General features: G+C 40.0%; 859 protein-coding genes, 12 tRNA genes, 2 other RNA genes, 15 pseudogenes, 1 riboswitch and 1 other annotated feature (2 of these 890 running past the window's edge). Of the genes and pseudogenes, 532 read left to right on the top strand and 356 right to left on the bottom strand.

All coding sequences use genetic code 11. From position 1 onward, the window contains the following. From aceE to acnB, 21 genes and pseudogenes are all read left to right on the top strand, one after another. Positions 1-144, top strand: partial view of a pyruvate dehydrogenase (acetyl-transferring), homodimeric type gene (gene aceE / locus PZ638_RS06210; protein ID WP_004261984.1) — the final stretch only. Its footprint begins 2,523 nt before the window's first position; the window shows 144 of its 2,667 coding nt (coding positions 2,524-2,667); the start codon falls outside the window, past its left edge; it ends in the stop codon at positions 142-144. A 13-nt stretch (positions 145-157) separates the two neighbouring features. Further along, positions 158-2,017, top strand: coding sequence for a pyruvate dehydrogenase complex dihydrolipoyllysine-residue acetyltransferase (gene aceF, locus PZ638_RS06215; protein ID WP_004261981.1), 1,860 nt, complete (start codon positions 158-160; stop codon positions 2,015-2,017). 204 nt (positions 2,018-2,221) lie between these two features. Further along, positions 2,222-3,649, top strand: coding sequence for a dihydrolipoyl dehydrogenase (gene lpdA, locus PZ638_RS06220; RefSeq protein ID WP_094961375.1), 1,428 nt, complete (start codon positions 2,222-2,224; stop codon positions 3,647-3,649). A 310-nt stretch (positions 3,650-3,959) separates the two neighbouring features. Beyond that, the gene (locus PZ638_RS06225) at positions 3,960-5,243 is read left to right on the top strand and encodes a hypothetical protein (protein WP_272674074.1); all 1,284 of its coding nucleotides are present in this window, start codon (positions 3,960-3,962) and stop codon (positions 5,241-5,243) included. Between the two features lie 16 nt (positions 5,244-5,259). Then, the gene (locus PZ638_RS06230; RefSeq protein WP_144141005.1) at positions 5,260-5,583 is read left to right on the top strand and encodes a hypothetical protein; all 324 of its coding nucleotides are present in this window, start codon (positions 5,260-5,262) and stop codon (positions 5,581-5,583) included. Between the two features lie 413 nt (positions 5,584-5,996). Further along, positions 5,997-7,346, top strand: coding sequence for a hypothetical protein (locus PZ638_RS06235; RefSeq protein ID WP_226617328.1), 1,350 nt, complete (start codon positions 5,997-5,999; stop codon positions 7,344-7,346). Between the two features lies 1 nt (position 7,347). After that, positions 7,348-7,602: a hypothetical protein gene (locus PZ638_RS06240; RefSeq protein WP_094962978.1), complete on the top strand. Its 255-nt coding sequence runs from the start codon at positions 7,348-7,350 to the stop codon at positions 7,600-7,602. A gap of 194 nt (positions 7,603-7,796) precedes the next feature. Beyond that, complete coding sequence (locus tag PZ638_RS06245; RefSeq protein ID WP_137018929.1) at positions 7,797-8,147, top strand: hypothetical protein; 351 nt, start codon at positions 7,797-7,799, stop codon at positions 8,145-8,147. Continuing rightward, complete coding sequence (locus tag PZ638_RS06250; RefSeq protein WP_004265618.1) at positions 8,144-8,380, top strand: hypothetical protein; 237 nt, start codon at positions 8,144-8,146, stop codon at positions 8,378-8,380. Before PZ638_RS06245 ends, PZ638_RS06250 begins: the two co-directional genes overlap by 4 nt. A gap of 134 nt (positions 8,381-8,514) precedes the next feature. Continuing rightward, a pseudogene (locus PZ638_RS21260) lies at positions 8,515-8,586 on the top strand (dihydrolipoamide dehydrogenase); the annotation flags it as partial. A gap of 290 nt (positions 8,587-8,876) precedes the next feature. Next, on the top strand, positions 8,877-10,235 hold the full coding sequence (locus tag PZ638_RS06255; protein ID WP_241098298.1) for a hypothetical protein: 1,359 nt from the start codon (positions 8,877-8,879) through the stop codon (positions 10,233-10,235). An 8-nt stretch (positions 10,236-10,243) separates the two neighbouring features. After that, on the top strand, positions 10,244-10,609 hold the full coding sequence (locus tag PZ638_RS06260; protein ID WP_094962980.1) for a DUF596 domain-containing protein: 366 nt from the start codon (positions 10,244-10,246) through the stop codon (positions 10,607-10,609). A 24-nt stretch (positions 10,610-10,633) separates the two neighbouring features. Further along, positions 10,634-10,765, top strand: a complete 132-nt coding sequence (locus tag PZ638_RS06265) for a hypothetical protein (protein ID WP_255254425.1) — start codon at positions 10,634-10,636, stop codon at positions 10,763-10,765. Between the two features lie 34 nt (positions 10,766-10,799). Further along, a complete protein-coding gene (locus PZ638_RS06270) occupies positions 10,800-11,162 on the top strand; it encodes a hypothetical protein (RefSeq protein WP_094962981.1) in 363 nt (120 codons plus the stop codon). 119 nt (positions 11,163-11,281) lie between these two features. Next, positions 11,282-11,548 carry a hypothetical protein gene (locus PZ638_RS06275; RefSeq protein ID WP_094962982.1) on the top strand — a complete coding sequence of 89 codons (267 nt, stop codon included), beginning with the start codon at positions 11,282-11,284 and terminating at the stop codon, positions 11,546-11,548. A gap of 226 nt (positions 11,549-11,774) precedes the next feature. Then, positions 11,775-12,245 (top strand): hypothetical protein, encoded by a 471-nt coding sequence (locus tag PZ638_RS06280; RefSeq protein WP_094962983.1) that lies wholly within the window; start codon positions 11,775-11,777, stop codon positions 12,243-12,245. A 29-nt stretch (positions 12,246-12,274) separates the two neighbouring features. Further along, positions 12,275-12,499 carry a hypothetical protein gene (locus tag PZ638_RS06285; protein ID WP_004261965.1) on the top strand — a complete coding sequence of 75 codons (225 nt, stop codon included), beginning with the start codon at positions 12,275-12,277 and terminating at the stop codon, positions 12,497-12,499. 97 nt (positions 12,500-12,596) lie between these two features. Beyond that, positions 12,597-12,944, top strand: a complete 348-nt coding sequence (locus PZ638_RS06290; RefSeq protein WP_094962984.1) for a DUF3969 family protein — start codon at positions 12,597-12,599, stop codon at positions 12,942-12,944. A 127-nt stretch (positions 12,945-13,071) separates the two neighbouring features. Next, on the top strand, positions 13,072-13,356 hold the full coding sequence (locus tag PZ638_RS06295; protein WP_094962985.1) for a hypothetical protein: 285 nt from the start codon (positions 13,072-13,074) through the stop codon (positions 13,354-13,356). A 130-nt stretch (positions 13,357-13,486) separates the two neighbouring features. Next, a complete protein-coding gene (locus PZ638_RS06300; protein WP_110592150.1) occupies positions 13,487-13,840 on the top strand; it encodes a VOC family protein in 354 nt (117 codons plus the stop codon). A gap of 441 nt (positions 13,841-14,281) precedes the next feature. After that, positions 14,282-16,879 carry a bifunctional aconitate hydratase 2/2-methylisocitrate dehydratase gene (acnB, locus tag PZ638_RS06305; protein ID WP_206277844.1) on the top strand — a complete coding sequence of 866 codons (2,598 nt, stop codon included), beginning with the start codon at positions 14,282-14,284 and terminating at the stop codon, positions 16,877-16,879. A gap of 62 nt (positions 16,880-16,941) precedes the next feature. Here the strand turns inward: acnB and PZ638_RS06310 are convergent, their stop codons facing one another. After that, positions 16,942-17,319, bottom strand: coding sequence for a VOC family protein (locus PZ638_RS06310; RefSeq protein ID WP_144141001.1), 378 nt, complete (start codon positions 17,317-17,319; stop codon positions 16,942-16,944). Between the two features lie 190 nt (positions 17,320-17,509). Here PZ638_RS06310 and PZ638_RS06315 point away from each other — a divergent pair, with 190 nt between their 5' ends. The 4 genes from PZ638_RS06315 to PZ638_RS06330 all read left to right on the top strand — a co-directional run bounded on the left by PZ638_RS06315 (position 17,510) and on the right by PZ638_RS06330 (position 20,623). Then, positions 17,510-17,875 carry a YacL family protein gene (locus PZ638_RS06315; protein ID WP_004261949.1) on the top strand — a complete coding sequence of 122 codons (366 nt, stop codon included), beginning with the start codon at positions 17,510-17,512 and terminating at the stop codon, positions 17,873-17,875. A 142-nt stretch (positions 17,876-18,017) separates the two neighbouring features. Then, positions 18,018-18,890 carry a small-conductance mechanosensitive channel MscS gene (gene mscS, locus PZ638_RS06320; RefSeq protein WP_094962989.1) on the top strand — a complete coding sequence of 291 codons (873 nt, stop codon included), beginning with the start codon at positions 18,018-18,020 and terminating at the stop codon, positions 18,888-18,890. Between the two features lie 210 nt (positions 18,891-19,100). Further along, on the top strand, positions 19,101-19,736 hold the full coding sequence (gene argO / locus PZ638_RS06325; protein ID WP_164455301.1) for an arginine exporter ArgO: 636 nt from the start codon (positions 19,101-19,103) through the stop codon (positions 19,734-19,736). 152 nt (positions 19,737-19,888) lie between these two features. Continuing rightward, positions 19,889-20,623, top strand: coding sequence for an oxidative stress defense protein (locus tag PZ638_RS06330; protein WP_144140997.1), 735 nt, complete (start codon positions 19,889-19,891; stop codon positions 20,621-20,623). Here the strand turns inward: PZ638_RS06330 and PZ638_RS06335 are convergent. Next, positions 20,620-21,531: a LysR family transcriptional regulator ArgP gene (locus PZ638_RS06335; RefSeq protein ID WP_004261934.1), complete on the bottom strand. Its 912-nt coding sequence runs from the start codon at positions 21,529-21,531 to the stop codon at positions 20,620-20,622. The two genes, PZ638_RS06330 and PZ638_RS06335, sit on opposite strands and share 4 nt — an antisense overlap. Before the next feature lie 203 nt (positions 21,532-21,734). Here PZ638_RS06335 and rpiA point away from each other — a divergent pair, with 203 nt between their 5' ends. Together rpiA and serA are read left to right on the top strand one after the other, a co-directional pair. Continuing rightward, the gene (gene rpiA / locus PZ638_RS06340) at positions 21,735-22,397 is read left to right on the top strand and encodes a ribose-5-phosphate isomerase RpiA (protein WP_136135327.1); all 663 of its coding nucleotides are present in this window, start codon (positions 21,735-21,737) and stop codon (positions 22,395-22,397) included. 444 nt (positions 22,398-22,841) lie between these two features. Beyond that, a complete protein-coding gene (gene serA / locus PZ638_RS06345) occupies positions 22,842-24,092 on the top strand; it encodes a phosphoglycerate dehydrogenase (protein WP_004261923.1) in 1,251 nt (416 codons plus the stop codon). Positions 24,093-24,130: 38 nt separating this feature from the next. Here the strand turns inward: serA and PZ638_RS06350 are convergent, their stop codons facing one another. From PZ638_RS06350 to zapA, 3 genes are all read right to left on the bottom strand, one after another. After that, on the bottom strand, positions 24,131-24,724 hold the full coding sequence (locus PZ638_RS06350) for a 5-formyltetrahydrofolate cyclo-ligase (protein ID WP_136135325.1): 594 nt from the start codon (positions 24,722-24,724) through the stop codon (positions 24,131-24,133). 120 nt (positions 24,725-24,844) lie between these two features. After that, a non-coding RNA gene (ssrS, locus tag PZ638_RS06355) (6S RNA) lies at positions 24,845-25,026 on the bottom strand. Between the two features lie 111 nt (positions 25,027-25,137). Next, complete coding sequence (gene zapA / locus PZ638_RS06360) at positions 25,138-25,467, bottom strand: cell division protein ZapA (RefSeq protein WP_004913067.1); 330 nt, start codon at positions 25,465-25,467, stop codon at positions 25,138-25,140. 139 nt (positions 25,468-25,606) lie between these two features. Here zapA and PZ638_RS06365 point away from each other — a divergent pair, with 139 nt between their 5' ends. The 7 genes from PZ638_RS06365 (at position 25,607) to gcvP (ending at position 35,648) form a co-directional block, all read left to right on the top strand. Continuing rightward, the gene (locus tag PZ638_RS06365) at positions 25,607-26,191 is read left to right on the top strand and encodes a YecA/YgfB family protein (RefSeq protein ID WP_094962992.1); all 585 of its coding nucleotides are present in this window, start codon (positions 25,607-25,609) and stop codon (positions 26,189-26,191) included. A gap of 199 nt (positions 26,192-26,390) precedes the next feature. Further along, a complete protein-coding gene (gene pepP, locus PZ638_RS06370; RefSeq protein WP_112307208.1) occupies positions 26,391-27,713 on the top strand; it encodes a Xaa-Pro aminopeptidase in 1,323 nt (440 codons plus the stop codon). 34 nt (positions 27,714-27,747) lie between these two features. Then, positions 27,748-28,926 carry a 2-octaprenyl-6-methoxyphenyl hydroxylase gene (gene ubiH / locus PZ638_RS06375; protein ID WP_112307209.1) on the top strand — a complete coding sequence of 393 codons (1,179 nt, stop codon included), beginning with the start codon at positions 27,748-27,750 and terminating at the stop codon, positions 28,924-28,926. A gap of 26 nt (positions 28,927-28,952) precedes the next feature. Next, positions 28,953-30,182 (top strand): FAD-dependent 2-octaprenylphenol hydroxylase, encoded by a 1,230-nt coding sequence (gene ubiI, locus PZ638_RS06380; protein WP_272674080.1) that lies wholly within the window; start codon positions 28,953-28,955, stop codon positions 30,180-30,182. 523 nt (positions 30,183-30,705) lie between these two features. Beyond that, entirely contained in the window at positions 30,706-31,800 is a 1,095-nt protein-coding gene (gene gcvT, locus PZ638_RS06385; RefSeq protein ID WP_096863171.1) for a glycine cleavage system aminomethyltransferase GcvT, read from the top strand. Between the two features lie 45 nt (positions 31,801-31,845). Continuing rightward, complete coding sequence (gene gcvH, locus PZ638_RS06390; protein ID WP_036958523.1) at positions 31,846-32,238, top strand: glycine cleavage system protein GcvH; 393 nt, start codon at positions 31,846-31,848, stop codon at positions 32,236-32,238. A gap of 533 nt (positions 32,239-32,771) precedes the next feature. Next, complete coding sequence (gene gcvP / locus PZ638_RS06395; RefSeq protein ID WP_181488246.1) at positions 32,772-35,648, top strand: aminomethyl-transferring glycine dehydrogenase; 2,877 nt, start codon at positions 32,772-32,774, stop codon at positions 35,646-35,648. Positions 35,649-35,749: 101 nt separating this feature from the next. On the opposite strand, the gene PZ638_RS06400 is transcribed toward gcvP, so the two are convergent. From PZ638_RS06400 to ygfZ, 3 genes are all read right to left on the bottom strand, one after another. Next, entirely contained in the window at positions 35,750-36,646 is an 897-nt protein-coding gene (locus tag PZ638_RS06400; RefSeq protein WP_272674082.1) for a YncE family protein, read from the bottom strand. A 244-nt stretch (positions 36,647-36,890) separates the two neighbouring features. Further along, positions 36,891-37,511, bottom strand: a complete 621-nt coding sequence (locus PZ638_RS06405; protein ID WP_004261871.1) for an HD domain-containing protein — start codon at positions 37,509-37,511, stop codon at positions 36,891-36,893. A gap of 11 nt (positions 37,512-37,522) precedes the next feature. Further along, positions 37,523-38,506, bottom strand: coding sequence for a tRNA-modifying protein YgfZ (ygfZ, locus tag PZ638_RS06410; protein ID WP_272674084.1), 984 nt, complete (start codon positions 38,504-38,506; stop codon positions 37,523-37,525). Between the two features lie 247 nt (positions 38,507-38,753). Here ygfZ and sdhE point away from each other — a divergent pair, with 247 nt between their 5' ends. Both sdhE and PZ638_RS06420 read left to right on the top strand, forming a co-directional pair. Next, a complete protein-coding gene (sdhE, locus tag PZ638_RS06415; RefSeq protein ID WP_004261864.1) occupies positions 38,754-39,020 on the top strand; it encodes an FAD assembly factor SdhE in 267 nt (88 codons plus the stop codon). After that, on the top strand, positions 39,001-39,411 hold the full coding sequence (locus tag PZ638_RS06420) for a protein YgfX (protein ID WP_036958456.1): 411 nt from the start codon (positions 39,001-39,003) through the stop codon (positions 39,409-39,411). The genes sdhE and PZ638_RS06420 overlap by 20 nt, the downstream gene beginning before the upstream one ends. Before the next feature lie 99 nt (positions 39,412-39,510). On the opposite strand, the gene fldB is transcribed toward PZ638_RS06420, so the two are convergent. Further along, a complete protein-coding gene (gene fldB, locus PZ638_RS06425; protein ID WP_004261816.1) occupies positions 39,511-40,029 on the bottom strand; it encodes a flavodoxin FldB in 519 nt (172 codons plus the stop codon). A gap of 117 nt (positions 40,030-40,146) precedes the next feature. On the opposite strand from fldB, the gene xerD reads away from it, so the two are divergent. From xerD to PZ638_RS06460, 7 genes are all read left to right on the top strand, one after another. Continuing rightward, positions 40,147-41,049: a site-specific tyrosine recombinase XerD gene (xerD, locus tag PZ638_RS06430; protein ID WP_004261814.1), complete on the top strand. Its 903-nt coding sequence runs from the start codon at positions 40,147-40,149 to the stop codon at positions 41,047-41,049. A gap of 21 nt (positions 41,050-41,070) precedes the next feature. Next, a complete protein-coding gene (gene dsbC / locus PZ638_RS06435; protein WP_096863312.1) occupies positions 41,071-41,775 on the top strand; it encodes a bifunctional protein-disulfide isomerase/oxidoreductase DsbC in 705 nt (234 codons plus the stop codon). 9 nt (positions 41,776-41,784) lie between these two features. Then, positions 41,785-43,518, top strand: a complete 1,734-nt coding sequence (recJ, locus tag PZ638_RS06440; RefSeq protein WP_272674086.1) for a single-stranded-DNA-specific exonuclease RecJ — start codon at positions 41,785-41,787, stop codon at positions 43,516-43,518. Positions 43,519-43,646: 128 nt separating this feature from the next. Continuing rightward, positions 43,647-44,748 (top strand): peptide chain release factor 2 gene (gene prfB, locus PZ638_RS06445; RefSeq protein ID WP_096863166.1). Its coding sequence is split into 2 segments (ribosomal slippage): positions 43,647-43,724 and positions 43,726-44,748, totalling 1,101 coding nucleotides; the frame shifts between segments, so codons are not numbered across the junction. Between the two features lie 7 nt (positions 44,749-44,755). Continuing rightward, complete coding sequence (gene lysS, locus PZ638_RS06450; protein ID WP_004261800.1) at positions 44,756-46,273, top strand: lysine--tRNA ligase; 1,518 nt, start codon at positions 44,756-44,758, stop codon at positions 46,271-46,273. A gap of 846 nt (positions 46,274-47,119) precedes the next feature. Further along, complete coding sequence (locus PZ638_RS06455; RefSeq protein ID WP_094963002.1) at positions 47,120-47,674, top strand: hypothetical protein; 555 nt, start codon at positions 47,120-47,122, stop codon at positions 47,672-47,674. A 20-nt stretch (positions 47,675-47,694) separates the two neighbouring features. Next, positions 47,695-53,181 (top strand): hypothetical protein, encoded by a 5,487-nt coding sequence (locus tag PZ638_RS06460; RefSeq protein WP_311972617.1) that lies wholly within the window; start codon positions 47,695-47,697, stop codon positions 53,179-53,181. Positions 53,182-53,413: 232 nt separating this feature from the next. Here the strand turns inward: PZ638_RS06460 and PZ638_RS06465 are convergent, their stop codons facing one another. From PZ638_RS06465 to PZ638_RS06475, 3 genes are all read right to left on the bottom strand, one after another. Beyond that, a complete protein-coding gene (locus PZ638_RS06465; RefSeq protein WP_112307216.1) occupies positions 53,414-54,232 on the bottom strand; it encodes a helix-turn-helix transcriptional regulator in 819 nt (272 codons plus the stop codon). 738 nt (positions 54,233-54,970) lie between these two features. Then, positions 54,971-55,333 (bottom strand): nitrous oxide-stimulated promoter family protein, encoded by a 363-nt coding sequence (locus tag PZ638_RS06470; protein WP_096863321.1) that lies wholly within the window; start codon positions 55,331-55,333, stop codon positions 54,971-54,973. Positions 55,334-55,609: 276 nt separating this feature from the next. After that, positions 55,610-55,822, bottom strand: coding sequence for a DUF465 domain-containing protein (locus PZ638_RS06475; RefSeq protein WP_004261774.1), 213 nt, complete (start codon positions 55,820-55,822; stop codon positions 55,610-55,612). Between the two features lie 267 nt (positions 55,823-56,089). On the opposite strand from PZ638_RS06475, the gene eco reads away from it, so the two are divergent. Further along, positions 56,090-56,566 (top strand): serine protease inhibitor ecotin, encoded by a 477-nt coding sequence (gene eco, locus PZ638_RS06480; RefSeq protein WP_272674092.1) that lies wholly within the window; start codon positions 56,090-56,092, stop codon positions 56,564-56,566. 211 nt (positions 56,567-56,777) lie between these two features. On the opposite strand, the gene PZ638_RS06485 is transcribed toward eco, so the two are convergent. Next, entirely contained in the window at positions 56,778-57,215 is a 438-nt protein-coding gene (locus PZ638_RS06485) for a universal stress protein (RefSeq protein ID WP_004261767.1), read from the bottom strand. Positions 57,216-57,514: 299 nt separating this feature from the next. On the opposite strand from PZ638_RS06485, the gene PZ638_RS06490 reads away from it, so the two are divergent. Beyond that, entirely contained in the window at positions 57,515-58,444 is a 930-nt protein-coding gene (locus PZ638_RS06490) for a cation diffusion facilitator family transporter (protein WP_004261765.1), read from the top strand. Between the two features lie 234 nt (positions 58,445-58,678). After that, positions 58,679-59,719 carry a galactose-1-epimerase gene (locus PZ638_RS06495; protein WP_272674145.1) on the top strand — a complete coding sequence of 347 codons (1,041 nt, stop codon included), beginning with the start codon at positions 58,679-58,681 and terminating at the stop codon, positions 59,717-59,719. Between the two features lie 71 nt (positions 59,720-59,790). Here the strand turns inward: PZ638_RS06495 and PZ638_RS06500 are convergent, their stop codons facing one another. The 3 genes from PZ638_RS06500 to prpB all read right to left on the bottom strand — a co-directional run bounded on the left by PZ638_RS06500 (position 59,791) and on the right by prpB (position 63,369). Continuing rightward, positions 59,791-61,245 (bottom strand): bifunctional 2-methylcitrate dehydratase/aconitate hydratase, encoded by a 1,455-nt coding sequence (locus tag PZ638_RS06500; protein ID WP_096863323.1) that lies wholly within the window; start codon positions 61,243-61,245, stop codon positions 59,791-59,793. A gap of 11 nt (positions 61,246-61,256) precedes the next feature. Then, a complete protein-coding gene (prpC, locus tag PZ638_RS06505; RefSeq protein WP_196731806.1) occupies positions 61,257-62,420 on the bottom strand; it encodes a bifunctional 2-methylcitrate synthase/citrate synthase in 1,164 nt (387 codons plus the stop codon). Between the two features lie 61 nt (positions 62,421-62,481). After that, complete coding sequence (gene prpB / locus PZ638_RS06510) at positions 62,482-63,369, bottom strand: methylisocitrate lyase (protein ID WP_004261750.1); 888 nt, start codon at positions 63,367-63,369, stop codon at positions 62,482-62,484. 245 nt (positions 63,370-63,614) lie between these two features. On the opposite strand from prpB, the gene prpR reads away from it, so the two are divergent. After that, a complete protein-coding gene (prpR, locus tag PZ638_RS06515; RefSeq protein WP_096863459.1) occupies positions 63,615-65,231 on the top strand; it encodes a propionate catabolism operon regulatory protein PrpR in 1,617 nt (538 codons plus the stop codon). Between the two features lie 561 nt (positions 65,232-65,792). Then, the gene (locus tag PZ638_RS06520) at positions 65,793-66,935 is read left to right on the top strand and encodes an MFS transporter (RefSeq protein WP_004261743.1); all 1,143 of its coding nucleotides are present in this window, start codon (positions 65,793-65,795) and stop codon (positions 66,933-66,935) included. 71 nt (positions 66,936-67,006) lie between these two features. On the opposite strand, the gene PZ638_RS06525 is transcribed toward PZ638_RS06520, so the two are convergent. Together PZ638_RS06525 and PZ638_RS06530 are read right to left on the bottom strand one after the other, a co-directional pair. After that, a complete protein-coding gene (locus PZ638_RS06525; RefSeq protein WP_094962086.1) occupies positions 67,007-67,951 on the bottom strand; it encodes an ATP-grasp fold amidoligase family protein in 945 nt (314 codons plus the stop codon). A 373-nt stretch (positions 67,952-68,324) separates the two neighbouring features. Further along, the gene (locus PZ638_RS06530) at positions 68,325-69,422 is read right to left on the bottom strand and encodes a fatty acid desaturase family protein (RefSeq protein WP_094962087.1); all 1,098 of its coding nucleotides are present in this window, start codon (positions 69,420-69,422) and stop codon (positions 68,325-68,327) included. A 556-nt stretch (positions 69,423-69,978) separates the two neighbouring features. Between PZ638_RS06530 and PZ638_RS06535 the strand changes: the two genes are divergently transcribed. The 5 genes from PZ638_RS06535 to fghA all read left to right on the top strand — a co-directional run bounded on the left by PZ638_RS06535 (position 69,979) and on the right by fghA (position 73,852). Next, positions 69,979-70,305 carry a DUF1090 family protein gene (locus tag PZ638_RS06535; RefSeq protein ID WP_004261735.1) on the top strand — a complete coding sequence of 109 codons (327 nt, stop codon included), beginning with the start codon at positions 69,979-69,981 and terminating at the stop codon, positions 70,303-70,305. 187 nt (positions 70,306-70,492) lie between these two features. Continuing rightward, on the top strand, positions 70,493-71,410 hold the full coding sequence (locus tag PZ638_RS06540; RefSeq protein WP_094962088.1) for a bestrophin family protein: 918 nt from the start codon (positions 70,493-70,495) through the stop codon (positions 71,408-71,410). Positions 71,411-71,602: 192 nt separating this feature from the next. After that, a complete protein-coding gene (gene frmR, locus PZ638_RS06545) occupies positions 71,603-71,875 on the top strand; it encodes a formaldehyde-responsive transcriptional repressor FrmR (protein WP_004261729.1) in 273 nt (90 codons plus the stop codon). A gap of 17 nt (positions 71,876-71,892) precedes the next feature. Beyond that, positions 71,893-73,005, top strand: a complete 1,113-nt coding sequence (locus tag PZ638_RS06550; protein WP_004261726.1) for an S-(hydroxymethyl)glutathione dehydrogenase/class III alcohol dehydrogenase — start codon at positions 71,893-71,895, stop codon at positions 73,003-73,005. 10 nt (positions 73,006-73,015) lie between these two features. After that, positions 73,016-73,852: an S-formylglutathione hydrolase gene (gene fghA, locus PZ638_RS06555; protein ID WP_144140858.1), complete on the top strand. Its 837-nt coding sequence runs from the start codon at positions 73,016-73,018 to the stop codon at positions 73,850-73,852. A gap of 104 nt (positions 73,853-73,956) precedes the next feature. On the opposite strand, the gene PZ638_RS06560 is transcribed toward fghA, so the two are convergent. From PZ638_RS06560 to hemP, 8 genes are all read right to left on the bottom strand, one after another. After that, positions 73,957-74,175: a HEAT repeat domain-containing protein gene (locus PZ638_RS06560; protein WP_004261720.1), complete on the bottom strand. Its 219-nt coding sequence runs from the start codon at positions 74,173-74,175 to the stop codon at positions 73,957-73,959. A gap of 264 nt (positions 74,176-74,439) precedes the next feature. Continuing rightward, positions 74,440-74,652 carry a HEAT repeat domain-containing protein gene (locus tag PZ638_RS06565; protein WP_004261718.1) on the bottom strand — a complete coding sequence of 71 codons (213 nt, stop codon included), beginning with the start codon at positions 74,650-74,652 and terminating at the stop codon, positions 74,440-74,442. Between the two features lie 304 nt (positions 74,653-74,956). Then, positions 74,957-75,745 (bottom strand): heme ABC transporter ATP-binding protein, encoded by a 789-nt coding sequence (locus PZ638_RS06570; protein ID WP_206277778.1) that lies wholly within the window; start codon positions 75,743-75,745, stop codon positions 74,957-74,959. Positions 75,746-75,747: 2 nt separating this feature from the next. Further along, a complete protein-coding gene (locus PZ638_RS06575) occupies positions 75,748-76,749 on the bottom strand; it encodes a FecCD family ABC transporter permease (RefSeq protein ID WP_094962090.1) in 1,002 nt (333 codons plus the stop codon). After that, a complete protein-coding gene (locus PZ638_RS06580) occupies positions 76,746-77,567 on the bottom strand; it encodes a heme/hemin ABC transporter substrate-binding protein (protein ID WP_094962091.1) in 822 nt (273 codons plus the stop codon). The genes PZ638_RS06575 and PZ638_RS06580 overlap by 4 nt, the downstream gene beginning before the upstream one ends. A gap of 16 nt (positions 77,568-77,583) precedes the next feature. Continuing rightward, the gene (locus PZ638_RS06585) at positions 77,584-78,633 is read right to left on the bottom strand and encodes a hemin-degrading factor (protein WP_036958445.1); all 1,050 of its coding nucleotides are present in this window, start codon (positions 78,631-78,633) and stop codon (positions 77,584-77,586) included. Positions 78,634-78,658: 25 nt separating this feature from the next. Further along, a complete protein-coding gene (locus PZ638_RS06590; protein WP_144140862.1) occupies positions 78,659-80,671 on the bottom strand; it encodes a TonB-dependent hemoglobin/transferrin/lactoferrin family receptor in 2,013 nt (670 codons plus the stop codon). A 430-nt stretch (positions 80,672-81,101) separates the two neighbouring features. Next, on the bottom strand, positions 81,102-81,275 hold the full coding sequence (hemP, locus tag PZ638_RS06595) for a hemin uptake protein HemP (RefSeq protein ID WP_226617232.1): 174 nt from the start codon (positions 81,273-81,275) through the stop codon (positions 81,102-81,104). 209 nt (positions 81,276-81,484) lie between these two features. Between hemP and PZ638_RS06600 the strand changes: the two genes are divergently transcribed. Then, complete coding sequence (locus tag PZ638_RS06600; RefSeq protein ID WP_144140864.1) at positions 81,485-82,114, top strand: NAD(P)H-binding protein; 630 nt, start codon at positions 81,485-81,487, stop codon at positions 82,112-82,114. A gap of 201 nt (positions 82,115-82,315) precedes the next feature. On the opposite strand, the gene PZ638_RS06605 is transcribed toward PZ638_RS06600, so the two are convergent. From PZ638_RS06605 to PZ638_RS06625, 5 genes are all read right to left on the bottom strand, one after another. Next, positions 82,316-83,260 carry a DUF1177 domain-containing protein gene (locus PZ638_RS06605; protein WP_094962095.1) on the bottom strand — a complete coding sequence of 315 codons (945 nt, stop codon included), beginning with the start codon at positions 83,258-83,260 and terminating at the stop codon, positions 82,316-82,318. Continuing rightward, a complete protein-coding gene (gene pepE, locus PZ638_RS06610; protein WP_094962096.1) occupies positions 83,260-83,985 on the bottom strand; it encodes a dipeptidase PepE in 726 nt (241 codons plus the stop codon). The genes PZ638_RS06605 and pepE overlap by 1 nt, the downstream gene beginning before the upstream one ends. After that, positions 83,978-85,183: an aminotransferase class V-fold PLP-dependent enzyme gene (locus tag PZ638_RS06615; RefSeq protein WP_094962097.1), complete on the bottom strand. Its 1,206-nt coding sequence runs from the start codon at positions 85,181-85,183 to the stop codon at positions 83,978-83,980. The genes pepE and PZ638_RS06615 overlap by 8 nt, the downstream gene beginning before the upstream one ends. A 17-nt stretch (positions 85,184-85,200) precedes the next feature. Next, positions 85,201-86,829 (bottom strand): OPT/YSL family transporter, encoded by a 1,629-nt coding sequence (locus PZ638_RS06620; RefSeq protein ID WP_144140868.1) that lies wholly within the window; start codon positions 86,827-86,829, stop codon positions 85,201-85,203. A gap of 63 nt (positions 86,830-86,892) precedes the next feature. Further along, complete coding sequence (locus PZ638_RS06625; protein WP_004261689.1) at positions 86,893-87,606, bottom strand: IclR family transcriptional regulator; 714 nt, start codon at positions 87,604-87,606, stop codon at positions 86,893-86,895. A gap of 494 nt (positions 87,607-88,100) precedes the next feature. On the opposite strand from PZ638_RS06625, the gene galE reads away from it, so the two are divergent. The 10 genes from galE to fhuB all read left to right on the top strand — a co-directional run bounded on the left by galE (position 88,101) and on the right by fhuB (position 101,618). Next, entirely contained in the window at positions 88,101-89,126 is a 1,026-nt protein-coding gene (galE, locus tag PZ638_RS06630) for a UDP-glucose 4-epimerase GalE (protein ID WP_164564968.1), read from the top strand. Positions 89,127-89,138: 12 nt separating this feature from the next. After that, the gene (locus PZ638_RS06635; protein ID WP_112307229.1) at positions 89,139-90,203 is read left to right on the top strand and encodes a UDP-glucose--hexose-1-phosphate uridylyltransferase; all 1,065 of its coding nucleotides are present in this window, start codon (positions 89,139-89,141) and stop codon (positions 90,201-90,203) included. Positions 90,204-90,271: 68 nt separating this feature from the next. Beyond that, on the top strand, positions 90,272-91,426 hold the full coding sequence (gene galK, locus PZ638_RS06640) for a galactokinase (protein WP_164455328.1): 1,155 nt from the start codon (positions 90,272-90,274) through the stop codon (positions 91,424-91,426). Positions 91,427-91,461: 35 nt separating this feature from the next. After that, positions 91,462-92,493, top strand: a complete 1,032-nt coding sequence (gene galM, locus PZ638_RS06645) for a galactose-1-epimerase (protein WP_166185159.1) — start codon at positions 91,462-91,464, stop codon at positions 92,491-92,493. A gap of 153 nt (positions 92,494-92,646) precedes the next feature. After that, entirely contained in the window at positions 92,647-93,651 is a 1,005-nt protein-coding gene (locus PZ638_RS06650; RefSeq protein WP_004261677.1) for a substrate-binding domain-containing protein, read from the top strand. A gap of 263 nt (positions 93,652-93,914) precedes the next feature. Then, positions 93,915-95,546 carry a sodium/sugar symporter gene (locus PZ638_RS06655; RefSeq protein ID WP_036958441.1) on the top strand — a complete coding sequence of 544 codons (1,632 nt, stop codon included), beginning with the start codon at positions 93,915-93,917 and terminating at the stop codon, positions 95,544-95,546. A 288-nt stretch (positions 95,547-95,834) separates the two neighbouring features. Further along, complete coding sequence (locus PZ638_RS06660) at positions 95,835-97,910, top strand: TonB-dependent siderophore receptor (RefSeq protein ID WP_206277581.1); 2,076 nt, start codon at positions 95,835-95,837, stop codon at positions 97,908-97,910. 48 nt (positions 97,911-97,958) lie between these two features. Further along, positions 97,959-98,741, top strand: a complete 783-nt coding sequence (locus PZ638_RS06665) for an ABC transporter ATP-binding protein (protein WP_004261670.1) — start codon at positions 97,959-97,961, stop codon at positions 98,739-98,741. Next, a complete protein-coding gene (locus tag PZ638_RS06670) occupies positions 98,732-99,658 on the top strand; it encodes an ABC transporter substrate-binding protein (protein WP_272674101.1) in 927 nt (308 codons plus the stop codon). The genes PZ638_RS06665 and PZ638_RS06670 overlap by 10 nt, the downstream gene beginning before the upstream one ends. Beyond that, complete coding sequence (gene fhuB, locus PZ638_RS06675; RefSeq protein ID WP_206277582.1) at positions 99,648-101,618, top strand: Fe(3+)-hydroxamate ABC transporter permease FhuB; 1,971 nt, start codon at positions 99,648-99,650, stop codon at positions 101,616-101,618. The genes PZ638_RS06670 and fhuB overlap by 11 nt, the downstream gene beginning before the upstream one ends. A 234-nt stretch (positions 101,619-101,852) precedes the next feature. Here the strand turns inward: fhuB and PZ638_RS06680 are convergent, their stop codons facing one another. Continuing rightward, positions 101,853-102,833, bottom strand: coding sequence for a LacI family DNA-binding transcriptional regulator (locus PZ638_RS06680; RefSeq protein WP_196724436.1), 981 nt, complete (start codon positions 102,831-102,833; stop codon positions 101,853-101,855). A gap of 269 nt (positions 102,834-103,102) precedes the next feature. Here PZ638_RS06680 and PZ638_RS06685 point away from each other — a divergent pair, with 269 nt between their 5' ends. The 5 genes from PZ638_RS06685 to PZ638_RS06705 are packed head-to-tail and all read left to right on the top strand — an operon-like array spanning position 103,103 to position 108,588. Continuing rightward, positions 103,103-104,020: a GNAT family N-acetyltransferase gene (locus PZ638_RS06685; RefSeq protein ID WP_275612094.1), complete on the top strand. Its 918-nt coding sequence runs from the start codon at positions 103,103-103,105 to the stop codon at positions 104,018-104,020. A gap of 27 nt (positions 104,021-104,047) precedes the next feature. Next, positions 104,048-105,298, top strand: a complete 1,251-nt coding sequence (locus PZ638_RS06690; RefSeq protein WP_206277583.1) for an MFS transporter — start codon at positions 104,048-104,050, stop codon at positions 105,296-105,298. A 1-nt stretch (position 105,299) separates the two neighbouring features. Continuing rightward, positions 105,300-106,376: a Gfo/Idh/MocA family protein gene (locus tag PZ638_RS06695; RefSeq protein ID WP_206277584.1), complete on the top strand. Its 1,077-nt coding sequence runs from the start codon at positions 105,300-105,302 to the stop codon at positions 106,374-106,376. Then, positions 106,373-107,437, top strand: coding sequence for a sugar phosphate isomerase/epimerase family protein (locus PZ638_RS06700; protein WP_206277585.1), 1,065 nt, complete (start codon positions 106,373-106,375; stop codon positions 107,435-107,437). The genes PZ638_RS06695 and PZ638_RS06700 overlap by 4 nt, the downstream gene beginning before the upstream one ends. Before the next feature lie 11 nt (positions 107,438-107,448). Then, the gene (locus tag PZ638_RS06705; RefSeq protein WP_206277586.1) at positions 107,449-108,588 is read left to right on the top strand and encodes a Gfo/Idh/MocA family protein; all 1,140 of its coding nucleotides are present in this window, start codon (positions 107,449-107,451) and stop codon (positions 108,586-108,588) included. A gap of 240 nt (positions 108,589-108,828) precedes the next feature. Here PZ638_RS06705 and PZ638_RS06710 read toward each other — a convergent pair whose 3' ends face one another. The 3 genes from PZ638_RS06710 to PZ638_RS06720 all read right to left on the bottom strand — a co-directional run bounded on the left by PZ638_RS06710 (position 108,829) and on the right by PZ638_RS06720 (position 111,856). Then, positions 108,829-109,161, bottom strand: coding sequence for a DMT family transporter (locus PZ638_RS06710; protein ID WP_371021498.1), 333 nt, complete (start codon positions 109,159-109,161; stop codon positions 108,829-108,831). Between the two features lie 91 nt (positions 109,162-109,252). Next, positions 109,253-110,554, bottom strand: a complete 1,302-nt coding sequence (locus tag PZ638_RS06715; RefSeq protein ID WP_094962113.1) for an HdeD family acid-resistance protein — start codon at positions 110,552-110,554, stop codon at positions 109,253-109,255. 27 nt (positions 110,555-110,581) lie between these two features. Next, complete coding sequence (locus PZ638_RS06720; protein ID WP_136134887.1) at positions 110,582-111,856, bottom strand: MASE1 domain-containing protein; 1,275 nt, start codon at positions 111,854-111,856, stop codon at positions 110,582-110,584. A 393-nt stretch (positions 111,857-112,249) separates the two neighbouring features. Here PZ638_RS06720 and PZ638_RS06725 point away from each other — a divergent pair, with 393 nt between their 5' ends. Then, positions 112,250-113,014, top strand: a complete 765-nt coding sequence (locus PZ638_RS06725; RefSeq protein WP_206277972.1) for a phage tail protein — start codon at positions 112,250-112,252, stop codon at positions 113,012-113,014. Between the two features lie 56 nt (positions 113,015-113,070). Here the strand turns inward: PZ638_RS06725 and PZ638_RS06730 are convergent, their stop codons facing one another. From PZ638_RS06730 to PZ638_RS06745, 4 genes and pseudogenes are all read right to left on the bottom strand, one after another. Next, positions 113,071-114,693, bottom strand: coding sequence for a DUF6056 family protein (locus PZ638_RS06730; protein WP_180312525.1), 1,623 nt, complete (start codon positions 114,691-114,693; stop codon positions 113,071-113,073). After that, positions 114,686-115,624, bottom strand: a pseudogene (locus tag PZ638_RS06735) (glycosyltransferase family 2 protein). Before PZ638_RS06735 ends, PZ638_RS06730 begins: the two are co-directional and overlap by 8 nt. Then, the gene (locus PZ638_RS06740) at positions 115,621-115,986 is read right to left on the bottom strand and encodes a GtrA family protein (protein ID WP_112307250.1); all 366 of its coding nucleotides are present in this window, start codon (positions 115,984-115,986) and stop codon (positions 115,621-115,623) included. Before PZ638_RS06740 ends, PZ638_RS06735 begins: the two are co-directional and overlap by 4 nt. 1,011 nt (positions 115,987-116,997) lie before the next feature. Then, positions 116,998-117,354 carry an aspartate/glutamate racemase family protein gene (locus tag PZ638_RS06745; protein WP_180312527.1) on the bottom strand — a complete coding sequence of 119 codons (357 nt, stop codon included), beginning with the start codon at positions 117,352-117,354 and terminating at the stop codon, positions 116,998-117,000. 134 nt (positions 117,355-117,488) lie between these two features. On the opposite strand from PZ638_RS06745, the gene PZ638_RS06750 reads away from it, so the two are divergent. The 10 genes and pseudogenes from PZ638_RS06750 to PZ638_RS06795 all read left to right on the top strand — a co-directional run. After that, positions 117,489-117,632 carry a hypothetical protein gene (locus PZ638_RS06750; RefSeq protein ID WP_180312528.1) on the top strand — a complete coding sequence of 48 codons (144 nt, stop codon included), beginning with the start codon at positions 117,489-117,491 and terminating at the stop codon, positions 117,630-117,632. A gap of 315 nt (positions 117,633-117,947) precedes the next feature. Next, on the top strand, positions 117,948-118,136 hold the full coding sequence (locus tag PZ638_RS06755) for a hypothetical protein (RefSeq protein WP_180312529.1): 189 nt from the start codon (positions 117,948-117,950) through the stop codon (positions 118,134-118,136). A 2,163-nt stretch (positions 118,137-120,299) separates the two neighbouring features. Further along, entirely contained in the window at positions 120,300-120,506 is a 207-nt protein-coding gene (locus PZ638_RS06760) for a hypothetical protein (RefSeq protein ID WP_180312530.1), read from the top strand. 384 nt (positions 120,507-120,890) lie between these two features. After that, complete coding sequence (gene cspE / locus PZ638_RS06765; RefSeq protein ID WP_123381878.1) at positions 120,891-121,103, top strand: transcription antiterminator/RNA stability regulator CspE; 213 nt, start codon at positions 120,891-120,893, stop codon at positions 121,101-121,103. Continuing rightward, positions 121,100-121,222 (top strand): annotated as a pseudogene (gene ymcF / locus PZ638_RS06770) (cold shock small protein YmcF); the annotation flags it as partial. The gene cspE and the pseudogene ymcF, both read left to right, overlap by 4 nt. A gap of 212 nt (positions 121,223-121,434) precedes the next feature. After that, a complete protein-coding gene (locus PZ638_RS06775; protein ID WP_180312531.1) occupies positions 121,435-121,590 on the top strand; it encodes a hypothetical protein in 156 nt (51 codons plus the stop codon). Between the two features lie 506 nt (positions 121,591-122,096). After that, positions 122,097-122,507 (top strand): phosphate-starvation-inducible protein PsiE, encoded by a 411-nt coding sequence (gene psiE, locus PZ638_RS06780; RefSeq protein ID WP_180312532.1) that lies wholly within the window; start codon positions 122,097-122,099, stop codon positions 122,505-122,507. A gap of 301 nt (positions 122,508-122,808) precedes the next feature. Next, the gene (locus PZ638_RS06785; RefSeq protein ID WP_117162315.1) at positions 122,809-123,003 is read left to right on the top strand and encodes a hypothetical protein; all 195 of its coding nucleotides are present in this window, start codon (positions 122,809-122,811) and stop codon (positions 123,001-123,003) included. 76 nt (positions 123,004-123,079) lie between these two features. Beyond that, the gene (locus PZ638_RS06790) at positions 123,080-123,286 is read left to right on the top strand and encodes a hypothetical protein (RefSeq protein WP_180312533.1); all 207 of its coding nucleotides are present in this window, start codon (positions 123,080-123,082) and stop codon (positions 123,284-123,286) included. A 647-nt stretch (positions 123,287-123,933) separates the two neighbouring features. Further along, positions 123,934-124,125, top strand: a pseudogene (locus tag PZ638_RS06795) (glycerate kinase); the annotation flags it as partial. Between the two features lie 231 nt (positions 124,126-124,356). Here the strand turns inward: PZ638_RS06795 and hdeA are convergent. Beyond that, positions 124,357-124,659, bottom strand: a complete 303-nt coding sequence (hdeA, locus tag PZ638_RS06800) for an acid-activated periplasmic chaperone HdeA (RefSeq protein ID WP_180312535.1) — start codon at positions 124,657-124,659, stop codon at positions 124,357-124,359. Between the two features lie 473 nt (positions 124,660-125,132). On the opposite strand from hdeA, the gene PZ638_RS06805 reads away from it, so the two are divergent. Both PZ638_RS06805 and PZ638_RS06810 read left to right on the top strand, forming a co-directional pair. Further along, positions 125,133-125,654: a YagU family protein gene (locus PZ638_RS06805; RefSeq protein ID WP_180312536.1), complete on the top strand. Its 522-nt coding sequence runs from the start codon at positions 125,133-125,135 to the stop codon at positions 125,652-125,654. Between the two features lie 250 nt (positions 125,655-125,904). Further along, on the top strand, positions 125,905-126,297 hold the full coding sequence (locus tag PZ638_RS06810) for a YgiW/YdeI family stress tolerance OB fold protein (RefSeq protein ID WP_115167616.1): 393 nt from the start codon (positions 125,905-125,907) through the stop codon (positions 126,295-126,297). 80 nt (positions 126,298-126,377) lie between these two features. Here the strand turns inward: PZ638_RS06810 and PZ638_RS06815 are convergent, their stop codons facing one another. After that, a complete protein-coding gene (locus tag PZ638_RS06815; RefSeq protein WP_115167615.1) occupies positions 126,378-126,584 on the bottom strand; it encodes a thiamine biosynthesis protein ApbE in 207 nt (68 codons plus the stop codon). Positions 126,585-126,727: 143 nt separating this feature from the next. On the opposite strand from PZ638_RS06815, the gene PZ638_RS06820 reads away from it, so the two are divergent. The 3 genes and pseudogenes from PZ638_RS06820 to gss all read left to right on the top strand — a co-directional run bounded on the left by PZ638_RS06820 (position 126,728) and on the right by gss (position 130,096). Next, positions 126,728-126,868, top strand: a complete 141-nt coding sequence (locus tag PZ638_RS06820) for a hypothetical protein (protein WP_164564164.1) — start codon at positions 126,728-126,730, stop codon at positions 126,866-126,868. Positions 126,869-127,037: 169 nt separating this feature from the next. Next, positions 127,038-127,370 (top strand): annotated as a pseudogene (locus PZ638_RS06825) (lysis protein). Between the two features lie 830 nt (positions 127,371-128,200). Further along, positions 128,201-130,096 carry a bifunctional glutathionylspermidine amidase/synthase gene (gene gss / locus PZ638_RS06830; RefSeq protein WP_180312537.1) on the top strand — a complete coding sequence of 632 codons (1,896 nt, stop codon included), beginning with the start codon at positions 128,201-128,203 and terminating at the stop codon, positions 130,094-130,096. Between the two features lie 339 nt (positions 130,097-130,435). On the opposite strand, the gene PZ638_RS06835 is transcribed toward gss, so the two are convergent. Continuing rightward, positions 130,436-130,567 carry an entericidin A/B family lipoprotein gene (locus tag PZ638_RS06835; protein ID WP_004261473.1) on the bottom strand — a complete coding sequence of 44 codons (132 nt, stop codon included), beginning with the start codon at positions 130,565-130,567 and terminating at the stop codon, positions 130,436-130,438. A gap of 400 nt (positions 130,568-130,967) precedes the next feature. On the opposite strand from PZ638_RS06835, the gene PZ638_RS06840 reads away from it, so the two are divergent. The 4 genes from PZ638_RS06840 (at position 130,968) to PZ638_RS06855 (ending at position 136,279) form a co-directional block, all read left to right on the top strand. After that, the gene (locus PZ638_RS06840; RefSeq protein ID WP_180312538.1) at positions 130,968-131,483 is read left to right on the top strand and encodes a lipocalin family protein; all 516 of its coding nucleotides are present in this window, start codon (positions 130,968-130,970) and stop codon (positions 131,481-131,483) included. 511 nt (positions 131,484-131,994) lie between these two features. Next, on the top strand, positions 131,995-132,477 hold the full coding sequence (locus tag PZ638_RS06845; RefSeq protein WP_218976483.1) for an RES family NAD+ phosphorylase: 483 nt from the start codon (positions 131,995-131,997) through the stop codon (positions 132,475-132,477). A gap of 1,055 nt (positions 132,478-133,532) precedes the next feature. Next, positions 133,533-134,903, top strand: a complete 1,371-nt coding sequence (locus tag PZ638_RS06850; RefSeq protein WP_180312539.1) for a hypothetical protein — start codon at positions 133,533-133,535, stop codon at positions 134,901-134,903. A gap of 611 nt (positions 134,904-135,514) precedes the next feature. Next, a complete protein-coding gene (locus tag PZ638_RS06855; RefSeq protein ID WP_180312540.1) occupies positions 135,515-136,279 on the top strand; it encodes a lecithin retinol acyltransferase family protein in 765 nt (254 codons plus the stop codon). 161 nt (positions 136,280-136,440) lie between these two features. Here PZ638_RS06855 and PZ638_RS06860 read toward each other — a convergent pair whose 3' ends face one another. The 6 genes from PZ638_RS06860 to PZ638_RS06885 form a co-directional block, all read right to left on the bottom strand. Beyond that, on the bottom strand, positions 136,441-137,277 hold the full coding sequence (locus PZ638_RS06860; RefSeq protein ID WP_180312541.1) for a DUF932 domain-containing protein: 837 nt from the start codon (positions 137,275-137,277) through the stop codon (positions 136,441-136,443). Between the two features lie 59 nt (positions 137,278-137,336). After that, positions 137,337-137,753: an antirestriction protein gene (locus PZ638_RS06865; RefSeq protein WP_180312542.1), complete on the bottom strand. Its 417-nt coding sequence runs from the start codon at positions 137,751-137,753 to the stop codon at positions 137,337-137,339. A gap of 89 nt (positions 137,754-137,842) precedes the next feature. Beyond that, a complete protein-coding gene (locus tag PZ638_RS06870) occupies positions 137,843-138,061 on the bottom strand; it encodes a hypothetical protein (protein WP_154626585.1) in 219 nt (72 codons plus the stop codon). 57 nt (positions 138,062-138,118) lie between these two features. After that, positions 138,119-139,168 carry a hypothetical protein gene (locus tag PZ638_RS06875; protein WP_180312543.1) on the bottom strand — a complete coding sequence of 350 codons (1,050 nt, stop codon included), beginning with the start codon at positions 139,166-139,168 and terminating at the stop codon, positions 138,119-138,121. Between the two features lie 9 nt (positions 139,169-139,177). After that, complete coding sequence (locus tag PZ638_RS06880; protein WP_180312544.1) at positions 139,178-139,855, bottom strand: helix-turn-helix transcriptional regulator; 678 nt, start codon at positions 139,853-139,855, stop codon at positions 139,178-139,180. Positions 139,856-139,911: 56 nt separating this feature from the next. Then, positions 139,912-140,640 (bottom strand): DUF3944 domain-containing protein, encoded by a 729-nt coding sequence (locus PZ638_RS06885; RefSeq protein ID WP_180312545.1) that lies wholly within the window; start codon positions 140,638-140,640, stop codon positions 139,912-139,914. A 413-nt stretch (positions 140,641-141,053) separates the two neighbouring features. On the opposite strand from PZ638_RS06885, the gene PZ638_RS06890 reads away from it, so the two are divergent. The 3 genes from PZ638_RS06890 to PZ638_RS06900 all read left to right on the top strand — a co-directional run bounded on the left by PZ638_RS06890 (position 141,054) and on the right by PZ638_RS06900 (position 145,074). Then, positions 141,054-142,478 (top strand): YfjI family protein, encoded by a 1,425-nt coding sequence (locus PZ638_RS06890; RefSeq protein ID WP_180312546.1) that lies wholly within the window; start codon positions 141,054-141,056, stop codon positions 142,476-142,478. A gap of 420 nt (positions 142,479-142,898) precedes the next feature. Beyond that, positions 142,899-143,483 carry an inovirus Gp2 family protein gene (locus PZ638_RS06895; protein ID WP_180312547.1) on the top strand — a complete coding sequence of 195 codons (585 nt, stop codon included), beginning with the start codon at positions 142,899-142,901 and terminating at the stop codon, positions 143,481-143,483. Positions 143,484-143,796: 313 nt separating this feature from the next. Next, positions 143,797-145,074 (top strand): tetratricopeptide repeat protein, encoded by a 1,278-nt coding sequence (locus PZ638_RS06900; RefSeq protein WP_180312548.1) that lies wholly within the window; start codon positions 143,797-143,799, stop codon positions 145,072-145,074. 315 nt (positions 145,075-145,389) lie between these two features. Here the strand turns inward: PZ638_RS06900 and PZ638_RS06905 are convergent, their stop codons facing one another. Further along, complete coding sequence (locus tag PZ638_RS06905; RefSeq protein ID WP_180312549.1) at positions 145,390-145,608, bottom strand: AlpA family phage regulatory protein; 219 nt, start codon at positions 145,606-145,608, stop codon at positions 145,390-145,392. A gap of 161 nt (positions 145,609-145,769) precedes the next feature. On the opposite strand from PZ638_RS06905, the gene PZ638_RS06910 reads away from it, so the two are divergent. The 5 genes from PZ638_RS06910 (at position 145,770) to PZ638_RS06930 (ending at position 155,554) form a co-directional block, all read left to right on the top strand. Next, on the top strand, positions 145,770-146,966 hold the full coding sequence (locus tag PZ638_RS06910) for a hypothetical protein (RefSeq protein WP_180312550.1): 1,197 nt from the start codon (positions 145,770-145,772) through the stop codon (positions 146,964-146,966). A 161-nt stretch (positions 146,967-147,127) separates the two neighbouring features. Continuing rightward, on the top strand, positions 147,128-149,167 hold the full coding sequence (locus tag PZ638_RS06915) for a type I restriction-modification system subunit M (protein WP_180312551.1): 2,040 nt from the start codon (positions 147,128-147,130) through the stop codon (positions 149,165-149,167). Then, positions 149,167-150,507, top strand: coding sequence for a restriction endonuclease subunit S (locus PZ638_RS06920; protein ID WP_275612095.1), 1,341 nt, complete (start codon positions 149,167-149,169; stop codon positions 150,505-150,507). Before PZ638_RS06915 ends, PZ638_RS06920 begins: the two co-directional genes overlap by 1 nt. Continuing rightward, entirely contained in the window at positions 150,504-152,351 is a 1,848-nt protein-coding gene (locus PZ638_RS06925; RefSeq protein WP_180312552.1) for a DUF262 domain-containing protein, read from the top strand. The genes PZ638_RS06920 and PZ638_RS06925 overlap by 4 nt, the downstream gene beginning before the upstream one ends. Beyond that, the gene (locus PZ638_RS06930) at positions 152,351-155,554 is read left to right on the top strand and encodes a type I restriction endonuclease subunit R (RefSeq protein ID WP_180312553.1); all 3,204 of its coding nucleotides are present in this window, start codon (positions 152,351-152,353) and stop codon (positions 155,552-155,554) included. Before PZ638_RS06925 ends, PZ638_RS06930 begins: the two co-directional genes overlap by 1 nt. Before the next feature lie 421 nt (positions 155,555-155,975). Here PZ638_RS06930 and PZ638_RS06935 read toward each other — a convergent pair whose 3' ends face one another. The 8 genes and pseudogenes from PZ638_RS06935 to PZ638_RS06970 all read right to left on the bottom strand — a co-directional run bounded on the left by PZ638_RS06935 (position 155,976) and on the right by PZ638_RS06970 (position 165,855). Beyond that, positions 155,976-157,337 (bottom strand): anti-phage deoxyguanosine triphosphatase, encoded by a 1,362-nt coding sequence (locus tag PZ638_RS06935; protein WP_180312554.1) that lies wholly within the window; start codon positions 157,335-157,337, stop codon positions 155,976-155,978. Positions 157,338-157,640: 303 nt separating this feature from the next. Next, positions 157,641-158,609 (bottom strand): YiiX/YebB-like N1pC/P60 family cysteine hydrolase, encoded by a 969-nt coding sequence (locus PZ638_RS06940; protein ID WP_218976484.1) that lies wholly within the window; start codon positions 158,607-158,609, stop codon positions 157,641-157,643. 355 nt (positions 158,610-158,964) lie between these two features. Further along, positions 158,965-159,568 (bottom strand): annotated as a pseudogene (locus PZ638_RS06945) (tyrosine-type recombinase/integrase). Between the two features lie 198 nt (positions 159,569-159,766). After that, a complete protein-coding gene (locus tag PZ638_RS06950) occupies positions 159,767-160,969 on the bottom strand; it encodes a hypothetical protein (protein WP_257468738.1) in 1,203 nt (400 codons plus the stop codon). Positions 160,970-161,231: 262 nt separating this feature from the next. Beyond that, a protein-coding gene (locus PZ638_RS06955; RefSeq protein WP_180312556.1) for an IS3 family transposase occupies positions 161,232-162,406 on the bottom strand; the annotation gives its coding sequence in 2 pieces (ribosomal slippage) (positions 161,232-162,160 and positions 162,160-162,406; 1,176 coding nt in all). A 206-nt stretch (positions 162,407-162,612) separates the two neighbouring features. Beyond that, positions 162,613-163,854 carry an integrase gene (locus tag PZ638_RS06960; RefSeq protein ID WP_180312557.1) on the bottom strand — a complete coding sequence of 414 codons (1,242 nt, stop codon included), beginning with the start codon at positions 163,852-163,854 and terminating at the stop codon, positions 162,613-162,615. 394 nt (positions 163,855-164,248) lie between these two features. After that, complete coding sequence (locus PZ638_RS06965; RefSeq protein ID WP_164455370.1) at positions 164,249-165,265, bottom strand: site-specific integrase; 1,017 nt, start codon at positions 165,263-165,265, stop codon at positions 164,249-164,251. A gap of 5 nt (positions 165,266-165,270) precedes the next feature. Next, entirely contained in the window at positions 165,271-165,855 is a 585-nt protein-coding gene (locus PZ638_RS06970; protein WP_164455372.1) for a phage repressor protein CI, read from the bottom strand. A 122-nt stretch (positions 165,856-165,977) separates the two neighbouring features. On the opposite strand from PZ638_RS06970, the gene PZ638_RS06975 reads away from it, so the two are divergent. From PZ638_RS06975 to PZ638_RS07025, 11 genes are all read left to right on the top strand, one after another. After that, entirely contained in the window at positions 165,978-166,178 is a 201-nt protein-coding gene (locus PZ638_RS06975) for a MerR family transcriptional regulator (RefSeq protein ID WP_036952399.1), read from the top strand. 61 nt (positions 166,179-166,239) lie between these two features. After that, positions 166,240-166,749 carry a phage regulatory CII family protein gene (locus tag PZ638_RS06980; RefSeq protein ID WP_231068181.1) on the top strand — a complete coding sequence of 170 codons (510 nt, stop codon included), beginning with the start codon at positions 166,240-166,242 and terminating at the stop codon, positions 166,747-166,749. A 2-nt stretch (positions 166,750-166,751) separates the two neighbouring features. Continuing rightward, complete coding sequence (locus PZ638_RS06985) at positions 166,752-167,039, top strand: hypothetical protein (protein WP_164455374.1); 288 nt, start codon at positions 166,752-166,754, stop codon at positions 167,037-167,039. 10 nt (positions 167,040-167,049) lie between these two features. After that, positions 167,050-167,205 carry a hypothetical protein gene (locus PZ638_RS06990; RefSeq protein ID WP_231068180.1) on the top strand — a complete coding sequence of 52 codons (156 nt, stop codon included), beginning with the start codon at positions 167,050-167,052 and terminating at the stop codon, positions 167,203-167,205. A gap of 9 nt (positions 167,206-167,214) precedes the next feature. Continuing rightward, positions 167,215-167,565, top strand: a complete 351-nt coding sequence (locus PZ638_RS06995; RefSeq protein WP_219108939.1) for a DUF5347 family protein — start codon at positions 167,215-167,217, stop codon at positions 167,563-167,565. 71 nt (positions 167,566-167,636) lie between these two features. Beyond that, positions 167,637-168,206 carry a 3'-5' exonuclease gene (locus PZ638_RS07000; protein WP_231068179.1) on the top strand — a complete coding sequence of 190 codons (570 nt, stop codon included), beginning with the start codon at positions 167,637-167,639 and terminating at the stop codon, positions 168,204-168,206. 51 nt (positions 168,207-168,257) lie between these two features. Next, the gene (locus PZ638_RS07005) at positions 168,258-168,509 is read left to right on the top strand and encodes a DUF2732 family protein (RefSeq protein ID WP_229597468.1); all 252 of its coding nucleotides are present in this window, start codon (positions 168,258-168,260) and stop codon (positions 168,507-168,509) included. Further along, complete coding sequence (locus PZ638_RS07010; protein ID WP_275612096.1) at positions 168,502-170,631, top strand: replication endonuclease; 2,130 nt, start codon at positions 168,502-168,504, stop codon at positions 170,629-170,631. The genes PZ638_RS07005 and PZ638_RS07010 overlap by 8 nt, the downstream gene beginning before the upstream one ends. 1 nt (position 170,632) lies before the next feature. After that, positions 170,633-171,331, top strand: a complete 699-nt coding sequence (locus tag PZ638_RS07015; protein ID WP_240105454.1) for a terminase large subunit domain-containing protein — start codon at positions 170,633-170,635, stop codon at positions 171,329-171,331. A 13-nt stretch (positions 171,332-171,344) separates the two neighbouring features. After that, positions 171,345-171,716, top strand: coding sequence for a hypothetical protein (locus tag PZ638_RS07020; protein WP_240105456.1), 372 nt, complete (start codon positions 171,345-171,347; stop codon positions 171,714-171,716). Between the two features lie 120 nt (positions 171,717-171,836). Continuing rightward, the gene (locus PZ638_RS07025; protein WP_096864691.1) at positions 171,837-172,058 is read left to right on the top strand and encodes a hypothetical protein; all 222 of its coding nucleotides are present in this window, start codon (positions 171,837-171,839) and stop codon (positions 172,056-172,058) included. Here PZ638_RS07025 and PZ638_RS07030 read toward each other — a convergent pair. The 3 genes from PZ638_RS07030 to PZ638_RS07040 are packed head-to-tail and all read right to left on the bottom strand — an operon-like array spanning position 172,044 to position 175,179. Beyond that, a complete protein-coding gene (locus PZ638_RS07030; protein ID WP_275612097.1) occupies positions 172,044-172,361 on the bottom strand; it encodes an Ogr/Delta-like zinc finger protein in 318 nt (105 codons plus the stop codon). The genes PZ638_RS07025 and PZ638_RS07030 overlap by 15 nt on opposite strands. After that, positions 172,361-173,392: a phage portal protein gene (locus PZ638_RS07035; RefSeq protein WP_164455384.1), complete on the bottom strand. Its 1,032-nt coding sequence runs from the start codon at positions 173,390-173,392 to the stop codon at positions 172,361-172,363. The genes PZ638_RS07030 and PZ638_RS07035 overlap by 1 nt, the downstream gene beginning before the upstream one ends. Then, positions 173,392-175,179 (bottom strand): terminase large subunit domain-containing protein, encoded by a 1,788-nt coding sequence (locus tag PZ638_RS07040; protein WP_275612098.1) that lies wholly within the window; start codon positions 175,177-175,179, stop codon positions 173,392-173,394. Before PZ638_RS07040 ends, PZ638_RS07035 begins: the two co-directional genes overlap by 1 nt. A 161-nt stretch (positions 175,180-175,340) precedes the next feature. Between PZ638_RS07040 and PZ638_RS07045 the strand changes: the two genes are divergently transcribed. From PZ638_RS07045 to PZ638_RS07155, 25 genes are all read left to right on the top strand, one after another. After that, positions 175,341-176,123, top strand: coding sequence for a GPO family capsid scaffolding protein (locus tag PZ638_RS07045; protein WP_164455387.1), 783 nt, complete (start codon positions 175,341-175,343; stop codon positions 176,121-176,123). A gap of 21 nt (positions 176,124-176,144) precedes the next feature. Further along, on the top strand, positions 176,145-177,173 hold the full coding sequence (locus PZ638_RS07050) for a phage major capsid protein, P2 family (protein ID WP_048608874.1): 1,029 nt from the start codon (positions 176,145-176,147) through the stop codon (positions 177,171-177,173). 3 nt (positions 177,174-177,176) lie between these two features. Then, positions 177,177-177,884 carry a phage terminase small subunit gene (gene gpM / locus PZ638_RS07055; RefSeq protein ID WP_164529143.1) on the top strand — a complete coding sequence of 236 codons (708 nt, stop codon included), beginning with the start codon at positions 177,177-177,179 and terminating at the stop codon, positions 177,882-177,884. Between the two features lie 96 nt (positions 177,885-177,980). Then, entirely contained in the window at positions 177,981-178,391 is a 411-nt protein-coding gene (locus tag PZ638_RS07060; protein WP_195697475.1) for a hypothetical protein, read from the top strand. Then, positions 178,370-178,822: a head completion/stabilization protein gene (locus tag PZ638_RS07065; RefSeq protein ID WP_240105464.1), complete on the top strand. Its 453-nt coding sequence runs from the start codon at positions 178,370-178,372 to the stop codon at positions 178,820-178,822. The genes PZ638_RS07060 and PZ638_RS07065 overlap by 22 nt, the downstream gene beginning before the upstream one ends. Then, positions 178,819-179,298, top strand: a complete 480-nt coding sequence (locus PZ638_RS07070; RefSeq protein WP_164455410.1) for a phage tail protein — start codon at positions 178,819-178,821, stop codon at positions 179,296-179,298. The genes PZ638_RS07065 and PZ638_RS07070 overlap by 4 nt, the downstream gene beginning before the upstream one ends. Then, a complete protein-coding gene (locus tag PZ638_RS07075; protein WP_275612099.1) occupies positions 179,288-180,001 on the top strand; it encodes a hypothetical protein in 714 nt (237 codons plus the stop codon). Before PZ638_RS07070 ends, PZ638_RS07075 begins: the two co-directional genes overlap by 11 nt. 12 nt (positions 180,002-180,013) lie before the next feature. Next, on the top strand, positions 180,014-181,132 hold the full coding sequence (locus PZ638_RS07080; protein ID WP_275612100.1) for a DUF2586 domain-containing protein: 1,119 nt from the start codon (positions 180,014-180,016) through the stop codon (positions 181,130-181,132). Beyond that, a complete protein-coding gene (locus tag PZ638_RS07085) occupies positions 181,132-181,587 on the top strand; it encodes a phage protein (RefSeq protein WP_048608860.1) in 456 nt (151 codons plus the stop codon). The genes PZ638_RS07080 and PZ638_RS07085 overlap by 1 nt, the downstream gene beginning before the upstream one ends. A gap of 16 nt (positions 181,588-181,603) precedes the next feature. Next, positions 181,604-181,897 carry a phage holin family protein gene (locus tag PZ638_RS07090; RefSeq protein WP_048608858.1) on the top strand — a complete coding sequence of 98 codons (294 nt, stop codon included), beginning with the start codon at positions 181,604-181,606 and terminating at the stop codon, positions 181,895-181,897. Continuing rightward, the gene (locus tag PZ638_RS07095) at positions 181,894-182,304 is read left to right on the top strand and encodes a structural protein (protein WP_048608857.1); all 411 of its coding nucleotides are present in this window, start codon (positions 181,894-181,896) and stop codon (positions 182,302-182,304) included. The genes PZ638_RS07090 and PZ638_RS07095 overlap by 4 nt, the downstream gene beginning before the upstream one ends. Continuing rightward, positions 182,301-182,678, top strand: a complete 378-nt coding sequence (locus PZ638_RS07100; protein WP_164455416.1) for an MIF4G domain-containing protein — start codon at positions 182,301-182,303, stop codon at positions 182,676-182,678. Before PZ638_RS07095 ends, PZ638_RS07100 begins: the two co-directional genes overlap by 4 nt. Continuing rightward, positions 182,605-182,787, top strand: coding sequence for a hypothetical protein (locus PZ638_RS21320; RefSeq protein WP_229597467.1), 183 nt, complete (start codon positions 182,605-182,607; stop codon positions 182,785-182,787). The genes PZ638_RS07100 and PZ638_RS21320 overlap by 74 nt, the downstream gene beginning before the upstream one ends. Continuing rightward, positions 182,780-183,043 (top strand): putative phage tail assembly chaperone, encoded by a 264-nt coding sequence (locus PZ638_RS07105; protein ID WP_096864679.1) that lies wholly within the window; start codon positions 182,780-182,782, stop codon positions 183,041-183,043. The genes PZ638_RS21320 and PZ638_RS07105 overlap by 8 nt, the downstream gene beginning before the upstream one ends. A 107-nt stretch (positions 183,044-183,150) precedes the next feature. Next, positions 183,151-183,234, top strand: coding sequence for a DUF6890 family protein (locus PZ638_RS21265; RefSeq protein ID WP_375084321.1), 84 nt, complete (start codon positions 183,151-183,153; stop codon positions 183,232-183,234). Beyond that, the gene (locus tag PZ638_RS07110; RefSeq protein WP_275612101.1) at positions 183,231-185,330 is read left to right on the top strand and encodes a phage tail tape measure protein; all 2,100 of its coding nucleotides are present in this window, start codon (positions 183,231-183,233) and stop codon (positions 185,328-185,330) included. The genes PZ638_RS21265 and PZ638_RS07110 overlap by 4 nt, the downstream gene beginning before the upstream one ends. Beyond that, positions 185,323-185,658, top strand: coding sequence for a DUF2590 family protein (locus tag PZ638_RS07115; RefSeq protein WP_275612102.1), 336 nt, complete (start codon positions 185,323-185,325; stop codon positions 185,656-185,658). The genes PZ638_RS07110 and PZ638_RS07115 overlap by 8 nt, the downstream gene beginning before the upstream one ends. After that, positions 185,648-186,838 (top strand): baseplate J/gp47 family protein, encoded by a 1,191-nt coding sequence (locus tag PZ638_RS07120; protein ID WP_275612103.1) that lies wholly within the window; start codon positions 185,648-185,650, stop codon positions 186,836-186,838. The genes PZ638_RS07115 and PZ638_RS07120 overlap by 11 nt, the downstream gene beginning before the upstream one ends. After that, positions 186,825-187,442 (top strand): phage tail protein, encoded by a 618-nt coding sequence (locus PZ638_RS07125; protein ID WP_275612104.1) that lies wholly within the window; start codon positions 186,825-186,827, stop codon positions 187,440-187,442. Before PZ638_RS07120 ends, PZ638_RS07125 begins: the two co-directional genes overlap by 14 nt. A gap of 12 nt (positions 187,443-187,454) precedes the next feature. Next, positions 187,455-189,452: a phage tail-collar fiber domain-containing protein gene (locus PZ638_RS07130; protein ID WP_275612105.1), complete on the top strand. Its 1,998-nt coding sequence runs from the start codon at positions 187,455-187,457 to the stop codon at positions 189,450-189,452. Beyond that, complete coding sequence (locus PZ638_RS07135) at positions 189,452-190,069, top strand: tail fiber assembly protein (protein ID WP_275612106.1); 618 nt, start codon at positions 189,452-189,454, stop codon at positions 190,067-190,069. The genes PZ638_RS07130 and PZ638_RS07135 overlap by 1 nt, the downstream gene beginning before the upstream one ends. Beyond that, a complete protein-coding gene (locus PZ638_RS07140) occupies positions 190,051-190,827 on the top strand; it encodes a hypothetical protein (RefSeq protein ID WP_275612107.1) in 777 nt (258 codons plus the stop codon). The genes PZ638_RS07135 and PZ638_RS07140 overlap by 19 nt, the downstream gene beginning before the upstream one ends. Beyond that, on the top strand, positions 190,772-191,338 hold the full coding sequence (locus tag PZ638_RS07145; RefSeq protein WP_275612108.1) for a baseplate complex protein: 567 nt from the start codon (positions 190,772-190,774) through the stop codon (positions 191,336-191,338). Before PZ638_RS07140 ends, PZ638_RS07145 begins: the two co-directional genes overlap by 56 nt. Continuing rightward, positions 191,335-193,011, top strand: coding sequence for a type VI secretion system Vgr family protein (locus tag PZ638_RS07150; RefSeq protein WP_275612109.1), 1,677 nt, complete (start codon positions 191,335-191,337; stop codon positions 193,009-193,011). Before PZ638_RS07145 ends, PZ638_RS07150 begins: the two co-directional genes overlap by 4 nt. Before the next feature lie 49 nt (positions 193,012-193,060). Continuing rightward, the gene (locus tag PZ638_RS07155; protein ID WP_275612110.1) at positions 193,061-193,579 is read left to right on the top strand and encodes a hypothetical protein; all 519 of its coding nucleotides are present in this window, start codon (positions 193,061-193,063) and stop codon (positions 193,577-193,579) included. 571 nt (positions 193,580-194,150) lie between these two features. On the opposite strand, the gene PZ638_RS07160 is transcribed toward PZ638_RS07155, so the two are convergent. The 3 genes from PZ638_RS07160 to smpB all read right to left on the bottom strand — a co-directional run bounded on the left by PZ638_RS07160 (position 194,151) and on the right by smpB (position 195,670). After that, positions 194,151-194,663 (bottom strand): zinc ribbon domain-containing protein, encoded by a 513-nt coding sequence (locus PZ638_RS07160; RefSeq protein ID WP_048607893.1) that lies wholly within the window; start codon positions 194,661-194,663, stop codon positions 194,151-194,153. 112 nt (positions 194,664-194,775) lie between these two features. Beyond that, positions 194,776-195,139, bottom strand: a transfer-messenger RNA (tmRNA) gene (ssrA, locus tag PZ638_RS07165). A gap of 48 nt (positions 195,140-195,187) precedes the next feature. Further along, positions 195,188-195,670 (bottom strand): SsrA-binding protein SmpB, encoded by a 483-nt coding sequence (smpB, locus tag PZ638_RS07170; protein WP_004265004.1) that lies wholly within the window; start codon positions 195,668-195,670, stop codon positions 195,188-195,190. Positions 195,671-195,823: 153 nt separating this feature from the next. Here smpB and PZ638_RS07175 point away from each other — a divergent pair, with 153 nt between their 5' ends. After that, a complete protein-coding gene (locus PZ638_RS07175) occupies positions 195,824-196,258 on the top strand; it encodes a type II toxin-antitoxin system RatA family toxin (protein WP_036959027.1) in 435 nt (144 codons plus the stop codon). Beyond that, on the top strand, positions 196,242-196,547 hold the full coding sequence (locus PZ638_RS07180) for an RnfH family protein (RefSeq protein ID WP_004265002.1): 306 nt from the start codon (positions 196,242-196,244) through the stop codon (positions 196,545-196,547). The genes PZ638_RS07175 and PZ638_RS07180 overlap by 17 nt, the downstream gene beginning before the upstream one ends. Before the next feature lie 173 nt (positions 196,548-196,720). Here PZ638_RS07180 and bamE read toward each other — a convergent pair whose 3' ends face one another. The 3 genes from bamE to nadK all read right to left on the bottom strand — a co-directional run bounded on the left by bamE (position 196,721) and on the right by nadK (position 199,873). Continuing rightward, on the bottom strand, positions 196,721-197,113 hold the full coding sequence (gene bamE, locus PZ638_RS07185; protein ID WP_004265001.1) for an outer membrane protein assembly factor BamE: 393 nt from the start codon (positions 197,111-197,113) through the stop codon (positions 196,721-196,723). 112 nt (positions 197,114-197,225) lie between these two features. Further along, on the bottom strand, positions 197,226-198,887 hold the full coding sequence (gene recN / locus PZ638_RS07190; protein WP_144140241.1) for a DNA repair protein RecN: 1,662 nt from the start codon (positions 198,885-198,887) through the stop codon (positions 197,226-197,228). A gap of 86 nt (positions 198,888-198,973) precedes the next feature. Next, positions 198,974-199,873 carry an NAD(+) kinase gene (gene nadK, locus PZ638_RS07195; protein WP_164455432.1) on the bottom strand — a complete coding sequence of 300 codons (900 nt, stop codon included), beginning with the start codon at positions 199,871-199,873 and terminating at the stop codon, positions 198,974-198,976. Positions 199,874-199,974: 101 nt separating this feature from the next. Here nadK and grpE point away from each other — a divergent pair, with 101 nt between their 5' ends. After that, complete coding sequence (gene grpE / locus PZ638_RS07200) at positions 199,975-200,568, top strand: nucleotide exchange factor GrpE (RefSeq protein WP_004264998.1); 594 nt, start codon at positions 199,975-199,977, stop codon at positions 200,566-200,568. A gap of 53 nt (positions 200,569-200,621) precedes the next feature. On the opposite strand, the gene ung is transcribed toward grpE, so the two are convergent. After that, positions 200,622-201,302 carry a uracil-DNA glycosylase gene (gene ung, locus PZ638_RS07205; protein WP_110591984.1) on the bottom strand — a complete coding sequence of 227 codons (681 nt, stop codon included), beginning with the start codon at positions 201,300-201,302 and terminating at the stop codon, positions 200,622-200,624. 380 nt (positions 201,303-201,682) lie between these two features. Between ung and grcA the strand changes: the two genes are divergently transcribed. Together grcA and PZ638_RS07215 are read left to right on the top strand one after the other, a co-directional pair. Beyond that, positions 201,683-202,066, top strand: coding sequence for an autonomous glycyl radical cofactor GrcA (gene grcA / locus PZ638_RS07210; protein WP_036959024.1), 384 nt, complete (start codon positions 201,683-201,685; stop codon positions 202,064-202,066). Between the two features lie 158 nt (positions 202,067-202,224). Continuing rightward, positions 202,225-203,670 (top strand): Tle-like phospholipase domain-containing protein, encoded by a 1,446-nt coding sequence (locus PZ638_RS07215; protein WP_164455434.1) that lies wholly within the window; start codon positions 202,225-202,227, stop codon positions 203,668-203,670. 32 nt (positions 203,671-203,702) lie between these two features. Here the strand turns inward: PZ638_RS07215 and srmB are convergent, their stop codons facing one another. The 4 genes from srmB to PZ638_RS07235 all read right to left on the bottom strand — a co-directional run bounded on the left by srmB (position 203,703) and on the right by PZ638_RS07235 (position 208,361). Then, complete coding sequence (gene srmB, locus PZ638_RS07220) at positions 203,703-205,040, bottom strand: ATP-dependent RNA helicase SrmB (RefSeq protein ID WP_004264992.1); 1,338 nt, start codon at positions 205,038-205,040, stop codon at positions 203,703-203,705. 191 nt (positions 205,041-205,231) lie between these two features. Next, the gene (gene gltS, locus PZ638_RS07225) at positions 205,232-206,437 is read right to left on the bottom strand and encodes a sodium/glutamate symporter (RefSeq protein WP_036959023.1); all 1,206 of its coding nucleotides are present in this window, start codon (positions 206,435-206,437) and stop codon (positions 205,232-205,234) included. A 272-nt stretch (positions 206,438-206,709) separates the two neighbouring features. Then, a complete protein-coding gene (gene hutG, locus PZ638_RS07230; protein ID WP_110591980.1) occupies positions 206,710-207,627 on the bottom strand; it encodes a formimidoylglutamase in 918 nt (305 codons plus the stop codon). A 2-nt stretch (positions 207,628-207,629) separates the two neighbouring features. Beyond that, positions 207,630-208,361 carry an IclR family transcriptional regulator gene (locus tag PZ638_RS07235; protein WP_004912819.1) on the bottom strand — a complete coding sequence of 244 codons (732 nt, stop codon included), beginning with the start codon at positions 208,359-208,361 and terminating at the stop codon, positions 207,630-207,632. Positions 208,362-208,519: 158 nt separating this feature from the next. Here PZ638_RS07235 and trmN point away from each other — a divergent pair, with 158 nt between their 5' ends. Next, the gene (gene trmN / locus PZ638_RS07240) at positions 208,520-209,254 is read left to right on the top strand and encodes a tRNA(1)(Val) (adenine(37)-N(6))-methyltransferase TrmN (protein WP_094961686.1); all 735 of its coding nucleotides are present in this window, start codon (positions 208,520-208,522) and stop codon (positions 209,252-209,254) included. A gap of 30 nt (positions 209,255-209,284) precedes the next feature. On the opposite strand, the gene nadB is transcribed toward trmN, so the two are convergent. Continuing rightward, positions 209,285-210,880 carry an L-aspartate oxidase gene (gene nadB, locus PZ638_RS07245; RefSeq protein ID WP_165879569.1) on the bottom strand — a complete coding sequence of 532 codons (1,596 nt, stop codon included), beginning with the start codon at positions 210,878-210,880 and terminating at the stop codon, positions 209,285-209,287. A gap of 394 nt (positions 210,881-211,274) precedes the next feature. Between nadB and rpoE the strand changes: the two genes are divergently transcribed. The 11 genes from rpoE to acpS all read left to right on the top strand — a co-directional run bounded on the left by rpoE (position 211,275) and on the right by acpS (position 221,167). After that, positions 211,275-211,853: an RNA polymerase sigma factor RpoE gene (gene rpoE / locus PZ638_RS07250; protein WP_004264984.1), complete on the top strand. Its 579-nt coding sequence runs from the start codon at positions 211,275-211,277 to the stop codon at positions 211,851-211,853. A 58-nt stretch (positions 211,854-211,911) separates the two neighbouring features. Further along, a complete protein-coding gene (rseA, locus tag PZ638_RS07255; RefSeq protein WP_110591977.1) occupies positions 211,912-212,535 on the top strand; it encodes an anti-sigma-E factor RseA in 624 nt (207 codons plus the stop codon). Then, positions 212,535-213,485, top strand: coding sequence for a sigma-E factor regulatory protein RseB (gene rseB, locus PZ638_RS07260; protein ID WP_004264982.1), 951 nt, complete (start codon positions 212,535-212,537; stop codon positions 213,483-213,485). Before rseA ends, rseB begins: the two co-directional genes overlap by 1 nt. Positions 213,486-213,488: 3 nt before the next feature. After that, a complete protein-coding gene (rseC, locus tag PZ638_RS07265; RefSeq protein ID WP_004264981.1) occupies positions 213,489-213,953 on the top strand; it encodes a SoxR-reducing system protein RseC in 465 nt (154 codons plus the stop codon). A gap of 403 nt (positions 213,954-214,356) precedes the next feature. After that, positions 214,357-216,150, top strand: coding sequence for a translation elongation factor 4 (lepA, locus tag PZ638_RS07270; protein ID WP_036959062.1), 1,794 nt, complete (start codon positions 214,357-214,359; stop codon positions 216,148-216,150). 17 nt (positions 216,151-216,167) lie between these two features. Further along, complete coding sequence (gene lepB / locus PZ638_RS07275; protein WP_004264979.1) at positions 216,168-217,133, top strand: signal peptidase I; 966 nt, start codon at positions 216,168-216,170, stop codon at positions 217,131-217,133. Positions 217,134-217,435: 302 nt separating this feature from the next. Then, positions 217,436-218,116 (top strand): ribonuclease III, encoded by a 681-nt coding sequence (gene rnc / locus PZ638_RS07280; protein ID WP_004264978.1) that lies wholly within the window; start codon positions 217,436-217,438, stop codon positions 218,114-218,116. Continuing rightward, on the top strand, positions 218,113-219,021 hold the full coding sequence (gene era, locus PZ638_RS07285; RefSeq protein WP_004264976.1) for a GTPase Era: 909 nt from the start codon (positions 218,113-218,115) through the stop codon (positions 219,019-219,021). Before rnc ends, era begins: the two co-directional genes overlap by 4 nt. 11 nt (positions 219,022-219,032) lie before the next feature. After that, the gene (gene recO, locus PZ638_RS07290; protein WP_004264975.1) at positions 219,033-219,761 is read left to right on the top strand and encodes a DNA repair protein RecO; all 729 of its coding nucleotides are present in this window, start codon (positions 219,033-219,035) and stop codon (positions 219,759-219,761) included. Positions 219,762-220,049: 288 nt separating this feature from the next. Beyond that, positions 220,050-220,781, top strand: coding sequence for a pyridoxine 5'-phosphate synthase (gene pdxJ / locus PZ638_RS07295; protein ID WP_004264974.1), 732 nt, complete (start codon positions 220,050-220,052; stop codon positions 220,779-220,781). Continuing rightward, complete coding sequence (gene acpS / locus PZ638_RS07300; protein WP_140172293.1) at positions 220,781-221,167, top strand: holo-ACP synthase; 387 nt, start codon at positions 220,781-220,783, stop codon at positions 221,165-221,167. Before pdxJ ends, acpS begins: the two co-directional genes overlap by 1 nt. Before the next feature lie 87 nt (positions 221,168-221,254). On the opposite strand, the gene PZ638_RS07305 is transcribed toward acpS, so the two are convergent. Together PZ638_RS07305 and PZ638_RS07310 are read right to left on the bottom strand one after the other, a co-directional pair. Further along, positions 221,255-221,515, bottom strand: a complete 261-nt coding sequence (locus PZ638_RS07305) for a YfhL family 4Fe-4S dicluster ferredoxin (RefSeq protein WP_036959019.1) — start codon at positions 221,513-221,515, stop codon at positions 221,255-221,257. Between the two features lie 541 nt (positions 221,516-222,056). Continuing rightward, positions 222,057-222,506: a hypothetical protein gene (locus tag PZ638_RS07310; RefSeq protein WP_004264971.1), complete on the bottom strand. Its 450-nt coding sequence runs from the start codon at positions 222,504-222,506 to the stop codon at positions 222,057-222,059. 184 nt (positions 222,507-222,690) lie between these two features. Here PZ638_RS07310 and leuE point away from each other — a divergent pair, with 184 nt between their 5' ends. Then, positions 222,691-223,338, top strand: a complete 648-nt coding sequence (gene leuE, locus PZ638_RS07315) for a leucine efflux protein LeuE (RefSeq protein ID WP_164455444.1) — start codon at positions 222,691-222,693, stop codon at positions 223,336-223,338. 95 nt (positions 223,339-223,433) lie between these two features. Next, positions 223,434-223,916 carry a tRNA adenosine(34) deaminase TadA gene (tadA, locus tag PZ638_RS07320; RefSeq protein ID WP_004264969.1) on the top strand — a complete coding sequence of 161 codons (483 nt, stop codon included), beginning with the start codon at positions 223,434-223,436 and terminating at the stop codon, positions 223,914-223,916. Positions 223,917-223,956: 40 nt separating this feature from the next. Here the strand turns inward: tadA and mltF are convergent, their stop codons facing one another. Beyond that, a complete protein-coding gene (gene mltF / locus PZ638_RS07325) occupies positions 223,957-225,621 on the bottom strand; it encodes a membrane-bound lytic murein transglycosylase MltF (RefSeq protein WP_050763803.1) in 1,665 nt (554 codons plus the stop codon). 270 nt (positions 225,622-225,891) lie between these two features. Between mltF and purL the strand changes: the two genes are divergently transcribed. After that, positions 225,892-229,779, top strand: coding sequence for a phosphoribosylformylglycinamidine synthase (purL, locus tag PZ638_RS07330; protein WP_272674132.1), 3,888 nt, complete (start codon positions 225,892-225,894; stop codon positions 229,777-229,779). Positions 229,780-229,894: 115 nt separating this feature from the next. On the opposite strand, the gene PZ638_RS07335 is transcribed toward purL, so the two are convergent. The 4 genes from PZ638_RS07335 to PZ638_RS07350 form a co-directional block, all read right to left on the bottom strand. Beyond that, entirely contained in the window at positions 229,895-230,542 is a 648-nt protein-coding gene (locus PZ638_RS07335; protein ID WP_094961693.1) for a 3-keto-L-gulonate-6-phosphate decarboxylase UlaD, read from the bottom strand. After that, positions 230,539-231,369 carry a Cof-type HAD-IIB family hydrolase gene (locus PZ638_RS07340; RefSeq protein ID WP_004264964.1) on the bottom strand — a complete coding sequence of 277 codons (831 nt, stop codon included), beginning with the start codon at positions 231,367-231,369 and terminating at the stop codon, positions 230,539-230,541. The genes PZ638_RS07335 and PZ638_RS07340 overlap by 4 nt, the downstream gene beginning before the upstream one ends. Before the next feature lie 50 nt (positions 231,370-231,419). Next, positions 231,420-231,887: a PTS sugar transporter subunit IIA gene (locus tag PZ638_RS07345; RefSeq protein ID WP_036959017.1), complete on the bottom strand. Its 468-nt coding sequence runs from the start codon at positions 231,885-231,887 to the stop codon at positions 231,420-231,422. Positions 231,888-231,959: 72 nt separating this feature from the next. Next, entirely contained in the window at positions 231,960-233,714 is a 1,755-nt protein-coding gene (locus tag PZ638_RS07350) for a PTS ascorbate-specific subunit IIBC (RefSeq protein ID WP_112308263.1), read from the bottom strand. Positions 233,715-234,116: 402 nt separating this feature from the next. On the opposite strand from PZ638_RS07350, the gene ulaR reads away from it, so the two are divergent. From ulaR to PZ638_RS07370, 4 genes are all read left to right on the top strand, one after another. Next, a complete protein-coding gene (gene ulaR, locus PZ638_RS07355) occupies positions 234,117-234,872 on the top strand; it encodes an HTH-type transcriptional regulator UlaR (RefSeq protein ID WP_036959016.1) in 756 nt (251 codons plus the stop codon). 113 nt (positions 234,873-234,985) lie between these two features. Further along, positions 234,986-236,053, top strand: a complete 1,068-nt coding sequence (gene ulaG / locus PZ638_RS07360) for an L-ascorbate 6-phosphate lactonase (RefSeq protein WP_144140258.1) — start codon at positions 234,986-234,988, stop codon at positions 236,051-236,053. Positions 236,054-236,363: 310 nt separating this feature from the next. Further along, positions 236,364-236,657 (top strand): 2OG-Fe(II) oxygenase family protein, encoded by a 294-nt coding sequence (locus PZ638_RS07365; RefSeq protein ID WP_094961698.1) that lies wholly within the window; start codon positions 236,364-236,366, stop codon positions 236,655-236,657. Then, positions 236,644-237,516, top strand: a complete 873-nt coding sequence (locus tag PZ638_RS07370; RefSeq protein WP_144140260.1) for a DMT family transporter — start codon at positions 236,644-236,646, stop codon at positions 237,514-237,516. The genes PZ638_RS07365 and PZ638_RS07370 overlap by 14 nt, the downstream gene beginning before the upstream one ends. Before the next feature lie 153 nt (positions 237,517-237,669). Here PZ638_RS07370 and fbpC read toward each other — a convergent pair whose 3' ends face one another. From fbpC to PZ638_RS07405, 7 genes are all read right to left on the bottom strand, one after another. Next, the gene (gene fbpC / locus PZ638_RS07375; RefSeq protein ID WP_036959014.1) at positions 237,670-238,710 is read right to left on the bottom strand and encodes a ferric ABC transporter ATP-binding protein; all 1,041 of its coding nucleotides are present in this window, start codon (positions 238,708-238,710) and stop codon (positions 237,670-237,672) included. A 16-nt stretch (positions 238,711-238,726) separates the two neighbouring features. Then, complete coding sequence (locus tag PZ638_RS07380; RefSeq protein WP_094961701.1) at positions 238,727-240,805, bottom strand: ABC transporter permease; 2,079 nt, start codon at positions 240,803-240,805, stop codon at positions 238,727-238,729. A 202-nt stretch (positions 240,806-241,007) separates the two neighbouring features. Then, entirely contained in the window at positions 241,008-242,039 is a 1,032-nt protein-coding gene (locus PZ638_RS07385; protein ID WP_004264950.1) for an ABC transporter substrate-binding protein, read from the bottom strand. Between the two features lie 14 nt (positions 242,040-242,053). Next, positions 242,054-243,379 carry an MFS transporter family glucose-6-phosphate receptor UhpC gene (uhpC, locus tag PZ638_RS07390; protein ID WP_036959008.1) on the bottom strand — a complete coding sequence of 442 codons (1,326 nt, stop codon included), beginning with the start codon at positions 243,377-243,379 and terminating at the stop codon, positions 242,054-242,056. A 106-nt stretch (positions 243,380-243,485) separates the two neighbouring features. Beyond that, a complete protein-coding gene (locus PZ638_RS07395; protein ID WP_110591969.1) occupies positions 243,486-245,012 on the bottom strand; it encodes an MASE1 domain-containing sensor histidine kinase in 1,527 nt (508 codons plus the stop codon). Positions 245,013-245,019: 7 nt separating this feature from the next. Further along, the gene (locus PZ638_RS07400; RefSeq protein WP_196724329.1) at positions 245,020-245,646 is read right to left on the bottom strand and encodes a response regulator transcription factor; all 627 of its coding nucleotides are present in this window, start codon (positions 245,644-245,646) and stop codon (positions 245,020-245,022) included. A gap of 156 nt (positions 245,647-245,802) precedes the next feature. Continuing rightward, positions 245,803-246,828, bottom strand: a complete 1,026-nt coding sequence (locus tag PZ638_RS07405; protein ID WP_262961067.1) for a methyltransferase — start codon at positions 246,826-246,828, stop codon at positions 245,803-245,805. 1,236 nt (positions 246,829-248,064) lie between these two features. Here PZ638_RS07405 and PZ638_RS07410 point away from each other — a divergent pair. The 5 genes from PZ638_RS07410 to glnB all read left to right on the top strand — a co-directional run bounded on the left by PZ638_RS07410 (position 248,065) and on the right by glnB (position 253,733). After that, complete coding sequence (locus PZ638_RS07410) at positions 248,065-249,504, top strand: sensor histidine kinase (RefSeq protein WP_036959006.1); 1,440 nt, start codon at positions 248,065-248,067, stop codon at positions 249,502-249,504. Continuing rightward, on the top strand, positions 249,504-250,334 hold the full coding sequence (qseG, locus tag PZ638_RS07415) for a two-component system QseEF-associated lipoprotein QseG (protein ID WP_004264939.1): 831 nt from the start codon (positions 249,504-249,506) through the stop codon (positions 250,332-250,334). Before PZ638_RS07410 ends, qseG begins: the two co-directional genes overlap by 1 nt. After that, on the top strand, positions 250,331-251,671 hold the full coding sequence (glrR, locus tag PZ638_RS07420) for a two-component system response regulator GlrR (RefSeq protein WP_004264938.1): 1,341 nt from the start codon (positions 250,331-250,333) through the stop codon (positions 251,669-251,671). Before qseG ends, glrR begins: the two co-directional genes overlap by 4 nt. A gap of 88 nt (positions 251,672-251,759) precedes the next feature. Then, complete coding sequence (locus tag PZ638_RS07425; RefSeq protein WP_004264936.1) at positions 251,760-253,382, top strand: NAD+ synthase; 1,623 nt, start codon at positions 251,760-251,762, stop codon at positions 253,380-253,382. Positions 253,383-253,394: 12 nt separating this feature from the next. Then, on the top strand, positions 253,395-253,733 hold the full coding sequence (gene glnB, locus PZ638_RS07430; protein WP_004912721.1) for a nitrogen regulatory protein P-II: 339 nt from the start codon (positions 253,395-253,397) through the stop codon (positions 253,731-253,733). 187 nt (positions 253,734-253,920) lie between these two features. Here glnB and hmpA read toward each other — a convergent pair whose 3' ends face one another. Further along, positions 253,921-255,120, bottom strand: a complete 1,200-nt coding sequence (gene hmpA, locus PZ638_RS07435) for an NO-inducible flavohemoprotein (RefSeq protein ID WP_004264934.1) — start codon at positions 255,118-255,120, stop codon at positions 253,921-253,923. Positions 255,121-255,581: 461 nt separating this feature from the next. Between hmpA and glyA the strand changes: the two genes are divergently transcribed. Both glyA and PZ638_RS07445 read left to right on the top strand, forming a co-directional pair. Next, positions 255,582-256,835, top strand: coding sequence for a serine hydroxymethyltransferase (gene glyA, locus PZ638_RS07440; RefSeq protein WP_004264933.1), 1,254 nt, complete (start codon positions 255,582-255,584; stop codon positions 256,833-256,835). An 81-nt stretch (positions 256,836-256,916) separates the two neighbouring features. Then, complete coding sequence (locus PZ638_RS07445) at positions 256,917-258,068, top strand: 3-phenylpropionate MFS transporter (RefSeq protein WP_272674135.1); 1,152 nt, start codon at positions 256,917-256,919, stop codon at positions 258,066-258,068. 38 nt (positions 258,069-258,106) lie between these two features. Here the strand turns inward: PZ638_RS07445 and PZ638_RS07450 are convergent, their stop codons facing one another. The 10 genes from PZ638_RS07450 to PZ638_RS07495 all read right to left on the bottom strand — a co-directional run bounded on the left by PZ638_RS07450 (position 258,107) and on the right by PZ638_RS07495 (position 269,780). Next, positions 258,107-258,811, bottom strand: coding sequence for a fimbrial biogenesis chaperone (locus PZ638_RS07450; protein ID WP_004264931.1), 705 nt, complete (start codon positions 258,809-258,811; stop codon positions 258,107-258,109). 13 nt (positions 258,812-258,824) lie between these two features. After that, entirely contained in the window at positions 258,825-259,907 is a 1,083-nt protein-coding gene (locus PZ638_RS07455; protein ID WP_004264930.1) for a fimbrial protein, read from the bottom strand. 8 nt (positions 259,908-259,915) lie between these two features. Further along, complete coding sequence (locus PZ638_RS07460; RefSeq protein WP_272674137.1) at positions 259,916-262,420, bottom strand: fimbria/pilus outer membrane usher protein; 2,505 nt, start codon at positions 262,418-262,420, stop codon at positions 259,916-259,918. Between the two features lie 14 nt (positions 262,421-262,434). Next, on the bottom strand, positions 262,435-263,124 hold the full coding sequence (locus tag PZ638_RS07465; protein ID WP_275612111.1) for a fimbrial biogenesis chaperone: 690 nt from the start codon (positions 263,122-263,124) through the stop codon (positions 262,435-262,437). 49 nt (positions 263,125-263,173) lie between these two features. Further along, positions 263,174-263,764, bottom strand: a complete 591-nt coding sequence (locus PZ638_RS07470) for a fimbrial protein (RefSeq protein WP_036958998.1) — start codon at positions 263,762-263,764, stop codon at positions 263,174-263,176. Between the two features lie 419 nt (positions 263,765-264,183). Then, positions 264,184-265,461, bottom strand: coding sequence for a TRAP transporter large permease (locus PZ638_RS07475; RefSeq protein ID WP_004264925.1), 1,278 nt, complete (start codon positions 265,459-265,461; stop codon positions 264,184-264,186). Further along, the gene (locus PZ638_RS07480) at positions 265,452-265,931 is read right to left on the bottom strand and encodes a TRAP transporter small permease (protein WP_004264924.1); all 480 of its coding nucleotides are present in this window, start codon (positions 265,929-265,931) and stop codon (positions 265,452-265,454) included. Before PZ638_RS07480 ends, PZ638_RS07475 begins: the two co-directional genes overlap by 10 nt. A gap of 77 nt (positions 265,932-266,008) precedes the next feature. Further along, entirely contained in the window at positions 266,009-267,013 is a 1,005-nt protein-coding gene (locus PZ638_RS07485) for a C4-dicarboxylate TRAP transporter substrate-binding protein (protein WP_004264923.1), read from the bottom strand. 51 nt (positions 267,014-267,064) lie between these two features. Continuing rightward, positions 267,065-268,510: a tagaturonate reductase gene (locus PZ638_RS07490; protein WP_172412247.1), complete on the bottom strand. Its 1,446-nt coding sequence runs from the start codon at positions 268,508-268,510 to the stop codon at positions 267,065-267,067. Between the two features lie 364 nt (positions 268,511-268,874). After that, a complete protein-coding gene (locus tag PZ638_RS07495; protein WP_094961710.1) occupies positions 268,875-269,780 on the bottom strand; it encodes a GntR family transcriptional regulator in 906 nt (301 codons plus the stop codon). Positions 269,781-269,912: 132 nt separating this feature from the next. On the opposite strand from PZ638_RS07495, the gene PZ638_RS07500 reads away from it, so the two are divergent. Then, on the top strand, positions 269,913-270,941 hold the full coding sequence (locus PZ638_RS07500) for a zinc-binding alcohol dehydrogenase family protein (protein WP_272674142.1): 1,029 nt from the start codon (positions 269,913-269,915) through the stop codon (positions 270,939-270,941). 102 nt (positions 270,942-271,043) lie between these two features. Here PZ638_RS07500 and suhB read toward each other — a convergent pair whose 3' ends face one another. Next, entirely contained in the window at positions 271,044-271,847 is an 804-nt protein-coding gene (suhB, locus tag PZ638_RS07505) for an inositol-1-monophosphatase (protein ID WP_004264919.1), read from the bottom strand. Positions 271,848-271,970: 123 nt separating this feature from the next. Here suhB and trmJ point away from each other — a divergent pair, with 123 nt between their 5' ends. The 24 genes from trmJ (at position 271,971) to rluF (ending at position 301,989) form a co-directional block, all read left to right on the top strand. Beyond that, on the top strand, positions 271,971-272,702 hold the full coding sequence (gene trmJ, locus PZ638_RS07510) for a tRNA (cytosine(32)/uridine(32)-2'-O)-methyltransferase TrmJ (protein WP_004264918.1): 732 nt from the start codon (positions 271,971-271,973) through the stop codon (positions 272,700-272,702). 119 nt (positions 272,703-272,821) lie between these two features. After that, a complete protein-coding gene (iscR, locus tag PZ638_RS07515; protein WP_272674144.1) occupies positions 272,822-273,319 on the top strand; it encodes a Fe-S cluster assembly transcriptional regulator IscR in 498 nt (165 codons plus the stop codon). Between the two features lie 121 nt (positions 273,320-273,440). Next, positions 273,441-274,655: an IscS subfamily cysteine desulfurase gene (locus PZ638_RS07520; RefSeq protein ID WP_004264915.1), complete on the top strand. Its 1,215-nt coding sequence runs from the start codon at positions 273,441-273,443 to the stop codon at positions 274,653-274,655. 24 nt (positions 274,656-274,679) lie between these two features. Beyond that, positions 274,680-275,066 carry a Fe-S cluster assembly scaffold IscU gene (gene iscU, locus PZ638_RS07525; RefSeq protein WP_004264914.1) on the top strand — a complete coding sequence of 129 codons (387 nt, stop codon included), beginning with the start codon at positions 274,680-274,682 and terminating at the stop codon, positions 275,064-275,066. Between the two features lie 201 nt (positions 275,067-275,267). Continuing rightward, positions 275,268-275,591 carry an iron-sulfur cluster assembly protein IscA gene (iscA, locus tag PZ638_RS07530; RefSeq protein WP_004264913.1) on the top strand — a complete coding sequence of 108 codons (324 nt, stop codon included), beginning with the start codon at positions 275,268-275,270 and terminating at the stop codon, positions 275,589-275,591. A gap of 88 nt (positions 275,592-275,679) precedes the next feature. Beyond that, on the top strand, positions 275,680-276,201 hold the full coding sequence (gene hscB, locus PZ638_RS07535; protein ID WP_094961711.1) for a co-chaperone HscB: 522 nt from the start codon (positions 275,680-275,682) through the stop codon (positions 276,199-276,201). A gap of 12 nt (positions 276,202-276,213) precedes the next feature. After that, positions 276,214-278,064 carry a Fe-S protein assembly chaperone HscA gene (hscA, locus tag PZ638_RS07540; RefSeq protein ID WP_144140278.1) on the top strand — a complete coding sequence of 617 codons (1,851 nt, stop codon included), beginning with the start codon at positions 276,214-276,216 and terminating at the stop codon, positions 278,062-278,064. A 2-nt stretch (positions 278,065-278,066) separates the two neighbouring features. Beyond that, the gene (gene fdx, locus PZ638_RS07545) at positions 278,067-278,402 is read left to right on the top strand and encodes an ISC system 2Fe-2S type ferredoxin (RefSeq protein WP_004912660.1); all 336 of its coding nucleotides are present in this window, start codon (positions 278,067-278,069) and stop codon (positions 278,400-278,402) included. A 1,047-nt stretch (positions 278,403-279,449) separates the two neighbouring features. Beyond that, positions 279,450-280,643 carry an MFS transporter gene (locus PZ638_RS07550; RefSeq protein WP_206277527.1) on the top strand — a complete coding sequence of 398 codons (1,194 nt, stop codon included), beginning with the start codon at positions 279,450-279,452 and terminating at the stop codon, positions 280,641-280,643. Further along, a complete protein-coding gene (locus PZ638_RS07555; protein WP_206277526.1) occupies positions 280,640-281,443 on the top strand; it encodes a hypothetical protein in 804 nt (267 codons plus the stop codon). The genes PZ638_RS07550 and PZ638_RS07555 overlap by 4 nt, the downstream gene beginning before the upstream one ends. A 70-nt stretch (positions 281,444-281,513) precedes the next feature. Next, positions 281,514-281,714, top strand: coding sequence for a Fe-S cluster assembly protein IscX (gene iscX, locus PZ638_RS07560; protein WP_004912658.1), 201 nt, complete (start codon positions 281,514-281,516; stop codon positions 281,712-281,714). A 173-nt stretch (positions 281,715-281,887) separates the two neighbouring features. Beyond that, the gene (gene pepB / locus PZ638_RS07565) at positions 281,888-283,183 is read left to right on the top strand and encodes an aminopeptidase PepB (RefSeq protein ID WP_094961731.1); all 1,296 of its coding nucleotides are present in this window, start codon (positions 281,888-281,890) and stop codon (positions 283,181-283,183) included. 112 nt (positions 283,184-283,295) lie between these two features. Further along, positions 283,296-283,748 carry an enhanced serine sensitivity protein SseB C-terminal domain-containing protein gene (locus tag PZ638_RS07570; protein ID WP_164455461.1) on the top strand — a complete coding sequence of 151 codons (453 nt, stop codon included), beginning with the start codon at positions 283,296-283,298 and terminating at the stop codon, positions 283,746-283,748. 317 nt (positions 283,749-284,065) lie between these two features. Next, a complete protein-coding gene (locus PZ638_RS07575; protein WP_241098222.1) occupies positions 284,066-289,105 on the top strand; it encodes an alpha-2-macroglobulin family protein in 5,040 nt (1,679 codons plus the stop codon). A 78-nt stretch (positions 289,106-289,183) separates the two neighbouring features. Then, entirely contained in the window at positions 289,184-291,505 is a 2,322-nt protein-coding gene (pbpC, locus tag PZ638_RS07580) for a peptidoglycan glycosyltransferase PbpC (protein ID WP_206277525.1), read from the top strand. Between the two features lie 277 nt (positions 291,506-291,782). Further along, entirely contained in the window at positions 291,783-292,208 is a 426-nt protein-coding gene (ndk, locus tag PZ638_RS07585; RefSeq protein WP_004264899.1) for a nucleoside-diphosphate kinase, read from the top strand. 161 nt (positions 292,209-292,369) lie between these two features. Further along, positions 292,370-293,551 (top strand): dual-specificity RNA methyltransferase RlmN, encoded by a 1,182-nt coding sequence (rlmN, locus tag PZ638_RS07590; protein WP_004912645.1) that lies wholly within the window; start codon positions 292,370-292,372, stop codon positions 293,549-293,551. Between the two features lie 202 nt (positions 293,552-293,753). Further along, on the top strand, positions 293,754-294,698 hold the full coding sequence (gene rodZ, locus PZ638_RS07595) for a cytoskeleton protein RodZ (RefSeq protein ID WP_110591955.1): 945 nt from the start codon (positions 293,754-293,756) through the stop codon (positions 294,696-294,698). A gap of 192 nt (positions 294,699-294,890) precedes the next feature. Further along, positions 294,891-296,009 (top strand): flavodoxin-dependent (E)-4-hydroxy-3-methylbut-2-enyl-diphosphate synthase, encoded by a 1,119-nt coding sequence (ispG, locus tag PZ638_RS07600; protein ID WP_004264895.1) that lies wholly within the window; start codon positions 294,891-294,893, stop codon positions 296,007-296,009. A 219-nt stretch (positions 296,010-296,228) separates the two neighbouring features. Then, entirely contained in the window at positions 296,229-297,506 is a 1,278-nt protein-coding gene (gene hisS / locus PZ638_RS07605) for a histidine--tRNA ligase (protein WP_004264894.1), read from the top strand. Positions 297,507-297,516: 10 nt separating this feature from the next. Further along, positions 297,517-298,140, top strand: a complete 624-nt coding sequence (locus tag PZ638_RS07610) for a YfgM family protein (protein ID WP_272674783.1) — start codon at positions 297,517-297,519, stop codon at positions 298,138-298,140. A gap of 20 nt (positions 298,141-298,160) precedes the next feature. Then, positions 298,161-299,333 carry an outer membrane protein assembly factor BamB gene (gene bamB / locus PZ638_RS07615; RefSeq protein ID WP_094961718.1) on the top strand — a complete coding sequence of 391 codons (1,173 nt, stop codon included), beginning with the start codon at positions 298,161-298,163 and terminating at the stop codon, positions 299,331-299,333. Positions 299,334-299,462: 129 nt separating this feature from the next. Next, positions 299,463-300,941, top strand: a complete 1,479-nt coding sequence (der, locus tag PZ638_RS07620) for a ribosome biogenesis GTPase Der (RefSeq protein ID WP_094961719.1) — start codon at positions 299,463-299,465, stop codon at positions 300,939-300,941. 178 nt (positions 300,942-301,119) lie between these two features. Next, entirely contained in the window at positions 301,120-301,989 is an 870-nt protein-coding gene (gene rluF, locus PZ638_RS07625; protein ID WP_094961720.1) for a 23S rRNA pseudouridine(2604) synthase RluF, read from the top strand. Between the two features lie 121 nt (positions 301,990-302,110). On the opposite strand, the gene PZ638_RS07630 is transcribed toward rluF, so the two are convergent. Together PZ638_RS07630 and hemF are read right to left on the bottom strand one after the other, a co-directional pair. Continuing rightward, positions 302,111-303,247: a M4 family metallopeptidase gene (locus PZ638_RS07630; protein ID WP_164455470.1), complete on the bottom strand. Its 1,137-nt coding sequence runs from the start codon at positions 303,245-303,247 to the stop codon at positions 302,111-302,113. A 158-nt stretch (positions 303,248-303,405) separates the two neighbouring features. After that, entirely contained in the window at positions 303,406-304,323 is a 918-nt protein-coding gene (gene hemF / locus PZ638_RS07635; protein WP_004264888.1) for an oxygen-dependent coproporphyrinogen oxidase, read from the bottom strand. A gap of 136 nt (positions 304,324-304,459) precedes the next feature. On the opposite strand from hemF, the gene PZ638_RS07640 reads away from it, so the two are divergent. From PZ638_RS07640 to PZ638_RS07650, 3 genes are all read left to right on the top strand, one after another. Next, a complete protein-coding gene (locus PZ638_RS07640) occupies positions 304,460-304,891 on the top strand; it encodes a GNAT family acetyltransferase (protein ID WP_004264887.1) in 432 nt (143 codons plus the stop codon). Between the two features lie 91 nt (positions 304,892-304,982). Beyond that, positions 304,983-305,588, top strand: coding sequence for an RpoE-regulated lipoprotein (locus PZ638_RS07645; RefSeq protein ID WP_050763802.1), 606 nt, complete (start codon positions 304,983-304,985; stop codon positions 305,586-305,588). Between the two features lie 242 nt (positions 305,589-305,830). Then, positions 305,831-306,730 carry a Dyp-type peroxidase gene (locus tag PZ638_RS07650; protein WP_164455474.1) on the top strand — a complete coding sequence of 300 codons (900 nt, stop codon included), beginning with the start codon at positions 305,831-305,833 and terminating at the stop codon, positions 306,728-306,730. Positions 306,731-306,795: 65 nt separating this feature from the next. Here PZ638_RS07650 and PZ638_RS07655 read toward each other — a convergent pair whose 3' ends face one another. Beyond that, complete coding sequence (locus tag PZ638_RS07655) at positions 306,796-307,209, bottom strand: type II toxin-antitoxin system HicB family antitoxin (RefSeq protein ID WP_094961723.1); 414 nt, start codon at positions 307,207-307,209, stop codon at positions 306,796-306,798. Positions 307,210-307,258: 49 nt separating this feature from the next. Next, entirely contained in the window at positions 307,259-307,444 is a 186-nt protein-coding gene (locus PZ638_RS07660) for a type II toxin-antitoxin system HicA family toxin (protein WP_094961724.1), read from the bottom strand. 322 nt (positions 307,445-307,766) lie between these two features. On the opposite strand from PZ638_RS07660, the gene PZ638_RS07665 reads away from it, so the two are divergent. The 5 genes from PZ638_RS07665 to cysM all read left to right on the top strand — a co-directional run bounded on the left by PZ638_RS07665 (position 307,767) and on the right by cysM (position 312,828). Then, positions 307,767-308,789, top strand: coding sequence for a sulfate ABC transporter substrate-binding protein (locus PZ638_RS07665; protein WP_094961725.1), 1,023 nt, complete (start codon positions 307,767-307,769; stop codon positions 308,787-308,789). Next, entirely contained in the window at positions 308,789-309,619 is an 831-nt protein-coding gene (gene cysT / locus PZ638_RS07670) for a sulfate/thiosulfate ABC transporter permease CysT (protein WP_004264883.1), read from the top strand. Before PZ638_RS07665 ends, cysT begins: the two co-directional genes overlap by 1 nt. Then, positions 309,619-310,479 (top strand): sulfate/thiosulfate ABC transporter permease CysW, encoded by an 861-nt coding sequence (gene cysW / locus PZ638_RS07675; protein WP_004264881.1) that lies wholly within the window; start codon positions 309,619-309,621, stop codon positions 310,477-310,479. Before cysT ends, cysW begins: the two co-directional genes overlap by 1 nt. Before the next feature lie 2 nt (positions 310,480-310,481). Beyond that, positions 310,482-311,570, top strand: coding sequence for a sulfate/thiosulfate ABC transporter ATP-binding protein CysA (cysA, locus tag PZ638_RS07680; protein ID WP_206277523.1), 1,089 nt, complete (start codon positions 310,482-310,484; stop codon positions 311,568-311,570). A 373-nt stretch (positions 311,571-311,943) separates the two neighbouring features. Beyond that, a complete protein-coding gene (gene cysM, locus PZ638_RS07685) occupies positions 311,944-312,828 on the top strand; it encodes a cysteine synthase CysM (RefSeq protein ID WP_036958988.1) in 885 nt (294 codons plus the stop codon). Positions 312,829-312,926: 98 nt separating this feature from the next. Here the strand turns inward: cysM and crr are convergent, their stop codons facing one another. The 5 genes from crr to cysZ all read right to left on the bottom strand — a co-directional run bounded on the left by crr (position 312,927) and on the right by cysZ (position 317,907). Further along, positions 312,927-313,436: a PTS glucose transporter subunit IIA gene (gene crr, locus PZ638_RS07690; protein WP_004264878.1), complete on the bottom strand. Its 510-nt coding sequence runs from the start codon at positions 313,434-313,436 to the stop codon at positions 312,927-312,929. 48 nt (positions 313,437-313,484) lie between these two features. Beyond that, positions 313,485-315,212, bottom strand: a complete 1,728-nt coding sequence (gene ptsI / locus PZ638_RS07695) for a phosphoenolpyruvate-protein phosphotransferase PtsI (protein WP_004264877.1) — start codon at positions 315,210-315,212, stop codon at positions 313,485-313,487. Between the two features lie 140 nt (positions 315,213-315,352). Beyond that, entirely contained in the window at positions 315,353-315,610 is a 258-nt protein-coding gene (ptsH, locus tag PZ638_RS07700) for a phosphocarrier protein Hpr (protein ID WP_004264876.1), read from the bottom strand. A 352-nt stretch (positions 315,611-315,962) separates the two neighbouring features. Continuing rightward, positions 315,963-316,916 carry a cysteine synthase A gene (cysK, locus tag PZ638_RS07705; RefSeq protein WP_004264875.1) on the bottom strand — a complete coding sequence of 318 codons (954 nt, stop codon included), beginning with the start codon at positions 316,914-316,916 and terminating at the stop codon, positions 315,963-315,965. Positions 316,917-317,142: 226 nt separating this feature from the next. After that, positions 317,143-317,907 carry a sulfate transporter CysZ gene (gene cysZ / locus PZ638_RS07710; protein ID WP_004264874.1) on the bottom strand — a complete coding sequence of 255 codons (765 nt, stop codon included), beginning with the start codon at positions 317,905-317,907 and terminating at the stop codon, positions 317,143-317,145. Between the two features lie 218 nt (positions 317,908-318,125). Here cysZ and zipA point away from each other — a divergent pair, with 218 nt between their 5' ends. The 4 genes from zipA to PZ638_RS07730 all read left to right on the top strand — a co-directional run bounded on the left by zipA (position 318,126) and on the right by PZ638_RS07730 (position 322,941). Further along, complete coding sequence (zipA, locus tag PZ638_RS07715) at positions 318,126-319,109, top strand: cell division protein ZipA (protein ID WP_004264872.1); 984 nt, start codon at positions 318,126-318,128, stop codon at positions 319,107-319,109. Between the two features lie 57 nt (positions 319,110-319,166). Further along, positions 319,167-321,182, top strand: coding sequence for an NAD-dependent DNA ligase LigA (gene ligA / locus PZ638_RS07720; RefSeq protein ID WP_144141668.1), 2,016 nt, complete (start codon positions 319,167-319,169; stop codon positions 321,180-321,182). Positions 321,183-321,460: 278 nt separating this feature from the next. Continuing rightward, positions 321,461-322,645 carry a NupC/NupG family nucleoside CNT transporter gene (locus PZ638_RS07725; protein ID WP_004264869.1) on the top strand — a complete coding sequence of 395 codons (1,185 nt, stop codon included), beginning with the start codon at positions 321,461-321,463 and terminating at the stop codon, positions 322,643-322,645. An 80-nt stretch (positions 322,646-322,725) separates the two neighbouring features. Further along, the gene (locus PZ638_RS07730; protein ID WP_144141665.1) at positions 322,726-322,941 is read left to right on the top strand and encodes a DUF3820 family protein; all 216 of its coding nucleotides are present in this window, start codon (positions 322,726-322,728) and stop codon (positions 322,939-322,941) included. Between the two features lie 74 nt (positions 322,942-323,015). Here PZ638_RS07730 and PZ638_RS07735 read toward each other — a convergent pair. From PZ638_RS07735 to gltX, 3 genes are all read right to left on the bottom strand, one after another. Beyond that, positions 323,016-323,091 (bottom strand) — tRNA-Ala (locus tag PZ638_RS07735). A gap of 42 nt (positions 323,092-323,133) precedes the next feature. Then, a tRNA-Ala gene (locus tag PZ638_RS07740) sits at positions 323,134-323,209 on the bottom strand. Between the two features lie 176 nt (positions 323,210-323,385). Further along, positions 323,386-324,807, bottom strand: coding sequence for a glutamate--tRNA ligase (gene gltX, locus PZ638_RS07745; protein ID WP_094961729.1), 1,422 nt, complete (start codon positions 324,805-324,807; stop codon positions 323,386-323,388). Positions 324,808-325,230: 423 nt separating this feature from the next. Here gltX and PZ638_RS07750 point away from each other — a divergent pair. The 6 genes from PZ638_RS07750 (at position 325,231) to PZ638_RS07775 (ending at position 327,748) form a co-directional block, all read left to right on the top strand. Continuing rightward, positions 325,231-325,306, top strand: a tRNA-Val gene (locus tag PZ638_RS07750). Positions 325,307-325,332: 26 nt separating this feature from the next. After that, a tRNA-Val gene (locus PZ638_RS07755) sits at positions 325,333-325,408 on the top strand. 34 nt (positions 325,409-325,442) lie between these two features. Then, positions 325,443-325,518: transfer RNA gene (locus PZ638_RS07760), tRNA-Val, on the top strand. 36 nt (positions 325,519-325,554) lie between these two features. Further along, positions 325,555-325,630: transfer RNA gene (locus tag PZ638_RS07765), tRNA-Lys, on the top strand. Positions 325,631-325,662: 32 nt separating this feature from the next. Next, positions 325,663-325,738: transfer RNA gene (locus PZ638_RS07770), tRNA-Lys, on the top strand. A 1,716-nt stretch (positions 325,739-327,454) separates the two neighbouring features. Further along, a complete protein-coding gene (locus PZ638_RS07775) occupies positions 327,455-327,748 on the top strand; it encodes a helix-turn-helix domain-containing protein (RefSeq protein ID WP_096864940.1) in 294 nt (97 codons plus the stop codon). 248 nt (positions 327,749-327,996) lie between these two features. Here the strand turns inward: PZ638_RS07775 and PZ638_RS07780 are convergent, their stop codons facing one another. The 5 genes from PZ638_RS07780 to PZ638_RS07800 all read right to left on the bottom strand — a co-directional run bounded on the left by PZ638_RS07780 (position 327,997) and on the right by PZ638_RS07800 (position 334,396). Next, a complete protein-coding gene (locus tag PZ638_RS07780; protein WP_227528923.1) occupies positions 327,997-329,763 on the bottom strand; it encodes a potassium/proton antiporter in 1,767 nt (588 codons plus the stop codon). Positions 329,764-330,124: 361 nt separating this feature from the next. After that, positions 330,125-330,793, bottom strand: coding sequence for a methionine ABC transporter permease (locus PZ638_RS07785; RefSeq protein ID WP_004264861.1), 669 nt, complete (start codon positions 330,791-330,793; stop codon positions 330,125-330,127). Continuing rightward, complete coding sequence (locus tag PZ638_RS07790) at positions 330,790-331,803, bottom strand: methionine ABC transporter ATP-binding protein (protein WP_004264860.1); 1,014 nt, start codon at positions 331,801-331,803, stop codon at positions 330,790-330,792. The genes PZ638_RS07785 and PZ638_RS07790 overlap by 4 nt, the downstream gene beginning before the upstream one ends. Before the next feature lie 3 nt (positions 331,804-331,806). Further along, a complete protein-coding gene (locus tag PZ638_RS07795) occupies positions 331,807-333,267 on the bottom strand; it encodes an FAD/NAD(P)-binding protein (RefSeq protein WP_206277870.1) in 1,461 nt (486 codons plus the stop codon). A gap of 4 nt (positions 333,268-333,271) precedes the next feature. Then, positions 333,272-334,396 (bottom strand): CMD domain-containing protein, encoded by a 1,125-nt coding sequence (locus PZ638_RS07800; protein ID WP_206277871.1) that lies wholly within the window; start codon positions 334,394-334,396, stop codon positions 333,272-333,274. A 212-nt stretch (positions 334,397-334,608) separates the two neighbouring features. Between PZ638_RS07800 and PZ638_RS07805 the strand changes: the two genes are divergently transcribed. Both PZ638_RS07805 and PZ638_RS07810 read left to right on the top strand, forming a co-directional pair. Then, a complete protein-coding gene (locus PZ638_RS07805) occupies positions 334,609-335,451 on the top strand; it encodes a MetQ/NlpA family ABC transporter substrate-binding protein (RefSeq protein WP_094963177.1) in 843 nt (280 codons plus the stop codon). Positions 335,452-335,679: 228 nt separating this feature from the next. After that, positions 335,680-336,417 carry a cyclase family protein gene (locus tag PZ638_RS07810; RefSeq protein ID WP_110591943.1) on the top strand — a complete coding sequence of 246 codons (738 nt, stop codon included), beginning with the start codon at positions 335,680-335,682 and terminating at the stop codon, positions 336,415-336,417. 52 nt (positions 336,418-336,469) lie between these two features. On the opposite strand, the gene PZ638_RS07815 is transcribed toward PZ638_RS07810, so the two are convergent. Beyond that, positions 336,470-337,705, bottom strand: a complete 1,236-nt coding sequence (locus PZ638_RS07815; RefSeq protein WP_094963175.1) for an ArsB/NhaD family transporter — start codon at positions 337,703-337,705, stop codon at positions 336,470-336,472. 546 nt (positions 337,706-338,251) lie between these two features. Between PZ638_RS07815 and PZ638_RS07820 the strand changes: the two genes are divergently transcribed. The 5 genes from PZ638_RS07820 to PZ638_RS07840 all read left to right on the top strand — a co-directional run bounded on the left by PZ638_RS07820 (position 338,252) and on the right by PZ638_RS07840 (position 343,127). Further along, positions 338,252-340,201 carry a PTS mannitol transporter subunit IICBA gene (locus PZ638_RS07820; protein ID WP_144140973.1) on the top strand — a complete coding sequence of 650 codons (1,950 nt, stop codon included), beginning with the start codon at positions 338,252-338,254 and terminating at the stop codon, positions 340,199-340,201. 11 nt (positions 340,202-340,212) lie between these two features. Then, positions 340,213-341,373 (top strand): mannitol-1-phosphate 5-dehydrogenase, encoded by a 1,161-nt coding sequence (locus PZ638_RS07825; RefSeq protein WP_036958981.1) that lies wholly within the window; start codon positions 340,213-340,215, stop codon positions 341,371-341,373. 101 nt (positions 341,374-341,474) lie between these two features. Then, positions 341,475-342,005 (top strand): MltR family transcriptional regulator, encoded by a 531-nt coding sequence (locus tag PZ638_RS07830; protein WP_036958979.1) that lies wholly within the window; start codon positions 341,475-341,477, stop codon positions 342,003-342,005. Between the two features lie 97 nt (positions 342,006-342,102). Continuing rightward, positions 342,103-342,525 carry a GNAT family N-acetyltransferase gene (locus PZ638_RS07835; protein ID WP_272674752.1) on the top strand — a complete coding sequence of 141 codons (423 nt, stop codon included), beginning with the start codon at positions 342,103-342,105 and terminating at the stop codon, positions 342,523-342,525. A gap of 95 nt (positions 342,526-342,620) precedes the next feature. After that, positions 342,621-343,127, top strand: a complete 507-nt coding sequence (locus tag PZ638_RS07840; protein ID WP_094963172.1) for a P-loop NTPase family protein — start codon at positions 342,621-342,623, stop codon at positions 343,125-343,127. A 730-nt stretch (positions 343,128-343,857) separates the two neighbouring features. Here PZ638_RS07840 and PZ638_RS07845 read toward each other — a convergent pair. Next, positions 343,858-343,932, bottom strand: a tRNA-Arg gene (locus PZ638_RS07845). Between the two features lie 355 nt (positions 343,933-344,287). Here PZ638_RS07845 and mlaA point away from each other — a divergent pair. Beyond that, on the top strand, positions 344,288-345,040 hold the full coding sequence (mlaA, locus tag PZ638_RS07850) for a phospholipid-binding lipoprotein MlaA (protein ID WP_004912414.1): 753 nt from the start codon (positions 344,288-344,290) through the stop codon (positions 345,038-345,040). Between the two features lie 570 nt (positions 345,041-345,610). On the opposite strand, the gene fadL is transcribed toward mlaA, so the two are convergent. Then, the gene (gene fadL / locus PZ638_RS07855; RefSeq protein ID WP_094962706.1) at positions 345,611-346,906 is read right to left on the bottom strand and encodes a long-chain fatty acid transporter FadL; all 1,296 of its coding nucleotides are present in this window, start codon (positions 346,904-346,906) and stop codon (positions 345,611-345,613) included. A gap of 353 nt (positions 346,907-347,259) precedes the next feature. On the opposite strand from fadL, the gene PZ638_RS07860 reads away from it, so the two are divergent. From PZ638_RS07860 to sixA, 4 genes are all read left to right on the top strand, one after another. Continuing rightward, complete coding sequence (locus PZ638_RS07860) at positions 347,260-347,556, top strand: YfcZ/YiiS family protein (RefSeq protein WP_004257173.1); 297 nt, start codon at positions 347,260-347,262, stop codon at positions 347,554-347,556. A gap of 272 nt (positions 347,557-347,828) precedes the next feature. Then, the gene (gene fadI, locus PZ638_RS07865; protein ID WP_094962705.1) at positions 347,829-349,148 is read left to right on the top strand and encodes an acetyl-CoA C-acyltransferase FadI; all 1,320 of its coding nucleotides are present in this window, start codon (positions 347,829-347,831) and stop codon (positions 349,146-349,148) included. Further along, positions 349,148-351,370 (top strand): fatty acid oxidation complex subunit alpha FadJ, encoded by a 2,223-nt coding sequence (fadJ, locus tag PZ638_RS07870; protein WP_144140975.1) that lies wholly within the window; start codon positions 349,148-349,150, stop codon positions 351,368-351,370. Before fadI ends, fadJ begins: the two co-directional genes overlap by 1 nt. Before the next feature lie 345 nt (positions 351,371-351,715). Beyond that, entirely contained in the window at positions 351,716-352,198 is a 483-nt protein-coding gene (sixA, locus tag PZ638_RS07875; RefSeq protein ID WP_004257190.1) for a phosphohistidine phosphatase SixA, read from the top strand. Positions 352,199-352,217: 19 nt separating this feature from the next. Here the strand turns inward: sixA and smrB are convergent, their stop codons facing one another. Beyond that, positions 352,218-352,760 (bottom strand): endonuclease SmrB, encoded by a 543-nt coding sequence (gene smrB, locus PZ638_RS07880; RefSeq protein ID WP_004257192.1) that lies wholly within the window; start codon positions 352,758-352,760, stop codon positions 352,218-352,220. Positions 352,761-352,984: 224 nt separating this feature from the next. On the opposite strand from smrB, the gene hutI reads away from it, so the two are divergent. The 11 genes from hutI to PZ638_RS07935 all read left to right on the top strand — a co-directional run bounded on the left by hutI (position 352,985) and on the right by PZ638_RS07935 (position 365,043). Continuing rightward, positions 352,985-354,223, top strand: a complete 1,239-nt coding sequence (gene hutI, locus PZ638_RS07885) for an imidazolonepropionase (RefSeq protein WP_112307554.1) — start codon at positions 352,985-352,987, stop codon at positions 354,221-354,223. Between the two features lie 270 nt (positions 354,224-354,493). Further along, positions 354,494-355,231, top strand: coding sequence for a histidine utilization repressor (hutC, locus tag PZ638_RS07890; protein ID WP_196724298.1), 738 nt, complete (start codon positions 354,494-354,496; stop codon positions 355,229-355,231). 322 nt (positions 355,232-355,553) lie between these two features. After that, a complete protein-coding gene (gene hutU / locus PZ638_RS07895) occupies positions 355,554-357,233 on the top strand; it encodes a urocanate hydratase (protein WP_094962702.1) in 1,680 nt (559 codons plus the stop codon). 11 nt (positions 357,234-357,244) lie between these two features. Next, on the top strand, positions 357,245-358,777 hold the full coding sequence (hutH, locus tag PZ638_RS07900) for a histidine ammonia-lyase (protein WP_164561095.1): 1,533 nt from the start codon (positions 357,245-357,247) through the stop codon (positions 358,775-358,777). 89 nt (positions 358,778-358,866) lie between these two features. Continuing rightward, the gene (locus PZ638_RS07905) at positions 358,867-360,258 is read left to right on the top strand and encodes an amino acid permease (protein ID WP_110591934.1); all 1,392 of its coding nucleotides are present in this window, start codon (positions 358,867-358,869) and stop codon (positions 360,256-360,258) included. Positions 360,259-360,470: 212 nt separating this feature from the next. Beyond that, complete coding sequence (gene prmB, locus PZ638_RS07910) at positions 360,471-361,418, top strand: 50S ribosomal protein L3 N(5)-glutamine methyltransferase (protein WP_206277500.1); 948 nt, start codon at positions 360,471-360,473, stop codon at positions 361,416-361,418. 100 nt (positions 361,419-361,518) lie between these two features. Beyond that, positions 361,519-362,607 carry a chorismate synthase gene (gene aroC / locus PZ638_RS07915; RefSeq protein WP_004257206.1) on the top strand — a complete coding sequence of 363 codons (1,089 nt, stop codon included), beginning with the start codon at positions 361,519-361,521 and terminating at the stop codon, positions 362,605-362,607. 177 nt (positions 362,608-362,784) lie between these two features. After that, positions 362,785-363,588 carry a TSUP family transporter gene (locus tag PZ638_RS07920; protein ID WP_004257209.1) on the top strand — a complete coding sequence of 268 codons (804 nt, stop codon included), beginning with the start codon at positions 362,785-362,787 and terminating at the stop codon, positions 363,586-363,588. A gap of 17 nt (positions 363,589-363,605) precedes the next feature. Continuing rightward, entirely contained in the window at positions 363,606-364,154 is a 549-nt protein-coding gene (locus PZ638_RS07925; protein ID WP_004257212.1) for an elongation factor P hydroxylase, read from the top strand. Positions 364,155-364,182: 28 nt separating this feature from the next. Further along, positions 364,183-364,455: a YfcL family protein gene (locus PZ638_RS07930; protein ID WP_004257217.1), complete on the top strand. Its 273-nt coding sequence runs from the start codon at positions 364,183-364,185 to the stop codon at positions 364,453-364,455. A 72-nt stretch (positions 364,456-364,527) separates the two neighbouring features. Further along, positions 364,528-365,043: a GNAT family N-acetyltransferase gene (locus tag PZ638_RS07935; RefSeq protein ID WP_153673960.1), complete on the top strand. Its 516-nt coding sequence runs from the start codon at positions 364,528-364,530 to the stop codon at positions 365,041-365,043. 4 nt (positions 365,044-365,047) lie between these two features. On the opposite strand, the gene mnmC is transcribed toward PZ638_RS07935, so the two are convergent. Then, positions 365,048-367,087: a bifunctional tRNA (5-methylaminomethyl-2-thiouridine)(34)-methyltransferase MnmC2/FAD-dependent 5-carboxymethylaminomethyl-2-thiouridine(34) oxidoreductase MnmC1 gene (gene mnmC / locus PZ638_RS07940; protein WP_181488136.1), complete on the bottom strand. Its 2,040-nt coding sequence runs from the start codon at positions 367,085-367,087 to the stop codon at positions 365,048-365,050. Positions 367,088-367,288: 201 nt separating this feature from the next. Here mnmC and fabB point away from each other — a divergent pair, with 201 nt between their 5' ends. Both fabB and PZ638_RS07950 read left to right on the top strand, forming a co-directional pair. Beyond that, complete coding sequence (fabB, locus tag PZ638_RS07945; RefSeq protein ID WP_206277502.1) at positions 367,289-368,503, top strand: beta-ketoacyl-ACP synthase I; 1,215 nt, start codon at positions 367,289-367,291, stop codon at positions 368,501-368,503. 163 nt (positions 368,504-368,666) lie between these two features. Further along, entirely contained in the window at positions 368,667-369,521 is an 855-nt protein-coding gene (locus tag PZ638_RS07950; protein WP_272674750.1) for a hypothetical protein, read from the top strand. Here the strand turns inward: PZ638_RS07950 and PZ638_RS07955 are convergent. The 4 genes from PZ638_RS07955 to PZ638_RS07970 form a co-directional block, all read right to left on the bottom strand. Further along, entirely contained in the window at positions 369,518-369,976 is a 459-nt protein-coding gene (locus PZ638_RS07955) for a hypothetical protein (RefSeq protein ID WP_206277504.1), read from the bottom strand. The genes PZ638_RS07950 and PZ638_RS07955 overlap by 4 nt on opposite strands. Before the next feature lie 158 nt (positions 369,977-370,134). Continuing rightward, positions 370,135-371,643 carry a tripartite tricarboxylate transporter permease gene (locus tag PZ638_RS07960; RefSeq protein WP_136135017.1) on the bottom strand — a complete coding sequence of 503 codons (1,509 nt, stop codon included), beginning with the start codon at positions 371,641-371,643 and terminating at the stop codon, positions 370,135-370,137. Between the two features lie 11 nt (positions 371,644-371,654). After that, positions 371,655-372,086, bottom strand: coding sequence for a tripartite tricarboxylate transporter TctB family protein (locus PZ638_RS07965; RefSeq protein WP_094962691.1), 432 nt, complete (start codon positions 372,084-372,086; stop codon positions 371,655-371,657). Between the two features lie 11 nt (positions 372,087-372,097). Beyond that, on the bottom strand, positions 372,098-373,072 hold the full coding sequence (locus tag PZ638_RS07970; protein WP_004257243.1) for a Bug family tripartite tricarboxylate transporter substrate binding protein: 975 nt from the start codon (positions 373,070-373,072) through the stop codon (positions 372,098-372,100). Positions 373,073-373,381: 309 nt separating this feature from the next. On the opposite strand from PZ638_RS07970, the gene tctD reads away from it, so the two are divergent. Continuing rightward, entirely contained in the window at positions 373,382-374,050 is a 669-nt protein-coding gene (gene tctD, locus PZ638_RS07975; protein ID WP_004257247.1) for a transcriptional regulator TctD, read from the top strand. Beyond that, on the top strand, positions 374,047-375,474 hold the full coding sequence (locus PZ638_RS07980) for a sensor histidine kinase (protein WP_164455493.1): 1,428 nt from the start codon (positions 374,047-374,049) through the stop codon (positions 375,472-375,474). Before tctD ends, PZ638_RS07980 begins: the two co-directional genes overlap by 4 nt. A gap of 72 nt (positions 375,475-375,546) precedes the next feature. On the opposite strand, the gene PZ638_RS07985 is transcribed toward PZ638_RS07980, so the two are convergent. The 4 genes from PZ638_RS07985 to PZ638_RS08000 form a co-directional block, all read right to left on the bottom strand. Beyond that, positions 375,547-376,173: a hypothetical protein gene (locus PZ638_RS07985; RefSeq protein WP_094962687.1), complete on the bottom strand. Its 627-nt coding sequence runs from the start codon at positions 376,171-376,173 to the stop codon at positions 375,547-375,549. 303 nt (positions 376,174-376,476) lie between these two features. Next, complete coding sequence (locus PZ638_RS07990) at positions 376,477-378,513, bottom strand: hypothetical protein (protein ID WP_164455495.1); 2,037 nt, start codon at positions 378,511-378,513, stop codon at positions 376,477-376,479. A 250-nt stretch (positions 378,514-378,763) separates the two neighbouring features. Then, positions 378,764-383,428 (bottom strand): tetratricopeptide repeat protein, encoded by a 4,665-nt coding sequence (locus PZ638_RS07995; protein WP_275612217.1) that lies wholly within the window; start codon positions 383,426-383,428, stop codon positions 378,764-378,766. A gap of 355 nt (positions 383,429-383,783) precedes the next feature. Beyond that, positions 383,784-384,704 carry a DMT family transporter gene (locus PZ638_RS08000; RefSeq protein ID WP_036957974.1) on the bottom strand — a complete coding sequence of 307 codons (921 nt, stop codon included), beginning with the start codon at positions 384,702-384,704 and terminating at the stop codon, positions 383,784-383,786. 101 nt (positions 384,705-384,805) lie between these two features. On the opposite strand from PZ638_RS08000, the gene PZ638_RS08005 reads away from it, so the two are divergent. From PZ638_RS08005 to PZ638_RS08060, 12 genes are all read left to right on the top strand, one after another. Next, a complete protein-coding gene (locus PZ638_RS08005; RefSeq protein WP_112307563.1) occupies positions 384,806-385,618 on the top strand; it encodes a helix-turn-helix transcriptional regulator in 813 nt (270 codons plus the stop codon). Positions 385,619-385,704: 86 nt separating this feature from the next. Further along, a complete protein-coding gene (gene pdxB / locus PZ638_RS08010) occupies positions 385,705-386,841 on the top strand; it encodes a 4-phosphoerythronate dehydrogenase PdxB (protein ID WP_144141284.1) in 1,137 nt (378 codons plus the stop codon). Between the two features lie 76 nt (positions 386,842-386,917). Then, positions 386,918-387,928 carry an aspartate-semialdehyde dehydrogenase gene (locus PZ638_RS08015; protein ID WP_094962681.1) on the top strand — a complete coding sequence of 337 codons (1,011 nt, stop codon included), beginning with the start codon at positions 386,918-386,920 and terminating at the stop codon, positions 387,926-387,928. Continuing rightward, positions 387,928-388,743: a tRNA pseudouridine(38-40) synthase TruA gene (truA, locus tag PZ638_RS08020; RefSeq protein WP_094962680.1), complete on the top strand. Its 816-nt coding sequence runs from the start codon at positions 387,928-387,930 to the stop codon at positions 388,741-388,743. Before PZ638_RS08015 ends, truA begins: the two co-directional genes overlap by 1 nt. Positions 388,744-388,808: 65 nt before the next feature. Beyond that, positions 388,809-389,495, top strand: a complete 687-nt coding sequence (locus tag PZ638_RS08025) for a DedA family protein (protein WP_094962679.1) — start codon at positions 388,809-388,811, stop codon at positions 389,493-389,495. Positions 389,496-389,612: 117 nt separating this feature from the next. Further along, the gene (gene accD, locus PZ638_RS08030) at positions 389,613-390,584 is read left to right on the top strand and encodes an acetyl-CoA carboxylase, carboxyltransferase subunit beta (protein WP_004257287.1); all 972 of its coding nucleotides are present in this window, start codon (positions 389,613-389,615) and stop codon (positions 390,582-390,584) included. After that, positions 390,574-391,863: a bifunctional tetrahydrofolate synthase/dihydrofolate synthase gene (folC, locus tag PZ638_RS08035; RefSeq protein WP_094962678.1), complete on the top strand. Its 1,290-nt coding sequence runs from the start codon at positions 390,574-390,576 to the stop codon at positions 391,861-391,863. The genes accD and folC overlap by 11 nt, the downstream gene beginning before the upstream one ends. A 5-nt stretch (positions 391,864-391,868) precedes the next feature. Continuing rightward, positions 391,869-392,510 (top strand): cell division protein DedD, encoded by a 642-nt coding sequence (gene dedD, locus PZ638_RS08040; protein ID WP_036957975.1) that lies wholly within the window; start codon positions 391,869-391,871, stop codon positions 392,508-392,510. Between the two features lie 179 nt (positions 392,511-392,689). Next, on the top strand, positions 392,690-393,193 hold the full coding sequence (cvpA, locus tag PZ638_RS08045; protein ID WP_004257304.1) for a colicin V production protein: 504 nt from the start codon (positions 392,690-392,692) through the stop codon (positions 393,191-393,193). A gap of 14 nt (positions 393,194-393,207) precedes the next feature. After that, the gene (purF, locus tag PZ638_RS08050; protein ID WP_004257307.1) at positions 393,208-394,725 is read left to right on the top strand and encodes an amidophosphoribosyltransferase; all 1,518 of its coding nucleotides are present in this window, start codon (positions 393,208-393,210) and stop codon (positions 394,723-394,725) included. A gap of 292 nt (positions 394,726-395,017) precedes the next feature. Further along, positions 395,018-395,842, top strand: a complete 825-nt coding sequence (locus PZ638_RS08055; protein WP_004257311.1) for a YwqG family protein — start codon at positions 395,018-395,020, stop codon at positions 395,840-395,842. Between the two features lie 174 nt (positions 395,843-396,016). After that, entirely contained in the window at positions 396,017-396,589 is a 573-nt protein-coding gene (locus PZ638_RS08060) for a UbiX family flavin prenyltransferase (RefSeq protein WP_036957976.1), read from the top strand. 3 nt (positions 396,590-396,592) lie between these two features. Here PZ638_RS08060 and PZ638_RS08065 read toward each other — a convergent pair whose 3' ends face one another. After that, positions 396,593-397,504, bottom strand: a complete 912-nt coding sequence (locus tag PZ638_RS08065) for a TIGR01777 family oxidoreductase (protein ID WP_094962708.1) — start codon at positions 397,502-397,504, stop codon at positions 396,593-396,595. Positions 397,505-397,884: 380 nt separating this feature from the next. On the opposite strand from PZ638_RS08065, the gene yfcD reads away from it, so the two are divergent. The 4 genes from yfcD to PZ638_RS08085 all read left to right on the top strand — a co-directional run bounded on the left by yfcD (position 397,885) and on the right by PZ638_RS08085 (position 401,557). Beyond that, entirely contained in the window at positions 397,885-398,427 is a 543-nt protein-coding gene (gene yfcD / locus PZ638_RS08070; RefSeq protein WP_004257328.1) for an NUDIX hydrolase YfcD, read from the top strand. A 238-nt stretch (positions 398,428-398,665) separates the two neighbouring features. Next, positions 398,666-399,910 (top strand): M24 family metallopeptidase, encoded by a 1,245-nt coding sequence (locus tag PZ638_RS08075; protein ID WP_164455500.1) that lies wholly within the window; start codon positions 398,666-398,668, stop codon positions 399,908-399,910. 10 nt (positions 399,911-399,920) lie between these two features. After that, a complete protein-coding gene (locus tag PZ638_RS08080; protein ID WP_004257337.1) occupies positions 399,921-400,118 on the top strand; it encodes a DUF3311 domain-containing protein in 198 nt (65 codons plus the stop codon). Next, entirely contained in the window at positions 400,115-401,557 is a 1,443-nt protein-coding gene (locus PZ638_RS08085) for a sodium:solute symporter family protein (RefSeq protein ID WP_096864934.1), read from the top strand. The genes PZ638_RS08080 and PZ638_RS08085 overlap by 4 nt, the downstream gene beginning before the upstream one ends. Before the next feature lie 62 nt (positions 401,558-401,619). Here the strand turns inward: PZ638_RS08085 and pta are convergent, their stop codons facing one another. Together pta and ackA are read right to left on the bottom strand one after the other, a co-directional pair. Beyond that, entirely contained in the window at positions 401,620-403,749 is a 2,130-nt protein-coding gene (gene pta / locus PZ638_RS08090; RefSeq protein WP_153673987.1) for a phosphate acetyltransferase, read from the bottom strand. An 87-nt stretch (positions 403,750-403,836) separates the two neighbouring features. After that, positions 403,837-405,039: an acetate kinase gene (ackA, locus tag PZ638_RS08095; RefSeq protein WP_004257349.1), complete on the bottom strand. Its 1,203-nt coding sequence runs from the start codon at positions 405,037-405,039 to the stop codon at positions 403,837-403,839. A gap of 593 nt (positions 405,040-405,632) precedes the next feature. Here ackA and yfbV point away from each other — a divergent pair. Continuing rightward, entirely contained in the window at positions 405,633-406,088 is a 456-nt protein-coding gene (gene yfbV, locus PZ638_RS08100) for a terminus macrodomain insulation protein YfbV (protein ID WP_004257353.1), read from the top strand. 139 nt (positions 406,089-406,227) lie between these two features. Further along, positions 406,228-406,722 carry a YfbU family protein gene (locus PZ638_RS08105; protein WP_004257356.1) on the top strand — a complete coding sequence of 165 codons (495 nt, stop codon included), beginning with the start codon at positions 406,228-406,230 and terminating at the stop codon, positions 406,720-406,722. A gap of 201 nt (positions 406,723-406,923) precedes the next feature. Here the strand turns inward: PZ638_RS08105 and PZ638_RS08110 are convergent, their stop codons facing one another. The 7 genes from PZ638_RS08110 to PZ638_RS08140 form a co-directional block, all read right to left on the bottom strand. Next, positions 406,924-407,193, bottom strand: a complete 270-nt coding sequence (locus tag PZ638_RS08110) for a PAAR domain-containing protein (protein ID WP_094962673.1) — start codon at positions 407,191-407,193, stop codon at positions 406,924-406,926. A 99-nt stretch (positions 407,194-407,292) separates the two neighbouring features. Continuing rightward, a complete protein-coding gene (locus PZ638_RS08115) occupies positions 407,293-407,775 on the bottom strand; it encodes a hypothetical protein (RefSeq protein WP_036957978.1) in 483 nt (160 codons plus the stop codon). A 108-nt stretch (positions 407,776-407,883) separates the two neighbouring features. Continuing rightward, positions 407,884-408,285 (bottom strand): hypothetical protein, encoded by a 402-nt coding sequence (locus tag PZ638_RS08120; protein ID WP_004257363.1) that lies wholly within the window; start codon positions 408,283-408,285, stop codon positions 407,884-407,886. Position 408,286: 1 nt separating this feature from the next. Then, positions 408,287-410,179 (bottom strand): hypothetical protein, encoded by a 1,893-nt coding sequence (locus tag PZ638_RS08125; RefSeq protein WP_206277489.1) that lies wholly within the window; start codon positions 410,177-410,179, stop codon positions 408,287-408,289. Continuing rightward, complete coding sequence (locus PZ638_RS08130) at positions 410,176-410,982, bottom strand: DUF4123 domain-containing protein (RefSeq protein WP_206277488.1); 807 nt, start codon at positions 410,980-410,982, stop codon at positions 410,176-410,178. Before PZ638_RS08130 ends, PZ638_RS08125 begins: the two co-directional genes overlap by 4 nt. Beyond that, positions 410,979-413,108, bottom strand: coding sequence for a type VI secretion system Vgr family protein (locus tag PZ638_RS08135; protein ID WP_311972622.1), 2,130 nt, complete (start codon positions 413,106-413,108; stop codon positions 410,979-410,981). The genes PZ638_RS08130 and PZ638_RS08135 overlap by 4 nt, the downstream gene beginning before the upstream one ends. A gap of 69 nt (positions 413,109-413,177) precedes the next feature. Further along, positions 413,178-413,696 carry an Hcp family type VI secretion system effector gene (locus PZ638_RS08140; RefSeq protein WP_004246976.1) on the bottom strand — a complete coding sequence of 173 codons (519 nt, stop codon included), beginning with the start codon at positions 413,694-413,696 and terminating at the stop codon, positions 413,178-413,180. A 743-nt stretch (positions 413,697-414,439) separates the two neighbouring features. Here PZ638_RS08140 and PZ638_RS08145 point away from each other — a divergent pair. From PZ638_RS08145 to PZ638_RS08155, 3 genes are all read left to right on the top strand, one after another. Further along, positions 414,440-415,114: a sugar phosphatase gene (locus PZ638_RS08145; RefSeq protein ID WP_206277486.1), complete on the top strand. Its 675-nt coding sequence runs from the start codon at positions 414,440-414,442 to the stop codon at positions 415,112-415,114. An 87-nt stretch (positions 415,115-415,201) separates the two neighbouring features. Further along, on the top strand, positions 415,202-417,034 hold the full coding sequence (locus PZ638_RS08150; RefSeq protein WP_004259790.1) for an SLC13 family permease: 1,833 nt from the start codon (positions 415,202-415,204) through the stop codon (positions 417,032-417,034). Positions 417,035-417,201: 167 nt separating this feature from the next. Further along, on the top strand, positions 417,202-417,618 hold the full coding sequence (locus tag PZ638_RS08155) for a hypothetical protein (protein WP_226616966.1): 417 nt from the start codon (positions 417,202-417,204) through the stop codon (positions 417,616-417,618). Positions 417,619-417,669: 51 nt separating this feature from the next. Here the strand turns inward: PZ638_RS08155 and yfbR are convergent, their stop codons facing one another. Both yfbR and PZ638_RS08165 read right to left on the bottom strand, forming a co-directional pair. Beyond that, on the bottom strand, positions 417,670-418,251 hold the full coding sequence (gene yfbR / locus PZ638_RS08160) for a 5'-deoxynucleotidase (protein WP_004259798.1): 582 nt from the start codon (positions 418,249-418,251) through the stop codon (positions 417,670-417,672). Positions 418,252-418,658: 407 nt separating this feature from the next. Then, entirely contained in the window at positions 418,659-419,873 is a 1,215-nt protein-coding gene (locus PZ638_RS08165) for a pyridoxal phosphate-dependent aminotransferase (protein WP_004259802.1), read from the bottom strand. 790 nt (positions 419,874-420,663) lie between these two features. Between PZ638_RS08165 and PZ638_RS08170 the strand changes: the two genes are divergently transcribed. From PZ638_RS08170 to nuoN, 14 genes are all read left to right on the top strand, one after another. After that, positions 420,664-421,587, top strand: coding sequence for a LysR family transcriptional regulator (locus PZ638_RS08170; protein ID WP_036958083.1), 924 nt, complete (start codon positions 420,664-420,666; stop codon positions 421,585-421,587). Positions 421,588-422,701: 1,114 nt separating this feature from the next. Further along, positions 422,702-423,145, top strand: coding sequence for an NADH-quinone oxidoreductase subunit A (locus PZ638_RS08175; protein ID WP_004259806.1), 444 nt, complete (start codon positions 422,702-422,704; stop codon positions 423,143-423,145). Between the two features lie 18 nt (positions 423,146-423,163). Next, complete coding sequence (locus tag PZ638_RS08180) at positions 423,164-423,838, top strand: NuoB/complex I 20 kDa subunit family protein (protein ID WP_004912254.1); 675 nt, start codon at positions 423,164-423,166, stop codon at positions 423,836-423,838. A 74-nt stretch (positions 423,839-423,912) separates the two neighbouring features. After that, positions 423,913-425,715: an NADH-quinone oxidoreductase subunit C/D gene (gene nuoC, locus PZ638_RS08185; protein ID WP_004259810.1), complete on the top strand. Its 1,803-nt coding sequence runs from the start codon at positions 423,913-423,915 to the stop codon at positions 425,713-425,715. 2 nt (positions 425,716-425,717) lie between these two features. Continuing rightward, positions 425,718-426,266: an NADH-quinone oxidoreductase subunit NuoE gene (gene nuoE, locus PZ638_RS08190; protein ID WP_036958085.1), complete on the top strand. Its 549-nt coding sequence runs from the start codon at positions 425,718-425,720 to the stop codon at positions 426,264-426,266. Further along, positions 426,263-427,621, top strand: coding sequence for an NADH-quinone oxidoreductase subunit NuoF (gene nuoF / locus PZ638_RS08195; protein ID WP_004259820.1), 1,359 nt, complete (start codon positions 426,263-426,265; stop codon positions 427,619-427,621). Before nuoE ends, nuoF begins: the two co-directional genes overlap by 4 nt. 98 nt (positions 427,622-427,719) lie before the next feature. Next, positions 427,720-430,443 carry an NADH-quinone oxidoreductase subunit NuoG gene (gene nuoG, locus PZ638_RS08200; protein ID WP_094962343.1) on the top strand — a complete coding sequence of 908 codons (2,724 nt, stop codon included), beginning with the start codon at positions 427,720-427,722 and terminating at the stop codon, positions 430,441-430,443. After that, the gene (nuoH, locus tag PZ638_RS08205) at positions 430,443-431,420 is read left to right on the top strand and encodes an NADH-quinone oxidoreductase subunit NuoH (RefSeq protein WP_004912244.1); all 978 of its coding nucleotides are present in this window, start codon (positions 430,443-430,445) and stop codon (positions 431,418-431,420) included. The genes nuoG and nuoH overlap by 1 nt, the downstream gene beginning before the upstream one ends. A gap of 14 nt (positions 431,421-431,434) precedes the next feature. Then, positions 431,435-431,977 (top strand): NADH-quinone oxidoreductase subunit NuoI, encoded by a 543-nt coding sequence (nuoI, locus tag PZ638_RS08210; protein ID WP_004259834.1) that lies wholly within the window; start codon positions 431,435-431,437, stop codon positions 431,975-431,977. A 12-nt stretch (positions 431,978-431,989) separates the two neighbouring features. Next, a complete protein-coding gene (gene nuoJ, locus PZ638_RS08215) occupies positions 431,990-432,532 on the top strand; it encodes an NADH-quinone oxidoreductase subunit J (RefSeq protein WP_004259837.1) in 543 nt (180 codons plus the stop codon). Beyond that, positions 432,529-432,831: an NADH-quinone oxidoreductase subunit NuoK gene (gene nuoK, locus PZ638_RS08220; protein WP_004259841.1), complete on the top strand. Its 303-nt coding sequence runs from the start codon at positions 432,529-432,531 to the stop codon at positions 432,829-432,831. The genes nuoJ and nuoK overlap by 4 nt, the downstream gene beginning before the upstream one ends. After that, positions 432,828-434,669, top strand: a complete 1,842-nt coding sequence (gene nuoL / locus PZ638_RS08225) for an NADH-quinone oxidoreductase subunit L (RefSeq protein WP_004259845.1) — start codon at positions 432,828-432,830, stop codon at positions 434,667-434,669. Before nuoK ends, nuoL begins: the two co-directional genes overlap by 4 nt. Positions 434,670-434,688: 19 nt before the next feature. Further along, complete coding sequence (nuoM, locus tag PZ638_RS08230; RefSeq protein ID WP_094962295.1) at positions 434,689-436,209, top strand: NADH-quinone oxidoreductase subunit M; 1,521 nt, start codon at positions 434,689-434,691, stop codon at positions 436,207-436,209. A gap of 6 nt (positions 436,210-436,215) precedes the next feature. Then, positions 436,216-437,676 (top strand): NADH-quinone oxidoreductase subunit NuoN, encoded by a 1,461-nt coding sequence (gene nuoN / locus PZ638_RS08235; protein WP_094962296.1) that lies wholly within the window; start codon positions 436,216-436,218, stop codon positions 437,674-437,676. Between the two features lie 56 nt (positions 437,677-437,732). Here nuoN and PZ638_RS08240 read toward each other — a convergent pair whose 3' ends face one another. Continuing rightward, positions 437,733-438,716, bottom strand: coding sequence for an alpha-xenorhabdolysin family binary toxin subunit B (locus tag PZ638_RS08240; protein ID WP_094962297.1), 984 nt, complete (start codon positions 438,714-438,716; stop codon positions 437,733-437,735). Between the two features lie 11 nt (positions 438,717-438,727). Then, on the bottom strand, positions 438,728-439,936 hold the full coding sequence (locus PZ638_RS08245; RefSeq protein ID WP_167732486.1) for an alpha-xenorhabdolysin family binary toxin subunit A: 1,209 nt from the start codon (positions 439,934-439,936) through the stop codon (positions 438,728-438,730). Positions 439,937-440,681: 745 nt separating this feature from the next. Here PZ638_RS08245 and PZ638_RS08250 point away from each other — a divergent pair. From PZ638_RS08250 to menE, 6 genes are all read left to right on the top strand, one after another. Further along, complete coding sequence (locus PZ638_RS08250; RefSeq protein ID WP_144140818.1) at positions 440,682-442,016, top strand: isochorismate synthase; 1,335 nt, start codon at positions 440,682-440,684, stop codon at positions 442,014-442,016. Between the two features lie 119 nt (positions 442,017-442,135). Further along, on the top strand, positions 442,136-443,809 hold the full coding sequence (gene menD / locus PZ638_RS08255; protein ID WP_164455517.1) for a 2-succinyl-5-enolpyruvyl-6-hydroxy-3-cyclohexene-1-carboxylic-acid synthase: 1,674 nt from the start codon (positions 442,136-442,138) through the stop codon (positions 443,807-443,809). Beyond that, positions 443,809-444,573, top strand: coding sequence for a 2-succinyl-6-hydroxy-2,4-cyclohexadiene-1-carboxylate synthase (menH, locus tag PZ638_RS08260; protein ID WP_144140820.1), 765 nt, complete (start codon positions 443,809-443,811; stop codon positions 444,571-444,573). Before menD ends, menH begins: the two co-directional genes overlap by 1 nt. 12 nt (positions 444,574-444,585) lie before the next feature. Further along, positions 444,586-445,443, top strand: coding sequence for a 1,4-dihydroxy-2-naphthoyl-CoA synthase (gene menB, locus PZ638_RS08265; RefSeq protein ID WP_004259866.1), 858 nt, complete (start codon positions 444,586-444,588; stop codon positions 445,441-445,443). Beyond that, positions 445,443-446,414: an o-succinylbenzoate synthase gene (gene menC, locus PZ638_RS08270; protein ID WP_180312592.1), complete on the top strand. Its 972-nt coding sequence runs from the start codon at positions 445,443-445,445 to the stop codon at positions 446,412-446,414. Before menB ends, menC begins: the two co-directional genes overlap by 1 nt. Beyond that, positions 446,402-447,811 (top strand): o-succinylbenzoate--CoA ligase, encoded by a 1,410-nt coding sequence (menE, locus tag PZ638_RS08275; protein WP_180312593.1) that lies wholly within the window; start codon positions 446,402-446,404, stop codon positions 447,809-447,811. The genes menC and menE overlap by 13 nt, the downstream gene beginning before the upstream one ends. Positions 447,812-447,855: 44 nt before the next feature. On the opposite strand, the gene PZ638_RS08280 is transcribed toward menE, so the two are convergent. Further along, positions 447,856-449,295 carry a catalase gene (locus tag PZ638_RS08280; RefSeq protein ID WP_004259872.1) on the bottom strand — a complete coding sequence of 480 codons (1,440 nt, stop codon included), beginning with the start codon at positions 449,293-449,295 and terminating at the stop codon, positions 447,856-447,858. Positions 449,296-449,629: 334 nt separating this feature from the next. Here PZ638_RS08280 and PZ638_RS08285 point away from each other — a divergent pair, with 334 nt between their 5' ends. Further along, positions 449,630-450,172: a YfaZ family outer membrane protein gene (locus PZ638_RS08285; RefSeq protein ID WP_094962305.1), complete on the top strand. Its 543-nt coding sequence runs from the start codon at positions 449,630-449,632 to the stop codon at positions 450,170-450,172. Positions 450,173-450,323: 151 nt separating this feature from the next. On the opposite strand, the gene PZ638_RS08290 is transcribed toward PZ638_RS08285, so the two are convergent. Both PZ638_RS08290 and tyrP read right to left on the bottom strand, forming a co-directional pair. Beyond that, positions 450,324-451,274: an Rpn family recombination-promoting nuclease/putative transposase gene (locus PZ638_RS08290; protein WP_004259881.1), complete on the bottom strand. Its 951-nt coding sequence runs from the start codon at positions 451,272-451,274 to the stop codon at positions 450,324-450,326. Positions 451,275-451,555: 281 nt separating this feature from the next. Then, entirely contained in the window at positions 451,556-452,704 is a 1,149-nt protein-coding gene (tyrP, locus tag PZ638_RS08295; protein WP_231135994.1) for a tyrosine transporter TyrP, read from the bottom strand. Between the two features lie 479 nt (positions 452,705-453,183). Between tyrP and PZ638_RS08300 the strand changes: the two genes are divergently transcribed. After that, complete coding sequence (locus PZ638_RS08300) at positions 453,184-454,524, top strand: anaerobic C4-dicarboxylate transporter (protein ID WP_004259891.1); 1,341 nt, start codon at positions 453,184-453,186, stop codon at positions 454,522-454,524. 72 nt (positions 454,525-454,596) lie between these two features. On the opposite strand, the gene yfaE is transcribed toward PZ638_RS08300, so the two are convergent. The 4 genes from yfaE to ubiG form a co-directional block, all read right to left on the bottom strand. Continuing rightward, the gene (gene yfaE, locus PZ638_RS08305; protein WP_004259896.1) at positions 454,597-454,860 is read right to left on the bottom strand and encodes a class I ribonucleotide reductase maintenance protein YfaE; all 264 of its coding nucleotides are present in this window, start codon (positions 454,858-454,860) and stop codon (positions 454,597-454,599) included. 2 nt (positions 454,861-454,862) lie between these two features. After that, complete coding sequence (nrdB, locus tag PZ638_RS08310) at positions 454,863-455,999, bottom strand: class Ia ribonucleoside-diphosphate reductase subunit beta (protein ID WP_004259897.1); 1,137 nt, start codon at positions 455,997-455,999, stop codon at positions 454,863-454,865. An 11-nt stretch (positions 456,000-456,010) separates the two neighbouring features. Then, entirely contained in the window at positions 456,011-458,302 is a 2,292-nt protein-coding gene (gene nrdA, locus PZ638_RS08315) for a class 1a ribonucleoside-diphosphate reductase subunit alpha (protein WP_004259904.1), read from the bottom strand. A gap of 358 nt (positions 458,303-458,660) precedes the next feature. Continuing rightward, positions 458,661-459,383, bottom strand: a complete 723-nt coding sequence (gene ubiG, locus PZ638_RS08320; protein WP_094962306.1) for a bifunctional 2-polyprenyl-6-hydroxyphenol methylase/3-demethylubiquinol 3-O-methyltransferase UbiG — start codon at positions 459,381-459,383, stop codon at positions 458,661-458,663. 308 nt (positions 459,384-459,691) lie between these two features. Here ubiG and gyrA point away from each other — a divergent pair, with 308 nt between their 5' ends. Next, positions 459,692-462,307 carry a DNA topoisomerase (ATP-hydrolyzing) subunit A gene (gyrA, locus tag PZ638_RS08325; protein ID WP_206277589.1) on the top strand — a complete coding sequence of 872 codons (2,616 nt, stop codon included), beginning with the start codon at positions 459,692-459,694 and terminating at the stop codon, positions 462,305-462,307. Positions 462,308-462,520: 213 nt separating this feature from the next. Next, positions 462,521-465,307 carry a two-component system sensor histidine kinase RcsC gene (gene rcsC / locus PZ638_RS08330; protein ID WP_231665152.1) on the top strand — a complete coding sequence of 929 codons (2,787 nt, stop codon included), beginning with the start codon at positions 462,521-462,523 and terminating at the stop codon, positions 465,305-465,307. 78 nt (positions 465,308-465,385) lie between these two features. On the opposite strand, the gene rcsB is transcribed toward rcsC, so the two are convergent. Both rcsB and rcsD read right to left on the bottom strand, forming a co-directional pair. Beyond that, complete coding sequence (gene rcsB, locus PZ638_RS08335; protein ID WP_004259923.1) at positions 465,386-466,036, bottom strand: response regulator transcription factor RcsB; 651 nt, start codon at positions 466,034-466,036, stop codon at positions 465,386-465,388. Position 466,037: 1 nt separating this feature from the next. After that, positions 466,038-468,731 (bottom strand): phosphotransferase RcsD, encoded by a 2,694-nt coding sequence (gene rcsD, locus PZ638_RS08340; RefSeq protein WP_275612126.1) that lies wholly within the window; start codon positions 468,729-468,731, stop codon positions 466,038-466,040. Between the two features lie 213 nt (positions 468,732-468,944). Between rcsD and PZ638_RS08345 the strand changes: the two genes are divergently transcribed. The 3 genes from PZ638_RS08345 (at position 468,945) to lpxL (ending at position 470,606) form a co-directional block, all read left to right on the top strand. Further along, positions 468,945-469,032 (top strand) — tRNA-Ser (locus PZ638_RS08345). A gap of 5 nt (positions 469,033-469,037) precedes the next feature. After that, positions 469,038-469,113, top strand: a tRNA-Thr gene (locus tag PZ638_RS08350). A 569-nt stretch (positions 469,114-469,682) separates the two neighbouring features. Beyond that, positions 469,683-470,606 carry an LpxL/LpxP family Kdo(2)-lipid IV(A) lauroyl/palmitoleoyl acyltransferase gene (gene lpxL / locus PZ638_RS08355; RefSeq protein WP_004259939.1) on the top strand — a complete coding sequence of 308 codons (924 nt, stop codon included), beginning with the start codon at positions 469,683-469,685 and terminating at the stop codon, positions 470,604-470,606. A 482-nt stretch (positions 470,607-471,088) separates the two neighbouring features. On the opposite strand, the gene gltP is transcribed toward lpxL, so the two are convergent. Together gltP and PZ638_RS08365 are read right to left on the bottom strand one after the other, a co-directional pair. Beyond that, entirely contained in the window at positions 471,089-472,396 is a 1,308-nt protein-coding gene (gene gltP, locus PZ638_RS08360) for a glutamate/aspartate:proton symporter GltP (RefSeq protein WP_004259943.1), read from the bottom strand. A 563-nt stretch (positions 472,397-472,959) separates the two neighbouring features. Next, positions 472,960-473,622: a GntR family transcriptional regulator gene (locus PZ638_RS08365; protein ID WP_094962311.1), complete on the bottom strand. Its 663-nt coding sequence runs from the start codon at positions 473,620-473,622 to the stop codon at positions 472,960-472,962. Positions 473,623-474,026: 404 nt separating this feature from the next. On the opposite strand from PZ638_RS08365, the gene PZ638_RS08370 reads away from it, so the two are divergent. From PZ638_RS08370 to PZ638_RS08390, 5 genes are read left to right on the top strand one after another with little or no spacing between them, the layout of a single operon-like run. Continuing rightward, complete coding sequence (locus PZ638_RS08370; RefSeq protein WP_004259957.1) at positions 474,027-475,268, top strand: NRAMP family divalent metal transporter; 1,242 nt, start codon at positions 474,027-474,029, stop codon at positions 475,266-475,268. Between the two features lie 14 nt (positions 475,269-475,282). Then, positions 475,283-476,062 carry a LamB/YcsF family protein gene (locus PZ638_RS08375; RefSeq protein ID WP_180312594.1) on the top strand — a complete coding sequence of 260 codons (780 nt, stop codon included), beginning with the start codon at positions 475,283-475,285 and terminating at the stop codon, positions 476,060-476,062. Further along, positions 476,059-476,865, top strand: coding sequence for a putative hydro-lyase (locus PZ638_RS08380; RefSeq protein WP_164455525.1), 807 nt, complete (start codon positions 476,059-476,061; stop codon positions 476,863-476,865). Before PZ638_RS08375 ends, PZ638_RS08380 begins: the two co-directional genes overlap by 4 nt. 9 nt (positions 476,866-476,874) lie before the next feature. Then, positions 476,875-478,449, top strand: coding sequence for a 5-oxoprolinase subunit B/C family protein (locus tag PZ638_RS08385; RefSeq protein WP_180312595.1), 1,575 nt, complete (start codon positions 476,875-476,877; stop codon positions 478,447-478,449). 16 nt (positions 478,450-478,465) lie between these two features. Further along, entirely contained in the window at positions 478,466-480,205 is a 1,740-nt protein-coding gene (locus tag PZ638_RS08390; protein ID WP_180312596.1) for an acetyl/propionyl/methylcrotonyl-CoA carboxylase subunit alpha, read from the top strand. A gap of 41 nt (positions 480,206-480,246) precedes the next feature. Here PZ638_RS08390 and PZ638_RS08395 read toward each other — a convergent pair whose 3' ends face one another. Beyond that, positions 480,247-480,516 carry a hypothetical protein gene (locus PZ638_RS08395; protein ID WP_004259979.1) on the bottom strand — a complete coding sequence of 90 codons (270 nt, stop codon included), beginning with the start codon at positions 480,514-480,516 and terminating at the stop codon, positions 480,247-480,249. 403 nt (positions 480,517-480,919) lie between these two features. On the opposite strand from PZ638_RS08395, the gene PZ638_RS08400 reads away from it, so the two are divergent. Continuing rightward, positions 480,920-481,462 (top strand): DUF924 family protein, encoded by a 543-nt coding sequence (locus tag PZ638_RS08400; RefSeq protein ID WP_004259983.1) that lies wholly within the window; start codon positions 480,920-480,922, stop codon positions 481,460-481,462. Between the two features lie 57 nt (positions 481,463-481,519). Here the strand turns inward: PZ638_RS08400 and PZ638_RS08405 are convergent, their stop codons facing one another. From PZ638_RS08405 to PZ638_RS08425, 5 genes are all read right to left on the bottom strand, one after another. Next, entirely contained in the window at positions 481,520-482,113 is a 594-nt protein-coding gene (locus tag PZ638_RS08405) for a TorD/DmsD family molecular chaperone (RefSeq protein WP_004259987.1), read from the bottom strand. 152 nt (positions 482,114-482,265) lie between these two features. Continuing rightward, positions 482,266-483,042, bottom strand: coding sequence for a dimethyl sulfoxide reductase anchor subunit family protein (locus PZ638_RS08410; RefSeq protein ID WP_094962317.1), 777 nt, complete (start codon positions 483,040-483,042; stop codon positions 482,266-482,268). Position 483,043: 1 nt separating this feature from the next. Further along, positions 483,044-483,661, bottom strand: coding sequence for a DMSO/selenate family reductase complex B subunit (locus PZ638_RS08415; protein WP_036958092.1), 618 nt, complete (start codon positions 483,659-483,661; stop codon positions 483,044-483,046). Between the two features lie 11 nt (positions 483,662-483,672). Continuing rightward, positions 483,673-486,102 (bottom strand): DMSO/selenate family reductase complex A subunit, encoded by a 2,430-nt coding sequence (locus PZ638_RS08420; protein WP_094962318.1) that lies wholly within the window; start codon positions 486,100-486,102, stop codon positions 483,673-483,675. A 300-nt stretch (positions 486,103-486,402) separates the two neighbouring features. Then, positions 486,403-487,653: a mechanosensitive ion channel family protein gene (locus PZ638_RS08425; protein ID WP_094962319.1), complete on the bottom strand. Its 1,251-nt coding sequence runs from the start codon at positions 487,651-487,653 to the stop codon at positions 486,403-486,405. A gap of 348 nt (positions 487,654-488,001) precedes the next feature. On the opposite strand from PZ638_RS08425, the gene PZ638_RS08430 reads away from it, so the two are divergent. Then, positions 488,002-488,526 (top strand): anti-virulence regulator CigR family protein, encoded by a 525-nt coding sequence (locus PZ638_RS08430; protein ID WP_167732475.1) that lies wholly within the window; start codon positions 488,002-488,004, stop codon positions 488,524-488,526. Between the two features lie 451 nt (positions 488,527-488,977). Beyond that, on the top strand, positions 488,978-489,820 hold the full coding sequence (locus PZ638_RS08435) for a D-amino-acid transaminase (RefSeq protein WP_094962321.1): 843 nt from the start codon (positions 488,978-488,980) through the stop codon (positions 489,818-489,820). A gap of 20 nt (positions 489,821-489,840) precedes the next feature. Here the strand turns inward: PZ638_RS08435 and PZ638_RS08440 are convergent, their stop codons facing one another. The 4 genes from PZ638_RS08440 to PZ638_RS08455 all read right to left on the bottom strand — a co-directional run bounded on the left by PZ638_RS08440 (position 489,841) and on the right by PZ638_RS08455 (position 493,429). Then, complete coding sequence (locus tag PZ638_RS08440; RefSeq protein ID WP_094962322.1) at positions 489,841-490,416, bottom strand: cysteine hydrolase family protein; 576 nt, start codon at positions 490,414-490,416, stop codon at positions 489,841-489,843. 95 nt (positions 490,417-490,511) lie between these two features. Continuing rightward, positions 490,512-491,873, bottom strand: coding sequence for a sensor histidine kinase (locus PZ638_RS08445; RefSeq protein WP_094962323.1), 1,362 nt, complete (start codon positions 491,871-491,873; stop codon positions 490,512-490,514). Further along, entirely contained in the window at positions 491,863-492,537 is a 675-nt protein-coding gene (locus PZ638_RS08450) for a response regulator (protein ID WP_004260024.1), read from the bottom strand. Before PZ638_RS08450 ends, PZ638_RS08445 begins: the two co-directional genes overlap by 11 nt. Positions 492,538-493,168: 631 nt before the next feature. After that, the gene (locus PZ638_RS08455) at positions 493,169-493,429 is read right to left on the bottom strand and encodes a DinI-like family protein (protein ID WP_004260032.1); all 261 of its coding nucleotides are present in this window, start codon (positions 493,427-493,429) and stop codon (positions 493,169-493,171) included. A 222-nt stretch (positions 493,430-493,651) separates the two neighbouring features. Here PZ638_RS08455 and PZ638_RS08460 point away from each other — a divergent pair, with 222 nt between their 5' ends. Next, entirely contained in the window at positions 493,652-494,185 is a 534-nt protein-coding gene (locus PZ638_RS08460) for a GNAT family N-acetyltransferase (protein WP_094962324.1), read from the top strand. An 18-nt stretch (positions 494,186-494,203) separates the two neighbouring features. Here the strand turns inward: PZ638_RS08460 and PZ638_RS08465 are convergent, their stop codons facing one another. Next, positions 494,204-494,623, bottom strand: a complete 420-nt coding sequence (locus PZ638_RS08465; protein WP_004260038.1) for a GNAT family N-acetyltransferase — start codon at positions 494,621-494,623, stop codon at positions 494,204-494,206. 293 nt (positions 494,624-494,916) lie between these two features. Between PZ638_RS08465 and PZ638_RS08470 the strand changes: the two genes are divergently transcribed. Both PZ638_RS08470 and PZ638_RS08475 read left to right on the top strand, forming a co-directional pair. Beyond that, positions 494,917-495,648, top strand: a complete 732-nt coding sequence (locus PZ638_RS08470) for a class I SAM-dependent methyltransferase (RefSeq protein WP_094962325.1) — start codon at positions 494,917-494,919, stop codon at positions 495,646-495,648. Between the two features lie 212 nt (positions 495,649-495,860). Beyond that, positions 495,861-495,923: a DUF4113 domain-containing protein gene (locus tag PZ638_RS08475; protein WP_231135993.1), complete on the top strand. Its 63-nt coding sequence runs from the start codon at positions 495,861-495,863 to the stop codon at positions 495,921-495,923. A 262-nt stretch (positions 495,924-496,185) separates the two neighbouring features. Here PZ638_RS08475 and PZ638_RS08480 read toward each other — a convergent pair whose 3' ends face one another. The 11 genes from PZ638_RS08480 to PZ638_RS08530 form a co-directional block, all read right to left on the bottom strand. Next, entirely contained in the window at positions 496,186-497,367 is a 1,182-nt protein-coding gene (locus tag PZ638_RS08480) for a tyrosine-type recombinase/integrase (protein WP_096864893.1), read from the bottom strand. Next, positions 497,368-497,592, bottom strand: coding sequence for a hypothetical protein (locus PZ638_RS08485; RefSeq protein WP_409418038.1), 225 nt, complete (start codon positions 497,590-497,592; stop codon positions 497,368-497,370). Positions 497,593-497,628: 36 nt separating this feature from the next. Beyond that, entirely contained in the window at positions 497,629-498,198 is a 570-nt protein-coding gene (locus tag PZ638_RS08490; RefSeq protein ID WP_227528803.1) for a 3'-5' exonuclease, read from the bottom strand. Positions 498,199-498,386: 188 nt separating this feature from the next. Continuing rightward, positions 498,387-498,755: a phiTE_015 family protein gene (locus tag PZ638_RS08495; protein ID WP_096864894.1), complete on the bottom strand. Its 369-nt coding sequence runs from the start codon at positions 498,753-498,755 to the stop codon at positions 498,387-498,389. Then, positions 498,755-498,955 (bottom strand): hypothetical protein, encoded by a 201-nt coding sequence (locus PZ638_RS08500; protein ID WP_096864895.1) that lies wholly within the window; start codon positions 498,953-498,955, stop codon positions 498,755-498,757. The genes PZ638_RS08495 and PZ638_RS08500 overlap by 1 nt, the downstream gene beginning before the upstream one ends. Before the next feature lie 9 nt (positions 498,956-498,964). Further along, complete coding sequence (locus PZ638_RS08505) at positions 498,965-499,138, bottom strand: DUF7167 family protein (protein WP_232062890.1); 174 nt, start codon at positions 499,136-499,138, stop codon at positions 498,965-498,967. A 591-nt stretch (positions 499,139-499,729) separates the two neighbouring features. Further along, complete coding sequence (locus tag PZ638_RS08510) at positions 499,730-500,206, bottom strand: hypothetical protein (RefSeq protein WP_096865213.1); 477 nt, start codon at positions 500,204-500,206, stop codon at positions 499,730-499,732. Between the two features lie 17 nt (positions 500,207-500,223). After that, the gene (locus tag PZ638_RS08515; RefSeq protein WP_311972624.1) at positions 500,224-501,033 is read right to left on the bottom strand and encodes a hypothetical protein; all 810 of its coding nucleotides are present in this window, start codon (positions 501,031-501,033) and stop codon (positions 500,224-500,226) included. Between the two features lie 84 nt (positions 501,034-501,117). Next, on the bottom strand, positions 501,118-502,032 hold the full coding sequence (gene rdgC, locus PZ638_RS08520) for a recombination-associated protein RdgC (protein ID WP_110591891.1): 915 nt from the start codon (positions 502,030-502,032) through the stop codon (positions 501,118-501,120). A gap of 190 nt (positions 502,033-502,222) precedes the next feature. Then, complete coding sequence (csrA, locus tag PZ638_RS08525) at positions 502,223-502,411, bottom strand: carbon storage regulator CsrA (protein ID WP_096865222.1); 189 nt, start codon at positions 502,409-502,411, stop codon at positions 502,223-502,225. A 33-nt stretch (positions 502,412-502,444) separates the two neighbouring features. Further along, positions 502,445-502,654, bottom strand: coding sequence for a hypothetical protein (locus PZ638_RS08530; RefSeq protein WP_094962334.1), 210 nt, complete (start codon positions 502,652-502,654; stop codon positions 502,445-502,447). Positions 502,655-502,809: 155 nt separating this feature from the next. On the opposite strand from PZ638_RS08530, the gene PZ638_RS08535 reads away from it, so the two are divergent. Beyond that, on the top strand, positions 502,810-503,694 hold the full coding sequence (locus PZ638_RS08535; protein WP_096865216.1) for a BRCT domain-containing protein: 885 nt from the start codon (positions 502,810-502,812) through the stop codon (positions 503,692-503,694). Here the strand turns inward: PZ638_RS08535 and PZ638_RS08540 are convergent. Next, the gene (locus PZ638_RS08540) at positions 503,680-504,369 is read right to left on the bottom strand and encodes an XRE family transcriptional regulator (RefSeq protein WP_164561303.1); all 690 of its coding nucleotides are present in this window, start codon (positions 504,367-504,369) and stop codon (positions 503,680-503,682) included. The genes PZ638_RS08535 and PZ638_RS08540 overlap by 15 nt on opposite strands. A gap of 120 nt (positions 504,370-504,489) precedes the next feature. Between PZ638_RS08540 and PZ638_RS08545 the strand changes: the two genes are divergently transcribed. The 46 genes and pseudogenes from PZ638_RS08545 (at position 504,490) to PZ638_RS08760 (ending at position 538,839) form a co-directional block, all read left to right on the top strand. Continuing rightward, positions 504,490-504,726, top strand: coding sequence for a transcriptional regulator (locus tag PZ638_RS08545; RefSeq protein WP_096865218.1), 237 nt, complete (start codon positions 504,490-504,492; stop codon positions 504,724-504,726). A 76-nt stretch (positions 504,727-504,802) separates the two neighbouring features. Beyond that, a complete protein-coding gene (locus PZ638_RS08550) occupies positions 504,803-505,261 on the top strand; it encodes a YmfL family putative regulatory protein (protein ID WP_096865219.1) in 459 nt (152 codons plus the stop codon). Between the two features lie 282 nt (positions 505,262-505,543). Beyond that, entirely contained in the window at positions 505,544-505,723 is a 180-nt protein-coding gene (locus PZ638_RS08555) for a DUF4222 domain-containing protein (protein WP_096865221.1), read from the top strand. A gap of 9 nt (positions 505,724-505,732) precedes the next feature. Then, on the top strand, positions 505,733-506,794 hold the full coding sequence (locus tag PZ638_RS08560; protein ID WP_110591889.1) for a conserved phage C-terminal domain-containing protein: 1,062 nt from the start codon (positions 505,733-505,735) through the stop codon (positions 506,792-506,794). Further along, entirely contained in the window at positions 506,791-507,039 is a 249-nt protein-coding gene (locus PZ638_RS08565; RefSeq protein ID WP_232062889.1) for a hypothetical protein, read from the top strand. Before PZ638_RS08560 ends, PZ638_RS08565 begins: the two co-directional genes overlap by 4 nt. Continuing rightward, on the top strand, positions 507,039-507,677 hold the full coding sequence (locus tag PZ638_RS08570) for a phage N-6-adenine-methyltransferase (RefSeq protein ID WP_048608715.1): 639 nt from the start codon (positions 507,039-507,041) through the stop codon (positions 507,675-507,677). Before PZ638_RS08565 ends, PZ638_RS08570 begins: the two co-directional genes overlap by 1 nt. Position 507,678: 1 nt before the next feature. Beyond that, entirely contained in the window at positions 507,679-508,146 is a 468-nt protein-coding gene (locus tag PZ638_RS08575; protein ID WP_110591888.1) for a hypothetical protein, read from the top strand. Beyond that, on the top strand, positions 508,143-508,529 hold the full coding sequence (locus PZ638_RS08580; protein ID WP_096863812.1) for a TFIIB-type zinc ribbon-containing protein: 387 nt from the start codon (positions 508,143-508,145) through the stop codon (positions 508,527-508,529). Before PZ638_RS08575 ends, PZ638_RS08580 begins: the two co-directional genes overlap by 4 nt. After that, positions 508,526-508,711, top strand: coding sequence for a Lar family restriction alleviation protein (locus PZ638_RS08585; RefSeq protein WP_096863813.1), 186 nt, complete (start codon positions 508,526-508,528; stop codon positions 508,709-508,711). Before PZ638_RS08580 ends, PZ638_RS08585 begins: the two co-directional genes overlap by 4 nt. Next, positions 508,704-509,090 (top strand): RusA family crossover junction endodeoxyribonuclease, encoded by a 387-nt coding sequence (locus PZ638_RS08590; protein ID WP_096863814.1) that lies wholly within the window; start codon positions 508,704-508,706, stop codon positions 509,088-509,090. The genes PZ638_RS08585 and PZ638_RS08590 overlap by 8 nt, the downstream gene beginning before the upstream one ends. 218 nt (positions 509,091-509,308) lie before the next feature. Next, positions 509,309-509,626, top strand: a pseudogene (locus PZ638_RS08595) (DUF968 domain-containing protein); the annotation flags it as partial. 31 nt (positions 509,627-509,657) lie between these two features. After that, positions 509,658-510,095, top strand: a complete 438-nt coding sequence (locus PZ638_RS08600; protein ID WP_180312603.1) for an antiterminator Q family protein — start codon at positions 509,658-509,660, stop codon at positions 510,093-510,095. Positions 510,096-510,786: 691 nt separating this feature from the next. After that, a complete protein-coding gene (locus PZ638_RS08605; RefSeq protein WP_096863817.1) occupies positions 510,787-511,107 on the top strand; it encodes a hypothetical protein in 321 nt (106 codons plus the stop codon). A gap of 121 nt (positions 511,108-511,228) precedes the next feature. Continuing rightward, a complete protein-coding gene (locus PZ638_RS08610) occupies positions 511,229-511,477 on the top strand; it encodes a hypothetical protein (protein ID WP_096863818.1) in 249 nt (82 codons plus the stop codon). A 22-nt stretch (positions 511,478-511,499) separates the two neighbouring features. Continuing rightward, a complete protein-coding gene (locus PZ638_RS08615; protein WP_096863819.1) occupies positions 511,500-511,913 on the top strand; it encodes a putative holin in 414 nt (137 codons plus the stop codon). Beyond that, complete coding sequence (locus PZ638_RS08620; RefSeq protein ID WP_096863820.1) at positions 511,913-512,281, top strand: hypothetical protein; 369 nt, start codon at positions 511,913-511,915, stop codon at positions 512,279-512,281. Before PZ638_RS08615 ends, PZ638_RS08620 begins: the two co-directional genes overlap by 1 nt. Next, positions 512,278-512,634, top strand: coding sequence for a D-Ala-D-Ala carboxypeptidase family metallohydrolase (locus tag PZ638_RS08625; RefSeq protein ID WP_096863821.1), 357 nt, complete (start codon positions 512,278-512,280; stop codon positions 512,632-512,634). The genes PZ638_RS08620 and PZ638_RS08625 overlap by 4 nt, the downstream gene beginning before the upstream one ends. Next, positions 512,619-513,008, top strand: a complete 390-nt coding sequence (locus PZ638_RS08630; protein WP_164561082.1) for a hypothetical protein — start codon at positions 512,619-512,621, stop codon at positions 513,006-513,008. Before PZ638_RS08625 ends, PZ638_RS08630 begins: the two co-directional genes overlap by 16 nt. Next, positions 512,926-513,150, top strand: a complete 225-nt coding sequence (lysC, locus tag PZ638_RS21300; protein ID WP_096863916.1) for an Rz1-like lysis system protein LysC — start codon at positions 512,926-512,928, stop codon at positions 513,148-513,150. Before PZ638_RS08630 ends, lysC begins: the two co-directional genes overlap by 83 nt. Positions 513,151-513,809: 659 nt before the next feature. Continuing rightward, positions 513,810-513,989: a hypothetical protein gene (locus PZ638_RS08635; RefSeq protein ID WP_164561081.1), complete on the top strand. Its 180-nt coding sequence runs from the start codon at positions 513,810-513,812 to the stop codon at positions 513,987-513,989. Positions 513,990-514,336: 347 nt separating this feature from the next. Next, positions 514,337-514,870 carry a hypothetical protein gene (locus PZ638_RS08640; RefSeq protein ID WP_164560854.1) on the top strand — a complete coding sequence of 178 codons (534 nt, stop codon included), beginning with the start codon at positions 514,337-514,339 and terminating at the stop codon, positions 514,868-514,870. A 1-nt stretch (position 514,871) separates the two neighbouring features. Next, the gene (locus tag PZ638_RS08645) at positions 514,872-515,093 is read left to right on the top strand and encodes a hypothetical protein (RefSeq protein WP_096863824.1); all 222 of its coding nucleotides are present in this window, start codon (positions 514,872-514,874) and stop codon (positions 515,091-515,093) included. Between the two features lie 424 nt (positions 515,094-515,517). Beyond that, complete coding sequence (locus tag PZ638_RS08650) at positions 515,518-516,021, top strand: DUF1441 family protein (protein WP_096863825.1); 504 nt, start codon at positions 515,518-515,520, stop codon at positions 516,019-516,021. Beyond that, on the top strand, positions 516,018-518,129 hold the full coding sequence (locus PZ638_RS08655; protein WP_096863826.1) for a phage terminase large subunit family protein: 2,112 nt from the start codon (positions 516,018-516,020) through the stop codon (positions 518,127-518,129). The genes PZ638_RS08650 and PZ638_RS08655 overlap by 4 nt, the downstream gene beginning before the upstream one ends. After that, positions 518,126-518,341, top strand: a complete 216-nt coding sequence (locus PZ638_RS08660) for a hypothetical protein (RefSeq protein WP_096863827.1) — start codon at positions 518,126-518,128, stop codon at positions 518,339-518,341. The genes PZ638_RS08655 and PZ638_RS08660 overlap by 4 nt, the downstream gene beginning before the upstream one ends. Continuing rightward, on the top strand, positions 518,338-519,843 hold the full coding sequence (locus tag PZ638_RS08665; RefSeq protein ID WP_096863828.1) for a phage portal protein: 1,506 nt from the start codon (positions 518,338-518,340) through the stop codon (positions 519,841-519,843). Before PZ638_RS08660 ends, PZ638_RS08665 begins: the two co-directional genes overlap by 4 nt. Beyond that, entirely contained in the window at positions 519,788-521,848 is a 2,061-nt protein-coding gene (locus PZ638_RS08670; protein WP_172767085.1) for a ClpP-like prohead protease/major capsid protein fusion protein, read from the top strand. The genes PZ638_RS08665 and PZ638_RS08670 overlap by 56 nt, the downstream gene beginning before the upstream one ends. Before the next feature lie 82 nt (positions 521,849-521,930). After that, complete coding sequence (locus tag PZ638_RS08675) at positions 521,931-522,278, top strand: DUF2190 family protein (RefSeq protein ID WP_275612127.1); 348 nt, start codon at positions 521,931-521,933, stop codon at positions 522,276-522,278. Between the two features lie 3 nt (positions 522,279-522,281). Continuing rightward, on the top strand, positions 522,282-522,578 hold the full coding sequence (locus PZ638_RS08680) for an ATP-binding protein (protein WP_096863830.1): 297 nt from the start codon (positions 522,282-522,284) through the stop codon (positions 522,576-522,578). Then, a complete protein-coding gene (locus PZ638_RS08685) occupies positions 522,556-523,125 on the top strand; it encodes a phage tail protein (protein ID WP_176489291.1) in 570 nt (189 codons plus the stop codon). Before PZ638_RS08680 ends, PZ638_RS08685 begins: the two co-directional genes overlap by 23 nt. Then, positions 523,118-523,516, top strand: coding sequence for a phage tail terminator protein (gene gpU / locus PZ638_RS08690; RefSeq protein ID WP_096863832.1), 399 nt, complete (start codon positions 523,118-523,120; stop codon positions 523,514-523,516). Before PZ638_RS08685 ends, gpU begins: the two co-directional genes overlap by 8 nt. An 11-nt stretch (positions 523,517-523,527) precedes the next feature. Beyond that, a pseudogene (locus PZ638_RS08695) lies at positions 523,528-524,019 on the top strand (phage tail tube protein); the annotation flags it as partial. A gap of 225 nt (positions 524,020-524,244) precedes the next feature. After that, complete coding sequence (locus PZ638_RS08700; RefSeq protein ID WP_096863834.1) at positions 524,245-524,757, top strand: KilA-N domain-containing protein; 513 nt, start codon at positions 524,245-524,247, stop codon at positions 524,755-524,757. A 43-nt stretch (positions 524,758-524,800) separates the two neighbouring features. Further along, a complete protein-coding gene (locus PZ638_RS08705; RefSeq protein WP_096863835.1) occupies positions 524,801-525,184 on the top strand; it encodes a phage minor tail protein domain-containing protein in 384 nt (127 codons plus the stop codon). Positions 525,185-525,198: 14 nt separating this feature from the next. Further along, positions 525,199-525,522, top strand: coding sequence for a phage tail assembly protein T (locus tag PZ638_RS08710; protein ID WP_227528954.1), 324 nt, complete (start codon positions 525,199-525,201; stop codon positions 525,520-525,522). Next, entirely contained in the window at positions 525,497-528,562 is a 3,066-nt protein-coding gene (locus PZ638_RS08715) for a phage tail tape measure protein (protein ID WP_275612128.1), read from the top strand. Before PZ638_RS08710 ends, PZ638_RS08715 begins: the two co-directional genes overlap by 26 nt. Before the next feature lie 44 nt (positions 528,563-528,606). After that, positions 528,607-528,933 carry a phage tail protein gene (locus PZ638_RS08720; protein WP_096863837.1) on the top strand — a complete coding sequence of 109 codons (327 nt, stop codon included), beginning with the start codon at positions 528,607-528,609 and terminating at the stop codon, positions 528,931-528,933. A gap of 50 nt (positions 528,934-528,983) precedes the next feature. After that, positions 528,984-529,223: a hypothetical protein gene (locus tag PZ638_RS08725; RefSeq protein WP_096863838.1), complete on the top strand. Its 240-nt coding sequence runs from the start codon at positions 528,984-528,986 to the stop codon at positions 529,221-529,223. Positions 529,224-529,277: 54 nt separating this feature from the next. Next, entirely contained in the window at positions 529,278-529,976 is a 699-nt protein-coding gene (locus tag PZ638_RS08730) for a phage minor tail protein L (protein ID WP_096863839.1), read from the top strand. An 8-nt stretch (positions 529,977-529,984) separates the two neighbouring features. Next, on the top strand, positions 529,985-530,713 hold the full coding sequence (locus PZ638_RS08735) for a C40 family peptidase (protein WP_275612129.1): 729 nt from the start codon (positions 529,985-529,987) through the stop codon (positions 530,711-530,713). Further along, a complete protein-coding gene (locus PZ638_RS08740; protein WP_275612130.1) occupies positions 530,617-531,273 on the top strand; it encodes a tail assembly protein in 657 nt (218 codons plus the stop codon). The genes PZ638_RS08735 and PZ638_RS08740 overlap by 97 nt, the downstream gene beginning before the upstream one ends. A gap of 2 nt (positions 531,274-531,275) precedes the next feature. Then, a pseudogene (locus PZ638_RS21270) lies at positions 531,276-533,768 on the top strand (TipJ family phage tail tip protein); the annotation flags it as partial. Between the two features lie 1,884 nt (positions 533,769-535,652). Continuing rightward, a pseudogene (locus PZ638_RS21305) lies at positions 535,653-536,060 on the top strand (phage tail tip fiber protein); the annotation flags it as partial. After that, on the top strand, positions 536,057-537,145 hold the full coding sequence (locus tag PZ638_RS08750) for a hypothetical protein (protein ID WP_272674817.1): 1,089 nt from the start codon (positions 536,057-536,059) through the stop codon (positions 537,143-537,145). The pseudogene PZ638_RS21305 and the gene PZ638_RS08750, both read left to right, overlap by 4 nt. An 8-nt stretch (positions 537,146-537,153) precedes the next feature. Continuing rightward, positions 537,154-537,309, top strand: a complete 156-nt coding sequence (locus PZ638_RS08755; protein WP_172412321.1) for a hypothetical protein — start codon at positions 537,154-537,156, stop codon at positions 537,307-537,309. A 63-nt stretch (positions 537,310-537,372) separates the two neighbouring features. Further along, positions 537,373-538,839, top strand: coding sequence for a phage tail fiber protein (locus tag PZ638_RS08760; protein WP_275612132.1), 1,467 nt, complete (start codon positions 537,373-537,375; stop codon positions 538,837-538,839). A gap of 18 nt (positions 538,840-538,857) precedes the next feature. Here the strand turns inward: PZ638_RS08760 and PZ638_RS08765 are convergent, their stop codons facing one another. The 4 genes from PZ638_RS08765 to PZ638_RS08780 form a co-directional block, all read right to left on the bottom strand. Further along, a complete protein-coding gene (locus PZ638_RS08765; RefSeq protein WP_272674209.1) occupies positions 538,858-539,070 on the bottom strand; it encodes a helix-turn-helix domain-containing protein in 213 nt (70 codons plus the stop codon). A gap of 471 nt (positions 539,071-539,541) precedes the next feature. After that, positions 539,542-539,618: transfer RNA gene (locus PZ638_RS08770), tRNA-Pro, on the bottom strand. Between the two features lie 73 nt (positions 539,619-539,691). Beyond that, positions 539,692-541,407, bottom strand: coding sequence for an LPS biosynthesis-modulating metalloenzyme YejM (gene yejM / locus PZ638_RS08775; RefSeq protein ID WP_110591854.1), 1,716 nt, complete (start codon positions 541,405-541,407; stop codon positions 539,692-539,694). A 21-nt stretch (positions 541,408-541,428) separates the two neighbouring features. Then, positions 541,429-541,656, bottom strand: coding sequence for a YejL family protein (locus PZ638_RS08780; protein WP_004911940.1), 228 nt, complete (start codon positions 541,654-541,656; stop codon positions 541,429-541,431). A gap of 242 nt (positions 541,657-541,898) precedes the next feature. Here PZ638_RS08780 and yejK point away from each other — a divergent pair, with 242 nt between their 5' ends. Further along, positions 541,899-542,900 carry a nucleoid-associated protein YejK gene (gene yejK, locus PZ638_RS08785; protein ID WP_004260056.1) on the top strand — a complete coding sequence of 334 codons (1,002 nt, stop codon included), beginning with the start codon at positions 541,899-541,901 and terminating at the stop codon, positions 542,898-542,900. Positions 542,901-542,997: 97 nt separating this feature from the next. Here the strand turns inward: yejK and rplY are convergent, their stop codons facing one another. Together rplY and radD are read right to left on the bottom strand one after the other, a co-directional pair. Continuing rightward, positions 542,998-543,279 (bottom strand): 50S ribosomal protein L25, encoded by a 282-nt coding sequence (gene rplY, locus PZ638_RS08790; protein ID WP_004260060.1) that lies wholly within the window; start codon positions 543,277-543,279, stop codon positions 542,998-543,000. 165 nt (positions 543,280-543,444) lie between these two features. Further along, positions 543,445-545,202, bottom strand: a complete 1,758-nt coding sequence (radD, locus tag PZ638_RS08795; RefSeq protein WP_094960407.1) for a DNA repair helicase RadD — start codon at positions 545,200-545,202, stop codon at positions 543,445-543,447. Between the two features lie 223 nt (positions 545,203-545,425). On the opposite strand from radD, the gene rsuA reads away from it, so the two are divergent. From rsuA to PZ638_RS08810, 3 genes are all read left to right on the top strand, one after another. After that, positions 545,426-546,133 carry a 16S rRNA pseudouridine(516) synthase RsuA gene (gene rsuA / locus PZ638_RS08800; RefSeq protein ID WP_110591852.1) on the top strand — a complete coding sequence of 236 codons (708 nt, stop codon included), beginning with the start codon at positions 545,426-545,428 and terminating at the stop codon, positions 546,131-546,133. A 75-nt stretch (positions 546,134-546,208) separates the two neighbouring features. Then, complete coding sequence (locus PZ638_RS08805) at positions 546,209-547,336, top strand: Bcr/CflA family multidrug efflux MFS transporter (protein WP_257468755.1); 1,128 nt, start codon at positions 546,209-546,211, stop codon at positions 547,334-547,336. Between the two features lie 629 nt (positions 547,337-547,965). Continuing rightward, a complete protein-coding gene (locus tag PZ638_RS08810) occupies positions 547,966-548,307 on the top strand; it encodes a YejG family protein (RefSeq protein ID WP_004260080.1) in 342 nt (113 codons plus the stop codon). Between the two features lie 260 nt (positions 548,308-548,567). Here the strand turns inward: PZ638_RS08810 and mepS are convergent, their stop codons facing one another. Both mepS and PZ638_RS08820 read right to left on the bottom strand, forming a co-directional pair. Next, positions 548,568-549,152 carry a bifunctional murein DD-endopeptidase/murein LD-carboxypeptidase gene (mepS, locus tag PZ638_RS08815; protein ID WP_004253117.1) on the bottom strand — a complete coding sequence of 195 codons (585 nt, stop codon included), beginning with the start codon at positions 549,150-549,152 and terminating at the stop codon, positions 548,568-548,570. A gap of 815 nt (positions 549,153-549,967) precedes the next feature. Then, positions 549,968-550,567 carry a YrbL family protein gene (locus tag PZ638_RS08820; RefSeq protein ID WP_094960616.1) on the bottom strand — a complete coding sequence of 200 codons (600 nt, stop codon included), beginning with the start codon at positions 550,565-550,567 and terminating at the stop codon, positions 549,968-549,970. A gap of 336 nt (positions 550,568-550,903) precedes the next feature. Here PZ638_RS08820 and PZ638_RS08825 point away from each other — a divergent pair, with 336 nt between their 5' ends. Continuing rightward, entirely contained in the window at positions 550,904-551,248 is a 345-nt protein-coding gene (locus PZ638_RS08825) for a fimbrial protein (protein ID WP_004253122.1), read from the top strand. Positions 551,249-551,384: 136 nt separating this feature from the next. Here the strand turns inward: PZ638_RS08825 and yeiP are convergent, their stop codons facing one another. The 3 genes from yeiP to PZ638_RS08840 all read right to left on the bottom strand — a co-directional run bounded on the left by yeiP (position 551,385) and on the right by PZ638_RS08840 (position 553,954). Continuing rightward, positions 551,385-551,957, bottom strand: a complete 573-nt coding sequence (gene yeiP / locus PZ638_RS08830) for an elongation factor P-like protein YeiP (protein ID WP_004253124.1) — start codon at positions 551,955-551,957, stop codon at positions 551,385-551,387. A 153-nt stretch (positions 551,958-552,110) separates the two neighbouring features. Continuing rightward, the gene (mtr, locus tag PZ638_RS08835; protein WP_144140207.1) at positions 552,111-553,355 is read right to left on the bottom strand and encodes a tryptophan permease; all 1,245 of its coding nucleotides are present in this window, start codon (positions 553,353-553,355) and stop codon (positions 552,111-552,113) included. A gap of 161 nt (positions 553,356-553,516) precedes the next feature. Then, entirely contained in the window at positions 553,517-553,954 is a 438-nt protein-coding gene (locus tag PZ638_RS08840; protein ID WP_096863847.1) for a nucleotide triphosphate diphosphatase NUDT15, read from the bottom strand. Between the two features lie 164 nt (positions 553,955-554,118). Here PZ638_RS08840 and fruK point away from each other — a divergent pair, with 164 nt between their 5' ends. Beyond that, a complete protein-coding gene (gene fruK, locus PZ638_RS08845) occupies positions 554,119-555,054 on the top strand; it encodes a 1-phosphofructokinase (protein WP_094960617.1) in 936 nt (311 codons plus the stop codon). A 63-nt stretch (positions 555,055-555,117) separates the two neighbouring features. Here the strand turns inward: fruK and nfo are convergent, their stop codons facing one another. Beyond that, positions 555,118-555,963: a deoxyribonuclease IV gene (nfo, locus tag PZ638_RS08850; protein ID WP_036957604.1), complete on the bottom strand. Its 846-nt coding sequence runs from the start codon at positions 555,961-555,963 to the stop codon at positions 555,118-555,120. Positions 555,964-556,063: 100 nt separating this feature from the next. Beyond that, on the bottom strand, positions 556,064-557,143 hold the full coding sequence (locus PZ638_RS08855; protein WP_004253142.1) for a YeiH family protein: 1,080 nt from the start codon (positions 557,141-557,143) through the stop codon (positions 556,064-556,066). Between the two features lie 194 nt (positions 557,144-557,337). Between PZ638_RS08855 and yieE the strand changes: the two genes are divergently transcribed. The 9 genes from yieE (at position 557,338) to dld (ending at position 569,602) form a co-directional block, all read left to right on the top strand. Next, complete coding sequence (yieE, locus tag PZ638_RS08860; RefSeq protein WP_004253145.1) at positions 557,338-558,201, top strand: DNA-binding transcriptional regulator YeiE; 864 nt, start codon at positions 557,338-557,340, stop codon at positions 558,199-558,201. 406 nt (positions 558,202-558,607) lie between these two features. Further along, the gene (locus tag PZ638_RS08865; protein ID WP_094960412.1) at positions 558,608-560,098 is read left to right on the top strand and encodes an amino acid permease; all 1,491 of its coding nucleotides are present in this window, start codon (positions 558,608-558,610) and stop codon (positions 560,096-560,098) included. Between the two features lie 250 nt (positions 560,099-560,348). After that, entirely contained in the window at positions 560,349-561,485 is a 1,137-nt protein-coding gene (locus PZ638_RS08870) for an ABC transporter substrate-binding protein (protein WP_167732474.1), read from the top strand. Positions 561,486-561,504: 19 nt separating this feature from the next. Beyond that, on the top strand, positions 561,505-562,599 hold the full coding sequence (locus PZ638_RS08875) for a FecCD family ABC transporter permease (RefSeq protein ID WP_094960414.1): 1,095 nt from the start codon (positions 561,505-561,507) through the stop codon (positions 562,597-562,599). Beyond that, entirely contained in the window at positions 562,593-563,381 is a 789-nt protein-coding gene (locus tag PZ638_RS08880) for an ABC transporter ATP-binding protein (protein ID WP_094960415.1), read from the top strand. The genes PZ638_RS08875 and PZ638_RS08880 overlap by 7 nt, the downstream gene beginning before the upstream one ends. A 267-nt stretch (positions 563,382-563,648) precedes the next feature. Then, positions 563,649-565,616: a ligand-gated channel protein gene (locus PZ638_RS08885; RefSeq protein WP_272674207.1), complete on the top strand. Its 1,968-nt coding sequence runs from the start codon at positions 563,649-563,651 to the stop codon at positions 565,614-565,616. A gap of 360 nt (positions 565,617-565,976) precedes the next feature. Beyond that, a complete protein-coding gene (locus tag PZ638_RS08890; protein WP_004253162.1) occupies positions 565,977-566,189 on the top strand; it encodes a hypothetical protein in 213 nt (70 codons plus the stop codon). Continuing rightward, on the top strand, positions 566,179-567,564 hold the full coding sequence (locus PZ638_RS08895; protein WP_004253165.1) for an APC family permease: 1,386 nt from the start codon (positions 566,179-566,181) through the stop codon (positions 567,562-567,564). Before PZ638_RS08890 ends, PZ638_RS08895 begins: the two co-directional genes overlap by 11 nt. A gap of 298 nt (positions 567,565-567,862) precedes the next feature. Continuing rightward, a complete protein-coding gene (gene dld, locus PZ638_RS08900) occupies positions 567,863-569,602 on the top strand; it encodes a D-lactate dehydrogenase (protein WP_004253168.1) in 1,740 nt (579 codons plus the stop codon). Between the two features lie 72 nt (positions 569,603-569,674). Here the strand turns inward: dld and sbcB are convergent, their stop codons facing one another. Continuing rightward, on the bottom strand, positions 569,675-571,102 hold the full coding sequence (gene sbcB / locus PZ638_RS08905; RefSeq protein ID WP_094960417.1) for an exodeoxyribonuclease I: 1,428 nt from the start codon (positions 571,100-571,102) through the stop codon (positions 569,675-569,677). Positions 571,103-571,449: 347 nt separating this feature from the next. On the opposite strand from sbcB, the gene PZ638_RS08910 reads away from it, so the two are divergent. Together PZ638_RS08910 and tmaR are read left to right on the top strand one after the other, a co-directional pair. After that, a complete protein-coding gene (locus PZ638_RS08910; RefSeq protein WP_004253175.1) occupies positions 571,450-572,733 on the top strand; it encodes an MFS transporter in 1,284 nt (427 codons plus the stop codon). Positions 572,734-572,856: 123 nt separating this feature from the next. Continuing rightward, positions 572,857-573,189: a PTS system regulator TmaR gene (gene tmaR, locus PZ638_RS08915; protein WP_004253179.1), complete on the top strand. Its 333-nt coding sequence runs from the start codon at positions 572,857-572,859 to the stop codon at positions 573,187-573,189. Between the two features lie 66 nt (positions 573,190-573,255). Here tmaR and PZ638_RS08920 read toward each other — a convergent pair whose 3' ends face one another. Beyond that, positions 573,256-573,945 carry a helix-turn-helix domain-containing protein gene (locus PZ638_RS08920; protein ID WP_036958098.1) on the bottom strand — a complete coding sequence of 230 codons (690 nt, stop codon included), beginning with the start codon at positions 573,943-573,945 and terminating at the stop codon, positions 573,256-573,258. A 210-nt stretch (positions 573,946-574,155) separates the two neighbouring features. Here PZ638_RS08920 and PZ638_RS08925 point away from each other — a divergent pair, with 210 nt between their 5' ends. From PZ638_RS08925 to PZ638_RS08935, 3 genes are read left to right on the top strand one after another with little or no spacing between them, the layout of a single operon-like run. Next, on the top strand, positions 574,156-576,486 hold the full coding sequence (locus PZ638_RS08925; protein ID WP_164455538.1) for a molybdopterin-containing oxidoreductase family protein: 2,331 nt from the start codon (positions 574,156-574,158) through the stop codon (positions 576,484-576,486). Positions 576,487-576,488: 2 nt separating this feature from the next. Continuing rightward, entirely contained in the window at positions 576,489-577,037 is a 549-nt protein-coding gene (locus PZ638_RS08930; protein ID WP_172412196.1) for a 4Fe-4S dicluster domain-containing protein, read from the top strand. Between the two features lie 2 nt (positions 577,038-577,039). Then, the gene (locus PZ638_RS08935) at positions 577,040-577,855 is read left to right on the top strand and encodes a dimethyl sulfoxide reductase anchor subunit family protein (protein WP_112307904.1); all 816 of its coding nucleotides are present in this window, start codon (positions 577,040-577,042) and stop codon (positions 577,853-577,855) included. A 220-nt stretch (positions 577,856-578,075) separates the two neighbouring features. Here the strand turns inward: PZ638_RS08935 and PZ638_RS08940 are convergent, their stop codons facing one another. Together PZ638_RS08940 and rne are read right to left on the bottom strand one after the other, a co-directional pair. Then, positions 578,076-578,366 carry a putative quinol monooxygenase gene (locus PZ638_RS08940; protein ID WP_004253191.1) on the bottom strand — a complete coding sequence of 97 codons (291 nt, stop codon included), beginning with the start codon at positions 578,364-578,366 and terminating at the stop codon, positions 578,076-578,078. A 198-nt stretch (positions 578,367-578,564) separates the two neighbouring features. Then, complete coding sequence (gene rne / locus PZ638_RS08945) at positions 578,565-581,843, bottom strand: ribonuclease E (RefSeq protein ID WP_166184462.1); 3,279 nt, start codon at positions 581,841-581,843, stop codon at positions 578,565-578,567. A gap of 543 nt (positions 581,844-582,386) precedes the next feature. Here rne and rluC point away from each other — a divergent pair. Then, on the top strand, positions 582,387-583,346 hold the full coding sequence (gene rluC / locus PZ638_RS08950; protein WP_112308293.1) for a 23S rRNA pseudouridine(955/2504/2580) synthase RluC: 960 nt from the start codon (positions 582,387-582,389) through the stop codon (positions 583,344-583,346). A gap of 42 nt (positions 583,347-583,388) precedes the next feature. Here the strand turns inward: rluC and PZ638_RS08955 are convergent, their stop codons facing one another. Further along, positions 583,389-583,976 carry a Maf family protein gene (locus PZ638_RS08955; RefSeq protein ID WP_094960423.1) on the bottom strand — a complete coding sequence of 196 codons (588 nt, stop codon included), beginning with the start codon at positions 583,974-583,976 and terminating at the stop codon, positions 583,389-583,391. A 143-nt stretch (positions 583,977-584,119) separates the two neighbouring features. Here PZ638_RS08955 and yceD point away from each other — a divergent pair, with 143 nt between their 5' ends. The 22 genes from yceD (at position 584,120) to umoD (ending at position 605,375) form a co-directional block, all read left to right on the top strand. Next, positions 584,120-584,644 carry a 23S rRNA accumulation protein YceD gene (yceD, locus tag PZ638_RS08960; protein WP_004253206.1) on the top strand — a complete coding sequence of 175 codons (525 nt, stop codon included), beginning with the start codon at positions 584,120-584,122 and terminating at the stop codon, positions 584,642-584,644. Positions 584,645-584,656: 12 nt separating this feature from the next. Next, the gene (rpmF, locus tag PZ638_RS08965) at positions 584,657-584,827 is read left to right on the top strand and encodes a 50S ribosomal protein L32 (protein WP_004253223.1); all 171 of its coding nucleotides are present in this window, start codon (positions 584,657-584,659) and stop codon (positions 584,825-584,827) included. A gap of 12 nt (positions 584,828-584,839) precedes the next feature. Then, positions 584,840-585,880, top strand: a complete 1,041-nt coding sequence (plsX, locus tag PZ638_RS08970; RefSeq protein ID WP_094960424.1) for a phosphate acyltransferase PlsX — start codon at positions 584,840-584,842, stop codon at positions 585,878-585,880. A gap of 9 nt (positions 585,881-585,889) precedes the next feature. Further along, positions 585,890-586,840, top strand: coding sequence for a beta-ketoacyl-ACP synthase III (locus PZ638_RS08975; RefSeq protein ID WP_094960620.1), 951 nt, complete (start codon positions 585,890-585,892; stop codon positions 586,838-586,840). A gap of 18 nt (positions 586,841-586,858) precedes the next feature. Beyond that, positions 586,859-587,791 carry an ACP S-malonyltransferase gene (gene fabD / locus PZ638_RS08980; protein WP_096863860.1) on the top strand — a complete coding sequence of 311 codons (933 nt, stop codon included), beginning with the start codon at positions 586,859-586,861 and terminating at the stop codon, positions 587,789-587,791. Between the two features lie 7 nt (positions 587,792-587,798). Continuing rightward, on the top strand, positions 587,799-588,533 hold the full coding sequence (fabG, locus tag PZ638_RS08985) for a 3-oxoacyl-ACP reductase FabG (RefSeq protein ID WP_004253233.1): 735 nt from the start codon (positions 587,799-587,801) through the stop codon (positions 588,531-588,533). A 155-nt stretch (positions 588,534-588,688) separates the two neighbouring features. After that, the gene (acpP, locus tag PZ638_RS08990) at positions 588,689-588,925 is read left to right on the top strand and encodes an acyl carrier protein (protein ID WP_004253236.1); all 237 of its coding nucleotides are present in this window, start codon (positions 588,689-588,691) and stop codon (positions 588,923-588,925) included. Between the two features lie 77 nt (positions 588,926-589,002). After that, positions 589,003-590,253: a beta-ketoacyl-ACP synthase II gene (gene fabF / locus PZ638_RS08995; RefSeq protein WP_071585850.1), complete on the top strand. Its 1,251-nt coding sequence runs from the start codon at positions 589,003-589,005 to the stop codon at positions 590,251-590,253. Positions 590,254-590,403: 150 nt separating this feature from the next. Continuing rightward, complete coding sequence (gene pabC / locus PZ638_RS09000) at positions 590,404-591,234, top strand: aminodeoxychorismate lyase (RefSeq protein WP_096863862.1); 831 nt, start codon at positions 590,404-590,406, stop codon at positions 591,232-591,234. Positions 591,235-591,286: 52 nt separating this feature from the next. Further along, the gene (mltG, locus tag PZ638_RS09005; protein ID WP_094960428.1) at positions 591,287-592,309 is read left to right on the top strand and encodes an endolytic transglycosylase MltG; all 1,023 of its coding nucleotides are present in this window, start codon (positions 591,287-591,289) and stop codon (positions 592,307-592,309) included. Between the two features lie 5 nt (positions 592,310-592,314). Beyond that, the gene (gene tmk / locus PZ638_RS09010) at positions 592,315-592,944 is read left to right on the top strand and encodes a dTMP kinase (RefSeq protein ID WP_094960429.1); all 630 of its coding nucleotides are present in this window, start codon (positions 592,315-592,317) and stop codon (positions 592,942-592,944) included. 24 nt (positions 592,945-592,968) lie between these two features. Then, positions 592,969-593,961 carry a DNA polymerase III subunit delta' gene (holB, locus tag PZ638_RS09015; protein WP_094960430.1) on the top strand — a complete coding sequence of 331 codons (993 nt, stop codon included), beginning with the start codon at positions 592,969-592,971 and terminating at the stop codon, positions 593,959-593,961. A gap of 12 nt (positions 593,962-593,973) precedes the next feature. After that, a complete protein-coding gene (locus PZ638_RS09020) occupies positions 593,974-594,765 on the top strand; it encodes a metal-dependent hydrolase (protein ID WP_004253269.1) in 792 nt (263 codons plus the stop codon). Between the two features lie 40 nt (positions 594,766-594,805). Beyond that, positions 594,806-595,156, top strand: a complete 351-nt coding sequence (gene hinT / locus PZ638_RS09025) for a purine nucleoside phosphoramidase (RefSeq protein WP_036957623.1) — start codon at positions 594,806-594,808, stop codon at positions 595,154-595,156. Positions 595,157-595,169: 13 nt separating this feature from the next. Continuing rightward, a complete protein-coding gene (locus tag PZ638_RS09030; RefSeq protein WP_094960431.1) occupies positions 595,170-595,562 on the top strand; it encodes a YcfL family putative periplasmic lipoprotein in 393 nt (130 codons plus the stop codon). A 2-nt stretch (positions 595,563-595,564) separates the two neighbouring features. Continuing rightward, positions 595,565-596,143 carry a penicillin-binding protein activator LpoB gene (lpoB, locus tag PZ638_RS09035; RefSeq protein ID WP_004253278.1) on the top strand — a complete coding sequence of 193 codons (579 nt, stop codon included), beginning with the start codon at positions 595,565-595,567 and terminating at the stop codon, positions 596,141-596,143. Further along, positions 596,136-597,008, top strand: coding sequence for a phosphotransferase (locus PZ638_RS09040; protein WP_275612133.1), 873 nt, complete (start codon positions 596,136-596,138; stop codon positions 597,006-597,008). Before lpoB ends, PZ638_RS09040 begins: the two co-directional genes overlap by 8 nt. A gap of 64 nt (positions 597,009-597,072) precedes the next feature. Beyond that, positions 597,073-598,092 (top strand): beta-N-acetylhexosaminidase, encoded by a 1,020-nt coding sequence (nagZ, locus tag PZ638_RS09045; RefSeq protein WP_110591834.1) that lies wholly within the window; start codon positions 597,073-597,075, stop codon positions 598,090-598,092. A gap of 1,371 nt (positions 598,093-599,463) precedes the next feature. After that, a complete protein-coding gene (locus tag PZ638_RS09050) occupies positions 599,464-600,816 on the top strand; it encodes an OprD family outer membrane porin (RefSeq protein WP_004253295.1) in 1,353 nt (450 codons plus the stop codon). Positions 600,817-600,851: 35 nt separating this feature from the next. Further along, positions 600,852-602,471 (top strand): bifunctional metallophosphatase/5'-nucleotidase, encoded by a 1,620-nt coding sequence (locus PZ638_RS09055; protein WP_094960435.1) that lies wholly within the window; start codon positions 600,852-600,854, stop codon positions 602,469-602,471. A gap of 413 nt (positions 602,472-602,884) precedes the next feature. Continuing rightward, entirely contained in the window at positions 602,885-604,189 is a 1,305-nt protein-coding gene (locus PZ638_RS09060; RefSeq protein ID WP_272674202.1) for an NAD(P)/FAD-dependent oxidoreductase, read from the top strand. A 589-nt stretch (positions 604,190-604,778) separates the two neighbouring features. Continuing rightward, complete coding sequence (umoD, locus tag PZ638_RS09065; RefSeq protein ID WP_004253302.1) at positions 604,779-605,375, top strand: UmoD family flagellar biogenesis regulator; 597 nt, start codon at positions 604,779-604,781, stop codon at positions 605,373-605,375. A 69-nt stretch (positions 605,376-605,444) separates the two neighbouring features. Here the strand turns inward: umoD and mfd are convergent, their stop codons facing one another. Continuing rightward, positions 605,445-608,888: a transcription-repair coupling factor gene (gene mfd / locus PZ638_RS09070; RefSeq protein ID WP_206277628.1), complete on the bottom strand. Its 3,444-nt coding sequence runs from the start codon at positions 608,886-608,888 to the stop codon at positions 605,445-605,447. A 276-nt stretch (positions 608,889-609,164) separates the two neighbouring features. Between mfd and lolC the strand changes: the two genes are divergently transcribed. From lolC to lolE, 3 genes are read left to right on the top strand one after another with little or no spacing between them, the layout of a single operon-like run. Beyond that, positions 609,165-610,367, top strand: coding sequence for a lipoprotein-releasing ABC transporter permease subunit LolC (gene lolC / locus PZ638_RS09075; protein WP_004253308.1), 1,203 nt, complete (start codon positions 609,165-609,167; stop codon positions 610,365-610,367). Further along, positions 610,360-611,061: a lipoprotein-releasing ABC transporter ATP-binding protein LolD gene (lolD, locus tag PZ638_RS09080; RefSeq protein ID WP_096863868.1), complete on the top strand. Its 702-nt coding sequence runs from the start codon at positions 610,360-610,362 to the stop codon at positions 611,059-611,061. The genes lolC and lolD overlap by 8 nt, the downstream gene beginning before the upstream one ends. Further along, positions 611,061-612,308, top strand: a complete 1,248-nt coding sequence (gene lolE / locus PZ638_RS09085; RefSeq protein WP_004253316.1) for a lipoprotein-releasing ABC transporter permease subunit LolE — start codon at positions 611,061-611,063, stop codon at positions 612,306-612,308. The genes lolD and lolE overlap by 1 nt, the downstream gene beginning before the upstream one ends. A gap of 78 nt (positions 612,309-612,386) precedes the next feature. Here lolE and PZ638_RS09090 read toward each other — a convergent pair whose 3' ends face one another. Both PZ638_RS09090 and PZ638_RS09095 read right to left on the bottom strand, forming a co-directional pair. Continuing rightward, positions 612,387-612,932, bottom strand: a complete 546-nt coding sequence (locus PZ638_RS09090) for a class IV adenylate cyclase (RefSeq protein WP_140172518.1) — start codon at positions 612,930-612,932, stop codon at positions 612,387-612,389. A 139-nt stretch (positions 612,933-613,071) separates the two neighbouring features. Continuing rightward, positions 613,072-613,560: a TIGR00645 family protein gene (locus PZ638_RS09095; protein ID WP_094960443.1), complete on the bottom strand. Its 489-nt coding sequence runs from the start codon at positions 613,558-613,560 to the stop codon at positions 613,072-613,074. A gap of 419 nt (positions 613,561-613,979) precedes the next feature. Here PZ638_RS09095 and cobB point away from each other — a divergent pair, with 419 nt between their 5' ends. Further along, a complete protein-coding gene (gene cobB, locus PZ638_RS09100) occupies positions 613,980-614,813 on the top strand; it encodes a Sir2 family NAD+-dependent deacetylase (RefSeq protein ID WP_036958103.1) in 834 nt (277 codons plus the stop codon). A 51-nt stretch (positions 614,814-614,864) separates the two neighbouring features. Here cobB and PZ638_RS09105 read toward each other — a convergent pair whose 3' ends face one another. Further along, positions 614,865-615,575, bottom strand: a complete 711-nt coding sequence (locus PZ638_RS09105) for an SDR family oxidoreductase (protein WP_004253328.1) — start codon at positions 615,573-615,575, stop codon at positions 614,865-614,867. Positions 615,576-615,960: 385 nt separating this feature from the next. Between PZ638_RS09105 and pepT the strand changes: the two genes are divergently transcribed. Next, complete coding sequence (gene pepT / locus PZ638_RS09110; RefSeq protein ID WP_144140193.1) at positions 615,961-617,196, top strand: peptidase T; 1,236 nt, start codon at positions 615,961-615,963, stop codon at positions 617,194-617,196. 167 nt (positions 617,197-617,363) lie between these two features. Here pepT and PZ638_RS09115 read toward each other — a convergent pair whose 3' ends face one another. From PZ638_RS09115 to rluE, 10 genes are all read right to left on the bottom strand, one after another. Then, positions 617,364-617,963, bottom strand: a complete 600-nt coding sequence (locus tag PZ638_RS09115) for a LysE family translocator (RefSeq protein ID WP_004253335.1) — start codon at positions 617,961-617,963, stop codon at positions 617,364-617,366. A gap of 331 nt (positions 617,964-618,294) precedes the next feature. Beyond that, positions 618,295-619,419 carry a ribosomal protein uL16 3-hydroxylase gene (locus PZ638_RS09120; RefSeq protein ID WP_164455547.1) on the bottom strand — a complete coding sequence of 375 codons (1,125 nt, stop codon included), beginning with the start codon at positions 619,417-619,419 and terminating at the stop codon, positions 618,295-618,297. Between the two features lie 248 nt (positions 619,420-619,667). Continuing rightward, complete coding sequence (gene phoQ / locus PZ638_RS09125; RefSeq protein WP_172412197.1) at positions 619,668-621,125, bottom strand: two-component system sensor histidine kinase PhoQ; 1,458 nt, start codon at positions 621,123-621,125, stop codon at positions 619,668-619,670. A gap of 1 nt (position 621,126) precedes the next feature. After that, a complete protein-coding gene (gene phoP / locus PZ638_RS09130) occupies positions 621,127-621,801 on the bottom strand; it encodes a two-component system response regulator PhoP (RefSeq protein WP_206277626.1) in 675 nt (224 codons plus the stop codon). A 268-nt stretch (positions 621,802-622,069) separates the two neighbouring features. Continuing rightward, on the bottom strand, positions 622,070-622,840 hold the full coding sequence (locus PZ638_RS09135; RefSeq protein ID WP_004253353.1) for a hypothetical protein: 771 nt from the start codon (positions 622,838-622,840) through the stop codon (positions 622,070-622,072). 202 nt (positions 622,841-623,042) lie between these two features. After that, positions 623,043-624,413 carry an adenylosuccinate lyase gene (gene purB / locus PZ638_RS09140; RefSeq protein ID WP_180312627.1) on the bottom strand — a complete coding sequence of 457 codons (1,371 nt, stop codon included), beginning with the start codon at positions 624,411-624,413 and terminating at the stop codon, positions 623,043-623,045. A 17-nt stretch (positions 624,414-624,430) separates the two neighbouring features. Continuing rightward, positions 624,431-625,057 carry a high frequency lysogenization protein HflD gene (hflD, locus tag PZ638_RS09145; protein ID WP_004253359.1) on the bottom strand — a complete coding sequence of 209 codons (627 nt, stop codon included), beginning with the start codon at positions 625,055-625,057 and terminating at the stop codon, positions 624,431-624,433. Positions 625,058-625,059: 2 nt separating this feature from the next. Then, positions 625,060-626,163, bottom strand: coding sequence for a tRNA 2-thiouridine(34) synthase MnmA (gene mnmA, locus PZ638_RS09150; RefSeq protein WP_140172584.1), 1,104 nt, complete (start codon positions 626,161-626,163; stop codon positions 625,060-625,062). Between the two features lie 139 nt (positions 626,164-626,302). Beyond that, positions 626,303-626,752 (bottom strand): NUDIX hydrolase, encoded by a 450-nt coding sequence (locus tag PZ638_RS09155; RefSeq protein ID WP_094960446.1) that lies wholly within the window; start codon positions 626,750-626,752, stop codon positions 626,303-626,305. Then, positions 626,745-627,395 (bottom strand): 23S rRNA pseudouridine(2457) synthase RluE, encoded by a 651-nt coding sequence (gene rluE / locus PZ638_RS09160; RefSeq protein ID WP_241098240.1) that lies wholly within the window; start codon positions 627,393-627,395, stop codon positions 626,745-626,747. The genes PZ638_RS09155 and rluE overlap by 8 nt, the downstream gene beginning before the upstream one ends. Positions 627,396-627,935: 540 nt before the next feature. Here rluE and icd point away from each other — a divergent pair. Beyond that, positions 627,936-629,189 (top strand): NADP-dependent isocitrate dehydrogenase, encoded by a 1,254-nt coding sequence (gene icd, locus PZ638_RS09165; RefSeq protein WP_004253371.1) that lies wholly within the window; start codon positions 627,936-627,938, stop codon positions 629,187-629,189. Between the two features lie 119 nt (positions 629,190-629,308). On the opposite strand, the pseudogene PZ638_RS09170 reads toward icd, so the two are convergent. After that, positions 629,309-629,500 (bottom strand): annotated as a pseudogene (locus PZ638_RS09170) (integrase); the annotation flags it as partial. Positions 629,501-629,538: 38 nt separating this feature from the next. Here PZ638_RS09170 and PZ638_RS09175 point away from each other — a divergent pair. From PZ638_RS09175 to PZ638_RS09195, 5 genes are all read left to right on the top strand, one after another. Next, a complete protein-coding gene (locus tag PZ638_RS09175) occupies positions 629,539-629,817 on the top strand; it encodes a colicin-like bacteriocin tRNase domain-containing protein (RefSeq protein ID WP_231135987.1) in 279 nt (92 codons plus the stop codon). A gap of 76 nt (positions 629,818-629,893) precedes the next feature. After that, the gene (locus tag PZ638_RS09180) at positions 629,894-630,649 is read left to right on the top strand and encodes an HNH endonuclease signature motif containing protein (RefSeq protein WP_180312629.1); all 756 of its coding nucleotides are present in this window, start codon (positions 629,894-629,896) and stop codon (positions 630,647-630,649) included. A gap of 2 nt (positions 630,650-630,651) precedes the next feature. Next, complete coding sequence (locus PZ638_RS09185; RefSeq protein WP_094960452.1) at positions 630,652-630,912, top strand: bacteriocin immunity protein; 261 nt, start codon at positions 630,652-630,654, stop codon at positions 630,910-630,912. 365 nt (positions 630,913-631,277) lie between these two features. Then, positions 631,278-631,628, top strand: coding sequence for a hypothetical protein (locus tag PZ638_RS09190; RefSeq protein WP_004253374.1), 351 nt, complete (start codon positions 631,278-631,280; stop codon positions 631,626-631,628). An 18-nt stretch (positions 631,629-631,646) separates the two neighbouring features. Beyond that, positions 631,647-632,378, top strand: a complete 732-nt coding sequence (locus PZ638_RS09195) for a hypothetical protein (RefSeq protein ID WP_094960453.1) — start codon at positions 631,647-631,649, stop codon at positions 632,376-632,378. A 69-nt stretch (positions 632,379-632,447) separates the two neighbouring features. On the opposite strand, the gene PZ638_RS09200 is transcribed toward PZ638_RS09195, so the two are convergent. Next, positions 632,448-632,690 (bottom strand): Rap1a/Tai family immunity protein, encoded by a 243-nt coding sequence (locus tag PZ638_RS09200; RefSeq protein ID WP_036957627.1) that lies wholly within the window; start codon positions 632,688-632,690, stop codon positions 632,448-632,450. Between the two features lie 277 nt (positions 632,691-632,967). Here PZ638_RS09200 and PZ638_RS09205 point away from each other — a divergent pair, with 277 nt between their 5' ends. After that, positions 632,968-633,327, top strand: a complete 360-nt coding sequence (locus tag PZ638_RS09205) for a hypothetical protein (RefSeq protein ID WP_004253383.1) — start codon at positions 632,968-632,970, stop codon at positions 633,325-633,327. A gap of 34 nt (positions 633,328-633,361) precedes the next feature. Here PZ638_RS09205 and PZ638_RS09210 read toward each other — a convergent pair whose 3' ends face one another. Then, positions 633,362-633,688 carry a hypothetical protein gene (locus PZ638_RS09210; protein WP_094960455.1) on the bottom strand — a complete coding sequence of 109 codons (327 nt, stop codon included), beginning with the start codon at positions 633,686-633,688 and terminating at the stop codon, positions 633,362-633,364. Between the two features lie 126 nt (positions 633,689-633,814). Between PZ638_RS09210 and PZ638_RS09215 the strand changes: the two genes are divergently transcribed. Together PZ638_RS09215 and PZ638_RS09220 are read left to right on the top strand one after the other, a co-directional pair. Then, on the top strand, positions 633,815-634,381 hold the full coding sequence (locus tag PZ638_RS09215; RefSeq protein WP_094960456.1) for a hypothetical protein: 567 nt from the start codon (positions 633,815-633,817) through the stop codon (positions 634,379-634,381). A 140-nt stretch (positions 634,382-634,521) separates the two neighbouring features. Beyond that, entirely contained in the window at positions 634,522-634,893 is a 372-nt protein-coding gene (locus PZ638_RS09220) for a DUF4113 domain-containing protein (RefSeq protein ID WP_226616959.1), read from the top strand. Positions 634,894-635,158: 265 nt separating this feature from the next. Here PZ638_RS09220 and PZ638_RS09225 read toward each other — a convergent pair. The 4 genes and pseudogenes from PZ638_RS09225 to PZ638_RS09240 all read right to left on the bottom strand — a co-directional run. Beyond that, positions 635,159-636,274 (bottom strand): annotated as a pseudogene (locus PZ638_RS09225) (SAM-dependent methyltransferase); the annotation flags it as partial. A 40-nt stretch (positions 636,275-636,314) separates the two neighbouring features. Then, entirely contained in the window at positions 636,315-636,572 is a 258-nt protein-coding gene (locus PZ638_RS09230; RefSeq protein ID WP_094960457.1) for a YjhX family toxin, read from the bottom strand. Between the two features lie 479 nt (positions 636,573-637,051). Beyond that, positions 637,052-637,282 carry a helix-turn-helix domain-containing protein gene (locus tag PZ638_RS09235; RefSeq protein ID WP_094960458.1) on the bottom strand — a complete coding sequence of 77 codons (231 nt, stop codon included), beginning with the start codon at positions 637,280-637,282 and terminating at the stop codon, positions 637,052-637,054. Between the two features lie 55 nt (positions 637,283-637,337). Beyond that, entirely contained in the window at positions 637,338-637,661 is a 324-nt protein-coding gene (locus tag PZ638_RS09240; RefSeq protein WP_004253408.1) for a helix-turn-helix domain-containing protein, read from the bottom strand. Positions 637,662-638,502: 841 nt separating this feature from the next. Between PZ638_RS09240 and PZ638_RS09245 the strand changes: the two genes are divergently transcribed. Further along, on the top strand, positions 638,503-638,859 hold the full coding sequence (locus PZ638_RS09245) for an MmcQ/YjbR family DNA-binding protein (RefSeq protein WP_164455553.1): 357 nt from the start codon (positions 638,503-638,505) through the stop codon (positions 638,857-638,859). Between the two features lie 53 nt (positions 638,860-638,912). Here PZ638_RS09245 and tam read toward each other — a convergent pair whose 3' ends face one another. The 3 genes from tam to PZ638_RS09260 all read right to left on the bottom strand — a co-directional run bounded on the left by tam (position 638,913) and on the right by PZ638_RS09260 (position 641,166). Next, on the bottom strand, positions 638,913-639,671 hold the full coding sequence (tam, locus tag PZ638_RS09250) for a trans-aconitate 2-methyltransferase (protein ID WP_094960460.1): 759 nt from the start codon (positions 639,669-639,671) through the stop codon (positions 638,913-638,915). Between the two features lie 67 nt (positions 639,672-639,738). Beyond that, positions 639,739-640,626, bottom strand: coding sequence for a PhzF family phenazine biosynthesis protein (locus PZ638_RS09255; protein WP_206277980.1), 888 nt, complete (start codon positions 640,624-640,626; stop codon positions 639,739-639,741). Positions 640,627-640,956: 330 nt separating this feature from the next. Then, entirely contained in the window at positions 640,957-641,166 is a 210-nt protein-coding gene (locus tag PZ638_RS09260; RefSeq protein WP_094960461.1) for a hypothetical protein, read from the bottom strand. An 829-nt stretch (positions 641,167-641,995) separates the two neighbouring features. On the opposite strand from PZ638_RS09260, the gene PZ638_RS09265 reads away from it, so the two are divergent. Further along, entirely contained in the window at positions 641,996-642,385 is a 390-nt protein-coding gene (locus tag PZ638_RS09265) for a nuclear transport factor 2 family protein (protein ID WP_004253422.1), read from the top strand. Positions 642,386-642,476: 91 nt separating this feature from the next. Here the strand turns inward: PZ638_RS09265 and PZ638_RS09270 are convergent, their stop codons facing one another. Continuing rightward, positions 642,477-643,319, bottom strand: coding sequence for an MBL fold metallo-hydrolase (locus tag PZ638_RS09270; protein ID WP_094960462.1), 843 nt, complete (start codon positions 643,317-643,319; stop codon positions 642,477-642,479). A gap of 207 nt (positions 643,320-643,526) precedes the next feature. Then, positions 643,527-645,179 carry a methyl-accepting chemotaxis protein gene (locus PZ638_RS09275; RefSeq protein ID WP_206277901.1) on the bottom strand — a complete coding sequence of 551 codons (1,653 nt, stop codon included), beginning with the start codon at positions 645,177-645,179 and terminating at the stop codon, positions 643,527-643,529. A gap of 357 nt (positions 645,180-645,536) precedes the next feature. Between PZ638_RS09275 and PZ638_RS09280 the strand changes: the two genes are divergently transcribed. Next, entirely contained in the window at positions 645,537-645,875 is a 339-nt protein-coding gene (locus PZ638_RS09280; protein ID WP_004253427.1) for a GlpM family protein, read from the top strand. Positions 645,876-646,086: 211 nt separating this feature from the next. Beyond that, a complete protein-coding gene (locus PZ638_RS09285; protein ID WP_226616956.1) occupies positions 646,087-646,425 on the top strand; it encodes a hypothetical protein in 339 nt (112 codons plus the stop codon). 46 nt (positions 646,426-646,471) lie between these two features. On the opposite strand, the gene PZ638_RS09290 is transcribed toward PZ638_RS09285, so the two are convergent. Then, on the bottom strand, positions 646,472-647,254 hold the full coding sequence (locus tag PZ638_RS09290) for a class I SAM-dependent methyltransferase (protein ID WP_094960464.1): 783 nt from the start codon (positions 647,252-647,254) through the stop codon (positions 646,472-646,474). Between the two features lie 85 nt (positions 647,255-647,339). Beyond that, the gene (locus tag PZ638_RS09295; protein WP_094960465.1) at positions 647,340-647,831 is read right to left on the bottom strand and encodes an N-acetyltransferase; all 492 of its coding nucleotides are present in this window, start codon (positions 647,829-647,831) and stop codon (positions 647,340-647,342) included. 134 nt (positions 647,832-647,965) lie between these two features. Between PZ638_RS09295 and PZ638_RS09300 the strand changes: the two genes are divergently transcribed. Next, positions 647,966-648,310, top strand: coding sequence for a DMT family protein (locus PZ638_RS09300; RefSeq protein ID WP_094960466.1), 345 nt, complete (start codon positions 647,966-647,968; stop codon positions 648,308-648,310). 43 nt (positions 648,311-648,353) lie between these two features. Here the strand turns inward: PZ638_RS09300 and PZ638_RS09305 are convergent, their stop codons facing one another. Continuing rightward, positions 648,354-649,505 carry a pyridoxal phosphate-dependent aminotransferase gene (locus PZ638_RS09305; protein WP_094960467.1) on the bottom strand — a complete coding sequence of 384 codons (1,152 nt, stop codon included), beginning with the start codon at positions 649,503-649,505 and terminating at the stop codon, positions 648,354-648,356. 281 nt (positions 649,506-649,786) lie between these two features. Between PZ638_RS09305 and PZ638_RS09310 the strand changes: the two genes are divergently transcribed. Then, positions 649,787-650,290, top strand: a complete 504-nt coding sequence (locus PZ638_RS09310; RefSeq protein ID WP_004253444.1) for a DUF1543 domain-containing protein — start codon at positions 649,787-649,789, stop codon at positions 650,288-650,290. A gap of 40 nt (positions 650,291-650,330) precedes the next feature. Here the strand turns inward: PZ638_RS09310 and PZ638_RS09315 are convergent, their stop codons facing one another. Continuing rightward, positions 650,331-650,669, bottom strand: a complete 339-nt coding sequence (locus tag PZ638_RS09315) for a hypothetical protein (RefSeq protein ID WP_004253447.1) — start codon at positions 650,667-650,669, stop codon at positions 650,331-650,333. A gap of 189 nt (positions 650,670-650,858) precedes the next feature. Beyond that, positions 650,859-651,083, bottom strand: coding sequence for a hypothetical protein (locus PZ638_RS09320; RefSeq protein WP_094960468.1), 225 nt, complete (start codon positions 651,081-651,083; stop codon positions 650,859-650,861). Positions 651,084-651,369: 286 nt separating this feature from the next. Between PZ638_RS09320 and PZ638_RS09325 the strand changes: the two genes are divergently transcribed. Further along, positions 651,370-651,747: a hypothetical protein gene (locus PZ638_RS09325; RefSeq protein ID WP_094960469.1), complete on the top strand. Its 378-nt coding sequence runs from the start codon at positions 651,370-651,372 to the stop codon at positions 651,745-651,747. 59 nt (positions 651,748-651,806) lie between these two features. Here the strand turns inward: PZ638_RS09325 and PZ638_RS09330 are convergent, their stop codons facing one another. Then, positions 651,807-652,178: a hypothetical protein gene (locus PZ638_RS09330; RefSeq protein ID WP_036957640.1), complete on the bottom strand. Its 372-nt coding sequence runs from the start codon at positions 652,176-652,178 to the stop codon at positions 651,807-651,809. 373 nt (positions 652,179-652,551) lie between these two features. Beyond that, positions 652,552-652,800 carry a DinI-like family protein gene (locus tag PZ638_RS09335; protein ID WP_004253462.1) on the bottom strand — a complete coding sequence of 83 codons (249 nt, stop codon included), beginning with the start codon at positions 652,798-652,800 and terminating at the stop codon, positions 652,552-652,554. A gap of 580 nt (positions 652,801-653,380) precedes the next feature. Between PZ638_RS09335 and PZ638_RS09340 the strand changes: the two genes are divergently transcribed. After that, positions 653,381-654,841 (top strand): alanine/glycine:cation symporter family protein, encoded by a 1,461-nt coding sequence (locus PZ638_RS09340; RefSeq protein WP_094960470.1) that lies wholly within the window; start codon positions 653,381-653,383, stop codon positions 654,839-654,841. A gap of 188 nt (positions 654,842-655,029) precedes the next feature. Then, a complete protein-coding gene (gene yddG, locus PZ638_RS09345; RefSeq protein WP_094960471.1) occupies positions 655,030-655,929 on the top strand; it encodes an aromatic amino acid DMT transporter YddG in 900 nt (299 codons plus the stop codon). Between the two features lie 67 nt (positions 655,930-655,996). Here the strand turns inward: yddG and yidA are convergent, their stop codons facing one another. After that, positions 655,997-656,809 (bottom strand): sugar-phosphatase, encoded by an 813-nt coding sequence (yidA, locus tag PZ638_RS09350; RefSeq protein ID WP_004253474.1) that lies wholly within the window; start codon positions 656,807-656,809, stop codon positions 655,997-655,999. Positions 656,810-657,035: 226 nt separating this feature from the next. Next, entirely contained in the window at positions 657,036-657,419 is a 384-nt protein-coding gene (locus PZ638_RS09355) for a helix-turn-helix domain-containing protein (RefSeq protein ID WP_004253477.1), read from the bottom strand. Positions 657,420-657,752: 333 nt separating this feature from the next. On the opposite strand from PZ638_RS09355, the gene mgrB reads away from it, so the two are divergent. Continuing rightward, entirely contained in the window at positions 657,753-657,899 is a 147-nt protein-coding gene (gene mgrB / locus PZ638_RS09360) for a PhoP/PhoQ regulatory lipoprotein MgrB (RefSeq protein WP_004253482.1), read from the top strand. 230 nt (positions 657,900-658,129) lie between these two features. Next, positions 658,130-659,506: an amino acid permease gene (locus tag PZ638_RS09365; protein WP_206277387.1), complete on the top strand. Its 1,377-nt coding sequence runs from the start codon at positions 658,130-658,132 to the stop codon at positions 659,504-659,506. Between the two features lie 75 nt (positions 659,507-659,581). Here PZ638_RS09365 and pagP read toward each other — a convergent pair whose 3' ends face one another. Continuing rightward, positions 659,582-660,157 (bottom strand): lipid IV(A) palmitoyltransferase PagP, encoded by a 576-nt coding sequence (pagP, locus tag PZ638_RS09370; RefSeq protein WP_094960472.1) that lies wholly within the window; start codon positions 660,155-660,157, stop codon positions 659,582-659,584. Between the two features lie 671 nt (positions 660,158-660,828). On the opposite strand from pagP, the gene PZ638_RS09375 reads away from it, so the two are divergent. The 3 genes from PZ638_RS09375 (at position 660,829) to thiD (ending at position 664,212) form a co-directional block, all read left to right on the top strand. Next, complete coding sequence (locus tag PZ638_RS09375) at positions 660,829-662,385, top strand: YjjI family glycine radical enzyme (protein ID WP_272674194.1); 1,557 nt, start codon at positions 660,829-660,831, stop codon at positions 662,383-662,385. Then, a complete protein-coding gene (locus PZ638_RS09380) occupies positions 662,357-663,223 on the top strand; it encodes a YjjW family glycine radical enzyme activase (RefSeq protein WP_272674192.1) in 867 nt (288 codons plus the stop codon). Before PZ638_RS09375 ends, PZ638_RS09380 begins: the two co-directional genes overlap by 29 nt. 191 nt (positions 663,224-663,414) lie before the next feature. Next, entirely contained in the window at positions 663,415-664,212 is a 798-nt protein-coding gene (thiD, locus tag PZ638_RS09385) for a bifunctional hydroxymethylpyrimidine kinase/phosphomethylpyrimidine kinase (protein ID WP_004253495.1), read from the top strand. Positions 664,213-664,258: 46 nt separating this feature from the next. Here thiD and yegS read toward each other — a convergent pair whose 3' ends face one another. From yegS to purM, 14 genes and pseudogenes are all read right to left on the bottom strand, one after another. Then, a complete protein-coding gene (yegS, locus tag PZ638_RS09390) occupies positions 664,259-665,158 on the bottom strand; it encodes a lipid kinase YegS (RefSeq protein WP_004253508.1) in 900 nt (299 codons plus the stop codon). Between the two features lie 462 nt (positions 665,159-665,620). After that, on the bottom strand, positions 665,621-667,006 hold the full coding sequence (trhP, locus tag PZ638_RS09395; RefSeq protein ID WP_004253511.1) for a prephenate-dependent tRNA uridine(34) hydroxylase TrhP: 1,386 nt from the start codon (positions 667,004-667,006) through the stop codon (positions 665,621-665,623). 128 nt (positions 667,007-667,134) lie between these two features. After that, positions 667,135-667,842 carry an envelope stress response regulator BaeR gene (baeR, locus tag PZ638_RS09400; protein ID WP_377145326.1) on the bottom strand — a complete coding sequence of 236 codons (708 nt, stop codon included), beginning with the start codon at positions 667,840-667,842 and terminating at the stop codon, positions 667,135-667,137. Between the two features lie 2 nt (positions 667,843-667,844). Then, positions 667,845-669,233 carry an envelope stress sensor histidine kinase BaeS gene (gene baeS / locus PZ638_RS09405; protein WP_094960476.1) on the bottom strand — a complete coding sequence of 463 codons (1,389 nt, stop codon included), beginning with the start codon at positions 669,231-669,233 and terminating at the stop codon, positions 667,845-667,847. Beyond that, on the bottom strand, positions 669,223-672,324 hold the full coding sequence (gene mdtC / locus PZ638_RS09410; RefSeq protein ID WP_272674190.1) for a multidrug efflux RND transporter permease subunit MdtC: 3,102 nt from the start codon (positions 672,322-672,324) through the stop codon (positions 669,223-669,225). The genes baeS and mdtC overlap by 11 nt, the downstream gene beginning before the upstream one ends. Further along, positions 672,324-675,446, bottom strand: coding sequence for an MdtB/MuxB family multidrug efflux RND transporter permease subunit (locus PZ638_RS09415; protein ID WP_172767105.1), 3,123 nt, complete (start codon positions 675,444-675,446; stop codon positions 672,324-672,326). Before PZ638_RS09415 ends, mdtC begins: the two co-directional genes overlap by 1 nt. Then, positions 675,446-676,690, bottom strand: coding sequence for an MdtA/MuxA family multidrug efflux RND transporter periplasmic adaptor subunit (locus PZ638_RS09420; protein ID WP_094960479.1), 1,245 nt, complete (start codon positions 676,688-676,690; stop codon positions 675,446-675,448). The genes PZ638_RS09415 and PZ638_RS09420 overlap by 1 nt, the downstream gene beginning before the upstream one ends. A 248-nt stretch (positions 676,691-676,938) precedes the next feature. Beyond that, complete coding sequence (locus PZ638_RS09425) at positions 676,939-678,291, bottom strand: MFS transporter (RefSeq protein WP_094960480.1); 1,353 nt, start codon at positions 678,289-678,291, stop codon at positions 676,939-676,941. 585 nt (positions 678,292-678,876) lie between these two features. Beyond that, positions 678,877-680,148, bottom strand: a pseudogene (gene mgtE, locus PZ638_RS09430) (magnesium transporter); the annotation flags it as partial. 375 nt (positions 680,149-680,523) lie between these two features. Next, entirely contained in the window at positions 680,524-682,053 is a 1,530-nt protein-coding gene (locus PZ638_RS09435) for an exopolyphosphatase (protein ID WP_094960482.1), read from the bottom strand. 4 nt (positions 682,054-682,057) lie between these two features. Further along, positions 682,058-684,127, bottom strand: a complete 2,070-nt coding sequence (gene ppk1 / locus PZ638_RS09440; protein ID WP_004253537.1) for a polyphosphate kinase 1 — start codon at positions 684,125-684,127, stop codon at positions 682,058-682,060. A 54-nt stretch (positions 684,128-684,181) separates the two neighbouring features. Further along, positions 684,182-684,769 carry a spermidine N1-acetyltransferase gene (gene speG, locus PZ638_RS09445; RefSeq protein ID WP_004253538.1) on the bottom strand — a complete coding sequence of 196 codons (588 nt, stop codon included), beginning with the start codon at positions 684,767-684,769 and terminating at the stop codon, positions 684,182-684,184. 237 nt (positions 684,770-685,006) lie between these two features. Further along, positions 685,007-685,645, bottom strand: a complete 639-nt coding sequence (gene purN / locus PZ638_RS09450) for a phosphoribosylglycinamide formyltransferase (RefSeq protein ID WP_094960483.1) — start codon at positions 685,643-685,645, stop codon at positions 685,007-685,009. After that, positions 685,645-686,685 (bottom strand): phosphoribosylformylglycinamidine cyclo-ligase, encoded by a 1,041-nt coding sequence (purM, locus tag PZ638_RS09455; protein ID WP_094960484.1) that lies wholly within the window; start codon positions 686,683-686,685, stop codon positions 685,645-685,647. The genes purN and purM overlap by 1 nt, the downstream gene beginning before the upstream one ends. Positions 686,686-687,038: 353 nt before the next feature. Between purM and upp the strand changes: the two genes are divergently transcribed. From upp to hda, 3 genes are all read left to right on the top strand, one after another. Continuing rightward, positions 687,039-687,665: a uracil phosphoribosyltransferase gene (gene upp / locus PZ638_RS09460; protein ID WP_004253541.1), complete on the top strand. Its 627-nt coding sequence runs from the start codon at positions 687,039-687,041 to the stop codon at positions 687,663-687,665. Between the two features lie 98 nt (positions 687,666-687,763). Further along, entirely contained in the window at positions 687,764-689,059 is a 1,296-nt protein-coding gene (uraA, locus tag PZ638_RS09465; RefSeq protein WP_004253542.1) for a uracil permease, read from the top strand. Positions 689,060-689,186: 127 nt separating this feature from the next. Beyond that, positions 689,187-689,888 (top strand): DnaA inactivator Hda, encoded by a 702-nt coding sequence (gene hda, locus PZ638_RS09470; RefSeq protein WP_036957653.1) that lies wholly within the window; start codon positions 689,187-689,189, stop codon positions 689,886-689,888. A gap of 43 nt (positions 689,889-689,931) precedes the next feature. Here hda and arsC read toward each other — a convergent pair whose 3' ends face one another. Beyond that, the gene (gene arsC, locus PZ638_RS09475) at positions 689,932-690,288 is read right to left on the bottom strand and encodes an arsenate reductase (glutaredoxin) (protein WP_094960485.1); all 357 of its coding nucleotides are present in this window, start codon (positions 690,286-690,288) and stop codon (positions 689,932-689,934) included. A 12-nt stretch (positions 690,289-690,300) separates the two neighbouring features. Next, positions 690,301-691,764 (bottom strand): beta-barrel assembly-enhancing protease, encoded by a 1,464-nt coding sequence (gene bepA / locus PZ638_RS09480; RefSeq protein ID WP_036958108.1) that lies wholly within the window; start codon positions 691,762-691,764, stop codon positions 690,301-690,303. Positions 691,765-691,960: 196 nt separating this feature from the next. Here bepA and PZ638_RS09485 point away from each other — a divergent pair, with 196 nt between their 5' ends. After that, the gene (locus PZ638_RS09485; RefSeq protein ID WP_272674186.1) at positions 691,961-693,025 is read left to right on the top strand and encodes an AI-2E family transporter; all 1,065 of its coding nucleotides are present in this window, start codon (positions 691,961-691,963) and stop codon (positions 693,023-693,025) included. Positions 693,026-693,072: 47 nt separating this feature from the next. On the opposite strand, the gene bcp is transcribed toward PZ638_RS09485, so the two are convergent. Together bcp and PZ638_RS09495 are read right to left on the bottom strand one after the other, a co-directional pair. Continuing rightward, positions 693,073-693,543, bottom strand: a complete 471-nt coding sequence (gene bcp, locus PZ638_RS09490) for a thioredoxin-dependent thiol peroxidase (RefSeq protein ID WP_004253548.1) — start codon at positions 693,541-693,543, stop codon at positions 693,073-693,075. A 14-nt stretch (positions 693,544-693,557) separates the two neighbouring features. Continuing rightward, on the bottom strand, positions 693,558-694,115 hold the full coding sequence (locus PZ638_RS09495) for a glycine cleavage system transcriptional repressor (RefSeq protein ID WP_004253549.1): 558 nt from the start codon (positions 694,113-694,115) through the stop codon (positions 693,558-693,560). Between the two features lie 287 nt (positions 694,116-694,402). Between PZ638_RS09495 and dapA the strand changes: the two genes are divergently transcribed. The 3 genes from dapA (at position 694,403) to purC (ending at position 697,620) form a co-directional block, all read left to right on the top strand. Next, positions 694,403-695,311 carry a 4-hydroxy-tetrahydrodipicolinate synthase gene (dapA, locus tag PZ638_RS09500; protein ID WP_004253550.1) on the top strand — a complete coding sequence of 303 codons (909 nt, stop codon included), beginning with the start codon at positions 694,403-694,405 and terminating at the stop codon, positions 695,309-695,311. A 16-nt stretch (positions 695,312-695,327) separates the two neighbouring features. Further along, positions 695,328-696,383 (top strand): outer membrane protein assembly factor BamC, encoded by a 1,056-nt coding sequence (gene bamC / locus PZ638_RS09505; RefSeq protein ID WP_004253551.1) that lies wholly within the window; start codon positions 695,328-695,330, stop codon positions 696,381-696,383. Between the two features lie 523 nt (positions 696,384-696,906). Next, positions 696,907-697,620, top strand: a complete 714-nt coding sequence (gene purC, locus PZ638_RS09510) for a phosphoribosylaminoimidazolesuccinocarboxamide synthase (RefSeq protein ID WP_004911363.1) — start codon at positions 696,907-696,909, stop codon at positions 697,618-697,620. 59 nt (positions 697,621-697,679) lie between these two features. Here purC and PZ638_RS09515 read toward each other — a convergent pair. The 5 genes and pseudogenes from PZ638_RS09515 to PZ638_RS09535 all read right to left on the bottom strand — a co-directional run. Beyond that, positions 697,680-698,435, bottom strand: a pseudogene (locus PZ638_RS09515) (energy-coupling factor ABC transporter ATP-binding protein); the annotation flags it as partial. Between the two features lie 52 nt (positions 698,436-698,487). Continuing rightward, positions 698,488-699,351 (bottom strand): energy-coupling factor ABC transporter ATP-binding protein, encoded by an 864-nt coding sequence (locus tag PZ638_RS09520; RefSeq protein WP_272574621.1) that lies wholly within the window; start codon positions 699,349-699,351, stop codon positions 698,488-698,490. Then, positions 699,342-700,046: an energy-coupling factor transporter transmembrane component T gene (locus PZ638_RS09525; RefSeq protein WP_094960489.1), complete on the bottom strand. Its 705-nt coding sequence runs from the start codon at positions 700,044-700,046 to the stop codon at positions 699,342-699,344. The genes PZ638_RS09520 and PZ638_RS09525 overlap by 10 nt, the downstream gene beginning before the upstream one ends. After that, positions 700,047-700,628: a membrane protein gene (locus PZ638_RS09530; RefSeq protein ID WP_036957659.1), complete on the bottom strand. Its 582-nt coding sequence runs from the start codon at positions 700,626-700,628 to the stop codon at positions 700,047-700,049. Between the two features lie 36 nt (positions 700,629-700,664). After that, a complete protein-coding gene (locus PZ638_RS09535) occupies positions 700,665-701,090 on the bottom strand; it encodes a PPC domain-containing DNA-binding protein (protein WP_036957661.1) in 426 nt (141 codons plus the stop codon). 582 nt (positions 701,091-701,672) lie between these two features. On the opposite strand from PZ638_RS09535, the gene PZ638_RS09540 reads away from it, so the two are divergent. Together PZ638_RS09540 and PZ638_RS09545 are read left to right on the top strand one after the other, a co-directional pair. Next, complete coding sequence (locus tag PZ638_RS09540; protein WP_004253572.1) at positions 701,673-702,125, top strand: DUF441 domain-containing protein; 453 nt, start codon at positions 701,673-701,675, stop codon at positions 702,123-702,125. Between the two features lie 7 nt (positions 702,126-702,132). After that, positions 702,133-704,154: a tRNA(Met) cytidine acetyltransferase TmcA gene (locus tag PZ638_RS09545; protein ID WP_164455568.1), complete on the top strand. Its 2,022-nt coding sequence runs from the start codon at positions 702,133-702,135 to the stop codon at positions 704,152-704,154. Here the strand turns inward: PZ638_RS09545 and PZ638_RS09550 are convergent. Then, positions 704,135-704,326, bottom strand: coding sequence for a YpfN family protein (locus PZ638_RS09550; protein ID WP_094960622.1), 192 nt, complete (start codon positions 704,324-704,326; stop codon positions 704,135-704,137). The genes PZ638_RS09545 and PZ638_RS09550 overlap by 20 nt on opposite strands. Before the next feature lie 457 nt (positions 704,327-704,783). Between PZ638_RS09550 and PZ638_RS09555 the strand changes: the two genes are divergently transcribed. Further along, positions 704,784-705,176, top strand: a complete 393-nt coding sequence (locus PZ638_RS09555; RefSeq protein WP_094960491.1) for a DUF454 family protein — start codon at positions 704,784-704,786, stop codon at positions 705,174-705,176. A 54-nt stretch (positions 705,177-705,230) separates the two neighbouring features. Here PZ638_RS09555 and PZ638_RS09560 read toward each other — a convergent pair whose 3' ends face one another. The 4 genes from PZ638_RS09560 to PZ638_RS09575 all read right to left on the bottom strand — a co-directional run bounded on the left by PZ638_RS09560 (position 705,231) and on the right by PZ638_RS09575 (position 708,178). Further along, positions 705,231-705,899, bottom strand: coding sequence for a M15 family metallopeptidase (locus PZ638_RS09560; RefSeq protein WP_096863901.1), 669 nt, complete (start codon positions 705,897-705,899; stop codon positions 705,231-705,233). Next, on the bottom strand, positions 705,896-707,026 hold the full coding sequence (gene dapE / locus PZ638_RS09565) for a succinyl-diaminopimelate desuccinylase (protein WP_144140710.1): 1,131 nt from the start codon (positions 707,024-707,026) through the stop codon (positions 705,896-705,898). Before dapE ends, PZ638_RS09560 begins: the two co-directional genes overlap by 4 nt. Positions 707,027-707,039: 13 nt before the next feature. Next, positions 707,040-707,411, bottom strand: a complete 372-nt coding sequence (locus PZ638_RS09570; protein ID WP_036957666.1) for an ArsC family reductase — start codon at positions 707,409-707,411, stop codon at positions 707,040-707,042. A 146-nt stretch (positions 707,412-707,557) separates the two neighbouring features. Further along, positions 707,558-708,178, bottom strand: a complete 621-nt coding sequence (locus PZ638_RS09575; RefSeq protein ID WP_036957668.1) for a LuxR C-terminal-related transcriptional regulator — start codon at positions 708,176-708,178, stop codon at positions 707,558-707,560. Positions 708,179-708,709: 531 nt separating this feature from the next. Here PZ638_RS09575 and maeB point away from each other — a divergent pair. The 5 genes from maeB to PZ638_RS09600 all read left to right on the top strand — a co-directional run bounded on the left by maeB (position 708,710) and on the right by PZ638_RS09600 (position 717,467). Further along, positions 708,710-710,989 carry an NADP-dependent oxaloacetate-decarboxylating malate dehydrogenase gene (gene maeB, locus PZ638_RS09580; RefSeq protein WP_004253593.1) on the top strand — a complete coding sequence of 760 codons (2,280 nt, stop codon included), beginning with the start codon at positions 708,710-708,712 and terminating at the stop codon, positions 710,987-710,989. A 118-nt stretch (positions 710,990-711,107) separates the two neighbouring features. Next, positions 711,108-711,974: a ChaN family lipoprotein gene (locus PZ638_RS09585; RefSeq protein ID WP_226616954.1), complete on the top strand. Its 867-nt coding sequence runs from the start codon at positions 711,108-711,110 to the stop codon at positions 711,972-711,974. 145 nt (positions 711,975-712,119) lie between these two features. Beyond that, positions 712,120-712,923: an energy transducer TonB gene (locus tag PZ638_RS09590; protein WP_144140690.1), complete on the top strand. Its 804-nt coding sequence runs from the start codon at positions 712,120-712,122 to the stop codon at positions 712,921-712,923. A 12-nt stretch (positions 712,924-712,935) separates the two neighbouring features. Next, positions 712,936-715,068 carry a S9 family peptidase gene (locus tag PZ638_RS09595; RefSeq protein WP_144396006.1) on the top strand — a complete coding sequence of 711 codons (2,133 nt, stop codon included), beginning with the start codon at positions 712,936-712,938 and terminating at the stop codon, positions 715,066-715,068. Positions 715,069-715,208: 140 nt separating this feature from the next. Then, positions 715,209-717,467 carry a TonB-dependent receptor domain-containing protein gene (locus tag PZ638_RS09600; RefSeq protein WP_144140686.1) on the top strand — a complete coding sequence of 753 codons (2,259 nt, stop codon included), beginning with the start codon at positions 715,209-715,211 and terminating at the stop codon, positions 717,465-717,467. Between the two features lie 62 nt (positions 717,468-717,529). Here PZ638_RS09600 and xseA read toward each other — a convergent pair whose 3' ends face one another. Next, complete coding sequence (gene xseA / locus PZ638_RS09605) at positions 717,530-718,897, bottom strand: exodeoxyribonuclease VII large subunit (protein ID WP_144140684.1); 1,368 nt, start codon at positions 718,895-718,897, stop codon at positions 717,530-717,532. A 171-nt stretch (positions 718,898-719,068) separates the two neighbouring features. Here xseA and guaB point away from each other — a divergent pair, with 171 nt between their 5' ends. The 3 genes from guaB (at position 719,069) to PZ638_RS09620 (ending at position 723,622) form a co-directional block, all read left to right on the top strand. Further along, positions 719,069-720,535: an IMP dehydrogenase gene (guaB, locus tag PZ638_RS09610; RefSeq protein ID WP_004253607.1), complete on the top strand. Its 1,467-nt coding sequence runs from the start codon at positions 719,069-719,071 to the stop codon at positions 720,533-720,535. 85 nt (positions 720,536-720,620) lie between these two features. Further along, complete coding sequence (gene guaA, locus PZ638_RS09615; RefSeq protein WP_144140682.1) at positions 720,621-722,198, top strand: glutamine-hydrolyzing GMP synthase; 1,578 nt, start codon at positions 720,621-720,623, stop codon at positions 722,196-722,198. Between the two features lie 218 nt (positions 722,199-722,416). Continuing rightward, positions 722,417-723,622 carry a tyrosine-type recombinase/integrase gene (locus PZ638_RS09620; protein WP_275612134.1) on the top strand — a complete coding sequence of 402 codons (1,206 nt, stop codon included), beginning with the start codon at positions 722,417-722,419 and terminating at the stop codon, positions 723,620-723,622. Positions 723,623-723,627: 5 nt separating this feature from the next. On the opposite strand, the gene PZ638_RS09625 is transcribed toward PZ638_RS09620, so the two are convergent. The 17 genes from PZ638_RS09625 to PZ638_RS09705 all read right to left on the bottom strand — a co-directional run bounded on the left by PZ638_RS09625 (position 723,628) and on the right by PZ638_RS09705 (position 733,146). Beyond that, a complete protein-coding gene (locus PZ638_RS09625) occupies positions 723,628-723,813 on the bottom strand; it encodes a hypothetical protein (RefSeq protein WP_275612135.1) in 186 nt (61 codons plus the stop codon). Beyond that, a complete protein-coding gene (locus PZ638_RS09630; RefSeq protein ID WP_275612136.1) occupies positions 723,806-724,459 on the bottom strand; it encodes an MT-A70 family methyltransferase in 654 nt (217 codons plus the stop codon). The genes PZ638_RS09625 and PZ638_RS09630 overlap by 8 nt, the downstream gene beginning before the upstream one ends. A 182-nt stretch (positions 724,460-724,641) precedes the next feature. Continuing rightward, the gene (locus PZ638_RS09635) at positions 724,642-724,881 is read right to left on the bottom strand and encodes a hypothetical protein (RefSeq protein WP_275612137.1); all 240 of its coding nucleotides are present in this window, start codon (positions 724,879-724,881) and stop codon (positions 724,642-724,644) included. Beyond that, positions 724,871-725,032, bottom strand: a complete 162-nt coding sequence (locus tag PZ638_RS09640; RefSeq protein ID WP_275612138.1) for a hypothetical protein — start codon at positions 725,030-725,032, stop codon at positions 724,871-724,873. Before PZ638_RS09640 ends, PZ638_RS09635 begins: the two co-directional genes overlap by 11 nt. Positions 725,033-725,034: 2 nt before the next feature. After that, complete coding sequence (locus PZ638_RS09645; protein ID WP_154632332.1) at positions 725,035-725,328, bottom strand: hypothetical protein; 294 nt, start codon at positions 725,326-725,328, stop codon at positions 725,035-725,037. Then, the gene (locus tag PZ638_RS09650) at positions 725,321-725,575 is read right to left on the bottom strand and encodes a phiTE_015 family protein (RefSeq protein ID WP_275612139.1); all 255 of its coding nucleotides are present in this window, start codon (positions 725,573-725,575) and stop codon (positions 725,321-725,323) included. Before PZ638_RS09650 ends, PZ638_RS09645 begins: the two co-directional genes overlap by 8 nt. Before the next feature lie 45 nt (positions 725,576-725,620). Further along, complete coding sequence (locus PZ638_RS09655) at positions 725,621-726,313, bottom strand: hypothetical protein (protein WP_275612140.1); 693 nt, start codon at positions 726,311-726,313, stop codon at positions 725,621-725,623. Positions 726,314-726,382: 69 nt separating this feature from the next. After that, on the bottom strand, positions 726,383-726,838 hold the full coding sequence (locus tag PZ638_RS09660; protein WP_275612141.1) for an ASCH domain-containing protein: 456 nt from the start codon (positions 726,836-726,838) through the stop codon (positions 726,383-726,385). Then, positions 726,838-727,155: a hypothetical protein gene (locus PZ638_RS09665; RefSeq protein ID WP_275612142.1), complete on the bottom strand. Its 318-nt coding sequence runs from the start codon at positions 727,153-727,155 to the stop codon at positions 726,838-726,840. Before PZ638_RS09665 ends, PZ638_RS09660 begins: the two co-directional genes overlap by 1 nt. Next, the gene (locus tag PZ638_RS09670) at positions 727,148-727,507 is read right to left on the bottom strand and encodes a hypothetical protein (RefSeq protein WP_275612143.1); all 360 of its coding nucleotides are present in this window, start codon (positions 727,505-727,507) and stop codon (positions 727,148-727,150) included. The genes PZ638_RS09665 and PZ638_RS09670 overlap by 8 nt, the downstream gene beginning before the upstream one ends. Positions 727,508-727,549: 42 nt before the next feature. Next, complete coding sequence (locus PZ638_RS09675; protein WP_275612144.1) at positions 727,550-728,356, bottom strand: hypothetical protein; 807 nt, start codon at positions 728,354-728,356, stop codon at positions 727,550-727,552. Positions 728,357-728,397: 41 nt separating this feature from the next. After that, on the bottom strand, positions 728,398-729,192 hold the full coding sequence (locus tag PZ638_RS09680; protein ID WP_275612145.1) for a DNA adenine methylase: 795 nt from the start codon (positions 729,190-729,192) through the stop codon (positions 728,398-728,400). Continuing rightward, entirely contained in the window at positions 729,189-729,491 is a 303-nt protein-coding gene (locus tag PZ638_RS09685; protein WP_140179383.1) for a hypothetical protein, read from the bottom strand. Before PZ638_RS09685 ends, PZ638_RS09680 begins: the two co-directional genes overlap by 4 nt. Before the next feature lie 39 nt (positions 729,492-729,530). Beyond that, on the bottom strand, positions 729,531-730,592 hold the full coding sequence (locus PZ638_RS09690; RefSeq protein WP_275612146.1) for a RecT family recombinase: 1,062 nt from the start codon (positions 730,590-730,592) through the stop codon (positions 729,531-729,533). 55 nt (positions 730,593-730,647) lie between these two features. Further along, positions 730,648-732,081, bottom strand: a complete 1,434-nt coding sequence (locus PZ638_RS09695; RefSeq protein ID WP_275612147.1) for a PD-(D/E)XK nuclease-like domain-containing protein — start codon at positions 732,079-732,081, stop codon at positions 730,648-730,650. Next, complete coding sequence (locus PZ638_RS09700; protein ID WP_172767124.1) at positions 732,053-732,217, bottom strand: hypothetical protein; 165 nt, start codon at positions 732,215-732,217, stop codon at positions 732,053-732,055. Before PZ638_RS09700 ends, PZ638_RS09695 begins: the two co-directional genes overlap by 29 nt. A 329-nt stretch (positions 732,218-732,546) precedes the next feature. Further along, positions 732,547-733,146: a helix-turn-helix domain-containing protein gene (locus PZ638_RS09705; protein WP_061063964.1), complete on the bottom strand. Its 600-nt coding sequence runs from the start codon at positions 733,144-733,146 to the stop codon at positions 732,547-732,549. 144 nt (positions 733,147-733,290) lie between these two features. Between PZ638_RS09705 and PZ638_RS09710 the strand changes: the two genes are divergently transcribed. The 28 genes from PZ638_RS09710 to PZ638_RS09845 all read left to right on the top strand — a co-directional run bounded on the left by PZ638_RS09710 (position 733,291) and on the right by PZ638_RS09845 (position 756,976). After that, a complete protein-coding gene (locus PZ638_RS09710) occupies positions 733,291-733,512 on the top strand; it encodes a hypothetical protein (protein WP_061063965.1) in 222 nt (73 codons plus the stop codon). A 324-nt stretch (positions 733,513-733,836) separates the two neighbouring features. Beyond that, the gene (locus tag PZ638_RS09715; RefSeq protein ID WP_275612148.1) at positions 733,837-734,826 is read left to right on the top strand and encodes a hypothetical protein; all 990 of its coding nucleotides are present in this window, start codon (positions 733,837-733,839) and stop codon (positions 734,824-734,826) included. After that, a complete protein-coding gene (locus tag PZ638_RS09720) occupies positions 734,795-735,268 on the top strand; it encodes a replication protein P (protein ID WP_275612149.1) in 474 nt (157 codons plus the stop codon). The genes PZ638_RS09715 and PZ638_RS09720 overlap by 32 nt, the downstream gene beginning before the upstream one ends. Before the next feature lie 222 nt (positions 735,269-735,490). Next, a complete protein-coding gene (locus PZ638_RS09725) occupies positions 735,491-735,910 on the top strand; it encodes a hypothetical protein (RefSeq protein ID WP_231136826.1) in 420 nt (139 codons plus the stop codon). Further along, positions 735,907-736,269, top strand: coding sequence for a RusA family crossover junction endodeoxyribonuclease (locus tag PZ638_RS09730; RefSeq protein ID WP_239407196.1), 363 nt, complete (start codon positions 735,907-735,909; stop codon positions 736,267-736,269). Before PZ638_RS09725 ends, PZ638_RS09730 begins: the two co-directional genes overlap by 4 nt. 132 nt (positions 736,270-736,401) lie before the next feature. After that, on the top strand, positions 736,402-736,608 hold the full coding sequence (locus PZ638_RS09735; protein WP_006658842.1) for a hypothetical protein: 207 nt from the start codon (positions 736,402-736,404) through the stop codon (positions 736,606-736,608). A gap of 10 nt (positions 736,609-736,618) precedes the next feature. Further along, the gene (locus PZ638_RS09740) at positions 736,619-736,867 is read left to right on the top strand and encodes a hypothetical protein (RefSeq protein WP_275612150.1); all 249 of its coding nucleotides are present in this window, start codon (positions 736,619-736,621) and stop codon (positions 736,865-736,867) included. A gap of 2 nt (positions 736,868-736,869) precedes the next feature. Continuing rightward, positions 736,870-737,142, top strand: coding sequence for a hypothetical protein (locus PZ638_RS09745; protein WP_239407193.1), 273 nt, complete (start codon positions 736,870-736,872; stop codon positions 737,140-737,142). A 25-nt stretch (positions 737,143-737,167) separates the two neighbouring features. Continuing rightward, positions 737,168-737,662 (top strand): hypothetical protein, encoded by a 495-nt coding sequence (locus PZ638_RS09750; protein ID WP_239407192.1) that lies wholly within the window; start codon positions 737,168-737,170, stop codon positions 737,660-737,662. 66 nt (positions 737,663-737,728) lie between these two features. Beyond that, complete coding sequence (locus PZ638_RS09755) at positions 737,729-738,070, top strand: hypothetical protein (protein WP_144141197.1); 342 nt, start codon at positions 737,729-737,731, stop codon at positions 738,068-738,070. A 28-nt stretch (positions 738,071-738,098) separates the two neighbouring features. Continuing rightward, positions 738,099-738,734, top strand: a complete 636-nt coding sequence (locus tag PZ638_RS09760; protein ID WP_144141199.1) for a hypothetical protein — start codon at positions 738,099-738,101, stop codon at positions 738,732-738,734. A 38-nt stretch (positions 738,735-738,772) separates the two neighbouring features. Continuing rightward, positions 738,773-739,339, top strand: coding sequence for a terminase small subunit (locus tag PZ638_RS09765; RefSeq protein WP_414703352.1), 567 nt, complete (start codon positions 738,773-738,775; stop codon positions 739,337-739,339). Beyond that, positions 739,336-740,817 (top strand): terminase, encoded by a 1,482-nt coding sequence (locus PZ638_RS09770; RefSeq protein ID WP_275612152.1) that lies wholly within the window; start codon positions 739,336-739,338, stop codon positions 740,815-740,817. The genes PZ638_RS09765 and PZ638_RS09770 overlap by 4 nt, the downstream gene beginning before the upstream one ends. Before the next feature lie 186 nt (positions 740,818-741,003). Further along, on the top strand, positions 741,004-741,219 hold the full coding sequence (locus tag PZ638_RS09775; protein ID WP_004253720.1) for a hypothetical protein: 216 nt from the start codon (positions 741,004-741,006) through the stop codon (positions 741,217-741,219). Between the two features lie 15 nt (positions 741,220-741,234). Continuing rightward, complete coding sequence (locus PZ638_RS09780) at positions 741,235-742,887, top strand: portal protein (RefSeq protein ID WP_144141205.1); 1,653 nt, start codon at positions 741,235-741,237, stop codon at positions 742,885-742,887. Next, on the top strand, positions 742,884-743,207 hold the full coding sequence (locus tag PZ638_RS09785) for a Bbp19 family protein (RefSeq protein WP_275612153.1): 324 nt from the start codon (positions 742,884-742,886) through the stop codon (positions 743,205-743,207). Before PZ638_RS09780 ends, PZ638_RS09785 begins: the two co-directional genes overlap by 4 nt. Beyond that, positions 743,204-743,872 (top strand): peptidase, encoded by a 669-nt coding sequence (locus PZ638_RS09790; RefSeq protein ID WP_275612154.1) that lies wholly within the window; start codon positions 743,204-743,206, stop codon positions 743,870-743,872. Before PZ638_RS09785 ends, PZ638_RS09790 begins: the two co-directional genes overlap by 4 nt. Before the next feature lie 16 nt (positions 743,873-743,888). Beyond that, on the top strand, positions 743,889-744,878 hold the full coding sequence (locus PZ638_RS09795) for a major capsid protein (RefSeq protein ID WP_210853106.1): 990 nt from the start codon (positions 743,889-743,891) through the stop codon (positions 744,876-744,878). Positions 744,879-744,942: 64 nt separating this feature from the next. Then, the gene (locus PZ638_RS09800) at positions 744,943-745,374 is read left to right on the top strand and encodes a Bbp16 family capsid cement protein (protein WP_275612168.1); all 432 of its coding nucleotides are present in this window, start codon (positions 744,943-744,945) and stop codon (positions 745,372-745,374) included. Between the two features lie 8 nt (positions 745,375-745,382). Beyond that, on the top strand, positions 745,383-745,724 hold the full coding sequence (locus tag PZ638_RS09805; protein ID WP_272516265.1) for a hypothetical protein: 342 nt from the start codon (positions 745,383-745,385) through the stop codon (positions 745,722-745,724). A 51-nt stretch (positions 745,725-745,775) separates the two neighbouring features. Continuing rightward, on the top strand, positions 745,776-746,381 hold the full coding sequence (locus PZ638_RS09810; protein ID WP_275612155.1) for a phage connector family protein: 606 nt from the start codon (positions 745,776-745,778) through the stop codon (positions 746,379-746,381). Beyond that, positions 746,381-748,837, top strand: a complete 2,457-nt coding sequence (locus PZ638_RS09815) for a phage tail protein (RefSeq protein WP_275612156.1) — start codon at positions 746,381-746,383, stop codon at positions 748,835-748,837. Before PZ638_RS09810 ends, PZ638_RS09815 begins: the two co-directional genes overlap by 1 nt. Continuing rightward, the gene (locus PZ638_RS09820) at positions 748,821-749,315 is read left to right on the top strand and encodes a hypothetical protein (RefSeq protein ID WP_275612157.1); all 495 of its coding nucleotides are present in this window, start codon (positions 748,821-748,823) and stop codon (positions 749,313-749,315) included. The genes PZ638_RS09815 and PZ638_RS09820 overlap by 17 nt, the downstream gene beginning before the upstream one ends. Further along, complete coding sequence (locus tag PZ638_RS09825) at positions 749,315-749,890, top strand: hypothetical protein (RefSeq protein ID WP_275612158.1); 576 nt, start codon at positions 749,315-749,317, stop codon at positions 749,888-749,890. The genes PZ638_RS09820 and PZ638_RS09825 overlap by 1 nt, the downstream gene beginning before the upstream one ends. A 10-nt stretch (positions 749,891-749,900) precedes the next feature. Further along, on the top strand, positions 749,901-752,399 hold the full coding sequence (locus PZ638_RS09830) for a hypothetical protein (RefSeq protein ID WP_275612159.1): 2,499 nt from the start codon (positions 749,901-749,903) through the stop codon (positions 752,397-752,399). After that, positions 752,396-754,180 carry a MotE family protein gene (locus PZ638_RS09835; protein WP_275612160.1) on the top strand — a complete coding sequence of 595 codons (1,785 nt, stop codon included), beginning with the start codon at positions 752,396-752,398 and terminating at the stop codon, positions 754,178-754,180. Before PZ638_RS09830 ends, PZ638_RS09835 begins: the two co-directional genes overlap by 4 nt. Before the next feature lie 5 nt (positions 754,181-754,185). Next, positions 754,186-756,651, top strand: coding sequence for a hypothetical protein (locus tag PZ638_RS09840; protein WP_275612161.1), 2,466 nt, complete (start codon positions 754,186-754,188; stop codon positions 756,649-756,651). Positions 756,652-756,661: 10 nt separating this feature from the next. After that, positions 756,662-756,976, top strand: coding sequence for a hypothetical protein (locus PZ638_RS09845; protein WP_211888068.1), 315 nt, complete (start codon positions 756,662-756,664; stop codon positions 756,974-756,976). A 33-nt stretch (positions 756,977-757,009) separates the two neighbouring features. Here PZ638_RS09845 and PZ638_RS09850 read toward each other — a convergent pair whose 3' ends face one another. Beyond that, positions 757,010-757,795 carry a BRO-N domain-containing protein gene (locus PZ638_RS09850; RefSeq protein ID WP_141173374.1) on the bottom strand — a complete coding sequence of 262 codons (786 nt, stop codon included), beginning with the start codon at positions 757,793-757,795 and terminating at the stop codon, positions 757,010-757,012. Between the two features lie 393 nt (positions 757,796-758,188). On the opposite strand from PZ638_RS09850, the gene PZ638_RS09855 reads away from it, so the two are divergent. Then, positions 758,189-759,235 (top strand): hypothetical protein, encoded by a 1,047-nt coding sequence (locus PZ638_RS09855; protein ID WP_275612162.1) that lies wholly within the window; start codon positions 758,189-758,191, stop codon positions 759,233-759,235. A gap of 54 nt (positions 759,236-759,289) precedes the next feature. Here PZ638_RS09855 and PZ638_RS09860 read toward each other — a convergent pair whose 3' ends face one another. Further along, on the bottom strand, positions 759,290-759,541 hold the full coding sequence (locus PZ638_RS09860; RefSeq protein ID WP_006658816.1) for a hypothetical protein: 252 nt from the start codon (positions 759,539-759,541) through the stop codon (positions 759,290-759,292). A 147-nt stretch (positions 759,542-759,688) separates the two neighbouring features. Here PZ638_RS09860 and PZ638_RS09865 point away from each other — a divergent pair, with 147 nt between their 5' ends. The 5 genes from PZ638_RS09865 (at position 759,689) to PZ638_RS09885 (ending at position 764,099) form a co-directional block, all read left to right on the top strand. Next, a complete protein-coding gene (locus tag PZ638_RS09865; protein WP_275612163.1) occupies positions 759,689-762,403 on the top strand; it encodes a tail fiber/spike domain-containing protein in 2,715 nt (904 codons plus the stop codon). A 75-nt stretch (positions 762,404-762,478) separates the two neighbouring features. Then, the gene (locus tag PZ638_RS09870) at positions 762,479-762,859 is read left to right on the top strand and encodes a putative holin (RefSeq protein WP_272659525.1); all 381 of its coding nucleotides are present in this window, start codon (positions 762,479-762,481) and stop codon (positions 762,857-762,859) included. Continuing rightward, the gene (locus PZ638_RS09875) at positions 762,846-763,124 is read left to right on the top strand and encodes a phage holin family protein (protein WP_275612164.1); all 279 of its coding nucleotides are present in this window, start codon (positions 762,846-762,848) and stop codon (positions 763,122-763,124) included. The genes PZ638_RS09870 and PZ638_RS09875 overlap by 14 nt, the downstream gene beginning before the upstream one ends. A gap of 4 nt (positions 763,125-763,128) precedes the next feature. Continuing rightward, entirely contained in the window at positions 763,129-763,596 is a 468-nt protein-coding gene (locus PZ638_RS09880) for a structural protein (RefSeq protein ID WP_232368169.1), read from the top strand. Positions 763,597-763,604: 8 nt separating this feature from the next. After that, on the top strand, positions 763,605-764,099 hold the full coding sequence (locus PZ638_RS09885) for a hypothetical protein (RefSeq protein WP_275612165.1): 495 nt from the start codon (positions 763,605-763,607) through the stop codon (positions 764,097-764,099). 251 nt (positions 764,100-764,350) lie between these two features. Here the strand turns inward: PZ638_RS09885 and PZ638_RS09890 are convergent, their stop codons facing one another. After that, on the bottom strand, positions 764,351-764,833 hold the full coding sequence (locus PZ638_RS09890) for a glutathione peroxidase (RefSeq protein WP_004253803.1): 483 nt from the start codon (positions 764,831-764,833) through the stop codon (positions 764,351-764,353). A 229-nt stretch (positions 764,834-765,062) separates the two neighbouring features. Beyond that, positions 765,063-766,004, bottom strand: a complete 942-nt coding sequence (locus PZ638_RS09895; RefSeq protein ID WP_275612166.1) for a LysR family transcriptional regulator — start codon at positions 766,002-766,004, stop codon at positions 765,063-765,065. A gap of 61 nt (positions 766,005-766,065) precedes the next feature. On the opposite strand from PZ638_RS09895, the gene PZ638_RS09900 reads away from it, so the two are divergent. After that, positions 766,066-767,049 carry an aldo/keto reductase gene (locus PZ638_RS09900; protein WP_004253824.1) on the top strand — a complete coding sequence of 328 codons (984 nt, stop codon included), beginning with the start codon at positions 766,066-766,068 and terminating at the stop codon, positions 767,047-767,049. Between the two features lie 358 nt (positions 767,050-767,407). On the opposite strand, the gene PZ638_RS09905 is transcribed toward PZ638_RS09900, so the two are convergent. Beyond that, positions 767,408-768,502, bottom strand: coding sequence for a porin (locus PZ638_RS09905; protein ID WP_206277650.1), 1,095 nt, complete (start codon positions 768,500-768,502; stop codon positions 767,408-767,410). Positions 768,503-768,882: 380 nt separating this feature from the next. Here PZ638_RS09905 and alr (PZ638_RS09910) point away from each other — a divergent pair, with 380 nt between their 5' ends. Both alr (PZ638_RS09910) and PZ638_RS09915 read left to right on the top strand, forming a co-directional pair. Next, entirely contained in the window at positions 768,883-770,112 is a 1,230-nt protein-coding gene (gene alr / locus PZ638_RS09910) for an alanine racemase (RefSeq protein ID WP_206277651.1), read from the top strand. Positions 770,113-770,320: 208 nt separating this feature from the next. Next, positions 770,321-771,058 carry a phosphatase gene (locus PZ638_RS09915; RefSeq protein ID WP_136135439.1) on the top strand — a complete coding sequence of 246 codons (738 nt, stop codon included), beginning with the start codon at positions 770,321-770,323 and terminating at the stop codon, positions 771,056-771,058. 102 nt (positions 771,059-771,160) lie between these two features. Here the strand turns inward: PZ638_RS09915 and PZ638_RS09920 are convergent, their stop codons facing one another. Next, positions 771,161-771,631, bottom strand: a complete 471-nt coding sequence (locus PZ638_RS09920) for a GNAT family N-acetyltransferase (protein ID WP_164456317.1) — start codon at positions 771,629-771,631, stop codon at positions 771,161-771,163. Positions 771,632-771,764: 133 nt separating this feature from the next. Here PZ638_RS09920 and rlmA point away from each other — a divergent pair, with 133 nt between their 5' ends. Next, complete coding sequence (rlmA, locus tag PZ638_RS09925) at positions 771,765-772,589, top strand: 23S rRNA (guanine(745)-N(1))-methyltransferase (RefSeq protein WP_196725425.1); 825 nt, start codon at positions 771,765-771,767, stop codon at positions 772,587-772,589. A 32-nt stretch (positions 772,590-772,621) separates the two neighbouring features. Here rlmA and mntP read toward each other — a convergent pair whose 3' ends face one another. The 8 genes from mntP to pabB form a co-directional block, all read right to left on the bottom strand. Further along, positions 772,622-773,203: a manganese efflux pump MntP gene (mntP, locus tag PZ638_RS09930; RefSeq protein ID WP_206277652.1), complete on the bottom strand. Its 582-nt coding sequence runs from the start codon at positions 773,201-773,203 to the stop codon at positions 772,622-772,624. A gap of 46 nt (positions 773,204-773,249) precedes the next feature. Further along, positions 773,250-773,394, bottom strand: a riboswitch (yybP-ykoY riboswitch). A 151-nt stretch (positions 773,395-773,545) separates the two neighbouring features. Beyond that, a complete protein-coding gene (locus PZ638_RS09935; protein WP_004253844.1) occupies positions 773,546-774,004 on the bottom strand; it encodes a DUF986 family protein in 459 nt (152 codons plus the stop codon). An 89-nt stretch (positions 774,005-774,093) separates the two neighbouring features. After that, positions 774,094-774,945 (bottom strand): PTS mannose transporter subunit IID, encoded by an 852-nt coding sequence (locus tag PZ638_RS09940; RefSeq protein WP_004253848.1) that lies wholly within the window; start codon positions 774,943-774,945, stop codon positions 774,094-774,096. 12 nt (positions 774,946-774,957) lie between these two features. Next, positions 774,958-775,761, bottom strand: coding sequence for a PTS mannose/fructose/sorbose transporter subunit IIC (locus PZ638_RS09945; protein WP_004253851.1), 804 nt, complete (start codon positions 775,759-775,761; stop codon positions 774,958-774,960). 81 nt (positions 775,762-775,842) lie between these two features. After that, entirely contained in the window at positions 775,843-776,811 is a 969-nt protein-coding gene (manX, locus tag PZ638_RS09950) for a PTS mannose transporter subunit IIAB (RefSeq protein ID WP_206277966.1), read from the bottom strand. 681 nt (positions 776,812-777,492) lie between these two features. After that, a complete protein-coding gene (locus PZ638_RS09955; RefSeq protein ID WP_036957685.1) occupies positions 777,493-778,857 on the bottom strand; it encodes an L-serine ammonia-lyase in 1,365 nt (454 codons plus the stop codon). A gap of 280 nt (positions 778,858-779,137) precedes the next feature. Next, positions 779,138-779,698: a CoA pyrophosphatase gene (locus PZ638_RS09960; RefSeq protein ID WP_004253869.1), complete on the bottom strand. Its 561-nt coding sequence runs from the start codon at positions 779,696-779,698 to the stop codon at positions 779,138-779,140. Next, the gene (pabB, locus tag PZ638_RS09965) at positions 779,691-781,061 is read right to left on the bottom strand and encodes an aminodeoxychorismate synthase component 1 (RefSeq protein WP_206277935.1); all 1,371 of its coding nucleotides are present in this window, start codon (positions 781,059-781,061) and stop codon (positions 779,691-779,693) included. Before pabB ends, PZ638_RS09960 begins: the two co-directional genes overlap by 8 nt. Positions 781,062-781,185: 124 nt before the next feature. Between pabB and PZ638_RS09970 the strand changes: the two genes are divergently transcribed. Both PZ638_RS09970 and yebF read left to right on the top strand, forming a co-directional pair. Next, positions 781,186-781,365, top strand: a complete 180-nt coding sequence (locus PZ638_RS09970; RefSeq protein ID WP_004253877.1) for a YoaH family protein — start codon at positions 781,186-781,188, stop codon at positions 781,363-781,365. A 180-nt stretch (positions 781,366-781,545) separates the two neighbouring features. Next, the gene (gene yebF / locus PZ638_RS09975; RefSeq protein WP_004253880.1) at positions 781,546-781,911 is read left to right on the top strand and encodes a protein YebF; all 366 of its coding nucleotides are present in this window, start codon (positions 781,546-781,548) and stop codon (positions 781,909-781,911) included. 79 nt (positions 781,912-781,990) lie between these two features. Here the strand turns inward: yebF and PZ638_RS09980 are convergent, their stop codons facing one another. Beyond that, entirely contained in the window at positions 781,991-782,221 is a 231-nt protein-coding gene (locus PZ638_RS09980; RefSeq protein WP_004253885.1) for a DNA polymerase III subunit theta, read from the bottom strand. A 291-nt stretch (positions 782,222-782,512) separates the two neighbouring features. Between PZ638_RS09980 and ftnA the strand changes: the two genes are divergently transcribed. From ftnA to PZ638_RS10000, 4 genes are all read left to right on the top strand, one after another. Beyond that, on the top strand, positions 782,513-783,016 hold the full coding sequence (ftnA, locus tag PZ638_RS09985; protein ID WP_004253892.1) for a non-heme ferritin: 504 nt from the start codon (positions 782,513-782,515) through the stop codon (positions 783,014-783,016). Positions 783,017-783,253: 237 nt separating this feature from the next. Beyond that, entirely contained in the window at positions 783,254-783,640 is a 387-nt protein-coding gene (copC, locus tag PZ638_RS09990) for a copper homeostasis periplasmic binding protein CopC (RefSeq protein WP_094960504.1), read from the top strand. A 1-nt stretch (position 783,641) separates the two neighbouring features. Further along, on the top strand, positions 783,642-784,538 hold the full coding sequence (gene copD, locus PZ638_RS09995; protein WP_094960505.1) for a copper homeostasis membrane protein CopD: 897 nt from the start codon (positions 783,642-783,644) through the stop codon (positions 784,536-784,538). Between the two features lie 64 nt (positions 784,539-784,602). Then, on the top strand, positions 784,603-784,950 hold the full coding sequence (locus PZ638_RS10000) for a YebY family protein (protein ID WP_004253900.1): 348 nt from the start codon (positions 784,603-784,605) through the stop codon (positions 784,948-784,950). 422 nt (positions 784,951-785,372) lie between these two features. Here the strand turns inward: PZ638_RS10000 and PZ638_RS10005 are convergent, their stop codons facing one another. The 3 genes from PZ638_RS10005 to yebS all read right to left on the bottom strand — a co-directional run bounded on the left by PZ638_RS10005 (position 785,373) and on the right by yebS (position 789,294). Next, positions 785,373-785,606 carry a DUF1480 family protein gene (locus PZ638_RS10005; RefSeq protein WP_004253902.1) on the bottom strand — a complete coding sequence of 78 codons (234 nt, stop codon included), beginning with the start codon at positions 785,604-785,606 and terminating at the stop codon, positions 785,373-785,375. Between the two features lie 147 nt (positions 785,607-785,753). Continuing rightward, positions 785,754-788,093, bottom strand: coding sequence for a PqiB family protein (locus PZ638_RS10010; protein WP_004253906.1), 2,340 nt, complete (start codon positions 788,091-788,093; stop codon positions 785,754-785,756). Next, on the bottom strand, positions 788,068-789,294 hold the full coding sequence (yebS, locus tag PZ638_RS10015; RefSeq protein ID WP_094960507.1) for a membrane integrity lipid transport subunit YebS: 1,227 nt from the start codon (positions 789,292-789,294) through the stop codon (positions 788,068-788,070). The genes PZ638_RS10010 and yebS overlap by 26 nt, the downstream gene beginning before the upstream one ends. A gap of 132 nt (positions 789,295-789,426) precedes the next feature. Here yebS and PZ638_RS10020 point away from each other — a divergent pair, with 132 nt between their 5' ends. The 7 genes from PZ638_RS10020 (at position 789,427) to PZ638_RS10050 (ending at position 797,295) form a co-directional block, all read left to right on the top strand. Then, positions 789,427-789,909 carry a GAF domain-containing protein gene (locus tag PZ638_RS10020; protein ID WP_004253911.1) on the top strand — a complete coding sequence of 161 codons (483 nt, stop codon included), beginning with the start codon at positions 789,427-789,429 and terminating at the stop codon, positions 789,907-789,909. Positions 789,910-790,019: 110 nt separating this feature from the next. Beyond that, positions 790,020-790,709, top strand: a complete 690-nt coding sequence (gene proQ, locus PZ638_RS10025) for an RNA chaperone ProQ (RefSeq protein WP_036957687.1) — start codon at positions 790,020-790,022, stop codon at positions 790,707-790,709. A gap of 19 nt (positions 790,710-790,728) precedes the next feature. Continuing rightward, positions 790,729-792,771, top strand: a complete 2,043-nt coding sequence (prc, locus tag PZ638_RS10030; protein ID WP_004253916.1) for a carboxy terminal-processing peptidase — start codon at positions 790,729-790,731, stop codon at positions 792,769-792,771. A gap of 286 nt (positions 792,772-793,057) precedes the next feature. Beyond that, on the top strand, positions 793,058-793,789 hold the full coding sequence (locus PZ638_RS10035; protein ID WP_180311934.1) for a cell envelope biogenesis protein TolA: 732 nt from the start codon (positions 793,058-793,060) through the stop codon (positions 793,787-793,789). 417 nt (positions 793,790-794,206) lie between these two features. Further along, positions 794,207-795,088, top strand: a complete 882-nt coding sequence (gene htpX / locus PZ638_RS10040) for a protease HtpX (RefSeq protein WP_004253918.1) — start codon at positions 794,207-794,209, stop codon at positions 795,086-795,088. Positions 795,089-795,433: 345 nt separating this feature from the next. After that, positions 795,434-796,816 (top strand): alanine/glycine:cation symporter family protein, encoded by a 1,383-nt coding sequence (locus tag PZ638_RS10045; RefSeq protein ID WP_094960510.1) that lies wholly within the window; start codon positions 795,434-795,436, stop codon positions 796,814-796,816. Between the two features lie 200 nt (positions 796,817-797,016). After that, positions 797,017-797,295 carry a hypothetical protein gene (locus PZ638_RS10050; RefSeq protein WP_004253921.1) on the top strand — a complete coding sequence of 93 codons (279 nt, stop codon included), beginning with the start codon at positions 797,017-797,019 and terminating at the stop codon, positions 797,293-797,295. 176 nt (positions 797,296-797,471) lie between these two features. Here PZ638_RS10050 and PZ638_RS10055 read toward each other — a convergent pair whose 3' ends face one another. After that, positions 797,472-797,693, bottom strand: a complete 222-nt coding sequence (locus PZ638_RS10055) for a DUF2594 family protein (protein ID WP_004253922.1) — start codon at positions 797,691-797,693, stop codon at positions 797,472-797,474. 371 nt (positions 797,694-798,064) lie between these two features. On the opposite strand from PZ638_RS10055, the gene PZ638_RS10060 reads away from it, so the two are divergent. From PZ638_RS10060 to PZ638_RS10075, 4 genes are all read left to right on the top strand, one after another. Then, positions 798,065-799,264 carry a sugar transporter gene (locus tag PZ638_RS10060; RefSeq protein WP_094960511.1) on the top strand — a complete coding sequence of 400 codons (1,200 nt, stop codon included), beginning with the start codon at positions 798,065-798,067 and terminating at the stop codon, positions 799,262-799,264. A gap of 126 nt (positions 799,265-799,390) precedes the next feature. Then, on the top strand, positions 799,391-799,723 hold the full coding sequence (locus tag PZ638_RS10065) for a DMT family transporter (RefSeq protein ID WP_004254027.1): 333 nt from the start codon (positions 799,391-799,393) through the stop codon (positions 799,721-799,723). 46 nt (positions 799,724-799,769) lie between these two features. Then, positions 799,770-800,069, top strand: coding sequence for a DUF333 domain-containing protein (locus PZ638_RS10070; protein WP_004254028.1), 300 nt, complete (start codon positions 799,770-799,772; stop codon positions 800,067-800,069). A gap of 281 nt (positions 800,070-800,350) precedes the next feature. Then, positions 800,351-802,633, top strand: coding sequence for an FdhF/YdeP family oxidoreductase (locus PZ638_RS10075; RefSeq protein WP_144141470.1), 2,283 nt, complete (start codon positions 800,351-800,353; stop codon positions 802,631-802,633). 58 nt (positions 802,634-802,691) lie between these two features. Here PZ638_RS10075 and dsbB read toward each other — a convergent pair whose 3' ends face one another. Together dsbB and nhaB are read right to left on the bottom strand one after the other, a co-directional pair. Next, a complete protein-coding gene (gene dsbB / locus PZ638_RS10080; RefSeq protein ID WP_004254030.1) occupies positions 802,692-803,207 on the bottom strand; it encodes a disulfide bond formation protein DsbB in 516 nt (171 codons plus the stop codon). 151 nt (positions 803,208-803,358) lie between these two features. After that, positions 803,359-804,909, bottom strand: a complete 1,551-nt coding sequence (gene nhaB, locus PZ638_RS10085; protein ID WP_094960512.1) for a sodium/proton antiporter NhaB — start codon at positions 804,907-804,909, stop codon at positions 803,359-803,361. Positions 804,910-805,130: 221 nt separating this feature from the next. Between nhaB and fadR the strand changes: the two genes are divergently transcribed. From fadR to PZ638_RS10105, 4 genes are all read left to right on the top strand, one after another. Continuing rightward, complete coding sequence (gene fadR, locus PZ638_RS10090) at positions 805,131-805,847, top strand: fatty acid metabolism transcriptional regulator FadR (RefSeq protein WP_094960513.1); 717 nt, start codon at positions 805,131-805,133, stop codon at positions 805,845-805,847. Between the two features lie 463 nt (positions 805,848-806,310). Continuing rightward, positions 806,311-807,612 (top strand): D-amino acid dehydrogenase, encoded by a 1,302-nt coding sequence (locus tag PZ638_RS10095; protein WP_094960514.1) that lies wholly within the window; start codon positions 806,311-806,313, stop codon positions 807,610-807,612. Between the two features lie 61 nt (positions 807,613-807,673). Beyond that, the gene (gene alr / locus PZ638_RS10100; RefSeq protein WP_094960515.1) at positions 807,674-808,753 is read left to right on the top strand and encodes an alanine racemase; all 1,080 of its coding nucleotides are present in this window, start codon (positions 807,674-807,676) and stop codon (positions 808,751-808,753) included. A gap of 133 nt (positions 808,754-808,886) precedes the next feature. Next, the gene (locus PZ638_RS10105; protein WP_004254041.1) at positions 808,887-809,639 is read left to right on the top strand and encodes a MipA/OmpV family protein; all 753 of its coding nucleotides are present in this window, start codon (positions 808,887-808,889) and stop codon (positions 809,637-809,639) included. A 112-nt stretch (positions 809,640-809,751) separates the two neighbouring features. Here the strand turns inward: PZ638_RS10105 and PZ638_RS10110 are convergent, their stop codons facing one another. Together PZ638_RS10110 and gapA are read right to left on the bottom strand one after the other, a co-directional pair. Then, the gene (locus PZ638_RS10110; protein ID WP_004254046.1) at positions 809,752-810,633 is read right to left on the bottom strand and encodes a D-hexose-6-phosphate mutarotase; all 882 of its coding nucleotides are present in this window, start codon (positions 810,631-810,633) and stop codon (positions 809,752-809,754) included. 230 nt (positions 810,634-810,863) lie between these two features. Continuing rightward, positions 810,864-811,859, bottom strand: a complete 996-nt coding sequence (gapA, locus tag PZ638_RS10115; protein ID WP_004254049.1) for a glyceraldehyde-3-phosphate dehydrogenase — start codon at positions 811,857-811,859, stop codon at positions 810,864-810,866. Between the two features lie 355 nt (positions 811,860-812,214). Between gapA and msrB the strand changes: the two genes are divergently transcribed. Next, positions 812,215-812,628 (top strand): peptide-methionine (R)-S-oxide reductase MsrB, encoded by a 414-nt coding sequence (msrB, locus tag PZ638_RS10120; protein ID WP_004254053.1) that lies wholly within the window; start codon positions 812,215-812,217, stop codon positions 812,626-812,628. Between the two features lie 115 nt (positions 812,629-812,743). Beyond that, positions 812,744-813,049, top strand: coding sequence for a YeaC family protein (locus PZ638_RS10125; RefSeq protein WP_004254056.1), 306 nt, complete (start codon positions 812,744-812,746; stop codon positions 813,047-813,049). Positions 813,050-813,157: 108 nt separating this feature from the next. On the opposite strand, the gene pncA is transcribed toward PZ638_RS10125, so the two are convergent. The 3 genes from pncA to sppA form a co-directional block, all read right to left on the bottom strand. Then, the gene (gene pncA / locus PZ638_RS10130) at positions 813,158-813,784 is read right to left on the bottom strand and encodes a bifunctional nicotinamidase/pyrazinamidase (protein ID WP_004254059.1); all 627 of its coding nucleotides are present in this window, start codon (positions 813,782-813,784) and stop codon (positions 813,158-813,160) included. 22 nt (positions 813,785-813,806) lie between these two features. Next, complete coding sequence (gene ansA / locus PZ638_RS10135; protein WP_004254063.1) at positions 813,807-814,826, bottom strand: asparaginase; 1,020 nt, start codon at positions 814,824-814,826, stop codon at positions 813,807-813,809. Positions 814,827-814,993: 167 nt separating this feature from the next. Next, entirely contained in the window at positions 814,994-816,850 is a 1,857-nt protein-coding gene (sppA, locus tag PZ638_RS10140) for a signal peptide peptidase SppA (RefSeq protein WP_004254068.1), read from the bottom strand. A 471-nt stretch (positions 816,851-817,321) separates the two neighbouring features. On the opposite strand from sppA, the gene PZ638_RS10145 reads away from it, so the two are divergent. Genes PZ638_RS10145 through PZ638_RS10155 form a run of 3 tightly spaced genes read left to right on the top strand, consistent with a single transcriptional unit; the run spans position 817,322 to position 820,857 of the window. Continuing rightward, the gene (locus PZ638_RS10145; protein ID WP_004254072.1) at positions 817,322-817,873 is read left to right on the top strand and encodes an NAD(P)H nitroreductase; all 552 of its coding nucleotides are present in this window, start codon (positions 817,322-817,324) and stop codon (positions 817,871-817,873) included. Between the two features lie 11 nt (positions 817,874-817,884). Next, positions 817,885-818,928, top strand: coding sequence for a selenide, water dikinase SelD (gene selD / locus PZ638_RS10150; protein WP_004254077.1), 1,044 nt, complete (start codon positions 817,885-817,887; stop codon positions 818,926-818,928). Between the two features lie 3 nt (positions 818,929-818,931). After that, complete coding sequence (locus tag PZ638_RS10155; RefSeq protein WP_110591770.1) at positions 818,932-820,857, top strand: DNA topoisomerase III; 1,926 nt, start codon at positions 818,932-818,934, stop codon at positions 820,855-820,857. 65 nt (positions 820,858-820,922) lie between these two features. Here the strand turns inward: PZ638_RS10155 and xthA are convergent, their stop codons facing one another. Further along, entirely contained in the window at positions 820,923-821,735 is an 813-nt protein-coding gene (gene xthA / locus PZ638_RS10160) for an exodeoxyribonuclease III (RefSeq protein WP_004254084.1), read from the bottom strand. Between the two features lie 565 nt (positions 821,736-822,300). Here xthA and PZ638_RS10165 point away from each other — a divergent pair. Beyond that, complete coding sequence (locus tag PZ638_RS10165) at positions 822,301-823,176, top strand: LysR family transcriptional regulator (RefSeq protein ID WP_094960519.1); 876 nt, start codon at positions 822,301-822,303, stop codon at positions 823,174-823,176. A 1-nt stretch (position 823,177) separates the two neighbouring features. Here PZ638_RS10165 and PZ638_RS10170 read toward each other — a convergent pair. The 3 genes from PZ638_RS10170 to PZ638_RS10180 all read right to left on the bottom strand — a co-directional run bounded on the left by PZ638_RS10170 (position 823,178) and on the right by PZ638_RS10180 (position 824,848). After that, positions 823,178-823,262: transfer RNA gene (locus PZ638_RS10170), tRNA-Tyr, on the bottom strand. A 162-nt stretch (positions 823,263-823,424) separates the two neighbouring features. Next, the gene (gene purU, locus PZ638_RS10175; RefSeq protein WP_004254090.1) at positions 823,425-824,273 is read right to left on the bottom strand and encodes a formyltetrahydrofolate deformylase; all 849 of its coding nucleotides are present in this window, start codon (positions 824,271-824,273) and stop codon (positions 823,425-823,427) included. A 95-nt stretch (positions 824,274-824,368) separates the two neighbouring features. Next, entirely contained in the window at positions 824,369-824,848 is a 480-nt protein-coding gene (locus tag PZ638_RS10180) for a YchJ family protein (RefSeq protein WP_004254092.1), read from the bottom strand. A gap of 125 nt (positions 824,849-824,973) precedes the next feature. Here PZ638_RS10180 and rssB point away from each other — a divergent pair, with 125 nt between their 5' ends. Together rssB and galU are read left to right on the top strand one after the other, a co-directional pair. Then, entirely contained in the window at positions 824,974-825,984 is a 1,011-nt protein-coding gene (rssB, locus tag PZ638_RS10185) for a two-component system response regulator RssB (RefSeq protein ID WP_094960520.1), read from the top strand. A gap of 159 nt (positions 825,985-826,143) precedes the next feature. Next, positions 826,144-827,064 (top strand): UTP--glucose-1-phosphate uridylyltransferase GalU, encoded by a 921-nt coding sequence (gene galU, locus PZ638_RS10190; RefSeq protein WP_036957689.1) that lies wholly within the window; start codon positions 826,144-826,146, stop codon positions 827,062-827,064. A gap of 466 nt (positions 827,065-827,530) precedes the next feature. Here the strand turns inward: galU and hns are convergent, their stop codons facing one another. Then, positions 827,531-827,941 carry a histone-like nucleoid-structuring protein H-NS gene (gene hns / locus PZ638_RS10195; RefSeq protein WP_004254106.1) on the bottom strand — a complete coding sequence of 137 codons (411 nt, stop codon included), beginning with the start codon at positions 827,939-827,941 and terminating at the stop codon, positions 827,531-827,533. A gap of 542 nt (positions 827,942-828,483) precedes the next feature. Between hns and PZ638_RS10200 the strand changes: the two genes are divergently transcribed. Continuing rightward, a complete protein-coding gene (locus tag PZ638_RS10200) occupies positions 828,484-829,113 on the top strand; it encodes a thymidine kinase (RefSeq protein WP_004254108.1) in 630 nt (209 codons plus the stop codon). A 195-nt stretch (positions 829,114-829,308) separates the two neighbouring features. Here PZ638_RS10200 and adhE read toward each other — a convergent pair whose 3' ends face one another. Next, the gene (adhE, locus tag PZ638_RS10205) at positions 829,309-832,014 is read right to left on the bottom strand and encodes a bifunctional acetaldehyde-CoA/alcohol dehydrogenase (RefSeq protein ID WP_094960521.1); all 2,706 of its coding nucleotides are present in this window, start codon (positions 832,012-832,014) and stop codon (positions 829,309-829,311) included. 482 nt (positions 832,015-832,496) lie between these two features. Here adhE and PZ638_RS10210 point away from each other — a divergent pair, with 482 nt between their 5' ends. From PZ638_RS10210 to oppF, 7 genes are all read left to right on the top strand, one after another. Continuing rightward, positions 832,497-833,141, top strand: coding sequence for a YchE family NAAT transporter (locus PZ638_RS10210; protein WP_004254112.1), 645 nt, complete (start codon positions 832,497-832,499; stop codon positions 833,139-833,141). Between the two features lie 531 nt (positions 833,142-833,672). Then, entirely contained in the window at positions 833,673-835,286 is a 1,614-nt protein-coding gene (locus PZ638_RS10215) for an ABC transporter substrate-binding protein (protein ID WP_144141294.1), read from the top strand. Between the two features lie 93 nt (positions 835,287-835,379). Continuing rightward, positions 835,380-837,020 carry an oligopeptide ABC transporter substrate-binding protein OppA gene (gene oppA / locus PZ638_RS10220; protein ID WP_036957693.1) on the top strand — a complete coding sequence of 547 codons (1,641 nt, stop codon included), beginning with the start codon at positions 835,380-835,382 and terminating at the stop codon, positions 837,018-837,020. Between the two features lie 71 nt (positions 837,021-837,091). Next, positions 837,092-838,012 (top strand): oligopeptide ABC transporter permease OppB, encoded by a 921-nt coding sequence (oppB, locus tag PZ638_RS10225; protein WP_094960523.1) that lies wholly within the window; start codon positions 837,092-837,094, stop codon positions 838,010-838,012. A 14-nt stretch (positions 838,013-838,026) separates the two neighbouring features. Beyond that, positions 838,027-838,935: an oligopeptide ABC transporter permease OppC gene (gene oppC, locus PZ638_RS10230; protein ID WP_004254117.1), complete on the top strand. Its 909-nt coding sequence runs from the start codon at positions 838,027-838,029 to the stop codon at positions 838,933-838,935. A 10-nt stretch (positions 838,936-838,945) separates the two neighbouring features. After that, a complete protein-coding gene (gene oppD, locus PZ638_RS10235; protein ID WP_036957694.1) occupies positions 838,946-839,935 on the top strand; it encodes an ABC transporter ATP-binding protein in 990 nt (329 codons plus the stop codon). After that, on the top strand, positions 839,932-840,933 hold the full coding sequence (oppF, locus tag PZ638_RS10240; RefSeq protein ID WP_004254119.1) for a murein tripeptide/oligopeptide ABC transporter ATP binding protein OppF: 1,002 nt from the start codon (positions 839,932-839,934) through the stop codon (positions 840,931-840,933). The genes oppD and oppF overlap by 4 nt, the downstream gene beginning before the upstream one ends. A 101-nt stretch (positions 840,934-841,034) precedes the next feature. Here oppF and PZ638_RS10245 read toward each other — a convergent pair whose 3' ends face one another. Continuing rightward, complete coding sequence (locus PZ638_RS10245) at positions 841,035-841,367, bottom strand: HI1450 family dsDNA-mimic protein (RefSeq protein ID WP_004254123.1); 333 nt, start codon at positions 841,365-841,367, stop codon at positions 841,035-841,037. A gap of 22 nt (positions 841,368-841,389) precedes the next feature. Continuing rightward, positions 841,390-842,850 (bottom strand): cardiolipin synthase, encoded by a 1,461-nt coding sequence (gene cls / locus PZ638_RS10250; RefSeq protein WP_094960524.1) that lies wholly within the window; start codon positions 842,848-842,850, stop codon positions 841,390-841,392. Positions 842,851-843,137: 287 nt separating this feature from the next. On the opposite strand from cls, the gene PZ638_RS10255 reads away from it, so the two are divergent. Together PZ638_RS10255 and PZ638_RS10260 are read left to right on the top strand one after the other, a co-directional pair. After that, on the top strand, positions 843,138-843,311 hold the full coding sequence (locus tag PZ638_RS10255; protein ID WP_004254127.1) for a YciY family protein: 174 nt from the start codon (positions 843,138-843,140) through the stop codon (positions 843,309-843,311). Between the two features lie 127 nt (positions 843,312-843,438). Further along, positions 843,439-844,158 carry a TonB family protein gene (locus PZ638_RS10260; RefSeq protein ID WP_094960525.1) on the top strand — a complete coding sequence of 240 codons (720 nt, stop codon included), beginning with the start codon at positions 843,439-843,441 and terminating at the stop codon, positions 844,156-844,158. Positions 844,159-844,240: 82 nt separating this feature from the next. On the opposite strand, the gene yciA is transcribed toward PZ638_RS10260, so the two are convergent. Beyond that, positions 844,241-844,675: an acyl-CoA thioester hydrolase YciA gene (gene yciA, locus PZ638_RS10265; protein WP_094960526.1), complete on the bottom strand. Its 435-nt coding sequence runs from the start codon at positions 844,673-844,675 to the stop codon at positions 844,241-844,243. A gap of 290 nt (positions 844,676-844,965) precedes the next feature. Here yciA and PZ638_RS10270 point away from each other — a divergent pair, with 290 nt between their 5' ends. After that, a complete protein-coding gene (locus PZ638_RS10270) occupies positions 844,966-845,163 on the top strand; it encodes a YqaE/Pmp3 family membrane protein (protein ID WP_004254139.1) in 198 nt (65 codons plus the stop codon). Between the two features lie 59 nt (positions 845,164-845,222). Here the strand turns inward: PZ638_RS10270 and PZ638_RS10275 are convergent, their stop codons facing one another. Then, positions 845,223-845,780: a septation protein A gene (locus tag PZ638_RS10275; RefSeq protein ID WP_004254142.1), complete on the bottom strand. Its 558-nt coding sequence runs from the start codon at positions 845,778-845,780 to the stop codon at positions 845,223-845,225. Positions 845,781-846,005: 225 nt separating this feature from the next. On the opposite strand from PZ638_RS10275, the gene PZ638_RS10280 reads away from it, so the two are divergent. Then, complete coding sequence (locus PZ638_RS10280; protein ID WP_206277592.1) at positions 846,006-847,808, top strand: SulP family inorganic anion transporter; 1,803 nt, start codon at positions 846,006-846,008, stop codon at positions 847,806-847,808. A 49-nt stretch (positions 847,809-847,857) separates the two neighbouring features. Here PZ638_RS10280 and PZ638_RS10285 read toward each other — a convergent pair whose 3' ends face one another. Continuing rightward, entirely contained in the window at positions 847,858-848,610 is a 753-nt protein-coding gene (locus PZ638_RS10285; RefSeq protein ID WP_096863786.1) for a YciC family protein, read from the bottom strand. Positions 848,611-849,014: 404 nt separating this feature from the next. Here PZ638_RS10285 and ompW point away from each other — a divergent pair, with 404 nt between their 5' ends. Further along, on the top strand, positions 849,015-849,665 hold the full coding sequence (gene ompW, locus PZ638_RS10290) for an outer membrane protein OmpW (protein WP_094960528.1): 651 nt from the start codon (positions 849,015-849,017) through the stop codon (positions 849,663-849,665). 332 nt (positions 849,666-849,997) lie between these two features. On the opposite strand, the gene PZ638_RS10295 is transcribed toward ompW, so the two are convergent. The 7 genes and pseudogenes from PZ638_RS10295 to PZ638_RS10330 form a co-directional block, all read right to left on the bottom strand. Further along, positions 849,998-851,680: a ShlB/FhaC/HecB family hemolysin secretion/activation protein gene (locus PZ638_RS10295; protein ID WP_004254154.1), complete on the bottom strand. Its 1,683-nt coding sequence runs from the start codon at positions 851,678-851,680 to the stop codon at positions 849,998-850,000. Positions 851,681-852,214: 534 nt separating this feature from the next. Then, entirely contained in the window at positions 852,215-854,362 is a 2,148-nt protein-coding gene (locus tag PZ638_RS10300; protein ID WP_272674177.1) for a two-partner secretion domain-containing protein, read from the bottom strand. Positions 854,363-854,855: 493 nt separating this feature from the next. Further along, entirely contained in the window at positions 854,856-855,662 is an 807-nt protein-coding gene (trpA, locus tag PZ638_RS10305; RefSeq protein WP_206277790.1) for a tryptophan synthase subunit alpha, read from the bottom strand. Next, entirely contained in the window at positions 855,662-856,852 is a 1,191-nt protein-coding gene (trpB, locus tag PZ638_RS10310; protein WP_094960531.1) for a tryptophan synthase subunit beta, read from the bottom strand. Before trpB ends, trpA begins: the two co-directional genes overlap by 1 nt. 47 nt (positions 856,853-856,899) lie before the next feature. Next, the gene (trpCF, locus tag PZ638_RS10315; RefSeq protein ID WP_206277791.1) at positions 856,900-858,291 is read right to left on the bottom strand and encodes a bifunctional indole-3-glycerol-phosphate synthase TrpC/phosphoribosylanthranilate isomerase TrpF; all 1,392 of its coding nucleotides are present in this window, start codon (positions 858,289-858,291) and stop codon (positions 856,900-856,902) included. A gap of 1 nt (position 858,292) precedes the next feature. Continuing rightward, a pseudogene (gene trpD, locus PZ638_RS21325) lies at positions 858,293-859,927 on the bottom strand (bifunctional anthranilate synthase glutamate amidotransferase component TrpG/anthranilate phosphoribosyltransferase TrpD). Then, positions 859,927-861,501 carry an anthranilate synthase component 1 gene (locus PZ638_RS10330; protein ID WP_206277793.1) on the bottom strand — a complete coding sequence of 525 codons (1,575 nt, stop codon included), beginning with the start codon at positions 861,499-861,501 and terminating at the stop codon, positions 859,927-859,929. Before PZ638_RS10330 ends, trpD begins: the two are co-directional and overlap by 1 nt. Positions 861,502-861,527: 26 nt before the next feature. Further along, positions 861,528-861,629 (bottom strand) — a sequence feature (Trp leader region). Positions 861,630-861,768: 139 nt separating this feature from the next. On the opposite strand from PZ638_RS10330, the gene rnm reads away from it, so the two are divergent. From rnm to aphA, 4 genes are all read left to right on the top strand, one after another. Continuing rightward, positions 861,769-862,668, top strand: coding sequence for an RNase RNM (gene rnm, locus PZ638_RS10335; RefSeq protein WP_410480050.1), 900 nt, complete (start codon positions 861,769-861,771; stop codon positions 862,666-862,668). A 146-nt stretch (positions 862,669-862,814) separates the two neighbouring features. Then, on the top strand, positions 862,815-863,435 hold the full coding sequence (locus PZ638_RS10340) for an L-threonylcarbamoyladenylate synthase (RefSeq protein WP_036957701.1): 621 nt from the start codon (positions 862,815-862,817) through the stop codon (positions 863,433-863,435). Between the two features lie 200 nt (positions 863,436-863,635). Continuing rightward, positions 863,636-864,553, top strand: coding sequence for a 23S rRNA pseudouridine(2605) synthase RluB (gene rluB, locus PZ638_RS10345; protein ID WP_036958116.1), 918 nt, complete (start codon positions 863,636-863,638; stop codon positions 864,551-864,553). A gap of 394 nt (positions 864,554-864,947) precedes the next feature. After that, the gene (aphA, locus tag PZ638_RS10350; RefSeq protein ID WP_004254174.1) at positions 864,948-865,661 is read left to right on the top strand and encodes an acid phosphatase AphA; all 714 of its coding nucleotides are present in this window, start codon (positions 864,948-864,950) and stop codon (positions 865,659-865,661) included. 61 nt (positions 865,662-865,722) lie between these two features. On the opposite strand, the gene PZ638_RS10355 is transcribed toward aphA, so the two are convergent. From PZ638_RS10355 to PZ638_RS10365, 3 genes are all read right to left on the bottom strand, one after another. Continuing rightward, a complete protein-coding gene (locus tag PZ638_RS10355) occupies positions 865,723-867,870 on the bottom strand; it encodes a two-partner secretion domain-containing protein (protein WP_206277794.1) in 2,148 nt (715 codons plus the stop codon). Between the two features lie 555 nt (positions 867,871-868,425). Then, entirely contained in the window at positions 868,426-869,016 is a 591-nt protein-coding gene (gene cobO / locus PZ638_RS10360) for a cob(I)yrinic acid a,c-diamide adenosyltransferase (protein ID WP_112307152.1), read from the bottom strand. A gap of 5 nt (positions 869,017-869,021) precedes the next feature. Continuing rightward, complete coding sequence (locus tag PZ638_RS10365) at positions 869,022-869,786, bottom strand: YciK family oxidoreductase (protein WP_036957702.1); 765 nt, start codon at positions 869,784-869,786, stop codon at positions 869,022-869,024. A 177-nt stretch (positions 869,787-869,963) separates the two neighbouring features. Between PZ638_RS10365 and sohB the strand changes: the two genes are divergently transcribed. Next, positions 869,964-871,010 (top strand): protease SohB, encoded by a 1,047-nt coding sequence (sohB, locus tag PZ638_RS10370; protein ID WP_004254182.1) that lies wholly within the window; start codon positions 869,964-869,966, stop codon positions 871,008-871,010. 96 nt (positions 871,011-871,106) lie between these two features. Here the strand turns inward: sohB and PZ638_RS10375 are convergent, their stop codons facing one another. Then, on the bottom strand, positions 871,107-871,364 hold the full coding sequence (locus tag PZ638_RS10375; RefSeq protein WP_094960535.1) for a DUF2498 family protein: 258 nt from the start codon (positions 871,362-871,364) through the stop codon (positions 871,107-871,109). A gap of 290 nt (positions 871,365-871,654) precedes the next feature. On the opposite strand from PZ638_RS10375, the gene topA reads away from it, so the two are divergent. Then, a complete protein-coding gene (gene topA, locus PZ638_RS10380) occupies positions 871,655-874,261 on the top strand; it encodes a type I DNA topoisomerase (protein ID WP_004254195.1) in 2,607 nt (868 codons plus the stop codon). Positions 874,262-874,579: 318 nt separating this feature from the next. Beyond that, positions 874,580-875,104, top strand: a complete 525-nt coding sequence (gene sodC / locus PZ638_RS10385) for a superoxide dismutase family protein (RefSeq protein WP_112307126.1) — start codon at positions 874,580-874,582, stop codon at positions 875,102-875,104. Between the two features lie 455 nt (positions 875,105-875,559). Here the strand turns inward: sodC and PZ638_RS10390 are convergent, their stop codons facing one another. Continuing rightward, positions 875,560-877,593 (bottom strand): M13 family metallopeptidase, encoded by a 2,034-nt coding sequence (locus PZ638_RS10390; protein ID WP_272674173.1) that lies wholly within the window; start codon positions 877,591-877,593, stop codon positions 875,560-875,562. A 315-nt stretch (positions 877,594-877,908) separates the two neighbouring features. Between PZ638_RS10390 and cysB the strand changes: the two genes are divergently transcribed. The 3 genes from cysB to PZ638_RS10405 all read left to right on the top strand — a co-directional run bounded on the left by cysB (position 877,909) and on the right by PZ638_RS10405 (position 882,579). Then, the gene (gene cysB / locus PZ638_RS10395; protein WP_094960537.1) at positions 877,909-878,883 is read left to right on the top strand and encodes an HTH-type transcriptional regulator CysB; all 975 of its coding nucleotides are present in this window, start codon (positions 877,909-877,911) and stop codon (positions 878,881-878,883) included. 283 nt (positions 878,884-879,166) lie between these two features. Next, positions 879,167-881,839 (top strand): aconitate hydratase AcnA, encoded by a 2,673-nt coding sequence (gene acnA, locus PZ638_RS10400; RefSeq protein ID WP_094960538.1) that lies wholly within the window; start codon positions 879,167-879,169, stop codon positions 881,837-881,839. Between the two features lie 296 nt (positions 881,840-882,135). Next, on the top strand, positions 882,136-882,579 hold the full coding sequence (locus PZ638_RS10405; RefSeq protein WP_036957705.1) for a hypothetical protein: 444 nt from the start codon (positions 882,136-882,138) through the stop codon (positions 882,577-882,579). Positions 882,580-882,689: 110 nt separating this feature from the next. On the opposite strand, the gene hemB is transcribed toward PZ638_RS10405, so the two are convergent. Together hemB and ribA are read right to left on the bottom strand one after the other, a co-directional pair. After that, positions 882,690-883,667: a porphobilinogen synthase gene (hemB, locus tag PZ638_RS10410; RefSeq protein WP_036957706.1), complete on the bottom strand. Its 978-nt coding sequence runs from the start codon at positions 883,665-883,667 to the stop codon at positions 882,690-882,692. A gap of 189 nt (positions 883,668-883,856) precedes the next feature. Beyond that, positions 883,857-884,453, bottom strand: a complete 597-nt coding sequence (gene ribA, locus PZ638_RS10415; protein ID WP_094960627.1) for a GTP cyclohydrolase II — start codon at positions 884,451-884,453, stop codon at positions 883,857-883,859. 213 nt (positions 884,454-884,666) lie between these two features. Here ribA and PZ638_RS10420 point away from each other — a divergent pair, with 213 nt between their 5' ends. The 5 genes from PZ638_RS10420 (at position 884,667) to yciH (ending at position 888,124) form a co-directional block, all read left to right on the top strand. Further along, on the top strand, positions 884,667-885,389 hold the full coding sequence (locus PZ638_RS10420) for a phosphatase PAP2 family protein (RefSeq protein ID WP_094960539.1): 723 nt from the start codon (positions 884,667-884,669) through the stop codon (positions 885,387-885,389). A 145-nt stretch (positions 885,390-885,534) separates the two neighbouring features. After that, positions 885,535-885,852 carry a LapA family protein gene (locus PZ638_RS10425; RefSeq protein ID WP_004254219.1) on the top strand — a complete coding sequence of 106 codons (318 nt, stop codon included), beginning with the start codon at positions 885,535-885,537 and terminating at the stop codon, positions 885,850-885,852. Positions 885,853-885,858: 6 nt separating this feature from the next. Further along, positions 885,859-887,031: a lipopolysaccharide assembly protein LapB gene (gene lapB, locus PZ638_RS10430; RefSeq protein WP_094960540.1), complete on the top strand. Its 1,173-nt coding sequence runs from the start codon at positions 885,859-885,861 to the stop codon at positions 887,029-887,031. Between the two features lie 44 nt (positions 887,032-887,075). Beyond that, positions 887,076-887,801, top strand: a complete 726-nt coding sequence (pyrF, locus tag PZ638_RS10435; protein ID WP_112307124.1) for an orotidine-5'-phosphate decarboxylase — start codon at positions 887,076-887,078, stop codon at positions 887,799-887,801. Beyond that, positions 887,798-888,124 (top strand): stress response translation initiation inhibitor YciH, encoded by a 327-nt coding sequence (gene yciH / locus PZ638_RS10440; RefSeq protein ID WP_164455614.1) that lies wholly within the window; start codon positions 887,798-887,800, stop codon positions 888,122-888,124. Before pyrF ends, yciH begins: the two co-directional genes overlap by 4 nt. A gap of 72 nt (positions 888,125-888,196) precedes the next feature. On the opposite strand, the gene nadS is transcribed toward yciH, so the two are convergent. The 12 genes from nadS to PZ638_RS10500 all read right to left on the bottom strand — a co-directional run bounded on the left by nadS (position 888,197) and on the right by PZ638_RS10500 (position 898,756). After that, the gene (gene nadS, locus PZ638_RS10445) at positions 888,197-888,481 is read right to left on the bottom strand and encodes a NadS family protein (protein WP_096863771.1); all 285 of its coding nucleotides are present in this window, start codon (positions 888,479-888,481) and stop codon (positions 888,197-888,199) included. A gap of 1 nt (position 888,482) precedes the next feature. After that, a complete protein-coding gene (locus PZ638_RS10450) occupies positions 888,483-888,815 on the bottom strand; it encodes a type II toxin-antitoxin system RelE/ParE family toxin (RefSeq protein WP_036957715.1) in 333 nt (110 codons plus the stop codon). Between the two features lie 151 nt (positions 888,816-888,966). Next, the gene (gene osmB, locus PZ638_RS10455; protein ID WP_110591747.1) at positions 888,967-889,185 is read right to left on the bottom strand and encodes an osmotically-inducible lipoprotein OsmB; all 219 of its coding nucleotides are present in this window, start codon (positions 889,183-889,185) and stop codon (positions 888,967-888,969) included. Positions 889,186-889,386: 201 nt separating this feature from the next. Further along, positions 889,387-891,330 carry an exoribonuclease II gene (locus PZ638_RS10460; protein ID WP_094960544.1) on the bottom strand — a complete coding sequence of 648 codons (1,944 nt, stop codon included), beginning with the start codon at positions 891,328-891,330 and terminating at the stop codon, positions 889,387-889,389. Between the two features lie 139 nt (positions 891,331-891,469). Continuing rightward, positions 891,470-892,111, bottom strand: a complete 642-nt coding sequence (gene nth / locus PZ638_RS10465) for an endonuclease III (RefSeq protein WP_004254236.1) — start codon at positions 892,109-892,111, stop codon at positions 891,470-891,472. 19 nt (positions 892,112-892,130) lie between these two features. Then, positions 892,131-892,847, bottom strand: a complete 717-nt coding sequence (locus PZ638_RS10470) for an electron transport complex subunit E (RefSeq protein WP_094960545.1) — start codon at positions 892,845-892,847, stop codon at positions 892,131-892,133. Next, a complete protein-coding gene (gene rsxG, locus PZ638_RS10475) occupies positions 892,847-893,476 on the bottom strand; it encodes an electron transport complex subunit RsxG (RefSeq protein ID WP_036957719.1) in 630 nt (209 codons plus the stop codon). Before rsxG ends, PZ638_RS10470 begins: the two co-directional genes overlap by 1 nt. A gap of 10 nt (positions 893,477-893,486) precedes the next feature. Next, positions 893,487-894,572, bottom strand: a complete 1,086-nt coding sequence (gene rsxD, locus PZ638_RS10480; protein WP_004254245.1) for an electron transport complex subunit RsxD — start codon at positions 894,570-894,572, stop codon at positions 893,487-893,489. Positions 894,573-894,583: 11 nt separating this feature from the next. Next, positions 894,584-897,043 (bottom strand): electron transport complex subunit RsxC, encoded by a 2,460-nt coding sequence (gene rsxC, locus PZ638_RS10485; RefSeq protein WP_311972565.1) that lies wholly within the window; start codon positions 897,041-897,043, stop codon positions 894,584-894,586. Beyond that, on the bottom strand, positions 897,036-897,650 hold the full coding sequence (gene rsxB / locus PZ638_RS10490) for an electron transport complex subunit RsxB (protein ID WP_004254251.1): 615 nt from the start codon (positions 897,648-897,650) through the stop codon (positions 897,036-897,038). Before rsxB ends, rsxC begins: the two co-directional genes overlap by 8 nt. After that, entirely contained in the window at positions 897,650-898,231 is a 582-nt protein-coding gene (gene rsxA, locus PZ638_RS10495) for an electron transport complex subunit RsxA (RefSeq protein ID WP_004254254.1), read from the bottom strand. Before rsxA ends, rsxB begins: the two co-directional genes overlap by 1 nt. An 84-nt stretch (positions 898,232-898,315) precedes the next feature. Beyond that, entirely contained in the window at positions 898,316-898,756 is a 441-nt protein-coding gene (locus tag PZ638_RS10500; protein WP_094960548.1) for a DUF2569 domain-containing protein, read from the bottom strand. 128 nt (positions 898,757-898,884) lie between these two features. Here PZ638_RS10500 and PZ638_RS10505 point away from each other — a divergent pair, with 128 nt between their 5' ends. Together PZ638_RS10505 and PZ638_RS10510 are read left to right on the top strand one after the other, a co-directional pair. Continuing rightward, on the top strand, positions 898,885-899,928 hold the full coding sequence (locus PZ638_RS10505) for an oxidoreductase (protein ID WP_144140066.1): 1,044 nt from the start codon (positions 898,885-898,887) through the stop codon (positions 899,926-899,928). A 60-nt stretch (positions 899,929-899,988) separates the two neighbouring features. Continuing rightward, positions 899,989-900,966, top strand: coding sequence for a bile acid:sodium symporter family protein (locus PZ638_RS10510; protein ID WP_094960550.1), 978 nt, complete (start codon positions 899,989-899,991; stop codon positions 900,964-900,966). 251 nt (positions 900,967-901,217) lie between these two features. Here PZ638_RS10510 and add read toward each other — a convergent pair whose 3' ends face one another. The 3 genes from add to manA all read right to left on the bottom strand — a co-directional run bounded on the left by add (position 901,218) and on the right by manA (position 905,364). Further along, positions 901,218-902,219, bottom strand: a complete 1,002-nt coding sequence (add, locus tag PZ638_RS10515; RefSeq protein WP_144140064.1) for an adenosine deaminase — start codon at positions 902,217-902,219, stop codon at positions 901,218-901,220. A 216-nt stretch (positions 902,220-902,435) separates the two neighbouring features. Beyond that, the gene (locus tag PZ638_RS10520) at positions 902,436-904,082 is read right to left on the bottom strand and encodes a YdgA family protein (RefSeq protein ID WP_226617032.1); all 1,647 of its coding nucleotides are present in this window, start codon (positions 904,080-904,082) and stop codon (positions 902,436-902,438) included. A gap of 106 nt (positions 904,083-904,188) precedes the next feature. Next, a complete protein-coding gene (gene manA / locus PZ638_RS10525) occupies positions 904,189-905,364 on the bottom strand; it encodes a mannose-6-phosphate isomerase (RefSeq protein ID WP_036957724.1) in 1,176 nt (391 codons plus the stop codon). 179 nt (positions 905,365-905,543) lie between these two features. On the opposite strand from manA, the gene fumC reads away from it, so the two are divergent. Next, the gene (fumC, locus tag PZ638_RS10530; RefSeq protein ID WP_036957725.1) at positions 905,544-906,941 is read left to right on the top strand and encodes a class II fumarate hydratase; all 1,398 of its coding nucleotides are present in this window, start codon (positions 905,544-905,546) and stop codon (positions 906,939-906,941) included. Between the two features lie 59 nt (positions 906,942-907,000). Here fumC and tus read toward each other — a convergent pair whose 3' ends face one another. The 3 genes from tus to PZ638_RS10545 form a co-directional block, all read right to left on the bottom strand. Then, positions 907,001-907,915 carry a DNA replication terminus site-binding protein gene (gene tus, locus PZ638_RS10535; RefSeq protein ID WP_275612188.1) on the bottom strand — a complete coding sequence of 305 codons (915 nt, stop codon included), beginning with the start codon at positions 907,913-907,915 and terminating at the stop codon, positions 907,001-907,003. A 141-nt stretch (positions 907,916-908,056) separates the two neighbouring features. Further along, a complete protein-coding gene (locus tag PZ638_RS10540) occupies positions 908,057-908,635 on the bottom strand; it encodes a lytic polysaccharide monooxygenase (protein ID WP_226617033.1) in 579 nt (192 codons plus the stop codon). Between the two features lie 84 nt (positions 908,636-908,719). Next, positions 908,720-909,991, bottom strand: a complete 1,272-nt coding sequence (locus tag PZ638_RS10545; RefSeq protein ID WP_004254299.1) for an MFS transporter — start codon at positions 909,989-909,991, stop codon at positions 908,720-908,722. 125 nt (positions 909,992-910,116) lie between these two features. On the opposite strand from PZ638_RS10545, the gene PZ638_RS10550 reads away from it, so the two are divergent. From PZ638_RS10550 to bioD, 3 genes are all read left to right on the top strand, one after another. After that, positions 910,117-911,028: a LysR family transcriptional regulator gene (locus tag PZ638_RS10550; protein ID WP_036957727.1), complete on the top strand. Its 912-nt coding sequence runs from the start codon at positions 910,117-910,119 to the stop codon at positions 911,026-911,028. A gap of 91 nt (positions 911,029-911,119) precedes the next feature. After that, the gene (locus PZ638_RS10555) at positions 911,120-912,331 is read left to right on the top strand and encodes an ROK family protein (protein ID WP_144140056.1); all 1,212 of its coding nucleotides are present in this window, start codon (positions 911,120-911,122) and stop codon (positions 912,329-912,331) included. Between the two features lie 142 nt (positions 912,332-912,473). Then, positions 912,474-913,148 (top strand): dethiobiotin synthase, encoded by a 675-nt coding sequence (gene bioD, locus PZ638_RS10560; protein WP_004254308.1) that lies wholly within the window; start codon positions 912,474-912,476, stop codon positions 913,146-913,148. A gap of 72 nt (positions 913,149-913,220) precedes the next feature. Here the strand turns inward: bioD and PZ638_RS10565 are convergent, their stop codons facing one another. The 5 genes from PZ638_RS10565 to PZ638_RS10585 form a co-directional block, all read right to left on the bottom strand. Then, complete coding sequence (locus PZ638_RS10565) at positions 913,221-913,454, bottom strand: DUF1161 domain-containing protein (protein ID WP_036957728.1); 234 nt, start codon at positions 913,452-913,454, stop codon at positions 913,221-913,223. A gap of 45 nt (positions 913,455-913,499) precedes the next feature. Next, the gene (locus tag PZ638_RS10570) at positions 913,500-913,871 is read right to left on the bottom strand and encodes a DUF1283 family protein (RefSeq protein WP_036957730.1); all 372 of its coding nucleotides are present in this window, start codon (positions 913,869-913,871) and stop codon (positions 913,500-913,502) included. An 82-nt stretch (positions 913,872-913,953) separates the two neighbouring features. Next, positions 913,954-914,703, bottom strand: coding sequence for a bifunctional NADP-dependent 3-hydroxy acid dehydrogenase/3-hydroxypropionate dehydrogenase YdfG (ydfG, locus tag PZ638_RS10575; RefSeq protein ID WP_094960554.1), 750 nt, complete (start codon positions 914,701-914,703; stop codon positions 913,954-913,956). A gap of 398 nt (positions 914,704-915,101) precedes the next feature. Beyond that, entirely contained in the window at positions 915,102-915,635 is a 534-nt protein-coding gene (locus tag PZ638_RS10580; RefSeq protein ID WP_206277301.1) for a beta/gamma crystallin-related protein, read from the bottom strand. An 82-nt stretch (positions 915,636-915,717) separates the two neighbouring features. Further along, the gene (locus PZ638_RS10585) at positions 915,718-915,981 is read right to left on the bottom strand and encodes a YjbD family protein (protein ID WP_102138563.1); all 264 of its coding nucleotides are present in this window, start codon (positions 915,979-915,981) and stop codon (positions 915,718-915,720) included. Between the two features lie 156 nt (positions 915,982-916,137). On the opposite strand from PZ638_RS10585, the gene mnmH reads away from it, so the two are divergent. After that, entirely contained in the window at positions 916,138-917,229 is a 1,092-nt protein-coding gene (gene mnmH, locus PZ638_RS10590) for a tRNA 2-selenouridine(34) synthase MnmH (protein ID WP_164455643.1), read from the top strand. Between the two features lie 85 nt (positions 917,230-917,314). Here the strand turns inward: mnmH and PZ638_RS10595 are convergent, their stop codons facing one another. The 4 genes from PZ638_RS10595 to PZ638_RS10610 all read right to left on the bottom strand — a co-directional run bounded on the left by PZ638_RS10595 (position 917,315) and on the right by PZ638_RS10610 (position 920,391). Further along, entirely contained in the window at positions 917,315-917,968 is a 654-nt protein-coding gene (locus tag PZ638_RS10595) for a LysE family transporter (protein WP_094960558.1), read from the bottom strand. A 105-nt stretch (positions 917,969-918,073) separates the two neighbouring features. After that, positions 918,074-918,538 carry a YaiI/YqxD family protein gene (locus PZ638_RS10600; RefSeq protein ID WP_094960559.1) on the bottom strand — a complete coding sequence of 155 codons (465 nt, stop codon included), beginning with the start codon at positions 918,536-918,538 and terminating at the stop codon, positions 918,074-918,076. Between the two features lie 78 nt (positions 918,539-918,616). Continuing rightward, positions 918,617-919,108, bottom strand: a complete 492-nt coding sequence (locus tag PZ638_RS10605) for a GNAT family N-acetyltransferase (protein WP_094960560.1) — start codon at positions 919,106-919,108, stop codon at positions 918,617-918,619. Positions 919,109-919,173: 65 nt separating this feature from the next. Further along, complete coding sequence (locus PZ638_RS10610; protein WP_094960561.1) at positions 919,174-920,391, bottom strand: MFS transporter; 1,218 nt, start codon at positions 920,389-920,391, stop codon at positions 919,174-919,176. A 111-nt stretch (positions 920,392-920,502) separates the two neighbouring features. Here PZ638_RS10610 and PZ638_RS10615 point away from each other — a divergent pair, with 111 nt between their 5' ends. After that, entirely contained in the window at positions 920,503-921,090 is a 588-nt protein-coding gene (locus PZ638_RS10615) for a TetR/AcrR family transcriptional regulator (protein ID WP_094960562.1), read from the top strand. Here the strand turns inward: PZ638_RS10615 and PZ638_RS10620 are convergent. Both PZ638_RS10620 and PZ638_RS10625 read right to left on the bottom strand, forming a co-directional pair. After that, a complete protein-coding gene (locus tag PZ638_RS10620; protein ID WP_272674165.1) occupies positions 921,087-921,842 on the bottom strand; it encodes a DUF4184 family protein in 756 nt (251 codons plus the stop codon). The genes PZ638_RS10615 and PZ638_RS10620 overlap by 4 nt on opposite strands. 102 nt (positions 921,843-921,944) lie before the next feature. Beyond that, positions 921,945-922,746 carry the 3' portion of a threonine aldolase family protein gene (locus PZ638_RS10625; RefSeq protein WP_112307110.1) on the bottom strand. The gene runs 224 nt beyond the window's last position, so 802 of the gene's 1,026 nt are visible here — the last part of the coding sequence; its start codon lies off the right edge, out of view; its stop codon occupies positions 921,945-921,947.

Below are 922,746 nucleotides of genomic sequence, written 5' to 3' on the forward strand. Positions count from 1 at the left end.
CACTTTGAAGTGGATACATCCTATGTGATCGTTGCAGCGTTAGGTGAATTAGCTAAACGTGGTGAGATTGATGTAAAAGTCGTTGAAGAAGCGATTAAAAAATACAACATCAACCCAGATAAAGTTAACCCACGTTTGGCATAAGAGGTAAAAATCAATGTCTATTGAAATCCAAGTGCCTGATATCGGTGCTGATGAAGTTGAAGTCACCGAAGTGATGGTTAAAGTTGGCGACAAAGTAGAAGCTGAGCAATCGCTTATTACCGTTGAAGGTGATAAGGCTTCTATGGAAGTCCCATCTCCACAAGCGGGTGTGGTAAAAGAAATTAAAATTGCTGTTGGCGATAAAGTGACAACAGGCAAATTAATCATGGTATTCGAAGCGGAGGCGGGTGCAGCAGCGCCTGCTCCTGCAGAAGCCCCTACGGCTCCAGCGGCAGCGCCAAGCGCAGCTGCATCTAAAGATGTTGCTGTTCCAGATATCGGTGGCGATGAAGTTGAAGTTACTGAAATCATGGTTAAAGTCGGTGACAAAGTAGAAGCTGAGCAATCTTTAATTACTGTTGAAGGTGACAAAGCTTCAATGGAAGTTCCTGCACCATTTGCTGGAACGGTTAAAGAAATCAAAATTGCAACCGGTGATAAAGTTAAAACCGGCTCATTGATTATGGTCTTTGAAGTTGCAGGCGCAGCACCTGCGGCGGCACCAGCTGCACAAGCTGCTGCACCAGCGGCTCCAGCAGCATCAGCAATTAAAGATGTTAACGTTCCAGATATCGGTGGTGATGAAGTTGAAGTCACTGAAGTCATGGTAAAAGTGGGTGATACCGTTTCTGCTGAGCAATCAATCATTACCGTTGAAGGTGACAAAGCGTCAATGGAAGTTCCTGCGCCATTTGCTGGAACAGTTAAAGAAATCAAGATTGCGACTGGCGATAAAGTGAAAACTGGCTCGCTGATCATGACTTTTGAAGTGGCAGGTGCAGCGCCTGCAGCGGCTCCAGCAGCTCAACCGTCTGCTCCGGCTCCAGCGGCAGCTCCTGCACAAGCAGCGCCAGCGAAAGCAACTGACAGCAAAACTGAATTTGTTGAAAACGACGCATATATCCATGCAACACCGGTTATTCGCCGCTTAGCGCGTGAATTTGGTGTTAACTTAGCGAAAGTTAAAGGTACAGGTCGTAAGGGCCGTATCCTGCGTGAAGACGTTCAAGCTTACGTGAAGGATGCCGTAAAACGTGCGGAAGCTCCTGCAGCTGCGGGTGGTGGTTTACCAGGTATGCTGCCATGGCCGAAAGTGGATTACAGTAAATTCGGTGAAGTTGAAGAAGTTGAACTGGGTCGTATCCAAAAAATCTCTGGTGCTAACCTGAGCCGTAACTGGGTAATGATCCCGCACGTTACGCTGATGGAAGAAGTGGATACCACTGAAGTTGAAGAATTCCGTAAGCAACAAAACAAAGAAGCTGAGAAGAAAAAACTGGATGTGAAAATCACACCATTAGTTTTTGTCATGAAAGCTGTTGCTCGTGCTCTGGAAGAAATGCCACGCTTTAATAGCTCCATTTCTGAAGATGCACAGCGTCTGTTCCTGAAAAAATATATTAACATCGGTATTGCCGTAGATACTCCAAATGGCTTAGTTGTTCCTGTCTTCAAAGACGTTAACAAAAAAGGCATTTTAGAGCTATCTCGCGAACTGATGGAAGTTTCTAAGAAAGCGCGTGCAGGTAAACTGACTGCGTCTGATATGCAAGGTGGTTGCTTCACGATTTCAAGCCTTGGTGGTATCGGAACTACCGGTTTTGCACCTATCGTGAATGCACCAGAAGTTGCAATTATGGGACTGTCACGTTCTTCAATGAAACCTGTTTGGAATGGTAGCGAATTTGTTCCTCGCCTAATCCTGCCAATGTCACTGTCCTTTGACCATCGTGTAATCGATGGTGCTGATGGAGCTCGCTTCATCACCCTAGTAGGGCAATTAATGAGCGATATTCGCCGTTTAGTGATGTAAATAATAAGACCGGCGAATAGGCCGGTCTGTTTTATTTAGGCTGAGGCAGAATTTTTTGCTGCTGCTACGAAAGGTTGGGAGTTACATCACGAAATGAGCCTTTTCAGGGTGTTAACAATTCTGTAAACTGCTCTCGGTGTGTACTTTTCCAGTGGAAGATCGTTTATTCAGCAGTACCGCTGGACAAAACAAAAAGAGGTCATGATGAGTACTGAAATTAAAGCCCAAGTCGTTGTGCTTGGTGCAGGCCCTGCAGGCTATTCTGCGGCTTTCCGTTGCGCTGACTTAGGTTTAGAAACTGTTTTAGTAGAACGTTATTCAACCCTTGGTGGTGTTTGTTTAAACGTTGGTTGTATTCCTTCTAAAGCTTTACTCCATGTTGCAAAAGTGATCGAAGAAGCAAAAGCTTTAGCAGAACACGGCATCGTTTTTGGTGAGCCAAAAACTGACATTTCCAAAGTTCGCTTATGGAAAGAAAAAGTGATTAATCAGCTGACGGGTGGTCTGGCTGGTATGGCTAAAGGCCGTAAAGTTAACGTAGTTAACGGCTTCGGTAAATTCACAGGTGCCAACACGCTGGTTGTTGAAGGTGAAAACGGTAGCACAACTATCAATTTCGATAACGCAATTATTGCTGCGGGTTCCCGTCCAATTCAATTACCATTCATTCCACATGAAGACCCACGTATTTGGGACTCAACCGATGCATTAGAACTGAAAGAAGTTCCTGAGCGTCTGCTGGTTATGGGTGGGGGTATCATCGGTTTAGAAATGGGAACTGTGTATCATGCACTGGGTTCTCAAATCGATGTGGTTGAAATGTTTGACCAAGTCATCCCAGCGGCTGACAAAGATGTGGTTAAAGTATTCACTAAACAAATCAGTAAAAAATTCAATCTTCTGTTAGAAACTAAAGTAACAGCCGTTGAAGCGAAAGAAGACGGTATCTACGTTTCTATGGAAGGCAAAAAAGCTTCCGCAGAGCCGCAACGTTACGATGCTGTATTAGTGGCAATCGGCCGTGTTCCTAATGGTAAAAACTTGGATGCAGGCAAAGCTGGCGTTGAAGTTGATGACCGTGGCTTTATCCATGTCGATAAGCAAATGCGCACTAACGTTCCTCATATCTTCGCTATCGGTGATATCGTTGGCCAGCCAATGTTGGCTCACAAAGGTGTTCACGAGGGGCACGTTGCCGCAGAAGTTATCTCTGGTCTGAAACATTACTTTGACCCGAAAGTGATCCCATCAATCGCTTATACTGAGCCAGAAGTTGCATGGGTTGGTTTAACTGAGAAAGAAGCGAAAGAACAAAATATCAGCTACGAAGTTGCGACTTTCCCATGGGCAGCATCAGGCCGTGCAATTGCATCTGATTGCGCCGAAGGTATGACTAAGCTGATTTTCGACAAACAATCTAACCGTGTTATCGGTGGGGCTGTTGTCGGTGTGAACGGTGGTGAATTACTGGGCGAAATCGGCCTAGCAATTGAAATGGGTTGTGATGCTGAAGATTTAGCATTAACTATCCATGCTCACCCAACACTGTATGAATCAATCGGTATGGCTGCTGAAATTTACGAAGGTAGCATTACTGATTTACCAAACGCAAAAGCGAAAAAGAAAAAATAATTTTCTTTAATCGCACAGATAAACAGTATCTCTAGTATGCTGTTTATCACCAAAGCGAATTGAAGCCAATGTGGAAACACGTTGGCTTTTTTATATTTATCTAAAAATAAAGGGAGAATTTTATTTAATCTACTAATTCTTATTTTTAGTCATTAACTAAGTAATTAACTAAGTAATTAAATAATTTTTAATATTATTATTTAATTCTGAGTTTTTGTATTATTTGAATGATACCACTTAGTTGACTATAAAAAAATTAAATTTAATTTTCCTTATTGCAATATTTTAATGCTAATAAGGAAATTAGATTATGACAAATATGAGTCATGTGGATTCAATGACTGTAATAGGAACTCGATTACCTGTTGAGGATAATACCGCTTTATATTTTGGTGATGGATATTATGAAGGATATAATAGTTGTCTTGAAAGTTATAGACATGACGTTTCACCTGAATGGTATCACGCTCTAAATGATTTTATGGATTACATGTCATATTGTGAATACATGGCTACTCCTATAGATATTGAGTCTTTATTAGATAAAAATGGAAAGGTTGATTTATCATCAAAAGAAAATATTGAGACTAAAAAGGAAATAATTAAAGAGCATATCGAGAAACAAAAATTATTTTTGGAAAAAGTTGAAGGATTTAATGAATGGAAGTTTTTAAATAATCCAGAGAAATACCCTTTTGTACAAGAGATAATGATATCTGGCAGATTAATCAGCAAAGAGTATAAAATCTCAGCTGAGCTAGATAGCTTTTTAATTGGGTATAATGAGAATACCTATCTAGACAGTTTGAATGACAATTATAAATATGGAGATGGAGATGAAGAGATACTTGATAAGTCGGCAAGAGAAAGTATTACTTCTGTTAAATATTTACATAGCAGATTAATTAATGCCATTGATGTTAATACAGAGAATTTGAATAAACTCAACTTTACTCAAAGTAGTATATTTGCTATTCCGTCTCCGAATGTTCCTACATTACCTCATGGTGTTGGTTCAAACTCACAAGTAACACAAACAGCAGATAGCAGTATTGCAAAAGGTATCGAAAAGGCATTAGGTAATATTCGTGATGGCCTAGCGGAAACGTTTGATTGCTCTTTTGGTATGAGCTGCTCAAATGATTTAGATAAAGCAGCAAAAAATCCAAATGTTGGGAAACCTCATACTGGTGGCGACCAAATACCTGAGCAAGGGCGGACGGATACTGGCGGAGATCAAATACCTGAACATATAGATAATACGCATATAACCCCACTGCCTAATCAGATTACAGTAGAAGATATTGCCTATTTATCTGAAAACAAAAATAATATTAAAAATAAATGGCATCAGGGTAGTTTTAACTCTCCTGACGAATCATTACAGAAGCATTATGAAAAACATGGAAAAGAAGTTGGAGCGGGTAGTGTTGAGCAGTACAGAAACAAAGCTGAAGAATTTATCAAAAACTTAAAAGGTGCTAGAACAGTGAAAGTAAGAGGTGCGACTAATAATGTGACTCGTTATTATAAAAACGGGAAATATTTAGATAGAACATCCGAAGGAAAAATAATATCTTTTGGAAAACAATAATATAGAGGGATATGTTATGTGGCATGATTTAAATATTACAAAAGTGAGCTGTATAGAGAAAACAGTTGCTGAATTCACAGTTACTATGATCCCTATTTTGCCTTATGCCAAAATGAAGATAAAAATTTATGAAGATCAGTCGGGTTTTTTTACAGGTATGACGGATTTAGCAATAAAAAGAAAATTTGATGGTTGCCCCGAGTGCGCCATTGGACGTGGAAGTACCATTGAAAAAGCGTTAGAAGATACTATCCTCTATTTTAAAGAAATGTTGAGTCAAGATGGTTTTACTGAATTAACCGAAGATGATATTAGCTATACAGAGTGGTCTGATTTTTAAAAGTTTAAAGATCCCAGTTCGGTACTGGGATCTCTGCTAACAATTTTACTCATCCTCAGCTAACTGGATGATTAGCTGTCCGGTTTGGCTCGTGAGGGGTAGTGGCTACCTTAGGCAATATTCGGTATGGCTGCTGAGATTTACGAAGGTAGCATTACTGATTTACCAAACGCAAAAGCGAATTGAAGCCAATGTGGAAACACGTTGGCTTTTTTTGTTTTTGTGAATATAAACAATTAGTCACATGTTTCTGTTCTATTATTTATTAAAATCGATATTAATCATTTTATAAGTAATACGCTTTTAATTTTAAATGGCCGAATGTTTATTAATGATAACGGTTAGTTGACTATAAAAATATTAAATTCTAATTTCTTTATTCTATTTTTTATAACTAATAAGGAAGTTAGTTTATGGATGGTGTGACAGACCTAGGTACAATAACTGTATGGGGAACTCGATTACCTGTTGATAATAATACCGCTTTATATTTCGGTGATGGATATTATGAAGGATATAACAGTTATCTTGAAAGTTATAGACATGATATTTCACCTGAATGGTATCATTCCCTAAATGATTTTATGGATTACATGTCATATTGTGAATACATGGTTACTCCCATAGATATTGAGCCTTTATTAGACAAAAATGGAAAGGTTGATTTATCATCAAAAGAAAATATTGAAACAAAAAAGGGAATAATTAAAGAGCATATCGAGAAACAAAAATTATTTTTGGAAGAAGTTGAAGGATTTAATGAATGGAAATTTTTAAATAATCCAGAGAAATATCCTTTTGAACAAGAAATAATAATATCAGGCAGATTAATCAGAAAAGAGTATAAAACCTCAGCTGAGCTAGATAGCTTTTTAGTTGGATATAATGAGAATACCTATCTAGACAGTTTGAATGACAATTATAAATATGGAGATGGAGATGAAGAGATACTTGATAAGTCGGCAAGAGAAAGTATTGTTTCTGTTAAATATCTACATAGCAGATTAATTAATGCCATTGATGTTAATACAGAGAATTTGAATAAACTCAACTTTACTCAAAGTAGCATGTTTGCTATTCCCTCTCCGAATGTTCCTACATTACCTCATGGTGTTGGTTTAAATACGCAAGTCACACAAACGGCAAATAGCAACATTGCAAAAGGTATCGAAAATGCCTTAGGTAATATTCGTGATGGCCTAGCGGAAACGTTTGATTGCTCTTTTGGCATGAGTTGCTCAAATGATATAGATAAAGCAGCAAATAATTCAAATGTTGAGAAATTTCATACTGGTGGCGACCAAATACCTGAGCAAGGCCGGACGGATACAAGCGGAAACCAAATACCCGAACAAGGAAAAATTGATACGGGTGGAAACCAGCTTCCAGAACCGATCGAAAAACTGCCTGGAACATCTATTCCTGATACTCTATCTTTAGATAACCTCGCCTATTTAAACAAGATTACACAAGGTGAACATGCGGGAATCAGAAATAAAGAGGGGCGTCCAGTCAGTTCAGTCATTAATGATGTTCAAAAATCGAGGCCTTCAGATATCTTAATACAAGATGATGGTCGTTGGGTTGTAAAAGGTAATGACGGAAGAATACATCTAATTGAGCCTGATGGAGAAGTGGTCTCGTCATTTAAAAATAGTGATAAAAATACGGCTCAACGTACTAGAGATGGGCGATGGAATAGACCTAGTAATGAAAAACTAGATGAATTTAAAGAAAAATTTTCTGATTATGTGAGGTGGTAGGATGGATACATTAAAAATTAATTACATACCAGAAGCGGATGTAACTTTATTTGATATTCGTTTATCTGAATCGGAAATTGTAATTTATACAGATTGCTTAAATTACGTTTTAACTCATTTATCTGATGAGCAAATATATGAAAAAACGGAATGTTCAAATAAACAAGAGTTATCACATTACTTGACAGATCTAAAAAATTTAATGAAATCAATGGAACATAGAAGATACCTTCCTAATAGGTACAAAAATCTATAAAAAATAATGGCATAGTGGCTATTTAAAGAGCCACTATGCCAACAAATTTTAGTCTCTTACCTCAATCATTTTACTCGCTCTCAGCCAACCGGATGATCAACTGTCCGGCTTGGCGAGTGAGAGTATGTGGTTACTCACCTTAAACCCAAACTCACTCAATCACTTGCCGCTTAACGTGAGTTGTGGGCTGGGGTTTGGTTTACCTCGGTTGGGGGGAACCCATTGTATACTTTCTGGTTTTGACCACTGCTTCTTTAGCCGTCAGTGTTTTTACACTACAATCGTGCTTATTCTCAGCTGTGAGAGCATGGGACAAACATGTAACTAGGCCCGATGGCGTTTTTGAACCCTTAAATGATAATCCAGCACAAAAAAATGCTGCTGCCGAGAATTTCATCCGAGAAATCTTTAAAGATCCTAAAGTAGTTCGAAACGATTTAGGTGGTGGTGCATTTGAATATCGTTTGCCTAGTGAAAAAGGCGTTAGATATAATGCGGATGGCTCATTTAATACTGTGTTAGACCCAAAGAAGGCAATAAAATGAAAGATAATAAATTAGAACTATTTTTTTCAAGTCCAATGGAATATGAGAATCTAACGTTAGAGGTTCAATTAAATTGGGAGCGGGTTGCAGAAATTAATCAAGATAAAGGTGTAGATAATTTAGAAATTGAACTATTTGGTTCAGATTTATCCCACGGTTTTACAGCTAAAATGCCTTTAGATGATCTAATTTCAATATTGATTGAAGCCAGAGATACATTAAAGAAACAATGAATTTTTACTGAATGAGTAAAAATCCTTGCTCTACACAGGGATCTGAATTAACGGTCTTACTCGCTGTCAGCTAATGGGATGATTAGCTGTCCGGTTTGGCTCGTGAGGGGGAGTGGCTACCTTAGGGAATATTCGGTATGGCTGCTGAGATTTACGAAGGTAGCATTACTGATTTACCAAACGCAAAAGCGAAAAAGAAAAAATAATTTTCTTTAATCGCATAGATAAATAGTATCTCTAGTATGCTGTTTATCACTAAAGCGAATTGAAGCCAATGTGGAAACTCATTGGCTTTTTTTGTTTTTGTGAATATAAACAATTAGTCACATGTTTCTGTTCTATTATTGATTAAAATAGATATTAATCATTTTATAAGTAATACGCTTTTAATTTTAAATGGTCGAATCTTTATTAATGATAACGGTTAGTTGACTATAAAAATATTAAATTCTAATTTCTTTATTCTGTTTTTTATAACTAATAAGGAAGTTAGTTTATGGATGGTGTGACAGACCTAGGTACAATAACGGTATGGGGAAGTAACCCTAGACCGCATTTCAATGATTGTTTTAATAATTATGATAATGCTCATGAAGATATTGATTTAACTGGGAGGTATGAAAAATTAAAAAGTATTTTACATGAAAATCTTTATGATAATATAAAACTAGCTGATATCCATGATGATGTTAATAATCACAAAATCGATGCTTTTCAAGATTATTCTACTACAATTAAAAATGATTTAAAATCTAAACAAATATCAATTGAAAATAATTTAATTACCTTAAGAAAGGATATTGCGGAGATTGAAAAATCGCCTGGCTGGAAATTTATCATTGATCCACAAAAATATCCTTGTACATACAAATGGCATTTTCAATCTTCAGACTCCTCAAATTTAAAAATTTCAGCAATCTTTAAATTTCGCACAATTGAAGATAGGGACAGGCTCCTCGCAGAGGATTTTGACGATAATATACCCGGTATACCGAGATTTCCTTTTGATAATATAGATCTATATATAGATGCGGTTAATAAGCGAGCTGACCGTGATGCTAGAAATCAATTGCTCGAAATTAAGAGACAACATAAAAGTATCACGGATAAAATTCAGTTTAATTTAAATGAATTAAATAAGCTGAAAATAGCCCAAAGTAGTGTATTTGCCGTTCCCACACCGAATGTTCCTACATTATCTCATGGCGTTGGTTTAAATACGCAAGCTACACAAACGGCAAACAGCAACATAGTCAAAGGTGTCGAAAATACCTTAGGTAATATTCGCGATGGCCTAGCTGAAACGTTTGATTGCTCTTTTGGCATGAGTTGCTCAAATGATATAGATAAAGCAGCAAAAAATCCAAATATGGGAATGGAGTTATCTAATTCAGAAAAAGCAAAATTAGGTGGTAGTACTTCTGGTACACCGGATGGTTGGGAGCCAGAGGATGAGGAACATGCTCGCCATAAGGAACAGCAACAAAAGAATTTTGAAGAATTAGCGAGGGTTTATGATAAAGACTCGCCTTCTCAGACTATAACTATTGACGGTCAAACAATTAAACAAGGTGTAGGAGGAAATCGTTATTCAACGAGGATTTATGATAGTCAAAACTTAACAGACCAACAGATATATAATTATGCTGAACAATTAGCTGCTCAACCCCTAACTAAGGTAAAAGATGGTATTTATACTGCCAAACTAACTGATGGTACAATGATAACCCTTAGGAGCGTATCTAGCTCGGCAGAACAAACAGGTGCTCGCTGGACAGTCCAAATAAGAAATAATCCAACTTTACGCCAAGTAGAGAACGGTCTTGGAAGAAACGCAGAGATCAAGTTTAGGTAATAAATAAGATGATATCAAATATTGAATATAAAACTATTGCTGAATACGCTGAAACCCAAGCCCTTGATGGGTTATGGGCGTATCTCACGCCAGATATGCTTCCTTCGCTCCATGCTATGTATGATAATTTTCCTTTTCAGGAAAGGAAAAAAATATTTTTTTGGTTCTTAGACAAGTTACTACGTGATGGAAAGTTAAAATTAGCTAAGTATGGTAAATTTTTAAGTGGTTCAATAGATGAACAATTACAGTGCTTCTATACTGCATTTCCAGAAACAGAAGAGCAATTAATTGATCAGTTTTGGTTTTTTGATGAAGAATGCCCTGGCGGAGCCGTTTGGATACTTAAAGATGGGACAGTAGAATGGACGTAGAACCATCAAGGGCAGATTCTATCTATGGAATGTTTAATTCCAGAACGGCTCCAAGCGAGCATTGATGAGTTAATACAGAAAAGCATCACCGTAATTTCACAAAGTGAAACCTTTGGGCGGCTGGTTGATAGAGAAATTAAAGTCGTGGAAGGCTAGTTTTGAGGCTGCAATTAACAGGTTATCCTCTAATATGGAAAAAGTTGTGCATTTTGATGAAATTATTAGTGATGCAAAAGGGCTATGGCTATCAGGGTTGTTTGGTTCAATCGTTGGTTGGAATCCAAACAAATCTTTCTATGAACATAGGATTATATTTTTCTCTATGATAAAAGCGTTATTAGATGAGCAAGTAATTAAATTTTGTTCTCCAGATGACCCTTTAGGTAGAGTTGTTCCGTATTGGAATGCTAATAGTCAAGAAATTGTTAATTATCTTGAACAGCACTGGCCTGAAAATGCTAAAGCAAAAGATGATGACGACTTGAACTTCTATTTTTATGAAATGCCAGCGATTTTATGGAAAGATGAATCTGGAAAATATATGGGATCCTAAATTTTCTATCTGAGCTGGTTTAAGTTCGTTCCTCTCATATACAAAGAATTGCTTAATTATCCAGATAATCAACTGCCTGTAAGGCATCTTTAATTTATTTAAACTGAATAGCCACCGACTTGATAGACACCTTTAAGTTAGACGATATAGCTCTTCTTTCAGAAAAACCACAGGTACCTAAACCGGGAATTAGTGGTAAAGAAGGAGCTAAAGATGTACCTAGTTGGGCTAAAGGAGAAAAACTATTAGTGGGTGAAAATGGCAATAAATTTGCCGAAAGGTTACTAGATGCTAAATACGGAAAAGGTAATTCATTGGAATTTATTCAAGTTTTGAACTTGCTCAAAAGGCTCAAGACAAGGTATCTAATCAACCTGGATTCATAGATTACCCTGATGGGTTTAGTATTAGTGAAGAAGTTCTAGATAGAGATGGTTGGGTTGATGGTTTTGTAGTTTAAAGTAATTAAAGAGAGAGTCCAGTTCTGTGCAGGGATCTCCTTAGCCGCTTTACTCCCCCTCAGCTAGCCGTATAATCAACAGTCTGGAGGGGGAGTGGCTACCTTAGGCAATACGTGATGGCCTAGCGGAAACGTTTGATTGCTCTTTTGGTATGAGCTGCTCAAATGATTTAGATAAAGCAGCCACAAATCCAAATGTTGGAAAAGAGTTATCAAATTCAGATAAAGTAGAGGTAGGGGGCTCTAAGGCAGGAGGACCGGAGGGGTGGGAACCTGATGAGTTCTCTATAAAAAATAATGGTCTTCCTTCTAAAGAAGAACTAAAGCAAGCAGCATCAGAAATCAATCGCAATGGTTTAACAAATGCCGGCAGATCGCTCCAAAAGCATGGAGGTAGGGAAGGATCTGCATACTCATATTCCAACCAAAAAGCTTCAGTATTGAATCAGGAAGCTAGAGCATTAATCGATGAAATATTAGATAATCCAAATGTAATAATAAGACCTAGAACTATTTATGAAAATAGGAAAAGAATTGAAGTGATTGATGCTAAATCACCTGATGGTCGGGTATTAAGATTTAGTATAGACGGTAAGAAATTTATTGGTTTTAGAGAGCCATAATGTTTGTAAATGATTGATGGGGGGATTTTATGTTGGAATACAGTGTTGGAAGTTCTTTAAGCCGAGATGATTTATATGCTGAGCTTTCCTTTAATGATGTTCAGTGGGGGGAAATTTCACTGTCTGAAGATAAAAAAGAGGTAAAAATTATTATTTATCCTGACTCGGATTTTTTAGAATTTAATTACAGTGAATTTTTATTATTGATAGAGAAAGCTAAAGATCATCTTTTACGTTTAGAACCTTTAGTTTAATTTCCGCATAAGCAGGTTGGTTCCTCCATTTTTTTGCGTGGGGGAACCAAAGTGGCAGAGTCATTAATGTGAAAATCAAACGTGGTTGGAGTAATAGGTGACTAGACTTAATTATAGTATTAGTGATAAACAGACTAGCAAATTTATAAGCTTATTAACGTTAGGTGTATTAACTGCATTAGATAAAAATTTGATATCGATTGATGAGGCAGAAGGATTTGTTTTCAAACCTTATTTGGCTAAATTCCTCGAGCAAATAGATTCTGATGAAAAATTAATAGAGATAATTAACCTAGGTTGCGAGTTGGAGGATGTTGAATGTTTAATTCCAGAACAACTTCAAGCTAGTATTGAGGAGTTAATACAGAAAACCATCACAGTAATTTCACAAAATGAAGATTTTGATCGGTTAATTGATAAAGAAATTAATATTGTTGATGACTAATTAAATGTTTAGAAAAAAATTAAAATACTTGATGAAAATATAAATATAAATATAAATATAAATATAAATATAAATATAAATATAAATATAAATATAAATATAAATTAGGGTTGGTCAAGGTTTAACTATGAAAATAGAACTGAGTCTACTGGAAGAGGCAATAGTAGCCATTTTCAAAGAAATGAAAGTACAGGGAATGGATAATATAGACTTAGATGCAGATTTTTATTGGAATGTGCCTTCTGAATCTATTTATGATATTTACAATGAGCCTACTCAGTTAGATATTGGGCAGTTAGAAGCTGATTATGAGATGCTATGTAAAGCTAAAGAAAATGAATTACTTATAAAGTATAACTTAAAAAATATATCAGCCATTCTTCGTTATTTATCAGAAAAACACGCAATATGATCTGACTTGATGATACTAAAGGTGTAAGCAAACGCTGGTTTGGCTATTGCTTACACCTTATCTACATCTACTAACTTTCAATCATGCGTGTAAGCTAAAACAAAATAATAGATATCAATAAGAAATCGCTATGCAACTAAAACCCTCTGCAATTTTAATTCATGTACCTGATGTTCAAGCGGGTTTGGCTTGGTATCAGCAAGCTTTTCCACAAGCAAAGGCAGAATACTTGCCTGAATTTGATTTCACCTTACTGCATGTCGGAGACTTCACGATAGAAGTGGTGCAAGCGGATGAAAAAGTCAGTGAGGGTAAAAAAGGGACTGTATTGTATTGGCAAGTCGATGATTTTGATTTGGCTTTTGAGCATTTCACTCAACTAGGGGCAAAACTGTATCGCGGGCCAATGTTAATAGATGGTAACAATCGAATGTGCCAACTTGAAGACCCATTTGGCAATTTAATTGGTTTAAAAGGGCAGTAAAATCCATTAAAACATTTAAAGAAATTAAAACCAATCGCAATGATTTACCTTATCAATTAGTAATATAAATAAAATTGCGATAAAAAATATAATTTGTGATAGCTGATGAAAAAAGGCACTAATTAGGGTGCTTTAAATTTTAAAATGCATTATAAAAAGTATGGTTTTTTCGGCGTTTTACGATGATTAATAGTATCTTAAGCTGAAAAATAGCCAGTAATGAAGTGTTAAGGCGTAAAGTTAGTAGTTAAATGTTGCTTTCTTGTGAATGAATTAACATTACGTTTAAATTCTGCTATGCTGATCGCCCGAAGCTGGGCATAATTTTACCGCCATTGAGATTATGCGAGCAAATTCCTCTGACCTGGCACCGGATGATAATTTTGTCAGTATGGTGCAGAGAGCCGGGTATATAAATAACAAAGAAGCGAGGAGAACGTCGTGCTAGAAGAATACCGTAAGCACGTAGCCGAGCGTGCCGCTCAAGGGATTGTCCCTAAGCCATTAGATGCGTCACAAGTAGCTGCACTGGTAGAGTTACTCAAAAACCCACCCAAAGGTGAAGAAGATTTCCTGTTAGACCTGCTGACCAACCGCGTCCCCCCTGGTGTTGATGAAGCAGCGTACGTAAAAGCTGGATTTTTAGCCGCGATAGCTAAAGGCGAAACTTCCTCTTCTCTTATCTCCCCTGAAAAAGCCATTGAACTGTTAGGTACTATGCAGGGTGGATATAACATTCACGCACTAATTGAAGCGTTGGATGATGAAAAACTGGCGCCAATCGCCGCTAAAGCACTTTCTCACACCTTACTGATGTTTGATAACTTCTACGACGTAGAAGAAAAAGCGAAAGCGGGAAATATTCACGCTAAACAAGTTATTGAATCATGGGCAGATGCTGAGTGGTTCAAAGAGCGTCCTGCGTTAGCTGAAAAAATGACCGTAACTGTGTTCAAAGTTACGGGTGAAACTAACACAGATGACTTATCGCCAGCGCCTGATGCATGGTCACGTCCTGATATCCCATTACACGCATTAGCAATGCTGAAAAACGCACGTGATGGTATTGAACCAGACGATGCGGGTAATGTTGGTCCAATCAAGCAAATTGATGCATTAAATAAAAAAGGCTTCCCATTAGCTTACGTGGGTGACGTCGTCGGTACCGGTTCTTCTCGTAAATCAGCGACTAACTCCGTGCTGTGGTTTATGGGGGACGATATCCCATTTGTACCAAATAAACGTGGCGGTGGGGTGGTATTAGGCGGCAAAATTGCACCAATCTTCTTTAATACGATGGAAGATGCGGGCGCATTACCGATTGAAGTGGATGTTTCTAAACTGAATATGGGCGATGTGATCGACATCTATCCATTTAAAGGTGAAGTTCGTAACCACGAAACCGGTGAACTACTAGAAACATTTGAATTAAAAACAGATGTGCTGATTGACGAAGTCCGTGCAGGTGGTCGTATTCCACTGATTATCGGCCGTGGTTTAACCAATAAAGCACGTGAATCACTGGGCTTAGAAGCGACAGATGTATTCCGTCACGCGAAATCCGTTGCACAAAGCAACCGTGGTTTCTCATTAGCACAAAAAATGGTTGGTCGTGCTTGCGGTCGCCCAGGTATTCGCCCTGGCGAATATTGTGAGCCAAAAATGACCTCTGTAGGTTCACAAGATACAACCGGGCCGATGACCCGTGATGAACTGAAAGACCTAGCTTGCCTTGGTTTCTCAGCAGATTTAGTCATGCAGTCATTCTGCCATACAGCAGCGTATCCAAAACCTGTTGATGTGACAACACACCATACCTTACCTGATTTTATCATGAACCGTGGCGGTGTTTCTCTTCGTCCGGGAGATGGTATTATCCACTCATGGTTAAACCGTATGTTACTGCCAGATACCGTTGGTACAGGTGGTGACTCACATACGCGTTTCCCAATTGGTATTTCATTCCCTGCGGGTTCAGGTTTAGTCGCATTTGCTGCGGCGACAGGTGTTATGCCACTGGATATGCCTGAGTCAGTATTGGTTCGCTTTAAAGGTGAAATGCAGCCGGGTATCACTTTACGTGACCTCGTTCATGCAATTCCACTATATGCAATCAAAGACGGCCTATTGACCGTAGAGAAAAAAGGTAAGAAAAACATTTTCTCTGGCCGTATCTTAGAAATTGAAGGCTTACCTGAGCTGAAAGTCGAACAAGCGTTTGAATTAGCGGATGCGTCAGCAGAGCGTTCAGCGGCGGGTTGTACTATCAAATTAGATAAAGCGCCAATTATCGAATACCTGCAATCGAATATCGTTCTATTAAAATGGATGATAGCAGAAGGCTATGGTGATCGTCGTACTATTGAACGCCGTATCAAAGGGATGGAAAACTGGTTAGCGGATCCACAACTGCTGGAAGGTGATGCAGATGCGGAATACGCGGCAGTGATTGAAATTGACCTCAATGATATCAAAGAGCCAATTCTGTGTGCACCAAATGACCCAGATGATGCACGTTTATTGTCTGATGTGCAAAACGAGAAAATTGATGAGGTCTTCATCGGTTCTTGTATGACAAACATTGGCCACTTCCGTGCAGCAGGTAAGTTATTGGATTCTCATAAAGGCCAATTACCAACACGTTTATGGGTTGCGCCTCCAACTAAGATGGACGCAGCACAGTTAACCGAAGAAGGTTATTACAGCGTATTTGGCAAGAGTGGTGCGCGCATTGAAGTCCCAGGTTGTTCTCTGTGTATGGGTAACCAAGCACGTGTAGCTGATGGGGCGACAGTCGTTTCCACTTCAACGCGTAACTTCCCTAACCGTTTAGGAACAGGTGCAAATGTTTACCTCGCATCAGCAGAGCTGGCAGCGGTAGCTTCTTTGTTAGGTCGTTTACCAACGCCAGCAGAATATCTGCAGTTTATGGATAAGGTTGATGAAACAGCGGCGGATACATACCGTTACCTGAACTTTGACCAGTTATCACAATATACCGAAAAAGCGGATGGCGTGATTTTCCAAACAGCGGTGTAATAAGGTAATATTAATAACGGAGGCTCCTAATGTTAGGGGCCTTTTTTAATTGGGTGTGTTCGCTAAATATATTCAGAAATTTCGATTAAATTTAAATCGACATCACGTAAGTAAATAGATCTAATTGCTCCAGTTGCACCAGTCCGATTAACTGGCCCTTCGATAATTTTTACACCTTGTTGTTCAATATGCTTTTGCACATCACACAGCGGTATATCACTAATAAAACATAAATCGAGCGCATCTGGTACAGGCAAGTGGGCTTTGGGTTCAAATTCTTTTCCATATTGGTGGATATTGATTTTTTGCTGCCCAAAACATAACGCATAACGCTGTTCACCAAAGGTAATAACTTCCATTTTTAACACCCGTTGGTAAAAGTCAATGCAGGCATCAAGGTTAGTTGTGGTTAGCACTATATGGTCTAAGCGATCGATCATTAGAGCTCCTATTGTTTTAATTATGACTATTTTAATTATTTTCTTATTTAATATTAAGTGAATTACGTGGCTTATGTGTTGAAATCGGTGCTTTACTCAATTTTATTTTTTCTGTTGGTAATACCTCTCAACAAAGCGGTTTGACTCACGTTATACTAGGTTCAATAACGCAAGAGTAGAGGGACTGCATATGGACTACCAATTTTTCCAAGATATCACCGGAGCTATCTCCGCTAAATTCTCGATGGATCATGAGGCTATTGGATATTGGCTTAATGAAGAGGTTAAAAATAACCTTAGTCTGTTAGATGCTATTGAAGAAAACTATGAAAAAATCAAAGGAAGTGAAAAACAATGGGAGCTTATTGGCCACGAATATACATTGTTGCTTGATGATGAAGAAGTGATGATCCGCGCCAACCAATTATCATTTGAAACTGAAGGGTTGGAAGAAGGAATGAGTTATTATGATAATGAAAGTGTTGCATTTTGCGGCACTGATGACTTCTTATTAATGCTAAAAGATTATCGAATTTTTGTTATAGAAAATAGATAAAATAATTTTATTTAGTGATTTGTTTTGTGTTTTAATGAATCATCGCTATTATTTGCAATGTACGGCCAGCCATTAAACGTTTCGTTAAAGATTTATTGGTTGGGGTTAATATTGATAATTGGATCCTAAAGGGCATATATATATGAATACTGATGATGTTACAGGCGCGTTGAATGATGCAACGAATTGGTTTGTGGCGAACCAAGATCTGTTAGTTCAGTATGCTGTGAATATCGTGTCTGCTATCGTTATCTTGATTGTCGGGATGATGATTGCAAAATGGGTCGGGCGTGGTTTACATCGCGTGATGACCATGAAAGGCATTGATTCAACAGTGAGTGACTTTTTATCAGCGATAGCGCGCTATACCATTGTTGCATTCACCTTAATTGCTGTATTAGGGAAAGTTGGCGTACAAACAGCCTCTGTGATTGCGGTAATGGGGGCGGCCGGTTTAGCTGTTGGCTTAGCATTACAAAACTCGCTGGGTAACTTTGCCGCAGGTGTGTTGCTGGTGGTATTTAGGCCACTAAAAGCGGGGGAGTATGTCTCAATCGGTGCTGTTGAAGGTACAGTGCAAAATGTACAAATATTTTCAACTACGCTAAGAACCGCAGATGACCGTATTATTGTTATTCCTAATGGAAAGATCATTGCCGATAACATTATTAATACCAGTCGTGAGCCTAACCGTCGTCAAGATATTATTGTAGGTGTTGCTTACGATTCTGATATTGATGTGGTGAAAAAAGTATTAGGTGATATCGTCGCCGCAGATAGCCGTATTCAGCATGCTAAAGGCGTTACTATCCGTTTACATGATATGGCACCATCGTCATTAAATTATTTAGTGCGTTTTTGGACCACCAATGGTGATGCATGGCCTGTGTATTGGGACTTGCTAGAAGAGTTTAAGCGAGCATTGGATAAACATAATATTGGTATCCCATTCCCACAAATGGACGTTCATGTTCATAAACAAAATGCGCCTATCAAGCAAGATGCTGCAGAGTAATATTTAGAAAGTCATATTCAGCAGTTTCACTGAAAATAAGAGCCTGTCTTCGATGGGCTCTTATTCATTTCTCACTCCTATATTTTTCTTACCGAACCGTTTTTAGTTATAAGTCATACTTATGACCTATTAGACTTAATCATTTCCACTAATAATTTTTTCTCGTTAATATCCATGCATATTAATTGAATAAAAAGTTGGGATTAATGCATGTTTTCGATATATTTACAGGGTGCACTGTTGGGTGCAGCAATGATATTACCTTTAGGGCCGCAGAATGCTTTTGTCTTACAACAAGGAAGCCGAAAGCAGTTTCATTTAATGAGTGCATTATTATGCGCTTTAAGTGATACCGTTTTAATTATCGCAGGTGTTTTTGGTGGGAGCGCTTTATTAAGCCAGTCTGAAATATTAATGCAATTGATTACATGGGCAGGCGTAGCATTTCTTCTATGGTATGGCTATGGTGCGTTTCGGACAGCACTCAGCCCTGATGAGGTCATACTTCAAACAGAAAGCCGTGCTATCACAAGATGGAAAGTGATTGTCACATTATTTGCCGTCACTTGGCTGAATCCTCATGTTTATTTAGACACTTTCGTTGTATTGGGTAGTGTGGGAGGCCAATTAGAAAGCCAGCTGAGACCTTGGTTTACGGCTGGAGCATTAACGGCTTCTTTTGTTTGGTTTTTTGCGTTAGCGATACTTGCTGCTTGGTTTTCACCTGTGTTAAATAAACCGCGTTCACAGCGCATTATTAACATTTTTGTGGGGAGTGTGATGTGGTTTATTGCATTTCAACTTGCAATACAGGGGCTTAAGGGACTCGGTTTGATTTCTCAATAACAATATATCTTCAACAGACAAGCAATAAAGTTCAATTTCTCATTATTCTGACTGTACTTTTTGTTTCATGTGTTACTGTTAAATTGAGCTCAGGGATAGTTTATTACCAATTATCCCTTTTTTAGCGATAAATAATTGCCTTGGGAGGTTCTGTGAAATTAAAATCTTTAGTTTTAGCTGCGATGGTAGCAGGTGCTGCGGTTCCTACCATGTCATTGGCTGACCCGTTACCTAATGGTCCACACATTACGACTTCGGGTAATGGAATAGTGAAAGCGACACCCGATATGGCGACGCTGAATATTCAGGTGGAAGTGACTGCTAAAGATGCGGCGGCTGCGAAAGCTGGGGTCGATAAGCGAGTTGCGGAGTATTTTGAGTTTCTTAAGAAAAACGGTATTGAAAAAGAAGATATTAATGCAGCAAATGTGCGAACTCAGCCTAAATATGATTACAGTAGTGTGAAACAAAAATCAACCATCGAAGGCTACACGGCAACACGTTCTGTTGAAGTGAAAGTGAAGAAATTAGACCAACTTAATGTCTTGTTAGATGGTGCTTTAGCCGCAGGTCTCAATGAAATCAACTCAGTACAGTTTGGTGTGGCTAATCCGCAACAGTATCGTGATGAAGCACGGTCTCAAGCGATTAAAAATGCGACAGAACAAGCTAATCTCTTAGCGAAAGGCTTTAATGTTCAGTTAGGCCCAGTGTATAGCATTAACTATAATGCGCCAGCTGCGGTGCCATATCCAATGGCAACAAGAAATTATGGTGGGGCGATGAAAGCCTCTGTTGCTCAAGACCTCAAGATTGATGAGACTTATGAACAACAGAGTATTGATTTTAATGACCAAGTTGATGTGGTATTTGAATTAAAACGCTAGTTTTTTGCGGGTTCATCTTCTTGTTTTAACATCTGGCGCCCAGTTTTTAATAGGGCGTCAGTCACTTTTTTCATCGTACGGCTTTCAGGTGCGAAGCGGTGCCAATAAAGCATGCGTCGCTGACATAGCCCTGGCGTTAAATCAACCAACTCACCATTCGCTAATTCACTTGCTATCTGCAAATGTGGGATCATACAGCAGGTAGAACCTTGTTTCGCTAACTGTACAAAGGCCTCTGAGGAGTTCACGATATGGCATGGAACACTGCCGGGCGACAACCCAAAGTTTTGTTGCACAAAGGCTTGGTGCATATCGTCTAAATGGTCGAAAGCAACCGCAGGCGCTTTTAATAACGAAGAGCGAGTCACCCCATCGGGGAAATATTTCGCTGCAAAGCCAGGTGATGCGACAAAAATATAGTCCAGCGCGCCAAGTTTATCGACCAAGCAACCCGGTAAGGCTTGGGGTTGAATACTGATAGCGCCTACCACTTCACCACGTCTTAAACGTTCTTGAGTTCGAGTTTCATCTTCTACCTGAATATTTAGCCGAATAGGGCTGTTGCCTAATACAGGGTTTAGGGCTGGAAGAAACCAAGTTGCCAAGCTGTCGGCGTTGACGGCAAGTGAGAGCAATAAAGGGGTGGAGCCACTATTTTCATCACCTAACCATTGTTCTTCTAACAATTCGACTTGATGAAGCAATGCTAGCAGTTTTTGCCCTTGTTCAGTTGGGTGTGGCGGAACGGTACGCACAAGTAGTGGCTGCCCAAATAGGTTTTCTAACTGCTTTATACGTTGTGACACAGCAGATTGCGTGATGCAGAGCTTTTGAGCTGCGCGCTCAAAGCCGCGTTCACGGATAACGGCATCCAGTGCTTGTAATGCGCGATAGTCAGGGCGCTTCATCAAAAAGATCTCCTTGTTGTTATTCTACCAAGCACTATGCCATATTTTTACAAATAACACTTAAAAATATTATTGTTGTGGCCTAAATCCCAAGAACCGTGACATAAATACAGCGAACAAAGCTGCAACTTATTGGGTGTCCGGTATATACTAGTTATTAATAACCTTAATCACGACTCAATTAAATCTTAAAAGGCATGAGTATGACTCAGGACGAATTAAAAAAAGCGGTAGGTTGGGCAGCACTTGATTACGTAAAACCGGGCACTATTGTTGGTGTTGGAACGGGCTCGACAGCTTCACACTTCATTGATGCATTAGCAACAATGAAAGGTCAAATAGAAGGTGCGGTATCAAGTTCAGAAGCATCAACTCAAAAATTAAAATCATTGGGTATTACGGTATTTGATTGCAATGAAGTGGATTCCTTAGATGTTTATGTTGATGGCGCTGATGAAGTTGACCACCACATGAATATGATCAAAGGCGGTGGTGCGGCTTTAACACGTGAAAAAATTGTTTCTGCAATTGCAAAAACCTTTGTTTGTATCGTTGACGAATCTAAGTTAGTTGATGTGTTAGGTAAATTCCCTCTGCCTGTTGAAGTGATCCCAATGGCGCGTAGCTATGTGGCACGTGAATTGGTTAAACTGGGTGGCACGCCAGAGTACCGTCAAAATGTGATTACAGATAACGGTAATGTGATTTTAGATGTCCATAATTTAAATATTATTGACCCAGTGGCATTAGAAAATACCATTAATGGGATTGCAGGTGTTGTGACCGTTGGGTTATTCGCGAATCGTGGTGCAGACGTCGTCTTGATGGGAACTGCAAACGAAGGCGTTAAAACCATCAAGTTATAATCTATATCGTATTCAATTTTTTAATAAGCCAGTGGAGTTATACCCACTGGTTTTTTTGTCTTACTGGTATTTTGTCATTAGTTTATGATTTGATAGAAGCTAAATTAATTAACCAGTTTTATTAATATCACCAATTTGAAATTTATTTTATTTTTTTTAATATCTAGCTATTTTGGTGATATATCTCACACAAATAGGCATTGTGCAGGAAAAATCCTTATTTTGTGTTATCACCCCTGATTTTCTACCATTTAACTTCTTTTTCTTCGCGCTTTTTAGCATCCATTAAGCAAACGGTTGTATTGCTACTGCGCTATTTTTTGCTATGTTGGTATACGCTTCATAGCTCAAGGTAGATGGATGTCATCTCTCTTGAGCTATGTTAGGCAAACACATATGTTCATCTGTTATAAATCTTAAGTACGTTCACGATAGGGTAGGGAAATGGTTAAGGTATCTTTGCAAAAAGACAAAATTAAATTTTTACTGCTAGAAGGTGTGCACCAAAGTGCGGTTGATAACTTAAAAGCTGCGGGCTACACCAATATTGAATATCACAAAAGTGCGTTATCCGACGAAGAATTAAAAGAAGCGATTAAAGATGCACGTTTTGTAGGTATCCGTTCCCGTACTCATCTTACTGAAGAAATTTTTGCAGCAGCAGAAAAACTTGTTGCAGTGGGTTGCTTTTGTATCGGCACCAACCAAGTTGATTTAGATGCTGCGGCAAAACGCGGTATCCCTGTATTTAACGCACCATTTTCGAATACACGTTCCGTTGCAGAAATGGTATTAGGCCAATTATTACTTTTACTACGTCGTATTCCTGAAGCTAATATGCAAGCCCACCGTGGTATTTGGGAAAAACAAGCGAAAGGCTGTTTTGAAGCACGCGGTAAGCGTCTTGGTATTGTTGGATATGGCCACATTGGTACTCAGTTAGGGATCTTAGCTGAGGGTATCGGTATGAATGTTTTCTTCTATGATATTGAAAACAAACTACCATTAGGTAATGCAACTCAAGTTCGTTCTTTAACTGAACTTCTGAATATGAGCGATGTGGTTAGCTTACATGTCCCTGAGACCCCAAGTACGAAGAATATGTTTGCTAAAGAACAATTCGACCGTATGAAGCCTGGTTCTATTTTCATTAACGCATCACGTGGAACAGTTGTGGATATTCCTTCACTGGCAGCCGCGTTGGAAAGCAAACATTTATCAGGTGCTGCGGTGGACGTATTCCCAAGTGAGCCAGCTGCAAATAATGACCCTAATGACCCATTTATCTCTGAATTGATTAAGTTCGACAATGTGATTTTAACGCCGCACATTGGGGGCTCTACAGAAGAAGCTCAAGAAAATATTGGGTTAGAAGTAGCTAGTAAGTTGGCGAAATACTCTGATAATGGTTCAACACTATCTGCGGTTAACTTCCCAGAAGTTTCCCTGCCAGTCCATACTGAAGATACCAACCGTTTCTTGCATATTCATGAAAACCGCCCAGGTATTTTGAACAGCATCAACCAAGTCTTCACTGAAAATAACATTAACGTTGTTGGCCAGTATTTACGTACATCAGGCAACGTAGGTTATGTGGTTATTGATGTATTAATGCAAACGCCAAACCAAACAGATGAAGCACTCCAGAAATTAAAAGATTTGCCTGGAACCATTCGTGCGCGTTTACTGTTCTAAGTTACGCTAAAAATTGTGTGAAATGATGGCGCGGGTATTTATGACCAGCGCCATATTTTTTGCGGCGTAATAATTTCGGGTAAAGGAATATCCCAGTGTGCGATGGGGAGTTTTTCTACTTGCTGGCAATTATGGGCAAGACCTATCGGATAAAAACCGGTTTTTTGCCAATTTGCTAGAGTCCTATCATAGAACCCACCTCCCATACCTAACCGTTGCCCTTGAGTATCAAAAGCCACTAATGGGATAAGCATGATATCCAGTTTCTCAAGTGGTAGCACATCTCTAACATCAAGCGGTGGTTCATCAATATTAAATCTGTTTTTAACGAGTTGGCTATCGGGGCGATAGTGAAGAAACAATAAATGGTGGCGACTAAAAGGATGCAAAACAGGGAGATAGACTTGTTTGCCTTCAGCCCAGAGCGCCTGAATAAGCGGTTTAGTATCAATTTCGCCATCAAAAGAAAGAAACAACGCAATCGTGTTGGCTTGTGCTATTTTCGGGTGGTTTAATGCATTATGCATGAGTTGTTCCGCAGCGTCATATTGCTGCTGAGCGCTTAATTGACGACGTGCTTGGCGGATTGTTTGACGTACCTGCTGGCGTTGGGTCGAGAGGGAGTCTTGCATGTGATAACCTGTTATATATGCGATAAAAAACAGTTAACCAAGAAAGTAAATTACTTAAAGTATATCGCAAGATGAAAGGTTATGTAGAAAACAAATGAAAAATAAGCAGGAACTTAATTGAGGGTCTCCAAGATGCCGTTGTAGGCTGTAACCCTTGAACCCTTGGTTCAAGGTGAACGCAGTTTAGCAACCTTTAGGCTTCCTGAGCGAATCAGGCATGCTCACCAGCGCCATAACCACATTCTATTTAGTTGAAATATCGGCTCAGGGGACTCGCCCACTCACGCGCATCTCAGAGAAATTTGGTTTGAGAACTTATCGTTACTCAGTGATTTCATTGTACGAAACTAGATTTAAAATGCAACCTTAATTTTGTATATTTTTTTCTACTAGTGTCTGATTAATAAGCAGATTTACTCTAGGGGCAATACCTGCCTCTCAGTAATTTTCACCTGATCGTGCAACGCTTGTTCGATTGTGTGCTGCAACATTTTTATTTTCTCTTCCATATTATAAGCATAATCACGCGTTTTTGTCTTTTCTTGTGCTAATTCGTGACAGACGTTCAATGCTACGATAAAAATAAGTTGTTCCATATTGGTCACACCGCTTCTATCTTTCAGATTTTGCAAGCGTTGTTCTAATTCTTTAGCCGACTCAAGAAGGGCTTCTTTTTGTTCTGATGGGCAGTTAACTCGCATTGAACGCCCGAAAATCTGGATGTCGACAGGTTGTGCGGACATGATACCTCCATACTGAATAATACTCGCCATAAATACATCATATTTGGCGCAATTAATAGATAAGACAAAAGCATACTGGTCTAGCGGCTATCCTTGATGGTAGCATATCACGAATCATAAGCTAACATGACGAATTCAGATGTCTATACAAAAATCTTTACCAAACTATGAATCACTGGACAAACTACTGCAACAGCACTCAATCGCACTTACTGCCGCAGAGATCCATGGTCTAATAACCGGGTTGATCTGTGGTGGGGGACGTGATCAAAGCTGGCAAACGTTAGTCCATGACCTTGCTAACGATGGTTTAGCTTTTCCACAAACCGTTTCACAGCCACTGCGAGAACTTTTTGATACCACGTTTGAAGCACTTGATGATAGCGAGTTTGCATTTACTATGCTATTTCCTGACGAAGATGCTTCTGTTTTTGACCATGCTGATGCGCTAGCTGGCTGGGTAAATCACTTTTTATTAGGTGTTGGTGTTACACAACCGAAACTGGCTGATAAAAAAGAGATAAGCGAGGTTATCACAGATTTACGCAATATTGGTATGCTTGGTTATGATGAAGACGAAGACCAAGAAGAACTCGAGCAAGCGTTAGAAGAAGTGGTGGAGTATGTCAGGGTGGCGGTGCAATTATGTTACATTGCATTGATTGAGCCAACTAAAGGCCAAGGCCCAACCGCAGTGGAAAATGATAAGCCAGTTCTTCATTAGTTTCTTTTAACGTGTAACGTGAGTTTTCAAAGCCACTTAACTTTATCGGACGATATTATATTATTGATAAAATTAAGTGCTTGAAAACGGGGTGTATCCAGTTTTAAGTCATTTCGCCAGTGTATGTTGCTATGTGATTGGTTAAACACAAGCAATATATTCAGCAATCTAATTATTCTGATAATAAGGCAAAAACGGTATGAATAAACAGGAATTTATTTCTCGTCGCAATGCATTATTGGCTCAAATGCAACCAGGCAGTGCAGCAATTATTTTCTCAGCGCCTCCTGCGCAGCGTAATGCGGATTGCGAATACCCGTACCGTCAACACAGTGATTTCCTTTATTTGACGGGGTTTAGCGAACCTGAAGCCGTATTAGTGTTGATTAAGAGCGATGAAAAACATAGCCATTCTGTTCTTTTTAACCGTGTTCGTGATTTAACTGCTGAAATTTGGTTTGGTCGCCGCCTTGGCCAAGACGCCGCACCTGAAAAGTTAGGTATCGACAAAGCGTTACCTTTCAATGAAATAGAAGAACAACTTTATCAATTACTGAACGGCCTCGATGTGGTTTATCATGCACAGGGGGAGTTTGCCTATGCCGATAAATTAGTATTTGATGCCTTAGATATTTTACGTAAAGGCAGCCGCCGTCACTTACGAGCGCCACAAACATTGGTAGATTGGCGGCCGATTGTCCATGAAATGCGCTTATTTAAGTCAGAAGAAGAAATTAATACTCTGCGTATGGCTGGGCGAATTTCTGCTCTCGCACACGTTAGAGCCATGGAAACTTGCCGACCTAATATGTATGAATACCAACTTTGTGGTGAGTTAGAACACGAATTTACTCGCCATGGTGCACGTTTCCCTTCGTACAACTCCATTGTGGGTAGTGGTGAAAATGCCTGTATTTTGCATTACACCGAAAATGAGAGCCTAATGAAGGATGGCGAATTAGTCTTGATTGATGCGGGGGCAGAATTTGAAGGCTATGCAGGGGATATCACGCGTACTTTCCCAGTAAATGGTAAATTTAGCCAAGCGCAACGTGAAATTTACGATATCGTCCTTAAAGCGTTAAATACCGCGTTAGAGCTATACCGCCCGGGAACCAGTATTCATGAGGTGACTCGTGAAATTGTTCGTATCAAAACAGAAGGTCTTGTCGCACTTGGAATTTTACAAGGCGATGTGGATCAATTGATCGAAAACAAAGCATATCAGCCATTCTTTATGCATGGTCTAAGTCATTGGTTAGGGTTAGATGTACATGATGTAGGTTTTTATGGCACAGACCGCGACCGTACACTTGAAGTGGGGATGGTATTAACTGTTGAGCCTGGTTTATATATTGCTCCAGATGCCGATGTGCCACCACAATATCGCGGTATTGGTGTACGTATCGAAGATGATATTGTTATCACCGAAAACGGAAATGAAAACTTAACAGATTTAGTCGTGAAAGACCCTGATGAAATTGAAGCCCTAATGGCGGCAGTAACGCACAATTTAGGGTAGCTGTCAGTCATCATAGAAAGGTAATAAACAACGCATGAATGTGATCATCGTGGGGGGCGGTATGGCGGGTGCAACATTAGCACTGGCGATATCATCCCTTAGCCAAGGAAAATTATCGGTTTCATTAATCGAGGCAGCTTTGCCTGATGGCAAACATCCGGGATTCGACGCACGTGCGATTGCGCTAGCTCACGGTACTTGCCAGTCGTTAGCAAAAATAGGCGTTTGGCCTGCTTTAGCGGATTGTGTGACCCCCATTAATCATGTTCATGTGTCTGATAGAGGCCATGCTGGTTTTGTGAATATCGCAGCCGATGATTATCATATCGATGCTCTAGGCAATGTTATTGAACTGCACGAAGCTGGTGCCCGCCTATTTTCATTGTTACGTAAAGCCCCCGGTGTAACCCTTTATTGCCCTGCAAAAGTAGAAAATGTTTATCGTGAACAAGAGATTGTGACGGTCACCTTGGATAATGGAGATAAGGTGACAGGGGAATTACTGATTGCTGCGGATGGCAGCCATTCCGCGATTGGTAAAGCCTGCCATATGCAATGGCAACAGGACGATTATGGGCAAGTGGCTATTATCGCGAATGTGAAAACCGCCATAGACCCACAAGGCCAAGCCTTTGAACGCTTTACGGAATTTGGCCCATTAGCCTTGTTGCCAATGTCACAAGGCCGTAGTTCATTGGTTTGGTGCCATCAGCAAGAACAAGCTGACACAATCAGGTCTTGGGATGATGAGACATTCAAGGATAAATTACAGCAAGCATTCGGCTGGCGGCTAGGCGAAATCGTCATGGCCGGTAAGCGTCATTGTTATCCATTGGTATTACGTAAGGCGCTTAACCCTGTTAGTCATCGAGTCGTGTTAGTGGGGAACGCTGCTCAGACCCTGCATCCTATTGCGGGGCAAGGCTTTAATTTAGGTATCCGTGATGTGATGCAACTGGCTCACATTGTGGTAGATGCAAACGCGAAAGGGCAAGACATTGGCCGTTATTCATTACTTAGCCAATACCAGCAAGCCAGAGCGTTAGATAGAGACAAAACGGTTACGATAACCGACGGTTTGGTTCGTTTATTTGCGAATCGCTGTTTACCGCTTATTGTCGGGCGTAACTTAGGTTTAATGGCAATGGAAATGTTACCGCCAGCTCGTGATGTTTTGGCTCGCCAAACATTGGGTTGGGTTGCACACCAATAACCACGAAATAAAGAGGAATAAAAAATATGCAATCATTTGATGTGGTTATCGCCGGTGGTGGTATGGTTGGGTTGGCACTCGCTTGTGGGCTTGAAGGGAGTGGGCTCCGTGTTGCGGTAATTGAGACTCATCCACCCAAGGTACCATTTAGTGTAGCAGAGCCGCATGCATTAAGGGTATCTGCTATTAATGCGGCAAGTGAAAAGTTACTGACCCACTTAGGTGTATGGTCAACTATTAAAGGAATGCGAGCTTCTGCATATAATGGCATGGAAGTTTGGGATAACGATAGCTTTGGGCGTATTTCTTTTACCGCTCAAGAACGTAACCTGACGCATTTAGGGCATATTGTTGAGAATAATGTTGTACGTGATGCACTATGGCAAAAGGGGTCTCAGCTTCGCGATGTGACATTATTAGCCCCCGCAACAATTAAAAAAGTGGTGTGGGGAGAAAATGATGTTTTCATTACGTTAGATGATGAAAACATGTTAACGGCACGGTTGATTGTGGGGGCTGATGGGGCAAACTCGTGGTTGCGTAGCCATGCTGATATCCCATTAACCTTTTGGGATTATGAACATACCGCGTTAGTTGCTACGATCCGAACCGAAAAACCTCACGAAGGCGTTGCTCGACAAGCTTTTGATGGTGAAGGTATTTTGGCGTTTTTACCATTAAGTGACCCACATCTTTGCTCGATTGTCTGGTCTCAGCCTGCCACTGAGGCAGCAAGACGCCAGTCTTTAGAACCTGCTGATTTTAATAAAGAACTGGCGGTTGCATTTGATGTTCGTCTGGGTCTTTGCCAAGTGGAAAGTGAGCGATTAACCATTCCTCTCACAGGGCGTTATGCAAGGCAATTTGCAGCTCAACGCTTAGCTCTGTTGGGGGATGCGGCACATACTATTCATCCATTAGCAGGCCAAGGGGTTAACCTTGGGTTTATGGATGTGGCTATGTTGATTGGTGAAATTAAACGTTTGCACCGCGAAGGTAAAGACTTTGGTCAATATTTATACTTGCGTGATTACGAGCGCAGCCGTAAGCACAGTGCAGCGTTGATGTTAGCTGGTATGCAAGGCTTCCGTGAATTGTTTGATGGCAATAACCCTGCGAAGAAATTACTTCGTGATATCGGGCTGGTTTTAGCGGACAGCTTACCGGGTGTTAAACCGCAATTATTGAACCATGCGATGGGGCTGTTTGATATGCCGAAGTGGCTGGAACAGTTACAAGTCGAAGACACTCTCTAAATCCCTTTCTGCGAAGGCACAATCTTATAAATTGTGTCTTTTTCTTTTTTAATTTCAATATACAAAGTGTCATCACTGGTTTCTGTATACGAAATAACCCTGCCGATCTTGTTTTAGTATGAATAGCAGACTTTTCTCTTTTTATCATGACTGAAAAAAACTAATTACATTCATTTTTCGCATTAGTTTTATTTATATTGGTGTGATGAGTTTTATTGGCGAAGCTATCATTTAAATTCTTTAATTGATGATATTTTGAGCTCCTAGACGCTAAATGTAAGGGTTTTGAGTGATCATTCTCAATTATTTAACAAAAAGCACTGGCAAAATCAGAGCGCAATCAGTAATACAGATGGATGGTCGCCCTATTTTTTTTTATAGAATAGAACTGCAAACAGTGGTAGGTTTTTTAAAAGTTATCGTTTGCGTCGGGTTAAAATTATCTCGCGACTTTGTTGCAGATGGATAATTTTCACTACGCAATCACCCTGTCATATTAATTAATAATGTAAAGAGGGTATTCATGGTAAAGCAAACAACGCTATATGATGAACATATAGCCTGCGGTGCAAAAATGGTCGATTTTCATGGTTGGATGATGCCGTTGCATTATGGTTCGCAGATCAATGAACATAATTTTGTCAGAACCGAAGCAGGGATGTTTGATGTTTCCCATATGACTATTGTCGATTTACACGGCGAAGGCTGTCGTGATTTTCTTCGTTATCTTCTCGCCAACGATATCAATAAACTTACAGAGCAAGGTAAAGCCTTATATACAGGCATGCTGAATGCTTCAGGTGGTGTTATTGATGACCTGATTGTGTATTACCTCGCTGATGACTTTTATCGTCTCGTCGTCAACTCAGCAACACGCGATAAAGACCTCGCTTGGATTGAACAACATGCTAAAGGTTATGCAGTTGAAATTCGTGTTCGCGATGACTTAGCGTTATTAGCTGTCCAAGGGCCGCAAGCACCAGAAAAGGTTCATTCATTACTGAGTTCGGAACAAAATAGCGCCATTGAAGGAATGAAACCATTTTATGGTATTCAAACTGGAGATTTGTTCATCGCAACCACGGGCTATACCGGCGAAAAAGGTTATGAAATTGCTATGCCTAAAGAGCAGGTCGTTGAATTTTGGCATAAACTGCTTAAGGCAGGGGTACACCCAGCGGGCTTAGGGGCGCGGGATACTTTGCGCCTTGAAGCCGGTATGAACCTATATGGGCAAGATATGGATGAAACGATTTCACCATTAGCCGCGAATATGGGATGGACGATCTCTTGGAAACCAGAAGATCGCCAATTTATTGGCCGTGAAGCATTGGAAAAATTACGCGAACAAGGTACTGAAAAACTTGTCGGTATTGTGATGCGTGAAAAAGGTATACTGCGTGCAGGGCAAGTTGTCCGCTTTACTGATGAACTGGGGAAACTACAAGAAGGGGTAATAACCAGTGGCTCTTTCTCGCCAACCCTTGGCTTCAGTATTGCGTTAGCGCGTGTCCCGAACGGAATTCAAGACAAAGCAATTGTTGAAATCAGACAAAGAGAAATGCCAGTTGAAGTTGTTAAACCGGGCTTTGTCCGTGAAGGTAACTGCTTAGTGTAATTTGGGCGAATCTGATTAATAAATTTAAAAATTGAGAGGCTAATGATGAGCAATACACCTAAAGAATTAATGTACACCCGTGAACATGAGTGGCTGCGCGATGAAGGTAATGGTGAATTTACAGTTGGTATCACCGAACATGCGCAAGAAACGTTGGGTGACATGGTGTTTGTTGATTTACCCGAAGTGGGGACGGCGGTAAGTGCAGGTGATGACGTTGCAGTCGTCGAATCAGTTAAAGCAGCATCTGATATTTACGCACCACTGAGTGGCGAAATTGTGGCGGTTAATAGTGAGTTGAATGACGCGCCAGAACTCGTAAATGAACAGCCGTATCAAGAAGGTTGGATTTTCCGCATTAAAGCATCCGATACCGCAGAGCTGGCGGATTTGATTGATGCGGCGGGGTATACCTCTATGATCGAAGCCGAAGAATAGTTTATTCGTCATATTTTGTGTTGTGGCGGTGTTGGCTGCACTCGACAACTCGGGTCACATACTTGTGTATGTTCCCCAAGATTGTCTACGTTTGCCGCCTAGCCACAACGCAAACTATTTAGAATAAACACTTTTGGTTGTTGTGGCGGTGTTGGCTTCGCTCACTCGCCCTAGTCACATACTTATGTATGCTCCTAGGGTCTCATTTGCTTGCTGCCTAGCCACAAGATGAACTATTTATAGGATTTATCAATATGCTTATTTTGTGGGGGCAGCATTCGACAACTCGGGTCATATATTTGTGTATGTTCCCCAAGATTGTCTACGTTTGCCGCCTAGCCACAACGCAAACTATTTAGAATAAACACTTTTTAGTGATAGCCATAAGATGAGCTATTTATAGGATTGATAAAATCTAATTAGTTAGAAACAAGAAACAACCGCAATATCATTGATTTTAAGCGTTATCTCGCAAGTTCCGTAATAACCGCCCTACAACTTATGCATAGCAGACAAAGGATGGGAACACAGATATGTCGATGTCACTGAGTCAATTAGAAAATCGTTCAGAATTCATTTCGCGCCACATTGGTTCATCAGAACAACAATTAAAAACCATGTTAGACACCGTGGGTGCAACGTCATTAGATGCCCTGATGGACAAAATTGTCCCCAAAGCCATTTTGCTTGCAGAACCGCCAAGAGTGGGGGGGGGAGCAACTGAACAAGAAGCTTTAGCGGAATTAAAAGCAATAGCGTCACTCAATAAACGCTACAAAAGTTATATTGGTATGGGCTATGCCCCTGCTGTGCTTCCGCCAGTTATCTTGCGTAATTTATTAGAAAACCCAGGTTGGTATACCGCTTATACGCCATATCAACCGGAGGTGTCACAAGGCCGTTTAGAATCATTACTGAATTTTCAACAGTTAACTATCGACCTTACGGGGTTAGACCTTGCTTCTGCATCGTTATTGGACGAAGCCACCGCTGCGGCAGAAGCTATGGCGATGGCAAAACGGATCAGCAAACTGAAAGATGCAGAACGTTTCTTTGTGGCGGATGATGTTCATCCGCAAACTCTGGATGTTGTTCGCACACGTGCGGGGACTTTTGGTTTTGAAGTGATCGTGGATAGCGCAGAGAAAGCACTGGAACACGAAGGTGTTTTTGGTGTGTTACTTCAACAGGTTGGCACGACAGGTAATGTCCATGACTACAGTTCGCTATTTGCCCAATTAAAAGAGCGTAAAATTGTCAGTTGCGTTGCAGCAGATATGATGGCGCTAGTATTGCTCACTGCACCGGGTAAGCAAGGGGCGGATATTGTCTTCGGTTCAGCACAGCGTTTTGGCGTCCCGATGGGGTATGGTGGGCCACATGCGGCCTTCTTTGCTTGTCGTGACGAATTTAAACGAGCAATGCCGGGACGTATTATCGGTGTGTCACGGGATGCAGCAGGTAATACCGCACTGCGTATGGCGATGCAAACCCGTGAACAACATATTCGCCGTGAAAAAGCGAACTCGAATATTTGTACATCCCAAGTGCTGTTAGCCAATATCGCAGCCATGTATGCGGTTTATCATGGGCCAAAAGGGCTGAAAATAATTGCAGAGCGTATTCATCGCTTCAGCACTATTTTTGCCAAGGCATTAGCAGACGCAGGTTTTACATCACGCCATAAAACTTGGTTTGATACGCTCTGTATTGAAGTCGCTGACAAAACAGCGGTGCTAGCGCGTGCTGAAAAAGCCAAAGTGAATTTACGTACTGATATTCGTGGTGCAGTTGGCGTGACTTTTAGTGAAATCACGACTCGCCAAGATTTAAATGAATTGTTTGCGGTGATCACAGGTGTTGAAGCTAAGTTAGATTTTGAAAAACTAGACCAATCTGTTTCAGCGACAGAGCAAGCGATCCCAAGCTCTATGTTACGTGATGATGAAATTTTAGCTCATCCAAATTTTCATCGTTACCATAGTGAAACCGAAATGATGCGCTATATGCATAGTTTAGAGCGCAAAGATTTAGCCTTAAACCAAGCTATGATCCCTCTGGGTTCTTGTACGATGAAGCTTAATGCGGCTGCGGAAATGATCCCAATTACTTGGCCTGAATTTGGCGAGCTACACCCATTCTGCCCACCTGAGCAGGCTCAAGGTTATCACCAAATGATAGAGCAACTTTCCCATTGGTTAGTGCAATTGACTGGTTATGATGCAGTTTGTATGCAACCTAACTCAGGGGCTCAAGGTGAATATGCCGGTTTATTGGCTATTCGTCGCTATCATGAGAGTCGCAATGAAGGGGAGCGAAATATTTGTTTGATCCCGGCTTCTGCTCACGGTACCAATCCTGCCTCTGCGCATATGGCAGGTATGGAAGTGGTGGTAGTGCGTTGTGATGATGAAGGTAATATCGATTTAACGGATTTACGTGAAAAAGCTCAGCAACATAGCGAAGCTCTTTCTTGTGTGATGGTAACTTACCCATCAACCCACGGGGTATATGAAGAAAGTATTCGTGAAGTGTGTGAAATTATTCACCAATATGGTGGTCAAGTATATCTTGATGGTGCAAATATGAATGCTCAAGTTGGTTTAACAACACCGGGCTTTATTGGTGCGGATGTTTCTCACCTGAATTTGCATAAAACATTCTGTATCCCTCACGGCGGTGGCGGACCAGGTATGGGGCCTATCGGTGTGAAAAAACACTTGGCACCGTTCGTACCGGGGCATTCTGTGGTTGAGCAAGAAATGTTAACTGACCAAGGTGCGGTATCTGCAGCCCCATTTGGCAGTGCATCAATTTTGCCAATTAGCTGGATGTATATTCGGATGATGGGCTCTTATGGTCTACGTAAAGCTAGCCAAGTTGCTATTTTAAATGCGAATTATATTGCCAAGCGTCTTTCTGGCCGTTATGACATTTTATATACAGGGCAAGAAGGCTATGTTGCCCATGAATGTATTGTCGATTTACGCCCAATTAAAAGAGATACGGGTATCAGTGAGCTCGATATTGCTAAGCGCTTAATTGATTATGGTTTCCATGCGCCAACCATGTCTTTCCCTGTAGCAGGGACATTAATGATTGAACCGACAGAGTCTGAAAGCATAACTGAAATTGATCGGTTTATTGACGCCATGTTAGCGATACGCGATGAAATTGACCAAGTTGTGAAAGGGCAGTGGACACTAGAAGATAACCCTCTCGTGAATTCGCCTCATGTGCAAACGGAGCTAGCCGGGGAGTGGCCTCATAGTTATAGCCGTGAACTCGCAGCATTCCCAACAGCACAAACGAAAGCGAATAAATACTGGCCAGCAGTAAAACGGCTTGATGATGTGTATGGGGATCGTCATTTACACTGCTCATGTGTGCCGATTGAAGATTATATGTAGGAATATATCGCACACTTCTATTATATAATGTGAATTAAATACTCTTTAGGCTTGATTTCGGTGAGTTACTGAATTCAAGCCTTTATTTATTTAGGATTTATTTAACCTAAATATTGTGAGATACCCGTATAATTTTTACCTTGGTGTAGCTTTTCCACAGCACCTGTTTCTATAATGACTCGGTAAACCCCTCCATTAAGGTCAGCCACATACATCAGTTGTGCAGGCTTATCATATGTGAGTCCAATAGCCTCTTTAAAACCACGGCTTATCACCTTGTAATGGCTTAATCCATCAGCAGAAATATTGGCACAATTTAAGCTATTACCATCGGGCTCAGCGCCTCTATCTGTCCAATATAAAATATGGTTTTCTTCATCAAGCAATAAATCAATAGGTTCGGGGAGGTCTTGAAGGAGTAATTGAATATCGTTTCGTTGATTGGCCGATTGTTGGATTTTAGGCGTTAATGGCACCCTAAAAATACGACCTAAATTACCTTTAGGGGTCCCTTTCTGAGTCCAGTAAATCCAATTATTTGTGACATCAACAGTAATGCCAACACATTGGTCTAATATATCTACTTTATTGTGTTTATCTCGGGGTCTTGCTACATGGACGAATAAATCAGAACCATCAATATTACATGATGAAACCATACCACCTTCACGGTCACACCAATATAATCGTTGATTTACTAAATCAAGATGCAATTGTTTTGGCGTTCTTATCTTTCCGTTACCTACTAGTATTTTTCTGCCAGTACCATCAAAATTCATCACATTAATGGAACCATCGTCAGCCTCATAATCTTCACCCATATTACTCCAATAAATTAATCGGTTAGCAGGGTCAACGGCAATACCATCAGGGGTTCCACCGAGTCCTTCGATAATTGGAATTGTTTGATGTGTTGATTTATTGAATTGAATTATAGCGGGTGAATGGACATCTAGAAGTAAAAGATAAGGATTTGAATATTCATTGAATTTTTCCATTTTAAACCTCTCTGGCAAATGTTCAATGATAAAGATAGGAGCGATATTAATAATTGGCAAGTTATTAATATTGATATTTCTATATAAGTCGAGATTAATAATTATTAAAAAATATAAAGTAGTTTATTATTTAAATCAAAATAATAAATTAGTGAAAAGTATATCTTGCTGTGGGTAATACACATTAGATTAGATGAGTGTAACACGTTAAATAAAGCGGCTTTGTAGCCGCTTCTGACATAAATTACAGTAACCAGCCTTTTTGCTGAGCGAGTTCCAATTGTAATTTAAGTTGTTGATAAAATTCAGGTAGGATCTGCTGAATATAATCACATTTACTGAGGACTTGTTCCAGACGAATGTGGTTTTCGACCCAACTTTGGCCTTGATTATGCAGGTTCATCAGCATCGGCATCGCTCGGTCAATGGCATTCGCATACACAGATTCCGGGGTTTCTAATGCATCATATTCATTCCACAGAGCTAATAGCGTTTCATTTTGCGGGCTAGGCAGTAAGTTAAAAATACGCTTAGCCGCTTTAACTTCTTCTTCATGAATAGCATCACGAGCGGCATTATCAAATACCAATACATCACCTGCATCAATTTCAACAATGTCATGAACGAGGGCAAGTTTTATCGCATGTTCGATATTAATGCCTTGAACATAAGGTGCAAAACTCATTGCTGCAACGGCAAATTGCCAACTGTGTTCTGCTGTGTTTTCTTGGCGTTCACGGTTCAATAACTTATTTTTACGATAAACACTTTTGAGTTTATCTAATTCCATCAAAAATTGGACGACTTCGGTAAAAGCCCCAAAATTAACCACCTCTACGGGCTTGTTACCTAATGCAGATGACATAAAAACTCCAATTAATTCTCTTCTAATGAATAAGGTAATGGTGCGATAGTTAGATGACTTTGCTCATCCCCCATAACACGGAAAACGCTATCCGCTTTCATATCGTTATTCATAATGACTTGCACATAGATTTCGCCGCTACCTAAGCGAATAGCAGCTAAAACAGTTCCTGTACGGCGCCATTTATCACCAAGCTGCCATTCCACACCTTCACCAACGACAGGAATAGTGGTACCTGTACCTTTTAAGGTGTACATCGCACGTTTATTTGCACCACGGAATTTTGCACGGGCAACCATTTCTTGACCGGTATAACAGCCTTTTTTAAAGCTAATACCATCAGGTAGGGCTTGTAAGTTGGTTGCTTGAGGTAAATGTTGGGCACTATTTTGTTGATCGATAATCGCAAAACCGGCTTCGATATCAAGGGCTAACCATTGTTCATCGTTGACCTGAATAGCACCTAAGGTTTGGGCCATTTTTTGTGCCGTTTCTTCGTTCGTGATCACTAAAAAACGCTCTGTGGGTAATGCAAAATGTAATATTGTGGAGGCGTCGTCTGTAACCACTTGGTTTTGAGCGTCAGGTAATGCAGTAAATAATGTTGCCAGTGCTTCTCTAGCGCCTTTACCCGCGACTCCGACTAATTTCAGTTCTGTTTTTTTTTCAAAGGTGACTTTCGAAAAAACAGCATATTTTTTCAGTTCGGCGAGTTGTGAGTCGGCAACGCTGGTTCTTAATAAATATGAGTAGCCATCTAAATGATGGAATAGGCGGAGGTCGCTCCACATCTTACCTTTAGGATCACAATGTGCGGTTAATGCATGTGATTGCTTGAGTGTGGCGATATCTGCGGTTACTTGGCCTTGCAGGTATTTTTCTGCATCGGCGCCGTGGAGGTGAATAAGTTCCCAGTTTTCCAGTGAAATCAAAACGAGTGGTAAAGACTGAGATCCGAGAGGGAATTGCTGTGTACTATCAATTTGGTTAGTCATGATTTCACCTGTTGTTCTTTGATAGATAAAGGTGCCTAATGGTAAAATAGCTAGATAACATTGCAAGTAGTTATTATGATGAAGCTGTATTATCTAATAGTTTTTTATCATCTGTTTGTAGAAAAACGGTATTTTACTACTAAAATTACAACAATGTAGTCTATAACATGTTTTCTTAGCGGATAATCTGTTAGAGTATGGAAAATAATCAATCTAATCAGTTAACTGCAAAAAAGGCCGTAGTAGAATGGATATTGAGAATAAAGCGCGAATTCATTGGGCATGCCGCCGTGGTATGCGTGAATTAGATATTTCAATCATGCCGTTTTTTGAGTATGAATATGATGACCTAACAACTCACGATAAGCAGGTATTTGTCCGTTTATTAGAATGTGCGGACCCTGATTTATTCAATTGGCTAATGAATCACGGTCGTCCAGATGATGACGAACTTTTTCGTATGATTAAACTGATTCAGGAAAAAAATAAAAATCGTGGTCCTGTGGAAATCTAATCTCTCCATTTCATGGAAAACCCAACTGTTCTCAACCTGTGTTCATGGGGTCATTGGGATGTTTTTACTATTGGCTCCATGGTCCCCTGGTAACTCAATGATATGGTTGCCGCTATTAGTGGTTGTCGTTGCGAGTTGGGCAAAGAGCCAGAAAAATATCAGTAAAATAAAAGGGGTTGCTGTACTGGTTAATGGCAATAAGGTTCAGTGGAAGAAAAATGAATGGAGAATACTGAAAGCACCTTGGCTTACCCGCTATGGTATATTACTGACACTAGAAGCGTTACAAGGTAAACCACAAAAGCTCCATTTGTGGGTTGCAAAAGACGCATTGTCGGAAGAGAATTGGCGTAATTTAAACCAATTATTGCTGCAATACCCTGATATTTAGGCTACCAAAATCATAGGTGATAAATAAAATTGGTAGCCTGGTGTAGGGTAGGTAACCCTCACTTTGGGGGTTCGCTGAGCAAGTACATATAAACTTGCATCATAATAGCGCTTCAATTTCCTGAAAAATCTGCACACACCACTGCGCAATACGTTCATCGGTCTGTTCAAACTGGTGGACTTCATCTAATGCCAGCCCAACAAACATATCACCAGTTTCATTGAGTGGTTTAGGGCTATCAAAGGTATAGCCTTCAGTTGGCCAGAAACCGACAAATTTAGCGCCAGTTGGTTTTAGTTGATGATAGAGCATGCCAAGGGCATCAAGAAACCACTCGCCATAATCTATTTGGTCACCCAGTCCATACATCGCAATGATTTTATTTGCGAGGTTAAGATTGGGAAGCGCTTCCCAAATTTCAAGCCAATCTTCCTGTATTTCACCAAAATCCCACGTAGGTATTCCCAAAATAAGAACATCATACTGTTCCATTTCTGCTGGCGGTGTATCGTTAACGTTATGCAATGTGACTAAATCATCGCCGAGAATATCACGTATTTTTTCTGCAACCATTTCGGTATAACAGGTACTAGAACCGTAAAAAAGACCTATTTTCATATATATTATTACTATGTCCAGCTATGGTTTTCATCACAAGAGAGATATTGTAACAGAAGCAGCCACATTCAGGCATAATAGAATCGTGTGGTATTATCTAAAGGAAGCTTATCTGTCGTGGAAACAAAACAACTTAATCCATTAATTGAACAATTTCTTGATACAATTTGGCTTGAACAAGATCTAGCCGAAAATACATTGGCTTCTTATCGTAATGACCTTCAACTATTAGATAAATGGCTTGATGCGCATCAGTTGCATTTAGAAAGTGTTCAATCAATTGACTTACAATCTTTTTTTGCGGAACGTATTGATTGTGGATATAAAGCAACCAGTTCAGCACGTTTATTAAGTGCGATGCGTAGGTTATTTCAATATTTGTATCGGGAGAAAATCCGTCTGGATGACCCTTCTGCGGTGATTGCTGCCCCCAAAATTCCGCAGCGTTTACCCAAAGATTTAAGTGAAAAACAAGTTGAAGATTTATTAAATGCCCCTGCTACCGAAGATGCTTTAGAACTACGTGATAAGGCCATGTTGGAAGTGCTATATGCTTGTGGTTTGCGTGTTTCTGAATTAATCGGCTTAACTTTTTCAGATATTAGCTTGCGGCAGGGGGTTATTCGCGTTGTTGGTAAAGGCGATAAAGAAAGATTGATTCCCTTGGGGGAAGAGGCAATATATTGGCTAGAGAAATATATTGATGAAGGTCGCCCAGATTTATTAAATGGCAAAACTAGCGATATTCTATTCCCGAGTAAGCGTGGCACGAAAATGACTCGGCAAACGTTTTGGCATCGAATAAAATATTATGCAGTACTTGCACATATTGATAGCGAGCTACTCTCACCGCATGTTCTTAGACACGCATTTGCAACCCATTTACTCAATCATGGGGCAGATTTACGCGTGGTACAAATGTTGTTAGGTCATAGTGATCTTTCAACCACCCAAATTTATACTCATGTTGCTACTGAACGGTTACGAGTATTGCATGAGCAGCATCATCCAAGGGGGTGATGCATGATTAAAGGACTATCTATGAAACGCAAATTGTTATTATTGGCTGCTGCATGTATTGCGACTGTGACTTCCACGGTCTATGGGGCAACAGAAGAAAAAGTTATCCGTGATACTTTGGAAAAATACAACATGGTTGTTGAGGTAATTAAACCTTCGCCAATCGTTGGGCTGAATGTTGTTGAAACCACAACAGGGGTTGTTTATATCACTGATGATGGCAAATATTTATTGCAAGGGCCAATTTATGATATGAGCGGTAAAAATCCAGTCAATATCAGTAATCAGCCATTAATGAAAAAAGTAGAAGCGCTCAAAGATGAAATGATTATCTTCAAAGCCCCTCAGGAAAAGCATGTTGTGACAGTTTTTACCGATATTAGCTGTGGTTATTGTAAAAAATTACATGAATCTGTTGGTGAATTAAACAGCCAAGGTGTTACGGTGCGTTATCTGGCTTATCCACGCCAAGGTGCAGATAGCGACGTAGGAAAGAAAATGGCATCTATTTGGTGCAATGGCCTACAACAAAAAGCATTAACTCAAGCGTTTAAAGGTGAAGAAGTTGCCATGATTGAAGATTGCAAAATTGACCTAAGTAAACATATGAGTGTGGGTAATTTATTCAAAGTGACGGGAACACCAGCAATCATCCTACCGGATGGGCAATTACTGCCTGGCTACATGAAACCGGATGCCCTTGTTCAATTACTCAACGAAAAATAGTTAATTATTGTGAATGTAGAAACACTCTTACAACAAAGACAGCAGCAAAGTTCTGCCGCTCAACTTCCTGGCTTGCCTGAGCTATTACAACGAATTTACCAGCATCGGGGCATCACGGATATCAATCAGTTAGAGCGCAAAGCAGCTAATTTATTGGATTATCGGACATTATCGGGTGTTGATAAGGCATTGCCCCTACTTTATCGTGCGTTAAATGAACATGAAGCTATTACTATTGTTGGGGATTTCGATGCGGATGGAGCAACCAGTACGGCATTAGCTATTAGAGCTCTAAAATCAATGGGATATAGAAATATCAATTATATAGTTCCGAACCGTTTTGAAAATGGTTATGGATTAACGCCATTGGTTGTTGAAGAAGCCCGTAAACGTGGAACGAATCTCATTATTACCGTTGATAATGGCATCTCATCCCATGAAGGGGTTGCAGTAGCTAATCAATATGGAATGAATGTAATTATTACCGATCACCATCTGCCGGGGGAAACTTTGCCTGCTGCGGATGCGATAATCAACCCGAACTTAAATGAATGTTGCTTTGCATCTAAATCATTAGCCGGGGTTGGTGTCACATTTTATTTAATGTCTGCCTTACGTGCATATCTACGTCAGCAAGGGTGGTTTGTGCAGCAAGGGCTAGCAGAGCCTAATTTAGCCGAGTACCTTGATTTGGTTGCATTAGGAACTGTTGCAGACGTGGTTCCTCTTGATACAAATAACCGCATTTTAGTTCACCAAGGGCTAAATCGTGTTAGAGCTGGGCGCTGTTGCGCGGGTATTAAAGCCCTCATTGAGGTTTCCAAACGTGATTTATCAAGACTAGTGGCAAATGATTTTGGGTTTGCGCTTGGCCCTAGGCTAAATGCGGCAGGCAGATTAGATGATATGTCAGTGAGCATTGAATTATTACTGACAGACGATATGGCGTATGCAAGGGAACTGGCAAATGAGTTAGATGGGCTGAATCAAACTCGCCGTGAGATTGAAGCGGGTATGCAGCAAGAAGCGCTCGTGCTTTTTAATCAATTCGAATACGGTGAAAGCCAGTTACCAAATGGCTTAGCCATTTATCATCCTGAATGGCATCAGGGGGTTGTCGGTATACTCGCCTCAAGGATCAAAGAACAATATCATCGTCCTGTTATCGCTTTTGCTCCTGCGGGTGATGGTTTATTAAAAGGTTCTGGGCGTTCCATTCAGGGTGTCCATATGCGGGATGCATTAGAACGGTTAAATACATTACAACCCGGGATTATGCAAAAATTTGGTGGCCATGCAATGGCAGCAGGCTTAACTTTGCATGTTGATCAATTTGACGCTTTTAAACATCACTTTGAATTATTGATGGGGGAATTAGTTCAACCTGAGCAATTGGCTGGGGTAATCTGGAGTGATGGCGAACTTTCACGCAATGAGTTTTGTTTAGAAACTGCGGAACTTATTCGAGAAAGTGGCCCATGGGGACAAGCATTTCCGGAACCTATATTTGATGGTGAATTCCAATTATTACAGCAAAGGCTTGTTGGTGAGCGCCATTTGAAACTTATGCTGGAACCCGTGAATGGTGGGCCAATGTTAGATGCAATTATGTTTAATATTGATGTTCGTCGATGGCCAGATAACAGCATCAAAAAAGCGAAAATAGCCTTTAAATTAGATGTGAACGAATATCGTGGACAAAAAAACATCCAGCTAATGATTGAGCATATTTGGCCTGATTAAGCCTATCATAAACGGCGGAATAACCAGCAAATAGCGTTTGATGGCGCTATAAACATGAGATAAATTCCGCTATACTAAGCGGTTTGTGAATAAAAAATTATTTTTGACTAACCATAAGATATTGAAAAATGACGTTTGAAATAAACCCAGTAAAAAATAAGATTCAGGACCTGTCTGAACGGACAGTGGTTCTGAGGGGGTATCTTTGACTATGATGCCAAGAAAGAACGCTTAGAAGAAGTCAATGCTGAGCTTGAACAGCCTGATGTGTGGAATGAACCCGAGAGAGCGCAAGCCCTTGGTAAAGAACGCTCATCTCTTGAAGCAATTGTTGAAACGATTGACCAGATGACGCAAGGCCTTGAAGATGTTGAGGGTTTATTAGAGCTTGCGGTTGAAGCTGATGACGAAGACACATTCAATGAAGCTGAAGCTGAACTAGAGCAATTAGAAGGCAAATTAGAGCAACTTGAATTTCGCCGTATGTTCTCTGGCGAATACGATAGTGCAGATTGCTACATTGATTTACAAGCGGGTTCTGGCGGTACTGAAGCTCAAGATTGGGCAAGTATGTTATTGCGTATGTACTTGCGTTGGGCCGAGTCAAAGGGCTTTAAAACCGAGATTATCGAAGAGTCTGATGGTGATGTTGCTGGGCTAAAATCGGCAACAGTCAAAATTATTGGTGACTATGCCTACGGATGGTTAAGAACGGAAACTGGTGTTCACCGTTTGGTTCGTAAGAGCCCGTTTGACTCAGGTGGGCGTCGCCATACTTCTTTTAGTTCTGCGTTTATTTATCCTGAAGTTGATGATGATATTGATATCGAAATCAATCCAGCGGATTTGCGTATTGATGTATACCGTGCATCTGGTGCGGGTGGTCAGCACGTAAACAAAACGGAATCAGCGGTACGTATCACACATATTCCAACCAATATTGTGACGCAATGCCAGAATGACCGTTCGCAGCATAAAAATAAAGACCAAGCTATGCGCCAGTTAAAAGCGAAGCTATACGAACTGGAAATGCAAAAGAAAAATGCAGACAAGCAAGCGATGGAAGAGAACAAATCTGATATTGGCTGGGGAAGCCAGATTCGTTCTTATGTCCTTGATGATGCAAGAATTAAAGATTTACGTACTGGTGTGGAAACGCGTAACACGCAAGCCGTACTGGATGGTGATTTGGATAAATTCATTGAAGCTAGTTTAAAAGCTGGCCTGTGAGGAAAAAATGTCTCAGGAACAACAAGGTGTTGAACAAGCACCTGATTTGAATAACGAACTTAAAGCACGTAAAGAAAAATTAGCGGCACTGCGTGAAAAGGGTATTCCATTTCCAAACGATTTTCGTCGTGAAGATATTTCCGATAAAATTCATGCGCAATATGATGATAAAACCTCAGAAGAGCTTGAAGACCTAAATATTGAAGTGTCGATTGCTGGCCGTATGATGACTCGTCGTATTATGGGTAAAGCTTCGTTTGCAACGTTACAGGACGTTGGTGGACGCATTCAAATTTATGTATCGCGTGATGATTTAGCGGAAGGCATCTATAACGAACAGTTTAAAAAATGGGACTTAGGCGATATTTTAGGTGCTAAAGGCCGTTTATTTAAAACCAAAACGGGTGAGTTAACTGTTCATTGTCATGAAGTTCGTTTATTAACCAAAGCGTTGCGTCCATTGCCTGACAAATTCCACGGTTTATCAGACCAAGAAACACGTTATCGTCAGCGTTACCTTGACTTAATTGCGAATGATGAATCTCGTCATACTTTTATTGTTCGTTCTAAGATCCTAGCTGAAGTACGTAACTTTATGGTTAGCTACGGTTTTATGGAAGTGGAAACACCAATGATGCAGGTTATCCCTGGTGGTGCTTCTGCGCGTCCATTTGTGACTCACCATAATGCATTAGATATCGATATGTACTTACGTATCGCGCCTGAATTGTACCTGAAACGCTTAGTTGTAGGGGGGTTCGAACGCGTATTTGAAATCAACCGTAACTTCCGTAATGAGGGGTTATCCCCACGTCATAATCCAGAGTTCACAATGATGGAACTCTATATGGCTTATGCTGATTACCGTGATCTAATCGCATTGACGGAAGATTTGTTCCGTACACTGACACAAAAAGTGTTAGGTAATACTGTTGTTCAGTATGGCGAACAAGAGTTCGATTTTGGTAAGCCATTTACTAAAATGACGATGAAAGAAGCTATTTGCAAATATCGTCCAGAAACGAATGTTGCTGATTTGGATGATATGGATAAAGCGGTGGCAATTGCTCAGTCTATCGGTATTAAGATTGAAAAGAGCTGGGGCTTAGGCCGCGTACAGTGTGAAATCTTCGAAGAAGTTGCAGAAAGCCACTTGATTCAGCCAACATTTATTACTGAGTACCCAGCTGAAGTTTCGCCGTTAGCGCGTCGTAATGATGACAACCCATTTATTACCGACCGTTTTGAATTCTTCATTGGTGGTCGTGAAATCGGTAACGGTTTCTCGGAATTAAATGACGCAGAAGATCAAGCTGAGCGTTTTGCTGAGCAAGTACGTCAAAAAGATGAAGGTGATGACGAAGCAATGTTCTATGATGAAGACTATGTCACCGCATTAGAACATGGTTTACCGCCAACAGCAGGTTTAGGCATTGGTATTGACCGTATGGTGATGTTATTCACTAACAGCCATACTATTCGCGATGTTATTTTATTCCCCGCTTTACGTCCTAGCAAAGCTTAAATACCATTATGCCCGGTTAATTCCGGGCATATATTTACATTTATAAGCAATCAATATTACTCTCCTCATGTTTTATTCAAATGCTTCATTTTAGGTTAAAGATAAAACACCATTTACTAGACGTTAAATGAGTAACATGGAATAAAATCACTGAATAGTGTTTTTTGAGTGATTACGGCTATGTGAACGCTATATTTTTATTAAAAATAAATTTGAGTTACGAATCGTATCAATTTAATATAAGTAATTCCGACAGATAACTGCTATGCTTTATTACGTAGTTGGAAATTATGTAGCTGAAATGCCGATAAATTCGCTTTTTTATAACTGGCTGATTTTGCTTGTAATTTTTAATTGCTGTTAGTTTTTGGAATTGAATTAAGCAGGTTACCCATATTTTGAATGATGGCGGTTATTGCCATGTCACAGGTTTAAAGTGTGTCAGCAGCTTGATAAATGAAAAGTAGGTGTGTTTATTGTTAGCCATCATTTTATTTGTTAACAATTGTTACAGGGACAGAACTAAAATGAGAATTTACTTGAAAGGTATCTAATTGTTAGCAAGGTTTATTGAGCAACCTAATCGTTATCTGACATAAAATAATAAAAAATTCCGGTAAAGGTGTTAATTTGTCTCTTTATAAGGACTGCTAGCGGAAATTAGCTCATAAATTTAATAGAAATGTAGCAATAAAATAATTTTAAAACTAAAGTTAAGTTAATCTAAATTTATGAGATGACTCTATTTCTACATTCGGGCTTATAGAAAATAGCTAATTTTTAGCTTACACTAAGTTTTTTGGACATCATTATAATAGCGAAGAAAAGTGCTGGTAAGGTAACCATATGTTTTTAAAAAATAAATTTCATGTTGCATTTTTGCTTATAGCAGGTACAGCTCTTCTTTCAGGTTGTACATTTGGTTCAGACACATACAATACAGCAACACCGAATACCCCAAGTAAACAAACAGTCAATACGAGTACCACTCAGCCGGTAACACAATCGACTGTTGCTACCAATCCAGATCAGGTTGATAACTCTTATCCTGAATCTCAAAAAGTTTTAAACAGCGCAATTAACCGTACACCAGTTGCTTCTACAACTTATGGTGAAGCGGGTGCTGACCAGCAAACATTTGCTCATTTGAATACGTGTGTTAAAGAATTAAACGCGCTCAAAACACTATCACCAAAAGATTACAATCGCTTAGTAGGTTCATTTAAAGAAGTTAGCGAAATCAACCGTCTATATCGACAAGTTGAAGGGACTGCTAGCCCTGACACAATTGAACTCTTACAAATGGCAATAGAGTCTAAAACTAAAGTGTTGTGTGCAAAAGTTCGTTATAACTCAGTATTGTCTACCGAATCAACATTGAAGAAAATTAGTGGATTATGAGAATAAACCTTAGGCTTTGTGTGTCACTGGCACTTGTTACGACTTTTTTTAGTCATGCTCCAAAAGCAGAGCGCTTTAACAATGTAATTGATGATTTTGATACCTACCTTCAAATGGAAAAAGAAGGCAAAGTACAAGAGCAAAAACAACAATTGCCAGTTAATACACAAAACCAAGGTTATGATATCTTTTCTTCGCTATCTACCGTTCCTGCGCCAAAAGAGAAGCAAAAATCTGCGGCAGCGAATAAAGGAACTAAAGGCAAAACTACAGGGAAAAGTAAATCTGCTGCTACATCAACGAAGAAAGCAGATGTAGCGAAAGCAGACCCTGTAGAGCCAGAAAAAACGACTTTTCCTGAAGTGTGTGCGGTGGCGACAGAAAATGGCGTAGCGCCTATTTTATTGTCGTCTTACCCTTATTTTTTTCAAAGCAACCAATGGGATCCTGCTTATCTAGCAAAAGATTTTGCAAAGTATCAATTGGTTCTTGACCCACTCGGCTTATATTCATCTAAATTTGCTAAGCCAACAGGTATTAATACCTCTGCTTATCTTGAGCAACTGGCGCAATTAATTGAACGCCAGCAATTAACACATCTATATAAGTTTGGTATTGCTCAAGGAGTAGGCCAGCTTATTGCCTATAATCATTTACTCAATGATGACCAACTCGTTTCTGAACTTATCAATCATAATAAGAGTATTGCGCAATTAACGCAGACAATTACCGAGAAACAATTTGAGATTGATAAACTAAACGATGAAGTTCTGAAGAGTAAAGAGCATATAGCCCAGCTACAGGCGGTTGTAAATTCATCAGATGATCAGTCTTTAATTGACACATTAAAGGCTAAATTGGCGGATGCACAAAAAACAATTGATCAAAAGCAAAATAGTCTTGAACAATTAAGTCAAGAAAATCAGCAAACCCAAGAAACGATTGCCCAGCTTGAGAAACAATTAAATGAAAGTGTTGTTGAACAAGCCCAACTTAAACAGCAATTAGCAGAAAAAGAACAACAATTTGCTACCGCAAATTTGAAAATTGAGCAATTAACCGCTGATATTGCAAAATTGGAGTCAGAGGCTAAAAATCAACTGCAACTTGTTGGTAATACTGATGAACAAATGAAGTCAGTGACAGCTGAACTTTTACAGCAAAAAGAGTTGTTAAAACAGAAAGAAAATGAATTAGCTACGGCTAAAAGTGAAAAAGATGATGTCCAATCTTCTTTGGTCGCTCAGCAAGAGAAAAGTAAATCATTAGAGTCACAAAACCAGCAACTACAAGCCCAGTTAGTCGAAAAAGAACAATTAGCGAAAAGCATTCAAGCTTCTTTGGCGGAAAAAACTGAACAAGCTGAGCAAAAAGTTGTATTAGAAAATGCCTTAAAAGTTGCCCAAGAACAGCTGAATTCATATCAAAGTACGCAAAATACGTTAGAAAAACAGTTAGCTCAAAGTGAAAAACAGCAAGCCGAGTTGCAGGCGAAGCTCAACCAGCAAGAGCAAAATTACGTTACGGCACAGGCGCAACTGAAACAAGCGAACGCAGATCTACAAAAGCTCCAAGGGGAGATGGAAAAACAGACCACCTTGATGAGCCAAGCCAGCGACCAACAAGTTAAAGCGTTGACGGCGGATTTAAACAAACAACTCGCTTTGCTGAAGCAAAAAGAAGACGGGTTGAAGAAAGCTGAAACGGAGAGCCAAACCACCCGTGAGGCGCTCGCCAAACAGCAAGCGGAGGCAAAAGCCTTAGCCGAGAAAAACCAGCAGCTTGCTGCCGAATTGCAACAAAAAGCACAACAAGCGGAAAAAATTCAAGCGTCCTTAGCCGAGCAGACGGCGAAGGCTGCCGAGAAGGTGGCGTTAGAAGCCGAACTGGCTGAGGCGAAAAAACAGTTAGCCGAGCACCAAACGGCGCAAAATGCGTTGTCCAAACAGTTTGCGAACAGTGAAAAACAGCAAGCCGAGTTGCAGGCGAAACTCCGCCAGCAAGAGCAAAATTACGTTACGGCACAGGCGCAACTGAAACAAGCGAACGCAGATCTACAAAAGCTCCAAGGGGAGATGGAAAAACAGACCACCTTGATGAGCCAAGCCAGCGACCAACAAGTTAAAGCGTTGACGGCGGATTTAAACAAACAACTCGCTTTGCTGAAGCAAAAAGAAGACGGGTTGAAGAAAGCTGAAACGGAGAGCCAAACCACCCGTGAGGCGCTCGCCAAACAGCAAGCGGAGGCAAAAGCCTTAGCCGAGAAAAACCAGCAGCTTGCTGCCGAATTGCAACAAAAAGCGCAACAAGCGGAAAAAATTCAAGCGTCCTTAGCCGAGCAGACGGCGAAGGCTGCCGAGAAGGTGGCGTTAGAAGCCGAACTGGCTGAGGCGAAAAAACAGTTAGCCGAGCACCAAACGGCGCAAAATGCGTTGTCCAAACAGTTTGCGAACAGTGAAAAACAGCAAGCCGAGTTGCAGGCGAAGCTCAACCAGCAAGAGCAAAATTACGTTACGGCACAGGCGCAACTGAAACAAGCGAACGCAGATCTACAAAAGCTCCAAGGGGAGATGGAAAAACAGACCACCTTGATGAGCCAAGCCAGCGACCAACAAGTTAAAGCGTTGACGGCGGATTTAAACAAACAACTCGCTTTGTTGAAGCAAAAAGAAGACGGGTTGAAGAAAGCTGAAACAGAGAGCCAAACCACCCGTGAGGCACTCGCCAAACAGCAAGCAGACGCAAAAGCGTTAGCCGAGAAAAACCAGCAGCTTGCTGCCGAATTGCAACAAAAAGCACAACAAGCGGAAAAAATTCAAGCGTCCTTAGCCGAGCAGACGGCGAAGGCTGCCGAGAAGGTGGCGTTAGAAGCCGAACTGGCTGAGGCGAAAAAACAGTTAACCGAGCACCAAACGGCGCAAAATGCGTTGTCCAAACAGTTTGCGAACAGTGAAAAACAGCAAGCTGAGTTGCAGGCGAAGCTCAACCAGCAAGAGCACGATTACGTTACGGCACAGGCGCAACTGAAACAAGCGAACGCAGATCTACAAAAGCTCCAAGGGGAGATGGAAAAACAGACCGCCTTGATGAGCCAAGCCAGCGACCAACAAGTTAAAGCGCTGACGGCGGATTTAAACAAACAACTCGCTTTGCTGAAGCAAAAAGAAGACGGGTTGAAGAAAGCTGAAACGGAGAGCCAAACCACCCGTGAGGCGCTCGCCAAACAGCAAGCGGACGCAAAAGCGCTAGCGGAGAAAAACCAGCAGCTTGCTGCCGAATTGCAACAAAAAGCGCAACAAGCGGAAAAAATTCAAGCGTCCTTAGCCGAGCAGACGGCGAAGGCTGCCGAGAAGGTGGCGTTAGAAGCCGAACTGGCTGAGGCGAAAAAACAGTTAGCCGAGCACCAAACGGCGCAAAATGCGTTGTCCAAACAGTTTGCGAACAGTGAAAAACAGCAAGCTGAGTTGCAGGCGAAGCTCAACCAGCAAGAGCACGATTACGTTACGGCACAGGCGCAGCTGAAACAAGCGAACGTAGATCTACAAAAACTCCAAGGGGAGATGGAAAAACAGACCACCTTGATGAGCCAAGCCAGCGACCAACAAGTTAAAGCGTTGACGGCGGATTTAAACAAACAACTCGCTTTGTTGAAGCAAAAAGAAGACGGGTTGAAGAAAGCTGAAACAGAGAGCCAAACCACCCGTGAGGCGCTCGCCAAACAGCAAGCGGACGCAAAAGCGTTAGCGGAGAAAAACCAGCAGCTTGCTGCCGAATTGCAACAAAAAGCGCAACAAGCGGAAAAAATTCAAGCGTCCTTAGCCGAGCAGACGGCGAAGGCTGCCGAGAAGGTGGCGTTAGAAGCCGAACTGGCTGAGGCGAAAAAACAGTTAACCGAGCACCAAACGGCACAAAATGCGTTGTCCAAACAGTTTGCGAACAGTGAAAAACAGCAAGCCGAGTTGCAGGCGAAACTCCGCCAACAAGAGCAAAATTACGTTATGGCACAGGCGCAACTGAAACAAGCGAACACGGATTTGCAGAAGCTGAAGAATGAAGTTGAAACAAAAACAGCTTTAATGAATCAAGCCAGCGACCAACAGATTAAAGCGCTGACGGCAGATTTAAACAAACAACTCGCTTTGCTGAAGCAAAAAGAAGACGGGTTGAAGAAAGCTGAAACGGAAAGTAAAGTAACTCGTGAGGCACTCGCCAAACAGCAAGCAGATGCAAAAGCGTTAGCAGAGAAAAACCAGCAGCTTGTTACGCAACTGAAACAGAAAGCGCAGCAAGCAGATAAGATCCAAGCATCTTTAGCAGAGCAAACTGCCAAATTAGCACAAAAAATTACGTTAGAGTCTGAATTAGCAACAGCAAAAAAACAGTTGGCTGAGCAGCAAGCAGCACAGAATGTTTTATCAAAACAATATGTTGAGAGCCAAAAGCAACAGCAACAATTGCAAGAAAACTTAAAACAAAATGAACAAAATTTTGTTAATGCTCAAAAACAATTGGAACAGGCTAATGCAGAACTGCTGAAATTACAAAAAGATGTTGAAAAACAAACAGCGCTAGTAGGTCAAGCAAGTGACAAGCAAGTTAAAGCGTTAACTGCGGACTTAAATAAACAAGTTACATTATTGAAAGAAAAAGAAAGCGCTATTGCCAAGTTAGAATCTGAGAAAAAATCAATTAGTGACGCTCTTGCTGCCCAAGAAAGTGAGAAGAAAAAACTTGACCAGCAAAACCAGCAATTTACTAAGCAGACTAAGGCTCAAGAAGACAAAATCAGCAAACTTGAAAGTGATATTGCGGCTAAAACAAAGAAACAGTCTGAAATTGAGCAAAAACTGACAGACACGAATAAACTTCTTGGTGATTTAAAAGCGAACTCTCAAAAAGAGTTGGCATTAGCACAAGAAAAATTGAAAAAACTACAAACGGAATTGGATTCAAGTAAATCCATTTCGAGTGATGAAGCTTTAAAATCACAAATTATGGCGTTAAATCGACAGATAACTCAATTACAAAATGAAAATGATGCATTAAAAGCAAGAGGTGGTTCGAAATCGAGTACTGGTCTGGCTGGGCGAATTCCTCCTAGCAAAGATGCAAAAGTGATTGCCGCAGAAAATGCGAAGAAAAACCAAAAAATTATTGAGCAAATTACCGCTCAAAAATACAGTAAGCTCGATAGCAATACTTACTATAAAATCATTCAAGTTGGCTCACCGATAAAAGACGTGAAAAATAAAGACGTGACTTTTATTATGAGAGAGCAATTAACTGACGGTAAGGTTACGGTGTTGTATACCGATCAAAACCCTGTCACATTACCTTATAATCAGTTACCTGCACCATTAAACTCCTTTGTCGAACGAGCAGGGGAAGGGGGAATGGTTAAAGTCTATATTAAACCTGAAGGTGGGTATGGCGTTGAAGGCATACCAGGTGAGGTACCACCAAACTCCATGTCAATTATTGATTTAAAAATAATCAAAGCGAAATAGCATAGCTTTTATTTAAGGTTATCTTAAAGGTAATTTGTCACTGAAAGGCAAATTACCTTTTTTTGTGATGTATCAATCTGAAAGAAGTATAAGAAGTATAAGAAGTATAAGAAGTATAAGAAGTGAATGTGAATATTTAAAGGAAGGATTTGATGTTTGCCTTTCTGCCAGATTATAGTGAAGATTAAACTTCTATAACTGACAGGGCATGAGTTAGAGTCTTACTGAGCGGTTAAGCTGCTATTCTTGACCGACTCGGTGTGTAGCCAAACCGTTTTCGATAAGTTTGGGTGAAGTAAGATTGACTTGAAAAGCCTGCTTCCATAGAAACCTCTACAATACTCATTGTAGTATTAATTAATAACTGGTGTGCATACATAATACGTTTTTCACTTATCCATGCGCGTGGTGACGTTGCATAAACGGTATTGAACAGTTCTTTAAATGTTGTTAATCCCATACCAAAAGTACGTGCGAACTCACTTAATTTCCACTCTTTAAGATAATTATTTTCCATAAACATTTGTAGACGTTCTATTTGGCGACTACTTAGCTGTCTAAAATTAGATAGCAATAAAGCACCTTGTTCACTGTAGCTTAGTAATAACAGTAATTCACTAACTCGGAGTGAGAAAATGACGTCAGGGTATTCGTTATTAACAAATGTATTTAAGCTTGATTTGATTTCTTCAATGAGAGGGGATGAATTAAATTTAATGATATCACAGGGTAAGCCTTCATTGCGGTCTATTTCGCTTAACTCAGTGCCATGATTGGTGATGAAACTACGCAAAAAGTTATCATCCAAGGATATCCAAAGTAATTTGCAACTTGTTGTTTCAGTGAGCTGTAGTGAGTAAGCTCCCTGTTTGTGATATAAGATATCGCCTTCATTTAAAGATTGTGAGTTAGCTGGGGTTTCTAGTAACACAGAGCCTTGTTCTATAATTAAAAGCCCTTTAGTTTCTAGGTCAATAATGTTATGGGCCGCGTTACTATCAATGTTTATCTGTTTAATGAAGTGTCGATTTGGTGAGTTTATTGCTTGCATGACTATACCTTTTTAATCGTATTTAAATATAAATTCAAAATAAAATATTCAACTATTCCTATCTGGTGATATAAAGCATGGATGTTATTAGTATGATTGAAATTATATAAATCGATTAATTTTGTGTCACATTATAATTCTAAATATAAATAAATGTTTCTAAATATACTTTTTCCGAGTTATTATTGTGAATTGCTCGGTATTTTTTGTGTTATTGGTGGGGTAATTTAATTATTCTACTTTTAATTTTAATTTTAATTAGTTTGGATTTTTAATCTGAATTGATAAAATTAGTCGTATGTTAATATGTTATCGTTTTTTACACCTAAACCGTGTTTTTTTTCTACTTTCTTCTTACTTATCATTTTTAGCATAGTAATATAAATTTTAGCTATGCTAATGATGATTATAGATTTCGGCAAAACTATCATTTATTAATTTTGCTAATGTAATTAATGGTTATTAATCTAAGTTATTTATTTTTTAAATCGATATGATTGATTTAATTTATTAAGATGTGGGGAGATTGCTATTTGTTTGTGACTCGAGTCTCGTTTTTTAATTGATAGGTTTCTATGATTGCTTTAATAGGTATTTTAAATATATATTTTTATAAATAGTTCCTTAGGGTTACTACTTGTTGCTCGCCATTTTTCAACATCTTTGTGCTTTATTATTTCTCCTCATGTTGTACTTTGCTTTAAATAGAGGGCTAAGCTTGAGCTATAGGCTCACTAATTATGGCTCTTGTTTCTGAGTTGCTCGCTTGTTTACTTTAGCTGGTAAATCAGGGACTGGTTTACGATCATCAAGTAAATGACGTATAGCGAGAATTGGGTGATGGATTAACATCTTCGGGCCAGCCCAGCGCATAACTAGCTTCATCTGCTCTCTCATTTTGGGTTGGTAACAATGGATTGGACATTGTTTACATGCTGGTTTTTCTTCTCCATATCGGCATTTTTCTAATCTATTAACGGCATAGGAAAATAGTTTTTGATAAAAATCAGGTGATTCTGCTGGTGCTGGATAGGCTTTCTCATAGATTTTTATCATTTTTTCAATCGTTTTAATTTCACGGTGTATGCGTTTGCCAACCATAGAAAATTCTCTATAAAAACAAAACATATATTTAATATACAATTTATGGTTGGTTTATGATAATTTTTTTGTATTTTTATTGATGGGACTCAATAAAATGGTGAGTTATTCGGCGTAATAAAAAGAGGGTAATAAAAAAATACCCTCTTATATTAGTGTGAAACAACACTAGCTAACGTTAAATGATCGATAGAATATCATTATCTTTTAGGATGTTAGCCCAGTTTTTGAATTTCATTATGTGAGAAAAACAACTAATACTATTATCGTGATAACCTATTGACTCGAGAGCATTATTTTTTGCATTTCATCTTTAAGATGTAATTTTTCTTTTTTTAGCTTAGCGACATGCTCATTGTAACCAGCACCAGAAGGCCCTTCTAATTTGCTGATTTCTTTGTCGAGTTGATGATGTTTTTCATAAAGAGTTTGAAAACGGGGATGTGTAGAGATTAATTTTGAAACTAAATCTTGATCTGCTGATAACATACTACCTCCTCAGAATATATTAAGCCTCAGTTTCAGTATAAACAGTGCATGCATTTTGTACATCCAAATAGCTTGTAATTTACATAATTTTTATTAGTTTTATGATCCTTCTACTAGAATTAAGTAGTATTACATGGCTTTTACCTGAGTTATCTATATTTTTGTAATTAAGAATCATCTATAGTGATAATTACGGTGTAAATGACTTAACATGGATAAAAGACTGGTTTTAAAAATTAGTTTTGTGTTCTTAAATAGGAATAAATAATGAAAAAAGCGATTTTATCTGTAATGGCGGCGGCACTAATTTCATCTTGTGCAGTAGCAACGGAAGATTTGGAAAAGATCGCGCCATACCCAAAAGCAGAATCGGGTATGACTCGTCATGTGATTGAATTAACCAAGCAACAAAATGAAAATGACTTTATGGTTGAGTTAGTTATTGGAAAAACGATCAAAGCAGATTGTAACCGCCAATGGTTTATGGGTGACCTAGACAGAAAGACGTTGGAAGGCTGGGGCTATGATTATTATAAACTCGACGAAGTAAAAGGCCCGGCATCCACTATGATGGGATGCTCTGAGCCTGCAAAAGACAGTTTTGTGACGACTCAATTAGGCGATGATGCATTTGTGCGTTATAACAGCAAATTACCGATTGTGGTTTATGCTCCGAAAGATATGCAAGTAAAATATCGTATCTGGTCTACAGACGATAAATTAATTGATTCAGTTACAAAATAAATATTAAAGAAAATGCCGCGTTTAGCGGCATTCAGACTGCTGACAAACATATTATGTTTGGCGGTAAGTCTAATAGGTTTTGAAAATAAATCAGGAAAATCAATTTATTGATTTTCGGCTGATAACACAAAGCGGGAAAAACCACGCTTTTATCCCGCTTTGTCAACAACCTCAAATGCCGCATTTAGCGGCATTTTTTATAGAAACCAATTTAGCGAATAACGAAGACAGATGTTTTCGCATGGCGCACGATTGCAGAGGCTGTTGAACCTAATAAATAGGTTGAAGTGCTTGGGTGATGGGAGCCTACAACAATGAGATCTGCGCTAATTTCTTGCGCATAATCTAAGATTTCATCTTTAGCTGAACCAATACCAATTTTGCAGTTAATCCGTTCATCAGCAACTTTGATATCTTTAATGACTTCTTCTAACGCACGCATTGCAAGGATTGAGCGTTCCGCAGAATCTTTGTTGCTTTCTGGTAATGCGGCAATTTCAATACCAAAAAATAACTCAAGGCTCGGAATAACGGATAGAAAATGAATTTCAGCTGAGCTTAGTTGCGCTAGTGCCTCAACGTGTTTGATGATCTCTTGGTTTAATTCATCTTCTAACAAATCAATAGGGACTAGGATTTTTTTATACATAGCTACCTCATTTTCGTATTATTTAAAATTAATTACAAAAGGTTATCTACAATATACTATAAGTTAAATGAAAAGTAATAAATGCTATAACGTGCGCATTTATAGCGATAATCTAAAAATGACATAGCTTCTTCTTTGAAAAGAAAGAATAATTATTATCAACTCTCAGTGTTATTTACAAATCACACAGAGACTTTTAACAAAATATATGCGAAGATCGCGGTAAGTTGCTTAACTAATTGATTTAAATGTGTTATTTGAATGATAATTGTTTTGTTTTTCATTAAAGAACCTATTTTATGACTATGAATAATGCTTCAACACAGAAAAAAAGTGATTTTGAAATCCAACAAATAAAATTTAAAGCCGCAAAAAAAAGTACCTTAGTCAGTGTTGTCGTAAATATTTTCTTATCGATTTGGCAGATAATTGTTGGTATTTTTTCTCATTCTTCCGGGTTAGTCGCTGACGGTATTCATACATTATCGGATTTGGTCGCTGATTTTGTGGTGTTGATAGCCAATAAGAAAAGCCACAAGAAGCCAGATGAAGACCATCCATATGGTCATTTTCGTTATGAAAATGGCGCTTCATTAATATTAGGTATTATTTTATTAATTGTGGGCGTGGGAATGGTTTGGTCAGCGATTGAAAAATTACTGAAACCTGAGTTAATTCCTGAAGTTCACTCAATTGCATTGATTGTTGCACTGATTGCTTTAGTCGCAAAAGAGGGGCTGTTTCGCTATATGTTGCATGTCGCGAAAAAAGTAAACTCCAGTATGTTAGTGGCGAATGCATGGCATGCTCGTTCCGATGCGGCTTCCTCCCTAGTGGTGGCCATTGGTATTGTTGGTAGCTTGTGTGGGTTTAAAATTTTTGACCCACTGGCCGCGTTGATTGTAGGGACATTTGTTTTTCGGATGGGGTTTAAATTCACCAATCAATCCATGCAAGATTTAATGGATAAAGGCGCAGACGAAGAAACTTTGCAGGAAATCCGTTCTGTTTTGGATAATATTAGTGAGTTATCAGGATATCATGATTTAAAAACACGTAAATCGGGTGACTTTTTATTGGTGGATGTGCATTTAGAGCTTGATGGAAATATGAGTATTACTGTTGGCCATGAAATTGCGGTAAATGTGCGTAAAAAATTGATGGAAAACCCATTAATTTTGGATGTTATGACCCACCTTGACCCGTATGACAAAGACGCTAAGCATTAATCACACATTTATTTTATTTTTCGATAAAAACCGAGCTTTAAAGTGGCTCGGTTTTTTATTGCAAGCTATTATGTAAAATCAACACATTAATTATTGCACCTGATTGATAACAAGGCGAAAATTAATAAGCAGTTTCAAGATGGCACAATAAGGTATTTGTTTCAAAATATAGGGCAAATGTAGCAAACCCCACAAAATGCTCTCTATAGTGATTATTGAATGATTGAGGAAAAAATGCGGTTAACTCAAGAACAATGTCAGACATTTCGCGCCCCAAAGGTTATTGCCCTTACTAATCAAAATGGTATGAAGGTTATTCTCAGTAGCCTAGGAGCTAGTTGGGTTAGCTGTATACTTCCACTAGCAACAGGAAAACGAGATGTTGTTTTAGGTTCACCCAATATGGCTAAACAGATGGAACAGGGGGTATACCTTGGTTCAATCGTTGGGCGAGTTGCTAACCGCATAAACAATTCACAATTCACGCTAAATGAACAGCATTATCAACTTTCGAATAACCAAGGTGTACATTGCTTGAATGGTGGAAAACACAGTTTTAGCCATCGCATATGGGGTATTTTTCAACCAACACCCCAAAAAGCTGTTTTTTCTTTGACGTCGCCTGTTGGTGATCAAGGCTTTCCGGGGCAGTTAGACGTTGAAGTGAGCTATGAACTTACAGAAGATAATCAAGTCGTTATTCACCATGCTTATCAATCGACAGAAGCTTACCCTGTTAATCTTGCGAATCACATCTACTTTAACTTAGCGGGGGAGGACTCGGTCAGAACGGCTTTGGAACATGATTTATATATTGATGCAGACCAATATTTGCCGACAGATATGGACGGTATCCCAACGGGAGAGTGGTATAACGTTGCAGATACAAATTTTGATTTTCGCCAAAGTAAACGGATTGGCCGAGATTTCTTACAAGATGATGACCAACGTCGTGTTGGGGGGTATGACCATACGTTTATATTAAACAACACATTAACCGATGGTCTGCAGACGGTGGCAACCCTCGGGGCACCAAGTGGTGATGTGCGGCTAAATATCGCAACCACGCAGCCTGCATTACATGTGTACAGTGGAAATAACCTGCTTGCAACGTCGGGGAAAACACGAACGTATGTCCCTTATTCAGGGGTAGTGATAGCAACCCAGTTTCCAGCAGATGCAATCAATCACCCTGAGCGGGGAGAACAATACAGTTCGATTGCATTTCCTCAACAAATGTACCAAAACCAAACGCGTTACCAATTTGTTTTCTAATACAATAGTGAATATTCAGCGCCTCTATATTAAGGCGCTGAATTACTCGCCAGTTAATAATTTCCTTAGTCTTAAATAACGAATAGATCCATATATTCATTGACAGGCATTTTTTCTAGCATTGGCTTATCGAGAGAGGCTTTTAGAATTCGAATTTGTTGAGCCTCTGGGAATTGCCTTGCTAAATTAATTCTAAATTTATTTAATAACAATGGCATCCCTTCTTTACGGCGGCGTTTATGGCCAACAGGATATTCGATAACAACTTCATCAAGCACTTGCCCATCCTTCAATGTAATGGTTAACCCATTGCTAATCGAACGTTTTTCAGGGTCATGATAGTCTCGGGTAAACTGTGCATCTTCAGTGCAATGCATTTTTGCACGTAATGCATCAATACGCTCATCTTTGGCAATATTATCTTCATAATCAGCAGCCGTTAAACGACCAAAAATTAATGGGATAGCGACCATATATTGAATGCAATGGTCACGATCTGCCGGGTTATGTAATGGGCCTTTTTTATCAATGATACGAATACAAGCTTCATGGGTGCGTATGGCAATAGACTCAATATCTTGAGCCGTTTTTCCTAATTTTTCGAGGGTTTGGTGGAGTTGTAACGCTGCCTCTACTGCTGTTTGGGAATGAAACTCAGCAGGGAAAGAAATCTTAAACAACACATTTTCCATAACATAGGAGCCATAAGGACGTTGAAAACACAGGGGTTGTCCATTAAATAAAACATCGTAGAAGCCCCAGGTTTTAGCCGTTAGCGCCGTTGGGTAGCCCATTTCCCCTTTTTGAGCCATTAAAGCCAGCCGTACAGCACGGGAGGTGGCGTCACCTGCCGCCCATGACTTGCGAGACCCTGTATTGGGGCTGTGGCGGTAGGTACGTAAGCTGTGACCATCAATCCACGCTTGGGAAACAGCATTGAGAATTTGTTCTCTTTCCAGCCCCAATAGATGAGAAACAACCGCAGTTGATGCCACTTTGACTAAAATAACATGGTCGAGCCCGACTTGGTTAAAGGCATTTTCTAGTGCGATGCAGCCTTGAATTTCATGCGCTTTAATTAATGCAGTCAAAACATCTCTAATAACTAGCGGGGGCTTGCCTTTCGCAATGTTTTCACGAGAAAGCCAATCCGCAGTGGCTAAAATACCACCAAGGTTATCCGACGGGTGGCCCCATTCGGCAGCCAGCCAAGTGTCATTAAAGTCGAGCCAACGGCACATTGTGCCAAGATTAAATGCGCCTTGCACTGGGTCTAATTGAAATTGGGTGCCTGGGATTTTTGTGCCATTTGGCACAATCGTACCCGGAACGATAGGCCCTAATAATTTTTTACATGCAGGGTATTCAAGGGATTCCATACCGCAACCAAGGGTATCGAGCAGGCAATGATAAGCCGTATCATAGGCGAGGTCAGAAATAATTGGGTAATCCATTACATAATCAACAATATCGCTGATCACTTTATCAAATTCAATTTGTTGCGAACGCACGGTTTGTGTTGTCATTAGGTTACCTTTTAACGCTGTTCTATAGGAGTAAATAATTGATTTTCAGGACCAATATAGTTGGCTGAAGGACGAATAATTTTATTATCTTGTCGTTGCTCAATAATATGTGCTGACCAGCCAGCGGTACGTGCCATAACAAATAATGGGGTAAACATGGCGGTGGGAATGCCCATAAGGTGATAAGCCACAGCAGAAAACCAATCTAAATTTGGAAACATGTTTTTTTCACGTTTCATTACGGATTCAATTCGATCCGCAACGGTATAAAGATGTCGATTTAGGCTCTGTTCTGATAACTGTAAAGCGACAGACTTGATAATAGGGTGGCGGGGGTCTGCGAGGGTATAAACGGGGTGGCCAAACCCAATGATAACCTCACTATTTTTAACGCGTGCTGTAATATCTTGCTCTGCTTCCTCCATTGAGGCATAACGTTGCTGAATTTCTAATGAAACTTCATTTGCCCCCCCGTGTTTTGGGCCACGCAAAGCGGCAATTGCACCTGTCATCGCAGAGTAAAAATCCGTGCCTGTTCCCGCAATAACCCTTGCTGCGAATGTCGATGCGTTAAATTCATGTTCTGCGTATAAAATTGCCGCAATATGCATAAATTTTTCCCATTGAGCAGGGGGCTTTTTACCGTGTAATAGATGCAAGAAATGCGCGCCAATTGAATCATCATCAGTTTGGGTTTCAATACGTCTTCCATGGTGGCTAAAGTGATACCAATACAACAACATCGAACCCAGTGACGCTAATAAGCGATCAGCAATATCCCTAGCACCGGAAAAAGGGTGAGATTCTTTTTCGGGTAACACGCAGCCCATCATTGATACGCCTGTGCGCATGACGTCCATTGGGTGCGCGTTCGCGGGTATGGATTCTAACGTTTGTTTAACACTTGCCGGTAACCCCCGAAGAGATTGCAGCTTTTCTTTATATGAAACGAGTTCGGTTGCTGTCGGCAGCCTTTCATGGATGAGCAAATGCGCGATTTCTTCAAATTCACATTGTGTGGCTAAGTCGTGAATGTCAAACCCGCGATAATGCAGGTCATTACCATTACGCCCAACGGTACAAAGTGCGGTATTTCCTGCAGTAATACCTGAAAGTGCAACGGATTTTTTAGGTTTAAATTGAGGTGTTTCAGTACGACTAAGTTGTTCATTCATCATTTATTCCTTGTAGGGGACAGAGGCGATGCAACTTTTAGTAATGATAATTGCCTAAAAATTAAGATTTATTCTTGGAAAATAACGCATCCAGTTTTTGTTCATAATCGTAATAATGAATACTTTGATACAGCTCTTCTCGAGTCTGCATAAGTGGAATGACACTTTTTTGAGTGCCCTCTTTGCGTAATGTTGTATAAACCTGTTCAGCGGCTTTATTCATGGCTCGAAACGCAGACAGTGGATACAGCGCAATGGCAATGTCAACACTGCGTAGTTCATCAAGAGTAAATAAAGGGGTTTGACCAAATTCAGTTAAATTGGCCAGTACGGGAGCGGAGGTATTACTTGTAAACTGTTGATACATAGAAAGCTCAGTAATTGCCTCTGGAAAAAGCATGTCCGCACCGGCTTCTAAGTAGGCTTGTGCACGTTCCAGTGCGGCATCAATGCCTTCGACCGCTAATGCATCGGTTCGAGCCATAATGACAAAGCTGTCATCGGTTCGTGCATCAACAGCCGCCTTGATGCGGTCGACCATCTCTTGTGTCGAAACAATTTCTTTATTAGGACGATGGCCACAACGTTTTGCACCCACTTGGTCTTCAATATGCAACCCTGCCGCACCGGCTTTACAAAAGGATTTCACCGTGCGGGCGACATTAAAAGCAGAAGGGCCAAAGCCAATATCGGCATCGACCATAAGTGGTAAGTCACATACATCAGTAATGCGTCGAATATCAATTAAAACATCATCTAACGTTGAAATACCTAAGTCCGGCATGCCCAGTGACCCCGCAGCGACGCCACCTCCAGATAAGTAAATAGCTTTATAGCCAGCTTGTTTTGCAAGGAGCGCGTGGTTGGCATTGATAGTTCCAACGAGCTGCAATGGAGATTCTTGCTTGATAGCCTCACGAAATTTTTGTCCTGCACTAAATGACGACATAATAGCCTCATATGATGTTAATTAATTGTAATGAAATTGAAATAACTATAGTCATATAGCAATTGACGTGCCAATCTGGCTCTAAATTACATGGGTATGCAAATGTGTTTAAAATCAAACTGATATTGTTTTTTTTGATTTGTGACGGGAAAAACAATTTTAAAATAATCGGTTGGTGTGTTTCGTTGAAACAAGATATTGTCAATTGAAACATAAATGAAACATGGTAAGAAGGTATGGCGATGATGGAAAAACCGATTATTTGGACTGTTTCAGTGTCTCGGTTATTTACACTATTTCGAGATATCAGCCCTGAATTTAGTGAACAAGCGGAAATCACCCCACTAAACCTTGGTTTTGAGCAGGCGGTAGAGGCCGTGCATCAACGATTACAGGGTGGACATTGTGATGCCATCATTAGTGCAGGTTCAAATGGTGCTTATTTAAAAAGCCATGTTTCAGTTCCTGTTATTATCGTGAAAATTAGCGGGTTCGATGTCATGCAAGCATTGGCCAAAGCCCGAGAGATTAGCGATAAAGTCGGGATCATTAATTATAAAAAAACACTTTCCTCATTAGATGAATTTCAGCAACGTTTTGGTTTGCAAATTGAACAGCGTAGTTATGTCACCGCAGAAGATGCAAGATCTCAGCTTAAAGCATTAAAAGCAATGGGAATTTCCGTTGTTGTAGGGGCTGGGCTCATCATGGATTTAGCTGATGAAATGGGGATGACAGGGGTTTTTGTCTATTCCACACAAACCATACGACAAGCATTCTCAGACGCTATCGAATTAAGCCGAATGTCGAGGCGTGAAAACCATTCGCAAGACAAATATCTCCTTCCTAATCCCGCAAAAGTCCGTTATACCATTAATGACCTGATTGGTTCGTCATTACCGATGGAACGTGTTAGGCAAACTATTATGTTGTACGCACGTTCTGATGCAACAGTATTGATTCAAGGTGCGAGTGGAACTGGGAAAGAGATGGTGGCACAAGCGATTCATCACGAATATACCTTATTTAATCAACATAAGCGCAGTAAACAGCAAATGCCTTTTGTGGCCGTGAATTGCGGGGCGATCCCTGAAACATTATTAGAAGCCGAATTATTTGGCTATGAAGAAGGAGCCTTTACTGGCTCTCGCCGGGGTGGCCGAGCAGGGCTATTTGAACTGGCGAATGGGGGAACACTGTTCTTAGATGAAATTGGTGAAATGCCGATTGCATTACAAACAAAATTATTACGAGTGCTCGAAGAGCGTTCTGTCGTGCGTGTTGGGGGGTATAAACCGTTAAAAGTCAATGTACGAGTCATTTGTGCGACTCATTGCGATTTAGACCGTTGGGTAAGAGAAGGGCATTTTCGTGCCGATCTATTTTATCGGCTCGGGGTATTGAGAATGCGAGTTCCAGCACTCAATGAACGTGGCGATGATATTTTTGTATTAGCGGAGCGGTTACTTAAGTTAGCCTTTGCAGGCTTAATGCTGCCGTTGCCTTCTTTTCGTGTACAGCAGTTAATTGCGTGTAAACGCTTTTTTGTTGAGTATTCATGGCCCGGTAATGTGCGAGAACTCAGAAACTTAATGGAGCGAGTTGCACTTTATTGTAGCGCATACCCCGAAAAGGCCATTAGTGAGGAAATGTTGGCGAGTCTATCTCCTGAGCGCAAATGGGATGCAACAAGCCATGAGGTTGTTATCGATAAAAGTAAGGAACCGCTTACTGACGTGATGAATAGGTTTGGTGGTGATCGTAAAGCCGTAGCTCAGTATTTAGGTATTAGCAGAACAACCCTGTGGCGGCGTCTTTCTTTATTAGAGAAAGCAAATCAGGTAAATCACGATACTAAATAATAATTAATCTGTATTCATTCAGGAGGGGGGTTGATTAAAAGGTAATGGATTAGTGAGAGTGCCATAAAGGAGATAATTAGGTTGTTTTTATTCATGGAATCATTGAATACTACTTGTTGAATTAAATTCATTCAGTCGTGTTCAGTGACAAATAAATTATTTTGTTATTAAGTGCTTTTAGGATTTTTTCCATATGACTTAAGTTGTATCAAATCGTAACAAAAAACAGTGATGTTTATATTTATCTATTATTTTGATTTTTAAGTATTACTTTTGTTTTTCTTGTTGTTCTTTCACTAAATTCACCATCGTAAAAAACGTGATTTTTCTCACATAAATTATTTTGCTAGTCACCATTAGATTTTCTCATTTTAACTTCATGATTGAACGTTCTATATTGCGCTCAAATTAGTCCTATCTTTGTTTTTTTACTACTGCACTAATCGCCGAAATGTGTTCTTTCTTGAGAACACAATGTTGTCGTATTCAACGATGTAGTTGCAGCGCATATTATTTATTTTGTTAGTTGGAGAGTTGGGCGTGAATCAGTCCACTACTATCATGCGCAAACGCGACAATGCATTCGTTCCTGTTGCAGGGTTAACGATTTTTGCTATTGCATCGGGTTATTTAATGAGCTTAATCCCATTATCGATGGGAAGTTTTGGTATTGATACGCAATATGCGGGTTGGTTAGCGAGTGCGTATTATATTGGTTTATTAATTGGCTCAATGTTAATTGAACCAATTATTGCCAAAATAGGCCATCGTCTCGCCTTTATTGGCTTTTTATTGATGCTTGCCGCGACAGTTATTGTACTGCCGTGGACCCCGACCATTGAAGCTTGGTTGCCAAACCGCTTAGTTGCAGGGGTTGCAGTGGCGGGGATTTTTGTGGTTGTCGAATCTTGGTTATTGATTGGCGATAATCCGAAAGAGCGTGCTAAACGTTTAAGTTTTTATATGACGTCATTGTATGGCGGAACCACTCTTGGCCAGCTTGCTATTGGTGTTATTGGAACCCATGGTGCTTATCCGTTTATGGTGGTATTAGGGTTATTATTATTAGCGGTAATGCCACCGTTATTAGTACGTCAAGGCCAGCCAGAAAGTGGTTCGCATCAAAAACTGTCATTGAAAAAAATTGCTCGTTTAAGTAAACCTGCAATTATCGGTTGTATGGTTTCTGGTATTACCATGGGGACTATCTATGGGTTAATGCCGTTATCATTGAAAAAAGACCAATTCACCACCGACCAAGTCGGTGTGTTGATGGCTTCAATTATTCTTGGTGGGATGTTAATACAGCCAGTTGTTAGCAAATTATCTGTCTTAATGAGTAAAACCTTATTACTTGCGATGGTTTCATTATTAGGTGTTTTTGCTATGGGTGTTATTTATATTTCGAGTGACTACTTAGTTATGATTGTCGCTTTAGCGCTACTCGGTATGTCAACTTTTGCCCTATATCCTGTGGCGATAACGTTGGCGTGTGATAACTTAGATTCCTCCTATATCGTCGCAGCAACACAAGTGATGCTGTTTAGTTACAGTATAGGTTCAGCAATGGGGCCTATCGCAGCAGGGACGTTTTTAGGCCAACATAATGGTTTAGTGAATTTCTTCTTTATTGTGCTGTTAGTGACTGCGATTTATATGTTAATTGCGAGCTTACGTCGTAAAGCCAGTGTGTTAGCAAATTAATTTTATCGACAAATAAAACTGCTAAATAAAAGGCTCTGTGAATTACTTACAGGGCCTTTTTGTCGTTCTAATTATTTCTTTTTATTGACGGTTGAAGGTGACAGTTGTGCTTCAATGGGTGAATGCTTTGTATTACGTACAATGCGTTGCTCCCAAAGCTCCCCTAATTTGAAATCCCATGATAGCGGTGATATTTCTGTTCTACCTGCATTTGGGGCAAATGTAAGTTCGCTGAAATACAAGGTATTTTCATCAGACATCAAAAAATCTGCTCGGCAATAATCAAAAGGTGTGACGAGTATTTCTGCTAACCGTAACATTTCTTTGAATAGTGGTGGCTCAGATACGGGTTCCAACATGTTCGGATAACCAAAAGTCACGGGTTGTAACTGCCAGTTGATATCATAAATATTAATAAATTCATTGCCAAATTCGTCTGAGTAGTCAATCTCTGCATAGGCAGGCTTACCAGAGAAGCAATGGATCCTGCATGTTTCTGGTACTAACTTCCGGTTTTTATTAGCGAATAAATCAATATATTCTTCACACATAATTTGTGCGGGAATAGTTTTATAATGACGTTCTCGAGTAATATAGTAAAGGTTTTTAGTTAAATGAAAATCTAATTTATTTTTGGCTTTTAGCCAGTCAAAGTGTGCTTTATCGCGACAAATAATGCTACTACCACTGTCGTGATTGCATTTTAAAACGAAACGCTCTGGCAGTTTGTTTAGATCAATTTCATCGACACTTTTATAAGTGGCGATGATAGGTACTAAATATTCATTTCCTATTGTTCGTGAGATATATTCCCTTACCGCGAGTTTATCTGCAAATTGTGAATATAATGGATTTTTATCTCGCAACATTCTAAAATTTACTTTCTCATTAAAGCTTTTTGGGGCTTTAAAATCAGGGCGGTAATTGAGTTTTTTAGTAAATTTATTAGTGAGATATGTTTTGTCACTCATTATAAGTGTACGTAATTTTTTTATAAAATACTCTGCTTTTTTCATGCGAGCACCAACCATTCTAAAATTGTAGTGTGTAATTAAAATCTAATTTTTATTTGATTATATTTTTTATAACTTAAATAAAGCATCAATAAATGTAACGGTCAATTTAATAATTTCTTAATAAATAAATATTAAACAAAAGATAAATAATGTTCATTTTGTTAATAATAGCCGGATATCCGTACACTTTTATATCAATAATTCAATCGATCGTTTTAATTATTCGTCATTAATAATAAGGGTATTGTTTATTTAAAGTGTAACAAAAGTAAAGAAGATAGACCTTAAGGATTTATTTAGATAATGTCCCTCCTAAAATAAGGGAATAGAGGGGACATTTGAGAGAATTGTTATTTATAACTTACTAAGATGACTATTTTAATGGCGGCTGCCCCATCTTTTTTAGGAATCGTATTTGGGCCGCAACGAGTTGTTTGTAATCAATACAACGATATGGCATATCATATTGCTGCGCCAATTGGGCTAAGATGCGAGCTAAAGCAGGGTAATGGCGGTGATGCCAATGAGGAAAAATATGATGTGTAAGATGGTAGTTTAGTCCCCCAGTTAAACGCCATAAATAATGGGGGGTCGGTAGCCAGTCACAAGCCGTGACAAAATTATGATGGTACCAACCATGCTTGATCTGTTTATCTTCAGGCGCAGTGAAAAACTGCGTCTCTGCCCAATGTGTACCGAGTAATAAATAAATGACAAAAATGGATGCAATCATTTGGCTCAATAAGTAAGTGATAAGTATTGTTGTTAAGCTGATCCCATGGCTGTGAGCCACTAGCAGTGGGGTGCCAATCATTAATATTAAGTGACATACTTTGCTACCTAAAAATAGCGTCCAACCCAGTTTACCCTGTAAAACTTTCTGTGTTTTTAAGCGTGTTTTCCCTGTTCTGTCCGACCAATCAAAAACCAGTGCTATCCATGTGAGTGATAATGATGCAACGAAAGGCCAATAAATATGTTGATATTTCATGAAAGGCCGCCAGCGTTGAAATGGCGTTTGGCGGAATATACCATTTTCTTCAGTATCTAAATCATAATGCTCAATGTTGGCATAGTGATGGTGATAATGAACATGGCGTGTACGCCAAAACTCTGGCTCTAAACCTAAAGGTAATGTCACTAAACGGCCAAATAACCGATTTTTCCAGCTTGATTTAAATAAGGTATTATGACAGGCATCGTGCTGGCCAATCACATTCAATAGCATGATGAGTAAAACAAATACAAAATAGGATAATATGTAAATTGAGGTAGATGTTGTTATGAGTGTTGGCAGGTAACTCAGAAGAGCAAAAATAAACAAGATAGCAATTGCAGTAAGATCATATCGGCTGGCAAATACGTGATCTTGCTTAGTTTGCAGATATTCTTGACTAGCTTGTTTTAATGCAGCATGAAATTGTTGTTCGTTAGCATTTGCGAACTTGAGTTCGAAGTCAGTGTGATGCATGCTACTCTCATTTGAGGTTGTCTTCTTTTAATTAAAGAGTATATCTTCACTAAGTAAAGCGTCGCAAAATAAATATGAAGGGGGAGAAATATTTCGACTTATTCTGAATCAATTTTTATCAAGAATAATAATTTTTGGTATTTTGGACGAATATTTTTGAGAAATATCGATATAAATTGAGAATTTGTGCAAAGTAAACAATTAAATACGAGTTATCCATTAATTAAACTGATATATATTCTATAAAGTATTTGGTCAAAACACGTACTTATTAACTTTCTAAAATATAAAAACTAGCTACATCCTTGTAGAGTGATCCTTTAATATTAAGGTATCAGGGAAAAATGTGTCTGTCTGTAATAAATTATGTAAAAAGAATACTCAATCTAGTTTACTATGTTAATAATAAAATATAGTTATCATTTTAGATGGATTTGTTTTAATTATTCATTATATTTATTTTGCCTAAGCTAAATTAGGAGCTTACCTATATTAATAATGTGTCAAAATGATGAAATAGTCACAGATAAATTATTTTTCGAATAAGGAATGTTATATGAAAAAAATACTGTTAATAATTTTATCAACACTGATTATTCCTGTGTCCGCTCAAGCAGGTTATCAATATTATGGTTGTGATAAAAAAATCTATCAACTAGAGAAACAGCTAAAATACGCCAAAATGCATGGTAACCGAAATAGAGTTGCGGGGTTAGAGCGCGCTATTTCAAATGTACAAAATAACTGTTACGACCATTATTCGGGGGCGACTGGGCCAACAAAATTAAATCATCGTTATAGCTTTACTGAAGCAGATCGTTTAGAGCAGCAGATAGAAGCATTACAAGATGAAATAGAACGCTTAAAAGCGGCTAAAAATTAACTCAATACGTAATATTAAAATCAAATATTATTTATAAGCTAAAAACCGTGTTGGATGAATTTAGCGCTATAGCTGCTTGTCGTAATTATTGTCATATTCACTTTAATTGTTGTCTAGCTATAGCGCATTGAATTAATCAGTGAAATAATAAGTTAACGTCGTTTTTTAATATTGTATACTTTTTATTATGGTTATTCGTCCTCATCAACACTGGTTTTTTCGGTTATTCGACTGGCATGGCTCTGTACTGTCAAAAATAACATTTCGGCTTTCTCTAAATATAATGATATCAATCGTAGCAGTACTAAGTTTCCAATGGTACGAGCGATTAGGTATACACTTAACAATAGCCCCCTTTAGCTTACTAGGGATTGCCATCGCAATATTCCTAGGTTTTCGCAATAATGCATGTTACAGCCGCTTGATTGAGGCTCGCACACTCTGGGCTTCGTTATTAATTAACCAAAGAAATATTCTAAGAAATATTAAAGGGTTATTACCTAATGATCAGGCCGCCCAAAAGGAATTTGCTAATTTGCTGATTGCTTTTGGTTGGAGCCTTAAACATGAATTAAGGAAAACCAGCCCAGTCATTGATATGTATAGGTTATTACCCCGTACTATTTTTGATGAGGTTATCCGAAGTCCGTTTCCCACTAGCCGAATATTATTGCAGATTGGCCTAAAGGTGGGGGAATTACGCGATAAAAAAGTCATCAGTGATGTACTCTTTCAAGCTATTAATAAAGATATTAATGCGCTATCGGAAGTTCTTGGCGGCTGCGAACGTATTGCGAACACGCCGATCCCGTTTGCTTATACACTAATTTTGCAGCGAACAGTTTACTTATTTTGTTCGTTACTTCCATTTGCATTGGTTGTTGACCTACATTATATGACGCCATTTGTTTCTGTTTTTATTTCTTACACTTTTTTAGCGTGGGATGCACTAGCCGAGGAACTTGAAGATCCTTTTGGGACTGCTGCAAATGATTTACCGCTGAATGCCATTTGTAATAGTATTGAACGCAATGCATTGGATATGTTGGATATTCAACCACTTCCCCCTCAGTACCAGCCAGATAAATATTTTAACTTGTTGTAGTGCTAATCTATTCATTCTTGAAGACAGTAGAGCGTGATATTCACGTTTTACTGTTTCTCCTTATTTCTCTTTCCTCTTTTTTCTTTTCTATCGAATATTATTTTGTCTTTTTGGGTCATACAAATCAGGAATTCTGTACAGATAATCTTATCAATACTATACTCCCCCTATGTATACTAAAGGGGCTTAAATATGCCACATTCCCCAAAAGAAAAAAAAGCAGTTCTTACGCGGGTCAGAAAGTTGAAAGGGCAATTGCTTGCCTTAGAGTCAGCCTTGGAAGATGAGGTTGAATGCGCCGCCATTTTACAACAAATTGCTGCTATTCGTGGGGCAGTTAATGGTTTGATGGCCGGGGTATTAGAGAGTCATTTGCGGGAAGGGCTTCAAGAGTCAGCAACAACACAGTTGCAAAAAGACTCAGTAGACGATGCCATCTCATTAATTCGTACCTATTTGCGGTAAATAAAGAAGGAATAACGATGAAATCACGTGCAGCAGTTGCATTTGGCCCTGGTGAGCCATTAAAAATTGTCGAAATTGATGTCATGCCACCAAAGGCTGGGGAAGTGTTAGTCAAAATTAGCCATACGGGTGTTTGCCATACTGATGCATTTACATTGTCAGGTGATGACCCTGAAGGGTTATTTCCTGTGGTATTAGGGCATGAAGGCGCGGGTGTTGTTGTTGAAGTCGGTGAAGGTGTAACTAGCGTTAGCGTTGGTGACCATGTCATCCCACTTTATACGGCAGAATGTGGAAAATGTGTTTTTTGTGAGTCAGGTAAAACAAACTTATGTGTCTCTGTTAGGGAAACACAAGGTAAAGGTGTGATGCCTGATGGGACCACACGTTTTTCTTACAATGGCCAGCCTGTTTACCATTATATGGGCTGTTCAACATTCAGTGAATATACCGTTGTTGCCGAAGTCTCTTTGGCTAAAATTAACCCTCAAGCCAACCATGAAGAAGTGTGTTTATTAGGTTGTGGCGTGACCACGGGTATCGGTGCTGTACATAATACGGCTAAAGTACAAGAAGGTGACTCAGTTGCAGTTTTTGGCCTCGGTGGGATTGGTCTTGCGGTTATTCAAGGGGCAAGGCAAGCAAAGGCTGGCCGTATTATTGCCATTGATACTAACCCGTCTAAGTTTGAACTAGCGCGCCAATTTGGTGCGACAGAATGTTTGAATCCTAATGATTTTGATAAGCCGATTCAGCAAGTGTTGATTGAGAAAACCCAGTGGGGAGTTGATCATACCTTTGAATGTATTGGTAATGTTAATGTTATGCGTGCAGCACTTGAAAGTGCACACCGAGGATGGGGCCAATCAATTATCATTGGTGTCGCAGGGGCAGGGCAAGAAATTTCAACTCGTCCATTCCAATTAGTAACAGGGCGGTCATGGCGTGGTACGGCTTTTGGTGGTGTGAAAGGCCGTAGCCAGTTGCCAAAAATGGTTGAAGATGCCATGAAGGGTGATATTGAGCTGTCTCCATTTGTGACGCACACATTGCCATTAGAGCGTATTAATGACGCATTTGATTTAATGCATGAAGGCAAATCAATCCGCACCGTTATTCACTATGATTAAGGAGTCTTTGATGGAGAGAATTGAACGCCATGCGTGTTTTGGGGGCTGGCAGGATGTTTATCAACATCAATCCACCGTGCTCGGCTGTGAAATGAAGTTCGCAGCTTTTCTACCACCACAAGCGAAAACAACCGTCTGCCCAGTGATTTATTGGTTATCAGGGTTAACCTGTAATGAACAAAATTTTATTACTAAGGCGGGAGCCCAACAATTTGCGGCAGAACATGGCGTGGTTATAATCGCACCAGATACTAGCCCTCGAGGGCCTGAGGTTGCTGATGACGAGGCTTATGATTTAGGACAAGGCGCAGGTTTTTATGTGAATGCTCTGCAAGCCCCGTGGAGTCATCATTACAGAATGTATGATTATATTGTGTCTGAGCTACCTGATTTAATCGAAACACATTTGCCTGTATCTGATAAACGTTCTATTTTTGGCCATTCTATGGGTGGACACGGGGCTTTAATGATTGGCTTACGAAATGCAGGCCGATATTCTAGTTTATCTGCATTTTCTCCTATTGTTGCTCCAACCCAAGTTCCATGGGGGCGCAAAGCCTTTATGGCTTATCTGGGGGAAGAAACAGCTAGCTGGTCTCAATATGACACTGTTGAATTAATCGGAAAAGCGGAGGCTATTCCACCTATTTTAGTGGATGTAGGCACTGCGGATCCTTTCTATCAAGAACAATTAAAACCCGAGTTATTTGCAGATATTTGTGACAAAAAGCAATTTGAATATCGTTTGAATTTACGTGATGGATATGACCACAGTTACTATTTTATTAGTAGCTTTATTGGTGAACATATTGCATTTCATGCACGCTATTTAAACGATAATAGCTGAGTATGGTAGTGTTAGGTATATTGAAGTTTTAGGTATATTGTAGGGTGAGGCCAATAGTTGGTTTCACCTTGCTATTCCTTAACGTTTTAATCATGCCTAAATCGCTACTCTAACCCTCCATGGGAGAGCTTGCTGATTGCTTTAATCGCACTGATTGCGACATCTTTATTTGGGTCATTACATAATTCAAGTAGTCGATTAATCGTATTATGTTGTTTCAGTCGTATTTTACAATCACCTAAAGCGGATATGGCAGCTATTTTTACATCATCATTTTTTCTTTTCGTTAAATCAAGTAATGTATTTATGACTTTGTTATCCATCTTTTATCCTAATCAGGGTATTAAGAAATAAAGTTAATTAAAATCCATTTGTTTCAAAATATTAATTTCAATGTAGAGATGCTACTAAAAGAAAGAATTTGTTAATATCAAAAAACACAACTAATATGGATATAGTATGATTAGGTTTGTGTATGAATAGGTAGCAAAAATCATACCTATTCATATATAGGGATTAGGAAGATTAAATAAGATTAATTAAAAAACCTGTGCTTTAACGGATTGATAAAAAATATTATTTGTATACTAAAAATGGTGGGAGAGTTTACTCAGTGCCTTTATTGCAGACACCGCAACATCCTTATTGGGATCTCTACAGAGTTCAATTAAACGGTTGATCGCATTTTGTTGTTCAACGGTCGCTTTATAATCACCTAATGCGGAAATAGCTGCAATTTTAACATCATCATTTCCACGATGCGTTAATTCAATTAATGTTTCAATAATGTTATTTTCCATGTAAACCCTTTGAAATACCTATGCGATACCAAGGTATTCTAAGTGAATTTACTTGAGATTTATTTTTGAAATTTAATGCTTTATTAATACATTATATAGATTTTACGCATTTTCAGGCTATTAACTATCTTATTAACTAGGGCGCATTAAGAGAGTAAGGATTATTGATATAAAAAATTTAAAATATTAAAAGACATTAGTTATCTATTAAAATAGATATGACTAAATAATTCTTTATTAAGGTAAAAATAATAAAGCACTTTACCTTTAAAATGAGTTAAATAAAGTGCTTATTAAGCCTGAGTTAGTGACGTAAATAAACGTGAGGCGTGTTATTTTCAGGGTGTTGAGTAACACCTAAGTCAGCTCGATACCAACGAGTTAAGTTTTCAGTCGTTAAAACATCGGTAGGGGAACCTTGAGCGACAAGCTTTCCATTATGAATTAATAACACTTTATCTGCATATAATGCGGTTAGATTAAGGTCATGTAATACACAGCAAACACCTAACGGTCGTTGACGTGTAAGTTGATGTAGTAACCGTAAGCTATGCTGTTGATGATATAGGTCAAGCGCAGAAGTGGGTTCATCGAGAAACAAGCATGCGGGTTGAGCTGTTGGTTGCCATAATTGTGCTAATACTCGAGCTAATTGAACGCGTTGCTGCTCACCCCCTGAAAGTTGGCGGTAATCCCGCTGCCGTAATGATTGGCAACTGGTTTGTGCTAACGCTTCATTGATGGCGGTGTGTTTATATTCTGAACCATAGGGGGTTCTGCCCATTGCAACCACATCTTCAACAGTAAAAGCAAATTGCAAATGGCTATGCTGTTTCATCACAGCACGTTTTCGGGCTAACGCATTATGCTCCCAGTCAGTCATTGCTCGGCCTTCAATAAAGCATGTGCCATGAGTCGGGGTATTATAGCCTGTTAGTAATTTTAATAGACTGGATTTCCCTGCGCCATTTGGCCCAATGATCACCACAAATTCCCCTTGATCAATCGATAAACTCACATTATCTATAAGCGTCTTTTCACTGATTTTATATGATAAATTTTGTGCTTCTAACAAGAGCGATTTTGTTTGCATTTTTAGATCCTCCCCGAAGGCTGCCGTAAAATTAGCCATAAGAAGTAGGGGCCACCAATTAACCCTGTCAGTAAGCCAACAGGAATTTCAGCAGGTGCAACCGCAGTCCTTGCTACAGTATCGGCAATAAGTAATAAGCCCGCACCTACGATAGCGGAACCAGGAATTAACCAACGATGGTCTGGCCCGAGAGTCATGCGAATGAGATGGGGAACAACGAGACCGACAAAACCAATAACACCGCTCATGGCAACCGCACAACCAACTAACATGGCGCTAAGGAATAATAAAATAAACTTGGTACGCTCAACATTGAGCCCAAGGTAATGGGCGTCTTCGTCCCCTAATTGTAGGATATTAAGCTTACTTCCTTGTGTTAAACAGATAATACAAATAGGAAGAATAACTGAAGCGGCGATGGCCAATGATGCCCAGTCAACATTACCGAGCGTGCCCATCATCCATAAGCTAAATGTTCTGAGTTGTTGGTCATTGCTGATATAACTAAGAACACCGATGAATGACATACACAGCGCATTGATAGCGATACCCGCGAGAAGTAGTTTTGCGAGGTTACCATTTGATGAACGATTTAAGCTAAAAATAATAAAAGATACGGCTAGGCTACCAATAAAAGCAGCCGCGACATGGCCATAACCTTGCATCACGGTGGGTAATGAAACAGAGAAAACAATAAATGCGGCAACGGATAAAGCCGCGCCACTACTGATACCGAGTAAGCTAGGATCAGCGAGGGGGTTACGGAATAACCCTTGCATAATGGCGCCAGATACTGCTAAGGCAAGGCCAACTAAGATGGCAATTAACACGCGAGGAAGGCGGATATTCAGCCATATCTGCCAATCCGAGTCTGTGGCAGATGCCTGCCACAGTGCTTTTAATGAGAAGTTCATTGCGCCGGCATTCGACGCGATGAGAACTAAACCGCCAAGTGCTAACAATAATACGATAATCACCAAAAATGGGTTTTTAAAGCGACTCATTGGGATTTTTCTAATGCCTCACGTAGTTGTTGCATGACTTTAGGCGTACCTAAACTGAAAGTGAGCATACCGACGTCATCGACAACCAGAAGCGCTTTATTTTTCCCTGCGGGGGTCATTGACATTCCTTGTAATTTCCACACTTTTTCTATTCCACCTAATGATTTAATACCTTCTTTGGTAAAAATGATTAAGTCAGGTTGGCTTGACAGCAAGCCTTCTTGGGATAGAGGACGATAGCTGTCGAAGCTGCTCATGGCATTTTTTGCCCCTACCGCGTTAATGACACTGTCTGCCGCAGTGTGCCGTCCTGCTGCTAAAGGCATAACACCACCGTGACTCATGATAAATAAGACTTTTTTGTCAATAGGAGCCGTATTTACTTGGCTGAGCTGTTGGTTAAATTGATTAACTAATTGCTTCCCTTGCTCTGTTTTACCGACCACATTAGCGATGGTGGTAATTTTTTCTGGAATGGCTTCTAAACTCGGTTTCCCTGTTACCTTAATAATTTTTACGCCGCTTTTTTCGATTTGCGAAAGAGCCATTGAGGGTTTAGCTAACTCACTCGCAAGTACTAAAGTCGGGCGCATTGACAACACGCCTTCTGCGTTAAGCATACGCATATAGCCCACATCAGGGAGCTTGGTGGCTTGCTCTGGATGAAGGCTGGTGCTGTCACGGGCGACGAGCTGTTCCTGTGCTCCAAGTTCATACACAATTTCAGTCACATCACCTCCTAAGGTGACGATGCGTTCTGTTGCATAAGAACAAAAAGAGATAAACAGCGTTGATAAGATTAGAAGCCATTGTTTCATAATAAGTTACCTAGTTTTAAATGCGTGGTAATGCGGTGACTTGTTGGCGCCATTGCTCTTGCTCTGGAGTCCCTTCCGTACGCTGCCCATACATTTGTGCGATTTGATTTCCTTGGTTATCGAAGACTTCAAGGCTAGTCACATGGCCATCTTGTGTTGGCTTGCGTGTGACCCAGCATTCGGCAATACCATTTTCAATCATGTGCAAGGTGAAATCAGGATTGAAAATATTTAGCCACTTTAAGTCTGAACCTTCACTTTGATATGGCATGATTTTTTTGATTTCACCAGTAAAAATTTGCACACATCCGCGGTTGCCCACAAAAATCATAATTTCGTTTTGATCTTTGAACGCAGTGTTAATCAGCTGATTGAAGGAATCATTAGGCACTTTCCAAGCCAAATCATCGCTAACCGCAGAGAAAACTTGCTGGCGGCTGAGGTTGTTTTTCTTGAGTAGAACAAAAAATTGGTGAACGTCTGTCATGTTGCGCCATTCTTGTTCTAATTGTTGTTTTAGCTCTTCACTAACGGGCTGATTGGTAAATGCAGTTGCTGTTTCATGGATGAGCTCCGGGTTATCTTGGGTGGCATATTTTTCAATCAATGCCTGCCATGCCGCCATATCTGTTTCATCGGTGGTGTAAACTTTATGTAGTGCGTCACCTTGTTTATCAAAAAATTGGATACTATGACGCTCACCGTGTTTGCTGTCTTCCGTCAAAGCAAAGATAGCGTCCCAATGGCTGAAAAACATCCGTAAATCAAGGGCGCGAGGGTTTAAAATTAACCCACCGTGTGGGCTAAAGGTTGCATTGTCATAACGACCAACTTGCTCATGAACCACATATTCGTTACGGGTAATCGCTTTCACTTTCCCAACAGTGGCTAATTCTGTCAACAAAGTGGGGGCATCGACATTTAAACGAACAGCTTTGTCGTGACCAACACGACTATGCAGTAGCTGAGCTTCAGATACATTTAAATAGGCGGCGAGATCGCGAGCGTATTTGGCTTTGTTATCTGTTTTTGCTTGTTGGTAACGCTCGTAAAGTGCTGAATTCACGTTTATCTCCTTAATATTGTGTGAATTACCATTGGAAGCTGACAAGCAGCTTGGCATTACGTCCATCTTGAGGAATACCTTGTGATGAGTAGTATTCTTTATCAAATGCATTGCCTAACACGACACTGGTTCCTAACCCTTTGAGTTGTCCTTCACCTTGATAACTCACATAGAAGTCATGTACGGCATAGCCGGCTTGTTGTTCTGCTTTAGAGGCTTTATTGAATTCTGTATGGCGCGTAAACTCCCCTAGCCAGCCCACTGAAAAACCGCTGTCTGCAATAGGTACGGCCAGATTACTGGTGACAGAATCAGGTTTAATTGATGTTATTGATTTTCCATTAGATTCATCTTTTCCTTCAGTATGGTTATAAGCCAAACTCCAATTGAAATAGTCTGTTTTATAATCCATTGAGGCATCCCATCCCCAAATTTTGGCACGTTTAGTATTGATTGATGTGGTGTAGTTATTTTGCAAAATATATCTATCAACATTCACATATGTGTTGATGTAATCTTTCGCTTTGGTATCAAAATAACTGGCTTTAAATTGTAGGTTATCTCTTTCCATCAATAGGTCATCGAAACGCAGACCAAAACCATATTCTGCGGTACGGGTTGATTCAGGTTTCAGATTAGGGTTTGGTTTCCATCTATTAACGATTGGCCCCATTTGGAAGTGGACCTCGTCGTTATACATTTCCATCATAGAAGGGGCTCGGAAGGCTTCTGAATATGACGCAAATAGCATTGACCACTCTGTTGGTGTGATGCTAACGGCACCTTTAGATGACCATTTACCTTTTTTCACATCTTCATTGCCATCAGATGTCGCTTTATAGTGGTCATAGCGCGTACCGACAATAAAGGAAACAGGCAAATCTTTTAGGCTAATTTCATCTTGTAAAAAGCCGGATGCAAAGGTGATGTCCGCATCGGGGAATTGGGTGGTGTTTGCATAAGGAGTTTGTTTTTGCTTATAAGCTTCACTGCCGTAAGTCAGGTTATGTGATGCTAATGGCAAGTCATAAAAGTTAGAGCGGTTATCAGCTTTTATGCCATAAGTTTTTTGTGTACGACCTTCATAGGGGGTTCCTTGGCCTTTTGCCGTGATATTAATATCGGAGTAATAAGGCGTGACTTTAAAATTTAGCCATTCCTGTGAGCCCGGTTTCATTTGATAAGTTATCTGTGCATCACGTTGGCGAGTGGTACGGTTAACTTTTAGATTGTCACTCCCTACATTAATTTCTTGCGGGTTTTTCGGCTCATTGGCATCATTATTATAATAACGCACTTGGCCAGAAAGCTTTTGTGTATCATCGATTTGCCATGTTCCTTTTGCCAGCAGGTTACCAATGGTTTCCTTGTTTTTCATGTCATCGCCATTACTCATGCGGACATTACCGGTTTCTTTCGTGACAAAGCTGAATAGCCCATCAAGGTTATCACTACGGCCAAACGCAGTGCCGCCGAAACCGAAGCTATGATCGCCAGTAGCGGCTTCGGTAAAGACACGGAAACCGTGGTCTTGGCCTTCACGTAATAAGTCTTTGGCATCAACGGTTTCCCAAGCAATCACACCGCCCATGGCACCACTGCCGTAGAGTAGGGCAGAAGGGCCACGGATAATTTCAACTTGCTTAATCAGAGCAGGGTCGATAAAGGTGCCATTGACATGGCCTGTATCTGTGCCTTGGCGAATACCATCCACTAAGGTCAAAATGCCGCGTCGATCAAACCCGCGCATATAAATATCTTGCCCATTTGCACGGCTGGTACCGGTGACACCAATCCCGGGAACTTTACGTAAAATGTCATTGACGGTGCTGGCCGTTTGCGTTTCAGGTGAATTATTTTTGATCACCGTGACCATCATCGGGGTTTCGAAGCTGTCACGTTCGCTACCTGTCGCATAGACAGTCATCACATCATGATGATTTTTTTTTGGTGATGGTTCTGTTGTTTGTGCTTGAGCACTTGCTATCACGCCTAAGATGGCACTGGTTAGGACTGACATTCGCAAAACAGGGGACATAATTGTGATACTCCATATAGTTTTTATCTGTATTAAGCAGAGTGAATTCGTATTAATTGATAGCGATGTATTGGTCTGGAGGACCTGAATTCGGTATGACACAGGAAAAATTGCATGTAAGCGGTGTCTGAACATAGCAAGAGGAGTAAACAACTAATGAAGGTATAAAGCTGAGGTAATAGTCAGTAACTGGTTGGTGTTCAGCAGGACTATTTGGGATGTGGCACATTAACGCTACCGCTGCGCGATAGTCAGGTATCGAGTGGCTATCCTTGCTGATCCTATATTTAGTGGCACAAATGTGAAATACAGACGTCAGTTTAAACTCCATAAGAAACCTTTTCCTATGTTTAGATTAAGCTGGCTGCCTGGATAATTAACCTAGGTGGCTTGCGAATTAAGTTTTGGTACGACTTACTTTGGGTATGGCTTACTTAGTTAAGATCAACTTACCTGTACGAGTTTGTCTCAATTGATAAAGCTCGCCATTATGTTGAATTGAGACCTTACCGGCAGGGCCCAATAATTGTTGGCTTTCTATCACGTCAGTTTTAACGGGTTGTTTCGCCGTTTCGACGGTATTTTCTGCAACTGGGGCTGTCATATTATTTACCATACTAAGTTTGTTGATAATCGAAATGATATTGAGAATGATTATCTTTAGAATGATTGCCAATATCAAGTAATTTTCACAATCAAACAACAAAAGAGCCACAAAAAACTAAGTTCGTACGAAAAAACAGCATTAATCTAGTGGTTCCCCACTTACAAGGCTATAATTGAGTTTCTCTATTCATTGCATGGGTGAATAAAATGAAAATATTACTGTTAGGAGCGACAGGGCTTGTGGGAAGTCATGTTTTATCATTGGCACTTGCAGACTCTCGTGTGACTCAGGTGATAGCGCCAACACGACATGCATTAGCAGAACATGAGAAATTACAAGCACCTATTGTTGATTTTAACCATTTACCTGACGAGGCTGCGTTATGGGAAGTCGATGCTGTGATTTGCGCGCTCGGTTCAACCCTCAAAGCCGCTGGTTCAAAGGCGGCATTTCGTCAAGTGGACTACACCTATCCTTTAACCTGTGCAAGGCTAGCCAAAAAATGGGGTTGCTCGACATTTGTATTGACTTCTGCTTTGGGGTCAAACGCTAAGTCACCTTTTTTTTATAGCCGAGTAAAAGGGCAGCTTGAACAAGATTTAAGATCACTGGGTTTTGATTCTTTAACTTTAGTTCGCCCGAATGTGATTCGTGGTGACCGCCAAAAAGTGCGTTTGGGTGAAGTTGTTGTGATTCGTATTATTTCCTGTCTATCATCTATATTGCCCGCGAGCTGCCAAGTTAGCCCCGCAACAAATATTGCGAAGGCATTATTTGAGGCTGCAATAAATCCCACGAAAGGGGTTCGTGTTATTTCATCTAAACAGCTTATATAACACTGGCTAGTTCATTTTTGTTGGTTATGTTGTTTTTTTGTTTCACACACAAAAGCTTCAATTTTATGATGCCTGAAATGCTAACCGATTTAGGAATTACAAAAGTTAATATAGGGTTGGTAAACATACTGATTGATGACAAACATATTATGTTTGTCATCAACCTAAAGCCCACAAATGTGGGCTTTTACTCTTCGAAGGTTACCCCTGAATCTGTGCTAATGAACCGTATAAATTATAAAGTGTTTCATATTCATCTTGCTGATAAAATCGAATTTTATCCCAACAAAATTGCTTAGCGACTTCCACGGTAAAGCGTGTGGCATCGATTAACTCACTTTCATAACTTGCACCTGTTTCACTACCGGGGACAATCGATTTAGCCGTAATGGCAAGGCCAACAACAGGTGCCTGTGTTGCAATATGCGGTTGCATTATAGAATTAAAGTGATAAACACCGTTATCATAAGGAGAAATATCTTGTGTGGTGATAGGAAACGTCTTTGCCACATCTCCTGTTGCATACTCCAGTAAGCGAACTAAATCAGGTGCGACGCGTAAAATATAGCCTTGCATAGCCGTGGGAGAAATCGCAATCCCTCGGTGCTTAATGATGCTGTTTCCCTTTGATGTATCGATGGATAAAATAGCATCCATCTGTTTATCGACTTCATATTGGTTCATGGTATTAGATGAAACTGGCATCCCCATAAAATCGACAGGGTCATGAGGAGTAATCGAAACATGCGTGGCGATATGAGAGCTAATTATTACGTCCCCTTTGAGGCTCTGTCCCTTTGCCGCCATATCCAACAACTTCATCGCGCTGGCAAAAGCGACAATTGACCCATCAGCATCAGAAACTATTCCAATACGATTTGGTTGTGCCTGTTGTGCACCTAAACGACCGATAATGCCTAAAGTCGGGTAAGTGCCTCCACGGTGTTTGCCCTCAGAGCCTGGGATTAATACTTTTATAAAATGGCATAACTGACTTGTATCCTCTGGGGATTCATAAGGAATAGAAGTAACAGTGATGATGGCATCATTTGAGCCAACAGAATGAAGTAGCGCTGCCATTTTTTCGCCATCAACATCAGGGGTGTCTAATAAGTCATAAACTTGGCTTAGATAATTCAAAGACATTATTGCACTCCTTTAATAATATTTAATTTGAATGGCTTGTTGGTAGCAATTTCTTCAATCTTATTAGGTCCTCGTAACCATAGGGCATTTTGCTCACCTAAAATGGTGCCATGGTCGTTTTCAATAAATAATGCAGTTCCTTCATATAGTGCGATCAATTCTTCCATGGGGTTAATCGTTAAAAACTCATTTAATCTCTCTTCACGACTTTCCCCATTATGGCCAATTGGTTTACCAGAAATAAAATGCGGGTTAATTTGAAATGGGCAAATATTCAGCGCACTAAATGTAGGGGGTTGGACAATTGGCATATCATTGGTGGTGCGAATACTCGGTGTTGCAACATTACTGCCTGCACTCCATCCCATATAGGGAATGCTTTCATATTTAACTCGTTGTGGAATCAGCTCCACTATGTTGGCATCATATAGGCGTTTTAATAAGGCAAAGGTATTTCCGCCGCCAATAGCAATCGCTTGTGCTTGTTTAACTGCCGCAACAGGGTCGCTAAAGTGATGAATTGATGTTAATTCATAACCTAAAGCATTAAATACCGGTTTTACAATTGCTTCAAAATCATCAAAACTGAATGTAACTGCGGCATAAGGAATAAATAGAATATTTTGTTTTTTATGTTGTAATAAACGATGGATTTGTTCGCCCGCATGTTGTAAATAATTCATATTCCCCATACGTGAACTACTCATTAATAACGCATTAGTCATTGCTATATTCCTTTTTGATTTTTTTTATTGAATTAATTAATAAATCGATTTCTTTTTCACTATTAAAATAATGAATTGATAAGCGGGCCATTTTTTCTATTTGATAGAACTTTAAAATAGCGGTTGCCATAAAGTGACCTGATTCAATAATGATATTTTTAGCTTCTAATTTTTGCATTAATACATCAGAGGGGATTCCGTTAATATTAAATGGAATTATTCCTATTCGCTGGTGGCTATTATTAGGGCCATAAATTTCGACGCCAGAAAGTTGAGATAATTGCTGCATCGCATATTGAGTGAGTGTTTGGTTGCGATTCTCAATTTGTTCAATACCGATATTTACAGCATAGTCTAAAGCCGAATCTAAACTAATAATGGCCGGAACATTTGGGCAGCCCGCTTCAAAGCGTTTTGCTGTTTGAGGCAGAATAACGTCTCCTGTTTGTGGGTCAATTGAGCTATTCCACCAACCGACCAGTATGGGGGTTAATGATGGTACCAATGATTCACGAACAAACAGAATGCCACTGCCTTCTATCGCTCTTAACCCTTTTCGGCCACATGATGACATAAAGTCACATTGCCATTTTTGAACATTAACGTTATACATTCCAATGGCTTGTGAAGCACTAATATGGCTAAGTACACCATGCTTTCTGGCTATCTCACAAATAGCCTGCACAGGTTGAATTACCCCAGTTATGTTAGATAGCGCAACGAAACTGATGAGCTTTGTCTTAGAGGTTATCGCTTGCTCGATAGATTCAGGTGAAAGGACACCATAGCTATCCGCACTCACCTTAATAATTTTTATTCCTTTTTCATGCGCTAACAGTTGCCAAATTGCAATATTGCTGAGCATCTCAGTATCCGGAATTATCACTTCATCGCCAGCTTGCCAAGAAATACCTCTAGCAATCAAGCTGATAGATTCTGTGCCATTTTTGGTAAATGCAATTTCACTGGGCTTTGCACCGATAAATGCGGCCAATTTTTGTCGACAAATTTCAACTTGCTCATAGGTTTGCTTGCGGAAGCTCGGTAAATAAGTCCCTTGCTCTGCGGTTTTATCAAGATAGCGCTTTACTGCGTCTATTACCGGTTTTGGCGGTGGCGCAGCGGCTCCCGTATCAAAATAAGCGTAATGTTGTGAAACTAGAGTGTCTTTTTGCACTTGCGACCAGATATTCGTCATTATTATTCCCTATAAAGTTATTTAGCCCAGAAGGAAAGCAGTTTCGCTTTGAGGGTTGGCAGGAATGCTTTAGCCGTGGAGTAAAGAGCATCGCCAGCAATAAGCCCACCAGCGAAAGTTGAAATTTTATCGGAACTGATATTGAAGAAACGCTCAATGATAATTCGAACCGCGAGTGCAGTAAGAACCGTCCAACCTGCAATAGGGTAGTTAATCATCAAGCCAGTTGAGAAGAGTACGCCAATCTGGTTTTTAGCACCGCCAATTAACTGAATGATGGCACCCGGTATGGCCCACAATAACAACATCATTGCCACATTTGAGGAGCTTCCTGCTTGGATCGTAGCGGCATAAAGCCTTGATGCAGGAACGATTTTGTCTTGTTCGAAATAAAAATCGTAGGTAAGTGCAACAACCACCAAGGCGCAGCAAAAACCGATAATAGCGGCAAAATATTGTTGTTTTCTCCCATAATGTTCTGCAGATTGGTTTTTACCATAACCGCGGATCATAAACCCCGTTTTTAGGTCAAAACCCATATCGGCAAAAGCAGGGCCTGTCGCGGCACAAAACCCAACTAAAACGGCCAATGCTTCGGGGGGAAACCCCAGTAAAATACCAATCATCAATGAGATAAGAGCTGCTGCAGTTGCAGGAAACCAGCCAGAATGCATCGCAGCCATACCTACAATCATCTCTTGGATTAAAGCGGCTAAGGTCGCAAAAATGAGGAATCCAATAAGTTGTGGCAATGTCATAGTGACAAATATTTGGCTAATAAATGTGAGTGCTAATGCGGTTAAAAAGTAGAACGTTGCCCCTTTGATTAAGGTTGACTTGATACGTTTGCTACTTTGGCGTAATTCATCACTATCTTCGCTTTGTTGCTGACTATCTTTCTTGTTGCGAAATACAATGGTTCCGATTTGGATTAATGCGACGATACCTGCACCAATCATCACACCGTGTGGGACATAGTTTTCATATAAATTATAAGTAATTAGCCCTGACTCAGAAAAACCGCGAATGAGAAGTCCAACAGCAAACATGAATAACGCGAAAATACTGCCAATCAACGCGATCCCTGCGGATGCCATTGGGATACCAAAACCTGCACCGATGGCTCCAGCAGCAAAGCCTGTCAGCAATGCGCCAAGCCGCTTTCCACCTTTATTTCCTGCCCACAAAGTTTCTGCGGTGGCAACACCGGCAGGCCAAGATGCACTGGCAGGATAGGCGCGGGTATTAAACAAGCCATATAAAATCGTGCCATCAATGATAATCGCAACGAAAGCTCCAGCCATCATCGGATAAATTAATTCAGGCATACCCAATACCCAAGGCACACCAATGGCTACTATTAAACCATTTGCTGCAGCAAAGGTTGCTGCAGAGATGCTAGTTTGAATTAAATTTTGCGCATCGATAAATTTAAATGATGCGAATATAGAAAGTGGGACACGAGATAATAAAATGGCGAGAACAGCACCGATAATTGATGTGTTTGCGGAGATACCTAGTGTGACAATAATCTGAATACCAATAATAGCACCAACAAAAGATAATATAATTATTGCGATGAGTAGTGCTGGAGAAAAAATAGATACACGTACCTCAGTATCATTTTTATCATGAGATATATTCATAGAGTTACCTATTTTATTTTAATAATTAATAACTGCTTTTTATCTTATTATTTCACCATGGATTTAAAATATGGTAGATAATTTACTGGCTGTGGATTTTAATAATGGATAATACTCGGTTAAATTTTTACTTTGGCTTGATGCTGCAATGCATAACGAGCCTAATACCCCTTTTTCAAAAGAAAATATAGGAACGGATAACCCTTGTGTTCCTGCTAAATAAGCTTCTTTTGAATATGCATATCCTTCTTCAGCATAGAGACTTAATTGCTTTTTTAATAAGGTGTTATTTTGCAAATTATGTTTAGAAAGATATTCATCAATATATGAAATATCCATTGAGCTTAAAATGATTTGTGTAAATGGGGCTTCATGCAAGCTCAACGCTTCTCCTTCTTTAGATGTAAAGCGGATAAGATGGTCACTTTCTAAAATGAAATTACAAATAGCGATATCATTGTAACGGCGATAAATAAATATGGTTTCATGTGTTTTATCAGCGAGAGGGCGTAAGTAGTCACTCGCTAATTGTGAAAACTGGCGTGTGTTATTGGCTAAATGACCGATTTCAATACACCGCAAGCCTAATAAATATTCTTTATTTTTATTTTTTTGTAAGAAACCTTGCTCTTCTAGAATATTAAAACCCCGCTGTACGACGGAAGGGCTCTTATCAAGATGACGAGCTAACTCACGTACTCCCCATATGGGCTTGTTGATTGAAAAGTAATCTAACAAGGTTAATACGAAACCAGCAGATTGTAGTCGGTTATTCATAGCTTCCCCTGTTTATAATTAATTGAATTAGCACTATTGTTATATTTTTGTTCCTTATACGGGAACAGTGTGCCGTTTGGTAATACAAACATATTTAGATGAAACAATATGCAAAGTAAATGGTTTGTTGCATCTGTGTTAAGTAGGTCACTAAAACAGTTCTTATCATTTATCTTTTTTTTCTTGCTTTCCCTATAACTATTTGAAATTAATCTATTTTTTTTATTCTTTAGCTGTTCCTACTAGCGAAACAATCAAAAAGACGCAAATGGATAAATGAGTTATTGGTGAAAACAGGAGAATTTGTTTACCTTGAATGATCTTTTCCTGATGCGATTTATTTATGTGAGAAATAGATTATTTTATAATTTTGTGTAAACGTTTACACTAAGTCGAGTTTGATCACAGAATCTTATCTAAACTCGTTGTTATACTCCGTAGCAATGACAAGTTGGAAGACAGAATGCAATTTAAGCAGTATTGGGGGAAGAGAGATGCAACAGGTTGAAATTCTCGTTACAGGCGGGCTCGGGTATATCGGTAGTCATACTTGTGTTCAATTGATAAAGGCTGGGCTATCACCAGTTATTATTGATAATTTGTGTAATGCAAAGCTAGAAGTGCTTAATCGTATTGAAAGATTAACCGGTGTGCGCCCAGTATTTTATCAGTGTGATGTTCGAAATGAGCAACAGCTAGCCCACATTTTTTCTTCTCATCAATTTCATTCAGTTATTCATTTTGCAGGGCTAAAAGCGGTTGGTGAATCAGTAGAAAACCCCCTTAAATACTATGATGTTAATTTCAATGGGACATTGGTATTAATGCGCTGTATGCAGGAAGCGAACGTGAAAAGTTTGATTTTTAGTTCGTCAGCAACAGTATATGGCGAGCCCAGTCGTTTACCTATCACCGAAGAGTTCCCAACGGGTAATACGCAAAGCCCTTATGGCACCAGCAAGTATATGGTTGAGCGTTGTTTATCTGATTTATTTCACTCAGACCCGTCATGGTCATTAACATTATTACGTTATTTCAACCCTGTAGGTGCTCATCCATCGGGTTTGATGGGAGAAGACCCACAAGGGATCCCAAATAATTTAACACCTTATATTACCCAAGTTGCAGTAGGGAAAAGAGAAAAATTGGTGATTTATGGAAACGATTACCCTACGGTGGATGGGACGGGGGTTCGGGATTATATTCATGTCATGGATTTAGCTGATGGCCATGTTGCTGCTCTACAAAAGGTTGGTAATCAAGCAGGGTTACATTGCTACAATTTGGGTACGGGGAACGGCACCAGTGTTTTGCAAATGTTACATGCATTTGAAAAAGCAGTTGGAAAAGCCATTCCTTATGTGATTGAACCACGTCGTGCTGGGGATATTGCGGAATACTGGTCAACACCAGAAAAAGCGCACCATGAACTAGGATGGCAAGCGGAGCGAACTCTTGAGGATATGGCGACTGACAGTTGGCGTTGGCAATCAAATAATCCCAATGGTTATGAAGTTTAGGAGATGCATGAGATGAATATTTTGCCTTTTAACCCTTCGGATTGCCCTCATCGTCGCTATAACCCATTAACAGGCCAGTGGGTGTTAGTGTCCCCTCATCGAGCAAAACGCCCGTGGAGCGGCAAAGATGAAAAACCATCAATAGAAAATTTACCTCAATATGATGAGCATTGCTTCTTGTGCCCTGGCAATACACGGGTTTCCGGGGAAGTGAATCCTAACTACCAAGGGACTTATGTATTCCAAAATGACCATGGTGCGTTATTAGCGCAACCCTGCGCCCAACCTGATAATCAATCTGAATTGTTTCAATCACAATCGGTGAGTGGGGTTAGTCGAGTGATTTGCTTTTCGCCTGATCACAGTAAAACACTGCCAGAGCTGTCTGTACCTGAAATTGAAGGTGTTATCGAAACATGGCAGCAACAAGTTGCTGAGTTAAGTGAACGTTATGCTTGGGTTCAGGTTTTTGAAAATAAAGGGGAAATAATGGGGTGTTCTCAACCGCATCCTCATGGACAAATTTGGGCAAGTGATTTTTTACCGAATGAAATTGCACGTAAGGACCATTTTCTCACGCAATATTATCAACGTCATGGCAGCAACTTATTAATTGACTATATTAAAGCTGAGCAACAAGATGGCTCACGAATTGTTGTTGAAACTGAAGAATGGATTGCACTTGTTCCTTATTGGGCAGCTTGGCCATTTGAAACCCTGTTATTGCCAAAACAGCATATTCGCCGTATGGATGAAATGAATGAAGCCATTCGCGCAGACCTTGCTGTTGCGCTAAAAAAACTCACAAGCCGTTACGATAATCTATTTCATTGCTCTTTCCCATATTCTATGGGATGGCACTTTGCACCTTTTATTAATGAAAGCCAAAGTATCGAGCATTGGCAACTACATGCCTTATTTTATCCGCCATTACTGCGCTCAGCGACGGTAAAAAAATTCATGGTGGGGTATGAAATGTTAGCTGAAACTCAGCGAGACCTGACACCAGAACAGGCCGCACAACGTTTACGTGATGTGAGTGACTGCCATTATAAACAAAGTCAAACTACTAAATAATTCATCAAATTATAATTAACTTAGCTGTTTGCTGGGTTAACCAAATTACGCATTAAGGATAATTAAAAATGGAAACGTTAAAGCAAACTGTCGCCTCGTCGTTTGAAAAAACCTTTGGTTATCAACCTGAAATTTATGTTCAAGCGCCGGGGCGAGTAAATATTATCGGTGAACATACGGATTATAATGATGGCTTTGTTTTGCCTTGTGCGATTGATTACCAAACGATGACCGCGGCGGCTAAACGTGATGATCGTATTATCCGAGTCGTTGCGGCTGACTACCATAATGAATGTGACGAATTCAGTTTGGATAGCGATATTACATTTTTGCCTGAAAAAATGTGGGCAAACTATATTCGCGGTGTCGTGAAGTTTCTCTTACAAAGAGGGCTTTTATTCAATGGTTGCGATATTGCAGTCAGTGGTAATGTGCCGCAAGGCGCGGGGTTAAGTTCTTCAGCCTCACTCGAAGTTGTGATTGGACAAACACTTAAGGCTTTGTATCAATTAGATATTAGCCAGCAAGATATCGCGCTTAATGGCCAACAAGCTGAGAACCAATTTGTTGGTTGTAACTGCGGTATTATGGACCAACTGATTTCAGCGTGTGGTGATGAAGGCCATGCTCTATTGATTGATTGCCGCAGTTTGGCGCTATTTCCTATTTCCATACCTGATGATCTGGTTGTGATGATAATCAATTCAAATAAGCAACGGGGTTTGGTTGGAAGTGAATACAATACACGCCGCCAACAATGTGAAGAAGCCGCTAATTTGTTTGGGGTGAAAGCATTACGTGACATCACATTTGATGAGTTTTTACAGAAGCAACATCTATTATCGCCTATCGTTGCTAAGCGAGCCAAACACGTGATCAGTGAAAACGAACGTACTTTAGCGGCAGCAAAAGCATTAACACAAAATGATTTATTGCAGTTAAGTGAGTTAATGGCGCAATCCCATATTTCTATGCGTGATGATTTCGAAATCACCGTCAAAGAAATTGATACCTTAGTGGATATCGTTAAGTCCGTTTTAGGTGTTCAGGGCGGGGTACGAATGACAGGAGGAGGCTTTGGTGGCTGTGTGGTTGCATTGATGCAGCAGCAATGTGTTCAACCGGTGATTGACGCGGTAGAAGCGCAATACCAGAAAATGACAGGCCTACAAGCCGATATTTATGTTTGCCAGCCAAGCTCAGGTGCGAGTGTGGTAAGTTAAAACCAAATTAATAAATTGAAAAAAGTTGATATAACATGCTGTTTAATCAAGAAAAAAATCAGACGCCCAAAGTCGTAGAGTTAACCAATAAAAATGACATGAAAATTGTCCTGACAAGTTTAGGGGCAAGCTGGGTAAGTTGTATTTTGCCGCTAATACATGGGAGACGAGATGTTGTTCTAGGTTCACCAAATATGGATAAACAAAAGGAACAAGACGTGTATTTGGGCGCGACAGTCGGGCGCGTAGCTAACCGTATAGCGAATGCACGTTTTTCTATTCATGGTGAAAATTATTCAGTGTCAGCCAATCAAGAGCCGCATTGTTTACATGGTGGGCAGGACAATTTTAGTTATCGGATTTGGGCCATATCACAACCTAGTACCCAACAGGCTATTTTTTCACTCATTTCACCCGATGGTGACCAAGGTTTTCCCGGGGAATTGAAAGTTGAGGTAAGTTATGAATTAACGGATGAAAATCAAGTGATTATCCGTTATAAGCACCAAGCTACAAAGGCCTGTCCTGTAAACCTAACCAACCATACTTATTTTAATTTGGCGGGTGAAGGTAGTGAAAAGACAGCGCTAGATCATGCTCTTACGATTTACAGTGACTGTTATTTACCCACAGATAAAGCAGGGATCCCTAGCGGAGAGTGGCGTAATGTCACTGGTAGTTATTTTGATTTTCGCCAAAGCAAACTCATTGGCCGTGACTTTCTACAAGATCACGACCAAATTTCTGCTGGGGGATATGACCACACTTTTATGCTAGATACAGCCCGTATTGATGGGCGGCAAACGGTGGCATCGTTGAGTGCTCCTGAGGGAGACGTAAAGATGAATATTTCTACAACGATGCCCTCTATGCAGTTGTATACAGGGAATTATTTAATTTCAGTTGCGGGTAAAACAAAATCTTATACGCCTTTTTCTGGGGTTGCATTTGAAACACAGTTTCCACCTGATGCTGTTAATCACCCTGAATGGGGAGAACGATACAGCCCGATTTCACAGCCTAATCAAATTTATTGTAGTGAAACCTGCTATCAATTTATTTTCTAAATCTATATATGATTAACACCGCATCTAAGCGGTGTTTTCTTTTTTGCACGATAAACCCATTATTTTACTTTAAATAATTTTAATATGCGTTATGCCATTGTTTTTAATTCTAGCTCATTGTTTAATAAGCCATCCTAATTGTAGAGGTGCACAATGGCGACAATCAAAGATGTGGCAAAAGAAGCCGGTGTTTCGGTTGCAACTGTTTCTCGAGTGATTAACCAATCACCGAAGGCAAGCCAAGCTTCTATTGCATCAGTAAAGAGTGCAATGAATAAGCTAGGTTATCGTCCCAATGCCGCTGCGCGAGCTCTTGTGAACCAAAGTTCAAATACCATTGGGGTGTTAGTTAACGATGTTTCCGACCCTTTTTTTGGCGTTATGGTCAAAGCCGTTGATGCCGTAGCGCATAAAAATGGTAAACATATTCTGATTTGTAATGGTTACCATAATGCCAAGGAAGAGCGCCAATCGATTGAGTTGTTGATTAACAACCGCTGTGATGCTTTGGTTATCCACTCTAAAGCCCTGGATGATGCTGAACTGCTTCAATATGCAAAAGAAGTCCCAAGTATGGTACTGATCAACCGCCATATTGATGAAATTGCAACCCGTTGTATTTCTTTAAATAACTACAAGGGCGCATATTTAGCGACAGAACATCTTATTCGACATGGGCATACTAAAATTGCGTACATTTCATCAAATCACCAAATTGAGGATGCGGTACAGCGTTTACAGGGTTATCGAGATGCGTTAAAAAATAATGGTATTCAACTGTCTGATAGTTATATTGAATATGGCGCTCCTTATGGGGAAGGTGGGGAGCAAGCGATGACTAACTTACTGATAAAATCACTCGAAATCACAGCGGTCGTGGGTTACAACGATTTTATGGCCGCGGGAGCTATCGCGGTATTAGATGAAAATGAAATTCACTCACCAGAACAGGTCTCGGTTATTGGTTTTGATGATGTGTTGATTGCCCGCTACATCCATCCACGCTTAACAACAATTCGTTATCCTATCCAAATGATGGCAGAAAAAGCCACACAACTAGCACTTTCTTTAGCGAGAGGGGAAAAAACGACAGGTGAAAGTTTGATTTACTCTCCGACATTGGTTCAACGTAATTCAGTTAGGCCTTTGCACGCCTAAGTATTTTATAGCCCATAGAGTTACGAAAATAAGTGTAAACGTTTTCATTAATATTTGATGAACTTCACGAATTTATTAAAATCTAGATTACTTCCTGGTACCTTCTCTTCTATCACCTATGAAAATTTACATTAATTTCTGCTATTTAGTCCATTAAGTTAATTCTTTAGAGGATATTGTGAAAATATGTGATTCATCTAACGGTGATATCTTGTGGTAACGTTTACACTTGTTTTGTTATCACTTGGCGAAGGAATTTGATTATGCAAACTGAAGGGGTTGGGTTAAGCACATTAGATTACGGAATATTCATTCTGTATGTGCTTATCATTATTAGTGTTGGTCTTTGGGTTTCTCGAGATAAAAAAGGGCAAAAGAAAGGTACAAAAGACTATTTTCTGGCAGGAAAAACATTACCTTGGTGGGCGATAGGTTCTTCACTAATTGCGGCAAATATTTCAGCAGAACAGTTTATTGGTATGTCGGGCTCTGGCTTCTCAATAGGTTTGGCAATCGCATCCTATGAATGGATGGCTGCACTAACTCTGATTATTGTCGCAAAATATTTTATGCCCGTGTTTATTGATAAAGGTATCTTTACCATTCCAGAGTTTGTTGAAAAACGTTTCAATAAAACGTTAAAAACGATCTTAGCCGTGTTCTGGTTGGCATTATTTATCTTTGTTAATTTAACTTCAGTTCTCTATTTAGGGTCGTTAGCATTACAAACAATCCTAGGTATTCCAATGCATTATGCTATTTTCGGCTTAGCATTATTTGCAGTGATTTACTCTCTTTATGGCGGGCTATCTGCGGTTGCGTGGACGGATGTTGTACAAGTTTTCTTCTTAATTTTAGGCGGCTTTTTAACCACGATAATGGCGGTGAGCTATATTGGCGGTGATGCGGGGTTATTCGCAGGTATGAGCCGCATGGCAAGTGAAGCGCCTGCGCATTTTGAAATGATTTTAAGCCAAGACAACCCACAGTTTAGTAATTTACCCGGTATTGCAGTGTTAATTGGCGGTTTATGGGTTGCCAATTTATATTACTGGGGCTTCAACCAATATATTATTCAACGTGCATTAGCCGCTAAGTCTATTAATGAAGCGCAAAAAGGCTTGGTTTTCGCAGCATTTCTCAAACTTATTGTCCCAATCCTTGTTGTCGTACCGGGTATTGCGGCATTTGTGATAGTTTCTGACCCTGCATTACTGGCGGGATTAGGAACGATGGCACAAGAACATATGCCAACATTGGCCCAAGCGGACAAAGCTTACCCATGGTTAACACAATTCTTACCCGTAGGCGCTAAAGGGGTTGTGTTTGCGGCATTAGCTGCGGCTATCGTTTCTTCTTTAGCTTCCATGTTGAACTCAGTGGCAACTATTTTCACCATGGATATCTACAAAGAATACATTGCTCCATCAACCGCGGACCATAAATTAGTGAATGTCGGGCGGATTAGTGCAGTTGTTGCGTTAATCGTCGCATGCTTCATCGCCCCATTACTGGGTAACATTGGACAAGCTTTCCAATATATTCAGGAATATACCGGGTTAGTTAGCCCAGGTATCTTAGCGGTATTCTTATTAGGTCTATTTTGGAAGAAAACCAATGCGAAAGGCGCGATTATCGGTGTGCTGCTCTCAATTCCGTTTGCATTATTCTTAAAACTAATGCCGTTAGGTATGCCATTCCTTGACCAAATGATGTACACCTTCTTCTTTACTGCGGTGGTGATTGGTTTAATTAGCCTGACAACGGCAAAAGAAGATGACTGTGAAGGGGCTATTATCCTAACGTCGGAGACCTTTAAAACATCGACAGGCTTCAATATCGCATCATACGCAATTATGGTTATCTTATGTGTGCTATATGCGCTGTTCTGGTAATCCAAAACTTCTAACAAGCTGATAAGTAAAATGATAGCACGAGGCGGGAAAGGTCATTCCCGCCTTATTTTTTGCGTTTGTTAACTTAAATAATGACCTAATATTCGCATCGAGATCATTTTCGTTATTCTTGACTAATAATCTCCCTTCCTTATGTATGGTTAATTGTGTTTAATTTTATTTTTTTAATAACTATTTGTTATAAGCAAATATGCCAAATTGATTTTAATTTGACTTATTTTTAGGAATAATACTGAGACTTATTATTATTATCATTGGAACTATTTTGTGAAAAATTTAGGTTTATTTCGTTTACATCAGGTTGCCATTTTCACTCTGTTAGCGCTGGCTGTTCAAAACCAATCCATGGCAAATGAACAAAATAGCGACAAAAAAGACTCTTTCGTTGTTAGTGCACAAGCACTCAAAGTGAATACTGCGCTGCAAGAAACGCCAAAATCTGTTTCGATCATTACGGAACAAGATTTGACCATACATGCTCCGCAAAAAATTGATGAAGCACTTCGTTATACCTCGGGGGTTGTTGCACAACCTTATGGGGCTGATAATGATACGGATTGGTTCAAAGTTCGCGGTTTTGATGCCGCAACTTATTTAGATAATAGCCGGTTATATCGAGATGGCTACTACACTTGGCTACTTGAACCTTATGGATTGGAAAGTATTGAAGTCGTGAAGGGGTCATCAGCCGTTCTCTTTGGCGAATCCACTCCTGGAGGCGCTGTTAACTTAGTAACGAAAAAGCCATCTATTAATGCTAAAAATGAAATATTTTTAGAAGCGGGTAATAACGATCATCAAGCGCTAGGTTTTGATCTTTCTACAGCATCAGCCGATGCAGGTGCCCGCTACCGTTTAGTGGGAACGATGAAAAAATCGGATGGGGAACTCAAAGGCACGGATAATAAACGTATTTATCTGGCGCCAAGTGCGGCATTTGACTTGTCTGATCAGACTGTACTTACGTTAATGGGGACGTATCTGCACGATGATGGTACGCCCACGAATCCTTTTTTCCCAGCGGCGGGAACATTAATTCACTCTAATTACGGTAAAATTAAGCCATCAACCAATTTAGGTGAGCCTGATTACGATAAATACAAGCGGACTCAGTTCTCAGTGGGTTATTTATTAGAACATCAATTTAATGATGAGTGGCGTTTTGCGCAGCGTGTAAATTATGGTTACAACGACCTAACACTCAGAAGTGTTTATGCTTTCTTTAATGCAGACCCTACCGTGCAGGAATTGCGGCAAGGTATTGTTTTTCGCGATGGTAAAAACCAAAGTTTTAGTTTTGATAACAATATCGTCGGTGAATGGGATAGTGAACGGTTTGAAAATACCTTACTTGCGGGCATTGAATTCCAATATCATCAAACCAAAGGCGATGAACAGGATAATTATGCTTTTGGTAAAATTAACCCGTGGAAGCCAGTTTATGGGCACTATACCCCACTTGACCCATCAAATAACATTCATCGCACTATTGATAAAACACAAGCTAGTATTTATTCACAATACCAAACAAAGCTTGATAGCAAATGGATTGGGGTCGTTGGTGCACGTTATGATTGGGTAAAAACTGAAAATAAAGCACATAAAAAAGCAGAAGATGAGTCTAGAAATGATGGGCAGATGAGTTTAAATGCGGGTTTAATGTATATTGCTGACAATGGCATTTCACCTTATTTAAATTACTCTCAATCTTTTGAAGTTCAATCGACAATCGACCCAACAACCCAAAAACTATATAAACCACTTAAAGGTGAGCAATTTGAAGCAGGTATCAAATATACACCTTATTTTATGGATGGTTATTGGAATATTGCTTGGTTCGATATCGAACAAAAAAATGCGTTAGTCACAACTCCTGAACACCCTGTTGCAACACAAACAGGTAAAGTCACTTCACAAGGTATAGAAACAGAACTATTTGCAAGTGTTACTGATAATTGGGATATTAAAGCGACATACACTTATACCAATGCGAAAACAGATCAAACAGGTGGTAAGGGACGTAAACAGGCTGGTATGATCCCCAAACATATGGCGACTGTCTGGACTGACTACGAAATTCCAATCGTGAGTAACCAGTCGTTAAAACTCGGAACTGGTATTCGCTATTATGGTCAATCAAAGGATAACCCAGCAAGCAGCAACCTTTCTGTTCCTAGTGCGACGCTCTGGGATATGGCCGCGATATATCAATTATCGAACAATTGGCAGTTCCAGTTCAATATGAATAACATCCTCAATAAAGAGTATGTTTCATCCTGTGATACCTGGTGCTATTACGGCCAATCGCGCTCATTTGTGTTACAAACAAAGTACACTTGGTAATTTTAAAAAAGGCATGCTAATAATGTTGGCATGCCTTGAGTCCTTTCTATGTTTCGATTAGCAAATATTAATATCGTTCGCGATCATCGTTCTATTTTATCTATAGATTCGTTAAATATACCCACAACAGAACTCACAGTGGTTCTTGGTCATAATGGTTCAGGAAAATCTACACTGGTTAATCTCCTTTCTGGGCAGATGGCACCGGATAGCGGGCAAATTGATTTAAATGGCACGAGTCTTTCTCAATATAAAACGAAAGAATTAGCGCAAAAAATCGCATATTTACCACAAAAACTGCCAGCCTCAGCGGGGCTGTCTGTGAAAGAACTTGTGCGGTTAGGGCGTTTTCCGTGGCGAGGTGCACTTGGTCGCTGGCAAGCTGACGATGAAATTATTATCCAACAAGCGATGGAGAAAGCTGGGGTTGAGGGGTTTTCCGCGAACTTAGCAGACAACTTGTCTGGTGGAGAGCGCCAGCGCGCATGGGTTGCCATGTTACTTGCTCAACAATCACCAGTTTTAATACTGGATGAACCGACTTCTGCATTAGATATTCACCATCAATACCAGTTAATGAATTTATTGAGTGAGCTTAATAAAGTTCATGGGATTGGTGTGATTGTGATCCTTCATGACCTCAACCTTTCTTTACGGTATGCAACACACATCGTGGCATTAAAAAAAGGGAAAATAGAATTTGAGGGAAAAAGCGTTCTTCTCCATGATGAAGCAAGGCTATCGTCACTCTACGATACTCCGATTAAATTAATACCACACCCTAGTTTTCCCGAGTCAGAACATCATAGGGTTGCTATCGTATGCGCTTAAGAATCAATTTGCTTGGCCTTATTTTATTAACAAGTACATTATTATGCTCATTTTATACACGGGCTTATTCTGTTACGGACAGTCGTGGTATTGTCGAGTTCAATTCGCCGCCTCAGCGTGTTGTGGTTTTAGATTGGGATTTGCTGGAACAGCTATTAACGCTTGAAATTACACCTGTTGGGGCCACGGAATTAGAGAGTTACCAGCAATGGGGTGTTGACCCAGCTGTTCCTTCTTCGGTCAAAGAGGTGGGTACGCGAGCTGAGCCTAATTTAGAGCAAATTGCCGCATTGAAACCTGATGTTATTATTGCAAGTAGCGCGCAAGAAGATTTACTGCCTTTATTGGAAAAAATAGCGCCAGTCGTTTATTTATCAAATTTTGCACGCCAAGATGATTCAGGGCTTGTAGCCATTGCTCATTTTAAAACGTTGGCTCGCTTATTTGAGAAGACGTCTTTTGCCGATGAATATTTAGTGAAAATGGATAAACGTTTTGCTGAATTAAGATCACAACTTGAACGTGCTTTTACAACGACACCAAGTGTTGCTGTTATCCGGTTTTCAAGTTTAAGCACTATTTTTCTTTATACTGAGAATTCAACACTCAATTATGTTCTTGAACAGCTTGCATTAAAGCCCGCTATTTTAGTCCCCGCACGTCCTTGGGGAATAGAGCAGAGACGAATAAATTCATTGCAGTTTATAAATGATGGGTACGTGTTATACATCAAACCATTTGTAGAAGAAAAAAAACTGAATGATTCCATATTATGGCAGTCGATGCCTTTTGTTAAACAAGGGCGGATAAATAGTGTTCGTCCCGTTTGGAATTATGGTGGTGTCTTTTCCTTGCAATTAATGGCGGAAGCATTAACAGAAAGCTTATTACAGGTTGCTCCTCATAATGACAACTAAACAGCACTCAATACTATTTTTTGTATTAATGGTGATCGCGCTGATTAACCTTCAGCTCGAACCTGGGGTTACACTCAGTCAGCAATTATTTTTAGTTATCCATCCAGCTTCAGCCGATACATTTGCTGATTATTTTTATTTATATGGCCAATTACCACGCCTTGCTATGGCATTATTAGTGGGAGCAACTTTTGGTTTATTGGGCAGTTTGATGCAGCAATTAACACAAAATAATCTTACTTCACCACTAACGTTAGGTTCATCATCCGGTGCTTGGTTAGCATTAGTGGTAGCCAATATTTGGTTTAGTAACGAGATTGGGTTATATCAAACGCTAGCTGCGATGGTGGGAGCATTACTTGCATTTGGTTTAGTAATATTAATTGCAGGTATTCGTAATATGACAGGCATTCCGTTAGTTGTTTCAGGAATGGTCATAAATATTTTGTTTGGTGCTATAGCGACTGCATTAATTACATTAAATTCGCAATTTGCACAAAATATTTTTATGTGGGGAGCAGGAAATTTAGCGCAAGATGGTTGGCAAAAAGTGGTTGGTTTATTACCTTTATTGTTCCCTGTTATTATTATTATCTGTTTCGCCCCACGTATTTTGACATTATTGAAATTAGGCCATGAGGGGGCTAAAGCTCGTGGCTTATCCGTTTTACCGATTTTTTTACTTTTTATTGTTTTAGCATCTTGGTTAGTGGCGGCGACTATTTCAACTGTAGGGGTTATTAGTTTTATTGGTTTATTAGCTCCAAATATAGTACGGCGAATGGGTAATATGAGTACAAGGCAAGAGTTATTAAATAGTGCAGTTGTAGGGGCTATTTTATTGCTTCTTGCAGACAGCGGGGCAATCGCACTAACAAATTACCTTAATATTGTGGTTCCTACGGGTGTAATGACAGCTGCTATTGGTGCTCCTTTATTGATCTGGTTTAGCCGCCGAACAATGACAGCCCAAGATCAATTATCGATAGGGTTATTACCAACAAAAATAATATTTTCTAAAACCACGGTATCTATTCTTATTTTATTGTTAGTAAGTGGAGTTGTATTTTCCCTTTGCTTACAAACGAATGGTGAACAATATTATTGGCAACTGCCGTCAAGTTTTCAATGGGATATTAAATGGCCTCGTTTATTAGCGGCGACATTTGCTGGATTAGCATTGAGTATTGCGGGGGTTTTATTACAAAGGATTATTTATAACCCGTTGGCCAGCCCAGATATTTTAGGGGTTTCTTCAGGGGCTACAGCGGCACTCGTTCTATTTAGCCTACTATTAGGCACGGCTATTCAAACCTCATTTTGGGGGGTTGCTTTAATCGGGAGCCTGATTGTATTAGGAATATTGTTATACCTAGGTAAACGGCACCAATACGCACCAGCAAGTTTAATTTTGACAGGGATCTGCCTAACGGCAACGTTAGAAGCTTTTGTTCAGTTCTTTTTAGCTCAAGGGACATTGAGTAGCTATCGGATATTATTATGGCTTTCAGGCTCAACTTATCGTGTGGAAGGGCAACAGGCCATTATTTTTTCAATCAGTGTTGTTGTATTAACGATATTAGCGATCACGTTAAATCGTTGGCTAGTTTTATTATCAATTAGTCGAACATTTGCACAGGGAAGAGGACTAAATTCACAATTAGCGACTATATTGCTATTAATCTTAGTTGCATTATTGTGTGCCTTTGTCACTTCCACTGTTGGCCCCATTGCATTTCTTGGTTTAGTTGCACCCCATATGGCTTTTTTAGTTGGCGCTAAAAAGGCGAAACAACAACTTATTATTAGTGGGTTGATCGGTAGTATATTAATGGTTTGGGCAGATTGGCTAGGCCAAATTATTATTTATCCAACACAGATTGCAGCTGGAATTTTTGTCGCTATTTTAGGTGGTGGATATTTTTTATTGCTGATGGCGATGAATAAAATCAAGTCATAATTTATGGTGTAAATGTGGTTAGTTAAAGCCTTACTCAAGGCGAGTTAACTAACACTAAACAATGAATTTTGGGTAGTGTTGCATTGAAGGTTGTTAACGAAGGTACGACTTCTGTATTGATCAAAATATGGGTTGATACAGGAGACAAAACCGCTTCACTAGAAAAATTATAGCGTCGTTTCTTATCCGTATTATTTCAATATCACAGCCCCAGAATGGAAGTAAAAAAGTGTGTTAAGTTGAGCCGCGTTCAATTAATTGCCATTCGAGGATTTCATGGCTGTCATCGAGCTGCGGGTGCTTAATTTTATTGATTAGCAGTTGAACGCTACGGATGCCAAATTGATGCATCGGCTGCACAATGGTACTTAATGGCGGTGTGGTTACTTCACCGAAGGGCACACCATCAAACCCTAACACAGCAATATCATTCGGAATATGCAATCCCTGCTGATGCAAAACACTCATTGCACCGCCTGCGATGACATCAGAAATCGCGAATACAGCATCGGGTTTGGGCGCATTTTGCAGTAACTTTTCCATGGCCTTCGCCCCCGCGGTGTAATCTAATTCTTCTACATACTCGATTTTACAATATTCAAAGCCAAGTTCAGTGAGTGCTTTTCGGTACCCTTGTTCCCGTTGTTGCGAATAGAGGTAACGCATATCACTGTTAATTAATGCAATGCGTTGGCGATTTTTCGCTGCTAAATGATAAACGCCTGCGCTAGCGGCTTGTGAATTATCAATAGTAACAGAAGAAGCACGAAATTCTGGATCCCCTTCACCACACTGCACCCACGGAAAATCCCCAATCATATCAGTAAGCCCCGGTAAACAACTCACAGCATCCATAGTGATGACGCCATCAACAACCTTACCTCTGAGTAAACTTAGATAAGCGGATTCACGAGTTGGATTGGATTCAGAATTACATAACAAAATATGATAGCCGTGGCGTTCCGCTTCTTCTTCAATACCACGTACAACCAATGAACAAAAGGGGTTAGTGATATTAGACACCAGCACCAATAGCATGCGACTACGCGAGGTTCGTAGCTGGCGCGCTAATAAATTAGGTTGATAATTACACTGAGCGATGGCGGCGAGAACTTTATCTCGAGTTGCGGGTTTTACAATATGTTGATCATTCAATACCCGTGAAACCGTTGCGGCAGAGACTCCTGCAATTTTCGCCACTTTTTCTATCGACATTGTTCACTTTTCCTTTTGTCTATTGCCATGCACAGTATGCAACATCGCGATGAAAAGTACGATTGATACAATCAACTTGTGATGCAGATTGCAAATTTATCTTTTAGATCATTATTGAACCATTCAGCTAGTTGCTGAAAGAAACAATTTGGCTATATTTTATAAATGAAATCGATTTCAGTAAAAATGTAATCGATTTCATTTTTGGATTTAGCTGCCATTTAGTGAAAAGCCTCATTTTATAAACATTAAAACATGAGAGGTAATGAATGGATATACAACTACAGCTTGCGAAATGCGCTGATCGGAGTGAAGTCGCGTATTTGATTTATCACTCAACGAATGTCTGGTATCAACAACATGGTTTAGGCGCAATATTTCAGTCTGCGCCTGAAGAGTGCTATTTATTTGTTGATGTATACCAACAACTTGATCCTGACTACCACTGGGTAGCCCGTGATTCACAACTCAATATTCTTGTCTCGTGTTTTTTTCACCCACGAGAAACACATTTGGGCCTTGGGATTATGAATGTCCATCCCGACGCATTTGGACAGGGTATTGCAAAGAAATTACTGTCCAAAGCGGATGAATTAGCCGGAAATTTACCCATTCGCTTAATTTCAAGTGCCCTGAATTTAGACTCTTATTCTCTTTATCGCCGCGGCGGTTTTACACCTTATGCAATTTACCAAGACATGGTGATTTCAGTACCAGAGCAAGGCGTGAATCTCCCTCGCTTGACCGAAGGAATTGTGCGAGATGCTCGAACCGAAGACTTACCGGCTATTTTACAATTGGAAGCGGATTTATTAGGTATTAGTCGTCAGCGGGATATTGAATATTTTTTAAATGACACCAGCGGGTTATGGCGAATTGCAGTCTGGGAACATAACCAGCGCATCGAAGGTTATCTTGCCTCTATCGCACACCCCGCATCGAGGATGTTAGGGCCCGGCTGCAGCTATCGTGATGAGGTAGCGCTGGATTTACTCGGTTGGATGCTAGACAAACATCATCGTGGTGCGATGCCAGTCGTTTTAGTTCCCACAGAGCGAAGCGCACTGTGCCAAGCGCTATTACGATGGGGCGGTAGAATTTGTGAATTGCATCTTGCGCAAGTCAAAGGTGCTGTGCAGAAACCAAGCGGCGTGGTTATGCCGTCCTTTTTACCTGAAAGTGGCTAATAAAAAATAGAAATTATTGGGGGTCTTATGGGTACGAATAGTCTTGCTCAAGGTGGTAAAAATACTGCCCATGTATGGGTAGTACCGCGATTGGCGTTAATGATGTTCCTTCAATTTTTTGTGTGGGGGGCATGGTATGTCACGCTAGGGGTTGTCATGGGGAAATATGGTTTATCAGCAATTATTGGTGATGCCTATTCGACAGGGCCCATCGCCTCTATTTTATCTCCTTTTGTACTAGGGATGGTGGTTGACCGTTTTTTTGCATCACAAAAAGTGCTTGGCGTGCTGCATCTCATCGGTGCCGGTTTGTTATGGATGATCCCAAGTTACTTTACGGGGGACCATAGCGGTCTGTTATGGATAATCTTTGGTTATATGCTTTGCTATATGCCAACTATTGCTCTTAGTAACAACGTTGCCTTTTATAGTTTACCGAACAGTGAGAAAGCGTTCCCAGTTGTGCGTGCATTCGGTACATTTGGTTGGATTGTTGCGGGGCTGATTGTCGGTTCAACAGGGTTATCAGATAGTACAGAAATTTTCACCTTGGCGGCAGCAGCTTCGTTGGTGCTAGCGATTTACAGCTTTACATTACCACACACGCCAGCACCAGAGCGTGGTAAACCTGTAGCGATGCGCGACTTGTTATGCGCAGATGCGTTTGCCATGCTCAAGCAACGTCATTTCTTAGTTTTCATCATTTGTGCAATGCTGATCTCTATCCCATTGGCGGCTTACTATGCCTATGCGGCGCCATTTGTTGCGGCGACAGGGTTTACTAACGTTGGTGGCGTGATGTCTTTAGGGCAGATGTCAGAACTGTTCTTTATGTTATTGATACCATTCTTCTTTGCTCGTCTTGGTATCAAAGTGATGTTGCTGATTGGGATGCTATCTTGGTGCTTACGTTATGTCATGTTTGCCTTAGGGATTGCTGAAGAACTGCGCTGGATGATTTATATCGGTATTTTCTTACATGGTATGTGTTATGACTTCTTCTTTGTTATTGGTTTTATCTATACAGACAAAGTTGCTGGTGAGAAAGTAAAAGGGCAGGCGCAGAGCTTGCTGGTCTTGTTTACCTATGGCGTGGGGATGTTAATTGGTTCACAAATCAGTGGAATGCTGTTCAATAGCATTGTCACAACGGAAGGCGCAGCGGCTCTGCCACAATGGCAAAGTTTTTGGTGGTACCCAGCGATTGGTGCGTTACTGATTGCCGCATTGTTCTTCTTCACGTTCAACTATAAAGAAAAGCCAGTGGAGGAGAAATAAGATGGCAAATTTACGCGTCTTAGTCGTTGGTTGCGGCAATATGGGAGCCTCTCATGCAGAGGCTTACCACCGAATGGAGGGCGTTGATATATGCGGGCTGGTGGCTCGTGGTCATTCAAAAGATGCTCTCAATGAACATTTAGGTGGTGAATATGCCACGTTTGATAATTACGAACAGGCATTAAAAGCAACGCAACCAGATGCGGTTTGCTTAACGACATACCCTGATACGCATGAAGCTTATGCATTGTTAGCACTCAAGGCTGGCTGTCATGTGTTTATTGAAAAGCCGTTAGCCACTACGGTTGAAGGGGCTAAGCGCGTCATTGCTGCTGCTAAACAAGCCCATCGACAAGTGGTGGTGGGTTATATCTTGCGTCATCACCCATCATGGCAACAATTCATTCATCTAGCGCATGAGCTGGGTAAGCCATTAGTGATGAGAATGAATTTGAATCAACAAAGCCATGGGCAGATGTGGAATGTACACCGTAACCTGATGCAATCACTGTCACCGATAGTTGACTGTGGCGTTCATTATTTAGATGTGATGTGCCAAATGACCCAAGCTCAGCCAGTGAGTGTCAGCGCTATTGGCGCAAGATTGACCGATGAATTACCAGACAATATGTATAACTATGGTCAATTACAGGTTCGTTTTGATGATGGCTCAGTAGGTTGGTATGAGGCGGGTTGGGGACCAATGATCAGCGAAACGGCGTATTTTATCAAAGATGTTATAGGCCCTCGCGGTGCGGTTTCGATAATGGCTCGGCATGGAGAAGGAAATAGCGACAATGTTGATGGGCACACACGCACTGACTCTTTACGTATTCATTATGCAGAGCTTGATAAAAACAATGCTTTTAAACATCCTGACCGTTGGGTTGACTGCCAAGATGAGCCAGACCATTTGGCGCTGTGCCTAAGTGAACAACGTTATTTTATTCAAGCGATTACGGAACAATTTTCATTAGAACAGCATTTACAAGACGCACTCAATAGCTTGCGAATTGTTCTTGCTGCTGATGAATCTGTGCGTACACAGCGCACTGTGATTTTAGGGAGTGAGTCATGAAAACAATCCAAGGTCCAGGTATTTTTCTAGCACAATTTATTGGTGAGAAAGCCCCTTTTAACTCATTAGAAAGCCTTGCTGAATGGGCATCAAGCCTAGGTTTTACATATATTCAAGTGCCAACGATCGACCCACGTATCTTTGATTTAGACTTGGCAGCCACAAGCCAAACTTATTGCGATGAGTTGGTTGCCATGTTACAGCAATATGGTATTCAGATCAGTGAGTTATCTACTCATATACAAGGCCAATTGATTGCGGTACATCCAGCGTATGACACTGTTTTTGATGGTTTTGCCCCAGTGAGTGTCAGAGGTAATCCTCAAAAGCGCCAGCAGTGGGCGGTGGAGCAACTCATCAAAGCGGCAAAAGCCTCTCAGCGCCTAGGGCTAGTTACACACGTGACTTTCTCAGGCGCACTGGCGTGGCCTTATTTTTACCCTTGGCCCCCTCACAATGCACAGTTATTTGATGAAGCATTTGCTGAACTTGCGCTGCGTTGGTTACCTATTCTGAATGTGTTTGACGAGTGTGGCGTCGATGTATGTTACGAGTTGCATCCAGGGGAAGACTTACACGACGGCGTGACATTTGAGCGTTTTCTCGGCCTTGTCGATAACCACCCGCGTTGCCATATTCTCTACGATCCAAGTCATTTATTGCTTCAGCAAATGGATTATCTTGCGTTTATTGATTGCTATCATCAACGCATTCGCGCATTTCATGTCAAAGATGCGGAATATTCACCAAATGGCCGTAGCGGTATCTATGGCGGTTATCAATCATGGGTTGAGCGTGCAGGGCGTTTTCGCTCATTAGGGGATGGTCAGATTGATTTTGTATCTATTTTCAGCAAATTAACTCAGTACGGTTTTTCCGGTGTCGCTACAATGGAATGGGAGTGTTGTCTTAAATCCCCAGATGCCGGGGCGAAAGAGGGAGCCGATTTTATCGCCAATCATATTATTCCAGTGGTTGATCATGCCTTTGATGATTTTGCAGTGGTAGATACTAATCTTCAACAAATCAGAGCATTACTTGGGATCGTAAGTGATAAATAAAGGATAAGGCGATGAGACTAAAGCTGGGAATGGTTGGGGGCGGGGAAGGTGCATTTATTGGTGCAGTGCATCGATTAGCGGCTCGTATGGATGATGAGTTTGAGTTAGTTGCAGGCGCATTTTCCTCGAATGAAGAAAACGGTAAACGCACAGGGGAACGGCTGCACCTTGCGCCTGAACGATGCTACGCCAGCTATCAGCAAATGGCGCAAAGTGAAGTCGTACGTGATGATGGCATTGATGTTGTTGCGATTGTCACGCCTAATCACCTGCATGCCCCTATTGCCGTTGAATTTTTGCGCTCAGGTATTGACGTTATCTGTGATAAACCATTGTGTACATCATACTCAGAAGCTTTGCAGCTTGCTGATGTTGTGCGAGAAACGGGTAGGCAACTGATTCTCACGCATAATTACAGTGCTTATCCGTTAATTCGTGAAGCGCGCAGCCGGATATTAGCAGGGGAACTAGGAGAAATTCGTTATATTGAAGTGGAGTATTTGCAGCAGTGGTTAGCAACACGATTAGAGGAAACTGAAAACAAGCAGGCGAATTGGCGTACCGATCCAAAAAAAGCGGGGGCGGGCTGTATCGGCGATATCGGTACTCATGCGTGGCAGTTAGCTTCATTCGTCACAGGGATGTTACCAGAGTCCATTCGTGCTGAACTCACATCAATGATCCCTGGAAGAGTGCTAGATGACGATGTGCGTGTGCAAATGCGTTATCACAACGGAGCAAAAGGGCGTTTATGGGCGAGCCAAGTGGCTTGTGGTGAAGAAAATGGGTTGCGACTACGCATATATGGCAGCCAAGGGAGTCTTTCATTTTCCCAAGAAAATCCTAATCAATTATGGTTAAAACCGTTTGATTCGCCCATGTACTGTGTGTCTCGGGGATCAATGTCTCAATGGGAGGAAAACCGTGCGATGTCAAGGGTTCCAGCCGGGCATCCCGAAGGATATTTAGAAGGTTTTGCACAGATTTACCGTGAGGCAGCAACACGTTTACGCGAGGGAGGTGGCGCATCACCGCTATTACCGGGTATTGAAATTGGCCTACAGGGGATGGCTTTTATTGATGCTGCAAAACGTAGCGATGATAACTGTGGTCAATGGATTGATTTTACGCAATATCGTTGCTCATCATAATCTCTGTGATGGATGGTATGAGGCTAATGTGAAATTGAGAGTACTATCACCGAGTTAAAAAAGAAACCCAGCCAGAAAATATGAAGTTTGCTGACATATTATCATATTAATGAGTTGGTAGAATCCCGTTAATTACAGTTATAACCTCTGTGTAATATATTACCACACAGAGGCTGTAATAATGATTTTCTCTTTGTAATTGTCGTCATTTAATCCATTCTTGTTGAGTAATTTCGACACTCAATGAGTAATTGATTTAGAGAACAGCTGGATAATAACAATTCCCAGCGCAATGCATGCCAGACCAATTAATGCTGGAAAATCAAGTTTCTGTTTATAAACAAAAAATGATAATGCTGAAACAAGAAATATTCCTGCTCCAGCCCATATCGCATAGGCGATACCAATATTCATACTTTTTACAACTTGGGATAAGCCATAAAAAGAAATGGCATAACCAATAACGACAATAATACTGGGCACCAACTTGGTAAACCCATCAGACGCCTTCATCATGGTTGTCGCGGTTGTTTCAGCTATGATAGACACCATTAAGATTGCGTACACTTTCAGCATAAAAACCTCTTTAACTTATTTAGCAAACATTCCAAAATGACAATTCTAAACTATGTTTGAGATAAAAATGTCATCATAGCTATGAAACTCAACGCCTAAGTAAGCGTTTATACCAAGGGACAGGAACGGGGTGTACAATAGCCCGCAAAGCACGTGCATAATCCATAATTAATCCTGGGGTCCATGCCATCATCAGCGCACGCCGACGAATTTGAGCCGCAATCCATAACTCTGGCATACAAAGTACATTTAAAATCCCGATAAAATCACTTCTCTTTTGCATAGACAAAACACCATCCAACGCAGCTTCCAAACCATATGCAACACTGCTGGAACAGTTTTGATATGTTAGGTTATAAATAGGATACTGGCGATATTTTTCCCAAAAACTCAATAAAGAAGCATAGTTATAAACATTGAAAACAATCTGTCTGTCAGATTCACACCATTCGGATGCTTCAGCTTGATAATTAGGCAAGAAACGCCCCGGAACGTTATTATCAGCGGTTGCTTTTAGTAGCCTGAAAAACTCTGATGGCGAGCGATCAATATCTTCTTTAGGGTATAAGCTGATATAGAGGTGCGGATAGAGTTCTAGAGATGCATGCCCCGTAGAGATTACCCCCTCAGAATCAACAGCCGCAATATAACGATTAATAATTGGTCGTGGTACAGGACGTTGGTTTGCGGAGCCTTCGGGGGTCCAGATATGAACAGTCAAAATAGTATCTTGTTCAGTTTCTCTATTTAAAGGGGAAGATTGTGGGTTCTCTGTTATTGGTCGCATTGCTCCTTTTTTCTTAAACGACACAGGTAAAGGACGCATTAGTTCAAATATGGATGTTCCTCGTTGAATATGACGGGCTCGAAATGCTAACTTCAGGCATCCAAATCCACTTCCTATCATCAAAAAGCCGATGAAAAAAGAAATTGTTGCTTGGTGATGGGTAAACAGAAAAAAGGCAAACAGCATTTCAATTACGCCCCATAATAGGATTAATTGCCATCTAGGAAAACGTACGATCCAAGCTGATGCAACAACAAACAATCCGGTAATAAAAAAAACAAAACCGAACATTGCTGACAATAATACATTGCTATATGTTTGATTAATTAAGATAACCAATGCACAGAATAAAAACAAACCACCTTTAAAGAAAAGTATCGTTTTTTGTGTCCCAATTCCACTTGAAGCGACACTTAATGTGATCAGACTTTCAAGTAACAATAGAAAACCAAACAAATGTATTGGAAAAAAAAGAATACCATCAATACCATCAATAAAAATAAAGATACCAATAAAACACCAAAGGAGCCCAATCCCCCAGAGGTAATGTGCTTTTCCTCTGATAAATTCGGCACCGAAAAGTAATAATGCAATTTGTAGCATCACTTATCCTTTGTTATTACATCAATTTTAGGATACTTCACCCAAAATAAACCAATTCCCAACAATCATTACTGGCTTGTTATGACTAAAAATAACACTTCCACGATCTTCTATATTCCACCAACGACCTTCTTTATCTTTCAGACAAAAGGTTATTATTGGAAGAGTGGTCTGAGCTTGCTCTTGTTCCCAATGTCGAGCGAGTTTTTCTCGGTCGTCAGGGTGAATAGATTCCATAATTTGTCTTAGAGCGGAAAGGGTTATTAAATCAGCCTTCGGATATGAACAATCTGTATTTCCCCATTCTATAGCACCATTATCTAGATTAAGTTGATATACTAGGTGCTGCGGTTTATAAGCCCCTTGTGTGTCATCAATTCTATGAGTACTTCGAGCGACAACTCGCAAAAAAACCATTAATAATGATATTACGGTCAAATATCCCTGTATTAACCACAGTGATTCATGGCGAAATAGGCCATGAAGGTAAAAAGGACCTTGCTGATTACGAGTGTAATAGATTGTAATAGTGGCAAGTATTAATAGTGCGATTGATCCTCCTCTGTTTCCCCATAGCATAGACAGGGTAACAGCAAGCAAAATAGGGATGCAGAGTAGTGATAATTTAGCAGTATTACGATGCTGATGAAAATAGGAATAGTATATCTGTATCGCAGTATCATTGAATATTAATATTGTGCTAATAATAAGAAGAATAAAAACAATACTTCCCCAAATTATATTAATTTTGAAAGAAGGCACCACCCTTTTGAAATGGGTATTAATTAGCCCCATAATCACTGTTGTCGCAAATATGTTGCCAGTAATATCAGCAATAAAACCATCCCAGAAAATATCATTAAGTGATGTATTATCAAACCAATACAAACTGATAGAAAATAAAACTGCATCTGCAAAACTGACAATTATTACTGCCGATAGCCATAACAATATTAGTTGCAGATCATCTCCTCTCTGAGCATACCTACGGACAATCCAAGCAATAGCAATACAAGAAAGTACAGCTAGAGCGGCGTATATAAGTGAAAGGGTGATTTGCTCATTATCGAAGCCATTCAGAATCAAGTTTAATACAACGAAGCCAATCAGTAATGGTAACCATTGGCGCTTGTGCATACATAAAAAAGCGGTTGTTGCGACTCCCGCAGGAAACCAGACAACAGAAATATCTGAATTCTCTGGTGTAAGTATTTCGGAGATTTCACCTGTTACGTAATAAAGTAATAGCCATCCTATTATTACGATTAGCGTGGTCTTATTTGATAGCAAGGATGTTTTCATAGTTTATTTTAGGTTATACATCATAAAGTTATGTTTGGCCTTATCTTAACGCAAAAAGGTCTACATCATTTCTCTTTTCAAAAAATATCAAAATGATATCTTGAGGTATAGCTATTATTATATTTTTTCCTGTATTTTTAGACACTTTTTATTTCTTATTTTAGTATGAGTTCGGCTCTGTAGGTACTTCAATGAACATTACGCTCCCAGTCAAAGCCAATAGCACCCCAAATCTGAATTTTTTAAAATATAAAACATGGCTTGTTGTTTTCATAGACAGCTATTCGTGAAAGATACCCAACGTCATATAAAGCAATACTCGAGCAATAATGGCAAAAATTGAACGTGTTCACCACAATTAAAAATAGCTAACTATGTCCCGCAGGGAATTATGTGCTCAAAGGCGAGAGTTATACCAAAGCGGAAGGGGATATGCGGTGCCAAGCTAAGGCGAGTTATCAGTCATCGGGGGGATATGTAATAAACACAGCACTCAATAACGGGCTTAATACTAAGCTAAACACGAGTAGTGTTGACCAATCAACGAGCGAATCAACAACGAGTGTGATGAGCGAGAAGGCCGTCAGCGATGTATTACAAAACGCGGTTAACCTAAATACGGTCTATCCCGTTGGTATTGATGTGTGGTTCGCGCAAAACAAGAACCCCAATACGTTATTCCCTGGTACAAAATGGCAGTATATTGATGAAAACAAAACCATTAGTTTAGCCGCGACAAGTGGCTCGAATGTCTTCACACCAGGTGGTTCGGATTTAGTGACCATTGGTAAAGGCCATCTACCCGTAGTGCCATTAAAGTATTTAGGAACAACTGTAAGTAGCAGAGGGCATACTCATACCCGAGGAACGATGAATATCACGTGTGAGATTGGATATATCCGGAGTGATAATGCTATTCACTCTATGGCAACAGGCGCTTTTAGTCTTGCTAACGGGGGAACTGGCTATAATGGTAATAACACAACTAGCGGCTATAAATATGTATTTAACGCATCTAAAATATGGTCAGGTGAAACGTCTAATAGTGGAGCACACACGCATACCTATTCAGGTAACACGGAAAACCTCGGTTCAGGAACGGCCTTAACAGTTACCAACGCCTATACCATGTTGATGAGGTGGTATCGATTAAGTTAAGTGCTATTAGTAAATAAAAGTGTGGCGTGCATTGTAATATGCACACCACACTTAAATTAAAAGATTACTTGTTGCTCAATTGTTTTTTTGTTATCCATATCTACAATGAAATTAATGGATTTTATATTTTTAGGTGAAACTGGAATAGTGAAACCAACTAAATTCATACCATAAATAGAGTCTATCTTGTTATTCTCTTCAGTATGTATTCTATTTTTGTCATCCATTACTATTATTCTATAGCTTTCATTTGACATTAACTTTTTGTTATCAACAAGTTGTAGGGCTATAGTTGTTCCTTTTAAAAATCTATCTTTACCTAAGAATAGATTTGAAACATTTGTATTTGTTACATTAGGTAGTGGCAGTTTTATTCCATCTAAAATAACTGCGTAGTTATAGTCTATTTTATAGGTTTCAATCGGATGGCTAATATTAAAGTATTCAGCCATTGCATTAGGATTATGATATAAATCCATTTCGTCACCACCTCTGAAAGAGCGTGGATAGTAATACTCGGGTATCTTATCGGTTTTAGAATCACCAATTATTTCTTCGTTTATAGCATAAATTCTTATTTTCTCTTGAGTCGTTATTGTATTATATGAATAAACCATTTGAATATATGAAAAAATGAAACCACAAAGAGTTAAAATACCAATAAAATATGTAATTGCGATTCCTCTTTTATTTTTCATACTAAATGCGTATCCAATAGAAAAGGAGCATGAAATAACATAAAAAAGGTGAGCGCCACTCAAAGACCTAGTAGGAAATGTTGGGGATGCAACCATGGAAAATATACTTAAAAAGCCTAATACGATAAACAATAATGAAAGATAAAAGCTTTTTGACTTCTTTTCACCTACATAAGTTAGCAGTAAAAGTAATGAAGCAACTAGTACCCCCCACGTTTTAGTAAATGAATGTGAAAGTTTATCCGATAAAAAATATGTGATTTTTTCTATCGTACTGAGGGAGTAAAAGTCAGTGAAAAGAGCGGCTCGATGAAAATTACCAGGGCTCGAAATCAAAGTTACAAACCCAAGTATAACAAGTACAGATGAAAAGATAATAAGTCTGTTTTTATGTTTAAAAAAAACATAACAGGAGGTAATTACTGAAATGGCAACTATAATCCAACTCGTATTTTCATTACTGCATCCAGCAAAAAAAGAACTGATTATGAGAGGGATTAGGCACTTTTTATCATCAAGATAACGAAATAAAAAATAAAGATAAATAACAATAAATAAATTTGTGACAAGATAATTTGCTGCACCAACAACCCAAAAAACAATTTGACCAAGAGCTGGATTTGTAACCCAGTAAATTGAAAATAAAACAATAAACTGTAAAAAAAATGTTTTTTTACTTGTGTCAGAGTTACTACTTATTTTAGTAATTAAAAAGATCATCATTGTTAATACAAATGCAATCATACTATTTTTTAGTATGTTAGAGTCTGATGTAAGAACTAGAGTGCTAAAATAGTCTGATACAAATCTTCCACTCCATGAAAGGTAGTGAGATACATGAGCAGATAATGAATTTCCTTTAATATAATACACATAGTCATCAGAATGCATAGGTGTATAGTATTCGACTAAAAAAATAAGCGAAAAGACAATTAGGACACTTATGTAGCCTAAATTAATACGTTTTAAGTAGTTAGTCATTTTTGTTCTCAATATAATCTGTCTTTTTTAGCAAGTATCTAGGCCTTGCTTTGCTTTCAGTATAAATACGACCAATATACTCACCGAGTACACCAATACCAATAAGCTGAACTCCACCTAAAAATAGAATAGAAACAAGTAATGAAGGATAACCAGGAACAGGATTACCCCAAATTAATTTATCTACCATCATCCAACCACCATAGATAAAAGATGCAAAAGCAACAAATAAACCAATGTAAGTCCAAACGCGTAATGGAAAAGTAGAAAAACTCGTTATACCTTCTAAGGCTAAGTTCCATAATTTCCAGCCATTAAATTTACTTTCTCCAGCAGATCTTTCTGCTCTATTGTATTCAACAACATCAATTTTTCCACCCACCCATGAAAGGATACCTTTCATGAATAAATTACGCTCAGGTAATAATTTTATATATTCGACACTCTGACGAGATATCAACCTAAAATCGCCAACATTCTCTTCAATTTCAGGCGCGCTAATTTTATTATGGAGCTTGTAAAACCATTCAGCTGTTTTGCGTTTTAACCATGTATCACTAGTACGATTAGCTCTTTTTGCGAGAACAATATCTGCGCCTTGTTACCATTTATCTATGAGCTGAGGAATAACATCAATAGGATCTTGAAGGTCTACATCAATAGGTATTACAGCTTCTCCAGTTGCGTATTCAAGGCCCGCAAACAAAGCCGGTTCCTTTCCAAAATTTCGCGTGAAGTTTAAAGGGATCACTAAAGGGTCAGCAATAGCTATTGCATTGATAATATTTTCAGTGCTGTCCTTACTTCCATCATTTATGAAGACTATTTCGATATCATATTGATTAAGAATCGGGTGTTCTCTTACTGACTTATAAAATATAGGGATAGCTTCTTCTTCGTTATAAACTGGTACTACTAATGATATTTTCATTGTGGAGTATCTCTGAAAACAAAGATTTTGGAGTAAAGGAAACCTAATACGAGGCTAATGGAAGAAAAAATTATTAAAGTTGCTATAGGGGGGAATTGTAGTTGGTCTGAAACATAACCAGTCAAGTAACTTAATAGCCCCATAAATAAGGTAAATGATAAGTATCGTGCTGTAGTCGCTTTAGCTTTGAAGGTGAATTTTGCATTAGCAAAAAAGGAAAAACTGACAGCAGCTATGAAGCCTATTAAGTTAGCTATAGCTTGAGAGGTTGAAAGGAACACTGTCAGTAGCCCAAAAATGGACCAATGTATAAGAGTGTTTAAAATTCCAACCGAAAAGTATTTAGTGAATAACTTAATCATTTCAATCATTCGTATTGAGAAGAGAATAAGTAATTTAGTATACCTGAATATACCTACTGATGCAGCAAACTGATAAGGAAAGTTTATGTGAAATGTCGTGTTAGTCTTACTTTATTCTCCACCAAATTGTGAGACAGAAAAGCAAGCCTATATTATAAAATAGGGGAAATGGGATTTTACTACAGTACCACTACGAACTATTTATATTTTGGTATAAGTGTGAATGGTAGGTGTACTCAGAAAGCAATAAAAAAGCCCACCGAAGTGGGCTTTTAGTAACTTTCAAATGCGCGTGCATTTCACGTGCACTTTCTAGTCTTAATGTTGCCAGTGTCTAGTCCAACTGATTTTGCTAACTTCCTGTTTTTAAACCTGTTGTCCTATCACTGAGCTGGCGGAGTCTGAATTCGTCGCTTAACTAAATGATTTTATAGTGCTAATGTTCAATTCAACTTTTCAAAAGTGCCTAATAAGGTGCCTAAAAATGAATTAGTTTATTTCTTGAGTCTATGATTACTTAAATTCACGTAAAAAACTATATTTTTTTCGGTTAGCTTTAAATAAGGTATAATTTTTCATATTGGAAATATTCATAGTGGCTGTAATACTATTAATTTTCTAATAACCTTTAAGGTTTATTCATTATTGGCTCTTGTATAAAACATAATGGATGTTGTTCAGGATATGAATAATGTTGTTTAAAACCTAGAATAACATCCTTAGTTCTTACGGTATTGAATATTATTGGCCATAATTTAAATTAACCAGAAACTTTAACTTATTGATAATTATTGTGAAATGTGGGTTTTACTGAAGGTAAATTATAATTAGTCAATTAGAAATTAAACTAAAAAAGGCCCACATGCCTAATGCGGGCCATAATATTTTTCGGTTAACATAAGTTTTAATATCTATCTTCATTAATTGAGACGTATTCATATAGATATTAATAGTACCTTCGATAGATTCATTGGTGTAATTTTAACTAATCTGTTGTTTTTTTAAAGAAAATCAAAAAAGTTCTGGTGATAAATTTTGGCTGCCCATTTTAGGTGATGGCGTTTGCTGGTTACGATTTGGCTGGGGAACGTACTTTGCTAGAGTGAGTGCCGTTGAAATGGTTACTGCGAGATTATCAATCAGTGGAACACTTACTCGCTCATGAAGGATTGCGGGGAAACCTGCGAGTGCAGCTCCCCCCAAAATGACACAGGATGCCCCATCTTTTTGTGCACAGGTATCGCTGAGTTTCACTATCATTTCATAAGCTTTATCTGGATTGTTAACGATTTCTGCGCCTGTCATTGAAACAGTTCTCACGGAAGCTAACCGGTTTGCTAGGCCAAAATTTTCAACTTGTTTTTCCAAACTGCTTACGTTGAGCATTTGACTGTAGTTGTGCTAAATCTTTACAACTATAAATGCCAAGATCGAAATCAACGCCATCTTGCGGATGGCTACTTATTAATTCAATAAACCGGAACACTCCGCAGGGTGGGGATATGCGTATGCATGAAAAAAACTCAAGCCCTTTTTCCTATGCTCTCGGAGTAATTACTACAGCGGCAGGAGCATTATTCCTAGGTCAATGTGCGCCGATCTCCAAAACACTAACCGAACCAGTACCACTACTGCCAGCACATTAACTTATTGCCAAGCGGTACTATGGATAACTCTTTGTTATCAGCTTTAGATAAAGCTAATGAGCAATTAAAAGGTATTCGAGAGATTGAAGCGACTAGAAGCAATAACTAAAAGAAGGAAAGCATCATGTTTAATGATTCATATGTGTCAGCTTTCCTTATCCTCGGTATTGTATGTGCGGTGCGCGGATGGGGAGTCATTGAAGGTCTGATTTATCTCTGCTGCAAGTGGATGTTTTAGACAAGAAAGCAATATGGGAAATAGAACAACAACGAGCCTCCAATTAGGGTGCTTTTTAATATCAATAGGAGTACTAAATGTCTAACCCAATTATGAAATATTTTGAATACCAACATTTACTCGCTCACTTACAAGAAGTTAGTAAGCCGATTGGCGATCTATCTAAGCAGATGGGTGCACAGTTACCTGATGATACTGAAAAGTCAGTAGGGCTTCGCAAGTTACTTGAAGCTAAAGACTGTCTTTTTCATACAAAATTAGGTTAAATTTCCATTTAACTACTTCTTAATACGAATAAATAGCGTATAGCGGCTCATTGGATTTCGACTGTCCTCCTCAAATGTTTCATGCAGTATTACGATGTCGCCTCGTTTAAGGCTTAGCTTTGGATCTCCCACTGATAAAGATTGTCGATATTTTTTGTCTATATATTGATGACATCCCTTATCCGCGCGGCCAGATGGCCTTGTATTAATTATTTTCCCACTAACTAGAATAGATATTTCCTTGTGGCTACAAATATTTTCATCCATATCAAGACAAGACGTTTGTGCGGAAGTATTTTCTAGAATATTAATATCCAGATTGCATGAGTTGACATATGAAGCCCATGATAATTGGGGTATTGATATTAAAAACAATAGTAGAATTCGTTGCATCATAGATCTCTATGGTTAGCATGTGTTTATAATTATTTATAATTACAAGTTAGTTTTGTCCTCTGTTGTTATAATTAGAGGCGATTTAAGATGTTGGAGTGGAGAGAAAAAATAGACCCACGTGTCTAATGAGGGTCTGAATTATGGGCTACAGTATGTCTTATTATTATGCCTAATGAGTAGGTGTACTACATGAGTTAGTCAACAGTACATTACTGATTAAATAATAGCCAACTTATATTTGTAAAGGTTTATAGTTATCAGCTGATCACTGGTGGTTTTTTCATTTAAGGTAATTGATAAAAAGTGTCTGGAAATATAGGATCAAATACAGAATTGTATTAACACTAGAATAAATTAACTCTTTTCATGGGTTTGAACAAGAAGGAGGGTAATCATCTTATAGTATTGGAGTGGCGATCATTTTTGCTGGTACTGAAATCTATTATGAAGGTTTGATTGCTTATTTAGGCTCGGAAGAACATGGCGCTCTGCAACTGGAGGACTAAAGATAAAAAAATAGCCCATCATGGATGAGCAAATAATGCAGTAATTTCACTATATCCTTGTCACGGGATAGTAAACAATGAGTTAGCATAAATCTTATTGTTATTCCCAATGACACTGGGTGTACTGCATGAGGCCAATGACAATACGTGTTTATTCAAACAATAGCTATCTTATATTTGTAAATATTCATAGCCATAAGCTAATCGTTGGTAGCTTTTATTTATGAATAAAGTCATGTGAAACAAAGAAAAAACAAGAGGAATTGACTCGATAAAGATTAAAAAAAAGCCTACTTTGTGAGTAGGCTAAAGGATAAATAATTCTTAATAACATACTTAAGTTAACAATGACGAATGATACATATGAAAATGATGAGATATTGTAATAAAGAGTAATAAAGAACGAGTACTCTTGCATTTACTGGGTCATTTTTAATGAAAAAAAGCTTACACAGGAGTAGGCTAAGAGATGTTACTTCATACAATTGAATATCATTTTAAACATAATAGGTGTTTTAAAGTATGCAAATTATTTCTAAGTATTTTAAATTGATAGTCGATTAAGTGTACAATGAGCCTCCATTTGGTGTCTTTTTAGTAGCCAGATATTGAATAGCCCTCTCAGCAGCCTTTAAGTTGATATGACCAATCATTAATAATTTGAAATATCTAGGTTTACATCTACCCTTTAATTACTCATAATTAGTGTAACTAACATTGGTTTTTTTAGCTATATTATAGATTAGTTACGGTGAATAAAAAATTAGTAAGAGTAAAGCAGTTAACTTACGAACTTTAATCTATTGATTAAAGTTATATAATTAGCTAAATCAATTAGATAGTTATTTCAATTAAATTACTCTGCGATGGATAATGACATTCAGAGGTTATTAACCAAGTAAAAGTATGGCTAATGTGTTATAGTGATTTAAATAATTATACCCCATTGCTATAAAAAGCAAACCTTGCATTCGCAAGCTTTTATCTAAAAAATAGATGTGGTATCTAAAGGAATCGTTTCCTAAGGAATTACCTATGAATTTATCTGCATTATATCATCGTTTTTTATCATTTACAGAAAATGTGTTAATTATAACGGTATTACTTCTGGCTACTTTTGCACTTGTATACTGGATGTAAAATTATTTGACAGTTAGCTAAAACTAAATGAGTAATGAGTTTTAACAACGCTGAGATTCGAGGACTAATTTATGGTGGAAAAATATTGGTATAGCACCTTTGAAAAATAAAGGAGAGATAAATGAATTATTATATTCAGACTATAGTTGAACCACTGGGTGGTTATAAAATACATAAGGTTGGATGTAAGAATATGCCTATGGCTGCAAATAGATTTTACCTTGGTAATTTTTTTAATGCTATGCAAGCGATTGAAGCTGCTAAAAAATCACGCTATAAGATTGTTAAGATATGCTCTGATTGTATAAAAAATAGAATGAAACACTAAATTATAAGCAATAAAATTAAAAAAACTGTAGATTTTTTACATTTATTCCAGTAAGACAGGTGTTAACTCAGAGAAAAAGTCGTCATTTTCAAAGTAATTTCTTTTTTAAGATTTGTATTGAAAAGGAATTCGTTAAATAATAATTTATCTTATAAGTGGAGTGAAAAATAAAACTTGCTATAATCGGGGGGGTGTGGCTTAATGCCCTTACTGTTTTGGACGTACAAACCTATTTATGTTAGTCAGTTTCAAGTTGTTCACCATTTAGCGTTATCCCTGATATCACTTCATCGCGAATTCCTTCTAATTAATTCCCATAAGTAAAAATTGAAAACAAACGCTATTATGCTTTATGGCAAATATTAAATAATTAAAGGAATTTCTATGTCTAATATATTAACTGGTTCAGTAAAATGGTTTAACGATGATAAAGGCTTCGGTTTTATTACTCCAGCAGATGGTAGTAAAGATGTATTTGTCCATTTTTCTGCTATTCAGAGCGATGACTTTAAATCGTTAATTGAAGGCCAACAAGTCTCATTCACCATCGAGAATGGAATGAAAGGCCCTGCAGCTGGAAACGTGGTGGCACTATAAAAATCTATTTGTATTTTAAATGTCCTTGCTGTAGTGGATCCCAGTATAGAACTTCACAGTTTGATGTTTCGGTCAATAATCCACATGGTGCAAAATGTATCTTTTGTAAAAGTGTCATGAAAGCTCAAGTTAGCTGATAAATAATTTGATTCATATTTAAATCTCTTTTTAATGAGGTTTTATCGCATTAATCGTATTTATTTAAGCTGACGTGGTATGCTTGTTTGATAATTATACCCCATTGCTATGAACAGCAAATCTTGCCTCTGCAAGCTTTTATCTAAAAAATAGATGTGGTATCCAAGGGAATCACTTTCCTAAGGAAACACGAATGAAAAAGCAAACATTTTATAGTCGAGTTCTAAGTATCTATAAAAAAATTCTCATTGTGGCTGTACTAATTATCGTCGTTCTTGGTGTAATTTATTTGTTCGATAGTTCATCATGGAGCCAGCTCGGTGGTGGATACATTTTCCCTAAAAACTAACACTAATCAAATGTAATAGCTTTTCTAAAGTATTATGTTGTTGTGAATAAAGATCCTATTAACCAGTGTATGCTCTATGTCATGTTTTAAAGCGAGTAGTATTCTTAATTCAGTTCTTATAGTAATTAATTGAAAAATTACAATTCTCTGAGTGTTAGCAATTTAAAGTATCTCATTACCATAACTCTTGCATTTACAAAATATTATCTGAAAGGTAAGTGAGATTTCTAAGGTATTATTTATGAAATGGTCAAATCTTTATCAACGTATTTTGAATTTTTCACAAAACATGCTTGTTGTTCTTGTACTGATTATCATATTCATTCTAATTATTGCATATATTATAAATTTAGCTAAATAAATTTATTCCACCATTAACTCAATTGGAAGAGTATTTAGTCCTGACAAAACTAAACGTCGAGGTTCGAGGCCTCGATGGTGGTCCATTTAAATATTTAATGATGCTATATTCTTAATGAGAAAGGTTAAACTCCTGAGGAGTTACCATGTCAGGACTAAGTCAATCAAAATTAATATGTAGAGTGTTGCAGTGGATTAGCAGTGCTGCGCTGATTTTACTTGCTATTATATTAATTTCTTTTTTAATAAAAGAAACTATTATTTTATCGAAGCTACTATTTTCCGCTAGTGATTCCATTTCGATTTATTTGCTGGTCGATGAGCTTATTATATATTTTCTATATTTTGAATTTGTTGCTTTGATTATCAAGTACTTTCAGTCAAATTACCATTTTCCATTACAATATTTTATTTATATTGCAATTACAGCAGTAATTCGGCTTATTATAGTTGAACATAATGAACCTCAGCTTTTTATTATTTACTCTGTTTCAATACTAATACTTATTATTGCCCTGTACATTGCTAATGCTGATAGACTTAAACCCAAAGAATAAAAATTGTCATAAGGTGGCTACTTTTATCTTGAAAAATATTTAACTGGTTGTATTTTATTTAGCACTATTTTAGTTAACAGCGTAAAAATTAAATTTCTTTTATAAATATAATGCTGTAGCAAGAATAATTTTTTCGGTGTGGAAATATATAATTTTTTATAAATTATGTTCTATAAGGAATTTTTATTATTCTTTAGGTGGTATTTGTTATCAAAGGCTAACTTCATAGTGATAATGCATTTAAAACAAACGAAATTAAATAATAATTGTCTAAGCTTCATACAATAAAGAGGGGTGAGTTATGGCTGATAGCAGAACAAGTGAAATAATGATTGAAATCGGATATGCAACCGTCAAGTTGTTGTTTGGAAATATGATGGTATTTAAGTCGACACTAGTGAACGAGTTAACCGAAAGGATGGTAGCATCAGGAGATGATGAATATAAAAAATTATTGAATGAGTCCATTGAGTTTTTGCATAGAAATGTTGGTTAGATTGAAAACTATACAAATCTTATCTGGGCATTATATCAATAAAGTGCTACTGTCGAGTGAATAGGCAGAGGTGATTATGGATACAGACAAAGATGTAATTTATATGCGGATATGCCAAGTAGTTGGTAGGGCTGTTATGTTGCTAAATGAATCAAAACATAACATCACAGGAGAGCGTATATCTGCAATTTTAAAAGAGCAGAGAGAAAGTGAGCAAGAAAAATACATGATTGTCATATATGGTATAGCAATTGATTTAATGGAGTCTAGGCGTTGGAGTTAGGTTTTAATCATTAAATAGTATATAATAATGTTTTATATTTGAATAAATAGTGGTTATCAAAATTAATTTTTTATGTTATCAATGGATTAGAAAATATGTTTTTAGCATACTAAAAACAATAAATTATTAATAATAACAATAAATATCAGTTGATTATGAACTATTAGGCTATGTACTGCTACGTCAAATGGGGTGGATTTAAATTATAAATGACTGTAATATTCGATAGGCAATAAAAAAGCCCACCGAAGTGGGCTTTTAGTAACTCTCAAATGCGCGTGCATTCCAAGAGTACTTTCTAGTCCAACTGATTTTGCTAACTTCCTATTTTTAAATCTGTTGTCTTATTACTGACCCATAATTTGGCGGAATCTGGATTAGCCGATTAAATAATTGATTTTATATTGCTAATGTTCAATTCAACTTTTCAAAAGTGCCTAAATAGAAGTTAATGGCTATACTCAGTGCTAAAACGTTTTTTAGAAAGTGGTGCTGAATATAATTCTCTCAATTTAATAAGCTAATCTATTTATCAGTAATATGCGCACCTTTGTAAAAATGCATGTGTATTTTGATAACCGATAATATTTTTCGAAATTAACAATATTATTTAACTGATTACTTAACCGTTCTATAGGTAGCCATATATGAAAATTATCATATCCCCTGATTATTTCAAGGAAAGCATGAGTGCAGAATGTACCGCAAATGCCATAACTAAAGGATTTAAAAGTGTATTCCCTGATGCCCAATACCTTTGTTTACCGATTGCTGATGGTGGTGAAGGAACTGTTGATGCATTGATTGCAGCCGCAGGTGGTGAGTATCGCAGTGTTATTGAACAATGTGAAGAGTATGGATACAAATTGAACTAATGCAGATCGGTGAGTCTTGAAAAGAATAGCATCCCGAAGTATAAATATATCATATTACACGTGTTATAGACTCGTCAGTAATGTCAGGTTTTATACCTAAAACAAACATAAGGCTTGCTGTTACGATTGTTCATAGTTACATGTGTAGTTATGCACAATAAAAGAAAACCCCACCAGAGGGGTGGGGTCTTTAGATTACATTTTTTTCAAATGAGCTTCGACTTTTTGAATAAATGATTCTTTGGGAGCTTTTTCGCAAGCTTCAACAATTAACGGAGTGGATGTTTCAATACCACTAATATCTAAAGTAGGGTCTTCTACCTTACCTTTCTGGGTAATAATCTCAGCAGCACCAATTGCTGTTGGATAAAATGCATCATCGATTGCTAAGAAATCTTCGCATGTCCATTGAGATACAGGTTTTGCATCTGTTGCGGCGAAAGCTGAAGTGGTCATTAACGATGTTGCAATGATGCTAGCAAATAATATTTTTTTCATAAAATATCCTCATTGTTTTTAGTGAGACTTGCCTAATGCTTATTTTAATATAACTTATTATTTTAAAAAGCAAAATAATCATTATTTGAATGTTGTTTTTTGATGGCTATTATGTGTCGGATTATTGAAATAATAAAAATATATCTTCAATTTTTCTCTATAACGATAAAGTAATTTCAAGTGGTAGGTCTGCCGTTCTTGAAATCCACACGCAAAGTTGGGAGTTACTTTTTCATTCTGGTGCATGTCAAGGCTGACGGGCTAAACCCTATTACAATTACTCAGGGATCTGAGCAGGGGTATCGATTGAATTTTTTATTGTCGTTGATTTTTTATTTATATTTAATGAGCCATCTTTTGTTACTATGCTTCAAGCATCCCAACACATTAAAAATAATAATTATACTAATAATAAACAATTGCCCTTTTCTCTACTATATTCATAATATCTATTCATAAGGCGTGTATGTATAATGATTGATCTATTTAAATTGACAAAGAAAAGCTCTAGGCATATTTGTATAGCAATATATGTTGGTATTATTGCGGGTATATTTTCCGCTTTAGTTAAATCTGGCTTTGAAGGTTTGATTCCACCGAGAACGCTAGAAACAACCCCACCTCCCATTGTCTTGTTAGAAAAGCTTGGGCTAAATATAGATACTATGACTTATCATTGGATGGGATATAGTATTAATTGGGGCGGGAATGGTGTTCATATATTATTTTCGATAGTTATTGCAGTTATATATTGTGTTATCGCTGAATACTTACCTAAGGTGAAATTATTACACGGTATATGTTTTGGTATCGGTGTTTCTGTTTTTGCTCATGGCTTAGTTGTACCATTATTAGGATTGTCTGGCTGGCTTTGGGCTGCTGGTTATCAAGCACTAATATCTGAGTTTGTTGGAACTGCTTTTTGGATTTGGTCTATTGAAGCTATTAGGCAAAACTTGCGTTATTGTTTAACTAAAGAAAAAGACGCTGAGTAGAGAGTGATGTTCACTCTTAATCTTTAATAAACTTATGGTCAGGTTAAACTTTTCATCTGAGCTATATCAGTTATTCATAAAAGATCGCTTAGGCGGTCTTTTTTATAGTTAAAATAAACATAAGATTTTCTGTCACGATTGGTCAGAGTTACATGTGCTGCTATGTGCAACAACCGATCTAAAGTGTTAATTATTTGCCTTAAGATTCAATTGATAAACTATAAAAAATTAACAGACAAAAGGAATTATTATGAATAAGACAGTTATTGCGCTCGTATTATCAGCAGCTTCATTTGGCGTATTAGCTAATAACCATGCTGGTGGATTTGTTTCGAATGAGGGTTCTGTTGGTCCAAAAGGTGGGTTTGTTGCAACAGCTCAAGCAGTAACAACTGTCGTTCAAGCGAAAGAGCTTCCTGATGATGCATGGGTTTCACTTGAAGGTCATATTGTTAAACAGATTGGTAAAGAGCTTTACGAATTTAAAGATAGTACTGGCTCAATTGCTGTAGATATTGATGATAGGCGCTGGCGTGGACAGGTTGTGACACCTGAAACAAAAGTTCGTTTAGATGGTGAAATTGATAAAGAGTGGGCTTCATTAGAAGTTGATGTAAAGCGAGTAACCATTATCAATAAATAGCTGTAAATTTTTAATGAGCCCCATGATTGGGGCTTTTCTGCAATGAAAACTCGCTTACTAGCTTCTGTCTAATTCATATGTTAGATAGCTTTATCTATAGCTCTTTCAATCGCTTTACATTCGGGACTATTTCCACTGGACTGCTCTATTTTCCCAGGCAAGTTACCTTCGGGAGTATCCATTTTTATCTCGCAAGTATCTGACTTAGTTAGGGGTTTAGTGTTTGATGAACAAGCTGTTACTAAAGCGATAACAAAACATACTAATATAGCTTTGTTTTTATGCATACTGTCTATCCTGTTTTTAAAGGGCTATTCTTGATGCTATCAAAGGTTAAGCGTGAAGTGCAAAGTAATCAATAAAGCTGGTCAGTACGGCTTCTTTATCTTCTATAACGATGAGGTAATCGCAGAGAAGCGGAGGCGGCTATATGTCATGGAAACTTATAGTGGTAGTAATTTGCTTTATGTTACTCGCGATATCAATGATTGTATTTGGCGCCAACAGACTCACTGACAATACATGCGGTATTGATAAAGCCAGTTTAGAAAAACGCGCCAGAAAGTTATAGAACACTACAAAAGTCGGCAAGTTAATTTTTAATTATCTATATAGTGGATACCATGAATACAGTCAGTGCATTGTTATATATCGCTGCGTGGGTGGCCATATGGGGAATGTAGAAACAACACGAGAGGATAGGTGAGTTAAATACCAAAAATGCCGGACTACTCGTTGAGTTGACAGAGTAGGTCAAAATTAATGAGGATTACCAAAAACGTATTAACTCACTTCACGAACTCGACAAAACTCACACAATGGATCTCTCAAATGCAAAAGCTGAAATTGATAAGCTGCGCAATGATGTTAGTAATGGTACTAAGCGCGTGTACGTCAACGCCAAATGTCCAAAACCCGAAGCGAATACCTTCGAAAGCGGAGGCAATGAAAGCTCCGCACGACTTAGTGAAGCAGCTGAACAAGATTATTGGCGTCTCAGAAAAATGATAGTTGAGAACGAAAAACAAACTTTGTATTTGCAAGATTACATTAGAACGGAGTGCTTACATTAGTTCCAGCCAATGAAAGTTCTAATTAAAAAAAGTAAGTTTAAGAAGGATATAGCTGCAAGTAGATATATAAAAGCTTTAAAGAATAGAGTTGTCACGTCTGCTTGATAGTTATCACTAATAAGAATAAATACAACGCAAAGAAATAGGGAGGTAACGATAAGTATGGTTGTGATCGGGAGGTTGTGTATAAGGTTCATATTTTTGAAAACGTGATTTTATCTTGATTCTGTAATGGTGAGAGCCTTAAAAGTTATAGTACCAGAAATTGTATGGATAAAAAAAGCCCACACAGCGTTGGGCTAAATATGTTGCTTTATACAATTAAATATCGCCTTAAATATAGTTGGTATTTCAAAATACGCAAAAGTATTTCCAAATATTTTAAATTGATGGCTGTGTAAGACAGCAACAGCGAGCTTTTAAGAAAACAGAGGCTTTTTAAAGGCAAAAAATAGCCCCTAGGTTGGGGCTTAAAAGGGATGGTCTATTTAGCTGAGGGTAACTCTTGTAAATAGTTATACCGCTAAATAGGTCATTTTTTGAAAGTGAAAATAAAAGAACTCATTGTTTTGTAAAGATAGTAATCAAACCACTTTTCACCCGGTATATAGCAGACATATTTAAAACACTAAGAACCCACAGAAGGGAGCATCGGAACTGTTGCTATAAATGGCGATCTCTCTTGGGAGCTTTTTTGTGCTAACAGGTTGCTTTTATTTAACTAAGTATTGATAAGTTTCTTATATCAAAAAAATGGATTTTTCATATTTTATAGGCGTACACTGATAGTTATGGCTAGCATGTATTTATTATTAAGATGGAGCTATAACATGGGGTTATTAAGTAGTGAATACGAACCTTTTGGAACTTTACTCGGATATGCTCCAGGAGGCGTAGCAATATACTCATCAGATTATGATTCATTGCCTAATGTGGAAAATAAAAAAGATATTTCTTTTCGAAGTTATATTGGCAATGAATATATGGGCTATAAATGGCAATGCGTTGAGTTTGCTCGTCGTTTTTTATACCTCAATTACGGTACTGTTTTTAGTGATGTTGGTATGGCCTATGAAGTATTTTCTCTGCGCTTTCTACGACACGTAGTTGATGATGACATTTTACCGTTAAAAGCTTTTGTTAATGGGAGTCCTGTTAAGCCTGCCGCGGGGTCATTGTTAATTTGGGATGAGGGGGGTGAGTTTAATAAAACAGGCCATATAGCAATTATCACCAAGGTTTATGATGATAAAGTACGTATCGCTGAGCAAAATGTCATTCACCATAAATTGCCCATAGGCCAGCAGTGGACAAGAGAATTGTCTCTGAAAAGAGATAAAGGAAGATATACACTATCAGATACTTTCCCAAACACTAAAATTTTGGGATGGATGATACAAACAGATAGTGATGAGCATGCTTATTCAGGCCCGTATACTAATCCTGAGTTGCTAAAGATTCATGCTGCTAAAATAGATAATAAGATTGACTATAATAACGAATGGTTGAATAGCTCAAATCCCATAGAAAATAAATATATTCAAGCTAGACAAGGTCGCGCGCTAAATAGCGCTCTTCATGAATATTTTACAATATCTAGTACCGCTGAAAATAAACTGATACAAGCAACCAATGAAGTTCATCTTATGTATCTGCATGCGACAGAAAAAGTATTAAAGAGTGATAAGTTATTGAAACTTTTTAATATTCCAGAAATACTTTGGCCTCGCATACGTTTATCCTGGAAGAATCGACGTCATGATATGATCACAGGAAGATTAGACTTTTGTTTGGATGAGCGAGGGTTAAAAGTCTATGAATATAATGCGGATTCAGCTTCTTGTCATACAGAGGCAGGGGTAATTATTGATAAGTGGGCAAAAGTAGGGCAGCTGAAAGATGGCAAAAACCCAAGTGGTTACTTAACTGAATTACTTTCTAGTACATGGGAACATTCTTCAGCTAAACCGTTTATTCATATTATGCAGGATGTAGATAGTGAAGAAGATTATCATTCGCAATACATGGCGCATGCAATTACTGAAGCGGGATTCGATTATAAAATTATTCATGGTTTAGACGAATTATTTTGGAATGAAACAGGTCAAGTCGTTGATAGTGATGGCCGTATATTAGAGTGTGTTTGGAAAACATGGGCGTGGGAAACTGCTCTTGAGCAAATTCGGCAGGAATGTGAGAAAGACTATGAGCATTCAGCGCTACAAATTCGTACCGGACACTCAGAATATAATGACGTCAGACTAGTTGATGTATTATTAAAGCCTGAGATTCGTGTCTTTGAGCCTTTATGGACAGTCATTCCAAGTAATAAAGCGATATTACCTATTCTTTGGTCGTTATTTCCCTATCATCCCTATCTTTTGAATACAAGTTTTGATATCAGTGACGAGTTACGCTCGAGTGGTTATGCAATAAAGCCAATAGCAGGCCGCTGTGGTGACAATATCGGTTTGATAGGTGAGTGCGACACGATTTTAGATGAGACTTCTGGCCAATTCGATAAACAGGAAAATATTTACCAACAATTATGGTGCTTGCCAAACGTTGCAGGGCGTTTTATTCAAGTCTGCACATTTACTGTCGGAGGTCACTATGGTGGAGCATGTTTACGTTCAGACCCATCATTAGTTATCAAAAAAGATAGTAATATGGAGCCATTATGGATACTTGATGATAATGATTTTTTGGAAAAACCATTATGTTAGAAAGTATATTTTAAAATTAATATAGTTATATTTTGAAAGTGGCATTATTAAAATCTGATTTTTTGTAGTTTCTTAGGCCTTCAGTTAATAGCTGATGGCCTTTATTTATAAAAAAATTGAAAAGCAAAGAAAAGCCCCAAATATCGAGGCAAAATAAACTGATACAATAGTTTAGAACACACTATCAGCATAGACATATTTATAAATGTTTTACATGAATAAAGTGTAAGCAAATACGGAAAAGAAAATACAAATTGGAGTCTCGTTAAATGAATAAGGAAATGCTAGAGGATTCAAAATAAATATACCCTCTAGCATTTGAAATAAGAGCATTAATGTTTACTGGGCTGCTCTTTGTATTGCTTCTCCTCCTGCTTCTATATCTTCACCAACACCTTTAGTGGTATTACAGGCAGTTAATGTGAAAGCAACAACTAATGAGCAGATGAGGAAACTGATTTTTTTTAACATATTGTCTTCCTTTAAAGTTTGAAGTTATAAGTTTCAAAAGATCATTTTTAATTATAGCAGAACAATTCGATGACTATTTCTAGCTGTATACAGCAGTAAGATTGGGGTTAAACCCTCATTTTTATGTGGAATTGCCGTAGTTAGTGATACCTAACAAATGAAAATGAGCTGCTATATTTTAAGTGTTAGTACTTATTTTGGGCGATCAATCTACATTAGCAATAAAGGGTATACTCTATGATATTAAAAGAGCTATTTATCCGTATGCTTTATGTTTTTCAATACTTATTATTTGGTTTTCTTTTGTTATTATCATCAATAGCCTTACCTAATTGGTTAGGTAACGTCACAAATTTTTTGTAGGATAGTATCTCATCGAGAAATATTCAACGGAGTTACCATGCGAGTGAAGTCAATTTTTATGTTTTTAAGTATGCTTCTACTTAACGGATGTAGCGTTAAAGTGCCAAAAGATATATCACCTGTTGAGAAGTTTGATTTATCACGTTACCTTGGCGAATGGCATGAAGTAGCGAGAATAGATAATCGATTTGAAAAAGGATTAAGTAAAGTCTCTGCTAACTATTCTCTTCGTGATGACGGAGGTGTAAAAGTAGTGAATAGAGGATGGAATTCTGAAAGCAAAAAATGGAAAGAGAGTATAGGGAAAGCTTACTTTGTTGAATCCTCGGATACTGGGGCTTTAAAGGTTTCATTCTTTAGGCCCTTTTACGGCGGCTATAATATTATTAAGCTAGATGATAACTATCAATATTCATTAGTTGTTGGACCTAATAAAGATTATCTATGGGTGCTATCACGTACTCCAACTATGCCACCAGAGTTATTAAATGAATACCTTAGTTTTGCAAGTAACCATGGTTTTGATAGGCAAAGAATATTGATATTCCAATAGTATTTATTCCTTGTGATTAGCTTTACAGTGTTGGTTACTGAAGCTATTAATGTTAAATGAGTCGGTTATTTGTGTTTCACATCAATTGAATAGATAGGGGATTTAACAGAATCAATAATATGCATTAGACTGAGAAATTTACAAACAGAAATTTTGTTTAGCGGGTTCGTATATGGCTGTTAGTAAGAAGAATTTAATTCATCAGTCTGAGTTTGCTTGTTAGGACAGTTATTCACAATTCGCAGACTATGTTCGCAAGACTAGCCGTTACATCTTAAGTAAAGAGCAGAATGTATTCCTTGATACTGTTCTAGCTACAATCAAGGGACGAGATCGTGAGTTGAAAGAGGGGAGCATTTTTTATAGGGCTCAGCTTGGTATAGATATTTGTGATAGGACCGATAATGATGGCAACTGGATCGAAGAGGATATGTTAGGTTTTAGAGCTTCTCGTATGAAGCCTTTGGTTGATAGAGCCAAAGAAGGGCGTACAAATCCCTAAGGCATTCCAGTGCTATATGTAGGTACAACAGTAAAGACTGCGATTTCTGAAGTGCGGCCTTGGGTCGGTGCTAATGTTTCTTTAGCAACATGCAAACTTTTATCTCCATTGAGGGTACTCGATCTTTCGCTTGGTCATGGTAAGTCCTCACTTTCTGGGCCTATTTTTAGTTATATACTCGGTGTAAAAGAGCTTACAGTACAACAGAAAGAGAAAGCTGTTTGGACTGATATTGATAACGCATTTTCAACGCCAGTTACGCGGTCGGATGATAAGGCTAATTACGCACCGACTCAAATACTGGCTGAGCTTTTTCGCAGTGCTGGGTATGATGCAATAGCATATAAAAGCCATTTCGGAGATGAGGGCTATAACATCGCAATATTTGATTTAGATTCGGTCGATGTAGTTAGTTGTGCTCCCTATCAGGTAAAAACGATAAATATTATTGCCGAACAGGTAAATAATGCATGGTATAAGACTTCTACCTAATGAATCATGTTTTTATGTTTGCAAGGCTTAACATGAAAACTATTATATATTTCAGCAAAGGATAATTAATTTAGTGTGATGGTAAAAAAAGCCTAATTCTTTTAAGAAAATTGAATAATAAATAGTTATTGATGTTTACTTTGAATTCAACTCCCTGTGAGGGAGCTGAATTGATATTTATTGAGTAGTTGCAAGCTATTGGTAATTCCATTAATGATTGAGGTGAAATAGTTTGTAAGCCCCCGTCTGAGTTCATCAATTCTCTTCTCAATATTCAGATGAAAATCATCTATTTCACGCTTCCGCCATGCGTTGACTAATAACCTAAGTTGCTGCTGGAAAAAGACAATGTATTCCTTGACCGTTTCCGTGGTTCCTGAATATAGGGCTTGCCAGTGATTATATTGGCTATTGAAGATTAAGGCTAATGGTCGGGATGGTTTTACGAAACTATCATGTATTGGTTCGATAGTAGAGGTAGTGGGAGAGCTTTAATGTCGTCATGCAGTACATCCTACAGCACAATTTCAACATGAAATGGTTTGAAACTCGTTATAAATCAATTAATTAGGCTGGCGGAGTCTGAATTCATCGCGTAACTAAATGATTTTATAGTGCTAATGTTCAATTCAACTTTTCAAAAGTGCCTAATAAGGTGCCTAAAAATAATTTGATTGATTTTTAAGCGTTAGATTTAGTGGAGCACTTACTAACTGTAACTTGGTGTTTTATCAACAAATACAAAAATTGCTATTTTATCTCAGAGGTTAATACTTTAGCTAGTGTGGTAAAGGGGAAAATGAGGATTTTACCTTATTTCTGTTCCTTGATTAAAAACAACTTGTGTGAGGTCATTCAAAATAAATCTAAAAATTATCAAGTCATAGAGGGTAGCCCAATAACCTATTATAGTATACGCACTAAAGCTAGTGTCCACTCCCCTTGACTTTGACAATATGTATTTGCGTACATATATGCTTTTTATTAAGTTTACTTTAAATACGATTTATGACTTATAATAATGAAAATTATGATAAAAAAGGCATAGAATAGATATGTTCAAAAAAATAGTAATGACTTCCTGTATCGCCCTATTAGCTGGGTGTGGCGATAGTCCCATCGATGAAGTTAAAAATCAACATTTTGAAGGTTTCAATAATTATACTATAGGCCAAATACTTGATAATCGAGGTGTTTGCGGTAGTGTTCTATGGCAAGAGAATAAAGAAACTAAAACGGTGCAGTACACTTGTAACTTAAATAAAGGCAAAACGCATTTCTCATTTGATGAAGGCTATGCCAATAATCTGAGAAACACTTCAAAACAAGAAGGTCTAAAACTCGCGGTTGATAAAACTGAAAGCGAAATTGAAAGGGCAAAAAATACGCTGGGTAACATCAAAGAACATAATGAAATTATCACAAAATTATTAAATGACGATAACAATATTTTTGCACTAAGGAAAGATCAAGAATACCAAGGATATATATTTGATGCTATTAGGAGTTACAGTTACTCACCAGAAGCACAAAAACTTGATGAAATAGCAAGACTAGAATTTAACAACGGTCCATTACACATGGACTTTGATGAATATTATGCTTTATACCAGTATCTTATAGAAAAAAATGACACTGATTCTGGTGCTCATGTTAAATACAAGTTCGCAATAGAGGGGGGAGGGCAAAGTTATGGTTTATACAAACAGTGCGTAGCCCGTGAAACTTACGATGCTATACAATCGCTTAGAAATGATAAACACTGGATTGATGAAATAAACTCAAAACATAATGAAGAAATGAAAAAAATATGTGTTGATCATTTGAGTCGTTACGAACCCACAGATTACGATAAGGAATTAGAAAATTGTATTTCAAGGTCATACAAGCCAGATTACGATAAATTAGTAAGAAAACAAGGGTTAAGCGAAGAAACCACGAAAAAAATAGCCAACGACTGTTCAGAAGAAAAAGATCGCAAAATTGCCGAATACCATAGTTTGTTAGAACAATACAGTACAAATGTTCGTAATGTTATTAATTCACAATTAACAGATGAATTAACTAAAAATAAAGTTCTCTTTGAAGAAACTGAAACTAAGCTAAAATTCCTTGAATCAAGTGGAAGAAAGACAGAAGAAGAACAAGAAGCTAATCAATATGCAGAAAATAATGTTAAAAGATATTCTCTTACCCATATTTTAAAAGGTGAAGAAATTATTGTGTGGGAATACAATAAAATTTCTAAAGATTATATTATAAAACAGATGGGTTCAGTTCAGTATGAGTATGGTGGAAAAACTATGTCAACTAGCTTACCTCTTGATGTTCTGATCTATGCAGCTTTGAACAATGTAAATGACATAGATGACTACATGATCATAAAACGAAAAAAAGCACTGAATAAACTTATGAACCTATTTTAGTCTCTTAGTATAGAGTGGTTGGAGAAAACTCAACCACTCTATACCATCTCTCATCATAAATAATTAAAAACTAGATTGAATAAAAAAAAAACAATCAGATGTATGTATTCAAATGCATATTTATAGGTAAGCATTTCGAGCCTATCATCACCTCACTGGTACTCACCCAATAACTGCATAAATACCGCATATTAATCAGTAAATGCTGACAATGGCTAGGTAGTAGTACTTCCTTCCCGGTAATTGTCAACACTAGTGACAATTGCGGAAACTTACGGGGTATAACTTTTGACCGAGAATAAATTAGGAGATAGTAGCAGTGATGTAATAACTACCCATACCCTAAGCGAGTGTGATACACATACCACACACTATTCTAAGGTTGTATGGATGCCGGATTTGACCTCTCCCAAATGAAGTTCTGCATATTAGCCGCCTGTACTTTAAGACTGACCCTTATGATGGTTTAAAGGCTGTAAAGCCAGAGTTATGTTGAGTTCCATAATTTCATGCCACCATAAGGTCACTAGATTTACATTAATTAAAATTTGACTTTAGTTAGATTGAAAATAAGAATACTATTATAATAGAAAATTCCAAAAGGTAAAAAAATGGGCACATTAAATCTGAAAGTAGGAGATCATATTTATTCTCCACGAACAGGCTACACACACCATGGTATTTATATTGGTGGTGATAAAGTGGTTCACTATGCAGGCCTTTCACATGGTCTTTCTAAAGACGGCATTCAAGAAACAACGCTTATTGAATTTTCAGGCGAGAAGCAACTTATTGGCGTTGTTCAACATGAATACTCAATCTACACTCCAGAAGAAATAGTTAACAGAGCTAGAAAAAAAATAGGTGAAGATGATTACAATGTAGCTACAAATAATTGTGAACACTTCGCCAACTGGTGCGTCACTGGAACAAAGGAAAGTAAGCAGGTACAGTCCGTTGTAAAAGCAACAGTTAATGTTGTCAATGTTTCTTACAATGGATACACAATATATAAATATTTAAACGGAGCACAAGCTGGTGCTGGTCTGCTGAAAACCGTTGTGAATGCAGCTAGCACTAGCGCACTAAGAACCACAGCACCAACAATAATAAATTCAACCGTTGCTTCAACCACAACATCAAGTGCCATTAACTCTTTTGTGGCAACGTCTACAGCTTCAAATTTAGCAGGTGTGGTTGGAGGAAGTGCGGCTGGGATCTCGAGTGGGGTTGCAGCTTCGGGGGGAACAACCATCGCGTTGTCGGCATTAACAGGAGTAAGTGCTGTAGGTGCTGCACCAGTCATTGTTGGTGTGGCCGTTGCCGCTGGAGTTGGTTTAGGTGTTAAGTACCTTTGGGGAAAGATATTTGATTAATTGCCTAATGTGAATGAACCATCTGCTCTTGTATAAACATTTAGAGAAAACTAAGGTTCGAGCGCCCCGACCCTGTAAATAATTTCTGTTTAACAAAAAATAAAGCTACTAACAAATAGGTTGCAGCACATCATTTTATGAAAATAATGTGCTGCCACTTTTTATATTCTTTCTCTGTCAGAAAAACACTCATACATCTTTTCTGTCATCACCCACAGTGCCTTATTCAATTTAATATCCCCATCAATACCATTCACTGAACGAGTGCGAGCGCGCTTACCTTTAGCATTCCTACCCGATAATCCTCCCTTGATTAAATTCTCCTGCAAGCGTTGGTATACCGTCCACAGATCATCTTTCTTATCTTCCCAGCGACGAGGTTGTAATACTTGTTCTTCGGTAATCGGTTGATGTTCCTCACCAAAACGATACGTCAAAGCCGCTTGTGCCAAGGCTTGCTGTGCTGGTGGCGGTAACAATAGTGACTGCATCTGTTCGCGCTTTTCAGCCACTGAATCAAACGTTTCTAGCACCTCATAAGCCCCCTCAATTACCTTACCTACAACATCGCCTTTATGGGGTACACGCACTTCACCAAAGGTGTCTCCGCAAACTAAACCGTTCGAACATACAGCTCTAAATAGTCCCGGTAACATTTGATAACTGCTTGAGCCGTCATGGCTGTTAAGTAAGATGATTTCAGGTACTTGTATACCCGTAATTTGGTCATGACGTCTAAGCCGTAGCATGTGCTTGGTGTGCTCTCGACGGCTGGCATCACGTACACGAGTTTGACAAGCAAAGAATGGATAGAAGCCTTCTTTTTGCAGGCTGTCTAACAAAGTAATGGTTGGAATATAAGTGTACCGTTCACTTCTGGAATCATGTTTTTCTTCAGAGAAAACACTGGGTACAGTACGGAATAATTCTTCTGTGGTTAACGGGCGGTCACGACGAATGCTATTCGCCGCACCAAAGCGGGAGGCTAAGCGAGCCATAATGAATTTCCTTTAAAATAAAGTAGATAGATAAGAAGGCAGCGTAAATAAGGGCGAGGTTAATCGATTAAATGGAAAATGGCTGAACTTTCAGGGTGTTGAATGGCGTAATCACGAAGCTGATAGAAACGCTCAACGAGTAGCTCACTTTCGGTTCTAAATGACCACATGCTATACAGCATCAAACAGACGGCCACACCAGCAGCTTCAGGGCTGAGTTTCGCTTCATTACCATTATGCATATTAAACAGTGTTAATTTTTCGGGGCCCAAATCAGGATAAATAAACGCACCGCCATTGGTTAAGGTACAGTATTCCCAATAACCGCCCGTGTATTCCTCACAGAACTGTCCCATGATAGTGAAAATCACCGCTTCAAAGGTGGCGAAGCCTTTAACGGTGCCAAAGTGGGTTTGCCAAAAATGCGTGCGCTGGCGGTTGGAAACGGCTGTTGCGATGATGGGTTCAAGTGTCATAAAAAAGCCCTTTTGTGGATGTTACGAAATAAAAAAGGCAGACCGATTGGTCTGCCGTTATGTTGAATCTACATTGAAATAGTTGAGTTTTAGTGGTCACTAAATAGCCCGTTAAGCAGTCGCTCAATGGCTCCCCCCAATAAGGTTGTGCAAGCAAGCGTCGCCCCAAGTCGAGCCGCTTGAATTTCTGCATCAGAATACTCACCTTCAAGCGTAAGTTGCTCATTGACCGTCTTCTGGGCGTAGTAGGTGATAGACACCAGTGTCATAACGCTCACAGAGGTGGCGATAAGTTTAAAAATGGACATAGATTACCCTTTAGTCAGGCGTTCACTGAATATGAACGCCGAATAGTGTGTGAAAACTCAGTATTGATATCGGGCGATATCCGGTTTTTGAAAGGATTGTGTTTGGTAGTAAAATAACGCTTTCGCTATTCCGTTAATAATTTGAGGTGTTTCAAGTTTACCTTGGTACGCCCATGCGACGGCATTCGTTCTTGCAGAGCGGCCCAATGTTTTTTCCATCATGGCGGTAAAATCCTCCCGCCCTTGTTTATCCTCTAGGTTATACAGAACATGCGTTAGAACAGGCTTTTCAGGGTTAACGAGGCTCCAAATAAAAACTTGGGTGATTGACCAGTCGTGTGCATTTTGTTGTGCACGTTTTAGGTCTGTGATGTATTGCTCCGTGATTTGAATGGCTTCATTTTGCTGGTGTCTAAATTGTGTTAACGCATTGGCATTGTGTTGCTGAAGCTCAGAGACCTTTTTCCGGAGCATTGCCTCGACATTTTCCGTTTGGTTTAACCACGGTAATAAATACAGGCCAACATCAGGGGCGTGGTCATTCAATGTCTCCGTTAACGTATTCCACGCTTTAAGCTGGCGCTCGGCTTCCTCTGACGGAGTATAACCGGCATTAAATGCAATCGGTGTCGTCATTGCATAAGGCTGGTCAACATTGTCACGGAGCAGTGACCAGTCATGTTGAGACAGTGTTGTGATGACCTGTAAAACCTGTGTAAGCCTCTGCTCCTCAAGGGTTGAATCTGTTTTCGGTGTTTCCGCATTGGCAAAGCGCGGTATGAGTTTAGTCATGCCCTCTATTGCCGTTTGATACCAGTTATTTAAATCATGGTTAATCGTGGTTTGTAATGCCCCTTCAGCTAATTGACACTTATAGACCACCAAGGGCCTTTCTTGTTCATCCGTTAAGGTTTCCCATGTTGGCGAAACACAATCTTTACGATGGTTGAGTACACCGCCTAGCGTAACACTGCGGTCGTAATCATAAATCAATCCTTGAACACGCAAAATGTCTTGGGAAACAGTCTTAGCAGGTGGGGGGGGGGCATCATCACATCCCAACAAGAGTGCGCTGCTGATGCAAACGGTATAAAAAATAGTTTTCATCTTAATACCTTATAATTTAACGAGTGATTGAATATATTGGTAATGGGGTAAGGCTTGAATAAACGCCTCTTCACATAGCCGCTGGTTGAGGTCTTCACGATAACGAAAGCCCCGCGCCGTCATGACCACGTCTTGCAAGGCCATCACATCAAAGACATGAATGTGCTGCGCGATATCAGCGGCGAGATACCAATGACCGTGGTAATAAATCAACTTATACGGGGCGACGTTCGTGAAGCTTTTTCCTTGGTGGGTAAATTGCAGTAAACGCCGTTTCACAATAGCTTGTGTGAGGACATAAAATCCCCCAAACAGCGAAGGACGCTGCTCAGGGGGTGTATGGTAGACAATGAACGGTGAATCAATCGTCGGGTCGAGCAGAACCGTCAGCAGCTTCCTGTCTAAAGCCGGAAACAGTGAGGTGACATGCGTAATGGCGGCAAAGCGCAATATGTCCTTATCGGTACGAAAGGGACGCTGTGATGCTGCCAATCGATAGCCACCTTGGTGATATTCCAAGTCCAGATATTGAAGGCGCTCATTAAAGTCACGCCGTAGGGTACGGGTTGAGACGTTCAGCTCCTCTGACAGCGTCGATAAATAAACGGTTTCTCCTCGAAATAATTGACTAATAATAAACGCCAACCGAGACGCAAGCCGGTCATGGCGAGACACAGAAGTCGACATGATGTTGTCCTTATTAAAATAGCTCCGGCAAGCGGATAGAATGGGATTGATAAACCTTATTGCGATAAGGCTTTTTGTCGTAAGTACGCCACAATGATACAGGCGGGAACGGTGACCCGATAAGCGGGTCCCGCTAAGTCAGCGACAAGCCATGCTGAGCTCACTGCAAGACCAATCGGCCCAGCAATCAAGGAAAGCGCTCGGTGTGCGGCAAAGAGTGTACCGAGGGTGGCAACCCCGCCGAGCGCATTAATCACGCCAATGGCGGAGAGTGTGGCCACTTCCAGCGCGGCAATGCCCGATGTACGGATAGCCGCTTGAACAGCAATCAAAATCAGTTGGGGCGTCGGGTTGGTGAGGTTAAGTTGCATATCACGGGAAAAAGTTTGTAGCTCTTCCGTGGTCAACTCATTTAAGCTTTTTTCTAACACTTTCAATAACAAATTTAATTCCAAAGTTTCGGTATTTCCGGCCTTCGGATAATTGACATCAAGGTGGTCACAGACATCCTGTAAGATTTCACGGTACAGCACGCCCTTATTACCTCGAACGAAACTCATCAAGCTGTTAGCCCCAAAGGCTTGCAGCTCTGCCGCAATCGACATCCAATATTGCTGGTGCTCTGGATGGTAGAGTTGATATTCAGGCGAGCTGGTTAAGGTTTCAGTCCAACGCTTTTGTCCGTCTTTGCTGTCGTGAGTTAGGACGGATACAAGTAAGCCCAGTTCTTCATTGCTACATTCACGTAAAAACGCTAAATCGGTATCTAATCGGTAAGTTGCCATCAGTGTTATTCCCCAGTATGAAAAAGAGAACACTACGATAACAACCTCACCGGACAGGTTATGTCCGGCTATTTGACTTTTTTTCGGGGGAAAAAAGGAGGGGAAATGACAGGGTGTGTCACGAATGCAATTTAACTAATTGATATTCATTTAATTATTGGATTTCATATGAGTGATATATATCTGAAAAATATTTGATTAAGAATATTGATTATATTGTGAAGAATATGAGCTATAAAAACTCGTTTGAGTGTTAGAAAAAAAGGGAGATAGAGCGAGAATGATTGTAAATATATGTAAACTTTGATTCTGATGAAGAACAATACAATCCAATAGTTTTTTTCCTACTTGACGCAGGTTAAGGATTACTATTTATTCCCATAACTCAATGACAACGGACTAATGGAGTTTACATGAATCGATTTCCATTAAACGCTTTTCCTCAGGATCTAAAAGAGGTTATTTTAGATTTAAGAGAAGAAACACAAGCGCCTGAACCTTTAATTGCTTCTTCAGTACTGAGTGCGCTATCTTTGGCACTGCAAGATAAATTAGATATACAGGTCACTACATCTATACAGTCACCTGTTTCATTATTTTTTCTTGTTATTGCAAACTCGGGTGAACGGAAAACGAGTGTCGATAGACGTGTATTAGCGCCAATTTATGAGCACGATAGAATATCCGCACAGAACTATGAAGTTTTAATGGCCAAATATTCGGCGGAACATAAGATTTGGAAAGCTAAAGAAAAAGCCATACTAGCGAGTATTGAAAAAAAAGCTAAAAAGGGGCTAGCAACTGAATTAGAAGATGCTCAATATTTAGCTCACAGCAAATTGTGTCCTAAATTACCAAAGAATGAAAAGCGCATCTACAACAATGTGACACCGGAAGCACTGCAACTGAATATGTTTCTTCACCAATCCAACATTGGACTAATTGCTGATGAAGGCGCGAATATCTTAGATCGCAAAGTGATGAATGATCTTAGCTTTCTAAACTCAATCTGGGATGGGCACTCTTTTCAAGTTGAGCGAAAGACAATGCAAAGTTTTCAGATTGAAAATGGGCGGATCACTTTATCCGTGATGGTGCAACAAGCTATCTTTGAAGAATATTTAAAGAAACAAGGAATAAAAGCGAAGGGAAGCGGTTTTTTTGCACGTTGTTTACCTGTGTTAATTGATGAGCAATTATCGACACAAGGGTCACGCTTTATTCGCGATTATTCAAATAATCATCATACTTATATTGAACTATTTCATCAGAAAATATGTAGTTATTTAAAGGCGAGCTGTCAAGAGCATCGAGAATGTATAGCTTTTGATCCTCAAGCTGAATTAGAGTGGAAAGGAATCTATAATGATATTGAAGAGCAATTAAGAAGAGGGGGAGACTACGAAAATATTAGGGATACGGCATCAAAGATGGCTAATAACATTGCACGTTTATCAGCTCTATTAAGTTATTTTGAACGGGGAACTGCTCCTATAGATAAAGTTTCTGTGGGGCAGGCTAAAGATATTTGCTTGTGGTATATGGAGCAAGCTAATAATTTATTTGGCGCACTCGAGTGGAATGAAGAGGTTAAATTATTAGATTGGTTAGATTATTTCTATCGTAGAGAAAATTGCAATAGTATACGTAAAAATGATATACGAAAATATGGTCCTAACTCATTAAGAAGAGGAAAACGATTAGATGTTGTTCTACAACGTTTAGAGCGTGAAGGTTGTATTGATATTGAACAATGTGAAAGACAAAGTTTGTGGGTATGCCAAGGTCCTACTTTTTTTAACAATAGTTATACAAAAAAACAGTGGTTCAGAAATTAGACCCTGCTATTTCTGCTATTAGTAGCAAGAATAGCAGGGTGAAAATTTAAAAATAGGCCAAAGTAATATCAGAGTGAAATAATCACAATTCTGACGTTTTTCTAAGTTAATGAATGTCTATGGCTTTTGTTTTTCTCTAATCGTTAAGTTTTATCGTGTCGGTATAGTAATATATGTTTATCATTATATGTGTTTTGATTAAGAATACATATATTAATTACTATATGTATTTAATCATGATTAATATCATTTAATAGAAATGGATTCTAATTCTATTAACTAAATGTATGCTCAGTTAATTAATGAGGTGGCATCTCTTATGCCTCATTGGTTATCATCATAATAATATAGATTGGAATAACATAATTACTGATACCGACACATCCTTTTAATATCTAATTAAGGAGCGTCAAAATAAAGATGAAACCGTATACGTATAATGCGCAATATCAACAAGCCTTCTCGGATGTGATTAATGATGCTGTACAAGAGTTTCCTCGTACGCTTGCTTTACGAATCGATCTTCACTTCCCTGCTGATTACCAATATGGTGATTCAAATAAAGAGATAACGCGTTTTATCGAATCGTTGAAAGCAAAGGTTAAAGTCGCTAGTAAAAATAAAAATCACGATTGGGAACGTAACTGGCATAATCGTTTACGGTATATTTGGGTACGTGAGATTGGTGAGCTTAATCACCGTAAGCATTACCACGTTTTATTACTGCTGAATAAAGATTTTTACTGGAATGCAGGGGATTTTAAATCAACTACCAGTTTAGCGGGATTAATCCAGCAAGCATGGTGTAGTGCATTAGGAATTGAGCTAGCCCAATACGAAGGGCTTGTCCATTTTACAAAGAACGGGCGTCATGTACTTAATACCAATAAAGAAGACTATTCTCAGCGGCTAGTGAGTTTACTTCACTGCATGGATTATCTAGCAAAGGATCATACAAAGAGTTATCACGATGGCTATCGGTCTATTGGGATGAGTCGGGGGTGACTTGCTTTGGGGCTTGTTAAAGAGAGCTGTAATCATATTATTCAAGCCTCAGTTTTGGTGGGCATCCGAGAGTGATCGTGTAAGACGTTTTTATGAACACATTAGTTTGTCGATTGCAGATTGAGCGAATGATATTGATGATAACGCTTGCCGATATACAACTCGCAATGGGTATTCACTCTAGCTGATTATGTACCAAAAGAATATTAAATACAGTGCTTTAAAGAAGTAAATTTAGGTTAGTTGAATAAAATCATTTAAACTCGTATATTTTATAGGGTGATTAAATTCTTACAATATAGGGATATTTTATATGGGATTCTTTGATAATTTATTTTCTAAATCAAAACGTGAACCGAAGATGTTAAAAGCTATCTTAAATAGTGGAGCACGTTTGCACGAAGCTGAAGTGGATATCCTCTTTATAATTAAAAATGGCAATGTTTTGTATGTGAACTATGACACTGAAAACCTTTTTGAGATTGATGGTGATGGTGACAGCTTATTCAAAGGTCGTGTTGTTAATTACAAACATCTGGGAGAAACAACAAAAGATGAAGTTCAGATCTTTGTTGGTTTTAATGAAAACGACGCCTATACGATGTTCACTCTTCAGCTTAACTTAGAAGATAGATTGGAATTAGTTGGTCAAGCTTTGACCAGTTTTTTTTCTAACAACCGTATTAATGGCGTGTTTTCATGGGAAGGGTACTCTGTACAATATCAATACACCTATAAACTATATAATAAAAATAATATCAACTTTTTGATTAATTCTAGCCAAACTCATGGTTACTTAATTAGTGAAGACACCTTCGAACAAGGTGAAGGAGATATCCTTAAAGAAAAGTTTTGGTCTACTGCAACTAACGCAGATAGTAGTCCTGAAACATACACATATAACGATCCTAAAACCAATACTGGATACTCTGTGTCTTCTAGCTGTATTAAAAGTACTAACGAATTTGCTAATAAAATATATGAGCAAGGCGTTGAATCGCTTAAAAAAGCTGATTTTAAAATGGCATTTAATAATTTTAAAATAGCTGCAAAATATGGACATACTTCTGCAACGTTCAATTTGGCATTAATGTATAAAAATGGAAATGGGTGTGATTATAGCTATGAGGATGCATTGCAATTATTTATAAAATCCCAGAATGAAGGGCATCAGGGGGCATTTAGGCATATTGATGAACTAGAAAGTGTAAAAGAACGCTCAAATGACTTATCCAATCTTCCTCTGGTAATAAATGAAGCTAGCCACTTACATGATGGAACAATTCTCTACTTTTTTTATTTCTTCTTGCTAAATAATTTAAGTGAGGTTGATATCGTAAGCTGGATAAGATATGAGCTTGATTGTGCATCTTTAGGTAATGAGCTTGCGCAGCAATATGTCAATGAAATATCGCCTAATAGACATTTTTATAAAAATGGAGGGAATGAGTTAACTCCTCATGCCTCATTATTTAGTGATCTTTTTGATAATGTTACCATTCCACTGAGAAAAGAAGAAGATTTTAGCGATATAATCAAGCTGAGATGCAATCTAGTCAAAAATTTATTTAAACATATTTTTGAACAATAGCAGAATAACTCCCTCGACTACTTTTAAATGCCTAGAGCTATGCTATACAGTTGAAACGAGGCTCTTTGTGGCAGTAGTAAGCGCAATGAGATCTACATTGAAATATGTTCTTACTAGAGTCCATGAGGTAATAATCGTCCTTTCCTTAGGTATGATCTGCTAACTAATTTAGCTGTTGGCTTTGAACGAGGAATGGACGTTATACAAGCGCTAACGTCCATAAAAATTAATATTAATATCAAGTACAGTACATTAGTGTTAGATAAAGCTGCCCTTAATAATATCCGTATAATTAATAATATCCGTATAATGAGTTCAGGCAGTAGCTATCTCGCGTTGAAGAAGCCATTCATCAAGTTCTAATTCTACCCAGCCAACAGACTGTTTTCCTAACTGCCGCTGCTTTGGAAAAGTGGGGTCATAGCGTTTTGACTTTGGGTTGAGCCAGTCATATATCGTCGCTCTTTTGATGCCAATTTTAGCTATAACAGCTGGAAGACGCAGGATTTTCATAGTTTGAGTGTGGGATATCATATTTTTACCTCTTTAAATTCTTACAATTCAAGTTCATTATTGAATAACGTTTTTTCTACCTGAGCCGATTGGCTGGTATGCAAAGGATTGTAATGAAGATGAACGATGTCTAAAATGTGCTTTAATGTGCATTTATTAATTACTTTTTTTGACACTAAATTATGCCAGCTCTAACTTCTCTACAAAAAGCAGCGTTTGATGCAATAGATACTCTTCATTTCAATCAAATTTTAATGAGTTTCGTATACGAAGAGCCGATCGAAGAGTGGTATCATTACATTCTTAACCGGATCAATGGAGAGATCCAAAAGAAAGGGATTACAGGAAAGCAAGCAGAAATAGCCAAACATTATATATTGGCTAATCTTGAAATTCACTTATCTGTTGATAATAAATATCTTTTGTATGTGGCTGAGAATGTTAAAAATAACAACATTGATGATGAGTCTTATAGCAAAGAGACTGCTAAGAAAGTTGTGGAACACGGAATAAATTTTAGCCTTGCCTATCTTTCCTTTATTGCTGATAAGAATGGTATTGATAGAGAATTTGTTAGCCAAGTCGTTGATGACTTGATAAATGATGATAAGGTTTCTTTATCAACAATGCCTTTTTTTATCAAATACAGGCTGACTGAATGTTGCTATGCATTTGAGTATCCAGATGCCCCTATAGGCTTTTATCATGAACTGGTGAGTCACGATATTATCCCGTGTGGCAAATATTCACCTAATATTGATAAAAATGTGAAGGAATCTGGCTTAGAGCTATCACTGTTGTTCATTCGTGCTGGTTTACTTTTTGAGTTTAGGATGCTGCAAAGTGCGATTAGAACAATGATATCTGTTGATTTAAAGAACGAGATTTTTTTTACTAAACATGATTCCGATGTATATCATATTAATCGTAGGATGATAGCAGATTATTATAAAAGGCCTATTAATTTTCAGTGTAACGAATATGTGTCGGAAATAGATGCTGAAAAATTACTTAAAAATATGAGCAAATTTTACGTTCATAAACGAATGTTTAGTGGTACGCAGGGGAGTTGGCTGGGAACGTTGGGAGCTTTTGATATTGAGGCTAGTCGCTGGAATGAGCCAAACAAAGCAATTTATGATGAGGCTGATAATAATCTTACGATTTCAGAGAAGGTTAAATCAAAGCTTTTAGATTACGGTTTTAGTGTATCAGCAAGAAGTTTGTATCTGAGGCATAAAGCAATAAGGCAAGATAATTACTCTAAAATCCAGCGTTACTACTATTTCTTAATAAAACAAGAGTTTGGGCCTCCTTGGAATAATAACTATTATTATAACTTAGCCCTTGAATATAAAAAGAAAGATTTGAGTGAATAGAGTTTGTTTATTATTTTTCTATGAAACGGAGGATAAATAATGTTCACTGGGTTGGTTAACTTTTGGATAACTAGCGTTTTTTGCGTCTCCTGTCGCTACCACTAGGCTTGTTATAAAGGTACAATCAGTTAACTTTTTTAATATACAATGTGCTGATTACAATGACTAATAACAATTTCTCTTCAACAGCGGCATTTCTATGGTCAGTAGCTGACCTGTTACGTGGTGACTTCAAGCAATCTCAATACGGACGCATCATTCTCCCTTTCACTCTGCTAAGACGCTTAGAGTGTGTGCTTGCTGCTACAAAGGCTGATGTTCTGGCTAAATACGACGCAGTAAAATCAATGCCGATTGAAGCGCAGGACAAACTACTTACCCATGCTGCGCAGTTAAGTTTTTATAACACCTCAAAAATGGATTTGAACCGTCTTGGTGAAACTGGTGTAGCAAATAATCTTCAGAACTACATTCAATCATTTAGCCCAAATGCCCGTGAGATTTTTGAGCACTTCGACTTTTTCAATACCATTGATAAATTGGAAGAAGCCGATCTGCTTTATAAAGTTGCAAAACGTTTTGCGACTACCGATCTTCACCCTGACACCATTAGCAACTACGGTATGGGTTTAGTGTTTGAGGAGCTTATTCGACGCTTTGCCGAAAGCTCGAATGAAACAGCAGGGGAACACTTTACCCCAAGAGATATTGTTGAGCTGACAACGTCATTGCTTTTCACTAACGAAGAAGAGTTAACCAGCTCGGGTTTAGTTCGCTCAATTTACGACCCTACTGCAGGAACAGGTGGCTTCTTATCGTCTGGTATGGAGTATGTCCACAAACTCAATGAGAAAGCCTCTTTATCTGCATTCGGTCAAGAGCTGAACCCAGAGTCATACGCAATCTGTAAAGCAGATATGCTGATTAAGGGGCAGAAGGTCGATAACATCAAGCTGGGCAATACCTTATCGAATGACCAGCTCCGCAATGATAAGTTTGACTATATGCTATCTAATCCGCCCTTTGGTGTGGATTGGAAGAAAATCCAAAAATACATCACTGATGAACATACCCAAAAAGGTTTTGAAGGCCGCTTTGGTGCGGGCTTACCACGAGTGTCTGATGGTTCATTACTGTTTTTGATGCACCTGATTAGTAAAATGCGCCCTGAAAGTGAAGGTGGTTCACGTATTGGTATCATCCTGAATGGTTCACCACTTTTTACTGGCGGAGCTGGTAGCGGTGAGAGTGAAATTAGACGCTATATTCTGGAAAATGACTTACTCGAAGCGATTGTGGCATTGCCTACTGATATGTTCTACAACACGGGTATTGCCACTTATATTTGGGTGTTATCTAACCATAAGCCAACTGCTCGCAAAGGCAAGGTTCAATTAATTAATGCGTCAAAAGAACGCGCTAAAACAGGCGGGCGCGGGCGTAGTGGTGGCAGTGAAGTCGAAGGCGATGATGAAAACGTGTTTTATGCAGCCATGCGTAGATCACTAGGTAGTAAACGTAAAGAACTGACAGAAGAAGCGATTGAGACAATTGTGCAAACATACGGTCAGTTTGTAGAAAATGATTTTAGTAAAATCTTTGATTACAAAGCATTTGGCTATCGACGAATTACGGTTGAACGTCCACTGAAATTAGCTATTTTCCCGAAAGATGCTATACGCCTCGAAGCTCTGCAAGCAGATAGTGTTTGGCAGAAAATGGATGAACCCATTCAACAAACTATTCTTGACGCGCTAGCGTCATTTGAAGGCGAAAAATATTTGTCTCGTGATAAATTCCTCAAGCAGCTAAAAAGCAAGCTGGTGGATGTTAAACTAAGCGCAGTACAACTAAAACTGATTGTCAAACACCTTGGTGAGTACGACGATGAAGCTGAAGTGTGCAAAGCCAAAGGCCAGATTGAAGCTAACCCTGATTTACGCGACAACGAAAACGTACCACTCACTGAAAATATTACTGATTATTTTGCTCGAGAAGTTCTGCCACACGTACCGGATGCGTGGATTGATAAAAGCAAGCTGGACCCGAAAGATGGTGACGTGGGTATAGTGGGTTATGAAATTCCGTTCAATCGCCATTTCTATGTTTATGAGCCACCGAGAGCATTAGAAGAGATTGATGCGGAGTTGGATGCGATATCAGCTGAGATTATGCAATTGCTTAATGAGGTGCATTCATAATGGCGGGGCGCTATAAGGTATATCCTGAGTATAAGGAGTACAACTCAGCGTGGTTCGACTTTCTCCCAAGTCATTGGCAGTCAGTTAGCTTGAAGTGGACTTCACACCTTTATTCAGGTGGAACACCAAGTAAAGACAATTTATCGTTCTGGGAAAATGGTTCAATTCCTTGGTTAAACTCTGGCGCAGTGAACCAAAGCCTAATTGAAAAACCATCAGCATTTATTACTAGAGATGCTTTTAATAATAGTAGTGCTAAGTGGATTCCAAAAGAATCGTTGGTAATGGCTTTAGCTGGTCAAGGAAAGACTAAAGGAATGGTTGCTCAACTAGCTATTGATTCTACGTGTAATCAGTCAATGGCAGCTATTGTTCCAAGTAAGGATATATCTTCTCGCTTTTTATTTTGGTGGCTAACTAGCAATTATCAAAAAATTCGAAACATGGCTGGAGGGGATCTGAGGGATGGTCTCAACTTAGAGCTACTAGGAAGTATCAGTTCTCCTATTTTCGACCGTAAAGAACAACAAAAAATCGCTAATTTCCTCGATCATGAAACAGCCAAGATAGACACTTTAATAGCTAAGCAAGAAAAATTGATTGAGCTGTTAAAAGAAAAACGCCAAGCGGTGATTTCTAACGCTGTGACCAAAGGACTTAACCCAGATGTACCAATGAAAGACTCAGGCGTGGAATGGTTGGGTGAAGTACCGGAACATTGGGATATGAAAAGGTTGAAGTATATTGGTGAAGCGAGAAACGGGCTTACTTATTCGCCTGATGATGTTGTTACTCAGGAGGAGGGCGTTTTAGTTTTAAGATCTTCAAATATCCAAGGTGCGAGATTAAGTTTTTCTGATAATGTTTACGTCAATATGGATATTCCTATTCGTATTAGAACCAAAGAAAATGACTTGCTAATTTGTTCAAGGAACGGCAGCAGGCAACTTATCGGTAAAAATGCACTAATTACAAAAGAGGCTGTTGATATGGCTTTTGGTGCATTTATGGTTGTTTTCAGAAGTAAGTTAAATCCTTATTTATATTGGGTATTAAACTCCCCATTGTTTGAATACCAATCTGGCTCATTTTTAACATCCACTATAAATCAATTGACGATCAGCAATCTTGAAAGTATGGAGATTCCTCTTCCTCCAGAATGTGAACAAGAAGAGATCAAAAGCTATCTTATCAAGAAAAGTGAGTACTTTGATGATTTAACCAGTAAGACACTTCAAAAAATTAACTTATTGAAAGAACGTAAAACAGCTCTTATCTCAGCCGCAGTTACAGGAAAAATTGATGTACGTGATTGGCAACCAAAAGGAATTCAAGAATGAGTCGTTTTGAAAATAAAATTGATGCAAATAACCGTTCTATTTTAGAAGTGCTTGATAATAAAAAATACACAGTTGATTACTATCAGCGTGAATATAGCTGGGAGCAGACTCACATAGAGCAGCTTGTTACTGATTTGTGTAATGCATTTTTGGATAACTACGACTCTGAGCATCAACGCCAAGATGTAGCCGATTATAATAGTTACTACTTAGGCCCTTTTGTCCTTAGTGAAAAGTCGGGTAAACGCAGTATTATCGATGGTCAGCAACGTTTAACGTCACTAACATTATTTTTGATTTATCTGAATAATAAACAACGAGAACTTGGTCTAAAAGAAGCCATTTCAGGTATGATTTTTTCTGAGAAATTTGGAGTGAAATCATTCAATATAGATGTACCTGAGCGTACAGCCTGCCTTGATGCCTTATTTAACCAAGGGGAGTACGTACCACCAGAAGATGCAGATGCCTCAACGGTTAATATGGTGGCTCGTTATCAAAATATCTGTGATGCATTTCCAATAGACCGCATTGATGAAAAAGTATTTCCGTTATTTATTGACTGGTTTAAAGAATTAGTTGTTCTTGTCGAAATCGTGGCATATAACGATGAAAATGCCTACACTATTTTTGAGACAATGAACGACAGGGGGCTAAATTTAACCCCAACTGAAATGTTAAAAGGTTTTTTGCTATCGAAGTATCGCGACGATAAAAAGCGGCAAAAGGCTAACGATTTCTGGAAACAAACGGTCATTGACCTTAAAGCTTTTGATAAAGAAGAAGATCAACGTTTTATTCAGGCGTGGCTAAGAGCAAAATATGCTGAGTCCATCCGCCAAAGTAAAGCAGGCTCACTTAACGAAGACTTTGAAAAAATTGGTACTCGTTTCCATAACTGGGTTAGAGATAACCTATCCAAGATGAAGCTTGCTAAGGCTGGTGAAAATGAGTTTGATGTGTTTATTAATACCGAGTTTAAATACTACGTGAACGCGTATAAGCGCCTACGTCAAGCAGAAGAAACGATGACGTCAGGACTCGATTCAATTCATTACATCTATCAATGGGGGATCGCAACCTCATTAAGCTATCCTTTGATGCTTGCACCGTTAAAAACGACAGACTCCGTTGAATTAGCCAACAAAAAAATGAATCTTGTGGCGAAGTATATTGATATTTTTTGTGTTCGTAGAGCGATTAACTTCCGTAACTTCTCTGCCAGCTCTATTCGCTATACGATGTACAATTTAGTTAAAGAAATCCGTAATAAAGACTATAATGAGTTACTCGTTATTTTTGATAAAATGCTTTGTGAGATGGATGAACGGTGGGATGGTTTTGATAGGTTTTGTCTGCATGGGCAAAACGGCCGTTTCGTTAAGTACTTACTTTCACGCTTATCAAGTTATGTCGATAGTTTAGCAGGGGCAAATACAGACTTTTCGACCTACTATCATGCAACAAATGGTAAGCCTTTTGAAATAGAGCATTTATGGGCGAATAACTTTGACGATCATAAGGATGAGTTCGAACAACAAAGTGATTTTTATGATGCTCGAAATAAGATTGGGGCTTTGGTACTACTTCCACGAGGCACAAATCAGTCATACAGTGATAAACCATATGTAGATAAGCTTCCTCACTACATTAAAGAAAACTTGCTGGTTAAGTCTCTACACCCATTGGCATATGAAAATAACCCTAACTTCAATAAGCTATTCACAAACAATGGGTTAGCATTTAAGGCTCATTCAGACATGAAAGTGGCTGATATCAAGGAACGTTGTGAGTTATATCGCCAAATAGCAGAACAAATTTGGTGTTTGGAGGAAGCTAACTAATGTCTGATATAGCACAAGAAAAAATATTCCAAAACGACATCCTTGAGGAAATGCTGTCCCACGGTTGGTTATTAGGCGAATCGAGCAAGTACAACAAAGAGTTAGCTCTTTATCCTGAAGACGTTATCGCGTTTGTGAAAGCCACACAGCCAGAGCAATGGGATAAACTCGCGCAACACTTTCCAAATACGACGGCTGAAGTGCTACTCAAATCATTAGAACAAGAACTGAAAAAAGAAGGCACACTCTGGGTATTGCGAAACAAGGTCAATAACCGAGGTGCTAAGTTTGAGCTTTGTAGTTTTAAACCGGATCACGAGTTGAATCCAACGGCAATGGTTCGTTATCAGCAAAATATTTTACGTGTTGTGCCAGAACTGGTTTACTCACCCAATGGTTATGACGGTCGATTAGATTTAACGCTATTTGTGAATGGAATACCTGTTGCCACTTGTGAGCTTAAATCTGAGTTTAAACAGTCAATTGATAATGCCAAAGTCCAATATATGAAGGACAGGCCACCGAAAGACAAGAAGACACATAAGTCCGAACCGTTATTGACCTTTAAACGGGGGGCACTGGTTCACTTTGCCGTCAGTCAATACAACGTGGCAATGACCACGAATTTAAATGGTAAAAATACCTATTTTTTACCGTTTGACCAAGGGACAAGCGAAGGCGGTAAGGGGAATGATACCCCCGAAGATGGCAGCTATGCGACATCCTATCTTTGGAATGAAATTTTCCAAAAAGATAATTTGCTGCTTATCCTTGGGCGATATATTCACCTTGAAGTCAAAGATGTTGAAAATTTAGATGGTTCAATTAGTCAAAAAGAAACGCTGATCTTTCCTCGTTATCATCAGTGGTCGGTGGTTTCAAAGTTGCTCAGAACCGTAGACAATGAAGGTACAGGGCATAAATACCTGATCCAGCACAGCGCAGGTTCAGGTAAATCAAACTCGATTGCGTGGTTATCTCACCAATTAGCATCAAAACACTATGATATCGATCACCCTGAACTTGATAAGCAAGCAGGGGATAAGGTATTTGATTCCGTTATTGTGATCACTGACAGAACGGTGTTGGATAGCCAGCTACAGGATACAATTTATCAGTTTGACCACAGTGAAGGGATGATTGCTCGCGTTAACCGCGAAGAGGCTCAGGGCTCTAAATCTAGCCAGTTAGCTGGGGAGCTGAAGGCTAGTACCTCTATCATTATCGTGACTATTCAAACTTTTCCTCACGTATTAGAAGCGATACGCCAAGACTCAACCCTTGCAGGCCGAAGCTACGCTGTGATTGCTGATGAAGCGCATTCAAGCCAGACAGGGACAACTGCTCGTAAACTGCGAGAAGTCCTTATGGCAGAGAAATTAGATGGTGATGAAGAGCTAGATAGTGAAGATATGCTGCGTTTATCACTGGAAGCTCGTAAAGGCTCGAATAAACTCAGCTACTTTGCTTTTACGGCGACACCGAAGGCAAAAACACTAGAGTTGTTTGGTCGTAGGCCCAATCCCTATGAGCCTGCAAGCGATACCAATAAGCCCCGGCCTTTTCACGTCTATTCAATGCGCCAAGCGATTGAAGAAGGTTTTATTCTGGATGTTCTGCAAAATTACACCAGTTACCGAGTGGCTTACCAACTAGCGCATAAAAACCCAGATTTAGACCATGAGGTAGACAGTAAAAAAGCCGCATCGAAAATGGCAAAATGGGTTCGCTTTCACCCTTACAATATTGCTCAAAAAGTGGAAACCATCATTGAGCATTTCAATGATAAAATTAAGCATTTACTAGGCGGTGAAGCCAAAGCCATGGTAGTCACCAGTAGTCGTTTAGAGGCTGTACGCTACAAACTAGCTTTTGAAAAATATGTGCAAGAGAAGGGCTACACCAATGTTAACGCCATGGTGGCATTTTCTGGAGAAGTGAATGATCCTGATTTCCCTGATCACGCTTTCACTGAAAATAATATGAACCCTAATCTTCGTGGTCGAGATATGCGTAAAGCATTCGATACCTCAGATTATCAGGTCATGCTGGTGGCAAATAAATTCCAGACAGGTTTTGACCAGCCGAAATTAGTGGCGATGTATGTCGATAAGCCCTTAAAAGGCGTTGAGTGCATTCAGACACTTTCGAGATTAAACCGTACTTATAAAGGCAAAGAAAAAACCTTTGTGCTTGATTTCGTGAATGATCCTGAAGATATATTGGCAGAGTTTAAAGTATATTTCCAAACGGCAGAACTAGCTGATGTCTCTGATCCAAACATTGTCTATGAACTAATGAAAAAGCTCGACAAAGTTGGTATTTATCAATGGCGAGAGGTTGAGATGTTTGTTGAAACGTATAACAACAAGCAAGCAAATCAAGCCAAACTCGCTAATTTGTGTAAGCCAGCTGTTGACCGCTTTTCTGTCCGTTACAAAGAAGCGTCGCAAGTTCTTCGAGCTGCACAATCGGAGCTGTCTAAGGCAAAAATTGAGAAGAACGACAAAAAAATTAAGTATGCTGAAAATAGCGTAAAGCACGCGAAAGAAGCCCGAGATATTCTTGAGGTATTCAAGAAAGACCTCATCTCGTTCTATCGCTATTACGAGTTTACGTCTCAGATTGTCAATTTTGATGATTATGAATTAGAAAAGCTGAGTATTTTCGCCAAATATCTTCATCCGTTGTTGCGCCTCGATGTTGTGGAAGACGAAATCGATTTATCAGATGTGGTGATGACTCATTACCGTCTTCACGAGCAACGTGAAGCCGATTTACAGCTTGGCCTTATGATAGGAGAAGAACCAACGCCTTACCTATCTGCGGCAAAAGAAGGCGCTGGTGCTGTGCCGAAAGACCCTAAAACTGAATTGCTTAACGAGATTATTCAGCGAATGAACGACTTGTTTATTGAAGATGGTTTGTCTGAAAATGATATGCTCAATTATGCCAATACCATTGCAGGTAAAATCTCAGAAAATGAAGTTGTTATGGATCAACTGCGCAGTAATACCAAAGAACAAGCCATGCTCGGCCAATTCCCTGAGTCAATCAACAATGCCATTATTGAGAGTATGGATACTCATAATGAGATGGCAATGAAACTTTTATCTAATGAAGCGATAGCGAAAGGCTTTGCTGGATTGATGTTTGATGTGTTAATGAAGGGATTAGGAAAGGCGAGTGAAGCTCAACGTTAACATATGATAATTCACCACCTTGGGAATAAGCTCAGGGTGGTGATGTATTTGTATGCTTTGAATAAAGGTCTGTGGCAGTAGAAAATATGTGCCAAAAAGATTAAGAATTGAACGGCTACGGAGTCTGACTGAAAATGGTTATTGCTATTGTAGCTAGCTCATTAATTTAACTGGTGTGATGTCCGCAATGAGCGAAGAGCGGAAGTTCGTGAGTGTTCTCATAACGGAGTAAGACGCTGCTGATATTAAGGTGTATTATTGAACAGTGTAGATCAACGATTACTGGCGCTTAACGCTCAGATGAGAACGTTCACCGATTCCGCACGAACAAATTCAGAATGGGGGGATTTGATATCCCCCTGGTAGATGCCTTGGTTAATGTTTATAGGTCAATTGAACTCAGAGCATCATTCTTGCCGCGTCAGAGATGGTCAAAAATAGACCCTTTACGTGGAATAAGGATTTTCTCATAAAGCTTTGTTGCATAGTCATCAGTCATCCCTGAAACATAGTCGCAAATGACTCGCATACCAGCCTTCTCGCCTAAGCTAATCTGCTGCTCGTAAATTTCCCTCGTTGAGGCAGGTAGAAACCGACACGGATCGTTAGCCAGTACACCGAAAAGCTCAACAATCAACTTTTGTCCCTTGAATTCAAGCTGCTGTACATTTTCATGCTTAATTACTTTGTTTTTGACCAGTTTGAAAATTTTCAACCTTAGTGCTTCGACCGCATCCGGAAGGACCGCATTATATTTGAGCATGCCACATTCGAATGCTGCATTCTTTGTATTCAGCTCAACACTTGTAATCATCAGGTGAACTAGCATCCCGATGCACTCTTTTCTCTTGTAACTTTTACCAAAAAGGCTATCCGCGACAGATTCGCATGTTTCGGCAAATGTTTTTCCATGGCAGTCAGTAAATAGGGTTTCATGTCCACTGAAATGCTCCATCCACATTGCTCGTGTCACCATTCCGAGAGAAATAGCATCCTCCAAATCGTGCAGCGAATACGAAATTTCATCGGCAAGATCCATGATGGTTGTATCGAGAGCTTTATAAGAAGCTTTTTTATGATCGGATTTGGTTTGACCATCTTCAACGGAAGTAAAAAGCCTCCGATCCTGTTCAGTAAATGGTGAGAGAGCAAATTCTACAATATCGCATTCTGAATCTAGATAGCATTTTGGAGGTTTAAAATCAGATGACTTAAAGAGCCAGTTCGGCGATCCGATAGTGGCCGGGATACTGTCTTTTTTAACCACTAGATCCGAGTATTTAACCGGATATTTCAGTATGCCTAGCAGAAGTCTGCGTGTAGGATCGAGTCCGTGTTCTAAGGTATACTTATCTAGTTTCGAGAGAATGCGAAGCGTCTGGCCGTTTCCTTCAAAACCACCGTAATCCAGCATACAGTAGTTAAGAGCTACCTCACCGCCGTGACCAAATGGAGGATGTCCAATATCATGTGCGAGACATACTGCTTGCATCAGATCGTTATCTGGTAAAAATTGCTCTTCCTCTTTACCTTTATATTTTATTTTCAGCTTAGCAAGAAGACCTGAACCGATTTGGGCGACTTCCATAGAATGAGTCAGTCGTGTGCGGTAGAAATCACTTTCACCCAGACCAAGAACCTGTGTCTTGGATTGCAATCGTCTGAAAGGAGACGAGTGAATCAATCGAGAAAGGTCGCGCTGAGCTTCAGATCGAATCTCCTCAACTCGAGGACTATTGGTGCCTCGTCTCACATCCCAGACGTTTATTTCACTCCGAGTCATATTATTCCTTATTTTTTACTTTGTGCAGTGCGGTGTTCTAACGTAACAAATTAGCAAAATAACGTATATATTTCTGACCTAATCTTCAATAATCGATGTTGTGTGAACTTAGTAAGGTCCGCTCCTGGCACTAAGCTATCGTAGGTCAGGCCAAAGAACAGCTTTGAGCGAGGATCGGACATTAAAGCTCTATTAGAAACTTGAGCACTGCTTTAGCCAAGCCACTGCAAACTATCTTACACATAAAAATCAACCCATAGTTAAAATACCCCCGACTACGTATCTCTCTAACAGTTTTTAGGCTTATTCCCCGAGAATATTTTCAGCTGTGAACTTATGATCAAGAGAGTTTTCGACTAGTTTTTTGTATAAGAAAAATTGTTGCCTCGCATATTTTAAACCATATTGTTCTTTAATATAAAAGTATTGTTCAAAGTTGTTTTTGTATAAATCAAGTTGCTTATTGGCAATTGCAAGCTCTTTCATAGCTAGTGCATGTCTTTCACTTTCAGATAACGGCAACGCCTTAAATAAGTTAATATTATATCGCCATGGATTTTGTTCTTGCTCATATTCCCACATGGTTAAGTAGCCAGAGGAATCAAAAATATCAGTAATCTCAGTATCATATTTCGGGTCGGCAATTAAGGCCGAAGTAATATCTGGAAGTGATTGGATTTTGTCGCCTAATAATTTTCTAACAGATTTTAGTATATTATTTGTTATTTCAACTTGCTTTTTTATCGGGTCATAACTCTTAGCAAACTCAATTTCTGCTGATTCGGCTTGATATATACAATCTTTAACTTCATGTACAAACATTGAGTCAGCAATTTCTTGCGGCAAACATGCGTAACTGTTTTCAACAAGTTTTACGCCTCCCAACTCAAACGCTGTTGCCACTAAGCGGGAACAAAATTGCCTTTTAGCATCCATCTTTGTAAAAATTTTAGTGAATGCATTTACAGCGCTAACCTTAGAATAAGTAGTTCCAATTTGTGATCGCGCATAACTTATTGCTTTTTCTATTGCAATAGGATCGTCAACTCGCACAACTTTTACGTATTTAGGATCATCTATTAGTAATCGTTGTATATTTCCTGAATGGACCCCATGAAAGTCAGAATGAATATAGCTCGATTCACCAACACATAAAATCGCATGTGAGAAGTTTGAATTAGTAATCTTACAAATAAGCGAGCTATTTTTTTCATTCGAGCGAGTTAGAATGATATCGCCTAGCATTAATTTTGATTTATCTAATAGATACACTGTACTCCCTAGAAGCTTAATGCTTACATTTGAAGCTGGTTATTATTGTAGCGGAGAATCAGTTCCACAATTTTTATATTTTTCCCGCATGAAATTCACGACCAAATGGGGGCGTGGTTCTAGTACTATCGAAAAAATTATATTTATTGGTGATATGTCCGGCTCTATCCACTTCCAAAATTAGATATGTATCTCTATCATAACCACCTTTTATATTCCAGTTAATATGATTGGTTATTAGACCATGTTCATATGAAATGACTTTCCTTTTGTTGTCTCTCTAAACTAATCAACTAATTATACCTTGTTGGAAGGTCTGCTCCTGGCACAGGGCTGATAAACAGCCTTGATAGATTTATACTTCAATTGACTCAGAAATCTCCAATGCATCATCGACTTCAATGCCAAGGTAACGAACCGTGCTTTCCAGTTTTTTATGTCCTAGTAATAACTGAATTACACGAAGATTCTTTGTTTTCTGGTAGATCAGGTATGGCTTAGTTCTGCGCATAGAATGCGTGCTGTACAACGAATTATCAAGGCCTAGCTTTTCAATCCAACCATGAAAAATACGGTTGTATTGTCTGGTAGAGATATGTTGAGCAGAACCTACTCGGGATTGGAAAATATAGTCTGCACTATGCAAGTGAGCTATTCTTATCCATGCAGCAACTGAATATCTAGTTCCTTTAGTCAGCTCAAATTGGACAGGACTACCAGTCTTTTGTTGTAACACTGTTGCTCTGCTGGAGACTGAACTGCCATATGCAACATCTGATACCTTCAATTTAACGAGATCACAGCCTCGAAGTTTACTATCCAAGGCTAAATTAAACAAAGCTAAGTCGCGAATTTTCCCTTCTAATTCCAGTCTAATACGGTTATCCCCAGATATGAGATATTTTAAGCGGTCGTTTTTGCTCAATGATACGATTTTTATTCCACGGTGACTTAGACATAATTAAATCTCCTATGATGTAGAGATTTAATTATGGCTGTTATCCCGAAAGAGAGAACATCGGACATCGGCTTGTTATCCGGAATGGCAATTGTTTTATAAACCTGCAGAATAGAACTCTGTCAAAAGCAACAAGAAAACTCCGCAGGCGCAAAACCTGATTAGGGAAATTATCCGCTACCGGAGTTATACCAAATTGCTACACGTCTTTTTTCAGGATCAGGACAATGTAGTAGAGTGTAGCCTTGATGAGATGATTCAGGCTGTGAACTTCACGGAATAGCAGCAGAGTTTTGCGCAGAAACTCCATAAAAGTAATATCTTCCGACTTAGTACGTTCCATACCTTCTTTAGCAGGGTAATAGGTAATGACTTGCGTTGATTCTTTATATTCGTATTTATAGTGTGCAATACCGTTCCTGAGCCTATTATCGATGGCTGTTATATTAATTGTATAAAAGCAATCGTCGATATACTGAATTTTCTGGCCTAAATCCACATCAGCAAATTTATTCAGAGAGGATAATTCTTTACGAAATTCGTTCTTCTTGTTCAACTTTAATGTCGCTTCAAATTCATTGTGATCACCTCGTTTTAGTAAATTATTCAGGCCTGCAAGAAGCGTTAACTGACGGGCGAAAACCTCTGCCAAGTCTTTGTAGTAATTATTGCATGTGTAAAAGTAAGCCGTTGATACGCGAGCGGGAACTGGTCGGTATTTCTCTACCTCAATGTAATCATAAAAGAGGGCTGGTCGTAATGGTAATTCAAGTTCAATAAGGCGTGGGTATAAGCCAAGACAATCAAAATGTAGGTTTTTTAGAAATTTATTATTAATAATTTCCTCAACAAAGCTGATGACGTTCTTTTTATGCTTCCCGTGAAGATGTTGATATAAAAGAGTAAAACCTTTGGACAATTCTTCGTTTTGCTCATGGATTGTAAAAGGCGATGACATAATCGATGTTGCTGTGTACAAGGATGCTAAAACGTCTTCTTTTTTATGACTTCTCAGCTTTTCCATAGGTAACTTCGCACACACTTTTTCAAAGTTATTTATATTACCTTTTTTGTATTGAGTAATAACTCTCTCTAACTCCCTTTGCAATGGATAGAGCCGATTCAACATATCAAGGCGTTGAGCTAAATGACCAAATTCATTTCTACCAATTTCACTCATTGCACGAAAAAAAGTCGTCATTCCCTGCGTGTACTTACAAAAATAAACAGGGAAATCAAGGTGTAACTCAACGAAATGATTCTCACCTGTGAATGGTGCTTCAAAATCAATTATATCTGATGCGCCCGTGAGATCGTCTTTCTCAGAGCCGATTGTAAAAGTGATGCGTTCTTCACACTCTGGGCAGGCAAACTGAAAAGGCTGAATGTCCCTGTTAGACATCCCAATTCTGCAATCAATTAACGTTTCACAGGTATCACATTTAAAACATTTGCATATATTCATGTTTTTCCGTTGAAGTTAAATTTTCATCTTAATAAGTATATATTTTGGTTCATATTCTTCAGATACAAAAATTACAGCTATAGCCCCTGCATGGCCCAACTTCTCTCGAACAGGTAGATGACATTAGGTTAACCGATAATCATGCAAAACGCGATATATGCAGGCTCCTGGGGAAACTAGGTGGCATAGACTGAAGTGGTCAACTAATATTGGCCACACTATTAGACTGTTTGTAGAACAGCCGCTCTGATTCATTGGGCGTCAATCCCCCGTTATACCAGTGGGGTCTGATGCCGCTGTAATACTCTGTGATATAACCGATAATTCTACGCTCTGCTTCTTTCTGGCTTTCATAACCCATTGATGGCATCCATTCCTGTTTTAAACTTCTAAAAAATCGCTCCATTGGGCTATTGTTCCAACAGTTTCCCCGTCGACTCAGGCTTTGGGTGATTTGATAACACCATAATCGTTGACGGTATTCAAGGCTGGTATAATGACTCCCTTGGTCACTATGAAACATCAGCCCTTTTGGCTGACCTCGCATTTCCCAAGCCATTTGCAAGGCTTTTAATGTCAATTCGGTGTCGGGGGACGTAGAGAGTGCCCAACCAACCGGTTTCCGAGCAAAAAGGTCTAACACGACAGCGAGATAAGCCCATCGCTTTCCTGTCCAAATATACGTCACATCGCCACACCACACTTGGTTGGGGGCCGTAACAGCAAATTGGCGGTCGAGTAAATTGGGGATGTCAACATGTTCTTTGTTTCCGTGTTTATACCGATGTTGCACCTGCTGACAACTCGTAATCCCAAGTTCTTTCATTAACTTACCGGCAATATAACGGCTCATATTCACACCGTATTGAGTCGTCACTATCGTGGCAATAGTCCTTGCGCCAGCAGAGCCCCCGCTTAAATTCCAAGCGTCTTTAACTAAGCTTCGTTTAATCGCTCGTTCTCCGTCTGGTACGGTATTTTTCATCCGATGATACCAATGACGATAGCGACTACGATGACGTTCAAAAAGTTGGCAAAGTGTTGTGACGGGATAATGCGCTCTGAGTTTGTCGATTATCGTGAATCCTTCAATGAGTCCGACATTAAGAGCGCCGTAGCCTTTTTTAGGATTTCGTTCTCCATTTCAAGGCGTTGTATCTTTTTTTTCATTTCACGAAGTTCAATCTGCTCAGGCGTAAGCGGGAGTCCTGTTGGTATTTTACCTTGCCGCTCTAATCGTAGCTTTTTAACCCAACGATTAAGTGCGGCAAGGCTAACGCCCATTGCCTGTGCGGCTTTCGCCACGGAGTAATGATGGTCAACGACCATTTTAGCGGCTTCGAGTTTAAACTCTGCTGAATATTGCTTAACCATGTGCTCACCTGTGATGTTATTGAGGTAAGAATATCACCTCTACTCAGGTGGCCAAATTAACTATGCCACTTCAGACTTCTATCGAGTGCTCACTGTTGGATCAAAGTACAATCGCAACTTCCGCTTCTGGTACAGAGCTGACATCTCGATGGTACATAGCTCCGCGTTATTATAGTACCCGCTCAAATTTGAGCGGGTACTATAAGTTACCCAACTAGCGATATTCCCCTTATCCCGCCTTCTATAATACTTCCCCTGTCAGCCTCTTCAATAAAATCAGCCCACCATTGCATCATAGGGCGTCTTTGCTCTAGGTAGTCACTACGGTTGTATGCGCGACGAACCTCATTTTTATCAACGTGGGCTAGGGCGGCTTCAATCACATCGGGTGGAAAGCCTTGCTCATTGAGTGCGGTACTGGCAATTGAGCGAAGACCGTGTGAAACAAGTACACCACCGAATCCAGCACGTTTTAATGCAGCATTGACGGTTTGGCTGTTCATCGGTTGAGTAGGCTTGATTCGGCTAGGAAAGATAAACTCACGATTACCACTTAATGGTTTCATTAGCTCTAAAATAGCTAAAGCAGCGTCAGATAATGGAACAGTGTGCTCACGGTTCATTTTCATTCTAGCAGCGGGGATCTTCCATTCCTTGGTTTCAAAGTTGATTTCGTCCCAGCGAGCTTCAGCGGCTTCGGCAGGGCGCGAGATGGTGAGTAGCTGCCACATAAACAAGCATCGAGTAGATAGGCTAATACTAGCTGTACGCATTGTCTGCATGAGCTTTGGTAGCTGATCAGGGGGAATACTTGGCATATTCTTTTTCTTGGGTTTTTCAAAAGCTTTGCCAATATTGATACTTGGAACTGCATCAATTAACCCAGTATTTTGAGCGTAGATCATGACTTCGTTAATACGCTGACAAAGGCGGCGAACGGTTTCTAATGCACCTCTGGCTTGAACTGGTTGTATTGCTTGGACCAATATATGTGCTTTGATGTCGGTAACGCTGATATCGCCTATGGCGGGAAAAACATCTCGTTCAAGTGAGCGCCAGATATCATTACCGTAATCTTCGGTTACAGTGGACTTCTTCACTTCCCACCAACGTTCAGCAACAAGTTGAAAGGTATTTGCCTTAGCCTCTAAGGTGTTACGGACTTGCTCTTTATGGTGCTCTTGAGGGTCTATCTGTTTAGCGAGTAGTATTCTTGCTTCAAGGCGGTAACTACGTGCATCAGCAAGGCTGACGGCAGGGTAAGAACCAAGGCTCTTTTTAGCTCGCTTTTTAGTGAGAGGGCGAATGTAGCGAAATGACCACAACTTGCTGCCATTGGATTTAATCAATAGTTCTAATCCATCGCCATCATAGAGGACATAATCGCTCTGTTTTGGCTTTGCTGCATCGATCTCTTTTACGGATAAGGGTTTGGTTTGTCTTGCCATTTTTGATGTTCCATTGTTTTTAGGCACCTCAAAAACTATAAAGGTTAACGAGGTGCCTATCAAGGTGCCTAAGATGATTGGATTTAATTAGGTGACATCAGACTGCGTAGGACATAAAAAAGCCCGCAACTCATTGAGTTAGCGGGCTTTTCAGTCTTCTTTGGACGTCCTTAGAAGATAATTTGGTGGAGCTGGCGGGAGTTGAACCCGCGTCCGAAATTTCTACATTCTCTAATGGGGTATAGTGAAATCAATAGGTTACTATATTAATCAATAAATTAGCTAACAATGGCTGATAACGGCTATCAATAGATATCAACGAATAACAATAGTTATTGAGTTAGATGGACACTATGTGGACATAATAAATTGTTAGCTGTGTAAAAAGCAATGTTTATTCATCCAGTGAACATAATGGATTTTTGGTGACGGCATCTTCCAAATGACTAGGTGCAAAGTGAGCATATATCATTGTCATTTTTATATCTGAATGGCCTAGAATGTCTCTTAGCACTAAAATATTTCCCCCGTTCATCATAAAGTGGCTTGCAAATGTATGTCGCAAAACGTGGGTGCATTGCCCTTCGGGTAATTCAATTCCTACTTTATTTACCGTTCTTTCAAATGTTTTACGACAAGGGGTAAACAGCTTGCCTCGTTTTTTGGGTATCTCGTTATATAGTTCTTTTGAAATAGGAACAGTTCTTACTTTTTTACTTTTTGTGTTTTTATAAGTAATACGATAGGGGGTTACTTGGCTACTTTCCAAATTTTCCGCTTCGCTCCATCTTGCGCCAGTGGAAAGACAGATTTTTGCTATCATTAAAACGCTATCACTTTTAGATTCTGAAAGCGCATCAAGTAGAATTTTGATTTCATCTTTATATAGAAATGTCACCATGCTTTCATCTACCTTAAAAGTAGGTAGACCAGCAAGAGGGTTAGGTAAAGACCAATGACCTAACTTTTTTAAAGTACCAAAGACTGCTGATAAATTGCGTTGTTCATGATTAACCGTGACAGGCTTTATTTCCATGCAGCGCCCATTAACATCAGGTATTTCACCTTTTAAGCGACCCTCACGATATAAACTAAAATCAGATGCGGTTAGTTGTGATGCGATTGGATCGCCTAGCCCTGCACAAATAGCTTTTAGCTTTGACATCATGCGGTCTACATCGGTTAAGGTTCTACCGTATAAGTCATGCCATTGATTGATTAAATCAGAAAGCCGCCTGTTATCCTGTTTTTCACCAAGCCACGGCTTATCCTCCATTTCACCTAGGATATATTTCTCGTAATAAAGAGCTTCACCCTTTGTGGCAAATTTTTTTCGTATGCGTTTACCGTTAACACCGTTAGGCCTTATATCACATAGCCATTCGCCAGAGTCAATTTTTCTAACAGTCATATTATTTATTGATTTTCAATAATAGTAACAACTCGACCTAATATAGATAAGTCATCTAAATCACAATCAAACGGTATACCAACGCCAGACACGCGAACTTTTTTTATAGGTATGCGAGTAAGTTCTCTAATACTTATTTTACCCTCAATATCAACTAGCCATTTACCGTCAAAAATATCACTGAAATGTTTATCAATGATGTAGTAATTATTATCTTCCTGAATGGATTTAGGTTCAGCAGGAAGCGGGGCGGTGTTTTTGAACATAGCTTTATCAAACATAACGTTGCTTGACTGAATAAGTTCACCATTGATTAACTTAAAGTTAGTAATTTTTAGAACATCAACTTTTTCATGCGTGAATGGTGTTCCAGTGCCAAATGTTAACCACTCAAGATTAGCGCCTGTTTCCAAAACGCAACGTACAACTATATCGGCGGGGAATAAATCTCTTTTGTAACGCATCGATAAGCTACTACTAGCGATACCTAAATGTTCTGCTAAAGCTACTTTGGAGCCAAATCCATAAGCCTCAATACAACGATCTAGTACCTCGCCACCACTTTTAGTGAAGTCTATTTCTAGATTCAAGGTAAATACCTCTTGATTTTAGCTTTAAGTGAATCTATTATTCACTACAAGCTATTGTTAGCCATTGTTAGGTAGTTAGCAATTATTGTTAGCTGTTGTTAACCAACTGGAGATTTTGCCTTATGAACGAACAATGTTCAACTGAAACAACCATGAAAAAGCGCTGGATTCCAATATCAGAATTTTGTGAAAAGTATGGAATATCGCTTAGTACTGCCCGTTATTGGAAATCTCAAGGTAAATTAAAAATCAAACCAAAGAAGAAAGCTAATGAACGTGTATACGTTGATTTGGTCGCTTACCATAAAGAATGGTTTGAATAAAAAAGTTCACGTTTCGTGAATGTTGATGTGTAAATAGTGAATTACAAAAAGAGTAAAGGCTATGTTTGATTATCAAGCTTCCAAACAATCACACTTTGATAATGCATGTCGTGCTTTTGCGATTGCTCACAAAGGTGACCTTGTTCAGATAGCGGAAGCAATCGGCATGAATGCGCAAATGTTGCGTAACAAGTTAAACCCAGAACAGCCGCACCAATTTACATGGGGCGATTTAGTTAAAGTTACCGATGCAACAGAAGACGCAACTTTAATTGATGGTTTATTAGAGCAGCTTCAATGCCAGCCGTCTGTACCTTTGAATAATGCAAGTGAAGGAAATTTCCCTGCGCATATTCTAAATGCAACGGCAGAGGTCGGAAAGTTAGCAAGCCAAGCGGTTTTAGGTGGTCATATTAATAATGCCCGTTCCGCTGAAATTAAACAGAGCGTAAATAATGCGATCCGTTGTTTAGCATTAGTTGGTGTGACAATTTCAGCCCGTTTACATTCATCCCCCGCATTTGTGTCAGCGATTGATACCGTTGTGGGATTCAGTCAAGCAATGGTGTGATTATGTGTAATGAAAAAAGTGCATTAGAAAAATTAGCAGAAATAACAAATAGAAATCGTGATTTGAATAAAAAAGGAATAAAAGTAAATACAGATAACATTCGCAATAGGAGCAAGTATAAGTCTGAATTGAAGTCTGATGTGCTTAGTTGTCTTTTCTTATATATGGAAAATCATAATTTAGGCATTGATGCGGTGTATGAGGTGTTACTAGACATAAGGACAGAGTTAAATTGCGAGTTTAACGCAAAAATATACCATGATGATTATGATGATGAAGTTCCATTTTGAGGGTTAACAAATGACTCAAGCACATAAACAGCAGTACAAATATAAAGTCACTGGCGACTCATTTAAACGTTTAGAAGAAATCAGCGTAAACAAAAAAGATGGTTCATTAAAATATATTGTTCCAGTTCTTTTGCTTGCCGTTGTTTATCTAATTTCTAGAATATAGGTGATTGCTATGCAACAGAATCCAGCGTTATCAGAAAATAGATTCAATCCAATGACAATAAAAGACCGTTCAAATGGTTTGAATCATATTAATGAATTGAGAAACAAAATATTTGGGGAAACTGATAAAGAATTAAAAGGTTATATTAACAGCGCCAATGATAGATTTAGCGATGATGCTGAGAGTAGTAAAAGATTTCTATCTATGATTTATTGGTGGGCAAAAATAGAGCCAAGTAGACATGGTTGTAAATATGAAGAATTAACCAAGAAAGAAATTAAAGCAATTGTTAAAGCTATGATTGATATAAAAAGTAATACCGCTAATTTACCAAAGCGATTTCCATCAATAATTAATTAAATAATACCCAATTAAATAAATGACGTTAGCGCGTCAGGGAATCTTACACTCTAAATTTAGGAATTAAATATATGTTTGAACATTTAATGTTAGACCTAGAAACGATGGGAACGAAACCAACAGCGGCAATAGTTGCTATAGGTGCTGTGTTGTTTAATCCTGAAACTGGAGAATTAGGCTCAAGATTTTATGATGTCATAGATTTATCATCGGTGATGCGACATAAAGATACAACCGTTGATGCTGAGACTATTAAATGGTGGTTGAAGCAATCAAGTGAGGCTCGCTCAGAAATTATAACGGGTGATGTGCATATTTTAAATGCATTGTCGGGGCTATCTAAATTTATAAATGAAGAATCAAATCCTCGCTTATTAAAAGTGTGGGGTAATGGGTCTAGCTTTGATAACGTTATTTTACGTTCAGCATATGAAAGGTATGACCTTACAGCACCATGGATGTTCTATAACGATAGAGATGTTAGAACAATTGTAGATATTGGACGTAGCTTTGATTTCGACCCTAAAGTAAATATGCCTTTTGATGGTGTTCAACATAATGCTTTGGCTGATGCTATTCATCAAGCTAAATATGTATCAGCAATATGGCAGCGAATTAATATAAACAAGGAATCTATTTAATGACGTTAGCGCGTCAGGGATTTTTACACTCTAAATTTAGGAATTAAATAAATGAATATACCAGAACCAACATTCACACCTGTAGTTGATATGGGTAACGGTGAAGATGTCACAATGATTGCTGTTATTCAAGCTAACCGTGAAGATGAAAAAAATGCACGCTCAATTATTTTTGCTTCTCGTTTACGTCGCCTTTCATTGCAAGTTATTCGCGACAAGCTCGACTATGGACAGATAGCACAGTTATTGGAAAGTGAAGCTAATCACATCGAAAATCAGGCGCAAGAACTGAATTATGTTTGAAGCGCAAGAACACAATAGCGACGTATATATTTCAATACGTCGCCAACAAGAAGAAAATAAGCCAGAGTTGCCGAAATCAGCGACTCTGGCTGAACGCATTATGTGGGATGCCAATAAAGATGATGCTGAGTGGCGTCATGAAATCATTTCTCATGTCCCAGATTTTCTATCAATTTACTTTGCCACTAAATACGCACGCCTTTTTAATCAAAAGGGTCGTCGTCGTGCCAATGAATTTTTGCGCAAAACCGCTAAAAATGTATTGCCACGATTCGAACGGGTCATGAAACAGTATGAGTTTAAGCATCGTGTTTCAGGTGATAGACCATTCCCTTTTATTGAACAACTCGAAAATATTGCGCAGTTAGATAGAACGGTTATCAAAACTTTAGCAAATGAAATTGCCAGTTTTATGAGTGATAACTATGAAGCTGCAACAAAGCAATACGCCAACAGCGACCCAAAAGATGAATGTGAAGCCCGTCAGCGTCTTGATAAAACTTACGCTTTCCTTGCTAAATTAACATTGCAGTCGGGCACACAGCCGCCATATTGGCAGCAATTTAACAAGGGTAGGATTAGGCCAAGTGAAGATAAACTTTGCGCGGCATTGCTTCGCATGTTTGATGTTGCTTGGTGGTATCGTCGTTTAAAACGTTTATGTGACCTGAAGCGTGAGCACCTTGCTATCGCGATTGGTCAAGTTCAAAAATCCGCATCCCCTTATGTTTCAAAAACAACCTTGCATCGCTGGGTAGAGCAAAAGCGTTCAAACTGGCAATTTCTTAAAGACTTTGAATTAGAAGACGAAGACGGCAACCGAACCGAACTTACAAAAATGGTTTTAGGTAGCGTGGCAAACCCTGCTGTTCGTCGTTGTGAGTTAATGGCACGCATGCGCGGGTTTGAAGACCTCGCAAATGAAATGGGCTGTGATGGTGAATTTTATACAATGACAGCTCCATCAAAATACCATTCAGCCTATCAAGCAGGTGGTTTTGTTGATAATTGGAACGGATGTGATCCAAGAGCAACCCAAAAATATCTATGTAAAACGTGGGCGAAAATACGTGCGGCTTATAGCCGTGCGGGTATCCGTGTTTTTGGTTTTCGTGTTACTGAGCCACACCATGATGGTACACCGCACTGGCATATGTTGCTGTTTGTTATGCCTGAACATAAAAAACAATTGCGTTCTATTTTTAGTCACTATGCACGTTTAGAAGATAAAGACGAACTTACTACACCTAAAGCATTAAGAGCCCGTTTTCACGTTGAGCCTATAGACGAAAGAAAAGGCAGTGCAACTGGCTATATCGCTAAATACATTTCAAAAAATATCGACGGTTACGCGATGGACGATGAAGTCGATAAGGAATCAGGCCAGAAGTGCAAGGACATGGCGCGGGCGGTTTCCGCTTGGGCTTCACATTGGAAAATTCGCCAGTTTCAACAAATAGGCGGTGCGCCTGTGTCGGTGTGGCGTGAGTTGCGCCGTATGGGTGATGATACCGAAGCATCAACAGGTTTAGATGTTGAATTTGCCGAAGTCCACAAAGCAGCCGATACCAGCAACTGGAGCGAATACACCAAATTGCAAGGTGGTGCATTTGTACGTCGTGCCGACCTTATCGCCCGTCTTTGGTATGAGCGCGAAGAAAAGACCAACGCCTACGGTGAGCCTGTTGATTGTATCAAAGGGGTTTACTGTACTTTAGTGGGTAACGACTCCCCAATTATCACACGCATTAAGAATTGGCAGATTGTGCCGAAGTTAGCCGAAGCGACAGCGGAGGCTGGTTTTGATGGCGCGATTAGCGCCCCTTGGAGTTCTGTCAATAACTGTACGCAGGCACGGAGGACGATTAAAGACAAAGAAACGGTTATTCCCGATATTGTCAGAAAAGCCAAAGAAATTGGCATCACTTTAGACCCCGAAAAAGACCCTTTCATGATCCATTCAATAGCAAGAGGGGCAATTTATACAGAAAACGGTCAAAGCGTGAAGTTTCACGCGAATGGCCATATTCAAAAAATCGTATTTAAGTCAGATAAAGTCAAAAAATCACTGGCTCGGTGTGAACAAGCCATGTCTAGAATTCAATCACTCATAGGAAATTAATATGATGCTAAAAATATTTAACTATAAAATTGATATTACAAATGAATTGCTATTCAGTTTACAAAAAGAACAATTGAATTTTTTGCCGTGGCAAAAGCGTTGGTATCAAAATAGATTTTTGAAAAATAGGTCATTAAAAAAAGCTCGTCAGGTTGGAGCAGATTATTACTTTTTATTTGAAGCTTTACAGGATGCCTGCTTAACAGGCAGAGATAAAATATTTATGGGTAATATTCCAGTAGAATATTTATTAAAACATGCAGGAATAAAAGAATTTAAAGCCGCCAGAAATTATATTTTTAATTTAAGTAATGGTGCACATATTTATGTGTTAAATCATGAGTATTTTAACGATATACCTTTAGGCGGGGTATCTGGTGATGTTTATGTATCAGAGTGGTCATGGATTGAGAATTTACGCGATGTTGTATCGCTAGCTGGGGCATTTTCAGCGCATGATAAATGGCGAGTTACTCTCTACTCCTATAGGTCAAAATGTGATGTTTCTTCTAATCGCGGTAATTCAATATTGTGTGATTCATTATTAGGCCGTGATTATCATTATGATTTGGTTCAAAACTCAGAATATGAATTAGGTAGTCTGTTTAAAATTAATACTAAAAAGTTAAACGATTGGGAATTGATATTCACTAATGAAATAGCTCAAGAAATGATTTTTTGTTGTTTTAACGATAACTAAGGGAGTAGAACTAATGGCAAAAACAGCAGCAGAGCGCAAAGCGGAACAGCGTAAACGACAAAAAGACAGTGGCGAAACGAAATTTGAGCTGATTGTCGATAGTCAAGAATTGGAAATGTTGAAAAATAATTGTGCTATTCGTCGACCAGGGCGGGAGCCTTACGAAATGAATGAGTACATTCAACTATTAATTCGCCAAGATACTGCTCGACTAAGTGACAAAATTCACGAGTTATCAAAATCAACCTGTAAAAGATGTGGTGAGCAATTGCCTGTTAGTCAGTGTTGCTTATCGGGTGCGGCTGATTGTTGGAATACAAACGGCTGGCATGATTTGAAGTTGGATAATATTGCCGTGACATGTCACAAAGCGGATAGTTTATAAATGAATCACATAACCCTGTAATTCAAAAGAAATTTTAATTATTTCTGATTTACAGGGTTTCCCAATGACTTTATTTATGTATACTGTACAAATATCCAGTATACAAATGGGAATTTGAATATGAGCGATTTATTACAGGAATCGGTAGCGTTTGAGCGCATTAGTGTTATTGCAAAGCTAGGGAGTTTAGAGGGTTGCAACCATTATGAGCGTCAAGTTGTACTCACACTGATTACTGAACTTGCAGACGGTGCAAGGGAAGAAATAGCAAAAAAGAGCAATCAAAAAATTAGGCTGCTAAATAGCAGCCCTGATGTAAATCAGCAATCATGCACCCTTTGAGGTTAATAACCCTAGCGCCAGTTGGCGCTGTTCAGGGTTAAATTTCTCAATCATGGATTGAATCAAATCATCTGAGTGGGCACTAGGGCTGATTGTGTGACTAAACGTTAGATTTAAAACATAGGTGTGACCGCATTCAACATCATTACAGGCGCAATAAAGGTCTGAAATTTCACGATGTTTACGATTCGATTTGCGAATTGTCGCGCGTTGGCCGCAAATGGGGCAGAATATTTTTAATACTCGCACGTTCCAGACCTCCGGTTGTTGATAACGTCTTAATTTTACCTTATTTTTAGACATTATTCATTTTCCTTAATGATATTTTGACGAAAATTCAATTTCAAAGACTCATTTCTACCGATTTCACTATTGACCGCATTCATAAATAAATTTTGTACGGGGATAACTTCATCTTGCCGATAGGCTTCTCTTGCTTTTAAGGGGTCACCTAAGCCGCCAGAGCCTAAGCCGGGAATGATGCCAGCAAGGCCTGCGGGGAAGCGGTGAGCATTCAAGATATCTTGCGCACTAATACTTTTCACATTGCTAAACTCATCGTTTGCAGAGATATCCCCAACGGGAATAAATTTGATGCCGTCAGGGTCACCATTCGGCACACTCACAAACATAGTTTCAAAATTACCAATCCCTTTGCTTTGGCTGAGTTTTTGGATAATTTGTTCTTCTACTTCGTCGGTCATATTCGGGTCATTACAGTAAATCATCCCGCCCGTGTGTGCCCCGTTATGGTAATAACGACGACGAAATATAGTGGCTTCACTGTTTAGTAAAGCTGCATGGATACCGCCAATATAGTCCGGTAAACCGTAGACTTGCTGTTGTGGGTCATACATCTTGATATAAATGATTTCATCAGGGGTATAAACTAGATGTTCACCTTCTTGTAAAATGACAAAATCACCGTCTTTACGCCTGCGCAAGTAAAGTGAGGGCAAAACCTCCAGTCCGATGGTTTCGCCCCAACCGTTACGCACTTTTAAAATGGCCACATCACCAAACAAAAAATAATTAAAAACGGCCGCTTTTAGTTGCTCATGGGTTAGGCCACCGCCTATATAGTCACTGGTAACCATATTATGACGAGCATAAAGAACGCCCCCATGTTGGCCATTTAAATTCACTAACTGCGCAAGTGCTTCACGGTCTATTGGGGGTGTCCAATGGTCAAAATCATTGTCATACCAAATATTTTGATAATCAGTATGAGTCGTTAAAATCGGCTCTGGTTTGCCAAGAACGATGCTAAATGCTTTTTTTGGCGCAGTCGTAGTCTGTGTCATTTGTTTACGAGAATTCCGTTTCTTTTTCATTATGCAGCCTTTGGTAATATATATTTAGATTTGCGCTTTTTATCCGTGTTAAGCGGCTCTTTAATTACTGCGTGAGACGTTGCCCAGAAAACATCCGCGTGGCCTGTTTCTTGTGTTCTATCTGCGACGAATGTCATTGCGCCACCTTTACCTGTAGTTGTGTGACGGATGCATAAAAATGACGCGGGGATTTCTTTCTGATCCATATCCCATTCAATGCGTTCTTCGTCGACAATATCTATCATTTTCATCACAAGTTGCGTTTTCATTTGCAGACTATAAAGAATGGGCTGTGTGATACGTGGCGCAAAATCTTGCACCATTTCATATACGGATTGACCTATCCCTGTGGTATCAATGCCAATATGTGTGAAACGATATTTCTTGGTTAAGTCTTCAATCAATTTTGCTTGATGTCGCCAGCTAAACCCTTGCCAATAAAATGTTGCCAATACCCGAAATACTTCGGGTGCCATCATGGGTGGTGCAACGATAACAAATGTTGACGTGTCGCCAGAGCGTGCAGGGTCATACCCGCCCCACACTTCGCGATTGCCAAATGGGCGCGGGTCGTCGGGTTTATGGTCTTCCCATAAATTCACATCAACACCGCATTTCATTAAGGTGTCATATTTAAAGACAGACTTACCACTATCAATAAATACGCACATATACAACATGTTGAATGTGTCAGGGTTATATCGTTGTCGTAATTTATCGATAGACGCTAAGTTAAAGCCGCCTTTTATCGCATCTTCAAGGGTAATGATATAGCGCCATTGCCCATCGGGGCACTCACGCCCCCCGTCACGCATTTCTTTCTCACTTGGAAACTCGACGTTCTTACGTTTAGGGTCATTGCCGCGCCATTCATCCCCCATCCAAAATGGATAAGCTGGATGTGTTTTAGAGCTAGGCGTGGAAAAATAGGTGATACGCCAGCGGTCATGTGTTGCCATTGCTGATGCAACATCATTTAAGCGTTTAAAATCAGGAACCCAAAAATATTCGTCACAATATAAATGACCACTATAAGATTGAGCCGTGTTTTTATTGGTGGATAAGAAGCGCAGCTCTGCGCCATTGCTTAAACGGATGGGATTACCCTTTAGCGATACACCAAAGAATTGCTCCGCAATATTCACAATATATGACCGGAATACTTCCGCTTGGGGTTTTGACGCAGATAAAAATATCTGTGGGTCACCCGTCAAGCAGGCATTCTCAAAGGCTTCAAAGGAGAAGTACCACGTTGCCCCGATTTGACGGCTTTTTAATATATTGCGCACTGCCTGCGTGATATTAATGCGCAAATGCTTTTGATAACCAAACAGCATTTCATCAGCAAAGCGTTGGAAATCTTCTGGCGTCAGGCTAGAAATGTCATTTTTACGATAGCGTTTCTTTTTCTTCGGTTCGCCATCTTCATTCATTGCATAATCAGCACCGCCTTGCATATCCGCTGATTGCGATTTTAACGCTGCCATTTTTTCAGCGTGTTTATTCGCTTGCGCCATTAATTTAACGTGGCTAGCAATCAAGCGGTCTAACTCATCTAATTCAAGCTCCGTTTTTTTAGTTCGCTCGCTCAATAAAACAATGCGACGGTTAATTGCTTCAATCACACTCTCATGACTGAGCATATCTGCCCAATTCCATTTTTCTGCCCAATAGTAAACAATCCGACGATTAGGCAGGCTCAATTCCTCCGCGATTTCCGCTGGAGTATAGCGTCGCAAATATAACGATTTTGCGACCTGTATTTTTGCATCCGTGTATTTAGCCATAGTAGATGCATTGTGCCCCGACCTTTAAACGCTGGCATTAAGCGGCTTTCGGCAAAGCATTTATAACCGAATCGAACTTGTCGCCAGTGAAAAAAATGTGGGCAATACTGAGCACCTAACGAAATGGAAGCAATAAACCCAAGGATGGGAGCAACATGTAAATGTCGCAATTGAGAACAACATGGTTATGTATCGCGACTGAGGGTGACACTGTTGATGGTCGTATTATCGAACGCCAACATTTAATTGAAGCCGCTGAACTTTATGATTACACGCTATGGGCAGCGTTGATTTGGCCTGAGCATAACCACGAAGTTGATCCAGTGGGTGAAGTCCTTGAAGTCATGCTTGATGAAGATAATAACGGAAACTTGCAACTTTTAGCGATTATCCGCCCATTTGTCAGTTTGCTATTAGCAAATACAGAAGATAAGTGGCTATTTACCTCGATTGAATTAACGCCAGATGGAAATTTTCGCGGTACGGGAAAACACTATTTAGAAGGTCTGGCTGTTACTAATAGCCCGGCAAGCGTAGGAACAACTCGGCTACACTTTAGCCGCAACAAATCTAAGGATGGAACCATGTCAGACAAAAAAAACTGGCGCAAAAAATATAATATCGCAGACCCTGCACCAACACCGGAACCAACACCGGAGCCAACACCTAACCCCGACCTTCAAGAGTTAGCCGAAGCGCTGGCAGCTGCAGAAGATAAAATTGTAGAGCTGGAAGCGAAGTTAAATGAAACGTCGCAGGAAGTGACTGAAGTTCAAGAAGATATCGAAGTAGTAAAAGAAGTCGTCGATACAAATGAATTTAAACAGTTGCGTGATAGTTTGCCGGATTTAGTTAAAAATTTCAGCAAACTAGATAAGGTTGTGACTAAAAAACCAAATCCAAATCCTAACGGGGATAAAAACGCTCGTTTTAATTTTCTGTAAGGATAAAAAGGAAAGGAATCCATGCAATTAAATACTCGTGCAAGGCAGTTTCTAAAAGAATATGAAGCTGGTCTGCGTAAAAGTTATGGGGTTGACGATACGTCAAAATACTTTGCCATAACTGATCCAAAAGAAACATCATTGCGCAATGCGTTGATGGAGCAATCTGCATTCTTAAACATGATTACATGTGCTGATGTAGACCAACTCCAAGGGCAAGTCGTATCAGTAGGAAACCCCGGTATTTTTACAGGTCGTAAGCAAGGTGGGCGTTTTATTCGTCAAACTGCGAACGATGGTAATGAATATAAACTGGTTGAAACTGATTCCGGTGCAGCACTTGATTGGGCGCTTTTATCTGTATGGGCGAACTCGGGGTCTGAAAATGAGTTTTTCCAACGCATGCAAGCCTTTACTAATGAAACGTTTGCATTAGATATGATCCGAATCGGTTGGAATGGTACGCATGTAGCAAAATCAACAGATTTTGAAGCCTATCCGAACGGAGAAGACGTCAATATTGGTTGGCATCAAATCGCAAAAGATTGGGACGGTGGTAAACAGGTAATTACTGACCCAGTCAAATTAGATGATAAAGGGGATTATCGGTCATTAGATGCAATGGCATCCGACCTGATTAATACCTGTATTCCGGTGCAATACCGCAGTGACCCACGCTTAGTTGTATTAGTTGGGCCTGATTTAGTCGCGGCTGAACAATACCGACTTTATCAAGCGGCTGACAAACCAACAGAAAAAATCGCAGCTCAAATGTTGGGAACCACAATTGCGGGTCGCCCTGCGATTATCCCGCCATTTATGCCGGGCAAACGCATGGTTGTGACATATCTGTCAAACCTGCATATCTACACCCAACGCAATACGCGTCAGCGTAAAGCGGAGTTTGTAGAAGACCGTAAGCAGTATGAAAACAAATATCTGCGTAATGAAGGATATGCGCTGGAATATCCAGAGTTATATGCCGCTTATGATGAAAGCGCGGTCACAATTGGTGAAATTACTGAACCTGCTGAAAAGGTCGGTGAATAAACCATGCTATCACCTGCTCAACGTCATCGGGCTAGCGTTGAACTACGCCAAAAGTTAGAACAGCAACAGGCCGTCACTATCGCAGATGGTGCCAGTATGCACTTACAGGCGAGAGCGATTGAGCAGGATGTCAAAAGACTGCGTGAGCAACCGACAACAGCTGACCGCGTGGAAATGAAAAAGCGGGAGTTACTCCCCGCTTATCTTCCCACCGCTGAACGCTATTTGTCCGAGGGGGAGGTCTACCGAAACCCAATTTTTGCTTACTGCACCGTTTGGCTATTTGATGTTGGGGATTTCGACAAGGGATTGGATTGGGCAGATATTGCCATTGAGCAAGGACAGCTCACCCCAGACAATTTCCGCAGTAATTTTCCGGCCTTTGTTGCTGACACTATCTTAGCGTGGGCAACATTGGAAAATGAAGCGGGAAACAGTATTGAGCCTTATTTTTCAAGAACCTTTAAAAATGTCACTGAAAAGTGGCGAGTTCACGAAAAAATCAGGGCTAAATACTACAAATTTGCTGCATTGAATTTGCTAAGAAGCAATATCAATCAGGATGCGAAAGCCAGCGCCATTGATTGTGTTGATACATTGGAGCAAGCCGCATCCTATATGGAAAAAGCACGACAGCTTAATCCGAAAGTGGGTGTTGATACGCATTTAAAACGGATCGCTATGCGCATTCGAGCATTAACAGCCGAATAAAAACGACTACCGCAAGCCAATCGGGCGTGGTGGAGATGATGCAATTTATTGCTTTCAGTCTTGGAAGCCAGTCTGCCCGATTTTTAAGGATAAAAAATGAAAACATGGATGATAGGCGTATTTGGTGCGCTGGTATTTTCAATGAGTTTAATTGTGGGTAATACATTTGATATTGAAATATTAGCAAATGTTGGGTTTTCACTCGCATGGGTATGTATTGCTTTTTATTACATTATTTCCGGTTCGTTATTTTTAGCTCTATTTGCTTTTACATTTGGTGACGCAGAAGATAAAGAAAGAATTAAAGAATATGTTTTAATGCTTAATACAGATAATTCAAAAACGAGAACCATTTTCTATTTAATAAATAATGTATTAGCAATTGTATTATTGTTTTTATCAGGGTTCATTATTACAGCTGTAAGCCTAGCTGTAATGTGTGTTGTATCGCGATATCTAATTAAAGTTGCGGTAAGGAAAATATCATGTTCAATGGTAACGATTTAAATTATCAATCAGTTGAAATAACGAATGATGGTTTCTGGCCTGATATTAATTTAGCTGACTTTCAAAGACAGCGCCAAATACCACCGGATTTAAATCATGAGTTATTAACGGATGCGTTATTAGCCAGTGTTGCTGAAATTAATTTATCGCTCGAATCACTGAAAAAACAATTGTTGCCTAAAGGGTATAACACTGCAAATGATGCTCCGGGAGCAAAAGCCAATGGGCAAAACGCATTGTGTGCACAATATAAAAAGGCGCTCTATGCACGGGCTAAAGCGGATTTGATAGGCGAAATAACATCAATTGTCAGCCGTGCGGCAAATCCGAAGCAAGAAAACCCTGAAACAAAGAATAATTTACTCGCAGAAGCCGCATTTGTGATCCGCAATATGAAAGGCTTAAAACGTGTCACGGTGGCGATGATATGAATAAATTAAAAAGCCTAACTGATTTTTTAAAAGCCAATTTACCGCCACGCGTCTGCGATGTTGAATTTAAAAGCGAAATGGACGAAATACAGTTTATCCGCGCGCATCGGGATTTAGGCTTAGACCAATATCAAATGATGATACGACAAAGTGAAGCTGTCATTTCATGGGGGCGTTTTCCTTATCGACTGATTCATCCTGATTATATCCCTTTGCTAATTGATGCGTGGGCATGTGAACAAGATAACGAGTTAGGCAATAGCAATATCGAACAAGAACCGCCATCTATGATTGTTGAAGTTGATGACGAAACAGCCGTTGTCATTGTGTCAATTTCACTCGCTGAGCCCGTTGTGATGAAAGAAGACATAAACGGGATTGTTCCTTTTGATGGTAAACGTTGGTCACTGGCAGATACCGAATTTGGATACGCAGAACACGCTGAAATTTATAGTGACGTGAAAAATGATAATTAAAGGCCAATTGAGCAAAGAGCAGTTTGCAGAAATGCAAAAAGCTTTAAAAAACCTTGAATTACCAGAAAAGAAAAAACAACGTTTTTTATGGCGCATGGCGAAACATGGCGTAATTGCATCAGCAAAACGAAATGTTAAAAACCAACAGTCGCCTGATGGCGAAGCTTGGGAAAAAAGGCAGAGTAAGTATAAGAAAAAAATGCTTCGTAATATGCCTAAGTTATTACATATCAGGGAAATGCCAGAAAAAGAAGCCGTTAGAATTTATTTACAAGGTGGTCATTATCGTAATGGTAAAAAACCTGTTCCTGCTGGTGTAGTTGGTTATGCACAGCAAAATGGAATGAGCGTGAGCCGAAGAAAAAGAGACTCAGAGCAAGAAAATAAATCAAAACCGACGGATAAAGATAGAAGAGCAACTATCAAACAAGCTAAAAAATTACGGGAGCTTGGTTATCAGGAAACCAAAGGAAAACGAATTAAAAAACCATCGGTTAAAGATATCACAACAAATATGTCTTTTATAAAAGCAGGTGGAATAATTCGAACGTTAAGTAAAAAAACAGCCAAAACATTTTGGACTATTGAAGTACCTTCACGTGTTTTCCTCGGCATGAGCGATAGCGATTTTAAAAAGGCACTCGCAAGGCAGTTACAAGGGATTGGATTTGGCGCTGATGTTAAAGCGCAGGATATTAAATAAAAGGACTTAACTATGTGGCCTAACATTCAGGTTAATCAAGTCAATCAGTTACAAGGCGAAACCAAAGAAATTGAGCGTGTTTTGCTGTTTGTGGGCAAAGGGAAGAGCCATATTGGTGAAACCTTACCTGTTAATACTCAAACTGATTTAGATACATTATTGGGGGTAGAAAATAGCCCTTTAAAGTCGAATATCAAGGCAGCAATGGCGAATGCTGGGCAGAATTGGTTTGGTTATGTTCACGTCTTGCCCGAGAGCGCAGCCGAAACCGATTTTGTTGATGCGGTAATGAAAGCGCAATCTGTTGCCAGTGTTGAGGGCTATGTCTATATCGGTGATGCCACCAAAACAACAATTAAAGCTGCGCAAACACTCCGCGCCAATTTAATGGCGAAGTTTGGGCGCTGGACATGGGCAATTCTTTCTGTCGCAGGGTTACAAGCGAAAGAAACATGGCAGCTAGCATTAACCCGCCTTGGTGAACTCCAAAAAGGCGAAGCGGTTGAATCTATTCAATTAGTGCCCACGTTTTGGGGAAATGAAGCGGGAGTATTGGCGGGTCGTTTATGTAATCGTGCGGTTACCATTGCCGATAGCCCGGCTCGGGTAAAAACAGGCGCTCTGCTTGATTTAGGCAACGTTGATAAACCCAAAGACGATAGCGGTGTGGAAATTGACTTAGCCACCTTGCAAGCGTTGGAAAAACTCCGTTATAGCGTGCCAATGTGGTACCCCGACTATGACGGCATGTATTGGTCAGATGGTCGAACCTTAGATGTTGAGGGCGGCGATTTTCAAGCAATTGAAAACCTGCGTATTGTTGATAAAGTCGCGCGTCGCGTTCGCTTACAAGCTATTGCAAAAATTGCAGACCGTAGCTTAAACAGTACACCAAACAGCATTGAAACCCACAAATCGTATTTTGCTCGCACTATGCGTGAAATGTCACGTAGTGCAGAAATCAACGGTGTCACGTTCCCCGGTGAATGTAAACCGCCACAAGACAATGACGTCGTGATTGTGTGGAAAACCAAAAATACCGTTGAAATTTATATCACAGTAAGAACGTATGAATGTCCGAAAGGAATTACGGTCAGTATCTTACTGGATGCTAGCTTGGAGAGCGCATAATGAGCCAACGTTTATCTGGTCAATCCTTTGACTTTAATATTGATGGTGACTTAATTCACGTCGAAAAAGTGAGCCTATCCATTACTGATAATACCGCAGCCGCGCAAACCAAAGGTATGCCCGACGGTTTTGTCGCGGGTGATGTGAGCGCAGAGGGTGAAATCGAAATTAGTACAAAATATTTTGAGATTATCGTCGCAAAAGCGCGGGCGGCAGGCTCATGGCGTGGGATTAAGCCAATGGATTTCCTTTGGTACGCCAAGGCAGGCAATGAAGAAATGAAAGTCGAATCATTCGGCAATAAATTGATTTTGACTGATATTTTAGATACCGATCCCAAAGGTGGCGCACTCACTACTCACAAAATTAAATATCTGGTTACGAGTCCTGATTTTGTGCGTATTAAAGGCATTCCTTATTTGGAATCTGAGTTAACTCAAACCCTTATCGGATAATAGGGATAATTTGTTCATGGAAGAACACGAAAAAACATTTATTACAATGGTTATTATCGGGGCGCTAATTAGCATTGGTCAAATGCTAACAGGGGCTGAACCTATCACCATCAAGTTATTTGTGAGTCGGGTAATTTTAGGGGCGGCAACCTCTGTCGCTGCCGCTGCACTTTTAATTTGGATCCCCGACCTTTCACCGCTTGCCCTTGTTGGATGTGCCTCCGCATTAGGGATTGCCGGATATCAAGCGGTTGAAATGTGGATTAGAAAACGTGGAAGCGCACTGTTAAAAGGGAAATTTAAGCAATGAGCAAATTACCACCAAGAGGCATTCGTAACAATAACCCCGGTAATATTCGCCACGGTGATAAATGGCGAGGTTTACACCCTGAGCAAACAGATAAATCATTTTGCCGATTTATCGCACCGGAATGGGGGTATCGGGCGCTGTTTATTTTAATGCGTACCTATGAGCGAAAACACAAAATTTGCTCTATTCGTGAAATTATTAACCGCTATGCACCACCAGTGGAAAATAACACTGAGGGCTATATTCAGCGTGTCGCAAAAGAGTTAGGGGTTAGTCCTGATGATTGCTTATCTGTTATGCAAAAAGACGTTTTGTTTGCTTTAGCGGATGCCATTACTCGTGTCGAAAATGCGGGGCAGCAACCTTGGGGCATTGCAGAGTTCGAAAAAGGATATGCATTAATATGACAAAACAACTCGCGCTGATAATTGCTTTATTGGCCTGTGCCTTTGGCGCGGGTTGGAAAGTCAACGGCTTATATCACGATAGCATTGAGCTAACCGCAAGTAGGACAGCAGCAAAAATCAAAGGGGATATTGAAAAGATATCGAGTGAGTCCGGTCAAAAGCTGGAAGAACAATTGGAGGGGATTGCCAATGCTGCCCCCAGAGAAATACGCACTGAAATTATTAAGCCTGTGTTTACTAACGTTTGTGTTAGTGATGAGTTTGTCAGCATGTACAACCAAACCGCAGAAAACATCGAGCGTGAGCTATCAGGAAAACCTGTTAAAAAAATGCTCGACGGACATTCCGAGACTCGCGGGAACAACAGGCCGTGATATCTCAGAGCCATTAGAAAAAATGGCTATTTTATACGGTCAATGTGCCGCACGGCACAACCAATTAACGGACGAAATCAGAAAGAGAAAGGAATTATCTCATGACTAAAAAAATTATTACGTTAACTATCAATGAAAAAGACGTTAGCTTTGAGCCAAATATCACGGCTTATAACGGCATGATTAACGATATGTCGATGGACAATAAAGTTGCTCCGCTCACCACTTATTTAAAACGTATTGTCACCGCAGAAAGCAAAGAATATTTAGACGAATTACTGAGCTTTCCGGGGGCTGCCGCACAGCTTGCCGAAGCAGTAAACAAAGAATACGCGCCAAAGCTGGAAATTAGCGTAAAAAACTAAAAAACCGTGTTCGTGCAATTGAGCGTAATGAGTTAGAGCAATTCATTGCGCTCAGAAAACACTATTTACCTCATGAGCCGGACACGGAAGAAAATATCGCTACTGCAATCTGGTTAGATAACCGTCACTGGGAAAATACGCAAATTGCAGTCGCAAACGGAATTGTATTAGCGTTTAAAGGTGACTCATGAGCGAGTTAGATTTTACTCTCAGCCTTATCGACAATATCACAAAGCCTATTCGACAAGTGCAATCGGCTGTCTCTAATTTTGCTAGAGACAGCCAAGTCGCCTTTGGTAAAATTGCTGTAGGCGGTGCAGGTCTTGCCGGGGCGTTCTGGTCTATTAAAAGCATCCTTGACCCTGCCATTGAAATGAATGACGCCATGATGAGTGCATCATTACAGGGTATTGATGATGGCATCATGTCTAAAGTGTCTAAAGACGCCCTGAAATTCGCATCCCAATACGGAAAATCATCCATTGATTTTGTCAATTCCACTACGGCAATCAGCAAAGCCATTAACAATGTCACGCAGCAAGATTTGCCACAATTAACCCGTATTACTAATACGACAGCCGCGGCATTAAAAACCACATCAACCGAAGCCACCGAATACATGGGGCAAATGTTTAACCAGTTTGAGAGCCAAGCAAATGCCGTTGGGCATGTTAAGTTTGCCGAAGATTTAGCAGGTAAGGCCGTGTATATGTCAAAAGCGTTTGGCGTATCGATGGCTGAAATAACAGGTTTGATGGAGGGTGCAAAAAATGCAGGTACGCAGTTTGGCGTCGGGATTGATGAGCAGCTTGCTGTATTGGGTGAACTGCAAAGAACGCTAGGCGGTGAGTCGTCGGGAGCGTATGAAGCATTCCTCAAAACAGCGTCCGATAGCGGTAAAAAACTCGGCCTGTCATTCGTCAGTGTGTCAGGTCAGATGTTATCCATGCCTGAAATGCTGGATAAATTGCAGGCCAAATACGGCAAGAGCATTGAGGGCAATTTAAAAGCCCAAAAAGAAATTGAAGCCGCCTTTGGTGACTCTGCCGTCGTGGTCAAACAGCTTTATGGCAATGTTGATATTTTGCGTAAAAATATTGGCTTCTTGGGCGCCAGTGATGGAATGAAGCGCACCACGGAACAAGCCGCAAAATTAGCCAATCCGTGGGAACGGCTTATGTCTATTTGGCAATCTATCCGTATCGCCATTGGTATGACGTTATTACCTGTCATTACCCCATTAATCGATAAACTCGCGGAGGGCGGTCAAACCCTTGTACGTTGGTTTACTTTATTCCCTAATATCGCGCGATGGGTCGGTTATATCACGATGGGAACACTCGGATTTGCTGCTGCAGGTGCTGCCGCCAATATCGTGATGGGCATTTCCAAATTTATCATGACAGGGCTAAGTATCATCATGGGCGTATTTAGTGGCGTGCTAAAAATTGGCACCGCTGCTATTTGGTTATATAGCGTTGCAGTAAAGGCGTGGAGTGCATCACTGAAATATCTGCGTGGGGTATTAATGGCAGTATCGCTGCAATCAAAAATTGCGGGTGTCAGCTTTTCATTTATGAGCTGGCCTATCTTATTGGTAATTGGCGCCATCGCGCTTTTAGCTTATGGCATTTATAAACTTATTCAACATTGGGATGATGTTAAAGCAGCAGTGATGAACACCACCGCATTTAAAGTGGTAGCAATTGCCGTGCGTGCCGTCGGGCTTGTTGCTATGCAAGCATGGGAATGGATGTCACAAAAGTGGCAAGAGTTTACAGCCTATTTTGCCGATACATGGGCATTCAAGGCGCTCATGATTGTGATTGATACTTTGAAATCTGCATTTATTCAAACGTGGCAGGCAATTACGGATGGGTGGAATGCGGTTTGCAATTTCTTTAGTGACTCACCGATTGATAAAACATTTGAAGCAATGGGAAATAGTATTAAAGCTATTTTTTCAAAGGTTTGGCAATCAATTACTGATTCTTTCCGTAGTGTCTACAACACCATTGTAGAAACACTAAATTACCTGCCGGGCGTCAATATTGAAACCAAAACAACGGGAACCGTTGACGGCTCACCCGCCCCAGCAGGCGCGGCAGGTTTATTAGTCGGTGGGCAACTTAGCGGTGTAGAGAAAGGCGGCATTAGTCGGCAAATCAGCAATAACCGAACCCAATCGATTGATAACAGCAAGCGATACGATACAGTAAATATCAATGTGACAAACGGAATGTCACCAACGGATTTGGCGGAATGGACTGCGCTTGATAATGGATAATTTACTCTACATTGATTTATTAATTACAAACCGAGATTTGACATTAAACTCCGGCAATGAGCCGGAGTTATGTAATAACCGTCAATCAATCACCCAAGATGTGGCTCACCGTATTATTGAAAGCGGCCTTGCCACCCAATTAGTGGCAGAGCGTAGCCCAACATTACGCGCGGACATTCGCACGCAAATGGAAATCTTGGTTGAAAGTGACGACCGATTGGTACCGGGTACGGTTGTGATTGATGAAGAAAATACAAAGCGGCTTTGGGTAACTGCAGACACTTATGATTTTGGCCGTATCAGTTTAGGGGTGAATTATGAACAGTAAAAACATTCCTGAAATTGATTATGAACAGGTCTTGCGTGACAGCGGAATGCCTGTCTCAGAAGAAGAAATTAGCGATAAATTTGCAGAAATTGTTCACGATGAGGGCTTTGTCACTAATACTTCGGACATGTCCCCATTTTGGCGCTTAATTAATACCATCGTAACAAAGCCTGTTCGTTGGCTTACGGAAGCATTAATTAATGTCACCTTGAAAAATATGTATTTAGCAACCGCATCAGGCCAATGGCTAGATATGTTTGCATGGGGCGTCAATTTAACGCGCAAGCCTGCCACCGAAGCAAAAGGCGTCATCCGTTTTTATCGTACCGCAGGTGCGGGAACAGTCACCATTCCTGCTGGAACCATAGTGCAAACAGAGCGTATCAACGGAATTATTTACAGTATGAAAACCGTTGAAACTAAAGCGATAAATACCGATAGTGCATTAGTGCCGGTTATCGCTGAAAATGCCGGAGGGGCTTACAATCTTGCTCCTGGTTATTTTCGTATTTTACCCGTGGCGATTGCAGGGATTGAGCGCGTTCAAAGTGAAGAAAATTGGTTATTAGTTCCGGGTGCGAATGCAGAAAGTGACAATGATTTGCGCGACCGCTGCCGCAATCAATACAACTTAGTCGGTCAATATCACACTGATGCTGTTTATCGCGGCATGATAGCGAATGTTGTCGGCTTGAGTATTGACCGTATTTTCTTTTTGCATGATGCACCACGCGGAGCGGGAACCGCTAACGCTTATTTACTCTTAGACAGTGGCGTCGCCAGTCAGCCATTTATCGACAAGGTGAATGATTATATTAATGCACAAGGTCACCACGGGCACGGTGATGATATGCAGTGCTTTCCTATGCCGGAAACACAGCACGCATTAAAAATCACGTTATTTGTGCAAAGCGTGGAAAACCTCACCACTGAGGAACTGCAAAAACTCAAACAAGATACGGGCGATTTGGTGCGTTGTGCGTTTCGTGAAAACACCAATTATGATGTCAAAAAAACATGGCCATATTCGCGCTTTTCATTCTCAAATTTAGGTCGTGAGTTACATAAACAGTTTTCCGTCTTGGATTCTATTGTGTTTAGCATTCCCGACATTGTCAGTGATTTAAGCGTCCCACGCCTAAAATCGCTCACGATAGAGGTACAAAATGCCCGAGTTTAAAGCGCGATTAAAGCGATTGCAGTTGCCATCATGGATGAACCTTGGTGAGCTCGCCACATTATTGCGTGCAGCAAAGCGGTTTTGGGAAATTATTTATAGCTGGTTAACGTGGCCTTTAGCGCAACTAGACCCCGACACATGCACTGAGCCATTATTAAACTTGTTGGCCTATCAGCGCGATATCCACCGCTTTAATAATGAACCGTTGGATTTATACCGCAAGCGCGTGAAATATGCGTTTATTAATGCCAAAGACTCCGGCAGTGTCGCGGGGTTTATTGAGATATTTAAACGCCTTGGCGTCGGCTACGTCGAAATTAACGAGCGACAGCCGGATATTGACTGGGACGTCATTATTTTACGTGTCAGCGACGGTCAAATCGCCAATAACCCGGATTTGTTATTACAAATCATTAGGCAGTATGGGCGAACATGTAGGCGCTATCGCTTTGAAGTCATGGCGGTGCATGAGTTAGGAATGCGAGTGGGCTTTGTTGAAGCCGATTATATTTGCTATTACGCCACGCTCCCAAATCAGCCGTTATTTATTCGAATTGGACAAATTACCGCGTCAAGTGAAACCTTTGGCGCATCATTAATGTAAAGGACTACATTCATGGCATCAGTTATTACAGTTGCTTTCGAAATATGGAAAGCCCAAGAAGCGGCAAGCGGTAAAGCCGTGTTGTTGGATGAATTCGTGTTCGCCAATGTGCCGAATTTAGACCCAGCCAAACCGATTGACCGCAACGAAAAATTACCCCCTGCAAATCAAATTGTTCACCGTCAAGCGGTCAATAAAGCAGGTTTAGCCAGCGAAAATGCCGTGGCCTATAGCGTCACATTGGGTGCAGAAGTCGGTAACTTTGATTTCAACTGGATAGGCTTATTAAATAAAGCATCCGGCACGGTTGCAATGATTACCCACGCCCCTATCCAAAAGAAACTTAAAACCCAAAATGGGCAGCAAGGAAACGTGTTAACCCGCTCATTTATCTTGGAATTCCAAGGCGCAGCCGAAGAAACCCAAATCAAAACCAGTGCGGAAACGTGGCAAATTGATTTTACTGCGCGTTTGTCGGGCATTGATGAAATGCAGCGCCTGATTAACGTTGATAGCTATGGCGCGGCTGCATTCTTTAATGATGGTTTTGAAGTTATCCGCAGTGGTGAACAATACACGGTTAAAAAAGGTTTAGGCTATGTAGGCGGTTTGCGTGGTGAACTGACACAAAACCAGATTTTAAATGGCCTACGCAATACTAAGGTTTACGCTGATTTTTCTTATCAGGGAAACATTGTTAGTCAATGGAACACTGTTGTTAAAATTACCGCTGCCGCAACACTGACTAATTATGTTGATACCGCTGGATTTACCCATCAAGTGTTCGCCATTGCCAGCATTGATGCATCAGGGAACGTAAAAGATTTGCGCTCAATGGGGGCGTTAAGTAGTCAAGAAATCAGCGCATTAGAAACTCGTTTAAAATTAGATTTAAGTAAAAAAATTGATAAAGCCAATATTTCAGGCGTTCTAGGCAATGATAATGACAAAGTTCCTAGCTTAAATTTGCTTGCGACTGAATTAGGCAAAAAACAACCAGCCGGAAATTATGCCCCTGCGGGTGACTATGCAACCAATACAGCGTTAAATAATGGCCTTGATAAGAAGTTTGATAAAACAGGTGGTGCGATTAACGGTGGAATTTCAGCAACGGGAGCAATTCAAACATCTGGCGGACAAGTGACGGTGCATACAGCTGGAGGGACAGGTGCGCAGCTAGATAGCCGTGGTGATATTGCAAGAATAAGATCGAGAAATAAAACAGGGAAATGGTTCGATCATGTAATTCCAGAAGTAGACGGGACGTTAATGCAAATTGGTGATTTAGGTCTCGGCGGTTTTGGTGTCGGAATTCCGGGGGGTGATTATGAAAAAATCGATAAGTCAGGTTTTTATTCAGGCGTAGGTGGAGGGGCTCATGTTAACGCACCACCACAAACCGTTAGCGGAAACCCTCTTTATGGTGCATTACTGGCGGCAGTTAGCTCAGTCAATGAAGCATTTTTTATTACTGCACACAATAAAGAGGTCACCTATCGAATTAAAACAGGTGGCGTGTGGGGAAGTTATTTCAGTGCATTGACAACAGCAAATACTCAAGCTGACCATAACGGTAATGTAAAAATCCTCGGTTATCTTGAGCGCAGTGATTACCCTGTGGGATGTCCAATTCCATGGCCGCAATCAAGTGCCCCTGCGGGATATTTAATCTGCAATGGTCAAGTATTTAATAAAACCACTTATCCATTGCTTGCTAAAGCCTATCCATCGGGAATATTACCCGATTTACGGGGCGAATTTCTTCGTGGACTTGATGCAGGAAGAAATATTGATGTTAATCGTTCAGTTAATAGCTTTCAAGATGGGCAGGTTGGTGAAATCACTTGTATTGCTACTGCATCAGATAACGATCTAATGATTCACAGTTCTTCATCTAAATACCTATCAAGAGGTGACATTGGAACTAATGTAAATAGCATTACATTCAATGTAGGTAAAGAAAATCGAGTTCGCAACATTGCATTTTTATATATAGTGAGAGCAGCATAATGAAAAACTATAATTTAGAGATTGAACAAGCCGAAATTGGCGACAATGGTTTAGCAACAAAAGCAGGTTGGATTAAAGTTTATATAGCAGACCCACACACGCGTGAATATTTAAAAGCGAGCATGGAGAGTATTTATTTTGATGTAAGCGTGTCGGCTGGTGCTTATATTGATGCGCCAGAATTACCGACAAAATCCGGTTTCGCGGTGGTGCGTAGTGAGGATGGCTCTAAATGGGAAATCGTGACAGATAACCGAGGTAAAACGGCTTACAGCACAGAAACCCGTCAACCGATGGAAATTGATTTTATTGGTGAGCTACCAAACAATTTAACATTGTTAGTACCAAAAACTGAGTTCGATGTGTGGAACGGTAAAAAATGGGTAACAGATACTGATGCGCAAAAAGCGATGCTAGTCGAACAAGCAGAGAGGGAAAAAACTCAGCGTTTAGAAGAGGCAGAGCAAAATATCTTAATGCTTGAGCGCAAAGTGCGCTTAGGAATGGCAACCGATGAAGAAATTGAGCTACTTAGACAGTGGGAAGTTTACAGCGTCAGAGTCTCTGATATTGACACCTCAAACGCACCGGATATCGAATGGCCAGTGAAACCATAATCCACCCAACGTGGCGTAAATCATTGATGAAAATGTCCCCGACTATGTCGGGGTTAACTTGTTCGATGGTGCCTGCTCACCCATTTATTTACGGACTTGGGCAAAAAACAGATACAGGCTGCTATTTAAGCCCAACCAACGCCATTAATCATATTGCAAAGAAATTGGCAGGTGCGGGTGAAACTGACATTGTTGTCATGATGGTCTGCGCTAAATCGCAGGTCGAATTTATGTCATTGTTGCAATTGTTTTCGTCTGTATTTCCACTGCCTGTTTTTTCTCAGGTAGAACGCATGGCAAAAACAGCGGCTAATCTGCAAGTCACTAAAATGCAATTGCCCGGCAAGCAGTTTGGCGGCTTACCTAAGCCGCAGGCACTATCAACATCAACAAGTCGAGCAACAATTAATGCTCAATTGATAGAACAGGCCAAAAATAGCGCAGGCAGTGCAAGCGGTATCGATGCCATGAAATCTGCTATGTCCGGCTTTAAATCAGCAAGAGAGAACGCACTTAAAGAGATTGGCAATAAACTCACGGATTTATTAGGAAAATCCGTGATTATTTGGAGTTTTACGGGCAAAGGTACAGGTGATTATTTAACGGAACGGCTACAAAAAGATATCCCTGAGCCAGATGCCATTTTTACATTGGCTACACTGTTCGCAGGAAGCGAACTTGCACCACTAAAGGGAATGCTTCATGATCCAACAAAATCAATCAACAGCACAGAACCCGACCATCACGCTCGCCCTTGATGGTGAAGCTATTCCGCTGAAAAACATCAAAGTTAATTCGTCCATTCAATTTCAAGATAAAGACCAATCCGGTCAAACGTCCAGCACATCCGTAGCGGAGCAAGGTATTAAACCTCAAGAGCTGCGTATAACGGGCGTGATTAATTTTATTGATGAAAAAATCCTCACGCGCCTATTTACATTAGCGAGAGCCACCGAAAACGGAAAGCTAAAACGTTATCGGGTGGCAAACCACACCGCTAAAGCGATTAATTTTCGCATTGGTACTTTTACCAACAATATTGATGCCAGTGAAATTGACGGGCAGATGGCGTGGCAAGTCACATTCACGTTGCGAGAGCATTTATCTGTTTCTGAGAAAAAAGACGCCAGAGCCGCAGCCCAAGTCAAAGCGAAAAAGCAGACGGGCAACCCGAAAGCACCGACAGCAGGCTCACAAGAAGAAAAAGACGAATTAAGCTGGCTTGAGAGAGAAGTATTGAAGCCTATTAATGATTGGGGGAACCCATGAAACCCATTAGCCGCTGCTATTTATCCAATGATGAAGTCCATATTGTGGACGCTAAAATCATGCTCGAACTATCAGCGTGTGGTCGTGGGTTTCTGACGGTTGAGACAGAAAATGATTACACAGGTAAATTAGTTCGCTTTGATACGGGTTACACAGATTCACTGTATCGATATTTCACTGGATATGTTGAGCGGTCACAACCTGCCGATAATGGCTTTCAAAAATTATTTGTTCGTGAGCTCGTTGGCCTGTTTGATAAAATGTGGCCATGTTCATTCCAGCACCCCACATTAAAAACCATCACCGACTACTTACAGGAAAATAGCGGACTAACCTTTATTTTGCCCGATGCGAAATATATCAATACACCTATTCCTCATTTCACCCATAACGGCACCGGATATCAACTACTAACCAATTTAGGGGCAGTTTTTAGTATCACTGATTATGTCTGGTACCAAATGCCAGATGGTAAAGTTTTTGTCGGCAGTTGGGTGGATTCGATGTTTAAAGCCGATAACTACGAAATACCTGCTGAATTTTCAAAGAATCAATCTGCAGGTAACAGCGCCACTTACCCATTAATCCCCGCGTTACGTGCCGGAACCGTGGTAAATAATCAGCGGGTTAATAAAATTCAGCTTGAAAATGACGATATTACGCTCTACTGGACAGCCGCAAATCCATTGACAGGGAAAGCAGAAAATAAGAGCCCAATTCAAAAACAAATTGATAAGGCTTACCCCGAATTATCAGCAGGTTTGCATTTACCAAAATTCGCGCGAATTGAATCACCAAGCGAGTCAGTTAGTGCCGGTGATATTTCTGACCCATTCAGACCGAAATATGCCGTTGACGTGCAATTGCTAGATAGTGACGGTAACGAATCAGCCGCACCAACTTACAAGGCGGTACCTTTACCACTCCCAATGGCAGGCGGTGAAAGCGGTATGTTTCAATTTCCACCCGAGGGAACATTAGTCGAAATCGCTTTTGAAGGTGGCAGGCCAGATAAACCCTTTATCCGGCAAACGCTCAGTCAAAATAATACCCTACCGGACATACAACCAGGGGAGCAATTGCAGCAACAACGCAAAGAAGTTTTTCAGCGTGTAACCCAAGATGGTAGTTGGAACCGTGAAACTGACCAAAGCATTAATGAAGCGTCAATGTTACGCATTATCAAAGCGGACAAAGAACAGCGCGAACTTGTCGCAAGGGAAACCACAGTACAGGCCAGCGACACATTAACCGTTTTAGGTACACGAAAATTACTAGCAGGCGCAATACAGCAATTATCTGAGGGTGACTACTCAATCGCCACATCATCAAATTATGTCGCCAGTATTGAAAAAGACATGACCCTTGATGTTGGGCAAAACTCAACTATCACCGTGGGACAAAAGCTGATAGAGAAAGTTGGACAAATAAAACAAAGTATCGCAGGCGCACAGCAACAAATTATAGCGCCTGTTATTTGGATAGGTAGCCAGCAAATCAACGTCGCACAATTGATGATAGACACACTTGATGTAGTGAAAGAATTAGCAGAATTGACAGCCGCGCACACTCACAGCAATACAGGTGCGCCATTAAACGCGCAAGATATCAAAGGCACTGGCACCAAGTCAGACACCTTGAATAAAAAGTACTCACCTGTTATTGGTAAGTAAAACTAGAATTAGATAGAATCACTGCAACAAGGATTATTGAGAGGTTGTCATGGGATTTACAAACCTGAAAGAATTAGTACCGCATCTAAGTTTAAGCAAAGATGAGGACAATAGGTTGTTTGCAGCTCAACGGGTTGAAATTATTGAAGTTACAGAAAGCCACACGAAAATAAGGTGGAAGTTTATTCTTGAAAATGGAATGGATATAAATTTTCAAGAAAGCATTAGAGATATAACAAACAGTGAGTTATTGGAAAATATAAAAAATTATATTAGAAAAACGCTTACGGAAGAAAATCGCAATCATCAGAATGACGATTTAAAGCAGCAAGCGGGAATATTACTCATAGGCGGGTCGTGGGATGGCGAGTATTATGAGGCTCCAGTTGATGATGGTGGATACCCTATTTGTCACGTATGCATGCCACCACGCACGCCCATGCCCGCAACTGTTGTAACAGGCTACGTAGAGCCAGAAAGACTAACACTTGAAACTTATAAGTTGAAAGTTATTGAAACGCAAACTAAAAATACACGATATGAATATCATTATCTTTATACGAATTAACATATAAAAATATTATCATTAGCCCACATCATGTGGGCTTTTTTATACCTGCAATAAAACAACTCCAGAGCCATTCCAAGCGATTCAATTCATAAACAACTCAGCGCAACAAACAAAGTGGATCACATCATCTGCGCAGTGCTGAGGAATCACAGCGCCCACGAAATAAAAGTTTTCACCACGTAAAACGCACTACACCGCACCCGCCTGCACAATTTGGATCTAAAAATTATTTCAGTTTTAAAATTCTACAAACCATACCGGAAAGCCGCGCCAATACTAGGGACTTGCCGAAAATCTCAAACTGAAATGTGTGAAAAGAATTTCAATAGATTTCAGTTTTTAGATCACGAAATGGATCGCGCCAAAAATGCAACATAATGAAATATATAAGTATTTTTTATTTTACGTGAGTTTGATTGGATCACGATATCAACCATGTAATTTCAGAAAGCCAGCAATCATGCGGCTTGAGAGGAATTGAAAAACTGAAATGAACTGGAAAATTATTTGGGGAAATTAGCGTGACATACCTTAGACAAAATAAATCACGCTGTGACATGTCACGAAATTATTGTAAGCGGCCTTGAGTTACTTTTGCATTAGCAACTGATTCACTATCAATATTAACAATGCAGTGATAGGTCATAGGAACCTTTGCATTAAATCCATTTGTGAATTTAAGTTCATCACCAACAAGAGTCATTTGATTATTCTTTTCATCAAGCAAGTACCGTGAAAACATAGGTGTCATTATTCCATCAGTCCACTCGTAATCGTACTTTGAAAGTTTTTGAATATTGGTTTTACAACTTACAATTAAATCCGCATTTTTCATCATAGAGTTTGCGATGCACTCTCCATCATTCTTGGCACATGCAACAGGGTTTGTATTTGTTGTTTTATTCTCAGAATCACTACTAGCGAAGTAATAAACAATACCTGCAAAAATGACTAGGGCAACAAGACAGCCACCTGCTTTTTGTTTTGCTGTTACTCCGGGTTCTTTCACACCACAATGCGGACATTGTTTTGCTTTGTCTGATACTTCCTTTTTGCATTCTTTACATTTTACTAAAGCCATATCACCCTCGTTAATAAATATTGAGTGTCCATCTTCATTTAGAGTGGTGGACGCAAAGTGGACATTAGATAAGACAAAGGGGCTGCGTTTTCACGCAACCCCTTGATTTAATTGGTGGAGCTGGCGGGAGTTGAACCCGCGTCCGAAATTTCTACATCCTCGGTACTACATGCTTAGTCTAGTCTTTGAATTCATTTGCCAGCTGCGGACAGACACGCCACCAACAAACTATCCTGATTAAGTTTAACGCTTCAACCCCAGGCAAGGCATCCACGCGATCTCTTTTGGGTTTGACCTCTCTTGATCCCCGTCCTAAGAGCGGAGGCTAGGGAGAGAGGGCTCTAAGCAGGTTATTAAGCTGCTAAAGCGTAGTTTTCGTCGTTTGCGACTATTTTTTTGCGGCTTTTTACGAGGCCAACCGCCCCTCGGCATGCACCTTGGGTTTCGCAAATCCCGTCGAATCCAGAATCAGCCCCAAGTTGTTGAGCGCAGTATAACAGAAAAATACTCTATAAAGCTAGAGGTTAGCGGTTAGAATGTTTCATTATACGTGCTTTATCGAGTTGCCATTCACGTTCTTTAATATCAGAACGCTTATCGTGAGATTTTTTACCTCTGGCAACGCCGATTTTAACTTTACACCATGCATTTTTCCAGTAGAGAGAAAGTGCAATAACGGTATAACCTTCACGGTTAACTTTACCGTAAAGTGTATCTAATTCACGTTGATTTAAAAGTAATTTACGGCTACGAGTTGGGTCGCACACAACATGCGATGATGCAACAGTCAGCGGTGTGAAGTTTGCACCGAATAAATAAGCTTCGCCGTCCCTTAAAAGAACGTAGCTATCTCCAATGTTGGCTTTGCCCGCACGGAGTGATTTGACTTCCCAGCCTTGTAGGGATAGACCCGCCTCGAACTCCTCTTCGATAGAATATTCGTGGCGAGCACGCTTGTTCATAGCAATTGTTGCTGAACCGGGTTTATATGGTTTTTTCTTTGTCATAGTGCAATCATTATACTGTAAGCTGAGTTGAAAGAAATCTTTCTAAGCTGATATTTTTTTGATTGTGCAAATCTTGCCCTATGTGGGTTTTGTTTTTTGTTTAACCAATCAAAGATGGTATTATACGCTCAGTTTTTGGGGATAGGAATTGATATGCCACAGATTAGTCGCTCTGCGTTGGTCCCTTTTAGCGCAGAACAAATGTATAAACTCGTTAATGACGTTATTTCATATCCGAGCTTTTTGCCGGGGTGTGTGGGTAGCCGAATTATTAGTCATAGTTCTGAAGAAATGACCGCTTCTGTTGAAGTGTCAAAAGCAGGCATTAGCAAAACTTTTGTCACAAAAAATGTGCTAGAGGATAACAAGTGCATTCATATGCAACTTGTGGAAGGGCCATTTAGTAAATTAGCTGGTGGTTGGAAATTTATTCCTTTAAGCCCTGATGCTTGTAAAATCGAGTTTCACCTTGATTTTGAATTTACAAATAAATTGATAGAACTTGCATTTGGCAAAATTTTTAAGGAATTAGCTAATAATATGGTTCAAGCCTTCACTTTAAGAGCAAAGGATGTATACAGTGTCTGAGCTGAATATTGAAGTGACATATGCGCTTCCTGAAAAGCAATTTTTGCTATCAGTAAAAGTGAAAGAGGGGGCGACAATAGAAGAAGCAATACTAGCTTCTGGTATTTTAGCTCTTAGAGATGATATTGATCTTAAAAAAAATAAGATTGGTATTTATAGTCGCCCTGCTAAATTGACAGATTTAGTGCAAGATGGGGATCGTGTTGAGATTTATCGACCTTTGATTGCAGACCCAAAAGAATTACGTCGCAAACGAGCGGAAAAGTCTAAAGAAGTTAAAAATAAGTAAACCGATTATACGTAGCGAACCGAGCAAAGCTCGGTTTTTGTCTTTAAATTTATTTATACAAGTTGAGTCTAAATAAATTTTTAATAAAGATACTCATAATAACAACCCGCCTGAATAAGTCCTTCATAAAACAGGTTGTTACTATCACACTAGGTGGTTCTTAGTGTTTGTGGTTAGTCAGCTGTTTTAGTTTCTGATGCTTTTGTTTCAGCAGCTTCCATTGATTCCTGCGCGGCAAGATTTTTCTCGTTTTTGATGTCAGTAAGAATACCATTGCGATCAAAAATCAGAGTCAAAGTTTCTTGCTGAACTGGGTCATGCCCAAGTTCTTGACGGAAAACATAATACCAAGTCTGAGTACCAAACGGGTCAGATAACATTGGCGTGCCCAAAGTATAAGCGACCTGTTGCTGTGTCATTCCTTTTTGGATCTTAGCAACATCTTTCGCTGTGAGGTAATTACCTTGGTTAATGTCTGGGTGATAGACAAGACGTTCCATCATTGAACAGCCCGTAGACATTAATGCGAGTGATAGTGCGGCAGCAGTTAACAATTTATAACGCATGGATATCTCATTCCTTTTGGAGTCAGAACATCAATGATAATCGACATTGATACAATTTAAAACCTTCCTTATCGACTCTAAGACCACATGAGCGTAAAAAAGTTGTCAAAAATTATGCTGCAAGTAACTCTTTTGCGTTGGCTAGTGTATTTTTGGTGACTTCTGAACCTGCTAAAAGGCGCGCAAGCTCTTGTAATCTAGATTTTTTATCTAATAGCTGCATATGAGTTTCAGTTTCAACGCCATTAGTTTCTTTGCTTACATAAAAATGATGATGTCCACAACCTGCAACTTGAGGTAAATGCGTTACACACATGACTTGAGTTGATTCACCTAACTCACGTAATAACTTACCAACAATAGCAGCTGTTGGTCCGCTAATACCCACATCGACCTCATCAAAAATTAACGCTGGAGTATCCATTTTCTTAGCGGTAATAACTTGAATAGCTAGTGCGATACGCGATAGTTCACCACCTGAAGCAACTTTAGCGAGCGCCTGATGTGGCTGACCTGGGTTCGTTGTAACATTGAATTCTATCTTACATGCACCATCAACCTGCAATTGTTCTGGTATAAATTTCACATCAATAGTAAACAGACCATGAGGCATTGAAAGTTGATGCATACTGTTGGTAATTAGTGTGCTTAACTCTTGGGCATAATGCAGTCGCACATGGTGTAAACGCTCTGCACAAGCTAATGCTTTTTGATGATCGATAGTAACTTGCTCGTTTAAAGTTTCACAATCTTCATTTTGATTAGCAATTTGTTCTTGCTCAGTCAATAACTGTTGAAATAGTTCAGGTAGTGCCTCGGGGCTAACATGATGTTTTCGAGCTAAGCTAATTTGTTTAGAGATACGTTGCTCAAGTTCAAATAAACGGTTGGGATCAAGTTCGTATTGATCGCAATAATGTTTTATTTCATCACTGACTTCACTGACTTGTATTGATGCTTCTTCAAGCATATCGAGAAGTTCTGAAAATTTCGGATTGAGAGCAACGAGATCAGTCAATTCATTTTTTGCCATATTTAATAAACTAATGACGTTCGCATCATCATTTTCAGATAGTATGTGCGTGGTTGTTTGACCAATAGACAAAAATTGCCCATGATTAGCGAGTTGTTTATATTCTTGGTCTATCTCTTCAAATTCCCCTTGAACAGGAAGGAATTCGTTTAGCTCTTTTAGATGATATTCCAGCAACTGTTGTCGAGATTCACGCTCTTGTATCTCTTTTTGAAATACGGCTAATTGTTGGCAGGAGTCGTGCCATGTTTTCCATGCTTTTTTCATTTGAGCAAGTAGTTCTTGCTGGTTTGAATAGGCATCAAGCAGGGACTTTTGATGAGTGTTATCTAGCAAGAGTTGGTGCGCGTGCTGGCCATGAATTTGGATCAGTAATGTACCGAGTTCTCTAAGTTGTGATAAAGGTACAGAAACGCCGTTAATAAAACCTCGGGAACGGCCGTCAGGAGAGATAGTCCGACGTAATAAGCACTCATTTTGGTTATCAAGTTGGTGCTCAATAAGCCAATTAGCAGCCATCTCAGCATCAACTAAGGAAAAACGGGCACAAAGATCAGCACGCAGTGCACCAGGGCGTACCATATTGGCTTCCCCCCGATTACCTAAACATAGGCCAAGAGCATCAATAGCAATGGACTTACCCGCACCTGTTTCACCGGTTATGGCTGTCATACCATTACGGAAATCAATTTCTAATTCACGTACGATTGCAAAATTATTGATTGTTAGTTGGGTAAGCATCTGCGCTCTCCTGTAAAAATACACACCTGTGTTTTAATACAGTGTATGACTGTTTTTTTATACAGTAAAGAGGCAGAATGAAAAAATTAAAAAGTTTTTTTAGCCCAGCCTAATTTTGAACTTAACGTATTGAAATAATTGTAATCTTGTGGATGAACTAAATTAAGATTTTTATTACTACGTTTAACAATAACTTCCTCTCCATCCTGAATAGGGAGCATAATTTGGCTGTCACAGCTGACTTCATAATCAATATTTGTTCGTAAAAACCTCAACCGAATACTGCTGTCGCTGCTAATCACTAGTGGTCTGGAGGATAAGGTATGTGGAAACATTGGAACTAATACAATAGCATCCAAGTTCGGGGTTAAAATAGGGCCACCTGCGGAAAGAGAATAAGCTGTAGAACCTGTTGGTGTGGCGATAATCAAACCATCAGAACGTTGAGAAAAGGCAAATTTTTCATCAATGTAAACCTCGAATTCGATCATATGCGCAACTTTGCCTGGGTGCAGAACAATCTCATTAATTGCGGTGCTTTTACGTGCTTTTTGGTTAGCTTTAATGACTTGTGCTTCTAGTAAAAAACGTCTTTCTTCGCGGTATTTTCCTTCAAGAACACTTGAAAGTTGTTGCAATGCATTATCAGGGTCTAAATCAGTAAGAAAACCGAGATTACCACGATTTACACCGATCACTTTATTATTATACCGGGATAAAATACGAGCAGCGCCAAGCATATTGCCATCCCCGCCAACGACGACAACTAAATCAGCCTGTTGGCCTATTTCAGTTAATGTACCAGTGTTGGCATTATCTAATTTTAAATCTTTAGCAACTTGTTTATCGATAATGGCATGATAATTTTTTGAAATTAACCAATGGTATATTAATTCATGAGTTGCCAATGCTTCAGGATGCCTAGGGTGCCCGACAATGCCTATCGTTTTAAAATGTGGTAGTGCTGTATTATTGTCCTTTCGCATACTTTTTTGGCCTCTGATTGTATGACTTCCCTTGAATCCCTGTATTAGATCCCCATAATACTCTCATATATGGGATTAATGCTAAATACGCGGAGATATTCATGAGTAGTAAAGACCAAAACATGCATGATGAGCAAGCTTTTGAACAAAATGAATCACAAAAAGTTCAAGCTGAGCAAGAAGCCAGCGTTCAACAAGCTGATGAGTTACAAGCAGACGAACAAGCGTTAGCCGCGCGTATTGCTGAGCTTGAGCAACAGTTAGAAGCTTCACAAAAAACTGAACGTGAAGCGATGTTACGTGCACACGCCGAAATTGAAAATATTCGTCGTAGGACTGAGCAAGATATCGAAAAGGCACATAAATTTGCACTGGAAAAATTCTCAAATGAATTATTGCCAGTGATTGATAACTTGGAACGTGCAATAGAAGCTGCTGATCACGAAAGTGAAGAGTCTAAAGCGATGTTAGAAGGTTTAAATTTAACGTTAAAAACCTTTTTAGATGCAGTGGCTAAGTTCGGTATTGAGCCTGTCAGTGAAGTGAATGTGCCATTCAACCCTGAAGTTCACCAAGCGATGACGATGATTGAGTCACCTGATCACCAAGCTAATCATGTGATTGATGTGATGCAAAAAGGGTACACGTTAAATAACCGTTTACTCAGACCTGCAATGGTTATTGTGTCTAAATAATCGATGAAATGGGATACGTGAGTATCCCATTTTTTCTTGTCCGCAATTTGAAATTATTCGCTAATTACAGGTGTCCAATCTATAGGTTTTTTGCCTTGCTGAGCTAAAATTTCATTTGTTTGTGAAAAATGCCCACAACCTAAAAACCCGCGATGAGCAGAAAGTGGGGAGGGATGTGGGGCTTTCAGAACATGATGGCGTTTAGTATCAATAATTTTACCTTTTTTCTGGGCATGAGAGCCCCAGAGTAAAAAGATCACGCCCTCGGTATTTTCATTAATTGCTTCAATAACTTTATCTGTAAATGTTTCCCAACCTAAATGTGCATGGGAATGGGCATTGCCTTGCTCGACGGTGAGGACGGTGTTAAGGAGTAAAACACCTTGTTGAGCCCAACTGAGCAAGTACCCATGATTAGGCCTTTGAAAGTCACTAATATCTTTTTCTAGCTCTTTATACATATTGACTAATGATGGTGGTGGCTTAATTCCTGGGAGTACGGAAAAAGAGAGGCCGTGAGCTTGCCCTGGCCCATGGTAAGGGTCTTGCCCAAGGATAACAACTTTAATATCAGAAAGCTCGGTATACCTAAATGCATTAAAAACGTCGTCTTGAGCAGGATAGATAATTTTACCATTTTTGCGTTGTTCTGCTACATAAGCCAACGTTTCTTTGAAATAAGGTTTTGATTTTTCAGGGCCAATGACATCGTGCCACGTAATGGAGTTTGACATGAAATATTCCATAACAATGAATTTAAGAAGGAACAATTATATGAACCAGTTGATAGCTATAAGCTTACTGGTTCATGAGGGAGAGATAAAGCCCTGATATTGAGTATTAATCTTTAAAAAAAATTGAAAATATATAAAAATAGTTAAAAAAGTGAATTATGAATTTTGATTTAAATCATAATGTTGGGTTGGTTGAATTAGTTACTAAGCGGAATAATTGATAAATATCAAAGAAAATAGGGGATCTAGCTGGTATAAAATACCTATATACATTGGTTAGACCAAATATCCAATTACAAGTTTTCATAAGATTGATGGTTAATGTAGCTTCGATTTATTAAGCAAATCGAATGCAATCTAGCTCGAACGTGGAGGTCGACATGATTACAGGTATTCAAATTACTAAAACTGATAATGCAGCATTGATGAATTCGTTTTGGTTACTGGATGACGAAAAAAATGAAGCTCGTTGTGTTTGTGCGAAAGCCGATTATAACGAAGGGCAAATCGTTGCTAAAGACGAATTAGGTGCTTTTGAGTATCGTGAAGTTCCTTTAGAAATGAAACCAACTGTACGTGTTGAAGGTGGTCAGCACTTAAATGTTAACGTATTAAGTCGTGAAACATTAGAAGATGCAGTTAAAAACCCAGAAAAATATCCACAATTAACAATCCGTGTTTCTGGTTATGCAGTGCGTTTTAATTCATTAACGCCTGAACAACAACGTGATGTTATTACTCGTACTTTCACTGAAAGCTTGTAATAAATATTAAATGTAATTACATCTAGTAATGCATAATAAATTCTAAAGCCATTGTTACCAATGGCTTTTTATTTGTTCCTAATAAAGTTGATTATTTCCCACCTTGGTTATTTGTATTTCAATATTCTTCCAACAAATACACTTGTTAGGGAGAATTCATGTCACTACCAACACTACAAACATTATCAAAAAAAGATGAATATATTTTTGTTAGAGAAAACTTAAATATTTATTTGCAGCACCAACATCAAGAAATTAAACCTTGTATAACAGATTTATGGTCTAAAGAGATATTAAGAGAAGACTTCTTAGGAGGTCATGCACAACAAAATGACTATATTTTGGCTCTATTAGCACAAGGTGCTTATCATAAAAATTGGAGGAATATTCAGGGTGTTGAAAGATTAAGTAATAAAGAGATTTTTGATCTCGGAATTAATGCGGAACTATTAAACGACGAGCAAACAGGTTTTCAAGCTAATATCTGTCGATTTAATGATTTATATATTCTTTGTTTTGCGGGTACTAACGATATTATCGATTTTTACAGTAATATTCGTCAAGGCCTTGGTTTTTATGAGTCTCAATATTTTCAAGCTGTTGGTTTGATGAATGTTTTATTCAATGCAGTTAATGGAAACACAATTTGTACAGGGCACTCATTAGGTGGAGGATTGGCATCAATAGCGGCGTTAGCGAGTCAATCACCCTGTATCGCATTCAGTCCTGCAGGGCTGGCAAAAAATACTATTAATAATATTGGGATTGATTATCACGTTGCTGAAAAAATGGCACAAGAAGGGTTGATACGTTATTACACGGTGCAATATGATTGGCTCGATGGATTACAAAACTCTTTACCGATCCCTTCTGCGTTGGGAAATTGTATTAAAATGGCTTATAGCGAACATAGCTCTTGGAAAAATTGGTTACCCACCCGTTTATTAACAAGAAGTTTTATTGCTCATTCAATGCTTAAAATTATTAGGGTTATGTGCAAACATAAGCCATGGAATAATTGGAATGCAATCACAGGTGAATATAATAAGGTACAAGAAATACCACTAGAAATATTTCCAACTAAAGAAGAAAAACAGGAAATGAGTTGGCAGGAATGTTGTGAAAGTGCTATCAAAAAAGGAAATATAACGGAGTTTTCAGCACTTTTATCATTAGACCACAAACCTTGTGACATTAGTTTATTGGCACAACAATCAGTCAGAACAGTTAATGGGCAATTTATGGCAGCCCTAATGGAATCTCAATATGGTCAAACAATTAAAATGTTTCAATCCAGAGGCCAAAAAAGTATTTTGCATTTAGCTGCGCAAAATGGCCGTCTTATACAATCGCAACTTTTATTAAAAAATGGATTAACAGTGAATATTAAGGATAGTTTGGGGAACACACCTTTACATGATGCGTTAAATAGCCATGCACTTGATGTTGCTACATTACTATTGGAAAATGGAGCCGATTGGCGAATTAAAAATAATAAAGGCTTAGATTGTAAGGATATACTTGGTAGCCATATTATTAAGTATGATTTGCTAACTCATGAAGGCAAACAAATGCGAGATAAAGTTTTTCAAATGATGGGCTAAATAAAAAACGGGCCTAAACCCGTTTTTAGTGACTAGCTTTTATCGCTAGCTGTTGGTATAGAAGGGCTAGCAGGAGTACGACGTTTACCAATATTTTTCTTATCGCGATGGCGTACTTTTTCTTTTTTCTTAGCTTGTTCTTCTTTTTTCTTTTCTTTACGCTTAGCAAGCACTTTCTTCGACGGTTTTGGCTTATTTAGCATCGCTTCTGAAGGGGCTTTAGTTGTTGGACGTAAAGAATCAACCACACGAATTTTGATAGGTTCTTCAATATAACGAGTAATTTTACCCAATAATGGGAAGTCATGCGCTTCGACTAAGGAAATTGCGGTTCCTTTACGTCCAGCTCGGCCGGTACGGCCAATACGGTGCAAATACACATCTGCAGTTCTAGGTAAGTCAAAGTTAAAAACATGGCTAACGTTTTCGATATCTAAGCCACGGGAAGCAACATCTGTTGCAACGAGTACTTTAACTTGGCCATCAACTAGGCGACGTACCGCTTCATTACGCTTAGCCTGCGGCATTTCACCTTCAAGATAACAAGGTTCGATACCCGCTTCACGTAACCATTGGACTAATTCGCGCAAACGCTCACGCTTACGCACAAAGACGATAGCTTTGGTGACTTCATCTTGTTTTAACAAATGGCACAGTAATGCCGTTTTATGCTCTAGTGTGTCAGCACGGTAATGAAATTGCTGAATTTTTTTACGTTCACGGCGTGAAGGGTCGGCGTCAATTTCAATTGGGTCTTCTAATAAGCGCTCAGCAAAGTCACGAATAGCTTCGCCTTCAAGAGTTGCAGAAAACAGCATGGTCTGCTTGCGCCAGCGCGTTTCGCCTGCAATTGTTTCTATGTCATTGGCAAAACCCATGTCGAGCATGCGGTCAGCTTCGTCGAGGATCAAAATCTCAACTGCTCGGCAGTCAAAGTTTTCTTCTTTAATATATTGGAGTAGACGGCCTGTTGTTGCGACGACAATGTCTTGATTTTCGCTGAAAACTTCAGCGTGATTCATATAAGCAACACCACCCGTGATTGTTGCAATATCGAGGTGATTATGGGCACATAATTCTTTTGCTTGGTCAGCAACCTGCATGGCTAATTCACGAGTTGGCGTGACAACTAGAACGCGAGGTGGCCCTGATTTCTTTCTAGGGAAATCAAGTAAATGTTGGATCGCAGGTAGTAAAAACGCGGCGGTTTTACCTGTACCTGTCGGGGCTGAACCTAATACATCGCGGCCATCCATTGCAGCAGGAATAGCTGCCGCTTGAATCGCGGTTGGACGTTGATAGCCTTTATCTGAAAGCGCATCAATTAGGCTTTCATCAAGTTCAAGTTCAGTAAAAGTGGATGCAGTCATGATATACCTCTATTTGGGGCGCTGATTATAAACAGGTTAGCAAAATTGTTCACCTGAAAAAATCAGCTTTGCTCAAGTGTAACTGTTTTCACTGTGGACAGGGAGCGATATATCAATGTATGTGAGTGAAATATAGAGAAGATAAATAATTGAAGGAGGAAAGAGCTTTTCCTCCTTCATGCTTATCTAACTTAGCTAAGTATATTAATTAACCATGTATGATAAGGAATACCAACTAAGTCAATGAGCACGGCACCACTGAGTGGCACAATCATGAAAGCTTTCATTGACACTTGTTTGTAACGTTCACAAACAGAGGACATATTCGCCATTGCATTTGGCGTCGCACCTAAGCCGTGCCCCATTAGGCCTGCACACATTACTGCGGCATCGTAGTTTTTGCCTAATAAGCGGAAAATGACAAAGACAACTAATAGAATTAAAATAATCACTTGCGCCAATAGAATGGTGAATAATGGCAAAGCAACAGCTTTTAGCTCCCATATTTTCAATGACATCATCGCCATAGTCAAAAATAGGCCAAGCGAAACTTCAGAGATAAGGTCAACCGACTTTTGGTTAATACGGAATAATTCTACTTGGTCATTAATATTGCGAATAACAATCGCAATGATCATTGCTCCAACATAGCTCGGCAAAGAAAACCCGGTTGCTTTGGTAAATTGCGCTGAAGCGAATTGACCAATAACCATAATTCCAAGAACAAGTGCTAGCATTTTTAAAAAGGCGTGAGCATCGATGGATTCAATTTTTCCAGCAATGGTTTCAGGAACTTGAACTCGCTCAACATTTTCATCAGCTTTAATCTGCACGTTAAATTTCTTAATTAAGAACGTTGCAATCGGACCACCAAGTAAACTTCCTGTAATTAGGCCGAATGTTGCTGCGGCAATTGCGGCAACCGTTGCGGATTGCACGCCAAGGCCCTCAGCCATGCCACCAAAGGCTGCTGCACCACCATGTCCCCCAGTAAGAGAAACGCCACCAGCCATGATACCAATAACGGGATCAACACCGAGTAAATGAGCAAGGCCTGCACCAAAGGTGTCTTGGAAAATAACCACAAACCAGCAGATAAACAGGTAGATAAAGAGTAACCGACCACCACTTTTTAAAATACGGAAGCTGCCGTCAATACCAATAGTGGTAAAGAAAGCGACCATTAAGAAGGTTTGTAAACTGGTATCAAAATTGATTTCGGCCAGATTAAATGATTTGAGCCCCCAAATAATCAAACTAACCAGAAAGCCGCCAATGACGGGAGAAGGGATACAAAAGCGCTGTAGCCATTCGATACGTTTCTTTAAGTGGATCCCCATGAGTAAGCAGATCACCGTTAGGAAGAGGGTGGAGAGTGTGTCGAGGTGTAGAATCATATTTTTCCCTTTTTAACTGTTGTCTTTCACGCTACAGCGTTGTTGGCCGCGCTCCGTTACCCTAGTCACATACTTTTGTATGCTCCTAGGGATAACGTCACTTGCCGCCTAGCTGTAACGCGAAATTCAATAGTTAAAAACCATTAAGTTATTGTGTTACGGCTAGTTTGATAATCAACTTCAAAGCTATTTTTATTGTGGTGTTTGAAAATTAATAATCTTAACAGCGTGAGAAACAGTGTATTTATCAGTCGAGTTGTTGTGTTGTTTTATTAGAATAAATATTGGTATATCAAATAAGCCGCGAGTTTGGCGGTATGGTTGTCAATATCAAATTCAGGATTACATTCTGCGATATCAAAAACCGCAATTTTTTGGCTGCTCTTGATAATGGCAAACAATTCATCAAAAATTTCAGTAGAAATGCCTTTTGGCGCTGGTGCACTAACGCCCGGCGCAATAGCAGCAGAAAAGACATCTAAATCAACGGTGACATATAAATATTCTACTTCGTCAATAAATTTTTTAATTTTTTCAATCGCTTGAGGCAGCTTGGAATAAGCGAGTTCTTTATCGCGGATATATTGGCAACCTAGCGTATCTGCGGTATCGAATAATATTTTTGTATTGCCATGATCTGCGATGCCTAAACATAAATATTTGAAAGAGCGTTGGTGTTGCTGGCACAACATGGCTGATTGTAAAAATGGAGTGCCAGAAGTGGCGACAGGGGCTTCACGCAAATCAAAATGTGCATCAAAGTTAATAATACCAATCGTTTTACCCGCTTGATGTTGTTCAACGTAGTCAAACAGGCCCTGGAAGCTCGCAAATGCAACTTCATGACCGCCGCCAAGGACAATCGGTTTTTGGTTATCTGCGAGGAGGGCGATAAGTTGGTCGGATAAACGGCGCTGTGCTGCTTCTAAATTGCCATCATCACAGCGAATTGTACCGACATCTTTGATTGCAAGTGGTTGATGAATAGGCAAACCTGCCAGTTGATGACGAATTGCATCAGGGCCTGCTTTTGCACCTTGGCGGCCTTTATTGCGTCGGACGCCCTCATCAGAAGCAAAACCAATTAATGCAAACTTGGCAGGTGTGTGTTTATTAATGACTTGGTGGATGCGCAAATGTTCTTGCGTTTCACCATCTGTGCGCCCTTGCCATTGGAAAGGTTGTGTCATAGTTACTCCAAGTTAATTAATTTAGTGATGTTATGCGCTGTTTGGCAGGTGTGCGTGATAAATTCATCCACGCGATGTGTAGAACGAAATTCAGGTGCCATAACTGAAACGACAGCTAACACATCATTACCTTTGAAAATCGGTGCAGAAACACCCAGTACGCCTTCATCGATTTCACTCACAGACATGCCGTAACCTTGTTTGCGTATCTGTTGTAAATCTTGTTGTAGCTTTATTTTTTGTTGTTCAGTGGTTAACTGCTTTGTATGAGCTTCAAGTACTTGGTTTTGATAGAGTTCATGACGAAAAGCTAACAATGTTTTCGCACTTGCTCCTTTAACTAAAGTATTGCCCCGGCCAATAATAAAAGAGCAGCGCAGCGCTTGTTCACTCTCAATCATGTCGACACAAATGGTCTCTCGTAAATTTGAGGTGATAATCGCCACGGTTTCTTGGGTTTTTTTCGCTAAAGTTTGCAGCTCTTGTTTAGACGCGCTCATCAATAAACTGTGGTGATAGTATTTTTCTTGATTTTTGATACTCTGCGAGCCAACACAGTATGTTCCATATTGTTTTGCGTGAGATACAAATTCCCAATCTATAAGAATTGTTAGTAAACGATAGACGGTTGATAATGGGATCTCTAACGCTGATGAGATAGACTGTGGCGTCACTGGAGATGCGCAAGTTGTGATGTAAGACAAGATGTCTAAGGTTCTATTTATACTGTTCATGGCATCTCCTTTTTTTCGAACTTATCAGTAAATTTTTTTCGTCTCAAATATAATTCTCATATTATGAGAATTATATTGTAGCAAATAGGTTAAATTATGACTTTTATTTGCTTAGTATGAGAATGTTCGAACAAGTATTAGTCAATTAGAGTGTTTGCATGTGTAAGCAAAAAAAGAATTACCGTAAAGGCGGTTTTACGTTTAAACAGTTTTTTGTGGCTCATGACCGATGTGCGATGAAAGTGGGGACGGATGGTGTGCTATTGGGGGCTTGGGCTCCTGTAGGCGGTGTTCAATCTGTATTGGATATAGGTAGCGGTAGTGGATTAATAGCATTGATGCTAGCACAAAGAAATGCAATGTTATGTGTTGATGCCGTCGAGTTAGATAATGACGCGGCAGTGCAAGCACAAGAAAATTTTATTGAATCACCATGGGCGGATCGTTTACATGTCATCAATCAAGACATTGTGAGTTACAGCCAGCTGTCATCGGTTCAATATGATTTGATTGTTAGTAACCCACCTTACTTTGAACCTGCGGTTGCGTGTCGGGATGAAAAACGAGACCAAGCGAGATATACCGCGACATTAACTCATGATGTATTACTCGAAAGTGCAAAATCCTGTCTTACATCTCATGGACTATTTTGTTTAGTGCTGCCCTATGAAGTTGGTGAAAAAATACAGAAGATGGCTGAGAATTCAGGTTGGTTTACCGCTTTTCGCGTCAATGTTAGTGATAAACCTACAACGGTCTACCATCGCATGCTATTGGGCATTCAACTGCAAGAGATACAAACACAAGTGACATCGCTGGCACTCAAAGATGAAAAGGGTGAGTATACCGATGAATTTTGTAAACTAATTCAGCCATTTTATGTGAAATATTAAAGCCGGCTCAAAGGCCGGCCCTAGCTCACGTTATTCAGGTTTTAAAATAGTGGGGCCTGAATTAGGAAGTGGTTCTGGGTAATCCAAGGTGTAATGTAATCCACGGCTTTCTTTGCGTTCTAATGCACAACGAACCATTAATTCAGCGACTTGAACTAGGTTACGTAATTCAAGTAAGTTATTTGAAATGCGGAAATTTGCATAGTAGTCGTGAATTTCTTGCTGCAATAGATGGATGCGACGCAGTGCGCGCTCAAGCCGTTTTGTAGTTCTCACAATTCCCATGTAATCCCACATAAATAAGCGTAATTCATGCCAGTTATGTTGAATAACAACCTGTTCATCTGAGTTATGTACTCGGCTTTCATCCCATTCAGATAAATAGGGGATTTCGTCGATCTGTTTAATCGTTTTATTAATATTTTCTGCCGCCGCCCAACCATATACCAAGCATTCTAATAGAGAATTGGATGCCATACGGTTTGCACCATGTAAGCCAGTGTAGCTCACTTCGCCAATTGCATAGAGATTCGTGATATCAGTCATACCCGTTTCATCGACAATTACACCACCGCATGTGTAATGGGCCGCTGGGACGATAGGGATGGGCTCTTGAGTGAGGTCTAACCCTAAAGTCATCAATTTCGCATAAATAGTCGGGAAATGGTTTTTAACGAAATCGCTAGGCTTATGGCTAATGTCCAAATACATGCAATCAGCACCAAGGCGTTTCATTTCATGGTCAATAGCTCGTGCAACAACATCGCGAGGAGCAAGTTCACCGCGATCGTCGTGATCTGGCATAAATCGGCTACCATCAGGACGCTTGAGGTAAGCCCCCTCACCACGTAATGCTTCAGTTAATAAGAAATTGCGTGCTTGTGGGTGAAATAAACACGTTGGGTGGAATTGATTAAATTCAAGGTTAGCAACACGGCAGCCAGCCCGCCACGCCATTGCGATACCATCACCAGAAGAAATATCTGGATTCGTGGTATATTGATAAACTTTAGCCGCGCCGCCCGTTGCTAGAACAATCGTTTTCGCTCGAATGGTTTCAACTTGCTCTTTTTGGCGGTTCCATACGTAAGCGCCTAAAATTCGTGGCGATTCAGCCTCATTAGAAAGGATAAGGTCGACGGCATTATAGCGTTCTTTAATATGAATGTTTGGGTGGGCAAAAGCGAGGTCAACTAACGTGGTTTCAACTTCTTTTCCTGTGGCATCAGCATGATGGAGGATCCGCCGATGGCTATGGCCACCTTCACGGGTTAAATGATACTGTGTTTCACCGCTTTCGGTAATTTCAGTATCGAATAAAACACCTTGGTCGATAAGCCATTGCACGCAATGTTTCGCATTGGAGGCAATAAACTCAACAGCTTCTTTCTGGCAGATACCTGCACCAGCAATTAGCGTATCTTCTACATGGGATTCGATGCTGTCAGTGTCATCAAAAACGGCGGCAATACCACCTTGTGCGTAATATGATGCCCCTTCGCTGAGGCTGCTTTTACTGAGAATGGTCACTTGATGAAAAGGGGCGAGCCGTAAGGCAGCTGAAAGTCCTGCGACACCACTCCCAATGATTAAAATATCAGTGTAATGCTGTGTGGATTCGTTCATAAGTGTTTGCATGTATATAATAGTATGTATTGAGTTTTTTATGTTAGCCTATCGAGTGTCCTATTGCTATTAGTGGATGGTTGTTAAGGCACAGTATATTGACCTAGCGCTATTTACGTATTCAAATGCTTTTAGTGTGATAGCTATCGCAATCGCGCCTAAAATCTGTATGCTGTCTTATAGGCCTGAAAGAATATTATAGGCAGTTGTTTTAATGAGGATCTTTAAGATCGTCTCAGTAATTTTTTTATCGGTTTTGTAAATTTTTGACTATTTTTTTAGATTAAATTGAACTTCAACGAGTTCTACTACTCAAAGTAGTGCTTGCTTTAGGAAGGGAGAACATGATCAAGTTAACATATTATCGGCCTGAATTCGGGAGATACTTCCTGGAATGAGCGAGCAACTGACCGACCAGATTTTGGTTGAAAAGGTACAAAAAGGCGATCAACAAGCTTTCAACTTATTGGTGATAAAATATCAGCATAAAGTCGCAAGCTTAGTATCCCGCTATGTACCGCAAGCAGATGTGCCTGACGTTGCGCAGGAGTCATTTATAAAAGCTTATCGCGCCATTGGTTCGTTTCGTGGTGACAGCGCATTTTATACTTGGCTTTATCGGATTGCGGTAAATACAGCTAAAAATTATTTAGTTGCCCAAGATAGACGCCCACCTGCGTCGGACTTGGAAGCGAGTGATGCAGAAAACTTTGAAACCGCTGGTGCCTTAAAAGAAATTTCGAACCCAGAGAACTTAATGTTGTCTGATGAATTAAAGAAAGTTGTTTTCCGGACCATCGAATCGCTGCCAGAAGATCTTAGAATGGCAATTACTCTCCGCGAGTTAGATGGTTTGAGCTATGAAGAAATCGCAGAAATAATGGATTGCCCTGTTGGCACCGTACGTTCTCGTATTTTTAGGGCAAGGGAAGCGATTGATAATAAAGTTCAGCCTCTGATTCAACAGTATTAGTCTGTTAAATCAGTCAATTAAATATAATTGTGATGCAATTAACTGAAGGTAATTGGGCATGCAAAGAGAGAAACTTTCCGCAATGATGGATGGCGAAGTACTAGACTTAGAACTGGTCAACGCTATTTCACGTGATTCAACGTTAAAACAACGTTGGGAGAGCTATCATCTTATTCGTGATACTCTGCGTAACGATACTAATGAAGTCATGCACTTCGATATTGCAAGTAAAGTTGCGGCAGCATTAGAGAATGAAGCTGTGCGTATTAATCCTCAGGTAGTTGTCGAATCGCAGCCAGAGCCTGCGACTTGGGGGGCTTTCCCATTCTGGGGTAAAATTCGTCCTTGGGCGAGCCAGCTGACTCAAATTGGTGTTGCAGCTTGTGTGTCTTTGGCGGTTATTGTTGGGGTTCAACAATACAACCAAAGTAATGCCGTTGACTCACCGGTTGATGAGCCAATGTTTAATACTATTCCTGTTGGTAGCGGGGCGCCAGTTAGCTTAAATATCTCAGATAACCAATTATTTGGTAATGAGCAGCAAATTCAACAAGTTGAGCAACAAAATCAACGTATTAATGCGATGCTGCAACAGTATGAAATTGAAAGACGCTCGATGCTTAACCAGCAATATCAAGAGTCTGTAAAACCTGCGTCTTCAGCAGGAGTTAAATTGCAATAATGAACAAATGGTTATCCGTCATCTGCCTGACGGGCAGCCTGATTATTTCTAATCAAGCTTCGGCATCTGAACTAGATGCCGATGTTCTTTTTAAAGAAATGGGAAATGCTGCCCAGAACCTCTCTTACGAAATGTCTTATATGACATTCAGTCCGCAATCAATAACACCTGTACGTTACCGTCATGCCATCATTAATGGTGAACCTGTTTCACAAATGATCCAAATGGATTCATCGCGTCGTGAAATTGTTCAAAAAGGCAATAGCATCAGTTACTTTGAACCTGGTTTTGATGCATTCAGCTTAAATGGTAAATATATAGTTGATAATTTACCATCAGTAGTTTTTGCCAATTATCAACAGATTAAACCTTATTATAATTTTATTGATGCAGGGCGGACCCACATTGGCGATAGGCCAGCATTAGTAATTCGCATAATATCGAAAGACAATTCTCGGTTTAACTATGTAGTATTGATCGATGAAGAAACGAAATTGCCATTACGTATCGACCTTCTCGATAATAATAGCCAAACATTAGAACAATTTCGTGTGATCTCGACGGTGCTAGATAGCCAAACAGTTAAGGATTCATTACTTGCGTTAAGTAAGGTGAATATGCCGCCATTATTGATTTCCCCTAAAAATGGAAATCCTTCCTTTAAGTGGCAAGTTGGCATGTTACCACCTGGTTTTGAAGAAATATCCCGTTCTTCGCGAAAATTAGCTGAAGATGACGTGGTAGAAACCGCAATGTTTAGTGATGGTTTATTTACCTTTTCTGTAAATGTGACAAAATCGACTAAAGGCCCGTTACTCGATCAACCGCTTCAAAATGGGCGTCGAACTATTTACACAATGACGCAAAAGCAAAATGTCATCACTATCATTGGTGAATTACCATTAGCAACAGCACAAGTGGTAGCAGGTAGTATTCAGTTTCGGGAGTAAATTATGGTAAAAGAGTGGGCAACAGTAGTCCGTTGGCAAAACGGTAGGGCTTTATTGCGCTATGGTTCTTCATCCGGCTGTGGTAGTTGCGGTGCTCGTAAAACCTGTGGTTCTTATGCTTTAAGCAAAATTGGGCCAAATACGGAACATGAATTAGAAATCGCAATTGAACAACCACTAGTTGAAGGGCAGAAAATTGAAGTGGGCATCCCTGAGGGGAGCTTAATTCGCTCAGCGCTGTTAGTTTACTTAACACCCATTTTGGGGTTGTTTATTTTTGCAGGCTTAGCGCAGGCGTTTGATTTTGAGCAGTTCTGGATAGCGATTTCAGGTGTAATTGGTGGTATTATTGGTTTTTATGTCGCGCGTAGGCTAGCGTCAAATTTGCGCGATGATGAAGCTTTTCAACCTGTTGTTTTACAGATAGGGTTGCCTCCGAGCGAGCTTTCAGTACAAATTAATTGTTAAATTTCAATATGTTGAGTTAGAAGGTTAATTTGATATTATCAATAGAAAGGGGAACATATGTTTCCCTTTTTTGTGGATTAGAATTAATTAACATACAAATAGTATTATGGCTAATAAAGTCATTAACATATTTTGTCTGTTTTGAGTTAGAAATTACAATAGATTGATTATGGCTATAAGCGTGGTTGATGTGGTTTGTATTAATGATGAATTATGACGACTAACCTATTAACCTGATGCAGGTTTACAGTTGTTTTACATTGAATCTTTGTGTTAGCGGGTTCTTATATGTAAAATGCTGCTAATTAACAATCTTGTGATAATCATAGCATTTTAGTTTTGTCGCGATACTTGCACAAAACTGATTTTGTAAGGCAATTTAAAAGAAGATATTACCTTGAAAATCAATAATATAAGAAACTTTTCCATCATTGCTCATATCGACCATGGTAAGTCGACCTTGTCAGATCGCATTATTCAAATTTGTGGTGGCTTAACCGACCGCGAAATGGCGGCACAAGTTTTAGACTCGATGGACTTAGAGCGTGAGCGTGGGATCACTATTAAAGCACAGAGCGTGACGCTTGATTATAAAGCGTCAGATGGTGAAACTTACCAATTAAACTTCATTGACACCCCGGGTCACGTAGACTTCTCTTATGAAGTATCTCGTTCATTAGCAGCCTGTGAAGGTGCTTTGCTGGTGGTTGATGCAGGGCAAGGCGTTGAAGCTCAAACCTTGGCAAACTGTTATACCGCTATCGAAATGGATTTAGAAGTGGTTCCGGTTTTAAATAAAATTGATTTACCCGCTGCAGATCCTGAGCGTGTTGCTGATGAAATAGAAGATATTGTTGGCCTTGACGCGCATGATGCAGTTCGCTGCTCTGCAAAAACAGGTATTGGTGTTCAAGATGTGATTGAACGCCTTGTTAAAGAGATCCCACCTCCGATTGGGGATGCGGATGCGCCTTTGCAAGCACTTATTATTGACTCGTGGTTTGATAACTATTTAGGCGTTGTTTCATTGATCCGTATTAAAAACGGAACATTGAGAAAAGGCGATAAAATTAAAGTGATGAGCACCGGGCAAGTATATAATGCAGATCGCCTCGGTATTTTCACACCTAAGCAAATCGACCGTGATGTTTTGAGTTGCGGTGAAGTGGGCTGGTTAGTTTGTGCAATTAAAGACATCACTGGTGCCCCAGTTGGGGATACGCTAACAGGGGCTCGTAATCCAGCAGATAAAGCATTACCTGGTTTTAAAAAGGTTAAACCACAGGTTTACGCTGGTTTATTCCCAGTCAGTTCTGATGACTATGAATCATTCCGTGATGCACTAGGTAAGTTAAGTCTAAATGACGCGTCTTTATTTTATGAGCCAGAAACTTCTACTGCGCTAGGTTTCGGTTTCCGTTGTGGTTTCCTTGGCTTACTGCACATGGAAATCATTCAAGAACGTTTAGAACGTGAATATGACCTTGATTTGATTACCACTGCGCCAACTGTAGTGTATGAAGTGCAGCAGACCAATGGTGATATCGTGTATGTCGATAGCCCATCTAAGCTACCGGCATTGAACAATATTGAAGAATTACGCGAACCAATCGCAGAGTGTCATATGCTGATGCCTAAAGAATATTTAGGTAACGTTATTACACTTTGTATTGAGAAACGTGGCGTTCAGACCAATATGGTCTATCATGGTAATCAAGTATCGTTGACTTATGAAATCCCAATGGCAGAAGTGGTATTGGATTTCTTCGACCGCTTAAAATCAACGTCTCGTGGGTATGCATCTTTAGATTATGCATTTAAACGTTTCCAAGCATCAGACATGGTGCGTGTTGATGTTCTTATCAACAATGAGCGTGTAGATGCTTTGGCCTTGATCACTCACCGTGCGAATTCTCAATATCGCGGCCGTGAACTGGTTGAAAAAATGAAAGAGTTGATCCCGCGTCAGCAGTTCGATATTGCGATTCAAGCTGCGATCGGTAACCACATTATTGCTCGTTCTACAGTTAAACAACTGCGTAAAAACGTACTTGCTAAGTGTTATGGCGGTGACGTTAGCCGTAAGAAAAAACTGTTACAGAAGCAAAAGGATGGTAAGAAACGCATGAAGCAAGTTGGTAACGTTGAGCTACCACAAGAAGCGTTCCTTGCTATATTGCATGTTGGTAAAGACTAAGTTTACAAGGAGTCTCAATGGCTAACACCTTTGCCTTGATCCTAACACTGGCAACATTAATCACTGGGATTATATGGTGTTTAGACAAGTTTAAATTTGCACCTGCGCGTAAAGCAAAACTTAAGCAGTTACAGGATGCAACAAATGGCGCAGTGAGTGAGGCGGATGTGGCAAATGCTGTCCGCCGTCCATCATGGCTTGAAACAGGGTCGTCTATTTTCCCTGTGTTAGCGATTGTACTGATTGTGCGTTCATTTATTTATGAGCCATTTCAAATACCTTCAGGGTCAATGATGCCAACGTTGTTAGTTGGCGATTTTATGTTGGTTGAGAAATTTGCTTATGGTTTGAAAGATCCAATCACACAAACGACATTAATCGAAACAGGTAAACCGAAACGTGGTGATATCGCAGTTTTTAAATACCCTAAAGATCCTAATGTTGATTTTGTAAAACGAGTTATTGGAATGCCGGGTGATAAAATTATTTATAACCCAGATGCAAAAGAACTCACAATTTACCCTAATTGTGCAGATAACAAATGTACAGAGACCTTACCTATTGTTTATGGTCCTCTGGCGCCGAGTGAATGGACAATGTTCCTTGATATCGGTTCTGTTGTTGATAACCAAAAGGGCAATTATGAAATTCCATTAGACCAACCTCTACCAAGAAATGCATTGCGTCAATACGAACGTAGTGAAAAATTGGATACGGTTGAGCATCAAATTTTGATTATTCGTCAAGCAATTACGGAAGCAAAATATTTGCAACCAGGTATGCCAAAGAATGAATGGATTGTTCCTGAAAAGCACTATTTTATGATGGGTGACAACAGGGATAATAGCTCTGACAGCCGTATGTGGGGCTTTGTGCCGGAAGAGAATTTAGTTGGTCGCGCGGTATTTATTTGGTTAAGTCTTGATAAGCAAGAAAATGAATGGCCGACAGGTATTCGCTTTAGTCGAATTGGTCCACTATAATTTGGTTAGTGGGTCTAACTAAATGTTACAAATACGGGTTTTCGTTTGAAAACCCGTATTATCCGAAGCATTATTGTTTTACCCAGTGTACAATATAGATTAATTAATATTATTGGCTCCCCAATTATTAACTCTCCCATTTTAACTTATTGTAACTAATGGATTTTTATAATTAGTTTCACTGAGCTGCAAAAAATGCGGGAGGATTCGGAGTCAGTGCAAACGCAACAGTTTTGTAAAATGGTGCATTTTACAGGTCTGTTGCGTGTGCTTTTTTATCAAATAAAAATGGTTGGGCGCACATGAACCCCTCTTTAATAGAAAGATTACAACGTAAGCTTGGTTATCAATTCAAACAGAACGAGTTATTAATCCAAGCATTGACACATAGAAGTGCAAGCAGCAAACATAATGAACGCCTAGAATTTTTAGGTGACTCGATTTTGAGTTTTGTGATTGCAAATGACTTATACCACCGTTTTCCAAAGGTAGACGAGGGGGATATGAGTCGTATGCGAGCAACGCTTGTACGCGGAAATACATTAGCAGAAATCGCACGCGAATTTGAACTCGGTGAATGTTTACGTTTAGGACCGGGGGAATTAAAAAGTGGTGGTTTTCGTCGCGAATCTATCCTTGCTGATACTGTTGAAGCACTGATCGGTGGTATTTTTTTAGATAGTGATATCCAAACGATCGAAAGAATTATTTTAGATTGGTATCAAAGTAGACTGGTTGAGATCAGTCCGGGTGATAAGCAAAAAGACCCGAAAACAAGGTTACAAGAATATCTGCAAGGACGCCATTTACCACTACCTAATTATTTGGTTGTTCAGGTTAAAGGTGAAGCTCACGATCAAGAATTTACGATCCACTGCCAAGTCAGTGGTATTGACCAACCGATTAATGGCGTTGGCTCAAGCCGTCGTAAAGCGGAGCAAGCAGCAGCAGAGCAAGCATTGAAAATTTTGGAGCTTGAATGAGTGAATTACAATCCCACTGTGGTTTTGTTGCCATAGTTGGACGGCCAAATGTCGGTAAATCGACATTATTGAATCAATTACTGGGGCAAAAAGTTTCGATTACTTCGAGAAAGCCACAGACGACTCGCCATCGTATTATGGGGATCCACACAGAAGATAATTACCAAATTATTTATGTTGATACCCCAGGACTTCATATTGAAGAAAAACGTGCAATTAACCGTTTAATGAATCGCGCTGCATCCAGTTCAATTGGTGATGTTGAATTAGTTATTTTTGTTGTTGAAGGAACTAATTGGACCGCTGATGATGAAATGGTACTGACTAAGTTATCTAGCTTGCGTTGCCCTGTTATATTGGCAATTAACAAAATTGATAATGTGACTGATAAAACGATACTGTTGCCACATATCAGTATGATCAGTCAGAAAATGAATTTTTTAGATGTTGTTCCTATCAGTGCAGAAAAAGGTACTGGTGTGGATACAATTGCTAAAATTGTTAAACAACATATACCTGAAGCTATTCATCATTTTCCTGAAGACTATATTACTGACCGTTCTCAACGTTTTATGGCATCTGAGATTATCCGTGAAAAGCTCATGCGTTTCTTGGGTGATGAACTGCCATATTCGGTAACCGTCGAAATTGAACAATTTAAGGTAACAGAAGCGGGTATTTACCATATCAATGGCTTAATTCTTGTTGAGCGTGAAGGCCAAAAGAAAATGGTTATTGGTAACAAAGGGAGCAAACTGAAAACCATTGGTACCGAAGCGCGTATCGATATGGAAAGAATGTTTGATAACAAGGTACACCTTGAGCTTTGGGTTAAGGTTAAATCTGGCTGGGCTGATGACGAAAGAGCATTACGTAGCCTGGGTTATGTTGACGACCTAAAATAGTAGGTGGCAAAGTGAGTGGTTGGCAGCGTGCGTTTGTACTCCATTCAAGGCCTTACAGTGAAACGAGTTTATTGCTCGATTTTTTTACTGAAGGCGAAGGAAAAATACGCTTACTTGCAAAAGGCGCTCGCCGTAATCGTTCACCATTAAGGGGCTGTTTACAGCCCTTCACACCGTTGCTAATCCGTTGGGGGGGCAAAGGTGAAATCAAAACCTTAATTAATGCCGACCCTGTGTCTTTGGCTCTCCCTTTAACGGGAACCGTTCTATATAGTGGTTTATACCTTAATGAATTAACCGCACGTGTATTAGAATTTGGTACACCATATTCCTCACTATTTTTTGATTACCTCTCATGCTTACAGATCCTTGCCGCAAGTGAACACACCCCTGAATTTGCATTGCGTCGGTTTGAATTGGCTCTGCTTTCTTACCTTGGTTATGGTGTTGATTTTTTACATTGTGCTGGCAGCGGAGAGCCCGTTTCTGACACAATGACTTATCGGTATAGAGAAGAAAAAGGGTTTATTGGTAGCTTGGTTGTTGACCAGCTTAGTTTTACGGGTAAACAACTTAAGGCATTGGCGAGTCGAGAATTTCCTGACGCAGATACGCTCAAAGCAGCAAAACGTTTTACCCGACTTGCTTTAAAACCATATTTAGGCGGTAAACCTTTAAAAAGCAGAGAATTATTTCGACAGTTTACTTACTCGCCAGTTACACATAACAAACAGAGCTAAAATTGTTTTTCATTTTATTTTTTATCTAGTTTGTTACACCTCGATTACTACAATATATCCTTTTCTCATGTGTCTTTTTAGCGGAACTGGCTCTTTCAGACAATACATTTATTTCACTGGTACAAAATCTTACGAAGCGCTTCGCAAAAATAAAATACAAATACTGAAACAGGATATACAGATTGGAATTTGCTTCGAATGGTGAGAGATTTATTCCCTCAAAGGAGAAAATTACAGTAGGATAGGAGGTAGATGAGTTTGTTAGTGTTTATTAATGGGGAATAAAAAATGGCAGAGCTTTTGTTAGGCGTAAATATCGACCATATTGCAACGGTTAGAAATGCAAGAGGAACTCAATATCCAGACCCTGTACAAGCTGCATTTGTTGCGGAGCAAGCAGGCGCTGATGGCATTACAGTGCATTTACGCGAAGATCGACGCCATATTACAGATAGAGATATCACTCTGTTGAATGAAACTATTCAAACACGTATGAATCTTGAAATGGCGGTAACCGATGAAATGGTTGAAATTGCGTGCCGCATCAAACCTACTTTCTGCTGTTTAGTGCCAGAAAAGCGTGAAGAGGTAACCACTGAAGGTGGTTTAGATGTTGCGGGCCAAAAACAGAAAGTGGCTGATGCTGTAAAACGTCTGACTGAGGCGGGCATTCTCGTTTCATTATTTATTGATGCGGATCATCAGCAAATTGATGCAGCACAAGAGTGTGGAGCACCATTTATTGAAATTCACACAGGGGCTTATGCTGATGCTAAATCAGAACAAGAGCAAGAGTTAGAATTTCGCCGTATTCGTGATGGTGCCGTATATGCGGCGAGTAAAGGCATTAAAGTTAATGCGGGTCATGGTTTGACATACCATAACGTTCAACGTATTGCACAGTTACCTGAAATTTATGAGCTTAATATTGGCCATGCAATTATTGGTCGTGCTTTGTTTAGTGGGTTAGCTCAAGCGGTTACTGACATGAAAAAAATCTTATTAGAAGCACGTAAATAATGGCCATTGTTGGATTAGGAACGGATATTGTTGAGATTGCTCGAATTGAGTCGGTGCTTGAACGAACCGGTGATAGCCTGGCGAAAAGAATTCTAACTGAGAATGAATTAGCCCAATATCAACAGCAATCAAAGCCAGCTCGTTTTTTAGCAAAACGCTTTGCAGTTAAAGAAGCGGCAGCAAAAGCATTAGGAACAGGGATCCGTAATGGTTTAGCCTTTAACCAATTTGAAGTAACCAATGATAAATTGGGAAAACCATTATTAAGTTTAACTGGGGAGGCATTGGAGCTGGCGAATCGGTTAAAAGTTACGCATTACCATGTTTCTATTACCGATGAACGTCACTATGCATCTGCTACAGTTATCATAGAAAGTATTTCTTGAATCAATGTAATACCGAGCTGCCAGTAAAAATCACTGGCAGCATTTAAGGATAACTAGGTAAATAATTGGATATAAGTGAAGTTAAACCTAAATTTTATCGGCGTGATGAATTGCAACAAACTTATCCCAAAGCTGTTCTTCAGTTTCGATATGTTGAGGATCTGTGATGATTGTATTAGTAATTGGGCAAACGGACTGGCAAGTAGGTTTGTCGTAATGGCCTACACATTCAGTACATAGTGTTGAGTCAATTTCGTAAATTTCGTCACCCATAAATATTGCATCATTTGGGCATTCGGGTTCACACATATCGCAATTGATACAGCGTTTTGTAATTAATAAAGACATATCAGTGATTTACATTGTATTAAGTTAAAAACTAGTAACTTATACCTTGCACCTATTCGTTACTTTCGTTTGGTTCTTATATTTTTATGCCATGTATTTTACCTGCAAAGCCTGAAAAAAGTAACAACAAATCATAGTGTAGATGTTTTACATCATTTAAATGATAAATTTGTATTTTTAGCGTTCAATTTTTTGCTATACCAGAATATTGGTATCCTTTTCTGTTATTGTATTCACATCTGGATCGTTATTTTCTATTTTTAAATAATCAGTAAACTAGAATGTAATAATAAAGTGAATTAAGATAAGAATGTAAATATACCTATGCTAAATAATCGAAACTAGGGTGAAAGATAAGATTATTTATTTAAATAGACCTAATGTTAATAGTGTGGTGAAGTTTTAATGTTGATGATCTTATACCGCTTTTCTTTCTTTATTAAAATATGATTTTAAAGTTGATTATTTAAATAAGGGGCAAATTAATACCCCTTGTGACTAATTTAAGGTGTCATAAAATATACGTAATATAAGGAAGGTATTATATGATGCTATAGCTATGGGTTTTCCAGCTTTTATCTTTTTCAGCTTGACTGAATATATGGATAAGGCCATTGGCGATAAATAGAGTTGCCGATTGAATTGTACTTCCAACAGTAAATTCATCAACATAGAGTAGTTTTATGCCAGCTTTATCGTCAATTTCATATAATTCGACGATTTTCTCGCTTAAATTATATCCATATAAGTATTGTTTATTATCTACTGTATCATAAAATGCTTGAATATTACCAAGGTAGGATCTTAATTTGCCTTTTTGCGCAGGAGCATTTGGTTCAATTTTACCATTATCAGCCATAGCATAGACAACGTAAGTTTTATCTTTTGAGTGGCCTAAAAAATAATTACGTTTTGCGGCATTGAATGTCATTGTTGTTGGATAAAACTCTTCAAATGAACCGTCTTGTACCAATCTTCTAATGATAGCCATATATTTATTCCTTTTACTATTAATAATGAATAATAATTTGATTGCCTAGTTATCATAAATAAATAAGTTAGATTTAAAATAATCTTTATTATTAGTTCATTTCATATATCTAATAAATAGAATAAATATTCACAAAGATTGAAAGTTGTGATAAAAATAATAAAAAAGATAAAGGGTTGAAAATATGTTCGAAAATCTTGGTGTTCTTAACTTTTGGACTTACCTAGCTGGGCTTGTTTTAATCATTATCGTGCCAGGGCCTAATTCATTATATGTATTAAAAACAAGTAGTTCGAGTGGGACTCGGTTTGGTTATCGTGCTGCTCTAGGGGTATTTACTGGGGATGGGATATTAATTTTCCTGTCATTTATTGGTGTAGCTTCGGTAATCAAAGCTTCTCCAACATTATTTATGATAGTGCGTTACTTAGGGGCTGCTTATTTACTATATTTAGGTTGTAAGATTTTATATAGCACATTTATGCATAAGAATTCGAATCAAGACGGCACTGACACTATTTCAATTAAAACAGAAAACCATTTTACTCGTGCCTTAGTGCTGAGCTTAACAAACCCGAAAGCAATTCTATTTTATATTTCTTTCTTTATACAATTTGTTGATTTTAATTACTCTCATGCATGGGTGCCTTATCTTGTACTCGCGACGATCTTAGAATTAGTCAGTTTTTTATACTTAAGCTTATTGATTTTTAGTGGTTACTTGATAGCTCGTTTTTTACGTGAAAAGCAGCTCCTTGCAAAACTTGGAAATTGTACGGTAGGCGCTTTCTTTATGGGTTTTGCAGCTAAATTAGCGATTTTTAGCAATTAAAATTAGGTTGTTATTATAAAGGCAAAAGCATTTTAATTGCGGTCATTCTAACATTTAAGGATAATCACGTGTAAACGCATTGGTTAGAGGTAAGAGTGACACAAATAGAAATTGATGAGTATTGGATGCAACAAGCCATTGAACTTGCGCTAAAAGCACAAGATCTTGGCGAAATTCCTGTCGGTGCGGTCTTAGTGAAAGATAACCATTTGGTTGCCTCGGGGTGGAATCGTTCTATTATTGACCACAATCCGACTGCACATGCTGAGATTATGGCTTTGCAACAAGCAGGGCAAGAGCTATCAAATTATCGGTTATTAGATACCACCTTATATGTCACGTTAGAGCCTTGTATTATGTGTGCAGGTGCAATGATCCACAGCCGTATTAGCCGTGTAGTTTATGGTGCTAAGGACTTTAAAACTGGAGCTTGTGGTTCTTACCTAGATATCATGGGGCAAGCAGGGTTAAATCATTATGTGGATGTTACTGGTGGTGTTCTAGAACAGCAATGTTCTTCAATGCTGAGTGCTTTTTTTAAGCTGCGTAGAGCCCAAAAAAAAGAACAAAAGCGCTAATATGGTTAATTTTAGCGCTCCCATTTTATTTCAGCATGATTTATAACGGTTTCTCAGGTGCTTTTAGTGGTGTGATGGGCGTTTTATCATCGGTTTCATCGGTATTTTGCGATGGATGTAGTGAAAGCAAATACTTTCCTAATGGTAGTCTTTTTTCTTCAAGTGTTTTAGGTGGTTGCGTTGCAGAACTCATTTTACCTAAATGCGTAGTACTCACTTTTTCAGGAATAGGGGACTGATTTTGAATCGTTTGAGACTCAGCTGCTGTCAGGTTTTCTGGTGAAATTAAATAAATAAGTGATTTTTGTGCAATATCAAGTGCATGCTGTTTTCTTTCTTGGCTTTGTAAGTAACCAACTAAACTTTGATGATAACGACGAATATTCTCAACGTAACGATAAGCTTCGTGGCCACGTGCATAACCATAAGTGAGCTGTGAGTAATATTTTTTCTGTGTCAATAAAGGTAAGCGAGCTTTCACATCTAACCACCGGTTAGGGTCTCCGCCTAACATTTCAGTTAATTTACGTACATCCTGCATATGCCCATACCCCATATTATAGGCAGAAAGGGCGAACCAGATGCGGTCATCTTCTTCGATGGTTTCAGGTAAACGTTCCATAATATAAGCAAGATAAGCGGCACCACCCTTAATACTTTCTTCCGGGTCTAACCTGTCAGCAATACCCATTGTTGTTGCCGTTGGCTTGGTTAACATCATTAGCCCACGTACACCTGTAGGCGAAGTCGCTAAAGGGTCCCAATGGGACTCTTGCCATGCGATAGCTGCTAATAATTTCCAGTCAATCACCTGAGCATATTTTTCAAACAGCGGTTGATACTCGGGAAGTTTATTATCAATTGCCTTTATAAATGCCATTGTGTCGAAATAATCGAAGGATTCTACATGGCTAAAATATTTTTCATTAAGGCGTGCGAGTAATTCGGTTTCATGACTGAGATTGAAGAAGTCAAGTAACGCAGCGTCTAAACTGTTTTCTTTGCTACGTCGCATGTACCAAGTGATAGCATGTTCATCCAATAAATCAAAAGCCACGGCAATTTGAGGGTGAATACGTTGTTGTAGTGCAACCGCAATAGAGTCTTCTAACGTGTAGTCAACCTCGCCATCAGCAACCATTTCAAGGATTTGACTGGTATTGTATTTTGAAGTTTCTTCCCACTTTAGGTCTGGGTATTCTTTGGACAATTCTTTAAGTGTACTTGCATGAGCTGTGCCAGCGGTAACTAATAATTTACCATTAATTTCATTGAAATTTTTGGGACGGTTTGTTCCTTTGCGATATACAAGTTGTTGAGTCACATTAAGATAGCTTGGACCGGTTTTCGTTTTGGCTAAACGGTCTTTGTTATACAGCAGGCCCGCTACCGCGATATCTGCATCACCATTTTCAAGGTCATCGAATATTTGCTCGAATGTTGGGCGGATGGTTATCTTGAGTTTAACTCCTAGGTATGAGGCAAAGCCTTGAGCCAGCTCGTAGTCAAACCCACGCAGCTGTTTTTGCTCATCAATATAGATAAGTGGCGAGCTAACGGCACTAATACGTAATTCACCTTGAGAAATAATTTTATTAATTTGTGAATTTTGTGTATTGGGCCAACGGACGTTAAAACCGATGACCATAGTAGCCAGTAGCGCGATGACCACGACAATTAAATAGTTAACTTTTAAGTTATTCAAATAATAGTTTCTCGTGCATTGACTGGTGCTGTATGTCCATAAAAGAGTATGGCTAAGTAATGGTTATAATTCCAGTAGTCGGCTATTTTGCTCAACATTTAGGAAGGGTGCAACCTATATTATCGTATTTAGCACAGAATAATATTTAACTAATCGCTTTATTTTTAATCACGCAAACGGTTTCGTATTGATGAACATTGCTCTATAATGTGTTCCGGTTTCCCTGCTTTCATGTTCAGGGCTGGCGTTTAAAAGAGAGAAATTAAGACGATGGAAATTTTGCGTGGTTCACCTGCTCTATCAGCATTTCGTATTACCCGCCTTTTGGCACTGTTTGTAGAAAAACAGCTTCCTGTCACGGATATCTATGCTGAGTATATGCACTTTGCTGAAGTTTCGGCGCCGTTGAGTGATAGTGAGCAAGGCAAACTGAGCAGTTTGTTAAAGTACGGCCCTTCTCTGGCAGAGCACGACCCATTCGGTAAGCTTATTTTAGTGACTCCTCGTCCGGGAACTATTTCTCCATGGTCTTCAAAAGCAACAGATATTGCACACAACTGTGGTCTTAATCAAGTCAAGCGTATTGAACGCGGAGTTGCTTATTATGTCCAAGGTGATGCACTGACCCAAGAGCAGTGGCATGAAGTGATCGCTATTTTGCACGATCGCATGATGGAAAGCATTTTCTCTTCTTTTGAACAAGCGAGCGCATTATTTGTGCAGCACCAGCCAGCACCAATGAAATCTATTGATGTGATTGCGGGTGGTCGTATTGCATTGGAAACAGCAAACCGGGAAATGGGACTGGCATTAGCTGATGACGAAATTGATTACCTGTTAGAGGCCTTTGTCGGGTTAAAACGTAATCCAACGGATGTTGAGCTCTACATGTTTGCTCAAGCAAACTCAGAACATTGTCGCCACAAAATCTTTAATGCAGATTGGGTGATCGATGGCGAAGAACAGCCTAAATCGCTGTTTAAAATGATTAAAAATACATTTGAAAAAACACCTGACCACGTTTTATCGGCATATAAAGATAACGCAGCCGTGATGGAAGGCTCGCCTGTTGGTCGTTTCTTCCCTGAGCCTGAAGGGCGCACTTACCGCTACCACCAAGAAGACGCTCATATCTTAATGAAAGTGGAAACCCATAACCACCCAACAGCGATTTCGCCTTGGCCAGGCGCAGCAACAGGCTCTGGTGGTGAAATTCGTGATGAAGGCGCAACAGGTCGCGGCGCGAAGCCAAAAGCAGGTTTAGTCGGTTTTTCGGTTTCTAACCTACGTATTCCTGGTTTTGAACAGCCTTGGGAAGAAGATTTCGGTAAACCAGAGCGCATTGTGACCGCTTTGGATATTATGATGGAAGGGCCATTAGGCGGTGCGGCATTTAATAATGAATTTGGTCGCCCTGCGTTATTAGGCTATTTCCGTACTTATGAAGAAAAGGTCAATAGCCACAATGGGGAAGAGTTACGTGGTTATCATAAGCCGATTATGTTAGCGGGGGGCATAGGAAATATCCGTGCAGACCACGTACAAAAAGGCGAAATTACGGTCGGTGCAAAACTCATTGTGCTCGGTGGCCCTTCAATGAATATCGGGTTAGGTGGTGGAGCTGCGTCATCAATGGCATCGGGCCAATCAGATGCAGACCTAGATTTTGCTTCGGTACAGCGCGATAACGCAGAGATGGAACGCCGTTGCCAAGAAGTCATCGATAGCTGCTGGCAACTTGGTGATGATAACCCAATTTTATTTATCCATGACGTAGGCGCAGGCGGTTTGTCGAACGCAATGCCAGAATTGGTCAGTGATGGTGGCCGTGGTGGGCGCTTTGAGTTACGTAAGATTCTCAATGATGAGCCAGGAATGAGCCCATTGGAGGTCTGGTGTAACGAATCTCAAGAACGTTATGTAATGGCCGTTTCACCAGAGCAGCTTCCTGTGTTCACCGCAATTTGTGAGCGCGAACGTGCGCCGTTTGCAGTGATTGGGGAAGCCACTGAAGAACGTCATTTGACATTAAATGATGAACATTTTGCTAACCAACCGATTGATATGCCACTGGATGTTTTATTAGGCAAAACGCCAAAAATGTTGCGTGATGTAAAAACATTAAAGGCGGAACCGGATTCATTAGACAGAACAGCGATTAATTTAAATGAAGCGGTGAAACGTGTCTTGCATTTACCAGCCGTAGCTGAAAAAACATTCTTAATTACCATTGGCGACCGAACCGTTACAGGCATGGTTGCTCGTGATCAGATGGTTGGCCCATGGCAAATTCCTGTCGCTAACTGTGCGGTAACGACTGCAAGTTTAGATAGCTACTATGGGGAATCCATGTCTATTGGTGAAAGAACGCCAGTAGCATTGGTGGATTTCGCTGCATCAGCACGCATGGCCGTGGGTGAAGCATTAACCAATATTGCATGTTCATATGTGCAAGATTTAAAACGCGTTAAATTGTCTGCAAACTGGATGGCAGCGGCAGGGCATCCAGGGGAAGACGCAGGTTTATATGAAGCGGTTAAAGCGGTAGGGGAAGAGCTTTGTCCTGCGCTAGGCCTAACCATCCCTGTTGGTAAAGATTCCATGTCAATGAAAACCCGTTGGCAGCAGGATGGTGAAGAGCGTGAAATGACGTCGCCACTTTCCTTAGTGATTAGTGCATTTGGCCGTGTTGAAGATGTCCGCTTAACAGTGACACCTGAACTAAAAACAGGTCATGATAATGCCTTGTTATTAATTGACCTCGGGCAAGGCCATAACGCGCTGGGCGGTTCTGCACTCGCACAGGTATATCGTCAGTTAGGCAATAAAGCCCCTGATGTACGTAGCCCTGAAGTATTGCTTGGCTTCTTTAATACCATTCAGAAGTTATTATCCGAGCAAAAATTATTAGCCTATCATGACCGCTCAGATGGCGGCTTATTCGTCACTTTAGTGGAAATGGCTTTTGCGGGTCATTGCGGTATTAATGTTGATATTAGCTCTTTTGATGAAGACACGCTCGCAGCATTATTCAACGAAGAGTTAGGCGCTGTCATTCAAATTAATGAAGCCGATAGAGCGTATGTGGCAGAATGTTTTGCACAAGCAGGGCTTGCAGGCTGTGTTCATTATTTAGGTTCTGCAATACAAGATGATGCCGTGATCATCAATAGCCGAGATACGGTTGTTTACCGCGAGTCTCGCAGTTTATTGCGCCAATGGTGGGCTGAAACGACTTGGCAAATGCAGCGCTTGCGCGATAACGAAGTGTGTGCCGACGAAGAACATACAATGAAACAGGATAATCAAGACCCAGGTTTGAATGTGAAATTGACTTATGACATTGAAGAAGACATTGCTGCGCCATTTATTTTGTCAGGTGTACGTCCTAAAGTAGCTGTTTTACGTGAACAAGGTGTGAACTCACATGTGGAAATGGCGGCAGCCTTTGACCGTGCTGGTTTCGATGCAATTGATGTGCATATGAGTGATTTACTCGCAGGTAACTTGTCTTTGGAACAATTCCAAGCATTAGTGGCTTGTGGCGGTTTCTCTTATGGTGACGTATTAGGTGCGGGTGAAGGTTGGGCAAAATCTATTTTATTCAACAATAAAGTCCGTGATGAATTTGAGACATTCTTTAACCGTGCTGATACTTTATCTCTGGGGGTATGTAATGGTTGCCAGATGATGTCGAACTTACATACGCTTATCCCAGGTGCTGAATTCTGGCCCCGTTTTGTACGTAACCGTTCTGAACGTTTTGAAGCACGCTTTAGCTTAGTTGAAATAGCAAAAAGCCCATCACTGTTACTGCAAGATATGACAGGTTCTCGTATGCCGATAGCGGTTTCTCATGGGGAAGGGCAAGTGGAAACCCGTGCAGCCGCACATTTACAGCAATTAGAAGATAATGGGCTGGTGGCAATGCGCTTCGTGAATAACTACGGTCAGGTAACTGAGCAATATCCAGCTAACCCGAATGGGTCAGTTAATGGTATTACGTCGGTGACCTCGAAAGATGGCCGAGCAACGATCATGATGCCGCACCCTGAGCGTGTTTTCCGCACTGTGAGTAATTCATGGCACCCTGAAAATTGGGGAGAAGATAGCCCGTGGATGCGCATTTTCCGTAACGCACGTAAGCAATTAGGTTAATAAATCACAAGTTCGATAGATTGTTGAAAAGGCCAGCTATTTTGCTGGCCTGAATTTTAATCGAGTGAGTTTTAAACGGAAAGGTCGGTTTTTGAGTCAGAATTATTCCTAATTACTATTTCCAAAAACGATCAATTTGTTCCCTTAATGCTTCCGCCGTTTTTTTGCCTTTTTCGCCAACTAATGCACGGCCAGCAATAAAGGCTTTTGCATTGATACCATTAAATAAATGCAGGTCTTCTGGAACTATCCCGCCTGTAATTGAGAGTTCTAGTCCTAAATCAGACAGTTTGCGCATTTTTTCGATATCTTCATTGGTCCAGCCAATACCAGCGAGTTCTGCATCACGGGAACGATGGTAAATAGCTTGCGAAATGCCAAGTTCAACCCAATTTTTAGCATCGTCAAAAGTCCAATTACCATAGATTTCAATTTGGATTTCACGATTAAACTCATCGGCAACTTTTTTACAGGCAGCTATAGTGGCAATATGTGCCGCCGCTGATACTGTGATCCAATCTGCTCCCGCTTCAAATGCCATTTTCGATAAAATGGCTCCACCATCCGTGGTTTTCATATCGCAAACTAGAATGTGATTGGGATATTTTTGACGTAAAGTCGCGACCGCATTCATGCCTTCTGCAAAAGCTAAGATTGTGCCCACTTCAATAATATCAACGAAAGTGTGTACATTTTCAGCCACTTCGAGTGCAGCCGGTAAGTTGGTTTGGTCTAGAGCTATTTGGATCAAAGGCTTTGTCATTGTGATTGTCCTAAAATATTTTCATGTATGAGACGCGCAAGGCCATCACCATTGTTATCGGTAGCACAAACGAAATCCGCATGGGACTTCACGGTGTCATCAGCATTTTTCATTGCAACTCCTAAGCCTGCTAGCTTAATCATGGAGATATCGTTGTGATTATCACCAACAGCAATAACTTGCTTCGAGTCATAACCCAGAGAATGAAGATACTCAGCTAAACGCGTTCCTTTGTTATTGCCTTTAGCAGCAAAATCGAAACGGTTTGACCATGATTTTTCTGCATTAAAAGTTTGTTTTATCCAAGGTGAGTTTAAGAAGCGCTCTAATGTAGCCGGTTCACCTTCGACGACAAATTTCCAAATATAGTCAGCGTGCTGGACTTGTTCTTCAAATGAATCAATGCGATAAATTTTTGGCGGATGGGCCATGGTTGGGTCGTTAGCCCATTGCTCCATCGCGCTCATGTAATCGATGGGATCGATTTTTGAATACACCATGGCATCGGTGATATACATCACCATTTTCAGTTTGTCCTGTTGCGCCAGTTCAATAAAAGTGAGCGCGTTCTCTTTGGTGAGAGCATTGTGTGTGAGAACTTTTTCATTTTGGTAATCATAAATATAAGTACCATTGCAACAAATAATTGGCGTGGTTAAACCAAGCTCATCATAATAGGGGCGAGCTGCGGTATGATGGCGACCCGTGACTATCATGACATGGCATTGTTTTGCTGCTTTGTGAATGGCTTGTTTGACGGCTGGGTGGATAGTGTGTTCTTGAGTTAAAACTGTGCCATCTAAATCAAGCGCTAATACGTTATACATAGTTGATTACCTCTATTGCTAATTAATGATTCTTTTTTATTATCATTAAATTAGCATAATGCTTGGTCAATAACCTGATAAACATCATCAATGGTGCGGCAGCGACGTAATTTATCAAGATCGACACCGGTTTCACTGTTTTCATCATCGAGAACGCGAGTCACTTCCATCAAGCCTTCCATATGTTCATCTGATGAGCTACCCGCTAAGGTGATCAGCACATCAACGGGTTCATCCTCGCCATCAAAAATAATGGGTTTGTCTAGAGTGACTAAAGCAAAGGCTGTTTTTAGTACACCATCTTCAGGTCTTGCATGGGGAAGGGCCAAATTAGGCGCGATACAAATATAAGGCCCAAGTTTTTCGACGCTGCTGATGATTGCCTCATGATAACTGGGTTTTATCGCCCCCGAAGCGATGAGCAGGTCTGTACCTATCTTAATAGCATCACGCCAGTTATCAGCGGATGCTTTTAGCTGTATCGAATTATTGTCGATTAGTGATTGTTTAAATCCCATCATTGCCTTCCTATTTTTCAACGTTAAGGGAGTAGATACCGTTATGAGCGATATCTATTCCTATGACTTAGGCTATTTATTTCCGATAAAATTAGTATGTATGATATCGAGTAGTTCATCACCGAATGAGTTAGGGTTGAGCATATTTTGTACGCCAAGCACAAATTTCCCATCACCGGGGTCCATTTCTGAGCTTAAATGCTTAGAGGAAACGATAATATCAGTGGCTGTTAATTTTGATTTATAGTCAGATACGGCGCAGGAGTCCATGATGTGTGGGATCCCTTTTTTCTCAAGATACTGGCCAATTTTCATTTTCATCATCATTGACGAGCCTTGTCCATTACCGCAAACTGCTAAGATACGTACAGGTTTAGCGCCGCTATTTTCAAGTGGGGCTGCTTCAGCTTTCTCATTGACCTCACTTTCAGCTTCGGTTGGACTTTGTGCGTCTTCTTCAGCGCGTAATTTTTTTGCGGCAAAGTACATATAGACAAAGGAGAGGGCGACAACCACAAAGAAGAACATTTTAGAGAAAGACAAACCTTGCATAATGACAGGGAAAGCTAATGCCCAGTCGGCCATTCCCATCCAACCGCTAAATTCAGTACCTTGTCGATTGATAAGATCAATGGCCCAAGCGGAACCTAATATCTCGATAACGCCCATGACAAAACAGACTTTCATAACCGCTTTCCAGCCGCCAAAATGGTTTGCAAAGATACCAATAGTGGCGTTAGAGAAAAACATTGGGATAAAACCAGGAATAATCATAATTGGCGAGTTAAATGCCAACATACCCAGAACGGCAACAAATTGCCCAATTGCCCCCCACATAAAGCCAAATACCATCGCATTAGGTGAGAAAGCGTAGATTGCTGCACAATCGATAGCGAGTACAGCGTTGGGAATGACACGTTCGGAGATCCCTTTAAAGGCCTCAGAAAGCTCGGCAACAAACATTCGCACACCCGTTACAATGATTTGGATAGCAACGGCAAATTTTAAACCTGTTTCAATAATATAAATGGTCCAGTGGGTGGTCCCTGCCATGGTTTGCAGATTAGGTATACCAAAGGAAATTAAGATCACACCAAAGAATAAGGTCATCACAATGGCAGTAGCGGAAATACTGTCATGGAAGATATGCAGCCATTTGGGCAGTTTTAAATTATCAACACTGTCTTTTCTATCCCCCAATTTCGGGGAAACTTTGGTTGCTATCCATGAGGCAAACTGCTGCTGGTGGCCGATAGAAAAACCGGCACCGCCAGTGACTTCTTGCGTTGGCTTAAACATAATATTGGAAGAAATTCCCCAATACAGCGCCATTAATACTGCAGAATACAAAATGGTTTCCCACATGCTTGAGCCGAGCACAAAATAGAAAACAGCGATTAGGCCTGCTTGTTGAAACATAATATGCCCTGTCAACATAATGGTACGAATACCCGTGACGCGGCGAAAAAGGACTAAAACAATATTAATTGCGAGAGCTAATAAAACGGTATAGCCCACCCAAGAATAGTTATCACCCATGGCTTCCATTGTCGCCATCATTGACGTATATGGGTCAATAACTGAGCCCGTAAGTCCATGGTATTCAGACATTTTTTCTATTACGGGTTTAAAACTGGAAACTAAAGTACTGGCTCCAACGCCAACTAGCATAAAACCAACAATCGTTTTGATTGTCCCTTTGAGGATTGTCGTGCCATCGCGCTTTAATAGCCAATAACCAATAAATGTGACTAAGCCTAATAATAGAGGCGCTTTTGTCATTACTTGGCTGTAAAAAATATAGAAAGCGTCGTATAAAAAATCCATATTTTTACCTCTAATCAAATTGTATTTGTAATTTATCTGGGTCAGAGATGATTCATATTGATCGTATCTGGTGTTATTGCGATATAATCATTTAAAGGGGTTAAACAATCCCGCAAAAATCAAATGTGATCATATATAATCACGAATTGCTCTTTTATGATTGTTTGCATTTGTCTGTTTTTTTACCAGTAAAAAAATAAATAAATGGCGACTTGATCACGTAAAATTTAAAATATCCATATATATCAATGTGATATTTTTACTTGAATCAAATATTGTTTTTTTGCATAAGCAAAGGTTGACAATATTAGATGAGATAAATAGAATCAAAACTAATCACTAGTAATCATTTTGAGTCATATGTCATCATGGTCGTGATTATTAACTAATAAGGCGATGATTATGAATGAAGTGCAAAGACACAATGAAATATTGTCGTTATTGGAAACGCATCGAGTGATCAATGTTTCTCATATAACCGAACAATTTAGTGTGTCTCCTGCAACTGCTCGTCGTGATATTTCAAAGTTAGATGGGCAAGGTAAATTGAGAAAAGTCCGTAATGGCGCAGAACGTATTGAAAATAAAAAGCGTAAGTGGACACCGTTAAACATCAATAGTACTGAGCACTATGAAGAAAAGTCTGAAATCGCAATTAAAGCGGCAGAACTTTGTCTTCCGGGAGAAAGCGCTGTAATTAACTGTGGTTCAACCGCGTTTATGTTAGGGCAGCAGTTGTGCGGTAAAAACGTGCAAATTGTGACGAATTATTTTCCATTAGCGAGTTATTTGATTGACCAAGACCATGATGACGTCATTTTAATCGGTGGGCAGTATAACAAAGCACAAAACATTTTTTTGAATCCTGCTTTGAACACGTTAATGGGCTATGCCGGTAACTGGATGTTTACTTCAGGTAAAGGATTAACGGAAGCTGGCTTATACAAAGCGGATATGTTAACTGCGGTAGCAGAGCAGCAAATGCTTGATCAAATTGATAAATTAGTCGTTGTTGTAGACAGTTCCAAAGTGGGTCATCGAACGGGAATGTTATTTTGCCCAGCTAATAAGATAGATGTTCTTATCACTGGAAGAAATGCCAATGCTGAGGTTATCAAAGCGATTGCCGAGCAGGGCACGCGAGTGATACTGGTTTAATTCCGTCGAATACCTGATTTTTTAATATAGACAAATTCAGCTGCCATGCCTTAATTTCTCGATTAAGGCATCAGGCTCCCTACATCTAAAATTCTAGAAAAGGTATTGTTACTATGAGCAAAGTAAATGAAATCACACGTGAATCTTGGATTTTAAGTACGTTTCCTGAGTGGGGAACGTGGCTAAATGAAGAAATTGAAAAAACGGTTGTTGAACCCAATACCTTTTCAATGTGGTGGCTGGGGTGCACAGGTATTTGGTTAAAGAGTGAGGGAAATACCAATGTTTGTATCGATTTTTGGTGTGGAACAGGGAAAAAAACGCAAAAAAATCCACTCATGAATAAGCAACACCAAATGATGCGTATGGGCGGTGTTGAAGCGCTACAACCAAACTTACGTACTGCGATTTTCCCTTTAGATCCGTTTGCGATTAAAGAAGTTGATGCGATTTTAGCCTCTCATGACCATGCTGACCATATCGATGTCAATGTCGCTGCTGCGGTAATGCAAAACTGTGGTGACCACGTTAAATTTATTGGCCCTCAAGCTTGTGTGGATTTATGGATAAAATGGGGAGTACCAACCGAACGTTGCATTGTTGCCAAAGTCGGCGATGTACTGGAAGTGGGGGATATGAAAATCCGTGTGTTAGACTCATTTGACCGCACGGCACTAGTGACATTGCCACAGGGTGTTTCTTCTTATGATAAGCAAATTTTAGATGGTATGGATTCACGTGCAGTGAATTACCTGATTGAAACAACAGGTGGCTCTATTTATCATTCAGGCGATTCACATTATTCAAACTATTATGCGGCTCACGGTAACCGTTATCAGATTGATGTGGCATTGCTTTCCTATGGAGAGAACCCACGTGGTGTGACCGATAAAATGACGTCATCCGATATTTTACGTGCGGCAGAGTCATTAGATTGCGAGCGGGTTATTCCATTCCACCATGATATTTGGGCTAACTTCCAAAATGATCCGCGGGAAATTGAAGTCTTGTGGAATATGAAAAAAGAGCGTTTGCAATATAAATTTGCCCCGTTCTTCTGGCAAGTGGGTGGGAAATATACTTATCCAACAGATAAAAACCGCATGCATTATCAACATTTCCGCGGCTTTAGTGATATTTTCAAAAATGAACCTGAATTGCCATATAAAGCGTTTTTATAATTAATCCTGCTATTAAAAGCAGCGTTTAAGGAAACTTAGACGCTGTTTTTTTATTTTATTTAAAAAATATATATATTCAAATAATATGTATTGCCAATATATTTATTATCTATGTGGCATTATTTTTTATTAATCTACTGACGTTGACTGTCTTAATTTAATATTTTCTAATGTTAGTGCTATCAATGTAGATAACTTATCTGATTCAATAAAAATAATTTCTGCTGATTTAATTTCAGTTGTTAATGATGTTAAATTTAAAAACTTTTTAGAAAACCTAACAGGAAGTAAAGTAAATATTATATAAAACATGTACTTAAGCAAGTTTGATAAAGATGATTTTCTAACTACACATTGTGACTCCGATGATGGGATAGGTATTGTAATTAACCTAACAAAGGAATGGGAAGCAAATTATGGAGGATTAACGATGATTTTAGATAAGGATAAAAAGACAATTTTAGATACTTTTATCCCGTCATATTTAAATATTTTAATTTTTGATACAAAAAAAAGAAAAATCCCACATTTCGTTTCCACAGTGACATCTAATAGAACAAGTAAAAGAATGGCATTAGTTGTGAGGTATAATGAAGCAAATTAAAGTACTTCTTTGTGCTATTTTAATATCATTCATATGGGGGAGTGCATTTCCTATATCAAAACTAGCGATTGACCAAGTAGGTGTTTGGGCTTTTAGAATCTACTCCCTAATTATTTCAGTTATTTTTTTGTGCTTTGTTTTTTTCTTTTTTAGTCGGTGTCGGTTTAATTTTCGAGAGTTTGTAAACAGTATCCCACTTGGTTTTTTAAATGTTTTTTTAGTTCCTATATTAAATAGTTTGGCGTTAAAGTATACAGAAGCGGTAAAGGCATCTGTACTTGTTTATACAATGCCAGTAATGGCAACAGTTGTATTGGGTGTAATAAATAAACATATTGAAACTCGGTCAGTATTTGTATCTTTGTTATGCATTAGTGGTATTTTTATCTTTATATCACCAGTTGGTATAAGTATTGGTGAAATGATAATTTTATTAAGTGCATTTATGTGGGCGCTAGGAACTATTTTATCTGAAAAAATTACCATGAAAATAAACCTAACTTCAAAAGTATTTTATCAAAATATAGTATCATTTATTTTTCTTATTTTATTAATTCCATTTTTAAATGTTGATTTAAACATATTGAGTAATATACATTCTGAATTTTTTATGAGTGTATATATACCAATTATCTATATGGGGATAGCTAATGGCGTGATTGTTTATGTTCTTTGGTATTATATGATAGGGTATGGTGGCGCAAAGCTTTCATCATACTCAATTCTTATTTCACCAATCATTAGTGTGATGATTTCATCCTATCTTTTAGATGAGACAATGACAATTTCGATGATAATCGGTATGTTATTTATTTTGTTAAGTATGTTAATTGTACTTTCAGAAAAAAATAAAAATTGATATTGAAGTCACCGATAATATGCTTTTAGTGATTATTTTCTTATGGGGCACATTCCCCCTCCGCCCTTATGGGTGAAGGGAGAATGTGCTATTCACAATGCTAAGTTTCCCTTGTTACCTAATGACATTTTGTATTATTCAAAGAGTGAGATATTACTCAAGAATAAACATGCCGTATGGGTGGATCTGCAAATACAGGTTTTCCCCGACAGAGGGTTGTAATTGAGTGGCATTAATTTGCAGCAACATTGATTGACCATGCCAATCAACAGTGACTTCATATTGAGGCCCCATATAAGCAACATGAGTCACTGTACAGCGTTGGCTGTCTTCACCTTGTAAACTCAGCGTGATAGCTTCGGGACGAACCCCCACAGTTACCGCGGTTTTATCAGTAACAAACTGTTCTGGGCGTGGTAAGCGATAATTGAAAATATCCACGGAATCCGCACTGAGTGTCGCAGGGAAAATATTGGCATCCCCCATAAAGCTGGCCATAAATTTTGACGCTGGCTGGCGGTAGAGCTCTTGCGGTGAGCCGAGTTGCATGATTTTCCCTTTATTCATGACCAACACCATATCCGAAACCGCAAAGGCCTCGCTTTGGTCATGGGTAACATACAAAGAGGTGATATTAAACTGCTGCTGTAACTCACGGATTTTTTCACGCATGCTACGACGTAAATTTGCATCCAAGTTACTTAATGGCTCATCGAACAACAGCACTTTTGGCTTAAGGATCAATGCGCGAGCTAAGGCCACACGCTGTTGTTGGCCACCTGATATTTGGTCAACGAAACGGTCAGCAAAACCAGCTAAATCAACTAATTCTAATGCCTCGTCAACTCGTTTTTTTATTTCGGCTTTGGGTAATCCTAACATTTTTAAGCCATAACCCACGTTGTCCCCCAAGGACATATGCGGGAACAGGGCGTAAGATTGGAAAACCATACAGATATCGCGTTGTTGAATGGAACGGTCTGTCACATCTTCACCGTCAATAAACATGCGGCCTTCAGTCGGTTTTTCTAAGCCAGCCACTAAACGCAATACGGTGGTTTTACCGCAGCCTGATGGGCCGAGTAGGGTCACCATGCTACCTTGAGGGATTGAAAGACTTAAATCATCGATGACGGTATTGTTGCCAAAGCGTTTAGTCACATTTTTTAGTTCAACAAAATGATGTTGTGTCATGTCAGTTACTCCATGATTACTGTGCATTTTTGGCTTTGGAACGTGAAACACGGGCTTCGCCAATCAAATAGTCAAATAAGAAAATAATTGCCAACATTACGACAATCAGGATTGAGCCATAGGCAATGGCAACGCCATATTCACCGTCTTCAACACGGTTCAAAATATAAGCCGTTGCGACGCGAGTATCTGGAGTAACCAAGAATACAATCGCACTGACAGTGGTGATCGCACGGACAAAGCTATAAATCAGCGCCGATAAAATGGCTGGGCGCAACAAGGGTAACAGGATAAAGAAGATGGTACGCATTGAACCCGCTCGTAAGCTGAGTGACGCTTCATCCAATGATTTATCAATTTGCCCTAAACCTGCAATACCAGCACGGATACCCACAGGGACGTTACGCATGGTCATTGAAATAATTACGATGGCAGCCGTTCCCGTTAAATAAAACGGTGAATCGTTAAAGGCTAAAATGTATGACACACCTGCCACGGTACCTGGAACAGCAAAACACAACATCGTCGTGAATTCGATGGTCTTTTTACCACGGAAGTCTTGGCGAACTACGATATAGGCAATTAGTAAACCAAGGATCGCGGTAATAGGTGCCGCAATACCTGCATACAGAAGCGTATCTAACAGTGACGGCCATGCACCATCACTCATACCCTGACCAAATAATTTAATAAAATTATCTAAGGTTAAGGTGTAATCAACACCCCAGTTCACGGTAAAGCTACCGTAGAAAATGCTACCGTATAACAATATGTTAAATGCAACCCAAATAGCTAAGAAGGCTGTTACAGTGGCAATTAACGATGTTGGTAACGGCTGAACATCACCACGGTAAGATTTCCCGGACACAGTGACATAGGAGCGTTTGCCTATCCACATATACTGAACGCAGAAGACTAAAAGTGAGAACACTAGTAGTGACGCACCCAAGGTACTGGCGGCTTGATAATCTAACTGCGACCCAGTGATATAGAAGTAAATTTGCGTCGCGAGTACGTCGAAGTTACCACCTAAAACTAATGGGTTACTAAAGTCAGCCAATGATTGCACTATGACGATTAAAAATGCGTTTGCCAAAGCAGGTTTCAGTAATGGCATAAATACATTAAAGAAAGTTTGGTAACGGTTGGCACGCAATGTATAAGACGCTTCTTCTAAAGATGGGTGAATGGTTTTAATCGCACCATCTAAAATCATGAATGACATCGGGGTGAATGCTAGCACTTGCGCTAACCAAATTCCCGTAAAGCCATATAGCCAGTTGGTATTTTCAAGGCCCATATAAGTAGCAAGGAATTCGGTAATATACCCTGAACGCCCCATCATCAATGTGACCCCTAGACCGACGACAAATGGGGGAGTGACGATAGGCAAAATAGAAAAAACACGGCCAATGATGGCGGAGCGTTTAGCAATACGCGTCGTATAAATGGCTAAAATTAAACCAAAGAAAGTACAGCCAGCCCCTACTGCTAACGATAAAAATACAGAGTTAATAATAACTTGGACAATATGCGATTGTGTCAAAATTGCCACAAAGGCGAATGGCGCAAAGTCTCCATTTCCATCAGTGAACATTGGGATAAAAATAGCGACACTTGGGAACACAATAAACAGGGTTATTAAAGCAACAACGGTGATCAGTGAGCCAATAACAAACTGGTCTCCACCGAGCCACTCAAGGCGGGTTAACGCCAATGTCATCACCATTCCCAAGGCGATAAATAGCACAATAGCTGAGTAACCTAACCCTTTTCCTTCAAAGTAGGAGGTTAAGATCACCACGGCGGCGGTGATAACAGCCACGCCAATATCGACGTAATGCCGTGTTTTATGATAACGATCCGCTGGTGTTAACGGGCGAATAAATAAAATAGAAGGTAATAAATACCAAAGCCAACTAATGTTTAGGCTACTCCAACCGTAAGCCGCTATGATCTCGTCTTGTGTTGAATCAAGTACGCCATAGTCTAGGCTCCAAGAAGGTAGTAACGCGAAACCTAGCCATGCAATCAGCAACCAAAAGAATATGCTATCCTTTTTGGTTGGGGTCGATAAGGTTAGGGTTTGAGACATAGTTCCCCCTAAGCTCGTCATATTTTGCGCTGTCACGGTATTGGCTTCACTCCGTTACCCTAGTCACATACTTATGTATGCTCCTAGGGATAACGTCACTTGCCGCCTAGTGACAACACTCATAATTTGAAGCTTAATTAAATTAATTTTTTATTTTAGTTAAGTAAGTGCTCAGTGCGGCGAGTTAACGCCGCACTTAATGCTATTTGCTCATTTTGACTTCAGTAACCCATTTATTGATAAGGTTTTTACGGACGTCAGCATCACCGTATTTATCCATATCGTAATTAATTAGGTTCAAATCATTGAGTTTTAATGAAATAGGCGAGGATTCTGCCGTTGTGTTGGTTAAGATTTGGTAAGATTTCCCTTCTTTCCAGCTCAGCTCTTGAGCTTCTTTCGATAAGACGAAATCAACGAATAATTTGGCGTTGTCCATATTACGCGCGTTTTTCAGGATACTGATCCCGCCGATTTCATAGCCTGTTCCTTCACAAGGAGCGATGAGTTCTAACGGCGCACCGTTTTCCACTTCTAATGAATAATCATGCAAGAAGCCAATACCAATTGCCGACTCACCACGAGCCGCATTACGTGCTGGAGCAATACCTGACTTGGTATATTGTGATATGTTAGCATTTAATTTTTTTAGATAATCAAAGGCTTGCTCATTTCCCCATAATTGGTCGAAAGTGGCTAATGCAGTATAAGCAGTTCCTGAACTTTGTGGGTCTGCGATTTGAATTTCGCCTTTATACTCAGGTTTTGTTAAATCTTTCCAGCAAGTTGGGATCGGCAAACCTTTTTCTTTTAAGCGGTCTTTATTGACACCGAAGCCTAAAATACCGATGTAAACTGCGGAAGAATAATTACCTTTACGTTTTGCTGGGTCTTGGAACTGCGGCATAATTTCAGACAGATTTGGCGACTTGTATGGCTCAAGTAAATCCATTTCTCCTGCTTGTGAATGAGGGTCTAATGTACCGCCATACCACACGTCAGCTTGTGGGTTACGTTTTTCAGCCTCAATTTTGGCTAAAGTACTACCAGAACCGTTACGTACAAAGGTGGTTTTGACATCGTATTTTTTCGCAAAAGCTTGCGTTTCAGTTTCGCACATGGCGTTAGTGGCGCTACAGTAAACAACCAAACGGCCCGCAGCATTTGCAGTGGTAGAAATAGCCGCTAGTGATAAACCAGCAGCGATAAGCGTAGAGAGAGTTTTCAGTTTCATTTTCAGTCCTTTATTCAGGTTTTATTATCAGAGGGTGAAACAGTGCCTGCTAAATGCTCTCGCTTGCTGACATTGGCAATCAATAGAGGCATTAGCAGTAATCCCATCAAAGCCGCAGCACTGGCCAGTAAAGAAAACATCCCTGACCAACCATAATGTGCAATGACTTGAGAGAGTGGCCATCCCGCAATTGCCGCCCCTAAATAGGCGTACAATCCAAGATAGCCCGTTACCGCCCCAGCTGCTTTTTTATGACAATATTCTGTTGCAGCTAAGCCGATTAACATTTGCGGTCCAAACACAAAAAATCCGATAGCAAAGAAACATACAGCCAATAAAGCGTAGTGATGAATTGGTGTTAACCATAAGGCGCTAACTGAGACACAAAGCCCCAAAGAAAACAGTAGGATCATTGGCGCTCGTTGGCCGCGAAATAGGATATCAGAGCCCCAGCCAGAGCAGAGAGCACCTAATAATCCCCCCAATTCAAATAACGATAATGTTGCATTTGCACTGAGTAAATTAGTGCCATGTTTCTCTGTTAACCATAAATTCCCCCAATCGTTTATCGCCATGCGAATGAGATAAACCAAAATATAGGAGAAACCCAGTAACCAAATCATACGGTTAAAAATAATGGCATCTTTTAAAATCGTTAACATCGGCATGGGAGGGGACAAACGCTCTTGGCGTAACTCCAACACATCTTGTCGCCATTGCCCCACGCTTGGAAGCTGTTCTTCTTGTGGTGTGCCACGTAATTGGCGGCACAGCCATAACCCAATGATGACTCCAATAACGCCAGGGACAATTAATGCCATTTGCCAGCTGTACTGGGTTGCCAATAATGCCGTTAGCAGAGGCAGTAACATTCCCCCTAGGTTGATGGAAATATTCCACAGCCCCCACCAAAATCCACGCTCATTGCGTGAATACCAGTGCGTTAGAATGCGTGCGCAAGGTGGCCAGCCCCAGCCTTGAAAAAAGCCATTTAGTGTCCACACGATTAATAACGCCGGAAACGATAAGCAATAGGCAAAAATAATATTTAGCAGCCCTGTCATCACTAAGCCGACACCCATAAACCAACGGTATCCGGTGATATCGTGGAAAATTCCCGATAAAAACTTAGAAATACCGTAGGTTAAATAAAATGCAGTCGCTATCCAGCCAATATCGCTTTTATCGAGAAACAGCTCGTTTTGCATGACAGGCATCACGAAGTTAAAACTCTTTCGCGTAAGGTAAAAAGTGGCATAACCAATAATCATTGATAGCATTAAGCGGCGACGCCAAAAACGATACGTGTTATCCAGACTCAAGGTGTCTTTACCTGTCATAGGGCGGTTTCTCTTGTTAGGCAAAATGTAATCAAGTTTTTAACAAAAAGGATGAGAGAAGGTATTAGGGGGCTAGGAATTATTCCTAGTTTTGCGATGTTTTATCTCAAAATGTGGGCAAGTTAACACTTATTTGTGTTCCGTTTTGTGTGGTCAATGTCCAGTCACCACCTAAGGCTCGAACTCGCTCCTCAATACCGCGTAAACCAAAGCCACTCGTGCGTTTGCTAAATGGAATGCCAACGCCATTGTCATCAACAACTAGCTGGATCGAGTCACCTATTTGCTTAAGAGATATGTGAATTTGTGTGGCTTTTGCATGTTTACTGATATTGTTAAGTAATTCTTGGACGAGGCGATAAAGTGTAAATAAAACCGTTTCATTGATCGGCGTTTCTTGTAAGCCATAATGAAAGTGACATTGAATATTATTCTGTGGAAAAGAAAATTCAGTAATTAAGTGCTTAAGTGCATTTTCAAGGGACATTTCATCCAATACGGGAGGGCGCAATTGGCGTAATAATTGCCGCGTAGATTGGTGAATTTGCTGAGCTAGTTCATTTATTTGACTTGCTGCTTGGTGGCTGATGTCGTCAGACGCTGTTTTTTTCACTAGCATTGACTGAATTTGGATGGCAGTAATATTTTGCCCAATTTCATCATGCAACTCGCGAGCAATCGCTTTTTTGATATCTTCCTCGGTATGAACGAGTTGTAACATTAAGTCGCGTCGCGCTTTTAGCTCTTGCTCTAAGCGTTGTCGGTAGCGTTGTAGGTTACTTGCCAGTTGTTTTTGTCGGCTAATTGCTATCCCAAGCCCAATGCCAATTAAGGCTTGGGAACTGAGAAACATTTCTAGCTCTTCTAAATCAACAAAGGCACCGTGAAATTGCCGTGCAAAAGTAATAATTAAACTGCCTAATAATGCAGAAAGTACGCCGCCCTGCCAACCATAGCGATAAGCCATAAAAACATTAGGAATAAAGACGAGTAGGACAATTAACCGCTCAATTTCGGGGGCAAAAAAGACTTGGGCACTCAACCCAACGACACAGAATAGAAAACACCAAACTATTAAAGAGGTTCGTAATTGTTTATCTGGCGTTCCATAATCAAGGAGCATTTGGTAGTGCTGCTCGTGGAGATATTCATAAATAAGGTAAACAAAAGGAGAGAGTAGTATTCCTCCGGTGAATGTTGTTAGGAATAATTGGCTAATGGAATAAGATGATAACCCACTGAATAATAAAGCATGTAATACACTATTTGCGGCGACACCTGCGAGTAATAATAGTAATCGTTGCCAATATAACGTATAGCGCCACCAAATGTTTTGAATGACGAAGGCAACACCGAGACTCAATAATGGAGATAACAGTAAAACAGGTTGGAAGAGCAGTTGCTCTGATGATAACCAAAAATTTAATATCCCTTCGCTGAGTAGTAGTGTTGGCCAGTAACGTCGCCACAGGATAATCATCAATGCTAGGCGCAAGCCTTGCGGAAGAAATAAAGTTGCTTGAAAACTGTTTTGACTTAAATAAAAGCCGATGATCCACAACCCAATCCATAACAGAGAATAGGTAAAAAATAGAAAGATGGACTGCAGTGTTAAACGTAAGCTTTTATTCATGCCGAAATTACCTTGATATTAGGTTATGCTCTAACGCGTAATGAACAAGGTCGATGGTATTTTCGCATTGTAATTTGCCTAATATATTTGCACGATGCACATGCACAGTTTTATGGCTTAATTCAAGTTGCTCTGCGATCACTTTTACACTCAAGCCAGCAACTAATAAATCAAACACTTCCCGTTCCCGAGGCGTGAGTTCTTGTAGACTTTGCTGCGGTTGGGGTGAGTGGCGTAACGCTCTCATGGCATCGGCACATAGGTAGCAGCCTCCTTGGTGCACTGAGCGAACCGCTTGCACTAATTCTTCAGGGCCACAGCGTTTAGTTAAATACGCACTGGCTCCAGCATCTAAAGCACTTTGCACAAAAGCGGGGGTATCATAAATACTCAAGATAATGGTGCGAAAATCCGGCTTTTTTTGGCGCAACCGTGATAAAAGTTGCAGGCCGTTCTCATCTGGCATTGAAATATCCATGATGGCAACATCAATATCTAAATTAAGCAAATTAGGCCAAGCTTCTTGAGCATTAGCATATTGCCCGATAACCGAAATATCAGGTTCAAGTGTTAATAGTTGTGCGAAGCCAGAACGCACAACGATATGGTCATCAACTAACGCGATTTTTATCATATTTTTATCAATTTGATGAGTAGGGTATTGGCAAATCTTATAGCAAGACGAACAGGGATAAGCTACTAACATAATTTAAAATTCTGATATTCATCAGGTATTTTCTTTAATTATCCTGCTTTAGTGCTTTGATTGTATAAAGCAGGATAGCGGACGTTAAATGGGGTATGCTTCAATAATGGAAATATGACATTGTGTTGAAATAATTTGTTTTAATTGTAAGTTTGCTTGATTTAGCAGTGAATTGAACTCAGTTTCTGTGCGTTCATGGCCTTCATCAAATAAAACCATCTGTACTAAATCCATATTTTTACTGAAGTGGGGGTGATTGTCGTTGGTAACAATATTTTCAATGATTAGTAACTTAGAGTTAGGACTCATCGACTTTCTAATTGTTTTAAGTATCTTTATTGCAACAGTATCTGACCAATTATGAGTAATATACTTGAGTAAATAAATATCAGCTTCAGGGCAGGCTTCAAGAAATGAGCCAGCTTGGATGCTCCAACGGGTGGGGTCATCTAGTTGATTAAGAATATGTTTTTCTAATACTTGGGCTTTATCAAATAATATGCCTTTTAATGTTAAATTTGCTTTCATAACCTCTAAAAGTAACCCACCACAGCCGCCGCCAATGTCTGCAACGAGAGCGTTATCTGGGAAACTATAACTTTCTACGACAAATGCATTTTCTAATTTACTTACAGACGAAATGCCTTCGTGGAAATTATCACTATCAGTAATTCGTTCATCCCAATATTCATAAAAACTCATTCCAAACATGCTGTTAAACAAATGGGGTTCAAACGCGCTGCGGTGTAACTCGCCTGCGGGTAACCAGAACGAAGGGTCAGTAAACATCAATACCGCTTGCCGTAATGAAAACGTATTCTTTTCAGATAAATATTGTGCGGCGGGTGTGAGGTCAAATTTGTTATCAGGGGTTAGCTTAAAAATATCTTTAGTGGCTAATAATCGTAATAATCGAGTGAGTTCTCGGGGATTTGCTCCCGTTTCTTTGGCGAGTTCTTCAGCTGTTTTGGAACCTGATTGTAATGCTTCTGCAATACGCAGTTTCACCGCGGCACGTAGTGCAGCTTGGTATAAATAGCCAATAGATTGCTCTAAAATATGTAAAGCTGGTTGAAGATCCTGCATAGGTAATGAGGGCATTTTATTCATAAATACACCTTAAACGAGAAAGTAACAATAAAATATAATGATTGGTAAAGTATCTCTGCTGTTTTTATTATAGATGGATTTAACCAAAGTCAAATATATCAATTACATATTGTTGTCTTGCTCTCTATCTTAATTAGTGCCTTACGGTAAATCATTAATTATTCTAATTTAATTTATATTAAGTGTATATTTAATGTGTGATTAAACGACAGTGTCTTAAATAAGAGACAAACACACTATAGCCGTGTCTCCAAAAGGCGACATTTATCTTATTGATATTTAAGGTATTTGAAAATGAGCTAATCGGGTGTCATAAATTAGCGACACTTAAGAAAAAACAGTAAGCGGGTACGGTGTATTAAAAAGTAGCTAAAGTGGGATTAAAAATAAATTTTGTTTTTAATCATGTAGATATAAAATTTATTGAAAAGTTGGCACGGCTTGTGCATAATAATATTCAGTTGCTCATTCAACTTCTTATGTAGGTCCAAAATTAGTTGGGTACATACCACATAAACCAAGAATGACGCCAAAGTAAGGTGCCTACCGTCCAACAGCATAGATATTCGCCTTCGGGCCTTATCAAACACAGGGCGACACGTGGAGTGAGGCACCACCTATATGATTATCTTTAATGTAAAGACATAATCATATAAAAAGCATTATAGAAGTTGTTATCGCTGGCGGGGTGAAGGTCAATACTTCATCCCGCCTTCCTGTTTTATGCCCGTCATACTTCGAACCGCAGCGTTGTTACCTGCGTTCAGCTACTCTAGTCACATACTTTTGTATGTTTCATAGAGATATCTTCTCTTGCCGCCCTATGCCCGTCATACTTCGAACCGCAGCGTTGTTACCTGCGTTCAGCCACTCTAGTCACATACTTTTGTATGCTCCTAGAGATATCTTCACTTGGCGCCTAGCTGCAATCCGAATTATTTAGGGCATAGCTTAGTGTTTTATTTTTAAAGAAAAAACTAAAGAAAAGACGAAAGAATTCATTTAGTAAGACCTATCGATTCTTTTATGCTTTCGTTTATGCGAAAAAGGAACATCCGGAGCGTTGAACATACCTATCTGAAAATTATCATTTTTTACCAATTAACTTGGCACGTTCATTGCTTTTTGATTGTTACACTTAGTCTGATTTTAACGCTATGGGACACAGAATTTGGATTGTGCTTTTCGCATTACAGGGAGTTCTGCTACCATTGCAATACGTTTAATGGGTATGAGATGAATGTATTGAGTAAATGGCGTTTTTTCCCTCGCTCCTTGCGTCAACTAGTTGTGATGGCATTCTGGCTTGTATTACTTCCTTTATTAGTATTAGCCTATCAGGCATATCAAAGCCTAGAGCAACTGAGTAACCAAGCTGCCAATATCAATAAAACCACGTTGCTTGACGCACGGCGTAGTGAAGTGATGAGTAGCCTCGCCTTAGAAATGGAACGGAGCTATCGTCAATATTGTGTTTTGCAAGATGCTACATTGCATACTCAATATCAGAAACAGTTTGCAGACTACCAGCAAATGTTTGAACGTCAGCGAACGATCTTACCTACCTCGACAGACACTTCTGCATTGACTAAGACTTTGGATGTACTTAAAACGGTTGCGTGTGAAAACAATGAACCGACAGAAAAAATCACACGGGCTTTAGAACAATTTTCTGCCGAAAATGCCTCATTAGTGCAAGAAACTCGTGATGTGATTTTTAGCCGTGGGGAACAGCTGCAAAAAGCGATTGCGAATAAAGGCCAACTATTTGGTTGGCAAAGCTTAATTTTATTCTTATTAAGCGCATTGCTAGTGGCATTATTCACTCGGATGATTATTGGCCCAGTTAAAGCTATCGAACGAATGATTAACCGTCTCGGTACTGGGCGTACAATTGCGAATAATATTGAACGCTTTAAAGGCCCTAGGGAGCTACGGACAATCGCACAGCGGATTATTTGGTTAAGTGAACGACTCGCATGGCTTGAATCACAGCGCCACGAATTTCTACGCCATATTTCACATGAATTAAAAACACCTCTTGCAAGCATGCGTGAAGGAACAGAATTACTCGCTGATGAGGTGGCAGGGCCATTAACGGTGTCTCAAAAAGAAGTTGTAGAAATTCTTGATCACAGCAGTAAGCATCTTCAGCAACTTATTGAGCAATTACTTGATTATAATCGTAAGCTTGTCGATGACCCGCCAGAAGCACAAATTGTTGATTTACAAAAACTCATTGAAGATATTGTTAAAGCACATAATTTACCGGCACGGGCTAAAAATATTAAAACAGAAGTGCGTTTAAAAGTGGACAGCTGTTTAGCCGAACCCTCACTTTTAGGACGAGTTATTGATAATATCTACTCCAATGCGGTGCACTATGGTGGCGAATCAGGTAATATTTGGATCTCTAGTCGCCAAACAGGTAATAAGCTTCTGATTGAAGTTGCGAATACGGGGACGCCAATTCCTGAGTCTGAGCAAAGTATGATTTTTGAGCCGTTCTATCAAGGTTCACTACAAAGAAAAGGTGCTGTCAAAGGAAGTGGGCTAGGGCTGAGTATTGCGCAAGATTGTATTAAACAAATGGGGGGAGAACTTTCTCTCGTTCCCAACAAATCAGCAGATGTCTGTTTTAGAATTGAACTGCCTCTAACCGCAGAGAATGAATAATGGTAAATCGGTCTACAGGTGTTTGGGCGGTACTTTACCGTAACGCATCGTTAAGTAAATATAACCAAAGAGTACCTTATGTGATGAGACGTACAGGGCTCAATTTTGGGGCGGTTTTATTTTCCCTAATTTTAAGTGGATGTGTAGTAAAAAATGGTCAGTCACCACTCGAAACTCTGGCGCAAGTTGTTGTGCCTGAAGTTAAAGTCACAGACTACCGTTATACATCATGTGAATCTATTTGGAACAATGACCAGCCAACTGCACGGGAAAATGCATTATTTTGGTTACGAATGATGGACTGCGCAGATCGCACGGAAACCAGTCAAGCACGTGAAGATGCAGGTAAAATAGACGTAACAAATTGGTCGAGTGCATTTCAACAAAATATTTTGTTGAATTCTGCTGACCCGTCTATTGCAGAGCGCCGTAAAATGCTTGATAGCATAAATACGTACAGTTTGAATTTTCCCACAGGGGTACGTCCATTATTACAATTATGGCGTGAGCAACAAGTACAAATTATCAATCTGTCAGATGCAGGGGTTCGTTATAAACGCCTACAGCAAGAAATGGATACAAAACTCGACCGTCTAAAGGAAGATAATGCTAAATTGGCTTTTGAACTGAATACGACCTCCCGTAAGCTTGAAAATTTAACGGATATTGAACGCCAGCTTTCTTCTCGTAAGAAAAGCACCAACGAAACCGAAAAAGATGTAGAGAATGGGGTTGAAGGAGATAAGCCTATTTCCTCAGAAGAGCCAAAGCCTGATAGCAGCGCATCTTCTCCAGTAGAGCAAAATTCATCGGAGAATGAACAAAAATGACGAATCGTAAGTCAGCAAATTTATTGCTAGTTGACGATGACCCGAGCCTTCTTAAACTGTTAGGCATGCGCTTGAGTAGTGAAGGTTTTAAAGTCACTACAGCAGAAAGCGGCCCTGAAGCACTAAAAATCTTACAAAAAGAAAAATTAGATTTAGTGATCAGCGATTTACGCATGGATGAAATGGATGGTATGGCGCTTTTCGATGAGATACAAAAAGCCCATCCAAACATGCCAGTTATCATACTCACTGCTCATGGTTCTATCCCTGATGCCGTCGCGGCAACACAACGAGGCGTATTTAGTTTTTTAACTAAGCCAGTAGATAAAGACGCATTATATAAAGCAATCGATGAAGCTCTCGCGCTCTCTTCGACACCGATTAGCGATGAGGAGTGGAGCGCTGGTATAGTCACGCGTAGCCCCTTAATGATTCGGCTATTAGAACAAGCGCATATGGTGGCACAATCTGATGTTAGCGTGCTAATTAATGGGCAAAGTGGTACAGGTAAAGAAGTTTTAGCTCAGGCTATTCATAAAGCCAGCCCTAGGGCACGTAAGCCGTTTATTGCCATTAACTGCGGTGCATTACCTGAACAATTATTAGAGTCTGAATTATTTGGTCATGCTAAAGGGGCTTTTACCGGCGCAGTAAGTAACCGCGAAGGGTTATTCTTTGCAGCCAGCGGTGGTACGTTATTTTTAGATGAGATTGGCGATATGCCAATGCCATTGCAGGTTAAATTATTGCGAGTATTGCAAGAACGCAAAGTTCGCCCTTTAGGTAGTAACCGCGATTTAGATATTGACGTGCGAATTCTCTCCGCAACTCACCGTAATTTGCCTAAAGCGATGGAAAAAAATGAGTTTCGTGAGGACCTCTACTATCGCTTAAATGTGGTTAATCTGCGTATTCCTGCGTTAAATGAACGTTCTGAAGATATTCCATTATTAGCAAATCATCTATTGCGTGAATCTGCATCACGGCATAAACCTTTCGTGCGTAGTTTTTCCAGTGACGCCATGAAGTGCTTAATAACAGCGAGTTGGCCGGGCAATGTTCGTCAATTAGTTAATGTTATTGAACAATGTGTTGCATTAACAACGTCTCCTGTTATCAGTGAAGCACTCGTCAGCCAAGCACTTCAAGGTGAAAATACGGCCTTGCCGACATTTGTTGAAGCTCGTAATCAATTTGAATTGAATTATTTACGTAAGTTATTACAAATGACAAAAGGGAATGTCACCCAAGCTGCCCGAATGGCAGGGCGAAACCGCACAGAATTTTACAAATTACTTGGTCGACACGATTTAGAAGCCAATGATTTTAAAGAATAAATAAGAATTATTTACCACATGGTTGTTATCGATTACATTATGTGGAATAAGGCAATTCATATTCACGCTCCGGGAGAAAAAACACCTTATGAGCCGTAAGCTTAATATTTCACTAGCACAACTTAATTGGTTAGTCGGTGACATCGAAGGCAACTGCGATCGCATGTTGCAAGTTGTGAGTGAACAAGCACCAAACACAGATATTGTCATGTTTTCAGAGCTGTCTTTGACAGGGTACCCACCAGAGGATTTAATTTTCCGAGCTGATTTTGAGGACCGCTGTTTAGTACAACTCGACCGTTTGCAAAAAGCCAGCCAAGAAACGGCAATTATTGTTGGTCATCCATGGTATGAAGGGGATGATATCTATAATGCATTGTCTTTTTTCTATCAAGGCAAATTGCATGCACGTTATTTTAAACAAGAATTACCAAATTACGGCGTGTTTGATGAGCCTCGTTATTTCACCGCAGATGAAAAAACCTGTGTTGTTGAATTTAAAGGTTACCAGCTCGGCTTATTGATTTGCGAAGATATTTGGTATGACGAACCGGTTGATGCAGTAAAAGGAGCTGGCGCTGAAATATTACTGACAATCAATGCATCTCCTTATGATATTAATAAAGAACATATTCGAACTGATTTATTAGTCGATCATTGTAAACGCACTCATATGCCAATTGTGTATCTCAATCAAGTTGGCGGGCAAGACGAATTGGTGTTTGATGGTGGCTCAAAAATCATTGCAAACAAAGGCAAGCAAACCTTTAAATTGGAAGAATTTAAAGAGCAGGTTATCACAGTGCAATTTGATGAACTTGCATTGGTGAGCGAAGGTAGCGTATTTATTGAGAATGACCCTGTGGCGCAGGTATACCAAGCTTTAGTCATGTCTACTCGCGACTACATCAATAAAAATGGTTTTAATGGGGCTATTTTAGGGCTATCAGGCGGGATTGATTCAGGGTTAACAGTGGCTATTGCCGTTGATGCAATAGGGAAAGAGCACGTGCAAGCAGTCATGATGCCATTCCGCTATACTTCTGAGATGAGCATCCACGACGCTAAAGAACAAGCTGATTTGCTTGGTGTTGAATTCGATATCGTATCTATCGAACCGATGTTTGATGCTTTTATGGCACAGTTAACGCCTATGTTTGAAGGAACCGCGGTTGATACAACTGAGGAAAACTTACAAGCGCGTTGCCGAGCCGTTATTTTAATGGCGATGTCAAATAAACGTCGTCGCTTAGTTTTGACTACCAGTAATAAAAGTGAGTCAGCGGTTGGCTACTCGACATTGTATGGTGATATGGCGGGTGGTTTTGACGTGTTAAAAGATGTGCCTAAAACCCTTGTCTTTGAGTTGGCTAAATACCGTAATACTATCTCTCCAGCAATCCCACAACGCGTGATTGATAGGCCGCCATCAGCAGAGCTTGCGCCAGGGCAATTAGATCAAGACAGTTTGCCACCTTATGATGTGTTAGATGCATTATTAGAAGGCTATGTGGAAAAAGACTTGTCAGTTAATGACCTAATCAAACTTGGTTTTGATAAAGACGTGGTGCGCAAAGTTGTGCGCCTTGTTGATATTAATGAATATAAACGTCGTCAGGCGCCTGTTGGGCCACGTATTACGATGCGCAATTTTGGCAAAGACCGTCGTTATCCGATCACCTCAGGTTTTGGCCGTAAAAACTGGTCATAACAGGAATTATTTATGAAAAAAATTGATGCAATTATAAAGCCATTCAAACTTGATGATGTTCGTGAAGCGCTGGCAGAAGTGGGTATTACTGGAATGACAGTGACTGAAGTGAAAGGTTTTGGACGTCAAAAAGGGCATACTGAACTTTACCGTGGCGCAGAGTATATGGTTGATTTTTTACCTAAGGTAAAAATTGAAATTGTAGTACCTGATGACATCGTTGAAAACTGCGTCGAAACCATTATGCAAACTGCACAAACTGGCAAAATTGGTGATGGAAAAATCTTTGTTTATGATGTCGCTCGAGTGATCCGTATTCGAACCGGTGAGCAAGACGAAGAAGCAATTTAATAAATTAAGTTTGTATGAAAATGCGGTAACGGAAAATACACAGGAATGGGATTAGAATTGTGTATTTATTATGCGAGCCCGTTACCGCTAAATTAGAAAACTACGAATATTTAACTAGTTAACCCATTTTCTTCAGTTAATATGTTTCATAGAATGCTCTTCTAAACAGAAGAGCATTTTTTGTGAATTAATTGAGGGGTAATACCTTGTGTGGTCCAAAACATTCATAGTGAATAGCACTGGTATCGACACCCATTGCAATTAGCTGCTTACCTACGTGCTGCATAAACCCAACAGGGCCACAGAAATAGAATTGCATATTCGGTTGCTCAATCCATTCACGTACCAATTCTAAATTCATTAAACCTTCATATTGGTAATCAAACCCGAGACGATCTTCCTCTCTTGGTTGATTAAACCAAATCGCGGATTGGCTGGTTTGCTGTTTTGCTAATAGTTGTTGAATTTCGTGCCTAAAGGCATGAACGGCACCATTTTCAGCGGCATGGAACCAATTAACTTGTGCGTTGTGACCTTGTTCTGTTAGATGATTTAACATGCTCAGCATTGGAGTTAAACCAACGCCTGCAGAGATCAAGGTAACAGGTGTCTGGCCATCAACATCAATAAAGAAATCACCACATGGAGGGGCGAGCAGTACACTATCACCTTCATTTAATTGTTGATGTAAGAAATTAGAAACGGAGCCTTGTTCTTCACGTTTTACCGCAATACGGTAGCTACGGCCATTAGGTGCAGTGGTCAGAGAGTATTGGCGGATTTCTTGGTTTTCAAACCCCTGGTTGTTGACATAAATAGTGATATATTGGCCTGGGCGGTAATCAGCGACAGGTTGCCCATCGACAGGAACAAATTCAAAACTTGTAATCACATCACTTTGTGGTTGTTTTTGCGCTAATTTAAACTCACGTAAGCCTTCCCAACCCCCATTTTTATCCGCATTTTCTTGGTAAATTGCAGCTTCTCTACCAATAAAAATATCGGCTAAAACACCGTAAGCTCTTCCCCATGCATCAAGAACCTCTTGGCCTGGGTTGAGGAGTTCATCAATAGCCGCGAGTAAGTTTTCCCCGACGATTGGATAGTGCTCAGGTTTAATATTTAAGCTTACATGTTTTTGGGCGATTTTTTCGACAGCTGAAATAAGAGCCTCAGGAGTTTCAATATGCACAGCATATGCGCAGATAGCGTTGAAAAGGGCTTCTCGTTGGTCCCCATTCACTTGGTGAGTCATGTTGAAAATATCTTTTAATTCAGGATGCTGTTTAAACATCCGATCATAAAAATGCGCGGTCAGTTTTGGCCCTGTTTCAGCAATGGCAGGAATGGTTGATTTAACAATGGCAATGGTTTGGCTATCTAGCATACAGGTGCTCCTGAATTATTTTCATGTTCTCATTATAGTTATGGCAAAGGGCAAATTTTTGCGATCTAAAAATATTCCTTTGTAGATTAGTTAGATAAATTTATTTCATCTCAGCTAATCCCTATTTTTTGCGAACGATGAAGGTGATTTATAAAGATGTATTTTAAATACAACTTATAATATTTACGTGTTTATGTAAAGACTCAAATCGGAAAAATAGGGTGGATTTAGGCACATAATGAGAAGGGAATAGCAAATCTGGATGTTTGTCCGTTAAAAATTAAAATTTGAGCTATTTTATAATGAAGCCTTCAGAAGCAAATGAAGTGAAAAAAATTAATGCAATCGTTTGCGTATATTTTTTCTTTAGGGCTATCTCAAGAGAGAAAAAGAGTTTACACTGTGTGTCATTGCGATGAATCGATTTTCAACCTATTGAATTGCTGAGGCAGGAGAAGCGAATGTTAAAGCGTGAAATGAATATTGCTGACTACGATCCGAAATTATGGGAAGCAATGGAGCAAGAAGTACAACGTCAAGAAGAACACATTGAATTAATTGCTTCTGAAAACTATACCAGTCCACGAGTCATGCAGGCTCAAGGTTCTCAGCTAACCAATAAATATGCAGAAGGCTACCCAGGCAAACGCTACTATGGCGGTTGTGAGTATGTTGACGTGGTAGAGCAATTAGCGATTGACCGTGCGAAAGAACTATTTGGTGCTGACTATGCGAACGTGCAGCCGCACTCAGGTTCACAAGCTAACGCTGCAGTTTACATGGCGTTATTACAGCCTGGTGATACCGTTCTGGGAATGAACCTAGCACATGGTGGTCACTTAACTCACGGTTCACCAGTTAACTTCTCAGGTAAACTGTACAACATCGTGCCTTACGGTATTGATGAAAGCGGTAAAATTGACTACGACGATATCAAAGCGCAAGCGGAAAAACACAAACCAAAAATGATTATCGGTGGTTTCTCTGCGTACTCAGGTGTCGTTGATTGGGCAAAAATGCGTGAAATCGCAGATGGTATTGGCGCTTACCTGTTTGTTGATATGGCTCACGTTGCAGGTTTGATTGCTGCGGGTGTTTATCCAAACCCAGTTCCTCATGCACACGTTGTGACAACAACAACGCATAAAACTTTAGCGGGTCCACGTGGTGGGTTAATTTTAGCTAAAGGTGGTGACGAAGAGTTGTACAAAAAAATCAACTCAGCGGTATTCCCTGGATCTCAAGGTGGCCCTTTAATGCATGTTATTGCAGGTAAAGCGGTTGCTCTGAAAGAAGCGATGGAACCTGAATTCAAAGTTTATCAACAGCAAGTTGCTAAGAATGCGAAGGCAATGGTCGATGTTTTCCAAAAACGTGGCTACAAAGTGGTATCTGGCGGAACTGAAAACCACTTATTCTTAGTTGATTTGGTTGATAAAGACATCACAGGTAAAGATGCCGATGCTGCACTTGGCCGTGCGAATATCACTGTTAACAAAAACAGTGTACCGAACGACCCTAAGAGCCCATTTGTAACGTCTGGTGTACGTATTGGTTCTCCTGCGATTACGCGTCGTGGCTTCAAAGAAGCAGAAGCGGGTGAGCTAGCTGGCTGGATGTGTGATATTCTAGACAACCTCAATGACGAAGCGACCATTGAGAGCGTGAAGCAAAAAGTATTAGCAATTTGCAAAAAATACCCAGTTTACGCATAACATAACGTATTATTAATTACTGAAACCCGCTTCTACATGTATGTATGAGCGGGTTTTTTGCATTGAAAAAACGGAGGAGTGATGGTCATTCCATCAACGCGTTGGCTAGCTATTGATTATTTTACCTACTTTTTTGCCTACAGTATTTTCTTGCCATTTTGGTCAGTTTGGTTACAAGGTGAGGGAATTGATGCAGAAATGATTGGTGTTTTGTTAGGGGTAGGGCTAGCAGCCCGTTTCCTTGGTGCGATGTTTATTACTCCTTTAGTTAAAGAGCCCTCGAAACTTATTACTGCTCTACGCTTACTCGCAGGACTTTCACTTATTTTTTCTGTCGGTTTTGCTCTGGGTTCTCACTGGGCATGGCTGTTGTTTGTAATGATTGGGTTTAACTTATTTTTTGCACCAATGGTTCCACTGGGCGATTCACTGGCGGGGACATGGCAAAAACAATTTACCTTTGACTACGGCAAAATTCGCGTTTGGGGTTCGATAGCTTTTATTATTGGTTCCTCACTGATGGGGTATTTAGCCGGTGTTTGGGGAAATAAAGCCATCATGGTGGCCTTGATAGTAAGCTGTCTAGCATTATTACTTGGCGCAATGCTGAAACCAGCAATCATGCCAATGGGGGTAGCGAAAGCGGATGGTGGTAATAAGGTTACGTTTAAACAATTGATTGCGGATAAAAACGTCGTTAGGTTTCTTATCTGTGTTACGTTACTGCAAGGGACTCATGCGGCTTATTATGGTTTTGCTTCCCTATTTTGGAAAGAAGCCGGCTATTCAGATTTAGTTATCGGTAATTTATGGTCGCTCGGTGTGGTTGCTGAAGTCATTGTATTTATGTTAAGCCACCGTTTATTTAGGCGTTGGAGCGCTCGAAATTTACTGTTGTTATCTGCCTTTTGTGGAATTATTCGTTGGGGCTTGATGGGAGCGTTTACTGCATTACCGGTATTAATCGTGGTACAAATTCTTCACAGTGGTACTTTTACGATTTGCCACCTAGCCGCAATGCGCTTTATTAGTGCAAGAAAAGAAAATGAAATTATCCCATTACAAGGTGTTTACTCCGCACTCGCAACTGGCGGTGGGTTAGCCGTACTGACTATTATTGTCGGATACATTTATGAGCGAGTGCCTGCTCATCATGGTGTGGTGTTTTACTTAATGGCTCTTCTCGCTGTCCCTGCCGTGTTTATCCGCCCTAAAGTGGTGGCTCAATCTTAATATTCACCTGCCAAGTTATAGAAGCGGTTAAGCCTATTTTATAGCTTGGTTTGGTATTGAATTTGTTTTCCAGTATCGTCAATGTAAATCATTGTTATATTTTCTCCGTGATTAATATCAGCGGTTGAAAAGTAAGTTTGTGATGAAAATGGCTCTACCATCGAGCTTTTTGCAATAGAACGACTTTTATTATTAGCCAGATAGATATTGGCAATATTTAAAAAATAAGGGGTCGGGTTGTTGACGACAATACCGTCTTTAGCTAAATGAAATTGGATGTTTTTGATGACATTGTTTGGCTTTTCTGTGAGGTTTGTAGGGCGATAAAAAACTTTAATTCGTGTTTGAATGGCAAACTGTAGCATATTGGCACTATTTATTTGCTTTGGCTTTGGCGCAATATCTAATACATTTAAATAAAATACAGACTCTTTATTCGTAGGGAGTTTGTCACCAATAAAACGTATTTGTAATTGAACTCCGTCATTTGCTGCGATTTTAGTGACGGGGGGCGTTACAATAAATGGTGCGTTCGTCGTTTCTGGTGTCGAGTCCGGATTACCTTCATCCACCCAGCTTTGAGTTAATGTGGCTTGTTCACTGTAATTAGTAAGTTGAATTCTGACGGATTTTTTATCACTAGGGAAAATAATTCGTGTTCCTTGCAAAACAAGACTTGCACTTGTTTGGAAGCTAAAAAATAGTAATGTAGCGAACCCTGTAATTTTAATGAATTCCACCATGGTATTTTCCTTGTTAATTATATGACATCACAACTGTTGCCGTACTTGAGACTTGCCCTTGAGTGACACTATTGGTGTTGTATGCATAGTAATAAGCACCTAAATTTACTGAAAAAGAAGGGGAGATTGGATTTCCCTTGAGGACAGTAAAAATATTTGTCGCTCCATTTTTAGCTGCCACGCTATCTGAAAGCACTAACGGTGTATTGAGATTACTTGCGCTAACTAATCGGAAGCCAACGCCTTTAGCGCCTTGGCTAATGGTATTATTCAATGTTGCTTTATCATTTGAGAGCAAATTGCTACTGGATAAAAAAATAGATACATCACGAGAAGCATTACCTCCTGCTAAAAAGTCTTGGCAAGTAAAATTAAGTGTGAATGGCGTGTAGCCCGCTCTGGTTGCAGTTTTCACTGCATTGATGCTTACTGGGGGTAGCGAAACGACTAAACCTTGGTTAACAAAATTACAGGTAGTGAGGATTGGATTATAAGTTAAGGTAATTGGTTGTAAGTAGATATCATCAGCACTGGTTGGCCATTGCAGCGTTAACAGAAAAGTGACTAATTTAGATACAATATCTAATAGCCACTGTAAAATTCCCAAGCTGGAAGCATCAGAGGCGAGTACGATAGGGGTAACTGTGGCGGTGCTTCCTGATACTTCGACATAGTTGGTTCCGGGTTTAGTCGCAAGCAAATTAAATTGAACGGTAAAATTTGTATCGAGTTCACTACCTTGATGTACACCTTCCGTAAGGCCGATAACCCTATCTTTTTCTAATGCAGTGACTGTAATTGAGACAAACTGCTTTCCACCATTAAAACCAATAGTGGCGGTTCTACCTTGGAAAGGAGATGCGATACCAATAGAGTTAGGAAAAAGTATCCCTCTTGCAGTACAGGTAAAAGTTCCAGGGTAGATGGTTCTACTATTTTTACTAACTTGAGTCGATGTACTGGTGAGCTCTGTCGATAAATCAAAAGCAAGAGCGGGAGCCGTCACGGTAGAAGTTTGTCTACAATGTGCTGAGGAAAACTGGCTGTAAGCCAATATACTGGAAAACATCAGTGCTAAAGTGATTTTTTTCATCATATTTTCCTTTATCGACAGAGGTTTTTGTTCTTATCCATCGTGTTGAGTAGCGGGTCAATAACACATGTCTGTTTCCCTTTAAGCTTTATGTGCAATGCCATCGGTAATTGCTCACTTTTGATATACATCACGCCAGATTGGCCGACATAACCAATACTCTGTTGTTTAGCATCTGTGATTTCTGTTCCAAAAGGTAAGCTATCGCCACTAGCAAGAGCGCCACGGATGATATAAGTTTGTCGAGTATCAGTTTCGAGTTTGATGTAATTTACCGCCCCTTGATATGGACTTACATTTGCCATATTACCGAGCACCTCGGCGCCTGCGGTTTTCTCTGTATCTGTCAAGGTATAGGTATTGGTTCTATAGGGTGTGGAGTTAGCGACTAAAACAACACCTTGTTGATTAGTTAAAGTGGTTTTATCGGCATTGACCATCATGTCACTGGCCATTGGAGCATCAATGATGGTGTAGGTCTGTCCTGTTTCCCCTGAAAAAACAATATGTCCAGGAATAGCAACCAGAGTTCCTTTGGCGCCTAAACCCGTTTGGCGGTAATTATTGGCCTCTGTGTAAGATCCTGAAAGCGTGCTAGAGGGAAGCTGATAGCTGACGTTCCCACCAACTAAGTTATTACCACCGCTTTGGTTCGTTGCAGTTAGCGTATAATTGACTTGGTCATTTTTACCTGCAATACCACTGACACTCAGCGTAGTTTGTTGATAACGAGAGTCGGTGAAATAGCTTCCCATACTAATATTGGCGCGTTTTTCAAATAAAGAAAAAGGAACACTAAAGTTGGCATAAATACGAGTTTCTTCTTCGCTGTCGTAATTGCGAACACGTGAAACAGACACACTATAGGAAATATCGTTATAATTGTTTGCATAACCGGCTTGATATTCACGGCTATTACCGTTTGCATTCCAATAATCACGGTGTGTACCCGATATGAATACCGAACCATAACCATCAGCTAATTGTTGGTTTAAATTCAACGTAAATGTGTTTTTAGCACGTGAACCACGTAAAGCGTCATAATTAGTGAGTGAAAGCTCAGGTGGAATATTATTGCCGAGTTTTTCTGATAACTGGTCTTGATAAGCTTTCCAAGCGCGATAATTATCTTGGGAATAAATGGCATCAATAAAGCTATAGTAACCACTAGTGGAATAACGATATGACGCCAAGGTTAAATTGGTCGATGTTGCATTAATATATTTGTTATAAGTCAGGCGGTAGCTTTGCCCACTGTGATTTCCTGAATCCAATTTAGTATTTGCTTGCGTAATGTCAGCTGAAATGGCCCCAAAACTAAAATTCCAACCACTCCCTATAACGCCAGAATAGTATTTTTCGCTAAATAGCATTCCTGCATAAAGTGTCACTAAATTATTTAATCCATAGTGAAACTCACCTTGAGTAAATTTGGGTTGATAATGGGTATTGTCGATTTTAGTTTGCCCAGCAATAAGGCTGTAATTATAAACGCCCTGTTTGAGCATGTCAGGTACAGCAGAATAGGGCACAGTAAAGGTTTCTTGCCTTCCATTAGCTTCTTGGACAACGACGAATAAGTCACCTCCACCAGCACTAGGCTGCAGGTCATTAAATGCAAACTCACCAGGGGGAACGCTTTCTTGATAAACCAGATTATTATTTTGGTACACGCTGACTAAGGCATTTGTTTGAGCGACACCGCGTATAATAGGTACAAAATTTTGACTTGAATTTGGCAACATACTAGCTTCTGTTGCCAATGCAATCCCTCGAACTCGAATACTATTAAATAGGGCTGCGGGTGTATAAAAATCACCTAATTTCAACCCGGATTTGATTGCACTAAGAGGACGATAAATATAACGGGTATTGTTTTTCCATTTTTGGCTACTATGAGAGCTATGTCGATAGCTGGATTCATCTCTAAATTGCCAAGCGCCTAAATTAACGCCTGAATTTAAGGTAGCAAAAAAATTGTCACTGCTGGTTTTAGAGTTTTTTTTCTCTTTGTAACTATAATAATTTGTATTATAAGAAAAAATAATTGCAGGTTCGCCATAATTCCAGAGACTGGGGTCAACATAGTTAGCTTCGAGTTGTTTCAGAGCGATTTGAGGGACGGTAATATCGAGTCGTAGGTCGTTGATATTGAATTTATATTTTATATTGGCCACTAAATCATCAATAGGAATAAATGGCTGTTGTTTGGTTTGTTCAATCACCTCAGAAGATAAATTCAGGTTTAACTTCTGCACATCATCAGCAGCAAGGCTAATCAGTTTACCATCATTATTGATATCAATTTCAAATTGGCCTTTCCAACTATTATTTACATAAAGCTCGGCTAATTGTTTACCTGATGGAATTTTACTGTCGGTATAGAATCGTGAAATATCTCCTTGTGCAGATTTGCCTACCAATAGGGAAGTCTCAAACTCGTCCGCTATTGAGTTCTTTTGATAACTTTGTAGTCCTATTAAGATTAGGAGGTAGAGATAGTTTTCTTTTTTCACGATGATTTCTTCTATTAAAGTTTAATGTTTTTAGATTTGAAAACACCATAGTCATCCACATACATTAAAATAAGATCGTGGCTTTTCATTGTTCCTTTAATAGGTAATTCTTTTTCAGACATATGGGCAATCATCGCAGAATCAATTAATGAATTATTTTTATCGTCCGATGGTGTGATAGCTGCAATAGTTAAATGGTATTGCGAGTTATTTTTAACTAATATGTTATTATTTTTAATCTGGTAGCTCGCATGATTAATGACTTCATCGGAGGATTCGGTTAGACCAATAGGACGATAAAAAATTTTAATTCGTGAGCGTGTGGCTAGCTGAATTGCATTTTTGCCTTTAGCAGATTCTGGAGTTTTAGGAATATCTAAAACATTTAAGAAAAATACACTTTCAACATTGTCAGAAAGTTTTCCGGGTATTTTTTTTATTTTTAATTGCTGACCTTGTAAACCTTCAATTTTAACAATAGGAGGGGACAAATAAAAAGGCGCTTCAGAATTCTCAGGTGTGGAATTTTCATCACCGTTATCAATCCATGACTGAACAAGAGACGATGTTTTGCTATTATTGGTTAATTGTACAGTAATACTATCAGCGTCAGCAGGATATATAATTCGAGTGCCTGTAATAATAACATTAGAAAATGTTGAGCTCGAAAATAAAATAGTGAGTAATAAAACTAGAGTTTTCATAATAGTATCCATTTAAAGCCAGGCTAATAAAAGCCTGGCTAAGTCATAATTATAAATAGGAAACTGTATATATTACATTTGATTGCAAAAGACCGACTTTGGCAGCAGTTGCATTAGTTTTATAATAACTGGCTATTAAATTGAGTGTAGCGCCTGTCGCGCCACCAGTGTCAGCCCCTGTAAGGTTAGTATCAAAGGCCACATTGAGTGGAATTGCGGTTGTTGGCGTGCTGGTTTTAGATAAACTAAATCCAACATTTTTAGCAACGGAAGCATCATTTTCATTGACGGAAGTATTCACTAAATACAAACCGGAAGGGGAAATATTACTTGATGAATAAAAGTGTAATTTCAGATTACTTACAGGAGTGCTCGCAGGTGCGCAATCAGAGAAAGTTAAAGAAAATTGTTTTTGATTTTTAGAAATAACCGTCGCGGCAGTGGTCCCTGCATCTGTTACGGTTATTGGGTCAAGAACAACAGTCATATCGGCACTATTTCCGCCATTAATTGTACAAGTTGTATCGCTTATTGCTCCAGAAATTGAAATAATTCCTCCAGCACTGTTAGTTATTGCAAGTGCTGAACCTGATATAACAGATAACGAAAGTAAAGACAGAGGTAGTATATATCTAGACATAATTAACCCCATAAGGTCAAAGTAAAATAAAGTGATATAACTTTGATTAACAGCTGAATGTAAATTAGCTGTGTTATTTTATGCTAGATATAAAGTATATTTTTTTCAAATTAAAAATTAAAAAAATATTTAATGAGATTAATGTCTTTTTTATATGCATGAATTTAATATGATATTGTTTTTCTAATTATGTCAGTGTGACTCGTAATAAGTGTAATTTTTTGATGATCAGTAGTTTATCTTTTTGAGTATTTCTTGTTGTGCATGTTATTGTGACAAGGATAAAGATCAATTAACTTAACAATAAACAAAAGTAATATTAATTTGTGAAATTAAATAAAATTTAATTTATAAAAAATTAATTGATAATAAAATGGCAAGTCATAGTTAATGACTTGCCATTGAGATATAATTTTATCTTATAAGCTAGGTAGGAAAGTCGTAAATACAGGCATAAAAGTGACTAAGAGTAATACGATAATTAATGCAAAGAACAGTGGCATGACCTCACGAATAAAGTCTGAAATACGTACACCAGTAATCGATGTGGCAACAAACATTACCGTTCCCATAGGGGGTGTTAAACATCCGATAGCTAAATTAAGGATCATGACAATGCCAAAATGGATAGGGTCAATTCCTAAAAGTTTTACTGTAGGCATTAATAATGGAACAAGGACAATAATTGCTGCATTACCTTCAATAAACATACCTAGAATTAAAAGCACCGCATTGACAATCATTAAGAAGACATATGGATTATCAGAGAAACTGGTCATCATTTTGGCAACATCTTGTGCCACTTGCTCGTTCGTCAATACCCATGCTAACGCAGAACAAGTCATAATAATGAGCATGATGCTTGCTGTTGAACGAGCTGTTTCTAAAAATGAGGCCGCAATGTCTTTTAACTTCATTTCACGATAAAAAAAGGTACCAATTACAATAACGTAAAGTACAGCAATAGCACCAGCTTCTGTCGGTGTAAAAATACCAAAGCGAATTCCGCCAATAATAACGAGGACTAAGAGGAAAGCTGACATTGCTCCTTTACCTGTTTGGTAAACTTCAGCAAATGTAGGCGCTTTGTCTCTAGCAGGTTTGTATCCACGTTTTTTGGCAATAAGATAAATTGTAACCATTAAAGCAACGCAGCACATTAAACCAGGAATGATCGCAGCCATAAACATCTTACCAATAGAGACATCGGCAACAAATCCATAGATGATTAATGCAATACCCGGTGGAATTATAGGTGTTATTAATGATCCTGCAGCAGTGACAGCGGCAGAGAAGCTTTTCCCATAACCTAATTTGGTCATTTCGGGTACTAACATTTTAGATAACATGGCACAGTCAGCAAGGTTAGATGCAGAGAGCCCGCCCATCATTGTACTTAATAATACGTTAGATTGGGCAAGTCCCCCTGGGTAGTGCCCAGACAGTGTGCCAGTAAATTTTAACATTCGGCTAGTGATACCCGTGTAATTCAAAAGGTTACCTAACAGAATGAAAAAAGGAATAGCAAGTAACGTGACATTTTCTCCTGCACCAATAATGCGCTGAACTGCAATAAGAGGAGATATATCACCAGCAGAAAAGAAATAAGTGAGTAATGCAATTAGCACACTTAAAAAAATGGGAACATTAATTAAAAAGCAGAATATTAATACAATACAGGCGATAATTACTGACATGGTTTATCTCCTTTTATTAATTTACTCATGTCTTCCAGTAAATGTTGGATAGAAAATAACACCATGATGGATGCGCCAATGGGAACAGAAAGGTCGATATAGTAATAAGAAACACCAATAATTGGTGTTATTTTATCTTCTGCGATAATCGAGAGTTCATATCCAAGATACCCAAAAATTGATAAAGCAATAATGGCCATAATATGTGTAATGACCGCGATAGCTAATTGTACTTTTTCAGGGAATAAAGAGGTAATAGCATCAATACTGACGTGCATTCTTTTACCCGCAGCGGATGCTGCTCCAATCATAACCAACCATATGTAGCAAATAATTAAAACTTCCTCACTCCACATTAAAGGGTCATTAAGAAGCCAACGCATAAATACAGCAAGAATGGTAATAATGACGATAGCGGCAACGGCAAGCGATGCCACTATATCACTTAATTTCCCCAGAAATTTAAACATAAAAGATCCTTGCGAGAATAATAGTCAACCATTTGTATTGTAAAAATATTGGCGGTGTTAACCGCCAAGTTATAGGGTTAATTATTAATAATATCTTGAGTTTGTTGATATAAATTCGCAGACCACTCAGGGAATTCATTATAGAAAGGCTTAGATTTTTCTTTGAAGAGCGCTCTGTCTACTTCAACAACAGTAACACCTTCACTTTTCATTTTCTCAATGATCTCTTTCTCTTGCTGTAAGACTAAATCTGTTAAGAATTGCCCAGCTTCATTTCCTGATTCAACTAAAGCCTGCTGAATATTTTCAGGTAATTTAGCGTAGGTTTTGCTGCCCATGACTAAGTTGGTTACGTTTTCTACATGGCCAGTTAGAATTAAGAATTTGGCAGCTTCATGGTGTTTTTGCCCATATAGCACTGGAATTGGGTTTTCTGCACCATCAATAATTTTGAGATTAAGTGCAGTATAAACTTCAGCTAAAGGTAATGGTGTTGGTGTGGCTCCCATTGCCTCTAAACCTTTAATTTGAATTTTATTGTTGGGGACGCGAATTTTTAAACCTTTTAGGTCATCTGGGGTTTGGATCATTTTATTGGCTAAGATATGACGTGAACCATATAGCCAATCTTTAGAAACCACATGAAGGCCTTTTTTGTCTAACTGTTGTTCTAAGGAACCATACCAAGGTGAGGCATTTAATTTAAAAATATCTTTATAAGATAGCCCTAAGTACGGCCCAAACATAATACCGTAATCAGGTACATAATCAGAAAAGAAGGCACCATCTGCTAAGGTAATTAATGGACTACCTAACTTCATTTGTTCGATGACATCTTTTTTAGAACCTAATTGTGAGCTTGGGTAAGGAATTAACTCACCTTCACCATTAGTTTTTTCATTGAATTTCTTTGCCCATTCGTGGATAGCTAAGTCAAAAGGCTCTCCGGGGTTATTTTCATAAGCGACTTTTAGCTTATATTTAGCATCGGCGAATGCGGCACCTGTCATGCTGCCCATTAATAGCATTGTGCTGAGTGTTAAGCTAAGAAATGTTTTTCCGTTTAATGTGCTCAGTTTCATAAAGGTATCTCCTGTAGGGGATTTATTGTTTTAAGTATTTAGTTTCTTTTTCTAACCAATGTATTTTTTGCGTAGCATTGCTTCTGTGCCACAATTCAGAATATCTGTGATTTTTTGGCTCACATCATCCTGTAATTGTGGTATTTCGTTGAGGTTTAATCCCCATAAATCAGACATTGCTAGCACATTTTCAGTCAGTTGTTTTACATTTGAGTCATAGAGCTCATTCCAAGCTTTAAAGCGTTCGAGTAAATAATCATCATCATTTAAAGGAATGAGTTGTTCACCCTGTTTTCCTCGATAGAAAACAATAAGTGCAGCAAGTGAAAATGAAATGCAATAAGGAATTTTATTGTATTGCTTAACATAAGAGATTAATTGAGGTAATAAACGAGTTTTAAATTTAGTTAGCGAGTTTAGAGAAATTGAAAGTAACTCATGCTCTATATATGGGTTATTAAAACGGTCAATTACTGCGGAGGCAAAAGCCATGAGCTCCGAAGGGCTTTGAGATAAAACAGGAATAACCTCATTATCAATTAAATCTTTGATGAAAGATAAAAAGATTGGGTTGGTAGTGACATCACGAACAGTTCGAATCCCTGCTAAATAAGCAACGGGAACCATCGCAGTGTGTGCACCATTTAAGATTGCAACTTTACGTTCTTTGTAGGGTTTTATGTCATCTACTACTTTGATATTTAATGGCAATTCATTTAACTTTAGCTTCTGCTCTAGTATTTTTGGCCCTTGAATAACAAATAAATAGAAATATTCAGCAGTGACGAGAAAATCGTCTTTATAGCCTAATTCTTTTTCCAGTTTTTCAATTTCATTTTTCGGGTAGCCAGTAACAATTCTATCGACTAACGTAGAACAAAACGTATTACTGCTATTTAGCCAAGCGATAAAATCCGTGGGAAGTTGCCAGTCTTGTGCATGTTGATTTACAAACTCTTGTAATTTATCGCCATTATAGTCAATTAGCTCACAGGGGATGATGAACAACCCTTTGCTACTATCGCCATTAAAATGTTGAAAGCGGTGAAATAAAAATTGAGTAAGCTTTGCAGGGAAACTACTTGCTGGTGTATCTTCTAAGCGTACGTCGTGCTTATATACGATCCCTGCTTCCGTAGTATTAGAGAAGATCCATTGTAATTCGGGATTTTCTGCACACTTTAAAAATTTATCGTATTCAGAATAAATAAGTATTTCACGGTTAACCGAATTAATAATCCTTATATTAGAAACGCTTTGTTTTTGTTCATTAATTCCCCTGGTGATGGCAGTATAAAGTCCATTTTGTTGATTAATTGAGGGATGAGATGAGTCAATTGGCCTGACAAGCGTAATGCCACTATTGAAATCTGTCTTTTCATTCAGTTGGTCAACCATCCAGTCGATAAAAGCACGTAAAAAATTACCTTCTCCGAATTGTAAAATTCTCTCTGGGTATTGCTTATTAGCCATTGACTGTCTATTTAAGTAATCCATGACCATTCCTCTAGTTATTATGTGTATTAATCATCTGGTGTTGATTCAGACTAGAAGTATTTTTTTCTATGGACTATTAATTGCATCAATTTTGTGGAATGAATGGCTTTTTGATGTTTTTAATGTGTTTTTTATCAGTTAAAAACAGATGAATTATTGATAGATTAAATCTGTTCAATAAATATGTCTTTTAATTAATTGAAATATAGTGATAATTTTATTTTCTATAATTTTTGATAATAATAATTTTATAATTAAGCTGTTTTTTTACTGAAAAATTCAGGTTTTGTTTGATGTGTACCATTATAGACCCAAAGAAATAATTCGTCATTGGCCATCCATTGGCCTTGTAAACTAATGTTATTTATTCATAAGTTTGCTGTATGGAGTTGATCATAGTTCGTTTAGCGGTATCTAAATGATGTCTAAGTTCATTCATCGCGACAATATCATTACGGCTAATTAACGCACTTAAAATGGTCATGTGTTCTTCAATTGCAAGTACATTTCTTTCTTTTAAATCTGATTCATCCCATTGATATTGAAAATGAAATATCACAGTGATGATTTCAAGAGATTGATTAAAAAATGGGTTGTTGGCACCCGATAAAATAAGGCTATGTAGTTCATAATCTAGTTGAGAAAATTCGCGGTAATTGATAGTAACGGTTTCACGCAGTGTTCTATGCTTGAGTAATAGCTCTTTCGCTAAAATCCAACGATGGTCATCTGGTGGTAAATTTAAAAAATGAGTCAATGCATTGGTTTCTAGTAACTCCCTAAACTCAAAAAGTTTTTCTGCGTATTCACGTGAAAACTTCATCATATGCCAATTTCCTCGGTGGGTGTTTTTAATTAACCCATAACGGGAAAACTCCACTAAGAACTCCCGAACAACACTAGAACTTACATGACTTTTTTTTGCTAATTGTAATTCAGTAAAAGTATCTCCGGGCATTAATTCTTTGCGTTTAATCATTTGATAAAACGCTTTTTCGAATAAGACGATTTGTTGATCAGGGAGACTTGATTCAACAGGAAAGAAATCAGTTTTATTGGGATAGCGAATGACATGATATTCATTCCCTTGTTTTTCAATGATTTTCTTTTCTAATAAATATTCGAGGGTATGTCTCACGGTGGTTCGACTGATATTAAACATCTCTGCTAAAGAAGATTGTGAGGGGAAGGGGGATGTTAATAAATTTTTATGTATGGCATCTAAGAATTCATTAATTGACCCATAGCGTATATTTTTACTCCTCACCATTTAAATACTCCTTGAATCTGATTTTTATTCTTTAAAGACCGATTTAAAACCGATTTAAAAACATTTAATCACAAAATTCGGTTGTTAATTATCTAGTCTATGTTTTTTAAATTAAAAAAGACAGATAAATTGATGGAGGGAAATATGAAACAATTGATTTGCCAAGAACCTAAACAATTAGTCTATCAACAAGTTGTTGAACCTACAGTTCAAACTGGGCACGTAAAAATAAAAATTCATGCGGTTGGTATATGTGGAACTGATATTCATGCATGGGGAGGAAACCAGCCATTTTTTCAATATCCACGAGTATTAGGACATGAAATTTCTGGAACTATTTGTGAGGTTGCATCAGATATCACGCAGTGGAAAGTCGGGCAACGTGTTGCGGTGATGCCTTATGTCGCATGTTACGAATGTGGTGCATGCAAGGAAGGAAAAACAAATTGTTGCGAAAAAATTTCAGTTATTGGCGTTCACGAAGACGGGGGTTTTTGTGAATATTTAAATGTTCCAGAGAAAAATGTATTAGCGATTGAAGACACTGTCACAGATATTGATGGCGCCTTGATCGAACCATTTTCAATCAGTGCTCATGCCGTCAGGCGTGCGCAGGTTAAAGCGCAAGATACTGTTTTAGTCGTAGGGGCTGGACCGATAGGGCTTGGCGTTGCTGCAATTGCCAAAGCGGATGGTGCTAACGTATTAGTGGCTGATACCAGTGAGGCACGTCGCCAACATGTTGAAAAGGTCTTAGGCTTAAAAACGTGTGACCCAGCGGCTGAAAATTACTTATCAAGCATTGAAGGCCATTTTTCAGGCATGCTTGCTGAGAAAGTCATTGATGCTACGGGGAATCAACACGCAATGAACACCGCGGTGAATTTAATTCGTCATGGTGGTTTAATTGTATTTGTTGGCCTATTTAAAGGTAATTTATCGTTTCCAGACCCCGATTTCCATAAAAAAGAGACAACAATGATGGGGAGTCGTAATGCAACGCCTGAAGACTTCAATAAAGTTGCAAGATTAATGGCTGAAGGTAAGTTATCTAGTGGGATGATGCTAACACACCAATTTGACTTTGATACCATTGGTGATGTTTATGAAAGTGATGTCATTGATAATCGTGAATTAATTAAAGGTGTTATTTTGTTTTAAATAGCAATTTATTTTAAACAAGCATTTATTTTAAATAACAACAAAAACCCACAATAAGAGTGGGTTTTTGTTTGACGCTAATTTATTTCTAGTCTGAATGAATTAGCGTTTCAATGCTTCCGATAACTCATCTTTCATGACTGACAGTATGTCTCTAACAACACGTGGGCTACCAGCGACTAAGTTACCAGATGCGATATAATTATGGCCGCCAATAAAGTCAGTCATGATACCGCCAGCTTCACGCATGATTAGCTCGCCGCCTAAGAAATCCCATGGTTTTAAGCCGATTTCAAAGAATGCATCAACACGACCAGAAGCAACATAACACAGGTCTAACGCCGCAGAACCCGTACGACGGAAATCAGCGCATTTGTCGAACATTGCGGTCATGATATTCATATATACCGCAGCGTGCTGTTTTTGTTTGAAAGGGAAACCTGTCGCAACGATAGCGCCATCAAGGTCACGCTTTTCATCAATGCGAATACGATAACCGTTAAGCTGAGCGCCTTGTCCACGTACTGCGCTAAATAATTCATTACGCATTGGGTCGTAGACAACAGCAACTTCTGTACGGCCTTTAACGCGTACAGCGATAGAAACAGAAAAATGAGGGAGGCGTTTTGTGAAGTTGGTGGTGCCATCCAGTGGATCGATTACCCATTGAATATCATCATCTTTACCAATTAATTCACCGCTCTCTTCAGTGATAATAGTGTGGTCTGGATATGACTTGCGGATGATTTCAATGATCAGTTGCTCAGATTCTTGGTCAACGTTAGTAACGAAATCGTTAGTGCCTTTCTGAGTGACTTTAATGTTGCTAGGCATTTCATAGTTTTTAGCTATGTGATTACCGGCCTTACGTGCTGCACGTATGGCGATGTTAAGCATCGGATGCATGGGCTTTTTCCACTGGAATGTTAAAGAACGAAAAACTTGAGTGCCGAAGTATATAGATGTTCGTCACAATAAGCAATTTTGTGTTAAGCTATTGCGATAATTTTTTTATGAAACGTATAAACCATGTTAGATAATATCCGTATTGTTCTTGTTGAGACCTCACACACTGGTAATATGGGCTCAACGGCCCGCGCAATGAAAACCATGGGGCTTTCTAATCTTTATCTTGTTAACCCTCTTGTTGAACCAGACTCACACTCTATTGCGCTTTCTGCGGGAGCAAGTGATGTTATTGGTAATGCGACAATCGTTAAAACTCTCGACGAAGCTTTAGAAGGCTGTAAACTAGTGATCGGCACTAGTGCGCGTTCTCGTACTTTATCTTGGCCGATGGTTGAGCCCCGTGAATGTGGCGTTAAATCTGTTGAGCAATCCAAAGAATCGCCGGTTGCGATTGTTTTTGGTCGTGAGCGAGTGGGGTTGACCAACGAAGAATTACAAAAATGTCAGTATCATTTATATATCCCAACGAATCCTGAATACGGTTCTTTGAATTTAGCGATGGCGGTTCAGTTGGTGAGTTATGAGATACGTATGGCGTATCTTTCAATGAATGAAAAAAATACGGTAATTTCCGCCGATGATGAGGTAGAATACCCGCCGTCAGAAGATGTTGAGCGGTTTTATGTCCATCTTGAAAGCGTATTGAATGAATCCGGTTTTATACGTAAAGCCCACCCTGGCTTAATTATGAATAAATTACGCCGTTTATTCACTCGAGCGCATATCGAAACCCAAGAGTTACATATCCTGCGGGGTATTTTAACGTCAATGGAAAAATGGGCGAAAAAGTGAGGCGAAATCCGTGGTAAAAGCAGGTGAATAATACTTGAGTAAATTAGTCAGGTAAATAGTTGACTAAATTACTCAGGAATGTCACAATCTGACCATAATTTACCACGGAGTAATATCTTATGAGACTCACTTCCAAAGGGCGTTACGCAGTAACTGCGATGTTAGATGTCGCGTTACACTCTCAGTCAGGTCCAGTGCCTTTAGCTGACATTTCTGAACGTCAGGGAATTTCCCTCTCTTATCTTGAGCAACTTTTCTCTCGTTTACGCAAAAACGAGTTGGTTTCGAGTGTGCGCGGTCCAGGCGGCGGTTATTTGCTTGGTAGAGACGCAGACCAAATCTTTGTTGCTGAAGTAATCGCTGCGGTAGATGAATCTGTTGACGCCACCCGTTGCCAGGGTAATAAAGAAGGTTGCCAAAATGGCGATCGTTGTTTAACTCACGCATTATGGCGCGATTTAAGCGATAGAATTACAAGTTTCCTTAGCAGCATTAGCCTTGATGAGCTGGTTAAAAACCAAGAAGTCATGGTTGTTGCTGATAGACAAGATAACGAACAGCGTAAAACCATGCCAAATGGGATTACACCTGAATCGATTATCAATATACGTGCTTAAAAATATTAAAAAAATTGCAGTCGGTACATTTTGGTGAGTTGTTAGACGAAGAGCTAATTTCCGCTATTTGTATCTTTAAAAATTAAAGGCAAGTTACCTTGTCCTTTGGAGTAAGTGAGCAATGAAATTACCAATTTATCTTGATTATTCAGCAACAACACCGGTTGACCCGCGTGTGGCTGAAAAAATGATGCAATGTTTAACAATGGATGGGAACTTTGGTAACCCAGCGTCCCGTTCTCATCGTTTCGGCTGGCAAGCGGAAGAAGCGGTAGATATTGCTCGCAATCAAATCGCCGAATTAGTGGGCGCTGACCCGCGTGAAATCGTGTTTACTTCAGGCGCAACTGAGTCTGATAACTTAGCGATTAAAGGCGCTGCTAATTTCTATAAAAAGAAAGGCAACCACATTATTACCTGTAAAACGGAACACAAAGCCGTTTTAGATACCTGCCGCCAATTAGAGCGTGAAGGTTTTGAAGTGACTTACCTGTCACCGCAAAGCAACGGTTTAATTGCTATGCAAGACCTACAAGACGCTATCCGTGAAGACACTATTTTAATTTCTATTATGCATGTTAATAATGAAATTGGTGTAGTGCAGGATATAGAAGCTATTGGTGAATTATGCCGTAGCAAAGGGATTATTTTCCACGTCGATGCAACTCAAAGCGTGGGCAAGTTGCCCATCGACCTGAATGCGTTAAAAGTTGATTTAATGTCGTTCTCTGCGCACAAACTCTATGGCCCAATGGGCATTGGTGCACTGTATGTCCGCCGTAAACCTCGTGTTCGCCTTGAAGCGCAACAGCACGGTGGTGGCCATGAGCGCGGTATGCGTTCTGGGACATTACCTGTACACCAAATCGTTGGTATGGGCGAAGCTTACCGTATTGCCAAAGAAGAAATGGCTGCGGAATCTGAGCGTTTACGCGGTTTACGGTTACGTTTGTGGAACGGTATTAAAGATATCGAAGAAGTTTACCTCAATGGTGATTTAGAACACGGTGCGCCGCACATTCTGAACGTCAGCTTCAACTATGTTGAAGGTGAATCACTGATGATGTCATTAAAAGATTTGGCTGTATCTTCAGGTTCTGCATGTACTTCTGCAAGCCTAGAACCTTCTTATGTACTGCGCGCTTTAGGGATGAATGATGAGCTGGCACATAGCTCAATCCGTTTCTCTTTAGGTCGTTTCACGACAGAAGAAGAAATTGACTATGCAATCAAAATGATTCATGGCGCAATTGGCCACTTACGCGAGCTGTCTCCTTTATGGGAAATGTTTAAAGACGGCGTAGATCTTAACAGCATCGAATGGTCTCACCATTAATCAGACGGTTTCAGGAGTTTAAAAATGGCTTACAGTGAAAAAGTTATCGATCATTATGAAAACCCACGCAACGTTGGTTCGTTTGACAACAGCGACCCAAGCGTCGGTAGCGGTATGGTAGGCGCACCTGCCTGTGGTGACGTCATGAAATTACAGATTAAAGTAAATGATGACGGCATTATTGAAGATGCACGTTTTAAAACTTATGGTTGCGGTTCAGCAATTGCTTCAAGTTCACTCGTGACTGAGTGGATGAAAGGCAAAAGTTTGGACGAAGCAGAGTCAATCAAAAATACAGCCATTGCAGAAGAGTTAGAATTACCACCAGTGAAAATTCACTGTTCAATTCTAGCGGAAGACGCAATTAAAGCTGCTATTGCTGATTACAAAAGCAAACGCCAAAGCAAATAAGTTTTTAATCAGTCTATAGGGCAAGCCATATTAATAAATAACAACAAGTTATCGTCCTATAACTGGAACAATACTCATGCCTTCTAGGCTAAACATCGCTGAGTTTCTTAGCTTAGAAATAGGGTGGGTATAAAATAATTTGAAGGCGGATGCGACTCATGAGTAGCATCTGCCTTGTTTGTTTCTAAAGTGAGGTTTGCAATGTCTATTTCTCTTACAGAAAGTGCTGCGCAGCGTATTCAATCCTTTCTGCAAAATCGTGGAAAAGGCGAGGGCTTGCGTTTAGGTGTAAGAACTTCAGGTTGTTCAGGGATGGCTTATGTTCTTGAATTCGCTGATATAATTAATGAAGAAGACACGGTTTTTGAAGATAAAGGCGTGAAGGTCATCGTCGATGGCAAGAGCATTGTTTATCTTGATGGTACTGAGCTGGATTTCGTTAAAGAAGGCTTAAACGAAGGGTTTAAATTTAATAACCCTAACGTCAATAGTGAATGCGGATGCGGTGAAAGTTTTCACGTATAATGCGTTCAATTAAGCCTAATTTTCGGCCAATCTCACTAATATTAACTTGTTAGTGGCATTGGTAACCGGTTCGAGAAACTGAGCACCTATGGATTACTTTACTCTTTTTGGGTTGACCCCAACTTATGCCATCGATAGCGAACAACTGACGTTACGTTTTCAAGACTTACAGCGTCAATACCATCCTGACCGGTTTGCAACCTGTTCTGAACAGGAAAAAATGCAAGCACTGCAAAAAGCAGCAACCATTAATGCTGCCTATCAAGCCCTTCGTCACCCGCTAAAACGCGCGGAATATATGCTTTCATTACATGGTTTTGATATTAATAACGAACAACATACCATGCATGATACGGCATTTTTAATGGAGCAGCTTGAGCTACGTGAAGAGTTAGACAATATTGAAAACAGTGATGATGCACTTGATTTATTAGCTAAATTTATGCAAAACGTCAAACAAATGCAGCAAGCACGAAGCGCACTGATGGTGACAGAGTTAGATGCCATGCAGTGGGAAAAAGCCGCTGATACCGTACGTAAACTACGTTTTCTCGATAAGCTTCAGCAGCAAGCTGAGCAACTCGAAGAACGGTTACTAGATGAATTTTAAGAGAAAACGATTATGGCGTTACTACAAATCAGCGAACCCGGTATGACAGCAGCTCCGCATCAACGCAAATTGGCTGCTGGCATTGATTTAGGTACCACCCACTCTTTGATTGCGACAGTGCGCAGTGGTGAAGCTGCGGCTTTGCCTGACAATCAAGGGCGTTTTTTATTACCATCGATTGTTAATTATCAGCCTGAAAGCAAACTAGTGGGATGGGATGCTAAGCAACTTGCCGAGCAAGACCCAGTCAATACCATTATTTCAGTGAAACGCATGATGGGGCGTTCATTGGCCGATATTCAAAAACGCTACCCTGACTTACCTTATCAACTAAGTGCCAGTGAAAATGGTTTGCCATTTATTCAAACTGCGGCTGGCCAAGTCGACCCAATCCAAGTGTCTTCTGACATTCTAAGAACATTAGCAAAACGTGCAGAAGAAACCTTAGGTGGTGAAATGGATGGCGTAGTGATTACGGTGCCAGCTTATTTTGATGATGCACAACGCCAAGGTACAAAAGATGCGGCGCGCCTTGCAGGCTTACATGTATTACGTTTACTGAATGAACCGACTGCCGCTGCGATTGCTTACGGGTTGGACTCTGGGCAAGAAGGCGTGATTGCTGTTTATGACCTTGGTGGTGGTACTTTTGATGTTTCTATTTTGCGTTTAAGCCGCGGTGTATTCGAGGTGTTGGCAACGGGCGGCGATACTGCACTTGGGGGCGATGATTTCGACCAAGTACTGGCACAGTGGATTGCTGAGCAAGCAGGCGTTTCATTACAAGGCGATCATCATTTAAATCGTCAACTATTAAATGTGGCAACAGAAACGAAAGTTGCGCTCAGTGACGCAGATGCCGTGGCTATTCAGCTTGCCAATTGGCAAGGGGAAATTCGTCGTGAGCAGTTTGAAACGTTAATTGAAACTTACGTGAAACGTACACTGATGGCTTGTCGTCGTGCATTGAAAGATGCAGGTGTTGAGGCAGAAGAGGTGCTGAACGTTGTTATGGTTGGTGGTTCGACTCGCGTACCCTTAGTACGTCAAAAAGTTGGGGAGTTTTTTGGTAAATCACCACTGACATCCATCGACCCAGATAAAGTGGTGGCAATTGGCGCCGCAATTCAAGCCGATATTTTAGTAGGGAACAAGCCTGACAGCGAAATGTTGTTATTGGACGTGATCCCGTTATCCCTTGGTCTAGAGACCATGGGGGGATTGGTTGAAAAAGTGATCCCGCGCAATACGACGATTCCAGTTGCTCGAGCTCAAGAGTTTACCACATTTAAAGACGGCCAAACGGCAATGAGTGTGCATGTGGTGCAAGGTGAACGTGAAATGGTGGCAGATTGCCGCTCGTTAGCGCGCTTTACCTTACGTGATATTCCAGCAATGGCAGCCGGTGGGGCTCATATTCGCGTCACTTTCCAAGTCGATGCTGATGGGCTGTTGAGTGTCAGTGCTATGGAAAAATCCACTGGTGTAGAAGCCTCGATTCAAGTTAAGCCATCGTATGGGTTAACGGATAACGAAATTTCAAACATGATTAAAGATTCAATGACTAACGCGCAAGATGACTTAAATGCGCGCCGCTTAGCGGAGCAAAAAGTTGAAGCTGCAAGAGTGCTTGAAAGTTTAACGAGCGCATTAGCCCAAGATGGCAATTTACTGACGCCAGAAGAAGAGTCAGAAATTGATAATGCGGTCAATGAGTTAATTAAAGCGGTTGAGGGTACAGACCCAATCGTAATTGAAAATGCCATTAAACAACTGGATAAGCAATCGCAGGAGTTTGCAGCGCGTCGTATGGATACGTCCATTCGCCAAGCGTTGTCAGGCCATTCTGTGGATGAGATATAATTATGCCTAAAATAGTTTTTTTACCTCATAGTGATTTATGTCCAGACGGTGCTGTCGTTGAAGCACAAGAAGGCGAGTCTATTTTAAATGTTGCATTACGCAGCGGTATTGAGCTTGAGCACGCCTGTGAAAAATCCTGTGCTTGTACAACCTGTCATTGCATCGTTCGCGAAGGTTTTGATTCACTAGAAGAAAGTAGTGAACTCGAAGATGACATGTTAGACAAAGCATGGGGGTTAGAACCAGAAAGTCGTTTAAGTTGCCAGGCGTTGGTGACGGATGAGGATTTAGTGGTGGAGATACCACGTTATACTATCAATCACGCCCGCGAACACTAATGCTCGTTATATTTCGCGTTGTAGGGGTGTTGGCTTCTTTCGAGTACTTGGGTCACATACTTTTGTATGCTCCCCAAGATACTCTCAATTGCCGCCTACCTACAACACGAACTATTTAGAGCATTGAATAGTTTGTTATATTTCGCGTTGTAGGGGTGTTGGCTTCTCTCGAGTACTTGGGTCACATACTTTTGTATGCTCCCCAAGATACTCTCAATTGCCGCCTACCTACAACACGAACTATTTAGAGCATTGAATAGTTTGTTATATTTCGCGTTGTAGGGGGGTTGGCTTCTTTCGCTAACCCTAGTCACATACTTTTGTATGCTCCCCAAGATACTCTCAATTGCCGCCTACCTACAACACGAACTATTTAGAGCATTGAATAGTTTGTTATATTTCGCGTTGTAGGGGGGTTGGCTTCTTTCGCTAACCCTAGTCACATACTTTTGTATGCTTTCCAAGCTACTCTCAATCGCTGCCTAGCTACAACGTGAATTATTTAAAAAATCAAAATACATGTTATGCTTCACGCTGTAGCGTTGTTGGCTTCTTTCGTTAACCCTAGTCACATACTTTTGTATGCTCTCCAAAATACTCTCATTTGCCGTCTAGCTACAATGTGAATTATTTAAAAAATAACAGTAAATCGTCCTTAATATTTATTCATATATGTAATAAGAGTGATTTTTTGTATTTTAATATTTTCCTTATTATTTTCTTTTGTTTTTTTTTGAAAGTGAAATGCAACTCTTAATATTTTATTTAATTTTAATAAATTAATTATTTATATGTTATGAAATTCTTTTGTTTTATTTTCTTGATGATTTAAAGTTAGTAATTAAATTATCACTTTGTGCGCTTTATTTTTTATGTTATAGATAATATCGATATTGAGTGGTTATTTTTGGCTTAAAAGATAATGATTTAATGATTTAATGATTTAATGATTTAATGATTTAATGATTTAATGATTTAATGATTTAATGATTTAATGATTATGTAAATGCTAATTAAATAAAGTTAGAGATAAAAAGGAACTTTATCATGAAATGGAAATATCGGTTTGGCGTATCACTTGGCAATATGCTCGAACATTACGATATTGCAGTGTTTGCTGCAATATCCGTTTATCTTATTAAAGAATTAAACAAGCTGAATATAGAAAATGCACCTGAAATTATTTGGGGGATATTCGCCTTGAGATATATATTACGGCCCTTTGGTGGATACGTTATTGGCCGCTTTGCCGATAAATCAGGAAAGAAATCAGCTTTAATTTTAACAAGTATGGTGACGGGTTTTGCAACATTACTAATGGCTTTGTTGCCTATTGAATTATTAGGTAAGTATACGCCGATAATAATACTGATGTTACAATCTGCATTATGTTTTAGTTTTGCTGGAGAATATCCATCATTAATTAATTATCTACTGTATAATTGCCCTGAAAATGAACGTTCAAGAATTTCTGCTTTAACAGCTATAAGTTCATTATTGGGTTTTACAATGGCATTTTTGGTCATTTATATATTAGAAAATACATTGACGATTAAAGAAATGGAAGATATTGGTTGGCGTATTCCTTTATTACTTGGTTTAATAAATATTTTTATCAGTTTTTGGTTTAGGAGTAGGTTACCCGACCAGCCGACTATTGCTATAGAGCAGCGAAAAGTTGAAATGAGAAGGGTTTTAAGTATTTTCATTGTAGCGATACCTGCGACAGTCACCTTTTATACCCAAAATATATCATGGTCTTTAATTCTAGAATATTTACCATTAGGTGAGAACAAAAAATATTACTCTTTGCTATCATCATTATTGTTACTGATTTCTGTATTTGTTTGTTCTTGGATAACGGATAAAGTTAGTTCGCCAGTGAAAGTTTTTAATATTGGAGTTACAGCTCTAATTGTTTTATCTATTCCGCTATATTATATGATGACATTGGGTGAGGTTTGGTTAATTATATTATCTCAAATTATCATGACTATTTATATAGCCATGATTTGGTGTAATTCTGCTGTTATCCTTGTTCAGGCTTCAGGTGGTAAAGTATCAACGTTAGGGGTTGGCTTTAATTCTACGGCTGTAATATTCGGTGGTTTAACTCCATTAGTTATTAATCAGTTACTAGGGTTAGGAATGGTGTATGTAGGAGTATTTTTGTGCTGTTGTGGTTTTGTTTTTTTACTTAATTGGAAGGTTAACAAAATAGCTAATAAGGTGACCTCATGAATATAGAAAGTAATTTTATAGAGAATACATGTAATGAATTAAAAAAAGATTTTATGAGTGTTTTTGATTGGAGTGAAATAGATGTTACTATCAATAAAATAGATGTTAAAAAAAAGTGTGTAAATATCATATCTAATAATTATGAGTGGCAGTTAATAGCTTGGGGCGATGATTTAGATTTACTGGTTAATGAGAGATTGAAATCTAGAATTCAATATTGGGATTCTTATACTAGCCCATTTAAAAAAACGTTGGCAAAGGCCGAAAAAAATAAATTCAAAATAGATATTTGTAATAGATATGGGGATATTTTTGAAATTACAACAATAAATGCTAATAGGCAATTGACGTTGTCTGATATGATCCAATTTTACAGTTTAAAACCGATTTTAGCAGATTATGCTCATAGAATATGGTCAAAAGCCCCTGAGCTGTTATTACCTCTCAGAGCATGTGTTCCTATGGCTTCGGAGCTAGAAGGTATAAAAAGCAATGAAAGATCTCAGCTATTATCTGAACACAAATATATGCGTTTTGGCCATATTCGTTTTACACGAAAAGAGATGATAACCATACGCCTACTGCTTTCGCACTGTAAGGTAAAAGAAATCAGTTATATTCAAGGTTGTTCAGAAGCCAGTGAAAATAGACGAATTCAAAAGATCAAAGAAAAGTTGGGGTTCCCTTATGTTTCATCAAGCGGCTTGTTTACAGCATTAAAAGAGCAAGGTATTACACTAGCTTGTTTGGAAACACTTATCGATTTACCTCTCACAAACAGTATAATGAAGAATAACTGAAAAAGATCCGTTGGTATGATTCAAAGGGCTATAATTCGAAAAATAGTTGTTCATATAATGAGAGAAAATGATGAGTTTAAAATGGTCAAATAGCCGTGAAATCGGTGAAGCACTGTATGACGCATTTCCAGATGTTGATCCAAAAACGGTGCGCTTTACCGATATGCACCAGTGGATTTGCGATTTAGAAGAATTTGATGATGATCCGCAAAAATCGAACGAGAAAATCCTAGAAGCGATTTTGTTAGTTTGGCTGGATGAATTCGAATAAGTAGGGTTTTCCCCTAAAAACCGAGTGACTGCCAGAAATAGTGCTCGGTTTTTTATTTTATATCAGCACTATAATGATATCCCTATTGGTATTTATCAGTTAAGGTAATGCCATCTGCCGACAGAATAAATGGGCTTTTACTGTCTGCAAAAATAGACAAAGTGAGAAAAACGATGACAAAACAAATTATGCCAGTAATGATTTCTTGTGAGCCTGCTGCACCTTGTTGGGGCGAAGGCGCATTGTTAAGCTCTAGCGATAAAGGGATGACAATCCACCTGAAACATGCAGGTAAATTATGTGCAGTACAAAGCGCTGGCCGTAAATTAGATGGCCAAGGGATCCGCAATGTAGCTTTGACTGGCGAAGGCTGGGATTTAGAAAAAAGCTGGGCATTTTGGCAAGGTTTTCGTGCGCCAAAAGGGGCTAGAACGATTGAATGGCCAGTACTGCCAGAAGCGGATCGCAAAGAGTTAGAAAACCGTATTCGTACCATTGATTGGGTACGTGATGTGATTAACGCACCGGCAGAAGAGTTAGGCCCAGAACAACTCGCACAACGCGCCATCGATTTACTCTGCACTGTCGGCGCACAAGACATTAGCTACCGTATTATTAAAGGTGATGATTTATTAGAACAAGGCTATACCGGTATTCATACGGTTGGTCGTGGTTCAAGTCGTCCACCTGTATTTTTGGCGTTGGATTACAACCCAGGAGCCAACCCAAATGCCCCTGTATTTGCTGCGTTAGTGGGTAAAGGAATTACTTTCGATTCAGGCGGTTATAGTATCAAACCATCATCCTCAATGAATTCAATGAAAGCCGATATGGGTGGTGCAGCAACATTAGCAGGTTCATTGGCATTGGCGATTTCACGTGGCTTACAAAAACGTGTGAAAATGTTCTTGTGCATTGCTGACAATATGGTTAGCGGCAATGCATTCAAATTGGGTGATATTATTCGTTACCGCAATGGTAAATCCGTTGAAATAATGAATACAGATGCTGAGGGTCGTTTAGTCCTAGCCGATGGCCTGATTGATGCGAGTAAAGAAAAACCAACGTTAATTATTGATGCAGCAACCTTGACGGGCGCAGCGAAAACTGCCGTGGGTAATGACTACCATTCTGTATTGAGTTTCGATGACAAGTTAGTTGCTGATTTAATGAGCGCTTCAGACGCTGAGTTTGAACTGTTCTGGCGTTTACCACTGGCAGAGTTCCATCGCCAGCAATTACCGTCTGGTTTTGCGGATTTGAACAATATTGCGGCACCATCGCACACAGCAGGCGCAAGCACCGCTGCGGCATTTTTATCGCATTTTGTCGAAAATTATCGTCAAAATTGGGTGCATATTGACTGCTCAGCGACTTACCGTAAATCTGCAGTTAGCTTATGGGCAGAAGGCGCAACGGGTATAGGTGTAAGAACATTAGCTAACTTATTAATCAGTAAATCAAAGTAGCGAATGTTTGATTGATAACAGGCACGGGAAGGTGACTTTTCGTGCCTATTTTTTTACCTTGACGTATTTGCGAGTATAATAAGCGATTATTTTTAATAGCAGGGGATTGGCAATGTCGCAGCAATCGAATAATAACAGTTCCAACCAAGAAACTGAGATCCAATTTACTGAATTAACAGTGCCGAAAGGTTCATCACTTAAATTAAGTGTGTTAGAAGATCAGCCACAAGCCATTGTTGACGCGCTTACTGAATTTTTTAAACAACACAAAGTGGTCAGACGCGGTTTCATGGTCTCCGCAACAGAGAGCGATACTGCTGAAGAAACGCCTATCTTAATGATAGCGCTGGAGTTTACCACAGGAGCAGAAAATATTGATTCAATTATCCATGAGGCTGGGACGCTTGCTTGTGAGTTTTTAGCCGATGACGAGTCTATTGATTTTTGTGTGGTGAATGAAAATGAACAAGGTGTTAGCCATTTTATTACTCAACACGTTCAGCCTTTTTACCAGCGTCGTCTTGGTAGCTTCTTGCGGGACACAATCCCAGTAAAAAACACCTAATAATTCCATGTATAGAGTGAGGGAAATATTTTTTCTCACTCATAAAATGCATATTGCTCATTGATTAAATATATATTCTGCTTACTATTTAAAAAATATTATTTCATTTCTCTGTTTTTCTCTCCCATCATTTTTTCCGTTTTGTCTGATAGGCGTTTTTATAACATTCTGTTAAATTATTTCGATAATTGAAATAATATCAGCAGTATTTATCTGTGTGTGTTTTTAAACATTTCCAATGTATATAGTGGGTTTTAACCTCCTGTTAAGACCTTAAAAAACAGAATAAATTTTAACTAATTAAAGGGCGGGCGGTAATGAAACAACAATCAAGTTGGGCTTCATTGGCGGGTCTCAAAACCAAAAAGCGTTATTTAGCACTTGCGTTGGCATCGGTAGTGGCATTGGCTGGTTGTGATAATACAGATGAAACAACCAAAAATGAGCCAAATGTTTCAACCACAGCGCCAGAAAATCAAACCAAAACAGCGCCAGTTGCAGAACAGAAAAAAGCAGCACCGAAACTTTCCACTGAAGAAATGATAAAAAAATATGCAGGGAAAGATTTAACTATTTTGGATGCGTCTGAATTACAGCTTGATGGTGCGAGTGCCATGGTGGTGACATTCTCGGTTCCACTACAAGCAAACCAAGACTTTGGCCAGTACATTAACCTCATTGATGTTAAAGCGGGTAAGTTAGATGGCGCTTGGGAACTGTCTGATAACCAAATGGAACTCCGTTTTCGCCATCTTCCGCCATCTAAAGAGTTAAACTTAACCATTAACCCGGGTATTAAAGCGGTTAATGAGCGTACGACGACCGAAAATTTTGAGAAAAAATTGACTACTGCACAAATCATCCCAACCGTTGGTTTTGCAAGTAAAGGCTCTTTATTACCTAGCAAGGTTGCCCAAGGCTTACCTGTGATTGCCTTGAACGTTGATAAGGTCGACGTCAATTTCTTCCGTGTGGATGAAAAGCAATTACCACAATTTTTAGCACAGTGGCAGTATCGTAGTAATTATGAGTATTGGTATTCCGAAGAGTTTCTCGACAAAGTGGAGCTGGCTTATACCGGCCGCTTTGACTTAAATCCAGATAAAAATACCCGCCAAACCATTTTACTGCCGTTGAAAGATATCAAAGAGTTACAGCAAGATGGCGTGTATTTGGCCATCATGCAAAAAGCAGGCAGCTATAGTTATCAATTCCCTGCAACTGTCTTCACATTGAGTGATATTGGTGTATCACTACACAGTTACCAAGACCGTGTCGATATTTTCACTCAATCCTTAGCGAAAGGCTCTGCAATTAAAGGCGTTGAGCTGCGTATTTTGGATGAAAAAGGCCAGTTAGTAACAAAAGGTACGACAGATGGCGATGGCCATGCTCAGCTAGATAAATTAGCGGGTGGAAAATTATTGCTGGCAACCCATGAAGGGCAAACCAGTATGATTGACCTCACTCAGCCAGCGCTTGATTTATCTGAATTCGATATTTCAGGGCCAGAAGGCTACGCAAAACAATTTTTCACCTTCGGTCCTCGCGATTTATATCGCCCAGGTGAATTATTGCTGGTAAATGGTCTATTGCGTGATGGCGATGGTAACCCAGTCAAAACTCAGCCAGTTAAAGTTGATGTATTAAAAACTGATGGGCAAGTGGTTCGTAGTTTTGTTTGGCAACCAGAAGAAAACCAAAATGGCTTATATCAATATCAATTTGAAATTCCTAAAAATGCAGAAACAGGCGGTTGGTCGCTTCGCTTTGATTTAGGTGATGGTTCACCACTGCGTTATTACAAATTTAATGTTGAAGATTTCATGCCAGAACGTATGGCACTGGAAATTGAGGGCAGCGATGTCCCTCGTTTAACAAGTCAATCTGTCGATTTTGATATTCAAGGTCGTTATTTATACGGTGCGCCAGCGGCTGATAACCAGCTACAAGGGCAAATTGTCTTAAAAGCAGCTCGGGAAGCGGTCGCAAAATTACCTGGTTTTGAATTTGGTGCTGTCAATGAAGAAGGTTTACCACGTAAGTTGGACGAGTTTGACTTGACGCTGGACAGCAACGGTGAAACCGTGATTTCAATTCCAAATAGCAATTGGAGTTCAACACGTTCGCCTATTTCGGCTGTTTTACAAGCAAGTTTGCTTGAGGCTGGCGGACGTCCTGTGACGCGCCGTGCCGAGCAAGCCATTTGGCCTGCGGAAAAACTGGTCGGTATTCGCCCATTATTTGCGAAAAAAGAAATTTATGATTACCGCACTGACCGTTATGTAAAACGTCACAATGTGGATGAAAATTCACTCGCAGAATTTGAATTAGTCATGGCTGATGCCGCAGGTAATAAACTGGCAGCAGAAAACTTAACCGTGCGTTTAGTGTATGAGCGTCGTGATTATTACTGGAGTTGGTCTGAAAGTGGTGGTTGGTCTTCAAATTATGACCAAAAAGACCTCGTTATGGCGAATGAAAATATTGCTATTGCTAAAGACGGAACGGCGAAAGTGTCTTTCCCTGTGGATTGGGGGGCATTCCGCCTAGAAGTTGTTAACCCTGAAAATCAGCTAGTGTCGAGCGTCCAGTTTTGGGCAGGGTATTCATGGCAAGATAACACAGGGGGAAGTGGCTCTGTTCGTCCTGACCAAGTGAAACTCAGCCTGAATAAGCCTGCGTACTTACCGGGTGAAAAAGCTAAAGTTCGCATTGAATCTCCTAAAGCCGGTAAAGGGTATATATTGCTCGAATCGAGCAACGGTCCATTGTGGTGGGAAGAAATTGATGTGCCAGAAAAAGGCTTGGACGTTGAAATTCCAGTCAATAAAGAGTGGGCTCGTCATGATTTATACGTTTCTGCTGTCGTAGTTCGCCCGGGGGATGACTCTAAAGAAGCAACAGTAAAACGTGCGGTGGGTGTGTTGCATTTACCAATCGCAGATGAAAACCGTAAGATTGCTTTAGCACTCTCCGCGCCAGATAAAATGCGTCCAAACCAAGACTTAACGGTAAAAATTAAAGCGACAGCACAAGATGGCAAACCGTTACCTGAAAAAGTGAATGTGTTGTTATCTGCGGTTGACACTGGCGTATTGAATATCACAGATTTCAAAACCCCAGACCCGTATGATGCCTTTTTTGGCCGTAAGCGCTATGGCGTTGACCAATATGACGTTTATGGTCATTTAATTGAAGGACAAGGTAAGGTTGCTAACTTGCGCTTTGGTGGTGACAGCGAGGATGCTGCATTAGAGCGTGGTGGTATGAAGCCACTCACTGAAGTGCAAATTATTGCGGAGCAAGCCAAACCTGTCACATTAAATAAAGACGGCGAGGGTGAAATTAGCCTCGCTATCCCTGATTTTAACGGGGAATTACGTGTGATGGCCCAAGCATGGAATGAAAAAGAGTTCGGCCATGCGGATAGCAAAGTGATTGTCGCGGCACCATTAGTGACACAAATGTCGATGCCACGTTTTATGGCTGGTGGTGATAAGTCTTACTTTGCGCTTGATTTGACCAATATGACGGATAATACACAAAATGTGACCGTCAATTTCAAGGCATCAGGAATGGTGAAACTTGATGGTGTCAGCAGCCGTGAGTTGGAGTTACCAAAAGGCAAACGTACCACGATTAATCTACCTGTCAGAGCAGACTACGGCTTCGGTGAAGGTGAAGTGTCAATGACCATTAATGGTGTGAAAATTCAAGGCGAAGCCAATAAAGATTACAGTAATAGTTGGAAAGTCGGGGTTCGTCCGGCACAACCAGCAGAAACTGTTTCTTTTGCAACTGCTATTGAGCCAGGCACCTCATGGGCGTTGCCGACTAACCAAATTGCCGGGTTACAACCCGATACCCTAGAAGGGCAAGTGCTATTAACTAGCCGTCCACCGTTAGATATTTCTCGTTATATTAGAGAGCTATTTGCTTACCCATATGGTTGCTTGGAGCAAACTATCAGCGGGTTATATCCATCATTATTCTCAACTCAAGCTGAGCTGAATAAGATAGGGATTAAAACGCAAACAGATGCGGATCGTCATAAAGCGATTGAAATTGGTATTCCGCATTTGTTAAGTATGCAACGTAATGATGGCGGTTTCTCGTTATGGGATAGAAACGGCCGCGAAGAGTATTGGTTAACTGCATATGCGGCGGATTTCTTGAATAAAGCGAATCAGCGTGGGTTTACGGTTCCGCAAGACGCTATCAGTAACGCAAACACGCGCTTATTGAGCTATTTACAAGATGGTAGCCAAATCAATTATCCTTATACGGAAAATCAGGCAGGTGCGCGTTTCGCAACTCAAGCTTATGCAGGCTTAGTGTTGGCGTCACAGCAAAAAGCACCTTTAGGCGCATTACGTCAACTTTATAACCAAAGAGATCATGCAGCGAGTGGTTTACCGCTCGTTCAGCTTGGTGTTGCGTTGAACTTGATGGGGGATAAATCACGTGGTGAGAGCGCGGTGATTGACGGACTGAAAAAACAACGTAACCGCTACAGCTATGTAGGGGATTACGGTTCGGTGATCCGTGATGACGCGATGATTGTTGCGCTATTAAATGAATATAATTTAATGCCAAAATCCCGTGACCAAAAACTGCAAACTTTATCTAATAACTTGACTTCTCAACGTTATTTCTCAACACAAGAGAGCAATGCGTTGTATTTAGCGGGTCGTTTCTACTTAAATGAAAGTGAAGCGCCATGGAAAGCAACGATTAATGGCCAAGAACCTCCGATGGTTTCAGATAAACCCGTGAGTGAGTTCTTGAGTAAAGCACAATTAGAAACAGGTTATAGCATCGAAAACACGGGAACCAATACGCTATACACACGCCTAAACGTGGTGGGTTATCCACAACATTCGCCGAAGCCAAGTTCGAATGTGCTGGGTATCACTCGTAGTTACTATGATATGAAAGGTAACCGCATTTCGTTAGATAGGCTAAGAAGCGGTGAAATGGTGGTGGTTAAACTGGAAATTCAAGCATCCCAAAGCGTACCAGATGCGCTAGTGGTTGACTTACTACCAGCGGGCTTAGAACTGGAAAACCAAAATTTAGCGAACAGTAGCGCTAATTTGAGTGAGTCTGCGCCGAACCTGCAAGAACTGATTGATGATATGCAGCAATCACAAATTCGCCATATGGAATACCGTGATGACCGTTTTGTGGCTGCCGTTGAAGTTCAGCAGTATCGCCCAACGACATTAGTCTACTTAGCACGTGCAGTGACACCGGGTGTATATAGCATTCCAGTACCACAAGTTGAATCAATGTATGTCCCTGATTGGCGCGCGACGGGCTATTCTGATGGCCAATTAGAAATCGTTCGTTAATCACCGCTAAACTGAGCCCTTATATATTGATATATAAAGTATAAGGGCTCTTTTAATTTATTTTCGGTACTCCCATCAATGAAAAAATGGTTACGCCGCACAGGCATTGCACTGGTTCTGTTGGTCATTATTTTGCCACTGGCTTTTCTAGCGGCTGATAAAATATGGCCGTTGCCGATTAAGCAAATTGAAATGGCTCGAACTGTGGTTGCTGCGGATGGCACACCATTGTGGCGCTTTGCAGACAAAGAAGGTATTTGGCGCTTTCCGGTTACACTCGATGAGGTTTCTCCTGATTTTATTGAAGCGTTATTAACGTATGAAGACCGCCATTTTTATCGCCATCCGGGGGTAAACCCGTTTTCACTAGTTAGGGCTGCGGGGCAGTTTGTGAGTTCAGGGCGTATTGTGTCGGGCGGTAGTACCATTTCGATGCAAGTTGCACGGTTAATTGATCCCCATGAAAGAACATTGGGCGGTAAGCTGAAACAGCTTTGGCGTACGGCTCAGCTTGAGTATCATTACTCAAAAGATGAAATTTTAGAAATGTATTTAAACCGCGCTCCGTATGGTGGAACCATTGAAGGTATTGGAGCCGCTAGCTGGGTATATTTGAATAAGTCACCAGCAAAATTGACGGCGAGTGAAGCGGCTCTCTTTGCTGTTCTACCTCAAGCTCCTAGCCGTTTAAGGCCAGACCGTTATCCACAAAGGGCACAAGCCGCTCGTGATAAGGTGTTAGACAGGTTAGAGGAATACCAAGTTTGGAGCCCTGAAAAAGTTGCCGATATTAAACAAGAACAAATTTGGCTAGCACCGCGGAAGAATCCGCATTCTGCTCCTTTGCTTGCAAGGCGTGTGACTAAAAATACGCAAGACCCCATCATTGAAACCACTATCGACGCCAGTTTGCAAAGGCAACTGGAAGACATGGCAATGAATTGGAAAAACCAACTACCAAAACAAACTTCACTGGGGATTTTGGTGGTTGATCATACGGATATGGCAGTAAAAGCTTATATTGGCTCAATTGATTTCCAAGATGATAGCCGTTTTGGTCATGTGGACATGATTAGCGCTTGGCGCTCTCCAGGCTCAACGTTAAAACCTTTTTTATATGCATTAGCGATGGATGACGGGCTCATCCATGCGGAGTCGTTATTACAAGATGTACCGAGGCGCTTTAATGATTACCGTCCGGGGAACTTTGACAGTGGTTTTAATGGGCCAGTGAGTGTTAGTGATGCACTCGTTCGTTCATTAAATTTACCCGTGGTTCAGTTATTAGATGTGTATGGTAGTAAACGATTTACGGCTCAACTGCGTAATGTTGGGACTGAGCTGCGCTTTCCGTTAGGGAGTGAACCAAACTTGTCGCTGATTTTAGGCGGCACAGCCACACGGATGGAAGATTTGGTTTCCGCTTACAGCGCATTTGCGAGAAAAGGTAATGTGTCGCCGCTACGTTTTAAACCAACCGATAAAATTCGCGATAGAGCGCTGATGTCACCGGGAGCCGCGTGGATAGTGCGCCGTATTATGGGCGGGGAAGCACGCCCTGTTCCTGAGGCTAATTTATCAGGGCAACTTAATTTAGCATGGAAAACGGGAACCAGTTATGGTTATCGAGATGCGTGGGCGATTGGTGTTAATCCGCGTTATACCATCGGCGTTTGGGTCGGACGACCGGATGCAACGCCTGTTGCAGGGCAGCTAGGCGTTGCCACTGCTATCCCGATTATGAATCAAATCAATGGAATGTTACTGAGCAAAATTTACCTATCTCATGAACCGTTACCGAAAGATGTGAAGCCTGCCAGTGTTAGCCAAGCAGTGATTTGCTGGCCGGGAGGAACGGCATTACTGAAAGATGATAATAATTGCCGCCAAAGGCGCCTAAGTTGGATCTTGGATAATACGATCCCACCCACTTTAATGGCACGAGACCAAGAGTCACTCTTAGGGTTAAGACAAAAAATCTGGGTAAATAACAAAGGGCTACAAGTGGCGGCAGATTGCCCGAATGCACAGGAAAAAGAGGTACATTTATGGCCGATCACGGTGGAGTCATGGTTACCGAGTAGTGAAAAACGGGAAAATCGATTACCTAAAGCAGATTTAGCTTGCCCTCCATTGAAGTTAGAAACGCCGCCATTATTGATTTCCGGTATACGTGATGGTGAAGTATTACAGCGCTTGCCAGGAAAAACCAGTTTAGATTTGCGTTTAGTCACACAGGGTGGGCAGGGGCAGAAATGGTGGTTCTTAAATGGAGAACAGGTGAACACAACAGAGCAAAATGGTTCTATTTTGCTGACACTCGATAAAAGTGGAAACTACCAAATTTCAGTATTGGATTTAAGCGGCCAAGTGACGGCAATGAGTTTTAGAGTGAAGTAATAGATGAAAAACGTGACTTACCCGAAAAAATAGTGTTTTTTGCTATAAAAAGTTTAACAAAATGTTGTTGTGACTGTAGGAAATTGTAATCAGAGCCCCTATAATCATCGCCTTATTTTTCTTTTTCCTAGATATGGTTGCTTTTGAAGTTTAAAAGCCTAACAATAGAATTAGAAATAATATAAAAAACTACAACATGCCTATTTTAAGTTCTTGCATCCTAAGTTACAGGGAAGAATAAAGAATAAAGGCCTAATGAATCGCTAAGAGGTTATTTATGACTGTTCAACGTACATTTTCTATTATTAAACCAAACGCTGTGAAGAAAAACGTTATTGGTGCAATTTACAACCGTTTTGAAAGCGCGGGTTTCACAATCATCGCTGCTAAAATGATGCATTTAACTCGTGAGCAAGCTGAAGGCTTCTACGCTGAACACAAAGGCCGTCCTTTCTTTGAAGGTCTGGTTGAATTCATGACTTCAGGCCCTATCATGCTGCAAGTGTTAGAAGGTGAAAATGCAATCCAACGTCATCGTGACCTGATGGGCGCAACTAACCCAGATAACGCGTTAGCAGGTACTTTACGTGCAGACTACGCAGACAGCTTCACTGAAAACGCAACTCACGGTTCAGACTCTGAAGAATCTGCTGCTCGTGAAATCGCGTATTTCTTCACTGCTGATGAAATCTGCCCACGCTAAGACTTCTTTAACTAATGCATTAGCATTATTGTTATAAAGTTTGTACAATGCGACGCCCTGCTATGATTAGCGGGGCGATTATATTTTTAAGACTGCAAAAATTACGTCGTGCTATACTCATTACTAGCACTGCCGAAAGTGTAACAACGAGGCAATACACCATGTCTGATATGACGACAGATGCACAATGTGCAACTTCTTCTGCTATTTCTGTCACGCCAGAAAAAACGAATCAAAAAACCAATTTACTTGATTTAAACCGCAAGCAAATGCGTGAGTTCTTTGCCCAAATGGGTGAAAAACCGTTCCGTGCGGATCAGGTCATGAAATGGATCTATCATTATTGCTATGATGATTTTGACCAAATGACCGATATTAATAAAGTTCTTAGAGCAAAACTAAAAGAAGTCGCGGAAATCCGTGCACCGGAAGTCGCTGACGAACAGCGCTCATCAGATGGTACCATTAAGTGGGCTATCAAAGTGGGTGACCAACTGGTTGAAACTGTATATATCCCAGAAGCAGATCGTGCAACATTGTGTGTCTCTTCACAGGTTGGTTGTGCGCTGGAGTGTAAATTCTGTTCCACGGCGCAACAAGGCTTCAACCGTAACTTACGTGTTTCGGAAATCATTGGCCAGGTTTGGCGAGCTGCAAAAATTATTGGTTCACTGAAATCCAGTGGACGCCGTCCAATTACCAACGTTGTAATGATGGGAATGGGTGAACCATTACTGAATTTGAATAATGTCGTCCCTGCGATGGAAATTATGTTAGATGACTTCGGTTTTGGTTTATCTAAGCGCCGTGTCACGATTTCCACTTCCGGTGTTGTACCTGCACTGGACAAATTAGGGGATATGATTGATGTCGCGTTAGCGATTTCATTGCATGCGCCAACAGATGATATCCGCGATGATATCGTTCCAATTAATAAAAAATACAATATTGAAACCTTTCTCAACAGTGTGAATCGTTATTTAACGAAATCGAATGCCAATGCAGGACGAGTAACCGTTGAGTATGTGATGTTAGATCACGTGAACGATAGTGTTGAACAAGCTCATCAATTAGCGGAATGTTTAAAAAATACACCGAGCAAAATCAACTTAATTCCATGGAACCCGTTCCCTGGAGCGCCATACGGTAGAAGTTCGAATAGTCGTATTGACCGCTTTTGTAAAGTATTGATGGGATATGGTTTTACTACGATAGTACGCAAAACACGCGGTGATGATATAGATGCAGCTTGTGGGCAACTTGCTGGCGATGTGATCGACAGAACAAAACGAACGTTGAAAAAACGCTTAGCAGGGGAACCTATCAAGGTAAAAACAGTCTGATTTATAAATATGTTTGAATCAGTGAATTAAGTTATGGTTTAGGGCGTTTTAGAGTTAGGCAAAACGCCTTTGTTCACCTACAATAGTAGAAGCAATAAGAAAAATTTAATTGTTGTTTCAACATGATGATAAATTATTGACGAGTAAAGCTGCTCAATGCTTGCTTTATATATTTTTAACTTGGAAATAGTGTTGCCAGCAAATGACTATCGAAAATAATACCGAACAGACTACGACGACAGTAGGACAATTATTGACGCAAGCACGTGAGCGCATGGGGCTAACCCAAGATGTTGTTGCAGAGCGATTATGCCTTAAAATCAGTACGGTAAAAGAGATAGAACAAGATATTGCTCCCGCTGGTGTAGAACCGACGTTTTTACGTGGTTATATTCGCCTTTATGCACGCATGGTAGGTATACCAGAAAGCGAATTAAAAACGTATATGAAAACGGAAGAGCCCGTCACATTAGCCAAAGTTTCTCCTATGCAAAGCTATTCTTTAGGGAAAAAGCGTAAAAAGCGCGAAGGTTGGTTAATGAAACTGACTTGGTTGATTGTGATCGTCCTCATTGCAATGGTTGGTGTATGGTGGTGGCAAGATCATAACGCACAAAAAGATGAATTAGTTTCAATGGCAAATCAAAATGATTTGATTTTGTCTCAGCAAGATAACAGCACAACCCCCGTTGAATTGCCGGCTTCAACAGAGATAGTCTCAACGGATACAGCGCCTGTTACACAGGAAAATACACTTGAATTACAAGGCCAAGAGCCCGTATTAACGGCTGACTCTGTTACAGAGCCAGTTAGAACAATTCCATTACCGAATGCACCACAATCTTCAGTTGCATTAGACAGAACACAAAATACAGAAACGACTGAACCTGTTGCAGTGAGTAGCCAAGCTCTGGTCTTGAATTTTACTGGGCAGTGTTGGTTAGAAATTCGTGATGCGAATAATAAAATTTTATTCAGTGGTACCAAAAATAATGGGGATAAGCTGGAACTTGATGGTCCGCAACCTTATCGTCTGAATATTGGTGCGCCGGCGAATGTGACGGTACAGTTCCAAGGTAACGCTGTTGATTTAAGCCGTTTTATTAAAGCGAAACGTCCAGCAAAATTGAAGTTACCTGAAGCCTAAAAACAAATAGGCAAAAAGAAGCAAACTATATCCGAAAACATCTTTTTTGATAGGCTATGGTTTGCTTTCTTGTGTATAGTTGAGCGTATAAAAATAATCGTTAAAACTATACCACGGTAACAAAGAGTACTATAGGCACAAAAAGTACCACGGTAACAAAGAGCACATGGACGTTCGGAGAATTAAACCAAAATGCATAATGAATCACCGATAAAAAGACGTAAATCCACCCGTATTAATGTAGGTAGCGTACCTGTAGGCGATGGTGCTCCTATCGCTGTCCAGTCAATGACCAATACCCGTACAACTGATGTCGAAGCCACAGTTCGCCAAATAAAATCCCTTGAGCGCGTGGGTGTTGATATCGTGCGTGTTTCTGTTCCTACCATGGATGCTGCTGAAGCATTTAAATTGATTAAACAGCAAGTTAGCGTTCCACTGGTGGCTGATATCCATTTTGACTATCGTATTGCATTAAAAGTCGCAGAGTACGGTGTTGATTGCTTGCGTATTAACCCAGGTAATATTGGTAGTGAAGAAAGAATTCGCCAAGTTGTTGATTGCGCACGCCATTACAATATTCCTATTCGTATTGGGGTCAATGGCGGTTCCCTTGAAAAAGACATTCAAGAGAAGTACGGAGAACCAACACCTGAAGCCTTAGTTGAGTCGGCAATGCGCCATGTGGACATCTTAGATAGGCTGAATTTCGACCAATTCAAAGTCAGTGTAAAAGCTTCTGATGTATTTTTAGCTGTCGGCTCTTACCGTTTATTAGCAAATAAAATTGATCAACCTCTGCATTTAGGTATTACAGAGGCGGGTGGCGCACGTGCAGGCTCCGTAAAATCAGCGATTGGCTTAGGAATGTTACTGTCTGAAGGTATCGGTGATACTCTGCGTATTTCTTTGGCTGCAGACCCTGTTGAAGAAGTTAAAGTCGGTTTTGATATTTTAAAATCACTGCGTATTCGTTCGCGTGGCATTAATTTTATTGCTTGTCCAACCTGCTCACGGCAAGAATTTGATGTGATAGGCACGGTGAATGAGTTAGAACAGCGCTTAGAAGATATCATTACGCCAATGGATGTGTCGATTATTGGTTGTGTGGTCAACGGCCCCGGTGAAGCGGAAGTTTCTACGCTAGGTGTTGCAGGCGCAAAAACCAAGAGTGGTTTCTATGAAGACGGTAAACGTCAAAAAGAGCGCTTTGATAATGACAACATCATCGACCAATTAGAGGCTAAAATTCGAGCAAAAGCAGCGATGATGGATGAAAGCAAGCGGATTGAAGTCAACTTAAAAGATTAATTTTGTGTATTCTAATGCCAAGCGACTCATAGAGTCGTTTGGCGTATTTAGAACAAACGCTATATCAATTATCCGCATTTTTTTCTAAAATCGGTCGCTCACCGTACAAATTAACAGATAAATCCCGATTAGTATCAGTAATTGGTGTTTGTTGATTGAACCAGATGATATTTCGCTCTTATAATCAAACTAATGTAATTCTGAAAATAGAGAAATAAAGTGGGAAAAAATATCCAAGCCATTCGCGGCATGAATGATTACTTGCCAGCTGACACGCGTGTATGGCAGAAAATCGAGGCAACATTAAAAAATATTTTACAGGGTTATGGTTTTAGTGAAATTCGTACCCCGATTGTAGAGCAGACCCCGCTATTTCGCAGAGCGATAGGTGAAGTGACGGATGTCGTTGAAAAAGAAATGTACACTTTCAATGACCGTAACGATGAAAGTCTGACATTACGCCCTGAAAATACCGCAGGTTGTGTACGTGCAGGTATTGAGCATGGTTTGCTGTACAATCAGGAACAGCGTTTGTGGTATTTAGGCCCAATGTTCCGTTATGAGCGCCCACAAAAAGGTCGTTATCGTCAATTTCACCAGTTAGGGGCTGAAGTTTTTGGTCTTGCAGGCCCTGATATCGATGCTGAAGTTATTTTAATGACAGCGCGCTGGTGGAAAGCGTTAGGAATTAGTGAGCATGTAACATTAGAGCTGAACTCGATTGGTTCATTAGAAGCGCGTGCTAATTACCGTGAGGCTTTAGTTGCTTTCTTAGAACAGCATAAAGATAAGCTGGATGAAGACTGCAAACGCCGGATGTACACAAATCCTTTACGTGTTTTGGACTCAAAAAATCAAGAAATTCAGGCTTTATTGAATGATGCACCTGAACTGTTTGATTACCTTGATGTCGAATCACGTGAGCACTTTGATGGCTTATGCAAGTTGTTAGAAGCTGCTGGGGTTCAATACCGCGTAAATCAACGTTTAGTTCGTGGTCTTGACTACTATAACCGTACTGTTTTTGAGTGGGTAACCACGGCGCTGGGTTCACAAGGCACAGTTTGTGCGGGTGGCCGTTATGATGGCCTAGTTGAACAATTAGGCGGTCGCGCAACACCTGCGGTTGGTTTTGCCATGGGTATGGAACGCATGGTGTTATTAGTCCAAGAAGTGAATCCTGAATTTACAGCGGATGCTTCAGTCGCTGACGTTTATCTCGCTTCCTTTGGCGAAAATAGCCAACAAGCAGCGATATTAGTGGCTGAAAAAGTCCGTGATGCACTACCAACACTACGGTTAATGACTAACCACGGTGGTGGTAACTTCAAGAAACAGTTAGCAAGAGCGGACAAACAAGGCGCTAAAATTGCACTGATCTTGGGGGAAGATGAAATTAAAAATAACCAAGTCACAGTGAAAGACTTACGTACTGGCGTACAAGAAACTATTTCGCAGCAACTTATGGCGTCACGCATCGCCGAATTATTAGGTTAAGGAGAGACAAGTGGAAGTCTATACAAACGAAAATGATCAAGTCGATGCGATTAAACGCTTTTTTGCGAATAATGGCGTGGCATTAGTTATTGGTCTCGTCATTGGCGTTGGTGGTGTATTTGGTTGGAACTACTGGCAGTCCCATAAAACCAATGTACTGCAAGAAAGTGCACAAAAATTTGAAACAGTAAACGCCCAATTACGTTCGGGTTCAGATCAGGCTATTGCTGCGGCGCAAAAATTCGCGGCTGAAACTGACGACGTATACAGTGCGATGATGGGTTTAGAGCTTGCGCAAATTGCAGTGGATAAAGGTGATTTAGCTAACGCACAAACTGCATTGACCAATGCATTAACCAAAGCAAAAACTGTGGATATGCAAGATTTAATTAACTTGCGTTTAGCACGAGTACAATTGGCTCAAGGTAATGCTGATGGCGCGATAGCGTCAGTGGCAAATATTAAAAGTAAGTCATGGCAAGCAACGGCACAGGATGTCCGTGGCGATGCCTTACTCCACAAGGGTGATAAAGCAGGCGCAAAAGCCGCTTACACTCAGGGGTTAGAAAGTGAAGGCTCTCAATCTATTAGAGGTATTTTGACTCTGAAGTTGAACAACGTATCTAATTCATAAGAAGAAAGGAAACGACAAACATGCAGTTGCGCAAAACACTTTTAGTTGGCCTAGTCGCTTCAGCTTTACTTGCCGGTTGTTCCAGCGAAACTGATTCTATTATTATGGCGCCACTTCCACAGGTTGAAAATCAATTCACCCCATCAATTGTTTGGGATAAATCTGTTGGAAATGGTGTTGAACAATTTTATTCTGAATTATCACCGGTTTGGGATGGCTCAGCCGTTTATGCAGCAGACCGAAAAGGTTTAGTTAAAGCCTTTGAACTCGACAGTGGTAAAGAACTATGGTCGGTAGATTTATCTAAACGAACGGGTTTTCTTTCTGCTAATTTATCTGCATTATTATCCGGTGGTTTAACTGTTGATGGCGACAAAATCTTTGTGGGTACTGAGCGTGGAACAGTTATCGCTCTTAACAAAGAAGATGGTCAAGTCGCTTGGGATGTCGAAGTTGCAGGTGAAGCCCTTTCTAAACCTGTAGTGAGTAATGACCTTGTTGTTATTCATACCAGTAATGGTCAACTGCAAGCTTTAGACGTCAATAGCGGGGAAATCAAGTGGACTGTTAACATGGATACCCCATCGTTGTCATTACGTGGTGAATCTGCTCCAGCAGTTGCCTTTGGTGCTGCGATTGTGGGGGGGGATAACGGTCGTGTCAGTGCAGTGTTATTGTCTCAAGGCCAATTAATTTGGCAGCAACGCATTTCGCAAGTGACCAGTTCGACAGAAATCGGCCGCTTAAACGATGTCGATATGACACCAATTATTGATGACGGCAAAGTGTATGCGATTGCTTATAATGGCACATTGGCAGCACTGGATATGCGTTCAGGTCAAATCCTATGGAAACGTGAACTGGGCTCAATCAATGATATGGTAATGTCAGGTGAAAACCTGTACCTCGTTGACCAAAGTGACCGCGTATTGTCTGTTCGTAAAAGCGATGGTGTGACGCTGTGGACACAGGAAGACTTACTAAACCGCGGGTTATCTGCACCAGAAATGTATAATGGCTATCTTGTTGTCGGTGACAAAGAAGGTTATCTGCATTGGTTAGACATGAGTACGGGTGGGTTTGTTGCACAAAACAAATTAAACAGCTCTGGTATTCACAGTCGCCCAGTGGTTGCAAGTGATAAACTAATGGTTCAGACAAAAAACGGAACAGTTTACCTGTTAACACGTTAATTTTCTGACAAACCGCCAATTTATCGATAAAATCAACGGTTCCTGAACACAGGAGCCGTTTCGTTTTTTGTTTTCTGAGTTAAAGCCTCAGAATTCCTTTAGTTAATAAAAGTTGTGAGGCATCTAAGAATGATACCCGTCGTAGCGCTGGTAGGGCGTCCAAACGTAGGAAAATCCACGTTATTTAACCGTTTAACCCGTACCCGTGACGCATTAGTAGCGGACTTTCCCGGTCTGACTCGTGATCGCAAATATGGTCGTGCAGAAGTTGAAGGTCACGAATTCATTATTATCGACACGGGTGGTATCGATGGGACTGAGGAAGGTGTAGAAACGCACATGGCCGCACAGTCCTTGCAAGCAATTGAAGAGGCAGATATTGTTCTGTTTATGGTCGATGCAAGAGCAGGGCTAATGCCTGCGGATGAAGGCATTGCCAAACATCTTCGTAGCCGCAAGAAAAAAACTTATTTAGTGGCAAACAAAACAGATGGTATTGATGTCACAACAGCAATCGGGGATTTTTACTCTCTTGGTTTAGGGGAAATTCATCCTATCGCTGCATCACATGGCCGCGGTGTCACTCAGTTAATAGAACAATCGTTAAAGCCTTTTGTTGCTGAAGATGAAGAAGAAGTCGAGCTGACCGAAGAAGAAGAAAATGCGGCATATTGGGCAGAGTTAGAAGCTCAAGGTGAGCTTGATGAAGACGAAGAAGATGACTTCGATCCAACAACATTACCGATTAAATTAGCCATCGTTGGTCGTCCGAATGTCGGTAAATCGACATTAACCAACCGTATATTGGGTGAAGAAAGGGTTGTTGTGTTTGATATGCCAGGCACAACCCGTGACAGCATTTATATTCCAATGGAACGCGATGAGCGTGAATATATTCTAATTGACACGGCTGGTGTGCGTAAACGCGGTAAAGTTACTGAAACAGTCGAAAAATTCTCTGTAATTAAAACATTACAAGCGATTGAAGATGCGAACGTCGTATTATTAGTTATCGATGCACGCGAAGGTATCTCAGACCAAGATTTATCTTTACTTGGTTTTATCCTCAATGCAGGTCGTTCATTAGTTATTGCGGTTAATAAATGGGATGGTATGAAGCCCGAGGACCGCGAGCACGTGAAAGATATGCTTGAACTGCGTCTTGGTTTTGTTGATTTCGCACGCATTCACTTTATTTCTGCATTGCATGGCAGTGGCGTGGGTAACCTATTTGAATCAGTGCAAGAAGCTTATGAATCTGCAACTCGTCGAGTGGGAACGGCATTATTAACGCGCATCATGAAGATGGCAGAAGATGAGCACCAACCGCCGCTTATTCGTGGGCGCCGTGTTAAAATGAAATATGCCCATGCTGGGGGGCATAACCCACCGATTGTTGTGATCCATGGTAACCAAGTCTCTGATTTACCAGACAGCTACAAACGTTATTTAATGAATTACTTCCGTCGTTCATTACAAGTGATGGGAACGCCAATTCGAATTCTGTTTAAAGAGGGTGAAAACCCATATGCAGATAAGAAAAATAAGCTAACGCCAACTCAATTACGTAAGCGCAAGCGTTTAATGCAGCATTTGAAAAAACGTTAGTTAATAAGGCACTAATGTAGGTTTAGTTGACTGTATAAATGCATAAAGCCGTAACAAAACCATTATGTTACGGCTTTTTAATATTATTTAGATTGATACTTTAAGAATAAATATCGCCCTTACGTTATCAAAATATATCATGACGGACAGGGGGAAGAATTAAAGATTGAGGGAAATTATGGACACTCGTTCTTCTACACGTTTAAACAAATATATTAGTGAAAGTGGTATTTGCTCAAGACGTGAAGCTGACCGTTATATTGAGCAGGGTAATGTATTTATTAATGGTAAGCGTGCAGGAATAGGCGACCAAGTTTTTTCTGGTGACGTGGTAAAAGTTAATGGGCAATTAATTGAGCCGCGTAATGAAGAAGATTTAGTGTTAATCGCTCTGAATAAGCCAGTCGGTATTGTCAGTACGACAGAGAGTGGTGAAAAAGATAATATTGTTGATTATGTTAATCACAGTACCCGAATTTTCCCAATTGGCCGCTTAGATAAAGACTCTCAAGGGTTGATTTTCCTCACAAACCATGGGGATTTGGTGAATAAAATTTTACGGGCAGGGAATTCCCATGAAAAAGAATATTTAGTTACTGTCAATAAACCTGTTACAGATGAATTTATCCGTGGAATGGGGGCTGGAGTACCGATTCTTGGCACAATGACTAAAAAATGTAAGGTTAAGAAAGAAGCTCCATTTGTTTTTAGAATTACTCTTGTGCAAGGGTTAAACCGTCAAATTCGTCGCATGTGTGAACACTTTGGTTTTGAAGTCACTAAACTTGAACGCGTTCGCATCATGAATGTTAGGTTGACTGGTATTCCTGTCGGGGAGTGGCGAGACTTAACAGATGATGAATTAATTGAATTATTTGATATGATGGAAAAATCTGAGTCAGATATTAAACCGAAAAAAACACAGAAATCAGTTTCTGCTAATAAAGGTAATACAAAGCAAGCATCGCCAAGTAAACCCAAAGTAAAAACAGAAAACCCGACACGTAAAAAGTTTACACAACCAGGTAGAAAAAAGAAAAAACGTTAACGTGCAGGTTTAATGAATAAGGCTGAATAAAAGAGTTGATTAATGCTCTTTATTATCGGCCTTTGTATTTTACAGAAAAATTAATTTCAAATGGTTTAATGCTATCTAGCGATATATTTTATTACAGGTTTACTATCAGCCCAACATCTAACCAACTCTGTTGTGTTTTTTGCGCAATATTATCATCAAACAGTTTCTTAGCTGCACGGATCGTGGCATCAGCAAATTCGATAAATGTCGCTTTTTTTGTCACTCTATTGTCAGACACTGCTTCCAGCCAAATTTTACCGGCGATATCCCACGTATAGCCACCAAGGCTCTTAGCTAATAAGTAAAAGGCTCTATTTGGAATGCCTGAATTAATATGTACGCCGCCATTATCAACAAAAATAGGTAAATCTTGATATTGAGACATATGGCCAACTTGTGGATCTCTGACCTCATCAGAAAGATAATAAGCGTCGCCTGGATTTATCATCGAACGTAGGGCAGGTGCATTTATTTGGTCAATAAATAAATTTTCCCCAAGTAGCCAATTAGAGGTATTGGCTGTTTCATTATTTAAATATTGTTTGACCATAATCCCAAGTACATCTGCGACAGACTCATTAAGAGCACCAGACTGGAAAGAATATCTAAAATTAGCTTTTGAACTAATAAAACCATGAGCAAGTTCGTGAGCAATTATATCAATGTCGTTATAGAATGGGCCAAAAACGATTCCATCCCCGTCACCAAAGAAAATAGCTTGAGAATTCCAAAATGCGTTAGCGTAGTTTGTTCCATAATGAATAACCGCATTAATATCAGCAGAACAGCCAAAAATTTGGTCAATATTTAATTTTTCCTTGAAAAAGGTACGAATAACACCAATTGAATTAAATACTTGCCCAGCGGGTTTTGATGGTGCTTGAGTGTCTTCTTCGCACATAATTACCGCATAGTCATCATGTGGCATATGACTATCTGGAGAAAGCCCTGAACGTTCACAAATTGGCAGGTCAGAATGCCAGTGATGTTTATGTGGAATAGGGCGCTGAGCATCACGAATAAAACGGTTATAGCGCTTTCCTGTCGTATCTATAGGGCAAGATGAAAGATTATTGCGATGAAATAATGCATCTTCATGTGAATAGGTTCGGCTCATAATATCATTGATATGAGTGAGCGTTGATTTTAAGTCAGTATGACCTGCTTTAGTCACTAAATTGGCTAATAAGCAAGGTGAGAGTAAAGAACGGCCTAAAATTTGATTCATATTATAACTCCATTCAGTTGGGTGAAATGGAATCATAATCTGTTGTGATAATTTTGTAACTAGTTGATATATAAGCTTTAAAATCAATTTCTGTTATTTTATATTAGAAAGGTAGAACGGTTATCTTTCTACCTTAATTTATAAACTAATGTTATTAATTATGGCGAAACCCACTCTTTATTTAGGATTAAAAATTCAGTATAGAGAGCAGCTTCTTGGCTATTAGGTTCAGGATGATAGTCGTATTCCCAGCGGACAAGTGGTGGCATTGACATTAAAATTGATTCTGTTCGGCCTCCACTTTGTAAGCCAAATAATGTACCTCTGTCCCATACCAAATTGAATTCGACATAACGACCACGGCGATATAATTGGAATTGACGCTCTCGTTCACCCCATGAATGATCTTTGCGTTTTTCAACAATCGGCACATAGGCATCTAAAAAGCCATTACCAACGGCTTGAGTGAAGTTAAAACAGGATTCAAAACCCCCTTGGTTAAGGTCATCATAAAATAGCCCACCCACACCACGAGGTTCATTTCTATGCTTCAGGAAAAAGTATTCATCACACCAATTTTTATATTTAGGATAAACATCAGTACCATAAGGGCGGCATAAATCACGAGCAACAGTGTGCCAGTGGATGACATCTTCATGAAAGCCATAAAAAGGGGTTAAATCAAAACCGCCACCAAACCACCAAACAGGCTCGCAACCTTCTTTTTCAGCAATAAAGAAACGGACATTAGCATGGGTTGTCGGAATGTAAGGATTTAGAGGGTGAATGACGAGAGAGACGCCCATTGCTTGATAGCTACGACCAGCAAGTTCAGGGCGATGGGCTGAAGCAGATGCAGGTAATTTTTCTCCTTTAATATGAGAGAAATTAACCCCAGCTTGTTCAAATAATGCCCCTTTGGTTAATACTCGGCTACGACCCCCACCACCTTCAGAGCGTTCCCATGTTTGTTCTAGAAAAGTTTCCTTACCATCTAGCTCAGTGATTTTTTGACAAATAGCCTCTTGCAAGCTTTGCAAATAGGTTTTTACACGTTCAATATCTGGGTAATTCATTGTTTTATAATAGAACCATAGGTAAAAAATAATGGTTAAAGTATACCCTTTTGCTCGAAGAAAGGCATATTGAATATTGATTGTGTGGCAAAAGCAGAGATAATGGCAGAAAGATTAGTTTAAGCAGGCAAATGAGATGGAAATACGAGTCTTTCGACAAAGTGATTATGAAGACGTCCTGACATTATGGGAGCGTTGTTCTCTTAATGAATTTTCAGGGGATCCTGAACTCGATATTGAACGCAAATTACAGTGTGGAGCAGACTTATTTCTAGTGGCTGAAGTTGCCGGGGAAGTCGTTGGCACTATTATGGGGGGATATGATGGCATTCGTGGTACTGCTGTTTACCTTGCCGTTCACCCTGAATACCGTGGCCGTGGTATTGCGAATGCATTAGTGAGTAGACTAGAAAAAAAGCTGATCGCCAGAGGCTGCGGAAGAATCGAGCTGTTAGTGAGTGAAGAATCTGATGCTGCTATCTGTATGTTTGAAAAAATGTTGTATGAAGAAGAACAACCTGAACGTTTAATTTATTCGAAAAAATTAACGCACGAAACGGATTTTTAAGTTAATTGACTATTTATTTAACTATTCATGGGAATGTTTTGATAAATAGATTGTCACAATATGCATTATGCGACTCATAAAAGAGGATGATATGTCCCAACATGCAAAGTTGAATAGAAATAATGGATTATCGCCGTTGTTGAAGGCTTCTCTACTCTGTGGAACAGTTCTGTTATCAGGGTGTGCGGGTGTGAAATTCTTTTCGCCATCGACTTGGTTTAGCGGCCCACTGGTGGTTTCTAGCTCAGGACTTGGTCAAGTGACTAGTTTTACACCAATGCAAGCGGATATCATTAAGAAACAACTTGATGACCGCTATACATTACGCAGTGGTATGCAAATGGAAAATGGGGATGTGGTCACAATTTTCCAAGGAATGGATGATAATGAAGTAAAATTAGAAATAGTTGGCCCAGAGCACGGCTATGTATCACGAATTATAGTGAGTGACCCCGATATTGCAACTGAATGGGGGCCAACAGTGGGTACTGAATTTAGTGAAATTTATCAAAAAGCATTCGGTATTTGCGGTCTAGGCGAGCGAGTCAATGACGTTCCAACCATTGAATGTAATTCACCGCAATCAAGTAAAGTGGTTTACCGTTTTACAGGTAAATGGCAAGGGCCCGAAGATTTAATGCCTTCAGATGATGACCTGAAAACATGGAAAATCTCGCAAATTATTTGGCATAAATAATCTCATTTCGTTAATAATATCGCCAGGGCTATCTATACTGGCGATATCTTTCCATTAGTGTTTCTTTTTCCTTGTTTTCAAAGAAATTTACCCTTTCTTAAATTTTCTTTCTTATAATAGACCGGAAACCTATATTCCCTTGCGTTAAAACAAGGTGAACATCATAGCGATAAGATAAGATGTTAAAATCGCTTATATAAAAAATAGATTATATAACATATTCATTTTACGAGGTTTACCGTATGTCTCATTCTCAAAGTGGTATTTTGAAAGAACATAGCCGTTTTGGTATTTTTATTGAAGCGCAAGTGCAAGAGGGATCTCTGGATGAAGTTAAGTCTGGATGTAAAAGCTTTGTCGAGGCTTTAACCAAATTACAAGCGCAATATCCAGATGATCGCCTTGGTGCAGTTATCGCGTTTGGCTCTGATATCTGGAAACAGCTCGGTAAGGCAAATACTGCTCCTGAATTGAAACCATTTCGCACTCTGGGTAAAGGGCTTGCTCCCGCCACTCAACGGGATATGTTTATTCATATTCAATCACTGCGCCACGATATTAATTTTTCTTTAGCACAAGCTGCTTTAAAAGCATTTGGTAAATCTATCTCTGTGGTTGAAGAAATTCATGGCTTCCGTTGGGTAGATGACAGAGATTTAAGTGGTTTTATTGATGGAACAGAGAACCCGCAGGGGGAAGAAATTTCAGAGGTTACATTAATTGAAGACGGTGAAGATAAAGGCGGAAGCTATGTTTTAGTCCAACGCTATGAACACGATTTACGAAAATGGGATCGTTTTTCGGAACATGAACAAGAAAAAATGATTGGCCGTACGAAAAAAGATAGCGTTGAATTAGATGAAGATGCGCGCAATGTCACCTCTCATGTCTCACGCGTGGTGATAGAAGAAGAGGGTGAAGAGCTTTCAGTCATGCGTCACAGCTTGCCATATGGTACAGCAAGCGGCAAACATGGCTTATTCTTTATCGCTTATTGTGCAAGGTTACACAATATTGAACAGCAGTTACTCAGCATGTTTGGTGAAAAAGATGGCAAATACGATGATTTGCTGCGTATGACGAAAGCCGTTTCGGGGAGTTATTACTATGCTCCGTCGATTGAGACATTGACGTCTCTTTGATCAATAAGTTGCCGCAAGGATGCGGCGATTGATAATTATTTATGTAATCTATTATTTTCAATGTATTAATCGGTTTTTTTTAATTCTTTACGAGCTGCAGCAGCAATAAAACCACTACGGCTACCATATTCAGGATTAACCTTCACTAAAGCATCAATACGATGTAATAAACGATGCGGCAAGGTGATATTAATACGCTCAGTACGGCCATCGTATTTATCCATATCGACATCCACAAATAACCATATCCCATGCGCATATTCAGGTTGTATTGGGTTCAATAGCGTTTGCTGAGATTTCGATAATGGGATCTCAAAGCCTTTTTCACTCAATAATTCAAAATGAGCATCAATTGCTGATTTTGCTTCTGCGTAAGCCTCTTCTATATTGCTGCCCGCGAATGTACATCCTTCAATATCAGGAAACCAGCCACTTGCGCTGCCATCATTATCAATTTCAATAAAGGCGGTATAAAGCATTAGGTTATCTCCATTAAAGATAGCGCTCATGCGTGAACGCTTTTCTTATTTAATGTTTTAGTTTCGCAGCCTTCAAAATGTGATTTAGTGTGCCTATCTTTAAATCTTTTTGTGGATGCGGAACAGTAATTACAATTGAAAAATGTGGGTGGGAAAACTGATGGTGACTTCCTTTTATTCTTTCAAGTTTCCAACCGTTTTTTTGCAGTATGTTTATCAGTTCCGAACTTTGCACGATCCCTCCATTTCGTTAACTGATATACACATAATACACACTCTGAAGAGTGCTTACAATATTTAAAGTGTGTATTATGTGTATAAAAAAGAGAGAGGGGGAAAATGTTTAAGGTGTCTTTGCTTCGCTAAACTTAAAAATGAAACGCATTCATATCACTAACTAATTAAAAAATCAGTTAATTTTCCTGCTTATGACGTTCATTTCTTTGTTATTCTAATTTGATATATAAAAAGGTGATTGATAGCTACACAGTTATAACCAAAACATATACAGTGGTTCCAATGTCAGTCATTTGGGTTTAGTTACGAATAGGTGTGGAATGAAAAAATCATTTTTGAAAAAAACAGCACTAGCGAGTTTGGCAACGGTATCATTACTCGGAAGCTCACCATTAGTTGCAGCTGAACTGCTTAATAGCTCTTATGATATTGCCCGTGAATTATTTGTGGCGTTGAACCCTTCATTTGAAAAACAATGGAATGAAGCCCACCCTGACGACAAACTCACAATTAAACAATCACACGCCGGCTCATCAAAGCAAGCTCTGGCTATTTTACAAGGGCTGAAAGCGGATGTGGTGACCTATAACCAAGTCACGGACGTGCAAATTTTGCATGACAAAGGGAATTTGATCCCTGCAGACTGGCAAGCTCGCTTACCAAATAATAGCTCGCCTTATTATTCAACAATGGCGTTTTTAGTTCGTAAAGGAAACCCTAAAGGGATTAAAACGTGGGATGATTTAGTCCGTGAAGATGTTAAATTAATCTTCCCGAACCCAAAAACTTCAGGAAATGGCCGTTATACCTACCTTGCGGCATGGGGCGCTTTTAATCAAGAAAATAAAGATGATAAAGCAAAAACCCGTGAGCAAATGAAACAGTTTCTGAAAAATGTAGAAGTATTTGATACCGGTGGGCGTGGCGCGACGACGTCATTTATTGAACGGGGGCTCGGTGACGTCCTTATTAGTTTTGAATCAGAAGTGAATAATATTCGCTCTCAGTATGGTGAATCAGACTACGAAGTTATTGTACCGCCGGTGGATATCTTAGCGGAATTTCCCGTCGCTTGGGTCGATAAAAATGTACAAAAAAATGGTACTGAAGATGTCGCTAAAGCTTACTTAAATTATCTCTATAGCCCACAGGCCCAAGAAATCATCACTCAGTACAATTATCGAGTGAATGACAAAGCGGTGATGAGTGCGAATAAGGATAAATTCCCAGAAACTCAGTTGTTTACGGTTGAATCACAATTTGAGAGCTGGCCAAAAGTAATGGACGTTCATTTTGCCACCGGTGGGGAATTTGACCAATTAATGGCTGAAGGGCGCCGTTAATGAATCGTTCAGGAAAGCGTTTTTTGCCAGGCTTTGGGCTAACGCTAGGTAGCAGCCTTTTTTATACCTGCTTGATTTTGCTATTACCCATGAGCGCTTTGGTGATCCAATTATCGGAAATGACATGGCAGCAATATTGGGCTGTCATTAGTTACCCGCAAGTGGTTGCCGCGTACAAAGTGACGTTACTGTCTGCATTAGTCGCAAGTTTGTTTAATGCGGTGTTTGGCATGTTATTAGCGTGGATTTTAACGCGTTATCGCTTTCCTGGGCGTTTGTTTTTAGATGGTTTAGTAGATTTACCCTTTGCATTACCTACTGCGGTAGCGGGGCTGACATTGGCAACCCTGTTTGCAACCTCGGGCTGGTATGGGCAATATCTGCACCAGTTTGATATTAAAGTCGTCAATACTTGGCTGGGAATTGCGGTTGCGATGGCTTTTACCAGTATTCCGTTTGTTGTGCGTACGGTTCAACCTGTGTTGGAAGAGCTAGGCCCTGAATACGAAGAAGCTGCTCAAACCCTAGGTGCGAGCCGTTGGCAAACTTTTCGTCGAGTGATACTGCCAGAGCTTTCACCGGCCTTATTAGCCGGAACGGTTTTGTCCTTTACACGGAGTTTAGGCGAGTTTGGTGCCATTATATTTATTGCGGGTAATATTGCGTGGCAAACCGAAGTTGTCTCATTAATGATTTTTAGTCAGCTACAGCAATTTGATTACCCGGCAGCCAGTGCTGTGGCCTCAGTTATTTTAGCGGTTTCATTGTTACTTCTATTTAGTGTTAATTTAGTACAAAGCCGCTTTGGTAAACGGTTGGGGGGCAAGTAATGGCGCAAATTACACCAATTCACACTACTAGCCGTACCCAAATTAACTGGGGGAAATGGCTACTAATTGCGATAGGTTTATTGTTTTCGTTTTTACTATTAGTGATTCCAATTGTTTGGATATTTATTACTGCATTTCAAAAAGGGTTAGATGCCGTTTTACTGAATTTGGCAGACCCAGATATGCTACACGCTATTGGTTTAACAGTATTAATTGCTTTAATTACCGTTCCTGTAAATTTAGTTTTTGGCACCATGATGGCGTGGTTAGTGACACGGTTTCAATTTCCTGGTCGCCAATTATTACTCACCTTGGTAGATATCCCGTTTGCGGTTTCACCTGTTGTTGCGGGTTTGCTGTACTTACTTTTTTATGGCTCGAACAGCTGGTTTGGTGGGTGGCTTGAAGGTTTTGATATCCAGCTAATGTTTTCATGGCCAGGTATGGCGTTAGTGACCATTTTTGTAACGTGTCCATTTGTCGTACGTGAGTTAGTGCCCTTGATGTTAAGCCAAGGTAGCCAAGAAGATGAAGCCGCGGTGTTACTGGGAGCGTCAGGATGGAAGATGTTTTGGCGTGTGACATTGCCCAATATCCGCTGGGCATTATTGTATGGCGTGGTTTTAACTAACGCCCGTGCAATCGGTGAATTTGGTGCGGTTTCGGTGGTTTCAGGAGCTATTCGTGGTGAAACATACACCTTGCCATTGCAAGTTGAATTATTGCATCAGGATTATAATACAGTAGGGGCGTTTACGGCCGCAGGGATCTTAGCACTGCTGGCAATTATCACCTTAATACTTAAAAGCGCATTGCAGTGGCATTTAAGTCGCCAGCAATCTGAATCAGGAGTCCATTAATCATGAGTATTGAAATTGAAAAAATCGGTAAGTTATTTGGTAAAACCCAAGTACTCAGCGATATTTCACTGGATATTGCATCGGGTGAAATGGTTGCCTTATTAGGGCCTTCCGGTTCAGGAAAAACAACCTTATTGCGGATTATTGCTGGGCTTGAACAACAAAGTCAGGGGTTATTGCGCTTTCATGGTCACGATGTTAGTAAAATCCATGCGAAAGATAGGCGTGTTGGCTTTGTATTTCAACACTATGCACTATTTCGCCACATGACAGTGTTTGATAATGTGGCATTTGGTTTAACGGTTTTACCCAGAAAGCAGCGCCCATCAGCTCAGGCTATTAAAGATAAAGTAACAAAATTGCTGGAAATGGTTCAACTCGCCCATCTGGCTTCACGTTACCCCGCGCAACTTTCAGGGGGGCAAAAACAGCGAGTGGCACTGGCAAGGGCTTTAGCCGTTGATCCACAAATTTTATTATTAGATGAACCTTTTGGTGCGCTTGACGCACAAGTGCGTATTGAATTACGCCGTTGGTTACGTCAATTACATGATGAATTAAAATTTACCAGTGTTTTTGTGACTCATGACCAAGAAGAAGCCATGGAAGTTGCAGACAGAGTGGTGGTGATGAGCCAAGGTCATATTGAGCAAGTTGGCACACCGAGCGATATTTGGCAGCGCCCAGAAACCCGTTTTGTGCTTGAATTCATGGGGGAAGTGAACCAAATTTCTGCCCACATCAAAGGTTCAACATTAAATATAGATGGCTATGAATTCCCCCTTAACCATACCAGTGTTCAACAAGGTGAAGTCGACGTATTTTTACGTCCCTGGGATATCTCATTACAAGCTGAAGTGGATGAACAGCACCGTTTACCTGTTAGAATTACGGAATCGGGGCCAAGAGGGCATTTTTGGCAATTAACCGTTCAACCATTAGGTTGGGGGAAAGAGCCTTTGTCAGTGATTTGGCAGTCCGAAAAAACGATACCAACGCGAGGTGAACGTTACTTTTTAGGTAGCCAGCAGGCAAAGATCTATCAAGGAGATCAGGCGTTAATTTTCCCACAACTTGCTGAAAGTGCATGAATATAAAACTCAATAACTTATAACACTAATAAATATATTATTGGTGTTATCTTTTCTATTACTTTCTAGGTATATGACCGATGATTAGACTTTATATTAAAAATATTTAGTCTATTTCCCCTTATGATCAAATCCACCATAACCAATTGATATAAAAGATTTATTTATCATATTTTTATATGAAATATAACTGGTAATTCTATAAACTTATTGTAATATAATATATCAATTAGCTATATCAGAAATAGTAATTAAGATAATCTATTTTTCTAATATTAATGTGAAGAGATTTCAATTTTCACATATCAATATTGGGGTAATATCTTATCTCTATTCTTTCTTATTTATATATAAAAATTATAAGGATGGTAAAGTGTCGGCTCTGGAACAATTTATCGGTAATACCCCATTAGTAAAGCTTCAGCGTTTAACACAAGGGATTGAAGCTGAAATTTGGGTGAAACTTGAAGGTAATAACCCCGCAGGTTCAGTGAAAGATCGCGCGGCATTTTCAATGATTAATGAAGCGCAATTACGGGGTGAAATTAAGCCAGGTGATACGCTAATTGAAGCAACTAGTGGAAATACAGGTATCGCGCTTGCGATGATAGCCGCAGTAAAAGGCTACAAACTGAAATTACTCATGCCAGATAACATGAGCAAAGAGCGGCAAGCTTCAATGCAAGCCTATGGTGCAGAACTCATTTTAGTGAGTACGGCTGTTGGTATGGAAGGTGCCCGCGATTTGGCTAAGGAAATGGAACAAAGAGGTGAGGGGAAAGTTTTAGACCAATTTAACAACCCTGATAACCCATTAGCTCATTTTAAAACAACAGGCCCTGAAATATGGCAGCAAACCAATGGTCGCATTACCCATTTTGTATCGAGTATGGGAACCACCGGGACCATTACCGGGGTAAGCCGCTATTTAAAATCCCAGTCAGATGATGTCCATATTGTTGGGTTACAACCTGCGGAAAAAAGCCAAATTCCGGGTATTAGGCGTTGGTCACCAGGTTACTTACCCGGTATTTTTGATGGCTCATTAGTTGATAGTGTACTGGATATAAACCAGCAAGAAGCTGAAGAGACTATGAGAGCTTTAGCTAAAGTTGAAGGCATCTTTTGTGGAGTGAGCTCGGGTGGAGCGGTTGCCGGTGCGTTAAAAGTGGCGAAAGCTAACCCTGGAGCGGTCATTGTGGCAGTAATTTGTGACCGAGGAGACCGTTATTTATCAACAGGTGTATTTAATGAGTGAGATAATTTAATGGCAAGTCTGTGCTCAATAAAAAATCCCCACAAATGAAAAACCATCAGGCAAGGCCTGATGGTTTTAACTAAATATTGGCAGTTAAGTTATTTCTTAATACGCATGATGACAGTTTCACCGACTGTCACTGAGCCTGTCAGTTTGTTTAGTTCTTTGATTTCGTCCATATTAGAAATGACAACTGGCGTTAGAACAGATTTTGCTTTCTCTTCTAACAGCGCTAAATCAAACTCGATGATTAAGTCGCCTTTCTTCACAGTTTGGCCTTCTTCAGCGATGCGTTTAAAGCCTTCACCTTTAAGTTCAACGGTATCAATACCGAAGTGAACAAATAGTTCTATACCATCATCTGATTCAATAGAAAACGCATGGTTAGTTTCAAATATTTTACCAATTGTACCGTCTACAGGGGCAACGATTTTGTTACCCGCGGGTTTAATCGCAATACCATCACCAACAATTTTTTCTGCGAACACAACGTCTGGAACATCTTCAATATTGACAATCTCACCCGATAAAGGTGCGATAATTTCAATACTGCCACTGCTACTTTTGTCTTCCGAAACGAGTGATTTCAGTTTGTCAAACAGACCCATGGACCTTCTCCTAATCGTTTTATATGGGACCGAACTAATGTGCTGTTCTTAGCATAACGTTTTTTCTTGGATAAAGGTATCTACAAGTTTCATCAATTCATCCGCTGTGGGTTGAGCAAGTGCTTGTTCAGCCAAAGCTTGGGTATCAGTAAAGCTCGCATTGCGAATTAACTTTTTGATACGCGGAATTGAAATCGCGCTCATACTAAATTCATCCAGCCCCATGCCAAGTAGCAATAAGGTTGCACGCTCATCTCCAGCTAACTCCCCACACATCCCAGTCCATTTACCTTCAGCGTGTGATGCATCGATCACTTGCTTAATTAAGTTTAGGACAGCAGGTGACATCGGGTTGTAAAGATGAGAAATCAGTTCATTACCACGGTCGACCGCTAAAGTGTATTGAGTGAGATCGTTCGTCCCAATACTAAAGAAATCAACTTCTTTTGCCAAGTGGCGAGCAATAACAGCTGCGGCTGGTGTTTCAACCATCACACCGACTTCAATTGACTCGTCAAAAGCTTTACCTTCTTCACGTAACTGAGCTTTAAGCATTTCTAGCTCTGCTTTTAGTTCACGAACTTCTTCAACGGAAATAACCATTGGGAACATAATACGCAGTTTACCAAATTTAGAGGCTCTTAAAATAGCTCTTAATTGTGAGTGTAAGATTTCTTTGCGATCAAGACAAATACGAATTGCACGCCAGCCGAGAAATGGGTTCTCTTCTTTTGGTAAATTCATATATGGCAGGTCTTTATCACCGCCGATATCCATTGTACGGACAATAACGGCTTGGCTGCCCATTGCTTCTGCAACGGCTTTATAAGCTTGAAACTGTTCTTCTTCGGTAGGAAGAGAGTCTCTATCCATGAATAAAAACTCAGTACGATAGAGCCCAACGCCTTCTGCGCCATTGCGCTCTGCACCAGCGACATCACGTACAGTACCGATATTCGCACAAACTTCAACTTGATGACCATCAAGGGTGATGGCAGGCAAATCTTTTAATTTTGCGAGCTCTTCTTTTTCTTGTAGATATTCATCACGGAAAGCTTTCAGTTTGTCGATTTCGGCTTCAGATGGGTTCAAGTGGATGGTGTTGTTGACACCATCTAATACAATGAAATCGCCATTTTTAATTTTGCTGGTGGCATCACTAGTTCCAACAATGGCAGGTAACTCAAGAGAACGCGCCATAATTGAGGTATGTGATGTACGGCCACCTAAATCAGTAATAAACCCTAATACTTTATCTAAATTTAGCTGTGCGGTTTCTGAAGGGGTTAAATCCGCAGCCACTAAAATAACTTCTTCGCTGATTGCACTTAAATCAACGATAGGAATATTTAAGATGTTTTTTAATAGACGTTTGCCAATATCACGCACGTCAGCGGCGCGTTCTTTAAGATATTCATCATCAAGGGATTCAAGCGCTTGAGCTTGATCTTCAATAACGGAATACGCAGCGGCATCTGCCGTTTTTTTATCGCCTTTGATTAAAGAGACAATTTCTTGTTCCAGCTCTTCATCTTCTAGCAGCATGATATGACCTTCAAAAATCTCAGCTTTTTCGGCTCCAAGATTTTTTTCGGCTTTCTCTTTAATCAAATTGAGTTGTTCGGCTGATTTGTTACGACCCTCAATAAAGCGAGCAATTTCTTTATCAACCTGATCGTCAGCAATTTTTTTTGTGCTAACAACGATAGGATCTTCTTTGAGGATTAAAGCCTGACCAAAAGCAAAACCCGGGGATACTAAAATTCCTGAAATCATAATATTACCTTACTGCTGCTAGTGCTGGGAGTTCTGATGTTGCAGAGACGACAATGAATATAGCCGATTATACAAATGTCCCCGAATGACATCACTCAGGGACATTGAATGAAATCAGTAAATGCTATTTTCGTGCGAAATTATTCTAATTCGCCCATCAGTTTAACTAAATGTTCAACGGCTTCTTTTTCGTCTTCGCCTTCAGCAGAAATTGTCACAACTGTGCCTTGCGTTAGGCCTAAGGTTTGTAATTTAAACAAACTTTTTGCGCTAGCGGATTTGCCGCCAGAAATTAAAGAAATGTCGGAAGAGAATGCTTTTGCTTCTTTTACGAATTGAGCTGCAGGACGAGTATGTAGACCATTTGGTGCCGTAATAGTAACTTCTTGCTGAAACATAGTATTTCCTCAATAACTTTCGTTTTTTTAATTACCCAGCCAATTGTAGATGAAATAGACTAGGTTTGCGTATAAGTTAGATTATTAACTTGAAAAAAGGTTTCCTACTTTGTGCGGTATCAACCCTTTTTCTGTTTTTCTTGCGAACTCGATACTTTTTTCTCGTTGGCAAATTATTTTACTCGCCCTAGAGGTTGGCTAAAAAGTGATTAATTTCGAGGTGCAAAATAATTACTATGTTTAATACTAAACCCCGAATTATAAATCATCTCCATCCGTGCTAAAGTTTGATCTATGCCACAAAAAAAGCACCATTTAGGTACTTTTTTAACGATATTGTAACGAAGTTATGCTACTCAGCCGAGATGTCAGCAAACAGGGCTGTAGACAAATAACGCTCACCTGAAGAAGGTAAAATAACGACGATATTTTTACCTTTATAGGCAGGGTCTGCGGCAATTTTAGTGGCAGCAGCAATAGCAGCGCCTGATGAGATACCCGCAAGAATACCTTCTTTTTCCATCAGCTCACGAGCCGTTTTGATGGCTTCGTCATCGCTGATTTGAATGACCTTATCGAGTAATTTTAAATCTAAGTTACCCGGAATAAAACCAGCGCCGATCCCTTGTATTTTGTGAGGGCCCGGTTTAATTTCTTCGCCCGCTAAAGCTTGGGTAATAACAGGGGATGTTTCTGGTTCAACAGCCACGATAGTCACATCTTTGCCTTTGGTGTTTTTCAGGTATTTTGCAATCCCTGTAATCGTCCCGCCCGTACCAACACCTGCGACTACAACATCGACATTGCCGTCAGTATCTTCCCAAATTTCAGGCCCAGTGGTTTTTTCATGGATTTCAGGGTTTGCTGGGTTATTAAACTGTTGAAGTAATAAGTATTTTTTAGGGTTGCTATTCACTATTTCTTCAGCTTTAGCTATTGCACCTTTCATGCCTTTTGCCCCCTCAGTTAAAACGAGGTTGGCACCTAATGCTTTGAGTAGTTTACGGCGCTCAATACTCATGGTTTCAGGCATGGTTAACGTCAATTTATAACCTCTCGCCGCAGCGACATAGGCTAAAGCGATACCCGTATTTCCACTAGTTGGTTCAACTAATTCTTTGTCTTTGTTTAGGATACCTTTTTTCTCTGCATCCCAAATCATGTTAGCACCAATACGGCACTTAACACTGAAGCTTGGGTTGCGAGATTCCACTTTTGCTAAAATATTGCCATTACCAAAATGTTTTAGGCGAACAAGAGGGGTGTGGCCAATGGTCAACGAGTTATCATCATAAATTTTGCTCATGGGATATCCTTAAAAATCGGTTAGCCAGTAATGTAATCGGTATTAATTAAAAATAATGAGATGGATTCAACATACGTTAAGAACAAATTAATGCAAATATGATTTGAGTATAAGCTTATAACGAAATGTTATTTTAGATCTAATAGTTCTAAGGAATAATTATAGTGTAACAATAATAAGTAAATAAAAGAGCGCAGGCGATAAACCTGCGCAATGATTTAATAGATTAGTAGCGTGCGTAACGCTCACGATACCTGTCGACCCACATCAATGTTGCACCACAAACTGCAACAGGCATGATCACTAAGTTGACAAAAGGCACCATCATTAACAAGCTAATGACGCCACCAAATTGAACGTTTCTCATCCGCTCTTTGGCAAGCGCCTGCTTCATTTCGTTAAAGCCAACACGGTGGTTATCAAACGGGTAATCGCAATATTGGATTGACATCATCCAAGCACCAAATAAAAACCACAGTACGGGGGCGACTGTTTGGCCAATACCGGGTATGAAAAATAGGATTAATAACCCAATAGCGCGAGGTAAGTAGTAACCGATTCGGACAAACTCGCGCTTTATCATACGAGGAACATCTTTTAATAACTCAGCAACACCGGTATCTGGTGATGGTTTACCCGTTAACTCGGCTTCGAGTTTTTCTGATAACCAACCGTTAAAAGGTGCAGCGATAATATTAGCAACCGTACTAAAAAAATAGGTAAATACGAGCAAAATAGAGATAACAGCGATTGGCCAAATAACATAATCGAGCCATTGTAGCCAGTCAGGAACGTAACTCATCACTTGGGCTATCCAGCCGCCAAGCTTTGTATATAACCACCAAAATGCGCCGCCTAAGAATAAAATATTGGCTAATAGGGGCAAAATAACAAAACGTTTAATACCGGGCCGAGTGATTAATCTCCAGCCTTGTGTAAAATAATAAAAACCAGAATGGTCTTTTTGTGTCGAAAATGTCGATTGGGTCATACTTCTTGTTCTCTCCTTTTCGGTTGACCATGTATCATATAGATATGAAATTAGGCTGACTAGCCATTATTCGCTTAAAAAAGCAGCAAATGAAAGCGGAATATTCTCTTTCTTGTAAGAAAATCGTTCTGGGGGTTGCACTTAGAGCAATTGAGAAATAATCTTAAGGAAGTTTCCGCCGTGTTGGCATTATCATTCATCAACTAGAGATAGCAGCGATGCAGGATTTGCGTCTGATATTAGTGGTCGTAGGTGCGATAGCGATTGTCGCTTTATTACTGCATGGTTTATGGACCAGCCGTAAAGAGCGCTCAAAGTTATTTCGCGACAGACCCGTAAAACGTAGAAAAAACGATATGCAGGAGAATTCATCAGAATATGATGATTCTGCATTATTTACTGAAAATCAACCGACTCAGCAGGCGCCTGTTCATCCCGCTGCGACTGAGCCTGTATATCCGGTAAAAAATGAGTCTCCAGTTGAGCCTAATATACAGCCAAAAGCATCGGTTGAACCTGACATTATTATGAACAAGGAGCCTGAGGCTAAATCGCCGGTTCATAATGAGCCTACGATGCATCAACGTACTGAACCCGTTCATGTACCCGAACAACTCACCATTAATATGAGTGAGGAAGTGATTGTTGAGCCAGCCACTGAAACTGTCGCTGAACCACATATTGATTCAACCAAATTGAGAGAAGAGCCTCAGCCGAGCACCTATGAACAAGAGACGCAGCATATTGAGAAGAAAGCTGAGCCGCAGGAAAATTCTGCTACAACAAGTAGCAAGGAGACAGTCCTGGTACTTCACGTAGCCGCTTTGCAAGGGCAGGAACTTCAAGGTGAATTATTACTGCAAAGTATTTTACAAGCCGGTTTCCAATTCGGGGAAATGAAAATATTCCACCGCCATGTGAACCCGTCTGGTACGGGGCCTGTTTTGTTTAGCTTAGCCAACATGGTGAAACCGGGCTCATTCGACCCAGAGACAATGGCTGATTTTACTACCCCAGGGGTTTCCATGTTTATGATGGTCCCGTCTTACGGTGATGCAGGGCAAAACTTCAAATTGATGTTGCAAGCTGCTCAACGTATCGCATCAGATGCGGGAGGGGTTGTTCTTGATGACGAACGCAAAATGCTGACACCTCAAAAAATAGAGGTGTATCATGCTCGAATTAGAAACACATTAAGTTAAATAAACGTTGAACAAAACCCCCATTAATTGGGGGTTTTTTATCTGTATGAGTGAATCATGACTACCAAACAAGAAATAGACGAATTAAAAAAACAGTTACGTCATCATGAATATCAATACCATGTATTAGATGCCCCCGAAATTCCAGACGTAGAATATGACAAGTTAATGCAACGTCTAAAAGAGATAGAGGCACAGCATCCTGAACTTGTCACAAGTGATTCACCGACTCAACGTGTTGGTGCCGCACCATTGGCTGCGTTTGATACCGTACGCCATGAAATTCCTATGCTATCCCTAGATAATGTTTTTGATGAAGAAAGTTACCTTGCGTTTGATAAGCGGGTAAGAGATCGTTTGAAAAATCATCAAGAACTGACTTTTTGTTGTGAGCTCAAGCTCGATGGGTTAGCGGTAAGTTTGTTGTATGAAAATGGTGAATTAGTACAAGCGGCGACTCGTGGTGATGGGACCGTAGGTGAGAATATTACCGCGAATGTACGAACCATACGCGCTATCCCATTGCGTTTAAGGGGAAGCAATATTCCTGATCGCGTTGAGATCCGTGGCGAAGTCTTCATGCCCCAAAAAGGTTTTGAAGCACTAAATGAGCAGGCACGTAAAACGGATGGCAAAGTCTTTGCAAACCCGCGTAATGCGGCTGCGGGTTCGTTACGTCAATTAGACCCACGTATTACCGCTAAAAGGCCACTCACTTTTTATTGTTATGGTGTTGGGCTTGTGGAAGGTGGCTCGTTACCGGACACACATTATGACCGTTTGATGCAATTTAAAGCATGGGGTTTACCGGTTAGTGATTATGTTCAATTACGTGTTGGTCATCAGGCCGTATTAGATTTTTACCATGAAATTGAGCAAGTTCGACCTGACCTTGGCTTTGATATCGATGGGGTAGTCATTAAAGTTAACTCAATCGCGATTCAAGAAGAATTAGGTTTTGTTTCTCGAGCACCTCGCTGGGCGACAGCGTTTAAATTCCCAGCTCAAGAACAAGTCACATTATTAAAAGATGTTGAATTTCAAGTTGGGCGTACAGGTGCTATCACGCCTGTGGCGCGTTTAGAGCCCGTGCAAGTCGCAGGTGTGGTGGTCAGTAATGCGACGTTACACAATGCAGATGAAATTGAACGCCTTGGCGTGCATATCGGTGATACGGTCATTATTCGTCGAGCAGGGGATGTTATTCCACAAATCGTCAGTGTTGTGGTTGACAAGCGACCAACAGATAGCCGTGAAATTGTCTTCCCGACCCATTGCCCTGTATGCGGTTCTGATATCGAACGAGTTGAAGGTGAAGCGGTGGCACGCTGCACCGGTGGGCTTATTTGTGGGGCACAACGCAAAGAAGCACTGAAACATTTTGTCTCACGCCGAGCAATGGATGTGGATGGCATGGGCGATAAAATTATCGACCAGTTAGTCGAAAAAGAGTATGTCAAAACGCCGGCAGATTTGTACCAATTAAGTGCAGGTATTTTAACTGGCCTCGATAGAATGGGGCCGAAGTCGGCACAGAATCTGGTTGATGCACTCAATAAGTCTAAGCAAACAACATTGGCTCGCTTTATTTATGCCCTTGGAATTCGTGAGGTTGGCGAAGCAACGGCGGCAAACTTAGCAGCGCATTACACCACACTTGAGGCTGTGATGGCGGCGGATGAAGAGTCACTAAAAACCGTTCAAGATATTGGTCATGTAGTTGCGAAACATGTGGTCAATTTTTTCCGTGAACCTCATAACCAAGCGGTGATTGAAGATTTACTGACGAAGGCAAATATTCATTGGCCTGAAGTAAAAGTCGTTAATAGTGCAGAAATCGAGAGCCCATTTGCAGGTAAAACAGTGGTGCTAACAGGGTCAATGAGCGTATTGACGCGTGATGAAGCCAAAGACAAGTTAGTGGCTTTAGGTGCAAAAGTCTCAGGAAGCGTCTCGAAGAAAACAGATTTGGTCATTGCAGGTGAGGCCGCTGGTTCTAAATTAGCCAAAGCAAATGAACTTGGCATACGCGTTATTGATGAAAATGAATTGGTTCGTTTGCTGAATATTTAATAGTGAACTATATTCAATTTGACTTAGTTGCCTACGATCTCTGTAGGCAACAATTTTATACGCAGGTTGTTGTAAGTCTTAACTTAAATTCTCAGTAAAATTTCTGTGCAAAAAAAGCGAATGCTAGGAATTGTTATAGTTGAAACGTGATCCCCTTCTTCTTTTTGCAAAATACACCTAGTAAGCTTTCATATTAATGTGACCTCTGTCTCATTTAAATGTTGTCTATTACATAGAATATGCACATAGACTGATTCTTAAATTTGTTGGAGTCGCATATGACCTCGATCCTGCATTTCGTTTTATCTTTAGTAGTAATTGCCGCTCTTGCCATTTTAGCCAGTAGTAACCGTAGAGGAATCCGTCCTCGCTATGTTGTTCAACTACTGGTTATTCAAATTGCATTAGCTTATTTGTTCTTAAAATCGAATATTGGCGAATCTTTTGTTCTTGGTGTGGCAGGGGTATTTACTCACTTGCTAGGCTATGCAGCAGAAGGGACTAAATTTATTTTTGGTGGCATGATTGAAGGGAACTTAGCGTTCTTCTTCTTACAAGTGTTATGCCCAATCATCTTTATTTCTGCGTTGATCGGGATCTTACAGCACGTCAAAATTCTCCCTATCGTGATCCGTATCATCGGTACCGTGTTATCGAAAGTGAATGGTATGGGTAAGTTAGAGTCTTTTAACGCAGTAAGTTCATTGTTACTGGGTCAGTCAGAAAACTTTATTGCGTATAAAGACCAATTGAACCGGATGTCAGACCGCAGAATGTACACCATGGCGGCAACTGCCATGTCAACGGTATCTATGTCTATCGTTGGGGCATACATGACCATGTTAGAGCCGCGTTTTGTGGTCGCTGCATTGGTTCTAAATATGTTTGGTACTTTCGTCGTACTATCACTGATTAACCCGTATCCACCTGAAGGTGAAGAAGATATTCAAATGAGCAACCTGCACGAAGGGCAAAGCTTCTTTGAAATGTTAGGTGAATATATTCTTGCAGGGTTTAAAGTAGCGATTATCGTTTCAGCGATGTTGATTGGTTTTATTGCCCTCATTGCGATGATTAACGGTATTTTCTCAGCTGTATTCGGTATCGACTTCCAAACCATGTTAGGTTACGTATTCTATCCATTTGCATGGATGCTCGGCATTCCTGCCGATGAAGCCTTACAGGTTGGTGGAATTATGGCAGTGAAAATGGTAACGAATGAATTCGTTGCGATGGATGGCTTACAAGCGATTGCTGGTGGGTTATCTGAGCGTTCTGTTGGTATCTTGTCCGTATTCTTAGTTTCTTTCGCTAACTTCTCATCCATCGGTATTATTGCAGGTGCGATTAAAGGTTTAGATGAGAAACAAGGTAATACCGTGGCTCGTTTCGGTTTAAAATTACTGTATGGTTCAACCTTAGTTAGCTTCTTATCCGCAGCGGTTGTTGGGTTAGTTTTGTAATCCACTAAAACATGTTAGATTAAGAAACGGCGTTCAAATGAGCGCCGTTTTTTATGCTTTGATACGAAAGAGAAATAACAATGGAAAAACAAGATCTCATTGATATGGCCAATACGTATATGCCATTTGGTAAATATAAAGGCTGTATATTAATTGATTTACCTGAAGAATATTTATTATGGTTCTATAAGAAAGGAGAGTTCCCTGCTGGACGTTTAGGGCAGTTAATGGAGATGACCCTAGGAATAAAAATAGAAGGCTTAGAAGGGCTGGTAAAGCCACTAAAGTGCAAGTAATACAGGGTTAAGTAGATAGCTTTATATAGTTGGTGAAAAAGTAGAATAATAAATAAATGTGAGATAAATATGATTGGTGGAGCTAAGCGGGATCGAACCGCTGACCTCTTGCATGCCATGCAAGCGCTCTCCCAGCTGAGCTATAGCCCCAATCGAAATGTTTTGTATTGTGCCACCTAACAGGGAATTAGATGGTGGAGCTAAGCGGGATCGAACCGCTGACCTCTTGCATGCCATGCAAGCGCTCTCCCAGCTGAGCTATAGCCCCAAACAAAATCTTTTGGACGGGATGCATCATATTCAAGCTAAGTTAGAGTGTCAATAAAATAATCGGGTTTTAGGTTTAATTGCTGAAATATAGAACATTTTGCAATCAGTTGAGTGGAGAAGGGAGGATGAATCAGAGAATTGGCCCCCAATAAATTGAGGGCCAATAATATTAAATTATTGAGCAGAAGCTTCACGTTCAGCGATAAACGCTAAGGCTTTCTCAATACGAGTGATAGAGCGAGCTTGACCGATAGCGTGAACGGTCACATCAAGGCCTGGAGACTGGCCAGCACCTGTCACAGCAACACGTAAAGGCATACCCACTTTACCCATACCCACTTCTAATTCAGCGGCAGTTGCTTCGATGGCTTGATGAACATTCTCAGCCGTCCAATCAGTGATCGCAGCTAATTTATCTTTTACGACTTCTAAAGGCTGACGAGCAACAGGTCGCAAGTGTTTTTTCGCCGCATCAGCGTCAAATTCTTCGAAATCTTGGTAGAAATAGTGGCAAGATTCCGCCATTTCTTTTAATGTTTTACAACGTTCACCAAGTAATTTGATTAGATCAACTAATTGAGGTCCTGTGCTGGTATCAATATTCTGTTGTTCAATATGCCATGCAAGATAGGTTGCAACTTCTTCTGCTGGTAATGAATTAATATAGTGGTGGTTTAACCATTGCAGTTTTTCAGTATTAAACGCGCTTGCTGACTTGCTGATAGCGTCAAGGCTGAAATACTCTTTCATTTCTTCAACAGTGAAAATCTCTTGGTCGCCATGAGACCAACCTAAACGCACAAGGTAGTTAAGAAGTGCTTGCGGCAAATAACCGTCATCACGATATTGCATAACACTAACCGCACCATGACGTTTTGATAGTTTTTTACCGTCATCACCTAGGATCATCGAAACGTGAGCATACACAGGTACTGGTGCCCCTAATGCTTTTAGAATGTTGATTTGGCGAGGCGTGTTGTTGATATGGTCTTCACCACGAATAACGTGGGTAATTTCCATATCCCAGTCATCAATAACCACACAGAAGTTGTAAGTTGGTGAACCATCAGTACGACGAATAATTAAATCGTCCAGCTCTTGGTTACTAAATTCAATTGGCCCACGAATTTTGTCGTCAAAAATAACGGAACCTTCTTGTGGGTTACGGAAACGAACAACGTGCGGCTCATCAGGTGTATGGTTGTGTGCATGGTCACGGCAGCAGCCATCATAACGAGGCTTTTCATTATTTGCCATTTGCTCTTCACGTAACGCCTCTAAGCGCTCTTTCGAACAATAACAACGATAAGCGGTACCCGCATCTAACATTTGGTCAATGACATCATTATAACGGTCAAAGCGTTTAGTTTGATAGTAAGGACCTTCATCCCAATTTAAATTCAACCAGTTCATACCGTCCATAATGGCGTCGATAGCTTCCTGAGTTGAGCGTTCTAAGTCAGTATCTTCAATACGCAGGACAAATTCGCCCTGATTGTGGCGACTAAATAACCAGGAATACAGAGCGGTACGTGCACCACCAACGTGTAAATAGCCAGTTGGGCTTGGTGCAAAACGGGTTTTGATTTTACTCATCGAGATTGCCTTAATTGCAAAACATGTTTTTGAAGCGCTTATCTGTTTACTGTTTAGAAGACTAAAAACAGGCACAATTAACTTGATGGCGAGTTTGATGTTCTAAGCAGTGAAATGTCTAAGCATTGCTAAAATGTATATCTATTCTATCATCCTACAATGATTCCTCAATCAAGTTATCAGGATAGAAGACAAGAAATTAGTTTGTTTCGCCAAATTTGACATAAATAAATACGCTTTAAAAATAGTTTCTGTTTTTTTCTTAAAAGAATAAAGAGAAAATGATAGGTAATTGATTAAAAAGGCAGCTTTTCTGGTGAATATTGAAACATCTTGATTATTTTTGCAACGAACGAAAAAAATCTATTGAAAAAGCGTTGACTCAGAACTCAGTATCCCTATAATGCACCTCCATCGACGACGGGGCGATTAGCTCAGTTGGTAGAGCACCTCCCTTACAAGGAGGGGGTCAGTGGTTCGAGCCCGCTATCGCCCACCACCGTTGACGATGAAAAATAAATAATTGGGCGATTAGCTCAGTTGGTAGAGCACCTCCCTTACAAGGAGGGGGTCAGTGGTTCGAGCCCGCTATCGCCCACCAATTATTTATTATAATGTAGTATAAGTCATGAAGTGGGCGATTAGCTCAGTTGGTAGAGCACCTCCCTTACAAGGAGGGGGTCAGTGGTTCGAGCCCGCTATCGCCCACCACTTCATCAGTTATTTGCATTAAAACACAATTTAGATGGGTCGTTAGCTCAGTCGGTAGAGCAGTTGACTTTTAATCAATTGGTCGCAGGTTCGAATCCTGCACGACCCACCATCTAAGCAGTAAAAAATCAGATCTTCCAAGATGGGTCGTTAGCTCAGTCGGTAGAGCAGTTGACTTTTAATCAATTGGTCGCAGGTTCGAATCCTGCACGACCCACCATCTCAAGCCATTCCCAAGCAAGTAATCCAATTTAACCGTCACCTAAGTAAACACTCAGTCGTTAAGCCGTACCTCGACAAGCTGGTTGCAGGTTCAGCCCGTAGGGCAAATCCGAAGGATTTCAATCCTGCACGACCCACCATCTCAAGCCATTCCCAAGCAAGTAATCCAATTTAACCGTCACCTAAGTAAACATTCAGTCGTTAAGCCAGACCTCGACAAGCTGGTTGCAGGTTCAGCCCGTAGGGCAAATCCGAAGGATTTCAATCCTGCACGACCCACCATCTCAAGCCATTCCTAAGCAAATAATCCAATTTAACAATCACCTAAGTAAACATTCAGTCGTTAAGCCAGACCTCGACAAGCTGGTTGCAGGTTCAGCCCGTAGGGCAAATCCGAAGGATTTCAATCCTGCACGACCCACCATCTCAAGCCATTCCCAAGCAAGTAATCCAATTTAACCGTCACCTAAGTAAACACTCAGTCGTTAAGCCGTACCTCGACAAGCTGGTTGCAGGTTCAGCCCGTAGGGTAAATCCGAAGGATTTCAATCCTGCACGACCCACCAGCTCAAGCCATTATCAAGCAAATAATCCAAACTAATACTTAGCTCAGTAAACACTTACTCACTAAATAATACACCTATTTTGTAAGTTGCATTTTCTAAGTAATATGATAAGAACTTAGAGAATTATCGGCTACACAGCCCGCCTAATATGTAAAATAATTCAAGATGTACTTTGAAAGCCACTTAGTTTTTATGTCTATATTCCAATATGGCATTAGCAGGATATATTTTAAAATATAATGACGTCATTTAAGCATAAATGAATGGCTAATTACTCTTCCATAGAATGGACGAGTAATTATCATTTTTTATAAATAGCTTTCATTATATCGTAAATATAAAAATCTGTAATTTAGCTATAAATGCTTAAATTGTGTTTATTTTTAAAATTTTGTATTATCCTTCATCCTAAAAAAACAGAAACAAGTGGAATCAAAAACAGACTGTCGATGAAAGTTATTTTTCATAATTTTGTGATATTCATCTAGTAAAATGAATAATAAGCTTTCTTAACGTTATGGTTTTGTTATGTTTGGTACTTGTAGATAATAAATCCATTTCTTGCTACTTTAAAAATTTAGTAATTTACTAATTGTAACAGTTTAACTGGCTTTTTAACGTACTGATATTTTGTCGAATTAGAGAGTTTTAGAGATAAAATTGACTGTTTTTACCATTTTTTACATAAAAGTATCATTTATACTGGGTTTATCACTTTTTATCGAGTTTAATTGTATCAATAACATTAATATTGTTACAGTGTTAAATAATTCTATTTATTTCCTTTATTTTTAGGTTATACATCGGCTATATAGGTCTTTTTTAGATGAATATTCCAAGGGTTTAGGCATATCCTCTGGAATATTACTATGCAGTGATACACACGTTGCGTGTAACTTTGTGATATTAAAGTATTATTTTGATTTTAATACGGAAATGTATAGCGTGAAATACTTTGTTACATAGTTGCAATGTCAATTTAGGACTAGTTGAAACTAATTATAAGGGTAGTATATCATTCTGTTAGATATATGCTGAATCGTCTGTAGCATTATCAATGTTATACACATAAATATAAAAAATAAAATATGTAGATAATTATCTGCTAATTTTTATTTCCTTAAATATAAATTGAAGCGAGAATGTTTATGAACACGAAATATCCTGTCGCTTGTGCAGTTGGACAAAAAATAAAAGCCCTTAGAAGAGCTCAAGGCTTTACTGTTTTTCAGTTAGCTAAAGAGATAGATATAAGTGAACAGCAGCTATTTCGTTACGAGCGTGGTGTGAATCGTATCGATATAGATTGTCTAGTTCGAGTATTAAAAGTTTTAGACGTTAACATGGGTGAGTTTTTTAGTGAAGTCCTGCAAGAGGATACTCAAGTAGATGAGAGCACGGGTAATCAGGGGTTTGAAAGCTCTGCATATACTCTGGTGTAACTAAATATCTATATTGTTTTAGAATGAAACGTAATTCGCTTTAATTCTTAATTGTTTCAATTAGGAACATAAATTAAATATACCTGCTATTTATAGCTTAAAATGACAATAGCTGTTTTTATCTTATGTTTCATTAAAGAACAAATAAAAGCCCGAAAGGGCTTTTATTTTTGTATCCTTAAAATAATTATTACTTAAGATTTTACTCAATATCTAAGAAAAATATTGGGTAAGATATTTATGCTCTGTTAACCTTCCTGCTCTTTGATTGGCTCTAATATTACGGTTACGATACGTGTGCCTATCATCTCTCCAATTCTTAATTGCAGTTGATCTAATTTTATGATGGTATCTTGCAAAGGTTCCGATATAGAAGCGTAAATAAATTGGTTAAGAGTCCTTTCATCACTATTATCAATTTGGATACCATAAGATGAGTAGATCTCATTTAATCGAGTCGTTCCTTTTAGACTTAGCCCTGTATCGGGAAGTTCAATAGGAGTGTGTTCAGAGATGTTTTTTTCTGAAAAAAGGCGTTCAAGAAAAATACGATTTTCAGGTTTAAGAACAACGAATAAATGGTCTTCAGCATGAAAGGTAGTTGAACCCCTTGGAGGTAAAACACTTTTTTCACGCGTAATCATTGCAATGACAGTTTGGTCAGGTAATGCAAGTTGTGATAATCGGCGACCCACTGCAGAGCAATCCTCTCCTAATGTATATTCCACTAAATCTGCGTCTATTTGTTCTACTGCGGTAATATCTAAAGTGGCCGCAGGGATCAATGGAGGTGGCTGCATTAAATTTAATTTACGTGCAACGTAAGGCAAGGTTGAGCCTTGTAAGGTTGCTGAAATTAATACCACAAAGAAAACCACGTCAAAAATTAAATGGGCATTAGGTAGCCCGTAGATAAACGGGAAAATAGCAAGAATAATAGGAACAGAGCCACGTAACCCTACCCAAGAAATTAATGTTATTTCAGGTTTAGGGAAACCAAATAATTTTAGAACAGGTATTACAGCCAATGGCCTCGCGATAAACGTTAAGACCAGAGCAATAATTAAGCCTTCAAGCCAGACTTCAATAAGAGAACTTGGGTTGACAAGTAACCCTAGCATAACGAACATGATAATTTGGCTTAGCCATGCTAATCCATCATGGAACAAAAATGTATTGCGTTGAAAAACAAACCGATGATTACCAATCACAACACCAGTGACAAAAATAGATAAAAACCCACTGCCTTCTAAATTACTGGCGAGACCGAAAGATAGTAGTCCACATGCAGCGACAAGCACAGGATACAAACCAGTAGCTAATAGCTTAATCTTATTGATAATTTTGACTGAAACCCAGCCAACGCTCAAGCCAACAACAGTACCTATTCCCATTTGGCTAAAAAACAGCAGAATTAATTCACTACCTGAAGCTTGTGGGTTCATTAAAAGTTGTAATAAACCAACAGTTAAAAATATGGCCGTAGGGTCATTTGTTGCACTTTCTATTTCTAAAGTGGATTGCAATCGTTCATTTAAATAGATCCCCGCGTTGCGCAGTAAGGAAAAAACGGCGGCGGCATCGGTAGAACCTACTATAGCGCCTAGTAATAGCCCTTCAAGCAGAGGAACGCCGAGAATATAGGCAGCAGCGAGACCTGTCACACCTGCGGTGACAAGAACGCCTAATGTTGCTAGTGTAAAAGATGGTTTCCAAACTAGACGAATTGATTTTACTGATGTTTGTAGACCCCCATCAAATAAAATTAAAGCAAGGGCGAGAGAACCAACGGCATAGGAAACATTCACGTTATCAAATGTAATCTTACCTATCCCGTCTTCGCCTGCTAACATGCCAATAAACAAAAACATGACTAGCATAGGTAAACCGAGCCTAGCAGACAATTTGCTAGAGAAAATTCCCAAAAGAATGAGTATAGAAATCAATAAAATGAGTTGTTCAATAGTTGGCATAATCAGTTTAATCTGTAAGTGAATAAAACGCTGACGATGCATCGTAAAGCGCGCGTAGAAAGCAAAAAATGAAAAAACAGCAAGACGACTAAATATACATAGAGAATAGATTATTTTAGCGAAAAGCTGATAATATCCATTAAAAAGTATATCTACATGATTATAATATAAATAAATTTAAATAATTTGATTATTTATCGCATTTTTTATTATTAAAGTGAGTTAAATCACGTAAAAAAACGATAAATTTGAATAAGTAAGCACCGCAGTTCACTTTATTTTTAATTTTTTAACTAAAGATAATTTTGAAATGAGGGACATAAGCATTGAGGGGGAAAATAGGCACTTATAAAGTAAGGTAAAAGATAGAAGGCCGAATATTCTTTCGACCTTCACCATCTAATTAATGGTAGCGCGCTTTTTTAGCTAAATAGTCACCAATAAATTGCATGCCTTGTACTATAATTACCAATGTAACAACGGTGATAGCCATTGCGACATTATCAAAACGTTGGTAGCCGTAGTTTAGAGCTAAGTCACCAACGCCACCACCACCAACGGCCCCTGCCATCGCGGTTGCACCGACTAAAGTAATACTTGCAGCGGTTAAACTTAAAATTAATGATGACTTTGCTTCTGGTAAAATAAAATGCCAAACAATTTGCCAATTAGTCGCTCCCATAGAATCAGCCGCTTCAATAATACCCGAATGTACACTGAGTAATGAATTTTCAACTAAGCGTGCGGTATAGGGCGCAATAAAAATGACTAATGGCACTATTGCTGCAGTTGTTCCTATTGAAGTTCCCACCATAAAGCGTGTGAGAGGGATCATAGCAACTAATAAGATGATAAAAGGCAGTGAGCGAATAATATTAATAATCGGGTTCACTATACGATAAATACATTTATTTTCCCAAATACCGTCTGGTCTCGTTACAACAAGTACGATACCTAATAAGATCCCAAATATAGAACCTAATACGAGCGCAACGCTAACCATCGTAAAAGTTTCTGACATCGCTAATAAAAACTGTTTAGTTGTTAAAGCGGTTTCGAATAATTGTGTCATAGTGCCCCCTTATTAACTGCAACTCCACGTTGGCGAAGAAAAGAAACGGCATCTTCAATTTTTTCTTTATCACCAATAAATTGGACAAACATACTGCCTAGCACGACACCACTAATTTCTTTCATATTGGCAAACAAAATATTTATTTTGACAATTTCTTTCAGTATTAACTCATTAACAACAGGTTGTTGCGCAGAGGACCCTAAAAATTCAAGACGATAAACATCTTGTTGGTGTTCTAAGTTATGTAGAACGCGTTCTGGAATTTCTTCATTTAACACTGTCCCTACAAATTTTCTGGTTGTGTCTTGATGCGGATTTGCAAAAATATCAAGTACAGTTCCTTCTTCGACAATTTTTCCTGATTCCATAACGGCTACACGGTTACAGATTTCTTCAATGACTTCCATTTCATGAGTTACGAGCAAGATAGTAATATTTTGCTCTTGATTGATTTTTTTTAATAATTGCAAAATTGAGCGAGTTGTTTGTGGGTCAAGGGCTGAAGTGGCTTCATCACATAACAAAATTTGTGGGTTATTGATCAAAGCACGAGCAATACCAACACGCTGCTTTTGCCCACCGGATAGCTGCCCAGGGTATTGGTGTTTTTTATCGCTAAGTTCGACATATTCAAGAATGCTATCAACTCGCCGAGTGATTTCTTGTTTATCGACACCTGAAAGTAATAAGGGCATCGCAATATTTTGAGCAACAGTTTTAGTTTCTAGCAAATTGAAATGCTGGAAAATCATACCAATGCTTTTTTTATGTGAACGAGTTTCTGCAGGAGTATGTTCAGCAATATTTTGGCCATTAATAATAACTGCCCCACTGGTTGGTTTTTCTAATTGATTAACCAAACGAATAAGTGAACTTTTACCAGCCCCGCTATAACCAATAAACCCAAAGATATCACCTTTATTGATATGCAAATTAATGTCTTGCAATGCAACTAAAGACTGCCCATCTTTTTCATAGACTTTTTGAATGTTTTGAAAGGTAATCATAATCTACTCTACACTATCAGCTAATTTCACACGTTCTGAAGGCGGTACAGCGGGTTGCCACTCATCCCCCAATAATTCAGCTTCTTGGCTATTTTTGACTTGCTCAAGGTGTTGTTCTTGATGACTCAAGTACAATTGAGCTGCAATATGGTCAGCCAATCGTTCTGCCCCAATATTCGTTCCAGGGATTAACCCTATGACCGGGCCCATACTAAGCGATGCACTTAAGTTAAAACAATATAACTGATTGATTTTTAATGTGTCTGACTTGTTTTTAGCTTGAAATTCAAAATGATTACCTAAATAAGGGTGTGAAGCTAACTCTGCATTTTCTTCATGAATGGATGGCGTGTATGCATCCCCCCATGTTTTAACTAGCGGAGATAATTGATGAAAAGCGCTGTGTTTGGACCAATTAATCCGATAGCCAGTTGCCAAGATTAAATAATCTAATACGAATTTGTCTGTCGTTGTTGTGACATGCAATTTTTTATTTTTCAATTCAATAAATTTAACTTGGGTATTGAAATTGAAATAAGCATTTTTATGGCGAGAAACTCTCAACGTGCTGCCATGGGGAGCTGGCGTTTTGGCTTTGGCAACATAATCGGTGTAATGCCACTTCTGAGCATCTGTAAAATAGGCATACGCATTGGTAAATCCTGCACTTCCAGCAACTTTTCCTCGATTTACTCGGGGCATGTCGCTAGCACGAATTAAAATTTCAACCGAATTAGCACCATTTTCTAATGCCGTTGCTGAGCTATCCATAGCGCCGGCACTATAACCAACAACACCAATGTCTAAGCCTTTAAAACGACGATAGTCAGTACCTGCATATGAATGTTCCCAATAGGTCGTTGGGATATCATTCATAAAACTAGGGATATTAGCTTCACTAAAAGACTCCATACCCGTCGATAAAATAACATGTTGCGCTTGATAACTGACCGTTCCTTCTGGGGTATCAAAAATTAATTCACGGTAGTTATCGTTTAATTGCACATCCACTAACCGATATTGATTAAGCACATAGGGTTCTGTCATGGTTTTATACCATTGCAAGTATTCTCCCCACTGCAAACGTGGGATTTTATCGAGTTCATCCCATTTTTGAATGCCAAACTGGGCTTTAAACCAAGCCTGAAAAGTTAAAGAGGGGGATGCAAGCGCAGGGCCAACCACATGTTTTGGGGAACGTAGTGTTTCCATTAGTGCAGGGGTTTGCCATGGGCCTTCTTTGCCGGCAGGGGCTTGATCGAAAACAATCGCGTTGATACCGCGTAATTTCAGGGCGAATGCTGCTGTAATACCTGACATACCCGCACCAATGATAGCGACATCAACAACTTGGTTTTCAGGGTTATTTTTTGATAATGACCAAGACGTTATTGGTAAATTTAGATACTGCAAATCTTGTTTTATTTGCGCTTCTAATGCCTCTAAACCCATAATCAGTTCCATTGAATTACTCCTTACCTTCTACTATTTCAAAGGGTTCACCCAGCGATAACATCAAGCGGTTTGCCCATGAAAAGAAGGCCGTCGATTGAACTAAATCGAGTAATTCAAGTTCAGATAAGCCCAAAGTTTGTAGTGTTTTTATTTGTGGTGCTGTGGCTTGGATAGGGGTTGCAGACAAGGATGCGACTAAGTCTGTGATGGCTAACAATCTGTCATCAAAGCCTTCAGCAAGAATTGAACCGGTCGCAGTGGCTAATAGCTTATCGACATCAGTGCGTCGTTCTTTTGCATACTGACTGGCTTTTCTTGCATGAACAGAAGCGCAATAAATGCAGCCATTAACTTTACTCGTTACCGCCGCAGCGAATTCCCGCTCCCAACGAGGTAGCCCTTCAGTGGTGTAAAATACCCCACGGTCAACTAAGGTTCGTAATTCTAAAATTTTGCTTTGATGTGCGAGTAGTAAAAAATATTCAGAGTTTAATTGGCCAAATTTTTTCATAACCTGAGCTTCTTCAACAGACAATGTCTTCGTATCCCTTGCTGAAATCCAAGCTTCCCATCCTAAGTTATCTTGTGTAAAAGCGGTTGGAGAAGAGTTCCCTTTTCGGGTTAATAGTTGATGGTTCCATTTACCAGCCACAACTTTGGACGAATTACTTGTAAGGCTGCTATTATCTGTCAGTAAAAGGATCCCTTCGATTAGCCGAGCTTGATAGGTGACATAAGTTATTAATTGGGCAAGTAAAATGATGTCACTCTCTTGCCAACCTTGTTCAGTTAATGCAGCAATTAATTGGTAATGGGTGTCTTTAGGTGATTGCGTTAAAATTTGCAGATATTCTTTTGCTGTGGAAAGTGGTTGGGTAAGAGGTTCATCAGGAATTGAGTCTATTAATTGCAAATAAAATTCAGCGAGACGGGGACTTCCCGTTATTTTCGCGACTTCATGAGCAAAATAATATTTCACATCATTTGTGAGAAGTGTCGATGGCGTAGAAAAAATAGCTTCAAATACGGCTTGAGTATTTTCAGTCGCGACTGAGCGTTCATGGCGAATTTTAGCTAGATTGGAATCTGGTGTTAAATTAGTTAAATAATTAATTACATCATTATAGGAAATAGTCATAAAGCAACTCACTTTTTTTAAACGTTTTTATCTCCTTCATTACATATCAATCACATCACTAATCGAACGATCTATTTGTTATATATTTATAACCAAAAAGAATTACAAGTGACTCTTATATTACTTTTGTATTAAGTTATAACGATATAGTCTAAGTTGTGCTCTTTAATTATGATTATACTGCCCAAAATATCTTTACAGGGTTGTTACATATGTTAAAACAAAAAATAATAGGTTTATCTTTAATTACTACTGCTTTAGTTGTGTTGGCTGGGTGTGGCGATAATAGTGAAAAAGATAATCCTAATAAAAAACAAATTACAATAGGCTTTGGTGTTGGCAATTATATTGACCAAGTGGATAAAGGTATTGTACCGATTTTAGAAAAAAAAGGTTATACCGTTAATTTACGCCAATTTTCACAGAATAGGCAAATAAACCCTGCTTTTGAAGAAGGCTCTATTGATGCTTCTGTAAATCAAAGCCGTGCCTATATGGAGGCTTATAACAAAAAAAATAATATTAACATGGTGGCATTGACAGACTCACCGAGTGCGCCTCAAAGCCTGCGGTCAAATAAACATAAAACGCTGGATGATGTGAAAGATGGTATGATTGTTGCGTTATCTAATGACCCCGTTAATGCAGAGCGTGGCGCTAGGATCCTGGAAAAGTTAGGTTGGATTACAATTAAGCCTGATGTGAGTACATTAAGTTTTAGTGTTAATGATATCTCCCCAAATGAATATAACTTAGATATTCGAGAAACCGATGCGGCTCAAGGGTTGCGATTATTAGATGATGTTGATTTTGTTGTTGTGAATGGTAACTATGTGGCAAGTGCTGGCCAACGTATTGCTGATGGTTTAGTTGTAGAAAACTCACCGCTAGAGCATCGCGTTATTGTGACTGTCATGCAAAAAGACCTAGATGCTCAGTGGGCAAAAGATTTGAAAGAAGCTTTTGAATCTAAAGAGTATGCAGATTATATTCGTTCTCAGCGTATTTATGATGGTTTTATTGAACCTGACAGCTGGAACAAATACCCTAAATAAAATCCTAGTCTATTTTTTTATTATTAATATTATGTTAACCACTAATTTTTATTAATTAGTGGTTTTTTGCTATAAAAGATAAATATCTTACTGATTTAATATGAAAAAGATTCGTGTTGAATTTGTAGACAACAGGATGTTTTTTCGTTATTTAATAGGTTAGGAAAGGCATTATAAAAATAGTCTGTAGATAATTTTATTTAGAAAATAGAACTGACAGGGGAAAATATGAGCAATGAATTAATTGATGCATTTAATGTAATAAAATCTAAAAAATGGGTTGATTTGACACATAGCTTCGATAAAGACTCACCGCATTTTTTTATGTTTGACTCTGCTGAGTTTAAAACATTATTTGGCTATCCAGAAGGTTTCTTTGCACAGCAATTTACATTTCCAGGACAATATGGCACCCATATTGATGCTCCCTGTCATTTCGTTGAAGGGAAACGTTATTTACATGAGCTTGAATTAAAAGAACTTGTTCTGCCATTGATTGTTATTGACCAGTCTGAAAGGGCAAAAGAAGATCCTAATTTTGCATTTTCTCTTGATGATGTCCTTAATTTTGAAGCGAAATATGGCCGAATTGAATCAGGGAGTTTTGTTGCATTACGTACTGACTGGAGTAAACGTTGGCCATCACAAGAGCTGATGGATAATAAAGATGACGAGGGCAATAACCAAATACCGGGTTGGGGAATGGATGCACTTAAATTTTTATTTGAAGAACGCGGAATAAAAGCGATTGGCCATGAAACATTTGATACTGATGCAGCAAAAGATTTTCGAAAAAATAATGCGTTACTTGGTGAGTATTATGTATTAGAACAGGATACATACCAAGTTGAATTACTGGCTAATTTGGACCAAGTCCCCACTCGTGGTGCTGTAATTTTTAATATTGTTGCTAAACCAAACAATGCTAGTGGTTTTCCTGTTCGTTCTTTTGCAATACTGCCATAGAATTTATAATTATAACCAATCTGCTAATGTAATAGCAGATTGGCTAAAACGACTATAAAGCAAATAAAATCCATGCAGCAGCTAATAACATACACAAGAGTGCTACAACTCCCCCTGATTTAGAAAACTCACCAAAAGAAATTTTCACGCCATATGCCGCTGATTGTTCGACCACAATAATGCCAGCAAGACTACCGAAAACCAGTAAGTTGCTTGAAAAACCAGAACCCAAAACGAGAGCGGCTCCTAACGAATCGGCATTACCTTCAGGTGTTAAGAAGGGAACGAGTAACATGACTGAAGGGTTGTTTCCAACGATAGTACTTAGAACACCAGTAACTAAAAATAGGGCTAATGGATTGTTGAGATCCACACCATAGCTTCGCAAATCAGTTAATAATTGCTGAGGAAGACCTGTGGCGGCAAAAGCGGCATTGACGACAAATAATCCCATGATGAGTAATAAAAGATTGCCATCGACGAGTTTAAGCATATCACTCGAGGCAATGGATCTATTTAATAATAAAAATCCAGCAGCCGTTAACGCTATAAGTTCTTTAGGAATATCTGTCACAATAAAGGTAATGATAACTGCGAAAGTAATAACGCCAGCTTTTGCTGTTTCCCATACATTTAATGTTTCTTGGGTGGTTTTAGGGGGAGTTGATAGCGCATTTTCTTTAGTCAAATACCAACGATTACGATATAACCAAACAAGTACCAACCATGTTAATGGTAAGGAAAGCAGGGCTGGTATTGCAGACGCCTGTAATAAGCCAACAAACGAGATATCGAGTCCTTGCGCTGCGATCATATTCTGTGGGCTACCAATTAATGAGCCCGCCGCTCCGTTATTAGCTGCGAAACAAAAGCCAAGCAAAAAAGGAATTGGGTTTAAACCGCGAGATAAACTAATTGATACTAATAATGGTGTCATAGCGACAACAACAACATCATTCGTGAGCAATGCAGAAAGAAAGCCGCCGACAAGAATTAAAACAGCCAGTAATATTGGTGGGGAAACTTTTAGCATGGCTACCCGGTTTGCGGTCCAGCTATAAAAACCAGAAACAACGAAAGAAGCAGAAACGACCATAAGCCCAAATAACATACCAATAGTTCGGTAATCAATAGCATTCCATGCATGGGGAGGGGTAATACTATCGATAGCCATCATAGCTAAAGCACCAATAACCGCAGCGCCAGTTCTATCAACTTTGAAGCCAGGTAGCTTACCAAAGCCCATCGCAATATAAACCAAAAGAAAAACAATAACGGTTAACGTCATGATGTTCACATTTTAATTAAGAAAATTAGAGGTAATTTATCGGTGAACACCTGACGAAGCAAGGCTAAATAATGTATTGATAATAATGCGTTGCTGTTGATTCTATTTAAGACTATCTCAAAAAGACAGTGGCTATAATGAAATAGAAAATACGTTTAGTAATTTTATTACAAAATTGAGAAATGATCTGTGCGGATGAGAAAATGTTGGCAGTTCACTGGGTAGAAAAAGATAAATAGAAAATAAATCGTGATGGTTGTCACTAATTTAAGATAAATTGAGATTTTTATTTTGTGATTCAAATCACGAAAAAAGGTTTTTTAGTGCAAAAAAAGAGCAATGTAATTTAGTAACACGATTTTTTTGTGATCTTTGTCAATATAAAGATGGGGTAAGTAGGGGGTGGATGGTGATGATGGTCACAAAAAGGCCCGCGTGGTGCGAATCTGATCAAGCTCATGCTAGAGTGAAAGTGTTGAAAAAATCACAGACGTTATTTGGCGATAACGTTACAACTTTATCATTTTCGTACCACGGGGTTCTGTCATGGTAACATCAAATATCAAATTAAAGGTACAGAATTTTGGGCGTTTCCTCAGTAATATGGTTATGCCTAATATCGGTGCCTTTATCGCTTGGGGATTAATAACGGCGTTATTCATCCCAACTGGCTGGTGGCCTAATGAGACATTAGCTCAACTTGTTGGCCCTATGATCACTTATTTATTACCACTATTAATCGGTTATACTGGTGGCCGTTTAGTTGGTGGAGAGCGGGGCGGAATAGTCGGCGCAATAACAACAATGGGGGTAATTGTTGGTGCTGACATGCCAATGTTTATGGGGGCAATGATTGCTGGCCCATTAGGCGGATATGCAATAAAACGTTTTGATTTGTGGATAGAAGGCAAAGTTAAAACAGGTTTTGAAATGTTGGTGAATAATTTTTCCTCCGGCATTATCGGCATGTTATTAGTCATTTTGGCTTATTTAGCTATTGGGCCTCTTGTTGCGGGGCTATCCAAAATATTGGCAGCAGGCGTGAATGTGATGGTGGAGAATAATTTACTTCCACTCACGTCTATTTTTGTTGAGCCCGCCAAGATATTATTTCTAAATAACGCGATTAACCACGGTATTTTCTCACCCTTAGGTATTCAACAAGCGACTGAAACTGGCGCATCTATTTTCTTTCTTATTGAAGCCAACCCTGGACCGGGTTTAGGTGTTTTACTTGCTTACATGTTTTTTGGTAAAGGAAATGCGAAGCAATCTGCACCAGGAGCCGCAATTATTCACTTTTTTGGTGGGATACATGAGATTTATTTCCCCTATGTCTTAATGAACCCTCGGTTAATTCTTGCAGTTATTCTGGGTGGGATGACAGGAGTGTTTGTTATGAACCTTTTTCATGCTGGGTTAGTCTCTCCTGCATCACCGGGTTCAATATTTGCAGTTCTGCTGATGACGCCTAAGTCATCATTGGTCGGTGTGATTTTATCAGTCACCAGTGCGACGTTAGTTTCCTTTATTGTTTCCGCGATTTTATTAAAGAAAACTCGCATAGGTGATGATGATGAGCTCGAAAATGCTACGAAAAAAATGCGTAATATGAAATCGCAATCAAAATCATCGGCAGCAGTAGAAATCAATCAAAATACCTCTGTTAATTTAGCAGAAGTACGCAACATTATTGTAGCTTGTGATGCAGGAATGGGTTCTAGTGCCATGGGAGCAGGGGTATTAGCTAAAAAGGTGCGTGATGCGGGCTTATTAGGAATTTCTGTTACGAACATGGCAATTAACGACCTGCCGGATAACGTTGATATTGTGATAACGCATAAAGATTTAACACAAAGAGCGAAAACATTTGCACCAAATGCAATGCATATATCGTTGACTAATTTCCTAGATAGCCAAACGTATAATGATCTTGTAACAAACTTAATAGCTAAAAAAAATCCTAAAGCAGCAAATGATGGACGACTGATTAAACAAACGATTATTGCAGCAAATGATGAATCCTATGAAATGGAAGATCATGATGATGCGATATTTACATTGAGTGCAAAGCATATTCATTTAAACCTATCTGCACAGAATAAAATGCAAGCCATTCAATTTGCGGGGCAAAAATTAGTTGAGGGTGGCTATGTTGAGCCTGACTATATTGAGGCGATGTTAGCTCGCGAAAAACTGACTTCAACCTATCTAGGTGAATCTATTGCTGTTCCTCATGGCACCATAGAAGCAAAAGATCGAGTATTAAAAACTGGCATTGTTATTTGCCAATATCCTGAAGGCGTACAATTTGGTGAAGAACCTGATGAAATTGCCCGCTTAGTTATTGGTATTGCAGCACAAAATAATGAGCACATTGAAGTTATCACACGAATTACTTCCGCTTTAGATGAAGATGGGGTTATTGAGCGTTTATGTGAAACCCAAGATGTTCAGGAAGTACTCGAAATTTTAGCGTCTCAAAGTGCAGCATGAGGAGAATAATAATGAAAGTCATTCATTTTGGTGCAGGAAATATAGGCCGCGGTTTTATTGGTAAATTATTAGCAGACGCAAATTCACAAGTAACTTTTACTGATGTCAATCAGCCATTAATTGACCAATTAGCACATCAACAATCTTATAATGTTCATGTTGTTGGTCAGGAAAATCGTATTGAGAAAGTCCAACACATTCACGCTGTTAATAGTAATGACCCTAAAACGATAGAGTTTATTGCAACAGCAGATATGCTTACAACAGCAGTCGGGCCACAGGTGCTGGAAAAAATTGCCTCAACGATAGCTAAAGGCATTATTCATAGAAAATCGTTGGGAAATAACCAGCCGCTCAATATTATTGCATGTGAAAATATGGTAAGAGGAACTAGCCAACTAAAGCAACATGTATTGGCTCAATTGCCTGAAGAGTTGCATCAATGGGTTGAGCAGCATATTGGCTTTGTAGACTCCGCAGTTGACCGTATTGTTCCTCCGATGGATGCAGCGAATGATGACCCGCTTGACGTTACTGTCGAATCCTTTAGTGAGTGGATTGTTGACCAGACACAATTTGTTGGTGATATTCCTATTATCAATGGAATGGAATTAACGGATAACCTAATGGCATTTGTTGAACGCAAACTATTTACGTTAAATACAGGCCATGCGATGACAGCGTATTTGGGACAATTATATGGATACCAAACAATTAGTGAGTCAATTGGGGATTTGAGGATCCATACTGTTGTTAAATCGGCTATGCAAGAAAGTGGACAAGTTTTAATTCAACGTTATGGCTTTGATTCACAAATACATAATCAATACATAGATAAAATACTAAGTCGCTTTGCAAACCCATATTTAAAAGATGATGTTAGTCGAGTAGGGCGACAGCCTATGAGAAAGTTAAGTTCTAATGATCGCTTAATTAAGCCGTTGTTAGGCACATTTGAATACCAATTACCAAATGAAAATCTGATCATAGGAATTGCTGCCGCATTGCATTTCAGATGTGAAGCTGATCCTCAAGCAAATGAAATGGCAAAGTTAATTGCTGACAAAGGTATATATCAAGCGGTTGTTGAGCTTTGTGGGTTAGAGCAATATCCCGAGGTTGTTGATAGAATCTGTTCCCAATACCAGTTATTGATATTGAGTAACAAGTGATATTACGGATAATAGATTGATTAATTGAGGTTCAGTCACTTTATGGCTATCTACAGTATGATAGTAAGTAGTATAGCTATAAAGTGATAAAAGAAGCTAATATGGAAAATAAACAAAACATTGAAAATCAGATTCTTGAGCGGTTAAATCAACGGCCGGAAGTAAATTTATTTGTTCAAGAGGTCGTTCTTTTAATTTCACAAGCTATTGATAAATTAATGTTAAAAGTTTTTAGAAAGGATGATTATGCGGTAAAATATGCAGTTGAACCACTTTTAACTGGAAATGGGCCATTAGGAGAGTTATCGGTTCGTTTGAAACTTCTATTTGCATTAGGGGCGATTTCTCGTGAAACCTATGAAGATATAGAATTATTTCTTGCTTTGAATGAATCGTTATCAGCAGAAAATTTAAATATAAATTTTACAGATGATGAAATTTTAGGCAGTATTAAAATGCTTCATTGTATGGAACCTTTACCAGAAATGATGAGATTCAATCAACCAGAGGATCTTGTCGATAACCAATTAATTGAATTGCAAAAACACCGTTTTCAACAAATGATAAAATCATCGTTAGTATTATCTGTAACTGCTTTAATTACCCAAATTATAGAAACCGATGTATTTTAAAATTGTAAACTCAATTCTCTGATATTTTATTGTTTACTTATCAAAGTAAATATGTATGAAATAATGCTTTATTATCCGACTATCAATAGAATATAGAATGAATATTATTGTTGCACATGAAATCACCACTGAAGATAAAGAAGAACTACTTGCAGGGTTACGTAGTTTTAATATCCAATATTTGAATGCAGAACGTTTTAGTGAGTTAGGCGTTTATTTTAAAAATGACTCTGGTGTTATGCTTGGTGGATTACTGGCTTCTGTAAAGGCAAATTGGCTTTGTATCGATTTTTTATGGGTAAGTGAGGACGCCAGAAAAACGGGATTAGGCAGTAAATTGATGTATACCGCTGAACGAGAAGCAATAAAATCAGGGTGTATTCATAGTTTAGTAGATACATTCAGTTTTCAAGCCTTACCCTTTTATGAAAAATTAGGATATGTAAAACAAATGTCCTTGCCTGATTTCCCAGAGACAGGCATGGAAAGGCATTATCTCACTAAAACTGAATTATCATAATCATATTTACTGCATTTAATCTGCTGTAAGTTGACATTGTTGTTATCATTTAAATTTATTTTGTGCGGCTAGCATTTGATACACGAAGAGAAGATATGAAAGTTTGTATTATAGGAACATCTGGAGCAGGGAAGACGACGTTATCTGCCAAGTTATCTGATGAATTTAACACGCCCGTGTATGGTTATGATGAGATTTATTGGGATAAAACTCAGCAGGAATATATCAAAAATCCTCAACCTATTATTAACGCCTTAGTTTCAGCGATAACGTCTAAAACGGAATGGATAGTTGAAGGTGCTTACGATAGGCGTTTAATACCATTTTTTAACGATTGTACGCTGATTATTCGCTTAATTATACCTTATCGTATTTGTGTCTTTAGAATTGTAAAACGATACCTTTCATCGAAATTTACAACAATGGGGCCTAAAGAAACGCTTTTTAATATGATTGAACTGCTACGCTTTGCAAAGCAATTTGATAAGAGACTTGATGATTTCTTTGCTAAAAATCCTTTATTTGCATCTAAAGTCATCATCATAGATAACTCCGAACAATGTATTGATACGATAAAAAAACATTTAGAGCAAATAAAATAAATAGAGTTGGTTTACTACCAAGCACCTGCCTTTATAACTAATCTTTGCGATAATTTTATTTAAGATGATTAAGTTTGGGTTACTACCAACCGAGGCTTATGCGAACACAGCGTTTGTGTCTATGGTACTTCTTATTTTCTTAATGTTTAGATATTGTTTGATTGCTGATCTGAACTTACAAACTTATATAGGTCTAAAACTTAATATAAGTGTAAATATGAGGTATGACATGAGGCTGTTTATAATAGTTTTTGCAGTAATGCTTTCCGCTTGTGCATCTTCTGGGCGTGAGTTAAGTAAAGAAAATCCTAAAGATGACCCTTACGTTGATAGCACATTAAACAGTATTAAAGCTGGTCAGAATATTCAAATAGAGCGGAAAATGCGACGAGGATATTAATCTAGCAATAGAATAATTAATAATAAACTAAGAAGTCTGCCTATGAAGTGCCTTCTACTAATCGTTGGGCAACTAATTACTGGGGGGCATTTCATCGTTATAAATTTTTCTTTTTGGCGATTTAGTATTTTAAAAGCCAAGACATAGGGCCGTTGTTGACATATGAAGATACAAACCTTAGGTATCGGTTAATTCGTATGCTTTTTTTGTGTCTTGCTGTTTCGATTTGGCTTGTATTTCGCTTTATAGGGGGGATTGAGTATGAGTAGTAGACATGACTAGCTTGATGAGGTTTTTGTTTAGGTGGGAATAGCTGGGTTTAGCTTGCTGTGGTGTCCCCTGCAGGAATCGAACCTGCAACTAGCCCTTAGGAGGGGCTCGTTATATCCATTTAACTAAGGGGACTTTTGGAGTCATAATTATGACAGCGAAGGCATTTTACTGTTCAGGTCTAATTGAATCAAGTTGTTACGGGCAAATAATCTAATTTATCTTCCATAAATGTTTTTTTGACTATTTTTTACTCTAAAATAGGGTGATTATCATTTCCATAATTAAGGGAAGCGAGCATTTCTGCTTTGTACTAATTGTTCAATTTTCTTATAATAAGAATATGATTAAATGGCGTATAATTAATCCTTAAGGTAATTAAATAACTCAAAAGGATTAACATAATTCTTTTTTTAGCCTTACTATAAGCAAAACAGTTATTACAGTGGAAAGTACCGTAGTGGAACGGTGCAGGGAATGGAGAAATGTTATGAAGTTTCGCATGACGGGCGTTTTTCTGGCAGGGGTGCTAATTGCAGGTTGTGCAAGTAGCATTGATCCAGAAACACATGAGCGTTCAGACCCCTTAGAAGGGTTCAACCGAGCAATGTTTAATTTCAACTATAACGTCCTCGACCCTTATGTGTTAAGGCCAGTCGCTGTTGCTTGGAATGATTATGTCCCGATGCCTGCCCGTAATGGATTAACCAATTTTTTTGTTAACCTTGAAGAACCTGCAAGTATGTTGAATAGCTTTTTGCGGGGTGAAGTCACTCAAGGTTTCAAACATTTTAACCGCTTTTTCCTTAATACCGTCTTTGGTATGGGGGGACTCATTGATGTTGCATCAATGGCTAATCCTCAGCTAGTTAAAGAAGAACCTAAACGCTTTGGTAATACATTGGGTTATTACGATGTGGGCTATGGCCCCTATGTGGTACTGCCAGGATATGGTAGCGCAACACCGAGGGAACAAGGGGGGGACTTAGTTGATGATTTATATCCAATGCTAAGCTATCTCACATTCTGGATGTCAGCGGGTAAATGGGCACTGGAAGGAATTGAAACTCGAGCAAGGTTATTAGATTCAGATGGATTACTGAAAAACTCTTCAGACCCGTACTTAATGATGCGAGAAGCCTATTTCCAACGTAATGACTTTTTATCAAGTGGTGGTGCGTTAAAAGCAACAGAAAACCCAAATGCAGCAGCGATTGAAGACCAACTTGATTCGATAGATTAGTATATTGAATTGTTTTGGAAGGTTTATCACTCTCTTGTATACGAATGATACTAGAGAGTGATAAATAAAAAGCTAATCATTGTCTCGCTTTCCTCGTTGAGAGATGGTGTCAATTAAGGCTATTACCCCTAATACACCAATAAAACCGACAGTAAACAGTGTTCCCATAAAGCCTCCTAAGTTTTAGTCATTGTTGCCTCTTTTACATGCCTTTCGGCTTTAGCCAATAATAGAATATAGCGTGATTAATACAGTTTGATGAAAAAGCCATACATATTAGTGGATATCATCAGTATAAAATATGCTATTAGGTTGTACTTGCAAATAAGAACATTCAGAGAATGAATGGTAATCTAATGAAATATAAAGCGATTTATCTTAAAAATGCGATAGTGTGTATTTTATAAAGAAATGATGAGGTGAACCCATGTGCTTAACATTTAATTTACATATGATGCGGGTTAGGGTCAAGAAAATTTATGTTAAGTTTTGAAAATTAGTGGGATGAGATAGTTGAAGTTGAAAATAGTATCAGGGAGGGAGCTCCCTGATACTTAAAAATTCAATTAATTAAAATGTATAGTTGAAGTTTACGCCGTATAACCAAGCAGAACCTTCAGATTTGAAGCGAGTTGTTGTGCTTGGGTCACCTTCTTTTAACATTTCATTGATATTAACCTTCTTGCCATGCATATAAGCAATACCCACATCAACAGAAGTGTTTTCATTGAATGCGTAAGTTGAGCCCGCACTTAACCAGTAGCGATCTTGGTCAGGTATAGAAATTGAGCGGTACTCTGCACGAACAGGCGTTTGGTCGTAGGCGATACCGGTACGGAATGTCCAGTTGTCGTCATAGAAATAAGTGGTACCCAAAGCTAAACGCCAAGCATCTTTGAAATGCTCAGGTTTATGGAATAGCTCTTTGCCATCACTTTTTTGATAAGCGGTTAGCTCTTTAAATTCACTCCAGCCAGTATAGGCAACGCTGTAATGTAGAGCCCACTTAGGCGCAACTTTATGATATCCAGAGAATTCCCAGATATCCGGCAAATTAAGGTCCAACGTGCCTTTAACGGTTTCTCCGCCCATTGGATTAAGAGGTTTCAGCAGAGGATGTTTTGGAATGTCATTAGTATATTTGCCATTTTCAAATTTAACTTTAACTTTTGAACGGTATGTGAAGCTTAAGCGGTTGTCTTGGTTGATTTCATATAAAAGACCCGCATTCCAGCCATAGCCCCAATCATCACCTTCTAATTTAGCTGCTGTTGTGCTTGATGTCACACCGAAAGGCGCCAATTGTTTTGCACTTACTCCTAAGTGGCGAGTGATCTCGGCATCAGCATAGACTGCATTAACGCCTAAGCCGAAACTAAAATTATCATTTAACCGATAGGCGCCGCTTAGATTTAAGTTAACCGTTTTTAAATCTGTTTTTCCGCCAACAGGCCCACCAGCATAATTTTTAGGGAAATCGGTGGCTAAACCAAAGTTGGTAGTCATTGATGTACCAACCGCCCATTTATCATTGACAGGAAAGATAAAGTGAGCGTTAGGAACAAGAGCATTTGGTGCGATATTGTTCGAAGTAAATATATCGTTATCACGCCCTTTAATATCAACACTTGGATCAATATAAACAGCACCAATAGAAAGAGAAGGGCGATCAAACAACATCATGGCAGCAGGGTTTCGGCTTCCCTCACTTGCGTTGTCGCCCATCGCACCAGCCCCCGAAAACGCGCGTCCCAGTGCGGATGTAGAATATTCATTAAGCAAAAAACCAGCCGCGCCTGCGTTGGATGATACAATTGCCACTGCTATTGCTAAAGCTGATCTAGAGAACAGGTTTTTCTGGTTCATGACCAAAACCCTCTTATGTTTTATTTTGAATAAAGCGACTTCTATCGCAAGAAGCGCAGAATTGTAGGGTCCCTTGCCGCTATGACAAATCAGACCAGTTACTAGAGTATAGGTCTGACCACCTGATATGTTGCAAGCTTGTTTTGCAGTTATTGTGACTTTGTTTTCAAAAATGCGACACATTTAACAAAATGGCAACATAAACTGACGAATTGGGAGCAATAAGTATACGAATACGGGGTAAGATCAAACTTATGTTTAATTATTAGCGATATATTTTGATACACACTAGTTTTTAGCACTTTTTCAGCGTTATGATAGCAGCTTAACAGTTTGTTTATTTGGAGAGTAAGATGACTGATGCGATTAACCGTTGTAGCGCGGATGAAACCGCAGCCTGCTGCTGTGTAGATGTGGGAACAGTATTGGATAATAAAGACTGTACTGCTTCGTATCAGCATGTTTTTGCTACACAAGGTGAAGCAGAAACCATGTTGAAAACACTCACAGAGAAAGCAAAATCTGTTGAGTCAGACCCTTGTGTAATAACCCATTCTATCAAGTCTGTAGAGGGTGGAGTTGAGCTGACGGCTGAGTTTAGTTTTAGCTGTGAAGCTGAAAGCCTGATTTTTCAATTAGGCCTTCGTTAATCAAACGATTGAATTTACTCTGATTTGCCTTTTATCACTAAAACGATGGTGTGATTAACGTTCAGTGGTAAAAGGCTTCCTTTATCTTTTCACTTTCTTCTATTGCAAATCGCTGTGTTTTTACTCTAAGTTGCGTACCTGCTCGCATTTTTTATTAATACCCATTGATAATTGTGAATTTTATGTTAACAATCATTACAGGTCAGACCTCTTTGTCCGCTTAGTGAGTTAGTTAACTATAATTTTCATTTTTGCTTTTAGCAGGAGCGACCATGAATCAATATCTCCACCATGGTGAAAATACAGATAAAACAAAAGAAAGGATCGCCATTGTCAGTGGTCTACGCTTGCCTTTTGCAAAGCAATCTACGGCATATGCAGGAATTCCAGCCGTCGATTTAGGTAAAGCAGTCGTTGCTGAATTATTAGCCCGCAGTGATTTAGACAAAAACCTTATTGAGCAACTGGTATTTGGGCAAGTAGTACAAATGCCTGAAGCGCCGAATATTGCGCGGGAAATTGTTCTTGGAACAGGTATGAGTGTCTCAACAGATGCCTATAGTGTATCAAGAGCCTGTGCGACAAGTTTTCAAGCAATTGTTAACGTTGCTCAAAGTATGATGGTAGGTGATATTTCTATCGGTATTGCTGGCGGGGCCGATTCATCTTCTGTGCTTCCTATTGGCGTATCAAAAAAATTGGCCGAGACATTATTAGCATTAAGTAAAGCGAAGTCTGTTGGGCAAAAATTATCCCTGTTAACGAAATTACGCCTGAAGGATTTAGCGCCAGTCGCACCAGGCGTTGCGGAATATTCTACAGGGCTGCGTATGGGCGATACCGCAGAGCAAATGGCGAAAAGTTATCAAATTAGCCGAGCCCAGCAAGATGAACTCGCCCATCGTTCGCATATATTAGCGACAAAAGCGTGGGAAAATGGTGCTTTAAATAATGAAGTTATGACTGCGTATATGCCTCCCTTTAAGCAAGCATTTTCCCAAGATAACAATGTACGAACAAACTCAGTATTATCATCTTATGCGAAATTAAAACCTGCCTTTGACCGTAAACACGGTAGTGTTACCGCCGCAAACAGTACTCCGCTGACCGATGGCGCCGCAGCAGTGTTGATGATGACAGAATCTCGTGCGAAATCGTTGGGTTATACACCGTTAGGCTACATTCGAAGCTATGCGTTTTCAGCGATAGACGTATGGGAAGATATGCTATTAGGGCCTTCTTATGCCACACCACTCGCATTAAAACGTGCAGGGCTATCGTTGCAAGACTTATCCCTGATTGATATGCATGAGGCCTTTGCTGCGCAAACGCTCGCTAATTTACACATGTTTGGTAGCCGTAAATTCGCTCAGGAGAAACTGGGAATGGATAACGCAATTGGCGAAGTGGATATGGCTAAATTTAACGTCTTAGGCGGTTCTATCGCTTATGGGCACCCATTTGCGGCTACAGGCGCACGAATGGTGACTCAAACCCTAAATGAATTGCGCAGACGGGGTGGTGGTTTTGGTTTAACAACAGCTTGTGCTGCGGGTGGTTTAGGTGCAGCTATGATCTTAGAGGTGGAATAATGGCTCAAAATTCTGCTACAGAAGTTGCAAGAGAAACAACACAACAGGCTTTTAGCTTAGAAATTTATGGCGAAAACGTGGGGGTGATTTTCATTGATGTTCCCAATGAAAAAGTCAATACATTAAAAGCTGAGTTTGCGGAGCAATTCCTTGCGATTTTACAGCAAGCGCAGTCTACCTCTGGCCTGAAAGGGTTAGTTATTACCTCAGGGAAAAAAGATAATTTTATTGCAGGTGCGGACATTAGCATGATCGCTGGCTGTGAAAATAAAGCCCAAGCCAGTGAGTTGTCAAAAGCAGGCCATGTATTATTTGATAAAATCGATAATTACCCCTTGCCTATTATTGCTGCGATACATGGTGCGTGTTTAGGGGGTGGGCTAGAGCTTGCTTTAGCATGTCATGCACGAGTTTGTTCAAATGATAATAAAACGAAATTAGGCTTACCCGAAGTACAATTGGGATTGTTACCCGGTTCCGGAGGAACGCAGCGTTTACCTAGGTTGATCGGCATTCCACATGCATTGGATTTAATGCTGACAGGTCGTCAGTTAAAAGCCAAACAGGCGCTGAAATTAGGGTTGGTTGATGATGTGGTTCCTGAGTCTATTTTACTCGACGTTGCAGTTAAAATGGTGAAAAAAGGGGGCGTTCAGCGTCCTGCTATTCATTGGCAACAGCGCTTATTAAGCAGCAAATTACTTCGCAATAAAGTGTTCGATAGCGCCAAACAAAAAGCACTCAGCAAAACCAAAGGCCATTACCCAGCCCCTGAAAAAATTATTCATGTTGTGAAAACAGGAATGAATAAAGGGTTGCAAGCCGGTTATGCAGAAGAAGCGAAAGCCTTTGGTGAGCTTGTGATGACACCAGAGTCTGCTGCATTACGTAATTTATTTTTTGCGGTTACTGCGTTAAAAAATGAAACGGGTGCACAAGCAACACCCTTGAAGATTAATCAAGTTGGTGTGCTTGGTGGCGGGTTGATGGGGGGCGGAATTGCTTATGTCACGGCTTTTCAAGGTAAATTACCCGTTCGTATTAAAGATATTTCAGACAAAGGTGTTACCCAAGCCTTGCGCTATAGCTGGGATCTGCTGACTCAGCGAGTTATCAAGCGGCGGTTATTAGCTCGAGAGCGTGCAGCCGTTATGGCTAGAGTATCAGGCACATTAAGTTATCAAGGTCTTGAAAACGCTAATGTTATTATTGAGGCGGTATTTGAAGATTTAGCACTAAAACAAAAAATGGTTGCTGAAGTTGAAAAGATGTCGAAACAACAAGCCATTTTTGCTTCTAATACATCATCTTTACCTATTCACCAAATTGCACAGAATGCGACCCATCCTGAAAAAGTTATTGGCTTACACTATTTTAGTCCAGTGGATAAAATGCCGCTGGTTGAAGTCATCCCTCATCAACACACCGATGAAACAACGATTGCAACTGTTGTTGCTTTGGCAAAACGCCAAGGCAAAACAGCGATTGTTGTAGGGGATGATGCAGGTTTCTATGTAAATCGTATTTTAGCGCCATTCTTATGTGAAGCCGCCCGATGCCTTGTTGAAGGTGAATCAATAGAGCATATTGACCGTGCTTTAGTTGAATTTGGCTTCCCTGTCGGGCCTTTTAATCTATTAGACGAAGTCGGTATTGATGTAGGGACTAAAATTTTACCGATTTTAGTTGAGCGTTTTGGTGAGCGTTTTAAAGCCCCTGATTTACTCGATAAAGTCGTTAAAGATGACCGAAAAGGGAAGAAAAACGGCAAAGGTTTTTATGAATATGGTCATCACACAAATAAGTTGTGGTTTTGGAAAAAAGCCAATAAACGTCAAGTTGATAAAACCATTTATTCACTGATTGGCGTAGTTCCCAACAATACACTAACTAAAGCGGATATTGCACAGCGGTGCGTTATGATGATGCTTAACGAAGCTGCCCGTTGTCTTGATGAAAATATCATTAAAAGTGCGCGTGATGGGGATGTGGGGGCGGTATTTGGTATCGGTTTCCCGCCTTTCTTTGGTGGCCCATTCAGGTATATGGATAGCTTGGGGATTGCAAAAACCGTGGAAACCCTGAATAACCTCGCTGTGAAATATGGTGATAAATTCGAGCCTTGTGAATTGCTATGTAACATGGCAGAAAATAATCAAACCTTTTTTTCTGCAAATGCAGAAGATGAGGTTAACGCAACAAAACTAAGTAACGAACAATAATGGCATAGCAGGGTAGACTATTAGCCGATGGTTGTTTGATTCAATAAAACTAGTCAAGGCCTGATGCCAAATATATTCTTGGTTATCAGGCTTTTTTAAGTAAAGTTCGCATGATTAGAATAAATAATTATATTATCTTTAACTGATTGATAATAAATAGCAAACTTTAGCCCACAACATAGCCAGCTAAAGAAACATACATAAAAATCTACCCAAATCATTTTCTTTGTTGGTCATTTCATGCAGAATCACATTTCACCCCAACTGATGGTTACTTTTACAACAATTATCTTAACAACAAAAGAATAACCACCTTAATAAGGTAGGTTACTCAGATGGTGGATTATGCAAGTTTACATTATGCGTCACGGTGATGCAGCGATACAAGCGCCTAGCGATGCTGAGCGCCCATTGACTCAAAAGGGAAAAGACGACTCAGTATTAATGGCTCAATGGTTACAGAACCAAGGTATTAAGATTGATTCGGTGTTAGTAAGCCCTTATTTAAGAGCCGAACAAACTAGGCAGGTTGTGAGTCAATACCTTGATTTGCCAGCAAAGTCGGAAATTTTAGGGCAATTAACACCTGGAGGGAATGCTGAATTTGTGGCTGATCATATTCGAGACCTTGCTGTGCTAGGTGCAAATGCGATATTAGTTGTATCTCATTTACCGCTGGTTGGTTATTTAGTATCGGAGCTGTGCCCACATAAAGAACCACCTATGTTCACCACATCAACAGTTGCATGCGTAGATATTGATGTGGCTCATCAGAAAAGTCATTTCGAATGGATGTTGAGCCCATCACAATTGCTGTTTGCTAAATAATACAGAACAGTATGAGCGCTTAACGGCGAGCGCTCTCTGCAGTTTCAATAAGTAGTAATAAGGCAGCATTACCACCCCATTCTTTAGGTGCTTGGTGAAAAGCAATAATATCAGGATGTTGGGCAAGCCATAGTGGTGTTTGCTGCTTTAAAACATGCTTGCCATGGCCGTGCATAATGCAGGCACAATAGACATTTTCACGCTTACAGGCCGCAATAAGCGCGCCAATTTCTTGTTTTGCTTCCATTTGTGTTAAGCCATGTAAATCTAAAAATAGCTCGGGAACGTAGTCACCCCGACGAAGTTTCTTTAATTCATAAGGGTTGGCTTCTGGCCTTAAATAACGTGTAGGCCCTTCATTTTCAAGTTGAGGCTGGAATTCATCTGAAAAATAAAAAGAGGCGTCAACCTGTTCTTGCATGACTTTTTTATTTGATGCTTGTGTCACTTTGGCACGTACAGGTGCGTGCAGGACTTGGTCCTGACGGATTTTTTTTGCTCCATTAATGGCTTCTTTGAAAAGACGAATATCTTCATCTTCTAGACCAAATTTTTTTTTCATAATTTTAGTAATGTATTTTTGTGATTAATTTTTCTGGTTGCTAGTGTAACTCATTTTTAATGAATGGTGATAATCGTAGATTGTTCGCGTGAAGTAACATTTTTATAACCTTTTTACAGGTAAGCATTGACAAAAGGGGACTTGCTAGTCTAATTGTATATACATATCTATACTATTTATTAATACAATGATTAAAACTGAATTCAATAACAATAGGAAAAACGATGGTATTCAAAACACACTCACAAGATATCGTTTGGCGTAATGGCCGTATTGCCACTATGGACCCAGAACTATCGGTCCCTTATGGACTTGTTGAACACCATGATTTAGTTGTCCGTGATAATAAAATAGTTGCAATTGTTCCTTCTCGGGAAGTTGAATTAAATGACTGCCAGGTTATTGATGTCAAAGGTAAATTAATAACGCCCGGATTAATTGATTGCCATACACATTTAGTTTTTGGCGGTGACCGTGCTTCTGAATGGGAACAGAGAATGAATGGGGTTTCTTATGAAACCATTAGTTCTCAAGGTGGTGGAATTAATTCTACTGTGCGTGAAACTCGCAAGATGAGCGAGAACGAATTGTTTGAACGAGCTAAACCAAGGCTCGAAGCATTAATTCGAGAAGGCGTGACAAGTATTGAAATGAAATCAGGTTATGGGCTTGACTATGAAAATGAAGAAAAACAATTACAAGTCGCGAAACAGTTATCTGCACAATATCCTATTTCAGTCAGTTCAACCCTGCTTTCCGCTCACACTGTCCCCGTTGAATATAAAGATAGACCTGATGAATACATTGATTTGATTTGCCAAAAAATCATGCCTGAATTATGGGAAAAAGGCCTGTTTGAGGCGGTAGATGTTTTCTGTGAAAGTGTAGGGTTTTCCCTTTCTCAAAGTGAAAAATTATTTTCAGCGGCTCAGAAATTAGGGATCCCAGTGAAAGGGCATGTGGAGCAGTTATCAAACTTAGGTGGGAGCGAGTTGGTTGCTCGTTACAAAGGTTTGTCAGTTGACCATATTGAATATCTAGACCTAGAAGGGATTAAAGCACTTAAAGCGAGTGGAACGGTTGCAGTTTTATTACCGGGAGCATTTTATTTTTTACGGGAAACCAAGTTACCGCCAATTGAGCTGTTGCGGGAACACAATGTTCCTATGGCAGTTTCAACGGATTTTAACCCGGGCACCAGTCCTTTTGCCTCATTACGTATTATTATGAATATGGCGGCCGTCCTATTTAAGCTGACACCGGAGGAGATATGGGCAGGCGTGACACGTAACGCTGCAAAGGCGTTAGGCCGTGAAAATAGCCATGGGCAATTGAAAACGGGCTTTGTTGCTGATTTTGTTGTGTGGAATGCGCAAGAGCCTGTCGAAATGATTTATGAACAAGGGAGTAATCCATTGTTCATTAGAGTGCATGAAGGCAAAATTACCCATCGAAACGGGTGATATATGTGACCCGCAGTTCTAGCTACGAAAATAACAATAATTAATAGTGGTAAATGATGTTGTTTGCCGCAATTTACCCTAAATATTTTCTGTTTTTTGTTTGTTTTTATTAAAATTACATCGTTTAATTATGTGAATGCTTAATAATTAAGCATGATGTTTTTATTCGCGACTGTCAGGATAAAAAATGTCCGATAGCACTAAGGTCGTGTTGTATGCTATCCAATGAATAGCATATTAATACTTAAGATTTTAATCATTAAATTGGAAATGACTGTGACAGCCGATAAAAAGGATAAACAGGGGGCACCGCTCCCACTCTATTTGCAAGTAAAACAATCGATAATTGAAAAGATCCATACGGCAGAGTGGAAGGCAAATGACCGTATTCCATCTGAGTCTGAGCTCGTGACACAGTTTCAATGTAGCCGGATGACCGCTAACCGAGCACTACGTGAATTAACGGCTGAAGGGTTATTGGTTCGCTTGCAAGGTGTGGGAACGTTTGTGGCTGAGCCAAAGGGGCAATCCGCACTATTTGAAATACACAGTATTGAAGCCGAAATACTGGCAAGAAACCATAAATACAGTTGCAGGATCATTAAACTCGAAGAAATACAAGCGTCTCCAGCGCTCGCAAATGAATTAAATATCAGCCCAGATAGCGCCGTGTTTCATTCTATTATTGTACATTTAGAAAATGATGTCCCTGTACAAATTGAAGACAGATATGTCAATGCCTTAGCAGCACCTGACTATTTAAAGCAAAATTTTTCATCGATTACACCGCATGATTATTTGTCTCAAGTCGCTCCTTTAACACAAGGGGAGCATATTGTTGAGGCCGTAGAGGCAGATGAGCGCTCAGCGAGGTTATTGCAAATTACCATAGGTGCATCTTGTTTGTTAATTACAAGGCGTACTTGGTCCCAGTCTTTCACGGTGACAAGTACCAAACTATTGTTTCCTGGTCACCGCTATAAGCTTAAAGGTAGTTTCACGTCATAAGTTATTTCTCCACGTAAAAGTATGGGCGGAATGATATACAACATATTTTCCGCTTATCGTATCGAGTGATTTCCTTTCATACCCATTTCGTGTGAATTTATTGTGAATTAAATGTGATCCAACAAGCATATTTAGAATAAAAAACACACACAAAAATATCAGGTTCATTTTATATCCAATTGTTTTATTTGAATAAAAATATTTTTATATCATATTTTTTTAATCTTTATGTTAAAAGATTGATTGATCGTACATGTATATACAACTATATCTATAAGAACAATAAAAGGTAGCTAATGGACAGATAAAAGAGGGTATATAAGTGACAGCACTGAATAATAAATATCGAAATATCGAAATTAGGGCGCCGCGGGGAAACACATTAAATGCCAAAAGTTGGCTGACAGAAGCCCCATTACGCATGTTAATGAATAACCTTGATCCTGATGTTGCAGAAAATCCTCATGAATTAGTGGTCTATGGCGGTATCGGGCGTGCAGCACGTAATTGGCAATGCTATGACCAAATTGTTGAGTCCTTAAAACAACTCGAGAGTGATGAAACACTGCTGGTTCAGTCAGGTAAGCCCGTCGGTGTTTTCAAAACCCATGCAAATGCTCCACGTGTTTTAATTGCTAACTCAAATATAGTGCCACATTGGGCAAACTGGGAGCATTTCAATGAGTTGGATGCGAAAGGCCTCGCCATGTACGGGCAAATGACGGCAGGTAGCTGGATTTATATCGGTAGCCAAGGCATTGTTCAAGGAACGTATGAAACCTTTGTGGAAGCCGCTCGTCAGCACTTTAATGGTGATTTAACCGGGCGTTGGGTATTGACTGCAGGTTTGGGTGGAATGGGGGGAGCGCAACCTCTTGCTGCAACATTGGCTGGTGCATGCTCATTGAATATTGAGTGCCAGCAAAGCCGTATTGATTTCCGTTTAAGAACTCACTATGTGGATGAACAAGCGGCCGACCTTGATGATGCATTAGCGCGTCTTAAAAAATATACATCGGAAGGAAAAGCCATTTCTATTGCACTGTGTGCCAATGCCGCTGAAATTCTGCCTGAGCTTGTCAAACGTGGTGTAAAACCGGATATGGTGACCGATCAGACAAGTGCTCATGACCCGCTAAATGGTTATTTGCCAATTGGGATGAGCTGGGAAGAGTACCGTGAGCGCAGTGTCCAAGAGCCCCAAGCCACCGCGTTGGCAGCGAAAAAATCCATGGCTGAACATGTTAAAGCCATGTTAGCGTTCAAACAACAAGGCATTCCTACGTTTGATTATGGGAACAATATTCGCCAAATGGCGTTGGAAATGGGCGTAGAGAATGCGTTTGATTTCCCTGGTTTTGTGCCTGCTTATATTCGCCCACTATTTTGCCGCGGTGTTGGCCCATTCCGCTGGGTCGCGTTATCAGGGGATCCTGAAGATATCTATAAAACCGATGCGAAAGTGAAAGAGCTGCTACCGGATGATAAGCATTTACATCGCTGGTTGGATATGGCTCGTGAACGTATTAGCTTCCAAGGCTTGCCAGCACGTATTTGTTGGGTAGGGCTTGGGGACCGCGCTAAATTAGGTTTAGCATTCAATGAGATGGTAAGAAGCGGTGAGGTTTCGGCCCCGATTGTTATTGGTCGTGACCATCTGGATTCAGGTTCAGTGGCCAGCCCAAACCGTGAAACAGAATCCATGAAAGATGGCTCTGATGCCGTTTCAGACTGGCCGTTACTCAATGCGTTATTAAATACAGCCAGTGGTGCGACGTGGGTATCTTTACATCACGGTGGTGGCGTAGGTATGGGCTTCTCTCAGCACTCTGGGGTAGTGATTGTGTGTGATGGAACGGATGAAGCAGCAGAGCGTATTGCCCGAGTGTTGCACAATGACCCGGCAACCGGTGTCATGCGCCATGCCGATGCGGGCTATGACATCGCTATCGCATGTGCGCAGGAAAAAAATCTTAATTTACCAATGATTAAAACACGTTAAGGAGTGCCATGATGACTAAGTTAACCATTCACCCAGGAAAAATGACACTCGAAGACCTCCGCATTGTTTTCCAACAGGCAGTAACAGTGGTACTGGATAAACGCGCTCACGCGGCTATTGAAAAAAGCGTTGCAACGGTCAATAAAATTATTGAAGAAGATAGAACCGCTTACGGTATCAATACAGGTTTTGGTTTGCTTGCCAATACCCGCATTGCAACTAAAGATTTGCAATCATTACAACGCTCTATTGTGATGTCTCATGCTGCGGGTGTTGGCGAGCCGTTAGATGACGACCTCGTGCGTTTAATCATGGTGCTCAAAATTAATAGTTTAGCTCGTGGTTTCTCGGGTATTCGTCTTGAAGTCATTAATGCCTTGATTGCATTAGTGAATGCGCAAGTTTATCCATTTATTCCTGCGAAGGGTTCTGTGGGAGCTTCTGGCGACTTAGCGCCATTAGCACATATGAGCCTAATTCTGTTAGGAGAAGGGAAAGCCCGCTATGAAGGCAAATGGATTTCAGCGAAAAAAGCGTTAGAAAAAGCAGGGTTGACCCCGCTAAAATTGGAAGCTAAAGAAGGCTTAGCCCTATTAAACGGTACGCAAACCTCCACGGCTTTCGCGTTGAAAGGGTTATTTGAAGCAGAAAAATTGCTGTTATCTGGTATTGTTTGTGGTGCGCTTAGTGTTGAAGCCACACTGGGCTCTCGTAAACCGTTCGATGCACGCGTGCAAGAGGTTCGAGGGCAAAAAGGGCAAATTGATGTTGCGGCGATGTTCCGTGATGTTTTATCACCGACCAGTGAGTTGGCGAAGTCCCATGAGAACTGCGTGAAAGTGCAAGACCCTTATTCACTACGTTGTCAGCCACAAGTGATGGGGGCTTGTTTAACCCAAATTCGCCAAGCCGCTGAAGTGATTTTAATTGAATCAAATGCCGTGTCGGATAACCCGCTAGTCTTTACCGATAATGGCGATATTATTTCAGGTGGTAACTTCCATGCAGAGCCTGTTGCTATGGCAGCCGATAATATTGCGCTTGCGTTAGCGGAAATCGGTGCGTTATCTGAACGCCGTATTGCATTATTGATGGATACCCACATGTCACAGTTGCCTCCTTTCTTAGTGAATAATGGGGGGGTTAACTCAGGTTTTATGATAGCTCAAGTCACCGCGGCTGCATTAGCCAGTGAAAACAAAGCATTAGCCCATCCTTCGAGTGTTGATAGCCTGCCGACATCAGCCAACCAAGAAGACCATGTCTCGATGGCGCCTGCCGCGGGTCGTCGTTTATGGGAAATGGCAAAGAATGTCACGGGTATTTTAGCCATTGAATGGCTTTCAGCGTGTCAGGGAATGGATTTCCGCGAAGGTTTGAAATCGAGTGAAACCTTGGAGAAAGCACGTAAAACATTACGTGACCAAGTGGCTTACTATGATAAAGACCGTTATTTTGCCCCTGATATTGAAGCGGCAATTAATTTAATTAACCAATATAAACTGTCCGCGCTTTTTAAGGACGGCACTGTTTTCCCTAACTAGTCTATCAAGCAAATAAAAGGTGGCCGGCAATGTACTGGCCGCCTGAAGTATTTATCTGCACGACAATAAAATAATACGAAGGATAAATCATGCAAAGCACATCACAACTTGCGCGAGGGCTTTCTGCGCGCCACATTCGATTTATGGCTTTAGGTTCTGCGATTGGTACAGGTTTGTTTTATGGTTCAGCGAAAGCAATAGAAACCGCTGGTCCCGCGGTATTACTCGCCTATATTATCGGCGGTGCCGCAGTGTTTATGGTTATGAGAGCGTTGGGTGAAATGGCGGTCCATCGGCCACTTGCTGGGTCGTTCTCACAGTATGCTAGTCATTATTTAGGGCCGAGAGCCGGTTTTTTTGCGGGTTGGACCTATGTTTTTGAAATGCTTATTGTTTGCTTGGCGGACGTGACAGCATTTGGTGTTTATATGAAACTGTGGTTTCCGGAGGTTGCGCAGTGGATCTGGGTGTTGAGCATTATTTTCTTTATTGGTGCAATAAACCTATGCCACGTGAAAACTTTCGGCGAAATGGAGTTTTGGCTTTCAATCATTAAAGTTATTGCGATTATTGCAATGATTGTTGGTGGTGCAGCCATTATGATGTTTGGCTTTGGCCAAGCGGCAGACCATGCGGTTGGGGTATCAAACTTATTTATTCACGATGGGTTTATGCCAAATGGTATTGGTGGGGTGATTGCTTCCTTTGCAGTGGTGATGTTTGCGTTTGGGGGAATTGAAGTTATTGGTATTACCGCGAGTGAAGCGAAAAACCCGGAAACCACTATCCCAAGAGCGATTAATGCCGTGCCAATTCGCATCTTACTGTTTTATGTCCTGACCTTATTTGTCTTAATGTGCATTTACCCGTGGAACCAAATTGGGCAGCAAGGTAGCCCATTTGTGCAAATTTTCGATAGCTTAGGTATTCAATCTGCAGCGAATATCTTAAATATTGTGGTGATCACGGCGGCAATTTCGGCGATTAACAGTGATATATTTGGTGCTGGGCGTATGATGTATGGCATGGCACATGAAGGACAAGCGCCAAAAGCCTTTACCAAGCTGACAAAAAATGGTGTGCCTTGGATGACGGTATTAGTCATGGTTGCGGTGCTGTTAGTCGGAGTGGTATTGAATTATGTCATTCCTGATGATGTGTTTGTAGTGATTGCGTCAATTGCAACATTTGCCACCATTTGGGTATGGTTGATGATTTTGCTGTCACAGTTTGCAATGCGTAAAAAAATGTCACCAGAAGAAATTAGCCAATTAAAATTCCCTGTGCCTATGTGGCCTGTCGCACCTATTCTAGCCATCGCATTTATGGTATTTGTTTTTGGTGTACTGGGGTATTTTGAATCAACACGAATTGCACTCTATGTCGGAATTGTTTGGTTAGTATTACTGGCTATCGCCTATGCACTTTGGGTGAAAAAAACTACGAAAGAGGCGGAAGTCGTGCTGCAAAACGAAAGCTAATATTGTTACTTTCTTACTGAGCTTGTTATTTTTCTCACGCCCTTTAGCTAAAATAAAGGGCGTTTTTACATCACCGCATTCATTAATAAGCGCGATAACCAGACTTTTTGGGCAAATTTTATTATATTAATCTGCTGATTTGTCTTTCACTTCGTGGCAAACTTTAACTATTCATATATTCCCTTTCAAAATACAGGCTGGAGAACCCCTTCTTGGAAAAGATTTTCGTTGATGAAGCCGTTGCAGAACTTCATACCATTCAAGATATTTTGCGTTGGACGATGAGCCGCTTTAATGCGGCTAATGTGTACTATGGCCACGGTACAGATAACCCATGGGATGAGGCGCTACAACTGGTGTTACCAACACTTTACTTGCCTCTAGACCTGCCCGATGAGCTGTTAACATCCCGCTTAACGCCAACAGAGCGTCACCGTATTATTGAGCGTGTTTTACGCCGCATCAATGAGCGTATTCCAGTTGCATACCTGACAAATCGTTCATGGTTCTGTGGTCATGAATTTTATGTTGATGAACGTGTGCTTATCCCTCGCTCGCCAATTGGTGAGTTAATCAATAACCACTTTGTTGGCTTAGTGGCTGATGAACCGCAAACCATTCTTGATTTATGTACCGGAAGTGGTTGTATTGCGATTGCTTGTGCTTATGAGTTCCCTGATGCAGAAGTTGATGCGGTTGATATTTCAAGTGATGTGCTGGCGGTGGCTGAACAAAATATTGCCAATCATGGTTTAGAACACCGTGTGATACCGATTCGTTCTGACTTATTCCGTGATATGCCAGAGGTTAAATATGACCTGATCGTGACGAACCCACCGTATGTTGATGCGGAAGATATGGACGATTTACCCGAAGAGTTTCGTGTCGAGCCTGAATTAGCACTGGCTGCTGGAAGTGATGGTTTGAAACTGGTACGCCGTATTTTAGCGAATGCCCCGCGTTTTCTGACGGAAGAAGGGGTGTTAGTGTGCGAAGTGGGTAACAGTATGGTTCATTTAATTGAACAATACCCTGAAATTCCATTTATTTGGCTGGACTTCGAATACGGCGGTGATGGTGTGTTTATGTTAACACGTGAACAACTTGTTGAGCACCACGCACATTTTGAGCTTTATATCGATGAATCAACAGTTGCGTGATGTTCCAAGATCATGTAATCAATAATAACGACACAACGATATAATAACTAACAACCAAAATTCTTGGTAAAACAAGAATGGCTTAGAATAGGAAACTCCGATGGCAGGAAATTCAATTGGGCAGCTGTTTCGTGTGACCACATTTGGGGAATCACACGGGGTTGCATTAGGTTGCATCGTCGATGGGGTTCCCCCAGGCTTAGCACTAACAGAAGCAGATTTACAAAAAGATTTAGACCGTCGCCGTCCAGGAACATCACGTTATACGACTGCGCGTCGTGAACCTGACCAAGTAAAGATTTTATCGGGTGTATTTAATGGGGTAACAACCGGAACCAGCATCGGTTTATTGATTGAAAATACTGACCAGCGTTCGCAAGATTATGGTGCAATCAAAGACGTGTTTAGGCCGGGCCATGCGGATTACACTTACGAACAAAAATACGGCCAGCGTGATTACCGTGGTGGTGGCCGCTCATCAGCACGTGAAACGGCAATGCGTGTTGCGGCAGGCGCGATTGCGAAAAAATATTTACAAGAAAAGCTCGGTGTGCAAATCCATGGCTGCTTAACGCAAATGGGCTCCGTCGCTTGTGAAATTAAAGACTGGTCAATTGTCGAAGAAAACCCATTTTTCTGTCCAGATCCAAGCAAATTAGAGGCTCTTGACGAATTATTGCGCGGTTTAAAGAAAGAGGGTGATTCGATTGGCGCTAAAATTACTGTCATTGCAGAGCATGTGCCTGCAGGCTTAGGTGAGCCCGTATTTGACCGATTAGATGCCGATCTCGCTCATGCATTAATGAGTATTAATGCAGTGAAAGGGGTGGAAATTGGTGATGGCTTCGGTGTTATTGCACTTAAAGGCAGCGAAAACCGTGATGAAATTACACGAAATGGTTTCACATCAAACCATGCAGGCGGTATTTTAGGCGGTATTAGCAGCAGTCAGCCTATCATTGCACATATTGCGTTAAAGCCGACATCCAGTATTACCGTTTCAGGTAAAACATTAAACCGTGATGGCGAGGAAGTGGAAATGATCACCAAAGGGCGTCATGACCCTTGTGTAGGCATTCGCGCGGTACCGATTGCGGAAGCAATGATGGCGATTGTTCTAATGGACCACTATTTACGTCATCGTGGCCAGTGTGCGGATGTAACGCCAGCAATGGAACCTTTTGAGTAATCGGTTTTACTGTGTTTTATGTAGTGACAACAGAGCGGCCTATAAGGTCGCTTTGTTGATGATGAAGGTTCGGATGAAGCCTCCTAAAAATACCTCATCTAGGTTGTGATATCACCAAACCTGACTGGCGATATATTCACATCAACATCATGATATTTCTTCTCTTTGGATAGTAAAATGGATTGGCTAACTGCCGTTGCACCTGAAGTTTATGCTTTACTCTTCTTTGTTGCGCTGTTTGCAGGGTTTATTGACTCCATCGCGGGTGGTGGTGGGTTATTAACGATCCCAGCCCTGTTATCAGTGGGGATAACACCTGTTGAAGCTTTAGCAACCAATAAGTTGCAAGCGGTTGGCGGTTCGTTTTCTTCAACGCTCTATTTTGTTAGGCGCAAAGCCATAGATTTACGAGCACAACTGTTTCCGTTCATTATGACCATGATTGGTGCCATGCTGGGTGCGATTGTCATTCAAATGATTGATACCGCGTTCTTAAAACAGCTATTACCCATCTTGGTGATTTGTGTCGGCTTATACTTTTTATTGACGCCATCAATTGGTGTACAAGACCGCCAACAGCGTATCAGTATGCCTTTCTTCGGGGTGGCAATTGGGATGACGCTGGGTTTTTATGATGGTGCCTTTGGTCCCGGAACCGGTTCATTTTTGGCATTGGGTTATGTTTTGTTGCTTGGTTATAATCTTGCCAAAGCCACCGCGCATGCGAAGTTACTTAATTTTGCCTCTAATTTTGGCTCTTTAGTGTTCTTTATTATCGGGGGTCATGTTCTTTGGGCCTTAGGTTTTGTTATGCTAATCGGCCAAATGGTTGGCGCTCGTTTAGGTGCGCGTTTGGTCTTAACCAAAGGACAAAAACTGATCAGGCCGATGATCGTGGTGATTTCGTTACTGATGAGTATTAAATTACTCCATGATAGCCATGGTGACGTGATTAAAGCTTGGTTTCTCTCATTATTTTAAGATGATTTAAATTATTCATGAGTACACATAATTATCAGGATCTAATCAATATCTTTGATGAATGTTTTGGTGTGACATATAACACCAAGCTGGTAAAAGGGGATGATGAACCCATTTATTTACCCGCAGATGAGGCAGTACCTTATCACCGGATCGTCTTTGCACACGGCTTTTTCACCAGTGCGCTGCATGAAATCTCACATTGGTGTATTGCTGGGGAAGCAAGACGTCAGCAAGTCGATTACGGCTATTGGTATTGCCCAGATGGGCGAGATGAAAAAACACAGTGTGAGTTTGAAGTGGTGGAAATCAAGCCCCAAGCGTTGGACTGGCTGTTTTGTGTTGCCGTTGGCATTCCATTTAATGTCAGTTGTGACAACTTAGAGGGGGATTTTGAGCCTGATCGTATTGCGTTTATGCGCAAAGTTCATGCACAAGTCATGCTTTATTTAGAAAATGGCATCCCTGAACGGCCATTACGCTTTATTAATGCGTTACAATTGTTTTACAATACGCCACCTCTTTGTGCAGAAGCTTTTCCTTATCCGGAAGATATTTTTGCCTAATGAACACACATTTAAGTAAGGATTAAGCATGCTTGCGGATTTAGAAACACGCATACTAACGAAAATTGATGATATGGTTGAACACGCGAGCGATGATGAACTCTTCGCTGGCGGCTATTTGCGTGGTCACTTAACCCTTGCTGTGGCTGAACTGGAAGAAGAAAACGAAACCAGTTCTGAAGCATTATATCAACGTGTCGAAGTCAGTATTCAAAATGCCATCAAAGCTGGCGAATTGACACCACCAGACCAAGTACTGGTTTTAGATATGTGGAAAAACTTATTAAATAACGCCATTTAATTTGTTGAGTTCTGTATGAAAAGCGGGGAAACCCGCTTTTTTGTTAGCTAAATTTTGTTGCGAGTAAAAATTATGGCGAATATTCGTTTAGCAACCCCCCTTGATGCCAAATATCTTCCTCCGGTGGAAGCCTCCGCAGGCCAGGCATTTACGAGTATCGAAAAATATAAATGGCTTGCTGAAGGTGATGGGCAAACGGAGCAAGACCACCTCGATTTTATTTCTGAGCAATTAGAGTGGGTAGCAGTGAATGATTGTGATGAACCAATTGGTTTTATCAATGCTGAAGATCATCATACTAGCCTGCATATTTGTGAGGTTTCTGTTTGCCAGCAATGGCAAGGACGCGGGCTGGGTAAAAAGCTGATTAAGCAGGTACTTGGTGCTGCTTTGGCACGGAATATCACGGTAGTGACATTGACCACTTGCCGCGATGTGCCTTGGAATGCACCTTATTACCAACGCTTGGGTTTTAAAATTCTTGAAGATAATGAGCTAACCACCGAACTACAGGCTATTTTACAGTCTGAGGTCGATGCAGGGTTTGCTGCTGAAGACCGTTGTGCAATGGCTATCTCATTAACTTAATGCATTAATAAGGGAGTTTAATAGGGCGACCTAATAATAATTTCCTTACCCAAAAACGGTTTGGGTTGAGTTCTGCAAGAGTTTCATCGTCTAGGGGGAGTACTTCCCCAAAAATTTGCGCCGCAAGCAATTCTGCGCAAAGTGGTGCGGTTGATAACCCTCTTGACCCTAATGCACCAAAAATAAATAAATTTGGGTGCACTGGAGCGAGTGCAATAGGCTGTTCTTTGGCAATTTGAGTGGGCAAATTGTGATAGAGTGCCACATGTTGTTCGAAATCAGGCACATTGCCTAATAACGGAAAATGGTCGCGAATAACACAACGAATACCTTGGCGTGAACGTTGCTGAGAAATATCGATATCCTTAGGCCAAGTTACATCGGGTAGGTTATCAACCAGCTTTTGGCGGTTCCCTTGCTGTTCCTCTTCACTATAATCGAAATCAAGTCGTTCACGTTGGTAGCTAGCACCTAAGCAATGTTGTGTACCCGTGGCATCGGCAGGGGTTAAATAGCCTTCAAAGCACAGAACATTTTTCAGTTGTTGTAGGGTGTGATTGGTTGGAATATGGCTGACTTGCCCACGCACAGGCGAAATAGGTAAATTAACGGTTTGAGCAAATTGGCGCAGCTTGTGCCCATTAGCAATAATGACAGTTGAGTGAACACGTGTTAGCTGTTTGTGTTGTGCGGTTTCAATTAATAACTGCCAATCTTGTTCTGTTTGTTTTAATTCAACGACATTATGTTCAAAACAGAAGGTAATACCCTGCTGTTGTAAATATTGTTGTAAACTCTCACAAAGCTGGGCAGGGCACAGCCATCCTCCAGACGCATAATGAATGCCATCATGGTTGACATCAACGCCGCAAATACCACTCAGTTGCTGACGACTTTTACCAATAGCAAAATCAGCTGGCCATTCGGTTCCTAGCATTCCTGCTATCTTGCGAGCCACTTTGTCGTTATAGGCTAATTGGCTCACGCCACACCATTGCCCTTCAAACGAGAGTCCTTGCTTCGCTAATTGATGGTAAAAACGAGAAGCAAAAGGGAAAGCGCTGACAAAAAAACGTTCGAGTGGGTCGTTATTGCCGGTGAGTAAGGGGTAAATAGCCCCTTGGCGATTGCCCGAAGCATTCTGTGCAACTTGTGCATCTTGGCAGTATAAGGTGACTTTAGCACCGCGGTTATGAAGGGCGTAGGCCGCTGTTAAACTGGCAAGCCCACCACCAATGATAGCGACATCAGTTGGGTTATCTGCGCTTTTTCTGGCAAACCAAGGCGTTGGGATATCAATTTCTTTTTCAGCTAAGACCCCAGTTAACATTTCTCGTTTGTTACCAAAGCCTTTGACTTTTTTAAGGGTAAAGCCAGCTTGTTGAAGGCCTCGTTTAACGGAACCTGCCACGGTAAATGTTGCAAAAGTTCCATTGATGCGGGCGAATTTTGCCATATTAGTGAACAGTTGTTCACTCCACATTTCGGGATTTTTTGAGGGAGCGAAACCATCTAAAAACCAAGCATCTATCTTATTGTTTAAATTGTTTTTTAGTAAAGATATTTGCTCATTTACATCACCAAACCATAAATCTAATATCACACTGCCATTTTCTAACATGATCCGCTGGTTACCCGGTAAGGTTTGTGGCCAATTTTCACAAAGGGATTGTGAGAAGCTGCTCAGTTCAGGCCAACATTGGTGGGCTGTCATTAAGTCAGATTGTGTTAATGGGTATTTTTCAAAACTAATAAAATGTAATTGTTGCAATTTTGCGTTTGGATTTTCGGCTTTAAATTGTTTAAAAGATTGCCATAATGCTAAAAAATTCAACCCAGTACCAAACCCGGTTTCGGCAATTACACAGGTTGTGAAAGGGTGCGTCGCGAAGCGCTCAGGAAAATGATTTCCTTGCAAAAACACATGGCGAGCTTCTTCTAAGCCATCTTGGTTAGAAAAATAGATATCTGCAAACTGTTCAGACATGGGGGTGCCTTCGTCATTCCAGCTCAGGCGTGCGGTTTGTACAGCGTTCTTTTTCACGATAAGCCTACATTCTTTATTTAATTCCTAAATTTTACCGCTGATATGGGTGTAAGGCTACCGTCATAAAAAAGTCTTATTGGCGTCATAAAGAAAAAAATACAAATATTTACCCTGATCGGACTTGTTCAGCGTACAAGTGTAAGCTAAAGTGACAACCTGTAATCCCGCAATCATATAATTATAGACATGAGGTAACGAATGAAGCGTGCAGTCATCACTGGTCTAGGTATTGTTTCCAGCCTTGGTAATAACCAGGAAGAAGTACTGGCTTCTCTGAAGGAAGGTCGTTCCGGGATCACTTTCTCAGAAGAATTCAAAGAGGCAGGGCTGCGTAGCCATGTCTGGGGTAATGTTAAAAATTTAGACCCAAAAGATTTAATCGACCGTAAAATTTTCCGTTTTATGAGTGATTGCTCCGCCTATGCTTATTTATCGATGGAACAAGCGATTGCGGATTCAGGTTTAACAGAAGAACAAGTTTCAAATTTACGTACAGGTATCGTTGTTGGCTCTGGTGGTGGTTCTCCACGTAACCAAGTTGCTGGTTCTGACGGTATGCGTGCTAAAGGTTTACGTGGTGTGGGCCCATACATGGTGACTCGTGCAATGGCATCAGGTATTTCTGCTTGTTTAGCAACGCCATTTAAAATCAAAGGTGTGAACTACTCCATCAGTTCTGCTTGTTCAACATCAGCGCACTGTATTGGCCATGCGGTTGAGTTAATTCAATTAGGCAAGCAAGATGTTGTTTTTGCTGGTGGCGGTGAAGAACTGAGCTGGGAAATGACCTGTGAGTTTGACGCAATGGGCGCATTGTCGACTAAATACAATGAGACGCCAGACAAAGCATCAAGAACTTACGATAAAGACCGTGATGGTTTCGTTATTGCAGGCGGCGGCGGTATCGTCGTGGTTGAAGAGTTAGAGCACGCTTTAGCTCGTGGTGCGCATATCTATGCTGAAATTGTTGGCTATGGTGCAACGTCTGACGGTGCAGATATGGTTGCGCCATCAGGTGAAGGTGCTGTACGCTGTATGCAAATGGCAATGCAAGGTGTTGAAAAAATTGATTATATCAATACACACGGTACATCAACACCAGTGGGTGACACCAAAGAGTTAGAAGCGATTCAAGAAGTGTTTGGTAGTAACTCCCCAGCAATTTCTGCAACGAAAGCGATGAGCGGTCACTCATTAGGTGCTGCGGGTGTCCACGAAGCAATTTACAGCTTGCTAATGTTAGAACACGGCTTTATTGCACCAAGCATTAATGTCGAAAATCTAGATGAGAAAGCAGCAGGCCTGAATATCGTGACTAAACCAACGGAGCAAGCGCTGGAAACAGTCATGTCTAACAGTTTCGGTTTTGGTGGAACTAACGCCACATTAGTGATGAGCAAATACAAAGCATAATTTGTATCAGGAAAACTAATTAAATAAGCGAGAACTTCGGTTCTCGTTTTTTTTATATATATGAAATCAATAGGCACACTATCGTTGTTTTATTAAATAATTAATATTTTGAATATGGGAGTATATGGCAAATAAACAAAGTTAATTGATATAGGAAAAATTTATGAGTATTAAAAATTTCTTTTACACAATGAGTAATAGTTCGACAAAGATGCTTGAAGTCTATATTAAAAATAGCTCCGAAGCGAATAAAAAAAATGTATTTAACATGGCTTTTTCTAAGATAAGTAACATATACAACCGATATGGGTGGGATGTTGAAGGAAAAGGTAAAGAGAAAATCACAAAGCAAATTAAAATTTTAAATTATCTAGTGGATATAAATACCGACAAATCGAAAAATAGTGATAGTAGTCATCTATTACACGTCAAATCAGAACATAAACTCGATATGCTTGCAGCCTACTATGACTATTCGAATAAAAAAATAACTGCGGAAAGCATGGTGAAACTTCTTCTTGGTAGTACCTATAATAGAAATATTCATGTTAGTAGCGCAAATATTGATTTCTCAGGCTCAGATTTGTCGAACACAATAGTTGAAACAAGTAATAACATCCCTTTGTTAAGAGCTAATTTTTCTGAGGCCAATGCTGAAAATACGAAAATTAACATCCCAGTTAAAATAGATGTTGATTACAACTTTACGAATACTAATTTAAAAAATGCGACAATAAAACTAGATATCCAGTATGATAATTTGAGTGATACGGTTATGAGTAGCTTATTTGGTAATGATGACTTCCCTTATAAAAGTGTTTTTAGTTCAATATCGACAATTGATAATAAATATATTGGAATTAAACAAGAGGCATTTAATAAGCTTGCGAAAGCTTATGCCGGAAGAAAGGATTATTTTGAAAAAAACAGTCTAATTAAACAAAGTTTTTTGGAGCAATATCGTGATATTAATATGGCATTAGATGGGAATAAACATGATGCCGACTACATGGCTTAACTAATCTCCACCATCACCACCCCCTGAATCAGATGATGAGCAATCTGAACTTGAGTTATCATTAGAACAATAATGGTTGCTTGAGCGGTGATTATTATCACTGGATGAACTGTCATAATAAGGGGGGGGCAGCTTGAACTCGAATTATTTGAATTTACTCGATATGCAGTTTCTTTCACGTTTTTACGCACTTCAAATATTTGGCTTTTCCCTTTTGACCAGCCAATAGTCACAAGCGTCGTATTTTTCTTTACGCTGATATGCAACATTTCCCCACAAAAAATATGCATTTTACCCAATGCTTTTATTTGGATATAACCACTGTCTTTTTCCGTGATAGTGACAGGTTTCTGACTATGGATAGTGTAACAGTCACCATGGACATTAACAGTGCGAGTATATGCTAACGGTTTTGGCTGGATATTAAAAAGGACAAAAAGTAATCTATCGAACATTGTGTTTTATGTTTTAATAAATGAGATGGCTAAGATAATTGATTGAGCTTATTCAATACATCGTCATTATCTGAATCCGTGGTTTTTCTACTGACTAATAAAAAATGCCCCAAAATCACACTGGGGCAAAGTTTTACAGAGATTGTATGAACACTTAATTACGATGAGACAGCGGATTGTTTACGTTTACGAATGCGCTTTATAATTGGCGGCAAAATTAGCACTAATACCGCTAGAATTAATAAACTTTGGGAAATCGTACTGCTCCAAAGAATATCGAAATTACCATTACTGATGGATAATGAACGGCGTAAATTTTGTTCTAACATTTCACCCAGTACAAACCCTAAAATTAATGGTGAAAGTGGGAAGTTCATTTTGCGTAATATAAACCCAAATACGCCTAGCCCCATCATGAGTAACAAATCAAACGTCGTACTATGAACGGCATATACCCCGACAGCAGAAATGCAAGCAATAGCAGGGACTAAAAACCATAACGGAACGGTTAGCATACGCGTGAATAAGCCAATTAACGGAATATTCATGATGAGCAAAACCACGTTAGCAATCAACAGAGCTGCAATTAACCCCCACACAATATCCGGTTGCTCTGTAAACATACCAGGGCCTGGGGTGATATTATAGAGCGTTAGGGCACCCATCATTACTGCTGTTGTTCCCGAGCCTGGAACGCCAAGAGTTAACATAGGAATAAATGACCCACACGCAGAGGCATTATTGGCGGCTTCAGGCGCGGCTACCCCTCGGACATCGCCATTACCGAAATCGCCTTTTTCACCACTGATTTTCTTTTCCGTCATATAAGTGATGGCGCTGGCAATGGTGGCACCAGCTCCTGGTAGAACACCAACAAAGAAACCGATAAAAGAGGAGCGTAAAGCTGGACCTGCACACGCTTTAGCTTCTTTGCGATTGAATAGCATTCTGCCTGTTTTGCGGATCAGCCCTTGGCCTGTCGCGGTACCTTCGAGCATCAATAAAATTTCGCTGACAGAGAACAAACCAATAACCACGACGATAAACTGTACGCCATCTGATAAATGTACGCTATCAAACGTAAAACGATATTCCCCAGAGTTGGCATCCACCCCCACAGTGGCAAGTGATAGACCAATTAATGCAGCCAGTAGTGATTTAATTGGGTTTTGGCTCATCATGCTACCTAAGCAGGCAATGGCAAAAACCATTAAGGCGAAATATTCGGCAGGACCAAAGGCGAGTGACCATTGAGCAAGCAAAGGAGCGAATAGAATTATCCCTACAATTGCAATCGTTGAACCAATAAATGAACTGACCGCGGATATAGAGAGCGCAACGCCACCTTTTCCCTGTTTTGCCATAGGATAACCATCTAGCGTGGTCATGATTGCTGCGGCATCGCCGGGGACATTAAGTAAGATTGATGATATGCGTCCGCCATATTCACAGCCTAAATAAACCGTGGCGAGTAAGATTAATGCAGACTCAGCCGGTAATTTAAGCGCAAAAGCCAACGGCAGTAAAATTGCCACGCCATTGATAGGGCCGAGGCCGGGAAGCATACCCACGATTGTACCAATAAAACAGCCAATTAAGGCGATCAAGATATTTTGAGGAACCAGTGCGACCTCAAAACCTTGCGATAGATACATCCAAGTTTCCATGATTTCGCTCCTTAACTTAGCAGGCTGCCAATAGGCAAGGTTACATCTAGCCATTTATCAAAGGCATAGAACAAAAAGATACCTAAGACCGGGCCCGAAATAATCGCGGCGATAGGTGTCGCACCAAATAGCAGGGCGATACTGATGGTGAGTAAGCTGGTTGCAATCGGGAACCCTAACCATTCAAAAGCCCATGCATAAATAACAAGTGCAACAACTAATAAAACTAAACGACGTAATACATAGGGTTTTGGCCACTCAACGGCTTCTTGCTTGCCAAATAATAAGGCAAGGGCACAAAGCGCCATTAAGGAGAGTATGACAACCGGAAAAGGGCGGGGGCCCAGTGGTTCATAACTGAACTCACTTTGGATCCCCCAACCAATATAAATTCCGATAGCACACAGTATTAGCCAAACTATGGCAAATATGCGTTGGCTCATCGTTTACTCCGTTATTTGGCTAAACCGAAGGCACGGGCTTGTTCACGATATTGCTCGATTTCTTTTTTGACATAGCTATCGAGTTCTTGCCCGGTTAAGTTGTATTCAAATAAACCACGCAGTTCACGTTGTTTTTTGAATTCGTCGGTTTGTTGCAGTTTTTGGAAGGCTTCGACCCATTGGTTATAGTCAGCATCGGAGACTTTCGGCCCCATATAGAAACCACGAATGATTGGCCATACAATGTCATACCCTTGTTCTTTTGCTGTTGGAATATCTGATAAACCATCACCAAGGCGCTTGTCTGAGTAAACAGCAAGGATACGAATTTTACCTTCATTGATATACGGCGTCATTTCACTGATATCCCCTGAAAGGACTTGAATATGGTTGCCCAGTAGTGCAGTTAAGGTTTCACCGCCGCCTTCAAAGGCCACATAACGCATTTTTCGTGGGTCGATATCAATGGCTTTGGCTAATAAGGCCGTTTTCATCCAATCTTGGCTGCCAATAGACCCTCCCGCACCAAATACGATGCTGTTAGGATCTTTTTTGAAGGTATCCATTAAATCTTTCAGGGTTTTATAAGGTGAGTCGGCACGTACGGCTATCATACCGTAGTCGCTTCCCACACTGGCGAGCCAGCGCACGTCATTTTCGTTATAGCGGCCAAATTTACCTTGCGCGAGATTGAGTAAGGAACCTCCTGAGAAAGCAACAATGGTGCCGGGTTCCGCAGGGCGTTGTGCGACAATAGCGTTATAAGCAACGGCACCAATACCGCCTGGCATATAGGTCACTCGCATTGGTTTTTCAATTTCTTTAGTTTCAAGAAGAGACACTTGTACTAATTTACAGGTTAAATCAAAACCGCCTCCAGGTTTGGCGGGGGCAATACATTCTGTACGTTCGGGTAGGGCGTTTGCTTGATTGATGCCAACTAAAAATATTGCTGTTGCTAAGGCCGTCTGGGTGAATTTTTTCATTATTTTTCCTTACTAAGACAATAATTAGAGGTATATATTATTACTGCTTGTTGTGCTGGTATGGCATCATCGCCCGATGAAGCTTTCATTTACCTTTCATTAACAAATATTATTATTTTTATGTGATATATATCAGATTGTTTTGTATTTTTACTTTTTTGTTATGTTAATTTAATGTTAAATTAATCACGTTAATAGTGTTTGTTAGCAATAGTTGTGATGGACACAGTAAAAATGTGCACATTTGCTTTCCATTCATTCAATGGAATGCCAACGTATACTGATAAATAATTATAATGAGTATGCGGAATGAGAATTTTATTGGTTGAAGATCATGACGAGTTGTCATTATGGTTACAGAAGGCCTTATCGTCATCTGGGTTTGCGGTTGATCTTGCTAGTGATGGTGCGATAGCAGACCAGCTATTACAAACTGAACGCTATGAATTAGTCGTGTTAGATGTATCACTTCCGAGAATGAGTGGGCTTGAGGTATTGGCGCAAATGCGCAAACGGCATCAAGAAACCCCCGTCTTGTTACTAACGGCGAATTCCGACGTAGCCGACCGTGTACAAGGGTTAAATGCAGGGGCTGATGACTACCTGACGAAACCTTTTGATATTGCGGAATTAGAAGCACGTCTTCGTGCTTTATTACGGCGTAGCCAAGGGCAAGTTAATGAGTCACAACAGTTTGGTTTACTTAGTTACCATGAGGACGGTTATTTTTTATTAGGCGAAGAGCCGTTAGGCTTAACACCAAGGGAATATGCGGTGTTAAACACCCTATTTCATCGACGAGGTCGACCTGTTTCTAAAATGCAATTATTTGAACAGGTATTTTCGCTGTCAGATGAAGCCAATTTACAAAGTATTGAGTTATATGTTCACCGTGTAAGAAAAAAACTTGCCGGTTCGGATGTTAACATCAATACCTTACGCGGATTGGGATACCGATTAGAGCAGTGTAGTGTATGAAATTAGTCGCTCATCCACGCTCTCTCTTTCATCAGTTACTGCTCTTTTTCGGTATCCCCCTCATTTTGTTGGGGAGTTTTTCGGTTTATACCCACTATTACAGTGCAAAAAATGCTGCAAATTTAGCCTATGATCGAACGTTACTAGCTTCAGCTCGAACAGTTGCAGAACGCTTACAAGTGGTAGATGGGCATCTCTCGGTGAATGTGCCTTATGTGGTGCTCGATAGTTTCGAACTAAATAATAATGACCGAATTTTTTATCAAGTTATCTCTCCTGACGGTGAAACTATCTCTGGTTATGACGACTTACCGCCAATTCCCCCTTATTGGATGCGTTCACAGCACTATACTGCGCTAGTTTATTTTTATGATGCACAGTATAAAGGTTTACCTATTCGTATTGCTGCGTTTTATCAACCGATTAATGAAGGTGGCATCACTGGGATGGTTGAAATTCGTGTTGCGGAAACGGTCTATTCGCGGCAAGATTTCGCTAATCAATTATTAATTTCTGCCTTGATGAGTCAAGGTACCGTGGTACTTTTAACCATGGTGCTTGCCTATATTCTACTGAGTAAGCTGCTGGCACCGTTGAAAAGATTATCTCACTTAATGTTAGGCCGTTCTGCCAATGATTTAACACCCTTGCCAGATTTACTGCCGTGGTCGGATTTATCGCCATTAATTGATGCATTAAACCGTTATATTTCTCGCCTAAAGCGGATGGTTAGACGACAAGAACGCTTTAGTGCAGATGCATCTCATCAGCTTAAAACACCTCTAACCGTTCTTAAAACTCAGGTTTCCGTCGCGATTAATAGTACAGATGAAACTCAACGGCAACAGAGTTTACAAGCCATCAATAAAACCCTCGATAATACGATCATTTTGACTGATAGGCTTTTGCAGCTATCGCGGTTAAAAGCCCATGAAAAAGAATCAATTACGCAGTATCGTGCCATAAATCTAGTGGAAATTGTTCACCAAGCGTGTTTTACTCGGCTATCTCAAGCTGAAAGCCAAAATATTGACTTAGGTTATGAAGGTGCGGAAACGGCATGGATTAAAGGCGAGCCTATCTTATTAGCTGAGATGTGTGCAAATTTAATTGATAATGCGATTAAATACACGCCTGCAAATGGGGTGGTCACCGTTCGAGTGGTCAGCAGTGATGACCATCTTCATTGGGTCTTAGAGGTTGAAGACTCTGGTCCTGGGATCCCAGATGCGAAAATTAACCGTTCTATGGAAGCCTTTACTCGTTTAAATAATGCGTTAGGTAAGGAAGGCGCTGGCCTTGGGCTGGCGCTTGTGAAAGATATTGCTAGCTATCATGGTTCTGAACCTCAATTATTAAAAGGTAAATTACTTAATGGATTATTGGTTAGAATCGCATTTAAAGCTAGCCAAGCGCCGTGGTAAGAAAAACGCCCTTACTAAGGCGTTTCTCTGGTGACAAAGTCTAAACGCAGTAAAAGCTAGATACGTTTAGTTTCACATTGATATTAATATCTGCGATAGCGTGTTATTTGAAGGTTCGTGTTTAAAATCACAGGTTATTGTGTTTTGTTCGAGGCTTGCTATTGAGGATGATAATAATGATTCTGAATCTAACTTATTGTCTTCATTAAGAAATATATTAGCTATAGCTAGCGCTGTGTCATTTTTTACTTCATTAATAAATGTCTCGATTGATTCTATTTTTAAATTTGTGTTGTATATTTCATCAAGCAAAGCCGATATGTCTTGGGAAATCAAATTTGAATCTTTATTTTCTGAGTGCTCTTGAATGTATGTCACTAGATCATTTTTTGCACTAGCAAGTTTTTCTTCTTGTAAATATGTAGTATCAACAGATTCTGATTTCAATTTTTGTATTTTGTTTAATTGTAAGCGTTGATTAGTGATATCTAGCAATGCATCTTTAATCGTTTGACAATAGGTTTCCTCGCTGACATTAGATGTGACAGATTTTAATGGGACATAATTATATACGTTAGAAATAAAGTCATCTCTTACTGCGGTTAGATATTCTTTCTCACGTAAAACCTCAGATATATTGATATTGTTTTCACTTTGTTGTAACTCTTGGTTCGTATTTAGGGTTAAATTTGAAATCATAGTAAACACTCCATGTTAATAATTTTTAAATGTTTCATTACTGTGGTCGTAGTTAATTAATATAACCTACTTAAAATGAGGTGACTAATTTTTATTTGGTATGGAAGTATTGTTGATATCATTTGAAATATTGCTAGCTATCATGGTTCTGAACCTCAATTATTAAAAAGTAAATTACTTAATGGATTATTGGTTAGAATCGCATTTAAAGCCAGCCAAGCGCCATGATAACAGAAACCACCTAATTCAGTAGGTGGTTTCAATAATAGTAAAATACAAATCTAGTGAAAATAAAAATACGTGTTAATCCCGTAATGGGATAAATACAGGTATTGATTTGTTATGCAATGGTTGGTCGTATACATCGCTAATTATTGTGTCTTGTGGAAATTCAGCCATGATAGATGATAATAAGGATTCAAAGTCTTTATTATTTCCATTACCATCAGTGAAATTGACTTCATCAGTTCCCTCGTTAATGCGAGTTTCAATTGACATTATTTTTGATTTTTTATTCATGATTTCAATAATTAATGGTGTTATTTCTGAAGAAATTGATTTTTTGTCTTTATTTTCTGAATGAGTATAAATATATTGAGAAATCTCTTTTTCTGTCTGGACAATTTGTTTTTCTAAAGAATGAATATCATTGATATATTCTAGTATCTCTGAGTGTTCTTTTGAACTGTACATTTTAGTTAAACTCCCTAACTGTTCAGTTAAGTCTAATAATGTATACATTTTTCCTTTAACTGTTTGATAATATGCATCTTCACCAACAGCAGACGAAGTTGATTTTAAAGGGATCTTTATATGAATGTTAGAAATTAAATTATTTAATTCATTTTTTAATAGTTTTTTTTCTACTGCTAGCATATATATGTTATTTTTTTTATCACCAAAGTTATTAGTATAAGAGACTATTTTACTTGGAGGATTAAATTGGTGAAGGTGATTGTTTAATTCTAAATTAACAAACTTTTGGAGTGTTTTTGCTCTAAGGAATTCATCATGAAACTGAGTTGTTAATTCTTCAATGTTATCATGAGTTTTTTTCTCTTGAGCTAATGTCCTATTTTCAATAATATAATTGGCTAAATCTTCTTTTACACTCAATATGTCTTTTTCTAACTGGGAACGATTAATTAAATATGTAGACTGGTCGTAATATAAACCCGCTTCTTTTTTTATTTCTACATTGATACGCGCTTCAAGTTTATTGAATAATTTTTCTAATTCATTATCAATGCCTTTTTGGTATTTATGTTGTCTATCAGGAGTAAGTTCTAATAATTTATCAATCGGGAGTATGTGATTATCCAATGTTTTTTGAGCATTAATTTTTATTTTTTGTAAGTTACTAATTGACTGGTTTAATTCAGTTAATAATTTAAATTCTTTATTGTTTTGGTAGTCGCTCTCCTGATAGTTAAGGTAAAAGTCTTTATCTTGTTCAAAGTGGTTATGAATATCATCTAAGTATTCAAAGTTTTTGATTTTATCAAAACTATCATGTGAATATTGAATTTCTGTATATTGGGTGTTTAATTTTGTTGTGCATTTTATTAACTTATCGACTGTATGATTACTTGTTGAATGCATTATGCTATTGTTATTAAGTGCTTTTAGCAGCTGTTCTATGTTGCTTTTACTTTTCTTGGCATCGGTATATAAATCATTCATATGACCTTCTGCATAGAATGTTTTTTCCATGAGTAAAAACCTATTTTGCACATTTTCAGTCATTTTCTGTGTGTATTGCTGAGACAATTGATGGCTATCGTTTAGATTAGAATTAAACTGATCAAGTTCTGTGCCTATAGCATTTTGAATAATCGGATTCTTGTGATAAGAAATGTTATCAGGTAAGATAAATTTCTCTCTCATATTACTCAGCAGATTTAATAAGTCTGCTTTATATTGCTCAATTAAGTCGAAGGTATTAAGTTTAATAGATGACGAGGTTATAGGTAATGTATAATAATTTTCCATTTTTGTGTGTTTACTATGTAACTTTTGTAATACTTCAAAATTTTTTGTCTGCTTGTCAGCTTGTTCGATAAGATTAAGTTCTAACTCTTGTAATTTGTACCATTCATCAGATTTACCCATCTTAAATATATCTTTTAAATTATCAATTTTAGCTAACAAATTATTAAATATTTTTTTGTTGTGTTCTGATTTTTTGCTTATGTGCTTATATACCCCTTCTAGGTAAACGACATTTATTGATGGTTTCTTTCTAATTGACAAGGTTGCTGAATAGTCTATTTCTTTAAATATGTTTTGGTTTTTTATACTTCCTAATGATGCCCGATTTTTATTAAATGTAGAACTCATAGTAAACACTCCGTGTTAATGGTTATTGAAATTTGCATATATACAGATGCCAATAAAATATAATCTAACAATAAGAAGTAGACTAATTTTTATTTTATATAAAAATGCGATTAGTATAATTTAAATTATTAGCAATGAAATTTTTAGCAATCTCATAAGTGGAGGGAATGATATTGTTTTATTTAGATATAAAAATGATAATTGTAGATAGGTTAAGGCGCTAAAGAAAGTTAGCGCCTTTATAATTCAATTATTGGTTAATTAGACTAAAATCCCACTCTTTTAGTGCGTTGATTGAGTCTTTGTCTTGGTATTTTGCGCCAAGTTCAAGGTAATCATGGGCTTTTTGGATATCGTCTTTACTTTTGGTACCGACCCAGCCGTTATAATACATATAAGCAAGTTTGTATTTTGCCATCGCATGGTGAGTACCTTGTTCGAGGTCTGTCATATCGTAATATTTTGCTGCGCGGACATAATCTTTTGGCACACCTTGGCCAAAATAGAGCATATCCCCGGCTAAATGAGCGGTGTTACTGTCATTCTGTTGTGCGCCTAAATCAAAATAATAAAGCGCTTTCGGAAAGTCTTTTTCTATACCGCGCTCATTATCTTTACGATAAAGATTACCTAAAATATTATAAGCGCGAGGATAGCCATTTTTCCCTGCTAACTCATAATAATAGATCATCTTTTGGGTATCTTCAGGCACTCGTTCACCGCGTGCATAAGCGATACCTAATGAGAAGGCTGACATTTTGTCGCCTGCCTCAGCTTCGATGCGCTGCTTTTCAATTTGCTCGGCGAAACGACCATATTTCTCATAGGCTTTTTCATCGGCAACTTGTTTTTCAATTGCTTGTTTATCTTGGGCTGAAAGTGTATCCATTAGCTCAATAGAACTTGGTTTTTTATCAAGTTGCAATGCGTAGTAATAGGCTTGTTTGGCATCACCTTTTTCTACATATGCTTCATAAATTGCGTCAAGTGCATATGTTGGGTGGTAATATAACGAAATTTTATACCATTCGATGGCTTTGTCGATATTGTTATCAACATTGCAATCGCCTTTTAAATAGGTGGTTCCCATCTCTTCAGAAAGACTTTCTGGGTAATGAATATAGTGTTTGTCGGTATTTTTCTGGAAATTGCTTTTTTCAATCCACTCCTTCAAATATCGGCTTGCTTTATCCATATCTACATTATCGCTATTGCTACAATATTTACCGGGGTAATAGATTTGATAGAGCTTTTTGGTTGCGGCTAAATCGCCTTTATCATAAGCCTGTTGTAAATAAGTTAAGGCTTTAGCGTTATCACTATTTACGTAATAGTAATACAGATTAATTAAAGCTTTGGTACGAGTGTTTTCTTCACTTAGCAGCAGCGCTAAATATTTTTGTTCGTCTTTAGGGCGATTAAGCTCTCTTTTTTTATCTTTAATTCCATCTCGATACAAATCCACCAATGCATCGAAGGCATTATTAGAAACCTTATCATCAGCTGATTTCATACCCTCTTGTAGATATTGAATAGCTAAATCATATTCAGGAGAGCCAGAGAGAATTTTGTTATCATATAAATACGTTCTGGCTAGTTGAACTTTAGAGAACAAATCACCTTTTGCTGCACCTTCAACGTAATTCTGGCGTTTTTCTTGGTTATCCTTAGTAACCGAATCAAGCGGTTGATAAGCGGCTAAATTGCCAGCCTTGATACTTTTCTTATACCAATCTTGCGCCGCGAGATCTCTACCGCGCGAACTATACCAATCCCCGAGTTTAATATAAGCAGAGGTATCGCCTTTTTTGGCAGGAACAACGAGAGTTTCATAGACTTCAATATAATCATCAACCCGTTTTGGATTCGAATGTTTACGTAAATAAACAATGGCCTCATCCCAGTCAGGTTCCATTACCCAAGCGTTTTTTTCTTCATTTAGCACGCCCATATATCGCATCTCACTATAGAGAGCGATTGCGTGGTCATTACCTTCATCACTAGCTTGTTTCAGGTATTTAGCCGCTTCAAGGCGATCTTCTTTGACACCTTGGCCATAGAAATAAGCTCGACCCACTTTGTATTTTGCTGAAGGACTTTCATTGAGCATTTTCATGCCAATGTCATAATCATCCATATATTTGATGAATTCATTGCCCCAGCTTCCTGCTTTAAGGTAATACTCACGTGCTTTTTGTCGATTAGGCTCAACAAGCTGGCTGCCATTTAAATACTGATGTGCCAGTTTACGGGTATAGTCTTTACTGCCAATCGCTGCTAATTGGTCGTAATAACCTAGGATTTTTGCTTTATTTGCATTGAGATATTGATCCTGTTGGTAATAATCAATGAGTTCTTCAAGTGCACTTTCTTGATTGAATTTTGCACTTTTCTCTAAATATTCAAGCCACTTTTTCTGGTCGACTTTTTGCCCATAATTACCATATTTGTAAGCATTGGCGAGCGTACGTAACGCATCAGGGTCATTCTGTTTCGCTTTTAGTTGAATATTGGCAAATGAAGCTTTGGCTTTTTCAATTTCTCTTTTACGTGATTTTAAAAAGCTAAAATCAGGGTCAGAAATCTGATTGTAATAGAAAAGGGCGGTATCATAATTGGCATCTTCGCCGTAGTTACCTTCTTGATATATTTCCCCTAATTCATATAAGCAGCGGTTATTTTTGAGTGCCGCACATTTTTTATATTGAGGAACTAAATCTTTTGCGGTAAGCCCAGTAATTTGCTGGAAGCGAGATTTGTAATACGCCTTATCATTGTGATAAGTAACGCCATCAAGGTTTTGCGCAATATATAAATAAGCAGATGCACTACCCAATTCTGCAGCTTTTAAAATATAATCGTACAATGGTTTTATTTCAGCATCACTTAAGGTATCAATATTAGTTAATTGAGTGAGCTTGTTTATCCCATATAAATAGGTGATATCAGCATCTTTATTAATCAGTGGTTCAATTAATTTCTGAGCCTCAGTATGGTTTTCATATAAAGCCATTTTGACTAATAACGCTTTTGTGTCAGCGCGATTTAAACCTGTTTTTAATAAAATATCTTTAGCGATTTGTAACTGACTTGGAAGTAATTCGGCTTGTGCTTGAGGTGAATGGAGCACATTGACTATCAGGTTAGCTATTTTATTGGTTTCTGTTGGCCGGTATTTTAATAATGCAGCAGCATAATAAACCTGGCTATTATAATTTTGTTTGATTGATTTTTCATATAAATCAAAGGCCTGATCACTATTTTTCTCTGCATCTTCTTTTAGTAAATAGTCAGCATACAAATAAGCTAAGGCGTAATTTTCGCGTTTAATGACATCGTTTTTGAGGATATCGACAATCGTTTTCTCATCGATACGTGCTTTAATATCATAGCGATAATATACTTGAACTAATAAGCGATCGGCCGTTGATGGGTAACCGTTTTCATTAAGGTTGTCGATGAGTAATTTAGCGGCTTTCTGCACATCCTGCTTAGTACCAAAAGCATTAATATAATAACGCGCTAATTGCATCTGAGCATCATAAGTGGGGTCTATGCGATTTGCTTTTTCTAAAGCAGCGAAGGCTTTTTCTGGCGAAAATAATGGGCTACCTTTAGCACTATAAACTTCACTTGCTACCACTAAAGCATCTGCGGAGTTCGGGTATTTTTCCATTAAAATAGGAGTGTATTTGGCGACAATACCACTCAGTTTTTTGTTTGGAAAATCGTAACTGGAGATTGCTCTCTCGTTGATGGTAACAAGTGCGTTTAAGTCGCCAAGATCTGCGGCAGCGGTGAGATATTTTTCAGCTAAAGCGTCATTTCGCTTAACATCGCTAAATGTACGGCCAGAATACACGTTATAGGCTTGATACATCGCGGGAGGGTATTGGCCATCAGCGGCATCAGTTAAATCCTGAATGCGGTCGGTGTCAGCTTTGTAATTTAAATATAATGCCTTAGGGTGTTTAGCTTCCACAAGCGGTCGCAGGTAAACCATCGCACGGTTTTTATTTCTCCGCACGCCATCGCCAGTCATATATTTTTGGTACAAAGCATAGATGGCGTTCTCATCACCACGGCTCGCCCGTTCTTCTAAATTAGTGATGACTTTTTGTTTTTCTTCTTCTGTTTGTGAACCATACAATGATAAAGCCCCTGGCTCTAATTCACTTGCGTCAGAAATGTATTCTAATGCAGAGGAAAAAGAGAGGCGTTCATATTTTTTGGCTAACAGCGGATTTGGTGGTACGCCGTTACCGCCATCTTCATAAATTGATGCGAGTAACATAGCGGGTAAGGGAAAGTCGTTGCTGACAAGTGGTGTTAATATTTCAACGGCTTTTTTACTGTCATTTTCAAAGTCATGAGCGATATAGCCCAAAGCAAATTTTGCCAGTTTTGAACCTTGGTCAGAAGCCAACGTAAAATATTGGCGAGAAAGTTCGATATTTTGTGGAACTTGTTCGTATTTATCAGATAAATAAATACCTCCAACCATTTCTTGTGCTTCTTTGACACCGAGATCAGCCGCTTTAGTTAAAGAAATTAAACCGTTTTCATCAGTAGAAGTGTCTTCTATTAGGTGTTTATAACGAAAAAAGCCAAGGTTATATAATGCATTTTTATTGTTAGCCTCCGCCGCTTTAATTAGCCAGTTTTGGGCTGCCACATCATCGGCTTTTGTGCCAATACCGTCTTTATACATCATGGCTAAGGCAAACGCGGATTGTGAATCTTTCTCTGCGTTTTTTTGGAATTGTTCAAACGCTGCTTGAGATTCACCTTGTTGATATAAGTCATAGCCTAATTGTGAGGGAGAGGATGAGCTGGTGGTATTGACGAAATAAATGCCAATGGCTACAGCAATTATTATCAATACGAAAAGCCCAACTTTTAACGGCTTAGTCATTGTTATTCCTTATTATAGTGGGTACTTGCCACGCTCCATTTAGATTTATCGCGTTATCACGGCTTATTGAGTGGCGTTGATACTCCTAAAGGGGTATTTGATTTTGCTTAAGTCTAATTGGAATTCCAGAAGATTCAATCGGATTATCCTCTATCTGAAAAACGGTAATTCGATAAATCATATCAATGGTGGGCGAATTAAAGGTGATTTGAGAGGGATTTAAAATGTCACAAAGTATTAATGGTAAGGAATATGAAGGGAAATAAACGAAGGGACGGCGAGGATTTCAAACATAGCCCCACAAAGTGGGGCATATGAGTGACGACATTGCATTTATTGCTTTTGTAATTCTATTCTACTGGCAAGAATCTTCTTGAACCACCTTTTTTTCACGGCGGAATAATTCTGTCAGTGGTGTACGTAATTGTTGCGCTAACATTACCCCGAGTAATACCACACCACCACCGATTAAATGGTAGCTTTTAAGTTCTTCACCCAAGGCGAAAATAGCGATAATGGCAGTGAAAACGGGGGCTAAGTTCATAAAAATAGAGGTTGTATTCGCACCAAGGCGCATAACACCTTGGATCCACAATGCCGGAGCAACAATGGAGGCGGCAATCCCCGCAAATACCACTAAACCGATATTTTGGCTGTTCAGAGAGACATCTTCAGCTAGCAAGAAATTAGGGAGTAGCATGATAACGCCAAAGAAAACCTGAACGTACAGCGAGTCCCAGCTAGATAATTGGATTGACCAACGCTTAGTCAGAACACCGTACAGGGCGTATGCAGCGGACGCAACCAACATCATGGCTTCCCCTTGGCCTAAGCCTTGAGAAAATAACGCACTTGGGCTTCCTTGACTCACTAACCATACTAATCCACATAATGAAAGAATTGAGCCTAATATAATCCCCACAGTAGGAATAACGCGTAGCACAAAGATACTAATAATTACTGTTAGTAATGGGATCATTGAATTCATGATTCCCATAAAGGTCGCACTTACACTGTGAGCCGCATAATAAGCTAAACTTTGGTATAGCATCATCCCTAGCGCGCCTAAAATGGCGAGTTGCCACCAATGTTTCATAACCGTTTTAAAGTTTCGAAGCACCGAACGTAATACGAAAGGGGTCATGACTAGAAATGCCAACGCCCAACGGTAAAATGAGATTGCCGCAGGGTCAATGGCAGTGGATGCCGCTTTGTTAACAATGGCATTAATTGACCATAATAAAACCGCAATCAGCGGAAAAAGAAGATTCTTCATTAAAACATTCTCCCATATTGAATGGGCGCTAGTATACATCTGTCCGATTTTTTATATATACTGATAACCAGACAACCGATAACGCTTTTCAGACAGGAACCATGGAAAACTTAAAATCAGACATTTGGCAAATCAGTGAATGTAATATCGTAGAGCCTGAATTGGTGGCTTTTCGGCACGAGCAAACCGCGGCCCTCACTGAGTATAAATCCCATTCACACCCTTTTGGGCAAATGCTGTATGTGGTCTGTGGCATTATGGAAATGGAGGTGGCTGGTCAACATTATCTAGCGCCGCCAGAGTTTTGCATTTGGATCCCAGCGAACATTCCCCATGCTAGCTTTAATAAAGAAAGTGTCAAATTTCGGATCATCGATTTTTCTCATGAATATAACCAAGTGCTTGCCCAGCGGCCTTGTGTGATTAAGCTTAGCCCTATATTTCAATCAATTATGACGGATATGTACCAACGCGGTATTGTTCAGCCTGAAACAGAGCAAGACTTACGTTTGGCTCATGTGCTGATTGACCAATTTCCATTGTCCCCTTGCCAAGATACTTATTTGCCTATTTCAAAAGACAAATTTCTTGCCCCAATCTTATTAGAGTTACAAAGCGACCCAGCCGATAACACGACGTTAGCACAATGGGCAAAACGCTATTATACATCGGAACGCACGTTATCAAGACGCTGCCAGCAAGAATTAGGTATGTCGTTTAGTGAATGGCGTCAACGCTTGCGATACTTACATGCCGTTGCCGGGTTAGAAAAGGGGAAAAGTGTCCATGAAGTCGCATTGGATGTTGGGTATAGCTCGGCATCCGCCTTTATTGCGATGTTCCAGCAGATATCAGGTGTCACACCAGACCGTTTTCGAGCGAAAGAATTTGACGTAGAAGGCAACCTCTCATAGGCATCTGGCTTAAACCGTGGCAAAATATTGTTCCACTTATCTATATAACGACACAATACAAAAAAGTTATTGATTGGGACAACAGCGTGAAAATTTTAGTCGATGAGAATATGCCATATGCTCAAACTTTATTTAGCGAGCTTGGTGAAGTGAAAGCAGTACCGGGACGTCCTATACCAGAACAAGAATTAATTGATGCAGATGCATTAATGGTGCGTTCTATCACTAAGGTTAATGAATCACTGCTTGGTAATACGCCAGTTAAATTCGTTGGAACCGCGACAGCCGGTTTTGACCATATTGATACCGAGTGGTTATCGGCGGCAAATATTGGTTTTTCATCAGCGCCGGGTTGTAATGCGATAGCGGTTATTGAATATGTTATTTCTTCACTATTATTACTAGCGGAACGTGATAACTTTGATTTGCGTGATAAAACAGTAGGGATCATAGGTGTCGGTAATGTCGGAGGGCGTTTAGCTGCAAGGTTATCGGCTTGGGGAGTCAAAACATTACTCTGCGATCCGCCACGTGCAGCCAAGGGGGATGACGAGTCATTCGTTTCTTTTGATGATATCCTTGAGCACGCTGATGTCATTACCTTTCATACTCCGCTGAATATGTCAGGGGAATATAAAACTTTCCATTTAATGGATGAAACGCATTTAGAAAAATTGCGCGATGGTACCATTTTAATTAACGCAAGTCGGGGTGAGGTAGTTGATAATAAAGCCCTATTATCCGTGCTTAACCGCGGAAAAAAACTGAGCGTTATCTTAGATGTGTGGGAGCCAGAGCCTGATTTAGATACGGCACTTTTAGCATTAGTGGATATTGGCACGCCGCATATTGCAGGCTATACGCTAGAAGGTAAAGCCCGAGGAACGACGCAAGTTTATGAAGCTTACTGCCAGTTTCTCGGCAAATCGTCACAAGTTTCTCTTTCATCATTACTGCCTAAGCCAGATATCAATCAATTGACTTTCAATGGTAAATTAACGCAAAACCAGCTCAAAAGGTTAGTACATCTCGTGTATGATGTGCGCCGAGATGATGCAATGTTAAGAGCCGTTGCAGGGGTAAAAGGTGAATTTGATAAGCTGCGCAAAAATTATCAAGAGCGTCGTGAATGGTCATCCCTTGAAATTATTTGTGATGATGAACAAACGGCATCAAAACTCAATGAGCTTGGTTTTACAGCAAGTTTAGTTTGCACAAAATAGATTAGTTAAAATGAACACCTGATTAAATAACACCGATTGGTGTTATTTAATTTTTTTATTTTTTAGAGGAATAGCCATGACTGAAGGTTGGAATATTGCAGTATTAGGCGCAACCGGTGCTGTAGGTGAAGCTATTATTTCACTGTTACAAGAAAGAGAATTCCCAGTCGGCGAATTATATTTACTTGCCAGTGAGCGTAGTGCAGGGGAGAGCGTACGCTTTAATGGTAAAAGTATTCAAGTTGAAAATGTGACCGACTTTGATTGGTCACAGGCACAAATTGCCTTTTTTGCAGCCAATGAAGGTGTCAGCCTACAATATGCCGAATTAGCGGCACAAGAAGGGTGCATTGTCATCGATACGAGTGGCGTATTTGCTCAAGAACCGGATGTGCCACTGGTTGTTCCGAATGTGAATCCGCAAGTCTTAGCCGATTACCGCAACCGTAATATTATTTCATTGGCGGACAGCTCTGTGAGTCAATTATTAACGGCAATTAAACCGCTGGTGGATGCGGCAGGGGTGGGGCGTATTACTTTAACAAATATGTTGTCGGTTTCTAGTTATGGTAAAGCCGCCGTAGACGAGTTGGCAGGGCAAAGTGCGCGTTTATTAAATGGTATCCCTGCGGAAGAAGGCCGTTTTAGTAAGCAATTAGCGTTCAATATGTTGCCATTACTGGCGGATACGGAAGGCAGTGTCGTTCACGAACGTCGTTTGGTTGAGCAAGTGCGTAAGGTGCTGCAAGATGATGGCTTGCCAGTGGCGGTGAGTTTTATTCAATCTCCTGTTTTTTATGGGAATGCGCAAGTCGTTCATTTAGAAACTTTGCGCCCAATGAGTGCAGAAGAAGCGAACGAAGAACTTGAACGTTTTGAAGATATTCAGGTCTCAGAAGAGGGTGATTATCCTACACAGGTGACTGAAGCGTCAGGTAATGACCAATTAAGCATTGGTTGTGTACGTAATGACTATGGCATACCTGAAGTTTTACAATTTTGGTCAGTGGCTGATAACGTGCGTTTCGGTGGGGCACTGATGGCGGTAGAAACAGCAGAAAAACTGGCTCAGGAGCTGTTTTACTAATGTCTGAGCCTACACAGTTGTATCGCATCGCATTAGGTATTGAATACAACGGCAGTCGTTATTTTGGTTGGCAGCGTCAGCAAGAAGTGAAAAGTGTTCAAGGTTGTTTAGAAGAAGCCTTGTCAAAAATTGCAGCGGAGCCAATTAGCGTGTTTTGCGCAGGGCGCACAGATGCAGGCGTTCATGCTACAGGGCAAGTGGTGCATTTCGAAACCTCTGCCATCCGCAAAGAAGCGGCTTGGACTATGGGGGCGAATACGCATTTGCCCCCTGATATTGCTGTCCGCTGGTGTAAACCGGTGGCCGAGGAGTTTCATGCACGTTTTAGTGCAACAGCGCGTCGATATCGCTACGTGATTTTTAATCACCGTTATCGGCCAGCAATTTTATCGAGTGGCGTAACGCACTTTCATTATCCACTCGATGAAAAAAGAATGCATGAAGCGGCACAGGCGCTATTGGGTGAACGTGATTTTACCTCATTCAGAGCAGTCCAGTGTCAGTCAAAGTCGCCATGGCGTAATGTGATGCATGTGAATGTCAGTCGCCACGGTCATTATGTGGTGGTAGACATCAAAGCCAATGCGTTTGTTCACCATATGGTGAGAAATATAGTCGGAAGTCTGTTGGAGATTGGTTGTGGCAATCAAAACATTGATTGGATGGCGCATCTTCTTGAGTTAAAAGACCGTACCAAGGCAGCTGCAACCGCAAAAGCGGAAGGGTTGTATTTAGTGAGTGTCGATTACCCAGAGAAATTTGAGTTACCTCAGAATGTGATGGGGCCGCTTTTTCTGGCAGATGAACTGATGTAAAGCGAATTTTTATTTATCTCATAATTTTTGTAAATAGCATGGATGCTATTATCAATGAGGATTTTATGGAATTTATCACTTTTATTATCGACTTTATTTTACACATCGATGTCCATCTTGCTGAACTGGTCAGAGATTATGGTACATGGGTCTATGGTATCCTATTTCTGATCCTATTTTGTGAAACAGGGTTAGTGGTCACACCATTTTTACCTGGAGATTCGTTATTATTCGTTGCGGGTGCGATTTCGTCATTAGACAGTAATGACCTGAATGTCCATTTAATGGTCGCTTTAATGATTACGGCAGCGATTATTGGTGATGCTGTAAACTACGCAATTGGGCGTATTTTTGGTGAGAAATTATTCAGAAATCCAGACTCGAAGATTTTTCGTCGTGTTTATTTAGATAAAACTCATGCTTTTTATGAAAAACATGGCGGTAAAGCGATTATACTGGCACGCTTTGTGCCGATAGTCAGAACTTTTGCACCATTCGTTGCAGGAATGGGGAAAATGTCTTATCGTCACTTTGCTTTTTATAATGTGACGGGCGCGTTTATTTGGGTATTATTATTCACTTATGCGGGTTATTTCTTTGGTGAATTACCGTTCGTACAAAAGAATTTGAAATTACTGATAGTCGCGATTATCTTTGTTTCAATTCTTCCGGGTGTTGTTGAAATTATTCGTCATCGTCGAATAGCTGCGAAAGAAAAGCGTGCGGCAGCGCAAAAAATCGATAACCACTAAGCGGTTTAGTAAGGTGGTTTAACAAGTTTTTATCTACAGTGAGATATCATTGTGGTTTAATGGCAAAAAATTACATACTGGTGATAACCAGAGTGAATCAGACAAAAAGGTCCATTAATGAGCTGGATTGAAAAAATTTTAAAGAAAGGTAACTTGACCCAATCACACAAAGCCAATATCCCTGAAGGGGTTTGGACCAAATGCGATAGCTGCGGGCAAGTATTATATGGTGCTGAATTAGAGCGTAATTTATCCGTGTGTCCAAAATGTGACCACCATATGCGAATTCACGCACGTCAGCGCTTAGAAACCTTCCTTGATGAAAACTCAACAACGGAATTGGGCAGTGAACTTGAGCCAAAAGATATTCTTAAGTTCAAAGATTCAAAAAAATATAAAGACCGTATTGCTGCTGCGCAAAAAGAAACAGGTGAAAAAGACGCGATCATCGTGATGAAAGGCACGTTGAAAGGTATGCCTGTGGTGGCTGCGGCGTTTGAGTTCGCTTTTATGGGCGGTTCAATGGCCTCTGTTGTTGGCGCGCGTTTCGTGCGTGCAGTGGAGCAAGCTCTGGAAGATAACTGCCCGTTGGTTTGTTTCTCTTCAAGTGGCGGTGCGCGTATGCAAGAAGCGCTGTTATCATTGATGCAGATGGCAAAAACCAGTGCAGCTTTGGCAAAATTGCAAGAACGTGGTTTACCTTACATCTCTGTATTGACCGACCCAACCATGGGTGGGGTGTCTGCAAGTTTAGCGATGTTAGGGGATATTAATGTGGCAGAGCCGAAAGCATTAATTGGTTTCGCAGGGCCACGTGTTATCGAACAAACTGTTCGCGAAAAGTTACCGCAAGGTTTCCAACGCAGTGAATTCTTACTTGAGAAAGGCGCGATTGATATGATAGTTCGCCGCCCTGAGATGCGTGATCGCTTAGCTGAAGTGTTAGCGATGTTAACCAATAAACCAAGCTTTAATGACACGCCTATCATCGTAGCGGAAACGGTTGAAATCGACATTAACGCCGTTGATGAACTTGATGCCCAAGAGCCAAAAAAGGATTCTGAAAAGCATAAAAAAGATGATGAGTAATCTAATCATTCCTAATGCCAAGTCTCCATTGGAGGCTTGGCTTTCTTATCTCACCGACTTACATAGTCAAAATATTGATATGGGGTTGGAGCGAGTCGGTCAAGTTGCTAGGAAAATGAACCTAACGCAACCTGCACCTAAAGTTATCACTGTCACTGGGACCAACGGAAAAGGGACAACTTGCCATACGCTAGAGTCTATTTTTATGGCATCTGGGTTAAAAGTTGGGGTTTACAGTTCACCGCACCTTATTCGTTATACCGAACGCGTTCGTATTCAAGGCCAAGAGCTCCCTGAGTCTGATTTCTGTGAAGTATTTGCCACAATTGAAGCACAACGTGCAGATATTTCGCTCACCTATTTTGAATACGGCACCTTGGCGGCGTTACAATTATTTAAGCAAGCTAAACTCGATATTGTGATTTTAGAAGTCGGTTTAGGCGGTCGGTTAGATGCGACCAATGTCGTTGATGCGGATATTGCGGCGATCACCAGTATTGCCTTAGACCATACAGATTGGTTAGGTGCAGACCGTGAACATATTGGTTATGAAAAAGCCGGTATTTTCCGCAAAGGTCACTATGGAGTGGTCGGTGAACCGGACATGCCAGCTTCAATTGCCCAAGTGGCTGAGCAGCTAGGTACACAGCTATTTCGCCGTGGTACGGATTGGCAATACAGTGAGCAAGCAAATAGCTGGTCATGGAAAAGTTCACAGCGTGAATGGCATGATTTACCGTTACCCAATGTACCTTTAGCGAACGCAGCAACAGCGCTGGGTGTGGTGAGTTGCCTATTGGAAATTGATGCTGATATTGCCCAAAAAGTGACTGAGTCCGCTATTCATCAAGGTTTGAAATCTGCTCAATTACCGGGGCGCTTCCAAATTATTGGTGAAAAACCGTTAATGATATTGGATGTAGCGCATAACCCCCATGCCGCAGGGTACTTAGTCAGTAAATTAGCGGCCTTACCGGAAACTAAAAACCGTCGCATTCTCGCGGTGGTAGGGATGCTAGGCGATAAAGATATCAAAGGGACGCTTGAGTGCTTATCACAACAAGTCACCGACTGGTACCTTGCGCCATTAACTGAGTTTAGGGGAGCAGATGTGGCCCAACTTAGTCAATATTTACCCACAGCTAACCAGTTTGAAAGCGTAGAAAAAGCGTGGCAGCAAGCTTGCGTCGATGCTAATGAGCAAGATGTGATTGTGGTGTGCGGGTCATTTCATACCGTCGCTCACGTTATGATGTTATTGGAAAATCAAGAAGGATAGTGCCGGTGGCTAGTAAATTTCAGAATCGACTTGCTGGCGCCATTGTGCTTGTTGCAGTGGGGGTCATTGTGCTTCCTGCTCTGCTTGATGGCGATAAGAAATACAATGAAAATGAATTTGCGGCCATTCCTATTATCCCTAAACCAGGTGATGAAGAAGACATTGAGGCAATAGCGCCTATTGTAAGTACGACAACAACAGCTTCTTCAGAAGGGGCTTCTGAAGCCATGTTATCAGAAGCGATTACGCAGCAGCAAAACGAACAGGTTGAAACACGGCCATCGACGACAACTCCCGCACCAAGCGTAGTTGAACCCACAAAGCCAGAACCGAAGCCTGAGCCTAAAGTTGAGCCGAAGCCACAACCGAAACCTGAACCTAAGCCCGAGCCGAAATCTCAGCCACAAGGCAAAGCATTTGTGGTGCAAGTCATCGCATTGAACAATGCGAGTAAAGTTGAGGAGATAGTCGCACAGCTCAGGTTGTCTGGTTACCAAGTTTATACTGTTCCTGCAAAACCAGTGAATAATAAACTCACGCGGATTTACGTAGGGCCTGAGGCCTCAAGGCAAAGGCTAGAAGCGGCTTTACCAGAACTGAATAGGATTACGGGAACAAAAGGGATAATTCAAAGCTATAAACCTTAAAATAGAATTTAAATAATCCCTAAAAGGTAAGGGGATTTAGTAACTTACTGCGGCGATTATGATTTTTTCTTTTCGCCGCTATTTTTTTTAATTTGATAGAAAAATGGTTACGCAAACGTTTTCGTTTTCTGTTAGAATGCACTTCGCTGATGTCGCGAGTGCGAATTTTGGAATGGAATATGGTCTGGATAGATTACACAATTATCGCCATTATTGGCTTCTCGGCATTAGTTAGCTTGATCCGTGGGTTTGTACGAGAGGCGCTCTCACTGGTTACATGGGGCTGTGCTTTTTTTGTTGCAAGTACGTTTTATCCTTATTTAGCTGACTATTTTACTCGCTTTGAGGATGTGCTGGTTAGAAATGGCATTGCTATCGCCGCACTGTTTATTGCCACTTTGATTGTTGGCGCAGTCGTAAACTATGTGATTAGCTCATTAGTACAAAAAACGGGGTTGTCAGGCACAGATCGTGTTCTGGGGATCTGCTTCGGTGCGTTGCGTGGTGTATTGATTGTTTCGGCATTGCTGTTTTTTCTCGATACCTTTACACCATTACCTCAAAGTGAGGACTGGCAGCGTTCGGAACTTATTCCGCAGTTCAGTCATATAATCAGGTGGTTTTTTGACTACCTGCAAAATGCGTCAAGTTTCCTACCGGAGAACATTTCTCCGTCTGGCTGATGAGGAAAGACTAAATGTGCGGTATTGTCGGTATCGCCGGTGTTACACCGGTAAACCAATCAATTTATGATGCTCTCACGGTGCTTCAGCATCGTGGGCAAGATGCAGCAGGTATTGCCACTATTGATGGCAAAAACAACATTCGTTTACGCAAAGCAAATGGCCTTGTTAAAGATGTGTTTGAAACACGTCATATGCTGAGATTACAGGGCTGCATGGGGTTAGGGCACGTCCGTTACCCAACGGCAGGTAGCTCAAGTGCTTCCGAGGCGCAACCTTTCTACGTAAACTCACCTTTTGGTATTACACTTGCGCATAATGGTAATCTGACAAACGCTCATGAACTCACTCGGAGTTTATTTGAAACAGCGCGCCGCCATGTTAACACCACTTCTGATTCTGAAATATTACTGAACGTATTAGCCCATGAGCTGGATAGGTTTGATCATTTCCCTCTCGAGCCAGACAATGTTTTCAGTGCTGTGTCCGCGATGCACAAAAAATTACGCGGTGCGTATGCTTGTGTGGCATTAATTATTGGCCATGGCATGTTAGCCTTCCGTGATCCTCACGGTATTCGTCCGTTAGTATTAGGGCGCCGCATTACTGAAAGTGGTGAACATGAATATATGGTCGCTTCTGAAAGTGTTGCGCTTGATACTTTAGGTTTCGAGTTTTTACGCGATGTGGCGCCTGGCGAAGCGGTATATGTGACAGAAAAAGGCCAATTATTTACACGCCAATGTTCTGATAACCCACAATTAACCCCATGTATTTTTGAGTATGTCTATTTTGCTCGCCAAGACTCTTTTATTGATAAAGTGTCTGTGTATAACGCAAGGTTACGTATGGGGCAAAAACTGGGCGCTAAAATTGCTCGCGAATGGGAAGACTTAAACATCGATGTGGTAATTCCTATTCCAGAAACATCGTGTGATATCGCCTTAGAAATCGCGCATATTCTTGATAAACCGTACCGCCAAGGTTTCGTGAAAAACCGCTATGTAGGCCGTACATTTATCATGCCGGGTCAGCAAGAACGTCGTAAATCGGTGCGCCGTAAGCTTAATGCGAACCGTGCGGAGTTTCGTGATAAAAACGTCTTACTTATTGACGACTCCATTGTACGCGGAACAACATCGGAGCAAATTGTTGAGCTTGCGCGTGAAGCCGGAGCAAAAAATGTTTACTTTGCCTCAGCGGCACCCGAAGTGCGTTTCCCAAACGTATATGGCATTGATATGCCAAATGCAAATGAATTGATTGCACACGGGCGCGAAGTGGATGAAATTCGCAAACTTATCGGCGCAGATGGGCTAATTTTCCAAGATTTAACGGATTTAGTCGACGCGGTGCGTGAAGAAAACCCTGAAATTACAGAATTTGAGTGTTCCGTGTTTGATGGCATTTATGTGACCAAAGATATCGACCAAAGTTATTTAGACTACCTAGAAAACTTACGAAAAGACGATGAGTTAAAGTTGAAGGATCAGAGTGAGGTTGAAGACCTAGAGATTTATAACGAAGGCTAAATTTTCGTCAATTTTCGTCATAGTTTGGGCTACAGCGTTGTTGGCTTCACAAATTCGCCCTAGTCACGTAGTTTTCTACGCTCCTAGGGTCTCTTTGCTAGCCGCCTAGCTGTAACCCTAACTATATAGAAAATCCACAGTGATTCTGATTTTTCCCATCTTTAATCTGTAGCCTAAAATATCAAGAAAACTATGACGTCAAATGAAGGCCTAAGTTACAGTTATATCTGATTTAAAATACGTAAAAATCGAGTAAGCTAGAGGGACATTAACTGCCTATTTGGAGCGATATATGGCTGATTTCAACTCCCTCCCTGATGTGATTAAACCTTTCGCAGATAAAATCAAAGCCACTAAAAAACCGCTTGTTGAAATGACGTTAACCCCTATTGAAGACTATGTTTTATGGGATAGTCGTGTTGGGGGAATGCCGTATTTGCCACTAAATGAAAAATACCCGACGAATAGCGAAGGGATGCCACTCAAGTTGCTTGCTCAAATTAATTTTGCACAAATGCCTAAATTAGAAAATTACCCTGAAAAGGGGATTTTACAGTTTTTTATTGGTGGTGATGATTTATATGGGGCTGATTTTGAGCAGCGACAAAAACAAGAAGATTTCCGTATTATTTATTGGGAAGAGGTTATTGAAGATACTCAGCAATTAACCCAAGATTTTTCTGCGGTGATTGCTGCCCATTCTGATGACTACTATACCCCCATAGACCATCAATACAGTATTGAATATACGCCTGCGGAACAGTACATCAGCATCGATGATTTCCAATTTGGCCAGAAAATATTAGGGGTCGACAACCTCTATGATTATGAAGAGCAATTTGAAGGGGAAGATTTTTACGATGAATGGGTTGAGCCCTACAGTGATACGTTTGAATCAGGGGCACACTGCATCGGCGGCTATCCGTTTTTCACTCAAACCGACCCAAGAGAATACGAAGAAGATATTCAACAATATGAATTGCTTCTACAAATAAATACCGATTATGAAATAGGGATCATGTGGGGAGATATGGGAGTCGGTAATTTCTTTATTCACCCAGATGACCTGAAAAAACGTGATTTTAGTCGTGTGGTGTATAATTGGGATTGCGGCTGATCCAGAAATCCTTTTTGCCTTTTAACCTGTAGCGTTGTTGGCTACAGGCTAAAATAATGAGTGAGTTATTAGTCGCCTATTTAATTAATTTTAATGCTTTCTTTGCATCTGCAACCGTGGCGTATTTCGTATATAATGCTCAATTATCGTTTGCTAGGGTGGTTAGGTAGGGAAATGAAGAAACTTATCATTGGGTTAACTGGCGCGAGTGGGGCTATTTATGGTGTCCGCTTGCTTGAAGTGTTGAAACCGCTCAAAGGTGTAGAAACCCATTTGGTGATGAGTGCGGCCGCCCGTCAAACATTAGCACTTGAAACAACTTACACGGTGAAAGACGTTCAACAGTTAGCCGATCATAACTATGACAGTCGTGATATTGCTGCAGCGATTTCTTCCGGTTCGTTCCGTACCGCTGGAATGGTGATCATGCCCTGCACCATGAAAACGTTATCAGGTATTGTTCACAGTTATACTGATACGTTGGTCACTAGGGCGGCGGACGTAGTGCTTAAAGAAGGTAAAAAATTGGTGTTAGGTGTACGCGAAACGCCATTGCACGTCGGCCATTTACGTTTGATGGTGCAAGCGGCGGAGATGGGAGCCGTGATTATGCCTCCCATGCCTGCGTTTTATCACCAGCCTGAAACTATTCAAGATATTATTGACCAAACAGTTAATCGTATCCTTGATCAGTTTGATATCGAACTGGAACAAGACCTATTTCATCGTTGGCAGGGGGCGAAATAACCCTTACTCATCAGTATGTGGAATAAGTAAGTCAGTTAGCGCTTCTTTTAACTCGATATGTTCAAATTGAAAGCCTGCCTCTTCTAACCGTTTGGGGATCGCCTGTTGGCCACCCAATACCAGCGCTGCGGATTCCCCCATGATGGCTTTAATCACAAAAGCGGGCGTTCGTACAAATGAAGGGCGATTAATAACTTCACCTAATGTGGCGGAAAATAGGTCATTATGGACTGGATAAGGTGAGGTCATATTAAAGGGGCCAGAAAGCGTTGGGTTATCTAATAAAAAACAAATTGCACGAACCATATCGTTGATATGTATCCACGGCATGTATTGTTTCCCGTCACCAATTGGCCCACCTGCACCCATTTTAAAAATAGGGAGAATTTTGGCAAGTAAACCGCCATTCGCTGATAACACAAGGCCAGTGCGTAATAAACAAACGCGAGTTTTTTCTGACTGTGCATTAGCGGCTAAAGCTTCCCAATGCTGTGTGAGCTGGTGAGTAAATTCATCATGGGGCTGTTCGTCTTCGGTAACGACCGATTGGCCCTGATTGCCATAATAGCCGACAGCAGAGCCCGATAAAAATACCCGGGGAGGGGTTTCACTGGCTGTGATTAACTCACTAAGCTGCTGAGTTAACTTCCAACGGCTATCACACAGTAACTTTTTTTGTTCCTCTGTCCAGCGCTTATCAGCAATAGGTTCGCCTGCTAGGTTAATGACAGCATCGAAGTCATTTAAGTGGGTTTTACCATTGAGAGACGTCCAGCACTCAACAGCCTTGCAAAACTGGCTATAAACTTTTTGTGGAGAGCGGCTTAATACAGTAACCTGATGCTCAAGAGAAATCAGTTTTTGGATTAGTGGTGTTCCGATTAGCCCGGTGCCGCCTGTTATGAGTATCTTCATCGCCATCCCCGTCATATTTCAAACCGCAGCGTTGTTGCCTACGTTCTGTCACCTTAGTCTTAAGGCTGCCATCTCTTGGCGCCTAGCTGCAATTTGAACTATTTAGGGGATATCCCTGAGATCAGTAACAAACTACAGCGTTATGATTTAACTATAGCATTTGTGAACACAATTTGTATGATTTGCTTAGCCTGCCTTTAAAAAATTCGGTTTCATTATCACTGTAATAAGAAGTGCTTTTTATGATGGCAACCAATCACAAATTCAGCTAGGATCATTTTCATAGGTGCGGATCAATGCAGATTGGTATTGTCAGGCATACAATAAGAATCAGTCTAATGATATAAGCCGTTTTAGCTTAAAAATAAAAGGTTTACAGGATGGAACAACAAACCGAAGTTGTTGAATGGGTCGATATTGTTGATGAAGACAATACTGTGATTGCTCAGGCAACACGTAGCCAAATGCGAGCAGAAAACCTACGTCATCGTGCAACTTACATTGTTGTTCATGATGGAATGGGCAAAATATTGGTTCAACGACGCACAGACATTAAAGATTTTCACCCCGGTTTCCTCGATGCAACAGCTGGAGGAGTGGTTACGCAAGGTGAAAACATTCTTGATTCTGCAAAGCGTGAAGCTGAAGAAGAGCTAGGTATTGCTGGCGTTCCTTTTGCTGAACATGGCCATTTTTACTTTGAAGATGCGCATTGTCGTGTATGGGGTGGTTTGTTTAGCTGTGTGAGCCATGGTCCATTTGCTTTACAAGAATCTGAAGTTGTTGAGGTCAGTTGGTTGACCCCTAAAGAGATCAGCGCACGCTGTGACGAATTTACGCCGGATTCACTTAAAGCGCTTTCTTTATGGTTGACTCGGAATAATGAGTTAGAAAAAACCATCACTTGTGCTGAAAACTCATAGTTGATCAGATTAAAATTGTTAAAGGGCTATTTTATTTAGTCCTTTACTTTATTTCTCCCAAAATCAAATCTCTAGCAAAGTTAATTTCAAGCTAATATATAACGATTAGTTATAACAAACTTGCAAGCTAAACGATGTATTCATTTCTACACTAGATATAATGTGACAGATCTTAACATTTATCGTTTGCGATATGATGCACTGCTTGGTGTATACATGACGCTTCGAGAGAATAAAAATGACAATTGATAAACAAGATGCTTTTTTGAAACAACAACACCTTGATAACGTAACCAATAAAGCCCGTGAGATTATGGAGCGTGAAGGAATTGAAGCGTTAATCGCAACCGTGGGTGATAACTTTTATCACTTAACCGGTTTTGCGAGCTTCTTTATGTACACTTTCAGGCAAACAGGTTCGGCGATTGCGGTTATTTTTCGTGATCCTTCTATTCAATCATTGGTTATTATGAATGAATTTGAAGCGGCAAATTTGTCACTTCAAATGCCTAACGCAAGGATTAAAACATTTCCAATTTGGGTGGATGTTGATGACCCTTACAATCCTGAAAATGGCAAAGTGATGAAGGCAAGGCCAATTAATAGCCCAATAGAAACCATTTTCAATTTACTCAAAGAGGCGTTGTCAGAAGCGGGAGTTTATTGTAAACCGGTTGCAATTGAATTAAACCAAATTACACATACAGGTAAAGTATGGTTGGATAAGGTTATTCCTGAATTAAATTTGGTTGATTCTTCGCCGCTATTTAATGAATTACGCATGATTAAAAGCCCGTGGGAAATTGCTCATCTCAGAAAATCAGCACAAATTACAGAGGCTGGTATTGCTGCTGCGAGTAAATTGATCAAAGTCGGCTGTACTTCAGCGGAATTAACCGCCGCTTTTAAAGCGAAAGTGATGGAATACCCAGAGACAAATTATAGCCGCTTCAATTTAATTTCAGTGGGCAGTGATTTTTCACCGAAAATGATCCCTGATGACCAACCTGCAAAAGAAGGGGATTTAATTAAATTTGACTGTGGCGTTGATGTGGCAGGTTATGGTGCTGATATTGCACGGACATTTGTGGTTGGTAAACCGAATGAAAAAGTCGCTGCTATTTATCAAACTATCTTAAAAGGCCATCAATATATGTTAAGTCGAGTTGCGCCCGGCGTGGCATTAAGTGATGTTTTCAATGAAACAATGGCACTCATTCGTTCTTCGGGTTTGCCCCATTATAACCGTGGGCACTTAGGCCATGGGGACGGGGTGTTCGTTGGGCTGGAAGAAGCCCCTTTTGTGAGCGCTGCGACCACAGAAATATTTCGAGCTGGGATGGTAATGAGCTTAGAAACACCTTATTACGGGATTGGTGTTGGCGGTATTATGATTGAAGATATGCTGCTGATTACTGAAGACGGTGTGGAAATGTTAAGTCATTTGCCTCGTGAATTGATTTCTTTCGGGCAAGTGGAATAAGGGGCGGAATATGAAGTGGTATCATTATTTAGTTATTTTCCCAATCCTAGCGTTAACCGTGGGTATCTATTATGCCAACCAAGTAGAGCCTTTTGTTATGGGCTTGCCATTTTTAATGTTCTGGATTGTCTCATGGGTGATTGTTACAGCCTTAGTTATGTTACTAATCAATATATTAGATAATAAAAATACTAAGGAAACATCATGAGCTCCGCGCTAATTATTATTACTGTTTTCTTCCTGTTTAGTATTTATCTTGCTATTCGTGCGAAGAAAGGAAAAACGATGGACCATGAAGGGTGGTCTGTCGGTGGTCGTAGTTATGGCGCACTGTTAGTTTTCTTGCTGAGTGCGGGGGAAATATATACCACGTTTACCTTCCTTGGCGGGAGTGGCTGGGCTTATGGTAAAGGCCCTGCAATTCTATATACCTTGGCAGTCAATGCTTTTATGGGGATCTTTTTATACTGGGTGCACCCAAGGATATGGCGATTTGCAAAAGATAATGATGTCAGAACGATTTCTGAGTTATTTACCAAAAAGTATCAAAGCCCGGGGTTAGGGTTATTAATTAGCTTAATATCTATTGCTGCAATGGTGCCTTTATTTGTTTTACAGCTTAAAGGATTAGGCATTATTGTTTCTCAAGCGTCTTATGGCGCAATTCCAGCAGATATTGCCATTTGGATTGGAATTATCGCAGTGACGTTATTTGTGATGATTTCAGGTATTCATGGCTCAGCTTGGACATCAGCACTAAAAGATTTAATGATTTTAATTGTGGTGGTTTTTATCGGTATTTATATTCCACTTCATTATTACGGTAGTTTTGGGGACATGTTTAAAGCGATAGATACCGCGATGCCAAGCTTTTTAACATTCTCCGAAACGGGGCTAAATATCCCTTGGTATATTTCCACAATATTCTTATCTGTGGTTGCCTATTTCTGTTGGCCGCATTATATGGCCGCAGTGTTTACCGCAAAAGATGAAAAATCACTGAAACGTAATAGTATTCTGATTCCAGCGTACAGTTTGATTATGCTATTCGCATTTTTCGTTGGTTATGCATCCATATTGCAAATTCCACATCTTGAAGGGGCGGCAGTGGATTTATCGCTGTTTGAGATATCTAAGAGCACCTTCTCACCGATTGTGGTTGGTTTTATTGGTGCGGCAGGGATGTTAACCGCATTAGTACCTGGTTCGATGTTGTTGCTAACCACTTCTAATATGTTAGCGGGAGTTGTGCAAAAAGCGATGGGAGTAAGTGAAGAAAAACGCCAGTCTGGTGTGTATGCTCGCTTTATGGTACCTGTCGTTGCGTTGGTCAGCTTGTATTTTATTTTCCACAGTAATGATACCTTAGTGGCTATTATGTTACTCGGGGTCAATATTGTCGCGCAGTTTTTCCCTGCTTTACTGATGAGCTTTAAACAGCAAAACCCAATGACACCTGCGGGTGCTATTTGTGGAATTTCTGCGGGGGTTTTATTCCTTGCGGTAACCTATATAGAGAAAATTTCTTTAGCACAATTGTTCCCTTGGTTAGGAGAAAGTTTGAGCTTTATGAATATCGGTATTGCTGCATTTATTCTGAATATTATTGTTGCGGTAGTGGTTTCATTATTTACGCGTAAAAGATAGTTAAAAATAATCAGGCAATAAAAAAGCGCTCAGTTGAGCGCTTTTTAGCAGAAAGAGATGAATTAAGCGTTTTCGTTTTGTACTGCTTGGATAGCAGTTAACGCAACGGTATACACGATGTCATCAACTAATGCACCGCGTGACAAGTCATTGACTGGTTTACGCATACCTTGCAGCATTGGACCAATAGAGACTAAGTCAGCAGAACGTTGTACGGCTTTATACGTGGTATTACCGGTATTTAAGTCAGGGAAGATAAATACGGTCGCTTTACCTGCAACTGGTGAATTAGGTGCTTTGGACTTAGCAACATCCGCCATAACAGCCGCGTCATATTGTAATGGACCATCGATAATTAAATCAGGGCGTTTTTCTTGTGCTAAACGCGTTGCTTCACGCACTTTCTCAACATCACTACCCGCACCTGAATCGCCTGTAGAGTAAGAAATCATCGCAACACGTGGGTCGATACCGAACGCTTTAGCAGAATCCGCAGATTGGATAGCGATTTCAGATAATTGCTCTGCAGTTGGGTCTGGGTTGATAGCGCAGTCACCGTACACAAATACTTGTTCTGGTAATAACATAAAGAACACAGAAGAAACTAATGAGCTACCCGGTGCTGTTTTAATTAATTGCAACGGTGGACGGATAGTATTTGCCGTCGTATGAACAGCACCAGAAACTAGGCCATCCACTTCGCCTTTCTCTAGCATTAATGTGCCTAATACAACGTTATCTTCTAATTGCTCACGAGCAACAACCTCAGTCATTCCTTTGCTCTTACGTAATTCAACGAGGCGAGCAACGTATTCTTCACGTACTTTAACTGGGTCAACAATTTCAATACCAGTACCGAGTTCAATACCTTGTGCAGCAGCAACACGACGAATATCTTCTGGGTTACCTAATAGAACACAAGTTGCAATGCCGCGCTCTGCACAGATAGATGCAGCTTTAACTGTACGCGGTTCGTCGCCTTCAGGAAGAACGATTCGTTTGCCAGCTTTACGTGCTAATTCAGTTAACTGATAACGGAATGCTGGTGGTGATAGGCGGTTAGGGCGCTCTGAGTCAGCAACCAGTGATTCAATCCAATCGCTACTAATATGACGAGCCACATAGTTTTGAATTTTTTCAATACGTTCATGGTCATCAGCTGGGACTTCTAAGCTAAAGCTTTGTAGATTCAGGGATGTTTGCCATGTATTGCTTTTCACCATGAAAACAGGCAGGCCAGTTTCGAAAGCTTGTTCACACAGCTGGCGAATAGGCGCATCGATGTTGTAACCACCAGTGAGTAGAACTGCACCGATTTCAACCCCGTTCATTGCCGCTAGTGAGGCAGAAACTAATACATCAGGGCGATCCGCTGAGGTCACTAATAATGATCCTGGGCGGAAGTGTTCAAGCATGTGCGGAATGCTGCGTGCGCAGAAAGTCACTGATTTAACACGACGAGTTTTGATTTCGCCTTCGTTAACAATCTCTGCACCTAAGTGTTTTGCCATGTCAATTGCACGGGTGGCAATTAAATCAAAGTTCCATGGAATGGATGCCAGCACAGGCAGATTCAGCGCAGAAAGTTGCTTAGTATCGAGGTTAGCCACAGTCGCTTTGGTTGAATCATCAAAGATTTCAGATAGGTCAGGGCGAGTACGACCTTGTTCATCAACAGGTGCATTCACCTTATTGATAATAACGCCGATGATATTTTTATTACGTTGGCCGCCAAATTCGTTACGTACTAACTCTAAACGCTCTTGCATTTGTGTGATTGAACTGTTGCCTGGTGCAGTGACGAAAACAATCTCTGCGCCTAATGTTTTGGCAATTTCATAATTTAATGATTGAGCAAATGAATGTTTACGCGTTGGCACTAAACCTTCAATTAAAATCACTTCCGCATTTTTTGTGTGGTCATGATAGCGAGCGACGATTTCTTCCATTAACACATCTTTTTTGGAAGAGGTCAGTAGCGATTCTACGTATTCCATTGTTAGTGGTTCAACAATGGTGGTAATACTTGAATGAGAGCGCAGGACTTCAGTGGTTTGGTCTTTATTGCCAGAGACGCGTGGCTGTGCGATAGGTTTGAAAACGCTTAATTGAACACCTTTTTGTTCCATTGAGCGAACGACACCTAGGCTAACGCTAGTTAAGCCAACGCTGGTGCCAGTAGGTATTAACATAATTGTACGGGACACGGGAACCTCTTTATTTCGGTTACTCTAATGACAAAACGATACCGCCAGCAGGTTGCTGGCGGTAGAAGTTGCTTATGCGGTTAAACGCGCAGTATCTTGGGCGATAACCAACTCTTCATTGGTTGCGATAACCAGTGCTGGGCGGCTGTTATCGGTAGTGATTAAACCTTCTTTACCGAAGCGCGCCGCTAAGTTACGTTCGTGGTCATATTCGAAACCAAGGATAGCCAGTTTCTTCAAGGTAATTTCACGAACTTGCGCTGAGTTTTCACCAATACCACCCGTGAAGATGATAGCATCAAGGCGGCCTTCCATCAGAGCACTATATGCACCAACGTATTTCGCCAAACGATGGCAGAAAACATCCATTGCGCGAGTTGCGTCTTCTTTAGTGCCGTAGTTATCTTCAACATAGCGGCAGTCACTTGTTACGCCAGTTAAACCTAATAAACCAGACTCTTTGGTCAGCATTTTGTTGATTTGTTCAACGCTCATACCTAAAGAATCATGTAAATGGAAAATAATTGCAGGGTCGATATCACCACTACGTGTTCCCATTACCAGACCTTCTAATGGCGTTAAACCCATTGAAGTGTCAACGCATTTACCGTTAACAATAGCAGTAACAGAACCACCATTGCCTAGGTGGCAAGTGATAACATTTAACTCATCAACAGGTTTGTTGAGTTTTTTCGCAGCTTCACGGGAAACATAGTAATGGCTTGTACCGTGCGCACCATAACGGCGGATACTATGTTCTGAATATAATTCGTATGGCAATGCATACAGATAAGCTTCCTGCGGCATGGTCTGATGGAATGCGGTATCAAAGACAGCGACATTTTTGTTGACCAGATGCGGGAAGGATTTTCTTGCTTCTTCAATACCGATGAGATGAGCAGGGTTATGCAATGGCGCGAATGGAATAGCCGCTTCGATGCCTTCAATCACTTCATCTGTGATTAATACAGAAGAGGTAAATTTCTCACCACCATGAACAATACGGTGACCGATGGAGGTGATTTGCTCTGATAGCTCAGGTTTTTCAGCAAGAATAGTGTTAACAATGAAATCCAATGCTTCGCTATGCGCTGCACCAGCACCTAAAGGCGCTTCTTTCTTAGCACCATCCATTTTCCACTTAATACGGGCTTCCGGGAGGTTAAAGCACTCAGCTAATCCAGATAAAAATTCATCGCCATTAGTTGGGTCGATGATGGCGAATTTCAGTGAGGAGCTACCGCAGTTTAGAACCAGTACCAGCTTACTTGACATGGAAATACCTATCGTTAATTGTTGTTGTGAAGCCTTTTAAAAACATGAAAAGACTCAGATATAAAAATATACCGCTAGAGCCTAGCGTATTTATGACCTGAAACATCATGATTGATATCATGTTAAAGGCGAAAAAAGTTAAAGATCGTGAGATCTTCAGGGGTTGATAACTCAGGCGCTATTCTTTTCTACAGAAGGTTATAAAAGTAAACCTCTGCACCTAGTGTTGAAATAACGACCAACAACCCCAATATATAACTGTTGTCTATCTTCAGTATCGAAGATGGATAAAGCTAAAAAATAACAAATGCAACAGCAATTCTAAATGTGGCAGATTCTACTAAAATTATTTTATATTTTATACGTTTTTTTTAAAAATAGGGACTTTGATTGATTAAAATCATAAGTGACGTATAAAGTAGTGTTATAGCACAGGGTTACGTTGCTATTAGAATAGCTGATATTTAGTAAATTGACTTAACTTAAGGTAAATGTAATGAAATAATTTCGTTACCTTAAATGTGCTATCATTTTACCATGCGTAATTTATAAATTATTGCCTCAGTTTTTAAGAAGTCGATAGGAAACGTTTCATGAGTACATTGCAAAGTACACCGCCCGGTTTTTTTAAGCGCTTTAGATTAGGTAACCGCTATCTGAAGGCTTTTCCTATGGAGAAAAAACTGTCGCCGATATTCCCCGAAATTCGTATTAACAAGGCGGTACGCTTTGGTATTCGCTTTATGCCGCCCATTGCAATTTTTACATTAGCATGGCAAATCGCGTTAGGTGGGCAATTGGGACCTGCCATTGCCACGGCACTTTTTGCCTGTAGTTTGCCAATGCAAGGCTTATGGTGGTTAGGAAAACGTGCGGCGACGCCTTTGCCATCCAGCTTGCTAAGCTGGTTTTATGAGATCCGTGATAAATTTACCGAAGCGGGAATTGCGATGGCACCGGTTGAACACCAACCCGATTATATGGCGTTGGCTGACTTGCTAAAACGTGCATTTAACCAGCTAGATCGTTCCTTTATGGAAGATATCTAAGGGATAATTTCTATTAAAAGGTAGATTTAACAATAAGTAATGCAAAAATAGTGTTTAGATCAATAAAAGCGATGTTTTCACTGTCTATGATTGATGTTGAATGCGAAGATAAGCCATACTTTTTAGTGGGAGAACCCTGATGGAAATGACTAACGCACAACGCTTGATCTTATCTAATCAATATAAAATGATGACCATGCTTGACCCCGATAATGCAGAACGTTATCGCCGACAACAAACCATTATTGAACGTGGTTTCGGTTTACAAATGCGTGAGTTAGACAGAGACTTTGGTCATTTAAGTGAAGATACCTGCCGTACTGTTATTGATATCATGGAAATGTACCATGCGCTGCAAGTCTCTTATAGCAACATGGCTAATAAGGAAGACATTGATGGCCGCCGTGTGCAATTTTTGGGCTTTGATGCGGCAACAGAAGCACGTTATCTGAGCTATGTCCGTTTTATGGTCAACACAGAAGGGCGTTATACCCACTTTGACAGCGGGACGCATGGGTTTAACTCACAAACACCAATGTGGGAAAAATATAATCGTATGTTAGCGATTTGGCATGCATGTCCAAGGCAGTATCATTTATCAGCAGTGGAGATCTCCCAAATTTTAAATGCCTAATGCTCGTCATTCTTCGCGCTGTAGCTTTGTTGACTGCGTTCGGCGACTCGGGTCACATACATTTGTATGTTCCCCGAGATATCTTCTCTAGTCGCCTAGCTACAGCGTGAATATTTAGAGCATATTTGCTTGTCATTAGTAAAGCAGTAACACGTGACACTGATATGCGAGCTATATGAGCAAGTTAAAACACATTAACATTTAGCCTACAGCAACAAGCACACAGCCCCCAGAACATCCACATGCGACTTTATGACCTTCTAGCGCAACAGGGATACCATTAATTTTCATTAAGCTATCACCTTCAACGATAGTCCCTGTTTTTTTACATGAAGGACAATAAACAGAGTCGCCCACACAGGCAACTCCTTGGGTTTGCTTGGCGAGAGAAGAAGCCGTCAACACCGTGCCTCCGGTATTCGTCGTATCATTTTTTAAAATGAGTTTTCTGCCGTTCACAAGACTACGCATTGCGTTTTTTCTCCTGATCAAGCTTTGCTAAAAGCTGTTCAAGCTGATACTTAAAATCACCTGTTTTACGTAAAAAATTAGGGTGCTTTTCTGAAAAAGTTAGCAAATACTAAAAATGTCAAAAAAGTGACCTATAAACCAAATGACAAGTAAAACAGCAACAATGCTAGCTACGCCAGCAGCAGCATACAATAGAAGAGAAATAGCGAGAACACTCCCATTTAGCGCTAACGCTATCCTGCCCGATTTTTTGTTTTCATGGCGAATAAATGAAATAGCAGTCAAAATAATGCCAAACACACTGAGCGTTATACTAATTTGTTTGGATAATTCAATTTTATCTAATAAAAGCTGTCGCTGTTCATTGGCAGGATCTACAGTAGGAGCTTGATACGCTTTTCCTTTAATTGCATCGATTGTCGCTTTTTTTATACTACTTACCTTTTCATGAACAATTTGCTCTAACTTAGGTTTGGATTGGACGTATTCACGCTCAAGGCTTTGATTAACAAGTATTACAAGAATGCTAAAAGCTCCAATGATGATGGCAATTAAACTGAATCGATTATAAACCATAGACATAGTCACTAATATTCCCTATTAAATTATCCCCAATATATCGATTGGTAATTGAACATCAAACAATTGCTATTATTTTTTTATTCGTCTCGATATACTTTAATGGCTCTACTATTTTTTATAAATTTCGTTAAGTGAAAGCTCAGTATAATTATCCTTCTCAGATGCCAAATAACTTTCGTTCTTATACATTAAATTCCATACATAGATATAAAAATCCCGAGCGGTTATACCGTCAGGTAAGTCTAATTGAGGTGCTCCAGTATAGTAGCAATCCTTTAGCTCTTTTTCTGAATAGTATGCTATCGCATACTTAAAACTATCCTTGAAACGAATTTGATACTTTAAAGGCAACATATCAATATACGGCTTAAGTATTTTATCAACAATTAAATCAATACTTGAATGATTATTCAAATTCAGTTTCAATAACGCTTCATCTTCATTCGGGCCACCATCAAGTGGAGCCCAAAATCCAGATATATACCATCTACTAATCTTTATCTTTTTCATTTCATTTTATTCCAAATATGCTATACATTTTTCCTGTTTTTTTATCAAAACCAGCTCTTACTGTTGATGTTTGAAAGTATTCGCCTTCTTTTGTATAGCCTTCCGCAACGATTCTTCCCATGTCAACATCGACACGCCCATTTGTATGAATGTTAGGATCATATAATTCACCCGCTTTTTCTATTGCTTCTAACTGATCTTGTGGATTGATAAAACGTGTTGAATTAGTTGGACTACCTTGTACTCCATCGGGAGTATATCCAGTTTTTGATCTGTATTTTTGTTGTTCTAATGTTGTACCGGAACCATGCCTACGTAAGCCATGTATATTGTCGCTACCATATTCTGCTTCAAAGTCTTGTATTTTCTTCTTATACTCCTTTTCTAGACTTACATAAGCAGATTTTACATCCTTTCTTTCAACCGTCAGAATATAATCCCGAAAATCCACCGGCTCTACATCGTGTCCCGTATGGCGCCAAATAATCCCATCATCCGCAATCGGCAATGTTTCAGGCCGAGTATCAGACTCATGGATAGCAAAACCTTCCGGTTTCTCGACTCTTTGAGGCTGAGGCGAGGGGCCCGCATGAATGATGGGTTCATTTGGAATATCATCAATCCGCGCAGAGATATTAATTATCTCCCCTGATGCCGCTACGCCCATGTAAAGAGTTGTGCCGCCTGCATCAAAACGGTAAATTTCAGCTTGGGTATTGGCATTTGGCAATCCATTTGGGGATTGATATATCGGTAAGCTCAACACTTCTCGCGCTTCAGCTTCGGAAGCCAATTCACCTTTAATCACCGGCACTTGGTCATAGCCACTGTCTCGCTCAGTATGGTACGCAATCAGTTGAGATGCACTTGCCATCGCTGCCGCTGTGGTTCCCGTTGAGGCAAATCCCACTCGAATACGTGTTGGTGCAGTTCCACCTATTTCCGCGATTTCCAGCAAGTCTGGGTGTGTTAAACTATCCCCATCATAGATATTCGGTATCATACCAACCAATACGCGTGCACTGTCAAACCAAGTCGACGAACCGAATCCTTTCGATACCCCTTTGGCTATTGCATAGTCATTTTCAGACTGGAAAGCAAATCGCCTTGAGTCTTGATTGATATCCGGTGGATTAATTGCTTGTTGACCCATAGCGCCACCTGCCGCTGCCCCACCGAATCCGCCTATAGGACTCGGAGGCATAGGCGCTACGAAGGCATTGGCAGTACCAATCCCTAACAAGCTCAAAAATGAGGAAGAACGTTGGCTAGGTTGTTTCGTTGCGGCATCAATACCACAGGTATACGCGTTGTAATCACATAGCCCAAAGTTCGCCAAGTCTTCGACGGTGTCCCCCGCATCCGTATTGCCCTCACCACGCAACACCGATTTGGCAAACACCGGCTCTGCAATGCGTTTAATCGCTATCACACGGCGATGGTCATAGGGGAACAATAGGGGATAGCCCTTATCGCATTGTTGATAGTGGGTAGAACGGCTAATTTGCCCCGCCGTCATGCGGTGGACGGTAGTGGGTACATTGAGGTTAAACGCCCCTGCGCGGTTATTTTCACTCAGGAGATACCCTTGCTCACGGCAATAATCACTCAGTGACTTATCGTTGCCTTGAATCGCTGCCGGAGGCGACAGCGTTGTCAGGGCATCGGCTAAGGGTTGCGGTTCAAGGCTCAGTGTATACGGACGAGCCGTTAAGCCTTCCGCTTTAATCAGGCCTTGTGGGTCACTGCTGCCTTGCATCGTACGGCCTGTGCCTCGCTCGGCGAGCGTATACGGCACGTTGGCTAAGGGTTGTCCTTTATCATCGACCAATTGCAGTTCTAACCAAAATCGGTAGTTTTCACAGATAATGCACGATTCAACCTTCTGACTCATGACGGCTCCGTTGTCGTGGTTAACCAGCCTTGTTGCTGGGCATAGTCCGTAAATTGTGTGGCGGTACGAGTATGAATATCCCCCACGAGTGAGGGATGCAGGTGTAACCAATCCACTAAACGTCGGTGAAGTTGACCTTCCGGTGTGTCGAGTGACAGCGCTATTTCCGCATGGTTTTCCCACAGTTCACACGCCAGGTTTTCCGCTAACAGCTGGATAAATTGGGCGGAGTTTTCCCACGCAGCCTGTAAGTGTTCCCCCATGATAAACGGACGGGCTTGCAGTTCAGGAATGGGTAAAGGGTTATGCCGGGTAGGCGATTCAAAAAAAGCAGGGGCACTGGGTGTCTCCAGCATCACCTCATGAACAGGGGTCATCAGCACAGACCAATCTACCTCACGCATTTTTGGAATAAGCACATTCGCAATGCGCGTATCCATTAAACGCAGCACCACGAGCTCTTCATTCAGCTCCACCAATTGGCGGTTTTGCCAATGCCGTAACTGGTATTGCCAATCCAGCGAGCTGCGATACGCCCAACCCCATGTGTTATCACTGAAGCCTTTACGGTCAAGCAGTTGCCCCAATGGGGCATACGCACTCGGTTTTAATTGCACAAGCCACGGGCTCTGACCGATTAAATGGGCCAGTGAGGTGCCATTGTAAATAGGAAATGCCTGTTCAATCCAATCGTTGGCAAACAATAAGTCTGTCGGGTTTGGGGTGGCTAACGTATTAAGCAGTAAATAGACGGGGTCCATATTGGATGCCGTTAGCCATGTTGTCCAAGGGGTGAGTCTCATTGATTTCCCCCATTCGGTTTAATCACCCAACTACCGGTCGCTTGGGCTTGCATCACACAATAGGGTTTAATCGGATAAGGCGGTGTCGCAAACGGGTCAACGCCATCCGGCAATTGAATGTCTACCGCTTGCCCTGAGCCTCCGGCACTGTCGCCAATCGCCACATTGCCTGACGTAAACACATTGCCCGGTGTCACTCGCACAAAACTGCCGCCCACTTTTAAGGTAATTTCCGTCGCCGCATCAATCACCACTTTCCCTTGGCTGGTGATGTGGGTCTCTTGACCACTTTCACTCACCAGTGCACCGTTAATTTGTTGGTGATAGCTGCCAAGCACCTGTTCAGAGATATCACCTTCTATTTGGGCTTTGTGCGTCCCTTTAATGTGAAGGTGGTCATCCCCTTGAATGTCAGTAAAACGGTGTTGGTCAATACGCTGTTTGACATCCTGTTGAACATGGGTGTGGCTATCATGTTGAATATGCACATTCATGTCACGCTGGGCATGAATATATACTTCTTCTTGTCCTGCTTGGTCTTCGAAACGTAATTCGTTAAAACCTTCCCCTTTATGAGTGCACGTTTTAAAGGTGGTGCGTGTTTTTTGGGTCGGTAAATCTAACGGAGGGGCATTGCGACCGTTGTACATGCATCCCGTAATGACGGGGCGGTCAATGTCGCCATTCAGATAACTGATTAAAACCTGCTGCCCAATATGGGGAATACTCATAAACCCATAGCCATTTCCGCTCCAGCCATGCATTACAGGTACCCAGCAAGACGCACTGTGGTCAGGAATGCCACGCCTGTCCCAATGGAAATAGACCGTAACCGCCCCTTGTGAGTTGGTGTAAATTTCTTCACCCGGTGGCCCGACAACGGTAGCCAGCTCATCCCCATCCGCTGTAGGTTTATAACGATAGGGCGGTCGCCACTCTTGAGTGCTGGGCACAAAGGACAGTTGGTTACTCAATTGAGTGCCTTCACCGCCACTGTTATCAGCAAGAGGTTGCACACCGTGATGGGAGACACTCACCACCTGCCACGTCGTATTCATTCGAGAGCTAGGATGGTTTGATAGGCTAAAGATGCGCCCCGGTGCTAATTCAATGCAATTCGTCGTGGCTGACCCCACTTGCCGCTGGTTTTGTGATTGCTCGTAGCGAATTTGGTTGAAGGGCTGCCCCTCGGCATCTTCTTGAAAGCGACCATAACTTTCAAACACTTCATGTTGTTGATGGACTTCGCCGGTGACTTGGTGGCTCAGTGGGTAAGAAGGGCGGAGTTGGTTGTAATCTTTATCCACACGGATATCGCTGCACAACTGCTCGGCATAGCGCCATGTGGTAGCCGTACTGTCAGTAATGTCGGTCTCTGATTGCGGATTGTAGGTGAGCGATATTCCCGCTTTCATGCCTAAATGGCGGTCACTGTAAAACAGTTGCGGGCCTTCTTCGAACCAGTAATTAATTCCCTCTTCGGCAGCAAGCCGACACCAGAATTCATACAGGGTTTCACGCTTTTGAGTGATGTACTCGCGTTTCAGATGCTCTTCGGGGTGATAAAGCTGTTTATCAAATTTGATATGAGATTCGCTCAATAGCGTCTCAAGAATGTTCGGCACCGTCATATTTTGGAAAATGCGGCTGTCCTGCTTAAGCGTCATTACCCACATTTCAGGGCGTATCACAAAGTGATACCAGGTTTTCACCCCATCCGTGTTGCCTTGCTCTGCCCCGGCTAAAATGCCTTGTACCGTGCGAAGAATTTTTCCATCTCGCTTTACAGTCAACGAAGAGGCCACACCCAGTACCGTTTGAAAATCAATCTCGGGTAACGAGCTGACCGCCTGAATCGACAGTGAAAAGAGCTGGGAAAGCCCTTCTTGCAAATCAAACTGGGTCACTTGAAATGTATTATCAGGGAGTCCACCAATCGTGCAAGTGAATACCAATCCCGTCCCCATTTCGCCATTCATAATACGCTCTAGCAGTTGACCATGGGCTTCTTGCAAGGCTTGGTCTTGTGCATAGGTTCTGCCACCCGCATACCCACCACCGTGAATAAGCGGGTTATTTTCGGGGCTACCGAGTCGTCTATTTTTCTTTGGGTCAGTCCAAGACATGGGAGTTTCCTCTACGGAAGAAAAAGCTAAAAACGCAAACGAGCCTCGAAAGGCTCGCTAAATTTGAACTTACGCTTCGAGCGGCGCACGCCAGTCATCGGCACCGGATGTGCCTGCAACGGTGTGTTCCCAATCGATTTTACGGTAAGACAGAGAGACTTCGATTAACTGCGTGAAATCCGCTTTCGCGGGGTCTTGGCAATGCGGCATTTGGCAATCGATATTCACGATAGTCGCATCCGTTAATGTGGTGGTGAAGAAATGCTCTTGCTTCCCTTCAACTGAGGTGCGGTACCATTTGAGTTCCACTTTCGGCAGCATTTCGCCAGACGCTAATGCGTTATACAGCAGCGGAACCGCTTTGTTTAACGCCACGGTAAAACGGAAGGGTTTATGTGCACGCTGGCCTGAAGGCTGGCCGGATTGTGGGTCTGTCGGTACAGTCACAACGTGAGAAAACTCTTGCACTAACATTTGGTCTTCATGACCTTGTACATAGATGTTACCCACAGAATCCGCCGTAAATGCACCGGCAGTGATGTTACCTTGGGTTTTTCCTTCAATGGAAATATAACATGGAGTTGGCATAGCGATATCCTTTATCCAGAATGACAAATTGGGTTAGGTCAACATAATTATCGATTAATTTCGGTCATCTCAGCCAGTGCGCACGGTAAGATTTGAGTTAAGGATAATAAAAGCTGATGAATGGACTGTAAACCGGAGGGCCAGTTTGTATCTCTCTAGGATAAGTGACTTAGCGTAAACGAGTTGAAATATCGCTATATAACTCCAGGAAAACACCAAAAATGAATCATTATCGAATAATCATCGAGCAAAAAATAGACCAAACTGCGGTAAGCCCAGTAAGTTCTAATGTACATAGAAATAAACTATGTAACCAAATGTTTCAGCTTGCGATATTTTCATAACAACATGATTTAAAATAAATAAAATAGAGAATTTAAGCTACTCTCTACTAGCCGTGAAATTATCAGCCTAATTCAGTGGTGTATTTAACTACCCACCATGAAATTACAAGTGGTTAATATCGACAAATGTACTAACCAACTGTAAATTTTGCATTTTTCGTGTGTGGTACAGGAGCAATATAATGATTTCGTAAAAAAGCAAATACAACAGAAATCACCATGTCGTTCAAAAAACACAAAGATCAACAGCCCTAGCGCATTCAAATTTATGTCTTAGGCTCAATTCTTAACTATTTTTAATATTGAGGTTGCGTATGAGCGCCTATTTAGCGTTAACTAGTGGGCTAGAATCGATTCAACTTTTTATGTTATGTGAATTGCAAAATTAAAGGGGTAGATGTGAAATTAAAGGCAAAAGGGTTTCTATTTGATTTAGACGGTACGTTAGCGGATTCACTCGCAGTCGTTGAACGTTGCTGGTGCACATTTGGTGAGCGTATTGGTAAAAGTGCGGACGAAGTTATTAGCTATATTCATGGTAAACCCGCAATGACCAGTTTGCGCCATTTTTTACCCGAGGCGAGTGATGAAGAAATTATGGAATACTTCCATTGGCTAGAAAAAATGGAAAGCGAAGATGTGGAGGGCGTTGTTGCTCTACCTGGCGCTATTGCTTTGCTGACGCGTTTAAATGAAATTGGCGCACCGTGGGCAATTGTCACCTCTGGTACTGTACCAATTGCTCATGGGCGTCAACAAGCGGCAGGGTTACCAGAGCCTAAACATTGGGTAACATTTGAAAAAGTGTCCAAAGGTAAGCCTGACCCAGAGCCGTTTTTACTTGGTGCCCAAGCACTTTCTTTTCCTGCAAAATCCTGTATTGCCTTTGAAGATGCACAGGCAGGCATCCATTCAGCATTAACAGCCGGTTGCCAAGTGGTGGCAGTCCATGCACCAGAAGGGATGCCTCGTCGTGATGAAATTCAAGTAATTGTGAGTTCATTGGAACAAATTTCCGTTATGGGACCTGACAATAATGGTGATTATGAACTTTTCGTGTCTAATTTGACTTAATGGTGATTTAATCAAAGAAATTCTCCGTAAAACATGCTTAACTAAATAAAATTCTTAGCAATGTTTTTTTCGTCGAAAGGGGATATTTTGAACGGAGAATTGCTGTGGGTCTTAACCCTCCTATTGATTGCGATAGTTCTATTTACCACAAATAAAATTCGCATGGATGTGGTCGCGTTACTTGTCATTGTCGCGTTTGTACTGAGCGATACCTTAACGCTAGAACAAGCTACCGCAGGTTTTGCTGACCCCAACGTCCTGCTAATTGCAGCATTGTTTGTTATTGGTGATGGACTTGTTCGCACAGGGATAGCCTATCAAATGGGAGACTGGCTTGTTCGCGTTGCAGGAAGCAGCGAAAGCAAAATGCTGGTTTTCTTAATGCTCACCGTCGCTGGGTTAGGGGCTTTTATGAGTTCCACAGGAGTGGTGGCTATCTTTATCCCCGTCGTATTAAGCGTTGCATCACGCATGAAAACGTCCCCTAGCCGGTTGATGATGCCATTGGGCTTCGCAGGGCTTATCAGTGGAATGATGACACTGGTGGCCACGCCACCGAATATGGTAGTGAATAGTGAGTTAGTACGAGAGGGGATCAAAGGCTTTCAATTTTTCTCTATTACCCCTATAGGCATTCTCATTTTATTAGCCGGTATTGCCTACATGTGGCTAACAAGGCGTTGGCTAGGCAGTAATGAACCCGACAAACTCCCTGAGCGTTATCGACGTACTTTCCGTGATTTAATTCGTGATTACAAATTGACGGGTAGAGCTCGCCGCCTTGCTATCCGAAAAGGTTCGCCACTCATAGGCCATACGCTTGATGAACTGCATCTTCGCTCCCGTTATGAAGCTAACGTGGTTGGGATAGAGCGTTGGCGTAAATTCCGTCGCGTGATGGTGAGTGCAACGGGGGGAACCGAGCTACGCGAGCGGGATGTTTTATTAGTCGATATATCCGTGAGTGATGACGATTTGCGCCAATTTTGTAGCGAGCAACTTCTTGAACCGATGATTTTACGGGGAGATTATTTTTCAGACCAATCACGTGATGTGGGAATGGCTGAAGTGTCGATGAACCCTGATTCCGAACTATTGGGGAAATCGTTGAGGGACATTAAATTTCGTACTCGTTATGGTTTGAACGTTGTTGGTATTCGTCGAGATGGCAAGGCACTGGATGGAAAGCTAGTTGATGAACCGCTTAGGTTAGGTGATATTTTATTAGTTATTGGTGATTGGAAATTGATCCGAATTTTATCGACTAAGCCGCGTAACTTTATTGTATTGAACCTAGCTGCTGAAGTCGAGGCCGTTGCACCCGCTGCATCTCAGGCTCCTCATGCCTTGTTTTGTTTGGCGCTAATGGTCGCGATGATGGTGACCAATGAAATTCCTAATTTTATTGCAGCACTTATTGCCTGTTTGTTAATGGGGAAATTTCGCTGTATCGATATGGAAAGCGCTTATAAGTCAATTCACTGGCCTAGTATTATCTTAATTGTTGGGATGATGCCTTTTGCGCTAGCATTGCAAGAAACAGGGGGGATTGCGCTTGCTGTCGATGCGTTAATGAAAGTCGCCGGTGGGTTAGGGCCACACGTGATGTTATTGTGCCTGTTTATTTTGTGCGCCACTATTGGCTTATTTATTTCCAATACCGCAACTGCGGTGTTAATGGCGCCGATTGCCATTGCGGCGGCGCGTCAAATGGAGGTTTCACCACTTCCTTTTGCCATGATTGTTGGGATAGCCGCATCCGCTGCCTTTATGACCCCAGTTTCATCACCAGTGAATACCTTAGTTTTAGGGCCTGGTGGGTATAAATTTGCTGATTTCCTAAAAATTGGTGTGCCGTTTACTATTATCGTAATGCTAATTAGTATTTTGGTTGTACCGGTATTATTTCCCTTTAATTAATCTTTGTTATTTATAATTTCAAAATTACCATCAATAACGAATGAAAAGCAAATCGTTATTGATGGTTTTCTATTAAAAAAACGTAAGCGTTAATATTTATTCGTTTTTTCATTTGATAAATGAAATGCTAGCTTATTTCTGACAAATCAATGTGAGGAATATATAATATGAATAAAGAAACTGCTACACCGGAAAGGTATTATTTGGGCTTGGCAACATTTGAAAACTTTTGGGGGGAAGACTTAAGTTCTGTTGTCATTGAGCACTATGTTAATAACCTTAGTAATAGCAGAACGAAAAAATATCCCAGTTCACAAACTTTGTCTAATATTGCCAATAAAGCAGTTATGAAAGATATTTTTGCATTTAAATATGAGATCGGTATTAATGATTCATATGATTACTGGGTAGTTGAAATAACAACTAAAAGTGGCAAAAAATATCGTACAAAATCGAGCTTTTATTGTTCTATTACCTTTGAAGATAAAGGAAAAGTGGTTTTGGGGGTTAATGGGGACTTTAAGCGGCTGTATGTGCATTTCCCGTCATCGTCTGACTGTTCTACGGCATTTAACGAAGTATAATTAATAACTGCTTATGCAGAGTAGGAATATTTATTATTCCTACTAAAAAAATTAATTACTGATTTCATCAAGGGAAAGTTTAAAACCTGGGACAAATTTTTCCATAAAATAATCCATTTCAGGGCTTTTTCTTTCTTCTAATATTTTCTCTAGGCGTTTTTTTGCAAGTTTAAATTCACTATTACCCGCGGAAAGCTCTTCTAAACATTTTAAATAAGCGCACAATGAGTCAGCTTGTTTAACCAATGAATGTTCTTCATCAGTTTGTAAATCTTCAATAATTAGTTCACGGAAGTCATCTTGCAGTTCTTCTGGTAGCATTTCGAGTAATTTTTGTTGGGCGAACTTCTCTATTTTTTTGTATTCATGAGCAATTTGCTGATTATGATATTTAATCGGAGTTGGTAAATCTCCAGTGATAACTTCGCTCGCATCATGGTACATGGCTAACATGGCTATTCGTTCTGCATTAACCTGACCGCCGAATCGACGATTTTTGATGATAGCAAGAGCATGGGCAACCATAGCCACTTGTAAGCTATGTTCCGAAACGTTTTCAGTTCGTACATTGCGCATTAAAGGCCAGCGGTGAATGAGTTTCATTCTAGCAAGGTGGGCGAAAAAGTAGCTCATAAGTCCTCTTCTGTGGTGTCTGCAAACAACTAAAATTATAACGGAAATAATGTGGTAGTGATATATTTTTATTGTTTTTTAATAAGTTACTAGTTCGTAATTATTTATTAATATTTATTTTCATATTAAGATGATCATAATAATATAATCAGGATCTGACTTTAATTTAACTGTTATTTTAATTGTGTTGAATTATAGAATCAAAAAAATATAATGAATGTTCAATTCGGAAATAAAGAGGCAATATGAAATATTTTCCATTTATATTATTGGGCTTTTTCCTGGTGGCAATTTATTTTATTTCTATTATTTGATTATCAGAATAATACAGTCTATTAATGATGACTCGATTTAGAATAAAAAAGCCTCCGGAGTAGGAGGCTTTCACTTTATGTTTGATAAAATTTTTATTGGCGATAACCTTCAAGGAAACGGCCAAATTTATTAATCGCCATTTCAAGGTCATCTGCATAAGGTAATGTGACAATTCTAAAGTGATCGGGTTCAGGCCAGTTAAATGCGGTACCTTGAACTAATAACACTTTCTCTTGTAACAATAGGTCTAAAATCATTTTCTGGTCGTCATAGATATTAAATCGTTTAATATCGATTTTTGGGAACATATACAGAGCACCTTGTGGTTTGACACATGAAACGCCCGGTATTTGGTTGATCAACTCCCATGCACGATTACGTTGCTCATATAAACGACCACCTGGTTGAATAAATTCACTGATACTTTGGTAGCCCCCGAGTGCAGTTTGAATAGCATGCTGCATTGGAACGTTAGCGCACAGGCGCATCGAGGCCAGCATTTCTAAACCTTCAATATAGCTTTTTGCATGTTTTTTCGGGCCGTTTAATACCATCCAACCTTGGCGAAAACCAGCGACGCGATAAGTTTTAGATAAACCATTAAATGTGATGGTTAATAAATCAGGGGCGAGGGCAGCAATAGAGTGATGTACAGCATCATCATAAAGAATTTTATCGTAGATCTCATCAGCATAAATAATAAGATTGTGCTGGCGAGCCAATTCGACAATTTCCATTAACAGATCTTTACTGTAGACCGCACCGGTTGGGTTATTTGGGTTTATGACCACAATACCACGCGTTCTTGGGGTGATTTTTTTGCGAATGTCTTCAATATCAGGCATCCAACCTTGTTGCTCATCACACATATAATGAACGGCTTTCCCACCTGAAAGGGAAACCGCAGCGGTCCATAATGGGTAATCAGGCGCAGGCACTAACATTTCATCACCATTATTAAGCAGCGCTTGCATGGCTTGTACGATTAATTCAGAAACGCCATTACCAATGTAGACATCTTCCACGGTCATTTCATGAATACCGCGAGCTTGGTAATGCTGCACAATCGCTTTACGGGCAGAATATAAGCCTTTTGAATCACAATAACCCTGAGAACTAGGCAGATTACGCAAGACATCAACTAGGATTTCATCTGGGGCTTCAAAACCAAATGGGGCCGGGTTACCAATATTGAGTTTGAGGACTTTGTTGCCTTCTTCTTCTAGGCGTTTAGCTTCTTTTAAGACGGGCCCACGAATGTCATAGCAAACATTATCGAGCTTACTGGATTTAGTTAGATTATTCATAGTTTTCTCATTACCCTAAGGGTTACATTGGTCGAGCCGGCGTTATTCCTTTACTCTACTCCTCCCTCAGAAGCTTTTGAAGATGCAAGGTTATTTTTGGTGTAAAAGGTTGGTTTACGCTTAAATGTAATGTTTGGTATCTTATTATATAGTTTAAGTTAGTTGTATATTCCTAAAATATAGCATTGTCTGGATTATAATTTTAACATTTATTGATGTTTTGGAGTATAAAAAGTAAAAAAGCAGAAAAACAGAGGAAAAAGGAAAATTTGTATCAAAATGTAATATTAAGCATTGAATCATTAAAATAGACATGATTTTTTTGCTGTAATAGCCTTTTTTTATAATAATTAGTGTGATTTTGTTAGTAATATTGATTGTTTCGAGTCATTTTTATTAACAAAAAGTGTTACTTAAAATTGTAACTAATTGATATATATAACTATAGGTAAATAGTGAAACGAATTTTATAATGTGCTTACATTAAAATAATTGTGATTACATTAAATATGTTACTATTTAAGCGTGTTCTAGAAAGCGCTTTGTTAGTTTGTTTTTTAGGAAAACATCCCCTTTTTATTAAAATTATTTGATTTTTGGAAGTATGCTATTTGCACACGTGCTCTATCAATTATAAATGATGAGCAGGGTGGAAAAGTAAAATAATTAGAAGTTATTGCAGATCTATGGATTAGAAATGCACTCGCTTAGTAGTCGCTATAAACTCGCTGATTCTCATGGAGGAGAGCAGAAACACCAGGTAACATAAAATTATATAAGAGAATGAACGATGATAAATTCCAATCGTCCCATCATGAACCTAGATCTTGATTTGCTACGTACTTTCGTTGCTGTCGCAGATCTTAATACATTTGCAGCTGCAGCTGCAGCCGTTTGTCGAACACAATCTGCTGTGAGCCAGCAAATGCAACGTTTAGAACAATTAGTCGGTCGTGAGCTTTTTGCTCGTCATGGACGAAATAAACTGCTTACCGCACATGGATTGCAATTACTTGGCTACGCAAGGCAAATATTGCGCGCCAATGACGATGCAACGGCATCATTAACTTATAATGACGCTGATGGTGAATTGCGCATCGGTGCATCTGATGACACCGTCGATATCCTATTACCTTTCTTGCTTAATCGTATCGCGTCTGTCTATCCAAGAATTGCAATTGAAGTACGCATTAAACGAGCTCAGTTTATTGAGTCAATGCTTGATAACCATGAGATAGATCTTGCATTAACAACGGCAAGAATTAGCCACCATCCTAAAACGGCTTTAAGAACCGTGCCTGTTTTGTGGCATAGCGCACCCGATTTTCAATTGCGTCCGAATGAGCCGATCCCATTAGTTGTTATGGATGAAACTAACCCATATCGTAAACTTTGTACTAGTGCCCTTGATGATGCAGGTTTGTCATGGCATGTTGCTTATGAAGCGGCTTCTCTGCCTGCTGTTCGTGCAGCAGTTAATGCGGAAGTAGGGGTAACTGCAAGGCCAATGGAAATGCAAAATGCAGATTTACGTATTTTGAATGAAGCTGATGGGTTACCACGTTTACCTGATATTCAGTATTGGTTATATAAAAACGCAGACGAACAAAAAGATTTTGTTCTGACGGTATTCGGTGCGATTGAAAACAAAAAAATTCCTTATGTGGCAGCCTCAGCAAGTGAGTTGATGGATAGCAACGAGGAAAGTAATTAAGTTAATCGATTCATCTGGTTGCTTTAATCGCAATATCTAATCGATTTATTGTACTGGCGGTAATTCCAATTATCTTGGGATTGCCGTTTTTTTATATCATTTTTGTTAGTTTATTACTGAATCACTTGTTTGTGATCAATGTGTTATTGGCTGTGTACAAATAAAATCAATGTGTTAATCGCAATCTAAAGAAGGCTCGTGTGGCGACTGAGATAGCTATTTTTGGTTAAATGGTTAACGCACGGGTAGGTTAAGTTGTTAGATAACAGTTTAACGGATTCGTTGGTAATAACTGAAACGATTATTTCATGCAGTGGAACTCAATTTTCAATATTGGGAAACGGTATCGAGAAATTTGTTTTTATGCATGTTTAAATAATGTCCAGTGATATCCTTAGTAGGATATCGAGTTCAAATTTATCGATTTTTTATTAATTTCCGCTCATAAAAAAAGCAAATAACCACTTAATAAGTATGGTTAAATAAGAAAGACCATGAAATAATTGTGATGTAGCTGGCATAACCTGAATTTCATTGTTTGGTTAACAATTTGTTATGTTATTAACAATGTTTTTTTATTGAATAGATAAAATAGCGCTGTAATGTCAGTTAGTTACTTGAAGTAATGCGTTAAAAAGAGTTACAAAGACTTAAAGTTAAATTGAATGCTATGTAAACAAATTGAGTACTTTTTCAATAAAAGTGTGCGTTAGATCAAATAAAAAGAGCAATTTTTCATCTGTTAAGACAGGTTTTTCCTGAGATAATGGTGTAGTAAAAACGAATAATCAGTTAAACTAGTTTGCGTGTTTACTTGAGTATCATTACACTGACACGTTTTAGCAGATTATGAGTACTTTTTGTTGTTCTGTTGTTTTCGAAGTGTGAAGTTTTTGTAACAAATACGGGTTATTTTACTTAGTTTAAGTGAAATAAATTGTAATGAGAGAGGACAAACCAAACGCAGTCAACAGGCTGATTTAAGTTTGGTGATATTTTAGTTTGTGATCAATTTTGGTCTTTCTTCTCGATTAACTGGGCAATTGTGGTGCAATACTGCCGTGATGTAAAAAAGAGCAGCTAACACACCATAAGTAATGAGTAAGCAACGAGTATGTCTACATCAATCCTAGCGTTAGCCCATAACTGGGCGTTTGCGATATTCCTTATCGGCACTATCGGTCTTTGTGCTTTCATGTTGGTCGCAGGTCACTTTCTAGGTAGCCGCGCCAAAGCCAGAACAAAACATGTTCCTTATGAGTCAGGTATCGACTCGGTCGGTAGTGCACGTCTCCGCATGTCTGCTAAGTTTTACTTAGTTGCCATGTTTTTCGTTATCTTCGATGTTGAAGCCATGTTCTTATTTGCATGGTCAGTCGCCATCCGCGAAGCCGGTTGGGTAGGTTTCATCGAAGCCGCGATCTTTATTTTGGTATTGTTGGCGGGACTGTTTTACCTCGTCCGCGTTGGGGCATTGGATTGGACTCCAGTCCGTTCCCGCGGAAAAGTAAAGCATCCTAGTGAAGTTATTAAAATCAGCAATCGTCATCCGCAGTAAAAAGCGAGGCATTATACAATGGATTATACGCTCACCCGCATAGATCCGAACGGTGAGAACGACCGTTACCCACTGCAAACTCAGGAAATCGTTACCGATCCACTGGAGCAGCAAGTTGAAAACAGTGTTTACATGGGAAAACTTTCTCATGCACTTCACGATGTGGTTAATTGGGGGCGCAAAAACTCTCTATGGCCATATAACTTTGGTCTTTCATGTTGCTATGTAGAAATGGTGACTTCGTTCACGGCTGTTCATGACGTTGCCCGCTTTGGTGCAGAAGTACTGCGTGCTTCACCTCGTCAAGCCGATTTCATGGTAGTAGCAGGTACTTGTTTCACAAAAATGGCACCTGTTATTCAACGTCTGTATGACCAAATGCTTGAACCAAAATGGGTTATTTCCATGGGTTCATGTGCCAACTCTGGTGGTATGTATGACATTTACTCTGTTGTACAAGGCGTCGATAAATTTATTCCTGTGGATGTGTATATCCCAGGTTGCCCACCGCGTCCAGAAGCCTATATGCAGGCTCTGCTTCTGTTGCAAGAATCTATCGGTAAAGAGCGTCGACCGCTGTCTTGGGTTGTTGGAGACCAAGGGGTTTACCGTGCCAATATGCAATCAGAAAGAGAAAGAAAGCACGGTGAACGTATTGCAGTGACAAACCTGCGTACACCAGACGAAATTTAAGGCTTAAAGCCATACAGCGTAACAGAGCAATGTTGTTGCGAAATAATAAACCTGATCAAGCGTTATGGTGAAGAATGATGACAGATCAGATAGCGCAAGCGAGTAGTAACCAGCCAGGATGGCAGACACAGGATCACTTAAACGACCCTGTGCTTCTGGAACTGCGCAATCAATTTGGGCCGGATGCCTTTTCTGTTCAAGCAACTCGCACTGGTATGCCAGTGCTTTGGGTGCGTCGTGAACAGTTACTGGAAGTGGTCGATTTCCTAAAGAAATTACCAAAACCGTATGTCATGTTATTTGACTTACATGGGGTAGATGAACGTCAACGAATTCACCGTCAAGGTCTGCCAGAAGCAGACTTTAGTGTTTTCTACCACCTCATCTCTATCGATCGTAACCGCGATATCATGTTAAAAGTCGCTCTTAATGAGAAAGACTTAAACGTGCCGTCTATTGTTTCCCTGTTCCCGAATGCGAATTGGCATGAGCGTGAAGTGTGGGATATGTTCGGTATAACGTTCCAAGGTCACCCAAATTTACGTCGCCTTTTAATGTCACCAAGCTGGGAAGGTCACCCACTGCGTAAGGATTATCCTGCGCGTGCGACTGAGTTTGACCCTTTTGTTCTGACTAAGCAGAAACAAGATCTGGAAATGGAAGCCTTGACTTTCAAACCAGAAGAGTGGGGCATGGCACGTGGAAATGAAAACGAAGATTTCATGTTCCTAAACTTGGGGCCAAACCACCCATCCTCACACGGTGCGTTTCGTATCGTATTACAACTGGATGGTGAAGAAATTATTGACTGCGTACCTGACATTGGCTACCACCACCGTGGTGCTGAAAAAATGGGTGAACGCCAGTCATGGCATAGCTACATTCCTTACACTGACCGTATCGAGTACCTCGGCGGTTGTGTGAATGAAATGCCATATGTGTTGGCCGTTGAAAAACTGGCTGGCATTGAAGTGCCGGATCGCGTGAAAACCATTCGTGTCATGCTGTCTGAGTTATTCCGCATTAACAGCCACTTACTGTACATCAGTACCTATATCCAAGACGTTGGTGCGATGACCCCTGTCTTCTTTGCGTTTACCGACCGTCAAAAAGTCTACAACGTGATTGAAGCGATTACCGGTTTCCGTATGCACCCTGCATGGTTCCGTATCGGTGGTGTTGCGCACGACTTACCGCGTGGTTGGGAAAAACTGCTGCGTGAGTTATTAGACTGGTTGCCAAAACGTTTAGAGTCTTATGTGACTTCTGCACTGAAAAACTCCATCTTAAAAGGTCGCTCTATTGGGACAGCAATGTACTCTAAAGAAGAGGCGCTGGCATGGGGTGTAACAGGGGCTGGATTACGTGCAACAGGCGTTGATTTTGACGTGCGTAAATGGCGTCCATATTCAGGTTATGAAAACTTTGAGTTCGATATTCCTATCGCTCACAACGGTGACTGTTATGACCGTGTGATGATCAAAGTAGAAGAGATGCGCCAGAGTATTCGTATTCTTGAGCAATGCTATAAGAATATGCCAGAAGGTCCTTTCAAAGCTGACCATCCATTGACAACTCCGCCACCAAAAGAGCGCACGTTGCAGCATATCGAAACCCTGATCAACCACTTCTTACAAGTGTCTTGGGGGCCGGTGATGCCAGCAAATGAGTCATTCCAGATGGTTGAAGCGACGAAAGGTATCAACAGCTACTACTTAACCAGTGATGGCAGCACAATGAGCTACCGTACGCGTATTCGTACGCCAAGCTACGCTCACTTGCAGCAAATTCCTGCCGTGATCAGAGGTAGTTTAGTTTCAGACTTAATCGTCTATCTGGGTAGTATCGATTTTGTAATGTCGGATGTGGATCGCTAACCATGCATAATGAACATAACGAAAATGAGAAGCACAACGAGCTCAATGTCGTGAATGTGTTTGAACCGCAAGTCAATCATGGCTTTGTCTTAACAGAGAAAGAGCGTGAAGAGATTGAAGGTGAGAAACACCATTACGAAGACGCACGTGCTGCCTCAATTGAAGCACTGAAAATTGTGCAAAAAAACCGCGGTTGGGTTGAAGATGGTGCGATCCATGCTATCGCTGACGTCTTAGGCATCCCAGCCAGTGATGTTGAAGGGGTGGCGACATTCTATAGCCAAATCTTCCGCCAACCAGTGGGTCGCCACATTATTCGCTATTGCGACAGTGTTGTTTGCCATATTACAGGTTATCAGGGCTTAGAAGCTGAAATCATTAAACAGCTTAATATTCGCCCTGGTCAAACAACAGCTGATGGCCGCTTTACATTGCTGCCGACCTGTTGCCTAGGTAACTGTGACAAGGGTCCAACGATGATGATCGATGATGACACTCACAGCTACGTGCAGCCTGAAAATATTCAAAAATTACTGGAGCAGTATCCATGACAAATTCTGTTAATCCAGTGATCCGTACTGCTGAAACTCATCCTCTAACATGGCGTTTGCGTGATGACAATCAGCCTGTTTGGTTAGATGAGTATCGCAGTAAAAACGGATACAAAGGTCTTGAGCGCGCGCTCAAAGGCATGGCACCGGATGAAGTTGTGAATCTCGTAAAAGACGCTGGCCTGAAAGGGCGAGGTGGAGCGGGCTTCTCAACGGGTCTGAAATGGAGCCTGATGCCAAAAGACGAAAACATGAAACTGCGTTACTTTTTATGTAATGCGGATGAAATGGAACCGGGCACCTATAAAGACCGTTTATTGATGGAGCAACTCCCTCACTTGTTAGTTGAAGGGATGATCACGGGCGCTTATGCACTTAAGGCCTACCGTGGTTATATCTTCTTACGGGGTGAGTATGTTGAAGCCGCGCAAAACCTACGCCGTGCCATCGAAGAAGCGAAAGCGGCGGGTTTATTAGGAAAAAATATCCTCGGTTCGGGTTTCGATTTTGAACTGTTTGTCCACACCGGCGCTGGGCGTTATATCTGCGGTGAAGAAACCGCACTGATTAACTCTTTAGAAGGCCGCCGTGCTAACCCACGTTCTAAACCACCATTCCCTGCAACATCAGGTGCTTGGGGTAAGCCAACTTGCGTTAATAACGTCGAAACCATTTGTAACGTGCCTGCCATTTTAGAGCACGGAGACCAATGGTATATCGATTTAAGCGCCGGTAAGAGTAAAGACGCGGGTACTAAATTAATGGGCTTCTCTGGCCGTGTGAAAAACCCGGGTCTGTGGGAATTGCCATTTGGTACAACGGCACGTGAAGTTTTGGAAGATTACGCAGGTGGTATGCGTGATGGACTGAAATTAAAAGCATGGCAGCCGGGTGGAGCAGGGACAGACTTCCTAACCAACGACCACCTCGACTTACCAATGGATTTCGAAAATATTGCCAAAGCAGGAAGCCGTCTTGGTACTGCATTGGCGATGGCGGTTGATCATGAAATCAACATGGTTTCTTTAGTGCGTAACTTAGAAACCTTCTTTGCTCGTGAATCCTGTGGTTGGTGTACGCCGTGCCGTGATGGTTTGCCATGGAGTGTGAAAATTTTACAAGCGCTGGAAAAAGGAGAAGGGCAGCCGGGGGATATTGAAACCCTAGAGCAGCTGTGCCGTTTCTTAGGACCGGGTAAAACTTTCTGCGCTCACGCACCGGGTGCGGTCGAACCGCTACAAAGTGCCATCAAATATTTCCGTGATGAATTCGAAGCGGGTATTTCGCAAAAAGATCTGCGTAACATTGTGCAGATTGCGGGTATCCAACCCAACCTGCTGAAGCAGCGTTGGTAATTATTTAGCGATTGAGCAACCGCTAAAGAGATTTTTCACGAAGAACGTATTTTTGATTAACGCCTGCTTTATGCGGGCCTTTGGGAAGCATGCTGACTATGGCTACAATATATGTAGACGGCAAAGAATATGACGTAAACGGGTCTGAAAACCTGTTACAAGCCTGTCTTTCTCTCGGGCTAGATATTCCTTATTTTTGCTGGCATCCGGCGCTGGGAAGCGTTGGCGCTTGCCGCCAGTGTGCGGTTAAGCAGTATCAGAACGCAGATGACACACGCGGTCGCCTAGTAATGTCTTGTATGACACCCGCAACGGAAGGTACCTACATCTCAATTGATGATGAAGAAGCCAAACAATTCCGTGAAAGTGTCGTGGAATGGCTGATGACCAACCACCCTCATGACTGCCCAGTCTGTGAGGAAGGGGGGAACTGTCACCTACAAGATATGACGGTAATGACCGGTCATAACATGCGTAAATATCGTTTTACGAAACGGACTCACATTAACCAAGACCTTGGTCCATTTATTAGTCATGAAATGAACCGTTGTATTGCGTGTTATCGCTGTGTTCGTTACTACAAAGATTACGCAGATGGCACGGATTTAGGGGTTTATGGGGCACATAACTATGTGTATTTCGGTCGTACTGAAGACGGTACGCTGGAAAGTGAGTTCTCCGGTAACTTAGTTGAAGTTTGTCCAACCGGGGTATTCACCGATAAAACCCACTCTGAGCGCTATAACCGTAAATGGGATATGCAGTTTGCACCCGGTATCTGCCAACAGTGCAGTATCGGTTGTAACACTAGCCCTGGTGAGCGTTATGGTGAAATCCGTCGCATCGAAAACCGTTATAACGGCTCGGTAAACCACTATTTCCTGTGTGACCGTGGTCGCTTTGGTTATGGTTACGTCAACCGTAAAGACCGTCCTCGCCAAGCCGTACTCAATAAAAATGGCGTTAAGAACGTGATTTCGGCTATCGAAGCGATGCAAAGTGGTGCGCAAATTATCAATCAAGCGAAAAAAGTGATTGGTATCGGTTCTCCACGCGCTAGCGTTGAAAGCAACTATGCATTACGCGCATTAGTTGGAGCAGAAAACTTCTATTCCGGTATTTCTGCGGGAGAGCAGCGTCGTTTAGCATTAATGCAAAATATTCTGCAAAACGGCGGTATCTATACGCCAACACTGCGTGAAGTAGAAGGCTATGATGCGGTACTGGTACTGGGTGAAGATTTAACTCAGACAGGTGCACGTATGGCGTTATCTGTACGCCAAGCGGTGAAAGGTAAAGCTCGTGAGATGGCGGCAGCGCAAAAAGTGGCTGACTGGCAAATCGCGGCAATCATGAATATTGGTCAACACGCAAAATATCCGCTGTTTATTACCAATGTTGATGACACTCGTTTAGACGATGTGGCTGCCTTCAATTACCGTGCTCCAGTGGCTGACCAAGCGCGCTTCGGTTTTGCTATCGCCAATATGATTAATGGCGAAGCCCCTGCGGTGAATGATTTACCCGCAGACTTAAAAGCCAAAGTGGAAACCATTGCTCAGGCCTTAGCGGGTGCGAAAAAACCATTAATTATCAGTGGTAGCCATAGTGCCAGCGAGGCAATGATCCAAGCGGCCGCTAACGTGGCATTTGCACTGAAAGCGAAAGGCGCGAACGTTGGGTTATCTTACTTAGCGTCTCATGCAAATAGTTTCGGTCTGGCAATGATGAATGCACAGCCATTAGACAGCGCTTTAGCTCGCATAGAAGCGAACGAAGCGGATGTGGCTATTGTTATCGAAAACGACCTGTACCGTCACAGCAGCGTGGATGCAGTCAATAGCGCATTAGCGAAATTGAGCCACTTGATTGTAGCGGATCATCAGCAAACCGACATCATGGATAAAGCAACATTAGTTCTGCCAGCAGCAAGTTTTGCTGAAGCAGACGGTACGTTGATTAACCAAGAAGGTCGTGCACAGCGTTTCTTCCAAGTCTTCGACCCAACGTATTACGATAAAGCTATCGTGATGAACGAAAGCTGGCGCTGGATGCATTCACTACAAACTGAAGCGCAAGAGCGTGATGCGGATTGGTCTCAACTTGATCACGTTATCGCTGATTGTGTTGCCGCAATGCCACAATTCTCAGGTATGGTTGATGCCGCACCAAAAGCGTCTTTCCGTATTCGTGGTCAAAAACTGGCGCGTGAACCACATCGTTACAGTGGCCGTACAGCGATGCTAGCAAATCAATCTGTCCATGAACCTCGTCAACCGCAAGATATTGACTCTCCATTTGCTTTCTCAATGGAAGGGAACAACAGCCCAACCGCACCGCGCCAGCAAATTCCATTTGCATGGGCACCAGGTTGGAACTCACCGCAAGCATGGAATAAATTCCAAGCCGAAGTGGGGGGGCACCTGTTATTTGGTGACCCGGGTATCCGTTTGTTCAATTCAACAGAGAGCAAATTGGCTTACTTCACTGAAATTCCAGCGGCTTATCAAGCTAGCGAAGCGCAGTGGGTCGTCGCACCTTATTACCACCTGTTTGGCAGTGATGAAATGTCACAGCGTTCAGAGGTGATCCAAGAGCGTATGCCTGAGCCTTATATCATGCTGAACACGCAAGATGCTGCGGCACTGGGGCTGTCAGCGGGTGCTAAAGCTGAGTTTAGCCATGCAGGTCAAGCGTTTAACTTGACTGTTCGCCTCAGTAATCACCTGTCTACCGGTCAAATTGGCTTACCGCTAGGAATGCCAGGTATCGCACCGTCAATGGCTGGCGTGTCAGTCAATAATCTGCGGAGGGGAGCATGATGGATTGGATTTCTCCTGAAGTGATGGAAGTATTAATTTCCATCCTTAAATCTGTCGTCATTTTATTGGTTGTTGTGACTTGTGGGGCATACATGAGTCTGGGAGAGCGCCGTATTCTCGGTCTGTTCCAGAACCGTTATGGTCCAAACCGCGTTGGCCCGTTTGGGATGGGCCAGTTAATCGCCGACATGTTCAAAATGCTGTTTAAAGAAGACTGGATCCCACAGTTCGCGGATAAGAAAATCTTTACGCTAGCACCAGTTATCGCATTTTGTTCATTGTTCCTTGCATTTGCTATCGTCCCTGTTAGCCCAACATGGCACGTTGCAGACCTGAATATTGGGATTTTATTCTTCCTAATGATGGCGGGTCTGGCGGTCTACGCGGTGTTATTCGCAGGTTGGTCAAGTAATAACAAATACTCATTATTAGGTGCGATGCGTGCGTCAGCACAAACCGTGAGTTACGAAGTATTCTTAGGCCTTTCTTTAATGGGTGTGGTTGCACAAGCAGGTTCATTCAACCTGATTGATATTGTGAACTCCCAAGAAGGCATGTGGAATATTATTCCTCAATTCTTTGGTTTTGTGACTTTTGCGATAGCGGGCGTTGCGGTATGTCACCGTCACCCGTTTGACCAACCAGAAGCAGAACAAGAGATTGCGGATGGTTACCACGTTGAATACTCAGGGATGAAGTTCGGTCTGTTCTTCGTTGGTGAGTATATCGGTATCGTAACGGTTTCTGCACTGATTGTGACGCTGTTCTTTGGTGGCTGGCATGGTCCATTCCTGCCGTCATTCTTGTGGTTTGCTATCAAAACTGGCTTTTTCATGATGATGTTTATCTTGATCCGTGCCTCTTTACCGCGTCCACGTTATGACCAAGTGATGTCTTTCGGTTGGAAAATTTGCCTGCCGCTGACACTGCTTAATCTGCTGGGTACTGCAGCAGTGATTTTATACAACGCTCAGTAAGGGGTGATTGAACCATGACATTGAAAGAGTTATTGGTCGGTTTCGCCACCCAAGTACGTAGTATTTGGATGGTCGGCCTACATGCGTTCGATAAACGCGAAACGCAAATGTATCCAGAAGAGCCGGTTTATCTGCCACCCCGTTACCGTGGTCGTATCGTGTTGACGCGCGATCCAGACGGTGAAGAGCGTTGTGTTGCATGTAACTTGTGTGCGGTAGCTTGCCCTGTGGGTTGTATCTCACTGCAAAAAGCTGAACACGAAGATGGCCGCTGGTACCCTGAATTTTTCCGCGTTAACTTTTCGCGCTGTATTTTCTGTGGTCTGTGTGAAGAGGCTTGCCCTACCACGGCAATCCAATTAACACCTGATTTTGAAATGGCCGATTGGAGACGTCAGGATCTGGTTTACGAGAAAAATGACCTGTTGATTTCAGGTCCGGGTAAATATCCTGATTATAACTTTTACCGTAAATCAGGTATGGCGATTGCAGGTAAAGACAAAGGTGAAGCGGATAACGAAGCGAAACCTATCAACGTCAAAGACCTGTTGCCATAAGGAGCGATATTCATGGAATTTACATTTTATATCGCCGGTCTAGTTGCCATTTTAGCAACTTTAAGGGTGATAACGAATACAAATCCGGTGCATGCACTGTTGTATCTGGTTGTTTCTCTGCTGGCTCTGTCAATGGTGTTTTTCTCCCTCGGCGCGTATTTTGCTGGAGCGTTGGAAATCATCGTTTATGCAGGTGCCATCATGGTCCTGTTCGTGTTCGTCGTGATGATGCTCAACCTAGGACGTTCTGTTCAAGAACAAGAGCGCGCTTGGTTGACGCCGAAAAACTGGATTGGTCCTGCTGTGTTATCCGCAGTTTTATTGGCTATCTTAGTTTACGGCATCACCTCATTGTCATATCAAGAAGGCATTGAGGGCACCATCATTGGGGCGAAAGAAGTGGGTATTAGCTTGTTCGGGCCTTACGTTCTGGCTGTCGAATTGGCGTCACTGTTACTACTAGCTGGTTTAGTTGTCGCATTCCACGTTGGACGTGACCGTAAAGAAAACGGTGCTGATCTTGTCAGTATCGCGAAGGCGGAGGAGCAAAAATGATACCTCTAGAACATGGTCTGATTTTAGCGGCGATTTTATTTGTGATGGGGCTTAGCTGCCTTGTTATTCGCCGCAATCTGCTTTTCATGCTGATCGGACTGGAAATCATGATTAACTCAACTGCACTGGCATTTGTGGTTGCAGGGAGTTTTTGGGGGCAGCCAGACGGCCAAATTATGTATATATTGGCAATTACATTGGCTGCAGCGGAGGCGAGTATTGGATTGGCGTTGTTACTGCAACTCCATCGTCATCGTCAGAACCTGAATATTGATAAAGTCAGTGAGATGCGCGGATGAACCTACTCTATTTAACTATTCTGTTGCCTTTACTGGGGTCGGTGTTGTTAGCCTTCTCCCGTGGACGCTGGTCAGAAAACGTTTCGGCCATTATTGGTGCGGGGTCGGTCGGCTTAGCGGCCATCGTCGCATTCTATGCTGGCAATGAATTTTTAGCTCAAGACGCTGGTAGCGTGTTCATCCAACCTCTGTGGACTTGGATGTCTGTCGGTACCTTTAATATCCCATTCACCCTAATGTTAGATGGTCTATCTCTGACCATGTTAGGTGTGGTAACGGGTGTGGGCTTCCTTATTCATGTATACGCTTCTTGGTATATGCGTGGTGAGGAAGGTTACTCACGTTTCTTCGCTTACACTAACCTGTTTATCGCGAGTATGGTGGTCTTAGTCCTCGCTGATAATATGATGCTGATGTATCTCGGTTGGGAAGGGGTAGGGCTGTGCAGTTACCTGTTGATTGGTTTCTATTATACCAATCCAGAAAACGGTAAAGCCGCAATGAAAGCGTTCTTTGTCACGCGTATCGGTGATGTATTCCTCGCCATTGGTATGTTTATCCTGTGGAATGAGCTCGGCACATTGAATTTCAGCGAAATGGCGGTGTTAGCACCTCAGAAATTTGCTGAAGGTTCGAGTGCGATCAATTGGGCAACCTTAATGTTATTAGGTGGCGCAGTCGGTAAATCAGCACAGTTACCATTGCAAACGTGGTTGGCAGATGCGATGGCGGGTCCAACGCCAGTTTCAGCATTGATCCACGCCGCAACCATGGTAACGGCCGGTGTGTACTTAGTGGCTCGTACCCACGTTCTGTTCTTATTAGCGCCAGAAGTTTTACATCTAGTTGGCGTTGTGGGCGCAGTGACATTAGTACTGGCAGGGTTTGCTGCACTGGTTCAAACCGATATCAAGCGCGTGCTTGCTTATTCCACGATGAGCCAAATCGGTTATATGTTTTTGGCTCTCGGTGTGCAAGCTTGGGATGCTGCGATTTTCCACCTGATGACGCACGCTTTCTTTAAAGCACTGTTGTTCCTGTCAGCAGGTTCGGTCATTTTGGCATGCCACCACGAGCAAAATATCTTCAAAATGGGCGGATTGCGTAAGCAAATTCCATTTATCTACGCTGTGATGTTGATTGGCGGAAGCGCACTGGCAGCATTGCCATTGTTTACTGCTGGTTTCTACAGTAAAGATGCCATTTTGTGGGGAGCGCAGCTTGATGGACAAACTGTATTGTTGTGGGCAGGTATCCTCGGTGCATTAATGACCGCAATTTATACCTTCCGTATGATTTTCATCGTGTTCCACGGTGAAGCAAAAATCAAAGCGCATAAGGTTAAAGGCATCACTCACACATTACCACTGGGCATTTTGGCTATCCTTGCAACGTTTGTTGGTGCATTAATCCACCAACCACTCGAAGGGGTATTCCCTGCAGAAGCGGCTGGCAGTGAAGACGGTAAAGTCTTACTCGAAGCGATTTCTGGCGGGTTTGCTATCGCTGGTCTATTAATTGCGGTATTCCTCTACCTGTTTAGACGTTCAATAGTCGATGCTATCGCGAAAACTGCGGTGGGTCGTTTCTTCAGCGCATGGTGGTACCAAGCGTGGGGCTTCGACTGGCTGTATGACGTAGTCTTTGTAAAACCGTTTAAAGGTATTGCATGGCTACTGGAAAGCGATCCGATTAACTCTCTGATGAATATCCCTGCACATCTTTCACGTTGGGCAAATAAAGGGCTTGCAGTGAGTGAAAACGGCCAAATCCGTTGGTATGTTGCCTCGTTGGGGCTGGGTGCAGTGCTGATTCTTGCTCTGCTGCTTTTGGTTTAATTAAGGGACACATTGCGCCATGCTATTACCCTGGCTAATACTCATTCCCTTCATCGGAGGCCTGCTAAGCTGGCAGGCTGACCGGTTCAGTCATCGCGCACCGCGCTGGATTGCACTGGCGACGATGGGAATAACATTAATACTCTCCGTGCAATTGTGGTTAGAAGGGAATTACTCTCTTGTTAATCCACAAGGGATTCCACAATGGCAATCTGTTTTCTTTATGCCGTGGATCCCGTCACTGGGAATTGACTTTCATTTAGCTATTGACGGTTTATCACTGCTGATGGTCGTATTAACGGCTATCATGGGGGCTTTCTCGATTCTGAGCTCTTGGAGTGAAAACCAGAAGAACCAAGGTGCGTATCACTTTAACCTGCTGTGGATTATCACAGGTGTGATGGGGATTTTCACCGCGGTTGACTTGTTCTTATTCTTCTTCTTCTGGGAGATGATGCTGATCCCAATGTACTTCCTGATTGCCAATTGGGGGCACAAAGGGTCAGAAAACAGACAACATATCAAAGCCGCGACTAAGTTCTTTATCTATACGCAAGCAAGTGGCTTGATCATGTTGGTTTCCATCATTGGATTGGCACTAGCGAATTACAATACTTCAGGCGTATTAACATTCGATTATAACCAACTGTTAGGCGCAGAGCTGTCTAGTAACGTTGCGTTTATGTTGATGTTAGGCTTCTTTATCGCCTTTGCCGTTAAAATGCCATTGGTTCCTTTCCATGGTTGGATGGCAGATACCCAAGAACAGTCGCCTACAGCGGGTTCCGTGGATATCTCCGGTATCATGCTAAAAACCGCAGCATACGGCCTGTTACGCTTTACTTTGCCTCTGTTCCCTGAAGCCTCTATCCAGTTCACGCCAGTGGCGATGACGCTGGGTGTGATCAGTATCTTCTACGGTGCATGGTTGGCGTTCAAACAAACGGATATCAAACGTCTTGCAGCGTACAGTAGCTTATCCCATATGGGCTTTGTGACAGTCGCTATTTACGCGGGTTCAACCTTGGCCTACCAAGGTGCTGTAGTTCAAATGATCACCAATGGTTTGTCTGGTGCGGCACTGATTATCATTAGTGGTCAACTGTATGAACGTACGCAAACGCGTGATATGCGTATGATGGGTGGATTATGGAAACGCATTAAATGGTTACCAGGAATGTCCCTGTTCTTTGCTGCGGCAACGCTAGGAATGCCAGGTACAGGTAACTTCATTGGTGAATTTATGATCCTGTTTGGCAGCTTCAGCCAATTCACGTTAGTGACTTGTATTATGGTCTTTGGTGTGGTGTTTGCGTCTATCTACTCACTGTGGATGATGCAACAGACCTACTACGGTACACCTAAGTCTGAAAAAGAAATGAAAGGGTTAACGGCACGTGAATTTGGTGTGCTGCTGGCTCTGGCTGCTTTACTGGTTATTATCGGTTTCTACCCACAACCAATTTTAGATACCTCAATTGGTTCGATGGAAACATTGCATAACCTGTATTCTGCTTCACTTACAACATTAGGGCTGTAATTCGCCATGACAATAACTCCTCAAGAACTGATCGCAATACTACCACTGATGATCGTCGGGTTGACGGCGGTGGTTGTGATGCTGTCCATTGCGTGGCGACGCGATCACCTTACCAGTGCCGCGCTGACAGTATCTGGCTTTGTTATTGCGTTGCTTTCACTGATTTGGGTAGCCGACGGCTATCTAATGGATGTGACTTCGCTTATCCGTGTTGATGGCTTTGCGCTGTTCTATAGTGCATTAGTCCTGATTGCAGGTATCGGTACCAGCATCTTTGCCTACCACTGGCTGGAAGGTTTTGGCGACAATAGAGATGAATTCCACTTGTTAGTTGCTATCGCGGTGGCAGGTGGTGTGCTGTTATCTATGTCAAACCATATGGCGTCGATGTTTATCGGTATTGAGCTGATTTCATTGCCACTGTTTGGCTTAGTTGCCTATACCTTTGAGCGCAGTCGCACATTAGAAGCTGGGATCAAGTACATGCTGTTATCTGCAGCAGCGTCTTCATTCCTGTTATTCGGAATTGCGTTACTGTATGCGGAATCGGGTAGCTTAAGCTTCGCAGCTGTTGGTCAAAGTCTTTCTGATAACCAAATTCACGCCCCATTAGTGATGATTGGTTTCGGTATGCTCATTGTTGGTTTTGGCTTTAAACTGTCACTGTTTCCATTCCAACTGTGGACACCAGACGTTTATCAAGGTGCGCCTGCACCTGTATCAGCTTTCTTAGCAACGGGTAGTAAAATCGCTATCTTTGCCGTATTAGTGCGTATCTTTTTGGAAGCACCAATTGCCAACAGCAATACGTTAGCGATTGTGATTTCAGTGATTGCCATAGCATCTATCTTGTTTGGTAACTTACTGGCTATCACACAAAAAAGCGCAAAACGCTTGCTGGGTTACTCATCTATCTCGCATATGGGTTATTTACTCGTTGCCCTTGTTGCGTTACGTATCGACCCAGTAGCGTCACAAGTGACTATCGCAATCTACTTAGTGGGTTACTTGTTTGCAAGCTTAGGCGCATTTGGTGTTGTGAGTATCGTTTCCAGTCCTTATCGTGGTGATGACCAGGATGATTTCAGTGCATTCCGTGGGCTGTTCTGGCATAAACCCGTTCTAGCAACGGTAATGACTGTGATGATGCTGTCGCTGGCAGGTATTCCAATTACATTAGGATTTATTGGTAAATTCTATGTGATTGCATCCGCGGTGAATGCAGAGTTATGGTGGTTAACAGGAACTGTAGTGGTTGGTAGTGCAATTGGTTTATATTACTACCTAAGCTTTATGGCTAGCCTATATAGCCGCGATGCAGAACATGCAGAACGTTATACAGGCCCTGAAAAAGCAACGTTAGGGACCGTTGTTGCTGTTATTTGCGCCATTGCGGTTATTGTCTTTGGTGTATGGCCACAACCTCTTATTGATATGACATCAACAGCACTTGCTGTGATTAACTAATAGGCTAAAATTTCCTATAGTTGATAAACCGGCTACTTTTGAGTAGCCGGTTTTTTTTAATCAGGTAACTGACGCTGATATTGGTATTCCATATCATCTAAAAAAGACATTAGTACTTGGCTTGCGGTATTGATCTTTTGAATATTCACTGTTTTTTCAGACGATTTTTCATTAATAAAATGGCACCATTCCCACCAATAATTCTTAATGAGGCCTATCTGAGTAATAATTGATAATTTATGTGAATCTATAGCGGTGATTTGTTCTGATAAGAGCATGAGTTGAGAAAGCTTAAATATTGTTTTATCAATGTGATTAACTTCTTCCTTTAATTCTAAAATTTGGTTTCCTAAATCTAGCCTGACCTCGACAAGTTGCGCAAATTCTAAACCATCATCAATGACTGATAATAAATTTTTAATAAAAGCAATGGCTGACTTTAATATTTGCTTTTTATTTGTTGGCATATCAATTGAGTCAATTAACTCATCATTCAACAAATGTTTTTTTAAGAAATCAGTGATTTTAGATTTTAAGATGATATCTTCTGCTGCGGTAATAACGGAGTGTTGCTGATTGATTTCGTTTATTTTTAGCATTTTGCTATTTTTGGATGTGACTAGGAGTTCTTTTTGTTCTGAGTATTGCTGTAGTTTATGTTGGTTGCTTTCTTCCACGTGAATGAGTGATAGAGAGTCGGTGGTGTAACTGAATTTGGTAATTATTCTTTCTAGCTCTAATTTAAAATCAATTAAATCCTCAATAAAGCTTGTGACTAAAATTCCGTCAGGTATATTTGTATTTTCACTATTTAATTCACTTTTTAAAATATAATTTAATTTTATTTTTAGCTTCGGTATCGAGTTTCTGATTGTTTCATTTATATTGAAAGTCTTACTTGCAATTTTTTGTATCTTTCCGTGTATGATGAAGTCATAATGTATTATATTTTTATTAAATGCGGAAATTTCATTTGACATATGCCTAAACTGATAAATATCAATGGAGGGCAATATCGGTAAATCAAGCTTATCTTGCATATGAGTACCTTTTATTGAGGGGGGGTGTTATTTGGTTGAATTTGGTCAAATAACGTTATTAAATGTGTAGAGTATTCTTGAATGGTATACCAGGATGTAACAATTCGTTTGAAATGAGTAATGAATTTAATAAGTTTATCAGCGTTATTGATTTTTTTGAAAACCTCGATTGATTGGGTTATTTCAGTTAGGAGGACAAGCCACATATAATCTAAATGGTCAACGGCTAACCGTGCATCTTTAAAGAAACCATCGATTTTATGGAGGTTAATTTGAATATCAAAGATAACTTTTTTGATGAGTTCTTCTTTGTTAATTTGGTCGTTAATTGATTTTATTTCTGCTAATGTTTCATTTTTTCTTGCTCGAATTTTTTCAGCTTTCGAGCCAAAAATACTACCAGTAATAATGAGACCGATGACACCACCTGCTAAGCCGGTGAAGCTGAGTTTTACAAAATGTGAATACTCTTGTTCTAATTGCTGTAGTTCCTGCTTTTTCGTTTTAAGTAATTCTTGTAAGTAGCTATCTGTAATTTCATTATCAGTAGTTTCAAGTTGATTATATAACCCTTTAATATTAAACAATAATGATTCAACGTGTTGATAATTAGATAGATACCCACCTGTAATATGTACTCTAAAATCTGAAATGATATTTTTAATATTACTTGTCTTAATGGATTGCTCCTTAATATCATCTTTAATTAATTGTAAGATATTAGTTAGTTCAGTCGCTATTTGTTGGTCATCGCTTTGATAAAATATTTCATCTAACTCACTTTCATTAATATCATTCAAACTGTCTGATACCCTTTTCAATATAGGCATATGGTTTATATATTCAATAATCTGCCCTCCTGTATGTATAATGTTTCGGCTAGCTAGAGATAGGTTGACAGATTGCTCTTTAACATGTTGCTCGACATTATCCCAGGTATTGGCATGATCTCGAATATTGATAATGGTATTAATTAATTCGTCTGTATCTATTGGTAAAGTGGTTGATGAGGTAATACCAAACCATTTTAGAATATCATTTTTTTTCCAAGGCAAAGAAAGAGAGAAGTAAACATGGCGATGTATGCTAATTAAATCGTCTAATGTAAAAATACCGACTTCGCGGGTTGAAAGAGCATCTTGATTCGTTAATAAAGCTAAGGTTGTATGGCCTATATGCTCTTTTTCAATAATTCTGTCGTAATTTTCTTTTGTATTCATTTTAAAATCCATGTTGATTAAGTTAAGGATTGAACACTAATTTGTATTAGCACTATTGTATGGTTGAGTTACCTATTTATTGTAAATGAAAATATAAATTTCATATTTGTTAACCTACTAGAAATTGACTGAAAGTTTTATACTAAAAAATGAAAAACAGAGCTAAAAAATAGCACTTTGAGCAAGTCAATACATGTTTAAAATATTATTTTTTATTATATATATTTAGAAATCATCTATAGTGATAATAAATTAAATAACGCATAACAATATGATGATAATTAAAATTTACGGCGGTTTTACTTTTGAAGGCTAAATAGAATTGTAATGGAATATAGGTTTGCAGCTTAAATATAACTATGTTTCAAAATGGAATTCTTTTTGGATAAAAATGAAGCAATTTCGAGAGGGAGGAAAGAAGAAAGGGGATAAAATCACATTTTCCATTAATTAAATGAATGGAATGACGTGTAATATATATAATAAGCTATACTATCAACAACCTGAACCTCTATTCGTGTAACAAGGTTGGTTTTGATGTGATTTCTCTTGGCTATCGTCATTTGGGGCATAAGCGATAATTATAGTGATGTACTAAAAACAATTTGTTTATTGCAGATAATCTGTTTTTAGTGCTGAACCGGTGACATAGCATTTACTGTTAGTCATCAATGTATTAAAAAATGGTTTTGCGCTATATAATAACGCGTAGTGAATTTGTGTGATGTAGCAGTGGGAATCTAAAGTGAACTATAAAAAAATTGATCAACTGATAACTGAAATTTTGGATCATTTGTCTACATTGACACTAAAAAACCAAGAGTTTATTCGTTTTGTTTGGCAATTGGATGCGCAAACCGCTTTCCCTGGTCTTTCATGGCTATCAGTGCAAGAAAGCTACCCTCAATTTTACTGGTATCAACGGACGGGAGCTGAAGAATGTAGTGCTCTTGGCATGGTGAAATCTTTTGATTCGATAGATAAGGCTCAAGCTTTTTTATCGCAATACCCTGATATACCAGAAATGCGCCTATGGGGGCTTAATGGGTGGAATGCCGTCGGGGATGGGATCCCTGACGAGATAAAACGTCAAGCAACATTTTGTTTTTTACCTCGTATTGAAATTCATCGATTACGTTCAACGATTAACGTTAGTATCAATATAGAAGGTGAAGAAGATCGCTTAAATGCCATTCATCTTTTACAGCAATTAAAACCCGCTTCTCAAGTGACATTGGCACTGAATGCGGATATTACTGCGCAAGAACATATTCCTACTCATGATGAATGGTGCCGTTTATTAAATTGCGCTATTGATGATATGAAGTCAGGGAAAATGGAAAAAGTGGTTATGGCAAGGAAAACAAAACTTACCTTGTCTAAGCCTATTGCGGTTGCTGAGTTTCTCGCACAAAGCCAGCAAGTGAATCATCATTGCTACCATTTTATGATGGCCTTTAACGCACATTCTGGTTTTATTTCTTCAACCCCCGAGCGTTTATATTTACGTCAAGATGGCCAATTAAATTCTGAGGCCTTAGCGGGAACCGTCGCTAATGACCCTGATGATGCAGTCGCAGCAGAGTACGCTAAATGGTTGATGGAAGATAAAAAAAACCAACATGAAAACTTAGTGGTTGTTGATGATATTTGTCAACAATTGCAAGGGGCAGTGACTGGAGTAGATGTGTCTTCAGCAAAAGTTATTCGTTTAAGAAAAATTCAACACCTTTATCGTTCAATTGTTGCAACGCTAATCACCCCTTCTGATAGCGATTGTTTACAACGCCTCCAACCTACCGCTGCCGTGTGTGGTTTGCCACGAAAAGTCGCTCGGCAATTTTTAGCCAAAAATGAACCTTTTTCTCGCGGCTGGTATGCAGGAACGGGTGGTTTTATGAGCTTAAATAAAAGTGAATTCGCGGTATCTCTACGTTGTGCGCAAATAGAGGGTGCACAGGTCTCATTATATTCAGGCGCTGGTATTGTCAGTGGCTCAGACCCAGAGCAAGAGTGGATAGAAATTGAAAATAAAGCGGCTGGGCTAAAGTCTTTATTTGAAAATAACGAAAAACCATAAAATAAAAATGGTTATTTTCTTTTTTATTTCAATTAGTTCATCAAAAATTGTCCTGAGATCAAGAAATTTATTTCAGCCAGTCTAAACTAATTGATAACTAATAATTTGCTGAGCATATTATGTCGAATTCTGCTTTTAACCTCCGTTGGGCTGAAGTGATTATCGAAGCACTGTCTCGCCACGGAATGAAACACATCTGTATTGCGCCTGGTTCGCGCTCAACACCCTTGACCCTTGCGGCGATTAACCATGGTAAATTGCATTGCCATACGCATTTTGATGAGCGTGGTTTAGGGCACCTAGCTCTAGGTTTAGCAAAAGCCAGTCATGAGCCTGTAGGGGTTATCGTTACCTCTGGTACAGCTGTTGCAAACCTTTACCCTTCATTAATTGAAGCCGGTTTAACAGGGGAAAAGGTGATTTTTCTTACCGCTGACAGACCGCCAGAATTGATTGATTGCGGTGCTAATCAAGCTATTCGGCAAACACATATTTTTGCGTCTCACCCCTCTCAATCATTAATGTTGCCACGGCCGACGCAAGATATTTCAGCGAAATGGTTGGTCACCGCGATTGATAATGGCATGAACCAGTTACACCATGGTGGCTTTCATATTAATTGTCCATTTGCAGAGCCACTATATGGTGAAATGGATGGGGAATATGAGTGGCAGCAAACACTTGGAGAATGGTGGAATTCTTCTCACCCGTGGTTAACTGAGCCATTAACCCATTCCGTCGCATTGGTTGCGGATTGGTATTTTTGGCGTCAGAAAAAAGGCGTTGTGATTGCAGGGCGAATGACAGCGAGTGAAGGGGAGTTAGTTGCAAAATGGGCACAGGAACTTGGATGGCCAGTACTCGGTGATGTGCTGTCTCAAACCGGACAACCTTTTCCATGTGCCGACTTATGGCTACAACATCCAGAAACTCAGTCTATTTTAAAAGATGCGGAATTAGTCGTTCAGTTTGGTTCAAGCTTAACGGGAAAACGGCTCTTACAATGGCAAGCCAATTGTGAGCCGCAAGAGTATTGGATTATCGACTCAATACCTCAGCGGTTAGACCCAGCCAATCATAAGGGAAGAAAATTAACCTGTTCAATCAAGGGTTGGCTAGATAACCATCCTGCACAGCCGAGAAGCTTGTGGTGTGAGTCGCTGCCCACTTTAGTGCAAAAAACTCAACACCATGTGCGCCAACGCTTACAAGCGCAGTTTTCAGAAGCCGCAGTTGCACACCAATTACCTGAACTGCTACCTCCACGAGGCCAACTATTTGTTGGCAACAGCTTAATTGTCCGTTTGGTAGATGCACTAGCACAACTTCCATTGGGCTATCCTGTTTATAGTAACCGGGGCGCGAGTGGTATTGATGGTTTGATTTCTACCATGGCAGGTGTTCAACGGGCAACAGCACGGCCAACATTGGCTATTGTTGGGGATATTTCTGCACTATATGACTTGAATAGTTTGGCTTTGTTGCGTGAGCCTTCAGCGCCCACCGTTCTGATCGTGGTGAATAACAATGGTGGGCAAATTTTTTCTATGTTACCTACACCAGACGAAGCAAGACAAAACTATTACTGTATGCCGCAAAATGTCAGTTTCGAGCCCGCGGCGAAAATGTTTGGTTTACAATATTGTACGCCGACAGACTGGACAACACTAAAAAATACCGTTCAACAATTTTGGCGCCGTCAACAGGGCACATTGCTGGTGGAATTGCAGGTGGCAAGTGATGAAGGCGCCCGTACGTTAAAACAACTATTGAATGAAGTTGTGGAACTGTAATGTTATCTGCCCATAGACATAATTCAGTCTCATCTGCTCCTTGGGTCATCTGGCTGCATGGCTTGTTAGGTAGTGCCGATGACTGGCTACCAGTGATTGAACAAACACGTGCTTTTCCATCGTTAGCGGTGGATTTACCAGGGCATGGCGGTTCTCACTCAGAGCCATGCCAAGGTTTTTCACATTTTGATCAACAACTCAGCGCTCTTTTACAGTATCATCAAATTAATGAATACTACTTGGTTGGCTATTCACTCGGTGCTCGGTTAGCGATGCATTTTGCCTGTCACTATCAGCCTAACGGATTATTAGGTTTAGTGATTGAGGGGGGCAATGTGGGATTAGTCAATGAACAAGAACGAGTTGCTCGGGCGGCTAATGATAAGGCATGGGCACAACGTTTTCGTTCAGAACCCATCGAAGAAGTGTTAGATGATTGGTATCAACAAGCTGTATTTGCTGATTTGTCGACCACTCAGCGCCAACATTTAATTCAGTTACGTCGGCAAAATAACCCGCACAGTATTGCTGCTATGCTAGAAAATACATCATTAGCAAAGCAACCTTTCTTGGCGGACAAATTGCATCAATTGACCTGTCCCTATCGTTATTTTTGTGGCGAAAAGGATAAAAAGTTTCGAAGCGTTTCGCAACAATATGAATTGCCGTTAACGCTAATTGAAAATGCAGGGCATAATGCGCATCGGGAAAACCCAATGGGCTTTGCAGCTGCACTACACCATTTTTTATCACACTGTGGTTAAAGGAATCTGATAATGATTTATCCAAGCGAAGAAAAATTATACGCACCAATTGAATGGCAAGATTGCTCTACAGGGTTTGAAGATATTCGCTATCATAAATCTCCGGAAGGGATTGCAAAAATTACGATTAATCGCCCAGAAGTGCGTAATGCTTTTCGTCCACAAACCGTGAAAGAAATGATCCAAGCTCTATCTGATGCACGCTATGATGACCAAGTTGGAACTATCATTTTAACGGGTGAAGGTGAAAAAGCATTTTGTGCCGGTGGTGACCAAAAAATTCGTGGCGACTACGGCGGGTATCGTGACGAAAGTGGTACTCATCACTTAAATGTATTAGATTTCCAACGTCAAATTCGTACTTGTCCAAAACCTGTGGTGGCAATGGTCGCCGGTTTCTCTATCGGTGGTGGTCATGTGTTACATATGATGTGTGACCTGACTATTGCTGCAGATAACGCAATCTTTGGCCAAACCGGTCCAAAAGTTGGCTCATTTGATGGTGGCTGGGGTGCGTCTTATATGGCACGTATTGTTGGGCAGAAAAAGGCACGTGAAATCTGGTTCCTGTGCCGCCAGTATAATGCACAAGAAGCGTTGGATATGGGGCTGGTTAATACTGTCGTTCCTTATGCTGACTTAGAAAAAGAGACTGTGCGTTGGTGTCGTGAAATGCTAGAGAACAGCCCAATGGCATTACGTTGCTTGAAAGCCGCCTTGAATGCAGACTGTGATGGTCAGGCTGGCCTGCAAGAGCTCGCAGGTAATGCCACTATGTTGTTCTATATGACAGATGAAGGGCAAGAAGGCCGTAACGCCTTTAATGAAAAACGTGCTCCAGACTTCTCTAAATATAAGCGTAATCCATAATGCGTAAAGCCCGTATTTATTCGTTCAGCCTGCCGATGGAGGCAGGCGTTATCCTTCGCTATCAGCGACTAAAAACGCGTGATGGGCTTTTAGTCTGTTTACAAGATGGGGATAATGAAGGTTGGGGAGAAATTTCGCCTCTACCTGAATTCAGTCGTGAAACATTAGAAGAAGCAACCGCAGAAACTATTAAGCGACTGAATGAATGGGTGAAAGAAGGCAAAATTTCTAATAGTTTATTACCCTCTGTGGCTTTTGGGTGCAGCTGCGCTCTAGCGGAGCTGGCAGGGGAGCTTCCTGAACAAGCGGATTACCGCAAAGCGCCTTTATGTAGTGGAGATCCTGACGATTTAATCTTAAGCCTTGATGCAATGGAAGGTGAGAAAGTCGCTAAGGTTAAAGTCGGTCTATATGAAGCGGTACGTGATGGTATGGTGGTTAACCTGTTACTAGAGGCAGTTCCAGAACTGAAACTGCGTTTGGATGCGAATCGCAGTTGGACCCGAACAAAAGCCGACGGTTTTGCTAAATATGTTAACCCAGACTACCGTAGTCGTATTGCGTTTTTAGAGGAGCCGTGTAAGACCCGTGAAGAGTCACTGCAATTTGCAGCAGATACTGGCATTAGTATTGCTTGGGATGAAAGTGTACGTGAAGAAGGCTTTATGGTAGAAGCGCAGGAAGGGGTTTCTGCGATAGTCATTAAACCGACCCTGACAGGCAGCTTGTCATATTGCCGCTATTTAGTGGAAGAATCACATCGCTTAGGGTTACAAGCTGTGATTAGCTCATCCATTGAAAGTAGCTTTGGTTTAATACAACTTGCTCGTGTAGCGCATTGGCTAACGCCAAATACCATTCCAGGCTTAGACACGGTATCACTTATTCAATCTCAATTGGTACGGCCTTGGCCACAATGTGATATTCCGCTTCAGCAGCTAGATGATTTAACGCTTGTATGGCAGAGTTAGCACAATTTAAAGATTGGCCTTGGCAACACTGGGCCAATCTTCGTCCGAACTCAATCGCTCTAGTCACAGAGTCCCAAAGTATGACTTGGGAAAGTGTAAGCCAACAAATTACTGACCTTAGAACTTACTTTTTAATGCAAGGCGTAGAGCAGGGGCAGTGTATTGTTTTACATGGGAAAAATTCAGTTGAATTATTACTGAGTCAGCTGGCACTTATTGCTTGTGGGGCTCGTGTTTTACCATTAAATCCCCGCCTCCCAGAACGGTTGTTAGCAGAATTATTACCTCATCTTAATGTTAGCTCAGTTATTGATTTTACTGATGAATCAAATCTGTTAGCAAATTATCGTAATTTAGATTATCAACTTTATTACCATTTTATTAGTGATGAAGAGGTTGCTCCGGTTATTTTTCAAGAGGTTATTCAGCAACCCGCTACGTTGATTTTAACATCGGGATCGACAGGTCTACCTAAAGCCGCTGTTCACAGTGTCGCTGCGCACTTAAATAGTGCAGCAGGTGTTGTTAATCTGATGAATTACCAGCAAGGAGATTGTTGGTTACTATCGCTGCCGTTATTCCATGTATCTGGTCAGGGGATTGTTTGGCGCTGGCTTCTTAAAGGTGGCTCACTTGCGGTCAAAAATCTTCCTTTGGCCCAAGCATTGCATGAGGTCACTCATGCCTCTTTAGTTCCGACCCAGTTATGGCGTTTATTAAATGATAAATCAGTGACTAATATCGCATTGAAAGCCGTTTTATTGGGAGGAGCGAGTATCCCTTCAACCTTGACGGATCTGGCTCAACAGCATGGTATTGCTTGTTGGAGCGGCTATGGGATGACAGAAATGGCATCTACGGTTTGTGCGAAACGGGCAGACGGTAAAAAAGGTGTCGGTTTACCCTTAAAAGGCAAGCAAGTTCGTCTTGTGGATGATGAAATCCAAATTCAATCAGATAGTCAGGCTCTGGGTTATTGGTTTGATGGGCAACTTCACCCATTAAATTGCCTAGATAACTGGTTTAAAACCAACGATAAAGGGGTTTTTATCGATGGGGAATATCAGGTTGTTGGTCGTCTAGATAATTTATTTATTAGTGGCGGGGAATGTGTTCAACCCGAAGATATCGAATCAGTCATAAATTCACATCCTGATGTCAGCCAAAGTTTTATTATACCTATTGATGATGTGCAATTTGGGCAACGTCCTGTCGCGGTTATTGAAGCAAATGAGTCAGTGGATTTAAATCAGCTGGCGGATTGGTTAAAAGATAAACTCGCTCCATACCAATATCCTATGGCATTTTATTATTTAGACCCTGAATTGAAAGCAGGGGGAATAAAAGTGTCTAGGCAACAAGTGAAGAAGTGGTTGTTAGCGAGAATAAAAGAATAGGGCGAAATAGTGGCGGGGTTATCCCCACCACTTAATGACTTACACTATTTTAGTGCTTTTAACGCTTTTTCGACACCCGCACCGTATTCAGGGTGAACTTGTTTAAATAACTCGATTTGGCGCACTTGTGTGGCTTCAGTCGCGTCAATCAGTTCACCGGCAATACGTTTAAACATACGTTGGTGCTCGGCATCATCTAACAACTCATATAATGCACGTGGCTGGCTGAAATAATCTTGGTCTTCGCGGTGATCCCAATGGTCAGCAGCACCTTCAATAGATAATGGCGGTTCGCTAAAGTCCGGTTGTTCTTGGAATAATCCGGCTTCATTTGGCTCATAGGTCACATGGTTGCCGCTATTACCGTCAACACGCATTGCCCCATCACGGTGGTAATTATGGAACGGGCAACGTGGGGCGTTTACTGGGATTTGGTGATGGTTGACACCAAGACGATAACGATGAGCATCGCCATAAGAGAACAGGCGGCCTTGTAACATTCTATCTGGCGAGAAACCAATACCCGGAACCACGTTAGCAGGGCTAAAAGCCGCTTGTTCTACGTCAGCAAAATAGTTGTCTGGATTACGATTAAGTTCAAAATAACCGACATCAATTAATGGATAATCTTTGTGTGGCCATACTTTGGTTAAGTCAAATGGGTTATAAGGAACTTGAGAAGCTTCTTTTTCTGGCATAATTTGCACTTGCAAATTCCAGCGTGGGAAATCCCCTTTTTCGATGGATTCAAACAGATCTCGCTGTGAACTTTCTCTATCTTTACCCACTAACTGCTCAGCTTGTTCATCAGACAGATTTTGAATACCTTGTTGGCAACGGAAATGGAATTTGACCCAGAAACGTTCATTGTTACTGTTGATGAAACTATATGTATGGCTACCAAAACCATGCATATGACGGTAACTTTGTGGGATACCACGGTCACTAGCATCAATGGTTAACTGGTGTAAAGATTCAGGTAATTGGGAGAAAAAGGCCCATTTATGTTCCATTGTACGCAGGTTAGAGCGAGGGTCACGTTTAACTACGTGGTTTAAATCAGGGAATTTTAATGGGTCACGGAAATAGAATACAGGGGTGTTGTTACCCACCATATCCCAGTTACCTTCTTCAGTATAAAATTTTAATGCGAAGCCACGAATATCACGTTCTGCGTCGGCAGCTCCACGTTCGCCTGCAACGGTAGAGAACCGAGCGAACATTTCTGTTTTTTTCCCTACTTCAGAGAAAATTTTTGCACGAGTATAGCGGCTAATATCATGGGTTACGGTAAAGGTACCGAAAGCACCAGAACCTTTTGCGTGCATACGTCTTTCAGGGATTACTTCACGGTCAAAATGGGCAAGTTTTTCTAAAAACCAAACATCCTGTAATAACATTGGGCCACGTTTACCCGCTGTCATGACATTATTATTATTGGCGACTGGGGCGCCTGAGGCGGTAGTAAGGCCTTTCTTTTTCATCACAATGCTCCTTTGTTTGGATTAAATGACTACACAAACCTAACTAATAAGTTAATATTTTGTAAAAAATAAAAAACACGACTACAATAAACTTGTAATTCAGTATAGTTATTATGGAATTGATTATCTAATTAATATAACCAATTACTGTGATTACAAGTAAAAAATACGTATTTATCGCACTTTTTTGCACTAAAATTTTTGATGCGTGAAATTTTGTAATGAATAACGAGGGCTTTTATCGAGGCTATAGCGTAAATCTAGGTAAGAATGGCTGAAAATAGGGTGAGATTCGCGTAATATCCATAGGTAATAATATCAAGAGGATAAAATAATGCGCAAATTATTATTATTGGCAGCAGCGATGTCACCATTATTCGTAGGTACTGCACATGCAGTTTCAGTTAGTGCACAAGCAGGTGAACATTTTACTGAGCTGTCTGCAGGGTTAGGTAACCAAAATGCAGGGTTGGCATTTAACGGCTCTTGGGCTCGTAGTGACCATGATGGGCAAATGGGTAGTATTGGTGCCACATTTGGCTTACCTGTTGGGCCTTTCTCTGCATTTGTAGGGGGTAAGGGGCTATATTTATCACCTGATCACAATAGTAATGGTGCTGCATTAGCTGTTGGTGGTGGGTTAAATTGGCAGGTTATGCCTTCACTCAATATTTACGGTGAAGCTTATGGTGCTCCAGAGCAACTGACTTCAGGCAGCAAATCGTACGTCGAAGCTAAAGCCGGTGCACGTTATACGGTATTTAAGCCTTTATCTATTGATGCGGGATATCGCTTAATTGAAATGAAAGGGACACATGGTCATAGTAGCGATAAAGTTGCTGATGGCTGGTATGTAGGGGCTGGCCTTTCATTCTAACAGGGTTATCTTGTTCATAATGCCCCTAGGCGTACATTATGTGTACGCCTAGGGCGAATTTGATGATGTAAACTTAGTTGAGTATTTTTTAAAATAATTGGTTAAACTTTTAGCTGCTTATCCATAGCTATTTACTTCAGTTTTTATTGCATTACTTTAATGACGTCAGCTCATCACGGCTCAATCCGGTGCTTTTCATAATAATTTCAGGGCTAACACCGTTTATCAATAAGTTGCGAGCTAAGGTGGTTTTAGTTTTTTGAACGCCTTCTTGAAGCCCTTTTTGAAGCCCTTCCTGTTTGCCTTTTTGCAGCCCCTCGAGAAGGCCCTCTTGATGACCCTTATTATGTAAGCGTTGTGCGATATTCATAATCGTCTCCTTGTGCTTTTCTGTTTGCGCTTCTAATGTGTAGATAAATTTTTCAAAATCAGTTGAGTCTAAAGCAGAAAATAGGTAATTGATGATAGTGACCACATCATTGTCGCTATTATAGTGTTGATTGAGTGCTTGCGCCAATAAAGGAAGCACATGGTGAAACTCATCTCGCAAACGTTTATGTTTCATCGCTAATTCCATAACAGCAATTTTGCGATGATTTACTAATTCATTATCGTCTATTACAGTGATATCAACCAACGGGAATGATTGTGTATATAACGTATTTGCCAGCTTGGGCTGAGGAAAACAATCTGTCCATAACTGAGTGTAAGGGTAAGGTGAACGAGTACCGTGGTAGAAAAGAATAGGAACAACTAGAGGTAATACAGTGCTTCCTTGCTGCATATGCTGATTCATTGCTAAAAACGCATAATGCATTAAGCGCCACGCCATCAGTTTATCTGGGGTTGACTGGTGCTCGACTAATAAATAAATATAGCCTGTTCCATGTGAGGTCTGTACTGAATACAGAACATCAGATAGCCGAGAGCGAAGCTGTTTATCAATAAATGATGAGTTAGTCAGCTTTAGCGTAGTGAAATCACATAATGATTTTATGTGTTTTGGTAAGTGAATTTCAAAAAAGTCACGTGCGCTGTCTATGTTTGACATAAACCTCTTAAATGCTGCATCGTGGACAGCAGAAATATTTTTCCTTTTCATTCAACCTAATTCCTTATTTACCTCTCAATAACTGTAAAGCAAGAGGGGTAGGGTTGTCTTTTCGGAATTATTTTCTGCCAAATGACGTAATTAAAGAAATATATATTAAATTATATGCAAATAATATATATGTGGAGATAGAGTAGGAATGCTAGGGGATTATTGATTGATTGCGGATATCAAACGATGGCCACCTTGATTGGGAGTGAGGATAGTTAATTTCAGATAAACAAAAGCCGTAATTTGAAGTTATCCGAATTACGGCTTAATTTATCAATTTGTTAGCCGACGTTCGGTAAGAAGCCGGCAACAATCGAAAATTGGATAGCGATTACTGCCACACCACATGCCAACACTAAGGCTAAAATAGGTGTACCACCTTTAACTTGATACCCACCTTGAGATTCTAATTTACGTACACGTAATGTTAGCAATGCAGGAATAATCAGCGCTAAGACCGAGAGTGCAACAGCTGCATAAGTTAATGCTTGTACGAAACTACTAAAGAATAGGGCAGCCAATAATGGCGGAACAAAGGTGAGTAAGCCTGTTTGCACTCGACCGATAAAATGATTACTCCGTTTGAATAAGTCGGCGAGGTAATCAAATAAGCCTAATGCGACACCTAAGAAAGATGTGGCCAACGCTAAATCCATAAACAAGCTGACGGCGATATTAACGCGAGGTGTAGCGACAACATCGCGGATCGCGGTGAGTAACCCATTTAGACCTGATTCCTGCGCTAGTATTCCGAGAAAAGTATGTGATGGAATAGACCCTAACGTCGCAATCTGCCATAGAATATAAGCAACTAAAGGAATTGCGCTTCCGGTAATGAAAATCATACGTAATTTACGTACATCCCCATTCATATAGTTAACTAAACTTGGGACGCTGCCATGGAAACCAAAAGAGGTAAAAATAACGGGTACTGCGGCAAGGATAAGGCCTTTTTCAATTGGCATGGTGCTTAAGTTTACGGCTTCCGCGTGTGGCATCATTACAACTAACATGATGACTAAAAAAATCGTTTTTGCTGTGAATAAAATTCGGTTAATAAAATCGACGGAATGCGTACCAATACAGACAACTGCACCACCAATAATAGTAAATGCAATAATGGCAGTGTCAGTTGAAATTTTAAAGCCCCACCATGAAGACAGACTATCTGAAATTAATACGCCAGCTCCACCGATATAAGCGGTTGTTAATGCGTACATTAATAGCAGCATACTTAGCCCAGTCACTATCTGGCCAATTGGGCCAAGATATTTTTTAGCAACGGAGCCTAAGCCCATATTTGCAGGGTTATGCTGATACACTTCAACTAACAGTAATGAGGTATAGCTCATTAACATCCATAATCCAACAAGCAAACAAACGATGCCTGTGAAACCGACTCCTGCAGCGGCAAGTGGCATTGCCAACATCCCTGCACCTATTGTTGTCCCTGCAACGATTAACACACTGCCAAGCGTACGATTCTTCACAAGTTCCTCTAATTGAATTTGAATAATTAATAAGTGATGCAGATTATGCGATTGCAAGTTCTCTGTCAAATGTAAATTACAGTGAGTGTAATGTTAAGTTTACACTAATAATCAAGTAGATAGAGAGACTCAAGACAATGAGCAGAGTTAATAAAGTAAAGAAAAAATGATGATTTAAAGTGACTAAAGGTAAATTTAAATGGAGTGAGTTGTTAAAATTGGTGTGGTAGTTGATTGATTTTTATCAAAATGGTAGGTAACTGAATAGTATGTCAGTTACTTAATTAAAATTATGTGATGAGGTCAAAATAAAAGCATAAAAAATAAAACTAAATTGATTTTGAAGTTATCATAAATCAAATTAATGCTTGAAAATCATCCCGATAATATATGTAAACATATATATAAAGGATGGAACTATGGACTTTATGATTCAACTCGCCATTATCCTTGTTTGCTTATTCTATGGAGCAAAAAAAGGGGGAATGGCACTCGGGCTATTAGGTGGTGTTGGTCTAGTTATCTTAGTTTTTGGCTTTGGTTTACCGCCTGGAAAACCGCCTGTTGATGTAATGCTTGTTATCATTGCTGTTGTTGCCGCATCAGCAACGTTACAAGCATCAGGCGGCTTGGATGTCATGCTGCAAATTGCAGAACGACTACTGCGGAAAAACCCTAAGTACATTTCTATTGTGGCACCTTTTGTGACATGTATCTTAACCATTTTGTGTGGTACAGGGCATGTGGTGTATACAATTTTACCTATCATTTACGATGCGGCGATTAAAAATAATATTCGCCCTGAAAGACCAATGGCTGCGAGTAGTATTGGCGCGCAAATGGGGATTATCGCTAGCCCAGTTTCAGTTGCCGTTGTTTCATTAGTCGCAATGCTAAATGGTGTGACAATCAATGGTAAGTCACTCGAATTTTTGGATTTATTAGCAATTACTATTCCATCAACATTAATTGGTATTTTAGCTATTGGTATTTTCAGTTGGTTTAGAGGTAAAGATCTCGATAAAGACCCTGTATTCCAAGAGTTTATCTCAGTCCCTGAAAACCATGATTATGTCTATGGTGACAGTGTGACACTGCTAAATACCAAATTACCGAAAATTAATTGGGTCGCGATGTGGATTTTTTTAGCTTCCATCGCAGTTGTGGCATTACTTGGCGCATTTTCTGAACTTAGGCCGCTAATTAACGGTAAGCCACTATCCATGGTTTTAGTCATCCAGATGTTTATGTTATTAGCAGGTGCGCTAATTATCATTATTTGTAAGACTAATCCAGGACAAATTTCAAAGAATGAAGTATTCCGTTCAGGGATGATTGCGATTGTTGCAGTATATGGTATCGCATGGATGGCAGAAACCATGTTCGGTGCTCATATGGATGAAATTAAAGGAACTTTAGGTTCTTTAGTGAAAGATTTCCCTTGGGCTTATGCAGTTATCTTATTATTAGTCTCTAAGTTTGTTAACTCACAAGCAGCTGCTCTGGCTGCTGTAGTACCAATTGCACTAGGGATTGGTGTTGACCCGGCTTATATTATCGCTTCTGCGCCTGCGTGTTATGGGTATTACATTTTACCAACTTACCCGAGTGACCTTGCGGCAATTCAATTTGACCGTTCTGGAACAACGCGTATTGGTAAATTTGTTATCAACCACAGCTTCATTCTACCGGGGTTAATTGGGGTGGGTGTTTCTTGTGTATTTGGTTGGATATTTGCGGGATTATATGGTTATTTATAATCAATAAAGCAAGTGAATAAAAAGTGATTGCACAGGTAACTGATAGACAGCTGTGCAATCACCTATTTTAGATTAACCAATTTCAATATCTGAAAGTGGATGACAGCAACAAGGCAGAATTTCTCCATCTTGCACAAATGCAATAGGTTTTTGCTTATAGCCCACTTTCCCATGTAATAACGTCACTCGGCATGAACCGCAGTAGCCTTCACGGCATTGATATTCTACAGGAATACGGCTGTCTTCTAAGGCTTCCAACAAACACGAATGGACTTCAGTATGGAAGGGGACTTGAACACCCTGCGTTAACCGCAGGGTGATTTTATGGCTTGCCATGCTTATAGTTCGAAGTCGCTCAAATCGTCGGTATCGACTTGAGAGTCAATTTGGCCGACTAAATAAGAACTGACTTCAACCTCTTGAGGCGCAACTTGTACGTTGTCAGACACCAACCATGCGTTGATCCATGGAATTGGGTTTGAACGCGTTTCAAATGGCAATTTCAGACCGACAGCTTGCATGCGAATATTAGTAATATATTCAACATATTGGCATAAAATATCTTTATTTAAACCAATCATAGAGCCTTCGCTGAATAGGTAGTCAGCCCACTCTTTCTCTTGCTCTGCCGCTTGAACGAATAAGTCATAACATTCTTGCTCGCACTCTGCCGCGATTTCTGCCATTTCTGGGTCATCTTGCCCCGAACGTAACAGGTTCAACATGTGTTGTGTACCAGTTAAGTGCAGTGCTTCATCACGTGCGATCAGTTTGATGATTTTAGCATTTCCTTCCATTAGCTCGCGTTCAGCAAACGCAAATGAACAAGCGAAGCTAACATAGAAACGAATTGCTTCGAGCGCATTAACGCTCATTAGGCACAGGTACAGCTGCTTCTTCAACTGACGCAGAGAAACAGTAACTTGCTTACCGTTGCAAGTATGCGTGCCTTCACCAAACATATGATAGTAATTGGTCATTTCGATCAGGTCATCGTAAAAACCAGAAATATCTTTAGCACGTTTTAAAATTTCTTCATTTTCAACGATATCGTCAAAAATAATGGCAGGGTCATTCACAATATTACGAATAATATGTGTATACGAACGTGAGTGGATAGTTTCAGAAAACGCCCACGTTTCAACCCAAGTTTCCAGTTCAGGAATCGAAATCAGTGGCAATAATGCCACATTAGGGCTGCGGCCCTGAATAGAGTCCAGCAGCGTTTGGTATTTCAGATTACTGATAAAAATATGTTTTTCATGATCTGGTAGCGCATTATAGTCAATACGGTCTCGAGAGACATCAACCTCTTCAGGGCGCCAGAAAAACGACAGTTGTTTTTCAATCAGCTTTTCAAAAATAGGGTACTTTTGCTGATCATAACGCGCCACGTTAACAGGCTGGCCGAAAAACATCGGCTCCAGCATTTGGTCATTTTTTTTCTGTGAAAACGTTGTATATGTGTGTGACATAACAATTCCTATTAAATTTTACACGCGCCGCCTTCGCAATCGGAATCCGCTGACTCAACAACTTCTTCCAGATCGCCCTGAACATCTTCCGCCCCATCGCGAGTGTTATGATAGTAAAGTGTTTTCACACCAAACTTATAGGCGAGCAATAAATCTTTTAGCAATTGGTTCATTGGCACTTTACCGCTCTCAAAACGAGTTGGGTCATAGTTTGTGTTAGCAGAAATCGACTGGTCGATAAATTTCTGCATGATACCAACGAGTTGTAAGTAGCCACTATTTGAAGGCATTTGCCACAGTAGCTCATAAGCACCTTTCAGATTTTCGTAATCAGGCACCACTTGGCGCAAGATACCATCTTTAGAGGCTTTAATACTGATATAACCACGCGGTGGTTCAATACCATTAGTTGCGTTAGAAATCTGTGATGATGTCTCTGAAGGCATCAATGCAGACAGTGTCGAGTTACGCAGACCATGTTGTTTAATTTCTTGGCGTAACGCTTCCCAATCGTAATGTAAAGGTTCATTAGTTAACTTATCGAGCTCTTTTTTATAGGTATCGATAGGCAAAACGCCTTGTGCATAGGTTGTTTCGTTGAACCATGGGCAAGCACCTTGCTCTTTTGCTAACTCATTCGAGGCTTTTAATAGATAATACTGAATGGCTTCGAATGTTTTATGCGTTAAGTTGTTTGCACTGCCATCAGAATAACGAACACCGTGCTTCGCGAGATAATAAGCGTAGTTAATCACGCCAATACCTAATGTACGACGGCCCATTGAGCCTTGTTTAGCCGCAATGATTGGGTAATCTTGGTAATCAAGTAGCGCATCGAGTGCACGAACAGCTAATATTGCTAGCTCTTCTAATTCATCTAGACTATCAATCGCCCCTAAGTTAAATGCCGATAATGTACACAGCGCAATTTCACCATTTTCGTCATTTATATTATTTAATGGCTTAGTTGGCAGCGCAATTTCTAAACATAAGTTCGATTGACGAACAGGCGCAATCTGCGGGTCAAATGGGCTATGTGTATTACAGTGGTCAACGTTTTGAATATAAATACGGCCAGTAGACGCACGCTCTTGCATCATTAATGAAAATAGCTCAACCGCTTTAACGCTCGATTTACGAATATTTTCATCTTGCTCATATTTCACATATAGACGTTCAAATTCGTCTTGATCTGCGAAAAAGGCGTCATAAAGACCCGGAACGTCCGATGGGCTGAATAATGTAATGTCTTGGTTTTTAATCAGACGCTCATACATTAACTTGTTTAATTGCACACCGTAATCCATATGGCGAACACGGTTACCTTCAACCCCACGGTTATTCTTTAGAACCAGTAAGCTTTCTACTTCAAGGTGCCAAATAGGGTAGAACAAGGTTGCAGCGCCACCACGAACACCACCTTGCGAACAAGATTTAACCGCAGTTTGGAAGTGTTTATAGAATGGAATACAACCTGTATGGAAAGCTTCTCCACCACGAATTGGGCTGCCTAATGCACGGATACGGCCTGCATTCACCCCAATCCCTGCACGTTGTGAGACATATTTCACAATTGCGCTTGAGGTTGCATTGATAGAATCCAAGCTGTCACCACACTCAATCAGTACGCAAGAGCTGAATTGACGTGTAGGCGTACGTACCCCCGCCATAATCGGCGTAGGTAATGAAATTTTGAATGTTGAAACGGCATCATAGAAACGACGGATATAATCGAGGCGTGTTTCTTTTGGATAATGTGAAAATAGGCAAGCTGCAACTAAAATATATAAAAACTGTGCGCTTTCATAGATTTCACCCGTTACACGGTTTTGAACTAAATATTTCCCTTCAAGCTGTTTTACCGCAGCATAGGAAAAATTCATATCACGCCAATGATCAATAAAGCTATCCATTTGCTCGAACTCTGCTTCAGAGTAGTCTTCCAGCAAATGCTTGTCATATTTCCCCATTTCAACGAGGTGTTTAACATGCTTATATAATGCAGGCGGTTCAAACTGGCCATAGGCTTTCTTGCGTAAGTTAAAAATAGCAAGACGCGCAGCTAGGTATTGGTAATCAGGGGTATCACCCGTAATTAAATCTGCTGCTGCTTTGATCATCGTTTCGTGAATATCAGAAGTTCTGATCCCATCATAAAACTGAATCTGTGAACGTAACTCCACTTGAGAAACGGATACGTTACTTAGGCCTTCAGCAGCCCAGGTGATTACCTTGTGGATTTTATCAAGATCAATGCGTTCTTTATGTCCATCACGCTTTGTGACTAACAGACTCTGGTTCATGAGCAAGTACACCTTGGTTGAACTACAAATAGTTTAAAATAAACATAAAAAAGCTCATGGTGTAATGCCATGAGACTAGTTGTATTATGTTTTGTTGTACCACTATATGTAGTAGTTTGTTTAGAATACCATAACAAGATAATGTTAATATGTGATTTTATCAAGTGAACAAATTAGAGGGATCTTGTGGATAACTGGTTGGATAAGAAAAGTGATCATGTCGGTAAGCTGCATGGTAAAAGGCATTAATAAAAAAAATGCTTCCGACATGAGGACTAAAATAAATTTTGTAAAATGCGATCGTTTGCTGCTTTCTTAAACGTAGTGCTTGTGATTTATTCTTTTCACGACTAAATGACTATTCGTTTACCGTATGCAGCATATAGTTTACATCAACATTTGGCCCAAGCCAGAACTTGTCTGTTAATGGATTATAATGCAACCCTATGATATGTTTGTCTTTTAATGGTGTGCCGTCAATCCAATGAATTAACTCAGAAGGGCGAATAAACTTGTTTGCGTCATGAGTGCCTTTTGGGACGATTTTCATTATATATTCAGCAGCAACCACAGCCATTAGCCATGCTTTTTTATTACGGTTGATGGTTGAAAAAATTACGTGTCCACCCGGTTTGACTAATTTTGCGCAAGCCCTAACGACAGACTGAGGGTCCGGAACATGTTCAAGCATCTCCATACACGTGACAACATCATAGGCTTGAGGGTGCTTGTCTGCATGTTGTTCAACGGTTTCTTGTACATATTCAACTGGAATGCCGGACTCAAGAGAATGTAAGCGAGCAACCATTAAAGGCTCTGCACCCATATCAAGACCGGTGACTTCTGCACCTTCACGCGCCATACTTTCCGATAAAATGCCACCGCCGCAGCCAACATCAAGAATTTTTTTACCGAAAATACCGTCTACACGCTGCATAATATAACCTAAGCGTAATGGATTGATGCGGTGTAGTGGGGCGAATTCCCCTTCTAAGTCCCACCAACGTGAGGCAATGGACTCGAATTTTTCGATTTCTTGCTTATCGACGTTAAGGTAGGTTGGGGTTTGGGTGTCATTCATACAAAGAAGCTCCTATTTTTAACCTATTACCCGAAAGCCTATTAACGATAGTTATATTTAAACTGTATTTAAACTATGTTTAATAGGGGGAATAGTAGCCCGACAAGCATTGATGGCTAAAATATAAACAACAATGTAATTATTGCAGTTATTAATTGATAAACCTTCAAGTTTCGGACACATAAACTTAATTTTCCGCTATTATACATAGCTTGGAAGACAAATACCCGTCTCTTATTTTTATTAAATTGGCGAATTGTGGTATAGTTCTACTCTTTGAATCCGAAGTTATGAGGGACAGTGGTTCCATGAGCGAGATTGCCAGAGAAATCACACCAGTTAATATCGAAGAAGAGCTTAAAAGTTCGTATTTGGATTATGCAATGTCCGTTATTGTCGGCCGTGCGCTTCCAGATGTTCGAGATGGACTGAAGCCAGTACACCGCAGAGTACTGTATGCGATGAATGTATTGGGAAATGATTGGAATAAACCCTATAAAAAATCTGCCCGTATTGTTGGGGACGTCATCGGTAAATACCATCCACATGGTGATAGCGCTGTTTACGAGACAATTGTTCGTCTTGCACAGCCTTTCTCAATGCGTTACATGCTGGTTGATGGTCAGGGAAACTTCGGTTCAGTTGACGGAGACTCCGCTGCGGCAATGCGTTATACGGAAATCCGTATGGCGAAAATTGCCCATGAGCTACTTGCTGACCTTGAAAAAGAAACCGTTGATTTCGTTCCAAACTATGACGGAACAGAGCAAATTCCTGAAGTTATGCCAACGAAAATTCCAAACCTTTTGGTTAATGGGTCGTCTGGTATTGCGGTTGGGATGGCAACCAATATTCCTCCTCACAATTTAGGGGAAGTGATTAATGGTTGTCTTGCTTATATAGAAGATGAAGACATCAGTATTGAAGGTTTAATGGAACATATTCCAGGGCCTGATTTCCCAACAGCGGCTATTATCAACGGCCGTCGTGGGATTATTGATGCATATCGTACAGGACGTGGCAAGGTCTATATCCGTGCAAGCGCTGAAGTGGAAGTCGATGAGAAAAATGGTCGCGAAACCATTATTGTCAGCGAAATCCCTTATCAAGTGAATAAAGCTCGCTTGATTGAAAAAATTGCAGAGTTAGTTAAAGACAAACGTGTTGAAGGAATCAGTGCACTGCGTGACGAGTCGGATAAAGACGGTATGCGCATTGTTATTGAAGTTAAGCGCGATGCAGTGGGTGAAGTTGTCCTGAACAACTTATATTCCTTGACTCAATTGCAAGTTTCTTTTGGTATCAATATGGTGGCTCTACATCAAGGGCAACCGAAAATACTGAATTTAAAAGATATCATTGCTGCTTTTGTGCGTCACCGTCGTGAAGTTGTCACTCGTCGTACGATTTTCGAATTGCGTAAAGCGCGTGACCGTGCTCATATCCTTGAAGCACTGGCAATCGCACTTGCTAATATTGACCCAATTATTGAATTGATCCGTAAAGCACCAACGCCAGCTGAAGCTAAAGCAGGGTTAATTGCACGTTCTTGGGATCTGGGTAATGTAGCGGCAATGCTAGAGCGTGCAGGTGATGACGCAGCTCGTCCTGAGTGGTTAGAACCACAGTTCGGTGTTCATGAAGGGCAATATTTCCTGACTGAGCAACAAGCTCAAGCTATTTTGGATTTACGTCTCCAAAAATTAACCGGTCTTGAGCACGAAAAACTACTGGAAGAGTACCGTGATCTTCTAGTACAAATTGAAGCTTTACTGTTTATTTTACGTAGTCCTGAACGTTTGATGGAAGTGATTCGCGAAGAGTTAGAAATTATTCGTGATACTTATAATGACCCTCGTCGTACAGAAATTACAGAAAATACCGCAGACATCAATATTGAAGATTTGATCAATCAAGAAGATGTGGTAGTGACATTATCTCACCAAGGTTATGTGAAATATCAGCCTCTGTCTGATTACGAAGCACAGCGCCGTGGTGGTAAAGGTAAATCTGCTGCACGGACAAAAGACGAAGACTTCATTGAACGCTTATTGGTCGCCAATACGCACGACACCATCTTGTGTTTCTCAAGTCGTGGGCGTTTGTATTGGATGAAAGTTTATCAGTTGCCAGAAGCGAGTCGTGGTGCTCGTGGTCGTCCAATTGTTAACTTATTACCACTTGAGCAAGATGAACGCATTACTGCTATCTTACCTGTACGTGAATATGAAGAGGGCTATAACGTCTTCATGGCAACGGCGAGTGGTACTGTGAAGAAAACACCTTTACAAGAGTTTAGCCGCCCAAGAAGTGCCGGTATTATTGCAGTGAACTTGAATGAAGGTGATGAACTGATTGGGGTTGATTTAACCGATGGTTCAAATGAAGTCATGCTGTTCTCTGCACAAGGTAAAGTTGTGCGCTTCGCTGAAGATGCAGTTCGCCCAATGGGACGTACTGCAACGGGTGTTCGTGGAATTAAATTAATGGATAACGATAAAGTCGTATCCTTGATCATTCCACGTGGTGAAGGCCATATCTTAACTGTCACAGAAAATGGTTATGGTAAACGTACTGAAGAAGCAGAATACCCAACTAAATCGCGTGCAACTCAAGGGGTTATTTCTATCAAAGTGAGTGAGCGAAACGGTAATGTTGTTGGTGCTATTCAAGTTGATGAAACTGACCAAATCATGATGATTACGGATGCCGGCACATTAGTGCGTACCCGTGTATCTGAAGTGAGCGTCGTTGGCCGTAATACGCAAGGTGTGACCTTGATTAGAACAGCTGAAGATGAAAAAGTGGTTGGTTTACAACGTGTTGCTGAAACAGATGATGATGAAAATAATGATGATGAGAATGCGATTGAAAACACTGAAGAAAACGGTGTTGATGATGCAAATATCGACGATCAAGAGTAATTATCGCGTTTAATTTAATGAACGGGTAGCATATTAGCTGCCCGTTTTAGTTTCTAGTCTAAATTTCTTAGTTTTATTACTTTTCATGTCTGTCGCTTTTTTATTATGTAATCGAGTATAATTAGCGATCATCGTATCGAATATACAGGAAAACGCTTGAGATACTTACCCTCGTTTAAAACATCACTTAGACTTTCTCGGGATTTATTTCGTATCCTCGGCTTGATGTTGTGGGGCATGGGTGCTTTTATCACTTTATTTTTCCTTTATTCGCAATTTAATGAATACAAATCTGATCTTCGCCAGCAGTTCTATTCTGGGTATGAAAACCTACAAGTCTATATACAGCAAACGGCGGCGACACTGAATTCTATTCAGTCGATGACTGATCTGTACCAAATAAAGCTGCAAGAATCGACAGAGGAAAATACTTTTACGAGTAAATTTATGGAATTGCCAAATGCCTCTAATTACTCGTTCTATAAATTAACTCCGAATACGGATTGTGATCATTTTAGGGATAAAGCTGAAAACTATTTGCAGGCTTTTGAACAACTGAATTATTTTTGGAAAGAGAGTATTGCAGCGCCTCAAGCTTTAAACCATGTCTTTTTAGTGGGTTCGAAAAGTTATTGTCTGGTGGATTATCCTATTCGTTCTACAATATCGGATATAGAAATACTAAAAAAAGTTAGCTACGAAAGTGTGCGAACTTATCAAGGTTTAAGGCTACAAGGTAAAGAGCGTAAGCTATTTACCATTACGCATGGTGCTCAGCCGGATTATGGGCAGGTTTACTTAATTCAAGCAATCAAGCACGATAATCTGCTCCCCGCATTTATTGGGTTAGAACGTTCAATTAATTTAAATCAATTTAATATACGGCGAAATAAGGCTATCGAAATATTGATAATTAACGACTATAACCAGCCTGTTTTATATTCACCTACAGATATCAATCCTAAGAGCTCTGCATTGCTCAATATTTCTGAGCCTTCATTTTTCGGTTTTAACTCAGATTACTCAAAATTAATCTTCAAAAAAAGGTTAGCACCTTCTCAAATTACGGTCATTTTCTCAATTGCGACGTCGGAAATATTAGCGAGTTTAGAAAACACCATTTTTTACGGTATCCTCCTAAATATTTTTACGGGTGGGCTGATTTTCTTTTTAATTTGGTTACTTGAAAGGAAAATGCTAGAACCCGCAGAGAACACTGCGATACGGCTTGAGGAACATGAACAATTCAACCACAAAATTGTAGCATCAGCACCGGTCGGTATCATCATTTTAAGATTAACAGATGGTGGTAATATTCTCAGTAATGAATTAGCCCATGACTATTTTCGGCTGTTAAATGATGATGATAAACAGCGAATATTGACAATTATTCGCCAAAAATCGAGCAATTATATAGATGTGGTGACAACCAACGGCACACACTTACAAATTAGCTTTGTAAACTCTCGATACCAAAATGAAGATGTCGCTATTTGTGTATTAGTTGACATTAGCATTCGTGTTCAAATGGAAAAATCGCTACAAGATGTAGCCGATGCGGCGGAACAAGCAAACCATGCTAAGTCAATGTTTTTAGCGACAGTTAGTCATGAATTAAGAACGCCGTTATATGGAATTATTGGTAATATAGAATTACTACAACGTTATGAATTACCTGAGAAAGCAACACGCTTAGTCTCAACTATGGATAATTCATCTTCACTTTTATTGCAGATTATTAGTGATATTTTAGACTTTTCGAAAATTGAATCTAAGCAATTGAAAATAGAAAGCAAATTGTTTAATTGTCGAGAGGTTTTTGCGTTTGTATTAGCAAATTACCTGCCATTAGTCACGAAGAAAAAAATATCTTTATATTCTTTTATTGAGCCTAATATACCTGATCTCATTTTGAATGACCCTGTTCGTTTACAACAAGTGATTTCTAACATTGTTAATAATAGTATTAAGTTTACAGAATCAGGTTTTGTATTGCTTTATGTATGGAAAGATGAGAATTATTTAAAGATTGAAATACGTGATTCAGGGATTGGAATGACACATGCGGTGGTCATGAAGTTGTTTGATCCATTCTTTCAAGTTTATGACCAAAATAATATGGGCCATAAAGGAACTGGTTTAGGTCTAGCTATTTGCGAAAAACTGGTTAACCTCATGGATGGTGACATTGAGGTCAGTTCCCAAATTGGACTTGGTAGTTCATTTACTATTCGAATTCCTTTATATGGTCAAGAATATCTTAAGAAAAATATTCCAGAATACCGGGCTCATTATCGGATTGCTGTTTCGTGTCGAAATGAATTTTTAATGAACTTTCTTTTGCGTTTATTAAGTCAAGAACAATTTTCTGTTGTCCGCCATAATACAACGGATAAGACACAACATTATGATCTCTTAATAACTGATTATGAGCAGGCTGAAAGGGGCATTTGTGAACATCATATCCAATTATCAAGTATTTATGCTGGTGAACTCCACCAAATAAAACAAAACCAGTGGATTTATAATACATATCAATTAGATAAATTACCTATCTTAATTGATAAAGCCATCATGAAAACGGCCGAACAATCGCTGAAAAATAGTACAGTAAATCCATCATTGGTTGCTGACCATTCGTTAAGTGAACATCATGTATTAATTGTCGATGACCACCCAATTAATAGAGCATTATTGAGTGAACAATTAGCGACTATCGGTTTTACTACAGGCACAGCGATAGATGGGCTAGATGCATTAAAATATTTAGATAATCATCATGTTGATATTGTTTTAACGGATGTAAATATGCCAAATATGGATGGCTACCAGTTGGCAAAGGAACTGCGCCGTTTAGAGTTCAATTTACCCGTTATTGCATTAACTGCTAATGCAATGGCAGAAGAAAAGCAACGCTGTATTAACGCAGGAATGAATGATTGTTTATCAAAACCGACAACAATTGCAATTTTACGTGAGACTTTGACGCGCTATTGTTGAATGTGACTAAAAAAGGACGCAAAAATAAAAACCCATAATTGGGTTTTTATTGGCGTAGTCTTATAGTTAAAATGAAATTTACTCTGAAGGCGAGTTATCAATGCTGACAGAAGAAAGGTAATTCAGTAGCGCTATATCATTTTCAACACCTAATTTCAGCATAGCTGATTTTTTCTGGCTACTGATTGTTTTTATACTGCGGTTAAGTTTCTTTGCAATTTCAGTGACCAAAAAACCTTCAGCAAACAAGCGTAGCACTTCACTTTCTTTTGGTGATAAACGTTTATCGCCATAGCCGCTTGCATTGACTTTTTCTAACAGTTTGCTCACGCTTTCTGGTGTGAATTTTTTGCCTTTCTGTAAAGCCGCTAAAGCTTTAGGTAAATCAGCTGGCGCACCTTGTTTTAACACAATTCCTTCAATATCCAGCTCTAAAATAGCGCTAAGAATGGCAGGGTTATTGTTCATAGTGAGAACAATAATTGACAGGTCAGGATAATGCCGCTTGATGTATTTGATTAAAGTAATACCATCGCCATATTTGTCACCTGGCATAGATAAATCAGTAACTAGCACGTCTGCATTTAAACGTGCTAAGTTATTAATCAAAGAGGTTGAGTCCTCAAATTCCCCTACGATATTCACCCATTCAATTTGTTCAAGTGATTTTCTGATGCCGAAAAGAACGATAGGGTGATCATCGGCAACAATGACATTTAGGTTATTCATATTATTGGTTACCTTCTGGCATTAGTTTTTTGACTGAATTATCCAGCACGCTAATGCAATTTTTTATTTCCAATCCGTTTTCATCTGCTATGTAACGCTCCAAATCTTCACAAAGTTCATGAAGATAAGTAAATTCGAGCATAGCAAAAACTCCTTTTAAACGATGTGCAGTGTTTTTCAATTCGGTCAAATCCTCAACACTTTCACTATTATACAGTTTATTAATATCTATCGGTACTGTTGTGATAAACAAATCTCGATATCCGCTATTTGCCAGTGCTAATTGATAACTTGTAATTGCATTTTCAATTGATTCATTCGAGTTCTGTGAAAGCGCTTGAGTACTAACATGGTCTGGAGGCAAAATATCAGCATGCTCATGCTCTGCGTTTTCGATCAATAATGAGATAGCATCAATTAATTCATCAGCAAAATTGTAGTTAGTTTCGATATAATGAGGTTGTAATTGATTAATCCCTAAAAGAGTACCATTTACTTTAACAATATTTTCAAAACATTCCTCATTATTATCAGTTATCAAAAGATCCCAGTCGGTGTGATGGGAACTTTCACTTAAGTCCAAATATTCTGCTCCATAATTTGTTAATATGTTCCTAACAATCCGTGAGATATCTGCATTATGTATATTTAAACGTATACAAACATCTTCCAATAAAGCTGGGAAGTCTTTGACGAGCATTTCTTTAGCTGCAGGAAGCGTAATTTCATAATGAGTGCCTATTGCATCACTAGAACGAATAGAAAAAGTACCATTCATTTTTTTAACCAGTAACTTACATAAATAAAATGTAATGCCTGAACGCGTAAAGTTAGAAGCATTCAAAATTTGCCCAGTAAAAGGACTGTGTAAATTACTAAGCTCAAGATTACTGACCCCAGTTCCACTGTCTTTAATACTCAATAAAATTACATTTTTATTGGCATCATAAGATAACGCGAATGAAATTTTTCCAAAAGAGGTTGTCGCAATAGAATAATCCCAAATTAGTTGTATTAACTGTTTTAAATAATCAGGGTTTGCCATGATCAGTGAATCTGGATTGAGATTATTATGAAAATAAAGTGCTAACCCCTTGTTATTGCATTGGGATAAATTTTGTTTCAAAAACTCGCTAACAAGATTACTGATAGAAACGTTTTCAGTTTTTACTGAGCTAGCTTGAGACTCAAGCTGATTTAATAAGTTAATGTTTTTAAACCAGCGATTGATATAAAAAAGCTGACTTTCAATTTCTAAAATAAATTTGCGGTTATTTACGCTGACTATTTCGGATAATTTAGTTAATTGTTCATCCACCTTAATTAGTGAGGGTAATATCTCAGTACACATATTCTCAAATACAATCTTACGCATGTGAATATTTTTTTTGTACTCACGATTCGCTAATTCTTGACGTTTTTGGGTCAATGCTTCTTTGTCTTTGTCGATAATAATAAAGAGAACGGTATTGGGTTTTGTCATGCTATTGACAAGAATAACTTCATAGATAATATTCTCGATAGAAACTTGGATAACATCATGGTTTTCTATCGCCATTTCTTTAATGTGAATAAGATCCATAGAAGGTAATAACTGGTTAGCAATATCATTGCTCAGAATCTTTTTGTTAGTATTAAAGTCATAAACCAAAATACCGTATGAAATATGGCTGATAATATCGCTTGTCAATGATTCATTAAAACTCAGCTCTTGCAACATATTTGTATTGGGCGAAATAAGGCGCTTACGAATGAATAGCATGATCAGTAAAGCGAAGAAGATCATAATAAGCATGCCAGTCATTAGCCATAAGTTATAGCCAATAACATTAAAGATAATACTTTTTAATGAGACATGGTAATAAAGTTGATAGCTGGTGCCATCAATAGGGTGGGAGAAAATGAGGTTAGTTCCGACCCAAGTTGTATGAGGTTCATTGCTTCCTGTGCTTGCAGGGCGTGTATTAATCGTAAAAAAATCCCCATTTAAATTTGGAGGGATCAGTGAATTGATAGAAATATCAAAGGATATGACACTCGTTAGCTGCCCTGGAGAATTAAACATTAGCCGGTAAGTATAGTAAAAAAGGTTATCGGGAGAGTACTTTTGAATATTTGAAATTATTTCCCGTCGGTCTAATAATGTTGATTGAGTCAACATATCAGCACGTTTTTCTTCAGCAGTTAATGTGAGATAACTTTCTTTAAAACGTAGCTCAGGTTTAAGTATTGAATGAGTGGTCACTAAGACTAGGGTATTGTCTAAGCCATTGAGATAATACATTGAGTTATATTCATTACGGGCTCCCCAGACAATCTCCATATAATTTGCAAGTTTAGATGCTAAAACATTACTACTTTGCTTATTATTGCCAAATACAATAGCATCGATGGATTGGTTGGCACTACTTAGCCAAAAAATATCATGGCGTATTCCTGTCACGGCAAGCTGATCAGCGGATGGGGTAGAGGATTTATTATTGGCAATTTTGTAGATATGGCTTGCTTGATAACGATAATCTTCGATTTGATACGCTAACCGACTAGCCATACTGTTCAAACTAGCCTGACGGCTTTGAACCAATGCTTGATAGTAGTTAAATAGTGATAAACAAAGCATCACTATCAGCAGTAAAATAAATGCTGCGAAAATACGAAAAAGAGTGTTTGGCTTTAATAATGATTGTTTGTACATACTGTAGCAAGTCGTCCCATCGGCAAAAGTATTATTAGGTTAAAAATCATACGCCTAGAGAAAGGATAGACACCGATTTTGCACAGATATTACCATTTTTCTTGGAAAAGAGAGAGCAATTGAGTGAAGATTAGCCAAACGAAGTAAAAAAATCAATTTTTTTACTTTCAGGGGTAGACAAGTTGCTGGGATTCCTCCATAATCGCGCCCCATGGAGAGATGGCCGAGCGGTCGAAGGCAGCGGTCTTGAAAACCGCCGATGGGAAACCATCCTAGAGTTCGAATCTCTATCTCTCCGCCATATTCGCCGGCTTAGCTCAGTTGGTAGAGCAACTGACTTGTAATCAGTAGGTCACCAGTTCGACTCCGGTAGCCGGCACCAAATAAGAACCCGTTACATTTAATAGATGTAACGGGTTTTTTCTTGCTTGTAATCCATATTATTTAACTACCTTTAGTCGCTGATGTGACAAACTTCTGGCTCCATCACCAAAAGAACATCAATTTTTCTTTCCATCGCTGATTGTGGTGGCTTCTTGAAAGCACCAATAAAAAGTAACGATTAAATTGACAAAAATCAGCAAAAAAATTCGCAAAATGACAAAAGTGCATATTAATAGTGAGATTAATTAAGCCATATATGTGATAATTTTATCTGTTCCTTGCAGTTTAAGTGATTATGTTGTTGGCCTAACCGATGCATAGTTTTGATGAATAGAAAACGAACTTCACAGAGCTATTTATTAATTAGCCATATTAAAAATCAAATATTGCTTAATGGCTTGGAAAGATTATTCGGCTGTTATCTACTCGAAAGGGAGATGAACTGCAAGGTATTCAGATAGTTATGGGTGAAAACCCATCTTGTTGTAGTAATCATGTTGAATTTAAAAGACTAAATATTGTCTAAAATAGCGTGCATTCTGCAAAGGCGAAGTATTGGGAGATATAATGTACGCCAAAAACCCATTTTCACTGAAATTGGTCCACCCGAAGTATGTAGTAACTTGGGTGGGAGTTTTTATCTTATTTTTATTAGTTCAATTGCCGTATAAATGGCAAATGTGGCTTGGTGCTTTTTTAGGCAGTAATTCACGGTATTTTATTAAAAGAAGAGTATCAATCATTAAGCGAAATTTAGAATTGTGTTTCCCAAATAAAAACAAAAATGAAATAGATACTTTGGTGAATGATAACTTAAAATCTTTAGGTATCGCATTATTTGAAACTGGGATAGCCTGGTTTTGGAGTGATAAAAAAGTTAAAAAATTATTTCAAGTAAAAGGAATGTCCAATTACTTAGATGCTATTGCTAAAAATAAAGGTGTGATTATTGTTGGGGTCCATTTTATGTCACTTGAACTCGGTGGCCGGATTATGGGGCTTTGTTTTCCTGTTAATGCAATGTATCGTCCTCATAACAATAAAGCGATGGAATATATTCAGACAAAAGGGCGGTGTCGTTCAGGTAAAGGAATGATTGATCGTAAAAATTTAAAATTTATGGTTCAAGAGTTAAAAAGTGGTAAATCCATATGGTTTGCACCGGACCAAGATTTTGGAAGAAAAGGCACGATATTTGCGCCGTTTTTTTCTGTCAAAAATAGTTCCACGTCAAAAGGAACCTCAATACTTGCTCAATTATCTAAATCTCCAACACTCACGGTAACATTATTGAGAAATAAGAGCGGTGCTAATTATGATTTGGTACTGGGAAAAGAAATACTAGAATACCCAAGCTCTGATGCATTACAGGATGCAACAATAATTAACTCTATCTTAGAGGTTGAAATAATGAAAGCGCCCGAGCAGTACCTTTGGGCTCATCGCCGGTTTAAAACCCGGCCTGAAGGAGAAGTGTCACTTTATAGCTAGTTTTATATTTATCTATGGCACTTTAAAATTCATAATAATAGACGAGATAAACACATGTTTTATCTCGTCTATTAACAATTTATAGCCTTGTTTAGCACAAGGTTATCGTTATAACCAGCTGTGTAGCATAAAGTATGATAATGAAAATATAAAAATTACCATTAGGTGTTGGAGCACCTTTAAAAACAAAAGAAATCTTCTTACTTGATTCATTGTTTCCTGCTTTGGCGAATATAATAAACGGCTAATTAAAACTCTTTTTTAGTGTAGTTCCACTAATAATAAAATACCAATTTCCATTAAAAAAATTAAAGAAATGTGAAATAAATTACACTTAATAAGTAAAAATAACTAAGTTAATGAGTAATTAATAAATAATAAAATATCTGGTCATTTATTACGTAAAATACGTAAAAATCGAATAGCCTTCAATAACGATGTTAATCGAAGGCTATTCTAATATAGAGTTACTTTAGAATAAACTAAAAACTTTCTTCATATTCACGAGCTTTTTTATCGTCATAGTTATGTTCCCATTTGGCAATAACAAGTGCGGCTAGCGCGTTGCCTACAACGTTAAGTGCAGTACGTGCCATATCAAGAATTCTGTCAACACCCGCAATGAATGCTAACCCTTCTAGTGGGATACCGACACTTCCTAATGTGGCAAGCAGAACAACAAATGAAACTCCAGGGACACCCGCAATGCCTTTAGATGTGATCATAAGGGTAAATACTAAGATTAGTTCTTGCCCAATGGAGAGTTCGATACCATAGAGTTGGGCAATAAAAATAGCAGCAATACTTTGGTATAATGTAGAGCCATCTAAGTTAAATGAATAGCCAATTGGAATAACAAAGCTTGTTACGGATTTAGGAGCGCCATATTTTTCCATTTTATCCATAATACGAGGAAGTACGGTTTCAGAACTGGCTGTTGAGTAAGCGAGCAATAACTCATCTTTTAATATTTTCATTAAAGTGAAAATATTTATTCGACAATAACGAGCGACTAATCCTAGTACAACTACAGCAAAAAATATAATTGCACAATGGACGAGGATAACAAGTTTTAATAAAGGAACTAATGATGAAAAGCCGAAGTTAGCGACGGTAACGGATATTAATGCGAAAACCCCGATTGGGGCATACATCATAATCATATTTGTTACACGGAACATTGTTTCAGAGAAAGTCTGTAATACATTGAGTAACGGTTGTTTCTTCTCTGATGGTAAAGAAGAGAGCCCCAAGCCAAATAATACAGCAAAAAAGATGACTGGTAGCATATCACCACTTGCCATCGCTGCGAAAATATTACTCGGAACTAAAGTTAAGATCGTATTAATGATCCCCGAAGGGTGGCTTTCGACTTCTTGAGTGGTTTTTTCATATTGAGAAATATCGACCTGCGTTAATTGCGACATATCGATACCAACACCAGGCTGGAATATATTGGCAAAAGAGATACCGACGATAATGGCAATTGTAGTGATAATTTCGAAATAAAGGATAGTTTTAAAGCCGAGAGAACCTAATTGCTTAGTATTACCAACCCCGGCTATTCCAACAATTAGAGTCGATATAACAATAGGAACAACAATCATTTTGATTAACTGAATAAATATTTTACCTGCCGGGGAAAGAATATTTAGAATCAACCAATCTTTGTACTCTGTATTATCATGTAAAAGTGCACCAGCAATAACACCTAAAATAAGAGCAACCAGTATTTGCCATCCTAGGCCAAATTTAAACAGTTTCTTTTTAGTCACTTGGTTTAATGTCATAATGAAATCTCATTTTATATTAATAATTTTTATGTATGTGTTGTTATTATCATAAATTTTATATCGAATATTCGAGAAAACTACAACTATTAACTCGATAAATTTGAGTAATTTCAATATGTAATTTATATCAATATGTTTATTATGTTAAATTTAGATAGTAAAATAGCGATGCATGTTAAATGTTATGGATTTTTGTTAATAATCAGTAGATTTTAAGGTGAAGTTGTCATTTTAATTAAATGTAAGCAATTATTTTAAATTGTTAATGATATTGCTTTTTTGTTACTTATTTTTTCGCGAATAAAACTAGATAGAGTAAAAAACAACCTCTAAAAATAATCTTTTTATTGAAAAGTCAGCAGAATATAATTTTCTGTATAACTCATTCAATTTAATAAGTTAATAAAAAAAGAATTTAATTTGAGCTAATCATTATTAGAAGAATAGGAATTATTAAAATATCAAGGTATGACTATAAATGACCACCTACTAAAGTTTATGTAATGAAATTAGTAAGGGATGAGCGAGTTAAATAAGAAAACTATTAATATTAAAGCAACTCAAAGTGCAGATTGTTTCCGTTTAAATGCAGCGAGTAATGTGCGTTCAGAAAGGTCTAAGTAATCACGTAACATATTAGAGGCATCTAAATTTTGGCCAGAGTCTAATAATCTAAGAATAGAATGGTTTTTATCAATATAGGGAGCATATAAAATTTTAGGGTCATTAAGATGACCAAAGGCCAGCCGTAATTCAGCGGATACATTACGGTATAATTTAATTAAGCGTTCGCTGTCAGATAGCTCAACAATGGCAGTATGAAATTTCATATTTGCAGTTCCTACACCCACCCAATTTTCTGTCTTTTCATGTTCACGAGCTTCTTGAACAGCATCTTTCATTTTTTGAACTGATGGATGCAAGGCATATGCATGAGTTAGTGCATCACATTCAATGAGTCGGCGAACTTGATAAATATCGATAATGGCAGCCATATCAGGCACTGAGACAAATACGCCCTTATTTGGGGCATAAGTTAATAAACCTTCCTGTGTGAGTACGCGAAAAACTTCTCGCAATGTATTTCGAGAAATATCGAGTTCCTCACTTAATGCTGCTTCAGATAAGCGTTGACCTGGTGTGATCTCCCCAACTGTTATCTTATGGCGTATAACTTCTGCAATAGTGACAGATAAAGTTTGTACAACAGGTTGTTTTTTCATAATAAAGGCTAATTTTAGTCTCAGGGGTGATAAGGCGTTATATTCCCATATTCAAGTTATAGCAGCAAGTTTCCTTTCTCTATTACTTATTCCATTCCATATATTTGCACAAGAATAGTGAAATTTAAATTTATTGCATCAATTTGGTGCAAATTGCTCGATAAACAATATGGTTTGTCAGCCAAAATTGTTAAAAAAGTGATCTCGTCTTGATTTTTAAACCAGCAATTACGATTTTTATTGATTGTTTATTCATCATTTAATACTAATTGTTCAACAATCTATTAAAAATGAATTAACAATACAGCTAACAAGTAGAACAATGGCACGATAATTGCCTTAGTGATTGTGACATCAACAACTACATTAATAATTAAAACAATAACTATTAGAGGAGTATTCATATGGCAGCTCAAGAAAGTGCACCAAGTACTGCTGAATATGTGAAAAGCCGCCGTTCATCACTGATAAGCGCAATCTTTTTAATGGCAACCTCAGCCATTGGGCCTGGGTTTATCACACAAACTGCGACTTTTACCGTGACATTAGGAGCCGCTTTTGCCTTCGGGATATTAGCGTCTATTGTGATTGACTTCATTGTGCAGCAAAACATATGGCGGGTTGTTACCCTGACTAAAATGCACTCATCCGAAATTGCGAATGCCACAATTCCTGGGAGTGGCTATTTATTAGCGATATTAGTTATTTTTGGCGGGCTAATATTTAATATTGGCAATATAGCTGGTGCAGGTTTAGGGCTTAATGCGTTAGTCGGATTAGACCCGAAATGGGGCGGTTTGATTAGTGCATTATTGGCAATTTATATTTTTTCCTCCCGTAAGGCCAGCACCTTTATCGATAGGTTAATCATTGGGTTAGGTGTAGTAATGATTGGCTTAACTTTATTTGTCGCTATCGCATCAAACCCACCTGTTGGGGAAGCATTACGTCAAAGCGTATTACCTGACACAGTTGATTTTGCCATGATAACCACTATTGTTGGGGGCACTGTTGGGGGATATATCTGTTATGCAGGCGCTCATCGCTTATTGGATAAAGGCGCTGTAGGTATTGAAAACATTAAAGTTGTTTCTAGCGCAGCCACAAAAGGCATCTTAGTTGTTGGGTTGATGCGTTACATTTTGTTCTTGGCTATCTTAGGTGTGGTAGCCAGTGGTGTGACTATTGATATTTCAGGGCATGCTGCAAACCCTGCATCTCAAGCATTTCAGGCTGCCGCTGGTAATTTTGGTTTACGTATTTTTGGTTTAATTCTATGGGCTGCTGCACTCACCAGTGTGATTGGTGCAGCGTATACCTCAATGAGCTTCTTAACGGCATTTAAGTCCTCTATTACAGAAAGGCAGCGTAATGTTGCAACGATTATATTCATCGCAGTTTCTCTGATTGTTTATTTATCCATGGGAACAGCCCCCGCTGCATTATTAGTTTTTGCTGGTGGTTTCAATGGGTTAATTTTACCTATTGGTTTAACTTTATTTGTTTATATCGGCTGGAAGCGCTCAGATTTAATGTCGGGTTACCATTATCCACGTTGGCTATTATGGTCAGGTGTCGTGACATGTGCGCTAACTTGGTATATGGGCGCGATGTCTGTCGGTGCAATCTTTAATTATCTGAAATAACTCAAGGAGTAGCCATGAAAAAGCAAATTGATTTAAATAGCGACCTTGGGGAGAGTTTTGGACAATGGGAAATGGGCAATGATACCGCCATTCTTCCCGTTGTTAGTAGTGCGAACATTGCCTGCGGTTTTCATGCAGGCTCACCTGAAGGGATATTAAAAACCCTTAACGCGGCGAAGGAAAATGGTGTTGCTGTTGGTGCTCATGTTGGTTATCCCGACTTAGTGGGATTTGGTCGACGTAATATGGATATTGCATCGAGTGAATTAACTGCAGACGTGATTTATCAAATTGGTGCATTACAAGGGTTAGCAACCGCAGCAGGGGCACAAGTTTTATATGTTAAGCCTCATGGTGCACTGTATAACACGATTGCTCATGATAAACGCCAAGCAATGGCCGTTATTGATGCGATATTAGCCATTGATAAGCAATTGATATTAGTGGCATTAGCAGGGTCACCATTAATTGAGTGGGCAAGAGAATGTGGCTTAAATGTGGTCGCAGAAGCTTTTGCTGATAGAGCTTATAACAGTGATGGCACATTAGTATCTCGAAAATTAGCCGGTTCAGTATTACATGACCCACAGATAGTTGCAGACCGCATGTTGCAGTTGGTCATGGAAGGCGGAGTGATGTCGATTGATGGAAAATTTACACCTGTTGACGCTGGGTCGATTTGTGTTCATGGGGATAGCCCTGGCGCCCTTGAAATGGCGAAACAGGTGCGAGCCGTATTAGAACAACAAGGTATTGAAATTTATGGTTTTGCCCATAAAGGAGATCATGAATGACACAGCTAATGAAAGCATCACTGCAGGCCATCGAAGCTGCTCGCCTTGCACGGCAAGCTATCCGCGAAGGATATGACAAACCAACAGCAGGCCTTGCCCCGGGTATGACTCAAGCCAACATGATTGCGTTGCCACGTGACTGGGCATTTGACTTCTTATTATATGCTCAGCGTAACCCAAAGAGCTGCCCTGTTTTAGACGTATGTGAAGCAGGGAGCTGGCAAACTGTCCTAGCTGAAGGTGCCGATTTACGCACGGATATCCCACGTTACCGTGTGTGGGAAAAAGGACAATTAATTGATGAAATTACGGATGCGACAGCAATCTATCAACAACATCCTGATTTAGTCACTTTTTTAATTGGTTGCAGTTTTACATTCGAAACGCCAATGATTGAAGCAGGTATTGATATACGGCATATCACGGATAAATCGAATGTTCCGATGTATAAGACTAATCGTCTTTGTCGCCCAGCAGGGCGTTTACAAGGCGAATTAGTGGTTTCAATGCGACCAATACCTGCAAATCGCGTGGCTGATGCAGTGAGTATTACTGGTCGGTTTCCCGCAGTGCATGGCACTCCTGTTCATATTGGTGCGCCAGAACAATTAGGTATTGCTGACATTATGCAGCCTGACTTCGGTGATGCGGTTCGTATTGAAGAGGGCGAAATTCCCGTTTTTTGGGCTTGCGGTGTAACGCCTCAAGCGGCAGTAATGAAATCTGGGGTTCCATTCGCATTAAGCCATGCACCCGGTTACATGTTTATTACGGATGTACCTGATGCCGCATATCACATATAGAGGTGCCAATTGAGATTTTTACCCGTCAATTTAAGTGCTTTTATGGTGGAGTTGGAATGTCTTGAACAAACAATGGCATTGGCTGATTCTTTAACAGAAATGCCCATTTATGGGATTGATGAAATAACACCAGCAGCAAGGACGATTTTAATTCGTTACAACCCGTTCAGGATTGATGTAAATGAGTTGGTTGAAAAGATATCGGTTAGGGATGTGTCGAGAAGAGTTGGTAAGGCCAGTAAATTGGTCACTATCCCTGTTCATTACAATGGAGAGGATCTTTCGGATGTTGCAGCGCATTTAGGGATATCCACTGCAGAAGTGATACGTCGTCACACAGAAAATGAATTTCAGGTTGCATTTAGCGGTTTTGCTCCGGGTTTTGGTTACATGGTGTCGAAAGGCGCTAATCTGAATGTTCCAAGGCGTCAATCACCAAGAGTGCGTATCCCTGCGGGATCTGTTGCCTTAGCCGGGGAGTTTAGCAGTGTTTATCCACAAGCTAGCCCAGGGGGATGGCAGTTAATCGGTGTGACTGAGCTATTAATGTGGGATATCAATCGACCAGAACCCGCACTTGTTCAGGCAGGCATGCGGGTAAACTTTGTTGATGCAACAAAAAGCCAGATTAGCTATAGCTTGCCAACTAAAGTAAGTATTGAAAAAAATGCTGAGAATGTCAGTGCTGATTTAACCGTTTTAGCGACAGGATTACAGGTTTTATTTCAAGATTTAGGGCGTATTGGCCAATCAGCATTAGGTATTTCAGAATCTGGCAGTATGGATAAATCGGCATTGCGTAGTGCAAACCGTATTGTGGGGAATAAATCAGACTCCGCCGTTTTAGAGATAACGCAAGGTGGGTTTAAGGCACAAGTGCACAAAGACCTTATTATTGCAGTGACTGGTGCGCCTTGTTCTATTGAGGTTATTACGGAAGAACACCAACAATATCAAGTTAATACTTATCAACCGATTCATTTAGCAAAAGGCGACACCATTAAATTAAGCCGTCCGAACAAAGGTGTACGTAGTTATTTCGCTGTGCGGGGTGGTTTTAATATTGAACCTATTTTATCGAGTTGCTCGTTTGATACGCTGGCGCAAGTTGGCCCAGCCCCAATCAAGGTAGGTCAAACATTAACGGTTAGCACTGATTCGTCTCCATTAGCCGTTTCATTAAATGAGACACCTGCTTTTGATTACCCAGCAGAAAATGATGTTGTGGTTTTGGATGTGATATTGGGACCTCGAACGGATTGGTTTACAAAACAAGCCGTTGGCCAACTAACAAGGCAATTATGGCAAGTCACTGCGTCATCAAATCGAATAGGCCTGCGCTTATCTAGTGAAAAACCGTTAGAGCGCGAACAACTACAGGAGCTACCGAGTGAAGGAACTTGCATTGGGGCTATTCAAGTGCCAGCAAATGGCCAGCCCGTTTTGTTTCTCAATGATCACCCTTTAACCGGCGGTTATCCCGTCATTGGCGCGGTATGTGAATACCATTTGGATTTAGCAGGGCAAATCCCTGTGAATGCCAAAATACGTTTTAATCCACTTGGTGAATTTAAAGTATTATAAGGGAGCCATTGTGCTTATGAAAATGAATAACAACAAAAAACATAAAGTATTGATTGCTAATCGAGGCGAAATTGCAGTTCGTATTATCCGTGCATGTCGTGATTATGGTTTCCAGTCTGTTGCGGTTTATGCGGACAGTGACATTGAAGCTCTCCACGTCAAAATGGCTGATGAAGCCTACGGGCTTGGGGGAAACTCGCCAGCAGAAAGTTATTTAAATATTGAAAAGTTGATTAGTATCGCTCAGCAGTCTGGTTCAACTATGGTGCATCCGGGGTATGGTTTTTTATCTGAACGCGCTGAATTTGCGCGTGCAGTTGAAGCCGCAGGGTTAATCTGGATTGGGCCTAGCGCAAACAGCATTGATATACTAGGGGATAAGGTTCAAGCTCGCCATATTGCAATGCAAGTCGGTGCACCGCTAGTGGTTGGTACAAAAGACCCTGTGAATAGTGCACAAGAAGTACTGGAATTTGCTCATCAACATGGTTTACCTATTGCCATTAAAGCGGCATTTGGTGGTGGTGGCCGAGGGCTAAAAGTAGCTTGGCAACTCCATGAAGTTGAAGAACTTTATCATTCAGCTGTGCGTGAAGCGACCGCGGCATTTGGCCGAGGTGAATGTTTTATTGAACAATTTTTGCATAACCCTCGGCACATTGAAGCCCAAGTTATTGCAGATACGCATGGCAACGTGCTGGTGGTGGGAACACGTGATTGTTCACTACAACGGCGTAATCAAAAACTGGTTGAAGAGTCGCCAGCCCCTTTTTTATCGGAGAAGCAACAACAGCAAATTATCCAAGCCTCAACGGATATTTGCCGCAAAGCGGGCTATGTGGGAGCAGGAACCGTTGAATTTTTGCTAAGCCAAGATGGAACGCTGTCATTTTTAGAAGTGAATACGCGCTTACAGGTTGAGCACCCAGTCACAGAGGAAACCGCAGGGATTGACTTAGTGATTGAGCAGTTACGTATTGCGGAAGGTTTACCTTTAAGTATTAATGAGATGCCGACTCCTCGAGGGCATGCGTTTGAATTTCGTATTAATGCCGAAGATGCTGGGAATGGTTTTTTACCGACCCCCGGCACTATTACTGTTTTTGATGCACCAACGGGGCCGGGAGTCCGTGTTGATAGTGGCGTAACGGCAGGGACAACAATACCGGGTACCTTTGATTCATTAATGGCCAAATTAATTGTCGTGGGGAGTACACGTGACCAAGCTATTTCGCGTGCACGTCGAGCACTGGCAGAATTTAATATTGAAGGTGTTGCATCCGTATTACCATTCCATCGTGCAGTAATAGAACAAGCTGATTTTTGTGATAATTTTAGTGTACATACGCGTTGGATAGAGACTGAATTTAATGTGGAAATTCCACCAGCAAAACGGCAAATTCCATTATCGGATCCTGCGATGACTCGTACTTTTATTGAAATTGATGGGAAGCGTTGTGAGCTAGGTTTGCCCACTCAACTTTTTTCTGGTTTCTCAGTCAATAATTCAGCGGCATCCCATTCGGCCCCTCAATTAGTTGATAATCCTGATGCGGTCAACGCACCTATTTCCGGGATATTATTTAACTGGCTGATCCCTCAAGGAAATAATGTTTCTGAAGGGGATGTAATTGGTGTAATGGAAGCCATGAAAATGGAAGTGCAAATTGTTGCACACCGAACAGGAACGTTGAAGTATTGCGCTACTAAAGGGGATTTTGTTGAAGCAGAAAGCCCAATAGCTGAAATTATTTAGTTTGATGCCAATTAAGTTTGAGCTAAAGGAGTTAGCTCAAACTAACGGGAAATTCGCTCTGGCAGTGTTCTTAGAGGAAGATGAGGCGCAGGAATAGCATGTTTTTCTTCAGCGGTCATTTCATTGCTATCGCGGTAAACCTCACCACAGAGAAAGTAGAGATTCGGTCGTTTTGATTCTAGGTATTTTTTTCGGCTCATGCATTGTTCTTGTGTAAAAATAGTTTCAGTCACCGGTAATGCATCGCATGAATCCGTACCACAAGGGCTAACCCATAACGCCCAACCAATGAGTACCATATGTCCTGCCATTTACATTGCCTTCCTTAATAAGAACCAATATGAACCGCTGAAAGTGATGACTGCAAGTAACTATCTAATTCACATACGCATTATAGGTTAAATTCTAACATTGAGTTAACCAAATGTATGTATTTAGGCATGATGAATTGTTTCATTCACACTAAAAAGCAAATCGTTATAAATTAAAAAGTTGGGAATTATCATAAGTAGAAAATAAATGATTTGATAATAAATAAAGTAGTATATTGTTAAAATTACACTATCAATATTGCATGTTTTTTTGGTGTCAGATCGCAAAAAAACAAAATAATTATCTACAAACAGCCGATATTAGAGCTCAAGCCTGTCAATTAAGGCTATTTTTAACTAGGATTATGACAACCTCTAATAAGAAAACAGATAGGAATAAATCATGAATGCCATGGAAGAAGTGCTTTCATTTTGGTTTGAGGAATCGACACCAAAACAATGGTTTGAAAAAAGCGCTAAGTTTGATTTGACGATAGCACAACGGTTTGCTCATATCTGTGAACGTGCAGCTAAGGGAGAATTAGCTTATTGGCGGGCATCCATTCGTGGACGTTTAGCGGAAATTATTGTTCTAGACCAGTTTTCACGTAACTTATGGCGTGATACACCACGGTCTTTTGCTCAAGATGGGATGGCTTTAGCATTAGCGCAAGAGGCGATTAAGCAACATGATTATAACCTTCTGACGCTGTCACAGCGCAAGTTTGTTTTAATGCCATTTATGCACTCTGAATCCAGTTTTATACATTTACAGGCGGTTGAGCTATTTCGCATGCTGGGTGATGACGGTACATTAGATTTTGAAATGAGACATAAAGCGATTATTGATAAATTTGGCCGTTATCCTCACCGTAATGAAATTTTAGGTCGGCCATCAACACAAGAAGAAATTGCATTTTTACAAGAGCCAAACTCTTCTTTTTAGACTAAAACCAAATGAGCCCATATTTTGTTTAACTAGCTCATTTGGTTTAGTTTTTATTTAGCGAAATAATTCAGCCCTGACTGGCGATAATTCTAATTTCAATTGTAGTGATTTGAGGTAAATTTCAGTGATCTGTGCAAGGCTAGGGTAAAAAGTGGACTCTGTTTTGCTTTGCTGCACTAGCTCTAAATAGCGATACGCCCAAGGTAACAAATGTTGCTCAAATAGAGCAATAACAGCGCTGTCGTCCTCTTGCTCTGCTAACGCAGAAACTGCCATCATCATTAAGCCAAATTGGTCTTCAGGTTCACGGATTCCAGTATCAGTGACTAAACCTTTCGCTTGCAAAAAGTCGCGATAAGCCGCAGTTGACTCACCCATAACAGTATTATCATGCTCTAAGTACACAGAGCCCCAAGGCGGAGCAGGCATACTGCCTTGTCCTTCGAATAAGATGGAATAATCATAAGAGATATCATCAGGTTGTGTTTGTGACAACGAAGTACAAATAGCCTGAATTTTCTCTGGGTTATCCCATGTACATAACTGTGGTAGTTCACCCAAGACAGAGTAAACGTTACGTAAAGTGTCCGATTGCGGAGGGTAGTAGAAAAACGCACCAAGGATGCGGATCATTGTCGTGTCAATCATATTATTTTATCCGTCTTATTTCGCGCTAAAGCATGACATCATTATTTAATTTCCTGCTACTGTATCAATGCAGGTGGTGTTGAAGATATCTAAACAAAGAACCCCAAAAGGGGTTCTTTTATGAAACACTATAACATAGTAATAACAATGCCTTACATGGTTATTTGCCACAAATTATAGAATGCAATGCGGCCAGCCAGTTCAGCTAATAATACTGCGGCGGCACAAGTTGCTAATGTCGCTTTTGGTGCGCGGTGCTTTAACGCCATACCAACGAAAGCAGCTAAAGCAATAGCTAAAACAACAACTTGGAAGCCCCAGAAGCCTGTTTGTTCACCGCTAAGAGCGGGACCTGTTTCTGCTAAAAAGGCTTGATAACCCGCACGGCTTGCAAAAATAGCAAAAGTACCAATTAAGAACGAAGCAATACCTAAGCCACGAGCACCGATTGCAATGGCGAGCGCACCGCCACCGACTAACATCGTCATCCACATTTGCAGTGTGGTATAACCGGTGTCCCAGTTAGCAATAGTGGCGATGTTGTATACTTGAGGTATTGACCAAACAAATGCAAGTCCAGAAACTACCGCGGCAATATTAGCCAGCTCACGTAATAACGTATGTTTGAAAAACAGCGTAAAAAATAACGTTGCAGCAGCGCACCCAACAAATACGCCACTTAAGAACGCTTCATTACTCATTGGCGAACGGCCTACACCTAATAACATATTAAAGAAGCGTAGTGGCTGGCCAACGTGTAACCCACCGATACCTAAACCAATTATCATAATGATAAAGGCAACGATATTGGCAATTTTTAGCTGATTATCGTCAATAGAACCCATTCTACGGCTAATATAAGCGAGTAAGAAAAGCCCTGCAGCGGACTGTCCTAAGACGGTGAAAAAAACGAGTGGTAATTCATGCATCTTACACCTCCGCAGGGTTTTTTAATTCGCCACTTTTATCGCCAAATGGCTTCGCATCTTTATGTGGTTTGATGACAATATTCGGGTTCGTCAGGCTTGGGTCTGGCATTGGAGCAATGCCACACTCTGTGCCGTGTAACTCACGAAGAACATTAATGTCATCAAAATCTAAAGCACGCTGCGGGCAAGATTCAACACAAACAGGTTTCATCCCTTTTGCGACGCGCTCATAGCAGCCGTCGCATTTACTCATTAGTTTCTTCTTCTCATCAAATTGTGGGGCGCCATACGGGCAGCGCAACTCACAATAACGGCAACCAACACAAATAGATTGGTCAACCACGACTAAACCATCTTCTTCTCGTTTATGCATTGCACCGGTTGGGCAACCCGCGACACATGTCGGGTTTGAACAATGGTTACATGAAATAGAAAGATAGTAACTAAAGACATTTTGCTGCCAAATACCATCTTGTTTTTGCCAACTACCGCCACCGAACTCGTAGACACGACGGAATTTTGGGCCTAAATCTAAATCTTTTTCATCCTTACAACTGACTTGGCATGTTTTACAGCCAGTGCATTTTGTGGAGTCAAAGTAAAAGCCATATTGTTTCATCATTCAACTCCTTAAGCGCGTTTAACTTCAACAAGGTTAGTATGTTGTGGGGTACCTTTAGCCAATGGCGAAGGAACATGCGATGTCAGTGTATTGATACAACCACCGACATCTAGCCCATCATTATTAAGAGTACGCCATGCACCTTGTGGAACGGCGATAACACCGGGTAATACACGCTCTGTCACTTTCACTTTAATTTGAATACGACCACGATCATTAAATATTTCAGCCATATCACCATTATTCAAGCCGCGTTGCTGGGCATCGACTGGGTTGAGCCAAAACTGATGTGGAATGGCTTCACGTAGCATAGCAACATTGTAATATGATGAATGCACATGGCCTTTATCATGAAAGCCCGTCATTAATAGCGGATGCTTTTGTTGGCTTGCTTGGGCTTCAACACCTTCTTTATTGACGCAATACTCAGGAATGGCAGGAATACGTTGGCCTTCTGGTAATTCCCAATTTTTAACACGTTCAGCTAGTTGTTCTGAATAGATTTCCACTTTACCTGACGGCGTTTTCAATGGGTTATTGATTGGGTCATCACGGAATTTCTTCAATGCAATATTTTCTGAGCTGTTCAGGAACTTACGGTCGATAATGCCCGCACCGTCGGTTTCGCTGAATTCAGGTAAATGAGGCATTTTTTCACGTGTTTTGTTATAACAGAACTCAATCCATTCAGCGTAGGTACGGCCTTCGGTGAATTGTTCTTTTACACCCATTTTTTCAGCAATTTCTGCTAACACATCGTAATTAGGGCGATTTTCCCACAGTGGCTCAATGGCATTTTGTAGGCGAACTAAATAATGATACGCACCACTTGCATAGGAGTTATTGATTAAATCGTTGGTTTCTACAGTTGTGACATCCGGTAACAATAAGTCTGCATATTTTGCGGATGGGGTATCATGGTTATCCCATACTAGAATGAATTCACATTTGGATTCATCTGCAAGTATTTCATGGGTTTTATTTAAATCGCCATGTTGGTTACCAATGACATTACTGGAGTAGCACCACATAAACTTGATATCGTTGTTTAGTTTATCGACACCTTTAATGCCACCATTCTCTGCGGTCAATTCTTTCCCGCGAACAATTGCTTCTGACCACATATAAGTCGGAATCAAGGCTTTTACTGGGTTAGGTAAAGCAAAACCTGCAACAGGATAAGCGTAGCTGTTACCCCACAGCCCAGTGTTAGTTCCTGCACGACCAATGTTCCCAGACATCAACGGTAACATCATAATAGAACGACAAGCTTGCTCGCCATTCTCTGTGCGCTGTAAGCCCCAGCCTTGTGAGATCCATGCTCTATTTGCATTACCGATTTCACGTGCAAGTTGTTTAATACGTGCGACTGAGATACCCGTTAATTTGCTCGCCCACTCAGGGGTTTTTGCGATGCCATCAGGGCCATTACCTAAAATATAATCTTTATATGATGCATTGCGTGGTGCAGAAGCAGGTAAGGTAGACTCATCCCAACCAACACAATAGTTGTTTAGGAATTCTTCGTCAGTCAGGCCTTCTTCGATCATGACATAACCGAGAGCAGCAACTAATGCAGCGTCAGTACCTGGGTAAATAGGTATCCATTCTGCGCCAAGCGTTGTGACGCTATCAGTGCGACGCGGGTCAATAATGATAACTTTTGCTTTGCTTTTATCTAACGCATTGAGGGTTTCGTAAAATTGACCGCCCCCAGACATACGCGTTTCAGCAAGGTTGTGACCAAACATGACGACTAAATCTGAGTTTTGGATTTCAGATAAATAGGATTCTTCAATACTGCCATATACGTAAGGCGTGATTTCCATTAATTGCGCATATGAATATGTGCCATAATCACCCAAGAAACCACCGGTTAAGCTTAATAAACGTTTACAAGCAGCACGACCGTGTAAGTTTGCGCCTGTTGAACCCGAGCCATATTGATAGTAAATGGCATCACTTCCATATTTATCAATAGTATACTGCAGTTTTTCGGCGATAATGGTTGTTGCCTCATCCCATGAGATCTTTTTAAATTTACCTTCACCGCGTTTACCAACTCGTACCATTGGGTATTTTAAACGGTCTGGGTTATAGGTTTTCCAGCGCACTGAACGGCCACGCAAACATGGGCGGATTTGGTGTTCACCTAACGTTGAGTCGTCATACATTGTTTCATTGGAAATGCGGCTGATAACACCGTCTTTCACATGAACTTTTAATGGACAGCGGCTACCACAGTTTACTAAGCATGCGCTATAGCTGATTTTTTCGCTGACTTCGTCAGGCATGATCGCTGGTGTTTTTGCTTGAGCAGCAAAAGGAAGAGTGATTGAGCCAGCAACAGCAGCGACACCCGCAACGGTTGCAGAGGTTTGTATAAACTCCCTCCTGCTCAGTTCTCCAAATTGAGTATTTATTTTATTTTTATGCATTGACATTGCCTATATGTAAATAACAACATTACTTTCTTGTTTTATATGTTAAAAAAAGTTTCTGTTGAGTTACATGACTTACATCAATGTTATCCCTGATAAGATAAATGTATTTATTTAATTTATAAGGATTTTTTGTTCGCTATAACATAGATTAGTTCTATTTCTATTAACTATCGAAGTGTTAATTATTATATAACGATTGGGTCAAAAGTAAGGAAAAAGAGGGATATCTCCCTCTTTGAAATACTACTTTAGGTGTAGATGGATAAGAAAAGTTAACTAATCACTTAGTATTAATTATTTTTCTGGGGAATAGCCTATCATCCTAACATCATTTCCGGTAGGTGATTGATGTACCATCAGATTAAATTGCGGAAGGATGGAAAAGATATGGTCAAAAATGTCTGACTGTATTCTTTCATACTCCACCCATACGGTTGTATTCGTAAACGCATATATTTCGATTGGGATACCATTTGAGTCAGATTCTAGCTGTCTGACCATAATCGTCATATTTTTGTGAATATTAGGGTGTGATTTTAAATAAGCTTCAATGTAAGCCCGGAAAGTCCCTATATTTGTCAGACGACGTTGATTTAAAGGGATCGCTTTATCATCAGGTAGGCTAGAATTAAAGACTTGAATCTCAGATATTTTTTGCTCGATATAGGGCTCAAGTAAATTTGCTTTAATACAGTACGCTATTTCTTCAGATGTTAAAAAATGCACACTGCTAGCATCTAAGCGGACACTACGCTTAATTCGGCGCCCACCAGACTCTGTCATTCCTTTCCAGTTTTTGAATGAATCAGAAATAAGTGCATAGGTAGGAATAGTGGTTACTGTGTTGTCCCAATTACGGACTTTTACCGTAGTTAAACCAATATCGACCACCGCGCCATCAGCACCGTATTTAGGCATTTCTAACCAATCGCCAATGTTAACCATGTTGTTGGCTGAAAGTTGTATACCAGCAACTAACCCCATGATAGGGTCTTTGAACACTAGCATCATGACCGCTGTCATTGCACCAAGACCGCTGAGAATAATCAGAGGCGATTTGCCTATTAATAGCGCAATGATCATGATGCCAATTAGAATTGTGGCAATCAGTTTAAGACTTTGAAATATTCCTCTAAGAGGTAAATGCGCGGTTTTAGCCGCACGTTGGAGTACACCCAGTATAATATCAAGAACAGAGTAAAGGGTTAGTAAGCCAAATAATAGGCACCAAGCCTGTGAGCCGACCTTTAGAACGGCTTGTGCAGTCGAGCCTGAATGTAACCATAGCGTAGCTTGGATATTGACAACAACACCTTGTATAACAAATGCAAAGCGATTAAAAAGATTATGTTGAGTTATTAAATGAATCCAAGTTCCTGCACTTTTTTGCCCGCGCTTTTCGAGTTGAGGAAGTAATATTTTATGCAGAATTAAGTGTAATACGCAGGCGACGATTAGAATTAAACCGAGCACCATAAGTAAAGAGGCGAGGTTAGCGTAATCTTGGTTGAACTGACGTACCCAGTCTAGCAGTTGCTGCTGCATGGTTTCTCCTTCTTGAGGGTGTTAGGAACAATGGTTTATAAAAATATTCGGTTTATAAAAATATTCGATAGTTTAAAGACCTTATCATATTCACAATGAAAATTCATGGCGAACAATATTAAACTCCGTCTTAATTCTTATTGTTAGTTCTAAGTATTGTGCAGTATATGAATGCAATATTAATGACAATAAAGGTCATTATAAAGGAGCGGGTTCGTTAATTTGATTAGTTATGTAACATTTACATAACATTACATGTGATAAGGATTTTCTGATTGTGAGTCTTCATAACTAAGCATAATGTTCTACAAACTTCCTAATGTTATATTAACTTTGCAGGAATTTATTATGAGCGTATTTAAAAAGCCGAATTGTTCTGTTTTTTTGCAGTATATCTTATTACCCGTTATTGCCTGCGCTCCATTTCTCGCTAATTCATCCCCTAATGGCAATCAAGGCCAAGGGAATGGTAAAGGAAATCAACAAATTCATGGAAACAAAGGAAATCAGAATAAAGATAAATCGAATAAAGGGGATGGTAATCAACAGCTAAAATATGCCAAAGCAAGCGAATATTACGATAAGAAACGAGGTTCTAATATTAGTTTTAATGTGAGTTTTGGTAATGTAAGGCCTTTGGCCATTGAATATGGTTTGACGGGTTATCAAGGGTTGCCGCCAGGCATTGCAAAGCAAGTTGGTCGGGGTAAACCGCTTCCTCCAGGTATTGCCAAAAAAGCGTTACCTTCAGCTTTTTTAGCTCAATTACCCATTTATGTTGGGTATGAATGGAAAATCAGTGGCCAAGATCTTGTCTTGGTTGCGATAGGAACAGCGATAGTCGCAGAAATTATTGAAAATGTTTTCGAATAAAAAAAACGACCTTGATTTCAAGGTCGTTGTGCAAAATAAATGCAATTAACGCTAATGATTAGGTAACTAAAAGGTCTGATTGACTAGAAAATGATTAACTTGCTTACATAAAACGTTTAGACAGTAATTCAACAACTTCTTGCACACTGCTGATAAATTCTTTGATGCTGTTCATCGATAACTCCAAATTAAAATGTGATCCAGATCACGTGAGAGCATTTTAGCCATTAACATGTTAATGTCAAGTTAATATTAAAAATAATTTTAAATATTAAATTATTTTTTAAAAAATGTCTGGCACTTGTTTTTGACTGCAAGTTGTTACCACAAGACATGCAAAAATCCATAAATGGGCACAAAAAGTGTGAAGAATTGAAAGGTAATTTTTATAATATGGTGTATGGTTAATTAGAGGTTAGGTAATGATTTGATTGATAAAGGAATATAACTCATGATTGCTTATGTGAACGGCCAGTTTTTACCTGAAGAAGACGCATCAGTATCTATTTTTGACCGTGGGTTTCTATTTGCGGATGCAGTATATGAAGTGACAGCAATAATTAACGGTAAGCTCGTTGACTTTGATCGTCATATGGCTCGTTTACAGCGTTCTTGTGCTGAATTACAGTTATCACTACCTTATGATTTAGCAGAATTAAAACAAATTCATCTTCAATTAGTTCAGAAAAATAATATCGAAGAAGGGCTTGTTTATCTTCAGTTGACTCGTGGTAATGCACACCAACGCAGCTTTTTATATCCTGATACAAAGACGAAGCCAACATTAGTCTTATTTGCACAAAAGACGCAGATTGTTGAAAATGAAAAATCAAAATATGGAATAAAAGTCGTCACTGTAGATGATATTCGTTGGCAGCGTTGTGATATTAAAACAGTTGCTTTATTAGCAGCTTCGATGGCAAAAGAATACGCTAAACAGCAAGGTGCAGACGACGCTATATTTGTTAAAAACGGCTATATTACAGAAGGAAGTTCCAGTAATTGTTTTATTATTAACCAACAAAACCAAATACAAACACGGGGGTTAAATAATGAAATATTGTCAGGTATTACTCGCCAAGCGATATTACAACTTGCTAGGGAACAACAAATAGACATTGTTGAAAAGCCATTTAGTATTGATGAAATGTTAGAAGCCAAGGAAGTCTTTATTACCTCGGCGACAACATTAGTTTGGCCAGTTATTATGGCGAATAACCAATTCATTGGGGAAGGTAAGCCGGGGAAACTAGCTATCCGGCTACGAGAGATATACTTGCAAAAATTAAAATAATCACATGAGATATCTAAATGTTATTTTAATTGAATAAATTCTTTAACTGAAGAAATGGTTACCATGCCATCCAATGCCTGAATACTTTGCTGGTGGAGTTCTGGCGTTGGAGCGGCACATAAATCCTCAAGTACTGTAACAAAATACCCTAAATCATGAGCCTGTCTCGCAGTGCTTTGAATGGCCTTTACGGTACTAACTCCGCCAATAAACAACTCGGTAATATCATTATCGGTAAGCCATTTATGGAAATGATTTCCTGCAAATGCAGAAACCCCTTTTTTAATCATTACTGGGTCACGAAATGCCACTTCAAGGTCATGAGCCCAATGACACCCCGTGCCACTTAATTTTAAGGCTCCAAGTTTTTTGGCTTGCTGAAACATAGGGGAACCAGCTGGCACATCGTGATAATTGTCTGAAAACCCAACCTTAACCCAAATCACTGGAATATGATGGTTTCTTGCATATTGTGCCGCTTGATTAGCTTTTTCAACAATTTTTCGCGAGCAAGTTTGCTGGTAACTTGAATTAGATAAGCCATTTTTACCAATTATCTCTTCAATGAGATCAATAATTACTAATGCTTTGGACATTATTGCCTCTTTTAGGTGTAAGTATATTAACGTATAACGGCGTATACTATCTGGAAAAAAGCGTGAATGCTGTTAACTCAATAACATAATTAGATTTAGGGTAAATCAATAATAAAACCAATACCTTGATTGTCTAATCCATCAGTAACTCTAATTACAGCACCGATTTTATTGGCTAAATTCTGGGCGATAGATAAACCTAAACCGCTTCCGGTTTCCATTGTTCCAGGTACTCGATAAAAGCGAGAAAATATAAGCTGGCGACTGTCTTCTGGAATTCCTCGGCCGTTATCTTGAACAGAAATAGTCCCACCAAATGGGGTAAGGTCTTTTAAAATGACCTTGATTTTCCCTTTTTCAGGGCAATATTTAATCGCATTTTCAAGCAGATTAGTAAAAATATTACTTAATGCGAGTTTATCTGTGAGGATATAAAAAGATTTTGGGCTTTGGAGTTCGACATCAATATCTTTGTTAATGGCGTAAGGTATGTGTGAAGATATTAAATGGCTGATTAATGCAGGCAGGTCAATTTGTTCTTTATTTAACAAGAAATCTTCAGTTTCTAAACGAGCTAAGTCAATTAATTGATGTGATAGAGAGGCCGCACGATTTAAAGTTTCTTGCATATCATTAATAATTTCGCCTTTTTCTTTTGGATTATCAATTTGCATTAACAAATGCAATTGAGCAATAACAGCCGCAATCGGCGTCCGTAATTCATGTGCGGCGTCTGCCATGAAGCGCTTTTCACGTTGATTCGCAGCATCAACACGAGACATAAGGTTATTTATTGCAGCAATAATAGGCCGAATTTCTTTATATTGCTCTTTTGTTTCTATAGGGGTTAAATTACCCGGCTGACGGCTGGAAATGAGTTTTGCTGATTGTCTTAAAGGCCGCAAACTAAAATAAGCGGTAATTAAAATTGCTAGCAACATAATACCTAAAATGAAAGCGAGGGGGATGGCTGTCCCTTCAGCTGGATTACCTAATAAGGATTTACGATCACTATAAGATTCAGCAATGACAACCTCAAAGGTTTTTTGATCATTCCATGCAGAAGTAAAGTGCCAGTCTTTATGTAATGCAGCGAGCTCAGAAACGGATTTAAGGGAGGGAACATGTAATTTGTCGCTGTTTCGGTAATAGACATTCCCTTGTTTATCTCTGACAACCATAAAAGGCCGATAACTAATATTATCGCCACTTTCCATTGCGCTAGAATAAAGTTCTTGTAGGTTATCGGCTATTTTATTGAAATATTCAGGTTTATCAGCAACCACATCAAGTGTTTTAGCAAACCCTTGAGTGACGATATTCTGTTGTGCATTTAACTCATCATGAATTGATGGCCAATAAAAAAACTGGAGCCAGCCAACTAATAATAACCAAAGAAAAATAACGGAACTGATTTGTAGCCCGAATGTATAAATAAAAAATGATTTAACTTTCACTTAGTGGCACTTCTTTTTTTAATAGATAACCAATGCCACGGATAGTAATTATACGGTCTTTACCTATCTTTCGGCGTAAATTATGAATATGAACCTCTAAAGAGTTACTTTCTACATCATCCAATCCGAATAGACGCTGCTCTAAATCCGTTTTTCTGACAACATTATCTGCATTTTTTATTAATTCATAGAGTAATAGGTATTCTTTCCCGGATAGCAGTAGCAATTGCTCATTAAGGGTTACTTGATGATTAAGTGGATTTAATTGCAGGTTACCCAATTGCCATATTTCAGATGAAAACCCAGCCATACGGCGACTAACGGCTTTCACTCGGGAAATAAGTTCAGGCATAGCAAATGGTTTTGTTAAAAAGTCATCAGCACCTGAATCTAAACTAGAAACTAAGTTATCCATTTGGTTTCTTGCCGTGAGAATGATTATTGGAATAGTTTCGCCCATATTACGCCAAGCTATGAGCTCGTCATGACCATCGCCATCAGGTAAGCCCAAATCTAAGAGCATTAGGTCAAAATTGCGAGATGCGAGTTGTAACTTTGCATCAGCAAGTAGCCTTACCCAACAAGGATTAAAACCTGCAAGCTCTAGCCCACGACATAGTGCTTTTCCCAATTGAAGATCATCTTCGACTAATAGGATATTCATATTATCACCTCTACTAGCCAGTATAAGCAGGCAGTGAGCGTCAGACAATATGAACAGTTCAAGTTTGAAGCGTATTTAAGCATATCTTAAGGTTGGTTTAACCCATCTTTAAGGTACAAAAAAATAGACTGTTTATTATCGTTTTATCATTCAAGCAATAAGAGCATTGATAATGAAACACGCATTTTATGAGGTGCCATTGTTTATAGTCGCAATCGCGCTTGCTTTAATCTTTATTGGAAAAGATTTTAATAATACGTCCACAGTTAGTTTATCACCCCTAAAACTAAATGAAATTTCTACTTGTGCAAATATTACTAACTGTATTTCTCAGGTTAGAACAACTAATGAAGAGAATGAAAAGTTGAATCCAGTGAAACAAATTAAAACCTTTCTTAGGCATAAAATCTATTAATTAAAAATGAGTAAAATTTAGATATAAGAAATTTAAAACAACTAGCTGCTTTAATAATCAGTGTGTTACCTTGCAGTTGTTCTCTGGTTGATGAAAGTACTTTTGTTGTTTGGAGGGGGGGAGTCAATATTGCGCCAGTTTATGAAGGTGTAAAAAGCCTCACGTATTAGTAAAAAAGGAATGTCATTGGGTAAAACATTCCTTTTAAGTATTTGGTTAATCCTCTGTTGTCTCTTCTGGGACCCAACCATCATCCATCCATATTTCTTCCAGTATTTCTTCAATACGAGTTTTATCCTCCGCTATTTTTGTTCCTGAAATATTAACGCGTTGTTGTGAGCTAAACCCAACCCGAGTTACCATATCAGGATATTGGTTCTGAAGTTTGCGTAAAATCTCAGTTTCAAGAGCTTGTAAAACCACTGAACTGGGTTTTTGCGGAGCGTTTTTATCAAATAATACTTCGATACGTAACATGATAGCCTCTAGTGAAGACTGTATTAATATACAGTATTTTTAGAGCTATTAGACAAAAAAGTCAATATAGAGCTGCAAATATTTTTATCAGTAAATTAAGTGAAAAAATAATATCAATATAAAACAAAAAGTTAATCTTATGAGCGCTTGATAAAATAATTGTCAGAAAATTAAAAATAGGTATTCTATAAAATATATTTGATTAAGGAGAGTTTCGATTAAATGTTACATGCTTTAAGAATTAAAAGTGAAGATAGCCAAGCGATAGCAATGATTAACCAGTTATATGACACCGCTTTTCCGTTATATGAACAAAGAAGCTATCAGGGAAGAAAGGCAATATTGAATCATAGCGATTATTATTTGCTCAATTTCAAAGAAAATGACATTTTCATTGGCTTTATTGGTTGTTGGAAAATCGAAGGTTATTATTATATTGAACATTTTGCCATTTCCCCCGTATTAAGAGGGCAAGGTTATGGGCAAAAGGTACTAAAACAGTTTTGTCATGATGTAGGCAAAGTGATTCTAGAAATAGATCCTATTATTGATGAAATCAGCCAAAAACGTTGGTCTTTTTATCAGCATTGTGGTTTTCAACAAAATGAATACGTCCATGCTCATCCAAGTTATTACCCAGAAAATAAGCCGCATGAGCTTAGGGTGCTAAGTTATCCAGAAGAGATTGCTCAAGAAACGTATCAGCAATTTAATCACATCTTACAAACAGTTGTGATGGATAAAACGCTATTATAATTCTTCATATCGATGGTGTTAATCAGGTATATAGCAATAGATAAGTTCGGGATCATTATCATCTAAATTTTCAATGTAGCCACTAGGAACAAAGCCAGCTTTTATTAAAAGCTGTTGAGTGGCTGTATTTGATTGATTTGTAGAAGTAAAAATCTTTTGGGGTTTACTCTGCATTTTTAGTTTATTAATTAAAATGAGGCCAAGGCCTTGTCGACGATGGTTTTTATTTACCATTAATAGCTCTATAAAGGCATGGGAATAGAAATGATAATGTAGAACGCCATAAGCCAATATTTCGTTGTTGGATTCCAGTACATAACATATTCCTTGCTCGCTCCATTGGGTAATGTCTTTATAGCGTTCTGCGGTCGCAATAGTATCTATGGAAAATATAGCATTTATATCAATTGGTGTTGCTACTCTAAAGTTAGTTTTCATTATTAATCAGTTATTTGTCAATGCTAAATGTATTAATTCAAAAATATTACAGTATAGGATGGTTTAAATAAAAGGTTAATATGAAAACTTAAAATAAGTTCATTACAATTATTGTTTTTTAACCTATTGAATTAAAGCAATTTTAATCTTATGGCAGTTAACTAAAAATCTACCATAAAGCTCGCTCTTTGCTATCATTGAGTCGTTGTTAATCTATACAGTGGTAATTCTTATCAAATTTAAGAAATATAGAATATGATTAGCCTAATTTTCTTATTATTGGGGAATAAACCATGTCTCAAAATATTTATGATGACCCTGATTTTTTTGCAGGATATGCAACATTGCCTCGCTCAGTCGAAGGGCTAAGTGGTGCACCAGAGTGGGATGCAATACAACGGTTATTACCAGATTTAAATGGGAAATCTATTATAGATTTAGGTTGTGGTTATGGCTGGTTTTGTCGGTGGGCAAGTGCTCAAGGGGCAACACAGGTAACAGGCGTTGACCTCTCAGAAAAAATGTTAACAAAGGCGATTTCAATGACAGATGATTCCGCTATAACATACTTACGTGCTGATATGGAAAAGTTGAGCTTACCTACTGAACAGTATGATTTGATCTATAGCTCGCTGGCTCTACATTATGTGGTCGATATTTATTCTCTATTAACTAAGTTATATCAAGCTCTAAATCAAGGTGGGAGGGTGATTTTTTCTGCAGAACATCCAATATACACCGCACCACTTATTCAAGAATGGTGTATAGATAAGTATGGTAATAAAGCCTGGCCGGTTAATCAGTACCAGCAAGAAGGCAATAGAATTAGCCATTGGTTTGCTGATGGTGTCGTAAAGCAACACAGAAAATTATCCACTTGGATTAACTTATTAATTTCTGCTGGGTTTGAAATAATTGAACTGGACGAGTGGGGGCCATCGTGCGAGCAAATTATAGAAAATCCGACATTAGATGAGGAAAAAGAGAGACCAATGATATTTATTATTAGTGCTCAAAAGCCATAATTAAAACCTTATGTTTTGGTAAAGTTTAATACACATCACAAGGCGATTTATTATGGTTCAATGAATCGTTAAAGACTGTTGTTGGCATAATGCACACAATGGCTTATGACTAGTTATTATGAGAAATATAGTCGTGGGTAGTAATTGACAGGTATGTGTAATGATTGTTTGTTAGTAAGAGTAGTAATAGCGGATATAAAATGAAAAGAGAAATGTTGTCACCTGCCTACACGACAAATTTTGATGAATTAGCAGTGGTTAAAGTTAGAAAATAAGTTGGATTTTTACCCGACTTTTGCCCACCTAAAATTTCATGCACAAAAAAACCAACCATAACAGGTTGGTTTTTCTATAAAAAGTTGGTCGGCATGATAGGATTTGAACCTACGACCCCCGACACCCCATGACTATATACAATTAAAACATAACCTATTGATTTTAATGTTATTGTGATTGATTCGACTGTATAGGGAAACAGTGGATTATTGGTCATTTTGGTATTATATGAATCAAGGAGTTACAAGCTGTTTTACACCATTATCCCACCTTAATTTCAGCATGCGGTACGCTGACCCACTCAACATGATCTTGCGTATAAATTTTAGTGGATTTCGCATCACTATGCGCCATCCTTGCTTGAGGATCTACGCCTGACTTCTCAAATAAATGAGCAGCTAAAGCCCTTATTTCATGAAATGTTGGCCGTTGTTCTTGTGGTAAGTCTGCATATGCTCCTGCTTTATCCCTTGCCTTTGAAAATGCTCGACTTAGATAACTAGGTACTACTTGTGTAGGGTGCTGAACCTCTGAGCTAATCGGGTTGCTGTTTTTTATTGGTAGCCGATGAACAACATAGGGGCTTGCAATGTTATCTCTGCTTTCCTCGATGATCCGCTTTAATTCGCCACCGATTGGAATTGCAACATGGGCCGCTTCTTTATCTTTAACCTTTTGCCTATGGATATATAACGTTCCATAGATACCATTTACTGGCACATCAAGCCATACACAACCGCAAACGCCTTCTTTGGGTTTTTTAATGTTGTATTTTATTCTTGAAACTTCAAGCCTTGCTTGTGTTGTCTGTAAAGCTAGATCCATAGCTGTACGTAGCCAAGGCTCCGCAAAATTGCGTATTTTAATAAAGTTTTCAAATGATAGACGCTTTCTTTGTTTTCCTTCCAATCTTCGCATTTTCTTACGTGCGGCAGGATTATCTAGCATTAATGATTCATCCATTGCGTAGCTAAATATTTTCTTCAAAAATAATACTTTCCGATTTTGGACGTTAGCAGATCCATCAGCGTGGTAATGGTTTATATAATCGTTAACATGCTCTAGAGTAATATCACAACAAGCAATATCACTAAAAAACTCTTTTATGCGCTCAATGTCTTTTTTCCAATCGGATAGGGTGCTTTTTGCTGGCTGCTCATCTTTAACAATGCGCTCCATTAATCTATCCATATGAATAGATAAAGCTTCACCTTCACCCTTGAGTCCGCCAGACTCATTAATTAGCCCATTTAAGCTGACAGCGGTTTCTGGGCGCATTCTTAGGTTATACTCACGCGCGACAGCGATTGAATAGGCACGGTCGGTGCCTATGGTTTTTCGTTTGCCTGTTATCAGTGTTAACACGTAACGCTGGCGGGTTTTGTCAAAGTTGAGAAAGTCTGGCAAGTGTCTGTATTGCCTATTTCTTGGCCTTGCTGCCATTTACTGTTCCTCTATCAAAGCATTTACATGGCTTGAGATTGAAGACGCGACACCCATTTTTTCACTAGAAAAAATCCAGACTGACTGATCTATAATTTTTCCATTAATAACCCCATTAGAAACCCATCTTTTAAGTGTTTTTGGGGTGGGTATAGAGTCTTTTTCAAACTCGCGCTGAGCCCATTTACTGGCCTTCATCAATTTACCCATGCTATTAATAGACATAATCACCTCCACGCCTGCCGCATACAGACTTAAAAATTAAATATCGTCGTTAACTGGTTTAATTAAATGCTGGTGGATAATAGACACATACTTAGCTTGATGAATTGCATCAGCTAATGCATTGTGTTGTTCTCCTTCAAATTCGAGTGTACGCTTAGGATCAATACCAGCATTGCGGCCTAGCTCTACAATTGTTCTAACACAGCGATTGTTCCAATGTTTCCAGAACGGATCTAAACCGACAGCATCATATGCGTTACGCAAAATAACATTGTCAAAATCAACGCCATTACCCCACACCTGAACATCATCAGTTAGAACTCTCTCGGCAAAAAGATTTAGGTCGGCTAGTGATTCTTCTAACTCATAACTAACACCAACAATTTCCGATCTAGCTTCAGCGCTTTGCTTTATCCACCAAAGGACGGTATCAGCATCGATATGAAGACCCGCACGTTCGCAACTTCTTAAATCAACCACACTATAAAATGTAGGGCCAATCTCACCCGTTGTTGGTTCAAAAGTCACAGCACCAATGGACACAATAGCGGCATTGCCTTTATTGCTCATAGTTTCTAGATCTACCATTAAGTGTTTATATTTCATTGCTAGTCCTTATCTATGGGGTGTATATTAAATTTCAGTTATTTAATTTAGTAACTTGTGCCAAGGAGGCTAAAATGAGACGCAATAAAGAAAATACAACCTGGATTGATGTGGCATCTTGTCTATTTAGGGGTATTAGCTGTCTCATTGGCGCTTTGGCTATAATCATGCTTTCTGTTTTGGTGCTCTTAGCACTGTTTTACGGATTGAAGTAAAAAATCAGCCCGAACATATAAGGTGTCAGTTGGGAACTCCCTGCTCGAACTCCAAGTTACATCGCCGCTATATAAATTAACTGGATATACAGGTTTATTTATCTCCTCTGGTTCAGGGTCAACCTGTAGCCATATTAATTCTGGTGCGGTAGGGCAATTAATGCTTTCTGGTAAGCTATTAATTAAACTCTCTCGTGATGCTTGCCAACTAATCCACATTAAATCTACATATTGGTCAGCGTAATTTGATCCGTTATTTGCACGTTTAAGTTTTAATTCAAATTCTGACGGGTCGCTAAGTGACTTTATTTCCGCTTCAAATTGCTGTCTTGATTTATCCATCACAACCCCTTTAGGCTCATGCCGTAGTTATCATTAATAACTCTCAATGCTTCTTTGTCATAGTCGTCAAAATTAGAACAGTCGATATTATCTAAACCTGACTCTTTTAAAATATCTGCTCCTGCTGTCGGTTGATCATGTAATTTTTGTAGTAAAACCACTGCATAAATAATCCCTTCTTGAAATTCTGTTAATTTCATCACTCCACCTTAATCTTCTGTCTTCACATACCAATCAACAAGATTATCAATTGCAGTATTGATATATCCTGATTGCTCTTCTTCGGTTAATTTATCCCATTCGTCCTCAGTAATACCCAGCCCACATTCAGAGTCAGAGCCAATCTTATTTGTCCTTGCAACTAAAACCATTTGCTTACTCATATTCATTCCTCTTATTGCATCTATTTAATCGATATGATTAAAATAATTCATCATTGTTTTTAATTTATAACCTATAGTTAATTTGAACTTTCTAATTATTTTTGTAGTCCTCGCCGATGCTTCCTGTGTCGGCATTTTTTTATTCATTTCATCTATTTAATCGCTAGGATTAAAACGTTTCATGGCAAACACTTATTTACCTTCTACACTTAACCCCGAAAGAGTAGTAACAAGCTGTGCAATTTTCGCCGACCTCCCTGTGTCGGCATTTTTTTATCTAGCTTCCTTGCTAAATTCCATGCCTTAACTATGCTTAAATTGCTTACACAGAGAAACTACAAATATCCCTACACAATTTGCCGCCCAATCCGTGTCGGCAATTTTTTTATTACCAGGTCTGGTTTATTAAACATTCGATATTGATTTATGTTCATTAACTATGTTAAAAAGCTGATACCTATTATTACAATTAGATCACTCATCAAGATTCCCTTACCGCCTCCGTCATGGCGGTATTTTTTTAATTCATTTTGGCAAATAACCGATTGAATTGTAATTTACAGCGACGAATGCAGCGTCCATGTAGAGTTTTCATGGCAAGCCCCTTAATGATTTGTAAGTTAATTTCATTTCTTGATAAAGTTTTGTACCTTCACCAGCATCGTAAAGCTCTTTCCATTTAACCCAATTATCGATAACGGCAGACCACTGAGGCGCACATGCTTTCATTTCATGTAATTGGCTTGCTAGCTCTGGCACTGCTTCCAGTAATCGAATACAGCGACCTAAATCAGCACCATCCCAAGGGTAATGATGTGGAGCGCTAAATTGACCAGAAAGAACGGAAGCCATATATTTAGAACTCGCCCCCACATCATCACTAGCAAGCCATGCAGCAAGACCCATACCTTCAGAAGTTTTAACAAGTGGCTTTTTAAATTCCTCACAAACCAAATTTGCAGCCTTAATAATGGCATTCATATAACGAGGTTCAGCAGGTATGCCGGGTATTTGTTTTTCTATTTCAGTAGAAATAGCGGAAATTAAATTAATTTGGCTAAGTTGCATTATTAATACCCTCGTTATTAATAATCGTTGTTGTAATGAATCTCATCAGCGTCAGATTCATCTAAAACTAACAGGCTACCGCCGTAATAAAGCGCACCAACAAGGCGCTCAAACTCAGAACGGAACTGAACAACTTGCTTACCAAGCGTGTCATGGTATTCAAGCTCACCAGCGTATAGGCTGTAAACTGGATACCCATCATGCATAACTGCTACGTCTTCACGCATTTCTCTAGTGGTTTTTTGATGGAAGCTAAGGTAGGTATCGCACTGATGATATTTTTCTTTGCTTCTATGGCTGTATGGAGAGTCGCTAGCTGGCTCTTTCTCCAAACCGATATGAAAAAATCCTTTTTCCCATGTATATTCTCCCTCGGAAATAATCACTAGTGGTCTTCCCCAGCCCTCATGAGCCGCTTCCTCTTGATATTGATCTACGTATGCCTTCCAAAGGTCAGATGCTTTGATATATTTTGGAATTTCATGTGATTTGATAAATTTCAATACCAAATCTTTCATGCCGTTAACCATTTGCTCGCTGACACCATTCATTTCCCATTGGCTAGAAAGCTCTTTAGCCATTAATAGGTTATATTTAGGTAGGTCGACCACTTCACTAATATTTTCAGGAAGTGCTGATTCAAGGGCTTTTTTAACTCGGTCAGGAAAATTTCCCCAGCTAAAAGTATCTTTAATTGCTTTTTCATAAAGACTTTTAACATGAGTACCGATCATTTCTGCATACTCGGGGGATTTTTCAAACTCAGAACAATGTTTAGCGATATCATTTGCCAAGCTATCAGCAATAATATTTTTTCCTTTCGGCATAATTAATACTCCACGCAAAATTTAGATAATAAGAGTCCGTCTCTTAATAAAGAGAATTAAATTCCTTGGTGTTGGTTAAATTATTTAAAGCTTGGCTTCGCCGCCAAGTGAATCAATTAATGCTTTTATTAAAATATTTAATTCAGAAATAATTAAGAAGAAATCAGCATCAAAGCGTTGGTTATAATCTTCTCGTTCGATATCATCATTAGTTTCTAAAAATGCGGAATCAAATTTAAGCTTAGATAAAACAAAACTATCATCAATACAGAATGTAACCCTATCTTCATAACCTAATGATAATTTAGTGACTAATTTACCTGCTTCAATATTCGTTTGAATTTCATCAGAAATTAAGTCTTGTTTTGTATATTTAGCAATTCCACCTTCTTCAAGGATGGCTTTCATTTCTGATTGCTCACCAAATATAAAGCCTTTTGGTAATTGCCCGCTTCTAACCCATTCTGTTAGCGTTAATTCAATAGGGTCTTTCATCGTTAACGGTACGACAGGCAGAGAACCAAGAGCCTTACGTATCATTGCAAAACAATCTTCAGCACGTCGGTGTGACGATACTAGCGCAGCAATAAAGCCATCAGTAAGATTAACCCATACATCGAAACGAGTATACTTAGAGAACGCACGAGGTAGCAGTTCCTGAATAACTTCATCTTTAATGGCTTGGCGTTCAGCTTTCTTTAATTTTCTACCCTGATCTGCTTCTAGCTTCTCAATTTTTTTATTTAACTCATTATTGATAACAGGAGTTGGTAGCATTTTATCTTCTTTAAAAAGAGATATAAGCATCTGGTCATTAACTTTATGAGTCAAACAATCAGAATTACCAATGCCAAGTGGTGGAATGAAGCCAAAACGTTGCATATCAAATGAACCGCAAGGCTCATATTTTAAATTTGATAACTGCTCTTCGATATTATTAAAATCAATATCGCGAGTTATCCGATAAATAACTAGATTTTTAACATTAAAAACACTCATGAGATATCCTCAAATATAATTAACTCCACACAATAAATAAGACCACTGACAAATAATGAATATATTTACCTAGTATGAACACTGAATATCAGTGGCCTTATGTATTATGAAAAAGGGTGGCTACTGAATAGAACATTATCATCAACCTCGTAGAGTGGAAGATTCAGGTCACCACCAAAACTATCAATAACTACTTACTAGCACTGGCATTATTTCTTTCAGCTAAAACACGTTGATAAATTTCTTCACGATGTACTGATACTTCTTCGGGGGCAGCAACACCAATCCGCACTTGGTTTCCTTTGACCCCTAAGATTTTAATTTTAATATCATCGCCGATCATGACTTCTTCACTGACTCTACGGGTTAAAATAAGCATTCCCATACTAAGACTCCACACAATTTAATTCAGTTAAGCACTAACAGTAACTGCACACATATCCATGCACTCTGCAATTTCTTCGTCGAGCTTTTCGAGTTTAGATTGCAGCTCATCACGTTCATTGCGTAGTTTTTGCAGGTTGTTAATTTGTTTGGCTTTTTCTAGTATCCACTCGCGCACATCATCCTGCGACATTGGCACACTAAAAGTTACGATTGGTTCATTTGAATTGGTTTGCATAATCTGACCTTATTAATGAAAGTTGTTATTAATTGTTTTTACCTAAACATCTTTAAGTTGTAATTTAGTTGTATTTAACGTCCTTGTCAACAACTTTATGTTGTTTGATTTAATTTAAAGAAAATTAAAGGATATGCAAATAAATAGGAGAAACTATGAACATCAACCCGGCTTTCAACTACAAAAGAAATCGAGACAAGTTATTTGCTAACCTGATTTCGATTATTGATGGTGTTTTGTCCGATTGCGAACTATCAGATTCTGAGATTTTATATATCACGACATGGCTCTCCGATTCTGAAGTGATTTCTAGCAATCCATTTGTAATGCTTTTACAAGAGAGGATATCAAGGGTTTTAGAGGATGGAGTGATAACGGCCGAAGAAAGGCAAGAGATAAAGCAGACGCTATTAGATGTGCAGCGGGCTATAATGGACATGCCTAATGTTGATTTGTATTCTAAAGAGTCAGATATTAATCTGTTAAATGGGCTCTGCAAAGGGATTGTGGCAGACAAAGATTTAAGTATAGATGAAATTAACTACTTAGATTGGTGGTTAACTCAAAATGGGATGTTGAAAAGAAATTATCCCGGAAAGCATTTATATCAACTAGTTAAAACAATCAAGGAAGATGGGGTTATAGATCAAAATGAAAGCGATTTGCTATATAAAGCTTTAGTTGACTTTTCAGGCACGGATTTAAATACTGGGATTGTTGATGGGCTATCATGTCAATTACCATGCGACGATATTGATTCCCTAGATCTATACGGAGCGTCTTTTTGCCTAACAGGAAACTTTGTTTTAGGCAAAAGGTCTATTGTATCAAAAATGATAGAAGATGCTGGAGGCTCCGTTACTGATAGGGTGACCCAGTCTACAGATTACTTAGTAATCGGAGGGTTATCCTCACGAGACTGGCGATATTCAACACACGGAAGAAAAATAGAAAAAGCCATTGATGATAGAGATAGCGGTAAGTCCAGCGTGAAAATTACGACTGAAGATATCTTAATGAAATACTTACCAGCTTCTTGATGACCAAAAAACCCTGCCAATTACATGAACTCTGACGACAGACTCACTTCTAGGTACCTGCTCGTCAGGGTATTCATCTTTATTAAAGCTCCGTATGATAAGCCCGCCGTCGGGTCTATATACGAGAATTTTTACACGCAACAGCACCCCATCCCTTATAGCGTAAAGATCACCATCTTTAATCTTTTTATTGCTAATATCAATAGCTACTAGATCACCGCTATTTAGTACTGGGTAAAGGCTATTGCCAATTATTTTAACGATTCTAGCGTTGCTAGCACTAACACCGTATTTACGTAGCTCACCCCTACGGAATGGGTATGTGTACTCTTCCGATTCAACAACTTCAGCATTAGCCCCGCAACCAGCGGCAAGTTCAATATCTAGCACTGGTATATCCACAAAATCAGCATCACTATATACAGAAACATCCTCCCATTCTTTTACTTCAAAGTCGGTCTTCTTTCCATTTTCGTCGCGAACACCAAATTGAAGCCAATGAGCGGAAACATTTACTGCCTTAGCAATGTCAGCAATTCTCCTAGGAGCGTTAGTTTGGCCTGATTCGATTTTTTGTATTGATTGTTGGCTAACACCAACTTTCTCAGCAAGATCCGCTTGGCTCATTCCTGCTTTTATTCTTGCCTCTAACAACCTTTTAGCTATCGACATTATATTCCCTCCCTCGTAATTGTATTTTACAACTTTAAGTGTTGAAGTTTCCAACATCTAAAAGTTGTCAAAGTTGTTATTCTGGATTAATATAAAGTTGTTAATAACAACTTTGGGGGAGTTATGGTGCACGTAACCAATGAATCATGCATTACTGGATTGCAGGCCGCAATAAATGCAGCTGGTGGACAAACGCAGTTAGCAAAGCGTATTAGCGAGCTTCTAAATAAACCAGTAAAACAACAACAAATATGGAATTGGCTCAACAGAAATAAAAGAGTTCCCGCCGATAAAGTGCTTGTTGTCGAGCAGGCGTCAGGTATTTCAAGAAGTAAATTACGCCCTGATTTATATCCATAACAATTAAAAGTTGTTATCAAATTTATCAGAGGAAAGTCGCTAAGTTAACTACAAGAATAACAACGGAATTGTAGATATGTGCAAACAAACATTAAAAGAAGTCGTGAAAGAAATGTGTAAAGCATTCCCTGGTGGTCGTTCAGCGATGGCTGGTGCATTAGGTATTTCTGAAACCACATTCAATAACAAGTTGTATGAGAAAAACGGCTGTCGTTTCTTTGAAAATGATGAACTTGAAGCGATTGAGGAATTATCAGGTACCAAAGCGCTGGTGGCTTATCACATGGAACGTCACGGAATTACACCGGCAGTAAAAATTGAAGCTGAGAGCTTAGATACGGTTGAGTTATTTGATATTCAAATGCGCCTTGGTGCAATGCAAGGGGCTTTAAGCGTTTTAATCAAAGACAGTATTTCTGATGGCGTTCTAACACCAGATGAAACAAAGGCTATCTACAGAAAGATGGAAAAAGTCTTTGCTTATGCGCTTGGGTTTGTTGGTTCTTTGGAAAGTGTTTATGGGATTAAACCATGATGAGCATAACTAGAAAGGTTGACGCCCCAGATATGCGGTCCGAGGCGTCGGGTGCTAATAACAACTTGTGTGGAGTAACTAGCATGAGCAGTGTAAACCAATTTCAATCAAAAAAGCAATTTAGATGCTTACCTGTATCGAAATGTGGTCCGTTTCAATATGTAGAAATCATAACCTCAGCTGACGAGTCGGGCAACTACCAGACCGAACAACAATTGGTAGATAGCAAAGCCCTAAGAGATAGCTGGGCTAAATACTATTTCCGCAGTGGGAGAGAGGTTAGTGAGCAATGAAAAGCATAAAAACCTTAATCGACACTTCCGAGATAAGCGAGGCCGTATTGTCCATGTTGTTGAGTGGGACAAACCAAGGCAACGGGTTGTTTTCATGCTCGATGACTATGAGCACCCCTGTTTTGAGCCCCTCGAACAATTCAAAAAATATTACACAGAAGTTAAGTAAGGTGGCTGTATGAGTAGCTTATTACTCCTTAAAACCCGCCCACAAATTGTTATACCTGAGCTGGCGGTTCGCTTGGGCTTGAATGAGGCTTTGTTGCTTCAGCAAGTTCAATACTGGCTATCTGAAACCTCGTCAGGTGTTGATCATGACGGTAGGCGCTGGGTTTATAACACTATTGAAGAATGGCGTGAACAATTCCCGTATTTTTCCGAATCCACAATTAAGCGTGCATTTAACAATTTAAAAAAGTTGGGTGTATTAAATATTGAGCAAATCAATAAACGCACCCATGACCGCACAAATTATTACTCTATAAATTATGAACATGCGTTGTTATCCGATGAGGTCAAATTGAACTCATCGAACAGTTCAGCCGAAGCCTCTCGAACAGGTCAAAATGACCTTATCGATAAGCGCAAAATGAAACGTTCGAACAGTACCAAAATGACCTCATCGAACGGGGCAAATTGCCCTGATCTTACAGAGAGTACTACAGAGAATACTCAAGAGATTACAACAGAGAGTAACTCTTTTTGTCAGGCTCATGCTGAGCCCGACCATGCGCAAGCTGTTTTAGATCATTTCAACAAGGTCACTAACTCAAGTTATCGCGATGGTAAAACAACTATGGGCCATATCAGAGCCCGTCTAGCTGAAAATTACACCTCAGATGATTTAATTCTGGTGACTGACTACATCACAGCCAAGTGGCTAAATGACTCAAGAATGAGTGATTACCTACGCCCGAAAACATTATTTAGCCCTGAAAACTGCATGGAGTACTTTGAAAAAGCTCAGAAATGGCATGAGGCTGGTCGCCCCGTCTGTGTTAACGGTAAATGGCTCAAGCCTGGTGAAGTTGCTGTAAGTATCGACCCCGTAGAACGTGACAATGCTTACACACGGATCATTGGTTCAAGGCTAACACCTAAAAACCGCATTGAGGAAATCGCAGCTGAATTAGCGGGTAAACAGGGTGTTCGTAACATGTCGGATTTTGTAGGTCGCAAGGCATGGTTAGGTATTTGGCAACAAGCAGCAGAGCTAGCAGCGAAAGAGGTGACAGCATGATGCGTAGTGAAACTAAAACAATCTATGGCGTTGACGTACTAGGCATGATTGCCATATTCAAACAGATACGTAAATGGCGCACGATTCGCAAGCTTCGTAACAGATGGAATCAATCCCGTCGTGACTTAGTGACCTGCAGGAAGTTTCGCCACTTAAACCATCATGCTGACCATTTTCAAGTTCAGCAGCGTTATAAGCATATGCGCGAGTATGTTAAATCCCACCAGCAGCGAGGTGCTATCTGATGAATAAATACATTCAAAGCCTCGAGGCGCTTAAAGCTAAACCACGACATAAGCTTAATGAAATTGGGGATCAGTGGTGTACACCCGATGAATTGTACTGGGGTATCAGCTCGATATATGGGCTATTCAAACTCGATTTATTTACTGACGGTAAAAACACTAAGGCACCTAACTTCTACACTGCAGAAGATAATGCTTTAACTCAAGACTGGTCGGAAAAGCTAAAAGAAGTTGGCGGTGCTGCATTTGGTAATCCACCATATTCACGCAGTTCATATCACGAAAAACAGGCTATAACGGGTGTTGGCCACATAATGAACCACGCCTTTGCAATGAGAGAGAAAGGCGGTCGCTATGTTTTTCTTCTGAAGGCGGCAACAAGTGAAAGCTGGTGGCCAGAAAATGCAGATCATGTTTGCTTTATTCGCGGTCGTATTGGGTTTGAGCTCCCTGCGTGGTTTAACCCATCAGATGATAAACAGAAGCCAACGGGGGCATTCTTTGCTGGCGCTATTGTCGTTTTTGATAAGTCATGGACAGGTAAACCATTTGATTATATCAAGCGTGAGGATCTAGAGGAACGAGGCAGAATATTCATAGAGCAAGTTAGGTGGTTAGCGAAGAGGGTGGCTGCATAAAATGATAACTGAATACCAATACACGCAAGGAATTGAAGTCATTAGGATTGGACGCGAATTTAAAACAATAAATGCAGCGATCCTAAAAAATGTTGCTAGTTATTCACCATCCGCTGCACACCGAACTTTTGAAATGCTGGAAAAAATTGGCTGCATAAAATATGTCGGCAATTTCCCTGCAGGGAAAACTAAGCAGAGGTCAAAGCAATACAGCATCGATCCCCATGCAATTACAAAGCTAAAGGCAGTGTGGGAGACAAAGTTAGAGGAGAAGGAAAAACCAAAGAGGGCAGAAAAGCTTAAAACACAGTCACCATCCGAGCCTAAAAAAGTGGACGAAATCAAGAAGTGTGAGCCTGAGCCTCGATTCGAGTGTGGCATTAAAGTTGTCGAAAAGGCTTACATAGGCGATATGGGAAACCAATCACTTAAACAGTTAGATCAGTTGCTGGCGGGGGTGAGGCCATGAGTGCAGATGACAATGTTATTCAATTCAAAGCGCCTAGTGATGCAATTCCCACTATCGACACGGAAGTAAAGGGAAGAAAAAGCAGACAGCAAATGTACTGTAAGCATCATTCACTAGTTATCGATGAAGAGCATAGAACAGTTGAATGCAACGATTGTGGCTGTGTTGTCGAGGCTTTTGATGTTCTGTTAGCTAGGGCGAATAATGCCGAGTCTGTAATCCGAGGCATGAGTGAATTATTAAATAAGCGTGACGAACTGCGTAAATCAGTCGATGGGCTTTTGAGGGAAGAAAAGAACACCAAAGCCAGATTGCGAAGCGCCAGAACAGATTTAATGTTTATTGAAAATAAAAAGCTTCAGCATGAGGGGAAGGTTGGATGAAAAATACCATGCTAGAAATTCAGCCTTGCCGTTATTGCAATAGCTCCGACACGACAGTCGAAAGTCATAGCTATAGGACATGGTTCTATGTTCGCTGCCATCGCTGCGGTGCTAAAGGTCCCGATGTTAATGATAAACCAATGGCTGTTACTGTATGGAATAAGGGGGTAATTAGTGAGTAATTCAATATCTCTAATTTTACCTTTTCCACCAAGTGTTAATGCCTGCTGGCGGAACATCAACGGCAAAACGTTAATCAGTGCAAAAGGGCGTGCATTTCGGGCTAGTGCAATAGCTGCTATTTATACCCAATTAAGACCAAGACCTAGGGTAATTACTGAAAATGTATCCGTCATTGTGAAGATGTTCCCACCCACTTATCACAGAAGGGATATTGATAACTATCTAAAAGCACCATTTGGCGCCATCACCCATGCCAATATTTGGAAAGACGATGAGCAAGTTAAGCATGTTGATATCACTTGGTGTGAAGTCGTAAAAGGTGGTCGATTTGAAATTGAGATAAGGCCACTCAATGCAAAAGTGGAGAAAATATCATGAGTCACCAATGGATATTAACTCCAATATTAATACCTGAGCTTAGCGCGGTGATATTTAGACCAGGAGCACATTTAAATACATTCAGTGGAAGAATGTTGCTCATGACTTTACCTGAGGAGCTAAAGTATAAACCATCAGGCCTTATCTCTCTTTCTGACCAATACCTCAGCGGCTTGGTTGGTGATGAACGGGTATCAAAATCTGTATTAAATTTAACCATCGATCCCGAGCCACCAGCTAGCTTGATGTTAAAGCCAAAACCTCAGCGCTGGACTAATGATAAATATCTACAGTGGGTTAAATCACAGCCATGTTGCGTATGCGGTGCCACATCGGACGATGCACATCACCTAATCGGTCATGGTCAGGGTGGCATGGGTACTAAAGCCCATGATTTGTTCACTATCCCATTATGTCGCATTCACCACAGCGAGTTGCATAAGGATCCTAATGAGTGGGAAAGCGAACACGGAAGCCAATTATATTTTTTATTTCGATTCCTAGACCGTTCAGCGGCACTGGGTGTTTTCGGTTAATGCGTTGTGCGGAACGCAGGAGACTTTTTGCATGAGAGATATTCAGTTGGTTTTACAAAAATGGGCAGGTTGGACGAGTGATAATCCGGGTATCGATTATTCCCATATTGCTGCAGGCTTTAAAGGCCTAATTGCAAACAAAGAACCATCGAGAGAGTCATGCAGTGATGATGACGGGATAATTATTGATAGCGTTATTGCGAAGCTACGGCAAGTTAGAAAAGAGGAAGAGTTAGAATTAATTGTTTTGCATTACCTTTATGGGGTGTCAAAACGCAATATCGCCAAGGAATGGAAAATGAGTGAGGGGCGAATTCGGCAAATGATGCAAGTTGCCGAGGGCTTTGTTGATGGTTGTCTAGCCATGCTGGGTGTAACCCTAGAAATGGATTCCGAGGTTATTAATAAAGTAAAAGTGATAGATAGTAAAAAAGTATTAGTGCGCTACGCAAATTCGATGCTATTGTGATAAGAGTGAATACGTTGTCACCTAACTTATAGAATGAAACCTCGCCATTTGTGCGGGGTTTTTGTTTTTTAGCGCATAGTTTCTTTACAATCCACAAAATATAGCTACTTTTATATAACAAGTGATTGATTAATTGCTGATTATAAAGGGATTGTATTTATGGGGATCTTTCATGTATTACAGGTAGCGGTAGCTGCACTGGTATTAGTTCTTCTATTTGTCGCTATTCCACATTGGGTAAAGTAATTAGCAGCTGAAGAGTTGAGTTTGCACAATTTCAACAGTGAACTATATTTAATTTGCGAACTACATCAGTTGTAAGAACATCAACCCTAATCAAACCCGTCAGAAATGACGGGTTTTTTGCCATGTAATTTCTCTTATTTTTATATGGATTTTGGTGGGTTGATTGGTTACAATTTGTTCGGTCGTTCATGTGAAAAAGTAGGGATTTGTGAAAGCAGTTAATCGTTTTTTAGATTTTATGGTTGGAATGCAGTATTTAATGGTGGTTTTTGTCGTTTCATTACTGGTCTTGTTTGTGGAAAATTGGGTATAACATTAGCCACAAATAATTTTTTCGGATAGATGAATAGTACCGTGTATACAGTGTTGCTAGTGCAGAGTGATTAAACTACATAATTATTAAGAGGTCGCCTAGTGCGGCTTTTTTGCTTTCTGAGGTTCATCAATGCAAATACCTACTGAATTAGTGTTTAGACCCGCCAGTGAGCTGCCTACTGAAGATTTAGACGGTAGGGATGTCATTATCATCAATCCTTGTGATGGTTGGCACCTTGGTATAGTTCGCGTGGAAAAAGAGGGTGATTGGGTTCACATCGGTATTCGTCCTTGGATGGGGTCAGAAATGACACCTCATGATTTTTATGTGGCGTGGGCGCTATTACCTAATCTTTATGACCTAAGCCAAAAGTACGATGGTGAGCGGTATATGAATCGCCATTGCTGCGTATGCAAGCGGCGTGACCATTCTACAGCTGAGCATAAATAATTGGTCACTTAGGCGGCCTTTTTTTATTGCTTAAATATCAACTGAATTCATTAACTCACACTAGCTTCTGTAGCTGGTGGATTTTCTATTTTCTATTATCTATGCACTAAGGAACGTAACTATGTACGCACTTAAATTAATGACAGAACGTGAAGGCCGTAAAGTTGAAGAGTCACATTATTTGGGAAAAATGTACCGACTGGAGTTTTATCCAGTAGTCGATAATCCCGATATAGTTGCTCGACTGGAATACACAACAAAAGACGGTGTTCCTGCATTTGATATCAAGCGAACAGATCATGCCTACATTACTACGGTAACTGGCGATACGGTTCGAGTTATCTGCAGAGGTAAAACACCTTCTCATTAACTGTTAAGAGAACAAATCATTTATGAGCACATCAATAGGGATAACCCTCGGTGCTGCTGGCGGTGGCGCGATGGGCGGTTTCCTTATTGGTGCCGACTATGGTGTTGTGCTAGGGGCAGTTATTGGCGCTTCAGTTTCCGTCATTGCATCTAAAGATAATAACCGACGAAAGATACTTCATTTTATTTTAGCACTCGGTGCAGGGATCCTCATTGCTAAAGAAGCCTCAGATTTTATTGCTCAGGTATGGCAATGGGAAATTAGCCCTAAGATAACAGCCATTGTTATTTCGGCCTTGTTAATCCCCGTTCTGGTGCTTGCTGCAAACAAAGACAACCTTAGAAAGCTGTTTAGTCGTATTGTTGCATCAATAGACCGAAACTTCAGTAGTATCGTACAGGCCATTAAAGACTGGCAAAATAAAGGGGGTAACTGATGGAAGCCTTCTTTAAGTTGTACGGCGAGGTTATAGCATGGCTAGACCTTTACTTTTGGGATGCTGCTGATATTTCTTTGATGTCATTGTCGACGCTTATTTTATTTTTGTGTCGATACCCAAGAACAAGGGACGCTATTGTCGGAACTGCATTACTAATCGGTATGGTTTATCAAATCTACGAAACGTTAACAGGGGCAAGGGTATCAGCCCCGTCCGATGTTTATGCTGATTTAATCTTATTCCTCGTTATCTTTGCGTCAGGTGGAAACATTATGACGGTCATCGTTATCAGTAAGCTAATGTCCCGAATCAAATCAATCTGGTCACTTATAAGGCGGCCTTTTACTTTCATGGTGAAGAAATGAAATTAAGTAAACATTTCGATAGTAATGAATTTGCATGTAAAGACGGGTGCGGAGCAAATCAAGTTGAACCTAAGTTGGTTGAAATACTTGAAAGTGTTCGCGCCCATTTTAGTAAGCCAGTAATTATTGTCAGTGGCCGTCGCTGCACCAACCATAATAAAAGTGTAGGTGGCGCGCCTAAATCACAACACTTGTTAGGCACTGCGGCAGATATCAAAGTCAAGGATGTAGCGCCTAAAATAGTGGCTGATTATCTTGAATCTATCTTTCCTGATAGCTACGGCATCGGTCGCTATAAAACATTCACACATATTGACGTGAGGGGATATAAAGCACGATGGGGCAGCAACTAAGCATACTAACTAAAGCATTAATGGCCGCTTGTGTCATTTTGCTATTTTGGCTTATTTGGGTTGTGAAAGATTACGACAAATTGAGTGATAAGTTTGATAAGAAAGCTAATGAGCTAGCCGCCAATCAATTCATATTGTCCACCGTTTTAGAACTTTCGGTAACATTCAATGAAATCTCACGAAATAATCTCAGAGAGCGGGATAGGGCAACCGTGGCTTCTGAAAAGGTCAAAACCATTATCAAAACTGTTCTTGTGGATAATGAGTGCGCTCCCCTTGATGCTCCTCGTGATGCTACTATCGAGCTGCACAACCACGCGAATAGAATACGTTCAAACGCCACCAATACCCATACCAGCCCACTTACTCAATGATTGCTTACCTGAATACATCCCTGAGACATTTCCTTGGGGTGACTCTCTGTTGATAAATGAGTCACTACTAAAAGTCATCGAGCAATGTAATTTAGATAAAAAAGCCATTCGAGATATTGAAGCTGAAAGGGCAAAAAAATAGCCCATACCGCCTGGTGGAATATGGGCTAACTATATGTACTGCCTAGTAAGTTTATTGTTATATATGTCTACTTTTAAGATTAATACATTGACTGATGAATAAGTGTAAAAAATCTTAACAAAATATGTCAGCCTCGCAATCGCGGGGCTTTTTAATGGAGAAATAACATGGCAACACAAGGCTTTGATAAACCAGAGCAATTCCGTGAAGAGTTGGATAAAAGCACTCCGAAAGAATAAAAAAAGCCCCTCGTTGGCGCGGGGCGGAATATTCGATTAATAGAACCAATTTTTGTTTATGAATACCCAAATGTCAAATGGGTGTGCGCATGATACCAATATAAGTTAAATAATCTAGGTATAAATTGTTACGAAATACGGAAAAGAATATTGAAAAACGCGTATGCAAATAAAAAAAGCCTACACAGCGGTAGGCTAAAGTGTTGCTTTACGATGAATATCAGCGTTAAGCCTAGCAGGTTATTTCAAATGCGCAATTATATTTGGTGATTATTAAATGATATAAAAAAAGCCCCTCTATAGAAGGGCATATCTAATGGAAATGTATCTTTATCATTATTGTTGTAGGACCAGTCATCCTTAACCAGCGGCAGGATATTACCACTACTTATTGCTTAAGCCAAATTGGAGTATTTATTGATGAGCAAAATCGTATTAACACCAGAACAAATCAAGTCTCTTTATGAGTTTACACAGGAAGAGGGGCAACTGACTTACACCCTTGAAGTAGGCACCATCTGTGATGGTGATGAAATTGTTTATGAAGGTTTGATAGCTTATTCAGGCTCGGAAGAACACGGTGTTCTGCAACTAGAATAGTAGGGGCGAGAAGGAAAGCCCTGTTAGATAAATATTTCAGGGCTTTCAATCGTAGTTACATAACATACATATATCCTATTTGCTTATCGTTAATATCAAAATTAACCTGGTCACCCTCAGGTGAATCCATTGTTGCTAAAGATATAAAAAAAGCAATAACGATGATGGTGTATACGAGAAACATAGATACCTCCCGTAAGTTGAAGTGGACTACTGCACTTGTGAGCTAGTACGCTCAATTTAAGAATAAATCAGTTTTTTTATTTTGAAAATAGTCGATTGAAATTATTTTTAATGTAATAGCCATCAGCTAATCACTGGTGGCTTTTTCATTTATGGAGACAGTCATGTCAGATAAAAAAGAAATAGCCACCCTATCTATAAAGATATCAGTCGATAGCACTGACTTAGATAAGCTGGAAGCGCAGCTAAAGCGTATTGAAGGGCTGATGATTAGCACTGGACTGAAACAACCAGCCAAAGGTGGCTTCATCACTGATTTTGCTGCATTCAACCATTTTGGGTGCTTAGAACCCGTGTTTACAAATTCCGCTGATAGAGCGTTCATTAATGGGGTGTTTATTGATAATGCTGCGCTAGAGAAAGCCATGACACAAGCAGCAAAAGAAGGTGCTAAAAAGGGGGCAGAGCAAGTACGGTTTAAAATAACCACAGGCATTAATGATAACAGTGTTCAAGTACCTGCTGAAATGGCTCTTAAAGCTTCCGCTGAAATTAGCCGAACAAGTGAAGCTATTTCTCGTGAGCAGTCAGAATTCGAAAAGTTTAAGCAACAGGTTGAGTCTGAATTTAGTCATTTGCAGTCGTCTATCACACAGATTCGGGCTGATATTCAGCGTAAAAGCTCAGGGTTTGCTTAATATGCCATTACCAAGATATAGAAACCACGAAATAGGCCTGACAGGGCGCTTTAAGTTCAGGCGTCAGAACCTGACTGGACTCCCTGTATTGCAAGTAGAAGTTGATATAAAGCGCTCACGATATCCTCTTGATAGCCCAAGTAATGATATCAAAACGATGACGGGTTGGCGTGATGCAACTTATGAAGAAGCCATACGAGTTCAAATTGATTATGGCGGTTAATAACCAAATGGAGGAAGCCATGGGCAGCGAAGGTTTCAATAACCCTAACCAATTCAGAGAACATCTGGACAAGCAACTAAATGATGGCGGTACAAATGTTAAAGGGTATCAACCCAAGCGGTCTAGCAACTCCAAGCCACTCCCACCACCAAAGAAACCTTAAACTCATTAGATTGATTAATTTTACGCATAATTCAAAAGGTACTCCTGAGGGGGCACCCTTACCACGAGGCGGCGCGCGCGCGGGAAACGGCTCATTTTCAATTTTTCATGCTGTCAGCAGCAGGTTAGTTAACTCTTTGATTTAGTTTGAAAATATCAATATTGAGGTGACAATTTTCAAAATGAGTTGTCACCTCAATGTGTTATATCCATCTGATAATAAATAAAAATATCAGTTTTCACCTGACAGAGTGAGGTGTCAATGTCCAACATCAGCAATCTGGGGGACGCCTACAACTGGAGCGTGGCTAAGATTGCTGAAGCATTCGGCTTAAATCGCGGAACAGTTAAAAAGCGATTGCTCGATGCAAATACTCCCATTGCCAATATTGTGCGAGGCAATCCCGTTTATGCTTTGCGAGATATCGGGCCGATACTTTTTGGTGCCGACCCCGATGTAAATACAAATAACCTTCAAGACCCCACGCTGATGCCACCTAAAGAGCGCAAGGATTGGTATCAGTCTGAAAATGAAAGAATTAAGCTGGAAACTACGCTTAAACAATTAGTTCCTGTTGCTGATGTGCATTTGGAAATGGCGGTGCTGGTTAAGGCAATAACCCAAGTTTTAGATACGTGGCCCGATAAATTAGAGCGAGATAAGGGGTGGAACGCGGAGCAGCTCACTGAGGTGCAAATCATTGTTGATGAATTACGGGATATTCTCGCTTCTCGCGTGATGGAAGCGGAGGATTTTGACGAATGACAGTAAATTATGCCTCAGCATCAACGGTAAGAAAGGATGTTGCATCCTTATTGAAAGCACCTCGTAGAATGCCAATTGCTCAGGCAGTAAAAAAATATATGCGCGTTCCCATGGGTGAAGGTTCATCAATACCGTGGGATGATTCATTAACTCCCTACATTATTGAACCCATGAACTGCCTTTCAGATCGCCGCTATGATTCGGTGATATTTGTTGGTCCAGCGCGTACGGGTAAATCACTGGGGTTAATTGATGGCTGGATTGTTTATGTCATTGTATGTGACCCCGCGGATTTTCTTCTTATCCAAATGACAGAAGAAAAAGCGCGAGAGCATTCTAAAAAGCGATTAGACAGAACCTTTCGCTCTAGTCGTGAAGTGGCTAAAAGACTAAGTCCACACCGCAATGATAACAACGTCCATGACAAAACATTTAGGGCAGGAAATTACTTAAAAATTGGTTGGCCATCCGTCAATATCATGTCCTCTTCGGATTATCGATTTGTGGCATTAACGGATTATGACCGATTTCCCGAAGATATTGACGGTGAGGGTGATGCTTATACATTAGCTGCAAAGCGTACAACCACATTTATGTCGGCAGGAAAAACGCTTGTAGAAAGCTCCCCAGGTCGAGAAATAACAGACAGCAAATGGCGACGAAATACACCTCATGAGGCACCACCTACAACGGGGATTTTGTCACTTTATAATCGGGGTGATCGCCGCCGCTGGTATTGGCCATGTCCGCATTGTTCGGAATATTTCTTGCCTATTCGAGAAAATATGGTGGGCTTTAGTGAGGGTGATGACCCAACAATGGGCAGCAAAGCCGCTCGATTACAATGCCCACACTGTATGGGAATTATCGAACCTGAACAGAAAAGAGAACTAAACAATAAAGGGGTCTGGCTTAGAGAGGGGCAGTCTATTGACCAAAATGGTGTTGTAACGGGTGAGCCAAGAGAGTCGCGCATTGCTTCATTTTGGATGGAAGGCCCCGCAGCAGCTTATCAAACATGGGAAAAGTTAGTTTATAACTTACTTAATGCGGAGCAGGAATACGAGCGAACCGGTAGTGAGGAAACACTAAAGTCCGTTATTAATACCGATTGGGGACAACCTTATTTACCAAAAATCAGTCAAGAGCAGCGAAGCGGCGATGATCTTAAAGCCCGAGCAGAGTATTGGGACTATGGTTCAGTGCCTAATGGCGTTCGTTTTCTTGTTGCAACTATTGACGTTCAGGGTGGTAAAAAGCGGCGTTTTGTCGTTCAGGTCACAGGCTATGGCACCAGAGGTGAGCGTTGGATAATTGACCGATTTGATATCACTCATTCACTAAGAACAAACGAAGATGGTGAATCGCTGCCCATTAATCCTTCATCTTACGCGGAGGACTGGGATGTTCTCATTACGGATGTGCTCGATAAAACTTACCCAATTCACGATCATGACAACGTTGAAATGGGCGTCCATTGCATGGCAATAGATACCGGTGGGGAAGAAGGGGTAACTGATAACGCGTATAAATTTTGGCGACAATGTAAGAAGGAAGGGTTAGCGAGGCGAGTTTATTTATTTAAGGGGGATGGTAAAGCGAAAAGCAAGCTCATTACTAAATCTTACCCTGATAACACTAACCGTTCAGATCGCCGAGCAAAAGCGCGGGGTGATGTACCCATTCATTTATTACAAACTAATGAGCTTAAGGATCGCATTTCTGCTCATCTTGGGCGAGACACCGTTGGCCCTAACTATATTCATTTTCCAGATTGGCTTGATGATTCCTTCTACGATGAATTGACGTATGAAGAGCGCGACAGTAACGGGAAATGGAGTAAACCGGGTAAAGGGGCTAACGAAGCATTTGACTTAATGGTCTATGCGCATGCGTTGGTAATTTTGCTTGGTTACGAAAAAATCAAATGGGAGAACCCGCCTAAATGGGCTCGGTTGCCGGATATCAGTGATGTTAAACCATCTCGTCCGGCGCCTAATCAACCTCCTCAAAAATCAACACAAATTCAAACAGAAACACAAGAAACCACACCTAGCACAAGCTCGGCATGGGCTCCTGTGTCTGCAACTTCAGGGGGATGGGTATGACCCGTGAGCAAATTAAAGAAATGCTAGATGCGTATTTAAAAGCAGAAATGGAAATACTGCAGGGGAAGAGTATTACATTTAATGGACAGTCAATGACAATGGAAAATCTTAGCGAGATCTGCAAGGGGCGGGAATATTGGGAGAGGCGATATTCACAAAGCAGTGCAACAAATCGCAGGTCACGCGGCTATAAATTAGCGAGGTTCCAATGAATTTTCTTGATAAAGCCATATCGGTGATTTCACCAGGATGGGCTAGTAGTCGTTTGCGCTCACGAAACCAAATCATGGCTTATGAAGCCGCAATGCCATCACGGCAACATAAAGCAAGGCGAGAGCCCCGTAATGCCAATCAATTAACACAAACTGGGGGAAAGTCATTGCGCGAGCAGGCGCGGTGGTTAGACAACAACCATGATCTTGTGATTGGTATCCTTGACAAAATGGAAGAGCGAGTTGTCGGCAGTAGAGGGATCATTGTTGAACCTCAGCCATTATCGCTAACAGGGCAAATTCATGAAGAACTAGCCAAACAAATAAGATCTGCTTGGGCTGAATGGTCAATTCGCCCAGAAGTGACAGGGCAATTTACCCGCCCAATGCTTGAGCGTCTTTTAGTCAGAACGTGGATACGCGATGGGGAGGTCTTTGCTCAATTGGTCAAAGGAAACCAAAAGGGGCTGGATAAACAAGCGGGGATCCCGTTTTGGTTGGAAGCACTTGAACCTGACTTTGTTCCTATTCATCTCGATGATACAGGGAAAAATATCCGGCAGGGGATCCAATTAAATAACTGGGGTCGCCCACAGTCCTATTCTGTTTACAAAAACCTGTTAACCGCAGGACAGCAAATGGGAGACCTAAAATCCATCCTCGCTGAAAACATGCTGCATATAAAATATGTACGGCGGTTACATCAGGTGCGTGGTGTCAGTTTATTTTCGGGTATCTTAATGCGCCTAAGCTCTTTGAAGGATTATGAGGACGCAGAGCTAACAGCGGCAAGGATTGCAGCTTCATTAGGGATGTACATTAAAAAAGGTGATGCTGGTTTATATGATGCCGATGAAGATAAAGAAGACCGAAATATCATCATTGAGCCGGGCATAATCTACGATGACTTATTGCCTGGTGAAGAAGTTGGCATGATCAAATCCGATAGGCCAAACCCAAACCTTGAAAATTTTAGAAACGGTCAGTTAAGAGCTGTTGCCGCCGGTAGTCGGGGGAGTTATTCCAGTATCGCTCGTGATTACAACGGAACATACAGCGCACAACGACAAGAGCTGGTGGAGTCATTTGAGGGTTATTACATTCTGCAAGATACCTTTTGCGGCTCAGTTAGTCGGCCTGTCTATCGGCAATGGCTACAAATGGCTATTGCATCTAGAGTGATTACCCTCCCTGCTGACGTTGACCTAAATTCACTTTATAACGCGACATACAACGGTCCTGTCATGCCATGGATTGATCCGCTTAAAGAATCAAATGCATGGAAGGCACAAATTCGTGGTGGTGCTGCGACAGAAAGTGATTGGGTTCGCGCTAGAGGTGGTAATCCAGCAGAAGTTAAACGCCGCCGTAAAGCGGAAATTGATGAAAATGAACGACTGGGGCTGAAATTTGATACTGACCCCGCTAACGACAAAGGTAACGACAATGCAGACGAGAAACACACATCTGATGCTACCAAAAAACAGCACGACGATGAGTAAACCGCTAATGTCGGCACCGGAGAAAAGCTGGTTTCAAATGAAGGCGACCAGTGAAACTTCAGCCGATATTTATATTTATGATGAAATTGGGATGTGGGGAATAAGTGCGAAGCGATTTACCGAAGATTTAATTTCTCTTGGCAATATTAACCATATCAACCTTCATATTCATTCGCCTGGTGGTGAAGTTTTTGAGGGTATTGCTATTTATAACCAGCTCAAAAATCACAATGCAACCATTACGGTTCATATCGATGGGCTAGCCGCTTCGATGGCGTCGGTTATTGCCATGGTAGGTGATGAAGTCAAAATGCCAAAAAACGCCATGATGATGATCCATAAGCCTTGGGGCGTGTCGTGGGGTGATGCCAATGATATGCGAGATTATGCCGACCTGCTCGATAAAGTCGAAAACGTCTTAATTCCTGCCTACATGGAGAAAACTGGGAAAACCAAAGAAGAAATTGAAGCCATGCTTGGCGAAGAGACATGGTTAACCGCAGAAGAGTGCGTGGAGCACGGTTTTGCTAATACTGTGATTGAGCCGGTTAAAGCCATGGCCAGTCTTTCATCTAAACGCATCGAGGAATTTAAATCCATGCCGAATTCATTAAAAAACACGTTAAAAAACAGCTTAGCTAACCCACGAAACACAACAACACCGGTAGATCCCGTACCGCAACCACAAAACCCAACCAATACACAACAACCAGATACTGCAGGCATTCAAGCGCAAGCACGACAAGCCGAGCAAACGCGCATGAATGACATTAAAGATCTATTTGCGATGTTTGGTGGTAAGCATGACAGCATCATGGTTGAGTGTCTGACAGATATCAACTGCACCGTCGAGCAAGCAAAAGACAAAATTTTGGATTTGGTAGCCAAAGAGGCGACACCAACAAATAAAAATAATTACGGTGCTCATATTTATGCAAATAACGGCAATATCGTGGGTGATAGCGTCCGTGCATCATTGATGGCACGTGCGGGATATGATGAAGCACATGCTGATAACCCTTATAACTGCATGACACTGCGCGAATTGGCTCGCATGTCATTAACGGATCGTGGCGTTGGTATTGCGACTCGTAACTCAATGCAAATGGTTGGCATGGCCTTTACTCACGGCACATCTGACTTTGGTAATATTTTGTTAGATGTAGCAAATAAATCTATTTTGCAAGGTTGGAATGAAGCGCCAGAAACGTTTGAAAAATGGACGAAAAAAGGGCATCTGGGTGACTTTAAAACGGCGACACGTGTTGGAATGGGTGGGTTTAACTCCATCCGTGAAGTTCGCGAAGGTGCAGAATACAAATACGTGACTACGGGTGACAAAAAGGCAACTATCGCACTGGCAACTTACGGTGAGTTATTCAGCATTACTCGCCAAGCTATCATTAACGATGATATGTCGATGCTCACTGACATTCCGATGAAACTAGGTCGTGCAGCCAAAGCGACCATTGGTGACTTGGTTTACGCTATTCTTATGGATAACGTAATTTTTAGCGGTGATAACATTAAAATGTTTGATGCAAAACACGCAAACTTAACCAGTGGCGGCATGGATGTTGATACGATTGCGGCTGCTTGTGCGTTAATGCAAGAGCAAAAAGAAGGTGAGCGTGAGTTAAATATTGAACCTGCATTTATGCTGGTTCCAACGGCCTTAGCAACTTCTGCCAAGCAAGTTATTGGTTCTAGCAGTGTTAAAGGTGCGGATATCAACGCGGGGATCATTAACCCAGTCAAAGATATTGTTGAAGTTATCCGTGAATCTCGTTTATCTCGTGGCGCGAGTAAAGATAAACCAACGTGGTTCCTGACCTCGGCACAAGGTACAGATACCATTGAAGTTGCTTACCTTGATGGTGTTGATACGCCTTACATTGACCAAGAAGAAGGATTCAGCTCTGACGGTGTAACCACTAAAGTTCGTATCGATGCAGGGGTTGCCCCAGTAGATTATCGCGGCATGGTTCGTGTTGATACGAAATAACCTTATTACAGGTTAAAACCCTCGCCCTAACGGGCTTTTTTTATACCTAAAATCTGGCTCCTCGGGGCCAGAAGGAGAAGTTATGGCTAAGAATTATCAACAACAAGGGTTAACTGTTGAAATTAAAAATACAGGTGCAACCGCTATTATCAGTGGCGATTTGGTCATGGTGGGTGCATTAGCTTGTATCGCTGCAACAAATATTGAACCAGGGGAAACTGGTGATGGATTTGCTGAAGGTGTCTTTTTACTAAAGAAAAAGGCGGGCGTTGCATTAACGGCAGGTCAAGCGGTGACAGGTGATAAAGGGGTTGTTGCAGATAAAGGCGGCGTTCCTGTTGGTATTACATGGGAGGCGGCTGAAGCTGGCGCGGAATTAGTACCCGTAAAACTTAATATTTTCCCAGTGGCAGCGGCAGCAGGTGGCTAATTTATGAGTGCGTTTGAGAGGTTAACAGATCGACTGGACGCACTCACCACTAAACGAATGGGAAAGCCTATATCTATTAACGGTATAGACCACATCGGGGTGGATTCTCACTTTTTACCTGAATTCGGCCCCGTCACAGGAGATGGGCTTTCTTATGTCATTTTTTCGACGGGTTATCAACCCAGAAAAAACGACAAAGTGGCTGCTGGTGGTTGCCATTATTTAGTGACTCGTTTTCAGCGATTTAATGGCAAGTGGATGATTTTTTTAGAGGATGATGACGATGAAGGGGAAGGATGAAGCGATTCGAAACCTTAACATTATTGTTGAGAAAGTCACTCCCGTTGCAACAGCTCAAGCGATAAATCGTATTGCTGCTCGAGCAGTAAGTCGCAGTGTTAAGCAAGTTTCTAAAGAAGTCAAAATCCAACAGAAGATCATCCGCAAGCGCGTAAGGCTCAAAAAGGCCAGTGCAAAGCATGGCACCCCTAAAGCGCGGATCACTGTGAACAGGGGGAATTTGCCCGCTATTGTACTTGGTACAGCGCGCGTTCAATTATCCCGAAGTCGAGGGATTGAGCGACGACATGGCAGTGTTTTAAAAGTGGGTAAATTCACCTTTAAAGGCGCATTTATTCAACAGTTAAAAAATGGTAAATGGCACGTCATGCAACGACTCAGTTTAAGTCGTTACCCGATTGATGTTGTTAAAATACCCGTTTCTAAACCGCTAACGGAAGCCTTTGAAGAGCATGCAGTTAAAGTCCGTGAGGAGGACATGAGTAAAGAAATGCGTGATGCCTTAAATAACCAATTACGGCTGTATTTTAAGGGGGGTAGTGATTAAGCACACCAAGATCCGCGAGCTAGTGATTGAGGGCCTCAAAGCTAGCATTCCAAAATTATCAACTTATGACGGGCGACCCGTCAACTTCGATGAAAATGAACTGCCTGTTGTTGCTGTTTATTTAACTGAGCCTCGCCCAGACCCAAAGTACCTTGATAGCAATCAATGGACAGCCATTCTTCATATTGAGCTGTTTTTAAAAGCGGCCAAAACCGATTCTGATTTAGATAAATGGGTAGAAGAAAAACTGTATCCAGCAATCAAAAACATAACCAATTTAGGTGACGTATTAACCGATATGACGCCAAGGGGGTTTGATTACGATCGCGATGATGAAATGGCGCTATGGGCTTCGGTTGATATAACTTACCAAATTGAATATGAAATGTAAGGAATTTTACGATGGCAAAAGTACCAAATCCACTGGAGCCCACAAAAGGGGCTGGCACCACACTTTGGGTATATACCGGAACGGATGACCCCACAAAGGATCCGTATCTTGATACAGGTTTTACTCGATTAGCTAGAATTAAATCACTAGAACCGGGTGAAATTACGGCGGCAAGTGAAGACGATAGCTATCTAGACGATCCCAATGGCGACTGGGAAAACACCACTCAGGGCGAAAAATCCTCGGGTGAAACCAGTGTGACCCTTGCATGGTTGCCGGGCGAAGAAGGGCAAAAAGACCTTGTTAAATGGTTTGATGAGGGAGTGCCACGCTTTTACAAAATCTTGTACCCAAATGGTACTCTGGACTTATTTAAGGGTTGGATTAGCAGCCTAGGTAAATCCATTCCGATTAAAGAAACCATGACGCGCACGGTAAAAATTAAAAATACCGGCCGCCCAACCATGGCAGAAGAAATCCCCCCAAAACCAGCGGGTAAAACAGTTACTCAACCAAAAGAGTAATAAATATTTAAATCAATCAAATAGCCACAGAAATGTGGCTTTTTATATGCATTTCACCCTGTGCACCGAAAGCACATTCACATGTTAAACATCGAGCCAAAATTTAGGTAATGAGCCTTTGAGGGGATCAGTTATAGCTGGTGTCGCTTCGATGGGCTGGTTTCCTATTTCGGCAAGGGTTCATTACTAAATAAGGTAAGCACCATGAAAGAATTATCAGTTTTTAATACACCAGTAAGAGTGGGTGATGATGGATATATATCAATCACTGATATTTGGAAGGCTGCAAAAGCATCAGGCATGAAAGTAGATAACTTACGGCCAGTTGACTTCCTAAGAAGCTCAGTAACTCAGTCATTTATCAATGAGTTAGTAAAAGGTGGAAATTCTACACCTTTTATAATCTCTAAAGGCCGTAATGGTGGAACATTTGCAACTAAGTTTTTGGCCTATGAATATGCAGGATATATCGACCCTGCATTTAAAGTTGGTGTTTACACCGTCCTAGATAAATATTTTTCAGGTGAGTTAATTTCAGTTGCTAGCTTTATGGCTGAAGCGAATATGGCTGCATATGTTTACAACCAAGAGGCCGCAATAGTTAGTGATTGTGGTCGAACAATGAATTATTGGGGTAGAGGGGGTAGAAAAGCTCACTTGCTACACAATAAACAAGAAGCAGAAAATAAACTGCAAATTGCACTGGATTATAAATAGGTCGCTCAGCGGCCTTTTTTATTATTAACGAAAAGGTATCGATATGTTTTTAAAGAAAAAAGAAATCAAAATTGGTGAAGAAGTTATCATTCTTTCTGAATTAACTGCCCTGCAGCGTGCTGAGTATTTTGAATTATTAGTCCATCAAGATAGTGAACTTGAAAACCTCAAAGGTCACGCGCTGGGAGCTAAAGCAAATCGACATGGCGTTGAGCAACTTACATGGATTGTCTCTCGCTCGATTTGGAACACTGATAGAAATCGCGACATTGAAACCATCTATCAGGAAATACTCGATAACTGGGGTGATTCAGCCTTAAAAGCCGCATTTGATACCGCCTCTAAACTAAGCGGCATGAGCAATGACAGCGACCCTAGTGAAAAAGAAGGGCAAGAAGCGCAGGAGCCTGAATCACTGGAAAAGTAGTCGCGCGTGAACGTGTGTTTGCTTTGCGACTGGCGCGTGAATTTGGGCGACCTGACTGGCGACGAATGCTAGATGAAATCAGTGCAACCGAGTATAGCGATTGGACCGACCATTTCAGCAAAGTACCGTTCACGCCTCAGCTTATTGATACCGAATTTGCTGCATTACAGAAAACCGTATTTCAGACCATGTTTGGTGGTGATACTGAGTTAACCGATTTTATGTTACTGACCGATGTAGAGGCGAGTGATACAGAAATGTCAGACGAAACACTGCAGACAATCGGCGAGGGAATTGTCGGAGGGGTGCGATATGAGCAACCAAATAGCGGATCTTGAGATTAAGATTGGCGTGAATACAACCGAATTCCTTGAGAAAGCTGGACGTGTTGAGCGTGAATTAAATAAGCAGGAGCGTGATGACCAGCGATTTGCGAAAATGCGTCAAGATGCATTGGACCGAATTGCAGCAAAGGAAAGTGAAAGGCAGAGGAAGCGGCAATCCCAACTCAAACAATTTAGTGATGCGTCCGCAGCAGCGCATCAACAAAAAATTTCAGAGCTTGAAGCAGAAGCACGGGCCGTTGAAAAGAATCACATAGATGTGAAGCGCATTTTTGAAGAAGAGATGCGTAAAGGAAAGCGCCCCGAATCAAATACTGGACTTGTTGCACAGTATGATGCGCAAATGGATGCATTGCAAAAGTACAATAAAGGACTTGAAGAAGCCCAAGCAATACGCCAGCGTCTTAACAGAGACTTACAAAACGGGCTCCTGGTTGGTAAAGAGTATGCGACACTTCAAAATCGAATCGGTGGGATAATTAAAACAACCACAAGAGCCGAAGAAGAGCAAACGCAGGCCAAGCAGCGTTTTATTAACAAGTTAAAAGAACAAGTGACTCAACAGAACTTGTCTCGCACTGAAATGTTACGTATTCAAGCAGCACAGCTTGGTGTTTCAAGTTCAGCTGATGTTTACATTCGCAAACTTGAAAAACAAAACGTAGCGTTAAAAGGTGTAACGATTAGCTCTGGCCAGTATCGCCAAGCAATGCGACAGTTGCCAATGCAAATGACCGATATTGTCACTTCTTTGGCTTCCGGCATGCCACCGTGGTTAGTAGCCGTTCAGCAGGGAGTGCAAATTAAAGACTCGTTTGGTGGGTTTGGTAATTCACTGAAAGCGATCACATCTTTAATCACACCATGGAAAGTGGCCATGTTTGGTGGTGCTGGTGCATTAACGGCATTTGGCGTTGCTGCTTATCAAGGGTCTAAAGAGCTCAGCGAGTACAATAAACAGCTTATTTTAACGGGCAACTATGCCGCTAAAACCAAAGGCCAACTTAATGAATTAGCAAGGTCACTTTCGGGTGACGGTATCACGCAGTACAAAATGGCTGATGCGCTGGCACAAGTGGTGGGTTCGGGTTCGTTCACTGGCTCACAGGTAGACATGGTTGCTGGCGTTGCGGCAAAAATGGAAAAGGCCACAGGCCAATCTATCGATGAAACTATCAAGCAATTTCAGCGACTCAAAGATCAGCCGGCTCAAGCTGTTATGGAATTGGATAAGTCTCTCCACTTTTTAACGGCAACGCAACTTGAGCAAATAACTACGCTTGAGGAGCAGGGGCGAACATCTGATGCTGCTAAGATTGCGATGGAATCTTATGCTAATTCAATGAGAGACAGGACATCTCAAATTAGTGAAAACTTGGGGACGTTAGAAACTGCATGGAAGTGGGTTGGTGAAGCGGCTCAAAATGCATGGGACAGAATGCTTAATGTTGGTCGATCTGTTTCTGTACAAGATAAATTAGATGCAAAGGTTCAGCAATTAGTAGCAGCCAAAAAAGAGCTAGAAATTGCTGAAAAAGGAGGCGCCCCTGATACAACAGGGTATGGTGTCGGAAGAAACTCTGAATCATTTTTAAATCAAAACGCTACAAGAAACTTAGAAGCAAACAAAGCGCTAGTTAAAAATCTAACATCTGAAGTTAAAAATCTGCAAAATCAGATAAGTAATGAGAAATCGTTTAATGCAGGTGCAAATGCTATTTCTGCGTTTAATGAGAAGATGAAGAAACAGCTTGAAGCTGATTTAGCGTTAAAAAAGAAATATGAGACATCAGAGGAAAAGCACCAAAGAGAACTCAAGAGAATTAGAAATGATGAACACGCCTCTCAGTCAGCAAAAGATCTAGCTATTCAGAGAGAAAATGAGCGGTATAAGAAAGAATTAGCACGTAAAACACCAAAAGGAAAAGCTTACAAGCCCGATATGGGCACTCGTCATGACGAATCTTCACAAGCGGAATTAACCTCTCTACAAGCGCAACTAAAGTTACTGCAACAACACCAAACAGCCACTGACTTTATTAGTCAGCAGCGTAAAAACTTACAGTTAGAACAGGCCAAATTTAATGTTTTAGAGGAGGCTAGCAAAACTCGTAAATTATCCCTTGATGAACAATCTTTATTAAAAAATAAAGAAAGTATTTTAGCCAATAAGATGAAATTAGCTGATTTGGGCGACCAAATCTCCAAGCAAGAACATCTTAATAAATTGCAAGATCAGGCTGATAAATACGTCAAACAGCAAGAAGCTCGCCAAAAAGCCATTGCGGATTCGCTGGGCAAATCGTCTTTAGAGCTTCAGCGGGCACTCGAAATAGAGCAATTGCGCTCAACCTATGGCAATACCCCGCAATGGGAAAAGGTAGAGGGTGCAAAATTATCGACTTTTGCCCAAGAAGATGCCGCAAAACAAGATTGGGCGGCTGGCATGAAAACAGCTTGGGGGGACTATCGGGACGCAGCCTTAGATGCTAATGGGCAAATTCAAAGCGTTACATCAGCGACATTAAATGGATTTAGTTCCACACTATCTAGCGTGCTAGTGGATGGACAGGCCAACTTTAAAGACTTCACTAAATCAATTTTGAAAATGCTAGCTGAAATTGCTATCAAAATGAGCATTGTTAAAGGTTTTGAAGCTTTTGGGTTTGGTGGTGTGACCGCTAATGCAAAAGGGGGTGTATACAACTCTCCTGGTCTTAGTGCGTACAGTGGGCAAATTGTATCGAAGCCAACTTTATTCCCGTTTGCTTGTGGCGCTGGATTAATGGGTGAAGCAGGGCCAGAGGCGATATTACCTTTACGCCGAGGAATTGATGGGAAATTGGGGGTTGTAGCTGCAAGCGGTCCAACGGGCGGTGAGGTTAATCAAACTTTCCAAATTAATATTCAAAATGATGCTAGCAACGGGGAAATTGGGCCGAATGCAGTTAAACAAATTTTGAATTTAGTGGAGCAAAAAACCAAGCAAGTTATGATAAAAGAACGCCGTGATGGTGGTTCGTTTCAAGCGTAACATAATATGAAGCCCTCTGTTGAGGGCTGAATAATGGAGGGTTAATGGAAACATTTAACTGGCCTATTAAACCGGGGATGGGAACAGAATCCTCCCCCCGAGTGAGATCTGTTAGTTTTGGTGATGGGTATGAACAACGTAAACCTGATGGGCTAAACTCACAGCTTGAAAAATTCAATGTGAACCTATCTCTTACGCCAGAAAAGGCCAATCAGGCGTTAGATTTTTTAAAACGCCATGGCGGGGTGAAATCATTTTTATTTCAACCCACTAAAAACAAGCCTGCTGTTGTAGTTGTTTGCAGAAAATGGTCTTCAGATAGCGGCAATATCCGCAAAACAATAAGTGCCGAATTTGAACAGGTAGTTTAATGGGATAAGATATGATCTGTTTAGCAATCTAATTTTATTGGGGTTCTAAAGTGAAATCATATAAATACATTATCGGTTTTGCGGTTGGCTTTCTATTACTATATTTAGCGATACCTAGTACTAATGAGTCACCAAAAGATAAAGAGAAAAGTAAGGACAGAGATGTAATAAAACTTTGTTGGAAAGATTATGAGAAAAAATCTCTTTCACCAGAGACTAAGCAATTCGTTGCTTCCGTGTGTGAAAAGAAAGAGGATGATTTTCAAAAAAAATATGGTGTAAAACCATAATGTTACATCTTTCAAAACAGCCACCTTCGGGTGGTTTTTTTATGGGTAAAATAAATGCAAAACATCCCACCAGAATTGCTTATCGCGACAACGAAACTTGAAGCAGAAGCAGAAATTATACTCTATGAAATAGATCTAACAAATATAGGTGGAATTCGGTATCGATTCCACAACGGTACCAATGAATCATCAGGACCGGTTATTTGGCAAGGCCAAGAATATGAACCTTACCCAATCATGGGGGATGGGTTTGATTTAAATGGCAAGGGTCCATCGACTCGCCCAACTATTTCACTGTCTAATTTGTTCGGCCTAATTTTTGGTATCGCTAGTCGCCTAAACTCAGGGTTAGGGGGTATTGTTATTCGCCGTAAAACAACAGCACAATTCCTCGATGCAGCGAATTTTGCTGGTGGTAATGACAATGCAGATCCAACGCAAGAGCAAGTTAGTCGCTGGGTGATTGAGCAACTAACCAGCCTCAATGCTGAAACAGCAACATGGGAACTTGCTGCCCCAACGGAAACGGATGGCGCCACTTTTCCAGCTCGAGTCATTCTTTCTGATGTATGTAATTTTGGCTATCGCTCTGAAGAGTGCGGCTATAAGGGTGCGCCGGTTGCTGATGAGCTCGGCAACCCAACTCAAGACCCCAGTAAAGATAAATGCGGTAAGCGCTTATCTGATTGTAAATTAAGGAATAACGCACACCGAATAGGCTGCTTCCTCTCTTCGTCTCGCCTCAGTCAATAAGGATCGCCATGTTAGAACAAACTATTTTGGAACATGCAAAACGCATGGCGCCACAGGAATCGTGTGGCCTTGTGATTATTCAAGACGGTACCGAGATTTATATTCCTTGTGAAAACCAACATATCGACCCTGAAAATCATTTTTCAATTGCGGCTGAAGACTACATTCAAGCCAGCCAAATAGGTGAAGTCATCGCGATTGTTCACAGTCACCCCGGCGGCAATCCCTATTTAAGTTCAGCAGATAGAGCGCACCAGTTAAAAACAAACCTCCCCTGGTGGTTGGTTTGCGATGAAAAAATTATCAAATTTGAGTGTGTGCCAAAGTTATTAGGCCGTGAGTTTATTCATGGCTCTACAGATTGTTATAGCCTATTCCGTGACGCTTACCATTTAGCCGGTTGCTCATTGCCAGACTTTGACCGTGAAGACAATTGGTGGCGGAAAGGGAAGGAGCTCTATTTAGATAACTTAGCGGAAAATGGCTTTAAGCAAGTCAAAAGAGATATCCAGCCCGGCGATATTATTTTGTGTTGCTATGCCAGTTCCCGCGCAAATCATGCCGCAATCTACTTGGGCGACCAAACTATTTTGCATCACGTTCCTAATCAATTGAGTAAGCGAGAGGTTTATAACGAAAGATGGCAACGAATGACTCACTCGATTTGGCGCTACCGCGACTGGCAACCATCCGCTTTTATGGGGATCTGCAACGATTTGGCCGTCGATTTGATTTAAATATTAAAACCGCAGCTGAAGGGCTTCATGCCTTATTTCTTCAAATTCCCAATCTAAAACAACAATTCCGTGATGGCTGGTACCAAATTCGCATTAGCGGATCCGATGTTAACCCCAGCGAATTACATCAGCGTGTCCATGAACCTCTGATGGCAAATGCGGTAATTCACATCGTTCCGCGTATCGAGGGTGCAAAAACAGGGGGTGCATTTCAATTTATTGCCGGCGCAGCCGTTTTGGCGATCGGGTGGTGGAACCCTGCAGGCTGGAGTTTTGGCGCGTCGATGATGCTGGCAGGTGGTGCAATGATGATTGGTGGGGTCGCGCAAATGTTAACGCCGATACCTAAGCCTGCCAATTTGTCGCGTTCTGAAGAAGAAAAAGGGAACACGTACTTCAGCAATCTCGAAAACGCAGTGGCGCAGGGGATGGCGGTACCGGTTGCTTATGGTGAAATTATGTGCGGCTCAAGGGTGATTTCACAAGCAATTGAAATCATGGATGACGGTGACGCAAAAGATATTGATGTGGGCAAACACGGTGGTAGTGGGGAGACGTAATCATGGGTAAAGGCGGCGGTAAACAACATACTCCTTATGAGGCGCCAAACGATTTAACATCACGGCAGAAATTATCAATTATTGATTTAGTGAGTGAAGGTCCAATTGAGGGGCCGGTTGGCGATTTAAAGGGGGTTTATCTTAATAATACTCCCGTTATTGACTCCTCTGGTAACAGTAATGTAAACGGTATTACTGCTCAGTGGGTGTCAGGCACTTTAGAGCAACCAGTCTTAGAGGGGTTTTCATCGTCATCAAGTGAAACCCCTGTCAGTATTGAAATCAAAAAAAGCACACCTGTAACTCGCACAATAACTTCACGAAACATTGACCGCTTACGGTTAACGTTTGGTACCCAAGCGTTGGTTGAAGTGAAAGATAATGGGGATCGTGTTGGTACATCGGTTGAGTTACAAATTCAGGTGCAACGTAATGGTTCGTGGGTAACTGAAAAAAATATCACTATCCGTGGTAAAAGGAGTAATTCCCCATACCTAATGGCTGTGATTATCGATAAGTTGCCACCGCCACCTTTTAGCATTCGCATGGTTCGTCTAACGCCAGATAGTAACAGCGATAAATTACAAAATAATACTATTTGGTCAAGTTACACCGAAATCACCGATATTAATCAAACCTATCCGGGCTCAGCAGTCGCGGGTCTAACGTTTGAAAGTGAACAGTTTGGTAATCAATATCCTACACGTAACTATTTAGTTCGGGGGCTGATTGTTCAAGTGCCGAACAATTATAATCCTGAAACTCGCGTATACAGTGGCATTTGGGATGGAACGTTTAAGCCTGCGTATACCAATAATCCTGCGTGGGTGCTGTATAGCTTATTAACAACGAAGCGATTTGGGCTAGGTAAAAGACTGAAAATAGCTGAGGTTGATAAGTTTGCGCTTTACGTTATTGGTCAATATTGCGATCAACTGGTACCTGATGGCTTCGGTAATAAAGAGCCTCGAGTCACCTGCAATGCTTATATTACTGATATTCGAAAAGCTTATGATTACTTCAGTGACCTGTGCTCAATAATGCGCATCATGCCTGTGTGGAACGGGCTACAAATGACATTTGTTCAAGATCGTCCTAGTGATGTTGTTTGGCCTTACACAAATGCAAACGTGGTTAATGGTCGTTTCCACTACAGCTTCAGTCCATTAAAAGCCCGTCATACCGTTATTGAAGTACGTTTTATTGATCCGCAAAACGGTTGGAAAACTAGCGTTGAGCAAGTCTCTGATGATGCATTAGTTGCTCAGTTTGGCCTTAACGTGCTTCGAGTTGATGCATTTGGCTGCACAAGCCGTGGACAAGCTCGGCGTTATGGTCTGTGGATATTATTGACAGAAAAATTAGAAACTCAGACCGTTGAGTTTGAGGTGGGCGCGGAAGGGCTACGCCATACTCCCGGTGACATTATCGAAATTATGGACAACGACTGGGTAGATGGTGAGGATCCTATTGGTGGTAGGCTCATTGGTATTGATGCCACTCAAAAAGTTTTAACACTCGATAGAGAAGTAATAAAACCCAAATCTGGTACCGCTTTTATTTCGTTAATGAATGCCACTGGCCGTTATGAACGCGTAAAAGTGACAGGATACTTAGGCAACAATCAAATTAAAGTTGAATCGGTACCAAAAGGTGTCGCCACAAAATCGGTATGGGGTATTAACCAGCCTGATTTGGCTCGTCGCTTATTTAGGGCGATTACGATTTCTGATAAGGGTGATGGCACTTATGGTGTTATTGCAGTTCAGCATATTCCCGAAAAAGAGGCCATGGTTGACCAGGGGATAAAATTTGAGCCATTGCCCGATACGCCATTGGGCGGCTACATTCCCCCAGTTGAAAACCTCTCTGTTGAAGTCAGTGCAGATAGTGACAACTGGCAAGTGGAAGCCAACTGGACAACCGCAACGGCGGTTCGAGGTGTTGATTTTGTCCTCAAACTAACTCAAGCGGGGCGTATTGTTGGTACCGCGAAAACCCAAGAAAACCGTTATCGCATTGGTAATTTACCGCAAGGGAATTACCTGCTTTCTGTGGCGCCACAAAATAAAGATGGGCAAAAAGGTGAACAAGCCTCAGTTTCATTTGATATTAACCCACCGCCCCCACCGTCTTATATCGATGTTGAGCCGGGCTTTTTCAGTTTAGGGATTATCCCTCATGTAGGTGGGCAAAATGCGCTGCGCCTGCAGTATGAGTTTTGGTTTTCTGAAAAGCAGATTGCGAATATCAATGAGGTTGAGTTACTAGCCGAATATCTCGGCAACGGTACAATGTGGGTGATTCAAGGAAGGAAACTTAAAGCTGGCCAGACATATTACGTTTATGTCAGAACCGTGAACCCAGTGGGTAAATCGCAGTTTGTTGAAGCTAGCGGCAAGCCGGAGGATCGGGCTGATGAAATATTGGAAGTTATCGGTGATAAATTCCTCAGCAACGAGGCCGGTCAGAAACTGCAGGAGCAAATCAACTTCAATAAGGATCACATTGAAGACTTAACGCTCGAACAACTCGAAATTAAGCATGACATTATCAATGTTGATAGCAAGACAATTGACTTAAATAACAAAGTTGTTCAAATCAATACTGATGTTGCAATTGTGAATGAAGCTGTCATGCAGAATGCAATTAGCTTAAATAATGTCACTTTTAGATTAATGGAGGAAGAAGGTACTCGAAAAGCAGAAATACTCGATGTTCGCGAGATTATTATTGATGATCAAAAAGCCTTTACGCGTTATCAATCTCAAGTTTCTAGTCAGTTTGAGTATGTTGGCGCAGATGTCTATAACTTGCAGCAATCATTAGCGACAACAAATGAAGCTTTTGCTCAGCAAATGAGCCAAGTTCGTGCTGATTTAAACGCAACAAACGATGGTATGGGCAAAATTGCTGCACGTGTGACGACAAACGAAGAAGCTACGGCAAATATCGAGAAGTCACAGGCGAAGTTTGAACAAGTGACACTCGCAGAATTCGAATATCAGCGTGCGTATATTAATCAAATCAGCAGTGCCTTTTCAGATCAGCAAATGTCAATGTCAGAAGCAATTATGCAGACGACAGCACAATTTAACTCTTTGAATGATAAACAGCTAAAATCCGAAGCGAAAATCACGAAAAATGAGAAAGCGATTGCAACAGAGACAGAAGCCCGTGCAACGATGGGTGTTCAGCTAGAAGCGCGCATTGATAGCAATGAAAGCGGAATAACTGAAATAAAAGAAACTGTCGCGGAGCAGGGTAAAACAATTGCGTCAACGACTGAGCAATTGCGTGCTGAAATTAAAACAGGTGACGACAAGCTGCAGGAGGGGATTGATAACCAAGGGCGTGAATTATCAAAAATAAGCAGTAGTGTTGATGAGCAAAAAACAGCTATTGCAGAACTTGATAAAACACAAACAGAGCTCAAGCAAACTCAACAAAGTAATTATGAAGAGAACAATGCACACATTGCTAATCTTCAGCAAACTATTGCTAACAGTGACAGTGCTAACGCTGAAGCAATTATGCAAACCACAGCGCAAACAACACTTAATCATAATGAAAACTTGAAAGTTAAAGCTAGTGTCGAACGACAACAGAAAGCAATCGCTAATCAGCAAGAAGCCCACGCTGAGCTTTCTGAGAAAGTCGATGCACAGTATGCAGACAATCAAGCGACTTTTGTTGATATCAGAAAATCTCAAGCTGATGATAAAAAAGCGGCTTCTGAGCACACTGAGCAAGTGCGTGCAGAGCTTGGCAAAGATATCAATGCTAACAAAGAAGAGTTATCTAACATTAATGCCGTAGTGACTCAGCACACCGAGTCTATTGCAACATTAGATGAAACGACAACACAGATTAAACAGACGCAACAGAGTCAGCACGAAGAGACCCAAGCAAGCATCGGCAAGTTAACTGAAACGACCGCAAATACTGACAAAGCATTAACGGAGGCAAAGGAACAGTCAAAAGCACGCTTTGAAGATAATGAGGCATCAATCAATCATATCGAACAAACGATGGCAAACACCGAGGGCTCACAAGTTGAAGCTATCGGGCAGTTAACAGCCCAGCAGAACGTGCAAGGCACAGAACTTTTACGGGCTAAAGCGTCAATCACTCGTATTGATAAAGTTGTTGCTGATAACAATCATGCGTTTGCACAGTCGATAGAAAAGTTAGAAACACAGTTTGATGATGTTAATGCGAGGATAACAACACTCAAGAAAACAGTTTCTGATAATGAAAAAGCACAAGCGGAGGTTAACGAACTCATTAAATCAGAAATTGGCGATAACAAAGCGGCAATTGAACTGCGTGGGCAAACTGTTTTCGATCACAAAGGGAATGGTTCTGCGATTTATACAATCAAGACCGGTATTAACTGGAACGGCCAATATTATGACGCCAAATTCATGATGGGGGCCACCGTTAAAAACGGTAAGGTCGTGACTCAAATTGGTTTCAGCGCAGATACTTTCGGTATTTTCAATCCATCAAGCGGCAAGTTAGAGCCCGTATTTTTTGTCGAAAATGGTCAGGTGTTTATCAATGAAGCGTTTATTAACAAGGCCACAATTGAAAAAATCATTGTGGGGACGGATATGCGTTCAAAAAACTACGTGCCCGGCAAGTCTGGTATGCGCATTGATATGGAAAATGGGATATTTGAAACGAATAGCAACGAAGGTGATTATTCTGTCATTCGCAATAGCAAAGGGGATTACTTTAAATATAAAAATACATACATCATAGAGTTAGGGTGGTTCTTATGATTGATAACCTGTATGGATTAAAAATTCGCAATCCTGATGGTAGTGAGTTTGTTTTTAATGAACGCACAGCCCCAGCAACAAATCTTTGGACCCGTTATGTGAAAAGAAGTGACGGTCTATCTCCAGATGGTGGTTGGCTAACATACAAATGGAATTGCCCCAATGAAATACCTGAAGGATATGGGTTTCAAGTAGTTTCTTTGAGTGCAGCAGAGGTGACATTTACACAAAGTGGCGATAGGCGCTACGTATCTGGGACAAAGGACAAAATCGCTTATAGCTCAAATGGCAGGAAAGTCACTGTGATGGGGATGATGGATTATGACCTCAACTATGTAAAAATTATTGCATTCCCGACAATCGAATCCCAAAAATCGACCAGTGGTTTTGGGTTAAAAGTGATGGGAAGTTCTATTTTTCTTGAGAATACACCGCCTCTTGGTTATGCATATGCGACTCATAAAGCCAAAGTGTATATTACGGATGCATTTAATATCGGGAATACTTTCCCCGGGTTAACAATTGAGAATGCCGTATTTTTCTTTTACACCGATGATAATAAATCATTTATCCGACTAGAGGCATCTAACGTGCAAAGCTGGGAGGAATTAAAGTGGTGGCGGTATGTTAGCCGAAATCGAAACAGCACCAACATTACAGCGTATTCACCTGCGTGGTATTGGGTTGTTGCTTTTACAAACGTGCAACAAGCTCAACTCAACACCTCGGGTTTTGGCTTAAAAATCCGCAACCTCGAGGGGAAAGTGACGTTTAACTCCCAGATGGGGGTAATGACTAGGCCTATTACCGTTCCGGGAAATCAAATACCGCTAGGTTCAGGTATTGATATTGATTCCATTCGTCGGCCCATGTACACACCGACAAAGGTCGGGGAGATATTCAGCAGTGATGGTGGTTTAGGCTGGTGGCGAGACCTGAATATAGGGAATTTAGGTGAGTCTCAAATCAGTTTGTTTCAAACCAGTACTTCTCAACAGCGTGGTTATCATGGCAATCAAACGATAGCCCGAACTGCAACCCCCGCTATTTTTCTAGACGCTGCTGATTATTTTTCTTTTCCATAGGTAACCATATGAAAAAAATTAAATATGCGATATTCGCAGGAATAGTCGTGCTTATTGCTGCGTGCAAATCCCCTGTAACAGTCACACACGAAGTTTGTGAAGGGCTATTTGTTATCACGCAATCTGATGCAAATGAGTTTAAACAACACCACTGTATGAAATAAGCAAATGAACACCTACAGGCCGCTTAATTGCGGTTTTTTTGTATCTAAATTTCGGAGAATCCTATGTACAACACAGGCACAGTCACAACAACAGCAAATAGCACTAAAGTAACTGGCACAAACACAAAGTGGAAAGACAACAACTCACTTGTATCAGCAGAGCAAGTTATTTTAATTCAAAACGGAACGACTGTTTACATTAACAGTATCGCATCAATTCAAAGTGACACTGAGTTAACATTATCTTTCGCGGCTCCAGCGGCCGTAAAAAATGGCACATATCGGATATTAACAACGATGGTGAACTCTATTTCTGATGCTGCAAACAAGCTAGTTGCAATGAACAATGCAAATGCAGTATTTAGTGAAGTTTTGAATCGAATGTTTACAGAAACGGGAATTATCACAGTTGTATTACCTGACGGGACGACATTAAAAACAAAAACATTCGCTGAAATGGATAAGCGGCTAGATGGGAAGTTTGATAAAACAGGTGGTTCAGTTGAGGGAGGTCTTTCGGCTACAGGTGCAATTCAAACATCTGGTGGGCAAGTAACGGCGCACACTGCTGGTGGAGTAGGTGCACAGTTAGATAGTAGAGGCGATATAGCAAAAATAAGGTCGAGGAATAAAAACGGAACGTGGTTTGACCATAGCATCCCTGAAACATCAGGAACATTAATGCAAGTTGGTGATTATGGCTGGGGGGGCTTAGGCTTAGAGCTTAAACAATCAACTGCTGAAATGGAAAGTTATCTTAAAAATTCGTCCACAGCCTCTCAAATTTTTAGAAATACAGTAAATACATCATCATATTCGGATGTTTGGTCCCCGCTCATTTACGCAAAAACGGGCGGAACTTGGTTTAGTGTTAGCGTGAGCTATCAGTCTGGGATTATGAAAATTGGGTATGGTGATGGTTCATCTTCAACATCTGCAATCATGTATAACACAAAAAATACAACTAAAGACTCAAACGGCAACTTAAAAGCAGCCTCCCCGGTAGTAAAACTCTTCTCTGATGACATTGAGTTAAACGACGAATCTGAAGGCGTTGAAATGGAGCACCTTGGTGTTGGCCATTACCTCATTAAAGGCGTTGTAGGCTTTAATGCAGATGGTGCATGGGGTATCAATAACGGCTTTGTCATTCCTCAAGACCATAACGGTAAAAACATGGTTCTCATTGATTACGAGGTGAGACCAGATGGTGATATTGAAGTTTTTGTTTTCCACCAACAGAACGCAGATATGCCAGAACGTTTCCAGAACAAGCGCATTAAGCACTTTGATGAAGAAGGCGTGCCTGTTTACTTCGAAAACTACGAACCTTGTGACGTACCTGAATCGCGCTGGATAGATATGCGTGTCGAAATGCCACCTAACTCCACCTACAATCAAAAGCAAGCTGAAGCACAGAGACTCGCTAAGCTAGAAGCAGAGCGATTAGCGCAAGAAGAAGCTAAACGTGCAGCAGAGGAAGCGGAAAGGGCGGAGCAGGAAGCTGCGGAACAGATGGAAAAACAATAAGCCGCATAATTGCGGCAATTAAGAATGATGCAAAGATAGCAAGCTACTCACTTCTACGTCGAGTAGTTTTGCTATCGTTAGTAAATCGTCTACATACAGAGGGTTAGTGCCGTTTTCACACTGAATATATTCATCTTCTGTAATTGTTAGCGATCTAACTATTTCGTCTGTTGAAATACCTTTAGCTAACCGAGTTATTTTAATAAACTCACCTACAGCTTTATTTGACATCGCGATTCCTGTTTTCAGATTTAATAGCTGCATTGTTGAAATGCACATTAAGAAAATCGAATATCGATTCTCTTTTTTGTATGTTTAGCATTGATATATTAATAACTTGTGTCATTGAGAGTATAAAAGTATTTATAGAAAAATCCATGTTTTCTATCTCTGTTTTGTAGAAAACATAAATAAGCGATTGTTCTGTGTGGGATGGCTCTCTGTTTTCGTTGATACAATTGAGTGCTAATAAAATAAGTTGAGTTTTGTTCATAAATCCCCCGATTAAGTGTGGGCGAATTCTAAACAGTCAGACACTGAAGAGATATCAATATTGGTCGGGTTTATATTGAAAATAAAACGGAGTGAAGTTGTGGCTCGAAACTGGCTGGAATTTTACCGTGATTTTACCGCCATTTTACCTTTTTAAGATTACACATACAAAAAAACCAACCATAATAGGTTGGTTTCTCTATAAAAAGTTGGTCGGCATGATAGGATTTGAACCTACGACCCCCGACACCCCATGACGGTGCGCTACCAAGCTGCGCTACATGCCGAACTTTGATTAATACTACTCAATTTGCTTCTAAAAGCAATAGACTTATGATGCGACTGGTTGATATTTAAGCACTAATTTTCATTAAAACGCTTTAATTCAGTAAAGATTTTCAACAACTCAGCCAAATCAGGCTTTTCATTTCGCTCTATGGCACCTTGTTTATCATAGATATTAAACTGGCCATTTTGATCCATGTAGAGGGTGGCATTATCTGTGGTAATGACAACATCGTCGTTGTCACCCGTGATCACCCATGGGTAAGTACGTTTAACACTAAATAAATCTTCACCTTGGCTGTAATCATCAGGTGGATTACTGACATGTAATAAACGCTGCATCAGTGTTGTCATCACATCTTGATGGCTTGTTAGCTTATCTATCTGCTGTGCAGGTGTGTTTGGCCAATAAATAAACAGTGGTACCTGCATATTATCACGGTTGAAGCGTTTACCATCTAACCATTCGTTTTCTGCTTTTCCTTGGTTATTGTAATTTGCCGTCACAATAACAATGGTATTTTGCAAGCGATTATCACGCTGTAATGCGGCCATTACGCGATTGATTTGTTCATTCGTTTTTGCACTTCCAGGTGTTCCTTTAATATTCAGGAAAGAGAACCAAGGCGAGCCGTTCTTAAGGTTATCTAGCCAGTTATTCCACTGTGTAACGGTTAAGTTGTCATTATCTGCAGTTTTTGCAGGTAATGAGTAATCAGCTAAAATAGCTTGTCTGAATAATGGAGAATTAAAGCCATCTGTTGAGAATAAACCAAACTGATACCCTTGATGTTGTAAGGCTTCAATTAGCGCTGATGGATGGCGGCCATTGAGAATATTATCGAAATAAGTCGATGAAATACCATAGAATAGGCCAAATAGCGCAGTATCGTTACGTAGCCCAGCCGTGTAGTGATTCGTAAACTGCGTACTGATTTCTTTAAATTCGTTTAACGCCCCCATAGAATCTTGTTGAGATTTATTCCCTAGATCATCAATGACCAACAATAATAAGTTGTAATCAGCGCCTTGGTCATAATAACTTAAAGGTTTCAATGGGTAGTTTAATTTAAGTGCCGTTGGGCTACCTTGTTGGAATACACGATTTTGATGTTCGGTTAAGTCTAATAGGCCATACCTATCAAGTAGCTTGCGAGCTGTCATGGGTTGCGACAATGGATAATTGTAGCGTTGCATGGTGATAGGGCGATAAAAATTAGCATCGGCCCATGCATACATCAGGTGTGACATAATAAAAGTCACAATAAAAATAGCCGCCAGAGGTTTGCCGAATGTTTGGCGGTTTAAACTACGTAGTTTTTGCCAACTCCAAGTCGCAAATAACATTTCAACAAGAAAGATAATGGGAATACTGATAAACATCAGTTGCCACTCACGAGCCATTTCCCCCTTAGTTGGGTTGATGACCAAGTCCCAAACTTGCGGTGTTAAATGCAAACCGAATTGACTAAAAACACGGATATCAAAGATTAATAGTGTTATTCCTGCCGTTGCAAGGGCAACACAAAGTAGCCTCAGCAACCGCTGAGACATAACAATAAAGGTCAGTGGAAAAATAATTAGCAAGTAAGTCGCAAAGACCACAAAACTAAAGTGACCTAACCAACTGACGAAAGCATAAATTCGGCCAGTTAAGGTATCTGGCCAATCAAAAATAAACAGATAGCTGCTACTTAACACGAGGCTAAGCAGTATATTGAATAGTGCAAACCAGTGCCCCCAACCAATCATGTTAGAGACTTTGTCACGGTAGCGCAGGTGGGTGACCATACTGTTTATTTCATTAATCAATTAGTGTGATTGATCTTCTTTAACAGAAGAAAGTAATGCATTTGCGAATGATTCTGCAATCATTTTACGTTGCGCAGGCGCAACCGACGTATTCAGCAGATTCGTTACCATATTACCTAACACCATGAGGGAAAGGTCAACAGGGGTGTGATTTTTTTCTAACACACTCACGAGGTCAGAAAGTAAACCTTCAACTTTTTCATCACTATAGCGAGATGATTGTGGCATAAATTGAGACATCCTAAATTAATGAAAGCTACATATCATAGCGTATCACAGTTGGTTTTTCTTCTTTCTTCGCAACAAATTTTTGTTTAAATGGGAATAATGTTAATTCAGATTCGTAAAGTGCGTATTAGTTCAGCGCAATCAGGCTAAAAATAGAACAAATGATGGTTTCTGTTGCAGATGAATAATATCAATGTTTGAATACGCGCAACATTATTTTCGTTATAACGAAGGAGCCAACAATGAGTCTGGAAATTAACCAGATAGCTTTACACCAGCTAATTAAAAGAGATGAGCAGACACTAGAGGTGATGTTGCGGGATTCTTTATTGACAGCAGATGGTGTCGTACAAGACATGATGGCAGAATTGCACCGCGTCTATAGTGCTAAAAGTAAAGCATTTGGTGAATTTAACGAAGAAAGTGAACTTGCTGATGCGTTAAAGTTATTGCGTAAGGGCGAAGAAGAATTTTTAGGTTTCAGCCGTGCGATGACGGTTCGCTTGAAAGATGAATTAGCCAAATATCCTTTTGCGGAAGGGGGCGTGGTTCTCTTTTGTCAATACCGTTACCTCGCGGTCGAATACTTATTAATTGCGGTGCTCAATAGTTGTGACAGCATGTTTGTCACAGAATCATTGGACTTAGGCACGACACATTATTTAGATATTCCTCATGCAGATATTGTCGCACGTATTGATTTAACCGAATGGGAGACCAATCCTGAGTCAAAACGCTATTTAACTTTCTTAAAAGGTAGAGTAGGGCGGAAAGTTTCTGATTTCTTTATGGATTTTCTGGCTGCATCTGAAGGGTTAAACGCAAAAGTTCAGAATAAAGGCTTGGTTCAGGCACTTGATGATTTTTGTGACAATGCACAAATGGACAAAAATACGCGCCAAGCTTATCGCCAGCAAGTACATAGTTATTGCACAGAACAATTACAGTCTGGAGAGGAAATTGAGCTGCAGGCGTTGGCAAAAGAGCTGCCAATGGTTGAAGAACAAAGCTTTGACGATTTCGCTCGCCAAAATGATTATCAACTCGAAGAAAGTTTCCCTGCCGATAGAGGAACGTTAAAGCAATTAACGAAGTTTTCGGGGAGTGGTGGCGGGATCACGATTAGCTTTGATGCGATGCTCATGGGGGAGCGTATCTTTTGGGACCCTGTCACTGATACGTTAACCATTCGTGGCACACCACCTAATTTGCGTGATCAATTACAACGCCGTGGTACTAAATAGGTTGTGGTGTTGAAGAGGTAGAAATAAATAACGCCGCAATTGCGGCGTTATTTACTCGGCGTCCCGAAAATTTCTAAAGCTCGGCTGTGGGCTTTAATTAAGCGCGCAGGAAGTCAATGTGCGTCACTTTTGGCTTAAATGGGTGACGTTGAACAGCCTGAACTTTTACTTTTGTTTCTTTACCATCGATAACCAGATTCAGAACTTCGTAAAATTCTGCTTTGCTTTCTTGGTTGATGATTTCATCGTGGTTAAGAGTTACAGAGATAGCTTCTTGGTTGCCACCGTAAACGATAGCTGGAAGCTGGTTATCTCTGCGCAGGCGGCGGCTCGCACCCTTACCCTGCTCTTTACGTTCAATTGCATTGATAGTTAACATTACTATTTCTCTATAAAAAGAAAATATAAATTCCTGCTACAGGCGACCCAGCAGCAGGTTCGAGATTTGGCCTAGGATAATCCATTCAGAGAACAAGATATCGGAAGGCGGGCGGCATTTTAACGAAAAATCGGCCATCCAGCAATCATTATGATCATTTTCGCGTTATGACAGGGGAGCAGCAACGCGAAAACGCCCTTGATAATCGAAGATTTTCTCTCGAATTTCCCAAAAGCGTTCTTTTTTGCGCGCGACAATAAATTGGGGATATCGTAATAAAGATTGTTGCACTAATATATCATTTGCATTATTCCACTTAAACGGAACACCTGGGGCACGCTGATGCTCACGTAAAAAACGATATTCGAACACGCGTTTTTGTGCGGGTGTGGCTAGGCGAAAACGTTCTGAAACACAGGTTCCATCTTCATCATAATAATTGATTTTAATCCATTCACCTTTGTTATCACTCCCTGTAATGAATTGCATACCACCACAACGAATAATTAACGCATCTTTGAGTTTTAAGGCGGCTTTTAGCATATCGTCAGGGTCGGTAAGCACTTCTTGGCATTTTTGACAGCGACGAGCCGCTATATCATTTTCTGCACCACAGTGTGGACATTGTTTAAAGCGAAAACGAAATTCACATTGTTTTTTCTGCTTATTTTCATCTTCTTCCCAGCCTTGGCAGCGCCGGCCGTAATGTTCAATAATTTGCCCATCAGAGGTACATTTTCCCCAAAAAATATTCGCAAATTGGCATAATGGGCAAAAAACTTGCACAGGCACACTGGTTGAATTTGGTTGACTTGACCCCACTTCAGGCCGAAATAAATCGTGTGGATTACCTGCGTAATCTAAGATTAAACAGCGTGTTTTTCCCTCATAAAGGCGTAATCCTCGGCCAACAATTTGTTGGTATAAGCTGACTGACTCTGTTGGCCGCAAAATAGCAATCACGTCGACATGAGGTGCATCAAACCCTGTTGTTAATACTGAAACGTTAACGAGATAATGTAATTCTTTATTTTTAAATTGCTTAATAATTGCTTGCCTATCAATTGCTGGGGTTTCAGCCGTCACTAATGCCGCACTATTCTTCGGTAGATAACTCAGAATTTCTTTGGCATGCTCGACCGTCGCAGCAAAGATCATGCAGCCTTGTAACGGTGTTGCATATTCAATAACTTGCTCAATAATTTTAGGCGTAATGCGTTGTTGTTTTTTTAATGACAAATTAAGTTCTTGTTCGTTAAAAATACCCGATGATGTTAGTGAAACTTGGCTAAAATCATATTGTAAAACAGGCATGTCTAAGCGTTCAGGTGGAACTAAGAATTTGTTTTTAATCATATAGTGTAGGGGGAGTTCATAAATACACTCTCGGAAAAAACAATTTTCATCACCACGTACCATGCCATGGTAATGGTATTGGTAAATCCAGCCACTGTTGAGGCGGTAAGGGGTGGCTGTTAATCCTAAAATACGTAATGAAGGGTTATTAGCTTGTAAAACTTGAATAATTTGTTGGTATTGGCTCTTATCATTCAAACTTATACGGTGACACTCATCAATAATTACTAGGGAAAAATGTGCGTCAAATGCCTTAAGATTGCGAGCAACAGATTGCACACTACCGAAAACCACTTTGCTTTGAGATTCTTTGCGGTTCAGGCCAGCGGCAAATATATCGGCTTGTAGGCCATATGCGAGGTACTTAGCATGGTTCTGCTCAACTAATTCTTTCACATGGGCTAATACCAACACTCGCCCGCGAGCAAGCCGAGCCAATTCGGCAATCACTAAGCTTTTACCTGCTCCTGTTGGTAAGACAATCACGGCAGGGGCAGTCTGCTTGCGGAAATAATCAACCGTCGCATTGACAGCTTCTTGTTGGTAAGGGCGTAATACAAAAGGCATATTATTCAGTATTATGTAATTAAATCAGGTGAATGACGTTAAATTTAATTTAAAACGATGACTCTGTCTAAAGATGTAAGTTGCTGCGGTGAAACTATCACTTCACAGGGGTTATTGTTATAATGAATTATGTGATAGCAATCACAACAACCTTTCACTCTATATTCTGACAGTTGAGCGTTATTGTACGCTTCGCTGGCATTCCATCAAGTTAAGAGAATCTATGCGACTGGATAAATTTTTGTCCCAGCAATTAGGGATAAGCCGAAGTTTGGTAGCGCGAGAATTGCGCGCAGGGCTCGTAACGGTTGATGATGAAATCGTTAAGTCAGGGGCCTTTCAAGTTACGATTGATCATGAAGTCGCTTATGATGGTAATGTCCTCGTGCAAGTTACTGGGCCGCGTTATTTTATGTTACATAAGCCACAAGGCTATATTTGCTCAACAGATGACCCAACACATCCAACAATTCTTTTTTTTATTGATGAGCCTCTCGCACAAAAACTGCATTCAGCAGGGCGTTTAGATATCGATACAACGGGGCTTGTCTTATTAACTGATGATGGTCAGTGGTCACATCGCATTACTTCACCGAAGCATCATTGTGAAAAAACATACCGAGTTCAATTGAGTGACGATATCGCCAATGATGTTGCCGAGCAGTTTACTCAGGGCGTTATGCTTAACGGGGAAAAACACCTAACTAAACCAGCAAAACTGGAAATTATCAGCCCTAGAGATGTCAGGTTGACGATTAGTGAAGGGCGTTATCATCAAGTGAAACGCATGTTTGCTGCGGTGGGGAACCATGTTTGTGGGTTACACCGTGAACGCGTTGGTGAAATTTGGCTCGATGAGACTCTTGAGCCCGGAGAATACCGTCCACTGACGGAAGAAGAGATCAACAGTATTAACGTACCACGTAAATAAATAGCAGGAGTTTAAAGAGTGCAACAGCAGCGTTCATCCTATTTGGGGCTGATACTAATTCTAGGTTTATTATCGATGTTAATGCCGTTGGCCATCGACATGTACCTGCCAAGCTTCCCGACGATGATGCATTATTTTAATGTAGATGAAGGGCGCATTCAAATGACGCTCAATAGCTACATTTTTGGTTTTGCTATAGGGCAATTATTTTATGGGCCGATGGCAGATAGCATTGGTCGTAAACCTGTTATCTTGGGTGGAGTCGTTGTTTTTGCAATTGCTTCAGCGGCTTGTGCTATCACTGAATCGATTGACTCACTGATTTGGTTGCGTTTTTTACATGGTTTTGCCGCGGCAGCTGCAAGTGTTGTGATTAATGCACTTATGCGGGATATGTTTACCCGTGATGAATTCTCAAGAAGTATGTCTTTTGTTGTCTTAGTGATGACAATCGCACCGTTATTAGCCCCTATTTTAGGGGGAGAGCTAATGCGCTGGTTCTCATGGCATGCAATTTTTTGGAGCATCGCTATTGCTGCGGTTATCGCCGTTATTTTAGTGAGCTGTTTTGTGCGGGAAACACTCCCCGTTGCCAAAAGGCAAAAATTTCATGTTGGAACAACATTAAGGCAATTTGCGACTTTATTTAGAGCAAAACAAGTATTGTTCTATATATTAGCGAGCTCATTTTCCTTTGCAGGGATGTTTTCGTTCTTAAATGCAGGCGCTTTTGTGTATATCGATTTAAATGGGGTATCTCCACAGAATTTCGGCTACTATTTTGGTATCAATATCATCTTCCTGTTTATTATGACGACCATTAATAGCCGTTATGTAAGGCATTTCGGCGCGGAGAAAATGCTTTACTTTGGTATTATTATCCAATTTGTGATGGGCGTGTGGTTGCTTGTTACAACGGCATTTGCATTAGATTTTTGGACATTGGTTATCGGTGTTGCAGTCTATGTTAGTGGAATAGCGATGATCACTTCTAACGCAATGGCAGTGATCTTGGATAATTATCCACATATTGCAGGAACCGTTTCTTCATTGGCAGGAACAATAAGGTTTTCAATTGGCGCACTCGTTGGAACTTTGTTATCACTAATACCTGCTCAGAGCGCATGGCCAATGGTCGGCTCTATGGTTGCTTGCGTGGCGCTCTCGATGTTATTTGTTTTACTAGCTAAAAAAACAAAATAAATCATATGTTTTCAAGTTTCATGGATGAAACTGAGAACACTCAATTCTCTTCTTCATTATTTATAACGGACTAATCAAAGTTTGTTCTAGTTACTTTCCCATATAATTCATTTATCTATTAGAGATAAAAGTGATTGCTCGATAAAATCGAGTGATAACGCAGTGGTATTAATAATCTTTAGTGAAAAATGATCTAAATCAATTATCATTACAGCCGAATTTGTTAAATTTATGTTTTGTGATTTGATATGCATTGCAACATTATTCATTAATAAAAATTTGGATTTACTTCAAAAATAAACTGTTCTTTACTATTTTCTTTTCACAAATGTAAAAAAAAGTTAAGTGTTTTATGCAAGATGTTAGGATGTAGCGATCAAAATTAGTTTATATTTTAATATATTTGCTATTAAAATGAATATGCAATGATTTATGTCACAAAAATTTAACGACATTTTGTTTTTTTAATGTTATATTTAAGATTCGATATTTAACATTCATGTTACTTTTTGGATAACTTAAAGTTCGGTTTGAACGATGAATGAGTGGCTTAAGCCTATGTTAGGTCAAGTAAGAAATTAAATATCAATACTTGGCAAAATACTAAAATGTATCAATAGGATATCTTTGTGGAAAAATTAGGTCTTTCGGTGGTGCACAGGCTACCGCAAAGCTACCGCTGGTTATCAGGCAAAATAGGTACGGATGTTGAAGTTGTTCCTATGAATGATGCCGATAGCGATAAGCTTGTGGGGCTGAAATTACTTAGCCATGACTGTGCGACAGATTGTATTGCAATGCAACAATTGTCTGAATCATTATCAGATATGCAGATTGCCAACGCGATCTTAGAGTGGCAAAAAGAAATTTGCCTATTTATTCATGCTAATGATGAGTTGGCAGCTATGTGCCGTTTAAAAGCCTCTGGCGTTGCTATTGCAGAACTTTCTTCTGGTTTTTATAGTGCTTAGTTTTGAGTATATTTAATATTTTATTAGTTGTTATAGTGGCTTGATTACTGATTATTATTTTAGTTACAGGTTTTATTCGGTTACGTGTTTAAAGCTTGTTTTTGAATGAGTATTATCGCGAGGTGGGCTTGGTGTTTTAGTTGTTTTTTACCTAAAAATCAAATAGCTATCACTAAGTTTAGTCAAAAAATTCCCAATAAAAAAGCTTCCATCAAATGGAAGCTTTTTTATTGGGAAGGGATATAGGATATTATAAAAACTTATGAGCCATTAATAATGCGCCTGCTGGCATAATATCTTTTGCTCCAGTATGAGTTAGTCATTTCAGAAACGATAACACCACTACTGGTTGATGCATGGACAAATTTTTGGTCACCAATATAGATGCCAACATGCTTCATAGTACGGCCTGTTTTAAATAAAACAATATCACCGACTTTTAGATTATTACGTTTTACGCTTTTGCCGGAGGATTCTTGTTCAGAGGTCGTACGAGGGAGTTCAACACCAAATTGTTCAAGAAATGTTCTCTGTACGAAACTTGAGCAATCAACACCTTTCTTTGTTGTGCCACCAAGACGATAAGCTACGCCTTTCCAGCTTGCGTATTGATCCATTATTTTAGATTTGGTATCAACACTTTGTACTAACTCTTCGAATTCATCTTGAGATGCCATCGTCAGCGAGTCACCCGCAGAACCATTTAGCATACGAGTATCTGATTTAGCAGTATATTGTGTGTTTTTAGCTGACTTTGGGTTGGTACATGCTGTGAGCGTTACGGCGATTGCAATTGCCGGAACAATGCGCCAAGCATAGCGCTTAAGTTTTTCAGAGGTTAGCATTCTTATATATATCCCTTACCATTTTTCTTTTTAGTACTTTATTGTGTAAAAAGACACAAAAAAACTAAACTTATCCCTGTGAAAAACGCATTATAGATGGCAAAACTGTGTTTTTCGCAGAAAGTGTTTATCGTAGTACCACTAAACTTCGAGTGTACTAGTCATATTTAGTGACTTATTGAGTATAGGAGATATATCAATATTTACTAAATTTACTAAGACATTCTTTACATTTTTTTGTTTAGAAGATTCAGCATCGTAGTAGTACCAAATCAAACCTTTAAGAGCATACATAAACAAAAGCAAAATGGCGAGTTAATAGGGGTGAAATTTACAAAACATTAGATAAAAGTGCCTATTTGCCATTGGTTTATGTGACAATTGTCTACAATGAAGGATATTACTTATAAAGATGGTATTTTTAACTAGTAAAATATGAACTAAATCACACTTTTCTATGTGTTATTTCAGTGAATTTGCATAATTAAGGAGTTTTCAAACTAGAAGTGTAAAGAAGTTTAAGTTTTTATTTAGAGGGAGTGTGTTTGTACTCAAATAAACAGCTTAATTTTTGTTAAGAAAGTCCATTAGAATAAAAAACGCTCAGAAAATAATTTAAAAAATAAAAGCACTGTATGTATATCAGTATTTTTTGGTTGTATTTATTAGCAATTCTCCACAATATTAATATCGACTAGTGAGTAGCATTCTACCATAACCATTCATAACCAATGTATTGTTAGAGCAACTCTAATAATACGTCAATATAACTAGATATTTAATGGTGACAGCAAAATAGGGGGCGAGGAATGTGTCTATATCTTAAGATTATAGTCACGATAAAGTCGTTGTTCGAAATCAGCAAACCGGCGATTTAGGGTGGAACGAGCAATTCTAGTTGAGAAATAATCAATGGGGATTAGGTTAGATGAGCCAAGGTTATCTATAATAATAAATTGACCATAAGGTTTATAGCCTAGTTGATAAACGATGTTATAAGTTTTGAGCGCCATCGTGGTAATAGCCTCTTTGTATATGTTCTTTTTAAATTGCTCATAAGCAATTTTCATGTTTCTTTTATGTTTCAAAAAAACTTGTTTATTTTTTAGATAATAATCTAAAGTATTTGAAACATTTCCTGTCTTATCTTTGATTAATTGGAATACGTACCCTAGCCCCCGATCAGTTTGCTGGGTGCCATAGTAATGAGAAATCGTTTTTACGGTAAGATTCCTTTTATACAAGCGTTTATAATAGCGAACCTCTCTTAATGTTTCTTTATCATCTCGCCCACTTAAATGAACTTTTACGCATAGGTGATTATACTCAGGATGCTGATAACAAGCACGTTGCCTGCCTGATGCGATCAAGTTTTCAGAAGGTAATAAAATTTTTTTATCTAAGTTCATATTCATGATAATAAACACTTTTTTTAACAAGTTTAAGGTGTTTGATATATAGATATACCTAAAATGGCATAGCGACGATTTTTATAAATTAATTGACCAATGCTAATAGATTATATTTATAAAGTGTTGCATTTTGTGTGGTTAATTAAGTGTGAGGCAAGTCATATATTTTGTTTTGATAAATAATAAAACAAAAAATAAAAAACTACGGCTATAAATGAAATTATTAATATCCCTTTGGAATTAGTATGTCGTCCTCAGGCAATTCAGCCAAATAAATACTTTAACTGTAAATAAATTACAGGAAGTGACGATAACATAATTTTAAACGGGAATTTCGTTATGAATAGCTCAGTAAAAAAAATGGTAATGGCTTTTTTAGCAGTAACAGCATTGAACTCAAGCTTTTCAGTATTTGCATCTGAAAACAGTGAGGTAAAACGCAGCAATACAGGCGTTATTCGATTTACTGGAGCTATTGTAGCAGCGCCTTGTATTGTCGAAGCCAATGCGAATAAAGTAGAAACCAAATGCTGGAATGATAGTGGTAAATTGGAAACCGCATCTGCAGATATTCGTAAACTAAAGAATCAAGAAATGTTGCTTCCGAATCAAAAAGGTACTCAACAATTCAACTGGATTAATAAAGATAAAACCCTAGGTATTTACACAATAAAATACGATTAATTTTGAGACGAACACAAATTGAATATAGCAAACTAAGATGAGAAGGTATGCAATGTTTAATTTTAATGACATATGCCTATGAACAATAAATTCATAGGCATATAAAGGCTTATTTCTTTCAAATCAAAAGCAGAAATTAATCACAACGGCCCATATAACGACGCTCAGCGATATGAATACGAATTTTTTCACCGGTTGTTAAATATTCAGGAACTTGAACTGTTAACCCTGTAGCCATCGTTGCAGGCTTAGTTCGTGCGCTAGCCGAAGCCCCTTTAATTGCTGGGGTTGTCTCAATAATGACCATATCAACCGTTTGCGGTAACTCTAAAGCAAGAACTTGCCCATCCATTGTTAACACTTGCATTCCTGGTAACCCTTCTTCAGGAATGAAAAGTAATTCTTCTTCAATATCGGCTTTTTTGAAAAGGTAGGGAGTATAGTCTTCATTGTCCATAAAGACATATTCATCACCATCAATATAAGAAAAGCTCACTCCACGACGGGTTAGGGAAATTGTTTCTAAAATATCATCGCCTTTGAAACGCTCTTCAACTTTCTGGCCCGTTTTGATATCAGTAAAGCGCATTTTATATAATGTACTCGCTCCACGAGCACTAGGTGCTTGAATATCAATGTCTTTTACAAGTAATAATTTGCCATTGTAGTTAATTGCTAAACCACGTTTGATTTCGTTGGCCTTGGCCATAAATAACCTTCTTTAGGGTTGTCAAAAAGAGTGCGACAAAATTACTCGCAGATAAAGAATTAGGCAAGATGCTGAAGTCAATTTTCAGTGAAAAATTTTTAGGTGACATATCAGTGTGGATATAACCAGAGGGCGATATCCACACTGAAAGGGTTAATAAATAGGTAGTAAGCCAGATAGTGACAATAAATGAGCAACCGCATTAATTAATCCAAAGAGGATCACAAAGCCAATAATAAAGCTCCCACCTGGTGCTTTGTAGCTGTTGTTAGGGTAACGTTTACGACTTGCTTTCGCCATCAGCGCAGGGACAATGACTGCCCAAATAGTAGCTGCCAACCCTGCAAAACCAATCGCATAAATAAACCCATTAGGAAAAATCAGTGCGAGTATTGTTGGTGGTAAAAAAGTGACTAAGACAGATTTAAGGCGCCCAAATTTGCTATCTGCAAATTTGAAAAAATCAGCAATAAAATCAAATAACCCTAAAGACACGCCTAAGAAAGAACTCGCTAGAGCCATATAAGAAAACAGGTTCAAAAATTGAGATATAAAGCTGCTCTGGGTAGAAATATTCATTTGAGCCAGTAATGCATCAATATTGTTGCCATTTTCTCTGATTTCAATAAATGACGTTCTTGGAATATTTCCTTGGATCGCATACTGCCACAAAATATAGATAACAACGGTAATGGTAGCCCCATAAACTAGGCTCTTAACAACACTACGGCTATCTTTATTATAATATTTAACTAATCCAGGAACATTACCGTGATAACCAAATGAGGTTAATAAATAGGGTAATGCGGCTAAGGCATAAGGAAGATATTGGCTTTCACCATGCTCAGTTTGGTTGAATAGGATAGCTGGTGATGCGGTTGAAATCATTCCACCGATTGACATAATAAAGGTGATGACCATCCCGCCAATTAAAATGGTACTTAACCTATCGACAGCACGAGTAGAAAGCCACACAAAAAAAGCCACAATAAATGCAAAAATAAAGCCTGCACCCGCTTGTGGTATTTGTATTTTTTCTGACAAATTCGCGGTGATGATAGAGCTTCCTGCAGAAATATAGGCATAAGTAAGAATATAAAGCACAAAAGTAACGGATAAACTGTTAATAGAATTCCATGTCGTGCCTAATAAGTCTTTGACCATAGTATGGAAACTGGCGCCAGCTGGGTAATTCATATTGGCTTCTAAAATCATTAACCCAGAAAGTAACATGCAAATAAAGGTATAAATTAACAGTATGACAGAGCCTGTGAACCATACGCCGGAGGTCACCATAGGAATTGAAAACATACCCGCACCCACCGCAGTACCGGCAATGATCATCGCACCTCCTAATATAGAAGGATTTTTTTGTTGTGTTGTTCCATCAATAGCCATGGTGGCTCCTAAATATATCGTTTCACTGTACTAGCTAAATGATACGGTAAGTGCGCAGTATTGTAAATATAGTAAATAGAATAAAATAGGGAAAAATGAGTAATTAGAAAGGGATGGATGATAAACGTACAAAAAGAGGATATTTGTACGTTTACACTTGATTAGGCTTTGTGGTGATAGAAACGTTGTGTAAGCCAGAGGTCAACAGCATTGCGGCTAGCTTCAAAATGAGGCTCTGGGAGCTTATCAGGTGAAACCCACATTAAGTTTTCACATTTATCTGCTTCCATAATTCGAGGTTCAACCTCACCGTTATATTCTACATGCATACAAATAGAAACGGTATGTTTACCTTCTTGTTGATAAGTCTGTAAATTATTGCTGATACCAAAAACAGTCGGAGCTTGGATATCAATACCAATTTCTTCTTTTATTTCGCGAATGGCACAATCTTCAAAGGACTCACCAGGGTCCACATGTCCGCCGAAAATGGACCAATAGGGCGCATGTTTACTACTGCGTTTGCCCATCAAAATTTGTCCCTGTTTATTAGTGATTAGAACACCAACACCGGCGACGACATGAGTATGCTGAGACATATATTCTCCTTATTATTTTATTTTTCAGCGCGCTGATCCTGACATAATCTTGTAGAAAAACAAGCAGGAAAAAGTACAAATATCACTGAAAACAATATGCTTTAATGTTATAACTATAATTAAATTTAAAGACACGATAATCATGATAAGGGAGATTAGTGGTTATGACTCGCCGGGTTGCTACAATTACATTAAATCCTGCTTACGACCTTGTGGGCTTATGCTCTACTATCGAAGTTGGTGAAGTCAATTTAGTCAAAACCGCTAGCCTCAACGCGGGTGGTAAAGGTGTCAATGTCGCAAAAGTGCTCCGTGACTTAGGTATTGATATCACTGTTAGTGGTTTTATGGGAAAGGATAACCAAGAAGAGTTTCAACATTTTTTCAGTGAAAATGGCATGGCGAACCGTTTTAGTATGGTGCCAGGGCGTACACGGATTAACGTGAAACTCACGGAAAATAATGGGGAGTCAACGGATTTCAACTTTTCAGGCTTTGAGGTCAGTAAAGACGATTGGAACCGTTTCTCCACAGAGTCACTTAATTGGTTAGGCCATTTCGATATGGTCGTTGTCAGCGGAAGTTTACCAAGTGGTATTGACCCAGAAGAATTCACTCGTTGGATGACTCGCCTTCGCCAATTATGTCCATGTATTATTTTCGATAGTAGCCGAGAAGCCTTAAAGGCAGGTTTGAAAGCGTCACCATGGCTAGTAAAACCTAATCGTCATGAGTTAGAAAGTTGGGTTGGCCGAAAACTGCCAGATTTACAAGATGTTGTAGCCGCAGCGCATGAGTTAAGAGACAAAGGAATTTCTCATGTTGTTATTTCATTAGGAGAAGAAGGGGCTCTGTGGGTTAATGCTTCGGGTTCTTGGCTGGCGAAACCGCCACATTGTGAAGTGATAAGCACGGTTGGGGCTGGTGACTCGATGGTAGCAGGGCTAGCTTATGGGTTACTCAATGGTGAGTCCAGCGAGCATACGTTACGTATGGCGACCGCAATTTCTGCACTATCCGTTTCTCAGCCAGATGTCGGTTTAAAAAATAGAAACAAATTAGCGGATATGATGGCAAAAATTGAAATGAAATCGTTATAGTTAATGAATTTCAAACAACCCCCACATGATAATGCGGGGGTTGTTATATTAGAAAGCCAATAATTAGCTACTTTGCTGTGCTTTCAACCATGCAATTTCTTGCGGCCAAATATCGGGATTAATGGTTTCTAAAATCAAGGGGATACCATCGAAACGGCTATCTTGCATAATATACGTGAATGGAACAAAACCAATATTCCCTTCACCTAAACTATGGTGGCGGTCAACACGACTGGCAAATTCACTTTTAGCATCATTAAGGTGCATTCCCTTTAGAAACTCAAAACCAACAATATCTGCAAATTGGCTAAATGTGTTGTCACAATCTTCGGCTGTGCGTAAGTCATAACCTGCGGCAAATGCGTGGCAAGTATCAATACAAACGCCTACACGGCTTTTATCTTTCACCCGTTCAATAATTTTTGCAAGATGCGTAAAGTCAAAGCCTAAGTTAGTGCCTTGTCCCGCCGTGTTTTCAATTACAGCGGTCACGCCTTCGGTCTCAGCAAGCGCAATATTAATAGATTCAGCAATGCGAGCTAAACAATCGTCAATCTCAATTTTCTTTAAATGACTACCGGGGTGAAAGTTAAGTAAATCAATACCTAATTGTTCACAACGCTGCATTTCATCGATAAAAGCGACACGAGATTTCTCTAGAGCCTCAAATTCGGGGTGACCTAAATTGATCAAATAGCTGTCATGAGGAAGGATTTGGTGTTTACCGTACCCATATTTTTTGCAGTTATCTTTAAATTTCTTAATTACGTCTTCGCTTAGTGGCGCAGCTTTCCATTGGCGCTGATTTTTTGTGAACAACGCAAAAGCGGTTGCATTGATTTCATGTGCGCGAATAACAGCTTGGTCAACCCCACCAGAGGCGCTGACATGTGCTCCAATATATTTCATTTTTGACTCCTTTTTGTTGGAGTATGCCATTAATAAGCAAATAAATGAAATCAACAAAAAAGCCACCCATTGAGGTGGCTAAAAGTGAGGAGAATATATGCTAAAAAATGCTTTGAATCAGTATGTTAATTAAGAGCCCACCGACAATCAACCAAACAAACAGGATAAGTGCCATCAGTAATGGCTTAATACCCGCTTGGCGAATAGCACTAACATGGGTAGTTAACCCTAAAGCAACCATTGCCATAGCCAGTAAAATCGTATCCAAGGCTATGATTTGTTGTACGAATACATGGGGCAGTAAATTGAGTGAATTGAAACCTGCGACAACAATAAAAAATACGGCGAACCAAGGAATCGTAATTTTACTTTTCTGAGTGTTTGTTGTTTGGTTTGCGGCTGTTTTACGGCTTAAGAAAGCCGATAAAATAATCAAAAAAGGCGCAAGCATCATTACACGGATCATTTTGGCGATGACAGAGGCATTTTCTGCGTCAGTACCAATAGTGTGGCCTGCTGCAACAACCTGTGCAACTTCATGTACTGTTGAACCGATATAAATCCCAAAAGTTTCTTCTGTTGCAGGAAACCAGCCAAAGTGCGCATTTAACTGGTAAATCCAAGGATAAACAAAAATACAAATAGTCCCAAAGATAACAACCGTTGATACGGCAACTGCAACTTTACTTGCAGAAGCTTTCACCACGGGTTCAGTAGCCATGACTGCGGCTGCGCCACAAATGCTACTACCTGCACCAATCAATAACGTGGTTTCTTCATCAAGACCGAACACTTTTTTACCTAGCCAATATGCTAATAAAAAAGTTGAGGTTAATGTTAAGGCATCAATGATAACCCCTGTAGCACCTACATCCGTAATTTGTTGGAAAGTAAGGCGAAAACCATACAAAATTATACCCGCACGGAGAAAATAGTGCTTAGCAAATTTAATGCCGGCATCACAAGATTGACTGGCTACGGGGTAAAAAGTATTCCCTACAATAATTCCTAATAAGATTGCGAGGGTTAATGCACCTAAGCCGATATCCATAAACCAAGGTTGGTCACCTAGGTAAATTGCAATAGCAGTCAGAATACCAGCTAAAATAATACCGGGTATCAGTTTTAATATAGGATTTAGGTTATTCCGCTCAAGGGTGCTGGTGTCACTTTTATTCATGATAATGCTCTTTATTACCGCTTATAAGATTTAGTAATAAGGATATAACAAAATCAATAATAATTTAAATTGATTGTCTTCATATAATCTACCACTAAAATAGATTAGAAAGTTTCTTCTGGAATATTGCAAATAAATCGTTAATATTAACATTATTATTACAAATACTAAAAATCACGTTGGGGCTTACCTTTATGCGAATTACACTTAGGCAACTTGAGGTTTTTACGGAAGTATTAAAGAGTGGCTCCACGACGCAAGCATCTCAGTTATTAGCGCTTTCACAATCTGCAGTCAGTGCGTCGCTAACGGATTTAGAAGGTCAATTAGGCGTTCAATTATTTGACCGTGTGGGTAAACGACTTGTTACTAATGAGCACGGAAGACTTTTATATCCAAAAGCGTTAGCGTTATTAGAGCAAGGGTTAGAAGTTGAGCAACTCTTTAAAAAAGAGATGGGCGCCGTGCGTCTTGCTGCCAGTACAACGATTGGTAATTATATTTTACCCGAAGTCTTAGCGGGGTATCGTCATGACCACCCTGATATTCCTTTAGAGCTTTTTATTAGTAATACAGAAGAAATTATTAAGGCAGTCATGGAATTTAGGGCGGATGTTGGGTTAATTGAAGGTGTTTGTCATAGCCCTGAATTAATTTCTAAAGCATGGTTAAAAGATGAGCTCGTTATTTTTGTTTCCCCCCAAAACCCATTAGCGAATAAAAAAGTCTCTTTAAAAGATTTGCGTGACGCGCCTTGGATTTTGCGTGAAAGGGGGTCAGGTACACGGGATGTCCTTGACCAACTATTATTTGCACATCTTCCGGGCTTTCATATTTTGATGGAACTAGGAAATTCAGAAGCTATCAAGCATGCAGTTCGTTACGGGATAGGTATAAGCTGTTTATCACGTCGAGTGATCGAAGAACAATTAGAAAATGGCTCTCTAGTCGAATTAAAAATAGACGACCTTCATTTAGAAAGAACGCTATATTTGATTTATCACCGCCAAAAGCATATTTCAAGCGCGATTACTAATCTTCTGTCTTACTGTAATTAAAAATCCTCGTCATCTTTTAACCTGTCGCGTTGTTGGCTGCAATCGACGACCCAAGTCACATACTAATGTATGCTCCTTGGATAGTCTCAATTGCCGCCTAGCGACACGCTAAAAGCTATAGAGGATTGCAGTGAATGTGTTGCACTAGTGATAAGCTATCGCGTTGTTGGCTGCACTTTTTATGTGCCTTGAACAGTCACATTTGCCGCTACAGACACGATAAAGAGAATAAAACGTCGTCCTCTTATTAAGAGGGTATACTGAATTTTTTGAGATAACGCGTTTTACTTATAATTTTGTATGAATTATGAAGGTATCTTATAACAGTGAAGAGTTGCTTAGTTCTCACAGTCTATTTTGCTAGAATCCATGCGATATTAGCTGAATAATAAAATACAGGGAACAAATGTCAGAACAACATACCAATACTATCTCGCAGGGCGGCCCACAAAGACTACGCCGTGAGTTAAAGGCGCGCCATCTTGCGATGATTGCTATCGGTGGATCTATCGGTACCGGTTTATTCGTTGCATCCGGTGCAACGGTTGCACAAGCAGGCCCCGGTGGAGCACTCCTTTCTTATGCTATCATTGGCTTAATGGTCTATTTTTTAATGACCAGTTTAGGTGAATTAGCCGCTTATATGCCTGTCTCAGGCTCATTTGCAACCTATGGTGCAAAATATGTCGATGAAGGTTTTGGTTTCGCACTAGGGTGGAACTACTGGTACAACTGGGCTGTAACAATTGCAGTTGACTTAGTTGCTGCTCAATTGGTGATGACCTATTGGTTCCCAGATACCCCAGGTTGGATTTGGAGCGCTATTTTCCTTGCGATTATTTTCTTACTGAATTTCATCTCTGTGAAAGGGTTTGGTGAGGCGGAATACTGGTTCTCATTAATAAAAGTCACCACAGTCGTTATTTTTATTGTTGTTGGCGTATTAATGATTTTTGGCATCATGAGCGGTGCGGAAAATGCCGGGTGGCATAACTGGGAAATTGGTGATGCACCTTTTGCGGGTGGTTTTTCAGCAATGATTGGCGTGGCAATGATAGTTGGGTTCTCATTCCAAGGAACTGAATTAATCGGTATTGCTGCGGGGGAATCGAAAGATCCTGCCAAAAATATTCCCAAAGCAGTACGCAAAGTATTTTGGCGGATATTGTTATTCTATATCTTTGCAATCTTAATTATTAGTTTGATCATTCCTTATACTGATCCAAGCTTACTGCGTAATGATGTAAAAGATATTAGTGTGAGTCCATTCACTTTAGTATTTGAAAATGCAGGTTTATTATCTGCTGCTGCGGTGATGAATGCGGTTATCTTAACGGCAGTATTATCGGCAGGTAACTCGGGTATGTACGCATCAACGCGTATGTTGTATACCTTAGCGCGTGAAGGTAAAGCACCACGTATTTTCGCTCGTTTATCTAAAGGTGGCGTACCTCGTTATGCGTTGTTAGCAACGACGGTTATTGCGGGCTTATGTTTCTTGAGTTCCATGTTTGGAAATCAGACGGTGTACTTGTGGCTATTAAATACATCGGGGATGACAGGGTTTATTGCTTGGTTAGGTATTGCAATTAGCCATTATCGTTTCCGTAGAGGCTATATTGCGCAAGGGAGAGATCTTAATGACTTACCTTATCGTTCAGGTTTCTTCCCAATTGGTCCTATTTTTGCCTTTATTTTGTGTTTAACAATTACATTAGGCCAAAACTACCAAGCCTTTTTAGAAGATAAAATTGATTGGGTAGGGGTTACGGCAACTTATATTGGAATTCCGCTGTTTTTAGCAATTTGGTTTGGTTATAAGATAGTGAAGAAAACAACGTTTATTCGCTATAAAGATATGAGCTTTCCAAGTTACCGAGAAAATTTAGATAAATAATATTCTTAGAATATCTATCATAAAAAACAGCACTCTTTATAGGGTGCTGTTTTTTTATATATAGCGCAACAAACCTGCATTTTGGCGGTAAAATAGGCTGAATGTTTGGCTTTACGATGATGGTCACAGAATTCCATTGATGAAAGTCATGATTAAACTAATAATCGTATTGATAAGTATTCTTATTTGCTTTATTGTTACCGCATAAAAAAAAGGTAAGTCAATGAGGTTAATAGTGGAGCTTAATACTATGTCGTCGGTAGCCAAGAAGTCTGTAGCTAGGTCGGTAGTAAAAGGAATAGGTTTAGCGTTATTAGCAAGTGCCAGTATGAGCGCTTGGGCTGCAACAGTGACTGATATTGCAGGCCGTACTGTTGAGGTTCCTGATAATGTTAATCGCATTTTATTAGGTGAAGGGCGCCTGTTTAGTGCAATAGCTCTGCTGGAAGGTGATAAACCTATTGACCGAATTGTCGGTTGGCAAGGTGACCTTCGAAAACTAGACCCTCAAACCTACTCTGTTTATAAAGCTAAATTCCCTGAAATTGACAATATTCCACTGATTGGTAATACCAGCGCAGATAGCGTCAGTTCAGAAAAAGTATTAACCCTAAACCCTGATATTGCGATTTTTGGTTTGTCAGGCCATGGGCCGGGTAAAAACAGTGAATTAGTTAACCAGCTTGAGAAAGCCGGCGTGCCTGTTGTATTTGTGGATTTCCGTGATAAACCACTGGAAAACACATTACCAAGTATGCGTTTACTTGGTAAAGCGTTGAACCGCGAACAGGCAGCAAATAAATATGTCGATTTTTATGAAAGAAACCAAAAATTAGTCACTGATATTACTTCTAAAATACCAGAAGATAAAAAACCAAGTGTTTTTATTGAGTTACGTGCAGGAGCATTTGAAGATTGCTGTGGTACCGCTGGCGATGGAAATATGGGGAACTTTATTGATTTAGCGGGTGGTAAAAATATTGCTAAAGGCGTTTTGCCGGGCGCGCTTGGTACGATGAACTTAGAGAAAATCATTGCTGCGGACCCAAATATTTACATTGCATCTGGAGCAAAAGCACCGGGAAGTAAAGATGCAGGCGTTCAATTAGGGGCGCAAAGTTCATTAGCTGATGCGAAAGAAAGCCTGAAAAAAATAACTGAACGTAAAGGAATTAGCTCGCTATCAGCTATAAAAGATAAGCAAGATTATGCTATCTGGCACAATTACTATAACTCTCCATACAATGTGATTGCGACACAAGTTTTCGCCAAATGGTTTTACCCAGAACGATTTACCGATCTTGAACCGCAAAAAACACTGGATGAATTACATAGAGAGTTTCTCGCTATCGAACCAACAGGTGTATATTGGGTCAGCGAAAAGTAATGAAAATGGGTAAGAATTGATGAGTATCACGAGCGAGCCAATAGTTGCGGCTGAAAAAGCAGCGATTCAGGCTGACAACAATGTAAAACAACATTATCAAAATATGTTGCGTCGTCGATTGACATGGATAGCTGTTATCGTCGCTGCGATTTTATTATCACTGGTTATTGATTTCACCTTAGGTCCTTCAGGGTTATCCCTTGAACGCTTATGGCAAACCTTAATGACCCCAGAAGCAGTTGATGCAGGAACTCGAGTCATTGTTTGGGATATCCGTCTGCCATATGCATTGATGGCCGTGGTGATTGGTATGTCATTAGGACTTGCTGGTGCTGAGATGCAAACGATCCTTAATAACCCGTTAGCGAGCCCATTTACACTAGGGGTATCTAATGCGGCGGCTTTTGGTGCCGCATTGGCGATTGTTTCAGGGATTGCAATTCCAGGCGTGCCTGACCAATGGGTAATATCAGCCAATGCCTTTATTTTTGCATTATTAGCAGCCTTGATGTTAGACGCGGTAACTCGCTGGACGCGTGTAGCAACCTCAGGTGTCGTATTGTTCGGTATTGCACTTGTGTTTACCTTTAATGCATTGGTTTCCATGATGCAATTCATCGCAACAGAAGATACCTTGCAGGGTTTAGTCTTTTGGACGATGGGCAGTTTATCAAAAGCGACTTGGGTGAAACTTGGGGTGATGGCATTAGTTTTCGCACTTATTTTCCCAATTGCCATGATGAGTTCATGGAAGCTAACGGCTTTAAGGTTGGGTGAGGATAGGGCGATCAGTTTCGGTATTGATGTGCGCCGTTTAAGGCTAACAACATTATTACGTATTAGTATTTTATCGGCTTTAGCGGTGGCGTTTGTGGGGCCTATCGCCTTTATTGGTTTAGTCGCACCGCATATTGCAAGGTTGATTTTTGGTGAAGATCACCGTTTTTATCTGCCAGCAAGTGCATTAATTGGGGCGTTAATCTTATCAATGGCCTCAATAGCGTCGAAGAATATTATTCCGGGTGTGATTATTCCTGTTGGGATTGTGACATCGTTAGTGGGTGTGCCGTTCTTCTTAAGCATTATTTTACGTCATAGAGGGAACGTATCATGAGTGGCCTGATTATTAACCAATTTAATGCAGGTTACCCAAAACGCCCCGTAATTGAGAACCTATCGACGGATATCTTACCTCGCGGCAAGATCACGGTATTACTTGGGCCCAATGGTAGTGGCAAATCCACATTGTTGCGTTCTTTGGCGGGGTTAAATAAAGCTACAGGGCAGCTGTTACTGGATGGCCAGGACTTAACTCAACAGAGTTTTGCCCAACGAGCACAAAATGTGGTGTATTTACCGCAAACGTTACCTGCTGGTGTACATCTGTATGTTTTAGAGTCAGTGATTGTTGCTCAACGTGCTTCAGGCGGTTTGAGCAATGAGAATAGTAAAGACGAAGTGATGGGGTTATTACGTCAATTGGGTATTGAACATTTGGCGTTAAGTTATTTAGACCAACTTTCAGGTGGTCAAAAACAATTAGTGGGTTTGGCACAATCTTTAATTCGTCAACCCAACTTATTGTTATTAGATGAACCTTTAAGTGCACTGGATTTAAATTACCAATATCATGTGATGGATTTAGTCGCGAAAGAAACGAAGCGTCGAAATATAATCACGGTTGTGGTGGTTCATGATATTAATATTGCACTCAAACACGCAGAACATGTATTAATGCTGAAGCAAGGTAATTTAATTGCTCAAGGTGAACCTGCTGAGGTAATTACCCCTGAAAGCCTTGCTGAGGTCTATGGTGTACGCGGTCGTATCGAACGTTGTTCGCAAGGTGTTCCGCAAGTCCTAATAGATGGGCTGGTTGATAAATTAGCAAGTTAATATCGTAATAGAATAATGTGCTTGCAGCACTCGGCAAGCACATTAAATAAAATGAGAGGATGCAATATTAAAGAAATAAACAAATTAAATATTATTTAATAGTAATTACCCACAGGAAATTTAATTGAATTATATAATGGTTTTTTACCATGAATTTCCTATGGGTATTTAAATGCCCCAATAATAAAAAATATTTTTTGATTCAATGAAATCAATGTGAGCAAATCAATTCATATATAAAACAAAAGATCTCTTGGAGAGTTGGGAATGGTTGTTTTTAATAAAAGAAAAGTGGCAATTAGCATAATTGCGGCTATTGCTGCGGCACCTGCATTTGCTGATGACAGTAAAGATAAAATCTATGTAACAACAGCATCAGGTTATCAACAGAAAATTGAAGATGCCCCTGCGTCTATTTCTGTAGTAACTCGCGAACAACTCGAAACTAAAGCTTATCGTGATGTGACTGACGCATTAAAAGATGTACCGGGTGTTTTAGTCACCGGTGGCGGCAGTAGCTCAGACATCAGCATCCGTGGTATGGATGCTAAATACACCATGATTTTAATCGACGGTAAACGTGTTGATACACGCAGCACTCGTCCAAATAGTGATAATTCAGGTGTTGAACAAGGTTGGTTACCGCCATTACCTGCGATTGAACGTATTGAAGTGGTACGTGGTCCTATGTCGTCGCTGTACGGTTCGGATGCGATGGGTGGGGTTATCAATATTATCACTCGTCGTGTGCAACAAGAGTGGACGACCAGTTTACGAGCAGATACTACACTGACTGAACGTAAAAATTCAGGTAATACAGGGCAAGGCAGCTTCTATACATCAGGGCCATTAATTGATGGCTTATTAGGTGCTAAATTACAAGGCCAGTATTCACACCGTGGTGAAGATAAATATGAAGGTGGTTTTAATCGTCAAATTATGACAAGTGGTGGTGGTACACTGTCATTAACTCCTGATGATAAAAATACCTTTGATTTAGATTTCAAAAAAGATAATCAGCATCGTGATTCACGATATGGCTATTCAAGAAGTAGCACTGCAAAAACTGAGAATAAAGAGAAATTTGAAAATACACACGTCGCCTTAACACATTATGGTTTATACGACGGTTTTTCTACAGATACCTATATTCAGCATGATGAAGCTAAGAATATTGGTCGTAAAATGACATCAAAAGATACGACTATGCGTAATCAAAGCGTATTTTTACTGGGCGATCATAGTCTAAGTCTTGGTGGGCAATACCGTAAAGAAAAATTGGAAGATGAGCAGAATAAGTTAAAGTCTAGTTCTCTAGACAGATACAGTTGGGCATTATTCGCAGAGGACGAATGGTTAATGACCAATGATTTTGCGTTAACAGGTGGTATTCGTATGGATAAAGACGAAAACTACGGTACACATTGGACTCCGCGCTTATATGGTGTGTGGCATCTTGATGAGCAATGGACGGTTAAAGGTGGGGTTTCAACTGGGTATAAAGCACCTGATTTACGCCAATCCTCTGCAAATTGGGGGCAAGGTACAGGTGGCGGCCAATCAAATGGCGTCATTTTTGGTAACCCTAGTTTGAAACCAGAAAAAAGCGTAACTGAAGAAATTGCGGTTATTTGGAATAATCAAGAAAACTTAACAGCAAGTTTAAGTATTTATAATACTGATTTTAAAGATAAAATTACTGAAATTACACGTTGTGATAACAAAGATAGTAGTAATAAATGTAGTACGTCAAGTAATCCAATAAATCATAGTTATGATTTTGTCAGTGATCGCACTAATATCGGTAAAGCTAATATGCGTGGGGTTGAGGTTACGTTTAATTGGAATATTTTGGATAATCTAGCGTTCACAAATAACTACACCTTCACTGATACTGAACAAAAAAGTGGTGTAAATAAAGGTAAAGCACTAAATAAACAGCCAAAACATATGGTTAACTCAACATTGACTTGGGATACAACTGAAGACTTACAAACTTGGACTCGAATGAACTTTAGGGGTAAAACATCCGATTACCAAGGCCGTAGACAAGCAATGAGTAAAGGAACCCCATCATATGCATTATTTGATCTAGGCGCGAGTTATCAATTAAATAAAAATGCGAATTTAGTTGGTGGTGTCTATAACGTCTTAGATCGTCGTATTGATACTGCAAACTACGGTGCCGAATTAGAAGGCCGTCGCTACAATATCGGTATCAACTACAACTTCTAATCGAATAATTAATCTCGATTAATCCAAACCCTTTGGCTTCCACCAAAGGGTTTTTTGCTGATTAAAACACGATATAAACGCTCAGAAAAAAAAGATATAAGCAGATAGGGGAAAAAGTCAGAAATAATCAAAATTTCTCATGGAAAATAGGGTGATTTGTTAACAATTTAACTTGCTATTTGTGGTTATGGCGTGCAAAATGCGCGAACTAAAAAATAACTGATGCTTAATCAAATGAAGCATCGGTTTTTTTGTTTTTAGGAACGTTCATTCTAGCGGGGCCGGACATAGAGCCGGAGAGATAATTTTAATATTTACGTGTAGCAAACATTTTACGCTACCGATTTGAGGAATGCTTTTATGGCTTACTTTTTCGCATTCGCAGCAGGGCCAGGCGCTGGCGGCTGCCGTATCGATGACTACGGGGCTCTCGGTGGCTTCGCTCACACGCCTTTCTCCCTCTCTTCGTTTTTCTCTGCCTATAGGCAGATGCAAAGTCTTCCCAGTAACTGTCGATTAAGCCGAAGTAGTATGCAATCGAAAGTTATGGGAGGGCTTAGACGTGCAAAATAACACACCAATTCCATTAGACATCGGTCACAATCAAACGGGTGCGAATAACCGCGTACAACTTGCAAAAACCTTAACATTGGTGCAAGTGGTCATGATCGGTATTGCGTATATCCAGCCAATGACGATATTTGATACCTTCGGAATGGTGTCAGATAAAACTGGTGGACATGTTCCAACTTCATACATTATTGCACTTGCTGCGATACTGTTTACTGCTCTGAGCTATGGTAAATTGGTGAAACGTTTCCCATCAGCCGGTTCAGCGTACACTTATGCCCAAAAATCAATGAGCCCACATATTGGCTTCTTGGTGGGTTGGACATCCTTGTTGTCCTATATTTTTATGCCAATGATCAACATCTTATTGGCTAAAATTTATTTACAAGATATCTTCCCTAATGTTGAGCCAGCGATTTTTGTTGTGGGATTAGTCATATTAATGACAGCAGCAAACTTACGCGGTATCAACGTGATAGCGAATTTAAGTACTGTGATTGCGATTATCCAAATTGGGGTAATGGCGGTCTTTACGGGCTTAGTGATTCACGGCGTTTCAAATGGTGAAGGTTCAGGTGAGATTTGGACATTTAACCCATTTGCTAATGAAAAAACCGAAGTGATCCCGCTTATTGCTGGGGCAACAATCCTTTGTTTCTCATTCTTAGGTTTCGACGGATTAAGCTCACTGTCAGAAGAAACACCTAATGCAGGCAAAGTGATCCCACGTGCTATTTTCTTAACCGCGTTAATCGGTGGAATTATTTTTATTACTGTTTCTTTCTTCTTACAGCAGTATTTCCCTGATGTTTCACGTTTTAAGAATATTAATGAAACACAGCCAGATATTATGCGTTTTGTTGCTGGTGCATTCTTCCAGTCAATCATTCTGGTTTTCTCATGTGTTACGGTATTAGCGTCAGGTATGGCGGCTCACGCAGGTAGCGCACGTTTAATGTACGTTATGGGGCGTGATGGGGTATTCCCAGAAAAAGTGTTTGGTTATGTAAGCCCAACATGGCGTACTCCGGCATACAACGTATTAATGGTTGGTTTCTTGGCATTAGGCGCTATCTGGTTTGAAATGGATTTTGCAACCGCGTTAATTAACTTTGGTGCGTTAATCGCGTTTACCTTTGTTAATATTTCGGTTATCAGCCAATTCTTTATTCGTGAACGCCGCATGACAGGGTTCAAAAATATCCTGAATTACTTGATTTTGCCTGTTATTGGTACACTGACAGTGTGTGTGTTATGGCTGAATATCGAAGAAGACTCAATGGTTTACGGATTGGTTTGGACGGCAGTTGGTTTGGTCTATATGGCTGTACTGACACGTATGTTTAAGCGGCCTATGCCGCAAATGAGCGACGTTTAACAATATTCTTCATATTTCGCGCTGTAGCTGCGTTGCGTTCTCAAAACGACATGGATCACATACTTATGTATGCTCCCCATGATCGTTTTGCTCGGCGTCTTGCTACAACACGAACTATTTTGAATATGTCCAGAATTAGATTCAAAAATAGCGCCTTGAGGCGCTATTTTTTTACCCGTTAAGAATTATTTAAGATAAAGCGTGTAGCCTATTAACATCATAATATTATGTGATATTGTTGTTACAACACATAATGCAGAACTATGATAATCACGAATTCGATTAATAAGGCACACAAATGAATGATGCAAAGAAACCTGAGAATCAACGGTTATTACTGACGCTTAGGAATATTGTTGGCAAAAAAAATATTTTAACAGAGCCACATAAAACAGAACGTTATCGTAAAGGCTTCCGCTCTGGTATGGGGGATGCAATCGCGGTTGTATTTCCAACAACATTGCTCGAACAGTGGTATGTTTTCAAGGCGTGTGTTGAAGCAGACAAAATTGTCCTGATGCAAGCGGCGAATACAGGGTTAACCGAAGGGTCTACACCGAGTGGCTATGACTATGATCGCGATATCGTCATTATTAGTACGTTGAAATTAAACCAAATTCAAGTTTTACCGGAATTCAACCAAGTCGTTGCGATGCCGGGGAGTACTTTGTACGACTTGGAGAAAATCTTAAAACCATTAGGGCGTGAACCGCACTCTTTGATTGGCTCTTCTTGTATTGGAGCTTCAGTTGTGGGCGGTATTTGTAATAGTTCTGGCGGTTCATTAGTGCGTAGAGGCCCCGCCTATACTGAGCTTGCTCTTTATGGCCGAGTCAGTGACGATGGAAAAGTGGAGCTTGTCAATCACCTAGGTATTGATTTAGGTAACACACCAGAAGAAATCCTGACGAATTTACAAAATCGTGGCTATAGTAGTGAAGACGTACAAGTTAGCGATAAACTCGCTTCTGACCATGAGTATGCAGAACGCGTTCGTGATGTCGATGCAGATACACCATCACGCTTTAACGCGGATGAACGTCGTCTATTTGAAGCATCAGGGTGCGCAGGAAAATTAGCCGTGTTTGCGGTTCGTTTAGATACCTTCCCAGCCGATAAAAAAACACAGGTATTTTATATCGGTTCAAATAACCCTGACGTTTTGGAAGATATACGCCGTTATATTTTAAGTGAATTTAAAAACCTGCCAGTTGCAGGTGAATATATGCACCGTGGTTGCTTCGATATAGCAGAAGTTTATGGTAAAGATACCTTTTTAATGATTGATAAATTTGGCACTGACAAAATGCCAATGTTTTTCACTATTAAAGGGCGTATTGATGCAGTATTAAATAAAGTCCCATTCCTGCCATCAAATCTGATTGACCGTACTATGCAGGTTCTCAGTAAATTATGGCCTTCCCATTTACCACCGCGTATGAAAGAGTTTCGTGATCGTTATGAACACCATTTAATGTTAAAAATGGCCGGAGATGGCATTGATGAGGCTAAAGTTTGGCTAAAATCTTATTTTGCAAGCGCCGATGGCGGCTATTTTGAATGTACACCAGAAGAGGGGGCAAAAGCATTTTTACACCGCTTTGCCGCTGCTGGCTCCGCTGTTCGTTATCACGCTGTTCATAATAAAGATGTGGAAGATGTATTACCTCTCGACATTGCTTTACGTCGCAATGATAGAAATTGGTTTGAAACATTACCACCAGAAATTGAAAAGCTATTAGTTCATAAATTATACTGCGGTCATTTTATGTGCCATGTTATGCACCAAGACTATGTCTTGAAAAAAGGCGTTGACCCGAAAGAACTAAAAGAAAAAATGTTAGCTTTATTAGATGAAAGGGGGGCTCAATATCCTGCGGAACATAACGTAGGGCATTTATATAAAGCCCCAGAACAATTAAAATCATTTTATAAACAATCTGACCCAACAAATACAATGAACCCCGGTTTAGGTAAAACAACTAAACGCAAAAATTGGGAAGGGGATTGTGGCTGCGCTCATACTCATGATCATTAATGAACGCGTCATATAAATAACAAAAGGCAGGTATTGGGAAACGTTTCAATATCTGCCTTTTTTATTACTAAATTAACTGGCGAGATCTCTCGCATAGCTAATCAATGCTTTTAATTGTTGGCAACGCTTTTCATCATGTTGATGCTCTACAAGTAATAGCTGTATTTGTTGCATATATTCTGTTAAACGCTCTTCACTAAAGTAGTCTCTACGGTGCTGTAACCAGCGTTGCTGCTCATCATAAGACAAGGTGGCAGGGTAGTTACGTGCTTTATAGCGAAAGAAGAGCTCTTTCATGCGCTTATCTTCAAAACTGAGTTCCAATGCAGGCAAGTTCTGTGGCGATGTTTCACGAATAATATCCATGGTTGAGCGGTCAGAAGGACTAAAGAATCCATTATAAATTTGTGTATAGACATCATCCGACTCTGTAAATACTTGTGGTTCGCTAAATAACTCAATTAATTTATTACGAATTTCAGGGTTCTTGCGTAAAGTTTCCAGATTGCGCATACACAAGTCACGGTCAACACCGGTTCGTTCCGCATCTTCAGGGCGCAGTGTTTTTTCTGGTGCTAAAATAGGGCACTTATTAATGTGAACGAGTTTTACAGGAACGGGAGATGCACCTGCCAATTCAGCTTTAGGTGTATATAATCGGGCACGCAATTGTTGAACATCTAACTCAATTAATGGTGAGATATCAGCAGATAAATCACACATAATAACGGCATTTTTGTTGTCAGGGTGCCAAGCAAGAGGAGCGACTAAGCTGACATAAGAACGTAATGCACCAAACATACCAGACACATGAACTAGTGGTGTTATTTCTACAATATCAATAAGTTGACTTATTTTGTTTTTATTTCTTAATTGATAAAAATAATCAAACATTCTGGGTTGAGCGGCTTTCAACAGTTTGGCCATGTTAATGGTAGCTAAAACGTCAGACATTGCATCGTGAGCATTTTCATGAGCAACACCATTCGCTTTAGTTAAATGTTCTAAACGCATACTCGGCAGGCCATCTTCATTCTCTGGCCATTGAAGACCTTCAGGGCGAAGCGCAAAACAGGCACGCAAAGTGTCGAGTAAATCCCAACGTGAATTTCCTTGCTGCCAACTATAGGCATACGGGTCATAAAAATTTCGATAAAAAATATTACGGGTAACTTCATCATCGAAACGAATATTGTTGTAACCCATAATGCAGGTATTGGGGACACTAAAAGCCGCATGAATTCGTTTAGCAAACTCGGCTTCATTAACGCCTTGAGATAATGCGACCTGTGGGGTGATCCCAGTGATCATGACGGCTTCAGGTTGCGGCAAATAGTCATCAGCTGGAGCGCAATAAAAAACCTCTGGCTCTTCAATGATATTAAAATCAAGGTCGGTGCGGACGCCTGCAAATTGCGCTGGCCGATCAAGAGCAGGGCGCTTACCAAAAGTTTCATAGTCATGAATAAAAAAAGTAGGTTGTTTTTTATTATCTTGCAACGTTTTCACCATTTCGATGGTTATATAGTAGATTGATAGTGGTTAATTTATTGGTATTCACTATACATTGTTGATTAATGATACCTTATCTACTGTGAAAGCTAAACCAAGGCTATCTGATATTGAACTGGCGCGATTGATAGTAGTTTAATTTGATAACTCGATAGAATATTTTACCCTGCAGGAGGTCGTTATCTTAAGTTATAAGTATTGTGATAAGCGTCACATATATTAATTGTTAACGTTAACATTGGTGATTAACATCACAATTAATAGGTGATTTTGTGGTTTGTAATTAATGTTAACCTTAACATTTCATCAGGATAATTTTTGTTAGGTGATGAAATATGAATCGTGGTTCAAGAAAGTATTATGCCTCTTTGAGTGCATTATTGTTTTTTTTCTTTTTCACCTGGTCATCAACATTTTCTGTCGTTGCAATCTGGCTGCGTAAATATGTTGGTTTAGATGGCGCAGATACTGGGGTTATTTTCTCTTGTATTTCGATTGTGGCGCTTTGCGCGCAACCACTTTATGGATTCATGCAGGATAAATTAGGGTTACGAAAAAATTTACTATTATTTATTGCAGTATTACTGATTGCATCAGGGCCATTTTTTATGGTTTTTGGGACGTTGCTAAAATGGAATGTATTTTTAGGCAGTGCAATTGGTGGCTTATTTATTGGTATGACCTTTCACGCAGGGATTGGGGTGCTTGAGTCTTATACAGAGAGGGTCAGCCGATTACGTAATTTTGAATATGGTAAAGCGAGGATGTGGGGCTCATTGGGTTGGGCGACAGCTACCTTTTTTGCCGGGCGTAACATTAACGTGAACCCTGATTACAATTTTATTATGGCAACTGTTTCAGGCCTATTATTTTTAGTTATTCTATTGAAATTAAAAACGGCAAATACGGATGCTTATAATAGCCTTGAACATGGTAAACCTTCTACGATAACCGTGAAAGACGCTCTACAATTGTTTGTACAACCTCAATTTTGGGCTTTAATATTATTTGTATTAGGAACCTGTATATACAGTGTATATGATCAGCAATTTATGGTGTATTTTGCTCATCAATTTCAGAATGAACAATTAGGTAATGAGATGTACGGTTATCTAAACTCATTGCAGGTTTTCTTGGAAGCAGGGGGGATGTTTTTAGCACCATTTATCGTCAATCGGATAGGTGCTAAAAATGGGTTATTATTTGCGAGTTCAGTGATGGCGTTACGCATTATTGGTTCAGGCTTAGTTGATGGTGCAATTATGATATCGATAATGAAATTACTGCATGCCGTTGAACTCCCGATTCTTTTAGTCGCGATTTTTAAATATAACAGCCTTCATTTTGATAAACGTTTGTCATCGACACTTTATTTGGTTGGCTTTAGCTGCATGAGCTCTGTAGTTGCAAGTATTTTATCGCCATTAGCTGGCTGGGGATACGATCAAATTGGTTTTGCTCATACTTATCTCGTCATGGGGGGATTTGTGATTATTACGACAATATTATCTGCATTTTGTCTCAGAGGTGACGGGACAGGTAATCAAGAAATCGGAAGTAAAGATCAGAGAAATAAGTTTGATAAAGATCACTCTGATAATTTGGTCGTTAAAGTATAAAGTGAAATCAAGTTTCAGCGGAATAATTTGATAAATATGCGAAACGGGCTTGTAACACGATAGGATTAGAATGTATTGTGTTAATAGATAATGCGTTTTGAATATTGACTAGAGGGTTTAAACATGGACAACGCTAACAAGCCGTCTTTCCAAAATGTTCTGGAATTTGTGCGTATGTTTCGTCGCAAAAATAAAATTCGTCGTGAAATCACCGACAATGAGAAAAAAATTCGTGATAACCAGAAGCGTGTTTTGCTACTGGATAACTTGAGTGAATATATAAAACCAGGCATGTCGATTGAGGATATTCAGGCAATTATTGCGAACATGCGTAGCGATTATGATGATCGTGTTGATGATTATATTATCAAGAACGCTGAGCTTTCCAAAGAGCGCCGTGAAATATCTAAAAAACTCAAAGAAATGGGTGAATTGCCTCGCATCGATGTAAAATAATCAACTTATAAAGCCGAGATAATCTCGGCTTTATTGTTTTTGAGTTATTATCATGAAGGTTTGTTGTTATAAATTTAGTTTATTAACTTGTTTGATTAATGCAGTTGCTAATCTTTCCATTTCATTTTCTGCAATAAATCCCATCGTCACTGCGGCAGCAACAAGCTGACCTTCGCCATTAAATACAGGACAAGCAATAGATTGCGCTCCGGGAATACCTTCTGTTGGTTGGTAACGGATAGCATAACCTTGTTGGGTCACTTTATTAATTTCGTCTTGTGAATAGGAATTAGAGCCAAATTGGCCATCAAATGCTGAATAAACCAGCCCTGCCGCACTTTTTACGACAGGCAATGGCGTGTTAGGTAAAAAGTCAATTTCAATATTTTTAAAGCTACGATTATATTTAACCAAAGAAAGTGCTTTCCCTAAGCGGGTGGCAACACCTGTTGAGACATTTTGTTCATCACGAAATTGAATCAAAGCATTATTAATAGTGTCGATATAAGAGTCTTCAGGTTTAACAAAATTGGCTAAGAAGGTTAAATTTCGGCCTAAGCCATAACGGCTAGTTTGAATGTCTTGATACAGCATTTGTGTACGGCATAGTGAAACAAGATATTTATGTAGCCGACTTTTTGATATCTCACAGCCTTTTGAAATATCCGCTGCGCGCGCAATACCTCCATTCTGAGCAATATAATTTAAAATGCTTACGGCTATATCAACAGAATTAACACCTTGCAGAGTAGACATACATAAACCACCTAAATTTAACAAGTTTGGGTATTTTACCATGAGTTGCCTTGTGCTGCTAACGACCCGACGTGACAAACAAATAATCCGAAAGCGGTAGTACGTTATTACCTATAAATAGATAGAATTATTGATGCCACTCAAGTTCACTTTTGGTGAATAGAGTATATATATAGTGAACTTTAAAAAGCAATGTCGAGGTTTACTATAATGAAAACTATAAATTCACTACGTTTGAAACGCCGAACTCTGCTCAAAGGGCTTGGTGTTGTGGGGTTGGCGAGTATTGCTCCCTGTTCTTATACACAAGAAAACAGCAATCAACCCTTACCTAAGGTGCGACTAAAATTGTCGGACTACAAAACATTTCGGTCAACTTGTGCAATGGAGTGTTTACATTGCAACCTAACTGCATATACCTATCAAGGTAAGCTGATGAAAATACAGGCGACTGAAGGGTTTAATGTCAAATGTTGCTTGCGAGGTATGAGCCGGACTAAATGGGTCTATCATGAGCAACGCATCAAAACCCCATTACTGCGAGTCGGCGAAAAAGGTAAAGCGGAATTCAAACCGATAAGCTGGGATGAAGCGCTGGATCTTATCGAAAAAAATATCAGAGAAACCATTGATAAATATGGTAATGAAGGGTTATTTATTTCCACGCATGCAGGGAATATGGACTCTATCAAGAATGATATGGGAAAAGCCTTTTTTGATTATTTAGGCGGAGCAACGAAACAGGCGGGTTCATTGTGTTGTTCAGCGGTAACAGCAGCGATGATCCCAATGCTAGGTTTAAGGTATGCAGATACCCGAGATACGATAGCCGACAGCCGCTATATCTTGTGTTGGGGAAATAACCCTGCTGTTACCATGCAAGCCTATTTTAAAAATTATAACCAAGCGAGAAGAAATGGTGCTCGACTAGTGGTTATTGACCCGCGCTATAGTGAAACCGCGGCAAAAGCAGACGAGTGGGTCCCGATTATTCCAGGGACGGATACGGCTTTGGCATTGGGAATGATCAAAATCATTATTGAAGAAAACCGAATAGACGAAAACTTCCTTAGAACACATACAGGCGCTGTTTATTTAGTTGACACCAATCAGAAACAAGTTAGGCAAAATAATGACGATAAGGACAGTTATTTAGTTTTCGACATATTAAGCAAACAATTAGTTCGTCATGATTCATCGGGTATTAAACCGGCACTATTCCAACATGAACTTCCTGAAGATTTGGGGTATACCACGGTTTTTGAGCAAATTTATCAACAAGCTAAACCATGGGATGTTGCTCGAGTCAGTGAAGAAACGGATATTCCAGCGGAAACTATCGTACGTCTTGCTCGAGATTACTCATCAATAACACCTTCAATGATTGTGCAAAATATGTCAGGAGCACAGCGAACTGAGCACGGTGCTTATGTTGCAGGAAGTCAATTCTACCTTGCATTACTCACTGGTAATATCGGTAAACGAGGGGCGGGGGTTTGTGATGCCGGTGGAGCTCGGCAAATGGCTAACTTTAGTCCAATCGTTCCTCCTGCTCCGAATGTGAAAAATATTCCACCTATTCCGGTGGCGAAAGTTGGCGATTTTATCGTCAATGAAAAGCCGCATCCGATTAATTTTTGGTGGATTATGACAATGGGGGTTATGACCCAATTACCGAATACTAACAAGGTTCGGGAGGCTCTGAAGAAAGTTCCATTTGTGGTAGTGGCTGATAATCTCATGAGCTCAACAGCGTCATATGCAGATTTAGTCCTACCTGTTACAACGATTTTTGAAGATACAAGTTTGATGGCGGGGGTACGTAGCCAATATGTTCAATTAATGGAACAAGCCGTCGAACCTGTTGGTGAAGCAAAACCTGATTATTGGATTTTCGCCCGGCTAGCAGAGCGTTTCGGCTTTGGAGATGTATTCAATAAGCCAATAGAACACTACATTGATGCCTGTTTAGTCGGTTCAGGCATCACTCGTCAAATGTTAGAAAAAGGCCCAGTACGTCCCGTAGAAGGAGACTGGATTCCTTTCAAAGACGGTATTTTTAGAACATCGACTAAAAAAGCGCACTTGTTTGTTGAAGATTGGCAAAAGAAAAACTTTTCGCCTGTCGTCGCTTACTATCAAGTGACTGAATCTGTTAAAGGTTCACCTGAATTAGCCAAAAAGTATCCATTAATGGCGGTTCAGCGCAAGTTAGCGCGAAGTGTGCATTCAAGTCATGGAATGAATGAATGGATTCTGGAAGTACAACGAAACCAACCGAATGTTTTAATTCACCCCGAAGATGCTAAATCTAGAGGCATTAAAAATGGGGAATGGGCAATCACCTTTAATGACCGAGGAGAACACAGAGCCATTGCTGTTGTGACAACGCATATTAAAAAAGGCGTGATTTCACTGGATAACGGCTGGTGGGAGCAGCAGGGGGGAAGCAGCAGTCATGTCACGAATGACCAAGTTGAACATTTGGGAACAGGGCACTGCTGTAATAGTACGTTAGTTGATGTCAGAAGGGAGGCGTAATCATGGTTAAGCAATATGGTTTTTTGATAAATACAAAAGATTGCTATGGTTGCCGTACTTGTTCAATGGCCTGTAAATCCGAAAATGTCACCCCACCAGGGGTTTTGTGGCGTCGAGTTCGCGAATTTAATGATGACTCACCGAATGCCCAAGCATTTATTACGATGTCTTGTAATCATTGTGATGATCCTCAATGTTTGAAAGTCTGCCCTGCTGACACCTATACCAAACGGGCGGATGGCATAGTCGTTCAAGACCATGAAAAATGTATCGGTTGCCAGATGTGTATCATGGCTTGCCCATATCATGCTCCTGTTTTTGATCCTGCCGAAGGGAAAACGAGCAAGTGTAATATGTGCGCAGAACGGTTAGATGAAGGGCTACTACCAAGGTGTGTGGAGTCTTGCCCGACGGGCGCTATTGAGTTTGGTGATATTACCGAGCTACGTAAAAAGCACACGACAAATTGGGCGGTACTGGAGCAGCGCTATAATATGCCCGATCACACAATTAGTAATCCAAATATTGTGATTATTGGGATGGAGGACTAATCATGGATATTAAACATATGGAACTCCCTCTGGTATTTTTTACAGTGATGAGCCAGTGGGGGATCGGGGCAGTTCTCGCATTAACTATTTACCAAATGAAAGCCAGTCAAGAGTCCCTATTATCAGGGCCTGTATTGCGTCGAGCAGTGCTATTGATATGGTTGATTGAAGTTATTGGCTCATCGATGTCAATGGGGCATTTAGGTGTGCCTCTTGAAGCATACCGTTCCGTTTTGGGGTTAAGCCATTCATGGTTAAGCCGCGAGGCCGTGACATTTGTATTATTAAATGGCGTTGTCACGTTATGGGCTCTATCTTGCTGGTTGCAACCCACAGTAAACATGCGCAACACGATATTAGGCTGGGTAAGTGGGATTGGAGGATTAGCCGCTATACTTGTCACGGCACAAGTCTATTATCAAATGGTCGCTCACCCATTATGGCATACTCCGGCAACACAAATCGCATTTATAGGCAGTGCAATTGTCCTTGGTTTTAGTCTAGTGGCCTTATTTGTTATTGGGCAAGGAAAGCCATTACCATCGTCAATTAAAGTCGGTGTGCTTATAGGCGTTGCATTGGTATTAATCGCGCAAATCATTCGCCTGCAATTACCTGCAAGCCAAGGTGGAAGCTATTTGCTGTGGTGGCAAGTTGTGATGAGTATGCTATTGCCTTGCATTGTGGCGATGAAAGGATATAAGAAACCGCCATCGGCGATTTTAATTGCCTTAGTGATATTAGCCATATTTAGCGGTGAATTAGCGGGTCGTGCCTTGTTTTATGGAGCGGTTATGATCCAAGCTCCTTGGTTCTAAAAATCCTCGTCATATTTCGGCCTGTCGCGTTGTTGGCGTCGCACACTCGCCCTAGTCACATACTTATGTATGCTCCTAGGGCCTCGTTTAGCTTGCCGCCTAGCGACAGACCGAACTATTTAGAGGATTATGTAGGTTTTTTTGTCGATATCAGAATTCGGCCTGTAGTGTTGTGTATGGGTTCTAGTTATATGCTTGGGGGTACGTTTAGCTAATGTGCTTATTCAAAAGCACCATTCATCAGTTTGATAATAGGGTCCGAACGCTTATAGCTGTTGATTAGAGGAACTAGGCGTTTGAAATGTTCGCTGGCACAGTGAATATCGAGCGCTTCTTGATTCGGCCACTCCTCGATAAAAATAAAGTGCCCAGGATCTTTTTGGTCAACGTAAAGGTCATAACTGATACACAATGGTTCTTGTTTAGTTGCAGCGACCAATTCACGGTATAGCGGCATAACAATCTCAATCGCTTCGCTTTGAATAAAATCTTCCGCAATGACTTTTAACATATATTTCCCTTTTCTTTATAAAATAACTGTGTATAAACACAGCAATACAAACACAAATTCGTTGAGAGCTCAATGTAAAAAACTGGCGAGATGATGAGTTTTTTTTAATTAAAAAATTTATTATTCATGAAATGTATTGTAATAAAAAAGCCTTGATAGTTTCCTATCAAGGCTTCTGTGTTTTAAAACTATTTAGTTTTAGTGACTAGATGGTTTTGCCATTGCAGAGGTTGCTACGTTTGAAGCAACATGACCACCTGCGCCGCCTTTACCTTCAAAGGTTGAGGCTTCACGCTGATACTCAGTGATCTCAAATGGTGCAGCAGCACTTGCAGGTGCGGGCGCTTTTGTCATTGGAGAATAAGCATGACGTTTATGTAAGCTGACCGCTGGGCTGCTTGCTACCGTTGCTGGTTCAGCTACGGCAACAGGTTCGATAACTTCCTCGACACTGACTACCTCGGCTGATGCCGTGACAGAAACTTGAGGAAGTTGTATTTCTTCAACGACTTCATTGACAATAACAGGCGTTGTTTGTTCGTCCGCAATAGAAACGCTTTCAACTACTTCTGTTTGAGCTATTTCAACCTGTGGCTCAATAACTTCAGCCACTATTTCTACAGTCTCTTTTACAGCTTCGACGGTTTCAATTTCTTGCGAAACATCAGTTTTCTCTTCGACAACAACTGGAGTTGGTTCGACAATGCGTTCAACAACTGTTGCTTCGTTAACTAATGGGGTTTCTTCTACATTAACCATTTCTGTAGCGGTGTCTTGTACCTCGTGTTTAACCTCTTCAGCCACGACTGGAGAGACAATTACGTGGCTTTGTGACGCGGTAACATTTGAGGTTTCAGCTACAGAAGCTTCATTAACACTTTGTTGTTCAAGCATTTCTTCATTGGTGATGATTGCCATGCTTTCTTGTTGAGGCTGAGCAATCGGGTAATGAATAAATACTTTGCCAGACGCAAGCTCTGGTGAGGCAACGGCAGCGATTAATGGCATTGGTGATTTAGTTAAATGGCGCTCATCACGGTAGCGACGACGACGTTGACCACTGACACGCAAGTGACGAGGTGAACGACGAGAACGGCGTGGAATGATGGTGTCTTGTTTTTCTTCACCATCAACTTGAGCCACGGCTTCTTGACGCTCTTCAGTTTGTACTTCACCTTCAGTTTGGTTCACAGATACCGTTGGTGCAGGTAATGCTGCAACTGGCTCAGTGGTTACTTCAGGTGCCGTTTCAACAGGAGTAATGATTTGCTCGCTATCAGTAACACGGATTTTTTGTGCTAATTGGCGACGTTGACGACGTGGGGCAACCGGACGTTGTTCTTCTTCCTTTTCCACCGCATCTTCGACATGACTTTGCTGAGCATCTTGTTGAGTTTTGGCCACTTGCTGTTGACGTTTTTCGTCTTGGCGACGACGACGCTCAGCACGTTGTTCGCGACGTTGCTGCTGGTTGTCACGATTGTTAGACTCAGTTGCTTGCTCATCTTGCTGGCTCGTATTTTTATTATTACGGCCTTTATTACGAGTGTTCGCATCATCCGATGACGTATTACGGTTATTGCGATTATCACGGTTGTCACGATTATCGCGTGTTTCATTTTCATCGCGATCACGACGATTATTATTACGGCGATTATTATTGCGACGATCATTGTTACGGCGGCGGTCATTATTATTGCGGTTTTTCGGCGCTGGTTTCTCAACCACTTTTTCTTCTTCACCAAATAGGTTCTTGAAGAAAGCCGCAATTTTGCTGAACAAACCTGGGGATGCAGGTTCAGTTGCCACTGATTTTACTGGTGCTTTTGTTGCAGTTTCTTTTGGCTTCACTGTAGACATGTCTACAGGCTCTTGCAGTGCAAAAGCTGAAATTGCAGGTTGCTCAGGGATTTTGCGCTCAGCGGTAGTCTCGTCACTTTGTGTCAAAGTGACGGTTTCGTGATATTGAGCTAAGTTATAGCTTAAAGTATTTACCTCTTCACCTTTACGAATGCGGATCACATGGAAGTGAGGCGTTTGCATTTGGTCATTAGGGACAATCACAACGCGAACATGGCTTTGGCGTTGTTCGATATCACTAACGGCTTTACGCTTTTCATTCAATAGGTAAGATGCAATTTGTACAGGAACAATGGCATGCACTTCGTGAGTATTTTCTTTCAGTGCCTCTTCTTCGATAAGGCGAAGAACAGACAGGGAAAGTGATTCGTTATCACGAATGGTTCCCGTTCCTGAACAGCGAGGACACACGTGATGGCTGGATTCACCTAACGATGGGCTCAAGCGCTGACGTGACATTTCTAATAAACCAAAACGAGAGATGCGTGCAATTTGAATGCGAGCACGGTCTTGGCGTACAGCTTCACGTAAGCGGTTTTCTACTTCACGTTGATGCCTAACTGGCGTCATATCGATAAAATCGATAACAATCAAACCACCTAGGTCACGTAGACGTAATTGACGTGCAATTTCATCAGCCGCTTCTAAGTTAGTATTGAACGCAGTTTCTTCGATATCGCCACCACGTGTTGAACGTGAGGAGTTGATATCGATAGCGGTCAGAGCTTCAGTGGTATCAATAACTAATGCACCACCTGATGGCAAACGAACTTCGCGTTGGAACGCAGATTCGATTTGTGATTCAATTTGGTAGTGGCTAAAAAGTGGAACATCGCCACTATAGTGTTTGATTTTGCTTGCAAAATCACCACGACCGATAGCTTCGATATGGTTGCGTGCCATTTCGACAACTTTCGGGTTATCTATTAGGATCTCACCGATATCTGGGCGTAGATAATCACGGAATGCACGAACAATAACGTTACTTTCTTGGTGGATTAAGAAAGGTGCAGGGCGGTTTTCAGCGGCTTTTTGAATCGCTTCCCAGTGACGTAAACGGTAAAGCAAATCTTGTTGCAGTGATTCTGCAGATTTACCCACACCCGCGGTGCGAACGATTAAGCCCATGCCATCTGGAATTTGTAAAGAAGACAGCGCTTCTTTTAGCTCAGTGCGGTCTTCGCCTTCGATACGACGTGAAATGCCTCCCGCACGTGGGTTATTTGGCATTAAAACGAGGTAACTTCCTGCCAAGCTAATGAAGGTGGTTAATGCGGCACCTTTATTTCCACGCTCTTCTTTATCCACTTGAACGATAACTTCTTGGCCTTCTTTTAACACATCTTTAATGTTAGGACGGCCTTGGGAGTGATAGTTGCTTGGGAAGTATTCACGAGCGATTTCTTTGATAGGAAGGAAACCGTGTCTTTCAGCGCCATAGTCAACAAAAGCAGCTTCAAGACTAGGTTCGATACGAGTGATTTTACCTTTGTAAATATTGGCCTTTTTTTGCTCATGACCGGGACTTTCAATATCCAAATCATAGAGACGTTGCCCGTCAACAAGGGCAACACGCAACTCTTCCTGTTGAGTTGCGTTTATTAGCATTCTTTTCATGTTATTACTTACTCATTATTTTCTTTTAAATAAAGAGCAGCGAAAGAAAGAGCTACTGTAAACCGATGGCCTCGTGATTTTTACAAAACCGTCTGCCTCGCGGCAGTCGTTCGTATAGAGACGCGCAGTATTCGGTGAACCTGATTTTTAGATTAAAAATTCAGCGTTCTTAATCAGGATGCCGTATGTTATTAAAGAAAACGGAAGTTCCTAACCCAATAAGCCAAAATTCGTTGCTCGCTAATTTATTTGATGTTGCTAAATGTCTTACGCCATTGCTGCACTGTTACGCCATCAAATAAGAAATCCTATAAAACGTTAACTTTCGTTTTTTAAACATCTTAGCAACTTCATATTATTCCATTGCCATAGGCATTATAGCAAGTCGATACGGAAGTTATATGGAAATTTTATTTAGAAATAGGATAAATCATGCAGAAAATAACCAAATTAAAAAAAAAGATAAAAAATTTTGTGGAGTCGGTATGATAGGGAAAGCGAATAAGAGCATATTTTAATCAATTAGAGTTAACGCATTCCCGAATGAATACACAAAATCAAGTTCAATTTATTGACATCAGCGATGACGAAGCTGGGCAACGTATCGATAACTTTTTGCTCACTAAACTTAAAGGTGTACCAAAAAGTATGATTTATCGCATTATCCGCAAAGGGGAAGTGCGTGTTAACAAGGGGCGGATAAAGCCTGAGTATAAATTAGTCGAAGGGGACCAAGTCCGCGTTCCTCCCGTTAGGGTTGCTGAACGGGAAACTGCGCAGGTTTCAGCTAAACTGGATAAGGTCGCTGCATTAGCAAATTGCATTTTATTTGAAGATGACGTTCTCTTAGTTCTGAATAAACCATCTGGCACAGCCGTTCATGGTGGAAGTGGTTTAAGCTTTGGTGTTATCGAAGGCCTGAGAGCTTTGCGACCCGAAGCGCGTTTCCTTGAATTGGTTCATCGTCTTGATAGAGACACATCAGGTATTTTATTGGTGGCCAAAAAACGCTCAGCACTCCGAGCGCTACATGAACAACTGCGTTTGAAACAAATGCAAAAAGATTATTTAGCACTCGTAAGAGGTAATTGGCAGTCCCACATGAAAGTTGTTCAAGCTCCTTTACTGAAAAATATTCTACAAAGTGGTGAACGTGTCGTGAAAGTGAGCAGCGAAGGGAAGCCATCAGAGACACGCTTTAAAGTGGAAGAGCGTTTTGATAATGCAACTTTAATAAAAGCGAGCCCTGTCACAGGGCGTACGCATCAGATTCGTGTGCATACTCTCTATGCAGGGCATCCTATTGCATTTGATGACCGTTATGGTGATAAGCAATTTGATAGCCAACTGGCCGGAACAGGTTTAAACCGCTTATTTTTGCATGCGAGCGCACTGAAATTTACACACCCTAAAACGGGTGAAGAGATGCGTTTGCAAGCTCCATTAGATAACCAATTGAATCACTGCCTAAAAATATTACGTAGTCGTAAAGCAGAAAAGTAGGTCATTTAATTAACTGGCAGGTATTTCCTGCCAGTTAACTGATTAATTATCAAACAATGGGCTAACTTGGTGTTGTCGTAACATTTCAAGTAATAGAATAAGTGGAAGCCCCACTAACGTATTGGGGTCACGCCCTTCCAAACGTTCAAATAAGCTAATCCCTAATCCCTCTGATTTAAAACTTCCAGCACATTGATAAGGCTCATCTTTAAGTAAGTAATTAGTTATTTCGGCGTCAGATAGTGATCTAAAATGAACGTGAAACAATTCACACTCGACATTAAACTTACCTGTTTCAGTATCGAGTAAACATAGGCCAGTATAAAAAGTGACCTTATTGCCTGACGCAGATTTAAGCTGTTGAAAGGCATTATCAAAATTATGCGGTTTGCCCATAATTTTATTTCCAATTACACAGACTTGGTCAGAACCAATAATCAGGTGCTGAGGGTATTTAGCAAAGAGTGCGTTGGCCTTTTCATGAGATAAACGCATGACTAAAGCCTGAGCGGACTCATTCAATATGGGCGATTCATCAATATTGGGAGCCACTGCTAAAAAAGGCAATCCCAGTTTTTTTAGTAGGGCTTGCCGGTATGGTGAAGTTGACGCCAAAATAATCGATTTCATGATTTTTCTCGAAACTCGTAGCCAAAAGGGTTAACTCATTTTAAACTATAAAACGTAAAACCTACGGTTTTTTGGTGAAAAGGCGAGTTTACCCCGCCTTTTTCTTTGACTATAGCTCATTACAAAGTTAATATGCGCGCCTTATGCAAAAGGTAAAATTACCCCTGACTATCGATGCGCAGCGTGCAGCTCAGAAAAACCTCGACTATGTTGGGAGTTATACATCTGAGCAAGTTACACGAATTGCCGAATCAGTAGTCAGTGTAGATAGTGATGTAGAAACCGAATTATCATTTAAAATTGATAATCAGCGTTTGACTGTCATCGAGGGGAAATCCCAAGTGGATGTCACCTTACAATGCCAACGTTGCAGAACTGATTTCAAACATCATGTCTACGTATCGTATTGTTTTAGTCCTGTCGTCAATGACGAAAAGGCCGAAGCATTACCGGAGCTCTATGAACCGATTCAAATTGATGAATTTGGTGAAATAGATTTGCTGGGAATGATAGAAGATGAAATAATTCTATCCTTACCAGTGGTTCCGGTTCATGATTCTGAACACTGTGAAGTGTCCGAAGCGGACATGGTGTATGGTGAACTGCCTCCTGAGGCAGAAAAACCAAACCCATTTGCCGTATTAGCCAGTTTAAAGAAAAGTACTTAAGGAGTAAGGTCAATGGCCGTACAACAGAATAAACCAACTCGTTCAAAACGCGGTATGCGTCGTTCACATGATGCACTGACTGCTACCCTAGTTTCTGTAGATAAAACTTCCGGTGAAACTCACCTGCGTCACCATGTGACTGCAGATGGTTACTACCGTGGCCGTAAGGTTATCAACAAGTAATTTGTTGTTACCTTGGCTAATCTAACCATCGCGTTAGATGCTATGGGCGGGGATGTTGGTCCCCGCGTCACGGTGCCTGCTGCATTGCAGGCACTGGCATCTAATCCAGCACTCAAATTACTGCTTGTCGGTCAACCCGAAGCCATTCAACCTTTGCTTGCACAACAAAGTGCTGAGCTAATTTCGCGCGTCGAAATTATTCCTGCTGACGGCATTATCGCAAACGATGCAAAACCATCAAACGCGATAAGGCAAAGCAAAGGAACGTCGATGCGAGTGGCTTTAGAGTTAGTGAAGACAGGGCAGGCACAAGCGTGCGTGAGTGCGGGGAATACGGGTGCGCTGATGGGCTTAGCGAAATTAATGCTAAAGTCTATAGAGGGGATTGAGCGCCCAGCGCTAATGACAATCCTACCTAATCAGCAAAAAAGTCAAACAGTAGTGCTAGATTTAGGCGCTAATGTTAACTGTAGTAGTGATATGCTAGTCCAATTTGCCGTAATGGGTTCCGTGATGGCTGAAGAAGTGGTTAACATTTCTAAACCGAGAGTTGCGTTACTGAATATTGGCGAAGAAGAGAGTAAAGGGTTGGATAATATCCGCGAAGCCGCCTCAATATTAAAAGAAACGACATCAATTAACTACATTGGTTATGTAGAAGGTAACGAGTTACTGACAGGTAAAACCGATGTGTTAGTGTGTGACGGCTTCGCAGGTAATGTCTCATTGAAGACGATGGAAGGTGTAATACGCGTCATCCTTTCATTGATAAAATCGACCGGCGATCAACATAAAAAAAGCAGTTGGTTTATGCAACTGGCGAAAAAATGGTTAAAAAAACGTTTAATGAAACGTTTTGGGGACATGAACCCCGACCAGTATAATGGTGCGACTCTGTTAGGATTAAAAGGTATTGTCATCAAGAGTCACGGTGCAGCGAATGAAGGCGCTTTTAAAGCGGCTATTGACCGCGCAGTACAAGCTGTTGAAAAACAAGTCCCAGAAAGAATAACAGCGCGACTAAATATTGTTTTACCCAGGAGTGATCAATAACCTATGGCTATGTACAGTAAAATCTTAGGAACAGGCAGCTACTTACCAGCACAAGTACGTACCAATGCTGATCTGGAAAAAATGGTTGATACTTCTGATGAGTGGATTGTGACACGCACTGGCATACATGAAAGAAGAATTGCTAACGAAGAAGAAAGTGTTTCAGTGATGGGTTTTCATGCGGCCAAAAATGCGTTGGACATGGCACAAGTCGATGCAACAGACATTGGTTTGATTATCGTCGCAACCACATCAGCAACTCACGCTTTCCCTAGTGCAGCTTGCCAAATCCAACAAATGCTTGGTATCCAAGATTGTGCGGCATTTGATGTTGCAGCTGCATGTGCAGGTTTTACTTATGCGATTAGTATTGCTGATCAATTCGTTAAAACGGGCATGACTAAAAAAGCATTAGTTATTGGTGCAGATGCATTATCTAAAACATTAGATCCCGAAGACCGTGGCACAATTATTTTATTTGGCGATGCGGCAGGGGCTGTGGTTATTGGCGAATCTGAAGAGCCGGGTATCATTTCGACGCATTTACATGCAGATGGCCGTTATGGTGATTTACTCACATTACCTAATCGTAGCCGTTGCTCTGAAGACCCTGCCTATTTGACCATGACAGGTAATGAAGTCTTTAAAGTTGCAGTGCGTGAATTAGCGCATATTGTTGATGAAACATTAGCACAGAGCGGCATTGCCAAAGAAGAACTTGATTGGCTAGTTCCACATCAAGCAAATTTAAGAATTATTTCTGCGACGGCGAAAAAATTAGATATGACGATGGATAAAGTTGTTGTCACATTAGACCGTCACGGTAATACTTCTGCAGCATCAGTTCCTACAGCGTTGGATGAAGCGGTGCGTGATGGCCGTATTCAGCGTGGTCAACTTGTGCTTTTAGAAGCCTTTGGTGGTGGTTTCACTTGGGGCTCTGCATTGGTTCGTTTTTAATTAACTGAGAAAATAGACATGACACAATTTGCTATGGTATTTCCCGGACAGGGTTCTCAGTCTTTAGGTATGTTAGCGGCACTAGCTGAAGAAAATCAGCTGGTTGAGCAAACATTCGCTGAAGCATCGGAAGCATTGGGTTACGATCTCTGGGCGTTAGTGCAAAATGGGCCAGAAGAAGAATTAAACAAAACATGGCAAACACAGCCTGCGTTATTGGCAGCTTCTGTGGCTATTTTCCGTGTTTGGAAAGACAAAAATGGCGCAATGCCAACGATGATGGCGGGTCACAGCCTTGGTGAGTATTCTGCTTTAGTTTGTGCGGGTGTTATCGACTTCAAACAAGCGATTAAACTGGTTGAATTGCGCGGAAAACTCATGCAAGAAGCCGTTCCTGAAGGAACTGGTGCGATGTATGCCATTATTGGTTTAGATAATGAATCAATTGAAAAAGCTTGCCAAGAAGCCGCTCAAGGCCAAGTGGTTTCACCAGTTAATTTTAATTCACCAGGCCAAGTCGTCATTGCGGGTGAAAAAGCGGCAGTCGAACGTGCGGGTATCGCATGTAAAGAAGCGGGTGCAAAACGCGCATTACCATTATCTGTTAGCGTCCCTTCTCATTGTGCATTAATGAAGCCAGCTGCTGATAAATTAGCCGAAGCGTTAGAAAAAATTGATTTTTGTGAGCCAGACTATCCAGTTATTAACAATGTTGATGTTAAAATTGAGAAATCGGCACAAAATATTCGTGATGCTTTAGTCCGTCAACTGTATAATCCAGTACGCTGGACTGAAACAGTAGAATTAATGGCAGATCAAGGTGTTGAACATCTTATTGAAGTAGGTCCAGGGAAAGTATTGACTGGTCTTACCAAGCGAATTGTCTCTAATTTAACTGCCGTCGCAGTCAATGATCCTGTATCATTAAGCACTGCTTTAGAAAATAGCTGAGGACGACATGAGCTTTGAAGGAAAAATTGCACTGGTAACAGGCGCGAGTCGTGGAATTGGTAAAGCGATTGCTTTAACATTAATTGCTCGTGGTGCTACTGTTATCGGGACAGCAACCAGCGAAAAAGGCGCAGAAGCCATTACCGCTTATCTTGATGGCAAAGGTAAAGGTTTAGCATTAAACGTGACTGATGCAGCATCAATCGAAGAAACTTTGACCAAAATCCGCGAAGAATTTGGTGAAATTGATATTTTGATTAATAATGCAGGTATCACTCGTGATAACCTATTGATGCGTATGAAAGAAGATGAATGGCAAGATATTATTGACACCAATCTTTCATCCGTTTACCGTTTGTCTAAATCCGTTTTGCGTGCCATGATGAAAAAACGTTGTGGACGTATTATTTCAATTGCATCCGTTGTCGGTGTGATGGGAAATGCGGGGCAAACTAACTATGCAGCAGCGAAAGCAGGGTTAATTGGTTTTAGCAAATCATTGGCTCGTGAAGTCGCTTCTCGTGGTATTACTGTCAACGTCGTTGCACCTGGTTTTATCGAAACTGATATGACTAAAGCATTGACAGATGAACAGCGTGCAGGCATTTTATCTCAGGTTCCTGCGGATAGACTGGGTGATGCACAAGAAATTGCCAGTGCTGTAGCGTTTTTAGCTTCTGATGAAGCTGCTTACATCACAGGTGAAACATTGCATGTCAATGGTGGCATGTACATGATCTAAAGAAATGATGGAACTATTTGCATTTTTAATGTTATCTAACGCTAAATAATGCAAAATAATAGTTCCAACAGCCGGGATTGGGTTGTATCTTTTCCTGTATTTCATAAACTACGAAAACCATCGCGAAAGCGAGTTTTGATAGGAATTTTAATAGTATGAGCACTATCGAAGAACGCGTTAAGAAAATCATCGTTGAACAACTGGGTGTTAAAGAGGAAGAAGTTGTAAATACAGCTTCATTTGTTGATGACTTGGGCGCTGATTCTCTTGACACAGTTGAGCTAGTTATGGCTCTGGAAGAAGAGTTCGATTGCGAAATCCCTGACGAAGAAGCTGAAAAGATCACAACAGTACAGGCTGCGATTGACTACGTCGAGAACGCATCTAAATAATTGTACGAAAACTTATCTAGGCGATCACTCGATCGCCTATGTTCCTTTTGTAACTTTTCCCTCCTTGGAGGAAATACGTGTCTAAGCGTCGTGTAGTCGTAACCGGACTGGGCATGTTATCTCCTGTCGGCAACACAGTTGAGTCATCATGGAAAGCTGTTTGTGACGGACAGAGTGGTATCAGCCTAATCGATCATTTTGATACTACTAACCACGCAACTAAATTTGCTGGCTTAGTAAAAGATTTCAATTACGAAGAATTTGGCATCTCTCGTAAAGATGCAAAGAAAATGGATCCATTCATCCAATATGGTATCGCTGCTGGCTTTCAAGCCTTTAAAGATGCTGGATTGGAAGTAACAGAAGCCAATGCTACTCGAATTGGTGCAGCGATTGGTTCTGGTATTGGTGGGTTAGGCTTAATTCAGGACAACTGTGAGTCATTACTGCACGGTGGGCCTCGTAAGGTAAGTCCATTCTTCGTACCATCGACCATCATTAATATGGTGGCTGGTCATTTAAGCATTATGTACGGTTTCCGTGGTCCAAGTATTTCAATTGCAACTGCCTGTACATCAGGTGTGCATAATATTGGTCATGCAGCTCGTATGATTGCTTACGGTGACGCCGATGTAATGGTTGCAGGCGGCGCTGAAAAAGCGACTACACCACTTGGTGTGGCTGGTTTCGGTGCAGCGCGTGCATTATCGACTCGCAACGATGACCCGCAAGCGGCAAGTCGCCCATGGGATAAAGACCGTGATGGTTTTGTTCTGGGAGATGGCGCAGGTATCATTATTCTTGAAGAATATGAACATGCGAAAGCACGCGGTGCAAAAATTTATGCAGAAATTGCAGGTTTTGGGATGAGCAGTGATGCTTACCATATGACATCACCACCTGAAAATGGTGCGGGTGCAGCACTTGCAATGGAAAATGCACTAAATGACGCAGGAATCAAAGCGAGTGACGTGGGGTATATCAATGCTCACGGTACTTCAACTCCTGCAGGCGATTTAGCAGAAGCACAAGCAGTCGTTAATGTATTTGGTGAGGGCACAGATGTATTAGTCAGCTCAACTAAATCAATGACTGGGCACTTACTTGGTGCTGCAGGTGCTATTGAGTCAATCTTCACTATTTTGGCATTGTGCGATCAAATTGTTCCACCTACCATTAATTTGGATAACCCAGATGAAGCGTGCAAACTGGATTTTGTTCCAGGTGAAGCACGTAAAGTGGATAACATGGAGTATGCTCTGTGTAACTCGTTTGGTTTTGGTGGCACCAACGGTTCATTAATTTTCCGTCGTTATCACGGCGAATAATTAATCTATTACCGTTAGTTATTAGCCCTAGTCACGTATTGTGGCTGGGGCTTTATTTTACCCAGTTCTTTGCACAGTTCTTCGCTTTAGTTTATGATAATCCCACTTGATTACTGTCTGATTTATCAGCTTTTATTATAAGTATTATCAATGTCATATTGGGTTGATGGGCAGCTTTGCCAGCAAATAAGTGTTACTGATCGCGCAGTCTCTTTTGGGGACGGCTGCTTTACGACCATACATGGCGTTAATCAGCAAGCTAAAATGTTAAATGAGCATATTGCTCGGTTAAAGCACGATAGCCAAAGATTGAAAATTGCTCAGCCAGATTGGGAAAGGTTGGCAGAGCATCTAAAGCAGGTTTGTGCAGAACAGACTCAAGACGAATTTGTGGTCAAAGTGATTATTAGTCGCGGTGCTGGTGGTAGAGGATATAGCTCTAAAGGTTTTACCTCGCCGACGGTGATAGTCAGCGTTTCTCCCTTCCCGAATAATTATGTCCAATTACAGTGCAAAGGGGCTAACCTCGTTCTTAGCCAAATTCCATTGGCTCGTAACCCATTGCTAGCAGGGATGAAACACCTCAACCGCTTAGAACAAGTCCTTATTAAGCAAGAGGTTGATGAACTTAATGCAGATGAAGCTATTGTGCTAGACACCGACGGTATTATTGTTGAATGCTGTAGTGCTAATGTTTTCTGGCGAATTGGTCAAACAGTGTATACCCCAGTTTTATCTCATAGTGGTGTGAATGGATTAATGAGACAAAAGATAATATCACTGTTACAAGATAGCCAGTACCATCTTCAACAGGTGGAACGCTTTGCTAACGTCTTAACTCATTGTGATGAAGTGGTTATTTGTAATGCGCTGATGCCAGTTTTACCGGTACAAAGTATTCAAATGGATAAACAACTTCCACCATTACAATTTGCGTCTCGTGAGCTGTTTGAGTATCTATTTTTGCGTTGCAAAATTTAGTTTTTATAAATGAATTAATTGTTACCAACACACGCATTGAAATGGTCAATAAATGAAATTAGCCAAAAAAATTATTCTAATTGCCGTTACCTTGGCTGCTATTGTCGCAGTCGCGGTCTATTGGCAATATCGTCAAGTACTGGACTATGCCAAAACGCCTATCAATATCACACAAGAAAAAATCTTCACAGTACCTGCGGGAACTGGGCGTGTCGTATTTGAAGGGTTACTTATAGAAGATAACATTCTTGAAAAAGGGAATGAATTTCAATGGTTACTCAAACTACGGCCTGAACTGGCTCAGCTAAAAGCAGGAACTTACCGCCTGCAACCGGGTATGAATGTGGAACAACTACTACAATTAATTGTAAGTGGTAAAGAAGCACAATTTTCGATCCGTTTTATTGAAGGTAACCGTTTAAGTGATTGGGGTAATATTTTACGTGATGCTCCTTACTTAGAGCATAAAACTACCAACTTAACCCCGACAGAACTGCACGCCCTGATTGGGTTTAACGGAGAAGGGACTTTAGAAGGGTGGCTATATCCTGATACCTATTTATACACAGCGGGGACAACAGACGCTGAAATTTTAAAACGTGCTTATAAACGTATGCAAAACAGCCTTGATGAAGAGTGGAAAGGGCGTGATAGGGATTTACCCTATAAGAATGCCTATGAAATGCTTATTATGGCTTCGATTATTGAAAAAGAAACTGGTATTGATAGTGAAAGAGCCCAGGTTGCATCCGTATTTGTTAACCGCTTAAAGAAAAATATGCGTCTGCAAACCGACCCAACCGTCATCTATGGGTTAGGTGAAAAGTATCGTGGTAAAATTTATCGTAGTGATTTAGATAATTACACACCATACAATACTTATAAGATTGATGGTTTGCCACCAACACCGATTGCAATGCCGAGCCTTGCATCGTTAAAGGCTGCCGCACATCCGGCTAAAACGGATTACATATTTTTTGTCGCAGATGGTAAAGGTGGGCATACTTTTAGTCGTAATTTAAACGACCACAATCGTGCCGTTAAAGTTTACCGCCAATTTGAACAGCAAAACTGATAAAAATGAAAAACCAATTTATTGTTATTGAAGGACTCGAAGGCGCTGGTAAAACAACTGCAATCAATACGGTTGTGGAAACGTTGAACCAAGCAGGGATCACAGATATTGTTTTTACCCGCGAGCCTGGTGGAACGCCATTGGCAGAGAAACTCCGTGAGCTGATAAAGCAAGGTATTGCAGGTGATAAAGTCACGGATAAGGCTGAATTGCTGATGTTATATGCAGCCCGTGTACAACTGGTTGATACGGTGATCCAACCTGCATTAGCGGCCGGCAAATGGGTGGTCGGTGACCGTCATGATTTATCTTCCCAAGCTTATCAGGGGGGGGGGCGTGAAATTGATCGTCATTTGATGCAATCATTACGTGACTTAGTGTTGGGCGATTTCAAACCTTCATTAACCTTATACCTTGATTTACCTCCTGAATTAGGTTTACAACGTGCAAGGTCACGGGGTGAGTTAGATAGAATTGAAAAAGAATCGTTAGCCTTTTTCGAAAGAACACGCAGCCGTTATCTTGAGCTGGCTGCGGGTGATGAAACGATACTCACTATTGATGCCAGCCAAAATATTGAGCAAGTACAGCAAGATATTCGCCAAACGTTGACGCAATGGTTAGTGCGTGCTTGATAAACCACATAAGGTATTAATCCCATGAATTGGTATCCTTGGTTAAATGAACCTTACCGACAAATCATTACTGCGTACCAAAGCGGTCGAGGCCACCACGCGTTACTGCTTCACTCAATACCGGGAAATGGGGCACAAGCACTATGCTATGGAATTAGTCGTTGGCTTATTTGCCAAGAAAGAGACGGGCTAAAAAGCTGTGGGCAATGCCACAGCTGTCGTTTGATGCTCGCGGGTAATCATCCTGACTATCATATTATTGAAGTAGAAAAAGGGAAGTCTACTGTTAGTGTTGATGCGGTTAGAAAATTGATTGAAACCTTGAGTCGCCATGCTCAACAAGGCGGCAACAAAGTGGTGTATATTCCACAGGTTGAAGCATTGACAGATGCAGCAGCTAATGCGTTATTGAAAACATTGGAAGAGCCAGCAAAGGATACTTACTTTTTACTTGGAAGTGATAAACAAGAGAATTTGCTTGCGACCATTCGCAGCCGTTGCCTAAGTCATTTCTTACCTGCTCCCGATCCACAAATAGCACTTTACTGGTTGCAAAAGCAAAAGCCGGGTATTGCTGTTGAGAATGCGATAACGGCATTAAAAATATGCCAAGGTGCGCCACTTTCTGCGCTAGCCTTATTGGATGAACAACGCTGGCAAAAACGTAATGCACTATGCCATAGTTTAGGCCATGCATTGCAAACGGGGGACATGTTGAGTTTGCTGCCTAGTTTGAATATTGATGAAGCGCCTGATGCCTTAAATTGGCTACTTAGCTTATTGGCGGATGCTATTAAAATTCAACAAGGGGCTGGGGCTTTTTGCATCAACCAAGATCAGCAATCTCAAGTTCTGCAATTAGCTGGTGCTATGAATCGAACACAGTTAATAAATATGTATGATAAGTGGTTATATTGCCGCCATCAATTACTGACAGTTCCTGCACTGAATCAGGAACTGATTCTGACAAATCAATTATTACAATGGGAAGCTTCGTTGTCTCTCCCTACATTTTAAAAAGAGTTAAATATGTTTGTTGTTGATTCACACTGTCATCTCGACTGTTTAGATTATGAAAAATTACATACGAATGTCGACGATGTTATCGCAAAGGCTTCGGCCCGTGATGTCCGCTTCATGTTAGCTGTTGCTACAACGTTGCACGGTTTTGAAAGCATGAAAAAAATGATTGGTATGCGTGACAATATTGCTTTTTCATGTGGTATTCATCCTCTCAATTTAGACGAAGGATATGATTTCGCACGACTAGCACAATTAGCAGCAGGAAATGAGGTTGTTGCGCTAGGAGAAACTGGGCTGGATTACTATTATCAGCAAGAAAATGCCGCGTTGCAGCAAGAGTCTTTTCGTCAGCACATTCGCATAGGTCGTGAAGTCAATAAACCCGTCATTGTGCATACTCGTGCGGCACGAGAAGACACCTTATCTATTCTACGCGAAGAAAATGTGATGGACTGTGGCGGGGTATTACACTGCTTTACTGAAGATAAAGATACGGCTGTTGAACTACTCGATTTAGGTATGTATATCTCATTTTCAGGGATCGTCACATTTCGTAACGCAGAGCAAATTAGAGAAGCCGCCCGTGTTGTTCCTTTAGACCGAATTTTAGTCGAAACTGACTCGCCATATTTGGCTCCTGTTCCTCATCGTGGGAGGGAAAACCAACCCGCGTACGTCCGGGATGTTATTGAGTATATGGCGGTGCTAAAGGGGGTTAGTGTTGAGCAACTCGCTGAAATCACGACACAAAACTTCAATCGTTTGTTTCATTTAAATGTTGGCACAAATAACGTATAAATTAGTTCACTAGAACGATTAAATGACTAAGGAAATTGAAATGGCAGAAGAAACGATTTTCAGTAAAATTATCCGTCGCGAGATCCCAGCAGACGTGGTTTACCAAGATGAACTTGTCACCGCATTTCGTGACATTTCGCCACAAGCACCTTCTCATATTCTTATTATTCCTAATAAATTAATTCCAACTGTCAATGATGTTACTGTGGATGACGAACTTGCATTAGGTCGTTTGTTTACTGTTGCAGCGAAAATAGCCAAAGAAGAAGGTATTGCAGAAAATGGCTACCGTTTAATCATGAACTGCAATGAACATTCAGGGCAAGAAGTGTTTCATATCCACATGCATCTAGTGGGTGGTCGCCCATTAGGGCCGCTATTGGCGAAATAATAAGGGATCGGCAATGAACCGTATTGCATTACTTGCTTTGGTAACTGTGTTGCTAAGTGGTTGCATATTTAAGAAAACACAAGGGCTGGTTTTTAATGAGCAACAGCGCATCATTATGGAGCCCGCAGTACTTGCACAAGGGGTCATTGTCGAAAACCCAGTGATAGGTAGTGAAAATCATCAAACTATCGCTACTATTAACATGAGTAATTCACAGCCTAAAGTGGTGAATATTGCTTATCGTTTATACTGGTATGATAAGCAAGGATTAAACGTAGAAACATCGAATACCTTGTATCAGCAAATCGCAGCAAATTCTGATGTGAAAGTTCGTGCTGTGACTTCTTCTCCACGTGCAACAAATGTACGTGTTCATGTATTTTTATCGCCAAAGGCCGGAGAATAATAATGAAACGCATCTTAATGGTTGCTGCCGCGACATTAATTTTGGCTGGGTGCCCTTCATATCCACCTCAACAACCAGGTACACAACCCCCAATTGTGCCAGTAGAGCCGGAAAAACAACCAGAAGTGACTCCGCCACCCGTTGATGTTGTTCCAACTCCACCAAAGCAACAAACAACAGATTGGTCCGCTTCCATTACACCTTTAGTTAACCAAATGGCCAGTGCGGATGGGGTCGAAAACGGAAAAGTACTGTTAGTTGATTCAGTGAAAAATAACACGAATGGTTCAATACCGGTGCAAACTGTAACATCAGTTATGACAACCGCGGTTGAGAACACCAATCGTTTTAAAGTGGTTCCCGCCAGTGTGGTGAGTTCCGCACGTAAAACACTCGGTTTATCACAAGAAGACAGCTTAGTCACCCGTAGCAAAGCGATAGGGTTAGGCCGCTATGTCCAAGCGGAGTATGTGATTTACAGCGTGATGTCAGGTTCAAATAAAGAAAGAAGCCTTGAAATGCAGTTGATGGATGTGCAAACGGGTGAAATTGTTTGGACTGGAAAGCACAATATTGAGTAACCAGCAGTCACTTTTTCGACTGTTAGTGACACATTTTCCTACAATCTCTGTACGTGATTGGAAAATATCCTCACTAACAGGGCTGTCGGGGGGAAGTTATTTGGTGGAATATTTTCTACCTGCTCGCGAAGTGAAGCTGATAGCGCGTGCAGATGGAAATGCACAAACTGCTTTGTATGTTGACCGAAAGAAAGAAGCGCGGATATTGCAGCAATTACGCGCTTATTCATTTACACCTCAAGTGATTGGTCGGAATTCACAATGGTTATTATTAGGGTGGTGTGAAGGGCAACACCCTGATAACAATACTTTTTTGTTGCCCAGTTACCAGTGTGAGCTTGTAAATATAGTCACACAATTACATTGTGCTCCACTGCTGGGGTATCATTTACAACTCCGCAATGAAATATCTCATTACGGCTATTTAATTGATAAAAAACGGTTATCACCTCGCTGGAAAAAACTCCATCGCCATTTTATCTCTGCCTCTTTCCCAAAAATGCTGAAACTCGCGCCTGCCCATATGGATATTCATGCAAAGAATATTATATGCACATCAACAGGGCAGCTAATGCTATTGGATTGGGAGTATGCGGCAAATACAGATATCGCATTCTCTTTAGAAACCTATTTCCAATTTAATGGTCTGACAGACATTCAGCGAGATTTTTTCTTGAGGCAATATTGTGATGTTCACGGTGCTTATCGAGACAAACAGCAATTGGCGAAAAGCTGTCAATCATGGGCACCTTGGGTAAAATATATGACATTAATGTGGTATGAAGTGCAGTGGAATGAAAGCCAGTCAATTGACTTTTTGGTACACTCACAATTATTACGGCAATATTTTGGTTTAATAGGTTGATAGCCAAAAGCTATCAGAAAACAGTATCGGATTAAGACAATTAGTTTAATAAGTGAGGCATGTTATGGGCCCTATAATGCTAGATGTTCAGGGTTATGAATTGGACAACGAAGAGCGCGAAATATTAGCTCACCCATCCGTGGGGGGGTTAATACTGTTTACCCGTAACTTTCATGACGCAGCCCAATTACGAGAGCTTGTCCGCCAAATTCGTGATGCATCAAGACACCGGTTGTTGATAGCTGTTGACCAAGAAGGTGGTCGAGTACAACGTTTCCGTGATGGTTTCACCGCATTGCCTTCTGCTCAGGCATTTGCAGCACTCAATAGTGAAATCGATGGTGCTAAACTTGCTGAAGAGGCGGGGTGGTTAATGGCATCAGAGATGATAGCTATGGATATTGATATTAGTTTTGCACCTGTTTTGGATCTTGGCCATCAAAGTATTGCGATAGGCGAACGCTCATTCCACGAAGACCCAGAAATTGCGATGGTCATGGCAGAACGTTTTATTAAAGGTATGCGCAGTGCGGGGATGAAAACGACTGGGAAACACTTTCCTGGCCATGGTGCAGTGAAAGCTGACTCACATAAAGAAACACCACGGGATGACCGCTCCTTGGATAAGATCCGGGGTAAAGATATGTTGATCTTTAAAGACTTTATTCAGCGAGAACTACTCGATGCAGTGATGCCTGCTCATGTTATTTATACTCAAGCTGATGATCGTCCTGCGAGCGGTTCGCCATTTTGGCTAAAATCAGTATTGCGAGAGCAACTTGGTTTTCATGGTGTCATTTTCTCTGATGATTTATCGATGGAAGGCGCTGCGGTGATGGGAAGTTATCCTGAGAGAGCCCAGGCATCGTTGAATGCGGGATGCGACATGATTTTAGTCTGTAATAATCGTGAAGGTGCAGTCAGCGTCTTAGATAACTTACCGAAACAATATGATAGCCAAGCTTCTAAGCTATATCATAGCGGCCGACAATATAGTTTAACAGAGTTGCAAGCAGTTGAGCGTTGGAAAAATAGCCATCGTCAACTCGTTGATTTGCATGAGCGCTGGCAAGAACATCGCTAATAATTTCTAGTACATCTGAAAGGCCAGTAATTTATTACTGGCTTTTTTGCATAAGTACGCAAAAAAGACAAATTGCTTTGCATGAATAAAATAATAAAATTATGACTTGTGGTAAAAGTTACCCGTAACTTTCTTGTTTTTTACAGTTAATCCAAATGTTCTTTTCGACTATATTTGATAAAAATGAACTAATACTTATTTCACTATTAAAAATAATTAGAAGGTTTTTATTAATCTCATTAGTGTTATGTTTCATTTTTGAAAAAATAAAATAGAAATGTTGATTGTTTTATTTGTTGGTAATTATATTTTGAGTTTAATTGAAACAAATAACCATATATTTGCATTATGTCTGGGTTTTTATATGGTTAGAGTGCTGGGTATAGCTATGTTAATTTTAATAATGAAAGCAATCATCTTAAAAAGTTAAGATGATTTTAAATAAATGAAAAATAGAATGATTCAATCAGTGCTTAATAACTATTGGTGCCTATCATTTGCTCAAGTGTTACTTAATTTAAATTTGCCTACAGAGAATAATACTTTCTCTTATGAGGGGGCTATAGAACGATCATGAGTAAATATACATCAACAAATACTACGCATTCATATGAGAGTTTCTATTGGGTGAAATTTTATACATATAGCCAATATGTATAAAGCTATTACAAATACCTATTTAAGTGGATGAGTTAACAAATAAATGAATTGCCGATAAAATTCTATTCAAAATAATGAGTTACATATTAAATTTACCTTAAAATAAAATGTGACATGCATCACTATTAAAAAGTAGCTTATTGCAACTGATGTGGCGTGTTGTGACAGCGATCGTTTTAATTGACATAAAATTACGATAGCATTCGTATTATGAAAGATTTATGACAATTTAGAGTGATAAGTAATCAATTAAAAAAATAGCAATTTAATAGTTGCATTTTAAGTTAAATATTCAAATTTATTTGAGATGATTATTTCTCAGGGATATTTTTTGCTCTAAAAAATTATATAGGAAATAAAGTGCAATTTTTTCTTAATAAATAATACAGTGTCGATAAATACAGTGCCGAAGTGTGAGGTTTAAGCTAGATAAACACCAAATATGAGTAAGTGGCGCTATCGAATCAATAATGTATTTTTGAATTCCTATAAGGAATATTTCTATTCATAGTAATAAGTAAACACAAATACAGGAAAATACTGTATTGAATTTTATATTTAAAATGACTTATGTGTTTGAAATGGATGTATCTGTTTGTCTTTAAGTTAAATTGTTTTATTAAGCTAAAAATAAAAATGGTGTTTTGTTGTTCATGGAAACATGGCACAGCATAAAATTAATTCAAATAATCATTAACTAGGTTAATTCCAATGAAAGTTAAAAATATTGCGTTATTAATGCTTTCTCCTTGCTATTTAGCGGTAGCAATGGCAAATGCCAGCAACTGGGAAGATTCTATCAAGGAAAACTCATTCATTGCGGATTCGGAGCTAGAGCTGTCAACCCGCAACATGTGGAAATACTTAAAAACAGAAAACCGTTTTGATAAAAACGAAAACCGTTATCGAAAACAAGTTGCGAATGCTTGGGGACAAAACTTTCAAGCAGATTTCAAATCAGGTTATTTTGCTGATGTAATTGGCTTTGATGCCTCTTATTACGGCGGTATCAAACTGGGGGCAAGTAAAGACTTCGCCTCCCGTGCAATTTTATATAATGATGATGGCCATGCGAAAGGGTACAACAAAATTGGTCAACGTTATGCAAAAGTAAAACTGGACCTTGAGCCAGTAAAATTTAATGCGAAAGCAGGTTGGTTTACGCTGAAAAATACGGGTATTTTCACGAATTCACAGCGTTTATCATTGAACAGTTATAGCGGTTACTACACTAATACTGCGATCAGTGATTGGAGTTTGGATTTATTATATCTCGATAAGAAAGTCATGCGTCGCGATAGCCCAAATATTGATGCGATGTATTTCACTGATGCTAATGGTGTTCGACACAATGTTAATCATGTCATTACAGGTGGTATTAACTACAATACTAAACCATTGAAAGTATACTATTTCTATGGTCAAGCAGATGATTTATTCCGTCAACAAGGTTTAGAAGCAAAATATAAACTGACTTCAGATGTGACACTCGGTACACAAATCTATAACCATGAATACGGTAGTGATGGTAAACGTACTGAAACCGATAAACAAAAAGGGAAGCGTAATTTTGACAAACGTGCATGGCACTACGCAGGAACGGCAGAATGGCGTATTCCTGAGTCACCTTGGACGTTAAGCACAGGTTTAACTCATACCCAAGCGAAAAAAGCGAATGGCGTAGGCCAATTTGCGCGTAACCCAATTGGTAACACTCGTGGCCGTTTTAACTCACCAGCCTATGCAGATATCGACTACGTACGCGATGGTGAAACCATGGTTGCAATGGCAGCAGAGTATCGTATTAGTAAAGAACTCTCTGTTGGTGCGCGTACTAACTATTCAGAATTTAAATATGAAGGTGAAAGATTAAAACAAGGTCAATTTGGTCTATTCAGCTATTGGAAACCAACTGAAAACCTTTCTGTTTCGTTAAGTGGCGGTCTGGGCTGGCACCACCGTCAGGAGAACGACTACACGACGCCAAAATTATATGATGGTCACTCACGTCGTGCACACTCGTTATCTGGATCAATGACAACGACTTATCGTTTTAAAATGTAGTCGATAGTTGAAAAGGATTAAAAAAGGTAAAATAAATGAAACATAAAATTGGATTACTCACACTGCTCATTTCTGGTGCACTTTTAGCGGGTTGTGCTCCCAAAAATACAGATACCGTAAAAGTACAAGTCATTGGTATTAATGATTTCCATGGGGCTTTACAAGCCCCAGGTGATGGTAAATTAGGTGGTATTGAGTCAATTGCCACGCTGGTTAATCAATTAAGAGCGCAAAATGATAAAACTATCGTTGTTGGCGCGGGTGATTTAGTCGGGGCAAGCCCATTACTGTCATCGATGTTTTATGATGAACCTACCATTGAAGCCTTAAGTGCGATTGGTATGGAAACTAGTGCAGTTGGTAACCATGAGTTTGATAAAGGTAAAGAAGAGCTGCTGAGAAAACAAAACGGCGGCTGTCACCCAACAGCAGGTTGTGTGGGTAAAGATTCCTTTGATGGTGCTAATTTTAACTACTTAGCGGCCAACGTTATTGTGAAAGAAACAGGAGAAACTCTGTTCCCATCTTACTTTATTAAAGAGTTTGATGGCATTCCAATGGCATTTATTGGTTTAACGTTAGAAGGTACGCCGGCTATCGTAACACCAAGTGGAACCGCAGGGTTAGAATTCAAAAATGAAGTCGAAACTATTAATAACCAAGTGAAATTATTAAAAGCACAAGGTATTAACAGTATCGGTGTTCTGATCCATGAAGGCGCAACACAACAAGTTGATACCAAAGTTAAAGATATTAACCGTTGTGATAATATCAAAGGCCCAATCGTTGATATCGTTAAACAATTAGATGCGAATGTAGACTTTGTTGTCAGCGGTCATACACACCAAGCTTACAATTGTGAAATCAATGGGATGACAGTAATTTCAGCCCAGTCTAACGGGACTTTATTATCTCAATTGAATATTGAGATTGATAGAAATACGAAAGATATTGTTAGTATCAATGCAAAGAATATCCCTGTTGAAACGAGCCGTTATGAGAAAAACCCTGAGTTAACCACGTTCGTACAAAAATACGAAAAAATTGCCTTGCCTATTTCGCAACAAGTGATGGGCTCTTTAACAGCAAATGTGGATAAAAAATTATTGCCTGCAGGAGATTCAACTCTAGGTAAGATTATTGCTGATGGGCAATTATATGCAGCTTCCAGCAAAGAAGCGGGCGGTGCGCAAATTGCGTTTATGAACAGTGGCGGTATTCGTGCTGATATGAAAGCAGGGGAATTAACTTACGGTGATATTTTCACTGTCCAGCCATTCTCTAACGTGGTTGTTACGCAATCGCTAACAGGTGCACAAATTAAACAAGCGCTTGAGCAGCAGTGGGATCGTGCTCGTCCACAAGTTATGCCAGTTTCTAAAGGTTTTTACTACGAGTGGGATGACAGCCGCCCAGTGGGTGATAAAGTTATTCAAAAATCAATGAAATTAAACGGTAAGCCGTTAGACATGAATAAAAGCTATCGTGTTGCTGCGAATGAATTCTTAGCAACGGGTGGTAGCCGTTTCTCTGCCTTCAACCAAGGTAAAGACCGTGTTTATAGCCTGCCAGATAACGAAGCGTTAATGCAGTACTTTAAAGATAACTCACCAGTTTCCGTTCCAACGGATGTGCGTATCAAGAAAATTAAATAATAAAATTTAATATTCCATTAAAAGCTCTGAGGGTGTTTATCATCCTCAGAGTTTTTTTTGTGCTTAATTTCCGGCATGGGGTAACGATGAGAAGGGGGGATTGATTGTGTTTACTAAATAAAAAATGATAAAGTAATAATTCTCATTATCATTATGATTTTGTGAATTTAAACAATTGATTGATATAACGGCTAAAAAGCTGACTCGATTCGTTTGGGGAAAAAAATGATTTGACGAATGTGATCGTAGTCATAATAATCAACTAAATTGATGTGAATCAATATTTGGTATTACCAATAGACCAGTCATGATATTCTAATAGGGTTAGTGTGAGTTGTGGCTAATTATTGTTATATAAGGTTTTTTTATGAGAAACCTTAAATAACATTAATATATTTTGTTTCGAGGGATTTATGACCTTATTTCAACCCAAAATCATCGTTGTCGGCGGTGGGGCTGGTGGATTAGAACTGGCAACACGTTTAGGCCGTAAGTTAGGCCGTAAAAAACGCGCACAAATTACCTTGGTTGACCGCAACCCAAGCCATTTATGGAAACCACTATTACATGAAGTGGCGACAGGTTCGTTAGATGATGGCGTCGATGCGATAAGCTATTTGGCCCATGCTCGCCATAATGCATTTAATTTCCAATTAGGTTCACTCACGAATATTGACCGTGAAAATAAAAAAGTGGTTCTCGGTGAACTTTATGACAAACATGGTGAATTATTGGTCCCTTTGCGTGAACTAGAATACGATATTTTAGTGATGGCGTTAGGAAGTACGTCGAATGATTTTGGTACACCAGGTGTTAAAGAACACTGCATTTTCTTAGATAACCCACACCAAGCGCACCGTTTTCACGACGAAATGCTAAATCTGTTTTTACGTTACTCAGTTCGTGATAACGCAGAGGAGAGCGTTAATATTGCCATTGTTGGTGGCGGTGCAACGGGCGTTGAGTTATCAGCGGAACTCTATAACGCAGTAGAGCAACTGACCAGTTATGGCTTTAAAGGGCTAGACACAGATGCATTGAATGTCACACTAGTTGAAGCGGGTGAACGTATCCTGCCGGCTTTACCGCCGAGAATTTCAAGTGCCGCACATCAAGAACTTAATAAACTCGGCGTGAATGTATTGACGAAAACTATGGTAACCAGTGCTGATGCAGATGGTTTGAATACGAAAGAAGATGGTAAAATTCATGCGGATCTCATGGTTTGGGCTGCAGGGATTAAAGCACCTGATTTCATGAAAGATATCGCTGGGTTAGAAACAAATCGTATCAACCAATTGGTGGTAAAACCAACGTTACAAACGTCTCGTGACGATATGATTTTTGCCATTGGCGATTGCGCTTCTTGCGCTAAGCCAGAAGGGGGATTTGTGCCACCAAGGGCTCAATCAGCTCACCAAATGGCCAGCCTTTGTTATGACAATATTGTCGCTTTAATGAAAGATAAACCTTTAAAAGAATATGTTTATAAAGACCATGGCTCATTAGTTTCACTGTCTCGCTTTAGTACAGTTGGCAGCTTGATGGGGAATTTAATGCGTGGGGATATGATGGTAGAAGGGCGTATCGCTCGTTTTGTGTATATTTCTTTATACCGTATGCACCAAATCGCATTACACGGTTACATTAAAACGGGGCTAATGATGCTTGTTGGCAGTATTAACAGAATTATTCGTCCAAAGTTAAAATTGCACTAGTCAACGACTAGCTACTTGTTTAATTTGGTTTTATTAGCACTATGCACCTGTATATTCGTATAACAGGTGCATTATTTTTTATTATTTATAATGATAAATAATAATGTTAAAAAATATATTAACTCAATCTGTCAAGGTTTATCTATGTTAAATATTGCGTAGAAAAACTATTTAGATCAAATTTAATAGGTTAATTATCGATTATATTGTCACTATTACTTATATAAATATATATTTTATTTTAATGAAACTTAAACCTAGAAATTAATATAAAATAAATGATCCGAATATTAACTTATCTTAAGTTTTAAATAATTAAGATGTAAATCCATTTATATAACGATAACAGCCAACCATAACAGGCTCTTCTATTATCCTATTGATTTAAAACAGTAATATTTTTGATTGTAATCAATAGGTGAAGTTGCACTAATGGTAAAGTTTATTTTTCTAAAACAGTTATAATAAACATATGTTTTCATGATAATTTAAGATAATTCTAAAAAACAACACTATTAGTAGGTAATTATCGAATTATTTTGAGTAGTGGTTACAATAGGCACGGCATATTTTAATAAGGGTTAACACGATGAAGCTAAAATTTAAGTTGTTATTAGCAACTGTAGTGATGCTCCTTATTGTATTGCTCGTGAATTCATTCAGCCAAGAGCCGGAAACTAAATTGGCTACGGTATTATCGGTTGAGCCGATCAAAGCGAATCGCCTTGTTGAGTACGAAAATTGTACAGTAACAGGGGTTTTAGGCACCTTTAATCAGCAATCTCTTTCTCGTTTTCACCCTGCACAAAGCGAATGCAAAATGATTTTTATGATTGAAGCATTACAAGGGAAAAGCTTTCCATCTCTATTTGATATGCAAAATCAAACCTGTGTTAACACACAAAAAATGGAATTAGTGATTGTTGGATATGACGTTGTGTATCAAATTGGTAAAACAGTTGGAAAAGTCAGAACATCCTATGAACCATCAATGTTTATTCCTTTAGATGATAAAGGGCGTTTGGTGCTCACTTCATCCAATTCAGTATGTGAAACCATGCGCAGTGATATAAAAGAATTATTACCCTTTTATTGTTTACAGCAAAATGAATTACCAATCACAAAAAACTCATCAGCAGTCTTAGAACTGCAACCGAATAAAAATACATTTGGCTTTATGGAATAATTTTTTCTATAAATATTATAGAGATAAAAGGCTACAAGAGTAGCCTTTTATCATTTTAGAGCATCAAACTTAGCTAATTTGATGCTCTTCAAACCCAATGAGTAATTGTTTAATAAACTCTAGTCGAGAAACTCTTTCTGTTAAATCATGGAAAAATTTTAGTCTAACAGGGCCATCTAACCGATAAGTTTGTGGCTGGTTTTGTAATAAGCTTATTAAGAAACTTGGGTCGACTTTATTTTTATCACTAAACTCAATAAAGCCACCTTTTTCATGAGCTTCAATACGTTTAATACCAAGAGCTTGAGCTTGTAATCGAATAGCTGCGTTCGCTAATAGGAATTTACCTGCGTCAGGTAAACTACCAAAGCGGTCGATCAGTTCTGTACGCAATTCGTCGAGCTCCGGACGGTTTTTTGCACTGGCTATTCGTTTATAGAAAGACAAGCGAATATTCACGTCGTGAATATAGTCGTCTGGCAACAGAACAGGCATACGCAACTCAACTTCTGTTTGTTGGCTAGTTAAATCTTCTAATGAAGGCTCACGCCCCTCTTTAAGCGCATCGACAGCACTTTCTAATAGCTCCATGTACAGGGTAAAACCAATAGTGGTCATTTGCCCACTTTGGTCTTCACCAAGTAATTCACCCGCACCACGAATTTCTAAATCGTGAGTTGCTAAAGCAAAACCAGCTCCTAAGTCTTCCAATGATGAAATGGCTTCAAGGCGTTTATGTGCATCGGTGGTCATAGCTTTGGGATGCGGGGTGAGTAAGTAAGCGTATGCTTGATGGTGAGAGCGACCAACTCGTCCACGTAGTTGATGGAGTTGAGCTAATCCGAAATGATCCGCGCGTTCAATGATAATGGTATTCGCTGTTGGTATATCAATACCAGTTTCAATAATTGTGGTGCATATCAATACATTAAAACGTTGATGATGGAAATCTGTCATTACGCGTTCTAACTCGCGCTCGCGCATTTGGCCATGCCCAACAACAAAACGTGCTTCAGGGACTAACTCTTCAAGGCGGGTCTTTGCCTTTTCAATATTTTCAACATCATTGTAAAGGTAATAAACTTGGCCGCCACGTAAGGTTTCCCGTAAAATTGCCTCACGGACAACTAAGTCATCATATTGGCGCACAAAGGTTTTTACAGCCAAACGACGTGCTGGTGGTGTGGCGATAATAGATAAGTCACGCATACCACTCATGGCCATGTTAAGAGTACGAGGAATAGGTGTGGCGGTCAGCGTTAAGATATCAACGTCTGCACGCATAGCCTTTATTCGTTCTTTATGGCGGACACCAAAGCGGTGCTCTTCATCGACGACGAGCAAACCTAAATCTTTCCATACTAAGTCACTTTGTAGCAACTTATGGGTACCAATTAGAATATCAACTTTGCCTTCCGCGGTCTGGGTAATAATTTGTTGTTGCTCTTTCGCTGTTTTAAAGCGTGATAACATTTCTATGCGGACAGGCCAGTTAGCAAACCTATCTTTAAAATTATCATAGTGCTGTTGTGCAAGTAGTGTCGTGGGGACTAAAACGGCAACTTGTTTGTTATTATTAATCGCAAGGAATGCGGCTCGCATTGCCACTTCGGTTTTACCAAAGCCCACATCACCACACACGAGTCGGTCCATTGCTAATGGTTGGCACATATCACTGAGAACAGCATTGATGGCGACTTCTTGGTCAGGCGTCGTTTCGAATGGAAAGCCTTGACAAAATTCTTGGTATTGTTGTTTATCATGCTTGAATGCAAAGCCAGCCTTAGCGGCTCGTTGTGCATAAATATCAAGAAGTTCAGCAGCAACATCGCGTACTTTTTCTGCGGCTTTCTGGCGTGCACGACCCCAGCTATCACTACCTAATTTATGCAATGGGGCGTTTTCATCAGCGCCACCTGCATAACGGCTAATTAAATGGAGTGAAGAAACAGGAACATACAGTTTATCATCACCGGCATAGGTTAAAATTAAATATTCCGCTTTAATACCGCCCGCTTCTAAGGTAATTAAACCTTGGTAACGGCCTACACCATGCTCAATATGTACCACAGGTTGCCCAGGGCGTAATTCAGCTAAGTTGCGAATGAGGGTGTCAGTATTAATGGTGCGGCGGTTATCTGCCCGGCGACGAACAACACGCTCCCCAAGCAGGTCACTTTCGCAAATTAATGCCCTATGGATATCGGATTGAATAAAGCCGTGTTCAGCGGCACCAATGGTGATGGCAAATCTGCTGTCAGTAGGGCTAGTATAGCTTTGAATAATTTCAGGGCGAATTTTTAAACGGGCTAATAGCTCGGTAACGGTTTCACGTCGGCCTTCACTTTCCACAGAAAAGACGATGGTTCCATCAAATTGTTCAGTAAACTGACGCAATTTTTCAAGCGGCGTTTTGCTTTGCCCTTGTGTGCTGATATCCGGTAATGGCAGGTAATCTAAATTAGTATTTGCCGCTTTTTTGGGTAAAGATTCGAGGGATAACTGAATACGCGGCCATTTTTTTAATGATTGATTAAGTTGTTCAACAGTTAACCATAGCTCAGAAGGGGGGAGTAATGGGCGCATTGGGTCAACACCACGGTTTTCATACCGTTGTTGAGTATCAACCTGAAAGCGTTCAGCTGCTTCTTGTAAGCTCTGCGAAACAATTAAACTTGATGGCGGTAAATATTCAAATAAAGATGGCAGTGGCTGAGCAAAAAATAAAGGCTGCCAATATTCGATACCCGTCGGTAAGGTGTTTTTACTGACTTGTTGGTAAATATGCTCTGGATCACGGCGAACTTCAAAGCGCTCGCGCCATTGGCTACGGAAACGTTCAATAGCGTCTTTATCGGTCGGGAATTCATGAGCTGGGAGTAAATTGATTTGCTCTACTTCTTCGAGTGTTCTTTGTGAGTCAACGTCAAACGTTCGTAAGCTATCAATTTCATCATCGAAGAAATCAATACGAAACGGCAACGAGCTACCCATGGGAAATAAATCGAGTAAAGCGCCCCGTGTGGCATATTCACCATGCTCTAAGACTTGCTCTACATGGCGGTAGCCAGCGTTATCGAGCTCATTACGTAAGTTATCACGGGAAAGTTTGTCACCTTTTGCCATCACTAAGGCATGACTGGTTAAAAAGTCAGCAGGACAGACTTTTTGCATCAATGTATTGACGGGAAGAATTAATGCGCCTTTTTGCAAACTGGGCAAACGGTACAGTGTCGATAAACGATGAGAAATAATTTCCTGATGGGGGGAGAAATTGTCATATGGCAATGTTTCCCAGTCAGAAAGAGTCTCTATAGGGTGTTGTGTAAACTGTTGAATTTCATCTCTTAAACGTAATGCATTTTGCATATCACGTGTCACGATGATCACAGGCCCTTGGTGACGTTGTATTATTTCTCCACATTCAAGTGCACCAGCCGCCCCGATAAGGCAACCTAAATGGCGAACATCGCCACTACGACTAGGGAGTTCATAACGAAATTTTGACAACATAGAAATCTTCGGTATCTCACAGCGATTAGTAAGCAGTTAAACAAGAGTTAGCCCAAACATAGCCAATTTTTGTACGAAAAATAGTTAAGTTAATCAACAAATAGTTAAACTACAAAATTTATAACAAAACAATCAGTTTTAACTCGTAATTCGTCTGAAAGTCAGACAAAAAGGCACTTAAAGCAGAAAAAAAACCATCGGGTGGTTCCATTCATCAATCGTACCCTTTATTATCGCTGAACACTTCGCTTTGGCAACAGGGGCATCATAGATTTCATGCACCAATCTGTCTCATTATTTATAGGCCTACGCTATTTACGTGGGCGTGCTGCGGATAAATTTGGGCGTTTCGTATCCAGTTTATCTGCTATTGGTATCACACTAGGGGTTGCGGCATTGATAACCGTCACCTCAGTGATGAATGGGTTCGAGCGATCGTTACAAGATAGCATACTTGCTTATATGCCGCAGGCAATTTTAACCTCTGCCTCTGGAAATATAGACCCAGCAAAATATCCAATATCCGATCTACAACATTTAAAGGGTGTCAGCCAGATCGCACCTATTGTGCAATCTGATGTGGTATTACAAAGCCGAACCAATGTTGGCGTGGGCGTTATGGGGGGAATCGACCCCGAAGAATCTTCGTTGTTATTGGATAAACTGGTTGTCGGGCAACGCAATGACCTCAAAGAAGGCAGTTATAATGTTTTTCTCGGGAATAAACTTGCAGAAACGCTCGGGGTAAAACGTGGTGATGAGGTTCGCTTAATTATTCCAGGCGTGAGTCAGTTAACACCGATGGGGCGCATTCCAAGTCAGCGCCTATTTACTGTGGCTGGTATTTTCCAAACAAATGGGGAAGCGGATACGAGTGAACTGGTCGTGGCACAACAAGATGCCGCACGTATGCTTCGTTATCCCGCAGGCCACATTACTGGGTGGCGCTTATATTTAGATGAGCCTTTACAAGTTGACGTTCTAAGTCAGCAAGCGTTACCAGATGGCTTAGTATGGAAAGACTGGCGGGAGCGTAAAGGGGAGTTTTTCCAAGCCGTTCGCATGGAAAAAAATATGATGGGCTTATTGCTTAGCTTAATTATCGCAGTGGCGGCATTTAATATTATTACCTCGCTATCACTGTTAGTGATGGAAAAGCAAGGTGAAGTGGCTATTTTAAAAACCCTAGGCCTCAAACGTTGGCGTATTTTAATGATATTTATGATCCAAGGCGCTGGAGCGGGGGTGATTGGCTCACTCATTGGCACGATATTAGGCACGATACTTTCTAGTCAACTGAATGTCATTATGCCGCTGATCGGTTTATTACCCAAAGGCGTCTCTTTACCTATTGTGCTTGATTACTCTGGTATTTTAATTATTGCACTAAGTGCAATGCTGATTTCTCTGCTGGCAACGCTTTATCCTTCTTGGCGTGCAGCAGCGGTTCAACCTGCTGAGGCTTTACGTTATGAATAAACAACCACTTCTGGTCTGTGAAAAATTAAGCAAAACATATCAAGAAGGGACATTGTCGACGCAAGTGTTGAAAAATGTCAGTTTTTCCATGGGGCGTGGGGAAATGATGGCCATCGTGGGAAGTTCTGGTTCAGGTAAAAGTACCTTATTGCATTTATTGGGTGGCCTAGATACCCCTTCAGAAGGGAATGTTATCTTTCGTGGACAGCATATAAATCAATTAACCTCAGATGAGCGTGCTGCTATTCGTAATAAAGATCTCGGTTTTATTTATCAATTCCATCACCTTTTACCGGATTTTACTGCCCTTGAAAATGTGGCAATGCCTTTATTAATTGGGGGGATTGCGAAAGAAACTGCGTTTTCTAAAGCAACTGAAATGTTAGAGGCAGTTGGGTTAGCACATCGGGCAGGGCATCGGCCTTCTGAATTATCAGGGGGAGAGCGCCAGCGTGTTGCTATTGCAAGGGCGTTAGTGAATGAGCCAGCACTGGTTTTGGCAGATGAGCCGACAGGTAACCTTGATTTACGTAATGCAGATGCCATTTTTGAGTTGTTGGGTGAATTAAACCGAACACAGCGAACCGCATTTTTAGTCGTCACCCATGATATGACTCTGGCTCGGCGCTTATCCCGCCAATTGGAAATGCGAGATGGGCATTTGCAACAGGAAATTACCTTGGGGGCTCGGTAATGTCTAAATTGCCTCTTTCACTAGTCACGGCGCTGCGTTTCAGCCGTGGTCGACGCCGAACAGGGATGGTTTCGTTAGTCTCGATAGTTTCAACGTTGGGGATTGTTCTTGGGGTCGCGGTGCTAATTATCGGTTTAAGCGCAATGAATGGCTTTGAACGCGAATTAAATAACCGTGTGTTATCTGTTGTTCCCCATGGGCAAATTTTTGCTGTTAAGCCACCGTATAAAAATTTGGAGTTTGCTGAGCAAGTTATCCGTAAAACGCCCGGTGTAGAAGGTGTTAGCCCTTACATCAATTTTACGGGGTTACTTGAACGTGGTGCAAATTTAAAAGCAATTCAAGTCATGGGGGTTTCACGAGAAACTCAGCCACAAGTCAGTGCGTTACCTCAGTTCATTCTCAATGATGCTTGGCAACATTTTGATGCAGGCAAACAATCAATTATTTTAGGCCAAGGTGTGGCGGATGCATTGAATGTGAAGGTTGGGGACTGGGTCACAATCATGATCCCAAATACCGATGCTAGCTTGAAAATTCAACAGCCTAAGCGTATTCGTGTACAGGTGACGGGTATTTTTAAACTTAGTGGTTTGCTCGATCACCAGTTAGCGCTCGTTCCACTCGCAGATGCACAGGAATATCTCGACTATGGGGATGGTGTGACAGGGTTTGAAATCAAAGCAACAGACCCATTTATTGCCGATCAAGTCGTTTATGATGCAGGCTTGAAAACAATGCATCATGTCGTCGTAAAAAGTTGGATAGGCGATTATGGCTATATGTATAATGATATTCAAATGGTTAGAAGTATCATGTACTTAGCTATGATATTGGTGATTGGCGTTGCGTGTTTTAATATTGTTTCTACCCTTGTTATGGCAGTTAAAGATAAAAGTAGTGATATCGCTGTATTGCGCACCTTAGGGGCAAAAGATAGGCAAATTCGTGCTATTTTCTTATGGTATGGTTTGTTGGGCGGCCTTGTTGGTTCATTGATTGGCGTTGTGCTTGGGGTCGTCATATCATTAAATCTAACACCCATGATTAAGGTGGTAGAGGCTATTGTTGGCCATCCAATTTTATCGGGTGATGTTTATTTTATTGACTTTTTACCTTCTGAATTGCATGTCATGGATGTGGTTTATGTTTTAATTACAACCATTGTATTGAGCTTACTAGCTAGTTGGTATCCTGCTCGTAGGGCAAGCAAATTAGACCCTGCACGTATTCTTAGCGGGCAGTAGCTATTAGTAGGGTTATAGGGTTAGAGAGCCAATGGTTTTTAGGAGACGATACTAAAAACTTATTGGCTCTTCCTATGATTACTGCGCAGCTAAAAACATCTGCTTATAACTACGAGTTTCCACCATTTCTTCTGTAAACCCATATTGCTTAGCGGTCGCCATCAATTCTTGATATAGAGCTTCAAGTAAATCCTGCTCATCTGTCATAATGGCAAATTCAGCAAACCAGCCGATCCCACTAAGGTGGTCAATTGTAATGTGGATGTCATTCAGGAAATAAATGCTTCTTATTTTAGTTGTGGTTAAGTAGCAATGATATCCCAGTGTCGTTAACATGTTTTGTACATGGCGGCAGTCATCAATATTAATGGCTTTGCATTCAGAAGCTCCAGGCCCTTTAACTATCCATAATTTTATGCCTGATGGCACCATTTCACGTACACACATACTGACGCCATTGTCAGCTAGTGGTAGATGCGGGTTTTCATAGAAACAATCTGTTTCTGTATTATTTTCCGTAAAGGGTTCAGCCAAGTCGGCTTTTATTTTATGCAGAAAAGTATCCGGGTCCGGTAAATGAAATTTAATTTCAGCTTCATATTTACCGACAAAGTGTTGGCTCATGTAAAGTTCCTTGGTACTAACCTTCAGGATAATGATGGTAACACAAAGCGAAAATCGACGAGGGAGATAAAGATGAGGTTAGCGAATAAGTAAGTGCCTAGGTGTTTAAATTAGGCACTTTTAGCATACATTCTACTGGTTATTTTTTTGTCATTTTATCTAGATAACCCATAACGAATGCAGATAATACAAAGGTTAAATGGATAACGACATACCACATCAACTTGTCATTTGAGACACTTTTCAAGTCCATGAAGATTTTTAATAGGTGAATGGAGGAAATAGCAACAATGGAAGCTGCGACTTTATTTTTTAATGATGAAGCATCCATTTTACCTAGCCAGCCTAGTTTTTCACTGCTGTCAGGGATATCCATTTGGGAGACAAAGTTCTCATAACCAGAAAACATCACCATCACCAATAACCCACCGACTAATGCCATATCAATCAATGATAATAGCGTTAAAATTAAGTCAGCTTCAGGAATTGAAAGGATATTTGGCAAAATATGGTATAGCTCTTGAAAGAACTTAATGGTTAAAGCCAATAGTGTCAGTGAAAGCCCAAAATAAATAGGCGCTAAAATCCAACGTGAAGCATACATCGCTCTTTCAAAAAACTTTTCCATGAAACCCCTTTTAGTGGTGAATTAGCAACACAGTAAAATCTGCGAGGCGTATTTTAACTGCACGGGGAGTGAACGAGAAAGGTTTTTTTATTGTTTTACAGTTACGAACGTTTTATGGCGAATTTATGAAATATTAGTGTCATTTTTATGAATAAAAAGTGACAAAATCGATACCTTCGATATTTTTATTTGCATTCAGCGAGATGATGCGTTTTAGTATGTTAACATTTAGATAATGTCATCAGTTGTGGTAAGGAAATAGTTAGTATGCCAATAAAGTATATACTTGGAGCTTGATTATTTTAAAAATTCCAAACAATCAGCGTTTATAAGTTTGTGTCGTAATGACATGATAAAAACAATTAATATTTAACATGATATAAGTTTATTGGTTATATGGATGAAAGGAAGCTTTGATGTTGCGATTTCGTTATAGGTTGAAAAAAGCTCGTAAGAATAAATGTATACGCCGCCAGCGACTTCGTAACCGGTCTTTTTATATAGATAATAGATTGGGTAATATGAAAAATGTCAATATTGTCGTTTTAACAGGAGCAGGTATTTCAGCCGAATCTGGGATCCAAACATTCCGTTCTGCGGATGGTTTATGGGAAGAGCATCGCGTTGAAGATGTGGCAACGCCTGAAGGTTTCGAACGTAACCCTAAATTAGTACAACGTTTTTATAATGAGCGACGTCGGCAGTTACAGCAAGAAAATATTAAACCTAATGCTGCTCACTATGCACTTGCACAGCTTGAAGAAATTTTTGGTGACCGCTTTTTGTTAATTACACAAAATATAGACAATTTACATGAAAGAGCGGGAAGCCAGCGGGTTATCCATATGCATGGTGAACTATTAAAAGTTCGCTGTAATTGGTCAAATCAAGTATTGGAGTGGAAAGGGGATTTATCGGTCGATGACCGCTGTCATTGTTGCCAATTCCCTCAGCCACTGAGGCCCCATATTGTTTGGTTTGGTGAAATGCCAATTGGAATGGATTATATTTATCAATCCCTTGAATCTGCGACCATTTTTATCTCTATTGGAACCTCTGGCCATGTGTACCCTGCTGCAGGCTTTGTTCATGAAGCTAAATTACATGGGGCACATACGGTCGAACTGAATTTAGAGCCTAGCCAAGTGGAAAGTGAGTTCGATGAAAAACACTATGGTTTAGCCAGCAAAGTCGTTGTTGAATATATCAATAAGCTTATTACTGAGTTACAGGTTAAAAATACCGCGCAATAAGCTTTCAATACATAACATTATAAGGGGAAACGTATTGTTTCCTCTTATAGGTTAGACGTTTGTATCCATCATGGCTGGCATCGTAATCTCTTTGACGCAGGTTGCATTGCTCGTATTGGCGATAAAACGCACGGCATTGACAACGTCTTGTAATGGGATCAATTGCCCATGACTTTTTTCAATGACTTCGTCAACGGGGGTAGTGAGTGGATACTCAGTCGCTAAATAACCTAAATTTATAACCGATATTGCTATTTTATCTTCCCGTAATGTTTCTCTTAACGATTGAGCTATTCCCCTGATGGCATATTTGGTAGCAGAAAAGGTGACTTCCTTGCCATTATGATTATCTAAACCCCATGTGGAACCAATCAATATAATCTTGCTATTTTTCGCTAAACGCAAATTGGGTAACAGTGCTTTTAAGTTCAATAAACAGGCGCTGATATTAGTCTGAACCATATTCAGCAGCTCTATGTCATCAGTCGATTCAAATTGATACTCTTCACTAAAAGCGAGTTTCTCCCATATACCCACATTATAAATTAAGGTATGAATAGGTTGACTCTGAATAACAGACTTAATGGAATTCGCGCTATTAATGTCATTTAAATCAGCAGGGATCCACGTAAAATTAGTTTGCTCAAAAGGAGGTTTTGAGCGAGAAACACCGTAAATATGGTCTGTATTTTCAGGGAATCCTTCGACTAATGCCTTACCTAATCCTTTGCTAACACCATAAATTAAACATGTTTTTGACATGAATTTTCCTATAAACGAGTAAAATTTTGTTTTGTTTATTATTAGCTAGTAAATAAAATAATAAGGCTTCATATATAGCATACTATTTCAATTTAATGATTGATGATTAGTGTAGTGGATGAATGATATTTAACCAAATGGTGTGCTTTTAGGTAACAAATAAATAATAATCGAATAATTAATACAATTTGATTATTACCCTTATTTATTATAGGTATTGATTGCTGCCGTAATAGCCAACCTGTAAAAGATAGGCTAAAAAATAAATTTCATTAAAGATTTATCATAAAAAATAGTGAGCATTAACAGGAAAGCTGATTTGAGACAATAATTGAATCTGTGATCTTTCCCATAATATAGGCATTGATATTTTAGGGGGAAGGGTATGGACAAACTCTTAGAGCGGTTTTTTGAATATACCGCTTTCGATACACAATCAAAGCTAAACGCAAAAACAGTACCCAGCAGTGCAGGACAGTTAAAGTTCGCTCGTGCATTAGTTAATGAACTGAATGAGTTAGGTTTTGAAAAAATAACGCTAAGCGATCAAGGTTGCGTGATGGCTTATTTACCGTCAAACGTTGATTGGGATGTTCCTACTATTGGTTTTATTTCACATTTAGACACAGCGCCTGATTTTTCAGGTAAGAATGTGAGTCCACAAGTCCTCGAAAATTATCGAGGAGGGGATATTGCGTTAGGTATTGGTGATGAAGTGCTATCCCCTGTGATGTTTCCGGTACTCCATGAAATGATTGGTAAAACGCTGATCATGACAGATGGTAAAACTTTATTGGGTGCCGATGATAAAGCGGGTATTGCAGAAATAATCACAGCCCTCGTACGCTTAAGGGAAAAAAATATTCCTCATGGTAAAATCTGTCTTGCATTTACCCCTGATGAAGAGATAGGACGCGGGGCTCGCCATATCGATTTTAAACAATTTGATGCATTGTGGGCCTATACCGTCGATGGTGGTGGAGTTGGTGAATTAGAGTATGAAAATTTTAATGCGGCCAATGTTTCCATTAAAATTGTTGGCAATAACACTCATCCCGGTACAGCCAAAGGGGTGATGGTTAATGCATTAGGGCTAGCGAACCGTATTCATTCGATGTTACCTCCTGATGAAACACCTGAAAATACAGAAGGGTATGAAGGGTTTTATCATTTAACATCGTTAAAAGGTACAGTTGAAAAGGCCGAGTTGAATTATATTATTCGTGATTTTGACTTAGCAGGCTTTGAAGCTAGGAAGAAAAATATAATTCGAATTGCTGAAAAAGTTGGCGAAGGGCTGCACCCAAGCTGTTATATCGAACTGACACTTGATGATACCTATTATAACATGCATAAAGAGGTCATGAAGTACCCACATGTTATTGAATTAGCGAAACAAGCAATGCTTGATTGTGGTATTGAGCCAGTTATTCAACCTGTCCGTGGTGGTACCGACGGTGCACAGCTTTCACATCGCGGTTTACCATGTCCAAATATTTTCACAGGTGGTTATAATTTCCATAGTAAACATGAATTTATAACACAAGAAGGTATGGAGCAGGCTGTTAGTGTGATTATGCGTATTGCGGAGCTAACGGCCATTCACGCACGGCAATCGTGATATTTTATGAGAAGTAAGAGAGGTTGTTGACAAAGTGGGATAAAAGCGTGGTTTTTCCCACTTTGTGTTATCAGCCGAAAATCAATAAATTGATTTTCCTAATTTATTTTCAAAACCTATTCGACTTGTCGCCAAACATAATATGTTTGTCAGCACTCTTACTGTTGTTATTGAAATAATACAGAAATACCACTAAGTGCCAGTAAAACTCCCATGACTAAATTAAACCGCTTTAATGTCTTAGGTTGTTTTAGCCTTTCTCTTAATTTACTACCAAACATAGCCCAGATAGCAACACATGGCCAATTGATGGCTGCAAATATGACAGCGACTTGCAACATTGATAAATAAGGTGAAATTGTATTGGTATACATCGCCATTCCAGAGACTGCCATCATCCAGGCTTTAGGATTTATCCATTGAAATAATGCTGCTTCTAAGAAAGTTAGTGGTTTAATTTCTTGGTTATTTGTCTGTGCAATTGAATGGCTAATAGTGGTTTTCCATGCAAGCCAGAACAAATAAATAATTCCAAAATATTTTAATATCGAATAAACCATAGGGGATGATTGAATCAATGCGCCCACCCCTAGCCCTACTGCCACTAACATAATAAGAAAACCAATTGATACTCCAAATGAATGAGGTAATGTTTTTCTAAATCCAAAATTAATACCTGAAGCAAGTAACATAATATTATTTGGGCCTGGAGTTATGGATGTCACAAAGGAAAACAATGATAAAGCCAAAAGAGTTTCTATGTTCATGTTGTTATCATCTTTAAAAGGGACAATTAACGCTGTGCGTGACTGGCGACGGTGAAGTCAAAACAGTTTAAAATTGAATCAAATAATGTGCTTTATCTTTGCGTGCTTACGGGCAAGAAGGGGACATATTGCGAGTAGGTGCTAGCGGGATATAATATATATTAAAATAAATAATTTAGTTATTAATAATGATGTGTTAATTGTAGTCAGCGGTTTTCAATTGATGGTCAGGAGGGCGCTGCCATATCATACTAATAATATTATTTTTAATAAAAGACCCATAATGAATGGGCCTTTTTCACAAATATAAATTTAATATTATCAGTACCGATTAATCATCAAAATACCAATAACCATTATTAACGAGCGCAGTAAGCAGTGCGATGAAATTAACATCATCAATGGCATCAGCTAAATTTTCGCTATTAACGGCATCATAGCGGCATAAACTATCAGCGGCCTCATAACACTCAGTTTCCAAGCATTCACCATTAACAAAAAATTGGTCGCCAACGCGTAATGCTCTGAGACCATTTAATTTGTATAAGGTTTCTTGCTGAGTTTTTAGCAAATCATAGATTTCTTCTTGCTCATAAGGCGGTTCAGGTGGCGCAATGTCTAACTCGTGGCGTGATTGGGAGATAAACTCACCTAACCATTTGCGAAAGAGCTCAGGGTCATTAATGAGTGATTCCATCATCTCACGCAGCTTAATTTGTTCACCTTGCAAGATCTCCGCGGGGTTATCACGGAATGATAAATCAGGGTCACTATAGCGGTAGCTGCCTAAATCGTTAGAAATTAAGTGATCGGCAAAGCTACTGATTAATTCACGAGTATTTGGTGCACGAAAGCCAACCGAGTAATTTAATGAAGGTTCAATGGCGTAGCCTTCATGTGGGAACCCAGGTGGAATGTACAAAATATCGCCGGGTTCCATTTCTTCGTCGATGATGGCATCGAAAGGTTGTACTTGCAGTAAGTCAGGGTGCGGGCAATGTTGTTTCATTGGGATTTTTTCGCCCACGCGCCAACGACGGCGGCCTTCACCTTGAATAATAAATACATCGTATTGGTCGAGGTGAGGACCTACACCACCGCCGGGGACCGAGTAGGAGATCATTAAATCGTCCATTCGCCAGTCTGAAAGTACACGGAATGGTTTCATCAACGCAGAGCTTGGGTGATGCCAATGGTCAACAGCCTGAACTAAAATAGACCAATTTTCTTCACCGAGATGGTCATAGCTTTCAAATGGGCCATGGCCAACTTGCCAAATCCCTTCTTTATGGCTAACTAAACGGCTATCAACCTCATCTTCCATCGCCAAACCTGCAAGTTCGTCAGGCGAGATAGGGTCAATAAAATTTGCAAACCCATTTTTGATAAGCAGTGGGCGCTTCTGCCAGTGACTGTCGAGGAAACTTTGCCAGTCGAGATTTAGTTTGTAATCCATCTTATTGTCCCTTGGAGCTGCTAAATATAGCTAATCAGTTTATTGCAATATACCCGGTCTCAATTCTACAAAATGACCTATATGTGTAATGGTATGATGTTAAATAAACTTTATGAGAAACATATAGTAAAGGTTTATCTTGAGAGTAAACCAATCAGTTACCCTAAATTACTTTTCATAAAACACTTCACAAATAGTATACCGGAAATGGTTTGTAAAATAGGGGGTAAACGGACACATATCACAGATTAACTATCTTCAATCATAGATTGCTGCCTAAATGTGACGGATAAACGCGCTCCGCCAAGAGGGCTGTCACTAATTATGATTTCCCCGTCATATTGGTCGATAATATCCACTGCAATAGATAAGCCTAAACCTTGACCTGGGCGAAGGGTGTCTGCGCGTTGCCCTCGAACGAAGATCAAACTACGTTTGCTTTCAGGCACCCCTGGGCCGTCATCATCGACAACTAATGTTAAGCTATCAGCACCTACAACAGCACTAACTTCAACAAATTCAAGGCAATACTTACACGCATTTTCCATGATATTACCCATCACTTCCATAAAATCATTGGGTTGACCCAGCCATGTTGTTTCAGGAGAAACATTAACCGTTATAGAAACCCCTTTGTGCTGATAAACTTTATGTAGGGCACTTGCAAGGCTATCTAGTATTGATGGGACAGATGAAATTTCACGTAGCATCATGTTTTCATCACCTTGCGTTGATGCGCGGTGTAAATAATAACCCACCTGTTGAGAAATACGGCCAATTTGTTCAAGCATGATAGGCTCTGCTTGTTCAATGTTCATTTGTTTGCCTGAACGAAGTAGCCGCAATGTTGACTGTAAAACAGCTAAAGGTGTCTTTAAACTGTGTGTTAAATCAGAAAGTGTGGTGCGATATTTACTGTAGCGTTTTCGTTCATTCGTTAACAAAATATTAAGGTTGCGTACTAGGCCGCGAAGCTCATACGGTGGGTTCTCATCCAGAGTATCCCGTTCACCTTTTTCTAGGCTACTGAGTTGTGATACTAATGATTTAATTGGCCGTAGACTCCAATAAGCAGCTAGCCATAATAACGGGATGACTAAGATTAAATTAGCCAGCAAAACATAACCAAACCACTCCCAAACTAACCCGGTATTTTGTAAGTCTTGTGGTAGAGTATCTACAACGACTATGGTGAGTGGGGGCAGGTTTTCACTTGCTGCATATTGGTTGACGGACACGGAATGAGTCAGCGGTTCGTCATCGTTATCCATGTCATCTAACTTTGTATTGAATTCGGGGTTATCGTCTAGGAGTTGGCGGGTTTCACGAATATCCGTATCAATTTCATATAAGCCCTCTTTTTTTAGCCAATCATTACGGATCAGCCGTTCAACGCTAGGCACATCACGTTGGCGCCATAGCACAAGCCCTTGTTCATCATAAATAATAACCAAAGTTGGGTTATTCAAAGTAAAATTTGGTGGGACTCGGATGTCAATTTTATTATTTTGCCATTGGGCTAGGCTATAAATTAAGTTACTTTGGCTACGTAATAAGGTGTAAGTCGTTTTATCAAAACTAATTAAATACCCCAAAATCGCAACAATACCATAGGATAAAGTGAGCGCTAAGATTACCGCTGATGTTGCACAAAGAAAACGTGCTCGTAGCGAAAGGGGTTTGAACTTAAATTTACTTAGCCACATATTAGCCATTCACATCAAAACGATAGCCTTGACCGCGTACAGTAACAATTACATCATCATTATGGAATTGTTGAATTTTTTTGCGTAATCGGCCCATTAAAACATCGATAGTATGACTTTCTCTAAGTTCGGCATCTGGATAAAGCTGGCGCATTAACGAGTCTTTGCTAACCACTTTTCCATTATTGCGGAGCAGTGTTTCAATAATGGTGTATTCAAAAGCCGTTAATTTGACGGTTTCACCATTAACTGTAAATTCTTTACGTGAGAGGTCAATAACGAAATTACCTAATTCGAGAACTTGTGAAGCGAGACCGCTATTTCTGCGCATTAAAGCTTGCATACGGGCGACCAGCTCTTCTAGCTGGAAAGGTTTCGTCACGTAGTCATCTGCACCACTGTTTAGCGCTTGTACTTTTTCTTGCCAACTCTCCCGAGCTGTCAATACTAAAAGTGGAATATTGACGTGCTCGCCACGCCAGCGTTTTATCATGGAAAGCCCGTCTTCATCAGGTAAGCCCAAATCGACAACCGCGATATCTGGACAACTTTCGTGTAAAAAATAGTCAGCTTCTTTTGCGTCTTCAGCGGAGTCAACCTGATGACCCAGATCTTTAAGCTGTACGGTTAAATGGTGGCGAAGTAACGCATTGTCTTCGACAATAAGAATACGCATCGGAAACCCTCACATTGAAAAGAGATAGCTACAACTGATTCAAATAGTAGCACTAGTAACGCTATGGTAAAAAGAGTTCTGAATAACGACAAGAGATTAAGTAAATATAAATCAAACGAACCGGAAAAATAGTTTATTTTCACTAAGGCGCTGATATGAGGTGTTGATTGTGTAAATATGTGAAGAAATATAGTTGATAAAAAAATGAATATGACCTAGTTATATTTTTGTCTGCAAATAAAATTTAGAGTTCTTAATAATCAATACATTAATTCTTTTTAGGGACACGTTGAATATAACGTAAAGAGATGAATTGAACAATTAATGCGCAGATAATTGCTATGGTATAGGCAGCGAACAAATTAAATTTAGGTAACACGAGGCTTAAACTATAGAAGAAAACCGCAAAGCTGAATAGCCCCGCGACGAGTCCTCTCATAACTCGCTGAGCTGCTTGCGCGTTTATCATAATATATGAAAATACAGCTAATATTGACGCCATAAAAGGATATGAGGCTAAAACACCACTTGCTCCTGCACCAATAAATGGCGCAATTAAAGTCACCCCCACCACCAGCACGGCAATTAATAACATTCTCGCTGGTAAATCCCATCTGGGAGGAGATAGTTTTTTAAAATTCACGGGTACATTAGGTATAAAAATCATTGCTATCATCATAATTAGGATATCAATGATGAATAACATTGATTGAGAAAGCTGACTGACTTGTAAAATATAAGCGGTCACACTAAATGTGAGTGTCGCTATAATGAGAGCTTTGCAGCAGCCATATGCAACTAAAAAATAAAACACGACCGCAAAACAAGCCTGCGCAGCCGTTGCTGATAATGAGCCTAAAGTTGCTTGCGTGGCAAATTCTGTGCCATATTCGAGAGCAAGGAAAAAAGAGATAGGGCCAGAGGTCAACGGTAAGCCGACAATAAGGCCGCCAATTGATTCACCCCATCGGCGAGCAGCAAGGCTTGCTGTTAGTAATAAAAGTGGCGTGATAACGACTTTGAAAACGAATAGTTCCATTATCTATAGCCGCCTTAGTTTATAATACATATATAGGTAATAAATAGTTCGGATAGTGCAACTAACCAATTAATAATATAACGATATGTTAAAGTAAGAACTGATTTAGCGGTGTGATATTAGTATCACTAATACGAGAAAAAATCGAAAAAATTAAGTAAAAAGGGCGACTTAGAAGCCGCCCTTTTTGAAAATATTGAGACTATTTTAGTTCGTCAATGAAAGTGACAGCGTAACCGATGTAGTTAGCCGGCGTCATTTCTTTTAAACGCGCTTTTTCGTGTTCTGGCAAATCTAAACCATCAATAAATTGTTTCATCCCTTCAGCGTTAACGCGTTTGCCACGGGTCAATTCTTTGAGTTTTTCATATGGCTTTTCAATACCATAGCGGCGCATTACAGTTTGAATAGGCTCAGCTAATACTTCCCAGTTTTGGTCTAATTCATCCAGTAAATGCTGTTCATTAACTTCTAATTTGTTTAAGCCTTTCATGGTTGACTGATAAGCAATCAATGCATAACCTAGGCCGACACCGAGATTACGTAATACAGTCGAGTCCGTTAAGTCACGCTGCCAGCGAGAAACAGGGAGCTTGCTCGCTAAATGACCTAAGACGGCATTTGCTAACCCTAAGTTACCTTCAGAGTTTTCAAAATCAATCGGGTTCACTTTGTGTGGCATGGTAGAAGAGCCAATTTCACCAGCGATTGTTTTTTGTTTGAAGTGATTTAATGCGATGTAGCCCCAAATATCACGGTCGAAATCTAACACGATAGTGTTAAAACGAGCGACACAATCAAATAACTCAGCAATATAATCATGAGGTTCAATTTGCGTGGTGAATGGGTTCCATTGGATGCCTAAAGACGTAACGAAGGTTTCGCTAAATTCGTGCCAGTTAACTTCAGGGTAAGCGACCATGTGTGCATTATAGTTACCAACTGCGCCATTGATTTTACCTAAAATTTCAACTTGTTGCAGCTGACGGAATTGGCGTTCCAAACGATAAGCAACGTTGGCAAACTCTTTACCAATGGTGGAAGGCGTTGCAGGTTGGCCGTGAGTACGCGATAGCAACGGCAAATTGCGGTACTCATGAGCCATTGTTTTGATTTTATCAATAATTTGACGCCATTGTGGCAGTAATACTTCTTCGCGAGCAGTTTTCAGCATTAATGCGTGCGAAAGGTTATTAATATCTTCTGAAGTACAAGCGAAGTGGATAAATTCAGAAACTGCATGAAGAGCAGGGATGTTGGCTACTTTTTCTTTTAGGAAATATTCTACAGCTTTCACATCATGGTTGGTTGTGCGTTCAATTTCTTTGATACGCATTGCGTCTTTTTCACAGAAGTTCGCGACAATTTCATCTAAGTAAGCGATTGCGTCAGCGTCAAATGAAGGAACTTCTTTGATTTGAGCGGTTGCAGCCAGTTTTTGTAGCCAGCGAACTTCAACTTGTACGCGAAATTTCAGTAAACCAAACTCACTAAAAATAGTGCGTAACGCGCTGACTTTATCACCGTAACGGCCGTCAATCGGGGATACAGCGGTCAGTGAGGATAATTCCATTGGTAGCAACTCCAGATTTAAAGGTGAGACAAAATATCTTTCGCCTGATTAGCCAGACGATTGCGAGAGAACATGAGTTGGATACGACTTCCACCAACTTGTTGCCAAAGCACTGCGCAGCGAATACCTGCGAGCAAAGTGGCTCTAACTTTTGCTTGAACGAGTGTATTTTTGAGAATGTCTGGGGAACCAGTGACTTGAATTCGAGGCCCAGCAGGGCTGACCACGTCGACGTAAATACCCGCAAGTGCGTTAAACACACCTTCAGAGAGCGGTTCAAAATAGTCAGCTTGGCGCTCAAATTGCTCAATACGTTGACCAAGTTGGTTCATCGCTTCTTGATTTTTATTAAGACGGCGCTCAAGTACCATAATACTTAACATATAACGTGTCATTTCAGCGGATAAACCACTGTTACCGCCTGTTAACATGCCTAACATGGCATTGAGACCAGTCTTTAAATTTTCGGCATCATTACCAAATACATCCAAAGTTGATTTTGGATTCATATTGGTGAGGCAATTGACCATGGTTTCAGTGTCTTTCTCGAGACAAACACCTTCATGTGCGAGTTTTTGAACCATCGCGCTTGCTTGGCAGATACCCGCTAAAGCAAGCGTAATGTCGTAATAGTTTTTTGCCACATTTACTCCTGAATACGGGCTTCAATAATACCGCCACCGAGACAGACTTCATCGATATAAAATACGGCGGATTGACCTGGAGTGACAGCCGCGACTGGGTAGTCAAATGCAACTTCAATGCGATCATCACTTAATGGGGTTATCGTACAAGGGATATCCGCTTGACGATAACGTGTTTTTACTACACAACGTAGTGGTTCAGTCATTGTTTTACGGTCAACCCAATGTAATTGCTGAGCAATTAACCCAACAGACATTAACCTAGGGTGTTCATGGCCTTGAGCAACGATAAGAATATTATTTTCAACGTCTTTATCGACAACATACCAAGGTTCTTCAGAGCCCTCTTTTGTACCACCGATACCTAAACCTTTACGCTGACCTAAGGTGTGGTACATCAAACCTTCATGTTGACCAATTGTTTCGCCATCGACAGTGACGATAGGGCCGGGTTGAGCAGGTAAGTAGCGGCCTAAAAAGTCGCGAAACTTACGCTCACCAATGAAACAAATCCCTGTAGAGTCCTTTTTTTTCGCAGTAACTAAGCCAATTTCTTCGGCAATACGGCGTACTTCAGGTTTTTCGAGCTCACCAACTGGAAAAAGGCTTTTAGCGACTTGCTCGTGACTCAGGGTATATAAAAAATAACTTTGGTCTTTGTTGCCATCTAAGCCACGTAATAATTGGCTTTTACCATCGATATCACGGCGACGCACATAATGACCAGTGGCAATGTAATCTGCGCCTAAATCTTCAGCTGCAAATTCTAAGAAAGCTTTAAATTTGATTTCTTTGTTGCAGAGAATATCTGGGTTCGGTGTGCGACCAGCTTTATATTCAGTTAAAAAATGTTCGAAGACATTGTCCCAATATTCAGCAGCGAAATTAATGGTATGAAGTTCAATACCCAGTTTGTCACACACGGCTTGCGCATCGGCAAGGTCAGCCGCAGCTGAGCAATATTCTGTGTCGTCATCTTCTTCCCAATTCTTCATAAACAGACCAGCAACCTGATACCCTTGTTGCTGTAACAAGTAAGCGGATACAGAGGAGTCAACACCACCGGACATACCGACGATGACTTTTTTTTGGCTGTTATCTGACATGGTACTATTATTTGACATGGAAATATCTCACTGCGGAAAAATCAAGCCCCATACTTTAGCATGTTGTTCCCGCATTACACCAGAGTTAGAGGGGAATATTATTGCTTGGTGAAATCTTCACCAAGCAGAAGTTTAGTGCTTAGCGATAATGATCGCCGTAAGCTGTTAAGATGTCGAGAGGATAATGTTTTCCTGTGAGAAAACAGCGTAAACTTTCAGCCACTAATGGTGAACGCAGGCAGTTGCTATCTAAAATTTCTTGGGCGGTCAGCCAGTGGCATTCGCTAATATCACTGTCTTGTGGCTGTGTTTCACAAATGGATTCAAGTTCTACGGCGAACAAAAAGCGGATAAACTGGGTTTTATCTGGGGCAATCCATTGGTGAATTTTAATTAATTGTGTTGGTGTGGCTTTGATTCCAGTTTCTTCTAGTAATTCACGTTCGGCGGCTTGCAAAATCGTCTCACCAGCTTCTAAGTGCCCAGCGGGTTGATTCCAAGTGGGTTTGTCATTTATCCACTCTTCCACGACTAAAAATTTGCCTTGAGCATGCACAACAGTTGCTACAGTCACATTAGGTTTAAACAACAGTTATCTCCTTCCATTCGCCAACTGAAAGATTTCCCAAATTAAATTCACCAATCTGATAGCGAATTAGCCTAAGTGTTGGAAAACATATATTTGCCGTCATACGACGGACTTGCCGATTACGTCCTTCATATAAGGTGATTTTTAACCAACTGGTCGGGATATTTTTACGTTCCCGTATAGGCGGGTTTCTTTGCCATAGCCATTCTGGTTCATCAACTAGTTCGATCCCTGCGGGGAGCGTTGGACCATCATTTAATGTTAACCCTCGCCGAAATTTTAGCAATGCATCTTCGCTGGGAATACCCTCTACTTGAGCATAGTATATTTTCCCTGTTTTTTTCTGTGGTTGCGTTAAACGGGCCTGTAGTTTTCCATCATTAGTTAAAATTAATAGACCTTCACTATCCCTATCAAGGCGTCCTGCTGCGTATACGTCGGTGATTGGAATATATTTTTTTAATGTATCGCGGCCTTGTTCATCAGTAAATTGAGGTAAAACATCAAAGGGTTTGTTAAATAAAATGATTTTAGTTGATGTTTGCGAACTAACCGAAATCCGCTTAGTTCTATGCTTTAACGCAGTAGAGGTTGGCGAGTAACGATTTTTTTTCGGAACTGATTTTTTGTTCGGTCTGTTCATGGTCATTCAATGAGAATTTATTAGTTTTAATTTATGGCGGTTTATCCTATCTAGTGTAGGAGATTTAGCGGTTTGATCCTAGAACGTATTTTTCATGGCGATGTAATATTTAATTAACAACTTTAAAAACATTTAAATCAATAAAAACAATTTTTCATTTAAAAATAAGTACATATGAGTTTATTTGGATGACGATAGTGTGAGCGGAACGTATTTTTAATTTGAGTTAACTTGCTAGTATTATTTGTTGTTAGGAAAATATTTTAACAAAAGTTAAGTCATTCGCTCAAATGCGTCGTTGACAACTTTTCATCGTGGTTTGATTTATTTCTAATAATGGAATGCTTAAATTAATTTATTGATTTAACAGTGTTTATAAATAGTTATTTGATTAACTTACAAGATAAAACAGTACGTTAAATGCGATCGGCATTGAAGCTTAGATGAGTAATCATTGGCGTTCGACGCAGATTGAAGTAGTATTGACACGTCTCTTACAAAAAATTAACAAGCAAAATACGCAAGTGAAAGGAGAGGTTAATGGAAAGCAAAGTAGTAGTTCCGGCAGAAGGCGCTAAAATTACCATTGATGCAAAAGGCAAACTAAACGTTCCGAACAACCCAATTATCCCTTATATCGAAGGTGACGGCATTGGTATCGATGTTACACCAGCAATGTTAAAAGTGGTTGATGCGGCAGTTAAAAAAGCCTACAACGGTGAGCGCAAAATTTCTTGGATGGAAGTTTACACCGGTGAAAAATCTACACAAATTTATGGTAAAGATGTTTGGTTACCAGAAGAAACCCTCGATTTAATCCGTGATTACCGTGTTTCAATTAAAGGTCCTTTAACAACTCCTGTTGGTGGTGGTATTCGTTCCTTGAACGTTGCACTACGTCAACAACTTGACCTGTATATCTGTTTACGTCCTGTTCGCTACTACAAAGGCACGCCAAGCCCAGTTAAACAACCTGAATTGACGGATATGGTTATTTTCCGTGAAAACTCTGAAGATATCTATGCGGGTATTGAGTGGAAAGCGGGTAGTGCAGAAGCAGACAAAGTTATTAAATTCCTGAAAGATGAAATGGGTGTGACTAAAATCCGTTTCCCACAAGACTGTGGTATTGGTATTAAACCTTGTTCAGAAGAAGGCACAAAGCGTTTAGTTCGTGCAGCAATTGAATATGCTATTGATAACGGCCGTGATTCAGTGACTTTAGTTCATAAAGGTAACATTATGAAATTCACTGAAGGTGCATTTAAAGATTGGGGATACCAATTAGCACAAGAGGAATTCGGCGGTGAATTATTAGATGGCGGCCCATGGGTTAAAATTAAAAACCCTAAAACAGGCAAAGATATCATTGTTAAAGATGTTATTGCAGATGCTTTCTTACAACAAATCCTGCTGCGCCCAGCTGAATATGATGTTATCGCGTGTATGAACCTAAATGGTGACTACATTTCTGATGCATTAGCAGCACAAGTCGGTGGTATCGGTATTGCACCAGGTGCGAATATTGGTTCTGAATGCGCATTATTTGAAGCAACGCATGGTACTGCACCTAAATATGCAGGCCAAGACAAAGTTAACCCAGGCTCTATCATCCTTTCTGCTGAGATGATGTTACGCCACATGGGCTGGACTGAAGCGGCTGATCTAATCGTTAAAGGTATGGAAGGCGCAATCGAAGCTAAGACTGTAACCTATGACTTCGAACGTCAATTAGAAGGCGCTAAATTACTGAAATGTAGCGAATTCGGTGACGCAATCATTAAACACATGTAATTTATTACTTAGTGTGATTAATAACGGGAGCCTAAAAACTCCCGTTTTATTTTGCCTAGAAAAATTCTTCTGCAAAACCCCTGCAAAACTCTTCTGCAAAACAGGCTACAAAACAATCGTTATTTTATAGCTAAAACCTGCCAATTTTTTCCTCGGTCATCATGATATTTATCAGCCATCGCTTGGCTCTTATGGCCAAGAAGTTTCTGGATATTGATACCTTGTTCTCGATAGAGTCTTTCCGATAAAGAACGTTGTTCATGAAATGAAGGTGCTGATCTTTCTGGCCATGTTAACCCGCATTTATTCTGTTGAAATTGCACCAGGTAAACCGGCATTACAGATTGAAATGACGGATAAAAAGCCGAGTGCATCGTTTAAAACACCGTCTTATGACAATGTTAAGCCAGAATCGGTTATTCCGAGTGTAACGTCTGAGACATATCAGGGGATTGTTGATTTTGGTGGCGATCATGCGCCAATTTATATTTCAATATCGAAGAATCCAACGACTGCACAAGAAAAACAACTGATTGAGGAAGCTAACCGAGATTGGCGTGCTTTATATCCAGCTGAAGCTGCAGAATTAGATTGGAAGCAAGTAGCGAGTTATCACAAGCAGATGTAGATGCTCAGACACTCAGACAGCAAAAAGAGAACTCGATAAAACTAAAAGCTCTCCGGAAGGCGGTGCTTTAACTGATGTGAGTAAAAATCCTTTACAAATTAAACAGTCAAGTCAGGTAATTTCTAGCGTATTTGGTATTGAATATATTGAAAAAATTGATAATCAAAAAGCATTGTCATATTTACTCAATCGTAATCCTGAAGATTATGTTATTAACATTTTGAGTATTGCTAGCGTATATGGATATGAGACTGATGATGGTAGCGAACCTGAAGTTCTAATTGATGATCCGGAAATTTATGAGTCTATTGTAGAGCGTTTCACATTAGCAAAAGAGCGACTTTTAGACGCTGAAAAAGCAATTAAAGAAGCAGAGAGAAAGCTGGGCATAGCTTTAGAGAAAAAGAAAAAAGCCGAAGCTAAAGAAAAGAAAGCGAAGCGTAAAAAGCCTGGCACTGCTACAGGAAAAGGCAAAAAAGTTAGCGATAAATGGCTTAATGATGCCAGTAAAGAAAATGGTGCTCCTATTCCTGAGCAAGTAGCTAATAAATTACGAGGTAAGAAATTCAACAGTTTTGATGAGTTCAGGAAGGCCATCTGGGATGAGATATCAAAATTTCCAGAATTGATTAAAAACCTTAGTAAGAATAATAAAACTCTTGTTTCTAAAGGATACTCGCCTTTTGCTAGGAAAAAAGATCAAGTTGGTGGTAGAAAGGTACATGAGTTGCACCATGACAACCCAATTAGTGAAGGGGGAGAAGTCTATAACATGGACAATTTAAGAGTTACGACCCCGAAAAGACATATTGATATCCATAGAGGTAAATAAGAATGGAACTAAAAAATAATATTACTGATTATACAGAATCTGAATTTTTAAAGTTATTAACAATTATTTGTAATGCAGATACAGCAAGTGAGGAAGAACAAATTAAGTTTGTGACTCACTTTGAAAAAGTAACAGAGCATCCAAGCGGAAGTGATCTTATTTACTACCCAGAGGATGGAGCCGATGATTCTCCAGTCGGAATTTTAAAAACAGTCAAAGAATGGCGGGCTAAAAATGGCAAGCCTAGTTTCAAAAAAGGCTAAGAACTACTGCTAATGGAATAGCTGAACATAAAGCATCAATGATTTAAGGATGAATCATTGATGCTTATCCTCTTGCCATTTCAGGTTATGGATTTGCTTAACATCAAAAATAAAGCGGCCGTATTTAATGATATTCAACTGATGGAGTCAAAAGCTTTAGAATTGATCCATAAAAAATAGAGCGAAAGCTGAACCACTATGTTCAAGACGCTTATAGACTCTTATAAACGCTTATAAATGTCTATATGATATACAACTGGGGTTGTTAAGTTAGCTTAAACACTTTAATATGATCGCAGCTATCTTAAGCATATTGCTTAATTACCCGTCAAAATGTCATTAATCTAAACTAACAAGGGGGCTATATGAGAACTGAACATACCAGATCTGTACAAACAATTAGCCATGCAACAGAACTTGTTAATACATTTTTTGATGATAATACTGAAAAGTTTTTCTCTGTTCGTCGCCTTAGTATGAGAAAGGATCCGAATAGACAGTTGTTTATTGTTACTATCGAAAATGATAACAAAAGCGATGAATATGAAATTGTTCCTTTTGCTGAGTTATCATATCGCCAAAAAAAGATTAATATAGTCGTTGACCCTAGCACGCAATATCCAGAACTAAATCAAAGCATAACTGATGTGATTGAAAAAATTAAATCTTCAATTCTTGGTTACATGTCAAATTATCAGAAGTTGTCTGTCCATTAATAAGATAGTGAGAATGGAATGGCTCCAAACTTTACCAGTAGTTACTCAAAGGATCTGAATAGAAAGCCAGAATGTGAAAGAGAAGATGAGATAGAGTCTTTCCATTATCTTACTGTTGAGGGCGATTTACTAAAAATTACGGAATACGCTCTTACTGGCAGCGAGTTTCATTATTACTCTAAAATTGTCGCATTAGGTTGTACTACTGAAGGTTTTTATGCAGACCATGCTGAGTTTTTGAGAAGTCACCGATTTTCTGATGAACATATCATTGGTGAGCTGCTTGAGTTAGGAATGCACGCGGAAGAAGATGATACTTTAATTGGGCGTGTTGCTTATAATGACTTCACTTTTTTTGATGGTTCAGCGATAAAGACAGGCAAGCAAATTAGGGGCGTGGCTATTCTTGATGATTATCAGGCTGGTGGCGTAGCTCGTAATGTTTATAAGTGCTTGTTACTGAAGCATGAATATATAGTATGTGATAACTTACAAACTATAGGTGGTGGTTCGTTGTGGGTGTCTGGCATGACCAGTATTGGTGAAGTAAGGATCTATGATACCATCCAAAAAAAATTCATTGATGTGCTATCAAAGGCTGGCTGTGGGTACAACGGTATAATCCCGTGGAGTGCAGAAGGCTTATCTCAAGCGGATATCGCTAAATGGGAGCCTAGGAAGTTATCAATGGACTCATGTCACCATATAGTAAACATTATCAGCAAAGATAGAATTTACAATATTGACTAATGTATTAACAGCTAAACCCACTTCGTTGGGTTTTTTATTGCCTAAGTAGAGGGGCCTCACCCAGAGACCTTATTTCTTCGGGCATGGCCATGCACTAATAAATGAATCCACTACCTGATGACTTGCTTGCTTGTTACGAGCTTCAGGTGAATTCTTTAGGTGTTTGGCCGCAACATCCATAGCTTGGTTCAAAGTAACACTACGTGGTGGGCAGAAAAGAATGCCTGAACCAAGGTCAAATGTTCCTGCAATATAGCCCGAGTACATACCCGATTTAACAACATCGTTAGCATCTAACAGAGTGTCATTCATTAGACGCTCCCTTGCTTGACTATATTCATGCACAGAATTCCCATCCCAAAGGTAATTTTGAGCAAAAAGTGGTATAGGGATTAGTAGGAGAAGTAAAAGTTTTTTCATTAGAAGTCTCAGAGAATAATTAATATTTTAGTGTTTTGGTAGGGCGCAAAATATCATATTTTCTTATACTTTAAAAATGACAAGTCTAGCAGCCTAATTCAGCGGTTTTTATTGCCTGAAGCTTGCATCTATCCTAGAATTTACGTACTTAACTTAAATGTGGTGATGTATGAAAAAGGGATTGGTGGTATTGCTTTTAGGTCTAGCTTCGTTTAGCTCATTTGTCAGCATTGCGAGTGTTGGCGCTAATGAACGGCCTGAAATTACAGAAGATGATGTAGTGCCAGATATGGCGGCAAGTATTAATCGACAGAAAGCACTTCTATGTGGTGCGTTTGAAAAACATGGCAACATACGTACTTGTAAGCGTTTAGTTGATAACATGGTTGCTTTGGCTTATTCCCAAGGCGAAGCTAGCATGGGCTGTAAGTTAAAAGCAGATGACCCGAAGTATAAGGAAATACCAAATATTGAAGAATACTGCGATAAAGCTAAAAGTCTAATTAGCAACCTAAGCCCTAATGATTAACCTGCTTCGGCAGTTTTTTTGTTATGAGCATCGATTAAGGATATATCCAAGACTCGGGTTTATCATAAATACCACATTCATCATCCATTACTTTAGCATGTAGTTTTTTGGCGATTTCTAGCATTTTTATATAGAGGGCAGTATCAGGCCATTTGGTATAAATCCTACCTTCGTACCAGTCAAGCCAAGGTTCTTCGTAGGTGCTATTACCGAACCATAAAGCGTTAAACTCACCGTTAATAGCATTTATTTTTAGCTCTGGGTCTTGTTCAACAAGAGCTAGCCACTCATCGCTACTGATTGGATTGCTTTCACTATCAAACCAGCATTCAGCGCGAGTAATATGAAATTCTACACCCATACAGTCATCCTTATTAAATTAGTGAAAATAAAATATCACTTAAATACATAATCTGAAAGTGTGCTTTGCTTCAATTTGCATCCTCGCTAGGCTAACATTACTGAAACTAATTGATGGGATGGTGAGATGAAAGGATACGTAGTTGCTAGTTTGCTAATGATGACGTGCTTTGGTTCTGTTGCTGAAAATAATAAAGATACCGCTCCATTCGGGTTTAAATGGCAAACATCGGTAGATGAAGTCAAAGAAAGTATTTCTGGCAATTACATCATTGTTAGTGAGGAAGTTAGTTGCCCAATAAGCAAGTTAAAGCTAATTAAGGCTAATGAAGAACACACAGGCAGTTGGGTGTATGAATTAGGGTTCTTTACTCCAAGGTCAGGCGATAATTTCATAGGATTGAACGAGGTTAGCTATAGCAAATCATCAAAAGATAAAAAAGCTATTGATGAGGATTTTAAAAATGTACGGGCTGAGCTCACAAGCCGCTATAAAGAAAAAGCCAACGAGAACAACACGCCAGATGAAATGTCATTCACCTATAATAGTCCTTATGTAACTGGTTTACTTGCATACGAGGATGGCTATGCAGGTTGGCAGGTAACCACGATTGTACTAAACACACCGACTTTAGATAGAAAAGAGTGGGCCGAGGTGTACGATAAAGCAAAATCTGAGTGCTTTAAGCAGTAAGATAAATAGTTAGTGTTAATTTCTGTCTAGCCCGTCCTTGGGCTAATTTCATTGCATTACCCAGCGATCATTGACCCAACTGGCAGGGCTGTCTTCAATATTTACAACCCAATCAGTTGAAGGTAGCAACGAAGTTAATTGTGAAAGTGCGTCAAGCCAATACTCAATTGATTCCATCAGTATACCCCAGCAGTGATACCAGGGATATTATCAATGCAGCAATGCGTGGGTTAAATACTATTTGGCGTGACGGTTACCGGTATTATAAAGCAGGCATCATACTATCTGATTTTACTGATTCAGATATTACTCAGTTTGATATGTTTTCAACACAAAAACCATTTCGTAATAATGATGAGTTAATGAAAACATTAGATGCCATTAATAAGAGCGGGCAGGGTAAAGTGTGGTTTGCTAGTAAGGGCGGCGATAGCGGATACAAAATGAAAAGAGAAATGTTATCGCCTGCTTACACAACAAACTTTGATGAATTGCCAGTGGTTAAAAGCTAAGAAATGGGCTGAGCGTTTTAAATGTATTGCTGAATAAATAAAAGAAAGCAGGGAGAAGAGCTGTGAAACACAAACAATATGGACTTTGCTTTTTGGCCTGACACAACTAGGACACAGAGCCAAATTGAATATAATTTTCTGCTCTGCCTTAACAATAGACATAGCTTGTATCCTTTGTAATCCAGTTTATAGGGAGCAGAACAATACATTTGTTCAATGCAAAGAAGAAGCCCCGGTATTTCCAAAAAATACCGGGAGTCTGTTGTTACCTGGCGATGAGCGCAAACACACCCCAGCCAATGTATTCCCGCGTGTAAGTCACGTGACGTTTCGGCGAGACCGTTAGCTCGGCCCTGACTTCTGCGGCGAAGTCGTCGTCAGGGTTAGCTTCCAACCAGCGGCGCATGGTCAGCCATTTCGCGGCCTCATACCGGTCCCAGCCTTCTTGGTCTGCCAGTACCATTTCCACCACGTCATAGCCGAGGCCGTCGAAAGCGCGGATAAGTTCAGGTAACGTCAGGAAATCAGCTATTGCGTTAACGCCACAGGCCTGAGCTATCTCTTCCGCTGCTGGTAGCTGACGCCAGTAGGGTTCGCCGATAAGCATGAATCCGCCCGGCTTCAAGCTCTGAGCCAGCAGCCCGACGGTCCCAGCAAACCCACCAGCAATCCATGTCGCCCCGATGCAGGCGACAACGTCGAATTTCTCCTCTGCAACATGCCCAGCGGCGTCGTTATGTATGAACTGAACCCGGCTGCTGACGCCGAGTTCTTCCGCGCGGCGTTTAGCCTGTTCGCTGAACAACTGGCTCATGTCGATACCGACACCGGTAATGGCGTGATCCCGGGCCCAGGTACAAAGCATTTCCCCCGAGCCACTGCCGAGGTCAAGAATGCGAGCATCCGGCTTCATGCGTAGTACACGGCCCAGCGTGGCGTACTTCTCTTCGGTGAACGGGTTGTGGATGCGATGTTCGCTTTCACTTATGGTAAAAATACGTGGGATATCCAATGCTGAATTCCTTTTATTGTGTTGAGTATTAAGAGGAAGTTCCTCTAAGTTTTTTGGCTTTTTCAGCCAGCAGAGCAAATAGCTTCCCTTCAAATGTCTCGCTGACTGGCCAGTCGTGGCTTTCAGGAGGAGGAAGCAGGGTAAATCCGACATTATCGAGCAAGCTACGTACTCGTCATCACGCCAGGCCGTCATCTGGCTGCCGAAACGGGTGGTATGACCGTTTGCTTCAGTCATTCCCTGACGTTTAACTTCTTCGAAAGTATGGACTTCAGTGAGTAGCCGATCATCAGGCTCCAGCCGTAGTGCGCAGCGGCTGATGATGGTGCACGCATCCGTCAGTTCTCCAAACGTCATCATGATGAAATCGAGCGTCCTATCAAGGGGATTGATATCCATTATGCTCTCCTTAGCGGTTATCAAGCTGTGCACGAACATTATTCAGCCCGGTGGTGTTGATGCGGTACGGCTGACCGTTGACGGACTTGATAAGTTTTTTGGCTTTGAGTTTGTTGAAAGTGGAGAGGGTGCAGTCGGTGAGCAACAGCCCTTCACGGGTGTAGCATTCAACGGCGGTGATGCGACCAGACGCATCGCGGACGTGCGCGATACGACCACCTTTAGCGAGAACGTGTAAGATACGTTGTTCCTGACGGGATAAATTCATACTGGAAAACCTGTTTAATCATCATGTGCAAAACTCGCAAACACACTGCGGTGTTCGCATTCGATTTCAGCGCATTGATAATCAGTTCGGCCTGAAAAGGTCGATAAACTGATTATCGGATGATTACATTCTCCAGCATCAAAGCCTCGGGTTGAGTTGAAAGGTATTTACAAGGTTAATGTTAACACACAATTTAAATATGGGTATGTACAGTACAATAAAGTGTGATTTACTTCATCAAATTCCTTTTTTAACTTTGGCATGCTCCCCCGTTCATTCACATAGAATGCTGTTAGCAATGTCTGTTCCTCGAACAGAGCAGCACCATGAGTTCTGTTTATGGTTAGTTTAGTGCCAGAAGATGAATCCTAAGTTTTACTCAACTTAATGGCTTAGTTTCAAGTCTAAGAATAAAGAAAATTATGGGAGGAAGGTTAAAAGGCTAGCAGGAGCAAGCCTTCTAACGCGGGAGATATTGTTTAATTTCTCAGATAAACATTTAAAAATACGTTTATATGTATATTAAATATTTTAGATATGATTATTAGATGATCTGCATAAATTGAAGCATTTCCACTTTCATATTCGTTATAATGGCTGTCTGTAATATTTAGACTATCCGCCATTTCATGAGCTGATATTTTTTTATTTACTCTAATGTTTTTAATATATTCACCAAGGTTCTTATTTCTTTGTGTGGTTTTTTTCATTATTATCTTTCTATCTATTATATTGGTGTTAGCGCAGTATTTTATTTAAATTTATTTACAGATAAAGGTATTGATTTCTACGTGGCAATGAATTTGAATATAAACGCAATCCTAAATTAATAATTTCGCCATCACTCTCTAGTTCTTTTAATAAAGAAACAAAGAAGGATTCGACACTAATATTTAATTTTATTAAAAATAGTAAAATTAGGCTGAATGATATAGTATTAATACCATTTTCGTAGCGTGAAACCTGCTGTTGGCTGACATGAAGTAATTTGCTTATGTCTTCTCCGGTTAGGTCATTTTCAATGCGTTTTTGTCGTAAATAATTTCCAATTAAGATGTTTACTTTGCTATTTAAAATAGCACGATCCATATTAACCTCTATAGTGAGTAAGAATTTTCTGAGATAAAAATTAGTCAAATAATAATATTAAGTACAATCGTTTATAACGCTTGATGGAATATTTTTCATCGGTATAAACGATTGATACGAAAAAATCAATCGTTTGATTTTATTTTTGTTTAGGCTTAATTTCATGATAAATAACAATTAATTTGATATTTCTTGTTTTTAAAATATTGCAAGACAAATGAAGCGGCAATTGCAAATACACGCAATAAGAGTATTTGTGGTTTCATTTTTTATGGTATCTTGAATATTAATTCCAATGATTAAATTATGCTTATTGTTTAGTATTTTATTTATTTTGTATTTACATTCGATTTTTCTTATTTAATTTATACATATAATAATATTATTATTTACAACGTTGTATCATTTTTGAAATAAAATATTATCAATTGAAATATTTTGTTACAAAATAACTGGTTTAATAGTGATAAAACAATCTAGAAAATTTTCTTATGTGCTGATTTTATCGTAAATAATAATGTGCTTATATTAAATCTAGCCGCAATTATTTAGAGTATCGGCAGTGATTTTATATACTTGAGGAGATTAATTATGGAGGTTAAATTTTCACTTTATGTTTCAGTATGAAACTATTTCTTGAGGGATACAATGGTGGAATTCATACAGCTATACTGCTTTTTAGTAATATATAACGTATAACTATATGCAGATACTGTGTAACCCGAAGTCACGCTTTTTGAAAAAAAAGGTAGTGAACTAGAAGAAATGCAATAGTGAGGATGGCTGATATGGCTGATATGGCTGATATGGGTGAAGCTCATTAATGAACTGGAGTGATAACATGAACCGAAGTGAATTGGTTGATTATATTCAGCATAATTATGGCGTGGATCCTGAGACCCCTTGGGGGAAGTTCCCTGAGTATATTGTTTTTAGAAGAAGAAATAACGCAAAATGGTTTGCAGTTATTATGCGCATTTCATCAAATAAATTAGATACAAATAAAAATGAAGAGATGGTTAATATCGTCAACCTTAAAGCTGCCCCTGAACTCATTGGCTCATTGCGGTTAAAAGACGATATTTATCCTGCATATCATATGAATAAAGAGCATTGGATTACGATAAAGCTACCAGGGAGCCTTACCGATAGTGAACTCAAAGAGTTAATCGAAGATAGTTATAAGTTAACAGCATAACAGTTTATTATCTTGCTAGATTACCCCATCCTTAGGAAAAGTTTCTATACTAGCTAGTTAAGCTTTTTAGCAATGATAAATAATCGAGGAAATGGCATTAAAACATAGCCATTATCTTGTTTTGGGTAAGTTTTTGTTAATAATTCATGATAACGTGCGAGAAATTGCTCTTTTTGCTTTTCATTTAAGTTTTCAAGGTAAGGCCTTAACCCTGTTGCTCTTAACCAATCAATGATTGAACCAATAGATGGCATGACATGGTAATAAGTTGTTTGCCATATATCAACAGAGCAGGTAGTAGCTGAAAGCAAATCATAATATTCAGTTATTGATAAAAGTGCTGTTCTATATACCGCAGAAATGGATTGCTCATTGGCTACTTTGCGCATTAAAGCATGCGTGGGTTCATTCCAATTATTTGGCATCTGAATGGCTAAAATACCGCCACTTTGTAGTTGGTTAACTAGGTGAGGAAATAATACCTTGTGATCAGGTAACCATTGTAAGGATGCATTGGCAAATATAAGGTCCTGCTTGGTTTCAGGAACCCAGGTTGCGATGTTCGCTTCTGTAAACTGGCAATCAGGAAGATTCTTTCTCGCTTCAACTAACATAGCGGGAGAATTATCAACTCCCATTATTCTTGCTAATGGATACATTTCACGAAGTATCTGAGTTGAATTACCGGGCCCACAACCTAAATCAGTTAAATTACATGCGTTAGAGACATGAATATGACTGAGTAAGTCGTATGATGGACGAGTTCTTTCCCGCTTAAATTGTAGGTACAAGTCTGGGTTCCAATCTTGCATGTGTGAGCCTCATTGTATTATTAGATAATTAAATCATAACCTATGGCTGAGCATATTGTATTTCTGGCTAAATATGAATTATTTGCGTACCCATCAGAACAGCTTGACCACCAACTTCTACCTGAATAATATTTTTTGTTTGCGAGTTAATTGTTACTTGAATTAATGACGGGCATCCCATTGCACGACCTTGTTCAAACAAAAAATGAGTTTCATTTGGTAAAACATAATTGACCAAATAGCAGCCAAGGGCTCCGCTAGCACTGCCTGTTGCTGATTCTTCATTTATTCCGTAGAGCGGTGCGAAATTTCGACAATGTGCTGTGGTCGAAGAGTTATGGTTTAGCTCAAATACATGAAAACCGATAGCTTTGAATTCACGACTTAGCCTTGCTATTGCCTCATAATTAGGCTGTAGCAAATCTAAATGACCAGTTTTAACTGGAATAATAATGTCGGGTAACCCTGTTGAAACTATCATGATAGGTAAGCCTGTTTCAGCAATAACTTCGTTAGTTATGCCAAGGGCTGTTGCTACTTCATTGATACTGAGCCCATTGCGTAAGGTTGGTAGTGTTTGCTCCATAACGATGTTATTTGGGCTAACAGACACGCTCAGAATACCTGCTTTGGTTTTTTGAGTGTAAAGCCCATCAGTAAGTTGCTTAAGTGAAGCTAAAGTAGAAAACACAGCTAATGTGGCATGACCACAAAAATCAACTTCACCTTCAGCAGTATAGAAATCTACTATAAAATCAGTTTCTTCGCCGTTATAGACAAATGCAGTTTCTGAAAAACCGACCTGCCGCGCAATAGCAATTTTTTGTGAAGTGCTGAGTTTTGGCGGGTTGAGGACAACACCTGCTGGGTTACCACCAGAATTATTTTGTGTGAAAGAATTGACAAGGTATACCAGGATAGCTTGCTCAACTGAATCGGTATTTTTATTTTGCATGGGGATCTTATTGATTGGTTAAAATTTAACAAGAAGTATAGACAATATATTAGCATTAACTCATTGTATAATAGAATAAATATAAAAAATCTATTGAGATAACATGATAGCGATGCAGAACTCAATATTATAAAGAGTTAAGTTGAAGTTGATTGAATATTTGATATAAGTTGGGTGATTTATTTTGATGCAGGTGAAAATAATTGAAATATATGCTGCATAAAATTATGCGGAAGAAATATACAAAACCCTTCAATATCCAGATGAATAGTAAAAAATTTTATTTATATGGTAATAAAACTTATTATTACCTAAGCTAGGTAATAAGTCTCAACCATTAGAGCAATGTTCAAAGCTATGTTTAAGTTGTTTAATAGCATATTTTTCTATGTCTCTTAAACTCATATTCATGGTATCCAACCCTTTGATATCCATTTTAAGTGTATGAGTGGAGTTGTCGTCACCGATCAAAGTTATATGCAAGCCTGTAACTTTTGTATTTTCTTCTAATATATTTACTTGAGTTAGATTAAATCGCATAAAAGTACCTTTTATGTAAATTATAATTATTAATTAATTTACTCTAATTGCATGTTTATTTCCTTTACAAATAGTTAAAAATTGTAACTGTCATTGTTCTTAAAATTATCATAATAAATATATAAATTTCTCACGATTTATTACTTAAGTTTAAGTTATGGAGACGTCATCACCTATAGTATCCATGATAGATACCTATTCCGTTGAATAATCGTCCGATTTATTCAATAAGATCTAGTGGGTAGCAAAATGAGGAAAATATCACAGGTTATTGAAGGGCGTTGTTTCTAAGGTATGCCATCATTTAGCAAAAAAAGCCCCTGCAAGCAGGGGTATCTAATGGAAATGTATATTTATAGTTATTGTTATAAGGTGCCTGTTGTTTAGATAGGCTATCAGATAATACCAGTGATTAAGGATTAATCCAAATCAGAGTAAGCATAAAATTAAAATAAATGTTTTACAGGGGGGCTTGCGTTTGAAATTACTAAGCAACTCATTGTTTTTTAATATTAATTTCTTTTTTTAGAACCTAATTCCAAGTGAGTGTAACTACATGATATCTAATGCTTATGATTAACTTATTGAGAATAATACATAAATCAAACTAAAGTTAGCGAGATGAATGTAAGGTTTTGACTGAATACAAAAACATAATAAGAGTAAAAACGAGTATTATTTTATAGATTATCTCACGGATAAATGGGAAATTATTGAAGTATAGTAAAGGAATATAATTAAAAAGATAATTAAATCGGTTTTGACTTGAAATATAAAATATTACTCCCATAACAGTTATAAATAATCTTTTTAATGTAAGGGATAAAAGATGACTAATGCACAGTGGGTAATACAAGCATTAAATGCGGTATTGGGTGAGAATATTGGTTCATTGCCTGTGGCTAAACAGTATTTTTCGGATAAATATATTCAAGTTGTTGATGGAAAACAAATTGATTTTAATGAATTTATTACACATTTGCAGGTATTGAAAGAAGTCACTGAGTCGATTGTTATTACTATTAAATCTATCGCAGAGGGGGATGGATGTGTTCATACTCAACATCTGGCAAAAGCCACTAAAAAAGATGGTTCAGTAAGTGAATTTGAGGTATTTGCTTGTTTTCAAATAGAAGATGGAAAAATTACCCGTTGCGAAGAATTAACAAGAATGGTTAAAGGTAATAATACTGATGAAGATTTAGGCTCAAGAACCTAAATCTTTATTGCTTGTACAATACTGAATACTACTATTGTAGGTAAAACCCATATTAAAACAAGGTTTTACCTTACTTTTATTCTATCTTATATTAACTTGGGTAAATTAACTGTAATCCAGTACCAACTTCTTGTACTGGTGCATATTTTGCCAAATGTATTTTTGCGTTGAGATCTGTACAGTGGCATGGGTGTATAAATTTTATATCCTGCTGGTTAAAGTAATTACCTGTTTTTTCCAAAATTTCTTTTGATGCTTGCTGTAAATGAAATCCACCTATGACAGTGACAATATTATTTATGCCAGTTACATGCTTTGCATATTCAGTAATATTACAAATTCCAGAATGAGAGCAACCCGTTATTACAATTAGGCCTTCAGACGTTTTAATTGCAAGTGCTGAGTCATCAAACACATAGTCATCAATGATATTATGATTGAAGTCGAGTGTAGTACCAATTGGCTCTTTTCCCTCAAAACTATTGAGTCTAGGAATTTGGCCTAAAAAAATTATCTTTTCAGAAAGATAGTATGGTTTTGTCGCTTCTATACAATGAAAATAAGAAGCTAAAATGTCTTTAGATGTATTTGTCCCGATGACTTTAGATTGAAATTTTTTGGGAATTAGCGCATCCGGATGGTATATCAGGTGTTTAGTTTCAGGTGCTTCAATGTTACGGCGGTCAAAGTGTTGAATTAGGTGACCTAAGCCCCATGTATGATCATTGTGGCCGTGAGAAAGCACCAGGTCAGTAATATCGGCAAGATCAATATGTAAAATATTCGCATTATCAATAAATATATCTGAATAACCTGTATCGAATAATATTTTTTTATCATCAGCTTCGATATAGTAGCAAACACCGGGTTCACCACAAAAATAACTATCAATCAGGGTATTATTATCTACAAGAACAGTAATTTTTATTGTCATCATGAGCTCATGTTTAATAGAAGTAATCGTAATCTGTTGTATCAGATAAACAGTAACAAATTACTAAATGGCGATAAAATATAATTATAAAAAATGAGGAAATGAGAGGAATACGAGAAAATTATAAAAAAGGTCGGAGGAGACTATCGAGAGTCAACCTCCTAAATAAATTGCGATATAAGCTTATACATTGCTAGGCAAATTTTTTTACTTCTTTACTTCTTGTTGAATTTCATCACCTGTTTCATGGGGATTGGTTGGCTCTGTATGAAAAATAGACATAATATCTTCTAATAGATCTGATTGAGCTTCTAAAGCTTTTAAGGATGATTGCAACTCACGAGTCATAGCTGCATTCGCTTGAGTGGTGTTATCTAATTCATTGATTGCTAGATGTATTTGACTCACCCCATGGGTTTGTTCATTTGAGGCAAGCGCAACACTTTGGATCATTTCATTGATATTAGATGTGTCTTGTGCAATTGAAACGATATTGTCATTTGCATCCGCTGCTAATTGGAAACAGTGGTTAATCTTATCATTTGAATTATTAATCAATAGCTTGATTTCTTTGGATGCTTGAGTACAACTAATTGATAATTCGCGCACTTCATTTGCAACGACCGCAAACCCTTTGCCATGTTCACCCACTCTGGCAGCTTCTACAGCGGCATTCAATGCTAATAAATTAGTTTGAAAAGCAATATTATCAATGGTTGAGGTGATTTTACTGATTTCTTTTGAAAAATCGACGATATCATCCATGTTTTCTACAACATCAGAAATAAGTTCATTGCTTTTTTCAATGGTTACACTTGTCTCTGACATCAATTGGCACGATTGGTTGGTGTGAGCTGTATTTAATTTAAAAGATGAATCAAGTTCTTCGACACTGGCTGCGGTTTCGACAATTGCCGCGGCTTGTTGATCTGCTCGAATAGAAAGGTCGTGATTCATCTGGGTGATATCTCCAAGCTCAACTTTTATATGATGAGTGTTGTCATAGATATTTTTAACGATATCAATCAGCTTACTTTGCATATTAGATACATGCTGTTTAAGTAATTTAATTTCATATAAACCTTTGTTATCAAAGGTATGATATAGAACGCCATGGCTAACTTTCTCAATACCATCAATAACTTGGTTTAGTGGGCGAATAAAGAAAAGCTGTAGAATAAATCGAATAAATAGAGTCACGAGGATAACGATTGAGATAGTAACGATTAAGCCAATCAAACTTTGCTTATACAATTGCTCACTTGCAAGAGCAATATCATGATAATTACTATTTAACTGTTGATGATAATTAACGTAGTTTTTCTCAAATGTATCTTGAAACCCTTGAGTCGGTTGGTTTAAAAAGTCATATGTTTTTCCTTGAACTAAAAATACAGAAAGTTCATTCAATGCAGCATATAACGCTTTATATGATTTTTCTAGTTCAGCAAATTCATCACCGTTTTTATAAATTGAGGTGGATGTGAATGCATCCCAATAATTTCCTGTTTCTGTTATTTTTTTATGATAAAACTCGATGAGGCTATCTATGTCAGTGTTTGATGTTTTCATCTTGTTGATAACCAATAAATGACGAGAGCTAGCGCGATTCAATGTGTTACGTGCTTGTAATAAAGATTGCCACGTATTGTTCAGTTGTGTTTGTTCATTATAAATAGTGTCGAGTTTGGATAATGTCTCTTGATATTGCTTTAAAGAACTAAAGAAAAACCAACAGGTTGAAAGAAGAAGGACGATGAGCAGGCCTGAAATAAACCAGACTAGAGTTGTCGTTTTAAAACCAGAAAAAGAGAATTTGGCTGAACTAAAATTAATTTTTTTTAAATTACCAGACATCATTGATTATTTCCTTTCATACCATCGAGTAGTATGTTTGCACGCATACTAAGTACGACTTCTAAACATAACGTGATTAACCATGAGCAAATCGAAGTTGTCCAATAGCTAAAAAGTTATATGTAGTCACGCGGAAGCATCAGGCGTAGGGACTAAATGAATGTATCGGCACTAACTCTGGATACTTTATATCCAACAATTTGACTTAGCTCATAAAATTGAAAGTAATTAAGGGGTTTTACTGATCGAGAGAGAATGGGAGGAAATAATTGTTGTACATTGCTACTTAGAATACAGTTAATTTACGAATTATTTGTGATAATAATAGTCAACCTTTAAAACTTTGGCTTTGAGTGCGGTATGCTTTCTTTATTCTTTAAATGCCTTTTAGGCGCTTTAGCTGTATTGATTATTGCACTGTTTTCGCGTAGTAAAATTTACTATATTGCAGGTTTAGTTCCATTATTTCCTACATTTGCATTAATTGCACATGTTATCGTTGTACAAGAACAAGGCACAGAAGCACTAAGAAAAACGGCATTGTTTGGGTTGTGGTCACTCATCCCTTATGCAATGTATTTATTAACGGTATATTTGCTAGCAACGAAAATGACGGCTTGGGGAAGTTTAAGTATTGCAACTGTTATTTGGATAATAACAGCAGCAATATTGGTTTATATATGGCAACTCACTCAATAAATAACATAGGGAGAAATAATTAACTGTAAATAATGATAAAACTAAACTATCACGATAAGCTGATAGCTTAAGCCTTATGGGTTATAGTCGCAAAAATCTAAGTATTAACTATAATGATAAGCAGTGTTTTCCATTGAGTTGTACAGTTAAAATGTTATTAAGAACCTTGGTATTATTATTAGTTGCTGGTTGCGCGTATATTGCAGGAATTATGACTGAAATTAAACTTGATCCTGAGTTAGATACTGAAGGTCGAGTGAAAAGTTCTGTCGAAGATTTTCTTGCTTACCCCTCAGCTGCAAATTATAAAAATGTTCAATACTATGTATTGACCAAAAGTGAAGAGGGGGATGAAACTGGCTATTATTGTGGCGAAGTCTTTGGTTTTGAAAATGAATTACCCCATGGCTATAAAAGGTTTATCGTTAGACTCCATAAAAATAGAGCTGGCAAGGTAATGATATCCATTCCTTTTGTAGAAAAAACAGATGATATTATTCCCGCAGAGCAATTTGAATCTGTGTGGGACAGGTATTGTAAAAGAAGCTAATTTAATATAGCTCGTTGAGTGACAAACAAAACGAGCACCAATAATATTAATTTGTTTTAACTGCCATCGTTGCTAGGAATGTGGGCAGATAATTATCAACGACAAATCGTGGATTAGGTTGCCAGTCTTCTTTAAAGCCAGTGATATAAAAGCCTACCTTTATTTGCCCCCCAATAAGATCTGTTAATGAGTGACCGAACACAAAAGCTTCTCGCCTTGCTTGCTTTTGCGCTATTTGCTCTATTGATAGGGTAGATAGCTCGGAGTACGGCATAGTATGACTTGGTTTTATTATGCCTTGCTCATCATATCGCTTATCACGTTCTCCAATGAAAACAACAGGATTAAAAAAACTGGATAACAGTCGTCCATTTGGTTTTAAAACACGGTAGCATTCTTGCCAGACCGGGTTAACATCTGGAATATACAGGTTAGAAATAGGGTGAAATATTATATCAAATGATTCATCCGCAAACATGTGTAATGAGCGCATATCACCTTGAACAATCTCTAATGTTAAATTATCCCTTTCTGCCACCATTTTGTCTTGCTCAAGCTGTTTTTGAGAAAAGTCAAAAACAGTCACATTCGCCCCTGCGGCAGCGAGTACTGGAGCTTGTTGTCCTCCAGCAGAGGCTAAGCAGAGAATTTTTTTATCTTTTACATCACCTAACCAAGCGTCATCAACAGGAGTTGGAGTTAGATGAACCTGCCACTTTCCTTTTTTAGCTTCATTGATAGTTTTGGAATCAACGGGGGTTGACCAAGCAAGTTGCGATTCTGCTTGTTTATCCCATGCTTTTTGGTTGGCACTCATGAAATCTGTCATAAAAAGACCCTCTGCATACAATAATTTGTCACAGTGTAGCAAAAAATGAGCAAATTGAAATAAAAATGTACCAGCTAGTACATAATTAATTTCCTACCATTAAATGATATGGGGTGCCATTAAATTCAAAATTAGTGACATTACTCATTCCTATCTTCTTATGTGCAAAAAGGGACCTAAGATTATCTGCATTGATAAATGCAATAGGCTTTCCTTGGTTATACGAACAAACGTTATCAAAAAGGCTCTTTAGAATATTTTTTCCTCTATAATTTCTATCAATACAAACAGGGCCATAGAACCAATTATTCTGTATAATTTCCGTATGCTGTTTAATGATCAAATGTGCTATAGCGGGTAGGGATGAAGAATGAGGATCAAAGCTAAATACGACTGCGATAATTTTATTTCCATCTCTGGCTATAACAGTAGTTAGACTCCCTGAAAACATAGCGTTGACTTTAGCTTGAGGATATTCACCGAGTAACCCACCTTGTTGGGATTCAGAATTAGATTGCAATAATTGAGCCACAGCAGGACAATCTGATTGTGTCATTAATTCATATTTAATATTCATTATTCCCTCGTAATGATTGCTAAATACGTTTAAATTTATGATATGAAGAGTAGCGGGATTTGTGGGAGCACATTGTAATGTGTTACTTCTAACCCCATAATATCGGTTATTTATTCTTTGTCTATTGAATCAGTATGTTAACTAAATTTTATCCAGTATTTTTACTTGTTATTTCAAATGTATTTATGATGTTTGCTTGGTATGGACATTTAAAATTTACAACAAAGCCACTGTATGTTGTTATTTTCTTTAGCTGGTTAATTGCATTGGTTGAATACTGTTTTGCGGTGCCAGCTAATCGGTTAGGGCATCAGTACTACAGTGCAGCTGAATTAAAAACAATGCAAGAGGTGATAACACTCTGTGTTTTTGTTCTTTTTTCGGTGTTGTATTTAGGTGAAAGTTTTACCATTAATCATTTAATAGGTTTTATTCTCATTTTTGCGGGGGCCTTTTTTATATTTAAGGGGCCATTTTAACAAAAAGAGCAGTTTGAGCTGCTCTTTTTGGATTTGACTTAGTTTATACCCATCCTTTTTCATGGAATTGTTTCAGTATTACAACAAATTGCTGCATTTCCTCGGGGGTTCCTAGCGTTAATCTATTCCAGCCAACCGCTGGTGGAAATTCACGACCTACCATGACATGAGCATCAGCCATACGTTGTTGATAGGTTTTTACGTCCCCTTTAACTTTATGGAAAATAAAATTAGCCTGTGATGGAGCATATTCCAGCCCGATTTCGTTTAATGCTTTTTCTACGATTTTTCTCGATATATCGTTGGATTTTAGGCTGTATTGAATAAATGATTTATCCTTTAGTGATGCAATCGCAGCAACCGCACCTGCTGTATTAGTATTATCAATAGATAAAAACGTATCTACAGCAGCAATAATTTCGGGAGTTGCGACCCCATAGCCGACTCTTAAGCCTGCTAAGGCAAAAATTTTAGAGAAGGTACGTGTGACAATCAGGTTGTTTTGACCTTTTTTGACTAATTCAATAGCACTTGTAAAGTTCGGGTCTTCAACAAACTCAGCGTAAGCTTCATCAACGATAAAAAATGTGTTGTCAGAGTCTTTACTCAGCCACTTATCAAGCTGGCTATAAGGCGTGATCATTGCCGTCGGATTATTTGGGTTACAAATATAGACCATTGATAAACCATCAAAGTCATTAGCGGCTTGTTCCATTTTTGCTAAGTCAAATGATAAATCGGTTTTTAAAGGAATTTTCGTTATCGTCACCCCTAATGGTAGGGAGTATAGCTCTGCATAATTGAATGTTGGGTCAGGTGTGACGAGCTGAATATTGATACCCCGTTTCTTCGCTTTATTTGCCAACATCGCGACAGTGGCTTGAATGGTTTCAGATGAACCATTGCCTATACTAATGTTCTCATCGGATAAACTGTAGAGCTCACCAATATTCTTCTGTAATTCAGCACGAGCATCATCAGGGTAGCGGAATGCATTAGGTAATGCCTTAATGATAGCTTCTTTAGCCTTTTCGGACATCCCTAATGAGTTTTCATTGAAATTCAATAGTAATGGGTGTTTTTCACTCGGTAAGACAATGTTACTATTTTGTGCAACCGCATGATTAAACAATGAATTAAGCGCAAGCCCACCAGCCACTAATGAGCTGGATTTAAGAAATGAACGACGATCCATAGTTATTCCCTGAAATTATTATTTTTGAATGTATTAGATTACTCATAATTATCTCAAAGTAAATAATTATATAGATAAAATGACTTTTTATTCACTTTATTGTTTGGGTTAACTATTTCAAATCATTGCATAGGAAATTCAACCTTATCTATTTAATTGATATTAAAAGATAAAATTTTTTAACTCGGGAGTGACTAGAATAATAAGTAATTGTGCTATGAATTAAATTCGTTATATAATAATTTATATGATGATTATTTGGCTATATAATAGGAACAATAATGAAGCTATACATGTTTTATGTGGGTGGTAACGCAGGTAAATCTAATATTGAAGTGCATGATGTTCAGTTTGTGGCAGCAGAGCAACCTACAGATGCTTGGCCGACATTAAGAGAAAATTGGTTTGGTGATAAAGACAAGATCCATATTGATGGCTATGCAGTGATTAATTGGGCAGATGGGTTTGAAATAGAATTACGAAAAGAACCCTCAACAAGTGAATATCGCCTTTATTTTGTTAATGTAGGTGGATATATTCCAAGCAACCTTGCGGAATTACACGAGTTTGATTTATTCGTTGCTAAAACTGCACATGAGGCTAAACAAAAAGCACTTCAGGCGCTATTAACAAATAGTCAGCAACAACATAAAGATAATTTGAAAGATGTGGATGATTGCTTATTACTACAACAAGTTGGTGATTTTTATATACATCTAACTGAAAATAAAAATGGAAATCACTTTATTCCTCAGTGGCAAGGTTACCAGCCAATCGGAATATAAAATAATACCAAGGGTAGTGTTATTCTACCCTTGGTAAAAATTACTGACCTTGTACAGGGGTATTAGGCGTAATTTCTACAACTGCAACTTTAACCATATATTGTTTACCATTTTCTCCTTTAGGAGCATCTGCAGCAATTTTTTTCAGTGTTTCATCTGGCTGAGCTGTTTGAATTGATGTTGAATACTGCATCATACCACGGTGACGATTTGCATAATTAGAGTGACGATAATTATCACAAGGTCTATCATTATATTGGTGTTGGTTTTGGTACCCACCACGGTGCCATGAACCATTCCCATCCCCTGGGTAAGCAAATGTTGAAAAACTGATAGCGATTAAACTTGCACTAAGAATTAATGGCTTTAATATATTCATGTGATATCTCCTTTAGAATATTTATTAATTATCATTCTGCCATTCTAATTATGTAATTCAATTACATTTACTTATCTAAATGAATAAACCATAATTCAATCACTTTATATTCATTATTTCTTCACAATGAAAATAGTTTGTTAATGAAATGAGAGTGAGGTTAAATTATAATTCTCTGTTGATTTTGTTTTATTGTTTTTCATTGAAAAACTTAGCGAGTTTACTGATTGATATAATTGATGCAACGGCAATATCTTTATTATAATCATCACATAATACTAACAGTCTATCGATGGCGGCTTCTTGTTCAATTGAACAAATATAATCACCTAATGCATTTATTGCAGCTATTTTAACATCATTGTTATTGCCATGAGTTAAGTTAACGAGATTTTTAACGATCTTTTCTTTCATAAAAATAGATTAAATTAGCCTAATAGTATAGAGGTTAGTATAAAACTAGCTAACAAAATAAAAAATGTTTTTTTTATTAATGTTAAGTTAATAGATATAAATTGAATCAATAGTGATAGGAAGGTTTTAGAATAGTTTTCAATATTAAATTTCGAGTTTTATGAGAAAATAGCAATTGGTTAGAGGGAATATCAAATAGTAGAGCCAAAAGCTCAAATTGTTTATTCAAACTGATATAATCCATTTATACTAGTTCGATTTATCATAAAGTAGAAAGGGTGATGCGTTGAAGCGTATAAAAACAAAATTACTGATTGTACTGCTATTGGCTTTAGGAGTATTTGCATACCATTCTTATACGAGTATTGGTGATTCAGATGTTAAAAATGAAGCACAAAGCTTGGTGGAAAAGAAATTCGGCAACTCATCAGCAGTTGAGTTTAGTGATGTTGAAATAGTACAAAAAAATGAGTTTAAGGAAGGGGAGAGTTATCGAGTTTGTGGCTTATACCATTTATCTTCCCAAGACGACGCTCTGCCATTTGTTGCGAATGTGATTGTTAAGGAAGGGAGTTTTTCTGAACATGGGCAGCTGATTATTAGTGAAACACCGGAGTTACAATTTTCTATTGAACAGTTGTGTGTTAAAAAACAAGCTAATTGATAAAAAAGCGCTCAAAGTAAAAGTTGAGCGCTTTTTTGTTTCCTAGAAAAATTAAATGATTAAGATTTATTCAAAAGAAGTTCAGTTTGAATTTTACAAGCTGAAACAGAATCATTTAATGATTTATTGAAGTCAGCTTCATTAGCAAATTTAGATTTATTGCTACGTACGGTATCAATCGCTGAAGTTAGATTTTTGCGGAGGTCTGACTCAACAGTGGCTAATTGCTTGAGATCGACATTTTCACTTTTCAGTTTAGCAATGGTTTCTTGGGTTAATTCACTGCTAGTTTTGTCAGTGCTGTATGCTTCACTTAGTGCTTGACCTGTGATTTCACAATAATCGTTGGCTATCTCACTAATATTTAATGGGGCATTATCAGCCATAACAAGGGCTGGGGCCAGGCAAAAAGCCAGTAATAAACGCTTCATAGTCATACCTCTATTTTGCACACAATGAATAATAACTCTATCTGGTATTAGAGAAATACTATAGCAGATTAGACCTAAAACGGGGGATGTCGAATGGGTTTTAGCATGATTTCATAAAAAAGAGCCAGTATAAATACTGGCCGCTATAATTAGCAAAAGCAATGTAAATGAAAATTACGTTATATACATTACCATATAACGGTGTGAGGTAAAGCGATTTCCACTTATTTTGGTGAAAGTTAAGATTAAGTATGATCTTGATCAGAGTTTGGATAAATATTGGAAGAGCGTTATTGAAATATAGGAGAGTTAAAACAACCAGCTAGCGATCATGCAGACCACTGCTGGTTCTATTCATAACCTCACAGAGAGCTTATTGTTTTAACCAATGACCATGTTTTAATACATCTTCGACAAGTTCATGTAAAACAATATGTGCTTCGTTATCATCATGAAAGCCTTTAGTTTGAAAGGTTGTTGGGCCATTATCATGAGTAATCAATAGATAACTACCAGGGTAGACTTCTAAAACGCGAGCTTTCAGTTCTGCAATGAAGGATTCATATGATTTTTCAGGGAGCTGAGAAAGTGGGTCATCAGATAACTTAATATTAATTTCCATGCGTTAACCTCTTGTTTATAAATTTAATTAAGCTCAGTTTATTGTTAAGTGAAAGCATAAGCAATAATCTAATTATGATGATTGCAATTTGATTGGTTTGGCGTTGTGAATTAACGTTATTCATTGAGTCAATATTCCAAATAGCAAATGAGTTAAATAAAGTTAATATGAAAAATGTTTTAGTTAGAGGATAAACTAATTAAAATTGACGATGTGAAATAAATAATAGGCTTTTATTTGTTTAAGTGACTATTTGATTAAAATAAATACTATAATTCAATCATTTGATTGGTTTTTTGTTAAATAATAAATGATTTTATCATGCTTAGATTTTTCAACATGTTACATGTCTTTTTTTGTAAATGTCTAACTTGTTTTTATTAAAACGTAATGTAGTTAATGATTGTTCAAGCGAAAATCAATTTACATTAAAGATAAAAAAATATAATTTCTGATAATCATATTAAGATGATTTGGCTTTTGTAAGCTGAACTCCTTTTTCTGGAGTTATATTTTAAATGTGAGGTTTTGATTTTCGATTAATTATTTATTAATCGTTCTAATAAAAAAGGAGTGTAATTTGATAGAATTTATAAACTCATTAACTAATTTTATTTGGGGTTCTTTACTTATTTATTTATTACTGGGTGCCGGCCTGTATTTTACTCTTCGGTCAGGGTTTATTCAAATTAGGCATTTTGGCCATATGTTTAGTGTCTTAAAAAATAGTAAACAGTCCGATAGTGCGGGTATCTCATCTTTTCAGGCATTATGTACAAGTTTAGCCGCTAGGGTCGGCACAGGAAATTTAACCGGAGTTGCAATTGCGCTAACAGCAGGTGGGCCAGGTGCTATTTTTTGGATGTGGGTCGTCGCTGTACTCGGAATGGCTACGTCTTTTATTGAGTGTACTCTCGCACAGTTATACAAAACCAAAGATGATAAAGGAAACTATCGAGGTGGGCCTTCATATTATATGCAAAAAGGCTTAAACCAACGCTGGATGGGCGTATTATTTTCCATTTTCCTGATTATTGCCTTTGGTTTAGTATTTAATGCAGTACAAGCTAATTCTATTGCTCAAGCAACCGCAGTCGCCTTTGATTTCAATCCAATTTATGTTGGCATTGGCTTAGTTTTATTAAGCGGAGTTATTATTTTTGGTGGATTGAAATCCATTGCGAAAGTTGCTGAATTAGTTGTTCCAGTTATGGCGTTAGCTTATTTGCTATTAGCTTTTTGGGTTGTTGGGCACCATATTGAACGATTACCTGAAGTTTTTATGCTGATAATTCGAAATGCATTTGGCCTGCAAGAGGCTGCGGGTGGGGCTGTCGGTTATGGTGTTGCCCAGGCAATGACACAAGGAATTCAACGGGGGTTATTCTCTAACGAAGCTGGGATGGGGTCTGCACCAAATGCAGCGGCATCTGCGGCACCTTATCCACCACATCCTGCGTCACAAGGGTATGTACAGATGCTCGGTGTATTTATGGACACCATCGTTATTTGCAGTGCGACCGCCATTATTATTTTATCATCTGGCGTTCTAGAAAGTGGAATGGATAACATTAATGGGATTGAATTGACACAGCTTGCTCTTTCTTCTGCTGTCGGTAGCTGGGGAAGTACGTTCATTGCAATTGCTATCTTCTTTTTTGCATTTACATCAATCATTGCTAATTATGCTTATGCCGAAAGTAATATGATTTTTCTCGAGAATAATCATACAGCTGGGTTATTTATTTTTCGTTTAGCTGCGTTGGGTATGGTGATGTTTGGTGCGCTCGCTGAAATGCCATTTATTTGGAAACTCGCAGACTTATCGATGGGCTTAATGGCTATAACTAATCTAATTGCGATCCTTTTATTATCGGGTATCGCTTTCAAACTTGCTAAAGATTATAACCAGCAGTTAGTTGCCGGCAAAATACCGACTTTTGATATCAATCAACACCCTGAATTAAAGAAACAGTTTGAGGAAGGGATATGGGAAAAAGAAGAAGTTGATAAGTGGGTTGAGAAAGAAACATCTCGCTAATACAAAACATTTTAAGCATAAAATTCTTAGGTGATAGCCTGAGAATTTTTTTTATGAAATATTATCAATGCGTAATAAGAATAAGCGCTTGCATTATAATTATTTGAGCTATAAGGTTTTTTAAGGTGATAAAATAAATGTATTATTACAATAAATACCAATTTCGAAACTAAATAGCTGAGAAAATTATGAAATTGAATCAGTATGCCGCAACGCTGTATGGGGTTATATCAATCTTGTTGTGGAGCACAATGGTAGGGCTGATCCGTAGTGTAAGTGAAAACTTTGGGCCTGTGGGTGGTGCTGCATTAGTGTATACAGTCGGTTCGCTTGTATTGGTACTCGTTATGGGGATACCAAAAATAACGAAATATCCTAAACGCTATTTGCTTTGGGGAACGGTGTTATTTGTTAGCTATGAAATCTGTTTTGTTTTGGCGTTAGGATTAGCTAATAACCGGCAACAAGCTATTGAACTTGGTATGGTGAATTATTTGTGGCCAAGTTTTACTATCGCACTTGCTGTGTTTTTTAACCGCCAGCGTTTCACTTTATTATTAGGATTAGGGTTGGTTTTAGCTTTTATGGGGTTGATCTGGGTAATTTCAGGCAATCAGCCATTGTCGGTGCAAACTATTTTGGCAAATATACAAAGTAACCCACTTTGTTATTTTTTAGCTTTTATTGGAGCCATTGTTTGGTCATTTTATAGTAATGTTACCAAGCGTATTTCTGGTGGTCACAATGGCATGGTATTATTTTTCATCATGACTTCTATTGGGTTATGGATTTTGTATTTTTTTAGTACGCCAACAGCGTTTATTATCAATAGCGAAAGCCTGTTGTTATTACTCGTTGCCTCTATTGCGACTGGTGGGGCGAATGCATTATGGACATTTGCGGTTATCAAGGGCAATGTGGCTTTTCTAGGGACGCTTTCTTATTTCACTCCAGTTATATCGACAGCATTCGCGTCTATGTTGTTAAGTACCGCATTAACGTTAAGTTTTTGGCAGGGTGTGTTAATGGTGACAATGGGGTCGGTGATTTGCTTTTTAGCGACTAGGCAAAAACCAATACACGGTTAAAAATGGCAGCGCATACTGGTGTAAGCGCTGCAACGGAAAATATACTGAAGTGAAATTTTTTGCGGACTTATACATTAATAAACTTATTAATGGCGACGGCAACACCATCTTCATCATTGGTTGTGGTGACAAATTTAACCATTTGGCGAATTGGCTCTAAAGCATTGCCCATTGCGACAGAAACACTGGCGTATTGCAGCATTTGAATATCATTGTTTTGGTCTCCAATACTCATGACTTTGTCCGGTGTAATGCCTAGTTTTTCACAGATACATTCTAACGCTGCGCCTTTACTTGAGGTTTTATTTGATACCTCAAGGAAATATGGGCTTGTTCGAGTTAAAGAGTAATTATCAAAGACATTCTCTGGAATATAGCTGATACCCATATCTAATTTTTCTGGATGGTCAATTATCATAAACTTAGTAAATTCCAGAGAAGAGTCCATTTCATTAACGGGGCAATAGATAAGCGGAGTGTGGGTTAGATAAGCATCTGCCACCGTATAGTGGCTAATATGGCGGTTTGCCGTGAACATGCTGTTATCCGCAAGAGCATGCATGTGGACCCCGACATTTCTAGCCAGTTCCTCAAAATATTGGAAGTCAGCGAAATCTAACAAATTTTCTGCCAGATGACTGCCATCATTGGCTTGGTGAATGACACTACCATTATTACTAATACAGTAGTTATCCGCTGTATTTAAATCTAATTCCCGCAGGTAGGGGGATATACCCGAAAATGGCCTACCGGAGGCTAAAATAATATGGACACCTTTTTGCTTGGCTTGTGTGATGGCCTCTTTTACTACGGGAGATATTTGGTGTTGGGAGTTAAGTAATGTGCCATCTAAATCAATGGCGACCAGTTTGATTGACATCCAATGCCTCCTAAAATTCGTGCTTTCTGCCAATACCTTACTCCAATTATTCGGAATGTAAATTATACAAATAGTTATAATTTTTACGCGTACTAGAATAATGAGTATTTGATGTGAAATTGAACAGAATATAACGCAGGAACTCTGTTCAATAGTCAAAGGTTGAAATGACAATGTTTTATAGCATTAGTGTGTGAATCAATAGATTAATGCGGCTAAAATATTCTCACTCATAATTATGAATCAAATGAAGCGGTTGCTTAACATCTAATTGGATTTGGTCATTCTGTCTAAAATCAAATGGCGTAATGCCATATTCCTTACGAAACATATAGGTAAAGTGGGACTGTGACCCAAAACCAAAATCCAGTGCGATATCGAAAATAGACTGGTTGCTGTTGCGCAGTAAGTTAACCGCACCAGCAAGACGGCGTTGGCGGATGTATTTACCCAGTGAAATCCCTGTGACTTCTTTAAAAATTTTTTGCATATGCCAAAGTGAATAGCCTGAATAAGCCGCGAGCTCTTCTAAGTGGATCACGCGCCCTAAGTGTTCTTCTATCCATTTACTCAAAGCATAAACAAGTGCTAAGTGGTTATCTTGTGGCATCTCAAATGTTTTCTAGTTTTACGGTAGCAGAAGTATACACAACTTCATTTCATCATGACAAAGGCTGCTTGTGCGGTATTTCCTATTTTTAGGATAAAAAAAGCACAATCAGAATAAGTTAATGGCCAATAGCACCTAAAATGAGCGAAATTTTTGTAAAAAGAGGTCAATTGCATATTTTCCTCAAATTTAAGGCTCGAAATTAGAGTACCATTTATTTTATAAACGCATTACGTGCAATGCCATAAGTGATATCAATCATAAAATGGCAGTACCTTAGTATTGTAATCATTTGAAAAATAAAATCATCATAGAAATATGAAGGAATTATCGGTGTTTGGTCGTAAATTAATTATTGTTATAAGTGCAATCTTGGCCTGTATTTTTCTCTATCTTTTAGCGATGGATAGCCTGTGCGACCAAGGTGGAGAGGACTTTATTTTTGGTATTTGTCGTGTAACTGACTTGTTACCATTTTGAATTTGCTTTTTAATGCACAATCCATGATATTGAGTTGGGGTAACTATCCTGTGGTATCATTTTGTTATGTGATGAAAAAAAATAACTAATAGCACCAGCTTCTGGTTCGTAGAATAGGGTAAAAACAACGCCAGAAGAATGTAGTGTTAATAAGAAAATTCAAATAAACTTGTGTCATTATCATTAGTTTGGGCGATAAAAAGCAAGTAAGAGGACGAAAGGGTAAAGTTATGGCGCAACAGCAACAGACGCTAAAGCGGGGATTAAAAAATAGGCATATCCAATTGATTGCTTTGGGAGGCGCTGTTGGTACAGGGTTATTCCTCGGAATAGCAACAACCATACAAATGGCAGGGCCATCAGTTTTACTGGGCTATGCATTGTGTGGGTTTATTGCTTTTCTTATCATGCGCCAGTTGGGAGAAATGATTGTTCAGGAACCTGTCGCGGGTTCATTTAGCCACTTTGCATTTAAGTATTGGGGTGGTTTTGCGGGCTTCCTCTCCGGGTGGAATTACTGGGTTATGTTTATCCTTGTTGGGATGACAGAACTGACGGCCGCAGGTAAATATATGCAACACTGGTGGCCTGAACTCCCGATATGGGTTTCTGCCGCGGTGTTTTTTATTGCGGTAAATGCCGTTAACTTGGTTAATGTTCGCTCTTATGGGGAAACTGAATTCTGGTTTGCATTGATTAAAGTTATTGCTGTCGTAGCTATGATTATTTTTGGTTGCTACTTACTACTTAGCGGTCATGGTGGCTCACAAGCGAAAGTGAGTAACTTATGGGAGTATGGCGGTTTCTTTGCTAATGGTTTTAATGGGCTAATAATGGCTTTGGCTATTATTATGTTTTCATTTGGGGGCTTAGAGCTAGTCGGTATTACGGCCGCAGAGGCAGAAGACCCAGATAAAAGCATTCCAAAAGCGATAAACCAAGTTGTGTACCGTATCTTGATTTTTTATATTGGTTCGTTAGCTGTATTGTTAGCGTTGTACCCTTGGGTTGACCTTGATGGCAAAACAAGCCCATTTGTATTAATTTTCCACGAATTAGGGGATTTACTGGTTGCTAATTCGTTGAACGTTGTCATTTTGATCGCTGCGTTGTCTGTTTATAACAGCGGGGCTTATGCGACAAGCCGTATGTTGTATGGTTTGGCACAACAAAGTAATGCACCTAAATTTCTTGCAAGAGTGAATAAAGGTGGCGTTCCAGTCATGGCATTATTAGTTTCAGGTATTGCGACTTCTGGCGGGATTTTAATTAACTTTGTGATGGAAGGTAAAGCTTTCGAATTATTAATGTCATTGGTTGTGACGACGTTAGTTCTGAACTGGATTATGATTTGTGTTTCAAATTTGAAGTTCAGAGCGGCAATGAACAAACAAGGTGTTGAAACGAAATTTAAAAGCATTTGGTATCCATTTGGGAACTATCTATGCTTAGCATTTTTGCTGTTAATTTTAGGGATTATCCTGACAATGGACGGCTTGCGCATCTCGGTATTAATTATGCCATTATGGATAGCGGTTCTATGGGTTGGGTACCAGTTCTCAGGGGCTAAAAAGCAAGATTTAGCTAAAAGCCAACAGCTGAGCTAAATTTGATTTTCTGATAATAAAAAGGTCGGTGGGAATATCCCACCGGCCTTTTTATACAGTAATGAAGTACTTAAATTACCATTGCCAACGTAACCAAGCGAATAATACGTTACCGTTATTATAAGTTCCCGGAATATAAGTGGCTTGTAGCGAAAGTTTGTCATATTCCACTGATACCAGAGGAAGCGGTGCTGGGATCGGAATATAGTACATATCCTTGCGGGCAGTAACACTTAGAGTGAAGCCAGCTCCCATGCGAAAACCATCAATGTCCCCGGGGATCCACATTTTTTGGAATGCATAACCACCAATTGGTTCCCAATCATTATGTGAATCTTTAAATGCCATTGCATAGATAGCATGCCAGTCATTGTCTTCATCATAACGATATTTACCAAAGCCCAGACCCCAAGGGCGCTCGTTATATTCATCTGTTTTTTTCTTGTCGTACATTGCACGGTTGTGCCAAGTCACAGCGGGAACGTATAGCTCATATTTGTCTGAGTCCCATGTGGTACTGACATTACTTTTAAATGTATCCCATAAATTTTCCGATTGCTCTTGTGCAACGGCAGGCGATGATATGCAGATTGAGGCGCTCATGAGTAGCGATGCACCTACGGCCAACTGTATGTTTTTATAAACTCTCATTGTAAATCCAGTTCTGTATCGCAGATATAAAAATGATGATTAGCTCGCTAATGATTATCAGATTAGCATTATTATTATAATTTTGAGCGAAATTATTTTAATTAAGATGTACAGAATATAACAGTATTTATTACATAGTTAAGGATAATAATTGGCTGGTCATGGTAGAACCGTTTAATTTTGCCTGTTTTTAAGTAGGATAACCGATAGATAAATTGGATGTTAACTTATCAGATTGGTTATTGAATAGGCTAATCCTCCTAAAAATAACCAATAATAATAGATAAGGTATTTCATTTTCTTATTAATAAGGCCGTTATTTGATAAGAAAAAATGAAAGAGAATTTTTTAATCAAGAATAAGAGAAAACATTGTGTCACTCATTATTGTTGTATTTAACGTTTTGTAATAAAAAGATATTTTTAACAATTTAGGTGATTACGACTAGTAATGTTGATAGAGCAGACATTTATGAAAAATAGCGTGCAAACAAATCTAAAAAGTATGATGCACGTCAAATAATGACTTGTCTCAATGGGATGAAATGAGTGTTATAGGCGGCAGGTATAAGCTGCTGCATGTCAACACGGGTAGGAGCGAGTACTTAAAGGTTTATAGCATATACATTGCTGTGCGTAACCTTGGCTTCTAACTAACAAAGGAACATCACCATGATGAAACGCCAAGAACCACTGACTGAATATCAAGCAAAATGCTTGGCTATCGCTACAGACAAAATATTATCACCAAAACAAAAAGCCAATTTTTTAGCGATAGAGGCCGATAGTAATATTCCTTACCTTGCGATGAGCCAACCCCTAGCGGATGCGTTAAATGAACGTGTTATTTGTGATATGTATGAAGGAAATGCACCGTATAAGCCACGTTATGTATTGCCCGATTATGTAAAATACCTCAAGCAAGGTTCAAAATACTTAGAGTTAGCCCCTGCTGAGGACTTTGATGACGCCCTTAATCATCTGATGATTTTGTACCACCACGTCCCTTCGGTAACCAATTTCCCTGTGTTTTTAGGGTATTTAGATAAAGTCCTCATGCCATACGTGGGTGAGTTGACAGAAGAACAACTGTATCCAAAACTAAAAAGATTCTGGGTGCAGTTAGACCGAACTCTACCTGATGCTTTTATGCATGCCAATATTGGGCCAGATGACAACGTTATTTGCCGTTTGATTTTACGGATTGATGCAGAACTGAAACAAGTCGCACCTAACCTGACATTTGTCTATCACCCACAACGCACACCAGAGTCGCTTTTCTTACAAGCGATTGAGAATATTTGTGAATGTAGTAAGCCACATATTGCAAATGATATTGTTCATAGTGCGGCATTCGATAAACAAGGTTACGGTATTGTCAGTTGTTATAATGCATTACCTGTTGCGGGTGGCGGAAGCACTTTAGTTCGTATTAATTTGCGCGAAGTTGCGTTACGCAGTCAAAATTCAGCTGATTTTTTAAATGTGCAATTGAAAAAGTATTGTGAGTTACAAATGGAACTCATTGAAACACGTAGCGCATTTTTATATGAGGAATCTAATTTCTTCCAAACCAGTTTTCTTGTTCAAGAGGGGTTAATTGAGCCAGAACGCTTTGCACCGATGTTTGGTATTTATGGTTTAGCAGAGGCCGTGAATATCTTGATGGAAAAAGATGGCGTGAAAGGCCAGTACCAAGCGAATTCACCAGCTTTACCATTGTCTTATCAAATTAGTGAACAATTGGCAGACTTTGTTGAAACAATACCGGTTAAATATGGCTATAAAAACCGAGCTATGCTTCATGCGCAATCTGGGATTAGCTCAGACATAGGAACGACGCCGGGGGCTCGTATTCCATATGGTGAGGAGCCTGATCCTGTGTCGCATATTCAAGCCGTTGCACCTCATCACAAACACTATTTATCTGGGATCAGTGACATTTTAACCATCGATGAAACGATTAAACAAAACCCGCAAGCATTAATGCAATTGTGCAAAGGGGCGTTTAGTTGTGGGATGCGCGAATTTACCGCAAACGTGGCAAGTAATGATTTAGTCCGTGTCACTGGCTATATGGTGCGTTTGTCAGATATCGAAAAATACAAAGAACAAGGTTCTAGAAGCAATACTACCTGGTTAGGTGAAGAAGCGACTAAGAACTGTAAAATTACAGCCCGTCAGCAGCGAGTCATCAGCAATGAGCAATCGATGCGCTACGCTGAATAAGGTTATTCCTTTTTCCTGCGTAGATGGGCCGGGCAATCGACATGTTATCTTTTTGCAAGGTTGCAATTTACGTTGTTTGAATTGCCATAATCCATATACCATGGCGCTCTGTGACCATTGTGGGGACTGCGTTTTAACCTGTCTTCACAATGGGTTATCATTTGTTGATGGTAAGGTTATATGGGATAGCGATGCCTGCCAGCTCTGTGACACTTGTTTACAAACGTGCACTAAGAATTCAAGCCCAATGACAGTGTCGTTAAGTGTTAATGATGCTATCAATGACTTGAAAAAAAATGTTGTCTTTCTGAATGGTATAACCATTAGTGGCGGGGAAGCAACAACACAATTACCTTTTATTATTGAATTATTTAAAGCGATTAAAGACACACCTGAACTGAAACATTTAACCTGCTTTATTGACAGTAATGGCCATCTTGCTTCTGCGGGGTGGAGTAAGGTAATTGAGTATACTGATGGCGTAATGATTGACTTAAAATCATGGAGCGATGAGTGTGCCTTAAGATTAACTGGGAAAGATAACCAACGTGTATTTCAATCAATTCAATTTCTGGCACAAGCGGGGAAATTGTATGAATTGCGTTTATTATATATTCCTCAGCAAACAGATTATCTAGAACATATTGATAAACTGGCTGATTTCTTAAATCAACTTCCTGCAAATACACGAATAAAAGTTAATGCTTTTCAGCAACATGGCGTAAAAAATGAAGCGGCTAACTGGCCTGCGGCAACCCAAACGGAAGTAGAGACATTTGTCCAGCTATTAAAACAGCGAGGTGTCGGTAATATTCATTTGCCTAATGTGTACTTATAAGTCACGTTAATTTTTCCTGTGTAATATATTTCCCCTTTTTATCTAAGTCATTAAAATTCATTCACTAACCGCTGGTATTTGTTAAATGATATGAGACAATCAAGGCGGTTTTATTGTTTGATTTAAAATGATTTCAGTAAACCTCGCTTATCAATCTATTCAAATGCTTTAGCCGAAAAGGGGAATCACTCATGAGGATCAATGCGTTAACCATAGCCGGAACAGACCCATCGGGTGGGGCGGGTATTCAGGCGGATTTAAAAACTTTCTCTGCGTTAGAGGCTTATGGTACGAGTGTGATGACGGCATTGGTGGCTCAAAATACCCGAGGCGTGCAATCCGTCCAAGACTTACCCCCTGAATTTGTGGCGGCACAATTAGACTCTGTTCTCAGTGATGTGCGAATTGATAGCGCAAAAATCGGCATGTTATTTAATCAAAGTAATATCGCAGTTGTGGCGAAGGCGCTGAAGCAATATCCAATTCCGTATGTGGTATTGGATACTGTAATGGTGGCTAAAAGTGGCGACCCGTTACTATTACCCGATGCGGTTGATGCACTGCGCCAACAATTATTGCCCCTCGTTTCTATAATTACACCGAATCTCCCTGAAGCCGCGGTATTACTAGACGAAAAAGTTGCACAAACAGAAAGCCAAATGTTGACTCAGGGGTATAAATTACTTGAAAAAGGTTGTCAAGCGGTGTTGATGAAAGGCGGGCACCTAAGTGATGCTGAAAGCCCTGATTGGTTAATCACACCTGAAGGTGAATGGCGCTTTACCTCTATTCGCGTAAATACTAAAAATACCCATGGTACTGGGTGTACTTTGTCAGCGGCTTTGGCTGCTCTGCGCCCTCGTTGCTCTGATTGGCAAGAAGCGGTTACGCAGGCTAAAGCCTATTTACAAGCTGCGTTAGAGCAAGCGGACAGTTTAGAAGTTGGCAAGGGGATTGGCCCAGTACACCACTTCCATGCATGGTGGTAGCCTGTAATGATTGAAAGCCCGAACACTAGGGCTTTCTCGTTATATTTTAAGCTAATAAGTTACATTGAGGCGGCAACCGGCACTGAATAGCATTCGGCTGCACTGCGAACGTAAAGGTATCTCCCGATAATGGCTCACCATCAAGGTTTAAGATCATATCGTGAGGAGATGAAATTTTTACCCATGATAATTGCCTTTCGACCAAGTGCTCGTTTTTATCGTCTGAAAATAGGTTTGCTAAAAATGCGGGTATGACATCCCTTGCAGGAATAATCAGTAAATTTAATGCGCCATCATTAATCAGTGCTTGCGGTGTCAGTTGTTGTCCTCCGCCCGCTTGGCGGCCGTTTCCGACAGCGATGACCAACGTTTCACCTTCCCAACTAAAGTTTTCGCCCTCAATGCGGCAAATATCCGTTTTCAGCGTATCAGGGCGCAATAAGCCATTTATCACGTAAGCGGCACCGCCCAATGCTGATTTCAGTGCTTCAGGCGTTTCGGTGGTAATACGCGTCCCAAAGCCGCCAGTTGCCATATTGAGAAAATAATATTGCTTATTGACTTGCGCAATATCAATGGGAACTGCTTTACCTTTTAATGAGAGAGCAAGGGCGGCTTCAATATCCAGTGGAATATTCGCGCTGGTGGCAAAATCATTTGCCGTTCCCATCGGGAGAATTCCTAAAGTAGGGCGAGAGTCACTCGGGAACTTCATCAAGGTACTGGCAACTGCATTTACTGTGCCGTCACCTCCTGCGGCAATGATGGTATCAACGCCGTGTTTTATTGCCTGAGAAATAAAATAATAAGTATCATCCAATTCCCACGGAATACGGACTTGAATTTGATGGCCTTCATTACGTAAGTGAGTAATGGCCTTTCGCAGCTCAGCGTGATTGGCTTGTTTACCATTAAGGATAATCATGGCTGACTGATATTGATTCATATATACCCATCCATTCGGCTTAACATATGGCAAATATTCGTTAAAATGAGTATAAATGGATTTATAAGATATTGATGAGCTTATTTTAGATTTTTTACAGTAATAGCGTTAACAAGAGAAATGAAATAGAAATTGCAGATAAAAGAAATGGCTAGCTCAAGGGAGATTGAGCCAGCCAAGGAGGTGGTTCCTAGTCTTATTTTATGACTTTCTAGTTCTTCGTTTTCAAGAGTGACTATACGATATTGAATAGCCAATTGATGTGATCTGTTGCATAAAATTGGATATTCAGTGCACTTTTCAATGTAAATGTCAATAACGCGAATGATTCTCATATAAGAAAAAGCATATAAAGTGAAATAATATCATATTATAGATAAAAAAAAGCCAAAATATCAAAACGTTAAACGATGAGATTTTGGCTTTTAGCGAACAAACTATTTAAAAAACACGGAGTGGCGGTTAGCCTGCAATTTGCTTTTCTGCCTGAGTTTGGTGAGGTGCGCGGGTCGTTGTTCCTGCTAAGTTACGGATTAACAAACCAAAATTAACATCGACATCCTCAGGGATTGGCAGGTAAACCACATGGCCGTTACCGGGTGCAACATCAATCGCTTCACCTTTGCGGTTTGCTAATGAGTCCAAAGTAAAGACAATATTACCCGCCGGGGTCATCATCTCTAAGCTATCCCCAACGCTAAATTTATTTTTTACATCAACCTCAGCCATACCATTGACACGTTTACCTGTGAATTCACCCACAAATTGCTGAGTTTCAGAAACAGAATAGCCATATTCATAGGTTTGGTAGGCATCGTGAGTGTGGCGACGCAAGAAACCTTCAGTGTAACCACGGTGTGCTAACCCTTCTAAAGTAGATAACAACGTTGGGTCAAAGGGTTTTCCTGCGACAGCATCGTCAATCGCACGTCTATAGACTTGTGCAGTACGAGCACAGTAATAAAACGATTTTGTGCGGCCTTCAATTTTTAATGAGTGAACACCCATTTTTGTTAGGTTTTCAACGTGTTCGATTGCACGTAAATCTTTAGAGTTCATGATATAAGTGCCATGTTCGTCTTCAAAGGCCGTCATATATTCGCCTGGACGTTTAGCTTCTTCTATCATAAAGACTTTATCTGTTGGCGCGCCCGCACCTAGGGTTGGTGCCACATTTTGTACAGGGATAGGTTCATGCACATGGACAATATTACCCACATCATCTTCTTTACCTTCTTGTACGTTATATTCCCAGCGGCAAGCATTGGTGCAAGTCCCTTGATTTGGGTCGCGTTTATTAATATAACCCGAAAGTAGACAACGGCCGGAATAGGCCATACAAAGGGCACCATGGACAAAGACTTCAAGTTCGATTTCCGGTACTTGTTGACGAATTTCAGCAATTTCTTCGAGGGATAATTCGCGAGATAAGATCACACGTGTTAAGCCCATTTGTTTCCAAAACTTCACCGATGCCCAGTTAACTGCATTGGCCTGCACAGATAAATGAATATCCATCTCAGGAAACGCTTCACGAACCATCATAATAAGGCCAGGGTCAGACATGATCAGAGCATCTGGGCCCATTTCAATGACGGGGGTTAAATCACGAATAAAGGTTTTTAATTTCGCATTATGAGGGGCAATATTCACCACCACATAAAACTTTTTACCCAACTCATGGGCTTCCTGAATGCCTTTAGCTAAGTTTTCGTGATTAAATTCGTTATTTCGTACGCGTAAGCTGTAACGAGGCTGTCCTGCATAAACGGCGTCTGCGCCGTACGCGAAGGCGTAGCGCATATTTTTTAATGAACCGGCAGGAGACAAAAGCTCTGGTGTAAACATGGTTATTCTCTATCTGATGTCAAGTCAGCACTCACTCATACGAGAGAGTGTTTTTAAGGGATGAGAATTTTACTCCTATTTGATAAAAAAACCAAATATCCCACAAGAATAGTATGTCTATTGATTACTTAATATTCATCCCAACGGTAGCCGAGGCCATATATTGAACGAATAAAGGTTTTTTCGTTATCGAGGGACTCTAATTTACGGCGTAAATTTTTGACGTGACTATCAATTGTACGGTCCGTTACTACGCGGTGGTCGTCATATAAGATATCCAGTAACTGGTCGCGAGAAAACACCATACCTGCATTATCAGACATAAACTTGAGTAGCCGAAATTCAGCGGGCGTGAGTTCAAGTAACTGTGAGCCATAGCGTACTTGAAATGCATTTTCATCAATAATAAGCTTGGTTTGATTATTGCTATTAGTTTGGTTATTGCTAGTTGCCATATTTGGCTGGCAACGGCGTAGAATCGTTTTGACTCGAGCCACGACTTCTCGCGGGCTAAAAGGCTTACAAATATAGTCGTCAGCCCCAATTTCTAACCCTAATAAACGGTCAATTTCTTCGGTTTTTGCTGTCACCATAATAATGGGAACATCACTGAATTTTCGTAGTTCACGACATACTGAAATGCCGTCCATACCGGGTAACATTAAATCTAATAAAATGAGTGCAGGTTGATGTTGTTTAACATAGTCGATTACTTGGTCACCCCGTGCAATTAATGCGGGTTGATAATTTGCAGCTTGTAAGTAATCGAACAGCAGTTGGCCTAGCTTGGGTTCATCTTCCACAACCAAAATAGGGGTATTGCTCTGTTCAGTCATGATCATAAACCTTTGTCTTTTAATTGAATCGGTAAATTAATGGTAATTTTGACACCACCTAATGGTGACGGTGCTGCGGAAATTGTCCCATGGTGAGCCTCAACAATATTATAGCAAATGGCCAACCCTAAACCTGAACCGCCACTGGCGCGATTACGAGAACCTTCGGCACGGTAAAAACGTTCAAATAAATGTTGGCATTGCTCAGCAGTCAGCCCCGGGGCGCTATCTTGCCAAATTATACTGAGCTGGTTGTGGTCTTGTGTGACTTGAATGGCAATTTTACCTTGTGGGTCCGTATAGCGTAAGCTGTTTTCCATTAAGTTATAGAATAACTGAGTGATGCGGTCAGGGTCTGCAAACACGTTGCCTTGTGCAATAAATTGCCGTTCAACTGAAAGTTGTTGGTCTTCTAACCGCCAGCGAGCTTGGCCTATCGCCATTTCAATTAAAGGAATGATATCGGTAAGTTGCATACGGTAGACCAAAGAACCTCTATCCGATAACGAGAGCTGGTGGAGGTCATTAACCAGCTTAATTAAAGTTTGGGTTTCATTCAGTAGGGAATTGATTGTTTCGGGAGTGGCTTGCCGGACGCCATCTTGCACCGCTTCTAATTCGCCTCGCAGAACTGACAACGGCGTGCGGAGCTCATGGGAAATATCCGCCATATAATCACGCCGCATTTGTTCGTTTTTTTCAAGGGTAGAGGCCAGATGGTTAAAATCTTTAGCCAGTTGCCCAAGTTCATCGCGGCCAGACTCAGGAACCCGCGTGGCAAAATCACCATTGGCGAGCCGGTTAGTGCCTTCGAGTAACCGCTTGATGGGTTTCAAAAAACTACGGGCAAGGAACAATGTGGCAATCAGAGCCACAAATAAAGACAGCCCAGCGATGATCCAACTGGTATACATTTGTTTGGTATCAAAACGGCGGTCAAGGGCGCTGCTGATTCCCGTTTCATAGCTGGCAACGAGCCAACCGACGGTTTCGCCATTGCTAGTAACAATAGGCTCACGGAGAACTTTGCTCGGTAGGGGCGTGTCTTGCCCGAAAATTAGCCGGTCTTGTGTATCATAAACCCAAAAAATGGTTCGCCAGCGCTGTCGCATCGGGCCACGATGCTGTTGATGTTCTACAGAGCGCAGAATGCGAAAGAAAATGCGATCATTACCAATCAAAAACCGCCAATTGCCCATTTCTTCATATTGTTCCGCAAGGGCGGAAGAAACCTGCTCAACGCGTTGTTGGTCATTTTCTTTAATATAGTCAATAAAGCCATGTTGAAAACTCATGCGCACCCCTTGGTGCATAATTAGCACTAGCAATAAGCATGTCGCAAAAATAGCTAAAAAAAGCCGAGTACTAACGCTATTTAACCTAAGCTTCATGGTTATTCTCCACAATCTTATGCGTTAATGACTTTTTGCGCTGCCAACGTTGCCTTAAGCTATCAAAACTTAAATACACAACAGGAGTGGTAAATAAAGTCAGCAATTGGCTCATTATTAAGCCACCGACAATGGTGATCCCGAGAGGTTGACGTAGTTCTGCTCCATCACCACTACCTAACATTAACGGTAACGCACCAAAAATGGCGGCGAGTGTCGTCATTAAAATAGGGCGAAAACGTAATAAACTGGCACGGAAAATGGCTTCTTGAGCGGTTAAACCCGCTGTTCTTTGTGCTTGAATAGCAAAATCCACCATAATAATGGCGTTCTTCTTGACGATCCCAATTAATAGCATGACGCCGATTAAAGCGATTAAACTAAATGGTGTGTCAAATAACTCAAGGGCTAATAATGCACCGACACCAGCAGAAGGCAAAGTTGATAAAATTGTCAGTGGGTGAATATAACTTTCATATAGAATCCCAAGGACTAAATAGACAGTCACAATAGCGGCTAAAATCAAAAATAATTGTGATTGCAAAGTTTCTTGGAATATTTGTGCCGTTCCTGCAAAAGACCCTCGCACTGTAGATGGCACGCCAAGCGCAGTCATGGTTTTTTCTATTTCGACGATGGCATCATTTAAGGTATAACCGTCAGCGACATTAAATGCGATAGTGGATGAAGCTGATAGCCCCTGGTGGTTCACGCTTAATGGCGCATTCGCTGGCTGCCAACGAGCAAAATAAGACAGCGGGATAGCATCGCCATCTTTATTGATAACAAACATTTTGTCGAGGGAACTGACATCTTGCGTATATTCAGGAGCAACTTCCATCACTACTTTATATTGGTTCATCGCTTCATAAATGGTGGAAACTTGGCGTTGGCCAAATGCGTTGTTAAGCAAACTGTTAGCTTCACGGACATCGATACCTAGCTGGGCCATTAAGTCCCTATCGTAGGTGATCGCCATTTCTGCGCCTTTGTCTTCCTTATCTGAGTTCACATCTGTCAGCTGTGGCAATTCACCGAGTGCTTTACGAATGGCGGGTTCCCAATCACGCAATGCAGAAAGCTCATCCGCAAGCAGTGTAAACTGATAGCTGGCATTGGCTTGTCGACCTCCCACACGAATATCTTGTACTGGCATCATGAACAGGTTAGCCCCTGGCTCATTGGCTAATTTCATGCGTAACCGATTAATGACTTCAGCTGAACTTTCAGTACGTTCACCCAGTGGTTTTAATGAGATATACATAAAACCGCTGTTTACCCGGCTACCGCCAGTAAAACCGGTGACATTATCCGTCGCTGGGTCGGCTTTAACTTGCTGCATAAAACGGGTCATTTTTTCTTTCATTGACTGGAATGAAATACTTTGGTCTGCGCGAACAAAGCCCAGCACACGGCCGGTATCTTGTTCAGGAAAGAAAGTTTTCGGAACGGTAATATACAGATAAACGTTTAAGCCGATTGTGGCAAATAGCACCGCGAGAACACTACGGCGATGTTCGAGTACCCATTTTAAAGCGATGCCATAACTTTCTTGCAAGCGCAGCAACACACGTCCAAACCCGCGATGTTTGGCTTTGACGTTGCGAGGGCGTTTCTTCAGTAAGTAAGCACACATCATAGGGGTGAGCGTTAATGAGATCACCAAAGAAATACCGATAGCGGTTGCAAGGGTAATGGCAAATTCGCGGAATAAACGGCCGACCAGTCCATCCATAAGCAGTAGCGGAATAAAAACAGCCACTAAGGAAATACTCATGGAAACGACGGTAAAGCCGACTTCATGCACGCCTTTAACCGCCGCAATAAACGGTTTTTTACCATTTTCGATATGACGCGAGATATTTTCTAATACGACAATGGCATCATCAACCACAAAGCCCGTCGCAACCGTTAATGCCATCAATGACAAGTTATTTAAACTAAAGCCACATAAATACATGGCCGTAAAAGTCCCAATCAATGAGACAGGGACAGCAACGGCAGGGATCAAAGTAGCGCGACCTGAACGTAAGAACAGCAGCACCACGAGGATCACCAAGGCAACGGCAATCAGTAGAGCACGTTCCACTTCGGCTAGAGACGCGCGGATGGTCGGTGTTCTGTCTTGTGCCACTTTTAAATCAATAGCGGCAGGGATCATGTCATTGAATTCAGGCAATTCAGCACGAATACGGTTCACTGTTTCAATAATATTGGCGCCAGCTTCACGACGAATGACAATCAAAATAGCCGGTTTACCGTCTGCCATACCGGCAGCGCGTACGTTTTCAATGGAATCTTTAACATTGGCGACATCGCTGAGCTTTACAGCATTGCCTTGGCTGTAATGAACAATAATTGGTCGATAATCGGCTGCTTTTTTTAACTCATCATTAGTCTGTACTTGATAACGTTTTTCGTCATCATTGATATAGCCTTGCGGTTGGCGAACGTTAGCACTACTAATGGCTGAGCGCACGGCATCAAGGGAAACCCCTTGGTTAAATAGGGCGGTTGGGTTGAGCTCAACCCGTACGGCAGGGAGCGAGCCGCCACCAACTGAAACTTCACTAACCCCTTCAATTTGCGCAATTCGCTGGGCTAAACGGGTAGATGCAATATCATAAATTTCGCCAGTACCCATGGTCTCTGAGGTCATGGTTAAAATCATAATTGGCGCATCAGACGGATTAGACTTGTAATAACGTGGACGGCTTGGCATACCGCTGGGCAGCAGGTTTTGCGCCGCATTAATCGCAGCTTGCACTTCCCGAGCCGCGTTATTAATGTCTTTGTCGAGATTAAACTCAAGGGTAATAGTGGTTCGCCCAAGCGCACTGCTTGAGGTCATTTCGCTGATCCCAGCAATACTGCCTAAAGAGCGTTCAAGAGGTGTCGCAACGGAGGACGCCATGGTTTCGGGTGACGCCCCGGGAAGTGACGCTGTCACGTTAATCACAGGGTAATCTACTTGAGGCAACGGAGAAACCGGTAAAAATAGAAAGCTCAGGGCACCACACAAAGTAATCGCAACGCTAATCAGCGTCGTTGCTACCGGGCGGCTAATAAATAGAGCAAAGAAGCGCTTCATTATGACACCTGTGCCTTCTTCGCTTGGCGACGGTCTTTAAAGTAATGAGAAAGACGGTCGAACAATAAGTAAATAACCGGTGTGGTAAATAAGGTGAGGATTTGGCTCATAATTAAGCCACCAACCATACAAATTCCTAATGGTTGGCGTAATTCTGCACCGACACCTGTACTTAGCATTAATGGCAAGGCTCCTAGTAATGCCGCCATGGTGGTCATTAAAATTGGGCGAAAACGCAGTAGGCAAGCTTGGTAGATGGCATCATAAGGGGACATTCCCTGTTCACGCTCTGCAGCAAGGGCAAAGTCAATCATCATAATGGCGTTCTTTTTCACGATACCAATTAATAAGATGATGCCGATGACTGCAATAACATCAAGGTCTTTTCCTGCCATCATTAAAGCAAGTAATGCGCCAACCCCCGCAGTCGGTAAGGTAGATAAAATCGTAATCGGGTGGATAAAGCTCTCATATAAAATGCCTAATACGATATACATCGCCACAATTGCGGCTGCAATTAACCAGATAGTGCTGCTTAGTGCAGCTTCAAAGGCTAAAGTCGCCCCTTGGAATTGTGTGGTAATGGATTTTGGCATAGCAATTTGTGATTCGGCCAATTTCACGGCATTGACGGCAGACTCAAGCGAAGCGCCATTCGCCACATTAAACGAGAATGTCACCGCGGGAAATTGGTCGAGGTGATTAATGGCTAATGGCCCATTACCTTCTTGAATATTTACCAAGGTGCTTAGTGGCACAATGGCTCCATCAGTGCCTTTTAGACGAATATCATTCAGCGCATCCATACCATCACGGGTTTGTGTGTCATGTTCTAATATCACACGATATTGATTTGACTGTGTGTATATGGTTGAAACCATTCGCTGCCCAAATGCATTATATAAAGCGTTATCAATGGCTGACATTGTGATACCAAAACGGCTTGCGGTATCACGGTTAACATTCACATAGGCGACTAGCCCTTTATTTTGCCAATCACTACTGACATCCGTGAGTTCAGGTTGTTGTTCTAGGGCTTCTAACAAGCGTGGAACCCAAGTGGTTAATTCCTCTAGTGAACCTGCCTGTAACGTAAATTGATACTGTGTGCGTGCAACTTGCGTATCGATGGTGAGATCTTGCATAGGCTGCAAATATAAATTCACCCCGGCAATGTTATCCACGGATTGCTGTAGACGGTCAATAATCGCCACCACTCTATCTTCACGCTCATCAAGGGGCTTTAAGGTAATTTGGAGACGCGCGTTGTTTAATGTTGGGTTGCTACCATCAACCCCCACATAAGTGGTGACATTATCAACCGCAGGGTCTGCCAATAATTTTGACGCGACTTCCTGTTGCTTTTGCGCCATGGCCGCAAAAGAAATAGATTGACGGCTTTCAATTGACCCTTGAATAATTCCACTGTCTTGCAAAGGGAAAAACCCTTTTGGGATCCACATATACAGCAAAACAGTCAGCACCATGGTGCCTAGCGCCACAGAAAGCGTTAACCATTGGTGATTAAGAATACGTTTTAACCAAATTGCGTATCCAGCAACCATACGGTCAAAGAAACGCTCACACGCTAGTTCAAAACGGTTATGTTTATGTTGCGACTCTGGTTTTAATAAACGCGCACACATCATTGGCGTTAACGTCAAAGAGACGACAGCGGAGATCAAAATAGCCACGGCTAGGGTAATGGCAAATTCGCGGAATAACCGGCCGACAATATCCCCCATAAATAACAGCGGGATTAATACTGCAACTAAAGAAAAGGTGAGGGAGATAATGGTAAACCCGATTTCACCCGCCCCTTTGAGTGCAGCGACCAGAGGCTTATCGCCTTTTTCTAAGTAGCGGGAAATATTTTCAATCACCACTATTGCATCATCGACCACAAAACCTGTGGCGATGGTTAATGCCATTAGGGTGAGGTTATTGACAGAAAAACCACAAAAATACATGACTGCAAAGGTACCAACGAGGGACAGCGGCACGGCAATGCCCGGTATTAAGGTGGCAATTCCATTGCGTAAAAACAAATAAATCACCATCACAACGAGGGCGATAGCTAACATTAACTCAAACTGTACATCATTAACGGACGCTCGAATAGTACTGGTTCTATCGGTTAAAATATCGACATTAACCGATTTAGGTAAGCTTTCAATTAATTCGGGTAACAGCGTACGAATGGTATCTGTGGTTTCAATGACGTTAGCACCGGGCTGCCGCTGCACATTGATCACAATCGCCTGTTCATTATTTGCCCATGCCCCTAAATAGGCATTTTCGGCACCTTGTGCAATCGTTGCAATATCGCCTAAACGCACAGGCGCACCATTTTGGAAGGCCACAATAAGCTGACGATAGTCGTCAAGTGACTTCATTTGGTCGTTAGCAGAAAGCGTCACTGCTCGCGTTGGCCCATCGAAACTCCCTTTTGCGGAGTTGACGTTAGCATTGTTGATGGCTAGGCGGATGGTTTCGCTATCCAGCCCTTTGGCTGCCATGGCTTGTGGGTTTAAATTCACGCGAACAGCAGGGCGTTGACCACCGGCTAAGGTGACTAAACCCACTCCATTAACTTGGGATATTTTCTGGGCAATTCGCGTTTCAATAATATCCTGTACCTGCGTTAATGGCATCGCATCAGAGGTGACCGCTAAGGTGAGTACAGGCGGGTCAGCAGGGTTTACCTTATTATAAATCGGAGGATAGGGTAAATCCGAAGGCAGTAAACTACTGGCGGAATTAATCGCTGCTTGGACTTCTTGTTCGGCAACCTCTAGAGGCAACGTTAATTGGAACATCAGTGTTATAACTGATGCTCCTCCTGAACTTTGCGATGACATCTGTTTAAGACCCGACATTTGCCCAAACTGGGTTTCCAAAGGCGCAGTCACTGCAGAGGTCATCACATCGGGGCTGGCTCCCGGGTAAAGGGTAACAACTTGAATCGTCGGATAATCGACTTCGGGCAGGGCTGAAACAGGTAAGAAGCGATAGCCGATGATCCCTGCAAGTAATATAGCCACCATGAATAATGTGGTAGCCACAGGGCGCAAAATAAATAAACGAGAAGGCCCACCGCCTTTTAACATTTCAGGCTGCATTACGCTTTCTCCGCGCTATTGGCTTTACCTTTGCGGGGCTCTTTTTTGGCGATGCTTTCAGCGGTAACGACTTCGACAGTTGTGCCATCGGTGAGTTTATCAACACCATCGGTGATGACTTTGGTATTTGCTGCGAGCCCACTTTCAATAACGACTTGTTGGCTATCTTGCATCCCCACGGTCACATTGTGTTTGCTGACTTTATTATCATCACTCAATACCCAAACATAATGACCTTCATTGCCCATTTGCAGTGCAGCGGTTGGGATCACCACGGCATTTTGCAGCGTTTCAACTTGCATTTTTACGTTAACAAATTGATTAGGGAAAAGTTTTTCTTCTTCATTGGTAAAGCGCGCTTTTATTTTAAGAGTGCCGGTCGCAGCATCAATTTGGTTATCAGTACTGAGTAGCTCACCGCTTGCGATTAGCGCGATATTGTTTCTGTCCCAAGCTTCAATCAATACTTTTTCACCGGAAGATTGTGCTTGCTGGATCGCGGGAATATCACCTTCAGGTAAAGCAAACAAGACATCTGCGGGTTGAGTTTGTGTGATAACAACAAGAGGGGTTGAGGTTCCTGAAGAGATAAAGTTTCCGACATCAACTTGTTTTAAACCAACCCGCCCTGAGATGGGGGCAGTAATTTTACTGTAGGTTAATTGCAGTTTGGCATTATCAACAGCCGCTTGGTCGACTTTAATACTGCCTTGTGCCTGTAATACTGCCGCTTTTTGGTTATCTAGCTCTTGTTGCGAAATCACTTTAGTGCCAGCAAGCTTTTGATAACGCGCTAAATCTAATTGCGCATTAGCTAACGTTGCTTTGTCTTTAGCTAATTGCCCCTCAGCTTGTGATAGCTGAACTTCAAATGGGCGAGGGTCAATCTGTGCCAATAAATCTCCCTTATTGACATATTGCCCTTCGGTAAAATACAGCTGCATTAACTGGCCTTCAACACGGCTGGTTACAGTGACAACATTTGCCGCTTGCACTGTGCCTAAGCCTGATAAAAATCGTGGAACGACTTTTTGTTCAGCAACGGCAAACTGCACAGGGGCTAACACACGTGGTGGGCGGCCCATCGCGCTTCGCTGTGAGTTTGGTTTTGCTACGGTGCCAGTAGATTGTGTATCTGATTGTTTTTCTTGATGATAAAAGTACCAAGAAACGCCAGCTACCGCAATAATGGCAATAAAAATGGCAGAGCGAATAAAAGGTTTACGTTGTTTTTGTTTATTCATTTTGGGTAATTCGCTTAACTCAAAAAAAGTGGATGAGATCCGTCAGGCTGTATACTAAAAAACTAACAAAAAAGAGTCAGTTAGACATATTAGTAGTTTAACGTGATAGGTACAAAGAAAAATGGAGGAAATATGAATAAGTGTCAATTTCTGTACTTGTATACTTCAGTGCTTGTAAAGGGGGAGAGCGGGGGAATAATTTTGTATCAATTAAGATTGCCCCCCGAGTAAATAGGGGGCAATCGATTTTATAAACTAGAAGCTTTTAAGACCGCAGATTTTTCGTTTGAAGACTCTGAATTGACAGTCCAACCTTTCCAAGATAGAGGAATGAAGGCTACAGCAACCGCTAATAATGAGACGCCAGCGACATAATAGGCAGGTGCCATGTGAGATTGCTGCAACCAAGCACCAGTTAATATTGGTGTTAAACCACCAAAAATTGCATAAGCCACATTGTAAGCGAATGACAGGCCAGAATAGCGAATTTCAGGTGGAAATGCGCGTGTACTGATAATTGGAGTGGTTGCAATCGCGCCAACAAAGAAGCCCATCAAGCCATAGTTAAAAATCAACGTACTCGCCGCAATATCACTGGATAATGATGAATAAAAGTAAATTGCTGTTACGGCTAATCCACCCCATGATAAAGTCATTGAGGTACGAGTTCCGGTTTTATCGCCTAACCAGCCCCAGAAGATACAGCCTAATGTTAAGGTCAATGTCGCCGCGCAGTTAGCTTGCAATGCCACATTCCTATCAATGTTATAGATCCCTTTTAACACCACATCTGGTGTCATCAAAATGGTGACAACGATAGCGGTTGATAATGACCACGTCAGTGCCGCAGTGATCATACAAGCTTGTTTATGAGACTTAATCACGGTTTTGACGGGTAATTCTTGTGACAAGGCCTTTTTGGCTGCCAGTTCTTTGAATATCGGGGTTTCTTGTAAAAAACGACGTAAATACACAGAGATAAACCCAAAAACACCACCAAGAATAAATGGAATACGCCAAGCAAAATCATGAATTTCAGTTGTGGTATAAGAGCGCTCAATGATAATTGCGACGATAGAGCCTAATAAAATACCACCGGTGATCCCAGAAGTCAGTGTACCGACACCTAAACCATAACGTTGTTTTGGTGTATGTTCTGCAATAAATACCCATGCACCTGGCATTTCACCACCAATCGCGGCACCTTGCATAATACGCATTAACAGCAGTAATAATGGAGCAGCAGCGCCAATGGTTTCATAAGTAGGTAAGAAACCAATAACAAACGTTGGGAATGCCATTAAGAAAATACTGAGGGTAAACATTTTCTTGCGGCCAATTTTATCCCCGAAGTGAGCCATGATAATGCCACCAAGAGGGCGAGCAAGGTAACCTGCTGCAAATAGACCCAGTGTTGCCATTAGCGCGAGAAATTCGTTATCCCCTGGGAAAAATAGTTGGGAAATAATTTTTGCGTAAAAAACAAAGATAACGAAGTCATAAAACTCAAGAGTTCCCCCTAAAGAGGATAAGCCTAATGTTTTATAGTCTTCTTTGCCCAAAGGTCTCGCAGAGGGCTGGCTGGCGGTTTGCGGTGTCATTATAGTTTCCTTCTAACTACCTGTAATACTAAATTGCATAAATTCAAAATAATAAGCATTGACTCATAATAATGAGCTAATCATTTTTATTGGTGCAGATAAGAGGTATAAAACGTTGGATGGGTATAACTTAGTTTAATACACAGTATCTTTTTTGCATGTGTATATTTATAGCAGGAAATTCTATATTCTGTAAACCTCAACCCTAAAAACAAGAATGACATTCCAATTAGTTTTGATTTGTTAGCATATTGATTTGGCGTGATGATAAATAACCTTATATGATGTTAATAATATGAATTTTGCAGAATATCGTATATTTAAATTAGTGAGTTATAGTGTTAATTATATTTAATTTAATAAATTCTTACTGAATTATAGTAAGTAAATATTACCTAGATATTATTCGTTATAATTAACTTTATTAATCTAGATAAACTAAATAACTATAAAATCATTTAATTAATAGATAAATAAAAGGGTTGTTTGCGAGATTTTGGTTTTTTAGCTGGGCTTTGCTGTCGGAGGGAGTGTTTTGTAAATTGCACGCGCCTAATCTAAGAGTAGGACGCGTGCAGAGCGAATTTAAACGAGGAATAGAGTGGCTAAGCCAAGGAAAATAAAGAAACCGCCTGTATCTGTGATGGCGGTGATCATCACGCTAGAACCGATAGCAGGGTCCTTGCCCATTTTCAGCATAATGAGTGGAATAAGCACGCCCATAATAGCCGCCATCAGTAGGTTCAAGATCATTGCTAATGTCATGACTGCGCCCATAGCGATATCGCCATAAAGGAAGTAGGTGACGACACCCATAATTCCTCCCCATACAACCCCATTAATAAAGGCGACACCAAGCTCCCTTAACATTAAGAAAGAGAAACTATTGTTTTGTATCTGGTGCAGGGCAATGGCACGAACAATCATGGTAATGGTTTGGTTTCCCGTATTACCGCCAATTCCTGCCACAATAGGCATTAATGTGGCAAGGGCGACTAATTGGGAAATGGTATCTTCAAAGACGCCAATAACACGAGAAGCGACAAAAGCGGTACATAGGTTAATGGCTAGCCATGTCCAACGGGTTTTAACGGCTTGGCCGACAGGGGCGAAAACGTCTTCTTCAGGGCTTAACCCCCCCATACGACGAATACTGTTATCGTTTTCTTCACTAATGTTATCAACGATATCTTCAACCGTCAGGCGGCCCATTAGTAGGCCGTTATTATCAACAACAGCCGCAGAAATTAAGTCATAACGTTCGAACGCACTCGCTGCGTCTTCGCCTTTTTCATCAGGCAAGAAGGTCACTGTGTCAGTCTTCATGACATCGGCCACTATTTTTTCAGGGGATTGCGTTAAAATAGTGGTTAGAGGCAATTCACCTTGTAGATAATTATTGTTATCAACAACGAAAATTTTATCGGTCGCTTCTGGGATCTTGCCTCGTTGGCGTAAATAACGTTGAACTGTTTTTAGCGTCACATTTGGGCGTACGGTGACGAATTCAAAATCCATCATTTGACCGACGCTATCTTTCGCATATTGTAAAACTTCGCGAATACGGCTACGCAGACTAGGTTCTAAATAGGTGAGGAGCCGACGCATGGTGTCACGAGGTAAATGCTCAGCAATATAGGCTTGTTCGTCAACATGCAAGTTGGCAACGGCGCGCAGTAGTTCTCTGTCAGACATATCCTTAATTAGGCTATCCCAAACAGAAACCGAGGCCTCAACTAACACTTCACCACGTTCGTTATTATCAACAAGACGCCATAACGCGAGACGCTCATCATAAGGGAGCATTTCTAAGATATCGGCGATATCCGCAGTGTGTAAATCAAGTAGCAATTCTTTTACAAGACTAATTTTTTCACTAATTGCTTTGTCATCAATACTGACGTGTTGATCATTTTCAACAAGCGCATGGACGAACTCTTCGTCATCTAAAAATAGCGTCAGGATTTGCTGGCGAATATGTGCCAGTTTTTGAGAGTGCGGGTTGACTGTTGGCGCCGCATCGGTTGAGAAAGCAGATTGTGACATTTTAATCCTTAAAGCAATAGCAGCGCAAAAGCGCTTTTTATGAATTCGTCTGCGAGCGGACGAAATTTATTATCATTATTGTCGCCTATTTAAATAATATATCAAATAGTTGAGTCAAATAAGCGGTGATTTTCAAGTCATCAATGATGAATAATAAGAACAAATCACTACAATAATGGCCGCAAATTACTCATTTTCTGCGCAAATAGTTAACGACCAACCGGGAACATCTTCCCAATAGCCACTTTCCTTTTCTAAATCTAATAACATCAATGCATTTTGCACGAGATATTCAGATGGTAAATAGATAGTCCAGTGCCCATCATCCGTTTCTATCCGTAACGAAGAAGGGATTGTTGTAGATTGGCGTTGATTATTTAACAAAATGGCTAGCCGCAAAATTTGGATAAGCGGCATAAATTGTTTTCTTTTAAATAAATTAAATTTAGGGATATCGTCATACTTAATAGCCCTACGATGATTACGTACTAATGTGGCAAGCAATAACTGCTGTTCTTGGTTGAAACCCGGTAAGTTAGTATTTTGCAAAATATAAGCAGAATGGCGGTGCATACCACTATGATTAATACTTAAGCCAACTTCATGGAGCATAACCGCCCATATTAAAATGGATTCTAACTGTGGATTGAGTTGTTTAGGGTTTTGCTGCCCCCATTGGAAATAGAGCTCTTCCATCGTTTTTAATACACGTTTCGCTTGCTCTCTATCAATATTATAATGCTCAGCAAGGCTTAATGCAGTACGTTGACGGATATCTTGGTGGCGGAAGCGGCCTTCCATTTCATATAAAACACCTTCACGTAATGCACCGTCAGATAAACGTAACTCTTTAATTTCTAATGAATCAAAGACGGCAAGTAAAATGGCTAAACCTGGGACAAATACGTGTTTACGTTCATTAGAGAGGCCGAGTATATTTAGTGCGCTAAATGACTTATATTTTAATGCCATTTGCTTGATTTCAATAAGGCGTTCACGGGTGATAATACCGTCTTTATAGCCTAATTCTTGTATTACACTATGAGCAGCTTTGATGGTGCCCGAGGCACCCATCGCGACGTCCCAAGTTTGTTTCTTAAATAAAATCGCAGTGCTTTCTAATTTTAAGCAAGCCCCTAGGTAGGCGCGATTAAAAAATTCAGGGTTGATTTCTTCATTTGGGAAGTAAGTGCGAGCAAAGCTCACACAACCCATACGGCGGCTTTCAATCAAAAGCGGTTCAAACTTTTCACCAATGACTAACTCAGTTGAACCACCACCGATATCAAGTACTAATTTGCGGCCTTTTTCGGGTTGGGTGTGTTCAACGCCCATAAAAATCAATCGAGCCTCTTCTTGGCCTGAAATGATTTCAATAGGATAGGGCATGATTTCTTTAGCGCGTTGCAAAAATAGTTTCACATTCGTTGCGACACGTAATGAGTGTGTGCCAACAATACACACGTTCTCAGGGGAAAATCCTTGTAACCGTTCGGCAAACAACGCGAGGCAGGCAAGGCCCCGTTCCATGGCCTCTTCACTTAATTCATTGGTATCACTTAAGCCATCGGCAAGGTGAACACGTTTTTTCAAACGAGTGAGAACTTGCAATGCACCGTTGACAATACGAGCAATGACCATATGAAAACTATTGGAGCCTAAATCTATAGCCGCAATTTCTTGTGGTCTCGGTGTTGAGGCGTTGGTTATTGGCATATTTTTAAGCTCTTGTATCAGGTGTTTCGATTGATTTTAAATAATCATACACAGCAAGCTGGGCTTGGATTTTTCGTTTATTTCCGCGGGGAACATAATGATTACTTAAATCTTTGTCAACATAACGTGCTTTTACGGTATCGCTAAATTGCAGCTCTAAAATATCCAATACCCGTTGTTTTAAATGCGGGTCGACTAAACTAACGGCAACTTCAATGCGGTAGTCAATATTGCGCGTCATCCAGTCAGCGGAGGAAATAAAGACTTTTTCGTCACCCGCATTGGTGAAAACATAGACACGGTCATGCTCAAGAAAACGGTCAACAATGCTGGTTACTTGAATATTTTCACTATAGCCGACTTGACCCGCCACTAAAGAGCACATTCCTCTGACTAATAAACGAATTTTGACACCTGCATTGGAGGCATCATACAGTTTGTCGGTCAATTCTTTGTCGACTAGATTATTAATTTTTAATGTGATGCCACTCGGCCGTTCAGCGAGTGCATTTTCGATTTCTTGGTCAATTAAGGCCATTAAACGAATCCGTGTATTTTGTGGGGACACCATTAAATTATCGAAAGTCACTGGGCGATAGGGGTTTTCTATAAAACTAAATACCCGACGAACTTCGTTGGTGATCAGCTCATTTGCTGTGAGTAGCGAGTAATCGGTATAAAGCCGAGCGGTTTTTTCATTAAAATTACCCGTACCAATGTGAGCGTAGCGAACGATTTGCCCTTCTTCCATACGCGAGATAATAAACAATTTCGCGTGGATTTTAAGCCCTGGCGCGGAGAAAATAACATGCACGCCAGCTTCGGTTAACCGTTTTGCCCAATGAATATTGGCGGCTTCATCGAATCGAGCTTGTAACTCAACGACCACTGTGACTTTTTTTCCATTATGGGCAGCATGAATGACGGAATCGATAATGCGTGAGTCTTTCGCAACACGGTAAATATTAATTTTTATCGACAATACATTCGGGTCAAAAGACGCTTGGCGCAATAATTCTAAAGTATGTTCAAAGGTATAGTAGGGATAATATAACAGCACATCGCGTTCGCGAATGGCATCGAAACCGTTACGGAAATTATCAAACCAGCGGTGACGCAGCCTTGGTAGTGGCTTGTTTAATAAATTTTTATTTCCCTCATTAGGGAAGTTAATAAAATCTTTAAAGTTGTGATAGCGACCGCCAGCAATCACAGAGTCATCACTGGATAACCCCAGCTTTTCACGTAAAAGAGCAACCATTTCGTCAGGCATATCACGTTGATAGACAAAACGGACGGGCTCTGCGGTTAAACGCTGTTTTAATGTGGACGACATTATCTCAAGTAAGCTCGATTCCATCTCTGTTGCGATGTCATACTCTGCATCACGCGTCATTTTCATCGAATAAGCATTAAGCTTATCGTAATCAAAGAAGCCTTTAAAAATTTCATCCAGTGTATAGCGAAGGATATTATCAATTAGGATCATTGACTTGCGACGCTTTGGCATTTCCGGCGGTAAGTTAACAAACCGAGGCACTTTATCGGATGGAATTTCCAATAGCGCATACTGAATGTGATTGCCATTGATGATTTCAACGGCAAGGTACGTGTAGTCATCTTTTAGAAACTCAACCAGATTGGTGTCAGGATTAATTAATATTGGCGTAATATGCTGGCGCAGGTTCTGCCGGAAATATTGACGTAACCAAATCTGTTGGCGAGGCGAAATTTGACGTTCGTTAATCAAGAATATTTGATTGCGCGCCATTTCTAATAGCAAATCATTATAGAGAATATCGAACTCTTGTTCTTGTTTGGCAACTCTTGACTGAATTCTCTTTAACAAGTGGCGAGCACCGCTTGCCGAACCCCGTTCTTCATTAATTAAAATACGGCGTTTAACGTCGGCGAAGCGGACTTTATAAAACTCGTCTAAATTGTTGGAATAAATACCCAAAAAACGCATTCGCTCAATAAGAGGGTTACGCTTGTCGGCTGCTTCTTGTAAAACACGCTCGTTAAAAGACAGCCAGCTTAACTCTTTTTCATGATAGAGACGTTCTTGGGACATTCTAACTCCATATTAGACTCTTGTTACTTTGTGGCTATGATACCAGCCAGTTAGCTAAATGTGTTGTTTAATTGCTTTATCTTGGGTAATAACACTTTCTGGATTAGCAGATTGCTGTTTCATCGTAAAATATTGCTGCTGAAAAATACACATACGGATAGCGGTGTGATAACGGCCATTGACAAAGAACTCGTCGATCAGTTCGCCTTCAGTATGGAAGCCTAGTTTATTATAAATATGGATAGCTTTGACATTTTCTTTATCAACAATAAGATAAAGTTTATATAAGTTTAGTACAGAAAACGCGTAGTCCATTGCTAATTGCGCAGCGCGACTCGCATAGCCATGCCCTTGATGGCTCGGTGCAATGATAATCTGAAATTCAGAGCGTCGGTGAATATAATCAATCTCTACCAATTCGACTAGGCCCACTTTCTCACTGTCATTTTCAACGATAAAGCGGCGTTCAGACTGGTCATGAATATGTTTATCGTAAAGATCGCTTAATTCAACAAAAGCTTCGTAAGGTTCTTCAAACCAATAACGCATAACACTGGCATTATTATCAAGCTGGTGAATGAATGCTAAATCTTCACGTTCAAGTGGGCGCAACCTAAACGGATGAACTTGCCCGGTTGTCATAAAAATACCTCTATTTAGTTAGGAAAAATGTGTTGTTCTTCGATTACAAGGATAACATTTATTTACGATAAAATAATGACACAGCACAGAGAGATGATCACCTTGTTGAAAAATAATTCATTTTACTTAGGAGGACGCTGTTTAACTCAATACCGTTCTATGTTATTTCCATGTGAAATACGACGAAAAAAGGGTGGATATCCACCCTTAAGTTTATATTTTTCGCTGTCACGAAGGTTACTCGTTAGCATAACCTTGTTGCGGTAAAATTTGGTTATCTAACACAGCGTTACCTTTTTGCATTGTTAATCGGCCACTGATGAACCATTCAACAACTAATGGGTAAATCGCATGTTCTTGAGCTTTAACCCGATCGATAATATCTTCTTCGCTATCTTGTTCAAAGATAGGCACTTTGGCTTGTAAAATAACCGGCCCGCCATCCAGCTCTTCTGTAACGAAATGCACCGATGTGCCATGTTCTTTATCCCCATTTTCCAGCGCCTTACGGTGTGTATGTAAACCGGGGTATTTAGGTAGCAAAGAAGGGTGGATATTGAGTAATTTTCCAGCAAAGTGGTTGACGAATTGGGCTGATAAGATACGCATAAAACCCGCTAATACGACTAAATCAGACTGGAATTGGTCAACCTGCGCGAGTAGTGCAGCATCATATGCTTGGCGGTCAGTATATTGTTTCGCATCTAAATAACAGGCTGGGATCCCAGCCTGTTGTGCTCGAACAAGCCCATAAGCATTGGCTTGGTTGCTGATAACAGCAACAATTTGAGCGCCAATTGCCCCAGAGCGACAGCTATCAATTAATGATTGCAAATTACTGCCACTGCCAGAAATGAGGACAACTATTTTTTTCATTAGCGGATCACAACCTGCTCTTCACCCGCAGGTAATGCACCAATTGTACCGATTTGCCATGCGTTTTCACCAAGCTTGTTCAGCAGAGCAAGTGCATTTTCGACTTCTTGCTGTGGCAGAGCAATAATAATCCCCACACCACAATTGAAGGTACGGTACATTTCATGGGTACTAACATCACCAGCTTGCTGTAGCCAATTAAAGACTGCGGGCCATTGCCAGCTGCTGCCGTCAATAATCGCTTGTGTGTTGTCAGGTAGTACGCGAGGAATATTTTCCCAGAAACCCCCACCGGTTATGTGTGCAATGGCGTGGATATCGCTATTTGCGATCAGCTCTAATACATTTTTAACGTAAATGCGTGTTGGTTCCAATAAGTGATCAGCTAAAGGTTTTCCATCTAATAGCGTTTCTTCAGGGTTGGTTTGACTGACTTCAAGGATTTTGCGAACCAGCGAATAGCCATTTGAATGAGGGCCGCTAGAGGCTAAAGCAATTAAGGCATCCCCAGCACTCACTTTGCTGCCATCGATGATTTCTGAGCGCTCAACAACACCCACACAGAAACCCGCCACATCGTAGTCTTCACCATGGTACATACCAGGCATTTCAGCGGTTTCACCGCCAACTAATGCGCAACCAGATTGTTTACAGCCTTCTGCGATACCTGTAATCACGCTAGTAGCGGTATCCACATCCAGTTTACCGGTTGCATAATAATCAAGGAAGAATAGAGGCTCTGCGCCTTGAACAATCAGGTCATTGACACACATAGCGACGAGGTCAATCCCAATGGAGTCATGACGTTTTAAATCCATTGCTAAGCGTAATTTGGTACCGACACCGTCAGTGCCTGAGACTAAAACAGGTTCACGGTATTTTTGCGGTAGGGAACATAATGCACCGAATCCCCCAAGCCCACCCATAACTTCTGGGCGGCGGGTTTCTTTTACGACACCTTTAATACGTTCAACCAAGGCGTTACCCGCATCAATATCAACACCGGCATCTTTATAGCTGAGAGAGGTTTTATCAGTCACTACGGCCCCCAAGGCAATTACATTTTTGAGAAAAATAACATCATTGACATTATTCTAACAGGCTAGGCAAACGTTTGCGATAGCTTTGTGTTGGAAATTTTTTTAGTACTCGTGATCCAAAAAAGGTGATTGCTAAGAAGCCGTACAGCAAAATAATAAGTGATTTTATTTAAATCAAATTTGCGGTTTAGCCAATTTCAACTTAACTGAGATAAGGTATAATTCTAAAAAAATTGTGTTAATCGTTGTTGTTTTGACCAAAATCAAGCGTTATCTAGTGGCAACCAAAGCTAAAAGAGGTATAATCCGGCGATTTTTTTGTCCGCCGCCGTCTTAAATAGTAGGAGAAACCCATGAAGATCGTTGAGGTAAAACACCCTCTCGTTAAACATAAACTCGGCCTGATGCGAGATCATGATATAAGCACAAAACGCTTTCGTGAACTGGCCTCAGAGGTTGGTAGCCTACTGACTTATGAAGCAACTGCTGACCTTGAAACTGAAAAAGTGACTATCGATGGTTGGTGTGGTCCTGTAGAAATAGAACAAATTAAAGGTAAGAAAATCACTGTAGTACCAATCCTCCGTGCAGGTATTGGTATGATGAATGGTGTATTAGATAGTATTCCAAGTGCACGTATCAGTGTGGTAGGTGTTTATCGTGATGAAGAAACACTGCAGCCTGTCCCTTATTTCCAAAAACTCGCATCTAACATTGAAGAACGTATGGCATTAGTGGTTGACCCAATGTTAGCGACGGGTGGCTCAATGATTGCCACTATTGATTTATTAAAAAATGCGGGTTGTACCTCGATTAAAATCTTAGTCCTTGTTGCAGCGCCAGAAGGTTTAAAAGCGTTAGAAGCTGCGCATCCAGATGTTGAATTATATACCGCTTCAATTGATGAGTATTTAAATGAAGAGGGGTATATCGTTCCGGGTCTCGGTGACGCGGGCGACAAGATATTTGGTACTAAATAATGATAAGCCGACTGAGAAGTCGGCTTTTTTTTGATTAATTGTAGAGACTCACTGCTTATTCAGTGATTAGCCATTTCGCTAAAAGAGGATAAAGTCACATGACTCGTCGCACCATCAGTGTTGAAGAAAGACCACCATTATTACAAACTATCCCACTGAGCCTTCAACACCTGTTTGCTATGTTTGGCGCAACCGTTATCGTACCGATTCTGTTTGGTGTAAACCCCGCGACAATTTTGCTGTTTAATGGAATAGGAACGCTGCTGTACTTATTTATTTGTAAAGGGCAAATTCCGGCTTATTTAGGTTCAAGTTTTGCATTCATTTCCCCTGTGTTGATTTTATTACCATTAGGTTATGAATTGGCACTTGGCGGCTTTATCATTTGTGGCGTGTTGTTCTGTATAGTTGCGCTGATTGTTAAAGTTGCAGGAAGAGGGTGGATCAACGTCATGTTCCCCCCAGCGGCAATGGGGGCAATCGTAGCTGTAATTGGTTTAGAGCTTGCTCAAACCGCTGCAGGTATGGCAGGGCTATTACCTAAAGATGGCGCAGTGGTTGATTCGAACACGTTAATTATTTCCCTGACCACATTATCAGTCACTATTCTCTGCGCGGTCGTTTTCCGTGGGTTTTTATCTATAATCCCAATTTTGATTGGTTTTTTAGCGGGTTATGCATTGTCCTATTTTATGGGGATTGTAGACTTTACACCCGTTATTGAAGCGCCATGGTTTGCTATCCCAACATTTTATACACCACGCTTCGAATGGTTTGCTATTTTAACCATTTTACCTGCGGCCTTAGTGGTTATCGCTGAGCACGTAGGGCACTTAGTGGTCACGGCGAATATTGTTGAGCGTGACTTAATGAAATCGCCAGGTTTGCATCGCTCAATGTTTGCGAATGGGTTCTCGACGGTGATTTCAGGTTTCTTTGGCTCAACACCGAATACGACTTATGGTGAAAATATTGGGGTAATGGCAATTACCAAGGTATACAGCACATGGGTGATTGGCGGAGCTGCAATTATTGCTATTTTATTATCTTGTGTTGGTAAATTAGCTGCTGCTATCCAATTAGTGCCGGTTCCTGTCATGGGCGGGGTTTCACTCTTATTATACGGGGTAATTGGTGCATCAGGTATTCGTGTGTTGATTGATTCAAAAGTTGATTATAACAAGCCACAGAATTTGATTTTAACCTCAGTGATTTTAATTATTGGTGTTAGTGGTGCGGTTATCCATATCGGTCAAGCGGAACTTAAAGGTATGGCACTGGCGACGATTGTCGGGATCTTTATGGCACTATTGTTCCGTTTTATAACATTTGTTAGGCCTGAAAAGCAATTTGTAACATCTGAAGTGCAAGAGCTTGATAGCAATAAAAAATAAGCCATGTGATTTTCCCTATTGCCGTTCGGTTGATCGAGCGGCATTTGCTCACCGTTCTTATTCATCTATCCGTGTTTTTTATGGTAAACTGCTAGATGAAAATTGATTTGTACAGCCAGAGGCGCTTCTGAACACACCATCACAGCTTTCATTACCACTATATCTGCCAGATGATGAAACCTTTGCAAGCTTTTATGCAGGGGAAAATGGGGCGTTGCTGTCTGCTATTCAGTCTGCTATTAATCAACCACACGGTAGTTATATCTATTATTGGTCGCGAGAAGGTGGTGGAAAAAGCCATTTATTACATGCGGCTTGTGCTGAACTGTCTGAACAAGGCATTGCAGTAGGCTATGTCCCTTTAGATAAACGTGCATATTTTGTCCCTGAAGTACTAGACGGTATGGAACATTTATCACTCGTTTGTATTGATAATATTCAGTGCATCGCGGGTGATGAAGAGTGGGAAATGGCGATTTTCAATTTATATAACCGTATTTTGGAAATTGGCCGAACTTGTTTATTAATCACTGGGGATAGGCCACCTCGGCAAATCGAACTGAAATTACCTGATTTAGCGTCTCGCCTTGATTGGGGACAAATTTATAAACTGCATCCACTGAGTGACGAAGATAAAATTTGGGCACTGCAATTACGTGCTCGTATTCGTGGTTTCGAATTACCGGAAGATGTGTGCCGTTTCGTATTAAAACGCTTAGATAGAAAAATGGGAACCTTGTTTGATATCTTAAACAAACTTGACCACGCATCCATCGTTGCTCAGCGCAAATTAACGATCCCTTTCGTAAAAGATATTCTAAAACTCTAGTAGACTAAACGAGTTGGCAGCCGCATAGCTGCCAAAATAGTGACTATAAGATTTCACAGACTTGCTCAGGCGGACGGCCTAAGCGTGCTTTATCACCATTAACAACGATAGGGCGTTCAATCAACTTAGGGTTCTCATGCATCGCTTTAATGAGTTGGTCCTGAGTTAAGCTGTCATCGTTTAAATTCAATTCCTTATACAGCTCTTCTTTGGTGCGCATTAATTGACGAGCATCTTTAAAGCCTAACATTTTAAGGAGTTTTTTGATCTCAGCTACCGTTGGGGGTGTTTTTAAATATTCGACCACCGTGGGAGTGATACCCTTATCAGTTAAAAGGGCTAGGGTTTCACGACTTTTAGAACAACGTGGGTTGTGGTAAATCTTAATCGAATCCGTCATTATTTTAACTCCTTACGGTTTTGCATTTTTGTCACGTAATTGTAGTTTTCTAAGCGCATCAATGCGAGCGTCATAACGCTGTTGTTCATAGCTGCCTAAACGGCTTTGACGGCTAGCATCGCTGAGATAATTAATCGCAGTGTCATAATTACCCCGTAATGCCATTCCTTCTGCGTAAGCGGCGAGTTCTTCTGTACGTTTACCTTGCTTTGCAGACGCTTCGGCCAGTAAATCCCAGCCAATCGGGTCATCAGGGTAATCAAACGTATATTTATTCAACAAGGTTGTAGCTTCTTTATATTGATGATTATTAATTAATGCGTTGGCAAGGTTAACAATGAAAACAGTATTTTTCGGTGTTTTTTTCAATGCGTTTTGTAAACGCGAAACTGCTCTAGCAACTTGATTTTGTTCGATATCGACATCCGTCATACTATCAATAAACCAAGGGTTATCAGGTTGTTTCGCTAATAGCTCTGTCAGGATTTTACCTGCTTCTGCATATTTTTTGTCCTGAGAAAGAAGTAACGCTTTACCATATTGTGCCGCAATTTGCTCTTGTGCAGAACCTTTCCCGTAATTTTCAATAATTTGGTCTAAGGCATGTTTTTGCTCGGTGCTATACATGGCCAAAATACGAACGCGAGCTAACATAAAATCCAGTGATGATGGCACACTCACTTTAGGATATTGATTAGAGCGGTTTCTTGCATCCGCTAAACGGCTATCCGGTAAGGGGTGCGTCAATAGGATTTCAGGGGGCTTCGACATATAACGAGTTTGGTCTGACATCGTTTGCATAAAATCAGCCATGGCGTGTGGGTCAAAGCCAGAGCGCCTTAATGTCTGCAAGCCAATACGGTCAGCTTCTTGTTCATTGGCTTGGGTAAAGCTGATCATACCTTGTTGAACCCCAGCCATTGTTCCTGTTAAAGCGGCAAAACCGGCTTGAGGATTCGCCATCACTAACAGTAAAGAACCAATGGTCCCTGCAATCGCGAGAGGAGTGGTGCTTTTCTGGTCTTCCATCATTCGCGCAAGGTGTCTTTGCGTGACGTGAGATATTTCGTGAGCCATGACTGATGCGAGCTGGCTTTCATTTTGGCTGTACCGAAATAATGCGGAATGCAGCACGACATTACCCCCAAAATAGGCATATGCGTTAATATTGGGGTTATTGACTAAATAGAACTTAAACGGTGTTTTAACTGAGTCGGCATTTTTTACTAAGCGCATGCCAAGTTTGTTAACATACTGAGTTAACAGTGGGTCATAAATAAGAGGGGTACTGGCTCGTATTTGGCGTGTGATTGCGTCTCCCATAATAATTTCTTGGTTGATGCTAAGAGTGCCTCCCGCCGTCGTTCCTATATCGGGTAAGGTATCTTCAATTGCGCTATAAGCAGGTAAAACTGCACCGTTCATTAGCGCAGCGATCATGAAAGCCAATAATGGATATTTTAAAGTTTTCTTCATGAAACGTGAGTATCCCATACAACATTTAAATTTAGGGTAAGTACCGACTTTATTTCGGGTATGTTTAAGTAAGGCACCTAAAAACGCGAAAAGTTTAAAACACATGATAGCAAAAGCTATCGTAAAATCTGTTCTTCGGTATAATTTTCGTTACTTTAGGAACTGTCCTTTGCACTAATTCCCCCAGGAGCAATAAATGCTGGAATTGTTTTTACAGTGGTATCGTCGGCGTTTTGCTGATCCACAAGCCATAGCCCTCTTTACATTACTCGTATCGGGGTTTGTGATCATCTTCTTTTTCAGCAGTATACTGGCTCCATTGCTGGCGGCAATTGCTTTAGCTTATTTACTTGAATGGCCGACCAATTTATTACAGCGTATAGGGTTATCTCGTTCAGTTGCTGTCGGCATTATTTTGACCTTATTCGCTGGAATAAGTGCCATGGTTATTTTAATTATTGCGCCGACGGCATGGCAGCAAGGGATTAATTTGATGGCCGATCTACCAAATATGGTTAACCGTTTCAATGAATTCGCACAGAAATTACCAGAGCAATACCCCGCATTAGTGGACGTTGGCATTATTGATATGATGGCAGATAACCTTCGTAGCCGCATGTCAGGCATTGCAGACTCAGTGGTTAAAGCGTCAGTTGCATCATTAATTGGTATTTTTACTTTGGCGGTTTACTTAGTTCTAGTGCCTTTGATGACATTTTTTCTTTTAAAAGATAAAGAACGTATCAGCAAAAGCTTTCTTAAGTTATTACCCAAAAATCGTTTGTTAGTGGGCAAAGTTTGGGTCGAAATGAATGAACAAATCACCAACTACTTACGAGGGAAAGTAACAGAAATGGTGATTGTTGGGGTGGTGACCTATTTATGTTTTGCTTATTTTGACTTGCGCTATTCCGTATTGTTATCGGTGCTTGTCGGAGTAGCGGTATTAATCCCTTATATTGGTGCGGTAGCGGCCACGATCCCAGTGGTTATTGTTGCGCTCTTTCAGTTCGGTATCGGCAGTGAATTTTGGTACCTAATGTTAGTTTACTTAGTGATCCAAGGTTTGGATAGCAACGTTGTTGTGCCTTTATTGTTTTCTGAAGCGGTAAATTTGCATCCACTAGTGATTATTTTATCTGTTGTGATATTTGGTGGGTTATGGGGCTTTTGGGGCGTATTTTTTGCAATCCCATTAGCAACACTGATTAAAGCGGTCATTCACGTATGGCCGGAAGAGCCAACGGAATCACAAAACTAGGTTAGGAATAGTGCTGTATGGGGGCATACAGCACTAAGATGTGGCGATTAAGCGTGTGTATTAATGTAATCAAGCACGATTTCGTGGTGGTTACTGGTTTTAAAATTGTCAAAGACGTGTTCTATTTTCCCAGTAGGGTCAACGAGGAAGCTAATACGATGAATCCCATCATAGGTTTTCCCCATGAATTGTTTTTCACCCCAAACCCCAAATTGCTCACATACTTGGTGGTCTTCATCTGATAATAAAGTGAAGTTCAACATCTCTTTTTCAGCGAAACGAGACAGTTTCTCTGGTTTGTCTGTGCTAATACCTAATACTTCGACACCTTTCGCTTTAAGTGTATCCATTTCATCACGTAGACCACACGCTTGAACAGTACAACCAGGGGTCATCGCTTTAGGATAAAAGTAAACTAATACGCGCTGACCCTGATAATCAGAAAGATTGATGAGCTCACCATCTTGGTCAGGAAGGCTAAATTGAGGCGCCTTATCACCGGCTTTCAATGGGTTCATTACATATATCTCCGTTAACTTTGCATGTTGGGGTTGTTAACAATACTTATGTTGCCTTTAGCATTTAGCATTGTACACAGTTGTTGAAATTTATTTTTTATGATTATGCCATTATCGTCCAACGGGTCGTGTGCAGTAATCTGAATCTCCAGTTGAGCGGGCATATCATTATTGGCTGGTTGTGTTTTAGAAACAAGCTCTGCGATATTACACTGCGAGGTTGTGAATAAATTTGTGAATTGCTCGACAATACGGGGTGCATCGTCAACAACAACATTCACTGTTACTGTCGATGGGTAATAGGTTGTTTGAACACTCTGGGTTCTTTTCATTACGATGAGCAAATCGAGCTCGGCGCCCTTAGGTGGCAATGTCGCCTCTAAAAGGGTGATAGCATTCCAACTGCCTGAAAGCATCATAATGAAGGTAAATTCCTTGCCAAACATCGCTAAGCGACTATCTTCAATATTACAATCACACTCGCTGACTAGCCGTGTAATAGTATTCACAATGCCCGGACGATCTGTTCCCAGCGCAGTAATGACAAGAAATTGCTGTTCAGTCTTAGGCAAAGTCTATTCCTTAGTATTTTAATTATGTCAGTTAAACATTTGATTAGAATATAGCAGTAAAATTCTAGCACTAAAAACTGACTGACTATGAAGGTAAGGAAACCATAAAAAAGACAATCTGCCAAGAGGGGAAATAGACTCTTGCGAGAAATATCAGTGAATTATTACTTCTATTTAAGTTAATGTGCTCGGCATTAACAAAATTCATTAAATTCTTGCTGTTGGGTGGTTTTCTTCTTTGAAATGAAAAAGTAACATGGTAGTTCAATTATTGAGGGGGTATCGCTATGGCTAATGGAAACGCAAATTATAAAGATTTTTTAACGGGAAGCATTGTTGCAGTTATCACACCAATGGATTCGGCGGGGCGTTTAGATAAAGCCAGCTTAAAAAAATTGGTGGATTATCATGTTGAAAGCGGAACAACTGCGATTGTTTCTGTTGGTACAACTGGCGAATCAGCAACCTTAACGCACAAAGAACATGTGGATGTCGTAAAAGCGACACTTGAATTAGCGGATGGCCGTATTCCTATTATTGCAGGAGCAGGCGCAAATGCGACAGCTGAAGCTATTTCGCTGACAAATGAGTTTGAAAACAGTGGTGTAGTTGCTTGCCTGACGGTAACACCTTATTATAATAGACCTTCTCAGGAAGGGTTATATCAACACTTTAAAGCAATTTCAGAAAACACGAGCTTGCCACAGATTCTTTATAATGTACCATCACGGACTGGCTGTGATATGTTGCCTGAAACCGTTGGGCGTTTAGCAAAACTGGCGAATATTGTTGCAATTAAAGAAGCAACAGGGAACTTAGCTAGGGTTCATCAAATCAAAGAACTGGTTGATGATAATTTTGTACTGTTAACAGGTGATGACGCAACAGCACTTGATTTCATGCAACTGGGTGGTCAAGGCGTTATTTCAGTCACATCCAACGTTGCGGCACCACAGATGGTAAAAATGTGTGACTTAGCGCTTGCAGGCAAATATACTGAGGCGCGTGAATTAAATAAAAAACTGATGGGGCTTCATCTTCAGTTATTTGTTGAACCAAATCCAATTCCAGCGAAATGGGGCTGTCATCGCTTAGGCCTGATTGCAGATGGTACATTACGGTTGCCAATGACACCGTTAACCACCTCGGGCCAGCAAAAAGTTGAGGAAGCTTTGAAGCTCGCTGGGTTACTGTAAAATTTAGGGAATTTTAATGGCAACATTATTGCAAAAATCGAAGGTTATGAAGGTTGCTGGCCTGTCACTTGTCGTGTTACTGGCAGCCTGCTCCAGCGATCAGCGCTATAAACGTCAGGTCAGTGGTGATGAGGAATATCTCAATGCTGCGCCATTGAAAGTGTTGAATGTGCCACAAGGGCTGACATTACCAGAACAAAATGGTGAGTATGATATCCCTAAAGCCACATCAACAGGGGCAATAGGGAAAGCGTTAGACATTCGTCCGCCAGTACTGACAATTTCGCAATTAGCGGGTTCTCGTACAGAGGATAGCGCTCAAGCAAGTCGTTTGTTGCTAGAAAATACACCTGAAAATAGTGCACTTTGGTCACAAGTTACGATGATCTTAGAGCAAAGAGGTATTCCAGTTTCATCTAAAGATGATGGTTCTCGCTCAATTGAAACCGATTGGGTCAAATGGGATCGTGCAGATGAAAACGTACCGATTGAGAGTCGCCATAAAGTAACAGTGCAACCAGAAAATGGTATGATGGCGTTAACGGTAACCAGCTTAGGCTTACGTCAAGGTGGTGAGACCATTACCGATGTTGTCGAAACTCAACGTTATAACAAACTGTTATTGAATGAATTAACCGATAACTTATATACGTTGCGTGATACTTCAAACAAAAATAGCATTCAAAATGCTTATGGTATCATTGATGTTCAAACAGGTAGTGATGATACTGGCTTACCTTTAGTTGTTGTTCGTGCGCCATTTGATGCAGTATGGGAACGCTTACCACACACCTTAGAAAGTGTTGGCATGAAAGTGGGTGACCGTACACGTTCAAGTGGTTCTGTGATGGTGACTTATAAAGGTTTAAGCAGTTCAGAATGGCAGGCGTTGGGCATTGATGACCCAACTGTGCCAGAAGCGGATTATAAAGTGCAGGTCGGTGATTTAAATAACCGTAGTACACTGCAATTTATCACCACCAAAGGTGTTCCTTTAACACAAAAACAAAATGATGAAATGGTTGCTGCACTGAAAGCGGCGTTTAGTAAAGCACCAGCCAAAAAGCAATAATTCAACATTTTTAGATGACGAATTAAACCGTAGCTTAAATACAAGCTGCGGTTTTTTTTATTTAAATTGGATGGGTTTGTATTGGGGTAAAGATATTAAGCTTCATACGCATAGGCTGGTGGTTATCAGCTCTGTATTTTGTTTATTTAATGCTTATCGTAACCTATATGCTTAGTTAATTATTAATTAGCATTCCATCAGTTTCAATTTTCCTTCTCTGGAAGGCTAATTTTATCTTTCATGTTTTCACTTAAAACAAATGGACAAAAAATCAGTATTTATGGTTAAGTAATCGTTTGCGTCCGCTCCGGAATTTTATTATCATGATTAGCAGTCAATTATAAAATATTGAATATCAGCTAGTTAGCGTTTTACATGGTGAATTTCAGTAACTGACTGAAACAGAGCAGAAAATTAACAATGAATAGGCCATTTGAATGGTTTTTGTTCTTCTGTTACTTATCTGAATCTGCTGTGCAGGTTGATTTTTGTTTAGTTTAATCACATCCCTGGAGTGTGTAAGATGCAAAAGAAAGCTGAGTTGTATCGTGGTAAGGCAAAAACAGTCTATACCACAGAGGATCCTGATCTACTGGTTCTGGAGTTCCGTAATGATACATCAGCACTCGATGGTGAGCGTATCGAGCAGTTTGACCGTAAAGGTATGGTAAATAACAAGTTTAACCATTTCATTATGAGCAAATTAGAAGCAGCCGGTATTCCAACGCAAATGGAAGCATTATTGTCTGACACAGAAGCTCTAGTGAAAAAGTTAGATATGGTGCCGGTTGAGTGTGTGATCCGCAACCGTGCAGCGGGTTCACTGGTAAAACGCTTAGGTGTTGAAGAAGGCATGGTGTTAAACCCGCCTTTATTTGACTTATTCTTAAAGGACGATGCCAAGCACGACCCGATGGTGAATGAATCGTACTGTGAGACTTTTGGTTGGGTGAGTAAAGAAAATTTGGCTAAAATGCGTGAGCTAAGCTACAAAGCCAATGAAGTGCTCAGTAAAATTTTTGCAGATGCAGGGTTAATTTTAGTCGATTTTAAACTGGAGTTCGGCTTGTATAAAGGCCAGGTTGTCTTAGGTGATGAGTTTTCCCCAGACGGTAGCCGTTTATGGGACAAAGAAACACTGAATAAAATGGATAAAGACCGTTTTCGTCAGAGCCTTGGTGGTCTAATTGAAGCTTACGAAGAGGTCGCCCGCCGTATTGGCGTGCAGTTAGATTAATTAATTTCCTATAATTTGAATGAGATTTTAGCCTGCATTGCAGGCTATTTTTTTATTTTTTAGTTATTAATCGGGCGCGACTGTTGGTTAATAAAATGTGTGATCCATGATGAAAGAGTGGTATCAGTAGTATTTATTTGTAGTTGCTGACTAAGTGATATCAATGTCGGTGCAGGAAGTGGGCTTTCAACTTGTAACTCTGGATGACCTAATACTTCCAGTGGTTGACCATCAGCGATTAGATTACCATTTGATAGATGTATTACACGTTGAAAATGGCGGGCGACAAAATCAAGATCGTGGCTAATCGAAACGACAGTTACCCCTTTTTCGCGTTGTAGTGTCAGCCAGTCTTCGAATTTTCGCATCCAAAAGGCATCAAAGTCACGGCTTGGTTCATCAAGTAGCAATAGTTTAGGTGAAACAGCCTCTAAGCAGGCAACAGCAACCATCCTGCGTTGGCCTGCATGTAAATCTAAAGGGTGTTTATCCGCCACATCGGATAAGTGACAAATTTCAAGTGCTTGCTGTACTCGCGCTTGAATATCACGTTTATGATGTTTTTGGCGTTTTAAACCAAAAGCAATTTCATCACGTACACAACTATGAAAAATTTGTTTCTCAGCTTCTTGGAATAAGATCCCAATATGGTTAGCTCTTTGTGGGGAGGAAAGAAGATTAAGCGGCAGGCTATCAAGCCGAATATCACCTTGTGTTGGGCGCAATAACCCCGCTAAAAGGCGCAATAGCGTTGATTTACCTGCACCATTATCCCCAACTACAGCGACCCATTCACCAGGGTGAATAGATAGAGATAAAGATTGTATGTTATCAATAGTTGAACTTGGCCAACGATAACTCAGGTTTTCAAGCTGTAACATATCGCTCCTTAAACATCTGTAGCAATTGTGCTTCATCGTGGGGAATATTTCCTTGCCAATACCCTAATTTGAGCAGTTCACCTACCGCGCGCCAAGCATCTGGCATATTGATTGTTTCAATGGCATCAAGAAAAACATCATTTAAACCACCTGTTGCGACCATTTTCCCAGCCTCTAAAAAGGTTTTACCCGTACTCAGCAAAAGGAATGAGTCACAGAAACTGGTGGCTGGTAATAAGTTGCGCTCAAAAAAAATAATGCTACAGCCTGTTTGTTCTGTATAGCGTTGTAATTGCGTTAAGATGCGTTGTGTTGCACTCGGTGTGAGCCGACTAAAGGCTTCATCAAGTAACAGGAGTTTGGGTTGCATCGCTAATGCGCTTGCTAACACCACTCGTTGCGCTTCACCGCCTGACAAGGTTGCAGGATGGCGCGTTCGCAGTGCCCTACAAAACGTCAGTTCAATGGCAAGCTCAACTCGCTCACTAATTTCGTCGGGTGTTAAACCGAGGTTCTCAGGCCCGAACGCAATTTCCTGTTCAACGGTAAACGCGCAGCCTGAAAGTTGTAATTGGGGGGATTGCTGAACTAGTTGGCGTGATATAGACACCTGAACCACGGAGTTGTCAGCTAAGGGCGCTCGTAATATCTCTGCGGTTCCTTCGATTTTCCCCTGAATGAGGTCATTGTGCCAACCGGCGAGTATTTGCGCTAATGTGCTTTTTCCGCTGCCGTTACCGCCAAATATGCATAGCCATTGGCCTGCGTTTAGCTGAAGATCAATCGGCCCTAATAGGGACTGCTCCGCACCTTGTGGAATGAAGCGCATTTGTTGTAGATTTACCACCACAGAGAGAGACCACCTTCAATGAAAATTAACAGAACTAACCCATATCTAAGTACTGCTTGGAGAGAGCTATCTCTAGGCGGGTTTAATGTGGTGCGTTTGGCACAATAACGAAAACCACGCATATCTAATGCGGCTCCACGAATACTTAGTTCACTTAAGGTATTACTGGCAAGTGGAAATAATAGGGCAGGTAACGATATAACACGTTGCCAAAAGCGCCCATCAAGAGGAACGCCTCTCGCTAATTGGGCTTCACGGATAGTGTTTAATTGCTGGCGAAATTGTTCTGCAAGTAATAACGGGCCTGCGAGTAGGTATGCAAAACTTGCAGGTAAACGGCTTGCAAACAAAGCACGAATGAAACGTTCAGTCGGTACATACTGCAGCCAAAGTTGAGAAGCGCTAATAATCGTTAATAACTTAAACCACAATGCCAACGCAAATTCAGGGCGGCTATTTTTTAATGTGGCTCCGGTTAATAGCTGAGCTAGCCAGCCACCATGAATTAACCAAAGCCCTGCCGCCATGGGAAGCATAATCCACGCAACTATTTTCCATCGGTGGCGTGCGGGCCGCCAAAATAATAAAACACCAAATGTGCTGCAACCTAGCAGAATTAATGGCCAGCTCAATGGTAAGAAAAGCGAGCTTACACTGAGCCAAAACCAAATTGTCAGCGAGGTAAATGGATGCATTTAACGGACCTTAGCCATATTTGGATAATTACGTTGGACACGTTCTGGTAATTGTCGAACCAATAACCAAGCAATAATGGCTGATGCGACTTTATCTGCAATATTGGCGCCTAATACTGTAATTGCCACCGATTCTAATAAGTTATCGCCAACAGCATGAAAATACGCGACAAAAAAGTCAGCGCCGCTACCGGTTGTTCCTGCAAACAAGTAAGTGCGAATGGGAACAGCAACGATCATCAACGCAAAAGTAATGACAACACCGGATAAAATCACTCTTGGTAAGGTGCGAAAACCACCTGCGCGAGCTAATAACCCAGCACTCAGGCCAATCATCATCGCGACAGGGGCGAAAGCCGCTGCAATTGGGCCGCTGAGTAAACCCCATAATAGATTTGTTAATAATCCACTCAATAGCGCAACCCAAGGGCCTGCTAATAATGCACAAATTAATGTTCCTATAGAATCTAGGAATATCGGCAGTTTTAACATTGAGCTTAATTGGCCAATAACCATATTAATAGCAATAGAAAAAACAATTAAAGTCAGTGTACGACTAGAAATAATCGACGTTTTACTCATGACAAAGTCATTCCTTACAGTAATGGAATAATAAAATTAGCGAGAAGTGATGATAAGCTCTTCATAACCAGACAAAGGGCAAGGTTCACGAGTGAAATTAACTTTTTCAAGTTCCCCAATAATCAGCTCTAATGTTGTTCTAACAGTACAACCCGGCATCATATGGCCACCGAGAACTTTCCCTTCTTCATCAGAGACAGACAAATGCAGGTGTTCGCCGTTAGCATCTAAAGTGCCAATTAATGAAACAATTTCGAATTTGCCTGTTGTGTGAAACGTGTTCTCTTGTCCTGCAAAACGCAGTGCGACATGAGTTAAGCTGCCGACGCTACTGGCAATAAATGCAGCTTGTAGGCTGTGTTGCTCAATTTTTCGTTTTAATGCTAAAAGCGCATCTTCTCCAGGCACTAAGCGGATAGCAATAAAACGAGCGTTTGAAAAGGGGGATAAAGATTGGTTCATATTGTTAATCCTAATCATTGTGCTTGCGCAGAGCGTCGCACAACCATGTAAATCATTAAAATTATAAATAATGCTAAGTTATGATTTTTCTGTATTAATTATTGGTGATTATTATACGTAATTGAGATGGATTGTCTGGTTGTAAAGGTATTTAGGACTATCTTCAGCAAAAGGCACCACAAGTTGGTTTTTATGATGATAAATATAAAAAAAATGCAGAAATAAAAAAATAAACAGTGATGAATATTCCGAATATTTAGCTTAAGTTTTGGTGGCGATGGGAGTTATCTGTATTGCCATGTTAATTTTATGTACAATTCGGCTTGTCACCGTGAAATATGCTAAGAAGACCTCTTTTGAAAAGTATTAAATAGATAATAAAGAACAGCTAAAATGTCGCACTTGAGTTAATAAATTGTGCGGAAATAGTAAGGTTTTTTATTAATGAAAATATCGTTACCGTAAAAATAAAAAGAGTTGGCGTTAATATTTGCTTCTTTGATGATGAGCCAATAACATGTTTTTAAATCAGTCTATTTGCTGCTAATAAATTATAATTATGCGTTTTACAGGGATAAATCTATGAGTCATGTTGATCCAACATTAATCATTTTACTGGTATTAGCCGGGTTAGGTATCATTAGTCATAATATGACAGTCACTCTTGCGATGTTATTTTTATTGGTGGTCAGAATAACACCATTGAATAATTATTTTCCATGGGTTGAAAAATATGGCTTAACCATTGGGATACTTATCTTAACTATCGGTGTTATGGCGCCAATTGCGAGCGGTAAAATAACGGCAAATGAAGTATTGAGCTCATTTTTGAATTGGAAATCGATTCTTGCAATTGTCATCGGGATCGCCGTTTCTTGGTTAGGTAGCCGAGGTGTCACATTAATGTCCCATCAACCTTCTACTGTTGCAGGCTTACTTGTTGGAACTGTTATTGGTGTTGCTTTATTCCGTGGTGTTCCTGTAGGGCCTTTAATTGCTGCCGGGATCTTGTCACTATTAATTGGTAAATCATAGTATTACGATGGTGAAATTGCTTCCTGTTATTATCGAACAGCTACATATGGTTGGCATGCGTCGTCTTATGGTTCTTTCTGGCGACAGTGCGTGGGTGGAACAGCAACTCAACGAACTTCAGACAGCCATTGATGGCGACTGGTTAACCATTTCAACGAATTTGCCACAAGGGGTTTCCCCAGAGAATGCACATCTATTATTGGGCCGTGAATTTTTACATGGCATCTTTGATGCACGTAAAGGTTTTCATAGTGAAGCCCTAGCCATGCTTGCTGGCACGTTAAAAGCAGGGAGCTTGTTAGTTTTATGTACTGCACCTCAAACTGAGTGGGCGACAAATGCTGATCTAGACAGCCTACGTTGGAATGAACAATTGGGGCTCATTCCAACACCGAATTTTATTCACCATCTGCAACGGACTTTCCAAACATCTTCCGATATTTTATTTTATAAACAAGGAGATGAGCCTGATTTTTCATTACTAAATAACAAACCATTATGGCAAGCACCGACAGGCCAGCCAACAGAACAGCAGCAACAAATAATTAGCCAATTATTAAAAGCAAAACATGGCATTTGGGGCTTGATAGCCCCGAGAGGGCGCGGAAAATCTGCAATAGCTGGGATGTTAATAAAACAATTTATGGGAGAGTGTTGGTGTTGTGCTCCCGCCAAAGTGGCAACGGAAGTTTTAAGTCGGCATGCAGGACAAAAGATTAATTTTTGGTCCCCTGATAGCCTATTAGCGTACTGCCGCAGCAATGAAAAAATAACAGCAGATTGGCTAGTCATCGATGAAGCTTCTGCTATTCCTAATTATATATTACGTGAGCTGGTGGGGTATTTTCCTCGAGTTCTATTAACTACGACAGTCGATGGTTATGAAGGAACTGGGCGCGGTTTTACGTTAAAATTTTGTGCAAGTTTAGCTCATTTCACTTTACTGCAACTTGATAACCCAATGCGCTATGCGGCTAATGATCCCTTAGAATTGTGGGTCAATGAGGCTTTATTGCTGCAAGAACCCACCACTCAAACGGTTCTTGCTGGAAATACTGAATATAAAGCGTTAACTCAGGCATCATTAGCGGAAAATAATGAGCAATTAAAAGCGTTTTATGGCTTATTGATGAGTGCACATTATCGAACGTCACCATTAGATTTACGACGACTATTGGATGCCCAGCAACAACATTTTATGGTGGCAAAAGCCGAGTCTGATGATTGTACCTATTTAGGTGCATTATGGATGGTAGATGAAGGACAGTTAACCGAATCATTGAGCTGGCAAATATGGGCTGGGCTTCGTCGACCAAGAGGAAATTTAGTTGTCCAATCTTTAGCAGCTCATAGTTATTTCCCCATTGCGGCACAATGGCTATCTCGCCGAGTGATGCGTATTGCCGTTGATGCGAACTACCGTAGGCGCCAAATTGGTTTAACGCTTTTAGAAAAACAGAAAGCAATTGCTACAGAGCAAGGGTTAGATTTTTTATCTGTTAGTTTTGGATTAACACCAGACTTAGTCGCATTTTGGCAAAAAGCGGGCTTTCGGTTAATACGAATAGGTTCGCATAAAGAAGCCAGTAGTGGCTGTTTTACCGCGATGGCTATTTTACCTATTTCAAACCGTGCATACCAACTTTGTGAACAAGGCGAATCCCGATTAAAACGTGACCTATATTGGCGCAGTGATTTACAAGAGTTTGCGTTCGAAACGGATCCACAGCAGCAACTAGTGACAGATGATTGGATAGAACTGATCGGTTTTAGTGAGTTTAAGCGCCCAATTTCGGCGAGTACAAGTGCAATCATGCGTTTATTGAGGGAAGAAACAAACGGGCTTCCTCTCCTCAGACGGCATTTTGTATTATGTGAACCTATCTCCAAGATTTGCGCGGATGTCGGTATTACAGGGCAAAAGCAATGGTTAAAACGAGTAAGAGAAGAGGTTGGTATACAGGTAAAACAATACCAACCAGCACTTTTAGCTGAAATAAAGCAGAAAATTACTTCTTCTTGTCTTTAGGCCAATCGTCTTCATCATCCCAAAGATGGTTATTATCCTGATGCGGAGGGATTTCAGGCTTGTTATCTAAAAATTTTTTGGGGTCCAATTTCATCATTTCTTTGACTGAATTCCAGATAATACCTACCAATAAGAGTAAAATTATCCACCAGTAGTCTGTCAACCATTGCATATTCACCTTCCATTCGTCATTCTTTGAGCTGTCTGTGCGTTGATATCGCTCAGTTACCCTAGTCACATACTTTTGTATGCTCCTAGGGATGCCTTCTCTCATCGCCTTCATACAACTCAAATAATTTAGAATGGAACCGAGTGAGCCATTCTTTTGAGCTGTCTGTGCGTTGATATCGTTCAGTTACCCTAGTACATACTAGTGTATGCCTCTATTGTGTTTTTTTGCATCTTTTCATCGAAACTAAATGATATAAAGAAAAATAAATATCTATCATTGAAACCTCAAAGATTCCTGAGAAAGAAAGCTATGGGAACAATAATCATTCCAATCGGCAAAAGCGACTTTTCATTAAGCGTGTTTACCATTAGAGTATACCATTGATATTATTATGAGTTACCACAGATTTTATGCGGCTTTTACCATTTGATTTATTTATTAGGGAGGGGGAGTAATTTTGAAAAAATTGTTCCTCATAGTTATTGGATGGTTAGCTGTTGCGCTGGCTTTTGCTGGCGTTATTCTTCCTGTTTTGCCGACTACGCCTTTCTTGTTATTAGCGGCATGGTGTTTTTCTCGTTCATCTCCACGCTTTCACCATTGGTTATTATATCGCTCTTGGTTTGGGGGATATATCCGTCACTGGCAAAAGCATAAAGGACTACCGAAAGGGGCAAAACCAAAAGCAATTGTATTGATAATACTCACTTTTTCACTATCAATCTGGGTTGTTAGCTATTTATGGTTAAAAATTGGTTTATTGGCACTGTTGTGTTGGCTGCTTATTTTTATGTATCGGCTTCCAGTTGTTGATGAACAAATTGCCACGAAAAAGAAAAAAGCCCCATAAATTATGTAGCGTAATCTATGAGGCGTGGTAGAAGTTGCTCTGTTAGCTTAGAAATTATTCAGGAGCTTTAATATAGCGTTCGAATACATAATCTAAGTTACTGTTTAGCCAGTTTTTTCCGCAAATATCCTCTTGTAGGAGAACTTGTTTAATGACTTCTGGCGTTAAAAGCTGTTCAGCTTCATGGGATAAAGGCCAGTAGCTAATATGCCAAGGTTCATAGGCAACCCCTGCATTTTTTGCAGTGAAAGGGCGATAAAAATCAAATGTCGCCATGTTATCCGTTAGCCAGTGGTTCAGTTCAGCAAAATAGCCGTCAGTTTCATATTCCCAAGGCTCTAACTGTAACGTTTGCCCTGAAGGAATACGTAATGGGTCATAAACATCTATTTCGGTTCCCCAATGGTGGCGGCTTGCACCGGGTAATGCTGACCAATGTAAAATAGCTTCACAAAGCTCGCCTTCAGAAAGCGTTGTAATATCTAAAGGTTGGCTTTGTGCATCAAGAACAGGGCGGAGACCGGTAAATTTTTCATTCCAAATTAACTGTTGACGTGAAAAATCACGAAATGCACTTGCCGATTGTAACTTGAACCCTGACTTTACAGCCGCTTGTTGCATGGCTAAAAATGCTTTGGTGGCATTGAACTGTAGGCGATGAGAACCGCCAAGTGTCACTAAATGGTCAGTTGAGCGGCCTGTTAACATGGCAATAGTGATCATAATAACAATAACTCCATGACCCGTTCATAAATTAAGGCCAGCTGTTGCAAGTCTTTGACGCTAACGCATTCGTCAACTTTATGTATGGTGGCATTCAGTGGGCCGAGCTCAATAACTTGAGTCCCCATTTGGGCGATAAAACGGCCATCGGAGGTTCCACCGCTTGTGGATAACTCTGCATTAAGACCAGTTAATTCATGAATTGCTTGCAAAGTTGCAGTGACAAGTTCTTGTTTTTCAGTTAAAAATGGTTGCCCAGATAATGACCACTTTATTTTATATGTTAAGCCATGGCGTTCTAGCATGCTAGTGACCCTGTCACGTATTTGTGTGTCGGTCAATTCTGTGCTAAAACGAAAATTAAATTGAATAAATAACTCACCAGGGATCACATTACTTGCCCCAGTACCTGCATGGATATTGGCAATTTGCATGGTGGTGGCAGGGAAGAACTCATTGCCGTTATCCCAGATAGTTGAAGTGAGCTCTTGTAAAAAAGCGGTTGAGCGGTGCACCGGGTTGTCCGCTAAATGGGGATAAGCAACGTGTCCTTGTGTACCCAAAATAGTTAAATTCGCTGTAATAGAGCCTCTTCGACCATTCTTTATGATGTCGCCTAATTGTGATTGGCTTGACGGCTCACCGACTAAACAGTAATCAACGCGTTCATTACGTGCCATCAATGTTTCGACCACTTTGACCGTGCCATCTAGCGCATCGGCTTCTTCATCTGATGTGATTAAAAAGGCCAAACGCCCTTGATGTTGAGGGTGCTTTTTGACAAAGCGCTCTGCGGCGACAACCATTGCTGCGACTGAGCCTTTCATATCAGCAGCACCGCGGCCATACAAATGTTGATTGATAATTGTCGGGTTAAAAGGGGGTGTTTGCCAATTTTCACTATTGCCTGCTGGTACGACATCGGTATGGCCTGCAAATGCGAGCGTTGGACCTTGAGTACCTCGATGTGCCCAAAAATTTAATGTGTTACCAAAATGCATTGGTTCAACGGTAAAACCGAGTTGGTTTAAACGCTCAGTCAGTATCGCTTGGCAACCTTGGTCATCAGGGCTGATAGAAGGGCGTGAGATCAGTTCTTTGGCAAGTTGAATAACTGGGCAATCCATCATAACCGCCTGATTATCGAATGAAGTTTTGGTAGTCATTTGCGCTAAACCCAACTAAGTAACGGTTGTCTGGAGAAACAAGTACGGGTCTTTTGACCATGGCGGGCTCTGCAATTAGCACTTTTTTCGCGCTATTTGAGTCAACCACTGCATTTTTTTCATCATCAGTCAGTTTACGCCAAGTTGTTCCTCGTTTATTTACTAACACTTCCCAATCAATATGTTCCATAAAGGTAGAAAGTAATTCATCGCTAATACCATCAACACGATAATCATGAAACTGATAGTTAACTCCATTGTCTTCTAAGTAACGGCGTGCTTTTTTAATGGTGTCACAGTTTTTAATTCCGTACATGATATAAGGAGAGTTAGATGTATTGGGCATATGATTTTCCTCAAAAAACTAGCGATAATCCATACATAATGAGGCAAAAATCGCTTAGGATCTAGCCCAAATGTGAGAAATATATAATAAACTTATAATTAAATTATTCGTAATTTAGCTTTGTTAATTAATATAATTAGAAAAAATTATCTTGAACGCATATAAATTAAGCTAGCTTCAAGACGAGAGCGAACACGTAATTTTTTAAGAATATTTCTAATGTGAACTTTAACCGTTTCTTCAGAAATAAAAAGTAAATTAGATATTTCACGGTTTTTTAAACCCACAGCCATTTCATGTAAAATTTCAGATTCTCGCCGTGTCAGTGATGAGAGTGGGTCATTATAATTATGACGAGAAATAAGATGCTGATATATTTTTTCACTGAAAACTAATTGCCCTCTAGAGGCTTTCTTCATACTATAAAATAACATGTCAAGCTCACTGCTTTTTAATAAATACCCTTGTGCTCCTGCATCAATAGCGCCATATATATCTGTTTTAATTGTTGAAGCAGATAACACTAATAAGTAGCTATTATTGCAGTGCTTACGAAGTAATCGTATCGTTTCAAATGTTTTAATACCTTGAATATTGGTATCTATAATAATTAGATTAGGCTGTAGCTGCCTTGCAATGCTTAAGGCCTCGTAACAACAAGAGGACTCTGCTGTGACAATAAAGTGCGTATCGGTATTTATGAGCTGGCGCAATCCCAAGCGTATAAGAGGGTGCTCATCAACAATCATTACGGTATATTTAGACATAGAGGGTTCCTTTTTCATGTCTTAAAATTCAAGGTCTAGTTTGATACTTTCCATAAAATAGACAGTTTAATTTTGATATATTTATTATATTTAATTGGAGTATTAATAATTGTAAAATCAGTATGGGGAATTCTTAATGTTACTTCTTTGCTTAATATATTATATCCCTCGCTAATAACAATAAGATACTTGTTGATAATACATTAAAATTAGAAAATTCATATCTAATATTTAAATCAATATTAAACGGAGAAGGTATTTAAGATAGGGTTCATAATGTGATTAATTTTTTATATATATTAACCTCATAAAACTAATAATAAATTATTTTTAGTTAATATCTTAAAAATTAGAGAAGTGTTTCGATATAGTAAAATATAATCAATGTGATTACGTTTTACTCTAACGGTGACCTAACTCTATTGTAACTGAAAGATTTTTCTGGAAATTGCCAGTATGATCATGATTTGCTAGAGAGATGTGTTTATACTGTTATCGCTCTTACCTTACTTATTTTGAAAGGACTTGACGATGGATGACAAATTAAAACAAAGTGCTCTTGATTTTCATGAGTTTCCACATCCTGGGAAAATTACGGTTACCCCAACTAAACCACTAACAACCCAGAGAGATCTCGCATTAGCATACTCACCAGGTGTTGCAGTGCCATGTCTTGAAATTGCAGATGACCCACTTAAAGCTTATCGTTACACCGCTAAAGGTAACCTTGTCGGGGTCGTGTCTAATGGTACGGCTGTCCTTGGGTTAGGTAATATCGGTGCTTTAGCTGGTAAGCCTGTCATGGAAGGAAAAGGTGTACTATTTAAAAAGTTTTCTGGTGTTGATGTCTTTGATATTGAAGTTGATGAAACAGACCCAGACAAGTTAGTTGATATCATTGCGTCTCTTGAGCCGACTTTTGGCGGTATTAATTTAGAAGATATCAAAGCACCAGAATGCTTTTATATTGAACAAAAACTTCGTGAGCGGATGAAAATCCCTGTATTCCATGATGACCAACACGGTACCGCAATCATCTGTACTGCCGCTGTTATCAATGGCTTACGTATTGTTAAAAAAGATATTGGTGATGTGCGCCTGGTGGTTTCTGGCGCAGGGGCGGCATCAATCGCTTGTATGAATTTATTAGTCGCGTTGGGGTTGAAACGCGAACATATCACCGTTTGTGATTCAAAAGGGGTGATTTACAAAGGCCGTGACGAACGCATGGATGTCACCAAAGCCGCGTATGCAATTGAAGATAACGGCCAACGTACTTTGGCTGATGCGATTCCTAATGCAGATATTTTCTTAGGCTGTTCAGGTCCACGTCTTTTAACGCCAGAAATGGTGAAAACCATGGCAAAAGATCCTCTAATCTTAGCATTGGCTAATCCTGAACCCGAAATTTTACCACCTTTGGCAAAAGAAGTTCGCCCTGATGCCATCATCTGTACTGGTCGTTCTGATTACCCAAATCAGGTTAATAACGTATTATGTTTCCCATTCATTTTCCGTGGTGCGCTAGATGTTGGCGCAACAACGATTAATGAAGAAATGAAACTGGCTTGTGTATATGCCATTGCAGATCTTGCATTGGCTGAGCAAAGTGAAGAAGTGGCTTCTGCGTATGGCAACCAAGATTTATTCTTTGGCCCTGAATATATTATTCCGAAACCATTTGACCCGCGTTTGATTGTGAAAATTGCGCCAGCAGTGGCAAAAGCAGCTATGGATTCAGGGGTAGCAACGCGTCCAATTGAAGACTTTGATGCCTATATCGAAAAATTAAATCAATTTGTTTATAAAACAAATTTATTCATGAAACCTATTTTCTCTCAAGCTAAGACGGCGAAAAAACGCATTGTATTAGCAGAAGGGGAAGAAGAGCGTGTATTGCATGCGACTCAAGAACTAGTGTCTTTAGGTTTAGCTTTCCCAATTTTAGTTGGGCGCCCAAGTGTGATTGAAATGCGTATTCAAAAACTCGGCCTACATATTGAGTTAGGTAAAGATTTTGAAGTGGTTAATAACGAAAACGACCCGCGTTATAAAGAATATTGGCAAGAATACTACCAAATCATGAAACGTCGTGGTATTTCCCAAGAAATGGCGCGCCGTGCGGTGATTAATAACCCAACCTTAATTGGTGGGATCATGGTGTTGCGTGGCGAAGCCGACGGGATGATTTGTGGAACGGTGGGCAGTTATGGCGAACACTATGAAGTTGTTAAAGATTTATTTGGTTTCCGCGAGGGTGTTCATGCAGCAGGTGCAATGAATGCATTGTTATTACCAACGGGTAATACGTTTATCGCAGACACTTATGTCAATGAAGACCCTTCACCGGAAGAGCTAACTGAAATCACGTTAATGGCAGCGGATACGGTAAGACGCTTTGGTATTGAGCCAAAAGTGGCTCTGTTATCGCGTTCTAGCTTTGGTTCTTCAGATTGCGCATCTGCACAAAAAATGCGTGATACGCTAACGATGATCAAAGCACGTGACCCACATTTGGAAATTGATGGTGAAATGCATGCGGATGCCGCATTAATTGAATCTATCCGTAAAGATGTGATGCCTGATAGTCCATTAAAAGGTTCAGCAAATTTATTAATTATGCCAAATATGGAAGCAGCACGTATTAGTTATAATTTACTGCGTGTCACAAGCTCTGATGGTGTGACTGTCGGGCCAGTGTTAATGGGGGTTGCGAAACCTGTGCATATATTAACACCAATTGCTTCGGTACGTCGTATCGTGAATATGGTGGCATTGGCAGTGGTTGAAGCACAAACAAATCCACTTTAAGGGTTAATATTAATTAATTTGTGTTAAAGGCTTCTATGGTTTCATAGGAGCCTTTTTGTTGAAAATGATTCTCATTATCTGTATCTTGTGAGCTTGACTACATAAGATGGAAAGCATAATGATTTCAATTAGATTGACCTCTCGAATAGCCACTTTAATGGTTGGGTTATTTTTTCTTATTGGTTGTACACAAAAAATTGAGCCAACAAACGTACAATTGGATAGCCAGCTAACAGCAAGCGACCAAATTATTGACTTAGCAACAGGTAAGTCTTTAACACCTCAGCAATTAGTTGAGCAGCTTGCTCAATCTCCACGTGTGATTGTTGGAGAAAAGCATGATAACCACTATCACCACCAAATTGAGCAATGGCTTGTACAGGAAATGCCAAAAATACGGCCTCAAGGTGCGGTTTTACTCGAAATGCTGACACCGTCACAGCAAAAAGGTGTGAGTCGAGTACAGGCACAGATGCAGAGTAATCCTTATATTCGTGACGAAAAGTTACAGTCCGCCATAAAATGGAACAGTGGTTGGCCTTGGGAACAGTATGGGGCTTTAATCCGTCATTTACTAAGCTCACCTTATCCATTACTTTCTGCAAACCTAAATAAAGAAGAGGTGCTTTCCGCCTACGCTAACCCATCATCAATAATGGGGCAGTATTCGACTCAGCCTATTGTTCAAGAACTCATCAGTAAAACGATTGAAAGCTCTCATGGTGGGGAACTTACAGCGGAACAAGTGGTAAAAATGACCTTTATACAGCAGTTGCGTGACCGCCGTATGGCAGAGTCGTTATTAAATGCACCTACACCCGCGCTCTTATTTGCAGGTGGCTACCATGCAACAAGAGCTATTGGGGTACCTTTACATGTGCAAGACCTCGCACCTGACGAATCAGTCAAAGTGTTAATTATTTCAGAGAGAGGGGAAGAAATAGACCATTTACATGCTGATTTTGTTTGGTATACCCCTAAATGATGACTAAATAATAGCAACCTAATGATTTCAAAAAAGTTAATTTTGTGAAGTATTCTTTATTTTCATTAAGAAATGATTTCCATTTTCATTTGTTATTAATTATCATTTGCGTTTATGTGAAGATACATAAGTACATAAGATAAAAATGAGTATAACAACATTTGAAAATGAGTATTTAAAGCGAACGACGAAGATGAGTGGGTGGTTCGCATTGGCAATTGCTCTTCATGTCGCTGTGGTTGGGGGCTATATATGGGTAACTTATAATCAACAATGGGAAGAGCTATTGCCTCTACCATCAGTGGTTATGGAAATTTCGATAGAGTCGCAAGCCGAACAATTGACAGAAGTTAACATTGGTCAATTACAAGAGTTAGCGGTGGCAAGTCAGGCACATGAGGCTCCATCAGAAGAGAAAATTATCCCACCATTAGCCATCAATGAGCAGGCAGAAGTGCAAGTGGCTAAGACGGTGAGTACAAAACGAATAGCTGAAGTAAAAAAACAAAAGCGTGAAAAGCAGGTGGTTGAACAAAAACAAGCGACTGATTCAAAAGCCAATGATGCCCCTGTCACCAGTGATGCAGCAGCGCCATTACAGACTCAGAAAATTGCCGCAGAATTTAATAGCCAGTCACAATCGATAGAGAACGCGAAAAGGCTGTGGGAAGCACAAGTATTGGGTAAATTAAATAAATACAAGCGTTTCCCTGAAGATGCCGTAAGGCGAGGGCGAGTTGGTCAATCAGCAGTAACATTTACGGTTGACCCACAAGGTTTTTTACTTGATAGCGAGCTGGTGAGTTCATCTGGAACGCGATCGTTGGATAGAGAAGCCTTGCAGGTTTTATCAAGAGCGGCACCTTTACCTGAACCACCTACTGAAATTTTAATCAACGGGCGGGTAACAGTCAGGATCCCTATTGATTTTACTCTTAATGAAAAATAGATTGGATGAATTATGCGTAATAAACTTACTGAGTTTTGTCTTATTACATTACTTGGTTTATATGCAGCAACCAGTGCTGCGGAGGATAGAATGTCAGCACCAATAGCCAAAAAACAACCACATACAATGACTACTCACGGAGATGTCCGTGTTGATAACTATTATTGGTTAAGAGATGACCAACGTGAGTCTCCAGAAATTATCGAATATCTAACGCAAGAAAATGACTATACAAAGCAACAATTAGAGAAAGGTGAGTCGTTAAAAAAAGAGATTTACGATGAACTCTTTTCGCGTATGAAGCAGGACGATGAGTCAGTTCCCTATAATTATAATGGTTATACTTACCGCTCACGAGTGGTTGCGGGAAAAAATTATTCTATCTATGAAAGACGCCCGGTAAATAGCCAGGGTGAATGGGTTGTATTAGTTGATGGTAATGAACGTGCCGAAGGCACAGAATATTATCGTATGGGCGCGTTAGCTATTTCGCCAGATAATACCACGCTTGCCATTGCCGAAGATCACCAAGGGCGTAATGAATTTGCAGTGTCATTTCGAAAAATTGATGAGAGCGAGTGGCAAGAGAATGTATTAACCAATACATCAGGGAATATTGTTTGGGCTAATGATAACCAAACGCTATTCTATGTGAATAAAGACAAGCAAACATTGCTTCCTTATCAAGTGGTTAGGCACCAATACGGTACACAGCAAACTCAAGACAAACTGGTGTATGAAGAAAAGGATGATACTTTTTACGTTAGTTTAGCGAAATCGACGTCAAAAGATTTTATTTTAATAGGTATCACGAGTACTGAAACTTCTGAATATCGGTTAATTGATGCAAATCAGCCACAAAATGACGCTAAAATCTTAAAACCACGTCAAGTTGGGGTTGAGTACTATCCTGATCATTTCAATGGTAAATTCTATATTCGTTCTAATCACCAGCACCCATTGTTTGGTTTATATATTGCAGACAATATTTCAGCGCCGTGGGTAAGCTTTATTACACCACGTGATGGGGTTGATCTTGAAGGTTTTGCGTTATTTAATAACTGGTTAGTGGTAGAAGAGCGCCAAAACGGCTTAGTAAATATTCGCCAAATCAGTTGGTTAACGCATAAAGAAAACCAAGTGAGCTTTGATGACCCAACTTACATGGCGTGGATTGGGAATAACCCTGAGCCTGATACGGACACATTACGCTACGGCTACTCATCAATGACCACACCGTCTTCAGTATATGAAATTAATATGCTGACTCAAGAAAAACAGCTTTTAAAACAAGAAGAAGTTAAAGATTTTAATAAGCAAAATTACCAAAGTGAGCGTATTTGGGTCACTGCACAAGATGGGATAAAAGTCCCTGTTTCCTTAGTTTACCGTAAAGATCTTTTCAAACATGGTCAAAATCCATTGTTAGTCTATGGTTATGGCGCTTATGGATATGGCATAGACCCTTCTTTTAGTTCATCTCGTTTGTCTTTATTGGATCGCGGTTTTGTTTACGCGATTGCACATATTCGTGGTGGTGGTGACTTAGGTAAAAATTGGTACATACAAGGCAAAACAATCCACAAAATGAATACATTTACTGACTTTATTGATGCAACCAAAGGGTTATTATCAGAAGGTTATGGTAAAGCAGGGCATGTGTATGCCATGGGGGGCAGTGCGGGTGGCTTATTAATGGGAGCGGTGGTGAATATGGCGCCTGACTTATACGAGGGTGTTGTTTCCGCTGTTCCATTTGTAGATGTGGTAACCACAATGTTAGACCCATCAATTCCTCTAACTACTGGGGAATACGACGAGTGGGGTAACCCTGAAAATGAAGAGGATTACTGGCGAATTAAAGCGTATAGCCCTTATGACAATATCAAAGCACAACATTACCCACATATTTTAGTGACGACAGGGTTACATGATTCCCAAGTTCAATACTGGGAACCTGCAAAATGGGTGGCTAAATTGCGAGATATTAAACAAGGTAATTCATTATTATTATTAGAAACGAATATGAATGCGGGCCATGGCGGTAAATCAGGGCGTTTTAATGCACTCGATGATATTGCCCAAGAATATAGCTTTATTCTTATGCTTGAAAATAAAGACAAATATTTTCCATATTTAAAATAATAATTAACCTATAAAATTTAGGTGATTTCAGGCCAGCAACAAGATTAATCACATTGTTGCTGAGCCTTTTCACAGGCACTATTTGGCCTGTGCTAGCGGTGTGAGCGTATGACACTCAGTACGTTTACAGGAATGGTTTAATGAATAATAAAACAATAATTATGGTAGCTGGTATTATTGCCACTAGCTACCAAGGGATCGCTTTGGCTGAAAATACACAGCAGCAAAATAAGCAGAAAGAAGGTGTGGTTAATTTTAGCCAATTAAAAGTTTCAGGTGCGCAGAAACAAACCCCACTAGTCAAAGCATTAGAAAAACCAGGTGCTTATAGTGCGGTTGGTACAGAAAATAAATTGCAGTCGATGGATAAAATTATTCGCACCATGCCCGGTACCTATACTCAAATGGATGCCAGCCAAGGTACGGTTAACGTCAATATTCGTGGACTGAGTGGTTTTGGTCGCGTGAATATGATGGTTGATGGTATTACGCAAAGTTATTATGGTATCTCACCGAGCAAATATACCCACGGTATGCAGCCGAGTAATGATTTTGGCTCATTAATTGATCCAAACTTTATTGTCTCAGTGGAAGTGGAGAAAGGGCAGTTGAATGGCAGTAATAGCATTAATGCTTTAGCCGGAAGTGCGAATTTCCGCACTATCGGAATTGATGACGTCATTTTTAACGACAATTTATACGGACTGCGTAGTAAAGCTAACTGGGGGGATAATGGTCTCGGTTATAACGGGATGGTTGCTGTTGCGGGTAAAACACAATTACAGGATGATGGTTACTTTGGTGGTTTAATTGCAGTTAGTGGGCATAATATCCCCGGCAGCTATAAAAACGGCGATGGTTTTAATAGTGATGAATTTGCCACAGATCCCTCATTCAAACAAAAGCCACAATCTCAATTGGCAAAGTTGAAATATAAACCTAATGATCGCCATGAATTGGAATTCAGTGGGCGTTTTTTGCAAAATAAACTTACCAGCAGAAAGATTAATAGTGAGGACTATTATCTAAAATATAAATACACTCCATTAAATGAATTAATTGACGTAGAAATACTGGCAAGCCATGGCAATAATGAACAAAAATTTCAAGGTGATCCTATTGGTGGAGCCTTTAAAAATGCCATATCTAAAAATAAATCTGATAGTATAAATTTATCCAATACTAGCCATTTTTCTTATGGAGATGTGGATTATAAATGGCAAGTAGGTTCGAAATTAATGAAAACCAAATACAGTAAGGAAGCACAATCGGTTGAAGACCCAAATACCCAGATAAACAATCCATTTTCACCAAGTGGAACACAAGATATTGCCAGCGTATATACTCAGTTTGAAGCGAAATACGATATCTATACAGCGATATTTGACCTTAATTACCTCAATTATAGCGTGAAAGGTTATAAGCCTGCGTGTGATGAAACCGAAAAATGTTTCCCCCAAGAAGCCAGTAATCTGAACATTAAAGATAGTGGGATTAACCCAGGTATATTGTTATCCGCTCAAATCATTCCTGAATTCCAGCCCTTTGTTAGTTACGCACATTCCATGCGTGCACCGAATTCACAAGAAGCTTTTTTCTCCTCAAATGGTGGCCAGACGATGAATCCATTTCTTAAGGGTGAAAAATCAAAAACTTGGCAGGTTGGGTTTAATAGCTTAAAACCTGATTTAGTGGTAGATGGTGACCAATTCAATCTGAAAGCATTGTGGTTTCATACCCAAGTTAAAGATTATATCACGAGTAAAGCTTTTGTACTTTGTCGTTCCAATCCACAGGATGAATTTGATTGGTGTTTAGTGAATGATGATGTATGGGATAAAGAGAATCCACCAATGTTTCAGCGAGCAGAAATGTATGTGAATGACCATCGAGATGTAAATTTACGAGGGTATGAATTGCAAGCCAACTACGATGCAGGTGTATTTTATTCAATGGTTTCATATACCAAAGAGTCAGGAAAACAGCCGGTTTCTATTAATAGCACCTCCTTATTTAGTGCAGGGGATTTCACTCAATTACCTGACTATTACCTAACATTAGACTCAGGCGTACGCTTCTTTGATGAAAAACTGACACTCGGTTCAACGATCACATGGACTGGCCCCTCCAAACGGATTAGCCCAGTTCCAGATAGCGACCAAAATGGTGATGCTATGACGGAGAAATATGAGAAACAACCAACTATTGTTGATGTATATGCAGATTATGAAATTAATAAAAACGTTAAGTTGATGATGACAGTTAACAATGTGACGAATAAAAACTATACCGACGCACTAAACCGAGCAAATTCGGGTGCAATTATGCAAGAGAGAGGACGGAATAATGAAACGGGTAGAGGGCGTACTTATATGATTGGTGGGCAGGTACGTTTCTAACCAGTATATAAATTTACAACCACTTATCCCGTTATTTTAATCGAGATAAGTGGTTAAAATAATCACTTCGATACTCTTTTGGTTTTAACTTTCTCAATGTGGGTAATTTGGCTTTCAACCCAGCCATCATTAAGGCGTGTTTTCAGTGGTTGCCCTAATTTTACTTGGCTGGTTTTTTTCAACACGGTGCCTTCTGCTGTCTCACTAATACTAAAGCCGCGAGCAAGTGTTGCCAATGGGCTGACAGCTTCCATTTTCGAACACGCGACAGCAAAACGTTGACGATAGCTATTGACCAAACTCGTGATCATATTTTGCAAATGATATTGTGTTTGTTGCAACTGACGTTGTTGTTTTTGCAACTGAGGGCGTAAATCATTTTGTAGCAAACGGCGATTAACTCTTTCGAATTTAGCCGTCGAATTTTGTAGTTGCCGAGTCATCGACTGTGCTAGCTTTTGTTGCAATAAATTAAGTTGATTATATTGCCGTGCCAAACGTAATTGCGGGTGCTGTTGTTGTAAACGGTGATGCAAACGAGCAAATCTTTGTTGTTGGCCTGCCACGTAATAATCCATTGCCATTTCAAGGTGTTGCTGTGCAGATTTTAACTGCCGCAGCATTTCTAGCTGGTTACGGCTAACAAGCTCGGCTGCCGCAGATGGGGTTGGTGCTCTTACGTCCGCTACATAGTCCGCAATCGTCACATCGGTTTCATGACCAACAGCACTAATTATAGGCAGTTGACTAGCAAAAATAGCTCTAGCAACGATTTCTTCATTAAATGCCCACAAATCTTCAAGGGAGCCCCCACCGCGACCGACAATTAACACATCACATTCTTGACGCAAATTTGCTAGCTCAATCATTCGAGCAATTTGTGCTGGTGCCATTTCGCCTTGAACGGCCGTTGGATAGATAATGATAGGCAGAGAAGGATCCCGGCGGCGTAAAATATTTAAAATATCATGTAGGGCTGCACCGGTTGCTGATGTAATGATACCGACAGATTTAGCAGGGCTAGGTAGCGGTTTTTTATGAATAATATCAAATAAGCCTTGTGCGCTTAGCGTTTGTTTTAATAGTTCAAAACGCTGTTGCAGTAAGCCCTCACCGGCTGGCTGCATACTTTCAAGGATTAATTGGTAGTCACCTCGAGGTTCATATAAAGTCACTGTCGCTCTAACCAAAACTTGCTGGCCATTTTGTGGGCGGAAAGTGACACGTGCATTCTGCCCACGGAACATTGCCGCACGTACCTGTGCTCGGTCATCTTTTAAGGTTAAGTACCAATGACCTGAACTTGGTTGTGAAAAATTGGAAATTTCAGCGGTTAACCAAATACGGCCCATTTGGTTATCAAGAAGTTCTCGAACAGTCTGGTTAAGCTTGCTAACCGAGTAAATTGCGTTATTTTGTGAAGTCGACATGTGAGCCAGATCAAATTTTAAAACAATGACTTAATCGATAGATACTAACGCAGTTATAGGAGTTATCAAGTTTTTTTTCAAAAAAACGCTGGAAGCAACCGTTTTCGGTGTGTATAATGCCGCGGCAATATTTTATACCTTTCCATAACGCTGCCTGGTGGGATATTGCCTATGTTACGCATTAAAAAAGAAGCACTTACTTTCGACGACGTTTTACTCGTTCCTGCACACTCAACCGTATTACCGAATACCGCAGATTTATCAACTCAACTGACTGCAAACATCCGCCTGAACATTCCTATGCTTTCTGCAGCCATGGATACTGTCACTGAATCTGACCTTGCTATTGCATTAGCACAAGAAGGTGGCATTGGTTTCATCCATAAAAACATGACTATTGAGCGCCAAGCGGAAGAAGTTCGCCGCGTGAAAAAGCATGAAAGTGGTGTCGTCACTGACCCTGTGACAGTAACGCCTGATACTACCATTCGTGAAGTGCAAGAAATGGCTGAGCGCAATGGTTTTGCAGGTTACCCAGTAGTTGCAAACGACAACTCATTAGTTGGTATTATTACGGGCCGCGATGTTCGTTTCGTGACGGATTTGGACCAGCCTGTTACTGCTGTGATGACGCCAAAAGAACGTTTAGTCACCGTGAAAGAAGGCGAAGCACGTGAAATTGTTTTACAAAAAATGCATGAAAAACGTGTAGAAAAAGCCTTAGTGATCGATGATAACTTTCATTTGTTAGGGATGATCACTGTTAAAGACTTCCAAAAAGCAGAACGTAAGCCAAACGCGTGTAAAGACGAGCAAGGCCGTTTGCGTGTTGGTGCTGCTGTTGGTGCTGGTGCAGGAAATGAAGAGCGTGTTGACGCACTGGTGGCTGCTGGCGTTGACGTTTTATTAATTGATTCATCACATGGTCATTCAGAAGGCGTATTACAACGTATTCGTGAAACCCGCCAAAAATACCCTGACTTACAAATCATTGGCGGTAACGTAGCAACCGCGGAAGGGGCGAAAGCGCTGGCTGATGCAGGTGTTAGCGCCGTTAAAGTCGGTATTGGCCCTGGTTCAATTTGTACAACTCGTATCGTAACTGGTGTGGGTGTACCACAAATTACAGCTATTGCAGAAGCGGCAGAAGCCCTTGAAGGTACGGGTATTCCTGTTATCGCGGATGGGGGTATTCGCTTCTCAGGTGATATCTCTAAAGCTATCGCGGCAGGCGCAGCCTGTGTGATGGTCGGCTCAATGTTCGCAGGAACTGAAGAGTCTCCGGGAGAAACTATTTTATTCCAAGGCCGTACTTACAAAGCATACCGTGGCATGGGTTCACTGGGTGCGATGTCTAAAGGTTCGTCAGATCGTTACTTCCAATCTGATAATGCAGCAGACAAATTAGTGCCAGAAGGCATTGAAGGCCGCGTAGCATACAAAGGTCGCCTAAAAGAAATCATTCATCAACAAATGGGTGGCTTACGCTCCTGTATGGGCCTGACGGGCTGTGGTACTATTGATGCATTAAGAACAAAAGCAGAATTTGTTCGCATCAGTGGAGCCGGTATCCAAGAAAGCCACGTTCATGATGTTACTATCACGAAAGAATCGCCAAACTACCGTTTGGGGCAATAATCGATAAAGTTTCTCAGGGTGGCGCATTCATTTGATTGCGTCACCGATTCTTATTTTTGACTTGAATTTTTGGAATTCTCCTCAAATGACAACAAATATCCATAAACATCGCATTCTTATTCTTGATTTCGGCTCGCAATATACACAGCTGATCGCCCGTCGTATTCGTGAAATTGGCGTTTACTGTGAACTCTGGGCGTGGGACGTTACAGAAGAACAAATTCGAGGATTTAATCCAAACGGTATTATTCTTTCTGGCGGGCCAGAAAGTACGACTGAGTCAGATAGCCCACGTGCTCCTGATTACGTATTTAATGCAGGTGTTCCTGTATTAGGTATTTGTTATGGCATGCAAACCATGTCAATGCAGTTGGGTGGTGCAGTTGAAGTCTCTGGTGAACGTGAGTTCGGTTATGCCAATGTCGAAATCACTGAGCAATGTGAATTATTCCGTGATATTCATGACTCTCTGAACGAAGCTGGCAAGCCAGTACTTGATGTCTGGATGAGCCATGGTGATAAAGTTACAGCTATCCCTGCAGAGTTTAAAACTATCGCCAGCACGCCAAGCTGCCCATATGCCATCATGGCAAATGAAGAGAAGAAATTCTACGGTGTTCAATTCCACCCAGAAGTGACTCACACTCACCAAGGCCTAAATATTTTAACGCGTTTTGTGAAAGATATTTGCCAATGTGAAGCCCTGTGGACACCAGCTGCAATTATCGAAGACACAGTAGCGCGTTTAAAAGAGCAAATTGGTGATGACCACGTACTGCTCGCATTATCGGGTGGTGTTGATTCATCGGTTACGGCATTGCTATTAAACCGTGCAATTGGTAAACGTTTAACCTGTGTGTTCGTTGATAACGGTTTATTGCGTTTAAACGAAGCAGACCAAGTAATGGAAATGTTCGCAGGTAAATTTGACCTGAACATCATCCATGCAAAAGCTGAAGATCGCTTCTTAAATGCATTAGCTGGGATCAGCGATCCAGAAGCTAAACGTAAGAAAATTGGCCACGTATTTATCGAAGTATTTGATGAAGAGTCATCTAAGCTGCCTAATATCAAATGGTTGGCTCAAGGAACAATTTACCCAGACGTTATCGAATCAGCAGCATCAGCAACCGGTAAAGCACACGTTATCAAGTCTCACCATAACGTAGGTGGTCTGCCGGATGACATGAAACTTGGTTTAGTTGAGCCATTAAAAGAATTGTTTAAAGATGAAGTCCGTAAAATTGGTCTCGAATTAGGCCTCCCGTACGATATGCTGTATCGCCACCCATTCCCAGGCCCAGGTTTAGGGGTTCGCGTGTTAGGTGAAGTGAAGAAAGAGTACTGTGACTTATTACGTCGTGCAGATGCTATCTTTATTGAAGAACTGCACAAAGCAGATTTATATCATAAAGTTAGCCAAGCATTTACCGTATTTTTACCTGTCCGCTCTGTCGGTGTTATGGGTGATGGCCGTAAATACGACTGGGTTGTTTCACTACGTGCAGTTGAAACCATCGACTTTATGACCGCTCATTGGGCGCATTTACCTTATGACTTCTTAGGCCGCGTTTCAAACCGCATCATTAATGAAGTCGATGGTATTTCCCGTGTTGTTTATGATATCAGCGGCAAACCACCTGCGACTATTGAGTGGGAATAATATAGTTATTGTTGATAACAGTTTTTAGTTATCGATAAATTCAAAGGCATCAGTTAGTTACTGGTGCCTTTTTGTTTTTAACAGTTTTTAGCAGTTGACAATTGCTGATAATTTTGACGGTATATATGACGGTATCAGAAATAATAATGACTAAATTGATAACTTAATACCGTCGCTAAAAACATAAAAATGACGGTATCACGCAAAGGAATACCGACGTGTTAACCGATAAAAAATTAAAGAGCTTAAAGCCAGAAGATAAGCTATATAAGGTAGCTGATCGTGACGGTTTGTATGTTGCTGTTACAAAAACTGGTTCTATATCATTTAGATATGATTACCGCTTTAATGGGCGTAGAGAAACGATAACGTTTGGACGCTACAGCGATGACGGTATTACACTTGCAGAAGCAAGAGAAATGCTAATCGACGCCAAAAAGACGCTGAACGCAGGAGTATCACCAGCTTCACAGAAGCGAGACGGTATTACAAAGCGAAAAGTAGGGTTTACCCTGAAAGACTATACCGTCAAATATCTATCAGAAACCCGGTTCGCAGACAGCACGCTAGATATGAAGACTGCTATTGTCGAAAGGGATCTATACCCAACACTGGGTAAACTACAGCTAGAAGAAATCACAACACAAAAGGTTAGAGCCTTATGTGAAAAAATTAAAGAGCGTGGCGGTAATTCTACAGCTTTGCAGATACGTGAAATTGTTGGCTCTGTGTTCGACTACGTTATTGATCGTGGCTATGAGATAGAAAACCCTGTTAGCAGTATTAAAGCTTCATCCATCGCTACATTTGAGGCACGCGATAGGGCAATGACAGCTAAAGAAGTTGGTATATTCTTTAATGAACTAGAAAATTATAGCTGTTATCCAACGCTTAAATTAGCCGTTAAGTTCGTGCTATTAACTTTAGTTAGAAAAAGTGAGTTTATAAAAGCGACTTGGGATGAGATTGATTTTGATGAGAGATGCTGGATCATACCTAAGGCAAGAATGAAAAGAAGAAGGGCGCACGTAATCTATTTATCCGAACAAGCCTACGACATGCTTGTTGGGTTTAAGGCCTGTGCTATGGGTAGTAATTATTTAGTTCCTGGTCGATATGATATAAGCAAGCCGCTTTCTAATGCTGCGTTAAATAACGTAATTGACGGTGTTGTTAAGCGTATAAATGCGAAGGGGATTAATTTTGAACCGTTGACAGTCCATGATTTGAGAAGAACCGCCAGCACACTGCTACATGAAGCTGGCTTCAATTCTGACTGGATAGAAAAGTGCTTAGCCCACGAACAAAAAGGCGTACGTGCTGTTTATAACAAAGCAGAGTATGCAGAGCAGCGCCGCGATATGCTACAGCAGTGGGCTAATATGGTGGATGGTTGGATAGAAAAAGAGAAGGGTAAAATTTAAGAGGTTTATTTTTCTGTGTCTAAAACTTTTGTGGCCAGTAAAGTTGATAGCATCGATACACCAACCACCAGCCAAAATACGGAATAAAAAAGCCGATCAATAATTACTGGGCGGCTATCGTTTTCGCTACCAATTGCAGAGAAAACATAACCTGCAATCCATGCGTACGCTATCAAAATTAGCTCAATCAATGGTAGCCTCCTTGGTTATAAATTGTGGTCCAGTAAGTTCAATGCTGTTATTCGGGCATTCATTACCCCAAGCATCCCAATCTTGTGACATGTCACGCGCAAACAATTCTATGCGATTAACGTCACCGTATAATTTTTCAAGCCTATTTTTAACCTCCCAAGGCTTTTGACTGTGTTCACCCAAGCAACTAAACACAACCTGTTTAACACTAGCGCTCATACGCTCTAAGCCATTGCCGCGAGTCGCTATTAATACATCCTCGCTATTGGCTCTGGTGTAGTTGCCACCATTCATTTTGGTTTCAGCATTGAGTAGATCCAGCATGTCATGAAAATCAAATAAGGTTCCATTTTGTAGCGCTTTATCGAAACGCTCATGCGCTAGTGAATTGAACTTAACCCATGTAAAGGCTTTTGACGTGCGAACCGTAAAGCCCCATGCTTTAGCTAACTCAAATGCTTCTTGCACAAAGTTACCTGTGTACCACATGGCAAGGACTGAGTTTTCGGCGGCGATGGTATGAACGGGGAGGTGTTTTAAATCAAATAGGCTGGTGGTTTGGTAGTGATTATTTGCGGCACCGTTGGAAACTTTATTGCTGTATTGCCAAGGGGGATCGCAATAAATGAGGCTGTATTTTTTCATTGTTACCTACATTATATTAATTACCTTTCTAAAATAGAATGCAACTCTCAAAGCGAAAATATCAAACTTATTTTTGTTGTTTAATGCAACTCTATAATATTCACATTTTTCACAAGAGCATTCATAATAAAATAACTCTTCTTTGTTGAGTTTCTTATTACACCATACACAACGAGTTTTATTCATTTGTATAATCCAGTTTCTTTAGCTGCTTTTTCAACATCACTATGAAATAAAGCTAATCGGTTAATTAAATCTTCCGTTGGCTCAGTAGCGTTAATTACTTCTTTCCATAGCGCAGTACATCTTATTTGAAGCTTTCCTCCTATTTCAGCGTTACGTAATCGAATCATCCCAGTATCTTGCGCATCAAAATTCAAGCGGGTAAATAACGAATTAAGTATTTTTCTTTTATCTTCCACGAATAACCTCCCCACAAACTATCTCAACATCCCGCACCATCATTAATTGACTGGCACGGCTCTCGCATTCTTGCTGTGTGTATATTTGCTTAGATACAGGCACAGCAGAACCCTGTATTAGCATGAGTAATACATATCCGATTATTTGCATGGTTATTTATCTAGGCGGTAGAGTGGAATATTAACTGATTCTGAACTTTGCCTCTCAGCAAACAAATAAGTGAATATTTTTAAATCTGAAATATCTTTTTCTGATGCATAAACAACAGGCTGTAAGTTGTTAATTCGCTCAATCTCATTACATAATTGAATTAACATTTTAGGGTGAATTAATTTATCCCAATCATTCAGCCTAAAAGTAAACTCTTCATTCTCAAGTTCAGCTTTAATTAATGACTCACTACGTTTTTTTAATTCTTTCGCGTATTCTAACAATTCTTTATTCATTTTTTATTTTCACTCCGTTGCTGATTAGTTTTCTTATTACTATATCTGCATTGAAATACCAGTTCCCGTGCATTTGTATTGGTTTTGGTATCTCAATTTCTAAGTTTTCGCGTGACTCTTGCCAGCCCTCCCACATCATTTGAATTAAGCTATATTTATAATCATCAATATCTTTTTTGTTCTTTTTTTCTGTTGATAATTTTCTTTTTATTAATACCGCTTCAAACTGCCGCCTTGATTTATCCATTCTTACTCCTGAATTTTAGGTATAAAAAACCCTGCTAGTGCAGGGTCATGTCATATCTTCTATTTTTTCATATATTTTATATATTTTTTGTTTTATTAAAATCAAATCACCGTTGACAAACCTATTTAATATTTCCACTTTTTGAGTATCTTTTAAATTATAATTTTTCATTGAAGATATAATTGTTCTATCTATAATATTTTTTAATTCGATTATTGTGAAATTCACATCTTCAACTATAATCATCAAATCCATGCTAGTCATGAATCTGTTTTTCATTGATTCACGCATCATTTCATCTGTAGAGTTTGTAGCTATAGTTTTGCTATTTATAAACTCATTGTGTTTCCCGAAAGCATTTAGTGTTAAGTATTTATTTCTTTTGACTGTACATGAAATACTTGCATATTTTGATGCGAAATCACTGTTAGTGAATTTTTCAATATCCTCAATTGCAATTAACACTTCACTCAAGGAGGTTACTAGATTTCTTTTGATAAAACGGTCAATAACCATTTGTTTTTTTTCTGCTTCATTTTTTTCTAGAGAATACACTACAATTGTAGCAAATATACCAAGTGCCGACAGGAAACCGAACCCTGAAGATACTTTATTTGAGTAATCCATTTTTGAATAATAAATAAATGAAATGCCAAGAAAAAAAATAACTAAACACAATATAATTAAAAAAGCAGTTTTCATTGCACTGCAAAAAAAATCCTCTTTTTTGTAAGACATAGCTCCTCCTTATCCAAAGCAGGGATCATACTCACATCCATGTGACTAATCCACTGTCAAAATACCTCCTTAGTTCGCTTTTTTGAACTCAACCACCCATACCCATTCGTTATTAATCCAACTATCAATTCCGTATATTGCATTCCACATCAAAGCAAACTCAGATGAGTAAGCGCTTAGCTTCCCATCGAACCCTTCGGCTTTAGCATCGCGTTCACTGATATCATTTACTTGCTGCAGCCAAACATCATTAATCTCAATTTTCCCTTTGATATTACCGTCCTTGTCTGCAATGTTGATGATGTCTCCAATTTCACCGTACGGGCAATCAGGGTCAATAAATCCATGTCGCCATGCAGCGCATACTTGCTCTGATAGTGTGTAACCTTCTTGCCATGCACCAAGCTTGCGTAACTCTTCCTCGGTTACTTTTGGTTGTGGTTCAATCGGTCTACGTGTCTGCGTTTTTCTACCATTCATGACAGCCGCTAACATTGCATCGTTAAACTTTATTCTGTCTTTCATTACACCGCCTTTCTATATCCAGCTTTATATAACCGCTCTGCGTACATATAAGCGGTAGCCATACCTGTATCAGGAATATCAAAATTACCAGCATCAACAGTTATGTTCGAGAGTGATAAATCCTTCGCCATTTGCTGAATTTCCTTTTCAGCTACCTCATTACGCTTTTTATCAGCAAGCTGTTTTGATAAATCAGCGCATTCAAAGCAAATATTCACATCACCCGCCACAATTAAATTTGCAACTCCAACATCCTTACTACAAGCTGAGCATATATTTCTCACTTTTGGTTCAAATTGTTTTTGTAACTCAATCATCTTCATTCCTCTTATTGCATCCCTGCGAGTTAACCAGACCGATTCCACTACATACAGGACATTCACCAATGCGCTCATCGTTTTCATTAAGCATATGTCCATGACAACAATTCTTGCATTCTAGGTTTTTTGCTTTTTCTGTGGCTCTAAGTTGTAAGTTCTTAGGAATCAGTGATACATCTTTAAGGTAGCCTTGGGATATAAGCTTTTCTGCCATTTTTCCTACAGCTACTGGAAGTATTCGATCACCATCCCAGTAGCCTTTAGAGTCAAGTGATGACTTTTCAATATCCCATCGGAATAAAACTGCTGGCGCTAAATAGTTCAATTCGCGTTTGTTTAACTTTGACATATATCTATCTCCTGTTTGCATCCTTGCAAATATATCCTTTGGTTAATAATCGTTGCTGTAATAAATCTCATCAGCGTCAGATTCATCTAAAACTAACAAGCTACCACCGTAATAAAGCGCACCAACAAGGCGCTCAAACTCAGAACGGAACTGAACAACTTGCTTACCAAGCGTGTCATGGTATTCAAGCTCACCAGCGTATAGGCTGTAAACTGGATACCCATCATGCATAACTGCTACGTCTTCACGCATTTCTCTAGTGGTTTTTTGATGGAAGCTAAGGTAGGTATCGCACTGATGATATTTTTCTTTGCTTCTATGGCTGTATGGAGAGTCGCTAGCTGGCTCTTTCTCCAAACCGATATGAAAAAATCCTTTTTCCCATGTATATTCTCCCTCGGAAATAATCACTAGTGGTCTTCCCCAGCCCTCATGAGCCGCTTCCTCTTGATATTGATCTACGTATGCCTTCCAAAGGTCAGATGCTTTGATATATTTTGGAATTTCATGTGATTTGATAAATTTCAATACCAAATCTTTCATGCCGCTAACCATTTGCTCGCTGACACCATTCATTTCCCATTGGCTAGAAAGCTCTTTAGCCATTAATAGGTTATATTTAGGCAGGTCGACCACTTCACTAATATTTTCTGGAAGCGCTGATTCAAGAGCTTTTTTAACTCGATCTGGAAAACTACCCCAACTGAAAGTATCTTTAATTGCTTTCTCATAAAGGCTTTTAACATGAGTGCGGATCATTTCTGCATACTCAGGTGATTTTTCAAATTCAGAGCAATGTTTTGCAATATCATTTGCCAAGCTATCAGCAATAGTATTGTTATCTTTCATGGTTATTACCTAATTGGTTAGTTAAATCACATAGGGAAGGGTTAGTAATTCATCCACAGGCATTCTGTTCGGGTTCCAGTGCCACGACCTGCGGAAATACGGGATTGTTTTGTTACCTTTCGCCAGCTTGATAATTCATCGTTGTACAACTCTGATTCATAGCCACTGATAGCAACCATGCCAGATACTGATTTAAGTACCTGCAGTAATTCATGGTGTTGATCGGTGGTGAGTTCAAAGTTGTAATAACGATTTCGCATTACTCTGGTGGATGGAACATAGGGGGGATCTACATAAAACAAGGTATCAGCGCTGTCATGCTGCTTGATTAATTCAATTGCTGGTTTGTTTTCTATGATTACACCTTGCAACCGACTGCATACAGCAGCTAGGTTTTCAGGGTATTTAGCCCAAAGGTGTGAAGCTGTTGCATACTTGCGCTTACTATCAGAGCGGAAACCTGATGTTCCACCTGATGAAGCTGCGGAACCAAAACCCATACAAGCACGAACAACCATTCGCCTAGCGCGTTCAATAGGGTCATTGATATTTATTCTGGCCAGTTCGAATTCATCACGTGAATAGGGTGTTAAGTAGCAAGCACGTTGTAGCTGTTCATTCATTGCTTTATCACGTATCACCTGAAATAAATTAACTACCTCACTATCTAAATCGTTATAAACCTCAGCGTAGCTAGGTTCTTTTTGCATTAGAACACCAGCCGCGCCACCGAATGGTTCAACATAGCAACGGTGATCAGGGAAGTGGCTAATCACCCATTTAGCTAAGCGAAACTTGCTACCGTGGTAGCGTATTACTGGATGCTTGATAGTCATTGCTTAGCCTTTTTAGCACCGGGTGCTTGTCTGGCTTGTTTTATGTTTTCTTCGTCTTCTTTGTACATGGTTGGATTGGTGATGCAGTCATCTAAATAAGCGTTTACCTCATCCAATAAGTAAACATGCTTGCGCGGGGCTAAATAGATTTTTCTTAGAATACCTTCTTTATCACGGCTATCTAATGCCGTTCTACCCAAGCCAGTTACTTTTTTAACTAAGTCAGAAGAAATAACTTTCCCAATGGTACCGATTTCTTCTATGCCAATAATTTCTAATTTTAATGATTCTAAATTCATAATTTCCCCTAAGGTGGGGCGAACCCCACCACAAGTTTATTATTGGTATTCGTCTTTCATGTCGTTCAGCGTCAAACTGAATGAATCGAACAACTCATCGCCAAGCTTGCGTTTGTTGGCAGTAAGGAATTGAACAACCTTTTCGAATGCTGCTTTAGCTTCTGGTGAGCCACCAGCAGGCAGGCTGTTAATTTGTGCTTCAAGGTTGTTGCGTGAATCGACACGGTGATAAGCCTGTTTAGCTTTGTTGGTGAGTTCGGTATACAACGAAGTACCCATAACTGATTTGAGTTCTTCAATTTGGCTACGTATAGCTTTGAACTGTTCCAATGTTTCAGCGTTACTGATTGCTTGACGCATTTCATCAGGGTTAAATCCATCATCAACAATCTCACCTGTTATTACATTGCTATCGCCGCTGGTGGCTTCTTGATGTTGCTCAGGCTCATTTTGCTGAGTAATTTCATTGAGGCTTACGCGTTCTTTTTGTGGGGTAACATCTTTGATAGTACGCTCTTCAAGTTCATCTGGCGTATAAACCCCCATAATCACCTCAGGGCAATACAGGCGCGACCAGTATTTAACAGCCAAGTAAGCAATTTGTTGCTTCGGCATGGTTTTCCATAGCGGTGAGTTACGCGTTTGTACATCAGCTAAGTAAACCGGTTCACCGTATGTAATTTCCGTTTCACCTCTGAGAACTGCACCAACACGAATATATAAACCTGATTCGTCACGATTTTCTTTTACACCTACAATTTTTTCCCAGTCTCCGCCATATTCGTAATGGAATCTGCTATCAACAACTTTTGAGCTAGTGATAACCGAATTAACTAGTTGCGCTTCATAGCCAAGCGTGCCATTTATTAAATGTGTTTTTTGCCCTACAGCAAAAGGGTCCATTCCCCAGCGAGACGCTTGCATTACAATAGCTAAACAATCGGCAGGTTTGCCCTGTAAATGTTTAGGTACCGTCGCGGTACCAGATGCCATTAAATCAGCAATACGGATAACACAATTCATTGCTTCTGGATTAAAAAGAAGTGACATGTTATTCATGACACTGGTTTGCGGTTGGTTACTTAAAGCGACTTCTGACATGATGATTACCTCTAAATTGATAAGCGCCATGTAGTGAGCAGGGCGCTAGAATGGATTAAGCTTCTTCTAATTGAAGTTCTTCTAACTTGCGTGTTTCAAAGTCAGTAAGATTAATTGTGAGCGTTTCGGTGACTGGGGCAGGCCATACGCCAGTATTCATTGAGTTATTGATATCGCGCAGCGTCTTTTTGTACTCCAAGCGACCAAGTTCAAGCAGTTCAGGTGATGCTTCAACGATTGCAACCCAGTGGTAATTTTCGTCTTTGTTGACGAATATCCAGAAGAACTGGTCTAGCATGGCGATATCGCAGTACATTGCAGCGCTGACATGGTAATCACGGTTAATGATTTCCTTGCGTATCATTGCTGTGATTGCATCCTGCTTGTATCGTCCTAATGAAGCTGATTTAAGGTCAAAACCAACTCTTAGGTTTTCGTCATACTGGATCTCTAAGTCAGGACGCACACGAACTTCTAAGCCTGTGTCATCGTCGATACCGTAATAACTAACTTCAACTGCACGGTTAGGGTGAGTTACCAGCTTACCAGCCTCTGGATGGTCAAATACGGCTTGCTGCATAGCCTTGCCTAAACGGTACTGATCACCTGTAATGCGAATGCGTGATTCATCGGCTTGCCATGCGCTGATTAAATCATCTTCAAAAACTGCATCAGGCTTAACGGCTTTAACAGATGCGGCTAACTCTTCTTTCTTACCTGTTAACTTAAGTTGCTCTGTCTTTGGCTTGTCAGCGTTATATTCACGGATGAAGGCTTTAATTGAGTCTGTATTAGTAAACGCACCAGCAGGAATAGTAGGTGCTAGGCTAAACTCATCTTCAACCTTTTCAGGCTCTAAAACCAAGGTATGGAACAAGCTACCGAAGTCTAAGGCTTCTGAACGCTCACGCTGAATAACTTTGCTGATATGGCGGCGTTCGAAGTACATCAAGCTGATACGACCATCTTTCAACATCGTGCTGCTAATGCCGTTTGATGAATGGTAATCATCATTTGAAATATCGGTATAACGCCCGGGTTCAAAGTAAGGTGGTTCATTTACGGGGCATTCTTCAATAATTTCTGGTTCTGCATTACCAGTTTGTTTATCTTCACTGGCGTGAGTAATCACATCAGGTTTAGCAGGTTCGGTAACTTCCTCTTTATCAGGCGAAACCAAAGACTGGAAGTATTTCTTGCGGTCAATGTTAGAACGGAATTTATCAGGGTTCTTAATGATATGAATGTAAGCATTGATGATGTCGTTATCATGTAGAAACATCAGCTTTGGCGTTGATGTAGTGGTAATGCTTAACTCAAAAGCTACCTTTTCGAACGGTTCAAATTCTTCGCTGGTGGCGGTTTTGTTCAAGTGATTTGTTAGCTTATCAATGTTTTCAGGCGTGTTAATGTCATTGGCCATTAAGATTGCGCTAACAATGTTGCTTAATTTGCGTTGTTCAAATTGCTCTTGTTCTTGATTGCTCATTAGATAATTCCTTGTCGGTTTGAATTGCTATCCAAGTGACGAAAGCCCACTCGATACCATCTTTAAAATTTATGAATTCTTGTCTTTTTCCACGTACGATAAATACATGAAAACCATTTTCGATAAAAAACATCATTTCAATCACCTTTGATAAACAACTTGTTTATGTTTGTGGCGTGAAAAAAATCCAGCTAAAACAGCTAGATTGATTAATATTGTCACTGTCCAAATCTTGCATTCCGAATCTACGGGTTAGCTAAGACATTCTGCGGCTCACAGAATTTAGGAGTGTGATAGCCATTCTGTATTGTTAAAGAGCATTAACCTTGTGGGTTAATATGAGATAAAGAATAAACCATAAAAGACAGTTGTCAACTGTTAAAAACAAATAAATAACCAATTTGTTTATCTTTTCCGTGAATAAAAAAGCCAGCTCGAGGCTGGCTGTAAATGTAATGCTTTGTTTTACTTTTCGTTTTTACTAATTATGAACTCTATAAAGTCTTGTATCTTTTCTTTTTCGTTATCGGGCAATGCCGCAAATTTTTTATGATCGTAATGAAGAACATCTGAATCATCTTTAGACATGAGTAATTCGTATGGCTTACGGCCTAAGGCTTCCGCAATAGCAGCAACGCTATCAACAGTAGCACTGGACTCATTCTTAATAATGCGGTTTACAGTGGCTTGGCCTAAACCGGATTTAACTGATAACTGGGCCTGTGATTTAAAGCCATCAATTAGCATGAATGTTGTGATGTTATCACCAAGTATGCGCCCAATGTCGGTAGGCTGGCGGGCTAATTCGTCTGCAATCTGTTCAGCAGGGACATTCAAGTGATCCTTGTCCATGTAATACTTAGGTAGCTTGGTAAGGTGCTCAATCTTTCTAGCAATAGGATCGCTAAGCGAGCGATGACTTTTCATATCTGATGACATTAAATAACGAGAAATAACATTAGGAGCACAACCAAGCGCTGCCGCTAGGCTCTTCTGTTTCCCTTCGTAATGCTTTTCTATCACAAAGACAAGATTGTCTCTTCTGATATCCTGAATGCTTTTCACTGTATTTTTCCCTTGCGTTTATTTTGTTCGATATTGTTTATTCTGTTTATCTATTAAATATCAAATTAACCTTTGAGGTAAATTCCCAATTTGTTTATCATTATTTAAAATCTTGATTGATGTTTATCTTTTTAGGTGGTTAATATGGCATTTACAGACTTCAAAACATTCTGGAATGGTCTATCTAAACGTGAACGCCAGCAATTTGCAGACAGCGCAAACCTGACCGTTCAGTATATTTCTATTCATCTACGCTATTGCAGTCGTAGCGTGTCATTACAGACAGCTAAGCGGTTACAGAAAGCTCTTAACTCATTCGGTATAGAGCTAACGTTAGACCAAATAGCAGACAAATTTATGAAGTAAATCACACTAGGCCGCGAAAGCGGTCTTTTTTTGATTGGATGGATAAACAATAGATCTTTTATGGTTGATTTATTTTTTATTGCTGTGTAATCTCATACCAAGTCACACAACATAATGAGGTCAAAACGTGAAAGTTACGTCAAGAATGGAAGCTGCTTCCCAAGGCAAGCTGCGCTATTTCACAGGTAAGAAATGTAAAAACGGTCATATTGCTGAGCGTTATGTTGCTAATGGTGCTTGCGTTACATGTAACTACGAAAGCTCCATGGAGTATAGGTCAACATTAAAGCAATTAATTATCAATGCTAAGTGAGTGGTGTTTGTATGCGTGATTACGGAAAGGTTTCTCCGCAATTTTGGATTGGAAAAACGGGTAAGGAGATCCGAGAGAAAGGGCATGAGGCTCTTATTGTGTCGATGTACCTGCTTACGAACCCGCACGCAAACATGATCGGTATGTATTACCTACCAATTATCTATATTGCGCATGAAACAGGATTGGGCTTAGAAGGGGCTTCAAAGGGGCTTCAAAGGTGTGTTGAATCGGGTTTTTGCCACTATGACGAAACTGCGGAAGTTGTTTGGGTTGTCGAAATGGCAAAGTACCAAATAGCCACGTCATTAAAACCATCAGATAACCGATGTATAGGTATACAAAGAGAGTATGAAAGTCAGCCTAAAAATCTATTTTTATCAGATTTTTACGATAAATATGAATCAAGTTTTAACCTGACAGAAAAGCGTGAATCATCAGTAAAAAATGAAAGGGGCTTCGGAGGGGCTTCAAAGACCCTTGGAAGCCAAGAGCAGGAACAGGAGCAAGAACAGGAACAGAAAGTAAAACCCCCCATACCCCCCAAAGTTAAAAAAGTTAAGGTTAATGATTTTGAATATCCAAATGAATTGAACCTAGAAGCATGGGAAGAATGGATGCAGTACCGCAAGGAGTTAAAACTAACAGCATACGATAAATCAGAAAGGAGCCTAAAGGCGGCAATCACAAAGTTGTTAAACCTATCTGGTGGGAACAAAGACACACAAGCAAGAATTGTATTCCAGTCAATATCAAATGGCTGGCAGGGCTTATTTGCATTAAAAGGTGATGATTATGGCACAGGCGAATTCAAATTTGATCCAGCTGCGGGGAAGTCGAGAGCAGTTCAGAAAGTCGAACACGCAATCAGGGCAAAGCACGGACAGGAATATCTCGACTCTTTGGCTCAAACTGACGGAGCTGTATGGGGACAAATGGACCAACAAGAATGGAGCGGAACCGTCATTGATGTGGAAACAAGCGCTAAGCGCATTGAGTGACCAGCAACTGGACGGATTGTTTAAATTCTGTATCGACCGCTGCATGAACGGAAACCCATGGCCACCAGAATTATCAGACGTGATTGTCGCGTTATCTGATGACTCTGTTAAGCAAAACCCTTTTGGTATTCCGTTTGATGTGATGCTTACTGACTGGAAACGCTATTGTCGTGATCGTGGCATGTATGACAGCGCTGAAATGTACCCATACCGCCATCATGTTCAGTATTGGATATTTACAGATACGCGCAGAAAGATGATTGATCTACGCATGACCGAGCCAGAAGTTGAAAAGACCTTGAAGAAATCATTGCTTGAATGGTCTGAGAAGGTAGCCGCTGGTGGAAAAATACCAAAGCCAACTCTAAGGCTTGCTGATAAATCAAAACCTCGTCCTGCTTGGATGGATTTAATTGAAAAAGGTAAACAACGGAGACAATAAGATTCAAAGGTTATCAAAATCGCAAGCAGGATTAACATACAGGCGCTTTTGATATGCAGGATGATAAATCCCATAGGTTTAGTGTAAAAATCAAATGTAGAGCATTACAGAGCGTTTTAAAGGGTGGTAAGAAAATCAATTCTTACTGATTTTTTATGGTTGAAAAGATAAACAAATTGTTTATATTAACCGCGTGGGTTAATCGAATTCGAGGTAATGGTTATGTTATTTCAGGATAGAGTTATAGAGCTACTCAAAGGCGGTCAAAGCATGTCGTTAAAAGCGATTAGAGACCATTTTGAAAGCAACGGTATTAAGGTTCCATATTGCACTGCAAAGGACGCCTTGAACCAACTGGAACAGTTTAATGTTGTTTTATTGGTAACCGTTGAAGAGGGCGGGATAAGAGCATTTGGCTACAAGCTGAATGATAACTACGAGACTGGTTTAGCTAGACAAGCTAGCAGTAGTCAACGCCACAAGGTGAGAACCAGTAAGCCAAAGAAAGTTAAATCACCAGTCGTGATACCTGAATATGGCCCATGGTGCCAAACAGGTGAACCAGCGCGATTACAAATTATGTTCAATGAATTACTAGCAAAACCGAGAGCTAAGCGCATTAAGCGAGGCTTAGCTGTATGAAAACCCTTGAATATCCAGTTGTTCCCGTACCTAAGCCGCGCATGACGCAGCGTGACAAATGGCAGAAGCGTCCAGCCGTAATGCGTTACAGGGCGTTCTGTGACGAGGTGAGAGCAAGAGGCATTAATCTGCCTGAGAGCGATTACCACGTGATTTTTGTTATGCCTATGCCTAAGTCATGGAGCAAGGAAAAACAGGCTGAAATGGACGGTAAGCCACACCAGCAAAAGCCAGACAAGGACAACTTAGAGAAAGCCTTGCTGGACGCCATCTTTGACGATGATTCGCGTATCTGGGATGGGCGAGTTTCTAAGGTGTGGGGCCACACTGGAATGATAACGGTAAGGTTACCGCAATAATCGACAAATCATGAACTTGTTACCAGTGGGTAAGTTTGTGAGCGGATTAACGAATCGTTGAATGAATGAGGTAAGTCCTTATGAGTCCAGAAGATTTTATCAGAAAGAACATCATTCAGAAGCTTCAGGAGCTTGATTATCAGGGGGGGGGCATTACAGCTTGCTGCTGATGAAGGTATCGCACATTACCGCAGATGTTCACAGGCAAGTAAGCGCGGCGCCATGTTTGATGATTGCTTTCACGTAGCAAAAGTTTGGATGGATAAGTACGGCGGTAACACAAAGGCTAAGCCTAAGCGCCGTGGGAAAACAGTAGTTAAACAAGTTTCGTTATTTTGAGGGTAAGGTTATGAGCGATAAAGAGTTTAAAGAAATGATGTATAAAAAACCGCATGAAATGGCTCAATGCGGTAGTCCAGTGCCAGCTACAGGTAATTTGCGTGACCAGTTCGCTATGGCTGCTATGCAGGGGGATTGGGCGGCACAGGATGAGCGTTCAGGTTATTTTGATGAAAACTCTGGTGAAGCAACGTTTAGTAAGAGTGCTGAGATGTACTACCGCATGGCTGATGCAATGCTGAAAACTAGGGGTAAATAACCATGGCAGATATCGACGCAATCAGGCTGTGCTACGACATTCTTGACGGCTCTACATCACCTGAAAATATCTCATCTCAAGAAGTGTATGCGATTTGTACGTATCTTGATGATGTTGTTCGTGAAAACCTCTCATTCACTCAACAAAAGCCTGTGGCATTCATGGATAGCGAAGGCGAGGTGATTAGTGCAGTTAAGAAAGAGTTTGAGCAGTTAACGGGAGGTAATCACGTTGGTTTCGATATTCCGTTAATTCAACTAAACAAACAATCGTGACATGTCACGCAAGGTTAAATTAAAAATGACACATGCGGAATTATGCGAAATAGCAGTTAATTTTCTAAATAAAAATGGATTCAAAGTTGCTTTCGGTGACAGATTTCAAACAGTGAACAATACAGGCGAACAACCTGACGCCATTGGGTTTAGAAACGGTTCAAGCTGCTTGCTTGAAGCAAAGATAAGTCGTTCTGATTTTCTAGCAGACAAGAAAAAAAGGTTTAGAAGAAACCCTGAACTTGGCATGGGAGATTGGCGATTTTATATCTCACCTCCTGAGATTATCAAAATAGAAGACCTGCCAGTTGGCTGGGGGTTATTACATGTTAAAGGTAAAAAAGTTTATAAAGTTCATGGATGGCCTGGTAATTGCGAATGGTACACAGAGAAGCCTTTCAATTCAAATAAGCAAGCTGAGTGCAATCATTTGTATAGTGCACTCCGCAGGCTGCAAATTCGCGGGTATTTACATGAAATATATGATGGCTATCCAAATAAAAAAGGCGGTGTAGCATGATTAAACGTTACTTGGTCTTTGCTGCATTCTGGTGTGTGTTCGCCGTATCTGTAGGGATGTTATTCAATGGCTAAATCACCAGCAGAGCGTAAAGCAGCGCAACGTAAGCGCCAGCGTGAAGCTGGCTTGGTTACTCCGCAGTGGCAGGTCGAAGTCGAAGAGCACGAGATGATTAAGCGCAATTGTGCATTGCGTAGACCAGGGCGCGAACCGTACGACGAATCGGAATACATTCAAATGCTCATACGTAACGATGATGCACGGCTAAAGCGTGAGATTGCGGAGTTATCAAAGCGGTGCTGTGGTAAGTGTGGGGAGCAGCTACCAGTAGCCAATTGTTGCTTATCTGGTGCCGCTGAGTGCTGGAATACTAAAGGGTGGCATGAGATTAAATTGGAGGTAGAATAACTGGTAAATTAATTTAATGGGAGTGGTTATGTTACAGGAATTAACGTTTTTACCTATTACTGCTTTAGTTACATCCACAGTTGCAGTGTCATTATTTTTAGTTAAGGAGATATTGGAATTGATAAGGAAAAGAAAAAAGAATAAAAAAGACGTTCAGTGGATTAGAATTATTGGCTGCATGGAAGCTTATTGCGTCATGCGGCAAATTAATTTTTTTATTGAGTTTTCAAAGAAAATTAAAGGTGCTAATAAGTTGGATTTAATTTTATCGCCAAACCAGTTATGGAAGCAGATAAGAATCCTAAAGACCAATGACGCTAAGGCGTATGTTACAATACCAAAATTTCCTAAGGAATTTGATAATTTATTTTTATTGGAAGTTATAAAAATATCACCAGAACTACAACCGACATTAGAGGATTTAAATTTTACCATTGAGTCAATGTCGAGACGCATAGACATTTGTGTAGACTCTATAACTAGAAATGATATTGATGTATTAACGACAATATCTGAACGTATGTCTAGTGGTGAAGATGGCATAGTAAAGGGTTTACTACCATTTATTGGTAAGTTTGAAAGAGAAATTAATATCAGGCCATCCTACAAAAAGCTATGGTTAGAAATAAAAGAACATTACAAATACAAACCTAATGTTAATTGAAGTTTATCTTTTCAGTGGTCATAATAACCGCAGAGGTGATGATTATGACCACAAAGAAACCACGTAAGCCACCAGCCAGAAAACCTACACAGCTTAACGCTAAAATGGAGCGCTTCTGTCAGGAATATATCAAAGCCCCTGATAATCAAACCAATGCAGCTTTAGCAGCAGGCTATGCTGCAGGTAGCGCCTGTAAGCGTGCATCCCAACTCATGAAAGATCCTCGCGTCATTGACCGTATCGCACAGCTTATGCAGCAGCGTAATAAGCGCAAGAAGCTAGACGCTGACAGTGTGTTAGAGCGATTGGTTAATATGCTGGATGCCGATATTGCCGACATACTAACCAATACGGGCGATATCAAGCCTATCAGTGAATGGTCACCTATTTGGCGCAAGAGCGTTGCAGCGTTCGATATCATCGATATTGACGGCGACACGCGAATCAAGAAAGTTAAGTTACTCGACAAGGTAAAGATATTAGAGCTTGTTGGTAAGCACGTTGACGTCAACGCATTCCGTGAGCGCTATCAGGTCGATGTAACTATTTCCCTTGCTGATAAGTTGGCAGCAGCCCGTAAGCGTGCCGCTGGTGGTGAGCAATGATTGATACCATGTCGCCAGAAGAGCAGCTAATCAACGATATCGGCATGTTTACGCATGACCCGTTAAGTTATGCGCTTTACGCATTTCCTTGGGGGGAAGCTGGTACCGAACTTGAAAATGCTAATGGTCCTCGGCAATGGCAAGCGGAAGCACTAAACGAAATAGGCGAACATCTGAGAAATCCAGAGACACGGCACCAACCTCTACAGCTTGCTAGGGCATCAGGTCACGGTATCGGTAAATCTGCTTTCATATCGATGATCATCAAGTGGGGCATGGACACATGCGAAGATTGCAAGGTGGTTGTCACTGCCAATACAGAAAACCAGCTACGAACTAAAACATGGCCAGAGATAGCGAAGTGGCAGCGCCTATCTATCACCAAGGATTGGTTTACATGCACCAAAACAGCTATCTACTCCAATGACCCCAATCATGCTAATGCTTGGCGTGCTGATGCTGTGCCATGGTCGGAGAACAATACGGAAGCATTCGCAGGGCTACACAACCAAGGCAAGCGCATCATTCTGATTTTCGATGAAGCCTCTAACATTGCGGATCTAGTATGGGAAGTAGCTGAAGGAGCTTTGACGGATGAGAATACAGAAATCATCTGGATAGCATTTGGTAACCCGACGCGTAATACAGGCCGCTTCCGCGAGTGTTTTCGTAAGTTTAAGCACCGCTGGAAAACTAAGCAGATTGATAGCCGTACGGTTGAAGGTACCAACAAAGAGCAGATTGATAAATGGATAGAGGACAGGGGCGAGGATAGCGACTTTGTTAAGGTTCGTGTGCGCGGTATCTTTCCATCAACATCTGAAACCCAATTTATACCCACTGGCCTAACTGATGCAGCAATGAAGCGCACAGTAACACAAGCCGAAGTATCACACGCACCAATTATCATAGGTGTTGATCCTGCATATTCTGGTGATGATGATGCCGTAATTTATTTGCGGCAAGGGCTGCACAGTAAATGCCTGTGGACGGGTAACAAAACTACTGACGATATCGTTATGGCAAAGCGTATTGCTGACTATGAGGATCAGTATCAGGCTGATGCTGTGCATATCGACTTTGGCTACGGTACTGGTATTTATTCAGTTGGTATGAGTTGGGGGCGAGATTGGCAGCTTGTGCAATTCAATGGCGCATCAACTGACCCACAAATGCTGAACAAGCGCGGAGAAATGTATAACAATGTTAAGTCATGGCTCAAGATAGGCGGGGCTATTGACGATCAAGACGTTGCCGAGGATTTATCAACACCAGAGTACAAGGTGGAGCTAAGCGGTAAAATACTATTAGAATCCAAGGTTGATATTAAAAAACGTATTGGACGCTCACCAGGTAAAGGTGATGCGCTAGCGTTAACATTTGCTTACCCAGTCACCAAAAAAGAACGCCACAACATTTCTACATCTAGTCAGGGAAGTAACGTTGTTAGTGATGCTGATTACGATCCATATGCCTAACTAACAGGCAAAAAAAAAACCTCACAGCGAGGGCAAATGTAAGCAAAGGAAAGTCACTTGATAACGGGCAAAGGAATATCCGACTAACGACCGATAACCAAAATGTATATCTTGGTTTTATATTTGTCAAATAAGATATACAATAAATCATAAAGTATATTATTGTTTATTTTGCTGAGGTGTTATATGTGCGGAAATATCCTAGGTGGTACCCCAAAGATTAAAACCCCTCCACCAGTTCAGGCAGCGCCACAAGAGCAGGACGAGGCTGTAGTAGGTTCGCGTGATGAAGAGCTACGCCGCCGCCGTGCTGCCGCTGGTCGTAAGTCAACATTGCTAACAGGTGCGCAGGGTACAACCAATGCAGCATCAACCAGCGGTAAAACGCTACTTGGTCAGTAACCTAACGGGGGCGGTATGAGTTTAAAGCAGGATTTATTAAAACAACTCTCACAGCTTAAGAATGAGCGCCAATCATTTGAGCCGCACTGGAAAGAGCTTGCAGAGTATACTCGCCCTCGTAGTACTCGTTTTAACACATCAGAAGTTAATCGCGGTGATAGACGTAATACGAAAATCATCGACCAAGAAGCGGCTAAATCAGAGCGTACTTTATCAAGTGGCATGATGTCAGGGATAACTAGCCCTGCCCGTAAGTGGTTCCGTTTGGCTACGCCAGACCCTGACATGATGAATTATAGCCCTGTAAAAATGTGGCTTGAAGTCGTTGAGCAACGCATGAACGAAGTGTTCAACCGTTCCAATATCTATCAATCACTACCGCAAACTTATTCCGATATTGGCACCTTTGCCACCAGCGCATTAGCTGTGCTGGAAGATAACGAGCGAGTTATTCGCACTGTACCTTTTCCAGTTGGTAGTTATTACATTGCTAATGGACCTGACTTAACCGTAGACACTTGTTTCCGTGAATTCAGCATGACAGTGCGCCAGTTGGTTATGGAGTTCGGGTTAGACAATGTGAGTGAACAGGTTAAAAGCATGTGGGACTCTGGCAACTATAGCCAGTGGATCACCGTCATTCATTCAGTTTACCCGAATTTAAACCGCATCAGCGGAAAGCTGGACGCTAAGAACAAGCTATTTAAATCCGTTTACTTTGAAATGGGTGGCGATAGCGACCGTGTTCTACGTGAATCTGGCTTTGATGAGTTCCCTATCATGGCACCACGTTGGGAAGTTAACGGCGAAGACGTCTACGGTTCATCGTGCCCCGGTATGATTGCGTTAGGTAGCGTTAAAGCATTGCAGCTATTGCAGCGCCGCAAAGCACAGCAGATTGATAAAGTCACTAACCCACCAATGCAAGCGCCTGCATCGATTAAGAATCAACGAATTTCCCTTGTGCCGGGTGGAATAACTTATCTACCAATGGCTGGCGCTGACCAAATGATTAAGCCGATATTTCAAGTACAGGCCGACATTAACGGCTTGATTGCTGATATTGGTGATACTCGTAATCAAATCAAAGAGGCCTATTTCTCTGACCTTTTCATGATGATGCAGTCTGTAAACACGCGCTCAATGCCTGTTGAGGCAGTAATTGAAATGCGTGAAGAGAAGTTACTCATGTTAGGGCCTGTCTTACAACGCTTGGATTCTGAACTACTCGACAAGTTAATTAATCGTACGTTCGCAATCATGGCGCGTAAAAACCTATTACCCGTGCCACCAGAAGAAATGCAGGGTATGCAGCTTAAGGTTGAATACATTTCCGTAATGGCACAAGCGCAAAAATCCATTGGAGCAAGCAGCATTGAGCGCTTTGTAGGCTTCGTTGGTGGTTTGGCGAATATGAAACCAGAGGCACTCGACAAGCTGAACACCGACGAAATGATTGATAACTACGCTGAATCAATCGGTGTTTCCCCAACTATCGTTTCCTCTAATGACCAAGTGGCTGCTATTCGTCAGCAACGCGCAGAGCAACAACAGCAGATGCAACAACAGCAAATGGCACAAGAGGCGATTGCTGGTGCTCAGGCTCTTGGCAATACCCCTATGGACGATAACAGCGCCTTAGCTGCGCTTGCTGGTGGTGGTCAATGACACAGTTTGATGATTACACCGAAGAGGAAAAGGCAGCGATTCAGGCTGATTTAGAGCTTAAAGACAAGCTTAGAAAAGAACGTGAAGACGATGATTTAAAACAGGTTATGAATACTGAGTTCGGTCGTCGCTTTATCTGGAAAATTTTATCTGCGAGTGGAGTTTTCCATTCTTCTTTTTCTTCTGATCCCTATAGCACAGCATTTAATGAGGGCGCGCGTAATAAGGGATTGGAGCTGTTTAAAAATGTAATGAGTGTTTGCCCTGATCTCTATTTGGTCATGGCAGAAGAAGCCAAAGAACAGGAGAACAATCAATGAATTTATTTCAACGCTTGGTGTTTCGTCGCCTTTGTAATGAGGTTTCAGTTCATGGTGGCGAGGGTGCAGCTGCGACAACCACAGAAACTACAGCGGTTAAAACTGAAACATCAACAACGGCTGATCAGACTACGACTACTAGTACAGAAACTGACAAGACTAATGATGCGTCCAGTACTAAGCAGGAAGATACTGACAAGAAGCCTGTAAGCACTGCACCTGAAAAGTATGAGTTTACGGCTGGCGAAGGTCAGGAACTGGACAAAGAAGCTGTAGCGGCGTTTGAGCCTATCGCGCGTGAACTTGGTTTAAGCAACGAGCAGGCGCAAAAGATTGTTGATGTGTACGGCTCTACGATTATGCCGCAAATTGCTAAACAGCAAGAGGCCGCATGGCAAAAGCAAGTAACCGAATGGGCAGAAACGGTTAAAGCAGATAAAGAGCTTGGTTCCGTTGAGTCTATTGGTAACGCGCAAAAAGCTATGGATCAATTCGGTACGCCAGAGCTCAAGCAATATTTAAATGATTCAGGACTAGGTAATCATCCTGAGTTATTCCGTATTTTTTCAAGAATTGGCAAGGCCATGTCTGAGGACGGTTTTGTTAGTGGCAGCAGTGAAAACGCTCGCAGTGCTGCGGATGTTCTTTTTGGTGATAGCAAATAAGGTATAGGAGAAAATTATGCCTCAAGCTCTAACATTGGCTGACTGGGCTAAGCGTCAAGACCCAAACAGCAAGCAAGCGAAGATCGTTGAACTGCTCAACCAGTCTAACGAAATTCTTGATGATATGGTTTTTGTTGAAGGTAACTTACCTACAGGCCATCGTACAACTGTCCGCACCGGTTTACCTTCTGCAACTTGGCGTTTGTTGAACTATGGTGTGCCGCCAAGCAAATCAACTACTGCACAAGTTACAGATGCTACAGGTATGCTGGAAACTTACTCAGAAGTTGATAAAGAACTTGCTGATATTAATGGTAATACAAGTGAGTTTTTATTGTCAGAAGCACAGGCCTTCATTGAATCCATGAACCAGCAAATGGCTGAAACATTGTTTTATGGTGATACTACTGTACACGCACAGCGCTTCACTGGTTTGTCAGCACGCTTCAATGATTTAAACGCTAAGAATGGTGTAAACATCATTGATGCTGGTGGCACTGGCAGCAATTTAACTTCTATTTGGTTAGTGGTGTGGGGGCAGAATACCGTTCATGGCATCTATCCTAAAGGTTCTAAGGCTGGTCTTGAACAGAAACACTTAGGCGAAGTTACATTAGAAGATAAAGACGGTGGTAAATATCAAGGCTACCGTACCCATTTCCAATGGAAAAATGGTCTAACTATGCGCGATTGGCGTTATGTGGTTCGTATCGCTAACGTTGACCTCTCCAAGTTAACCAAAGATCCAGAAGCAGCAGGGGCTATCGACTTGCCTGATTTATTGATTCAGGCGATTGAGAAAATCCCTAATCTGTCTATGGGTAAACCTGTTTTCTATTGTAATCAGCAAGTTCGTAGCTGGATGCGCCGCCAGATTAAAAACTCAAAGAACGTCAATATTTCTATGCAAGAAGTTGCAGGGAAGAAGGTTGTTTCTTTTGATGAAATCCCTGTGCGCCGTACCGATGCAATTCTCACAACTGAGGATCAGGTGGTCGCTAAGTAAGGCTGGCCTATTGTGCGGTGCCTGAATGGGTGCCGCTAACTTAATTTTGTTGGGAGTTCGCAACATGATTTTAGATAAAGAAACCCTATTTTCTCTCGACCAAGCAGTGACCGCATCAGCGACTGCGACCAGTATCATTGACCTAACGCCAGTTAAAGGTGATTTCCGTGATATCGGTATCGGTGAGCCGCTGCAATTGTTTGCACAGGTTACTGAGCAAGCTACAGCGGCAGGTGAAGCAAAAGTACAAATCGTATTGGAAACATCAGCAGACAAAGCATTTACAACGCCTGTTGCTATCTTCCAGTCATTTGCTATGCCAATTGCAGACCTGAACGCAGGTAAGCGCATTATCGGTACCGTTCCGCATGGTGTTATTAAATATCTGCGTCTGCGTTACGTTGTAACAGATGGGCCATTAACTGCAGGTAAGTTTACATCTGGTATCGTACTTAACACTGATGCTCATCCTATCTACAACGCCGTAACTAATTAAGGTGTGACATGTCACGATATAAAGTTTTGAAAAAATCATTTATCGCTGGTCGTCTGCTTGAGGTTGGGGAAGAGGTTGAATACAGCGGTATTGCTGGCAGCAACTTAAAGTTGATTGGTGGTGATGATGCTAAGCCTGATACTGGCGCTTTGGTTGATGGTGCTGGTGGTGATAGTGGTGAGGTTGTAACCAATACTGTTATCAGTGGATCAGGCGATACGGTTGATTCTAGCCTTGAAGCTTTGCGCGAACAGTACACACAGCTATTTGGCAAAGCCCCTCATCACAACATGGGCGCAGATAAAATGCGTACCGCGATAGATGAAAAGCGTAAAGAACTTGGGGTGTAACCCCCGATGCTAAAGGGGGCGAAAGCCCCTTTTTCTTTTGGAGTAACTCTAATGGCCTCAGAAATTGAAATCTGTAACTTAGCGCTTAGTCGTATTGGTAATAGCCGATTCATTAATAGCCTCAGCGAAAAAAGCAAAGAAGCGGAGCAATGCAATTTACACTTCAATCATTGCCGCGATACTACGCTATCTGATTTCCCTTGGAACTTTGCCAGCAAGCGCGTTGCTTTGGCTGATACCAACAACCCGCCACCAGACTGGAAATTTGCCTATAGCTACCCAACCGACTGTTTAAAGGCAGTAGCCATTATTCAATCTGGCCAGAAATATCCTCAGCCACATAATGCAATTAATTTTCTTGTGGGTTCGGATGCTGACGGCACAGGAAAACTGATTTACTGCGACCAACCGCAAGCATGGCTTCAATACACTGCGTCAGTCACTGATGTGAACATGTTTGATTCTCTATTCATAGATGCGCTGGCATGGCGTTTAGCTGGCGAACTAGCACGCCCATTGGCTTCAAATTCTGGCATGGGTAATGAAGCCCTACAAATTTATACCATGGCGATTGCTAACGCTGGTGCGCATTCCCTTGATGAATCATCAGAGCCTAACGATTACATGGATCCATTCACCGAAGCGAGGTTATCGTAATGGCTTATAGCATCATTCAACCGAGTTTTTCTGGTGGCGAAATTGCACCTAGCCTCTATGGTCGCATCGACTTAGCGAAGTATTCAACCGCTTTGCGTAAGTGCTCTAATTTCATCGTGCGTCAATATGGCGGCATTGAAAATAGACCAGGCACTAAGTTTATTGCTGCGGCAAAATACCCTAACAAGAAATGCCGCCTGATCCCGTTCCAGTTCAGCACAGTGCAAACATACGCCCTTGAAATGGGTGATAAGTATATGCGAGTGATTAAAGATGGTGGACAGGTACTTTATGCAGATGGTGAGCACAAAGGCGAAATATTCGAACTAGCAACGCCATACAAAGAAGCTGACCTATTCAATTTAAAATTCACACAGTCAGCGGACGTAATGACTATCGTACATGCTGATTATCCACCAATGGAACTACAGCGTTATGATCATGACGATTGGAGGCTGGTACCCGTTGAAACGCGCAATGGGCCATTCGAAGATATCAACACGGATAAAGAACGTAAATTATACGTTAGCGCCAGTACAGGTGATGTAACGCTGACGGCAACGCATAATATCTTTGGCGCTGAATTAGTTGGTAAGCAAATTTACATTGAGCAGCAAGCGATTGATGCTGTGCCCGTATGGGAAACAGACAAGACGACTAATGTTAGTGATCAACGCCGTGCAGGTGCTAATTACTACCGCGCTAATACTGCAGGTAAAAGCGGAACATTAAGGCCATCACATACAGAAGGTATGAGTTGGGATGGTTGGGGCGGTGATGCGGGTATTCAGTGGGAGTATCTTCACAGTGGTTTTGGTATTGTTAAAATCAACTCTGTTGGTGCTGACGGTTTAACGGCGACTGGTAAAGTTGTTTCATACATTCCATCCAATGCCGTTGGTGAAGAAAACGCTACATACAAGTGGGCGCGGTCGGTCTGGAATGATGTTGACGGCTACCCAAGCACCGTTATGTATTATCAGCAGCGCTTATTTTTTGCTGGCTCTCGTGCTTATCCTCAAACGATTTGGGCTAGTCGTAGCGGGGACTATAAAGACTTTGGTAAGAATAACCCCATACAAGATGATGACCGTATCATCTACACGTATGCAGGGCGCCAAGTTAATGAAATTCGTCACTTAATTGATGTGGGTTCGCTGGTGGCCTTAACGTCTGGCGGTGAGTATCAAATCACCGGGGATCAAAACAAAGTATTAACGCCTAGTAGCTTCTCTTTTTCTTCACAAGGTGCCAATGGCTGTAGCGATGTGCCACCTATTGCCGTTGCTAATATTGCCTTGTACATCCAAGAAAAAGGTAGCGCAGTGCGTGACCTTGCGTATTCATTTGATGTTGACGGGTACCAAGGAACCGATTTAACCATAATGGCCAATCACCTATTTCAGCGCCACCAGATTATTGATTGGGCGTTTTCTATTGTTCCTTATTCAATAGCTTGGTGTATTCGTGACGATGGTAAATTGCTTTCATTGACGTACCTCAGGGAGCAGCAAGTATTTGCTTGGGCGCCACAAGATACAGACGGGCAATTTGAATCAACCTGCAGTATTAGTGAAGGCAATGAGGATGCGGTTTATTTCATTGTATGCCGTAAAATTGGTGGCAGTACCGTACGTTACATAGAGCGTTTAAGTAGTCGTCTATTTACCAAAACAGAGGATGCTTTCTTTGTTGATTCAGGCCTAAGTTATGACGGCAGAAATAAAGATGAATCAAGCACTGTTCATTTAACCACAGTCGATAACTGGACGTACGAAGGTGATATTACCTTAACCGCCAGCAATGCCATTTTTAAAGATAGTGATATCGGTAACGCCATTCACTTACCTTACTTTGAAGATGAAGAAAACAAAACGCTACGCTGTGAAATTACCGAGTTTATTAATACTCATGCAGTGCGAGTAACACCTAATCGTGATGTGCCTGAATTGCTACAGGATAAGCCGTTAATCGAATGGGGCTTTGCGCGTTTCCGTTTTGAAGGGCTACAGCATATCGAAGATAAAACCACCAGCATTCTAGCCGATGCAAATGTATTGCCTCAGCAAAATGTATCTGGTGGCGCGGTGTCATTAGAAGAGCCAGCCGTAGTGGTTCACATTGGGCTACCGTACGTTAGCGATATGGAAACCTTAGATATTCATATCAATGGGCAAGAAACGCTACTCGACAAAAAGAAACTGGTTAAGGTGGCAAGCCTTATTGTTAATTCAAGCCGTGGTATATGGGCCGGTACCGAAAAAGACCGGTTATATGAATATGCTCAGCGTGAATTTGAGTTCTATGATAACCCGGTTAATGATGCTACTGGCGTAGTAGAAATTAATCTTGATGCACAGTGGAGCAAAAACGGCCGTGTGTATGTCAGGCAGTCTGATCCGTTACCTTTATCTATCCTCGCAGCGATACCGCGTTTAGATGTGGGAGGCTTCTAATATGGCAAAGAGTGTTGTTCAAATCGTACCCGCAACATTAGAGCACGCACGGGCATTGGTACCGCATGTTAGACAAGCTGATATTGATGAATTCTATGCATTGAATCTATCAACGCCTGAGGAGGTTTTAGCCTCGGGCATTAACCTATCTACAAAATCATGGGCTGCTATTTTCAATGGTGAAGTGGCGGCTGTCTTTGGCGTGTCGCCTGCGTCCATTATCGGCGGTGTTGGTATCCCTTGGTTAGTTGGCTCAGATGTTTTAGAGAAGCATCAAAAAGCCTTTCTACGCCGTTGTAAGCCATTCGTTGGCTTAATGCTACAAATCTATCCTGAACTGCTTAATTACGTTGATGAGCGCAATTACATTGCTAAAGCGTGGCTGCATTGGCTAGGGTTCAAACTAGAAGATGCACAGCCAATTGGTGCGCTTAACTATCCATTTCATAAATTCACGATGAATGCGAGGGCGAAATAATGTGTAGTCCAGCCATTTTAGCAGGGGGCATTCTAGCCTCGGCAGGTATGCAGGCATATAGCCAATATCAATCCGGTAAGTTTAATGCCGATGTAGCCAACCAAAATGCACGCCAGAACGAGCAAGCGGCGAATGATTCAATCAATCGTGGCAATGCTGAGGCAGAGAAACAGCGTTCACGTACGCGACAACTAGCAGGCTCACAAGCGGCGACAATGTCAGCGAGTGGCCTTGATTTAAGTTCAGCAGGTGCCCTTGATATGTTCGGCGATACCGCGGCAATGGGTGAGCTTGACGCTTTGACGTTAGTTAATAATGCAAGTCGTGAAGCGTACGGCCTACGCATGCAAGCCGCTAATGACAGACTACAGGGTAAAATGGCACGCCGTGAGGGTAATTTTGGCGCTGCTACAACATTATTAACTGCACCAATCAAAGCCTACGGTGCATATCAATTGGCTGGTGGTACATGGGATCCGTTCTCTGGTACATCAGGCGCGGCAGCTGGTGGCAGTACAAGCAACAACATGTTTGATATTGCTAAGAAAAGCGGTACCAATCGTTTTGTATTTTAAGGGGTGATATATGCCAATTGTACCGACGTATAAAGAACAACAAGTTAGCTCTTCACCTCTACCAAATAATGGCCTTAATGTTCAATCCAGCCCTGAACATTTTGGCGCTGGTTTGGGGCAAGCTGCGGAGCAATACGCTGGCGTGTTTGCCGAAATGAAACAGCGTGCTGATGTAGCCCTATCGCAAGATGGTTTATTACAACTGCAGGAATATTCAGACGACTTGATGAATAACCCTAAAACAGGCTTATACACAAAGCTTGGTCGTAATGCTATGGGGCAGTCCGATGAAACGCTTAATAACATAAATATCAGGGCGAATGAAATATATGCAACATTACCAGAAGGCAAGGCAAGAGAGGATTTCCTAAAACAAAGTAATGTACTTGGTCGCCAGTATCACAATCAGGCGAAAATGTTTGAACTCAGAGAAATTCAATCATTTGAATCAAGTACAAATAATGGGATGGTAGAAGGCAGTATTAAAAAAGCGCAGGATAGTTATAGCGATCCTCAAGCCTTTAACAGCAACATTGCATTAGCAGAGCACAATTACGCTGAGTTCAGCCGTGCACGTGGAGTCAGCGAAGAAGAGATCGCTGTTAATGTAGAAAAAATAAGAAATGGTGCAGCATGGGGCGCAGCTCAAAACTATATGGCCAGCGCACCTATTCAGGCACTTAGTGCTATAGGTGAACCCTCAGACGTTGGCGGCTCTATGCGTGTGCCCGGCAACATGAAAGATAATCGTGGTGGTCGAAATAATAACCCCGGCAACCTGAGAATATCGGATAACATTTGGGATGGTCAAATAGGTGATGATGGTGAGTTTGTTCAATTTGCATCACCTGAGCACGGCGTTAGAGCACTTGGTAAAAACCTAATTACTTATAGAAATAAAGGGTTTGTGACTGTAAATCAAATCATTAATCGCTGGGCGCCAAAGAAAGATAACAACGCCACAGAAGAATATGTAGCGTTCGTATCTCAGCGTATGGGGGTTGATCCTAACGTTCCTATCGATGTAACCAATATTGACACACTAAAAAGCATCACAACCGCAATCATGGCGCAGGAAGGCAAGCACAGCGTTACTGATGATCAGGTTAATACTGGCCTTCAAGCAGCGCTTGGCTTAACTAGATTGCCTGATGTAGATAAAACATTATATCAACCTGAAATACGCAAGGCTCAAGGTGGCGGTTTCCCTTGGTGGCCTATGCTTACACCTGTTCAGCAATATCAGCTTATTAAACAGGGAGAAGCAGCAGAGCATAAGCAAAGACAAGAATATAAATCAGTATTAGATGGCAGGGTAAAAGATGCTGAGGCATTAGCCCTGAGAGGTGAGTCATATAACAATCCTCCATCATTGGATGAGTTTAAGTATGCTTATGGTGAAAACGATGGGATTAAGCAACATGAACAATTTCAAAAAAACATGGAAATGGGAGCTGATATAGCAACGGTTCAGTACCTATCGCCGCAAGCGCAAGCGGCTCTATTGGAATCTAAAAAACCTAAAGGTGATTATGATGCTGCAAATAACTACAAGCGTTACGATACTCTCGTTAGGGCAATTGATGCAGTCAATAAGGTAAGAGCGTCAGATCCTATTCAGTTCAGTATTGATAGGCAGCAAGTAAACCAATTAGATTTTTCCAGCATTCAAAATTTTACAAACTCATTAACTCAGCGTTCAAGTAGTGTTGGTGATATTTCAAAAAACTATCAAACACCATTAACTGTTTTTTCTGCACAAGAAGAAGCGGTGTTATCTCAATTAATGGAAAAAGCGCCAGCTAGCCAAAAAATTGAGTATTTAGATGCTATCAGGCAAGGGCTTAAAAACAATGAAAGCTATACAGCTGCACTGAGGCAAGTTAGTAAGTCTGATACTTCGCTTGCTGTTGCTGGTTTGATAATGAATAAACCGACACAGATCACAAGCCAAAGTAACTGGATTAGTAGCGATATAACTGTTTCTCCTAGTGAGGCCGCACAGCTTATAGTTCAGGGTTCAACAGCAAGAAAAATAGGTAAGGATTTTGTTTTACCTAAAGATACAGAATTACGACCTGAGTTCGCTGATTTTGTAGGAGATGCATTTGCTGGTGATGTTGACGGTGCTAACAGTGCGTATGAGGTAGCAAAAGATACTTATGCAGGAATGATGGCGAAAAAAGGAGTTCTTGACGGTGAGTATGATGCTGACACTTGGAAGCAAGCAATGACAATAGCAACGGGTGGTATCTATGACTATAACGGCATGGGTAAAGTGATGCTTCCTTGGGGAATGGATAGTGACCGTTTTGATAGAGAAGTAATAAGTAATTGGAATGATATAGCATCAAAAGTTGGTCGCCAGACTAATGAAAGATTTGGCCTGCAAAGCTTTGGGGATAGTCAGTATCTGATAAAGCAAGGTTCAAGTTATCTACGCTATAAAGACGGAAATCCTGTGATTATTGATCTATCTAAAGAGAAGATAAGGGATCTGCCATTATGAGTTATTTCGGACTAAATAAAGTAACATCGAATCAACAGTTAGATGATGCAGTAAGAAGCCCTTCAATAGATGATTCGGCAGGTTTTTTTGATGGTGCTTTTACATCTATATATACGGGATTGTATTCGGGTTTAATAGCTAAGCCTGAGCAGGCGTTATGGGGGATCATGGATACTGTCGTTTCCCCTATAGCCAGAGAGGTAAATGAACAATTTGATATCAATGATACTTCTGAGCAGTTTATACAGGAGCAAAGAAAAAATGCTGAGAAGCAGGTTAGGAGCCTAACACCTGATAGGGCAACAACTGGAACAGCAGGGCAAGTTATGTTTAGCCTATTTGATATAGGGGGTGAGGCTTTAACAGGTGCCTTAGTGGGTGGCCCATTAGGTGGAGCAATGCTAGTTGGTGGGGTTCAAGGTTTTTCTGATTATGAGAAGCTTAGGGCTGATGGTGTTGATAAAAACACCGCAATTAACAAAGCTACAGGTGAGGGGCTATTTGCTGGCTTGGGCGTATTAACTCCAATGACGTTAGGTTTTAAAGGTGGTGGTATTTTAGCTGAAAGCATAGGCGCTCAGTTAACTGCAAGGGGTGGAACCATTTCATCATTAGCAGGTACAGCATCAAGAGCCACTCCAGATATTGTATACGCATCAGGCTCTAATATTGCCATGGGAATGGCGCAGCGTGGCTTTGCCTCACAGATATTAAAAGAGCGCGGTTATAATCAATTGGCATCACAGTATGATGTTTATGATAAGCAGGCAATTGCCATTGATGGAGTTCTCGGTGTTGCTTTTGGCGGCTTAGGCAGGTATATAAATAGCCGTGGCGAAAATGTACCGTTACCTGAGTTTGATACTCCCCATGTAGATGCCGCTTTAACAGCTAATCAGCAATTACATTTAGAAGCTGATCTCCCCCCTGGTATTCCAATCAATGCCATGTCGCTAGATGGTCATTTAGCAGCAATGAATAAGGCGATGAATGACTTGTCTCAAGGAAACCCTGTTGACATTGGTAGCATTTTAGACGGTGCAGAATTTCTTGTTCATAGGCCGCGCTCTTTAATCGATACGTCTATACGTGAAGCAGTAGGCATTATTGATGAAGGTTCATCTTTATCACTAGCCAAAAATACTGAATTGAACGAGTTGGCCAGTCAGTTACTTAATCGCGGTGAGCGTGAAAATCTAACTAGTTCAATTCATGATTTAAATTATCGAATTGATGAAAAAACCAGTGAGATTAATTCGTTAGCAAATACAGAACCTAAAGGAAGCGGCAAGCAATTATCTAATGCTAGAAAAAATAAACTGGCTGAGTTACGCAGATTAGACAATGAATTAACTAATCTAAAGAATGAGTTAAAGGTAAAGCAAGGTGCTATATCTGATAGCTTATCTGGTGGGCGTTTTTATGAAGCTAAAGCTGAATTATCAAGAAGGCAGTTAGCCGAAGAACAATCAGATAATGCACTAGTAAATTATTATGCAACACCAAAGCCTAGAAATAAGGCTCAAATTTTATCTGATGAAGTCAATAAAACGGAATCAATGATCACTGGCAAGGCTGAGAATAGCGATATTGATTTCAAATCAGCCGAACTAGCTTTGAAAAATAACCCTAATTTAGAAATTGATTTTCTTGATGATTCTGGAAATGCATCAAAAGTTAAAGCTTCTGATTTATATAACGAAGCGGTTAGGCAGGCAGAAGAAGCCAAACATGATGCCAGTTTATTTGAAGTTGCTGTTAGTTGTTTTCTTAGAGGATAAAAATTATGCGTACAGCCTGTATTGAAGCCATACAAAATGCATCAAAACGTCAATTAACAGCAAGAGAAGTGCAAAATATAGAGGACAGGATTATTAGTAGCATGAGAAATTTAGCTAGAAACGATCCTGCCTCATGGCGTCTATTAAGTGAATCTGAGCGTTTACAAAGAGCAGGGCAGATGGCGGCCTCTGAACTGCAACGAGAAGCAGATCTAAAACAACGTAGAGTAGCTTTGACAATAGCAGCTAGGCAACGGCTTGATGAGCATATTAATAATTTCCAAGGTAGTAAGTTAGAAGCGTTAAATAGAACCATAGCCTTTAGCGCTGATGGTAAAAGTAATTTTATGTCTGTGGAAACAAGAGCTAAGGCAACTATTAATTATGCGTTAAGCCAATTACAGGAAGCGTTCGAAGCGGTTGACCCAAAATTCTTTCAGTTGTTTGAAGATCAGAACGGTGTTCGTGATTTGATTTATGAAATGAAGGGGCAGGACACAAGGAATGTAAGAGCTAAAAAAGGTGCTGCAGCATGGCATAATGTAACAAGCATGCTTAGAAATAGTTTCAATCGTGCTGGTGGTGATATAGGCCACCTTGAAGATTGGGGGTTGCCTCAAAGCCACTCTATGCAACGCGTAGGAAAAGTTACGCAAGATAAATGGGTGTCAGATGTTATAGGTAAACTAGACCGCAATAAATACATAAAGGAAGATGGTTCCGTTATGAATGATGCAGAATTAAAACAATTTTTAGATTCTGCTTATGAGACCATTGCTACTGGTGGGTTAAACAAAATTAATGATCGTCCTATTGGTGTTTCAGGAATGAGAGCGAATAGGGGAAATGCTTCAAGGCAAATACACTTTAAAGATGCTGGATCATATTTAGAGTACCAGCAGCTTTATGGCGAAAAGTCTCTTTGGGATATTATGGTAGGGCATATTGAAGGGATCAGTAAAGATATTGGGCTTATAGAAACTTATGGTCCAAATCCTGATCATGTTTTCCAAAGTTTATTGAATGAAGTAACTGAAATTGAAGTCAAAGGAACACCATCTAAAGCGGGTAAACTAAAGCGCTTAAGAGATGGCACTGAAAATTTATATAACTTTATATCAGGTAAAACAACACCAGTTGCTAATGTTCATATAGCTAAATTTTTCGATGACTTAAGAAATATATTAATCGCTAGTCGGTTAGGTTCTGCTTTGCTGTCTTCATTTTCTGACTTAGGCACTATGTATTTAACTGCCAAGGTTAATAACTTACCTTCCGCACAATTATTGAAGAACCAATTAGCTGCATTAAACCCGGCAAATAAAGATGAATTAAGGCTAGCGCGTAGAGCTGGTTTATCTATGGAGACATTACTAGGAAGTATTAACCGTTGGGCTAATGATAACATGGGGCCTTCTTTCGCCCGTTGGTCAGCAAATGCGGTAATGCGTGCTAGTGGTTTAAGTGCATGGTCTGATGCTCATAAGCGTGCATTCGGCGTTACCATGATGGGAAGTATTGGTGATGTAGTAAACCGACATGCAGATATAAAAAGCATTGGCGAGCATGATTTAGCGATCATGAAAAGTAAAGGTATTACAGAAACTGATTGGACTATATGGAGATTGGCTGAGCAAGAAGATTGGGGTAATGGCAATAATACAATGCTGACACCTGAGAGTACTATGCATATTCCAAATGAACGATTAATTGAGTTCGGCAACCCTGAACGTGTCAAATTTGAGGCAGCTAGAAAATTATTAGGCGCTGTTACAGAAGAAGTTGACATGGCTGTTATATCACCCGGGGCAAGAGAAAGAATGATGATCGGTGCTGGTTTGCAGCGAGGTGACTGGAAAGGTGAGCTAGTAAGAAGCGTTTTTTTATTTAAGTCCTTCCCTATTTCTGTTGTTATGCGACATTGGAAAAGAGCTTTAGGTATGCAATCAGCTGGTGGTAGAGTTGCATACCTTGCCGCATTTATAGCGGGGACTACAGTATTAGGTGCTATATCTCAACAAATAAATGACATTTCGTCAGGTAGAAACCCCAAAGATATGGCGGATGAAAACTGGCACAAGTTTTGGCTTAATGCTCTACTTAAAGGCGGAGGGCTAGGCTTGTATGGTGATTTCTTATTATCAGATCATACCAAGTATGGCTCGGATGCATTTGCTTCTTTATTGGGGCCTGTTGCTGGTGTAGTCGATGACGCAATTAAATTAGCGCAAGGAATACCATTAAATGCAGTCGAAGGAAAGCCAGAGCAAACAGGTGGGGATACTGTGAAATTTATTAAAGGCTTAATACCCGGTCAAAACCTATGGTATACAAAAGCAGCATTGGATCATATGGTATTTAACCAACTGCAGGAATACTTTTCACCGGGCTATTTACGTAGAATGGAAAAGCGTTCGAAGAAAGAGTTTAATCAAACGTACTGGTGGCGACCTCAGGATATGACTCCTTAAAGGTGATAATATGTACTCATTAGAATTTATAATTTCATGGATAAAAGGTATGGGAATTCTTCGTATTATATTAACTTTAGCTAACGTATCAATTGCTTTTTTATGTTTTTACTTGCTGATAGATATAGGTTTTTTTACATATAAATATTATAACCAAGAGAAGGCATTCATATGCATTACGCTATTTTTTATATCGGCGTTGAATTTATTTTATGTAATAAAAACAAAAAATAATTTTAGTGAAAGTAAATCATCGCTAATTTCTCTATGGTTAAAAAGAAAGCGATTAGAAAACGAAGCCAAAATAAAAGAACTAGAAAAGTGATACAAAAAGCCCCTAGCAAGGGGCTTCGTTATATTAAAATACTGGTTTTGACTGAGTTAAAATATAGTCAGCGTGTGCCTCAATACTGGCCAGTCGCTTTTGACATTCACGAATAGTGTGAGCCATTACCTCAACTTCACGGAACGCGCCAGAAACAGCGTGGCCATTTTCAGCGAGTTCGATTAGTAACGCATATATCTGTAGTTTCTTAGATACGTTATTGTAGGAGTCACTTGTTAATATTGGCAGCATGTCTGAAGGCATAACGTTTTCATTTGTGTAATGGTACTGATGCTTCCTCATTGCACTCATGATCATTGGTATGCACTTCTCAGCAATTTCATTAGCAGCGTTTGCCTCGGCATTTTTTTTGCTGCGTATTGCATCCCTTGCGCCTAGTGTTGTTTCTACACCAGTGCCAACTAAATCAGCTAGCGTAGCGTTATCACTTTTAGGGTCATACTTACCCGTTTTGCGAATAGATGGAAGTATTTCATTGGTTACCCATTTTCTAAAGCGGTAGGGTAGTGAACCTTTAGTCACAGCATCACGGCAACGAAGGATTAAAGTATATAAGCCTGATTCAGATATAAGTTTAACTTTTCTATTTTGTTTCACTGAGTTAGAGCTGGTGTAAGTTAAGCTTACGTCAGCTATTTCATCATCATCTAGGGCTTTTAGTGCCATTCTTGAATTGGTTAATCGGAGGGTGTCGCAAATATCTTTAGCAATGAACCAAGGTTCACCTTTAATAGATACAGCTCTAACTTGTGTGGATGCTTCGAAATTAAATGATAACGGGCTTAATTGATTTGTCATGATGTTCACCATAGTAGGTTAGGTTAACACCACCGCAGAGACCAATCTGTTGGGTGGTGAACTGTACGAGGTTGGTCTTACCGGACATCATGACGCATTAACCGGCGCATCTTTCGATGCCCCCGTACAGCCCACCATTGAATAGATGTGACTGTACAAACAAAAAAACCGCAATCGCGGTATGTGCGACAAGATGTTTTAAGCAGGAGACCAATCCCGACACCAGATTTTGCTGGTGTATATTCACTATGGCGCAAAATTTAGAAGATGTAAATTACCAAATTGTTTATGTATTATCAATTAATAAATATAAAAGATAAACAAATTTGGAGTTTCGTTTTAGTTAAGTAATGTTTATTATCAAAAAATAATAAATGCAAACAAGGAGTAGTTATGAGTAGTGATGAAGAAGGCAAAGGGCGAATAGCTCTAATGAGGAGAATAGGAACTAAAATCGTTATAGAAGCAGCTAAAAAGGTTACAGGGTATGAAATTTTAGAGGATATATACGATACAGTAGCTGATGAGTTTAGAGACATTTATCAAGGAATAAAACGAGATAAAATCTACAATTTTTACATGGGAATAGAAGAGCTTAGCGAAGATAAAATTGTACTAAGTTCAGATAATTTTGCATTTTTAATTCAAAAGTTAATGGAAGATGACGAGGTTGGAAAGGCTAAAATATATTCAAGACTTGTGGTTAATATCTCAAATAGCAATTATGAAGAGGAAGATAGGATAAATTTTATATCTATTCTTAGTAAGTTATCAAGCTATGAGTTAGAACTTGCTAGAAAATATTATATTTATGGTAATTATGACTTGGTTGGGTATGAATATAGACATAACCAATTGGAAACTTTACATGAGCCCATTGACGGCCAATTATTACGATATACAAATGGTCTAGTTTTCAATGGGTTAATTTATAATTCTAATGATAGAGCATCTAAAAAAGGCTATTACATTAACACTGATACCCTTAATCAGTTTGTACGATTAATTTTTGATGAAAGTGAACTGAAAGCAGAATCCATCGATGAGGTGGAAAAAGAAAGGTATGATATTTTAGCTGAAGAAGACCGGCTCATTAGAGGGGACAGAGGGGTTAGATTCACGTCATTAATGAACGATAAAGGTCTAACTATAAAAATTGCGAGCAAAAAAAATATTAATGAGTATCTATACTATGCTGAACACTTCATAACTGGAATAGATGAATTCGATAGTAATAGGAACATTCAGTATCATCGTCTGATGTTTTTTTATGATTATGATTCACTTAAGACTCATCGATCAACGGGAAAAATGGGAGTATTAGCAGAAAACAAAATTGAGATTAAAAATATAAATGATAATAAACAAGTGATAAATTTTCTAACTAATTTTGCCAATAATATTATTGGAATGAAAAAATTGAAAGATAACCAGAAGTAAAGTTACAATCACCAAAAGCACCTATACGAAGGTGCTTTAAATTACCTTAAACGATTATTTGTTTAACTCATTTGCTATATATTCAATATGCGTCTTGATGTTCTCTTTAACCTTCAAGCTCAGATTTATGTAATTCATCATTGCTGTAATTTCAATGAGTGCTGCGCTCACGTCACATCCTTCGCTATCCAGTTTTCTCAGTAGTTCTTCTACATTCGACTTACTCATCAACTCCTTTATTCCAGTTTCGGTATTAACTTTTTCTGCATAGTTATCGGGTGCTGGGAAATTAATTACATCTTTCATATTAACTACCTATGTGATTTAAGGAGCTTATACAGTAACTGATAAATCATTACCTACGTTTATCTTTTTATGTTTAAAAGTAAACAATATTCCGTTAATGAATTTTAATGGCTATCATACACCAACGTAACCGAGTGGAGAATAGCCATGACTGTTTCAACTGAAATCAGCAGTAATGAATATACAGGAAACGGTGTAACAACCGATTTTGATTATAAGTTCAGGATTTTTAAAGCAAACCAATTGAGTGTTATTACGTCAGATGCTGACGGGGATAACGTTGTAACCTTGCGATTAGGCACTGACTACACAGTAACAGGCGCTAATAAGTCGGCTGGTGGAAAAGTGATATTAACCAGGCCACTTGCCAACGGGCTCAAAATTAGCATTGCCCGTGACATTCCAATCACACAAGAAACCTCATTCCGCAATCAAAGTAAGTTCTTTGCTGAAACGCACGAGGATGCATTTGATTACTTGACCATGATTGTACAGCGCATATGGGGAAGCCTTGGATCGCTGTACTTAAAGCGCCCCAACATTCTAGCTAACTGGTTTGACGCCAAAGGTTATCGCATTGCTAACCTTGGTAATCCTAAGCGTGATAGTGATGCGGTAGATTTAGGTACGCTGAAAGATGAAGTAAATGGTGTTAACGGCACGATATTGAAACGTGAAAAACGTTTATTGCGTGTTGATGATATGGATATTTCTGCCTTTCCAAAAGCAACAGAACGTAGAAATAAACAGATAGGCTTTGATAACTCGGGAATGCCTACATTGTTAGATCCTGCCGAAACAGGTGCTCTAGGTTATGTATTGGTTGATTCGTTTGAGGAAGGGGCATTAATAACTAGTCGATATCAGGCTCTACATTTTAAATCACAAGGTGAGTTTTACCGTTGGGATGGCGGCCTGCCAAAACCAGTATTAGCAGGATCAACCCCTCAGTCAACTGGCGGCATCGGTAAAGGCGCATGGGTTAGTGTTGGTGATGCTAGCCTGCGAAACAGCTTGGGTAAAATAGTAAAAACATATTTATCAGTAACAGAAATGCTGTTAGATGTTAAATCAAGAGCCATCGCGGAGGGCGAGGTTTTTCGCTGGCAAGGTTATTACTCTCAGTCTGACGGTGGAAGTAATTGGGGCGTTGTAAAGAAAGGCGCTCATATTGAAGATGGTGGAGCTATTTTCTCGATTGACAATAACACGTATGTTGAGGCTAATTTTGGTCGCTCGGTCTACACAAAAAAATTCGGTTTGCGCGGTGATGGAAGCATTGAGACTGCGCAGTTAAAAAAGTTATTTTCGTTTGTCAGAAACACGGGCAAGAAAATAACAGCTAAAGAAGGAGAGGTATATAACTGCGATGATTATTTGATGCTTGAAAATGCACATATTGATTTCGGCAGAGCGACATTAAAATTTAGCATCGTTGGCAATAGCTCAAACTTACAAACAAAGTTTATCGCTAATGTTAAAAATATCACATTGGAGCAAGCTGGAACCCCTGTAGGAGAATTGGGTTTGGCGGGTCAGCGCCTGTTATTCGCACTTTCACCTAAAAATTGTGAGCATAAGAACATCACGTTTAAGTGCGGTGACTTTGGTCATGCACCCTACAATATCATTGGTGCGGCAGATAATTTCAAGTTCTCTAACATTACCTTTGATGATGGTAATTGGGCGATGGGCGCGATTATTCATTGGGCGACAAAGCGTGATGAGAATGCTGAAAATTATTTGACTGACTTAGACTGGAGTCTGGCAAGTATAGAAAATCCAACTATTCATCCAAAAAACATCAATATTAGTAATTTGAAATATGGTGATATTACAGGCGGGGGTAACCTTGCAAGTCTATTATTTATTAGTGGAGCCTACAATGTGACCGCAACCAATATCCTTGGCAGGATGGCAAACCGCTGTGTTACGGTTATTGCAGGTGATTTTGCGAATGAATTCGCGGCTGATGAAGAAAAAGCGCTCATCGGGACTGGAATAAAAATCACCTCACCAACTTTACGTAATGCACGCAAACGCGGGATTTCCATTGACGGCTCAGGACTCTACACAAAAAACAAAATTGATATGGACGTGACCATTGAGAGCCCCAATATTACCACCCTAAAATCTGAAGGGGCAGCGGAGTATGGTGCGTTTATCGAACACGTCAGACGTCCCAAAATCATCGGGGGTAAAATTAGTGGCTTCCCTGTCAATGTACTGCTTCGAAATGGTGTTAAAGGGTTTGATTTAGATGGGACTGAGATATCGAGGGCGGAGCGTGCGGGTATCATTTCTGCGGTGACAGATATTGATACCCACGGTAAGAATGCCAATATCCATATTCGATTTGCTTGGGTGCATAGCAACAACTTATCGAATGTTCAACTTCCTGATAATTCAGGTATACGCTTTGGTGAAACCCTCGATTCAATGGTTTCATTCTGTCGATTCGGCGACCCTTCATCAGAAACTGAATATCAGCACCATTCAGTTTACATTAAAGATACGTGTGACAATGTTAAGGTGACAGGAACACATACATATAAAGCGGGCAGTGATTCTGCAATTTCGGCTGAGCTAGTGACGCAATATAAAAATAATCTCTATGAAAGTGGTAATACATCAGAAACGTTATTTACGACAAACCCAGTCGGTCACGTTTTTTATGAAACGAAGCCACCGGAAAATAGAAAGTTTATCGCGAATTTAGCTAATCCACCGCTAACGGGAACATGGAAAAAAGGCGATGAGGTTGTATTTAGAGACCCTGTTGCGGCGGGAGGTTTTATGGGAGCTGTTTGTACAGCCTCTGGAACGCCTGGTGTGTGGAAAAAGCATGGAGCACTGGTTTAGGTTTTTCTTATAAGGTTTTTTGTTTATCTTTTTATGCTGTAGTATCATGGTTATTTCTCAACCATGGTGCTACACATGAATGAAAATGAGGCGGCAGTAACAGGCTTAGGCCTTACATCATTTCTAAGCTACTTTTCAGGCTTGCCCCCAGAGGTTGTAATGGGGGCTATCCTTGGCGCTATTTACTTTACTACAGCAGCAACAGAATTTTCTTTAGCAACTCGTTCAGTCTTAGCATTACTCAGCTTAGCAGCTGGTTTATTATTCTTTAGCCCTTTCGCTACCATCTTTGTTTCAATGACTGGCCTAATCGGCGTTAAACCTGATGCGTATAACGTTGATAGTCTTGATGCTCTTGGGGCATTCGTCGCATCTCTTCTCTCTGTAAAACTAAGTATCAAACTGTACAAGAAAGCTGATATTCCGAAAGGAGGTAACGGCCATGACGTACGATAAATTCATGCTTATCACTAATGCGTTTGTTTGTTTAGTTATGTTCTTCCGTACGCTTTATTTTGTAAGGGGTGATAAGGGATACAGTAGGCTAGGGAGCTGGCTAGCTTATGCATTTCTAGGGTACTCAATATCAGTACCAGTCTACTCCTATCTCGATCCTAGCTATCAAGCAGGTTTACAGAACTTAATTCCCAATATTTTCCTTTGTGCTGCGCTGTTTGCTAAGCGCGGCAATGTCATGCAGTTAATTAAAAAAGTGGGGTGACCTAGTGGATAAACAACAAATCTTTAAAGATGGTTATGTGAATTCTGGTGCTCGTGGGATTCGAAATAACAATCCGGGTAACATTCGTCATGGATCATCAAAATGGCAAGGTTTAGCATCTGTACAGAAAGACGATAAATTTTGTACGTTCATTGATGTGTATTATGGGGTTAGGGCATTAATGAAACTATTGCAGACTTACGGAAGACAAAAAGGTAAGCCTAACATTGGTTGCGACAAGATTGATACAGTTGAGGAAATTATCGAGCGGTGGGCGCCATCGTCAGATAATAATCACACGGAGAACTACATTAAACGTGTTTGTAAGGAAACAGGTTTTGAGCGCCATGAGTGCTTAAATCTTCACGATAAATCAACGTCAATTAAAATGGCTAAAGCTATTGTTCATGTTGAAAATGGTCAGCAGCCGTACGTTGATGATGTATTTGAACGTGCATTTGCACTGATCTAGGTGATGCCATGAATAAAGTGATTACAGCTTTAATCGCTTTGGCTCTCTCATTTGCCGCTGGTTTTATGACTAGCGGCATTTTTTCTGATAACCAGCAAATGACAAAACAGATTGCAGGGCAACAGGAAGATGAGAAAGACCTAGCGTTTAACATCGACCAGCGCAAGCAGGCAGACGAAGAACAACAAAACAGGGTGGTGATATACAATGAACAGAAAGAACGTGCTACGATGCGCACAGACGATTTGCTTAAGCGTGTTCTTAATCACTTTGACAGCGTGCAGTTCGAAACCAGTGCCACGGAAACAAAAACTGATGGTACCGATAACGCCAATACCTGCAGAGCTGAGAGAGCAAAGGCCAGTGAACTTTCTCGACAACTACGAAGCACACTTGAAGTCTATGGGCGTGAGTCTAATCGTGCCGATGAAAACACAAGGGCCCTTAATTTATGCATTATCGACTTAGCAGCAAAAGAAAAATTACTCGAATCGTATCGATAGATAACTGTACAAATATTGTTCACTTTTCATTATGACGGTATTGGTGACGGTATCATAACCCACTAGGTTAATTCTGTTTTATATAAATCAATTGGTTACGTTACGTGTAAACAATTGAGTGGGAATAATCCCCCAATAAGAATTAGCTGGCACTGGCTGGCAAAATAACAACTTAAGCCCATGTAAAAGTGGGCTTTTTTGTTTTTTAGTCTTTAATAGCATTCGATTTAATCGAGCACATTAGTGAACACTTAAATTTGAAGTGCCGAAAGGATTATTGCTTCCATTTTTTCAGGGGTAGTGAATGGTGCGAAGCGTTTGAGCGGTTTACCGTCACGCCCGATCAAGAATTTAGTAAAGTTCCACTTGATCCGCCCACCCATTAGACCTGGTAGCTCGTTTTTCAGGTAACGGAATATCGGGTGAGCTGAGCTCCCATTAACGTCGACTTTTTCGAATATTGGAAAGCTCACTTCGTAGTTAATAAAGCAGGTCTGCGCGATTTCCTCAGCGCTACCGGGTTCTTGTTTGCCAAACTGATTACAGGGGAAACCAAGCACCACAAAGCCCTGAGGAGCATATTTCTTGTAGAGTGATTCTAAGCCGTTGTATTGTGGTGTAAAACCACAATGACTGGCGGTATTAACGACGAGAACCACCTTATCAGCGTAGTCTTTCATAGAGATAAGTTGCCCGCCGAGACTTGTCGCTGCTAATTGATGAAAGGGGGCCATAGTAGGATCCTTAGAATAGAGCTAATCGACATAAGCCAATATCGCCGATGATTGTGTGGTAGGTCTGAAGTCTTTTACCTGGCTATCTTGGCAAATTCTAAAGGTAAAAACAACATACTGGCTGTTCTCCCATTGATTGAAATATTAGATATTAGCCCTTTGCTTTAATCCCGCTATAAACATTCGCTGGCTAAATAATGGTATCAGCCCGTGTCAAAGTGGAGGGAGCTTATGGCATCAGCAACCTCTCATGTTCCTTTGCAACTAACTCATTCAAAAAATCAGCGACAACCCTGATCCTTCGTGAGTGAGCGAGATCAGAGTGAATGACTAGCCAAATAGGTTGGTCACAGCCTATATTATCTTGTAGGCAAATCAGTCCCATCTTTTGGGCAATGAAATGCGGCAAAACAGCCATGCCAATACCCGCTTGGACTGCGCTAAATTGTGCTGACATCGTACTGGTAGTGAGCCGGCAAGCTCTTCCTCTTAGCGTTTTTTCTAACCATTGTGCTGATTGGAGGTGCTGCTGTGCTTCCGACCAACCGATAAAATCATCTTGTTCTAGAGAGCTCAATCTGTCTGGATTTGGTCTACGCTGTAAATAACTCTCTGAGGCGTAAAGGCCAAACCCCAATGTGCCTAATTTACGAATACGCACATTACCGCGTTCAGGCCGAACCATACGCAGTGCAATATCCGCATCACGCCTGTGTAAATTCACTGTCGACACCCCAGTTACAATTTCAATTGTGAGATTAGGGTTCACGTTGGTTAGTGAAGGCAGAGCAGGGATGATTAGATGATCGGCTAAGCCTTGAGCGGTAGCTAAACAAACATGGCCCATCACGCTTTCGCTTTTTCTCCGCGCGGCATTGCCAAATGCATAACCCGCCTGTTCTAAGGCTTCAGCCTGAGAAATTAATGCATTTCCTTCATCGGTAAGCTTGTAACCAAGCTGGTCTCGAGTGAATAGCCGAACATGTAATGCCTCTTCTAGGCGTTCTAAACGCCGAGATGTGGTTGCAATTCCAAGTTTCAATGCTTTAGATGCAGCACTTAGCGTGCCTTCTCGAGCAATCGCTAACAATACTCTGACATCATCCCAATTTGAATGCTGTCTATCGTTTTGTTTTCCATTATTGGAGAATGGATTGCTTTCATTAGTCATATAAATCTCCATTTATGGAAAATATACTGAAAAACATAAAATAAACCAAGGGAGAGCGATAATGAAAAAACGTATTTTGGGTAATGGACTTGAAGTCTCGGCAATTGGACTCGGTTGTATGGGGATGAGCGAGTTCTATGGGCCGCAAGATGATCAGGCTGCCATGGTTGTGCTACAAAAAGCTATCGAACTAGGCTGTACGATGCTGGATACTGCGGATACTTATGGCAATTTTCATAACGAAGAGTTGATTGGGCATTTTCTTAAACAAGTAGGTTCTGATGTTAAAATCGCGACAAAGTGCGGTATTGTTCGCCGACCAGGTGAATATGAGAGAAGGATTGATAATAGTCCAGAATATATACGCAGCGCCTGTGAAAGCTCTCTTCGTCGATTAGGTGTTGAATGTATTGATTTGTATTATATCCATCGTCTAGATCCCTCTGCATCAATAGAGACGACAATGCACACGCTGGCGGGGTTAGTTGCTGAAGGGAAAATTGCTCACATTGGGTTGTCTGAGGTGAGTGCGGCAACCCTTAGAAGGGCACACGCAGTTTATCCTGTTACTGCAATCCAAACTGAGTATTCGCTTTGGACGCGTGATGTTGAAACGGAAATATTGCCAACTTGCCAAGAATTAGGGATTGGTTTTGTACCTTATTCCCCGTTAGGACGTGGATTCTTAACAGGGCGCTTTAATGCCGAAAGTAGGTTCGAGAGCGATGATGCACGTAATACGCTACCACGTTTCACATCAGAGAACCTTAGAGCTAATCGCACATTAGCTGACTTTATCGTGCAGATGGCAAGTAACAAGTCATGTTCACCTGCTCAAATTTCACTGGCCTGGTTGCTAGCTCAAGGAGATAACATTGTACCAATACCAGGAACGAATAAAGTTAAACACCTTGAAGATAACTTTGCTGCCGCTGATATTGACCTAACATCGGAGGATTTACTGCAAATAACACAAGCGCTAGAAAGCTTTCAACCTGTGGGTTCCCGTTATACTGCTGAAGGAATGAAAGGTGTTAATGTGTAAGGTAAGCATCATTTTGTAGAGTAATAGAGTTGCCCTGTGCTGTCATATTCTGTGAATGTTATTTGGCAACAATAATTGAGGTATCAGTTTTTTACTGGTGCCTTTTTTTATTAGTACCAAAGACGTTAGAAAAAATAGGTATACCATTATAGGAATTTATTTAGGAAAAGGGGCCTCTATGTATGGGGTTAGATACTTTTGTATCTTACAACTGCTTTATCGAGGGTAAAGCAACAGAGCTTCCCGTTCCTAGGGAATAGCTCATGAAGATGATGAGAGATATTTTTATTGTCAAAGCTTACCCGTAAAAAAGCGCCTGTAATTTACAGACGCTTTTGCTTTTCACTCAATTCTAAAATTAGAACTGATACACTAACCCTAAACCAAGTACGTTATCGGTATTCACTTTGTAGTGGTCAGTAAAATCATTATCGTTTAACAAGTTGATTTTATAGTCGATGACAGCACTTAGGTTTTTATTAAAGTCATAAGCTGAGCCGATGGCGATATAATTTACTAATTCTTTATCTCCAAAGCTGCCTAAGTTTTTACCTTTGGAATAGTTATAGCCAATTGATGGGGTTAAACCGAAGTCAAAAGAATATAGGGCAACCACTTCCAAGTTCTGAGTTTTATTTGCTACTGACTCCATATTATCATTACCAAAACGGCTCATATTAAGCGTTTGGCCATACATGACTGCGAAATAGAGATCTTCGTATTCAAATTTTCCCCCTACGTTCCAAGCTTCAGCGCGTTTACCAGTCGCACTGCTAGTTGTGGCATCTTTTTGCTTTGGTGTACGGGAAGATGAGGAGTAACCACCACCGAGGGAAATACCATAACCTAATTCATAAGCTGTAGATAAACCAAAACCATCGCCGTTATCGGTTAATTCATCACCGGATGACAGGTTTTGTTCACCATTTTTCCCCTGATACTGTAATGCAAAGCTTAAACCATCAATGTAACCAAAGGCATTATTATTGCGATAAGTGAGTAAATTACGGTTACGGCTTAGCATGTAGTTATCTTCTTGAACCATCGTATCCGCTCCCCAGAGAGGTAATACGTCTGTCCAAGCATTGGTATCATAAATAACACCATAATTGCGGCCATAATCAAGGGAGCCGTAATCTGCAAATTTTAAGCCTGCATAAGCTAAACGATTACTATTTTCTTCAGTTGATTCTGATTGGTTAGTTTTAGTTTCCCATTCAAAACGTCCAAAACCAATGAGTTGGTCGGTGATTTGTGTGTCACCTTTTAGCCCCAGTCTGACACGTGAGTCATCACCATCTTCGCCACTACGGCTTTTGGCAATATGATGGCGAACATCGATTTGCCCATACACATCAAGCTTATTACCATCTTTATTGTACATTTCAGCGGAGTTAGCAATATTAGCAATAAGTAGTGTTGGAATAATGAGTGCGAGTAATTTGTACTTCATAACATAGCCTTATGGATTGAGTGATATTTAGCAATAGTTCCTAATTGATAGTTATTATCATTTAAGCATTTTAATTCGCCAAATAAAAAATGTAACAAAATTAAATATTAGTGAAACAATACGGCTAACTTATTAAATAATAAAAATAATTTAATTTATGGTGATTTCAACCAAATGTTTTATTTTTAGAAAATCAAAATCAATGTGATGAAAGAGTCATGTTTATGTATAAATGATTTTTTATGCATAAATCGTGAATTATTACTTGTTTGAAATGCTAAGGTTGGTATTATTTAGAACCTATACAAATTTTGTCTATATCAACCCAGAACCCTAAAAATAATATCTTGGTAGAAATCACTAGATATAAGGAATAATACGTGGCTTTACGTTTGAAGTATCTGGCATTACTCCCTTTATTGGTTGCTGCGACAGCTTGTCAGCAACCAAATAATATCAAAACACCAGTAGAAACTTATGCGACACAAAACCAACCTGTGGTGGTTAATAACGCATGGATTGAAATATCACGTGGTGCATTAGATTTTAATATCAAAAAAGTACAAAACCTGCTGGGAGATAAGTCTTCTCTGTGCGCTGTTTTGAAAGGGGATGCCTATGGACATGACCTTTCTTTAGTTACGCCAATAATGATTGAAAATAATGTGCAATGTATTGGGGTAACAAATAACCAAGAGCTTAAAACCGTGAGAGACTTAGGTTTTAAAGGCCGCTTAATGCGAGTGAGAAGTGCGACAGAACAAGAAATGGCTCAGGCCACACAATATGAGACAGAAGAGTTAATTGGTAATTTAGCAATGGCGCAGCGCTTGAATGCGATTGCGAAAAAACAAAATAAAGTGATCCCCATCCACCTTGCGCTAAACTCGGCAGGGATGTCCCGTAATGGGCTAGACGTCAGTAGTGCATCTGGCTTAGATGAAGCAAAACAGATCGCGGAGTTATCACAATTAAAAATCGTGGGCATTATGTCTCATTATCCAGAAGAGGATGAAGCTCAGATCCGTAAAGACCTTGCGAAATTCAAGAAAGAGTCTCAACAAGTCTTGAATGTGACAGGGTTAAAACGTGAAGACATTACATTACATGTCGCGAATACTTATGCAACTATTACCGTACCAGAATCATGGTTGGATATGGTACGTGTAGGTGGTATTTTCTACGGTGATACCGTTGCGACAAATGACTATAAACGCGTGATGACGCTGAAATCGAACATTGCCTCTGTCAATCATTATCCGAAAGGTAATACAGTGGGTTATGATAGAACCTATACCTTGAAGCGTGATTCTGTATTAGCCAATATCCCTGTAGGTTATGCAGATGGCTATCGCCGTGTATTTAGCAATGCGGGACATGCATTAATTAATGGCCAGACAGTTCCTGTTTTAGGAAAAACATCAATGAATACGGTCATGGTTGATGTTACTGATTTAAAATACGTTAGCCCGGGAGATGAAGTTGTATTTTTTGGCAAACAAGGTCATGCTGAAATTACGGCCGAAGAGGTTGAAGACATCAGCGGTGCATTATTTACCGAAATGTCAATTTTGTGGGGTGCAACCAATAAACGTATCTTAGTTGATTAGGTTAATTTTTAATTCCGTATATTTTAACCCGCAATAATTGCGGGTTTTTTTATCCTAAATGTCTCTTCGGATTTTATCCAATATGTCGATAAAATGCGGTTTAGGGGAATGACTATCGAAACTTATAAGCTGATATGTTAGGTTGGTAGAGTCTTTTTTGAGCGGATTGACTCAGAAGGAAAATAAAAGAATTAGAAGGATATCATTTATGTATCAAGTTGATTTACATGCGCATACCATTGCCAGCACCCATGCATATAGCACTGTTAATGAATATTTTGCTGAAGCCGCAAGTCGAGGTGTGAAACTCTTTGCGATTACCGACCACGGCCCTGAAATGCAAGATGCTCCACATGAATGGCACTTTGGTAATATGCCTATCTTACCGAGAATTGTTGATGGCGTTGGTTTATTGTACGGTATTGAAGCGAATATAAAAAACAAGTTGGGTGAGACAGACTGCAATGAAAAGATTGCTCGTCATTTGGATATTATTTTAGCTGGTTTCCATGAACCGGTTCTTGAACCCCAAAGTTTAGCTGATAATACAGAAGCTATGATTGCCACGATCCGTAGCGGTAAAGTGCAAATAATTACCCATCCGGGAAATCCCAAATATCCCATTGATATTAAAGCGGTAGCACAAGCTGCGAAAGATTGTAATGTGGCTTTGGAAATGAATAACTCCTCATTCTTGCATTCAAGAGTGGGTAGTCAAAAGAATTGTTTAGAAATAGCAAAGGCCGTTAAAGAAACTGGCGGGTGGGTAGCATTAGGTTCGGACTCGCATTTTGCTGGGTATCTCGGCCGTTTTGACAGCGTAGTTGAAATGTTGGAATCAATTGATTTTCCGCAATCACAAATTTTAAATGTTACTCCACGCCGTGTATTGGATTTTTTAGAGTCCCATGGGCGTAAGCCTATCCCTGAATTTGCTGATTTTTAATAGTTATTCAGTTATTCAACATTGCGTTCTTAAAGACAGTCAATATTAGGTATAATAAAGCCACAAAAGGTTAGTGGCTTTTAATTCAAGTTATATTGAAAGTTATAATTCAATTTCCATTTGAACACAATTTAACTCGACTTGAGCAAGAGAAGAGTAGTAGCTAGCATGCTTAATCGAAGTAAATCCATGTTTCTGATAAAAGCGTTCCGCATTCGGTGATGAATCTAATACCAATTTTTTAATATTTCGCTTTTTGGCTTCAGCTTTAATAGCATCTAATATTAAGCCCGCAGCTCCGCAGCCAGTGTACTGTGGTAAAGTAAATATGGCATCAACACTGTTAGCCTCTAGATTAAGATAGCCAGTTGCAACGGGTTCATCATTTTTATTTACCGCGACAAAGAATGGGTTATTCCTCACAATACGTATATAACTTACTGGCATTTCATCAGGTGTCCAGGCGCTGATCGTTTTTGCGTCAAAACTCGTTGTACAACCATGGCGAATGGCTTGGTTGCGTATAAACCAAAGATGTTCAGCTTCATCGGGAGTTGCTAACCTAATTTTCATCATGATACACCTGCTAATGTTTTTTTATTTCTTTCATAGAACAAAAAGTGCAGTTAAAAAGCAATATATATAACAGAAAGAAAACTAATTTGAATATGGTATACTCACCCTTATTTTTAAATCAGTGACTTTTATGAATTATCAATGCCCCCTCTGCTTTACACCACTTAACTTTATGCATAACAGCTATCGCTGCGCAGAAAATCACCAGTTCGATTGTGCGAAAGAGGGTTACGTTAATTTGTTGCCCGTACAACATAAACGGTCTAAAGACCCCGGTGATAATGCTGAAATGATGCAAGCACGTAGACAATTTCTTGATGCAGGACATTACCACCCGATGCGTGAAAAGGTGGCAGAAAAAATTATTCAGTTTATTCCACCATCTAATACTAGTTTGTTAGATATTGGTTGTGGGGAAGGGTATTACACAGACTATTTCTCTCGGGAACTTGTAAAACATTTTGAAAAATATACGGTTCTGGGCTTAGATGTTTCGAAAGTGGCGGTTCGCTATGCGGCGAAACGGTATAAATCCGTTCGTTTTTGCGTCGGTACAAGCCATCGCTTGCCATTCTCAAATAACAGCTTAGGTGGAGTTGTCCGAATTTACGCACCCTGCAAAGCACAAGAATTAAGCCGTGTATTAGTTTCTAAAGGTATGTTAATTACTGTTACGCCTGCGGCAGAGCATCTGCAAGAATTAAAAGCGTTAATTTACGATGAGGTTAAGTTACATCCAACTAAAGATGAAGATTTACCAAATTTTTCGCTAATAGATAGTTGCCAATTAAATTATAAAATGGCACTGACAGGGCAAGAAGCTTATGAATTGTTGATGATGACCCCATTTGCTTGGCGTGCATCAGAACAGGTCAAAGAGAATCTGCAACAAGCTGAAGTGAAAGAATATACGGCTGATTTTTTAATTCGCGTTTATCAATCTGATGCAGAGTAAGGTTACTGCCCCCATATAAGGGGGCACAAAAACTAATGGGCATACATAAATAATTCGAGGTGCTCAAATAAAATATTAAAACCAATACCTATTAGAACCAACCCACCGATAATTTCTGCTTTTTTTCCGAGTAATGGGCCAACATAGCGGCCAATCATCATACCAATAGTTGCCATAATCATTGTCATTAAGCCGATAGTCATTGCAGTATGAACGATATCCACTTGCAAGAAAGCTAAACCTAGACCGATAGCCATTGCATCAAGGCTGGTGGCTATCGCAGAAAAGATAAGGTTTGTTGAGCTATGACTAGAAGGTTTAGAACAGCATTCTTCATCTTTTGTTTTAATACTCTGCCAGATCATTCTAGCACCTAAAACAAATAATAAACCAAATGCAATCCAATGATCCCAACGGATAACATATTGGCTAGCTAGGATCCCGATACCCCAACCAATAATCGGTGTAATGGCTTCAATAAAACCAAAAATAAAACCAGTACGGAGAATTTCTCTAAAGCGGGGTTTATGAAGTACGGCGCCTTTACAAATAGCAACAGCGAAGGCGTCCATTGATAGGGCAAGGGCTAAGATAAGGGTAGCATAGAAACTCATAATAGAACCTCGGTTGGGTGATTCCATATACACATAAATTACCCCCAACCAAAAGGCTTATTTATGTGTCTATGGTCTTGCCAACCGAATTTTGGTGTCCGCACCACGTTTGAAACCAAACGAGTATGTTGATACGGACTTTCTGGTCTTATATATGAAACCAGAACAGGCTACTCCCCAATGACGTGGAAAGAAAGATACCATATTTTATATTAAAGGCAACACTTAATTAATTGTGGATATTAAATGTTATTGAGAATTATTATCAATAAGGATATTGACAAAAACAAGGTTAATTAAATTTATAATTAACCTTGTTTTTAGTGATAATATAAAACTTATTTACTTATGATTAATAAGGAATTCATAAATTCTTTGTAAATCATCAAGATGTGAAACTTGGATGTTAATTTTCTTTTTTTCCAAACCTATTATTAATACACCGTCTTCGGATAAGTTCATTGTTTTTATTCTGTCATATAATATAAATGCATTGGCAAAATAAAAACCATTCTGTTTAAAGAATAGCTTAGGTGTTCTTATAAACGCCAAATAGATTGACATAAAAATAGTAATCAATAATAAGTAAGTGGTTAATAAATTACCATGGCGTACAATATTTGTATAAATAACGATACAAATTAGAACAATAAAAATAATAGCATCGGCCCGATGTTTTCGTTTTAGATTAATTTTTAATAATGTTTTACCCTTTAGCAAATGCTGAATGAATTCATCATAAATTGCATAAACAAGCATGATCAAAATGATTATAGCAAGAATGGCATCATTGAAGGTCATTTGTGAACCCTTGGATAAGTGAACATAATGCAGAGCTTAAAATTAAAAAAGGGAGGCTGCAACCTCCCAATTCAAATAATGGTGGAAAATTATGGTGCTAAGAAGTTTAACCAAGCACCAAGGATACCCAAACCAAAGAAGCCGATAATAATCCACAATGCGTTAACTTTACGACGTAACAGCCACATACAGGCGAAGGTTAGCAATAGTGGTACTAAACCTGGCATGAGTTGATCAAGGATCATTTGGACGGTGGTAATATCTTCAGCACCTGTTGTTGGGTTTTTGATCCGCGACACTTCAAGTGGAATATTGACATGTGTCCATTTATTGACCAAGGCTCCCATAACAAATAAACCGAGAATTGATGCTCCTTCGGTTAGTTTTTGTAGGAAACCGCCACCAATGTCTTGAACAATATCAATCCCTTTTTTGTAGCCATATGAAACACCATAATAAAGGGTTAATAAACGTACAAGATTAAACAAAACAAAGAACAGAAGAGGGCCAAGTAAGCTACCCGTCATTGCGATACCTGCACCGAGAGCCGCAAATACTGGGCGAACAGTTCCCCAGAAAATTGGGTCACCAACACCGGCTAATGGGCCCATTAGACCGACTTTGATACCATTTATTGCACCGTCATCAATGTCTGCACCATTGGCACGTTGCTCTTCCATTGCCATTGTGACACCCAAAACAGGCGCTGCAACATACGGATGTGTATTAAAGAATTCAAGATGGCGCTTAATGGCTTGTTTTCTATCATCATTATTTTCAGGATAAAGACGACGAATAACGGGAACCATTGAATAGCAGAAGCCTAGGGCTTGCATACGCTCAAAGTTCCAAGAACCTTGCAATAGGTTAGACCGTAAGAATACGCCGCGAATATCGCTTTGTGTAAGCTTTTTAGCCGTTGGCTTAGTGATATCTACCATTATACGTTCCTCCTAGTCTAGCTCATTATCAAGGTTGTTATTGCTACTATTTCCTTGGGTAACAACAGTTTGCGATTTATTGTATTTTGGACTGAGTTGGATATATAAAATAGCCATAACAGTACCGATAACCCCAAGAGCAACCAGGTTGAAGTCAGTAAATGCCGCGGTAACAAAGCCTAAGTAGAAGAACGGCATTAAGTAGCCTGCACGCATCATATTGATAACCATCGCATAACCGACAACAACAATCATACCACCAGCAATATTCAGGCCGTCAGTAACAACTTGCGGGATAGAATCCAACATTTGTTGTACTTCTGATGTACCAACAGAAATGGCGACAATTAACGCAGGTATTGCGATACGCATGGCTTGCAGTAATAAAGCTGAGATATGGATAAAGCCAATTGCAGTTAGATTACCATTGAGGGCGGCTTTATCAGCAGCATGTTGGAATGCAACCGTTACAGTACGAACAATAATGGTTAATACTTGTCCCGCTGCTGCGAGTGGGATGGCGATGGCAATACCTGCACCAATGCTTTGACCACCAGCAATAACGAGAATCGTTGAAATGATAGAAGCTAAAGCGGCATCAGGTGCAACGGCAGCACCGATATTCATCCACCCAAGTGCGATCATTTCTAATGTACCGCCGATGATGATACCCGTTTTCATATCTCCCAAAACAATACCTATAAGCGTACAGGCAATGAGAGGACGGTGAAATTGGAATTCATCAAGGATTGATCCCATCCCCGCGATACACGCGACGATGAAGACCATTACTATTTGAACAACGGTAAGTTCCATTGTTTAATCTCCTGTAACCAAAAGTTTTAAAATCTGTTTTGAGTAATGGATTAAAATTAATATAAAAAATGGCTATAAAAATTATTTTTTGAGCTTATTAATCAAGTCCATCATATAAACTTTGCTATCTGATGAGACTTTCCTAACTTCAAGTTCAATCTTTTTGTCGTTCAAATAATTAAATGCATCAATGTCTTCTTGGTTGATAGAAACGGCATTTGTGACCATTGTTTTGCCATCATGGTATGCCATTCCACCAATATTAACGGACTTGACGTCAACACCTTCTTCGACGATACGCTTAACATCAGTTGGATTAGTGAAAAGCAACATAACGCGCTCACCAGCGTATTTCGGGTTATTGTAAACGCGAATACATTTAGCAACATCGACAACATGTGCAGTGACACCTGGTGGTGCGACTTGTTTTAACAATGTAGAGCGAACTTGGTCTTTTGCTACGTCATCACTGACCACAATAATGCGCTTAACTTGGGTTTCTTTCGTCCAGCGTGTTGCGACTTGCCCGTGAATTAATCTGTCATCAATACGAGCAAGTGCGATTACCATATGTTCACCGGGGCCGGCTTTCACTGGTGCAGGGGCAGGAGTACTCGAGACTACAGGAGCAGGTTCAGCTTCAGCTTCAACTTCTTTGAATTTAAATGAACGAACACCACCACGACCCGTTTCTAGGGCGACAGTGATAAGTTCATTCATTGATGGGTTATCGTCACGGCACATGAATGTTTCAACTAACATTGGAACATTTACACCCGTGATAATGTCATAATTATCATGTTCATTAACAATGCGACTAGCCGCGTTAAATGGACTGCCTCCCCATGTATCAACAAGGAATAAGACACCCTTTGATGTATCTAAATCAGTTAGCTTTTGGGTGTACTTATCAAATAGGGTATCTGCGTTTTCCCCAGGGATAAAATCAATAAACGACACATTATCTTGTTCGCCTATTAACATTTCGGTTGTTCGAAGAAGCTGCTCTGCAGCGACTCCGTGTGTACCAATCATAATAGCTATACTCACTATTTTTCCCTCATAGATAGATAAAACAAAACATTATCTGTCGATAAAATGGACACTTAAGTTAGACTCCTTTTTATCAGTTTCCCCTGTATGATAATTTTAGCTGAATAATTACAAACGTCTTATAATAGCCATAAACTCATTTATGGCACTGTTAGTATCAATTACATTATTAGCATATCATCTTGCATTATCCTAAAAACTTGTTTCGCGTCAGAAAAATAAGAATACACCTAAAAATTGATATCGAATTGCATTTTTCTGCTATTTATTTTAATTAAATAAAATAAATAATCTGATTATTTTGTTTTTGCTGGTTTCTTTTTGTGTTATCGGTAACAAAAAAAGTAAATAAAATAGTGCCATATTGATTTTTAGAGTGAAAATTAATCAATTTTTAGTGGAAATTAGTTATCTCTTGTTCAGCACAAAACAATCTTTAGCACAAAATAGTATGAATTTCGTTTTGATGTGATGTGTTGAGTATAAGAAAACTGAGTTAATTCAATGAAAAAATTATGGGTAATTGATTAGGTGAATTGGAGCGTTTAGGAAGAGAAAGGTGACTAAAAAATAAAGAAAACTTTTTAATGCAGATTAAAAAAGCACCCTCAAAATACTGTTCAAAGACATAACAGAATAGGAAAGGGTGCTTAAGGCTTAAATTAATTGAGAATAAAATTAGTCACATTGTACTTTGATGGCTAGCCCGCCTCGGGATGTCTCACGATATTTCGCATTCATGTCTTTCCCGGTTTCGTACATAGTTTCAATGACTTTATCAAGTGAAACCCGTGGCTCACTTGTTCTGCGTAGGGCCATACGTGTGGCATTCACCGCTTTAACAGATGCGATTGCATTACGCTCAATACAAGGAACTTGTACTTGACCAGCAACAGGGTCACAAGTTAGACCTAAATTGTGTTCCATGCCGATTTCAGCAGCGATACAAACTTGCTCAGGGCTACCGCCAAATAATTCGGCCAGACCAGCTGCAGCCATAGAGCATGCTACACCGACCTCCCCTTGGCAGCCAACTTCAGCTCCTGAAATGGAAGCATTCATTTTGTATAAAATACCAATGGCGCCTGAAGCTAAGAAATAACGCATATACAGCTCTGGCGTTACCGGTTCTATGCAATGATTATAATACGCTAAAACGGCAGGTACGATACCACACGCACCGTTAGTCGGTGCTGTTACAACACGGCCGCCTGCTGCATTTTCCTCATTCACTGCTAAGGCATACATATTGATCAGGTCAACCACATTCATCGGATCATTAGATAGCTTACTTGATGAAGTGACCATTCGGTTTAGTGCCGGTGCACGGCGAGGAACACGCAATGGGCCCGGCAATACACCTTCGGTGCTTAAACCACGCTCAATACAGGCTTGCATTGTCTGCCATACATCAGCGAAATAGGCTTCGATCTCTTCTTTAGAATGAAGATCTAACTCATTTTTCATCATTAAGCTAGAAATCGAAAGGCCTGATTTTTTACAATTTAGTAGTAGCTCTTCAGCAGAGTTAAATGGATAAGAGACCGGTTTGCTATCAAGAGTAGATTCGCCAAAATGCTCTGCATCGACAATGAAACCACCACCAATGGAATAATAAGTTTTGGTGTAAATTTCTTCATTACCTGCAAAAGCATGAATTGTCATGCCATTTTCATGCAATGGCAGGTTGTCTTGACGAAAATTCATGCCACCCTCATTAGGGAAGTCAACGACCTGAAGACCATTCGCTAATGATAACTTTTCTGTTTCTTCTACATTTTTGATAAAAGTTGGGATGGATTCAATGTCGACAGTGGCAGGTAAGTTACCTGCTAGCCCCATAATAATGGCGATATCAGTATGGTGCCCTTTTCCAGTAAGCGATAATGACCCATAAACATCCACAGAAATACGAGTGACGTTAGGTAATAAATTTTTGCTTACTAAATCATCGACAAATTCTTTCCCAGCTTTCATTGGACCAACGGTATGAGAGCTTGAAGGGCCTATGCCCACTTTAAACATGTCGAAAACGCTTATCACGCAGGACTCCTTAAAAAAAAGATGAAAATGTAGTGCATTATTTTAAAAGGCGCTACTTTACTGTTATTTAGTAGTGTTAACCAGTAAGTTTAAAGTATTTTTTGAAATAAGGTAGTTGCTGAAGGGTAATTGATTGTAAATAGCACAAAATGTCTGTGATGTGGCTAAAAAAGCGACAAGTGGTAGAGATATATTTTGTCATATATGACGTGATATTTTGTCATCTTAAATAGATTTTACTGCAATAGTAACATTGTATGGTGAAAAGTTGTGTTAAGTGTTAATCCAATTGCAAAGCAAGTTGGTGAATAATTGAAGCGGTTAACCCCCAAACTAAATGCCCCTTATACCAATAAAAAAAGATGCGGTTATGCCGCCCTGAACGGTTAATATCGACATATTTATGGCGTTGTAATGAAAGGGCATCAAATAAGGGAACTTCAAAGATAGCAGCGACTTCACTAGGGTTGGCTTGATATTGAATGTTATTTGGTACCAAACCGACGATTGGCGTAACTTCATAGCCACCATAACTTTGCAAGGGGCTTAACTGACCCAGTACCGTGACTTTTTCAGGAGGGATGGCCACTTCTTCATATGCTTCACGCAGTGCGGTATTCACAAGCGTACCATCCTCCGGGTCACTTGCCCCTCCTGGAAATGCGACCTGGCCTGCATGGGAGCGTAAAAAAGGAGAGCGTTGTGTGAGAAGTAATGTCGGATTGGGTTTATTGATAATGGGCAAAAGAACGGCTGCCGATTTACCCGCCTTAGGTCCAGACTGGCGGGTAGCCGGCAAAGTAAACTGAAAACGATTGATAAAGTTATTCAGTTCAGTCATCGTTATTGAGCGCTCCTAATAAAGGTAAAATCAGGCTTAATTTATCAAAGGTTTCTTGGTACTCTTTGTCTGCTTGGCTATCTGCAACGATACCACCGCCAGCCCAACAATAAACCTGCTTTTTATATGTCAGTAAAGTACGAATAGTAATATTGCTGTCCATATTACCATTGAAACTAATATAGCCGATTGCTCCACAATAGCCATGTCGGCGATGGGGCTCTAATTCTTCAATTATCTCCATTGCACGCACTTTTGGTGCGCCGGTTATTGAACCCCCAGGAAAACACGCTCGTAATAAATCAGTTGCACGGTATTGGCTATCTAACTTTGCCGTGACGGTACTAACCAGATGATGTACTGCCGGGAAAGCTTCAACAGCAAATAATTCAGGAACACTGACCGTGCCCGGTTTGGCAACACGACCAATATCATTGCGTAGCAAGTCAACAATCATCAAGTTTTCTGCGCGGTCTTTGACTGAATTAGCCAGTTTTTCAGCTTGTGCAAGATCATCTTGTTCATTATCTAGGCGCGGGAGCGTTCCTTTTATTGGGCGGGTTTGAATATCCCCATCTTGCAGAAAGATAAAACGTTCCGGTGAAATACTGATAACCGCATTTTCGGGGAGACGTATAAAAGAAGAGAAGGGAGCACCATTACGCTCAAGTAGCGCTAAAAATGCATTCCATTCATCTCCTTTATACTTGGCTTTAAACCTTTGTGCTAAATTGATTTGGTAGCAATCACCATTACGTAAATATTCATGGATGCGCGCAATATTATGATGATATGTCTCTTCAGACATATTAGATTTCCATGCCGAGGTTAATTGGAATTTGTTTTTACGGCCCTTTTTTTGACTATGTAGCCAAGCTAACCGAGCATCAACATCATCATAACTAATTAATGTAGTTGTTTTATTATGGTGATCAACGATAAGTGCCCACAAGTAGATGCCAATCGCCATGTCTGGAAATTGTAGTTCTGTGGTTGAAATTTCAGGTAATCTTTCAATGCGCCGGCCTAAATCATAACTCCAAAGGCCGAGGGCACCGCCGTTGAAGGGACATTCGGTCTCTTCCTGGTATTTCGGTTGGTATTTATCAAGCAACCCTTGAAGAAGTTCAAAAGGATCTGATTCAGAAACGATAGGGGCCTGATTTTGCTCTGAGATAGTTGTTTCAAGCTGATAAGTCGTCAGTGTGGCAATAGGGTCAGCAACGATAATATCAAAGCGATTATGTGAGTGTTTTGCATTGCCTGAATGCAGTAACATCGCCCATGGCTGGTGTGCCAGTGGGGTAAAATAATCAATGGCAGTGTTTGGGCTATAAGGTAATTGGATTTTTTTGATAACCATAATGATGAGTCTAAATTTCCGCAAGTGAATCAATACAGATTAACATATATTCTTATCTTAATAATCGAAGAGATGTTAAAATGTTAACTATTGATTTTAGTCTTTTATTCATGAGGTTTAAACCATGTTTTCTGGTATGCCAGCACTTAATCACCAAGAACAGCAAGAAGCAGTTGAAAAAATTCATCAATTGATGGCGGAAGGTATGAGTAGTGGTGAGGCAATTGCATTAGTTGCTCAAGAAATTAGAGAAAAGCACCAAGGTAAAGAGCAAATCCATGTTCGTTTTGATGATGAAAATTAATAATCTGTAAACATACTATTAACATCCATGCATAAACCTGATAGATTAATATTAGTTAAGTCATTCTATTTATCAATGAAGACTAGATAATAACCAGAAGATAACTGGTATCTGATAGGCTGAAATATGCCGCTAAACTAATCAAAAATCTTTACCTAGTAATAGGTATCGGAGGATGGTATGGAAGCGAATCAAAAAATTGCTGTAGTTTTAGGTACTTGTGCGCTGGTTTTTAGCTCTTTTGCGTTAAGCGCAAATAATGAAGAAGGTAAAGCAGCGCCTTTCGTCAGTTGTGGTACGTTAACTGAGCCACAAATTGCAGCACAAGTGAAAAGCGATTTTATGCATAATCGTTTACCTCGCTGGACAGATGAAAAAGCGGCTTTAGGCAAGAAAGCGGTTGCATGGGTCAATGATAGTGAAGTCACTAAAACCGAAACAGGCTACAGGGTACCGTTAGTTGTTCGTGGTGCAAAATCTGACTTACATTATTCAGTCGCGGTAGACTGCCAAAATAATACAGTGACATATAATACGGCGAAATAAATTTTTTAATCTTGAGAATCAAGGGGTAACCATTAAGGTTATCCCTTTTTTGTATCATTTCTTTTGTGTCTTCGTGAGACTAGCGATTTCGTGGTTCATAAGGCATACGTGCAAAGTTTTGCGACAGTTGTCGGTAGTAGACTAATCGCTCCCTGAAATACTCCCTTAAGTGCTCAGGTTGTTCTCGCTCAACAGCTTCAGCAATGATGGCAATGTTATAGCGTTCTTTAAATGCAACACCGGAAGCTAAAAGGTCGACATTGACCTTATCCATTTCATCTTTAGGCAATAAAGCAAGATTATGGCTCATATTTGATCTCTACTGTTAAATTCATACGCCATTATTGTAACTGGATAATGAGAAAAAATCTCAATACCTTAATTGGAATAATGAAAAACAATAGTTAAATTTCTCTATTTATATATTAGTAATTAAGGGAAAAAACAGGGAAAGATAATGAGATTGATTATTATTGTTTTTAACAAAAGTTATTAATTATCAGTAAATTGGATTTTTTTGTTTTAAGATTGTTTTAGGGTTTTAATTGTTTTAATACTGTGCATAATATACTCATGAATAATTAATCGATAAGGCATAAATATGTTAACTACAGATATGGTCAAAAAATTAAACGAACAATTAAACCTTGAATTTTATTCTGCAAATCTTTATTTGCAAATGAGCGCTTGGTGTAGTGACAAAGGCTATGAAGGTGCTGCAGCGTTCTTAAAAGCACACTCACAAGAAGAAATGGAACATATGCAGCGTTTATTTGATTACCTTAGTGACACTGGGGCATTACCCCTGTTAGGGCAAATTGCAGCGCCACCAGTTGATTTCAAATCAATTAGCGATGTATTTCATCAAACTTATGAACATGAGCAATTAATTACTCGTGAAATTAATAAATTGGCTCATTTAGCAATGACAACACAAGATTATTCTACATTTAATTTCTTACAATGGTATGTTGCAGAGCAACACGAAGAAGAGAAATTATTTAAATCAGTACTGGATAAACTGGATATGGTGGGTGAGTCTGGTAAGGCACTATTCTTGTTAGATAAAGATTTGAAAAACATGTCAGCGGCAACACATGTTTAATCTACACGCCAGTAAGTAAATAGAAATATCGTTTTATCTCCATGTAAAACATAAAGACCTCTCTAGGCTTATGGGCATGAATCCTGCAATTCAATGTTCATAAGTCTTTTTCTTTTCATTTTGTGTGAAAACTCACAGGATAGGCCGATAAAACCCATTTTTAAGCAGTAAAATGGTTTGTTTTCCGTATAATGATTGGTAATTATTCTAAATTCACCTGCAAATTAAGAGGTTACTATGCCAATTAACCCTATTAAATCTTCATGGCGCAAACTTAGCGCAGTCGCAGTTCTTTTTTTAGGTATGTCTTTCCAACAGGCATTTGCACATGCGCACTTAAAAGACCAACTTCCTGCTGAAGGTACGGCAGTAGAGCAAGCCCCAGAGTCTATCTCATTAAGCTTTTCTGAAGGCATTGAAGTTAATTTCACTAAGGTCAGTATTATCGGGCCTGAAAATAAAATAGTGAAAACCGGTAAAGCAATGTTAGACCCAAGTAACGATACAAAAGTGATTGTCCCTGTGGAAGACAAGCTCGTTGCTGGGAAATATGACGTTAATTGGAGCGTCGTTTCTGTCGATGGACACAAAACAAAAGGAACGTATAGCTTTACAGTGAAATAATATGTCACTAGAAGCTTTTTATACCCTTATTCGCTTTATTCATTTTATCGCTGCAATATTGATGTGTGGAATGTCAATATTTGCAGTGGTACTTAGTCGTGAGCCATTTAATTATTTGCTCAGCCGCTATTTGAATAAAGGTATTTTCTTCTGCGCCATCGTTACCGTGTTAACAACTTTTGGTTGGATGCTTGCACAAGCAGGCCTGATGGGAGATGGTTGGCAAGATAGTATCGATTTGGATATATGGCAAGGGGTTTTAGGGACGTCATTCGGTCAAGTATGGCGTTGGGAACTTTTGTCATCTGTATTATTGTTATTGGTTTTATTTGTAAAACCAATCCAATTGCGATTGAAACTCATATTGGTTTTTTCAGTGATCCTACTTGGTTTGCATGCTTTTATTGGGCACGCGGCTATGCATGATGGCTTACTCGGAACCCTCCACCGCATCAATCAATTCATTCATCTTATTAGTTCAGCCTATTGGTTTGGCGGTTTGTGGCCATTTTTAATTTGCATTCAATTTTTACGCAATAAAAAAGAAATGGTCGAAGGGATGGATAAACACATTGTGAATACCATGATGCGTTTTTCGCGTTATGGCCATATCGCTGTTGCACTGGTTATTATTACAGGGGTCATTAGCGCAATAACGCTCTTACCTGGCTGGCCATTAAACTATTCAGGGTCTGAATACCAATCACTACTTTGGTTTAAGATCATTTTAGTGGGAGGAATGCTTCTATTGGCTATTATCAATCGCTATTACATCGTGCCGATTATTAAGCAAAAAGGGCGGGTCAACACCCTAATTATTAACAGTTGGGTTGAGTTACTGTTAGGGACTATGGCTATCCTTTCGGTGGCGATTTTTGCAAGCTACCAGCCAATCTAGCTAAACTTTTATATTTAATTGATAATAACGCGAAGATATCTTTAATGTTTGATAAGGCACTACCATGAAATTTAAACTCATTATTTGCACACTGTTATTGGCTGGTACCGTAAGTACTGCTTTTTCTGCACCGTTAACATCCGTGAGTAAGAAACAATTTGGAGATGATTGGCCATTTACTCGTGAGGAGGTCATGTTAGAGTGCCGTCATAATGGGGCTTTGGTCGTTATTAACCCTGCGACATTAATGCAATATCCATTAAATGATATAGCAACTGAATTGATGAATAAAAAAGAAATTAAAGCACAGCCTATTGATGTGCTGCTTAAGCCTATCGATAGCACCAAGACAGTTGTGGAAAGAATATTACCTATAAAAGAAGCCGCTGAAAAGTTGTGTGTTAGCAACTAAGCTGATAGCAAAGTAAAACCATTAGAGCATAAAGGAAGTGGTGAATTAATAAATTATCATTGTTATTCAATTAGTTGATTGATTGAAAGGTTTGAATGATTAGGTGAATAGGTTTAACCTATTAAACAAATAGTTCAATATTATAAAATCAAGAAATAAATTGTGTTAATAATATGTGAAAATATTGATAATAAACATGGTAAGAACGTGCATTGAAAGCTAGTATTAGAGTGTACTTTGTTACGTCTCAATGGCAATTTTAGCGCACGGCTCTGCCAGAGCCATTTCCCAAGGCCCGGTAATCGGAATCTACCAGGCCTCTTTTTTTGCCTATTATTTTGTTAGTTCTCATTTCATATCAGCTTTTCAGTTCCTACCTACTTATATGCTTAGTCAATAGCCTAAGTGTACTAACAAAATTCTTAAGCAAGTTTCATCACCCAATGGTGATTTTCTTTGTCATAACGATCACGATAGAGCAGGACTGGCTTTTCATCTAAAGTTGCAGGGATACTTGTATGCTCGTCCCAGCCATCAAGCTGCATGCAAAAATCGGTATCAGAATCACATGGAATACTCACTGTGTCGCTTTTATGGGAAGCCATAACTGCATCATTAATTTCATAGGAAGATATTTTCAATTTTACAATACACATAACTGCACCTCATTCATTGATTTTAACTATGTATAAACAGCCCAATGAAATTAAGCATAGTATAAATGGAATTAATTTCCAAAATAATTTTTATGACGTATGAAGGGTTAGGGTGCTATATGTGGTTAATATGCACCCTAATAGTGGTTATTTTTTAGGAATAGAAGTTCCCCAGTCCATGTAATCTTTAGGGGGTTCCAACTTCAGGATGAAATGCTGTTCAGGCTTGGCTTTTGGGGCTAAAGGCACTGACGGCGGGGTTGCGAAGGAAATGCCACCGCGTACAAATTGTTTGAAAGTCCCACTCTTGGCGACACCACCAGTTAAACCAAATGAGAAATTAAAACCGGAAGATTGCCAAAATTCTGTATTATTGCGAATGAGATATTGGTATTCCTTGCCAATGCGTGTGGCAACATATACGCGATCGGAAAGCTCTCCCAAATATAGACCTGTAACAACACCGACTTCTAGGCCTCTGAATAAAATAGGCGTGCCAACTTGAACGGAGCCGACATCACTCGCATCAAGGTAAATAGTTAAACCGTCTAGATAACGCGAGTCTGTAATATTTGCAGCTTGTAATTCAAATTGATAACGGCTTTTATTATTACGTCCTGGCTCTGCACTAATATAGGGTTGTAATATGCTATCTAAATTATTTAAACCCGCAGGGGATAATTCAGGTGTTACAACTGCGAAACGGCTTCCTAACCGGGTAAAAGCACTGACATATTCAGGGTATAGAATGGCTTTTGCTTGTACTTCACGTTTATCAGATGACAATTTTAATGATTCAATTTGGCCAATATTGATGCCCAAATAACGGATAGGCATGCCTTCTGAGAGTTTTGATGCATCAAATGTTGTTAATGTAATGATGCTTCCTATTGCTTTCGCGGAGGTTTCATTTGGATAAAGTGTGTGTTGGCGAGCAGTATTGGCAACACCTCCATCCAGGTTATCAAAGCTAATTGCACCGCTAATGGCTCGGCTCAGCGGTGCCGCTTGAACGGTTAAACCATTACCATTAAGTTGAACTTTTGCACCACCTTCAGCCCAAAATACACTGTTTTCAGTGAGTAAGTGAAGATATTCATTTGAGATATTTACATTGATCGCAAACCCAGCCTTGGTCGGTTTAATGGCAATTATTTTGCCGACTGCAAATTGGCGATAAAGAACAACAGAGCCTGCCTGAATGTCTGGTAATGTTGTGGTATTGAGAGTGATAGTTGTGGGTGGTAAAGCCCCTAAAATACCCGCTTTTGCATTATCATCACTACGATATAAAGGAAAAGTTTCTGGGAGTTTTTCTTGGCTTTGTCCTGCTATCAGATGAATACCACCATCTAACCACTCTTGGGGAGTAGCTCCTTGGAATTGTAATCCATTAAGACCTAATTGGATATCCACTCGGCTATTAGCAACAAACTTGCTGTCTTCTCGAACAAGATGTTGGAACTCATCATATATCAGGATATTAAAATTTACTTTCTCAGTTGCTAAGTGACGCTGTAACACCTCACCAATTTGAATGCCCTTATAAACAATAGGTTGGCCTTTATCGACGCCATAAGTGTCATGTGCCCAAAGTGTTAGCAACAGGGGGTCTTTACCATCTTGTTCTGCGGTTTGGGCTATTTTTTTACTGTCTTGTAGGACAAATTTTTGCCCTTCTTCTGCTTGTGGGCTGTCTTGTGGTGAATCAAAAGCAATGGCGCCATTTATAACAGCAGAAAGGCTTTCCATTTTTACGCTAGCGCCAGATTTAAGGTCAAAGCTGCCTTGTAGCCCTGACACATTCCAAAACTGGCTCTCTTTACGGACCAAGTGAACATAAGGTTTTTTGACAACGGCAGAAATGGAAACCCCTTGGTTATCAGGCAAAATGGTGTAGTCTGAAATATAACCAACAGGGACTTTCCGGTAATAAATAGGCGAGTTTTCATTCAGTGAGCCTAAATCTGGAGCAGTCAGGTGAATAAGTAATTCACCTTTATCAATGTCTAGCTGCGGTGGTGTGTCTTGTGCAACAAAAGAGAACTGTTCTGTTCCTGTGCTTGGTAACATACCAATGTAATTTCCACCAACTAAAGCATCAAGACCAGAAACACCCGCTAACGATGCTTTGGGGGTCACTAACCAAAATTTAGTCCCTGAATTTAAGGCTGGCCGCATATCTTTATTCACACTAGCAGTGACAATGATGGTTTTCATATTTTTACTGATAGCAACGGATTGTACTAAACCTACTTCAACCCCTTGATACCGGATAGGCGTTCTATTGGCGACGACTCCAGGTGCGGATGTAAACTCAATAGTGATATCCGTTCCTCGTTCAGCCCAATGTTGAAACAAAAGCCAGCCTGCAATGAAAATAGCGACTAAAGGCAATAGCCAGAAAGGCGAAATTTGCCTGCGTTTGCGTAATATGGCTTCTGATATTTCTTCAGAGGGTTCATTTTGTAGGTTTTGATTTTCCATAAGAATCCCAAATTAAACGGCTATCTAACCACTCAACAGCCAAAATTGTTAAAATAACGGCTGAACCAAAATACAGTGCGGCTGGCCCCATAGTAAAAGACATGAGTTGATCACGGTTAACGAGTGTCATCATCAAGGCGATGACAAATAAATCTAGCATTGACCAACGACCAATCCACGAAACAAACCTAAGTAATTTCATACGTAAAATAGGGTCAGTATTGCTTTTTAAATGGATAGAAAACAGTAGCAATATCATAATAATAATCTTAATAAATGGAACCAGTATACTGGCGATGAATACAATAACTGCGATTGGCCAGTTACCTGAATCAATTAAAGAGACAACCCCAGAATAAATGGTGTCTTCTAAGCGCTGTCCATTGAGATAAAAAATAGAGATTGGCATTAAATTAGCAGGAAACAATAACACCATGGCAGCAATTAGTGCGGCCCAAGTTTTTTGTAAGCTATAAGGTTCCCGATAATGAAGAGGGCGATGACATCGTTTGCATTTCCCATTCCAATTTGCGGGCCCAGTGTAATGGCAAGCCGTGCAAGTTAGCGAGTTATCTTGTACTTTTTTATTATTGATGGGATAAAATTTTTGCCATAACTCATCTAGGTTTATGTGGATGAGAATTAATAAACTGAGAATAGACATAGTAATAAAAGCCACTAAGCCATGCCCAATGAATACACTTGCATAATCTTGCATTTTAATGGCGGCAATACCCAATGCTATTAGGTAAACATCTAACATAACCCATTCTTTGATGTGGCTTAACACTAAAAGAATAGGCCGGAGATTCAAATTGATATGCTGACCAATAGATAACAATAAAATTAAAATTGGTAATAATAAGGGGGCTGCAATAGCACAAAAAGCCACTATACTGGCAGTAAATGGATCCCCTTGTTGATTAATTAAGCGTATACCTTCAATGACATTTGCATTAATTTGGCTTCCTAATAAATGAATAGAAATAAGGGGTTGCCAAAAAGCAATGGGAGCAAGCATCAGTAATGTGATAGCCAGTATTGATAAACGGTTGAGTGACCAAGAACGTCCATCATTAAGTTGACTAGAACAGCGAGGACAAACAACGACTTGTCGTACGTTGGCTCGAGGGGTTAGTAGCTTCTGATTGCAATGATTACAACGTTGAAAAAGCAAATCAGTGTGGTTAATGTAGTTCATATTGACTCATTTTAGGTGGTTACCTAGATGTAATCTAGTGTAAAAAAATTTACCTCAAAGTGACAAATTGGTAACCTTAGGGCTACGCTTACAAACATTCGATTAATTGCTTGATTATTACAAGAAATAATTATGGATAAAAAGAAGTATTATCTTGAACTTTCGGACAATCTCTCTGCATTACTTGCAGGTGAGTATGATTTAATTGCAACTTTAGCAAATACCAGTGCATTATTATATGAATATTTAGAAGGGGTTAACTGGGCTGGTTTTTATCTCAGTAATGGGCAAGAATTAGTTCTGGGTCCTTTCCAAGGTAAAGTTGCGTGTGTTCGAATTCCTTTTGGTAAAGGCGTTTGTGGTACAGCTTTTAGTAATAACCAAGTTCAGCGTATAGAAGATGTTCATGCCTTCCCAGGTCATATTGCCTGTGATGCAGCAAGTAACGCTGAAATTGTGTTCCCTTTGGTAGTTAGTGGGCAAATTATCGGGGTTTTAGATATTGATAGCCCAAATATTAGCCAATTCGACCAAGAAGACGAAAAAGGGCTACAACACCTTGTAAACCAGTTGTGCCAACATCTGGCAATGTGTTCTATGCCTAAATATCACTAAATAATGGTCAGTTAAATTAATAGTAACGTGGCAATTGTCAGCAACACGATTATAATGTCGGCTTGTTCATGCCCGTGAGGTTGGCAAAATCGTTGTTATCAGGAAATTTCATGGAAAATCAACCTAAGTTGAATAGTAGTAAAGAAGTTATCGCATTTCTAGCAGAGCGTTTTCCTCGCTGTTTTATCGCTGAAGGCGAAGCACGTCCGTTAAAAGTCGGAATTTTTCAAGATATCGTAGGATGCTTAAAAGAAGAAGATGGTATTAGCAAAACGCAATTGCGTTCTGCGTTACGCATGTATACTTCTAGCTGGCGTTATCTCTACGGTGTTAAAGAGGGCGCTAAACGCGTTGACTTAAATGGTGAAGATTGTGGTGAATTAGATGCAGAACATATTGCTCATGCGCGCCAACAATTAGCCGAGGCTAAAGCTCGCGTTCAAGCACAACGTGCTGAACAAAAAGCACAAAAACGTCCAGCAGCGAAAAAAGCGAGTGAGAAAACCCCTCGTAATCAAGATGCAGCTAAAGAAAAAACGCCTCGTCGCCGTCCGTCAGATAATAAAGAACGCTCGCAAAATACATCTGCTAAAGCCCCTCGTCGTAATACACCTGCGCCAGAGCAAAATCTGAAATCAGTCACTGATATCAATACCCTTCAAATTGGTCAAACTTTGAAAGTGAAAGTCGGTACCAGTGTGATGGACGCCTCTGTGCTGGAAATTGCGAAAGATGGTGTTAGGGTTCAATTGCCAACAGGGCTGGCAATGATTGTACGCGCGGAACATTTAAAGTTCTGATACGGAGGTCAATCAGGTCATGAACAAACTTCTTAAAATTGCATTGGTGGTAAGTCTAGCGACTTTTGGCAGTGCAATAGCTAATACTCAAGCAGTGGCTCCGGTCACTGCGGCTCAGTTACCTGTCTTAAAACAGAGTGCACAGCACGGTACTGTGAGTGAAAGGGTCACCTCTCGGTTTACTCGCTCACATTATCGCCAATTCGATTTAGACAATGCGTTTTCTGGGAAGATATTTGATCGTTATCTCAATATGTTAGATTTCGGTCATAATGTTTTACTTCAATCCGATATTGACCAATACGCCAAAGATAAAGGCAAAGTGGGTCAGTGGCTTGAGGATGGCAAATTAGATACGTTCTATGACCTGTATAACCTGTCTCAGGAAAGACGTTTCGAGCGCTTTAAATATGCATTGGCTCGTTTAGAGCAACCCATCGATTTAAATGCGACTGATTCTATTGAAGTTGACCGTTCAAAATCACCATGGCCTAAAGATAAGCAAGAGCTTGATCGTCTATGGGACCAAAAAGTGCGTTATGATTGGTTGAATTTAAAACTATCAGGTAAAGATGATAAAGAAATCAAAGAGAAACTGACAAAACGCTATAATTTTGCGTTGCGGCGTTTAACGCAAGCGCAAAGTGAAGACGTTTTTCAATTGATAGTTAACTCTTTCGCTCGTGAAATTGATCCACACACAAGTTATCTGTCGCCTCGTAATACTGAACAATTTAATTCAGAAATGAGCTTATCATTAGAAGGAATTGGTGCGGTATTACAGCAAGATGACGAAAATACGGTTATTAACTCATTAGTTGCTGGGGGGCCAGCTGCTAAAAGTAAAGAGCTAAAAGTCGGCGATAAAATTATCGGTGTTGGCCAAACGGGTAAACCTATTGTTGATGTGGTTGGCTGGCGCCTTGATGATGTGGTTGCTTTAATTAAAGGCCCGAAAGGAAGTAAAGTTCGGTTAGAAGTCGTTTCTGATACTAAAGGGGCGAAACCTCATATTGTCACCATAGTTCGGGAGCAGATCCGACTGGAAGACCGAGCAGTCAAACTGACGATTAAACAGCAAGGTAAAGATAAAGTTGCTGTTTTAGATATTCCTGGTTTTTATGTTGGTTTAACCAATGATGTTAAAACTCAATTGCAAAACTTGGCTAAAGATAATGTTTCCGCATTGGTTATTGATTTACGCGGTAATGGTGGTGGAGCATTAACCGAAGCGGTCTCTTTATCAGGTTTGTTTATTCCGAAAGGGCCAATTGTTCAAGTTCGTGATAATAACGGTCAAGTTCGCCAAGATATTGATGATGACGATGTTATTTATTATAAGGGGCCTCTTGTTGTTTTAGTCGACCGCTTTAGTGCATCCGCATCTGAGATTTTTGCTGCAGCAATGCAAGATTATGGCAGAGCGATGATTGTTGGGGAACCGACCTTTGGTAAAGGAACTGTTCAGCAGCACCGTAGTTTGAGCCGTGTTTACGATCAAATGCTAAAACCAGAATGGCCTTCATTAGGTTCTGTCCAATATACCATTCAGAAGTTTTACCGAGTTAATGGTGGTAGCACACAACGTGAAGGTGTAACCCCTGATGTGATAATGCCTACAGGCCAAGACCCAGCTGAAACTGGAGAAAGCTTTGAGGACAATGCATTACCATGGGATAGTATTCCACCGGCAAAATATACACCTGTTGGTAATGTGTCTTCTGATTTATCACCAATAAAAACTCAGCATTTGGCACGTATTAGCAAAGACCCTGAATTCAACTATATTGATGAAGATATTGCTCGCTATAAAGTAAACAAAGAGAGTAAGAATCTTATTTCGCTCAACTATGCAGAGCGCCAAAAAGAAGATTCAGAACTTGAAGCGACAAAATTGAAACGTATAAATGAACGTAATACTCGGGAAGGTAAACCACTATTGAAATCAATTGATGATTTGCCTAAAGATTACGAGGGGCCAGACCCATACCTCGATGAAACGGTGAAAATGGCGATCGACTTAGCTAATCAACATACTAAGCTATTATCAAATAATAAATAATATTCTCTTAGTGTTTAACGGAATTAAGCCAGCGAAAGCTGGCTTAATTTTTTGAGTTTCTTTAACGCTATCTTAATCCGCTTAGAAAATAGAAAATCAAATGTTAATTTATTGTTAATTTTGGTGTTTTTAGTCAGTAGCTATTAAATTAGTGCAGTTTTATTCTTTATTTATTTTATTTTCCAAAACGACTGACTGAAATTGATGATTAATTATAGGTTTCTTTACCTTTACTTAATTTATCCTAAACTTTTGGTATAGCTTTCCTTAACAACGAGACAATACCATGCGTAAATTATTTGTAGGATTAATGGCAGTTAGTGTAATGATGATTGCATCTATTAATACAGCGAATGCAAGAAATTACCCATGTTCTGGAAGTAAAGGGGGAATAGATCGCTGTGAAGATGGTAAATTTATTTGTAATGATGGTTCAACAAGTCGCTCAGAGCAAGTGTGTACCATAGAATTAAAAAATGATATTAACAGCAAAGCGAAAGCGGCTGGTGCTTCGATTGGTGCAGGTGTTGCTAAACAATCAAGTAAACCATCGGTTTCTGACTCAATAAAGAGCACGAGTGATAAAGCCAGTAAAACAGCCTCTGATAAAGCAAGCAAAGCCAGTAAAACAGCCTCTGATAAAGCAAGCAAAGCCAGTGATAAAGCATCAGATACAGCTAAGATAGTAAAAGAAAAAGCCGCTAAAACGACAGATAAAGAATCAGCAAAAGCGGTGAAAGAAAAAGCTAGCAAAGCGACAGATAAAGAATCAGTAAAAGCGGTGAAAGAAAAAGCTAGCAAAACGGCAGATAAAGAGCCAGCAAAAGCAGTGAAAGAGAAAGCTAGCAAAACGACAGATAAAGAGCCAGCAAAAGCAGTGAAAGAGAAAGCTAGCAAAGCGGCAGATAAAGAATCAGCAAAAGCGGTAAAAGAAAAAGCGTCTAAAGCCAAAGATAAAGAAACAGCTAAGACAGCAAAAGAGAAATCAACAAAATCGACTAAAGAGAAAACTAATTAGCGCGAGAACTAAACAACAGACAGCGATAGAACAGAATAGTGCCACTTAATGTGGCATTATTTTTTAATAGAGTGGAAGTAAAAGTAAATATTCATTCATTTGGCAAACAATGTGAGTGATAATATAGATAAATACACTAAATTTTTTTTGGTGATTGGCTAACTAGCTTTATCGTTTCAATTACAAATAGCTTTGAATTTAAATGGTTACAAAATGAGCCTTTAAAAACAAATGGTTAAATTCTTACTAAAGAAGTTATCATTTATTTAGAGCATAATGATGAGTTTTGAACGCAGCTATGTAAAGTTATGTTATTTTTTAGGGTTTTCGCGTTAATGCACTTGAAAAAGTGTGAAAAAACCTTATTTATAAAGTAAATTCTACGTATATTTGTTTTTACCAAGGAATACATAAAAAATGATGAGAATTGCTTTATTCTTACTCACAAACTTAGCGGTTATGTTTGTGTTTGGGATAATCCTAAGCTTAACTGGGATCAGAGGTAGTAGTGTCCAAGGCCTCATGATCATGGCTGGCCTATTTGGTTTTGGTGGTGCTTTCATATCACTACTGATGTCCAAATGGATGGCTCTAAAATCAGTGGGTGGTGAGGTTATTGAAACTCCACGTAACCAAACAGAACAGTGGTTAGTATCAACTGTTGAGCGTCAAGCAAAACAAGTTGGAATTCAGATGCCACAAGTGGCTATTTATCATGCTCCAGATATTAACGCGTTTGCAACAGGGGCTCGCCGTGATGCTTCGCTTGTTGCAGTAAGTACTGGGCTATTAGAGAATATGAGCCGTGATGAGGCTGAAGCTGTTATCGCTCATGAAATTAGCCACATCGCGAATGGTGACATGGTGACGATGACCTTATTACAAGGTGTGGTGAACACGTTCGTCATCTTTATTTCACGTATTATCGCACAGGTTGCGGCAGGCTTTATGTCCAACAGTGATAACGAAAGTGAAAGTAGTAATGGTAACCCAATGGTTTATTTTGCGGTTTCCATGGTACTTGAAATCGTCTTCGGTATTTTGGCAAGCATCATTACTATGTGGTTCTCTCGTTATCGTGAGTTCCATGCGGACGCGGGTTCTGCAAAATTAGTCGGCCGTGAAAAGATGATAGCTGCATTGCAACGGTTGAAAACGAGCTATGAGCCACAAGAAGAAGGCCGTTTGATGGCGTTTTGCATCAATGGTCGTGGTAAAGCATTCAGTGAATTATTTTTATCACACCCACCATTAGACAAACGTATTGAAGCATTGCGCTCAGGTGAATATTTAAAATAGCCTAAATAATAGTCTAAAGTTAGCTTTAAATAGACAACGATTTTAGTATCTGCCCAGTAATAATTTAATTACTGGGCATTTTTTATCTATACAATATGGTAAATATGCTCCCTCAAAATACCCATTCATAGCTACAAACTCAATTCTAATTCTGACTCGCAATAAATTGTATTAATAACTGTAATCGATAAATCACAAGTGAGCTTACTCACAATCTTCTATTTTAAATGATGAATTACTGAAAATTTGTTCGCTTTTATTTTACTTTTAATCTTTATTAGATTGATAAGGAATTGTTATGAATTCGATTGTTTTGTTAATTAATATGAATTAATTGGGGGTGGGATGGATTTGATAACTACGTGGTTAAGTGAACTAAATGGAGTGGTTTGGGGAGTACCAATGCTGGTTGGGATCTTAGGCGTTGGTATTTATATGCAAATCCGGCTTGCATTTTTACCGATAAGAAAAATTGGGACAGGTTTTAAGTTATTGTTTCAAAAGAATGAATCACGGGGTGAGGGACAAATATCGCCTTTTAATGCATTAATGACAGCGTTATCGGCAACGATTGGTACAGGGAATATTGCCGGAGTTGCAACCGCAGTGGTCATGGGAGGGCCGGGAGCGTTATTCTGGATGTGGATGACGGCATTGGTAGGAATGGCAACAAAATATTCTGAGGCGGTGTTAGCTGTTCGTTTTCGTGAAGTCGATAAATATGGCCAATATATTGGTGGCCCAATGTACTACATTAAAAATGGATTAGGCCCTAAATGGATTTGGCTGGGAACACTGTTTGCCTTTTTCGGTGCATGTGCCAGTTTTGGTATCGGCAATACGGTACAAGCGAACTCAGTGGCAGATGTGCTAGAAAGTAACTTTGGCGTGCATAAATGGTTGACCGCAGGGGCTTTAGTTTTATTAGTTGGTGCGGTATTGATTGGTGGGCTGCGACGTATTTCTGATGTTGCAGGAAAACTTGTCCCATTTATGACTGTTGCCTATTTTGGCGCGGGGGTCATTGTGCTTGGTATTTATTTTACTGAGATCCCTGCGGCACTTTCTCTGGTTGTTACCTCGGCTTTTAACCCTGTTGCTGCTCAAGGTGGGTTTGCGGGGGCTGCTGTATGGGCTGCAATACGCTTTGGGGTTGCACGAGGCGTATTTTCCAATGAAGCAGGTTTGGGGAGTGCGCCTATCGCTCATGCCGCTGCAAAAACACAAAACCCTATTCGCCAAGGACTCATTGCGATGTTAGGGACATTTATTGACACTATCATTGTGTGCTCTGTCACAGGGTTAACTATCATTATTACTGGTGGTTGGCTGACCAGTGAAACAGGCGCGACATTAACCGCATCATCATTCCAAACGGCAATTCCCGGTGGAAATTATATTGTTGCTATCGCATTAGCCGTGTTTGCATTTACCACTATTCTGGGTTGGAGCTTTTATGGCGAAAAATGTGTGCAATATTTATTTGGGTTGCGAGCAATAAAGCCGTACAGAGTTTTATGGCTGATTGCTTTACCTATCGGCGCAACACAATCACTTGATTTTGTTTGGTTGTTGGCAGATACACTAAATGCCATGATGGCGATCCCTAATTTGATTGCCTTGTTACTTTTAAGCCCTGTTGTTTATCGGTTAACACGTGACCATATAAAAGATGTGAACGCAGACAGCATTGATATGGCAAAACAGTTGTACGACAATAAATCATAATCTATTGATAATAAGCTTCATTTTAATAGTGAAGCTTATTATTTCATTAATATCTCTCCTCTCATTCATCAAGCCTATCGATAGGTAATATATAAATCATCTATTTTTATAGGTAAAATTACGGGATGGCGTTAAATGCGCTATGCTTAGAAGAGAAGTTGTAAACCATGCGTATTTTATAAATTAAACAAGGGGATAGAATGGATATTCTGGAGAAAACGTTATTGTTTGGTAATGATTTTTTGACAACGACAAATCCCGCTAGGTTAGTTCCGTTTAAATTTGAGATCTACCGTTCTGAGCAAGGTTTTTACCATCGGATTTATAAGCAAGTTGGTATGTCAGGCGCTAACTTTGGGCAAACGTTTGAAGTGTGGGCTTTTGAAGAACAGAAAAGTTGGGATAAGCAAACCGACGATACAACAGTCGATGAATATATTCAGCATTGCCAAGATATTTATAAACGGAATAATACATAAGTTTTAGAAAAAAAAGCCCCCTTCATAGGGTTCTGAAGGGGGAGCTAAATGAATAAAGAATGGTTTAATTCATGAACAAAGATAGATGATTTTCATGATTAAAACTTAGTTATTTGTGCAGTTTAAACCACTTTATAGCATGTATATCCTTAAAATAGCATTTATCGCTAAATAATCTATTGGCGATACGCTGTTTTTATCTGTTCTAACGTATTTTTATAGGTTTCTGCCTGTTTTTCGTCTTCCATTTGTGCAACTTCACGTTGCATCTTGACCAAAATCTTACCTGCATCAGCTTGGCCGATAGCTTTTAGCATATGCGTTAATAAGTTTTTTAGGCAAGTAACTTCATCTGCTAAGGTATTAACGTTAGGTTCAGTAGGAAAATGGTTTTTCATTAAAGCGGTCCTTTAAGCATAAAAAATAATAGTGAGATTGTAGCATAGAAAGTAATGCGATGTATTTTCAGATAACTGAATGTAATAAATATTCAGATAAATGACTTAAATTTGAACGAATAATGAAACAGAATAGTCGAGAGAATAAAAATAAGCAGACATGATATTGTTCTTGCCAATTAGGCAAAGAGGAGCCTTTATGAGTAATGAAAAAATGTGATACAATTCACATAAAAAGAGTTATTAGCAACCTAGCTTGCTTAGTGACAACTCAATCCTGTATGAAATACCAATATCCTTTCGCAGCAATTTTTACGCACAATTAAACCGTTGTGTATGTTATTTGTGGGAAAGTAAAGGCTAAGAGAAATATGACGCAAGTTTCTAGAAAAACAGCTTGGATCCGTGTAATAGCATTAGCGGTCGCTGCATTTGTTTTTAACACAACAGAGTTTGTGCCTGTAGCATTACTCAGTGATATTGCAAAAAGCTTTGATATGACGGTCGCACATACTGGATTGATGATAACAATCTACGCGTGGGTTGTGGCTTTGATGTCGTTACCTTTAATGCTATTAACCAGTAAAATAGAGCGTCGCAAATTATTAGCTTTTTTATTCGTTATTTTTGTTATTAGCCACATTATTTCAGGGTTTGCGTGGAGTTTTGATATTCTAATAGCAGGGCGTATTGGCGTTGCATTATCCCATGCGGTATTTTGGTCAATTACTGCATCTTTAGCTATTCGGGTTGCTCCTGCAGGTAAAAAAGCCCAAGCTCTTGGGTTATTAGCAACGGGGACCGCTTTAGCGACAGTATTAGGGCTTCCCCTTGGTCGAGTGGTTGGGCAGTTTTTAGGCTGGCGGGCGACGTTTTTAGGTATTGGTATCATTGCATTATTTACTATGGTTGTGTTGATCCGTTTTTTACCTCGTTTACCAAGTGAACATTCTGGTTCGTTAAAAAGTGTTCCTATGCTATTCCAACGGCCTGCACTCGTAGGAATGTTCGCATTAACTGTTTTAGCTGTTACCGCACATTTTACAGCTTACAGCTATATTGAACCTTTTGTTCGAGAGGTTGCATTGCAAAGCCAAAATTTTGCTACTTTACTACTACTGATTTTTGGTGGTGCCGGTATTTTCGGAAGCGTAATATTTAGTCGTTACAGCAGCAAGTTTTCATTATCATTTTTACCTGCAGCAATCGCATTTATGACGATTTGTTTATTATTGCTGATGCCATTAGGTAGAGATGTTTGGTCTTTGGTTATGTTATCAGTGTTCTGGGGAATGGCGATGATGTGCATTGGCTTAGGGATGCAAGTTAAGGTGATTGATTTATCTCCAGATGCTACTGACTTGGCAATGTCAATTTTCTCTGGAATTTTTAATATTGGTATTGGCGCTGGTGCGCTGTTAGGTAACCAAGTTATTGTTCATTTGGGGATGACTCAAATTGGTTATATTGGTGGTGCGATCGGTCTGATAGCCTTTGCTTTATGTGTTTATCTATTCAAGCGCTATAGAGAATCTCTTACTGATAGAATAGACGTAGCTTCAAATCATTAACTCGTCTTAGCACCATGAAGAAGATATAAAAGCTCTGGGTTATTTTCAGGATAGACAGAGCTTTTTTGTTGTATATAGGAAAATAATAAGTTTCATTATTACTAATTCTAATAATAAGGAAAGGCGATGAAGGGTTTGGGTTTTTTGTTGATGTCTATTATTGCAGAAGTCATTGCGACGACAACATTGAAAGCATCTGATGGTTTTAGTCGTTTTTGGCCGTCTTTGATTGTTATTGTTGGCTATGCTGTCTCTTTTTGGGGGCTTTCGCAGGTAGTAAAAACAATGCCATTGGGTATTGCTTATGCAATTTGGTCAGGTTTAGGGATCGTGTTGGTTTCCGTCGCTGCAATTTATATTTACAACCAAAAACTCGATTTACCTGCAATTATTGGTATGCTATTAATTATTATTGGTGTTTTAGTCATCAATTTATTTTCAAAAAGCGGCGGGCACTAAACAGTTGGTGCAAAATGTTCAGGTAGCATGATAGGAGAAGCAGGGAATGAGGCATAGGGTTAATCATTTTTTTCAGCCAATAATAGCAATGTCACTTATTGGCGTTATATCTGTTATGTTATCTGCGTGTGGTAGTTCAAATGTGGATAAATCGGTGGAACATTCTGCGAGTCAGTATGCTCAACAAGTGGTCAATTTAGGCCCCGGTGCACAAGAAGCTTGTATGTCAGCGGGTGGGTTGCCCGCACTCACATTAGAATTAAATGGGTCACAAACTGCAGTATGCCAATTTGCGAATGGTAAACGTTGTGCTGTTGACATTATACAATCTGGCTCTTGTATATAACTCTTCTTTTTATGAAGTTAATTAATTTTCTTTTAATGGAAAGTTAATTAACTTCATGCATTTATTATAACTGAATGTTAAATTAATATTCATCATTTCTTTTTTTAATTATATTCTAATTGCTCATTTATAAATCATCTAATTATGAACATCTATTTAAGTGTTTATTTTAATTATTGATATTTAACGGCGAAGTTACTAATATTAAATAATAAAGAAAAGTTTAAATAATTATAAAAGCATATATAAAGACATTTCCATTTATTAAAGAGTAATGCCTAATGAAAAAGAAAATTGAAGAGTATGATGGCCCCGCTGCGGGTTGGGGGGCTGTAAAAGCAGTTGCAGAAGCTTTACGTGGCCAAATGAAAGTAGGACACGATATCATTGCAATGTTTGAAATGAATAAGGTGGATGGCTTTGATTGCCCTGGCTGTGCGTGGCCTGACCCTGTCCATACAGCATCATTTGATATTTGTGAAAATGGCGCAAAAGCAATTGCTTGGGAAGCAACATCTAAAAAAACAACCCCGGAATTTTTTTCTAAATATACTGTAACAGAATTACTCGAATGGGATGACTTTCATTTAGAAGATGAAGGGCGTTTAACTCACCCCATGAAATATAATTCACAAACAGATAAATATGAACCTATCGAATGGGAAGAAGCCTTTCAACAAATAGGTACGCGTTTACAAAGTTATTCAGACCCAAATACCGTTGAATTTTATACCTCCGGCCGGACTTCAAATGAAGCCGCATTTTTATATCAATTACTGGCTCGTGAATATGGAACAAATAATTTTCCAGACTGTTCAAATATGTGCCATGAGCCAACGAGTGTTGGTCTTGCTAACTCTATTGGTGTCGGTAAGGCGACGGTATTATTAGACGACTTTGATAAAGCAGATTTAGTGATTTGTATAGGTCATAACCCTGGGACTAACCACCCGAGGATGTTGAGCTCATTGCGTGAAGTTTCTAAACGCGGCGCAAAGATCATTGCAATAAACCCTTTAAGAGAGCGTGGTCTTGAGCGCTTTACCTATCCACAAGACGTGTTAGAAATGCTAACGCTAGAATCTACACCTTTAGCGGGGCACTATTATAAAGTTCGTGTTGGTGGAGACACTGCGTTACTTAAAGGGGTTATGAAGTTATTGATTGAAAAGCACCAAGCCGCAGTAGATGAAGGAAAAGAGCCTATTCTCGATACTGAATTCATATCAACTCATACACAGGGTTATGAAGCTTTAAAAAATGACTTACTGACAACAAGTTGGAAGGATATTTTAAGGGTTTCTGGCTTGCCACGCGAGTCTATCGAAGAGATTGCAGACCTTTATATTGAAGCAAAAAGCACCATTATTTGTTATGGCATGGGGATCACTCAGCACGAACATGGTACGCAGAATGTTCAGCAATTAGTCAATTTGCTGCTACTTAAGGGCAATATTGGTCGGGAAGGTGCGGGTATCTGCCCATTGCGTGGCCACTCGAATGTGCAAGGTGATAGAACCGTTGGCATTACAGAAAAACCGTCAAAAAGCTTTTTAGACAAAATTGAACAACGATTTGGTTTTAAGCCACCAAGCGAATTCGGTCATGCTGCAGTCGCGAGCATGCAAGCCATTTCTGAAGGAAAAGCGAATGCTTTAATTTGCATGGGAGGAAATTTAGCGGTTGCAATGCCTGATAAAGACGCTTGTTTTGCTGGTATGAAAAAGCTTGATTTAGCGGTTCATACTGCAACTAAACTAAATCGCTCCCATTTATTAACAGCTAAGCAAACATTCTTATTACCCGTATTGGGTCGCAGTGAAATAGACAGACAAAGCAGTGGTGTGCAATGTGTTACTGTAGAAGACTCAATGTCGATGGTTCACGCATCAAAAGGTTTACTTAAACCATGTAGCCCTTACCTTAAATCTGAGTGTGCGATAATAGCAGGAATAGCTAAAGCGGCAATACCTCAGAGTAAAGTCGAATGGGATGATTTTATCGGTAACTATGACTTGATCCGTGATGCAATGGAGGCGGTATTACCTGGCTTTGATGATTACAATGCACGTATTAAAATACCGGGAGGATTTCACCTGACAAACGCTGCTTCTGAGCGTCGTTGGTTAACTCAATCAGGTAAAGCTAATTTTGTACCGACAGAAGGCGTTATTGAAGACCCAAATTCAGCAGTAAACAGTGAATTGATTTTGGCAACATTACGCAGCCATGACCAGTATAATACTACAATTTATGGGCTAAATGACCGATACCGTGGTGTGTTTGGGCAACGAGATGTTGTTTTCATCAGTGGTGCAGAAGCCCAAAAACAGAAGTTACAGGCGGGAGATAAAGTGAATCTCATCGCATTAGACCGTGAACAAAAACCGACAAAACGCCGTTTAGATAACCTCACTGTGGTGATCTATGATATGGCAGACCGAAGTATTGCCACTTATTTCCCTGAAGCCAATAATTTAATTTCATTAGATAATTTCGACCCGCAATGTGGTATTCCTGCGTATAAAAATATCCCTGTGAAATTAGAGAGAGTCATTCAATAGATAGATGTTATTGTTTAGGAACCCCAAATGTTGAATTTAACATTTGGGGTTTTAAAGATTATTTTTTGGCTGGGAAGAATTGGCTGATGATAACAATGATTGCAACTAAGAGATAAGCCGCGAAGATACCAATTAACCATTGTGGCATATCAAGCCCTAAGAATGCCCATTGCCTAACGGCACAGTCACCTGTTGCTTCAAACACTGCAGGGACCCACTCTTGTAATGGTAACCAATCAGGGAAATTAACGAAAAAATCGCAAGAAGCAAATGGAGAAGGATAAAGTTGTAGCATGGTATGTTCCCATGCAAGGTCTAAGCCACGCCAAGCAGAGTAAACCCAAATAAGAATTGCTACCCAGCGTATTACCATATTCCGTGGTGCTATTGCCCCAATTAAGCCAGCAACCATAATGCCAAGTAATGCAACACGTTCATAGACACACATAACACAGGGTTGTAGCTTCATCACATGTTGAAAATATAAGGCCGCACACTCGAGCATAAAGGCAATAAAGGCCATGAGTAGCCAGGCGCCTCTTCCTTGCGAGCAGTAGTTAAAAAATCTGAACATACTTAGTATCCTAATTGAGTAATGCGCACATTTTGCCTCTATCAGCTCGATAAAAAAAGCAATTAAAGTGAAATAATGCAATTTCAGATAAGGCTTTACCTAACATTACAATTAGCCATATTGGTATATGGCTAATTGTTTTAAAGTATAGTTACTGGGCGAATGTAATCAAACCGATACTTTCCATCCAATGAGTGATTGGTACTAGCCAGAGCTCTACCCCTAATAACCCGACAATAGTCATTACGATGGTATATGGAAGAGCCATCCAAACCATACGACCGTAGGATAAACGGATTAGTGGAGATAACGCTGAGGTTAATAAGAATAAGAAAGCAGCTTGCCCATTAGGTGTTGCAACAGAAGGCAGGTTAGTACCTGTATTAATTGCTACGGCTAAGAATTGGTATTGTTCCATTGATACCAAACCTTCATTCGCTGCTTTTAAGGCTTCAGTAATGTAAACAGTCCCTACGAATACGTTATCTGATACGGCAGAGAGTAGGCCATTAAATAGATAGAATAATGATAATTGTGACGACTCAGAGGATTGCAGCACAAACTGAATAAATGGGGTGAATAGTTGTTGGTCAATGATTACGGCTACAATACTAAAGAAGACAGTTAATAATGCGGTAAAGGGTAACGCTTCCTCGAAGGCTTTCCCCAACGCATGTTCTTCTGTGATACCACAAAATGCGGTCGTTAGCACGATAACAGAAAGACCAATAAGGCCAACTTCCGCTAAATGGAAAGCAAGAGCAACGATTAGCCACACGCCAATTAAGCCCTGAACAACTAACTGTGCAAGATCTCTTTTGGTACGTTTAGCCGTCAGTTTTTTATCGTGCTCAGTCAAAATTTGACGTACAGAGTCAGGAAGTTCAGCACCGTAACCAAATAGCTTGAACTTTTCAACAACAAAACAGACAACCAAACCACAAATAAAAACAGGTATGGTCACAGGAGCCATACGAATATAAAAAGTAATGAAGTCCCAATTAACATGCTTTGCAATGATAAGGTTTTGTGGTTCACCAACCATGGTCATGACACCACCAAGCGCGGTACCAATACCGGCATGCATCATTAAGCTACGTAAAAATGCCCTAAATTGCTCAAGGGTTTGCTTTTGTTCCGCACTATTAATGAAACCATCATTTTGTAGGTCAGTGTTACTGGGCTGGTTAGAGGCATATTGGTGATAGATAGAATAAAAGCCAATTGAGACGCTAATGACGACGGCAATAACGGTTAATGCGTCTAAAAATGCGGATAAAAATGCACTTGCCATACAAAAAGCAAGGGAAAGAATGCGTTTAGACCGCACGTTTATCAACAGTTTGGTGAAAACAAATAACAGTAATTGCTTCATGAAGTAGATACCAGCTACCATAAAAATCAGTAACAGGATAACTTCAAGGTTATTGCTAATTTCATGTGAAATTTGGGCAGGGGTGGTCATACCAATAATAACGGCTTCTATGGCTAAAAGACCACCTGGCTGCAATGGGTAACATTTAAGAGCCATTGCTAATGTGAATATGAATTCAACAACTAATAGCCAGCCTGCGACGAAGGGGCTGATGAAGTAAAAGATAATAGGGTTAACTATTAAAAATACAATAATTGCTAATTTGTACCAATCAGGCGAATTTCCCAGGAAATTTTTCAAAAAAGCAGTTTTTAAACTAAAATCCATTATGATTCGTTATCCTCTTTTATGCGGATGTCGTGTATTGTGCTATACATACTACTCTTATCTTTTGCGGATTTTAAGCTTATTTGCTAATTGAGAGCTTATGAATTATATGGAAATTCTATGATTTGCCTCACTCTTTATTTTTAGTCTAACTATATCAGACGATGACAATCTGGTATGATTTGCCCAATATCCGTCTAAATGTTTGGAATAATAAAAATATGGTTATTAAAGCTCAAAGTCCGGCTGGTTTCGCGGAAGAGTATATTATTGAGAGCATATGGAACAACCGCTTTCCACCAGGTTCAATTTTACCCGCAGAGCGTGAGCTTTCGGAATTAATTGGTGTGACACGAACAACCTTACGTGAGGTGTTACAGCGCTTGGCTCGGGACGGTTGGCTAACCATTCAGCATGGTAAACCAACTAAAGTGAATAACTATTGGGAAACGTCTGGTCTAAATATTTTGGAGACATTGGCTAGGCTAGATCACGATAGGGTGCCCCAGCTAATCGATAATTTATTGGCAGTACGTACCAATATCGCTGCTATTTTTATCCGTACAGCCTTTCGAAATAACCCCGAGAAATCAATAGAAGTATTAGCTGAGCGGGAAAAAGTTGAAGATAATTCAGATGCATTTAGTGATTTGGATTATAACATTTTCCGTGGTCTTGCATTTGCATCCGGTAACCCGATCTATGGCTTGATTATTAACGGCTTAAAAGGGCTTTATACCCGTGTTGGTCGCTATTATTTTTCGAACCCAGAAGCTAGGCGTTTAGCGTTAAATTTCTATCAACAATTAAGCCATCTTTGTCGTGAACAAGCCTATGACCGTATTATGGATTGTGTGCGTAATTATGGAAAAGAAAGTGGAATAATTTGGCATAGTATGCAAAGCAATATGCCTTCAGATTTAGCTCAAAGTCGCTAATTAATTAGCGGTGATACACTTAAGGCCAGCATGTTGCATTGAATCTGCATGCTGGTTTTTTTATCGTTAATGATTGACAGTTTTTAGTCACATAGCCACCGAATACGAAAATGAAGCGAAAAAACCAATTTTTGTTGGTTTTTTTGAAATTTAATGCTGACAAAACCCCTCGAATTGGTTTAATAAAATAAACATATTTTATTGGGCGCATCACTTGAATCGATAGAAAACTCTGAATTAACAAAATAGATAAATTGCCATTATTTTATCCAATTGAATTATAAGAATTTAAATTTATGCTTAAATTTTAGTCTAGTATTTAATATCGACATGTAAAACAAATGTGATGAAATTTAAATTTTTTAACTTTATTGTTAAAAGTGTTAATCCACCACATTGGCAAATAATTTCTAGAATATTATCCTAAAATAAATGATGCATATTTTTATTTTGCGGGGAAGCTATGAAAATTCTAGTGTTAGGTGCGGGAGTGATCGGTGTAACAACAGCATGGTATTTAGCACAAGAAGGGCACGAAGTGCTGGTGGTGGATAGACAACATGATGTAGCAGAGGAAACAAGCGCAGCAAATGCAGGGCAAGTATCCCCTGGCTATGCAACCCCATGGGGGGCTCCTGGTATCCCCCTTAAAGCCGTGAAATGGATGTTTGAAAAACATGCGCCCTTGGCAATACGTCCAGATGGTACGTTATTTCAACTGCGTTGGATGTGGCAGATGCTAAAAAACTGCGATATCCAACATTATGCGATGAATAAAAGCCGTATGGTGCGCATTGCAGAATACAGCCGTGATTGTATTCGCCAATTAAGAGTGGATACAGGCATTGAATATGAAGCTCGTCAAGGTGGCACCTTACAGCTTTTTCGTACGGCAGAGCAGTTTGATAATGCAGCGAATGATATTGCGGTCTTACGGCAAGAAGGTGTTCCATACGAATTATTGACGTCTAATGAATTAGTTAAAGCGGAACCTGCGTTAGAGTTTGTCAAGCACAAGCTTACAGGGGGGTTGCGATTACCCAATGATGAAACAGGGGATTGCCAGCAGTTCACCAAAAAACTGGCTAAAATGGCGCAAAATGCGGGAGTCCAATTCAAATTTGGTAGCCGGATTGAACAGATTTTAACCGAAGGTAACAAAGTTAGCGGCGTTAAAATAGATGGTGAAATTTTGCAAGCGGACCGATATGTAGTAGCGATGGGCTCTTATTCCACCTCAATGCTACAACGTCTGGTTCAAATTCCGGTTTACCCACTCAAAGGCTATTCATTGACGATGCCAATTATTGATGAACAGCGTGCCCCAATGTCTACTATCTTGGATGAAACATACAAAATTGCAGTAACGCGGTTTGACAAGCGTATTCGTGTCGGTGGAATGGCTGAAGTCGTTGGGTTTAATTTGAATATCCTGAAAAAACGCTGCGAAACATTAAAAATGGTGGTACAAGATTTATATCAAGGCGGTGGTGATATTGCACAAGCGCAATTTTGGACGGGGCTGCGCCCAATGACACCGGATGGTACCCCAATAGTTGGGCCGACTGCATACAGTAATTTATATTTAAATACAGGGCATGGGACGCTGGGCTGGACAATGGCTTGTGGTGCAGGAAAACTGCTAGCAGATTTAATTTCAGGGAACACACCAGAGATAGCGTCTGATGATTTATCGGTATTTAGGTACCTTGATGGCTTTAATACCAAACTGGTTACTCATGGTGATTTAACTCCAGCACGTTAAGCGTTTGATGTTTTGGCATCATTGTAATTTTAGAATTAATTAAATGTACTAAGGAATTAAAATGCCGCGCCCTATAAGTGCTGTTATTCATCTACAAAATTTACAACATAATTTGGCTATTGTACGGCAACATGTTGGAAACTCGAAAATTTGGTCAGTCATGAAAGCAGACGGTTATGGTCACGGTATCAAGCAGATTTGGCCTGCATTAAAAGAAACGGATGGTTTTGGGGTATTGGATTTTGATGAGGCCATTTTATTGCGAAAAGAAGGGTGGAAAGGGCCAATTCTGTTGTTAGAAGGTTTCTTCCAGCCACAAGACTTACAATTGATTGACCAGTATAATTTAACAACCAGCGTTCATAGTGAGTGGCAATTGTTTGCTATTGAAAATGCACAATTATCATCACCTATTTCAGTCTATATAAAACTAAATAGCGGCATGAATCGATTAGGTTTTTCACCGAGCGAATACGAAAGTGTGGTACAACGGTTATCTAAAATGCCGAATGTACGCAGTTTAACGTTAATGAGTCACTTTGCTAATTCAGATACCAAAACGGGCATTACTGAACCTTTTCAACAAATCCAGCAATTTGAACACTTATCTTTAGAAACCTGCATCGCAAATTCAGGGGCAACACTGTGGCATAAACACACACAATATGATTGGATTCGTACAGGTATTTTGCTGTATGGCGCTTCTCCAAGTGGAAAGTCTACTGATATATCTGGGTTGGGCTTGAAGGCGGCGATGACCTTACAGTCAGAAGTGATCGCTATCCATGAAATTCCAGCAGGTCAATCAATTGGTTATGGTAGCCGGTTTACATCGACTAAACCTATGCGTATTGCGACAGTAGCGTGTGGTTATGCAGATGGCTACCCTAGACATGCTGCCAATGGAACGCCTGTATGGTGCAAAGGAAAGCGTTGTGCGCTACTGGGGGCTGTTTCAATGGATATGCTGACAATTGATATCAGTGACTGTGGCGATGTTAAGCTTGGTGAGCGAGTGGAGTTATGGGGGCAAAACTTACCGGTTGATGAGGTTGCACAAGCTGCGGGGACAATTGGTTATGAGCTACTTTGTGCGCTAGCAAAAAGAGTTCCTGTTTCTTATGAAAATAAAGTAGAATAAATATTAATCAGTCACGCTAAAAACAGTTAAAATTTAGCTTTAAATGTGATTTCGATTAAGCATATTGGGATTATAGCTATATTGTTATAACATATAGCTGTGATCTATTTCTCATTATTTTTAGGTTGAATATATGTCAAAAGCAATTAAATTAACGACACTTGCGGTGGCTTTGAGTGTGTTATCTGGGGCCGCCTTTGCAGGAACTTGGTCAGTTGGTGGTTCAGTATTAGCTCAGTCAACACCTTATAAAGGGATTAAGAGCCGTGACTATGTCACGCCAGTGCCTATTGTTAATTATGATAGTGAGAATTTCTATTTTCATACATTAGCAGCTGGTTATTATTTATGGAATGATACACAAGACCAGTTATCATTGGATGCTTATTATTACCCACAATTTTTTAAACCTAAAGACAATGATGATAAAGCAATGCGTGAATTAGACCGTCGCCGTGATACGGTGATGACTGGTCTGACTTATCGTCATAAAGCTGATTGGGGTACACTAAGAACGAATATTTCTGGTGATATCTTAGGTATCAGTAATGGTATTCGTGGTGAGTTTGCCTACCTGTATGGTTTTGAAGGTGATAAATGGTCAATCACTCCAGGCCTTGGTATTAAATGGGATAGTAAGAACCAAAACCGTTATGAATATGGCGTGTCTTCAAAAGAATCACGTAATAGCGGTTTAAAACGTTATAATCCAGGTTCAAGTTGGACACCATACATTGAAGTGACAGGAAATTACCGCTTTGATGAAAATTGGACTGTATTCGCAATGGGCCGTGTTGACCGCCTACCAAGTGAAGTGAAAGATAGCCCAATGGTAAATAAAGATGTTTCCGCCATTATGTGGACAGGTGTCACTTACACATTCTAAGTTTGTGATAGAAAATTAAATTAATTAGCCCCTGATATTCTTACAATTATCAGGGGCTAATTTTATCTATCTAGTTATCTATCTAGAAAATTTATATTCTTAGAATGGATAATTAATCTTGCGGCTTATTATCGCGACTGACCATCACTAAAGAAAGACGAGCAGGGTGTTGTGCTTCACTTTTCATCGGGACGTTGATCCTTGCCGTTTCTACACAAACCATTTGTTTGTACCCATTATTTGGCATGTCATCCATGCTACATGATAATTCTGCCCAAGGGTTCCAACAGACAACATCACTATTATGGTAATGGTGAATTTCTATTGTACGTGCCCAGCCATCATCACGTAATAAGCTGTATTCTTCCGGTTCTGAATAAATACGATCGGTGTGCTTATTAAATTTGAGTGGCTCATTCACATAAGCTTCTTTATCTGCGACTTTATCGAAGTAGTGGCCGCCTAACCCATAGACGGTGGCTTTTTGGATATCACTGATATTGAAATAACTATGCAATGCGGCAGTCGTTTCGAAATCTCCATAACTTTCTAATTCAAGTTCACATGTTTCCCCAAGTTTCATACGTAAGATCAGGGTGAACTCATGGGGCCATAATTTACGGGTATAGTCGGTATCCGTTAACGTGAAGGTTAAAATAACACCATCTTCATGTTCATTATGTGCGGTGAATTGCCAAGGTAAAATTCGTGCAAAACCATGACTAGGACTGGCAACAGGACCGAACCAAGGCCAACAAATAGGAATACCACCGCGAATAGCAACGCCTTCTTTAAAGGCACTTTCTGAACTTAGCCATAAGCAAGGTTTTTGCCCCGCGGGTTGCCAATCAATAAGTTGAGCGCCTTGTAAACTGACAGCACCACGTACTTTGGGATGTGAAATAACAATAAGTGGGAGCTCATCGAGTTGGCGTTGAGTAATGTAAGCAGAGACTTGTTTAATGACTGGTAGTGCAAAAAGTTTGTCGTGCATGGTATTAGGCCTGTGTTCATTCACTTAAATTATTTAGAAGTTCCTGTGTGGCATACTTAAAGCCGCAGTGAATCGTATTCGTTCTAAAATAAGTCATGTTTATAGCGTATCCAATAGAAGATCAACCATAAGCGATATTGTAGAAAATATGAAGTGTTAATTTGTTATTGGATACGATACAAAAGAGCCGCCAAATTGGCGGCTCAGTTAGACAGATTACATTACAGCTCTTATTTAGAGATGTGAGCGATCAGGTCTAAAACTTTGTTAGAGTAACCCGTTTCGTTGTCATACCAAGAAACTAATTTAACAAAGTTGTCGTTCAGTGCGATACCTGCTTTAGCATCAAATACTGAAGTCAGTTTTTCACCGTTGAAGTCAGTTGATACAACGTCATCTTCAGTGTAACCCAGAACGCCTTTCAGTTCGCCTGCAGCTGCTTCTTTGATAGCATCACAGATTTGAGCATAAGTTGCTGGTTTTTCTAAACGAACAGTTAAATCAACAACTGATACGTTAGGAGTAGGTACACGGAAAGACATACCAGTCAGTTTACCGTTCAGCTCAGGGATAACTTTACCTACGGCTTTAGCAGCACCGGTTGATGAAGGGATGATGTTTTGAGCAGCACCACGACCACCACGCCAGTCTTTATGTGAAGGACCATCAACAGTTTTTTGTGTTGCAGTTGTTGCGTGAACTGTTGTCATCAGACCTTCAACGATACCGAACTTGTCATTGATAACTTTAGCCAGTGGAGCTAAGCAGTTAGTTGTACAAGATGCGTTAGAAACGATTTCTTGACCTGCGTAAGCTTTGTGGTTAACGCCCATAACGAACATAGGAGTATCATCTTTAGAAGGGCCAGTCAGAACAACTTTCTTAGCGCCAGCTTGGATGTGTTTACGTGCAGTTTCATCAGTTAAGAAGATACCTGTTGCTTCAGCAACGACGTCAACACCGACTTCGTTCCATTTCAGGTTTGCAGGATCTTTTTCTGCTGTTACACGGATTTTTTTGCCGTTTACAACTAGGTGACCATCTTTAACTTCAACAGTACCGTTGAAACGACCATGAGTTGAGTCGTATTTCAGCATGTATGCCATGTATTCTGCATCGAGCAGGTCGTTGATAGCAACGATTTCGATGTCAGAACGCTCTTGTGCAGCACGGAAAACGATACGGCCAATACGACCAAAACCATTAATACCTACTTTGATAGTCATAGTATTTCCACCAGCTATTTATTCGTGAATTAAGTTGTAGTTAAAGTTACCAAAACCTTGCCAGCCGTCAAGCGGAATCGTGTCAATTATTGAAAAAAATCAATTCTGATACCACCAATTGCTTATTTGTCAGCCACTTCAGCGGCAAATACAGCCGCACGTATTATCGGGATTGTACGGCATAATGAAACCATCTATCAGTGATATATGTGATACGGTTCACAAATCAAAACGGAAAGTAAGATGCTTCTTAGTTTAGAATAGTTTTACAGAAAATGTTGTTAATTTTTTGTTGATTGAAATTGATGTATGATAACCATCAACCACTTTAGTTATTTAAATATTTAGGTATGACATGTCAAGTAAAGATAAACAACCTATTGATATTTCAGAATTAAATGAGATGCAGCGTTACGTTACACAGCAAGCGGGTACCGAGCCGCCATTTAGTGGCCAATTATTGCATAACCGTAAAGAAGGTGTGTACGAGTGCTTATGCTGTGGTTCACCTTTATTTATGTCTGAGACCAAATTTGATGCAGGTTGTGGGTGGCCAAGTTTTTACCAACCCGTCAATGAAGAGGCAATCAAATACATTGAGGATTTCTCTCATGGGATGCACCGCATTGAAGTTCGCTGTCAACACTGTAATGCGCATTTAGGGCATGTGTTTCCAGATGGTCCTCAGCCTACTGGTCAGCGTTACTGCATTAATTCAGCATCATTAAGCTTTATTGATGACGATAGCGGTGAAAAGACGCGTGGATAAATAGCTGAAGCGTGCTGAAGCCATTTTTTTTAGAATGACAAAAACGATTCAGCTATTGGCTGAAATCAAGAATAATAAAATAATGAGTGAATTATGTATTTGAAGGAGCTTTACCGTGAGCGTTGAAGTCAGTCCTGAGCAACTTGAACAATTATTAGCAGTGATGACCCCTGAAATTTATGAACGCCTTGTGACCGCTGTTGAGCTCGGTAAATGGCCAGATGGTGTGATGTTAACGCCAGAACAAAAAGAACATAGCTTACAAATGGTATTATTGTGGCAGTCACGGCATAACCATGACCCTGAGCATATGACGGTAGGGACTAATGGTGAAATTACGATGAAGAGCAAGCAAGAGCTAAAAACGTTGTTTCAAGGTGAGATGTTAGCAACATTAAAACCGCAAAATAATGATGAATAGCTTGTTTATTCAATATGATGCTGCATAGTGACAGTGTCACTAAAACAAGTTTTCTCAATTACTAGATTTTCAATTATTACATGAGAAAACTTGTCCATAAAACATGTCCTAATGCAGGTCGGTTAATGTAATTAACCTCGCACCTTGATTTTGCATTTCGACTAAAGCTTCTTGGCTGTCATTGGCCCCGAGATTGACGCCTCTACACCCATCGACTAAAACATCTACGGTATAACCTAATTTTAACGCATCTAACACAGTAAATTTGACACAGTAATCCGTCGCAATTCCCATAATAATTAAATGCGAAATATGGTGTTCTTGTAGCCACGTATGTAGGCGCGTTTGGCTAATTTTATCATTATCAAAAAAGGCACTATAGCTATCAACCTGGGGGTTTTCCCCTTTGGTAAAAATTGCACTAATAAGCGATTGATTTAAATTTTTGTGTAATTCAGCGCCATGTTCACCTTGTACGCAATGAATAGGCCACCAAACTTGTGTAATACCATTTAGCTCACCGACTTCGCCAATTTGAGTATTTGAATTGGCCGCGAAACTAAGGTGTGTCGCAGGGTGCCAATCTTGGCTTGCAATGATGTCTATTTGTTTTTGTTGGCAAATATCCATCGCTTTATTAGCAACATCAATAACATGTTCGCTTTCATTTACTGCTAATGTGCCACCCGTGCAGAAATCGTTTTGTAAATCGACTAACAGTAATGCTGCTTTCATTATGTCCTCAGTATGTTATCTGTTATTCATCAGCATAGCTCAACTCGCCGCGTAAATTATTCTGCATTAACTCACGGATTAAAGCAGGGGTATAATTTTGACTCAGTAAGTAGTGCAATTTACTTAAGGCGGCTTCAAAAGTCATGTCATATCCACTTATCACACCCGCTTCTGCAAGTGCGTGTCCTGTGGCGTAGCCTTCCATATTAACACGGCCAGAAATACATTGTGTCAGGTTCACCACAATAATCCCTCGGTTCGTTGCTTCACGGAGTATGCGCAGTAATTCAGGCTGCTGAGGGGCATTACCGACACCGTAAGAGCGCAATATCAGCGCTTTAACGGGTTGTTGGAGAATGTTGCGTACAATTTCAATTGATAGCCCTGGATAAAGTGTCACAACGCCGATAGGTTGAGGTGTAATTCGGTGACTTTTAAATTCACCTATACCAATAGGCGCAGGGCACGTATTAAATGAGCGAATATGAATGCCAGCTTCCATTAATGGCGAACAGTTAGGTGAACTGAAAGCATCAAAGCCATCTGCATGGGCCTTAACAGTGCGGTTACCGCGATATAATTTATTATTGAAAAATAATCCCACTTCATTAATGGGGTAGTTTGCTGCTAAATATAATGCATTTAGTAGATTAGTTTGCCCATCAGAACGTAATGCTTCTAAAGGGATTTGTGACCCTGTCACTATTACGGGTTTTTTCAAGTTTTCAAACATGAAAGATAACGCTGAGGCAGTGAAAGCCATCGTGTCAGTGCCATGTAATATGACAAACCCATCATAAAGTGGATAGTTCTCACGTATATCATCAGCGATAAGTTGCCAGTCTTCAGGAGTGATATCAGATGAATCAATTAAAGGCTGATGTTCACGGATCGTAAACTCAGGCATTTCAGGGCGGTGAAACTCGGGCATCTGAGCTAACTGAGCTTGCAAATGACCGGAAACAGGAATATATCCCTGTGGTGAATGGCGCATGCCAATTGTTCCACCAGTGTAAACAACATAAATTGATTTCTTCTGCATCTTATTACCTAATTTATCCAACTTATCGAAGGAGAGTGATTATCAGGATTTTGACGTATTTGTTAGCGTATTACTATCGTTAACTTGCGAATAGTTAGATTGATATGAGGTTATTGATGGGTTTGTGAGAGAAATCCCCTTCATTGAATCTGAAGGGGATTTAGCGATTAGTTAATTTCCGCGCAATTTAAACAAAAAGCATAGCGGTTTTGTGGGTCATTCATTTTTAAGAAAAATTGCGCTTGTTGGCGGATATCCGTCGCGACTGCTGGTGGTAAAAATACGTGTAGCACATCCGGCATGGCGGCTTGAACGTTTGTCGTTAATTCAAGTAACAATTGATCCATAAAGGTCAACTCAGGCTTCATCCAATCTAACTTAACGTCAGTGAGTTTAGCGAGCTCAGCAGCTTTATCTACGGCATTATCAAAATCACCTAGTTGGTCTACAAGACCATTTTTAAGCGCGTCTTGCCCAATCCATACACGGCCTTGAGCGATTTGGTCTATCTCTGCCGGTGTTTTATGGCGAGATTTAGCCACTAAGCCAATAAATGTCTCATAGCCATTCTCAATGGTAATTTGCATCATGTCAGCAAATTGTGGGCTGATCCCTTTAGTCAAAGAAATATCGGCTAATGGCGACGTTGATACGCCATCAGTATATACCCCTATAGAATCTAAAGATTTTTCAAAGGTATTAATTACGCCAAATATACCAATCGAACCAGTCAGCGTGTTTGGACTGGCAATGATATAGTCCGCTGGAGTTGAGACCCAATACCCCCCAGATGCAGCCATTCCCCCCATAGATACAACAACAGGTTTACCTGCAGCATGAGCAGAAGCCAGTTCACTGCGGATCAAATCAGAAGCGCTTACGCTACCACCTGGGCTGTTAACGCGCAAAACTATCGCTTTAATATTATCATCAAGGCGAGCGTCACGAATTTGTGCTGCGATGGTATCGCCTCCTGCAATCCCAGCCGTTTGTGGGCCATCCATGATAGCACCTTGAACGACAATCACGGCGATATTGCCACTTTGATTAGCATTGGTATCTGCTATTTTAGTGGAATAATCATAGATACTAATATTATTGAATTGTTTATCTTCTTTATTCCAGCCAAAGTGTTTACTGAGTAAATCTTCAACTTGTTCGTTAGTATAAAGTTTATCAACCAATTTTTGTTTTAACGCGTATTGTGCGCTATCGCCTTTGACTGAGCGTAATTTCTCTAAAATAGCATCAGCCCCAGGAAAAATTTGTGTGCTGGTCGTATTACGGTTTTTGGCGATTTCTGTGAGGTAATTGTTCCAAAGAGCATCCAGCCACTGTTTATTGGCTAAACGTGCTTCAGGGGACATCTCATCACGCATTAATGGCTCAACCGCTGATTTATAGGTACCAACACGGAAAATATGGCTACTAACTTTAAGTTTTTCTAACAGTGACTTGTAGTAGAGTCCATTCGTTGCAAAACCATATACCCCAACCGCACCTTGCGGTGTGAGGTAAATTTCATCAGCGTAACTGGCGAGGTAGTATTGCGACTGATTATAACTGTTACCAATGGCGTAAACCTGTTTCCCTGAACTTTTAAATTCATTGATTGCTTTACCGATATAAGCTAGAGAGGGCTGATCGGCTCCAGCTAAATCATCTAGGCGTAATACCATCCCTGTAATGCGATCATCATTTGCAGCGGTACGGATGGTATCAACGATGTCGAATAGTGAATTTTCTTGCATTCGGCTGTTTGAGGTACCAAGTAATTCACGGCTCATACGACCAAATGGGTCTGGAGTAGAGACTTGGTCTACGATAACCCCCTGTAAATCCACATACAAAGCACCAAAATAATTTTTTTCGGGTTGAGTCTCTGTCTGATAAAGAGCAATCGACCCAATAACAACAAAAAATAATACTAAGAAAATGGCGTTGAAAACGAATTCCCTAATAAAGTTCAGTGCTCGCCAGCTAATTCTAAAAATGGTAGCGATGATGTCCCATAGTTGACGCATGTTTTCTCCTATCCTGCATATTCTGCACCACAAGGGTGTTGGCTTCATTTGTTTGCCGTTGACTTATGGCACAAACTATTTTTGGATATTACATAAATAGTTCTTTCTACAGTTGGGTTACTTCAGCCTGTAGCACGAATTAACAACAATATACTCAAAAGCAAATCTGTTACCCGATCACCACATCGAACACTTGATATCTTAGTTGTATCAATACAATTAGTTGCAATAGCGGGCTATTTTTATGCATAACAAAATTATGATACGCAAGGTACAATGCTTCAATGATATTTTTCACATGTGACAAATGATACAATTCAATGAATTTATAACGTAATTTTACCTAACGAATAACTGTTATTGTTGTATTAGTGTAAGCGATTTTCCTTTAAGCTTAAACAATAGATAGCGTGGGTATAATTATCTAATTGAATGATTATCATATCAGTTTACTCTTAAACGGAGACAAATATGGATGCTTTGACCCTTTTGTTGAACCGCCGTTCAGCTTCAAGACTTACAACACCAGCACCGCAAGGCGAAGAACTCGACAATATACTTGCTGCGGGGATGAGAGCACCTGATCACGGTGCTTTGAAGCCGTGGCATTTTGTTGTTATGCAAAATGAGGGGATTAAACGCTTCAGTGAGCTATTGGAAAAAGCAGCAATTGAAGGGCAATTAGGCGCAGAGGTACAAGAAAAAGCTCGTAATGCCCCTTTTCGCGCCCCATTAATTATTACTGTGATCGCTAAATTAAAAGATCATCCGAAAATACCACAATGGGAACAATTAGTTGCTGCGAGCTGTACGGTTCAAGCAATGCAGATGGCAGCAGTAGCTCAAGGTTTTGGCGGTATATGGCGCTCAGGTTCATGGACAGAAGATGCTGTGGTTCGTGCCGGATTAGGTTGTGGAGATAACGACCGCATTGTTGGGTTCCTTTATTTAGGAACTCCAGAGCTTAAAGCGCCAGTAAAAGTACAAGCTCCTGATATGACAGGCTATGTATCTCACTTCTAAAGAGAATAATAATGACTGAAAAAATTAGATTAACTCAATATAGTCATGGTGCTGGTTGCGGTTGTAAAATTGCACCGAAAGTATTAGAGCAAATTCTGCACACAGAGCAAGCAAAATTTCATGATCCACATTTGTTAGTTGGTAATGAAACTAAAGATGATGCGGCCGTTTATGATTTAGGTAATGGAATAGGCATCATCAGCACAACAGACTTTTTCATGCCGATCGTTGACTCCCCATTTGAATTTGGTCGGATTGCAGCAACCAACGCGATTAGCGATATTTTTGCAATGGGTGGTAAGCCAATTATGGCCATTGCTATTTTAGGCTGGCCAATTGCGAAGTTACCACCGGAAGTGGCTCGTGAGGTGATTGAAGGTGGACGAGCAGCTTGTGCTGATGCTGGTATCTCGTTAGCTGGTGGCCATTCTATTGATGCACCTGAGCCTATTTTTGGTTTGGCGGTTACGGGTGTTGTGAATACGGAGTATGTGAAGAAAAATAGTGCCGCAACAGCGGGGTGCGAATTGTTCTTGACGAAACCGCTTGGAATTGGTGTTTTGACAACAGCAGAGAAAAAAGGGGTGCTTGCGCCGGAACATCAACACTTAGCGGCAGAAACCATGTGCCAAATGAATAAGCTAGGTGCGGTGGTTGCGCCTTTAGATGGTGTGACGGCAATGACTGACGTGACTGGTTTCGGTTTATTAGGTCATTTAAGTGAGATTTGCGAAGGGTCTAAAGTTCGTGCTGAAATCTCCTTTAGTAAAGTTCCTAAATTAGCCAATGTCGAAAAATATATTGAAGCAGGTTGTGTTCCTGGGGGAACCACTCGTAACTTTGACAGTTATGGGCACCTTATTGGCCCTATGAGTGATATGCAGCGTCAACTACTGTGTGATCCTCAAACTTCTGGCGGCTTACTTATTGCAGTAAAACCTTCCGAAGTCTCTAAAATTAAAGAGATTGCACAGCAGCAAGGTGTTTTGTTACAGTCTATCGGTAAATTATTACCCCATCAGGATAATGTTCCTTTAGTTGAAGTGATAGATTAATTTATGCGTTTGTTTATTGCGGAAAAACCGAGCCTTGCAAGGGCCATTGCAGATGTATTACCAAAGCCCCACAAACGAGGTGATGGTTTTATTCAATGTGGTGATGGCCAAACTGTAACATGGTGTATTGGCCATCTTTTAGAGCAGGCGGAACCCGATGCTTATGAACCTCGGTATGCACGATGGAATCTTCAGGATTTGCCAATTATCCCTGATAAGTGGCAATTGAAGCCCCGTCCCGCAGTAACTAAACAATTAAAAACTATTGAAACATTGCTGAAGCAAGCCTCAATAGTTGTCCATGCAGGGGACCCCGATAGAGAAGGTCAATTGCTGGTGGACGAAGTGCTTGACTTTTTGAAGCTCGACCCTGAAAAACGCAAAGAAGTAAAACGTTGTTTAATCAATGACCTTAACCCACAAGCCGTTGAGCGGGCAATTGAGCGTTTGAGAGAAAATCGTGAGTTTATTCCTCTTTGTGTCTCTGCTTTAGCAAGAGCACGGGCAGATTGGTTGTATGGCATCAATATGACCCGTGCTTATACGTTATTAGGGCAACGAGGAGGCTATCAAGGCGTTCTTTCTGTAGGGCGGGTACAAACTCCGGTATTGGGGTTAGTTGTTAGGCGCGACGAAGAAATAGAAAACTTTGTACCTAAAGACTATTTTGAGGTTAAAGCTCATATTGTTACGCCAAAGGATGAGCGCTTTGTAGCGATATGGCAGCCAAGCGACTCCTGTATTGACTATCAGGATGAAGAAGGGCGTTTATTCCATCGGCCGCTTGCAGAGCATGTGGTATCGCGTATTGAGGGCAAACCTGCCATAGTGACGCAATATCAGGACAAGCGCGAATCAGAAATTGCACCGTTGCCTTTCTCTTTATCTTCTTTGCAGATTGAAGCTGCCAAAAAATATGCGTTGAGCGCTCAAGAAGTATTGGACATTTGCCAACGTTTATATGAAACACATAAGTTGATTACTTATCCACGTTCAGATAGCCGTTATTTACCGGATGAACATTTTGCAGGGAGACACAGTGTCTTGAATGCAATTGCGGTGCATCAACCAGACCTCACTGAATTTGAATTGCCTGAGCTGGATAAAAAGAACCGGTGTTGGGATGATAAAAAAGTCGATGCTCACCATGCCATTATCCCAACAGCAAAAACGGCAGCAGTAAAGTTAACTGAGAATGAAAGTAAAATTTACCAATTGATTGCGCGTCAATATATTATTCAGTTTATGCCCGATGCGGTTTACCGTAAGTGTACAATTGATCTAGAAATTGAAAAGGGTAAATTTATTGCAAAAGCTCGATTTCTTGCTGAAGCAGGTTGGCGAGTCGTATTGGGCAATAAAGAGCGCGATGCTGAAAACGATGGTATGCCACTGCCAGTTGTGAGTAAGAATGATGAGTTGTTATGTGAAAAAGGGGAAGTGGTTGAACGGCAAACGCAGCCTCCACGTCCTTTTACGGATGCAACGTTATTATCAGCAATGACTGGGATCGCTCGTTTTGTACAAGATAAAGCATTAAAAAAAGTATTGCGAGAAACGGATGGGCTTGGTACAGAAGCGACTAGAGCCGGTATCATTGACTTACTATTCAAACGCCAATTTCTCTACAAAAAAGGGCGTTATATTCATTCCTCGCCTGCGGGAAGGGCTCTAATTCATGTTTTACCCGATATGGCAACATTACCAGATATGACAGCCCATTGGGAGTCAGTATTAACCCAAATTAGTGAAAAACAATCACGTTATGATGATTTTATGCATCCACTAAGCCAAACGCTAATGCAATTAATTCACCATGCACGTCAGTTTACAAATTTGAGGGCATTTCGAGAACTCCCCGCTCCATCAGTAAAAACGGGAAAAAAACCAGTAAAAGCGGGTAAGAAAACAAAAAAGAAACAGGATTAGTTGAGTCTGGTAAACCAATAAAAGGCGCTTAAGGCGCCTTTTTGCATTATGACAAGTAAGAAAGTTTACTTTGAGAGGTCAAATTCAGACCATACAGGTGCGTGGTCTGATGGCTTTTCCATCCCGCGGATTTCGTAATCAATACCCGTTGCAATACAACGCTCAGCGAGTTTATTGGAGGCCAGTAATAAATCGATACGTAGGCCACGGTTATCATCGAAGCCTTTCGAACGGTAGTCAAACCATGAGTAGCAGTCAGAAATATCAGGGTTTTTTGCACGATATGTATCGACTAAACCCCAGCCTAATAATTTAGCTAACCACTCACGCTCTTCGGGTAAAAAAGAGCATTTTCCGGTTTTTAACCAACGTTTACGGTTTGCATCACCGATACCAATATCAAGATCGGTTGGGCTGATATTCATGTCACCCATAATGAGCAACTGTGACTCTGCCGTTTGTGTTGATGTGATGTAATTTTGTAAATCTTGATAAAATTTTTCTTTTGCCGGAAATTTTGTTGGGTGGTCACGGCTTTCTCCTTGAGGAAAATAACCATTTACAACCGTCAATGGGCCGCGATCTGTTTGGATATCAGCCATGATAATGCGACGCTGTGCATCGTCATCGTCAGTTGGAAAACCTTTACGGACAGCAAGAGGCTCATTTTTAGTTAATAGAGCCACGCCATAATGCGCTTTTTGACCGTGATAAAAAACATGATAGCCGAGCTGACTAACTTCTTCATAAGGAAACATATCATCATGGACTTTGGTTTCTTGTAAGCCAATAACCTCAGGTTGATGTTTTTCGATGATTGCAGCGAGTTGGTGAGGGCGAGCTCGAAGGCCATTAATATTGAACGATATGAATTTCATGGTTTTTTATCACCTAGTTTTATGATTATTATGCTTATTCTACCAGATGGTAGCAATACTGTAACCCCACGGAGTATGTTTCAACGGTTAGATTGTTTTAAAGACGATAATGGCTATGATAAAAATGCTCATGGCTTAACTTATTCTTGGTATAGTATCAAAATTCAGTGGTTAATATAAAAATAATAATAAATTTAATTAATCAAAAAATATTATGGCCAATTAAATTTATTATGGGTGCTAGAGTTTAGTTTTCTATTAAAGCTAAATTAATAATATCATTATTAACTAGTTTTAATTTCATTTAAAGTCAATTGGTTATTTATATTTTAATGTGATTTAATAGTGGGGGAATAAAAAATAATCAATCGAAACAATATAATATATTGCTTTGTAATGATGGAAATTATAAAAATACTTTTATGAAATATTGTTAATCATTCAATAAAAAATCAAGTTTGATTTTTTATTTTGTGAATTAATTTCTGGGTTAATCAATATAATTATTAATGAGAAAGTTAAGTATGTTGATTAATATTTTAATAAACTGAATGGGGTCATAGATATGTTCTTTTCAAGAAAATTAGAGGCGTTTATGGCGGTTGTTGAGAATGGCTCGTTAAGCAAGGCTGCAAGAGTGATGAACCGTACGACACCTCCCATCGCGAAGTCAATCAAAGACTTTGAGACAAGCCTAGGAAAACGGCTTTTTAAACGAGAAAAATTTGGAATGACATTAACTAAGGATGGCCAAGAACTTTATAACGATCTAAGAGATCTTTATTTACAGGAGAAAGAAATAACAAAAAAACATTTTTCTGGTTATATAATAAATGAGGCTAATATTTATTATGATTGGGGTAAGGAAAGCCATTTAATTAATTTATATCAATCAGCACATCAAAATAATGTGCAAGTAAATATATTAAGGTTTAATTATGATGAAGTAGATGAAATTGTCGATTATGATGGTAATACACTTATTCTTAGCTCTGAACAAGTTGTCAGTGAGCGATTTTCATTACAAAAAATAATAGAAAACTCACCATTAGGTATCTATTGTAGGAAAGAACTTTATGAAAAATTCCATTATGATCTTGTTACACTATTACAAAAAAGTACATGGCTATGTGATCCCGCATTTTATAAAAGTTCATTAATGAGCGATTTATTAGCAAAAATTGAAACGGTTGATAATAAAACGAGTGTGAGACAAATGGATAATATTGGTTGTTGCCAAAGTTTCATTCAAGATGGTGATTTTATAGGCATAATAGACCATTATCCAGAAGAAGAATTGATTGATAAATCATTGATTTATATACCATTGAATAAAATTTTGGGGAAAAGTGTGTGTTATATCTATAAATCAAAATCACACTCAAGTGTGTTAAATCGTTTTATGGGAGTTGTTGATAAACTAGGAGGTGAAATCAATTAAATGGTGGTGGGAGAAGGATTCGAACCTTCGAAGTCTGTGACGGCAGATTTACAGTCTGCTCCCTTTGGCCGCTTGGGTATCCCACCAGATTTTGAGTTGCTGTAATCATTGACAGCGGGCGGCATCATATCAAATGACGCGCCGCTGTAAAGCATTAATTTTCAATAAAATGGTTGTTTGCTGTTTTTTTATTCTTAATGCGTGTTAAATCAACAAAGTGTTGTTAAATAAGCCGCTATATTATTGGCTTATAAAATAATGGTGCGATTACCATATACAAATACACGTTGAGCTAAGACCCAATAGAGAGCATGGCTTAGTACATTTTTTTCAACATCACGCCCTGCACGCATCATATCATCGGCTGTGAATGTATGGTCTACATTAATCACATTCTGTGTAATGATTGGTCCTTCATCAAGGTTATCATTAACAAAGTGCGCAGTAGCCCCAATAATTTTTACGCCACGCTCATAAGCTTGGTGATAAGGGCGGGCACCAATAAATGCAGGTAAAAACGAGTGGTGAATATTGATAATTTGGTTTGGATAATGCTGCACAAATGCAGGCGTTAATACACGCATATATTTAGCTAAGACAACATAATCAGGCTGATATTGGTCTATCTGCGCTGTCATTTTTTCGTCATGTTGTTCGCGTGTTAGGCCTTCATGGCTAATATGGTGGAATGGAATGCCAAATTGTTCGACTAAGTTTTTTAGCGTGTCGTGGTTTCCAATAACCGCTGCAATTTCAACATCTAAGCCATCATAAGCACTCTTCATGAGCAGGTCGCCCAAACAATGTGCTTCTTTTGTAACCATAACGACAATACGACGACGACCCGCTGTGTTTAATTCACGTTGAGATCCAACTGGTAATGCATCATCGAGGTCAGCTAATAATGTTTCATCGTTGAAAATTCCCTCTAACTCAGTTCTCATAAAGAAACGGCCAGTGTGATGATCAACAAACTCATTATTTTGTACAATGTTGAGTTGGTGCTTATAGCAAATATTGGTGATTTTCGCGATTAATCCTTTCGCGTCAGGGCAAATTGTCCTGAGAATTTTTTTCTGTACAATTTTGTGTTGCATGAAACAGCCTAATCCTTAACTAACAAAGCGATATGAAAAAATGACGGATTGAGTATCAAATGTGTCTCATTAGACAGGCATTAAATAAAGGGTAATTAGTCTGGATGACCACACTTTTTATATTTTTGACCAGAGCCACAGGGGCATAAATCATTACGACCGACTTTGGGGGTAATGCCGTCTATATAATACCAACACGAATCCATCTTAATAAAACGCGAACGTTCATGAATAAGCTGCTTATGATCAGCTTTTTCATCAATAAAGCAAGCCGAAAATTCGACATAAGCTTCATTGGGATTTTTAGCATAAGAAGAACTAATAACACGAAGACCAAACCAGTGTGTTTTCGGAAAACTATTGACTATTTCTTGATGCCATTCTTGAGCATGGCAATCTGGGTGCCATGTTTTAATAAGATAATCGACGTCTTGGTGTACATAAGCACTATACCTTGAACGCATAAGTTGCTCTGGTGTCTGTGGAATAGCTTTCCCTTGTAAAAAAGGAGCGCAGCATTGCTCAAATTGTGCTTCGTTGCCACAGTAACACCTATCTTCTACTTGTGATTTCATAACACTCTCTATAAAAATAAGTATAAGATTGAAAAGTCACTATACTTAAATGATGGCGAATAAATGATTTTATCGTATGAATAATTGTATTGTTAATTAAACCAGGCTTTTGCAGTAGGTATCTTATGAAAAATAGAAAAATACTCATAATAGAAGACGAAATCACCTTCTGTACAATTTTAAAAAACTACCTAGAAACGCTGGGTATTGAGATCTATACCGCAGATAATGGTCAATTAGCAATAGAGATGTTAACAATAGACCGTATCAAACCTGATATCATTCTATGTGACTTAAATATGCCTGTCATGAATGGTGAAGCGTTTATGAAAGCGTTAGTTGCGCGTAATATTGATATTCCTGTCATTGTGATTACAGCAACAACAGATTTCACTCAGTTAGATAGAATGTTTCGCTTAGGTGCAAAGGATGCTTTGTTAAAGCCAATAAAAAATTTAGATGAAGTTAAAGTGACAATCCTTTCTGCGTTGTATCCTGAGCAAAATAGCCTAACAGAGCTGTTAGGAGAGGAAATCCCTCAGATTTCGACACTAATGCAAAACGATACTCAAGAACTGTTAGCGGTATTGAAACAGTTACAACCACCAGTACATCAAATTATAAATAATTACCGAATTAACTATCGCCAACTTAATGAGGCTAACCGTTTTGGATTATTATTAGACCTAGCGCCCATTTCAGACAGCCAAATAGGTTTTTACTGTATTGATACTGAGCGCTCTCCTCAAGAAGGCATTATGGCTGCTTTTTTGATTAGAGTCGTGTTCAATGATCTCTTGAAAAGTGCGGTAAGCCACCCAGAAAAAAAATTACCCAATATTGATAGAATTATTAACCAAATAAATTATTTACTGGAGGATTCGGGGTTTAGTGGCCAGTTTCCGCTATTATTGGGGTATTTTAATACACGGAATAAAGCGATTATTATGGCGAGTGCAGGTTTAGAAGCGGATATAACGACAGAAAATACGCATGTTAAGTTATCTAGAAGCCTTCCTTTAGGAGCGTTGAAATTTTACCAATCTAATCATTTAGAGGTAAAAGGAAATGCTTGGCAGTGTTTAATTCGCAATAATAGCCAGAAAATAAAACTAATGTTTAACCCCGAAACATAGTTATTACCTAAAATGTATACTCTTTTAATCTGAATAACTCTATTCGGACTCGTCGCTATTTATTCATGAACATTTCCTGATATACTTCTGCGCACTTAAAATGCCTCTTGTTACTTTAGTAAAATTCGAGAGGCTAAGATGATATCTGGAGTGATAAAAATGACACAGCGCAAGGTGCGTAAAGCGGTAATCCCAGTTGCGGGCTTAGGGACTCGTATGCTTCCTGCAACAAAGGCAATCCCAAAAGAAATGTTACCAATAGTTGATAAGCCACTTATTCAATATGTTGTTAATGAGTGTATCGCTGCTGGGATCAATGAAATTGTTTTAGTGACACATTCATCAAAAAATTCCATTGAAAACCACTTTGACACAAGCTTTGAGTTAGAGGCTATCTTGGAAGCGCGTGTTAAGCGCCAGTTATTGGATGAGGTTCAATCTATTTGCCCAAGCCACGTAACGATTATGCAAACACGACAAGGAATAGCAAAAGGATTAGGTCATGCAATTTTGTGTGCTAAACCTTTAGTCGGTGAAGAGCCTTTTGCGGTTATTTTACCCGATGTCATTTTAGACCGTTACAGTACAGATTTAACCAAATTTAACTTGCGTGAAATGCTAGAACAATATGAGTCAACAGGCGCAAGTCAAATTTTAGTTGAACCAGTCCCTGAAGAAGATGTATCTAACTATGGTATTGTGGATTGTAATGGAGAAATGTTAGAACCTGGAGATAGTAAAAGAATTATTCGTATGGTTGAAAAACCAAAACGTGAAGAAGCTCCATCTAATTTATCTATTGTTGGCCGTTATGTTTTATCTGAAAAGATTTGGGATGCATTAGCCAAAACAGCGCCAGGTGCTGGGGATGAAATACAATTAACCGATGCTATTGCATTAATGATGGAAAATAATGAGCCAGTAGAGGCCTACCACTTATGTGGTAAAAGTCATGACTGTGGAAATAAATTAGGTTATATGAAAGCGTTCGTTGAATATGGAATGCAGCATGATGCACTGGGAGATGAGTTTACCCAGTGGCTGAAGAAATTATCAGTATCATTGAATTCAGCAAAATAAAATTCCGCAATAAATTTTATTAAAGGCTAACTTAATTTGTTAGCCTTTTTTTATACGTAGATAAATAAATCATTAACAAAAATACCAAGTATAAAGAGGAACACTCTGACTTGAGCTGTTCAGTCTGTACACGTTATAAGTGGTGAGAGTACAAAAATTAGCATACAACTTCATTACATAAATAGAATCACTGAAAAATATTTAAGTTTATCTAATTAAGCTTACATATCTTTACTGCTATGCTTTTATTTATCATGATTATTTGGTAGATGGCGTAATACGTCGTAACAGCTTAAAACAGAACAGTTAATTGAAGTAGGGAGCGGCAGTTATGCGGTTTTAGTGCTAAAGACTGTAGCTATAATAGATAAGGGCTTTTTCTTAGTGCAGGTTAATATAAATAATATATAAAGGATTAAATAAAAACACCCTTATAAAAGGGTGTTTAAAATACATGTTGAGGCTATTAGATTAAGAAATCATCCAAAGATTTGCCTTGTTCTTCAATGGCAACCTTGATTACTGCTGGAGTACGGCCTTGGCCTGTCCAAGTTTTGGTTTCGCCATTTTCATCAACATATTTATATTTAGCTGGACGTGCAGCGCGTTTAGCACGAGTGCTAGTGCTTTTACCTGAATCCATTGTTTGCAGAAGGTCATTTAAATCTACGCCTTGCTCAAGGATCATTTCACGAACTTTTTCCAATTTACGGTTACGTTCTTCTAATTCCGCGCGAGCTTGGCTTTCTTCATCACGACGTTCTTCAACAACGACGGTTAATTTTTCCAGCATTTCTTCTAAAGATTCTAAAGTTACTTCGCGAGCTTGAGCACGAAGAGTACGGATGTTATTTAACGCTTTTAATGATTCGCTCATTTTCCTGGTCTCAAATTATTTGTTGGCATGTGTACAGTAATAATAGAATGCTATTTTAAATTCTGCAATAGCTAAATTACATCCTTAGTTTAAAAGTAATCTTTAACGAATGCAATTTTTTTACAAAAGAAAAATAAACTTTTCGTAGATATATATATAGCTATTATCAATAACTGAACTAAACGAAAAATAGGAATAAGCTAAAATCTTAGTGATTAAATAATTCAAAAAAGAAGAGGAGGGTCTCATTTTACTTTTACTCGGAATGAATTGAAGGGATAGACTCGCTTAAATTTTCTTTTTTTGATGATGTTTTTTAGCGGAATGTGCTTTAGTTGAAACTGTTTATAGTTAATATCAAATTGGTTTTTTTGCCCGCAAGCTAAGCAATATTTGCAATAAGGTATAAGCAATAAGGTATAAACTGAACTGGGAAAAGTTCAATTTTCAATAAGTAAACAGCATCTACACCATTATTGTTAATCCTAAAGCTAGTTTTATGGTAAAATTATTACGTATATTAATTTTGAGGGAACAGCCAAATGGCTCAGCTTTACTTTTATTATTCAGCTATGAATGCGGGAAAATCAACGTCATTATTGCAATCATCGTATAACTATAATGAAAGAGGGATGCGTACGGTTATTTTTACAGCAGAGATAGATAACCGTTTTGAACAAGGAAAAGTCTCATCGCGCATAGGCTTATCAGCGGAAGCGTTATTATACTCAACAACAACAAATATGGCTGAACTGATAAAAAAAGAAAATAGTGAACAAAAAGTCCATTGTGTTCTTATTGATGAATGCCAATTCCTAACAAAAAAACAAGTTGAAGAATTATGTGACATAGTTGATAACGAGGATATTCCAGTTTTATGCTATGGGTTGCGTACCGATTTTGCAGGGCAATTATTTGAGGGCAGTCAATACTTGCTTGCTTGGGCTGATAAATTAGTTGAGCTAAAAACAGTTTGTTATTGCGGACGTAAGGCGAGTAAGGTATTGCGTATAGGAAGTGATGGGGTGCCTGTATATGAAGGCCTACAAGTCGATATAGGCGGTAATGAAAAGTATATCTCTGTTTGTCGTAAACACTATTCAGAAGCAATAAAACAGGCTCAGTTGATGAATGAAGGCGTTATACCTAAGAAACCACTCCATTTTAGGTAAACAGAAATAATCTAGTGTAGAGAATAAACAGGATTCAGTTATCGGATATTATGGCTATTAATGATATAACTCAGTGAGTTAAATCATTTTATATGATATTGATTTCTACATTTTTATAGCAATTGATTTTAAATAACGAAACAAAAGGCACTGCAATTATTGCAGTGCCTTTATTTTTAAATTATGTGCTTAACATTATTTCTTAGTGCTTTTCTTTTCTGCTTCTTTTTTTACGGTTGATTTTTTCTGAGGGGCTTTTTTTTCCTCTTTTTCAATCACAAGTGCGTCTTGGTGCTCAACAAACTCGCGACCATAATAAGAATCCAGTAATAGCTGTTTAATTTCAGAAATTAAAGGATAACGAGGGTTAGCTCCTGTACATTGGTCATCAAACGCATCTTCAGAAAGTTTATCTACGCGAGCTAAGAAGTCAGCTTCAGTAACACCAGTCTCACGAATAGATTTAGGAATACCTAAATCGGCTTTCATTTCCTCCAACCATGTGAGTAATTTTTCAATTTTCGCAGCAGTACGATCTCCGACGTTAGTGAGTCCCAAATGATCCGCAATTTCTGCATATTGGCGGCGCGCATGAGGGCGGTCGTACTGGCTAAATGCAGTTTGTTTTGTTGGGTTATCATTAGCATTGAAACGGATAACGTTACAAATTAATAGAGCATTAGCGAGACCATGAGGAATATGGAATTCTGAGCCAAGTTTGTGTGCCATTGAATGACATACACCTAGGAATGCGTTTGCAAATGCAATACCGGCAAGTGTCGCACCGTTGTGTACGCGTTCTCTGGCTACAGGATTTTTAGCACCTTCATGGTAACTTGCTGGTAAATAATCTTTTAATAAGCTTAGTGCTTTAAGTGCTTGACCATCAGTAAACTCGTTAGCTAAAACAGAAACATAAGCTTCTAACGCATGGGTGACAGCATCTAAACCACCGAAAGCAGTTAAAGATTTAGGCATATTCATGACTAAGTTGGCATCAACAATGGCCATATTTGGCGTTAATGCATAATCTGCTAATGGATATTTTTGGCCCGTTTTATCATCAGTCACTACAGCAAATGGGGTGACCTCAGAACCTGTACCTGAAGTTGTTGTGATAGCAACTAATTTAGCCTTAACGCCCATTTTAGGGAAGCGGTGGATACGTTTACGTATATCCATGAAACGTAATGCTAATTCCTCAAAATGAGTCTCTGGGTGTTCATACATGACCCACATGATTTTAGCCGCATCCATTGGTGAACCACCACCTAATGCAATGATCACATCAGGTTGGAATGCTTGCATTTGTGCTGCACCTTTACGGACAACAGTTAATGTTGGGTCTGCCTCAACTTCAAAGAAAACGTCTGTTTCAATGTGGTGTTTTTTGAGAACGTTAACCACTTCATCAACATAACCATTATTGAACAGATAGCCATCGGTTACGATAAAGGCGCGTTTTGCACCATCAGTTGCAATCTCTTCAAGGGCGATAGGTAGACAACCACGGCGGAAGTAGATTGAGTTCGGAAGTTTATGCCACAACATATTTTCAGCTCTCTTCGCCACAGTTTTGGTATTGATTAGGTGTTTTGGACCCACGTTTTCAGAGATGGAGTTACCACCCCAAGAACCACAACCTAGAGTAAGAGAAGGGGCTAATTTAAAGTTATAAAGGTCTCCGATACCACCTTGAGATGCTGGCGTATTGATTAAAATACGCGCTGTTTTCATTTTTTGGCCAAAATAGTTAACGCGTTCGTGTTGGTTATCTTGGTCAGTGTATAAACAAGAGGTATGGCCGATCCCGCCCATTTCGACAAGTTGTTCTGCTTTGGCAACCGCGTCTTCAAAGTTTTTACCACGGTACATCGCTAATAATGGTGAAAGTTTTTCATGTGCGAACGGTTCTGACTCATCGATGCTTTTTACTTCACCAATTAATATTTTAGTGGTTTTTGGCACAGTAATACCGGCCATTTCAGCAATTTTATAAGCAGGTTGGCCAACAATAGCGGCATTTAAGTTACCATTTTTTAAAATGATATCTTGAACCGCTTTAAGCTCTTTTCCTTGTAGCAGGTAACCACCATGACTTGAAAAACGCTCGCGAACTTGATTGTAGATTTCATCAACGACTACAACGGATTGTTCAGATGCACAAATAACTCCGTTATCGAATGTTTTTGACATCAAGATAGACGCGACAGCACGCTTAATATCTGCGGTTTCATCAATAACGACAGGGGTGTTACCAGCACCAACACCAATTGCAGGTTTTCCAGAACTATAAGCAGCTTTGACCATGCCTGGTCCACCGGTCGCTAAAATCAGGTTAATATCAGGGTGGTGCATTAAAGCGTTGGATAGCTCAACAGAAGGGGAATCAATCCAACCAATAATATCTTTCGGTGCACCAGCGGCAATTGCAGCATCAAGCACAATTTGTGCCGCGCGGTTGGTAGCAATTTTAGCGCGAGGATGAGGGGAGAATATAATAGCATTGCGCGTTTTTAAGCTAATAAGTGATTTAAAAATCGCGGTTGAAGTTGGGTTAGTTGTTGGCACAATACCACAGATAATACCAATCGGCTCAGCAATGGTGATTGTCCCAAATGTTGGGTCTTCAGATAGCGTGCCGCAGGTCTTTTCGTCTTTATAAGCATTGTAGATGTACTCTGAAGCGAAGTGGTTTTTAATCACTTTATCTTCAACAATACCCATTCCAGATTCTTCGACAGCAAGTTTTGCTAGAGGGATACGTGCATCAGCAGCAGCGAGAGCCGCGGCTCTAAAGATTTCATCAACTTTTTCTTGGGAAAAAGTAGCGAATTCACGTTGAGCTTTTTTGACACGAGCAACGAGTTCATTGAGTTCGGTAACGTTAGTTACGGACATATAGATTACTCCTGATAAATGTTAAACTTTTTAAGCCAATGAGCAATGCATCGATAGAACAAGGAAATGCTTAAAGATAAAAGTATAGATGTTATCTATAATAACGCTGCTCATGATCGCCTATTGGCTTAAAAACCTTATTCCGTACTGAGTTAATATCCTAATTAGCTCTGTCTATCAGTTAAGAGTAGATTAACAAAACGGTAATTAAATAAAGTGATCCAGGTCACGAAAATGTCAGGCTGACTCCTTTCAGCACGTGTATTTATGCACAAGTTGAATAAATGTTGTTCATCTATTACTTAATTTAATATTATCAAAACAACTTGTGCAGATAATTTATGTATATCTAACTAAATACTAAGCAAATTTAGCAAGTTAAAGAAAATATTGTTTTGCTCAAGGAAATTAATGACATCGGTGGTAAAATTATAAAAGATATCAATAAATCTCTAAAGAGAACTGCTTAAGGAAATGAATGGGTGAGTAGCGCATTACTTGATTTATCGGGATATATTAAATTTTTTATTGGTTTGTTTGCACTCGTAAACCCAGTTGGCATATTGCCTGTGTTTATTAGTATGACAAACTATCAAAGTAATGCGGGGAGAAATAAAACCAATACTATTGCAAATACATCAGTTGCTATCATTTTATGTACATCATTATTAATTGGTGACTCAATATTGCAATTGTTTGGTATCTCAATTGATTCTTTCCGTATTGCTGGTGGGATCTTGATCGTCACAATAGCGATGTCAATGATCAGCGGTAAAATTGGGGAAGACAAACAAAATAAACAAGAAAAAACAGAAACTGCGGTTAGAGATAGCATTGGTGTTGTGCCTTTGGCTTTACCCCTAATGGCAGGGCCTGGTGCAATAAGTTCTTGTATTGTTTGGTCATCTCGCTGGCATGGGTGGCAAAACTTTTTAGGCTTAGCGTTGACGAGTATCGCATTTGCCTTTTGTTGTTGGTTATTATTCCGCTCAGCGTCTTTATTGGTTCGTTACTTAGGTCAAACAGGGATCAACGTAGTAACGCGTATCATGGGTCTATTACTGATGTCATTGGGTATAGAGTTTATTGTGACAGGTGTTAAGGCCATATTCCCGGGCTTATTGTAATCTAATCTCTTTTCTTTTAATGGCTGCAAACTATATCTATTTGCAGCCATACCTGCCGCTAATTACCTCATATTACACACATCAATTTTGCTATACAGATAGCACATTTCTCTTTCTTAAATGGCTTAATAAAACTTTAGCTATTAATAATCACACATAAAAAAAATGATACCTGTAATTATATGTGGCATTTTTTGCTAAAACAGGGATAAAAAGTAAGGAATTGTGAGCTACGTAAATTTATTCACTATTCTAATTGGTGTTTGTTAATGATATGTTTGGAAATGAGCTTGGGGGTTATTTTATGGTGGATAGCCAAATTGATTCTAGCGTATTGAAATATAAGAAAAATTAAAATTTCACGTCGATTTTTTTAAAATTTACTTAAAATTTTTAACTGATCAATGTTAATTAATTGTTTTAATTGTTTGAGTTCATGAAGTGGATTGCCCATAAGGAAATAGCGGTACCAGGGCTTAAATATCAGCGTAAAGATGGCTGCAAATGAGGTTATAGCGCTATTGATGAATCATGAGGGATAGAATGTTCAAATCAACACTTGGTTTTGGTGTACTTTCTTTATTAGTTGTTACATTACAGGCTAGTGCCACGGAAAAAGTAAAACAGGTTATTACAATTAACAATGGCTCAGAAGTGACATCACTAGACCCCCACAAAGTGGAAGGGGTTCCAGAAGGCAATGTGATATTAAATTTATTAGAAGGTTTAGTGTATACCGATATAGACGGTAAAGCAGTTCCTGGGGTTGCTAAAAGTTGGAGTAATGAAAATTTCACTACGTGGACTTTTACTTTGCGGGAAGATGCAAAGTGGAGTGATGGCACACCTGTAACCGCTGAAGATTTTGTGTATAGCTGGCAACGTTTATCTGACCCAAATACTGGCTCCCCATACTCCAGTTATTTACAAAATGCGTATATTTTAAATGCAGATGCGATTTTAGCGGGAAAAATGCCGGCAACAGCGCTGGGTGTGAAAGCACTTGACCCGCAACATTTACAAGTTACGTTGAGCCACCCAGTGCCTTATTTCGTTGATATGCTTTCTCATACGTCTATGAAGCCCGTGAATAAGTCAGCAATTCAACGACATGGTGATAAATGGACCCAACCCAAGAATTTTATTGGAAATGGGGCATACGTATTGGATAACTGGGTAGTAAATGAACGTATTGTTATCAAACGAAATCCATTTTATTGGGATAACCAAAATAGCCGTATTGAGCAAGCGACCTTTTTAGCGATTAGCTCCGAAGTGAGTGATATTAACCGTTACCGTAGTGGTGAAATTGATATTTCTAACTCTGCAATCCCACCTGTTTTATATAAAAAAATGCAGCAAGAGAGGCCGAATGAATTGTATGTTCGGCCTTATTTGTGCACGTTCTATTATGAGATAAATAATCAAAAAGCCCCGTTTAATGATCCAAGAGTGCGGGAAGCAATAAAGTTAGGATTAGATAGAGAAACAATAACCAATAAAATTATCGCTCAAGGGCAAAAAGTCGCTTATGGCTTTACGCCAAGTTTTATTAATAATGGTAATTTTACCTTACCGGAATGGGCAAATTTATCAGCAGAACAACGTTATCAACGTGCTAAAGATTTGCTTGCTGAGGCCGGATATACTAAAGAAAACCCATTGAAATTTGCTTTACTGTACAACACATCAGATCAAAATAAGCAGCAAGCTATTGTTGCGGCGTCCATGTGGCAGAAAAATATTGGTGCGCAAGTGACGCTGCAAAACCAAGAATGGAAAACATCATTACAAAGCCGCCATGAAGGAAATTATGATGTTGCCAGAGCAACGTGGTGTGCCGATTACAACGAGCCAACCGCATTTTTGAACATGATGCTGTCTCAAAATAGTAATAATACCACTTTTTATAATAATCCAGCGTTTGATGCCTTGCTTGAGCAAGCGCTAACAGCACCGGACTCTTCATCTCGCCATACAATTTACCAGCAAGCGGAAGCCTTGCTAGACAATGATTCGGCTATTGTTCCTGTTTATTATCGCGTCAGTGCTCGAATGATAAAACCGAGTGTTCGTGGATTTAAAGGTAATGACCCTCTTGATTATACGGATATTAAACGGTTATATATAAGTGAACCTAATTAATAATATCTAAATAATTATAAAAAGTGTTCATCTACTGGGTGAACATGTATCAACACACAATCATAATAATTATGTATGGGAGTAACCGATAAGATGAGTAAGTTAATCAATAAATCGATTATTGCGCTTAGTGTAACGGCTGGGCTGGCAATGGGCTCTATAGCAACAAGTTTTGCAGCAACGGTTCCTGCGGGCGTTGAACTGGCTGAAAAGCAAGTGATGGTTCGCAACAACGGTTCTGAGCCGCAATCGTTAGACCCTCATAAAATAGAAGGGGTACCGGAATCTGCTTTAGCAAGAGACCTTTTCGAAGGGATCACAATAGTGGGGCCTGATGGCGAAATTTTACCTGGCTCGGCAACAAGCTGGGAAAATAAAGATTTTACAGAATGGACATTTAAAATTCGCGATGGCGCGAAATGGTCTAATGGTGACCCTGTCACGGCAGAAGATTTTGTGTATAGTTGGCGACGATTGGCTGACCCTGATACTGCATCGCCTTATGCAAGCTATTTACAATATGCCCATATTAGTAATATTGACGATGTTATCGCTGGGAAGAAAAAACCTGAAGAACTTGGTATTAAAGCTCTTGATGACAAAACTTTAGTTATTACACTGAGTGAAGCCGTTCCTTATATTCCTAAATTATTAGCTCACTCATCCATGTCGCCAGTCAATAAAAAAGTCATTGAGCAACATGGTGCTAAGTGGACGCAACCACAGAACTTTGTAGGTAATGGAGCATATAAATTAAAGGATTGGACGGTAAACGAACGTATTGTATTAGAGCGTAGCCCAAGCTATTGGGATAATGCGAATACCATTATTGACCAAGTGACTTTTTTACCGATTTCTTCAGAAGTCACTGATGTAAACCGCTACCGCAGTGGCGAAATTGATATGACATACAGTAACTTACCTATTGAGCAGTTCAAAAGTTTACAACAAAACATGCCGAATGAGTTACGTGTGAACCCATATCTATGTATTTATTATTATGAAATTAATAATGAAAAACCGCCGTTTAATGACCCTCGTGTTCGTGAAGCATTAAAACTATCTATGGATAGAGATACGATTACGTATAAAGTCAAAGCCCAAGGGGATATTCCTGCGTATGGATTCACTCCACCATTTACCAGTGGAATGAAAACAGAAAAACCGGATTGGTATGCGAATATGACCCAAGAGCAGCGTAATGAAAAAGCGAAACAGCTGCTAGAAGAGGCGGGATATAACAAAGCCAACCCTCTAAAATTCAATTTATTGTATAATACTTCAGACTTACATAAGCGTATTGCCATCGCCGCTTCTTCTATGTGGAAGAAAAATATTGGCGCAGAAGTGAAACTAGAAAATCAAGAATGGAAAACATTCTTAGATAGCCGACATCAAGGTAACTATGATGTGGCCCGCGCAGGCTGGTGTGCGGATTATAACGAACCTTCATCTTTCCTCAATATGTTACTTTCCTACAGCAGTAATAATACTGTTCATTATAAAAATACAGATTTTGATGCAGTGATGAAAAAAACATTGCAAGTCAAAACGGATGATGAACGTGCTGAACTCTATCAACAAGCCGAAAAATTACTCGATAAAGACTCAGGTATTGTTCCTCTTTACTACTATGTTAATACGCGTTTAGTGAAACCTTATGTGGGGGGGTATAGTGGCAAAGATCCATTAGATAACCTGCATACTAAAGATCTGTACATTATTAAACACTAATATAGTTGTTCTGGCTCCATTTATTGGAGCCAGATGTTCGCCTATTTAGGCAATAGAAGTAGGAAAGAGCGATGTTGAAATTTATTATTCGTCGGTTGTTAGAAGCCATTCCGACTCTTTTGGTTCTGATTACCATTTCATTTTTTATGATGCGATTAGCCCCAGGGAGCCCGTTTACGGGTGAACGGAAATTGCCACCGGAAGTGATGGCAAATATTGAAGCTAAATATCATTTAAATGATCCCATGTATAAGCAGTATTTTAATTATTTAATTCAGCTTTCCAAAGGTGACTTTGGCCCATCATTTAAATACAAGGACTACAGTGTTAATGATTTAGTGGCTAAAGCATTTCCTGTTTCTGCAAAATTAGGGGCAACGGCATTCATTGTTGCTGTTCTATTTGGGGTCTCTGCAGGGGTGATAGCCGCACTCAACCAAAATACCAAATGGGACTTTACAGTCATGGGGTTTGCCATGACGGGGGTTGTTATCCCAAGCTTTGTTGTGGCACCTTTATTGGTGCTGATTTTTGCCATTCATTTGAAATGGTTCCCTGGTGGTGGGTGGGATGGTGGAAACCTAAAACACATGGTGCTACCAATGGTTGCACTTTCACTTGCTTATATTGCAAGTATTTCCCGTATTACACGCGGTTCGATGATCGAAATTATGCATTCTAATTTTATTCGTACTGCACGTGCTAAAGGGTTACCACTAAGAACTATCATTTTACGCCATGCGCTTAAACCAGCGTTGCTTCCTGTGCTTTCCTATATGGGTCCCGCTTTTGTGGGGATTATTACTGGCTCGATGGTAATTGAAACTATTTTTGGGTTACCGGGGATCGGTCAGCTCTTTGTTAACGGCGCACTTAATCGTGATTACTCACTGGTATTGAGTTTAACAATTTTAGTTGGGGTACTGACAATTACGTTTAATGCGATTGTCGATGTTTTGTACGCAGTTATTGACCCTAAAATTCGTTATTAAGTCGGAGAAACACGATGCTATCGAACCAAAAAAATAGTGAAGCTCTGGCAAACTTTTCAGAGCAGCTAGATATTGAAGGGCGCAGTTTATGGCAAGATGCAAGGCGCCGTTTTATGCACAACCGTGCGGCAATATTTAGCTTATGCGTATTGTTGTTAATTACTCTATTTGTGATTTTTGCTCCTATGATGTCGCCTTTTTTGTACGACGACACCGATTGGGAAATGATGTCAATGCCACCGGATATGGCAACCGGGCATTATTTTGGTACGGATGCTTCAGGCCGAGACCTATTAGTGCGTGTCGCGATAGGTGGGCGAATTTCCTTAATGGTGGGAGTTGCCGCAGCCTTAGTCGCAGTCGTGGTAGGCACTTTATACGGTTCATTAGCGGGTTATGTGGGTGGAAAAGTGGATTCCATCATGATGCGTATATTAGAAATTTTAAATTCCTTCCCATTTATGTTTTTTGTGATCCTCCTTGTCACGTTGTTTGGGACCAATATTTTACTGATATTTGTGGCGATAGGAATGGTGTCTTGGTTGGATATGGCGCGTATTGTTCGCGGACAAACACTCGGATTAAAGCGTAAGGAATTTATTGAGGCAGCGCTTGTTTGTGGTGTTAGTACGCGGCAGATTATTCTACGTCATATTGTACCTAACGTTTTAGGTGTAGTAGTCGTTTACGCGTCATTATTAGTTCCAAGTATGATTTTGTTTGAATCATTCTTAAGCTTTTTAGGTTTAGGCACACAAGAGCCGTTAAGTAGTTGGGGGGCGTTATTAAGTGATGGGGCGAACTCAATGGAAGTGACGCCATGGTTGCTACTGATACCAGCCGGTTTCTTAGTCATTACGCTATTTTGTTTTAACTTCATCGGTGACGGGCTACGAGATGCGCTCGACCCGAAAGATCGCTAGAGGGAATAATATGTTAAATAACTCAATGAAAAGCCCTCTGTTATCCGTGAAAGATCTCAGTGTGACATTTGCAACTCAAGATGGTGAGGTTACCGCCGTAAACAAATTGAACTTTGAATTAAGTGCGGGGGAAACGCTTGGCATAGTTGGTGAATCAGGCTCAGGAAAATCACAAACTGCTTTCGCACTCATGGGCTTACTCGCCAAAAATGGCAGAATTAATGGCTCTGCCATGTTTAATGGCCGTGAGATTTTGAATTTAAGAGAAAAAGAATTAAACCGTATGCGAGCGGAAGAGATTTCAATGATTTTTCAAGACCCAATGACATCATTGAACCCTTATTTGAAAATTGGTACACAGCTGTCGGAAGTTCTCATGTTACATAAAGGCATGAGTAAAAGAGAAGCTTTCGAAGAATCAGTTCGTATGTTAGATGCCGTTAAAATGCCTGAAGCACGTAAGCGTATGAATATGTATCCACATGAGTTTTCAGGAGGAATGAGACAACGCGTCATGATTGCAATGGCCCTGTTATGCCAACCAAAGCTGTTAATTGCTGACGAACCCACGACAGCACTTGATGTGACTGTACAAGCGCAAATCATGACGTTGCTCAATGAGTTAAAACAAGAGTTTGATACTGCAATTATTTTGATCACCCACGACCTTGGGGTCGTCGCAGGGGTATGTGATAAAGTCCTAGTGATGTATGCAGGACGCACGATGGAGTACGGTACTGCGAAGGATATCTTTTATCATCCATCTCATCCATATTCACTTGGCTTGTTAGCTGCTGTTCCGCGCCTCGATGGTGATGACGAAAGTTTAGCTACCATTCCCGGCAATCCGCCTAATTTATTACGTTTACCCAAAGGCTGCCCATTTTCACCTCGTTGCCAATATGCAGTTCAGCAATGTGTTGACCAAGAACCTGCATTAACCACATTTGGTCAAACGCGGTTACGTGCCTGCTTTAAGCCACTGGAGGAATTGGTATGAGTACCCATGAAAATAGGCCAGTTTTACTCGAAGTGAATGACCTTAAAGTCCATTTTGAGATTCGAGATAAAAAACAGTGGTTTTGGCAACCAAACAAAAGCCTTAAAGCGGTAGATGGCGTAACACTTCGTTTATATGAAGGTGAAACATTAGGTGTAGTCGGGGAATCAGGGTGCGGTAAATCCACTTTTGCTCGAGCACTTATTGGGTTAGTTAAAGCAACGGATGGTACGGTAAGTTGGCTGGGGCAGAATTTATTAGGTAAAACTGATAAAGAGTGGCGCAGTGTTCGCAGTGATATTCAAATGATTTTCCAAGATCCACTGGCTTCGCTTAATCCGCGAATGACCATCGGTGACATTATCGCTGAGCCATTAAAAACCTATCATCCTAAAATGCCACCATCACAAATCACAGAAAAAGTGAAAAAAATGATGATGCGGGTTGGCTTATTACCAAATTTGATTAACCGCTACCCCCATGAGTTTTCGGGAGGGCAATGCCAGCGTATTGGTATCGCAAGAGCATTGATTTTAGAACCTAAACTCGTGATTTGCGATGAGCCAGTTTCTGCATTAGACGTGTCAATTCAAGCACAAGTTGTTAATTTATTGCAAGAGTTACAACGCGAAATGAAATTATCGCTAATCTTTATCGCGCACGATTTGGCGGTTGTTAAGCATATTTCTGACCGTGTCTTAGTGATGTACTTGGGGCATGCCGTAGAGCTTGGTACCTATGATGAGGTATACAATAATCCCTTACATCCTTATACACGCGCATTGATGTCAGCAGTGCCTGTTCCTGATCCCGATAAAGAAAAAAATAAGGTAATAGAGCTTCTAGAGGGTGAATTGCCATCACCCATTAACCCACCTTCAGGTTGCGTATTTAGAACCCGTTGCCCATTAGCGGATGAAGAGTGTGCAAAAACAAGGCCATTATTAGAAGGGAGTTTCAAACATGCGGTGTCTTGTTTGAAAATTGACCCATTGTGATTGTTTTCTCATGATGGGCGAAAGGGAATGGTGTCTAGGGGGCTTCTACTTTAATTAATCCAAAAGGGACGAAAAAGGGACGAAATGTCCCTTTTAATCAACTATTTCTTCCAAAAAATATGGTGAAACGGTTTAGAAGGGTGGCGGCTAATTAATACGCGAGCAAAAATATCGTCTAATTCGGCATCCGGGCTTTGAGCTAATCCAATAACCACTTCACTTAATTGGTTTAAATTAAGCTCTTCAGTAATCATCTCTTGCCAATTAAGGGTAACAGGAACAATTTCTGCGGCACCTAACTCTTCAAACTGCAAAGCAAAAATTAATTGGTCAGCGGGCTCTAAATTATCCATTGCCCCTTCAAGAAAAAGGTCATAAGCCATTTCAATGATGTCATCTTCATCGATTAAAGGTGTATTTTGTATTTCAGTCATGACCTTTCCTAATTAACTTAATTTATAACAATGGGCTAAAGAAGTAGCAAATGCGTTCAACGACACGGTTCCAGAACGGACGTTGTTCCCATTCTTCAATTTCTAAACGAGTTGAACGCGCAATATAATCATACTGAACTAGCGTGAGATCGCTACCAAAACTTTTATCATCAATGACCACTGTTATTTCAAAATTGAGCCATAAACTGCGCATATCAAGATTTACTGAACCAACAAGGCTAAGCTCGCCATCAACCAAAACACTCTTCGTGTGTAATAAACCATCTTCAAATTGATAAATCTTAACACCAGCAGCTAATAATTCACTGTAAAATGAGCGGCTTGCCCAGCGAACAAGGAATGAGTCATTCTGCCTTGGCATAATAATACTGACGTCGACACCTCGCATTGCTGCTGTACAAATTGCATGCAAAAGGTCATCACTAGGCACAAAATAAGGGGTGGTCATGATCAGTTGTTTGCGCGCAGAGAACATCGCGGTCATCAGTGACTGTTGAATCAACTCATCAGGGAAGCCCGGTCCTGAGGCGATAATTTGTGTTGTATGCCCATTCGCTTGTTCAAAAGGCATAATATTACTGTCAGGCGGTGGTGGGAGTACGCGTTGGCCGGTTTCCATTTCCCAGTCAAAAGCATACACAATACCTAATGTGGTACTCACAGGGCCTTCCATACGTACTAAAATGTCAACCCATTCACCAACCCCTGAATCTTGTTTAAAATAACGAGGGTCAACCATATTCATACTGCCTGTATATGAAATATAGTTATCGATAACCACTATTTTACGATGTTGACGTAAATCCATTCGACGCAAGAAGAAACGCATCAAATTAACTTTTAATGATTCTACAAACTCAATACCTGCAGCACGCATTTTTTCGGGGTAATCGCTACGGAAAAAATGCCAACTTCCCGCGGAGTCCACCATAATCCGGCACTTAACACCGCGTTTAGCGGCATTAAGTAAGGCTTCGGTAACACCGTCGACTAAACCACCCGGTTGCCAAATATAGAAGACCATTTCAATCGAGTGCTGGGCATTGTTGATGTCATTGACTATCGCTTTTAATGAGTCTTCACAGGTAGTTAAAAGTTGAATTCTATTACCTTTAACACCAGCAATACCCTGGCGCTTTTCAACTAACTGAAATAATGGTTCAGCGACGGGGCTATTATCAGTGGCGAAGATATGTTTTGAAGTTCGTAAGTTTTCTAACCATGTCGCGACGGAAGGCCACATATCATGAGCTTTATCGACTCGACGTTTACCGAGGTGAAGTTCACCGAAGGCGACATAGGCAATAATCCCGACTAATGGCAGAATATAAATGATCAGGAGCCATGTCATGGCTGAGGTGACCGGCCTTCTTTTGACTAAAATGCGGACTGTAATTGCTGCAATAATTAGCCAATATAGGAAGAACAGAAGCCAACTCATAAGTGTATAGACGGTTGCCATAACGGGTCAGATGCCTCACTGATAAGAAAAAGGTTCAAAAAAAGATAGTTTAGCTAAAAAAACTGTTAGTAAAATATCAACTTAATAGAATTTAGCAAAATTCTGCAGTAAAAGCTTCGTGAAATAGAGTAATTTGTTAGGAAAAATAGTTTTGTTAATTGATTTTATCATCATGAAATTAAAAGCAGTGCACCGAAATGACATAAAAAGTTCCTCTTGGTTCTTTTTTTCAAAGGAATATAATATTTTTTTCTAATAGTTTTTAGACGATAAAAGGACACAATTAAATGAGACGTAGTAGGCATGAAGTAGGGCGTTGGCGTATGTTAAGACAATCCCTACGTCGCCGTAGACGCTGGCTAGAAGGGCATTCAAGGCGAAACATGCGCATCTATGCAATGCGTAAAATTGACATTTACCATCGTCGGCATTCCCTGCTTTTTACCCAATGGATTGAGTAAGGTTATTACAGCGTACACTCACATTTTTCACTTTGTATGACAAACCTTATTGAATATGATTGCTATTTGCATTTAAACTATCAGTCATATTCTTTTTTGGTAGACAGGTGTAGGGTAGAAATTGCATATGCGTTGGATGCGTTGGACTTTAATTATCGTCGTTTCATTATCTATTCATGCGGGTCTTGCAATGGCATGGATTTTTAATCAACCTAACTTGGTCAGAGACCCTGAACCATTGACGATTTCTATGATTGCTTTTGCCGCCCCTGAGCCTGCTTCTGAGCCCGTTGAGCAGGTTGAAACACTGGTAGAGCCAGAACCAGAGCCCGTTATAGAACCTGAACCCGAACCGGTAGTTGAACCTGTTATTGCATTACCCAAGAAGAAACCTGAGGTAAAGAAAAAGCCTAAGCCAAAACAGGAAGAAAAGAAAAAAATTAAAGAAGATGTTAAGCCAGTTGAAAAGCAATTGGCGATGAATAATCTTAAATCAGACGTTACTGCGCCGAAAACGAATAACAGTCCAATTAAAACTGCAAACAATACAGGGGCAAGTAATAGTCAATCGACTAAGAAAGGCGGCCCGAGGGCTCTGCATAAACAAGCTCCTTCCTATCCTGAACGCGCGCGTCGCTTAGGTAAAGAAGGATATGTGAAAGTTCGTTATGATATTGATGATGGTGGACGAGTGACAAATATTGAATTTGTCGAAGCCTCACCTAAAGGTTTATTCGAGCGGGATGTTAAACGTGCAATGAACCGTTGGACTTTTGAAAAGCAACCTGCAAAAGGCTACGTGACTGAAATTTATTTCAAATTAGATGGCACTGTTAGCCAAGTCTAATGGTTAACATTAGGTTGTATAAAAAAGCACCACAGCAATGATGGTGCTTTTTAGTTTTTACATAATGAGTGGAGCTAAAAACTTATGCTTTGTTAGTTTTTTGATCTGAACTCGCTAACTGAAAATGTTGTTTTTCTTTGGGTAATGAACGTGAGGTACTATCATCATTAACTGCGACATAAGTAAATACCGCATCAGTAGCACGGTAACGTTGCCCAACAGGCTCCGTTGCGACTTTTTTTACCCAAACTTCAATATTAATGGTAATTGAGCTTTTTCCTGTTTTTAAGCAACGTGCATAGCAGCAAACAACATCACCAACTGCAACGGGCTTTTGAAACTTAATGCCATTAACTGCCACAGTAACAACTCGTCCGAGCGCTATTTCTTTTGCTAAGATAGCCCCACCAATGTCCATTTGTGACATTAACCAGCCACCAAAAATATCACCATTCGCATTAGTATCTGCGGGCATGGCTAATGTACGTAAAACCAACTCACCGTTCGGCAATTGCATATCTGACTCTTATTAAAAGGGTTATTACTTTTGATTTTGCATTTATAACAAATTACATATGCAATAGTAAACCTGAACCATACAGTTATTGATTGATAATAGCTATTTGATTGAATTGCTGCAAAAATAAGACAAATATGGTACCCATTATTAATAAACGGCGTCTAATTCTTGGTAAAAAGATCAACTTTTGCAAAGAAAAAGCAAGAAGTGTTTTTTATATTTAGTCAATTGATTGAATTGGCTATACTCAATAATATAAATTTTATTGATTAATTTAGAGGTATGAAATGAGATTGTTACTGGCAATATTATTACCTTGGTTGCAATTTTTTACGATAGGGCGCCCCTTTGCTGGGGTCATTTGCTTAATTCTACAGATCACGTTAATTGGTTGGCTACCCGCTGCCATATGGTCGGTATACGCATTATCACAGTACAATACAGATAAAAAAATTGAAAAAGCATTTGGTGACAAGCGCTATTAATAAGAAAAAAAACCTGCTAATCGATAGACAATTAGCAGGTTTTTAACTCTAATTTTTAATTATTCTTCGTGTTTTTCTGCAGGCTCTTTAACCATATTTTTAAAAATATAGACCACACTCAGTACTGTAAATATTAATGTTCCCGCTGTCAGACCAAAGACTTTGAAATTCACCCAAATATCTTGCGCCATCCAGAAAGCAACATAAATATTCAGTAATGCGCAGAAAATAAAGAATATTGCCCATGCACTATTGAGTTTGTTCCAATAACTATCTGCTAATTTTATTTCTTGATTACTGCCTAACATGCGCTGAATTAGGGGCTTTTCAGTAAACCATTGGCTAAAGAGTAATGCGCCAGCAAACGCAGCATAGATGATAGTGACTTTCCATTTAATAAATGCATCACTGTGGAAAATAAGGGTTAACGCAGCAAAACTCATCACAATTGCACAGGTGATTTTTGCAACTTTCTCAACTTTTTTATAAATAAGGTAGGTTGCTAATAACGCTAAGGGAGTGGTAACCATTAGTGCGCCACTCGCATAGAAAATATCGTATCTTTTATAGACTATAAAAAAGATTACCAAAGGAATAAAATCAATAAGTTGTTTCATAACAGTGAATACAGCGCCTCAACGTAAAGATAATGGAGTAGTTTAACCGATTTTGGCTTTAATTGTTAAAAGTTTGCACCTTTTTACCAATAAACATGTTTTGTTACCAATCATATTTGCACTATTTTACGATTATTTGACTTACTTCTAGATAAACTTTATTAGTTCGGATATAAGTAATACATAAAATAATTTAACTTGCTAATTTATAGGTACTTTTCTCCCATGATAAAGGCAAAGCTATTTGTCTGGATGCCAGGTTTAAAAACGCTATTTAACTATCAACGTACAGACTTAGGTCCTGATGTTAAAGCGGGTTTGTCTGTCGCTGCAGTTGCTTTGCCAGTGGCTATTGCCTATGCCGAATTAATGGGGGTGAATGCCATTGTCGGATTATACTCATGTATTTTACCGATGTTTTTCTATGCGTTATTTGGTACGTCGAAACAATTGATTATCGGGCCTGATGCCGCAACATGTGCTGTAATTGCAGCCGCAGTCGCACCACTCGCAATGGGGGATGAAACCGTTCGTTGGCAACTGATTATTGTCATGAGTTTTATGACTGGGGTTTGGTGTTTGATTGCAGCAAGGTTTCGTTTAGGTACCTTTGCTGATTTTTTATCGAGACCGATATTGCAAGGTTTATTAAATGGGGTAGCTCTTACGATTATAGTCAGCCAAATCAGTAAAATATTTGGTATTACGACTTTACCTTCAGGGTTTATTGAACGCTTAATAGCGTTTCCATTAGCGCTAATGGAAACACATATTCCGACATTATTAGTAGCTATTGCAACATTGGTAATCACCTTAGTGATTAAACGAGTAAGGAGTAAGTGGCCGTCCCTATTAATTGCAATGGTTTTGGCTACAGCAGCCAGTATTCTATTTAATCTTGAGCAATATGGCATTAGCACGGTTGGGGATTTAGGTGAAGGACTTCCTTATATACCTATGCCTGATTTTCCGCCAGGGTTACTCAGAGATCTTGTCATTCCATCATTAAACTTAGCAGTGATTAGCTTTGTAAGCTTTATGATGACAGCGCGAAGTTTTGCAAGCAAAAATGGCTATACCGTGGATGCAGACCAAGAATTAAGAGCATTAGGAATGGCAAATATTGCTTCTGCTTTTGGTCAAGGTTTTGCAGTGAGTGCTGCGAGCAGCCGTACAGCAGTTAATGATATGATGGGAGGGAAAACACAGTTGGTTTCCCTCGTTGCCGCGGTGACCATCTTAGCTGTTTTACTTTTTTCTATGAATTTATTGGAATATATCCCTATGCCTGCTTTAGGGATGGTTTTAATTATTTCAACTTATTCCTTGCTCAGTTTCCGCAGTATTTTATCAATGCGTAAACGCAATAGAGAAGCTTTTTTCTTATGTGTTTTTACTTTATGCGCAGTGTTGGTAGTTGGTTTGATTAGTGGTGTAGGCTTAGCCGTTTTATTAGGTTTATTACAGTTTATCCGAATTATATTTAGGCCAACAGATCAACTATTAGGCGTTGATGAGCATGGTATGTTGCACTCGATGACATCAGAAAATGATATTCAAGAAGTTGATGGTGTCCTAATTTATCGTTTCAATTCTCCGCTTACCTATTTTAATGTGAATTACTTTAAAGAGCGGCTAAATAAACATTTAGATAATCAACGTAAAAGACCCGCTTGGGTGATTGTTGATGCTGCTGTCAGCTTTACGCATAATGATGTGAGCGTATTTTCCACATTGAATGATATTGTGACATCTTTGAAGGCGAAAGGAGTGACTTTGGTATTAGCTGGGCGTAGAACTTCTCTTAATCGTTGGTTAGAACAAAATAAAATCAACCGTTCAGATGATGATTTATTAGTGGTACCGGATATTTATTTTGCGATCCGTTTAATTCAAAGTAAGCAGCAAATTCAAATGAAATGTGTGGAAGAAAGAAAGACACAAGAGAGCGGGAAGGACCCAGGCTCATTAGAATATGATTGCGAAAATCGAATTAGACCAACGAATATTAACTCAGATAAAGTTTAAAAATAACGTAAATAAAAAGGTATCAAATGATACCTTTTTATCAGCGAGATCAATTTTTTGTGATTAGCATATATAAACGATAAAAGTAAATTAAAGCAAATGCGGCTACAACATTATTGAGTAAAAAGGAGATACCATTAATCGCAATATGATTCATATTAAGGTTACCCAATAGAACACTGATAAGCATTTGAACGGCCATCCAAATTAAAATCATCGGTAAAGCGACACGCCAATTTGCATAAGCCAATTTCCAGCTTTTTCCCATCGCACTAAATGGGTTGGTATTTTCTGTCATTAAAATTGCTGGCGCTAAGGAAAAACCAATGGCTAGCACGATACCAGGTAGAACCATAATTGTGATGCCTAATTGGATAAGCAGCGAGCAAACGACCAACAGAAGAAACATAGAAGGCGCTTTGTTCAGTGATGATGTTATCGCTTGAAGTCCTGTCATATCTTCGCCACGAGACATCCCTGAGATATAGGATAATGTGCCACAAATAAGGAACAAACTGCCAAGAGTGACGGAGAGAATCAATCCAAAAGAAACACGCAAAATACTACTTTTATCTTCTTCAGATAGATTTAGAATCCAGTCTTGTAACCCCGAATTACCAGATTCAATCATTTTACTTTGTGCTTGAGCAAGAACACCTATCATCTGTTCACTAGGGATCATCATCGCATAGATGACAAGGCTTACCACGGTGGCTAAGAGCACAATGGTGAGGAGGCCACTCAATTGGTTTTTAAAGAAATTGATACTATCACTGATGAGTGAGTTGGCCGAAATGGACATGACACTGCTCCTATCTACAAACGGGATCAAAATTTTAATCTAATTGTAACCGAGTATCACGCCTAGAGGTAGAGAAAGATAAGAAAATTCGGGAGGTTAAGAAAAATATATTGCTCATGATGATCGAATGTAATTAACCCAAGAAATGAATTTATATAAATTGTATTTTTTATGCATGTTTAAGTTTTGAAATAAATATCTATATTTAGAAATCAAATTTTTATTTTGTTAGTTACTTTATAAAAATTGATTTAAATCAAAAATAAAAAAACAATAAATGAAATAATAAATCCATATTTATTGGTTTACCTATAAATTAGTAAAAGATGTGATCTTGATTTGAACATCAATTTAAATAATACGGTATATTTTCCTAAAATAAAAACATAGGAATGGGATTGATAATGAAAAAACTCACTGCGCTTGTATTAGCTGCTGCAACTTTAGCTCCAGCAGTTTCTATTGCTCATGAAGCTGGCGATTTTCTTTTTCGCGCGGGTACTGCAACAGTCAGACCTAATGTCGGAGGAGATGATGTTAAAATTAATGGATTAGGTAATTTAGGTACCTTTGATGCGAATAATAATACTCAATTAGGTTTAACTTTTGGGTATATGATCACTGATAATATCGGTGTGGAATTATTAGCAGCAACTCCGTTTGAACATAAAGTTGGTACAGGCCCTACAGGTAATATTGCAACGGTAAAACATTTACCACCAACATTAATGGCGCAGTATTATTTTGGTAGTAAAGAAGATAAATTACGTCCTTATTTAGGTGCCGGTGTTAACTATACTTTCTTCTTTGATGAGAAATTTAACTCTACCGGAAAAACTGCAGGCTTATCTGATCTAGATCTATCAAGCTCGTGGGGCTTCGCGGCACAAGCAGGTATGGATTACATGCTGACTGATAACTGGATGTTAAACGCTTCTCTTTGGTGGATGAATATTGAGAGTGATGTGAAATTTAAAGCGGGTGGTGAACAGTATAAAGTTAATACTCGTTTAGACCCATTTGTATTTATGTTCGGTGCGGGTTACCGTTTCTAAGAATTTGATAGGATGCAATACAGGTAATACCTGAATTCTGAAGGACTAGAGAGAAGTAGGAAATCCGAGAATATTCGTATTCTCGGATTTTTCAATTACCATTAAGCTTAAACATATATTTAACAAATGGTCATCATAAAAAACAAATTATGATAATGATATTTATAATATATTAATTAGTGTTATAGAGTGATAATAAAGTAAAGGTACTTATTGATTATCTTTATTTAGGGTAATTAATAAAAATATTGAGACTAATTACCTTGAAATAAAAAAGCCGAATACAGGGGCGTATTCAGCTTTAAGATATTATTCAAATTTACAATATTAAATTACCAAAACCATTGCACGTTTAACCCAGCATTGACGCTACTGGTTTCATATTCATCCGGCTTATAAAGTGGGGCACCTAAGAATAAGTCATAACTAAATATATTAACATTACCTCTCATGCCTATAGCCATTCCTAATAATTGGTCATCAGAATAGAGACCTAACGGATAAACACCGCCGAATACACGTCCATAGTCAAGAGCATAGTATGGATAGATGGAGAAGCCAGGAATATAAAAGTTAAACTCATTGCGTAAGTAAAAACCCTTATCACCTATTAGGGAAAATTCTTCGTCAAAACCACGAACCGTCCAACGGTTACCTAACGAAAATTGATCTTGAATGGTTAAGCGGTCTCGTGAGTATTGTATAAACAGTTGTGGATTATAACTCATAATAAAATTATCAAAGGCGAAGGGGAACATTCCTGAAATATCGGCAGTATAAACACGGCTCATTTTGCTGACATCACCATATTTCATATCCCAGCTTTCTTCGGCACCAAACCAAGGTACATTACGTTGATAATATATTGAAGCATCGATAGTTGAATTATTGATGTTTTGACGGTGGCTAACACCGAGCTTAAGGCTGGTAAGGTCACGTTGTTGGGAAAGTAGGGCGACATCCTCTAATTTATATTTTGATTTTCTTTTAATTAGTTGAATTGATGCAGTGTCTTTGAACGTTTGCCCACGCAAGAAAACATTACTCGCCGTAGCATTATAATATTTACTATCACCATAATACTTATAGCTAAATACGGAGTCATTAATAGTTTGTTTATAGTCGCTTTTGCTTGCATACAATGAAAAAAGCCAGTAGTTGTAAGGTACGGCATAATAAATTGCAGTATTACTGGTGCTGTAGCGGGCTTGGTTTTTTAAATTTTTTCCTGCTGAAACATATATTGTGTCATTTAAACTCGTTAAATTGTTAGCATACAAAGTCACTCCGACTTGATCTTTGCCCGTTTGGCGGCTTCCTGAGTTATTGTAATATCCACCTACGTTAAAGTGAGATGATTTTTCTCTTTGTATGGAAATATCAGATGTGGAAAACTCTTTACCCGGTGCTAGCTCTATATTCACTTTAGCACCCGGTATCCGCTCAAGGTTCTCTAAGCCTTGTTCGATGTCACGAATATTCAGAATATCCCCTTCTTTAGCAGGCATAATCGCACCTAATGTAATATAAGTGTCGCTACCTTCTGCAAGTTTTACATTCGCAACTTTACCTGGAATAATCTGGAGCGTTAAAATACCCTCACTGATGTTTTGTTCTGGAATATTAACTCGTGTTGTGACATAGCCTGATTTAATTATTTTATCTTGTAAGCCCTTTGCTAAAGTTTCAACGCCATTAATACCAATGCATACACCAACAACTTGGTTTGCATAAGCTTCTAGAGGTCGCATAGAAGGGAGTTTAGGCTCAGAGAGTAAGATAACCTGTTTCATTTGAAAACAATCTTTCTCATCATCAAAAACTAAAATATTATTTGAACGCTCTCTAGTTTTACCTAAGGCATCTTTAGCTTCTAATTGAGTCTGTTGTTGGCGAGAACGATCTTGGCTAGCTTGGTTATTAATTTGTTGGTCAATAATTTGTGCGGTATTAGCTGATGCAGCTAAAGGCAAAGAAGTTAAAGTTGATAATAAAAAAATAAATCGAAAATTCATGTGCACCACATTAATTTTAATAAAGATTAAAGTTATTTTTATGATATAAAGACTAATAAATTGCCGATGTGATTATTTATTAATTAAATACATCAGAATTTTCTTGTTTAATCTCCATCAGTCTTTTGTTTTGAAATGAGTACATGTATATCCCTATAATAAACCTATTGCTAATTTTCTTATTTTACATAATTTAATTATGCGTTAAATTTATAATAAATAAAAATTAATTAAATTGATTGAGTTAGTGTAAATGCTTTTGGGGATTACTACTGAAAATATAACTAATATAATTTAATCTTTGGTGGTTTGATTAATTCTTAATGAAATCAATGCCTAGTAAATACGCTAAATTAGATTAAATAAGTTTTTTTACTTAGAGTTAAACTATTTTGTCTTGCTTTAAAAATAAGTAAACATTAGAAAGATTTAAGGTTTGTCAATGATATTAAAATAATGGTGTATACTATTTTAATATCACTCCGTATTGGCGTAATAAAATAAGGAGGCTAGTAGCCTCCTTATTTGACCTAATTAATAATAATAAGGTGTATTTAAAACAATCATTGAACCTAGGATTTGTCCAGTAGGGCTATTGTAAATTATAGGACTTGTAATCGTAGTTTTGTTCATTGAACTTAAGCGTCCAGTGTTATTATCTACGCGAGTAAAGGCATCAATGTTTAAATCTTTGCCAGCATGAATTGAACCTGATTTGGTATTATCTAGCTTATTAAGATCTAAATTGACATCATTAGCACCTTGAATTTTTCCACTACGGTTATCAAGGTCATTTCTTAGTGTAATATTAATATCGCCTTTATTTCCAGCCTTTTCCTGTGCATCTGAAACAATCACACCAGAGTTGTTATTTATGCCATTTGCTTTGATAGTAATAGAACCATCTTTGGTATAAATACCACCCGTTTGGCCGGAAACACCGTATTTGCTAGCATAAGCATTAAAACCGCTAGCATAGCTGTTATCTACAGTTGTTGCATTAACTACGACATTAGAATCAGCAGTAATTAAACCTCTGAGGTTGTTTAAGTAAGTTGCTTTAATGTCTATATTATTTCCTTTGATAAAACCATATTGGTTGTTAAGGGAATACACATCAAACTTGGACTTACCTGCACCAGAAATTAGTGAACCTTGGTTATTAACAACATGAGCATTAATATTTAAGGCTTTTCCACTATCAATTGAAGAATAACCATTATTTACTAGGTTACTTCCCAAGGTGATATTGATTGGGCCATTGTTAGATTTAATCAATGAGTTACTATTTTGTAACGTAATAGTATCTATATCGATTCTTCTTTTTGCTGAAATTTGAGAGTTATTATTATTAGTGATAGTATTACGAGCATTTATTGTAATATCACGACCTAATAATGTTGAGTTATCGTTTGCTAGGGTGGTTGTTTCTATAGTTAAACTACCATTACCACCTGCTCGAATTCCTCGTTCGTCTGCATTAACAACATTACTACGTAAGGTATAGTTGTTATCAATCTTCCCTGTTGCACGAATTGCAATATCGCCACTATTAGTTTTGATTGAACCATTAGTATTAACAACATTTGCAGTTGAGATATTCATGTCTTTTTGAGCATGGACAATACCATTTCGGTTATCAATACTCGAAGCTGAAGTGAGTTTGAGATTACCGCCATTAGACTTAATCTGTCCATTCACATTACTTAGAACTAATCTTTGAGAATCAATATCAACATCGCCATTAGCTATAATAGTGGAATTATTATATAAACCATTGGCTTTTATATTGATGTTGCCATTGGCATTTACTTTTCCGCGTTGGTTATACACTAAGCCAGTTGAATCAATATTAACTCCACCGATTCCGGCAGCTAGGTTTCCGTTATTGGAAACACCAGTTCCACTTTCAGTTGAAATTAAGGTAATTTTGTCAGCATACATACCACCCATGGCGGCTACATCGACACCAATTCGAGTTGCATTTCCAACGCCTTGAACTTTAGTCACGAAATTACCTTTGGCATCGACAAAGTTATTACCTGCGACGACATTAATTTCTTTAGCGTGGATATCACCTTGGATCACCGCAGAACGAGCGATGATATCCGTTGGGGAGTCTGATTTTAAGCGGCTATTAATAATAATTTGGCCTTTTTCAACGTTATAGCCAAGAACTTCACCGCCAGCAACAATTGGTTTACCCGTTGTTAGAGTTACTCGGTCTGTGTTGATAAAACCACAATTATTACATGTGATACCAGATGCGTTAGCAACGATAACTTGTGCTTTATCACCTGCAACTTCAATCATTCCGCCTAGGGTACTTGCCTTATATGAATTAACTTCATTCAAAATGACTTTTGCAGGGCCATTACCATTATTTAAATTTAGGTTTCCATTGATTTGTCCGCCTAAACTGGTATTCGTATTTGTTGCGCTATTATTTAAAATAACCCCTTTTTGGTCAACATCAAATTGGCTATAAATGTTATGTGAGACACCTTTGTCACTAGCTCCTTTAATATGAACGATAGTCGGGCCATTACTTTGATTTATTACACCAGCACCATTTGTATTAACAACGGCGCCGTGAGCAACAGATATTGACCCTAAAATAACAGATACACTTAAAAAGAGTGGTTTGATTTTCATCATAGGATGAGTGGTAGGCTGTTTCATAAATATCCCTAAAATAGACTATAGATAAAATTAAAAATAGCTAAATAAAATTCCATTAAAGCATGAAGATTATCCGTGATATTTGTTTTTATTAAAATTTAATTGTACTTAAGTTGAATCATACGGGTGCAAATAGCTTAAAATAATTATATTTTGATATAAATGGTGTTTTATATACAACGGTTGATTATTCTTAGTAAAATCAATTAGTAAGGTTTACTCTGCTGTGGATTTGATAAGGGGATTTACCAGTGTGTAAGTACGTAAGTATTATTCTTGATATTAATGGATTCGATTAGTAAATATTATGATTATTAAATTTTAGCTATTTAATCAATAGCTAATTAATAGTTAATTGATATCTATTATATTTAAATTAGTTTAAAATTTAATTATAGAAGGCTAGGTAAAGTTTATTTAAGACTATTTTTTATAATTTTAAGTAACCAAGCCATTAATTTTAAATATGACTTGATTACTATTTATTCCTTATCTATTTTTGTGTTGCTGCTTTCATTTTTGCAACGAATTCAGTTAATGATTTAAGCATAACGTCAGGGCGATGTAGGTTATTTTCAATAATTTTAACCACAGCTGAACCTGAAATTGCGCCTGCAGCACCATTTTTAATCGCTTCTTCGACTTGCTCAGGTTCTGATATTCCAAAACCTTGTAGGGCGGGAGCCGCTTTATATTGGTTTAATTGACTCAATAAGTGAGTCAATGGCATTTCTGCTCTTTTTTCAGTACCTGTCACGCCTGCACGAGATAATAAATAAGTATAACCTTGGCTATATTTCCCGATCTGTTGCAGTAGCTCATCATTAGCATTTGGTGGGCAAATAAAAATGGGTGCAATATTGTGAGCTAGCGCCGCTTCGCGAAATGGTTTTGATTCAGACATAGGGACATCTGCAACTAATACAGAATCAACACCTGCTTTTTCGCAGCGAATATAAAAATTTTCAATACCATTCGTAAAAACTAAATTTGCATAGACTAATAAGCCAATAGGAATAGTAGGGTGTTTTTCTCGAATACGACGGAGTAGTTCGAAACAAATTGTTGGGGTAATTTCACTTTTAAATGCACGCAAATTTGCATTTTGGATAGTTGGGCCATCTGCCAGTGGATCAGAAAATGGAATACCAATTTCTAATGCATCAGCACCACCAGCAATCAAAGCATCGACAATTTTTAATGATAACTCAGCATCTGGGTCACCTAAAGTGACAAATGGAACAAATGCGCCTTGATTCTTCTGAGCTAAATGTTCAAAAAGTTGGGTGTAGCGTTCCATTAGATTTCTCCTTTGCTGGCTAAAATATCATGTACCGTAAAGATGTCTTTATCACCACGGCCAGACAAATTGACGATTAATAACTGTTCTTTATTAGGTTCTTGCTCCGCCATTTTTAATGCATAAGCGAGTGCATGAGATGACTCTAATGCAGGAATAATCCCTTCTTTACGTGATAATAATTTAAAAGCATTTAAGGCTTCATCATCAGTAATAGAAACATATTCAGCACGACCGATACTGTTTAAATGGGCATGCTGAGGGCCAACAGACGGAAAATCTAATCCTGCAGAGATAGAATATGATTCTTCAATTTGACCTTCATTGGTTTGCATCATTGGCGATTTCATACCGAAATAAATCCCGACACGGCCATGTTTTAACGGGGCACCATGTTGGCCGGATTCAATACCTAATCCAGCAGGTTCCACACCGATTAGTTTCACATCTTCTTCTGGAATAAAAGAGGCAAATAAGCCGATTGCATTTGAACCACCACCAATACAGGCAACGACAGCATCAGGTAAACGGCCTTCTTTTTCGAGAATTTGTTGTTTTGCTTCATCACCAATCATACGTTGGAATTCACGTACAATTGTTGGGTAAGGGTGTGGCCCCGCCGCGGTTCCTAATAAATAATGAGCTTTATCATAGCTGCCAGACCAGTCCCTTAATGCTTCGTTACAGGCATCTTTCAATGTGGCTGAACCGCTGTAAACTGGAATAACTTCAGCGCCCATTAATTTCATGCGAAATACATTGGGAGACTGGCGTTCTACATCTTTGGCACCCATATAAATACGGCATTTCATGTTCAGTAATGCACAAGCCAGTGCTGTCGCAACGCCGTGCTGCCCAGCGCCTGTTTCTGCAATTATTTCAGTTTTTCCCATTCGCTTAGCAAGTAGTGCTTGGCCTAATACTTGGTTAGTCTTATGGGCACCGCCGTGCAGTAAATCTTCTCGCTTTAAATATAATTTTGTTTTTGTACCTGCGGTTAGATTTTTACATAACGTTAGCGCAGTAGGGCGACCTGCATAGTTTTTTAGTAAGTCGTGAAACTCACGAATAAATTCATCATCATTCTGTGCGTCGATAAACGCGTCTTCTAATTGGTTTAACGCAGGAATAAGAATTTCTGGGACATATTGCCCACCAAACTCGCCAAAATACGGATCTAATTTGCTCATTATTTATTGTCCATTTTATCAGTTACATTAATTGGTGTTGGAGTCTTTCATTTCGTTGTGTATTGATGAGCCGTTGATTTGGCTAACAACGTTGACAACACCAAATTTATTTTTTGTTGACTTTTTATACCTGGTTCAATTTCAACCCCTGAATTAAAGTCCAATCCGTTGCACAGTAACTTAGCTGCATCTAGGCAGTTATCAGGGGTAAGCCCCCCCGCTATCATTAATTTCTGTGTTGTGGACGAGGGGATTGCTGACCAATCGAAGGTTTTGCCAGTACCACCAGAGCCATTATCCAGCAATAACACATCAATACCTTGTGTATCGTAGTCATCTAGAGTTGTTCGTGACATATCAAGCGCCTTCCAAACTTCACAGTAGTTTGGTAAAAATGTTTTTAACGTATTGATATAAGAAGTATCTTCTTCACCATGTAATTGTACCGCAGATAATGCAAGTTGCTTGGCGATATGGGCAACAAAATCCGCGGACTGATTGCGGAAAACACCGACATATTTTAAAGGCGCGGCATGGATGATATTCTGCGCCTGTGACAACGTCACTTTTCTAGGGGAGGTTTCAGCAAAAATTAATCCTCCATAGTGTGCTCCCGCTTCAAATGCGGCTTTTGCATCTTGCTCGCGGGTTAAACCACAGACTTTATGTTCTCCCACTAACAAGTTTCGAATGGCTTTATCTAGGTCAGCTTGCTCCATTAAGGCGCTACCGATTAAAAAACCATTCGCAAATTGTTTCAGCGACTGAATATGTTGGTGTTGATGAATACCTGACTCACTGATCACAATGGTACCCTTCGCTAAGCGGGGTGCGAGTTCACGAGTTCGGTTTAAATCAATAGAAAGGTCACGTAAATCACGGTTATTGATACCAACAACCTTGGCTTGTAACCGAATTGCTCTCTCTAATTCTTCTTCATTACTGACTTCCGTTAATATTCCCATATTAAGTTGATGAGCGACTTCTGCTAACGCTTTATATTCATCATCATTTAAGACAGATAACATGAGTAAAATGGCATCCGCTTGGTAGTAACGTGCAAGGTAGATTTGGTATGGGTCAATGATGAAATCTTTGCATAACACGGGTTGTTTTACGGTATTACTGACAATCGTTAAGTAATCCATATTCCCTTGAAAATATTTTTCATCAGTAAGAACGGAAATCGCGGATGCGTAGGGCGCATAAGTTTTAGCTATCACAGCGGGATCGAAGTCAGCACGAATCAACCCCTTTGAAGGCGATGCTTTTTTGCACTCTAAAATAAATACAGGGCGTTTTGCGCTTAGTGCGTTATAGAAACTACGTTGGCTAGGTTGAATACCAGCAATAAAGCTTTCTAATGGCTGCTTGGCTTTGCGTTCGATTAAATAATCAACTTTATCATCAACAATTTTTTGTAAGACTGTCGCTTTCATTTTATTGGTTCCTTGCCGCGAGTGCTGTGACGCGGTCAAATGCTTTACCGCTACGAATAATTGCGAGTGCGTGTTCGCTGTTTTGTTTTAAGTCTTCATGGCCATTAATACGCATCAACATGGCGACATTGGCCGCTACAGCAGCTTCGTGAGCAGCTTGCCCATGGCCTTGAAGCAAGTTACTAAGTAACACGCGGTTTTCATCTGGTGTTCCGCCTTCTAAGTCACGTAATTGATACGGTTCTAACCCAAAATTATCTGCAGTTAATTGGTAATGTTGTACTTTGCCATCTTTTAATTCAGCGACTTGAGTTACTGCATGTAATGAAACCTCATCCATCCCTCCACTGTGTACCACAGCTGCACGGGTGAAACCAAGCATCTGTAATGTTTCAGACACCGGTTTTACTAATGATTCTTGGTAAACTCCTATAAGGGCAATTGGCGGACGAGCCGGATTGATTAATGGCCCCAATACATTAAATAACGTTCGGGTTTTCAATTGAGTGCGTACAGGGGCCGCATGGCGGAACCCACTATGGTATTGCGGTGCAAATAAAAAACAAACACCAAGCTCATCTAATGCGTCACGAGCACTTTGCGCACTGAGATCAAGAGCGATACCAAAAGCAGCCAGTAAATCTGAAGAACCTGAACGGCTCGAAACACTACGATTACCATGTTTGGCTACTTTAATACCACATTCAGCAGCAACAAAGGCACTTGCTGTTGAAATATTAATACTATTTGCACCATCTCCCCCTGTACCAACAATATCACTGTATAGGTAGTCAGGGCGGGGAAAGGGTTGTGCATTTTCTAAACAAGCTAGAGCGGCACCCGCAATTTCTTGTGGTTGTTCGCCACGCATTTTCATACTGATTAACACAGCGGCTAACTGAGGTTCTGTTAATTCACCTTGAATAATGGCATTAAACAAGTACTGGCTTTCTTGTTGAGTTAGCGGCTGCGCTTTAAATAATTTATCATAAATATTTTGCATAATTGGCTCTTTAGTATTCCGTTAGTGCGAATGAGTGGATTCGATTGCATTGGGAGTAGAAAGAGCCCATGCCACGGTGTTTTCTAACAACTGTTTACCTTGGGTTGTTAAAATGGATTCTGGGTGAAATTGGAATCCACAAACTCTATCGCTATCATTACGTACAGCCATGACCATGCCATTTGACTGAGCACAAATGGTCAAGCTCTCTGGAATTTGGCTACCAACAAGAGAGTGGTAGCGAGCCACTGATATTGGGTTTTCAAGATGGTTAAACATGGCTAATCCATCATGTGTGGCTATTGAGGATTTACCATGCAAAATTTCACCTGCAGCAGAGACAGTTCCACCATAGGCCTCAACAATAGCTTGGTGACCTAAGCAAATACCGATAACAGGAATTTTGCCTTTTACGCGCATCAATATTTCTGGCATTGAACCTGCTTCACTAGGTTTTCCTGGACCGGGTGATAAGACTAAAATAGGTGAAACCATTTGATTTAATACAGATAAAATATGTTCTGCACTGACGGTGTTGCGATAAATAACCACCTGATGTCCACCCGCACGTAGTTGGTCTACCAGGTTATAAGTAAAGGAGTCAACGTTATCGAGCAGTAAAATATTCGCCATTAGAATAACTCCTTAACTTGGTGTGCTTGGGCAATTGCACGGATCACCGCACGTGCTTTATTACGGGTTTCATCGGCTTCAGCTTGAGGTATGGAGTCTAGAACGACACCACCTCCCGCTTGTACAGTGGCAATGCCATTTTCTACGTAGGCGGAGCGAATAACGATGCAAGTATCAAAATCACCATTTCCTTGAAAATATCCCACAGCCCCCCCGTATGATCCTCGGCGCTCTTGTTCATATTGCGCAATCAGCTGCATTGCTTTTACTTTTGGTGCACCCGTTAACGTTCCCATATTCATACAGGCTTGATATGCATGAAAAACATCTAAATCTTGGCGTAATGTTCCCACGACATGAGAAACCAAATGCATCACGAAAGAATAGCGGTCAACCTTAGTTAGGTTAGCAACGTAACGGCTACCCGCTTCACAAATACGCGCTAAATCGTTACGTGCTAAGTCAACGAGCATGATGTGTTCAGCAAGCTCTTTCTCATCAGAACGCATGGAAAGCTCAATTCGGCTATCTAAATCAAGGTCTAATTCACCTTGGGCATTTCGTCCACGAGGGCGAGTTCCGGCGATTGGATAAATTTCCACTTTGCGATTTGCTGTCGCATATTTGAGTGCGCTTTCGGGTGAAGCCCCAAAGAGTGTGAATGCGTCATCTTGCATGTAGAACATATAAGGGCTTGGGTTTTGTGCTTTGAGTTTTTGGTACGCAATTAAGGGATGTGAGCATGGCATCGTAAATTTACGAGAAGGCACAACCTGAAAAATATCCCCACGGTATATGGCTTCTTTTAATGAGGTGACAATTTCCCCATATTCTGGGTCATTTTTGTTTACCGAGACGGCAAAGTCAGGCGCAGTTGCTAAAGGAAGCGCTGGCAAGAACGGCCGGCACGAAGCGATAATTTGAGCGTGACGCTGCGTAACAGTTTCGACATCTTGCTCATTTTGCGTAAATAGGCAACTTTTTAGACGTGCAGCCTGATTTTGATGGTCGATCACTAAACAATGCTCAGCAACAAAAAAACAGTAATCAGGGCAGTGATTAACGGTATTTACCTTGGGTAAATCTTCAAAACTCGCGACTAAATCATAAGCAAACAATCCACCAACAAACAGATTTTCAGGTTTTGTGGAATAGGCTTGTGCAAGAGCGGGTAGTGCACGTAAAACGTCTAAGCTAGATGCAGCCTTCAGGCGGCTGTCTTCGTCTAAATCTTGTCCAGGCTGGCTGAACGTTACCGTCAAACTATTTTCTTGCATGCTATGATGCATGATTAAATCTGTTAATTGAGCTAACAGTTTAGGTAATAAGGCCTGGCCATTTGGCGTCAACGCTTCTATTTCAACTTGTTGGCCAAAAGCACGAATACGTAGCGCGCTGTTGACAATCAATAAGCTTTGCAAGTTGGCTTTATTATTAATTTCAGCGGATTCCAACAGCATTGTTGATGGAACTTGATGACACAAATGATTAAATAATAATGTTGGGTCAGGCTGATAATTAATTGGGCTATCCAGATACTTAAAATGTGCTAATGTGGTGTTTTGTTCGTTCATTATGTTGCCTTACGCTAATTTTTGACATAAAAAAACCCGCCGAGGAAGGGCGGGTTTGGCACTGAAACATACAATAACTATGCGCGTGCGGCTTCCGCCCAATTTGGGAAGTCACGCCACCAACGATTTGATAAATTTAATAAAGTCATTGTATGCCTCACTGGATAAACTGATTATTTTTAGCTTTAGCCGTCTTGCGTACTAGTTAACTGGATCGCGCTATTTATGTCAAGGACTTTATTAATTTATTAGGAAAAATAGTTTTTCATGGAAATAGGAGAAGATATCAATATGCCGACAGCCTCGTCGCCATTAGTGACTCGCTATGACTTACATAGCCATACGAATGCTTCGGATGGTGACCTCACTCCTGCTGAGTTAATCGAACGTGCAGTGGAAAAAGGGGTTAATATTTTAGCGATTACCGACCACGATACCTGTGAAGGTGTATTAGAGGCTCGCCGCTATCTTGCTGAACATGAGTGGCCAATTGAGCTAGTCAATGGCGTTGAAATTTCGACACTTTGGGAGAATATTGAAATACATATAGTGGGCTTAAATTTTTCGCCTTCACATCCCGCGATGGTTCAATTGTTAAAAACACAATCTGAGCATCGTTTAGAGCGTGGTATTGAGATGGGCAGGCGGTTACAAAAAGCAGGCATTGACGATGCATGGGAAAATGCACAACGTATTTCTGGTGGTGGGCAGGTAACGCGGGCACATTTTGCACAATATATTGTGAAAATAGGTAAAGAAAAAACGATTAATAATGTATTTAAACGTTTTTTATCGAAAGGGAAAACAGGGTATGTGCCTGCGAAGTGGTGCACAATTCAAGACTCAATTGACGCAATCCATGCCGCAGGGGGAGTTGCGGTATTAGCGCATCCGTCTAAATATCAATTATCCAATAAATGGTTAAAACGGTTGGTTGCGTATTTTAAACAGTGCGGTGGTGATGCTATGGAGGTTTCTCACTGCCAGCAACCGCCAAATGAAAAGCAATATTTAGCAGAATTGGCCAATAATGCTAATTTGTATACATCCGTTGGTTCAGATTTTCATCGACCTTGCTCTTGGATAGAGCTTGGCAGAAATTTATGGTTGCCCGATGATGACAAGGCTGTTTGGACACTTTGGGATACAGTAAAAACAGCTAATTAATTGATGTATTAATAATGCAGTGTAAAATAATTATTATAAGTGATGATTTATTAATGAGTAAGTCATCTTATGGAATTCAAAGATAGTAGCATTTATAGGTATTTTTGCCGGGTGATGCTGTCGATACCCAAAAATTAGAGGTATGTATGAGCCAGTTTTTTTATATCCATCCGGACAATCCTCAGGCAAGACTTATTAGCCAGAGTGTTGAAATTTTAAATAAAGGCGGAGTGATTGTTTATCCTACAGATTCAGGATATGCCATTGGATGCCGTTTAGAAGAAAAAGATGCTTTACAACGTATCTGTCGGATTCGTCAGCTTGATGCTAACCATAATTTCACATTAATGTGCAGAGATCTCTCTGAGCTATCCAATTATGCGCATGTTGATAACACTGTCTTCCGTTTAATTAAAAATAATACACCAGGTAATTACACCTTTATTTTGCGGGCAACGAAAGAAGTTCCACGGCGTTTAATGAATGAAAAACGTAAAACTATTGGTTTACGTGTACCGTCGAACCCGATTGCTCGAGATTTACTCGAAGCTGTTGGTGAACCGTTGATGTCAACTAGTTTGATTATGCCAGGTGATGATTTCACTCAATCAGACCCTGAGGAAATCCGCGATTTACTCGATAAACAAGTCGATTTGGTGATACATGGTGGTTATATTGGGCAAAAACCAACAACTGTGATTGACTTTACTGATGATACGCCTGTTGTGGCGCGAGTCGGAACAGGGGATCCAACGCCTTTTGAGTAGGTATAAATATATCGAAGCTTAAGATTCAGTACTGAACTAACTAAAATTGTATTGAATGTGCAATATACAGATAAGTAATAGGGGTTCAGGACAAACCTGTGTATAATGCGCGGGTTTTCAAATTCATTATTGTTTGGCGCGGCAAAAATAGCGCGCCAAAAAGATATTTGACGCCTGTGAAGGCGACAGCAGAGGGTTACATGAGCGTAAAACCGCAAAAAACTGAAAAATTACAGAAAATCCTTGCTCGTTCAGGGCATGGTTCTCGTCGAGAAATCGAAACATTCCTGCAAGCGGGTCGTATTAGTGTTGATGGCAAAATTGCGACACTAGGGGACCGTGTTGAAGTCACACCAGCAACAAAAATTCGTTTAGATGGTCGTTTATTAGCAATCAAAGAGCCTGAAAAGGAAATCTGTCGTGTAATGGCTTACTACAAGCCAGAAGGTGAGTTATGCACACGTCATGATCCTGAAGGGCGCCCAACTGTTTTTAACCGTTTACCACGGTTAACAGGGGCGCGGTGGATTGCTGTTGGCCGTTTAGATGTTAACACTAGTGGTTTATTGTTATTCACAACAGACGGTGAGCTCGCTAATCGTTTAATGCACCCTAGCCGTGAAGTTGAACGTGAATATGCAGTGCGTGTGTTTGGTGAAATTAACGATGCAAAAATTCGTCAATTAACACAAGGTGTACAGTTGGAAGATGGCCCAGCCTCTTTTAAAACGGTTTCTTACCGTGGCGGAGAAGGGATGAACCAATGGTTTAATGTCACCTTAACAGAAGGACGTAACCGCGAAGTTCGTCGCCTTTGGGAATCTGTTGGTGTACAAGTCAGCCGTTTAATCCGTGTGCGTTATGGTGATATCGACTTACCTAAAGGTTTACCACGTGGAGGATGGACGGAACTTGGTTTAGAGCAAACCAACTATCTCCGTGAGCTGGTGGAACTGCCGGTGGAAACGGAAAGTAAGGTTGCGGTTGAGCGCGATCAACGTCGCATTAAAGCAAACCAAATTCGCCGTGCAGTAAAACGCCATACACAAGTTGCATCGCGTCCGGCATCAAAACGTCAATCATCAAGACCAACGGCGAAACGTCGTACTCGCATCTAAACTTGCTATTCTTTATTCAGTATAAAAAACGCAGAGCGTAATTCCTCTGCGTTTTTTTATGCGGTCACGCCAATAATCATCCACTCCAGTAATCATCAATCTTATAAACTCATCTTTCAGTAATAGTTATATGCAACATAGATAATTAGAAAATTAATGGTCTAGTTCACATTATTATGAAACCTATCAATAATAGATAATGTTTATGAGATGTTTGTCTCATTTTAATGTAATAAAAAGTCTTAGTATGCCCCTTCTTATGGGATGTAACTCACAAAATGTTGAGTTGCTAACTGATAATAAAGACAAATTTACAGATAAACCTATTACTTACCCAGTTTATCCAGATAAATAAAGAATGGTTTAAGTGGATAAACCTGAATAAGGACAAAACATGAAAAAAATAACACTGACTTTGAGTGCGATTGCATTGGCATTGAGTTTTACGGCAACCTCTCAAGCAAAAATTCCAATGCCAGAAACCGTAAGCCCCGGCGTTACCGTTGTTGAACTTGCTCAACAACAGCCTATTCATTGGGTTTCCATCGAACAAATTAAACAAAGCCTAGAAGGAAAAGCACCTATGGCTGTTGGGTTTGATATCGATGATACGGTGTTATTTTCAAGTCCAGGTTTTTACCGTGGTAAATTAGAGTTCTCACCTAACGATTTTAGCTACCTCAAAAATCAACAATTTTGGGAAAAAATGAATAATGAGTGGGACAAATTCAGTATGCCAAAACAAGTGGGTATTGATTTAGTCAAAATGCACTTAGAGCGCGGTGACACTGTTTATTTCATTACTGGCCGTACGAAAACAAAAACGGAAACAGTGACGAAATATGTTCAAGAAGGTTTAGCGATACCTGCGGATAAAATGCAACCTGTTATTTTTGCGGGTGATGAACCAGGGCAAAATAATAAAGTGAGCTGGATGCGTGATCACAAACTTACCATATATTATGGTGATGCTGATGCCGATATCGCAGCAGCACATGAGTTAGGTATTCGCGGTGTTCGTATTTTACGTGCGGCAAACTCATCTTACCAACCATTACCAAAAGCAGGTCGCTTTGGTGAAGAGGTTGTGATTAATTCAGAATATTAATTCAACAAATACAACGCAAAAAAGGAGGTTATTTAACCTCCTTTTTAATCGATGTAATATATTAGTTTGTCACAACTGCATCAATAATCACACGGTTACCCGTGATACTTCCAGCCGTTCCATTACTTACTATAGGGCTGGTGACTTTAGTCGTGTTAGTAGAACGTAAAGCACCATATTGGTTGTTAATACGATTTTTTGAATCAATGGTGAGATTTTTCCCTGCGGCCACTGTTCCTGAATAGTTTTCTAATGTGCCAACATCCAGTTTCTGGCTATTAGCGCTTTTGATTTCTCCATAATTATTATTGAGTGTTGCTTTGAGCTTAACGTCAATATCATTACGTGCAGCGGTATTATTTTCTACATTTGCAGCAATAGAACCATAGGTATTATGTAACGTATCACCTTTAACTTTAATAGTTCCATTATTGGTTTGTAGGCCACCATTTTGGTTTGTTAGTCCAAATTTAGTATTAATGAGTTTAAAGTCACTACTGTAACTGTTGTTCAAATAACTGGTTTCAATATCGAGATTATTTTCTGCATTAATTAACCCTGCTTGGTTATCAATACTATAGGCTTTAATCGTAAGATTTTGTCCTTTGATATAGCCAGAACGGTTGTTCATTGAATTAGCATTAATAACGGATTTGCCGTTATTCGAAACAATCGCTCCGGTGTTATTGAGCTGGTTAGCATTGATATTCATCAAGCGACCACTATGAATGGTTGACGTTCCCGCATTAGTGAGTGATACCGACGCATCTAAATTCATCTGGCCATCAATGGCATTTATTTCAGAATTAGTTTGCGTTAAGTACATCGTACTGATGTCTGCATGGCGTTGTGCAGTAATTTTGCTATTTGATGTGTTATCAATTGCGGATTGCGTGCTGATTTTGCTATCTCGCCCTGCAGTAATATTGGAGTTTTCATTCACAACACGAACGGCATTAATCGTTATATCACGCCCAGCATTGAATCCTTTTACTGGATCATTTGGATTGGCGAGATTGTCCCTGTTGTAAATTGTACTCATGGAATGAATGTCGATATTACCTTTAGTAGACTGAACGATACCATTATCATTTACAAATGAATCAGAGAGTGTATTAACATTCTGCAGAGCGATTATCGAACCACGATTGTTGCTTAGTGTACCTAATGTACTTAGATTAATATCATTGTTATAGGATGTGATATCACCATTATCATTATTAATTACACCCGTTCCTGCAACGGTAATATTGACGTTTTTATTACCCGCAATGCGACCGTTATTGGTAAGGCTTGCTGCTTTAATATCAATATCACCCGCTGCGTTCATATTACCATTGGTATTATTCACCGTTCCTGCGGTATCAATAGAAATTGCGCCATTATAGGTACCAATATCCCCTAAATTACTGACACCAACGCCAGTTTCAGTGGCTATTAATGAGATTTTATTGGCATACATACCGCCAATCGACGAAACATCAATCCCAACAGTGGGTTTTGTTCCAATTGCAGCGGCTGTACCCGTCACATCCCCAGCCGAATTGACGTGATTACTTCCAGCTATCACATTGATGCGCTGTGTATCAATAATGCTATTAATGGCCACCGAACGTGCAATTAAATCTGTCGGAGAATTGGTATCTAATCTCCCATTGATGGCAATTTTACCTTGCTGCACATTATAGTTAGCAATGGAGCCATCATTTGCTAGCTCTACTTTACCGGTTGTCAGTGTTGTACGATTGGTGTTGATAAAGCCACAGTTGTTACATGTAACACCGGAAGCATTAGCAACGATTACTTGCGCTTTGCCGCCTGCAACCTCAATCATGCCATTTAATGTGGTTGCCGCATTTGAATTTATTTCGTTTAAGATAACTTTAGCTCGCCCGCCGGCAACATTGGTATTGCCACCAATTTTGCCGCCAATGAGCGTATTAGAATTTTTTGCACTGTTATTTAAAATAACACCTTTTTGGTCAACATCGAATTGGCTATAGGTATTATGGGAAACACCAGCCTGGCTTGGTTTATTAATATAAACGACAGTCGGCCCATTACCTTGATTTAATATACCAGCCCCATTAGTTGGTGTAATTGACGCTTGGGCAACAGTAGAGGTTCCAACGATCATTGAAACACATAAAAAGAGTGGGTTAAATTTCAATTTGGTGAAATTCAAATGAGAATTTGAAACATTTTTCATATATATCCCTTAAATAAAATAGAAAAATCTAAGATAACTAACAATCCATTATTGCAGTTTAATTATGCTTAAATAGAAAACTAAATAAAATTAATAATGTTAACATGGGTAAATATATCGTTATTCATTGATAACTAACTAAAACTGAATAAAAGCGGAGTAATATCTATTTTTATAGATTAGTTTGTTTTTTATCAATAGGTTGTGTTTACGCATTTTTAGCCTGTTAGGAGGATTTTACTCACGTAGCAATACGTAATCATTTTAATTAAAGAGGAGGTTTTCAACAAATAGCATTAATTATTTTTATATTTATTCTTTATCGTTATAAAATAATTGTGATACTTGATGAACAAAAGTTAGCAAAAAAATTCATACTACCAAAAAATATTTTCCAATATGGAGTTCACACTAAATTAGTGTTACCAATGAAAAGTATTAAATAACTTTTTTATAGGTTAACTGATGGCTTAGTTAGAAAAATAGCTAGTGAAATAGATTAGAAGTGCAATAATAAAAAATAACGCCTTATTATTGCACTTTGTTATCGGATGATTACCAATCAATCCCTTTTTGAGCTTTAATCCCAATATCAAATGCATGTTTCACTGGGCGCATTTCTGTTACTGTATCAGCTAATTCGATTAAATCTCGGTGGCAACCTCTGCCAGTGATCACAACAGATTGATTGGCAGGGCGGCTTTGTAATGCTTGGATCACTTCTGCTAATTCGAGATAATGGTAACTTACCATGTAGGTGAGTTCATCTAAAATGACTAAATCGTACTGTGGGTCACTTAATAATTGTTTGGCGTATTGCCAAGTTTCTATACAGGCGAGGGTGTCTGTCTCTTTGTTTTGAGTTTCCCAAGTGAACCCTGTGGACATAACATAGAAGGGAACGCCTTGGGGTTCTAACAGCTCACGTTCACCATTATCCCAGCCACCTTTAATAAATTGAACAACAGCGGCTTTTTTACCATGGCCTACTGCACGGCAAACAGTACCAAATGCCGCTGTCGTTTTGCCTTTTCCATTTCCAGTAAAGACAATAACGATACCCCGTTCAATTTGAGCGGCTTCAATTCGTGCATCCACTTTTTCTTTTAAACGTTGTTGACGTTCTTCGTGTCGGCTTTGAGACATCATTTTTACTCCGCAGCACCGGGCTTGCGTCCGGGTTGTGCATCATAGCTACTTCCTGTTTTACGCAGGCTATCATCACCCATCAAATAGATATAAATAGGCATGATATCAGCAGGAGTTTTCAATTTAAGTGGATCTTCGTCAGGGAATGCGCTTGCTCGCATAGAGGTTCGAGTTCCACCTGGATTAATACAATTTACACGAAGATTACTGTGCTTATACTCTTCGGATAGAATTTGCATTAAACCTTCTGTCGCAAATTTAGAGACAGAATAAGCTCCCCAACCGGCTCGACCTTGTTTACCTACACTTGAACTGGTAAAAACTAACGAGGCATTAGGCGCTTTAAGTAATAGAGGGAGCAAAGCTTGAGTTAGCATGAATGTGGCATTAACATTTATTTGCATCACATCATGCCATAGGTCACTGGGTTGCTCAGAGATAGGGGCTACTACACCAAGTATTCCCGCGTTGTGTAAAACGCCATCTAAATAAGGCGTTATTGACGCAACTTGCGAAGCGAGTGTATGGCAGTCATCAATTGTTGCGGTTAATAAGTCTAATATAAAGCAAGGTGGATTCTTTCCATCTAAAGCCGCTATTTCATCACTAACTGATTGTAATTTATGCAGTGTTCTACCAACAAGAATAAGGGATGCACCATAGCGCGCATAAGTGAGAGCGGCTTCACGGCCAATGCCATCACCGGCACCTGTCACGAGAATAGTTTTACCTTTCAATAGGTCTTGTCTAGGCTGATATTGGAGCATATTCTTTCCTACTATTGTGATTAGCATGTATGGTTATCATCGCACTGATTGTGATAATTGGCTAATCTAACATAGTATTAACAAGGTTTGTCGTGCCAACTCTGTTTTTTTCTGGTTGTTTGCGCGTAATCGTGAGATTATTTTTGTATTGAAGATAAATATCAAAAGGATCAGATTGTGGAGTATTTCTCATTGTATGGGCTATTTTTAGCAAAAGTCGTTACGATTTTGGTAGCGGTGGTTTTGCTGGCTGTTTTTGTGTTTGGCGTAGGTATGCGCAGACAAGGAGCAAAAGGTGCTTTGAAAATCACAGATTTAGGTGAAAGCTATCGTGAGCGTCAGCGCCAAATGCAACAGATAAAAATGAATGAATCAGAACATAAGGCATGGCTAAAAGCATTTAAAAAACAGCAAAAAGCAAAATCAAAAAGTGAGAAAACTGGGGCTAAATTAGGCCAAACAGGGGTTAAAAAGCCTTGCTTATATGTCTTAGACTTCAAAGGTAGTATGGATGCACGTGAAGTTGCCTCTTTACGTGAAGAGATCAGTGCAATTCTCGCTGTTGCAGACCAACAGGATGAGGTTTTGTTAAGACTTGAAAGCCCAGGTGGGATGGTTCATGGTTATGGCTTAGCGGCTTCACAATTACTAAGAATCAAAGAAAAAAATATCCCACTGACTATTGCGGTAGATAAAGTCGCTGCGAGTGGTGGATATATGATGGCGTGCATCGCAGATAAAATTATCGCAGCGCCATTTGCCATTATTGGTTCGATTGGTGTTGTCGCTCAAATTCCAAATATTCATCGGTTATTAAAAAAGCATGATGTTGATGTTGAACTTCACACCGCTGGCGAATATAAACGTACATTGACCATGTTAGGTGAGAACACGGAGCAAGGTCGTAAGAAATTTGTTGAAGATTTAAATTCAACACATGAATTGTTTAAACAATTTGTTCATCAAAATCGCCCATCTTTAGATATTTCTGCAGTTGCAACAGGGGAGTATTGGTATGGTTCACAGGCGCTTGATAAAGGGCTTGTGGATAATATTGGTGTGAGTGATGATTTTATTATTAATGCGATTGATACTAAGGAAATAGTTAGTATCCGTTATGTATTAAGTAAAAAAATGATGGATAAGTTTATGGGAAGCGCGGCAAAGAGCGTGGATAATTTATTATTGCGCTGGTGGCAGCGTGGGCAAAAACCACTCTTGTAATTTCGAATTTTGCCTAGCGAATAAGCGTTTTTAAATCTACTATTAATTTACCGGCTTTTTAGCCGGTAAATTATATACAAAGAGCAAACGTGTTAATTAGTTATTATCACTCAATTGGTATTGTTCTGATAGTACATGAGCAAGGTGTTTGTACATATTAAAAGCAGCGGTACTCTTTAAGGTAGGGATATTGTTCTCATCTAAGAAGAACTCCCCTTTAAATACCAATGTACCTCGATGCTGCTCTACAGTATCAACAAACATACCATGAATATAATCATCATGTTTCTTTATGATATCATTAGCTTTTTCAAGTAACTCTTTTTTTGTGATGAACGGTAAATTGTCTTGCATAACTTGGCTTCCTTGAAAAAATAATTGGTTGCTTCTAGCATTTTATCAGGTAGAGTGTGTGGTTTTCAATTGTGACTAAACATCTTTATATGGTTAAAATCAGTCGACTAGAAGACACTTTGTGCCTTTTAGAATAACGTGATTGAGTTTATAAGTTTTGTTTCAACACAAATAATTGTTTAAAAATATATTGATATATTGTGATTGTGTCGCAATATAAAAAAGAGATTCTCATTTTGCGCATTTTAATGTAGAAATGCGCCATTGTTGATATTTAGGTAAAGGTAAATATGGGTAAAGCTCTTGTTATAGTGGAGTCCCCGGCAAAGGCCAAAACGATTAATAAGTATCTTGGCAGTGGCTACGTTGTAAAAAGCAGCGTTGGCCACATTCGTGATCTGCCGAAAAGCGGCTCTGGTTCACAAACCGGCTCACAAAAGAGTACAGGCTCATCTACCGACAAAACAAAGAAAGTGAAAAAAGATCCGCGTGATGCATTAGTTAAGCGCATGGGGATTGACCCTTACCATGGTTGGAAAGCGAATTATCAAATTCTACCAGGTAAAGAAAAAGTGGTCTCTGAACTTAAATCACTGGCGGAGGATGCTGATCACATCTACCTCGCAACGGACTTGGACCGCGAAGGGGAAGCTATTGCGTGGCATTTACGTGAAGTGATTGGTGGAGACGATTCTCGTTTTAGTCGTGTTGTATTTAATGAGATCACCAAAAATGCGATCACTCAGGCATTTGATAGCCCTGGGGAATTAAATATAGATAGAGTTAACGCACAACAAGCGCGTCGTTTTATGGACCGAGTTGTGGGTTACATGGTTTCTCCACTGTTGTGGAAAAAAGTGGCTCGTGGCTTATCTGCTGGTCGTGTTCAATCAGTTGCTGTGAAACTGATAGTTGAACGTGAACGGGAAATTAAAGCCTTCGTTCCTGAAGAATATTGGGAACTGCATGCCGACTTAGCCGATAAAGATATCGCTAATTTGCGTATGGAAGTCACTTCACAAGGTGGTAAGGCATTTAAGCCAGTCAATAAAGCGCAAACAGAGGCGGCGGTTAAATTACTGGAAAATGCCCGTTTTGCGGTTACTGACCGTGAAGATAGGCCGACATCCAGTAAACCGAGCGCACCGTATATCACGTCAACGCTACAACAAGCTGCTAGTACCCGTTTAGGTTTCGGCGTGAAAAAAACCATGATGATGGCTCAGCGTCTTTATGAGGCGGGTTACATCACTTATATGCGTACTGACTCAACAAACTTGAGTCAAGATGCACTTGACATGGTTCGTGGCTATATTAATGATAATTTTGGCGCGAAATACCTGCCAAAAGATGCTAATGTGTATAGTAGCAAAGACAATTCGCAAGAGGCACACGAAGCCATTCGTCCTTCTAGTGTCGATGTTTTACCTGAGTCACTAAAAGACATGGAGAACGACGCGAAAAGGTTGTATCAATTGATTTGGAATCAGTTTGTGGCTTGTCAAATGACACCTGCGAAATATGATTCAACAACCTTAACAGTCAAAGCAGGGGATTTTGAACTAAAAGCCAAAGGGCGTACTCTGCGCTTCGATGGTTGGACGAAAGTCATGCCTGCACTGCGTAAAAATGATGAAGACAAAACGCTGCCACCAATACAAGTCGGTGCGGAGTTGTCTTTGGTTGAACTATTGCCTAGCCAGCACTTTACCAAGCCGCCAGCACGTTTTAGTGAAGCGTCTTTAGTTAAAGAATTAGAAAAGCGTGGTATTGGCCGTCCTTCAACGTATGCAGCGATTATTTCGACGATCCAAGACAGAGGTTATGTCAAAGTTGAAAACCGTCGTTTTTATGCAGAAAAAATGGGTGAAATCGTCACAGACCGCTTAGAGGAAAACTTTAACGATCTGATGAACTATGATTTTACTGCACGTATGGAAGACCAACTGGACCATGTTGCAAACCATGATGCCGAATGGAAAGCCGTATTAGATGAATTCTTCTCTGATTTTAGTAAGCAGCTCGATGTTGCTGAAAAAGAACCAGAGGAAGGGGGAATGCGCACCAACCCAATGGTAATTACCTCAATCACTTGCCCTGATTGTGAGCGTCATATGGGTATTCGTACCGCATCAACTGGGGTATTTTTAGGTTGCTCTGGTTACGCATTACCACCCAAAGAGCGTTGTAAAAAAACGATTAACCTTATCCCTGAAGACGAAGTCCTTAATGTCCTTGAAGGGGATGATGCGGAAACTAATGCGTTAAGAGCCAAACGCCGCTGTCCAAAATGCGGCACCGCGATGGACAGCTATTTGATTGATAATGGCCGTAAATTACATGTTTGTGGTAATAACCCTGCGTGTGAAGGTTATGAAATCGAAGAAGGCGAGTTTCGTATTAAGGGTTATGACGGCCCGGTCATTGAGTGTGACAAGTGTGGTTCAGAAATGCACCTGAAAATGGGGCGTTTTGGTAAGTACATGGGTTGCACCAACGAAGAGTGTAAAAATACGCGTAAAATCTTACGAAGTGGTGAAGTGGCACCACCGAAAGAAGATCCAGTGCCATTGCCGGAACTTCCATGTGAAAAATCTGATGCGTATTTTGTGTTACGTGATGGGGCTGCTGGCGTTTTCCTTGCGGCGAATACATTCCCTAAATCACGAGAAACACGTGCACCACTAGTGGCAGAATTACAGCGTTTTAAAGACCGTTTACCTGAAAAACTCGCTTATTTAGCTGAAGCACCGGCTGAAGACGGTGAAGGTAACCCAACTGTCGTCCGTTTTAGTCGTAAAACGAAACAACAATATGTTTCTTCAGAGAAAAACGGCAAAGCAACGGGTTGGAGTGCATTCTACGTTGACGGTAAGTGGGAAGTAAAAGAAAAGTAATAGCTCTCTTTTGTTTCCAAACAAAAAAGCCAATCATTTAATTAGATTGGCTTTTTTATTAACTTGTCAATTTCATATCAATGCCTATCAGTGAATAACCCGCTGTTATACTGTCCATTCCTTTATTTCTTATCGTTCACTGTGATACAGCCACCAATTTTTAACTAAACTCAAATGTAGCACCAAAGTGATAACTAATTTGTGTTAACTTAAGATAGAGTCGTTGTAGTTATCAATTGGCAGTAATAATCCTTACCTTGCTGAAATATTTAGGTAAGTCGATGGAATGATAGATAAAAGTTATCCACCGGAGGCAAAATGAAGTTAAAAATGTGTTTACTGGCTGCATTATTGACAGCGGGGACAGCGTACGCTGCTCAGTCTACTGTTGTATTAAAAGAAGCGACACCCACAGGTGATGGTAAAGCAATAGGTGAGGTTGTTATCTCAGAAACGGAATATGGATTACTGTTCACGCCTAAATTAACAGGACTACAAGCAGGCATTCATGGCTTCCATATTCATGAGAACCCAAGCTGCGAACCTGCAGAAAAAGACGGTAAATCGGTACCTGCATTAAAAGCAGGTGGTCATTTAGACCCAGCCAAAACAGGAGTTCATAAAGGCCCTTATGATAACACAGGGCATTTAGGCGATTTACCCGGCTTAGTTGCCGATAGCCAAGGTAATGCTAATTATGCGGTACTAGCGCCACGTTTAAAATCACTCAAAGATGTTCAAGATCGTGCATTGATGGTGCATGTGGGTGGTGATAACTATTCTGATGACCCAGCGGCGTTAGGCGGTGGTGGGGCTAGGATGGCCTGCGGCGTCATCAAATAATACGCGTCATATTTCAAGCTGTGGCGTTGTTAGCTGCGCTTGCTAACCCTAGTCACATACTGATGTATGCTCCTAGGCCTTAGCGCCGCTTGCTAACCCTAGTCACATACTGATGTATGCTCCTAGGCCTTAGCGCCGCTTGCTGCCTAGCCACAACTTGAACTATTTAGCGTATTAAAACGTTTATTTATTAATATTTCAAAGCTGTGGCGTTGTTAGCTGTGCTTGCTACCCCTAGTCACATACTGATGTATGCTCCTAGGTCTTAGCGCCGCTTGCTGCCTAGCCACAACTTGAACGATTTAGCGTATTGTATTGATTAAAAAGTTATTTAAATAGCAGTATTGTTAGTTGGGCTTGCTAATTTTAAATATACTAATATATGCCACTAGGGCTTAGCACCGTTTGTTACCTAGCTATGAAGGGCTCAGAAAATAATCTGAGCCTTTTTTCTATTACCAAATACGAATACGCTGTTCTGGTGCCAAATACAGGGCGTTATTTTTATCAACACCGAATGTTTCGTACCAGTCATCAATATTGCGTACTACGCCATTTGCGCGAAATTGGTTAGGGCTATGAGGGTCCGTCATAATCTTATTACGTTCAGATTCTTTATTTGACAGCTCTTGCCACGTGCGTGCCCAAGCAATGAAGAAACGCTGTAACCCAGTTGTTCCGTCAATAATTGGAGCCTCACCATTTGGGTAATTTTCTTTGGCAAATTGCTTATAAGCACTTAAGGCGATATTTAACCCACCGAGGTCACCAATATTCTCCCCTAATGTAAGCTCACCGTTCACCTTTAAGCCATCAACAGTAAAGCCGTTATATTGTTCAACAAGCTTAGCGGTTTTCTCTTTGAAGTGGGTTTTAGCGCTCTCACTCCACCAATTACGTAACTGCCCGGTTCCGTCATATAAACTGCCTTGGTCGTCAAAACCATGGCCCATTTCGTGGCCGATGACTGCACCTATTGCGCCATAGTTATAGGCTGGGTCAACATTAGGGTCAAAGAACGGTGCTTGTAAAATTGCAGCAGGGAACACAATTTCATTTTGAACAGGGTTGAAATAGGCATTGACTGTTTGTGGCGTCATTCCCCATTCCCATTGACGAACAGGCTGACCAATTTTGCCAATCATATCATCATATGACCAAGCTAAAACTTGCTTATAATTATCTAATAATGAATCGGGCTTAAGGTTAATCGCACTGAAATCATTCCATTGGTCTGGATAACCCACTTTAACCGTGAATTGTTCCAATTTTTTAAGGGCTTCTTGGCGAGTAGGCTCATCCATCCAGTCATTGACTTTTAAGCGTGAATTAAATGTTCCTCTCACATAACTAACCAAATCTTTAATTTTTTCTTTAGCTTGAGGGTCGAAATATTGTTCGACGTAAATTTGCCCTAATGGCTCACCTTGGAGTGAGTTAACGGTTTGCAAAGCGCGCTCTTGGCGGGTGCGTTGCTTCTCAATACCATTGAGTTTTTTCGAGTAAAAATCAAACTGAGCATCTGCGATGGTTTGGTTTAAATAACGTGCGTGCTCACTAATATACTGAAAGGTTAAGTAATCTTTTAATGTCGAAACTGGGGTATCTGCAAAAATCTTTGCAGTTTGTTCAACTGCGCTGTCCGTTTCAACGACCACTTTCGCAAGTTGCTTATCAGTTAACTTGCGGCTAGTAATAAAGCTATCCCAATCAAAACCTTGGGTATGGTTTTTCATTTCAGCTAAGGTCATTGCATGGTAATTTTTGATAGTGTCACGGCGGGCCTCAGGGCTCCAATGTACAGTTGCAATCGCTTTTTCTAAATCAAAAATTTTCTGTGCTTTTTGTGTGACATCTTTTTCACCGGCTAGCTCTAACATGGTAGCGATATAAGCGATATAACTTTTTCGAATATCTTCCATTTGCGGTGTGTTATCGAGGTAATAAGTCCGATTAGGTAGCCCTAAGCCGCCTTGGCCGATATAAAGCACATAGGTATCCGGTGCTTTAGCATCTAAGTCTACCCAATAAGAAATCAATGATTTGTAGTCGGGTTGGGTCATTAACTGGCTAATATCACTATGGCTTTTAGCTTTCTTAATGGCATCTAAATCGGATTTTATTGGGGTAATTCCTGCCTGTTCGATAGCCGTTTCATTCAGGTAACTAAGATATAAATTTCGAATATTTCGTTGATTATGCGTAAGTTTGTTTTCGGGGATCTGCTGTAGCTGGTCAATTATCGATTGAATTTGTTTTTCTGTATTTAAGTATAATTCCACAAAAGAGTTAATACGTGGCATACCGGTAGGGATTTGCGCTTTATTTATCCAATCTTCATTCACATAACGGTAAAAATCATTGCCGGGTTCAATCGTGTCAGACAAAACAATTTTTTGTTGTCCATAACTAACTTCTTTTGCCAATAGTGACGGGGCAAAAGAAATAGTCGACATACCAATAATTAAAGCCAAAACATTTAAACGCATGTAACCACCTCTCTTCGTTGAGAATTACGATATCCACTCTAATACGTTAAACCTTGGAGCGAGTGTTCTGCAAAATTTATTTCACTTATTGAACCACATAATGAAATAAAGTTAATCCGTCTTTGCAGTACCTTACTGCTTTTCTTCATTGTAGAGGGTATTTAGATGAAATTTTATCATCATACTGTTTATTCTTCAGAGAATGATGTTATATTGGTTATATCAAATAAATCAATTATAACTATTAGCTATATGTAATATTCTTTAGCTATAGATAGCAAATGCACATTATTCCTGTATGAGGTAGACTGAAATATGAAATTGCAGCAATTACGTTATATTGTTGAAGTGGTTAACCATGACTTGAATGTCTCCTCAACCGCTGAGGGGCTTTTTACGTCACAGCCCGGTATCAGTAAACAAGTGCGGATGCTTGAAGATGAGCTTGGGATCCAAATTTTTGCGCGTAGTGGTAAGCACTTAACGCATGTTACTCCCGCAGGGGAAGAAGTGGTACGGATCTCCCGAGAAGTGCTATCAAAAATAGAAGCGATCCGCTCGGTTGCTGGGGAGCATACTTATCCAGATAGAGGTAGCTTGAGTATTGCCACGACACATACACAAGCTCGTTATGCTTTACCTCCAACAATAAAAGGTTTTATTGAGCGTTATCCACATGTTTCATTGCATATGCAGCAAGGGTCACCAACGCAAATCGCTGAGGAAGTGTGCAAAGGTAACAGTGATTTTGCGATAGCAACCGAAGCATTGCACCTTTATAACGATTTGATTATGTTGCCATGCTACCATTGGAATCGCTGTGTGGTCGTGCAAAAAGACCATCCACTTGCAACGAAAAAAAATGTCACTATTGAAGATATCTCTGAATATCAAATTGTAACCTATACCCATGGGTTTACTGGTCGTTCAGAATTAGATGTGGCATTTCAGAAAATTGGCCTTGAGCCCAAAATTATTTTTACCGCAACCGATGCTGATGTGATCAAAACCTACGTTAGATTAGGGCTAGGGATTGGTATTATCGCAAGTATGGCGGTTGACCCTGTTAGTGATAGCGATTTAGTTGTGATTGATATGCGTGATAAGTTCAGCTATAGCACAACCAAGATTGGTTTTAAACGTACTAGTTTCTTGCGTAGTTATATGTATGATTTTATGTGGCGTTTCGCACCGCATCTAACTCGTGATGTGGTCGATAAAGCGGTTTCTATACGTAACAATGAAGAAATTGAAGAGTTTTTTAAAGATATGAAACTGCCTATCATTTAATTTCTTTATATTATATTTTTGCCTTGTCATACTTTGTAAGTAGGAACCCTAGTGATCGTATTTCTAGGGTTTTTGTTATTAATACCGAGTTGATGTACTTGGTTTTTTCCTGACTTATTTCCCTTCTTATCTTAAATTTCCTATTATTAGTAGAGAAAAATTCAATATTTGGCACAAAATCTATAAATCAAATTTCTAGAGCAACTAAGATTACAATTGGTTAACAAAAAATAATGGTGGTAAATACAAATATTGCCATAGCCATAAAAACCAAGGAGGAGTTATGTCGTTGAGTCTAAAAACAACGAGTGCTTCGACACTCAATGTTGGAAACAAGCAGTATAATTACTTCAGTTTAGCGATTGCTGAAAAAAAGCTCGGTGAGGGGACTAAATTACCTAAGTCATTAAAAGTTTTACTCGAAAATCTATTACGTCATATTGATGGCACCTCAGTTGTCGAACAAGATTTACAAGCAATAATTGACTGGCAAAAAAACGCGCATGCAGATAGAGAAATTGCTTATCGCCCAGCGCGTGTTCTCATGCAAGACTTCACGGGTGTTCCTGCTGTTGTTGACCTTGCCGCTATGCGTGAAGCAGTTAAATCCCTTGGCGGCAATGTTGAGCAAGTAAACCCGTTGTCACCTGTTGATTTAGTGATTGACCACTCGGTGATGGTGGATGAGTTTGCAACCGAATCCGCATTTGGCGATAACGTTGAAATTGAAATGGCGCGTAACCATGAACGTTATTTATTTTTACGTTGGGGCCAAAAAGCATTTAATCGTTTTCAAGTAGTGCCGCCGGGTACCGGTATCTGTCACCAAGTTAATTTAGAATACCTTGGCAAGGCAGTATGGTATGAAGAAATTGACGGTAAATTATATGCCTATCCCGATACTTTAGTGGGTACGGACTCTCATACGACGATGATCAACGGGTTAGGTGTGTTAGGTTGGGGTGTCGGTGGTATTGAAGCTGAAGCCGCGATGTTAGGCCAACCGGTTTCAATGCTGATCCCTGATGTTGTTGGTTTTAAATTGACAGGGAAATTATCCGAAGGGATAACGGCAACCGACCTTGTATTGACGGTAACACAAATGCTACGTCAACATGGTGTTGTGGGGAAATTTGTTGAATTTTATGGTGATGGCTTAGCGGATTTACCATTAGCAGACCGAGCAACGATTGCAAATATGTCACCTGAATATGGCGCAACTTGTGGTTTTTTCCCTGTTGATGAAGTGACGCTATCTTATATGCGTTTAACTGGGCGCAGTGATGATGAAATTGCGCTGGTGGAAGCTTATAGCAAAGAACAGGGTTTGTGGCGTTATGCAGGTGATGAACCTATTTTTACCAGTACACTTGAGTTAGACATGTCGACGGTGGAATCCAGCCTAGCAGGGCCAAAACGTCCGCAAGATAGAGTTGAACTCAGCCAAGTTCCGAAAGCATTTCGCGGTGCAGTAGAGTTAGAAGTTAATAAAAAAATTCAATCGAGCTATCCTTCTGTTAAATATCAAAATAAAACTTTTGAGTTAACCGATGGTGCAGTCGTTATTGCGGCAATTACATCTTGTACGAATACGTCAAACCCAAGTGTATTAATGGCCGCGGGGCTATTAGCGAAAAAAGCCGTTGAAAAAGGGTTAGTTCGTCAGCCATGGGTTAAATCATCATTGGCACCGGGTTCAAAAGTCGTCACTGATTATCTTGCTGTCGCGGGTTTAACGCCTTATTTAGATAAGCTCGGATTTAATCTTGTCGGATATGGATGCACAACCTGTATTGGTAACTCAGGCCCATTGCCAGAACCAATAGAAGAGGCGATTAAACAAGCGGATCTTACCGTTGGCGCTGTGCTATCAGGTAACCGTAACTTTGAAGGGCGAATTCATCCATTGGTGAAAACCAACTGGTTAGCATCACCGCCACTTGTTGTTGCATATGCTCTGGCGGGTAACATGAATATCAACTTGAAAACCGATCCTATCGGTGTCGATAAATCAGGTAACGATGTTTATTTGAAAGATATTTGGCCATCGAGTGCTGAAATTGCCCAAGCTGTACAGCAAGTTAAAACAGACATGTTCCGTAAAGAATATAATGCGGTCTTTGAAGGTGATGACGCTTGGAGAGCATTGAAAGTTGAAAGCTCTTCAACTTATCACTGGCAAGAAGACTCAACTTATATTCGCCATCCACCTTTTTTTGAAGGTATGCAAGTCCAGCCAGCACCGGTCAAAGATATTTATGGTGCAAATATTTTAGCGATCCTCGGCGACTCGGTAACGACTGACCATATTTCTCCTGCAGGGAATATCAAAAAAGAGAGTCCAGCGGGGCGCTATCTGCAAGAACACGGCGTTGCTGTTGCAGATTTCAACTCTTATGGCTCGCGTCGTGGTAACCATGAAGTGATGATGCGAGGAACATTTGCGAATATTCGTATTCGCAATGAAATGGTGCCGGGTGTAGAGGGGGGATATACCTTACATATACCGACAGGCAAACAAATGGCGATTTATGATGCGGCAATGCTGTATCAACAAGAAAATCACCCACTGGCCATAATCGCCGGGAAAGAATATGGTTCAGGTTCTAGCCGAGATTGGGCAGCGAAAGGTACGAATTTGTTAGGTGTGAGAGTTGTCATTACTGAATCATACGAGCGTATCCACCGTTCTAATTTGATTGGCATGGGGATTATACCTTTAGAATTTAAAGATGGGGTATCTCGTAAAACTCTCGGGTTAAAAGGTGATGAACGCATTGATGTCACAGGGCTTCAGTCAATTACCCCAGGGCAGGATATCACGGTGAAAATCACTTATGGTAATGGGGATATAAAAGAAGTTATAACTCGCTGTCGTATTGATACTGCAACGGAGATGGATTATTACCGTCATGGTGGTATTTTGCATTATGTGATAAGGCAGATGTTACATTAATCATTAAATCATGACACTTCAACGCCTGTAAGATTGTATCCTACGGGCGTTTTTATTTTTTAATATTTAATCTTATTTATCAATCTTGTTTTTTCTCAATATTTTTGATGGCAATCTACGTTATGGTGTTAAATAGACGGTAAATTAAAGGAGAAAATAGTCGCAACTAGGCTAAATGAAAATAGGGTGAAGTTCGCCATAAATAAGTTTCTTTGTGCAAAATAATTGAATGTAATAGCTTTAGCATGGGTCACCATGTGACTGAGCTTATCGAAAACACTATTAAGGAAATGAGTATGGCAGATATCAATGAAACCGATTTCTATAAAGGGGCATTGTGGGCAGCAGATATCTTATTAACCACATCCCATTTTGATGGTGCGAACGAAGAGGTTCGTGACATTTTGGAGCACATACCTAACTTATATTCTATTGTGATGAGAACACCTGAAACGGAAGTCCATGATTTGCGTTTATATGCAGACAAAGAATTTCCACTCGGCTTAAATGCAGATTATACCGCCATTACTATTGCGCCATTACAAGACTACTTTGATATTCTGCCGATGCCCGATCAAAACCCTGAAAGTATTACGGTTGAAGTTGATTACTGGGGAGTGGTCGCAACAACATCTGCGGGTAAACAAGATTTATTGATTGCTGGTTTGGCAACGGCAGAGCAAGCACAGCATTATGCGCAAACACTAACTCAACAACTTGAATTGCAAAGAGCAAAATAGCCATTTGGTTGTTAATTGGTCGATTTAAGTATTATTATTCAACAAAAATGACAAAAACCCGCACTACTGTAATTATATACAGTGGTGCGGGTTTCTTTAACTGAATGAGATTATAACGCGTTGGCTTCGGCTAATTGTAAAGCGAAATAAGTGAAAATAAGATCAGCACCTGCGCGTTTGATTGACCCCAGTGTTTCAAGAGCCACACGAGTTTCATCAATTGCACCCGCTTGAGCAGCAAATTTAATTTGTGCATATTCGCCACTGACTTGATAAGCACCGATAGGTAATTGGGTATGCTCGCGTAAATCACGAATAATATCCAAATAAGCCCCAGCAGGTTTAATCATTAGCGCGTCAGCACCTTCACGTTCATCAATTAGTGATTCATGTAGTGCTTCACGGCGGTTCATTGGGTTCATCTGATAGGTTTTTCTATCCCCTTTAAGGCATGAACCCGCTGCATCTCGGAATGGGCCATACAGTGCTGAAGCAAATTTTGTGGAGTAAGACATAATAGCGGTGTCTGTAAAACCAGCTTCATCAAGTGCATGACGAATTGCGGCAACTTGGCCATCCATTGCAGCAGATGGGGCAATAAAATCAGCACCTGCGCGTGCAGCGGCAACCGCTTGTAAACCTAGGTTATGGATGGTTGCATCGTTATCAACGATATGGCCGTGCATGACACCACAGTGACCATGGGAAGTGTATTCACAAAAACAGGTGTCAGACATCACTATCATTTCAGGGACGGTTTCTTTACAGATACGTGACATACGTGCCACTAAACCATTTTCTTGCCATGCATCACTACCATTATCATCAAGATGATGGGAAACCCCAAAGGTCATCACTGATTTTATTCCTGCATTTGCGATACGCTCAATTTCATAAGCAAGGCGTTTTTCAGGAATACGCATAACACCCGGCATGCTGTTGATTGGCATATAATCGTCGAGTTCTTCTTCAACAAAAATTGGCAAGCAAAGGTCATTAATAGAAAGGTGAGTTTCTTGGAATAAAGTGCGGAGTTTTTCAGTTTTACGCAATCTTCTCATGCGTTGAATGGAATGCAGGTTGTTCACAGTATCTCCTGGTAGTATGCGGAATAAACCTCAAAAACTCAGTTTATTCGTCAGGGTAATCAGATGGCTAACAGTATAAACCTTATGGAAAGAAAGTGAATATAGCCGTGGATAAATGGCACACTTTGAATGGTGATAATGAAATAGGAAAAATAAAGGGAAGAGCAGAACACTCTTCCTTTGCTGAGGTCATTGGTGCTTAAATAGCATATGGCCCATTTTTTCTGCTTTAACGTCAAGATAATGTTCATTACTTGGGTTGCGGCCAACGATCAACGGAACACGTTCTACCACGTTAATTCCAGCTTCACGCATGATATCGATTTTTTTCGGGTTATTCGTCAATAAGCGGACTTCATTTATCCCCAATAACTTATACATATCAGAGCATAAGGTAAAATCACGTTCATCCGCTTTAAAGCCTAACTTAATGTTAGCTTCAACCGTATCTAAGCCTTGATCTTGCAATGCATAAGCTCGGATTTTATTCAGCAAGCCAATATTTCGGCCTTCTTGACGATGGTAAAGTAATACCCCTCGGCCTTCTTTACTAATCTGAGAGAGTGCGGCTTCTAATTGAAAACCACAATCGCAGCGTAGACTAAATAACGCATCTCCTGTTAAACATTCGGAGTGGATCCGGCTGAGTACCGGTTCACTTCCTGAGATATCGCCAAAAATTAACGCTACATGATCACGACCGGTTGCGATTTCTTCAAAACCCACCATCAAAAATTCACCAAAAGGTGTAGGGAGCTTAGCTTCGGCAACGCGTTTTAGCTGCATATTTTCTTTCATTAGTTAAAGTAACTCTTGCTTAATTAATAACGTTTATCGATATAAAGTAGCTTAACTATAATACATCGATGCTATATGACGTTTAGCATATAGAGGTTGGTATTCTTTGCACACGACCAACGCTGTATTACTATAACAGAGTTAATAATAGGTGAATGGAATATTTGTATATTTAATAGAACTTTATTTGGAACACGTTGAATGAAAAAAACTGTTTTGGTCGTTTGTACTTTTGCATTGTTATTAATTATGCCTCCCATGGTGATGATAGTTACAGGGTGGCATTGGTCACCAGAAACCCAGTTTAACTCAATGAAATGGATACTCTGGCTGACAGACACTGCGGGAGCACCTTATAGTATTTTAACGTCTCTGTTATTTCTTGGAGCTGTTGTATTTATCTTTCGTTCAGAAAAAAAACAGCGACTGAAAATATTGCTTGTTCTTGTTGGCATTGTATTACTGCAGCAAGGTTTGAAGACGGCATTAAAAAGTACGTTTAAAGAGCCTCGCCCTTATGTGGAATGGCTGGCAACCGAATATCAAATTCCTTCATCAGACTTTTATGCGTTAAAACGTAGTGAACGAGCAAAATTAATTAAAGACACCGTCAAACAAGATGAATATATAGCGAAATGGCAGCGTAAACACTGGCAAGCAGAAACCGGATATTCTTTTCCTTCTGGTCATATGTTATTTGCAGCTGGCTGGGCATTGTTTTTAATTGCGCTTTTTTGGCAACAACGTTTATACGTTTTATCGATAGGGCTCGCTATTTGGGCTGAGGGGATTGCATTTAGTCGTATGTTGTTGGGCATGCATTGGCCTATTGATATAATTACTTCAGTGATCATCAGTGCGTGTTTTGCCTTATTTGGTTATTATATTTTGCGAGCATGGGGAATACTGAGTAAAACCGATTAATCTTTCATCAAGTTAACCATTATTAGGGGAGATCTGACTTAAATCTCTCATTGTATAAAATAAATTGCTTTGTCTGAATGCGTTGGAAATGCTACCTTAACAGGTAGATATTATTGGATGAATAGAACTGATAACGGGAATAAATGTGAAATATTTTCTGATTTTATTACTAGCGGTCGCTTTTTTTATTATTTCGATTACGCTAGGTTCAAGCAATGATCAGGTTATTACATTTAACTACCTGATTGCAAAAGGGGATTTTTCATTATCGACCCTTCTTGCATCACTTTTTGGTGTCGGTTTTGTGCTAGGTTGGCTAGTTTGTGCTGTGTTTTATTTACGAGTCATTGTTAGCCTGAAAAACGCACGTCGTAAAATTAGACGTTTAGAATCACAATTAGGTGCTGGAGAAAGTCATATTTCCGATTCAACCTCATTAGTGACGACTCAGAACAAGGAATAATCCTGTATGTTCGAGTTGCTGTTTCTGCTGCTACCAGTTGCTGCTGCTTACGGTTGGTACATGGGGCGCAGAAGTGCTCAACAAGATAAGCAACAACATGCGAATCGCTTGTCACGTGATTATGTGACAGGCGTTAACTTCCTATTGTCTAATCAACAAGATAAAGCTGTCGATTTATTCCTCGACATGCTGAAAAATGAAGATAGCTCTGCTTTTGAAGCACACCTCACGTTGGGAAATTTATTCCGTTCTCGTGGTGAAGTTGAACGCGCCATTCGTATTCACCAGTCGCTGGTGGAAAGTGCCGCTTTATCATTTGAACAACGCTTATTAGCAACTCAACAACTCGGTCGAGATTACATGGCTGCTGGGGTTTATGACCGAGCAGAAAACATGTTTCAACAATTGACGGATGAAGTCGATTTCAAACAAAGTGCCTTACAATCCCTGTTAAATATTTATCAATTAACTAGTGATTGGACAAAAGCTATTGAAACAGCAGGTAAACTGGTTAAATTAGGGCATACAGAGCTACGTGAGCAAATTGCACACTTTTATTGTGAATTAGCGACTCAACAACTTGCTAGCGATGATCTCGAAGATGCACTGACCTTTTTAAATAAGGCAGAGCAAGCCGACAACCACTGCGCTCGGGTCTCAATTATGAAAGGGCGCTTGTTCATCGAACAAGGTAATTACGACAAAGCAATTCATGTCCTAAAACAAGTCTATGAGCAAGATAGAGAGCTCGTCGCTGAAACGCTACCTTTGCTGTTTGATTGCTACCAACATACTGGCCAAGCCGATGAGTGGGAAGATTACCTACGTCAGTGTGTTGCGGGTAACTCAGGGGCTATTGCAGAGCTTTATTTAGCGGATATTATTGTTGAAAAGCAAAATCACGAAGCCGCTGCAAATTATATTAATGACCAAATTCAACGTCATCCTACCATGCGTTTATTCTATCGTTTAATGGATTACCATCTTGAAGAAGCTGAAGATGGAAGGGCAAAAGAAAGTTTGATCTTGCTACGAAAAATGGTAGGGGAGCAAATTCGTACCAAACCCGATTATCGTTGCCATAAATGTGGGTTTACATCACGTGCATTATATTGGCATTGCCCATCTTGTCGCTCGTGGGACACGATTAAACCTATTCGTGGGCTAGATGGGCAGTGACAGCGTCACTTTTTAAATAATAACGACTCTTTAAAGGCTAAGAAATGATTTCCTCAACTGAGAACCACACACATTCACCAATTATTGTGGCACTTGACTATGAAAATGCTAATGAGGCTTTGGCTTTTGTGGATCGCATTGACCCACGTGATTGTCGCTTAAAAGTAGGCAAAGAAATGTTTACTTTTAATGGCCCTCAATTTGTTAAGTCACTCCATGATCGTGGTTTTGATGTTTTCTTAGATTTGAAGTTTCATGATATTCCAAATACTGTTGCCCGAGCGGTTGCAGCTGCGGCTGAAATGGGGGTATGGATGGTTAATGTTCATGCAAGTGGTGGTGCTCGTATGATGGAGGCGGCACGCCAATCTCTTGAGCCTTATGGTAAAGAGGCGCCATTACTCACAGCAGTAACCGTATTAACGAGTATGGATGAATCTGACCTCATTGGTGTTGGGATTAACCTGTCACCAGCTGCTCATGCAGAGCGTTTGGCCTTATTAACCAAACAATGCGGGCTAGATGGTGTTGTTTGCTCTGCTCATGAAGCCCAACGTTTAAAACAAATTTGTGGTGCCGATTTCAAATTAGTTACCCCAGGTATTCGCCCAACGGGAAGTGATGTTGGGGACCAACGCCGCATTATGACACCACAAGATGCAGTGAAGGCGGGTGTGGATTATATGGTGATTGGTCGTCCGATTACGCGTAGTGAAAACCCAACTGCCACATTACAACAAATCAATCAGTCTATTGAAGGTTTGCTATGAATGATTCAAATAGTCGTCTTGTTTACAGTACAGAAACAGGGCGTATTGCTGAAGATAAACCCAAAATTGAAAGGCCTAAAGGTGATGGTATTGTGCGGATCCGCCGTGAGACATCAGGCCGTAAAGGAAAAGGGGTTTGTGTTGTAACTGGTCTTGACCTTGAAGACAGCGGATTAGCTAAATTAGCGGCTGATCTTAAAAAGAAGTGTGGCTGTGGCGGAGCTGTCAAAGACGGTAACGTTGAAATTCAAGGCGATAAACGTGATGTTATCAAACAGTACCTTGAGGCGAAAGGTTTTCAAGTTAAGTTAGCTGGTGGCTGATAGGTTCGAAAATTTTACTGTTTGTCATGAGTGGCTACTTAGAAAGCCACTCATTTTATAACGAAGAAGTGGTTAAATTGCTGCTAACTCAGCAAATAAAGCTGGGTTACGTTTAATGGCGATGAGTATTTTAGCTGCTAGCCCTGTTGGGTTTCGTCGTTTAAGTTCCCAACTTTTAATTGTATCGAGGCTAGTTCCTAGTGCATGAGCTAATTCGCTTTGGGAAACATTCAGTTGCTCTCGAATAGCTTTGACATCAGTAATTTCGTAACGAGTAACATTAGCGGCTTTTTGATGGCCTTGTTTTATTTCAACAGCTTCTTCTAAAGAGGCTTTTAATTCGTTGAATATACTCATTTTATACCTCATTTTTTAGTAATTTCGTTAGTTTCTTTAATTCTGCTTTTTCTAAGTCATTTAGCGTATCTTTGACATTTTTTGGATAAGCCATTATAAAATAAATAATTTCTGCTGTAGCTAGGAAATAAATAACTCGTACACTTGCACTTTTTCCTTTATTACCAGTTGCCATCCTAATTTTACGAAGCCCACCCGTTCCTTGGATGATATCGCCTTTATCTGGCCATGCGATAAGTTCATTTTGTAATATCCTAAGTTCTTCTTGTGTGGCGATAGATTGGATTTGTTTGGTAAAAAAGCTGGTTTCAATAAATTCAATTGCGTGACTCACAGGGTTCCCTCCCTTTGTATTAACTGCAAGTGTACTTTGTACACTTTTTGCCGTCAATAGTTTAATAGATTATCGGATATAAAAAATAAAATAGCGTTCATACTGAACGCTATTTTAGATTAAGGAGAGCGACTAAAGGATATTATGAGATTTATTTGCCTACTTGGTGTCCAATAATTCCGCCAATAGCCGCACCACCTACGGTTCCTATGGAACTTCCGCCTGTCAATACAGCGCCACCAACAGCTCCTACACCGGCACCAATCGCTGTGTTTTTATCGCGTTTAGACATATTTGAACAGGCACTGACGCTGATAGCGACAGTAGTTATCACCATGAATGATAAAATACGTTTGCTTACTGTGTTCATTTTAATGACCCTTAATACAGATTTAACAGTTAACAAAATATCATGATAGGTAAATTTACGAATAAGAATAATCAGGAAAAAATATGGAAAAGTGTTTGCAGTTTAACGTTTAATGCGAATTTTAGGTTGTAAAAAAGTAGATAGAAAAATAAAAGACCATAGGTTTCAAACTATGGTCTTTAAAGAGTAGCAGAAAAGCTGTTATTCGGCTGGTCTAGCGACGATATTACGTGTTTCCATACGAACTTCATTAATGGTGACATTGATAATATCGTTAAGTTGGTAAGCTATTTCACCTTTAACAAGTACATTACCTGTTTCTTGGCTACATTGGATCTCATCACGAACACTATGAATAAAAGGCGCAGGAACAAAAGCTACAGCACCATTATCTACCAAACGGACTCTTACGCCACCACGAGTGATATCAATAATTTCAGCTGGGAATTTGGTATCCGTACCTTCAAAAGGTTTTAAGTAACGAGAATAGAGCCAATCACCCACATCACGTTCAGCCATGCGGTTTGCACGACGACGTTCGGCTAACTTGATTGATAATTCTTCGGATGGCTTATTCGTTGAAGGTTTACCAGCAATAATAGATTTGATTAAACGGTGGTTGACGATATCGGTATATTTACGAATTGGTGAAGTCCAAGTCGCATAAGCTTCAAACCCTAAACCGAAATGCGGGCCGGGCTCAGCTTTGACTTCTGCGAAAGTTTGGTAACGGCGAATGCGGCTATCGAGGAATTGGGTCGGCTGTGCATCTAGTTGACGGCGTAGTTGGCGGAAGCCTTCTAGTGATAATAATGATTCAGCCGTTGTTTCAATGCCATTATCTTTAAGCGTTTGCACGACTTGGTCAATTTGTAGGGGTTCAAAGCCCATATGCACATTAAATACGCCAAATCCTAATTTTTCTTTCAGTACTGCGGCAGCACAGAGGTTAGAGGTGATCATGGCTTCTTCAACAATGCGATTAGAGCTGCGGCGACGTTCAGTCACGATATCAACCACAATTCCTTTATCATCTAATACAAAGCGGTAATCAGGGCGATCTTTGAACACGAGTGCATTGTTTTCGCGCCATAGTAAACGCCTATCTGCCATTTCTTTAAGCAGCAAAATTTGTTGTTTGTCAGTGTCATTTTCTGGCTGCCAACTGCCTGTATTTTCAAGCCAATCAGAGACTTCGTCATAAACTAATTTAGATTTTGATTCGACCCAAGCGCTGAAAAACTCAATATTATCGTCAATGCGACCATCTTCTTTGATGAGTGCAATGCAGACTAAAGCAGGGCGACGTTCATTTGGGCGCAAAGAGCACAGGTCGTCAGATAATTTGCGCGGTAGCATTGGAATATTAAAACCCGGTAAATAGTTGGTGTAGCCACGGGCTAAAGCCAGTTTATCGAGTTCGCTACCTTCTGGTATATAGCTTGTTGGGTCAGCAATAGCGATATACAGTTTTAAGTCACCATTATCGGTTTTTTCAACATAGAGTGCGTCATCTATATCTTCAGTACTTGCATTGTCTATGGTCGTAAAGTGCAAGTGAGTTAAATCAACTCGTTCAATACCTTGGTCATCACGTTCGCTATCAACCATTTGCGGTTCATTACGGTCTAATTGGTGACGGCGTAACGTTACCCACCATGGTGCAAAATGATCATCTCCGTCAGTGATAAACTCAGTAATTTCAGCGTAGAAGGTTTTATCGCCTTTTAATGGATGGCGTCGCATTTGTGCAACAACCCAATCATCTTGCTTAAACTCATGAGTAATGCCATTGATAGGACGGCAAGAAATCATATCCTTCAGTAATGGGTGATCGGGAATGACAAATAAACGGTTATCATTTTCTTTCTTTTGTATTTTCCCAACAAACCTATCTAAAAAAGGTTCTACCAGTTCTTCTGGTTCTGCAAATTCACGGTCTTTATCGGTATGAACCGCAGCAATAACACGATCACCATGCATGACCTTTTTCATTTGAGGAGGCGGAATGAAATAGCTTTTTTGGCCATCAACTTCGAGGAAGCCAAAGCCTTTTTCTGTACTTTTTACCAGCCCTTCGACGCGTGGGGTTTGGGCATGTAGTTTTTGTTTAAGCTGTGCGAGCAGTGGGTTGTCTTGGAACATACTTACCGTTTAATTAATATTGGGTTTGGCTCTATTGTTACGTAAGACAAAGTCTTAGAGCAAGGAAAAAATGCGTTACCGGCTAGATTCATGATTAAAAGTATCGTTTATCTATAACCTATTCAAAATAGTATCTTGGTCAATCTTCTGGATATATTTTATCTTTAAATTCGCATAAATCTTCGATAATACAAGAGCCACAGCGGGGTTTGCGGGCAATACAAGTATAACGTCCATGCAAAATAAACCAATGGTGACAATCTACTTTAAACTCTGCAGGTACAACTTTAAGGAGTTTGTCTTCAACTTCAACGACATTCTTACCAGGAGCAAAGTTAGTACGATTGCAGACACGGAAAATATGCGTGTCAACGGCGATAGTCGGCCAGCCAAATGCGGTATTAAGAACCACATTTGCCGTTTTGCGGCCAACACCCGGTAAAGCTTCTAAAGCCTCTCGGTTTTCAGGGACTTGGCTGTTGTGCTTTTCGATTAAAATTTGACAGGTTTTATAGACGCTTTCAGCTTTGGTATTAAATAAGCCAATGGTTTTAATGTACTCTTTTATTCCATCCACACCGAGTGCCATAATAGCTTCAGGCGTATTAGCTACAGGATATAGCTTTGCTGTCGCTTTATTGACACTCACGTCAGTAGCTTGAGCTGATAATAAAACGGCGATTAATAGCTCAAAAGGGGAGTTAAATTCTAACTCCGTTGTAGGGTGTGGGTTGTTATCCCGTAGACGAGTTAGAATTTCAATGCGTTTTGATTTATTCATTGCTCACAAAATATCGTTGTTAAGAAATATGGCTGCCGCAACCTTGCTGTTTTTCATATTCACGTTCTGGTTGAATACCAGATTGTCGTGCGGCTCTTTTTTTCATTTTTTCATCAATTAAGTATTTCGCAGCTAATAGTAGTGCTAGGCCAATGAAGGCACCAGGCGGTAGCATAGCGAGTAAAAATGGGGAATCAAGGTGTAACACTTCAATACGAAGGGAGGTAGCCCAAGAACCGAGTAACAAGTCAGCGCCATCAAATAAGGTCCCATTCCCTAAAACTTCACGAATTGCTCCTAGAACAAGCAAGGTCGCGGTTGCACCTAAGCCCATAGCAAACCCATCAAGGGCAGATAGCCCAACAGGATTACGAGATGCATAGGCTTCTGCGCGTCCAATCACAATGCAGTTGGTAACGATTAACGGAATAAAAATCCCAAGTGACTCATACAAACCAAAAGCATATGCGTTGATTAACATTTGTACCGCGCTAACAACAGAAGCAATAATCATCACATAAATAGGGATGCGAATTTCTGATGGCACCCAACGACGTAAAGCAGAAACGGCAACATTAGTACAAACTAAGACTAATGTGGTCGCTAAGCCTAGCCCTAATGCGTTGGTTGCTGTTGATGACACAGCGAGCAGCGGACAAAGCCCTAATAATTGAACTAATGCAGAGTTGTTTTTCCACAAACCTTGCACTAATAAGTCTTTAGATGAATCGCTCATTATTCGTCCCCACAGCGTGGATAATTCGATAATTGTTGTGGAATTTGTTGCATAAATACCGCAGTACGTTTAGTGGCATTGACGACTGCTCTGGGTGTAATTGTTGCTCCAGTAAACTGATCAAATTCACCTCCATCTTTTTTAACTGCCCATTTAGGGTCATTATCAGAGGTTATTTTTTTACCACTAAAATAAGTAATCCAATCAGATATTCGTGTCTCAATTTTGTCACCAAGCCCAGGTGTTTCATGATGTTCTGTAACACGAGTTCCCAGTACTGTACCGTGAAAATCTGTACCGACTAATAAATGTATAGCGCCTGAGTAGCCGTCTAATGCTGTTGTTTCCAAGGCAGCAGCAACAGGTTCGCCATTTTTACGGGCTAGATACAAGCGCCTAGGTTGTTTATTACCCAGTATGGCCTCATTAGTGACTAAATAACACTCTTTTGCGAGGTCGTTATCGTATAAATCACTTGGTATCACTTGGTCGAGTAGTTTTTTCTGAACAATAGCAGCTTGCTCAGCAATAGTCTCTTTCGTTAACGTGTACACAGCAGCACTAAGCGCAGTGGTTCCTGCTGCAAAGATGGCTAACGTTACCCCATGGCGTCTCATCGTGTTCAACATACGGTTATCCTTACTTATGTCCATGACCGTACGCACGAGGCTGCGTATAGTAATCAATTAATGGAACAGTAATATTGGCGAGTAACACGGCAAAAGCAACAGCGTCAGGGTAACCACCGTATACACGGATCACCCAAACAAGAAAACCGATAATCACACCAAAAATAATCCGTCCCTTAGGCGTTGTCGATGCGGTGACAGGGTCAGTGGCAATAAAAAATGCCCCTAGCATAGTGGCACCAGACAATAAATGAACCCATGGTGACGCATGTTGGCTATCATCAATTAAATAACTAACAATAGATAAAACTGCCAATGTACCTAAGAACGAAACCGGAATATGCCAGCTAATAATACGGCGCTGTAATAAGAACAAACCACCCACTAAATAGCCAATATTCACCCATTGCCAACCAATTCCCGCTAAGGAACCTTGTAAAATAGGTTGTTGTAATACTTCAGAAATAGAATGAGTCAGTAGGCCCGTTTTAAAGCTATCAAGCGGGGTCGCTTGGCTCATGCCATCAATGCCTGTACGTAGTTGCTCGAGGGTAATACCTGTTGGAGTATGGCCACTGAGAATAATGGATAGGCTATCAAGTGCAGAAATCGACATATTTTGTAATTCATGCGGAGGTAGCCAGTTTGTCATGTGAACAGGGAATGATATTAGCAAAACGACATAACCCACCATCGCAGGGTTAAAAGGGTTTTGCCCCAATCCACCATAACATTGCTTAGCAATCGTAATAGCAAAAAATGTCCCTAATACGATCATCCACCAAGGTGAGAGCGGAGGTAGGCTGATAGCTAATAATAATGCGGTCACAATGGCGGAATTATCTTTTAGTACAGGAACCACAGGTTGTTGGCGTAAACGAATAGAAACTGCTTCTGTGATAACCGCTGTTAGCACCGCTAAAATAATTTGGTATAAGGTGCCAACGCCAAAGAAATAAACTTGAGCAGCAATACCCGGTATTGCTGCTAAAAGTACCCAAAGCATCACTAAACTGGTGCTTTGATTGTTATGAGTAAATGGTGCGCTAGCAATTTTTAAACGGCGATTTTTCGCATCAATTGGCCTAAATTTCATCTCGTTGTCACTTACTCTGTAGTCGTTTGTTCATGTTGTTTTTGTGCTTGCTTTGCTTTTACTCGCGCGATCGCTGCGGCAACGGCAACTTTTCGAGGGTCGGTTTCCTCTTCAATGGGTTGTTCAGCGGCGGGTGTAAGCTCTTCTTGTGCGAGTTGTTCTGCTTGAGCTGCTTTTTTGGCTTTCGCTCGTGCAATGGCGGCCGCGACAGCCGCTTTACGTGGGTCAACCTCAGCGTCAGTGACCGTTACAGCAACTGGCTCAGTTGCAGATTGCGCTTGTGCGGCTTTTTTGACCTTCGCTCGTGCAATGGCGGCAGCGACAGCTGCTTTGCGTGGGTCAACCTCTGCATCAGTGACGGTGTCAGCGACTGGCTCAGTTGCAGGTTGCTCTTGAGCCGCTTTTTTGGCTTTCGCTCGTGCAATGGCAGCTGCGACAGCCGCTTTGCGCGGGTCAACCTCAGCATCAGTGACTGTGTTAGCGACTGGCTCAGTTGCAGGTTGCTCTTGAGCCGCTTTTTTGGCTTTCGCTCGTGCAATGGCAGCTGCGACAGCCGCTTTGCGCGGGTCAACCTCAGCATCAGTGACTGTGTTAGCGACTGGCTCAGTTGCAGGTTGCGCTTGTGCGGCTTTTTTGGCCTTCGCTCGTGCAATGGCGGCCGCGACAGCCGCTTTGCGTGGGTCAACCTCAGCGTCAGTGACGGTGTCAGCGACTGGCTCAGTTGCAGGTTGTTCTTGTGCGGCTTTTTTGGCTTTCGCTCGTGCAATGGCGGCTGCCACAGCGGTTTTGCGAGGATCATCCGTGGCCTCTATATCAGTAGGTTCTACTGGTGTATTGGCCAGTTTTTCCGCCTGTTTAGCACGTACTTGTGCTTTACGGGCTTCGCGAGCAGCAATCACAGCACTATTGTCTGGTAATTCACCGGAAACAATCTTAATCGGTTCGGTTGTCGCACTTTGTTTGGCTTTAACCCGGGCTAAAGCTGCATTAACGGCATCTTTATCCGCGCTATCAACTTGTACCGCGGCTTTTTTATGGCGTTCTTCTCGTGCTTGTTTATCACGTTCCATACGCAACTGTTTTGCTTCAAAACGCAATTTAGCTTCAGCAGCTCGGCGCTCTTCTTGAGCAATTTCACGAATTTCCGCTTTTTCTTGGCGATAATATTGCACTAACGGAATATTACTTGGGCATACATAAGCACATGCACCGCACTCTATGCAGTCAAATAAATTATGTTTTTGCGCTTTTTCGTGTTCATCCCCTTTACTGAACCAATAAAGTTGCTGAGGAAGTAACGCGGCTGGGCAGGCATCGACACATAACCCACAACGAATGCACGCTTCCTCTAGTGCTTTAGGTCCCATTTCTTCCATTGTGGGGACCAGTAAACAGTTACAAATTTTTACGACAGGGACATTCAGGTCGGGTAGGGTAAAGCCCATTAAAGGCCCCCCCATAATCACCATTTGTTCTGGCTCTGGGTTAAAACCGGATTGCTGTAATAGATGTTTAACTGGAGTCCCTAAACGAGTCCAAAAATTACCCGGTTTACTGATGGCTTCACCAGTAACGGTTACCACACGCTCAATCAATGGCTGGCCATCAACAACCGCGCGTTTAATGGCGACGACAGTACCCACGTTTTGCATTAACACACCAATTTGTGACGAACGCGCACCGGATGGCACTTCTTTTCCCGTCAAAATTTTAGTCAGCTGTTTGGCACCACCTGATGGGTATTTTGTTGGTATAACTCGGATGAATATTTGTTTGTCTTGCGAGGTGACAGCATGTTTTAGGGCACGGATAGCCTCGGGTTTATTGTCTTCAATACCAATTAATACTTGGTCTGGGGTTAATAAATGCTGTAAAACACGACAGCCTTCAATAACTTCCTGTGCATGTTCTTGCATTAACCTATCATCAGCTGTGATATAAGGCTCACATTCAGCTGCATTAATGATTAATGTTTTAATCGCATCTTGACCACCGGCCAATTTTGATGCGGTTGGGAAACCTGCACCACCGAGGCCGGCTATCCCAGCTTGTTCAATTTTTTGCAGTAATTCAGCACGGGTTAGTTGAATGTAATTAGGCTCTGGGGACAAAGTACACCATATATCATGGCCATCGGCTGCAATACGCACACACAATTCTTTTAAGCCTGAAGGGTGTGCCGTTACCATAGGTTCAATTGCAGTGATCACCCCTGAAGTTGATGCATGAACAGGTACAGTACGCCCAAGCCCTTTAGTCAATGGCTGGCCTTTTAATACGGAGTCGCCAACCTGAACAATTAGCTCTCCTTCCGGGCCCAAATGCTGTTGTAATGGGATAATCAGCTCATTGGGCACTGATGCAATACGCATCGGTGTTTGGCTAGATTGTAGCTTCATTTCAGGCGGATGGATCCCACCTTTAAAATCCCAAATATTATCTTTTTTCAACCAATTAAAGAGCTTAAGCATGAGTTTCACCTCTTGCTTTAGTGACAAGCTGTTCATTGGGTTCAACACTAATATTTTTTACTGGGATAGTGTTTAAATCCCATTTCCAATTGGCTGTAGTCGTTTTCACAGGAACAAGCTCAATACAATCTGTAGGACAAGGGGCGACGCATAAGTCGCAGCCTGTGCACAAGTCTTCAATCACAGTATGCATGGCGCGGGTTGCACCAACAATGGCATCAACAGGGCAAGCTTGAATGCATTTAGTACAACCAATGCAGTTTTCTTCGTCGATAATAGCCACTTTACGAACGGGGTTTTGAGCGGCTTCATCGCCATCAATCGGCTGAGGGTCGACATTAAGCAACTCAGCGATTTTTAGCATGACTTGCTCGCCACCAGGGGCGCATTTGTTGATCATTTCCCCATTATTTGCAACCGCTTCGGCGTAAGGGCGACAGCCAGGATAACTGCATTGACCGCACTGGCTTTGAGGCAATATTGCTTCAACTTGTTCGACAATAGGGTCTGCTTCAACTTTAAAGCGTAATGAGGCGTAACCTAACATCAGCCCAAATATCAGGCCAAAAACGGCTAATATACCGATAGCAATCCATACAGACATCATTAGAATTTCACCAAACCACTAAAGCCCATAAACGCGAGAGACATCAAACCAGCTGTAATTAGCCCAATTGATGATCCTTTAAATGGAGCTGGAACATTGGCAACAGCTAAACGTTCGCGAATAGCGGCAAATAAAACCATTACTAATGAGAAACCCACAGCAGCGCCAAAACCGTACACGGCAGACTGCATAAAAGTATGAGACATATTAATATTTAATAAGGCAACACCAAGAACCGCACAGTTGGTGGTAATTAAAGGCAGAAAAATACCGAGTAAACGGTAAAGCGTTGGGCTCGTTTTCCTGACCACCATTTCAGTAAACTGTACAACAACAGCAATCGCTAAAATAAAGCTTAGCGTCCGCAGATAGACAAGGTCGAGAGGAATAAGGACAAGTGTGTCAATCAACCAAGAACTGATTGACGCTAATGTCATAACAAACGTCGTTGCTAAGCCCATTCCAATGGCCGGTTCGAGTTTTTTTGAGACGCCCATAAAAGGGCATAAGCCAAGGAATTTAACGAGAACGAAGTTGTTAACCAGCACTGTTCCAACAAAGAGTAATAGATAATCAGTCATGCTATTGCCTGAAATGAAAAAAGAACAAAAACTGGCCGAAGCCAGTTAAACTATCATTATGATATCAAGCAATTTATGTGATGCTTATCGATCTTGTGTGAAAGTCATTTTCACACGTTGAGAGCGTTTTAGATAAGGGACAAAGAAACCCGCGCCAATTAAAGGCCATGCTAAGACCTGCAAAGCGGTTTCATCGTCAATAGGTGAAAATGCGAAGGTTTTTATACCTAATAATAACAAAATGAGTAGCCAAATAATAAAACGGCGGGGGAAATGCTTTGAGCGGGAAAACATCAGTTGCAGTACATGAATACTGAAAATAGTCATCCCAACAGCGATGGCAAATGACAGATACCAAGCGGCAGGAATAAAACTTGTCCAATGATCAACAGTCGTGACAATCTCATAAAATTTAATGCAATACATAACAGTCATACTGCAAACAGCTAAAAAGGTTAATAACAAATAGATCGCTGGAACTAATAGCCAGCCAGTGATGCGGTTAGCGTCATAAACTGAAGTCATAATTAATCAAACCCATTTTGGCAAATTCGCTGGACAATCTACAATCCTATCATAGATTTATTTGCCATTTCATTCCTTCTGATGGTACTTTTTATCTCTACCTGAGTTTATCGTTGTATGAGGTCTAAATGTCTAAACCAATTAAAGTCGCGATCATCGGATATGGCTATGCCAGTAAAACATTTCATGCTCCCTTCCTTGGTATTTTAGAAGGGTATGATTTAACAACGATTTCTAGCAGTGACCCGAGTAAGGTTAAGGCAGATTGGCCAAATATTCATGTTGCCGCCTCTCCGGAAGCTGTTTTTGCTGATAAAGATATCGAACTAGTCGTTATTCCTACGCCTAATGATACTCACTTTCCTCTTGCTCAAGCGGCATTAGCAGCAGGGAAGCACGTCGTTGTCGATAAACCATTTACATTAGATGTCTCACAAGCAGAACAATTAAAACAACAAGCGGAGCAAGCAGGAAAATTACTGTCGGTTTATCATAACCGCCGATGGGATTCAGGTTTTTTAACAGTTAAAAAAATATTAGAAGAAGGTAAGCTAGGCGATATTAAATATTATGAATCACATTTTGACCGTTATCGTCCGCTAGTTAGGCAACGTTGGCGTGAAGCTGATATTCCTGGAGCAGGTATTTGGTACGACTTAGGGCCGCACTTGTTGGATCAAGTCCTGCAGTATTTTGGTAGGCCTTTAGGGATCAGCGTTGATCTTGCTATGATCCGCCCTAATGCACAGGCAGTGGATTACTTTCATGCCGTTTTGCAATATGCAGATAAGAAGGTTGTATTACATGCAACAACATTAGCTGCTGCACCAACACCGATATATGTTATTCATGGAATGAATGGTAGTTATGTTAAATATGGTTTAGATCCCCAAGAAGACTGTTTAAAAGCTGGCCAACGACCAGAAGGGACTGATTGGGGAGTTGATACCAATATGGGGAGCGTGACGTTGTCACAAGGTGATGAGCTTATAACACAATCGTGGCCAAACCAACGCGGTAATTATGGTGGTTATTATCAAGGGATATATGATGCGATTCGCCATGGTAAACCAAACCCCGTCACACCGAGCGAAGCAATAGATATTATGAAGCTTATTGAAGCAGGTATACGTTCGGCAAAAGAAAAACGCACAATCGAAGCAATATTTTAACGTCATTAACGCACACTATAAGGCCAGTTAACATAACTGGCTTTTATTATGGATAATCGAATGAATTTGCTAGCTAAACTGAGAATCGACCCATTTTTACTTATCATGATTGGCGTTGTCATTCTAGCCAGCCTTTTTCCTTGTGAAGGCGATATAAAAACGGGGTTTCAATATTTAACTACTGCTGCAATTGCATTATTGTTCTTTATGCATGGGGCTAAGTTATCTCGTGAATCAATAATGGCAGGGATAGGGCATTGGCGTCTCCACCTCTTGGTTTTTGCGAGTACATTTATTGTATTTCCTATCGTAGGCTTAGGGCTTGCGGTGATTGTACCTAAATGGATGTCACCTACCGTATATATGGGCTTTTTATACCTATGTGCTTTACCTGCAACTGTACAATCAGCAATTGCTTTCACCTCGGTGGCCGGGGGAAATATTGCCGCGGCTATTTGTAGTGCATCAGCGTCAAGCATTCTTGGGGTTTTTCTTTCACCAATCTTAGTTGGTTTATTGATGGATGCTGATGGCAGCCAAGCCATGGATACGCTCAATGCAATAGGGTCTATTTTAATGCAATTGATGCTGCCATTTGTTGTGGGGCATTTATCTCGACCATTGATTGCCAATTGGATAAACCGGAATAGAAAATTAGTTAATATGACTGACCGGTCTTCAATATTATTGGTTGTTTATGTGGCATTTAGTGAAGCGGTTGTCGAGGGGATTTGGCAGAAAATAGACGCATTTTCACTCTTTATGATTGTGGTTGTCACTTGCGTTATTTTATTTATTATCATTGTATTCAATACATTGGCTGCACGGTTGCTAGGTTTTAGCAAAGAAGATGAGATTACTATCGTGTTTTGTGGCTCGAAAAAGAGCCTAGCTAACGGAGTCCCAATGGCGAACGTCTTGTTTCCTGCTGCGACAGTAGGGGTCATCTTATTGCCACTGATGATTTTCCATCAAATACAACTTATGGTCAGTGCTGTACTTGCACAGCGTTATGCTAAACGATTATCGACCAAATAAGCACAAATATTGAGGGGATTAGTAACCCCTCATGTTTTTTGCTGTTTATTTATAAGGGTACTTATTTAGTTACAACATACAATAGGGCTTTATAATTGATACATTAACAACAGTGTTTATACGTTAAGTATAAAAAAGCTAACTAGAGAGGGAGTGATTGGTAAATGATGACGGTCTATTGGTGTGTAAAGAGATGTGAAATGTTTGAGAGAGTTATCAGGGTTATAATAAATACCCTGATAACATTTAAATTAACGGGTAGCGGCTTTATGTAAGAGCGCTTTTTTCTCACTTTCAGATAAAAATGCCATACTTAGGCCATTACGTTGCGCTTGTTCTATTTCTGCTGAAGTTAAACCTGCTTGCGGGGCTGCAACTTCATACTCATAGCGTAACTCAATACCTTGAACTGCTGGGTCATCTGTATTAATTGAAGCCAATACACCTTGTTGCAAAAAGGTTTTTAATGGGTGTTGAGCAAGGGATGGCACAGTGCTTGTTTGAATATTTGATGTTAAACAGCTTTCCATACCAATTTGATGTTTTACTAAATATTCAATTAAAGCAGGGTCTTCTATTGCCTTTACACCATGGCCAATTCGTTGTGCACCTAATACATTGATAGCATGCCAAATACTGTTCGCTCCAGCCGCTTCACCTGCATGAACAGTGATATTTAACCCTGTATCTCTAGCTTTGATAAAGTGTGACTCAAATAACTCTCCAGGGAAACCTAGTTCATCTCCAGCTAAATCTAAAGCACATAAGTGATGACGATGAGCTAATAGTCCTTGTAATTCAGTTGTACAGGCTTGTTGGCCAAAAGTACGGCTCAAAATTCCAATTAAATTAATTTTAATGTCGAATTGTTGGCACCCAGTACGCACGCCATCAATAATAGCTTCAACGACACCTTCTACAGGTAGCTGGTGTTTCATTGCCATATAGTATGGAGAGAAGCGTAGCTCTGCGTAATCGATACCAGCATTAAAAGCATCTTCGACATTTTCAAATGCCACACGGCGGCATGCTTCTAAATCTGCTAAAACAGCGACTCCCCAATCGAGTTTTGCTAAGAAACCGACTAAATCAGCTTCTTGTCCTATAATTTGGACGTGAGGGCGCAAAGCTTCAAGTTCTGTCGCTGGTAATTGAATGTGATGCTGTTCTGCTAAGGAAAGAATCGTTTCTGGGCGGATATTGCCATCAAGGTGGCGGTGTAAATCGGTTAAAGGTAAATGTGTTTTAATCACGGAATGATCCTTTATCTATTTTCTATCCTCATTTTGGCTTTTATTTTTCCAAATGCAATTCCAAATCACGAAAAATGTGAAACGTGATCAATAATTACATTTTAAGTGTGATGTATCTCACACTTAAATGGGTGTCAAATAAAAAAGCCAGCTATATGGGTTCACTTCACTTCATATTAACTGGCTTTTGTGACTACATTGTATCGATTAGATTAATTAGTTAGCTGGCGCTGCATCTTGTGGTGCTAATTCAGGCTCAACTTCCATTTCTGGTGCTGGTTCTGCATCTGGAGCAGGTACAGCTTCATATTCTAATGCATCTTCTGGGTTAGACATCACTTTCATCTTAGTGAGGAACTCAGCTAAGGTATATTTGTCATTATTGAATGTCAGGTCATTACCTGCAAATTTGATAGTCATAGTTAAATCATTTTCGCTATCAATCATCCAAGGTGATTTTTTCTGTTTAGCTTTTTCAGCACGTTCTTCATCTGTCATAAACATTTCTTCAAATGGAGAAGAGAACATATCTGAAGTCAGCATTTGCTGAACACCTTCAAATTCAGAAGTAACCATACCTTTCATTTCTTTCTTAGTTTCAGCATTAACTGGAACACCTTGATCTAAAATCATTGCTTGAGTCATTGATTCGATCATCATTGGCTTGTTCAGTTTTAAATTGAAATCAAAAGAAGTAATGAGTTGCTTGATAGCTTCATCAACTTTGTTAGACATTGCTAACGCAGTAATTTCATCTTGGTTCCATTTATTAAATGTGATGTTTAGGTCAACTGAACTTTGGCCAGCTTCATTTTTCCAGTAGAAGGGGCTAACAGTGAATACAGGCTTGCTTTTCATTAGCTCTGGCAATGTTGTAGACATCATTTCCATCGCTAAACGCTCTGTTGCTTCAGTTGGGTCACCATTAGCTAAGCCTTGAGCTAATGCTTCATTATATTGTTCAACGAATTTACCTAATGCTTTAGCATCTAATTTTTCAATAGCAACAGTCAGTTCGCCAGAACCTAAGTTTTGCTCTAATGCCTTTAAGTCAGAGATGCTATAAGAAATATTCCCTTTCACATCTTCGCCAGTAATAGAGGTGTCGCTTGAAATTTTGAAATCTTTAAAAGAAAATTTAGTTTCAGGAATGTTGAAATCTGTATCAGCAATAACAAATGACTGGGTTCCAGTGTAGAAGCCATATTGTGATTTTGTTACATTAGAGACTAATTTTAAGCCTTTTAATGTCATAGATTCAGAGTTATCTTTTTTACCAATAACTAAATTATCAGTGACTAAAGTTGCATCAACGGCAGCAAGATCAGAAGTTGTTGATACATCAAACTTAGAACCACTGAAAGATAATGAAACGTCATCTTTCTTATACTCGACAGGGATCAGCTCTAAATTGGTATCAATACTTTTGCTATAGCCAATGACAGCAGAACCATGAATAAATGGTTTACCTTGAGTCGCTTCGAATAATTCTTTTGTCGTCGCGTTGTTAGCTAATTCAATTTGCGTCGCTGCTAATTTTGGTAATAAATTAAACTTAGCGACTTGTGATAATGGGAATGGACCGTGGTCAATATTCGTTTTGAATACAATTGAGTCTTCTGGTGATACTGAATCCGCAGAGGTGATTACGATATCTGCTTTAGATGAAAAAACACCTTTTTCATAATTTTCTACTTTAAAATTCAAACCTGACTCAGGCACATTTACAGCAAAAAAATCGTTGGTTTTGAGAATTACTCTATCAAGTTCATCTTTTACTTTAGAACCTGTATACCATGAAGCTCCAGTCCACACTGCCCCCAGAGCAACAATAACACCAACCGCGACTAATGACTTTTTCATTATAAACATCCATCCTTTCAGCACGTTATTGCCGTACTTATAAATTTATAAAAGTTTTATATAATCGTCTTCATACAATGAAGACGGTTAAATACAGAATATGACACTATTTGTTAAATACCCGGGCTAGTTTGCCACTGCCATTAATGGTTATGCTTTTCTCATAAGCAGGCAAGAAAACAGATTCACCTGAATTAATGCATATTTCATCATTACTAGAATGTAAAACTAACTGGCCTTCAATACAGAACAAAATTGAGGCACTATTGTTAGATAGCGCAACTTCCGAGTGGGTTATAGAATATATATTAAATGCAAAATCTTCTACTGGAATATTATATTTCCAGATATTTCCAGATTTTTCGGGAATACTTAATAAATCCTTTGCAAACGTAGGCTTAAAGTCAATGTTAGCAATCAGCTCTGGGATATCTATGTGCTTATTTGTTAACCCAGCACGCAGTACATTATCTGAGTTTGCCATCACCTCTAACCCAACACCTTCTAGATATGCATGTGGCGTTCTGGCATATAAAAACATCGCTTCACCAGGTTCTAATTCAACGATGTTAAGAAGAAGAGGGGTAAATAGCCCATTATCTTCAGGATATAGGCTAACCATTTGCTTTATTGAGTTCCATGGCTCGCCTTGTCGGCTGTTTAAAGCGGCTTTCAATACGCCAAGTGCTAAATCTTTTTGTTCACCTGTTAAATTAAGAATTTGTGCAAATAAACGAGATAACTTTTCTTTTGTTGGGTCTTGAACAAATAATTGGATATCAGGATGTGCAGCTGAAACAAAATCCAGTAATTGCGCGATTTCATTCAGTGGGCGAAACGCGTTCATTGCCTTAAAAGGTGTTAACGCAAAGATTAATTCAGGTTTATGGTTGTCATCTTTATAATTGCGTATTGGGGAATCTAGTGGGATGCCAGCCGAATTTTCTTTAGCAAAACCAACTTCAGCATAAGTTTTGTTTGGATGTACTTGAACAGACAACGGTTGAGCAGCACATAACACTTTAAATAAATAAGGTAAACGATGATAAGTTTGTGCGACATGCTGACCTAAGTAGGCTTCAGGATCACTTTCAATTAAGGCGTTAAGTGGAATACTTTGATTTTTTTCCGCATCGAGAACTTCGGAGCTTGCTTTTGGATGAGCACCCATCCAAAGTTCAGCCATAGGTAAGCTATCAGGGTTTGAAATCCCATATAACTTAGTCAGGGCCGTTTTACTGCCCCAGTCATAGTTTTGGACTTTGTTTATCATTTTAAGCATAGCAAAATTCTCTTTTTCATAAAAATCAACTGATTTCCTTTTCACTACAATACAATAAGCTCGACCAAGTCTCATAAATGAAATTCAATTTGTGGCATTATACTGCTCGGTTATTTGCTTACCTGCAAGCAGATGATTCTAAAATCAATTATTCTGTGTATGTACCTAAGGAGATAGTAATGGCAGCCACTCGCATTGAAAAAGACTCAATGGGACCAATTGAAGTACCTGCTGACCAATTGTGGGGCGCGCAAACGCAGCGTTCTTTAGAACATTTCCGTATATCTGTAGAAAAAATGCCTGTTGCGTTAATTCACGCACTCGCTATCACTAAAAAAGCCGCTGCTAGTGTTAATATGGATCTTGGATTATTAGCTAAAGAGCGCGGCGATGCAATCATTGCTGCTGCTGACGAAGTTTTAGCTGGTAAACATCCAACGGAATTTCCTCTAGCTATTTGGCAAACCGGTTCTGGTACGCAAAGTAACATGAACATGAACGAGGTTTTAGCTAACCGTGGTAGCGAAATTCTCGGTGGTCAACGTGGTAATGATCGTCTTATTCACCCTAATGATGATGTGAATAAAAGTCAAAGTTCAAATGATGTTTTCCCAACGGCAATGCACGTTGCTGCGGTCGTCGCAATCCGCGAACATCTTCTCCCTGAACTGAAAATTTTGCATCAAACATTAGATGCAAAAGCGAAAGAATTTAAAGATATTGTAAAAATCGGTCGTACTCACTTGCAAGATGCAACCCCGTTGACGCTAGGCCAAGAAATTTCAGGTTGGGCTGCAATGTTAGCGCATAATGAAAAACACATTGAAAATTCTGTTCCTCATGTGTGTGAATTAGCGCTAGGTGGTACAGCAGTAGGGACTGGTTTAAATACGCATCCTGAATATGCGGTACGTGTTGCGAAAAAAATCGCAGAATTAACTGGCCAACCATTTGTTACGGCACCTAATAAATTTGAAGCATTAGCAACTTGCGATAGCCTTGTACATGCACATGGTGCTTTAAAGGGCTTAGCTGCCTCTTTAATGAAAATTGCCAATGATGTTAGGTGGTTAGCATCTGGTCCTCGCTGCGGTATTGGTGAAATATCTATCCCAGAAAATGAGCCAGGCAGTTCAATCATGCCAGGTAAAGTAAACCCTACACAGTGTGAAGCACTGACTATGTTATGTGCACAAGTTATGGGGAATGATGTTGCTGTTAACATTGGTGGGGCATCCGGTAATTTTGAGCTGAATGTATTCCGCCCAATGCTAATTGATAATTTCTTACAGTCTGTTCGCTTATTAGCTGATGGTATGCGTAGCTTTAATGAGCATTGTGCGATTGGAATTGAACCAAATCGTGAGCGTATTGAAAAATTACTTCATGAATCGCTAATGTTAGTGACAGCTTTAAATACTCACATTGGGTACGATAAAGCCGCAGAAATTGCTAAAAAAGCGCATAAAGAAGGACTGACGCTGAAAGAATCCGCATTGAAATTAAACTATTTAACAGAAGAACAGTTCAATGATTGGGTTCGTCCAGAAGATATGGTTGGCAGCATGAAATCTTAAGCTAGCTTATTAAACTGGCTTTATATAACACCCATACTGTTTGACAGATGGGTGTTTTTTTAGCGTTCTATATACAAATTTAAACGTGGTATTAATAGTTCAACTGCTTTTGCTCTGGGCCGATTACGGATTGCAATGTTATTGGCATGGTAATCGGGAAGTTCACCGACTTTAATTTCTGCCACCGTTTTTTCAAGCGCAAAAACAAATAAAGGCGTTGCACAAGCAAACTGGGTTTGTTTCTGTTGTTCTTTATCCCACACACGAGCGATTGGCTGAACTTTGACTGGCCGTTGAGTTTTTAAAACCGCATTGTAAGGTAGGGCGTCAATTAAGCGAATTTCATTTTCCAATTGTAAGCGCCAGTGCTCTTTTGGTAAATGAAGAGGGCAGCGGCCACTTTCTAAGCTTGCTTGTAAGCGGTCTCGCATTGCTTCTTTTGTGGCTTTATTGATAACTTTTTTATTTGCCCAGCCAAAATTAATCGTATCGACATCAATCAATGAAGAGAGGGTTCGGTAGGTATTCAATGTTAGTAGGCCATGTAAACTATCACGAATAAATTCGAATCGATGAGGTTCGTCAACTTGTGTGACAATGGCTTTTATATGCATTTTTAACTCATTGATCTTTAAAATTAATGAATTAAAGTTACGATAAGTTTGCAAATTAGTTTGTACACATATAACCCCCGGTAAACGGATAGCGGCTTTGTTGCTGACCTCGTCTGGTTTGTTTTGTAAAAACAATAAATTAACTAACTTTACTGTTTCACGTATCGCATCATGACCAACTAATGTTTGTACTGAGATTTGTTCTATCTCATTATTCTCTTCACCTTTAATTACTGAAGGTAACTGGAAGACATGAGCTGTAAATGGAACTTGTTTTGATTGTTCCAATAACAACAGGCTAAATTGGTTTATTTGTGATTCCAATTCATTGAACGTATTAATTAAATCTTGTTTTTTCATAATTTAGTTACAACATTCAAATAGGTGATAAACAATAAATAACATAAACTCTCGTGTTTATCTATAAGAAAATCAGAGTCAAAAAGGGCAAGTGAGGCATTTTAACACTTGCCCCTTTCTTATATAAGCTTTCCTTTGACGTTAATTTATTTCTGCATCAATAACTTGATAAAACGCATTTTGCGTATCATCTATCGTCCAAATGGCTAAAATGACATGGTAACCTTTTTGATTTTTTGGCAATACACACTTGTGCTCAACAGTCTCTTCTGGAAATTCTACACGCTCAAATTTACAAAATGGCGTTAGTGTAAATTGATTACGAGATAGCAAGGCGTTTGACTGCCAGTCTGGCTTAGTTATGAAATATTCCCATTTTGTCGTTTTATGTTTTGCCGTGATGCGCCATTTAAACCTAACATCAGGTGAATTTAAGATAACCCGTTGCCATCGATTCGCAGTTTGTATGTCTAAGGGAGAAAAAGCAGCAATACCGGCGCTAGCAATTTTTCCATCAACTGGGCCATATTGAGGAAAACCTTTTTGGCCTTCAATAGATTGCGGTTCATATTGCACAGCTCCGCAGTGGGTATTTACCCCTTGCTTGCAGTAATATGAACGACTTTCAGGGGATTCGACATAGCCATGGGACCAAACAAAAGAACTACAGCATAGGAGTAATGGGGCAATTAAAAATGGTTTTATAGAGAATGGTTTCATTGGGTTTCCTCGTAATTAATAGACTTTTTTATCATCTACTAATCACGAGAAGGTATGGTAGTTTAACCTTTATTAGTTCCTAATCTACTGGTTATAACAAATTGATTTCAAACGGTAAGCAATGACTATGCCGATAAATAATATTCCAGCAATAAATAGCGCAACGCCATTCCAGCCAAAGTGTTGCCAAAATAAGCCACCAACCGTACCTGCAATACTTGACCCAGCGTAATAACTAAATAAATACAGAGAAGACGCTTGTCCACGTGCTCGTTTAGCTCTGCGTCCCACCCAGCTACTCGCTACAGAGTGCGCTGCAAAAAAACCCGTTGTTAGTATTGTCATTCCTAGCAGCACTAACCAAACATTTGAATATAGTGTGATTAAAATACCAACTAACATCATAGTAATAGACGCTATGAGCACTCGTCCAAGTCCATACTTGTGAATTAAACTTCCCGTTTTAGTCGCACTGTAAGTCCCTGTTAAATAAATAACGGATAACAAGCCAACAGTAGACTGAGAAAAAGAGTAAGGCGCTTCAAGTAAACGATATCCAATGTAGTTGTACATTGTGACAAAACCACCCATCAAAACAAAGCCTTCAATAAATAGAAAAGGTAAGCCTTTGTCTCTAAAGTGTAGATGCAAATTAACCCATAGATTCTTAGGTTTTAAAGAACTCGCACGAAAATGCTGAGAAGGGGGCAATAAGCGCCAAAAACCAATAGCCGCGATCAAAGCTAACGAACCTAAAATCACAACGGCAACACGCCATGAATAAAAATCAGCAATCACTCCCGTCACCAAACGGCCGCTCATTCCACCCAATGAATTACCACTAATATATAACCCCATGGATAACGCAACATAACTTGGATGGATCTCTTCACTCAAATAAGTCATAGCGACAGCAGCAACGCCACTTAACGATAAACCAACTAATGCCCTCGCAATTAAGATCCCTTGCCAACTCTGCATGACTGAACTGAGCAGAGTAAATAGTGCAGCACAAGCCAATGCAATAACCATCACATTTTTGCGACCTATTGCATCTGAAATTGGCCCGGTAATCAGTAAACCTAATGCCATCAAGCCAGTACTCAGTGATAATGATAAGCTTGCAGTTGCAGGGGAAATATTAAAATCCTCTGACAGCATAGGTAATATTGGCTGAACAAAATATAGCAAAGCGAATGTGGCAAAGCCCACCGTAAAAAAAGATAAGGTTACACGTAAATACAGCGCATCATCTCTTTGTATATAATGTTTTTTGGGTGTGGTATTTCCCTGCAAGGGTGTTCTTATTCCTTCATTAGGCCGCTCAGATGTGAGGCTATTTTGTGAGTGTTCCATGTTTATTCCTTGTCATACCAACACGTTTGATTTCGATCAAAGAATAGAAACTTTCTAGTTTTTTGTCTAATATATTAATTATTAATAATAATACTTTAAACATATTAATGGGTATTAACCAAAAGATGAGTATAGAACTTAGACATCTTCGATACTTTATTGCTGTCGCTGAAGAGCTTCATTTTGGCAAGGCAGCTGAACGTCTGCATATTTCACAGCCTCCTTTAAGCCAGCAAATACAAATGCTTGAAGAGAAAGTTAATGCAAAATTGTTAGAAAGGAATAATCGAAACGTTGCGTTAACGCCTGCGGGGGCAATGTTCTTAAAAGAGGCATATCAAATTTTAGCTCAAGTCGATGCGGCTGCGACAAAAGCAGCTCGCATGGAAAAAGGCGAACTTGGGGAGTTATCTATTGGATTTACGTCAACTACGCCATTTATGCACAAAGTTACCATGAGTTTACGGCAGTATCGGGAAGCTTACCCTGAAGTTTCTATTCATATGCATCAGATGAATACCAAACAACAGATAGCGCCATTAATTACGGGGCGAATTGATATTGGTATTATGAGAAATACGGTGTTACCAGAACAATTGGATTACCAACTATTATTTAAAGAACCATTTATGGTTGCCGTCTATGAAGGCCATCCATTATTAGAATTTATTGATGTTGGTGTTGATATTCAACAACTTGCTGATTATCCATTCATTTTCTTTGAACGTGATGTTGGTACCGCACTATATGATGAAATAAATCAATTGTTAACATCTGCGGGAGTGGTACCCACCATTTCTCAAGAAGCGGGGGAAGCCATGACCATTTTAGGATTAGTTTCCGCGGGAATGGGAATTTCTGTGATTACAGAATCATTCACACGAATGAAAATTGATGGTGTAAAATACTTAAAACTCACTAATATTAATGCTTCATCTGAAGTTTGGTTAGTCTACAATACTCGTAGAACGTTACCTGCCGTAGCCAAAAAATTAACAAATCTTTTGATGGCCAACATTGTTGGCAACCAAGAGTGAGCTAGTTCACATTTTCAATGTAAACGAAATCATTCATACACAGATTAAGGCATAATAACTCATTGCTTTATAAAGGAATTGAATTATTACCATGGTGAATCAAACTGGTCACATTGACCAAATCAAACAGTTAAATACGGGTATTGTATATCGTATCATTGATCAACATGGTCCAATTTCGCGTATTGCCTTGTCAAAACAGGCTCAGCTTGCGCCTGCCAGTATCACTAAAATTACACGTGAACTTATGGATGCTCACTTAATCAAAGAGTTAGAGTTTCCAGTGCTTGGTTTACGTGGGCGTCCAGCTGTAGGGCTGGTAATTGAAAGTGAAGGGTGGCAATTTCTAGCGATCCGTATTGAAGGCCAGAAACTGATTATTTCCTTGAAAGAAATTAACGCAGTTACCTTGGCTCAAACAGAATATCCATTCACACCGTTAGGCAATAGTGAATTCATGGATTCGCTTACTGAATTAATCAGTCAATTTTTTGCTAGCCATCAAAAAATATTAGAAAGAGTCACTGCAATTAGCATTCTTATTGATGGTATATTAGATCCTCATACAGGTGTTATTTATCAGCATCCATCTTTTAAAATCCACCAACTGGCCATAGCGGAATCTCTTACCAAGCAAACCGGTTTACCAGTTTATTTACACCCTCCTGTGGATGCTTTAGCGTTAATGGATCATTTCTCTCATCAAGAGAAAAGAAAAGAAAAAAATATTATTTACTTACAGCTACAAGATGTTGTTAATGTCATGGTGCTAAGCCATGGAACAACATTAGATACAAATACCCATCGGCCTATTTTATTCGGCCATACCCAATGTGAACCCTGTAACCATAACTTTTGCTATTGTGGTAGCGATGGTTGCTTAGAAACCCAAACTTCTATTCCTGCAATATTACACCAAGCTGAAAGTTTGCTAATAAACTACCCTGATTCGCATTTACATCAGAAAAATATCTCAATTGATAACATTTGCTCTGGAGCAATATCAAACGATAGCCTTTGTGTTTATCTTATTAATCAGGTTGCTCAACGGTTGGCAAAACCATTAGGATTGATGGTGAATTTATTGGGGAGCGAGCTAATTTTGGTAAACTCCCCATTGAATCAAGATTCTGAGTTATTTTTAGAATGTTTACATAATCATATAAACAAACATACAATCCCTCTATATTCATCTAATTTAGTAATAGAAAAATCCATATTTACCGTTAAGGATAGTGAAACGTCATTAATACAGAGAGCGTTATATGATGGTTCTCTACTACTACAACTATTACAAGGCTAAAACAATTCGATAATATTTATACTATCGTACACAAAATTGAGCTAACGCAAACTTCTCACTTACCCATTCCAATAAACTGAATCCATATCATTTTTGCAGCTTATTGCTGTATAAGTCTGTCACTTCAGGATAGAAAAAGACCATGATCAATCTATTTGTTACCGGGACAGATACAGATGTCGGGAAGACAGTATCGACGCTTGCCATCCTGCAAGCACTAAATAGCCAAGGAATTAAAGCCGTGGGCTATAAACCTATTGCGGATCAATGCATTGATACCCCTGAAGGAATCAGAAATAAAGATGCATTGCTAATCCACAGTGTTTCTCAAGACCTTGTTTCCTATGATGAAGTTAATCCTGTGCGTATCACAGATAATTACAGTCATGAAAATAGCATTGATTTTAATAAAATAAAGCATGGGTTAGACCATTTACATCATCAATGCGATATGGTTGTTATCGAAGGTAATGGGGGATGGCGCTATCTACTTGATGATAATACTTTTTATGCAGACTGGTTAAAAGATCAGCCGGTCGGTGTTATCTTAGTCGTCGGTATTCAACATGGCTGTGTTAATCATGCATTATTAACCGCTGATGCAATTCGAGCCGATGGGTTACCATTAATAGGTTGGATGGCAAACCGCATCAACCCAGGGTTGGCACACTACGCCCAAATAATTGACCGGTTGCAACATCATATTAAGGCTCCATTAATTGGAGAAATTCCATATTTATTGCGCCCTGAAGAAAAAGAGTTAGGGCATTACCTCAATACAGATAAACTGCAAGAACTTATCGCTATTCCTAACTAATTACTTAATAAGCAATAAAAGAAAAAGGGCGCCATCATCAAATAGCGCCCTTGATTCTATCTAAATTGTAACCTAGTGACGAGTATAAATGATTTTATAAGAATCATTTTGGCAGTGCCCGACAACTTGGCCTTTAGACGAGTCAACTTCATCATTAGGCACTGCAACCAAACTAAAGTTATCAGCAGGAACGCCATTATTGATAATCTTTTGTTTAATTTCCTCAATCACACTTTCACATGAAGCTTGGGCAAAAACTGGCACTAGCACCAGTGCAAATAAGGGTAACAACAATTTCTTTTTCATCTTCTCTCCTTGATCAACAGCTCCATAAGACAACCTATTATAAGGTTATGGATTATTAATTGGACGGCCATTACTTACATCAAGGCAACGTTTAGTGCTCGGTTCCCAGTAAGCATTTAGATTGAGGCTTTTTTCGCATTTATCTTTTGCATCAAAAGCCTGATCTACTTTATCAAACTCTTTTTCGGTACGAGTATTAACCTTTTTGCGCAACATACGGGTATCATCCCATTGTTCCTTTTCTTGACGCGCTTGCTCTTTATTAAGAGAGTCATCGCCTTTGCCCACAGAAACGCAAGTACTGCCTGCAGTGCATGATGTCGTGGATTGTGCCGCAGAAGACGATGTAGCCCAAAGTAAAGGGAGACATAAACAAATCGCAGTTAAGCCAGTTTTCAACATTTTGTGTGAACTCATGTAAATTCCTTACTAAACAGGACAGATAACCTGAGTATAGCTAAAAAAGTGTCAGTGCGTCTGTATAGAATAGTACTAAAAATTAAATCTGTTTATGTACTGTTAAACCTGCAAAAGTTTGGCAAACAGGCATCAATTCTAATGTATTTACATTCATATGTGCAGGTAATGTGGCAACCCAGTATACCGTTTCCGCGATATCTTCAGGGGTTAGAGCGTCAGCGCCTTGATAAGTACTAGCCGCTTTATCATCATCTCCTTTAAAGCGAATATTTGAAAATTCTGTTCCACCGACTAGGCCTGGTTCAATATCAGTCACTCGGATTTTTTTCCCCTGTAAATCAGCACGTAAACCAAGTGAAAACTGTTTAACAAAAGCCTTGGTTGCACCGTAAACATTGCCACCTTTGTAAGGCCAGCTCGCCGCCGTAGAGCCAATATTAATAATATGACCGTGATTGTTGGCAACCATGCCTTGCAATACTTCGTAGGTCATATTGACTAAACCTTTGGTATTCGTATTAATCATAACGTCCCAATCATCAGGATTGGCGTCAAATGCAGGTTCTAAACCTAATGCTAAACCTGCATTATTTACTAAAACATCGATTTTTTTGAGATGTGCAGGTAAATTTGCAATCGAATCATGGATTGCTTTTCTATCTTGGATATCTAAAGTTAACGGATAAAATTTATCACCTAACTCTTTATGGAGGGCTTCTAAACGCTCTGTTCTACGTCCTGTACCAATAACAGTGTAATTATGTTTGATAAATCGACGGGCAATTGATTCACCAAAACCAGAAGAAGCACCCGTTACTAAAATAATCATTGAAAACCTCATAGTTGTTATTGTCGTGTTAGCGTGATTTCATTTTAACGCTATCTATTGGGAACCACAAATTTAGAGCCTAAACAAGCCAACACGATTACCAGCCAAAACACTGGATTTCTTTATTTCACACTTTGATTCGCATAATGCATATTATGTTAAATAGAATATAGTGACTCAATAATGCCATAACATGGCTTACTCCAAGGGTCGTAAAGCTTCTTCAAACCAACCTACCTGATATTCAATTAGACAAAATTCGTACGGGTGATTTACCTCTATTAGAGAAAGAAATTAAAGAACATATCCGTAATCAGAATAAAAAAGTTAATTTCAATCTAGCCGTCAATAAAAAAAGAGAACAATAGAGCCACCAGCAATAACAGTCGACGACTTTTTTAAGGTCGTTTCATAATTTTGATTGAGCGAGTTTTTTGGCTATATCCTAGCGTATTGTGCGAACCGCCCATCTCTGTATGGTATTTGCCAGTATAATTATCGCCTTCGTAAAAACGGACAATCCAGCCGTCAGGGATAGTATAAGAGGCTATTTTATCTGAGAAATGGTGACGGGAAAGATACGGAATATCGTCAAATACTTCAATATAATCGCCCTTTTGCCACGATTTAGCGTAAACAATTAGGCTTTCTTCAATATATTGATCACCAAACGATAATTTACTGGTGCTGCATTTCGCATCTTGAGCTTTACAGAAAATACTGCCTTGCCCTTGCCCTAATTCACAGCGTCGAGAGGTTTTGTGTCGCGCTGTTTGCTCAGACATTGCAGCTTCTGCATAGAAGTTAGAAAAAGGAGATAAAGCGCAAACATGCACAACAACAGAATCATTACGGGATGGTTTCCCATGATAATTAGATTTTGCGACAATAAAACTACTGAATAACAATAATAATAACGCAATCTTTTTCATTTTTGAGGTCTTTTAATGATTTGAATGGCGTAAAATTACAATTACTTAATGCAAATCACTAGCGGAACACTCTGATTAAAAATTAGCGATACCCTCTTTTATGATTTTGAGAAGACCAACTGTAACTTGCATCGCTGGGAACTAACTTATCTTTTTTCTTTTCTGCCCGTAATTTTTTCGCTTGCTTTTCGACTTCTTGAGATATTTCGGTAATGATTTGTTTCCTTACTTTGCTCTGCTCGGAATTTGTTAATTCACGGCCAAGTTTTTTCCTTTCTTGAGCAAGCCTTGTACGCACTTGGATTTTTTGAGTTTCGGTCATTTCTTGAATCGTTAACATCTTCATTGTATTACCCCTTACTCATATTAAAATACCTAACAACAATATATCATTATTAGGCAATAAAACACTAACCATTGTTTTAAGCCTAACATTAATGCCAAGCAATAGGATTAAGAGTATAGTAATCTCATTGCAACTTTAAAGAATCTCGCTGTTATTATGGAATTAACCTCGTCTTCGCAAAATATTCGCCAAATCTTAACTACTGACACACCACTCATCGATGTCAGAGCTCCTATCGAATTTCAACAAGGGTCGATGCCTAATGCGATTAACCTTCCGTTGATGAATGATGATGAACGTGCTGCCGTTGGTACATGCTATAAACAACAAGGTTCTACTAAAGCCGTTGAGTTAGGCCACCAACTTGTCAGTGGTGATATTAAAATTGCGCGGATCACAGCGTGGAAAGAAGCCTGCCAACAAAATACCCATGGTTATATTTGCTGTGCGCGTGGTGGAATGCGCTCCCATATCGTGCAATCGTGGCTAAAAGAGGTGGGAATTGAATACCCTCTTATTAACGGTGGTTATAAAGCATTGCGACAAACTGCAATTGATGCCGTCAATGAGCTGGTTCAGCGGCCTATCGTTTTAGTGGGCGGCTGTACCGGTAATGGTAAAACCACTTTAGTCCATCAACTCGCGAACGGAATTGATTTAGAAGGTCTCGCACATCACCGAGGTTCTTCTTTTGGCCGTACATTACAACAACAACACTCCCAAGCCACGTTTGAAAATTACTTAGCGGTCACTTTATTGAAGAAAGCCCAATACTGTCAACATTGGGTACTGGAAGATGAGGGACGTGCCATTGGTGCAAATAGCCTACCTCTTGAACTACGCACACAAATGGAAAAAGCGCCAATCGCTATTATTGAAGACCCCTTTGAGCTACGTCTTGAGCGTTTAAAATATGAATATTTTGATCGTATGACGCAAGATTTTTTAGCAACTTTTGGTTTTGAGCGAGGCTGGCAGGAATATAGTGACTATCTGCACCATGGCCTATTAGCCATTCGCAAACGTTTAGGCTCACAGCGGACAATCGAATTAACCCATTTACTTGATCTTGCTTTAGCAGACCAAAAAACAACCGGTGATACCCAAACACATTTTTCGTGGTTAATTCCATTGTTGAATGAATACTATGACCCAATGTATTGCTATCAATTAAGTAAAAAGCAGCATCGCATCATTTTCCGTGGTAATTATAAAGAAGTTGAACATTGGCTAACTGATCAACAATGATGCATTTTCTTTCACCACAAATAGCCTCATCGTATGGAGTCTGAGGCTATTTTATATCGTAATGGCTTGAACATGATCATAAAACCTAGAATGGTGATTTTTTTACTACCAGCTCGCTAACCCCTTGGTAAATCAACCTTGTAGCCAATCCTCCAAGAATTAGCCCGACGCCTTTGCCGACAACTTTATGAACGCGTGAATAAGTTCTACGCACAGAGGTTAAAGAGAATGTTTGGCATAAAATTATCCGCCAAATTAGTGATGCAACAACAATTCCCATCCAAATAACTAACTTAGTCCATAATGGTGTTGATGGGGAAATAGTCGTTGAAAAAATACTCATAAAAAATAAAACGGTTTGTGGGTTTGATAAATCAGAAATCAAACCCCGCCTAAAGTAGACACCTGATGGAAAACTTTCCATGGTATTTTCGGTGGACAGATTGAGTTGTGTTTTGTTATTGAAAACACTCACTGCGTAATAAAGTAAATATAAACCACCCAGAATCTTAATGAGTGAGAATAATGAGCCGAATTCCGCCATTAATGTGACCAAACCAAATAAACCGAGACCTGAATAAATGGCATTGCCTAATACCACGCCATAGCCACAGGTTAACCCCGCTTTTTTACCTGAGCTTAATGTGGTTTGCACCACAATAAACAAATTTGCCCCAGGATTAAAAAAGGTCAGTATAAATAAGAATAGCGTGATGATAATGCTGTGTAATGGATCCATTATTTTTCTTCAAAAATTTAAGGTTAACCATTATAGTCACGGCATAGAGAGTAATTCTGTTTTACTATGCACATTTTCTGAGCTTAAATCAGAAAATGTGCTGGCTTATGATGACGCTAATGATTTTTTACGTTGCAACAACCATTTATCTAATTCATTAGCAAATTGCTGCCTGTCTTTCTGGTTTAAACTTGCAGGCCCCCCAGTTTGGATGCCACTGGCTCTCATGGTATCCATAAAATCACGAATATTAAGGCGCTCACGAATGGTAGCTTCGCTATAGCGTTCTCCTCGAGGGTTTAATGCATTCGCGCCCTTTTCTATAACCTCTGCGGCCAATGGGATATCTGCGGTGATCACTAAATCATCTTTTTGGGCTCGCAACACAATTTCATTGTCAGCTACATCAAACCCTGCAGGTACCTGTAAGGTTTTTAAAAAAAGTGACGGAGGTACCGTTAAACGCTGGTTTGCAACAAATGTTATTTGCACTTTTTCTCTATCTGCTGCACGGTATAAAACCTCTTTAATTACTTTTGGACATGCATCCGCATCTACCCAAATTATCATTATGATTTCCCAAATAGTGATTATATATAATGAGATATGATACCAGACAACAAAATCACAGGCTTAAGAAAATACATTTTACAATTTCATCACCATTTCATGCCACGTCATTCCACCATGATCGGATTCTGACGGTTTAACATATTGGTAGCCAAAGTGCTTATACAGGTCAATATGGCGTTCTTTGCACATAAGATGAATTGTTTCTTTATTCTTCTCCTTCATGGAATTAATAAATGTTTTCATCAGTAAGGACGAATAACCTTTACCTTGATATTTGGGATGCACGACCACTGACATAATAACGACATTCGGTGCTTTTGGGTCATGTCCAATGAGCTCTTTAAATTCCTCATCAGACATCACAACCTCCCATGCACAACCCGCATTAATAAAACCAACCACTTCTCCAGCTAATTCCATACATAAAAAACCGTCTGGATATTGTTGGATACGCGTGGCTATTTTTTCTCTTGTTGCCGCTTCATCCCCTTCATAGGATTCGACTTCAATCGCATAACAGGAGTCAACATCACCGAGTGTGGCCGCTCGAAATACTGGAGAGTACATTAAGGTTACCTCATTAAATTATTTTTTATGATTTTATCACTACATGGTTTATTTTTTCGTTGTTTTTAATGGCCATTTTCGCATTCAACTGCTACTTTTTGTTGGGTTTTATCGCGTAAGTAACTCAACCATGTTGAAATTAAAACTAAAACACCGCCAGAGATAGCAACGGCGTAGCCTGCGTAAGAGCCGTAGGTATCCACCATTTTACCCGTTAACATTGCACCAATTGCAACACCGATATTTAACCCAGCAAGTAACCAGGTCATTCCTTCTGTTAATTTATTTTGTGGAACAATTTTCTCAACTAATGTCATCGCAATGATCATCGTCGGTGCAAAGAACAACCCGGAAATAAACACCACCACAGATAAAGAATAAACCCCTACGACCCACCACATTGGCACAATAGAAAGAAACGTCATTAAGCCGCTGAGGAAGAGTAAGCGTGGCAAAGGTGTGTTAAAGGTTAACCCTCCAAATACGATCCCCATTGCACATGAACCGACTGCATAGGCCGATAACACTAAACTGGCCATCGCCGGTTGCTGTTGTAATTGAGCCAAAGTGACACTCAAGATATCCACACTGCCAACAATCACACCTAAAGCAATCATCAAAACAATCAATAACTGCAATCCAACCATTGAAATAATTGATTTATTCGGGATTACAAGATAATCAGATACAACTACTTTAGGTTCAGTGCTGCGTTGTGAAATAAACAAAGCCATCCCCACAGCGAGTAGAATCGCTGCAACCAGTAAACCCGCTTGAGGAAATAAAGCAACACTGATCCCGACAGATAACGGTGGGCCAACAATAAACGTAGCATCATCAAATACGGTTTCTAATGAATACGCCGTTTGTAATACGGGCTGATCTTTATACTGTGCTGTCCACCTTGCCCTTACCATGGCAGACATACTTGGCATTGCTCCCGTTAACAGTGCCCCGATAAATAAGCCGATATCGGGTAATGATAACCACGTAGTGATGATGATAATAAAAACACCGAGTACACTGACAGCAGTTACCACCGGCAAGACGCGAAATTGACCAAATTTATCCACTAAGCGGGAGACTTGCGGAGATAGCAACGCATAAGTTAATACAAAGGTGGCAGAAACAAGCCCTGCCAAGGTATAGCTCCCTTTCAATTGTGCTAACAGGGTAATGATCCCGATCCCCATCATTGGTAACGCTAAACGTGCCAATAACCCTGCTATCACAAAGTGCTGGTTTTCTTTTGCCTGAAATAACTGCTGATAGCGACCTATCATATGAACTCCAAAATGAAATTTAATTATACATACGATACGTATGTATAATTATGATATAATCATACACATTGAATGTAAATAATTATACGCCATGTATGTAAGAGGTTTTTAATGGCAAGAAGAACACAAGCGCAAATGGCGGAAACACGTGCAAATTTGCTAACTACAGCACGAGAGCACTTTAGCCGACTCGGCTATGCAGAAACTTCAATGGATGAAATTGCAGCAAGCGTTAATCTCACACGCGGTGCCCTTTACCACCACTTTGGCGACAAACAAGGCTTATTTACTGCCGTTGTTGAGCAAATCGACTCACAAATGAACGCACGGTTACAAGGAATTACTCGCCATACTGAAGACTTATGGAACAGTTTCTGTCAACGCTGTCATGCTTACTTAGAAATGGCATTAGAGCCCGAATACCAACAAATTATTTTGCGTGACGCGAAAGCTGTATTAGGCAATTTTTTAGCTAAATCAAACTTACAGTGTACCGAACAGATTGAACGCTTACTTTATGAGCTTGCCAAAAAAGGCATTATTAAAGATATTGATACCCATGCATTGGCTTTTTTAATTAATGGCGGTCTCGCTGAAGCAGCATATTGGATTTCACAAAGTGATAGTCAACAGCGATTAAAGAAAAGTATCGCTGCCATCGATATCATGTTATCAGGGTTGTTACTCACAAAAGGCTAACTTTGCGTGGCCTTTCGCTGGCGCTGATATTTTATCAGTGCAAACAATATACTTGCTGTAAAAAAAACAGGAACTAGTAGTGTTAGTTCTAAATATACAAAGCGATTGAAACTAAATACATCCCCTTTCATGTCTAATTTATAGGCAAATGGTAAGGAAATACATCCTGAAACAATGGCAATCTTGAGTAATGCCATTAACTTTTTCGCATACTCTTGCTGCTGAATTGCAGATTGCCGACGGTAGTACTGCGTGTATTTTATCAACAAGTACAACGCTCCCAATAAAGAGCCAAGGTGTTGCAGTAATTTATAAATAGCAATTTCTTGGCTATCCGTCATGTTAAATACGACAAGCTGCAAAAACTCAGCGTGCCGAACAAAAGCCCCTGACTGATGAGTAAAAGCATCCCAGATAATATGGCTTGCCGCACCGATATAAAAGGAAAGCACGACAATACAAAATTGTCGAAATGAACCTACACTCCTGTTTTTCAAGGGAAATGGCACAGCATAGTGGAGATAAAAAACACTTTTTTGTACAAAAATAGTGATGAGTAAACATAATGGTAAGCCAGTATATAACCAGCCTATCAAGTCATGAGCCGTAGTGGCTGCCGAGTACCACATCATTGAATAAAATAGATCTGGGCTTAGGCTACCTAAAATTAAGGCAGGTAAGCTTAAAAAATGCCCAAATCGACTTTGTTTTATCGGAAAAACGACTGCAGGATGGGAAAAAGTCCAAGGCATGGTAAATTGCTCATTAACGTCATCAATAAGCCACTATCATGATAAATAAAACCCAATAAATATAGGCGAAATATCGGAAATATTTACTGGGATGATAATTACCTAAAGTAAAGCTTGGAAAGTCTGCTTTAATTTGTCTACATCTTGCTGAGTTGTTGACCACGAGGTACAAAAACGAATACACGTGGTTTCCGGTGTCGGCTTACAAATTAAGCTTAACTGATAGTGTGTTAATAATTTATTCGCCAGTGCATTTGGGAAAATAACGAAAACTTGGTTTGACTCTACGGGCGCAAGAAATTGGAATCCCTTTTCAGCAAAAAATGAAGCGAGTTGTGATGCCATCTCATTAAGATGACTTCCCAATTTAAAATACAAATCATCATTAAACAGTGGTTCGAACTGGGCGGCGAGCAGCCAACCTTTTGCTTGTAGCCCACCTTTTTGCTTAATACTAAAACGGAAATCTGATTGCAATGCAGGGTTTACAAGCACCAAAATCTCCCCAGTTAATGCACCTATTTTCGTTCCACCGATGTAAAAAATATCGGTCAACTTCGCGACATCTTCAATGGTTAAATCACTATATTTCGACATTAAACCAGAAGACAAGCGAGCACCATCCATAAATAACAGTAAGTTATGAGCGTCACAAACCTCGCGTAGCGCAACTAACTCTTGTTTACGGTAAACAGTGCCAATTTCGGTTGAATTACTGATATAAACAAGCTTAGGCTGGACAGTATGTTCATCATTATGTTCAGACAGCACCTTGATGATATGCTCTGGTGCGAGTTTTCCTGATGGTGAGTCAACAGTAATAACTTTATGTCCTGTCGCTTCAATTGCCCCCGTTTCATGAACGGCGATATGCCCACTATCTACGGTGATAACCGCTTGGTAA

Source organism: Providencia hangzhouensis (assembly GCF_029193595.2).
GTDB lineage: Bacteria > Pseudomonadota > Gammaproteobacteria > Enterobacterales > Enterobacteriaceae > Providencia > Providencia hangzhouensis.

Coding starts and splice junctions, on each gene's coding strand:
- ydfG (WP_094960554.1), bottom strand. CDS start 914,703: ATGATTATTTTAGTAACGGGTGCTTCTTCTGGTTTTGGTGAATCAATT.
- hdeA (WP_180312535.1), bottom strand. CDS start 124,659: ATGAAAAAAATATTATTTGCTAGCATCATTGCAACATCGTTAATGACC.
- PZ638_RS08870 (WP_167732474.1), top strand. CDS start 560,349: ATGTCGTCGGTAGCCAAGAAGTCTGTAGCTAGGTCGGTAGTAAAAGGA.
- PZ638_RS07805 (WP_094963177.1), top strand. CDS start 334,609: ATGTTAAAACAAAAAATAATAGGTTTATCTTTAATTACTACTGCTTTA.
- PZ638_RS09830 (WP_275612159.1), top strand. CDS start 749,901: ATGCCAATTGTACCGACGTATAAAGAACAACAAGTTAGCTCTTCACCT.
- yfcD (WP_004257328.1), top strand. CDS start 397,885: ATGGAACAACAAACCGAAGTTGTTGAATGGGTCGATATTGTTGATGAA.
- PZ638_RS10555 (WP_144140056.1), top strand. CDS start 911,120: ATGGTGAATCAAACTGGTCACATTGACCAAATCAAACAGTTAAATACG.
- fghA (WP_144140858.1), top strand. CDS start 73,016: ATGGAGAGAATTGAACGCCATGCGTGTTTTGGGGGCTGGCAGGATGTT.
- rsxB (WP_004254251.1), bottom strand. CDS start 897,650: ATGATGTCTGTATGGATTGCTATCGGTATATTAGCCGTTTTTGGCCTG.
- tus (WP_275612188.1), bottom strand. CDS start 907,915: ATGAAAAAACAAGATTTAATTAATACGTTCAATGAATTGGAATCACAA.
- PZ638_RS07830 (WP_036958979.1), top strand. CDS start 341,475: ATGGAAAATAAACAAAACATTGAAAATCAGATTCTTGAGCGGTTAAAT.
- PZ638_RS07155 (WP_275612110.1), top strand. CDS start 193,061: ATGGGATTTACAAACCTGAAAGAATTAGTACCGCATCTAAGTTTAAGC.
- purF (WP_004257307.1), top strand. CDS start 393,208: ATGTGCGGTATTGTCGGTATCGCCGGTGTTACACCGGTAAACCAATCA.
- PZ638_RS06615 (WP_094962097.1), bottom strand. CDS start 85,183: ATGACGAATATCTGGTCGCAAGTGCAAAAAGACACTCTAGTTTCACAA.
- PZ638_RS08925 (WP_164455538.1), top strand. CDS start 574,156: ATGAAAACTATAAATTCACTACGTTTGAAACGCCGAACTCTGCTCAAA.
- PZ638_RS08640 (WP_164560854.1), top strand. CDS start 514,337: ATGTCAGATAAAAAAGAAATAGCCACCCTATCTATAAAGATATCAGTC.
- PZ638_RS06705 (WP_206277586.1), top strand. CDS start 107,449: ATGAGACTAAAGCTGGGAATGGTTGGGGGCGGGGAAGGTGCATTTATT.
- PZ638_RS06240 (WP_094962978.1), top strand. CDS start 7,348: ATGGATACATTAAAAATTAATTACATACCAGAAGCGGATGTAACTTTA.
- PZ638_RS10375 (WP_094960535.1), bottom strand. CDS start 871,364: ATGCAAGACAATTTACCGTTCATCACAAAAAAAGAGTTACTTGAAAAA.
- PZ638_RS07000 (WP_231068179.1), top strand. CDS start 167,637: ATGTTTGAACATTTAATGTTAGACCTAGAAACGATGGGAACGAAACCA.
- PZ638_RS07060 (WP_195697475.1), top strand. CDS start 177,981: ATGAAAACATGGATGATAGGCGTATTTGGTGCGCTGGTATTTTCAATG.
- PZ638_RS07400 (WP_196724329.1), bottom strand. CDS start 245,646: ATGATAAAAATCGCGTTAGTTGATGACCATATCGTTGTGCGTTCTGGC.
- PZ638_RS09775 (WP_004253720.1), top strand. CDS start 741,004: ATGTGCGGAAATATCCTAGGTGGTACCCCAAAGATTAAAACCCCTCCA.
- PZ638_RS06885 (WP_180312545.1), bottom strand. CDS start 140,640: ATGGCAACTTACCGATTAGATACCGATTTAGCGTTTTTACGTGAATGT.
- PZ638_RS06260 (WP_094962980.1), top strand. CDS start 10,244: ATGATATCAAATATTGAATATAAAACTATTGCTGAATACGCTGAAACC.
- PZ638_RS09805 (WP_272516265.1), top strand. CDS start 745,383: ATGTCACGATATAAAGTTTTGAAAAAATCATTTATCGCTGGTCGTCTG.
- PZ638_RS06815 (WP_115167615.1), bottom strand. CDS start 126,584: ATGCATAAAAACAAAGCTATATTAGTATGTTTTGTTATCGCTTTAGTA.
- PZ638_RS08365 (WP_094962311.1), bottom strand. CDS start 473,622: ATGAAAAAACAACCTGTTGTACAAACTTTATCTGTCACTATTGCAGAA.
- PZ638_RS07835 (WP_272674752.1), top strand. CDS start 342,103: ATGAATATTATTGTTGCACATGAAATCACCACTGAAGATAAAGAAGAA.
- gpM (WP_164529143.1), top strand. CDS start 177,177: ATGCTATCACCTGCTCAACGTCATCGGGCTAGCGTTGAACTACGCCAA.
- PZ638_RS06285 (WP_004261965.1), top strand. CDS start 12,275: ATGTTGGAATACAGTGTTGGAAGTTCTTTAAGCCGAGATGATTTATAT.
- PZ638_RS08115 (WP_036957978.1), bottom strand. CDS start 407,775: ATGTCTATGGTTTATAATCGATTCAGTTTAATTGCCATCATCATTGGA.
- PZ638_RS08245 (WP_167732486.1), bottom strand. CDS start 439,936: ATGAATACAAAAGAAAATTACGACAGAATTATTGAAAAAGAGCATATA.
- PZ638_RS09865 (WP_275612163.1), top strand. CDS start 759,689: ATGACTGTTTCAACTGAAATCAGCAGTAATGAATATACAGGAAACGGT.
- yciA (WP_094960526.1), bottom strand. CDS start 844,675: ATGCAATTGCCGAACGGTGAGTTGGTTTTACGTACATTAGCCATGCCC.
- PZ638_RS07405 (WP_262961067.1), bottom strand. CDS start 246,828: ATGAATAAAATGCCCTCATTACCTATGCAGGATCTTCAACCAGCTTTA.
- PZ638_RS10420 (WP_094960539.1), top strand. CDS start 884,667: ATGAAAAAAACTGTTTTGGTCGTTTGTACTTTTGCATTGTTATTAATT.
- PZ638_RS07305 (WP_036959019.1), bottom strand. CDS start 221,515: ATGTCTTTATTAATTACAAAACGCTGTATCAATTGCGATATGTGTGAA.
- PZ638_RS06985 (WP_164455374.1), top strand. CDS start 166,752: ATGTGTAATGAAAAAAGTGCATTAGAAAAATTAGCAGAAATAACAAAT.
- rsxA (WP_004254254.1), bottom strand. CDS start 898,231: ATGACTGATTATCTATTACTCTTTGTTGGAACAGTGCTGGTTAACAAC.
- nagZ (WP_110591834.1), top strand. CDS start 597,073: ATGGGCCCTATAATGCTAGATGTTCAGGGTTATGAATTGGACAACGAA.
- PZ638_RS07175 (WP_036959027.1), top strand. CDS start 195,824: ATGCCACAGATTAGTCGCTCTGCGTTGGTCCCTTTTAGCGCAGAACAA.
- PZ638_RS07840 (WP_094963172.1), top strand. CDS start 342,621: ATGAAAGTTTGTATTATAGGAACATCTGGAGCAGGGAAGACGACGTTA.
- PZ638_RS07665 (WP_094961725.1), top strand. CDS start 307,767: ATGAAAAAATCATTTTTGAAAAAAACAGCACTAGCGAGTTTGGCAACG.
- PZ638_RS10145 (WP_004254072.1), top strand. CDS start 817,322: ATGGATGCTTTGACCCTTTTGTTGAACCGCCGTTCAGCTTCAAGACTT.
- PZ638_RS08705 (WP_096863835.1), top strand. CDS start 524,801: ATGTTTTTAAAGAAAAAAGAAATCAAAATTGGTGAAGAAGTTATCATT.
- PZ638_RS06500 (WP_096863323.1), bottom strand. CDS start 61,245: ATGACAACACAAACCGTGCGTTCGCAACAAATTGAATTTGATAAAGTG.
- rluB (WP_036958116.1), top strand. CDS start 863,636: ATGAGCGTAAAACCGCAAAAAACTGAAAAATTACAGAAAATCCTTGCT.
- PZ638_RS09765 (WP_414703352.1), top strand. CDS start 738,773: ATGATTATGACCACAAAGAAACCACGTAAGCCACCAGCCAGAAAACCT.
- PZ638_RS06790 (WP_180312533.1), top strand. CDS start 123,080: ATGGATACAGACAAAGATGTAATTTATATGCGGATATGCCAAGTAGTT.
- PZ638_RS08060 (WP_036957976.1), top strand. CDS start 396,017: ATGAAGAAACTTATCATTGGGTTAACTGGCGCGAGTGGGGCTATTTAT.
- hinT (WP_036957623.1), top strand. CDS start 594,806: ATGGCAGAAGAAACGATTTTCAGTAAAATTATCCGTCGCGAGATCCCA.
- sodC (WP_112307126.1), top strand. CDS start 874,580: ATGAAGTTAAAAATGTGTTTACTGGCTGCATTATTGACAGCGGGGACA.
- PZ638_RS10010 (WP_004253906.1), bottom strand. CDS start 788,093: ATGGAAAATCAAAACCTACAAAATGAACCCTCTGAAGAAATATCAGAA.
- PZ638_RS10035 (WP_180311934.1), top strand. CDS start 793,058: ATGCGTAAATTATTTGTAGGATTAATGGCAGTTAGTGTAATGATGATT.
- PZ638_RS09780 (WP_144141205.1), top strand. CDS start 741,235: ATGAGTTTAAAGCAGGATTTATTAAAACAACTCTCACAGCTTAAGAAT.
- PZ638_RS06720 (WP_136134887.1), bottom strand. CDS start 111,856: ATGAAAACATCCTTGCTATCAAATAAGACCACGCTAATCGTAATAATA.
- accD (WP_004257287.1), top strand. CDS start 389,613: ATGAGCTGGATTGAAAAAATTTTAAAGAAAGGTAACTTGACCCAATCA.
- PZ638_RS06600 (WP_144140864.1), top strand. CDS start 81,485: ATGAAAATATTACTGTTAGGAGCGACAGGGCTTGTGGGAAGTCATGTT.
- rpiA (WP_136135327.1), top strand. CDS start 21,735: ATGACTCAGGACGAATTAAAAAAAGCGGTAGGTTGGGCAGCACTTGAT.
- PZ638_RS06475 (WP_004261774.1), bottom strand. CDS start 55,822: ATGTTATCAGCAGATCAAGATTTAGTTTCAAAATTAATCTCTACACAT.
- topA (WP_004254195.1), top strand. CDS start 871,655: ATGGGTAAAGCTCTTGTTATAGTGGAGTCCCCGGCAAAGGCCAAAACG.
- PZ638_RS06835 (WP_004261473.1), bottom strand. CDS start 130,567: ATGTTAAAAAAAATCAGTTTCCTCATCTGCTCATTAGTTGTTGCTTTC.
- PZ638_RS10330 (WP_206277793.1), bottom strand. CDS start 861,501: ATGAACGAACAAAACACCACATTAGCACATTTTAAGTATCTGGATAGC.
- PZ638_RS09815 (WP_275612156.1), top strand. CDS start 746,381: ATGGCTTATAGCATCATTCAACCGAGTTTTTCTGGTGGCGAAATTGCA.
- hutC (WP_196724298.1), top strand. CDS start 354,494: ATGACTGTGACAGCCGATAAAAAGGATAAACAGGGGGCACCGCTCCCA.
- ftnA (WP_004253892.1), top strand. CDS start 782,513: ATGTTAACTACAGATATGGTCAAAAAATTAAACGAACAATTAAACCTT.
- PZ638_RS08755 (WP_172412321.1), top strand. CDS start 537,154: ATGAAAAAAATTAAATATGCGATATTCGCAGGAATAGTCGTGCTTATT.
- smrB (WP_004257192.1), bottom strand. CDS start 352,760: ATGAAAAAAAAATTTGGTCTAGAAGATGAAGATATTCGTCTTTTCAAA.
- PZ638_RS07640 (WP_004264887.1), top strand. CDS start 304,460: ATGGAAATACGAGTCTTTCGACAAAGTGATTATGAAGACGTCCTGACA.
- PZ638_RS06535 (WP_004261735.1), top strand. CDS start 69,979: ATGAAAAAAATACTGTTAATAATTTTATCAACACTGATTATTCCTGTG.
- PZ638_RS10605 (WP_094960560.1), bottom strand. CDS start 919,108: ATGTACTCTCCAGTATTTCGAGCGGCCACACTCGGTGATGTTGACTCC.
- gyrA (WP_206277589.1), top strand. CDS start 459,692: ATGAGCGAGATTGCCAGAGAAATCACACCAGTTAATATCGAAGAAGAG.
- bioD (WP_004254308.1), top strand. CDS start 912,474: ATGATCAATCTATTTGTTACCGGGACAGATACAGATGTCGGGAAGACA.
- PZ638_RS10565 (WP_036957728.1), bottom strand. CDS start 913,454: ATGAAAAAGAAATTGTTGTTACCCTTATTTGCACTGGTGCTAGTGCCA.
- PZ638_RS08430 (WP_167732475.1), top strand. CDS start 488,002: ATGAGCGTATTTAAAAAGCCGAATTGTTCTGTTTTTTTGCAGTATATC.
- PZ638_RS07005 (WP_229597468.1), top strand. CDS start 168,258: ATGAATATACCAGAACCAACATTCACACCTGTAGTTGATATGGGTAAC.
- PZ638_RS10070 (WP_004254028.1), top strand. CDS start 799,770: ATGAGGCATAGGGTTAATCATTTTTTTCAGCCAATAATAGCAATGTCA.
- PZ638_RS07150 (WP_275612109.1), top strand. CDS start 191,335: ATGAAACCCATTAGCCGCTGCTATTTATCCAATGATGAAGTCCATATT.
- PZ638_RS09530 (WP_036957659.1), bottom strand. CDS start 700,628: ATGAGTAAAACGTCGATTATTTCTAGTCGTACACTGACTTTAATTGTT.
- PZ638_RS08000 (WP_036957974.1), bottom strand. CDS start 384,704: ATGAAGAATCTTCTTTTTCCGCTGATTGCGGTTTTATTATGGTCAATT.
- tmaR (WP_004253179.1), top strand. CDS start 572,857: ATGGACAACGCTAACAAGCCGTCTTTCCAAAATGTTCTGGAATTTGTG.
- mtr (WP_144140207.1), bottom strand. CDS start 553,355: ATGGCTATTGATGGAACAACACAACAAAAAAATCCTTCTATATTAGGA.
- PZ638_RS08495 (WP_096864894.1), bottom strand. CDS start 498,755: ATGGATAAATCAAGACAGCAATTTGAAGCGGAAATAAAGTCACTTAGC.
- PZ638_RS09485 (WP_272674186.1), top strand. CDS start 691,961: ATGCTGGAATTGTTTTTACAGTGGTATCGTCGGCGTTTTGCTGATCCA.
- PZ638_RS06755 (WP_180312529.1), top strand. CDS start 117,948: ATGTCTAACCCAATTATGAAATATTTTGAATACCAACATTTACTCGCT.
- cvpA (WP_004257304.1), top strand. CDS start 392,690: ATGGTCTGGATAGATTACACAATTATCGCCATTATTGGCTTCTCGGCA.
- rnm (WP_410480050.1), top strand. CDS start 861,769: ATGGAAATAGGAGAAGATATCAATATGCCGACAGCCTCGTCGCCATTA.
- PZ638_RS07905 (WP_110591934.1), top strand. CDS start 358,867: ATGCAAAGCACATCACAACTTGCGCGAGGGCTTTCTGCGCGCCACATT.
- PZ638_RS10020 (WP_004253911.1), top strand. CDS start 789,427: ATGGATAAAAAGAAGTATTATCTTGAACTTTCGGACAATCTCTCTGCA.
- PZ638_RS09690 (WP_275612146.1), bottom strand. CDS start 730,592: ATGTCAGAAGTCGCTTTAAGTAACCAACCGCAAACCAGTGTCATGAAT.
- PZ638_RS08005 (WP_112307563.1), top strand. CDS start 384,806: ATGGAAAACTTAAAATCAGACATTTGGCAAATCAGTGAATGTAATATC.
- cysB (WP_094960537.1), top strand. CDS start 877,909: ATGAAATTGCAGCAATTACGTTATATTGTTGAAGTGGTTAACCATGAC.
- PZ638_RS07455 (WP_004264930.1), bottom strand. CDS start 259,907: ATGATGAAAAAAATCACTTTAGCACTGATGTTTTCCAGTATATTGGCT.
- PZ638_RS08505 (WP_232062890.1), bottom strand. CDS start 499,138: ATGAGTAAGCAAATGGTTTTAGTTGCAAGGACAAATAAGATTGGCTCT.
- fadR (WP_094960513.1), top strand. CDS start 805,131: ATGGTTATTAAAGCTCAAAGTCCGGCTGGTTTCGCGGAAGAGTATATT.
- PZ638_RS09685 (WP_140179383.1), bottom strand. CDS start 729,491: ATGAATTTAGAATCATTAAAATTAGAAATTATTGGCATAGAAGAAATC.
- hscA (WP_144140278.1), top strand. CDS start 276,214: ATGGCGTTACTACAAATCAGCGAACCCGGTATGACAGCAGCTCCGCAT.
- PZ638_RS09060 (WP_272674202.1), top strand. CDS start 602,885: ATGACCTTATTTCAACCCAAAATCATCGTTGTCGGCGGTGGGGCTGGT.
- PZ638_RS08935 (WP_112307904.1), top strand. CDS start 577,040: ATGGATATTAAACATATGGAACTCCCTCTGGTATTTTTTACAGTGATG.
- PZ638_RS08440 (WP_094962322.1), bottom strand. CDS start 490,416: ATGTCCAAAGCATTAGTAATTATTGATCTCATTGAAGAGATAATTGGT.
- PZ638_RS09960 (WP_004253869.1), bottom strand. CDS start 779,698: ATGACTGAACTGAATAACTTTATCAATCGTTTTCAGTTTACTTTGCCG.
- PZ638_RS07570 (WP_164455461.1), top strand. CDS start 283,296: ATGTCGCAGCAATCGAATAATAACAGTTCCAACCAAGAAACTGAGATC.
- sdhE (WP_004261864.1), top strand. CDS start 38,754: ATGGATATTGAGAATAAAGCGCGAATTCATTGGGCATGCCGCCGTGGT.
- pepB (WP_094961731.1), top strand. CDS start 281,888: ATGACAAAACAAATTATGCCAGTAATGATTTCTTGTGAGCCTGCTGCA.
- PZ638_RS09215 (WP_094960456.1), top strand. CDS start 633,815: ATGAAAGGATACGTAGTTGCTAGTTTGCTAATGATGACGTGCTTTGGT.
- ung (WP_110591984.1), bottom strand. CDS start 201,302: ATGTCAAACTCCATTACGTGGCACGATGTCATTGGCCCTGAAAAATCA.
- PZ638_RS09175 (WP_231135987.1), top strand. CDS start 629,539: ATGACGGATAAAAAGCCGAGTGCATCGTTTAAAACACCGTCTTATGAC.
- trpA (WP_206277790.1), bottom strand. CDS start 855,662: ATGGAACGCTACACCCAACTTTTTGAACATTTAGCTCAGAAGAATCAA.
- PZ638_RS06295 (WP_094962985.1), top strand. CDS start 13,072: ATGAAAATAGAACTGAGTCTACTGGAAGAGGCAATAGTAGCCATTTTC.
- PZ638_RS06760 (WP_180312530.1), top strand. CDS start 120,300: ATGAATTATTATATTCAGACTATAGTTGAACCACTGGGTGGTTATAAA.
- PZ638_RS10610 (WP_094960561.1), bottom strand. CDS start 920,391: ATGATAGGTCGCTATCAGCAGTTATTTCAGGCAAAAGAAAACCAGCAC.
- fhuB (WP_206277582.1), top strand. CDS start 99,648: ATGACAACTAAACAGCACTCAATACTATTTTTTGTATTAATGGTGATC.
- rsuA (WP_110591852.1), top strand. CDS start 545,426: ATGCGACTGGATAAATTTTTGTCCCAGCAATTAGGGATAAGCCGAAGT.
- PZ638_RS10095 (WP_094960514.1), top strand. CDS start 806,311: ATGAAAATTCTAGTGTTAGGTGCGGGAGTGATCGGTGTAACAACAGCA.
- PZ638_RS08085 (WP_096864934.1), top strand. CDS start 400,115: ATGAGCTCCGCGCTAATTATTATTACTGTTTTCTTCCTGTTTAGTATT.
- PZ638_RS09380 (WP_272674192.1), top strand. CDS start 662,357: ATGAGCAATCGATGCGCTACGCTGAATAAGGTTATTCCTTTTTCCTGC.
- nuoL (WP_004259845.1), top strand. CDS start 432,828: ATGAACCTACTCTATTTAACTATTCTGTTGCCTTTACTGGGGTCGGTG.
- PZ638_RS07035 (WP_164455384.1), bottom strand. CDS start 173,392: ATGAAAAAGAAACGGAATTCTCGTAAACAAATGACACAGACTACGACT.
- PZ638_RS09755 (WP_144141197.1), top strand. CDS start 737,729: ATGGCTAAATCACCAGCAGAGCGTAAAGCAGCGCAACGTAAGCGCCAG.
- PZ638_RS09235 (WP_094960458.1), bottom strand. CDS start 637,282: ATGAAAAAAACCACACAAAGAAATAAGAACCTTGGTGAATATATTAAA.
- nadS (WP_096863771.1), bottom strand. CDS start 888,481: ATGAGTATATTCAACGAATTAAAAGCCTCTTTAGAAGAAGCTGTTGAA.
- yceD (WP_004253206.1), top strand. CDS start 584,120: ATGCAAAAGGTAAAATTACCCCTGACTATCGATGCGCAGCGTGCAGCT.
- PZ638_RS10075 (WP_144141470.1), top strand. CDS start 800,351: ATGAAAAAGAAAATTGAAGAGTATGATGGCCCCGCTGCGGGTTGGGGG.
- PZ638_RS07380 (WP_094961701.1), bottom strand. CDS start 240,805: ATGTCTCAAACCCTAACCTTATCGACCCCAACCAAAAAGGATAGCATA.
- PZ638_RS07935 (WP_153673960.1), top strand. CDS start 364,528: ATGGCGAATATTCGTTTAGCAACCCCCCTTGATGCCAAATATCTTCCT.
- PZ638_RS07630 (WP_164455470.1), bottom strand. CDS start 303,247: ATGAATCAAATTTTAGGCCGTTCTTTACTCTCACCTTGCTTATTAGCC.
- PZ638_RS09275 (WP_206277901.1), bottom strand. CDS start 645,179: ATGATGTCTGGTAATTTAAAAAAAATTAATTTTAGTTCAGCCAAATTC.
- mfd (WP_206277628.1), bottom strand. CDS start 608,888: ATGTTGTCAAAATTTCGTTATGAACTCCCTAGTCGTAGTGGCGATGTT.
- PZ638_RS08645 (WP_096863824.1), top strand. CDS start 514,872: ATGCCATTACCAAGATATAGAAACCACGAAATAGGCCTGACAGGGCGC.
- rplY (WP_004260060.1), bottom strand. CDS start 543,279: ATGTTAACTATCAATGCAATTGAACGTAAAGAGCAGGGTAAGGGTGCG.
- rsxC (WP_311972565.1), bottom strand. CDS start 897,043: ATGCTTAAGCTCTTTAATTGGTTGAAAAAAGATAATATTTGGGATTTT.
- acnA (WP_094960538.1), top strand. CDS start 879,167: ATGTCGTTGAGTCTAAAAACAACGAGTGCTTCGACACTCAATGTTGGA.
- PZ638_RS07730 (WP_144141665.1), top strand. CDS start 322,726: ATGGAAAAACAAGATCTCATTGATATGGCCAATACGTATATGCCATTT.
- PZ638_RS07115 (WP_275612102.1), top strand. CDS start 185,323: ATGGATAATTTACTCTACATTGATTTATTAATTACAAACCGAGATTTG.
- alr (WP_094960515.1), top strand. CDS start 807,674: ATGCCGCGCCCTATAAGTGCTGTTATTCATCTACAAAATTTACAACAT.
- PZ638_RS08140 (WP_004246976.1), bottom strand. CDS start 413,696: ATGCCAACTCCATGTTATATTTCCATTGAAGGAAAAACCCAAGGTAAC.
- PZ638_RS07085 (WP_048608860.1), top strand. CDS start 181,132: ATGAGCCAACGTTTATCTGGTCAATCCTTTGACTTTAATATTGATGGT.
- PZ638_RS09760 (WP_144141199.1), top strand. CDS start 738,099: ATGTTACAGGAATTAACGTTTTTACCTATTACTGCTTTAGTTACATCC.
- PZ638_RS06925 (WP_180312552.1), top strand. CDS start 150,504: ATGAGTCGTTTTGAAAATAAAATTGATGCAAATAACCGTTCTATTTTA.
- PZ638_RS09435 (WP_094960482.1), bottom strand. CDS start 682,053: ATGCCAATAACCAACGCCTCAACACCGAGACCACAAGAAATTGCGGCT.
- PZ638_RS09710 (WP_061063965.1), top strand. CDS start 733,291: ATGGCATTTACAGACTTCAAAACATTCTGGAATGGTCTATCTAAACGT.
- PZ638_RS06400 (WP_272674082.1), bottom strand. CDS start 36,646: ATGGAAAAATTCAATGAATATTCAAATCCTTATCTTTTACTTCTAGAT.
- ubiG (WP_094962306.1), bottom strand. CDS start 459,383: ATGAATGACACCCAAACCCCAACCTACCTTAACGTCGATAAGCAAGAA.
- gltS (WP_036959023.1), bottom strand. CDS start 206,437: ATGATTCTACACCTCGACACACTCTCCACCCTCTTCCTAACGGTGATC.
- PZ638_RS08565 (WP_232062889.1), top strand. CDS start 506,791: ATGATGCGTAGTGAAACTAAAACAATCTATGGCGTTGACGTACTAGGC.
- PZ638_RS06350 (WP_136135325.1), bottom strand. CDS start 24,724: ATGCAAGACTCCCTCTCGACCCAACGCCAGCAGGTACGTCAAACAATC.
- yebF (WP_004253880.1), top strand. CDS start 781,546: ATGGAAGCGAATCAAAAAATTGCTGTAGTTTTAGGTACTTGTGCGCTG.
- PZ638_RS07645 (WP_050763802.1), top strand. CDS start 304,983: ATGTCCCAACATGCAAAGTTGAATAGAAATAATGGATTATCGCCGTTG.
- copD (WP_094960505.1), top strand. CDS start 783,642: ATGTCACTAGAAGCTTTTTATACCCTTATTCGCTTTATTCATTTTATC.
- PZ638_RS07920 (WP_004257209.1), top strand. CDS start 362,785: ATGGATTGGCTAACTGCCGTTGCACCTGAAGTTTATGCTTTACTCTTC.
- PZ638_RS08875 (WP_094960414.1), top strand. CDS start 561,505: ATGAGTATCACGAGCGAGCCAATAGTTGCGGCTGAAAAAGCAGCGATT.
- PZ638_RS07930 (WP_004257217.1), top strand. CDS start 364,183: ATGCTTGCGGATTTAGAAACACGCATACTAACGAAAATTGATGATATG.
- PZ638_RS08635 (WP_164561081.1), top strand. CDS start 513,810: ATGAGCAAAATCGTATTAACACCAGAACAAATCAAGTCTCTTTATGAG.
- PZ638_RS07030 (WP_275612097.1), bottom strand. CDS start 172,361: ATGTCTAAAAATAAGGTAAAATTAAGACGTTATCAACAACCGGAGGTC.
- icd (WP_004253371.1), top strand. CDS start 627,936: ATGGAAAGCAAAGTAGTAGTTCCGGCAGAAGGCGCTAAAATTACCATT.
- fadI (WP_094962705.1), top strand. CDS start 347,829: ATGAATCAATATCTCCACCATGGTGAAAATACAGATAAAACAAAAGAA.
- PZ638_RS06470 (WP_096863321.1), bottom strand. CDS start 55,333: ATGGTTGGCAAACGCATACACCGTGAAATTAAAACGATTGAAAAAATG.
- PZ638_RS10055 (WP_004253922.1), bottom strand. CDS start 797,693: ATGAAAAACCATTTTCCTACTGAACCTAACGTTAATACCTTAGCAGAT.
- PZ638_RS07470 (WP_036958998.1), bottom strand. CDS start 263,764: ATGTCTAGATATATACTACCTCTGTCTTTACTTTCGTTATCTGTTATA.
- menB (WP_004259866.1), top strand. CDS start 444,586: ATGATTTATCCAAGCGAAGAAAAATTATACGCACCAATTGAATGGCAA.
- nuoI (WP_004259834.1), top strand. CDS start 431,435: ATGACATTGAAAGAGTTATTGGTCGGTTTCGCCACCCAAGTACGTAGT.
- rodZ (WP_110591955.1), top strand. CDS start 293,754: ATGACTATCGAAAATAATACCGAACAGACTACGACGACAGTAGGACAA.
- pbpC (WP_206277525.1), top strand. CDS start 289,184: ATGAAAAAATGGTTACGCCGCACAGGCATTGCACTGGTTCTGTTGGTC.
- purB (WP_180312627.1), bottom strand. CDS start 624,413: ATGGAATTATCCTCACTGACCGCTGTATCCCCGATTGACGGCCGTTAC.
- PZ638_RS08910 (WP_004253175.1), top strand. CDS start 571,450: ATGAATCGTGGTTCAAGAAAGTATTATGCCTCTTTGAGTGCATTATTG.
- PZ638_RS09745 (WP_239407193.1), top strand. CDS start 736,870: ATGGCAGATATCGACGCAATCAGGCTGTGCTACGACATTCTTGACGGC.
- fbpC (WP_036959014.1), bottom strand. CDS start 238,710: ATGACACAACATCATTTTGTTGAACTAAAAAATGTGACTAAACGCTTT.
- yfaE (WP_004259896.1), bottom strand. CDS start 454,860: ATGGCAAGCCATAAAATCACCCTGCGGTTAACGCAGGGTGTTCAAGTC.
- PZ638_RS09810 (WP_275612155.1), top strand. CDS start 745,776: ATGGCCTCAGAAATTGAAATCTGTAACTTAGCGCTTAGTCGTATTGGT.
- mnmH (WP_164455643.1), top strand. CDS start 916,138: ATGGAATTAACCTCGTCTTCGCAAAATATTCGCCAAATCTTAACTACT.
- PZ638_RS10580 (WP_206277301.1), bottom strand. CDS start 915,635: ATGAAAAAGATTGCGTTATTATTATTGTTATTCAGTAGTTTTATTGTC.
- ribA (WP_094960627.1), bottom strand. CDS start 884,453: ATGCAGCTAAAACGCGTTGCCGAAGCTAAGCTCCCTACACCTTTTGGT.
- PZ638_RS08665 (WP_096863828.1), top strand. CDS start 518,338: ATGAATTTTCTTGATAAAGCCATATCGGTGATTTCACCAGGATGGGCT.
- PZ638_RS09105 (WP_004253328.1), bottom strand. CDS start 615,575: ATGTCAAAAACATGTTTAATTTATGGTGTTAGCAAAGGATTAGGTAAG.
- PZ638_RS07485 (WP_004264923.1), bottom strand. CDS start 267,013: ATGAAACTGAGCACATTAAACGGAAAAACATTTCTTAGCTTAACACTC.
- PZ638_RS07960 (WP_136135017.1), bottom strand. CDS start 371,643: ATGGAAACTTGGATGTATCTATCGCAAGGTTTTGAGGTCGCACTGGTT.
- PZ638_RS09790 (WP_275612154.1), top strand. CDS start 743,204: ATGAATTTATTTCAACGCTTGGTGTTTCGTCGCCTTTGTAATGAGGTT.
- nuoC (WP_004259810.1), top strand. CDS start 423,913: ATGATGACAGATCAGATAGCGCAAGCGAGTAGTAACCAGCCAGGATGG.
- hns (WP_004254106.1), bottom strand. CDS start 827,941: ATGAGCGAATCATTAAAAGCGTTAAATAACATCCGTACTCTTCGTGCT.
- purU (WP_004254090.1), bottom strand. CDS start 824,273: ATGCAACACAAAATTGTACAGAAAAAAATTCTCAGGACAATTTGCCCT.
- PZ638_RS06310 (WP_144141001.1), bottom strand. CDS start 17,319: ATGATCGATCGCTTAGACCATATAGTGCTAACCACAACTAACCTTGAT.
- PZ638_RS06750 (WP_180312528.1), top strand. CDS start 117,489: ATGCGTATGCATGAAAAAAACTCAAGCCCTTTTTCCTATGCTCTCGGA.
- bamC (WP_004253551.1), top strand. CDS start 695,328: ATGGCAACATTATTGCAAAAATCGAAGGTTATGAAGGTTGCTGGCCTG.
- PZ638_RS10200 (WP_004254108.1), top strand. CDS start 828,484: ATGGCTCAGCTTTACTTTTATTATTCAGCTATGAATGCGGGAAAATCA.
- PZ638_RS10615 (WP_094960562.1), top strand. CDS start 920,503: ATGGCAAGAAGAACACAAGCGCAAATGGCGGAAACACGTGCAAATTTG.
- PZ638_RS08075 (WP_164455500.1), top strand. CDS start 398,666: ATGACAATTGATAAACAAGATGCTTTTTTGAAACAACAACACCTTGAT.
- era (WP_004264976.1), top strand. CDS start 218,113: ATGAGTGAATTACAATCCCACTGTGGTTTTGTTGCCATAGTTGGACGG.
- PZ638_RS07785 (WP_004264861.1), bottom strand. CDS start 330,793: ATGACACAATTATTCGAAACCGCTTTAACAACTAAACAGTTTTTATTA.
- PZ638_RS06530 (WP_094962087.1), bottom strand. CDS start 69,422: ATGCATCACACTGACTTCGAACTCAAGTTCGCAAATGCTAACGAACAA.
- PZ638_RS09575 (WP_036957668.1), bottom strand. CDS start 708,178: ATGTCTAAATATACCGTAATGATTGTTGATGAGCACCCTCTTATACGC.
- PZ638_RS08280 (WP_004259872.1), bottom strand. CDS start 449,295: ATGAAAAAGAAAGGCCTTACTACCGCCTCAGGCGCCCCAGTCGCCAAT.
- PZ638_RS08940 (WP_004253191.1), bottom strand. CDS start 578,366: ATGTTAAAAGTCATTGCGGAAGATTTTATTCAAAGCGAAGCGATTGAG.
- PZ638_RS09890 (WP_004253803.1), bottom strand. CDS start 764,833: ATGGCCCCCTTTCATCAATTAGCAGCGACAAGTCTCGGCGGGCAACTT.
- PZ638_RS09700 (WP_172767124.1), bottom strand. CDS start 732,217: ATGATGTTTTTTATCGAAAATGGTTTTCATGTATTTATCGTACGTGGA.
- speG (WP_004253538.1), bottom strand. CDS start 684,769: ATGACAACCGGGCAAGTTCATCCGTTTAGGTTGCGCCCACTTGAACGT.
- PZ638_RS09800 (WP_275612168.1), top strand. CDS start 744,943: ATGATTTTAGATAAAGAAACCCTATTTTCTCTCGACCAAGCAGTGACC.
- PZ638_RS09660 (WP_275612141.1), bottom strand. CDS start 726,838: ATGAAAGACAGAATAAAGTTTAACGATGCAATGTTAGCGGCTGTCATG.
- mdtC (WP_272674190.1), bottom strand. CDS start 672,324: ATGAAGCGCTTCTTTGCTCTATTTATTAGCCGCCCGGTAGCAACGACG.
- PZ638_RS09840 (WP_275612161.1), top strand. CDS start 754,186: ATGCGTACAGCCTGTATTGAAGCCATACAAAATGCATCAAAACGTCAA.
- trpB (WP_094960531.1), bottom strand. CDS start 856,852: ATGAGCAAATTAGATCCGTATTTTGGCGAGTTTGGTGGGCAATATGTC.
- PZ638_RS07045 (WP_164455387.1), top strand. CDS start 175,341: ATGTCGCAATTGAGAACAACATGGTTATGTATCGCGACTGAGGGTGAC.
- der (WP_094961719.1), top strand. CDS start 299,463: ATGATACCCGTCGTAGCGCTGGTAGGGCGTCCAAACGTAGGAAAATCC.
- PZ638_RS09115 (WP_004253335.1), bottom strand. CDS start 617,963: ATGAACATAGAAACTCTTTTGGCTTTATCATTGTTTTCCTTTGTGACA.
- nuoM (WP_094962295.1), top strand. CDS start 434,689: ATGCTATTACCCTGGCTAATACTCATTCCCTTCATCGGAGGCCTGCTA.
- PZ638_RS10060 (WP_094960511.1), top strand. CDS start 798,065: ATGACGCAAGTTTCTAGAAAAACAGCTTGGATCCGTGTAATAGCATTA.
- PZ638_RS10500 (WP_094960548.1), bottom strand. CDS start 898,756: ATGACTTCAGTTTATGACGCTAACCGCATCACTGGCTGGCTATTAGTT.
- PZ638_RS08485 (WP_409418038.1), bottom strand. CDS start 497,592: ATGTCTATTAATAGCATGGGTAAATTGATGAAGGCCAGTAAATGGGCT.
- PZ638_RS06250 (WP_004265618.1), top strand. CDS start 8,144: ATGAAAGATAATAAATTAGAACTATTTTTTTCAAGTCCAATGGAATAT.
- gss (WP_180312537.1), top strand. CDS start 128,201: ATGGGGTTATTAAGTAGTGAATACGAACCTTTTGGAACTTTACTCGGA.
- PZ638_RS09355 (WP_004253477.1), bottom strand. CDS start 657,419: ATGCCACAAGATAACCACTTAGCACTTGTTTATGCTTTGAGTAAATGG.
- PZ638_RS08615 (WP_096863819.1), top strand. CDS start 511,500: ATGAGCACATCAATAGGGATAACCCTCGGTGCTGCTGGCGGTGGCGCG.
- fadL (WP_094962706.1), bottom strand. CDS start 346,906: ATGAACCAGAAAAACCTGTTCTCTAGATCAGCTTTAGCAATAGCAGTG.
- zapA (WP_004913067.1), bottom strand. CDS start 25,467: ATGTCCGCACAACCTGTCGACATCCAGATTTTCGGGCGTTCAATGCGA.
- lolD (WP_096863868.1), top strand. CDS start 610,360: ATGAATAAACAACCACTTCTGGTCTGTGAAAAATTAAGCAAAACATAT.
- PZ638_RS08660 (WP_096863827.1), top strand. CDS start 518,126: ATGACCCGTGAGCAAATTAAAGAAATGCTAGATGCGTATTTAAAAGCA.
- PZ638_RS06665 (WP_004261670.1), top strand. CDS start 97,959: ATGTTTCGATTAGCAAATATTAATATCGTTCGCGATCATCGTTCTATT.
- rseC (WP_004264981.1), top strand. CDS start 213,489: ATGGTAAAAGAGTGGGCAACAGTAGTCCGTTGGCAAAACGGTAGGGCT.
- PZ638_RS08955 (WP_094960423.1), bottom strand. CDS start 583,976: ATGAAATCGATTATTTTGGCGTCAACTTCACCATACCGGCAAGCCCTA.
- PZ638_RS08405 (WP_004259987.1), bottom strand. CDS start 482,113: ATGATTGACACGACAATGATCCGCATCCTTGGTGCGTTTTTCTACTAC.
- PZ638_RS06575 (WP_094962090.1), bottom strand. CDS start 76,749: ATGAGTCGCTTTAAAAACCCATTTTTGGTGATTATCGTATTATTGTTA.
- PZ638_RS09590 (WP_144140690.1), top strand. CDS start 712,120: ATGAGTATAACAACATTTGAAAATGAGTATTTAAAGCGAACGACGAAG.
- PZ638_RS09920 (WP_164456317.1), bottom strand. CDS start 771,631: ATGAAAATTAGGTTAGCAACTCCCGATGAAGCTGAACATCTTTGGTTT.
- PZ638_RS08630 (WP_164561082.1), top strand. CDS start 512,619: ATGGGGCAGCAACTAAGCATACTAACTAAAGCATTAATGGCCGCTTGT.
- PZ638_RS09090 (WP_140172518.1), bottom strand. CDS start 612,932: ATGAGCCAACACTTTGTCGGTAAATATGAAGCTGAAATTAAATTTCAT.
- tmk (WP_094960429.1), top strand. CDS start 592,315: ATGAAAAACCAATTTATTGTTATTGAAGGACTCGAAGGCGCTGGTAAA.
- PZ638_RS08380 (WP_164455525.1), top strand. CDS start 476,059: ATGACACAGCTAATGAAAGCATCACTGCAGGCCATCGAAGCTGCTCGC.
- nfo (WP_036957604.1), bottom strand. CDS start 555,963: ATGAAATATATTGGAGCACATGTCAGCGCCTCTGGTGGGGTTGACCAA.
- PZ638_RS08435 (WP_094962321.1), top strand. CDS start 488,978: ATGATTGCTTATGTGAACGGCCAGTTTTTACCTGAAGAAGACGCATCA.
- galU (WP_036957689.1), top strand. CDS start 826,144: ATGACACAGCGCAAGGTGCGTAAAGCGGTAATCCCAGTTGCGGGCTTA.
- PZ638_RS09650 (WP_275612139.1), bottom strand. CDS start 725,575: ATGGATAAATCAAGGCGGCAGTTTGAAGCGGTATTAATAAAAAGAAAA.
- yddG (WP_094960471.1), top strand. CDS start 655,030: ATGAAATTGAATCAGTATGCCGCAACGCTGTATGGGGTTATATCAATC.
- PZ638_RS08420 (WP_094962318.1), bottom strand. CDS start 486,102: ATGCATAAAAATAAAATAAATACTCAATTTGGAGAACTGAGCAGGAGG.
- PZ638_RS06235 (WP_226617328.1), top strand. CDS start 5,997: ATGGATGGTGTGACAGACCTAGGTACAATAACTGTATGGGGAACTCGA.
- iscU (WP_004264914.1), top strand. CDS start 274,680: ATGGCTTACAGTGAAAAAGTTATCGATCATTATGAAAACCCACGCAAC.
- oppA (WP_036957693.1), top strand. CDS start 835,380: ATGAGTAAGTTAATCAATAAATCGATTATTGCGCTTAGTGTAACGGCT.
- umoD (WP_004253302.1), top strand. CDS start 604,779: ATGAAGCTAAAATTTAAGTTGTTATTAGCAACTGTAGTGATGCTCCTT.
- PZ638_RS09935 (WP_004253844.1), bottom strand. CDS start 774,004: ATGACCTTCAATGATGCCATTCTTGCTATAATCATTTTGATCATGCTT.
- PZ638_RS09290 (WP_094960464.1), bottom strand. CDS start 647,254: ATGACAGATTTCATGAGTGCCAACCAAAAAGCATGGGATAAACAAGCA.
- PZ638_RS08780 (WP_004911940.1), bottom strand. CDS start 541,656: ATGCCACAATCATCTCGCTATAGTGATGAAAAAGTTGAAGGTTTACTT.
- PZ638_RS10505 (WP_144140066.1), top strand. CDS start 898,885: ATGTCTAAACCAATTAAAGTCGCGATCATCGGATATGGCTATGCCAGT.
- PZ638_RS07015 (WP_240105454.1), top strand. CDS start 170,633: ATGATGCTAAAAATATTTAACTATAAAATTGATATTACAAATGAATTG.
- PZ638_RS09190 (WP_004253374.1), top strand. CDS start 631,278: ATGAGAACTGAACATACCAGATCTGTACAAACAATTAGCCATGCAACA.
- recN (WP_144140241.1), bottom strand. CDS start 198,887: ATGCTTACCCAACTAACAATCAATAATTTTGCAATCGTACGTGAATTA.
- PZ638_RS08605 (WP_096863817.1), top strand. CDS start 510,787: ATGCAAATACCTACTGAATTAGTGTTTAGACCCGCCAGTGAGCTGCCT.
- prpC (WP_196731806.1), bottom strand. CDS start 62,420: ATGAATGAACAACTTAGTCGTACTGAAACACCTCAATTTAAACCTAAA.
- PZ638_RS07445 (WP_272674135.1), top strand. CDS start 256,917: ATGGTCATTCCATCAACGCGTTGGCTAGCTATTGATTATTTTACCTAC.
- PZ638_RS06730 (WP_180312525.1), bottom strand. CDS start 114,693: ATGACTAACTACTTAAAACGTATTAATTTAGGCTACATAAGTGTCCTA.
- eco (WP_272674092.1), top strand. CDS start 56,090: ATGAAAAAAGCGATTTTATCTGTAATGGCGGCGGCACTAATTTCATCT.
- PZ638_RS10280 (WP_206277592.1), top strand. CDS start 846,006: ATGATAAAGGCAAAGCTATTTGTCTGGATGCCAGGTTTAAAAACGCTA.
- nuoE (WP_036958085.1), top strand. CDS start 425,718: ATGCATAATGAACATAACGAAAATGAGAAGCACAACGAGCTCAATGTC.
- PZ638_RS08065 (WP_094962708.1), bottom strand. CDS start 397,504: ATGAAGATACTCATAACAGGCGGCACCGGGCTAATCGGAACACCACTA.
- trmN (WP_094961686.1), top strand. CDS start 208,520: ATGTGTAAGCAAAAAAAGAATTACCGTAAAGGCGGTTTTACGTTTAAA.
- PZ638_RS06650 (WP_004261677.1), top strand. CDS start 92,647: ATGGCGACAATCAAAGATGTGGCAAAAGAAGCCGGTGTTTCGGTTGCA.
- fldB (WP_004261816.1), bottom strand. CDS start 40,029: ATGAAAATAGGTCTTTTTTACGGTTCTAGTACCTGTTATACCGAAATG.
- maeB (WP_004253593.1), top strand. CDS start 708,710: ATGGATGACAAATTAAAACAAAGTGCTCTTGATTTTCATGAGTTTCCA.
- PZ638_RS07650 (WP_164455474.1), top strand. CDS start 305,831: ATGTCTCATTCTCAAAGTGGTATTTTGAAAGAACATAGCCGTTTTGGT.
- PZ638_RS07050 (WP_048608874.1), top strand. CDS start 176,145: ATGCAATTAAATACTCGTGCAAGGCAGTTTCTAAAAGAATATGAAGCT.
- PZ638_RS09845 (WP_211888068.1), top strand. CDS start 756,662: ATGTACTCATTAGAATTTATAATTTCATGGATAAAAGGTATGGGAATT.
- uraA (WP_004253542.1), top strand. CDS start 687,764: ATGACTCGTCGCACCATCAGTGTTGAAGAAAGACCACCATTATTACAA.
- PZ638_RS09030 (WP_094960431.1), top strand. CDS start 595,170: ATGAACCGTATTGCATTACTTGCTTTGGTAACTGTGTTGCTAAGTGGT.
- PZ638_RS06840 (WP_180312538.1), top strand. CDS start 130,968: ATGCGAGTGAAGTCAATTTTTATGTTTTTAAGTATGCTTCTACTTAAC.
- PZ638_RS09720 (WP_275612149.1), top strand. CDS start 734,795: ATGTGGAAACAAGCGCTAAGCGCATTGAGTGACCAGCAACTGGACGGA.
- dapA (WP_004253550.1), top strand. CDS start 694,403: ATGGCTAATGGAAACGCAAATTATAAAGATTTTTTAACGGGAAGCATT.
- glnB (WP_004912721.1), top strand. CDS start 253,395: ATGAAAAAAATTGATGCAATTATAAAGCCATTCAAACTTGATGATGTT.
- ptsH (WP_004264876.1), bottom strand. CDS start 315,610: ATGTTTCAGCAAGAAGTTACTATTACGGCACCAAATGGTCTACATACT.
- PZ638_RS08560 (WP_110591889.1), top strand. CDS start 505,733: ATGAGTAGCTTATTACTCCTTAAAACCCGCCCACAAATTGTTATACCT.
- PZ638_RS10000 (WP_004253900.1), top strand. CDS start 784,603: ATGAAATTTAAACTCATTATTTGCACACTGTTATTGGCTGGTACCGTA.
- menC (WP_180312592.1), top strand. CDS start 445,443: ATGCGTAAAGCCCGTATTTATTCGTTCAGCCTGCCGATGGAGGCAGGC.
- PZ638_RS09330 (WP_036957640.1), bottom strand. CDS start 652,178: ATGAAGCGTTTATTACTGGCTTTTTGCCTGGCCCCAGCCCTTGTTATG.
- PZ638_RS10460 (WP_094960544.1), bottom strand. CDS start 891,330: ATGTTCCAAGACAACCCACTGCTCGCACAGCTTAAACAAAAACTACAT.
- PZ638_RS09540 (WP_004253572.1), top strand. CDS start 701,673: ATGAGTCATGTTGATCCAACATTAATCATTTTACTGGTATTAGCCGGG.
- oppF (WP_004254119.1), top strand. CDS start 839,932: ATGAGTACCCATGAAAATAGGCCAGTTTTACTCGAAGTGAATGACCTT.
- PZ638_RS09415 (WP_172767105.1), bottom strand. CDS start 675,446: ATGCAGCCTGAAATGTTAAAAGGCGGTGGGCCTTCTCGTTTATTTATT.
- PZ638_RS09255 (WP_206277980.1), bottom strand. CDS start 640,626: ATGCAAAATAAAAATACCGATTCAGTTGAGCAAGCTATCCTGGTATAC.
- PZ638_RS06920 (WP_275612095.1), top strand. CDS start 149,167: ATGGCGGGGCGCTATAAGGTATATCCTGAGTATAAGGAGTACAACTCA.
- PZ638_RS08055 (WP_004257311.1), top strand. CDS start 395,018: ATGGCTGATTTCAACTCCCTCCCTGATGTGATTAAACCTTTCGCAGAT.
- PZ638_RS07825 (WP_036958981.1), top strand. CDS start 340,213: ATGAAAGTCATTCATTTTGGTGCAGGAAATATAGGCCGCGGTTTTATT.
- PZ638_RS09785 (WP_275612153.1), top strand. CDS start 742,884: ATGACACAGTTTGATGATTACACCGAAGAGGAAAAGGCAGCGATTCAG.
- PZ638_RS07340 (WP_004264964.1), bottom strand. CDS start 231,369: ATGTATAACGTATTAGCGCTTGATTTAGATGGCACAGTTTTAACTCAA.
- PZ638_RS07425 (WP_004264936.1), top strand. CDS start 251,760: ATGAGCCGTAAGCTTAATATTTCACTAGCACAACTTAATTGGTTAGTC.
- PZ638_RS10510 (WP_094960550.1), top strand. CDS start 899,989: ATGAATTTGCTAGCTAAACTGAGAATCGACCCATTTTTACTTATCATG.
- PZ638_RS06270 (WP_094962981.1), top strand. CDS start 10,800: ATGGAAAAAGTTGTGCATTTTGATGAAATTATTAGTGATGCAAAAGGG.
- oppB (WP_094960523.1), top strand. CDS start 837,092: ATGTTGAAATTTATTATTCGTCGGTTGTTAGAAGCCATTCCGACTCTT.
- nuoH (WP_004912244.1), top strand. CDS start 430,443: ATGGATTGGATTTCTCCTGAAGTGATGGAAGTATTAATTTCCATCCTT.
- upp (WP_004253541.1), top strand. CDS start 687,039: ATGAAGATCGTTGAGGTAAAACACCCTCTCGTTAAACATAAACTCGGC.
- nadK (WP_164455432.1), bottom strand. CDS start 199,873: ATGCGAAAGGACAATAATACAGCACTACCACATTTTAAAACGATAGGC.
- PZ638_RS08575 (WP_110591888.1), top strand. CDS start 507,679: ATGATAACTGAATACCAATACACGCAAGGAATTGAAGTCATTAGGATT.
- PZ638_RS08675 (WP_275612127.1), top strand. CDS start 521,931: ATGGCTAAGAATTATCAACAACAAGGGTTAACTGTTGAAATTAAAAAT.
- PZ638_RS06495 (WP_272674145.1), top strand. CDS start 58,679: ATGCGGTTAACTCAAGAACAATGTCAGACATTTCGCGCCCCAAAGGTT.
- PZ638_RS06560 (WP_004261720.1), bottom strand. CDS start 74,175: ATGGATAACAAAGTCATAAATACATTACTTGATTTAACGAAAAGAAAA.
- PZ638_RS09740 (WP_275612150.1), top strand. CDS start 736,619: ATGAGCGATAAAGAGTTTAAAGAAATGATGTATAAAAAACCGCATGAA.
- PZ638_RS09285 (WP_226616956.1), top strand. CDS start 646,087: ATGACTGAAATTAAACTTGATCCTGAGTTAGATACTGAAGGTCGAGTG.
- qseG (WP_004264939.1), top strand. CDS start 249,504: ATGGTAAATCGGTCTACAGGTGTTTGGGCGGTACTTTACCGTAACGCA.
- aroC (WP_004257206.1), top strand. CDS start 361,519: ATGGCAGGAAATTCAATTGGGCAGCTGTTTCGTGTGACCACATTTGGG.
- PZ638_RS07145 (WP_275612108.1), top strand. CDS start 190,772: ATGATCCAACAAAATCAATCAACAGCACAGAACCCGACCATCACGCTC.
- truA (WP_094962680.1), top strand. CDS start 387,928: ATGTCTGAGCCTACACAGTTGTATCGCATCGCATTAGGTATTGAATAC.
- tyrP (WP_231135994.1), bottom strand. CDS start 452,704: ATGTTGGCAATGCCACTTGCCGCTGCAGGAGTCGGTTTCACAGGCATC.
- guaA (WP_144140682.1), top strand. CDS start 720,621: ATGACAACAAATATCCATAAACATCGCATTCTTATTCTTGATTTCGGC.
- PZ638_RS09550 (WP_094960622.1), bottom strand. CDS start 704,326: ATGCAATGGTTGACAGACTACTGGTGGATAATTTTACTCTTATTGGTA.
- PZ638_RS06820 (WP_164564164.1), top strand. CDS start 126,728: ATGTCATGGAAACTTATAGTGGTAGTAATTTGCTTTATGTTACTCGCG.
- PZ638_RS10215 (WP_144141294.1), top strand. CDS start 833,673: ATGAGGGATAGAATGTTCAAATCAACACTTGGTTTTGGTGTACTTTCT.
- PZ638_RS09945 (WP_004253851.1), bottom strand. CDS start 775,761: ATGGAACTTACCGTTGTTCAAATAGTAATGGTCTTCATCGTCGCGTGT.
- PZ638_RS08550 (WP_096865219.1), top strand. CDS start 504,803: ATGTGCAAACAAACATTAAAAGAAGTCGTGAAAGAAATGTGTAAAGCA.
- PZ638_RS09640 (WP_275612138.1), bottom strand. CDS start 725,032: ATGCAAATAATCGGATATGTATTACTCATGCTAATACAGGGTTCTGCT.
- PZ638_RS06810 (WP_115167616.1), top strand. CDS start 125,905: ATGAATAAGACAGTTATTGCGCTCGTATTATCAGCAGCTTCATTTGGC.
- mlaA (WP_004912414.1), top strand. CDS start 344,288: ATGAAGTTTCGCATGACGGGCGTTTTTCTGGCAGGGGTGCTAATTGCA.
- PZ638_RS06550 (WP_004261726.1), top strand. CDS start 71,893: ATGAAATCACGTGCAGCAGTTGCATTTGGCCCTGGTGAGCCATTAAAA.
- galM (WP_166185159.1), top strand. CDS start 91,462: ATGCTGTTTAATCAAGAAAAAAATCAGACGCCCAAAGTCGTAGAGTTA.
- PZ638_RS08180 (WP_004912254.1), top strand. CDS start 423,164: ATGGATTATACGCTCACCCGCATAGATCCGAACGGTGAGAACGACCGT.
- PZ638_RS09535 (WP_036957661.1), bottom strand. CDS start 701,090: ATGAACCAATCTTTATCCCCCTTTTCAAACGCTCGTTTTATTGCTATC.
- PZ638_RS08025 (WP_094962679.1), top strand. CDS start 388,809: ATGGAATTTATCACTTTTATTATCGACTTTATTTTACACATCGATGTC.
- hutG (WP_110591980.1), bottom strand. CDS start 207,627: ATGACACAACCTTTCCAATGGCAAGGGCGCACAGATGGTGAAACGCAA.
- PZ638_RS07810 (WP_110591943.1), top strand. CDS start 335,680: ATGAGCAATGAATTAATTGATGCATTTAATGTAATAAAATCTAAAAAA.
- pabB (WP_206277935.1), bottom strand. CDS start 781,061: ATGGTTATCAAAAAAATCCAATTACCTTATAGCCCAAACACTGCCATT.
- PZ638_RS07370 (WP_144140260.1), top strand. CDS start 236,644: ATGAAGCAAATTAAAGTACTTCTTTGTGCTATTTTAATATCATTCATA.
- PZ638_RS06900 (WP_180312548.1), top strand. CDS start 143,797: ATGGGATTCTTTGATAATTTATTTTCTAAATCAAAACGTGAACCGAAG.
- PZ638_RS06265 (WP_255254425.1), top strand. CDS start 10,634: ATGGAATGTTTAATTCCAGAACGGCTCCAAGCGAGCATTGATGAGTTA.
- PZ638_RS07075 (WP_275612099.1), top strand. CDS start 179,288: ATGATAATTAAAGGCCAATTGAGCAAAGAGCAGTTTGCAGAAATGCAA.
- PZ638_RS06980 (WP_231068181.1), top strand. CDS start 166,240: ATGTTTGATTATCAAGCTTCCAAACAATCACACTTTGATAATGCATGT.
- PZ638_RS07520 (WP_004264915.1), top strand. CDS start 273,441: ATGAAATTACCAATTTATCTTGATTATTCAGCAACAACACCGGTTGAC.
- fdx (WP_004912660.1), top strand. CDS start 278,067: ATGCCTAAAATAGTTTTTTTACCTCATAGTGATTTATGTCCAGACGGT.
- ptsI (WP_004264877.1), bottom strand. CDS start 315,212: ATGATTTCAGGAATTTTAGTATCCCCGGGTTTTGCTTTTGGTCAGGCT.
- frmR (WP_004261729.1), top strand. CDS start 71,603: ATGCCACATTCCCCAAAAGAAAAAAAAGCAGTTCTTACGCGGGTCAGA.
- PZ638_RS06865 (WP_180312542.1), bottom strand. CDS start 137,753: ATGACACTTGAACCCATCATCGCAACAGCCGTTTCCAACCGCCAGCGC.
- PZ638_RS07500 (WP_272674142.1), top strand. CDS start 269,913: ATGGAGGGAAATATGAAACAATTGATTTGCCAAGAACCTAAACAATTA.
- bamB (WP_094961718.1), top strand. CDS start 298,161: ATGCAGTTGCGCAAAACACTTTTAGTTGGCCTAGTCGCTTCAGCTTTA.
- PZ638_RS09980 (WP_004253885.1), bottom strand. CDS start 782,221: ATGAGCCATAATCTTGCTTTATTGCCTAAAGATGAAATGGATAAGGTC.
- cobO (WP_112307152.1), bottom strand. CDS start 869,016: ATGTCTCAAAGCCGACACGAAGAACGTCAACAACGTTTAAAAGAAAAA.
- PZ638_RS09545 (WP_164455568.1), top strand. CDS start 702,133: ATGGTGAAATTGCTTCCTGTTATTATCGAACAGCTACATATGGTTGGC.
- PZ638_RS09665 (WP_275612142.1), bottom strand. CDS start 727,155: ATGATTGAGTTACAAAAACAATTTGAACCAAAAGTGAGAAATATATGC.
- PZ638_RS07995 (WP_275612217.1), bottom strand. CDS start 383,428: ATGACTAAGCCGTTAAAAGTTGGGCTTTTCGTATTGATAATAATTGCT.
- PZ638_RS09825 (WP_275612158.1), top strand. CDS start 749,315: ATGTGTAGTCCAGCCATTTTAGCAGGGGGCATTCTAGCCTCGGCAGGT.
- iscX (WP_004912658.1), top strand. CDS start 281,514: ATGAGTTTAAAATGGTCAAATAGCCGTGAAATCGGTGAAGCACTGTAT.
- PZ638_RS09295 (WP_094960465.1), bottom strand. CDS start 647,831: ATGAATATTAAATATGAATTAATGACACAATCAGATTGTCCTGCTGTG.
- PZ638_RS10295 (WP_004254154.1), bottom strand. CDS start 851,680: ATGAATTTTCGATTTATTTTTTTATTATCAACTTTAACTTCTTTGCCT.
- PZ638_RS08700 (WP_096863834.1), top strand. CDS start 524,245: ATGAAAGAATTATCAGTTTTTAATACACCAGTAAGAGTGGGTGATGAT.
- yidA (WP_004253474.1), bottom strand. CDS start 656,809: ATGTCAATCAAACTGGTCGCCATTGATTTAGATGGCACATTACTTAAC.
- nhaB (WP_094960512.1), bottom strand. CDS start 804,909: ATGGATTTTAGTTTAAAAACTGCTTTTTTGAAAAATTTCCTGGGAAAT.
- PZ638_RS10550 (WP_036957727.1), top strand. CDS start 910,117: ATGAGTATAGAACTTAGACATCTTCGATACTTTATTGCTGTCGCTGAA.
- PZ638_RS08240 (WP_094962297.1), bottom strand. CDS start 438,716: ATGCAAGATAAGCTTGATTTACCGATATTGCCCTCCATTGATATTTAT.
- PZ638_RS06225 (WP_272674074.1), top strand. CDS start 3,960: ATGACAAATATGAGTCATGTGGATTCAATGACTGTAATAGGAACTCGA.
- PZ638_RS06405 (WP_004261871.1), bottom strand. CDS start 37,511: ATGTCATCTGCATTAGGTAACAAGCCCGTAGAGGTGGTTAATTTTGGG.
- PZ638_RS07065 (WP_240105464.1), top strand. CDS start 178,370: ATGTTCAATGGTAACGATTTAAATTATCAATCAGTTGAAATAACGAAT.
- dsbB (WP_004254030.1), bottom strand. CDS start 803,207: ATGTTCAGATTTTTTAACTACTGCTCGCAAGGAAGAGGCGCCTGGCTA.
- rne (WP_166184462.1), bottom strand. CDS start 581,843: ATGAAAAGAATGCTAATAAACGCAACTCAACAGGAAGAGTTGCGTGTT.
- PZ638_RS09900 (WP_004253824.1), top strand. CDS start 766,066: ATGAAAAAACGTATTTTGGGTAATGGACTTGAAGTCTCGGCAATTGGA.
- PZ638_RS07105 (WP_096864679.1), top strand. CDS start 182,780: ATGACTAAAAAAATTATTACGTTAACTATCAATGAAAAAGACGTTAGC.
- mscS (WP_094962989.1), top strand. CDS start 18,018: ATGAATACTGATGATGTTACAGGCGCGTTGAATGATGCAACGAATTGG.
- PZ638_RS10105 (WP_004254041.1), top strand. CDS start 808,887: ATGTCAAAAGCAATTAAATTAACGACACTTGCGGTGGCTTTGAGTGTG.
- pncA (WP_004254059.1), bottom strand. CDS start 813,784: ATGAAAGCAGCATTACTGTTAGTCGATTTACAAAACGATTTCTGCACG.
- PZ638_RS09645 (WP_154632332.1), bottom strand. CDS start 725,328: ATGAATAAAGAATTGTTAGAATACGCGAAAGAATTAAAAAAACGTAGT.
- PZ638_RS08570 (WP_048608715.1), top strand. CDS start 507,039: ATGAATAAATACATTCAAAGCCTCGAGGCGCTTAAAGCTAAACCACGA.
- PZ638_RS08300 (WP_004259891.1), top strand. CDS start 453,184: ATGGACTTTATGATTCAACTCGCCATTATCCTTGTTTGCTTATTCTAT.
- PZ638_RS07180 (WP_004265002.1), top strand. CDS start 196,242: ATGTATACAGTGTCTGAGCTGAATATTGAAGTGACATATGCGCTTCCT.
- PZ638_RS09210 (WP_094960455.1), bottom strand. CDS start 633,688: ATGGGTGTAGAATTTCATATTACTCGCGCTGAATGCTGGTTTGATAGT.
- rlmA (WP_196725425.1), top strand. CDS start 771,765: ATGAATTATCAATGCCCCCTCTGCTTTACACCACTTAACTTTATGCAT.
- gltP (WP_004259943.1), bottom strand. CDS start 472,396: ATGACATTAAACCAAGTGACTAAAAAGAAACTGTTTAAATTTGGCCTA.
- PZ638_RS07575 (WP_241098222.1), top strand. CDS start 284,066: ATGAAACAACAATCAAGTTGGGCTTCATTGGCGGGTCTCAAAACCAAA.
- cysZ (WP_004264874.1), bottom strand. CDS start 317,907: ATGACCCAATCGACATTTTCGACACAAAAAGACCATTCTGGTTTTTAT.
- psiE (WP_180312532.1), top strand. CDS start 122,097: ATGTCAGGACTAAGTCAATCAAAATTAATATGTAGAGTGTTGCAGTGG.
- guaB (WP_004253607.1), top strand. CDS start 719,069: ATGTTACGCATTAAAAAAGAAGCACTTACTTTCGACGACGTTTTACTC.
- crr (WP_004264878.1), bottom strand. CDS start 313,436: ATGGGTCTGTTTGACAAACTGAAATCACTCGTTTCGGAAGACAAAAGT.
- PZ638_RS07385 (WP_004264950.1), bottom strand. CDS start 242,039: ATGAAACTGAAAACTCTCTCTACGCTTATCGCTGCTGGTTTATCACTA.
- PZ638_RS10545 (WP_004254299.1), bottom strand. CDS start 909,991: ATGGAACACTCACAAAATAGCCTCACATCTGAGCGGCCTAATGAAGGA.
- oppC (WP_004254117.1), top strand. CDS start 838,027: ATGCTATCGAACCAAAAAAATAGTGAAGCTCTGGCAAACTTTTCAGAG.
- purN (WP_094960483.1), bottom strand. CDS start 685,645: ATGAAAAAAATAGTTGTCCTCATTTCTGGCAGTGGCAGTAATTTGCAA.
- PZ638_RS06905 (WP_180312549.1), bottom strand. CDS start 145,608: ATGATATCCCACACTCAAACTATGAAAATCCTGCGTCTTCCAGCTGTT.
- rssB (WP_094960520.1), top strand. CDS start 824,974: ATGAAAAATAGAAAAATACTCATAATAGAAGACGAAATCACCTTCTGT.
- sixA (WP_004257190.1), top strand. CDS start 351,716: ATGCAAGTTTACATTATGCGTCACGGTGATGCAGCGATACAAGCGCCT.
- ubiH (WP_112307209.1), top strand. CDS start 27,748: ATGAATGTGATCATCGTGGGGGGCGGTATGGCGGGTGCAACATTAGCA.
- PZ638_RS10585 (WP_102138563.1), bottom strand. CDS start 915,981: ATGAAGATGTTAACGATTCAAGAAATGACCGAAACTCAAAAAATCCAA.
- PZ638_RS08465 (WP_004260038.1), bottom strand. CDS start 494,623: ATGAAAACTAACTTTAGAGTAGCAACACCAATTGATATAAATGCTATA.
- nuoF (WP_004259820.1), top strand. CDS start 426,263: ATGACAAATTCTGTTAATCCAGTGATCCGTACTGCTGAAACTCATCCT.
- PZ638_RS06715 (WP_094962113.1), bottom strand. CDS start 110,554: ATGCTACAAATTGCATTATTACTTTTCGGTGCCGAATTTATCAGAGGA.
- PZ638_RS08390 (WP_180312596.1), top strand. CDS start 478,466: ATGAAAATGAATAACAACAAAAAACATAAAGTATTGATTGCTAATCGA.
- PZ638_RS10340 (WP_036957701.1), top strand. CDS start 862,815: ATGAGCCAGTTTTTTTATATCCATCCGGACAATCCTCAGGCAAGACTT.
- dsbC (WP_096863312.1), top strand. CDS start 41,071: ATGAAACGCAAATTGTTATTATTGGCTGCTGCATGTATTGCGACTGTG.
- PZ638_RS08470 (WP_094962325.1), top strand. CDS start 494,917: ATGTCTCAAAATATTTATGATGACCCTGATTTTTTTGCAGGATATGCA.
- PZ638_RS08620 (WP_096863820.1), top strand. CDS start 511,913: ATGGAAGCCTTCTTTAAGTTGTACGGCGAGGTTATAGCATGGCTAGAC.
- pabC (WP_096863862.1), top strand. CDS start 590,404: ATGTCATATTGGGTTGATGGGCAGCTTTGCCAGCAAATAAGTGTTACT.
- PZ638_RS07365 (WP_094961698.1), top strand. CDS start 236,364: ATGTACTTAAGCAAGTTTGATAAAGATGATTTTCTAACTACACATTGT.
- PZ638_RS08490 (WP_227528803.1), bottom strand. CDS start 498,198: ATGAAATATAAACACTTAATGGTAGATCTAGAAACTATGAGCAATAAA.
- PZ638_RS06255 (WP_241098298.1), top strand. CDS start 8,877: ATGGATGGTGTGACAGACCTAGGTACAATAACGGTATGGGGAAGTAAC.
- PZ638_RS10300 (WP_272674177.1), bottom strand. CDS start 854,362: ATGAAACAGCCTACCACTCATCCTATGATGAAAATCAAACCACTCTTT.
- selD (WP_004254077.1), top strand. CDS start 817,885: ATGACTGAAAAAATTAGATTAACTCAATATAGTCATGGTGCTGGTTGC.
- PZ638_RS08670 (WP_172767085.1), top strand. CDS start 519,788: ATGCAGACGAGAAACACACATCTGATGCTACCAAAAAACAGCACGACG.
- PZ638_RS06335 (WP_004261934.1), bottom strand. CDS start 21,531: ATGAAGCGCCCTGACTATCGCGCATTACAAGCACTGGATGCCGTTATC.
- PZ638_RS06520 (WP_004261743.1), top strand. CDS start 65,793: ATGCGCAAACGCGACAATGCATTCGTTCCTGTTGCAGGGTTAACGATT.
- PZ638_RS06620 (WP_144140868.1), bottom strand. CDS start 86,829: ATGAATATATCTCATGATAAAAATGATACTGAGGTACGTGTATCTATT.
- nadB (WP_165879569.1), bottom strand. CDS start 210,880: ATGAACGAATCCACACAGCATTACACTGATATTTTAATCATTGGGAGT.
- PZ638_RS10595 (WP_094960558.1), bottom strand. CDS start 917,968: ATGGATCCATTACACAGCATTATCATCACGCTATTCTTATTTATACTG.
- PZ638_RS08285 (WP_094962305.1), top strand. CDS start 449,630: ATGCGCAAATTATTATTATTGGCAGCAGCGATGTCACCATTATTCGTA.
- PZ638_RS08650 (WP_096863825.1), top strand. CDS start 515,518: ATGTCCAACATCAGCAATCTGGGGGACGCCTACAACTGGAGCGTGGCT.
- menH (WP_144140820.1), top strand. CDS start 443,809: ATGTTATCTGCCCATAGACATAATTCAGTCTCATCTGCTCCTTGGGTC.
- PZ638_RS07980 (WP_164455493.1), top strand. CDS start 374,047: ATGAAATTAGTCGCTCATCCACGCTCTCTCTTTCATCAGTTACTGCTC.
- PZ638_RS07120 (WP_275612103.1), top strand. CDS start 185,648: ATGAACAGTAAAAACATTCCTGAAATTGATTATGAACAGGTCTTGCGT.
- PZ638_RS06785 (WP_117162315.1), top strand. CDS start 122,809: ATGGCTGATAGCAGAACAAGTGAAATAATGATTGAAATCGGATATGCA.
- PZ638_RS06565 (WP_004261718.1), bottom strand. CDS start 74,652: ATGGAAAATAACATTATTGAAACATTAATTGAATTAACGCATCGTGGA.
- PZ638_RS06990 (WP_231068180.1), top strand. CDS start 167,050: ATGACTCAAGCACATAAACAGCAGTACAAATATAAAGTCACTGGCGAC.
- PZ638_RS08545 (WP_096865218.1), top strand. CDS start 504,490: ATGGTGCACGTAACCAATGAATCATGCATTACTGGATTGCAGGCCGCA.
- PZ638_RS09560 (WP_096863901.1), bottom strand. CDS start 705,899: ATGATCACTATTGCCATGTTAACAGGCCGCTCAACTGACCATTTAGTG.
- PZ638_RS08455 (WP_004260032.1), bottom strand. CDS start 493,429: ATGTTACGTATCGAAGTATTATTTGATAAAAACGCTCCGCAAAAACCC.
- PZ638_RS09570 (WP_036957666.1), bottom strand. CDS start 707,411: ATGCCCAATACATCTAACTCTCCTTATATCATGTACGGAATTAAAAAC.
- yejM (WP_110591854.1), bottom strand. CDS start 541,407: ATGGTCACCCACCTGCGCTACCGTGACAAAGTCTCTAACATGATTGGT.
- PZ638_RS07110 (WP_275612101.1), top strand. CDS start 183,231: ATGAGCGAGTTAGATTTTACTCTCAGCCTTATCGACAATATCACAAAG.
- PZ638_RS09770 (WP_275612152.1), top strand. CDS start 739,336: ATGATTGATACCATGTCGCCAGAAGAGCAGCTAATCAACGATATCGGC.
- PZ638_RS07080 (WP_275612100.1), top strand. CDS start 180,014: ATGTGGCCTAACATTCAGGTTAATCAAGTCAATCAGTTACAAGGCGAA.
- PZ638_RS09205 (WP_004253383.1), top strand. CDS start 632,968: ATGAAAAAGGGATTGGTGGTATTGCTTTTAGGTCTAGCTTCGTTTAGC.
- PZ638_RS08735 (WP_275612129.1), top strand. CDS start 529,985: ATGTTAGAACAAACTATTTTGGAACATGCAAAACGCATGGCGCCACAG.
- hutI (WP_112307554.1), top strand. CDS start 352,985: ATGGTATTCAAAACACACTCACAAGATATCGTTTGGCGTAATGGCCGT.
- PZ638_RS06635 (WP_112307229.1), top strand. CDS start 89,139: ATGAATATTTTGCCTTTTAACCCTTCGGATTGCCCTCATCGTCGCTAT.
- hemP (WP_226617232.1), bottom strand. CDS start 81,275: ATGACAGCCCCAGTTGCAGAAAATACCGTCGAAACGGCGAAACAACCC.
- PZ638_RS10180 (WP_004254092.1), bottom strand. CDS start 824,848: ATGAAATCACAAGTAGAAGATAGGTGTTACTGTGGCAACGAAGCACAA.
- pta (WP_153673987.1), bottom strand. CDS start 403,749: ATGTTAATACCTACTGGCACCAGCGTTGGCTTAACTAGCGTTAGCCTA.
- cysA (WP_206277523.1), top strand. CDS start 310,482: ATGAGTATTGAAATTGAAAAAATCGGTAAGTTATTTGGTAAAACCCAA.
- PZ638_RS07775 (WP_096864940.1), top strand. CDS start 327,455: ATGAACACGAAATATCCTGTCGCTTGTGCAGTTGGACAAAAAATAAAA.
- hmpA (WP_004264934.1), bottom strand. CDS start 255,120: ATGCTAGATAGCCAAACCATTGCCATTGTTAAATCAACCATTCCTGCC.
- PZ638_RS08730 (WP_096863839.1), top strand. CDS start 529,278: ATGCAAAACATCCCACCAGAATTGCTTATCGCGACAACGAAACTTGAA.
- dld (WP_004253168.1), top strand. CDS start 567,863: ATGAATGATGCAAAGAAACCTGAGAATCAACGGTTATTACTGACGCTT.
- rcsD (WP_275612126.1), bottom strand. CDS start 468,731: ATGTACAAACAATCATTATTAAAGCCAAACACTCTTTTTCGTATTTTC.
- PZ638_RS10260 (WP_094960525.1), top strand. CDS start 843,439: ATGCGTTGGATGCGTTGGACTTTAATTATCGTCGTTTCATTATCTATT.
- PZ638_RS06895 (WP_180312547.1), top strand. CDS start 142,899: ATGAAACCGTATACGTATAATGCGCAATATCAACAAGCCTTCTCGGAT.
- PZ638_RS06975 (WP_036952399.1), top strand. CDS start 165,978: ATGAACGAACAATGTTCAACTGAAACAACCATGAAAAAGCGCTGGATT.
- rpmF (WP_004253223.1), top strand. CDS start 584,657: ATGGCCGTACAACAGAATAAACCAACTCGTTCAAAACGCGGTATGCGT.
- pepT (WP_144140193.1), top strand. CDS start 615,961: ATGGACAAACTCTTAGAGCGGTTTTTTGAATATACCGCTTTCGATACA.
- yciH (WP_164455614.1), top strand. CDS start 887,798: ATGAATGATTCAAATAGTCGTCTTGTTTACAGTACAGAAACAGGGCGT.
- prpR (WP_096863459.1), top strand. CDS start 63,615: ATGGAAAAACCGATTATTTGGACTGTTTCAGTGTCTCGGTTATTTACA.
- PZ638_RS08680 (WP_096863830.1), top strand. CDS start 522,282: ATGAGTGCGTTTGAGAGGTTAACAGATCGACTGGACGCACTCACCACT.
- PZ638_RS06870 (WP_154626585.1), bottom strand. CDS start 138,061: ATGTCCATTTTTAAACTTATCGCCACCTCTGTGAGCGTTATGACACTG.
- holB (WP_094960430.1), top strand. CDS start 592,969: ATGAATTGGTATCCTTGGTTAAATGAACCTTACCGACAAATCATTACT.
- glrR (WP_004264938.1), top strand. CDS start 250,331: ATGACGAATCGTAAGTCAGCAAATTTATTGCTAGTTGACGATGACCCG.
- PZ638_RS07100 (WP_164455416.1), top strand. CDS start 182,301: ATGACAAAACAACTCGCGCTGATAATTGCTTTATTGGCCTGTGCCTTT.
- PZ638_RS08655 (WP_096863826.1), top strand. CDS start 516,018: ATGACAGTAAATTATGCCTCAGCATCAACGGTAAGAAAGGATGTTGCA.
- yejK (WP_004260056.1), top strand. CDS start 541,899: ATGAGTCTGGAAATTAACCAGATAGCTTTACACCAGCTAATTAAAAGA.
- yebS (WP_094960507.1), bottom strand. CDS start 789,294: ATGAACTACATTAACCACACTGATTTGCTTTTTCAACGTTGTAATCAT.
- PZ638_RS06685 (WP_275612094.1), top strand. CDS start 103,103: ATGGATATACAACTACAGCTTGCGAAATGCGCTGATCGGAGTGAAGTC.
- PZ638_RS09585 (WP_226616954.1), top strand. CDS start 711,108: ATGATTTCAATTAGATTGACCTCTCGAATAGCCACTTTAATGGTTGGG.
- rcsB (WP_004259923.1), bottom strand. CDS start 466,036: ATGAATAACCTAAATGTCATTGTTGCCGATGATCACCCTATCGTTCTT.
- PZ638_RS10045 (WP_094960510.1), top strand. CDS start 795,434: ATGGATTTGATAACTACGTGGTTAAGTGAACTAAATGGAGTGGTTTGG.
- PZ638_RS07490 (WP_172412247.1), bottom strand. CDS start 268,510: ATGGATTACTTAAATAGACAGTCAATGGCTAATAAGCAATACCCAGAG.
- yeiP (WP_004253124.1), bottom strand. CDS start 551,957: ATGGCCAAGGCCAACGAAATCAAACGTGGTTTAGCAATTAACTACAAT.
- PZ638_RS08625 (WP_096863821.1), top strand. CDS start 512,278: ATGAAATTAAGTAAACATTTCGATAGTAATGAATTTGCATGTAAAGAC.
- PZ638_RS07020 (WP_240105456.1), top strand. CDS start 171,345: ATGGCAAAAACAGCAGCAGAGCGCAAAGCGGAACAGCGTAAACGACAA.
- ndk (WP_004264899.1), top strand. CDS start 291,783: ATGACTGTTCAACGTACATTTTCTATTATTAAACCAAACGCTGTGAAG.
- PZ638_RS10110 (WP_004254046.1), bottom strand. CDS start 810,633: ATGCACGACAAACTTTTTGCACTACCAGTCATTAAACAAGTCTCTGCT.
- rdgC (WP_110591891.1), bottom strand. CDS start 502,032: ATGAGTGTTTTTAATGTTAAAAATCTAGTTATTTATCGGATAACTCGC.
- cspE (WP_123381878.1), top strand. CDS start 120,891: ATGTCTAATATATTAACTGGTTCAGTAAAATGGTTTAACGATGATAAA.
- PZ638_RS07130 (WP_275612105.1), top strand. CDS start 187,455: ATGGCATCAGTTATTACAGTTGCTTTCGAAATATGGAAAGCCCAAGAA.
- gltX (WP_094961729.1), bottom strand. CDS start 324,807: ATGAGTAAAATCAAAACCCGTTTTGCACCAAGCCCAACTGGCTATTTA.
- pepP (WP_112307208.1), top strand. CDS start 26,391: ATGAATAAACAGGAATTTATTTCTCGTCGCAATGCATTATTGGCTCAA.
- PZ638_RS10600 (WP_094960559.1), bottom strand. CDS start 918,538: ATGATAATTTGGGTAGATGCGGATGCATGTCCAAAAGTAATTAAAGAG.
- purL (WP_272674132.1), top strand. CDS start 225,892: ATGGAAATTTTGCGTGGTTCACCTGCTCTATCAGCATTTCGTATTACC.
- nuoJ (WP_004259837.1), top strand. CDS start 431,990: ATGGAATTTACATTTTATATCGCCGGTCTAGTTGCCATTTTAGCAACT.
- PZ638_RS09860 (WP_006658816.1), bottom strand. CDS start 759,541: ATGAAAGATGTAATTAATTTCCCAGCACCCGATAACTATGCAGAAAAA.
- PZ638_RS07795 (WP_206277870.1), bottom strand. CDS start 333,267: ATGGAACTGATTATGGGTTTAGAGGCATTAGAAGCGCAAATAAAACAA.
- PZ638_RS10165 (WP_094960519.1), top strand. CDS start 822,301: ATGTTCTTTTCAAGAAAATTAGAGGCGTTTATGGCGGTTGTTGAGAAT.
- aceF (WP_004261981.1), top strand. CDS start 158: ATGTCTATTGAAATCCAAGTGCCTGATATCGGTGCTGATGAAGTTGAA.
- PZ638_RS09240 (WP_004253408.1), bottom strand. CDS start 637,661: ATGGATCGTGCTATTTTAAATAGCAAAGTAAACATCTTAATTGGAAAT.
- PZ638_RS08820 (WP_094960616.1), bottom strand. CDS start 550,567: ATGAATATGAACTTAGATAAAAAAATTTTATTACCTTCTGAAAACTTG.
- PZ638_RS08865 (WP_094960412.1), top strand. CDS start 558,608: ATGTCAGAACAACATACCAATACTATCTCGCAGGGCGGCCCACAAAGA.
- fumC (WP_036957725.1), top strand. CDS start 905,544: ATGGCAGCCACTCGCATTGAAAAAGACTCAATGGGACCAATTGAAGTA.
- menE (WP_180312593.1), top strand. CDS start 446,402: ATGGCAGAGTTAGCACAATTTAAAGATTGGCCTTGGCAACACTGGGCC.
- PZ638_RS07025 (WP_096864691.1), top strand. CDS start 171,837: ATGAGCGATTTATTACAGGAATCGGTAGCGTTTGAGCGCATTAGTGTT.
- PZ638_RS07335 (WP_094961693.1), bottom strand. CDS start 230,542: ATGACAAAGCCTTTGATCCAAATAGCTCTAGACCAAACCAACTTACCG.
- PZ638_RS10355 (WP_206277794.1), bottom strand. CDS start 867,870: ATGAAAAATGTTTCAAATTCTCATTTGAATTTCACCAAATTGAAATTT.
- PZ638_RS09940 (WP_004253848.1), bottom strand. CDS start 774,945: ATGGTAGATATCACTAAGCCAACGGCTAAAAAGCTTACACAAAGCGAT.
- PZ638_RS06850 (WP_180312539.1), top strand. CDS start 133,533: ATGTTCAAAAAAATAGTAATGACTTCCTGTATCGCCCTATTAGCTGGG.
- PZ638_RS10470 (WP_094960545.1), bottom strand. CDS start 892,847: ATGAGCGATTCATCTAAAGACTTATTAGTGCAAGGTTTGTGGAAAAAC.
- folC (WP_094962678.1), top strand. CDS start 390,574: ATGATGAGTAATCTAATCATTCCTAATGCCAAGTCTCCATTGGAGGCT.
- radD (WP_094960407.1), bottom strand. CDS start 545,202: ATGCCTTTTGTATTACGCCCTTACCAACAAGAAGCTGTCAATGCGACG.
- PZ638_RS08425 (WP_094962319.1), bottom strand. CDS start 487,653: ATGCAGCAGCAACTGCTAGACTGGGTACGTCAGTTCAACCAAGATTAC.
- PZ638_RS10245 (WP_004254123.1), bottom strand. CDS start 841,367: ATGACTGAAATACAAAATACACCTTTAATCGATGAAGATGACATCATT.
- PZ638_RS07410 (WP_036959006.1), top strand. CDS start 248,065: ATGAATGTATTGAGTAAATGGCGTTTTTTCCCTCGCTCCTTGCGTCAA.
- PZ638_RS10285 (WP_096863786.1), bottom strand. CDS start 848,610: ATGTCCATTTCGGCCAACTCACTCATCAGTGATAGTATCAATTTCTTT.
- lolE (WP_004253316.1), top strand. CDS start 611,061: ATGTCTAAATTGCCTCTTTCACTAGTCACGGCGCTGCGTTTCAGCCGT.
- PZ638_RS06805 (WP_180312536.1), top strand. CDS start 125,133: ATGATTGATCTATTTAAATTGACAAAGAAAAGCTCTAGGCATATTTGT.
- PZ638_RS07950 (WP_272674750.1), top strand. CDS start 368,667: ATGAGTATTAAAAATTTCTTTTACACAATGAGTAATAGTTCGACAAAG.
- PZ638_RS10405 (WP_036957705.1), top strand. CDS start 882,136: ATGGCAGATATCAATGAAACCGATTTCTATAAAGGGGCATTGTGGGCA.
- PZ638_RS08535 (WP_096865216.1), top strand. CDS start 502,810: ATGAACATCAACCCGGCTTTCAACTACAAAAGAAATCGAGACAAGTTA.
- PZ638_RS09795 (WP_210853106.1), top strand. CDS start 743,889: ATGCCTCAAGCTCTAACATTGGCTGACTGGGCTAAGCGTCAAGACCCA.
- uhpC (WP_036959008.1), bottom strand. CDS start 243,379: ATGACAGGTAAAGACACCTTGAGTCTGGATAACACGTATCGTTTTTGG.
- lpoB (WP_004253278.1), top strand. CDS start 595,565: ATGAAACGCATCTTAATGGTTGCTGCCGCGACATTAATTTTGGCTGGG.
- PZ638_RS10275 (WP_004254142.1), bottom strand. CDS start 845,780: ATGAAACAACTTATTGATTTTATTCCTTTGGTAATCTTTTTTATAGTC.
- PZ638_RS09725 (WP_231136826.1), top strand. CDS start 735,491: ATGTTATTTCAGGATAGAGTTATAGAGCTACTCAAAGGCGGTCAAAGC.
- PZ638_RS06855 (WP_180312540.1), top strand. CDS start 135,515: ATGGGCACATTAAATCTGAAAGTAGGAGATCATATTTATTCTCCACGA.
- PZ638_RS07925 (WP_004257212.1), top strand. CDS start 363,606: ATGAGTACACATAATTATCAGGATCTAATCAATATCTTTGATGAATGT.
- osmB (WP_110591747.1), bottom strand. CDS start 889,185: ATGAACACAGTAAGCAAACGTATTTTATCATTCATGGTGATAACTACT.
- PZ638_RS06775 (WP_180312531.1), top strand. CDS start 121,435: ATGAAAAAGCAAACATTTTATAGTCGAGTTCTAAGTATCTATAAAAAA.
- leuE (WP_164455444.1), top strand. CDS start 222,691: ATGTTCGAAAATCTTGGTGTTCTTAACTTTTGGACTTACCTAGCTGGG.
- dapE (WP_144140710.1), bottom strand. CDS start 707,026: ATGGATTGCCCAGTTATTCAACTTGCCAAAGAACTGATCTCACGCCCT.
- PZ638_RS09670 (WP_275612143.1), bottom strand. CDS start 727,507: ATGTCAAAGTTAAACAAACGCGAATTGAACTATTTAGCGCCAGCAGTT.
- PZ638_RS06935 (WP_180312554.1), bottom strand. CDS start 157,337: ATGACTCGGAGTGAAATAAACGTCTGGGATGTGAGACGAGGCACCAAT.
- rnc (WP_004264978.1), top strand. CDS start 217,436: ATGAACCCCTCTTTAATAGAAAGATTACAACGTAAGCTTGGTTATCAA.
- PZ638_RS07655 (WP_094961723.1), bottom strand. CDS start 307,209: ATGCTTTATACCGCCTTTATTGAAATTGATAATGATGGCAGCGCAAGT.
- prpB (WP_004261750.1), bottom strand. CDS start 63,369: ATGTCGTCATTTAGTGCAGGACAAAAATTTCGTGAGGCTATCAAGCAA.
- PZ638_RS09050 (WP_004253295.1), top strand. CDS start 599,464: ATGAAAGTTAAAAATATTGCGTTATTAATGCTTTCTCCTTGCTATTTA.
- PZ638_RS08855 (WP_004253142.1), bottom strand. CDS start 557,143: ATGAATAAAAGTGACACCAGCACCCTTGAGCGGAATAACCTAAATCCT.
- gcvP (WP_181488246.1), top strand. CDS start 32,772: ATGTCGATGTCACTGAGTCAATTAGAAAATCGTTCAGAATTCATTTCG.
- glyA (WP_004264933.1), top strand. CDS start 255,582: ATGTTAAAGCGTGAAATGAATATTGCTGACTACGATCCGAAATTATGG.
- galK (WP_164455328.1), top strand. CDS start 90,272: ATGGAAACGTTAAAGCAAACTGTCGCCTCGTCGTTTGAAAAAACCTTT.
- lysC (WP_096863916.1), top strand. CDS start 512,926: ATGCTACTATCGAGCTGCACAACCACGCGAATAGAATACGTTCAAACG.
- PZ638_RS08930 (WP_172412196.1), top strand. CDS start 576,489: ATGGTTAAGCAATATGGTTTTTTGATAAATACAAAAGATTGCTATGGT.
- arsC (WP_094960485.1), bottom strand. CDS start 690,288: ATGACGGATTCGATTAAGATTTACCACAACCCACGTTGTTCTAAAAGT.
- fabG (WP_004253233.1), top strand. CDS start 587,799: ATGAGCTTTGAAGGAAAAATTGCACTGGTAACAGGCGCGAGTCGTGGA.
- PZ638_RS07010 (WP_275612096.1), top strand. CDS start 168,502: ATGTTTGAAGCGCAAGAACACAATAGCGACGTATATATTTCAATACGT.
- PZ638_RS09260 (WP_094960461.1), bottom strand. CDS start 641,166: ATGCGATTTAATCTAACTCAAGTAAATATATTAGAAGAAAATACAAAA.
- PZ638_RS08375 (WP_180312594.1), top strand. CDS start 475,283: ATGAAAAAGCAAATTGATTTAAATAGCGACCTTGGGGAGAGTTTTGGA.
- rlmN (WP_004912645.1), top strand. CDS start 292,370: ATGTCTGATATGACGACAGATGCACAATGTGCAACTTCTTCTGCTATT.
- PZ638_RS06300 (WP_110592150.1), top strand. CDS start 13,487: ATGCAACTAAAACCCTCTGCAATTTTAATTCATGTACCTGATGTTCAA.
- prc (WP_004253916.1), top strand. CDS start 790,729: ATGAACAAACTTCTTAAAATTGCATTGGTGGTAAGTCTAGCGACTTTT.
- PZ638_RS07955 (WP_206277504.1), bottom strand. CDS start 369,976: ATGTTCGATAGATTACTTTTTGTCCTTTTTAATATCCAGCCAAAACCG.
- PZ638_RS08610 (WP_096863818.1), top strand. CDS start 511,229: ATGTACGCACTTAAATTAATGACAGAACGTGAAGGCCGTAAAGTTGAA.
- PZ638_RS09715 (WP_275612148.1), top strand. CDS start 733,837: ATGCGTGATTACGGAAAGGTTTCTCCGCAATTTTGGATTGGAAAAACG.
- ulaR (WP_036959016.1), top strand. CDS start 234,117: ATGAATGAAGTGCAAAGACACAATGAAATATTGTCGTTATTGGAAACG.
- nth (WP_004254236.1), bottom strand. CDS start 892,111: ATGAATAAATCAAAACGCATTGAAATTCTAACTCGTCTACGGGATAAC.
- grcA (WP_036959024.1), top strand. CDS start 201,683: ATGATTACAGGTATTCAAATTACTAAAACTGATAATGCAGCATTGATG.
- PZ638_RS06230 (WP_144141005.1), top strand. CDS start 5,260: ATGTGGCATGATTTAAATATTACAAAAGTGAGCTGTATAGAGAAAACA.
- PZ638_RS08175 (WP_004259806.1), top strand. CDS start 422,702: ATGTCTACATCAATCCTAGCGTTAGCCCATAACTGGGCGTTTGCGATA.
- PZ638_RS09820 (WP_275612157.1), top strand. CDS start 748,821: ATGTGGGAGGCTTCTAATATGGCAAAGAGTGTTGTTCAAATCGTACCC.
- lpdA (WP_094961375.1), top strand. CDS start 2,222: ATGAGTACTGAAATTAAAGCCCAAGTCGTTGTGCTTGGTGCAGGCCCT.
- PZ638_RS08720 (WP_096863837.1), top strand. CDS start 528,607: ATGGAAACATTTAACTGGCCTATTAAACCGGGGATGGGAACAGAATCC.
- mntP (WP_206277652.1), bottom strand. CDS start 773,203: ATGAGTTTCTATGCTACCCTTATCTTAGCCCTTGCCCTATCAATGGAC.
- PZ638_RS09300 (WP_094960466.1), top strand. CDS start 647,966: ATGTTAACTAAATTTTATCCAGTATTTTTACTTGTTATTTCAAATGTA.
- PZ638_RS10050 (WP_004253921.1), top strand. CDS start 797,017: ATGGATATTCTGGAGAAAACGTTATTGTTTGGTAATGATTTTTTGACA.
- lepB (WP_004264979.1), top strand. CDS start 216,168: ATGGCTAACACCTTTGCCTTGATCCTAACACTGGCAACATTAATCACT.
- smpB (WP_004265004.1), bottom strand. CDS start 195,670: ATGACAAAGAAAAAACCATATAAACCCGGTTCAGCAACAATTGCTATG.
- PZ638_RS08155 (WP_226616966.1), top strand. CDS start 417,202: ATGAATAAAGAAACTGCTACACCGGAAAGGTATTATTTGGGCTTGGCA.
- PZ638_RS08080 (WP_004257337.1), top strand. CDS start 399,921: ATGAAGTGGTATCATTATTTAGTTATTTTCCCAATCCTAGCGTTAACC.
- baeR (WP_377145326.1), bottom strand. CDS start 667,842: ATGACTGAACAGAGCAATACCCCTATTTTGGTTGTGGAAGATGAACCC.
- PZ638_RS09135 (WP_004253353.1), bottom strand. CDS start 622,840: ATGGAACTATTCGTTTTCAAAGTCGTTATCACGCCACTTTTATTACTA.
- PZ638_RS06570 (WP_206277778.1), bottom strand. CDS start 75,745: ATGCAAACAAAATCGCTCTTGTTAGAAGCACAAAATTTATCATATAAA.
- PZ638_RS08450 (WP_004260024.1), bottom strand. CDS start 492,537: ATGAATATCCTATTAGTCGAAGATGATCTTCAATTGGGAAAAGCACTA.
- PZ638_RS07550 (WP_206277527.1), top strand. CDS start 279,450: ATGAAATGGAAATATCGGTTTGGCGTATCACTTGGCAATATGCTCGAA.
- PZ638_RS08120 (WP_004257363.1), bottom strand. CDS start 408,285: ATGAAAAAGATAAAGATTAGTAGATGGTATATATCTGGATTTTGGGCT.
- rluE (WP_241098240.1), bottom strand. CDS start 627,395: ATGAACAGACCGAACAAAAAATCAGTTCCGAAAAAAAATCGTTACTCG.
- PZ638_RS09905 (WP_206277650.1), bottom strand. CDS start 768,502: ATGAAGTACAAATTACTCGCACTCATTATTCCAACACTACTTATTGCT.
- PZ638_RS06680 (WP_196724436.1), bottom strand. CDS start 102,833: ATGTCGATAGAAAAAGTGGCGAAAATTGCAGGAGTCTCTGCCGCAACG.
- PZ638_RS10065 (WP_004254027.1), top strand. CDS start 799,391: ATGAAGGGTTTGGGTTTTTTGTTGATGTCTATTATTGCAGAAGTCATT.
- nrdB (WP_004259897.1), bottom strand. CDS start 455,999: ATGTCACACACATATACAACGTTTTCACAGAAAAAAAATGACCAAATG.
- PZ638_RS06890 (WP_180312546.1), top strand. CDS start 141,054: ATGAATCGATTTCCATTAAACGCTTTTCCTCAGGATCTAAAAGAGGTT.
- pagP (WP_094960472.1), bottom strand. CDS start 660,157: ATGAGAGTTTATAAAAACATACAGTTGGCCGTAGGTGCATCGCTACTC.
- PZ638_RS06910 (WP_180312550.1), top strand. CDS start 145,770: ATGCCAGCTCTAACTTCTCTACAAAAAGCAGCGTTTGATGCAATAGAT.
- PZ638_RS06580 (WP_094962091.1), bottom strand. CDS start 77,567: ATGAAACAATGGCTTCTAATCTTATCAACGCTGTTTATCTCTTTTTGT.
- PZ638_RS06455 (WP_094963002.1), top strand. CDS start 47,120: ATGTTTTTAAAAAATAAATTTCATGTTGCATTTTTGCTTATAGCAGGT.
- PZ638_RS06280 (WP_094962983.1), top strand. CDS start 11,775: ATGAGCTGCTCAAATGATTTAGATAAAGCAGCCACAAATCCAAATGTT.
- PZ638_RS07040 (WP_275612098.1), bottom strand. CDS start 175,179: ATGGCTAAATACACGGATGCAAAAATACAGGTCGCAAAATCGTTATAT.
- PZ638_RS07235 (WP_004912819.1), bottom strand. CDS start 208,361: ATGAACAGTATAAATAGAACCTTAGACATCTTGTCTTACATCACAACT.
- PZ638_RS09375 (WP_272674194.1), top strand. CDS start 660,829: ATGATGAAACGCCAAGAACCACTGACTGAATATCAAGCAAAATGCTTG.
- pyrF (WP_112307124.1), top strand. CDS start 887,076: ATGATTTCCTCAACTGAGAACCACACACATTCACCAATTATTGTGGCA.
- PZ638_RS06315 (WP_004261949.1), top strand. CDS start 17,510: ATGGACTACCAATTTTTCCAAGATATCACCGGAGCTATCTCCGCTAAA.
- PZ638_RS10570 (WP_036957730.1), bottom strand. CDS start 913,871: ATGAGTTCACACAAAATGTTGAAAACTGGCTTAACTGCGATTTGTTTA.
- thiD (WP_004253495.1), top strand. CDS start 663,415: ATGAGGATCAATGCGTTAACCATAGCCGGAACAGACCCATCGGGTGGG.
- srmB (WP_004264992.1), bottom strand. CDS start 205,040: ATGACTGCATCCACTTTTACTGAACTTGAACTTGATGAAAGCCTAATT.
- cysK (WP_004264875.1), bottom strand. CDS start 316,916: ATGAGCAAAATTTATGATGATAACTCGTTGACCATTGGCCACACCCCT.
- PZ638_RS07140 (WP_275612107.1), top strand. CDS start 190,051: ATGGCCAGTGAAACCATAATCCACCCAACGTGGCGTAAATCATTGATG.
- PZ638_RS09055 (WP_094960435.1), top strand. CDS start 600,852: ATGAAACATAAAATTGGATTACTCACACTGCTCATTTCTGGTGCACTT.
- cysW (WP_004264881.1), top strand. CDS start 309,619: ATGGCGCAAATTACACCAATTCACACTACTAGCCGTACCCAAATTAAC.
- PZ638_RS09200 (WP_036957627.1), bottom strand. CDS start 632,690: ATGAATGACACTCTGTTAGATGCTAACGATGTTGTTAAATCGGGTATG.
- PZ638_RS07345 (WP_036959017.1), bottom strand. CDS start 231,887: ATGGGATTTAAACAATCACTAATCGACAATAATTCGATACAGCTAAAA.
- PZ638_RS08765 (WP_272674209.1), bottom strand. CDS start 539,070: ATGTCAAATAAAGCTGTAGGTGAGTTTATTAAAATAACTCGGTTAGCT.
- ubiI (WP_272674080.1), top strand. CDS start 28,953: ATGCAATCATTTGATGTGGTTATCGCCGGTGGTGGTATGGTTGGGTTG.
- PZ638_RS08510 (WP_096865213.1), bottom strand. CDS start 500,206: ATGCAACTTAGCCAAATTAATTTAATTTCCGCTATTTCTACTGAAATA.
- PZ638_RS06690 (WP_206277583.1), top strand. CDS start 104,048: ATGGGTACGAATAGTCTTGCTCAAGGTGGTAAAAATACTGCCCATGTA.
- PZ638_RS06605 (WP_094962095.1), bottom strand. CDS start 83,260: ATGTCTTTGAATTATCTAAGCCAAGTTTATGACTTATTAGACACCCCT.
- fruK (WP_094960617.1), top strand. CDS start 554,119: ATGACTCGCCGGGTTGCTACAATTACATTAAATCCTGCTTACGACCTT.
- galE (WP_164564968.1), top strand. CDS start 88,101: ATGCAACAGGTTGAAATTCTCGTTACAGGCGGGCTCGGGTATATCGGT.
- ulaG (WP_144140258.1), top strand. CDS start 234,986: ATGAGCAAAGTAAATGAAATCACACGTGAATCTTGGATTTTAAGTACG.
- PZ638_RS08105 (WP_004257356.1), top strand. CDS start 406,228: ATGGAAATGACTAACGCACAACGCTTGATCTTATCTAATCAATATAAA.
- PZ638_RS09870 (WP_272659525.1), top strand. CDS start 762,479: ATGAATGAAAATGAGGCGGCAGTAACAGGCTTAGGCCTTACATCATTT.
- PZ638_RS07135 (WP_275612106.1), top strand. CDS start 189,452: ATGAAAAACTATAATTTAGAGATTGAACAAGCCGAAATTGGCGACAAT.
- PZ638_RS08400 (WP_004259983.1), top strand. CDS start 480,920: ATGAATGCCATGGAAGAAGTGCTTTCATTTTGGTTTGAGGAATCGACA.
- PZ638_RS06995 (WP_219108939.1), top strand. CDS start 167,215: ATGCAACAGAATCCAGCGTTATCAGAAAATAGATTCAATCCAATGACA.
- PZ638_RS09315 (WP_004253447.1), bottom strand. CDS start 650,669: ATGAATATATTAAAGCCATTAATTCTTAGTGCAAGTTTAATCGCTATC.
- PZ638_RS09895 (WP_275612166.1), bottom strand. CDS start 766,004: ATGACTAATGAAAGCAATCCATTCTCCAATAATGGAAAACAAAACGAT.
- rseB (WP_004264982.1), top strand. CDS start 212,535: ATGAACAAATGGTTATCCGTCATCTGCCTGACGGGCAGCCTGATTATT.
- PZ638_RS08740 (WP_275612130.1), top strand. CDS start 530,617: ATGGCAACGAATGACTCACTCGATTTGGCGCTACCGCGACTGGCAACC.
- PZ638_RS07970 (WP_004257243.1), bottom strand. CDS start 373,072: ATGAAAAAATTCACCCAGACGGCCTTAGCAACAGCAATATTTTTAGTT.
- hscB (WP_094961711.1), top strand. CDS start 275,680: ATGGATTACTTTACTCTTTTTGGGTTGACCCCAACTTATGCCATCGAT.
- gapA (WP_004254049.1), bottom strand. CDS start 811,859: ATGACTATCAAAGTAGGTATTAATGGTTTTGGTCGTATTGGCCGTATC.
- PZ638_RS09595 (WP_144396006.1), top strand. CDS start 712,936: ATGCGTAATAAACTTACTGAGTTTTGTCTTATTACATTACTTGGTTTA.
- rsxG (WP_036957719.1), bottom strand. CDS start 893,476: ATGTTGAACACGATGAGACGCCATGGGGTAACGTTAGCCATCTTTGCA.
- PZ638_RS10005 (WP_004253902.1), bottom strand. CDS start 785,606: ATGTGTATTGTAAAATTGAAAATATCTTCCTATGAAATTAATGATGCA.
- PZ638_RS07350 (WP_112308263.1), bottom strand. CDS start 233,714: ATGGATTTTTTATACGACGCTTTCTATATTTTTTACAGCCAAGTAATG.
- PZ638_RS09855 (WP_275612162.1), top strand. CDS start 758,189: ATGAGTAGTGATGAAGAAGGCAAAGGGCGAATAGCTCTAATGAGGAGA.
- htpX (WP_004253918.1), top strand. CDS start 794,207: ATGATGAGAATTGCTTTATTCTTACTCACAAACTTAGCGGTTATGTTT.
- PZ638_RS08760 (WP_275612132.1), top strand. CDS start 537,373: ATGTACAACACAGGCACAGTCACAACAACAGCAAATAGCACTAAAGTA.
- ansA (WP_004254063.1), bottom strand. CDS start 814,826: ATGCAGAAGAAATCAATTTATGTTGTTTACACTGGTGGAACAATTGGC.
- proQ (WP_036957687.1), top strand. CDS start 790,020: ATGGAAAATCAACCTAAGTTGAATAGTAGTAAAGAAGTTATCGCATTT.
- fadJ (WP_144140975.1), top strand. CDS start 349,148: ATGGCTCAAAATTCTGCTACAGAAGTTGCAAGAGAAACAACACAACAG.
- PZ638_RS06540 (WP_094962088.1), top strand. CDS start 70,493: ATGGTTATTCGTCCTCATCAACACTGGTTTTTTCGGTTATTCGACTGG.
- pepE (WP_094962096.1), bottom strand. CDS start 83,985: ATGACTAATGCGTTATTAATGAGTAGTTCACGTATGGGGAATATGAAT.
- ompW (WP_094960528.1), top strand. CDS start 849,015: ATGAAAAAACTCACTGCGCTTGTATTAGCTGCTGCAACTTTAGCTCCA.
- bcp (WP_004253548.1), bottom strand. CDS start 693,543: ATGAACCCATTGAAAGCCGGTGATAAGGCGCCTCAATTTAGCCTTCCT.
- PZ638_RS09230 (WP_094960457.1), bottom strand. CDS start 636,572: ATGAATTTATCCCGTCAGGAACAACGTATCTTACACGTTCTCGCTAAA.
- PZ638_RS06490 (WP_004261765.1), top strand. CDS start 57,515: ATGACTATGAATAATGCTTCAACACAGAAAAAAAGTGATTTTGAAATC.
- PZ638_RS08415 (WP_036958092.1), bottom strand. CDS start 483,661: ATGAAACAATATGGCTTTTACTTTGACTCCACAAAATGCACTGGCTGT.
- PZ638_RS08135 (WP_311972622.1), bottom strand. CDS start 413,108: ATGTCTTGGACTGACCCAAAGAAAAATAGACGACTCGGTAGCCCCGAA.
- PZ638_RS09280 (WP_004253427.1), top strand. CDS start 645,537: ATGCTTTCTTTATTCTTTAAATGCCTTTTAGGCGCTTTAGCTGTATTG.
- PZ638_RS09365 (WP_206277387.1), top strand. CDS start 658,130: ATGGCGCAACAGCAACAGACGCTAAAGCGGGGATTAAAAAATAGGCAT.
- ygfZ (WP_272674084.1), bottom strand. CDS start 38,506: ATGACTAACCAAATTGATAGTACACAGCAATTCCCTCTCGGATCTCAG.
- PZ638_RS07815 (WP_094963175.1), bottom strand. CDS start 337,705: ATGACGTTAACCGTTATTGTTTTTCTTTTGGTTTATATTGCGATGGGC.
- PZ638_RS07965 (WP_094962691.1), bottom strand. CDS start 372,086: ATGAGCCAACGCATATTTGCCATAGTTTGGCTAATACTGTGTGCTATC.
- lysS (WP_004261800.1), top strand. CDS start 44,756: ATGTCTCAGGAACAACAAGGTGTTGAACAAGCACCTGATTTGAATAAC.
- PZ638_RS09335 (WP_004253462.1), bottom strand. CDS start 652,800: ATGGAAATTAATATTAAGTTATCTGATGACCCACTTTCTCAGCTCCCT.
- pdxJ (WP_004264974.1), top strand. CDS start 220,050: ATGGCAGAGCTTTTGTTAGGCGTAAATATCGACCATATTGCAACGGTT.
- PZ638_RS10620 (WP_272674165.1), bottom strand. CDS start 921,842: ATGCCTTGGACTTTTTCCCATCCTGCAGTCGTTTTTCCGATAAAACAA.
- PZ638_RS09630 (WP_275612136.1), bottom strand. CDS start 724,459: ATGAAAAAATACAGCCTCATTTATTGCGATCCCCCTTGGCAATACAGC.
- PZ638_RS10540 (WP_226617033.1), bottom strand. CDS start 908,635: ATGAAACCATTCTCTATAAAACCATTTTTAATTGCCCCATTACTCCTA.
- PZ638_RS08580 (WP_096863812.1), top strand. CDS start 508,143: ATGAGTGCAGATGACAATGTTATTCAATTCAAAGCGCCTAGTGATGCA.
- PZ638_RS07215 (WP_164455434.1), top strand. CDS start 202,225: ATGTCACTACCAACACTACAAACATTATCAAAAAAAGATGAATATATT.
- PZ638_RS09265 (WP_004253422.1), top strand. CDS start 641,996: ATGACTAATGCACAGTGGGTAATACAAGCATTAAATGCGGTATTGGGT.
- PZ638_RS08130 (WP_206277488.1), bottom strand. CDS start 410,982: ATGAGACTCACCCCTTGGACAACATGGCTAACGGCATCCAATATGGAC.
- PZ638_RS07465 (WP_275612111.1), bottom strand. CDS start 263,124: ATGAAAACTCTAGTTTTATTACTCACTATTTTATTTTCGAGCTCAACA.
- gcvT (WP_096863171.1), top strand. CDS start 30,706: ATGGTAAAGCAAACAACGCTATATGATGAACATATAGCCTGCGGTGCA.
- iscA (WP_004264913.1), top strand. CDS start 275,268: ATGTCTATTTCTCTTACAGAAAGTGCTGCGCAGCGTATTCAATCCTTT.
- PZ638_RS06915 (WP_180312551.1), top strand. CDS start 147,128: ATGACTAATAACAATTTCTCTTCAACAGCGGCATTTCTATGGTCAGTA.
- PZ638_RS09835 (WP_275612160.1), top strand. CDS start 752,396: ATGAGTTATTTCGGACTAAATAAAGTAACATCGAATCAACAGTTAGAT.
- PZ638_RS07790 (WP_004264860.1), bottom strand. CDS start 331,803: ATGATTACCTTTCAAAACATTCAAAAAGTCTATGAAAAAGATGGGCAG.
- PZ638_RS09750 (WP_239407192.1), top strand. CDS start 737,168: ATGACACATGCGGAATTATGCGAAATAGCAGTTAATTTTCTAAATAAA.
- PZ638_RS09320 (WP_094960468.1), bottom strand. CDS start 651,083: ATGAAAGAAAAGATCGTTAAAAATCTCGTTAACTTAACTCATGGCAAT.
- PZ638_RS09850 (WP_141173374.1), bottom strand. CDS start 757,795: ATGACAAATCAATTAAGCCCGTTATCATTTAATTTCGAAGCATCCACA.
- PZ638_RS09310 (WP_004253444.1), top strand. CDS start 649,787: ATGAAGCTATACATGTTTTATGTGGGTGGTAACGCAGGTAAATCTAAT.
- PZ638_RS09245 (WP_164455553.1), top strand. CDS start 638,503: ATGAACCGAAGTGAATTGGTTGATTATATTCAGCATAATTATGGCGTG.
- ligA (WP_144141668.1), top strand. CDS start 319,167: ATGACTACCAAACAAGAAATAGACGAATTAAAAAAACAGTTACGTCAT.
- PZ638_RS08600 (WP_180312603.1), top strand. CDS start 509,658: ATGAGAGATATTCAGTTGGTTTTACAAAAATGGGCAGGTTGGACGAGT.
- PZ638_RS09695 (WP_275612147.1), bottom strand. CDS start 732,081: ATGAGCAATCAAGAACAAGAGCAATTTGAACAACGCAAATTAAGCAAC.
- ppk1 (WP_004253537.1), bottom strand. CDS start 684,127: ATGTCCCAAGAACGTCTCTATCATGAAAAAGAGTTAAGCTGGCTGTCT.
- acpS (WP_140172293.1), top strand. CDS start 220,781: ATGGCCATTGTTGGATTAGGAACGGATATTGTTGAGATTGCTCGAATT.
- phoQ (WP_172412197.1), bottom strand. CDS start 621,125: ATGTGGCTAAGTAAATTTAAGTTCAAACCCCTTTCGCTACGAGCACGT.
- yieE (WP_004253145.1), top strand. CDS start 557,338: ATGCGAATTACACTTAGGCAACTTGAGGTTTTTACGGAAGTATTAAAG.
- PZ638_RS07160 (WP_048607893.1), bottom strand. CDS start 194,663: ATGGCTTTAGTAAAATGTAAAGAATGCAAAAAGGAAGTATCAGACAAA.
- PZ638_RS06655 (WP_036958441.1), top strand. CDS start 93,915: ATGCAAACTGAAGGGGTTGGGTTAAGCACATTAGATTACGGAATATTC.
- PZ638_RS06485 (WP_004261767.1), bottom strand. CDS start 57,215: ATGTATAAAAAAATCCTAGTCCCTATTGATTTGTTAGAAGATGAATTA.
- PZ638_RS06930 (WP_180312553.1), top strand. CDS start 152,351: ATGTCTGATATAGCACAAGAAAAAATATTCCAAAACGACATCCTTGAG.
- PZ638_RS07725 (WP_004264869.1), top strand. CDS start 321,461: ATGACCTCGATCCTGCATTTCGTTTTATCTTTAGTAGTAATTGCCGCT.
- PZ638_RS06590 (WP_144140862.1), bottom strand. CDS start 80,671: ATGTCCCCTGTTTTGCGAATGTCAGTCCTAACCAGTGCCATCTTAGGC.
- rluF (WP_094961720.1), top strand. CDS start 301,120: ATGGACACTCGTTCTTCTACACGTTTAAACAAATATATTAGTGAAAGT.
- PZ638_RS09875 (WP_275612164.1), top strand. CDS start 762,846: ATGACGTACGATAAATTCATGCTTATCACTAATGCGTTTGTTTGTTTA.
- PZ638_RS06880 (WP_180312544.1), bottom strand. CDS start 139,855: ATGTCGACTTCTGTGTCTCGCCATGACCGGCTTGCGTCTCGGTTGGCG.
- csrA (WP_096865222.1), bottom strand. CDS start 502,411: ATGCTTATTTTAACCCGTAGAGTCAGTGAAGAAGTCATGATCGGCGAT.
- PZ638_RS09420 (WP_094960479.1), bottom strand. CDS start 676,690: ATGAATAAACAAAAACAACGTAAACCTTTTATTCGCTCTGCCATTTTT.
- PZ638_RS08805 (WP_257468755.1), top strand. CDS start 546,209: ATGTTAATGCCGTTGGCCATCGACATGTACCTGCCAAGCTTCCCGACG.
- lapB (WP_094960540.1), top strand. CDS start 885,859: ATGTTCGAGTTGCTGTTTCTGCTGCTACCAGTTGCTGCTGCTTACGGT.
- acpP (WP_004253236.1), top strand. CDS start 588,689: ATGAGCACTATCGAAGAACGCGTTAAGAAAATCATCGTTGAACAACTG.
- argO (WP_164455301.1), top strand. CDS start 19,101: ATGTTTTCGATATATTTACAGGGTGCACTGTTGGGTGCAGCAATGATA.
- PZ638_RS09655 (WP_275612140.1), bottom strand. CDS start 726,313: ATGTCTTACAAAAAAGAGGATTTTTTTTGCAGTGCAATGAAAACTGCT.
- purC (WP_004911363.1), top strand. CDS start 696,907: ATGCAAAAGAAAGCTGAGTTGTATCGTGGTAAGGCAAAAACAGTCTAT.
- nrdA (WP_004259904.1), bottom strand. CDS start 458,302: ATGAACCAGAGTCTGTTAGTCACAAAGCGTGATGGACATAAAGAACGC.
- PZ638_RS08885 (WP_272674207.1), top strand. CDS start 563,649: ATGGTTGTTTTTAATAAAAGAAAAGTGGCAATTAGCATAATTGCGGCT.
- PZ638_RS07860 (WP_004257173.1), top strand. CDS start 347,260: ATGACTGATGCGATTAACCGTTGTAGCGCGGATGAAACCGCAGCCTGC.
- fabD (WP_096863860.1), top strand. CDS start 586,859: ATGACACAATTTGCTATGGTATTTCCCGGACAGGGTTCTCAGTCTTTA.
- PZ638_RS09095 (WP_094960443.1), bottom strand. CDS start 613,560: ATGGAAAAGTTTTTTGAAAGAGCGATGTATGCTTCACGTTGGATTTTA.
- rpoE (WP_004264984.1), top strand. CDS start 211,275: ATGAGCGAGCAACTGACCGACCAGATTTTGGTTGAAAAGGTACAAAAA.
- PZ638_RS07450 (WP_004264931.1), bottom strand. CDS start 258,811: ATGGTGGAATTCATTAAAATTACAGGGTTCGCTACATTACTATTTTTT.
- xthA (WP_004254084.1), bottom strand. CDS start 821,735: ATGAAATTCATATCGTTCAATATTAATGGCCTTCGAGCTCGCCCTCAC.
- PZ638_RS08585 (WP_096863813.1), top strand. CDS start 508,526: ATGAAAAATACCATGCTAGAAATTCAGCCTTGCCGTTATTGCAATAGC.
- PZ638_RS06965 (WP_164455370.1), bottom strand. CDS start 165,265: ATGACTGTTAGAAAAATTGACTCTGGCGAATGGCTATGTGATATAAGG.
- PZ638_RS07985 (WP_094962687.1), bottom strand. CDS start 376,173: ATGATTTCAAATTTAACCCTAAATACGAACCAAGAGTTACAACAAAGT.
- PZ638_RS09185 (WP_094960452.1), top strand. CDS start 630,652: ATGGAACTAAAAAATAATATTACTGATTATACAGAATCTGAATTTTTA.
- PZ638_RS09525 (WP_094960489.1), bottom strand. CDS start 700,046: ATGCATCCATTTACCTCGCTGACAATTTGGTTTTGGCTCAGTGTAAGC.
- PZ638_RS08825 (WP_004253122.1), top strand. CDS start 550,904: ATGAATAGCTCAGTAAAAAAAATGGTAATGGCTTTTTTAGCAGTAACA.
- PZ638_RS08110 (WP_094962673.1), bottom strand. CDS start 407,193: ATGCGTAGTCTTGTGAACGGCAGAAAACTCATTTTAAAAAATGATACG.
- tctD (WP_004257247.1), top strand. CDS start 373,382: ATGAGAATTTTATTGGTTGAAGATCATGACGAGTTGTCATTATGGTTA.
- suhB (WP_004264919.1), bottom strand. CDS start 271,847: ATGCATCCGATGCTTAACATCGCCATACGTGCAGCACGTAAGGCCGGT.
- PZ638_RS10520 (WP_226617032.1), bottom strand. CDS start 904,082: ATGAAAAAGTCATTAGTCGCGGTTGGTGTTATTGTTGCTCTGGGGGCA.
- PZ638_RS08920 (WP_036958098.1), bottom strand. CDS start 573,945: ATGTCTACTCTGCAAGGTGTTAATTCTGTTGATATAGCCGTAAGCATT.
- PZ638_RS07475 (WP_004264925.1), bottom strand. CDS start 265,461: ATGTCAGTAATTATCGCCTGTATTGTATTAATATTCTGCTTTTTAATT.
- baeS (WP_094960476.1), bottom strand. CDS start 669,233: ATGAAGCTTAGGTTAAATAGCGTTAGTACTCGGCTTTTTTTAGCTATT.
- PZ638_RS07555 (WP_206277526.1), top strand. CDS start 280,640: ATGAATATAGAAAGTAATTTTATAGAGAATACATGTAATGAATTAAAA.
- PZ638_RS08840 (WP_096863847.1), bottom strand. CDS start 553,954: ATGTCTCAGCATACTCATGTCGTCGCCGGTGTTGGTGTTCTAATCACT.
- msrB (WP_004254053.1), top strand. CDS start 812,215: ATGTCAAGTAAAGATAAACAACCTATTGATATTTCAGAATTAAATGAG.
- manA (WP_036957724.1), bottom strand. CDS start 905,364: ATGCTTAAAATGATAAACAAAGTCCAAAACTATGACTGGGGCAGTAAA.
- lpxL (WP_004259939.1), top strand. CDS start 469,683: ATGTACGCCAAAAACCCATTTTCACTGAAATTGGTCCACCCGAAGTAT.
- yegS (WP_004253508.1), bottom strand. CDS start 665,158: ATGAATCAATATCAGTCAGCCATGATTATCCTTAATGGTAAACAAGCC.
- PZ638_RS07990 (WP_164455495.1), bottom strand. CDS start 378,513: ATGAGTTCTACATTTAATAAAAATCGGGCATCATTAGGAAGTATAAAA.
- PZ638_RS07480 (WP_004264924.1), bottom strand. CDS start 265,931: ATGTTTAAATTTCTGGGGAAATTAAGTGATATAGTGGCATCGCTTGCC.
- bepA (WP_036958108.1), bottom strand. CDS start 691,764: ATGAAGAAAACTTTAAAATATCCATTATTGGCTTTCATGATCGCTGCG.
- PZ638_RS09120 (WP_164455547.1), bottom strand. CDS start 619,419: ATGGATTACAAACTAAATCTCGACTGGCAAAGTTTCCTCGACAGTCAC.
- mepS (WP_004253117.1), bottom strand. CDS start 549,152: ATGCTAACCTCTGAAAAACTTAAGCGCTATGCTTGGCGCATTGTTCCG.
- PZ638_RS08410 (WP_094962317.1), bottom strand. CDS start 483,042: ATGCATGAATTACCACTCGTTTTTTTCACCGTCTTAGGACAGTCCGCT.
- grpE (WP_004264998.1), top strand. CDS start 199,975: ATGAGTAGTAAAGACCAAAACATGCATGATGAGCAAGCTTTTGAACAA.
- PZ638_RS06465 (WP_112307216.1), bottom strand. CDS start 54,232: ATGCAAGCAATAAACTCACCAAATCGACACTTCATTAAACAGATAAAC.
- PZ638_RS06950 (WP_257468738.1), bottom strand. CDS start 160,969: ATGTCTAACAGGGACATTCAGCCTTTTCAGTTTGCCTGCCCAGAGTGT.
- xseA (WP_144140684.1), bottom strand. CDS start 718,897: ATGTCGACTTCACAAAATAACGCAATTTACTCGGTTAGCAAGCTTAAC.
- ackA (WP_004257349.1), bottom strand. CDS start 405,039: ATGTCAAGTAAGCTGGTACTGGTTCTAAACTGCGGTAGCTCCTCACTG.
- phoP (WP_206277626.1), bottom strand. CDS start 621,801: ATGCGTATTCTTATTGTCGAAGACAATGCGTTACTTCGCCACCATTTA.
- PZ638_RS08515 (WP_311972624.1), bottom strand. CDS start 501,033: ATGCCGAAAGGAAAAAATATTATTGCTGATAGCTTGGCAAATGATATC.
- PZ638_RS09680 (WP_275612145.1), bottom strand. CDS start 729,192: ATGACTATCAAGCATCCAGTAATACGCTACCACGGTAGCAAGTTTCGC.
- PZ638_RS07310 (WP_004264971.1), bottom strand. CDS start 222,506: ATGGCTATCATTAGAAGATTGGTACAAGACGGTTCATTTGAAGAGTTT.
- PZ638_RS08890 (WP_004253162.1), top strand. CDS start 565,977: ATGGCTTACTTTTTCGCATTCGCAGCAGGGCCAGGCGCTGGCGGCTGC.
- PZ638_RS07090 (WP_048608858.1), top strand. CDS start 181,604: ATGGAAGAACACGAAAAAACATTTATTACAATGGTTATTATCGGGGCG.
- nuoG (WP_094962343.1), top strand. CDS start 427,720: ATGGCTACAATATATGTAGACGGCAAAGAATATGACGTAAACGGGTCT.
- PZ638_RS10155 (WP_110591770.1), top strand. CDS start 818,932: ATGCGTTTGTTTATTGCGGAAAAACCGAGCCTTGCAAGGGCCATTGCA.
- PZ638_RS06960 (WP_180312557.1), bottom strand. CDS start 163,854: ATGGCAAGACAAACCAAACCCTTATCCGTAAAAGAGATCGATGCAGCA.
- PZ638_RS06365 (WP_094962992.1), top strand. CDS start 25,607: ATGTCTATACAAAAATCTTTACCAAACTATGAATCACTGGACAAACTA.
- PZ638_RS07095 (WP_048608857.1), top strand. CDS start 181,894: ATGAGCAAATTACCACCAAGAGGCATTCGTAACAATAACCCCGGTAAT.
- PZ638_RS08480 (WP_096864893.1), bottom strand. CDS start 497,367: ATGGCAGCAAGGCCAAGAAATAGGCAATACAGACACTTGCCAGACTTT.
- PZ638_RS08370 (WP_004259957.1), top strand. CDS start 474,027: ATGGCAGCTCAAGAAAGTGCACCAAGTACTGCTGAATATGTGAAAAGC.
- PZ638_RS10255 (WP_004254127.1), top strand. CDS start 843,138: ATGAGACGTAGTAGGCATGAAGTAGGGCGTTGGCGTATGTTAAGACAA.
- PZ638_RS10365 (WP_036957702.1), bottom strand. CDS start 869,786: ATGCTCCAATATCAGCCTAGACAAGACCTATTGAAAGGTAAAACTATT.
- nuoN (WP_094962296.1), top strand. CDS start 436,216: ATGACAATAACTCCTCAAGAACTGATCGCAATACTACCACTGATGATC.
- PZ638_RS09885 (WP_275612165.1), top strand. CDS start 763,605: ATGAATAAAGTGATTACAGCTTTAATCGCTTTGGCTCTCTCATTTGCC.
- PZ638_RS09020 (WP_004253269.1), top strand. CDS start 593,974: ATGTTTGTTGTTGATTCACACTGTCATCTCGACTGTTTAGATTATGAA.
- PZ638_RS09195 (WP_094960453.1), top strand. CDS start 631,647: ATGGCTCCAAACTTTACCAGTAGTTACTCAAAGGATCTGAATAGAAAG.
- PZ638_RS09730 (WP_239407196.1), top strand. CDS start 735,907: ATGAAAACCCTTGAATATCCAGTTGTTCCCGTACCTAAGCCGCGCATG.
- PZ638_RS09270 (WP_094960462.1), bottom strand. CDS start 643,319: ATGACAATAAAAATTACTGTTCTTGTAGATAATAATACCCTGATTGAT.
- trpCF (WP_206277791.1), bottom strand. CDS start 858,291: ATGAAAGCGACAGTCTTACAAAAAATTGTTGATGATAAAGTTGATTAT.
- menD (WP_164455517.1), top strand. CDS start 442,136: ATGTCGAATTCTGCTTTTAACCTCCGTTGGGCTGAAGTGATTATCGAA.
- PZ638_RS09970 (WP_004253877.1), top strand. CDS start 781,186: ATGTTTTCTGGTATGCCAGCACTTAATCACCAAGAACAGCAAGAAGCA.
- oppD (WP_036957694.1), top strand. CDS start 838,946: ATGTTAAATAACTCAATGAAAAGCCCTCTGTTATCCGTGAAAGATCTC.
- PZ638_RS06670 (WP_272674101.1), top strand. CDS start 98,732: ATGCGCTTAAGAATCAATTTGCTTGGCCTTATTTTATTAACAAGTACA.
- PZ638_RS08685 (WP_176489291.1), top strand. CDS start 522,556: ATGACGATGAAGGGGAAGGATGAAGCGATTCGAAACCTTAACATTATT.
- PZ638_RS08500 (WP_096864895.1), bottom strand. CDS start 498,955: ATGAAATTAACAGAATTTCAAGAAGGGATTATTTATGCAGTGGTTTTA.
- PZ638_RS06625 (WP_004261689.1), bottom strand. CDS start 87,606: ATGAATAACCGACTACAATCTGCTGGTTTCGTATTAACCTTGTTAGAT.
- PZ638_RS09425 (WP_094960480.1), bottom strand. CDS start 678,291: ATGACACCGCAAACCGCCAGCCAGCCCTCTGCGAGACCTTTGGGCAAA.
- rsxD (WP_004254245.1), bottom strand. CDS start 894,572: ATGAAATTTAGGCCAATTGATGCGAAAAATCGCCGTTTAAAAATTGCT.
- PZ638_RS08530 (WP_094962334.1), bottom strand. CDS start 502,654: ATGCAAACCAATTCAAATGAACCAATCGTAACTTTTAGTGTGCCAATG.
- PZ638_RS07495 (WP_094961710.1), bottom strand. CDS start 269,780: ATGGTGAGGAGTAAAAATATACGCTATGGGTCAATTAATGAATTCTTA.
- PZ638_RS08170 (WP_036958083.1), top strand. CDS start 420,664: ATGATAAATTCCAATCGTCCCATCATGAACCTAGATCTTGATTTGCTA.
- nuoK (WP_004259841.1), top strand. CDS start 432,529: ATGATACCTCTAGAACATGGTCTGATTTTAGCGGCGATTTTATTTGTG.
- PZ638_RS09600 (WP_144140686.1), top strand. CDS start 715,209: ATGAATAATAAAACAATAATTATGGTAGCTGGTATTATTGCCACTAGC.
- mltG (WP_094960428.1), top strand. CDS start 591,287: ATGAAATTAGCCAAAAAAATTATTCTAATTGCCGTTACCTTGGCTGCT.
- sppA (WP_004254068.1), bottom strand. CDS start 816,850: ATGCGTCAACTATGGGACATCATCGCTACCATTTTTAGAATTAGCTGG.
- rluC (WP_112308293.1), top strand. CDS start 582,387: ATGAATACACAAAATCAAGTTCAATTTATTGACATCAGCGATGACGAA.
- rseA (WP_110591977.1), top strand. CDS start 211,912: ATGCAAAGAGAGAAACTTTCCGCAATGATGGATGGCGAAGTACTAGAC.
- PZ638_RS09305 (WP_094960467.1), bottom strand. CDS start 649,505: ATGGATCGTCGTTCATTTCTTAAATCCAGCTCATTAGTGGCTGGTGGG.
- zipA (WP_004264872.1), top strand. CDS start 318,126: ATGCAGGATTTGCGTCTGATATTAGTGGTCGTAGGTGCGATAGCGATT.
- tam (WP_094960460.1), bottom strand. CDS start 639,671: ATGCAAGATTGGAACCCAGACTTGTACCTACAATTTAAGCGGGAAAGA.
- PZ638_RS07820 (WP_144140973.1), top strand. CDS start 338,252: ATGGTAACATCAAATATCAAATTAAAGGTACAGAATTTTGGGCGTTTC.
- mnmA (WP_140172584.1), bottom strand. CDS start 626,163: ATGTCAGATAACAGCCAAAAAAAAGTCATCGTCGGTATGTCCGGTGGT.
- PZ638_RS09675 (WP_275612144.1), bottom strand. CDS start 728,356: ATGAAAGATAACAATACTATTGCTGATAGCTTGGCAAATGATATTGCA.
- PZ638_RS07070 (WP_164455410.1), top strand. CDS start 178,819: ATGAATAAATTAAAAAGCCTAACTGATTTTTTAAAAGCCAATTTACCG.
- copC (WP_094960504.1), top strand. CDS start 783,254: ATGCCAATTAACCCTATTAAATCTTCATGGCGCAAACTTAGCGCAGTC.
- PZ638_RS08975 (WP_094960620.1), top strand. CDS start 585,890: ATGTACAGTAAAATCTTAGGAACAGGCAGCTACTTACCAGCACAAGTA.
- PZ638_RS08715 (WP_275612128.1), top strand. CDS start 525,497: ATGAGCAACCAAATAGCGGATCTTGAGATTAAGATTGGCGTGAATACA.
- lolC (WP_004253308.1), top strand. CDS start 609,165: ATGCACCAATCTGTCTCATTATTTATAGGCCTACGCTATTTACGTGGG.
- PZ638_RS06695 (WP_206277584.1), top strand. CDS start 105,300: ATGGCAAATTTACGCGTCTTAGTCGTTGGTTGCGGCAATATGGGAGCC.
- hutH (WP_164561095.1), top strand. CDS start 357,245: ATGACTAAGTTAACCATTCACCCAGGAAAAATGACACTCGAAGACCTC.
- cysT (WP_004264883.1), top strand. CDS start 308,789: ATGAATCGTTCAGGAAAGCGTTTTTTGCCAGGCTTTGGGCTAACGCTA.
- PZ638_RS08015 (WP_094962681.1), top strand. CDS start 386,918: ATGACTGAAGGTTGGAATATTGCAGTATTAGGCGCAACCGGTGCTGTA.
- ispG (WP_004264895.1), top strand. CDS start 294,891: ATGCATAATGAATCACCGATAAAAAGACGTAAATCCACCCGTATTAAT.
- PZ638_RS10270 (WP_004254139.1), top strand. CDS start 844,966: ATGAGATTGTTACTGGCAATATTATTACCTTGGTTGCAATTTTTTACG.
- PZ638_RS07395 (WP_110591969.1), bottom strand. CDS start 245,012: ATGAATAAAAGCTTACGTTTAACACTGCAGTCCATCTTTCTATTTTTT.
- PZ638_RS08750 (WP_272674817.1), top strand. CDS start 536,057: ATGATTGATAACCTGTATGGATTAAAAATTCGCAATCCTGATGGTAGT.
- serA (WP_004261923.1), top strand. CDS start 22,842: ATGGTTAAGGTATCTTTGCAAAAAGACAAAATTAAATTTTTACTGCTA.
- PZ638_RS06740 (WP_112307250.1), bottom strand. CDS start 115,986: ATGATTAAGTTATTCACTAAATACTTTTCGGTTGGAATTTTAAACACT.
- PZ638_RS08290 (WP_004259881.1), bottom strand. CDS start 451,274: ATGAAAAGGAAAAATATTTCTGCTGTCCACGATGCAGCATTTAAGAGG.
- gcvH (WP_036958523.1), top strand. CDS start 31,846: ATGAGCAATACACCTAAAGAATTAATGTACACCCGTGAACATGAGTGG.
- PZ638_RS06525 (WP_094962086.1), bottom strand. CDS start 67,951: ATGAAAAAAGCAGAGTATTTTATAAAAAAATTACGTACACTTATAATG.
- cls (WP_094960524.1), bottom strand. CDS start 842,850: ATGGCAACCGTCTATACACTTATGAGTTGGCTTCTGTTCTTCCTATAT.
- PZ638_RS06860 (WP_180312541.1), bottom strand. CDS start 137,277: ATGGCTCGCTTAGCCTCCCGCTTTGGTGCGGCGAATAGCATTCGTCGT.
- PZ638_RS08460 (WP_094962324.1), top strand. CDS start 493,652: ATGTTACATGCTTTAAGAATTAAAAGTGAAGATAGCCAAGCGATAGCA.
- PZ638_RS08165 (WP_004259802.1), bottom strand. CDS start 419,873: ATGAATAATCTAACTAAATCCAGTAAGCTCGATAATGTTTGCTATGAC.
- PZ638_RS06875 (WP_180312543.1), bottom strand. CDS start 139,168: ATGAAAACTATTTTTTATACCGTTTGCATCAGCAGCGCACTCTTGTTG.
- yfbR (WP_004259798.1), bottom strand. CDS start 418,251: ATGAGCTACTTTTTCGCCCACCTTGCTAGAATGAAACTCATTCACCGC.
- fabB (WP_206277502.1), top strand. CDS start 367,289: ATGAAGCGTGCAGTCATCACTGGTCTAGGTATTGTTTCCAGCCTTGGT.
- PZ638_RS08125 (WP_206277489.1), bottom strand. CDS start 410,179: ATGAGTCAGAAGGTTGAATCGTGCATTATCTGTGAAAACTACCGATTT.
- PZ638_RS06700 (WP_206277585.1), top strand. CDS start 106,373: ATGAAAACAATCCAAGGTCCAGGTATTTTTCTAGCACAATTTATTGGT.
- PZ638_RS08395 (WP_004259979.1), bottom strand. CDS start 480,516: ATGGCAGGACATATGGTACTCATTGGTTGGGCGTTATGGGTTAGCCCT.
- trhP (WP_004253511.1), bottom strand. CDS start 667,006: ATGTTTACACCAGAGCTTTTGTCTCCTGCCGGTTCATTAAAAAATATG.
- aphA (WP_004254174.1), top strand. CDS start 864,948: ATGAAAAAAATAACACTGACTTTGAGTGCGATTGCATTGGCATTGAGT.
- PZ638_RS07780 (WP_227528923.1), bottom strand. CDS start 329,763: ATGCATCGTCAGCGTTTTATTCACTTACAGATTAAACTGATTATGCCA.
- adhE (WP_094960521.1), bottom strand. CDS start 832,014: ATGTCCGTAACTAACGTTACCGAACTCAATGAACTCGTTGCTCGTGTC.
- trmJ (WP_004264918.1), top strand. CDS start 271,971: ATGTTAGATAATATCCGTATTGTTCTTGTTGAGACCTCACACACTGGT.
- iscR (WP_272674144.1), top strand. CDS start 272,822: ATGAGACTCACTTCCAAAGGGCGTTACGCAGTAACTGCGATGTTAGAT.
- yfbV (WP_004257353.1), top strand. CDS start 405,633: ATGAGTACATTGCAAAGTACACCGCCCGGTTTTTTTAAGCGCTTTAGA.
- PZ638_RS07800 (WP_206277871.1), bottom strand. CDS start 334,396: ATGACTATTTCCTATAATGATGTAATTAATTATTTAACTAATTTAACA.
- bamE (WP_004265001.1), bottom strand. CDS start 197,113: ATGCGTTATAAATTGTTAACTGCTGCCGCACTATCACTCGCATTAATG.
- PZ638_RS07125 (WP_275612104.1), top strand. CDS start 186,825: ATGCCCGAGTTTAAAGCGCGATTAAAGCGATTGCAGTTGCCATCATGG.
- PZ638_RS10390 (WP_272674173.1), bottom strand. CDS start 877,593: ATGCGTTTAAATGTTTTGGCTTTAATTATTGGTATGTCGACTATTTCT.
- hemF (WP_004264888.1), bottom strand. CDS start 304,323: ATGAATTACCCAGATATTGAACGTGTAAAAACCTATTTGCAAAGCTTG.
- PZ638_RS09915 (WP_136135439.1), top strand. CDS start 770,321: ATGTATCAAGTTGATTTACATGCGCATACCATTGCCAGCACCCATGCA.